Annotated in this window: 782 protein-coding genes, 15 tRNA genes, 1 other RNA gene, 1 pseudogene and 1 riboswitch (2 of these 800 running past the window's edge); of the genes and pseudogenes, 421 read left to right on the forward strand and 378 right to left on the reverse strand. The window is 36.4% G+C overall.

All coding sequences use genetic code 11. From position 1 onward, the window contains the following. The 9 genes from epsC to K9M53_RS04720 form a co-directional block, all read left to right on the forward strand. A protein-coding gene (epsC, locus tag K9M53_RS04680) for a serine O-acetyltransferase EpsC (protein WP_224018468.1) crosses the window boundary here: on the forward strand, positions 1-97 show its 3' portion. 731 nt of this gene lie to the left of the window's left edge; only the last 97 of its 828 coding nucleotides appear in the window; its start codon lies beyond the left edge, outside the window; the stop codon is at positions 95-97. 90 nt (positions 98-187) lie between these two features. Then, complete coding sequence (gene cysK / locus K9M53_RS04685) at positions 188-1,099, forward strand: cysteine synthase A (protein ID WP_224018469.1); 912 nt, start codon at positions 188-190, stop codon at positions 1,097-1,099. A 55-nt stretch (positions 1,100-1,154) separates the two neighbouring features. After that, on the forward strand, positions 1,155-2,006 hold the full coding sequence (gene cobA, locus K9M53_RS04690; RefSeq protein WP_224018470.1) for a uroporphyrinogen-III C-methyltransferase: 852 nt from the start codon (positions 1,155-1,157) through the stop codon (positions 2,004-2,006). Next, the gene (locus tag K9M53_RS04695; RefSeq protein WP_224018471.1) at positions 1,996-3,720 is read left to right on the forward strand and encodes a diflavin oxidoreductase; all 1,725 of its coding nucleotides are present in this window, start codon (positions 1,996-1,998) and stop codon (positions 3,718-3,720) included. The genes cobA and K9M53_RS04695 overlap by 11 nt, the downstream gene beginning before the upstream one ends. A 117-nt stretch (positions 3,721-3,837) precedes the next feature. Then, positions 3,838-5,511 carry an NADPH-dependent assimilatory sulfite reductase hemoprotein subunit gene (locus K9M53_RS04700; protein WP_224018472.1) on the forward strand — a complete coding sequence of 558 codons (1,674 nt, stop codon included), beginning with the start codon at positions 3,838-3,840 and terminating at the stop codon, positions 5,509-5,511. 38 nt (positions 5,512-5,549) lie between these two features. Next, the gene (locus K9M53_RS04705) at positions 5,550-6,266 is read left to right on the forward strand and encodes a DUF2490 domain-containing protein (RefSeq protein ID WP_224018473.1); all 717 of its coding nucleotides are present in this window, start codon (positions 5,550-5,552) and stop codon (positions 6,264-6,266) included. 273 nt (positions 6,267-6,539) lie between these two features. Then, on the forward strand, positions 6,540-9,386 hold the full coding sequence (locus K9M53_RS04710) for a TonB-dependent receptor (protein WP_224018474.1): 2,847 nt from the start codon (positions 6,540-6,542) through the stop codon (positions 9,384-9,386). Positions 9,387-9,629: 243 nt separating this feature from the next. Continuing rightward, positions 9,630-10,223, forward strand: a complete 594-nt coding sequence (locus tag K9M53_RS04715; RefSeq protein ID WP_224018475.1) for a precorrin-2 dehydrogenase/sirohydrochlorin ferrochelatase family protein — start codon at positions 9,630-9,632, stop codon at positions 10,221-10,223. Positions 10,224-10,270: 47 nt separating this feature from the next. Next, positions 10,271-11,245, forward strand: coding sequence for a sulfite exporter TauE/SafE family protein (locus tag K9M53_RS04720; protein ID WP_224018476.1), 975 nt, complete (start codon positions 10,271-10,273; stop codon positions 11,243-11,245). Here K9M53_RS04720 and K9M53_RS04725 read toward each other — a convergent pair whose 3' ends face one another. The 7 genes from K9M53_RS04725 to metX all read right to left on the reverse strand — a co-directional run bounded on the left by K9M53_RS04725 (position 11,246) and on the right by metX (position 17,630). Continuing rightward, a complete protein-coding gene (locus K9M53_RS04725) occupies positions 11,246-12,268 on the reverse strand; it encodes an AI-2E family transporter (RefSeq protein WP_224018477.1) in 1,023 nt (340 codons plus the stop codon). 93 nt (positions 12,269-12,361) lie between these two features. Continuing rightward, on the reverse strand, positions 12,362-13,525 hold the full coding sequence (locus tag K9M53_RS04730) for an IPT/TIG domain-containing protein (protein ID WP_224018478.1): 1,164 nt from the start codon (positions 13,523-13,525) through the stop codon (positions 12,362-12,364). A 2-nt stretch (positions 13,526-13,527) separates the two neighbouring features. Beyond that, positions 13,528-14,019, reverse strand: a complete 492-nt coding sequence (locus K9M53_RS04735) for a BatD family protein (protein WP_224018479.1) — start codon at positions 14,017-14,019, stop codon at positions 13,528-13,530. 162 nt (positions 14,020-14,181) lie between these two features. After that, positions 14,182-14,601, reverse strand: coding sequence for a hypothetical protein (locus tag K9M53_RS04740; RefSeq protein ID WP_224018480.1), 420 nt, complete (start codon positions 14,599-14,601; stop codon positions 14,182-14,184). Between the two features lie 505 nt (positions 14,602-15,106). After that, positions 15,107-15,694 (reverse strand): hypothetical protein, encoded by a 588-nt coding sequence (locus K9M53_RS04745; RefSeq protein ID WP_224018481.1) that lies wholly within the window; start codon positions 15,692-15,694, stop codon positions 15,107-15,109. Further along, entirely contained in the window at positions 15,691-16,521 is an 831-nt protein-coding gene (locus K9M53_RS04750) for a zinc-ribbon domain-containing protein (protein ID WP_224018482.1), read from the reverse strand. Before K9M53_RS04750 ends, K9M53_RS04745 begins: the two co-directional genes overlap by 4 nt. 65 nt (positions 16,522-16,586) lie before the next feature. Then, positions 16,587-17,630 (reverse strand): homoserine O-acetyltransferase MetX, encoded by a 1,044-nt coding sequence (gene metX, locus K9M53_RS04755; RefSeq protein ID WP_224018483.1) that lies wholly within the window; start codon positions 17,628-17,630, stop codon positions 16,587-16,589. A 73-nt stretch (positions 17,631-17,703) separates the two neighbouring features. Between metX and K9M53_RS04760 the strand changes: the two genes are divergently transcribed. The 3 genes from K9M53_RS04760 (at position 17,704) to K9M53_RS04770 (ending at position 21,480) form a co-directional block, all read left to right on the forward strand. Next, positions 17,704-18,123: an OsmC family protein gene (locus K9M53_RS04760; RefSeq protein ID WP_224018484.1), complete on the forward strand. Its 420-nt coding sequence runs from the start codon at positions 17,704-17,706 to the stop codon at positions 18,121-18,123. A gap of 220 nt (positions 18,124-18,343) precedes the next feature. Then, positions 18,344-19,519 (forward strand): O-succinylhomoserine sulfhydrylase, encoded by a 1,176-nt coding sequence (locus tag K9M53_RS04765; protein WP_224018485.1) that lies wholly within the window; start codon positions 18,344-18,346, stop codon positions 19,517-19,519. Between the two features lie 143 nt (positions 19,520-19,662). After that, positions 19,663-21,480: a PAS domain S-box protein gene (locus tag K9M53_RS04770; protein ID WP_224018486.1), complete on the forward strand. Its 1,818-nt coding sequence runs from the start codon at positions 19,663-19,665 to the stop codon at positions 21,478-21,480. Positions 21,481-21,529: 49 nt separating this feature from the next. Here K9M53_RS04770 and K9M53_RS04775 read toward each other — a convergent pair whose 3' ends face one another. Next, the gene (locus K9M53_RS04775) at positions 21,530-23,089 is read right to left on the reverse strand and encodes a hypothetical protein (RefSeq protein ID WP_224018487.1); all 1,560 of its coding nucleotides are present in this window, start codon (positions 23,087-23,089) and stop codon (positions 21,530-21,532) included. 198 nt (positions 23,090-23,287) lie between these two features. On the opposite strand from K9M53_RS04775, the gene K9M53_RS04780 reads away from it, so the two are divergent. From K9M53_RS04780 to K9M53_RS04855, 16 genes are all read left to right on the forward strand, one after another. After that, a complete protein-coding gene (locus K9M53_RS04780; RefSeq protein WP_224018488.1) occupies positions 23,288-24,451 on the forward strand; it encodes a 2-isopropylmalate synthase in 1,164 nt (387 codons plus the stop codon). 163 nt (positions 24,452-24,614) lie between these two features. After that, positions 24,615-25,730 (forward strand): 3-isopropylmalate dehydrogenase, encoded by a 1,116-nt coding sequence (gene leuB, locus K9M53_RS04785; protein WP_224018489.1) that lies wholly within the window; start codon positions 24,615-24,617, stop codon positions 25,728-25,730. Positions 25,731-25,784: 54 nt separating this feature from the next. Further along, complete coding sequence (gene ilvD, locus K9M53_RS04790) at positions 25,785-27,467, forward strand: dihydroxy-acid dehydratase (protein WP_224018490.1); 1,683 nt, start codon at positions 25,785-25,787, stop codon at positions 27,465-27,467. A 15-nt stretch (positions 27,468-27,482) separates the two neighbouring features. After that, a complete protein-coding gene (locus K9M53_RS04795) occupies positions 27,483-28,058 on the forward strand; it encodes an ORF6N domain-containing protein (protein ID WP_224018491.1) in 576 nt (191 codons plus the stop codon). Between the two features lie 3 nt (positions 28,059-28,061). After that, a complete protein-coding gene (locus tag K9M53_RS04800; protein ID WP_224018492.1) occupies positions 28,062-28,571 on the forward strand; it encodes a DinB family protein in 510 nt (169 codons plus the stop codon). Between the two features lie 3 nt (positions 28,572-28,574). Continuing rightward, positions 28,575-30,314 carry a biosynthetic-type acetolactate synthase large subunit gene (gene ilvB / locus K9M53_RS04805; RefSeq protein WP_224018493.1) on the forward strand — a complete coding sequence of 580 codons (1,740 nt, stop codon included), beginning with the start codon at positions 28,575-28,577 and terminating at the stop codon, positions 30,312-30,314. Between the two features lie 92 nt (positions 30,315-30,406). Next, positions 30,407-31,195: a class I SAM-dependent methyltransferase gene (locus tag K9M53_RS04810; RefSeq protein ID WP_224018494.1), complete on the forward strand. Its 789-nt coding sequence runs from the start codon at positions 30,407-30,409 to the stop codon at positions 31,193-31,195. Between the two features lie 49 nt (positions 31,196-31,244). After that, the gene (ilvN, locus tag K9M53_RS04815; protein WP_224018495.1) at positions 31,245-31,832 is read left to right on the forward strand and encodes an acetolactate synthase small subunit; all 588 of its coding nucleotides are present in this window, start codon (positions 31,245-31,247) and stop codon (positions 31,830-31,832) included. A gap of 3 nt (positions 31,833-31,835) precedes the next feature. Beyond that, complete coding sequence (locus tag K9M53_RS04820) at positions 31,836-32,294, forward strand: DinB family protein (RefSeq protein ID WP_224018496.1); 459 nt, start codon at positions 31,836-31,838, stop codon at positions 32,292-32,294. An 87-nt stretch (positions 32,295-32,381) separates the two neighbouring features. After that, positions 32,382-33,866: a ketol-acid reductoisomerase gene (gene ilvC, locus K9M53_RS04825; protein ID WP_224018497.1), complete on the forward strand. Its 1,485-nt coding sequence runs from the start codon at positions 32,382-32,384 to the stop codon at positions 33,864-33,866. 344 nt (positions 33,867-34,210) lie between these two features. Then, positions 34,211-35,446, forward strand: a complete 1,236-nt coding sequence (ilvA, locus tag K9M53_RS04830) for a threonine ammonia-lyase IlvA (protein WP_224018498.1) — start codon at positions 34,211-34,213, stop codon at positions 35,444-35,446. A gap of 126 nt (positions 35,447-35,572) precedes the next feature. Continuing rightward, on the forward strand, positions 35,573-40,090 hold the full coding sequence (gene gltB / locus K9M53_RS04835) for a glutamate synthase large subunit (protein ID WP_224018499.1): 4,518 nt from the start codon (positions 35,573-35,575) through the stop codon (positions 40,088-40,090). A gap of 126 nt (positions 40,091-40,216) precedes the next feature. Then, the gene (locus K9M53_RS04840) at positions 40,217-41,689 is read left to right on the forward strand and encodes a glutamate synthase subunit beta (RefSeq protein WP_224018500.1); all 1,473 of its coding nucleotides are present in this window, start codon (positions 40,217-40,219) and stop codon (positions 41,687-41,689) included. 346 nt (positions 41,690-42,035) lie between these two features. Then, the gene (locus K9M53_RS04845) at positions 42,036-43,109 is read left to right on the forward strand and encodes an outer membrane beta-barrel protein (RefSeq protein ID WP_224018501.1); all 1,074 of its coding nucleotides are present in this window, start codon (positions 42,036-42,038) and stop codon (positions 43,107-43,109) included. 106 nt (positions 43,110-43,215) lie between these two features. After that, positions 43,216-44,787, forward strand: coding sequence for an ammonium transporter (locus tag K9M53_RS04850; protein WP_224018502.1), 1,572 nt, complete (start codon positions 43,216-43,218; stop codon positions 44,785-44,787). 440 nt (positions 44,788-45,227) lie between these two features. Further along, entirely contained in the window at positions 45,228-45,407 is a 180-nt protein-coding gene (locus K9M53_RS04855) for a hypothetical protein (protein ID WP_224018503.1), read from the forward strand. Positions 45,408-45,467: 60 nt separating this feature from the next. Here K9M53_RS04855 and K9M53_RS04860 read toward each other — a convergent pair whose 3' ends face one another. Together K9M53_RS04860 and K9M53_RS04865 are read right to left on the reverse strand one after the other, a co-directional pair. Beyond that, positions 45,468-46,106, reverse strand: a complete 639-nt coding sequence (locus tag K9M53_RS04860) for a GDSL-type esterase/lipase family protein (RefSeq protein ID WP_224018504.1) — start codon at positions 46,104-46,106, stop codon at positions 45,468-45,470. A 95-nt stretch (positions 46,107-46,201) separates the two neighbouring features. After that, entirely contained in the window at positions 46,202-48,781 is a 2,580-nt protein-coding gene (locus K9M53_RS04865) for a phosphoenolpyruvate carboxylase (RefSeq protein WP_224018505.1), read from the reverse strand. Positions 48,782-49,255: 474 nt separating this feature from the next. Here K9M53_RS04865 and thrA point away from each other — a divergent pair, with 474 nt between their 5' ends. The 7 genes from thrA to K9M53_RS04900 all read left to right on the forward strand — a co-directional run bounded on the left by thrA (position 49,256) and on the right by K9M53_RS04900 (position 57,970). Continuing rightward, positions 49,256-51,700, forward strand: coding sequence for a bifunctional aspartate kinase/homoserine dehydrogenase I (gene thrA, locus K9M53_RS04870; protein WP_224018506.1), 2,445 nt, complete (start codon positions 49,256-49,258; stop codon positions 51,698-51,700). 1 nt (position 51,701) lies between these two features. Next, positions 51,702-52,625 (forward strand): homoserine kinase, encoded by a 924-nt coding sequence (locus K9M53_RS04875; protein ID WP_224018507.1) that lies wholly within the window; start codon positions 51,702-51,704, stop codon positions 52,623-52,625. Positions 52,626-52,667: 42 nt separating this feature from the next. Further along, positions 52,668-53,969: a threonine synthase gene (gene thrC, locus K9M53_RS04880; protein ID WP_224018508.1), complete on the forward strand. Its 1,302-nt coding sequence runs from the start codon at positions 52,668-52,670 to the stop codon at positions 53,967-53,969. 280 nt (positions 53,970-54,249) lie between these two features. Then, a complete protein-coding gene (locus K9M53_RS04885) occupies positions 54,250-55,023 on the forward strand; it encodes a 3'-5' exonuclease (RefSeq protein WP_224018509.1) in 774 nt (257 codons plus the stop codon). 78 nt (positions 55,024-55,101) lie between these two features. Further along, positions 55,102-55,899 (forward strand): polyprenol monophosphomannose synthase, encoded by a 798-nt coding sequence (locus K9M53_RS04890; RefSeq protein WP_224018510.1) that lies wholly within the window; start codon positions 55,102-55,104, stop codon positions 55,897-55,899. Between the two features lie 167 nt (positions 55,900-56,066). Continuing rightward, positions 56,067-56,885 (forward strand): T9SS type A sorting domain-containing protein, encoded by an 819-nt coding sequence (locus tag K9M53_RS04895; protein ID WP_224018511.1) that lies wholly within the window; start codon positions 56,067-56,069, stop codon positions 56,883-56,885. A gap of 68 nt (positions 56,886-56,953) precedes the next feature. Next, positions 56,954-57,970, forward strand: a complete 1,017-nt coding sequence (locus tag K9M53_RS04900; protein ID WP_224018512.1) for a carboxypeptidase-like regulatory domain-containing protein — start codon at positions 56,954-56,956, stop codon at positions 57,968-57,970. Positions 57,971-58,043: 73 nt separating this feature from the next. On the opposite strand, the gene xerD is transcribed toward K9M53_RS04900, so the two are convergent. Then, the gene (gene xerD, locus K9M53_RS04905; RefSeq protein WP_224018513.1) at positions 58,044-58,943 is read right to left on the reverse strand and encodes a site-specific tyrosine recombinase XerD; all 900 of its coding nucleotides are present in this window, start codon (positions 58,941-58,943) and stop codon (positions 58,044-58,046) included. An 82-nt stretch (positions 58,944-59,025) separates the two neighbouring features. On the opposite strand from xerD, the gene K9M53_RS04910 reads away from it, so the two are divergent. Continuing rightward, positions 59,026-59,532, forward strand: coding sequence for a YkgJ family cysteine cluster protein (locus tag K9M53_RS04910; RefSeq protein WP_224018514.1), 507 nt, complete (start codon positions 59,026-59,028; stop codon positions 59,530-59,532). Between the two features lie 2 nt (positions 59,533-59,534). Here the strand turns inward: K9M53_RS04910 and K9M53_RS04915 are convergent, their stop codons facing one another. Both K9M53_RS04915 and K9M53_RS04920 read right to left on the reverse strand, forming a co-directional pair. Beyond that, positions 59,535-60,386, reverse strand: a complete 852-nt coding sequence (locus K9M53_RS04915; protein ID WP_224018515.1) for an XAC2610-related protein — start codon at positions 60,384-60,386, stop codon at positions 59,535-59,537. 12 nt (positions 60,387-60,398) lie between these two features. Continuing rightward, positions 60,399-60,755, reverse strand: coding sequence for a YraN family protein (locus tag K9M53_RS04920; RefSeq protein ID WP_224018516.1), 357 nt, complete (start codon positions 60,753-60,755; stop codon positions 60,399-60,401). 56 nt (positions 60,756-60,811) lie between these two features. Here K9M53_RS04920 and K9M53_RS04925 point away from each other — a divergent pair, with 56 nt between their 5' ends. Both K9M53_RS04925 and K9M53_RS04930 read left to right on the forward strand, forming a co-directional pair. After that, positions 60,812-61,390, forward strand: coding sequence for a DUF6580 family putative transport protein (locus K9M53_RS04925; RefSeq protein ID WP_224018517.1), 579 nt, complete (start codon positions 60,812-60,814; stop codon positions 61,388-61,390). A gap of 30 nt (positions 61,391-61,420) precedes the next feature. Next, the gene (locus K9M53_RS04930; protein WP_224018518.1) at positions 61,421-62,059 is read left to right on the forward strand and encodes a hypothetical protein; all 639 of its coding nucleotides are present in this window, start codon (positions 61,421-61,423) and stop codon (positions 62,057-62,059) included. A gap of 10 nt (positions 62,060-62,069) precedes the next feature. Here K9M53_RS04930 and rnhA read toward each other — a convergent pair whose 3' ends face one another. After that, positions 62,070-62,537: a ribonuclease HI gene (rnhA, locus tag K9M53_RS04935; RefSeq protein WP_224018519.1), complete on the reverse strand. Its 468-nt coding sequence runs from the start codon at positions 62,535-62,537 to the stop codon at positions 62,070-62,072. Between the two features lie 93 nt (positions 62,538-62,630). Then, on the reverse strand, positions 62,631-64,304 hold the full coding sequence (locus K9M53_RS04940) for an acyl-CoA carboxylase subunit beta (RefSeq protein WP_224018520.1): 1,674 nt from the start codon (positions 64,302-64,304) through the stop codon (positions 62,631-62,633). A gap of 156 nt (positions 64,305-64,460) precedes the next feature. Here K9M53_RS04940 and K9M53_RS04945 point away from each other — a divergent pair, with 156 nt between their 5' ends. Beyond that, complete coding sequence (locus K9M53_RS04945; RefSeq protein ID WP_224018521.1) at positions 64,461-64,928, forward strand: DinB family protein; 468 nt, start codon at positions 64,461-64,463, stop codon at positions 64,926-64,928. Between the two features lie 151 nt (positions 64,929-65,079). Here K9M53_RS04945 and K9M53_RS04950 read toward each other — a convergent pair whose 3' ends face one another. After that, positions 65,080-65,505, reverse strand: a complete 426-nt coding sequence (locus K9M53_RS04950) for a cupredoxin domain-containing protein (protein ID WP_224018522.1) — start codon at positions 65,503-65,505, stop codon at positions 65,080-65,082. A 138-nt stretch (positions 65,506-65,643) separates the two neighbouring features. On the opposite strand from K9M53_RS04950, the gene K9M53_RS04955 reads away from it, so the two are divergent. Next, a complete protein-coding gene (locus K9M53_RS04955; RefSeq protein WP_224018523.1) occupies positions 65,644-69,399 on the forward strand; it encodes a fibronectin type III domain-containing protein in 3,756 nt (1,251 codons plus the stop codon). A 341-nt stretch (positions 69,400-69,740) separates the two neighbouring features. Here K9M53_RS04955 and K9M53_RS04960 read toward each other — a convergent pair whose 3' ends face one another. Next, positions 69,741-70,421 (reverse strand): hypothetical protein, encoded by a 681-nt coding sequence (locus tag K9M53_RS04960; protein ID WP_224018524.1) that lies wholly within the window; start codon positions 70,419-70,421, stop codon positions 69,741-69,743. 174 nt (positions 70,422-70,595) lie between these two features. On the opposite strand from K9M53_RS04960, the gene K9M53_RS04965 reads away from it, so the two are divergent. From K9M53_RS04965 to K9M53_RS05010, 10 genes are all read left to right on the forward strand, one after another. Further along, positions 70,596-70,811: a hypothetical protein gene (locus K9M53_RS04965; protein WP_224018525.1), complete on the forward strand. Its 216-nt coding sequence runs from the start codon at positions 70,596-70,598 to the stop codon at positions 70,809-70,811. Between the two features lie 259 nt (positions 70,812-71,070). Then, positions 71,071-71,787 carry a hypothetical protein gene (locus K9M53_RS04970; protein ID WP_224018526.1) on the forward strand — a complete coding sequence of 239 codons (717 nt, stop codon included), beginning with the start codon at positions 71,071-71,073 and terminating at the stop codon, positions 71,785-71,787. A 167-nt stretch (positions 71,788-71,954) separates the two neighbouring features. Continuing rightward, positions 71,955-72,398 carry a VOC family protein gene (locus tag K9M53_RS04975; protein ID WP_224018527.1) on the forward strand — a complete coding sequence of 148 codons (444 nt, stop codon included), beginning with the start codon at positions 71,955-71,957 and terminating at the stop codon, positions 72,396-72,398. 113 nt (positions 72,399-72,511) lie between these two features. Next, positions 72,512-72,877 carry a VOC family protein gene (locus tag K9M53_RS04980; protein WP_224018528.1) on the forward strand — a complete coding sequence of 122 codons (366 nt, stop codon included), beginning with the start codon at positions 72,512-72,514 and terminating at the stop codon, positions 72,875-72,877. Between the two features lie 108 nt (positions 72,878-72,985). Beyond that, positions 72,986-73,513 (forward strand): hypothetical protein, encoded by a 528-nt coding sequence (locus K9M53_RS04985; protein WP_224018529.1) that lies wholly within the window; start codon positions 72,986-72,988, stop codon positions 73,511-73,513. Positions 73,514-73,535: 22 nt separating this feature from the next. Continuing rightward, positions 73,536-74,150 carry a hypothetical protein gene (locus K9M53_RS04990; protein WP_224018530.1) on the forward strand — a complete coding sequence of 205 codons (615 nt, stop codon included), beginning with the start codon at positions 73,536-73,538 and terminating at the stop codon, positions 74,148-74,150. Between the two features lie 83 nt (positions 74,151-74,233). Continuing rightward, a complete protein-coding gene (locus K9M53_RS04995; protein WP_224018531.1) occupies positions 74,234-74,809 on the forward strand; it encodes an SMI1/KNR4 family protein in 576 nt (191 codons plus the stop codon). 30 nt (positions 74,810-74,839) lie between these two features. Then, positions 74,840-75,361, forward strand: coding sequence for a hypothetical protein (locus K9M53_RS05000; RefSeq protein WP_224018532.1), 522 nt, complete (start codon positions 74,840-74,842; stop codon positions 75,359-75,361). A gap of 2 nt (positions 75,362-75,363) precedes the next feature. Beyond that, positions 75,364-76,848, forward strand: coding sequence for a hypothetical protein (locus tag K9M53_RS05005; RefSeq protein WP_224018533.1), 1,485 nt, complete (start codon positions 75,364-75,366; stop codon positions 76,846-76,848). Between the two features lie 30 nt (positions 76,849-76,878). Beyond that, positions 76,879-77,385 carry a hypothetical protein gene (locus K9M53_RS05010; RefSeq protein WP_224018534.1) on the forward strand — a complete coding sequence of 169 codons (507 nt, stop codon included), beginning with the start codon at positions 76,879-76,881 and terminating at the stop codon, positions 77,383-77,385. A gap of 434 nt (positions 77,386-77,819) precedes the next feature. Here the strand turns inward: K9M53_RS05010 and K9M53_RS05015 are convergent, their stop codons facing one another. The 3 genes from K9M53_RS05015 to K9M53_RS05025 all read right to left on the reverse strand — a co-directional run bounded on the left by K9M53_RS05015 (position 77,820) and on the right by K9M53_RS05025 (position 81,094). Then, positions 77,820-79,829 (reverse strand): T9SS type A sorting domain-containing protein, encoded by a 2,010-nt coding sequence (locus K9M53_RS05015; RefSeq protein ID WP_224018535.1) that lies wholly within the window; start codon positions 79,827-79,829, stop codon positions 77,820-77,822. Positions 79,830-80,034: 205 nt separating this feature from the next. After that, positions 80,035-80,107, reverse strand: a tRNA-Lys gene (locus K9M53_RS05020). A gap of 30 nt (positions 80,108-80,137) precedes the next feature. Next, entirely contained in the window at positions 80,138-81,094 is a 957-nt protein-coding gene (locus tag K9M53_RS05025; RefSeq protein WP_224018536.1) for a methylenetetrahydrofolate reductase, read from the reverse strand. 208 nt (positions 81,095-81,302) lie between these two features. Here K9M53_RS05025 and K9M53_RS05030 point away from each other — a divergent pair, with 208 nt between their 5' ends. Both K9M53_RS05030 and K9M53_RS05035 read left to right on the forward strand, forming a co-directional pair. Next, positions 81,303-81,566, forward strand: coding sequence for a hypothetical protein (locus K9M53_RS05030; protein ID WP_224018537.1), 264 nt, complete (start codon positions 81,303-81,305; stop codon positions 81,564-81,566). A gap of 178 nt (positions 81,567-81,744) precedes the next feature. Beyond that, positions 81,745-82,392 carry a porin family protein gene (locus K9M53_RS05035; protein ID WP_224018538.1) on the forward strand — a complete coding sequence of 216 codons (648 nt, stop codon included), beginning with the start codon at positions 81,745-81,747 and terminating at the stop codon, positions 82,390-82,392. 89 nt (positions 82,393-82,481) lie between these two features. On the opposite strand, the gene K9M53_RS05040 is transcribed toward K9M53_RS05035, so the two are convergent. The 3 genes from K9M53_RS05040 to K9M53_RS05050 form a co-directional block, all read right to left on the reverse strand. After that, on the reverse strand, positions 82,482-83,414 hold the full coding sequence (locus tag K9M53_RS05040) for an ATP-grasp domain-containing protein (RefSeq protein WP_224018539.1): 933 nt from the start codon (positions 83,412-83,414) through the stop codon (positions 82,482-82,484). Positions 83,415-83,521: 107 nt separating this feature from the next. Next, complete coding sequence (locus K9M53_RS05045) at positions 83,522-84,097, reverse strand: peptidylprolyl isomerase (protein WP_224018540.1); 576 nt, start codon at positions 84,095-84,097, stop codon at positions 83,522-83,524. Between the two features lie 196 nt (positions 84,098-84,293). Then, positions 84,294-84,429: transfer RNA gene (locus K9M53_RS05050), tRNA-OTHER, on the reverse strand. A gap of 291 nt (positions 84,430-84,720) precedes the next feature. Here K9M53_RS05050 and K9M53_RS05055 point away from each other — a divergent pair. From K9M53_RS05055 to K9M53_RS05075, 5 genes are all read left to right on the forward strand, one after another. Further along, positions 84,721-84,939: a hypothetical protein gene (locus tag K9M53_RS05055; protein ID WP_224018541.1), complete on the forward strand. Its 219-nt coding sequence runs from the start codon at positions 84,721-84,723 to the stop codon at positions 84,937-84,939. Positions 84,940-85,209: 270 nt separating this feature from the next. Next, positions 85,210-87,213, forward strand: a complete 2,004-nt coding sequence (locus tag K9M53_RS05060; protein WP_224018542.1) for a tellurite resistance TerB C-terminal domain-containing protein — start codon at positions 85,210-85,212, stop codon at positions 87,211-87,213. Continuing rightward, the gene (locus K9M53_RS05065) at positions 87,210-88,523 is read left to right on the forward strand and encodes an ATP-binding protein (protein ID WP_224018543.1); all 1,314 of its coding nucleotides are present in this window, start codon (positions 87,210-87,212) and stop codon (positions 88,521-88,523) included. The genes K9M53_RS05060 and K9M53_RS05065 overlap by 4 nt, the downstream gene beginning before the upstream one ends. Continuing rightward, positions 88,523-90,649, forward strand: a complete 2,127-nt coding sequence (locus K9M53_RS05070; RefSeq protein ID WP_224018544.1) for a DEAD/DEAH box helicase — start codon at positions 88,523-88,525, stop codon at positions 90,647-90,649. Before K9M53_RS05065 ends, K9M53_RS05070 begins: the two co-directional genes overlap by 1 nt. Positions 90,650-90,850: 201 nt before the next feature. Beyond that, positions 90,851-91,048 carry a hypothetical protein gene (locus K9M53_RS05075; RefSeq protein ID WP_224018545.1) on the forward strand — a complete coding sequence of 66 codons (198 nt, stop codon included), beginning with the start codon at positions 90,851-90,853 and terminating at the stop codon, positions 91,046-91,048. Between the two features lie 60 nt (positions 91,049-91,108). Here K9M53_RS05075 and K9M53_RS05080 read toward each other — a convergent pair whose 3' ends face one another. Beyond that, positions 91,109-92,503, reverse strand: a complete 1,395-nt coding sequence (locus K9M53_RS05080) for a T9SS type A sorting domain-containing protein (protein ID WP_224018546.1) — start codon at positions 92,501-92,503, stop codon at positions 91,109-91,111. Between the two features lie 345 nt (positions 92,504-92,848). Between K9M53_RS05080 and K9M53_RS05085 the strand changes: the two genes are divergently transcribed. Then, complete coding sequence (locus tag K9M53_RS05085; RefSeq protein WP_224018547.1) at positions 92,849-93,049, forward strand: hypothetical protein; 201 nt, start codon at positions 92,849-92,851, stop codon at positions 93,047-93,049. A 42-nt stretch (positions 93,050-93,091) separates the two neighbouring features. Here the strand turns inward: K9M53_RS05085 and K9M53_RS05090 are convergent, their stop codons facing one another. Then, on the reverse strand, positions 93,092-93,601 hold the full coding sequence (locus K9M53_RS05090) for a hypothetical protein (RefSeq protein ID WP_224018548.1): 510 nt from the start codon (positions 93,599-93,601) through the stop codon (positions 93,092-93,094). A 166-nt stretch (positions 93,602-93,767) separates the two neighbouring features. On the opposite strand from K9M53_RS05090, the gene K9M53_RS05095 reads away from it, so the two are divergent. Continuing rightward, the gene (locus K9M53_RS05095; protein ID WP_224018549.1) at positions 93,768-94,502 is read left to right on the forward strand and encodes a DUF4386 domain-containing protein; all 735 of its coding nucleotides are present in this window, start codon (positions 93,768-93,770) and stop codon (positions 94,500-94,502) included. 41 nt (positions 94,503-94,543) lie between these two features. Here the strand turns inward: K9M53_RS05095 and K9M53_RS05100 are convergent, their stop codons facing one another. From K9M53_RS05100 to K9M53_RS05110, 3 genes are all read right to left on the reverse strand, one after another. Continuing rightward, positions 94,544-94,999: an NUDIX domain-containing protein gene (locus K9M53_RS05100; RefSeq protein WP_224018550.1), complete on the reverse strand. Its 456-nt coding sequence runs from the start codon at positions 94,997-94,999 to the stop codon at positions 94,544-94,546. A 48-nt stretch (positions 95,000-95,047) separates the two neighbouring features. Beyond that, positions 95,048-95,263 carry a hypothetical protein gene (locus tag K9M53_RS05105; RefSeq protein ID WP_224018551.1) on the reverse strand — a complete coding sequence of 72 codons (216 nt, stop codon included), beginning with the start codon at positions 95,261-95,263 and terminating at the stop codon, positions 95,048-95,050. 617 nt (positions 95,264-95,880) lie between these two features. Further along, positions 95,881-96,474, reverse strand: coding sequence for an alpha-ketoglutarate-dependent dioxygenase AlkB family protein (locus tag K9M53_RS05110; protein WP_224018552.1), 594 nt, complete (start codon positions 96,472-96,474; stop codon positions 95,881-95,883). 158 nt (positions 96,475-96,632) lie between these two features. Between K9M53_RS05110 and K9M53_RS05115 the strand changes: the two genes are divergently transcribed. Continuing rightward, on the forward strand, positions 96,633-97,094 hold the full coding sequence (locus tag K9M53_RS05115; RefSeq protein ID WP_224018553.1) for an Hsp20/alpha crystallin family protein: 462 nt from the start codon (positions 96,633-96,635) through the stop codon (positions 97,092-97,094). Between the two features lie 81 nt (positions 97,095-97,175). Then, complete coding sequence (locus tag K9M53_RS05120; protein WP_224018554.1) at positions 97,176-97,493, forward strand: hypothetical protein; 318 nt, start codon at positions 97,176-97,178, stop codon at positions 97,491-97,493. Positions 97,494-97,501: 8 nt separating this feature from the next. Here K9M53_RS05120 and K9M53_RS05125 read toward each other — a convergent pair whose 3' ends face one another. Then, positions 97,502-97,879 (reverse strand): hypothetical protein, encoded by a 378-nt coding sequence (locus K9M53_RS05125; protein WP_224018555.1) that lies wholly within the window; start codon positions 97,877-97,879, stop codon positions 97,502-97,504. 177 nt (positions 97,880-98,056) lie between these two features. Continuing rightward, complete coding sequence (locus K9M53_RS05130; RefSeq protein WP_224018556.1) at positions 98,057-98,299, reverse strand: hypothetical protein; 243 nt, start codon at positions 98,297-98,299, stop codon at positions 98,057-98,059. Between the two features lie 455 nt (positions 98,300-98,754). Here K9M53_RS05130 and K9M53_RS05135 point away from each other — a divergent pair, with 455 nt between their 5' ends. Beyond that, positions 98,755-99,150: a hypothetical protein gene (locus K9M53_RS05135; protein ID WP_224018557.1), complete on the forward strand. Its 396-nt coding sequence runs from the start codon at positions 98,755-98,757 to the stop codon at positions 99,148-99,150. A 389-nt stretch (positions 99,151-99,539) separates the two neighbouring features. On the opposite strand, the gene K9M53_RS05140 is transcribed toward K9M53_RS05135, so the two are convergent. After that, positions 99,540-99,860: a hypothetical protein gene (locus K9M53_RS05140; protein WP_224018558.1), complete on the reverse strand. Its 321-nt coding sequence runs from the start codon at positions 99,858-99,860 to the stop codon at positions 99,540-99,542. A gap of 386 nt (positions 99,861-100,246) precedes the next feature. Here K9M53_RS05140 and K9M53_RS05145 point away from each other — a divergent pair, with 386 nt between their 5' ends. Beyond that, positions 100,247-100,570 (forward strand): hypothetical protein, encoded by a 324-nt coding sequence (locus tag K9M53_RS05145; protein ID WP_224018559.1) that lies wholly within the window; start codon positions 100,247-100,249, stop codon positions 100,568-100,570. Positions 100,571-101,157: 587 nt separating this feature from the next. Continuing rightward, entirely contained in the window at positions 101,158-101,514 is a 357-nt protein-coding gene (locus tag K9M53_RS05150; protein WP_224018560.1) for a response regulator, read from the forward strand. Positions 101,515-102,355: 841 nt separating this feature from the next. Here the strand turns inward: K9M53_RS05150 and K9M53_RS05155 are convergent. Continuing rightward, on the reverse strand, positions 102,356-103,372 hold the full coding sequence (locus tag K9M53_RS05155; RefSeq protein WP_224018561.1) for a DUF748 domain-containing protein: 1,017 nt from the start codon (positions 103,370-103,372) through the stop codon (positions 102,356-102,358). A gap of 1,095 nt (positions 103,373-104,467) precedes the next feature. Between K9M53_RS05155 and K9M53_RS05160 the strand changes: the two genes are divergently transcribed. From K9M53_RS05160 to K9M53_RS05175, 4 genes are all read left to right on the forward strand, one after another. Next, complete coding sequence (locus K9M53_RS05160; RefSeq protein WP_224018562.1) at positions 104,468-105,019, forward strand: YciE/YciF ferroxidase family protein; 552 nt, start codon at positions 104,468-104,470, stop codon at positions 105,017-105,019. Between the two features lie 75 nt (positions 105,020-105,094). Continuing rightward, positions 105,095-105,580 (forward strand): low affinity iron permease family protein, encoded by a 486-nt coding sequence (locus K9M53_RS05165; RefSeq protein WP_224018563.1) that lies wholly within the window; start codon positions 105,095-105,097, stop codon positions 105,578-105,580. Positions 105,581-105,625: 45 nt separating this feature from the next. After that, on the forward strand, positions 105,626-106,126 hold the full coding sequence (locus K9M53_RS05170; protein WP_224018564.1) for a CinA family protein: 501 nt from the start codon (positions 105,626-105,628) through the stop codon (positions 106,124-106,126). A gap of 18 nt (positions 106,127-106,144) precedes the next feature. Continuing rightward, entirely contained in the window at positions 106,145-106,636 is a 492-nt protein-coding gene (locus tag K9M53_RS05175; protein ID WP_224018565.1) for a DUF421 domain-containing protein, read from the forward strand. A gap of 5 nt (positions 106,637-106,641) precedes the next feature. Here the strand turns inward: K9M53_RS05175 and K9M53_RS05180 are convergent, their stop codons facing one another. The 6 genes from K9M53_RS05180 to K9M53_RS05205 form a co-directional block, all read right to left on the reverse strand. Further along, positions 106,642-107,856, reverse strand: coding sequence for a DUF2252 family protein (locus K9M53_RS05180; protein ID WP_224018566.1), 1,215 nt, complete (start codon positions 107,854-107,856; stop codon positions 106,642-106,644). 276 nt (positions 107,857-108,132) lie between these two features. Continuing rightward, the gene (locus tag K9M53_RS05185; protein ID WP_224018567.1) at positions 108,133-108,300 is read right to left on the reverse strand and encodes a hypothetical protein; all 168 of its coding nucleotides are present in this window, start codon (positions 108,298-108,300) and stop codon (positions 108,133-108,135) included. Positions 108,301-108,463: 163 nt separating this feature from the next. Then, positions 108,464-110,611, reverse strand: coding sequence for a family 1 glycosylhydrolase (locus K9M53_RS05190; protein ID WP_224018568.1), 2,148 nt, complete (start codon positions 110,609-110,611; stop codon positions 108,464-108,466). Then, entirely contained in the window at positions 110,571-111,710 is a 1,140-nt protein-coding gene (gene glf, locus K9M53_RS05195; protein ID WP_224018569.1) for a UDP-galactopyranose mutase, read from the reverse strand. The genes K9M53_RS05190 and glf overlap by 41 nt, the downstream gene beginning before the upstream one ends. Before the next feature lie 642 nt (positions 111,711-112,352). Then, complete coding sequence (locus K9M53_RS05200) at positions 112,353-112,550, reverse strand: DUF3606 domain-containing protein (protein WP_224018570.1); 198 nt, start codon at positions 112,548-112,550, stop codon at positions 112,353-112,355. A gap of 72 nt (positions 112,551-112,622) precedes the next feature. Beyond that, positions 112,623-112,988 (reverse strand): response regulator, encoded by a 366-nt coding sequence (locus tag K9M53_RS05205; protein WP_224018571.1) that lies wholly within the window; start codon positions 112,986-112,988, stop codon positions 112,623-112,625. Between the two features lie 179 nt (positions 112,989-113,167). Here K9M53_RS05205 and K9M53_RS05210 point away from each other — a divergent pair, with 179 nt between their 5' ends. Next, complete coding sequence (locus tag K9M53_RS05210) at positions 113,168-113,779, forward strand: hypothetical protein (protein WP_224018572.1); 612 nt, start codon at positions 113,168-113,170, stop codon at positions 113,777-113,779. Between the two features lie 110 nt (positions 113,780-113,889). Here the strand turns inward: K9M53_RS05210 and K9M53_RS05215 are convergent, their stop codons facing one another. Continuing rightward, complete coding sequence (locus tag K9M53_RS05215) at positions 113,890-114,357, reverse strand: DUF6799 domain-containing protein (protein WP_224018573.1); 468 nt, start codon at positions 114,355-114,357, stop codon at positions 113,890-113,892. A gap of 40 nt (positions 114,358-114,397) precedes the next feature. Continuing rightward, positions 114,398-114,982, reverse strand: a complete 585-nt coding sequence (locus K9M53_RS05220) for a hypothetical protein (protein WP_224018574.1) — start codon at positions 114,980-114,982, stop codon at positions 114,398-114,400. Positions 114,983-115,317: 335 nt separating this feature from the next. Between K9M53_RS05220 and K9M53_RS05225 the strand changes: the two genes are divergently transcribed. From K9M53_RS05225 to K9M53_RS05250, 6 genes are all read left to right on the forward strand, one after another. Beyond that, positions 115,318-116,469 (forward strand): glycosyltransferase, encoded by a 1,152-nt coding sequence (locus K9M53_RS05225; protein ID WP_224018575.1) that lies wholly within the window; start codon positions 115,318-115,320, stop codon positions 116,467-116,469. 54 nt (positions 116,470-116,523) lie between these two features. Beyond that, positions 116,524-118,677, forward strand: coding sequence for a catalase (locus K9M53_RS05230; protein ID WP_224018576.1), 2,154 nt, complete (start codon positions 116,524-116,526; stop codon positions 118,675-118,677). Between the two features lie 32 nt (positions 118,678-118,709). After that, positions 118,710-119,291 (forward strand): YciE/YciF ferroxidase family protein, encoded by a 582-nt coding sequence (locus K9M53_RS05235; RefSeq protein ID WP_224018577.1) that lies wholly within the window; start codon positions 118,710-118,712, stop codon positions 119,289-119,291. Positions 119,292-119,400: 109 nt separating this feature from the next. Then, entirely contained in the window at positions 119,401-120,570 is a 1,170-nt protein-coding gene (locus K9M53_RS05240; protein WP_224018578.1) for a zinc-dependent alcohol dehydrogenase, read from the forward strand. A gap of 40 nt (positions 120,571-120,610) precedes the next feature. Further along, a complete protein-coding gene (locus K9M53_RS05245; RefSeq protein ID WP_224018579.1) occupies positions 120,611-121,618 on the forward strand; it encodes an SDR family oxidoreductase in 1,008 nt (335 codons plus the stop codon). Positions 121,619-122,085: 467 nt separating this feature from the next. Next, positions 122,086-123,219: an alpha/beta hydrolase gene (locus tag K9M53_RS05250; protein WP_224018580.1), complete on the forward strand. Its 1,134-nt coding sequence runs from the start codon at positions 122,086-122,088 to the stop codon at positions 123,217-123,219. Between the two features lie 172 nt (positions 123,220-123,391). On the opposite strand, the gene K9M53_RS05255 is transcribed toward K9M53_RS05250, so the two are convergent. Genes K9M53_RS05255 through K9M53_RS05265 form a run of 3 tightly spaced genes read right to left on the reverse strand, consistent with a single transcriptional unit; the run spans position 123,392 to position 127,728 of the window. Further along, positions 123,392-123,790: a response regulator gene (locus tag K9M53_RS05255; protein ID WP_224018581.1), complete on the reverse strand. Its 399-nt coding sequence runs from the start codon at positions 123,788-123,790 to the stop codon at positions 123,392-123,394. A 9-nt stretch (positions 123,791-123,799) separates the two neighbouring features. Continuing rightward, positions 123,800-127,171 carry a CheR family methyltransferase gene (locus K9M53_RS05260; RefSeq protein WP_224018582.1) on the reverse strand — a complete coding sequence of 1,124 codons (3,372 nt, stop codon included), beginning with the start codon at positions 127,169-127,171 and terminating at the stop codon, positions 123,800-123,802. A gap of 38 nt (positions 127,172-127,209) precedes the next feature. Beyond that, the gene (locus K9M53_RS05265; RefSeq protein ID WP_224018583.1) at positions 127,210-127,728 is read right to left on the reverse strand and encodes a helix-turn-helix domain-containing protein; all 519 of its coding nucleotides are present in this window, start codon (positions 127,726-127,728) and stop codon (positions 127,210-127,212) included. A 372-nt stretch (positions 127,729-128,100) separates the two neighbouring features. Here K9M53_RS05265 and K9M53_RS05270 point away from each other — a divergent pair, with 372 nt between their 5' ends. From K9M53_RS05270 to K9M53_RS05295, 6 genes are all read left to right on the forward strand, one after another. Next, positions 128,101-128,439: a hypothetical protein gene (locus K9M53_RS05270; protein ID WP_224018584.1), complete on the forward strand. Its 339-nt coding sequence runs from the start codon at positions 128,101-128,103 to the stop codon at positions 128,437-128,439. Between the two features lie 196 nt (positions 128,440-128,635). After that, positions 128,636-129,235 (forward strand): RNA polymerase sigma factor, encoded by a 600-nt coding sequence (locus tag K9M53_RS05275; protein WP_224018585.1) that lies wholly within the window; start codon positions 128,636-128,638, stop codon positions 129,233-129,235. 95 nt (positions 129,236-129,330) lie between these two features. Then, the gene (locus K9M53_RS05280) at positions 129,331-130,350 is read left to right on the forward strand and encodes a fatty acid desaturase (RefSeq protein ID WP_224018586.1); all 1,020 of its coding nucleotides are present in this window, start codon (positions 129,331-129,333) and stop codon (positions 130,348-130,350) included. Between the two features lie 426 nt (positions 130,351-130,776). After that, positions 130,777-131,115, forward strand: coding sequence for a hypothetical protein (locus K9M53_RS05285; protein ID WP_224018587.1), 339 nt, complete (start codon positions 130,777-130,779; stop codon positions 131,113-131,115). 705 nt (positions 131,116-131,820) lie between these two features. After that, on the forward strand, positions 131,821-132,168 hold the full coding sequence (locus K9M53_RS05290; protein WP_224018588.1) for a hypothetical protein: 348 nt from the start codon (positions 131,821-131,823) through the stop codon (positions 132,166-132,168). Positions 132,169-132,501: 333 nt separating this feature from the next. Beyond that, positions 132,502-132,942, forward strand: coding sequence for a DoxX family protein (locus K9M53_RS05295; protein WP_224018589.1), 441 nt, complete (start codon positions 132,502-132,504; stop codon positions 132,940-132,942). A 389-nt stretch (positions 132,943-133,331) separates the two neighbouring features. On the opposite strand, the gene K9M53_RS05300 is transcribed toward K9M53_RS05295, so the two are convergent. Continuing rightward, a complete protein-coding gene (locus K9M53_RS05300; protein ID WP_224018590.1) occupies positions 133,332-133,619 on the reverse strand; it encodes a hypothetical protein in 288 nt (95 codons plus the stop codon). A 10-nt stretch (positions 133,620-133,629) separates the two neighbouring features. Further along, positions 133,630-134,058, reverse strand: a complete 429-nt coding sequence (locus K9M53_RS05305) for a hypothetical protein (protein ID WP_224018181.1) — start codon at positions 134,056-134,058, stop codon at positions 133,630-133,632. Between the two features lie 86 nt (positions 134,059-134,144). On the opposite strand from K9M53_RS05305, the gene K9M53_RS05310 reads away from it, so the two are divergent. From K9M53_RS05310 to K9M53_RS16185, 3 genes and pseudogenes are all read left to right on the forward strand, one after another. Next, complete coding sequence (locus K9M53_RS05310) at positions 134,145-135,080, forward strand: hypothetical protein (protein WP_224018179.1); 936 nt, start codon at positions 134,145-134,147, stop codon at positions 135,078-135,080. Between the two features lie 77 nt (positions 135,081-135,157). Next, complete coding sequence (locus tag K9M53_RS05315; protein WP_224018177.1) at positions 135,158-135,328, forward strand: hypothetical protein; 171 nt, start codon at positions 135,158-135,160, stop codon at positions 135,326-135,328. Then, a pseudogene (locus tag K9M53_RS16185) lies at positions 135,297-136,154 on the forward strand (recombinase family protein); the annotation flags it as partial. The gene K9M53_RS05315 and the pseudogene K9M53_RS16185, both read left to right, overlap by 32 nt. A gap of 733 nt (positions 136,155-136,887) precedes the next feature. Here K9M53_RS16185 and K9M53_RS05325 read toward each other — a convergent pair. Further along, positions 136,888-136,971, reverse strand: a tRNA-Leu gene (locus tag K9M53_RS05325). A 28-nt stretch (positions 136,972-136,999) separates the two neighbouring features. Further along, the gene (gene hscB, locus K9M53_RS05330) at positions 137,000-137,476 is read right to left on the reverse strand and encodes a Fe-S protein assembly co-chaperone HscB (RefSeq protein WP_224018591.1); all 477 of its coding nucleotides are present in this window, start codon (positions 137,474-137,476) and stop codon (positions 137,000-137,002) included. A gap of 102 nt (positions 137,477-137,578) precedes the next feature. On the opposite strand from hscB, the gene K9M53_RS05335 reads away from it, so the two are divergent. Continuing rightward, the gene (locus tag K9M53_RS05335; protein WP_224018592.1) at positions 137,579-138,781 is read left to right on the forward strand and encodes an NAD(P)-dependent oxidoreductase; all 1,203 of its coding nucleotides are present in this window, start codon (positions 137,579-137,581) and stop codon (positions 138,779-138,781) included. On the opposite strand, the gene K9M53_RS05340 is transcribed toward K9M53_RS05335, so the two are convergent. After that, positions 138,782-139,495 carry a tRNA1(Val) (adenine(37)-N6)-methyltransferase gene (locus tag K9M53_RS05340; protein WP_224018593.1) on the reverse strand — a complete coding sequence of 238 codons (714 nt, stop codon included), beginning with the start codon at positions 139,493-139,495 and terminating at the stop codon, positions 138,782-138,784. A gap of 121 nt (positions 139,496-139,616) precedes the next feature. Between K9M53_RS05340 and K9M53_RS05345 the strand changes: the two genes are divergently transcribed. Further along, positions 139,617-145,478, forward strand: a complete 5,862-nt coding sequence (locus tag K9M53_RS05345; RefSeq protein ID WP_224018594.1) for a LamG-like jellyroll fold domain-containing protein — start codon at positions 139,617-139,619, stop codon at positions 145,476-145,478. Here the strand turns inward: K9M53_RS05345 and tsaD are convergent, their stop codons facing one another. Continuing rightward, positions 145,479-146,519, reverse strand: coding sequence for a tRNA (adenosine(37)-N6)-threonylcarbamoyltransferase complex transferase subunit TsaD (gene tsaD, locus K9M53_RS05350; protein WP_224018595.1), 1,041 nt, complete (start codon positions 146,517-146,519; stop codon positions 145,479-145,481). It abuts the gene before it with no gap. 77 nt (positions 146,520-146,596) lie between these two features. Beyond that, a complete protein-coding gene (locus K9M53_RS05355) occupies positions 146,597-147,838 on the reverse strand; it encodes an ABC transporter permease (RefSeq protein WP_224018596.1) in 1,242 nt (413 codons plus the stop codon). Between the two features lie 197 nt (positions 147,839-148,035). Between K9M53_RS05355 and K9M53_RS05360 the strand changes: the two genes are divergently transcribed. Beyond that, a complete protein-coding gene (locus tag K9M53_RS05360; RefSeq protein ID WP_224018597.1) occupies positions 148,036-149,622 on the forward strand; it encodes a peptide chain release factor 3 in 1,587 nt (528 codons plus the stop codon). Positions 149,623-149,652: 30 nt separating this feature from the next. Here K9M53_RS05360 and K9M53_RS05365 read toward each other — a convergent pair whose 3' ends face one another. From K9M53_RS05365 to purB, 4 genes are read right to left on the reverse strand one after another with little or no spacing between them, the layout of a single operon-like run. Continuing rightward, entirely contained in the window at positions 149,653-151,080 is a 1,428-nt protein-coding gene (locus K9M53_RS05365) for a T9SS type B sorting domain-containing protein (protein WP_224018598.1), read from the reverse strand. Between the two features lie 8 nt (positions 151,081-151,088). Further along, a complete protein-coding gene (locus K9M53_RS05370) occupies positions 151,089-151,238 on the reverse strand; it encodes a hypothetical protein (protein ID WP_224018599.1) in 150 nt (49 codons plus the stop codon). Continuing rightward, entirely contained in the window at positions 151,219-158,436 is a 7,218-nt protein-coding gene (locus K9M53_RS05375; protein WP_224018600.1) for a LamG-like jellyroll fold domain-containing protein, read from the reverse strand. The genes K9M53_RS05370 and K9M53_RS05375 overlap by 20 nt, the downstream gene beginning before the upstream one ends. 54 nt (positions 158,437-158,490) lie before the next feature. Continuing rightward, entirely contained in the window at positions 158,491-159,825 is a 1,335-nt protein-coding gene (gene purB / locus K9M53_RS05380) for an adenylosuccinate lyase (RefSeq protein ID WP_224018601.1), read from the reverse strand. Between the two features lie 40 nt (positions 159,826-159,865). Here purB and K9M53_RS05385 point away from each other — a divergent pair, with 40 nt between their 5' ends. The 5 genes from K9M53_RS05385 to K9M53_RS05405 are packed head-to-tail and all read left to right on the forward strand — an operon-like array spanning position 159,866 to position 164,586. Beyond that, positions 159,866-160,645, forward strand: a complete 780-nt coding sequence (locus K9M53_RS05385) for a menaquinone biosynthetic enzyme MqnA/MqnD family protein (protein ID WP_224018602.1) — start codon at positions 159,866-159,868, stop codon at positions 160,643-160,645. Positions 160,646-160,688: 43 nt separating this feature from the next. Further along, positions 160,689-161,132: a hypothetical protein gene (locus K9M53_RS05390; protein WP_224018603.1), complete on the forward strand. Its 444-nt coding sequence runs from the start codon at positions 160,689-160,691 to the stop codon at positions 161,130-161,132. 8 nt (positions 161,133-161,140) lie between these two features. Beyond that, positions 161,141-162,397, forward strand: a complete 1,257-nt coding sequence (locus K9M53_RS05395; RefSeq protein WP_224018604.1) for a class I SAM-dependent methyltransferase — start codon at positions 161,141-161,143, stop codon at positions 162,395-162,397. A 14-nt stretch (positions 162,398-162,411) separates the two neighbouring features. Further along, a complete protein-coding gene (locus K9M53_RS05400; protein WP_224018605.1) occupies positions 162,412-163,620 on the forward strand; it encodes a glycosyltransferase family 4 protein in 1,209 nt (402 codons plus the stop codon). A gap of 3 nt (positions 163,621-163,623) precedes the next feature. Then, on the forward strand, positions 163,624-164,586 hold the full coding sequence (locus K9M53_RS05405) for a GDP-mannose 4,6-dehydratase (protein WP_224018606.1): 963 nt from the start codon (positions 163,624-163,626) through the stop codon (positions 164,584-164,586). A gap of 4 nt (positions 164,587-164,590) precedes the next feature. On the opposite strand, the gene K9M53_RS05410 is transcribed toward K9M53_RS05405, so the two are convergent. Beyond that, the gene (locus K9M53_RS05410; protein WP_224018607.1) at positions 164,591-165,565 is read right to left on the reverse strand and encodes a hypothetical protein; all 975 of its coding nucleotides are present in this window, start codon (positions 165,563-165,565) and stop codon (positions 164,591-164,593) included. Continuing rightward, positions 165,566-166,264, reverse strand: a complete 699-nt coding sequence (locus tag K9M53_RS05415) for a class I SAM-dependent methyltransferase (protein WP_224018608.1) — start codon at positions 166,262-166,264, stop codon at positions 165,566-165,568. 117 nt (positions 166,265-166,381) lie between these two features. Here K9M53_RS05415 and K9M53_RS05420 point away from each other — a divergent pair, with 117 nt between their 5' ends. From K9M53_RS05420 to K9M53_RS05430, 3 genes are all read left to right on the forward strand, one after another. Further along, entirely contained in the window at positions 166,382-167,239 is an 858-nt protein-coding gene (locus tag K9M53_RS05420) for a GDP-mannose 4,6-dehydratase (protein WP_224018609.1), read from the forward strand. A gap of 5 nt (positions 167,240-167,244) precedes the next feature. Further along, positions 167,245-168,348 carry a glycosyltransferase family 9 protein gene (locus K9M53_RS05425; RefSeq protein WP_224018610.1) on the forward strand — a complete coding sequence of 368 codons (1,104 nt, stop codon included), beginning with the start codon at positions 167,245-167,247 and terminating at the stop codon, positions 168,346-168,348. Positions 168,349-168,417: 69 nt separating this feature from the next. After that, positions 168,418-169,572: a hypothetical protein gene (locus K9M53_RS05430; RefSeq protein WP_224018611.1), complete on the forward strand. Its 1,155-nt coding sequence runs from the start codon at positions 168,418-168,420 to the stop codon at positions 169,570-169,572. Positions 169,573-169,642: 70 nt separating this feature from the next. Here the strand turns inward: K9M53_RS05430 and gmd are convergent, their stop codons facing one another. From gmd to K9M53_RS05450, 4 genes are all read right to left on the reverse strand, one after another. Beyond that, positions 169,643-170,698 carry a GDP-mannose 4,6-dehydratase gene (gene gmd / locus K9M53_RS05435; protein ID WP_224018612.1) on the reverse strand — a complete coding sequence of 352 codons (1,056 nt, stop codon included), beginning with the start codon at positions 170,696-170,698 and terminating at the stop codon, positions 169,643-169,645. A gap of 15 nt (positions 170,699-170,713) precedes the next feature. Beyond that, positions 170,714-171,574: a glycosyltransferase family 2 protein gene (locus K9M53_RS05440; protein WP_224018613.1), complete on the reverse strand. Its 861-nt coding sequence runs from the start codon at positions 171,572-171,574 to the stop codon at positions 170,714-170,716. A gap of 5 nt (positions 171,575-171,579) precedes the next feature. After that, complete coding sequence (locus K9M53_RS05445) at positions 171,580-172,587, reverse strand: glycosyltransferase family 2 protein (protein ID WP_224018614.1); 1,008 nt, start codon at positions 172,585-172,587, stop codon at positions 171,580-171,582. Between the two features lie 131 nt (positions 172,588-172,718). Continuing rightward, complete coding sequence (locus K9M53_RS05450; RefSeq protein WP_224018615.1) at positions 172,719-173,915, reverse strand: hypothetical protein; 1,197 nt, start codon at positions 173,913-173,915, stop codon at positions 172,719-172,721. Between the two features lie 305 nt (positions 173,916-174,220). Here K9M53_RS05450 and K9M53_RS05455 point away from each other — a divergent pair, with 305 nt between their 5' ends. Together K9M53_RS05455 and K9M53_RS05460 are read left to right on the forward strand one after the other, a co-directional pair. Continuing rightward, positions 174,221-176,611: a TonB-dependent receptor gene (locus K9M53_RS05455; RefSeq protein WP_224018616.1), complete on the forward strand. Its 2,391-nt coding sequence runs from the start codon at positions 174,221-174,223 to the stop codon at positions 176,609-176,611. A 158-nt stretch (positions 176,612-176,769) separates the two neighbouring features. Beyond that, positions 176,770-177,141, forward strand: a complete 372-nt coding sequence (locus tag K9M53_RS05460; RefSeq protein ID WP_224018617.1) for a hypothetical protein — start codon at positions 176,770-176,772, stop codon at positions 177,139-177,141. 125 nt (positions 177,142-177,266) lie between these two features. On the opposite strand, the gene K9M53_RS16190 is transcribed toward K9M53_RS05460, so the two are convergent. Continuing rightward, positions 177,267-177,503: a helix-turn-helix domain-containing protein gene (locus K9M53_RS16190; RefSeq protein WP_390687534.1), complete on the reverse strand. Its 237-nt coding sequence runs from the start codon at positions 177,501-177,503 to the stop codon at positions 177,267-177,269. A 127-nt stretch (positions 177,504-177,630) separates the two neighbouring features. Here K9M53_RS16190 and K9M53_RS05470 point away from each other — a divergent pair, with 127 nt between their 5' ends. Continuing rightward, a complete protein-coding gene (locus tag K9M53_RS05470; protein WP_224018618.1) occupies positions 177,631-178,047 on the forward strand; it encodes a response regulator transcription factor in 417 nt (138 codons plus the stop codon). A gap of 163 nt (positions 178,048-178,210) precedes the next feature. Here the strand turns inward: K9M53_RS05470 and K9M53_RS05475 are convergent, their stop codons facing one another. Then, positions 178,211-178,564, reverse strand: a complete 354-nt coding sequence (locus tag K9M53_RS05475) for a hypothetical protein (protein WP_224018619.1) — start codon at positions 178,562-178,564, stop codon at positions 178,211-178,213. Positions 178,565-179,123: 559 nt separating this feature from the next. On the opposite strand from K9M53_RS05475, the gene K9M53_RS05480 reads away from it, so the two are divergent. The 3 genes from K9M53_RS05480 to K9M53_RS05490 all read left to right on the forward strand — a co-directional run bounded on the left by K9M53_RS05480 (position 179,124) and on the right by K9M53_RS05490 (position 180,336). Continuing rightward, complete coding sequence (locus tag K9M53_RS05480; RefSeq protein WP_224018620.1) at positions 179,124-179,315, forward strand: hypothetical protein; 192 nt, start codon at positions 179,124-179,126, stop codon at positions 179,313-179,315. 98 nt (positions 179,316-179,413) lie between these two features. After that, the gene (locus K9M53_RS05485; protein WP_224018621.1) at positions 179,414-179,827 is read left to right on the forward strand and encodes a hypothetical protein; all 414 of its coding nucleotides are present in this window, start codon (positions 179,414-179,416) and stop codon (positions 179,825-179,827) included. Between the two features lie 215 nt (positions 179,828-180,042). After that, a complete protein-coding gene (locus tag K9M53_RS05490; RefSeq protein WP_224018622.1) occupies positions 180,043-180,336 on the forward strand; it encodes an RNA recognition motif domain-containing protein in 294 nt (97 codons plus the stop codon). Positions 180,337-180,424: 88 nt separating this feature from the next. Here the strand turns inward: K9M53_RS05490 and K9M53_RS05495 are convergent, their stop codons facing one another. The 15 genes from K9M53_RS05495 to K9M53_RS05565 form a co-directional block, all read right to left on the reverse strand. Continuing rightward, complete coding sequence (locus tag K9M53_RS05495; protein WP_224018623.1) at positions 180,425-180,754, reverse strand: hypothetical protein; 330 nt, start codon at positions 180,752-180,754, stop codon at positions 180,425-180,427. A gap of 144 nt (positions 180,755-180,898) precedes the next feature. Further along, positions 180,899-181,378 carry a hypothetical protein gene (locus K9M53_RS05500; RefSeq protein WP_224018624.1) on the reverse strand — a complete coding sequence of 160 codons (480 nt, stop codon included), beginning with the start codon at positions 181,376-181,378 and terminating at the stop codon, positions 180,899-180,901. Positions 181,379-181,476: 98 nt separating this feature from the next. Further along, positions 181,477-181,902: a VOC family protein gene (locus tag K9M53_RS05505; protein WP_224018625.1), complete on the reverse strand. Its 426-nt coding sequence runs from the start codon at positions 181,900-181,902 to the stop codon at positions 181,477-181,479. A 77-nt stretch (positions 181,903-181,979) separates the two neighbouring features. Further along, positions 181,980-182,606, reverse strand: a complete 627-nt coding sequence (locus K9M53_RS05510) for a DUF4304 domain-containing protein (protein WP_224018626.1) — start codon at positions 182,604-182,606, stop codon at positions 181,980-181,982. 184 nt (positions 182,607-182,790) lie between these two features. Then, positions 182,791-183,060, reverse strand: coding sequence for a hypothetical protein (locus tag K9M53_RS05515; RefSeq protein WP_224018627.1), 270 nt, complete (start codon positions 183,058-183,060; stop codon positions 182,791-182,793). A 63-nt stretch (positions 183,061-183,123) separates the two neighbouring features. Next, positions 183,124-183,996: a hypothetical protein gene (locus K9M53_RS05520; RefSeq protein ID WP_224018628.1), complete on the reverse strand. Its 873-nt coding sequence runs from the start codon at positions 183,994-183,996 to the stop codon at positions 183,124-183,126. Between the two features lie 410 nt (positions 183,997-184,406). Then, on the reverse strand, positions 184,407-185,036 hold the full coding sequence (locus K9M53_RS05525) for a hypothetical protein (protein ID WP_224018629.1): 630 nt from the start codon (positions 185,034-185,036) through the stop codon (positions 184,407-184,409). Between the two features lie 27 nt (positions 185,037-185,063). Next, positions 185,064-185,486, reverse strand: a complete 423-nt coding sequence (locus K9M53_RS05530) for a hypothetical protein (RefSeq protein WP_224018630.1) — start codon at positions 185,484-185,486, stop codon at positions 185,064-185,066. Positions 185,487-185,626: 140 nt separating this feature from the next. Then, entirely contained in the window at positions 185,627-186,205 is a 579-nt protein-coding gene (locus K9M53_RS05535; RefSeq protein ID WP_224018631.1) for a hypothetical protein, read from the reverse strand. Positions 186,206-186,415: 210 nt separating this feature from the next. After that, the gene (locus K9M53_RS05540) at positions 186,416-186,928 is read right to left on the reverse strand and encodes a hypothetical protein (protein WP_224018632.1); all 513 of its coding nucleotides are present in this window, start codon (positions 186,926-186,928) and stop codon (positions 186,416-186,418) included. Between the two features lie 141 nt (positions 186,929-187,069). Further along, entirely contained in the window at positions 187,070-188,560 is a 1,491-nt protein-coding gene (pyk, locus tag K9M53_RS05545; protein WP_224018633.1) for a pyruvate kinase, read from the reverse strand. Positions 188,561-188,608: 48 nt separating this feature from the next. After that, positions 188,609-189,595 carry a 6-phosphofructokinase gene (gene pfkA, locus K9M53_RS05550; protein ID WP_224018634.1) on the reverse strand — a complete coding sequence of 329 codons (987 nt, stop codon included), beginning with the start codon at positions 189,593-189,595 and terminating at the stop codon, positions 188,609-188,611. A 480-nt stretch (positions 189,596-190,075) separates the two neighbouring features. Then, positions 190,076-190,489, reverse strand: coding sequence for an arsenate reductase ArsC (locus K9M53_RS05555; protein WP_224018635.1), 414 nt, complete (start codon positions 190,487-190,489; stop codon positions 190,076-190,078). An 8-nt stretch (positions 190,490-190,497) separates the two neighbouring features. Beyond that, positions 190,498-190,680: a hypothetical protein gene (locus K9M53_RS05560; protein ID WP_224019187.1), complete on the reverse strand. Its 183-nt coding sequence runs from the start codon at positions 190,678-190,680 to the stop codon at positions 190,498-190,500. Next, positions 190,655-190,987 carry an ArsR/SmtB family transcription factor gene (locus tag K9M53_RS05565; protein WP_449265790.1) on the reverse strand — a complete coding sequence of 111 codons (333 nt, stop codon included), beginning with the start codon at positions 190,985-190,987 and terminating at the stop codon, positions 190,655-190,657. The genes K9M53_RS05560 and K9M53_RS05565 overlap by 26 nt, the downstream gene beginning before the upstream one ends. A gap of 135 nt (positions 190,988-191,122) precedes the next feature. Between K9M53_RS05565 and K9M53_RS05570 the strand changes: the two genes are divergently transcribed. From K9M53_RS05570 to K9M53_RS05580, 3 genes are read left to right on the forward strand one after another with little or no spacing between them, the layout of a single operon-like run. After that, entirely contained in the window at positions 191,123-191,338 is a 216-nt protein-coding gene (locus K9M53_RS05570; RefSeq protein WP_224018636.1) for a YtxH domain-containing protein, read from the forward strand. Between the two features lie 16 nt (positions 191,339-191,354). Continuing rightward, entirely contained in the window at positions 191,355-191,714 is a 360-nt protein-coding gene (locus tag K9M53_RS05575; protein WP_224018637.1) for a phage holin family protein, read from the forward strand. A gap of 34 nt (positions 191,715-191,748) precedes the next feature. Continuing rightward, a complete protein-coding gene (locus tag K9M53_RS05580) occupies positions 191,749-191,910 on the forward strand; it encodes a hypothetical protein (protein WP_224018638.1) in 162 nt (53 codons plus the stop codon). 1 nt (position 191,911) lies between these two features. Here the strand turns inward: K9M53_RS05580 and K9M53_RS05585 are convergent, their stop codons facing one another. After that, positions 191,912-192,325, reverse strand: coding sequence for a DUF1801 domain-containing protein (locus K9M53_RS05585; protein WP_224018639.1), 414 nt, complete (start codon positions 192,323-192,325; stop codon positions 191,912-191,914). Between the two features lie 56 nt (positions 192,326-192,381). Between K9M53_RS05585 and K9M53_RS05590 the strand changes: the two genes are divergently transcribed. Continuing rightward, on the forward strand, positions 192,382-193,944 hold the full coding sequence (locus K9M53_RS05590) for a glycosyltransferase family 39 protein (RefSeq protein ID WP_224018640.1): 1,563 nt from the start codon (positions 192,382-192,384) through the stop codon (positions 193,942-193,944). On the opposite strand, the gene K9M53_RS05595 is transcribed toward K9M53_RS05590, so the two are convergent. The 5 genes from K9M53_RS05595 to K9M53_RS05615 form a co-directional block, all read right to left on the reverse strand. Further along, complete coding sequence (locus K9M53_RS05595; protein ID WP_224018641.1) at positions 193,945-195,000, reverse strand: T9SS type A sorting domain-containing protein; 1,056 nt, start codon at positions 194,998-195,000, stop codon at positions 193,945-193,947. Positions 195,001-195,150: 150 nt separating this feature from the next. Then, a complete protein-coding gene (locus tag K9M53_RS05600) occupies positions 195,151-195,597 on the reverse strand; it encodes an HvfX family Cu-binding RiPP maturation protein (protein ID WP_224018642.1) in 447 nt (148 codons plus the stop codon). 29 nt (positions 195,598-195,626) lie between these two features. Beyond that, positions 195,627-196,376, reverse strand: coding sequence for an HvfC/BufC N-terminal domain-containing protein (locus K9M53_RS05605; protein WP_224018643.1), 750 nt, complete (start codon positions 196,374-196,376; stop codon positions 195,627-195,629). Beyond that, positions 196,363-197,193 (reverse strand): HvfB family MNIO-type RiPP peptide maturase, encoded by an 831-nt coding sequence (locus K9M53_RS05610; protein ID WP_224018644.1) that lies wholly within the window; start codon positions 197,191-197,193, stop codon positions 196,363-196,365. The genes K9M53_RS05605 and K9M53_RS05610 overlap by 14 nt, the downstream gene beginning before the upstream one ends. A gap of 63 nt (positions 197,194-197,256) precedes the next feature. Next, a complete protein-coding gene (locus K9M53_RS05615; protein WP_224018645.1) occupies positions 197,257-197,595 on the reverse strand; it encodes an HvfA family oxazolone/thioamide-modified RiPP metallophore in 339 nt (112 codons plus the stop codon). Between the two features lie 379 nt (positions 197,596-197,974). Between K9M53_RS05615 and K9M53_RS05620 the strand changes: the two genes are divergently transcribed. The 6 genes from K9M53_RS05620 (at position 197,975) to K9M53_RS05645 (ending at position 216,029) form a co-directional block, all read left to right on the forward strand. After that, entirely contained in the window at positions 197,975-200,557 is a 2,583-nt protein-coding gene (locus K9M53_RS05620; RefSeq protein WP_224018646.1) for an FG-GAP repeat protein, read from the forward strand. Positions 200,558-200,628: 71 nt separating this feature from the next. Further along, positions 200,629-201,624, forward strand: coding sequence for an aldo/keto reductase (locus K9M53_RS05625; protein ID WP_224018647.1), 996 nt, complete (start codon positions 200,629-200,631; stop codon positions 201,622-201,624). Between the two features lie 72 nt (positions 201,625-201,696). Then, positions 201,697-204,567: a TonB-dependent receptor plug domain-containing protein gene (locus K9M53_RS05630; protein WP_224018648.1), complete on the forward strand. Its 2,871-nt coding sequence runs from the start codon at positions 201,697-201,699 to the stop codon at positions 204,565-204,567. A gap of 153 nt (positions 204,568-204,720) precedes the next feature. Continuing rightward, the gene (locus tag K9M53_RS05635) at positions 204,721-207,915 is read left to right on the forward strand and encodes a beta strand repeat-containing protein (protein ID WP_224018649.1); all 3,195 of its coding nucleotides are present in this window, start codon (positions 204,721-204,723) and stop codon (positions 207,913-207,915) included. Positions 207,916-208,084: 169 nt separating this feature from the next. After that, entirely contained in the window at positions 208,085-212,722 is a 4,638-nt protein-coding gene (locus tag K9M53_RS05640) for a beta strand repeat-containing protein (RefSeq protein ID WP_224018650.1), read from the forward strand. Positions 212,723-213,032: 310 nt separating this feature from the next. Beyond that, complete coding sequence (locus K9M53_RS05645; protein WP_224018651.1) at positions 213,033-216,029, forward strand: choice-of-anchor Q domain-containing protein; 2,997 nt, start codon at positions 213,033-213,035, stop codon at positions 216,027-216,029. Between the two features lie 324 nt (positions 216,030-216,353). On the opposite strand, the gene K9M53_RS05650 is transcribed toward K9M53_RS05645, so the two are convergent. The 3 genes from K9M53_RS05650 to K9M53_RS05660 all read right to left on the reverse strand — a co-directional run bounded on the left by K9M53_RS05650 (position 216,354) and on the right by K9M53_RS05660 (position 222,521). Then, entirely contained in the window at positions 216,354-218,978 is a 2,625-nt protein-coding gene (locus K9M53_RS05650; RefSeq protein WP_224018652.1) for a YfhO family protein, read from the reverse strand. A gap of 91 nt (positions 218,979-219,069) precedes the next feature. After that, a complete protein-coding gene (locus tag K9M53_RS05655; RefSeq protein WP_224018653.1) occupies positions 219,070-221,691 on the reverse strand; it encodes an outer membrane beta-barrel family protein in 2,622 nt (873 codons plus the stop codon). A gap of 167 nt (positions 221,692-221,858) precedes the next feature. Next, complete coding sequence (locus K9M53_RS05660; RefSeq protein ID WP_224018654.1) at positions 221,859-222,521, reverse strand: DUF445 domain-containing protein; 663 nt, start codon at positions 222,519-222,521, stop codon at positions 221,859-221,861. A 36-nt stretch (positions 222,522-222,557) separates the two neighbouring features. Between K9M53_RS05660 and K9M53_RS05665 the strand changes: the two genes are divergently transcribed. The 3 genes from K9M53_RS05665 (at position 222,558) to K9M53_RS05675 (ending at position 226,132) form a co-directional block, all read left to right on the forward strand. After that, positions 222,558-222,631 (forward strand) — tRNA-His (locus K9M53_RS05665). Between the two features lie 305 nt (positions 222,632-222,936). Beyond that, positions 222,937-225,099: a carboxy terminal-processing peptidase gene (locus tag K9M53_RS05670; RefSeq protein WP_224018655.1), complete on the forward strand. Its 2,163-nt coding sequence runs from the start codon at positions 222,937-222,939 to the stop codon at positions 225,097-225,099. A 139-nt stretch (positions 225,100-225,238) separates the two neighbouring features. Continuing rightward, on the forward strand, positions 225,239-226,132 hold the full coding sequence (locus K9M53_RS05675; protein ID WP_224018656.1) for a hypothetical protein: 894 nt from the start codon (positions 225,239-225,241) through the stop codon (positions 226,130-226,132). Between the two features lie 32 nt (positions 226,133-226,164). Here the strand turns inward: K9M53_RS05675 and K9M53_RS05680 are convergent, their stop codons facing one another. The 6 genes from K9M53_RS05680 to K9M53_RS05705 all read right to left on the reverse strand — a co-directional run bounded on the left by K9M53_RS05680 (position 226,165) and on the right by K9M53_RS05705 (position 231,817). Then, complete coding sequence (locus tag K9M53_RS05680) at positions 226,165-226,680, reverse strand: DinB family protein (protein WP_224018657.1); 516 nt, start codon at positions 226,678-226,680, stop codon at positions 226,165-226,167. Between the two features lie 17 nt (positions 226,681-226,697). Further along, entirely contained in the window at positions 226,698-228,365 is a 1,668-nt protein-coding gene (locus K9M53_RS05685; RefSeq protein WP_224018658.1) for a S8 family serine peptidase, read from the reverse strand. Positions 228,366-228,467: 102 nt separating this feature from the next. Beyond that, positions 228,468-229,292, reverse strand: a complete 825-nt coding sequence (ispE, locus tag K9M53_RS05690; RefSeq protein WP_224018659.1) for a 4-(cytidine 5'-diphospho)-2-C-methyl-D-erythritol kinase — start codon at positions 229,290-229,292, stop codon at positions 228,468-228,470. 150 nt (positions 229,293-229,442) lie between these two features. After that, positions 229,443-230,033 carry a bifunctional nuclease family protein gene (locus K9M53_RS05695; RefSeq protein WP_224018660.1) on the reverse strand — a complete coding sequence of 197 codons (591 nt, stop codon included), beginning with the start codon at positions 230,031-230,033 and terminating at the stop codon, positions 229,443-229,445. A gap of 59 nt (positions 230,034-230,092) precedes the next feature. Then, positions 230,093-231,055, reverse strand: coding sequence for an electron transfer flavoprotein subunit alpha/FixB family protein (locus tag K9M53_RS05700; RefSeq protein WP_224018661.1), 963 nt, complete (start codon positions 231,053-231,055; stop codon positions 230,093-230,095). Between the two features lie 18 nt (positions 231,056-231,073). Continuing rightward, positions 231,074-231,817, reverse strand: coding sequence for an electron transfer flavoprotein subunit beta/FixA family protein (locus K9M53_RS05705; protein WP_224018662.1), 744 nt, complete (start codon positions 231,815-231,817; stop codon positions 231,074-231,076). A 66-nt stretch (positions 231,818-231,883) separates the two neighbouring features. On the opposite strand from K9M53_RS05705, the gene K9M53_RS05710 reads away from it, so the two are divergent. After that, positions 231,884-232,195: a tetratricopeptide repeat protein gene (locus K9M53_RS05710; protein ID WP_224018663.1), complete on the forward strand. Its 312-nt coding sequence runs from the start codon at positions 231,884-231,886 to the stop codon at positions 232,193-232,195. A gap of 18 nt (positions 232,196-232,213) precedes the next feature. Continuing rightward, positions 232,214-233,551 carry a tRNA lysidine(34) synthetase TilS gene (gene tilS, locus K9M53_RS05715; RefSeq protein ID WP_224018664.1) on the forward strand — a complete coding sequence of 446 codons (1,338 nt, stop codon included), beginning with the start codon at positions 232,214-232,216 and terminating at the stop codon, positions 233,549-233,551. On the opposite strand, the gene K9M53_RS05720 is transcribed toward tilS, so the two are convergent. Together K9M53_RS05720 and K9M53_RS05725 are read right to left on the reverse strand one after the other, a co-directional pair. After that, the gene (locus tag K9M53_RS05720; RefSeq protein WP_224018665.1) at positions 233,537-234,196 is read right to left on the reverse strand and encodes a rhomboid family intramembrane serine protease; all 660 of its coding nucleotides are present in this window, start codon (positions 234,194-234,196) and stop codon (positions 233,537-233,539) included. The two genes, tilS and K9M53_RS05720, sit on opposite strands and share 15 nt — an antisense overlap. A gap of 29 nt (positions 234,197-234,225) precedes the next feature. Further along, positions 234,226-234,699 (reverse strand): 23S rRNA (pseudouridine(1915)-N(3))-methyltransferase RlmH, encoded by a 474-nt coding sequence (locus K9M53_RS05725; protein ID WP_224018666.1) that lies wholly within the window; start codon positions 234,697-234,699, stop codon positions 234,226-234,228. A gap of 74 nt (positions 234,700-234,773) precedes the next feature. On the opposite strand from K9M53_RS05725, the gene K9M53_RS05730 reads away from it, so the two are divergent. Next, positions 234,774-234,847: transfer RNA gene (locus K9M53_RS05730), tRNA-Arg, on the forward strand. A gap of 116 nt (positions 234,848-234,963) precedes the next feature. After that, on the forward strand, positions 234,964-236,880 hold the full coding sequence (locus tag K9M53_RS05735) for a hypothetical protein (RefSeq protein WP_224018667.1): 1,917 nt from the start codon (positions 234,964-234,966) through the stop codon (positions 236,878-236,880). A gap of 4 nt (positions 236,881-236,884) precedes the next feature. Here K9M53_RS05735 and K9M53_RS05740 read toward each other — a convergent pair whose 3' ends face one another. Continuing rightward, positions 236,885-237,529 carry a recombinase family protein gene (locus K9M53_RS05740; RefSeq protein ID WP_224018668.1) on the reverse strand — a complete coding sequence of 215 codons (645 nt, stop codon included), beginning with the start codon at positions 237,527-237,529 and terminating at the stop codon, positions 236,885-236,887. A 263-nt stretch (positions 237,530-237,792) separates the two neighbouring features. On the opposite strand from K9M53_RS05740, the gene K9M53_RS05745 reads away from it, so the two are divergent. The 4 genes from K9M53_RS05745 to K9M53_RS05760 all read left to right on the forward strand — a co-directional run bounded on the left by K9M53_RS05745 (position 237,793) and on the right by K9M53_RS05760 (position 240,318). Then, the gene (locus K9M53_RS05745; RefSeq protein ID WP_224018669.1) at positions 237,793-238,284 is read left to right on the forward strand and encodes a hypothetical protein; all 492 of its coding nucleotides are present in this window, start codon (positions 237,793-237,795) and stop codon (positions 238,282-238,284) included. A 15-nt stretch (positions 238,285-238,299) separates the two neighbouring features. Next, positions 238,300-239,679 (forward strand): WG repeat-containing protein, encoded by a 1,380-nt coding sequence (locus K9M53_RS05750; RefSeq protein WP_224018670.1) that lies wholly within the window; start codon positions 238,300-238,302, stop codon positions 239,677-239,679. Between the two features lie 91 nt (positions 239,680-239,770). Then, positions 239,771-240,040, forward strand: coding sequence for a helix-turn-helix domain-containing protein (locus K9M53_RS05755; RefSeq protein WP_224018671.1), 270 nt, complete (start codon positions 239,771-239,773; stop codon positions 240,038-240,040). 2 nt (positions 240,041-240,042) lie between these two features. Further along, the gene (locus tag K9M53_RS05760) at positions 240,043-240,318 is read left to right on the forward strand and encodes a hypothetical protein (RefSeq protein ID WP_224018672.1); all 276 of its coding nucleotides are present in this window, start codon (positions 240,043-240,045) and stop codon (positions 240,316-240,318) included. Positions 240,319-240,320: 2 nt separating this feature from the next. On the opposite strand, the gene K9M53_RS05765 is transcribed toward K9M53_RS05760, so the two are convergent. After that, positions 240,321-240,812, reverse strand: coding sequence for a hypothetical protein (locus K9M53_RS05765; protein ID WP_224018673.1), 492 nt, complete (start codon positions 240,810-240,812; stop codon positions 240,321-240,323). 140 nt (positions 240,813-240,952) lie between these two features. Here K9M53_RS05765 and K9M53_RS05770 point away from each other — a divergent pair, with 140 nt between their 5' ends. The 5 genes from K9M53_RS05770 (at position 240,953) to K9M53_RS05790 (ending at position 247,032) form a co-directional block, all read left to right on the forward strand. Continuing rightward, positions 240,953-242,440 carry a type IV secretory system conjugative DNA transfer family protein gene (locus K9M53_RS05770; protein ID WP_224018674.1) on the forward strand — a complete coding sequence of 496 codons (1,488 nt, stop codon included), beginning with the start codon at positions 240,953-240,955 and terminating at the stop codon, positions 242,438-242,440. Positions 242,441-242,458: 18 nt separating this feature from the next. Then, positions 242,459-243,217, forward strand: coding sequence for a hypothetical protein (locus tag K9M53_RS05775; RefSeq protein ID WP_224018675.1), 759 nt, complete (start codon positions 242,459-242,461; stop codon positions 243,215-243,217). A 129-nt stretch (positions 243,218-243,346) separates the two neighbouring features. Further along, entirely contained in the window at positions 243,347-246,046 is a 2,700-nt protein-coding gene (gene mobF, locus K9M53_RS05780) for a MobF family relaxase (protein ID WP_224018676.1), read from the forward strand. Continuing rightward, positions 246,030-246,392: a hypothetical protein gene (locus K9M53_RS05785; RefSeq protein WP_224018677.1), complete on the forward strand. Its 363-nt coding sequence runs from the start codon at positions 246,030-246,032 to the stop codon at positions 246,390-246,392. The genes mobF and K9M53_RS05785 overlap by 17 nt, the downstream gene beginning before the upstream one ends. A gap of 175 nt (positions 246,393-246,567) precedes the next feature. Continuing rightward, the gene (locus K9M53_RS05790) at positions 246,568-247,032 is read left to right on the forward strand and encodes a hypothetical protein (RefSeq protein ID WP_224018678.1); all 465 of its coding nucleotides are present in this window, start codon (positions 246,568-246,570) and stop codon (positions 247,030-247,032) included. Between the two features lie 2 nt (positions 247,033-247,034). On the opposite strand, the gene K9M53_RS05795 is transcribed toward K9M53_RS05790, so the two are convergent. From K9M53_RS05795 to ligD (K9M53_RS05845), 11 genes are all read right to left on the reverse strand, one after another. Beyond that, on the reverse strand, positions 247,035-248,324 hold the full coding sequence (locus tag K9M53_RS05795) for a site-specific integrase (protein WP_224018679.1): 1,290 nt from the start codon (positions 248,322-248,324) through the stop codon (positions 247,035-247,037). A gap of 456 nt (positions 248,325-248,780) precedes the next feature. Continuing rightward, positions 248,781-249,692, reverse strand: coding sequence for an ArdC family protein (locus tag K9M53_RS05800; RefSeq protein WP_224018680.1), 912 nt, complete (start codon positions 249,690-249,692; stop codon positions 248,781-248,783). Further along, the gene (locus K9M53_RS05805; protein ID WP_224018681.1) at positions 249,689-249,913 is read right to left on the reverse strand and encodes a hypothetical protein; all 225 of its coding nucleotides are present in this window, start codon (positions 249,911-249,913) and stop codon (positions 249,689-249,691) included. The genes K9M53_RS05800 and K9M53_RS05805 overlap by 4 nt, the downstream gene beginning before the upstream one ends. Before the next feature lie 33 nt (positions 249,914-249,946). Then, positions 249,947-250,135 (reverse strand): hypothetical protein, encoded by a 189-nt coding sequence (locus K9M53_RS05810; protein ID WP_224018682.1) that lies wholly within the window; start codon positions 250,133-250,135, stop codon positions 249,947-249,949. A 218-nt stretch (positions 250,136-250,353) separates the two neighbouring features. After that, the gene (locus K9M53_RS05815) at positions 250,354-250,866 is read right to left on the reverse strand and encodes a JAB domain-containing protein (protein ID WP_224018683.1); all 513 of its coding nucleotides are present in this window, start codon (positions 250,864-250,866) and stop codon (positions 250,354-250,356) included. A gap of 17 nt (positions 250,867-250,883) precedes the next feature. Further along, entirely contained in the window at positions 250,884-251,774 is an 891-nt protein-coding gene (locus K9M53_RS05820) for a toprim domain-containing protein (RefSeq protein ID WP_224018684.1), read from the reverse strand. 43 nt (positions 251,775-251,817) lie between these two features. Continuing rightward, a complete protein-coding gene (locus tag K9M53_RS05825; RefSeq protein WP_224018685.1) occupies positions 251,818-252,198 on the reverse strand; it encodes a hypothetical protein in 381 nt (126 codons plus the stop codon). Between the two features lie 364 nt (positions 252,199-252,562). After that, positions 252,563-253,741 (reverse strand): hypothetical protein, encoded by a 1,179-nt coding sequence (locus tag K9M53_RS05830; RefSeq protein ID WP_224018686.1) that lies wholly within the window; start codon positions 253,739-253,741, stop codon positions 252,563-252,565. Between the two features lie 167 nt (positions 253,742-253,908). Further along, positions 253,909-254,157 carry a hypothetical protein gene (locus K9M53_RS05835; RefSeq protein WP_224018687.1) on the reverse strand — a complete coding sequence of 83 codons (249 nt, stop codon included), beginning with the start codon at positions 254,155-254,157 and terminating at the stop codon, positions 253,909-253,911. Between the two features lie 11 nt (positions 254,158-254,168). Beyond that, the gene (locus K9M53_RS05840) at positions 254,169-254,711 is read right to left on the reverse strand and encodes a cupin domain-containing protein (protein ID WP_224018688.1); all 543 of its coding nucleotides are present in this window, start codon (positions 254,709-254,711) and stop codon (positions 254,169-254,171) included. Continuing rightward, on the reverse strand, positions 254,708-257,617 hold the full coding sequence (gene ligD / locus K9M53_RS05845) for a DNA ligase D (RefSeq protein WP_224018689.1): 2,910 nt from the start codon (positions 257,615-257,617) through the stop codon (positions 254,708-254,710). The genes K9M53_RS05840 and ligD (K9M53_RS05845) overlap by 4 nt, the downstream gene beginning before the upstream one ends. A gap of 181 nt (positions 257,618-257,798) precedes the next feature. Here ligD (K9M53_RS05845) and K9M53_RS05850 point away from each other — a divergent pair, with 181 nt between their 5' ends. Continuing rightward, positions 257,799-258,605, forward strand: coding sequence for an SOS response-associated peptidase (locus K9M53_RS05850; protein WP_224018690.1), 807 nt, complete (start codon positions 257,799-257,801; stop codon positions 258,603-258,605). Between the two features lie 14 nt (positions 258,606-258,619). Here the strand turns inward: K9M53_RS05850 and K9M53_RS05855 are convergent, their stop codons facing one another. The 6 genes from K9M53_RS05855 to K9M53_RS05880 form a co-directional block, all read right to left on the reverse strand. Further along, positions 258,620-258,838 (reverse strand): hypothetical protein, encoded by a 219-nt coding sequence (locus K9M53_RS05855; RefSeq protein WP_224018691.1) that lies wholly within the window; start codon positions 258,836-258,838, stop codon positions 258,620-258,622. After that, positions 258,835-259,602, reverse strand: a complete 768-nt coding sequence (locus K9M53_RS05860; protein WP_224018692.1) for a zeta toxin family protein — start codon at positions 259,600-259,602, stop codon at positions 258,835-258,837. The genes K9M53_RS05855 and K9M53_RS05860 overlap by 4 nt, the downstream gene beginning before the upstream one ends. Positions 259,603-259,708: 106 nt before the next feature. Continuing rightward, the gene (locus tag K9M53_RS05865) at positions 259,709-260,182 is read right to left on the reverse strand and encodes a DUF6998 domain-containing protein (RefSeq protein ID WP_224018693.1); all 474 of its coding nucleotides are present in this window, start codon (positions 260,180-260,182) and stop codon (positions 259,709-259,711) included. Next, entirely contained in the window at positions 260,183-260,998 is an 816-nt protein-coding gene (locus K9M53_RS05870; RefSeq protein ID WP_224018694.1) for a hypothetical protein, read from the reverse strand. It lies immediately after the preceding gene. Positions 260,999-261,054: 56 nt separating this feature from the next. Continuing rightward, positions 261,055-262,206: a DNA polymerase IV gene (gene dinB / locus K9M53_RS05875; RefSeq protein WP_224018695.1), complete on the reverse strand. Its 1,152-nt coding sequence runs from the start codon at positions 262,204-262,206 to the stop codon at positions 261,055-261,057. A 3-nt stretch (positions 262,207-262,209) separates the two neighbouring features. Then, complete coding sequence (locus K9M53_RS05880; RefSeq protein ID WP_224018696.1) at positions 262,210-265,161, reverse strand: DNA polymerase III subunit alpha; 2,952 nt, start codon at positions 265,159-265,161, stop codon at positions 262,210-262,212. Between the two features lie 472 nt (positions 265,162-265,633). On the opposite strand from K9M53_RS05880, the gene K9M53_RS05885 reads away from it, so the two are divergent. After that, a complete protein-coding gene (locus K9M53_RS05885) occupies positions 265,634-266,230 on the forward strand; it encodes an alpha-ketoglutarate-dependent dioxygenase AlkB family protein (RefSeq protein ID WP_224018697.1) in 597 nt (198 codons plus the stop codon). A 46-nt stretch (positions 266,231-266,276) separates the two neighbouring features. Here K9M53_RS05885 and K9M53_RS05890 read toward each other — a convergent pair whose 3' ends face one another. The 4 genes from K9M53_RS05890 to K9M53_RS05905 all read right to left on the reverse strand — a co-directional run bounded on the left by K9M53_RS05890 (position 266,277) and on the right by K9M53_RS05905 (position 272,044). Beyond that, entirely contained in the window at positions 266,277-269,702 is a 3,426-nt protein-coding gene (locus K9M53_RS05890; RefSeq protein ID WP_224018698.1) for a DEAD/DEAH box helicase, read from the reverse strand. After that, positions 269,671-270,450, reverse strand: a complete 780-nt coding sequence (locus K9M53_RS05895) for a Hachiman antiphage defense system protein HamA (protein WP_224018699.1) — start codon at positions 270,448-270,450, stop codon at positions 269,671-269,673. The genes K9M53_RS05890 and K9M53_RS05895 overlap by 32 nt, the downstream gene beginning before the upstream one ends. Before the next feature lie 93 nt (positions 270,451-270,543). Further along, positions 270,544-270,768 carry a hypothetical protein gene (locus K9M53_RS05900; protein WP_224018700.1) on the reverse strand — a complete coding sequence of 75 codons (225 nt, stop codon included), beginning with the start codon at positions 270,766-270,768 and terminating at the stop codon, positions 270,544-270,546. 43 nt (positions 270,769-270,811) lie between these two features. Next, positions 270,812-272,044, reverse strand: coding sequence for a site-specific integrase (locus K9M53_RS05905; protein WP_224018701.1), 1,233 nt, complete (start codon positions 272,042-272,044; stop codon positions 270,812-270,814). Between the two features lie 343 nt (positions 272,045-272,387). On the opposite strand from K9M53_RS05905, the gene K9M53_RS05910 reads away from it, so the two are divergent. From K9M53_RS05910 to K9M53_RS05930, 5 genes are all read left to right on the forward strand, one after another. Next, positions 272,388-273,626, forward strand: a complete 1,239-nt coding sequence (locus tag K9M53_RS05910; protein WP_224018702.1) for a tyrosine-type recombinase/integrase — start codon at positions 272,388-272,390, stop codon at positions 273,624-273,626. Next, complete coding sequence (locus K9M53_RS05915) at positions 273,623-274,447, forward strand: hypothetical protein (protein ID WP_224018703.1); 825 nt, start codon at positions 273,623-273,625, stop codon at positions 274,445-274,447. The genes K9M53_RS05910 and K9M53_RS05915 overlap by 4 nt, the downstream gene beginning before the upstream one ends. 83 nt (positions 274,448-274,530) lie before the next feature. Then, positions 274,531-274,791, forward strand: coding sequence for a hypothetical protein (locus K9M53_RS05920; protein WP_224018704.1), 261 nt, complete (start codon positions 274,531-274,533; stop codon positions 274,789-274,791). After that, positions 274,776-274,841 (forward strand) — tRNA-Ser (locus tag K9M53_RS05925). Before K9M53_RS05920 ends, K9M53_RS05925 begins: the two co-directional genes overlap by 16 nt. A gap of 9 nt (positions 274,842-274,850) precedes the next feature. Beyond that, complete coding sequence (locus tag K9M53_RS05930) at positions 274,851-275,453, forward strand: recombinase family protein (protein WP_224018705.1); 603 nt, start codon at positions 274,851-274,853, stop codon at positions 275,451-275,453. 62 nt (positions 275,454-275,515) lie between these two features. On the opposite strand, the gene K9M53_RS05935 is transcribed toward K9M53_RS05930, so the two are convergent. The 6 genes from K9M53_RS05935 to K9M53_RS05955 form a co-directional block, all read right to left on the reverse strand. Next, complete coding sequence (locus tag K9M53_RS05935; RefSeq protein ID WP_224018706.1) at positions 275,516-276,517, reverse strand: hypothetical protein; 1,002 nt, start codon at positions 276,515-276,517, stop codon at positions 275,516-275,518. Positions 276,518-276,531: 14 nt separating this feature from the next. Then, positions 276,532-276,732: a hypothetical protein gene (locus tag K9M53_RS05940; protein WP_224018707.1), complete on the reverse strand. Its 201-nt coding sequence runs from the start codon at positions 276,730-276,732 to the stop codon at positions 276,532-276,534. A gap of 175 nt (positions 276,733-276,907) precedes the next feature. Next, positions 276,908-278,098 carry a type 2 periplasmic-binding domain-containing protein gene (locus K9M53_RS05945; RefSeq protein ID WP_224018708.1) on the reverse strand — a complete coding sequence of 397 codons (1,191 nt, stop codon included), beginning with the start codon at positions 278,096-278,098 and terminating at the stop codon, positions 276,908-276,910. 264 nt (positions 278,099-278,362) lie between these two features. Beyond that, positions 278,363-278,839, reverse strand: coding sequence for a HEPN domain-containing protein (locus K9M53_RS16090; RefSeq protein ID WP_255580792.1), 477 nt, complete (start codon positions 278,837-278,839; stop codon positions 278,363-278,365). A 2-nt stretch (positions 278,840-278,841) separates the two neighbouring features. After that, on the reverse strand, positions 278,842-279,762 hold the full coding sequence (locus K9M53_RS05950) for an ApeA N-terminal domain 1-containing protein (protein ID WP_255580793.1): 921 nt from the start codon (positions 279,760-279,762) through the stop codon (positions 278,842-278,844). 29 nt (positions 279,763-279,791) lie between these two features. After that, positions 279,792-280,265 (reverse strand): hypothetical protein, encoded by a 474-nt coding sequence (locus K9M53_RS05955; RefSeq protein ID WP_224018709.1) that lies wholly within the window; start codon positions 280,263-280,265, stop codon positions 279,792-279,794. A gap of 60 nt (positions 280,266-280,325) precedes the next feature. On the opposite strand from K9M53_RS05955, the gene K9M53_RS05960 reads away from it, so the two are divergent. Beyond that, complete coding sequence (locus tag K9M53_RS05960; RefSeq protein WP_224018710.1) at positions 280,326-280,907, forward strand: hypothetical protein; 582 nt, start codon at positions 280,326-280,328, stop codon at positions 280,905-280,907. Here the strand turns inward: K9M53_RS05960 and K9M53_RS05965 are convergent. Both K9M53_RS05965 and K9M53_RS16195 read right to left on the reverse strand, forming a co-directional pair. Next, entirely contained in the window at positions 280,904-281,173 is a 270-nt protein-coding gene (locus K9M53_RS05965; RefSeq protein WP_224018711.1) for a hypothetical protein, read from the reverse strand. The genes K9M53_RS05960 and K9M53_RS05965 overlap by 4 nt on opposite strands. A 23-nt stretch (positions 281,174-281,196) precedes the next feature. Then, complete coding sequence (locus tag K9M53_RS16195) at positions 281,197-281,400, reverse strand: tyrosine-type recombinase/integrase (RefSeq protein WP_224018712.1); 204 nt, start codon at positions 281,398-281,400, stop codon at positions 281,197-281,199. Between K9M53_RS16195 and K9M53_RS05975 the strand changes: the two genes are divergently transcribed. The 10 genes from K9M53_RS05975 (at position 281,344) to K9M53_RS06020 (ending at position 292,921) form a co-directional block, all read left to right on the forward strand. Beyond that, positions 281,344-281,988, forward strand: coding sequence for a hypothetical protein (locus K9M53_RS05975; RefSeq protein WP_224019188.1), 645 nt, complete (start codon positions 281,344-281,346; stop codon positions 281,986-281,988). The two genes, K9M53_RS16195 and K9M53_RS05975, sit on opposite strands and share 57 nt — an antisense overlap. Positions 281,989-282,238: 250 nt before the next feature. Continuing rightward, a complete protein-coding gene (locus tag K9M53_RS05980; RefSeq protein WP_224018713.1) occupies positions 282,239-284,491 on the forward strand; it encodes a hypothetical protein in 2,253 nt (750 codons plus the stop codon). A 239-nt stretch (positions 284,492-284,730) separates the two neighbouring features. After that, positions 284,731-285,216 carry a hypothetical protein gene (locus tag K9M53_RS05985; RefSeq protein WP_224018714.1) on the forward strand — a complete coding sequence of 162 codons (486 nt, stop codon included), beginning with the start codon at positions 284,731-284,733 and terminating at the stop codon, positions 285,214-285,216. 68 nt (positions 285,217-285,284) lie between these two features. Beyond that, complete coding sequence (locus K9M53_RS05990; protein ID WP_224018715.1) at positions 285,285-286,385, forward strand: hypothetical protein; 1,101 nt, start codon at positions 285,285-285,287, stop codon at positions 286,383-286,385. A gap of 285 nt (positions 286,386-286,670) precedes the next feature. Then, the gene (locus K9M53_RS05995; protein ID WP_224018716.1) at positions 286,671-287,303 is read left to right on the forward strand and encodes a ribonuclease H1 domain-containing protein; all 633 of its coding nucleotides are present in this window, start codon (positions 286,671-286,673) and stop codon (positions 287,301-287,303) included. 34 nt (positions 287,304-287,337) lie between these two features. After that, complete coding sequence (locus tag K9M53_RS06000) at positions 287,338-289,503, forward strand: ATP-dependent helicase (protein ID WP_224018717.1); 2,166 nt, start codon at positions 287,338-287,340, stop codon at positions 289,501-289,503. 555 nt (positions 289,504-290,058) lie between these two features. Next, complete coding sequence (locus K9M53_RS06005; RefSeq protein ID WP_224018718.1) at positions 290,059-290,382, forward strand: hypothetical protein; 324 nt, start codon at positions 290,059-290,061, stop codon at positions 290,380-290,382. 247 nt (positions 290,383-290,629) lie between these two features. Further along, positions 290,630-290,851: a hypothetical protein gene (locus K9M53_RS06010; protein ID WP_224018719.1), complete on the forward strand. Its 222-nt coding sequence runs from the start codon at positions 290,630-290,632 to the stop codon at positions 290,849-290,851. 368 nt (positions 290,852-291,219) lie between these two features. Then, the gene (locus tag K9M53_RS06015) at positions 291,220-292,182 is read left to right on the forward strand and encodes a tyrosine-type recombinase/integrase (RefSeq protein WP_224018720.1); all 963 of its coding nucleotides are present in this window, start codon (positions 291,220-291,222) and stop codon (positions 292,180-292,182) included. Positions 292,183-292,198: 16 nt separating this feature from the next. Next, positions 292,199-292,921: a class I SAM-dependent methyltransferase gene (locus tag K9M53_RS06020; protein WP_224018721.1), complete on the forward strand. Its 723-nt coding sequence runs from the start codon at positions 292,199-292,201 to the stop codon at positions 292,919-292,921. 8 nt (positions 292,922-292,929) lie between these two features. Here K9M53_RS06020 and K9M53_RS06025 read toward each other — a convergent pair whose 3' ends face one another. Together K9M53_RS06025 and K9M53_RS06030 are read right to left on the reverse strand one after the other, a co-directional pair. Then, the gene (locus K9M53_RS06025; RefSeq protein ID WP_224018722.1) at positions 292,930-293,940 is read right to left on the reverse strand and encodes a hypothetical protein; all 1,011 of its coding nucleotides are present in this window, start codon (positions 293,938-293,940) and stop codon (positions 292,930-292,932) included. 73 nt (positions 293,941-294,013) lie between these two features. Further along, entirely contained in the window at positions 294,014-294,388 is a 375-nt protein-coding gene (locus K9M53_RS06030) for a helix-turn-helix domain-containing protein (RefSeq protein ID WP_224018723.1), read from the reverse strand. Positions 294,389-294,859: 471 nt separating this feature from the next. Between K9M53_RS06030 and K9M53_RS06035 the strand changes: the two genes are divergently transcribed. The 8 genes from K9M53_RS06035 to K9M53_RS06070 all read left to right on the forward strand — a co-directional run bounded on the left by K9M53_RS06035 (position 294,860) and on the right by K9M53_RS06070 (position 319,359). Beyond that, positions 294,860-295,939 carry an NHL repeat-containing protein gene (locus tag K9M53_RS06035; protein WP_224018724.1) on the forward strand — a complete coding sequence of 360 codons (1,080 nt, stop codon included), beginning with the start codon at positions 294,860-294,862 and terminating at the stop codon, positions 295,937-295,939. Positions 295,940-295,963: 24 nt separating this feature from the next. Further along, on the forward strand, positions 295,964-298,477 hold the full coding sequence (locus K9M53_RS06040) for a hypothetical protein (RefSeq protein WP_224018725.1): 2,514 nt from the start codon (positions 295,964-295,966) through the stop codon (positions 298,475-298,477). Between the two features lie 45 nt (positions 298,478-298,522). After that, the gene (locus K9M53_RS06045) at positions 298,523-300,892 is read left to right on the forward strand and encodes a hypothetical protein (RefSeq protein WP_224018726.1); all 2,370 of its coding nucleotides are present in this window, start codon (positions 298,523-298,525) and stop codon (positions 300,890-300,892) included. Between the two features lie 11 nt (positions 300,893-300,903). After that, on the forward strand, positions 300,904-301,977 hold the full coding sequence (locus K9M53_RS06050) for a hypothetical protein (RefSeq protein ID WP_224018727.1): 1,074 nt from the start codon (positions 300,904-300,906) through the stop codon (positions 301,975-301,977). Positions 301,978-301,991: 14 nt separating this feature from the next. After that, on the forward strand, positions 301,992-309,563 hold the full coding sequence (locus K9M53_RS06055) for a hypothetical protein (RefSeq protein WP_224018728.1): 7,572 nt from the start codon (positions 301,992-301,994) through the stop codon (positions 309,561-309,563). A gap of 20 nt (positions 309,564-309,583) precedes the next feature. Further along, complete coding sequence (locus K9M53_RS06060) at positions 309,584-310,405, forward strand: hypothetical protein (protein WP_224018729.1); 822 nt, start codon at positions 309,584-309,586, stop codon at positions 310,403-310,405. An 87-nt stretch (positions 310,406-310,492) separates the two neighbouring features. Beyond that, positions 310,493-318,502, forward strand: a complete 8,010-nt coding sequence (locus K9M53_RS06065; protein WP_224018730.1) for an RHS repeat domain-containing protein — start codon at positions 310,493-310,495, stop codon at positions 318,500-318,502. Between the two features lie 17 nt (positions 318,503-318,519). Next, the gene (locus K9M53_RS06070; RefSeq protein WP_224018731.1) at positions 318,520-319,359 is read left to right on the forward strand and encodes a hypothetical protein; all 840 of its coding nucleotides are present in this window, start codon (positions 318,520-318,522) and stop codon (positions 319,357-319,359) included. 41 nt (positions 319,360-319,400) lie between these two features. Here the strand turns inward: K9M53_RS06070 and K9M53_RS06075 are convergent, their stop codons facing one another. Then, positions 319,401-319,784, reverse strand: a complete 384-nt coding sequence (locus K9M53_RS06075) for a recombination protein NinG (protein ID WP_224018732.1) — start codon at positions 319,782-319,784, stop codon at positions 319,401-319,403. Between the two features lie 786 nt (positions 319,785-320,570). Between K9M53_RS06075 and K9M53_RS06080 the strand changes: the two genes are divergently transcribed. The 17 genes from K9M53_RS06080 (at position 320,571) to K9M53_RS06160 (ending at position 342,203) form a co-directional block, all read left to right on the forward strand. Further along, entirely contained in the window at positions 320,571-321,923 is a 1,353-nt protein-coding gene (locus K9M53_RS06080) for a CHAP domain-containing protein (protein ID WP_224018733.1), read from the forward strand. Between the two features lie 45 nt (positions 321,924-321,968). Next, positions 321,969-327,470, forward strand: coding sequence for a coiled-coil domain-containing protein (locus K9M53_RS06085; protein ID WP_224018734.1), 5,502 nt, complete (start codon positions 321,969-321,971; stop codon positions 327,468-327,470). Between the two features lie 12 nt (positions 327,471-327,482). Continuing rightward, the gene (locus K9M53_RS06090) at positions 327,483-332,012 is read left to right on the forward strand and encodes a hypothetical protein (RefSeq protein WP_224018735.1); all 4,530 of its coding nucleotides are present in this window, start codon (positions 327,483-327,485) and stop codon (positions 332,010-332,012) included. A gap of 15 nt (positions 332,013-332,027) precedes the next feature. Next, the gene (locus K9M53_RS06095; protein ID WP_224018736.1) at positions 332,028-332,606 is read left to right on the forward strand and encodes a hypothetical protein; all 579 of its coding nucleotides are present in this window, start codon (positions 332,028-332,030) and stop codon (positions 332,604-332,606) included. A 134-nt stretch (positions 332,607-332,740) separates the two neighbouring features. Further along, positions 332,741-333,217, forward strand: a complete 477-nt coding sequence (locus K9M53_RS06100) for a hypothetical protein (RefSeq protein WP_224018737.1) — start codon at positions 332,741-332,743, stop codon at positions 333,215-333,217. A gap of 749 nt (positions 333,218-333,966) precedes the next feature. After that, positions 333,967-334,275, forward strand: coding sequence for a hypothetical protein (locus K9M53_RS06105; protein WP_224018738.1), 309 nt, complete (start codon positions 333,967-333,969; stop codon positions 334,273-334,275). Continuing rightward, the gene (locus K9M53_RS06110; protein WP_224018739.1) at positions 334,272-334,562 is read left to right on the forward strand and encodes a hypothetical protein; all 291 of its coding nucleotides are present in this window, start codon (positions 334,272-334,274) and stop codon (positions 334,560-334,562) included. Before K9M53_RS06105 ends, K9M53_RS06110 begins: the two co-directional genes overlap by 4 nt. Positions 334,563-334,576: 14 nt before the next feature. Then, positions 334,577-334,984, forward strand: coding sequence for a hypothetical protein (locus tag K9M53_RS06115; RefSeq protein ID WP_224018740.1), 408 nt, complete (start codon positions 334,577-334,579; stop codon positions 334,982-334,984). A gap of 253 nt (positions 334,985-335,237) precedes the next feature. Then, positions 335,238-336,101, forward strand: a complete 864-nt coding sequence (locus K9M53_RS06120) for a hypothetical protein (protein WP_224018741.1) — start codon at positions 335,238-335,240, stop codon at positions 336,099-336,101. 178 nt (positions 336,102-336,279) lie between these two features. After that, entirely contained in the window at positions 336,280-336,537 is a 258-nt protein-coding gene (locus K9M53_RS06125; RefSeq protein ID WP_224018742.1) for a hypothetical protein, read from the forward strand. Positions 336,538-336,543: 6 nt separating this feature from the next. Then, entirely contained in the window at positions 336,544-336,957 is a 414-nt protein-coding gene (locus K9M53_RS06130) for a DUF4279 domain-containing protein (protein WP_224018743.1), read from the forward strand. A gap of 311 nt (positions 336,958-337,268) precedes the next feature. Then, a complete protein-coding gene (locus K9M53_RS06135) occupies positions 337,269-337,820 on the forward strand; it encodes a transposase (RefSeq protein ID WP_224018744.1) in 552 nt (183 codons plus the stop codon). Then, a complete protein-coding gene (locus K9M53_RS06140; protein ID WP_224018745.1) occupies positions 337,810-338,910 on the forward strand; it encodes a glycosyl hydrolase 108 family protein in 1,101 nt (366 codons plus the stop codon). Before K9M53_RS06135 ends, K9M53_RS06140 begins: the two co-directional genes overlap by 11 nt. A 7-nt stretch (positions 338,911-338,917) precedes the next feature. Beyond that, on the forward strand, positions 338,918-339,310 hold the full coding sequence (locus K9M53_RS06145) for a lysozyme inhibitor LprI family protein (protein WP_224018746.1): 393 nt from the start codon (positions 338,918-338,920) through the stop codon (positions 339,308-339,310). A gap of 601 nt (positions 339,311-339,911) precedes the next feature. Next, positions 339,912-340,463 carry a transposase gene (locus tag K9M53_RS06150; RefSeq protein ID WP_224018747.1) on the forward strand — a complete coding sequence of 184 codons (552 nt, stop codon included), beginning with the start codon at positions 339,912-339,914 and terminating at the stop codon, positions 340,461-340,463. 410 nt (positions 340,464-340,873) lie between these two features. After that, the gene (locus K9M53_RS06155; protein WP_224018748.1) at positions 340,874-341,221 is read left to right on the forward strand and encodes a hypothetical protein; all 348 of its coding nucleotides are present in this window, start codon (positions 340,874-340,876) and stop codon (positions 341,219-341,221) included. Positions 341,222-341,291: 70 nt separating this feature from the next. After that, positions 341,292-342,203, forward strand: coding sequence for a class I SAM-dependent methyltransferase (locus K9M53_RS06160; protein WP_224018749.1), 912 nt, complete (start codon positions 341,292-341,294; stop codon positions 342,201-342,203). Between the two features lie 80 nt (positions 342,204-342,283). Here the strand turns inward: K9M53_RS06160 and K9M53_RS06165 are convergent, their stop codons facing one another. Then, positions 342,284-342,478 carry a hypothetical protein gene (locus K9M53_RS06165; protein ID WP_224018750.1) on the reverse strand — a complete coding sequence of 65 codons (195 nt, stop codon included), beginning with the start codon at positions 342,476-342,478 and terminating at the stop codon, positions 342,284-342,286. A 183-nt stretch (positions 342,479-342,661) separates the two neighbouring features. On the opposite strand from K9M53_RS06165, the gene K9M53_RS06170 reads away from it, so the two are divergent. Continuing rightward, a complete protein-coding gene (locus tag K9M53_RS06170; RefSeq protein ID WP_224018751.1) occupies positions 342,662-343,303 on the forward strand; it encodes a Crp/Fnr family transcriptional regulator in 642 nt (213 codons plus the stop codon). A gap of 28 nt (positions 343,304-343,331) precedes the next feature. Here K9M53_RS06170 and K9M53_RS06175 read toward each other — a convergent pair whose 3' ends face one another. Further along, entirely contained in the window at positions 343,332-343,697 is a 366-nt protein-coding gene (locus tag K9M53_RS06175) for a helix-turn-helix domain-containing protein (RefSeq protein ID WP_224018752.1), read from the reverse strand. A gap of 412 nt (positions 343,698-344,109) precedes the next feature. On the opposite strand from K9M53_RS06175, the gene K9M53_RS06180 reads away from it, so the two are divergent. Then, positions 344,110-346,677 carry an Ig-like domain-containing protein gene (locus K9M53_RS06180; RefSeq protein WP_224018753.1) on the forward strand — a complete coding sequence of 856 codons (2,568 nt, stop codon included), beginning with the start codon at positions 344,110-344,112 and terminating at the stop codon, positions 346,675-346,677. Positions 346,678-347,117: 440 nt separating this feature from the next. Here the strand turns inward: K9M53_RS06180 and K9M53_RS06185 are convergent, their stop codons facing one another. Both K9M53_RS06185 and K9M53_RS06190 read right to left on the reverse strand, forming a co-directional pair. Then, complete coding sequence (locus K9M53_RS06185; protein WP_224018754.1) at positions 347,118-348,356, reverse strand: multidrug effflux MFS transporter; 1,239 nt, start codon at positions 348,354-348,356, stop codon at positions 347,118-347,120. Positions 348,357-348,468: 112 nt separating this feature from the next. Then, a complete protein-coding gene (locus K9M53_RS06190) occupies positions 348,469-348,903 on the reverse strand; it encodes a hypothetical protein (RefSeq protein ID WP_224018755.1) in 435 nt (144 codons plus the stop codon). A gap of 511 nt (positions 348,904-349,414) precedes the next feature. On the opposite strand from K9M53_RS06190, the gene K9M53_RS06195 reads away from it, so the two are divergent. Beyond that, a complete protein-coding gene (locus K9M53_RS06195) occupies positions 349,415-351,121 on the forward strand; it encodes a phospholipase D-like domain-containing protein (protein ID WP_224018756.1) in 1,707 nt (568 codons plus the stop codon). Positions 351,122-351,215: 94 nt separating this feature from the next. Here K9M53_RS06195 and K9M53_RS06200 read toward each other — a convergent pair whose 3' ends face one another. The 5 genes from K9M53_RS06200 to K9M53_RS06220 all read right to left on the reverse strand — a co-directional run bounded on the left by K9M53_RS06200 (position 351,216) and on the right by K9M53_RS06220 (position 363,978). After that, positions 351,216-359,180: a DUF4347 domain-containing protein gene (locus K9M53_RS06200; RefSeq protein ID WP_224018757.1), complete on the reverse strand. Its 7,965-nt coding sequence runs from the start codon at positions 359,178-359,180 to the stop codon at positions 351,216-351,218. 644 nt (positions 359,181-359,824) lie between these two features. After that, a complete protein-coding gene (locus K9M53_RS06205; RefSeq protein WP_224018758.1) occupies positions 359,825-360,466 on the reverse strand; it encodes a SanA/YdcF family protein in 642 nt (213 codons plus the stop codon). A gap of 552 nt (positions 360,467-361,018) precedes the next feature. Next, complete coding sequence (locus tag K9M53_RS06210; protein ID WP_224018759.1) at positions 361,019-362,644, reverse strand: hypothetical protein; 1,626 nt, start codon at positions 362,642-362,644, stop codon at positions 361,019-361,021. A gap of 252 nt (positions 362,645-362,896) precedes the next feature. After that, entirely contained in the window at positions 362,897-363,334 is a 438-nt protein-coding gene (locus tag K9M53_RS06215; protein ID WP_224018760.1) for a YMGG-like glycine zipper-containing protein, read from the reverse strand. 80 nt (positions 363,335-363,414) lie between these two features. Further along, positions 363,415-363,978 carry a hypothetical protein gene (locus K9M53_RS06220; protein ID WP_224018761.1) on the reverse strand — a complete coding sequence of 188 codons (564 nt, stop codon included), beginning with the start codon at positions 363,976-363,978 and terminating at the stop codon, positions 363,415-363,417. Between the two features lie 76 nt (positions 363,979-364,054). On the opposite strand from K9M53_RS06220, the gene K9M53_RS06225 reads away from it, so the two are divergent. Next, positions 364,055-365,236, forward strand: coding sequence for an acetyl-CoA C-acyltransferase (locus K9M53_RS06225; RefSeq protein ID WP_224018762.1), 1,182 nt, complete (start codon positions 364,055-364,057; stop codon positions 365,234-365,236). Between the two features lie 41 nt (positions 365,237-365,277). On the opposite strand, the gene K9M53_RS06230 is transcribed toward K9M53_RS06225, so the two are convergent. The 4 genes from K9M53_RS06230 to K9M53_RS06245 all read right to left on the reverse strand — a co-directional run bounded on the left by K9M53_RS06230 (position 365,278) and on the right by K9M53_RS06245 (position 369,107). Next, positions 365,278-365,466, reverse strand: a complete 189-nt coding sequence (locus tag K9M53_RS06230; protein ID WP_224018763.1) for a hypothetical protein — start codon at positions 365,464-365,466, stop codon at positions 365,278-365,280. A gap of 94 nt (positions 365,467-365,560) precedes the next feature. Next, positions 365,561-366,151: an acetate uptake transporter gene (locus K9M53_RS06235; protein WP_224018764.1), complete on the reverse strand. Its 591-nt coding sequence runs from the start codon at positions 366,149-366,151 to the stop codon at positions 365,561-365,563. Positions 366,152-366,435: 284 nt separating this feature from the next. Next, positions 366,436-367,953 (reverse strand): trypsin-like peptidase domain-containing protein, encoded by a 1,518-nt coding sequence (locus tag K9M53_RS06240; protein ID WP_224018765.1) that lies wholly within the window; start codon positions 367,951-367,953, stop codon positions 366,436-366,438. Positions 367,954-368,111: 158 nt separating this feature from the next. Then, a complete protein-coding gene (locus K9M53_RS06245) occupies positions 368,112-369,107 on the reverse strand; it encodes an acyl-CoA reductase (protein ID WP_224018766.1) in 996 nt (331 codons plus the stop codon). Positions 369,108-369,180: 73 nt separating this feature from the next. Here K9M53_RS06245 and K9M53_RS06250 point away from each other — a divergent pair, with 73 nt between their 5' ends. From K9M53_RS06250 to K9M53_RS06275, 6 genes are all read left to right on the forward strand, one after another. Then, complete coding sequence (locus K9M53_RS06250) at positions 369,181-369,528, forward strand: 4Fe-4S dicluster domain-containing protein (protein WP_224018767.1); 348 nt, start codon at positions 369,181-369,183, stop codon at positions 369,526-369,528. A 196-nt stretch (positions 369,529-369,724) separates the two neighbouring features. Continuing rightward, on the forward strand, positions 369,725-370,195 hold the full coding sequence (locus tag K9M53_RS06255; protein WP_224018768.1) for a YybH family protein: 471 nt from the start codon (positions 369,725-369,727) through the stop codon (positions 370,193-370,195). 100 nt (positions 370,196-370,295) lie between these two features. Continuing rightward, a complete protein-coding gene (locus K9M53_RS06260; RefSeq protein ID WP_224018769.1) occupies positions 370,296-371,276 on the forward strand; it encodes a D-alanine--D-alanine ligase in 981 nt (326 codons plus the stop codon). 5 nt (positions 371,277-371,281) lie between these two features. Continuing rightward, positions 371,282-372,088, forward strand: coding sequence for a PASTA domain-containing protein (locus tag K9M53_RS06265; RefSeq protein ID WP_224018770.1), 807 nt, complete (start codon positions 371,282-371,284; stop codon positions 372,086-372,088). 9 nt (positions 372,089-372,097) lie between these two features. Next, positions 372,098-372,406, forward strand: coding sequence for a rhodanese-like domain-containing protein (locus K9M53_RS06270; protein ID WP_224018771.1), 309 nt, complete (start codon positions 372,098-372,100; stop codon positions 372,404-372,406). A 4-nt stretch (positions 372,407-372,410) separates the two neighbouring features. Further along, positions 372,411-373,163, forward strand: a complete 753-nt coding sequence (locus K9M53_RS06275; RefSeq protein WP_224018772.1) for a YdcF family protein — start codon at positions 372,411-372,413, stop codon at positions 373,161-373,163. A 66-nt stretch (positions 373,164-373,229) separates the two neighbouring features. On the opposite strand, the gene K9M53_RS06280 is transcribed toward K9M53_RS06275, so the two are convergent. Together K9M53_RS06280 and K9M53_RS06285 are read right to left on the reverse strand one after the other, a co-directional pair. After that, complete coding sequence (locus K9M53_RS06280; protein WP_224018773.1) at positions 373,230-375,401, reverse strand: TonB-dependent receptor; 2,172 nt, start codon at positions 375,399-375,401, stop codon at positions 373,230-373,232. 39 nt (positions 375,402-375,440) lie between these two features. Then, positions 375,441-375,536, reverse strand: a riboswitch (TPP riboswitch). Between the two features lie 25 nt (positions 375,537-375,561). Next, positions 375,562-375,633: transfer RNA gene (locus K9M53_RS06285), tRNA-Met, on the reverse strand. Between the two features lie 123 nt (positions 375,634-375,756). On the opposite strand from K9M53_RS06285, the gene K9M53_RS06290 reads away from it, so the two are divergent. From K9M53_RS06290 to truB, 5 genes are all read left to right on the forward strand, one after another. After that, positions 375,757-376,173 (forward strand): lipocalin-like domain-containing protein, encoded by a 417-nt coding sequence (locus K9M53_RS06290; protein ID WP_224018774.1) that lies wholly within the window; start codon positions 375,757-375,759, stop codon positions 376,171-376,173. Between the two features lie 58 nt (positions 376,174-376,231). Continuing rightward, a complete protein-coding gene (gene era, locus K9M53_RS06295) occupies positions 376,232-377,116 on the forward strand; it encodes a GTPase Era (protein WP_224018775.1) in 885 nt (294 codons plus the stop codon). A gap of 58 nt (positions 377,117-377,174) precedes the next feature. Continuing rightward, positions 377,175-378,482 (forward strand): ribosome biogenesis GTPase Der, encoded by a 1,308-nt coding sequence (gene der, locus K9M53_RS06300; protein ID WP_315857675.1) that lies wholly within the window; start codon positions 377,175-377,177, stop codon positions 378,480-378,482. A gap of 166 nt (positions 378,483-378,648) precedes the next feature. Continuing rightward, a complete protein-coding gene (locus K9M53_RS06305) occupies positions 378,649-378,993 on the forward strand; it encodes a hypothetical protein (RefSeq protein ID WP_224018776.1) in 345 nt (114 codons plus the stop codon). A gap of 123 nt (positions 378,994-379,116) precedes the next feature. After that, the gene (truB, locus tag K9M53_RS06310; RefSeq protein ID WP_224018777.1) at positions 379,117-379,887 is read left to right on the forward strand and encodes a tRNA pseudouridine(55) synthase TruB; all 771 of its coding nucleotides are present in this window, start codon (positions 379,117-379,119) and stop codon (positions 379,885-379,887) included. Between the two features lie 2 nt (positions 379,888-379,889). Here the strand turns inward: truB and K9M53_RS06315 are convergent, their stop codons facing one another. Together K9M53_RS06315 and K9M53_RS06320 are read right to left on the reverse strand one after the other, a co-directional pair. After that, the gene (locus tag K9M53_RS06315; RefSeq protein ID WP_224018778.1) at positions 379,890-381,461 is read right to left on the reverse strand and encodes a C1 family peptidase; all 1,572 of its coding nucleotides are present in this window, start codon (positions 381,459-381,461) and stop codon (positions 379,890-379,892) included. A gap of 117 nt (positions 381,462-381,578) precedes the next feature. Beyond that, the gene (locus tag K9M53_RS06320; RefSeq protein WP_224018779.1) at positions 381,579-384,116 is read right to left on the reverse strand and encodes a BamA/TamA family outer membrane protein; all 2,538 of its coding nucleotides are present in this window, start codon (positions 384,114-384,116) and stop codon (positions 381,579-381,581) included. Positions 384,117-384,134: 18 nt separating this feature from the next. Here K9M53_RS06320 and K9M53_RS06325 point away from each other — a divergent pair, with 18 nt between their 5' ends. Beyond that, the gene (locus K9M53_RS06325) at positions 384,135-384,869 is read left to right on the forward strand and encodes a TrmH family RNA methyltransferase (protein ID WP_224018780.1); all 735 of its coding nucleotides are present in this window, start codon (positions 384,135-384,137) and stop codon (positions 384,867-384,869) included. Here K9M53_RS06325 and K9M53_RS06330 read toward each other — a convergent pair. Beyond that, the gene (locus K9M53_RS06330) at positions 384,862-386,091 is read right to left on the reverse strand and encodes an ABC transporter permease (protein WP_224018781.1); all 1,230 of its coding nucleotides are present in this window, start codon (positions 386,089-386,091) and stop codon (positions 384,862-384,864) included. The two genes, K9M53_RS06325 and K9M53_RS06330, sit on opposite strands and share 8 nt — an antisense overlap. Before the next feature lie 74 nt (positions 386,092-386,165). On the opposite strand from K9M53_RS06330, the gene K9M53_RS06335 reads away from it, so the two are divergent. Together K9M53_RS06335 and K9M53_RS06340 are read left to right on the forward strand one after the other, a co-directional pair. Then, a complete protein-coding gene (locus K9M53_RS06335; RefSeq protein WP_224018782.1) occupies positions 386,166-387,464 on the forward strand; it encodes a type IX secretion system plug protein in 1,299 nt (432 codons plus the stop codon). Positions 387,465-387,481: 17 nt separating this feature from the next. Beyond that, a complete protein-coding gene (locus K9M53_RS06340; protein WP_224018783.1) occupies positions 387,482-388,465 on the forward strand; it encodes a Gfo/Idh/MocA family protein in 984 nt (327 codons plus the stop codon). Between the two features lie 204 nt (positions 388,466-388,669). Here K9M53_RS06340 and K9M53_RS06345 read toward each other — a convergent pair whose 3' ends face one another. The 4 genes from K9M53_RS06345 to K9M53_RS06360 all read right to left on the reverse strand — a co-directional run bounded on the left by K9M53_RS06345 (position 388,670) and on the right by K9M53_RS06360 (position 391,295). Continuing rightward, the gene (locus tag K9M53_RS06345; protein WP_224018784.1) at positions 388,670-389,629 is read right to left on the reverse strand and encodes an SRPBCC domain-containing protein; all 960 of its coding nucleotides are present in this window, start codon (positions 389,627-389,629) and stop codon (positions 388,670-388,672) included. Further along, a complete protein-coding gene (locus K9M53_RS06350; RefSeq protein WP_224018785.1) occupies positions 389,619-389,945 on the reverse strand; it encodes an ArsR/SmtB family transcription factor in 327 nt (108 codons plus the stop codon). Before K9M53_RS06350 ends, K9M53_RS06345 begins: the two co-directional genes overlap by 11 nt. Before the next feature lie 213 nt (positions 389,946-390,158). Further along, positions 390,159-390,521, reverse strand: a complete 363-nt coding sequence (locus K9M53_RS06355) for a hypothetical protein (protein WP_315857676.1) — start codon at positions 390,519-390,521, stop codon at positions 390,159-390,161. A gap of 390 nt (positions 390,522-390,911) precedes the next feature. Then, positions 390,912-391,295 (reverse strand): hypothetical protein, encoded by a 384-nt coding sequence (locus K9M53_RS06360; protein ID WP_224018787.1) that lies wholly within the window; start codon positions 391,293-391,295, stop codon positions 390,912-390,914. 519 nt (positions 391,296-391,814) lie between these two features. On the opposite strand from K9M53_RS06360, the gene K9M53_RS06365 reads away from it, so the two are divergent. The 4 genes from K9M53_RS06365 to K9M53_RS06380 all read left to right on the forward strand — a co-directional run bounded on the left by K9M53_RS06365 (position 391,815) and on the right by K9M53_RS06380 (position 395,912). After that, a complete protein-coding gene (locus tag K9M53_RS06365) occupies positions 391,815-392,258 on the forward strand; it encodes a hypothetical protein (RefSeq protein ID WP_224018788.1) in 444 nt (147 codons plus the stop codon). Between the two features lie 36 nt (positions 392,259-392,294). After that, positions 392,295-392,606, forward strand: a complete 312-nt coding sequence (locus K9M53_RS06370) for a hypothetical protein (RefSeq protein ID WP_224018789.1) — start codon at positions 392,295-392,297, stop codon at positions 392,604-392,606. A gap of 107 nt (positions 392,607-392,713) precedes the next feature. Then, positions 392,714-394,615 (forward strand): mucoidy inhibitor MuiA family protein, encoded by a 1,902-nt coding sequence (locus K9M53_RS06375; RefSeq protein ID WP_224018790.1) that lies wholly within the window; start codon positions 392,714-392,716, stop codon positions 394,613-394,615. Between the two features lie 157 nt (positions 394,616-394,772). Further along, positions 394,773-395,912, forward strand: coding sequence for an NAD(P)/FAD-dependent oxidoreductase (locus tag K9M53_RS06380; protein WP_224018791.1), 1,140 nt, complete (start codon positions 394,773-394,775; stop codon positions 395,910-395,912). A 58-nt stretch (positions 395,913-395,970) separates the two neighbouring features. On the opposite strand, the gene K9M53_RS06385 is transcribed toward K9M53_RS06380, so the two are convergent. Together K9M53_RS06385 and amaB are read right to left on the reverse strand one after the other, a co-directional pair. Next, positions 395,971-396,348, reverse strand: coding sequence for a GxxExxY protein (locus tag K9M53_RS06385; RefSeq protein WP_224018792.1), 378 nt, complete (start codon positions 396,346-396,348; stop codon positions 395,971-395,973). A 56-nt stretch (positions 396,349-396,404) separates the two neighbouring features. Then, positions 396,405-397,928, reverse strand: coding sequence for an L-piperidine-6-carboxylate dehydrogenase (gene amaB / locus K9M53_RS06390; RefSeq protein ID WP_224018793.1), 1,524 nt, complete (start codon positions 397,926-397,928; stop codon positions 396,405-396,407). A gap of 229 nt (positions 397,929-398,157) precedes the next feature. Between amaB and K9M53_RS06395 the strand changes: the two genes are divergently transcribed. Next, positions 398,158-399,657: a glycoside hydrolase family 71/99-like protein gene (locus K9M53_RS06395; protein WP_224018794.1), complete on the forward strand. Its 1,500-nt coding sequence runs from the start codon at positions 398,158-398,160 to the stop codon at positions 399,655-399,657. Positions 399,658-399,807: 150 nt separating this feature from the next. On the opposite strand, the gene K9M53_RS06400 is transcribed toward K9M53_RS06395, so the two are convergent. From K9M53_RS06400 to K9M53_RS06455, 12 genes are all read right to left on the reverse strand, one after another. After that, positions 399,808-400,410, reverse strand: coding sequence for a hypothetical protein (locus K9M53_RS06400; protein WP_224018795.1), 603 nt, complete (start codon positions 400,408-400,410; stop codon positions 399,808-399,810). Positions 400,411-400,451: 41 nt separating this feature from the next. Beyond that, positions 400,452-401,735: an adenosylmethionine--8-amino-7-oxononanoate transaminase gene (gene bioA, locus K9M53_RS06405; RefSeq protein ID WP_224018796.1), complete on the reverse strand. Its 1,284-nt coding sequence runs from the start codon at positions 401,733-401,735 to the stop codon at positions 400,452-400,454. An 84-nt stretch (positions 401,736-401,819) separates the two neighbouring features. Continuing rightward, positions 401,820-402,431, reverse strand: coding sequence for a dethiobiotin synthase (gene bioD, locus K9M53_RS06410; RefSeq protein WP_224018797.1), 612 nt, complete (start codon positions 402,429-402,431; stop codon positions 401,820-401,822). 30 nt (positions 402,432-402,461) lie between these two features. Then, complete coding sequence (locus K9M53_RS06415) at positions 402,462-403,583, reverse strand: aminotransferase class I/II-fold pyridoxal phosphate-dependent enzyme (RefSeq protein ID WP_224018798.1); 1,122 nt, start codon at positions 403,581-403,583, stop codon at positions 402,462-402,464. A 1-nt stretch (position 403,584) separates the two neighbouring features. Further along, complete coding sequence (bioB, locus tag K9M53_RS06420; RefSeq protein WP_224018799.1) at positions 403,585-404,577, reverse strand: biotin synthase BioB; 993 nt, start codon at positions 404,575-404,577, stop codon at positions 403,585-403,587. Between the two features lie 57 nt (positions 404,578-404,634). After that, on the reverse strand, positions 404,635-405,285 hold the full coding sequence (locus tag K9M53_RS06425; RefSeq protein ID WP_224018800.1) for a hypothetical protein: 651 nt from the start codon (positions 405,283-405,285) through the stop codon (positions 404,635-404,637). A 20-nt stretch (positions 405,286-405,305) separates the two neighbouring features. Then, positions 405,306-405,515, reverse strand: coding sequence for a DUF4266 domain-containing protein (locus tag K9M53_RS06430; RefSeq protein WP_224018801.1), 210 nt, complete (start codon positions 405,513-405,515; stop codon positions 405,306-405,308). Beyond that, the gene (gene panB, locus K9M53_RS06435; protein ID WP_224018802.1) at positions 405,515-406,333 is read right to left on the reverse strand and encodes a 3-methyl-2-oxobutanoate hydroxymethyltransferase; all 819 of its coding nucleotides are present in this window, start codon (positions 406,331-406,333) and stop codon (positions 405,515-405,517) included. The genes K9M53_RS06430 and panB overlap by 1 nt, the downstream gene beginning before the upstream one ends. A gap of 124 nt (positions 406,334-406,457) precedes the next feature. Further along, a complete protein-coding gene (locus K9M53_RS06440) occupies positions 406,458-407,381 on the reverse strand; it encodes a hypothetical protein (RefSeq protein ID WP_224018803.1) in 924 nt (307 codons plus the stop codon). Then, on the reverse strand, positions 407,350-407,607 hold the full coding sequence (locus tag K9M53_RS06445; RefSeq protein WP_224018804.1) for a hypothetical protein: 258 nt from the start codon (positions 407,605-407,607) through the stop codon (positions 407,350-407,352). The genes K9M53_RS06440 and K9M53_RS06445 overlap by 32 nt, the downstream gene beginning before the upstream one ends. Positions 407,608-407,685: 78 nt before the next feature. After that, positions 407,686-408,144 (reverse strand): pyridoxamine 5'-phosphate oxidase family protein, encoded by a 459-nt coding sequence (locus K9M53_RS06450; protein ID WP_224018805.1) that lies wholly within the window; start codon positions 408,142-408,144, stop codon positions 407,686-407,688. Between the two features lie 102 nt (positions 408,145-408,246). Then, positions 408,247-408,576 (reverse strand): hypothetical protein, encoded by a 330-nt coding sequence (locus K9M53_RS06455; protein WP_224018806.1) that lies wholly within the window; start codon positions 408,574-408,576, stop codon positions 408,247-408,249. A 108-nt stretch (positions 408,577-408,684) separates the two neighbouring features. Between K9M53_RS06455 and K9M53_RS06460 the strand changes: the two genes are divergently transcribed. Next, positions 408,685-409,146: a universal stress protein gene (locus tag K9M53_RS06460; protein WP_224018807.1), complete on the forward strand. Its 462-nt coding sequence runs from the start codon at positions 408,685-408,687 to the stop codon at positions 409,144-409,146. Here K9M53_RS06460 and K9M53_RS06465 read toward each other — a convergent pair whose 3' ends face one another. After that, a complete protein-coding gene (locus tag K9M53_RS06465; RefSeq protein ID WP_224018808.1) occupies positions 409,147-409,713 on the reverse strand; it encodes a DUF4142 domain-containing protein in 567 nt (188 codons plus the stop codon). Between the two features lie 41 nt (positions 409,714-409,754). Beyond that, positions 409,755-409,961, reverse strand: a complete 207-nt coding sequence (locus tag K9M53_RS06470; protein WP_224018809.1) for a hypothetical protein — start codon at positions 409,959-409,961, stop codon at positions 409,755-409,757. A gap of 114 nt (positions 409,962-410,075) precedes the next feature. Here K9M53_RS06470 and K9M53_RS06475 point away from each other — a divergent pair, with 114 nt between their 5' ends. Both K9M53_RS06475 and K9M53_RS06480 read left to right on the forward strand, forming a co-directional pair. Further along, positions 410,076-410,837, forward strand: a complete 762-nt coding sequence (locus K9M53_RS06475) for a DUF72 domain-containing protein (RefSeq protein ID WP_224018810.1) — start codon at positions 410,076-410,078, stop codon at positions 410,835-410,837. A 19-nt stretch (positions 410,838-410,856) separates the two neighbouring features. Next, positions 410,857-411,444 carry a type 1 glutamine amidotransferase domain-containing protein gene (locus K9M53_RS06480; RefSeq protein WP_224018811.1) on the forward strand — a complete coding sequence of 196 codons (588 nt, stop codon included), beginning with the start codon at positions 410,857-410,859 and terminating at the stop codon, positions 411,442-411,444. Between the two features lie 51 nt (positions 411,445-411,495). On the opposite strand, the gene ligD (K9M53_RS06485) is transcribed toward K9M53_RS06480, so the two are convergent. From ligD (K9M53_RS06485) to K9M53_RS06520, 8 genes are all read right to left on the reverse strand, one after another. Continuing rightward, the gene (gene ligD / locus K9M53_RS06485) at positions 411,496-413,328 is read right to left on the reverse strand and encodes a DNA ligase D (protein ID WP_224018812.1); all 1,833 of its coding nucleotides are present in this window, start codon (positions 413,326-413,328) and stop codon (positions 411,496-411,498) included. Positions 413,329-413,366: 38 nt separating this feature from the next. Then, complete coding sequence (locus tag K9M53_RS06490; RefSeq protein ID WP_224018813.1) at positions 413,367-413,978, reverse strand: DNA polymerase ligase N-terminal domain-containing protein; 612 nt, start codon at positions 413,976-413,978, stop codon at positions 413,367-413,369. Continuing rightward, a complete protein-coding gene (gene ku, locus K9M53_RS06495) occupies positions 413,978-414,754 on the reverse strand; it encodes a non-homologous end joining protein Ku (RefSeq protein WP_224018814.1) in 777 nt (258 codons plus the stop codon). Before ku ends, K9M53_RS06490 begins: the two co-directional genes overlap by 1 nt. Before the next feature lie 18 nt (positions 414,755-414,772). Next, entirely contained in the window at positions 414,773-415,399 is a 627-nt protein-coding gene (locus tag K9M53_RS06500; protein ID WP_224018815.1) for a hypothetical protein, read from the reverse strand. A 14-nt stretch (positions 415,400-415,413) separates the two neighbouring features. Beyond that, entirely contained in the window at positions 415,414-415,650 is a 237-nt protein-coding gene (locus K9M53_RS06505) for a hypothetical protein (protein ID WP_224018816.1), read from the reverse strand. Positions 415,651-415,664: 14 nt separating this feature from the next. After that, positions 415,665-416,096 (reverse strand): DoxX family protein, encoded by a 432-nt coding sequence (locus tag K9M53_RS06510; RefSeq protein ID WP_224018817.1) that lies wholly within the window; start codon positions 416,094-416,096, stop codon positions 415,665-415,667. A 64-nt stretch (positions 416,097-416,160) separates the two neighbouring features. Continuing rightward, positions 416,161-416,490, reverse strand: coding sequence for a hypothetical protein (locus K9M53_RS06515; protein ID WP_224018818.1), 330 nt, complete (start codon positions 416,488-416,490; stop codon positions 416,161-416,163). Positions 416,491-416,589: 99 nt separating this feature from the next. Then, on the reverse strand, positions 416,590-417,063 hold the full coding sequence (locus K9M53_RS06520; protein WP_224018819.1) for a PA2169 family four-helix-bundle protein: 474 nt from the start codon (positions 417,061-417,063) through the stop codon (positions 416,590-416,592). Between the two features lie 226 nt (positions 417,064-417,289). On the opposite strand from K9M53_RS06520, the gene K9M53_RS06525 reads away from it, so the two are divergent. Both K9M53_RS06525 and K9M53_RS06530 read left to right on the forward strand, forming a co-directional pair. Continuing rightward, positions 417,290-417,640 carry a response regulator gene (locus K9M53_RS06525; RefSeq protein ID WP_224018820.1) on the forward strand — a complete coding sequence of 117 codons (351 nt, stop codon included), beginning with the start codon at positions 417,290-417,292 and terminating at the stop codon, positions 417,638-417,640. Between the two features lies 1 nt (position 417,641). After that, positions 417,642-418,202 (forward strand): helix-turn-helix domain-containing protein, encoded by a 561-nt coding sequence (locus K9M53_RS06530; protein WP_224018821.1) that lies wholly within the window; start codon positions 417,642-417,644, stop codon positions 418,200-418,202. A 2-nt stretch (positions 418,203-418,204) separates the two neighbouring features. Here K9M53_RS06530 and K9M53_RS06535 read toward each other — a convergent pair whose 3' ends face one another. Continuing rightward, the gene (locus tag K9M53_RS06535) at positions 418,205-418,516 is read right to left on the reverse strand and encodes a hypothetical protein (RefSeq protein ID WP_224018822.1); all 312 of its coding nucleotides are present in this window, start codon (positions 418,514-418,516) and stop codon (positions 418,205-418,207) included. A 262-nt stretch (positions 418,517-418,778) separates the two neighbouring features. Here K9M53_RS06535 and K9M53_RS06540 point away from each other — a divergent pair, with 262 nt between their 5' ends. The 5 genes from K9M53_RS06540 (at position 418,779) to K9M53_RS06560 (ending at position 423,187) form a co-directional block, all read left to right on the forward strand. After that, the gene (locus K9M53_RS06540) at positions 418,779-419,306 is read left to right on the forward strand and encodes a pyridoxamine 5'-phosphate oxidase family protein (RefSeq protein WP_224018823.1); all 528 of its coding nucleotides are present in this window, start codon (positions 418,779-418,781) and stop codon (positions 419,304-419,306) included. 3 nt (positions 419,307-419,309) lie between these two features. Next, positions 419,310-420,467 carry an AI-2E family transporter gene (locus K9M53_RS06545; RefSeq protein WP_224018824.1) on the forward strand — a complete coding sequence of 386 codons (1,158 nt, stop codon included), beginning with the start codon at positions 419,310-419,312 and terminating at the stop codon, positions 420,465-420,467. A 5-nt stretch (positions 420,468-420,472) separates the two neighbouring features. After that, positions 420,473-421,534: a zinc-binding metallopeptidase family protein gene (locus K9M53_RS06550; protein WP_224018825.1), complete on the forward strand. Its 1,062-nt coding sequence runs from the start codon at positions 420,473-420,475 to the stop codon at positions 421,532-421,534. 94 nt (positions 421,535-421,628) lie between these two features. Next, entirely contained in the window at positions 421,629-422,444 is an 816-nt protein-coding gene (locus K9M53_RS06555; protein ID WP_224018826.1) for an OmpA/MotB family protein, read from the forward strand. Positions 422,445-422,455: 11 nt separating this feature from the next. Further along, positions 422,456-423,187: a DNA-formamidopyrimidine glycosylase family protein gene (locus K9M53_RS06560; RefSeq protein WP_224018827.1), complete on the forward strand. Its 732-nt coding sequence runs from the start codon at positions 422,456-422,458 to the stop codon at positions 423,185-423,187. Between the two features lie 98 nt (positions 423,188-423,285). Here the strand turns inward: K9M53_RS06560 and K9M53_RS06565 are convergent, their stop codons facing one another. Beyond that, positions 423,286-423,477, reverse strand: a complete 192-nt coding sequence (locus K9M53_RS06565; RefSeq protein WP_224018828.1) for a DUF6496 domain-containing protein — start codon at positions 423,475-423,477, stop codon at positions 423,286-423,288. A gap of 216 nt (positions 423,478-423,693) precedes the next feature. Between K9M53_RS06565 and K9M53_RS06570 the strand changes: the two genes are divergently transcribed. From K9M53_RS06570 to K9M53_RS06595, 6 genes are all read left to right on the forward strand, one after another. Then, the gene (locus K9M53_RS06570; protein ID WP_224018829.1) at positions 423,694-423,948 is read left to right on the forward strand and encodes a hypothetical protein; all 255 of its coding nucleotides are present in this window, start codon (positions 423,694-423,696) and stop codon (positions 423,946-423,948) included. Positions 423,949-424,014: 66 nt separating this feature from the next. Further along, positions 424,015-424,752, forward strand: coding sequence for a porin family protein (locus K9M53_RS06575; RefSeq protein ID WP_224018830.1), 738 nt, complete (start codon positions 424,015-424,017; stop codon positions 424,750-424,752). A gap of 142 nt (positions 424,753-424,894) precedes the next feature. Beyond that, positions 424,895-430,165, forward strand: coding sequence for a translocation/assembly module TamB (locus tag K9M53_RS06580; protein ID WP_224018831.1), 5,271 nt, complete (start codon positions 424,895-424,897; stop codon positions 430,163-430,165). Beyond that, positions 430,158-432,440 (forward strand): translocation and assembly module lipoprotein TamL, encoded by a 2,283-nt coding sequence (gene tamL / locus K9M53_RS06585; RefSeq protein ID WP_224018832.1) that lies wholly within the window; start codon positions 430,158-430,160, stop codon positions 432,438-432,440. The genes K9M53_RS06580 and tamL overlap by 8 nt, the downstream gene beginning before the upstream one ends. A 13-nt stretch (positions 432,441-432,453) precedes the next feature. After that, on the forward strand, positions 432,454-434,613 hold the full coding sequence (locus tag K9M53_RS06590; RefSeq protein WP_224018833.1) for a hypothetical protein: 2,160 nt from the start codon (positions 432,454-432,456) through the stop codon (positions 434,611-434,613). A gap of 122 nt (positions 434,614-434,735) precedes the next feature. After that, positions 434,736-435,650 carry a YihY/virulence factor BrkB family protein gene (locus tag K9M53_RS06595; RefSeq protein ID WP_224018834.1) on the forward strand — a complete coding sequence of 305 codons (915 nt, stop codon included), beginning with the start codon at positions 434,736-434,738 and terminating at the stop codon, positions 435,648-435,650. 6 nt (positions 435,651-435,656) lie between these two features. Here K9M53_RS06595 and K9M53_RS06600 read toward each other — a convergent pair whose 3' ends face one another. Together K9M53_RS06600 and K9M53_RS06605 are read right to left on the reverse strand one after the other, a co-directional pair. Then, the gene (locus K9M53_RS06600) at positions 435,657-436,055 is read right to left on the reverse strand and encodes a hypothetical protein (RefSeq protein ID WP_224018835.1); all 399 of its coding nucleotides are present in this window, start codon (positions 436,053-436,055) and stop codon (positions 435,657-435,659) included. Between the two features lie 132 nt (positions 436,056-436,187). Continuing rightward, the gene (locus K9M53_RS06605) at positions 436,188-436,475 is read right to left on the reverse strand and encodes a YtxH domain-containing protein (RefSeq protein WP_224018836.1); all 288 of its coding nucleotides are present in this window, start codon (positions 436,473-436,475) and stop codon (positions 436,188-436,190) included. Between the two features lie 235 nt (positions 436,476-436,710). On the opposite strand from K9M53_RS06605, the gene K9M53_RS06610 reads away from it, so the two are divergent. From K9M53_RS06610 to K9M53_RS06630, 5 genes are all read left to right on the forward strand, one after another. Next, positions 436,711-437,847, forward strand: coding sequence for an FIST signal transduction protein (locus tag K9M53_RS06610; RefSeq protein ID WP_224018837.1), 1,137 nt, complete (start codon positions 436,711-436,713; stop codon positions 437,845-437,847). 2 nt (positions 437,848-437,849) lie between these two features. Beyond that, entirely contained in the window at positions 437,850-438,797 is a 948-nt protein-coding gene (locus K9M53_RS06615) for a sensor histidine kinase (protein WP_224018838.1), read from the forward strand. A gap of 4 nt (positions 438,798-438,801) precedes the next feature. Next, the gene (locus K9M53_RS06620; RefSeq protein WP_224018839.1) at positions 438,802-439,011 is read left to right on the forward strand and encodes a hypothetical protein; all 210 of its coding nucleotides are present in this window, start codon (positions 438,802-438,804) and stop codon (positions 439,009-439,011) included. 121 nt (positions 439,012-439,132) lie between these two features. Next, positions 439,133-439,630 (forward strand): low affinity iron permease family protein, encoded by a 498-nt coding sequence (locus K9M53_RS06625; RefSeq protein WP_224018840.1) that lies wholly within the window; start codon positions 439,133-439,135, stop codon positions 439,628-439,630. After that, positions 439,617-439,781, forward strand: a complete 165-nt coding sequence (locus K9M53_RS06630) for a phosphatidate cytidylyltransferase (RefSeq protein ID WP_224018841.1) — start codon at positions 439,617-439,619, stop codon at positions 439,779-439,781. Before K9M53_RS06625 ends, K9M53_RS06630 begins: the two co-directional genes overlap by 14 nt. A 57-nt stretch (positions 439,782-439,838) precedes the next feature. Here the strand turns inward: K9M53_RS06630 and K9M53_RS06635 are convergent, their stop codons facing one another. Further along, the gene (locus tag K9M53_RS06635) at positions 439,839-440,309 is read right to left on the reverse strand and encodes a Dps family protein (RefSeq protein WP_224018842.1); all 471 of its coding nucleotides are present in this window, start codon (positions 440,307-440,309) and stop codon (positions 439,839-439,841) included. Between the two features lie 96 nt (positions 440,310-440,405). Beyond that, positions 440,406-440,771, reverse strand: coding sequence for a response regulator (locus K9M53_RS06640; RefSeq protein WP_224018843.1), 366 nt, complete (start codon positions 440,769-440,771; stop codon positions 440,406-440,408). Positions 440,772-441,102: 331 nt separating this feature from the next. Between K9M53_RS06640 and K9M53_RS06645 the strand changes: the two genes are divergently transcribed. Together K9M53_RS06645 and K9M53_RS06650 are read left to right on the forward strand one after the other, a co-directional pair. Further along, complete coding sequence (locus K9M53_RS06645; protein ID WP_224018844.1) at positions 441,103-442,530, forward strand: sigma-54-dependent transcriptional regulator; 1,428 nt, start codon at positions 441,103-441,105, stop codon at positions 442,528-442,530. 145 nt (positions 442,531-442,675) lie between these two features. Continuing rightward, positions 442,676-443,203 (forward strand): hypothetical protein, encoded by a 528-nt coding sequence (locus K9M53_RS06650; protein ID WP_224018845.1) that lies wholly within the window; start codon positions 442,676-442,678, stop codon positions 443,201-443,203. Here the strand turns inward: K9M53_RS06650 and K9M53_RS06655 are convergent. From K9M53_RS06655 to K9M53_RS06700, 10 genes are all read right to left on the reverse strand, one after another. Further along, complete coding sequence (locus tag K9M53_RS06655) at positions 443,200-443,769, reverse strand: DUF4256 domain-containing protein (RefSeq protein ID WP_224018846.1); 570 nt, start codon at positions 443,767-443,769, stop codon at positions 443,200-443,202. The two genes, K9M53_RS06650 and K9M53_RS06655, sit on opposite strands and share 4 nt — an antisense overlap. A 10-nt stretch (positions 443,770-443,779) precedes the next feature. Further along, positions 443,780-444,358, reverse strand: coding sequence for a YdeI/OmpD-associated family protein (locus K9M53_RS06660; RefSeq protein WP_224018847.1), 579 nt, complete (start codon positions 444,356-444,358; stop codon positions 443,780-443,782). Positions 444,359-444,373: 15 nt separating this feature from the next. Then, a complete protein-coding gene (locus K9M53_RS06665; RefSeq protein ID WP_224018848.1) occupies positions 444,374-444,748 on the reverse strand; it encodes a DoxX family protein in 375 nt (124 codons plus the stop codon). A gap of 6 nt (positions 444,749-444,754) precedes the next feature. Beyond that, entirely contained in the window at positions 444,755-445,219 is a 465-nt protein-coding gene (locus K9M53_RS06670) for an SRPBCC family protein (protein WP_224018849.1), read from the reverse strand. A gap of 1 nt (position 445,220) precedes the next feature. Further along, entirely contained in the window at positions 445,221-445,550 is a 330-nt protein-coding gene (locus K9M53_RS06675) for an ArsR/SmtB family transcription factor (protein WP_224018850.1), read from the reverse strand. A gap of 102 nt (positions 445,551-445,652) precedes the next feature. Next, a complete protein-coding gene (locus K9M53_RS06680; RefSeq protein ID WP_224018851.1) occupies positions 445,653-446,216 on the reverse strand; it encodes a ferritin-like domain-containing protein in 564 nt (187 codons plus the stop codon). Positions 446,217-446,268: 52 nt separating this feature from the next. After that, on the reverse strand, positions 446,269-447,411 hold the full coding sequence (locus K9M53_RS06685) for a M50 family metallopeptidase (protein WP_224018852.1): 1,143 nt from the start codon (positions 447,409-447,411) through the stop codon (positions 446,269-446,271). Positions 447,412-447,479: 68 nt separating this feature from the next. Beyond that, positions 447,480-448,397: an acetyl-CoA carboxylase, carboxyltransferase subunit beta gene (gene accD, locus K9M53_RS06690; RefSeq protein ID WP_224018853.1), complete on the reverse strand. Its 918-nt coding sequence runs from the start codon at positions 448,395-448,397 to the stop codon at positions 447,480-447,482. Between the two features lie 204 nt (positions 448,398-448,601). Continuing rightward, a complete protein-coding gene (fbaA, locus tag K9M53_RS06695; protein WP_224018854.1) occupies positions 448,602-449,669 on the reverse strand; it encodes a class II fructose-bisphosphate aldolase in 1,068 nt (355 codons plus the stop codon). Between the two features lie 1,661 nt (positions 449,670-451,330). After that, complete coding sequence (locus K9M53_RS06700) at positions 451,331-452,686, reverse strand: pyridoxal-phosphate dependent enzyme (protein ID WP_224018855.1); 1,356 nt, start codon at positions 452,684-452,686, stop codon at positions 451,331-451,333. Between the two features lie 251 nt (positions 452,687-452,937). On the opposite strand from K9M53_RS06700, the gene K9M53_RS06705 reads away from it, so the two are divergent. Then, positions 452,938-453,192: a hypothetical protein gene (locus tag K9M53_RS06705; RefSeq protein WP_224018856.1), complete on the forward strand. Its 255-nt coding sequence runs from the start codon at positions 452,938-452,940 to the stop codon at positions 453,190-453,192. Between the two features lie 101 nt (positions 453,193-453,293). Here the strand turns inward: K9M53_RS06705 and K9M53_RS06710 are convergent, their stop codons facing one another. Beyond that, positions 453,294-454,775, reverse strand: coding sequence for an NAD(P)H-hydrate dehydratase (locus K9M53_RS06710; protein ID WP_224018857.1), 1,482 nt, complete (start codon positions 454,773-454,775; stop codon positions 453,294-453,296). Between the two features lie 45 nt (positions 454,776-454,820). Between K9M53_RS06710 and K9M53_RS06715 the strand changes: the two genes are divergently transcribed. The 3 genes from K9M53_RS06715 to K9M53_RS06725 all read left to right on the forward strand — a co-directional run bounded on the left by K9M53_RS06715 (position 454,821) and on the right by K9M53_RS06725 (position 456,141). Beyond that, positions 454,821-455,093, forward strand: a complete 273-nt coding sequence (locus tag K9M53_RS06715) for a hypothetical protein (RefSeq protein ID WP_224018858.1) — start codon at positions 454,821-454,823, stop codon at positions 455,091-455,093. Between the two features lie 126 nt (positions 455,094-455,219). Then, complete coding sequence (locus K9M53_RS06720; protein ID WP_224018859.1) at positions 455,220-455,609, forward strand: hypothetical protein; 390 nt, start codon at positions 455,220-455,222, stop codon at positions 455,607-455,609. An 82-nt stretch (positions 455,610-455,691) separates the two neighbouring features. Further along, on the forward strand, positions 455,692-456,141 hold the full coding sequence (locus tag K9M53_RS06725; protein WP_224018860.1) for a hypothetical protein: 450 nt from the start codon (positions 455,692-455,694) through the stop codon (positions 456,139-456,141). Positions 456,142-456,154: 13 nt separating this feature from the next. Here the strand turns inward: K9M53_RS06725 and K9M53_RS06730 are convergent, their stop codons facing one another. From K9M53_RS06730 to K9M53_RS06795, 14 genes are all read right to left on the reverse strand, one after another. Next, positions 456,155-456,565, reverse strand: a complete 411-nt coding sequence (locus tag K9M53_RS06730) for a DUF1398 domain-containing protein (protein WP_224018861.1) — start codon at positions 456,563-456,565, stop codon at positions 456,155-456,157. A gap of 76 nt (positions 456,566-456,641) precedes the next feature. Then, positions 456,642-457,406 carry a response regulator transcription factor gene (locus K9M53_RS06735; RefSeq protein ID WP_224018862.1) on the reverse strand — a complete coding sequence of 255 codons (765 nt, stop codon included), beginning with the start codon at positions 457,404-457,406 and terminating at the stop codon, positions 456,642-456,644. 11 nt (positions 457,407-457,417) lie between these two features. Next, the gene (locus K9M53_RS06740) at positions 457,418-457,888 is read right to left on the reverse strand and encodes a hypothetical protein (protein ID WP_224018863.1); all 471 of its coding nucleotides are present in this window, start codon (positions 457,886-457,888) and stop codon (positions 457,418-457,420) included. A gap of 91 nt (positions 457,889-457,979) precedes the next feature. Then, the gene (locus K9M53_RS06745; protein ID WP_224018864.1) at positions 457,980-458,627 is read right to left on the reverse strand and encodes a DUF4919 domain-containing protein; all 648 of its coding nucleotides are present in this window, start codon (positions 458,625-458,627) and stop codon (positions 457,980-457,982) included. A 50-nt stretch (positions 458,628-458,677) separates the two neighbouring features. Further along, positions 458,678-459,253 (reverse strand): dihydrofolate reductase family protein, encoded by a 576-nt coding sequence (locus tag K9M53_RS06750; RefSeq protein WP_224018865.1) that lies wholly within the window; start codon positions 459,251-459,253, stop codon positions 458,678-458,680. Positions 459,254-459,337: 84 nt separating this feature from the next. Further along, entirely contained in the window at positions 459,338-459,892 is a 555-nt protein-coding gene (locus K9M53_RS06755) for a dihydrofolate reductase family protein (protein ID WP_224018866.1), read from the reverse strand. Positions 459,893-459,960: 68 nt separating this feature from the next. Then, a complete protein-coding gene (locus K9M53_RS16200; protein ID WP_390687621.1) occupies positions 459,961-460,326 on the reverse strand; it encodes an HNH endonuclease in 366 nt (121 codons plus the stop codon). 216 nt (positions 460,327-460,542) lie between these two features. Continuing rightward, the gene (locus K9M53_RS06765) at positions 460,543-461,130 is read right to left on the reverse strand and encodes a hypothetical protein (RefSeq protein ID WP_224018867.1); all 588 of its coding nucleotides are present in this window, start codon (positions 461,128-461,130) and stop codon (positions 460,543-460,545) included. 183 nt (positions 461,131-461,313) lie between these two features. Continuing rightward, the gene (locus K9M53_RS06770) at positions 461,314-462,087 is read right to left on the reverse strand and encodes an SDR family NAD(P)-dependent oxidoreductase (protein ID WP_224018868.1); all 774 of its coding nucleotides are present in this window, start codon (positions 462,085-462,087) and stop codon (positions 461,314-461,316) included. A 15-nt stretch (positions 462,088-462,102) separates the two neighbouring features. Further along, a complete protein-coding gene (locus tag K9M53_RS06775) occupies positions 462,103-462,918 on the reverse strand; it encodes a phytanoyl-CoA dioxygenase family protein (RefSeq protein WP_224018869.1) in 816 nt (271 codons plus the stop codon). Between the two features lie 88 nt (positions 462,919-463,006). Then, positions 463,007-463,666, reverse strand: a complete 660-nt coding sequence (locus K9M53_RS06780; protein WP_224018870.1) for a sphingomyelin synthase family protein — start codon at positions 463,664-463,666, stop codon at positions 463,007-463,009. Positions 463,667-463,844: 178 nt separating this feature from the next. Continuing rightward, positions 463,845-465,758 carry an OstA-like protein gene (locus K9M53_RS06785; RefSeq protein ID WP_224018871.1) on the reverse strand — a complete coding sequence of 638 codons (1,914 nt, stop codon included), beginning with the start codon at positions 465,756-465,758 and terminating at the stop codon, positions 463,845-463,847. Positions 465,759-465,816: 58 nt separating this feature from the next. Further along, entirely contained in the window at positions 465,817-466,818 is a 1,002-nt protein-coding gene (locus K9M53_RS06790; RefSeq protein ID WP_224018872.1) for an MlaD family protein, read from the reverse strand. 154 nt (positions 466,819-466,972) lie between these two features. Further along, positions 466,973-467,956 (reverse strand): N-acetylmuramoyl-L-alanine amidase family protein, encoded by a 984-nt coding sequence (locus K9M53_RS06795; RefSeq protein ID WP_224018873.1) that lies wholly within the window; start codon positions 467,954-467,956, stop codon positions 466,973-466,975. An 86-nt stretch (positions 467,957-468,042) separates the two neighbouring features. Here K9M53_RS06795 and K9M53_RS06800 point away from each other — a divergent pair, with 86 nt between their 5' ends. Continuing rightward, complete coding sequence (locus K9M53_RS06800) at positions 468,043-470,796, forward strand: putative LPS assembly protein LptD (RefSeq protein WP_224018874.1); 2,754 nt, start codon at positions 468,043-468,045, stop codon at positions 470,794-470,796. Positions 470,797-470,810: 14 nt separating this feature from the next. Here the strand turns inward: K9M53_RS06800 and K9M53_RS06805 are convergent, their stop codons facing one another. The 3 genes from K9M53_RS06805 to K9M53_RS06815 form a co-directional block, all read right to left on the reverse strand. After that, on the reverse strand, positions 470,811-471,764 hold the full coding sequence (locus tag K9M53_RS06805) for an SGNH/GDSL hydrolase family protein (protein WP_224018875.1): 954 nt from the start codon (positions 471,762-471,764) through the stop codon (positions 470,811-470,813). Continuing rightward, positions 471,764-472,999, reverse strand: a complete 1,236-nt coding sequence (locus tag K9M53_RS06810; protein WP_224018876.1) for an MBOAT family O-acyltransferase — start codon at positions 472,997-472,999, stop codon at positions 471,764-471,766. Before K9M53_RS06810 ends, K9M53_RS06805 begins: the two co-directional genes overlap by 1 nt. Before the next feature lie 187 nt (positions 473,000-473,186). After that, entirely contained in the window at positions 473,187-474,182 is a 996-nt protein-coding gene (locus tag K9M53_RS06815; RefSeq protein WP_224018877.1) for an ion channel, read from the reverse strand. A gap of 57 nt (positions 474,183-474,239) precedes the next feature. On the opposite strand from K9M53_RS06815, the gene K9M53_RS06820 reads away from it, so the two are divergent. Together K9M53_RS06820 and K9M53_RS06825 are read left to right on the forward strand one after the other, a co-directional pair. Further along, entirely contained in the window at positions 474,240-474,767 is a 528-nt protein-coding gene (locus tag K9M53_RS06820) for a hypothetical protein (RefSeq protein ID WP_224018878.1), read from the forward strand. After that, the gene (locus tag K9M53_RS06825) at positions 474,754-475,575 is read left to right on the forward strand and encodes a hypothetical protein (protein ID WP_224018879.1); all 822 of its coding nucleotides are present in this window, start codon (positions 474,754-474,756) and stop codon (positions 475,573-475,575) included. Before K9M53_RS06820 ends, K9M53_RS06825 begins: the two co-directional genes overlap by 14 nt. On the opposite strand, the gene K9M53_RS06830 is transcribed toward K9M53_RS06825, so the two are convergent. The 3 genes from K9M53_RS06830 to pelA (K9M53_RS06840) are packed head-to-tail and all read right to left on the reverse strand — an operon-like array spanning position 475,572 to position 478,700. Then, positions 475,572-476,921: a lipopolysaccharide biosynthesis protein gene (locus K9M53_RS06830; protein ID WP_224018880.1), complete on the reverse strand. Its 1,350-nt coding sequence runs from the start codon at positions 476,919-476,921 to the stop codon at positions 475,572-475,574. The genes K9M53_RS06825 and K9M53_RS06830 overlap by 4 nt on opposite strands. Positions 476,922-476,961: 40 nt before the next feature. After that, a complete protein-coding gene (locus K9M53_RS06835; protein ID WP_224018881.1) occupies positions 476,962-477,492 on the reverse strand; it encodes an acyltransferase in 531 nt (176 codons plus the stop codon). 23 nt (positions 477,493-477,515) lie between these two features. After that, positions 477,516-478,700 carry a pectate lyase gene (gene pelA, locus K9M53_RS06840; RefSeq protein WP_224018882.1) on the reverse strand — a complete coding sequence of 395 codons (1,185 nt, stop codon included), beginning with the start codon at positions 478,698-478,700 and terminating at the stop codon, positions 477,516-477,518. Between the two features lie 126 nt (positions 478,701-478,826). Between pelA (K9M53_RS06840) and K9M53_RS06845 the strand changes: the two genes are divergently transcribed. Next, positions 478,827-480,329: a glycoside hydrolase family 28 protein gene (locus K9M53_RS06845; protein ID WP_224018883.1), complete on the forward strand. Its 1,503-nt coding sequence runs from the start codon at positions 478,827-478,829 to the stop codon at positions 480,327-480,329. Between the two features lie 143 nt (positions 480,330-480,472). Continuing rightward, complete coding sequence (gene holA, locus K9M53_RS06850; RefSeq protein ID WP_224018884.1) at positions 480,473-481,477, forward strand: DNA polymerase III subunit delta; 1,005 nt, start codon at positions 480,473-480,475, stop codon at positions 481,475-481,477. Here the strand turns inward: holA and K9M53_RS06855 are convergent. Further along, a complete protein-coding gene (locus K9M53_RS06855) occupies positions 481,474-482,415 on the reverse strand; it encodes a bifunctional riboflavin kinase/FAD synthetase (RefSeq protein ID WP_224018885.1) in 942 nt (313 codons plus the stop codon). The two genes, holA and K9M53_RS06855, sit on opposite strands and share 4 nt — an antisense overlap. A gap of 157 nt (positions 482,416-482,572) precedes the next feature. Here K9M53_RS06855 and K9M53_RS06860 point away from each other — a divergent pair, with 157 nt between their 5' ends. Beyond that, positions 482,573-483,742, forward strand: coding sequence for an AIR synthase-related protein (locus K9M53_RS06860; RefSeq protein ID WP_224018886.1), 1,170 nt, complete (start codon positions 482,573-482,575; stop codon positions 483,740-483,742). Here K9M53_RS06860 and K9M53_RS06865 read toward each other — a convergent pair. After that, on the reverse strand, positions 483,736-485,037 hold the full coding sequence (locus K9M53_RS06865) for a hypothetical protein (protein ID WP_224018887.1): 1,302 nt from the start codon (positions 485,035-485,037) through the stop codon (positions 483,736-483,738). The genes K9M53_RS06860 and K9M53_RS06865 overlap by 7 nt on opposite strands. A gap of 208 nt (positions 485,038-485,245) precedes the next feature. On the opposite strand from K9M53_RS06865, the gene K9M53_RS06870 reads away from it, so the two are divergent. Beyond that, a complete protein-coding gene (locus K9M53_RS06870; protein ID WP_224018888.1) occupies positions 485,246-485,935 on the forward strand; it encodes a cell division ATP-binding protein FtsE in 690 nt (229 codons plus the stop codon). Here the strand turns inward: K9M53_RS06870 and K9M53_RS06875 are convergent. After that, positions 485,916-487,043, reverse strand: a complete 1,128-nt coding sequence (locus K9M53_RS06875; RefSeq protein WP_224018889.1) for a glycosyltransferase — start codon at positions 487,041-487,043, stop codon at positions 485,916-485,918. The two genes, K9M53_RS06870 and K9M53_RS06875, sit on opposite strands and share 20 nt — an antisense overlap. Next, a complete protein-coding gene (locus K9M53_RS06880; RefSeq protein WP_224018890.1) occupies positions 487,043-488,134 on the reverse strand; it encodes a glycosyltransferase in 1,092 nt (363 codons plus the stop codon). The genes K9M53_RS06875 and K9M53_RS06880 overlap by 1 nt, the downstream gene beginning before the upstream one ends. 122 nt (positions 488,135-488,256) lie before the next feature. On the opposite strand from K9M53_RS06880, the gene rpsO reads away from it, so the two are divergent. From rpsO to K9M53_RS06910, 6 genes are all read left to right on the forward strand, one after another. Further along, positions 488,257-488,529: a 30S ribosomal protein S15 gene (rpsO, locus tag K9M53_RS06885; protein WP_224018891.1), complete on the forward strand. Its 273-nt coding sequence runs from the start codon at positions 488,257-488,259 to the stop codon at positions 488,527-488,529. 102 nt (positions 488,530-488,631) lie between these two features. Next, complete coding sequence (gene pnp, locus K9M53_RS06890; RefSeq protein ID WP_224018892.1) at positions 488,632-490,791, forward strand: polyribonucleotide nucleotidyltransferase; 2,160 nt, start codon at positions 488,632-488,634, stop codon at positions 490,789-490,791. Positions 490,792-490,846: 55 nt separating this feature from the next. After that, positions 490,847-491,671, forward strand: coding sequence for a 50S ribosomal protein L11 methyltransferase (prmA, locus tag K9M53_RS06895; RefSeq protein ID WP_224018893.1), 825 nt, complete (start codon positions 490,847-490,849; stop codon positions 491,669-491,671). A 93-nt stretch (positions 491,672-491,764) separates the two neighbouring features. Beyond that, on the forward strand, positions 491,765-492,415 hold the full coding sequence (plsY, locus tag K9M53_RS06900) for a glycerol-3-phosphate 1-O-acyltransferase PlsY (RefSeq protein WP_224018894.1): 651 nt from the start codon (positions 491,765-491,767) through the stop codon (positions 492,413-492,415). Between the two features lie 159 nt (positions 492,416-492,574). Continuing rightward, on the forward strand, positions 492,575-493,387 hold the full coding sequence (locus K9M53_RS06905) for a M48 family metallopeptidase (protein ID WP_224018895.1): 813 nt from the start codon (positions 492,575-492,577) through the stop codon (positions 493,385-493,387). Between the two features lie 198 nt (positions 493,388-493,585). Then, positions 493,586-494,029, forward strand: coding sequence for a hypothetical protein (locus K9M53_RS06910; RefSeq protein ID WP_224018896.1), 444 nt, complete (start codon positions 493,586-493,588; stop codon positions 494,027-494,029). 24 nt (positions 494,030-494,053) lie between these two features. On the opposite strand, the gene K9M53_RS06915 is transcribed toward K9M53_RS06910, so the two are convergent. From K9M53_RS06915 to K9M53_RS06925, 3 genes are read right to left on the reverse strand one after another with little or no spacing between them, the layout of a single operon-like run. Beyond that, positions 494,054-494,437, reverse strand: a complete 384-nt coding sequence (locus K9M53_RS06915; RefSeq protein WP_224018897.1) for a hypothetical protein — start codon at positions 494,435-494,437, stop codon at positions 494,054-494,056. A gap of 3 nt (positions 494,438-494,440) precedes the next feature. After that, the gene (locus K9M53_RS06920; RefSeq protein ID WP_224018898.1) at positions 494,441-494,959 is read right to left on the reverse strand and encodes a hypothetical protein; all 519 of its coding nucleotides are present in this window, start codon (positions 494,957-494,959) and stop codon (positions 494,441-494,443) included. Between the two features lie 16 nt (positions 494,960-494,975). Next, a complete protein-coding gene (locus tag K9M53_RS06925; protein ID WP_224018899.1) occupies positions 494,976-495,749 on the reverse strand; it encodes a (Fe-S)-binding protein in 774 nt (257 codons plus the stop codon). Between the two features lie 78 nt (positions 495,750-495,827). Here K9M53_RS06925 and K9M53_RS06930 point away from each other — a divergent pair, with 78 nt between their 5' ends. The 6 genes from K9M53_RS06930 to K9M53_RS06955 all read left to right on the forward strand — a co-directional run bounded on the left by K9M53_RS06930 (position 495,828) and on the right by K9M53_RS06955 (position 500,861). Further along, on the forward strand, positions 495,828-496,877 hold the full coding sequence (locus tag K9M53_RS06930; protein ID WP_224018900.1) for an ATP-grasp domain-containing protein: 1,050 nt from the start codon (positions 495,828-495,830) through the stop codon (positions 496,875-496,877). A gap of 12 nt (positions 496,878-496,889) precedes the next feature. Next, positions 496,890-497,564 (forward strand): LysE family translocator, encoded by a 675-nt coding sequence (locus K9M53_RS06935; RefSeq protein WP_224018901.1) that lies wholly within the window; start codon positions 496,890-496,892, stop codon positions 497,562-497,564. A 61-nt stretch (positions 497,565-497,625) separates the two neighbouring features. Then, entirely contained in the window at positions 497,626-498,126 is a 501-nt protein-coding gene (locus K9M53_RS06940) for a DinB family protein (RefSeq protein ID WP_224018902.1), read from the forward strand. Positions 498,127-498,188: 62 nt separating this feature from the next. Further along, entirely contained in the window at positions 498,189-498,482 is a 294-nt protein-coding gene (locus K9M53_RS06945; protein WP_224018903.1) for a hypothetical protein, read from the forward strand. A 140-nt stretch (positions 498,483-498,622) separates the two neighbouring features. Further along, positions 498,623-499,015, forward strand: coding sequence for an RDD family protein (locus K9M53_RS06950; protein WP_224018904.1), 393 nt, complete (start codon positions 498,623-498,625; stop codon positions 499,013-499,015). Positions 499,016-499,115: 100 nt separating this feature from the next. Continuing rightward, positions 499,116-500,861: a tetratricopeptide repeat-containing sensor histidine kinase gene (locus K9M53_RS06955; protein WP_224018905.1), complete on the forward strand. Its 1,746-nt coding sequence runs from the start codon at positions 499,116-499,118 to the stop codon at positions 500,859-500,861. A gap of 253 nt (positions 500,862-501,114) precedes the next feature. On the opposite strand, the gene K9M53_RS06960 is transcribed toward K9M53_RS06955, so the two are convergent. Then, the gene (locus tag K9M53_RS06960) at positions 501,115-502,422 is read right to left on the reverse strand and encodes a (Fe-S)-binding protein (RefSeq protein WP_224018906.1); all 1,308 of its coding nucleotides are present in this window, start codon (positions 502,420-502,422) and stop codon (positions 501,115-501,117) included. Positions 502,423-502,517: 95 nt separating this feature from the next. Here K9M53_RS06960 and K9M53_RS06965 point away from each other — a divergent pair, with 95 nt between their 5' ends. After that, positions 502,518-503,015 (forward strand): phosphoribosyltransferase family protein, encoded by a 498-nt coding sequence (locus tag K9M53_RS06965; RefSeq protein WP_224018907.1) that lies wholly within the window; start codon positions 502,518-502,520, stop codon positions 503,013-503,015. A gap of 49 nt (positions 503,016-503,064) precedes the next feature. Here the strand turns inward: K9M53_RS06965 and K9M53_RS06970 are convergent, their stop codons facing one another. Next, entirely contained in the window at positions 503,065-505,716 is a 2,652-nt protein-coding gene (locus K9M53_RS06970; RefSeq protein WP_224018908.1) for a DUF7619 domain-containing protein, read from the reverse strand. A gap of 321 nt (positions 505,717-506,037) precedes the next feature. On the opposite strand from K9M53_RS06970, the gene K9M53_RS06975 reads away from it, so the two are divergent. Beyond that, on the forward strand, positions 506,038-506,226 hold the full coding sequence (locus K9M53_RS06975; RefSeq protein WP_224018909.1) for a hypothetical protein: 189 nt from the start codon (positions 506,038-506,040) through the stop codon (positions 506,224-506,226). Positions 506,227-506,502: 276 nt separating this feature from the next. On the opposite strand, the gene K9M53_RS06980 is transcribed toward K9M53_RS06975, so the two are convergent. Beyond that, a complete protein-coding gene (locus K9M53_RS06980; RefSeq protein ID WP_224018910.1) occupies positions 506,503-507,498 on the reverse strand; it encodes a DUF2279 domain-containing protein in 996 nt (331 codons plus the stop codon). 127 nt (positions 507,499-507,625) lie between these two features. Between K9M53_RS06980 and K9M53_RS06985 the strand changes: the two genes are divergently transcribed. The 7 genes from K9M53_RS06985 (at position 507,626) to K9M53_RS07015 (ending at position 516,379) form a co-directional block, all read left to right on the forward strand. After that, the gene (locus tag K9M53_RS06985; RefSeq protein WP_224018911.1) at positions 507,626-509,350 is read left to right on the forward strand and encodes a phospho-sugar mutase; all 1,725 of its coding nucleotides are present in this window, start codon (positions 507,626-507,628) and stop codon (positions 509,348-509,350) included. A 53-nt stretch (positions 509,351-509,403) separates the two neighbouring features. Further along, complete coding sequence (locus K9M53_RS06990; RefSeq protein WP_224018912.1) at positions 509,404-511,497, forward strand: carboxy terminal-processing peptidase; 2,094 nt, start codon at positions 509,404-509,406, stop codon at positions 511,495-511,497. A 32-nt stretch (positions 511,498-511,529) separates the two neighbouring features. Next, the gene (locus tag K9M53_RS06995) at positions 511,530-512,558 is read left to right on the forward strand and encodes an LIC11966 family surface protein (RefSeq protein WP_224018913.1); all 1,029 of its coding nucleotides are present in this window, start codon (positions 511,530-511,532) and stop codon (positions 512,556-512,558) included. A 116-nt stretch (positions 512,559-512,674) separates the two neighbouring features. Further along, a complete protein-coding gene (locus tag K9M53_RS07000) occupies positions 512,675-513,331 on the forward strand; it encodes a protein-L-isoaspartate(D-aspartate) O-methyltransferase (RefSeq protein ID WP_224018914.1) in 657 nt (218 codons plus the stop codon). A 39-nt stretch (positions 513,332-513,370) separates the two neighbouring features. Beyond that, positions 513,371-513,673 (forward strand): hypothetical protein, encoded by a 303-nt coding sequence (locus tag K9M53_RS07005; RefSeq protein ID WP_224018915.1) that lies wholly within the window; start codon positions 513,371-513,373, stop codon positions 513,671-513,673. Further along, on the forward strand, positions 513,674-514,453 hold the full coding sequence (locus tag K9M53_RS07010; protein ID WP_224018916.1) for a queuosine precursor transporter: 780 nt from the start codon (positions 513,674-513,676) through the stop codon (positions 514,451-514,453). Positions 514,454-514,513: 60 nt separating this feature from the next. Beyond that, positions 514,514-516,379 carry a BamA/TamA family outer membrane protein gene (locus K9M53_RS07015; protein ID WP_224018917.1) on the forward strand — a complete coding sequence of 622 codons (1,866 nt, stop codon included), beginning with the start codon at positions 514,514-514,516 and terminating at the stop codon, positions 516,377-516,379. 194 nt (positions 516,380-516,573) lie between these two features. Here the strand turns inward: K9M53_RS07015 and K9M53_RS07020 are convergent, their stop codons facing one another. The 6 genes from K9M53_RS07020 to K9M53_RS07040 form a co-directional block, all read right to left on the reverse strand. After that, positions 516,574-517,215 (reverse strand): hypothetical protein, encoded by a 642-nt coding sequence (locus K9M53_RS07020; protein ID WP_224018918.1) that lies wholly within the window; start codon positions 517,213-517,215, stop codon positions 516,574-516,576. 257 nt (positions 517,216-517,472) lie between these two features. After that, entirely contained in the window at positions 517,473-519,050 is a 1,578-nt protein-coding gene (locus tag K9M53_RS07025) for a T9SS type A sorting domain-containing protein (RefSeq protein ID WP_224018919.1), read from the reverse strand. A gap of 923 nt (positions 519,051-519,973) precedes the next feature. Further along, the gene (locus tag K9M53_RS07030; RefSeq protein WP_224018920.1) at positions 519,974-520,408 is read right to left on the reverse strand and encodes a hypothetical protein; all 435 of its coding nucleotides are present in this window, start codon (positions 520,406-520,408) and stop codon (positions 519,974-519,976) included. 24 nt (positions 520,409-520,432) lie between these two features. Next, the gene (locus tag K9M53_RS16205; protein WP_390687646.1) at positions 520,433-520,783 is read right to left on the reverse strand and encodes a DUF6804 family protein; all 351 of its coding nucleotides are present in this window, start codon (positions 520,781-520,783) and stop codon (positions 520,433-520,435) included. Continuing rightward, positions 520,731-520,886, reverse strand: coding sequence for a hypothetical protein (locus K9M53_RS07035; protein ID WP_224018921.1), 156 nt, complete (start codon positions 520,884-520,886; stop codon positions 520,731-520,733). Before K9M53_RS07035 ends, K9M53_RS16205 begins: the two co-directional genes overlap by 53 nt. A gap of 522 nt (positions 520,887-521,408) precedes the next feature. Beyond that, complete coding sequence (locus K9M53_RS07040) at positions 521,409-522,353, reverse strand: IS1595 family transposase (protein ID WP_224018922.1); 945 nt, start codon at positions 522,351-522,353, stop codon at positions 521,409-521,411. A 106-nt stretch (positions 522,354-522,459) separates the two neighbouring features. Here K9M53_RS07040 and K9M53_RS07045 point away from each other — a divergent pair, with 106 nt between their 5' ends. Continuing rightward, complete coding sequence (locus K9M53_RS07045) at positions 522,460-522,666, forward strand: hypothetical protein (protein ID WP_224018923.1); 207 nt, start codon at positions 522,460-522,462, stop codon at positions 522,664-522,666. A 378-nt stretch (positions 522,667-523,044) separates the two neighbouring features. Beyond that, entirely contained in the window at positions 523,045-523,635 is a 591-nt protein-coding gene (locus K9M53_RS07050) for a hypothetical protein (protein ID WP_224018924.1), read from the forward strand. On the opposite strand, the gene K9M53_RS07055 is transcribed toward K9M53_RS07050, so the two are convergent. Next, positions 523,624-523,866 carry a hypothetical protein gene (locus K9M53_RS07055; RefSeq protein WP_224018925.1) on the reverse strand — a complete coding sequence of 81 codons (243 nt, stop codon included), beginning with the start codon at positions 523,864-523,866 and terminating at the stop codon, positions 523,624-523,626. The genes K9M53_RS07050 and K9M53_RS07055 overlap by 12 nt on opposite strands. Before the next feature lie 94 nt (positions 523,867-523,960). On the opposite strand from K9M53_RS07055, the gene K9M53_RS07060 reads away from it, so the two are divergent. Both K9M53_RS07060 and K9M53_RS07065 read left to right on the forward strand, forming a co-directional pair. Next, on the forward strand, positions 523,961-524,887 hold the full coding sequence (locus K9M53_RS07060; RefSeq protein WP_224018926.1) for an IS1595 family transposase: 927 nt from the start codon (positions 523,961-523,963) through the stop codon (positions 524,885-524,887). Between the two features lies 1 nt (position 524,888). Continuing rightward, positions 524,889-525,065, forward strand: coding sequence for a hypothetical protein (locus tag K9M53_RS07065; protein ID WP_224018927.1), 177 nt, complete (start codon positions 524,889-524,891; stop codon positions 525,063-525,065). 50 nt (positions 525,066-525,115) lie between these two features. On the opposite strand, the gene K9M53_RS07070 is transcribed toward K9M53_RS07065, so the two are convergent. From K9M53_RS07070 to K9M53_RS07090, 5 genes are all read right to left on the reverse strand, one after another. Next, entirely contained in the window at positions 525,116-525,655 is a 540-nt protein-coding gene (locus K9M53_RS07070; protein ID WP_224018928.1) for a hypothetical protein, read from the reverse strand. A 467-nt stretch (positions 525,656-526,122) separates the two neighbouring features. Next, entirely contained in the window at positions 526,123-526,839 is a 717-nt protein-coding gene (locus K9M53_RS07075; protein ID WP_224018929.1) for a DUF3800 domain-containing protein, read from the reverse strand. Positions 526,840-527,007: 168 nt separating this feature from the next. Next, positions 527,008-527,280, reverse strand: a complete 273-nt coding sequence (locus K9M53_RS07080; RefSeq protein WP_224018930.1) for a hypothetical protein — start codon at positions 527,278-527,280, stop codon at positions 527,008-527,010. A gap of 765 nt (positions 527,281-528,045) precedes the next feature. Then, positions 528,046-528,435 carry a hypothetical protein gene (locus K9M53_RS07085; protein WP_224018931.1) on the reverse strand — a complete coding sequence of 130 codons (390 nt, stop codon included), beginning with the start codon at positions 528,433-528,435 and terminating at the stop codon, positions 528,046-528,048. Positions 528,436-528,640: 205 nt separating this feature from the next. Next, entirely contained in the window at positions 528,641-528,862 is a 222-nt protein-coding gene (locus tag K9M53_RS07090; protein WP_224018932.1) for a hypothetical protein, read from the reverse strand. 93 nt (positions 528,863-528,955) lie between these two features. Here K9M53_RS07090 and K9M53_RS07095 point away from each other — a divergent pair, with 93 nt between their 5' ends. The 4 genes from K9M53_RS07095 to K9M53_RS07110 all read left to right on the forward strand — a co-directional run bounded on the left by K9M53_RS07095 (position 528,956) and on the right by K9M53_RS07110 (position 531,773). Then, positions 528,956-529,168 (forward strand): hypothetical protein, encoded by a 213-nt coding sequence (locus K9M53_RS07095; RefSeq protein ID WP_224018933.1) that lies wholly within the window; start codon positions 528,956-528,958, stop codon positions 529,166-529,168. Further along, positions 529,168-529,458: a hypothetical protein gene (locus K9M53_RS07100; RefSeq protein ID WP_224018934.1), complete on the forward strand. Its 291-nt coding sequence runs from the start codon at positions 529,168-529,170 to the stop codon at positions 529,456-529,458. The genes K9M53_RS07095 and K9M53_RS07100 overlap by 1 nt, the downstream gene beginning before the upstream one ends. 575 nt (positions 529,459-530,033) lie before the next feature. Further along, entirely contained in the window at positions 530,034-530,573 is a 540-nt protein-coding gene (locus tag K9M53_RS07105) for a hypothetical protein (protein ID WP_224018935.1), read from the forward strand. Between the two features lie 510 nt (positions 530,574-531,083). After that, the gene (locus K9M53_RS07110; protein WP_224018936.1) at positions 531,084-531,773 is read left to right on the forward strand and encodes a Crp/Fnr family transcriptional regulator; all 690 of its coding nucleotides are present in this window, start codon (positions 531,084-531,086) and stop codon (positions 531,771-531,773) included. Between the two features lie 318 nt (positions 531,774-532,091). Here the strand turns inward: K9M53_RS07110 and K9M53_RS07115 are convergent, their stop codons facing one another. After that, positions 532,092-532,664, reverse strand: coding sequence for a hypothetical protein (locus K9M53_RS07115; RefSeq protein ID WP_224018937.1), 573 nt, complete (start codon positions 532,662-532,664; stop codon positions 532,092-532,094). Positions 532,665-533,969: 1,305 nt separating this feature from the next. Here K9M53_RS07115 and K9M53_RS07120 point away from each other — a divergent pair. From K9M53_RS07120 to K9M53_RS07135, 4 genes are all read left to right on the forward strand, one after another. Beyond that, entirely contained in the window at positions 533,970-535,253 is a 1,284-nt protein-coding gene (locus tag K9M53_RS07120) for a T9SS type A sorting domain-containing protein (protein ID WP_224018938.1), read from the forward strand. A gap of 133 nt (positions 535,254-535,386) precedes the next feature. After that, on the forward strand, positions 535,387-535,746 hold the full coding sequence (locus K9M53_RS07125; RefSeq protein WP_224018939.1) for a hypothetical protein: 360 nt from the start codon (positions 535,387-535,389) through the stop codon (positions 535,744-535,746). Positions 535,747-535,996: 250 nt separating this feature from the next. Beyond that, a complete protein-coding gene (locus tag K9M53_RS07130; protein WP_224018940.1) occupies positions 535,997-537,055 on the forward strand; it encodes an NAD(P)-dependent alcohol dehydrogenase in 1,059 nt (352 codons plus the stop codon). Positions 537,056-537,196: 141 nt separating this feature from the next. After that, positions 537,197-537,553: a SnoaL-like domain-containing protein gene (locus tag K9M53_RS07135; RefSeq protein WP_224018941.1), complete on the forward strand. Its 357-nt coding sequence runs from the start codon at positions 537,197-537,199 to the stop codon at positions 537,551-537,553. A 52-nt stretch (positions 537,554-537,605) separates the two neighbouring features. Here K9M53_RS07135 and K9M53_RS07140 read toward each other — a convergent pair whose 3' ends face one another. Together K9M53_RS07140 and K9M53_RS07145 are read right to left on the reverse strand one after the other, a co-directional pair. Then, positions 537,606-538,181, reverse strand: coding sequence for an SHOCT domain-containing protein (locus K9M53_RS07140; protein ID WP_224018942.1), 576 nt, complete (start codon positions 538,179-538,181; stop codon positions 537,606-537,608). A 56-nt stretch (positions 538,182-538,237) separates the two neighbouring features. Beyond that, positions 538,238-538,747, reverse strand: coding sequence for a YqgE/AlgH family protein (locus tag K9M53_RS07145; protein WP_224018943.1), 510 nt, complete (start codon positions 538,745-538,747; stop codon positions 538,238-538,240). Positions 538,748-538,837: 90 nt separating this feature from the next. Between K9M53_RS07145 and K9M53_RS07150 the strand changes: the two genes are divergently transcribed. Next, the gene (locus tag K9M53_RS07150) at positions 538,838-540,034 is read left to right on the forward strand and encodes an MFS transporter (protein ID WP_224018944.1); all 1,197 of its coding nucleotides are present in this window, start codon (positions 538,838-538,840) and stop codon (positions 540,032-540,034) included. Between the two features lie 2 nt (positions 540,035-540,036). Here K9M53_RS07150 and K9M53_RS07155 read toward each other — a convergent pair whose 3' ends face one another. From K9M53_RS07155 to K9M53_RS07195, 9 genes are all read right to left on the reverse strand, one after another. Continuing rightward, the gene (locus K9M53_RS07155) at positions 540,037-540,435 is read right to left on the reverse strand and encodes a hypothetical protein (protein WP_224018945.1); all 399 of its coding nucleotides are present in this window, start codon (positions 540,433-540,435) and stop codon (positions 540,037-540,039) included. An 11-nt stretch (positions 540,436-540,446) separates the two neighbouring features. Then, positions 540,447-540,785 (reverse strand): hypothetical protein, encoded by a 339-nt coding sequence (locus K9M53_RS07160; RefSeq protein WP_224018946.1) that lies wholly within the window; start codon positions 540,783-540,785, stop codon positions 540,447-540,449. 102 nt (positions 540,786-540,887) lie between these two features. Further along, positions 540,888-541,958 (reverse strand): 3-isopropylmalate dehydrogenase, encoded by a 1,071-nt coding sequence (gene leuB, locus K9M53_RS07165; protein WP_224018947.1) that lies wholly within the window; start codon positions 541,956-541,958, stop codon positions 540,888-540,890. A 63-nt stretch (positions 541,959-542,021) separates the two neighbouring features. Beyond that, positions 542,022-542,381 carry a four helix bundle protein gene (locus K9M53_RS07170; RefSeq protein ID WP_224018948.1) on the reverse strand — a complete coding sequence of 120 codons (360 nt, stop codon included), beginning with the start codon at positions 542,379-542,381 and terminating at the stop codon, positions 542,022-542,024. Between the two features lie 70 nt (positions 542,382-542,451). Next, positions 542,452-543,945, reverse strand: a complete 1,494-nt coding sequence (locus K9M53_RS07175; protein ID WP_224018949.1) for an alpha-isopropylmalate synthase regulatory domain-containing protein — start codon at positions 543,943-543,945, stop codon at positions 542,452-542,454. Between the two features lie 53 nt (positions 543,946-543,998). After that, positions 543,999-544,595: a 3-isopropylmalate dehydratase small subunit gene (gene leuD, locus K9M53_RS07180; protein WP_224018950.1), complete on the reverse strand. Its 597-nt coding sequence runs from the start codon at positions 544,593-544,595 to the stop codon at positions 543,999-544,001. 61 nt (positions 544,596-544,656) lie between these two features. Further along, on the reverse strand, positions 544,657-546,051 hold the full coding sequence (gene leuC / locus K9M53_RS07185) for a 3-isopropylmalate dehydratase large subunit (protein WP_224018951.1): 1,395 nt from the start codon (positions 546,049-546,051) through the stop codon (positions 544,657-544,659). A gap of 91 nt (positions 546,052-546,142) precedes the next feature. Beyond that, positions 546,143-546,571 carry a methyltransferase family protein gene (locus tag K9M53_RS07190; RefSeq protein ID WP_224018952.1) on the reverse strand — a complete coding sequence of 143 codons (429 nt, stop codon included), beginning with the start codon at positions 546,569-546,571 and terminating at the stop codon, positions 546,143-546,145. A 110-nt stretch (positions 546,572-546,681) separates the two neighbouring features. Beyond that, the gene (locus K9M53_RS07195; protein WP_224018953.1) at positions 546,682-547,026 is read right to left on the reverse strand and encodes a hypothetical protein; all 345 of its coding nucleotides are present in this window, start codon (positions 547,024-547,026) and stop codon (positions 546,682-546,684) included. A 367-nt stretch (positions 547,027-547,393) separates the two neighbouring features. On the opposite strand from K9M53_RS07195, the gene K9M53_RS07200 reads away from it, so the two are divergent. Beyond that, positions 547,394-548,005: a c-type cytochrome gene (locus K9M53_RS07200; RefSeq protein WP_224018954.1), complete on the forward strand. Its 612-nt coding sequence runs from the start codon at positions 547,394-547,396 to the stop codon at positions 548,003-548,005. A gap of 64 nt (positions 548,006-548,069) precedes the next feature. Next, a complete protein-coding gene (locus K9M53_RS07205; RefSeq protein WP_224018955.1) occupies positions 548,070-548,777 on the forward strand; it encodes a hypothetical protein in 708 nt (235 codons plus the stop codon). Here the strand turns inward: K9M53_RS07205 and K9M53_RS07210 are convergent. Then, positions 548,774-548,998: a CDGSH iron-sulfur domain-containing protein gene (locus tag K9M53_RS07210; RefSeq protein WP_224018956.1), complete on the reverse strand. Its 225-nt coding sequence runs from the start codon at positions 548,996-548,998 to the stop codon at positions 548,774-548,776. The two genes, K9M53_RS07205 and K9M53_RS07210, sit on opposite strands and share 4 nt — an antisense overlap. A 117-nt stretch (positions 548,999-549,115) precedes the next feature. Between K9M53_RS07210 and K9M53_RS07215 the strand changes: the two genes are divergently transcribed. Next, positions 549,116-550,378 (forward strand): hypothetical protein, encoded by a 1,263-nt coding sequence (locus K9M53_RS07215; RefSeq protein ID WP_224018957.1) that lies wholly within the window; start codon positions 549,116-549,118, stop codon positions 550,376-550,378. Between the two features lie 11 nt (positions 550,379-550,389). On the opposite strand, the gene K9M53_RS07220 is transcribed toward K9M53_RS07215, so the two are convergent. Further along, positions 550,390-550,749 carry a SnoaL-like domain-containing protein gene (locus K9M53_RS07220; RefSeq protein WP_224018958.1) on the reverse strand — a complete coding sequence of 120 codons (360 nt, stop codon included), beginning with the start codon at positions 550,747-550,749 and terminating at the stop codon, positions 550,390-550,392. A gap of 88 nt (positions 550,750-550,837) precedes the next feature. Here K9M53_RS07220 and prfB point away from each other — a divergent pair. The 8 genes from prfB (at position 550,838) to K9M53_RS07260 (ending at position 557,880) form a co-directional block, all read left to right on the forward strand. Continuing rightward, positions 550,838-551,930, forward strand: a protein-coding gene (prfB, locus tag K9M53_RS07225; RefSeq protein ID WP_224018959.1) for a peptide chain release factor 2 whose coding sequence is annotated in 2 segments (ribosomal slippage) — positions 550,838-550,897 and positions 550,899-551,930 — 1,092 coding nt in all. Because the reading frame shifts where the segments join, the coding sequence is not laid out codon by codon here. A 45-nt stretch (positions 551,931-551,975) separates the two neighbouring features. Next, on the forward strand, positions 551,976-552,914 hold the full coding sequence (locus K9M53_RS07230; protein ID WP_224018960.1) for a hypothetical protein: 939 nt from the start codon (positions 551,976-551,978) through the stop codon (positions 552,912-552,914). A 227-nt stretch (positions 552,915-553,141) separates the two neighbouring features. Next, positions 553,142-554,779, forward strand: a complete 1,638-nt coding sequence (gene pruA, locus K9M53_RS07235) for an L-glutamate gamma-semialdehyde dehydrogenase (protein ID WP_224018961.1) — start codon at positions 553,142-553,144, stop codon at positions 554,777-554,779. A 104-nt stretch (positions 554,780-554,883) separates the two neighbouring features. Then, positions 554,884-555,279 (forward strand): isoamylase early set domain-containing protein, encoded by a 396-nt coding sequence (locus K9M53_RS07240; RefSeq protein WP_224018962.1) that lies wholly within the window; start codon positions 554,884-554,886, stop codon positions 555,277-555,279. 63 nt (positions 555,280-555,342) lie between these two features. Continuing rightward, a complete protein-coding gene (pyrR, locus tag K9M53_RS07245; protein WP_224018963.1) occupies positions 555,343-555,852 on the forward strand; it encodes a bifunctional pyr operon transcriptional regulator/uracil phosphoribosyltransferase PyrR in 510 nt (169 codons plus the stop codon). A gap of 119 nt (positions 555,853-555,971) precedes the next feature. Then, on the forward strand, positions 555,972-556,898 hold the full coding sequence (locus K9M53_RS07250; RefSeq protein WP_224018964.1) for an aspartate carbamoyltransferase catalytic subunit: 927 nt from the start codon (positions 555,972-555,974) through the stop codon (positions 556,896-556,898). Between the two features lie 60 nt (positions 556,899-556,958). Next, complete coding sequence (coaD, locus tag K9M53_RS07255) at positions 556,959-557,432, forward strand: pantetheine-phosphate adenylyltransferase (protein WP_224018965.1); 474 nt, start codon at positions 556,959-556,961, stop codon at positions 557,430-557,432. Between the two features lie 13 nt (positions 557,433-557,445). Then, positions 557,446-557,880, forward strand: coding sequence for a hotdog fold thioesterase (locus K9M53_RS07260; RefSeq protein WP_224018966.1), 435 nt, complete (start codon positions 557,446-557,448; stop codon positions 557,878-557,880). Here K9M53_RS07260 and asnB read toward each other — a convergent pair. After that, positions 557,877-559,667: an asparagine synthase (glutamine-hydrolyzing) gene (asnB, locus tag K9M53_RS07265; protein ID WP_224018967.1), complete on the reverse strand. Its 1,791-nt coding sequence runs from the start codon at positions 559,665-559,667 to the stop codon at positions 557,877-557,879. The genes K9M53_RS07260 and asnB overlap by 4 nt on opposite strands. Before the next feature lie 167 nt (positions 559,668-559,834). Between asnB and K9M53_RS07270 the strand changes: the two genes are divergently transcribed. The 3 genes from K9M53_RS07270 to K9M53_RS07280 all read left to right on the forward strand — a co-directional run bounded on the left by K9M53_RS07270 (position 559,835) and on the right by K9M53_RS07280 (position 563,453). Beyond that, positions 559,835-561,523, forward strand: a complete 1,689-nt coding sequence (locus K9M53_RS07270) for a sensor histidine kinase (protein ID WP_224018968.1) — start codon at positions 559,835-559,837, stop codon at positions 561,521-561,523. A gap of 13 nt (positions 561,524-561,536) precedes the next feature. Then, positions 561,537-562,598, forward strand: a complete 1,062-nt coding sequence (locus K9M53_RS07275; RefSeq protein ID WP_224018969.1) for a response regulator — start codon at positions 561,537-561,539, stop codon at positions 562,596-562,598. A 153-nt stretch (positions 562,599-562,751) separates the two neighbouring features. After that, positions 562,752-563,453, forward strand: a complete 702-nt coding sequence (locus K9M53_RS07280) for a tetratricopeptide repeat protein (RefSeq protein WP_224018970.1) — start codon at positions 562,752-562,754, stop codon at positions 563,451-563,453. Between the two features lie 21 nt (positions 563,454-563,474). Here the strand turns inward: K9M53_RS07280 and K9M53_RS07285 are convergent, their stop codons facing one another. Further along, positions 563,475-564,098, reverse strand: coding sequence for a hypothetical protein (locus K9M53_RS07285; RefSeq protein WP_224018971.1), 624 nt, complete (start codon positions 564,096-564,098; stop codon positions 563,475-563,477). Positions 564,099-564,568: 470 nt separating this feature from the next. Here K9M53_RS07285 and lepA point away from each other — a divergent pair, with 470 nt between their 5' ends. Continuing rightward, positions 564,569-566,359: a translation elongation factor 4 gene (lepA, locus tag K9M53_RS07290; RefSeq protein ID WP_224018972.1), complete on the forward strand. Its 1,791-nt coding sequence runs from the start codon at positions 564,569-564,571 to the stop codon at positions 566,357-566,359. Positions 566,360-566,446: 87 nt separating this feature from the next. Here the strand turns inward: lepA and K9M53_RS07295 are convergent, their stop codons facing one another. The 4 genes from K9M53_RS07295 to K9M53_RS07310 form a co-directional block, all read right to left on the reverse strand. Continuing rightward, a complete protein-coding gene (locus tag K9M53_RS07295; RefSeq protein WP_224018973.1) occupies positions 566,447-567,436 on the reverse strand; it encodes a hypothetical protein in 990 nt (329 codons plus the stop codon). A 99-nt stretch (positions 567,437-567,535) separates the two neighbouring features. Continuing rightward, entirely contained in the window at positions 567,536-568,696 is a 1,161-nt protein-coding gene (mqnE, locus tag K9M53_RS07300; protein WP_224018974.1) for an aminofutalosine synthase MqnE, read from the reverse strand. A gap of 90 nt (positions 568,697-568,786) precedes the next feature. Beyond that, on the reverse strand, positions 568,787-569,233 hold the full coding sequence (locus K9M53_RS07305; RefSeq protein ID WP_224018975.1) for a YhcH/YjgK/YiaL family protein: 447 nt from the start codon (positions 569,231-569,233) through the stop codon (positions 568,787-568,789). Between the two features lie 168 nt (positions 569,234-569,401). Next, positions 569,402-570,427 (reverse strand): sugar kinase, encoded by a 1,026-nt coding sequence (locus K9M53_RS07310; RefSeq protein WP_224018976.1) that lies wholly within the window; start codon positions 570,425-570,427, stop codon positions 569,402-569,404. A gap of 175 nt (positions 570,428-570,602) precedes the next feature. Here K9M53_RS07310 and K9M53_RS07315 point away from each other — a divergent pair, with 175 nt between their 5' ends. The 3 genes from K9M53_RS07315 to K9M53_RS07325 all read left to right on the forward strand — a co-directional run bounded on the left by K9M53_RS07315 (position 570,603) and on the right by K9M53_RS07325 (position 573,338). Next, positions 570,603-571,265 carry a bifunctional 4-hydroxy-2-oxoglutarate aldolase/2-dehydro-3-deoxy-phosphogluconate aldolase gene (locus tag K9M53_RS07315; protein WP_224018977.1) on the forward strand — a complete coding sequence of 221 codons (663 nt, stop codon included), beginning with the start codon at positions 570,603-570,605 and terminating at the stop codon, positions 571,263-571,265. 157 nt (positions 571,266-571,422) lie between these two features. Then, the gene (locus K9M53_RS07320) at positions 571,423-572,754 is read left to right on the forward strand and encodes an MFS transporter (RefSeq protein WP_224018978.1); all 1,332 of its coding nucleotides are present in this window, start codon (positions 571,423-571,425) and stop codon (positions 572,752-572,754) included. 113 nt (positions 572,755-572,867) lie between these two features. Beyond that, complete coding sequence (locus tag K9M53_RS07325) at positions 572,868-573,338, forward strand: hypothetical protein (protein ID WP_224018979.1); 471 nt, start codon at positions 572,868-572,870, stop codon at positions 573,336-573,338. Positions 573,339-573,400: 62 nt separating this feature from the next. Here the strand turns inward: K9M53_RS07325 and K9M53_RS07330 are convergent, their stop codons facing one another. Both K9M53_RS07330 and K9M53_RS07335 read right to left on the reverse strand, forming a co-directional pair. Next, positions 573,401-574,159 (reverse strand): hypothetical protein, encoded by a 759-nt coding sequence (locus K9M53_RS07330; protein ID WP_224018980.1) that lies wholly within the window; start codon positions 574,157-574,159, stop codon positions 573,401-573,403. Between the two features lie 96 nt (positions 574,160-574,255). Beyond that, positions 574,256-575,842 carry a S41 family peptidase gene (locus tag K9M53_RS07335; protein WP_224018981.1) on the reverse strand — a complete coding sequence of 529 codons (1,587 nt, stop codon included), beginning with the start codon at positions 575,840-575,842 and terminating at the stop codon, positions 574,256-574,258. A gap of 154 nt (positions 575,843-575,996) precedes the next feature. Here K9M53_RS07335 and K9M53_RS07340 point away from each other — a divergent pair, with 154 nt between their 5' ends. Continuing rightward, the gene (locus K9M53_RS07340) at positions 575,997-576,836 is read left to right on the forward strand and encodes an acetate and sugar kinases/Hsc70/actin family protein (protein WP_224018982.1); all 840 of its coding nucleotides are present in this window, start codon (positions 575,997-575,999) and stop codon (positions 576,834-576,836) included. Between the two features lie 137 nt (positions 576,837-576,973). Then, positions 576,974-578,131: a T9SS type A sorting domain-containing protein gene (locus tag K9M53_RS07345; RefSeq protein WP_224018983.1), complete on the forward strand. Its 1,158-nt coding sequence runs from the start codon at positions 576,974-576,976 to the stop codon at positions 578,129-578,131. Between the two features lie 75 nt (positions 578,132-578,206). On the opposite strand, the gene K9M53_RS07350 is transcribed toward K9M53_RS07345, so the two are convergent. Then, entirely contained in the window at positions 578,207-578,878 is a 672-nt protein-coding gene (locus K9M53_RS07350; protein WP_224018984.1) for a hypothetical protein, read from the reverse strand. A gap of 202 nt (positions 578,879-579,080) precedes the next feature. Between K9M53_RS07350 and K9M53_RS07355 the strand changes: the two genes are divergently transcribed. The 6 genes from K9M53_RS07355 (at position 579,081) to K9M53_RS07380 (ending at position 588,027) form a co-directional block, all read left to right on the forward strand. Beyond that, positions 579,081-579,644, forward strand: a complete 564-nt coding sequence (locus K9M53_RS07355) for a hypothetical protein (protein ID WP_224018985.1) — start codon at positions 579,081-579,083, stop codon at positions 579,642-579,644. Positions 579,645-579,843: 199 nt separating this feature from the next. After that, positions 579,844-580,554 carry a succinate dehydrogenase cytochrome b subunit gene (locus K9M53_RS07360; protein ID WP_224018986.1) on the forward strand — a complete coding sequence of 237 codons (711 nt, stop codon included), beginning with the start codon at positions 579,844-579,846 and terminating at the stop codon, positions 580,552-580,554. A 118-nt stretch (positions 580,555-580,672) separates the two neighbouring features. Next, positions 580,673-582,649 carry a fumarate reductase/succinate dehydrogenase flavoprotein subunit gene (locus K9M53_RS07365; protein ID WP_224018987.1) on the forward strand — a complete coding sequence of 659 codons (1,977 nt, stop codon included), beginning with the start codon at positions 580,673-580,675 and terminating at the stop codon, positions 582,647-582,649. 1 nt (position 582,650) lies between these two features. Continuing rightward, entirely contained in the window at positions 582,651-583,538 is an 888-nt protein-coding gene (locus K9M53_RS07370) for a glycosyltransferase family protein (protein ID WP_224018988.1), read from the forward strand. Between the two features lie 18 nt (positions 583,539-583,556). Next, positions 583,557-584,321 carry a succinate dehydrogenase/fumarate reductase iron-sulfur subunit gene (locus K9M53_RS07375; RefSeq protein ID WP_224018989.1) on the forward strand — a complete coding sequence of 255 codons (765 nt, stop codon included), beginning with the start codon at positions 583,557-583,559 and terminating at the stop codon, positions 584,319-584,321. Between the two features lie 211 nt (positions 584,322-584,532). Then, the gene (locus K9M53_RS07380) at positions 584,533-588,027 is read left to right on the forward strand and encodes a hypothetical protein (RefSeq protein ID WP_224018990.1); all 3,495 of its coding nucleotides are present in this window, start codon (positions 584,533-584,535) and stop codon (positions 588,025-588,027) included. A gap of 112 nt (positions 588,028-588,139) precedes the next feature. Here K9M53_RS07380 and K9M53_RS07385 read toward each other — a convergent pair whose 3' ends face one another. After that, a complete protein-coding gene (locus K9M53_RS07385; protein ID WP_224018991.1) occupies positions 588,140-589,114 on the reverse strand; it encodes a hypothetical protein in 975 nt (324 codons plus the stop codon). A gap of 210 nt (positions 589,115-589,324) precedes the next feature. On the opposite strand from K9M53_RS07385, the gene K9M53_RS07390 reads away from it, so the two are divergent. The 3 genes from K9M53_RS07390 (at position 589,325) to K9M53_RS07400 (ending at position 591,529) form a co-directional block, all read left to right on the forward strand. Continuing rightward, positions 589,325-589,654 (forward strand): DMT family protein, encoded by a 330-nt coding sequence (locus tag K9M53_RS07390; protein ID WP_224018992.1) that lies wholly within the window; start codon positions 589,325-589,327, stop codon positions 589,652-589,654. Positions 589,655-589,659: 5 nt separating this feature from the next. Further along, positions 589,660-591,156: a histidine ammonia-lyase gene (gene hutH / locus K9M53_RS07395; RefSeq protein ID WP_224018993.1), complete on the forward strand. Its 1,497-nt coding sequence runs from the start codon at positions 589,660-589,662 to the stop codon at positions 591,154-591,156. A 121-nt stretch (positions 591,157-591,277) separates the two neighbouring features. Continuing rightward, positions 591,278-591,529 carry a hypothetical protein gene (locus K9M53_RS07400; RefSeq protein WP_224018994.1) on the forward strand — a complete coding sequence of 84 codons (252 nt, stop codon included), beginning with the start codon at positions 591,278-591,280 and terminating at the stop codon, positions 591,527-591,529. Here K9M53_RS07400 and K9M53_RS07405 read toward each other — a convergent pair. From K9M53_RS07405 to K9M53_RS07435, 7 genes are all read right to left on the reverse strand, one after another. Continuing rightward, positions 591,513-592,448, reverse strand: a complete 936-nt coding sequence (locus K9M53_RS07405; RefSeq protein WP_224018995.1) for an OmpA family protein — start codon at positions 592,446-592,448, stop codon at positions 591,513-591,515. The genes K9M53_RS07400 and K9M53_RS07405 overlap by 17 nt on opposite strands. Positions 592,449-592,573: 125 nt before the next feature. Further along, the gene (locus K9M53_RS07410) at positions 592,574-593,383 is read right to left on the reverse strand and encodes a hypothetical protein (RefSeq protein WP_224018996.1); all 810 of its coding nucleotides are present in this window, start codon (positions 593,381-593,383) and stop codon (positions 592,574-592,576) included. Between the two features lie 90 nt (positions 593,384-593,473). After that, on the reverse strand, positions 593,474-595,072 hold the full coding sequence (locus K9M53_RS07415; RefSeq protein ID WP_224018997.1) for a glycoside hydrolase family 28 protein: 1,599 nt from the start codon (positions 595,070-595,072) through the stop codon (positions 593,474-593,476). Continuing rightward, complete coding sequence (uxuA, locus tag K9M53_RS07420) at positions 595,069-596,259, reverse strand: mannonate dehydratase (protein ID WP_224018998.1); 1,191 nt, start codon at positions 596,257-596,259, stop codon at positions 595,069-595,071. Before uxuA ends, K9M53_RS07415 begins: the two co-directional genes overlap by 4 nt. 20 nt (positions 596,260-596,279) lie before the next feature. Next, positions 596,280-596,849: a hypothetical protein gene (locus K9M53_RS07425; protein ID WP_224018999.1), complete on the reverse strand. Its 570-nt coding sequence runs from the start codon at positions 596,847-596,849 to the stop codon at positions 596,280-596,282. A 242-nt stretch (positions 596,850-597,091) separates the two neighbouring features. Beyond that, complete coding sequence (locus K9M53_RS07430; protein WP_224019000.1) at positions 597,092-598,195, reverse strand: S1C family serine protease; 1,104 nt, start codon at positions 598,193-598,195, stop codon at positions 597,092-597,094. Between the two features lie 11 nt (positions 598,196-598,206). After that, positions 598,207-598,770 (reverse strand): RNA polymerase sigma factor, encoded by a 564-nt coding sequence (locus K9M53_RS07435; protein ID WP_224019001.1) that lies wholly within the window; start codon positions 598,768-598,770, stop codon positions 598,207-598,209. 144 nt (positions 598,771-598,914) lie between these two features. Between K9M53_RS07435 and K9M53_RS07440 the strand changes: the two genes are divergently transcribed. From K9M53_RS07440 to hscA, 11 genes are all read left to right on the forward strand, one after another. After that, positions 598,915-599,139, forward strand: a complete 225-nt coding sequence (locus K9M53_RS07440; RefSeq protein ID WP_224019002.1) for a hypothetical protein — start codon at positions 598,915-598,917, stop codon at positions 599,137-599,139. 471 nt (positions 599,140-599,610) lie between these two features. Further along, the gene (locus tag K9M53_RS07445) at positions 599,611-600,471 is read left to right on the forward strand and encodes a prephenate dehydratase (RefSeq protein ID WP_224019003.1); all 861 of its coding nucleotides are present in this window, start codon (positions 599,611-599,613) and stop codon (positions 600,469-600,471) included. Between the two features lie 17 nt (positions 600,472-600,488). After that, positions 600,489-601,643, forward strand: a complete 1,155-nt coding sequence (locus tag K9M53_RS07450; protein ID WP_224019004.1) for a pyridoxal phosphate-dependent aminotransferase — start codon at positions 600,489-600,491, stop codon at positions 601,641-601,643. A 6-nt stretch (positions 601,644-601,649) separates the two neighbouring features. After that, entirely contained in the window at positions 601,650-602,498 is an 849-nt protein-coding gene (locus K9M53_RS07455) for a prephenate dehydrogenase (protein WP_224019005.1), read from the forward strand. Between the two features lie 150 nt (positions 602,499-602,648). Beyond that, entirely contained in the window at positions 602,649-603,737 is a 1,089-nt protein-coding gene (locus tag K9M53_RS07460) for a chorismate mutase (protein WP_224019006.1), read from the forward strand. Positions 603,738-603,917: 180 nt separating this feature from the next. Next, complete coding sequence (gene aroB / locus K9M53_RS07465) at positions 603,918-604,937, forward strand: 3-dehydroquinate synthase (RefSeq protein ID WP_224019007.1); 1,020 nt, start codon at positions 603,918-603,920, stop codon at positions 604,935-604,937. Between the two features lies 1 nt (position 604,938). Then, positions 604,939-606,225 (forward strand): 3-phosphoshikimate 1-carboxyvinyltransferase, encoded by a 1,287-nt coding sequence (aroA, locus tag K9M53_RS07470; RefSeq protein ID WP_224019008.1) that lies wholly within the window; start codon positions 604,939-604,941, stop codon positions 606,223-606,225. Further along, positions 606,225-607,217, forward strand: a complete 993-nt coding sequence (locus tag K9M53_RS07475) for a chorismate synthase (RefSeq protein WP_224019009.1) — start codon at positions 606,225-606,227, stop codon at positions 607,215-607,217. The genes aroA and K9M53_RS07475 overlap by 1 nt, the downstream gene beginning before the upstream one ends. Before the next feature lie 92 nt (positions 607,218-607,309). Continuing rightward, positions 607,310-607,606, forward strand: a complete 297-nt coding sequence (locus tag K9M53_RS07480) for a thiamine-binding protein (protein WP_224019010.1) — start codon at positions 607,310-607,312, stop codon at positions 607,604-607,606. A 314-nt stretch (positions 607,607-607,920) separates the two neighbouring features. Continuing rightward, entirely contained in the window at positions 607,921-609,507 is a 1,587-nt protein-coding gene (locus tag K9M53_RS07485; protein WP_224019011.1) for a L,D-transpeptidase family protein, read from the forward strand. Between the two features lie 148 nt (positions 609,508-609,655). Next, entirely contained in the window at positions 609,656-611,509 is a 1,854-nt protein-coding gene (gene hscA / locus K9M53_RS07490) for a Fe-S protein assembly chaperone HscA (protein ID WP_224019012.1), read from the forward strand. A 5-nt stretch (positions 611,510-611,514) separates the two neighbouring features. Here the strand turns inward: hscA and K9M53_RS07495 are convergent, their stop codons facing one another. From K9M53_RS07495 to K9M53_RS07510, 4 genes are read right to left on the reverse strand one after another with little or no spacing between them, the layout of a single operon-like run. Beyond that, entirely contained in the window at positions 611,515-612,651 is a 1,137-nt protein-coding gene (locus tag K9M53_RS07495) for a hypothetical protein (RefSeq protein WP_224019013.1), read from the reverse strand. Positions 612,652-612,696: 45 nt separating this feature from the next. Next, a complete protein-coding gene (locus K9M53_RS07500; protein WP_224019014.1) occupies positions 612,697-613,806 on the reverse strand; it encodes an acyltransferase family protein in 1,110 nt (369 codons plus the stop codon). 3 nt (positions 613,807-613,809) lie between these two features. Then, positions 613,810-614,865 (reverse strand): acyltransferase family protein, encoded by a 1,056-nt coding sequence (locus K9M53_RS07505; RefSeq protein WP_224019015.1) that lies wholly within the window; start codon positions 614,863-614,865, stop codon positions 613,810-613,812. A 2-nt stretch (positions 614,866-614,867) separates the two neighbouring features. Next, complete coding sequence (locus K9M53_RS07510) at positions 614,868-615,458, reverse strand: riboflavin synthase (protein ID WP_224019016.1); 591 nt, start codon at positions 615,456-615,458, stop codon at positions 614,868-614,870. 52 nt (positions 615,459-615,510) lie between these two features. Between K9M53_RS07510 and rpsU the strand changes: the two genes are divergently transcribed. From rpsU to rpoC, 26 genes are all read left to right on the forward strand, one after another. Continuing rightward, on the forward strand, positions 615,511-615,933 hold the full coding sequence (rpsU, locus tag K9M53_RS16210; RefSeq protein ID WP_224019017.1) for a 30S ribosomal protein S21: 423 nt from the start codon (positions 615,511-615,513) through the stop codon (positions 615,931-615,933). A gap of 59 nt (positions 615,934-615,992) precedes the next feature. Further along, positions 615,993-616,898: a tyrosine-type recombinase/integrase gene (locus K9M53_RS07520; protein ID WP_224019018.1), complete on the forward strand. Its 906-nt coding sequence runs from the start codon at positions 615,993-615,995 to the stop codon at positions 616,896-616,898. A 206-nt stretch (positions 616,899-617,104) separates the two neighbouring features. Then, entirely contained in the window at positions 617,105-617,404 is a 300-nt protein-coding gene (locus K9M53_RS07525) for an HPF/RaiA family ribosome-associated protein (RefSeq protein ID WP_224019019.1), read from the forward strand. Positions 617,405-617,684: 280 nt separating this feature from the next. After that, positions 617,685-617,757, forward strand: a tRNA-Thr gene (locus K9M53_RS07530). Between the two features lie 9 nt (positions 617,758-617,766). After that, a tRNA-Tyr gene (locus K9M53_RS07535) sits at positions 617,767-617,849 on the forward strand. A 97-nt stretch (positions 617,850-617,946) separates the two neighbouring features. Then, a tRNA-Gly gene (locus tag K9M53_RS07540) sits at positions 617,947-618,022 on the forward strand. Positions 618,023-618,100: 78 nt separating this feature from the next. Then, a tRNA-Thr gene (locus K9M53_RS07545) sits at positions 618,101-618,172 on the forward strand. A 119-nt stretch (positions 618,173-618,291) separates the two neighbouring features. Next, positions 618,292-619,479, forward strand: coding sequence for an elongation factor Tu (tuf, locus tag K9M53_RS07550; protein ID WP_224019020.1), 1,188 nt, complete (start codon positions 618,292-618,294; stop codon positions 619,477-619,479). Between the two features lie 98 nt (positions 619,480-619,577). Beyond that, positions 619,578-619,648: transfer RNA gene (locus K9M53_RS07555), tRNA-Trp, on the forward strand. A 34-nt stretch (positions 619,649-619,682) separates the two neighbouring features. Then, a complete protein-coding gene (gene secE, locus K9M53_RS07560; protein ID WP_224019021.1) occupies positions 619,683-619,880 on the forward strand; it encodes a preprotein translocase subunit SecE in 198 nt (65 codons plus the stop codon). Then, entirely contained in the window at positions 619,880-620,470 is a 591-nt protein-coding gene (gene nusG, locus K9M53_RS07565) for a transcription termination/antitermination protein NusG (RefSeq protein ID WP_224019022.1), read from the forward strand. The genes secE and nusG overlap by 1 nt, the downstream gene beginning before the upstream one ends. 55 nt (positions 620,471-620,525) lie before the next feature. Continuing rightward, the gene (locus K9M53_RS07570; protein WP_224019023.1) at positions 620,526-622,475 is read left to right on the forward strand and encodes a T9SS type A sorting domain-containing protein; all 1,950 of its coding nucleotides are present in this window, start codon (positions 620,526-620,528) and stop codon (positions 622,473-622,475) included. Positions 622,476-622,657: 182 nt separating this feature from the next. Further along, the gene (locus K9M53_RS07575) at positions 622,658-623,314 is read left to right on the forward strand and encodes an SGNH/GDSL hydrolase family protein (RefSeq protein ID WP_224019024.1); all 657 of its coding nucleotides are present in this window, start codon (positions 622,658-622,660) and stop codon (positions 623,312-623,314) included. 217 nt (positions 623,315-623,531) lie between these two features. Then, positions 623,532-625,334 carry a gliding motility-associated C-terminal domain-containing protein gene (locus tag K9M53_RS07580; RefSeq protein ID WP_224019025.1) on the forward strand — a complete coding sequence of 601 codons (1,803 nt, stop codon included), beginning with the start codon at positions 623,532-623,534 and terminating at the stop codon, positions 625,332-625,334. Between the two features lie 4 nt (positions 625,335-625,338). After that, entirely contained in the window at positions 625,339-625,497 is a 159-nt protein-coding gene (locus K9M53_RS07585; RefSeq protein ID WP_224019026.1) for a hypothetical protein, read from the forward strand. A 107-nt stretch (positions 625,498-625,604) separates the two neighbouring features. Then, positions 625,605-626,051, forward strand: coding sequence for a 50S ribosomal protein L11 (rplK, locus tag K9M53_RS07590; protein ID WP_224019027.1), 447 nt, complete (start codon positions 625,605-625,607; stop codon positions 626,049-626,051). 25 nt (positions 626,052-626,076) lie between these two features. After that, positions 626,077-626,766: a 50S ribosomal protein L1 gene (rplA, locus tag K9M53_RS07595; protein ID WP_224019028.1), complete on the forward strand. Its 690-nt coding sequence runs from the start codon at positions 626,077-626,079 to the stop codon at positions 626,764-626,766. Between the two features lie 32 nt (positions 626,767-626,798). Further along, positions 626,799-627,431 carry a 50S ribosomal protein L10 gene (rplJ, locus tag K9M53_RS07600; protein WP_224019029.1) on the forward strand — a complete coding sequence of 211 codons (633 nt, stop codon included), beginning with the start codon at positions 626,799-626,801 and terminating at the stop codon, positions 627,429-627,431. Between the two features lie 109 nt (positions 627,432-627,540). Next, positions 627,541-627,915, forward strand: coding sequence for a 50S ribosomal protein L7/L12 (gene rplL / locus K9M53_RS07605; protein WP_224019030.1), 375 nt, complete (start codon positions 627,541-627,543; stop codon positions 627,913-627,915). Between the two features lie 172 nt (positions 627,916-628,087). Next, positions 628,088-630,388: a PSD1 and planctomycete cytochrome C domain-containing protein gene (locus K9M53_RS07610; RefSeq protein ID WP_224019031.1), complete on the forward strand. Its 2,301-nt coding sequence runs from the start codon at positions 628,088-628,090 to the stop codon at positions 630,386-630,388. A gap of 28 nt (positions 630,389-630,416) precedes the next feature. Next, positions 630,417-631,865, forward strand: a complete 1,449-nt coding sequence (locus K9M53_RS07615; protein WP_224019032.1) for a DUF1501 domain-containing protein — start codon at positions 630,417-630,419, stop codon at positions 631,863-631,865. A 36-nt stretch (positions 631,866-631,901) separates the two neighbouring features. Beyond that, positions 631,902-632,927 carry a 6-bladed beta-propeller gene (locus K9M53_RS07620; protein ID WP_224019033.1) on the forward strand — a complete coding sequence of 342 codons (1,026 nt, stop codon included), beginning with the start codon at positions 631,902-631,904 and terminating at the stop codon, positions 632,925-632,927. Between the two features lie 98 nt (positions 632,928-633,025). Further along, positions 633,026-635,206, forward strand: coding sequence for an FN3 associated domain-containing protein (locus K9M53_RS07625; protein WP_224019034.1), 2,181 nt, complete (start codon positions 633,026-633,028; stop codon positions 635,204-635,206). A 219-nt stretch (positions 635,207-635,425) separates the two neighbouring features. Further along, positions 635,426-636,184, forward strand: a complete 759-nt coding sequence (locus K9M53_RS07630) for an SIMPL domain-containing protein (protein ID WP_224019035.1) — start codon at positions 635,426-635,428, stop codon at positions 636,182-636,184. Between the two features lie 384 nt (positions 636,185-636,568). After that, positions 636,569-640,378 (forward strand): DNA-directed RNA polymerase subunit beta, encoded by a 3,810-nt coding sequence (rpoB, locus tag K9M53_RS07635; RefSeq protein ID WP_224019036.1) that lies wholly within the window; start codon positions 636,569-636,571, stop codon positions 640,376-640,378. A gap of 159 nt (positions 640,379-640,537) precedes the next feature. Continuing rightward, complete coding sequence (gene rpoC / locus K9M53_RS07640; protein ID WP_224019037.1) at positions 640,538-644,830, forward strand: DNA-directed RNA polymerase subunit beta'; 4,293 nt, start codon at positions 640,538-640,540, stop codon at positions 644,828-644,830. 126 nt (positions 644,831-644,956) lie between these two features. Here rpoC and K9M53_RS07645 read toward each other — a convergent pair whose 3' ends face one another. The 3 genes from K9M53_RS07645 to K9M53_RS07655 form a co-directional block, all read right to left on the reverse strand. Beyond that, entirely contained in the window at positions 644,957-646,267 is a 1,311-nt protein-coding gene (locus K9M53_RS07645; RefSeq protein WP_224019038.1) for a gliding motility-associated C-terminal domain-containing protein, read from the reverse strand. A 250-nt stretch (positions 646,268-646,517) separates the two neighbouring features. Next, complete coding sequence (locus K9M53_RS07650) at positions 646,518-647,765, reverse strand: LVIVD repeat-containing protein (RefSeq protein ID WP_224019039.1); 1,248 nt, start codon at positions 647,763-647,765, stop codon at positions 646,518-646,520. A gap of 117 nt (positions 647,766-647,882) precedes the next feature. Next, positions 647,883-648,290, reverse strand: coding sequence for a DUF1573 domain-containing protein (locus tag K9M53_RS07655; RefSeq protein ID WP_224019040.1), 408 nt, complete (start codon positions 648,288-648,290; stop codon positions 647,883-647,885). 168 nt (positions 648,291-648,458) lie between these two features. On the opposite strand from K9M53_RS07655, the gene K9M53_RS07660 reads away from it, so the two are divergent. Together K9M53_RS07660 and K9M53_RS07665 are read left to right on the forward strand one after the other, a co-directional pair. Continuing rightward, positions 648,459-649,718, forward strand: coding sequence for a sensor histidine kinase (locus K9M53_RS07660; RefSeq protein WP_224019041.1), 1,260 nt, complete (start codon positions 648,459-648,461; stop codon positions 649,716-649,718). Next, a complete protein-coding gene (locus K9M53_RS07665; RefSeq protein ID WP_224019042.1) occupies positions 649,711-650,400 on the forward strand; it encodes a response regulator transcription factor in 690 nt (229 codons plus the stop codon). Before K9M53_RS07660 ends, K9M53_RS07665 begins: the two co-directional genes overlap by 8 nt. Before the next feature lie 29 nt (positions 650,401-650,429). Here the strand turns inward: K9M53_RS07665 and K9M53_RS07670 are convergent, their stop codons facing one another. Then, positions 650,430-652,442, reverse strand: coding sequence for a T9SS type B sorting domain-containing protein (locus tag K9M53_RS07670; protein ID WP_224019043.1), 2,013 nt, complete (start codon positions 652,440-652,442; stop codon positions 650,430-650,432). A 178-nt stretch (positions 652,443-652,620) separates the two neighbouring features. On the opposite strand from K9M53_RS07670, the gene K9M53_RS07675 reads away from it, so the two are divergent. Further along, positions 652,621-653,814 (forward strand): DUF1624 domain-containing protein, encoded by a 1,194-nt coding sequence (locus K9M53_RS07675; protein WP_224019044.1) that lies wholly within the window; start codon positions 652,621-652,623, stop codon positions 653,812-653,814. Between the two features lie 9 nt (positions 653,815-653,823). Here K9M53_RS07675 and K9M53_RS07680 read toward each other — a convergent pair whose 3' ends face one another. Next, a complete protein-coding gene (locus K9M53_RS07680) occupies positions 653,824-654,393 on the reverse strand; it encodes a hypothetical protein (RefSeq protein WP_224019045.1) in 570 nt (189 codons plus the stop codon). A 10-nt stretch (positions 654,394-654,403) separates the two neighbouring features. Further along, a complete protein-coding gene (gene mutS, locus K9M53_RS07685; protein WP_224019046.1) occupies positions 654,404-656,995 on the reverse strand; it encodes a DNA mismatch repair protein MutS in 2,592 nt (863 codons plus the stop codon). Between the two features lie 302 nt (positions 656,996-657,297). Here mutS and K9M53_RS07690 point away from each other — a divergent pair, with 302 nt between their 5' ends. From K9M53_RS07690 to K9M53_RS07725, 8 genes are all read left to right on the forward strand, one after another. Next, the gene (locus tag K9M53_RS07690; RefSeq protein WP_224019047.1) at positions 657,298-657,834 is read left to right on the forward strand and encodes an RNA methyltransferase; all 537 of its coding nucleotides are present in this window, start codon (positions 657,298-657,300) and stop codon (positions 657,832-657,834) included. 16 nt (positions 657,835-657,850) lie between these two features. Next, a complete protein-coding gene (locus K9M53_RS07695) occupies positions 657,851-658,786 on the forward strand; it encodes a UbiA-like polyprenyltransferase (protein WP_224019048.1) in 936 nt (311 codons plus the stop codon). A 31-nt stretch (positions 658,787-658,817) separates the two neighbouring features. Then, positions 658,818-659,231, forward strand: a complete 414-nt coding sequence (ruvX, locus tag K9M53_RS07700) for a Holliday junction resolvase RuvX (protein WP_224019049.1) — start codon at positions 658,818-658,820, stop codon at positions 659,229-659,231. A 28-nt stretch (positions 659,232-659,259) separates the two neighbouring features. Further along, positions 659,260-659,841 carry a peptide deformylase gene (def, locus tag K9M53_RS07705; RefSeq protein ID WP_224019050.1) on the forward strand — a complete coding sequence of 194 codons (582 nt, stop codon included), beginning with the start codon at positions 659,260-659,262 and terminating at the stop codon, positions 659,839-659,841. Positions 659,842-659,906: 65 nt separating this feature from the next. Further along, positions 659,907-660,680: a hypothetical protein gene (locus tag K9M53_RS07710; RefSeq protein WP_224019051.1), complete on the forward strand. Its 774-nt coding sequence runs from the start codon at positions 659,907-659,909 to the stop codon at positions 660,678-660,680. A 16-nt stretch (positions 660,681-660,696) separates the two neighbouring features. After that, positions 660,697-661,635, forward strand: coding sequence for a hypothetical protein (locus K9M53_RS07715; protein WP_224019052.1), 939 nt, complete (start codon positions 660,697-660,699; stop codon positions 661,633-661,635). Positions 661,636-661,762: 127 nt separating this feature from the next. Then, positions 661,763-661,951, forward strand: a complete 189-nt coding sequence (locus K9M53_RS07720; protein WP_224019053.1) for a hypothetical protein — start codon at positions 661,763-661,765, stop codon at positions 661,949-661,951. Between the two features lie 40 nt (positions 661,952-661,991). After that, positions 661,992-662,429, forward strand: a complete 438-nt coding sequence (locus K9M53_RS07725; RefSeq protein ID WP_224019054.1) for a hypothetical protein — start codon at positions 661,992-661,994, stop codon at positions 662,427-662,429. Positions 662,430-662,448: 19 nt separating this feature from the next. On the opposite strand, the gene K9M53_RS07730 is transcribed toward K9M53_RS07725, so the two are convergent. Next, a complete protein-coding gene (locus K9M53_RS07730; RefSeq protein ID WP_224019055.1) occupies positions 662,449-663,486 on the reverse strand; it encodes an RluA family pseudouridine synthase in 1,038 nt (345 codons plus the stop codon). Positions 663,487-663,796: 310 nt separating this feature from the next. On the opposite strand from K9M53_RS07730, the gene lipB reads away from it, so the two are divergent. Then, positions 663,797-664,594 (forward strand): lipoyl(octanoyl) transferase LipB, encoded by a 798-nt coding sequence (lipB, locus tag K9M53_RS07735; RefSeq protein ID WP_224019056.1) that lies wholly within the window; start codon positions 663,797-663,799, stop codon positions 664,592-664,594. Here the strand turns inward: lipB and K9M53_RS07740 are convergent. After that, the gene (locus K9M53_RS07740) at positions 664,591-665,370 is read right to left on the reverse strand and encodes a hypothetical protein (protein ID WP_224019057.1); all 780 of its coding nucleotides are present in this window, start codon (positions 665,368-665,370) and stop codon (positions 664,591-664,593) included. The two genes, lipB and K9M53_RS07740, sit on opposite strands and share 4 nt — an antisense overlap. 46 nt (positions 665,371-665,416) lie before the next feature. Continuing rightward, positions 665,417-666,328 carry a 1-aminocyclopropane-1-carboxylate deaminase/D-cysteine desulfhydrase gene (locus K9M53_RS07745; protein ID WP_224019058.1) on the reverse strand — a complete coding sequence of 304 codons (912 nt, stop codon included), beginning with the start codon at positions 666,326-666,328 and terminating at the stop codon, positions 665,417-665,419. A 75-nt stretch (positions 666,329-666,403) separates the two neighbouring features. Here K9M53_RS07745 and K9M53_RS07750 point away from each other — a divergent pair, with 75 nt between their 5' ends. Next, complete coding sequence (locus K9M53_RS07750; protein ID WP_224019059.1) at positions 666,404-667,309, forward strand: nucleotidyltransferase family protein; 906 nt, start codon at positions 666,404-666,406, stop codon at positions 667,307-667,309. A gap of 137 nt (positions 667,310-667,446) precedes the next feature. After that, positions 667,447-668,757: an amidohydrolase family protein gene (locus K9M53_RS07755; protein ID WP_224019060.1), complete on the forward strand. Its 1,311-nt coding sequence runs from the start codon at positions 667,447-667,449 to the stop codon at positions 668,755-668,757. A gap of 84 nt (positions 668,758-668,841) precedes the next feature. Here the strand turns inward: K9M53_RS07755 and K9M53_RS07760 are convergent, their stop codons facing one another. The 3 genes from K9M53_RS07760 to K9M53_RS07770 form a co-directional block, all read right to left on the reverse strand. Next, positions 668,842-669,771 (reverse strand): archaemetzincin, encoded by a 930-nt coding sequence (locus K9M53_RS07760; protein ID WP_224019061.1) that lies wholly within the window; start codon positions 669,769-669,771, stop codon positions 668,842-668,844. Positions 669,772-669,780: 9 nt separating this feature from the next. Then, positions 669,781-671,940 (reverse strand): PAS domain S-box protein, encoded by a 2,160-nt coding sequence (locus tag K9M53_RS07765; RefSeq protein WP_224019062.1) that lies wholly within the window; start codon positions 671,938-671,940, stop codon positions 669,781-669,783. A 101-nt stretch (positions 671,941-672,041) separates the two neighbouring features. Continuing rightward, a complete protein-coding gene (locus K9M53_RS07770) occupies positions 672,042-680,807 on the reverse strand; it encodes a GH36-type glycosyl hydrolase domain-containing protein (protein ID WP_224019063.1) in 8,766 nt (2,921 codons plus the stop codon). Between the two features lie 132 nt (positions 680,808-680,939). Between K9M53_RS07770 and K9M53_RS07775 the strand changes: the two genes are divergently transcribed. Further along, positions 680,940-681,212 carry a hypothetical protein gene (locus K9M53_RS07775; RefSeq protein WP_224019064.1) on the forward strand — a complete coding sequence of 91 codons (273 nt, stop codon included), beginning with the start codon at positions 680,940-680,942 and terminating at the stop codon, positions 681,210-681,212. A gap of 50 nt (positions 681,213-681,262) precedes the next feature. Here K9M53_RS07775 and K9M53_RS07780 read toward each other — a convergent pair. The 3 genes from K9M53_RS07780 to K9M53_RS07790 form a co-directional block, all read right to left on the reverse strand. Then, positions 681,263-681,336: transfer RNA gene (locus tag K9M53_RS07780), tRNA-Arg, on the reverse strand. A 24-nt stretch (positions 681,337-681,360) separates the two neighbouring features. Continuing rightward, positions 681,361-683,343, reverse strand: a complete 1,983-nt coding sequence (locus tag K9M53_RS07785) for an ABC-F family ATP-binding cassette domain-containing protein (RefSeq protein WP_224019065.1) — start codon at positions 683,341-683,343, stop codon at positions 681,361-681,363. 318 nt (positions 683,344-683,661) lie between these two features. Then, on the reverse strand, positions 683,662-683,823 hold the full coding sequence (locus tag K9M53_RS07790; RefSeq protein ID WP_224019066.1) for a hypothetical protein: 162 nt from the start codon (positions 683,821-683,823) through the stop codon (positions 683,662-683,664). A 187-nt stretch (positions 683,824-684,010) separates the two neighbouring features. On the opposite strand from K9M53_RS07790, the gene K9M53_RS07795 reads away from it, so the two are divergent. The 4 genes from K9M53_RS07795 to K9M53_RS07810 all read left to right on the forward strand — a co-directional run bounded on the left by K9M53_RS07795 (position 684,011) and on the right by K9M53_RS07810 (position 688,914). Then, entirely contained in the window at positions 684,011-684,640 is a 630-nt protein-coding gene (locus tag K9M53_RS07795) for a DUF3347 domain-containing protein (RefSeq protein ID WP_224019067.1), read from the forward strand. An 18-nt stretch (positions 684,641-684,658) separates the two neighbouring features. After that, the gene (locus tag K9M53_RS07800) at positions 684,659-687,013 is read left to right on the forward strand and encodes a TonB-dependent receptor (protein ID WP_224019068.1); all 2,355 of its coding nucleotides are present in this window, start codon (positions 684,659-684,661) and stop codon (positions 687,011-687,013) included. A gap of 88 nt (positions 687,014-687,101) precedes the next feature. Further along, a complete protein-coding gene (locus tag K9M53_RS07805) occupies positions 687,102-688,178 on the forward strand; it encodes a sensor histidine kinase (RefSeq protein WP_224019069.1) in 1,077 nt (358 codons plus the stop codon). Beyond that, positions 688,153-688,914 (forward strand): LytR/AlgR family response regulator transcription factor, encoded by a 762-nt coding sequence (locus K9M53_RS07810; RefSeq protein WP_224019070.1) that lies wholly within the window; start codon positions 688,153-688,155, stop codon positions 688,912-688,914. The genes K9M53_RS07805 and K9M53_RS07810 overlap by 26 nt, the downstream gene beginning before the upstream one ends. Before the next feature lie 4 nt (positions 688,915-688,918). On the opposite strand, the gene K9M53_RS07815 is transcribed toward K9M53_RS07810, so the two are convergent. The 9 genes from K9M53_RS07815 to secDF form a co-directional block, all read right to left on the reverse strand. After that, complete coding sequence (locus tag K9M53_RS07815; RefSeq protein ID WP_224019071.1) at positions 688,919-689,278, reverse strand: hypothetical protein; 360 nt, start codon at positions 689,276-689,278, stop codon at positions 688,919-688,921. 10 nt (positions 689,279-689,288) lie between these two features. Next, positions 689,289-690,572: a hypothetical protein gene (locus K9M53_RS07820; RefSeq protein ID WP_224019072.1), complete on the reverse strand. Its 1,284-nt coding sequence runs from the start codon at positions 690,570-690,572 to the stop codon at positions 689,289-689,291. Further along, complete coding sequence (locus tag K9M53_RS07825; protein ID WP_224019073.1) at positions 690,569-691,897, reverse strand: DUF4270 family protein; 1,329 nt, start codon at positions 691,895-691,897, stop codon at positions 690,569-690,571. The genes K9M53_RS07820 and K9M53_RS07825 overlap by 4 nt, the downstream gene beginning before the upstream one ends. 99 nt (positions 691,898-691,996) lie before the next feature. Beyond that, on the reverse strand, positions 691,997-693,046 hold the full coding sequence (locus tag K9M53_RS07830) for a Kelch repeat-containing protein (RefSeq protein WP_224019074.1): 1,050 nt from the start codon (positions 693,044-693,046) through the stop codon (positions 691,997-691,999). A gap of 268 nt (positions 693,047-693,314) precedes the next feature. After that, the gene (locus K9M53_RS07835; RefSeq protein ID WP_224019075.1) at positions 693,315-693,959 is read right to left on the reverse strand and encodes a TMEM175 family protein; all 645 of its coding nucleotides are present in this window, start codon (positions 693,957-693,959) and stop codon (positions 693,315-693,317) included. Positions 693,960-693,972: 13 nt separating this feature from the next. Further along, positions 693,973-694,593 carry a Pr6Pr family membrane protein gene (locus tag K9M53_RS07840; RefSeq protein WP_224019076.1) on the reverse strand — a complete coding sequence of 207 codons (621 nt, stop codon included), beginning with the start codon at positions 694,591-694,593 and terminating at the stop codon, positions 693,973-693,975. Positions 694,594-694,601: 8 nt separating this feature from the next. Continuing rightward, complete coding sequence (locus K9M53_RS07845; RefSeq protein WP_224019077.1) at positions 694,602-694,922, reverse strand: hypothetical protein; 321 nt, start codon at positions 694,920-694,922, stop codon at positions 694,602-694,604. A 44-nt stretch (positions 694,923-694,966) separates the two neighbouring features. After that, positions 694,967-695,494, reverse strand: a complete 528-nt coding sequence (locus K9M53_RS07850; RefSeq protein ID WP_224019078.1) for a hypothetical protein — start codon at positions 695,492-695,494, stop codon at positions 694,967-694,969. A gap of 86 nt (positions 695,495-695,580) precedes the next feature. Beyond that, positions 695,581-698,580, reverse strand: coding sequence for a protein translocase subunit SecDF (gene secDF / locus K9M53_RS07855; RefSeq protein WP_224019079.1), 3,000 nt, complete (start codon positions 698,578-698,580; stop codon positions 695,581-695,583). 386 nt (positions 698,581-698,966) lie between these two features. On the opposite strand from secDF, the gene K9M53_RS07860 reads away from it, so the two are divergent. The 3 genes from K9M53_RS07860 to K9M53_RS07870 all read left to right on the forward strand — a co-directional run bounded on the left by K9M53_RS07860 (position 698,967) and on the right by K9M53_RS07870 (position 700,980). Then, positions 698,967-699,152 (forward strand): hypothetical protein, encoded by a 186-nt coding sequence (locus K9M53_RS07860; protein WP_224019080.1) that lies wholly within the window; start codon positions 698,967-698,969, stop codon positions 699,150-699,152. Positions 699,153-699,158: 6 nt separating this feature from the next. Continuing rightward, a complete protein-coding gene (locus K9M53_RS07865) occupies positions 699,159-699,602 on the forward strand; it encodes a SecDF P1 head subdomain-containing protein (RefSeq protein WP_224019081.1) in 444 nt (147 codons plus the stop codon). Positions 699,603-699,780: 178 nt separating this feature from the next. Further along, entirely contained in the window at positions 699,781-700,980 is a 1,200-nt protein-coding gene (locus tag K9M53_RS07870) for a pyridoxal phosphate-dependent aminotransferase (protein ID WP_224019082.1), read from the forward strand. A gap of 62 nt (positions 700,981-701,042) precedes the next feature. Here the strand turns inward: K9M53_RS07870 and K9M53_RS07875 are convergent, their stop codons facing one another. The 4 genes from K9M53_RS07875 to K9M53_RS07890 all read right to left on the reverse strand — a co-directional run bounded on the left by K9M53_RS07875 (position 701,043) and on the right by K9M53_RS07890 (position 706,230). Next, positions 701,043-702,371, reverse strand: a complete 1,329-nt coding sequence (locus K9M53_RS07875; RefSeq protein WP_224019083.1) for a TlpA family protein disulfide reductase — start codon at positions 702,369-702,371, stop codon at positions 701,043-701,045. A 101-nt stretch (positions 702,372-702,472) separates the two neighbouring features. After that, the gene (locus K9M53_RS07880; RefSeq protein WP_224019084.1) at positions 702,473-703,429 is read right to left on the reverse strand and encodes an ROK family protein; all 957 of its coding nucleotides are present in this window, start codon (positions 703,427-703,429) and stop codon (positions 702,473-702,475) included. A 32-nt stretch (positions 703,430-703,461) separates the two neighbouring features. Continuing rightward, complete coding sequence (locus K9M53_RS07885) at positions 703,462-705,375, reverse strand: MFS transporter (protein ID WP_224019085.1); 1,914 nt, start codon at positions 705,373-705,375, stop codon at positions 703,462-703,464. A 156-nt stretch (positions 705,376-705,531) separates the two neighbouring features. After that, a complete protein-coding gene (locus K9M53_RS07890) occupies positions 705,532-706,230 on the reverse strand; it encodes a hypothetical protein (RefSeq protein ID WP_224019086.1) in 699 nt (232 codons plus the stop codon). A 374-nt stretch (positions 706,231-706,604) separates the two neighbouring features. Here K9M53_RS07890 and K9M53_RS07895 point away from each other — a divergent pair, with 374 nt between their 5' ends. Both K9M53_RS07895 and K9M53_RS07900 read left to right on the forward strand, forming a co-directional pair. Further along, entirely contained in the window at positions 706,605-708,023 is a 1,419-nt protein-coding gene (locus tag K9M53_RS07895; RefSeq protein ID WP_224019087.1) for a glycogen synthase, read from the forward strand. Between the two features lie 15 nt (positions 708,024-708,038). Next, positions 708,039-709,316, forward strand: coding sequence for a glucose-1-phosphate adenylyltransferase (locus K9M53_RS07900; protein WP_224019088.1), 1,278 nt, complete (start codon positions 708,039-708,041; stop codon positions 709,314-709,316). A 50-nt stretch (positions 709,317-709,366) separates the two neighbouring features. Here the strand turns inward: K9M53_RS07900 and K9M53_RS07905 are convergent, their stop codons facing one another. Then, positions 709,367-709,696, reverse strand: a complete 330-nt coding sequence (locus K9M53_RS07905; RefSeq protein ID WP_224019089.1) for a hypothetical protein — start codon at positions 709,694-709,696, stop codon at positions 709,367-709,369. Between the two features lie 201 nt (positions 709,697-709,897). Between K9M53_RS07905 and glgB the strand changes: the two genes are divergently transcribed. Both glgB and K9M53_RS07915 read left to right on the forward strand, forming a co-directional pair. Continuing rightward, entirely contained in the window at positions 709,898-711,841 is a 1,944-nt protein-coding gene (gene glgB, locus K9M53_RS07910) for a 1,4-alpha-glucan branching protein GlgB (RefSeq protein WP_224019090.1), read from the forward strand. Positions 711,842-711,884: 43 nt separating this feature from the next. Then, complete coding sequence (locus K9M53_RS07915) at positions 711,885-712,892, forward strand: tetratricopeptide repeat protein (RefSeq protein ID WP_224019091.1); 1,008 nt, start codon at positions 711,885-711,887, stop codon at positions 712,890-712,892. Between the two features lie 80 nt (positions 712,893-712,972). Here K9M53_RS07915 and ctlX read toward each other — a convergent pair whose 3' ends face one another. The 7 genes from ctlX to K9M53_RS07950 form a co-directional block, all read right to left on the reverse strand. Then, on the reverse strand, positions 712,973-713,887 hold the full coding sequence (gene ctlX, locus K9M53_RS07920) for a citrulline utilization hydrolase CtlX (protein WP_224019092.1): 915 nt from the start codon (positions 713,885-713,887) through the stop codon (positions 712,973-712,975). A gap of 43 nt (positions 713,888-713,930) precedes the next feature. Beyond that, complete coding sequence (locus K9M53_RS07925; protein WP_224019093.1) at positions 713,931-715,376, reverse strand: arginine deiminase family protein; 1,446 nt, start codon at positions 715,374-715,376, stop codon at positions 713,931-713,933. Between the two features lie 93 nt (positions 715,377-715,469). Beyond that, positions 715,470-715,919 carry a DMT family transporter gene (locus K9M53_RS07930; protein ID WP_224019094.1) on the reverse strand — a complete coding sequence of 150 codons (450 nt, stop codon included), beginning with the start codon at positions 715,917-715,919 and terminating at the stop codon, positions 715,470-715,472. 9 nt (positions 715,920-715,928) lie between these two features. Beyond that, a complete protein-coding gene (locus tag K9M53_RS07935) occupies positions 715,929-716,486 on the reverse strand; it encodes an NADPH-dependent FMN reductase (protein ID WP_224019095.1) in 558 nt (185 codons plus the stop codon). Positions 716,487-716,491: 5 nt separating this feature from the next. Next, complete coding sequence (ygiD, locus tag K9M53_RS07940; protein ID WP_224019096.1) at positions 716,492-717,310, reverse strand: 4,5-DOPA-extradiol-dioxygenase; 819 nt, start codon at positions 717,308-717,310, stop codon at positions 716,492-716,494. A gap of 41 nt (positions 717,311-717,351) precedes the next feature. Further along, positions 717,352-717,894, reverse strand: a complete 543-nt coding sequence (locus K9M53_RS07945; protein ID WP_224019097.1) for a hypothetical protein — start codon at positions 717,892-717,894, stop codon at positions 717,352-717,354. A gap of 24 nt (positions 717,895-717,918) precedes the next feature. Then, positions 717,919-718,719 (reverse strand): DNA adenine methylase, encoded by an 801-nt coding sequence (locus tag K9M53_RS07950; protein WP_224019098.1) that lies wholly within the window; start codon positions 718,717-718,719, stop codon positions 717,919-717,921. Positions 718,720-718,884: 165 nt separating this feature from the next. On the opposite strand from K9M53_RS07950, the gene K9M53_RS07955 reads away from it, so the two are divergent. Beyond that, entirely contained in the window at positions 718,885-719,043 is a 159-nt protein-coding gene (locus tag K9M53_RS07955; protein WP_224019099.1) for a hypothetical protein, read from the forward strand. Between the two features lies 1 nt (position 719,044). On the opposite strand, the gene K9M53_RS07960 is transcribed toward K9M53_RS07955, so the two are convergent. From K9M53_RS07960 to ychF, 3 genes are all read right to left on the reverse strand, one after another. After that, complete coding sequence (locus K9M53_RS07960) at positions 719,045-719,437, reverse strand: PRC-barrel domain-containing protein (RefSeq protein ID WP_224019100.1); 393 nt, start codon at positions 719,435-719,437, stop codon at positions 719,045-719,047. 156 nt (positions 719,438-719,593) lie between these two features. After that, positions 719,594-720,097, reverse strand: coding sequence for a ferritin (locus tag K9M53_RS07965; protein ID WP_224019101.1), 504 nt, complete (start codon positions 720,095-720,097; stop codon positions 719,594-719,596). 155 nt (positions 720,098-720,252) lie between these two features. After that, entirely contained in the window at positions 720,253-721,350 is a 1,098-nt protein-coding gene (ychF, locus tag K9M53_RS07970; RefSeq protein ID WP_224019102.1) for a redox-regulated ATPase YchF, read from the reverse strand. Between the two features lie 169 nt (positions 721,351-721,519). On the opposite strand from ychF, the gene K9M53_RS07975 reads away from it, so the two are divergent. From K9M53_RS07975 to K9M53_RS07985, 3 genes are read left to right on the forward strand one after another with little or no spacing between them, the layout of a single operon-like run. Then, entirely contained in the window at positions 721,520-722,929 is a 1,410-nt protein-coding gene (locus K9M53_RS07975) for a nucleoside recognition domain-containing protein (protein WP_224019103.1), read from the forward strand. A 57-nt stretch (positions 722,930-722,986) separates the two neighbouring features. Continuing rightward, positions 722,987-723,499, forward strand: coding sequence for a hypothetical protein (locus K9M53_RS07980; protein ID WP_224019104.1), 513 nt, complete (start codon positions 722,987-722,989; stop codon positions 723,497-723,499). A 22-nt stretch (positions 723,500-723,521) separates the two neighbouring features. Further along, on the forward strand, positions 723,522-724,631 hold the full coding sequence (locus tag K9M53_RS07985; RefSeq protein WP_224019105.1) for an acyltransferase family protein: 1,110 nt from the start codon (positions 723,522-723,524) through the stop codon (positions 724,629-724,631). A 50-nt stretch (positions 724,632-724,681) separates the two neighbouring features. Here K9M53_RS07985 and K9M53_RS07990 read toward each other — a convergent pair whose 3' ends face one another. The 11 genes from K9M53_RS07990 to K9M53_RS08040 all read right to left on the reverse strand — a co-directional run bounded on the left by K9M53_RS07990 (position 724,682) and on the right by K9M53_RS08040 (position 749,307). Then, entirely contained in the window at positions 724,682-727,843 is a 3,162-nt protein-coding gene (locus K9M53_RS07990; protein WP_224019106.1) for a DUF7619 domain-containing protein, read from the reverse strand. Between the two features lie 299 nt (positions 727,844-728,142). Further along, on the reverse strand, positions 728,143-730,203 hold the full coding sequence (locus tag K9M53_RS07995; RefSeq protein WP_224019107.1) for a T9SS type A sorting domain-containing protein: 2,061 nt from the start codon (positions 730,201-730,203) through the stop codon (positions 728,143-728,145). A gap of 802 nt (positions 730,204-731,005) precedes the next feature. After that, on the reverse strand, positions 731,006-732,109 hold the full coding sequence (locus K9M53_RS08000; RefSeq protein ID WP_224019108.1) for a T9SS type A sorting domain-containing protein: 1,104 nt from the start codon (positions 732,107-732,109) through the stop codon (positions 731,006-731,008). 545 nt (positions 732,110-732,654) lie between these two features. Further along, a complete protein-coding gene (locus K9M53_RS08005; protein ID WP_224019109.1) occupies positions 732,655-733,806 on the reverse strand; it encodes a Gfo/Idh/MocA family protein in 1,152 nt (383 codons plus the stop codon). Positions 733,807-733,935: 129 nt separating this feature from the next. Then, on the reverse strand, positions 733,936-735,648 hold the full coding sequence (locus K9M53_RS08010; protein ID WP_224019110.1) for a glycoside hydrolase family protein: 1,713 nt from the start codon (positions 735,646-735,648) through the stop codon (positions 733,936-733,938). Between the two features lie 130 nt (positions 735,649-735,778). Further along, positions 735,779-737,080, reverse strand: a complete 1,302-nt coding sequence (locus tag K9M53_RS08015; protein WP_224019111.1) for an MFS transporter — start codon at positions 737,078-737,080, stop codon at positions 735,779-735,781. Continuing rightward, positions 737,070-738,140: a glycoside hydrolase family 130 protein gene (locus tag K9M53_RS08020; RefSeq protein ID WP_224019112.1), complete on the reverse strand. Its 1,071-nt coding sequence runs from the start codon at positions 738,138-738,140 to the stop codon at positions 737,070-737,072. The genes K9M53_RS08015 and K9M53_RS08020 overlap by 11 nt, the downstream gene beginning before the upstream one ends. A 158-nt stretch (positions 738,141-738,298) precedes the next feature. Next, positions 738,299-739,777: a RagB/SusD family nutrient uptake outer membrane protein gene (locus K9M53_RS08025; protein ID WP_224019113.1), complete on the reverse strand. Its 1,479-nt coding sequence runs from the start codon at positions 739,775-739,777 to the stop codon at positions 738,299-738,301. A 21-nt stretch (positions 739,778-739,798) separates the two neighbouring features. Beyond that, the gene (locus K9M53_RS08030; protein ID WP_224019114.1) at positions 739,799-742,984 is read right to left on the reverse strand and encodes a SusC/RagA family TonB-linked outer membrane protein; all 3,186 of its coding nucleotides are present in this window, start codon (positions 742,982-742,984) and stop codon (positions 739,799-739,801) included. An 828-nt stretch (positions 742,985-743,812) separates the two neighbouring features. Further along, positions 743,813-747,916, reverse strand: coding sequence for a hybrid sensor histidine kinase/response regulator transcription factor (locus K9M53_RS08035; protein WP_224019115.1), 4,104 nt, complete (start codon positions 747,914-747,916; stop codon positions 743,813-743,815). Positions 747,917-748,086: 170 nt separating this feature from the next. After that, a complete protein-coding gene (locus tag K9M53_RS08040) occupies positions 748,087-749,307 on the reverse strand; it encodes a serine hydrolase domain-containing protein (protein WP_224019116.1) in 1,221 nt (406 codons plus the stop codon). Positions 749,308-749,381: 74 nt separating this feature from the next. Here K9M53_RS08040 and serA point away from each other — a divergent pair, with 74 nt between their 5' ends. Beyond that, positions 749,382-750,620 (forward strand): phosphoglycerate dehydrogenase, encoded by a 1,239-nt coding sequence (gene serA, locus K9M53_RS08045; protein ID WP_224019117.1) that lies wholly within the window; start codon positions 749,382-749,384, stop codon positions 750,618-750,620. Positions 750,621-750,696: 76 nt separating this feature from the next. Here serA and K9M53_RS08050 read toward each other — a convergent pair whose 3' ends face one another. Further along, positions 750,697-752,172, reverse strand: coding sequence for a c-type cytochrome (locus tag K9M53_RS08050; RefSeq protein WP_224019118.1), 1,476 nt, complete (start codon positions 752,170-752,172; stop codon positions 750,697-750,699). A gap of 64 nt (positions 752,173-752,236) precedes the next feature. Next, positions 752,237-753,145, reverse strand: a complete 909-nt coding sequence (locus K9M53_RS08055; RefSeq protein ID WP_224019119.1) for a DUF4349 domain-containing protein — start codon at positions 753,143-753,145, stop codon at positions 752,237-752,239. Positions 753,146-753,382: 237 nt separating this feature from the next. On the opposite strand from K9M53_RS08055, the gene K9M53_RS08060 reads away from it, so the two are divergent. After that, entirely contained in the window at positions 753,383-754,636 is a 1,254-nt protein-coding gene (locus K9M53_RS08060) for an NAD(P)/FAD-dependent oxidoreductase (RefSeq protein WP_224019120.1), read from the forward strand. A 55-nt stretch (positions 754,637-754,691) separates the two neighbouring features. Further along, positions 754,692-755,618 (forward strand): hypothetical protein, encoded by a 927-nt coding sequence (locus K9M53_RS08065; protein WP_224019121.1) that lies wholly within the window; start codon positions 754,692-754,694, stop codon positions 755,616-755,618. Here K9M53_RS08065 and K9M53_RS08070 read toward each other — a convergent pair. Together K9M53_RS08070 and K9M53_RS08075 are read right to left on the reverse strand one after the other, a co-directional pair. Next, entirely contained in the window at positions 755,602-756,120 is a 519-nt protein-coding gene (locus K9M53_RS08070) for a hypothetical protein (RefSeq protein WP_224019122.1), read from the reverse strand. The two genes, K9M53_RS08065 and K9M53_RS08070, sit on opposite strands and share 17 nt — an antisense overlap. After that, complete coding sequence (locus K9M53_RS08075; RefSeq protein WP_224019123.1) at positions 756,117-756,422, reverse strand: phosphoribosylpyrophosphate synthetase; 306 nt, start codon at positions 756,420-756,422, stop codon at positions 756,117-756,119. Before K9M53_RS08075 ends, K9M53_RS08070 begins: the two co-directional genes overlap by 4 nt. Before the next feature lie 158 nt (positions 756,423-756,580). Between K9M53_RS08075 and rnr the strand changes: the two genes are divergently transcribed. The 4 genes from rnr to K9M53_RS08095 all read left to right on the forward strand — a co-directional run bounded on the left by rnr (position 756,581) and on the right by K9M53_RS08095 (position 762,211). Further along, positions 756,581-758,575 (forward strand): ribonuclease R, encoded by a 1,995-nt coding sequence (rnr, locus tag K9M53_RS08080; protein WP_224019124.1) that lies wholly within the window; start codon positions 756,581-756,583, stop codon positions 758,573-758,575. Positions 758,576-758,642: 67 nt separating this feature from the next. Then, a complete protein-coding gene (locus K9M53_RS08085) occupies positions 758,643-759,608 on the forward strand; it encodes a polyprenyl synthetase family protein (protein ID WP_224019125.1) in 966 nt (321 codons plus the stop codon). Between the two features lie 144 nt (positions 759,609-759,752). Beyond that, positions 759,753-761,459 (forward strand): amino acid permease, encoded by a 1,707-nt coding sequence (locus K9M53_RS08090; RefSeq protein ID WP_224019126.1) that lies wholly within the window; start codon positions 759,753-759,755, stop codon positions 761,457-761,459. A gap of 20 nt (positions 761,460-761,479) precedes the next feature. After that, positions 761,480-762,211, forward strand: a complete 732-nt coding sequence (locus tag K9M53_RS08095; protein ID WP_224019127.1) for a class I SAM-dependent methyltransferase — start codon at positions 761,480-761,482, stop codon at positions 762,209-762,211. Positions 762,212-762,217: 6 nt separating this feature from the next. Here K9M53_RS08095 and K9M53_RS08100 read toward each other — a convergent pair whose 3' ends face one another. Next, positions 762,218-764,065, reverse strand: coding sequence for a RagB/SusD family nutrient uptake outer membrane protein (locus tag K9M53_RS08100; protein ID WP_224019128.1), 1,848 nt, complete (start codon positions 764,063-764,065; stop codon positions 762,218-762,220). A 14-nt stretch (positions 764,066-764,079) separates the two neighbouring features. Continuing rightward, on the reverse strand, positions 764,080-767,139 hold the full coding sequence (locus K9M53_RS08105; protein ID WP_224019129.1) for a SusC/RagA family TonB-linked outer membrane protein: 3,060 nt from the start codon (positions 767,137-767,139) through the stop codon (positions 764,080-764,082). 160 nt (positions 767,140-767,299) lie between these two features. Between K9M53_RS08105 and K9M53_RS08110 the strand changes: the two genes are divergently transcribed. Further along, positions 767,300-767,923 (forward strand): response regulator transcription factor, encoded by a 624-nt coding sequence (locus K9M53_RS08110; RefSeq protein WP_224019130.1) that lies wholly within the window; start codon positions 767,300-767,302, stop codon positions 767,921-767,923. A 53-nt stretch (positions 767,924-767,976) separates the two neighbouring features. Then, entirely contained in the window at positions 767,977-770,124 is a 2,148-nt protein-coding gene (locus K9M53_RS08115; RefSeq protein WP_224019131.1) for a sensor histidine kinase, read from the forward strand. 43 nt (positions 770,125-770,167) lie between these two features. On the opposite strand, the gene K9M53_RS08120 is transcribed toward K9M53_RS08115, so the two are convergent. Then, a complete protein-coding gene (locus K9M53_RS08120; protein WP_224019132.1) occupies positions 770,168-771,292 on the reverse strand; it encodes a S1/P1 nuclease in 1,125 nt (374 codons plus the stop codon). A gap of 299 nt (positions 771,293-771,591) precedes the next feature. Here K9M53_RS08120 and K9M53_RS08125 point away from each other — a divergent pair, with 299 nt between their 5' ends. The 5 genes from K9M53_RS08125 to K9M53_RS08145 all read left to right on the forward strand — a co-directional run bounded on the left by K9M53_RS08125 (position 771,592) and on the right by K9M53_RS08145 (position 776,668). Next, the gene (locus tag K9M53_RS08125) at positions 771,592-773,472 is read left to right on the forward strand and encodes a T9SS type A sorting domain-containing protein (protein WP_224019133.1); all 1,881 of its coding nucleotides are present in this window, start codon (positions 771,592-771,594) and stop codon (positions 773,470-773,472) included. A 64-nt stretch (positions 773,473-773,536) separates the two neighbouring features. Further along, positions 773,537-774,550 carry a Smr/MutS family protein gene (locus K9M53_RS08130; protein ID WP_224019134.1) on the forward strand — a complete coding sequence of 338 codons (1,014 nt, stop codon included), beginning with the start codon at positions 773,537-773,539 and terminating at the stop codon, positions 774,548-774,550. A gap of 335 nt (positions 774,551-774,885) precedes the next feature. Beyond that, on the forward strand, positions 774,886-775,788 hold the full coding sequence (locus tag K9M53_RS08135) for a D-hexose-6-phosphate mutarotase (protein WP_224019135.1): 903 nt from the start codon (positions 774,886-774,888) through the stop codon (positions 775,786-775,788). Between the two features lie 285 nt (positions 775,789-776,073). Beyond that, positions 776,074-776,414: RNase P RNA component class A (gene rnpB / locus K9M53_RS08140), an RNA gene on the forward strand. A 62-nt stretch (positions 776,415-776,476) separates the two neighbouring features. Beyond that, the gene (locus K9M53_RS08145) at positions 776,477-776,668 is read left to right on the forward strand and encodes a hypothetical protein (protein ID WP_224019136.1); all 192 of its coding nucleotides are present in this window, start codon (positions 776,477-776,479) and stop codon (positions 776,666-776,668) included. 228 nt (positions 776,669-776,896) lie between these two features. Here K9M53_RS08145 and K9M53_RS08150 read toward each other — a convergent pair whose 3' ends face one another. Together K9M53_RS08150 and K9M53_RS08155 are read right to left on the reverse strand one after the other, a co-directional pair. Further along, positions 776,897-777,481, reverse strand: a complete 585-nt coding sequence (locus K9M53_RS08150) for a hypothetical protein (protein ID WP_224019137.1) — start codon at positions 777,479-777,481, stop codon at positions 776,897-776,899. 13 nt (positions 777,482-777,494) lie between these two features. Then, positions 777,495-777,725, reverse strand: a complete 231-nt coding sequence (locus tag K9M53_RS08155; protein WP_224019138.1) for a hypothetical protein — start codon at positions 777,723-777,725, stop codon at positions 777,495-777,497. Positions 777,726-778,013: 288 nt separating this feature from the next. Here K9M53_RS08155 and K9M53_RS08160 point away from each other — a divergent pair, with 288 nt between their 5' ends. Continuing rightward, the gene (locus tag K9M53_RS08160) at positions 778,014-779,597 is read left to right on the forward strand and encodes a Na+/H+ antiporter (RefSeq protein ID WP_224019139.1); all 1,584 of its coding nucleotides are present in this window, start codon (positions 778,014-778,016) and stop codon (positions 779,595-779,597) included. A 38-nt stretch (positions 779,598-779,635) separates the two neighbouring features. On the opposite strand, the gene K9M53_RS08165 is transcribed toward K9M53_RS08160, so the two are convergent. The 18 genes from K9M53_RS08165 to K9M53_RS08250 form a co-directional block, all read right to left on the reverse strand. Next, positions 779,636-781,303 (reverse strand): glutamine--tRNA ligase/YqeY domain fusion protein, encoded by a 1,668-nt coding sequence (locus K9M53_RS08165; RefSeq protein WP_224019140.1) that lies wholly within the window; start codon positions 781,301-781,303, stop codon positions 779,636-779,638. Positions 781,304-781,463: 160 nt separating this feature from the next. Beyond that, positions 781,464-782,534, reverse strand: a complete 1,071-nt coding sequence (locus tag K9M53_RS08170; protein WP_224019141.1) for a fatty acid desaturase family protein — start codon at positions 782,532-782,534, stop codon at positions 781,464-781,466. A gap of 76 nt (positions 782,535-782,610) precedes the next feature. Next, complete coding sequence (bshB1, locus tag K9M53_RS08175) at positions 782,611-783,342, reverse strand: bacillithiol biosynthesis deacetylase BshB1 (RefSeq protein ID WP_224019142.1); 732 nt, start codon at positions 783,340-783,342, stop codon at positions 782,611-782,613. Positions 783,343-783,400: 58 nt separating this feature from the next. Next, positions 783,401-784,192, reverse strand: a complete 792-nt coding sequence (locus K9M53_RS08180) for a hypothetical protein (RefSeq protein ID WP_224019143.1) — start codon at positions 784,190-784,192, stop codon at positions 783,401-783,403. Between the two features lie 42 nt (positions 784,193-784,234). Further along, on the reverse strand, positions 784,235-784,927 hold the full coding sequence (locus tag K9M53_RS08185) for a DUF4294 domain-containing protein (protein WP_224019144.1): 693 nt from the start codon (positions 784,925-784,927) through the stop codon (positions 784,235-784,237). Between the two features lie 94 nt (positions 784,928-785,021). Further along, positions 785,022-785,570, reverse strand: coding sequence for a D-glycero-alpha-D-manno-heptose-1,7-bisphosphate 7-phosphatase (locus tag K9M53_RS08190; RefSeq protein WP_224019145.1), 549 nt, complete (start codon positions 785,568-785,570; stop codon positions 785,022-785,024). A 15-nt stretch (positions 785,571-785,585) separates the two neighbouring features. Beyond that, positions 785,586-786,287: a nucleotidyltransferase family protein gene (locus K9M53_RS08195; protein WP_224019146.1), complete on the reverse strand. Its 702-nt coding sequence runs from the start codon at positions 786,285-786,287 to the stop codon at positions 785,586-785,588. A gap of 2 nt (positions 786,288-786,289) precedes the next feature. Beyond that, positions 786,290-786,865: a D-sedoheptulose 7-phosphate isomerase gene (gene gmhA, locus K9M53_RS08200; RefSeq protein WP_224019147.1), complete on the reverse strand. Its 576-nt coding sequence runs from the start codon at positions 786,863-786,865 to the stop codon at positions 786,290-786,292. 2 nt (positions 786,866-786,867) lie between these two features. Then, entirely contained in the window at positions 786,868-787,890 is a 1,023-nt protein-coding gene (locus K9M53_RS08205; RefSeq protein ID WP_224019148.1) for a GHMP family kinase ATP-binding protein, read from the reverse strand. Next, on the reverse strand, positions 787,887-789,044 hold the full coding sequence (locus tag K9M53_RS08210) for a glycosyltransferase family 4 protein (protein ID WP_224019149.1): 1,158 nt from the start codon (positions 789,042-789,044) through the stop codon (positions 787,887-787,889). Before K9M53_RS08210 ends, K9M53_RS08205 begins: the two co-directional genes overlap by 4 nt. Before the next feature lie 54 nt (positions 789,045-789,098). Continuing rightward, positions 789,099-790,040, reverse strand: coding sequence for a glycosyltransferase family 2 protein (locus K9M53_RS08215; protein WP_224019150.1), 942 nt, complete (start codon positions 790,038-790,040; stop codon positions 789,099-789,101). A 1-nt stretch (position 790,041) separates the two neighbouring features. Further along, positions 790,042-790,530: a DUF4199 domain-containing protein gene (locus tag K9M53_RS08220; protein ID WP_224019151.1), complete on the reverse strand. Its 489-nt coding sequence runs from the start codon at positions 790,528-790,530 to the stop codon at positions 790,042-790,044. Then, positions 790,530-791,789 carry a dihydroorotase gene (locus K9M53_RS08225; RefSeq protein WP_224019152.1) on the reverse strand — a complete coding sequence of 420 codons (1,260 nt, stop codon included), beginning with the start codon at positions 791,787-791,789 and terminating at the stop codon, positions 790,530-790,532. Before K9M53_RS08225 ends, K9M53_RS08220 begins: the two co-directional genes overlap by 1 nt. 158 nt (positions 791,790-791,947) lie before the next feature. Continuing rightward, positions 791,948-792,021 (reverse strand) — tRNA-Pro (locus K9M53_RS08230). Positions 792,022-792,203: 182 nt separating this feature from the next. Beyond that, complete coding sequence (locus K9M53_RS08235; RefSeq protein ID WP_224019153.1) at positions 792,204-793,235, reverse strand: PorP/SprF family type IX secretion system membrane protein; 1,032 nt, start codon at positions 793,233-793,235, stop codon at positions 792,204-792,206. 98 nt (positions 793,236-793,333) lie between these two features. Continuing rightward, positions 793,334-798,439 carry a PKD domain-containing protein gene (locus K9M53_RS08240; protein WP_224019154.1) on the reverse strand — a complete coding sequence of 1,702 codons (5,106 nt, stop codon included), beginning with the start codon at positions 798,437-798,439 and terminating at the stop codon, positions 793,334-793,336. Further along, positions 798,439-805,254: a gliding motility-associated C-terminal domain-containing protein gene (locus K9M53_RS08245; protein WP_224019155.1), complete on the reverse strand. Its 6,816-nt coding sequence runs from the start codon at positions 805,252-805,254 to the stop codon at positions 798,439-798,441. Before K9M53_RS08245 ends, K9M53_RS08240 begins: the two co-directional genes overlap by 1 nt. 1,064 nt (positions 805,255-806,318) lie before the next feature. Continuing rightward, complete coding sequence (locus K9M53_RS08250; RefSeq protein ID WP_224019156.1) at positions 806,319-807,356, reverse strand: LacI family DNA-binding transcriptional regulator; 1,038 nt, start codon at positions 807,354-807,356, stop codon at positions 806,319-806,321. Between the two features lie 315 nt (positions 807,357-807,671). Here K9M53_RS08250 and K9M53_RS08255 point away from each other — a divergent pair, with 315 nt between their 5' ends. From K9M53_RS08255 to K9M53_RS08330, 16 genes are all read left to right on the forward strand, one after another. Next, a complete protein-coding gene (locus K9M53_RS08255) occupies positions 807,672-811,004 on the forward strand; it encodes a SusC/RagA family TonB-linked outer membrane protein (RefSeq protein ID WP_224019157.1) in 3,333 nt (1,110 codons plus the stop codon). A 36-nt stretch (positions 811,005-811,040) separates the two neighbouring features. Then, positions 811,041-812,879: a RagB/SusD family nutrient uptake outer membrane protein gene (locus tag K9M53_RS08260; RefSeq protein WP_224019158.1), complete on the forward strand. Its 1,839-nt coding sequence runs from the start codon at positions 811,041-811,043 to the stop codon at positions 812,877-812,879. Positions 812,880-812,953: 74 nt separating this feature from the next. Next, a complete protein-coding gene (locus K9M53_RS08265; protein ID WP_224019159.1) occupies positions 812,954-815,521 on the forward strand; it encodes a T9SS type A sorting domain-containing protein in 2,568 nt (855 codons plus the stop codon). Between the two features lie 247 nt (positions 815,522-815,768). After that, entirely contained in the window at positions 815,769-816,929 is a 1,161-nt protein-coding gene (locus tag K9M53_RS08270) for a T9SS type A sorting domain-containing protein (protein WP_224019160.1), read from the forward strand. Positions 816,930-817,039: 110 nt separating this feature from the next. Then, entirely contained in the window at positions 817,040-818,005 is a 966-nt protein-coding gene (locus K9M53_RS08275; RefSeq protein ID WP_224019161.1) for a pectinesterase family protein, read from the forward strand. Between the two features lie 53 nt (positions 818,006-818,058). After that, positions 818,059-819,102 carry a Gfo/Idh/MocA family oxidoreductase gene (locus tag K9M53_RS08280; RefSeq protein WP_224019162.1) on the forward strand — a complete coding sequence of 348 codons (1,044 nt, stop codon included), beginning with the start codon at positions 818,059-818,061 and terminating at the stop codon, positions 819,100-819,102. Positions 819,103-819,386: 284 nt separating this feature from the next. Next, the gene (gene kduD / locus K9M53_RS08285) at positions 819,387-820,157 is read left to right on the forward strand and encodes a 2-dehydro-3-deoxy-D-gluconate 5-dehydrogenase KduD (protein ID WP_315857679.1); all 771 of its coding nucleotides are present in this window, start codon (positions 819,387-819,389) and stop codon (positions 820,155-820,157) included. Positions 820,158-820,183: 26 nt separating this feature from the next. Then, the gene (gene kduI / locus K9M53_RS08290) at positions 820,184-821,014 is read left to right on the forward strand and encodes a 5-dehydro-4-deoxy-D-glucuronate isomerase (protein ID WP_224019163.1); all 831 of its coding nucleotides are present in this window, start codon (positions 820,184-820,186) and stop codon (positions 821,012-821,014) included. A gap of 43 nt (positions 821,015-821,057) precedes the next feature. Continuing rightward, positions 821,058-823,397: a glycosyl hydrolase family 28 protein gene (locus K9M53_RS08295; RefSeq protein ID WP_224019164.1), complete on the forward strand. Its 2,340-nt coding sequence runs from the start codon at positions 821,058-821,060 to the stop codon at positions 823,395-823,397. 2 nt (positions 823,398-823,399) lie between these two features. Further along, a complete protein-coding gene (locus K9M53_RS08300) occupies positions 823,400-825,445 on the forward strand; it encodes a glycoside hydrolase family 88/105 protein (protein ID WP_224013729.1) in 2,046 nt (681 codons plus the stop codon). Next, a complete protein-coding gene (pelA, locus tag K9M53_RS08305) occupies positions 825,442-827,499 on the forward strand; it encodes a pectate lyase (protein WP_224013731.1) in 2,058 nt (685 codons plus the stop codon). Before K9M53_RS08300 ends, pelA (K9M53_RS08305) begins: the two co-directional genes overlap by 4 nt. Positions 827,500-827,543: 44 nt before the next feature. Further along, positions 827,544-829,064, forward strand: a complete 1,521-nt coding sequence (locus K9M53_RS08310) for a tagaturonate reductase (protein ID WP_224013734.1) — start codon at positions 827,544-827,546, stop codon at positions 829,062-829,064. Positions 829,065-829,067: 3 nt separating this feature from the next. After that, positions 829,068-830,726, forward strand: coding sequence for a UxaA family hydrolase (locus tag K9M53_RS08315; protein ID WP_224013736.1), 1,659 nt, complete (start codon positions 829,068-829,070; stop codon positions 830,724-830,726). 185 nt (positions 830,727-830,911) lie between these two features. After that, positions 830,912-832,354 (forward strand): glucuronate isomerase, encoded by a 1,443-nt coding sequence (uxaC, locus tag K9M53_RS08320; protein ID WP_224013738.1) that lies wholly within the window; start codon positions 830,912-830,914, stop codon positions 832,352-832,354. Positions 832,355-832,454: 100 nt separating this feature from the next. Further along, positions 832,455-833,318 carry a hypothetical protein gene (locus tag K9M53_RS08325; RefSeq protein ID WP_224013740.1) on the forward strand — a complete coding sequence of 288 codons (864 nt, stop codon included), beginning with the start codon at positions 832,455-832,457 and terminating at the stop codon, positions 833,316-833,318. Between the two features lie 15 nt (positions 833,319-833,333). Continuing rightward, on the forward strand, positions 833,334-833,744 hold the full coding sequence (locus K9M53_RS08330; RefSeq protein WP_224013742.1) for a hypothetical protein: 411 nt from the start codon (positions 833,334-833,336) through the stop codon (positions 833,742-833,744). Here the strand turns inward: K9M53_RS08330 and K9M53_RS08335 are convergent. Together K9M53_RS08335 and K9M53_RS08340 are read right to left on the reverse strand one after the other, a co-directional pair. Next, positions 833,741-834,985 carry a hypothetical protein gene (locus K9M53_RS08335; protein ID WP_224013744.1) on the reverse strand — a complete coding sequence of 415 codons (1,245 nt, stop codon included), beginning with the start codon at positions 834,983-834,985 and terminating at the stop codon, positions 833,741-833,743. The genes K9M53_RS08330 and K9M53_RS08335 overlap by 4 nt on opposite strands. 561 nt (positions 834,986-835,546) lie before the next feature. Next, the gene (locus K9M53_RS08340) at positions 835,547-836,338 is read right to left on the reverse strand and encodes a S1/P1 nuclease (RefSeq protein ID WP_224013746.1); all 792 of its coding nucleotides are present in this window, start codon (positions 836,336-836,338) and stop codon (positions 835,547-835,549) included. Between the two features lie 119 nt (positions 836,339-836,457). On the opposite strand from K9M53_RS08340, the gene K9M53_RS08345 reads away from it, so the two are divergent. Continuing rightward, positions 836,458-837,471, forward strand: coding sequence for a sugar kinase (locus K9M53_RS08345; protein ID WP_224013748.1), 1,014 nt, complete (start codon positions 836,458-836,460; stop codon positions 837,469-837,471). 10 nt (positions 837,472-837,481) lie between these two features. Here the strand turns inward: K9M53_RS08345 and K9M53_RS08350 are convergent, their stop codons facing one another. Continuing rightward, complete coding sequence (locus K9M53_RS08350) at positions 837,482-838,309, reverse strand: hypothetical protein (protein ID WP_224013750.1); 828 nt, start codon at positions 838,307-838,309, stop codon at positions 837,482-837,484. Positions 838,310-838,444: 135 nt separating this feature from the next. On the opposite strand from K9M53_RS08350, the gene K9M53_RS08355 reads away from it, so the two are divergent. After that, the gene (locus K9M53_RS08355) at positions 838,445-839,692 is read left to right on the forward strand and encodes a nucleoside permease (RefSeq protein WP_224013752.1); all 1,248 of its coding nucleotides are present in this window, start codon (positions 838,445-838,447) and stop codon (positions 839,690-839,692) included. Between the two features lie 73 nt (positions 839,693-839,765). On the opposite strand, the gene K9M53_RS08360 is transcribed toward K9M53_RS08355, so the two are convergent. The 4 genes from K9M53_RS08360 to dnaE all read right to left on the reverse strand — a co-directional run bounded on the left by K9M53_RS08360 (position 839,766) and on the right by dnaE (position 846,291). After that, entirely contained in the window at positions 839,766-841,136 is a 1,371-nt protein-coding gene (locus K9M53_RS08360) for an FAD-dependent oxidoreductase (RefSeq protein ID WP_224013754.1), read from the reverse strand. A 439-nt stretch (positions 841,137-841,575) separates the two neighbouring features. Then, the gene (trxA, locus tag K9M53_RS08365) at positions 841,576-841,896 is read right to left on the reverse strand and encodes a thioredoxin (protein ID WP_224013756.1); all 321 of its coding nucleotides are present in this window, start codon (positions 841,894-841,896) and stop codon (positions 841,576-841,578) included. Between the two features lie 217 nt (positions 841,897-842,113). Next, positions 842,114-842,578 (reverse strand): hypothetical protein, encoded by a 465-nt coding sequence (locus tag K9M53_RS08370; protein WP_224013758.1) that lies wholly within the window; start codon positions 842,576-842,578, stop codon positions 842,114-842,116. A gap of 92 nt (positions 842,579-842,670) precedes the next feature. Continuing rightward, positions 842,671-846,291, reverse strand: coding sequence for a DNA polymerase III subunit alpha (dnaE, locus tag K9M53_RS08375; RefSeq protein ID WP_224013760.1), 3,621 nt, complete (start codon positions 846,289-846,291; stop codon positions 842,671-842,673). A gap of 205 nt (positions 846,292-846,496) precedes the next feature. On the opposite strand from dnaE, the gene K9M53_RS08380 reads away from it, so the two are divergent. Continuing rightward, positions 846,497-847,150, forward strand: a complete 654-nt coding sequence (locus K9M53_RS08380; protein ID WP_224013762.1) for a C40 family peptidase — start codon at positions 846,497-846,499, stop codon at positions 847,148-847,150. On the opposite strand, the gene K9M53_RS08385 is transcribed toward K9M53_RS08380, so the two are convergent. Together K9M53_RS08385 and K9M53_RS08390 are read right to left on the reverse strand one after the other, a co-directional pair. Then, positions 847,147-848,664 carry a lipopolysaccharide biosynthesis protein gene (locus K9M53_RS08385; protein WP_224013764.1) on the reverse strand — a complete coding sequence of 506 codons (1,518 nt, stop codon included), beginning with the start codon at positions 848,662-848,664 and terminating at the stop codon, positions 847,147-847,149. The two genes, K9M53_RS08380 and K9M53_RS08385, sit on opposite strands and share 4 nt — an antisense overlap. 18 nt (positions 848,665-848,682) lie before the next feature. Continuing rightward, positions 848,683-850,413, reverse strand: a complete 1,731-nt coding sequence (locus tag K9M53_RS08390; protein ID WP_224013766.1) for a M1 family metallopeptidase — start codon at positions 850,411-850,413, stop codon at positions 848,683-848,685. A gap of 45 nt (positions 850,414-850,458) precedes the next feature. On the opposite strand from K9M53_RS08390, the gene K9M53_RS08395 reads away from it, so the two are divergent. Next, the gene (locus K9M53_RS08395) at positions 850,459-852,081 is read left to right on the forward strand and encodes an ABC transporter substrate-binding protein (RefSeq protein ID WP_224013768.1); all 1,623 of its coding nucleotides are present in this window, start codon (positions 850,459-850,461) and stop codon (positions 852,079-852,081) included. A gap of 50 nt (positions 852,082-852,131) precedes the next feature. Here the strand turns inward: K9M53_RS08395 and msrA are convergent, their stop codons facing one another. Both msrA and K9M53_RS08405 read right to left on the reverse strand, forming a co-directional pair. Further along, positions 852,132-852,782 (reverse strand): peptide-methionine (S)-S-oxide reductase MsrA, encoded by a 651-nt coding sequence (gene msrA / locus K9M53_RS08400; RefSeq protein ID WP_224013770.1) that lies wholly within the window; start codon positions 852,780-852,782, stop codon positions 852,132-852,134. A 133-nt stretch (positions 852,783-852,915) separates the two neighbouring features. Further along, a complete protein-coding gene (locus tag K9M53_RS08405; RefSeq protein WP_224013772.1) occupies positions 852,916-853,638 on the reverse strand; it encodes a hypothetical protein in 723 nt (240 codons plus the stop codon). Positions 853,639-853,785: 147 nt separating this feature from the next. On the opposite strand from K9M53_RS08405, the gene K9M53_RS08410 reads away from it, so the two are divergent. The 8 genes from K9M53_RS08410 (at position 853,786) to K9M53_RS08445 (ending at position 858,856) form a co-directional block, all read left to right on the forward strand. After that, positions 853,786-853,962, forward strand: a complete 177-nt coding sequence (locus K9M53_RS08410) for a hypothetical protein (protein ID WP_224013774.1) — start codon at positions 853,786-853,788, stop codon at positions 853,960-853,962. Between the two features lie 145 nt (positions 853,963-854,107). Next, positions 854,108-854,863 carry a hypothetical protein gene (locus tag K9M53_RS08415; protein WP_224013776.1) on the forward strand — a complete coding sequence of 252 codons (756 nt, stop codon included), beginning with the start codon at positions 854,108-854,110 and terminating at the stop codon, positions 854,861-854,863. A gap of 89 nt (positions 854,864-854,952) precedes the next feature. Beyond that, entirely contained in the window at positions 854,953-855,504 is a 552-nt protein-coding gene (locus K9M53_RS08420; protein WP_224013778.1) for a transposase, read from the forward strand. Between the two features lie 98 nt (positions 855,505-855,602). Then, entirely contained in the window at positions 855,603-855,953 is a 351-nt protein-coding gene (locus K9M53_RS08425; protein ID WP_224013780.1) for a hypothetical protein, read from the forward strand. 41 nt (positions 855,954-855,994) lie between these two features. Then, the gene (locus tag K9M53_RS08430) at positions 855,995-856,147 is read left to right on the forward strand and encodes a hypothetical protein (protein ID WP_224013782.1); all 153 of its coding nucleotides are present in this window, start codon (positions 855,995-855,997) and stop codon (positions 856,145-856,147) included. Between the two features lie 83 nt (positions 856,148-856,230). Then, entirely contained in the window at positions 856,231-856,656 is a 426-nt protein-coding gene (locus tag K9M53_RS08435) for a DUF1801 domain-containing protein (protein ID WP_224013784.1), read from the forward strand. Between the two features lie 89 nt (positions 856,657-856,745). Continuing rightward, the gene (locus tag K9M53_RS08440; RefSeq protein WP_224013786.1) at positions 856,746-858,041 is read left to right on the forward strand and encodes a hypothetical protein; all 1,296 of its coding nucleotides are present in this window, start codon (positions 856,746-856,748) and stop codon (positions 858,039-858,041) included. A 56-nt stretch (positions 858,042-858,097) separates the two neighbouring features. Beyond that, the gene (locus K9M53_RS08445; protein WP_224013787.1) at positions 858,098-858,856 is read left to right on the forward strand and encodes a hypothetical protein; all 759 of its coding nucleotides are present in this window, start codon (positions 858,098-858,100) and stop codon (positions 858,854-858,856) included. A gap of 65 nt (positions 858,857-858,921) precedes the next feature. Here K9M53_RS08445 and K9M53_RS08450 read toward each other — a convergent pair whose 3' ends face one another. The 4 genes from K9M53_RS08450 to K9M53_RS08465 form a co-directional block, all read right to left on the reverse strand. After that, positions 858,922-862,116 carry an efflux RND transporter permease subunit gene (locus K9M53_RS08450; RefSeq protein WP_224013789.1) on the reverse strand — a complete coding sequence of 1,065 codons (3,195 nt, stop codon included), beginning with the start codon at positions 862,114-862,116 and terminating at the stop codon, positions 858,922-858,924. Between the two features lie 190 nt (positions 862,117-862,306). Next, complete coding sequence (locus K9M53_RS08455) at positions 862,307-863,422, reverse strand: efflux RND transporter periplasmic adaptor subunit (protein WP_224013790.1); 1,116 nt, start codon at positions 863,420-863,422, stop codon at positions 862,307-862,309. Between the two features lie 30 nt (positions 863,423-863,452). Beyond that, on the reverse strand, positions 863,453-864,766 hold the full coding sequence (locus K9M53_RS08460; protein WP_224013793.1) for a TolC family protein: 1,314 nt from the start codon (positions 864,764-864,766) through the stop codon (positions 863,453-863,455). Positions 864,767-864,894: 128 nt separating this feature from the next. Further along, positions 864,895-865,332, reverse strand: a complete 438-nt coding sequence (locus K9M53_RS08465; protein ID WP_224013795.1) for a CBS domain-containing protein — start codon at positions 865,330-865,332, stop codon at positions 864,895-864,897. Positions 865,333-865,435: 103 nt separating this feature from the next. Here K9M53_RS08465 and K9M53_RS08470 point away from each other — a divergent pair. Further along, positions 865,436-865,520 (forward strand) — tRNA-Ser (locus tag K9M53_RS08470). Positions 865,521-865,591: 71 nt separating this feature from the next. Here the strand turns inward: K9M53_RS08470 and K9M53_RS08475 are convergent. The 3 genes from K9M53_RS08475 to K9M53_RS08485 all read right to left on the reverse strand — a co-directional run bounded on the left by K9M53_RS08475 (position 865,592) and on the right by K9M53_RS08485 (position 874,005). Then, positions 865,592-867,910 carry a hypothetical protein gene (locus K9M53_RS08475; protein WP_224013797.1) on the reverse strand — a complete coding sequence of 773 codons (2,319 nt, stop codon included), beginning with the start codon at positions 867,908-867,910 and terminating at the stop codon, positions 865,592-865,594. 255 nt (positions 867,911-868,165) lie between these two features. Further along, a complete protein-coding gene (locus tag K9M53_RS08480) occupies positions 868,166-869,197 on the reverse strand; it encodes a PorP/SprF family type IX secretion system membrane protein (protein WP_224013799.1) in 1,032 nt (343 codons plus the stop codon). A gap of 11 nt (positions 869,198-869,208) precedes the next feature. Continuing rightward, positions 869,209-874,005 (reverse strand): PKD domain-containing protein, encoded by a 4,797-nt coding sequence (locus K9M53_RS08485; RefSeq protein WP_224013802.1) that lies wholly within the window; start codon positions 874,003-874,005, stop codon positions 869,209-869,211. A 147-nt stretch (positions 874,006-874,152) separates the two neighbouring features. Here K9M53_RS08485 and K9M53_RS08490 point away from each other — a divergent pair, with 147 nt between their 5' ends. The 5 genes from K9M53_RS08490 (at position 874,153) to K9M53_RS08510 (ending at position 884,995) form a co-directional block, all read left to right on the forward strand. Continuing rightward, positions 874,153-876,648 (forward strand): ligase-associated DNA damage response DEXH box helicase, encoded by a 2,496-nt coding sequence (locus K9M53_RS08490; RefSeq protein WP_224013804.1) that lies wholly within the window; start codon positions 874,153-874,155, stop codon positions 876,646-876,648. After that, positions 876,648-877,298, forward strand: coding sequence for a ligase-associated DNA damage response endonuclease PdeM (pdeM, locus tag K9M53_RS08495; RefSeq protein WP_224013806.1), 651 nt, complete (start codon positions 876,648-876,650; stop codon positions 877,296-877,298). Before K9M53_RS08490 ends, pdeM begins: the two co-directional genes overlap by 1 nt. 252 nt (positions 877,299-877,550) lie before the next feature. After that, the gene (locus K9M53_RS08500) at positions 877,551-879,758 is read left to right on the forward strand and encodes a T9SS type A sorting domain-containing protein (protein ID WP_224013808.1); all 2,208 of its coding nucleotides are present in this window, start codon (positions 877,551-877,553) and stop codon (positions 879,756-879,758) included. Between the two features lie 65 nt (positions 879,759-879,823). Further along, complete coding sequence (locus K9M53_RS08505) at positions 879,824-884,119, forward strand: beta strand repeat-containing protein (protein ID WP_224013810.1); 4,296 nt, start codon at positions 879,824-879,826, stop codon at positions 884,117-884,119. Between the two features lie 153 nt (positions 884,120-884,272). Then, a complete protein-coding gene (locus K9M53_RS08510; protein ID WP_224013813.1) occupies positions 884,273-884,995 on the forward strand; it encodes an SDR family oxidoreductase in 723 nt (240 codons plus the stop codon). Between the two features lie 4 nt (positions 884,996-884,999). On the opposite strand, the gene K9M53_RS08515 is transcribed toward K9M53_RS08510, so the two are convergent. Both K9M53_RS08515 and K9M53_RS08520 read right to left on the reverse strand, forming a co-directional pair. Next, the gene (locus K9M53_RS08515) at positions 885,000-886,265 is read right to left on the reverse strand and encodes an RNA polymerase sigma factor (protein WP_224013815.1); all 1,266 of its coding nucleotides are present in this window, start codon (positions 886,263-886,265) and stop codon (positions 885,000-885,002) included. A gap of 21 nt (positions 886,266-886,286) precedes the next feature. Then, positions 886,287-886,628, reverse strand: a complete 342-nt coding sequence (locus K9M53_RS08520; RefSeq protein ID WP_224013817.1) for a YciI family protein — start codon at positions 886,626-886,628, stop codon at positions 886,287-886,289. A gap of 494 nt (positions 886,629-887,122) precedes the next feature. On the opposite strand from K9M53_RS08520, the gene K9M53_RS08525 reads away from it, so the two are divergent. Continuing rightward, complete coding sequence (locus K9M53_RS08525; RefSeq protein WP_224013819.1) at positions 887,123-897,844, forward strand: PKD-like domain-containing protein; 10,722 nt, start codon at positions 887,123-887,125, stop codon at positions 897,842-897,844. 164 nt (positions 897,845-898,008) lie between these two features. Then, positions 898,009-898,602, forward strand: coding sequence for a hypothetical protein (locus tag K9M53_RS08530; protein ID WP_224013822.1), 594 nt, complete (start codon positions 898,009-898,011; stop codon positions 898,600-898,602). An 11-nt stretch (positions 898,603-898,613) separates the two neighbouring features. Here the strand turns inward: K9M53_RS08530 and K9M53_RS08535 are convergent, their stop codons facing one another. From K9M53_RS08535 to K9M53_RS08545, 3 genes are all read right to left on the reverse strand, one after another. Continuing rightward, positions 898,614-898,886 (reverse strand): hypothetical protein, encoded by a 273-nt coding sequence (locus K9M53_RS08535; RefSeq protein ID WP_224013824.1) that lies wholly within the window; start codon positions 898,884-898,886, stop codon positions 898,614-898,616. A gap of 44 nt (positions 898,887-898,930) precedes the next feature. Beyond that, entirely contained in the window at positions 898,931-901,408 is a 2,478-nt protein-coding gene (locus K9M53_RS08540) for a DUF5916 domain-containing protein (RefSeq protein ID WP_224013826.1), read from the reverse strand. Between the two features lie 99 nt (positions 901,409-901,507). Then, complete coding sequence (locus K9M53_RS08545) at positions 901,508-902,857, reverse strand: MATE family efflux transporter (protein WP_224013828.1); 1,350 nt, start codon at positions 902,855-902,857, stop codon at positions 901,508-901,510. Positions 902,858-902,900: 43 nt separating this feature from the next. On the opposite strand from K9M53_RS08545, the gene K9M53_RS08550 reads away from it, so the two are divergent. From K9M53_RS08550 to K9M53_RS08580, 7 genes are all read left to right on the forward strand, one after another. Then, complete coding sequence (locus K9M53_RS08550) at positions 902,901-903,728, forward strand: DUF3822 family protein (RefSeq protein WP_224013830.1); 828 nt, start codon at positions 902,901-902,903, stop codon at positions 903,726-903,728. Beyond that, positions 903,719-904,273, forward strand: a complete 555-nt coding sequence (locus tag K9M53_RS08555; protein WP_224013832.1) for an RsmD family RNA methyltransferase — start codon at positions 903,719-903,721, stop codon at positions 904,271-904,273. Before K9M53_RS08550 ends, K9M53_RS08555 begins: the two co-directional genes overlap by 10 nt. Next, the gene (locus K9M53_RS08560; protein ID WP_224013834.1) at positions 904,254-904,823 is read left to right on the forward strand and encodes a 5-formyltetrahydrofolate cyclo-ligase; all 570 of its coding nucleotides are present in this window, start codon (positions 904,254-904,256) and stop codon (positions 904,821-904,823) included. The genes K9M53_RS08555 and K9M53_RS08560 overlap by 20 nt, the downstream gene beginning before the upstream one ends. 50 nt (positions 904,824-904,873) lie before the next feature. Beyond that, positions 904,874-905,926 carry a tetraacyldisaccharide 4'-kinase gene (gene lpxK / locus K9M53_RS08565; RefSeq protein WP_224013836.1) on the forward strand — a complete coding sequence of 351 codons (1,053 nt, stop codon included), beginning with the start codon at positions 904,874-904,876 and terminating at the stop codon, positions 905,924-905,926. A 139-nt stretch (positions 905,927-906,065) separates the two neighbouring features. Continuing rightward, positions 906,066-906,470, forward strand: coding sequence for an energy transducer TonB (locus K9M53_RS08570; RefSeq protein WP_224013838.1), 405 nt, complete (start codon positions 906,066-906,068; stop codon positions 906,468-906,470). Positions 906,471-906,596: 126 nt separating this feature from the next. Then, the gene (locus K9M53_RS08575) at positions 906,597-907,133 is read left to right on the forward strand and encodes a hypothetical protein (RefSeq protein ID WP_224013840.1); all 537 of its coding nucleotides are present in this window, start codon (positions 906,597-906,599) and stop codon (positions 907,131-907,133) included. A gap of 317 nt (positions 907,134-907,450) precedes the next feature. Continuing rightward, positions 907,451-907,648 carry a hypothetical protein gene (locus K9M53_RS08580; RefSeq protein WP_224013842.1) on the forward strand — a complete coding sequence of 66 codons (198 nt, stop codon included), beginning with the start codon at positions 907,451-907,453 and terminating at the stop codon, positions 907,646-907,648. Positions 907,649-907,694: 46 nt separating this feature from the next. On the opposite strand, the gene K9M53_RS08585 is transcribed toward K9M53_RS08580, so the two are convergent. Further along, positions 907,695-908,093 (reverse strand): hypothetical protein, encoded by a 399-nt coding sequence (locus K9M53_RS08585; RefSeq protein WP_224013844.1) that lies wholly within the window; start codon positions 908,091-908,093, stop codon positions 907,695-907,697. 85 nt (positions 908,094-908,178) lie between these two features. Here K9M53_RS08585 and K9M53_RS08590 point away from each other — a divergent pair, with 85 nt between their 5' ends. Further along, positions 908,179-908,535, forward strand: a complete 357-nt coding sequence (locus K9M53_RS08590) for a hypothetical protein (protein WP_224013846.1) — start codon at positions 908,179-908,181, stop codon at positions 908,533-908,535. Positions 908,536-908,851: 316 nt separating this feature from the next. Continuing rightward, positions 908,852-909,208, forward strand: a complete 357-nt coding sequence (locus K9M53_RS08595) for a response regulator transcription factor (RefSeq protein ID WP_224013848.1) — start codon at positions 908,852-908,854, stop codon at positions 909,206-909,208. Positions 909,209-909,228: 20 nt separating this feature from the next. Here K9M53_RS08595 and K9M53_RS08600 read toward each other — a convergent pair whose 3' ends face one another. Beyond that, positions 909,229-909,558 (reverse strand): DUF6804 family protein, encoded by a 330-nt coding sequence (locus K9M53_RS08600; protein WP_224013850.1) that lies wholly within the window; start codon positions 909,556-909,558, stop codon positions 909,229-909,231. A 639-nt stretch (positions 909,559-910,197) separates the two neighbouring features. Here K9M53_RS08600 and K9M53_RS08605 point away from each other — a divergent pair. Next, positions 910,198-910,617 (forward strand): hypothetical protein, encoded by a 420-nt coding sequence (locus K9M53_RS08605; protein ID WP_224013852.1) that lies wholly within the window; start codon positions 910,198-910,200, stop codon positions 910,615-910,617. A 401-nt stretch (positions 910,618-911,018) separates the two neighbouring features. Here K9M53_RS08605 and gyrA read toward each other — a convergent pair whose 3' ends face one another. Both gyrA and K9M53_RS08615 read right to left on the reverse strand, forming a co-directional pair. Then, entirely contained in the window at positions 911,019-913,586 is a 2,568-nt protein-coding gene (gene gyrA / locus K9M53_RS08610; protein WP_224013854.1) for a DNA gyrase subunit A, read from the reverse strand. Positions 913,587-913,775: 189 nt separating this feature from the next. After that, the gene (locus K9M53_RS08615; protein ID WP_224013856.1) at positions 913,776-914,126 is read right to left on the reverse strand and encodes a helix-turn-helix domain-containing protein; all 351 of its coding nucleotides are present in this window, start codon (positions 914,124-914,126) and stop codon (positions 913,776-913,778) included. A 627-nt stretch (positions 914,127-914,753) separates the two neighbouring features. On the opposite strand from K9M53_RS08615, the gene K9M53_RS08620 reads away from it, so the two are divergent. The 3 genes from K9M53_RS08620 (at position 914,754) to K9M53_RS16215 (ending at position 916,833) form a co-directional block, all read left to right on the forward strand. Next, positions 914,754-916,064, forward strand: a complete 1,311-nt coding sequence (locus K9M53_RS08620) for a saccharopine dehydrogenase C-terminal domain-containing protein (RefSeq protein WP_224013858.1) — start codon at positions 914,754-914,756, stop codon at positions 916,062-916,064. A gap of 128 nt (positions 916,065-916,192) precedes the next feature. After that, entirely contained in the window at positions 916,193-916,453 is a 261-nt protein-coding gene (locus K9M53_RS08625) for a GIY-YIG nuclease family protein (RefSeq protein WP_224013860.1), read from the forward strand. A 200-nt stretch (positions 916,454-916,653) separates the two neighbouring features. After that, positions 916,654-916,833 (forward strand): GIY-YIG nuclease family protein, encoded by a 180-nt coding sequence (locus tag K9M53_RS16215; protein ID WP_224013862.1) that lies wholly within the window; start codon positions 916,654-916,656, stop codon positions 916,831-916,833. Between the two features lie 172 nt (positions 916,834-917,005). On the opposite strand, the gene K9M53_RS08635 is transcribed toward K9M53_RS16215, so the two are convergent. The 6 genes from K9M53_RS08635 to K9M53_RS08660 all read right to left on the reverse strand — a co-directional run. Beyond that, on the reverse strand, positions 917,006-917,440 hold the full coding sequence (locus tag K9M53_RS08635) for a DUF3276 family protein (RefSeq protein WP_224013864.1): 435 nt from the start codon (positions 917,438-917,440) through the stop codon (positions 917,006-917,008). 108 nt (positions 917,441-917,548) lie between these two features. After that, entirely contained in the window at positions 917,549-919,387 is a 1,839-nt protein-coding gene (locus K9M53_RS08640; RefSeq protein ID WP_224013866.1) for an ABC transporter ATP-binding protein, read from the reverse strand. A gap of 72 nt (positions 919,388-919,459) precedes the next feature. After that, complete coding sequence (locus K9M53_RS08645) at positions 919,460-920,215, reverse strand: tyrosine-protein phosphatase (RefSeq protein WP_224013868.1); 756 nt, start codon at positions 920,213-920,215, stop codon at positions 919,460-919,462. A gap of 6 nt (positions 920,216-920,221) precedes the next feature. Then, positions 920,222-920,986 (reverse strand): glycosyltransferase family 2 protein, encoded by a 765-nt coding sequence (locus tag K9M53_RS08650; protein ID WP_224013870.1) that lies wholly within the window; start codon positions 920,984-920,986, stop codon positions 920,222-920,224. Between the two features lie 95 nt (positions 920,987-921,081). Next, the gene (locus K9M53_RS08655; RefSeq protein WP_224013872.1) at positions 921,082-921,636 is read right to left on the reverse strand and encodes a WcaF family extracellular polysaccharide biosynthesis acetyltransferase; all 555 of its coding nucleotides are present in this window, start codon (positions 921,634-921,636) and stop codon (positions 921,082-921,084) included. Next, positions 921,636-922,746, reverse strand: the 3' portion of a protein-coding gene (locus K9M53_RS08660; protein WP_224013874.1) for a glycosyltransferase family 4 protein. 38 nt of this gene lie beyond the right edge of the window; 1,111 of the gene's 1,149 nt are visible here — the last part of the coding sequence; its start codon lies off the right edge, out of view — the gene reads right to left on this strand; the stop codon is at positions 921,636-921,638. Before K9M53_RS08660 ends, K9M53_RS08655 begins: the two co-directional genes overlap by 1 nt.

Below are 922,746 nucleotides of genomic sequence, written 5' to 3' on the forward strand. Positions count from 1 at the left end.
TAATAGTGTGTTACCGTTTTCTGTGGTGTATCATAAAAGTGAAGTAACGATCCGTGATAAAAACCCTTTGCCGGAAGCATTGAATTTTGTGATCTGAAGGAATATAGGAGAGCAAGGGTATGCCGCACAAGTGAGTGACACAACAATGTTCAACAAAGAAACAAAAGCTGATAACATAATAAATACAATGAAAGCAAATAATATCTTAGAAACAATTGGCAATACGCCGCATGTTAAGATCAATCGTTTATTTGGAAATGATCATGAAGTTTGGATCAAGCTGGAAAAAAACAATCCGGGTGCAAGCATTAAAGACCGTATTGGTTTGGCGATGATCGAAGATGCTGAGAAAAAAGGGATACTTACTAAAGACAGCGTGATCATTGAGCCAACCTCGGGCAATACCGGTATTGGTTTGGCGTTGGTGGCTGCCGTTAAGGGATATAAAATTATTTTGGTAATGCCTGAAAGTATGAGCATTGAACGCAGAAGATTGATGGCATTATACGGCGCTGAATTTGTTTTAACACCTCGTGAAAAAGGAATGAAAGGTGCTATTGAAAAAGCAGGTGAATTAGTTGCGTCTACGCCTAACAGCTGGATGCCACAACAATTCGATAATCCTGCCAACACAGAGATACATCGTAAAACAACCGCACTCGAGATCATGAATGATTTCCCGGATGGATTGGATTATATCATAACAGGTGTTGGAACAGGTGGGCATATTACCGGGGTTTCGGAAGTATTGAAAGCAAAATTTCCTAAGCTAAAAGTTATTGCTGTTGAACCTGAATTGTCTCCCGTGATCAGCGGCGGAGCACCAGGCCCGCATCCATTGCAAGGCTTAGGTGCCGGGTTTATCCCATCTATTTTAAATACAAAAGCATTAGATGGTGTAGTGCAGGTAGGCAAGGATGAAGCATTTTCATTTGCACAACGTGCCGCTAAAGAAGAAGGTATTTTAGTCGGCATTTCGACGGGTGCAGCATTAGCAGCTGTAGCAAAAAAATTAGCGGACATTCCCAAAGGTTCAAAAGTATTAACCTTTAATTATGATACAGGAGAAAGATATTTATCAATTGAAGGATTATTCTAATAAACAGTAGTATGTCAGCCTGAGCTTATCAAAGGCTAACCCAATACAAAGCAGATTGAAAACTGAAAGTAAGCATATCGGAAAAGTAATATTAGCAGCAGCCGGTCCCGGTGACCCTGACCTTATAACGGTTAAGGTTGTACGCTATTTGCAAAAAGCCGATGTGATCTTAACAGACAGGTTGGTAAGTGAAGAGATATTAAAAAGATATGCCAACAAATCTGCCAGGATCATATGTGTAGGCAAGCAATACAATGCACCGGAATCAATATCTCAAACAGATATCAATGCCATGCTTTTGCAATATGCACAGGAAGGTAATTTGGTAGTACGTTTAAAAGGCGGCGATGTTTCCATCTTCTCTAATATATTAGATGAATTGGAAACGTTGGCAGATAATAATATACCGTATGAAGTAATACCCGGTGTTACTGCAGCTTTAGGTGCAGCAGCATATGCAGGTATTCCGCTTACAGCAAGAGGGCATTCAACATCGGTTCGTTTTTTGACTTATTATAAGACTGATATTGTAACAGATGAATATTGGAAAGAGTTGGCGAATACAAAAGATACATTGGTCTTCTACATGTCTTCGTCTACGCTAGATAAAGTAGTAGCTAAGCTGATAGAAAACAATATTGCAGAAGATAAATTATTGGCAGTAATAGAACAGGCTACAACGCCTTTGCAAAATGTACGTGTGGTGAACCTGTATGAATATGCGCAACAATTTGAAAATGAAAAATTTGTTTCGCCTTCATTGGTGATAATAGGTAAAGTAGTGGCATTGCATGAAAGATTTGCATGGCTAAGCAATCAACAAACAAAAGAAAATTATTTTAAAGCAGTAAACGGAGATACAGACGCAATCACTAAAATTATTAAAGAAATAGAATATGCTGGGTGAACCGAAAAAGAAAATTTTTCTCGATTTGATCAATAGCGCTTCTAAAGAAGAATTGATTTGGATGAATGGCTATTTGAATGGTGTAGTAGGTAGTAATCAGCCTGCAGAAACGCCGACTGCAGCTACGTCTCCGGCTGTAAGTAAAATAACTATTTTGTACGGTACAGAAACCGGCAATTCTAAAAAACTGGCTACCGACTTTGCTGCCAAAGCAAAAAAGAATCATATCAATGCAAAGGTTTTCGATATGAATCAATATCGTTTAACTGATCTCCCAAAAGAAGAATATTTATTGGCAGTAGTAAGCACACACGGTGATGGCGATGCTCCTGAAGCTGCCAAAAAATTCTACGATCATATACATAGCAACGGCTTTAAATTAGATAGGCTTAAGTATAGTGTATTGGCATTGGGCGATACATCATATCCATTATTTTGTAAAACGGGCGAAGATGTAGATATCCAATTTGGAAAATTAGGAGGTAAACAAATTGTGCCTTTACAAAAATGTGATATTGAATATGAAGAGGATGCTAACAAATGGTTCAACGAAGTTTTGAAAACTTTGGTAGGCTCCGGAAATGGCACTACTGCTGTCTCTCACGCTTCACCTGCTGCGGCTCCTGCACATGGCGGCGTATCTTTAAAGAAAACAGGCAAGCAAACATACGAAGGCAATGTATTGCTGAATATAAATTTGAATGATGAAGGTTCTAACAAGGAAACCTATCATATAGAAATTGCTGCAGAAGGATTAGAATATCAATGCGGTGATAGTATTGGTATTGTTCCTGAAAACCCTTCAGATGTAGTTACCTCAATTATTTCTAAGACATGGGCTGATGGTAACAAGATCGTTACTTATAAAAATGAAAAGACAACTATCTATGAATTGTTGAAACGTAAGATCAATATTATTCATTTAACTGACCGTTTGGTAAAACAATATGCGGATGTAACAGGACATGCAATTCCTGCAGGAAGAGCTGATCTGTTAGACCTGGTAAATAAATATCCTGTAAAGAGTCCTGCGCAGTTTGAAGAAATTTTATTGGGTTTAAATCCTATTGCGCCACGTTTATATACCATTGCTTCATCGCCTGCTGCACATGAAGGCGAAGTGCATGTCATTGTTGCAAAAGATGTATATGACGTTAACGGACAAACGAAGTTGGGATTGTGCTCTGATTATTTGAGCAAATTGAAAGCGAACGGAAAACAAAAATTCTTTGTTCAGCCAAATAAACGTTTCCGTTTGCCGGCAGAAGATAAAGATATTATCATGGTTGGTCCGGGTACAGGTATTGCGGCGTTCCGTTCTTTCCTTGCGGAAAGAGATGCGACGGGCGCAAGTGGAAGAAGCTGGCTGTTCTTTGGTGAGCAACATTTTGCATCGGACTTTTTATATCAAACAGAAATACAGAACTGGCACGAAACAGGCGTGTTGACAAGAGTGAACGTGGCTTTCTCCCGTGATCAGAAAGAAAAGATATATGTACAACATAGAATGTTGGAACATGGCGCAGAATTATTCGCATGGTTAAATGGGGGAGCTTCATTCTACGTTTGCGGTAAAAAAGATCCAACCAGTGTAGATGTTGAAAATACATTGCTGCAGATAATAGAAAAATACGGCAGCAAATCATCGGAAGATGCGAAGAAATATTTGGAACAATTGAAAGAAGAAGGACGTTACGAAAAAGACGTTTATTAAAGCGAATGGCTTCTACAAGCTCAGCCTGACCAACTTGGCAGAGTAAAATTAAAACTGTCAGCCTGAGCTTGTAGAAGACGATTTATAAGAATAAAACTAACAACCAAATAGGTTTGTATGAGCGATAAAAATAAATTAACATCCATTGAAGGCATCAAAACAAAAAGTGATGCGTTACGTGGTACCATTAAACAAAGTTTACAGGATGAAATTACCGGCGCTATTCGTGAAGACGATAAAGCGTTGATCAAATTTCATGGCATGTATGAGCAGGATGACAGAGACAGAAGAGAAGAACGGTCTGCAAAAAAGCTGGATCGTCTGTATTCATTTATGATCCGTTTGCGTTTACCGGGCGGTTTCTTAACTGCCGATAAATGGATAGCGTGTCATGAAGTAGCAGGAGAAAACTCAACTGGTGTAATAAAAATTACAACACGCCAAACAATACAATTGCATGGATTGGTGAAAGCTAAAATTAAACCAACCATACAAGCATTCAACGAAGCTCATTTGGATTCCATTGCTACTTGTGGAGATGTGAATCGTAATGTATTGTGCGCTTCTCATCCTAATCAATCACCTATTCATGATAAGATCTTTGCTTATGCAGATAAGATCAGCGAAGCGCTAAAACCTAAGACCAGAGCTTATTACGAGATTTGGTTGAATGAAGAAAAGCTGGTGGATAAAAATGTAGAAGAAGATCCGTTATACCAGGATAGATACTTACCTCGTAAATTTAAAATAGCTATTGCTATTCCGCCAAATAACGATACTGACGTATTTGCAAATGATATTGGTTTGATTGCAATTGTTGAAAACAATGAATTAAAAGGTTTCAATATTGCAGTGGGTGGCGGTTTGTCAACTACTCACGGTAATGCAGAAACGTACGCAAGAGTAGGTACTGTAATCGGCTTTACAGATACTGAAGAAAAAACCATGAAAGCCATCTACGAAATATTAACGGTGCAGCGTGATTTTGGGAACAGAAGCGATAGAAAGCTGGCTCGTTTAAAATATACCGTAGATAGAATGGGTGTTGAAAAATTCAAAGAAGAATTAGAAAAGCGTATCGGCTTTAAATTAGAAGAACCGAAACCGGCCTCCTTTACACACCGCCAGGATCAATATGGTTGGGAAAAAGGATACAACGGACTTTGGTATTACACTGTCTTCGTAGAAAACGGAAGAGTGTTGGATGATGAAAAACTTGCATTAAAAACAGCTTTACTGGAAGTTGCTAAAACTAAAAAGTCTAACTTCTTATTTACTGCTAATCAAAATGTGATCGTAAGTGATGTAGCAGAAAAAGATAAGAAAGAGATCAATGCTATTTTAGAGAAATATAAAATTACGGAGCATACAGATAAGGCATCTTTAGTACGCAAAAATTCTATTGCTTGTGTGGCGTTACCAACCTGCCCTTTAGCATTAGCAGAGGCGCAACGTTACATGCCAACATTATTAACTAAGATAGAGAACCTGTTGTCAAAATATGAATTGAGTGATGAAAATATGATCATTCGTATGACCGGTTGTCCTAATGGTTGTGCTCGCCCTTATTTGGCAGAGATTGGATTTGTTGGAACTGGTCCTGGCAAGTACAATTTACATTTGGGAGGTGATCATCAAGGTCAGCGCTTAAATAAGATCTATAAAGAGAATTTAGATGAAGCCGCTATACTCGGGCATTTGGAAGGATTGTTCTTTCAATTTAAAAAAGACAGGCATAAAGCTGAGACCTTTGGTGACTTTGCGATAAGAAAGCAATGGGTACATTATTAAACTTTTATTATAAACGAATTATAACAGTCATATTCAGTATGACTGTTTTTTTGTGTGCCATGCAAGCACAAAAAACAATTGCGCATACCAATATGGTGTGGCTGGGTTATAATAATACGCTTCAGTTGAATGATCGTTTTTCTATTGTCAGTGAAGCACAACTACGTACGAGAGATAATTGGATGGATCATTGGTCGCAATTATTAATACGTAGCGGGGTGAGTTATGGTATTAATAAGAAATGGTCAACAGCGGCTGGTTTTGCATGGTTTAGCAATGTGCAATATGTTGGGAAAGAAGCATTGTTTAAAAATGAATGGCGTCCCTGGGAAGACCTGCAATTAAAAACCAAGATTGCAAATGGGGTACTTACGCAGCGTTTGAGGTTGGAGCAGCGTTTTCTTCAACTGGTTAGCAATAACCAATTGAGCTCACAATATGAGTTTGTTTTTCGCACACGTTATCGTATTGATGCATTGTTTCCAGTAAATAAGCAATGGCAAGCCGGAATAGGAAATGAAATTATAGTCAATCCACAGTTTATTAAGACCTACCGTTTCTTCGATCAGGAGCGGATTTTCGCCATCTTAAATAAAAAATTTTCCCGTACTATTTCATTGCAATTAATGCTGATGGAATTGATACAGAATAAAAGTTCTATTGTAGATGAAGATCAAAACATCTTCCGGCTCACCCTTTTTCATCAAATAGGCTTTAAACATCCTGCCGTTCCTGCTACTAAAAACGAGGAATAATACATCTTTCCTTAAGGATTTAGTTATGCTGAATTTTATTAATCTATTGCTTTGGTGGACTATTTTAAAATAATTCCCTATAAATTTGGTGGACTAATAAGTTTAACATTATCTTTGCGCATCATTACAAATTATGAAACAACTGCATTTTAATTATACTATCTCTTTTGGCAAGCAAAATAGTTGCTGTTGTCCCGGCGGGACTATATAATCTTAACTAACATCCTTAACCAAATTTTTTTTAAACAAATACTCTACTAAATTAATAGACAAATGAAATATTTACTTACCACCATTCTAACCTTGTTTATCGCAATAAGTTCCTTTGCACAGGGAGCTTATACTATCTCCGGGAAGATATTGGATTCAACCAATACCCAGGTATTGCCCGGCGCAACCATAAAAATCAAAGGAACCAACGTAGCAACCGCTGCAAAAGAAGACGGAAGCTTTATTATTAAAGCATTTCAGCCATTGCCAATAACATTGGTAATTTCTTCTGTAGGATATAAAACACAGGAGTTTGTGGTGTCTAATACTTCTTCTTCTAATTCTTTTTCTTTATACGCACAGAACCAATTGGCAGGGCAAGTAGTTGTGTCTGCTTCAAGAAGATCTGAAAGTATTTTGAAATCACCTGTCACTATTGAAAAATTAGATATCCGGGCAATTAAAGAAAGCCCTTCTCCAACCTTTTTTGATGCATTGGAGAACTTAAAAGGTGTGCAAATGACCACATTAAGTATTGGTTACAAAGTACCTAATACACGTGGGTTTGCAGGTACTACCAATTCACGTTTCTTACAAATGGTAGATGGAGTTGATAATATTTCTCCGGGTATTGGGGCGCCCGTAGCCAATGCGGTTGGTCCAACTGAATTAGATATTGAAAGCGTGGAATTGATCCCCGGCGCTGCTTCTGCAGTATATGGCTTAAACGCTATTAACGGTATCTCTAACCTAAAAACAAAAAATCCATTTAAATATCAAGGCTTAAGTATCTATGCAAAAGAAGGCGTGAATCATGTTGATGGCAATGTTGTTGGTCCTTCTTTGTACCAGGAATATGCGATACGTTTTGCAAAAGCGTTCAATGATAAATTTGCGTTTAAAATAAATGCTGCTTATTCTCATGGAACAGACTGGATAGCAGATGATCAAACAGATCAATATGCTTCTTTCCCTGCTAATAAAACTACCAATGGCTCTTTAGGTTTGCCAACCGGTGTTTACAACCCGGGAGCAGACCTGGTAAATCGTTATGGCGATGAATACAATAGTGATCTGCAAAGCGTAAAATTAGCAGATGGTAAAACGTATGATATCAGCAGAACTGGCTATACTGAAAAAGATTTGACAAACTACGAAGTAAAAAATACTAAAGTAGATGCATCATTATACTATAAATTCAATTCTGACTTACAAGCATCTTACACTTATCGTATTGGTACAGCAACTAATAATTATCAACGTGGTAACCGTATCCATTTGGATGGAGAACAAATTCAACAACATGCTTTTGAAATAAAAAATAATGATTTTTTTGTAAGAGCATATTACACACAAGAGAATACAGGTCCGAATTCTTTCAACTTCCGTCCTTTAGCAGAAAATATTGATTTAGCATTTAAGAAGCCAACACAATGGTATAATGATTTTAAACAAGGTTTTGCCAACAATTATAATGGTAGCAATACGCTGGATGCGTTAACGGCAGCAAGAGCTTATGCAGATAGTGGAAGATATCTTCCGGGAACTGCGAGATTCGACAGCGTAAAAAATAAGATCATTCATACGAATAACTGGGATACAGTAGGAGCGCAGCTTTTATTAAAATCATCTTTTTATCATATAGAGGGTCAATATGATTTCAGCCATTTCTTTTCTAACAAAAGCTGGCAGTTGTTAGCAGGTGGTAACTATCGTCAATATACTGTTACTCCTGACGGAAACAACTATATCAATCCTGCAGTGTTAAAAGATCCTACACAGGCTGATGTTGATTTCTCTTATTATAACTACGGTGGTTTTATACAAGGAACTAAAAAATTAGCGGATGATAAATTGAAATTGATCGGTTCGATCCGTGTAGACAAAACAGAGTATTTTGATCCTAAAATAAACCCACGTATCGCAGCAGTTTATTCACCAACTGAGTTAAGTAACTTCCGTGTTTCATGGCAAAATGGATATCGTTTCCCGACATTGTTTGAAGGTTTTGCTTTCGTAAATAATGGTGGAGTAAAACGTTTGGGTGGTTTACCAATCACAGCCGGACCAACACAGGCATTTGAAAATTCTTACCTGAATAGCTCTGTTACAGCATTTAACAATGCAGTAAATAAGGATGTGAACAGCGCTAATCCTATTACAAAAGATTCAGCAATACGTAAAGAAAAAGGCTTATTGGTTCAAAGCACTTATTCTTATATTCAGCCTGAACATTTGAACTCGTTTGAAGCAGGTTACAAAGGTGTTCTGTTGGATAATAAATTGTTTGTTGATATGGATTTCTATTATAATCAATACAACAACTTCATTGGTCAATTGGATGTTACACAACCATATCGCGGTATCATTGGGCAAACAGGTGGAGCAAATGACAGCGTAGCCAATTACATTAACGCCGGTGGTGGCAAAGTGAAAAAATATAAATTATGGACCAACTCAAAAAGTAATGTAAGCAATTATGGTTTTGACATTGGATTGAACTATAATTTTTCTAAAACCTATAACGTTGGTGCAAACGTAGCCTTTGCAAAATTAGACCAGGTTTCTTCTACTGATGCGTTCACTCCCGCGTTCAACACGCCACAATGGATCACCAACATTTCATTTGGTAACCGTGAAATATTTAAGAACACAGGCTTCAACGTAGTTTGGCATTGGCAGGATGCATTCTATTGGAACAGTCCTTTGGCAACAGGTATAGTGCCTGCATACAGCACTTTAGATGCACAAGTTAACTATCGCATTCCTTCAGCAAGCACCACTATTAAATTAGGTGGTACTAATATTCTTAACTACTATCACGTACAATACATAGGCGGTCCATCAATTGGTGGTTTCTATTATGTGTCGTTTACGTTTGATGCTTCAGGGTTGAAAGCAAAAAAATAGTTTTTAGTTTTAGTTTAAAAGATGACCGGCGTTAAATTTTTAACGCCGGTTGTTATTTTGATACGATCATTAGTTCTTTACTCAGCATCGTTGTGAACTTATTCTGTTATCCGTTTCTTTCACTGAAAGAAACGAGATATTCTGCGAATTGTGCTTATGCTTTTAATTGTATATTCTCAGTGCTCTCTGCGTCTCTGTAAAAAAAGAAATATATCTTTACTCTCTATAAAATCACTCGACTAAATGGAAGGCAACAATCTTTTTCCCATATTTTTAAAGTTGGAGCAACTACGGTTGTTGATTATAGGAGGAGGTAATATTGGATTGGAAAAGCTGCAACGAGTGTTGGAGAATTCTCCCAAAACTTCCATCAAATTAATAGCAAAAGAAATTAAGCCGGAAATAGAAGAATTAGCAAAAAAACATTCCAACATCAGCCTTATAAAAAAAGAGTACCATATATCTGATCTCGAGAATATTGATCTGATCATTACTGCTATTAATGATGCCACAATAAGCGAACGAATTACCGTCGATGCCAAGCAAAAAGGCATATTAATAAACGCAGCAGACAAACCTGAGCTATGTGATTTTTACTTAGGGTCGATCGTAACAAAAGGAAATGTAAAAATTGCTATTTCAACTAATGGAAAATCTCCAACCATTGCCAAACGATTAAAAGAGATCATTGCTGATATGTTGCCTGATGAGCTTGATGAGTTACTGGAAAATATTGTAGCAATTCGGGGCAATATTAAAGGCGATATGCAGGAAAAGATCCGTCAATTGAATGAGTTGACAAAAAAACTTGCTCCCAAAAGCAATCAAAACAAATAATAAGTCTACTAATTTGGTAGGTTAATAAAGATACCTATCTTTGCTACATGGATAAAAATTCAGGGGAGTATAGTGTTCAGGAATTGGTAACTACCGTTGATGTTGTATCCTCTGAAGAGGAAATTGTGTCGGGAACCCGGCACGCTACCAAATACCTTTTAATACTTGCCGGAATTATTGCTTTAGGTTTATTGATATATTCATTATTACCCAATGCAGAAATAGATATCATCAAGCTCGAGCTTGCAAGAGACGGGCATCGTTTCTACTGGATGTTATTGGTTGGTTTTTTAGCAGAGATGATCGCAGGCTCTATGGGAATGGGTTATGGGGTTATCTGTACAACTATTTTATTGATCTTAAACGTTCCCCCGCCTGTTGTAAGTGCAAGTATTCATTCTGCAGAATCTTTTACCAGCGCTGCCAGCACTATCAGTCATTTTAAGTTAGGCAATGTCAATAAAAAGCTGATGAAGGCATTAGCTATTCCTGCTGTTATTGGAGCGGTGACCGGTGCGTTTGCATTGTCATTTTTAGGAGAGCATTATTCAAAAATAACCAAGCCTTTTATCGCTGCTTATACCATGTACCTGGGGTTTAGGATTTTGCAAAATGCATTTATTAAAAAGAGAACTAACGGTAATGGAAAAACAACTCAAAGATCAAAAACAAACATTACAAGGTTGGGATTGATCGGAGGATTTATTGATTCTTTTGGTGGTGGCGGTTGGGGACCTTTAGTTACCGGCACTTTTATAAAAGAAGGGAGAACGCCTCGTTATGTTATTGGTAGCTCAATTGCAGCTAAAACCATATTGACGGTTGCAAGTGCTATCACTTTTATTTTTACCATTGGTATTCATCATTGGAATATTGTTGCCGGCTTGTTGATCGGTGGTATTGTTACAGCTCCATTATCTGCATTGCTTACAGTAAAACTGCCTACCAAAAAGATGTTTGTAATAGTTGGAATAGTGGTTATTATTTGTAGCTTGATCTCTTTCGTGAGAGCATTTATTTAATTATTCTACATTTTCTTTTGCACTGAATTCATTGATATAGATCTTCGCAAGAATAATAATATAGTTTATCAATAACGGACCGAATATCAATCCTACAAAGCCAAACAAACTTAAGCCAACAATTACTCCTAATACAGTGGTCATCGGATGTATGTTTCCCATTCTTTTTAAAATAGTAATTCTTGCCAGGTAATCAACATTGCCGGTAACTACAATGCTATATATCAGAACAGCAGTTGCATTCCAGTTATCGCCCATTGCATATTGCATAATTACTACTGGCACCCAGATTATCATCGTTCCAATAACAGGAAAGAAAGCAAATAAGCCTGTTAAAAACCCCCACAGTGCCCAATCCTTCACGCCAAATATCATATAGCCAATGGTTGCAACAACACCTTGTATGATCGATATTAACGGAATGCCGATCGCATTCGCTCTTACAACCGTTAATGTTTCCGTTGCTAATAGTGTAATGTTTTTTTGTTTTAAAGGAATAAGCTTTGTCAATTGTGTCTCTATTTCTTTTCCATTGTACAGCATATAATACAAGGTGAACAGCATTAAAACAAAATTGGTAAGCAGTGAAGAAGTAGCATTGAATAGTTGTGGAACAAAGGCAGTTAGTTTGGTTTGCAGTTCTTTTAATGTGCTTTCAGAAAACAGATCAATTCCTGTTCTGTCCAGTATTTTAGACGTTATCTTTCTGACTCCTGCAATGATCTCTGCGGAATCGCTTATCCATTGATTTACTTTTGGTCCTAACAATGCAATGCCTGCATAGATAAGCGCACCTAATACCAATGTAAAAAAGAAAAGAATAACAGCTGCAGCTCTTCCTTTCTTCCATTTTTTAGTTTCAACCATTTTGAAATAATAATTGCGACTAAGGATATATAAGGTTACAGCACCTAATATTCCCGGTAAAAAACTATATAATGCTTTAAGAGAAACACAGAAAAGAAATATGATCAGTGTTAAAATAAGTACCTGTTTTATCTTTTGATTGAAGCTTGTATTCATGTGGCATGTTTAATTGTTAGTAGAGGTATAAAAACCATACCAATAATATTGAATAGTAAATTACTAAGAAGACGACGATTTAAGGAAAAGAATTTACTTTCCCATACTACCATACTGATATAACAAACCAATTTCCGTTGCAGAAAGGGTTTTATTAAATAAACGTATATCATCCAGGGCACCGGTAAAGCCATCTTTCATGAAGCCCGGTAATTGATGACCATTGGGAGCAGAAGGAAATGTAGTAGTTGATTCAAAAGCGCCAATGGTAGCGTAATTCGGAGCAGGTATTGCCAGCTTTCGTGATTTGTGAAAGATAGCGCTGCTTCCGTCTGCGGTATCTTTTGATAAAACAGCAGAACCAATTAAGGCTCCATTATAATAATAATCCAATTGTTTCGCGGAAGCATTAAAGTCCATTGCAATAAACGCCCATTCAAATGTATCTTTTACTTTCGTTTTTAAAAATGCAGAATCATAACTTGGGTAAATTCCAAAAGAATCTATATTCGTTAATCCTCCAGCTAATTGTAAAGTACTGTCACGATATTTTCTAAATCCAATTCCTGCAACAGGATAATTTTTTACAGCAGTGCAGCTTAATTGAAAAAGATTGGTTAGCAAAGTATCTGATGGCGCTGGTATTTGCGCCCACATGCTAATAGTAAAACCTGTTTTGAACGTATCATTCGAATTGATCGTTGTATTCACTACGCCTGCAAATGTTGCAGTGGCAGGATAGGTTAGCCATCCATTGGTAAAGCTGATTGCTTTGCCTAATACTCCTGTTACATAAGATGAACTTCCTCCTGTAAGGATAGGAGTTAATCCTGAAATATCTTCTTTATCAGTACTATCAAAAGTCCAGTGTGCAATAAGGTTATTTCGACCAACCATATACGAAGCGCCGCAATCGCAATACCCTAAGCCCGGATCTACCACTGAAAAACCATTATAGGTTGCTGTTCCACCCGGTGCAGTTACCTGTATGGTTCCACCCGTTCCTGCCGGTGCAATAGCTGTAAGAGTGGTATCATTTATTACCGTAAAGGAAGCTGCAATTCCATTAAAACTTACAACACTTGCGCCTGTAAAACCTGTTCCTTTAATAGTAATAATGCCGCCTGCTGTATCAATTGTTGGAGAATAAGAAGTAATGGTTGGCGGCGGAATTAAGGAAGATTCTTTTGTACAGGATGTAATAACAATAACTGCTATTATGAATGATATAATTTTTGAAATTGATATTCGCATCATGCTTAAATAAAACTACTGAAAGAATGAATTACAAATGTGTAGTTTTCTTCTGTATTAATTTCATTTTTCTTTTCAGGCGCTTTATTGTTTTTCTTTTCTTCTTTCTTATTGTCAGGAGCAGAGCCCTTGGTAACTTTTAAAATAAGCTTATTACTCTTTACTACTTTATCATTTAGCTTCGCAGATGCCTGTCCGATTTCAAATGTGCCGGTTGATTTAGGTTGAATAATATAACTCAACGTTAGTGATTGTTTTATATCACCGTTGATCATTTGCATACTGCTTTGCTGGTTTGGACCGCTTACTACAATAAAATCTTTTAGTTCCGGTGTTTGTAACTCTGCTACCTGTTGTACATTTTCTACGGTAAAAGTTAATTCAGCTGTTTGGTCTGTACTAATGGTAGCTGGTTTTATGGTAGCCGTAAATTTTGCCTGTGCATTGATAGAACTATATGCCAATAGCAGCAAAGCAATAAAGAAGATTTTATTCATAACGGTACAAAAATAAAAGTTTCACACAACGTGAACAACGAATACAACGTGACAAGGTTGTTAATCTTTGTTGCTTTATATCCTTAGTGCCCTTGCCTGATCAAAATAAAAAACCGTCACTGTTTGGTTCAGCAACGGCTTTAATTCAGAGATATAATTCGATTAATATACTTTTTCAGTTAAGAATTTTATTACCCTGCCTTTGTTTCCATTAGCATCAATAAATGTAATTTGTTTATTGTCATTATCAATCACTGCTCTATCAGTTAAATATTTCGACATGTAGTTCTTGTAATAATTCAAGGTTAATGTATCCTCATGATTTCTGTAAGTGCCTGCACAAAAATCGTATTGCTTGGTTTTATTCATGTTTACGATAGCAGCAAAGCTATTGTTTTCGTTCAACACCAAATAAAAGGTCATATTATCTTGAGTAACACCTGCCATTTTATCCACCTTTGCTCTCAATAACTCACGTGTTTCTTCTCTAATGGCTTGAGACTCTGTAGAAGCAGGTGCAAATGTAGCTGCACATGAACTAAATAGTCCAGCGATGATAAATAAGGAAAATAACTGTTTCATAATTGTAAGTTTAAGATGCTTAAACAATTTTTCATATTCAGCTATTTTTCGAGAGGATAGAGGAGAAATAAAAAAGGTCTTTCCGTAGAAACGGACCGACCCTTAACGATTGCTTGCCATATGAAAATCTTCAAAAATTCTGTGTAGTGGTCCGTAAGTTGCTTCTTCTTTTCTTTATCTCTTATTGCCTTTGCAACTTTACGATGTAAAAATAGCCTGCAAAAAGCCCTTGTCATAATCCAATTCAATGATCTTTGATTATGTCTAAGGGGTGCTTTGAAAAATAAAACCCTTTGTGGTATTGCGTTTTAGCAGATAGGTTTAATGATGGCTAACGAAAAAATGTTAATATGTTTTAACTGTTTTTAGCCTTTCTCTTAACAGGATTTTAAGAAAAACAGCATAAAAAACGGCTTAAGCTAGCTTATTTAGTGAATTATTTCATTGTTGAACTGAACTGCATCCTTCCAAGTGCAACAATTGTATGCATTGCGCTTATTGTTAATTATTGAACGATATCAATAATTTCATGATCATCATTCCTTTTAAGCAGTTGGGTTGTTGTATAAGTGAGTTCATATCCTTCAAATACGTCATTATTTCCCAGGTTTTGTTTATTGGCTGGGGAGTTTAAACTTGCTAAAAACCAAATACTATCACCCTTTACTTTTTCTATTTGCATTTTTTGATATAACCTGTCACCTACTTCAAAAGTGTAAACGTCTCCTTTATGTGCCTTGTTGATTTTACTGATGTTTTCCTTAGCTGTCATGCTTTGTTTAATAAGTGAGATAGGTATGCCTATGGCTGCAATTATAGGAATGATAAACATCCATACAGCCGGTTTTATGCGTTGTTTAATATCCATTACCAGGCTGTTATGTGGGTAAGGTAATTCGTTGTTGTTAAGAAATTTCTTACACTGGCTGCATTTTATTTCTACTCTTTTAGTAGTAGGGAATACAGGTAGACCAAAGTTGAAAAAATCCTGGTAACCTTCTGCTACCAAACTATCTTTGGCTTTACAAGCAGGGCATTCCACCCCTTCTATTTTTTCAGTTAGTCTTTTGCTTTTGCCTGTCCCAATTATCATTTTCTTTTAGATTTTATGATCACAGAATCCATTTGTACTGTTTTTGAAGTGTCGTAAAAGGGGTACAATATATCTTCATCAGCAAAGCTTCCATCCAGGTCTTCCTTCATGGGTGAGCTTGTCAATATCATATTCCATTTTCCTTCTACCCCTATGTAAACTTCTTTTCCTGCTAATCCATCGATATTATTTAAACATTTTTCTATTATCGGTATCAATTTGTGCCGATCATCCGCTTTGATTTTCTTTATGTCTTCAATCTTTAGCAAAACGAGTACACGATCCTGGTTGATTTTGCAGAAGTAGCGGAATTTATCTTTTTCCAGCACATCGTTAAAACGATTGTCTAAACAATTCTTTAGATCAACAGAGATGCTGTCTAATGGCACTAATGAATCATCATCAAGTTTTTTCTCATCTGCATTAAATGCTACTTTTCTATAATCTTCAGCTTTTGGCGGATCGTGACGATGCTTAAACCATACATAAGCAGCTGATAATAAAATGACCAGTACCAGTAATACGATAGCAAGACAGCCGCATCCGTGCCAAAAGGGTGTTTTGTTTGGGTTTTCTGCCGAAGCTATCATGAACTCCTGTTTCATTTCAGGTGTAAAGGATTTTTCATTGATCGTGCTGTTACAATGACTGCATTTGGCTGATTTCTCTTTGCCTGCGGGAAATAGAGGGATAAAGAAAAGATGAAAATAGCGTCCTGTAACGCTGCCATCCAGCGTATTTAGCTGACCACAAACAGGACATTTACAATTCTTTAAAAAATACTTATGCTTTAATTTGGATTTGTTGGTACCGAATAGAAAAAACATGCTTTACGTTAGTTTGGATATCCCAAATATATAGTAAAGAATATGAATAAGAAATTATTATGAGATTAAATCTTCGCTCCGTAATTCAACACAAAAAAATCGCCCAGCCACTCGCCTAAGTGTTGAGAGATGAGTTTTGATTCTACCATAAAGCCATCATGCCCGTAGGAAGAATCGATTTCAATTAGTGTAGAGTTAGGCAGGTTGTTTGCCAAAAAATGTTGTTCTATCAACGGACAAAGAATATCACTGCTGATACCAATTAATAATGTTTTTTGATGAATGCTTTGCAAAACAGTTTCAGGCTTGCCACCACGTCCACGGGCAATATTATGACTGTCCATGGTTTTGGTAAGTGCCCAATAACTGTATGCATTAAAACGATTCACCAGCTTATCGCCCTGGTAAGTGATATATGAAGTAGCTTTAAAGTTGTCAATCTTTTCGTGGTCGCTATCGGTTTGCTGTTGCACCATTATTCCGTAATTGCGATAGGTAAGCATACCGATAGCACGGGCAGCTTTTAATCCTTTTTTTCCGGCATCCGGCGAAGCCGTATTCCAGGTACTATCCGCTTCAATAGCCAAACGCTGTGCGGTGTGTGTGGCAATGCCCCAGGCACTTTCTGTTGCAGAAGTAGCTAGTAAAAATAAATGCTGAATAACCTCTTTTTCCATCACCGCCCATTCCATAGCCTGGTAACCACCCATGCTGCCACCCATTGCCAAAAATATTTTATCAATACCTAAATGCTTACGGAGAAGAATATGTGCTTTCACCATATCCCGAATAGTGATCAATGGAAAATCAGAATAGTAAGGGTTGCCTGTTTTAGCATTCTCACTTAACGGTCCGGTAGTGCCGTAACAAGACCCGATAATATTTGCGCAAACAATAAAGAACCTTTCGGGGTTAATAATATGTCCGCTGCCAATGATACCATTCCACCAGTCAGCCGCATCGGAGTTGGCGGTAAGGGCGTGACAAACCCATACCACATTACTTTTATCGGCATTTAGAGTGCCGTAAGTGTGATAGGCAATGGTAAGTTCAGGCAGAGATTGTCCGTTTTCCAGTTCAAACGCCTCTTTGTAATGAAAATACTGCATCAAATAGTCCAATCATTTATTTGGAAGTGCAAAGTAAAGGCTTGAATAGATTAAATTTGCAAAAAATTTCAAAATGATAAAAATAGAGCTTAACAGGGTAGAGGGAGATTTTGGGTTTGAAGCCACCGATGCCAATGGTCACGTAGCAAAAATTGATACCAGCGCAGAAACAGGAGGAACCAATTTTGGTATCCGCCCGATGCAAATGGTATTGATGGGCTTGGGTGGTTGCAGCGGTATTGATATCGTGATGATCTTAAAAAAACAACGCCAAACGGTGGAAAGCTTTGCTATTAAAATAGAAGGGGAAAGAGAGAAAGGAAAAGAACCATCGCTATGGGAAGATATTAAATTAGTGTTTGAACTGAAAGGTCAGATCGATTATGATAAGGCATATCGTGCCTGTGAATTATCGATGGAAAAATATTGTTCTGTAGCAGCAACGTTAAGAGCGGGAAATACTAAAATAAACTGGGAAGTGAGGGTTAATTAAGAATTAATAATTAGTAATTAATAATTTTTTGGGACGAAGAGTAGTTCTTTAATCAACATCGTTGTGTTACTCACTTGTACGGCATACCATTTTTGAACTTTAATTATATTATACCGGCTTCGACAAGCTCAGCCTGACAAATTCCATAGAGCAAATTAAAAAGCTGTCAGCCTGAACTTGTTGAAGGCGGTCGAATAAATACATCAAAACTAATATTGTAATGAACGATAAATTGCATCCAACAACAAAAGCCATCCGCACGCAAATAGACCGCACCAATGAAATGGAGCATTCTTCACCATTGTTCTTAACCAGCAGTTTTATGTACAATGATGTGGAAATGATGAGAGCGGCTTTTGCAGATGAGATCGATGTAAATATTTACAGTCGTTTTAGCAATCCAAATGTGCAGGAGTTTGTAGATAGAGTTTGTGCTTTAGAAGGTGCAGAATATGGCTATGCCACTGCATCTGGCATGAGCGCCATCTTTGCATCCTTCATGGCATTGCTGAAAAGCGGAGATCATTTTGTTTGTTGCAGTTCTGTATTTGGCAGCACTATTACTATCATCAATAAATATTTGCCTAACTACGGAATAGAAGTAACTTATGTTAGCGCCACTAATTTGGATGAATGGGAAGCAGCCATCAAGCCAAATACTAAAATGATCTACCTGGAAACACCAACGAATCCCGGTTTAGATATTATTGATTTGGAGTTTGCAGGTAAGCTGGCAAAAAAGCATAATCTCATTTTTAATGTAGATAATTGTTTTGCTACGCCTATTTCACAACAGCCTATTAAATACGGCGCAGACTTAGTTGTTCATTCCGCTACTAAATGGATGGATGGGCAAGGTCGTGTACTCGGCGGTGTTGTTGTTGGTAAAAAAGAATTAATTGAAAAGATATATTTATTCTGTCGCAGTACAGGTCCGTCCTTATCTCCATTCAATGCATGGGTATTAAGCAAGAGTTTGGAAACATTGGATGTTCGCATGGAACGTCATAGCAACAATGCATTTACCATCGCAAAAAAATTAGAAGGACACCCAAAGATCGAAAGAGTAGTCTATCCTTTCTTAGAAAGTCATCCTGCTTATGCCATTGCAAAAAAGCAAATGAAGAATGGGGGTGCTTTAGTAAGCTTCCATTTAAAAGGTGGCTTGGAAAGCGGAAAGAAATTTTTAGATGCATTACAACTGTTAACGCTGACTGCTAATCTCGGCGATAGCCGCAGCATTGCTTCTCATCCCGCAAGTACAACGCATGTAAAACTTACAGATGCAGAACGGTTAGCAACGGGAATAACGCCGGGACTTATTCGTATTTCCGTAGGATTGGAATATGTAGATGATATCATCAATGATATTCTACAGGCGTTAGAAAAATCTTGATCTGTGTCAATGGTATTTATGTTTAAAGTGAAGGACAGCAATGTTTTTCACTTTTTTAGTTATTATGCTTACACAAAAGATACGCTTTAAAACTCTTTAGTGCTATGTGGGTTGCATAATTTTATATACATGAATCTTTATGTATGAAAAGCTTACCCTTTTTTCGAACGCTGATTGTTTTCTGTATAATACTTTTATTAGCTGTATTTGTTTTCGTCTTCTACTTTTATAATGTAAATAAACAAGCCCATGAGAATACTCAATGGATAATCCATAACAACGAGATTCTATATAAATCAGGAAAATTATTATCTTATTTAAAAGACACTCGTACAACTACACAAGAATATCTTGAAACCGGCGACAGTACCTTTTTGACACTTTATTTTGCAGCTAAAGATAGTGTTACAAGAGAAATAGATATTCTTCGTGCTCTCACAAATAATAATGCAAGCCAACAAAACAGGATTGATAAATTAGCAAGTTTAATAAACAAACGATGGGATCTGTATAACCGGATGCATTACATAGGGATTAAAAATAATTCAAAAACCGCTATTGATTCTCTAAGAGCAAAAAGCAGGGACATAATGGGGGAAATAAATGATACGCTAAAAAATATTCAGGCAGAAGAACACCAGGTATCATTAATTCACGAAGACAATACAAAACAAAATGAACAATATTCTGCAGTTACTTTTTTCCTGTTTATAATAAGTCTTATTGCTTTAATAATTACAGCGTTCTTTATTCTACAGTTTTTTTCTAAAATAAATAAAGATGAAAATAATGTGCTCGCTAATGCACAAACAATTTTTTTCAGCAAGCGTATCGACGAAATTGTAAAAGGAATAAGTGATCCGCTTTTTTCATTGAATAAGGCTTTTTGTTTTGTTTTTTATAATGAAGCCGCACGTAAAATTCTGGCAAAAGGAAAAAAATTGGCTCAAAAGAATTTTTTTGAAACTTTTCCTCAGTATCAACATAATATTATTGGAGAAAAAATAAAACAGGTAATGTTTCTTCGCAAAAGTGTTTCATTTGAAGCGCTTGAAATTTTTAATGATCAGTGGTTGGATATAACCATTTATCCTACATCTGAAGGAGTATCTGTTTATATGAAAGATGCTACAGCAAGAAAAGAAAATGAAATGGCATTACAGGAAGCGCAACATTTTTTGGAACTAACAAATAAGTTAGCGCTTGTTGGAGGTTGGGAAATGGAAACTGTTTCTGAAAAGGTAAAGTGGACACCTAATACAAGAGAAATTTTTGAAACACAACCTGATTTTGTGCTGGATTTTGAACATGTACTGGATTTTTTCCCGGAGGAAAGTAGAGAAGCATTGCTCAAAGTAGTAAACAATGCCATACAGCACCATGTTGGCTGGGATATAGAACTGCCGACAGTTACGGCAAAAGGGAATGAAAAATGGATAAGGACCAAAGGAGAGCCGATCATTGAAAACGACATATGTGTAAGATTAATTGGTAGCGTACAGGATATCGATTCAAAAAGAATGTTATACAACCATGCCTTGAAAAACGAACAACGTTTCAGATCTGCATTCGAGAACAGTATGAATGGGATGGTATTGGCAGACAAAGACGGATTGATAATAGAAGTGAACCAGTCATTCTGTGATATGTTGGGGTATTCAAAAGAAGCGCTTTCATCTCTTCGGTTTGATAAGCTGACTTATTCTTTAGACAGACCATATTCTGAAAGTATTTATAAAAAAGCATTAGCAGGAATTCAAAAAAGCTGGCGCTATAAAAAACGCTACCTGCATAAAGAAGGATATATAGTTTGGGTGGAACTTTCGGGCTCAGTTATTACAGATAAAGATGAAAACGTGTCAGGTTTTTTAGTTCAATTACAAAAGATGCATACACAAATTCAAGAGAAGGATATTTCAGGAAATGAACAAAAAGGTAGAACTATTTTACAGGTGCATTGACGTTTTAGTAGGTTTAGATTTCAAAGCTTCGACTTTTGTCGGGGCTTTTTTATTGATTGACTTCTATATTTCTCTTGCCGGCAAATTTCTTCTTCAAAACTTCCTGCACAGGAACGTTTTCAAGTTTGCTTTCCAGCCACGAGATAATATCGAGATACATAAATGCTCTTGTTTCAAAACGATTGTCCTGATGCTTTCTTAATTTTCCTAAAAGTTTTTCTAATTCAGGTTTAATTCGTGTAACGGATAATTGAAAGGATGTGCGTAAAAATTTAAAGATCTCTTCTTCAACAATGCTAAGGTTTTGCATCTTAGCCATAAATCGGTAAACCGATTTTATCAAATGGTCAAGAATTTCATAATTGCCCACTTCATAATGAGCAATCAAATGTAATAAGCGAGAATAACATTGCAGATCGCTGCGCAGGTCAACTTTCCAATTGATGATCTTATTTAAGAAATCAATGGTATGGTCATAATCTCCGCTTCCAAAATACATACAGGCGATCTTGTAATAGAAAACTAAAATGCGGTGACGATCCAGGTAGATATAGTATTCATTTAGTTTTTCTTCGATCTCCGGAACCAACTCTAATCCTTTACTAAAGCTGCCCTCAAGAAAATGTTTATTCAATAACGAAATATTGTAATAAACAAAACACTGAATTTTATTATTGATATTATGTTCAACAATGCTGCTGTCACAAAACTTTTTAAACTCCGCTAATGTTTCTTGTAATTTCTGATGATTGCCCAGATCAAAATGCGAGCCCATCAGGTTGTGCATGCCCTTAATGTAATGTGCTGTTTCGATCTCGATCATGTAAGGTTCTTCCTCAAAAAGATTTACCCATTTTTGTGTATAACGATAATATTGTAAAAAATCCTGTCGTATAAAGGCAGCCCAGCAAAAGCTTTGATACAAGTACAGTCTTTCATAAAACGTTTTACATAACACAGCTTTTTCTCCTAATCTTTCTTTAAAGAAAAGCTGTACTTCAGTCTCCTCTTTTTCATTGCGTGCATGCCCATGATTAATATACCAGCTATATAATTGTAATGATAGATCAGATAATTGAGATACTAACGATAAACTATTATTTACTTCATCAGATTCTTTGCTCAATTGGTCAGCCCTGTCTTGCAAGCTTCTTGTAATATAAAGTGCTTCAATATTTTTTTCAAAGAACAAAACCTGTTGCAAATACGTTAATTGGTTTTTTGCTTTTGCCTGTTCTTTTATCTTATCTAAAATGCGAAGGCTCTGCAAGTACAATCCTTTATTGTATAAAATTCTTGCATGGTCCATCTGTTCATGCAAAACAATATCGATATTGCTTTCATCATTAATTAAGCGAAGGCTTGATAAAACTTGCTTATACAAATGCGCTTTTAAATTACTCAGCTGTTGTTTCTTTATTTCAGGATTTTTCTTCAATAAAACAGCCTCATCATATTCCTCCATTTTGTCCAAAGCATCAAATAGTTGCACTACTTTAAGCTCCTCTGAGGACGAATTTCGGGTTACATAAAGCTTAAAATTGCGCTTTTCGCTCTTTTCAAGCGATTTTATGAGCTGAAAAACGGTATCTGTACTGCGGTTGGGCATCGTAATTTAAAAATTCAAAAACCCTTGTCTGTCAAGAGTTTTAACGAAAATTAACGTATTTATATAGCGTAAAATCAGGTGTATTTTGACTTTGAAGCGGACTGTTTTAGATTAAATTCGTAGAACGGTCTTTCTAAAGACACTGATTTTGAATCAAATTTAATTATAAAAGCGCTGTTTTAATTAAAACCTCTACCAATGGCAGAAAAAAAGATAGACATTTTCGACACCACTCTCCGCGATGGCGAACAGGTTCCCGGTTGTAAATTAAATACCGAAGAAAAAATTGAAGTTGCTTTAGCGCTCGAAGAGTTGGGCGTTGATATTATTGAAGCAGGCTTTCCTATCTCAAGCCCCGGCGATTTCGCATCGGTAGAAGCAATTTCAAAAGTTATTAAAAATGCCACAGTTTGCGGATTAACGCGTTCTGTTCAAAAAGATATTGAAGTGGCGGCAGAAGCATTAAAGCATGCGGTTCGTCCACGTATTCATACTGGTATCGGCTCCTCTGATATTCACATCAAACATAAATTCAATACAACCCGCGAAGCGATTTTGGAGCGTGCTGCTAAAGCAACCAAGTTGGCTCGCAATTTAGTAAGTGATGTTGAGTTTTTCTGTGAAGATGCTGGTCGTGCAGACAATGCGTTCTTAGCCCGCCTGGTTGAAACAGTAATTGCTGCAGGGGCAACGGTTGTAAATATTCCTGATACAACAGGCTATTGTTTGCCTCATCAATACGGCGAAAAAATTGCTTACCTGGTAAACAATGTTTCTAATATTGATAAAGCAATTATCTCTTGTCATTGCCACAACGATTTAGGTTTGGCAACAGCTAACTCAATTGCAGGCATTATGAATGGAGCTCGCCAGATTGAATGTACTATCAATGGGTTGGGCGAACGTGCAGGCAATACATCTCTGGAAGAAGTCGTCATGATAATTAAAAAACATCATGCATTGGGATTCTATACAAATATTAATACAACGCAATTAAATCCATTAAGCCGTTTGGTGAGTGATACCATGCGTATGCCGGTTCAGCCAAACAAAGCGATCGTTGGAAGTAATGCATTTGCACATTCATCAGGTATCCACCAGGATGGATTCTTAAAAGAAGCTACTACATACGAAATTATGACTCCTGAAGAAGTAGGAGCGGAGACTTCCAAGATTGTACTAACGGCTAGGAGTGGGCGAAGTGCATTAGCGTATCGTTTTCAAAAGTTGGGACATCAATTTAACCGCAACGACATAGATACTTTGTATCAACAATTTTTAGCCGTAGCAGATACTAAGAAAGAAGTGGAGGATGCTGATCTTAATATTCTTGCGCAAAATTATTTGCACGTAGCGGTCTGATAAATTTTGATACCAACATGGGCCTTTCATAGCATCATCGTTGTGTCACATTTCTTTCATCGGCATACCATTGTGCATCTTTTATTGATATAACTTAATTAGCAGTAAAATAATTCAAAACAAAAATTTGTGTAATTCGCTTCAATTCGTGCAATAAAATTTTATGAATAAAAACATTGCAATCATATTAGGAGATGGAATTGGTCCCGAAGTAACGCAGCAATCTATTAAAGTATTAGATGCTATTGCGGAAAAATTCGAGCATCAATTCAATTACACATATTCCTTAATGGGAGTCGTTGCTATCGATAAAACAGGCAATCCATTACCCGATGAAACAATCGCAACCTGCTTAAACAGTGATGCCATTTTATTTGGCACCATTGGCGATCCAAAATATGATAATGATCCTACTTCCAAAGTAAGACCGGAACAAGGATTATTAAGATTGAGAAAAACATTGCAACTGTTTGCAAACATTCGCCCTGTTACTACATACCGATCATTGCATCATTTAGCACCGGTAAAAAGTACATTGTTAGAGGATGTTGACATGCTCATCTTTCGTGAATTAACCGGCGGCATTTATTTCGGTGATAAACACATGAATGAGGATAATACATTAGCATCTGATGAGTGTACTTACAGTAAAGAGGAAATAGAAAGAATAAGCAAGCTGGCATTTCAGTATGCACAAAAAAGAAGAAAAAAATTAACACTGGTAGACAAAGCAAATGTGTTGGAGACATCACGTCTTTGGAGAAAAGTAGTTCAGGATATTGCACCATCTTATCCGGATGTGCAGGTTGATTTTATGTATATAGATAATGCAGTAATGCAGTTGATCATCAACCCAAAACAATTTGATGTATTGCTGGCAGATAATATGTTCGGCGATATACTAAGTGATGAAGCAAGTGTGTTGAGTGGCTCCATTGGTCTATTGCCATCCGCATCTATTGGTAATGGTAGTGCTATGTTTGAGCCGGTACATGGCTCTTATCCGCAAGCTGCAGGAAAAGATATTGCAAATCCGTTGGGTTCAATCTTATCAGTAGCGTTAATGCTGGATTATTTCAGCATGAAAGAAGAAGCACAGGTATTGCGTGATGCAGTGGATTGGACATTGACACATTTATTTGTTACGAAAGATATTGACCCGATAAACTTTTATTTCACTTCTACCATCGGCGATTTAATCAGTGATTATATAAGCGGTAGAATTTCAGGAGATATCAACAAAAAGAATGTAGAATTAAGAAAGTCAACAATAATATAATGGTCGGACCACAGGTCAGACCTGCAAAGTATAAAGACAATAACTAAAACTATAATGAGCAACGAACTAAACAAGTACAGCAAAACATTAACACAAGACGAAACACAACCTGCGGCGCAGGCGATGCTATACGGCATCGGACTTACGGAGGAAGATCTAAAAAAAGCTCAAGTTGGTATTGCCAGCATGGGTTACGATGGTAATACTTGTAATATGCACTTAAACGATTTGGCAAAAATTGTAAAACAAGGTGTATGGCAAAATGATTTAGTAGGATTGATTTTTAATACCATTGGTATCAGTGATGGTATCAGCAATGGTACAGATGGTATGCGTTATTCTTTAGTTAGTAGAGATTTGATTGCTGATAGTATAGAAAGTGTTTGCGGAGGATTTTATTATGACGGGTTGATTGCTTTACCCGGTTGCGATAAAAATATGCCCGGAGCTATTATGGCAATGGGACGTATCAATCGCCCTTCTATTATGGTATATGGCGGTACAATTGCTCCCGGTCATTACAAAGGCGAGGAATTAAATATCATATCTTCTTTCGAGGCTTTAGGTAAAAAATTAGCAGGTACTATTACTCCGGAAGATTTTAAAGAAGTGGTAAAACATAGTTGCCCGGGTGCAGGTGCTTGTGGTGGTATGTACACAGCCAATACAATGGCAGCAGCAATCGAAGCGTTGGGCATGAGCTTGCCTTACTCATCATCCAGCCCGGCTATCAGTGAGGAAAAAAGAAATGAATGTATAGATGCCGGAAGAGCAATAAAAGTATTGTTGGAAAAAGATATTAAGCCAAAAGATATCATGACAAGAAAAGCATTTGAAAATGCAATGGTTACTATCATGATATTGGGAGGTAGTACAAATGCTGTATTGCATTTGATTGCAATGGCAAAAAGCGTTGGTGTTGAAGTAACACAAGATGATTTTCAAAAAGTAAGTGATAAAACGCCTGTGCTGGCTGATTTTAAGCCAAGCGGAAAATTTTTATGGCAGGAATTACCTGCACACGGTGGTGTACCGGCAATAATGAAATATTTATTAAATAAAGGCATGCTGCATGGCGATTGTTTAACAGTAACCGGTAAAACAATTGAGGAAAATTTAAAAGATGTTGAACCTATCAATTTCGATACACAAAAAATTATTTACCCGGTAGAAACACCTTTAAAAGCGACTGGACATTTACAAATATTATACGGTAACCTGGCTGAAAAAGGAAGCGTTGCAAAGATTAGTGGTAAAGAAGGAGAACGTTTTGAAGGACCGGCAAGAGTATTTGAAGGAGAGAAAGATCTGGTTGCAGGAATTGCCACCGGCAGAGTTAAAAAAGGAGACGTTGTTGTAATAAGATATGAAGGTCCAAAAGGTGCGCCTGGTATGCCTGAAATGTTGAAACCTACTTCCGCCATCATGGGCGCAGGGTTAGGTAAAGATGTAGCATTGATTACAGATGGAAGATTCAGCGGCGGTTCTCATGGTTTCGTTGTTGGTCACATTACTCCTGAAGCATTTGAAGGTGGTGTGATTGCATTGGTGCAGGATGATGATATTATTGAGCTGGATGCAAGCACTAACAAGATTAATTTGAAAGTATCTGATGAAGTAATAGCAGAAAGACGTAAAAATTGGAAGCAACCGGCATTGAAAATAACAAGTGGTGTGTTATATAAATATGCAAAGTTGGTTAAGTCTGCAGCAGAAGGTTGCGTAACCGATGAATGATTTTAATTAAGTACTATGGAAATTATCACGAGCATACAAAATCGTATTTATGAAATAAGAGGTGAGAGGGTGATGCTAGATTTTGATTTGGCAGCATTGTACGAAGTAGAAACAAAAGTATTGAATCAGTCGGTAAAGCGTAATATTAAACGGTTTCCTTCTGATTTTATGTTTCGGCTTACAAATAAAGAATGGAGTGATTTGCGGTCACAAATTGTGACCGCAAACGTACAAATGACTGAAACCCATAAAAGTATCCGGTCACAAATTGTGACCGCATCACAAAATAAAAGAAATATAAACGTAACACCTTATGCTTTTACCGAACAAGGTGTGGCAATGCTCAGTGGAATTCTAAACAGTGATAAAGCCATCAACATGAACATTGCCATTATGAGGGCTTTTGTTGAGATAAGAAAAATTCTATTAAAACAAAGCGATATTAAAGAACAGTTGAAAGAGATAAAAGAACGATTAGGAGAACATGATGCTCAACTTAACCAGATATATGATGCAATGGAAAACCTGCTAGACGAAAAAGCAGCAGAAAGAAAATGGGAAGATAGAGTACGAATAGGGTTTAATAAATAAACAATGAACAAACAGTATTTCATAGAATTAGCAGATTACAACATTTGGGCAAATGATATTTGTTTGTCATGGTTGCAGCAAATAAATAATGAGCAATGGACACAAACAATTGTAAGCAGCTTTAATAGCATACAGGAAACGGTCTTGCATATTATCTCGGCAGAAACCGCGTGGCTACAGCGTTTTCAAAAGAAGGAAAAGGTAGTATGGTTGCAGACAGAATATAAAGGAACAAAAGATGAACATATTGCTTTATGGAAAGATGCATCAAAACAATTAAAAGAATATATCGAGTCATTCGATGAAACTAAAATAAGTGACCTGTTAATGTTTAAACGTTTTAATGGAGAAGAGAATACAATGAAATACTATGAAGTATTTGCACATGCATTCAATCATTCAACGTATCACCGCGGACAAGTCGTCACCATGTTGAGACAAGCTGGTTTCACCGGCGTTCAATCGACAGATTTATTAGGCTATTATCGAATTAAACAACAAACAAAAAATTGAGTTATGGAAACTCTTGAAATAAAAGAAAAGAAAGAAGCAGCAACTAAAGACATTCAAAACATCAGCGGATCGCAAGCTGTATTGGAAGCATTGATAGCAGAAGGTGTAGATACCATCTTCGGTTATCCCGGCGGTGCTATCATGCCAATCTATGATGCATTGTATGATTATCATGATAAACTAAAACATATTCTTGTTCGTCACGAACAAGGTGGAATCCACGCTGGGCAAGGGTATGCACGTTCGTCAGGAAAAGTAGGTGTAGTGTTTGCAACAAGCGGACCTGGCGCAACCAATTTAGTTACAGGGTTGGCAGATGCAATGATTGACAGTACACCATTGGTTTGTATCACCGGACAAGTATTTGCACATTTGTTAGGTACCGACGCTTTCCAGGAAGTAGATGTGATCAACATTACAACCCCTGTTACAAAATGGAATTATCAAATAACGGATGCAACAGAAATTCCTTCAGTATTAGCAAAAGCATTTTATATAGCAGGTACCGGCCGTCCTGGCCCTGTATTGATCGATATTACAAAGAATGCTCAGTTACAAAAGTTCGATTACGAAGGCTATGTACCGTGTACGCATATACGCAGTTATCGTCCAAAGCCAATCATCCGTAAAGAATACATTGAAAAGGCGGCGCAGCTTATCAACGACGCAAAAAAACCATTTGTAATTTTTGGTCAGGGAGTTATTCTCGGTAAAGCTGAAGAAGAGTTCAAAGCATTTATCGAAAAAGGAGGATTGCCTTCTGCTTGTACAGTGCTTGGATTAAGTGCTTTACCAACCGATCATCCATTGCATGTTGGCATGTTGGGTATGCATGGCAACTACGGGCCAAATGTGTTAACCAACGAGTGCGATGTATTGATTGCAGTGGGTATGCGTTTTGATGACCGCGTTACTGGTCGTTTGGATAAATATGCAAAACAAGCAAAAGTTGTTCATTTGGATATTGACCCTGCAGAGATTGATAAGAATGTAAAGACAACTGTTCCTGTTTGGGGTGATTGTAAAGAAACATTGCCGATGTTAACCCATTTGGTACTGCAAAAGAAACATACAGATTGGTTAAATAAATTCAATGAATACAGACAAGAAGAAATTGATGTTGTTATAACCGATGAATTGAATCCCAAAACTGATATACTAACAATGGGAGAGGTAATAAAAAATTTAAACGAGTTAACCAATGGTGATGCAATCATTGTAACCGATGTTGGTCAGCACCAAATGGTAGCTTGTCGTTATGCAAAATTTAATCAGACTAAAAGTAATATTACTTCAGGTGGTGCAGGAACAATGGGCTTTTCTATGCCAGCTGCAATTGGTGCTAAGTTTGGCGCACCTGAGCGCACAGTGGTTGCTATTATTGGCGATGGCGGCGTACAAATGACGTTGCAGGAGTTAGGTACTATTATGCAAACAGGTATTGATGTAAAAATTCTGATACTTAACAATGAATTTCTTGGAATGGTGCGTCAGTGGCAGCAACTCTTTCATGACAAACGTTATTCATTTGTAGATATTGAAAGCCCTGATTATGTGAAGTTGGCGAATGCGTACAGAATTGAAGCGCAAAAAATATCAGAACGTAAAGATTTGAAAGCAGCGTTAAAAACTATGCTTGATCACAAAGGTTCTTACCTATTAGAAGTAATGGTAGGTAAAGAAAATAATGTATTTCCAATGGTGCCGCAAGGTTGCAGCGTTGCAGAGATACGTTTAAAGTAGTATGATTTTTATGTACTAAACTTTATTACTACTATTAGCATCGTTGTGTCACTCTCTTGTACGGCATAGCGGTCATCAACAAACAAAGAACAATGAGTACAATAACAGAAACAAAATGGAATTCTTCTCTATATGATAACAAACACGATTTTGTATTTAAGTATGGCGAAGATTTAGTGAATACGTTAAATCCACAACCAAATGAACGCATATTGGATGTAGGTTGTGGAACGGGGCATCTTGCCAATACAATTGCACAAGTAGGCGCACAAGTTGTTGGTATCGACAGTTCATTGGAAATGATAACAAAGGCAAAACAGGAATATCCTCAAATTGATTTTCGTGTGTTATCTGCAACCGATTTTCATTTTGATGAAAGCTTTGATGCTATCTTCTCAAATGCAACCTTGCATTGGGTGTTAGATAAAGAAGCAGCCATTGATTGCATGTATTCCAACTTGAAACGTAGCGGCAGATTGGTGTTAGAAATGGGCGGCAAAGGAAATGTGGATGGAATTATTGTTGCCTTAAAGAATGCGTTGCAAAAAAGAGGACTAACTGATAAAGCCGCACAGCAAGTTTGGTATTTTCCTTCGCTGAGTGAATATACAGGACTGTTGGAGAAAAGAGGCTTCAGAGTTACGTATGCGGCTCACTTTAACAGGGAAACAGAATTAAAAGATACAGATAACGGAATTAAAGACTGGATAAAAATGTTTGCCGTCAGCTACCTGCAAGGCATAGACGAAAATATCGTCAATGAGATATTAACTGAAGTGCAGGATAGCTTATATGTTTCGCATTTTAGAAACGGTAAATGGTATGCTGATTACAAGCGATTAAGAGTGGTAGCAATAAAGCCGCCAACATCTTTTAAATAAATTTAAAAACTGTCAGCCTTGTTAAGGCGAACTAATAAAAGACAAGAACATGAAACAGGAATTCACTATAACGGTTTATACAGAGAACCAGGTTGGTTTGCTGAACCGTATTGCAATTATATTCTCCCGTAGAAAGATCAATATTGAAAGTTTAAATACTTCGCCTTCTGAAATTGAGGGCATTCATCGTTTTACTATTGTTATTAATGAGTTTGAAGACGTGGTAAGAAAGCTATGTCGTCAGATCGAAAAACAAGTAGAAGTATTAAAAGCATATTATAATACGAATGATGAGATTGTTTGGAGAGAGATCGCTTTGTATAAAGTACCGATGGATATTATTGCAGAGGTAGTACCTGTTGAACGTCTGTTAAGTGAGCATGGTGCAAGAGCGGTAGTGATAAGAACAGATTATATTGTTTTTGAAGTAGCGGGGCATAGAGAAGAAACAGAAAAATTTATTAAGGTATTAGAACCCTATGGCTTAATAGAATTTGTTCGCAGCGCAAGAGTGGCAATCATTAAAGACAGCCAGGGTTTTCACAAAAAGCTAAAAGAATTTGAACAAAGCGAACCGGGGAGTGAAACCAGTGAAAACGAATTTTTAGATAAACAGGCAGAAGTATTCAGTATGTAATTTATGGAAAAGCAATTCGACGTAATAGCAAAAACAAGGACTAACTTCCTGAAACTCATAGACGATCTAACCATTGAGCAATTAAATAAAATTCCTGTCGGATTTAATAATAATATTGCGTGGAATTTCGGGCATATAATTATAAGTCAGCAGGTGCTTTGTTATTCAAGAGCGGGGTTTGCAGCACATATAGAACAATCGCTGATAAATAAATATCAAAGAGGTTCAAAGCCTGAATCGTTTATCGATAATAACGAAATTGAATTATTAAAAGAGTATTTATTTTCTCTAATTCATCAGTTGAGAGAAGATATGACGGATGATAAATTTGTAGGCTATAAACCAATAACGACAACCTTTGGTGTTGACTTAACCTGTATAGAAGATGTGATTCCTTACTTTGCTATGCACGATGGATTGCATTTGGGTGTTGCGCAAACGTTGAAGAAATTGGTGCAGTAAAAGTGAGTGACACAACGATGTTTAATAGTAGTACAAAAGATGACTACATAAAATTTAAAATCATTCTTAAAACAAATAAAAACTAAAATGGCTAATTACTTTAACACGCTTTCATTGAGAGAAAAATTAAGTCAATTGGGAGTGTGCGAGTTTATGAACACCAGCGAATTTGCTGACGGTGTAAATGTATTGAAAGGAAAGAAAATTGTAATTGTTGGTGCAGGCGCACAAGGTTTAAATCAAGGTTTGAACTTGCGTGACTCTGGCTTGGATGTTTCTTATGCATTGCGTGCAGATGCGATTGCAGAAAAAAGACAATCATGGAAAAATGCTACTGAAAATAATTTTAAAGTAGGAACGTACGAAGAATTGATTCCTACTGCTGATCTGGTGAGCAACCTTACACCCGATAAGCAACATACTTCTGTTGTTTCTGCAATTATGCCATTAATGAAAAAAGGAGCAACGCTTTCTTATTCTCATGGTTTTAATATTGTAGAAGAAGGAATGCAGATCCGTAAAGATATTACCGTAATTATGATTGCACCAAAATGCCCGGGTTCGGAAGTACGTGCAGAATACTTACGTGGTTTTGGTGTTCCAACCTTAATTGCGGTGCATCCTGAAAATGACCCTGAAGGAAAAGGTTTGGCACAGGCAAAAGCGTATGCAGCAGGAACCGGTGGCCATAAAGCAGGCGTATTGAAATCTTCTTTTGTTGCGGAAGTAAAATCTGATCTAATGGGCGAGCAAACTATTTTGTGCGGCTTGTTACAAACAGGTTCTATTTTAAGTTTTGATAAAATGGTGGAGAAAGGAATTGATAAAGCATACGCAGCTAAATTAATTCAATATGGTTGGGAAGTGGTTACAGAAGCGTTGAAACAGGGCGGTATCACTGCCATGATGGACAGATTATCGAATGCTGCTAAAGTAAAAGCATTTGAATTATCGCAAGAATTGAAAGTGATCATGCGTCCATTATTCCGCAAACATCAGGACGATATTATGAGTGGAGAATTTTCTTCTACCATGATGAAAGACTGGGCTGATAATGATAAAAATTTATTGACATGGCGTGCTGCAACCGGCGAAACAGCGTTTGAAAAAACGGCCCCTACTGCAACAAAAATTGCTGAGCAGGAATATTTTGATAATGGGTTATTGTTAGTTGCATTTGTTCGTGCAGGTGTTGAGCTTGCGTTTGAAACAATGGTGGAGTCAGGCATTAAGGCTGAGTCTGCTTACTACGAATCATTGCACGAAACACCGTTGATCGCAAATACTATTGCCCGTAAAAAACTATTCGAGATGAACCGTGTTATATCTGATACGGCTGAGTACGGATGTTATTTGTTCGATCACGCTTGTAAGCCTTTGCTGGCTGAGTTTATGAAAGGTATTGATAAAGATGTTATCGGTACTAATTATAATGAAGGCAAAGATGGTGGCGTTGATAACAAAGAATTGATCCTGGTAAATAAGATCATTCGTGAGCATGAGATCGAAGCCGTAGGTTCAGTGCTTCGCCAGGCGATGACAGATATGAAATCAATTGCAACGGTAGCGTAAAAGTTTAAACATAAAATTAAAAGCCGGTTGCAATTCATTTGAAACCGGCTTTTTTGTTTTTATAATTTTTATTTTGATACAAGCTGTAGTGCGACTATTAAACATTGTTCTGTCACTCACTTGTACGATTTATGTTTATTCATCAAACTAAATAAACATAAATTTTATAGAATAAAAGAGTGGCAAGCAAATTGTTATCTGTTTAAATATAAAAGTAGTGTTATAATGTTGAGGCAACAGTAGCACAAAAGTTTAATCAGGGAACCAACCGACAAATGGGATGTAATCATTTGTCGGCGGCTTTTTTGGTTACTTTTTTTCCGCAAAAAAAGTAACATAAAAATATGAAAGATTTAAATTTTAAAGAAGCATCTGAAAGATTGAAAGAAGTTGTTGTTCGCACGCCGTTACAACTAAACACCAATCTCTCAAAAAAATATCAATGCAATGTATTTTTAAAAAGAGAAGACCTGCAAACCGTGCGTTCATACAAATTGCGTGGAGCGTTTAATATGATGCGTAGTTTGTCTGCCGAGCAATTGCAAAGAGGTGTTGTATGTGCAAGCGCGGGTAATCATGCACAAGGCTTTGCATATAGTTGTAAAAAGCTGCAGGTAAAAGGTGTTGTGTTTATGCCGGTGATCGCACCCAATCAAAAAATTCATCAAACACAAATGTTTGGCGAAGATTTTATCGAAATAAAATTGATCGGCGATACATACGATGATTGTGCAACAGCAGCAAAAAAATATACTGCTGAAAATAATAAAACGTTTATTCCTGCTTTTGATGATTATAAAATAATAGAAGGTCAAGGCACAGTGGGAGTTGAGATTTTAGAAGATCAACCACAGGTCGATCTCATTTTTATTCCTATTGGCGGTGGTGGGTTAGCAGCTGGTGTGGGAACTTATATTAAATCCATCTCATCCAAAACAAAAATAATTGGTGTTGAGCCGGAAGGTGCGCCATCTATGTCAGAAGCCATAAAAGCCGGGCATCCGGTAACATTACAAAGCATCGACAATTTTGTAGATGGAGCTGCGGTAAAAAGAGTAGGAGATATCACATTCGATATCTGCAAAGAAATTTTAGACGAGGTGCATTTGGTTCCGGAAGGCAAAATTTGTACAACTATTTTAAAATTATATAACGAAGATGCAATTGTAGTTGAACCCGCCGGCGCATTGTCCATTTCTGTTCTCGATGATTTTGCTGAACAAATAAAAGGCAAGAACATCGTTTGTATTGTAAGCGGCGGAAACAATGATATAGACCGCATGCAAGAAATAAAGGAACGATCGCTTCAGTACGAGGGATTGAAATATTATTTCCTCATTCGTTTTGCCCAACGCCCGGGGGCTCTAAAAGAATTTGTGAACTATGTTTTGGGACCTAATGATGACATTACCCGCTTTGAGTATATCCAAAAAAACAATAAGGAAACAGGTCCTGCGCTGGTGGGCATTGAATTACAGTCGAAAAACGATTATACTACATTGATTAGCAATCTCAATAAGTATCAAATTAATTATACAGAGTTGAGTAAAAATGATAATGTATTTGGTTACCTGGTATAGTAAATTGTATTTGTTAAAATTGTAAATTTGCAAAACCAGATATGCTTCATTAAATTTATATTAAATGAAGAAAACGATGCTATTGCCGCTTATAAAACTTTTTATTAATAAGAAAGAGGTCTACTTATGGGAAAAACTAAAGGATTATACTCTCCGGATTTTGAGCATGATTCATGCGGCGTTGGTTTTGTTGCCAATATCAAAGGCAATAAATCGCATCAAAATGTCTCCGACGCCCTAACCATCCTCGAAAATATGGAGCACCGCGGAGCCTGCGGTCATGAAGCTAACACCGGTGATGGTGCAGGTATTCTTATACAAATTCCTCACGAGTTTTTCTTTGATGAGTGTGTAAAGCTGGGCGTTCACTTACCGGCATTTGGTAAGTATGGAGTAGGTGTTCTATTCTTTCCAAAAGAAAATAAATTAAGAGAAGAATGTAAATCTATCTTCAACCGTGCTGCTGAAAAGTTGGGATTAGAGATATTGACGTATCGTACTGTTCCTGTAAATAGGAACGATATCGGTGCAACAGCTTTATCTGTTGAGCCTGTAATGGAACAAGTGTTCATCGCATCACCGGATCATATTTCTAACCAGGATGAGTTTGAAAGAAAATTATTTGTATTGCGCAATTATGCTACACATACAATTAATGCAACAGTAAAGCAAGATGCCATTGGTTTTTACGTAGCATCATTATCTACACGTAAAGTAGTTTATAAGGGACAATTGACGAGCTTACAGGTTCGTCCTTATTTCCCTGATCTGAATAATAAAAGAGTTGTATCAGCATTTGGTTTGGTACACTCTCGTTTTGCTACCAATACATTTCCTTCATGGAAACTGGCACAGCCATTCCGTTTCATTGCACACAATGGAGAGATCAATACACTGCAAGGAAATTTGAATTGGTTGAAAGCAGGTGAACACGGTTTTGAATCTCCTTTCTTTACCAAAGAAGAAATGGAAATGATCTTACCGGTTGTTCCCGGCCCGCAATCAGATTCTGCATGTTTGGATAACATGATTGAATTGTTGACATTAAGCGGTCGTTCTCTTCCTCATGTAATGATGATGTTGATTCCTGAAGCCTGGGATGGTAACGACATGATGGATCCTGCTAAAAAAGCATTTTACGAATTTCATGCATCCATAATGGAGCCTTGGGATGGTCCGGCTTCTATTTCATTTACAGATGGAAAAATGATCGGCGCTACATTGGATAGAAACGGTTTGCGTCCTTCACGTTTTTGTGTTACAAAAGATGACCGTGTTATCATGGCATCTGAAAGTGGCGCTCTTCCTGTTGATCCGGCTATCATCAAAGAAAATGGAAGATTGCAACCGGGTAAGATGTTTGTGGTGGATATGGAACAAGGAAGAATTATCAGTGATGATGAATTGAAGAATAAAATATGTTCACATGAGCCTTATGGCGATTGGTTGAATAAATATAAAATCCGTTTAGAAGAATTACCGGAACCAAGGATCATGTTCACGCATTTGGAACATGACCAGATCTTCAAATACCAAAAAGCATTTGGTTATTCAACAGAAGATCTCGATTCAATAGTTGCTCCAATGGCGTTAGATGGTAAAGAGCCTATTGGTTCAATGGGTACAGACGTGCCTTTGGCAATTTTGAGTGATCAACCACAGCATTTGAGTTCTTACTTTAAGCAATTATTTGCGCAGGTTACCAATCCGCCGATCGATCCGATCCGTGAAAAGTTGGTAATGTCGTTAGCAACATTTGTGGGTAACAACGGAAACTTATTGGTTGAAGATCCATTAAGCTGTCATACGGTAGCATTGAAGCATCCGGTGCTTTCTAATTTTGAATTAGAAAAGATACGCAGCATTGATACAGGGATTTTCCAGGCAAAAACATTACAATCATATTATAGAGCAGATGGCAAACCAGGTTCTTTGCAAAAAGCATTGGATCGTTTATGTCGTTACGCTGTTGATGCAGTAGATGATGGTTTTGAAGTATTGATATTAACTGACAGGGCCATTGATTCAGAACATGCACCAATACCTTCATTGTTAGCAACTGCTGCAGTACATCATCATTTGATACGCAAAGGACTGCGTGGCAGCGTAGGTATTATCGTAGAAGCTGGCGACGTATGGGAAGTGCATCACTTTGCATGTTTATTAGGTTTCGGTGCAACGGCTATCAATCCTTATTTGGCATTGTCAAGCATCCGCGATATGAAATTGAGCGGGCATTTAGAAACTGATCTGGATGTTGAACAATTAAAGAAAAATTATACCAAAGCTGTTAATGAAGGGTTGTTGAAAGTATTCTCTAAAATGGGAATATCAACATTACAATCTTATCAAGGCGCACAAATATTTGAGATCATCGGTTTAAATCAAACCGTAGTTGATAAATACTTTACTGGTGCTGTTTCCCGTATTGAAGGCATGGGATTGGATGAAATTGCAAAAGAAAATTTAGCGAAGCATTCATTTGCATTCAGCAAAAAAGAAGTGCCTGTTGATCGCCTTCCTGTAGGAGGTGTATATCAATGGAAGCGTAAAGGTGAATTCCATTTATTCAATCCTCAAACAATACACTTGTTGCAATATTCAACTCGTATGAATGATTATGCAACATTTAAAAAGTATTCAAAAATTATAGATGAGCAAGGCGAAAGAGCCTGCACATTGCGTAGCTTATTTAAGTTCACTTATAATCGTCCTGCTATTTCTATTGATGAAGTAGAACCGGCAGAAAATATCTGGAAACGTTTTGCAACAGGCGCTATGAGCTTTGGTTCTATTTCTCATGAAGCACATAGTACGTTAGCAATTGCAATGAATCGCCTCGGTGGTAAAAGCAATACCGGCGAAGGTGGTGAAGATGAAATGCGTTATACTCCAATGGCGAATGGCGACTCCATGCGCAGTGCTATTAAACAAGTAGCCTCTGCACGTTTTGGTGTTACCAGTTATTATTTAACAGAGGCGGATGAGCTGCAAATTAAAATGGCGCAAGGTGCTAAGCCTGGAGAAGGGGGTCAGTTACCTGGAGATAAAGTAGATGATTGGATCGGTAAGACACGTCACTCTACTCCGGGAGTAGGATTGATATCTCCGCCGCCACATCACGATATTTATTCTATTGAAGATTTAGCGCAATTGATATTCGATCTTAAAAATTCAAATCGTGCTGCACGTATCAATGTGAAGCTGGTTTCTAAAGCCGGCGTTGGTACAATTGCTGCAGGTGTTACCAAAGCAAAAGCAGATGTAGTATTGATCGCAGGCTTTGATGGAGGAACCGGTGCATCACCAATGAGCTCTATTAAGCATGCAGGTTTACCATGGGAATTAGGTTTATCAGAAGCGCATCAAACTTTAGTAAAAAATAAATTACGTAGCCGTGTTATTGTTCAAACAGATGGACAATTAAGAACCGGTAGAGATATTGCTATTGCTGCTTTATTAGGTGCAGAAGAATGGGGCGTTGCAACAGCAGCATTAGTAGTTGAAGGTTGTATCATGATGCGTAAATGTCATTTGAATACTTGTCCTGTTGGTGTGGCAACACAAGACCCTGAATTGCGTAAACGTTTCTCGGGCGATGCAGAACATGTAGTTAACTTCTTTAAATTCTTAACACAGGAATTAAGAGAGTTGATGGCTGAACTTGGTTTCAAAACTGTAAATGAAATGATCGGCCAAGTTGATGCATTAGAACAAAGAGATGATGTAAAGCACTGGAAATACAGCAAGTTGGATCTATCACCTGTATTATACAAAGAACCTGCATCTATTTATACAGGCTTGTATAAAAAAGAAGACCAGGATCATGGATTAGACAATGTGCTGGATTGGAAATTATTAGAAGCAGCAAAACCAGCAATTGAAAAAGGTGAAAAAGTAACGGCATCATTCAATATTATTAATATTGACAGAACTGCCGGAACAATACTTTCTAACGAAATTTCCAAGAAGTATAAAGACAAAGGATTACCGGACGATACCATTCATTTTAAGTTCACCGGAACAGCCGGACAAAGCTTTGGTGCATTCAATACAAAAGGACTAACCCTGGAATTGATGGGTGATGCAAATGATTATTTCGGTAAAGGATTAAGCGGTGCAAGATTGATCGTCTACCCGTCACCGAAAGCAACCTTTGTTCCTGAAGATAATATCATCATCGGTAACGTAGCATTCTACGGCGCAACATCTGGCGAAGCCTTTATACGTGGTAAAGCCGGCGAACGTTTTGCGGTACGTAACTCAGGCGCAACTGCGGTTGTAGAAGGTGTGGGTGATCACGGTTGTGAATATATGACCGGCGGTAAAGTAGTGATATTGGGAGACACCGGAAGAAACTTTGCTGCGGGAATGAGCGGTGGTATTGCCTTCATCTATGATACTAAAGGAAACTTTGAATCAAATTGCAATAAAGAAATGGTTGATCTGGATCCGGTAGGTGATGACGATAAAGCAGACTTACATCGTTTGATCAGCGACCATTATACCAACACAAAGAGCACTATTGCCAAGTTTGTGTTAGATGATTTTGAGAATCAGCTGAAGAATTTCATTAAAGTATTTCCAAGAGATTATAAAAGGGTATTACAGGTTAGAAAACAAAAGCTGGAACTGAATAAATAATTGAAGTAACAGGATTAGGTAACTATCATTTATTCTTTCTTCAACATTGTTGTGTCACTCACTTGTACGGCATATCGATGTTCAGCAATAAACTTAAAATACAAGTAAACCAAATAACTGCAAGCGATGGGTAAAACCACAGGATTTTTAGAATTTACAAGAGAGATGCCTTCAAAGCGTTCAGTAGAGGAGCGTGTGAAAGATTATAAGGAATTTGTAGAACGTTATTCAGATGATAAATTAAATCAGCAATCTGCTCGTTGCATGGATTGTGGTATTCCTTTTTGTCACAGTGGTTGTCCTTTAGGTAATGTAATTCCGGAGTTTAACGATGCAGTATATCGTAAAAGCTGGAAAGAAGCGTATGATATTCTAACATCTACCAATAACTTCCCGGAATTTACAGGAAGAATTTGTCCTGCTCCTTGCGAAACGGCTTGCGTATTAGGCATTAATCAACCAGCTATTGCAATTGAAGAAATAGAGAAACATATTATAGAGATCGCTTTTGATAAAGGCTTTGTTCAGCCTAAAAAACCAAATATTCTTACCGGTAAAAAAGTAGCTGTTGTGGGCTCTGGTCCTGCGGGATTAGCAGCAGGCGCACAGTTAAACTATGCCGGACATTCAGTAACTATATTTGAACGTGATGATATGCCGGGCGGCTTATTGCGGTATGGCATACCCGATTTTAAATTGGAAAAATGGGTAATTGAACGCAGAGTAAAAGTAATGGAAGAAGAGGGAGTGACTTTTAAATGCAATACCAATGTTGGAGTAGATGTAAAAGTAAATGATCTGTTGCGTGAGTTTGATGCAGTTGTTTTAGCGGGAGGTTCAACTATTCCAAGAGACTTACCGATCAAAGGTCGTGAGTTAAAAGGAACTTATTTTGCAATGGATTTCTTAAAACAGCAAAACAAACGTGTAAGTAATATAAAAGTAGATGGCGAAGATGTTTTTGCTACAGGCAAAAATGTGGTAGTGATCGGTGGTGGTGATACCGGTAGCGATTGTGTAGGAACTTCTAATCGCCATGGAGCTGTTTCGATAACACAGTTTGAATTATTACCAAAGCCACCGGAAGATAGAACACATGTAATGCCTTGGCCAACTTACCCGATGTTATTAAAAACCACCTCTTCACATGAAGAGGGTGCGCATAGAAAATGGGCCGTTGCTACCAAAGAATTTATCGGGGATGATAAAGGAAATTTAAAGGCATTGAAAATTGTTGACCTGGAATGGAAGATCGTAGATGGCAGACCGGCTTCATTTGTAGAAATAGAAGGTTCTGAAAGAGAGATCCCTTGTGAACTGGCTTTACTGGCGATGGGTTTTGTTCATCCGCAGCATGAAGGGTTGATCAAAAAGCTGGAAGTAGAATTAGATGAAAGAGGAAATGTTCGGGCTTCTGAAAAAGCATACAAAACCAGTATAGATAAGGTATTTGCAGCAGGTGATATGCGTAGGGGACAATCGTTGGTGGTTTGGGCTATTAGCGAGGGGAGAGAATGCGCCAGGAAGGTAGATGAATTTTTAACAGGAAGTTCATTGCTGGAAACAAAGGATTCTTTGCTAACTGCATTGCACGTATAAGCCTTAAAAGATAAAATTATATTGTAAATCAACCACTTAGGTTGATTTTTTTATGTCCAAGAGTACAAATTAATTTATATAATAATGTAAATTATTTTACACGACGTGTAAAAAATAAATTTAAAATCTTTCTAAAATCATATTTTAAATCAACTAATTTGATAAATAATAGCATAATTTCTATAAAATAATATATTGCAATAATAAATATGTTATTTTTTTAGTCAAAATTTAAGTTTTTCGTTGTAACATTGCATATAACATATAGATTTATATTATTTTTAATATTTACTCTTATTTGTCTTATCAGTACCTACTCATTCTTTAACCAAAAAACTTAAAACAAATGACAAGAAAAATTTTCCTTCCAGTTGCAGCAGCACTTATAGGGCTAAGTGCAAATGCACAAGATTCAACAAAATCATTGACGGTTTCAGGTTCTGTTGATGCTTATTATCGCTACAACTTTGATGCACCGGATGGCGCTACCAACAACAACACATCATTTACCAATTCTCAAAATTCTTTTGAATTAGGTATGGCTACTGTTAGATTAGATGGTTCGGCTTTATCTGGTAAAGTAAGTGGAACTGCAGATCTAGGCTTTGGTAAAAGAGCTGCAGAATTCTCTTATAATGATGGATTTGGTGTGGGTGTTTCAGGAAATAATATTTCTACATTAGCTGCAGTTAAACAATTATATGCAAGCTATTCTCCAGCAAGTGGTTTAAAATTTACCATGGGTAAATGGGCTACACATATCGGATACGAATTAGTAGATGCTTATGCAAACAGAAACTATAGCATGGACTATTTATTTTCTTACGGACCTTTCTCTCATACAGGGTTAAAAGCTGAATATGGAAAAGGAACATGGGGTTTTATGTTGGGCGTTGCTAATCCTACTGACGTTGCAGCTGTTGTTCCACCGGCTATTTCTTCTCCTAAAGTGATTTTGGCTCAGATCAGCGATGGTTCTAAAGATGGTAAATTAAAAGGTTACTTAAACTATCAAGGTACAGGCGGTGATTTTAACCAGGTTGATTTTGTCGGTACTGCTACATTGACCAGCATGTGGAGTCTTGGTTTGAACGCTTCCATGATCTCTGCTCCTTCTGCTGTAACTTCAGAAACTTCTACTTCATGGGGTGCTGCAGTATATGTAAATGCTGACCCTTCTTCTACAGTAGGTCTTACGTTACGTGGCGAATACTTTGATAACAGCAAAGGTTCTTATGGAACTGCTCCTGTAAATAAATTTTATGATATCACATTATCATTAGACTATAAAGTTGGACCATTTACACTTATTCCTGAAGTTAGATATGATGGCGCAAGCGATCCAGCGTTCACAAAAAGTGATGGTTCAAGCGGTACAAGCACGTTCACAGGCCTGTTAGCAGCGATCTACAAATTTTAATTTGCAGATAACTTAAATCGAACTCAAGTTCTTATAACCTAAAGAACTTTTTTTATACAAACTATACTATACAGCAACCAAATTTTTAAACCTAAACAGTAACACAATGATTTTTAACAACCTCTTCAGAGGCAGAGCAGCAACTGCCCATGCGCTTGTCTTGCTAGACAGAAAAGAAAAATGGCGCATAACCCTTATGAAATTTGCTGGTAAGATCCTTGGAATTGTTATCTTATTAGCGGCTCTTAAGGTTTTTATCCCAAGTGTATTCGGTATTTCATCAGCGCATGCACAAACGCCCGGAGCACCGGCGCCTTTAGACCCAACATTGGTTAATACAGCCAATACAATATGGGTATTAGTTGCGGCATTTTTGGTATTTGGTATGCAGGCTGGTTTTACTTTCCTTGAAGCAGGTTTTGCCCGCAAAAGAGAATCAGTAAACATCTTGGCAGAATGTATTTTTGATACTTGTATTTGCGGTCTGTTGTTTTACGCTGTAGGATACGCATTTATGTTCGGTCAAGGTAATGGTTTTATAGGATGGGGTGGAGGAGATCTGGCAGGTGGTACAGCAAAAAGCTGGTTCTTCCTGCAAAATACTCCGGCAACTTATGCTACAACAGGTGTGCCCGTATTAGCACATTGGATCTTCCAATATGCTTTTGCTGATACTACTTCTACCATCACTTCAGGTGCTATGGTAGGTCGTTGCGGATTCCGTGGTGATATTTTGTATAGCATTGGTGTTACAGGATTTATTTACCCAATTATTGGGCATTGGGCTTGGGGACCAGATGGCTGGTTATATACCATGGGAACAGCAGGACATTTCTTGCCTGGCTTAGGACAAGGTTTCCGTGATTTTGCAGGTTCAACTGTAGTTCATACAATCGGTGGTGTTATCTCTTTAGCAGGTGCTATGGTACTTGGTCCACGTTTAGGTCGTGTATTTAAGCGTGATGGTGGTGGAATGCCGCCGGCTAATAACCTCGTAGTTGCTGCTGTGGGTGGTTTCATACTTTGGTTTGGCTGGTATGGTTTCAATCCTGGAAGTACTTTATCTGCTTTGGATATGCAAGGTATCGGTCGTGTAGCTGCTAATACAACATTGGCTGCTTGTGCCGGCGGTATCATGGGTATGTACATGGGCTTATGGTTTGGAAGCACTAAAGGTAAGTTTGACGTAGGGTTGGCTACCAATGGTTTCTTGGCAGGTTTAGTTGCTATTACTTGTCCTTGTTACTGGGTTTCTCCAACCGGAGCGATCTTAATAGGCGCTATTGCAGGTATATTAGTATATATCGGTATTGAATTATTAGAATACTTAAGAATAGATGATCCAATCGGAGCTGTTCCGGTTCACGGTCTTTGCGGTATTTGGGGTACATGGTCTTTAGGTCTTTTTGCATCAGGTCAATATGGTGTAACTGGTCCTACTGGTCCAACAGATACTCCAGCTGTTACCGGTTTATTTTATGGAGGTGGTTTGGATGTTCTAAAAGCTCAAATAATAGGTAATTTAACAATAGCTGTAGCAGCATTTGTAGTTTCTTATATAATGTTTGCTATTCTTAATAAATTACCGCATCCTTGGAAATTACGTGTGGAAAAAGAAGGTGAAGAACAAGGGTTAGACATATTTGAACATGGTGCAGAAGCTTATGTTTTAGAATAATAAGGTTTCAATTTACTAACAAATATTTTTGCTTTTCGTTAGTTTTAGTTGCCTCGCCGCAAGGCGGGGCAACTTCATTTAATCATTTCGGTAGTATAAATTTTTTATGTTTGTTAAAAATGTGTTAAAGAAAAAATATTTTTTTGCCTAATAACAGCAAAATAACTTCACAGATAATCTAAAAAAGTTCATATTTATCAATCACTTGAATTTGGTGAATAATTTAAGCCCAAAAATTTTTCAGTTATTTTGATTACTCTATTTTAAATCTAAATCCTACTTCAAAAATAATTTACATTATATTATTTTATTAATTGTAACACTGATTTTACTCCTAACTACTTGACGTACACTGGCTTGATTTTTTTAGCGTTTTATGGTTATAACTTGCAGTCAAGTTTTTAACTCTAAACTATTATTAAAATAAAAAAATTAAGAAAATGAAAAAAGTACTTGTAACCTTATTAGGTATCTCTTCTTCAGCTGCTGTATTTGCAGGAACTTCAACTGAATCTTCAACAGACAATGGTCCTATTGCTGTTATTGGATTTTTTGTTGTATTAGTTGCTGCGATCGTGATCCCTGCAATTAAAGGTGGTAAGAGACATAAAGCTGCTTAAGCTTGCCAAATAGATAAAAAAGAAAATGCCGGTAATTGACCGGCATTTCTTTTTAAATACTTAAAGGTTGTGTTTGCTTAAAACCTCTTTTACTTTTTCTGCCCATACGGGGTAGGCATTTTCTGAAAAATGAATTCCATCATAAGTATATTCTTTCTTTAAAAAGCCATTTTCAGAAAGTGTTTCATTCAGATCGATATAATCCATATGTTTTTCTCCGGCTAATTGTTTTAATTTAATATTGATGGAATCAACCAAATTGTTATGCTCTTTTATTTTTGCACTATAGGGTACAGATTGCAGTACCGGGATAATATTGTTTGCCTGTAGCGAAGAAATTATCTTATTCATATTGTCGAGTGTTCTGCTTGCAGGGATTCCCTGGAATATATCATTAGTGCCGCCTAATATGAAACATATCTTAGGATGGTGTTGTAAAACATCTTTCTTTAGTGTCCATACATACCGGGATGTAGTGGCTCCCATAGTTCCACTGTTATAAATTTTCTTATCCGTAAACAAGCTAGCCCAGTCACCGCCTTCGGTGATCGAATCTCCAAACATTACGATATCTACAGTCTTATCAGCCGTCATTTTTTTTGTAATTCTATCATGAAACATGATTACAAAGAAGATAGATACAATACAAAAAACGATATTTAAAATAACAGATAGTATCAGCCATTTTTTTGGAGACATTTAGTAAGATTTGTTCTATAAAAGTAATCTTATCCAAATAAAAACAGCATCTTAATTAGGATGCTGTTTAATAAGATCAATTAATTAAAAATGATTTAAGCTGAATTTCTTCCTGCATTGATAATGCCAAACGAAGAGCGGATGACTAACTTTTCATAAGTTTCTTTCAATGGAGAATGTAGCTGCTTATCTTCTATTTCACGCAGGTTTGCAATAGCAAATTGCTGAATGGTCAATAGCGGTAATACAATTCTTTCTCTCATGGAAATAGATAGCAGGTCGATCGGGTAATTGCTCATTAATTCCGATTTACCGGAAAGCAGCAATACATATTTTTGCGTTAATTCAAACTCACTGCGGATCATATTCCATATCTCGCCATATTTTTCATCTTTAGCCAAATATTCTGTTAAACCGAAAAAGCTTTTCTTCATTGCCATCTCACAGTTATCAATAAGTGTTTTAAAGAAAAGCGAATTTTTGTACAACGTTTTCAATTCACCAAACTTGCCTTTCTTTTCCATTTCCTGGAAAGCAATGCCCACGCCATAATAGCCGGTAACATTTTGTTTTAACTGGCTCCAGGCACCAACAAATGGAATGGCTCTAAGATCTTTTAATGACAATTTATTAGAACCTGAACGTTTAGCCGGACGGCTGCCAATATTGGTTTCGCTGTAAAAACGTAAAGGACTTATATGTGATAAATAATCGGCAAAATAAGGGTGATGTTTTAATTTATTATAGGCATCAAAACTTATATCTGCTAATTCCTGCAACAGAACTTCTTCATTTTTTTCTAATGTAATTTCTTTGGTACTGAACAGATCGTTAGTGATCCCGGCATGTAGCAATTTTTCAATATTAAATTGTGCTGCATCAACAGTACCAAAATTTGAGCTTACTGTTTGTCCCTGGATCGTTAACTGTATTTCTTTGTTAGAAATGTTCTTACCCATTGATGCATAAAAGTTATGCGTTTTACCACCGCCACGTGCGGGAGGTCCACCACGTCCATCAAAGAAGATCACATCAATATCATATTTTTTAGAGATAGCTGTTAATTCTTCTTTTGCTTTATAGATTCCCCAGTTCGCCATTAAGTACCCGCCGTCTTTAGTACCGTCAGAAAAACCAAGCATGATGGTTTGTCTTTTATTTCTTAATCCAAGATGAGCTGCATATTCTTTATTCGTGTACAGCGTTTCCATTATTTCTGCTGCATTTTGCAGATCATCTACCGTTTCAAATAAGGGGATAATATCGATGCTTAATTCCTCTTTTTTCCATCCGCCCAATAAAAACAAACCAAACACTTCCAGCACATTTAAAGCACTATTACATTGACTGATGATGTAGCGATTGCAACCTAATTCTCCATTATAATCCTGGATTGTTTTTATTGCTTTGATTGTTTGTACGGTGTCTGTAATAATCGCATTTTCAAATTCAGTATCGGGAACTGAAGTGTTCATATTAGTAAGCAATTCTATTTTTTGTTCATCCGTTAAGCTACTATAGTTTTTAGGCAGTGCATCTGTTTTTGAAGAAATCGCTTCCAGTACGGTGTTGTGTACAGTGCTTTCCTGGCGTACATCCAACGATGCAAAGTGTAAACCGAATACATACACTTTATTAATAAGATTATCTATCAGGTCAAGAAACAAACCATTGTTTTCATAAATAAGAATATCTCTTACTTTATTCAATGATTCCAGCATTAACTGTTTGGATAATGGCGTACGTTGCCCGGGAATGAAAATATTATTATAAAGCTTTTTCTCCAATGTGGTCAGGATAGGCTCGATACCTTTGAACGTAAGCCTGCGTTTTAATCTGCGTATATCCAAATAATAACAATGAATAATAGCGCCCCGCAAAGCATCTGCAACTTTTACTGTTATCTCTGTTGTTACAAAAGGATTGCCATCTCTGTCCCCGCCCGGCCAAAAACCCATATTAATAACAGGGTTATTTTCATTAATGGCATTTGGAAATTGTGTGCGCAACCCGGTAATGATCTTTCCTATGGCTGAATAAAAAACATTTTCCAGGTACCATATCAGGCTTACTGCTTCATCGTATGGGGTAGGTTTTTGTTTTTTAAAGAAAGGTGTTTTGCCTAATTGTTGCAGGTAAGTATTTATCTCCAGCGTGTTATTTTCTTTTAATGATTTTGAAAGATCATTAATGATGCCTAAAACTGTATCAGGATAAAACTGTGTAGGATGCGCTGTTAATACCAAACGAATGGCAAAATCTTTTAACTTAACAGCCAGCTCATTTTCTTTTTGATTTTGAAGGATCTCGCTTTCGAGGTGTTTGATAGTACCTACGCCGGTAAGATCATTAATATCACGGAAAGTAGCATCTTCCAATGCATCGAACAAGACGATCTGTCTTTCCACAAATTGAATAAAACGGAATAAGATATCCAGCCTGTCTTTTTGATTTACCAGCATAGTATGCTTGGTAAAGAATTCGTCAATGATCTGGATGGGGCTTCTTTTGTTTTTGTAGCCTTCTTCGCAATTGATAAGCAACAACGACAATAAGGTTCCCGTTTTCTCGATCCTGTGAAAAGGAAGAGAAGTAAACAAACTGTTGTACAGCTGGAACCGAATGCCCACCGAATTTTTAAATTGCTGCAATGCCCTTGAAGCCTGATTATCCATATTAAACTAAAATTATAAGAAAATTAAAAAATAGCAGCAATCGAAATGAGGCATGAAAATACTTTAAAAAATTCAAATTATCGGTTAAGCCCGGATTTTATTTCATCTTTTAAAATGGGCTTGGTTTGCATCGGTAAAAGATGCCCATTGGTATGCCGATGAACGTAATGTGACACAACGGTGCTGCCATGAAAACCAATGCCTGTATCAAAATAAAATCGCTTATTCTACGTTTACAAAGGGCAAATAATTTCTTCAATCAAACTTATTTTATTATTTTGCGCCCTGTTGGATGGTACACAAAAAATTACATATCATTTCTAATTTCACAAGCTTTGCAACGGCAAACGGTACCACAATTACAACTTCTACCACAACCCGCTAAGGGTTGTACATTTTCATATTACCTTTGGGCGCTTTTAGCGCTTTTCTAAAAAATCAAATTTCAACTTTGTAATTATAAAATAATACATCATGCAGGTTTTAAAGTTCGGGGGAAGTTCGGTAGCAAATGCAGAGAATATAAATAAAGTAGCCGCCATTGTCAAAGAAAAAAGCAAGACGGGCAAAATAGTGGTAGTGGTTTCGGCATTGGGCGGCATAACAGATACATTATTACAATGTAGCAATTTGGCTGCAGCAGCAGACGAAAGCTATAAAACAAAATTACAGGAAGCAGAACAGCGTCATCTGCAAACAGTAAAAGACTTAATTCCGCTTACACAACAAAGTAGTGTACTTAGTTTGGTAAAAACATTGTGTAACGAAATTGAAGATATTTGCAACGGTATATTTTTATTAAGAGAATTATCTGCACAAACTAAAGATCGTATTGTAAGCTATGGCGAGATATTATCTTCTCAAATTATTGCAGCAAAATTAAAATCAGATCTAGGTGCTTGCGAATGGAAAGATTCAAGAGACCTGATCATTACCGATTCTCATTTTGGTTCTGCGGCTGTTGATTTCAACGTTACTAATAAAAAAGTGCGATCTTATTTTACTTCTTCATCGGCATCATTATTTATGTTGCCGGGTTTTATTTCCAGCGATCATAATGGAAGCACCACAACATTAGGTAGAGGCGGTTCTGATTATACTGCAGCGATCTTTGCTGCTGCTTTGGATGCTGTAAATTTAGAAATATGGACAGATGTTTCGGGCATGATGACGGCAGATCCAAGAGTGGTGGCGAACATCAAAATGATACCGCAGATATCTTACCAGGAAGCGATGGAACTTTCGCATTTCGGCGCTAAAGTTATTTACCCGCCAACCATTCAACCGGTAATGAGTAAAGGAATTCCGGTTTGGATAAAAAATACATTTGCTCCGCAGGATATTGGAACAGTTATTCAAACAAAAGCTACACAAAACGGAACCAGCATTCGTGGTATTTCCAGCATTAATAAAATTGCATTATTGAGTTTGGAAGGAAGCGGAATGGTAGGAATACCGGGCTTTTCCAAACGCCTGTTTGAAGCATTGGCAAACAAAAAGATCAATGTGATATTGATAACGCAGAGTTCTTCGGAGCATTCAATTTGTGTAGGAATTGAAGAGGCGGCTGCTAATCTGGCAAAGAAAACGATTGACGAAACATTCTCTTACGAGATACAAATTAAAAAAGTAGATCCTTTAAAAGTAGAAAATGAATTGGCAATAATAGCTTTGGTAGGAGATAATATGAAAAGTCACCCGGGTATTAGTGGAAAGATGTTTGGAACATTAGGACGTAACGGTGTAAATGTGAGAGCGATTTCTCAGGGTTCTTCAGAGAGGAATATTTCTGCGGTGATCTCTACACAGGATGTAAAGAAAGCGATCAATGTTTTACACGAAGAGTTTTTTGAGACTACTTATAAAGAGATCAATTTGTTTGTTGCAGGTGTAGGAAATGTTGGTGGTAAATTATTGGCTCAATTACAAAAGCAACAAAGCTATTTACAAAAATATCTTCGCTTAAAAATTAAAGTAGCAGGTATTGCCAACAGCACTAAAATGTTGTTTAATGATGAAGGCATTGACCTTGATAACTGGAAAGAGGCATTGAATAATGGCGAAGCAATGAGCATTGAAAAGTTTATAAAAACCGTTATTGATAAAAACGCCCGTAACTCAGTATTTGCCGATGTTACAGCCAATGCTCATGTAGCAGAATGTTATGATAAACTATTGCAGAAAAGTATTTCAGTAGTGGCTTGTAATAAAATTGCTTGCTCTTCTTCATTTGATTATTTTAAAAAATTAAAAGAGTTAGCGAATGAATTTAATGCAGGGTTTTTATACGAAACTAATGTTGGTGCAAGCTTGCCTGTTATCGGAACATTGAATGATCTGATTCGCAGCGGCGATAAAGTACGTAAGATAGAAGCCGTGTTAAGTGGAACATTAAATTTTGTTTTTAATAATTACAAAGGACAAACTACTTTTTCTGAAGTGGTAATGCAGGCAAAGAAAGAAGGTTATACAGAACCTGATCCACGTTTAGACTTAAGTGGCAAAGACGTAATGCGTAAGATCTTGATCTTGGCACGTGAATGTGGCTCCAAGATTGAAATGGATGATATTACTAATAATGGTTTTATGCCGGAAGAATGTATGCAAGGGTCGGTAGATGATTTCTTTGCATCGATGACAAAGCATGAAGATCATTTTAAAAAATTGTATAAAGAAGCTGCAGATAAAGGGAATATTTTAAAGTTTGTAGCGAAGTACGAAAACGGCAAAGCGTCCGTTGGCTTGCAGCATATTCACCCGGAACATGATCTGTTCCATTTGTATGGTAAAGACAATATTGTTTTATTCTATACAGACAGGTATGTTGATCAGCCATTGGTAATTAAAGGAGCTGGAGCAGGAGCGGATGTAACAGCATCGGGGGTTTTTGCAGACATAATCAGAGCATCAAGAATTTAACATGAGTAAGACAGTCAAAATATTAGCGCCGGGTACAGTTGCCAACCTCGTTTGTGGCTTTGATGTATTGGGTTTGTGTTTGAACGAGCCAAACGATTTAATGGAAGTAGCACTTTTAAATGAAAAGAAAGTTATTATTAAAAGTGCCGACGGCTACCCATTACCGCTAGATCCGCTTCAAAACACAGCGGGTGCTCCCTTGGTTGAGATGATAAATGAATTGGATAAAGAGATCGGCTTTGAAGTTGTCATTCATAAAAATATAAAACCTGGTAGTGGAATTGGTTCCAGTGCAGCAAGTGCCGCAGGATCTGTAGTAGCAGCCAATCATTTATTAGGCAATATTTTTTCTAAAGAAGATCTGGTGCGGTTTGCCATGTTTGGTGAAAAAGTGGCATCGGGTGTAAAGCATGCCGATAATGTAGCGCCTTGTATCTATGGTGGCGTTACGTTAATAAGAAGCATTTATCCGTTGGATATTGTAAGCATTCCTTCACCTGATCTGTTTGTAACGGTAGTACATCCGCAAATAGAAGTGCGTACTGCAGATGCAAGACAAATATTACGTAAAGAGGTTTTACTAAAAGATGCTATTAAGCAATGGGGCAATATAGCCGGACTGGTAGCAGGTTTTATTAAAAATGATGTTGAACTGATTGGTCGTTCTTTGGAAGATGTAATTATAGAGCCTGTGCGTAGTATTTTAATTCCGGGATTTGATGAAGTAAAAGCAAAGTGTAAAGAAGCCGGTGCATTGGGTGGTGGTATTTCGGGTTCAGGACCGTCTATATTTATGTTGAGCAAAACAGAAGCAACGGCAAAAGAAGTGGAGAAAGTAATGAAAACTATTTATGATAAAATAGGATTAGCCTATCATACCCATGTAACAACTATCAATAAACAGGGAGTTAAAGTAATTAATTAATGATTGAATATTCAATATTCAATTTTCAATATTCAATTCTCAATGCAGTATTACAGCACTAATGGGCAATCGCCAAAAGTAAGTTTTAAAGAAGCAACTATAAAAGGACAAGCACCCGACAAAGGTTTGTATTTTCCTGAACAGATTCCTGTATTGTCAAAAGAGTTTATTGAAAACATTGAGCAATACTCAAACGAAGAAATTGCATATAAAGTTATTCAGCCTTATGTGGCAGATGCAATCCCTGAAGATGAGTTGAGGCGCATTGTTTCAGAGACGATCAATTTTGATATTCCTTTAGTAAAAGTAACAGATGATATTTATTCTCTGGAACTATTTCATGGACCAACATTGGCATTTAAAGATGTAGGTGCAAGATTCATGAGTCGTTGCTTAGGCTATTTTGTAAAAGATGCAAAGCAAAAAGTAATTGTATTGGTGGCAACATCCGGAGATACCGGAGGCGCTGTTGCCAATGGATTTTATAATGTAGATGGAGTAGAAGTGGTGATTCTTTATCCTTCAGGAAAAGTAAGTTCTGTACAGGAGAAGCAACTAACTACATTAGGTAATAATGTGCATGCATTGGAAGTAGAAGGCACTTTTGATGATTGTCAGCAAATGGTAAAGGAGGCTTTTACAGATGATGAATTGAATAATAAATTATTTCTAACATCGGCTAACTCAATAAATGTTGCACGTTGGTTGCCACAACAATTCTATTATTTCTTTGCTTATAAACAATGGAAGGATAAAAACAATCCTCCTGTGATTTGTGTGCCCAGCGGAAATTTTGGAAATATCTGCGCAGGTATGTTAGGCTACGCATCAGGATTACCTGTACAACATTTCATTGCTGCATGTAATGCCAATGATATAGTACCGGAGTTTATGAAAACAGAAAAGTATCAACCCAAAAAAGCAGTAGCTACTTTATCCAATGCAATGGATGTTGGCAACCCAAGCAATTTTGTTCGCATATTGGAATTATTCCATCATCAATTTGGGGATCTGAAAAAAGTATTAAGCAGCGACAGTGTATCAGACGAAGAAACTAAAGCTACTATCAAATCAGTAAAAGATAAAGAAGGTTACTTATTAGACCCGCATGGGGCAGTAGGATACCTGTCATTGGAAAAATACCTGGTTAACTACCCTTCGCAAAAAGGTATATTTTTGGAAACAGCCCATCCTGTAAAATTTTACGATGTAGTGGAACCTGTGATCGGAGAAAAAGTGCCTGTTCCGCAAAGTGTTCAGGAGCAGATAAAAAAGGAAAAGAAGAGTACAAAAATTAAGGTAGATGCCAGTGAGCTTAAAGCCTTTTTAACAGAATTGCAGTAAATAAAAAATTAATGTACAATACCTTGAGCATTAGGGCATCCGTAGCCTCTTTTGCTTGAACCGCAAGACGCTAATACAGCAATACTAACGAAGGCGATCAGCACAAATAAAATAATTTTTTTCATCTAGTAATGATTTTGTCAGAAAATTATAACCAATTATCAGGCCATAAAGATACAAAAATTACCGCTTATGATAAATGCTTACTTATTATGATGTTAAAATATTATCTTGCCACCGAATTAAATTCTACAGAACTCCAAAAACCTAACAGCCCATTATGTCATTACAGTTAGCTCGTCCGATTGCTTTTATTGATTTAGAAACAACCGGAGTTAATCTCTCTACAGACAGGATCATTGAAATTGCCATTGTAAAAATTTTGCCCGACGGTACCCGTCAAAATAAACGTAAGTTGCTAAACCCGCAAATGCTTATTCCGAAACAATCATCGGATGTGCATGGTATTACCGACGAAATGGTGAAAGATGCACCTTCATTCAAGCAAGTGGCAAATGAATTAAAACAGTTTATTGAAGGCTGCGATCTGGGTGGTTATAACAGTAACCGTTTTGATATTCCATTATTAATGGAAGAGTTTTTGCGTGCAGGAATGGAAATAGATCTTAGCGATCGTAAAATGGTGGATGTGCAACATATTTTCTATACCATGGAGCCGCGTACACTAACAGCTGCGTATAAGTTCTATTGCGAAAAAGAACTGGTGAATGCACATGGCGCCGAAGCTGATATTAATGCAACGATCGAAGTGCTGCTTTCACAAATAAAACGTTATCCTCATTTGGGCGTTTCCGTTGAGTCTATCTTAGGAGTGATCGGCGAAGACAAGGTCGTGGATTATGCCCGCAGGTTTTTATTCGATGATAAAGGAAATGAAATTTTCAACTTCGGAAAACATAAAGGAAGAGTAGTGGCAGAGGTATTAAAAGCCGAACCGCAGTATTACGACTGGATGATGAAAGGCGATTTTCCACTACACACCAAGCAAAAACTAACCGAAATATTTAACCGGGCTTTGTTAAAAAACAACTAATAAGATGTACTGTTGAAAAGAAGTGGAAACCGCTCGAAAATTTATTGTAAATTCGTACATAAGTAAGTAACCTCCATCTTGGATAAATTAGTTATCATACCTACATACAATGAGAAGGATAACATTCGCAGCATCATTTCAGCGGTGATGGATCTGCCGGATGGTTTTCATGTGCTCATCATCGATGATGGTTCTCCCGATGGAACAGCTGCCATTGTTCAATCCTTGTTTTCAACTTATCCCGACAGGTTATTCTTGGAACAGCGCACCGGTAAGCTTGGGTTGGGAACAGCCTACATTCACGGCTTTCGTTGGGCCTTGTCAAAAGGGTATAAGTATATCTGCGAAATGGATGCAGATTTTTCACACAATCCTAAAGATCTTTCACGTTTATATGCAGCCTGTAAAAACGGTGCCGATGTTGCCATTGGTTCCCGCTATGTAAAAGGGGGTGCTGTTGAAAATTGGCCAACCAACAGGATCATGCTTTCTAAAGGTGCATCTTTATATACCCGCCTCATTACATGGATGCCGATCAATGATCCAACTGCCGGTTTTGTTTGTTATCGCCGTGAAGTGTTGGATGCAATTAATTTATCAGCTATTGAATTCAGCGGTTATGCGTTCCAGATAGAAATGAAATTTGCTGCCTGGAAGCTTGGTTTTAAGATAGAAGAAGTGCCCATCACTTTCAAAGACCGTACTTTTGGCGACAGCAAAATGAACAAAGGCATTGTAAAAGAAGGTATTCTCGGCGTATTACAATTACGCTGGCACAGCCTGTTTAAAAGCTATCGCAATAAGGTAAAAAATACAGCCTACATCACCAATACTTCACCCTTTCACGACAAAGAAGTAATTCTCGAAAGCAAATAATCTTTTTGATACAAGCTTTAATTCCCTGATTGAACATCATTGTGTCACATTACTTTCATCGATATTGCTACTATTGAGCTTTTATTGCTATTTACAGATATCTTTAAAAATTCTTTTTCTCTTTATGTAATTTTTTTCATTGCTGCATTTAATAACAAACGACTGTTATGAAAAAAGCAATATTTTCTATTCCAATTCCTTGTCATGAAGATTGGGATAATATGACTTCAACCGATAAAGGGCGCTTCTGCTTATCCTGTAAAAAAGATGTGGTAGATTTTGCTGCAATGACCGATAATGAAATAATACGTTATTTTAATAAAGCATCCAATGAAGTTTGTGGAAGCTTTTTGCCGGAGCAATTGGATCGAACAATGGCCGTTGCTAAAGAACCTTTTTTTTCATGGAAATATTTTTTTCATGTTTTTATTCCCGTGTTTTTGTTTTCACAGAGAGCAAGTTCACAAGAGCTAAGAAAAAGCATAACAAGTAGCATAAAAAAAGTACAGGTTGATACTACTGAAGCTAAAAAAATAACTTCTTCAGAATTGCTTTCGGCAAAAGTAAAAAAAGAGGATGACCCGTTTCCGGTAAGATCTTTAGATACGGTAGTAGTAAAAGCAAGCTATAGAACAAGGACGCTTGGAGCAATGATGGGAGTTTCCTATGTAATACAAAGAAGAACAGTTACAAAGTTCGTAGATACTTTATTACGCAGAAACATCATTACGGTTTATCCTAATCCCGTAGTCAACAACTCTGCTGTTAATATTGATATGAGATCTGTACAGACGGGTGAATATTCATTATTAATTGCAGATGTATCAGGTAAAATACTGCAGCAGGAAAATATCCAGGTGCCTGGTTCAAACTTTGTTTTCCATCTGGATCTAAAAGCAACCATTACAAACGGTACATATTTTATGCGGATAATTAATCCTGCAAAAAAATTATCATACACAGAAAAAATCATGATCATGAAATGATCTCTTGTCAAACGAAGTAGAAACAGGTTAAGTGATTTAGATTCTCACATCTTTTTAAAATGACGATTATGAAAAAAACAATATTCTCTATTCCAACTCCCTGTCATGAAGATTGGAATAATATGACATCAACCGAAAAAGGTAGATTCTGCTTGTCCTGCAAAAAAGAGGTGATAGATTTTACAATAATGGCGGATAGTGAAGTAATTCGTCATTTTGATAAAGCAACCAATGAGGTTTGCGGAAGGTTTTTGCCGGAACAATTAGAGCGGCAAATGACGGCGCCTAAAAAGCCATTCTTTGGGTTAAACTATTTTTTCAGTGTATTAATACCGGCATTTTTGTTTGTTCAAAAAGCAAATGCACAAAAGCAACCTGTTGCTGAAAGTATTTCAATAGTAGATAATCAAAAAAACAGCGACCAACTATTTGCAAAAGGAGAAATTGCTGTTGCCGCTAAACAAACGATCAAAGGAAAAGTAACAGATAATAAAGGGCAGCCTATTCCTTATGCAACTGTTACCCTAAGGAATAAAAGCAGGGGAGTGATCACAGATTCTGCAGGGAACTTTGTTTTGGACTTGCCTTATAAAAGCAAACCAATTGCTATTATAGTTTCAAGTATTGGTTATGAGAGCCAGACAATGATTGTTAACCCGGATAGCTTTAATACAATTCGATTAGTTGTATTACCGGTTACTACACAAGGGGATGTTGTTGTTGTGATTGCAGGAGCCGTTCGAAGAAAGAAACAAATAAAGACAAGAACTAAAGCAGCTGCAATATTTAATAAAGTTATTGACAGCCTTAATCGTAAGAACCTTATAAATGTTTATCCAAACCCTGTATCCCATAATTCTGTAGTTACTATTGATATGAAAAATGTGCAAAAAGGGGAATATGCTTTATTAGTTGTAAATATTGATGGAAGCATACTGCAGGAAGCAACGATACAAGTGCCGGTTTCGGACTATATTTTTCATTTAGATCTAAAAGCGGGCATTACAAATGGCACTTACTTTATTAAAATAATGGCTCCTGATAAAAAAATAGTCCATACCGGGAAGATCCTCGTAATAAATTAGCCTGCCCTATGAAAACAATATAAGTTTCAGTTATAGTAAGAATACAACCTATGAGTTCTGGCTCGTAGGTTTTTTATTTAAATGCAGGATGAAATTGCTGCAACGTAGTTCTGAGAAAATCTCTGTCAAGATGTGTATAGATCTCTGTAGTGGTAATGCTTTCATGCCCCAGCATTTCCTGTACGGCACGCAGGTCTGCGCCGCCTTCTACCAAATGTGTTGCAAAAGAATGACGAAAGGTATGCGGTGAAATATTTTTAGTGATGCCTGCTTTTTGTGCCAGCTCTTTAATAATTAAAAATATCATTACCCTGCTAAGCTTGCTTCCTCTTCGGTTTAAAAACAGGATATCTTCATTGCCTGTTTTGATCGGAATGTGCACCCGAATATTATTACGATAGAGATTTATATACTTTATTGCATCTCCACCAATGGGCACTAATCTTTCTTTATCGCCTTTGCCGATCACTCTTATAAAGCCAACATCCAAATACAAAGAGCTGATCTTAAGATTTACGATCTCGCTGACACGTAAACCGCAACTATACAGTGTTTCCAATATCGCTTTGTTTCTTCCGCCTTCGGGTTTGCTTAGATCTATTTGTGAAATAATGCTTTCAATTTCTTCAAAGCTCAATACATCGGGCAACGCTCTTTTTAACTTAGGAGATTCCAGCAGCTCAGTAGGATTGGATGTTGTTATTTGCTCCGTTAAACAATATTTATAAAAACTGCGTAGTCCTGAAATGATCCTTGCCTGTGAACCTGCTGTCATTCCCAACTCGCTTATCCATTTAATAAAATTCTCCAGGTCTTTTAGTTGAACCTGTTGCGGGGTTTTAAGTGTATTGCTGCTTTGTAAATAGTAAGTAAGCTTTTCTATATCGTGCAAATAAGCCTCCACTGAATTATCGCTAAGCGATTTTTCAAGCTGGAGATATGCTTTATAGCCTTTTTTATACGGTTCCCACATAATTCAATTGCTAAAATGTGAAGTTGATGAATTTTGCCGTTACTTTTGCCTTGATATTTAATTTGTGGATATAAATTTTGCTATGCAACCTATTAATCTTCGTTCGTTTAAAACACAGGTAAAAAAATATAAACGTTCTTTCAAATTATTCTTAACCAGGATAGAAAAAGATCCACCCAGGCATTTACACAAATTAGTAGACGAAGTGGATGCTGAAGTATGGCCGCAAATTGATTGTTTAAGCTGTGGTAATTGCTGCAAATCGATGACACCTACTTTTACACCAAGCGATATAAAAAGAATCTCCTCTCACTTTAAAATGACGCCGGAACAGTTTAAAGATAAATGGCTGTTCTACGAAAAGCGTGATAAAGATTGGCAAAACAAGAAACAACCCTGCCAGTTCTTAAATCTAAAAGACAACAAGTGTTCTATTTACGAGATACGCCCGACAGACTGTGCAGAGTTTCCACATCTTACTAAAAAGAAAGTGGTGGATTATATTCATATACACAAACAAAATATTGAGTATTGCCCGGCTACGTTTAAAATGGTAGAGCGAATGAAAGAAAAAATGACTAATAAATAAGTTTATTCTTTTAATTGCTCTTTGATATGCGATTGATAAATGCGTGGAACATATTTATACACCTCAGTCCCCTCTACAAAAAAAGGTTTGCCATTATTAATAGTTAACTCAAAATTTTCATTTTTATAATTATAATCGCAATTGATAGTTTTTAAAAGAGTTGCTTTATTATTGGTAATTCTATATTCTTCGAATGCTGTAAACATTCCTGAACCTCCCGATACATAGGAACAAACTTTATTGTTAATAGAGTCATATTCCGCATTTCCGATATTGTCAAAATCCTTAATTTTTGTAAAAGTTTTTCCATTATAAACCCAGGCATCTGCAATTTCTAGAAGATAAATAGCAGACACGTCAAATTGTTTTATGATTTTCAAATCAGGAATTTTATCGCCATTAATATCTTGTATTTTGATGGGCTCTGGTTCATCATCTTTATAATATCCCATAGTAGATTCAAAATCTTTTATCCATTTATTTCCGAAATTTTTAAAAACCTGGCAATTTAAGGTTGAGTCTCCTGACCGATACAGCAATACGGCACTTTTTGTTTCGGGGTTAAATAAATTTCCAATTATAATGGCGCTGTTGATGGCATTACCGACTGTATCATATACCAGCTTTTGTTCCTCAAAAGCCGGAAGGTCTTTTTTAGCTTCCAGCAGGCTGTCTAAATACACTTTTACCGAGGCGTAAGAAATAAATTTACGTGGAAGGGTATCGTTTTTAATAGAAGCAATTGAATCATGTTTAATAATAACTGTGTCACTAACTTTTTTTTGAGTTTTATTAACGGTGTTTTTGCAAGAGATAAATGAAAGCAGGATTAATAGACAAAAAACTTGTTTCATGGTTGTGTTAATTTAAAGATACACATCTTCTATAAAAAAATATTCTACCGGTTCGTTTGGCAAAATAGTAATTGATAACACATTAAATTGTATTCTTTTCCATTGAGGATGTTTGTATAAATATTGCTCCGCAGCCCCGATTAAATTCCTGATCTTTTTATTGCTCACTTTTTCCTCGGGTAAACCATAGCTTTTGCCGGTTCGGGTTTTTACCTCAATAAAGTGTAGAACGGATGCTTTGCTGGCAATAATATCCACTTCATAATAGGAATATCGCCAGTTTTTGGCAATGATCTCAAAGCCGGTTCTAATAAAATAGCCCACAGCCAGCTCTTCACCAAAGAAACCGGTATTATTGTGCTGCGCCATTTTACTGTTTATTGTACAAGATTATTGATTATTTTTGCTGTATTAAAATAAGTGCGATGAAATTTGACAAATCTCTCCTAATAAGTTTTATTTTATTGATAGTGATTGCTTCTTTGTATAGAGTAATGCCCGGCAGACCAATGGGTTTTGCTCCGCATATTGCAATGGCTTTGTTTGGAGGCGCTGTCATCAGCGATAAAAAGATGTCTTTTATATTGCCTTTATTGTCGTTGCTGATCTCAGATATTATTTACGAAGTTTTATACATCAATAAATTATCAGTAATGCCCGGTTTTTATAGCGGACAATGGGTTAATTACTTATGGTTCGCACTGCTTACCGTGATCGGTTTTGCCGTTAAAAAAGAAAATGCAGTTTCTATAGCTGCCGGCTCTGTTATCGGCGCAACCGCATTCTTCATCCTTTCAAATTTTGGAGATTGGTTAGGCGGTGGGTTGGATATAAACAACGTAGCTTATCCTAAAACATGGGCAGGTTTGGAACGTTGTTATGCAGAAGCAATTCCTTTCTATCAAAATAGCTTGTTCGCCACTTTATTCTTTAGTACAGTGTTGTTTGGAGGTTATTATTTAGCCAATAAATATTGGGTAAAGAAAACTGTTGCGGTAGCGTAGAACCGGATTTACAGGTCGCATGCAATTTTAATGGCAGTTACTCTACAACATAACGACCTCACGATAGAACTCTTTGACGATCCTTCCTTTAATCAAACAGCAGACAGTCCTGCAAGTAGTTATGATAAGGTGATACAGGCAGACCAAGACAAGCTGTATTCACCAACTTCACAACATGCTGTAAAAATTTATCAGAACAATAACCTTATCAATAGTGCCATTATTTTGGCAACAGGTGGAGGTACAGGTGTTCACAGCGATACGGCCTTAATTGATGACAATAATCTGATCGTTCGATGCTGCAATAAGTTATTCAGTTTGACCTTACCGGGTTTAGAACAAAATTGGATGACGGAAGCAGATTGGGCAACTTGCTTTTCTATTTATCAATACAAGGATACTTTCATTTCTCATGGGGAAACCTCCATAACAAGAATAGACAGAACCGGAAAAATACTTTGGAATTTTGGCGGCGCAGACATTTTTGTTTGTCTATACGAAGGAAATCCTTTTGAAATGCACGAAACATATATAGCATTAACAGACTTTAACGGCAGTAAATATAGAATCGACTATGAAGGGCACTCTCTTGAGTTCAAAGGATCGGATTATTACACGCAAACTAAAGTCTGGGCAAAACCTAAAAAAAGATGGTGGAAGTTTTGGTAGCTTTATTCTGTCATTGTTCAGACTCATAACCTTCATCTACCAATAAATTTCCTCCGTCTGCAGCAGCAGTAGCTAATTCATCACATCGATTGTTATAAGGATTGTCTGCATGACCTTTCACCCATTTCATGTTTACCTGGTGCTTTTGTGATAGTTGATGAAAGCGCATCCAAAGATCTCTGTTCTTTTTGCCGCCGCTAAAATTGGTTCTTATCCAGTTCTTCAGCCAGCCTTCTTCAATTGCTTTTACTACATAAGAGCTATCCGAATGAACCAGTAATTGAAGATTATCTTTTTTCATCGCTTCCAATGCAGCGATCACCGCCATTAACTCCATGCGGTTGTTAGTGGTTCTGCGATAACCTTGTGACAATTCTTTTCTCACGGTACCCCATATTAAAATAACACCATAGCCACCGGGACCGGGGTTACCTCGTGAAGAACCATCTGTATAAACGATTACCTGTTTAGAAGACATAAGAGATCTTGTTTCACACAAAGCTAACTACGAATACCAAGAAACAACGTTGTTCACTTTGTCTTTCTTTGTTTGCGTTGTGTGAAAATGTATTTATACCTGGAACACGCCCGTTTTAAATTCAGCAATATGGTCGTTATTATCAGCTGCAGCAATTGCTTCCGATATTAATGTTCTGGTAGAGGCAGGGTCGATAATATCGTCTACCCATAAACGTGCAGCAGCATAGTAAGGAGTGGTTTGTGCATTATAACGTGCTATGATCTCATTCAACAATTTATTTTCTTCTTCGGTAGTAATTTCTTTGCCGTTTGATTTTAATGCAGCCACCTGTATTTGCAATAATGTTTTGGCAGCCTGTTCACCACCCATTACTGCGATCTTAGCAGAGGGCCATGCATAAATAAACCGGGGATCATAGGCTTTGCCGCACATGGCATAATTGCCGGCACCATAACTGTTGCCGGTAATAAAAGTAATTTTCGGAACAACAGAATTAGCAACTGCATTCACCAGCTTAGCGCCGTCTTTAATAATGCCGGAATGTTCGCTTCTGCTGCCTACCATAAAGCCGGTAACATCCTGCAAAAACACCAAAGGGATTTTCTTTTGATTGCAGTTCATAATAAAGCGGGCAGCTTTGTCTGCACTGTCATTATAAATAACACCGCCTAACTGCATTTCGCCTTTTTGTGTTTTTACGATCAAACGTTGGTTGGCCACAATGCCCACCGACCAGCCATCAACACGGGCATAACCGCAAACGATCGTCTTGCCATACTCTTCCTTGAATTGTGTAAAGCTATCGGCATCCACAAAACATTCAATGATCTTTGTTACGTCATAAGGCTTGGTATTATTCTCGCTGATGATGGTATAAATGTCTTCTTGTTTTTTGGAAGGGGCTTTTGCTTCAACTCTATCAAAGCCTGCTTTTTTTGTATGTCCTAACGAACCGATTATTTTCTTTACCTGGTCTAAACATTCCTTTTCATTTTCAAATTTATAATCGGCAATACCGCTGATAGCATTATGCGTATCAGCACCACCCAATGTCTCACTGTCAACATCTTCACCAATAGCAGCTTTTACCAAATAAGGTCCCGCTAAATAAATAGATCCATTACCTTCTACCATCAATGTCTCATCGCTCATTATCGGAAGGTAGGCGCCACCTGCCACACAAGCGCCCATCACAGCAGCAATCTGTGTAATGCCCATAGCACTCATACGGGCATTGTTATAAAAGATCTTGCCAAAATGTTCTTTGTCGGGAAATATTTCATCCTGTAAAGGAAGAAAAACACCGGCGCTATCCACCAAATAAATAATGGGTAATTTATTTTCAATAGCGATCTCCTGCATGCGCAGATTCTTTTTGCCGGTAATAGGGAACCAGGCACCTGCTTTCACGGTTTGATCATTCGCTACAATTACACATTGCCTGCCGCTTACATAACCGATGCCACTAACGGTACCGCCTGACGGACAACCGCCATATTCTTCATACATTTCATAACCTGCAAAAGCACCGATCTCTGTGAACAGCTTGCCTTTGTCTAGTAAATGATCAATGCGTTCACGGGCAGTCAACTTGTCGCGTTCTTTTTGTTTGTCGATCGATTTTTTGCCACCACCTTCATAGATCTTTTGCAGCCGCTGTTTAGCTTGTGCCCAAGCCAGTTTCATGGCGTCTTCGTTTTTGTTTGATTCTATATTCATCTTATGCGTAGTTGTTTTTGTAGCAAGCATAGTGCGTTTACTCATCATCGTTGTGTCACTCACTTGTACAGCATACCATTATTATCTTTTTTAATTGCCACAAATGCTCAAAGGCACTAAGTGACTAATCAATTCAAAATTTACGTAAGTTTGGTAACAATATTAAACTTCTATTGATAAAAATTCTAACTGTTTGCCATTATGCCTAATGAAGTAAGCCGCATTTTACAATTGCTAACCGATCTGCAGCACGGCGAAAGCTGGGTAGGAACAAGCTTTAAAGAAGCCTTACAAGGTGTAAATGCGGAAGCCGCTTCCATCTCCGATAACCACAACAGCATCTGGCAATTGGTATCGCATTTAATTTACTGGCGTACCAGGGTGTATAATCGTCTTAATGGAAATAACAATCCGCCACCATTTATGGATTTTCGCTTGCCCGAAGAATTAACTGAAGAAACATGGAAACAAACCATTCACGATTTTGAATTGTCGTATCATACCTTGCGTACCGCCATTCATAATTTCAAGGAAGAAAATTTAAGCAAGCCGTCTCCTAAAGAAGGACAAACGTTTTATCAATTACTGCACGGAAGCCTCTTGCACGATGCCTATCATTTGGGGCAAATTGTATTGATCAAAAAGAATAGGTTAAACGCTGCAATATAAATGCACTCTGTGGTTTTGTAGTACTATCTACCTTGTAACAATAAAAGACTGTCAGCTTGAGCTTGTCGAAAGCGGGCTAAAAAATACGAGCGCCTTCGACAAATTCAGACTGACAGTATATAATATCAAAAGGAATTATCCGAACGGTAACTTATTCATTTACTATCAACACTCCCGACATCATCAAGCCATGTATAGTGCAATGATATGGATACGTACCGGCTTTATTGGTTGTATAAGAAAACGTACCTCCCGGAACCGTGCTGTTGCCATAATACCCACCGCTGGTGCTGGTTCCTGAAATGTCACCACTTTCAAAGCTGGTGCTGTCTCCATCGTTGTTGATGATATGATGCGCATAAGGATCATTATTCTGCCACTTGATAATTGTACCCTTGGTTACGGTTGTAGTTGATGGAACAAATTGCATGTTCGACATACTAATGACTACTGTAGCAGCACCGCCGGGAGGAGGAGTTCCGCCGCCGCCATTGGTGTTGCTTTTACTACAGGAAAATTGTGTAAACGAAATGATCAAAATTAAAATACCCGCTGCGATAAGAAGTTTGACTCTCATAATTAAAAGTTTAAGATGAACAAAGCTTTTATCTTATCGCTGCAAAAAAATAGAAGGTTGCTTATTAAATGTTATTGCAACATTTTTTTTGGTGGTTAAACATAGAAATTATTATATTGCTTTTCTAAAACGATTGCTATGCTTAAGAAAAACACTTTGGTGCTTCGCACCATTGCTATGTTGCTATTTACCATTCTCTTTGCTTCACCAATATTTTCACAGGATTATCAATTTGGGTTTGAAACCGGCGCTGCCGATTCGTGGGTAAACAATACCTCTACCACCGGCAATGCAGTAGTGTCAACCGTTAAACGAACAGGTGCTTATTCTTTTTTAACTGCCATGAGTTCTGCCGGAACCAACCGTGGTTTGAAACGCAGTAACATCACGGTTTCTAAAAGCATTAACCTCTATGCCATTGCCTGGGTTAAAGCTAGCAATACAGGTACTACCGCAGGCATGACCTTATCCGGCGGTACCACCGGTTTAACCAATACCAATATCTCCAACACTGCATTTACGCAGGTATCGGTTGCGTATGCTAATTCATCTAATACTACAAGAGAATTGCGTTTGTATTATAGCAATTCCAATTCTAAAGAGACTGTTTACTTGGATGATGTGATCATCTATGAATCTACTAACAGCTCTATTGACCTGGTTTCTCCAAATGCACCCGTAGCTGTATCGGGCACATACAGTGGCGGTAATGCCTTATTGAACTGGACATCGGGTGGGGATGATGGAGGTAGCGGCGCCACCGGCGTGCAATCAACCATGATATTAAAATATACCGGTACCGGAACAGCCACTGCACCTGTATTAAACAACCAGGCGATATATGCAGTAGGCGACGCACCTGCAACAGGCTGGCAAGTAATAAAAACAGACGGCGGCGCCAGCGGCGGCAGTGTGAATGCAGGAGCAATAACTGCTAATACAACTTTTGCTGTCTATCATCGTGACCTTGCATGTAACTGGTCTGCACCGGCTACTACTACTATTAATTTGGTATCGGGCACATTGCCAACTGTTAGTACAACTGTTGTATCTGCTATTACAACTGCTACTGCAACAAGCGGTGGTAACGTAACCGGTGAAGGTTCGACTACTGTTACTGTAAAAGGAATTGTATTCGGTCCAACTCCTTCTACAACATCTAACCCAACTAATAACGGAACAGGTGTGGGCAGCTATACAAGCAGCTTATCTTCCTTAACGGCTAATACAAAATATTACTATCGTGCGTATGCTACCAACGGTGTAGGAACTGCTTATGGCACAGAAAATAATTTTACTACGTTACCAAACGCACCTGTTATCAGCACCGCTACAGCGATTACTACAACAGGCTTCACGGCTAACTGGTCTGCCCCGGCAACACAAGGTGCGGAAGCATTTACGTATACTATAGAAGTAGACGATGACAATACGTTCGCTTCTGTTAATGCAACGTATGCAAATCTTACTACATTATCACAAGCAGTAAGCGGGTTGGCTAACAATATCACTTACTACTATCGTGTAAAAGCAATAAATGCAACCGGCGCTTCTGCTTATTCAGCAACCAGTGCAGGTGTACTAACGGCTACGCCTACTATAGCATTACCAACCGTTAGTACTACGACTATTACTGCGGTTACAGTTAACAGTGCAGCAAGCGGTGGTAATGTAACGGCTGATGGTGGCGCCAGCGTTACAGCGAAAGGTGTTGTGTATGCAACTACTGCCAATCCAACAACGGCTAACAGTAAAACAAGTAATGGAACCGGCACGGGTTCTTATACAAGTGCTATCAGCGGATTAACAGCTAATCAAACATATTATGTACGTGCGTATGCTATCAATAGTGCAGGCACGGCATATGGTGATCAGCAAAGCTTTACAACCATGGCAGCAGAGCCTACAACCAAAAGCAGCGTATCATTTGGTACACTAACATCATCCGGCATTGTTGTAAACTTTAGCGGTGGTAATGGAACAAGAAGAATTGTAGTAGCAAGACCGAGCAGCAGCGTAAGCTTTACACCGACTGATGGCGTAGCGCCAAGTGGTGTAAATGCAGCGTACTCATCTGCTACTGACCAGGGCAACAGCAACAGGATCGTGTATGATGGAACCGGCAGCACAGTAACTGTTACAGGGTTAAGCGCTGCTACTACGTATTATTTTGCGGTGTATGAATACAATACGAACTTGAACAGCCTGCCTAATTATTACGCAACAGCCGGAACAGGCAATGCAAAAACTGCTTCGGTTACTGTTTCATTGGCAATAGCATTTAATAATACATTGACCACACCCTATTTGAATCCACCGTATGTAAGCGGTGTTATCAGCGATCCTACAGATCCTTCACAGATAAATGGTATTGTAGTAGCAGTAACCAATAATGGTAATGCCATTGCTGCAAGTGATTATACGTTAACAGCATCGAGCAGCAAAACAAGTGTAGTGCCCAATGCCAATGTTGTTATTACGCAGGCAGATGGAAATGCAACTGTAAAGATCATACCGGCAGCAGTGGGTTATGCAAAAATTACGTTGACATTAAAACTGAATGGTAACAGCAGTTCTAAAACATTGGCTATAAATTATGCAGCATCGGCGGCATCTGCTACACCTGTATCTGCTATATGGCATACCGGTTATTCCGATGCATCGGGCGTAGTGGCATTGGATGATGATTATATGGTAGTGTGCGATGATGAAAAGAATAATTTATATGTAGTGAACCGCAAACAATCCGGCTTGCCTGTAAAAACTTTTTACTTCGGTGATAACTTAGGATTGACAGACGGAAGCGCAGGCAATTACAGTGAAGTGGATGTAGAAGCTTGTGTTCGCAGTAAAGCATATCCTACAAGAGTATATTGGACAGGCTCTATGAGCAATGCCGGCAGCAGCAATAAGTACAAGCCTAACAGCAATACCTTGTTTGCTACTACAATAACCGGAACAGGCACCAACACGTCGTTTGCGGTAGTTGGGCATTATGCAGGCTTACGCCAGCAGCTGGTTACCTGGGGCGATGCACATGGATATAGTTTTACCTCCAGCACTGCCAGCGGTCATGATGCAAAAACAATTGACGGCTTTAATGTAGAAGGCATGTGCCTGGCTCCTGATAATACAACGTTATACATTGGCTTTAGAGCGCCATTGGTTCCTACATCTAACAGAACAAAAGCATTGATCGCTCCTTTATCAAATTTCGAAACATGGTTCAACAATGGAAATCCTTCGGGCAATCCAACATTGGGAGCGCCTATTGAATTGGATTTGGGTAAACGCGGTATTCGTGATATTGTACGCTTATCAAATGGAGATTATATTATCGTAGCAGGTAATTATGCAGGAGATCCTTTAACCGGCGCTTTATATAAATGGACAGGTAATGCAAGTGATAAGCCCGTGCAAATAACAGCAATGAATATTACTAACCTGAATGCAGAAGCCTGTGTTGAAGTGCAGCAGAATGGCGTGTTGCAATTAAACAAGCTACAGGTAATAAGTGATAACGGCGGGTATGAATTTTATAATGATGGTACTGAGGCAAAAGATCTAAGCGAAGACAATTATAAAAAGTACGAAGATGATATCATTACTGTATCGGGCAGCGTATTGCGTCCTTCGATTGCACCTGTAGTGGATCTCGATGCTGTAACAGTATATCCAAACCCTGTACGCAACGGAAACGTTGTGATTTCAGTTACTGATGAGGGCGTTAAACAAGCGAGATTGATTGATGTGAATGGAAATACTGTAAAACAATTCTCCTTTACCGGAACATCTGCCACCGTAAATGTAAAAGGATTGGCAGCAGGCAATTACCAGGTGTTATTGATAAATGCGAAAGGCAAAGCAAGCACACGAAAAATTATTATACTGTAGTTATTACCTCTGAGACGTACCAAAAAGAAAAGGGCTGCTAGTAGCAGCTCTTTTTGTTTTAAAATTATTGGAGTAAATATTGATAAGGCAAAGAAGCAATGAATTGCAGCGTTTGCGATTTGATCTATTTACGGGATCGTCTTCGGCAAGCTCAGACTGACAGTACATGAATTGTGGATTGAAAGCTGAAAAGCTTAAAGCCTTTTTATAAATAACAAACCATCCTTCTTTTTAATTTAAAGCTGACTTTTTTAATAGCTGAACAATAATAATGCTGTAAGTCTGAGCTTGTCGAAGACGGGCTGTTATTAAAGCGATGCTTTTATAACATACTACAAATATCAATTACCCGTAACTGTTATACTTGCAGGATCGCTCCACATGCCTGCCTGCTCATCATCATAATGATAAATGGCTTTGTAGATCCATACAGCGCTGGTGCCCGAAGCAGGCAGGGCAGCTGTATCCGTATAGTTGGGATGAGTATCATAAGCCAGTAACTGCCAGTTACCGGTGCCTCTGTCCACATAGATCTCAATGCCGTCCATATGTTCTTTCTTCCATATAAGTTCCGGATGCCCGCCGGCTATAAGTCGTAGTTTCAGTACCGGCTTCATTTGATGTATGTCTGTTACCTCTTCTGCACCTTCCAGTCCAAGATCATTGCCATCAGCAACCGTATATGAGATGTTGTTTTTAATACTTCTGCCAATAGCGGAAGCACGCTTAAAAACACCGGGCGGAACAATAGGCGGCATTTCTGTCCTGATTGGAGGTGTAGGCGGCACACTGGCAGTTGCGCCATCGGGTACGCCGTTAATGATCTCATTTTTGTGCTGAGTAAGTTTTGCAACATATTCCATTTGTTTGTTGCGATCGTCCATCCAATAACTAAACCATACAGCGCCTGCTTTCATATTGACGACATCGTCGCCGCTAATATGATACTTGTCGGCATAGATGCCAAGCTTTGCAGAAAAATTATTAAGCCACTTGATTTTTTCCAGATCGGTTCTGGGCATGAATGATCGTTTTGACATAATCGGGATTTTTAATTATTAATAAAAAATGGTTGACAATGGATTGATCGTATAGCCATATACTTATTCACAGTTTTAAAATGTATTGTTACAAGTAGTGGTTGTATTGCCGCAATCTTTCACTGTACTGCCTGCACCTTTTGTTGTACTGCCGCCATGGCTGCTTGTATTGCCGCAACTGCGATCTGTATTGTTACAGCGAATGTTTGTAGTGCTCCAAGATCTGCTTGCACTGCTGCAAGTACTACTTGCACTAGTACAATCGTTGCCTGTACTGCCGCAACATTGGTGTGCACTGTTACAGTAAAAGCTTGTACTGTTACGATTACTGCCTGCAGTGCTGCAAAATCATTTTGTACTGCTGAAAATTGATTTGGAACCGGTTCAAATAACTTGGTGCTTTATAAAATAGGGAAGACTTTTACAGCGGATATAGAGGATAATGAATACGGAAGCAAATAAATTAAACTAAAAAAGATTGTGGGTAATGTTGTAATGTTTAAGACAATTGGAAAAGTTTAGGATGATGTAGGTCAAATGGGAAATAGAAATAGAGTTTTGGAAATAATATGCAATACTATAAATTTATGTGTCAGTAATAATCATATGAATAATTCCTCAACTTAATACATTGAATAACTGTAAAATAATATTGACTCTGCTTCTCTTGATTTCTTTTTCAACAATAACGGTTGCACAAAGAGAATATGACGAATTTGTACAAGCACTGTCAAGTGGCGATACAATTTTAGCGAAGAAAATATCAGACAACATTACAACAACTGAATCTATTCAGACAAAGTCCTTTCCAATTAAAAATATCCCTGAGCACGTTTTTAATTTTCAGATCGATAAATTAAAAGATACAATTGTTGGTTTGTTTAATATTGAGAATCAAATGAGCAATAAAATTTTAGGTAAAGTATTTTATAATGTGGTAGCTAATGGTGCTTTTGTTATGCCTTTAACTTTCCAGGCAGAAACAAAAAAGGACACAGTTTTTAGTAGAAAATATTTTTCAAAACCAAATACTTCAAACGATATTTTTTTGCATGACTTTCGTGAAGTTTGGCTTTCAAAATTTTATTTTTCAGGAGATCACCCTTTAGAATACACTGCAAATTTTATTGTCAAACTCGACAAAATAAATAATAACTCAACAAAAATTTCAATCTTGGCTGACGAGCCTGAAGTTATTAATGGAGCCATTGGAATGGGTGTGCATGGTCCAGTCGCAAGATATACGTCTGTAAATCCGACAACAATTGAAGAATACATACTTTTAGAATTTATTGCGAGCAAGCTGAGCGACACAACATTACTGCCTTTAAAGCTTCCGGTTGAATAATAAAACTATTGCAACATTGCGTTTTTTCGCTAAGTGACAAGGTATCGATAGTGTGATCTTTCACTTTCGCATTTTCCCATAGTATTGTCGCATTTACACAGTAATTATATCAAATTTGTTAGCGAGATTTGTGTCTGCAAAAAACAATCACTAAAAAAATAAAGATCATGGCAATCATCAATCCTTACATCATGTTCAACGGCAATGCCGAAGAAGCATTTGGTTTTTACAAATCGGTATTTGGCGGCGAAATTGCAAGAATAGTTCGCTTTAAAGATCTGCCGGACGATCATAAAGCTCAATTAAATGAGAGTGAGCTTAACAAGATAATGCACATTGCTTTGCCTATCGGGAAAGACAATATATTAATGGCAAATGATGTTCCTGCTTTTATGGGAGTAGTTAATGAAAAGGAGAACAGAAGTAAAATATCCGTTAGCGCAGAAAGCAAGGAAGAAGCTGATAGAATATTTAACGGACTTTCGGAAGGGGGAGAAGTAGAAGCGCCAATAGGAGATAGTCCCTGGGGCTCTTATTTTGGAATGTTCAGAGATAAATATGGTATTGAATGGATCATTGAGTTTGATGCAAGGCATAATGGACAGAAATAAAGTAAAAGCAATTGTTGTAATAGGAAACTTGTAATGGTTTGTTTCATGCTGTTCATGATCGGCGGTTATGTTCAAGTGAATAAAGTCTGAGAAAAAATTACTTATTGTAAAGTATGAAACTTAATCATATCAATTTAGTTATTTCAAATGTTGCAGAGGCGATACAATTCTTTGAAACCTATTTCAAGTTTACATGCACCGATATAAAAGGCGATAATAGTGTAGCCATTTTAAAAGACACAGATGACCTTACATTGGTGATCATGACTGACAAAAATGAAATAAGATATCCCGATGCCTTTCATATCGGTTTTATGTTGGATAGCGAAGAAGACGTAATAAAGATTTACCACACGTTAAAGAACGGCGGCATTATTGTTGGGCAGGAACCTAAAAAGATACGAGATAGCTTTGGCTTCTATTTTAATTTTGATGCTATTATGATAGAGGTAGGATATTATTATCCTGTTGGGGGTTAAAAGGTAAATATCTTATCAAGCTCAATAAGGTGTTGCCCTTCCGGAAAAACCTTCGGAGCTTTTGCAAGCTTCTCCGCAAGTAAATGAAACAATGAAAATGCTGCTTCCATGAATTTTGAACAATCGATATTTCCGCTCACTGAATTTCTTATTGATAATAAGTTTTCGATAACGAAAAAAGAACAGTATTTTATTAAGTATTCCACTAATTCGGTAGTTATAACTATTGCATATGTTAATCTAGAACACCTGTTCTATATTCATGTTGGACAAAATTCAAAATCATTGATAGAGTTAACCCCCATTTCAATAAAAGAAGTTTTTGAAGACGATAATTTTCGGCTTCAATCTTCACTAACAATTGACAATTTGATTTCTTTCTTAAAAGGTATTGGAAAGTGTCTGCTCTTAGGTGATAAAAAAATATTCAAAGCGTTGAATGAATTTTCAGAGTCGCAAGTAACAAAATACACAAAGCAAATAATTCAATCGCAGAATATCAAAGCAGCAGACAAAGCATGGGGGCAAAAAGATTATGTGGCTTTTATTAAGTGTATAGATAGAACAGAAAAAGAATTGCTTGCTGAATCTTATTTAAAAAAATATAGGATTGCTGTGAACAAGCTACAAAAATAGGCTGGATAATTTGTGATAATTTATGAAAAAATACCATCAAGCATTAATTGTAATATATATACTGTTTTCTTCCTGTGCCATTAAGCCTTCGAGTTATATATTTCCTACAAAAGAAAAAATGGTTTTTAGCTGGAAATTCAAATTTGAAGAAACTGATGAAATGAAAAGCGGCATATACAATTCATTCTTTCAAAGCTACCGTCTTAATAATGTTTCTATTTATTACGTAGTTGATGAAGAAGATCTTGCTCGAGGAAATAGTGCCTTTGCAAGCGCCGATTATTTCCTCAATTCTGCAATGATCTTCAGAAATGATTCAGTATTGCTTGCGCCATTTGGAGATTTGGGCGATATAAAACAATTACAGCCAGGAGATTTCAAATTTGTTATTCCTAAACATGTTAATTCAAGTGACACAATAAAAATAGTGCATGAGGAAAAGACCATTTTGCTTTTTGGGTTTAATAAAACAAAACTGAAGCTTAATAAGGTTAGCTTAAAAAATTGTTTAAATATTAAGGTGCAGGAGAAGTGGGAGGGAGGTAACTGCTACCAGGGAGAAGTATGGCTCCATAAAAAATATGGTTTGGTAAAATGGATGAGAGTAACAGGCAGAGTGGAGGAAAGAAAATTATAAAATTGCTACAATTTTTACAATTTATTATCTTCAATTTTGCATTGGTTCCGCTATCGATAACACAAACTTATGCTTAACTGACAATGAATTTTTTCCACCTCTTTAGAAGAAAATCCCACAAAACGATTGCCCGTGTTGAAGAGAATAACATCGAAAAAATCGAACACATCAAAGAAAAGATAGCCTATCAGTCAGATACATTACTTACAGACGTATTAAGATATATCAAAAGTAACTCGCTAAACATTGGGGTTCATCTTAACAAGCCGGCTACCGATATTGAAATTGAAACATTTGAAGATATAAAAATGGCATTGCCGGATGATTTTAAGCTTTTGTATAAATTTTCTAATGGCTTTGAAACAGAGCACGACCTGTTCAGGCTTATACCTTTGGAAGAGATCATTGAAAGTAAGTTGAACAAAAACTATCTGGCGAATGACAATTCTTTTCACTTTACAGAGTACATGATATACTCAGACATGTGGAGCGTTGATATAAGCAAAGAAAATATAAATGATTATTGTATTTACAATAAAGCAGAAGATGTTGTTTATCTAACCAATTCACTTGCGGAATTTTTATGCGTATTTATCAATAAAGGAATTTATGATGGGCTTTATGAGTGGAGAGAAATAAAGCAAAGGAATAATAAATAACATATCTTCCATACTATTAACCGGCATTTTATGACAAGACCTATCACAATAATTTTTTGCTTTACACTTTTATCTTCAACTGTTTTTGGACAAAGAACGCCGGAAGAATTAGGACGAATTGCTTTTAATTGTTTTCAGAAAAATCAATTAGATAGTTTTTTTAAGCTCAAGCCTACTGTTTCAGAACTTACAGAACTTGGTAAGAATTATGGCATAGATACTACTTCGGATCAATACAAAGATTTTTTAATTCGCTATCCGGTTGTTATTAAAAATTTCAAAGAAAGATGTAAAAAACTTTTGGAAGACAGTGCTGAATTAGGATTTAGTTGGACAACAGCAAAAATTGATACCATTGAAGCGTCAACAAAAACATTGTCTCTTGATAATCCTGATCCCAAAAACAAGCCGGTCATAATTACAATAATTGATGTCTATATTCTTTCAAATGATAAAAGATTTAAGCTGACGCTAGGCGATGCTGCACTTTATAATGGAATATGGAAGCCGGGGAACAACATATATTTTTCCAGGCATAAAAATACCAATTAAGAATGCGCTATACTTTCCGATATATTACAGCTATACTTTTTTTAAGCGGACTTGTTGCTTGCAATAACTCATCACAAGACAGAAAACCAATCACAATTGAGGACAGAATGTATTCTCAAAAAACAGTTCTCTCGCCGGTCTTTGACAGTTTAAGACCGGCTGCACAAACCTTCCTCATAAAAGGTAACAGAGACACTTTAATTATAGGACAAAGCGGGACAACTTTAACGATACCTAAAAATACTTTTATAACTGCGCAAGGAGAAGCTGCAACAACCGTAACACTAAGTCTTGTTGAAGCAACTACAATTTCTGACATCATCAAATTAAATCTTCAAACAACTTCGGGAGAAAATATTTTACAAACAGGAGGAATGTTTTTTATTGATGCAAAAGAAAATGGGAGATCATTGGCAATAGCAGAAGGGAAATCTATTTATGTTGAAGTAAAAGCAAATTACAAAGACCCGCAAATGAAAATATTTGAGGGAAAGTTTAATAATAAAGGAAAAATTGATTGGGCACTTACGGGCGATCTTGAAAATTACCTGATCCCGATTCCTTTGAGCTTACTGAATTTCCACAAATGTGATCTTGAATGTGGTTTTAGCAAAGGGCAAACAGATAGTTTGTTAAGCCCTATATATGAAAATACATTCATTGCAACCCGCGAGTTTGAAGATAGATGTTGTGTAATGAGCATAGCAGGTTGTGATTGGTACAATGGATTAAGTAAACGATTGCTTACTATTTATTTAAGTAACCTCGAAAAACCGCTTTATTATTCAGACTCATTGGTTGTTGATTATTTGGCAAAAAGCTATAAAGATAAAATTGACACATCCCGGAAATTTCAATTTGACGATACGGGGTGGACTACTTATTTGTTCCGGGCTTTTACTCAGCTAAAAAATCAACATCTTACCAATGCTATCAACTTTAACAAACTGGGCATAACAGGAAGCACGTCTTCAGAAGATATGGTAGCAAAAGGCTATTCTGAAGCCGAGGCAGAAAAATACATTGCATTATTCAAAGTAAGAGAGCAGGTAATAAAAGAAAGGAAAACGGAAATACAAACATCTCGCTTGGCATCATATTCATTTGCAATAAATAAGCTTGGTTGGGTTAATGTTGATAGGTTTATAGATGAAAAGAATACTGAGGTTTCTACTTTTTTAGTGAATGTTCAATCGAAAGATACACTTGATTTTGTTTCTGTGTCATTGGTTATCCCAAACTATAACGTAGCTGTTTTTTCAATTTACAATGATGGCAACCTGTACAGCTTTACAAAAAAGAAAGACGGTTACAGAAAGTTGCCTGTCGGGCAGGATGCGATCGTTGTCGCGTTCTCCTATAAGAATAATAAACCCTATTTTGGAAAACAGGCAATCAAAATTCCAAAAGATGGGCAGATCAGTTTACCAATAGAGCCATCAACAGAAAAAGATATTAAACAGAAAATCGAGAAATTAACAGAATAAGAAAACTGAATTCCTCATCATAGGAAAAAAATGAAAGCTATATTTCAACTCCTTATTTGCACTATATTGTTTTTTTCTTGCGTACAGCAAGCAAAAAAAACAGACAGTGATACTATAAAAGAAGGGAATAAGACAACGACGCTTTCTACGGATACCGGAAAGCTTTCAAAGCTTATTGATATTACAACGTTTAAACCTGCTTCTGTCAAATTCAAGTACACTGTTATTGACAATTCGGGACAAAATGAACGCTTAACTGTTCCCGGCCCATCGGACGCTTATTTACAGGCGGTTCTTTATTTTGATACAGCTACGTACAAACAATTGCAGGCAAAGTATTTTAGTATAGATTACCTATCGCCCAATTTTGATAAACAAGAGTTTAATTTTGAATTGCTTGATCAGGATGTTAGGAAGGAACTCTTACATAGCGATACCAATTATCACGGTCATCCGGACTATTTTTTCGGATCAGGAACAAAAGGCAAGCTGTGGTTCTTAAAAAATAAGGTGTTACTAACAAATGGAACAGATTGAAGCAATAAAAGCGAAGATTTTAATGTATTAAATATTATTTCGCATTGAGTATACCTAACAAATGACAATTACAAAAAACGACATACTATTTTGGATTGGAATAATAACCGCTGTTTGGTTTGCGTTTGCAGGAACTTGTTGGACATATTGTGCTGCATTAATAATTGCTTATCCTGTTGGGTTAATAAGTTTTTCAATCTGGCGGAGAATAAAAAAAGATAACAAGCGGAGAAATAAATTCATCCCCGGAATTTTAATAACAGGACTGATACTTTCACTTTCGATATTAATTTACTTACTGATATTTGATTAAATGTGAAATAGCTACTGCGTTTCATCAGGCTGGACATTATAGTGAATAAGATTGCAAACTTTAGATCATAAAAAAAGAGTTTCAAGAAATTGAAACTCTTTTCTCTTAGTAAAAAAACGGTTTACTTATTCTTTTGAAAGAAGCTTACATTATTTCCATCCTGTAAAACATAATTTCCTGAGTTAAGATCATTGATGGGAACTGTAAACAAATTGCTGCCACTGCTTGCCTCAACAGAAATGGTTTTCACCAATTTGCCATCTACATCCCAAACATTCAATGTATGTGTGCCTATTGTGTTTGAAGTAATGATGGTTACATTCAGTTTGTCTTTTGCAGGATTAGGAAACACTTTAAATTCATTTGTGCCTGCTCCTTTATAAATTAAGATGGTAGGTGAATAGCTGAATGATCCATTGTCGTTGAATATTTTTAAACGATAATAGTTCTTATCTGCAGATGGATCGTTATGAATAAAACTGTAATTACGTTTTACATAACTGGTACCAACAGCTTTTACTTTACCAACATCTGAAAAGTTGCGGGCATCTTTACTGTATTGCACATCAAAATAAGCAACATTATTTTCGGTAGCTGTTTCCCATTGCAGATGGGTTTTTGCCAATTGAAGAACTCCTTTCAGCATATCAAGGTTTAATCCCAGTACAGCATTATTGAACGCATAGTTTTTAGCCAACATATACGATCTTGGATTGCCTGTAGTATCCTGGTAAGATAAGAGTACTAAATAGGTGCCTGTTGGAAGCTGGTTAGGAACAGCGCTTACAACACCTTCTGAGCTTAAAAAATCTGCACCGTTTAATGCATAGGTGTGAGCCCCTTTTGTAACAGCGTCCAATGTAACTATATTATCATTGCAACCTACAAATTCTACCTGCACACTATTTGCCAATGCATTTTCAGGTAATGTAAAGCTGATGTGTGAAGTGCTTACATCTGAGCCGTTATTGGCGGGCAATATCAGTGTTGGTGTTATTGTTGTAGTGTCTGTTTGTAATTGAAAAGTAATGGGTGCCGATATGGTTGTATCATATATAAGATCAGTATAAATAACCTGCAATGAATATTGTCCTGCTTCCAGGTAGGGATAACTGCTGCTAATTCCATTACTGCTCAACAATAAATGTGCAGGATCAATTGTAATGGTATGATTTCCCGATGCAGTATCAGATATAGCCAGCGTATCACTTACTCCAACTTTCTGAAAGACGAGCTTTGTGCTGTTAGGTAAAGCTGTTTTGGGAAGAATAAAGCTTACATCAAAATTGGTCCTAAATAAAGCGCCTGTAGTGGGCGAAGTAATAGTTGCCGGAATTTTAGTCGTATCAATAGTAACATTAAAAGAAGTATCGTATTTGGGTAGATGACCAAGATTATCATAGATACCAAGTACAACGGTATATGTACCCAAGGCCAAAGTATTGGGTGTGCTTGATCTGATGTGTACAGGATTGGACCCTGCAATATCATTGATATTAATGTTAAAGGTATCTATCTGTACAACAGACAGTTGAATGGTTGTAGTATCTCCGGGCCCCTTTATAAAATATAATGTCTTGGGAAATCCGCTTAACCTGGGTGTTTGATTTACATTGGATATAACCTTAAAATTATTATTTACATAACTGTTACTTGCTGGCAACGTAAGAGTAGGAGGTAATGCTGCAACACTTAATGTGATGGTAACGGGCGCAGAACTAAAAATGATTCCATTATCTGTACGGGTAAAAAAAGCTTTTACGGTGTAAGTACCGCTTGGCATAGAAGTGTCTGATGAAGTGGAGGTGGTAGTTACAGTATAAGCTGTGTCTACTCTGCTGAGATAATTGGCATAGAAAACCCTGCTTTTAGTAGGAGTAACAGTGTTAAAGGTCACGGTCCATGTTTGACCAATTTGTGAAGTATAAAAACCCGATGTATAAGTAAATACAAAGTATACGTTTTTTATGGGCGAGGAAGTAGGTGCTACACTATATGCTAAAGAAACAGTATTGATATAACTGCCATTAGCAGAAGGACTGCTCATGCTAATGGTTTGCGTTTTGGCAGTAGTAGCAAACTGCATAGCAATACTTAAAAGAACCAACGTTTTGGTAATAAAATTTTTCATACTTGAAGTTTTATAATGGCAAAGCCAAATATAAAAATGATATGTATGACAACCCTATACGTATTTTACACATATTAACATAACGCTTTCATTTTATAATGAAAGTTTACATAATTATTGGGTTTTGCAATTGAGTGATATAAAAGAAGAAAAATGTAAGTAAATAAAAAAAGGCTTCAATTGCTTGAAACCTTTGCCGGTGTTGTGTCCTCGCAGAGACTCGAACTCTGGACCCATTGATTAAGAGTCAATTGCTCTACCAACTGAGCTACGAAGACAGGAATGTAAATCTAAGAAATTTTAAAATATTATGCTTCTGTCAAAACATTCGGTCTTTTTCGTAAGCCTTTTGCACTTAGCATTTCGCCGATCTTATTTATCAAATAAACAGATGCTTCAATTTCTTCTTTGCGGATGGCAACACTTTCAATGTTAAATCCAAAAGGAATGTTTTTATCAATACAGTAATTGATCAGTTCTTCTGCAATTGATAAAGCAATTGAAACTGATTTTTCAACTGTATTTTCAGAGTTGATCAATTCTTCTTTTAACGAATCAGGAATATGAATACCCAGCCATTCCATAAACTGTAATGTTTTTACTGAGCCGCATACCGTAAGTGTAAAAATAACGGTGGGAAGCTCTATATTTTTATTTTGGCAGGAAGCTACGAGAGATTCCATTGCTTTACGTGCATACTCAACATTGAAAATACATTGTGAGATAAAGTAAGAGACACCTGAATTCATCTTATCGAGCATACGCACATCTTCATCATTCAATACCGCATGTCTTTCGGGAATAGTAACAGCGCCGATGATAGAATGCTCTTTATGCAGGCTCCACAATTCATACGCTTCTTTTAAACTTGTTTTTACCTGGAAATCAGGAGCAGGCAAGCCTACAAATACCGGGTAAAATTTATGTTGAGTTAGATTGTGTAACCAATCTGCTAATTCTTCTTTAGAAAATTTACCGGCGGGGCGATAAATAATTTTAGGAACTTCCAACGAGTGTAAATGAGTGCTTGCAAATTCAAAAGGATCTAAGGCACTTGTAAAAGGAAACGGTCTTTCTTCAGATGTTCTAGCAGATTCATCCTGAACATCATATACTACCAATGCGTCAATATCCAAAGCATACAGGCGCTCTAATGTTTTTTCGGCAATAGCAGCTACTTTTTCAGGAGGGGTTTGCGATTTAGGCGGTGTGATACCATATAATAAAATGCCCGAATCTTTCTTCCTGATCTTGTTTAAAAACATAACTTATAATTTAAAGCCCGCAAAAGTAATTAATAATAAGCTAATTGTTGCTATATATTATGTAATTGATGCATTTGAATGGGCGCCACCTTACATATATTCCTGATAGATAATAAGTCAAATAGATTTTTTTCTTATTGGCATTTATTGCTATTTTTAAAACTTCTTTTTGAAGAATTATTATTCGTTTTACGACAAAATTATTTTTATGAAACAAATCAAGTATCTCAACGGAGTATTGACAGTAATTGCTGTTTGTTTGGTATTAATTACAATGGCAGTAACAGGTATTATACCAACTGCAAAAGCAGGTGATTCCCGCAAGCAAGTTACTGTTCCTGTAAACGTAGATGGTTCTATTAATGTAAAAGTATTGCATAGTGATCCTGTTGATGTAAATATTTCACAAGTGGGTGGTTTCAATATTTCCAGCAGCGTACCTGTAGAAACTAAAACTCCGGGCAAGGATTAAGTCATAAGCTGTTTAAATATTCCTGCAACTACTATTTTATTTGGTTGCAGGAATTGTATAGTACCCGGTTTATATTTTTACCAGCCGATATTTCAACATTTTTGTACATATCCACATTTTGATCGATTTGGTATAGTTTTAGCATTAATGGAGCAACTACCTAATTTAAAGTTGCACCATGAAAAAACCTTTGTTGACCTCCTTGCTATTGCTGTGCGTTTGCGTAGCGTTCTCTCAAAAAAATAATAGAAGTGATTTTAATGATTATGACCAGGAACGTTTTTTTCGTGCCGGCTTAAAAGTTACTGCTATTGCGAATAAACTGCCTGATGCTTCTTATAATAACGGCTTTAATTATAATTATGCTTTGGGAGCTTTTGCTCAAATAAACTTTAGCAAGCGCTGGGGCATACAACCCGAAATAAATCTCATCCAGCAAACTACAACATACAGCACAGGCGATGCTTCTGACATTACCAACGATGTTTTTCGCGGTGGTTCACAAAAAAAGGCGCCCTTTAATTATGTGCAGGTGCCGGTTTTAATGAACATGAATGTGGGAGTAAGTAAACACGTAAAATTACAAGCAGGTCCTTTTGTAGGGTTTTCTTTAAATAACCGGGAAACAAAAAGCGAAGAAACGCTTTCATCAACTACTCAATATAAAAAAATAGAGGTAGGAGCAGTAGGAGGTTTATGGATACAACTGCCTTTTGTAAACTTTGGAGGAAGATACCAGGTGAGCTTAGGCAATTATTACAGTCCTGTAACTAAACAAACCGGGAAAAATCAAGCCATACAATTCTTTATAGGGTTTACAATATAATATTCATGGTTTGCACATAAAGTGCAAGGGGCTAAGCCGTTAAGAAAAAACTTAGCGGCTTTTTTCTTGATATTTGATGAACGTACGGATTAATTTATAAGAACTTCTTCTACGGATGATCGTTTAGAGAAAGTGTGTAAACGTAATTGATCTTCGTCATAAGCGGCGATCAGAAAGCTAAATAAAAATTCGGTTAGGCTTCCGCCTACTCTTGGATTGATCTCGAAAATATATGGCTTGCCCTTATATATGGTATAATCAATGCAACAGATTCCCTGCCATTCCATCTTCATAAGAATAGATGAAAAAAGAGACAGGAATGGCGTTTGTGTCATAAGAGAATAGGAACTTTCCTGTTTGCCTCTTAGATGTATCCTGGTTTTGTGCACGTGTTTGAAAGTAAGTGAAGATGCTACTTTGTTATTTTTGAAAAGTATGTGCGTTGCATATTCCGTTTTGCCCGGAATGATTTGTTGCACAAAATAATCATTTGATAAGAGCTGGTCTTTAAAACGCAATTCCATGTCTTTGTTATAAATGATTTCACTACCTATTCCCCATTCAGTAATTTTCTTTTTTAATATATACGGATATTGCTGTGGTAGCCCAACTTTGGGGCACATTTCTTTAAAGCCATTCTCTTCCAGCCATTGATAAAACAGCTGCTTATTATTGCAGATATTTAAAACGTTGGTTGATGGGATAGGAATGATATTATCTTCAATGATATTCCTGTTTCTGTTTAATAGTTGTGTGTCTTTTATCGTTAATGGGATTACTACATCACTTTTAATTATGTTTTCTATGGATAAAGTGTTAAAACGGATGTGGTGAGCAGTGGTTGAAAAACCTTTTCGAATGTTCTTTTCCCAGTCTTTTCTTATTGAAAAAAGGATATTTAACGATGGTATATTCCTGCTTTCAATAGCTGTTTTTTTATAAAATCTTTTTTTCTGCAATCGTGGATGAAATGTACGTATATGGTATTGCACCATGTGCCATTTCTTTAGTAAGAAATTCATTCAATAAGAAATAACTTGGTTAGTAAATTTTCGGTTATCTAAAATAGTTATTTACTTAAATAAAATGACAATAAATATTTGAATTTAGAGACGGGATTTAAAAAAAACTATAACCGAACAATATTTAAAATGGCTACAGGCTGTTGTAGCATATCATCGTTAGTAGGTTGAGCATAAAATTTTTGCACCAACGACATACCTTTTACCACTTGTCCAAATGCAGCATAGCCTTGTCCATCAGGGTTATTAGAACCTCCGTAGTCAAAGCCCTTTTGATCACCAATACAAATAAAAAATTCACTGCCGGCTGTTCCGGGGGCTTGCCGGGCAAGAGAGATAGTGCCGTTTTTATGAGTAAGCTTTGTTTGTAATGTGGTTTCGTGTGGAATGCCTGAAATATTCATAGTTGGCTTTGTTTTCCAAATGCCTCCTTGCAATAAAGCTGTGGATGCATTGCCTGTAGGCTGATTGTCGTCATTCAACGCCCTGTAAAAAGATGCATCTTTATAATAACCTGAATCTACATATGATAAGAATGCAGCTACACTTTTAGGTGCATTTTCAGGAAAAAGCTCCACTTCAATATCTCCAAATTTTGTTTGTATAGCTACATGAGGGTTTTTATATTTTTTCCCTGTGCAGGATAGAAGCAAAACAACAGCAGCTAAATAAAAATATCGCATAAACATATTCTTATCAAGATAACAAGATAATAAACGGTTGGTACTTTAAATAAAAAAGCCGCTTTAAAAAGCGACTTGGTGCCCAGAACTATCTCAAGTTCGAACTTTTCTATTGAAGATGTAAAAAATATTTTGCTGTATCAAATAGAAAATTTAAGCACCTGACTCATAATCAGGGGGTCCCAGGATCGTGCCCTGGTGGGCCCACTTTAATAGGAGTAAAGGTTTCAGCAGATTTTGTTGAAGCCTTTTTTCGTACAAAGGCATTGGAAAAGAAATTACAATTATTTTATAGAAAAGTCAGGTGCTCTAACCAACTGAGCTATGGGCCCTTCTTTGTAGCTTTCAAATAGTTTTCTCTTTACAGGTCAAAATTTATTGTTTTTCGGATGACCTACAGGGTTATTTTTAACCCCGGTACTTTACGGGCTTTTTCCCCTTGCATTTATTATCAAAAATATTTATGTTTGAGCGATTCTGAAAAGTCCCGCTCATTTATTCCTGTAAGTGAGAGAGGCGAAGCTATATATAAGCTAACTATAGATTACAATCTATAATAATTGACATAATGTGTAACTACAGCACATATTTATGAATTGTGCGAAATTCTAAACAAATCCTAAATGGCATTCACAAAAAAGACACCTTTAGAAAAGCTAGAAACTAAAATTAAAAATTTGGTTACGGACAATAGGTTTGTTAAAACATCCAAAACAGTAAAATTTGGAGGAGAAAAACTTTTTGACTATAATAAAAGTGCTGTAAAGTATGGATATAAACGTTGTTATATTTCCACGGTACTGGGCAGGAACTCAGAATACTGCCACTCATCAATGCCCTAACGTCCTGTTACCCTAAACTAAAATCCTACTTAAATTCAAACTAACATGCAAAGCTATATCACGAAATTTTTAGCAGATTGCAAGGCATACAATGCTGACAACTTTCAGCCTACCAACCCCAGCTGAGAATATCTATCATCATTTGTTCGACACTTCAACAATATAGCCTCCCATACAGATTGTAATACATTTAATTTTATCTGGCCGCATTTAAGACTCTACAATTGACTGAAATATTCAATATTTTTGAAATAAACATTTAGCACCTTAATGACAGCAATAATCGTAATAGGAATAATAATCTTTATTGTTTATACCTTTCCCAGCAGCAAAAAACCGAATAACCAGAGTACTACTTACGCAAAATCAAATGGAAGACAAAAATCTGAAAAAGAAACAAAAGAGGAATTAATCAAAAATTTATTAAAAGATATAAAAGTAACTGTGACAACATCAGAAACTCCAAACAATTATACCGACAATTCAATTATTGATGTTACCAACCAGCCATACAAAATAAACTCAATAAACAGCTTAAAGAAATACAGCAATGGTGTACCCTATTGGGCACACCATTATGTTTATTCCTATTCTGAAATAAATACTGCTTCACCTGAGCAAAAATTATTTTACGACATATTTAAATCAAATTTTCTTAATAATATATGTTTGGATATAGAAGAAAACTCCAACTACGCATTTATACTACTCTTCAACTTGATAGATGAATATGAAAATCATAGAAATATTTCTCGTACAGAACAACAACTATATAGGCTTTCAGAAAACTACCCGAAGACAAAGTTCTATGCTTATGCAGCGCTAATAAAGAAACTACGACAACTAGATGAATATGACACGATCAATGTCCTAAGTAAAAAGGAAGGAAGTTTTTACTCTTACCGACCTTATCAATCAAATGATAATATTAATAGCTATGAAAACTATTGGGGAATAGGCACTAAATATAAAACTCAACTTAAATTATCCGAGGATGAAGTAACCCTACTCAACAAACTTTGGTATCCCAGCAATAACTTTTGTAGTATTGAATATTGTTGTATTGAAGTCTTAAAGTTTTACCTTGTTGTAATATCAGAATTAGAAAAGAAGTATATTCAAGAAGGAACTACAATGGATGCTGAATTTTTAGCTGTTGCAGATGTAGTTGCAAGAAAGCATTTTAAATACAAGAGTGGAAGTCAAAACTATAAATATTGCATCGAAATAACGACCAAAGAATTTTATTCTCATATTTTTAAACACTGCGAAAATGCAGTTCGTGAATATTACAGACATAAACGCAAGATAAATACCGATATTTATTACACAGCACCAGAGGCTAAAACGGAATTTGAAACAAAAATAACAGCTAAAATAACAGAATTGCTGCCGGCATTAATTTCAAAAGTTACACTACCAGATGAAGCAACAGAAATTGAACTCTATTCGCAAAATACAAATCGTTGGAAAATCAAGTTTGAGGAATTAACAATAAGCTATAATGAAAAATCCATAGAGTTTGTTGATTCAATTATTTCTCTTGGAAAACTTAATAAAAAAAATCCATCAATTGAGAATATATTTTTTGAAGCATCAAAGTTTATAGCAAAGTATGACAAGCAATCTTCCCTTACCCTATATGTTCATTATTTATATCACGACCTAAAATCAGCAACTTTTGACAACAGACAACTTACAAAAACTATTCAGAAAAGCTTATTCAAAACAAATGAGCAGTTACACGATTTTGAAATAATTGTCAACGAACTAATTAAAGATAAAGATTTAGATAAAGCATTAAAAAGTGTCTCTAAAGTTTATGAGGTTAAGCGTAAGAAAATACAACTTGATATTGCTTCAATAAAAGAAGTTCAACAACAACACTCTGGAACAGTTAAACTTCTCAATGAATATTTAAAGGATGATTTTGAAGATGACAACAACACAATAAAATCTCAAGAAATAAGTAATGAAGAAATTAAAATTGAGATAATCCCAAAAAATGAAGAAGTTTATCAATCAACTTTTCACAGCGAATTAGCTTTTTCAGAAATACACACAACAGCATTAGAATTATTTGCTAAAAGTAATTTTTCAGTCCCTCAAAATGAACTTGAATCCTTTGCAAAATCGAAAGGTATTTTTAAAAACCAACTCGTAGAAAGCATCAATGAAAAATGCTATGATTTTTTAGATGATGTATTGATTGAGGAAGAAGATGATTATTATATAATTAACACAAATTATTTTCAAAGTATTTCAGTAAAATGATAGATAATATTAAACCCAAAGAAGCGACATCAATTATTAATTCATTAATTGGTGGAGTAGTTCCTAAAATTGGCGTCCAACACATTACCGTTGGACGTTCTGAAGAAATCAACGCAGTTGTTTCTGCATTAGAAGATGTAAAGAATGGACATAGTATGGTGAAATTTTGGATTGGCGACTTTGGCTCGGGCAAATCCTTTATGCTTCATTTGCTCAATACAGTTGCTTTGAAGCAAAAATTTGTAGTTGCCAATGCGGATTTTACACCAGATAATCGTTTGTATTCTAATGACGGAAAAGGAGTTGCTCTCTATTCTGCCATTATGGATAATGTTTCAATTCAAACTAAGCCAGAAGGTGGCGCATTACCTACATTACTGGAAAAGTGGATTGAGCAAAGTATAACCAAAACTGCCGACGAAAATAAAATTTCATTGACAGATATTCGTAATGAGCAATACTTGAATCTAATTCAAAACAATATTATGAAGACTATTAATGAAATCACTGATGTAGGTAGTTTCGACTTTGGAATGGTTGTGATGAAATACTATGAAGGATATATAAAAGACGATGAACAACTAAGGAGAAATGCTTTGAAATGGCTTAAAGGAGAATATAGAACCAAAACAGAAGCAAAACAGGACTTAGGAGTTAGAGAAGTAATTAATGATTTAAATTACTACGATATGCTAAAAAACTTCTGTAAACTCTTCGTAAGTATGGGTTACAGCGGATTTATGGTAAATCTTGACGAAGCTATAAATCTTTACAAGATTTCAACTTCTGTAATGAGAGAAAAAAATTACGAAAAAATACTTACCATTTATAACGATTGTTTCCAAGGAAAGGTCACTAATCTGTTTTTTAATTTTGCGGGAACAAAAGAGGTTTTAGAAAATGAGCGCAGAGGTCTTTTTAGTTATAATGCTTTAAAGTCAAGGCTTCTTACAAATAAATTTGAAACTGCTGAGATAAGAGATTTTGCACAGCCAGTAATTCGTTTAATGCCACTTGACCATAACGAAATATTTGTTTTACTCAAAAAGTTGAAAGCGATATTTGATTATAACTATAAAACTGAAATTCAAATAACTGATAGCGAAATTCATCAGTTTATGGAGGAGCTGTTTAACAAACCAGGCGCATCTGAATTTTTAACACCAAGAGAAGTAATTCGAGATTTTTTGAATATTCTAAATATCATTCGCCAAAACCCAACAGTCGATAAAAACAAACTATTTGGTGAACTTGAAGTTTCTGATGAAAGACCTGATGAGGTTTCATTAGACAGCATTGAAGAACTATAATGTCATTTGATTTACTTTCAGAGCCAATACGAAAATTCATTCGTGATAAGGGTTGGGAGCAGTTGCGACCTATTCAAACAGCAGCTATTGCCAAAATTTTGGCATCGGATGACAATTTTATTTTAGCATCAAGAACAGCATCAGGGAAAACAGAAGCGGCTTTTTTACCAATTCTTTCAAAAGTTGATTTTAATGAATTAGGAGTTCAAGTACTTTATATCTCGCCTCTAATTGCTTTAATTAACGACCAGTTTTATCGAATCGAAGAGCTTTGCAAAAATCTGGATGTAACTGTTACTAAGTGGCACGGAGAAGCCAACAAAACAATTAAAGACAGATTAATTAAACAACCTAATGGGATTGTTTTAATTACACCGGAATCATTGGAAGCAATGTTTGTAAACAAGCCTTTTAATGTTAAACAATTGTTTTCAAATCTTAAATATGTTGTAATTGATGAAGTGCATTCATTTATTGGCACAGACAGGGGCGTTCAACTGAAATCAATTTTATCAAGACTACAAAAAGTAAATTCAAAATCATTCAGCATAGTTGGCTTATCAGCAACAATTGGAGATTACAACGAAGCAAAGAAGTTTACAGGGGAGGAGTTAAAAACAAAAGTATTATTAGATAGAACAGCAAAAGAGATTAAAGCTCTATTTCGCTATTTCAAGAATACAAAAGAGGAGTTGTCCTTAGAGCTTTTAAAAAACTTATACCTTGAAACAAAAGACAATAAAGTTTTAATTTTCCCTAACAGCAGAGGACGGGCAGAAGAGGTTGCAGTTAAACTAAAAAAGATTTCAGAAAGAGTAAAAGGACACTCTAATTATTTCTCACATCATTCATCAGTTGACAGAGAAGTAAGAGAGTATGTTGAATATTTTGCGAAGAATAACAATCGACAAAATTTTTGCATTTCATGCACATCAACATTAGAACTGGGTATTGACATTGGAACTGTTGATGAAGTTGTTCAAATTGATGCGACACACAGCATAGCCTCACTAATTCAAAGGGTTGGAAGAAGTGGTAGAAAAGAAGGAGAAAATAGTAATTTGTTTTTGTATGCAACAAATGAATGGAGTTTACTTCAATCTATAGCTTGTTGGTTATTATACAAAGAGGGGTTCATTGAGCCGCCTCAAAAAAATGAAAAGCCCTATGATATTTTAGTTCATCAAGCTTTGTCAATAACAAAAGGGCATTCTGGAATTAGATGGGCTGAATTGATTATACAATTAAAAGAGAACTCTGCCTTTAAACTAATTGAAGTTTTTGAAATAGAACAAATACTTAATCACTTAATTGTAATTGATTTCTTAGAAAAAATACAACATGAGGTTATAATTGGTGTCGAAGGAGAAAAACTTGTGAACAGTCGTGATTTTTACAGCGTATTTAAAACCGAAGAAAACTTCAAAGTTGTAAATGCGGGGAATACAATTGGCGAAATACCATTTTCACCCCAAGTCATTGAAGATGAAAATATTTTACTTTCAGCTAAAATTTGGAAGATAAAATTTGTTGATCATAAAGCAAAAAAGATAGAAGTAATTCCAACAAAAGATGGAAAGAAACCAATGTTTTTTGGTGGAGGAGGAACAATACATCAAAGAATAAGAGAAAAAATGCTTGAAATCCTTTATTCCAAAACAGAATATGATTTTCTCGACCAACCAAGTTGTGATGAAATAGAGATATTGCGAAAAGATTTCTCTGTTTTTAATATTCAAAACTTGCAAACTGACCGCCCTTTGCTTTCAGCAGAAAAACATTTACGACTCTTTACTTTCACAGGAACACGAATAAACAGAACAATACAATTACTTCTAAATATTTCAGGAATTAAAAATATACTTGACGACCCTAGTAGCTCATTTGACATACAGGTTTCTAAACAAGAAGTAATTTCAAGATGGAATTCATTAACCTTGCTCTTTGCTGACATTGATATTCATATTTCTAACCTTTTGCAGACAAGTCCAGCATTATTAGGCTTTTCTAAATGGGGGCTTTATTTACCCGAAAACTATCAAGTTAAACTCTTAAAAGACAAATACTTTGACATCGAACAAACAACAGGACTTTTGGAGACAATGAAGCTAATCGAAAACGAATAATATTGTATCAGTCCTTTGAGCCAACGCACCAAATCAAACCATTTGCAAGCCACATAAAGCCAACACAAAAATGAACCTTGCGAAAGAACCTGCCTCCCCACGCCTCATTTTAAATGAAAATGCATATTCTCAATTAATACATTTTAGAAGGTTTAATAATTAAAAAATTTCCATTAATCACTTATTTAAAAGAAAACATAAATGGATAACGACACAAAGAAATTTCTTTTAGATACAGCAGTAAAAATCATTCAGAAAAATATTGATCAGAAAGTTATTAAAAGCTATACGCTTGCTGATATCTCATATATGTACTATGGCTTATCTGCTATTTTAGTTGCACAAGAAACAGTCGATGAAAGAGAAAGATTAGAAGCTCTTAGAAGTGTAAGTAATTAGTAGAATGTATTTGATGTAAAAAGAGGTGACTTAAGTACTCACCTCTTTTTATTTAATTAATTATTGTTTTACGAATCGGCTACTCAGTACTTGTTTTCCATCTGAAAGTTGAAGAACATAAGAGCCTGTACTTAAAATATTGGTGTTTATAAATTGACCGGTTTCCCAACCCTGTTGTTTTACGACTGCGCCGTTTTGATTATAAATCGTGATTTTTCCTGTGCTTATCGAAGACTTAATCTTAATAATAGCATTGCCTTGAGTTAAAAGATTGGGGAGTAATTCTAAGCTCTGTGCTTTATCTGCTCTATCAATTATTATTACAATACTGCTTGTTGAAGTCTTGCCATCTGTATCAACTGTTTTAATACGGTAATAAACAATAGCATTATTATCTAACGCATCGCTAAAATGATACGTATTATTTCCTTTACCTATAGCGGTTATAGTTGCTTTTTGTATAAAATGTATACCATCAGTAGATGTTTCTACCTGCATTTCCTTTGTGTTTATCTCATTTGCTGTTGTCCATTCCAGCGATGCTGAATGATTAATATTAGTTCCGGTAAAAGAAACGAACCGTAATGGCAATACTGTATTTGATTTTATATTTTGAAGTGTTATGTGATCCACTTCAAAATCGGCAGAAGTTTGTGAGGCAGTAACTGTAAAGGATTTAATGCCTTTAAAATAATTATAATCGGGGCTATGCGCTATGTCAATAATAACTGCCTGCCCCGTAGGGTCTTCGCTTGTATATTGTACAGTAATGGAGCCTTTTGAGGTTGTAAACGTATAAGTAATACCATCTGTAGTTTGATTGGCAAAATAAAAAGAGTTCAGGTCGAATGTATTATTCCCTTGTATCTCAAAGGTAGCTTGTGGCGTTTCGCTGGTTGTTTGTAAATAAAGCCCTTCACCTGCTATATGATCGGGTTGCCCGGATACCCATTCGCTGGCACGATGTATACCATCTGCGGAAATTTTCATAGAAGTAGATGTTGCTGTGTTACTGGCGGTAAGTACCCCGCCATCAAATCCATCATAACTCCCTGATGTAGATTCAAAATCATACGTGCCAGATACACCCGGTAAAGCCGTAGTGGTAAATGTAAGCGCGCTACCGTACGTTGCAATCGGACTAGTTGAAAGTATAGCGTATGCCCTGAAATAAACTAATGTACCGGCAGGGAAAGGTCCTGAACTAATACTCCATGTACCTTGACCCAAACCCATTACTATTTTGTTATCTGAAGTAGTCGGAGAATTTTTTGTGGTGCTCCAAACTATTCCTCTCTCTATTATAGTAAAACTGGGTGCAGCTGTAATTGTTCCTCCTAATGATGCGGTAATATAAGATACAGAAGTAGCTGCATTTGTTTTGATAGTAAAACCAGCGGCTGTAGCTGTATATGCAATTATTATTGATAATACAGAAAGGATAAGATTTTTCATAATAGGATAGTAATTGTGATAGCTAACGTCAAAAACTGATCGTTATTGCAACAGATGATAAGAAAATCCTATGTATTACATGATTTAAACATTTACTTATATAACTTTTGTATGAAAAGAGCTTAAAAGATAAAATTTAAAATAGAATTATTTTAGACTTATTAATTATATAAAATAATGTGTATTATGATTAAGATAAAGGCAACATTTAAGAAGATACTGCTTTGTATATTAAAGTTGAAAAGTTAATATACTATTAGTTGCAAATACTATATGACCCGGCCTTCTAATAAAGATATATTAAACTTAAATTGGCTCTTTATTTGTAGAAGTACAATAAAAACTATGCAAAACAGGAAGGATACTTATATTGATCAAATCAAAAAATTAATCGAACCTTATCTTCATCAGTATGTTGGGCAAACACCTGTACTCTCATTTGTTGAACCTGAAAATATTATTACTATTGATGGTAACTTTTTTAATTATTTACCAGAAGAAATTAAACAAGAAGTTGACAGGTTAATTAAAGAACATAATGAATAGAAGAAAAGCTACTCTTATCGCTAAAATATTATTAGGTAATTCTTAATTAGTGAATTTTACATTGAATTTTCCATTAGTAATCGTGTGAGTAGCGTTATCCCCACTATGTACAACACCGCCACTAAATGTACCACTTACAGATTCAGCATTAATAGAGCTAATAGTAACTGTTCCAATATTGGGACTTATACCATTTGAAAGATAAATAATATTACCTGGTTGTTCAAATAAGCTCATAGAAGTCTTATAAGTTGCACCACTGTAACTATTATCAAAAGTTCCTGCTACAACAGGCGCAGAACCACCCACCCCAAATGAAATAAGACTTCCGCTAACACTCCCATTATAGCCAGCAATCCCAATGCTATAACTTCCACTGGTATTTTGATGTGTTGCAACAGCATAAATGCTGAAGCCCGTTGGTTTACCATCAATATCTGCAGATAGTGTAGATGAAGTACCACCGCCACCTCCTGTATTAACAGGATTACTTTTTGAGCATGAAGCTAAAAGAACAGATACTATTATAATGGAAAATAAAATAGACTTCATAATTAATGCTTTATAAAACAAATATAACTTATTTGTCTCCTTCAGAACAGTATTTCAGTTAAACTCATTATTAAATATTCAGAAGTCAATTGTTATTAACAGGGTTGTATTTTTTAATCCAAAAACTATACCTTGAAATACATCTTAAATTTAATATGCAGCAACTATGATCCAATTTAATAATAATGAAAGCTTTTCTATGCAAAAGTATGCTCGGATTGGTGGTTTACTATATGTTGTTATAATTATTTTAGGAATTTCCAGTGAATTCTTTTTTAGAGGAAAACTTATTGTATCGGGCAATCCGGAGGCTACAGCAATGCATATTCAGGCTAATCCTTCTTTATGGCGCATAGGTATCGTAGCTGAGTACATAAGTATAATTTGTACAATAATCTTGGCTATGATTTATTTTTTCCTGTTAAGACCTGTTCATAGGAAATTAAATTTATTGGCAACATTCTTTCGAATGGTATCTATTATAGTGCAGATAATAGCAATATTGAATCTTATAGATGTATTATTTTACCTGGATAACTCAAATTCACTTAAAAGCTTTACGCTGGAACAATGCCATGCAATGGCGGCTATTTGCATAAAATCACATAGCTATGGATACGGCATTTCATTGCTTTTTCTAGGTTGCTGTTTTCTTGTTCATGGATATCTTATTTATCGTTCTGAATTTCTGCCAAAAGTGCTAGGTCTTCTGATTCAATTAGCCGGCATTTGTTATATCAGTAATGGCTTTATTTTAATTCTTGCTCCGAAAGTATCAGGACTTGCTTTTCAATTATTTTTCTTGCCAGTCTTTATTGCTGAAACATCGCTAGGACTATGGTTATTAATAAAAGGTATTAATGTTGAAAAATGGGAGTTAAAATATAATCAAGCAACGTAGCAAATGTTCTTTCATAATTATCACAATCTTCTATCGAAATTTTATAAGCTGCTGAGCAATTCTTCTATAAATTGGAATTGCTCTTTATTCATCTTTTCTTTTGCAAGTGCTATATTAAACCATTCTCCTTTATCAATCTCAGGAAAGCTTTGTTGTTTACCCGATTTAGGTGGCCATTCGATGATAAATGAATTGCTTTTGATAGTTGTAGTATCTATATTTTTTTCTATTGCCCAGGCTTTAACTGTTTTACCACCTTTTTGCTTTATAGAAATAAGTTCTTTAAAATTCCCAGTTAATGCAATACCCGTTTCTTCTTCAAATTCTCTCAAAGCTGCTTTTAATGGATCTTCCTTTTCTAAATACTCCCCTTTGGGTATTGTCCAATAGCCTGCATCTTTATTTTTAAAAAAAGGTCCACCCGGATGCACCAAAAAGAATTCCCATTCATTTTGAGTGTTCCTATATAATAGTATACCTGCACTTTGCTTTGTCATAACCTTCAAGACCTTAAACTTTTTAATACTTCATTCTTGAATCTTACTTTAATTTGTTATTTGCCATTGTCCATTATCTTTTGAGTAATTGAGTCCATTACTCATTTCAAAAATCTCTAATCCTTTTGAATCAAGAAATTGTCTTTTCAAATAGACCCTTATCCCATTATTTTCCTTTGACAAATAATTAATTAATGCTGTCAAAGTAGGAGGTATTTCATGCAACCATTGGCTGTCTTCTTCTTTTACAAACGCTTGGCTCATTATTTCTCGTTTTAGTTTTGCTTCAATAACTGTTTAAAGCTAAAATGCAATAAGTATTCCAACTCGAACCTATTTTTAAAATAGAGATTATAAATTGTTAGTCGGAAACGTAAAGAAAAAGTATATGATCAAGCCTTTATTCTACAAATTTTATATAAATGGCTAGTAAGGTTAAAAATTAAAACGTTGATTTTATATAGTATTCACTTCCGTAATTATTAGGTATTATACTGGTTAAAGTAAATTCACTTTTGCTTATTACTTTTATTTTGTAAAGTCTGCCTTTATAAATGGACTTGTAAATATGAGACCTCAGTGCCTGTGCAACCAATGGAGGTCATTCACAAGTAAAGCAAATTTCTACATCAAGGATTAGATATATAAAACTGCCTACAACATGTGTATTTGTGCAAGTAGGGTTGACACAGTGCAGCATCAACATCAGTAATGCTATTCAGCTTTAGTTCCAGCTAACACAGCGGTATTGAGCATTATCTGTTATCTTCGGCTGTAAACAAAAAACAGCGGCAGTTCCGGGCTGACACTTCACATTATAAGACGCTATTTTCATTCTCTTTTTATAAGCTATAAAGCAAATTATTCACCAAATTATACTGTTAGGTGATTCTAAAAGTAAGATTAATTCGAGGGGCGATTTCCTTTTTAGTTTTAGCAATATGATGTTCCCAATAATCTTGCATAGGACCTGCCATTAATAAAAAGGAGCCATGTGTCAACGGGATAGACATTGGCTTCAGATCTTTATTAAACTTATGTCTTATTTGAAAAGCCCTTGTCTCTCCAAAACTGACAGATGCTATAGGAGTATTTGTGCCACCTTCTGGTTTTTTATCACTATGCCAGCTTACAGAATCATTACCATCCCTATAATAATTAAGTAAAACACTATTGAATCTGCTGCCGCTAACAATTTCTACCTCTTCCTTAATTTCCAAGAGTTCGTCTGTCCATTGGTTAAAAACTTTGCCATACCAGGCAGTAAGCCTGGGATCATCTACTACTTTATCATACATCTTTCTTTGATTTTGTTGCCATGGTGTATTATGCAACAGTGTCTCATAATAGTTGTCAGACCTTTCTTTATCAAAGAATTGTTGTCTTAATGTAAGATCAGCATCAGGGATATCAAAATGAATAATGCGTTTTTTGCCATCATCAAAAACCTGCAAATCATCAAAAAGCGTAAGCATCGAATATTTTTTATTAAAGTTACTACGTTTATTTGTTTTGCTAAAATATTTAGCGAATGAAAAAATTTCATGAAATTTTTTCTTACAAATTGAAAAAATGACCTTTTTATTGAAATGGCATTGGGGTTGTTATGTACTTTTTAAAAAAGGAGGTAATTATGAACAACCTAATCAAAAGAAAACAAGACAATCAGCCGGCAACTTTTGGAAATGTTATTGATGATATCTTCCAAAATAATCTTAACCGGTTTTTCAGTGATGATTTTTGGGGATTTAGCGGGTTAAATTCTCAAAGTAATGTTCCTGTTAACATTGAAGAAACTGATAATTCTTATGAAGTGGAACTGGTAGCTCCGGGACTCCAGAAAAAGGATTTCAATATCAGTATCAACAATGATATCTTAACTATTGGCTTTAAGCAGCATGAAGAAAACAAACAGGAAAATAAAAAATGGATAACCCAGCAATACAGGCAACAGGAATTTACCAGAACATTCGCATTAGACAAAACTGTTAACACTGAAAAAATTACAGCAAATTATGAAAACGGTATTCTTAAAATTTCTATTCCAAAAAATGAGCAAGCTAAAAAAGTATCTCGCCTTATTGAAATTCAATAATGATAAAGATGATCCTTTTTTAGTGTATTAACTGAAATCACAACAAAGGGATGTTAATCATCCCTTTGTTGCTATTATTTTATGCAAACAACTTTCTACATACAGTTCACAATAAAAACACCCAACGATTTTCAAAGCTTTGGGAAATTCTTTATTGGAAATAATCGGTTAGTAGCAAATGCAATTTTTGAAAAGTTAAAGGGCTCTGATGAAGTAAGTGAAAAGACTATTTTACAATTGGATTTTATTGAGTGGAAAAATAACTTACCGGTAAATATTAAGGTCTTGCAATGTACATTAAACGAAATGGGTGATAACTGCAAAATAATTACTAAAGAAATATTTAAAAATTTTAGTTTAAGCGAAAAGATATCTTATAGTGACAATGATAGTGATTAAGTAAAAAATTAATTAAGGGTCTTGCCATGTAATTCCATTAATGTATATTCATCACAAGCTCCATCAGCATGTATTGATAGTACAAACCAACCATGTTCCGGTGCTTGTCCCTTGATGATCAACGCCCTGTTTTTCAAATATGCAATTTCATGTTCATTAACCAGATAAGTGTCAGGTATCCTGTGGACCAATACATCGGGATGTAAGAGGTTTATAACATCCATTATTGTTTCTCCTATTGATATTATTTCAACTTCTGTTGAAAGTGATATGAAATCTGTTTCCGTAGAAAAATAAATGGTGGCATCAAAACAAATAGAATGGTCTTCAGGTTTTAATTTATAATCGGTAATAAATTCTTTCAATGGCTGGTTTATTGTCTTCATCTTAATTTTTATCTTTTGATTGATGATTTATCATCATTGATCATGTTATTAGATTTTGTGTAAAAAGAAATATTATTTACCAATGGAAAGATTTTAGCAGCTGCTGTAGTATAAGAAATATTTTGTAAAAATTTTTCTGCGAGAATTAGCCATCTTCTAATTCTTTTACATGATTTATTATTGATTGTTTTGTTCTGCTCTTGAATCAGAAGATCGATCTCTTTGTGTAAACTGGGGAGTGTCTAATTCATTCTTTGTATGCACGTCAGTTGTTGGATCTGCTTCTAAAGATGAGGTAGGGGTATTTTGCCCCTCCGCTTTATTGCTACTTTTTTTGTTGCGTGATCTTGCATTTATCCATATGTAAAATACAACAACAATTATTCCTCCTATTAGTAATTGTATATATGGTATTGGCATAATAAAAATTTAGTCGATTTAAGGTTGTCCATTCTTTTAAAAAGCATATTTTTCTGCTATTTATTAGCTTACTGATAAGATTTCAACAATTAACGAGCCATTGTCAAAGAGTGGTTCTTCTTGTTACTTGATTTATGTAGATTTTTAATAAAAAGCAGCATCTTTAAAAGGGTTGCTTTTGACTTTTCCCTTAACTGAAGGCATTTAATTAATCTAAAATAAAAAGTATTTAATACAAACTCAAGCTCATTAAAGTATTTGCTGCCATATAGAGGAACAAAAAATTATATAAATTATTATTACAATGATATAAGGTTAGTGATAAACTATAAATAGAGATAAATTATTCTCATAATGAGGTAAACATGACACTGATATGAATGCAATAAGACCATATGCGAACGCTATTTGATGGTATATCATTTGTATTGTTAAGGTATCAAAAACTTATTTATATGGATAATACTTATGTAAACAACAGCGATGAAAATAGCAATCCTGGCGATGATAAAGATTTATTAAATACAAATCAGCAAATAACCAATATTCCGCCTATTGTACAAGAACAACCTAGAGATCATACTAAAGTGGAAAAGAAGCTACAGTCTAAAAATGATATTAATTCTAATTCTAGGATTGGTAATGAAGAACGCCATGATACACTTAAAAGCAACTATGAACATGATTTAATTAAGAGTGAGAAGGATGAAAATATTAAACCCTTTAAAAATTTAGATAATGTGCCGGAGAAGCCAATAAGCGAGGAGGCCGAAGAAGATAAAGATGAGCAACAAAATAACTTTAGAGATGCATTCAATAATGACGATTATAAAGGTCCGAATAATAAATAAGGTAAATTAATATCATAAAAGCAATCTGCCATTAATTTAGAAGGCAGTTGGTTTTAAAACTTAAGTATTCGAGGTATAACTTTATGAGGAGATAAGCAGTGATAATACTGATAACGAAAAGATGGAGCAAGGTGATAGCATCAATGAAGAAGAAGAGGAGTAGCAGGAAAACAGAAACGCGCAAAAAATTCAAATTCTGTAGAAGCGGGATAAATATACTTCTAGGATAAATTGTGTTTTATAAAAACTAATTAATTATTCGTCATAATGGCATTTGCGACAATTATTTAACAGAAGGTAAAACGTATATGGACTTTATCAAGCAACTTTTTTTAGTTGCTGAACATTCCAATGCAATTGATTACGTTATTTTTCAGTCGGGGAAAATGTTAACTCACTCTAAAAAATTTGATAATTACTCCATTGCTCGATAATTGCAAATCCTTTGAGCTTATATTGTCAACTTTAAAGTTCATGTTGGTGGGAGTGGGATTTCCTTGAAGCTTAAAAATCATGTTCATTAAATATGAATCATCTTCTTTCTGTATTGAGAATGTGCCAGCTATTTCGGTTTTAGTTGCATGTACTTTTCTCATATAAACAACTGTACTTTCTTGGCCAGACTTTTTTAAGTTTAGATTAAGTGAAACATGTTCATTATCCCAAAGTCCGGATATATTTTTTTCGATATTCAATAATTGTTTATCCATATATCTAATTAAACAAACAACCTGCCAACTTCAGGAACAATTTTAGAATATTTAAAAATATGACAAAGGCAATCAAACATTTGAGGTATACTATTTTGCCGTGAAAAATTTATTTATTTAGAGTGGCATTACTTATTATCAAGGAAAAGTATTACCATTACAACTATAAACCAATTAGTACATTCTTGCCTATAAAGAAATATTAACGAGTACATGGCTTCAATTTAATTTTGCAGAATTCTCCATTAAGTTTAAAAGTAAACCAACTTGTTCACAAGAATTTAAAGCAAATGTTTATAGTATTATTATTTGTAAAATTTTTGTTTTTTTTAGTTTAGTATTATGTTGGCACAGAATTTATTTATACAAAGTACTAAATAAATTTTATGAAATCATTACTGTTAACTTTAACAATGGGAATTTTAATTTCTTCATTCTGCTTTTGTCAGGTAAAAAAAACTGATACTTCAAGAAGTATAAATTCATCAAAATATAAAAATGGAAAAATTAAATCTGTTAATAACAAAACTTCTATAGATTCAATTCCTATATCAGATAGTAATAAAACTAAACTATCTGGTGGTTTTACGCCGGGAACAAATACTTTTCCAAACAATACAAGCCCTAATGCTCCTGTGCCATCTAATACACCAAGTACTGCACCCGGAAACTCTTCGAGTCAATCTCAACAAACAACTTCACCTTTTTAATAACGAAGAAATAAGTTTGTGTCTTCTAATTAAAATAACAGCTGATTTATCTTAATTACAGTCTATTTATTGATTAAGCATTTAAATAAATATGATAAACAGATAAATTTTATGGGAAGTTGGAATTGAATATTGGTGTGAAACCTAAGAAATGACAAGGGAATAACTAATAGATTCAATAGGAATTGTTGGAACTTTAGCAAAGACAGTAAAAGGAGATTTTGGAAAGAATCTAAAAAAGCACGACTTTAATCTCTTTGCTGTTACGCAAATTTTAGTCAAACTCGACATTATTTTGGGCCTACGTATGTAAAATGTATATGTCTCGATGATTGAGGAGAAAGTATTAATCGTTTACTTTAAGGAGGTGTCCAAAGTCAAACCGTATTAATCTTCTCGTATTGGTAGGAAATATTTAATCAAGCGTTCACACGTAAATGAGTTGATATAAATATTTACTTATTTATAAAAATTTGAGTTAAAATGGGTATTTTTCTATACTCATTTTTTCTTTAGGCAATAAATTCCCCTCTAGTATAAATTATAAAAGCAAGATTAAATGGCACAATTTTGCTTTCATCACTGCTATGAGCAAAGTATTAATTATTGATGATCAAGAGGATATCTGCTTTTTATTGTCAAATATCCTACAACGAAATGGGGTTTTATGTGATTCAGCACACACTCTAGCACAAGGTTATACATTACTTGAAACACATCAATATGATGGAATCTTTTTAGACAACAATTTACCAGACGGTTTTGGTATTGATAATATTGAAAAGATAAAAAAGCTAGGGATTACAAAAGTAATTATGATAACAGCCTTTGCTAATGAAGTCATGGAAACTTCTGCGAGGTTAAAGGGGGTAGATGCATTTATACATAAGCCTTTTACAATTTTTACTATTCAAAATGTTGTTGAAGTTTTATTACGTGCTTAACAAATAACAAGTGTTGCACTATTGCAATTTAGATGTGTTAAATATTTATAAATATGCCTAGTACTTCTTTCAGTTCCTCCTTTAATTATCATGAATCTCTATAGACTTTTGCAAGTGAAAATGCGATGCTCGTCATTGATAAAAAACAGGGATTATAAAAGAAATAAATAAAGCTTTTATAATTTCTTTTGGATAGACAGACCTAGACATAATCAATGCAGATTTTTCTATATTTTTTACAGAAGAGGATAAAAAAATAAGCCCAAGAAAGAATTGAAAGCAGTATTATTACAAGGACAGGCCTCTGATAAAAATTATTTAATTAATAAAAACCAAAGGAAAACCGGGTAACAGGGAAGTATTTTATTAAAAGGCTCAGAAGGTGACGATTTTGTCCTTAAGATTATCCAAAATATGATTCGGATTTCCCACCCCTGGGTTCAGGCGTTTTTTTAAAATCCCTTTTCTTTTTATAAACATTTAAGCTCATATACTCTGCTTTACAATCTTATAGCCAAATTTTATTCCTTTTTATAGTCTCTGTATAAACTCTTTAGAAATTGTAAGAATTTCTACTTAATTAAGGCACGATATTTTAAATACTATTTAAACCTTTATGAATATTCAATGATAGCTTGCGCACTAATCGCAATACTTATTACCTTTCAGGCTGTTAAGCAATAGAGGCTATTTTCAAACCTGTGTCGGTGTTGGAATTTTTATAGTTGTTAGCGGGTAGATCAAAAAACTAATCGGTTATAATAACGGCGCAGCAGGTAATTAGTCAATATACTTATAATTATCATAGTTTGTTTGCATAAAACTTGTTACTAACAACTATTTATTTTTTCTTTTTATCGTCTTTTTTTCCAAATAATTTTTGGAAGAAAGTTTTATGTTCCGGTTCAGCATTATTGACAGAACTCAGATTGATCTGGTTATCTATTGATGGCATTAAAGCTTGTATAAATGCATTTCGTAAAAGTTCCCATATAGCATCAACAACATTAGTGCTTGATTTTCCAAAAGCCCCCTCTATAGATACTTTTGTAGCTATTTGTTGTTCTTTATGATTTTTTAATATTCCTGCTGCTGCTCCAACTATAACCTCCCACGCTTTCTGCAGTATATTATCATGTCTGTCCTGTGGACCCAATACTTTAAGATCTTTTATTACAGGCTTTACATAACCAACATACTTCCCATCTTTTGCTGCAAATTCAGTGTATAGCCCTAAACTACCTTTATTTACGTCAAATCCTCCATAAGCTTTTAGAAAATCATTTAATAAGGCAAGATTGACATTTTTAACATCCGCATTTAAATCAAACCTTGTCTTTTCTGACAGAAAATCCATCTTCATATTTAATGCTAATGTACCCCCATATACATTAGCTGTGGCTGCTAAAGTAGAAGGAAGTTCAACCTTACCATTTTCTACATTTGTAAGATTTTCAGCAAGTACATGCAACTGTTGAAGAGAAATATCTACTTTGGGGCTCGCACCTGCATCTACATAATGAATACTGCCATTATTAATCTCAAAGCGATTGATTTTTAAAGGCATGAAGTCTTTAAGGACTTTTTGAAAACTATTAGTATCTTTTTTAACATCATTTAATTCAGCTCTGTCTTTTGTAAAAATCAATTTAGGCGTATTGAATATAAGTTTACCTACCAACCTGCCATGAAAAAGTGCTTTCCATTGGATTGAAATATCTAAATCGTTAACTGTAAAAAAAGGAGTTTGTTTTTGAGTGGATGAGTCTAGCTTATTTAAATACATCCCCTGGATTTGATAAGCACCGCGATATAGCGATACATCAATATCTTGTATATGACCATAGTACCCAGGCATGTGAGATAATGTTTTATTGCAATAATTTAATAGAATAGTTGGCAATAATAACCGGAAGACAATAAGTATAATTACAATCGTCCCTATTATTACATAGCGCTTCTGTAAACGAGTTTTTTTTGTTTTATTATTCATAAAGTTATACAACGAATACTTAAGTCTTTAAACTGGCTGCCCTCCCAATTTTATCCGGCTTCTCCAGAATTTGGATTTTTTTTATTTTGTCAGTTTTTTTTCTTCCTCGTTATTTTCTTTAACCCTCTTTGTCGACTATTTCTTCTACATAATTTCAATCAACATCATCATCTATATCATTATTTTCTTCTTTATCAAATATATCTTCTTCGTCCCCTGCATTTTTAGGTTGCGCGTGCATAATTGGTGGTTATTGATTACCCGCTAATGTGTATTTAATAAGTTTTATCATCACCGGAATTATTTTTTGCTTTTGGTTGTTTACATGAATGTCATTTTGATAAGATTTAATGAACAAATGATATACCATTAGTTGTATTCTATATATTCGCTTTTCCCTTTTATAACTGAATAGTGACATCTTGACCTCATTTTGACAATGATTTGTCGCGGTAGATCTGCTTTGCGTTTTCTTTATGGAAATATGAAAGATAAATTCAGATGTAGTAAAATAAAAATTATAAAGCTATACGTCAACTGGTTACAAAAAAACTGGGATTTTAATGCCGGCTGGTATGCGAACAGCCTAAAGAATATTACTCATATTTTGTTACAAAAAATAATAAATAAAGGCAGTATTATAATTAATACCGCCCCTTCTTAAAACAAATTATATCGAACCTATTTATATGCTACAAAAATTGTGTGTTTTTTTACTAACCTATAGATTATATAAGTTTTTTAATAATTATACAATGATTGAAGGAAAAAGCTGTACAATAAAGACTTCTTTTTAATAGTGTTTATAATCTTGGGATTTTATTGTAGATAATATTTCCCGCTGTGTTGATTTTTAACCTGCGAGTTTATACCCAACACATAATTTAAAAAGGGCATGATTATTAATATTAATTATAATAGTACCAACAATTTATTCATTTAAATAAAATAATAATAATTATGGAAAAGACTACTAAACGCAATAATACCAAAGCTGCCAAGAACGCCTCTCAAGAAAATGATTCACGATTGGAAGAATTTTTCCATGATGAATTAAAAGATATTTATTGGGCAGAAAAACACTTAGTAAAGACACTTCCAAAAATGGCAAAAGCTGCCAGTGCTGAAGATCTAAAAACTGCTATTAACGATCACCTTGAAGTAACTAAGGAACATGTGACAAGGCTGGAACAGGTTTTTAGCATTTTAGAACAAAAGCCTCAAGCTAAAAAATGTGATGCGATGGAAGGTATTACCAAAGAAGGGGATAGCATCATTGAAGATACCGAAGATGGCACTGCAACCAGGGATGTGGGAATTATTCTTGCCTGCCAAAAAGTAGAGCACTATGAAATTGCTACTTATGGCGGATTAGCACAATTAGCTAAAACATTAGGGTATACGAAAGCAGCAGCTATTTTAGAAAAGACGCTTAGTGAAGAAAAAGAAGCCGATCAAAGCTTAACTGAATTAGCAGAAGCTACCGTAAATGAACAGGCAAATGCGGAATAACCATACTCCTTCCTACTTAGCGAACCAGATCCCGGTGATCTGGTTCTTTTATTTTTTAACTTAAACTAATATATCATGAAACAAGATGTAAATACACCACAAAGAAGCTTTTTTGAAAACTTTGCTGTAAAGGTCACTAAAGCTACAGGAAGCACAGCTGCATTTATCCTTGCATTACTTTCTGTAATCGTATGGGTTATTACCGGACCAATATTTCATTACTCTGAAAATTGGCAACTCGTAATCAATACCGGAACTACTATCATCACATTCCTTATGGTCTTTTTAATTCAAAAAGCGCAAAATAAAGATTCACTTGCGATACAGTTAAAATTGAATGAATTGGTAGCCGCACATGAATTTGCAAGTAACAGATTAGTAAATGTGGAAAATATGACTGAAGACGAATTAAAAGTAATTCAAAAATATTATGGGAAGCTGAGCGATTTTACTAAAAAAGAGGAAAGTTTACAGCAATCTCATTCCATTGATGAAGCAAAAGGTATGCATGATCTAAAAAAAGAAATGGAGGATGAACTAGAGGCACGGTTTAAAAAATAATGGTCTGGAAATTGGATTTACGAAAGTAGAGTAACACAATTAGTGATGACGCCAGAATTGTATGATATAACGGCACTAAAGATTATTTCAGGCTATTTTATCAAAACAAATGAAAGTATTGCTGTAGCAGAAAGCGTTACTTCAGGACATTTGCAAGCAGCACTTTCTTCAGCTGAAAATGCTTCCGTTTTTTTTCAAGGTGGACTGACCGCTTACAACCTGATGCAAAAATACAAGCATCTACACATTGATATTACAACAGCAATTACCTGTAATTGTGTATCTGCAATAATTTCAGAAGAGATGGCAATCAATGGCAGTAAACTCTTTTCAAGTCACTGGGGAATAGGGGTTACTGGATATGCCTCACCGTTGCCGGAAGAAGGAATCGTTGATCTGTTTGCTTATTATACAATCACCTTTAAAGAGACAATTATTAAACAAGAAATAGTGTATGCTCCTAAAGCTGATCCTATCTTGATCCAATTGCACTACACCAATCATATTTTAAGAAGCATCGCACATGAGATTGAAATACAGCCTTAATTATTTAAAACTATCAGTATGGAAACACTTATTGAACTATTTGGACAGGGAAAAGATTTAACCATTATTCAAATGGGCAACCGGGGAATTATAATTTTCTTGTTCACGCTTTTTTTGATTAGAATATCCGGCAGGCGTTCTTTTGGAATTAAAACACCACTGGATAACATTATTGTCATATTGTTGGGAAGTGTTTTGGCTCGTGCAATCGTTGGAGCCTCTCCTTTTATTCCCATTATTATTACCTGTTTGGTAATTGTACTGTTACATCGAATCTTTGGATGGGCAATTGTTCGCTACAGACCTTTTGCAAAACTTATAGAAGGAGAAAAAATATTACTATTTGTTAAAGGCAGCTTTATAAAAGAAAATCTCAATAAAGCATTAGTGTGTGAAGAGGATGTACTACAAGGTATTAGAGAATCAGCATTAACGGACGATTTGCAAAAAATAGACAAGGTGTACATCGAACGAAACGGTTCTATCAGCGCTATCAAAAAAAATAATTAATGATTTTATTTCTGATGGTTTTTAAGTACACCTTTTTTATAATCTCTTAGAAAATTAATATAATCAGTTTTTATTTGACTTACATAATGAATTGCGTATGTTAATACTTTTTCTTGCCAGTCTTTCTTTGCTCCAAATTCTTTTAACTCATCCGTAATAGATGAGCCTTGCTCTCCTGAGCTTCGTAATTGGGATGAAGCCGTTAACATTGCCATATCATCAATCACCTGATAGATATTTCTGTAATCCTTTTTAATCAGATTAAAATTAATACTGTCTTCGGTAGGTTGTAATTCTTCTATTACAAAAGGCATTTTCTTAAAAACGGTTGCACTTAATAAGGCAGGCGGTCTATTCTGCATTCTTTGCTGGATTGTAATGATACGTTCAGCATTGGTATTCCATTGTGGTTGTTTTATTCTTACATATGGTAATAAGGATGGTGGAGTTGCTTCTTTCATATCAAGCAATAGGTATTTTTCTCCTGTACCATTAGAAGATTTTAATAAAATTATATATCGTATTTGTCCTAAACTGCCTGTACCGGCAACACGAAACGCAGCGTCAATTGGAATATAGTTATAGGGGCTTCCTCCATCATTCTTTAACCATCCCGCAATATGGTTAAACAACTCTTTTTTCAATGCTGGAGGTAGTTTGAGATGTTTGGGGGTATTCAAAAGCATTATTTTTTTGTTTTTCACCCTGGCTTTTTTCTTTAGAATATCTTTTGTTTTCCTTTTGCTTGCATTTACTAAGAATTGGCAAACAATTCCTTTTGCCACACGAGGTTCGATATAATTAGGTTTACCTTTTTCTAAGATGGACGAATAGGTCTTTAAGAATAATTGTGCCATATTAATGGCTTTCTTTTGCTCGATTCGTAAAGATTCAAATGCAACAAAAATACTTGTTACCATGCGTACTACTTCAAATATTGCTGGTGCTAATAATGCTTCGTCAAAATCATTGAGATCGAAATAAACCAATCTATTGTCGCTTTTAAAGCTCCCAAAATTTTCTAAATGCAAATCACCACAAATCCATGCAAGAGGAGATTGAAATACCTTACCGGATTTTTTTAGGTCTTCATAAAACAGATGATTTGTTCCGCGATAGAATTTGTAAAGATCTGTCGCCATTACCTTATACTTTTCCTGAATCATAGCAGGCAGTCTTGTCTCATTAAATTTTTGGATTCGTCTAGTTACTTTTTCCATGTGCAGTTAGGTTATAAAAGAGATAAAATAAAAGCATGCCAATATAGAGATTTGCACAACAGATACGTGTAATTCTCAATTAAAAATTTTAACCTTTGGGGCTAAGTCAGTAATGGAAAGTTAATTCTCAAACATGGTCTAGCTTTGTTTCTTCGGAGTGTTAAGTATAGTTTTAGACAATTATCTTGGCGATGATAAAATATTTGAACAATTCCGGAAAAATTCTCTTATAAACTTTCTCATTCGTGTTCTTTGTTTTACTTAATATTATATCATTTATGATATTTCATTCTCTTTATTCTTTTTCTTATCTTCTTGATATTCTTCTTTAGCTATTTTTTTAATTGCTTTCTTTTCAGAATCATCATTTTCTTTTGTTTGATTTGGGTTATTTAAATCACTAGTGTCTTTATCTTTTCCTTTTTCAAAGTTCTTATTATTCATAATTTTTTAAATTAAGATGATTTAATCCATCTTTTAAGAAGTAAAATTGAATTGTTTAAAATATCCCAAAACAACTACAGTTATTATATTTCCTAAGAATTGTTTAAACTGAGTTGGTTGGGAAAAAGAATAGTTGTGCTCGTAGAACGTTTCTCATTGTAAATTAAAAGATTTTTTCATCAAAAAAACGCCTAATTGCATGTGAAAGTGACGGCAATCTTATCCCTTTTTCATTTTGCAAGGCACTATTTAAAGGTCGTTTAGCTTTCCATCCCATGGCGTTTAACAAACAAGGTTTCAGATATTTTTTTGAGTGACCACTCCTATTTGCTATTTCACAAGCAAACTCAAACCATGTTAATGAATCATCATTTGATAAATGCTGTATGCCCTTTTCTTTATCAATAAAAAGATCAAGTGAAGTGTTTACTAAATCAGGTACATAGGTTGGCGAAACAATAATATCTGTTATAACAGGACAATCTTTATTTTCTTTTAATGAATCTAACACATCCCATGCAAAATTGACTTTATCCCAAGGTCCAAAAAAAGCGCTGGTTCGTATTATCAACGATTCCGAGTTTTCTTTCAAAACATTCCGTTCTCCTTTTGCCTTGCTTTCTCCGTATATATTTAAAGGATGTACATTATCAATTTCAAAATAAGGAGAATGCTTTTCTCCATCAAATACCAGGTCAGATGAAAAGGTCATGAACCGAATGCATTTTTCTTTACAGGCTTTAGCAAGTAAGGAAGGTGCAATAGCATTAATGCTAAAACATTCTTCTTTATTATCTTCTGCGTCATCTACTCGTACATAGCCGGCTGTATTAATGATCGCCCAAGGCTGATATTGATCGATTATTGTTGCGATAGATTTACTATTGGTTATATCAACATCATTCCTGTTAAGTGAGATAGCAGGTATAGATCGATCTTTACAGATCTTAATGAAAGCAGCACCTAATGTACCCGTGCTTCCAATTATAAGCAGTGGAATATTTTTTTTATGAACTGAACTATTGTTGAGATCATTCTTATGCCACCAACCTTGTTGCTCTAACAGCGGATGATGATGATCTCTCTTTTTTGCTAATGATTTAATAAGTGTAGCTGTGGCAGTTGCACGCAACGCATTATTTTTCACTTCAAATATTCCTGTTTCGTAATGGCCATCATTTTTTGTTAGTAAGCTATTCCAGTCATAGGAGCCTAACAATGCCCATGCGGTAACAGCTTTTATAGGAATATTTTCTTTAGTTAAAGATGAGCAAGTGTCCCATGTTTCTTTAAACCATCGCAGTTGTTCTTCCCTTGTGCAGTTAAGATGACATTCTGTAACCGCAATAGGTATATTATATCGTTGCCATGCTTCAATTAATAATTTTTTTAAGCCTGCAGGCTTGATAATATGTGCCGCACAGATATCTGCATATTGATGAATATGATTATTTCCAAGTACATGTTTTGGATATGAATTAGTATTATCATCTAAATATCTTTCAGAAGTTACATAATAATTAGCACCTATTATACTGGGTGGACAAGGGTTATCTATAAAAAAATTTAATAGCCGTTCATCTATTTCATGCCTTGTAAAATATTCCCATAATGGATGGTGCTTATTTAATCTGCCACATAAAATATCGTACGTAAGCCATCGCCGTTCATTTTCAAAATCTGCCTGGTATTGTAATAATGAAGTGCTATGCACTTTTGCCAGGTCTTCAGTTTGCACCAACTTTGCATTAGGATTAACAGTGCGAATTTGTTGCATTGACAATACTACTGCTTTCAATTGGTGCAACAGCATTATCAAAAAGCTCCTGTCCTTGGTATGATGTGGATACCATAAGCCGTACAAACCACTAAAGCGTGCAGTAGTTAAGGGTTCATTAACGGGTGTGTAGTACTCTATCCATGGAAATTGAGTAGCTACTTTTTTAGCATAAGCAGATAATCCCTCGCAAAAATTTTCATTGTCTAAAGATGTATAGGAAGGTCCGCTGCCATGATGTACCAAGCCAACAATGGGTATAATGTTATGTTCTTTTATTTTATTTAATTGCCCGGTTACCCAACTCCAATCAATGGTTGCATTAAACAAGGGCTCATGCAATTCCCAAAGAATGGGATAACGTAATGCCTTAATGCCTAATGCTGCAAATTTATCAATATCATCTTCACGTGAATAGTGACCAGAATATTGTAATTGATCTCTCCATTTATCCTGCACTCTGTTTATCGTACATTCAATCCCGCCCCAAACTTCAGGAATCTTGAAGAGCTGGCAATTTATATCCGTTGACATGTGTTTCCGTTTCTATTGACAATTTTTTGTAAAGAGTAAGAGCCTGGGCCACTACCTGGTCCATATTATAATACTTGTAAGTTGCCAATCTTCCAACAAAATGTACATTGGCACTTTGTGCGGCCAACTGCTGATATTTTTTATATAATTCAGCATTTTCAGGTCTTGGCACAGGATAGTAAGGATCACCCTCCTCTTTTGGATATTCATATACAACAGATGTTTTGGAATGTCTTTGTCCTGTGAGGTATTTAAATTCGGTAACTCTCGTATAAGGATGTTCGTTAGGAAAATTAACCGTACCTGTAGGTTGGTATTTTTCTGTTTCAATTGTTTCAAAATGAAATTCTAAAGACCGGTAAGGTAATTTGCCATAGCAATAATCAAAGTAATAATCAACGGGCCCGGTATAAATCATTTTCTTAAAAGGAATTATTTTTTCTACTTCTTTGTAATCCGTGTTCAGCATCACTTTAATATTAGGATGTGCCAACATGTTCTCAAACATTTTAGTATATCCTAATAAAGGCATTGCCTGGTAAGTGTCTGTGAAATAACGATCATCCCTATTGCTTCTTACCGGGATACGTGCTGTTACAGAAGCATCCAGCTCTGATGGATCAAGATTCCATTGCTTTTTTGTATAGCCTTTGAAAAACTTTTCGTACAACTCTCTTCCTATCTTATTTACTACAACATCTTCAGATGTTAGGATTCTGTCTTTTTTCTCTGCTTTGGAATTAAAAAAATCATCCACCTGGGAACATGAGAGCTGCAGGTTATAGAGGGTATTGATCGTATTCATATTAATAGGAATAGGCACTAACATACCATCCACACTTGCTAGTACACGATGTTCATAAGGACGCCAGGTTGTAAAATTCCCTAAATACTCATAAACCTCTTTAGAGTTGGTATGAAATATATGCGGACCATATTTATGAACTAATATTCCATCCTTATTAAAATAATCATACGTGTTACCACCAATATGATTGCGTTTATCAACAAGAATTACTTTTTTGTCCAATTTTGTGGCTAAACGTTCTGCTAAAACTGCTCCTGCTAGACCTGCACCTACAATCATATAATCAAACATAAATTCCTTTTTTCTAAATAATTAAATGTATTACTGGTATAAAAAAACATGCCAGTAATTTTTTAGTAAATAAAAATGTTTATAATAATTTAAGGCTGTAGATAACCTCAATGTGAGCAATTAGTTTCTCATAATTCCTCACTTATAAGAATGCCATGCTTTAAAGTAACAAGCCGGTAACAATAACAAGTAAAGGAATTAATATAGAAGCAGTTTTCTAAAAGAATAAATCCTTTATATCGTTGATTGAAGGATAAGTATTTTCTAGTGGTTGCTTTTTATAGTAATATAAAAATTTTTTATTTTTTGAGATAAAGGAGTAATACAACTATATCTAAAAAAGAAAATATTACGGTTAATAAGGATGCTACCGGAAATAGCATTAATAATAACTCTTGAAGTTTAATCATTTCTTTAATTGATGGATTCCCACAAACTAAACCTGCAAAGCCGACAAAGAAAAAGATGTGCTATTATCAGGCCATATCACGCGTTAGACAGATTATTATTTACATGCTCAATTTAACCTCCCGAAACTTTGTAAATATCTTTTAGTTATTATCCATCAGAAATCATTTTTTATATTATACTTCAAATCATAAATCCTTTTATCCATTTGAATTTAGTGCTGCATTAAGTAATTTAAAGCCCAGCTCTTTTAGGTTCTTTATCAAAATATTGTTTTACAGTATCTGATGCGGTTCCTACTGTTGCAACTGCATCTATCAGTTCTTCTTTTGTTACATGCAAAATCTCACACCAATATTCAATTTCTAATTTCTCCATAATATTTATCCGCTTCTCATCAAGTGGTATTTTCTTTTTATTATCGTAACTCATGTTTATCGTTTTTCAATTAGAAACAATTTGCAGACCAATTTCTTCTTTTGCACTTAATATTCTATACAATAATTATACTTTCACTTTTATATAGAGATTTATTTTATCAAATAGCTCTTTTATATCAAAAGGTTTTTCTAAATAATCTTCTCCGCAAATCCCTTTACATGATCCCAATAATTTGGGGCTGACTGACATCATTATAACAGGAATATCCTTAGTATTACAATTTGATTTTAGATCTAAGCATATTTGCCTCCCATCTGAATCTCTTAGTAATATATCGAGTATAATTAAGTCAGGCTTTTGTTTACTTAGTTCTTTTAAAAAGCAAGATTCATTAGCAACAGACCGCAGCCCCATACCTTTATACTTAAAAAGCATTTGAAACATTTTCAACATATCTATGTTGTCTTCAAGAAGTAAAATGTCAGCCATATTTAATTAAATAAGGTTTAACGATGGCTGGGCTAGTAAGTAAAACTAAAGAATACTTACTTCCTTGCAAACAATGTGTGAATTATATAAACACAACATTTTTTTAGACAATAATGAAATTGGAAGAAAATTTAGATGGCATGTTTTGTGATTATTAGTAGTTGAAAAATAAAGAGTAAATGGATATGCATTATGTAGATTATATAAATATTCTTCCTATACAAAATCTTGGTAAGGAAATAATAATTGAAAAAAAGATAGAATTCTCACCACATGCTTCAGCGAAAAAAGTCTATGAATTAGTGAAAGATCGTTTACTGCATGTAAATGATTGGTATAAAATTGGAGGTTTCTCCCGTTTTCAAATTATAAATGCAAATGGTGTATCGGTAAATAGAAGAATAATAAATGGCGATTATTTACGTATTGATGTTCCAGGCCCAGGTAGTAAAATTGGAAGGGGATATGATTGGGTACGTGTAGAAGAATTAATTGAAATCAATGAAGAAGATATTAATAGTATTGGTTTTAGAGTACGCCCTGCTCATTATCCATTTGGAGAAAAAAATAATATAGCACATTTCTTTTCTTCAAAAACTACCAGTTGCTTTATAATAACAAGAAATGAAAAATCAATTCTTATAACTATTATTGATCGTAATATCATTCCTAATAGTGATATAATTTCATGGACTGATAAACTTCGTCATAGATTTATTACTCTTGTTTATGTATTTTCTAAATTGCAATGGAGAAAACTAGCTAATGGATTAATAGCTGATAAACTCTAGGAATCGAAAAAATTAAAAATTTGATGCTTGGATAAATCTTATCCGGTTATAGCTAAGCAAAAACTCCGAGGTTTAGCCTCAGAGTCGTATAATTTATAGGAAAGAAATTATTAATTTGCTTTCATTTTTATTTCTCCTTGCTTGTCTACTTTTCTATCGCCTTTGTCTATCCAATTTTTTTCCAACATTGTAGAGTCTATCATTTTACCACCCTCATCCATTATATCTCCGGTCATTTTTATTGTAGCGCCATTCTGCATCCTTATTTTTTTTCCATGAATATCCATCTTTCCATTATTCATTACAATAGTGCCGTTATTAAGTTTTATTATGCCTTTTAATTGTTCCCATTTTCCATTTTTCATAACCATTACTTTATTATCTTTCATGGTCAAATCGCCTTCTCCAATTGCAGAAGTTGTTGTGTGTATTGAAGTGTCGTCGGTGGTGGTATTTATGTGATCGGTAGCAGGTTTTACAATAACAGCAGAATCCGTTTCGTTTGCATTAGTTGAACTACTGTTATTACATGCTGCCAAATTGAATACAGCAATACAAATAATAAATATTTTTTTCATTGTATGATTTTTGTTTAGTGAGAATGCTTATTTGTATTTACTATTTAGGAGTGGCAAGTGTTCTTAATTTTTTCCCCGGTATATATATTTGAAAACCTAAACTTGCAGTAATAGCATTATCAGTTGTAGAATTACCAAAACCCACTGTTAAGTTGTATTTTGCCAAAGCTTCTAAGGCTACATTTGAAGTAATAAAGTAAGATAATCCCGGACCAATACCTACTCCTAAGCCATTTGTACTTGTATGAGGAATATTTGTTCCAGAAGTATTTTGTCCAAATACGCCAACGTTGGCTTCTAAAAACCATTTTGTTTTTCTAACAAGATCAGTAGTTGCAGAACCAAAATAAGAGCGACCAAATACGCCAATCCCATAGTTAATGGTTGTTGCACCTTTTTGTGTTGCTATACCAAAAGTAAATTGCGCACCTACTAATTTGTTATCATGTATGAACCATCCCATTTTAGGGTCAATAGTTATAGCAAAGATTGTATTGCCTGATTGAAGGTCTAAATTTAAATGACTGATATCGCCTCCCACAAGTACATTTCCTTTCTGCGTTTGTGCTTTAACAGATATAATTGATAATACAATTGTAATTGATAGTAGAAATAATTTTCTCATAATTTAATTATGTTTTAATGGTAGTTAAATTAACTTAAGTAAGAATTACTTAAATTATTACATGCTATACTTATTAATAATCATGCCTGAGAAATTAGTAATTGATACAGGCCTGTGAATTTTACAAGCTTTTTAAATAATTATATAAAATCTTTATTTACAGAATATTAAATAGTAGAAATATTACCTCATTATTTTTTTTAATTTATTTTTTCTTGCACTAAATGGGCAAAGCCTTGCCCGTACTAAATTTTTATTGCCTCCAATTCTATTGGTATGTGTTTTGAAATCTACCTGCGATAACTTTTATCACTTTTAACGTTAATTGAATTGTTATGGATCTAATTTGCTTTTGTCATTTAAGATGGAATTTTGTTTTTCAACGTCCCCAACATTTAATAAGCAGGTTTGCAAAATCTTATCGTGTATTTTATATCGAAGAGCCTATTTTCTCTAAGGACAACGATAGCTATACAATTAAAATAACAGAACAAAATGTTTTGGTTGTTACTCTTAACTTAAAAGAAGATAGTGGAGATATTAACAATCGTCAAAGAAAATTAATAGATCATCTTTTTAAAACGCAAGCTATTAATAAGTACATGTTTTGGTATTATAGTCCTATGTTTCTTCCAATAACAAGGCACTTGAATCCTGAGCTTACAATATACGATTGTATGGATGAGCTTTCCTGTTTTAAGTTTGCACCTGCTGAAATTAAAAAGCTTGAAACAGAGTTATTGAAAAAAGCGGAGATAGTTTTTACAGGTGGACATTCTCTTTATGAAGCAAAGAAACATCACCATCATAATATATATCCTTTTCCGAGTAGTATTGATAAAGCGCATTTTGCAAAAGCAAGGAACAGTAAAATAATTGATCCATTTGATCAAAAAAATATTCCTTACCCACGCATAGGTTTTTGTGGAGTAATTGATGAGCGTTTTGATATCGAATTAATAAGAACTGTTGCACAAAAAAAGCCGGACTGGCAGATTGTCTTAATAGGTCCGGTAGTTAAGATAGATTCATTAACATTACCTGTAGCAGCCAATATACATTATTTGGGGGCTAAGCAATATCAAGAGTTGCCTTCTTATATCAAAGGATGGCAATTAACAATGATACCTTTTGCAATCAATGAGGCTACTAAATATATCAGTCCAACTAAAACACCCGAATATCTTGCCGCCGGCAAGCCGGTAATTTCTACTGCAATAAAAGATGTAGTACATCCTTACGGGACAAATAAACTTGTTCATATTATAAAGCAGGCAGATGACTTTATTGCTATTGCTGAAAAACAATTCACTATGAAACCACAGGATTTAAACATATGGCTTCATGAAGTAGATGTATTTCTTGCAAATAATTCTTGGGATAAAACGTGGAACGATATACATAGCTTAGTAAAACAAACATTGGCAAGCCGATCAGGTAAGCAAGTATCTATCCTACCTATTAATTATAATATTCTTAGCGCATAATAATAGTGGATACACTGCCAATCAATAAAAATTATAACAAATAAAATTAAATACATGGCAAAGGATAAACAACCCGAAGAAATTACCAATGATAAATTAACCGATCTAAACTTGAACAAAGAAAATGGGAAAGATCAATTTTTATCAACCAATCATGGCGTTAAAATAAATGACGATCAAAATTCATTAAAAGCAGGAAACCGCGGCGGCACTTTGTTGGAAGATTTTATACTACGAGAAAAGATAACACACTTTGATCATGAGCGTATTCCTGAACGAGTAGTGCATGCACGTGGCTCTGCAGCACATGGAACGTTCCAGGTGTATGAATGTATGAGCTCTTTAACTAAAGCAGGATTATTTCAAGACCCTTCTGTTACAACGCCTGTATTTGTGCGCTTTTCAACAGTAGCTGGTTCAAGAGGTTCAACAGATTTAGCAAGAGATGTACGAGGATTTGCGGTTAAATTTTATACACAGGAAGGTATTTTTGATTTGGTGGGTAATAACATGCCTGTATTTTTTATACAGGATGCTACTAAGTTTCCTGATCTCATTCATGCAGTTAAACCAGAACCGGATAATGAGATTCCCCAGGCAGCTTCTGCACATAATACGTTTTGGGATTTTATATCACTTATGCCTGAATCTACTCACATGATATTATGGTTAATGAGTGATCGTTCACTTCCAAGAAGTTATCGAATGATGGAAGGATTTGGCGTGCATACGTTTCGTTTTATAAACGAAGCGGGTGAATCAAATTTTGTAAAATTTCATTGGAAGCCTTTATTAGGCGTACATTCTGTTGCATGGGATGAGGCACAGAAGATATCCGGTAAAGATCCTGACTTTCATCGTCGTGATTTGTGGGAGGCTATTGAAAGCGGTGCTTTTCCTGAATGGGAATTAGGTGTTCAGATAGTTTCGGAGGAAGATGAATTTAAGTATGAGTTTGATCTGCTTGATCCAACAAAATTAATTCCTGAAGAATTAGTGCCTGTTCAACGTATAGGTAAGATGACATTAAACAGGAACCCGGATAACTTTTTTGCAGAAACTGAACAGGTTGCTTTTCATATAGGTAATGTTGTTCCGGGTATTGATTTTACAAATGATCCGCTTTTACAAGGAAGATTATTTTCTTATACAGATACGCAGTTGATTCGTTTGGGTGGTCCAAACTTTCACGAGATACCAATTAACCGTTCTATCAATCCTGTACATAATAATCAACGTGATGGACACATGCGTCAAACCATCAATCAGGGAAAAGTAAGTTATCATCCAAATTCGATGGGAGGAGGATGTCCGTTTCAGGCAAAAGCGTCTGAAGGTGGTTTCACTTCTTTTCCGGAAAGAATTGATGCCAATAAGATAAGAGAAAGAAGTCCAAGCTTTTTAGATCATTACAGCCAGGCAACTTTATTCTTCAATAGTCAATCGGACGAAGAAAAAAATCATATAATCGATGCATTCAGTTTTGAATTAGGAAAGGTGGACATTGCATTTATAAGAGAACGTATGTTGGGCATATTGGCACAAGTAGATAGTACGCTTGCCAATGGAGTTGCTTACAAATTAGGTTTACATGTTCCTAAAGAAAAGCCCGTTAATGCAAGTGTTCCGGCAGATGCAGATCCTGCAACTTATCAATCTAAAATAGTTAAAAGTTCTTTAGATGTATCTGAAGCACTTAGTATGTCTGGTACGCCTAAAGATTCGATAAAGACACGCAAAGTAGCTATACTGGCCGCTGATGGCGTAACTGCAAATTCTGTAGATACAATGAAGAAATCTTTATTGAAAGAAGGTGCTGTCGTAGAGATCATTTCAGTACGATTAGGTACACTCACAACAGACACAGAAACTGAGATACAGGTAGACAAAAGTTTTTTAACAGCGGCATCTGTCTTATATGATGCAGTATATGTACCACAAGGTATAGCAAGTGTTGGTACATTATCACAGGATGGGGATGCCATTCATTTTTTGAACGAAGCGTATAAACATTGCAAAGCCATTTCTTTTGATAAAGAAGCAAAACAGGTGATAGATGAAACCTGCTTTAGTAAGATGGCTGAATTGGAACAAGACTTGGGTATTATAAATGGCGAAAGTATTAAAGACCTTGCAGATAAATTTATTACAGCAATAGCACAACATCGTTTTTGGGGACGTGAAAAACCAGGTAAAATACCTGCATAAATAAAATAAATAAACATTTAAAATTAAAGATCATGGCAAAAGCAAACGCAAAGGCAGCACCAAAAAAAGCGCCGGTTAAACAAATGAACGATACTTCTGAAAAAGATCCAATGTTAAAAGAGTTTTTTAGTGAAGAATTAAAAGATATCTATTGGGCAGAAAAACATTTAACTAAAGTACTTCCTAAAATGGCAAAAGCTGCCACTTCACAGGAGTTGAAAAATGCTTTCACTGAACATTTGGAAGTTACTAAAACCCATATTTCAAGATTGGAACAGGTTTTTGAATTATTGAATCAAAAACCACAAGCTAAAAAATGTGATGCTATGGAAGGAATAACTAAAGAAGGAGATAGTATCATAGAAGATACTGAAGCAGGTACAGCTACCAGAGATGTAGGATTAATACTGGCAGGACAAAAGGCTGAGCATTATGAAATTGCAACCTATGGCGGCTTGGCGCAACTGGCACGTACATTACAATTAGATGAAGCCGCAGAAATTTTGGAGAGTACGCTAGCAGAAGAAAAAGAAGCAGACACAATATTAACTGAAATTGCAGAAGAGAATATTAATTATTCTGCTGCTTCGGAAGGTAGCGAAGAAGATGAATAATAAGTGTGTAACCCGGTTAATACAATACCCGGGTTTTTTATTTAAGGTAATAATTGAAAATGATAATTATTGCTCTAAGGATTATAAATAATCACATAAAATTTAATTTATGAAAGCAGCTGTAATCCACGGTCCTAAAAAAGTGACCTGTGACATAGTAGATGACCCTATTTTAAAAGATAACACAGATGTTATTTTAAAAGTAACGGCAACGGCTATATGCGGTTCCGATCTTCATATATATTCCGGAGGTTTCCCTCAACCAAGACCAATGGTTTTAGGGCATGAGTTTATGGGTATAGTAGAAGAAGTTGGAAAAGGAATTAAAAATCTAAAAAGAGGCGATCGAGTAGTAGTGCCTTTCCCTATTGCTTGCGGAACTTGTTTCTTCTGCAATCATGATCTGCCTGGACACTGTGAAAATAGTAACCCTGAAAATTACGGACCTGAAGGAGGATTGATCACAGAAAAGGGAGGAGCCCTATTTGGTTATACAGATTTATACGGAGGGTATGATGGTGGGCAAGCTGAATATGTACGTGTGCCCTATGCTGATTATGGCCCCAGAATTGTACCCGATAATCTTACAGATGAACAGGTGTTATTTCTGACAGATATTTTTCCTACAGGATACAGCGGCATTGATTGGGGGCAGGTAAATGGAGGAGAAACAGTAGCAATTTTTGGTGCTGGTCCTGTTGGTATAATGACTGCAAAAAGTGCGTGGCTGCGTGGAGCAGCAAGAGTAGTTATAGTAGATACATTACAATACCGTCTTGACAAAGCAAAAATAGCAGCGAACTGTGAAACCATTTTATGGGATACAGATGCTAAAGAAGTTATAGAACAAATACGGGCAATAACAGAAGGGCGTGGTGCCGATGTATGTGTAGATGCTGTAGGCTTTGAACCGGATAGAAGTATCTTGGATAGGGCAAAAGCCGTTGTTAATCTGGAAAAGGGATCGCCAAAAGTATTAGAAGCCTGTATGAGTGCAGTACGTAGAGGAGGATTTGTTTCTGTACTTGGTGTGTATCCAACACCGTATGATAATTTTCCTGTTGGTCAATTTTTTGATAAAGGAATTAATCTGCGTGGCGGGCAAGCACCTGCACAAAAACATATTGATAAACTTTTGAGTTATGTAGCAGAAGGTAAAGTAATATTAGATGATATCATAACACATAGATTGCCTTTATCGCAAGTGGCGCATGCATATGATATTTTTAAAAATAAAAAAGAGGATTGCGTAAAAATAGTGCTCGATCCATCTGCATAATCTTTTATCATTTTTATAAATGAATTTAAAATAAATAGTTATGAACGAAGAAAATAAAATAGGCCGTCGTAAAGCTATAGGAAGCATAGGGCTGGGCTTAGCTGCGATAACAGTAGCACCTGCATTTGCAGGGACTGGAAAGTTATTTCCTAAAACAGTTACACAACAGAGATTAGAAGATCCAACAACTAAATATCCTAGGCCTCCTTTCAAAGAGCAATCTCAACCATGGCCTGGTTTAGCAGGTAAAATGGAGCCACGTCCAGATCATGGAGAAATAAGCTATAAAGGTTCAGGGCGTTTAGCAGGGCGTAAAGCATTGATAATAGGAGGCGACTCCGGTATGGGGCGTGCAGCAGCTATTGCTTATGCACGTGAAGGTGCAGATGTAGTAATTAATTATTTACCTTCTGAAGAACCGGATGCACGTGAAGTAATTGATCTTATTAAAAAGGAAGGAAGAAAAGCAATCGCTATTCCTGGCGATCTTCGTGATGAAACCTTTTGTAAAAAATTAGTTCAGGATGCAATTAGTGGTTTAGGTGGTTTGGATATTATAGTAAATAATGCAGGTCGTCAACAAACACATGCATCTATTTTGGATATATCTACGGAAGAATTTGATTGGACAATGAAGACAAATATCTATGCGCCATTTTGGATTATTAAGGCAGCTTTGCCACATTTACAGCCAGGAGCAGTAATTATTGGTACAGCATCTGAACAAGCATACGACCCTTCTCCAGATCTATATGATTATGCGCAAACCAAAGCCGCTACCATGAACTATGTAAAATCATTGGCAAAACAATTAGCACCAAAAGGCATACGTGTTAATGGAGTAGCACCAGGACCTATATGGACAGCTTTGCAAGTAAGTGGTGGAGCAACACAAGAGAAATTAAAAAATTTTGGTGGGCAAACAGCAATGGGCAGGCCAGGACAACCCGCTGAACTTGCTTCTATCTATGTGCAACTGGCAGCAAGTGATGCAAGTTATGCAACCGGACAAATTTATGGTTCTGCGGGTGGCAATGGACAACCTTAAATACTCTTAAACTAGATAATGCTGTTTTAATTTAAGTTTTGAATAAACTTCATTCAGCTACATTCATGGCAAGTTATTTGGGTTAAAGTATGTAATGAGTAAAGTGCTGATTATAGAAGACCAACAAGATATTTGTCTTCTATTGACAACTCTTGCCAAACAAAGGAAGATATATCCTGATTGTACCGGTTTCATTTACGGCATTGCTTTTATTTACCCGTTGAGGATTGGGAGATCCGAAATCATTGTAGCAAGATTAATTCGTATTGAACAATCTTTTTATTGTAGTGCCAAACTGTGGCTGAATTATTGATTTATTAAGGTTATTCCAATTTAAATCGCCTGCTTTGGCGGTAACTAGTTCAAGTTATTTTCTAAGCTGGCGCCCTAACAAAGGAATATATTCCACACAATTGTGAGACAAAGAGAAAATATTTTAAAAAAAATTACACAAAAACATTCAACTTATGAATTTTAATTTTTCCATTTTAGCAAGAATAATAATTGTAATTATTATTATAGGTTTTTCTTCCTGCAATAGCGGTAGTAATTCAATACCAGAAAAAGAGGTTAAGGACAGTGTTGTAAAAGAAAATAACAAAATAGATTTAAAACCTGTTGGTGCCGTACCTGCGTGGGGGCCATCTATTAAACCAGAAATGGCAGTAGTTATTGAGAAATTAGTAAGTCTTGGAGGTAAACCTATTGAAACATTGTCTGCACAAGAAGCTCGTATGCAGCCAACCCCAACTGATGCAGTCATGGGTGTTATGAAAGACAATAGGGTGGAAATACCGCCTGCCCTTTGTGATACAATGGGAAAAGATATACCTGTGACATCCGGAACTGTGCATGCAAGGATTTATACACCAAAAACAGGTAAAGCACCGTTTCCAGTAATTGTATATTATCATGGTGGTGGATGGGTGATTGCAGATAATAATGTATACAGCGCCAGCGCACAATCTTTATGCGAGATGACAAATGCGATAGTTGTATCCATTGAATATCCTAAAGGGCCTGAGCATAAATTTCCTGCGGCTCATGTTGCTTCTTTTGATGCTTACAAATGGATTATATCAAATGCCACATCTATGAATGGCGACTCTTCTAAAGTGGCAGTTGTTGGCGAAAGCGCCGGTGGTAATCTTGCTGCGAATATTTCTATTATGGCACGCGACAATAAAATTAAAATGCCAGTATATGAAGTATTGATCTACCCGGTTGCAAATAACGATATGATGAGTGAAAGCTATATTAAATATGCAGAAGCAAAACCGTTAAACAAAGCTATGATGGTGTGGTTTGTAAAAAACGAATTAAGTACAACTGCCCAGTCTGCAGATCCGCGTATTAGTTTAGTAAAGGCAAACCTATCCGGGATGCCGCCTACCTTAATTATTGGAGCAGAAATAGATCCTTTACAATCCGAAGGAAAATTATTAGCGGATAAATTTAAAGCAGCAAATGTTGATACCGATTATGAACTATATAATGGAGTTACACACGAATTCTTTGGAATGGCTGCTATAGTTCCACAAGCAAAAGAAGCACAAGAATTGGCCGTTAAAAAATTAAAAAAGTTTTTTGAAAAAGAATAATTCTATTAGTATTATTTTCTATTCAATTTATTAGAGGAAATTATTTTGTTTATTCTAGTTAAAGGATATATAATTTAAAATAAACACTTTGAGTAAACTTTGATATGCTTCCTTTTGAATATTGAAAGTTACCAAACTTTACGTGGCCAAATATTTGGAATAATTAGACATGCTAACTCCAATTTTCATTTATAATATAAGATACTAAATAATAAACCTCGTCAGGTGATGTAGGTTTACTTATAAAATGTGCAGCCCCTAATTTCTTAAGTTCGATTGACTCTTTAACCTCTCTTGAAGTTGTATATATTAGTACGGGAATATTCATTATTCTAGGATCTTTTTTAATTTCTTCTAAACACTTTTGACCGCTTATACCAGGCATTCTTAGATCAAGAATAATAATATCGGGTAGCATGATTGCTTCATTTTTTAAAATAGTTAGAGCTTCCTGTGCATTAGCCGCACTATTGCATGTTATTGCTTTATCTACCTCCATTACTGCATCAGAAAATAATTTTCTATCATCCTCATCATCATCTACTAGTAAAATTGTAATATGTTCTTTCATAAAATATATTTATTGTTTTAAAGGAAGAATAACGCGAAATTGTGTGCCTTCTCTTTCTCCACTATCGGCATATATTGCGCCATGATGATTGACTACAATTTTTTTGCATAGCGCCAATCCAATACCCGTGCCTTCAAATTGTTCTTTTGAATGTAGCCTCTGGAAGATTAAAAAGATTTGTTCAGAAAATTGTTTGTCAAATCCGATACCATTATCACTGAATATAATCTCACAATAAGAGGAATTAATATTTAAGTTGTCATCACTTTTTATATCAGCTGATGTCAGATTTTTGCAGGTGATGTTTATTATTGGAACAACACGAGGTTTTGAAAATTTAAGTGCATTACTGATTAAGTTATAAAAAAGTTGATTGATCTGTAAGGGTATGGCCTCAATTATAGGCAACTCATCATAAGTTATTAAGGCAGTCTTTTCTTTTATAAGCAGATCAAAATCATCTATAACAAACTGCATTATTTGATTCAAATCCGTTTTTTCAAAGACGTTTTCAGAATCTATGATCCTTGAAATATTTAGTACATCTTTAATAAGCATCGACATTCGCTCAGCAGATAGATTGATCTTATTTATTAATTCTTTTGCTTGCCCTTTTATTTCATTGCTATGACGTCTATTTAAAATATTTGCAAAGGTTCTTATTTTTCTAAGTGGCTCCTGCAGATCATGTGACGCTATTGCTGCAAATTGTTCCAGGTTTTCATTAGAATGTTTAAGTAACTTATTTGCGGTTTCAAGTTCAACTGTTCTTTCACTAACCAATTGTTCCAGCTTGCCCATAAAGTCTTTCTTCTCAGCTTCAATTCTTTTTATTTCAGTCACATCTTCAATAGCCACTAAAACTAATTGTTCTGTATTATCTTTTATAAATATGCGGTTGGCATTTAAAAGCATTATTCTTTCACCAATTGCTTTAAACTCCTGGTTAATTTCAAGGCTTGTAATTTTTTTCTCATCGTATAAAATTTTATCCAGCAAAGAACGTAAGGCAGGTATATTCCATTGTCTATCTCCTATTTCAAAAAAAGACTTACCTTCTGTTTCTTCTTCACTTGTTCTGAATTTTTTATAATAAGAATTGTTAGCACTTTTAACCACCAGATTTTTATCCAATATTATCAAAGGTTCTCTCACAGTAGCAATAATTGATTCTGCATATATGCGTGCAATATTCAATTGTTCATTGCGATCAAACAGTTCCTGATTTAAAGTGGTTAGTTCTTCATTGGTACTTTGTATTTCTTCTTTCGAAGTTTCTAGTTCTTCATTCAAACTTTGCAGTTCTTCGCTTCCGGATAAAAGTTCTTCATTAGCACTTTGCAACTCTTCGTTAATTGCTTCCTGGTCTTCAGTTATACTTCGCATATTTTCCCGAGCAAGAGCAAGTTCGTTTTCAAGCATCTGTATGCGGGCATTTTCAACACTTTGTTTTGATTCCGAAGAGGGAGCATTGTATAAGTGTCTTTCTGTGGATAGCGGAACTTCATTAAAAAGGATTAAATAGTAAGGATCAGCGGTTTTTAATAAAGGAATTACTTCAATGGTTACTAATTGCTGTTGTCCCATAAATTGTAACGGAACATTTTCTTTAATAAATGGCTTGCTTTCGATTTTTGCTTTATGTAACGCATTTCTTAATTCAAATGCAAGACCTTCTCTGGCCATTTTTAATAAATTTAAATTTGGCTTGCCAGGACTCGGCTCTAGCCACGTTCCTGTTGATCCACGGAATTGAACAATTTCCATTTGATCGTTTATAACCACACCTGCCGGTGTATATTTTGATAATAAAATATCATCTGCATTTTTTTGAAAATCATCTTTAGCAGGTTCTTTTGCAGTTGATGTAACTTTCTTTTCAAAAAGTTTTTCATTTCTCATGCTTATGCTATGCAGAAACCTTTCAGAAATAGCTTTTCTTACATATATTTTCTCATTCTTACTAAAAACTGTGAATAAATCGGCAGCCGGGCTTACTGTTTCAGATTTACCAAGCAATAAATATCCATTTTCATTTAATGCATAATGGAAAGTAACAAGTGCTTTTTTTTGTAGAAAGGCTTCCATGTATATTAATACGTTTCTACAACTTATTAGGTCCATTTTTGCAAAGGGAGGATCCTTTAAAAAATTGTGTGTTGCAAACACACACATATCTCTTATAAACCTGTTGACCTGGAAACCTCCATTCACTTTAATAAAATATTTTTCCAGGTGTTCTGCAGAAAGGTGCGTTATATCTTTTTTAGTATACATTCCACTGCGTGCCTTAGTAATTGATTTTTCAGAAATGTCAGTTGCAAATATTTGTATTTTAATATCAGTTGCTTTTGCACCTAAGTAATCATGAAGACACATTGCAATGGAATATGCTTCTTCACCAGTAGAGCATCCCGCAACCCAGATACGCAATGGATTATTACTTTCACGTTTCTTTGCAATAGAAGGGAATATTTTTTCACAAAGAGTATCAAACGTTTTTTTATCTCTAAAAAAATCTGTCACTGGAATAAGTAAATCGAGGTATAGAATATCCTGCTCCTGTTTATTTTTTTTAAGAAAAAGATGATATTCTAAAACACTTTCAATCTTATTTAATCCCATCCTGCGAATAATACGACGATGAATAGTGGTTTGTTTATAATAAGTAAAATCTGTGCCTTTGCGCACACGAAGCAAAGAAAGTATTTGACGAAAAGTATCTTCCTTTGTTAGTTGTAATTCCTTTTCATCACCTGCACCATCATTATTAAAAGTTTGGTTTAATTTAGATAATTGCAAAGCAATATCTTCAGGCGCCAATATAAAATCTACTACATCTGCATCTATAGCACTTTGCGGCATGGCATCATACGCCGCTGATTCCTGGTCCTGTGCAAATGTAATGCCACCATGGTCTTTAATAGCCTTTAGCCCGAGAGTGCCATCAGATGCTGTGCCGGATAAAATAATACCAATAGCATGGCTTTCGTGCACTTCTGCCAATGATTTAAAAAATACATCAATTGGCATATTCTTTTCGCTCCTTGGTGGACGGGGACTTAATTGAAGAATTCCATCTGTTGCAGTAAGCAATCTATTAGAAGGGATTATGTAAATATGATTAGGTTCAACCTGAACATTATCTGTAATTTCCTGAACCGGTATGTTAGTTACTTTTTGTAATAAGCTTGTTAACAGGCTTTCGTGTGTAGGTTCGAGATGCTGCACTAAAATAAAGGCCATTCCAGAATCTGAAGGAATAGCTTTTAGCAATCTTTTAAATGCGTCCAATCCTCCTGCCGATGCACCAACGCCTACAACAGGAAATAGATTTGAGGAAGGTTGTTTTATTTTGTCTTTATTTGGTAATGCTGCCATTAAGATTATTGCTTTTAGAAAGTATTTTAACAATCATGTTACAAATCCTCCAACTTCTTTCTGTTTTTATGCTCTAATTTTTTAAAATTAGAAGGAGAAACACCCGTTATTTTTTTAAACTGATGTGATAAATGCGCTATGCTGCTGTATTGCATTTTCCATGCGATCTGTGTAATATTGAGATCACTGGAAGTTAAAAGCTCTTTCACTGCCTCAATCTTATGCAATATAAAATAATGTTCAATGGTAATTCCTAAAGTGCTGGAAAAGATGTTGGAAAGATATGTATAATCATATCCTAACTGCTGGCTTAAATACACAGAAAAGTTTATTGCTAAAGGTTCTTCCGAATAATGGATAAGATTAATAATTGTTGTCTTTACTTTTTCAATTAAGATGCTTTTTTTATCTTCTATTAATTCAATACCGGACTGCTTTAATGCATTATTTAATTCATCTAGTTTTTCTATGTCGGCATTTTCTTCAATTTCAGCCTCTCCAAGTTTTATAGATTTATGGTGTAAGCCCAACTTTTCCAATTCAGCTTGTACATGCATTATGCACCTCTTACTTACCATATATCTAAAATAAAGTATCATTTATAACGTAGTTGAACAAATAATTATCAGAAGCCAACATTATACCTATTACTCTTTATGTTAAAAAATAGGCAATAAGTGTGAATTATGCAAATAATGGGAAAAAGCATATAATTCTTAAAATTTAACAGCACGTATCTTTGCCTTGGTTTTTCATAGGATATTGGATTTTAAAACGGGGTTGTATTTTTATACTGACCCTTTTTTATTTTATATCTTTTAATAAATGTACTCTTTGTTATTGTTAAGTGCGAATTATGCAAATTTTTTATAAAATTATATAAGAGTTAAAAAGTGATAGAATTTAATTTTATTTCTTGATTAATTCTAATGAAAATTACTTTACAACCGCTTATTGATTTTATCACAGACTTTAATTTGAATACAGCTGAAGTTGTTTCATTCAATGCTAAAATTTGCTTTTCTTCAACATTCTTTTCAACAATAGTAGAAGGTAATGTGGAGATTATAAACATCCATGGCAAAAACATAAATGTGGTATACCTGCTTGGTGAAGATATTGAAAAGTATGGTGTTCCAAATATGTTTGAAGACGAGCACCATAAAATTGAATATCAGCCTAACGACTGCGTAATAGTTAAAGGTCGTTCTGAATCTTTTGATAATTATACAATAAAAATATATCCAGAAAAAATGCTTCAAAAATAAAGCATATACAATTTTACTTTTACCGCTTTAATGATCTTGAAATGTGAATTATGCAAACTTATTCAGAATTATATAATACTTAAAAAAACAATAAAACTTACTTTTATTTACTAATATTTCATTGGATATTTATTGAAATATACGTTTTATGTTAATTAAAAATGAAAAATGTAGCCGCATAAATTTAAGGGTTTAAATGAATTCCATTGTTAAATATAAAGAAGAAGAACTTTTAGTTTTATTAAAATCTAAAGACCGGTTATCATTTGAATATTTATATGATAATTACTGTGGATCGTTATATGGAATTATAATGAAAATTATTGGAGATAAAGAAATTGCTGACGAAGTATTACAAGACGTTTTTCTTAATGTATGGAAGCGTATTGAAAGTTATGATCCTTTAAAAGGTACACTATTTACCTGGATGTTAAGTATTAGCCGCAATTTAGCTATTGACTATATGCGCTCCAAGGCTCATAAAAAACATCAAAGAAATTGTCTCCTTTCCGAGGAAATATTTTTTTGTAGTAATGTTTTTTCAGTTAATATAAATATTGATACTATTGGAATAAAGAAAGCAATAGGAAAACTAAGTCCTGAATATGAAAATTTAATAGATATGGTTTATTTCAAGGGATTTACTCAACGAGAGATTGCAGAAATACTTGAAATACCATTAGGTACAGTTAAAACTAAATTAAAGAGGTCATTGATACAATTGCGGGTGTGTTTATTTAAATATGATTTTGTTCAAAAAATTGATATGGAATTTTCTAATCAAATGACTGCCTAGTTTATAGGCTATATGAGCTTGATTTTTTAAAAGGACATTTCAAAAAATTATAATTGATTCTGGAACTTTTGTGTTGTTATTATCGTAAGTATTATATGCAATTTATAGATCGTGTTTTACAGGTTCCCTCTTACGGATGGAAAGATAAAAATGGGGATTTAATTGTTCCTTCAAAAAAACAGCTTTTTACAGAAGCATTTTTCAGGATTAATATATTCGTTTCAAAGAAAAACTGGATTTCGTTATTAAGCTGGTTAATGGCAATATGCATGATGCCATTCTTTCTTATCTTTTTATTTAAATATTTTTCCTTAAAGCTAGTGTTAGTACTGATAGTTTACAGCATGATTGTAATGAGTGTTCATGCTACTATCTGGTTTCATCGGTATTGTACTCATAAGTCATATACATTCCGTAATTCTTTTTGGCGTTTTATTACGCAGAATCTTGTATTGAAAACTTTTCCTGAAGAAATATATGTAGTTTCTCATCATGTCCATCATGCTAAATCAGATATGCCTGGTGATCCTTATAATCCTAAAGGTGGCTTTATGTATTGTATGCTGTCAGATGTTAATCATCAAAGCATAGCAAAAAATTTGAGTGAGGATGATTATAGTAGAGCAGCTAGCTTTTTAAAGCATACCGGTGTGAGTATTAATAATTATGCTCAATATTGTAAATGGGGTTCAATCGCATCGCCTTATTATACAATTGCTTTATGGATAACAAATTGGGCCGTGTGGTTTATTATATTTTATCTAATTGGTGGCTTTGGATTAGTATGCACAATGTTTAGCGGAGGAATGTTTTGGTTTATATTCGTTCGCGCTTTTAATTATACTGGCCATGGTAAAGGAAAAGAAAAGCACCTTGATGGAATTGATTTTGATCGAAGAAATCTTTCAATAAATCAAACGCGGCCTGGTATCTTTTCTGGCGAATGGCACAATAATCATCACTTATATCCCGGAAGTGCAAGAGCAGGCTTTCTCAAGTATCAACTAGATTTGGCATGGGTGTATATTTGGATTATGAAAAAGTTAGGTGCAGTATCTTCTTATCATGATTCTAAAAAAGAATTTCTAAAAAAATATTTTAATCGTAATAGATAACAAATCCGTAACTCTTGAAAATGTTTTATAATTATCTTCAATAAAAATCTTATTGTTGACAATGTGAAATTAAAAAATGCTAATTCATGCCCATTCCTGCATTAATACATTGAAACTAGGCAAATCAGAGAAATTTCTTAACATTTCTGTATATCTAATTTAGTCTTTTAGATAAAAGACATTTTTTGTATATAAATTCTAAGGGGTAGTTAGATTATAGATATAAAGTATAAACAAAACCTGCCAACTTTCAGGAACAACTTTAGTATATTTAAAAATATGATAAGACAATCCAAACATTTCAGGTGTACTATTTTGCCGTAAAGTAGGTGTTTGAAGTAGCATTATTTGTAAAATTTTTTGTTTTTTTAGTTTAGTATTATGTTGGCATAGAATTTATTTATACTAAGTATTAAATAAATTTTTATGAAATCATTATTGTTAACTTTTGCAATGGGAATTTTAATTTCTTCATCCTGCTTTTGTCAGGTAAAAAAAACTGATACTTCACGAAGTATAAATTCATCAAAATATAAAAAAGGGAAAAATAAAGCTGTTAATAACAAAACTGCTATGGATTCAATTCCTCCTATATCAGATAGTAATAAAACTAAGCCATCTGGAGGTTTTACGCCTGGAATAAATACTTTTCCAAACAATACAAGCCCAGATGTCCCTGTGCCATCTAATACACCAAGTACTGCACCGAGTACTTCTCCCGGAAACCCTCCTAGTAAATCTCAACAAACAACTGCACCTTTTTAATAACTAAGAAATAAGTTTGTGTCTTCTAATTAAAATAACAGCTGATTTATCTTAATTACAGACTATTTATTGATTAAGCACTTAAATGAATAAATATGAGTTACGATGATAAGAGAAAATACCTCTTGCTGATAGGCGGGTAAAAATTATGTAGAAGTTGGAAATTGAATATTGGTGTGAAAACTTAGAAATAACAAGAGAATAGCTAATAGATTTAGTAGGAATTGTTGGAACTTGAGCAGAGAAAGTAAAGGATATTTTAGAAAGGAATCTAAAAAAGCAAAACTTTAATTTCCTTAATGTTACGCAACTCGATATTATTTTAGATATACTTTAGAGCTACTTTAGATCTACGTATGTATACGTTCGATGATTGAGGAGAAAGTATTAATCTTCAATCCTCATTGTGCAGATAAAAATACTCAAAAATGAAATAAATATCAAAACTTGTAGCAGTTTTATACTCTGGGCTATTTTACTTTATATTGTTTAAGTGGAGGAAGAGAACAAGTGTTGCTACTATAACGAGTTGAGAATGTAGTGCTATAGTAAGAGTTGCTATTTGTAATATTTACATTTTTTTATTTCCTTATCTGTACATAATTACTAGAAAACGTTACATGATTAATAGTTATGTAATATCACAGGCTAAAACAGAATTTGGAATAAATCGAACAAGATTAATTTCATATAATAATTTGAGTAATGGATGGCTGTTACAATATAAAACAAAGAATAAAAAACCTTTATCAATTAAGTGATGAGCGGTTTGCTTATTATTCATTTGTTACAATAGTGAAAGAAATTCTGGAAGAAATTAATAATAAAAAAAATGACTCATTCGATAACAAGGAAAAGCAAATTTTATCGGTTACTTGCGAAAAGATTAACCTCACTCTTAATAAAGAGGTGTGGTATATAATCAATAAAGAAAACGAAATGAAGAGAAAAAATGCTCCTGCTAAAAGAGTTACTGAACATAGTGATTTGATAAAAAAAGCAATTAAAATGTTGGAACTTGATTTGGAAGAATTGTATATTTTAACCACTTAAAAAACTTCTTTAAACCTTATTATAAGTATACAAATTTTGAAGGTGATAATGCAAGTGAAGGTTGTTTATTCAAAATATGGTTTTTCATAAAGGCAAGACTTGGAGAAAATAAGTATTAAAGTATAGAATGGAATGAAGTGATTGTCAAATAAAACATGATATCCCTTAGAGATATTCTGATTTAAATAGAATTTGATTAGAATGTCAAAAATAGAAGGAAAGAGATATAAAGTAATAAAGTTAGTTTGATGGATGGAACAAGTGCAACTCTTATTCTATACAATTCTGTTACTAATTTTATTGTAAAACAAATTTCAACTTAGACAATGTAAAATGAAAACAAATTCATTTCAGAATTTACTTAGAATAGCGCTTGGTTTGTTTATGATTTTTGCCGGAGTTAGTCATTTAACATGCCAACGACAGGAATTTCAGGCTCAAGTACCCAAATGGTTATCAACTGATACTTCCTTTATAGATTTTATAGTAATATCTTCAGGAGTAGTAGAAATCATGCTTGGGTTATCAATGATTTTGTTTGTAAAACACCAAATGAAAGTAGGAATAGCGTTAGCAATTTTTTATGTATTTGTATTTCCTGGAAACATATCTCAATACACCAACAAAATAAATGCCTTTGGTTTAAATACAGATCAAAAACGATTCATAAGGTTATTTTTTCAACCCATTTTAATATTTTTTGCTTTATGGTCGACAGGTAGTTTATCATTTACTAAACTGAAAAAAGATAAGGCTAGAATACTGAATTCATAAAATAATAATTTTACCGAGATATTTTCAGCAAATAATTATAGCGTGAAATGATAAAGTAGAAAGGAATATAAAGTATTGCATGGACAATTGTTTCTGGAAATCTTCCGACAAGTTCAGGGACCGGGTTGGTGCTTGTTGATTAGGGATCTATTATTCCCATATAAGAGCCATTTGATTGGAAAGTGGTTATTAGACCGCAAATCACAACAGGAAAGTGTTAGGATAATGTTCAGTTTCTTACTGTAGTCAATCTCCATTTAATTGTTTAACTGCAATTAGTATTAATTCACTCTTATTTTTGATATTATGAAGTGAATTCACGAGAAAAATAATTTTCCGGTGAATATAATCTGTGAAAATAAGAATTTACACGAGGATTAATGAAAAATTTATCTTTTTTGATAGACATTGCTATCGTCAGTTTTATATAAAGTCTTAAGTTGATTCTTAAGATGATTTATTACTAAATCTTTTTCTCTATTTGACAACGCATGCGTATTTATCTCAGATTGAAGTAAAATGATTTCTGCTTTCAAGAGTTCATTAATAGACTTTTGTTGATAGTAATTCTTGCTTTTAATATAAATAGCAAGACCAGAACCTGCTATTAAAATTCCTGCTATAATTAGAATATTTCTTTGAGTATAATTTATTTTAACTTTTTTAAGGATGTCCATAAGTTCACAATTAGTCATTGTATAAAATTTTATGAATATTAGAAATAGGATTAGATATAATAGAATGTTTTAAATAAAAAGAAGTCAATATGCCGTCCTTACTGATTGAATAGTTTAAAGCTTCTGTTAATAAAATTTCATAATTATCCAAATCCTTTGTAGTCACAGAGTATCCAGTTTTCTTTATTAAAAAATCTATTCTGGTTGTAATTGCTTTATGTTTCATAATCAATGCAGAATAAGTATCTCTTTCTGGCTTATCTTTTTTTCGATGAAAAGAAGTTTTACAATCTCTAACATTTCGGTCCTGATCATATGTTATAGGGCAAAATTCGCGAGTACCATGTTCTTGATCTGGAATAGGAGCTTTACAAAACTTGCACTCTCTATTTTGGTAATAAGAAAATCTCGTGTTTTTGTTTAAAAATTCCTTTTTCATCGTGTAATTTTTTACTAATATTGACTTTAAAACATAAAAATAATGAAAAAGTATGAGTTAAAGACATATTTTATTATATTTGAACTATGAACAAAAAGCCAAAAAGCCTAAATGATGAAGCAGAAGAATTATTTTCATTTGCTGAATTTAGAAAATTCATGTTTGAAACAACCGTCCCAATTAAAGAATTGACTGATAAAAAAGGTAAACCATTAGAAAAAATATTGGCCTTTTGGAGAAGAAATGAATTACTTCCTTTTATCGCTGATGGCAAATGGGCCAAAATGAGTTTTGCTCAATTATTCTGGTTAAGAATATTAGATGATCTTCGGGAGATCAGTTTTCCGGTTGATAAAATGAAATTGATATGCAACTATTTTTTTAAAGATGCGTATGATAATAACTTGCCGGAAAGAAATATAAGAAAGAATAAAGAAGAGATAGAAAAGAAAATAATAGCAGGAACTCAAACACAAGAGGATGAAGAATATTTTGAACTCTTAAAATATTACCTATCAGAGCCCCCTATTCTTTATATTTTTAAATTCAGCATAAATTATCTTGTTAACCTGATTGCATCTGTTATTGCAAGTGAGAATGATGGATTTATCTATATTTTTTTCGATGGAAGAGTTGCTGAATTTATTGGACATGAAAATGTAGGACACAAAGATTTTACGCCGGATCTTACTGAACCTCATATCCAGCTTTCCATAAGTCATTATTTAAAAGAATTTATTAGAGATGAAGATATTTCTAGTTTATTAATGCCACAGCTTTTAAATGAAGATGAAATCAAAGTGCTTAGGGAGATGCGGCGTAATAACATCAAAGAAATTACTATTTACAGAATAAATGATAAAAAAAACTTTCAAATCCAAAGCTCCAAAGAAGGTATTTTATCTAAAGAAAAAACACTGCAGTTAAAAGAGATTCTTGGATTGAAGAATTATGAAAGAATTACTATTGACACTATGGATGAAAAAACATTGTCTTTTAAAATGACGAGGAAAAAAATATAATGGTTCTGATTACCTCAGGCCTATGGTAGAACCCCGGCGTATTTTGTTTTTGACCAAGTGCGCCTTAAGGGTGAAAAATGAAAAATAAAAATGCAGCTTATGTAAAAAGTAAATTAGAAAATGACACTATAAATAAATTTGTAAAAGAGCCTTCTCTTGAAGAACAACTGGAAGTATTTACAGATATTCTCATTGATATTTACATTGAATCAAAAAATGAAAAACAAAAATTCAATCAACGCTCTTGAATCTTTGCTGGAACAGCAGACGATTAAACAACACGTTAGTTTACCAAAAAGAAAAGGAAATTACTGCGTTATTTATACCAGAGTCAGCACACAGGAGCAAGCTGAAAACAATGGAAGCCTTGAAGTTCAAAAAAAATTGTGTGACGAATATGCGGGTCGGAATAAATATTTGGTGCAGGAATATTTTGGAGGCCGGTATGAAAGTGCTCAAACAGATGGCAGAAAAGAATTTCAAAGAATGCTTGCGTATGTCAGAAAACAAAAAGATATTACCAGTATCATAGTATTTAATTATGATCGATTTTCCCGAACAGGAGCAGCTGCCGCTAAATTAAGCGAAGACCTAAGGAAAGAAGGCATTGTCGTGAAGTCTGTAACGCAGGATATTGATACTTCTACCGCTTCAGGAAGGTTACAGGAGAATTTTTTTCATTTGCTGAATCATTTTGATAACCGTGCAAAAAGTGACCGTACGAGCATCAATACTCGGGAAGTAATGCTAAAAGGCTATTGGCCTTATCCTACTCCTGTAGGATATAATAACTTAAAGAAAAAACAACGGGCCTGTTTTCATGAATATATAATTACCGATGAAGGCAGAGAACTAAAAAAGGCATTCATTTTAAAAGCAGAAGGGAAATTAAGCAATAAAGAAATTATAAAACGTTTGAGTGCGAAGGGAGTGAGAATTAATGAGAAGAATTTCCGTTGGATTATATCTAACCCTTTTTATGCCGGTTATGTAACTGGGAAATTGGTAGAAGGTAAACTTATAAAAGGCAAACACCCGGCATTAGTAGATTTAAAAATATTTTTAAATGCTAATAAGATATTGCAACTAACTCCATGCGCCGGTATTCCAAAGCAAAGTAAACATGAAGAAGTCCCTTTAAAAATATTTGCAAAAGATGAACTGAGTAAACTTCCTTTTACAGGATATAAAACCAAAGGGAATTGGTATTATAAGACTAAAAATGCTGAAACTCCTGTAAATATATCTGCTAAAAAATTGAATTCACTATTTATAAATAATCTTGAACAAATCGAATATGATAAGAAGCAAAAAGAGTCATTAAAAAAATTATTACTTCAGAAACTAAAAAACACAATCCATCAATCCCTAGAAGATAGCAAACTACTCAAAAAAAAGATAACTGAAAAACAAGCACAGTTGAATAAGATGGAAGAAAGGTATGTTTTGGGGGAAATTTCTAGGGAGCTATATGATAAATATGCTTTAAAGTATGCAGATGAATTGAAGGTTTTGAGTGAGAATTTGAATCATAATGACATTGACGGTTCGAACCTTGATAATGCAGTTGAGAAATGCTTATTTATAGCACAGAATTTAAGCTCTGCATGGCTTTCAGCCTCATTTGAAAATAAACAGAGATTACAAAAGCTAGTTTATCCTGAAGGAATTATGTATAATAAGGATAAATGCATAGTTCGAACTCCAAAGATCAATAGCTTATTTGCAGCAATTGAGCCGCTGAAGAGGATTTTGGAGGAAAATAAAAAAGGCAATTCGAGTGTGAATTGCCTAAAATCTAATTGTGTGCCCAGAACAGGAATCGAACCTGCACATCCTTGCGAACGGCAGATTTTGAGTCTGCTGCGTCTACCAATTCCGCCATCTGGGCATCTGAATTGGGCTGCAATATTACGTTATCATTCCGTTCTGTCCAAAATGCGTTGCAGATATTTTTTTTGGTAATAATATGCTTTCAGGCGGAGTAATTGTTCTTCAGTAGCTAAACCGTCATTATAATTTTCAATAAGTGGCTTTATCTCGTTGTATAAACCTTCTGTATAGGTTTCAGCTTTTAGCTTTCTGCTTTCGGGTTCTTCTTCATTTAGTTCCATCATCTCCATCAAAAAATCGGGAGATAGTTTATATTTTTCTTCTTCCTCTAATATATTCTTTAATTGCAAAATATATTTGATCGTAGCATCTTCATTTTGTAAAACTTTTAATGCTTTGTTTATGGAAGATGATATTTCTAATGCCTGCTGCTGTTCCTCTTCCGATAATTGTGTATAAAAATCGGGATGATATTTCCTTTGCAGCTCCGCGTATTTTTTTGATAAAAAAGATCGGTCATTTTTTATGCTGACAGGAATTTCAAATAATTCAAAATAATTCATATGCAAATGTATAGATAGAAACGGGATGGCGTAGTTCAAATGCTGCTTTCATCATCTTTGAAATACAAACAATAAATGATAAATTACAGTAAATAACGATGAATGCTTACAATAGGGCTTATACGAGAGGGTAAAGTTCCTGCCGATAATCGTGTGGCATTAACTCCTGCGCAATGCCGATGGCTGCATAAAAATTCACCGGAAATTAAGATCATTGTTCAGCACAGCGCATCACGTTGTTTTAGCGATAATGATTATACAAGAGCAGGTATTGAAGTAAAAGAAGATCTAAGAGAGTGTGATATTTTATTAGGTATAAAAGAAGTACCGGTTGATATGCTGATCCCAAATAAGACCTATTTGTTTTTTTCTCACACCAAAAAAATGCAGCCGCATAATCAAAAGATGTTTGCTGCTATTTTGCAAAAAGAAATTACACTGATAGATTATGAATGCCTGGAACATGAAGATGGTCAGCGTATAATTGGCTTTGGGTTTTTTGCCGGCATAGTAGGCGCTCACAATGGCATGATGGCTTATGGCAATCGCATGCAATTATACCAGCTGCAACGGGTATACGAAAACAAAGATTACCGGCAATTGATACATACTTATTTTGGATTGAAGATACCTGCAATAAAAATTGCTGTTACCGGTAGTGGGCGTGTAGCACATGGGGTAGTAGAAGTAATGAATCTGATGGGCATTACGGAAGTGGAACCGGATGAATACCTGGAAAGAAAATTTGCTTATCCTGTATATGTGCAATTAAAAGGAGCCGATCTATACACACACAATCAGACCAAAACATACAAAAGAGAAGATTTTCATTTGCATCCGGGTAATTACAGAAGTCGCTTCCTTCCTTATTCACATTGTACCGATATTTTAATAAACGGCGTTTATTGGAGCGATGATGTGCCGCGTTTGTTTGAATTATCGGATATCAATGAAACGTTTACTATACAAACCATTGCTGATATCTCAGATGATGAAAGAGGGTCTGTTCCTATCAATATCGGAGATCAATCCATGAAAGATCCTGTGTACGGGATTGATAGAATTACCAAGCACAAAACAGCACCTTATCTTTCGAATAGTATTGATGTGATGGCAGTAAGTAATTTACCGAATGAGTTGCCAAGAGATGCCAGCCGGTATTTTGGCGAGCAATTAATTAAATATATATTGGAAGATCTGATAAAGGGTGGCAGCAGTATTATTGAAAGAGCAACGATCGTAAAAAATGGTACTATCACCAAGCCTTATGAATATCTTACTGAATACGGGAAAAGTAGTTCTTAGCTATAAATAATAATCTTTCAACAGCTCATAAAATTCTTTTGTATAATTACCATTCTCATCCTTAATAATAATTTCTTGATTAAGCGTTGCGTTTTCTTTTCTTGAAAAGATCAATATCGTTCTGAAATAAGTATGTTTAGGCGTCTGTTTTACGGCTATCTTTTTTGTAAGAAAGAATTTCAGTTTTGCGGCTTCCGTTTCAAAATAATTGGAACGATGGTAAGGAAGCAGCACTAAAAAGATGCCGTTCTTATTTAAGCGTTTATCAATGCAGTTTAATAATTCGATCAGTGTTAAAGATTCATCATGCTTTGCTTTATTTTTATTCAGATGTATCGATCTTAGATCATCCTGGTAGAATGGAGGATTAGTGAAAATGCAATCATATTTTTTATCGGTAGAGAATTTTATAATGTCAGCATGAAAAATAGTTATTTGTTCTTTCCATAACGAATTTTCAATATTTTCTTTTGCTTGTGAATAAGCGCTTTCATCAATTTCAATTGCGTCAATTTTTGTAGGATTTTTTTGTGCAACCATCAGGCTAAGTAAACCCGTGCCTGCGCCAATATCCAATGCTGTATTAAGTAATTGTGAACTTTGCATTACTTCTGCACAAGTGGCGCCAAACAAGCATCCATCGGTAGTAACTTTCATGGCACACTTATCCTGGTTAATAATGAATTGCTTGAATTGGAAATAACTATTCGGCATAACTGCAAGTTACATTGTACACATAATATTCATATTACGTTTATCATTACACGAAAATGACATATTGCGTTATAAAACAAAGTATATTTGGATTTTAGTAAATACCTTACTGCTTAACCTGATGAAGAGATCACGTTTCCTTATATTTTTCCTGTTTATTATTTTTTCTATTTGCAATAAAGTAAATGCACAAATTAGTTTCACAGCGGCTCCGGCTACTACCGTAAGTACATGCGCCAATAACGGAAGCATACAAATATTTGCACAAAGTCTTACAGGTTCTCTTTTTTATGCAATTACGAATGGTCCGGTAACAGTGCCCGCACAAACGAGTTCCCTATTTACTTCTTTACCCGCAGGTATTTATACGGTAGAAGTTACCAGCACAACGAATGAAATAAAAACTACAACGGTTTCGGTTTTGGGAACGTATCAGCAACCAAAATTTACACCAATAGTTATTAATCCGCGTTGCCCTGCAGCAGCTACAGGAACTATTATTGGTAATATCGATGTAAATACAGGACGTGCTCCTTATACATGGGAATTAATTCCTCCTTCTATTGAGACAAGACCTCAACAAGCTAATGATACATTTAAGAATTTGCTGCAAGGAAACTATACCTTACAGTTGACAGATGCTTGTAACAATGTTCAACAAACAACAGTGGCATTATTTACGCCGTCTGTAAATATGACCTCTTATGGAATAACCGGTGAAATGACAGGTTGTGATACAGCAAAGCTTCAATTAATAGTAGGCGTTACGGCCGACCTTCCGCCTTATAAACTTACCTATACAGTAGCAGGAACAAATTATACTATCGATACGGTACAAATTGCGTCAAACCTGGGTAATACTATTTACCCGGTTTTTACAGTACCCAATCTGTCTTATGGAGGCACAATAGATAATGTTGTACTGACCAATGCTTGTGGCACACAATTGAATTTTGGTAACATTTCTCTTTGTGCTTTTGCATTTTCTGTCAATGATTTCCGTACAATTCCGGGAGATAATTGCGGACCCAAATTAAGAACAGATTTTGGCTATGATGGAAGCGCCAATCCACTTTGTACAGGCATGGCAATTAAAAATCCAACTGCAATTACAATTAAAGATGCATTGGGAAATGTGGTAGAATCGAAGGTGTATTCAACAGGCGATTTCCATTCAGATGTATTATTACCAAATACCAATTATAGTTTTACGATCAGGGATAGTTGCGGTCATCAGTTCAGTAAAAGCTTTACTACACAAAATATAGATACCTCAGTGAGTTTCAGCATCAACAAAACACAGGAAATGCTTGACTCTGCGGGCATTCTTTACATTACTGAAAGGTTGGGTATGCCGGCAGTAGGGGTAAGCTTAACAATTTTAGACGGGCCTGCTTTTGTACAAAGCACTAAACCGGGGTTTGCATATAAAGACAAGTATACTTTCCCCAAAACCTTTATCGGGCAAATTAATAATGACAGCAGTGTTATTTTTTCAATCTATAATACCGGCGTAGGTACCTATCATTATGTAATTAAAGATACTTGCGGTAATCAACATGTAGACTCTCTTGTGGTAAAACCAAATGATGTAGCTAGTCTTTATCATAACTATGAATATATTTCGGGCTGCGTTGGTGAATCGGGATTGAAATACGAGTTTTTGAATAACGGTGGAGTGGCAAGCTTTTCTGTTGTTGATATTAAAACGGGGAGTGAGGTTTATAGTTTGGATAATATGCACGCTGCTGCTGCAGGAGATCCTACCCAGGGAGTTGTAAATAATTTGACTGCTTCTGATTATGCATTGAATATTACATATACGAGTTATGTTGGTTCAGTGTTATCAATGAATGATTCTTTGGTAAACAAGCTGATTGTAAGAGATACCATTCACATTGCACCCTATCAAAGTCCTGCGTTTAAAAGCAGCGCCTCTACGCTATGTAATGGCAATTTATATCTTACATTAACTCCTGATAGCAGTAAAGGAGTGCCACCATATCAATATGAAATCATCAGTGGTCCGCAAACTTTTACACTGCAGTCTCAGAACTATTTTCAACTTTCGCAGCCCGGGGTTTATAGAGTTCGTCTAATTGATAAATGTGGTAATTCTGCTACAACAGATGTAACCGTTGCTAATAACCAATTTCCTCCATTAGCTACAGCAGGAGGCACTTGTATAAACAGTAGTGCTCAATTTACATATGGCTCCTCTCAATATTTTTCGTTTAGCTGGAAAAGACCAAACGGATCTACTTTTGTAGGAGATACATTAATAATACCTGTTATTACTGCTGCCGATACAGGAATATATACGGTAACAAGAACTATAAATATCAATGGTTGTACAAGCACAACAACTACAACCTTTCATTTGCCAACTGCAAAAACAGATAGTATCAATGCAAGCATCTGTAATGGGGAAATCTATCATTTTGGTAGTAAAGCGCTAACACAAGTAGGTATATACAGAGATACCATTTCTACTTCAGCTTGTGATAGTATTGTAATATTGAATCTTACATTAGGTAGTAATTGTTCCGCAAATGGTACTTGCAGCGGCGCTACGCATGTGGTTTGGAAAGATGATTTTGGGTCAGGCGTTGCCGTTAGTGCCGGACCTAATCCTAATATTACCGGCTATACGTATCAGAACCATGGGGTTGGTGGTGGAAGTTATTATATAACCAACCTGTTTAATAATTATCCTAATTGGCTTACGGTTCCGCAAGATCATACACCTAATGATAGTGGCGGTTATTTTTTGGTAATAGATGGCGGTAATCCTACTTTTTATTCCACGAGAGTAAATAATCTTTGTCCAAATACTACTTATACGTTTTCATCGTGGGCAATGAATATGGATCAACCAAGATATCCGTCCTTACCCACTTTTGTATTTAATGTAAAAGATACGTTAGGCAATGTAGTAGGGCAGTTAACAAGCAGTACGCCTATGCCTGTACAATCTACGCCAACATGGGTACAAAACGGTTTTACATTCAATTCGGGGAATAATACCTCTCTCAATTTAAGTATTTCCTTTACATCTTCCGGTTATAATGATTTTGCTTTTGACGATCTGGAATTCAGTGTTTGCGGACCAACATTAAATTTAACTTCTACCTCAGGTACCTGCCCTAAAAAGGCAACCGTAACAGCTGCTATCGGTAGCGGGTATGCCAATCCTGTATATGAATGGTATAAGAAAGTAAATGGTAGCTGGGTTGTTTATCCAAACAGCAATGTTACTACGTTTACAGACAATATACCCGATTCAAGTAATTGGTACAGAGTTATTGTAAGTGATGGAGCTTCTGCTTGTTCATTCATAGAAGACTCGATCAACGTAATTGTTGCGGCTAAACCGCTTGATAGTATGATCATTCCTATATCGGTATGCCAGGGACAATCTGTTTTAGGACATGATACTGCCGGTGATTATATTTTAGGAATTATAAACAGTGTAAATGGTTGTGATAGTGCTTACCAGGTAATTCGGTTGACTATTAATCCGCCTAAAAGAGATTCGATCAATCAAGCAATTTGCCAGGGAGAAAGTTATACGTTCGGTACAAAAACTTATAACCAAACAGGTATTTACAGGGATACGTTAAGTGCAAACGGTTGCGATAGTATCGCTGTATTAAATCTTGTTATTAATAATTTTAAAAGAGATTCGATCAATCAATCCATTTGTTCAGATCAAAGCTTTTTATTTGGAAACAAAACACTTAATCAAACAGGTATTTATAGAGATACTGTTACTATAAACGGATGTGATAGCATCACTATATTAAATCTTACAGTAACTAATTGTACGAGCGGTGGGTCTTGTATAGGTGCTATTGATCTGCATGGTACAGATGAAGGATTGTTGCCTGGCCCTGAAACGGATTATTATTCTTCCAATGGATTTACATGGGAATGCTGGTTTAACAGCAGTTGGTATAACAATACAGATAATACCAGTCACGTCGGGCAATCATTATTAATGAGTGAAGATGGTGTTTTTTGTGAAGATATTGTATTGGCTTTTGGTTGGGCAACATACCCAAGAAACTCGATTGGGTTTGGCGTGGATGGTCCGGGGCAATGTGGTGCACGTGATTATAACCCTTGTTACTATGTTCCGCCGGGAGGCTTTATACCTAATACTTGGTATCATGTTGCAGGTGTAATGGATTATGCCAATCATAATACTAAGCTTTATCTGAACGGACAATTAGTAGATACTAAAACAAATACGCAATTGCCTTTTTCAAGAAATATTGCAACACGAATAGGAACGCAACCTGTTCAGGGTGATAGTGCTTTTGATGGTAAAATGGATGAGATACGTATCTGGAATTATCCAAGATCAGCCGCAGAGATCGCCGCTAATTACAATCAATGTTTAACCGGCAATGAGTCAGGATTAGTAGCATATTATCATTTTAACGAGGCTGCCGGTGCAGTTGCACATGATATAACCCCTAATCATAAAGACATTACATTAGACCCCACCATTTATTGGGATAAAACGATCAACGCTCCATTAGCTAATAATTGTGATAATCCAACTTTCGGAACGATTGATACCACTATTTGCACAGGTACTTATTTAGGTCATAATGCTACAGGAGCTTATGTTGATACGCTAACGAATTATTTAGGCTGTGATAGTATCCGAACATTAAATCTTACTGTTGGTGGCTTTAAAATGGATTCAACCAATCAATCTATTTGCGAAGGACAAATTTATACGTTTGGCATTCATACATTAACACAAAGCGGGGTATACAGAGATACAATCCCAACATCCGCTTGTGATAGCATTTCGATTTTAAATCTTACCGTAAATACTATAAAAAGAGATAGTAATAATATTGCTGCTTGCGGCTCTTATGCATTTGGTAATAAAACACTAACACAGTCCGGTATCTATAGGGATACTATTCCAACATCTACTTGTGATAGTATTTCAATTTTAAATCTTACCATAAATACTATTAAGAGAGATAGCAATATTATTACTACCTGTGCCTCTTATACATTCGGTAATAAAGTATTAACGCAATCAGGCATTTACCGTGATACCATTCCAACATTTGCCTGCGATAGCATTTCAGTTTTAAATCTTACTATAAATAATTTAAAGAGGGATAGCAGTGTTGCTTCTATTTGCAAAGGACAAACATATTTGTTCGCAGGTAATGTTCTTTCACAAGCAGGAATATATCGTGATACCATTCCAACATCAACCTGCGATAGTATTGTTGTACTTAATTTAAAAGTGAACGATTACAAGCAGAACAATCAAACCGTAACCATTTGTCCGGGACAATCTTACAAATTCGGCAACAGGACACTAACTGCTCAAGGTATATACAAAGACACCTTGACAACAAATACCTGCGATAGTATTGCAACCTTAAACTTAATCGTTAGTACTATTTCCTTAGATGCAAAAGCAGACAAATATTCTGTTATAAAAGGAGATATCATTCATTTGGATGTTACACCTTCAAATTTTATTACGTATGCATGGAGTGCAGATAATTCAATAAGCAATACAACTGCCCGGAATCCTACAAGTATTGTAGATGTTCCATCCTGGTACAGAGTAACAGTAACTGATGTTAACAATTGTAGTAATATTGATTCTTTCTTTGTGCAGGTAATAAATGATACCATCATTCATAATTGTACGAACACTATTATTTATATACCCACAGCATTCACGCCAAATGGCGATGGCAGCAATGATTATTTCAGGATATTAGGCATTACAAATATTGCTTACCGCAATTATTATTTAATGATCTATAACCGTTGGGGCAATAAAGTATTTGAATCACAAAACCCTTCCATATGCTGGGATGGAAGATATAATAACCAACCTGCAGAAACAGGCAGCTATGTTTATTACTTAAAATTTACTTGCGAAGACGGAACTGTGTTTGTAAGAAAAGGAAATATTGTTTTGTTGAGATAATCACCATTCTGCTCTTGCAGTAGGGCTTATATTCAAATCCACAAACTCACCGGCCAATAATTTATAGTATGCTGTAATAGCGATCATTCCTGCATTGTCTGTACAATATTGAAAAGCAGGAATAAATGTTTTCCAGTTATTGGCTATTCCCATTTCTGCAAAAGCCTTACGCAGCCCGCTGTTGGCGCTAACACCACCGGCAATACATAAATTGCTAACACCGGTTTCCTTTGCAGCTTTTTTTAATTTATTTAATAAGATGGAAATAATTCTCCATTGTATAGAAGCGCAAATATCATCAAGGTTCTCAGCAATAAATTTTTTCTTCTCTTCTTCACTTGCAATGAATTCTTCTTTATATGCCAGACTCTTTCCGGCATTTTGTAAAAAATAAAGAATAGAAGTTTTTAATCCGCTGAAACTAAAATTCAATCCCGGTATTTGCGGTTCGGGAAATTGATACTTATTTGGATTGCCTGATGCAGCATACTTGTCAATCAATGGACCACCGGGATAGGGAAGTCCTAATAATTTGGCACTCTTATCAAAAGCCTCTCCGGCAGCATCATCAATTGTTTCACCTAATACTTTCATTTGTAAAGGTGATTGGCATAAAACAATTTGAGTGTGACCACCGCTAACCGTTAAACATAAAAAAGGGAAAGCTGGTTTATCATCCGGGATCAAATTGGCCAACACATGCGCCTGCATATGATGCACAGCGATCAACGGTTTATTTAACGCCAGCGATAATGATTTGGCAAACTGTGTTCCAACTAATAAGGAGCCAATTAAGCCGGGTGCTTGCGTGAAAGCAATGGCATCAATTTCCGATAGATCTGTCTGTGCTGTTTTTAAAGCAGCATCCACTACAGGAACAATATTCTGCAAATGTGCTCTGCTGGCCAGTTCCGGTACTACTCCTCCATATTTTTCATGTACGGTTTGATTGGCAATATGATTGGATATTATTTTCCCATCCCTGCAAATTGCAGCAGATGTTTCATCACAGCTTGATTCTATCGCAAGAATAACAGACAATTTTTTAAATTTTAAATTCCAAATTGGATTTAGGGTTCGCAAAGGTAACCTGTAATTTGTTATTTATAATTTGGAATTTAGGAACGTATAGCCACCACAGGGTCTAACTTGGCTGCCCTGGATGCAGGGAATATACCTGCTAGTATTCCTACTACAATACAAAGAATGACCGTAGCTATTAATAACGGAACTGAAATGAAAACAGGAAAGTTCAGCGGTCCGGATAAAACCAGGGTTAATATATAAACAAAGATCAAACCTATAAAACCACCCAGCAGGCAAAGAATAGCGGCTTCCATTAAAAATTCAAACAAAATGCTTCTGCTTTTGGCACCGATGGCTTTTTTCAATCCAATAACAGGAGTACGTTCTTTTACTGTAACAAACATAATATTGGCAATGCCAAACATTCCTACGATCAAACTAATTACGCCGATCAATGCTCCCACCAGGTCAACTATTCCGAATAACCCTGTAACTGCTTTGCTGAAAGCTTCTACGCTGTTTAACGTAAAATTGTCTTCAGTCGTAGGACTTAATCTTCTTATCTGCCGCATCACGCCTTCCAATTCAGCTTGCACAGCAGTGGTCGCAACACCCTCTTTTCCTTTGGCGATAATTACCGGGTTGGAATTATCAACATCGATCAATTGCTTACAAAGATTATAAGGAATCATTACGCAATTGTCATAATCCCAGCCTACGAAATTTTTTCCTTCTTTTATAAAAACTCCTACAATGGTTATCTTCTTTCCTTTCATTTCAATTTCTTTTCCTAACGCACGGGATGCAATGCCAAAGAGTTTTTCAGCATTATCAAAACCAATTAAAGCAACTGCACTGCCGCTATTGAATTCAACATCGGAAATATATCTACCACTTTCAAAACGCATAGGCTGAATGATAGATTGCGATTCAGTGACACCATACACAGAAGAATTTTGAACCACATTATCACCATATGAAACATTCTCCGCATCTCTCACTACAAAACTGGCCGCATCCAATAATTGTGTTCGTTTCATTATCAGCGATGCTTCTTCATATTTCATTACCGGTCTTGCCCGGTATTTCCACATCGGTTTATCCGGTCCGCCACTATAATCCCACCGGTCAATAAAAATGGTATTGCTCCCCAGGCTCTTTATTTCATTTTGAAGGTTCACTTCAAAACTATTTACCGTTGCCAGAACACCCACAATACAAAATATCCCAAACGCAACACCAATAAGGCTTAACACTGTTCTAAGCTTATTGACTTTCAGCTCCTGAAAAGTCAATCTCAGCGAGCTGCGCATTATGTTCAGTGATTTGTTCACGTATCAAAATTAGGCGTTATTTAATATCAGGCGAACGATTTGTTTTCTTTATGTAACCAACAATTGTACTATTATTAAACATTGTTGTGTCACTCCCTTGTACGGCATATTTCTATTCATCCAACTTCAATATCTTTGCGCCGCTTTTAGCATAGGGAAAGCCATATGTTTTCACTATAGACCATTCACTATTCACAATGAAGTATATCAACGAAATAAACAGACGTAAAACATTCGCTATCATTTCTCACCCGGATGCGGGTAAAACCACCTTAACGGAAAAGTTCCTGTTATTTGGTGGTGCTATACAAACAGCGGGCGCAGTAAAGAGCAATAAAATAAAAAAGCATGCTACTTCCGATTTTATGGAAATAGAGCGCCAGCGTGGTATCAGCGTTGCCACCAGTGTGATGACGTTTGAATACAAGGATCATTTAATAAACCTGTTGGATACACCGGGGCACAAAGACTTTGCAGAAGATACTTATCGTACATTAACTGCTGTGGATAGCGTAATATTAGTAATTGATAGTGTGAATGGGGTAGAGCCGCAAACAAGAAGATTAATGGAAGTAATTTCCATGCGTAAAACACCGGTGATCGTCTTCATTAATAAGATGGACAGAGATGGTAAAAACCGTTTTGATCTGTTGGAAGAAATTGAGAACGAATTAAAGATCCAACTACATCCAATGACGGTGCCGATTAACAGCGGTAAAGATTTTAAAGGAGTTTATGACCTGCATAATAAAAGCTTAGTGTTGTTTACAGCCGGTACCAAAGCCAATGATGAAGATGTAGTGGAGATAAAAGATCTCAGCGATGAGATTTTGAATACCAAGATAGGGGAGACAGATGCAAACATATTGCGGGAAGATGTGGAGCTTATTGACGGTGTGTACGGTGAATTAAACGTGAACGATTATTTGATTGGTAAAACAGCACCCGTATTTTTTGGAAGTGCCGTAAACAATTTTGGTGTAAAAGAAATGTTGGATGCCTTTATACGTATAGCTCCCACACCACGCCCGCGCCATACAACAACAAGAGATATTAAACCTGAAGAAGATAAATTCAGCGGCTTTATTTTTAAAATTCATGCTAATCTTGATCCTAAGCATAGAGATAGGATTGCCTTTTTACGTGTATGCAGCGGACGTTTTGAACGCAATAAATATTATGAGCATGTTCGGTTAGACAGGGAGTTTCGTTTCAGCAATCCCTATAGCTTTTTAGCTCGACAAAAAGATGTAATTGAAGAAGCATATCCCGGCGATGTAGTGGGTTTGTTTGATACTGGTAATTTTAAAATTGGCGATACATTGACAGAAGGTGAAAAATTTTATTTCACCGGCATACCAAGCTTTAGTCCTGAGATATTTAAAGAAGTGGTGAATAAAGATCCAATGAAAACAAAACAATTGGAGAAAGGCTTAATGCAGCTAACAGATGAAGGAGTAGCTCAATTGTTTACACAGTTTGGCGGTAACAAAAAAATTATTGGTTGTGTAGGTGAACTACAGTTTGAAGTTATTCAGTACCGCTTGTTACAGGAGTATAGTGCATCGGTACAAATGAATAGCTTACCTTTTTATAAAGCTTGCTGGATCACCAGTAAAGATCCAAAAAAATTGCAGGATTTTATTCGTTTTAAACAATCAAACATAGCGGAGGATAAAGACGGTCACCTGGTTTACCTGGCACAAAGCGAATGGTTCCTGAACACAGAACGCCAGAATAATCCTGATATCGAGTTTCACTTTACGAGTGAGATACATAAATAAATCCCAATTGATTTGTTCTCAACTGTACAATTATCTTATTAATACAACATAACTCTTTTTTATAGCATACCCGCAATTGGTTCTTGCACGAAGTATATAAACATAGTTGGCCTGGTCGGCAGGCTTGCCTTTGTAAGTACCATCCCAACAACCAAAACGATCAGTAGTGTAGAACACTCTATCACCCCATCTGTCAAAAATTGCCAGGTCCATAAAAGGCAGGCTGTCCTTTAGTTTGCGGCTAAAGCCAAAACAATCATTTAAACCATCACCGTTAGGGGTAAACGCAGTGGGCATGTAAGCATCAAGGGGGTCAATGCAATCACTATAGGTTTCATCGCAGCTCAGTGAGTTTTTATAAGTAAGATTAAAATTATTAGGCAAAGAAGACGTGCTGTAATTTAAACCTTTTACTATACCGGTATCTACATTGCAGTACCAGCTATAATTATTTGGTGAACTTATTCTTCCTAAAGACAAGGTATCATCTGTAGTAAAATATATTCTTCCATCAGGTGCCAGTTGAAATGTATACGTAGCAGGATAATATTCTGATACCTGAATTTGTGATGCGATCACATCATTCAGATCCTGATGGTTCAAATTAAATTGATGAACAGGCGCTACACTGTTTTCTCCTACATACAACTTTTTATTATCCGGCGAAAACTCAAGTCCATAAGGATGTTTAATAGAAGCGGTGCTGATACCTTCCTGCACAATCCCCGATGTACTGCTGAAATGAAAAATTTCAACAACAGCCGAGTTACCAAAAAGCCCCTGTGTAGTGGAAGCCAGCCAACAACTATTATTCGATGCTTTGATAGAGCCGGAGTAATCACCATTGCGAATGGGCACACCTGCTGCAGATATTACCGGTTGTATATTCAAGCCGCTTTTTGTAACAGCGTAAGATTTAAATCTGCCGGCAGTCATATTTTTATCGATCACCCAAAAATCTTTTTGATTGTAATTGCGAACAGCGGTTAATTTATTGGTTACATCATCATCCAGTAATGTATTTTTTTGAATGACATCTCCCAACCCATTATTTTGTTGCATATCCACAATAGAATAATACAATGCTTTTTTACCGGGGTTTGGGGAACTGCCAATGGTAAACACATAATAAACAGAAGCCGAATCGGGAAGCGGTACGATCAATACATCTTGTGGGATAGTTCTGTCGCTAAAAAGGCCCGTACCGTTGGGCATAATGGAATTATCTTTTGCCCAAACAGTATCACTATTAGTATAAAATAAAAGATTGCCCAGGGTATCGCTGATACTGGCAGCAGCGTAGCCGCTATTAATAGCCGATGTGTTGTGTACTGCCGGAAAGCCTCCTGAAAAATTGATGGAAGTATTGATCCCAAAATGCCAATTATCATATTGACTTTGAGCCATTAAGAGATTGTAATTCACTAAAACCAAAAATACCGGGATAAGCTTTTTCATTCTTCGGCTCATTTCAGCGCAATAATGATACCAATTAATTTTTCTTTATAACTGGTTTTGGTATTGCTATTAAGCAGCGTTGTGTCACTCATTGCAACATCAATACTACTATTAACTTTTAATTGAAGTGTAAATGCATTATCGTAGTAAAACCACATTCCCTTTCCTGTTTATATTTCCGCAGGCTGTTTGTGCTACAATATAGTACACATAATTCCCTGCGTTAGCAGGTACTCCTGCGTACAAACCATTCCAGCAATCATCAGGATTATTGGTATGAAACACCTGGTTGCCCCAACGGTCATAGATCGAAAAATCCAGTTTATCAATTCGCCCCCAGTACTTAATGCCAAAGCAATCATTTAGCCCATCACGGTTAGGTGTAAACGCATTTGGCATGTAATATCCTGATTTATCCAGGTAGTTCACAAAAATGGTTATCGTATCTGAACCAATACAACCATCCACGCTTTTGCCTTTAACAATATATTGTTGTGTGCTTAATGGAGAGGCTATAGGATGGCTTGAGGTAGAGTCATTCAACGCATCGCCGGGTGACCATACATAATAATTAGCACCCGAAGCAGTTAATGTGCAATAGCCATTACTGCAATCCAGGTCGTTTGATTTGGATGCAACAATAGTTAATGGCGGTGCTAAGGTAATAGTGGTAGAAAGAGTGGTTGAATTATTGCAAGTTGATTCCTTGATGGTAACTGTGTAGGTCGTTTTACTTTGTACAGGAGTAGTAACAGGATTTGCTATTGAAGGGTCGCTTACCAAATTTGCCGGGCTCCATAAATAAATATCTCCACCGTTTGCATTTAATTGTACAGGAATAGATGTGCAAACTGTTTGATTGGGAGAAACAGTAAATACAGGATCAGGGCGTATTGAAATTTGTACAGAATCGGTATTGGTACAATTGTTTACATCAGTAACCAACACATAATAAGTGGTATTGTTTGTTGGCGATGCAATAGGAGTAGCGCTTGTAGGATTGTTAAGCGTACTGCCGGGTTGCCATTGATAACTAACGCCGCCGCTTACACTCAATTGCGTTGTAGTGTTTTTGCAAATAGCAGTATTCTGCGATTTGGTGATGGTAGGTTTTGGCAGTACGGTAATTACAACAGAATCCTTTGCAATACATCCATCAACGGTAATGCCTGTAACAATATATTTGGTTGTATTGGCAGGGCTTGCCACAGGATTGCCGATGGAAGCATTGGAAAGCCCGGTTACAGGAGACCATTGATAAGAGGCTGCACCGCTGGTGCTCAATGAAGAGGATTTACCTGAACAGATCGAAGCATTGGCACTTGTTTTAATAACTGCTGTATCAACGTTGATAACAACACTGTCCTGTTGAATTTCGACAGGTGAAAAAGAGATGTCATCCAATGCAAAATCGTTGCCTGCTTTAATAGTGTTCTTATTTACAATAGAGATCACTGCAGTGGAGTTATTACCTGAGTTCCAGCTTGAATAAAATTGCTGCCAGGTACATGTTCCGGTGGGAGCTATAATCGTATTACCTAAAACAATTCCATTGATCGAAAATTTAAGTTGCGCAGGATTTGCTAATGACAAGGATTGTATCCATGCAGCAAAAGCATAATTGGTATTAGGAGATACAAGAATAGTTTCCGACCATATGATCGCATCAATTGTAGGGGAACCGTTTACCAGCATCATATTGCCTGTTGCGGTAGTATGATCATTACAAGTACCTAGTCCACCATTCCATGCTTTTGGATTAGCACTGATAAAATATTGCCCTTCTGTTTGATTTGGATTGGCAAAATTATATTGAGAAGTGAAGCCCGTATTTCCGGCAGTAAAATCTCCATTGGTAATAAGGTTCTTTCCGGGTGTTTTAGAGTTCAGGTAATAGGTTATTTTTCTGGGAGTAGAAGTGGTTGGCGCAGCCAGAGAAGCATTATCCAAATAAGTAGAAGGTGTCCAGCAATATTCCAGCCCCGGTTTTGACTGCAGCTGTTTGCTGGCGCCAAAACAAATAGTCGTATCCTGGGTTGTTATCACATCAGCCTTTATAACGCCTATCGTAATGATTTTTGTAATAGTATCCCTGCAGCCATTGGCGTTGCTGACACTGAATTTTACAGTATACGTTCCCGATAAAGTATATACATGTGTCGGCTGTAAATTATTCGTGATAGAATCTCCATCCCCAAATAAGAAAACAGGATTTTGAGTATTGGTACCCGCTGCAGAAAATTGTACAGACAGCGGATTGCAGACGTCCTGTATATATGAAAAATCAAAATTAAAAATAGTATCAACGATAACTTTTATTGAATCAACATTAGCGCAAGTACCGGGGTTTGAAACGGTTACTGTATATATGGTCGTTGCGGTTGGAGATGCTACAGGATTTGAAATAGCAGGATCACTTAATGTATTGGCAGGTTGCCATTGATAACTTGTTCCGCCGGATACGTTTAATTGTGTAGTGGTATTTTTACAAATAGTAACATCCGGCGATTTGGTAATGGTTAATTTAGGTTTAATTAAGATCGTAACCGTATCATTGGCAGTACATCCGTAACTGTTAGTTCCTGTAACAATATACTGTGTACTGTCTGTCGGTGCAGCAACAGGATTGCCTATATTAGGATTGGATAATGCCGTAGTTGGATTCCACTTATAGCTTGTTGCCCCGGTTGTTGCTAATTGAACATTACTTCCTGCGCAAATAGTAGTATCGTTACTTGTTTTAATAGCAGGGGTGTCAACTGTTATTATAACGCTGTCTTGTTGTATCTGCAAGGGTGCAAAAGATATATCATCTAATGCAAAATCATTTCCTCCGAATGTTAGTGTGTTATTTACTAATGAAATAGTAGCAGTGGTATTATTGCCTGAATTCCAAATTGCATAAAAATTTTCCCATACACAAGTGTTGAAATTTGTTTTGAATACGTTCCCTATCAAATTATCATTAATAGAAAATTGAAGAGATGATGTTGTAGGATCATTAACCGTTAGATTTTGGCCCCAGGCAGAAAACGCATAATTAGTATTGGGCGTTACATTAATAATTTGCTTCCATACGTTTACGTTAGGAGTAGAAGATCCATTTACTAACATCATATTGCCGTTGCCTGATGCTCCCGTATGATCGCTACAGGAAGACATGCCCGGATTCCAGCTTTTTGGATTTGTGCCAATGAAATATTGTGCTGCAGTAGTATTGTTATTTGTATAGGTATAAGCAGAGGTAAAACCTGTATTCCCATTATTAAAATCTCCATTGGTAATAAGATTAGTACCTTGAATTTTTGAGGTAAGGTAATAGGTTATTGTTTTAGGTGTAGATGTTACAGGTGTTGCAGTGGCTGTATTATCTAAATAAATTGAGGGAGACCAACAATATTCCAACGCAGGTTTCGACTGTAATTTTTTGGTGCTGCCAAAACATATCGTTGTGTCTTTGGTTGTAATGATATCTGCTGATGTAACTACAATGGGTATCTTTTTAGTTGCTGTATCTGTACAGCCTTTTGTATTTATGGCACTGAACTGGACAGTGTAGGTTCCCAAATTTGAATAGGTTACATTAGGTGTTAACGTACTGGTATTTGTAGTGTTATTTCCAAAATCCCATTTATAACTTGTATAAGGAGAAGAAATAGTACCGGTAAAGGTTACGTTCTTTGGGTTACAAACATCCTGGTTAAATGAAAAATCAGCAGATGGTCCATCTAATACAACTATTTGTTTGCAATAAGATGATTGAGTTGGCAAACTATCATCTGTAACCAAATTGATGGTATAAGTACCTGCAGAGGAATAGCTAAATGTTGGTGGTGTATATGCTGTAGAGCTTGGAATAGAAACTCCTGTGCAACCTGCAAAACGAAGTCTTGTAATACTATTGCCAAGGTTGGTCACAAAACTATATAGATCGCTGCCTACTCTAAAGAACTTTGATATGGAATGAGGTCCGTTTAGTTGCCCTATATTACCTAATGAAGAACCCGTTGGAACACTTGTAAGGTTGTTATGAAAATCGAGCTTAACCACATCGCTTAAATTTTCATTTACAACAAAACCAACATCGTTACCACAAACTTTTACAATGTATATGTCTCTCGGATTATTCAATAACCCGCCGATATTACCTAAGTTAACTGCTGTAGGTGTATTTAATAATGAATTGCCAAAGTTGAGTCTTGTTATCGTTCCATAATTAGGATTGGTAGGGTCATCCTGGTAACTGTTTACAACATATGCGTACCAATTACCGCCATCATAAATGGCATAAATACCTGTAGGATTATCAAGATTGCCGATGTTACCCAAATTAGTTGCCGTTGGAGTATTGGAAAAGCTGCCGGTAAAATTAAACAGCGTGATCGTGCTGCTTCCTTTATTAACAACCAATCCATACCAATTACCACTTTGTTGAAACATGTATATATCATGCGGATAAGAAAGACTACCAATGTTACCCCAATCTGTAGCTACCGGAGATGCGTTGGTGATAGAAGCGCCAAATTCTATTTTTATAATATGTGCTGTCGGGGCATTTCCTTTAATACCCACCATAACAAATGCATACCATTTATTTTCGTTGTAAACAACCTGTATGCCTTCTGTACCGCCGGGTAATAATTTTCCGCCAAAATTTCCAAGGTTAGTAGCAGTAGGAGTGTTAAGCATATTATTCCCAAAATCCCATCGTACCAGGTTACCTGTAGAATAATTATTTATAAAAAGATGATAGTTTCCAAGATCATCTTTCACATAATCAGAAAATACAGAACCGCTTAAATAATTCCCGGGATTACCCAGGTTAACAGCATCAGGAGTAGAATTAATATTTGCCGAGCAAAAGCTCCAGAAATAACTGGATGTGCAGGTGGATGTATTGACAATGTTGATAGGACTATTGATACAAACAGTATCGGGCGCAGTAAAGCCAATGTTTTGCGGCGTTACTGTAAGATGAGTAGTTACAATGCTATCGCAACCTCCGGAATTGGTAAGCGTATCATTATACGTACCTGTTATTATATGATTTAAAAAGCTTTTTCCCTGGCAGATAGTAGTATCAATGGTACTGGAAGTTGTAATACAACAAGTTTTATTTTGTAAAACATTATTAGTAGAAGTTATTGTACCATTAACAGCAATTCCAAAAGGATTAACCTGTCCTTGTGTACCATTTGACGGAAGTGTATAGTATATCCCGTTTGCTTCTTCAAAATTTGCCGCAGTTATTGTCAAGGTATGATTTCCCGGTGCAAGCACTTTAGAAGTTGTTATCTGTACCGGAGGAATTAAAGTTCCTAAGGTGCCTGAATAAGTGTATAATGTTATTGCATTAGGAGTGCCTGCATCTATTATAACAGACTGGGCAGCATTATCTACAGATACATGAAAATTAAAATTTACATTCTCACTGGTAGCGCTGTTGATAAAAAAGGTTCTTTGAATTGTTACAGTACAGTTAGTAAAATTATCTACCTGTGTTTTGGGTGTATATATTGTATTAAATGGAAAACAGCTCAGGTAGGTATCTGTTTGTATCCAGGGTGATGGATAGGTTTTAATTACATAAGGGCTTGTTCCTATTGCAGCAGGGCTTGCACTTACTCCGGAAGGCGGAACAAAATTAGAAGGAGTATTGGTATTGCTAAACGAGTTTTTCATGTCGTTAGAGATAGCAGTAACGATCCAACTGCTATCTCTTTGTCCGGCGGGAATTATTGAGTTTGTAGTAGCGTTGTAGCCGGTAGTAATATTTATTGAATTAATTGCAGGACAATTGCAATTACTTTTGATAGTAAGATTTGTAGTTATAATGCTATCACATCCTGCAACATTAGTAATAGTGTCTTTATATGTACCGGTTGTTGTATGGGTTAAAAAACTCTGACCCGGGCAAATGGTTGTATCTATAGTCACAGAAGTAGGAGTACAACAAGGCTTATTCTGCAAAACATTGTTTGTAGAAGTGATAGAACCGGAAACTCCTATTGCAAAAGGATTCCATTGGTATTGGGATCCGTTAATGGTAGTATAATAGCCTCCGGTTGCACTTTCCAGGTTGTTACACTGAATATCTATAGTATGTGTTCCGGGTGACAAACTTTGTGTACTAGTAATTGTTACAGCAGGTGAAATGCTATTCGTAACCGCATTGAGTAATGTGATTGCATTGGGCGTGCCGGCATCAATAATTACTTTACTTATTGCATCATCACATGTAATAGAAAAATTAAAATTTACTTGTGTGGAAGTTGAACTATTAATAAAGAATTGCTTTCTTATGGTTGTTGTGCAATTGGTATAATTTGTTACACCAGATTTTAGGGTGTAAATAAGATTATAAGGAAAACAACTTATCAAATTTACGCCTGCCGGCATCCCGGGATAGCTAGGTATTACAAAAGAAGCATCCCCTAAATTAGCAGGCAATGAATTAGGGGTTCCGGGTGGTGGAGTTGGAACTCCATTCGTTTCATTATTATAACTAAGAGCGTTTTGCATATCACTCGACATGCTGACAATAGTCCAGCTACTATCTCTTTGTCCTACTGCAATGGAAGCATTGGTTGTAAAACTGTATCCAGAAGAAATATTTATAGCATTTGTAGGAATACATTGAAGAATACACGGACGATCCTGGCTTATCGCTGTAATTTCCTGCGAATTCAATACTCTGTTATAAATTCTCACATCATCCATCTTACCTTGATAATAGTCTCCATTAGCTTCTCCTTTTTTGCCAAAATCGATCATAGAACTATTATCTTGAAGAATATAGTGGGTTTGTGAGTTGTCTGAATTCTCTAAGTTCCCGTTTACATAAATAGCCCATTTGCCATTATTGTAAGTAACAATTAAATTGTACCAACATTGTTGTGTTGCGAAAGTAGTGGTGCCAATTAAAAAATTAGTATTGGCATATCCGGTCATCATTTTATAGTTATAACTATAAATCCCATAGTTCCAGTCAGAATTTATAAAATTTGGCTTGTATGGCGCTTTAACAACAATAGCTTGTGCCGGCCATGAATTATTTAAGTCAGGTTGTACCCAAACAGAAATAGAAAAACTTCCCGATGGTGCAAAATTGTATAAGTTGGAAAAAGGAAGTTCTATAGACGAACTGGTGCCATTAAAATAATAAGCCCCATTAGCTTGCCCGGTTCTATCCGTAGTAAGTGTAGCATTATTAACTACTCCATTAACATTATTGCCACTGGCATCATTGGCATTGCCATTAAAAGGGAAGTATCCTACTAATCCTTGCGTTAAATTTACCTGTGAATAAGCGTGGCTGCTTATCAATAATAAAAGGAAGAAAATAATTTTTTTCATGTAAGGGCAAAATTCAGGTGTACAGTTGGTTTTGCCAGATGAAGATAGGTATTTTTACACACCTGTATAGCTGTGCGGTGTTATCTTTTTTAATTCTTCTTTGATCTTTGCAGGCACTTTTAATTTGCTGATAAATTGATGGATGGCTTTCTTGTCAATTGCAGATTTTCCTCTTGTAAGATCTTTCAATGCTTCGTAAGGTTGTGGGTAGTTTTCTCTTCTTAAAATAGTTTGAATGGCTTCTGCTACAACAGCCCAATTATCTTCCAGGTCGGCTTTCAGTTTTGCTTCATTTAACACCAGTTTTTCCAATCCTTTTTCAAAAGATTTTACGGCAATTAAAGTATGTGCAGCCGGTACACCAATATTTCTTAAAACAGTAGAATCGGTTAGGTCTCTTTGTAAACGGGAGATAGGCAATTTTGCAGAAAGATGCTCCAGTAAAGCGTTTGCAATACCCAGGTTACCTTCTGCATTTTCAAAATCAATAGGGTTTACTTTATGCGGCATGGCAGATGAACCTACTTCACCTTTTTTGGTTTTTTGTTTAAAATAATCCATGCTGATGTATGTCCAGATATCGCGGCTAAGATCGATCAAAATGGTATTGATACGTTTAATGGCATCAAAATGCGCCGCCAAGGTGTCGTAATGTTCAATTTGTGTAGTGTATTGCTGGCGCTGCAAGCCTAGTTTATTCTCACAAAATTCGTTGGCAAATTTTACCCAGTTATATTTAGGGTAGGCTACACTGTGAGCATTGAAATTTCCGGTAGCGCCGCCGAATTTTGCAGTGAATGGAATGTAACTGAACAATTGGATCTGGTTTTCCAAACGCTCTACAAATACCATTAGCTCTTTACCTAATTTAGTAGGAGAAGCAGGCTGTCCATGTGTTCTGGCAAGCATTGGAATATCCTTCCATTGTACAGACAAATTATAAATGGCAGATTGTAGATTTATAATTGATGGTAAATAATCATTCTCAACAGCGTGTTTCCAAAGCAATGGAATGGCCGTATTGTTAACATCCTGCGATGTCAATCCAAAATGTATCCATTCTTTTAAATGCGATAATTTAAAATCATCCAGTTTGGATTTTATGAAATATTCCACCGCTTTAACGTCGTGGTTAGTGATCTTTTCTGTTTCCTTGATCTTTGTTGCATCAGCAATGGAAAAATTTTCTGCAATTGATAACAATTGTTTTTTGTCCGTGCTTGACACCTTAAAAAACTTTTTCTCAGCAAGAAATAAAAAGTATTCAACCTCAACGATCGTTCTGTATTTTATCAGGGCAAACTCGCTAAAATATTCGTCTAAATGGGCAATTTGTTTCCTGTAACGTCCGTCGATGGGTGAAATAGCAGTAAGTTGAGTTAAATCCATAATGATGCAGTAGATTTGCGGCGAAATTAAACCAAAGGAATTGGAAAGAAAAATAAGAGTGGGGGCGGTTAGCTATCTCAATACAAAACCTCTGATATACGGCTTTGAACAGGGAATGATGAAGGATGAAATGGAACTGGTGTTTGATTATCCTGCAAAAATTGCATCGGCTTTATTAAAGGATGAGATTGATATAGGATTGGTGCCGGTTGCTATTCTTCCTGAAATGAAAGAATTTCATATCGTTTCAGATTATGGAATTGCCTGCGATGGAGAAGTTGCCAGCGTATGTTTATTCAGCGAAGTTCCACTGGAAGAGATCAAAACAGTTTTGCTGGATTACCAAAGCAGAACATCGGTAGTATTAGCAAAAGTACTAATGCAGGAATATTGGAAAATAGCTCCTGAAATAATTAATACCAATACAGATTTCAGTTCTCAAATAAAAGATACCACGGCTGCCGTTATTATTGGAGACAGGGCACTTGAGCGGAGGCAGGCATCAAAATATGTATATGACCTCGGTGAAGCATGGAAGCAATACACGGGCTTGCCGTTTGTATTTGCAGCATGGGTAAGTAATAAACCAATTCCCCTGGAATTTATTGATCATTTTAATGAAGCAAATCGTCGTGGCTTAAATGATATAGAAAAGATCGTACAGCAAAACCCGTTTGCTGCTTATGATCTTGCAAAATATTACACGGTTAATATAAAATTTCAGCTAAACAACTCCATGAGAGAAGCGGTTGATCTATTTTTAAACAAGCTTAAAGCCTTGCAAAATCAAGCAACGACAAGTGAGGTTTTATTCAAATAAATACTATTAAAAGCATAAATTCGCAACTGATTAAAACAACACTATGGCAGAAACTTTGGGTATGTTATGCGATAAGCTAACAATTGTAAAGCTAAAGCAATATCATACCGATGATGAAAAGCGTTTGGAAAGTTTGAATAAACAGGCAACTCAGTTGCAGGAAGAAATTGATACATATGTGGCTGATGCAGTTGTTGGTAATATTCCGCCTGAAAAATTAACCTTTGCTGCCAACAAGGTTTTTAAAAAAGAAGGCAATGAAACGAAGGAAGTTGTTGGGGATATCGGTGCATTGTTTTTTCAATTGGCTGATGTTAACTGTCGCCTTTGGCACGAAGTGGAAAAAGGCTATGATATAGAAAATATACCGGTGAGCGAAAAAGATAATTTAGTAAAAATGCTGGCAGTGTTAAATTTAGAAAGAAATAAATGTATTGATGCCATCGATGCCCGTTTCTTAGATTTGATCGTTTCAAAAAAATCCTAATAAAATATATGCACATCCGAAAAAGAACAACCTGCAGGGTTTGCGGCTCAGCTTCATTAACTCCTGTTATTAGTTTAGGTCCTCAATATCTACAAGGTTCGTTTGTAAAGCCGGGAAAAGAAATGCCATCGCACCGTAAGATAAATTGTTCGCTGGTGCGTTGTAATCCTCAGATCGATGAGAATGCTTGTGGCTTGTTGCAAATGGAACACAGTGTACCACCTGAAATTTTGTATGCAGCATATTGGTACAGAAGCGGCACCAATAAAACCATGCGTGATCATTTAAAAGGCATTGCAGACAGTGCACTGGATCTGGTTAAGAAGAAGAAAAGCAATGTATTGGATATTGGTTGTAACGATGGAACTTTATTAGGGTATTATCCTGAAACGTTTGAAAAGTTTGGTTGCGATCCGAGTGATGTAGCACAGGAAGTAAAGCATGCAACAGTTGTACAGGATATTTTTCCTTCGGCAGAATTGTTTAAAGCAATTGGCGATAAAAAGATGGATGTTATTACTTCTATCGCTATGTTTTATGATTTGGAAAACCCGGTTGATTTTGTAAAAAGTATTAAACGTTTATTATCTCCTGAAGGTATCTGGGTATTTGAAATGAGTTATATGCCTAAAATGCTGGAGATGGATAGCTATGATACGATATGCCACGAGCATTTGGAATTTTACAGTTTAGCCGTGTTGGAAAAAATTGCGGCAATGGCAGAGATGAAGATATTCAAAATTTCTTTCAACGATATTAATGGCGGCAGCATTCGTTGTTACGCTACTCATAAAGAAAGCAGTCTTTATTACAATAAAGAAAATTATGCGTTGCTGAATGAGATCCGTCAAAAAGAATTTGACCTGGAATTAGATACGGACAAACCTTATGTAGCATTTCAATATCGTATAGAAAAAGTAAAGAATGATCTGCATAATTTATTACAACAATTAAAACAGGAAGGTAAGAAAGTTCATATCTACGGGGCTTCTACCAAAGGTAATACCATATTGCAGTGGTGCGATATCAATAACATGCTGGTAGAATATGCCGCAGAAAGAAACCCTGATAAATACGGAGCATATACTTTAGGAACAAATATTCCTATCATCAGCGAAGCCGAAAGTCGTGCTATGAATCCTGATTATTATTTAGTGTTGCCATGGCATTTTAAAGAGGAGTTTATTGAAAGAGAAAAAGATGCGTTAGATAAAGGCACCGGGTTTATTTTCCCGATACCAACCATCGATATTTATAAAAAATAATTTGGCTCGCGTACATGGCTATAAAAACTATAATAGACGGAGCTTTGCTGGCGGAGTGTGAAATTACCGGAAGTGTACGTTTTGGAATGCATCGCGTTGCAGAAGAAATTACAGAACGGCTTATCAAGAATAATGATCTGGATATTTCCTTTGCCAACACTATTTATTCTGCCAGGTTTCATCGTTTATTAAATGTTTATCTCGCAAAAAATTATCCTTCTTACCAAAGTAAAGTTGTTTCCGGTTTTCCGGTTTTAAATCCTGAAATACCTGTTATTGGTAAGATCACAGACAGGCTTTCAAGAGACCTGTCTTTAAAGCCTGCTATTAAAGACCTGGATAAAAATGATCTTTTCTTTTCTTATTATTATCCTTTTCCAAAGAGCGTACAGAATGCTAAGATTAAGAAGTGCATAACCTACTTAGATATTATTGCCTTGCGTATGGAAGGGTATAACAGCAAGCTGATAAATCTCACCAGGAAAATAGTAGAAAGCATTGTGCCTAATTATGCAATTGCTATTTCAGAATATTCCAAACAGGATATTTGCGATTACGATAAACGCATTGATGCCAATAAAATATTTGTTGTTCCTTTAGCTGCATCACCGGAATTGTTTTATGTAAACAAGGAAGAAAATGAATGGAAAAAAGTTAAGGAGAAATACAAATTGCCGGATGAATATTTTTTATGTATCTCATCTACAGATCATCGTAAAAATTTACCGCACATTATCAAGAGTTTTGGAAAATTGGCAATGCAGCAAAACATTGGTGATCTGCATTTGGTAATGACGGGCAACATGACGCTGAGTGAAAGTGTTTTTGATGAATTGAATATTGATAAGAAAGTTCGCAATAAAATTGTATTAGCGAAGTCGATCGCTAATGAAGATATGTCGGCAGTTTACAGCAATGCCAAATGTTTTTACTTTATGTCGAAATATGAAGGCTTTGGCTTGCCGGTTTTGGAAGCTATGCAATGTGGTATTCCGGTAGTAAGCTCCAATGCCTCTTCTTTGCCCGAAGTAGTTGGCGACGCAGGAATTATGCTATCTCCAACAGATGAAGATGGGTTGTGTGATGTGATGTATAAAATGTATAGTGATGCAGCAATGAGAGAAAAATATGCTGCATTAAGTTTGCAGCAGGCAAAAACTTTTTCGTGGCAACGATGTGCGGATGAATATGCAGCCATATTTAAAAAAATAGTACAGGGTTAAGTAATGAAAAAATATTTAATTACAGGGTATAGCGGTTTTGTTTCGCATCACTTTTTAAATTATTTAGAAAGCTTGCAGCAGCCCTGTAATATTTTAGGGGTGGATATTAATGAAGCTGCCTTTGATCTGGGTTCATATAAATATGTGCAAGGTTCTTTTAAAAATGTAAACTTATTAAACAGGGAAGAGGTTGATGTGTTGATACATGATTATAAGCCTGATTATATTTTACATTTAGCTTCTTATAGTAGTGTAGCAAGCAGTTGGAAAAATCCTGTTACCTCTTTTGTAAACAATACCAACATCTTTCTTAACCTTGTAGAGCAAGTTCGTTTATTAGGATTGGCCTGCAGAATACTTTCTGTTGGGTCTTCTGAAGAATATGGTAAAGTGGATGTTTCAACATTACCATTGCATGAAGAATTACCTACCAACCCTGTTAGTCCCTATGCAGTAGCACGGGTATCGCAGGAAATGTTGTCGCAGATATATGCAAAGAGTTATGGGCTGGATATTGTATTAACACGTTCCTTTAATCATATAGGACCGGGACAAAAAGAGATGTTTGCTATTTCCTCTTTTGCTAAAAAGATGATAGGCATTAAACATTCATCTTCCGGAGAAAAAACAATGACCGTTGGCGATATCGAAATAGTAAGAGATTTTGTAGATGTACGTGATGTGGTGAAAGCTTATTATCTGTTATTACAAAAAGGAGAAAAAGGCGAAATATATAATATCTGCTCCGGCAAGGGAATTACGTTAAAGGAAGTTTTACAAACGATGAAGAATATTCTGCAAATAGAAGTGAATATTCAAATCGATAAAGAATTGATACGTCCTGCGGATAATCCGGTGATCATTGGGTCCAATAAAAAAATTAAAGATAAAATCGGTTGGCAACCATCTATTTCTTTGGAAACAAGTTTAAAAGATTTGCTGAACTATTGGGATAATAATCAGTAAAAATCTATTTTTCAAGCCGATTTAAAACTAATCGTAACGCTTTTATTGCTTTGTCTTTGATGAAAGATTTCTTTTTATAAGAAACACTTTTCCCATACAGAGCCTTTATAGACAGGAATTTTTCGAAGTTATTTTGAATTAAAGATTGGCGATAATCTTCAAAAAAATCTTTCAGGTACTTATTATCTGAAAATGAAAAGCGGTTTTGATGGATAGATATTTTTTCCGGTTGATCAATTCTATATCCACTGAAATGAAAAAATATCAATGGCACATTATTTACAAAATATGAATTGTCTTTTTTCTCAAGCGTTCTTTCGTGCATATTCCAATAAGCAAAGTTACATCCCGGATGATCTATCAATAAAACGTTTCTAAAAAAAATGGGAACATGATTCAGCCATAATTGGTCAACCATTAATCCAATACAAACATTGTTGAAACCTTGATCAAATAAACGTTCTTTCCACCATTTCAAAAATGCCATTGTATTGATGTCGTTTTTTAACCCGATGAAGCCGGCGTTATAAATGCCGGAATTTAAAAAATCTCTCTCCATTATATATTTATTATCTGCCGGTAAAGGAGAGAGTATATGAGGCGTCAACAAAATGGAGTGATTATTCAGCTTGTCTTCCAGTACCTTTAATGAATCATATATTTTAATATCTGTATCAAAATAAAAAACAATATCGGGTTTATAGGTTTTAAAAATGTAATCTCCATAATAGGCCTTTAATGCGCAACTCAATTCAAAAACATCGTATTGTTCTGTTAGTTGTTTTTGGTCCGGAGAGTTTAATTGAGATAAAGAGATGAATTCAAAAGGTTTGTAATCTTCAATATTTATTCTGTTATCTACTTCATCCGCTAAACCAATAATAAAGTGATAGTCAGGATTATGCTGCAGAAGTGATTTTCCTAAAACAGCTATCTGCCCTAATCTATTAAGCGTACAAACAGTATAAACGATCTTCATTTAATTTCTCTTTTCTGCTATTATTATATTATTGAGGTATAAATACTTTTTACCGGGGAAAATTTTACTTAATACAATACCGGTAATAGTAAGAATAGGCATTGCGATGAATTTAGCGATCTTTATTAAAATGGGAAATGTAAGTTTCGGAAAAAACACATCTGATAAATATACCTGTTGCATTTGCCAAATAGCTGTAAAGAAATTGCCTGATTTGTCTATCACAACAATATCAAATCCATTCTTTTCAAATTTTGATTTAAGAGCAAATTGAGTGTAACGTGCATAGTCATTCGGTATTTCATGCTCCGGCCAAACAAAAGGACAGGTGATTAAGATTTTTCCACCTGGTTTAAGTACACGATTCAGTTCTAACATCATTTCATCCAGATTAAATACATGTTCAAAAACTTCGCTGCTGAATATTGAATCAAAAGTATCCTTGTTGAAAGGAAGTGTTTTGCCATCATAATAGTACTCTATTTGTTCGTTCTTATGACTGTGTCCCTCATTTTCAAAATCAACACCAACATAAGAGTCCGCTTTAGTAAATAAAGATTGATAAGGTTTGGTTCCACATCCAAAATCCAATACATCACCCGTCATATGTGACGAATATTGCGTGATTTTTTTTAATAATCCTTTTCTGGTAAAATAATATGGATGAAATAAAGAGGGGTTAAACTCAGGATCTTTCATATAAATTACTTATAAAACTGCCTTTTTGAATGGAACAAATCTACAATTTCTATTCTATAATAGATGATTTAATATATTGCAGTCTCTTAAGCTATTTAGATTAAGAAATCTTATTTTATGACCGCACTTATTTTTGGCGCTAACGGGCAGGATGGTTTTTATTTAACTGAACTATTGCAATCAAAAGGTATTGCTGTAATAGGTATTGGAAGAAAAGCTGCAATCAATATCATTGATTATACCTCTATATGTGACACAGTAAATCAATATAAACCTGATTTTATCTTTCATTTTGCTGCAAACTCAACAACCCGCCACGATGCTTTATTCGAAAACCATGAAGTGATAAGTACCGGAACATTAAATATTTTAGAAGCGGTTAAAAAATTTTCTCCTGCAACTAAAGTATTTATTTCGGGAAGCGGACTGCAATTTGTAAACAATAATCAACCAATAAAAGAAACAGATCCGTTTGAGGCGAGAGATGCTTATTCCATAGCGAGGATACAATCAGTATACGCAGCAAGATATTTTAGAAGACTAGGATTAAAAGTATATGTGGGTTATTTCTTTAATCATGATAGCCCACGTAGAACAGAGCGGCACATGGCGATGAAAATATCTGCAGCAGTAAAAAGGATAGCTGATGGAAGTGATGAAAAACTGGAAATAGGAGATAGTAGTGTGATAAAGGAATGGACTTATGCAGGAGATGTGGTAAAAGGAGTTTGGACCTTGGTAAACCAGGATAAGGTTTGGGAAGCCAATCTTGGTTCTGGGTTAGGCTATTCAATCGATGACTGGATAAGCATATCTTTTAAATTAATTGGAAAAGATCCGAAAGACCATGTAGTAAAAACGGAGGGTTTTACTGCAGAATACCGGCAATTAGTGTCTGACTCTTCACTTGCTTTTTCTTTGGGATGGAAGCCTGAAGTCTCGTTTGAACAACTGGCAAAAATGATGCTGCAATAAAATCCATGGCTTCTGTAAAAAAAATATTACTCCTTCATTTATACTCCAATGGCGATTGCCTGTATGCTACTACCATAGCCAAACAAATAAAAACAGATTATCCGGGATGTCACTTGTCCTGGGCCATAGCTTCTTTTTGTAAAAATATTATTACCAATAATCCTTATGTTGATGAAATTCTTATAGTAGATTCTGTCAAAAAAAATGATGTGACAGCCTTCAGAAAATTAAAGAAAGAATTTTATCTGCAAAATAAATACGACGAGATATTTATAACGCAAAACATGGAAGCCAATCAGGCTTTTTACGATGGAAGCACTAGAAGCAATGTATTAAGAGCTTATCCTCATAAAATAACGGTACCGGTTACACCTGTTCTCCGGTTAACTCAAGCAGAGATAGCAACGGCACAACAATTTGCTCTTCAACATCGGCTATCGGATTATAAGAATGTTATTTTGTTTGAGTATGCTCCGCAGAGCGGTCAATCAAAAATCACAAAAGAGTTTGCTGTTAGAGTTGCAGAAGATTTAACTAAAAACGGTGATGTTGCTGTTGTTCTTTCATCAGCCAATAAAATAAACAGTGCACATAAAGCAATTATAGATGGCAGTGTATTAACTATGAGAGAGACGGCAGCATTAACACATTACTGCACTTTTTTATTGGGAACAACATCCGGTATTACCTGGTTATCTACGAGCGATGCCGCAAAGCAATTGCCAATGCTGCAATTGTTTACTCCTTATACACGTTATGAGAACCCTGTATCAAGAGATTTTAAGCGATTTAATTTATCTGCTGATGGACTCATAGAAATACTTCAGCTGAATGAAAAACAGATCGTTGAATGTGTGAATCTTGCATTACAGAATTTCCCCGAAGCAAAACAAAAATACAATCAGTCCATACCGTTACACTTTAAAACCACCCGAAGCATTGTTTATAATTTGCTTTGTTATTTACAATTCAACGCTATTCTTACGCATATAAAAGTTAACAGGGAAGTTTATGGAAATAATCCGCTGTTTTATAAAGAAGTGTTCGTCGGTTTTATAACTTTTCCGTTTAAGCTGGTAAGTAATTTAGTTACAAAAAGGTTTAAATAGCATCTCGTATCATTTTCAGTTTTATCCTTATATTTACTCTTGTTTAAAAAGTATAATATGAATGTCTGCATGCCCTCATTATTTAAAAAATGGTTAACTACTCTAACCTTGTTTATAGCAAGTATATCGGTTAATGCTCAAGCCACCAACTCGATTGATATTGGCTCGGCATTACAAAATACTGATACTGCAACTACTCTTAATCCATGGATCGTAACTAATATGACAGATCATATGAAAAATGCCATCTGTGTAGGAAATTCAGATGCCTGGAATTGCCCATATAATACTACACCCATATTACCTGTTGCAATAGGGGCTAATGCCATTTTAATAGATCCGTTAATAGATGGTAATGGTAATTATCCTTGGCCGGCCGGTTCTTACTTAAGCTGTTTTAATGCAAACACTATTTATACACCACCCGTAACACAATCCAATTCAACTGCTTGTGCAATGACAATAAGTAGAAGATTTATTGTTAATACTGCTGCCAATACAGAGAATATTACATTTAAGTTTACAATTAACGTCGATAATGAAGTAAATGCTATTGTGTTAGATGAAGGAACTGCTAATGCTATTAATGTGCCTTTCACTTATTCTAATGTAAAAGTAAGTCAACAGGTTACTATAGATACAACTATTATATTATCAAATGGCATGCATACGGTTGATATTACCTGCGCTAATGGTGAAATGGCAACAGGTGGCAGATATTGTTATACAATGAATAACTGGCAAATGAACCCTTTTGGTATAACTATCCGTGGAAATATTTCTTCTAACGCTGATATTCTAGTAAATTCAAAAAGTAGTCCTGTCACAACCTGCCGTCCTTGTCAAGATTCGTGCAATAAATTTAATACAGTTGTAACCAATCTTGAAAATAGAGTTACAAAGTTAGAGAATGCATTAAAGGCTTTACTGAATATTGCTGCTAACTGCCCGCCCATCGTTGCCTCTAATACTTGCACATTGGATATTTCTCCTGTACCTTTTTCAAATGCTACCACAGTAAATTATGCTATTCAAAATTTTTCAGGTAATGGTATATTGCAGGTTACTGATTTAAGTGGCAACTTGCTTAAATCTTATCCGATCTCTCAAGAGAATGGACAAATGGCAGTAACAGATATTTCCGGTCCGGATGCTGTGCTGATCTTTAGTATTGTTAGTAATAATAAAGTATTGATCTCTAAAAAATCAATCCGAATAAATTGAACGGATGATTGTATAAAAGAAGAAGCCCATATTTGATATGGGCTTCTTCTTTTATGTTTTAAATGTTTTATCACTGTATCTTCAATTCTTCCTGTACCATTTCTTTCACCAATGCAGCCAGGTCGTACTTAGGTTTCCAGTCTAATTCAGTATTTGCTTTGGTAGCATCACCGATTAACAGGTCAACTTCTGCCGGGCGGAAATATCTTGCATTGATACCCACTACTTGCTTACCTGCAGGCAGTTGATATTTAGGATTTGCACATTTCACAACATATCCTTTCTCATCAATGCCTTCTCCTTTAAATTCTAATTCAATGCCTGCTTCTGCAAACGACATTTTTACAAAGTCTCTAACGGTGGTGGTTATACCTGTTGCCAAAACATAATCCTGCGGTTTTTCCTGTTGCAGGATCAACCACATACCTTCCACGTAATCTTTCGCATGTCCCCAGTCACGTTTAGCATCCAGATTTCCTAGTAATAACATTTCCTGTTTGCCTGCAGCAATTTTTGCGGTAGCGATGGTTATCTTACGGGTAACAAAGGTTTCACCTCTCAACGGACTTTCATGGTTAAATAAAATACCATTTACCGCAAACATATCATACGATTCACGATAGTTCACCGTGATCCAGTAACCATATAATTTAGCAACGCCATAAGGAGAACGTGGATAGAAAGGAGTAGTTTCTTTTTGAGGAATTTCCTGCACCAATCCATATAATTCAGAAGTAGAAGCCTGGTAGAACTTGGTTTTCTTTTCCAAACCTAAAATGCGGATCGCCTCCAATATTCTCAATACGCCGATTCCGTCGGAGTTAGCGGTATATTCAGGCGCTTCAAAACTTACCTGTACATGGCTTTGCGCTCCCAAATTATAGATCTCATCGGGTTGTGTTTGTTGGATAATTCTCAAAAGGCTGGAAGAATCTGTCAGATCACCATGATGTAAATGAAAACGATCTTGTAATGATTTGTCGTTAAAAAGATGATCAATTCTGTCGGTATTAATTAAAGAACTTCTGCGTTTAACACCGTGTACATTATAACCTTTACTCAATAGCAGTTCAGATAAATAAGCACCGTCCTGGCCGGTAATACCTGTAATCAAAGCCGTCTTCATCGTTTAGTTTTGGTTTTAAAATTTTTTAAAAAGTTTCCCTATCCATAAGGCTCCGTATTGCTTGGGGTAATAAATGGCTGCAAAAATATACCATCTGAGGTCAGGATAAAATTTTTTCATGAATTTTGCATGGTTTCTGATAGAAGTAGTCCTGATTTTTAGCCATTTATCCTTACTCACACTGCCTTTATGCACGTGCATCACCTTTGCCTGCGGTAAAAAATGGATTTGATACCCTAATTGCTTAAAATCCCAGCACCACAATACATCTTCACAATACATAAAAAAGTCATCAGATAACTTCTTTTTCGGTAATTGAGCAAGAATTGACCTTGGAAATAGCATAAAAGCGCCCCAAACCCAATCTACATTGGCAAAACTCTGGTGATCGAAATAATGGTGCAGCATTAAATGCTCCCGTTTTTCCTTCGGCATCAATTTGTAAAAAGGAAAAATCTCTAATAATTCCCAACCGATTGTTCTGAACCTGCGTGTGGTATATTGTATCCTGCCATCGGGGTAAGTTAACTGGCAGCTTACCATCCCAACCTCTTTATGTTGTTTGATATAATCCAGGCAAATTTTTGGGGCGTTATTGATTAGCTGTGTATCACTGTTCAATAATAAAAGATATTCGCCTTTGGAATGTTCAATACCGGTATTGTTGCCGCCGGTAAAACCGGTATTAACAGGGTTTATTATTAAGTTTATGTTAGGAAACTTTTCTTTGAAAAGAGTTGGATCACATTCTACAGAAGCATTATCTACCAATACAATTTCATAATCAACATCTATCAGTTTTTCCTGTATTGATTGAATGCAATTACAGGTAAGCTGAAAAGTATTGTAATTAATTATGATGACAGATAATTCCATTGTGGTTATGCAACTTTATAAAAATAAGGCTTGTTAACTAACATCTTAAAAGAATATTTAAGCAAGATGCCTACATTAGAAATATAGCCCGCAACATTTTGCCATTTATATTTTGCTTTTTTCCCTTTAAAGATCTTTTCGATCAGCAAACAAAAAGCAAATACAGGTATTTCAAACAGGTAACAGATCATCATGAACAGGTACCAGCATATTCCCCATGTTTTTCTTATATACAAAATATTAGAAAGTACTACCTGTCTTCCTTTTCTGTTCCAAAGATTTTTACTGTTCTCATTTTCGGTAGTATCATAATAATCGCTGCTTGTGCCGCCGCCTATATGAATTACTTTCGGATCAGCGTATAAATAAATATCTCCCAACTTACGTAACCGGCTGCACCATTCTATTTCTTCGGCATACATAAAAAAGTCTTCGTTCATTAAACATTGCATAGCTGTGGAACGGCGCAATAAAATAAAAGCGCCGATGATCCAATCTACTTTTGTTTTTGATTCAACATTGCTAACACTGGGAACTTTTGTTTTTAAGCTATACCCTAAAAAGCGTATCAATTTTCCAAAATAAGGGAGAGGCAATAAGATGTTCAATCCTCCTGTTATAAAGTGAGCGCCGGATATTTGTTGTGAACCATCCGGATTGAGCAGCTGAATGCCGCAGGCAACTGCATTTTTTTCTGCTTCAAATAAAGCCACCGCTTTATCCAATGCATTTTCTAAAATGATAGTGTCGGTATTTAATATCAACACATATTCGCCTGTTGCATTCCGTATGCCTTCATTATTGGCTCTTGCAAAGCCGGCATTGTATCCCATTGGTATCCATTTAATTGCCGGATACTTATTTGATACAATTTCATGACTGTTATCCTGTGAAAAATTATCTACTACTATTATTTCGAATGAAAGCTTTTTCGTTTGTTCATAAATGCTATCCACGCAATCCAAAACAAGTTGAGGACTTTTATAGTTAACAAAAATGATCGAAATATCCATGCTGTTGCTGTTCAAAAATTAAGCGAAGATATTGATAATGTATTAATGTGATAATTGCTGTTATTGCCGAAATTTTATTTGGATTTTGCAATGTGTGACAGCTTTCTATTTGCTTTGTAATTTTTTATGGATCAATAATAATCCAATTTTATTCTACCTATTGTTCCGGGCTTTATTCTGCCTTCTATTTGTAAAATATATGTTCGCCCCAAAATACTTCCGGCAGCAATAACGGGGGATATCACATTCTCAATTTTTTTATACAGCGTTGATCTGCCTTCTATATCTGAATACAGAATACTTATGTTTTTTGTATTGCCTATAACAGTAACAACACTATCGCCCGTAGATCTGTAAATAAAAGCCCGGTCTGAAGTTGTATAGTCCACGGGCATCTCGGATTCGTACTTCTTATTTTTTCCATAGAAATCGCTGATTAATTTATATTTTTTTATACCCTTTCCATCAGAAAACAATGTAAGCAAATGATAAGACTCATTTCCGGCAGCCAGCTTTAAAATAGAATGGTCTTTACTCATTCCTTCGGATACAAGAGTTGCACTTTCCAATTTGGTAGTATTCAAGAAGATCGCTGAATCCTTATTGTTTAAAAAATACGAATAGTCAGAATTCAAAACCGGGTTTAAATAATCAATGCTGGATAAATAATTTGCCATTTTTTGATATTCTTTTGAAAGTCTCTTTCCGGTTGTTATATCAAATTGTACAAAAAAATAAATAGGATAAACATGTTCTCCAAATGTTCCATTTTTGTAGTCTGTTTTTTTTGACACATCAAAAGATACTAAAGCGCTTACTCTTTTATCATCAACATAAATAGCATTGACATTATTTAAACTGTCGAGCTCTGTTTGCCAAAGAACTTTACCCTTTAAGTCAATTTTTTTAATTGTTATTTTGCCTTCATCTTTTGCAGACTCCCCCGAGAATATATTATCATTATAAAGTACGACAGGACTTGGCGTGGATTTATTTGAATAGCCTAAAGTAACATCCCATAAAACGTTGCCCTGGTTATCTAAAGAGTACAGCTTAGATTCAAATCCATTAGTATACATTGAAATATTGGTAGCTTCAAAAGGTGCCATCAAATAATTCATAGGCGAGTTCTTGGAAGGTTTTGTGGCATTGCTAATTTCATCTTTTGTTGGGTTGTATTTTTTTATAGAAACAAAGAGCCCATTGTTGTTGGCACATGTATTGGCTTCTGAAGTAAAAAAACCTTCTGCCAATTCTTTTTGAGCGAATACGGAAGTTGGGCAAAAAATTATAGTAAGTCCCAGAATAGTTAAAAGAATATATTTCATTATAGTTTGTTTTGGCACATCAATGACACTAATATAGCGTGCTTTATGCACTTGACAAATATAATCACCAAAGAAGATTTCTTGGTAAGCCTCATGCAAGAATAGTAAACATAGATGTTTCATAGATATTCCATGTTTATATGGTTCAATTTTATTTTGAATTGTAACATTTCTAAAAGTGTTTGAACTAATATTACTAAAACTAAGTTTCCTTTTTTCGTAATTCAATTTTCCCGATACAGCGATTCATTGTTGCAACATGCAAATAGTTTTGCGACCTATTATTTTATCAATATTAAAATACTATGCTTAAGAGACTTATTGCTATGGCAACACTGTTATTTACAATAGTGATTGCATTTGCTCAAACAGGAAACATTAAGGGAGTCATCAAAACATCTGACGGGCAACCGGCAGAGTTTGTAAATGTAGAATTAAAAGGTGCTGCCAAAATGCACGCTACCAATAGTGATGGAGAGTATGAAATAAAGAATGTAAAGCCTGGTGCTTATACTATTGTAGTTTCTTATGCAGGACTTAAAACACAGGAGCAGAATGTAGAAGTAAAAGCAGGAGAGACTGCTACATCCAACTTTACTTTAAGTGAAAATGCCACGCAGATAGAAGGTGTTATCATTAATTCGCACCGTGCTAAAACCAGCAGTGATTATGCATCTAAAATGCCTTTGAAGAATTTAGAGAACTCACAGGTATATAATGTAGTATCTGCCGACCTGATGAAACAACAAGGCACTACTAATTTTGATGATGCGCTAAACAATGTTCCCGGTATTCATAAATTATGGGAATCAACCGGGCGTGGATATGGCGATGGTGCTGCTTATTATTCTTTAAGAGGTTTTGAAGCACAGGCAACCATAGTAAATGGTTTGCCGGGTGTTACCAGCGGAAGTCTCGATCCTTCCAACATAGAAAAAATAGAAGTTATTAAAGGTCCTTCCGGTACTTTATTCGGAAGCAGCCTGATCTCTTATGGTGGTTTTGTAAATACCGTTACCAAAAAACCATATGCTGATTTTGGCGGAGAAATAGATTATATAGCAGGCAGCTTTGGATTGAACCGCATCACAGCTGACATCAATACTCCATTAGATAAAGAAAAGAAAGTGTTATTAAGAGTAAATGCAGCGTATCATTCTGAGAACAATTTCCAGGATGCAGGTTTTAGGGATGCAGTGTTTTTAGCTCCCACATTATCGTATAAAGTAAACGATCGTTTATCGTTCGACATAAGTACAGAGTTTATGCAGGAAGAAAAAACAAATCCTATGATGTTGTTCCTGGGAAGAAACACGCCGTTGCAATTTAAAAACTTAGCAGAGCTGAATTACAATCGCAATCTTTCTTTAACCAGTAACGATCTTTCTATTAATAACCCACGCTATAATTTACAGGCACAGATGAAATATAAGCTGTCTGATAAATGGACATCGCAAACGGTGCTATCTAGATGTACTTCTGGATCAGACGGATATTATTCTTATTTGTATGATAATGAGAATGGCACCGGGCAATTCAGCTTATGGGTAAGCAAACAAAAAGCACACACCAATACATCAGACATTCAACAAAACTTTATCGGCGATTTTAAAATAGGTTCGGTACGCAACCGCATGGTAATAGGATTGGATTATTTTGAAAGAAACATCATTGATAACAGTACCGGCTATGCCTGGGTAGAAAATGTAACGCCACAGGGAGATGTGAACTACATCTACCCTTATACGGGAGATACTTTAGCGCCGATCTCATTAAGCAAACAATCAGTAGACAATGCATTGGCACCAACCGGCATCAGCAACAGCAATTCAAAAGATGAAACGATGAGCGCCTATGTAGCAGACATCGTTAATATTACTCCTAAATTGATTGCTACTGCAAGCATTCGTGCAGATTATTTTCATGTCATCAATGGTTATAATCAAACCGGCTTTTCACCAAAATTCGGCTTGGTGTATCAATTGCTTAAAGATAAAATATCGGTATTTGGTAATTATATGAATGGCTTTAAGAACGTAGCCCCATCACAAGCAGATGATCCTACAGATACCTTGCCCCCAACTATTCAAACCTTTAAGCCGGAGCATGTAAACCAAATGGAGTTTGGTATTAAAACAGAGCTTTCTGAAAAACTAAATGCTACGTTAAGCTTCTATGATGCTAAAGTTGCCAATGTAGTGATCGCTATACCGGGAACTGTATTTAGTTCACAAGGCGGTGAAGTGGAAAGCAAAGGTGTTGAATTAGACCTCAATGCAAATCCTGTAAAAGGCTTGAATGTGATTACTGGCTTTAGCTATAACGATAGTAAAGTAATTAAAGGTGATGATGCCAATGTATGGTTGGAGACAGGCAGAAGACCTATTTATTCCGGTCCTAAAACAATGGCAAACTTTTGGGCAACGTACGATTTTAGTAATAAGCTGAAAGGATTCGGCATTGGCTTTGGTGGAAATTATTCCAGCGAGCTGGCGATACTTGACAGCAAAGTTACCGGCACTTTCGTATTGCCTTCATACACCGTATTAAATGCTTCTGTTTATTATAATGTAAACAAATTCAGGTTGGCATTGAATGTAGATAATGTAACCAACAAAGATTATTTTACAGGTTACTCCACTATCAATCCTCAAAAGCCACGTAACGTAGTAGTTACTTTAGGGTATAAGTTTTAGTTAAGAGAATAGTTTCATTTTTTCTGCCGGTGTAATACAATTGCACCGGCTTTTTTTATTGTATTATAATAGTCTGTAGTTGTTGATCGCGATGTGATTTTATCTGTTAAAGAGGAGGCTAAAAAGCAATCATCTTTCTTATTACATTTATCTTCTCAATGAAACATACACTATTAATAATAACTTTTATACTGGGTGCTGTTTCTTCATTCGCCCAAACTGATTATTTTAATCTTAAGCCGGATACATTAATTGATAAAAAAGAATCCGTTAAATACATTCTTGATTCCTTGCATAAATGTGTAACTGCTTTTGATAGTGCGGGTAAGCAACTGTGGATAACTGACTTAGTGAAAGCTGAAAAAGAATTATTTCATCCACAAGATAAAGAGGAAGAATTTGCTATAGCAATGGACTTTATCGATGTAATTAACCTGGGAGATAAGTTGCTTTCATTTGAAAGCTTTCATATATGCTATGGTACAATAGATAAAAAAAGCGGCAGTATTCAGCTTAGTGGTTGTGATTAGAATTCCTGCCGTTGTTGGTGCCTGACCAAAGACAGGGTTAATTTGTTATTGTTGGAACGAGTTGGGTTACTTACTATGAATAAATAGTTGTTGATCAGGCGACCAACAACGTAAGAGGATGTCATCTATATTGGCAATAAATCCTTTATATCAACGCCTAATCCTTTACTGATCCGATACAGAGTTATATAACTTAGGTTTACCTTCCCGGCTTCTATTTTAGACATGGTCGATTTCTCGAAATTGCAATTAATCGAAAGCTGGTTTTGGGTCATGTCTTTATTACGACGGATAGAGCGGATCTTCTTTCCAAGTGCCAATAATAATAGAGAATCATCCATATATCTGGTAAAAGTACCCATAACTGTACTATAAGAGGTTAATCTATTCGCCTATAAAGTTGGCAAATACGCCTACTTTGCCTATATTGTAGAAACTTCCAATATCAACCACACTATAATCAGCCATTTAACCTTTAACCAATAAAAAATGGCTAAAATATTAATCGTAGAAGATAATGATGAATTAAGAGAGTTCTTTGTTATACTACTTAACCTCAATAAGCACGCCGCGATTGCTGTTTCTACTAAAAAAGAAATAGTAACGCAAATTGAATTGCTAATTCCCGACCTGATAATAATGGATGTAATGCTCGGTAATGAAGATGGAAGAGAAATATGCAAAGAGATAAAGAAATCACATAAGAATATCAAAATACTTTTAATGTCGGCAAGTCCAAAACTATTGCAAAATTATAAAGACTGCAATGCTGATGGAACAATAGAAAAACCCTTTGAATTAAAAAGTATCCTGGATAAGATTGAATCATTGTTAGAAATAAAATTAGAAGTTCCTTCTTTAGTGTTGGCAAAAAAATGGACATTAGTAAAAATTGGGCCTCATTGATTTTTACTCCGTGTTTTAACACGCATATAGTTACGATGGATCTATTTCTTCGAAAATCAAATAATCTCATTTCTTTATAATGCAGTAATAAAAAAAACCACCCTTCCTGGAAAGGAAAGGCGGTTGTTTATGTGTACCCTACTAGAACAAAAAGTTAAGATGTTTAGGATTGGTTTTTCTTTGGCGCAGGTCTTTTTCTTTCCGGTTTTCTTTTGCCGCCGGCTTGTTCATATTGGCTGCTGCTTTTGCCGTACTTGGATGCAACGCCTGTTAAAATGCGTTCGTTCCAATCTCTTAGTTCTTTTTCTTTGTCTTTTAAAAAATTCAATTTGTCATCAACAGTGCTAAGAATGGTATTGTATTCATCCATAGCATTTTTTACATTATCAATAGCGCCCTGGTAGTTCGCCTGTGTAAGATCATTACCTAGATCAAAATTACTGTCGATGCTTTTTACAGATGCGATACGGCGGAAGGCTTTTTCGTATGCGCGGGAGGAAGTTTTTTTACGTGCCATTTTAAAGAGTTTAGATTATTACTATTGTGTTCGATCTGTTATAGAGTGAAAAAACATTACAAAGATTGCATGGCAACGATAAAGAAGAGGTTGATAATTGTCTAATTTTTGTTTGTTATTACACATTGAGTGTTTGTTATAGCACAATGAGTGTTTATTGTGACAACTTGTACGTTACTAATGGCACTTTAAGTGTTTCTTGCGGCACAACGAGTGTTACTTACAACACAATGAGTATTTATTGTGGCAGCTTGTGCGTTTGTTATAGCATAATAAGTGTTTGTTATAGCAGCTTTAGTATTTGTTACTGCACAACGAGTGTTTGTTGTAAACACTTGAATGGCTATTAGAAACACTTATTGTGTGGTTAATAATGTAGAAGTTGTTGGTAGGGAAGTGGGAGTTACTACAATTTTTGCTGTGTGAATTGTTGTTCGTCAGGCAACCAATAACGACGAGAGAAAGAAGAATGGTTTAATCAAAAGAGCTATATGAAAGAGTAAATAAACAATATACATTTGAGAGTATTTTTTTATTATTTACTTTTAAATTAAATGTCATGTCAACTCAAAAGATTAAAAAATTCCCAGAACCTCCATTAACTTATCATATAAATCCTAATGAGATTTATAATCAGATCAGCACATTTTTAACCAATAACAAACAAGTAAAGGTTATATCATTAAGTGCCACATCGCTGTTTGATGGTTCTAATGGACAAAATGTAGCCTATTTGATTTACACAGATTAGGTAAATAACACTTTACAATATTAAAAAGAGACATATTATGTCTCTTTTGTTTTTAAATACTTGTCTCTTATTATCAGTACTTTTTTTATCTTCCTTGAATGAAAACAATGCTATTGTCCATTTTCTTACTTTGTTCTATTAATTCGTTTAGTCAAAAAATAACTTATCACTATTTAGCAGGTACATGGGAAATAGTAGGTTGTGAAAAAAGTAACGGAGCTGCGAGACCGGTCCTTGTTGCAACATTTATAGACAGTTCAACAATGTACTTCAAGTTTATAACTAATAAATGGGGAGACTCGCTCTTTATGTATTATAAAATCGATACTCTTACAAATCCCGTTTCTATTAATACACGGTTGACGGACAAACAATTCGAGAAAGATGTAAGAATATTTTTAAATCCCATCGATAATAATGTGATACAATTTCAAGGGTATCCTTTTGGCAATCACAAAACAAAACAATGGGAACCTAATTCGGAAAGGGGGTTATTTATACGAAGAAATTGATCCCTCTCTTTCTTGCTTCTTTTTACGGGTATCAAAATAAAAGCCTACGTTCCGATAATTAGTGTTATCTTCACAAAGTGATATAGTTCTTTAGCACTCTCTACGATCGAATAGATTTATACTTATTTTCTCTTTAATTATATTTTCCTTCTTTTTTCAGTCTGCTCTTTTCTACCTCACAGGTATTTTAATTTATTATTTAAAAATTATTTTTTATGAACATTTATGTTTCAAACTTGAGCTTCAATACTGGAGAAGCAGAATTAGAAAAACTTTTTTCAACTTACGGAGCAGTTAATTCCGTAAAGATCATCAACGACAAAGAAACGGGCAGACCTCGTGGATTTGGTTTTGTGGAAATGTCTTCAGAAGAAGAAGGCAGAAATGCAATATCGGCACTTGATGGTAAAGAATTGGAAGGCAGAAATATGTGTGCAACTGTTGCAAGACAAAAAACAGAAGGCTTTAAAAGCATAGGAAGCCGTAGTAATCACAGTAAGATCTGGTAAGCATATCTAACAAATAAAATGAAGGGCTCTAAGTAGAGCCCTTTTATTTTTATAATGATCTTAAGTTGAATTCGTGAAGATCAAATTATTATTCAGCAACTCGTTTTGCTTTTGTATACCTGAATATTTTGCCAGGTGGCGGCAGGTCTTCCATTCCTTCATAGGCTTCTTTGGGGTAACTGTTCCTGCTATAAAATTGCCCGGTTACAATAATACCTGTTTTCCATGCAATGGAATCATTTTCCGGGTTCCATATTGACGTGTCGGCAGGCTCTATGTAAATACAATGTTCAGTAAGCTCTTTTTTATTCCGGTCTTGCCACTTAAGCCACTCAGGGCACGCACATCCCATTCCAACGAATTGTAGTCGTAAGGTCTCGATCTTATTTTCTAAAGTATTTGTTGAATCCCACAGCATTTTTGGTGTGCTGCTTTTTGTAAGAGTATCTTTTACAGGCAGCTTATGATCAGTTGTTTTACTTTGACAACAAGTTAAAAGACTAACGAATGATACCAACCGTATGATTGATATCGGAGATGTACCACGAAAAAAATGCTTTCATTATTCTTTATATGCATGATTAATATAGTAATTAATAAGATGCTTTTTTCTTTCCTCTTTAAGAGAAGCAATTAATTGAATTTGCGATTCAGAAAAAAAATGCTCCGGAGTATTTACTCCAAAATTATTAAGTAGATAATCGATCAATGTCATTGGTATTCTTTTGTCTTCAGCCTGGCACAGAAACCAATCTGTTGTATCTGCTGCGTTTTTAGCAAGTGTCTGCCAAAAAGCAGTAAAATCTTTTTCAATAAGATACTTTGAAGCGATCATCCTTACGCTGGCTTTGCGATGGTTAGTGAGAATTAGATAATCCTTATTTTTTAAATGCCTAAGCTTTTGCATTCCTTTAATGGATACTGTGTCAAATTTTACAGGATTGTTATTATTTGTTTCAGGGAATTGTTGTAAAACTGCAAGAATTCCGGAAGGTAGTTGAAGCGAATCAAAAGAGTTTTGAGAATAGCAGCTTTTTGCCACGAAGAATAAGAATAGTATGCAAATATTTTTCATAGATCGTATAGCTGGAAATTAAATCTTGTAAGTATTTTAATTATATCGATGATTTTAATAGATCGTTATTTTAGTTCTTCCGCCAAGCCAATTAAAAGCCCTTCGGTTCCACGAATATAACAGAGTCGGTATACATTTTCATACTGAACTATTTCGCCAACCAGTTGCGCTCCATGTTTAGTAGTTAGTCTTGATACCAGCTCATCAATATCTTCAACCGTGAACATAACACGTAAATACCCCAGCGCATTTACAGGAGCATCACGATGGTATGCAATAACAGCAGGTGTAAGAAACCGGGATATCTCAAGCCGGCTGTGTCCGTCGGGTGTAACCATCATAGCAATCTCCACAGACTGGTTACCAAGCCCCGTTACACGACCGGCCCATTCACCTTCTACCATTGCCCGTCCCTCCAGTTTCAAACCTATTTCTGTAAAAAAAGCAATAGCAGTATCCAGTGATTGAACTACGATACCGACATTGTCCATTCGTAGAAGTTTGTTTTTTGTCATTGGGTGATTGTTTTGTTTATTTTAAGCATCTGCCTTTTTGCAGGTATATAATCTTATCTATTATTAGTAAGATATTTCTCGAATGCGCTGATATATTTTTTGTCGGTCTCGCTGGTCGATTTTTTTAATGCAGTTACAGCAAATTCAATTGCTTTTTCATTATTGCCCAATTGCCGCCAGTACTCAAATAAGAAATATAAAATACCTAATTCAAATTTGCCAAAATATCGTTGAAGTTGAAAGTCCGGAAAGCCCAGGTAATTGGTTCTATTGATCTGCGTAATATATTCCTGATGGTTTTTAAATTTATTGAAAAAGTCCATTCCTTTATTGGAAAACACCCGCCAAATATCGTCAACTAATTTTTTGTTTTCATCATCTTCTGTCTTGAAAATCCAAAACCAGGTATCAGGTATAAGTTTTGTTTTTTTACTGCTTTCAGAAAGTCTATAAAAAAAATCAGCATTTTCCGGTCGAATATCTTTTGTTGTAACCGGATCGTCAAGAGTTGGATCAACAATAGTATTAAATTTTACCAGGAGGTCAACTTGAATAGCACCTCCGGTTTTATAAGTCCAAAAAAATATTACTTCGGTATAAATTTCATTTTGTTTATAATAGAAGAAATCTTTTCCTTTAAAGCCTAGCTTTTGAATTCTGGGAAGAAATATCTCGTTCACAAATTTTTTAAAATCTGAGCTTTTAATTGGGTGCTCTCGTGTATAAATTGTCTTAGGCAGTTGTGTCACACCAAGACCATTAATAAGAGGTTTCGTTCTGTTCCGCTTTAATATATCGATAAGTTTATCAAGCATTTCCTGCTATTTTAGAGCAACGCCTCTTGCAGATGACGGGTATAAAAAATTAGAGCAAACTTTGAATTTTAAAATCAGGGTTTCTGTTATTAAATTCTTCTATTCTGCTATTAAGCCACCCAGTCTTCCCATCAAGTGTTACTCTATCAATAATAGTCTGATACGCTTCATTTATTTTTTCATCCTCATTCATTATTAAAGGTACATTATGCATTAAATTAGATAACCAAAATGATTTTTTATCATTGTTATCGTAGCTATGCTCTCTAATTTCAATTAGAACTATATATAGCAGGTATTGCAAAAACTGTTTTTCCATTATAATTATTTAGCTATATAAATGTAATAAAAAAGGCTGCATTTAGCAGCCTTAAAGAAAGATTTAATCATATTGAAAATCATAAACAATTATCAGTTTCTCTGAACGGTAATGCTCATCTAATTGATAATATTCTGTTTTAATGGGACGATCCCGGCTGTCATAAAAATATCTATTTCCTTGATTGAATTCAGCGTTGATCCATTGCCCATCTTCACGTTGCCGCCAGTCTAAATAAGGTTCTTTCCATTTTTCTTCTTTCAGCTTGCCTTTTTCATCACGTATAAAAATTCTATGTGTCGTCATTTCTCCTTTTTTGTTGAATGAATTCTTCTCTACTAATTTAGTATTCTTGTAAATGAAGGTATCCATTGAAGTATTTATAGAATCAAAAGGAAAATATTCAGACTTGATCTTAAGTCCATTAGAATACGTATTAAGAGCAGTAAATAAATTGGAACCGAAATGTCTATGTAGTTCGATCAATTTTTTTTGATCATTATATTTATACGTTTCGTATGGTTTTTGATTTACCAACCATTTGGTTAATTCGCCATTTGTGTATTCGTATGTATAAGTGTCTTTGTCTTTTGCGCTACCAACTTGGCTATGCGGAAGATACAGTCCAAACTCTTTTTCTCCCTTTGTCTTTTCTTTATTATCGTAAAAATATTTTTCTTTTTCCGAAAGCATACCCCAATTCGTGTCATTATCAAACGGTGTCGTGAATTGCTCCTTATAAATTAAATTACTGTCAGCGTTGAATGCTTCATACGAGTACTTAAATTTTGTATGTAGATTTTTAAGCGATACATGAGCGCTGTCAAAACTGGTAAAATAAGTTGTAACGGCGTACTTCTTTTTTTGCGTGCTGTTAAAGCATGCAGTAAAAAGAATTGAAACTAACAGAATATAAAATGAATTACGAAGAGTCATAATGCTACGTATAAATCATGGGTATTTGTGAAGATAACTATGTCTGCGCAGGAAGTAAAAAATCAATACGTCAAATTAAAAATAAAGCTCCGGGTATACTACCCGGAGCTTTTTATTTGAAACACCGTTCCTCAATGATAAGGCAGGTTTCTCATCTAATTAATTTGTTAGCGCCATCATAAAAAAAGCGATAATGCTTATTACTGCTATCACTAATAACGCTATCAGTATGAGCCATAAAACATGCGTGTTTTTATCGTATGAACTATGCGCTTTCATAGGAAATATGTTTTGCCTGCCATATAAGGCGCAAATTAAAAACCACTTATTTCAGAGGGGAAAATCCTGTAAATGCCGGAGGTTGCTGCATTTATGCCTCAAAATGGGGTAATTACACCTGCCGGATGCGCTTATTTTGTAGTAAGGCCTTTAATCACCAGTTCACGATAGCTATCATCTTTTTCCTTTATTTCTATCCAATGTTCTGCTTCATTTATATTAATGTAAAGCTCTGCAGCATCGTCAGGGTTTTTTGTTTCAAAAAAGACTTTCATTTCTTTTGTTGAATCCTTATTAGATGGTTCTGCGCCTAATTGTTTTCTAAATTCGTTTAGATCAATGAATGTAATTTTTTTTGAAGGAACAAAATGCAAAGAAGTGTCCGCTTTTTGTTTATACAGTTTTGAAAGCGTCTGAACAAGATTGTCGCTGATATTTCCGCTGCTTTGAATTGTCAGCACTTGTGCAAGTTCTTTTTCATTATTGGGCGAAGCGGTTGGGACTGTAATTTTAAATCCAAGGTTTTTTGTTTCGTACAAAGAATTTGCAAAATAAGATATGGAGCTGTCTGTTTTTGAAACTTCAGTAATTGAAAGACGAATGTCAGCGCCCCAACCTTCATCATCGCCTTTGTCAATCAATAATTCTTTTGCCGGAAATGTATCTCTTGATGCAATTGGATCGGTGCTAGTTTTTAAATTGGTTGAATTGTTACAACTAAAAATAGATGCTATGAAAATAAGCAGAACTAATCTTGTCATGTTGGAAAGTGTTTAATGATGTATAACTTATTGTTTCACTATTTTATCCGAAATGGTTTTATAGATTATTTCACCATTAATGATCATTTTCAAGCTGGTCAAAATGCTTATACTTTTTTCTTCTTGTGATTTCAGGAGTGGATGTGTACAGTTAAATGAAAGTATAGTAGAATGCTCAAAGTTCTTTAAACTATAGGGGAGGCTTTTAAAATTAATGAAATATTGCTTTTGCGAACTCGATGTTTTATTAAGACAAAATGTAGACTTACCTTCTTGCGAATAAATAGAGTCTTTAAAATCTATTATAGAATATTTATTTAATGAAGTACTTCGCTTTTCAATGATCATGTAGGTTAAACGGATGCTATCATTTTCTTCGCCCGGCGTTCGAAGTATATCTATTAGGCTATCTTCATATATAGTTTTTATTTTCTCACCATTATCGTTCAAATATTTGAGCTTTGTCTTACATGACAAGAGGTATATTACAAGAAAAAATACTAAAAGTTTCTTCATGAATTATATATAGTTGATAAGCTTGCGATTAGGTGCAAAAGCACAGAAGTTCTATTATTAAAACTGATCTATGTTTAACGGGAAACAAATTTTGAATTCAATATAGAAGCCTCAATTGCTTTTTTATCATCATCATTATTATAAATACAGGTTACATTGAGCTCTTTGTTGCCTATTTCTGCTATGTACATGGCTGTCCAGTAAGTATAATTTTTTTCTTTGTGATAAACTTTACTTTCAATGACATAGAATTTTACGCTATCAATTAAAGCTTCCCGTGTTGAAACCAGGGCATCTGTTTTGAGTTTTTCATAATTGGATCGTATAAATGCAGCGAGCTTATCAATATAACCGGGCAGTGAAAATTTGGCTATGTTAGAATTGCCTTTGTAACTGCCTAAAATGATATTTGCATTGGATGAATCCGTTTTGGCTACGGAAAATAATATTACTTCATCGGTTGATTGATTTACAGCGTTATTCTTTTTAATAATGGAATCGCCGGATCTGATTATAGAAGAAAAATTATCTATTCGGTATATGTAATTTTCCGGCTTCTGATATTGCCAGGTTACTTTTCCTACCTCATATGTTTTTTGCCCAAAAGAAAATATAGAAAGAGAAAGCAGAAATGATGTTACTATCGTTCTCATAAATTGATTGTTTTAGATATAGTTATTTTATGATATTCTAATGTATATGATTACTTACTCTTTTTCATATCATGTCTATTATAAAAATCCTGTGCTGATCCGTAAGTCCAGTATTTTTCCTCATTTTGTATAATGTACAAATCCTTAGCTAGTTTGCCAAAAGTACTCGTCGGTGATGACATCCGCGAACATGGAGAAAAGCTGTTTGAATTATTTCAGTCTTTCTGCGTCAAGGGCTTTAATGTATGCTATCATATATTTAGAGTAAAAGCCTGAACTTCCGCCGATATAATCTTTACCTGTTGTTCTATCTGTAACTAAAAGTACTATCCCTGTTGAGTATGTTGCAGTATTAGGAAATGAGACACTTCCCAGACTTGTTTCCCTTACAAAATCAGAGCTTCGTGTTGTGTAGTTCAAATTGCGATCAAATACAAATCTATACTTGCTCATGGGATAATGATCCGGAATCTGGTCTGGAGTAATGATTTTATACTTTCCCGTATAATATGCCAAGAAGTTTTTTTTCAAGCATCTGTTATAGTCTCCCGAGCCAGGATGTCTTATAACAAGCAACGTATCATTATATCCATTGAATTCTGGTGGAATTTGCCCAGCCTCTTTAGTAAAGGTGACGTTTTTTACACTAGTGTAACAGCCGGTTATTAAAATAATAATACTTACGATTAAAAAAAAGGTAAAATGATCATGTGTTTTTGACATGGCTTTGGTTTGTTTTGAGTAATGTTAAGAGTTGTCATTGTCACTAATATACTATGCTTTATACTATTAATTTATTACTGTATTCAAAAATAAAAAAGCCCCCGTTTCCGGAGACTTTTTAAAGCTACTTTTAAATCTATATTAATCGATCTTGGTAATCTTAACAGTGTTGGTAGGTAAGTGATGTTCGATCGGTGTACTACCCGTATTCACCACTACATCCCCTTGTTTCAAAAATCCTCTTTCTTTTAAAATATTGATCTGGTCAAAGATGATATCATCCAGGCTTACTTCTTCTGTATAATAAAAAGCACGTACGCCCCAGCTTAAGCTCAATTGATTGATCAATGTTCTTTCTTTACTGAAAATGTACAACGGAGCTTTCGGACGATAGCTGCTCAACATAAAACCGGTATAACCGCTTTGTGTCATACCTACCAAAGCATCTGCACTAACATCCTGTGCCAGTTTACAAGCACTGTAACAAACCGCATCACTTAAGAAAGAAGGAGAGTGGGGTTGAGGAGCTAATATGTCATCACGATCATAATCGTAATCTTTGCTTTCTACTTCACGAATAATCTTTGTCATCATCTCTACCACTAAAGTAGGATATTGTCCCATGGCTGTTTCACCGCTTAGCATTACTGCATCAGCGCCTTCCAATACAGCGTTGGCAACGTCGGTCACTTCACTGCGGTTAGGTTTGGTTCTGTCCATCATGCTTTCCATCATCTGCGTAGCAACAATTACCGGTTTTGCACGGTGCATACATTTACGGATGATCTCTTTTTGAATAAAAGGAACCTGTTCAATAGGAACTTCCACTCCCAAGTCGCCACGGGCAACCATGATACCATCGCTTTCAACTATAATGTCACGAAGATTTTTTAATGCTTCGGGCATTTCAATTTTAGAGATGGTTTTTATTTTACTTCCTCTTGCTTTTAATCTGTTCTTTAGATCGATAATGTCTTCTGCTTTACGAACAAAAGAAAGAGCGACCCAATCCAAATCTTGCTCAATGATAAAATCAAGATCTTCAATGTCTTTTGGTGTTAATGCAGGCATCGTTAATGCAGAGTCAGGAAGATTAACTCCTTTCTTAGGTAATAATGTTCCGCCTAATGTAACACTGACTAAAACTTCTTTATCATTCAGAATTTCTTTAACCGCTACTTCCATCTTGCCATCATCTAAAAAAATACGCTCGCCTTTTTTTACATCCTGGGCGAGCATTGAATACGATACGTATACTTTTTCTTTAGTGCCGACAACCTTTTCTGTGGAGAAGATTATTTCCATTCCTGGCTTTAATTCGATCTTTCCATCTTCCAGGTCACCCACTCTTAATTTAGGTCCCTGCAGATCGCCAAGTATAGCAATGTTATAAGGCTCTGTTTTATTTATCTGGCGGATGTTATCAATTACTTCTTTCTTTGAATCATAAGCGCCATGTGAGAAATTTAAACGAAAAACGTTTACACCTGCTTTTACCAGGTCTAACAGTTGATCGTAGGTGCTACAGGCGGGGCCTACTGTGGCAACAATTTTTGTTCTTTTAATAGAATGTTGAAATCCTGCTTTATTATCCATCTGCTTGTGCAGGTATTTACCAATATGCTTACTCATTTAGTTTGTTTCTTTTTTGTGTTTGTTTTTCAGGAGGCAAATATAGAATTATGATGCAAGAATCTTCACAATTTTCATCCATTCCTCATTCACTCTTGTTTTTAGTTTAGATGCTTTTTCAAATGGAGTATGATTGATGCGGTTTTCTTTGATACCGATCATTACGTTATGAGCGCCGCTGATCAAACACTCTACGGCATTATAACCCATGCGGCTTGCAACTACTCTGTCTAAGCAGGTAGGAGAGCCACCACGTTGAATATGACCCAATACGCAGATCCTTGTATCAAGATCCGGCATGTGTTGCTTGATGATATTGTTAACGCCTACTGCCCCACCAAATTCATCATCACCTTCGGCAACAATGATGAGGTTTACCAGCTTTTTACGTTTTTCTTTTTCCTGTAAAGATTTTATTACTTCAACAATATCTGTTTTTCTTTCAGGAATAATGATATGTTCTGCACCGGTGGCAATACCACTGTGCAATGCAATAAAACCTGCGTCACGTCCCATTACTTCAATAATGAACATACGATCGTGTGCATCCATCGTATCACGGATCTTATCAATGGCGCCAACAGCAGTATTGACAGCTGTATCAAAGCCGATGGTAAAATCGGTACCTACAATATCCCTGTCAATTGTACCGGGAATACCGACACTTGGTATATCAAACTCTTCGCTTAATTTTTTACCACCACGAAAGGAACCGTCGCCACCAATAATTACTAACCCATCTATACCGCGTTTTTTTAAATTAGCGTATGCTTTTTTTCTTCCTTCGGGTTCGTAGAATTCTTTACAACGGGCAGTTTTTAAAATAGTGCCGCCGCGTTGAATAATGTTGGCAACACTTTTACTTTCCATAGGGAATATATCATCATCCACCATTCCCTGGTAGCCTCTCATAATTCCGTAAACTTCCAATCCATAGTATAAGCCGGTACGTACTACTGCACGTATGGCTGCATTCATTCCCGGTGAGTCTCCGCCGGATGTTAACACTCCAATCTTAGTTACTTTGTTCGACATGTTTGTTAATAATAGCTTTTTTGGGGATTAAATAAGCTTTTTCTCGTTTAAGGTGTATAAAAAACACATTTTGCGACCAAAAGTACAGATTTAAAATCAATTTCGGCATCGATTGCGATTAATTGTAATTAGTTGTAATGTATGGATTTATGTGCATAATGAAGTCTTTTGAATTAAACTTAAGAGATATTTAATAAAGAGTCTATTTTAAGCTGTCTGCTTGGGTTTAATAAAACAGTATTTTATATGATTTGCGATAATACTTAATCTTAAAGTATTCGGCGGGTTTATAAATAAAAGGGCTCTTTTGCTTCTTTTAAAAAACATAAAAGTTTTTAAATTCCGCCTGCGGCGATAACAAAGCAAAAGAGCCCGGTCTTTGCGGTTATTGGTTAAGAATTCGAGGAAAGGAGTTTGCTTATTTATTTTTTAAATAGTAGTCAGTTAGTTTAAGCTCACCGAAAAGAGAGTGCATATAACTTATAAGTTATTCTTTACAAATTCTCTGCAATACTCTTTAATCATTCCACGTACTTTTTTAAACTGTTCGTTTATTTCTTCTTCTGTTCCTGTAGCTTTTGCTGGGTCGGGAAAATTGTAATGAAACTTCCTGGCATTGGATGGTAAAACGGGACAACGTTCTTTTGCATTATCACAAACGGTAATTACAAAATCAAAGTCGATGTTGGTATATTCATTTACGTTATTGGAAGTATGATGAGAGATGTCCATCCCATCTTCTTTCATAGTAGCAATGGCTTTGGGATTTACACCATGTGTTTCAACTCCTGCGCTGTAAACAGCTGCTTTATCTCCTGCAAAAAAACGCAGGTAACCTTCTGCTATCTGGCTTCTGCAGCTATTGCCGGTGCAGAGCACTAAAATTTTTTTCATAAATTATTTTAAACAAACAACCAGATGATATTGATGATACAAAATTTAGGATCAAAACCAAAGATCAGTTGCAGTATGATCAAAGAAGAAGTTATGATAATGGGTTTGCGGTATTTTTTCCAAAACACCAACTGATCATTTATTGCAGCTTGCTCTTTTTGCATATTAGCAACAGGTATTTTTCTTTTCAAGTTTGATAGAAATATTTCCAAAATAATCTTTGAGCTTAGCGATCCCTTTTTCGTCAATACAATAACAAACGGAGGTTCCTTCAATATTTCCTTTTATTAAGCCTGCATTTTTCAATTCTTTTAAATGTTGCGAAATAGTAGGCTGTGCCAACGGTAATTCAGAAACAATATCGCCGCAAATACAGGATTCTACTTTCATCAGGTATTCCATAATGGCAATTCTTGCAGGATGTCCCAATGCTTTTGCAAGCGTTGCAATGGCATTCTGCTTGTCTGTAAAATGGTCTGTTTTAGTAGCCCCCATCATTTAATTTTAATATTGCAATATTACGATTAATGTTTCAATATTCCAACTTTTAGTTCGGTGGCGTAATATTTGTCTATTTATAATGAGACAATTATTTTAACTTAGTAACATTGTTCATCATTAAATTTTTTAATTATGGGTACAAGTCGTAAAGTCCTTACTGCTGTAGCGGTAGGAGCTGCAGTAGGTGCTGTTTTAGGAATATTATTTGCTCCTGATAAAGGCACAGAAACAAGAAAGAAAATAGCAGAACGTGGAAAAAAATTCTCAGATGACGTACATAATAAATGGGAAAAAGGGAAAGAATATTTTAATCACGCTAAGAACGGTAAAGAAGAAACTGCTATTTAAAAATTAAAATTATTGCATGCAAGAGATTTTGGCCAGGTTCGAGCAACTGTTTTCGCATATTAAAGAGTATGTGGACAATCGTATAACGACTATCAAGTTGAGTATTGCAGAAAAAGTTTCTAAGCTGATAGCCGGCTTATTGGCTGCAATGGTGGCAATTTTTTTCATTCTTCTTTTTGTGGTATTTGCAGGGGTAGGGCTTGCATACATTATCGCAAAATGGACAGGCGAAGTGTATGCAGGCTTTTTAATTGTAGGATTTTTGTTTTTACTCTTGGGTATAATAATATGGTTTGCAAAAGAAAAATTGTTGCGCATAGCCATCATGAATGTAATAATAAAAGCTATTTTCTCTGATAAAGATGATGAAGTTTAAAAATATATCTCAGCTAAAAGCCCACCAAAAGCAATTGCGTAAACGTAAAGGAGAGTTGGAAACACTTATTAATTATGGATGGCGGGATATGAAAAATTCTACTGTTTCTGATATAGTGGATGAAGGGAAGTCAATATTGCTTACAAAGGCAATTCAATTTGCAGGAAAACTGTTTGTTTCTAAAACTTCAGATTAAGCTATCTTCTTTTTAGGTTTGAAAAATTCAGATCTAATTTGACCGCTTCTTTCAGTATCTTTTTAAGTGCTCTTTCGTTAATTTCTTCGGGTGTTTTATAGATCTTGTAAAAGATCTGCTTATTGGTTCCGTGGGTTAAAAAATTATCTACATCGTTTAGCCTGTTGCCGTACCAGAATCCTAACAATACGCCTTCTTTAATACCACCTCTCGGAATGGTAGCCGGCCAGATAAGGCAAATACTTCTGTTGCCATAAAAGAAAGGAACATTATACGATATCTTTTCTTTGCAATGGGATGGAAGATTTTCAATAGCGATCTGTCGCAACACATCCACAATGATACGTTCATTCTCCGGCAGCAACTTAAACAAATGAACAAGCGATCTTATTTTTATAGAGGAATTGGTCGGCATGTTTTAAATGTACAAATAATCAACGAAACCTTATCTTTAACACATAACCGCATGCAATGAATAAAAGGTTGCTTTTTTTATTTGTTATTGTTTACTGTTTATTATTTGCTTTCGTATATCCCTGGTATCAATATGTATTTGACCCGGATGCTACAGGTTATTTACGGGTGGCAGAAAGAATTGCAGCAGGCGATTATTGGAACTCGGTTAATGGTTATTGGAGTCCGCTGAATTCGTGGCTGTTGGCACCTTTTATAAAAATGGGCTTTAATGCTGTGTTGGCGGCTAAATGGTTAAATGGCGTTTTTGGTGTAGTGGCCTTGATCAACGCTTATTTTTTATTGAAGAAATTCAAATTGCATTCTAAAGTTGCCGTTGCGATCATGGCATTAATGGTAATTGTTTTTCTCCATTTTGCTTTCTATCAATTGTTCGGCGATTTTCTGCAGGTGCTCTGTTTGCTTATTTATCTCAATATAATTTGCTCAAAAGGCTTTATTAAAAGCAATAAAAAAATAATTCTCAGCAGCATTGTTTGTGGGGTGGCCTATTATGCAAAATATTATTCTTTGTATTTTGGGGTGATATTTATTGCGATAACATTTTTTCTTTTATTGAAGAATGACCGGCCCGAATCTTTATATAAAACATGGATCAAAAAAGCGGGACTTGCTTTGCTGATACTGGTGTTGATAGCTTTGCCATGGGCAATAACACTTAGTTCAAAGTATCATAATTTCTCTTTTACAACAAGCGGGAAAATCAATTATTCCTGGTACCTGTCAGTAGCCTATGAACAACCAAGAGTTTTGGTACAGCCATTGGCGTATGATAACAGTAGTTCTTTTTGGGATGATCCTTCTTTTTGGAAAGGCGATTTTATCACACCCGTTACCAATAAAGCTGTATTCCTTTTTCAAATAAAATTATTCATTAGTCATGTATTGCAATATATCGGCATTTTAAATGCCTTTTCATTTTTAACCATAATAGTTTTATTGCTATGTGCAGGCCTCTATTTATATAAAGAAAAAAGTTTTATCTACAACAATGCAAACAGTGTATTATTGGTGATGGCATTAGTGATGCCCATCGGTTATCTATTGGTTTCTATGGATGACCGCTATGTTTGGATGGTGTATATCTCCGCAATTATTTTGGCAGGAGTTCTATTGACTGTTTTTGAGATAGAAAAAAGGGTTTTTTCAAAATTGTTTACAACGATCATTGCAATAGTGTTTGGTAGTTTTTGTATATACCCTTTGAATCAATTACAAAATCAAAAGGCTTCCGGAAAAAATGTTTATGAAATAGCAGAGGCACTTAAAAAGAATTCAATACATGGAAAATTCATAGCTAATTGCACTACTGCCGAAGAGCAGGCTAATTGTACCGTACTGGCTTATTTAGTAAAAGACCAGTTTTATGGGCCTTCCGTTGTTAATGTAACTCCTGATGAAATGAATGGAGTAATTTCAGATTATAGAATAAATTACCAGTTGGTTTTTTATAACGCACCTTTACAAAAGCAGCAAGCGCTTCATTCTACGCAGGCGCAGGCTGCAGCGAAAGTTTTTCCTGATCTATATCCTGGTGTTATTGTTTTGCAATATAAATAATCACTGCATTTGAACCGGGTAGCTGCTTTTTTTATTTCCTGGTTTAATAACCTCTAATTGATATAAACCTTTTGGCAGATCATTGTTAAGCTGAATGGTTTGATGTGTGTTGCCGGCTGTTATGTATAATTGTTTATTGGCAAGCAGTTGCCCACTAACACTTAATAATTTAAAACTGTAATTTCCGGGAATGACATTATTCATCTTAAGATTTACTGTTCCATTCTTTACAGGATTTGGATAGATAACTATATCGTGGTTGTTTGATGACAGCTTAATAGTTGTGATCTCGCTGTATTGAATATTTCCGCTTCTATCGGTACAGCGTACACGATAATAGTTTTCGCCATTCGCAGGAGTCATATCTGTAAGATCGTAAATAGATGCGCCGTTGCTTTTTATAGTAGCAATGGATGCAAATGACTGTCCGTCTGAAGATCTTTCAATAGAATAGGATGCAATGTTCACTTCATTGGCGATCTTCCATTCAATAGTAACATTGCTATTTTGCTGAACAGCTTTTATATTGGTGAATGTAACGGGTAGTGGTCCTGCATCCGGCAATGTATTGAATACAACCATAAAGCGTGCTGCATCTTGCGAAGCTATTGTATTGTCAATGCTGAAATCATAACTGGTTACACCATTAAGATCAACTGCAACAGAATCACCGGTATAGGCATCTTTTAAAAAACACACCAGGTTAGGTTGCGTAAGATTGGTTGTAGTCAATTGAAATTGATATTTGCGTTGAGTGGTTTTGGTAAGATTAAAAAACAAAGTATCTCTTACATGTATGATGGGTCTTCTTTCTATTGAAAGTAAATAACCATCCCTTCTAAAGGAAAACTCTTCATTGATATTATGTAGCTTGGCTGCATCCAGGTAATCAACACCTGCGCTAAATGCATTATTATATTGTGCAACGGCGCCATCAGCAGGATAGGTAGAACCATCATTATACAACAAGTATAGATCAGCCTGGAATAATTGTGCCTTTGCTGGAAGAGAAAATAAAATTATAAGGGCAATGGTGCAAATAGAAAAGCGGTTCATCACAAGATGGGGGTTTGGTAAAACAATCGTTATAATGAAGCTATGGAAAAAAATGATAAAAAAAGCAACAGCCAATAAATAGTTTATTGACTGCGCTTTTAATTATAACCATGCACAAAATGCATTAAAAATAATCTATATGAGATGAGCCTATTCTTCTGCTTTTTTCTTGATAAAATAATCAATGCTTATTCTTCCCGGGCCATTTGCCAGTAAAGCAAATAACATAATTAAATAATACAACGGAATTTCAAAACCGTTATCGCCCGCATCAAAGCCATTTGCCCAATGCACCGTTTTAATAGCAACGATCATTGTTATAATTAACGGAATAGAAATAAAACGGGTTGCCAGTCCTAATATTAATAATGCAACACCAACCGATTCTGTACCTGCCGCTAAATAGGCATTAAATTTTGGCGCAGCAATTCCGATACTGGCAAACCAATCTGCTACAGAGTTAATATCGCTCCATTTCATTTTTGCAGTTTGGTAAAAACCATACGCTAATACCCAACGCATAAATAATGGTGGAAGGTCTTTTAATGAGCTTATTGCATTTAAAATAGTAATGTAAAATTTAGCAAGCTTTTGCATGATTTTGTTTTTATAATGATAAAGCCGTTTTATGCAGCAAATCCTATAATTAATCTTTGCTCGTAAGCGGCTTCAAAAAAAGCAATTATGGATTGTTTGTCTTCTTTGGTAAGAAGTATGTTGAATTCAGTTTCAAATTTCTTGATTGTCTCGTGTATGCTTAATGAGTGTGCTGTAAGATATTCCAGCATTTTTACAAAGGCCGGTGATAGATCGGTAAAGATCACATTGCCATCAGGGTGCCGGTGTGCCATCACAAAATAAGTTTGCTTATCATCCGGCTTAATTTTCTTTGCACTCTTGTTATGAACAGGATAAGAGAATGATAATAAATGATGTTCAGGATTTACCACAAGTTTGTTTATGATAATATCTCCTTCTTTTGAATAATCAATTAAATGATCTTCCATCATAAATACTTCTACTTCCATCCATTCAAACAAAAGCAAGTCTTCTAAAAAAGGGTATTTTTTGGTAAGCGGATCTTCTGTTTCAACAATGTATTCATAAAATTCCTTTGGCATATACCAAACCTGCGGCGATTGGCAGGAGTGATTAATGAAGAAATCATTTACCGCATTGTTCCATTCTTTTTTGGTCAATAAATTATAGGTAAGAGGATAGGCATTTTGCAACATATCGTCTACTACATTATAAACCAGCCGGCGATATTGCGTAATATTCTCCTGCTTTATACCGGGTATATTTTTCAGCTCGCCGGTGCGGCAATAACTTGCCAGCGACGATTGATGTGCACGTGTTGTGTCAAGCAATTGCATAATTGCTGTTTTTTATAACTGAATATTTTATTGTTTTCAGGCGTTCAATTTCCTCTTGCAGTTCTTCCAATTCGGGAATATTGAAATCTCTTTCCAGCAAAACCGGTACATCGCGGTTTAAACGTTTCATAGTATGTTCAAACAGATCATATACCGGGTCAATGATGGCTTCGCCGTGTGTATCTATAATTAAAGTATCCGAAACCTTTTCGTGCCCTGCCATGTGTATATAGCTCACTCTTTCCATGGGTAGCTTATCAATAAACTGTTTGGCGTCGTAATTATGATTGAATCCGTTTACGTAAACATTGTTTACATCCAATAACAGATCACAGTCTGCCTCTTCCAGTATGGCATTAATGAAATCTATTTCAGATAGTTCAGGAGCAACGGGAGTGTAGTAGCTTACAATTTCAATAGCGATCTTTCGTTCCAAAACATCCTGCACAGTTTTTATTCTTTCAGCAACATGCTTAACAGCATCGTTAGTAAAAGGGATTGGCAACAGGTCGTACAAATGCGCATTGTCGCATTTGGAATAACTTAAATGTTCGGAATAAATGCGTGCATTCGTAGCCGCTAAAAATGTTTTTACTTTTTTCAGAAATTCAAAATCCAGTTCATCCGGGCTTCCTAATGAAAGCGATAAGCCATGTGTAAACAATGGATATTTTTCTAATGCTTTCATCAATTGCTTTTTCCAAAAGCCGCCAACGCCTACCCAGTTCTCGGGAGCTACTTCAATAAAAGAAGGTTTTAAAACATCACTCTGCAAAAACTCTTCTGCAAAATCTTTTCTATAGCCTATGCCAACCATACAAAACGTTTTACAATTAAAGATCAAAGGCAGACATGATCGTCTGCCTTTGTAATAAAGATCTTAGCTTGATTTTTTTGTACCGCCGCATTTTCCTTCACCACATTTAGCGTCTTTGGTTTTGCCTGCTTTTTTAGCGCCTTTTTTAGCACCACATTTTCCTTCACCACATTTTCCTTCGCCGCATTTGCCGTCTTTTGCTTTTGATGTAGAGTCAGCACCGCATTTTAATTCGAAGTTTTTAGCAGTATTGCTGTTCTTTAATAAGGAAGCTCTAACGGCGTCGCCTGTACCCAAATTGTTGTAGTGGAATAACCCGTTGGCGTTAGAAGTAAAGCCGGTAGCAGCAATTAAAGCTGATGCAATGATAGATCCTTTAAGGATGTTTTTGTTGTTGTTCATCGTTTTTGTTTTTAAGTAAAAGAAAAGTTAGTTAAACATTCGTTGATTATAACGTAATTGCCTTGATATACGTTGCCGGGAAAACTTTGGATTTTAAAATGAAAAAATATTTTTGAAAGGATATATATATACAAATTATAGAAATAATTCTGATTTTGAAAATACTATCTTCTAATTTAGAAAAATCAACAAGCATAAAAAGATTCAATGATAGTTATCCAATATAGAAGCCCGATATTGAGAGAGGTTGATATTTAATATTGCTATCATTAATAAATCTTCTTTGAGGAGGAAGTAAGTAATAGATTTATTTATTAACTATGCATTAATAAATAAACTAAAAAACAATCGGTGACTATAAAAATTATTTGATCTGCTTATGTTTAAAATAACTTTTTTAATTATACTTTTTTTGTTTTGTGGTATATTATCTAATGCACAATATATACAGCAAGGAAATAAATTGATAGGGACTGGTGTTGTGCCTAACTCGTCACAAGGGCAATCTGTTGCCGTTTCTTCGGATGGTAATACAGCAATTATTGGTGCACCAAAAGATGCTAATGGTATTGGTGCGTCGTGGGTTTTTATACGTTCAGCCGGTATATGGACACAACAGACAAAATTAGTGGCAACAGATGCGATTGATGCGTCTGCGCAAGGGCAATGCGTTGCTATTTCTTCGGATGGTAACACAGCTATAGTTGGAGGTAATTTTGATAATGGGGGTATTGGTGCATCATGGATATTTGTTCGTTCAGGAGGGGTATGGACCCAACAGGCAAAATTAGTGGCAACAGATGCTTCTGGTGGTTCTCAACAAGGGTATTCAGTATCACTATCTTCAGATGGTAATACAGCTGTAGTAGGTGGGTACACTGATAATGATGGTATCGGTGCATCATGGATATTTATTCGTTCAGGAGGGGTATGGACACAACAGGCAAAACTAGTAGCAACAGATGCTATTGGTAATGCAAATCAAGGTCAAGCCGTATGCATTTCTGCAGATGGTAATACCACAATAATAGGAGGACGAGCAGATAATAATAATATGGGAGCCTCGTGGATATTTACTCGCTCAGGAAACGTATGGTCACAACAGGCAAAATTACTTGGCAAAGATGTAACAGATGGTGCACAGTTTGGATATGCTGTTTCTTTATCAGCTGATGGAAAAACTGCTTTAGCAGGAGCTCCTAATAACAATAGTATGAGTGGTGCGTCGTGGGTGTTTATTTATTTAAATGGAGTTTGGACAGAACAGAATATTTTATTAGCATATGATAATAATTCCTCTAATCAAGGGAAATCAGTTTCTCTTTCTTCAGATGGTAATATAGCCGTGATAGGTATGTCTTCGGGTAGTTACTTGTCAGGAGCAGATGGGGGTGCATGGATATTTACCCGTTCGAATGGAGACTGGACCCAGAAAACAAAAATACTTGGATTGGATTCTGTTGGAGATCCCTTTGAAGGGCAATCAGTTTGTCTTTCTTCAGATGGTAAAACAATATTGATGGGAGGTCCTAAGGATAATAACTCGAATGGAGGTTCCTGGGCATTTACTCCATCAGGCGATACATGGATACAACAAGGTTCAAAATTAGTGGGAACCGGCGGCATTGGGGCTGCGCAGCAAGGATATACTGTAAGTCTTTCAGCAGATGGTAATACATTATTAGAATCGGGAGTTGAGGATAATGGAGGTATTGGTGCAGCATGGATCTTCACTCGCTCAAATAATGTGTGGTCGCAACAAAAAAAATTACTTCCGTCAAATTATATTGCTAATCCGAGGGCGCCATTAATAGGATATGGTTTATCTATCTCACCCGATGGGAATACGGCGCTTTTAGGTGGCTTTTTTGACAATAATAGCTTAGGAGCGGCTTGGGTGTTTACCCGTTCAGATGGAGTATGGACTCAACAAGAGAAATTGCTCGCAAATGATGCAACTGGATTCCCTTCACAAGGTCGTTCGGTGGCCTTATCATACCATGGTGACACTGCAATAGTAAGTGGTGAGCATAATGGCAAAAATAATGAAGGTGCGGCATGGATATTTACACGTTCAGGCACAATTTGGACACAGAGGGCAAAATTAACAGCAAATAATACCATTGGTTCTTCAAATTTTGGAAGGTCCGTTCATATTTCATATGATGGAAATACTGCTATAGCAGGAGGGTATCATGATAATAATTCTATAGGTGCTGCATGGATATTTTCACGTGCTGATACAGGATGGGTGCAACAGGCAAAATTAACAGGAAATGATATTGTCGGGGCCGCACGTATGGGGATATCAGTTTCACTTTCTGCTGATGGCAATACTGCAATAGTAGGAGGATACCAGGATAACAATTCTATAGGTGCAGCATGGGTATTCACTCGTACAGCAGGAATTTGGACACAGCAGGGATCTAAATTAGTTCCCAATGATGTTAATGGCGAGGCTTCTTTTGGACTATCGGTTTCTTTATCTGCAAATGGAGATACTGCTATGATAGGTGGATATAATGATAGTAGTAGTGTTGGTGCATCGTGGATATTTACCCGTTCAGGAGGGATATGGAAACAACAAGGTTCAAAATTAGTTGGTACAGGGAGTGTTGGAGCTGGTCAACAAGGTTCAAGTGTATACCTTTCTGCAGATGGAAACACGGCAATTAGCGGAGGGGGCTTTGATAATTATGGACAAGGCGCTACCTGGGTATTTGTAAATACTTCGGCTAATACAAATCATTGGACAGGATCTGTAAGTGATGTTTGGGAAAACTCAGCTAATTGGAGTCTTGGTATAGTACCAGATGCTACAACAATCGTATACATTGAAAGCGGTAAGCTTAATTATCCTGTGATAAACTCTATTGCTACATGTAAAGCTATTTATACTTCTCCCGGGGTATCTATTAAAATAAATACCGGTTTCAAATTAAATGTTGTAGGTGCTAATTAAGCGTTCTTGATTTACTTCTGCTACTATAACTAAACAATAAAAATATAAATTGCGATACTAAAATCTACACAATGCAATATAGAAAAATAGGAGAATCGAATTTACAATTGTCAGTCATCACATTTGGTGCATGGGCAGTAGGTGGTTGGTTATGGGGCGGAGCCGATAGAAAAGAAGCTGTAGAAGCCATTAAAACAGCCTATGACCTGGGCGTTACATCCATAGACACAGCACCCGTTTACGGACAAGGTGTAAGTGAAGAAATTGTTGGAGAAGCGATCAGAGGAATTTCCAGGGATAAAGTACAGATATTGACCAAGTATGGTATGCGGTGGGACCTTGCAAAAGGCACGCTTGCTATGAAGAGCCGGGATAACAATGGCAAAGACATCGATATATATAAGTACTCCGGTAAGGAAAGTATTATCAAGGAATGTGAAGACAGTCTTCGCCGTTTGGGCACAGATCACATCGATCTATACCAAATACATTGGCATGATGTTACTACACCGATCGGTGAAACAATGGAAGCCGTAAGCCGGTTAATACAACAAGGAAAAGTATTGCATGCCGGTGTTTGTAATTACGGTGTAGCTGAAATGGAAGAAGCTGCAAAACATATTAATCTGGTAAGCGATCAAATCCCTTACAGCATGATGCGCAGGGATATTGAGAAAGATGTATTGCCTTATTGCATTGAACATAAAAAATCTATTTTGGCATATAGTCCATTGCAACGGGGCTTATTAACGGGGAAGATCAAGCCCGGTTATCATTTTAATGAAGGAGATAGCAGAGAAACTTTGCAACATTATAAATCGGAAAATATAGAAAGAACCAATACCTTTCTTCAAAAAATAAAACCAATCGCAAACGAAAAGAATGCGACATTAGCACAACTGGTTATTAGCTGGACATTGCAACAACCGGGCATTACCATTGCGTTGGTAGGTGCAAGAAATGCAGCGCAGGCAATTCAAAATGCAGGTGCTATTAATGTGCAATTATCTGCAGAAGAAATAAAATTGATCACTACAGAATTGGATCAATTGGTGTTAGTGAAGTAATTCAATCTTGAAAAGTTGTTTTTAGAAAATGACGAATAATTGTTAACTTGAGTTGAACCAAAGTTAACTGATATGCGTATAATCAAAACCGCCATCTGTATGGCATTCCCGCTATTATGCTCATTAATAGCACTCGCTCAAAAATCAACCATTACAGGAAAAATTACGGATGCAGGTTCCGGTGCAGGAGTTGCCGGTGCTGTAGTAAAAGTAAAGGCAACGAATGCTACCACTACTACAAAACCGGATGGAAGCTTTTCCATTGAAGCAACGCCCGCAGATGTTTTAGAAGTAAGTTCTTTAGGGTATGCTTCTTTGGATGTGAATGTTGATAATCGTACAGACATTGCCGTTAGTTTGACGGCATCGATACAGGACCTCGGACAAGTGGTGCTTATCGGTACCCGAAGCACAGGCAGAATCAAAACAGAAACGGCGGTGCCGGTGGATGTGATCAGCTTAAAAGATATTGGGCAAACATCTGCCAGACCAGATCTTACTACTTTATTAAATTATTCAGCACCTTCTTTTAATTATAACAAACAAAGTGGAAGCGATGGTGCAGATGCAATAGACCTGGCAACCTTAAGAGGCTTAGGTCCTGATCAAACCTTGGTTTTAATTAATGGAAAGCGTCGGCACCAAACAGCATTCGTTGCCATCTTCGGAACAAGAGGTCGGGGTAATTCAGGAACAGATTTAAATGCCATTCCTGATGCTGCTATCGATAGAGTGGAAATATTACGTGACGGTGCTTCTGCACAATATGGTTCTGATGCGATCGCCGGTGTAATGAATATTATTTTAAAGAAAGATGTAAAGCATCTTACCATTAATGCAGGTTGGTCCGGTTATGACGATCATAAATACAATGCATTAAATAATATAATGCCCAATCAATATTATACCGGCAGTCAAATTGATGGAAACACCGGAAAAATTGCCGTTAATTATGGTGTTCCAGTAGGAAAAAAAGATGGCTTTATTAATTTCTCCGGTAACTTTTTAATACAGGGAAAAACTTTCCGCCAGGTACCAGATACAAACTATACTACTAATCCCGGAGCATTGCCTGTAAATAATGTACGCCGTGCTAACGGTGATGCATCTGTTACATCCGGTGGTGCTATGTTTAATATGGAAGCGCCATTGAAAAACAAATCAACTGTATTTTATGCTTTTGGTGGTGGTAATTATAAACAATCAGGTGCTTATGCCTATACAAGAAATTTTTCAGGACATCCGGAACGTTTTCCAACCGACGCCAATGGCAATTTAATTTATGTTCCTTCCATTATGCGCTTGGTCGATCCATCTGCACCTGTTCAAACGGATCCTGCTCTTATCACAGCAGAGGATGATGTTTATTTTAATCCTATCCAAAATGTTCATATCACTGACTTATCATTAGCTGCCGGCATACGTGGTAAATTAAAATGTGGCTGGAACTGGGATGTAAGCAATACGATCGGCAGTAATAACTTTCATTATTTCGTAGACAATACCTTTAATGCTTCATTGGGCGCAGATAAAACACATTTTGATGCAGGTGGCTTCAGCTTTTTACAAAATACTACCAACGTAGATTTTAGTAAGTATATTTCAAGTGTTGCAGAAGGAATGAATATTGGTGCAGGTGCTGAATTCCGGTATGAAAAATATTCCATCTTTAGCGGTGAAGAAGCATCGTATGCTAATTATGATACATTGAAAGCTACCGGCAGCCAGGGTTTTCCGGGTTTTCAACCGGCGGATGCGGTAGATGCAAACAGAAACGTAGTGGCAGGTTATGGAGATGTTGAAATTGATGTTACTAAAAAATGGTTGGTAGATGGAGCTTTCCGTTTGGAAAATTATTCCGACTTTGGTTTTGTAAATACCTACAAGTTTGCAACGCGTTATAAAGTTGCTGATAATTTCAATGTGAGAGGTTCTATCAGTACAGGATTCAGAGCACCTTCTTTGCAACAAATTAATTTCAGCAACACCTTTACAAACGTACAGGGACAACTGATAACGCAGGTTAAGCTGGCTCCTAATAATAGTCCCATTACAAAAGCAGCGGGTATCCCTAAATTGAAGCAGGAGAAATCGGTGAACGCAAGTTTAGGCTTTTCATGGAAACCGATCAAGCAACTAACGGTAACGGTTGATGGTTATTGGGTTAAGATAACGGATAGAGTAGTGTTGTCCGGCTCTTTCCCTAATGATAATACATTGGCCCCGGCATTGGCAGATGCATTAACTGCAGCCAATGTTACCAACGCACAGTTCTTTGCCAATGCAGTAAATACCACTAACAAAGGATTGGACATTGTTATCGACTATACTAAAAAAATGCGCCACAAACAAAGTCTGAAAGTGTTGCTGGCAGGTAATATTCAAAACATGACGATCGATAAGATCAATATACCACAAACACTAAATGATAGTTATGTGCATCGTGAATTATTTTTTAGCGATAGAGAACAGGCGTTTGTTTTGGCATCTGCTCCACCACAAAAATTCAGCTTAAGTGTTGAATATAATATTAATAAACTCGGCATTGGGGCACATCTTACCTATTTCGGCGAAGTAAAATTATTAGGCTATGGTTACTCCGGTGATGATGCATTAGCGGGAACAGGACAACCCGGCGATCCTAATTTAGAAGCATTAGGCATTGCACCAATGGTAAATTTGGATGCAACAGGTCAGCTGGTGCCTGAACAATTTATCTATAGTGGTAAAACAGTAACGGATGTTTATGCTACTTATAAGATCACACCTAAAATAAGTGTTTATGCAGGCGTAGATAATTTATTCAATGTACACCCTGATCTTGGCATTACGAAGGGCGCCAATGGTTCTGCATTTGATGGTGAAACCGGTGGACCATGGGACCCGGTACAAATGGGTTTTAATGGCATGCGTTTGTTCACTAAATTCTCTTTCAACTTTTAAAAAATAAACATCGGTTTTTGGCAACCTGTAAAAGCTGCTATAATTGGCAGCTTTTTATTTTAACATGATGTGAATAACTGCAACACATAGTACATGTTGTAATTTGTTACATTCGTTGTCAAATCACATTATCAGTATACTAAACCTCAACTAATGAAAAAAACAATACTATTGTTATTGCTTCTTGCTTTTGTTTTCTCCTCAAATCTTATTGCTCAAACAACACGTTATGTGGATAACGCTTCTGTAGGTGGTGCCAATAATGGAACCTCATGGGATGATGCTTTTTTAAAATTAGAAGATGCTATTGCTGCAGCTAATGATGGCGATACTATTTTTGTTGCTAAAGGAACTTATTTTACACCTATAGGTGGTACGTTCAATATGAAAGAAGGGGTAAAGATATTTGGAAGTTTCCAGGGTGGAGAAACCAGTTTAAGCCAAAGAGTATTCGGCTTCCAGGCAAGTGATAGTTCAATACTAAGCGGGCAATACCTTTCCCGTGTAATTGAAAATATTGATAATGGATTAACTACTGCTGCTGTGTTGGACGGTTTTATTTTGACGGATGGTTCTGCCTTCCAGGGTGGGGCAATGTATAATAAAAATGTTACTCCAACATTCAACAATCTTATCATTAAAAATTCAAGATCAAACGGACCATATAGTGGTGGTGGTATTTATAATGAAAATGCGTCTATTACATTAACCAACTCAATCATTACTGCTGATACTGCAGGAGTGTATGGTGGTGGTGTTTATAATCTTAATTCATCTCCTGTATTTAATAATGTACAGATCATTAATAATATTTCTCATAATGATGGAGGTGGTATGTACAATGATAACTCCTTTAATAATCTTAATCCACAATTAACCAACGTTATTTTTAAAAATAATACCTGCGGACTACCTAATAACAATGGTGGTGGTATGTATAACTATAACTCTTCTCCCGTATTGCAAAATGTAGACTTCATTGCAAACACAGCTGGCTTCGGTGGCGGTATGTACAACAACGGTGCTAATTTTAATATATCACCTACACTTACTGATGTAAGTTTTAAGGGAAACAGTGCTGGCCAGGGAGGCGGTGGGATGTACAACTATGTAGGATCATATCCAACATTAACGAATACATTATTTAGTGGCAACAGTGCCGACCAGGGCGGAGGCGTATACAGTTACAGCGCTTCAGCTACCTATACCAATGTAACGTTTGCTGGTAATAATGCTGCTACAGATGGCGGCGCTATGCACAACGATTTTGGTTGCACAACAACCATAACCAATTGTATTATTTCAGGTAACAGCAGTTCAGTATATACGTATCCTGATCCTGATTTCAGCAATACTAATTTTTCTTATACACTAATAGAAGGAGGCATTGGGATAGGTGTTGGTAATGATAATGGAAACAATTTAGTATCAGATCCAACAGATCCATTATATGCTAATCCTGTTGCTTACACATTGGCGCCTACTTCGGCAGGTGATTATACATTAAAAACCGGAAGCTATGCCATCAATGCAGGTAACAATGCTGCTAATACAACTACCCTTGACTTAGCAGGTAAACCTCGTATTGTAGATAATACAATAGATATGGGAGCTTATGAATTACCTGTTATTAGATACGATGCCAGCGGTACCACGTTTGTGAAAGAAGGTGGTGCCGGTAATCTTACCGGTGATAACTGGGCTAATGCAGCTCCGCAATTGGGAGAAGCATTACACGCTGCTGCAAGTGATCCGAGCATTCAACAGATATGGGTAGCGGGTGGAACTTACAAACCGGTATATGTAATAAATGATAGCTTAACAAGAGAGCAGGATAAATCTTTTGTATTGGTTAATAATGTAAAAGTATATGGTGGTTTTGCAGGTACAGAAAGTCTTTTGGCAGATAGAGATCTAAGTCTTACTGCTAATAAAAGTATACTAAGCGGAGACTTTGCAAACAATGATGCTGTTGATATTATTAATAATGGAGAAGCAAGTTTATTTACGCTTGAAGACAATGCATTCCATGTAGTGGTATCTGCAGGCGATGTTGGCACCGCTGTTTTAGATGGCTTTAGCATAATTAGTGGTTCAGCATTAGATCTAACTCAAGGCACAAGCGGCAATCTTACAGACCTTATCGATTCCACAACAGTAAATGGCAAACGTGTAATTAATTTCTTTGGCGGTGCATTATATAGTGCATCTTCTTCTCCTGCATTGACTAATTTAAAAATAGCCGGCAACTTTGGATATCTTGGAGGAGGAATTTTTAATGATTCTTCTAATAACATTATCTCCAATACAGTTATTAGTGGTAATTTATCATTGATTGGTGGAGGTATTGGAAATAATGCTTCTTCTCCTTATTTAACCAATGTTACACTTGCCGGTAATTTTAGTTTGTCAAGCGGGGCTTTTGGCATGTATAATGCAAATGGAAGCGCCCCTCAAATAAGGAATAGTATTATTTACGAATTAGGACCGGCGATTCTTAATGTTGATGATGCTCAACCTGTATTCTACAATAGTCTTATAGGAGGTAGCGGTGGCAGCGCCGGTTGGGATAACAGCGTAGGTATTGATGGAGGAAATAATTTAGATGCAGATCCTCAATTTACAGCGCCATTAATTTTTGTTCCTTTTTCTACCGGGGGAGATTATTCAATACAGGGAAATAGTCCTGCAATTAATGCAGGCAACAATACTTATTATAGTGCAGATAGTATCCCTAATCTTTCAGGTATTACAAAAGATATAAAGGGTAGTCCTCGCATTCTAAATTTTATAGTGGACATGGGCGCTTATGAAACAATGACGGTGTTGCCTGTTACCATCGTGAATTTTACCGGTAATGCACTAAGCAATAACACCGCACAGCTTAATTGGAAAACAACTTCAGAGATCAATACTTCTTATTTTGATATCCAACGGAGTGCAGATGCAAAAACATTTACCACTATTGGTACAACAGGTGCTGTAGGTTCTGGTAGTAATTCTTATAATTATAATGACGGTACACCATTACAATCGGGTTACTATCGTTTACGCATAGTTGATAAGAACGGTACAGCTAAGTACACTAATATTGTATACATTTCTTTCAACGCATTTGCATCGTCTATCACTGTGTTCCCTAATCCTGCAACAAGTTTTGTAACAGTAGTTACAAATAATAAAACACTGGCAGGAAGCACAGCGATCTTATATAATCTTAATGGACAGACATTGCAAAAAGTGCAATTAGGAAATAGCAGTACAGTAGTTCCTGTAATAGGATTAGCAAGCGGCACTTATTTGCTAAAGGTGCAAACAGGGGAAACGTTTAAGGTTATAGTAAAATAACATTCAATAAAAAATAGATTAAAGCTCATTCGAAAGGATGAGCTTTTTTATTCCTGTTCGTGTATTCGCCATGCTTTAATAACATTCTGTGAACAAAAGAGGCGTTGTGCAAAAATGCAATTTTCCTATATTCGGCTCGACAAATCGATTTTCCAATAATACCTGGTTTATGAAAAAAACTACTGCTTATCTATTGCTTCTATTTATCCTTATCAGTTTGCATACCAATGCGCAAACTATACATTATGTAACTACAACAGGTTCCGGCGATGGCTCAAGTTGGGGTAATGCCTCTGCCGACTTGCAAGCTATTATCGATAATTCTTCTGCCGGTGATACCATATGGATTGCGGCAGGCACTTACGCCCCAACAGGAGTTGCGTTTGCAATGAAAAACGGCGTTGTGCTCTTAGGCGGGTTTGACGGCACCGAAACAACTGCCGCAATGCGTAACTGGCGTACAAATGTTAGTGCATTGACCAATAACGGCAGCAATGCAGCTATGATAAATAATTCTCTTGACAGCACCGCCGTATTAGATGGTATCTGGTTTAATGATGTTGACAATTGGAGTTATGACTTAGCTTGCATTCAAAATATATCCTCTTCTCCTACTATAAGAAATTGTCTGTTTAATCATAATAGTACTTTCAGTAGTAGTGGTGCTATTGATATGGAAAATGATAATGGATCTTCTCCTAAAATAACAAATTGTTTGTTTGCAGATGGTTATGGCATAATAGGATATAGCCCCAGTATATTAAATAATTCTTCTTCGGCAGTATTTACCAATTGCGTATTTAACAACATCGTGGGTGGCGCAATTACTAATCAAACTTCATCATCAGTTACTGTTATCAATTGTACATTTAATGCTGCCTCAATTGCGAGTTACGGATCTTCTTATAGTATTACCAATTGTGTTCTTGGACATTATTCTTTTTTTTCTGCTAATAATGATGTTGCTGGCAATGTAACGTACAGCTATATGCCGTCTTCTATTCCGGGTACAGGTAATGTCGAGATCGATTATTCCATTGATCCTTTTGTAAATTCCGCCAACCCTATAGGCGATGATCTAATATGGATGACCGCAGATGATGGATTAAAGCTTGCAAATAATTATAGGGATGTGGGAACTCCGGATACTACCGGCTTGCAATTACCTGCAACAGATATTACCGGTACAGCCCGTATTAAGAATAACAGGATAGATATGGGAGCTTATGAAAGTGCATTAAGTGCTGTTACATATTACGTTGATAATACTGTTACGGGTGGAAATAATAATGGGAGTTCCTGGGCAAATGCTTTTTTAAAGCTGGAAGATGCCATTGCAATAGCTAATAATGGCGATAGCATTTTTGTAGCAAAAGGTACTTACAATGTTCCTGTTGGTGGTTCTTTTGTAATGAAAGAAGGGCTGAAAATTTATGGAGGCTTTGCAGGCACAGAATCCAATCTTGCACAAAGAATTTTAACACCCATGGCAGATAATGGAAGTATTTTAGATGGAAATAATACAGCAAGAGTTATAGATAATTATCAAAACGGATTGACTGCTGCTGCTATATTAGATGGCTTTACTATAACACATGGTTCTGCTTTCCAGGGTGGCGGTATTTCTAACAATGCTGTTTCTCCTACATTTAATAATTTATACATAGTAAATAATGTTGCCAACGGAACACCGAATGATGGTGGAGGTGGCGGTATTTACAATGAAAATGCATCCCCGGTTATTACTAATACCGTAATAAGTAATAATACTGTAGATAACTGGGATGGTAATTCTCCAAGAGGCGGCGGTATAGCAAATTATGTTACGTCGGCACCGCATTTAAAAAATGTATTGATCAATAACAATACACCGGATGGAATATTCAGTAATATATATACTCCTGACTTTTCCCAGTTTGGAACGCCTTCTCTTTATTTAGATTCTGTTACCATTAATGAGAATACTGCTATAGGAATTGAATTTTCGGGAACCGATAATTCTGTATTCACAATGGATCATAGCATTGTTTCTAAAAATACAGGAGGATTAAGTGTAACCGTAGGTACCGATGCTACTTCAACAATAGCTCATTCAACCATTACAGAAAATACCACTACTCTTGATGGAGGAGGTATTAATTTTTCAGGACAATCTAAAGACGGACTGATAATAGATCATTGTACTATATCTAAAAATACCGGTAATGAGGGAGGTGCTATTAATGCAGGCGGCGGAGCAATAAATCCACTGGATGGAAGTTCGTATAATCTTATAACTATGACAAATTCGGTTGTTTCGGAAAATACCGGCAATGGAGATATTATTAGTACAGGCGGAATGCCTGGCAAATTTGTAAATACATTAATGATAAAAAATTCCGGAAGTAGTTTATTATCTGCACAAGCAGGAGGAACAGTCATTAATTCAACTATAAGCGATAATATATGTTCCGGTACTTTATCCAATACATCGCAAATAGAATATTATTTTACTAACAGTATTATTTTTGGCAACGCTGCTCCCAATAACGGCATGATGCGATATTCTCATTGCATTACACAATATGAACGTAATGGGGATAGTGTATGGAATGTAAATCCTTTATTTGTTGGTAACGGTGATTATCATTTGCAGTCTTACAGTCCTGCTATCAATGCAGGTACAGTCGATACTACAGGGCTGGGTATACCAACGGTAGATTTAGATGAGAGTCCGCGTATAGTACAAAACCGTATTGACATCGGCGCTTATGAAAATACAGCCATTATACAACCTACTAACGGCATTGTATACGTTAAAAAAGGCGGTGCCGGTAATTTTAGTGGTGATAGCTGGGCTAATGCTTCACCTGAAGTAGCATATGCACTGCAATTTGCAACGTCGCATACAGATAACATTCAGCAGATATGGGTAGCAGGCGGTATATATAATCCTTTATATACAGCAGGTGATGGAACTACTGATGCGGACAAATCATTTGTATTGGTAGATAGTCTTAGTGTTTACGGAGGGTTTGCCGGTAACGAAACAGATATATCTCAAAGAGATTTAAGCAATGCTGCCAATGCAAGTATTTTAAGTGGCGATATTAATAATGATGATAATGGAGGTTTCTTCAATACCAATGATAATGTAGAGATAGCTATTATATCGCCGGGCAATAATAACTCGGCAGTTTTAGATGGCTTTACTATCAAAGGTGGAAACTCTAACCAAAGTGCTTCCGGTTATGTGAATACATTACAGGTATTTAAAAATTCCGGTGGTGGTATCTATCTAAATGAATCTTCACCAACATTGAATAACTTAACTATCACTAATAATTCAGCTACTGAATCCGGCGGAGGAATATTCGCATATTCATCCTCTCCAATATTGAACAATCTTACTATTACAGGTAATAGAGCTTCTAATGGAGGAGGAATGTATAATGATGGTTCATCTCCTGTATTGAATAATGTTACAATTAGTAGTGATACAGCTTTACCCAATGGGCCTAATACAGGATGCGGGGGCGGTATGTATAATAACAATTCATCTCCACAATTGACGAATGTTATGATCAGCGATAATATAACTCATTCAAACGGAGAGAATACTGGAAATGGCGCAGGTATGTATAATAGTAATTCATCTCCGCAGCTAACCGGTGTTACTATTAATGGAAATACAGCAATGGACGGAGGCTCTATAAATGAAAGTTTTGGCGGCGGCGTGTACAATAGCAATTCTACTCCTGTTTTCAATAATACTTTTATTACCAATAACACTGCAAGAAATATTGGGGGAGTATATAATGTAACTAATTCCGTTGCTGTTTTTAGAGATGTACAAATTACCGGTAACGATCCTGCCGGTATATCTAATAGCGGCGCCGGTACATCATCCGTTTTGATCAATGTTACCCTGGCTGATAATATTGGGGCAGGAATTATTAATGCTTCCAGTAATCCTGTCATCAAAAACTCTATCATTTATGGAAATACCGTAGCCGGAATATCAAATGCTCACGGCGCCAAACCTGTTATTTCATATAGTGTAGTACAAGGCAGTGGCGGTAGTAATAGCTGGAGCAGCAGTACAGGAACGGATGGTGGAAATAATTTGGATATTGATCCAATGTTTACAGGTTCAGGCAATTATATATTGCAAGGAAGTAGTGCAGCAATTGATGCAGGTACTACGGATACAACAGGTTTAGATCTTTCTGCCGTAGACCTGGCGAATAATCCTCGTATTTTAAATGATAGGATAGATATCGGTGCTTATGAGTTTATGAGTGTACTTCCTGTAGCATTAGTAAATTTTACAGGCAATGCGTTAAGCAATCAAACTGCACAATTAAATTGGCAAACAGCAACAGAGATCAATACCTCTTATTTTGTAATTGAACGTAGTGCTGATGCAAAGAACTTTACAGCAATTGGGACAGTGAATGCAATTGGCGTAGGTAATAACAACTATGCTTATAATGACGGTGCTCCATTGCAGGCAGGATACTATCGTTTACGTATAGTTGATAAAAATGGTACAGCTAAATATAGCCGTGTTGTATTTATATCATTCAGTACGTTTGCTGCATCAATAACTATATTCCCTAATCCTGCAACAGGGTTTGTAACTGTGGTTACTAATAACAAAACATTGGTAGGGACTATTGCAATATTGTATGATCTTAACGGGCAAATATTGCAAAGAATGCAATTAGGGAATAGTAGTACTGTTGTGCCTTTAAATGAATTAGCAAGCGGTACTTATTTATTACATGTGCAAACCGGAGAAACGTTTAAAGTAATGGTAAAGTAGTTCTTCATTTTAAAATTATTACATTATTAAAGCTGCCTTAAGGCGGCTTTTTTTATGAGCATGATTGAATGAAAAATAAGAGTGGCACAAAAGATACCCTGCATGAAAGAACTAAAAGAATAAGATTCCTCGTTTAAGCTATCAATAACAATCTCTACTATGAAAAAGAAAATTAAGTATTTCCATCAAAAAAAAATCCGTTTGCAAAATGTTATTGGTCATATCCTGGAACAGCATAAGCTTAAACCTCTATTTAATATTGTAAGAACGAAAACAAAACACTTCTAAGTAATCTTAAAATCCTATAACTATGAAAAAATCAATCTTGTTGGCATTTTTGATCGCACTTGTTTTTTGCAAACACAGTGCTGCCCAAACTACACGTTTTGTAATGCAGGTTGCTCAAGGCATAGGTGATGGAAGTAGCTGGAGCAATGCATCGTCTGATCTGCAAAGCATTATTAATGCTTCGGCAGCAGGTGATAGTGTATTTGTTGCAAAAGGTATTTATATACCTATAGACAGCAGCTTTACTATGAAAGAAGGCGTGAAGATATTCGGAAGTTTTAACGGCACAGAAAATAATGTTGCGCAACGCATTTTTGGAAATGATGAAAATGATAGTAGTATTCTGAGTGGTAAAAGCAATACATATATAGTTAAGAATGACTCAAATTATTTAAGCAATGCATCCGTGCTGGATGGTTTTGTATTGACACATAGTTTCGGTTTAATAGGGGGTGGTATATATAATAAATATGTTTCTCCTTTATTAACCAATCTTATTATTAAGCAAAACAACTCTGATGTCGGCGATGGCGGTGGTATTTACAATCTGGGTTCTTCTCCGGTTATAACCAATTGTATAATTACGGATAATAAAGCAACCAATGGTGGCGGTATTTTTAATTTGCTTTCGGCTCCTACATTGATCAATTTATTTATCACTGATAATACTGCCGTTGCAAAAGGTGGTGGCATTTATTGCGTATCTGCCAATGCCACTAACACAATCCGGGGATGTATCATAAGTAATAATACATCAGTAACAGGAGGAGGTGTACTGAGCGGTAATAGCGACATGGTATTTGAAAAAGTAAAACTTATCGGGAATACAGGAGGCGGCTTTACAGACGCTTCCGGTGTGGGAAAAATGCAGATGGAAAATTCATTGATAACCGGTAACAATGGAGATGCTATATCCACTTTAAGTAATCTTACTATTACCAATGTTACTATTGCCGGAAATGGAGGGCTGGGGCTAAAAGCCAATGCAACCGGTGTTGTCATTAATAGTTGCATCATTTACGCCAATGCCAGTGGCATAAGCGTGCCTATCGTAACAAGCCAGGTTTTATATAGTGATATTCAGGGAAATGGAATTGCCGGAACCAACATAGACACAGATCCATTATTTCTTTTACCATCATCAGATACAGTCCCCTTTACAAATGGTGATTATCGGTTGCAGAGCATTAGCCCTGCTGTTAATAAAGGGGATATTGCATCTGCCGCTTCAGGACTTGATTTAGGAGGGCTGCCTCGTATCATCGATAACAGGATTGATATGGGTGCATATGAATTTCCTGTTATTAAACAAGATACTAACGGTATAGTATATGTTAAGAAAGGTGGTGCAGGAAATTATACAGGCGATAGCTGGGCAAATGCTGCTCCTGAATTGGCAGATGCTTTAAGTGCTTCTACGATCGATTCCTCTATTCATGAAATATGGGTAGGCGCAGGTACATACACGCCATCTTATATAGCAGGAAACGGAACCGGCGATAAAGAAAAAGCATTTGTATTGGTAAATAATGTAAGTGTTTATGGCGGTTTTGCAGGTATAGAAAGCAGTTTGTCACAAAGAGACGTAAGAAATCCTGCCAATGCAAGTATCCTAAGTGGCGATTTAAATGGAAATGATGGAACAGGATTTAGTAATGTTGATGATAATGTATATCATGTTATTGTTTCTGCAGGCAATGATAAAACCGCACTATTAGACGGATTTACGATCAGCGGAGGGAATGCAAATTCTGCAGATAGTAGTGTCGTAAATAATTACCTGGTATATCATTCTTCAGGCAGTGGTATATATTTAAATTCTTCATCACCAACATTACAAGATCTTAAAGTCAATGGCAATAAGGCTATTAATTCAGGAGGAGGAATATTTGCGGATCAATCATCTCCGTTTATCATTAAAAATATTATCGAAAACAATACAGCAGAAAATGGTGCAGGCATTGCCAATGAGCATTCATCATCACCGGCTATTATTAATTCGCTCGTTATTAATAATGTTGCAGCCGATAATGGCGGAGGTGTTTATAATGCAGATGCCTCTAATGCCGGTTTTGTAAATACGGTTATAAGTAATAACAGTGCATTGAACGGTGCAGGAATGTATAATAGCTCGGGTTCGCCTTCAGGTGGAGCTTCATTACCAACCATTATCAATAGTATTGTCTATGATAATAATGGAGCTGCATTCGGGCAAGATGATATTGCTTCTCATCCCTCTATTTCCTATAGCATTATAGAAGGTAGCGGAGGTAGTAGTAATTGGCAACCGGCTTTCGGAACTGATAATGGAAATAATCTTGATACGGATCCGTTATTTATGGGGAATAATAACTATGAATTAAAAGGAGCAAGTCCTGCAATTAACGATGGTACTCCTGATACAAGTGGTTTATACCTGCCTGATCTTGATCTGGAAAATAAAAACAGGGTTTTGAGTAACCGAATAGATATAGGCGCATATGAATTTATGGGGGTATTGCCTGTAACATTGATAAACTTTACCGGTAATGCAACAAAAGATCAAACTTCGGAACTACATTGGCAAACTACATCAGAAGTTAATACCTCTTATTTTGTAATTGAGCGCAGCATCGATGCAAAGAACTTTGTAACTATCGAAACAATCAACGCTGTTGGTTTGGGTAATAATAAATATGATTATATCGATAGTAAAACATTACAATCGGCATACTACCGGCTACGAATAGTTGATAAAAATGGTACAGTCAAGTATAGCAATATTATTTACATGTCATTCAACACATTGGCTTCATCCATAACTGTATTTCCTAATCCTGCAACAAGCTTTGTAACAGTCGTTACTAATAATAAAACTTTAGCAGGAACTACAGCAATATTGTATGATCTTAACGGACAAACATTGCAAAGAATACTATTGGGGAGTAAGAGTACTGTTATTTCTTTAAATGGATTATCAAGTGGAGATTACTTATTGCATGTGCAAACTGGGGAAACGTTCAAAGTAATCGTAAAATAAAAGCATATATTTTATTCTCTTCAGGGTATAAAAAATTGCCCTTCCTAAAAAGAAAGGGCTTTTTTATACCTTACAACCTAAGACTCTAAATGAATCTTACCAGGTATAGTAGATATTTACTTGCAAAAGGTTGTAAGTAGCTTTAAAAAATAATTGCTAAAAATCAATTGTCTGATAGTAAAACAAAGCAACAAAGGTTATTTATCTTTTTAAAACATTATGTGTAAGTTTATCAGGTCAGGGTATATTTACGTGGACAAAAAAATAGCGCCCAAAGGCGCTATACAAAGTAGATGAATTATCAGTTAAAGACAGATTGATATTTTAAGCAGCCTGTTTTTCTTTTTTTAATGTATAATAACCAAACCATATTAATAAAAGAAACATTACCCAACCGGTTATCTCTGATATTCCATAGCTTAGTTTAAATATCTTAGGCTCAAACTTAAATTCAATGGTGTGTTTTCCCGCAGGTATAGGTAACGCACGCAATACATAGTTTGCTTTTGCTATCGGCGTTTCCTTGCCATCGATATATGCTTTCCAGTCCTTATAAAATATTTCACTAAAAACAGCCAGGTTATTACTGTTGCTATTGCTTTCATATTTTATAGCTTCATTATCAAAAGTGATCTGTTTAATGGAAGCTGTGCTATCCGAAGCAACAACAGTACCAACTATGTTTTTAAATTCTGTATTAATAACCGCAGTATCAGCAGGGTTAAAACTATTCAACGATTTCATTTCATCTGTTGGTGTTTCAACATATTTTACTCCCTTTACAAACCAACAGTTACCCAATGCACCTGAATTGGGTAAAGCAATTGTTGACTGCTGATTTTGCTGAATGATATATTTTGTGTTCAGCATATTAAGCACGGCAGGATTCGGTTGCCCGCTTAATTGATAAGTTATCAGGTCATCATAAATACCCAGCTTAGCAGGGTGATAACCACCGATCGATTTATGATAGTAAGAAGTTTTTGCATCCTGGAAAGGGTCGCCGTCGGTAAGATTCAATACCCTGTAATTGGGATCCTGGTCCTTTAAGATCATTTCATCAGCAGCAGTCTTAGGATATTGTTTTGCTTCGTAAGCGTCTTTGTTATCAAAATCTTTATCATTCAAATAATGCATATCAAAAGGCAACAGGTCTGCTAAAACCAATACAGGCATTGCAATTAAAAGAATGGTAGCAGTGATTTTTCCTTTGGTGAATAATGCTATTAATGCAAAAGCCAGCGCAACAAATATTAAAGCTCTCAAAATATCTGCGCCAAAATAACTTTGCCTGTCTTTGCGTAAAGAAGAGAGTAATTCCCTGGCAATTTTTGCATCCCCCTTAGATTGATAAAGAAAATCTTCATAAATAGAATTATCTGTTTCGGGTTTGTATAAAGGGTTGTTGTTGATAGCCTGCAACTTCGCATTAGCATCAGCGGGTGTAGCAAATGCTTCAGTAACTGCTTTTGTTCTTGCTTTATTTTCTTTACTGTAATCAGTAGTAAAATAAATTCCTGCGGCACATACAAATACAGCCGCTGTAGCAATAAGCGCTTTTTGTAAATTTTTCCATTGCCCGGAACTATTATCCATCAATTTATCTATAGCAAGCACCGCTAATAATGGAAATAACAGCTGTGGTATTACCAGCGTCATAGAAGGTGTACGGAACTTATTGTAAAAAGGAAGATGATCAAAAATAAAATAATTAAAGCTTTCAAAATGATTGCCAAGGGCTAACAATACAGCAAATATACTGGCGGCCAATATCCACCATTTATGTTTGGCGTCTACTATAAATAAGCCAAGGATAAAAAGAAAGCAGATGATAGCGCCAAAGTAAAAAGGTCCAACGGTAAAAGGTTGGTCACCCCAATATAATTTTGTAGAAAGATTGTTTGCTAAGTTCGTTGCCTGATCTTCAGGAACACTTAATTTATCTGTTAAATATTGAGCTACATGTGAGTTTTCATTCAATTGAGGAAAAATGCTGTAATCTCCATCTCTTTGTGCAATATGTGTTCCGTATCCCATCACACCCGGGAACATAATGCTAAATGTTTCTTCTTTGCCATAGCTCCAGCTAAACGCATAATCTTTTGTAAGCCCAACGGTTTTATTATCTACAATCTTGTCTGCATCAACATTTGTTTTATTATCCATTATCAATTGGCCGCCCCGTTTGGTATATTTTGCATAATCCATCACAGGAAATAATATAACGGCATTCGCCATTATGCCAATAATTGCGCCTGCTGCTGCAATACCGATCGCTTTGGAAAGATGCGCAAACTCTTTTGCTTTGATCCATCTCACTAAATAAAAAAGAGACATGATCGCAATGATGAGGAACGTGTAAAAACTTATTTGCTGGTGATTCTGCTGTAAATGAAGCGTAGCAAAAAGTGCTGTAAGTATAAAGCCGGCAATATATTTTTTATCGAAGATCAAAATAATAGCTCCGATTAAAGCAGGTGCATAAGCCATTGCCAATACTTTGGTATCGTGCCCCGCCACTGCTATAATGGGGGTGTAGGTGCTATATGTGTAAGCCAATGCTCCTAATATGGCGGCATAAGGTCGTATTCGTAAACACAAACACAAAAAGTAAAAGCAAATACAACTCAGGAAAAAGAAATTAAGCGGTTTAGGCAGGTACAATTGAAACAAGCCATTAATAATTCCTATTGGCGACCATGGTCCATCGTAAATTATTTGATAAGCCGGCATCCCGCAAAACATGCTGGCAGACCATAAGGGGTAAGCGCCGTGTTGTTCTTTGTAAGTAACAGATTGATGCTTCATTGCATCTGAAGCCGCGTAATCGCTTTGTTGCATCACTACACCAGATTCCAATGCAGGCTTGCAAAAAATAACAGCAACTAATAAGAAAACGGCGATCGCTACTAAATGTGGCAGCAATGTTTTAAAACTAATATTCTTCATGAAGCGGTTTTTAAGAATCGGCAAATTAACTGAAAATCTGCTGTTATTTATAAATTTCCCAATTTCAAAATTTCGAAATTCGCCAATACCGCTAATTCACTCCCTGCATACCATTTTGAATATTTTCCTGTTCGCTTTTCAGGTTCTTTCTTTTAAATAAAGAAGCATCTAATTTTCCAAAGCGCCAGTTGAAAGTAAGTCGTAGGACCTGTGGGTCTCTTAAACGCCAGTTGTCTTGTGTAAAGTAGGAAGACTGGGAAATGCTTTCATAGATCTTTGTACGGAAGATGTCGCTCATCTGCAAGGTTAATGAAGCTGCATTATTCTTCAGGAAATCTTTTTTGATAGCAAACTCAACTTCAGAGTTGGCTGCTATATAACCATTGGCAGTAGGCTGTGTTTGCCCGCCAAAGAAAGGTCCGCCGCGGCTGCCACCGGAAGAAGGTGGAATTAAAGTTTTGGAGTTATACGTTGCCGTTAGCTGAATGGAAAAGTTTTTAGGAAGCTTAAATTCATTGCTCAATTTCCCAAACCAGCTGAACTGGCTGTTGTTAGAACCTCCTTGTAGATTATCTGCATTAATAGTACCGTTAAAGAAATTCACATTGGTAGTAATATTCCAAAAATCGGTTAATTTATTTTTAGACGTTAGCTCTAATCCGTACGTGTAGCTGCTTTGCGCATTCGCATACGATGTTAAAATAACACTGTCTGATCTAAGCGGATTAGGGTCTTTGTCTTTATATTGGTAACGGCTGATCAAATTATTGGTGTTTCGGAAATAAGCAGTGGCCAAAAACATATTGCCATTATTGATCTGATCTTGATAAGACAGCTCCAGCGAATTAGTATATTCAGGAACAAGATTAGGATTGCCTTTTGAAAGATTCAACGTATCTGTATAATCAACAAAAGGGATCAGTTGAAAGAAATTAGGGCGGTTTATTTTTCTTGAATAATTTAATTGCAGGCTTTGCTTGTCATTTAATTTATACGTTAAATAAGCGCTGGGAAAAAGATCGAGTGGAAATTTATTACTGAAAGAAGCAGTGTCATTCAAGGTTCCATCATACTTGGAACTTTCGGCTCTTAATCCCAATTGATAAGTAAAGTTTTTGATCTGTTGAGAAAAGGTAACATAGGCAGCAAGTACCTGGTCATTAAACTTATAATTATTGCTTAAAAGTGGCGCTAATTTATAAATGTCGTCTGATGGATCTTTGAAAAGATTATTGGTAAAGCTGTTAAAATTTCTGAAAGCCACTCTTGCCCCTGCTTCAATCTTTATTTTATCTGTAATAGGGTTTTCATAATCGGTTTGAGCAGTAAAATAACCGGTATGCCCGCCTCCTGATGTTTGCTGGTACAATGTTAAGCCTTCGGGTGTATTGTCAGGTAAAGAATAGAGCGTATTGAACAGGTTGTTATTATTGCTCTTACTATAATTATAGCTAAGATCGGCAGTGATGTCTTTATTCGCTTTTGCAAAATTGTGTTTAAAGCTTAATGTTCCGCCATAGTTTCTAAATTCACTGGTTAGATCGCTGTTGCGTATTCCTATATCAGAAAATATGGGACGATTAATAAAGTCAGTATCTCTTGCAATGTTTATCACGTCTGTTGTCGTAAATTTTCCTCTGGCAACATTTCCGCCAATTGTAATTGTATTTCTATTGTCAATAAAATAATCCAGTCCTGTTCTTAAAAAAGCAAAATTCCCGTCATTAACAGGATGATCATTTTGATTGAAATGTGAAACGCCGGCAGTATCTGAATAATCAGTACGACTACTTTTTGCATCGGTAACTGATTTTCTGAAACCAAGGGCGCCGCTTAAAAAGAAATTTACTTTTCCTCCTTTGATATTAATGTTGCCGCCAACATTTGGTCTTGCCCTGCTGTCAATGCTTGCCCTGATATTTCCATTATAACCGGCTTTCTTATTTTTCTTAAGTACAATGTTTAAAATACCTGCACCCCCACCGGATGCGTCATACTTTGCGGATGGATTAGTGATCAATTCTACTGTAGATATCTCGTCTGCAGGAATTTGATCAAGTGTAAGGGTAGTAGGTCTTCCATCAACAAAGATTTGCGGAGAGGCGTTGCGCATCGTTACATTACCATCAATATCTACATTAACACCGGGTACATTTTTCATTACATCCTGTGCAGTTCCGCCGGTTGCTGTAATATCCTTCTCTACATTGTAGATCTTTCTGTCAATGCTCATCGTCATTAAAGGCTTATTGGCAGTTACGGTTACATCCTGCAATTGCTGAACATCTGCCTGTAATTTAAAATTGCCCAGGTCTTTATCTACTCCATTGATCATGCTGGTATAGTCGCCGGCTTTTGCTGAATTGAAGTTTACATCAAATGCTACTTTTTCTTCTATATTCTTATAGCCAATAGCGGTGATCACTAATTTAAATGTTGCCAATATGGGAAGGTTCTCTAAACTGAATTCACCTTTTTTATTGGTCAGCATACCTGCAACAACAACATCTTTTCTTTTTTTTGTTGCTGAATCCAACTTGGTCTGAATTAATTGTACAGAAGCTGCATCAATTGGTTTTTCTGTAGTGGCATCCACTACTTTGCCATAAAAATGCCCCAGGTTCATACCTTGAATGCCTTTAGGCGCCTGGGCAATTGAAGTAAATCCAAGTAATAGCAAAGAAAAAGATAGGAGGAATGTTTTGTTCTTCATAATATATAAAATCATTTGCCGGAACCGGTGTAGATGAACACTGTGTGTTTTATCGTGTTGACCTGGTTAGACTCATTGTAAATTAAAAACAGGCGAAAAAATATAAGCCCCCTTTAATTTGGGCGGCAAGTTAGTTGCGAAAATTGCAAAGGATGTTTAACGAAATGTTATTTTAAAAGCAGAGCGACAATTATTTGTACCATACCGATCAAAAAACCAAAGATAGCGCCGATGACCTCCAAAAATTTAAACTGCTTACGGGTTATTTGATGAAGAATATCTTCTAGTTTTTCGGAAGAAAAGCCGGCGACCTTTTCAACAACGATCTTTTCCAAGTCAAGATCGTTCTGCATTTTGTTCATATAGCTTTTCATTAATACAGGAAACAATGCCTGTAACTCGTTTAAGAAAGCATCTTTTAACTGATTGATCGTTTTTTCGCCGATGAACATGGACAGCATCGGGAAAACATCTTTTATTTTATTGCGAAGAAAATTATCGATATGTGCTTCGATCTCGGGTTTTAGTTTTTCCAGGTTTTCAGGATCGGTAACTTTTTTTTCTATATCTGAAAATGACAATAGTTCTTTGCCCACTACCTGACCTAACTTTTGAGCCAGCAATCGTTGATTTTTAGGAAATATTCCCTGAATGGTTAATCCAAAGATTTTTACCGGCTTACGTGGATGAAATAACATTTTTATAGCGATCCACGTAGTGATCCATCCATTGAATGCAGATAATAGAAGCGTTGCTATGAGTGTTCCTGTTGGCATTTGAGGCGCAAAGAAACAGAATAACAAATCAGTTCCAAAATGTATTTTGTACAAAAGGTGTTTTGCTTTATTTTTGCACTCCCATAAACGGTAGCTGTAGCTCAGTTGGTTAGAGCATCAGATTGTGATTCTGAGGGTCGAGGGTTCGAGCCCCTTCAGTTACCCGAACTTAAACTCTGCATTAATGCGGAGTTTTTTGTTTTAAATGAATGAAAAGATTATCTCAATTAGTTCAGTAAAAAATTGAATAACAGAATAAGTTCACAACGATGCTGCTATGAAAAACAAATGTGTCATCAAAAATAAATTACATAATTATGACGTAGCATTTCAAACTATCAACTTGCAATTGCCGTTCATCCAATTTTAAGAAAAGATTAGTGTAAACGCCTTGTTAAGCCAATATTAGCACTGTTTTTTCCGTTAATTTTACATAATGTTTAATTCGTTCAAAATAAGGGATATTATTATGAGCAAAAAATTCTTGCCGATTATGCTGGCACTTACGGTTGCCAGTTTTTTTGTAGCTTTTCAAACTAATGGAAAGCAAAGTGGAGGAGGAGATAATCCAAAATCTAAAAATGAAAAGATCCTGCGCAACATTGGGTTGTTGCTGGAACAAGGACATTACAGTCCTAAAACAATTAATGACGCATTTTCCAAAGAGGTGTTGAATCGTTTTGAAAAGGAACTGGATGAAGACAAGACCATTTTTCTTCAATCGGATATTGATTCGTTTAAAGTATATGAAACGAGAATAGACGACGAGATACATGGAACTGCTTCCCTGGAATCCTTTTATCACATTGCCGATGCATACACCAGGCGTTTGAACCAGGCGTCTGAATTTTACACACCGTTATTAGCAAAACCTTTTGATTTTTCTAAAGATGAAAAGATACAGCTGGATAGTGATAAAATGCAATACCCGGCTACTGACGCAGATAGAAAAGAGGCCTGGCGTAAGCGGTTGAAATATTTGGTGCTTACCAGGTATGCAGATGCGTTGGATGATCGTGAAAAAAATAAAGGAAAAAAAGACTTTGTTTTTAAGGCTGATTCTACCTTGGAAAGAGAATCCCGTGACCAGGTACGTAAACAAATAGGACGCTTCTTCACTACATTAAAAACACACAATACCTCTGATGAATTGTTCAGCACATTTGTAAATTCCATTACAAGTGAAATGGATCCTCATACAGATTATTTTCCCCCGGTAGATGCCCGTTCGTTTAACGAATCTATCAGCGGAAGCTTTTTTGGTATTGGTGCTCAATTAAAAGAAGACGATAGTAAAATCAAGATCGCCAGCCTGGTAACAGGCGGACCGGCATGGAAAGGAGGAGAACTGCAGGTAAACGATGAAATATTGAAAATAGCGGAAGGGAAAGGCGAACCGGTAGATGTTAGCGGCTATGCGGTAAGCGATGCTGTTAAATTGATCCGCGGTGCACAAAAAGGAACAGAAGTACGATTGACTGTACGTAAAGTGGATGGAACTATTAAAGTTATTTCATTGCTTCGCGACCAAATAAAACTGGATGACACTTTTGCAAAAAGCGCTATCATTAATGGCGAGCACAAAGTGGGTTATATTTATTTACCTGAATTTTATGTGGATTTTGAAAGACCTAATGGTGCAAGATGTTCGCAGGATGTAGCAAAAGAAATTGAAAAGTTGAAAGCTGAAAATGTTGAAGGTATTATTATGGATCTAAGAGGCAATGGCGGCGGCTCTTTGCCGGAAGTGGTAAAGATGGTAGGTCTGTTTATTCCTGATGGACCGGTATGCCAGGTAAAAAGTCGTGATGAAAAACCTTATCCATATAAAGACCTTGATAAAAGTGTTTTATATAATGGACCGTTGATGGTGATGGTAGATGAGAACAGCGCATCGGCTTCTGAAATATTTGCTGCTGCTATTCAGGATTATAAACGCGGTATTATTATCGGCAGCAGCTCTACTTATGGTAAAGGAACAGTGCAACGCAATATCCCATTGAATCCTGAATCGGAAGGAGGTATGTTCAGTTCGACAGAAAAAGAAGAAGACCTGGGAACGGTTAAATTAACCTTACAAAAATTTTATCGCATCAGCGGAGGCGCTACACAATTAAAAGGTGTTACACCTGATATTGTTATTCCTGATCGTTTTGAATATTTGAAGAGCCGTGAAAAAGATAATCCTTCTGCATTAAGCTGGGATGGAATTGAAAAAGCAGATTATACCCCATGGACGAGCAATTACAGCTATGATGCTGTTGTAAAAGCAGCCAATGGTCAAATAAGCAGCAGCAATTCGTTGAATCAATTTAAACAGGATATTCAATGGTTGAATACAGAGAATGATAAAGAGTATTCATTGAATCTTGCCCAGTTTAAAGATGAAACGAAAAAGGTAAAAGATGTTTATAAGCAATTGGACAGCTTGAGCAAGCCTGCCAAAGACCTGGATGTAAAGAATATTGTTGCTGACACCACTAATTTTTCTGCAGATAAAGAGAAGTCAGAAAAGAATAAGCAATTCTTAACCCGCATCAAAGGCGATATGTATATTGATGAATCGGTGAAAGTGATAGACAATATGATTGCACAAAGCAATTTGGCCGCAACTAAAGTAGAACAACAATAATTTAATTGATCGCAGATATTTAAAGCCATCTTTTTAAGATGGCTTTTTTAATTAAATCATTTTGTGTAAAATAATTTTTCTATCTTCGGTTTAACTCAACTCCTACAATAGCAGTATAACTCTACGAAAATTAACTGTAATGAATATTGTATCCGGAATTAATTTTTCGAGTAGAGTTGTTTTAGTTAGCCTGCTCCTGCTTTCTATCTTATTTGCCTGTAATAAAGAGCCAACTCAAACATTTGCTTCCTACAAAACCTATGCGCCGCTTCAGCCCGGCAAGTATTTTATTTATGAGCTGGATTCTACAGTCACTACAGCATTCGGCACCGGCTTTGAAGTGCATCATTATTTATTGAAAGATTCTGTAGCAGATATTATTTACGATAATACCGATCGTCCGTCCTTACGTATTTTTAGATATTTAAAAGATAGTATCAGCGACTGGCGCAGTATCAATACCATATTAATAACGCCAACAGATACAAGACTTGAATACAGGGAGGATAATTTGCTTTACATAAAACTATTTAGTCCGGTAACGGATTTTAATACCTGGCCGGGTAACAGTGCCATCGGCAATTCTCCTTACTTTCAAAACAATGATGGCGAGTTTCGTAATTGGCAATTCAGGTATGCGGATATAGGCGCTTCTAAAACATTTAATGGAACTACCTATCCTAATACAGTTACAGTAGTTCAATATGACTCTACGCTAAACAGTCCTTTTTATTATAAGTGGGTGAGTGAATATCAAAAAGGTTATGAAGTATATGCAGAAGGAGTAGGGTTGGTGTATAAAGATATACTTGCCTGGGAATACCAGATAACTACTTTTTATGCAGGCTGCAAACATGTATATCCTTTAAATAATCAAAAAGATACTACTGTAGCTATTGATTGCAACCGCGACAATTGCGATTCAATAGAAAGGAATTTTACCAATCAACATATAATCGATTGCGATACAGTTGCCGTCAATCCTTTTTATTCAGGATATGGCGTTAGAGAGGTGTTAATAGAACATAACTAAAAAGAAAGCCCCGAATTATTCGGGGCTTTCTTTTATTTTTCTAAATATCTTTCTTCCACTATTTTTTTATGGTGATAGAAGTGCCCAAGCAGTTGAAAGCCTACTGCTTCAGGAGTAATGGTATAATTCCATGCTTTTCCTTCATTTTGCAGCATCTCAGGTGTAAAGCTATTGAATAATAAATGTGTAGATTGACGAACGATCAAAAATTCATTCCCTAAACTTTGCCAGCTACGGGCATCAGCATTGGAGTTGGCAGCATAATCATTTTCTTCAAAACCGGGCAATGCGATCTTTTCTTTTCTTGCAAAACACAAAGCCCTGTAAGAGAAAATACGTTCAGCATCTATGATATGCTGTAATACTTCTTTAATGCTCCATTTTCCCGGTGCATAGATCAGGTGCGATTTTTCTTCTGATATAGAAGAAAGAAAGCTTCTGATAATAGGCGTTTGTTTGTTGAATGCATCTGCCAGATCCTCTTCGGGCACTAACGCAACATACTCCTGGAACATTCCGGGGTATGCTGACGGGGAAGGTTTACTCATAAAAAATTTTACAGTTATTATTTGGTTTTTTTAGTAACAGGTTTAACTGCTTTAGGCTTAGTAGTAACCGGTGCAGTTGCACTGTTTCTTTCACCTTTTAAAGTAGCTGCTAATTTAATAGCTTCATAGGCATTTACGATGCCGCCTGTTTTACTAATATCGCTCAAATTTACTAAACTATCTGTACCCGGAATATCAACTTTTTCAGCAGGCTTTACAGCACTTTTTTCAATTACATATTTTAATTGTTGTGCAGTAAGCGTAGGGTAGTATTCCAACACCAATGCAGCAATACCCGCTACCACCGGCGCTGCCATACTTGTTCCTGATGCTTTGCCGTAATTGTTTTTTGTAGGTATAGTAGAATAGATTTTCACACCTGGCGAAAATACATCCACTTCTTTTTTACCATAGTTGCTAAAGCTGGCAGTAATACCTTTTAATTTAGGATCTCCGCTGGCTCCAACAGTGATCCAGTTGGTAGGACGATTGCCATCCAAATAAAATCCGCTGGGGAAATTATCAGCTGTATCAATATTTTTTGCATCATTACCCGCTGCATGTACTAACAGTACTCCTTTGCTTTCTGCATATCTAACCGCATCATCCACCCATTTTTTTTGTGGTGAAAAATCTTTACCAAAACTCATGCTTATTACCTGAGCACCATTGTCAACACAATAACGGATAGCGTTGGCAATATCTTTATCGTGCTCATCGCCATCGGGTACCGCACGCACCATCATAATCCGAACATTGTCTGCAATTCCATCCACACCAATCCCATTTCCTCTTATAGCGCCAATGATGCCTGAGCAATGCGTTCCATGAAAAGGAGTACCGGCTGTAAGATCATTGTTTCCGTAATTTCTGTCATTAATATTTGTTTCATCATCTTGCACTACTTCTTTTCTATATTCTTTAGGAGGATTATCCGCTGCATCTGCTTTTGTAATCTCATCGTTCATTTCATCAATGATCTGCTTATTGGTAATATCGTTACTGCCATTAGCGTTGCAAAGCGTTTGCATCAAATCTTTTACTTTTTTAGCATCTTTATTATCGCTGGTATAAGCGGTAAGATCATTACAGCTGTATTCTTCTTTGCCAAGGTCTTTTCTTATTACGGAATCTCCTGTTTTTAAGAGCGGTAATAATTTTTGAATGTAAACCACTTCAGCAAAATTTACATCACCAACTACTTTCTTTTGTGCTTTTTTATAAGTAGCCAGCTCTGCCCATTCATTTTGAGGTACAGAAGAGGAATCGGGAGTATTAGAACCGAATTTTTCTTTTAAAGAATAATACACACGGGCAGCTTCATAGCTGTCTTTGTTCACATTCTTTCCGTCTTTACCACCCAGGAAGTTCCATCCATGTATGTCATCTACATACCCATTTTTGTCATCGTCAATTCCATTGCCCGGAATTTCTTTTGGGTTTGTCCAGAAGATTGCTTTCAGATCTTCGTGCGTAGAGTCAACACCACTGTCAATTACGCCTACCACAACAGTCTTGCTTTTTAACTTTTTTGCTTTGATGAACGAATAGGCTTTATCTAAACTAATACCATAAAAACCTGTAGTAGCCTTATCTAACTGGTGCCAGTTATTAGGGATAGTATCCTGGGCAAACAGCGTACTGCTTACTGCCATCGATGTTATAAAAAGAATGTTTTTAATCATTTTAATTAATTTATAACCTGCAATTTATTTACTCTTGGTTAAAAACCGACAACCGCTCATAAAATTAGAATACAGGTAGTTTATATTAACAGTTTGTTTCATTTATAAGGAAAGGATGCTGACAAAGTAATTCCTGTCAAATTCGTTGCGTAGTATCTGACCTTTTTCAAATAATCCAAACATACTGCTTCCGCTTCCGCTCATGGCAGCATATACAGCTCCCTGCTGATACAATTTATCTTTTATAAGCTGAATGGCAGGATGTTGCCGGAATACAGGTTCTTCAAAATCGTTTTTTAATAATTCCTTCCAATAGATAACCGGTTGTTGAATGATCTGCTTAAGAGAGCTTTCCGGGGTGAAATTTTTCAATTGTGAAAAAGCCCAGCCTGTATTTACGTGAATACCCGGATTTACCAGTACTAATTGATAATTCGATAGGTCAATCCTGATCTCTTCCAGTATTTCACCGCGACCTGTTGCAACACAAGGTTTGTTTATAATAAAAAATGGACAATCACTGCCTAGCTGTAATGCATATTCTATAAGTTGTTGTGATGATAAACCCAATTGAAATTTCTCATTCAATAAATTTAATGTAAACGAACCATCTGCAGAACCACCGCCTAAGCCTGCACCCAAAGGAATGGTTTTGTGTAAATGCATTTTTATAGCAGGCAATTGAGGAAAATCTTTTTTTAAAAGATGGTAGGCTTTGCTGCAAATATTCTTTTCTGTATCCTGTTCAGCAATGAGTCCGGTATTGGTAAAAATTATATCCTGTGTTGCATTTGGATTTGGTAGTATTTCCAACACATCCTTTATTGGAACAGGGTAGAAAATAGTTTCGAGGTTGTGAAACCCATCTTCTCTTTTACCAAGAATATGTAAGCCAAGATTTATTTTACAGTTGGGAAAAGAAAGCATTGGCTTAATTAGTAATTAAGAATTAATAATTGTGATGGGGATCTAAAGCTTGTAAACAATATTTACAATTAAAGATGAATATTGGTATGCCGATGAAAGAAATGTGACACAACGATGATGCCATGAAAAACGAATGCCTGTACCAAAAAATCATTTCTTTCTGCTCTTCAACTCATCACGTATAGCAATGGCTCTGATGTAATCTTCATGTTCCAATACTTCATTCAGCAAATTATTCAACTCTTCTATTGAAAGTGATTTTAGATCATCTCTATTTGCTGAATCGGTGGTTACCGGCGCTGCAGCGGTGGTTTTCTTTTTCTTCTCATCGTCTTCCATTAAAATGCCGGCGCTGTCTAAAATATTTTCGTAGGTATAAATAGGACAGCCAAAACGCACCGCCAATGCCAGGGCATCAGAGGTACGGGAATCAATTTCAACGGTATCTTTTTCGCTGCTGCAAATCAATTTGCTGTAAAATATTCCTTCCTGCAGATCGCTGATAATAACCTCATGCAATTCTACATTGAAAGCAAGCATGAAATTTTTCATCAGGTCGTGTGTAAGCGGGCGACTCGGGCTCATTCGTTCCAACGCTACGGCAATTGCCTGCGCTTCAAAACCTCCGATAACAATAGGTAAACGGCGTAATCCATTTATTTCGCCCAGCACTACGGCATACGAATGGGTTTGCGTAATGCTATGCGATAAAGCAACTATTTCCAGTTCAATCTTTTTCATAAATCAAGTACGAAACTAAGGTTTTTTAGCTTGTATAATTGAATTTTTTGTGTACAGTTTTACAGATGTTTTAGCTTTTTTACAGCTTCGGTTATTTTAGGAACAACTTCAAATGCATCGGCAACGATTCCGTAATCGGCAGCTTTAAAAAAAGGAGCTTCAGGGTCTTTATTGATCACCACAATTACTTTACTTCTATTAACTCCAGCCAGGTGTTGTATAGCTCCTGAAATACCAATGGCAATGTATAAATTGGGAGCAATGGCTAAGCCTGTTTGTCCAACATGTTCGTGGTGTGGTCGCCAGCCGGAATCTGCTACAGGACGGCTACACGCCGTTGCAGCTCCCAATGCTTTGGCAAGGTCCGTTACAATGCTCCAGTTTTCAGGACCTTTTAAACCACGCCCACCACTTACTACTAATTCTGCTTCACTTAAAGAGATTTCTCCTTCTAACTTGTTGGTAGCTGTTACTTTTATTTTAGGGGACTCAACGGGAATGTTTAATTCGCTCACTTGTGCAGTACCGTTAGTTGCTGTAACAGGGTAAGAGTTAGGATTAAGAGCGATGATTTTGATATCGGTATTGATGGAAACATTCGCAAAAGCTTTACCGCTGAAAACGTTTTTCTTTACAGTAAAACCATTGCTTACATCCGGTAAGGCAATAGCCCCCGAAACCAAGCCTGCTTTTAGTTTTACACTTACTATTGGCGCAATTGCTTTGCCGGTGAAATTATTCGAGAAGATGATCACTTTCGCACCTATGGATGTAGCCGCTTCTGCAATTACTTTAGCAAAGACTTTCGCATCTAAATGATTCAATGAATCATTTTTTACAGTATGAACTTTACTGATGCCGTAATTTCCTAATGCTGCTAAATCGTCGCTCACACTTCCCAGAATAACTGCTTCTGCAGATGTGCCTAACAATTCTGCAACTTTGGCTCCGTACGATGCTACTTCAAAAGAAGTTTTCTTTATTTGTCCTTCGGACTGATCTATATATATTAATACTGACATAATGGATTAATTAAATGATTAAATGACCTTCGCTTCTTCGTGCAATAATCTTACTAATTCTTCGGGAGTATCTGCAGGAATTAATTTAACACCTGATTTTGCCGGAGGCAATTCAAACGACTTTATAGAAGTCAAAGGCTCAATAGTGGTAGGGTCAATAACTTTTAATGGTTTACTTCTTGCTCCCATAATACCTTTCATATTAGGAATGCGTTGCTCTGCAACCCCCTTTTGACAACTAACTACTACGGGTAACTGTGCCTGGTTGGTTTCTTCCCCGCCCTCAATTTCACGAATAACGGTAGCTTGCCCGTTAGCGATATCAAATTTTGTAGCCAGTGAAATATAAGGGAGTTCTAATAACTCTGCCAGCATGCCGCCAACGGAGGATCCATTGTAATCGATGGTTTCTTTACCTGTGAAGATCAGATCGTAACTACCTTCTTTGGCTACTTCTGCAATTTGTGAAGCGATATAAAAGCTGTCGCTGCTTTCAGCATTTATGCGAATGGCTTCGTCGCCGCCTAGTGCCAAAGCCTTTCGGATAATAGGTTCTGTATCTGCAGCGCCCACAGTTATCAAATGAATAACCGCCGAAGCATCCGCTTCTTTTAACTCAATTGCTCTTACCAGGGCATACCATTCATCGTAAGGGTTGATGATCCATTGTACGCCATCCGCAGCGAATTTCGTATTGTTATCTGTGAAAGCTATTTTTGCCGTTGTATCCGGCGATTTAGTAATGCAGACTAATATTTTCATATAGCGAAATTTATAAGCAATATTTATATTAAATATACCGGATATAAATTTAAAAATAAAATAGAAGTGGAACGAATTGAAAAGTTAAAAGAGTTTTTAAAAAGTAATCCGGATGACAGTTTTTTAAAGCATGCCTTGGCATTGGAATATATAAAAATAAGTGAAGATGCAACTGCGAGAACACTGTTTGAAGATATACTGCAAACGGAACCGGGTTATGTGGGATCTTACTATCATTTAGGAAAGTTACTGGAACGCATAAACGATAGAACGACTGCGATTACTATTTATGAAAAAGGAATGAAGGAAGCAAAACAGGCAGGTGATAATCATGCATACAGCGAATTGCAGACAGCGTATGATGATTTGATGGATTGATATTATTAAATTTTACGAATGGATCTGTTAAAAGAGTTTAAGGACTACATTAAAAAAGAAGATCTTTTTCAACCAAAAGATAAATTACTCCTTGCCGTTAGCGGTGGAGTAGATTCTGTTGTGTTGTGTGAACTTTGTAAACAGGCGGGTTATGATTTTACAATAGCACATTGTAATTTTCAATTAAGAGGAGAGGAGAGTGAACGGGACGAACAATTTGTAAGGAACTTAGCAACTACATATAATGTTGAAGTCTTTATTAAAAAATTTGATACCAACAAGTATGTAGCAGAAACAAAAGCCGGTGTGCAGGAAGCTGCGAGAGAACTGAGGTATAGCTGGTTTAAAGAGATCATAAATGGTGCTTCTTCATTCCTATATCTGGTTACAGCCCATCATGCTAATGATAATATCGAAACGGTATTAATGAATTTTTTTAAAGGAACCGGCATTAGTGGGCTGCATGGCATCTTGCCAAAACACAATAAGATAATCAGGCCTTTATTGTTTGCAACAAAAGATGAGATCAAAGCTTTCGCAAAAGAAAATGATTTATCGTTTGTAGAAGATTCGTCGAATACTTCCAATAAATACACACGCAATTATTTTCGTAATCAATTGATCCCTGATCTGCAAAAAACATTTCCGCAGGTAGAGAAAAATTTGATTGATAATATTGAGCGATTCAAAGATGTTGAGTTGTTATATCAACAGTCCATCGATCTTCATAAAAAGAAATTAGTAGAAAAAAAAGGAAATGAATTTCATATTCCTGTATTGAAATTATTACAGTCAAAGCCTTTAGCTACCATTATTTACGAGATCATTAAAGACTTTGGTTTTTCCTCACAACAGGTAAATGAAATAATTGCGTTATTGCAGAGCGAGTCGGGCAAATACGTTCAGTCATCTTCTTACAGAATTATTAAAAATCGTAACTGGTTGATTGTTTCACCTAATAAAACGGAAGAAGCCGGCAATATTTTAATTGAAGAATGCGATAAAAGAATAGTTTTCCAAAATGGAGCTCTTGAAATAAATAAAATACTAAATACTCAATATTCAATAATCAATTCTCAATTGACTGCGCAACTTGATGCTTCAGAAGTACAATTTCCGTTATTGTTACGCAAATGGAAACAAGGAGATTATTTTTATCCGTTGGGTATGAAAAAAAAGAAAAAGCTGAGTCGCTTTTTTATCGATCAGAAATTATCACTTACCGATAAAGAAAAAGTGTGGGTGCTTGAAAGCAATAAACGAATTGTATGGATCGTCGGGTTGCGTATTGATGATCGTTTTAAGATCATCCCTTCTACAGAAAATGTTCTGCAAGTGAATTTAATTTCCCAGTAAACTTGGATGCTTTAATTGTTCAAGGATCAAGCCTATCAGGTCGGGTTGCAAAACTGCTACTATTAGAAAAGTGAATATCAGCCCGAATAGCGAACCCCAGAGATGCGCATCGTGATTGACATTGCCAATGTTTCTCTTGCTCATATATACACAGTATACAATGTAGAGTACTGCATATAAAGCCGCTGAAATTTTTATTGCCCCCCAAATATAAATACTGTCCCAGGGCATAAACAGAATAGAACCAAAAACCACGGCAGAAACTGCTCCGGAAGCTCCTAGCGATAAATAATTGGAATCGTCTTTATGTTTAAAATAGCTCGGCAGATCAGAAACAATCAGCGCTAAAAAATATAGAATTATAAAACTTATAGAGCCGCCAAGTCTTCCATATATAAATATCTTTTCCAGGTTCTGTCCAAAAAAATAAAAGGTAAACATGTTAAAGAACAAGTGCATAAAATCTGCATGTATAAAACCAGAACTTATGAAGCGATAATATTGTTGATGTCGTTTTACTCCATAGGGCCACATAATGGCTTTTTCGGTGATGTTCCTATTGTAAAACCCAAGTAATGAAACGATGATATTGATGAGAAGTATAATAATGGTTGCGGGGAAATTGCTGAAGTCGCCTAAATTCATGAACATTTTTTTTCAAAACTAAGTAATAATTAACTGTGATGATATTTTTCGTTGCGGAGGATAGAACAGGCACGATAGATTTGTTCCGATAATAATAAGCGCACTAATTGATGCGGAAAAACCAGCCGGGATAAGCTCCAGGTATAATTGGCTCTTCCTGCAATTTCCTTACTTACCCCAAAAGCGCCCCCGATCAAAAAAACTATAGTGCGTACACTTTCATTTCCTCGTGTTTGAATAAATGTAGCCAGCTCTTCACTACTTAATTGTTTGCCTCTTTCATCCAGCAAAACCAAATAGTCTTCTTTTTTTAATGCAGATAAAATGATCTCTGCTTCTTTCTTTTTTAGATCCGTTTCGCTTAATGTGCCTGCATTTTTTGGAGGAGCAATGATCTTCCATTCCGCAGGATAATATCCTGTAATGCGTTTGGTAAAAAGATCGATTCCTTCTTTTACATAAAAATCATGCATTTTGCCGATGGTCCAAAGTTCAATTTTCATGTATAAAATTTCAATGGCAAATTTGCAAAAACGCTTGGGTACGATAAAATAAATCTTTATCTTTGCCGCCCATTGGCTGCGTAGCTCAACTGAATAGAGCATCTGACTACGGATCAGAAGGTTTTAGGTTTGAATCCTAACGCGGTCACAAGCTAGACAAGGGTTTCAACGTTTTTTCGTTGAGACCCTTTTTAATTTGCGCACCATTTGCGCACGCTTACCTAATTTTTGACTTTTTAATTATATTAATTTTACAATCAAAAAATGCCCAAAAGTCCAATTCGAAAAAAGAAGGTCAAAAAAAAGAAAAGTAAAAAAGAATATGATGATTATTTTGATGGTGGTTATTATGAAGTTATAAGAAAGGGAAAAAATGTCTTTACTAGATTAAAAATGTCTAAACAAGAGCATGCAGCTTGGATGCTTCAAATTGAAGAAAATCGTCCCAAACTATACGAAGAAATTAAACAGGATATTGAAAGAGTAAAGAACCTAATTAATTCTCACGATAAGATTTATATAATTGCAGGCATAGCCTCCCTTGCTTTCGAAGAAATGGAAAATAATCCTGAAAAAGATGAAAGCGACCCCGAGGTTTCAATGGAATATTGTCAAAGTATTGCATTAGCATTTGATAATGAAAGCACAGTTATTCCAACTAAAGAAGTACTCCAAAAAATTTATGAGCTTATCAAAAAAATCCGTAATGACTTTAAATATTATTATCTTTTTGAAAATGTAAATAAGCAAATTCCAGATGTTCAAGCTGAAATTCGTGCCGGTATGATTTCGGAATCACTTTATATACGTGGAGAAGGATACTTAAAACATATAAAAGAATTATTTGCCGAGTTATTTTCCTCTCACGATACCTTTTTTCAAAAGCACTTTGGCTTTAATTCCGGAGATATAATTAAAACTATTGAAGACCTAGAATATTCATTTCGTTCTAGATTAACTAGTAAAGAGGGAAAACCTAATCCCATCTTCTTAAATAGCTTTAGAAAATGGCAGCTTTCAGAAAACAACACACCACAAAGTTTTTTGCAACAAAATCCTGGCTTTGCTATCGAAAATGGTATGCCTGCATTATACTATGTACTAGAAATAAGTTCTTTTGAAAAACTTTACAGGATAAGACATCTTAATGAGGTCCAAAAAAAAGTAGTTGAAGTTTTGAGCTTGAAGTTTGGTGATAATACTGAATTTGGTAATTGTGAAATTTTAAATGATAGCAAAATATTTTCTTATCCAATTGTTCAGGGGAAGGATGAGAATTACTACCTATTTTCGATGTATCTCGGTGCAAGAAATTATATCAGAATAGCTATGAATCTAATTCGTCAAGCTGATTTGGGATATTATAACAAGTCTTTTTTAAACAACCGTGTACTTATTTCTAAAGATAATTTTATTGAAAGAAAGGTAAAAACGTTGTTTGAAAAAATGTTGCCTGGAGCCAAATTTTATCCAAATGTTAAATACAATTACCCCACACCAAATGTAGATATTAAATGTGCTAAAGCCTTAGATGGTAACTATGAGTTAGATATTTTAGGAATTAGTGAGAATGCTACCTATTTTATCGAGGTGAAATCCGGTCTATTAAATGAAAAAGCAAAAAGAGGTGCGCTTTTAACATTGCATTCCGATTTAACCAAATTAATAGGCGATGCAATTTGTCAAAGTTATCGGGCTTACCGTTTTGCATTAGATAATGAAGATAGTTTTTTTACTTCATGCGATTTAGTTCAGATAAGTCCAATCAATCGAAAAAATGTTTATCGAATATCTGTTAGTTTTTCTTATATGGGTGGATTAATAAGTTCGCTTGATAAACTTCAACAATTTGGGGTAATTGAAAATAATGTTGAATTCGCATGGGCTGTTAATATTTATGATTTAATGGCGTTTAGTGAAATTATAGATTCCGAACAAGAGTTCATAGATTATCTAGATAGGAGAATTCCTTTATATCAGGACAAAAGACTGACAAATTTGGACGAGACTGCATTACTAGGACTTTTTTACGAAGATGATTTAAATATTCACAAAGACCTGAAAAATACCGACACTGTAAGTTTGAATTCAAGAAGTTATATGAAAGAGATTGACGCTTTTTTTGATAAAGGAGGCGATAAACCCAAAAAAAAACAGAGCTACATGAAAAGAAAAATTTAGAATTTCATGAAATTTTTCGCAATAAAATATATACTGACCCAGTTTGCCAACTTCCATTTTTTCGATAAGTCTTGACTTTACGTTTGTTTAATTCATCGGCTATTGATTGTGCACTTTTAAAGCCAAGCCTTTTCAATCGTAGTAGAATTGGCTTCATGCGTTCTAAAAAAATCTTCGAGCGATTGATATTACGCTTAGCAAGAACTTTTCCAAATTCTCCTAGCCGCACACCTCTCTTTTTTGCCACCGCCAAAGCAGCCTTTGTATTCTTACTAATTTGTTCTCTCTCGTTTTGGTCAAAGGCAGCTATGACATGTAAAAGAAACTTACTAGCGTATGGATATTCAACCGCAATGATATTGAACTTGTCTTCCATCAATGCTGATACATAAGCTACGTTTCTACCGAGGCGATTGAGTTTTGCGATAATAAGTGTTGCTTTTTTTTCTCTACAGTATTTTATAGCTTCTATCAAAATTGGTCGACTTCGTTTTTTGCCGCTCTCCACCTCAATAAATTCTTTAGCAATTTTAAATTTGTTTCCCTTTGCAAAGGTCCGAACAGAATATTCCTGCGCCTTTAAACCTAGCCCACTAATGCCCTGCTTTTTCGTTGAGACACGGTAATATGCCACTGCATTTTTGATCATAAAAACAAGTATAAACTGTATATATTAACGAACGGTTATTTATCCACATTTTTACTCTTTTTTGTTAAAAAGATATCTTGTAAAGACTCAATAGATAAGGCTTTTAGGACATTTTGATTTTGGTTAATTATACCGAAATTTGTATATACTAACGTTCATATATAAACGCAAAAATAGAATCTTTCCTACCTTTAGTATCTCATCCCATTTAGCAAATTCGTACTCTCCATAGAGAGAATTTTGTCACCAATAAAATCAGAAATATGAGATTAATTATTGCGATGGTTACGATCGCTATGTTTGTAACGTTTTCAAGTTTTGCGCAGACGAAAACAAAAGCAGTTAAAAAAAGCGCGACATCTACTAAATCGACAAAAAATGTCTCACTACCTACTACCTATTCTATTGAGCTTCACAAACTCAATGATTTCGATAGCCTAAAAAATTTATATCCGTGGCTAGAGTCAGCGGACGAAAGACAGAGCTATACAAAATTTGCCAATTACAATTTAGGTACTAAGAAATTCTTCATCTTTTATCAAGAGGGCGAATGCGGAATTTTGGGTTGTACTTTAAAAATTTTTGTACTCGATAGTATAAAAAATATTCACAGTAAAGCACTAGATGTAACATTTAACGCTGAGACAGATATTGCAATGCTCTCAAAAGTGAAATCCGAATATTTCGTATTCTTCTATGGCGCGCAGGATCAGGCTTCGTGGAAAATGATCAAAGATGAATTCATAAAACAATAAATTAAATACACTTATATGAAACAGTTATTTTTAGCTCTTTTAAGCACTTTGATCTTAATGGCTGGCCTTTCTGCCCAAATAAAACAAACTAATAAAAATATTGATCGTGCGATAGAGACAGCCAGTACAATTGCAGATATTTTTAAAGCAAAAAAGAAAATTAGAAATGATGTCGATTCCATTAAAAATGTGATTTCAACAAACGCTAAGCTTAAGCCTGGCGATTTATCTCCTAATGCTGTAGTACTTGATGTTGATCGTATGTACAACTTCAATCATGGCGCTGCTGTCGTTCAAAAAGGCAACAAATATGCAATGATGGACACTACAGGGAATACAGTTATAGGGTTTGGCAACACCGTTATTCTTAGTAAAAGCCCACAATTTTTATACGAGCGAAAATTTACGAATAAGCTAACTTCTTACTCGGGAGAAATGAGTACAGGATTATTTTCAGGAGATGGATTTATTAACTATAAAGGTGAGATTATTGGTTCTTCTTTTATAAAAAAAGGATTTATAATTAACGGGCTTTCATACGATGGAAAATATGTGAGCTTTTATTTAAACAAGAAATACGTCTATGTAGATGTTGATCAAAATTCTTATTCAGTCGAAGAAAACTTGAAAAATCTTTCTGAAAATATTGGCATCACAGTGAAGCGTAGTGCGAATGGAAAGGAATTGTATGGATATAGAAATTTAGGCAATAAAGCTATTACCGATAAAATCTATGATGTAGCAGAACCTTTCTTTGATGGCATGGCTTGTGTAGGCAAGAAGGATTTCTATGGAGAAGTTAAATATGGCTTTATTGATACGACGGGAAAAGAAGTTATTCCTTGTCAATATACTAATGAACCTATGAACTTTTCTTGCGGATTTGCAAAGGTTGTTCCTAAAGATAAAGGAGAATATAAAAGCTGTTACATCAATAAAAAGGGAGATGTCGTTTTTAAAATAAAGGACAAAGATTTTGATATGTTCCTAAGAGGTTATGCTTTCAACGGAACTTCTGTTATGGACACGCTAGGAAAGATATATACGCATACGCAGTTTCTAGAAAAATGGGGAATCAAATCTGACCTTTTAATTCTGGATTATAAATATGCTTTTAATGATGGAAAAATCAGAGTTCGCGGTAAATCGAAACAAGAGCCAGCCCAACAGGCATTTGGTTATATAGATTTAAGAACAAATAAGTTTGTAGAACCCTATTTTAGAGATTGGGGCGCCAGCGCAGGAAATGCACCTTATTTTGATCCTGTAGCTAAACTTGCATACGTAGAATACTATTTGGGCAAAGATGCAGCAGGTAAAGAAAAATACCGCAAAGGCTATATTAATGAAGATGGCATTTTTATGATAGTGATGGCAGAAAAATCTGCATGGTAGTGAGGTTTATCGTTTCCCGTTTCAAGCCGGTCATTTGACCGGTTTTTTTATTTCATTTAGGTCTTATCTTTGGTTTTAAATTATCCGTTATATGGAGGTCATTTGTTTACAAGAACCAGCCTTTTACGCGCTTATAGAAGAGGTCTATGAGCGTCTTAAAATCAAAGAGCAACTTAAAGAAGACAAGTGGATCACCGACGAGCAGGCTATGGCTCTTCTCAACATCAAATCAAAAACAACAATGCAGAAGCTAAGAGATGAGGGAAAGCTCCGCTATTCGCATCCGCAGAAGAAAACTATTCTTTACGACCGAAACTCTATCAACGAATATCTCGAAAAAAATGCGAGGGAAACATTTTAAAAATGGAAAACGAACAAACACCAACGCCGGAATATCAGAAAGGTTTTAATGAGGGCTATCTTATAACTAAGCATTTACCTGATTTAGCAGATACGATTTCCAAAGCAATTACTGCTTCAGAAAGATCGGAAGGATTTAAAGATGGCCGTAATGAATTTAATTTAGAAAAAACAGTGAGTATAATGCCTGCCTATCTAAAGGGTAATTTCAGAGAAAATCATTCACATGTTAAAGAAAAAGACAGGGATGACAGGGATATTTCTTTTGAAAATGATTAAAATTATTCTTTCTCGGGTTCGATTGAATCTCGATTATTCCCTGACTCTTTTATATTAAAAGGCTTTAAATAATCAGGTAGAAATTGAGAGTACAGTTTTGGAACATCGGTAAACTTTGAAACCTCTGAGACCTTTTCCTTTTTTTCATTCACAGAATTTTGATTTGCCGGAATTTTTTCTTTTTCATCGGGATTTTTATAAATAATCATTCCATCCATCAATCTTTGATTTAAAATTTCCTGCTCACTTTCAGGCAAACTTCTTGATAAAAAATCTACTTTTTTAAAGGCTTCTATCCTGGCCTCCTGAATATCTTTATTTAATAAATCAATTCTTTCAAAAGCAGATGCGGGATTAAAATTTAGAGGTTTAAGACGAGGACCTTCTTCCAGAATTTCTTTAATCAGTTCAAGTTTGGGTTTAATAATATTACGTGTGTCACTTGCAATATTGTCGACAATTTCTTCTTTAGAAAGTTGGTTATTCGTTTCCAAGTTTGATTTTTTAGCTAATTACAAAAATGTTTTCATTTGTGCAAGGGTGTTTTCCCCGTAATAGATTGGGTATAAAAGTCTGGCTTGATTAGCAAATAATTTGTAGGTTCGGCCTTAACTTAACCGAACATTATTCGCCCTTGAATAAATTTAATCTTGATACCATCCTTATTGAATTCTCAGGTCACAACTGGACAGCGCGCCAGGCTGTGGAAGGAACTCAAATATTCGGAGGTATTGGCTCCGGAAAAACTTCAGGATCAGGCCGTTTTCTTGCATTAAAATATTTAAGCGCTGGTTTTGGCGGTCTTGTACTTACTGCCAAGACGGATGAACGTGAATTGTGGGAAGAATATTGCCGTCTTACAAATCGAATGAATGATCTCATTGTCGTATCTCCCAATAATAATAATTTTTTTAATTTCCTTGAATATGAATCAAGGGAAACGGAAAGCGGTAAATCACTTTCAGAAAATATCGTTCAAATTCTTAAAGCGGTTATACAGGCGGGAGAAGAAAAGGATGGACAATCAGATGATCAATTTTGGGAATCTGCCTTGGATATGCTCATTTCCAATTCTGTAGATCTTTGCTTACTTGCCTATGGCAAAGTAAATATTCAAATGCTCTATGACATTGTTCAGAGCTTGCCCAATAAAAACGATAATTCAAAGGATGACTCGAAAACACTTACAGCTTTTGAAAAAGCCTATTCTTGCGCTGTTCAAAATGTTTTTTCAAAAATCACTGCATTTCAAAGCAATTTTTCAAATAAGGAAATTATTGGAATGACTGAACTTGGCATTGCTGATCAAACCATTCAGAAAAATGTTCCGGAAGCCAGAATGCTTAATATCATTTACCAGTTTTTTAAAGAGACGCTTTTTAAACTGGCAGAAAAAACAAGGTCAATCATAGACTTCTCCTTTTCTGGTTTTTTATATCGGTTGTTACGCGAACCTGTGTATTCACTTTTTTGCAGCAATTCTTCTTCATTTCTTCCTGAGGATTGCCTTAAAGGAAAAATTATACTCATTGATCTGCCCGTGAAAACCTTTCACAAAGTCGGAAGAGACAGTCAGATACTCATCAAATATATCTGGCAACGTGCAATGGAAAAAAGAAATATCAGGGATAATGATGTGCCTGTTTTTTTATGGGCAGATGAGGCACAGCATTTTCTTCACCCCCATGATGCCGATTATCAGGCAACAGCTCGCAGCAGTAGAATCGCCACTGTATATATTTCTCAAAACCTTCCGAATTATTACGCCAGTATGGGTGGCCCTAAAGCAGACTATAAAGTGAAAAGCTTTTTGGGAACACTGGGAACAAAATTATTTCATTCGAATGCTGACAATGAAACGAATAAATATGCTTCTGAACTAATCGGGGAAGCTTTTTATTTAGATACGTCAAAGACGGCAAGTTTTAGCGGTAAATTCTCCGGTTCAAATACTAAATCATTAAAAATTGATAAAGCAATAAGACCTGAACAATTTACAAGGCTTAAAAATGGAAGTCCGGGTAACAATTTTATTGTGGAAGGATATATGCATTTACAAAGTGCCAACTTATTAGAAGGTAACTATCTCAAAGTTGCCTTCAACCAAAATTTCAAACCATAACCTAAAAATATAATACACATGGAAAAAGAAATGTTTTACCGGCACAGATTCGGACGTAAAAATTTATTAATGGGATATCTCCTGACGTTCTTTTTAATGCTTTCTTCTTACCCGCGACTTTTATTAGAGGTTTTTATTCGGAAGGATTTTGGTGAACGTTATTTTAAAATGATTTCTGCTATAACTGTAGCTTTCATACTATTTGCAATTCCTGCAAAATTTGCCGCAAAAATGTACAGACATGATGGCCTATCAACTGCACTTTTCCACTATGGGACATGGTATCTTTTCATCGTTTATTTTCTCTTTGTCAGTTACGGGCATCATCAAAAAATAAAGCGTAATCCTTCGGTATTCGACTTTGCAAAATTTAGTGTTTACAGCGGAACACTTAATCCCAAATTTTATGAACCCGTTTTAGGAAGTCGACAAATGAAGTTTAACAGGCGGCAAGTGGAAACAATTGTGGAACCTGCTTTATTCTTTTTAATCGGTATTGCGCTTTGGATTATGCAGCAAAAACTAGGTATCCTGTTAGTCGTTTCAAGTATAATTTATTCCCTGGGATATGCCGCTGAATATGTCGCGGGTGATAATTATATAATGAACATGATTGACCAGAAAATATTCAATCAACGCCTGGAAAGAAATTTTGTATTTGATGAGGAAATGACAGATTGCGAAAATTTCCGCGGCAGGAAACCCAGCAGTGAAAATCTAAGACGGCAACTGCTTTCATCTATGATGGGTGAAGAGGAAGCCATACTGGCAAAATAGGCCAAAGCTATGCTTCGGAGAGATGTCTGATGAGAAAACTTTGCGGTACGTCCAGAGAAAACTTTTTGCTGTTGTTCTATAACCGCAGATATTTTCCGTTGATTTTAAAAACCCATGTAACCTCCTGTCATGATACGAATGATCGAAAGCAAATCCGCAGGGCATGCAAAGGCATACTTTAAGGATGCCTTGTCGCGATCGGACTACTACACGAATGAGCAAGAACTGATAGGAACATGGGATGGAAAACTGGCTGGTAGGTTGGGGCTTACGGGCTCCATAAATCAGAAGGATTTTTTTGCACTTTGTGAAAACAAAATTCCATCAAGCGGCGAGCACCTGACACCCAGGACAAAAGAAAATAGAAGGGTTGGTTACGATATAAATTTTCATTGTCCGAAATCTGTTTCGGTGCTTCATGTGCTTTCAAAAGATGACCATATTCTGAATGCTTTTCGGGATAGCGTCACCGAAACAATGAAGCATTTGGAAGCAGATGTAAAAACAAGGGTCAGGAAATCGGGGCAGAATTCGGAACGTGAAACTGGCGAATTGATCTATGCGCATTTTGTCCATCAAACGGCAAGACCCGTGGAAGGTTTTGCGCCTGACCCGCATTTGCATAGTCATTGTTTTACATTCAACGCGACCTGGGACAAAACCGAAGAACAATTCAAGGCGGGCGAGTTTGGCGGCATTAAAAAAGATATGCCTTACTATCAGGCATATTTTCACAAAACGCTTTCCGACAAACTTGTGGAGTTAGGTTATCAGATAAAAATTACAGACAAGGCTTTTGAAATCGATGGCGTACCAAAAAGGGTTATTGACCTCTTTTCAAAACGCACCGATGAAATCGGGCGCATTGCCAAAGAGAAAGGTATTACCGATGCAAAACAACTCGACGAGTTAGGAGCGCGAACAAGATCAAAAAAGGAAAAAGGTATCAGCATGGAGGAATTGAAAAATGTGTGGCGGGAACAAATTAAAACTTTGCAAAAGGAAGAAGGCGAAGGAGAAACGATTGTTCGTTTTCATCCAACCAAAGAAGCCAGTAAAGAAGCGGCGGGCGTATGTATTGACCATGCGCTTTTGCATTGCTTTGAACGTGCATCGGTCATGAATGATCGGCGCATTTTGCAGGAGGCTTTTCGGTATGGCTTAGGCAATATTTCTGTAAACACGGAAAATATTGAACATGCGTTTAAGGAAGACGCCCGTATCATTCATCTTAATGAAAACGGCAAAACTGTCTGTACGACGGAAGAAGTTCTAAAAGAAGAAGAGCGCATGGTTATCTTGGCTAAGGAACGCCAGGGCAAGGCTGTCCCCCTCTATTCAGAAGCTCCTCAAACCGTTTTAAAAGGGCAGCAAGGGGATGCAATCGTTCATGTTCTTACCAACAGCGATTATGTTACCATAATTAGAGGTGTTGCGGGTTCAGGTAAAACAACCTTGCTCAAAGAACTCACCCAAAAAATTGAAGCCGTTCAAAAGAACGTTGGGGTAGTAGCACCCTTCGCTTCCAACTCACGCGGCGTTCTAAGAGAAGAAGGTTTTGAAAAAGCCGATACAGTCGCAAAGCAGCTTGTAGATAAAGCCATGCAACAGGACATTAAAAACGGAGTTCTGATTGTGGACGAAGCCGGATTGCTTGGCACCAAAGATACTGTTGCCTTGCTGCAACTGGTAAAAAAAGAAAACGCCCGCATCGTATTTGTTGGAGATACAAGACAGCATGCAAGTGTAGTGCGCGGCGATGCCTTGAGGGTCTTAAATACAGTTGCGCAAATACCAGTTGCAGAAGTCAGCAAAATTTTCAGGCAGCAAGATGAGGCTTACAAATCTGCCGTAGAAGATTTGTCGAAGGGAAATGTTTCAGAAGCTTTTGCGAAGCTTGATGATATGGGTTCAATCGTCAGCCTTGAAGCATTAAAAGCGCAAAAGTTTTTGGTGGATCAATTTATGGTGGGATTACATGAAAAAAAGGAATGTCTTGTCGTATGTCCAACGCATGCGCAGGGAGATGCAATTACTAAAGAAATCCGAGAACGGATGAGATCGGAAAACCTTCTTGGAAAAAAAGAAATTGATGTCTTGCGCTATATAAATTTACAATTTACGGAAGCTAAGAAAAAAGATCTGCGCAACTACGAAGAAGGGCAGTTCGTAAAATTCAACCAAAATTTTAAAGGTATTCGCAGAGGCAGTATTTGGAAGATTGCCACTGACGGAAGCGGCATTTCAATTGTGAATGCGAAAGGCGAGAAAAAAACTTTGCCTGCGTATGGTCATGAACATTTTGAAATCAATAAAGTAGATGAGATTAAGGTTTCTAAAAATGATATTCTACGCGTAACGTCAAATAGTTTTGATCATGATAAAAAAAGGTTAGATAACGGTACGGTTTTAAAAGTTCTTTCTGTTTCAAAAAAAGGAGAAATGAAACTTGAAAATCCAACCAGCAAATCTATATACACGCTACAAAAAGATTTTGGGTTTATTACGCACGCTCATTGCGTAACTTCTCAATTTTCGCAAGGCAAAACTGTAGACAAGATATTTGTCTGGCAACCTGCCGGAACGTTTGCGGCAACCGATGCAAAGCAATTTTATGTGACGATTTCGAGAGGCAAAGAAACTGCGCTCGTTTGCACGGACGATAAAGAAGGTTTATTAAAGCATGTGCAAGAGTTGGGAAATAGAACCTCTGCGATCGAACTTGCTACTGAAGCCCAGCGACGCAATAAAAGTAAAATTCAAAATTGGGAAGTGTCACAACCGAAAATTTTAAACAAGCAAAATGACGATTATGCCCCTGAAATTTAAATTTGAAAATGAAGGTAAGACAAATGATGAAAATGAGAAGCCCGAAAGCTTATTTGAAAAATATGAAACTGCATCTACTGCGCGAAGCCTATGTATCTTAGATACAAAGGGTGTATACAAAATATTTTTCTACAATGAACTTTCGTATATAGAACTTGATCCTAAAAAAGATATTCTAGAACTGACCTTCCATAGCCAAAAAGTCATTTTGAAAGGAAAGAATTTGAAAAACATCCTGAACGAATTGCAAGAGCAAAAGTTGATGAAAATTGTCTGCGTGCAGGAAAGGTACGCTACAATAAAAAAACCGGAAGATGTCTTCATAACGGAGATTTCAATAAAATAAATAATAATTTGGATAGAATTTTTATATTTGTGCCAGGTGTTTGGTATGCCTGCTCGTTCGTGCAAAGATTTTATCAGCCATTAACAAGATAATATAACCTTCAGAGCTTATTATCCGACTACAGAATACGAACGCAATATCTCAGGATAATAATCTTTGAACAAAGGATTATATTATGGACGCAATCGAATTCTTCAAGCAACAAGCAAAAAATCTACACAAAGATTTCAAGACACAAACTCCTCTAGTTGGCAAAACGTCACATGGTTTTCAGTACGAGTATTCGCCAAAGTATTTTCACATTTATGATATCATTTCGGACTTTGATATCGATGAGAACAATTTTAGGCTCATGAAGGCACAACATGTGATTGCTAAAATTGCAAACTTTGATAGTTGGGGAAATCTAATAAAAGCTTCACCGTCAGAATTGGAACTTGCGAAACTATTATTTGAGCATCAGGATAAAATAGATTTGCTTTCATGGCAGTTTTATATTGCGGATGCACAAGCTATGAATAAAGACGAACTTGACGCAGAGATACAAGTAGAAATATTTAAACAGGTGGTTGTTGAAAATAATATTTTTGACATGGTCATAGATTGTTATCTCATCAAAGATGATTATTTGGAAGATTAAAGTCATGAACTTTGTTTTAGCATTATTTTCTTCATAAACTCTAATTTATGGATGAGCGTTCCCCCTTCACCGTAAGAGGGGCGGTTAAATTTATGTCCCATAAGGTCTGCCTGAATTCTATCAGGAGCATTAACAGCTAATAGTCTGTCCTGAAAGCTGTGCCGTAAAGAATAGATAGAGTGATTGGGAGAAGGAAACAATCCCAATCCTCTAAAATGTTTGTTCAAAATATTCGTCAGAGAATCCGGCATTCCCTTGTAGCGCGAGAAACCATCAGGAAAAGTTTTAAATGCTTCGAGCGCGTAGCCTACGAGTGGAATCGTCCTTTTCCTGTATTTCTTTTTGAGCGTATGTCCCTTGTGGGGATAGATGCATATATGCGGTATATCATCTTCAAGTTTTATTTCTTCAGGAATTAGACCAATAAGTTCAGACACACCAGCACCGGTTTCAGCAAATGCAGACAGGACGCATTTTGCTTCCTCATCAAGACCAATGAGATTTTGTGGATTTAAGATTACACCTTTGATAAAATCGGTAGTGAAGGGTAGCCGTGTGTTCTTATTGCTATTTTCAAACAATAGCTTTTTAAAAATATGCTGTGTATCAAGATTGATTTTCAAATTTTCACAAAGAGTCTCGATGACTGTTTTGATATTCACCAAATCCTTGTTGGCGGAAGAGGGCACCTTGTCTTCATGTTCAATTCGGTATATCCACCAGTCACGCAACTTTAAAATATCTTCTCTTGCAAATTTTTGCAGCGGCTTGTTTCCGACACACTCTACCAAATTATTGAATGCTTTTATTTTGGGGTTCTTCCACTTGCGAATTTGGTCTTCAGTTTTGTTTAAAATCTTTGCTTTGGAGTAGGTCCAATAGTGGAACAAAGCCTGGTCAAGCATAAGGACAGGTTCTTCAACACCGCCCAAAATGGCAGCTACTTTATTTGGCTCATCCTTTGGCTGCGCTAGCGTAAATAACCTCTCTAAAATTTGTTGTATTGGGAGGTTTGAAATTTGCTTGGGTTCCAAATATTCAAAGCCCATTTTATTTGCAGAAGTTAATGTTGTTATGTAATCATTTTTTGATAATTCGTTAGAAGTGCGATTAAGAGTGTCCCAATAAGACTCGAGTTTTTCGTTTTGAAAGAACGCCATGCGTGCGGCAATACGCTTGTTCTTTGTCTTTAAAGAGAATCGAATTTGCGGGCTTTTGTAATGTGAAAGAAGATGATTTGGGACTTTCCGATTGAAGTAATAACAACCGTTTTTAAACAGTAAATATAACATGTGGTGTACTCCTTGGTGTGCAGGTTGGTGTGCAAGTCCAAGGAGTTATGTTATCTACAGCCGTTTGATAAAACAGAAGTTTCTTTTTATATCAAAGCCTAACAAACATTTCTTAATAGAAGAAATGGCGGAAAGGATGTCTGTAGAAAAACCCTTGTAATTGCGTGGTTTCCTTTCATATCAATAGCAAATTTTTTCTACGAGTTCAACAAAAATATTTTTGGTGTGCAATTCAGGATGCAGAAAGAGTGCAGAAATTATTAGCCTGATTCTTCCTTTGTTAATTGAAGTGCAATACTTAGAAGTTCTCTTTTTTTTCTCACATTCAATAGTTCTTCATGTAACCTCTCAAAAATAGGGAGATACCTGTCGCCATAAATAGTAACAATTTCCGCTGCAATTTTATGTGCCTTCTCAATTTTTTCATCGTAAGATAGATTTTGCATTAATGCTCCTTCAAATCGTAAGTTTTTGTGAAACAGTTTTTGCCGCTGGCTGTAAAGTATTCAAGAATTCAACTGCCTTTTGCGCCTGCGTTGCAGCTTGAAAGATAAACTTCTTGTCGTCTTTTAAATGCTTAAGCCATGACTGAATGTAGGCAGAATGATTAATCTCTGTTTTGGGTTCTATGCCTAGTTCGGCTGCAAGAAAACAAGCAGATAGTTCTGCAATGAGTTCTTCTTTCGCATAGCCTATCTTGTTTGATGACCTGCTATGAAATTCTCTGTTTAAGCGACTTGCATGTCCAGTCCAATGCGCGACCTCATGAGCAAGCGTACCATAATAAGAGATTGCGTTATCAAAGCTTTCAAAGGGTGGCATTGCAATGCGATCCATTTGCGGATAGTAGGCAGCTTCTGCTCCTGTAAAGATATTTGCTTTGGTTTCTGCAAAGAAATGTTCAACATCTTGCATACGCTCTTCTGGATTTGGAAAATATTTCGGTTCCGTCACTTCAAGAAAGCTTGCTGGCAGGTTTTCGATTTGTTCGATGTTGAATACCGTGTACATTTTCAGGAAAGGTATTTTTTCAATTTCCTTCTGACCATTTGGTAATTGCAATTCTTTTTCAAATTTATCTGCATATATAATCTGTGTGCCTTTCTCACCCTTACGAACATTTGCTCTTAGATTTTGCGCTTGTTTGAAGGTTATCCAGCAAGCAGAGTTGTAATTCTTTTCAGCCGCTGCCGCCCAAAGAAGAATAGTATTGATGCCAGTGAAAGGAATATCGTTGCTCCGCATGGGACGCATGATATGATTTTGAAGATTGCCGCTGTTCCAGGGTTTGCGCCAAGTCAGTTGCCCTTTCTCTAAATCGCTGATAATTTTATTGGTAACTGTTTCGTAAACATTTTCTTTGGTCATTTTAAAACTCGTGTGGATTTTCCCAAGTTAATTTTGTATTCAGAAATTGGTGTAAGGTCATACTTACTGCCCCACCATTCGACAAATTCTTTTGGTTTCATGAGTGCTTCCTGCGCGAAGGCTATATCGTCGGCACTAATACCTGCATCTGAAGTATCGATGCCGTATATTTTAATCATCGATTGATCTACTGAATCCCAATATTGAATAAAGCTTTGCATTTGTAATTTCCTTCTTCTAAAGAAAGAGAGCGCCTAAGCGCTCTCTCCCTGATCGGTTTCATTCTTTTTGAAAATGACGTAGTCAACTTTTCCAATCCGGAAATTTACGCCACCACCTGTTTTGTGAAAGAAAGCTCCACCAACTGGATGAAGATTGCCGTTTGAATCTTTTAGTTTCAGAGTGCCATCCGGTTTTCTTTTTTCTGTTTTTTGTTCTGTCATTTGATTTCTCCTTTGGTTTGAATGACCCTTTCGGGCGATGCCTCCGACAAGCCCGCTGTGTCTGCGGCGTCACACATGAAAATTGGGGGCGACCTTCAGGGGGAACCGATTTTCTTGTTGATGCAAGAAGCGGACACCGAGGGCAAGGGGCAACAAATGCACGAATGTTCATTTCAAAACTCCTTTGAGAAATTAAGACGGGTGACAAAAAAGAAAACTTAGAAAGGCAGCGGATCATTTGATCGATTGAAAACGACTCTTTCATCCATGAGTGAATAGTAGCCTTCCTTTGAAACTATCAGGTGGTCAATGACGGGAATTTCAAATTGGGAACCAACTTCAACAAATTTTTGAGTGAGCCGAATATCAGGAACGCTTGGCTTTAAGTTTCCAGTAGGATGGTTGTGAGCAAGAATGATGGAACTGGCATTTCCGAGCAAAGCGGTGGCAAAAACGAGTTTCAAGTCGACATAGCATCTTGATGTACCGCCTGAGCAAATATTGGAAATACCCAAACAAGAATTGCGGCTGTTGAGCAAGAGAATTTTGAATTCTTCAAGCAATTCGATTTTGTCCTTATCCCAAGTTTTCAAAAAAATGTTGTAGGCATCATCCGAAATTCGGACTATGGGTCTGTCGCTCGCTTTACCTTTATTACGATAAACAAGAGAAAGCTCTGCCACCTCATTGAATTCATCAACAGGAGATATTTTCGCAAATTGTTTTGGCATTCCTTTTCCTTTCAAGATTATCGGTGATTTGAAGTGAACCAATTATTGACATCCTTATGTGGACGGTAGATATCATTCATCGGTATATGAGATAGGTCACAACTGGAAAGAAAGTCATCTAGTTTCAAAATAGCTTTACGACCTGCTTCATCATTATCTAGCCAGGAAAAGACTTTTTTGTAGCTATAGTTTGCAATGTAGGGGAACGCCCTAGACAGATTGCAAGTTGAGTGCAGAATAATCACGTCACCTTCAAATTGCTTCTTGTCCTGATAAGTAAGCGCCGTGAGAAAATCGAAGCTGCCTTCAAAGATGTGTACTTCTTCTGGCAGTACTTTACTGCCTCGGATAAGTGTGACGCCTTTGGATGGAAAAGTACCTTTGAAGAATTCGTTACGAAGTTCATAGCCGCCATTTTCGTTTTGCAAGCCGATTGCAAAAAAGCTTTTGCCTGATAGTTGATTGAAGACATGAATTTCCTTGCAATATTTCTTTGCCGCGGACACTGAAATGTTGCGGCTCTTCAAATAGTCAATTAGAGATGGATGTTGTAATCCTGTAACTTTTTTTAAATGGAGCGAGTCGTTTTTGTCCGGCGTACCCACAACGCACGGACTAAAAACGACGTTCGTGTTCATGTTTCTAAGCCAGCGCAGAATATCAACTGTCGTATAGTCTTCACCGATAGTCTTCAGATAATGTCTTACAAAAGCGATCGTGCCGCCGCCAACTTCTTCACCAAAATCAAACCAGACATTTCTTGCTGTGTTGATTTTAAAGCTTGCTGTCTTTTCATTGCGGAATGGAGATAAATAAAATACATCGTTGCCACGTTTTTGTGCAGGATTGATACCAAGCTTGTGCATGATATCGGTCAAAGGAATAGCCTTAGCCTTTTCTACGTTCATAGAAAACCTCTTTTGTAAGTCGTTGCTATAAGTAAATTATTGTTTAGAAGGGCATCGTCTGCTTCAGGAGATATAAATCCAATGACTCAACGCGATATCGAACAAGTCCGTTAATATAAACCGGATTGAGTTCGTGCAGGTTTTTGATGCGCCAGGTCGCAAGGCTTTTCGGCGACCGCTTAATATGGCTTGCCGCTTTTTCAGTATTGAACAAAGGTTGCTTACTAATCGGCGCACCCGTAAACTTTATAATGTCTGTAACGAGGTAAAAGACTTCACGACCGTCTTTTATATTTGAGATATGCTTTCCCCGACAGTCCCAAGTTGCGATCGTTATAATCGGGCAGTCGTAGTACCAGGCAAGTTTCTTTCTAGACCATCGTAAGGTTGTAGGCATGTTGCTCCCCTCTATGTATGCAGCCATGTTTTGACCCCTCAAAACTTTGGCTTATGAAATCAGAATATACCAAATTCTGTTAAACAAAGATTTCAACTTCGTCGACTTGATGCCGAACAAAGCTATTTGTGTCAGTCAAGAAATTTTCTGTTAGTAAAAGGAGTTTGGTTTGAAATTTTTTGATAGACGATTGATCCGAATCGATATGAGTGGAGGAGATTTTTCTTTAAGACACAATATTGTGCATACAAATATATTCGAATTTGATTACACAAGTATTCAACGAAAGGTAAGGGATTCGAATCTGTTTATATAAGCCCAGGAATTAAACCGGAACCGTAAACTATGTTGTGGTTTACTTAGATAATAGTAAAACATTAATTATAGCGTTTTAATATACAAAACCTTCTACCAATTTATCTGACGGAAAAAGTACACCTAATCTTTTAGTTTTTTTATTAATACCTGGCATACGATCAGACATTAATTGTACAAATATCTTTAGTGAATTTGAATCCATTGCCATTAAGATAAGCTCGATAAGATCGGAAATTGTTTGAAAGTCTTCTATAGCTTTTGAACGTTCAACATTTGTGCAATAGTTCCGCATCATTCTTCTAATCATTCCCTCATCATTTTCAAACAGTGGAATAGTATTTTGGTCAAACCATACATCTTCGACAATGAGTTTATAAGGATCAATGTTTCCATGTAAAAAATCATTCCTTTTATTCATTAGAGTATGAAATTTTTTAAATGCGTTGCTGCTGTAATCAATTTGATTTGGAAAACACGTGCAATGTAAATGTAATGTCTTAACCCTGATATCTATATGATCTCTAATCAATCCTTCATAAAGTCTTTCATCATTTTTATATTCGTCCTTGCGAAAAACTAATAGTATTAAATTAATAAATGATTCCGCCATAACGGGACAAAGCATTCTTATTGTAGTTCCTAAAGAAGCAGCTTTGCTTATATTTTTTGTCCATTTTTCTAAATCTTTTTGATACTTATTAATATCTTCTTTCGATTTAGGTGTACCGGTCTGCACTTCTTCCAAATTCAGCTTTTCCAATTGCTGAATGTATCCTTGTAAAGTATGTTCTATTCTTGTGAAGGGATTAATAAATAAGGACCATTGCTCAAACTTCGATTGCACTTCTTTCATCTCTTTATCGTATTTTTTGAAGTCCTTTTTTATATTACTAACCAATGCATCCCAATCATTATTTGACAAAGTAGTGTTATCTGAAGTTTTAATTGAAAATTCAAGTACTGATGTTTTACCCCAAATATTTATAAACGAATCTTTTGTTGATAGCGCATATTGCCAATGTATTATATTGTCGGAAGTTGGATTTTTTAGAAACATGACAAAGCCATTTGGAGGTCCAAATCTCGCGTTTAGATATTTGTATAATGCTAAAGGAGAAATAGTCCTTGATATATTTTGCCATCCTTGGGCTGGCAAATTTTCTTTTTTTTCACTATTTTGTTTTGCAATAGCAACCTGTTTCTCCATGGGTACCAATTGCCAATTGTCAATGTTTAGAATTTGATCTATCATGATATACCATTTGTACATCCGAAATTAGATATAAATTTATAGCAACATAAAAAATAACAATTGTGGGGGCATTTCCATTCTCTCCGCAAATATTTTCAAATGGGTCGCCCACATTTCAAACGATAAGAGTGCGACCCATTCTGGATTTTGGGTGTGTCCAATTATTTTTAGTTGAAATTTACCTTTTTAAGTCGGTTGGCAATGGCTTTGGCAATAAGTTGTTTTTTGTCAGGTATCTCAAACCAGAAGAAATTTTGAGGTTCAATCTCATAAAAATTGAAGGGATAGGACTTTTTATCGCTTGCATCCAGCACGACATGAATCTGCGGATAATTCTGCATTTTAAATTTATGTGCGCTCGCAGTATATTGCTTGCCGTCAATCGTTATATTAAATTCTGCATTCTCTACTTTCATACACTTTAAATTTAAGACAATTTTTTCCAATAGCTTTTTAAAAATCCTTCTAGACCAAACACCGGATCTTGTTTTGGTAGAGACAGATCTTCAATACGTGGCAGCGCTTTTTTAAGTTCCTCTGCTGTACCGTGGTTTATGTCGTAATTTTTGCCTTGTGGATAAGCACCGATGCAGACAAAATCTGCTGAATGTTTGGTACACTTGTGACCCGTTCCCGCAGGTAAGATCAGGAGATCGCCTTTTTCGACCGTCAATCTTTTGCCGTTAGGTCCACCAAGGATTACATTGGCACTGCCGCTTGAAATGCCCAGCGCTTCGTGTGCATTGCTATGATAATGATGAAAATCATAGATACCATTTCGCCATGTGTTGCTCCACCCGTTGCGCAAAAAAATTGCCTGAATAATTTCAGAAGCATTGTCTTTGCCACGCGGCAATTTAAAGACATCCTTATAAATAAGGACAGGCAAATCACTATTAGGAAAGTTCCCGTTTTTCTCAAGATGCCATTCAATAATATGCGGATTGGTATTTGTGCGAGTGTTCTTCATGATGCTGTTTCAAATTTCTTTATGGCTTTTTGCATGTCAATGCCTTTACCGATGACGGGTTTGAAAATATCTCCTTCCGACCTTATTCGGTCGACGGCATTCATGATTGTGAAGTCAGACATTTTAAGCCCGGGCTTTACTTCATCCCAATGAAGGGGCATGGAAACCGTCGCACCTGGCTTTGGTCTTACAGAGTAGGGCGCGGAGACAGTAGCTTGGGGTCTGTTTTGTAAGAAGTCGATGTACATTTTACCTTTGCGGTCTTTAACCGTTCTTTCAATGCTTGTAAATTTTGGTAATTGTTCATGCACCATTCTTGCAATAACGCGCGCAAATTCTTTCGACTGTTCGTAAGTATATTTCGCACCTAAAGGTATATAGATATGCATGCCTGTTGAGCCGCTGGTTTTGGGATAACCTTCTATGCCAAGGCTTTCAAGAATATCCTTTGTAACCCGTGCTGCCTCTATCACCTGATCGAAGGTGTTCTTGGCAGGGTCTAAGTCGATAATGCACCAATCCGGATAATCTTCTTTTTGCACGCGGCTGTGCCAAGGATTCATTTCGATGCAACCAAGTGAAGCCATGTATAAAAGGCTTGCTTCGTCCTTTGCGACGAGATACTTACGGTCACGGTTATCTGCATCACTGTGATATAAAAAAGTTTCGAGCCAATCCGGCGCTTTACCAGTAATATCTTTAAAGAAAAAACTTTGTCCCGTAATGCCGTCAGGATGCCGTAACATAGATTGCGGGCGGTCTTTGAGATAGGGCAATATATACGGTGCAACCTGATAATAATAATTTAGTAAGTCGCGCTTGGTGATTTTTTCTTTAGGCCAATAGAGTTTGTGAAGATTGTTAAACTTCAATTCATGACCATTTATTTGCCGGACTTGCGTGTCGTCTGTTGGATTTAGAAGTGTCTTTCTTTCTGTCTTGCCTCGTGCAGTAATAACATTACTTTTATGAAGTGCGTTCGTTTCTTTCACCGTCTTCGTTGTTACTTTTGCTTTTTCACGCACGACTTCGGAAGCTTTTTTATCGATACGCATTCCCTCAAAAGAAGGATGACGCATGATGCCGTCCGACGTCATTTCGGTAAATGCTACCTCGCAAACAAGAATAGGCTTAAGCCAAGTCGCCGTTGCATGAGGTGGATTAGGTCTGAATCTTGAAGGTTTGTTGATATCGGGGGTTTCATTGAAAGGTGGTGTTTTGATGATGAGTTTTTTAAATTTTGCAAGCATTTCCTTTTGTGTCTTGTCATTAAAGCCCGTACCGACCTTTCCCGTATAGATGAGTTTGCCGTTTTCGTGTACACCTACTAATAAGGCACTAAAAGCTTTAGAGCTATCATCATTCTTTGTATATCCGCCGATAACCATCTCCTGTCTTTTATTGGCTTTAATTTTCAGCCAGTCTTTTGAACGATCGCCTGTCGCGTAAACACTGTCGGCTCTTTTAGCAATGATGCCTTCCAAGCCTGTTTTTTTGGCAACCTCAAAAAATTCTATTCCTGATTCCTGAAAAGCTTTGCTAATCTTGATAATTCCATCGTCAGGTATATTGGCTTCAAGAAGGGCACGCCTTTCTGTAAGTGGTAAACCTCTTAAATCCTTGCCATCGAGCCAGAGCATGTCAAAGAGATAATAATAAAGCTCGCCATCTGCTTCGCTGCGCCAGTTTTGTAAAGCGCCAAAATTTGAAATGCCGTTTTCATCTACCACAACAATTTCTCCGTCTACGACGGTATTAATTTTCCATTTTTTTAAAGCATCAAAAACAGGATAAAATTTTTCGGCAAAGGACTTTTCATTTCTGGACTGCAGGACGACTTTGTTACCGTTCATAAATGCCACGGCACGATAGCCATCCCATTTCACCTCATAAAGCCAGCCTTCATCTTCAAAGGGCTTGTCTACCAAAGTCGCCAGCATGGGCTTAATTGTTGAAAAGAATTTTCCTTTTGGGGCAGCTTTTAAAATCTCATCAGAAGATTTTCTGCCTGAAGTTTGCTCTGCTTTTTCTTTTTCTTTGTCTTTTTTATTGCGCAAGCTTGCCTTTTTTACGGCTGGTCTTTTGTTGAGAGAGACTTCTTTTTTGCTTTTCGTTTTTGCTTCCTTTACACGCTTAGAGCCATAGAAGTTTGTAGTTGTCTTTTCAACCTGTGCCAAAGTCTTTTTTGAAAGAACGGACTTGTCTTTCAGGGTGATATCTTCTTTGGATGCGTAGTTATCTTTTATCTTGAACAACAGCCAGGCATTTTCGCCGCGTGCTGTTGACTTCACAAGTGCATAATCACCTTTAAGCTTTGATCCATTCAAGGTGAACTTCAATTTTCCTTGATGCAATTGACGGCGTAACTCTTTATCCTGTGCGCTCTTGTCGCCATCTTTTTTTTCGGTAGGTGAATAATATCCTTCATCCCAGACAATCACTGTTCCGGCGCCGTAGCCGCTTGGAATAATGCCTTCAAAATTCCTGTAATCGTAGGGATGGTCTTCGACCATCATCGCAAGTCTCTTGATGCTTGGATCAGTTGACGGGCCTTTGGGAACAGCCCAGCTTTTAAGAACACCTTCCATTTCAAGACGAAAATCGTAATGAAGATGCGAGGCGTCGTGTTTTTGAATGACGAAGCGCAGTTTTCCTGCTTCCGCCTTGCCACCTGTGGGTTCAGGGCTTTCCTTGAAATTCCGTTTCTTTTTATATGTGCTTAGACTCATCGTATCGCCTTTTGATGATTGCCAATGCTCGGCAACATAAAAGGTTGCTATATATGTGCCAAAAAGTTGGCATTCACCCGTATAGTTGGTGAAAATCATTAAATTTATTGAATGAATGATGTGCCAAAAACCTTTGATCTGGATTTCAATGATATCAAGTTGCGTGTGAACCGCCATAGCATTGCTAATCACGTCGTTTATCAAATAGTTTTTTCAGACAGAAGGGAGCCTCTTGTTTTAACAAGAGCGCTAAAGGATAGCACAGAAATATTTTGGACCTCTGTTCCCGAAGGACGGCAAAGGGAAGCCGAGCAATTCGGTCCTTTGATTGAGAACTATATAAAAACCTTGAATTAAGATGTGCTATTATAACGGACAAAAGGTAACACGCGCGGAATACATACGCCTTAAAAATCTTGAAAAGCTGGTGGCGAACTATGATTTCCTGAACAGGGATTTGGATATTGGTTTTGACTATGGACTGAATGCCGTTTTAAAACCGATTGAAGGCAAGGAAGATTTCGACATCGTTCAAATGGAATGGGGATTTATTCCTCACTATGTTCCTAATAGGGAAGAACTTCTCAAAATGCGCAAAGGTGGCGTTAATCCGAAGACAGGAAAGTTTGACCCGCCCATTCTCACGCTTAATGCGATCGGTGAAGAGATGTTTCAGAAAGTATCTTATAAAAAATCTGCTTACGAACGAAGGTGTCTTGTATTGTCGTCCGGCTTTTACGAATGGCGACATATTTATCCAAAGAATAAACGGACAGGCGCGCCGCTTAAAACGGCTGTAAAATATCCTTATCATATATACTTGCCTGGCAAAGAATATTTTTTCATGGCAGGTATCTGGACGCCTTGGACGGATAAGAATACAGGGGAACATGTAGAAAGCTTCGCGATCGTGACGACGAAAGCAAACAAACTCATGGAACAAGTCCATAACAGCAAAAAACGGATGCCGACAATATTAAATGAAGACCTTGCTTATGAATGGCTGTTTGGCAAGCTGGATGAAAAAAGAATTTCGGAGATAGCTGCGACACAATATCCATCAGAAGAAATGGCAGCACATCCAATTGCAAAAGATTTTATCACTGCGCTAGAGCCTATGGCACAATGTGAATATGAAGACTTGCCTCCAATTGAAGGCTTTTAATTGAGAGGAGATTTTTAGTCGTAAGGAACATAAATGATCTTGCCTTTTTTCTTAGCTTCCTCAACTTCTTTAACTAGTTTTTTTTCACTTTCAGTTTTTGGAGCTTTTTTACCGTTAGCAAGTTCTAAGTAAGATTTTTCCTTGTCTGACATTGCGTTTTGATTAAAATCCGGGCTCATTTGTTCCTCCTCGGTATTGGTTGGTCTATGGCCTCTACGGTATTTATGATTCATAACCGTTTGTTTTTAAAATTTTCGTATAAATTTGGCTCATGTATCTGTAAGTTACGACCTTTTTGCTCAAGAATCAAGCGTGGATTATCTTTAATGTTTGTATCCCAAAGATAAAATTCATTAAAGAGTTCGTTTTCAATTAGTTGAGGAACTAGAATTGCTATCTCTTTATTCATACTTTTAATGAATTCAGGAGCCACGAACCTTCCCGTTTCTTCTCCTCTAATTACCGCAATTTCGAGACTTTTTTCAGTTTCTAGCGTCACATAATCCATTCTTATATAATAGCCGTTGTCATCAAATTCTTTCCAAACATCTCTTCTCAATTCAAGACTTCCGTCTGCAACGCCATCAAGGAGAATATCTATTTCATTTTTAATAGCTTCTCTTCTAATTCTTTTTGCAAGGTCTGAGCTTTCTTCGTGTACTATCATTGCTGCTTCCGGCATATGTTGAGTTATCATTAAATCATATTCTGGCAACTTTGTTTTTATGATATCAGGATCAATTCTTAAGGCCGTTTGTGGATAGTTACAGTATTTGCTTTTTGAGAATGAAGATTTGGCATTTGCAGGTGCACCGCCAAGCATAAATACTTTACGTTCTCTACTAAAGGAACCAGTTAGTTGTGAACGAACAATTTCATCGTGCAGTTCTTCTCTCCATTCTCTATAAAGAAGATTACGTTGAAAGTAGAAGTGTTTGGTATCATCTCCTGACTCAAGAATGCTTTTGAGGAGATAGTTTAAATCTGGGCCAGCCATATAAATATTTTGAGAAACATAAATATATATATAAATATCAACTTCGCATTAGGGATTGAAGCAAAGTACCGTGTACTGTGGAAAGCCCGGGCCGCAGGCAATGCCCTTAATTTCTTTCCCAAATAACCTTCGCTATTTTTTTAAACTGGCTAACATTTAGTTGTCCTTTTTCATTTCTTGATTTTGAACCTGGTGCTGTTAAAGCTGCTTCTATTTTCTCTCTGCTTGCTTGATATATTTTTACGGGATTATATTCACTATCCAACCAAACAAAGTCTACCAAGTCCCATTCTTTTTTTAAGCTTATCCTTCCAAGTTTTTGACTTCTAGATTTTTCATTTGCGCTACGCCCCTTGATCTGTATCTTAAATTCTTTTCCTCCCGTTTTTTTTATTGCATCGTATCCTTCTTGTCTTGCTGGAGCTACTTCATAACCGAGTAATCGGATGGCTTCGTATTCAGCAACTTCGCCAGTGATGCCAATTGGTCTTCCAGTTTTATTATAATATTCCACCGCTAATGGTCTAACTTCGGCTAAGATTTTTTTAGCAGTCGTTATATATTCTTTTGTTGATATCATTTATAATCTTTCAAATTTTTCAATCCAAACATTTATGTCTTTTTTGTGCTTTTGATTTGTTGCAAGGGATTCTGTAAGCTTCATACATTCCAAAAAATAATCTCTTAACCAAATGTATTTTTGAAATAAACCTTGATGAGTGTACAAGTTATTTTTAATTACTTCATAGACGCTTTTAATGTTATTATTTATATCGTTATTTCTGATTGTTTTATTTGAATAATCAACAAATATTCCATCTTCTTGAATTTTGCTGAATTCACTAGGAACGTAGACCTTTCTTTTGTCATTATATTCTAGTGTTCCATTTACTGCTTTTAAAAATGCAACTTTGTCCTCTGCAACTAGTTTTATTATTGCGGGATCAATAATAACTCTTGGATATGTTGCGAGAGTTTCTAATTTATATGCCTTAATATATCCTTTCCCAACTATTATATTGTGTGTTTCATCGTAGAATACTTCTCCAAATGAAATTCCTCCTCTTAATATAATTTTTCTCCATACTAATGCACTTTGAATTCTTCTAACAGTATTTATTAAAAGTTTCAGTCCATCTAATCCTTTAGGAGCTATCAGTATTATTGAATCACTTATCAGCAATGATTGAATTTTGTTACTTGGATCGGTTTGCCGAATATCTTCTAATTCATCAGTTATTTTAGAAAAATAAGAATCCAAATCTGCAGCACTATTTTTCGAATTGACTAACTCGCTAAATCCCAACACATCTAAATACGCTACAAAATTTTCTTTAAGATTTTCCTTTAATTTAAATCTGTCTAAGACAATTGGTTTTGAATTTTCAGTAGTCATACAGTTTATATTTTTTGAAAGGTAAAAATCTATTTAGAATTTACAAATTACTTTGTTCAGATACCCACCGCACGCATCAGAAATTTTTCTCCATACTGCTTTTTAATACTATCGATGGCCTGATAAAGTTTTACGGCTTCCTGCGTATCATCGAACAAATTAATCTGATAGTTCCCTGGTATTAAATTCGTAAAGCGAATGCCTATCAACCGGATCAACATTCTGCGCTCGTAGAGTTTCGCAAACAATTCCTTCGCGGTCTTTAAAAGAACATGATCGGAATTCGTATAAGGTATAGTGAGTTGCTTTGTAAAAGTTTCAAAATTGGAATACCTGAGCTTAACCGTTATACAACCAGTCAAGCGATTTTGAGAGCGAAGCTCAAAGCCTACTTTCTCTGTCATGCGTACAAGCTCACTGTTTAAAAAATTGATGTCGATGGTATCCTGCTGAAAAGTATTCTCGGTAGAAATAGATTTTTGTTCGTGATAAGGAATAACGGGCGTTTCATCAATGCCGTTCGCTTTTCGCCAAAGATCTGTGCCGTTTTTACCAAGCAAATTCTGCATCATTTCGATGGGAATTTCGCTCAAGATTTTAACGGTTTCAACGCCCATTTTTAAAAGCAGAAAAGCCGTTTGTTTTCCGACACCGGGAATCTTCGCGACGCTTAAAGGCGCAAGAAAAGACTTCTCATTACCGTAAGGAATTTCGATTTGTCCGTTCGGCTTTACTTCATTGGTGGCGACTTTGCTTATAAGTTTATTGCTGGCAAGGGCATAGGAAGTTGGCAACCCACTTTCTTTTTTTATCTTCTTTTTAAGATCATCGCTAAAGATTTTACAGCCAAAAAACTTATCCATCCCTGTGAGGTCGATATAGAATTCATCAATTGATGATTTCTCAAAGAGAGGAACGGTATCGCTGACAATATCCGTCACAAGATGTGAGTACTTGCTATAAGATTCCATGTCACCCCGTACAATAATTGCATGCGGACAAAGGCGCCGTGCAATCTTCATTGGCATGGCGCTATGAATGCCGAATTTTCGGGCTTCATAGCTGCATGATGCGACAACACCTCTGTCACCGCTGCCGCCTATGAGAACAGGCTTACCAATAAGTTTGGGATTTCGCAAACATTCCACCGATACAAAAAATGTATCAAGATCGATATGTGTAATATGCCTGTCTGCTGCAAGAAGCATAAATTATAGATTTGCGTATTTGCGTTTCTTATATCCGAGTTTGTAAAGTTTGTGTACTTCGATGGCAAAGACGCCAAAGTCTTCGACAACCTTGCCCGTTATTTTATAAAAACCTCTTCCTTTAACAGGATGATTTCTAAATGCTTCGGGGAAATGCACCGTATCAATCCAGTCAAGATCAACATCCAGAAAACTTGTGAAACTCATTGTTTGTCTGTTCACTGTCGGCACGACTTTTTGTTCAATAAAATATCCAATCGTCGTTACAGTTTTACCAAGGTTTGCAGCCAGGTCTTTTGATTTCGTGTAATCGTTCGGGTTATCATCGATGAGTTGAAAAGGATTGCTTAACGTAAATTCAAGTATTTCAAGTTCATCAAACAGATCATCGAGCGGATCGTCGGAAAGTTCGGGTAACTCAAAAGAAAATGGTTGTTCCTGAAACATTGAAGGCGTTGCAGAAACATGCGTTACATTTTTCTTTTGTAGAAAATTGGCTTCCCAAAGAAGTTGTTTTTTCTTCTTCCCTGAAAAATGAAAAGCGCCGACGCTGACAAGAATATTCAATTGCTCTTTAGTAATGTTGGTGCGTTCTATAAAATCTTGTAAGTGCAAATAATCACCATTACGATTTCTTTCTTCAAGAAATTTTTCAACGACCTCCTGCTGCAATGATTTTACATGCACAAATCCGGTATAAACATCATTGCCATGAATATTGGTATAGTAATCACTATTATTCACACAAGGGGGATGCAGGTTTGCACCTGTCTTGCTCAGTTCCAGAAAATAAAGTTCACGGCTATAGAAGCCGCCGAAGTTATTAATCACGGCGACCATGAATTCTTTTGGATAATATGTCTTTAAATAAAGACTTTGATAACTCTCTACGGCAAAGGAAGCTGAATGCGCCTTTGAAAAACTATAGCCGCCAAAGCTTTCTATCTGCCGCCAGATTTCAGCGGTGACTTCATCGGGATATTGACGTTCTTTGCAGTTCGCAAAAAATCTTTGCTTGATCCGCATCATTTCTTCATTGCCACGGTACTTGCCACTCATGGCACGTCGAAGAATATCCGCTTCGCCCATATCAAGCCCTGCGAAATGATGCGCTACTTTTATTACATCTTCCTGAAACACCATCACGCCAAAAGTTTCTTGCAGTAGCTCCTTCATGACCGGATGGATATAGTCGATGTTTTCAGGGTTATGATAGCGTTCGATATAAGCACGCATCATGCCGCTGCTGGCAACGCCTGGGCGAATGATGGAACTGGCGGCGACAAGGGTAATGTAGTCATCACACTTCAGCTTTTTTAGAAGCTGCCGCATTGCGGGTGATTCTATGTAAAAGCAACCAATGGTATTAACGTTCTTAATCTGTTCATTAATCAGCCTGTCCTTTTTAAAGCTGTGGAAGGCATGGATATCGATATCAATGCCTTTATTGGCCTTGATAAGCCCTAAGGCCTCTTTGATGTGTCCCAGGCCTCTCTGGCTCAATATATCGAGCTTATATAGGCCGATGTCCTCAGCCGCGAACATATCAAGCTGAACCGTCGGGAAGCCTTTGGGGGGCATAAAGACGGTTGCATACCGATGTATGCTTTCCTCTGAAATCAGCATGCCGCCGGGATGGATAGAAAGATGGTTGGGGAACTTCTCAATCAGCTTGCCGTAGCGAAAAATCTGCTGATGGATTTTATCTTCGGCTTTCCCTTCATCGACAAGCTGGTCGATTTCTTCTTTTGGTAAACCGAAGACTTTCCCAAGGTCACGCACAATTGCGCGGTATTTGAATGTTGAATACATGCCAAGCAAGGCAACGTGTTCCTTGCCGTATCTTTTAAAAACATAGTCGATGACTTCATCCCGATCGAGCCAGGAGAAATCTATATCAAAGTCGGGTGGGGATGTTCGGTAGGGATTGAGAAAACGTTCAAAGTATAAATCAAGTTCAATTGGATCAACGTCGGTTATTTGCAGGCAATAGGCAATGATAGAGTTTGCACCACTGCCGCGTCCGACATGATAGAAGCCTCGGGATTGTGCATAGCGTATGATATCCCATGCAATCAGAAAATATGCATTGAACCCAAGTTCATTGATAATTTTCAGTTCTTTCTTGACACGTTCAAGCGCAACTTTGCTTTTCCCGTATCTGTACTGAAAGCCATCAAGGGCAAGCTTCTCAAGCAATACGCGGTCATCTTCTTTAGTAGCGCTGAAACTTTCCTTGTTCTTGTCCGTGTGAAACTTTATATCGATGTTGCAGGCATCAATCAGCTTATAAGTATTTGTAACAATAAAGGGGTATTGCCGAAAGGCATCCAGCAATTTGTCCTGCGGCATGAAATATTCGTCCTCGCTGCATTGTGCTTCTTTCGGAAGCTTGGACAGCAGAACGTTTTTATCAATCGCTCTTAAAAGCCGATGTGCATTGAAATGTCTTTTATCCTGAAAGGTAACGGGCTGGCGTATCACAAGTTTGCTGTTCGGATAGCGCAATTGAGAGTTAAAGAGTTTATTCAATTCCGAAGGCAGGATGCCGATATACTCATTTGGCAGCAAGCTTTCAGCTTCCTTTACGCCAAACGGATAAATGACAAAACCATCCCATGCATCATTGAAAAAGGGAAGTTCAAGCGTCTTTTCAGGGAAGGGCTTTTTTTGAATAAGATGTTCGGACAAAAAGCGATTGACCCACTGAACGCCGTTGTTATTCGTTGCAAGCAAAATATATAAAGGATCGTCTTCGTTTCTGATTTCAGCGCCGATAATCGGCTTTATCCGCGCCTCCTGACAGTGCCCCACAAAATCCCAGGCGTCACAGGTGCAATTGATATTCGTAAGAGCCAGCGCCGTAACGCCCGTATCTACAGCGGCTTTGACAAGTTCCTTGGTTGAAAAAGTGCCGTATCGCAAACTAAAATATGTCTTGCAGTTCAAATACATTCATAACCCTTTAGGGTACGAAAGTAGGACTTGCTAAATTGTTTAGCAAAACAAATTCAAAATTATTTTCTTTTGCCGAAGATTTATAAATAAAAAAACCTCACTACAAAATGAGGCTACATGCAAATGAGGGATTTTCGAAGCTAGGCACAAACCCAGTCTCTACGTTTTTTTAAGTTTTATTTTTACCCCTTCATAAAACTGGCCATGAGCGGGTTGGCGAGACCTTTTTATCTATACGGTTGGCTTAGTTACAGCTTTGTAAACTAAGATAATACCAATAATGACTGCTTTTGCTATAAGCAAGTCCCGTATTATTTTATTATTTCTTGTCATGATTTTAAAATTATGAAAGTTTATTTATCGAATACGATTGAATTATCCACATCTTGGAAGCTTCCCTATAGACTTTCATTTACTAACATATTTAGTAATTCCAAAAATATCATTTAACTTGCTCGCTTAATTTTTTATGTTGACACTTTTTGATGATTTTCAGGTATTTGATGATGGCAAAAAAAGGAATGTACATTTTGACATTCCTGATGCCGAACTCACATTGCGCCAGCAATTTTTTAATAAAGCTGAATCGGATAATTACTATGATGTTCTGTTGAACAATACAAAATGGTCACAGAATAAGCGTGTGATGTATGATAAAATCGTTAATGATCCGCGATTAACAGCATGGTTTGGAAAGAAGGGTTTTGGTTGGACAGTTGAGTTATTGGCGATAAAAGATAAAGTTGAAGTAGCCTGCGGTTTCAGGTTTGATAGTGTTCTTCTTAATTATTACAGGGACGGAAATGATTCAGTGAGTTGGCATAGTGATAAAAAGTCAAAGTCTGGAGTAAATCATCCAATCGCATCTGTCAGTTTTGGTGAAACCCGCCCGTTTTGGATAAGGCATAAATATAAAAAGGACTTAAAACCAATGTCTATTCCGCTGACACATGGTTCATTTTTATTGATGGCGGGTGAGATGCAGGATTTTTGGGAACACCATATTCCAAAGACCAGTAAAATTATTGCACCCCGGCTTAATTTAACGTTTAGAACAACTGAATAAAATCCCTATTTATTGCGCCTTAATATAACAGGAAATATTTTCAGTCTTATTTTTCCCAAGTAATATTTCCAATTCCTATCCTCGATATAATTGGATGGAAATTTGATCTTCTAAAAAATTTTATATGGGCTATTCCTAAATTTCCTTTTTGAATTTTTCTATGCAGCTTTCCCATTGAATGGAAATCAGGAGTTTTAATTTCGCATATGCCTTCTTCATTCTGTTCGAAACGATACAAACCAGCAGTAACATTAGGGAATGATTGGCTCTTAAGGGTATAATCATTCTTTATTAGTTTTCCTTGTTCTTTTCTTAAAAAATCTTCTCTGAATTTTTTCCAAATATCAGAAGTTTCTTGAGTAGGCCATAGATCTGTATCAGTAAGCATTTCAACATAATCCGATTTTAGCCATTCTCGTAATTCTTTATTGTCTGAAAAAGTTGAATCGTGCCCTTGTACTGCTGCCATTGCGCAAATGCGAGATGGAAGTCCCGATCTTATAAGAAGAGCGACTTGATATCGGAAAGTTCCTGTTTCAACACAAGAAGCAGCCATGCCTGAATAATATTCTGGTTCCCATCCAATAGAAATTCTTCTGACCCGTAATGATTCAATTGCCCAAACGAGCTTGTATACAAAAACGTCTTCGATGAATTTCATGTTATCGGGACCAATATCTTCAATCGAAGCACCAGAAAGCCATGAGCGAAGCAGCTTTTCCCAACCAATTACCAATCCTTCATCGGATTTAAATGGAGCAATATTTAAAATTAATTGAGCGATATTTATAATGCTTTGAACAAGTCTCTCCAAATCACCATTGAAAGCGGCTTCGTCTGCTTCATCTAGATTTCCAACTAGTTCTTCAGCCAGGCCATCTATTTTTAATCCAGCTTCAAGACCTACGCCCATTGCGAAATGCCCCTTGCGACTTGAAGGGGTAGTGTTCCTCCAAATAAGGTTGGCGCGCGCCTTAAGAATATTGCGATGAAGTTCAATAATTTTAGAGTTCTTATTTGCAATCTGGCGCTCCCACAAGGAACTTGTCAATGCAGTGTTTAAAAGAGTAGGAAGATCAGATGAATCTGCGTCTAAAGATTCTATTAAACCAAATACCATTGCATCAAGCATTTCAAGATCATGTTCAATTGTTGGGGATAGCTCAGAGACTTCTGTTTGTTCAGGCAATTGTCCTTTCCAGGCATCAATATTATTTGCGAGGTATTCGAATGCATCATCTTGCTTTAAAATACCTTTTTTACTCAATTCTATAAGTATATTATGCACTACTTGAAGAATACCACTTTGCAGGTTTCTATGCCGAGCGGCACTTACAAGTTTAAACCATTGATTCTTTCTAGTTTGTAGCTGATCTTTCATAACGTGTAAAACAAGACCTTCTACATCTACGAACGCTCTTCCTGCACGCCCTGCGACGTTTGCAAACTCTTCTCCTGATATTATTTCACCTGCTCTTGTAAGATATGGCACGAGTAGAATAGCTGCGTTAATATTTAATCCTTGAGATAAAGTTGGAGACGCAACGGTTACAAGTATTTTTCCTTTCGCTAAAAGAATTTCAAGTTCTCTTAAAAATGGGCTGGGCAATTTTCCATGATGAATACCTACACCAATTTTTAAAGCGAGCACCGCAGGATGATTTGCTCCAAGCCATTCTTCTCCGATTTGTAAAGCACGTTTGATATCCGCAAGGTTTGGAACAAGTGAAGGCAGAAATCCCTTTTCTACTAGCTCCAGGGATGCTTGCCCAAATGGCTCAACCCAATTCGCTTGCGTTACAAAAACGAGAACTCGTTTTCCTTCCTGAGCAAATTTCCATGCGCTTGCCAATGTTATATCTTTGATGTTACCAGATCGAAGTTTTATATTTCCTTCTTTTGGCACTTTCTCAATAAAGCGACTTACAAAACCTTCACTATCGTCCTTACTAAAATTCAATTTTGCATGAGTACTTAGAAAGGAGATTGTACCAAATCTTTGCCTGGTTGGTCTCCATTTAAAAAATATAGGTGTTCCCGCTTTGTCTTTACGAATCCATGATGTTAAGTCTTCTAATGGTTTTCCGGGTGGAAGAATTGCTGACAAGCAAACAATTCGACGATCTTTAGAATCTGCCCTTTTGAGTAATTTTTGTACCAAAATTTCAAATCGTATTTCTCTCTCTTGTGGTCCTATTAAATGACCTTCATCTAAAACAACCAAGCCCACGTCATCAATAATTGTAGGATCACTTCTTAAAGCGAAATCTAGTTTTTCTGGTGTAGATATAATGATATCGTTTGTGCGAAGAGCATCTTCGTCACCACCTGATCCGCTTGGTCCATACAAAGATGAGACTCTGAATCCCAATGGTCCAAATGTTGCTCTAAATGATCTTTCAGTTTGCGCGGATAATGCTCTTAGTGGTGTTACAATCAAAATGCGCCTACCGACAGATAAAGTCATAAGACTTGTGATTTCGGCAATTCGTGTCTTCCCAGCACTTGTCGGAAGTGCAACGACGAGATCATCAGTTAAATCCTGTGCTCTCTTTGCAGATTCTAGTTGAGAAGGCCAGAGTTCAACTTCTGCATTATTTCTATTATATAATGTAGCTAGGAAAAGTTCCCGAAGTTCCTCATATTTGTTTTCTTCCGCGATTGGAAAATTTACTGGTAAATTTTTATGCAATGAGGAAAGCCAAAGATCATCTATGAGGTTTGAAATCAACCTTAATACCCAATAATGCGAAATATTGTTAGAGCTGGTTGCTAGTTTTATCGCGCCAGCTAAAATTTCCTTCGCACGTTCAAATAAATTATTATTGCCAGTTTGAAGTGCAAATTCAAAATATGCTAGGGCTCTACAACCTGAGTCGTTTATTACTAAACTAATTAAAACGTCTTGTTCAGTTTCCTCGCTTTGAAAAGCTTCTGCTAACCTTTCGTCATTTACGCCACTTTCGCTAAGATAAGTTTCTAGAAACAACTTAAGGTTTTTAATGTCTCTCAAAATTAGTAATCTGAGAGCTTTTTCGATGGCCGTTAAATTATTGATGTCGGGATGGTTTAAAATCGAGTATGCTATCGCAGAGTAACTTGCAATGTGGTAACAACAGGCGGCGATAATTCTATAAAAATCCCCTTCTATAAATTCATTACCAGAATTTGATGTTAAGGCTTCAAAGCAATTTCCAGCTCTTTCAAATCCAATTCTAAATATTTCAGAATTGCCACCTAATTCTTTACAAGCCAATGATGCTCGTAAAAGAGAAAATCCGTGCTCAGCTAAATCTGTTTCAATTTCATGAATAAGTGCAGCAGGAGCGTCGTCATTTAATTTGCCATTATTTCGCATACTACTCCATGCTACTGCTCGGCTTTGCAAGTTGGCACGTTTAGGGTCATCTAAGACCTTATTCAAGAAAGCTTCTATATCATTAAGGGTTTCCAAGTTTTTGTGCTTTTTCAAAAGTTAATTTAATAAAATTGACATGGTCTGGAATATAGATATTGACCACATTTTGCGATCGTTTGGCATCAGCAGCTTTCAAATCGCTTCTCAGCAACTCAATGGGAGAGTTACCAGAAAATGTAATTAATGCATGTGTAATTTTGGACGGAGGTAAGGCATCATTGGCAACTTCGTTACGAAGAATTTTTCCCAGCTTTTTATCATCGTCATCTGTACTATCCAAAAGCCTGTCGTACACAAAACTTAGAGATATTGGAGTGCAACGACCATTGTCTTTATTTAAAACTGTTCGGGCTTCAGTGATAACTGTCTTTGTAAGTTTCAGACGACTTTTTGATTCTCCTTTTAAAAGGAATAAGCCTTCTTTTTCATTGTATCTTATTCCAATAAAATCATCTCCACGCAGGGGCATATCTCTTCCATCTTTATATCTAAGGCGCTTAATTGGAATGGTAAAATCAAATGCTTCCTCTGCAAATTCAGTTGCTAATATTTCTCCCAAATCGCCAGATCGGGCTGTTGCAGTTTGGGGCATTCGCCCTTTTAAAATCTTTTCTGCTTTTTTGTATCCCAATTCTGAAAGGGCATCGGCTATACGAGTCAAATCTTCATAATGTGATCGAACGATGGGTAATAACTTTGGAAATATTTTATCTCTAATATTGGCTTTTTCCGATACAGTCCAGAGAGATGTTTTTTTATCATCCTCTCTTTTCTGGTCGCACCATTCATTAAAAATTGGCATTTTAAAATCTCTTAAGTACGTGAATAGTTTTTTATAAGTACAATTTTCTTATAATATTACAAGGTATATTCTAAAGCACAATTTTGCAAATTTTTAATCGGCATCTATCCAATCAATGGCAGTACCGTCGCATTCAGGCGCATCGGGACAATAGATAAGTTCTCCATTTATAATATCCTTGAATACTTTATAATCTGATATTGTGAAAACAATACCGCAATGAAGACAGCGGCGTTTTTCTGATATATTAGGAACGGGCTCGAACGGATAATTGTCCTTTAAATACTTTTGTTTATCAGCGATATTTACTTCTTTCATAGCAGAGTGGTTTGGTCTAAATAGTACAGCCTTTAAGGTACTATTATTTTTTCGGTTTCTTCTTCCCCAATATTTTGGCGTTATAATCATCCAAAATATTATTGGGTAAACTTTTAAGATAAATTTCAGTTGTTTTAAGGCTTGAGTGTCCTAGCATAGTGCTAACGGCTATTAAGGGTACTTCTAAAAGCATGGCCTGGGTTGCAAAAGAATGTCGGCTTACATAGCTTGTCAGGTTCTGTTCAATCTTGCAAAGCTTGGCGACTTCCTTTAATTGTATGTTATATCGCTTTCTAGCCCATTCCACGTCTTTATCCTGTAATAGTGCTGTATCACGCTTGATGATTGGAAAGACATAAGGCCGATCTCCGCTTTGTGAAATGTAGTACTGTAAAATTTTATCAAGACTTGGAGTGATCTTGATATCGTATAGCTTGCTTGTTTTCTTTCTTCTGTATTGAATACGGCCGTTGATAATATCCGACTTTTTGAGATGCGCCATATCCGAGAAGTTCATTCCATACATCATGTAACTCGCTACAAAATAATTTCGTGCATGAAAGCATGACACTGTTTTTGGAATACGCTTGGTAATAATTGTTTGTAGCAAATCGACATCGAGAGCTCTTTTTTGCGTTGGTACTGTTTTGATTTTATAATTCTGAAAAGGATAGGGGTCTTTATCTATGACGCCTGCATTTACAGCCTTATTAAAAATTGATCTGATCGACCGCATATAAACTGCAAGGCCATTATATGAATGCCCTTTTGCAAGATGCTTGTTTTCTAAGCGCGTTAAAAAATTATGCGTGATATCTTTAAAAGCCAGGTCTTTTTCGTTGTTGAAAGTTTTGAGAATAGCAACAACGCCCTTAAAGCTTCGGGCTGTACCAAGTCGTCCGGCGCCAATCAAATCTTTTATAACTTGTTTGGCGAAGTCGAAAAAAGAACCGGAGGAGTTTTCTTTCTCGATGCGGTTGCGGATTTCAACTTTAGAAAGATTTTGAAGAATACCTGCTTCGGTCAACTTAAAAATAATATCCATCGCATCCGATCTTTTCTTTTGAAGCATGTTGTTCAAACGGTCGACTGAATCGGTGCCTTTGTAGGATTTTTTTATAACCTTATTATCATCATCCCAATCCGTTTCTTTTATTGAGATATTTAGAGGAATAGTTGTTGAACTTCTATTATGTCCTAGATGCAAAACGAGTGGATAAGTTCCGTCCTTTTTCTTACGGCGAAAGTCCATTGCAATTGTGATGTTTGTTTTCATACGTTCCCTAAGATAAAAAATTTGCGCACCATTTGCGCACCGAACTTGGTTTATTTTAAGGGAAGTTGAATTTAACTATTTATAAATTAATGAAAATCAACGTTTGTCAAATCAAATGAATACAAATGAAATCAAAATCAAGGGACTACGGATCAGAAGGTTTTAGGTTTGAATCCTAACGCGGTCACTAATTATCTTTCACTCGAAAACAAACTCCTGTAAACTCAATATTTACAGGAGTTTATTGTTTCAGAACTCCTCATATTATTTCATTTTTCGTCGGTTTTGGGTTCACTATTGTTTCACCGAACAGCGTAAGTTGTTTCACCTAAAATGAAGTAAGATGAAATTATCTATTTTATTCTTTCCGAATATTGGAAAAAGGCACAAAAAAACAGGCAAAATCCCAATGTACATGCGTATTACACTTAACAGGCAGAAAGCTGAAATGAGGTTGAATATTGAACTGCAACCAAGCGATTTGATTAAATGGGATGAAAAAACAATGCGGTTTAATGATAGAGATATGTCTGCTAATGCATTACTGAATACATTGGACAAGAATTTTGAAGATTTTAGGCATCATAGATCCACTTCTCTTTCTGAATATAATGCTAAATCGATAAGAAATCTGATTATGGGATTAGATGTACATCCCAATCCTCTAATTTTAAATTATGTAGATAAATATTATAATGCTGCAATAGCACCTAACACAGAAATGGCAGAAGGGACAAAAAGGAATTATAGAAAAGCATTAAAACATTTGAAAGATTTTTTAATATTCCGGAAAACGAAAGAGGCGACCTTAAAAGATATTAATATGCAATTTGCTTTTCAATTTAAGGATTATTTGTTAGGGATAAGTTCTAACGAAAGAACTGGTATGAAAGAATCATCAGCTCTTGACAATATTAAAAGGCTAAGAACAATTTTTGATCGTGCAGTTGACGAAAAATTATTGACATTAAATTACTTCAAGAAGATAAAGCTTAAATGTAAGTCAGTAAAGAGAGCAAGACTTGATATTAATCAAGTTAAACGTATATGCGATTTGGATCTTAGCCAACTTCCAACTCAACGAATATATAGAGACATGTTTCTATTTTCGGTTTTTACAGGGTTAGCTTATACTGATGCTTATTCTTTAAAAGAATCAGACTTAAATGTTATGAAAGATGGAAATATAAAACTGTATTTAAAAAGAGCTAAAACAAATATTGAGACTGAAATGATCTTACCTAAAAAAGCCATTGTTATCATTGACAAATACAAGTATAGTGAAGAAAGAGAAATTACAAAAGCTCTTCTTCCAAGGCGTTCAAATAAAGAAGTAAATGTTCAATTGAAAATTTTGGCTAACATGGCGCAAGTTCCTATCAAACTATCTACCCATATTGCTCGACATACTTTTAGGCAATTATTAGCAGAGGCTGATATTTATGAAATGGGTGTTATTAAAAGGCTAATGGGACACAGTAATGGTAACGAAATTGATGCAGTATATTATTCTGTAACAGAAACAAGGTTATTGGAAGCAAAAAGGAAATTTGATCTATATTTAGAAAAAGCACTTTTATGAAATTTTCAGTATTAGAAATAGAAACTTTTGATAAAGAATATTCAGAAATAATGGAAATAAAAAATGAAAATGCCAGAATTTCAAGGGAAGCTCTATTATCAGATGTTGTAAAATTCGGCTCATTTCAGCCAAAAGCAGAAATAGCAAAATATTTAAGGCGCTATCACAAGGATCTGATGTTTTTTAAAAGTGATGATATCATAAATAAACTAAAAGAATTCGGTTTGAAGGAGACTGAATTACGCTGGTTTATTTCAATAGATGATATTAATAAAGAATTTGATCTAATTATTGAAAAAGATATATTGATCGATAAACCTAAAGCTTTATTTTATATACAGGAGCATTTGATGATAAAATTTGGAGTACAAATAATACTTTGGGCGGCCAAGCCAATAGTTCGTGATAAGGTTTCTATGAATTTATTAAGTAAGTATATGTTTGATCTACAAAAAAGACGTGAATACGCAAAAGGAGATCCTAAGTCATTTAAGAATGTTTTTGATATTCTAATGAATAGCATACTAAAAGAGATACCTAACAATGAAAGTGCCGAATTTACAATTAAACGATTTTTCGAACTTGCAAAAGGGAAAACTGAAAAAGGCTTATTAAAGAAATTAATTAATGAAAGTTTTGATCATGAAACAAATGGTTTGACCAAAGGCAAATTATTAAGTACAGTTTATGATCTGTTTCAAATTATTCTTCAAGACCGTTTTTTTGAAAATGAAGACGAATTCAAAGAAAAAAAAGATTATTCAATAAACAGCTATAATAAATTTAAAGCACATAAAATGAAGAAAATTTTATCTTTATAAATACCTATATAGTCTTATTTTTATCGGTTTTAGGTTCATTAATAACTATTAAATTTAGCCATGTTTGTCATAAAATCATGTATATGGAACAGTTATTAATCGAAATTCAAAAACTCTCTTTGGAATTGGCAATAATAAAAAGGAAATTAGAAGAATATGAAAATGCTAGAAATTTCGATGGGTGGATATCGCGTAAGGCGTTAATGGAGTTTTTGAATTATGGAGATACGCAAATGGCTTCTTTGTTTAAAAGTGGTGAATTGGAAGTTGCAGAAATTGGAATTCGAAAGTTTATTAAAAAGGAGTCTTTTATCAAATTTTTAGAAAAGAGAGTAAGGAAATAAGGTCCTGCCTTACAAGCAGAGGGTCGGCGGTTCGACCCCGTCAACTCCCACGGCAAGGATTGAGCGGGTTAGGTCTTGCGGCACAAAAAGAGTCAGTACGGCTTTATTCTAAATCTAGGAAAATTAAGCTTGCAAAGGAGTATACCGAAATTGAGAGTGGAAAGAAGTCGAAACGTCCTGTTTTGAAGGAAGCGTTGGAATATTGTAAAGCAAATAAATTACTCTTAATAATAGCTAAATTGGACAGGCTTGGAAGAAATGTAGTTTTTATTTCAACCTTAATGGAAAGTAATGTTGAATTTGTGGCTGTCGACAATCCCGAAGCAAACCATCTTGTCTTACACATACTTGCTGCATTTGCACAGTATGAAAGAGAACAGATAAGTATCAGGACAAAAGCAGCACTTAATGCAGCAAGAAGAAGAGGAGTTAAGCTTGGAAAATTTTCAAAAATTCTTGCAAAAAGAAACAGCAAACGGTCAAGAAGCTTTGCAAAAAAGATGAAGCCAATCATTTTAAAACTAAAAAAGCAGGGCTTTACCTCCCTTCAAAAGATATCGGATGAATTGAATCGCAGGAAAATACCTACTTATAGAATTGATTCAAAGTGGCATAAAAGTACTGTTCACAATCTTTTAAATACAATTAAAAAGACAACTTGAGTATTGTTTAAATAAAGAGTGAATATCAGATTTGATAAATACTAAAAGGTTGGCAGTTAATTTTATATTGGTTTTTCTTCTTGGTTCGAAGTTCCATTATTCCCATCTAAATCATCTTGCGCATTATTTGAAGGTGTTGAATCGTTACTATCGTTAGGGTCAGCTTCTGTATTATCAATTTGTGGGTCAACATCTATTATTACTTCTTGTTTAATTTCTAAGGTATTGACACTTATTGTAACAATTTCAGAATTTTTGAGTACTACAATTTCTGTAGGTATTTTATATATATTTTCTTCTTTATCATCGGTAAACTTTCTTCTACTTGCGCCTCTTATTAGGATTGTGTCCAATAAGCCGTCTTTAGTAAGATAAAAAGAATGTATAATCCCTGAATAAATATAACAATTGCCTAGATCTGTTTTTACAACTGCATTTATTACACAGGTGTCAATTTTATTTCTATGAATGAAATTTTTAAAATCAGACAGAGAATCACTAATCTTTTGTTTAGGAGTTCTATTCAGGCTTTGTCTTCTAAGCTTCTCAGCCAGAATTTTGTCTTTTCTTTTATCAGCTCTTATTTTCTTTTCGCTCGGGTTAATGTGCTCTTTAAAAAAAATTGTTTCTCCCCTTAAAATATAATACCATTCATTCGAAAATCTAAAGCTTCTGAAATAATGGTCGAGACATACAAACCTTATGATCTTCCTGCAAAGAAATCCAAATAATCCCCCAATGATTATTAAAATAAAATTATAGGCAAGAATTGGTCCGAGGACTTTTTCAATATCGCCAAATTCTTCAATTGCATTTGTTCCACTAAATAATATTTCGCCTAAACCGGAAAAGTTGATATTAAAACCAAAAGCATGAAATTCATTTACAACAAATGCCCCTACTAATTGAATAATTAGCCCAGGAATTAAAGCCCATATAAATTCGTCAAATGAAGAAGATTTTGAAAACTTTTTTGTGAGAGGTCCGAAAATGAAAGCATTTCTAAATGCTATACCAGGAATGACGAGCAGGAATAGAAGTAGAGTACCTAACGCTATGCTCATTCATTAAAATTGAATTATCGAGTAACCAATTGGGGCGTTTCTGAGTTTTCTTTTTTTCTATTATCGACAATATCTAATCTCCCTGTATCTCTATAACGAACAAATTTAAAGTAATTTTTTTCAGAATCTGGTGCCATAGCGTAATCCATGAACTTAGACATTAAAGTCTTATCATTCATTATTTCTTTCATTCTGTTGCTATTGTTTCCTTCCATATAGTAACTCATTTAGATACTCCAAAGTTAAAACGAATATTTAGATATTTATACACAATTTAAATTCAAATTCAAACTGAGCTTTTTTTATAATAAAATCTCTATTATTAACCTATATTTTATTGATTTATTATCCAAAATAGCAAAAAAACCGAAAAATTTATAATAAAATCGATCAATTTTTATTTATTCTAATTGTTAGGCTATCTCCAAAAAGTCGCAAATCCTGACACAAATTCTTATTTGTAATGGTATTCATCGATTTTACAAGTTCATAAAATTGAGGGTATAAGGGAGCAAAGTCGGTAATTTGGCGGTCAAAATAATATTGTTTATATGCAGGTAGTAAATATCGAGGAGAACAATTAGCTTCTTTTTTTAAAGCTTCTTCATAAACTTTTTTACTCAAAAGAAAGTTAATAAAGGTTATTGCATTTCTTAATTTTTGACCAGACAAGTTTTTATTAATTGAGAGCCCATCCATCCAGCCTAGATAATCATCCGATTTATCTGATAAGGGGAATCTCATTACTGATATTTGATCTGCTTGTAGACAATTTTCTCCTTCATAGCAACCATTATTTATTTCGTCTAGGATGTTATATAAAGATTCTGAATGACCTACAAATATTCTTCCATTTCCTTTGGCAAACTGTCTTGGATAAAAAGCTTCCTTGTAATCATGAAAGTCTTTTCTTCTACCCCAATCTTTATAGGTTAAGGATTTTATTTTATTTAAAATTTTTTCAACTTCATAATCAAAGATTGAAAAATCCAAAGTTCCTGATGAATTTGCTCTATTAAAATTCTTGCAATAATTTACTTCAGCGTATAATTCTCCAAGAGTAGACTTGCCATACAAATCTATTAACAAGGATTTATTAAGGGATGAAATTTTGCCTAAGTCTTTTTTAATGTCGTCCAAATTTTTTGAATCTTTTATTTTATCTCCTTTTTTATAAAATAAAAAATTAGAACATAACCAATGGGGAACACAATAAAGGCTTTCTTCTTGAATGCCTACATTATCAGGTTCTAACCAATTACTTGTATCAATTGAATAAGTTTTAGGAAAAGGTTGGATCAAGTTTCTATCAATAAAATCTTGAAGAAGTACACAATCGAGTTCATAAATGTCTGCTGTATCATCTTTAATAATTCCATTAGCGCTATCATAATAATTGTCAGATTTTACTATAATTAGATTAATATTCGGGTTTTGCTTTTTAAAATCAGATTCTAATTCAGCATAGAATTTATCTGCATTTGGAATAAATGGATAAGCATGAAAGACTATTGTATTTTGGTTTGTTCTTTTACAAGACAAAAGAGTAATTAATCCAAAAAAAATAATTAATTGTTTCATAAATATGAATTGATTTTGATTCCATAGAGCCAAATTATACTTTAAGAAGTAATATATAGAAAATTTTTCTTTATTTCGATATTGGTCAAATTTCGGGCTCATGATCATTTTTTTCTTTGTCTTTATTCGCCCCAATCCATAAGTCGTGTTGAATTGGGAAATCAACCCAACATTCTTATATATTATTGACCCCTATAAAAGTTTGGAAATTGATATGGAGGAATTGTTCAAAGATTTTCAAGTGAAGTAGGTTATAAAAAGAACTTAAATTTTCTTGTTCAAATTCAACTTATTCCTATTATAAATCAAATTTCTTTTAATCATTTTTTGAATTTGATCATCTGTGAAGCCCAATATTTTTAAATAAGAACATTCAAATATCATTTTAAGCACTGCGATAAAATATGGATATTCCTCAGAAGTAATTGCCGCCTCTTCAGAATTCTTATGATTGTGGGCTAAATAGTTCCTATGCTTGGTTACTTTGCGGACAAAATCATCTTTATCATTAATATACGTGTCAAATAATATTCCTCCCTTTTGAATTAAATCTCTCAGCCTTGAAGCAAAAGAAGGGTTCGAAAAATGGCTCAAACACTCATTTAATCTTTGTTCGAATTCAGGTGAAAAATTTTCTTTGATTGCTTTTTTCTTTTCTGTTTTGAATTTTTCATTTTCTTCTCTGGTATACAGATTAAAATCAAAGTATGTATTGTGAAGCGTTTCAACTGCAAAAACCATATTTAGGAATAATTGGATACGGAAGGAAAGTTTAAATAGGCTAATTGCATGTATAAAGCTGACACGCTTTTATTTAATTCTTCGTTTTCAAGCCATGATTGAAATAATTTTGGAAGATTATCTTTTATCTCTTCATAATTTAATAAAACTTCGTAAGGTCTGATTTCCTCACCAATAGACTTAGCCTGTTGTTTAAATAAGACTACAAATTCCACCATCTTATCTTTATCATCTCTTGTAAATAAATTAATAGATTCAAAAGAAATCACGGGAAAGGAAAGGAAGGTAAAAAAATCTCTTATGTAGTTTATTTTGTCCAATGCATCCGAAAATATAAGCCCTTCCTTGAATTTGACATTTAGTGCTATTTTCTGCCGCAATGTAATTTCTTCACCACCCAAACCACTAAACCCCTTTGCAAAAAAGAAATAGGCATTTATTTTTTCATTGTCGATTACCTCAACAGTCTTATCATTTTTAAAATCGAAATTAATATAAGATTTGGCGAAGTCAGATTGAACGAACTGGTTTGATTCACCAAAGAAACTGTGAAAGAAATTTGTTGTGAAATTAAAAGTATTAATTCCCATCTGATCAATAGCCATATAGCCTCTATGGTTTACTAAAACATAGTCAGGTTGTAATTCTGTATAAACCCAATTATTAGAGCCCAGTTCATTACCAAAAGAATTCACAATACTATAATGATGCCCTTCTCGACCGACTCCATAAATGAAAGGGATGGTAAATCCAGTCTTAGAATTTAAGATACTTCTATTACCAAAAAAGCTACCTTCAATAGTTAATTGCAATCCTTTGTATTTTTTAAATGATAACTCACCAAAAAATTCTTCAACATCTTCTGGGTATTCAACAGGTAGCCACCACTTACCTTTAATCGTAAAATCTTCTATTAAATTCATAGGTCTTAGTTTTTAAATTTTCTTATGGATTAGATTTCAGGTTCAAAATTATCTTTCTCTTTATCCTTATTTGGAGTCTCCTCCTTTATTGGATTTCTAGCTGACTTTTGGAAATCAAATCGAGCATCTATGTCATCAATTGTTTTTGAATGGCTGGGGGCTTCATGGGGAAGCGCATTTTTATCAAGAAATTTTTTAAATATTTTTTCAGACGTAAGCTCAAACTCGATATGTTCAAAAATTTGAGCCTTAATATTTTCAGGAAAATTTTCAATCTCAATTTTACATGACTTTCTCATGCTTTCAATTGATTTGTCGATTTTATCGACCTCCTGTTGATAGGTCACATTGTTAAATAATTTTGTTCCTGAAGGGGTAAAGTCTAAAGTAAGATTTCCTATTTCTCTCAGTTTAATTTTATCCTTTTCAAGCTTTAAAATATCCTTTTGAGTTTGCTCCAGTTTATCCTCAACGAATTGAGGTAAAGAGATTTTGTTTTCCATTTCGGGGTTGAGTTTTTTTTCGCTTTATGCTAAAATATGAAAAAAAAGAGGTGTTGAATAATGGAAACACAGCAAATAAAAGCTTGTAACAGAAATGAAAATTTATCGGATAAATATTTAATGTATTCCGATCACGCCAGACATATCGTGAAAACAATTCTTGGCTTCACACCTAATTACAAGGTGCTGGCTCAATTTGAACCGCAAATAAGGGAAATCTTCAGGGTGCATGTAGAAGGCAAAATTACACATGCCCAATATGTTGATCTTGCCTATGATTATTGTGTTGAGCTTCGCAATCGATCGATGGAATACCACGGTTGGCACAAGGAGGAACATACGAGCGAACTGCTAGAAAGATACGCAACAGAACGGATGCCATTTATTTCAATTGCAAGAGAAAGATTTAAAAGGTTTCTTGATTATTATCCCGACGTGAAATTTTCTCTTATTCCTGAATTAGTAATGCGAGAAATGTTTTCAACTTACGATTTCTTATATCTAGAAAGAGAAATTATCAATATAGATTATTGGCTACTTTCGCATATCAAATATCATGAAGTTTATGATAGAGAAGGAAAAGAAGCTGCAGATCAATCACCTCTTATAAAGGGCTATTTAATTGCCCAAAAGAAAATTTAATTTTTGAAAACGTTCTTTGGGTCTATCAACAAAATTGAATGAAGATAGCCATTGTCTGTTACAGCTTTGATATACACTTCCGGCTGATTAAATTTTGGATTGGAAATTTCAAGATCAGCAAAAAGTTTTCCGTCTTTAATTGTCGTGTTTGCGTATCCTGCTACTTGCCAATATAATCCATCATGAAAACATACTGTAACTCTTGGATATACGCTTTTATCTTCTGTGTTGAGGTTCTTAATAAACTCATTTTTTAAAGTGACCATAAAAATTTAATTTGGTTAGTGTCTTAAAGATACGATTTTAACGCTTTGAGGTAAGTTTCTGTTGTTTTAAGACTAGAATGACCAAGCATTGCGCTTATTGCAACTAATGGAACTTGTTGGAACATTGCTTGGGTCGCAAAAGAATGACGGCTTACATAACTTGTAAGGTTTTGTTCGATACCGCAAAGTTTAGCAACAATCGTCAAGAGCGTGACAAACTTTTTCAATTAGGTCACCATGTTTTACAAACAACGGTATTAGCAGAAAAAGGTTATAAAAGCTATGATAAACTTCCAGACTTTACCTTGACGAAAAATTCAATTAGAAGCATTGAATCGGCTTATCATGTTTCCGAAAATACATCGACGATTCTGAAAATTGAAAATTTGGCTAATATTCAAGACTATTTTTTAGAAAACAAAATACCATTTGACAGGGTTTTTGATCTTAGATATAAGAAAAATATTAAGGAATATAGGAAATGGATAAATTCTCTTTCAATAAGTACGGACACAAAGCAAATAACAAAAGAGTATTTAGACGAAGTTGCAGGGAAGAATAAATTTTTTGAAAGTACCGGAGGAAAATTTATTCGAAATATTGCAATGCTTGGCGTAGGAACTGGTTTAGGAGCAACACTCGCTGGCATTGGTGGTGCAGCAGCGGGAGTAGTTGTGGGGAAAGCTGCAGAATTAGGATTGTCATTATTAGATACTTATGTATTGGATGGAATGTTGAAAGGTTGGAATCCTAGAATGTTTGTTGATGAAATAAAAGATGAAGTAAGTGGGGAAGCAACTTTAAATTCTAAATAATGGCTGCTAACATTGGGTTTTATACAAGTTGGGCGTGACCGGCAAATATCAGCCAATTGCAAATCCAGGCAACGATTCGGGCTGGACAAACAACTTTGAGCTTTAGTTTTTAATTTCAATATCAGTTTGTCAATCGGCAGCGGTTGTAGGCGGACGAATAACAATTCCCAACCTGCATAAAGCGCTGCTCGTTAGCGGTCAGGCAATAGGCGAACCACTAACCTTAACATAAAAAAATAAAAGTATAGTGTTGAATCATCTGAAATATTGTCTAAAAGAAATTATTATTGTTAAAAAAATTATTGAAATTGAAAATTCTAATTTCTTCAAAAGAAGTCTTGCTCGTTTCGTTGCTTTAAGGACAGATGATTTTATAAAATTAGCATTTTCAATAAACAAAGCGACAATTAACCAACAACTAATAAAAAACGACTTAAACGCTTTTCAAGACTTATATAAAACTCATTTTAAAACGCAACGAGATAAATTTGGTGCACATTTTCAAGAATTGGATTTTGGTTCTCGTCTAGAATTTTGGAGTCAAATTGATTACGATAAATCAAGTTTTTTTTCGTCAATCCCTATAGATATATATAACAAGTTTAATTCGCTCTCGGACTACGAAACATCTGAAATTTTATTTGGAGAAATATCAGACGAATTAAAAGAAAAAATCAAACAACTGAATTCCGAATTGGACATTGAGAAATACCCTAATTTCTCTTCCGACATTTTATCTTTAACAAGATATAATTCAGGAGGCCTAATTCCTTGTTCCAATCTACAAGTTAAAGCAGGTGTTTTAAAATCGCTTGAAATAATCATAGAGTATTCAATTGAATTGTATAAAGTTTGTTTAGTCAATGATTCTATTTCAGATATACTAAAAAAAATCATAATTACAGATGTTGTAAGTTATTGCGATAACTTTATTACAAGAACTGATGTAGCAGCAGGAGCAAAACAAGAGGAAGACGGATTGGATAAAATTCTTGATGGAACAGATTTCACAACTGCAAAAAATATAATCACCGATTTTTTATCAAGCTATAAGTTTGAAGAAAAATTAAATAAAATCCGTAATATTAGAAATAATTCTTGTGGACATGTTGATTCAAGCACTTCTATTACCTCATTGAAAACTGATTTAGATTCCTTAAGTTTTGAAGAAATAGAATCTTTTTATAGTCAATTAAAAAAGACATTCAAGAAAATATGCGGTGAAGAATTAGTTTTCAGAACATTTTGTTTAGAACCAAAAGACAGAATGTATGGCGTTCAAAAATTAGTAGGAATGCCTGTAAAACCATTTGACGAGGATTTAGTTCCCGAAACTGAATTTGATCCATTGGACGTAGATGATGTAACCAACTACAAATTTTATTTCGCCCTACTTGACGACAAAGACAGGCACGAAGAAGCCAGACATTATTTTTGGGACTGTTTTTCTCGCTCCAAGTTAGTAGAACACATAAGATATGAATCAGTTAATGGTTTATATAGAAGTTATGATTCTATTGATTATAGAGAAGCTCATAAATATTTCTACGAACTTCTAAGTTCAACCACAGAATTAGTTCAAGACAAAATAAAAGTAATACAATTATTTTTACAATGTAAGTCAGGCTACCCTAACACAATTTTGTATATTCTATTAAAAACTTATGACGGAAATAAAAACAATAGCTCTTTAAACCTTCAATACATCTATTCTTTTGGAGAACTATGCTCAACGATTGATGAAAAAGTCATTCACATTTTAAGGCGAAATTTAGACCAATCAGAGTTCTATAAATACTATCACGCTTTACTGAGCATTTACAAAATAGACATTAAGTCTCGTCAACACTTAACCCTTGATGTCAACTCAGAAGAAAGTACGTTATCAAAATTTATTAAAGAAGAAATTACTAAGTCTAATCTATTTCTGAAAGTAATAGTATCATTAGCATTCACAAGTGAACTTCAAATTTCCATTGGTAGTTTTTATTTAAAGGCATTAAAGGCGTTGTATTTGGATTATTATAGTGACGTATTTCAAAAATCAATTGTAGATTTTTTAAAACCAATCACAAAAGGCGAAAAAGACAAAAAAGACATAAATGAAATAATTAGACTTTTTGGCTTGCTTCGTTACTCTACATCACTTGCAGTTTTAGGCGATTTTTTAGTTAAAAAGAATCACAAATATGACGCTCAACAATTCAGAGCCTTATTGTATGAAGGCATTGTAAAATACGCATACAATGACAATACTGAATTACATAATTTCGGTGTTATATGCTATCAAATGAACGATATTGATTTAGCGGTTATGGTTTCTGAAAGCTTGGTGGACAAAAATCCTTCTGATTTAACCTATTACTATTTCTTACTTTCAATTTATTTGAGGAACATCAAGTACAAAGACAAATTCATAAAGACAAAAGAAAAAATACTTAAGGACTTCAAAATGGACGAAGAAGATAAGACTAAATTTGAAGTGCTAAACTATGAAGAATAATGCCCGGACCGCTAACGTGGGGTTTTATGTAAGTTGGGCAAGACATTGTAACATCAGCTAATTGCAAATCCAACTGTGGTTCGGGCTGTACAAACAACTTTGAGATTTAGTTCTTAAATTCAATTTTATAATTTCAATCAGCAGCGGTTATTGGCAGACGGAATGCTATTCCCAACCTGTAAAAGCCCTGCTCGTTAACTGCAATTGCGACAATCCCAACCATGGCGAGGTTAAAAAGTATGACAGACAAAGAGCAATATTTTTATTCACAAATAGGATTGATAACTGTAGAATTTTCAAATCTTGAAAATCATATCCGTGAGTTAATAGGATTGCTGATTAATTCTGATGATGAATTCATCAATCTATTATTGACTGAAGATAATGGCATTTATCAGAACTTAAAATTGTTGGTGAAACTTTCGAGGTATCGTCACATCGAAGAAGATAAAATACAACTTCTTCACAATACCATAGACAAACTTAGGATTAATAGGAATCTTTTCATTCATGGTTTATGGAGCAAATTTGAAGAAAATGGACAAATGACATTTGTATGCGAGGTCAAGAAAATAGAATTTAAGAAAGGCAAATATGGTGTCACTACATACATGAATAAGTTTTTCGATTTCAAAATTGAAGACTTTGAAAAAGAAATAGGTCAAATAAGAGATTGTTTAAACATTATTAAACCTCTTATAGATGAAGTCGAAAATCAAGTATAAAACTCCAGCTAGTATTGCATTGGCATTAGCGGCAAGCAAACAGCGACACCACAAAATTGAAAATTCCCATGCTATTATTTGACGAAAAGGAAAGAACACTTCAAGGTCCTGCGGGCTATAATGCGGACACATATACTTACTATAACGATAGTGCAAGGATTGACATGGCTTGTGTGCGCAATCAAATTGAAACATGGTTTGCTTTATATCCAGAACATGAAAAGGAAGAATTGAAATCAAGATTTAAAGCGACTTTCAATTTTGCTTTTTATGAGTTATTCATTTTTGCTCTTTTCACGGAATTGGGTTATTCTCTAGAAGTGCATCCTGAAATTGTGGGAACAACTAAACGCCCGGATTATTTTGCAAAAAATGATATGCGTAGCTTCTATATTGAAGTTAAGTGCTTGACAATGCTTACTCAAACTGAACAATCTTTAGAGAGAAGGAAAAATGCAGTATTAGACGTCATCAACAAAATAGATGCTTCCAACTTTTTATTGAAATTGGAGGAAATTTTTTTTAAAGAAAGTAGCCAGCCAAGTGGCAAAGAAATTATTCGCTTTTTCAACACTCATATATCTTCTTACAATCCCGATGACTATACTGAAAGCCTTATGAAACAAGGCTTTGATGGAATGCCAGAAATAATTTACGAAGATAATAAGGTTCTCATTAAGGCCAAACTTTTACCAAAATCTCCTGCTCATAGAGGTACAAAAAGTCGCTCAATCGGAACTCATCCTTCTGTGACACAAATTGGGAATGATAGTGAAGACATAAAAGATTCACTTGAAACTAAGGCAACTCGGTATGGACATTTGAATGCTCCTTACATTATTTGCTTAAACAAGCAAGGTGTCGGACTTGATGTTATAGAAGTTCAAGAAGCCCTCTACGGTTCATTACAAGTTACATGGTCGGACAACCCCGACAATCGGAATGAAAAAACTGAATTTGCAGGTAATGGTTTTTTTGGTTCAGAACAAAATCCAAAATTTACAAGAGTTTCAGGTGTGTATGTTACGAATGCAAATACAGCAAATTTAGCAACAACTGGCGAGCATGTTTTCAGACACAACCCATTTGCTAAATTCCCATTAGACTTTAAAATTGACAAGTCAATTAAGGAATTACTTCACATTGGAGAGAATTATCCATTTCCATGAGAAAATTGACAGCCACTAACATGGGGTTTGTTGCAAGTGTAGCGGGACGTTATTAGCCTTCGGCGGCAGTTCGCTGTTTGGCTTTAGTCCGAGCTTGACGGAATGCCATTTTGCTTGTGGTTTTAAACCTGTACTTTTAGTTCATCGAATCAGCAGCGACTTCGGGCAGATGGAATAGTAATGGCACACCTGCAGCAAGCGCTGTTCGTTGTGCGTCATGCTTTGGCGACAGTGCTAACTTGAACCGACATGCAGAAACTAACACAAGACATACACTAACAGACAATGGCGAAACAAAAATTTTATGTGGTATGGAAAGGACGACAGACAGGAGTTTTTGAAACCTGGGACGACTGTAAAGCACAAACCGACAAGTTTCCAAAAGCGGTTTACAAATCTTTCAAGACAAGACAATTAGCAGAACAAGCTTTCAAAGACGAGTGGTGGGATTACATAGGCAAACATATTTTTGAAAGCGACCTTACAGACGAGCAACTCAAACTAATTGGTAAGCCGATTGAGGAAAGTATTTCAGTTGACGGAGCATGGAACACTTCAACTGGTGTTGTAGAATATCAAGGAGTTCACACCACAACCAAAGAAGTAATTTTTAAAATAGGCCCGTTTGAGGACGGCACAAATAACATTGTTGAGTTTTTAGGGATTGTTCATGCACTTGCCCATTGTAAAAAGAATAGTATCAAACTTCCAATTTATTCAGACAGCAGAAATGCTATTGGTTGGGTTCGTAACAAAGAAGCAAGAACAAATCATGCCCGCAGCGATAGAAATACAAAACTTTTTGAACTGCTTGACAGAGCAATAAAATGGCTCAAAGAAAACGAGTATGAGAACGAAATTTTAAAATGGGAGACAAGGGCATGGGGTGAAAACCCTGCTGATTTTGGAAGAAAGTAACTATTAAATTTTATCTTGCTGACATAATTTAAATATGCAACCCACAGAGACTAAAACAAATTTAAGTTCGCTTAACGACAAGCAACGAGAAGCAGTTATCAGTGAAGACAAGCGACTTTTGGTTTTAGCAGGCGCAGGTTCTGGAAAGACGAAAACACTTTTGCAAAAACTTATTTACTTAATTGAGGAAAAAGGTATAAGCCCTTCAAGTATACTTGCAATCACTTTCACAAAAAACGCAACAAACGAAATGATTGACCGCTTAATCATTTCAGCTGACCAAACAGGAGAATATGAAAAACTTCTTTTTGACAAACGATTAAGCAAAACGGACAAGGATAAAGAAAGATTTCAACAACAGAGAAAATATAAATGGATCGATGGTTTAACCGTCAGAACATTTCACAGTTTCTGTTACAGCATACTTCGCAACTACGGAGTAAATGAGTTTGACAATAAGTTTCGAATAATCGGAGATGAAAAGAAAGATGAAGAAGATGAACTTTCAAAGCATGTAGCACCTGAAACAGTTTTTGAAGTAGTTCATAAACTTTTGATTGAACAATGTGAGGGCACAGAATATTTGCTTCGACTCAAACGCTATATTTTAGATTACATCATTGATAAAATACACCTCAAGAAAACAGATGGAAAGTATTTGCCGAAAGACGGCAAATACTTCACAACCCTTGATGGCACTAAAGTTCGTTCAAAGTCCGAACAGTTTATTGCTGATTGGTTTTACAGGCACAGCATTAAATATGAGTATGAACCTTTACTGAATGTAAAAGATTTTGATTTTCATCCCGACTTCTACATCCCCGATGCAAACCTTTACATTGAGCACGTAAGTGATAAAAGTTTTTCAACCAAAGACAAGGAAGAACAATTTCAAAAAGGTAACTTACTGTTAGTGAAAACTTATGAAAGCATGACAAAGGATTCTGCTTTATTCAATCACACTCTAGACAAGGTTGTAAAGAATCGTTTGCCTTCAAATTATCACAGAACAATTGCACTCACATACAAAGAGGAGTTCAATAGTTACCATGAAGATGTAAAAGATTTTGTTACACAAATCATGCGTATCACCGACATGATAAAAGTTGAGAACATTGACTTTGATTTGGTTTTAGAAAACGCAAGGAAAGACCAACATGAAAGGGTTCGGAATTATTATGAGCTGGCAATTCCAATCGTAAAAAAATATGTTCATTACTGCACTGACAAATCTTATCTTGATTTCAACGACCTGATTTCACGAAGCACTTCCCTGTTTCAGAATCATGAGGACATAGCAAACAAATACAAAAGCAAATACCAATACATTTTGGTTGACGAGTTTCAGGATGTAAATAACTTGCAGGTTGATTTAATAAAACTTTTGCTCACAGACCAAACCCAACTCTTTTGTGTTGGTGATGATTGGCAAAGCATTTATGGTTTCAGAGGTTCTAATGTGAGTTACATAGTTGACTTTGAAAACCACTTTGCAAATTCAAAGATTATCAAACTCAATTTGAATTATCGCAGTACACAAAATATTGTTGGCGCAAGTAACGAAGTAATTAAACACAACAAATTCAAGGTTGAAAAAGACATTCAAGCATCAAAAAAATCAGAACATAAAATTGTTGTTTATTCAGGCAGTACCCAAGACGAAAACATTCAGTTTTGCTTTGACAAAGTGAAAGAATTGTTAGAGGATGGGTTGTCTAACGATGATATTTTATTCCTCTACCGTAGAAGCAAAATGTATTCGCCTTACTTCTTTCGTTTCAAAAATGAGGGAATAAGAGTTCAATCAAAAACAATTCATGCGGCGAAAGGGCTTGAAGCTAAAGTTGTTTTCATAATCGGTTTGACAGAGGGCAATGGAGGTTTTCCTGACATTTGGTTAGAAGATAGAATTTTTCAAGTCATCAAAAAGGCAAATCACGATTTGCTTATGGAAGAAGAAAGGCGATTATTCTATGTTGCAATCACCAGAGCCAAAGACAAACTCTTTCTTATCACTGAAAAAGGTAATGAATCAAGTTTCTTAAAGGAAATTCCTGAAACGTTTACAGTTAAAACAAGTATTCCAATTAAGTCAGTTGTTGAGAAAGTAATTACTTGCCAAAAGTGTTATAGTCAACTTGAAAAACTTTGGATGGCTTGCCCTTACTGTGGCGAAAAAGTTAATGGGCAGACAGAGTAGCACGAACGCATAACATGGGGCTTGCCAAAATGGGCGCAGACGGAAGCCGTGTTTCAACTTTTGTTTTTCAATTTGGCTTTATATCCAGCTTGACGTTAGTAATTTAGCTTTAGAATATGTCATCAACTTTTTATCTTTATCCAGCAGCAGTTAGTCAGGGCAAAAGGAATTCTATTGTCCCCACTTCAGCAAGCCCTGCTGTTGGCAGCAATTATATGGGAGATTTCTACATTCATTGCTTCATTAAGTTTGGAAGCAAACGACAATTACGGACCTATTTGAAAACGGTACAATTTATTACAATCCTGTGCAGTATTTCAAAACACTCGAAGACAAATTTCGTGGCGACAATTATGAAGGAGCAAGTTACATTCACAACTTGCCATCAGGACAATTCAAAGTTTCAATTGCAGGCAAACTAATCGATAGAGAATTCAACTATTTGAATTTACATTTGAAAGAGTCTTACGAAAAGACACTTGGAAATATTTTAGCCTATATTGTTTATCATCCAAAATACTGCGCGGTGACAAAACTGTACTTATTGACAAACGAATGAAAGACTTTGGCGACACAGTATTATTAATAAAAGACAATCCAAAGTTTTTAAGCTTAATTGAAAAGGCATTAGAAAAGAAAAGATTAAAATATTTTCACGAACTGGTACAATATTATGACAAACGGATTTATATGGGCAAAGTTGACGTTTTTAACAAAGCCTCTGAATATGCATATCAAAACGAGTTTAGAATTTATATAAGACGAAAAAGCGATGAGTCTTTAAAGATTCACATTGGAAGTCTCAAAGACATTGCAGAAATATATCCAGCGAACGAGTTTATTGACACATTTGAAGCAACTGAAAAGAATAACTGCTAACTCCATTACATTGGCGTTATGCTGGCGTACAGATTAATAAATAAATCAATTTTTGTAAAAATTTTGTGCCCGTGACAAGCACTTTTACGCATATGCTTTGTAGGCATAAGTTTTTTTATTGAGTATTTAATTGGAACTCACGCTGAGTTTATATTTTATCAAATAACCACATAACATTTATTTAATTTACCTACTATTTGCATACAATACATATTATATTGTTCACAGACACATTCGAATTAAATATATGCTAACCTTTGGAAATAGGTTAAAATCCAAATCCAAAAGTACTTCCTTCTCCTATTATGCTCTTAACCTTGGCAAAGCAAAAAGCAACATCAAAAAGCTGCTTTGGCAGAGTGAAAACCATAAACATTTTGAAGAAATAATGGAAGAAAAAACCATTACCTGCACAGTTGCGCAATATCCAAGCATTGCACAAAAGCCTCCTAAAATGTTGGATTTTTAAATAGTTTCATATGAACCATTTGTCTTTTTTGTTTCCATCCAACAAAAACAAAACAGATCATTAATACAACTGCCCTGCCTAATCGAAATAATATTTGATGATCCCCAATCTATGCTGTTGCTGTCAATCAAAGCTCATACAAGAAGAAAAAGCCCGGGACTAAAAGTTATTAAAAACATCAAATTTTCTAGCCCCAGGTCTTTGGACACTTAGAAATCATTAGCACAAAGCCATACTGTATTTAATGTTAGTATCCAGCATTCCGACTACCGTTTAAATATAGATTCTATTATTTAACTCTTCTGGTTATATTTATTTGAAGGACAATACGTCCTTTTTTATTTTATAAATTATAATCTTAAAAACACATGAACAACCTACAAAGCGCTAGTAAAGATTTTCTTAATTATTGCCAATTTGAAAAAGGACTTAATGCAAAAACGATAAAGGCTTATAAAATAGATTTAAATCAACTAATATCTTTTTGTACTTCTAAAAATTATACAATTGGATTGAACTGTATTACTAAAATGGAGTTACGAAGTTTTCTTGAGTCAATTTCGTCATTAAAACCGAAAACTATAAAAAGAAAGATAGCTACCATAAAATCATTGTTTAATTTTTTAGAATTTGATGATAAAATATTATCCAATCCTTTTCGAAAAATGAAAATAAGAATTAAAGAACCTAGAACTCTTCCTAAAGTCATGAATATTGTTGAAATAAAGAGTATTTTGAAAACTGTCTACACGAAGTTGGAGTATATAAAGAATAGAAATAGTTACTCCTATTTAGAAGCTATAAGAAACATTGTTTTAGTCGAAATGTTATTTGCTACTGGAGCAAGAGTATCTGAGATTGCAGATTTAAAGACTAATAATATCAATCTTTCTAATGGCTCTGTATTGATAAAAGGAAAAGGGAATAAAGAGCGAATGGTTCAAGTGTGTAATAAAGAAACTCTTCATATTTTAAAATTATATGCCCAATTAAAAAAACAAAACCTTCTTAAAGGGAACGATTACTTCTTAGTTAATCGTTTGGGAAATAAAATTTCTGATCAATCTATTAGAAATGTAATTAAGAATATAAGTAAAGAATCCGGTCTTCTAAAGAATGTAACACCACATATTTTTCGTCATTCATTTGCTACTCTCTTGCTCGAGAAAGATGTAGACATTAAATATATTCAATTATTACTTGGGCACAGTTCTATTATGACAACTCAAATTTATACTCATGTAAATCAGCAAAAGCAAAGACAATTGCTAAAAACCAAACATCCGCGTAAAGACATTTTAATGAAAAATTTTCTGGTAATGAATGAGTGATAACTAATTATTATCAATGGATTCAATAAATCAAGATGAGGTCGCAAAAAAATACAATTCTATAGATTTAATTTGGGATGAAAACGATAAATGGCATTGGTATACACACGAGGTGATTAGCAAGTTTATTACAATAAATATACAAAATCTTAATGCTGAAAACTTAAATATCTTAAATGCAGGTTCAGCAGGAAATAATTACAATATTCCTGATGATCACATGTTTCATATTGATATAGCTGAAGATAAAATATTTAATATCAAAAATGCAATTATTGCAAGTATTGAGAATATTCCTTTGGGCAATGAATTTTTTGATATGATTATATGCGTAGGAAGTGTATTAAATTATTGCGATCCAATTAAAGCTATTCAAGAATTTGGTAGGGTTATAAAATATGATGGCAGATTAATTATAGAATTTGAAAATAGTTATACGCTTGAATTAATCGGAAAAAAAGGTTTCAACAAAAAGGCCGTACTCACTGATACATTTTATAATCATAAACCTGAAAAACTATGGTTTTTTTCAGAAAATTTTATTCGAGAGATATTGGAAGAAAATGGTTTTGCTATTCTTTCTTTTAAGAGATTTCACATGTTGTCACCCTTAATATATAGAATCACAAAAAATGAAAAATTTTCTTCTTGGTTTTCAATTTTTGATTCTTTTATTTCTTATTTGCCATCCGTTAAGAAATTTAGCTCTAATGTCATTCTCTTAGTGCAAAAAAGGTAGAGTATTTTCTATTTTTTCATTTTGTTAATAACACTTTCTATTATACTCGTTATCGACTTTGTTTTGCTCTCTCTAATAAATAACAAAATAAATAAAAGTGAAAAAGTAGACACTAAAACAATGTATAATTGTGCATTTACATCTATTCCATACTTGTTTTTAACAATGGTATGTATTATTCCAAAAGAGACTAGAAGGATTATGAAAAGAATAACAACCGCAAGCATCTTCGCAAATTTTTCATAAGACTTCTGCCCTGATGTAGACGCAGTAGAAGTATAGATATTCGTATATCCGTTGATCTGGATTATATCTTTCTTCTTTAGATTTTCTTCAGATTTTTCTTTAAGCTTTATAAGCGAACTACCATATTTGGCCCTTTCCTTTTCATCTAAAAAAGCATCATACCATCTTTTATAATGATTAAAATAAATTGTGTCTAAGAATAAGAAAAAAGTTTCCTTTTTAATAGTTTTTATTTCATTGAGGGTATATAGCATTAATACAGACTGCAGCTCGCTTTCATAATTAATTTTCCCTAATCTAGGATGATAGTAATTCGTTTTTATTACTCCGAAACCAGTCATTTTGAGTAGACGGATTAAATTTCTTGTTGCATTAGTAGGCTCTTTATTGTCATCAAATCCTCCAACTTCAGCTAATATGTAATCAAATTGAAAATTTTTCATTACCAAATAATCTCTTATCTCTTCAACGAATTCAAAAAAAGTATTGTTTTTTCTAAACTCTCTAAGTATAACAATATAATCTACAAAAATTATCTTTTGCTCAATGAAATAAGCTATTTGAGCAAAACCAACAAGGTCATTATTTAAATACAGTCCAAAGATTATAAATTGATCATTGAATTTTTGAGGATACTTATCCAACCAATAAATTATTTCTCGAGTATCAGTCCTTAAAAAGGGTTCAATATTCTGAGAATACATATTAAGAGCCTTAGTTAAGTCTCCATCATTTGAGTTTTTAAAACGTTTTAATTCATACAGTACACCCATTGATAATAATTAGTTATCCTTTATTAATGAAATATAGTAAACTTTTTTTAAAATATAAGAAATCTATATGTATCTAGAGTTTGTGAACAACCATTTCCAACTGTTTTCTTAAAAAAGCTATTTCTTCTTTATGTTGTTTAATTGCTTCATTTTTGTCTGATTGGGGGAAGAGAGTTGTAGTTAAACTTGCATTTCTGTGTTTAGTAGTCTCTATATCTAAAATGTCTGCTGCGTTTACATTTAATAATAATGCGATCTGGAATATTTTTATAACACTGACTTCTGATATTCCTCTTTCAATATTTCTGTAAGCTGTGTGTGTAAGGTTAAGAAAGGATGCTATTTCTTTTATACTTTTTTTCTTTTGATGACGGATATATTCAATGTTTTCTCCTATTTGTTTTTTTAGAGAACTAACATTAACGGATAACTGTTTTTTAGCTGGCATGGATATTTTGTATGTAAGGGTTACAAAATAGATTTATGGCTCGAAAGGGCTAAAATAAAGAATTTAGTAAATATGAATATAAAGGATTGAATATTTATTTTCATGCAATCGATGCCAGAATTAACGCATAGTAATTTTACTATGTTTCGATAGTTTAACTATTAAATTGCAATTATAACTATTAAAGTTCGAGTTAAAATATAAAAAATAGGCAAGACTTTTTTTATAAAAAGTCTTGCCTATAGTGCATTTCAAATATTTATTTGTTAAAAAGCGGTTAAGCTCCTTCCTGTTTTATCCATTTGATTGTACAAATAAAACTTCCATTTTTGTGTTGCTTTTTTAAACATCGCTTTCGCCAATATCTTTTAAAAATCTTCTGCTTTTTACCATTTGTGATTAATGTCTATAGTCTGCAATAACAATATTGTAAGCCTATCTTTTATTGATAAACATTACCAGAATCTAATTATGCACTTATCCCTTAGGCGCATTGCTTTGTGCGCTCTGCTGCTATTGAACTTGTATGCCAAAGCGCAAACAATTAGCACGATCGCCGGCACCGGTGTAGATGATTATAGCGGTGACGGAAGTAGTGCCACTTCTGCTACCTTATTCGGACCAACCGGCATCTGTACAGATACTACCGGCAACATTTACATCGCTGATAACGCTAATCATGTAATAAGAAAGATCAACACTTCCGGTACTATCACTACCATCGCTGGTAATAATAAGCCGGGTTATTTTGGCGATAATGAGTCTGCTACTTCAGCTGAGCTTAACTTCCCTTATCGTTTATGCATAGATGGAATTGGTAACATCTATTTCTCCGATCAGCAAAACAGCGTCATCCGCAGGATAGATGCAAATGGTATCATTACCACTATTGCAGGCAATGGTACTAAAGGTTTTTCAGGAGATGGGGGCTTAGCTACAGAAGCACAGTTAAATGATCCGTTGGGTATTGCAATAGATTCGATAGGTGATTTGTATATCGCCGAAGGATATAATCAACGCATCCGGAAAATTAATACTTCAGGGGTTATTACTACCATAGCCGGCAATGGAGATAGAGGATATGCAGGTGATGGTAATGCCGCTATCCAGGCTGAACTGAATGCCCCAACAGGAATAGCTGTTGATAATTCAGGTAATATATATTTTACAGAAGAGCTCAATAACGATGTAAGAAAAATAGATACTTCGGGTATCATAACTACTGTTGCAGGTAATCAGACCAAAGGCTATTCAGGTGATGGCTCCCTTGCTACTAATGCCCAACTTAATGCACCGCTTGGCATAAGCATAGATGCTAATAACAATCTATACATAACAGACGCTTCCAATTTTGTTGTAAGAAAAATAACCACAGACGGGATCATCACTACCATAGCCGGTACAGGCAATCAAAGTAATTCTTTAACAGGTAACGGTCAGGCTATACAGATCAATCTGGGTAGTCCTAACGGGATTGCTGTTGATGCAACCGGAAATGTGTATGTGACAGATGCCGGACAAAATGTAATCAGGAAAATAAGTAATCAATAAAAATAAACACTCAAACTAACTGACATGGGTAAACGTATTTTATCAGCAGTGCCAAAAAAATATCTAAGCATAGGTTTTGCATTGTTCTGCCTGTTTTGTAATCAAAGGGGGTATTCTCAGTCCCAGCAAAATATTGGGTTCTCTCCATATATGGATGGGGGAGCAGAAGGTCAACCTATTACAGGAGGAGCGGCTACTTTTTTAGTTACTCCATCATACTACTATACAGTAAATAATTCTAATGCTTCTGTTGCATTTAATGCAGCAGGAGGGCGATCTGGACCAAAATACCTGACATGGGTATCTGTTGCAAGCAGCAACAGTAATGGATTTTACACTCCATCAGACAATGCGTCTGCTATTCAGAATAATACCAGCTATGTAGTACAGTTCTATTATAAATTTGGTGGTTCCAGTGGCATCTCTTTTAGAGTAGCAGCTTCACCTGACGGAACTAATTTTGGTTCTAATGTTTCTACTTCATCACTTAGTTCAACAAGTAGCTGGACAAAAGTCAATGTTGTAGTTACATCCGGTTCGACAAGTGCATCCAGCCCTAACGGATTATTACGTTTTACACCAAGTAGCACTTTTAGTACAGCGTATGCCATTGATGATATCGTAATGTACCCGGGAAGTTCAGTAGATAATTCTGCTCCTGATAATCCTTCTGCTCCAACTATTGCTGCTGCCGCTAACAATTCATTGTCTTTACAGTGGACAGCTGCTAGTAATGTTGATGGTGGTGGTTATATGGTTATCAGGTACACAGCAGATCCCTCTTCTTCATCGGCTCCTAACGTGAATGGTATTTATGCAGTAGGTAACACGATCGGCAGCGGAACTGTTGCTTATATCGGTACAGGGACATCGTTTACTGATAATGGATTAAACTCAAATATGCAATACTATTACCGGATTTATTCGGTAGATAAGGCCTTCAATTACGGAAGCACACCTGCAACAATAAATACAACCACTACGAATGATGGTGCGTTTAAAAATCTCACAGTAACCAATAAAACATTACTGGCAACATTAGGAGATGGTGTTGGAATCGGAGGTGTAACAAATCCTACTGAAAAATTAGAAGTAAGCGGTAACATTAAAGCTACAGGTTTAGTTATCCCAACTGATGCAGCTTTAGGTAGAGTTTTAGTTAGTGATGAGCATGGGAAAGCGACTTGGCAAGAACGACCTGTAGGAGGAAGTAGTGATGTTTGGACTATTGCTACCAATAATGTTGATGCGTGTAATTCTAATACTGGAAATACAGGCGTAGGGACTTGCTCTCCACTTGCAAAGCTTCACATTTATGGAGATTTATTAGCATCTACTAATGTAACCTCTTTACCAAATCCTTCCGATGGGTTGACAGCTAAAAGTTTGTTATGGTGGAATCCGACAAAGGAATCTTTTAGAGTTGGAGGAATTTCAACTGATGCCTGGGATGTTGCCAATATAGGGCCAAATTCATTTGCTGCAGGATGGAATACAATAGCATATGGAGAGAATTCAACATCACTTGGCGCTCAAAATGCTGCTACAGGTTATACATCTTTTTCTGCAGGAGATAATAACACGGCTTCTGGTGATGTATCAACGACATTCGGTGTCCACAATACGGCTTCAGGAATTATTTCCTTTGCTATGGGGCAAGAGACAATATCTTCTGGTTATGCTTCTTTGTCAATAGGGGAGCTTTCAAATGCATCAGGTGATTTATCTTTTGCTGGTGGGGCTTCGTCTAGTGCTACGGGTACTTCATCATTTGCATTCGGTTCTTTAGCGCAATCAATGGGGCTCGCTTCTGTTGCAATAGGGGAGCATTCCACAGCTTCTGCAGATGCTTCTTTTGCTTTAGGCATAGGAACTACTGCTGCGACATTTGCTTCTGTTGCATTAGGTTCAAACAATTTAGGTTTACCTGGTAGTACAACAGAATGGGTGAGTACAGATCCTTTATTGGAAATTGGTAATGGCGACCCTCGGGGAGACGCTTCTAATGCGTTAACAATACTTAAAAATGGAAGTATTGGAATTGCCACTTCAACTCCTAATACTAATACTAAGCTTGATATTAATGGTAATGCTAACATCACGGGTAAAGTGGCAATAGGATCTCCAATGAAGTGGGAGTTATTGACCGATAATGCCAAAAATTATTATTTGGCTGTCAATGGAGATGCAATTTTTCAAAAAGCAAAAGTGCAATTATTTGGTGAATGGTCTGACTTCGTTTTCAATGATAATTATAAGTTATTATCGATCTCAGATGTTGAAAAATTTATTAAGAAAAACAAACATCTCCCTGATGTTCCTTCTGCAGCAGAAGTTAAAAAAGATGGTATTGATTTAGGAAGCAATCAAGCTATTTTATTGCAGAAAATAGAAGAACTCACTTTATATATGATCGATCAAAATAAAAAGATAGATGCGCAAACAATTCGGATTAAAGAATTGGAAGAGAAAAACAATCAGATAAACAATTTACAAAAAGAAGTGGAAGAATTAAAAAGAGCGATTCAGTTAAAATAGGCTGTCCATTAGATTAGTTAATCTATGAAATGTATTAGGCAAATATTGTTATTTCCAATTGTATTCATTTCGTTGATTAGTTATGCCCAGAAGAGTAATTATGATAAATCTGAAGTGAAAAAAATAGATGATACACTCGAAGCTATATCCGGCATTTGTAAAAACGGTATTCTTATAAGAAATAAAAAAACAATAGGTGTTGTAAAAGCAAAAGATCAAATGGAAAGCAAAATTCCTTTCATACAACTTGGAGGTAATATTACCTATTACTATAATTATCGTAGCTATATAGATACACCTATAGCTCAACACGATATGATGCAACATATTGTTCAAACGTACATGAACGGGATGGTTGCAGGAGAATATCCTTTCCGGGCGACATTTACTTATAGAGGTTCTAACTCTCCTTTTTTTAGTAATACTTCGGATGTAAGCATTCAATATAGGCAGTCTGATATGATTTCAAAAATCAAATCGAATTATTTAGAAGAAATAGATTCTACATGGAAAAAAAATAATTGGTTTTTGGAAAACCCTGCCAAAAAATTTGAGTTCGATCGCTCGGGTATAAAAGATACATCAATAAAATTTGCTTATACACGCATTCGGGATCAAAAGCTATATAAAAAATTTGACAGTCTATATTCTGTTTATGAAAATAAAAGAATGCAGTTAGAAAATCTAAAAAGTAAATCTATAAAAGAAGATCCTTTACAAGCTATTGTTGAAGCAAAAGAGAAAGAATTGTACGGTAAAGCAAAGGAAAAAACTGATTCTATTTCTACTAATATCCAAAACAAATTAACAAAAAAGACTAAGAATTTTAAACTCAATAAGCAACTTTCTTTCGATACATCTTTAATAATATCAGACTCATCTTTAAATATTTCCGCTGATTCTCTAGCTAAAAAAATAAAAAGGACACAGGATACAATAGCCAAACTTCAAAAAGAAGTTAAAGATGTCGAAAACAACATATTGAAATTTCAAAAAAAGTTTAATGACTCAATAATATTAGTGAAAAAGGAAATCAATCAAATTAATAATGCGGATGCTCTAAAAGAATATATTAATAATGTAGATACTTTTCCCCAAAAACATTTCACAAAAACTCAGACCTTTTTATTATCAGTCAATCAAATTGGTATTGGTAGAAGCTGGATCAATTATTCGGAATTGACAGTAAAGAATATTTCTTTGAACGGATTTAATATTGAAATGAATCCAGGTAACTTTTATTTCGCCGCTGCCACTGGGAGTGTTAACAGCCAGTTTAGAGGACTTATTTTAAACAATCATACTGCAATTAATCAATATGTAAACTTATTTCGCATTGGAATAGGGAAGAGGGAAAAGAATAATGTGATTCTGACAGTTTACAATGGTAGAAAATCATTGCTTAATACTACAGGAATAGCGGACTCATCAACTACACAAGCTATTGCTGGGGCTTCGGTACAAACAACTTTTTATGTTGAAAAACGCACAAGTATTTCTGCTGAGTTTGCAAGATCTTCCTATTCGAATGCATATAATCCACAACAAATGGATAAAGCATTGTTTAACCGTGTGATGGATTTTAAAATGCATTCAAATGAGGCATGGAGTATAAAATTTAAAGGTATTTATCCTTCTACCAACACTAAAGTAGAAGGGTATTATAATAGAATAGGCGAAGCCTTTCAGTCCTTTACTTTATATACACCTAACACTAAACAGGATGCTTGGTCGTTAAGAGTTAATCAATCCCTGTTAAAAAATAAACTATTGGTTGATGTGGCAATAAGAAAAAATGATTTTAATAGTCCGCTCACTGCCCCTGGATATTCTAATGCAGCAGTGTTTAAATCATTGCAAGTATCACTTGCAGTCCCTCATTATCCTCTTGTTTCTTTAGGATATTATCCGACCTCTCAATTGTTTACTGCAAATAATAACACTGTTTACCAAAGTTGGTATAATACATTTAATGCAATCGTAAGCCATGTTTATAAAGCAGGTAATATTAGCATGAGCACAAGTGTGGTCTATACAAAATTTTATAACTCACAATCTGATACCTCATTTATTTATTTTAATGCAAGTAGCTTCAATTTAACGCATAGCATATTTCTTTCTACATTAACTATAGATTCTAAGCTAACCTACACAGATCAGCAGGATATTCGATTATTTACAGTGGAGCCTGTAGTCACTTATCAATATAAAAAATTACTTACAATATCGTCAAGTTTTAAATGGTCGAGGTTAAATGGAAAAGAAACATTGTGGGGAGGAACTGCAGGATTAAGCATTAACGTAAAAAAAATCGGAGTAATCCAATTACACTATGATAAGGTGCATTTACCGGCATACAATCGAAAACTAATTCCGGTAGATATGGGCAGGGCAACCTATATACGAGAATTTTAAATGAACTATAAATGAAAAAAATAATTGTTATATTGATTTTTTGTTTACCGGTATTTTATACTGCTGGCATTGCCCAGGTAACGGTTCAATCGTTACTGCCACAAACAGGTATAATATTAAAAAGCCAATTATGGAATATGCTGGTAGTTAATAATACCGGCAATCCTTTAACAGGCTATTTGGTATTGAATGTATCTGATCGGGAAAGTGGTTCAGAAGTGTTATCCGCTACATCTGGTTTTTTCTCGATTGATAAAGAAGGAAAACAATTAAATGCAGCATCTCTGGATCCTATACAGTATACGTATTTTTCTTTTTCTGGAGATAGAACAACTGATTTTTTGCCAACAGGAAGTTATACTGCATGTTTTAAACTTATGTCAGGAACAGAGACAAGTAGTGAGCTTGCAGAAACTTGTATTCCCTTTGACGTCCAACCGTTAAGTCCTCCGATGTTAACCTTTCCATCAGACAGTTCTGTATTGGTACAATCTCCAGGACAGTTTTCATGGCAACCACCTGCACCACTTACAATGTTTGATCAGCTACATTATGAATTACAGATAACAGAAATTTTGCCTGGACAAACACCACAAGAAGCAATAGAGTTAAATGCACCGTTCTATACTGATTTAAATCTACAAACTAATAATATAACATATACGGGTTCTAATCCTTCTTTTGAAAAAAATAAATGGTATGCCTGGCAAGTTGTAGCGAAGGATGGATTAAACTATGGCGCTAAAACTGATGTGTGGGATTTTAAAATTGATCCTACATTAATAGCGTCATCTTCTATTTCTTCTAGCTATATTTTGGTTCAGAAAAATCAAGCTTCAATTTATTATTTAAAAGATCAAACACTTAGAATAAAGTATTACAGTTATGACCCTACTCAAAAAACAATCTTGAAAATAACTGATCCACAAGGTAAAATCCTAAAGAAGATTTCAGAAACTATAGTTTATGGAGATAACTTCTTAACCTATGATCTTGACAATAAATTTAAGAAAGGACTAGTATACTCAATTGAAATAATTGACAATAAAAATAATAAGAATACTGCTCTTTTTATAATTAATTAAAACTATAGATTTATATGATTTTGCAATTGGTACGATATCAAAAAACAGTAGCCTGGGTTTTATTATGCACATTTTGTTTTTCGATTTTGCCTGGCCTTACCAGAGCATCTAACAATATTGCTACTAATCATTATAACAATATACCTTATATAATAAACCAGCCTCACATTTTTTTACAAGAACCGATTTTGAAAAAAAGGAATGTAGAAAATAAAAAAGAGACTACTAGCATATCTAAATTTTTAAATAGAAAGCAAGCAGTTTTAGTTAATTCCTTAAAACAAAAACTTGATATTGGGGGACCAAGTCAACCAGAAATGTCATCATTTAAAGCGATTGATGCTAGTAATATGGTTGATCTATTCTCTGGAAACTTTAATTACAATATACCATTATTAGATGTAGGGGGATATCCTGTAAATATCTTTTATGATGGCTCAATTACTATGGAACAAGAGTCAAGCTGGGTTGGTTTAGGTTGGAATATTAATCCTGGGAGTATTACAAGAAACACTAGAGGAGTGCCTGATGATTTTGATGGTTCGGAAGAACAAACAGAAACTCAAAACATGAAACCTAATACTACATGGGGAGTAACCTTTACACCCGATTTAGAAGGAATGGGAATAAAGGTTTTGCCTAAATGGTTAACGGCTTCTATGCAAGTGTCCTTTAATAATTACCTTGGGCCTGCAATTGATATAGGTCTTAAAGGAGCTTATGCACATACTATTACTCAAAAAGCCTTATCAGAAAAATCGGCAATCGGCTTAGGTTACAGTTTAAGCTTAGATGCTCATCTAAGTTCACGTGATGGACTCACATTAAGTCCTAATGCTTCTTTGTCATCAACCTATTTTAATGAAGGAAAAGTATCTAGTATTGGAAATAAATTGTCAATTGGTACAAGCTATAATTCCCGTTATGGAATAAAAGATTTACAAATTACAGATCAAACTTCTGCATCTCGCAAAGAACAGGAAACTCCTGTGGATGGCGCTTCAGGATCAACTAAAATAACCTTTGCCAAACCTAGTTATTTGCCTTCTATCCGTATGCCACTTTCTAATATTGCAATAGCAGGCCATGTTCAAGGTGGCTTTGGAATGTTTGGAATAACATTATCTGGAGATATTGAGGCCTTTATTCAGAAATCATATGTTGCACAGGGGGACATAACCCAGCATAAAAAAATGATTGGTTATTTGTATTATCAAAATGCAGCAAGCGACCCTAATGCGATAATGGATTTTTCGCGCTTAAATGATAATGAAGTAACTCCCAACACACCAATTATTTCTGCGCCTCAATATGATTATGATGTATTTACAATACAAGGAGAAGGAACAGGAGGAAGTATAAGAGCTTATAGAAATGATATAGGTTATGTAAGAGATAATTATACAGAAACTAAGGATGGTAATTTTAGCTTAGGTTTTGATTTAGCAGGAGGACACTTGGGAGGTAATTTCGGGATTGTTTTAACGCCATCGAAAATAGGACAATGGGAGAATGGAAATAAATTAAAGGATATCAAAAACTTCACAACTGCATCCGGCAGTTTTGAGAATGTTTATTTTCGTAATCCAGGTGAAACAAGTGTACTAAATACAGGTCAATTTGATCGTATGGGAGGACTTGATTTAGTGCGTTTACGATTAGGTCCAGATGCGGATAATCCAACTATAGAACCAATTTTAGAGCATTTTGATAATCAAGGTAATATGATAACCGGTGCTACTACCGATTTGTCTACTATTCAGGATGATAAAGCTCGTAAGAAACGTTCACAGGTTATTAATTTTTTAACAGCTAAAGAAGCCTCCAATATAGGATTAGATAAAAAAATAAAAAATTATCTAATTGGTAGTTCTATCGTTAAACAGAATAATGATAATACCTTCTCTTTAGCATACAATGAACTAGATAGAACGATTAATGATGTAGATACCAAAAAATCTCATAGAGAAACTCAAATTTCGCAGATAAATGTAACAGAGAATAACGGACGAAGATATATTTATGGGATACCAGTTTATAATCAAATACAGACAGATTTTACTTTTTCTGTAAATGAAAATGAAGTAGCACAGAAGCCAGATAGAGTTACTCTTTCTACCACTTCAACCGAACCTGATGAAGGTACTACAGCCGGAGATCACGATGGGTACTTGCAGAAAACTACAACACCAGCATATGCGCATTCGTTTTTATTATCAGGAGTTCTATCTCCAGATTATGTTGATCTTACAGGAGATGGCATTACTGATGATGATTTAGGCACTGCTGTAAAATTTGATTATTCGAAAATTGGTATTCACAAGTGGCAAACGCCTATGTCTGGCACATCAGGAATAATTGATGCGAACTTTAATGCGGGTAAGTTGACTGAAACAAGCGATGACAGGGGACTAATATCATATGGTGAAAGAGAATCATGGTATTTACGAGTAGTTGAATCTAAAACAATGGTTGCTATTTTTACTTTGGAAAATAGGCATGATGGAAAAGGTGTATTCGATAAACTACAACCGATAGATACTTATGATAATTCTGAGCAACTTCTCAGAAGAATAGATTTATACAGCAAGGCTGATCTTTACAAAAATGGTTTAACTGGTACAAAGCCTGCAAAGCCTATTAAGACAGTGCATTTTGTATATGATTATTCTCTTTGTAAAAATACTCCAGATAATGATAGACAACAAGGTACAGTAAATGAGCCTAACAACTATGGTAAACTCACTCTAAAAGAAATATATTTTACTTTTAACGGACAGGAAAATGTAATTAAAAACCGTTATGTTTTTTCTTATGAAAATACTAGTAATAAAGGGAATCCGGATTATACAATAGGTGCATCTGATAGATGGGGAAATTATAAATCGGCTTTAACGAATCCTACATATGGTAATTCAAGCCGAATGAAAAACAGCGATTATCCTTATGATATACAAGATAGATCTTATAAAACTACAGCAGATGAAAATGCAGGTGCATGGTCATTAAAAAAAATATTATTGCCATCCGGAGGTCAAATAGACGTAACGTATGAAAGCGATGATTATGCATTTGTTCAGGATAAAAGAGCTTCAGATATGGTGAAAATAATGGGATTTGGCCCTGACCCAGATTATAGTCATCATTCCTATTCACTATTTAATATTCTTCCAACATTAGCTTCCAGCGAAAATAATTATGTATTTATTAATGTACCAACATCTTTCTCAAGCAGTAAGGATATCTACAAGTATTATATAGAAGGTCAAGATCAATTGGCTTTTAAATTAGCTGTTAAAATGCCTAAAGGGTATGAATATATAACGTCTTTTGCCAATGTTGATCCTTCTGATGCTTCTGATCCTTCTTCCTGTTGTGGAGCAACAACGGTTCAAGGTATTATATGGGTACGATTAAAAAAGGTAGGCGATGGTAATTTTTATAATCCTCTTTCAATTTCAGCAGTTGAATTTTTAAAGAATCAACTTCCTAATCAAACTTATCCTGTAAACGTGACAGATAACTCAGGGATAATTGCTGTGGGGGGAATGTTACTTAATATGTTAAGTGGATTAGTTTCTGCTTTTGAAGATCCTGTAAATTCTAAGCGCGGACTAGCCAACCAATGTGACCCAGATAGGTGCTTTGTTCGTCTTAATAATTTTTTTGGTTGTAAATATGGGGGAGGGCAAAGAGTAAAATCCGTTCAATTAAATGATAATTGGAATAAAATGACAGGGCAGTATAATTCTATGTATGGACAGACATATGATTATACAACCACAGAAAATATTAATGGAGCAGAAAGGACAATAAGTAGTGGAGTTGCCAGCTATGAACCTTCCACAGGGGGAGAAGAAAATCCGTTTCACACTGCTGTGCAGGTAGAGAATAGATTGCCATTAGGTCCAGCCAGTTATGGTACTATAACTCTTCCTGTTTTAGATGCATTTTTTCCAGCTCCTAGTGTAGGTTATAGTAAAGTTACTGTACGTTCTATGCATAGAGGAGATTTGCCACCAGGCGTAAATAAATTGCGAAGCGATATTGGTAAACAAGTAACAGAATATTATACAGCAAAAGATTTCCCAGTATTCGTCAACAATACATTTTTAGAACCTGGTATTTCTGATAAAGAAAAACATGTTGCACCAGATATATTCAACTTTTATTATAAATACTCATTAGACCTAAAATCGCTATCACAAGGCTTTTTAATAGCCACTAATGATATGCATGGTAAAATGAAATCACAGGCTTCTTACCAGGCAGGAACTGGTACAAATGATGATGAAAAAACGTTAATTAATTATACTGAAAATTTCTATAAAAATACCGGAGCTAATGGTTTAAATGAAAAATTTGATTTTGTAAACTCTGATGGAACGATTGTACAAGGTAACATGGGGATTGACGTGGAGTTAATGAACGACACGAGAGAATTTAGTGTAAAATCTACCAGCTTTGAAGTACAGGGCCAACTTGAATCATTTATAATTCCATGGTTACCTGGCATTTGGCCAGTAACAGGTGAATGTGAAAATACATATAGAGCTGTAACAACAACTAAAGTTGTTAATTATCATAGTGTGCTTGATAAAGTAGTTGTAATAGACAAGGGTAGCCAAGTATCTACTCAAAATCTTTTATATGATGCTGAAACTGGGAATGTAATAGTAAATAGCGCAAATAATGAATTTAATAAGCCTATTTATTCTACGAAGTATCCGGCATATTGGGCTTATAGTGGTATGGGGTTAGCATATAAAAATATTGACGCGACTTACAGTGCTACTTTTAAAGAAGGAGTAATAAGTAATTTAAGTGATGGAGCTAATACGCTCAATCCTAAGGATGTATTTGAGAGTGGCGATGAATTATATGTTTTGGATAAGGGAACAGACCCAACTATTCTTTGTCCACCACCTTCCGGTAATATACAATACACATTATTATGGGCATATGACAAAAATAAGAACACCACAGCCCTTGCAGATCCTAATCCAAACTTTGTATTTATGGATGCTTCAGGTAATTTAATTACCAAAAATGATGTCCCTTTTAGAATTGTGCGTAGTGGAAAACGAAATATGCTGGATGCTACTCTAGCGACATTTAACGCAATGACCAATCCGATAAAAACTATCACACCTACTACAGAAAATCCTTATGGAATTGAATATAAGTTATCAGACAATGAAGATGGTTCACAATCTTTACTTATTACGTTTGGAAGTTTTCCAACAAGCGCAATACAATTAGGCGTATATCAATCACTAAACGGAGGCGCAAATTGGACCAGTTTGTCTACAAGGGATATAATTAGCCCGAGGTTGTATTCGATTCCTGTTAAAAATACCAATGCAATTTATGGAATAAAGTTTGAGGGTGCCAGTTCATCAGTAATACCTTTAAATAATTCTTTAACAGCCGCTGGTCAACATCCTACTGGCACTTCATTCCGGAAACTTATTGTTGATGCCATTTCTGATAAGGTAGTAAATTCAATGGCGGTTGAGTATAAAGAAAAATGGCAAATAGATAATGATGTATTCAAACACTATATAGATGTATTTGATCCTTCTGTTTGTGCAAATGTGCCAAAAGAAGACTGTAGCGGTTACATGGAAAAAACTATCAACCCATATAAAAAAGGCTTAGTAGGTAATTTCAAACCTTTTGTAAATAAAGTATTTTATGACAAAAGAACAGAAACATATCCATTAATACCTACTAATATTTCTGATAATGGGTACCTCTATAATTTTGTTAGCTATTGGGGTTTTTATACAAATAATAATTTAAATGGTTCATTAGTTAAAAGCGTTGTACCAAACACTTCTGCTAATATCAAATGGACATTAGGTGATCAAATTACGAAAATAAATTCCAAAGGGATGGAGTTGGAAACAGTAAACCCTCTTGGAATTTATACAAATGCACAATACGGTTATCTCAAATCACTTCCTATAGCGATTACTAATAACGCTCGATCTAACGAATCTGTTTATGCCGGATTTGAAGATGGTGATTTTAATACTGACATTGATCCTGGCACAAAACTCAATTGTGCTAAACCTGCTTTAGATTTTACTAATGTTGGAACAATTACTGATACAAAAAATACTAATTTTTCTGCGCATACAGGTAGATATGTATTAGCAATACCTCCAACTGATCCTAATATAGATAACAACTATATAACAATACCTGTAAAAAATCCAAGTTTAATCCCTGATGATTTTAGCATGTCATTTGGTATGTATACGCCAATAATTAAAAATTATACTGATAAAGGAGGAAATGTTATTTCGGGTACAATGGTACAAGATTTTCCTTCTCCTTTTAATAGCTATCAAAAAAATTATTCTGATAATCCAAATATCCCATTAAGTTTTGATTCATATATTAAAGGCGATGTAACACTTAATACATCAGTTGTTAATAGCTTTACAAAACCTGTAATATTTTCGCCCGCCGATCATCCTTATAATGATGGTATAGATATTTATAACGGATCTTCTTACACAAGAACTGGGGCAGGCTTTTATCTTGACTTAACAAGTGACATGGGACGTACCTCCTGTGATGGAAATACAATATTTTCAGAAATAAATTTAGAGCAATATGTACAAATTCCAGAATCAGGCAGATATGGACTCATTACAGGCTTTTTTAATAATCTGCCTGATCCTAGTCAGAATTATCCAATATACGATCCGATAAATCCTTGTTATGCTCATACGACCTATTCATACATGAAATTGAAATATACGTTGACTTCAGTTGATCATCCTTCATATACTCTGCCTCCTATTACTAATCAATTTGACGGTCCGACACCTTCAGGGCATCCTTATCCTTATCTTAAAGAATTCGGAGATCCAATGGATTTGTGCGCAGGCATGTATAAGGCCTCTATTTATATTGAAATTTCGTCCTACGCAGCTCAAATTGAATGGCCGAATTTTCAGGTAGGATGTAGTCTTGATGCAGGTATTTTATCGCCTCCTTCAGCGCGTCCAGTAGGCTATAAATCTTTAAATTATTCTGAAAGCTCTGGCTGTCCGGTTATTACGCCTATTGCAGTTACAGATGCAATGTCTAATTCATCCTTTAATATTCTTGCTAATCAAAAAATGGTTTTCAGTGCATGGGTACATGCAGATTGCAGCAATGTTCAAAATGGAGTAGCGTGTAACCAGGTTAATGCAGAATTTAATGATGGCACTTCTTTTTCTTTAACACCTGCAGGTCCAATAATAGATGGTTGGCAACGCTACGAAGGATTATTTACTGCACCATCTTTAGCAACTTCGATGAAATTAAGATTTATTAATAATACGGGCGCACCAATCTATTTTGATGATATACGCATTCATCCATTTAACAGTAATATGAAGAGTTATGTGTATGATCCTTTAAGCTTGCGATTAAATGCTGAGTTAGACGAAAATAATTATGCCAAGTTTTATGAATATGATGAAGAAGGCACTTTAGTTCGAACAAAGGCCGAAACAATAGAAGGAATAAAAACATTAACAGAAACGCGAAGTGCTATTCAAAAGAATATAACTGGATTTTAAATATAAAAAATTACAAGAAGATGATTAAGAAAACAGCAGTAGCTGTAATCGTGAGTTTGTTATGCCAGTGTTCAATAAAGGCGCAGCAAAAAAATAATGTAGCCATTATTAAAGAATTTATGGAAATATGTAATAATTATAGGAAGATCCCACTGCAGTTATCGCTTGAATATAATCAGGGCACTAATTATATTTTAGATAAATCAGACACTGGATCAGTGAAAGCAAACTTTATTTTGGATTCAAATAAATCTTATATGCAGTTTGGTGAAATAGAAGAAATGGCTAATGATTCTACAGCCCTTATAATAAGTAACCCTATTAAGCATATGACCTTGTTTAAAAACACAAAACAATTGCAACAACAATTGCAAAAAATGACAGGTATGATTTTGTCTGATTCAATGATTTTAAAATGGAACGAAAAATATAAAGCTACAAAAAGCAATATATCTACGATAATAACTGAAATAAAATTAAGTAGCCGCACATTATTAAAGGAGACAAATTTTTCAGAAGAGGAAATAAAAATGCTTTTTAATTCAGAAACAAACGAGCCAGAACAAGTAACAAAATTAACTCGGCAGTTGGTGTCAATAGACTCTACAGTATATCAGCAGTTACTTATAAAGCCGACTATGGAAGAGAAATTGATTGTAACAAAAAAAAATAAATACTATGTAGTAAAAGAACAGATAAGTACCTACATATATAAAAACATACAACATCAGACTGGTATTTTGGTTCCAGATATAGCAGAAAGAATTCGTAAGAATGAACAGGGGCAGTATGTTTCTATAAATAAATATTCTCAATACCAAATATCAACTAATATTAATTAGAGGTAGAGAGTGCTTATGTATATTAAGAATAAGCGAATCTACAATATTGCAAAACAGCTGTATAAAGCACAAATTATGTGTAAAAATATGAAAATGATTTTCCTGCAATTTGATATATTTTCTAAAAAAACATTTCGTTTTTTAGGAATAATAATAGCTATATTTTTAACAACCAGCAGTTGTTACGCAATTGGCGACGAAGGTATTGAAGAAACAATACTTGGTAAGCCTATAAAAGGGACAGTTGATGTGACAACACCTCCAACACCTAGCTTGGCAATAGCTAAGGATGCTTTTTCCACTTTGCAATATGCCCGGAATACTAATCAAATAGATGAAAGAATTAAAAATGTAATTACGCTTAGTATTGTAGAAGAAGCAAATATTTTAATACCGGATAACTTTACCGCATCTGTAACTGTACATATTGAATACGGTCAATCTGCTACACAAACTACAGCAACAGACCAAACACTTACAGTTACTTTTAATAAAGAGGAGGGATCGAAATACAATTCAAAAAGCTATTTCTCTTTTGAAAATGCGAAATACGTGAAAATAAGCATTGTCAATGCAAATGATATAAATGTTCCAATGGTAGAAGGAGTGGATATGCGAAATGTGCTATTGCTTACAAACGAAATGAAGGTAACACGTTATTATACATTGGCTAATAATGTAACTCCTTTGCCTTCAACTTTTACTGGGCAAATGGTTGGTGATGAATATAAAATAGATTGGCAATGGCCGGCAGATGCAGGGTATAACTATACTCAATTGGAATGGACATGGTTAGAAAATGATGAAAACGATCAATATAAAAACCTCGACCAGAGTATTAACATGGATCAATTGTTTAAAAATAATGCAACAAGAGTAGATATCAGCATAAAATATGAAAAACAATATTTTAAAATTCCTTTGTATTATGATGGAATTGGGAAATTATATTATCGTATAAGAGCAGTAAATGTTAATAATAATGGTACACGAATGGAAGGACCTTGGACATTAGGAACACCATATGATTTTACCGGACATGAACCAGATTTAAATTGGCAAGTTACTACTACCTATGCTGAAGATGGCAAACATAAGACAGTAATGCAATATTTTGACGGCTCTCTGCGAAACCGGCAAACAGTGACAAAAGATAATGTAACTGAAAATGTAGTTACTGCAGAAACTTTTTACGATGGTCAAGGGCGAGCTGCTGTTCAAGTATTACCAGCGCCAGGAATAAGCAATGTTATACAATATATTAAAGGACTCAATTTATTTAATGGACAGACCCTTCAAAGTAATACTGATCCTTTTCCTGGTCTACCTAAAGACCCGGCAATGTTTTCTTTTGATATAAATTATAGCACTCCCGAACTACTTACCTCTTCATCAACTTCATCTGTACAGGGGGCATCTCAATATTATAGTAGTGATAACGCTAATAAAGCTGCGGAGAATGCATACATACCTGATGCCGAAAAATATCCATACACTGTAACTCGATATACCCCGGATGCAACAGGTAGAATTGCCTCTCAAAGTGGTGTTGGTGCAGCATTTAAAGCTGGTAGTGGAAAAGAAACAAAATATTATTATGGTGACGCAGAACAGGAAATGTTGGATGGTTTGTTTGGTACAGAGGTAGGTAATAAATCTCATTATTTTAAAAACATGGTAAAAGATGCTAACGGGCAAATGAGTGTGAGTTATGTTGATATGCATGGACGAACTATTGCTACCGCATTAGCTGGAGATGCTCCTGCTAATCTTGCATACATTAATGATCCTAAAGACAATCCAAAATATGCAACTGATTATCCTGGACAAACCCCTACTTCTGATTTAACAAGGAATCTTTTAGATAATCCGTACGATAATAACTCTAACGATAATAGTGCTAACATGATTGTAGGTAATTCTATACAATCAGTAAGCTCTATATTAGTTCCTGCAACAACTAAATACACATTTAATTATTCTTTAAATCCACAGGCATTACAGGAAATGTCATGCATCACACATACTCCTCCTACTCCTTTATGTTTTGATTGTATGTATAATTTAGAGTTCTCAATAGTAGATGAAACAGGTGAATTGGATAATCCTGTGATACTTACAAAAAAGTTTAATAATATTAAATTGAATCCTGATGATGATTGTAGTACACCAACCCCTTTATTTAGCCAAAGTGATAATGTAACAGATGAGTGTAGTGGAAATAATTCTACTCCAAACAGTCAAATAATCTTTTGTTATACTCTACCTCCAGGATCTTATTCTATACGAAAAACATTAACCATTAGTGATGAAAGCCTGGAAGCCAATAAGCAACTTTATATTAAAGATGCTATATGCCAGGTCAACTATGACGCTATTTACAATAGTATTAAAGCAACCCTAGAAGCATCGTCTGATTGTGGAAATCCAGATGCTCAAAATATAACATGCCAACAGTGTTTAGACAATATCGGAGACCCCAACAACACAGGGGATATTACCGCATATAAAAATAACTATTTAACATCACTTCATATAGATCCTAACGGAGCCATATCGCCTGAGCTTTTAAATGAAATTCAAGAAAATTTTAGTACACAACGTGCGAGATGTAATGCACTCAATCCTAATATATCTCATTTAAATGTCAGCAAACGTGAATTAATGTTACATGATATGAAACCGTTTTTTGGTCAATATGCTTTAGATAACCTTAAACTCCCAGCTGATCAAGTACAAAATATTAATACTACAGGTAATACAACAGGAGATACTAATCCATTTTATGCGTTGTATGATGTTCTTTATATAGGGGCAACAAGACCAACACCTTTATTTAAACTTCCTAAAAAAGAAGATGGAACAGTTGGGGCTTATCTTGACAAATCAGGGAATGTTTATCCTGCTGCAACAGATCCAACTCAATTATCGATTGCCGATTTCGCAAATCAATTTCAGGATCAATGGGAAGAACAATTATTACCTTATCACCCAGAGTATCAAAAATTGCTTTTTGCCGAACAAAACCTTCAGTCAGTATATGATTGGGATAGTAGATTCAAGAATATGGATTATGCTACAGCTTATGGACAATATTTATCTACAGCTACTTCCATAGTTGATAATGATCCATTTTATCAAATGTGTTTAACTGGTGATTCAAGAGCCCAAATGCTTAGGACAAATATGATAAAAAAGCTTCAGGAAATTAGCAGTACCTACATGGCTTTAGCAGGAGGAGCCAAAGTAAATATGTGGCAAGCTGCTTATGGTAGTGTAATTGGCAGGAGAGATGGCCTTGTTAATCCAAGTGATGCTACTGCCTTTACAAATGACTGCCAAAATGCTCCATCTAAGCCTCAAGTATTATCCTATTACTCCGGGTTACTTAATAGTGTGGAAATTAACCAGTTTTGGACAAATTTTCAAGGTATGTATTCTTCCGCGAGAGAATCAGATATAAATCAATATATCGATTATAATGTACCTCTTTCTAATGCCGATCAGTTAATAAGCAAACACTATATACTTCGTTTTCCTGTTAATAATGATCAAATTGCGACACAAAGTGGATTTAATTCATGGTATAATGACCCTACTCATAGCACATCAGTTTTTCCAACAACATCACCACAAAGTCAGTGTGAAGCTTATATTGCTACATGGACGAATGAATTACTACAATGCGATCAATTAGCAAGCAGAAGTGATAAAGATCAAATTATTCAAAGAATTATAGATGGAATGGAGTCGGTTTGTGAAAGAAGTATTGATGTCAATAATCCTTATGGCTCTTCTAATGCGCCTAATACCCCAACTGGCAACTATTCAAGTTTTGAAGACGTCATAACCGATGTATTTGCATCTGTAAACCCACCTATTGATATTAGCAATTTTTGCAACCCATACGTCATAGAAAGTCCAAAACCTTATGGGAAGTCCCCACAATTAATACCTACTATCACAGATCATATTGATGATTGTTACTGTACCCAATTTTCACAGATAAAAGAACAAATTGCGGGGCATATTAATTATTTCTCTGTTAATGCCTATCTAAAACAAGAATATGGGCAAACCATTACCGAAGATTTGTATAATGCACTCGAAGATTATTGTGATGGAGGTCTACAATTCCGTCCCACAGGTACAGATGGCGAAGAAGCATCTAGTACACCTCCATTTGCACCATTTTCTTATCCCCAGCCAATACCTGATTATTTACAATGTAATTATGTAAGAGAATGTTTAACTTGTTCTCAGTTGAGTTCTTATATTCAACAATACTATGATCAATTTCATATCTTGCCGGTTTTTGCCCCTGCTGATAATATTTCATTTACTGAAAGTGAAATTGCTATAAACGAGTCTTTCGCAAGGTTTGTAAATTATAAAACAGGATTTCAATTAACTTGGCTCGATTACTTTAAGAAAGCAAATGAAAATGGCTGTACTCTTAGCCAATTTTCTTCCAACACTAATGCTTCGCAAACAGTTGTATGTAAAAGCAGTCAACCGCTTACTGATGCTTCTGATATTAAGCCACAGAATAAATGTAAGCAAGTAGATGATATGGCAGCTGCAATAGCAAAACATATTTATAATTTACAGATGCAATATTTGCTCAGAAATTTTGAAACTGATTATCGTGCAAAATGCCTGGGTGTCCAAAGTATAGAAACATTTTCAGTAACGTATAAACCCAAAGAATATCATTACACTTTATATTACTACGATCAGGCTGGTAATTTAGTTAAAACCGTGCCTCCGAAAGGTGTAAATCCTAATTTTACAAAGACTTTTACAGATGCAGTAGAAGCAGCTAAGTTAGCTGGTAGTTCTTATGTTCCTACTCATACTTTAAGTACAAATTACCGTTACAATAGCCTTAATCAGGTAATTGCGCAAAGTACTCCTGATGCCAATACTTCATTGTTTTGGTACGATAGATTAGGTCGCTTGCTTGTGAGCCAAAATGCACAACAAAAAATAGATAATAAATATAGTTACACAGTATACGATGGTTTGGGAAGAATTATAGAAGTAGGACAAAAGCCACAGGCTGCAAATAGTATGAACCAAACAATTAGCTCCAGTGTGCGAGTTGGTAGCAATCCTACGCCATACGAAACCTGGTTTAATAATAATAGTTATGGTTCCAGGGAGCAAATAACTTGTACTCATTATGATGTTTGGTATGACCTATTTCATAATAATCATCCTACTACTGATTTTACAGACCAACAAAATTTACGTAACAGGGTTAGTTATACTACCTATACGTCTATAGCAACATCACCATCCAATCCTGACGGTGATTATTACACGGGCACTTTCTATTCTTATGATATCCATGGGAATGTAAACACATTATTGCAAGATTATAAGGGAGTAGTTCCAATAGGAGATCCTAATCGCTTTAAAACAATTGATTATGATTATGATCTGCTAAGTGGTAAAGTAAACCAGGTAAGCTATCAACCTAACCGGTTAGATGCTTTTTATCACCGGTATATGTATGATGCAGAAAATAGGCTGATTGAAGTACAAACAAGTAAAGATCAAATAGTGTGGGAGCATGATGCCAAATACAATTATTACAAACATGGACTACTTGCCCGTACTATATTAGGTCAATTGCAGGTACAAGGTTTAGATTATGCATATACTTTGCAAGGTTGGTTAAAAGGTGTTAATAGTACAAGCCTCGACGGTACTACGGATATTGGAAAAGATGGCTCACCATCAACAGGAACCTTAGGACCTAATCCAGTAGCTCGTGATGTTTATGGATTTGCATTACATTATTATGATAATTTATCTTCAGCAGCAGGAGCAAAAGACTACTCTTCCATTAGTGGAACAAGTGCGTTTGCTAATATTATCAGCGATGGAAGTTTTAAATCTCTTTATAATGGCAATATTGCAGGGATAAGTATTAATAATGCGGGGCTGTTGAAAGGTGATCCAGCTACAACAAACGCAGATCCGTTATTTTACAATTATGGCTATGATCAGTTAAACCGTATAGTCAGTATGAAAGTTTTTAGTGGATTGCAAAATAATAGTTGGGCTTCTGCCAGTAATATTCATGATTATGCAGAAGTAGCCACCTACGATCCTAATGGAAATATCAGAACTTATGATCGAAATGGCGCTCCAGCGATAAGTATGCCTGAATCAATGGATAAATTGAATTATAATTATTATGCTAATACAAATCAATTAGCACAGGTTGAAGATGATCCAACTATTAGTAATAATTATACAGATGATATAGATAATCAATCTCATAATGATAACTATACGTATGATCAGATTGGAAACTTGAAAGAAGATAAAGCATCAGATATTACAGATATTACATGGAATGTATATGGGAAAATACAACAGGTGACTAAAAATACAGATCCTGGATCAGGATGTCATAATTGCATAACATACATTAATTATAGTTATGATGCAACAGGAAACAGGATATCCAAAACAATAAGTACTTATGCAGGCGGTTCAAAAACTACTCTATATGTGCGGGATGCATCGGGAAACGTAATGAGTATTTATACGCCTAATGACAATGAAGGTTTTGTACAAAGCGAGACATATATATATGGAAGTTCCCGTTTGGGAATGGTAACAACTCAATCTGTTTCCCCCGTACAAGTAAACATTGATGCGGGTTATGGATTAAAAGAGCTATTTAATGATGATACCAAAGCTGCATTGTTTACCTTTACAAGAGGAGAAAAGCTTTTTGAACTCAGCAATCACTTAGGTAATGTATTAGTTACAGTAAGCGATAGGAAGATACTTATATATCCCGGTAGTGACGCTAATAATGGCGGTTGCGAAAACGGAGGTGCGAAAGACGATTTAATTGTACCTTATCGTAATGCTGTACTAACTTATGTGGCAAGGAAAAGTATAGTTTTTCAACCTGGTTTTAATGCAGTAGATCAAAATCCTTTTGTGTCATTCACGGCTTACATTGACCCTATGTTGCAACCATGTACTGATTATGTAGAAAACGAACCAATACCTGTAGCAAGTTATTATAAAGCAGATGTAATTAATGCTAATGATTACTATCCCTTTGGGATGGATATGCCTGGAAGAAGTTATAACAATGTAAGTGAGTATAGGTATGGGTTTAATGGGAAAGAAAAAGATAAAGACATTGCAAGTGGTGATTTGGATTTTGGAGCAAGAATTTATGATACTAGAACTGGAAGATGGTTGAGTTTAGATCCTCTACAAATGAAGTATCCAGATTTGAGCCCATACAATTATACCGCAAATAATCCTATTTCATTTATTGACCCCACTGGTAAAATAATTAGAATTTATTATGCTGGCGGTCATTATGATTATACGCCTGGGATTGCACCTCCAAAAGGAAGCCCGGAAATCGTAATGAAAATTCACGAAGCATGTGTTTATAATATGCATACAGAAGAAGGAACCAAGATATGGAATCAGTTAGCAAGTTCAAAAGGAATAGTTGAAATATCTTATCTTAAAGCCAATGAGCAAAATACTGCGGCAGATTCTAAAGCATTTGATTTAAACGTTGATAATTTAGGTAAAACTAATAAAGATGGAGAAGATATAATAGGCTCGCTAAATTGGGATTTTAACACAGATTTCTCTGTTGAAGATGATCATGGATTTTTAAAAGGATTTCTATCTCCTTCTACAGTATTACTTCATGAACTAGGACATGCACAGGATGCTGATGATGCATTAACGGCAAGTAAAAAGGATAAAGATGCGATTACAAAGTTCAAAGCAAGTGCCACTCTAACATATGGATATGATGCCCAATTTGATACGGAAGAAGAAAAGAAAAATATCCAAACAAAGGAAAATGTATATGTTCGTCAAATCAACAGTTGGGAACAAAAGAATAATGGTGAGAATCCGACATATCAACCAATCCGGACAAATCATAAAGGTGGTTTAAGATATTTAAATAACCTTAAAAATGTAAAAATTGGGGTAAATCAAGTTAATGATGCAACTAGATATGATAAATGGCGTTGTGAAGAAGAAAATGCAGGACATACTATAAAAGATGACGATGGAATTAAAAGATAAGTAAAACAATATATTTTATGAAAAAAATGGCAATACTGATATTCTTTTTAATGTTCATTCATAAGTCATTTTGCCAGGTTTATTTGTGGCGTACAACTATTGGTACAAGTGCAAACGCTATAGATACATTTGTGCCTATTGGAGATAGTTTTATTATAAGGAAAAAAAATCTACCAGATTTATTCATTGACACAATAAAGATTAATAACTATGATTACCAAATAACCCATTATCATATTGCATCAAAAGAAATAGAAAGAAAATTAATTAACGATACAGCTGATCAAATATTCAACGATAGCTTAAATCAATCATCTAGATTAATTTTTGAATCTAATAAGTCATCTTTTAATATTCCCACTATTCCACTTACACATATTATTTATTTACAAAATTTAGGAATTATTGTAGGATTGTCTAAAATAGCTGCCAGTCCTTATAATATAGTTGTCTATTCTACAAGTGGAAAACTGTTATGCAAACGAAGTTTACATAGTTTAGAATTAAAGCTTAAAAAAAAGAATTTTAAAAATCTATTTAAAAAAAAATTAGGTTTTTCTTATTGTTTAAATTCTAATTTTATTGTTAAAGAGAAAGGAAATTATTTTGTAGAAACAAGTAAATGTTTACTAAATTCAATAAGTATGGATTCTCTGTGGAAAATGAAAATAATCATTCCCAACCATTATTTTCCATCTATGAATACTAGTGCGTGCTTATATTGTACGTATACCAATTTTTTTTCGGATTCAGATCCTTTTTATGATTTGATTTTGGTAAATTCGAAACCTCGAGCAATAATATTAAATTCAGACGATGGAAAAAAAGTGAGAATTTCTCTGAAAAGCATTAATTGAGGTTCATATTTTATCACATTTACGTGTTATAATGGTTTTCACTAAAATGCATAAAATTTAACTGATAAATCTTCCATTTCGTAATCAAACCAGGTTTCCAAATATCTTAATGCTTTATTTCGAAAGATAAATATTTTAATAATTTCTGAAGAATCAACAAAGCCATCAATTAGCTCAAATATATTTCCCTTTGTGTCTTTCATTTTACAGCTTTCTACATAATCAGCTTTAAGTTTTAATTTTTCATTACTTATTTTAATTATTTTATAATCAATTTGACTAATAAAATCCTCTATATCTAGCTTTGATTTATATAAGATGAATCTGCATCTTGGAGAACATGTTATTGCATGATTTCTTGTTGAAAAAAATTTATCACCACAGATCTTGCAATTTTTCAAATATTTGATACTAACTAATGCCATAATATATACAGTTGCTTCACTACTATCAGACAAAACGTTTTTAAAACGTTTTTGAAATGCTTTATTGGAATTTAGAATTGTTCTTGCTAAAATATTTATTTTGGAACTATAAAGGTTACTTTTATTAACGTGATTTTTATTGAAAGTAATAAATTTATCCTGTTTTTTTAGAGCAGGTTATAAATAAAAAATCGAAATGTTTCACCAAAAAATATAATAAAAGAAAAGTGTTTGTTTTTGTTATTAAAACGAAACAACGTTAGGACTCTGCATATTTTATACATCAGAATTAAATAAAAAAGATTTTTCTCAATTAAATATTTTTTCCCTATTTATTTCCTTGGCTGCCAGATAAGAAATGGTAATTTTACTATATTATGATAGTTTGACTATTAAATTACAATTATAACTACAAAAAATCCAGTTAAACTTAAAGCTATCTCTATAATCTTTTTTATTATAAAGTTATATTCATATTGCATTTCAAACATTTTTTGTTATTCCAAATCAGTTAAATCACCTTAAAAATACTACTTGGTATTTCAAATTGAAATTTTTAGTTTGTGTCACATTCTAATTTATCCTTAAAAAGATTATAACCCTCTCTTCCTATAAGAAAAAATATTTTTTTGAGGAACTCTGTCAAACAGGGTTACAAAACATCAATTGCTTATAATGATTCCCATTTCTTTTACCATAATTTAAGAGTTGATCATATTAAATGATAATGACCGTAGTAGCAATTGATAGCACCTACTATTTATAACATTATAAAATTTAAGAAGTATGCCTTCTACAGCGAAACAACTATTGGATAGAGCAAGAAGTTTATTGGGTCGACACGTTACCTACAAACTAGGTCAGGGTGGTTTTAATCCAGATCAAGTACCCGATCAATTCAATGGAACACAATTAGATTGTAGCGGGTTCGTTGCGTGGTGTTTGGGAATTAATAGGCATATTGCCAACCAATTTTATGCAACAATAAATGGCGAAAACGGAAGAGGATGGTTTGAAACATCAGCTGTTTATAAAGATGCTCAAAACTCCGCAGGTATACTTACCCAAATTACAAATCCAATACCGGGATGCATCGCAGTTTACGGTGATTATTCAATCGATGGGATTAATCATCAAGGGCATATTGGGATAATTACAGAAGTTGACATATACCATAAGCCAATAAAAGTTATTCATTGTTCAGCTTCAAATTATAATACTACTGGTGATGCTGTTCAGGAAAATGCAAGCCAGGCTCTTATAAATAATAATAAAGTAATTTTTGCATGGGTTGATGCACTGCCTAATGAATCACATGATCCAATTAATATAGAAAATTTATTCTCAAAATTTCGTCCCGATCTTAAACGTGAAATAACAGAGAAAAACTATTTATCGGTTAACAAACAGAGAAAAGAATGCTTTCCGCTTTTTGAATATAGGAAACCTAATAAGCTTATATACCAAAGCTTTTACTATCCTGAAGAAAATAGCTTTTTTTTTCAGTCAAAGGCAGCAATATGTGCAGATGGCGCGCCCAATGCATATAAGATAGGAGATATGGGAATTGATTATTTAGCAAATGCGGGAAAACCTCCATATAAAAATGCTCCCACCGATAGTAATTTAAACTCATGGCAATGGTATGGGATTGTAACTGATAAAGAAAACAACCCCATCGTTCAGAGTGCAGAAGAGCCGGCACCTAGTTTCTTTGTATCACAAACAGCTCAAGGAAATTGGCAGGAGTTTCCGGATACTGATCAACGATGTTATGTTAATGCTAATGAAATACCGTACATAGTACTTCCTTCAAATAAAGGTCATGGGGCCAGACTTGGTGATTTTGCATATGTAGTTGACAAAAAGACTCAAAACCATATTCCTGCAATTTTCTCAGAGATCGGTCCACAAAATAAACTTGGAGAGATGTCTATCAAGGCTGCACAAATGTTAGGGATTAATGCAAATCCTAAAACAGGCGGCTCTAATAGAAAAGATTTTTTTTATATAGTCTTTCTCAACAGTGGAAACAACAAACCAAGAACATATAATGAAATTGTTGAAAATGCAACCAATCTTTTTGAACAATGGGGCGGCTTAAAACGAGTATCTGAAATTGGAGATATTAGTGTTTGACACCTAGTTAATGAATAAATAAATCCACTAAAATAAGTATCAATTATGGGTATTCCTTCAAAAATATCACGTCGTAAATTTGTAGCGGATACTACTCTCTCTGCTTTTGCGCTTTCGCCACTTGTTACTTTTTTAGCAGGTTGCATTGGGGTTGATGAAGGTTTCTTATTCAACGGATTCAAAGATGATGATTTTCATTTTTTTGATAACAATTTAACCAATCTTCATTTTTATTTTATCAATGCAAAAATTAATAAGAAACAATTGGTTCTTAAAACGGGCTTAGAATGTTACATGATCGTTAAAATCCCTCAGCAACATATTTCTGAAGAATTGTTATCAGAGAAGGATTTTAATGATAACTATTTAAATAAAAACAAAAACGTCACTTCAAAAATTTCAGGATTTTCCTATTTAGCATTTACATTGTTTCCCGGAACTTCAATTAACGAAAAAAGGCGGATTGAATTAAGCGATATAAACACTTTGCTTGATTGGAACAATAAAAAATACTACGAGTTAATTATACCTTCTGCGAGCCAATATCATAAGTTTAATGGAGATACTAATATACCACCAGATACAATAGCTAATGGGCTAACTAATTTTAAAAAATCAGGAAATCCATTAGAAATTGATGATAATATTAATAACTATAAAACGGAAAAAGAGGAAGATAAAATAATAGCCTTTTACAAGCATATCTGCCAAACACTTTTTAATGTAGGGGAAGAAAATTTTCCAATAACATTACTTGAAATACCTCAAGGACTTTTTTTAACTCCTTATAGTGGCCAGGATACAGGAAAACAGGTAAAAACAGTTTTTTCCAAACCCGCTGTTGAGATAAAAAGATTTGTTTATAATTCTTCCAAAGGAAAAGTCATTCGATCGGTTCAGGAAATTTGGAATACTCAAATGTGGTTTCAGCAATTTGAAAATAATAAAGCATTTGGGGATAGGTATGATCCATCATTAAGACCTGCCGGCTTTACAAATTCTACTGAAATTTGTACAGATGATAATAACACACCAATACCATGTCCACCAGCAAAAGGAGACTGTGAAAAAAGCAATTTTAATTTTCTCCCCACATTTATAGATAAACAAGAACTAACGTATATATCAAATCTTGGAAGGGAAAATGCTTATAATGAAGGCCCGGAATGGAATATTGAAACAAAGGGGTTAACATTTACAGGCTTAGGAGCCATTGCCAAGTTTCATTATAAAAATTACACTCCTCCTGCCGGAACAAGCCTTGCGGAATACGAGCACCACATTACACTTGGTAGAGATGAATATATCAAAGTTGCAAGAATTGGAGTGATTTCTTGTACAGGGCAAAGGGCTTTGCATGTTAAAATAGGCCAACGAAAAATTGAACAGGGCATTTCCTACATGGAGTTTAAGGAGTATGTAGAAATTATAGAAAAAGAGATTGTTTATTTTGATCCTGGCTTATTTATTCCTGGCGACCCCAACCCGTCAGAACCCTATAATTATATTCAGGTAAGAAAAAGTTTAAAAAAACCTTCAACAATAGTTCATAGTTATGATGATATTTATGATGGCAATGATAATTCAATTAAGGAAAATGATGTTTGGGATGATCGGGAAATCTGGGGTTTGAATGAATTACCGGAAAACTGGAATACACATTATAAAAGATGGATGTTTCAAAAAGTAGTTTCTACAAGCACAGTAAGTAAACCAATAAAAACAGATTTACCGGAAGCCTGCGCTTATCCTCTTTCTGATTGTGCCCAGGCTTTTTGGGGGGTATTAGAAATAGAAGAAGACGGTATTCATAAAGATTGTTTTATGGATTTTACCGGGTATGATTGGAATAATAAGGAAATCAAATTTTCAAGCTCATTTCTTTTTATCCGGAAAGATATTATTGAAACAGGTAAGAGTGTTTTTGCAACCGAAATTTTTAAAAAACTGTTTTTTGATCAGCCTTTGATCAGGCGTCAAATTAATTTTATAAATTCTGAAATTGCTTTTACAAAAGATTTTATTCCAGCATACCAATCTAATAACAATCAAGAGCAATTGCAAAATAAGTCCAATGTAGCTAAAACAGATTTTGTAGAATACTATTTCAGTTTATGTTTAGAATCCTCTGGAGAGACATTAGAATACGATGCTGCTAATAAAAAGGTAAAGGATAGCGGTAAGATAGTTAATGTAAGTTCAGTTTTTAATGAACGGATTTTTCCATTATATCCACAAGTAAAAAGGGCTCAACTATATATCGATAACATTCAAAGTTATTCAGATCAACCTTTGGTCTCTATTATCGAATACAATGAGGATTTTGTTAAGTATGGCTACCAGGGCTTCGTAAGAAAACCGCCACCAGACTGTAGTATAATAGTCAATGAAAACGGCAAACCATCGATTTATAATAAAGCAAGATTGATTTTTAATCACACAGAAAAATTTATTCGTGATGCGGAAGATGTTTTACATTTTAATGGGGAAACAAAAAAATGGGAACAAACAACATTAACCGGAGCATATACTAAGATCAAGCAGGCCTTTTCGGGAGCGGGTGATAAGATCGGAGGTTTAATAAATCCTGATTTCGATATACAATGTATCGGACTTGTAAAACAAAGTATTTCAGTAGGCAAAAAGATTAATGAAAAATATAAAAATGCTTCAGACTCTTTAGATAAAATAGAAAGATTTAACCCTGGTGATTTATTAAGGCAAGCACCCGAAATATTTAAAGGGATTAGTCTTTTGGATATTTTAAAAGAAGTATTCCCAGAATACGAAGCGCCTGTAAATGATATAAAGAATGTTGCCGGCCAGATCGAGGGGCAATTAGACAGTTTACCAATCTTAAAAAAGATTCAGGATTATAATAACAAATTCCAGGAAAGTATCAATGCTGCAAAACAAGAAATAGAAAATTTAAAAGCGGAAATTGATGATACTGTAAAAAAGATCAATGATGCGGAAAACGAAATTAAACTGCTAAAAGATCAACTCAATGATCAGTTTCAATTTTCAGATATACAGAATTTGATCAATAATAAAGTTGAAGAGTATAAAAATTATTTTGCAAACGGCTACAATGATATCATTAACCAAATATCAATTGATGTTGATAAAGCTATTGATTTTGTTATAACGCAGGTAATAAAAAGTATAGAAAAGCTATTAAAAGCAATCACTGATTACGATCCTATAGATCCCGATTTAAAAGACACTGCTCTCACCAACCCAAGAAATAGAAACCAGATATATGCTTTTTTTACTGATCAGCTTTTGATTGATTTGGGTAAAGGAGTAGATGAAGATAAAAAGGCCATAAACATTGTAACCTCATTTGTGTCTTTTTTATTTGATGGCAATGGGGAAAATGCAGATATAAAAAAATACAAAGACCTTGTCTTTGATAATAAAGGAAATTTTAAAAAATATGATGATATAAAGCAAGAGATTACAAAAATAATCAAGGAAGGAAACTCTTCATTGATCGATATTTACAATTCATACAAAGAAGCTGCTCAACAGGAAATTGATAGCAAGGCAGCTTTGATCTTAAATAAAATATCGATTGATCAATATAATACAGTGTATGACGATCTTCAAAAATCCTTAAAAATCTATAACGATGTTTTAGACGTTAAACAAAAAAAGCGTAACGCTATAAAAACACTTTTAAGCGATCTTAAAAATACCCAATCAAAAATAATTTATCAATATGAAAGACAGATTTCAGTGCAGCTTGCCAAGCTTGATAATATTTATGACCTGGTTCTTGGCAGCGAACTATTTTATTGGATAGATAAATATGAAACTCTTAAAAAAGATTACAATGCACTTCAAAGTAAAGTAGGAAGCAAAAAAGATAAACTAGGGGACGCAGTTTTAGATATAACAGCAATAATCAATAATAATAATTTAAATACTCTCCGGGATACAGTTCAAAAAGCCTGGACTGATCTGCAAACAAAGTGCGCTAACGATTATAAGCTTTTTTTAGATGCTGAAAATTCTAATGGGTCGTCGAAAGGTAATTTTTTAAAACTTATTAATGATAAAGTAGCGTTGCATCAAAATGAAATAACTGAATATTTAAGCTCAATATTTTATCCTCAAATAGTACAGGCAAATGAAGTTTTTAACAAAATAAAAGAGAAAGAGAAAAGTATTGAAGACAAAGTGAAGGGTGAACTTGTTGGCTTTAAAAAAGATCTTAGAGACCGCCAAACGGAATATGAAAATAAGTTAAACAAGTTTATAGATACAGCAGCTAAAAACGTAATTGAACAAGTTCAAAAATTTATCACTTATCTAAATGATCAAATATTAAACGATCCTTCAAAAGTAGAGCTCATAAATGATCTGGCTGAAGCAAAAGACCTTTATAACAAACTTGCGGCTTTAACTAAAAAAGAAGTCAACTTCAATTGGCAAACTGCATCTATAAAAAATGCTGATTTTGGCATAGTAGCTTTTTTAGCTTCAGATAATCCTAAAACTACATTTTCAGTTAACGTTAAAAATGTAATCTACTTTCAGCCCAATAAATTTCCATTAGTAGTAAGCAAAGTAGAAACGCTTGCAGAAAATAAGCTGAACAATTTTGGGTTAAGCTTATTTAGGTCAATGATAATTAACTTTAATGAAGTTAGTTTTTCAGCAGGCACAAATCAAAAGCCAAAGTTTGAAGTAAAGATCAGGGACGTTCAGTTTGCCGGCGCACTGTCATTTGTACAAGCTTTTGAAAGTTGGCTACAGTCGCTCATGGGCGATGCATTTAGACTTAAAATTCAACCCACTAATGTAAATATTGGGTACACATTACCCATCCCCAGTATTAAAACTCCGGGCTTTAATTTCTTTAATCTCACTTTAAATTTTGATTTCTGGCTGTATTTTGATAATAAACCATTACAATTAGGCTTTTCATTGGCAAGAAAAGATGACAAGTTTGGAATGGCTGTAGGTATTTATGCAGGGTTTGGTTTTTTTGGTTTAATAGCTGAACCAAAAAGAGGAATTACAGAGATAGAAATAGGATTTGAATTTGGGGGATATTTCGGATTATCACTTGGTCCTTTGAGGGGAGAAGTAAAGCTTGTTGTTGGACTTTATTATAAAAAAGACGATACTGGAATAACTATCGAAGGATACTTTTTATGTGAAGGGAGAGTACAATTATGGTTTGTTATGATCAATGCTCGTTTTTATATGGGCATAAAAAGTCAAAACAATTATGTTGAAGGGCGTTGCACAGTTTCGTACGAGATCAAGTTGGGTTGTTTCTTTAAATTATCTTTTCAAGCATCATATTACAAAAAAATTGCAGGAGCCACACCCGGAAATGATGCGTCGGACGGTAATCAACAAAATGCACAATTAGTTAGTCATGCTGCTATGCTGCTTCCTGTAGATAAAAGACGCGGATTGGTAAATATGGATTCTACTGATTCTCTGAATAGATCTCAAAATACTATTAAAAGGACGGTAATACCATTGTCTAAAAAGGAGTGGTTAGATTATTTACAATCTTATAATTAAAATAATTAGATTATGCCAGACCAAGTTGTAAACCCTGTTATACTTACAAGTGTACTTCCCTTTGGTTTAAATGAAGATGGAACTGCCTTTCGTTTTTCGCTTTGCCTGGATTTATTGTCCAACTATCCTGATAATGGGACAGATCATACATTTCCGAATCCATACAATCTTCAAAAATTTTTTCTGCACTATGCAGATGTTGTAAAAAAAATAAGGAAGGGTTTTTATATTTTAATTAATAACGAACCGGATTTAGAAGTAGTTCCTTGCTTTCAAGATTACTTCAATGATCCTGAAGTTTACTGGAAATTATTTTTGCCTGACGATGAAGCTACAAACCTTACAAACTATTTATCAAATACCAGTGCATCAATAGAAGCCAGAAATGTTATGAGTAATGTCGGAATTATTCAAAAAGTAATGCCACTTATAACTGAGAAAAAACCTAATGTAGTTTTCTCTGATCTGGTAAAAATGAACCAGGATATAAAAGTAAGTTCAAGTCCATTTAACGAGGCAATGGAAAGAATTGCCGCTTCAGCTAGTGTATTAGAGGACTCAATTGAAAAAACTAAATCTTTAATTGCAGGCATACATGAATATAGCAAACAGAATTTTGAGCATACGAACAACTATATTTCAAAAAGAATTTTTGGTTTAGACGGGGATACCTTAAAAATATACAGCACGCCTGATAATATTATGAATGTTTTCTCTTTTATTTCATCTAACCCGATTTTACAGAGACTTTTTAATACCACAATAGATTTTGAAATATCAACTGATGTTTTAAGGTCTATCGTTAACATAGAGAAAATCCAAAATAGAATATCAAATAAAGAATTTTCTATTAGATTAAGCAAGAAAAATGAGTTCGACAACCTGCTTACTATAGATGGAAAGTCTTTGTTAAATTGGCAATACCTGGTTTCCTGGATGGAATATGGATGCATACAGCAAAATCAAGACAACTCATTAAAAGAAATTATTTTAATGAGTAGGAAAAATAAATTGACGGATACCTACAGTAATACTTTTAAAGAACCCTGGCTTACGGAAAATTTTTCGACTGCTAATTATGACATTGGAGCAAAACTAAAAAGTTTAGATACTTTAAAGAGTAAGTTGGAAAACTTGCAAAAAAAGTTTGATGATACTAAAAATGAATCTGACAGGTACAAATACTACAAAGAATTTATTACACTGGATACAATGGCACTCACCAGGGGGATGAATTTGTATAATTTTAAGGTGGACGAAGAAATAAATAATGCTCTTCAAAAGGATAATTTAAAACTCAGTCTTTCAGAAGGAGCATTAGCTTTTAATGATACTGATTCCGGTTTATTTGAAAAAGATATTATTAGAGGGTTCCGGTTTGGAACGAATGAAAGTGAAAATATAGAAATAAGCTCATTAGGAAACAGGAAGGTTATTGTTGAAGATATTGATTCAAATTCAATTTCTATTCCGGATGTTTTCAAAACCCAAGAGTTCTCAATTCATACTGATACCGGGATACATGCTTTGGTACAGGATAGCAATAATAAAATTGCTCCCACTGTGTTGGTAGATACAGCCATTCTTACATGGGGTGGCGAAAATATTGGAATGCCAAGTGTTTTTTCAAATAAAGAAGACGAAACTAATTTTCAATCCAGCCAATTAGAAGGGGCAGTCTCTGAATCAGTGGATGTTGTTAGTCGCTTTTTTATGAAGATTTTTAAAGAAGACTATTTTCCAAGTGGAGTTAGGTATCATGGAAGTATATCAAATAACGGGCACAATATTGAGCTTAACAAAAAAGTGAATGAGGAAGAAATTGAATTAAAAAATAAGAATATAACCATAGGATACTCCTACGATAAAAACGTAAAGTTATTATTAGGCAATAGCTATGGTATTTGCAAAGTACCAGAATATAAAAATGGATGGGGGATCAGCTTTAATTCAATAGCACTTAAAAATAGTGCTAATAAAAAGCATTATCAATTAGGCTACTCTGATATTTTTAATAAGCATGACAACTTCTCAGTCAGCTTTACTTTTAAAAGAAATGAACCTGTTAAGCCAATTCAGTTTTTTTTGCAGGATCAATTGCTGGAAGATTATATAGAAGAAAAAGAAGATGAAAAAATAGAGAGAAAAAGGGCGGTGAAGGGACGGGAAGGTGAATCGTTATACCATTTGGTTATTCGAAATTATAATGAAGATAATGATAGAACTTATAAAACACATCAAAGATCAGTTCGGTATATTTTGCCGCCGGCAATTTCTTTTGAGCATGCATTCTGGCATAATAAGATATTTGAAATGGATGGAGAAGAATCATACAATTGGTATTTAAAATATCATTTTCCGGTTATTGAAAATGACTTTAAGAAAAATGCGGATGGAAGTAATACTAAGGAAAAATATACTACTGAAGAGGCAATAAAAGGATCTACCAGGATGAAAGATTTTTATCCTGATGAAAATAAGTGGTACATACCCGACAGTTGGGAGCACGATGAAATTATAAACTACTTACCAGATCCGTTAAGTAAAGGATTCAGGTTGGAATTCTTTCTTGATAAGAACAGAACAAAAAAGGCAAAGGATTACGGGAAGTATGAAGAAAATGAATATTATTTCTCTGGCAAGTATCCTAAAATAAATGCATGGAGAATTATTATAAAAGACATTGAAGAGGAATTGCTAATGGTAGAAAATGAAAAAATTTTTATTGCTGTAGATAAAGGATTAGAATTGTTCATTACAGCAAGAACAATACTAGATGATGTTTACGAAAGTCAACTTGAAACCTACGGAAATTATAATGATTTTACAAAGTACGGAAATAACGACCTGCTAACGCCACCTTTAGAGTTTAGTATAGTCCATGCCACTCAGCGCCCTTTAGTTGTTCCAAAATTCAATAATACTCTTTTTACTAAAAAAGAAATAGGAAAAACCTTCCTGACACTAATAAATACGATCAATATTGAACAACTGGATATGTATGAAACTGAAGATAATATAGCCAGGTATATTCAAGAAACTGTGCCTACCGGAAAAATTGAACTGTATGCTAAATGGGAACAGTTTGTTGATGATCCTAATAATTTAATAGCTGAAAATAATAGCTGGACACCCAATGAACCTGTTAATAAAATAGATAAAGCACATTTTATTATAGACGACGAAGAAAATTCCGACGCTATTTTAGAAACTGATATTTCCTTTTCTCCCGAAAATCTTTCCTTGATGGAAAATTCATTGAATAAAGTTGGCAATGACTCAAACAATTCCACGAATTACACTACAGAAATAAAAGTATGTTACGACGTAAGAGAAACTAAGTTTATTGAAAAATGGTTTTGGATAAAAAACAAATCAAAATTCACCTCCTATTTTCCAGAAACCTGGGGAACCATGGATGTATCAAAAGAAGTGGTAAGAAATTCAGAAAATCATAAAGATTATTTTAATAAAACATCTTCAGAAGCATTTCTTGTTAAGATATTAAATAATAGAAAACCCGCTAAGCCACAATTAGCAGAGCGGAATATTATTTTGGTATCGGTAATTGAAGATCATCAGGATGGAAATAAGATAATGAGAAAATCTTCTTTGAACCGTTTACGCTTTTATTTCGAAAGAGGAAGGTTAACATCTGGAAAAGGAGAAAGAATCGGTTTTGTTTTGAATGAGACAGCAAGTAAATACAATGACTATTTTGTAAAGAACAACCTTGTCTCGGTAGTAGGTAAAGATATTGTTACAGATTCGGTAAAACCTTACGATGGATTATATAGAAATAAAGCAGTGCTATTGCAAAAATCAAATTTTGTAATTCATGATCCTTACGACCTGGAAGACGACGACGGCAATAAATCAGGTGATTTAGAAAGTTTTACACCTCAATATGTTGAAGAGTTAGGTATAATGACCTATGTTCCTAAGTTAGATAAAGCATTAAATAAATGGTATTTAGATGTTGAGTTGGATATTAATGAAGAAAATGGGAAGGAAATGCATAACCCATTTTTACAATTCGCAATGGTAAATTACCAGGAACATTCCTTTGATTATAACGAAGGGGGAACTTCAAATGAAGTTTCAAAAGATTGTCGTTTTTCCGAAATTCAGAAATCGGGGTTTGTTTATATTATGGGATCAAGAACAATTTATGTTGAACATTCAAAAGATTCTGTAAGTGTTAATTTGAATTGTGATAGATCATCTCTTATCGATCAGAAAAATTTAGAAACCGAGTTTTATGCCTTTTTAGAACATAAGTCTTCTAAAGAAATAAAATGGACTGATTACACATTGCAAAACGGTGTGAAAGAATTTTTACCTTTTGTAAAGCTTAACATATCAAACACCCAGGTAATTAACTATAAAGCAGAAAGGGGCGATTATAGGCTTGTAGTATTAGAGATCGAAAATAGGATATCTAGTGATTCTGTAATTAATATAATAAGAGAAACAAATATACTTGAAGATAAAAACAGGCGGATCGTTCGTATCGACCTTTTTGAAGATATTATTTCCTAATTTAAATATTAAATTATGTCAACTAAACGCAAATTTATTTCGAAAAAATTCGCATCAAACTTAAGATTAAATGCTTTTGATTATGGTAAAACATTCGGCTTATTGGTTGTTATAGGATGTCTTTTTTTTGCCTGCAATTCCAATGTTAGCCAACCGCCTAAAAAAAACAATATGATACAGAAAGTGAATTCCGGTAATGACCCTGACCCCTATATTGAAAGTGTGGTAAGTAGTAAATATGTACCCCCGGTAACAGACATTAATAATTCACCAATGGAGGCTGCTAATCTTATTCTCGATGCGCTTAATCAGTGGGCCGCAATCAAATGCTCGCATGATATTGATGCTTCACTATCTGTAAAATGGAACGAAACGAAGGTGAAGTATATAGGGTCAATACCCGCCGGTAGTACGGTAGAATTTTTGGTGCTTGTAGATAAATTCACCTGCAATGTTATAGGGATGGTACATAAAACTCAAGTTGTGCGTGTAAAAGAGAATGCATGTAGTGTAAATGATATTAAATTAGAAAGCCCTGATTTAATGTATAATCCCGATCAGACAGGTTTTTTTTCTATAAAAATGAGATTTTAATTTATATGCTATTTTTTGTAATTGAGAGTGTTGATTATTTAGGATTGTTTGATTGTCAAAATCATTTGCTTAATGTACATGCGTAACAGGTCGCAATAAAATAGAAATTAATTTTGAATAATAAAAACAATAAAATGATTCTCCTACCATATAAAAAGATAATTTCATATTCTGAATTAGATATCAATACAATAATTAAAATATTGAATGAAAAAACTGAGCCTTACTCAGGTTTTTGGTTTGGTAATTATATTAAATCATCCATGTCTTATGTAGGTAGAGTAAGTAATCAAAGCTTTGATATCAGGCCAGTTTTTAGGGGAAGAAATTCTTTTATACCTGTAGTTCGCGGTAACATAAAAGCAGATGAAAATGGTACCGTAATTAGGATGACTATTCGACCACTCTGGGGCTTTACAATTTTTATTTTATTGGTAATTGGGTTGGCTATTTTTTCTTTTATAAAATCTCATAGTATAAGCGGAGTATTTGTTGTTTTTGTCGTTTATATTATTATGATATTTCTTTTTAACGTAGAATACTTAAAGATGAAAGCCAGTCTAAAAAAATATTTATTATTAAAAGATAGGGATGGTAATGTATCAAAGTAGTTGGTGAGACAAAACAGAAAAACAATACACTGATTTACAGCTAAATTTTATAAGGTAGTCATTATATGTATTATTGATTTTATATAATCCATAATTCCAGCAGGAATAGCGGTATAAAGTATTTACAGCCACTTACTAAAAACTACGCCAAATAGCCCTGCGCAAATCCACGCTACAGTATTTGTCATGGTTTAACCACCCTTCGGTAAATCTTCATTCCTTTGCTATCCTTAGTCTTCAACGGAAAAAGGTGAGGCTACCCTGAGTTTATAACTCAGATAAAAGTAACAAACCTAAAAGAAGTTCTGCTTACATTTCTTCTCAACCACTTTTCCTTTATCGACGTTGCTTTCCTTTTCATAAAGCCGAAATTTACTTCCTATTTAAATTAATGGAGTTATAGTGAATAGGAATTTTACTATTTAGCAGTTATTGCAATAATATAATAATCAGTAAAACTAATTATTTGTCAATTTAATTTATCAATAAAAGGCAGCAGGATTTAGCTTAAATATAGTCAGGGCGGGTACTTTAAGCTTTTTTATACTGTTTTACGGCAGGTCGGATTATTTTTTTATCGGTTGCAGAAAAAATAAAATAGTTGAATCTTTAAGTACTCTTTCTTATTGCATTGCCGCAGTAAAAGAATTAGTAGTAAAATCATATCTATCTTATTAGTTGTTTCAGGAGTTGTAAAATGTTATTAAACTTACGTAACAGAACACGTATAAACTTTTAAACATTACAATATGACAGAACACTACTTTTTAAGCGTACCAGAACAAATTGGAAATGTAGCTCAAAAAATATTCAGCACATTAGGTGTTACAATAAAATATTCCGGTGAAAAGCCTAAAGTATATTCCAGCTCTATGTTTGGCGTTGAGATAATTTTAGAGCATAACAATTACAGCCATAAGGAAGAATACAATTATCACCTGACGGTTAAAAAAGATACTGACTCCCGGTTGGAAGCAAACGACTTTGTAATAAAGAAAATAAGTGATGTGGTATCCAACTTGTTCCGGTATAACCTAAGCCTTGGAGTGAAGATATGAAAGCAGCTCCACAATTTGTTGGGGCTTTTTCAGGAGACGTTTTTGTAAGTAGTGATGGTAAATCCCTTATTTTCGTTATATCAGATTCTAAATCGACTACCTCTTTTCTTTATAGAGCAGCGGCAGGACATGATAGGGTAAATAACTCGGATGCTACTAATTTTTATTCAAACACGTATCAAAAATATATATGGACAGAGCCAATTGATGATAAATATTACGATACAGAAAAGAGAAACAGGACTTCAAAAGGTTATGCAAAAACAGGATTAACAAGATGGGAATAATTAATTTATAAAATATGAAAATAAAAAATGTAATAGTATTAAGTTTTATATTCCTTACTGGTTGTTTTGAGAGTGGAACATTTTATGATTTAGGTAATGGTTTTAATTTTGGATATTATAATAACACAAAAAAAACCAGCGATATATTCTATAATGATACTGGAATTTTAAATAGCATTTGTCATTTGGTAAAATGGAATGATAATTACATTTTAGCCCAATGTTATTATCATGATAAAAATATCATTAGAGACACTTTTTATTTAATTAACAAACAATTGTATAAGGATAATCCGAAGCAACTCCAAAGTGATGGAATTTTGGGACCTCTTTCCAAAGATGCGATTTTAAAAATTATGTCAGAAAAAGATATTCATTTGATTAACAGTAAAGAAATTGAAATTAATATTCAAGATAGATAATTTAATAATGTATCAAGGAGGTGGTAATATTAAGTAATTCATGTAGGCTGATTCCAGCAGGTAAAGCGATATGAAGTATTTACAGCCACTTACTAAAAACTACGCCAAATAGCCCTGCACAAATCCACGCTACAGTATTTGTCATAGTTTTAGCCACCCTACAGTAAATCTTCATTCCACTTGCCTCTCTACCTGTGTAAACACAGTCAGGCAAGTTCTCTGCTATAGAATAAATAAATACAAAAAATTGGAGATGGTTGAGTTTAATCAATTAATAGAAGATAATATACATGCATACATAGATATGCTTGTAAAAGATTTTGATGAAAATTTGCCACATGCAGAGGCTTTCAATGAGGTTTTTTTAAATGGATATTCAATAAAAAAATTGATTAAACAAGACAAAAAAATTTTCAGTTTTTACGATTGGGATTTTAACGTGCCTCTTCCTTATGATCCCTTAATTAATGGAATTCAGAAAATAGAAGATCAAAATTTGAATTTTGAAATATTGTCAAAATTCCCCATTGAAAATTTATATTATTTTTTCGATAAAAGGATATATAATTCTGAAATCGAAGCAATAAGTAACTTTCCAACAGAATATTTTTTTATTGACTTTGATAATTTTAAAAAAAAGCTGGATGATTTGTTTTTAAATTTTTTTTCAGATTATGATTGTAGCAAAAAGAAATTTAAAAAGAAGATAAATGAAAAATTCTCTTTTGTTTTATCACCAAGAAAAATATCTTCCAATTCTTTAATAGAAAATTATATTTTCCCAGAGTTTTATGTGGAAAATAATACTGGATTTTCTATTGTTATTGAAAATACAGATGTGCTAAATTTATTGTTTATGCCTAGTTATTCCTTTCATCAATTTTATTCTTATTATAATAAATTTTTAATAAATGAGAATCATCAAATTATTAGTGTGAGGAGATTAAACGATGAGCCTCATATTTATCACGACAACCTCTCTAATAAATATATAATTAGCAATCATGAAGAGAAAATTAAAAATTTTAATACTTTCATTTTTTTATCTTTAGAATTAACAGTTCACTACATGAAGATTTTCGAACAATGGCTTGCTAAAGTAATCAATGGAATATAGCTTTCTTCCCCTGCTATCCTTAGTCTTCAACCGAAAAAAGTGAGGCTATTCTGAGTTTATAACTCAGGATAAAAGTAACAAACTTAAAAGAAGTTCTACTTACATTTCTTCCCAACCACTTTTCCTTTAACGCGTTTTTTTCCTATAAAGATTTGCTTAAATCCATATTATCTTCGCCTTGGTTCGTGGCACACGAAACAACTATTCTGATGCAGTTTCACCTAGCGAGGCAGGAAAAGAATTAAGATCAAATAGCGAGGCAGATAAAGTTGCTCAAGAAGCAGGATATGATAATGCTCATGACTTTAAAGAGCAAAATAAACCAAGTGGAAAAGGTTCTGATTGGAATATGATGCACAATAAAAAAACGGGTGAAATATTTCTGCGCAGACTATCTGACGGGAAAATTGTAAAGACACGTGAATTTACTAAATAAACAATAATGGCAAAACTTAGAACAATTCTGTATATTAATTCTTTTAGTGAAGAACCTAGAATTGATATTATTAAAGAGATGTTACCTATTGAAGCTACTAGTATAAGGCAAAAAGGTGACCAAATGATAGTTAATGGTGTCGATAAAGGTAGACCTAATAAAAGTAGTTGTTGGGCTTTTGAAGTTCCGGAAATTGAAATTACAGATATTAAAGAAGGCTTAATGCCATTATTAACTAAATTAATTCCTTATAAAGATTCTTTAAATAAAATTAAATATCATATAGGCTTTGAAACATATATATCTTTAGTATTGCACATTAAAGACTTTAAGACTCCTTCAATGTCTTTGAATAGATTTATTATAGAATCTTTAGCTGACTTAGGGTTAGAATTGGATTTTGATATATATTATGAATAGATAGTATCATGAATTTTCCCGCTAGTCGTAGTATGTAATTATAAAAAGTGAGAGCTATACTGAGTTTGTAATTTAGTATAAAGAGCAATAAATAGTGTAAGCAATAGCGTTAGTAAACAGGCTTATAATCCCTAATTTCAGCAGGAAAAGCGGTATGAAGTATTTACAGCCACTTACTAAAAACTACGCCAAATAGCCCTGCACAAAATCTACGCTACAGTATTTGTCATAGTTTTAGCCACCCTTCGCCTTGGTTCGTGGCACACGAAACAACTATTCTGAAAAATTTATCGTCTTATGATAAACATAAGATGGTTATTCAAAAACGCAAGTCTTATACATCATTAAATAATGTATATTTTCTCACAGCAACCATTCATAAATGGCGCCCTCTATTAGATGAAAATGATAATAAAGGTGTTATTGTAGATTATCTTAAAAAATTATCGGAAGAAAAATTAATTAGCGTTTATGGTTTTGTTCTAATGCCTAATCATTTTCATCTTATTTGGTCTCAAGATAAAATGAATGGTAAAGAAACGCCACAGGGAAGTTTATTGAAGTATACGGCTCATACTTTTTTAAAACAATTGAAATTAGAAAATCGATCTTTTTTGTATGAAGTAATATCAGGCAATAAAAAACATGAGATTTGGCAAAGAGATTCTTTAAGTATAGAAATCTATAGTCGTAAAGTAGCGAAACAAAAACTTGCTTATATACATTCTAATCCTGTAAGCGGTAAATGGCAACTGGCGAAAGATTATTTGGATTATCATTTTTCATCGGCAAGATTTTATGAATATGCCCAAGATGATTTTGGATTTTTACATAACTTGTTTACAGTATTTGATGGAGAATGATTTTGTTGTTTCGTGTGCCACGAACCAAGGCGGAGATGTAGTTACTGCAAACGATTACTATCCATTTGGAATGAGTATGCCGGGAAGGAGTTATAGTAATGGGAGGGAATATAGGTATGGATTTAATGGAAAGGAAAAAGACCCTGATATGGATGGAAATAATTATGATTATGGATTTAGGATTTATAATCCAGGGTTGGGTAGGTTTTTAAGTGTTGACCCATTGACGGAAAAATATCCTTGGTATACACCATATCAATTCGCGGGGAATAGTCCAATACAGGCAATAGATTTAGATGGATTAGAAGAATGGAAAGTTAAAGATGGTCCAGCAAATGGGACAGTTTATGGGCCTTATAAAAATCAAGATGAAGCACAAAAAGCTGCGGATAGAGGAGATAATAGTATAAAATTAGAACCTGTCACTGTTATAATTCATAAAAAACCAGTTACTAATAATCAAAGCAGTGCTCCAACAACACCCTCTGGAACTAATTCAAAAGCTGATTTTAAGATTGCAAATGCTATAACAAGTAAGAATGAAGGAGGATGGTCATTCAAAAAACAAGACCCAGGTGGGGCTACTAATCGAGGTATTATATTCAGTAATTTCAAGAAATGGGCTCAACCTGATTTAGGAGTTGAACCAACGATAGATAATTTGAAAAAGCTTACTCCAGAGCAAGCTTCAATAATATTTCAAAAGCATTATTGGAACAAAATAAACGGGGATGAATTTAATAACCAAAGTGTTGCTAATGCAATTTATGATTTTTCAGTCCAATCAGGTAATGGCATTAATGAAGTAGAGAAAGCATATAATGCAACATTTGGAGGAGGGATTACAGTAGATGGTAAACTTAGAAAAGAAGAAGTAACTTTACTTAACAAGGTGGATAGTAAACAATTGTTTGATTTGGTTCAGCAAACTAGGCTTAATTACATGAACACTGTTGTAATACCCAAAAATGTCGCCAGCTACAAGAAAAAACATCCGAATGCAAGTGACGCAGAAATTAATGAGAACACTCTTTTAAAGTGGAAAAAATCACTTAATGATAGAATCACCCGAATTCAGTATACTCAATAAATAAAAAATGAAAAAAATTATTGTAATATTTTTTTGCTTAATATCAACAAATTGTTTTTGTCAAACATTAGGAGATTTAAATAAGTTAGATAGTAATGCCCAACAATGTGCAGATACAACGACAAATTTCGTTGCTTGTGAAAATTTGCATTATGCCCAAATGGATAGTATTCTTAATGCTACATATCGAAAATTAAAAATCAAAAGAAGCGCCAAAGAGTTTGAAAAAATAAAAGAGAGTCAAATAAAATGGTTAACTATACGTAATAAACAATTTAAAGAAATTGAAAACAGCAATGATTGCAATACAGACCCTGATATTTGTAAAGCACTTTTAATTAGCAAAAAAACTTGGGTTGTTAGAAAAAGACTGGAGTATTTAATAAGTCTTTTAAAATAATACATTCCCCCAGCTATCCGTAGTCTGTAACCGAAAGAAGTGAGGCTATACTGAGTTTGTACTCAGTATAAAAGTAACAACATAAAAGAGCAGCAAAATAGTGTAATCAACAACGTTATTAAACAGTATTATAAGCCTTAATTCCAACAGGAAAAGCGGTATGAAGTATTTACAACCACTTACTAAAAACTACGCCAAATAGCCCTGCACAAATCCATACTACAATATTTGTCATAGTTTTAGCCACCCTACAGTAAATCTTCATTCCACTTGCCTCTCTGCCTGTGTAAACACAGTCAGGCAAGTTCCTCCACTTGGTGCTGCACCTGCCCACTATTTTCTGCGTTCAAATTTCCTTTCACATAGCAATGCTTATGCCTACGGCATCCCATAAAGGAAATTCTCTCTGTGTAAGCATCACAGCTTCGCTGTTTCTCTGCTTACCCCAGAAAATAGCATGCAGCAAGTGCAGCAATAAATACAGCTTCCATTTCAATAAATGATTAAACAGGAACTAATGTAACATCTCTATACGTCGCCTTGGTTCGTGGCACACGAAACAACTATTCTGAAAAATTTATCGTCTTATGATAAACATAAGATGGTTATTCAAAAACGCAAGTCTTATACATCATTAAATAATGTATATTTTCTCACAGCAACCATTCATAAATGGCGCCCTCTATTAGATGAAAATGATAATAAAGGTGTTATTGTAGATTATCTTAAAAAATTATCGGAAGAAAAATTAATTAGCGTTTATGGTTTTGTTCTAATGCCTAATCATTTTCATCTTATTTGGTCTCAAGATAAAATGAATGGTAAAGAAACGCCACAGGGAAGTTTATTGAAGTATACGGCTCATACTTTTTTAAAACAATTGAAATTAGAAAATCGATCTTTTTTGTATGAAGTAATAGCAGGCAATAAAAAACATGAGATTTGGCAAAGAGATTCTTTAAGTATAGAAATCTATAGTCGTAAAGTAGCGAAACAAAAACTTGCTTATATACATTCTAATCCTGTAAGCGGTAAATGGCAACTGGCGAAAGATTATTTGGATTATCATTTTTCATCGGCAAGATTTTATGAATATGCCCAAGATGATTTTGGATTTTTACATAACTTGTTTACAGTATTTGATGGAGAATGATTTTGTTGTTTCGTGTGCCACGAACCAAGGCGGAGTACTTCCTATTTAAATTAATGGAGTGATAGTGAATAGGAATTTTACTATTTAGCAGTTATTGCAATAATATAATAATCAGTAAAACTAATTATTTGTCAATTTAATTTATCAATAAAAGGCAGCAGGATTTAGCTTAAATATAGTCAGGGCGGGTACTTTAAGCTTTTTTATACAGTTTTACGGCAGGTCGGATTGTTTTTTATCGATTGCAGAAAAAATAAAATAGTTGAATCTTTAAGTACTCTTTCTTATTGCATTGCCGCAGTAAAAGAATTAGTAGTAAAATCATATCTATCTTATTAGTTGTTTCAGGAGTTGTAAAATGTTATTAAACTTACGTAACAGAACACGTATAAACTTTTAAACATTACAATATGACAGAACACTACTTTTTAAGCGTACCAGAACAAATTGGAAATGTAGCTCAAAAAATATTCAGCACATTAGGTGTTACAATAAAATATTCCGGTGAAAAGCCTAAAGTATATTCCAGCTCTATGTTTGGCGTTGAGATAATTTTAGAGCATAACAATTACAGCCATAAGGAAGAATACAATTATCACCTGACGGTTAAAAAAGATACTGACTCCGGGTTGGAAGCAAACGACTTTGTAATAAAGAAAATAAGTGATGTGGTATCCAACTTGTTCCGGTATAACCTGGATATGCCACATGCCCATGAAAATACAGGCGGTGGTTTATGTATATGGAATGCTCATTAAAACGGAAATAAGCTAAAAAAAGTAGCCGTGAGTTTTAGCGCTTAATTATAACGTACAAAAATTTAATCCTATGCCCTACGTAGAAAACCATAGCCCTATAACGGGAATCGAAGGTTCTGCTTTTGTAAGAAACATTAGTGTAAAAAAAATCGTTGATGCGTATAAAAGGATAAACATTAATGTCGCTAATTATTTTAAAGAAAATACAGAGATAGAAATACGAACCTGCAGTCAAACAGGTTATGCCTATTATTATCCTTCTGATATTTTTGGAGATGGCGCATTTTACGAAGACATCCATTCTTTAAATAAAAATTATTACCCTGAGCAAAAAGAAGAATACCAACTTGCCATTAATTATATAAATGCAGGTGATAGCGTATTAGAAGTCGGTTGTGCTACCGGCTGCTTTATGCACCTGGTTAAAAATAAAGGTGCAAATTGCACCGGTATAGAATTGAACAATGATGCTGTTGCTTTAGCAAAACAGAAAGGATTTAATGTTTCTAATGAATTGCTACGGGAACATTCTTTTAAAAATACAGGAAAGTACGACGTGGTTTGTTCCTTCCAGGTATTAGAGCATATTGCAGACGTAAAAGATTATTTTGAATCGGCTAAGCGGTGTTTAAAACCGGGTGGAAAAATTATTATAGGTGTACCCAATAGTAACCCCTTTATCTATAGGCACGATATCTATCATACGTTAAATCTTCCTCCTCATCATGCCGGTCTTTGGAATAAGAGTTCAATGGAAAAAACAGGATTGCATTTTAACCTGCAAAAAATAACAATCAAAGTAGAAAAATTAAAAGATTACAAAGAATGGTATCTGGCACAGGCAAGACATTATAAAGAACAGAAAAACATCATTGGCGCTTTAATGTTTTTGGTGCCACGTCCTGTTTACAAATTTTTAGTACGTTGTTTTTCTCCGTGGATAGAAGGGAGAAATATGTTGGCTGTTTTTAAGATGGGGTAAATTCCGGGTAAACAATTGTGTTTATAAGCTGCTTGTTCTAAAAGGCTTTCAACCTTCTTCGCAATTCTGCATATTTTTATTTACTTGCCTAAGCATTCCCAATCACCCATATCCGTTGTAAAAGCCTTTATTATCTTATCGAAGATCAAACTTTTTGAAAATCGTTTCCCAATTCTCAATGATTTCTTGCGAAGACTAGATGCCGCAGTACAAATTCTTAGTGTTTGAGTAAGCGACACCAGTTTGACTGATACACGTACTATATCGTCTAGCATATATACTACGTTGTTGGAAAAAATGCTGAAGCATTAAAAATTTAAACGAAAGCAAGTACGTATTCATTCACGGTTATTGGGAATAAATACCGGGTAAATTTGAGATAAGTCAATTTTTTTGAAAATCGGGAACGAATTTTGAAAGAAAAATCTTTGTAATTGATATTTAAGTTAAATTATCGGATGAAACAGGATTCGACTTACCTCTCTTTATTACGGCCATATGAGCTGAAACATGGCGCTTCTCCTCATACAAAGTTTTTACGTTCTTTTTATCCTGATCTGTCTGCGGAAGCTTGTCAGTATATTGATCAGAATTGTTACACCTTAAAACTAAAAAAGAATCAGCAATTATTAAAAGCAGGACAAAAGTGTTCTTATTTATTCCTGATCAATGCAGGAATTCTAAGAGCATATATACAACAAGGGAAAAAAGAAATTACAACATGGATTGTAGATGAACATAGCCTGATAACATCTATTGAAAGCTTTTATAATCAAACGGTGGCTGTTGAAAATATTGCAGCTGTGGAAGATTGTGAGTTGTCTGCAATAGACTATAATACTTTACAATACCTGTATAATAAATTCCCCGAATTAAATTATGTCGGCAGAATTATTTTGGAGCAATATTATATTGATGCAGATAAAAGAGCTTATATCAGCCGACTTACAAGAGCTTCGGAAAAATACAAGCATTTTGTTGAAACAAAAGAAGAACTGTCCAACAGGGTTCCTTTAAAATATATTGCCTCTTACCTTAACATGACATTGGAAACGCTGAGCAGGGTGAGGAGCGGTTATAGAAATAAAAGTAGTTTCTAAGAAAATTATTTCATCTTTATTGCTAAAGTTATGATTTGTGCATAACTATTAATTCCAATTGCTTTCTTAAAAAAGCAATTTCTTCTTTTTGGTGTTGTATGCTTGATTTTAATTGATCTATTATTTCTTCAGAATTAGAGTTGTTGTATCTTAAATGGAAAGGGTTGTCTATATTAAAGAGTACATTAATTTCAACATTTAAAACAGTAGCTATCTGGCACAATTTGGAAATAGAAATATCGGTTATACCTCTTTCCAGATTTCTATAGCCGCTATTTGTTAGCTGCAATTGTACTGCCATTTCCTTTATAGTTTTCTTTTGCAAGAGTCGTATGTGCTCAATGTTGCTGCTTACTTTTTCCAAAAAGATTTTAGAATCGATTAAGGGCTTCATCTCAATAGTGATTTTACTATAACAGATTAATTTGACTAATTAAATATAAATCAAATTAACTTTTTGCAAGGTGCGCTATTCTTCGGTTAATGAGTTGTTGTCTTCTTGAATTCTCCAAAACTCAATGCTGTTAAAGGTTTTATGTATTTATAATTTCAGGTTGACAAATCATAAAATTATAAACGTGCCTTTTACGCCTCTTTTTAAATTTCTGAAATAGCATAAACTTCGAAACGAAAAATTACCCTTAAATCTTATTCAGAAGGCAAGAGCTAAAATATAGTATAACCTCTTATTGATTTTTAAAAAATGTAATTATGTATTGATTGAAATAGAAGTTTGTCTTGTGGAACCACTCACAGAGCGCCGATTTTTATTTCAAATCAATAAGCTAGAAAAATAAAAGTTCGTTATGAAGAAAAATTTTCGACCATTTAATGTCTTTGTATTTGTTTGTTTCTTCGCAATTAGTTCAACCAAAAGTTACGCTCAGATATTTAGTCAAACTTTTGCAGGGCATGCTATTGGTCCGATTGGAGGATCATCTGCAACATATATTACAGATGCTGATTATTATACTACTAGCAGTGAGGCAAATAAATTTTCAAATATAGCATGCGGAGCCATTGCAAACTTGAAAATTGGTATAAACCCTAATGGTTCTTCTGGTGATTTCACAGTAACAGATGGTGCAAGTGCGGGTTTTTTTCTATTATCGAGAAAGAATTTTGCAAGTCAGGAAACGACTCCACCCACTGCAATAAAGATAACATTTAATGCAAAATTCGATGTTTCCTCCCAAGCGAATGCGGGCGTTGCAAGATTTATTTTTCAAATTGGGTCTAAGTTTTCAGATGCATGGAGTTCATACGCCGGTGCAATGAAAGAGCCATATGATAATGTTTTTGCCGGAATTGTATTTAGGGCAAATAACTCCACAAGCGGCGCAACTATTTATGAAAACGATAATACCACTCAAATCGGTTCTTCTACTATTGGAGAGTCGTATAGCACATGGACATTAGTATTAAATAATTCAGGAAGTACACTTATTTATACTTCTCCTACCGGCTCTTTAGAAGCAGTTGCTAACAGAAAATATGATATTTGGATAGGAACAACCAAATGGGGAGATGACCTTAGTGCACCGGGAGTCAATGCAACTCTTACTGATTTTAAATTTGCTACTATTGATAATCTCGCTACTGGTCAAATCGGTATTTCTTTACAGGATTTCAAAATAGATAATCTTTTAGCAGTTGGCAATACAGCTCCTTCTTTTTTGACAACATCGCCTTCTCTTACAGTTAATCAAAATAGCTGTTCAGCAGATTTTAAATCTTTAATGAATATTAGTGATATAGATCCAGGACAAACAGAAACATGGACACAATCTTCAGCACCTGCGCACGGCACATTAACAATTATAAATGCAACAGCTGATTCAGACTCTACTAATATTGCTCCCAAAGGTATTATGACATATACACCTGCAGCAGGCTACAGCGGTTCTGATGCTTTTACGATACAGGTATCTGACGGTAAAACAACAATAACTAAAAATGTAATGGTTATAATAAACGCTATTCAGCCTGCCGATAGTCAAAGCACAACCAATCTTTATTTTAATAGACTATTAGGGCGGGAAGCATTGCTTTCATCAATAGAAATTGGTACTAGTAATTCTTTAAATAACGGTTATTTAGGTGCTCAGAGTTATGTATTAGGATATAAGGATACAGTTCAGGGGTCTTACATGAATATTATAGGGCAACTTAATAAGGTTGATGGGGGAGCCAATACGGTAGTCGGGAAATCAAATATATGTTCAGGTAACGCCTCTGTTATATTAGGTAGATATAATAAAGCAGAGATAGCTGTTGAAACATATCTGCTTGGATCAAACAATAAAACAAATAGTTCTGTATATACAGATGCTTCTTATGCAATAGGGAGGGCTAATCAGATATGTTATGCAAATGCATATGCCGTTGGGTATAAAAATATAACAGGAGCCTACGAAGCCATAAGCGTTGGAGTTAAGAATGCTGTTACAGGTGATATGTCATCCGTTTTCGGCTATGGAAATACAATTACAGACACACAAGCTGTTGCAGTAGGGTATCAAAATAAAGTTACTAAACGATATGGGTTAGCCTTTGGTAAAGAAAATGAGATAGGTGGGTTAAAATCGGTCGCAATTGGCACGCATAACATAGTTACTGCTCAAAAAGCACTTGCCTTAGGAAGGGATCTTACCATAAGCAATTCAATTGATAATCCTACACAATTTGATAATTCAGTTAAAATAGGAGTTTCGGATAATGCTTATATGGTTTTGTTACAATCAGGAAATGTAGGCATAGGAACAACTCCTGAAAGTAATACAAAATTACAAGTGAACGGCAATGTAAAAGCAATCGGATTAATTATTCCGACTGGCGCAGCCTATGGGAAAGTATTGACCAGTGACTCAAACGGATTAGCCTCTTGGCAGATGCCGACTGGAAATAATTCAAACGATGCTCTATGGTCATTATCGGGCAATGATCTTTCTAGTAGTAGCACTGCTAATATAGGCATAGGTGTAAATAAAGTTCCTATCGGTTATAAATTAGCAGTTAATGGAGATGCCCTTTTTACCAAAATAAAAGTTAAAGCGTACAATGCTACAACATGGCCCGACTATGTTTTTGCTGATAACTACAATTTACCCAAACTAAAAGAGGTTGAGCAATATTTAAAACAAAACAAACATTTACGAGGTATCCCTTCAGCATTAGAAATACAAACCAATGGTATTGATGTAGCAGATAATGAGGCTGCATTGTTACAAAAAATAGAAGAGTTGACTTTGTATGTTATTGATGAGAATAAGAAAAATGAAGACCTGTCAAAGCAGGTAATGCAACACAATCAACAATTACAAGAGTTGCAACAACAACTTCAACAAGTAATGGGAAAATTAAACAGTAAGTAATAGAACCGTTGTATTTCCATATTGCTGGTAACTGTTTTATTGTTTGTAAAACAAATGCACAAACAGAAAAGCCATTTCCGGAGAATGTACAACAGCTACATTAAGATATATGAAAGATCTAATTATTTTGTTTTTTTTCAACAACGTCTCCTTTAGGGACGTTGCGTCAATTATATAGGATGATTTGGTATATTTAATACATGCCAACCCGGCGTTATAGCTCAGCTAAATTTTACCTTACCGGCGAATAAAGAGTTTACGCAGTTTTCGACTTTATGGAAATAGAAGACATGGATTTAAGTAAACCGTTGAAGTAATGATAAGAACGCAACGTCCCTAAAGGAAACGTTGCTGCGAAGAAGATATACGTTATTATGTAAGCTATTTTTAAATTTAATTTACTCCAGCTGTCTTGGCTTACATTAAATAAGTAAATGCATTTAGTTGCTTTTTCTTCTTTCACCCAACAGTAAAATAAAAAATGCAATGCAGGAGGATGCGGCTATTACAAAAGAAACAGCCAGGCTTCCTTTAAAATGCAACATACCCACAGCTGCAGAAATTATTCCGCCAATACCAATTTGAATAAAACCCAATAGGGAAGAAGCCGTGCCGGCATTTTTTGTGAAAGACCGCATGGCTACAGCCGCTGCATTGGGATAGGTTAATCCGGAGCAGGCAAGCAATACAAACAGGAAAGCGATAATAAGAGTGATATTATACCAGTTATTGAGTATAAAGAATAAAAACAAAATGCTGGTAATTGATTGAATGATAGATGTAGCTTTTAATATGCTTTCATTGGTAAAATGTTTGGTGAGTATATGATTCAACTGACTGCTTCCAATAAAACCCAGTGACAGCCCGGCAAAGATGGCTCCATATACTTTAGCACTTACATGAAACTCATCCATAAAAACAGCCGGTGAACCTGCTACATATACAAACAAGCCTGCAAAAGAAAACGTCCCTGCCAATGCATATACATAAAACTGTTTGGTAGTTAAAATAGTTTTGAACCCGTTGATGATGGGCTTGGGTAGCAGGGATACTGTTTTATCCGGCTGATGTCCTTCCGGTAAAAAGAAGAATACAACCACTAAGAGTAATGCTGCAATAATTGCCAATACAATAAAAACAAATCGCCAGTTCCAGGTATCAATTATAAAAGTTCCTGCAGTAGGCGCCAGCAAAGGAGACACGCTTAATATCAATATCAACAAAGAAATGATCTGCGCACTTTTATCAGTAGGAAAAAAATCAAGCACCATTGCCATGGCAGCAACCGAAGCCACACAACCGCTTACGGCTTGTATAAAGCGCATCAGCCACAGCATTTCAATAGAGGTGCAGGTAGCGCATAAAATGGTTGCAATAATATATAGGCAAAGGCCGATGTGTAATGGGCGTTTTCTTCCAAACCGGTCCAATAGCGGACCATATAAGATCTGTCCCAATGCAAAACCTAAAAAATAAGTGCTGACAGATAATGCTACATTACCGATAGAAGTATGCATGTCCGCTGCTATCTTAGGAAATGCAGGTAAATACATATCAATAGAGATAGGCGTTATGGTATTCAATGCGCCGATCATCAGGAGTAAAAAGATATGCTGTGTCCTGCTTCTTTTAATATATTGCTTATTCTCTGTTGTTTGGGAAACTGAAATAAAATCCATAAAGTGTTACTAAACTATACCTGTAGTATTATTTTAAATGCAATTAAAAAGCTTCAAACAATAAAAACGGTATAATGTTTAAGCGAAAATAGAACCTTTTATTTTAACAGGCTTAGGTGAAATGAGCACAATTACTGCTTCCGGTAGTTCCTAAGGCTAATGCGTTTCTTCCAAATGCTGAATTACCTGTGTCATTAGTGTTTGCATTTAAAGCATAAGCTCCAAATGCCGAGTTGTCATCACCACTGATTTTTTTAGCTAAAGTAAAATCTCCTACCGCTGTATTAAAATTTGCAGTATTGAGGTTTAATGCAGAAGAACCTACTGCAACATTAATAGTGCCTGCACCAGAGACTAAAGACCTATTTCCAATTGCAATATTATTACCACCTCCTACAGGGCTGCTTATACTCATGCCTTGTACAGAAATAGATCCTGCAATAGTATTACTACCTCCAGGAGCAGTAGTTTGGACAATTGTATTTGACTGTGCAGTACAACAATTAATTGCGAAAAAAAGAATAATTAATAATTTAAATGTTCTCATTTTGTAAGTTTTAATTTTTAATAATTTTTATTCGGGAAAAGGATTTCTGATAGTGATAACAGAAATTAGTAATAGCGATAAAAATAGATAGAGAAAAAAGAGTAGCGATAGGGTAACCTTTTTCATAAAGCAAGTTTAGGGTTGGACTAACAAGATAGCATTCCCAAAAATTAAATACAAGAGGGTTTTCCCCTTAAGAATTTAATAATGGAAATGTGTAGATGAAGCTATACTTAGAATAAAAAGAGAAGACTATCTTTCAAGTGTGGCTTGCTCCATGGCTTTCATAACGTTATAGGATAATTGAAGAATTAATAATTAAACTACAGAAATTGTTTTGGATTTTACAAATAACACTCTATATTGTTCTCCATCTCATTATCCCTTGATCGATCCCGCCTTTATACCTGCAAGAATAGTTGATCCCTTGTTTCCTCCATATCACAGTCAGTAGCGTAGTGAACCTGTATTGGTTATTGTAATTTTTTTATGCAACCATAATAACAACTATATGACGACTAAAAAAGGAGCACCCGGCATTATTTGCTATTCAAATAATGCGGAAACACTTATTGCATGGGAATACCCAGCTAAAATTAAAAACTGCGTTGGCTTTGCACTCTTTCGAAAAAAAAATGATGAGACCGATGCCTCTGCGGAACCGGTTTACACTTCTGTAGGCTTTGACGGAGATTCAGCAAAAACAGATGAATGGCGCCCAAGTACCGAATGGCCAATACAGAAATTTGTTTGGACAGATTTTTTTGTGAAATTAAATGATACGGTATGTTATAAAGTTATTCCAATGATATGGGATGGTACCACACTTATAAAGGATATTAAAAATTCATCTGCCTGGAGTAATAGAGTTAAAGTAAATATTTCCAAAGATTGTTGCGCTTATTTTAATGTGGGGATAATAGGCTCACAAGCAATAAGCAGGAGAATGCAGCAATTAAATAAAGGAGATCTGAAAAAGAAACTGGACGATGTGCTGAATGAAGAAGATTCTGATATACGAAAATTCTTAGGTGGAGAAATGGTACAGAAGGCGTATGATCTGTTAGATGGAGTATATAAAAACAAGCAGGTGATTTATTGTTGTTTATATGAATTAGATGAGCCGGGGCTGATACGGAGGTTATGTAAGATCGGAAGCAGGGCAAATGTTATATTATCGAATGGTTCTTATAAATCCAACAATAAAGATCCTAATAAACCTGCAAGAAAACAGTTGAAAGATGCGGGTGTAAAAGTGGTTGACAGGATACTTACGCAAGGATTGGGGCATCATAAATTTTTATTGATAGGTGATAAGGGCGCAAAGCCAACAGACCCGCCTGATCTGCAATTTGTATGGACAGGGAGCATGAATTGGACGATGCACGGACTATTTACACAAGTAAACAATAGTGTATTACTGAAAAATGCAGAAGTTGCCGGCTGGTATTACAACCAATGGAAAAAGATTGCCGCAGTAGAGCAAAGTATAATAAACAAAGAAGAAACAAGTCATTTCCCTAAAGCATTTAAAGAGTCTAATTCAACAGCAGTAGAAGATGATAAAATAAAAATTAAGACCTGGTTTGCACCCGTTATCAATAAGGTGGATCTTGAAGATGCAAAACAACTTATTACCAAAGCAAAGACGGGAATCCTGTTTTTAATGTTTAAACCGGGCAATGATTCCACTTTATATAATTTCATTGCGCAAACAAGCAGAGCAAGAAAAAGTCTTTTTGTTCATGGCATGCTGAACGCAGAAATGGGAGGTAAAGATTCTCCGTTAACTTTCTTTCATCGCGGTAAACCGCAGGTAGTGAATATTTCAACAGTTCTTCCTGATAAAAATGATAAAGATCTTAAATATTGGATGAAAGAAATTGGTGTACTCCATGGCTCGGTAAAAATTCACAGTAAAATTATTTTGATCGATCCCTTCTCCGACAATTGTATATTAATGACAGGCTCACATAATATGGGGCCTAATGCAAGTACCAGTAACGATGATAATTTAAATATAATTACGGGGCATAAAGATCTATGCATGCAATATGCAGTAAACATTATTACAGTTTACAATCATTTCAGAAGCCGTTTTTATATTAAGCGTCTTGGATTAGATTGGGAAGGAAACCATAAAGATGATAAATGGATGGGAAGCTACATGACCGGGCCTAAAAAAGATGAAATTAAATTTTGGATGCAGGAAAAATAATAATAAATACGTAACAGCATCGTATTCTTGCGGAAATAATAAAAAGCCCCCTGCCTAAACAAGGGGCTTTAATACTTAAATCCTCAAACATTCTTTAATTCATTATACTGATAGTGGTGATTGTTTTGTCAGGATGCAATACCTGTAATTGATATACACCTTTGGTAAGATTGCTTACAGAGAAAGTTTCTGTAGCAGTACCGCCATTATGGTTTATTTCTTTGCTTGCTATTGTTTGTCCTAAGCCGTCTACCAGTTTTACCAGGTATTTTCCTTTTGGCATATTGCTGAATTGCAAGCCTGTTGTATTGCCTACCATTGGATTTGGATATGCACTGATATTGCCAGCACTTTGTGTTGCTGATACTTTTACAATTGAACTGTACTGAATGCTTCCATCATTTCCAATACTTTTAATGCGATAGAAATTGTCATTCTTCATTGCGCTGATATCAATAGCCGAATAATCAGTTTTGCTTTCGGCGGTAACAGTTGTTATATCATTGAATGTTTTACCGTCAGCAGATCTTTCTACAACATAGTTTTTAATGTTCAATTGATTTTCTACTTTCCAGCTAACAGTAACTCCTGTATTTATTGTTGAAGCTGTTACAGATGTAAAGCTTACAGGTAATACTTCTGCCGGACGGAACACGATCATAAAACGATTGTTACCGGTTGATGCAGCATTGCTTGTTACAGAAAAACTTATATCCGTACCATTTACCAGGTCTACCGGCGTAGTTGTATTTGTGTAATTATCTACTAAAGTCGCCGTCAATCCGGTTTGGATATTAGTAGGAATGATGTTGAATTTGTAATTGCGTACAACTGTACCCGTTAATCTTACAAATAAAGTATCATTGCTTGTAATGAATGGTCTTCTTTCTATGGATAGACCTTTGCTGTTGCGTAATAAGCTTAGTCCTTCATTGGCGTTGGCAAATTTTGGAGCATCCTGCCAATCTACCATTGCATTAAAGCTGTTTCCGAATTGTGCCAGTGTTTCATCGGCAGTAGTATCATTATTCGACAGCATTAACTTGATCCTTATAGAAGGCGTTTCACCTGTAGGGCGAAATACCAGAATATTATCAACAGTAGATTTACAATTTTCGGGAAAAGTAATGGTACCTGTTCCTGCCGCCATATTTTGTACCAGGAATGCTTGCCCGGATTGTATGTTTTTATCCTGGTGACTTGCTGATATAGATTTATCGTAAATACCATCTCCATCAATATCATCCATGGCTACATAAGCGCCTAACTCATTAATGGTAGCATCCCATGCATAGAACCTGCGAATAACATTATTTAAAGTAACCTTACTGAAATCTATTGGTGATGCAAAAGGATTTCCTATCAACGTATATTTTCCCGCGCCGGATGGTGTGGTGAACACCTGGTTATTTTGTTGCAGGTTACCCATGCTGCTTAATATTGTTTCGTGTAGTGGAACGCTATTCAAATATGGGTTGGCAACATTATCATAGTTTCGGTCGCCACGAATGAATATGTAATAGCCGATATTATCTGCGCTTCCATTGCTGGTAGGCGATATTTTTTGATTGGTTGTTAAAACATTTACCAAAGCTTGTGTCGACGTGTTAAACACTTTCAACGAATACAAATTGGTAATACCGGTATCCATATTGCTATTAGCAGGGATAGGTTGCGGAACAGTTATTAATGTTCCTTTGCCGGTTTCGTTAACACGATGATTTTGCCATGACTCATAGATGGTATTGGAGTTGGTGATAGGAGCTGTTAACAATCTCCATGCACGTCCTTCCGGTATGCAACGGTCTACTATTACTTTACCAACAATACTGTTACCGCTGTTAACTCCATTATTGGTGATGTCTGCTACTGCTGCTGTTACGGTATTGCAATCAGATAATAGTTCCAGGTTGTCATTTGTATTGAAAGTTGCACTATTAATATTACCGAATGATAAACCATAGGATATCTTTAAAGTATCCAATGCCGTTGCAGTTAAAGATGAAGCAGTATTGGTAATAATTAAATACTTAACTGTTTTATCCTGGAACATGTGTCCGCCAATAGTTTGCGATGCTGTTCCTTTTAATTCCATCGTTCCTGCTTTTGCATTAATAATAGCATCACTATCTATGCTGATGGTACCCGCTATTTGCAATTTGTTATTAATGATCGTTAATGAAGCAACACTCTCCATGGTGATATTATGCGTAGTGCCTATAGCACCACTGCTTAATATAGGATATGGATTGCTGCCAACGTTTGGTATAAATACTTCGGATGTTATCAATGGAACATAATTACAGCTCCAGTTGCTGGCGGTATTCCAGTCGCTGCTGGTAGTACCTAACCAAATAGTACTGTTGTTAACAGTTATTAAACCGGGAATTGAATATGCAGGTGTACATGTTCCTCCCTGTACCACCAAACGGAAATAACGGTTAGCAGTAAGTGTTCCTATTTGTGCACCGGTCAATGTTGCCGATGCAGAAGAAGGAATATCATGTATATCTAAATTAAAATTATCAGTACTGTATTGCCATTTAATGATAGAGGTGCTGTAGCCTGTTACGGTGATGTCTGCAGGGGTTGCTCCGTAACAAATAGTTTGTGAAGAAGCCGCAGCTGTACCACCTTCGGTAGCAGAAGATACAGTAATAGTTGTTGCACTTGAATAAGCAGTACAGGAGCCATTCGTTATTACTGCTCGGAAATAACGGGTACTGGTAAATTCGCCTATTTGTGCTGCAGTTAGTGTTGCTGATGCAGAAGAAGAAATATCGTGCACATCACTGCTGAAATTATCTATTGAATATTGCCATTTAGAGATGCTTCCGCTATAACCACTTACAGCAATGTCTGATACACTACTTCCCGGGCAAATGCTTTGATTCGGGGAGCTACTACCGCCAACAACATTGTTCACTGTTATTAATACAGATGAAGAGTTAGAAGTGGAAGCCCCGATTTGCAGTACTGCACGGAAATAGCGGTTAGCACTAAGTGCCCCCATTTGTGCAGCGGTTAAAGTTGTTGATGCAGAAGAAGAAATATCGTGCACATCACTGCTGAAATTATCTGTTGAATATTGCCATTTTACAATGGAACCATCATAACCTGATATAGTTAAATTGGCAGGTGAATTGCCTCCACAAATTGTTTGTGCAGAAGCAACGGTACCTGTACTATTACAGTTGCTTACAGAAGATACTAAAGCCGAATCTGTATATGGCTGGTATGAATATTTATAGCTATTGGTATCAGCAGCTGCTTGTAATACATCTGCAAAGCCATTACCGTTTACTATATTGCTGATGACTGCATTGTTTAAAGTAACAGTGGATGTTACAGTGCCACCGCTTCCGTTTTTAACAGAACCACTGCTCATGGTTACACCACTACGGTAATAAGTGCCTGCTTCTTTAGCATCAGGACAACCGTCGCCATCACTATCCAGGTCTTTATCATTGGTAATGCCATCATTATCTGTATCCACACTACAAGTGTTTTTAGGATTAGAGGATGCTACATAAGTTGAACTTACGGTTGGTATAAACTCTTTAGTATTACCTGCTGTTGTTGTTCCACCTAAACCATAAATACGATAATATTTATATGGCTGTGATGAAGTTAGACCTGACCATATTATATGATTGCCGGTTGCTGTTGCGGTAGTTAATGTTGTACTAACATCTGTCCATGTACCCAATGTATCATTTGTTGCCTGTATCTTATAAGATAAAGAAGTGGCAGAAAAAATACTGGCAGTACTATTTAATGAATCTTTTAAACCGGTTAATTGTACAGGTTTATTAAACACAAACATAAATACCGTTTTATTTGTAATGCTTTGCGATGCTGTTAATGTTGCTAATGTTGCTAATGTTGCATAATTACTATCAACAGCATTTTCTTTAGCAGCACTAAACGTAAGATCGCTGGATACAGAAATGATATCTGATGCTTCTGCTTGTGTATAATAACAAGACGGAGCTTCTGTTGCATTTAATATGCCGTCATTGTCATCATCTATGTCTATTAAATCAGGGATACCATCACCATCAGTATCGGTACAGGTACTTAAAAAATTATAGACAGCATATTGGTTATAAGTAGATGTATAATTAATACTTCCGGTTGTGCCTATTTCTTTACTATCAACCAAACCATTTCCATTGGCATCCATACCACTGAATTGATAGTTTGTTGTAGTATTGGTTGTAGCGCCTGATTCCAAAGCATCTGAACAGCCGTCACCATCGCTGTCAAGATCAAGGCGATTAGGAATACCGTCATTATCTGTATCAATATCGGTATTACAGTTAAGACCTTGTGCATCGGCAAAGAACCGCAATCCTATTTCATCATGTGTAACGCTTGTATTTGTAGTAAGATCATAAAATCGTACATAATAGGTTGTGTTAGGGTTTAGAGACGTAGGATTAACAGAGATAATCTTCCAGTGAGTTGGATCTCCTGATCCATCCATCATTGTACTCGTATAAGTAGTAGCAGTAGCTCCATCATTTAAGATTATGGGGTGACTAAAAGTAGGATCATCATCAAGTAAAACACCTACATTAATAACAGGAGATAATGTATAATACAGCCATGAGTTTACATATAATGAAGTTGATCCGGTTGTAAACGTTGCATATTGATAATCATCTTTAGCAATGGCATCACTTAAGGTTCCATTATTATTTAAGCCCTGAAGATTCCATGAACCTGAAGCAGACCCGGGAATATTGGTTCCCACACCTGCGGTCATAGATACGTTAGGTTTTGAAGTAAAATATGCCAAGTCCGCAGATTTAGTTTTCTCGGATTCTCTATCCCACATTATTGCCCGGGGGGTACCGGTTACAATACATACTTGCGACTCTGCTACATCGGGTACACCATCATTATCATCATCAGTATCAATTAAATCAATTATTCCATCTCCGTCTGTATCTAAACAACCACTCTTGCTTGCATCTAAAGCATATAAATTGTATGTTGAAGTATAATCAGTGGTTCCATCCTTACCTGGATCAACACTGTCATTCAAACCGTCATTATTTGTATCTGTACCATTTGGATTTAATTGACTATTAGCTAAATTGCCTGCTGTAATACCATAACTGATACCGGCATTGTTGACAGTTGAGGATGGCGTAAAAATATCTGTTAATGGACTAACGTTTGCTTCTTTCAGATCAGGACAACCATCTCCATCACTATCTAGATCAAGGTGATTAAGAATGCCATCTCCGTCAATATCATCAGTACATATTTGCTTTGGGTTAGCAGAAGGGATATAATTGTTGTAATTGATGTCCACCTCGTTAAGCCGCCCATTTGCAGGTACACCTGCTGTTGTACTTGTTCCTGCTATACGATAGCGACCATATTTTGTTGTTGGTTGAAGTGTATTGCTAAAAGTATAAACAGTACTGACAGTGTTCATAGCTTGGGTGTTTGACAAAGCCTCCCATGCTGTACCATTCCAACCTTCCAATCGCCATAAAGCAGAAGCGCTGCTTGATAATGCAGTAACTCCTACCTCTATTTGAATATTAGATATGATAGCAGGCTGTTGTACCGGTATAATAAAATCAATAAGACTTAATCCGGCAATATTTGTAACAGCAGGATTAACCCATCCAGATGTTGTGGCATCTCTATCATAAGTATTAGTAAGCGGACCGCTTGAATTCCAGGCAAAATCTGAAATAACAGTACTGCTTGCAAGATTTATTGATTCATTTTGTGTATAAAAGCAATAAGGACTTTCGACAGCATCCACAATTCCGTCATTATCATCATCTATATCACTTATATCAGGTATTCCATCTCCATCGGTATCAGTACAAATGCTTAGAAACTTATAAATACCATAAGTGTTGTAAGTAGAACCATAATTAATAGAACTGCTGGTTCCATTTTCTTTGCTGTCTACTAAACCATTTCCATTGGCATCCGTACCGCTGAATTGATAATTGATTGTAGTACTGGTTGTAGCGCCTGCTTCCAATGCATCCGAACAGCCATCGCCATCACTGTCAAGGTCTTTATCATTGGTAATGCCATCTCCATCGGTATCTGTAGTACAGGTATTTTTAGGATGTGTCGATTGTATATAGGTACTTGTGTTTAAGGTGCCTGCTACTTCATAGTTGGTAATAGCAGCGCCAGTACCTGCTGTTCCCTGAATTTTATAATAACGATATTGTGCTGCGTTTTGATTTACGGTAAACGTTTTAGGTACTGTTGTTACAGCAGTGCTTAATGCAGCGCTCATTAACGATGTCCATGTAGTACTGTCGTTAGAGCCATATAAAGTAGCGCTAGTGCCTGTTCCCCAACTTGCCGCACTGCCTGTAACACTTACAGAACTTAGATTAACAGCAGTTGGATAGGTAATAGTATAGATATTAACTCCGCTAAATGCTTGCCCTGTAGTTATTACATGATTGCTTGCAGTTACGGTTGTTGAGGTGCCATCGTGCATGGTAGGTATATCTGCGCCGGTTGTAACAGCAACACTATTTACAGTAGAGGTCATAGATGTAGCTATACTTGTTGGCACAATTGCTTCGGTAGTTGTATAATAACAGGAAGGTGCTTCTGTTGCATCCAATACGCCATCATTATCATCGTCTATGTCAGTAAGATCAGGAATGCCATCACCATCGGTATCGGCGCAAGCACTTAAAAATTTATAAATAGCATACGTGTTATAAGTAGATGTATAATTAATCGTTCCACTTGTTCCATTCTCTTTACTATCTATCAAACCATTGCTGTTAGCATCCGTACCGGTAAATGTATAATTAGCGGTAGTGCTGTTAGTAGCGCCTGCTTCCAATGCATCCGAACAACCATCGCCATCACTATCAAGGTCTTTATCGTTAGTAATGCCATCTCCATCAGTATCTGTAGTACAGGTATTTTTAGGATGTGCCGATTGAATATATGTACTTGCATTTAAGGTGCCTGCTACTTCATAGTTGGTAATAGCAGCGCCAGTACCTGCTGTTCCCTGTATTTTATAATAGCGATATGCTGCAGCATTTTGATTTACTGTAAACGTTTTTGGCACTGTTGTAACGGCGGTGCTTAATGCAGCACTCATTAAAGAAGTCCATGTTGTGCCATCATTAGAGCCATACAAAGTAGCAGTAGTACCTGTTCCCCAACTGGCAGCACTACCTGTAACACTTACAGAGCTTAGGTTTACAGCTGTTGGGTATTGAATTGTATAAATATTAATTCCGCTAAATGCTTGACCAGTAGTAATAACATGATTACTTGCTGTTACTGTTGTAGAGGTTCCATCGTGCATGGTAGGTATATCTGCACCTGCTGTTACAGCAACACTGTTTACGGTAGAGGTCATAGATGTAGATATGCTTGATGGCACAATAGCTTCGGTAGTTGTATAATAACACGAAGGTGCTTCAACTGCATCCAATACTCCATCATTATCATCATCAATGTCATTGTTATTGCAAATGCCATCTCCATCAAAATCATCATTAGGCCCTGTGCCACCAATTACACCACCACCGGCGCATTGTAAATTATCTGTATATTGTGGAAACGACAAAGCATTGATAGCGTTACCAACTTCCAATTTCCAATCACCGCCTTTGCCGGTTATATTATCAGAAGCAGCAATGGCAACACCTAAGTGTTGCTTTAAATAATTTACAGCAGCCAATCCATTTTCTCCTTTGGCAAACTCACAACCGTAAATATTTAAGTATTTTATTTTTTTACTTAGTAATTGGTGCGATCGTATAAACTCCGCTATCATTGCTGCATTACGCCATTTACCGTCTAACAATAATTCTCCTGAACGTCCATGAGATATTAACTGGAAAACATTGGATCGCTTTTCAGTAACAACAGGGAATTGTTGCACTGAGGCATCAATATAACTATTGCCCTTTATGGAGGTAGAAAGTGAATGGATAGTTTTGGGGTGAAAACTATTTTTGCCGTTGTGCGCATAAACACTGGAGGTTAGCAAAAGGCATACTAAAATGCTAAAGGTTAAATTAGGCTTCATCAAACTGGATTTTAAGTATTAAAGGGATATACAACTTGTGCTGTATACATGTGTTCAGATCATTAACTAAACCAGCCATAATCCGGAACACCTTCTAAACGTTGTCTTTAAACTTAATAGTACAGCGGTTTTTCGTTCTAAAATCAATACTATAGCTACATAGAAGAATTACTACAAAAGTCTTATGAATCTATCTATACTCTTATATTTTATATGCTATTAAACACATCGTAGAGGGTTAAGAACATCCTGACAAGGCGTTAAGAAATACCTCTTTACTACTATGTAAGGGCATGGCAGGGGCATATGAAATACATATAAGGCCCTAAACAAGGCATTGTTAGGTACTTCGTTAGGCCTTTACAACCCCTTATTAAATACCTTATAGGGCCTTCATAAATGCATTACAGGTATTTAACAACGCCTATCCAGGTAGTATTTTACTCTCTTACAGGGGCTTTCAATCAACAACCTACGAATTTGTCAATAGATACAAAATGATGCAGATGATTTAGTTTTGGAGAAGCTATTAAAATAGCTAAAGGCAGGATTATTTTAATTGTGTTTGTATGTTACAGAAAAGAGTGCTGTTATTTCTGCTTAAAAAAGAGTAATAGGGGAATGTCTCTCGGGATGTGAGATGTTTATGCAGGAATAGTAACCTTTGTTCCAAGAAATTTGGGTTGCTTCGAAAACAAGTAATCTAAAAATACTTTTACTCTTGCAAATTTTTCTCTTAGCTGAACTCTAAATCCGAATTTACTACTAACTCCTTTTGCATTAAATGCGATGGCGTTCATTCCTTCCTGCGATGCAATATATAACGCCCGTTCGTTGTGAAATTGCTGTGAGATAATGGTTAAAGAATCCTGTCCAAAGATTTTCTTTGCTCTTATCATCGAATCAAATGTTCTAAAGCCTGCATAATCCAGGTAGATAATAGTTGAGTCAATCCCTGCATTGATCAGATCTGCTCTCATTGTAGTAGGTTCATCATACTCTTTTCTGCTGTTGTCGCCACTTATTATAATGTATTTGATCTTATTAGCCTTTATCAGTTCTACTGCCGCATTAATTCTATATAAATAATAAGGATTTAAGTGACCATTCTTTAAAAGCTTTCCTGTTCCCAATAAAAGTCCCACCTTATTGTAGGGAATTGTACTAACATCGTCGTATAATTTTCCGACAGAAGCAGCTTCTACTTTTTTATTGCAATAAACAATGCAGCTTAATACTAGTAGTAATAAGATGCCGGAGATAACAAGGAGTTTTTTCTTTCGCATAAGGGATAAGCGTTTCTCAAAAATATCAGTAAGTTCTATTACTTGCCTGTGAAAGATTAGTTAAGAATTGAAAGGTCATAAAACAAAAAAGAAAGCCGAGAATATAAAAACAATTGCCTAAGCTTTTGTTCTTACTAACCCTTGCTTTCTTTTTCTGTTACTTTCTCCAGGCGGAGTCCATAACAATTGACTACTTCAGGTTCCTTACGGGTTGCCTTCTGTAATCGTGAGCCTTTTCGATGTTGTTGTGTTTGATAAGGCTCATTTTAGAAATACCTGCTCCTTTTAGGGATCAGTACATTCTACGTTTTATCCATCTTTACAGACTTCCAAAACGGTGCGGAACTAATTGCATCTTTTCAGAATTTTTTTGTTCCTTTTCAGCTTTTCTGCTTTTTATAGCTTCTTGCTTCAATACTGTAAATCTAATAAATTGATATAGTCGAATCCAAATTTTTACACTGTTTGATATGCACCTCTTATGCACCAGGTTATGCACATTTTAGGAGATTGCGCTTATTAATTGAACAACATCTTTATAAAAAGCAGAACTTATTTTTCTATGAAAAAAGAAGGAGCACCTGTAAGCTTTACTGTTTTTGATGCAGGAGAAGATGTATTCGTTGCACTGAAATTCCATTCCTCACGGTTACCCATAAACGAAAACGGAAAAGTATAAACAGCACTTGCTTTTTCACTAAGATCAATATTGGTAACAGCCCATAAAACATACGTGTATTTTCCTGCGCTATCTTTAAAGGCAGCACCTTTAACGGTTGGTGGTAAATTTAGTTGTTTGGTTTTTACCGGATCATATGGTTTGTTCAATAAAAGCTGAGTGAGTGTTTTAACTGCATTGAATTGCGAATGCTTAGGAGCATTGGCTACAGTCGTGGTGGTAGGAGTGAGGTCGCCATATATTCCCATCTTATTATAAATATCGTTATTGGCAGGAGAGGCTTCGCCTAAACTATATTTATACAACTGCCCGATATTATTTACCTGGCTTAACACATTTACTTTAATAATAAAATTATTGGCTGCTTCTTCATTGCCCCAATCGTTACCGATTGTTTCGCGGGCAATATCTGTTTCGGTACATATCCATTGTTTTAACGGAAATGCATTGCCGTCATATCCATAATTTGCCAGCACGGTAGCAAATTCGTTTTTATAACGGAAAAAAGCATCTGCCGCTCCATCGGAATGCCTGGTGAATTTCATTGAGCTGCTGGCATTATCCCAATTGTTCAAATAATAAAAAGGATAATTGTGAAAACATAAAATGTCAAAATAAGCACCTGCTTTTAAAGGATATTTATCTGTAATACTGCCATCATTTGGGTTATCAGTATTCCTCAATAAAGCATCTAAGAAAGAAGGATAACCGATACCGCCCGTACATACATAGGAATCGGGTTGTAACGTTTTAATAACGTCCCAGGCTACACGAAGACTATGGATATAATAAAACACCGGCGCTTTTAAATTTTCCAGTTCATTCGGATTAGGATTTACATGCCACCAGCTCCACGAAACGTCCGGTTTTTGCCAGCCGGTGGAACCATACGTAAAATCAGGCTCATTTGTTATCTCCCAAAATTTTATATATTTACCGTAAGCTTTTACCGTTTTATAAATATACCAGGCATACGTATTATGGGTATTGATCTGTGTTTTTGCGCTATCCAACCAAACAGGTTCATACAGACCTATAAATGTTTTTGCTCTTTCACTGCAACCGGGGAAAGTTATAGTATCCCTGTTGTCTGTTCCCTGAGTTCCATATAATTTAGGCTGATTAGGCTCTCCCAAAAAAGCAGTGATTTCTTTCATTCCTAATGAGTCTGTGTAATAATTAAATTCTGCCTGTTTTACATTCACATTGTCATAACCGCTTATCAACCTGTCAGGAAGGGATACCCTAATAGTGCGATCGCCGGCATTGTGAATTAATTCTGCCACATTCTTATCGCTTAACTGGTAGCCATAATAACCCATATTATTTCCATACATATAAGCCCCTTTATACTGCCTGTAACCTGAAAAAGCATTGGCAGTGCCAGAATCTAAAGCACTGTGCGTAATACTAACAACAGGTTTATATTGTCCTGAGCCTTTACAGCCAATCAGGCAAAACTGTATGGTTATTAAAGCCGATAATAATATGCAGCGCATGAATAAGGTATTGTAGCGTATAAACAATTAGTGATAGTTTGTAGTAAAACTATGGTTTTGATTAAAAATAACCCAATCTTTTGTTAGAGAAAATAAAAAGTAATTGCCTGATATACAATATAAGTATGTTGCCTGCGTTAATACAATGGTTTTTCATAGGATATTGGATTTTAAAGCGGGACTAGATTTCTATCTTGGTCCCTTTTTTATTATGTCCAGATCCTAAAAACCAATGAAGGAGAAATTTAATTATTATTTTCTACCATCTTTTTTATCCATTACATTTCCTGTAACGGCACCGGCTCCTGCTCCCAATGCTCCACCCAATATAGCTCCCTGACCCGGATGCTTTTTATCAATAATGGCTCCGCCAATGGCACCAACGCCTGCACCAATTACAGCCCCTTTAGCTGTTTTGCTCCATCCTTTTTTTTGAGTGGTGGTGGTAGTAGTTCCGGTTCCTGTGTTAGTAGTGGTTGTGGTAGTAACTTCCTGCTTTTGTGTATTTTTTTCTACAGCCTTCCCGTTTACCTTATTCATTGAGTCTATCGTACGCTGTTTAACCTGCGCCTTATTAATTGAGTCAATGGTGTTTTGTTTTATTTGTTGCAATTCTTCTTCACTGCCTGATTTGCCCGCGCAACCGGCTAAAACACTTAGGGTTGTAAATAACACAATAATCTTTTTCATGATGTATGATTTTTAAACGTTATCGATCGCCTCGGTTTCAATGCATACAAAATAAAAAAAATATTATGCCAAACAAAAAACTATTTATGATAGGCAGGCTCTGTGGGAGATATGTTTTGTACTATTTTATAAAAAACAGAATAGATCGTTCTTAATTCATCGATATCGGTAATGCTTTTACCAATTTCCAACTCCAAAAAAGCCTGTTTTTCTCCGTTGTTGGTTGGATGATTGATATGCAGGGAAAAATCTGTCAGTTCTGCAATTACCTTTCGTGTATCTTCATCAGCAAAGATCCTTTTTACTCTCTCTGTATCATTGGTTTTGATGATGACTTTTTTGTCAAATTCAGGATATCCTATTTCAACATCTGCTGCGCCAAAGAATTTTCCTATTTCGCTGATATAATCCTGGTGATGCAGCGCAAATTTAAAATCATCATTATTAAGTTTTGAACTGAATAACGTTAACTGATAACCGCTTTCAAAACCTCCACCGGGGTCAATATCAATTACAAACAAAACTTCTGTATCGCCTTGCTGCAATATCGCTTTATAATCAAGTGTATCATCAGAAATGTCTGCACTAACCTGTTGCCAGAGCTCATTTTCTGAATTGCCATATAAGTGTTTAATGTTTTCCATATGGGATAAAATACAAATTTTCTGCCAAATAAATCAACATCCATTCTTCGTAACTTTAGAAACTCAATTAAGCTATATGAATAAAGAAGTATTTATTGTTTCGGCAGTTAGAACGCCTATAGGAAGTTTTGGAGGAGCGTTAAAAGATCTTTCAGCTACGCAGTTAGGTTCATTTGCTATTAATGCAGCAGTTGAAAGAGCTGGAATTTCTTCTAAATATATTGATGATGTTTTGATGGGGTGTGTGCTACAGGCTAATTTAGGACAGGCTCCCGCAAGGCAGGCAGCTAAGTTTGCCGGATTACCAAATGAAGTGAGTTGCACTACTGTAAACAAAGTATGCGCCAGTGGAATGAAAGCCATTGCTCAAGGGGCCCAAAGCATTTTATTAGGAGATGCATCGGTAGTGGTTGTTGGTGGAATGGAAAGTATGAGCAATGTTCCTTTTTATAGTTTTTCTGTAAGATGGGGAAATAAATATGGTAACGTACAATTGATCGATGGTTTGGCAAAAGACGGTTTGACGGATGTGTATGATGGGCAAGCTATGGGTAATGCAGCAGAGTTATGTGCAAAAGAATGTAACATAACACGTAATGAACAAGATGAATTTGCCATAGAAAGTTATCGTCGTTCTCAAGCGGCATGGACTGCAGGTAAATTTGATAATGAGATCGTTCCTGTAATAATTCCTCAACGAAAAGGAGATGCGCTTGTTTTTGCAAAAGATGAAGAACCATTTAATGTTAAGTTTGAAAAGATACCCGAACTAAAACCAGCTTTTACAAAAGACGGCACTGTTACAGCTGCTAATGCAAGCACAATGAATGACGGCGCAGCAGCATTGGTGTTGGTAAGTAAAGAAAAGCTGGAGGAACTACAGTTAACACCCATCGCAAAAATTATTGGCTATGCGGATGCGGAACAATCGCCCGAATGGTTTACAACAACTCCATCAGTAGCCGTTCCCAAAGCGGTTGCTAAAGCCGGTTTGCAAATGAGCGATATTGATTATTGGGAATTGAACGAAGCGTTTTCGGTTGTTGGTATTGAAAATATTAGAAGAATGAAATTAGATCCTGCAAAAGTAAATGTACACGGCGGTGCTGTTTCATTGGGTCATCCATTAGGATGCAGCGGAGCAAGGATCATTGTTACTTTAATTAATGTATTGAAAGTAAATAATGCGAGATATGGAGCTGCAGGCATTTGTAATGGAGGCGGAGGCGCAAGTGCTATGGTGATCGAAGCTGTATAAATTTCACCCGAAAAATATTTTTCGGGTGAAATATGTTGCGCTTACCAATTATGAACATCTACGTTAAAATCAACTCCTGCTGGTGGCGCTTCATGACGCCTGTCGTACCATTCTCTTGTATGATGATGATAATGGTGGTAGTAATGACTTTCGTAACATGCTGATAAATTGAAAACCAGGATTGCACAAACTATTGCTATCGCTGTTTTATTTCTGGTCGTGTGTTTCATATGATCTTTTTATCATAAAAAACTAAAACCCTGCCAATATGAAATTGAACTTCGATAGGTTTTTACATATAAAAGTTTATGTCGGCATGTAGATTTATTTACTCAACTGCACCGGGCCAACGGGCAATACTGTTTTACCGTACAATTCGTTTAACACATTTGCAGTACCTGTGTAAATTGCAGAACAACCGCAAAGAATACCTTCGTAACCAGTGAATGTTTTTAGTGAAGCGTTGCCTGTATAATCTCCCAACGCCAATAAAAAGAAGAGAAGTGTAAGCGTAGCAAAAACAAATTGTAATGCTTTATTTATTTTAAATGTGCCGATCAATAATAAGCCAGTAAAAATCCCCCACATCATTAAATAGGCGATCATAGCACTTTCTGATGCCGGTGCTATCCATCCCAGCTTAGGCATTACAATTAATCCTACCAATGTAAGCCAGAAAAATCCATAAGAGATAAATGCTGTCATCCCAAACGTATTATTCTTTTTAGATTCTAAAATACCAGCAATAATTTGTGCAATGCCTCCGTAAAAAATACCCATTGCCAATATCATTGAGTTCATTTCAAAAATACCGGCGTTGTGAAGATTGAGCAGAACTGTAGTCATCCCGAAACCAAACAATCCTAATGGAGCAGGATTAGCGCTTGTGTCTTTAATAATTACATTTTCGTTCATATAGAAATTAGTTTTAGTTACTACAAAATATTACTTGTTTACGGCATGTGCAATAAAGATTATGAACATAATGGGAAAAATCCCCTGTTATTATTTTTAAGTACTTATATATTTGAGCATTGTCATAGGTTTTCTTGAAAACTAAAAGGCAATGACTAATGTCGTTGCCTTTAGTTTTTTAATTGTAATCTATTTAAGAATCTTGGGAAATTGAATTTCAAGAAAGATAAAAACAAAAACGCTCCGGAATTTTCCGAAGCGTTTTTTATAATAAACATTAAAACCTACTCATCACCAAGTGATAAAGGATAATCGTATACACCATCATATCCCGGGTAAAAACCACTGATGGTAACAGATTTGGAAGTTCCAACAGCTGCCTTTAATTCATCCACATTTTTTACATCTTTATCATCTACTTTAATAATAATAAAGCCATCTCTCATACGGGTTTGATCGCTGATCGCACCGGTAGTGCTGATCTTCTTCACAATTATACCACCCGGTACTCCGTATTCTTTTGCTTTTTTAGGATCTAATGTTGCAAAGTCAGCACCTAATTTAGATAAGGTTGAATTATCCTGCTTTACCACATCATAATTGCCTGCATTATTTTTTAGGGTAACCGTTGCCGTTTTCTCTACTCCGCCACGATTATACGTTACATTTACTTTATCACCGGGTTTGAAACCGGTAATTCTTTCTACAAGGTCAGAACTGGAATTGATAGGAGAGTTGTTTAATTTAGTGATAAAATCTCCTTTCTTAATACCTGCAGCGGCAGCAGCCCCATTATCAGCAGTGCCTGTTACAAATACACCGGCGCCATCTTGTATATTCTGTTCTTTCTTTTGCTCATCTGACAAGCCATCAGGAGCGTACGACACTCCTAAATAAGCTCTTTGTACAGTTCCGTATTTGATCAGATCATCTACTACTTTCTTTACAATGTTTACCGGAATAGCATAAGAATATCCTGAGTAATAACCCGTAGGAGAAGCAATGGCTGAGTTTATACCGATCAACTGTCCATCTGTATTTACCAAAGCGCCACCACTATTACCCTGGTTAACAGCAGCATCGGTTTGAATGTACGATTCAACAGCAGAGCTGGTTTTAGTGCTTTTGTTTAAGCCCAGGCTTCTTCCTTTCGCACTTACAATACCGGCTGTAACAGTAGTTTCCAAATTCAAGGGATAACCGATCGCCATTACCCATTGTCCAATTTTTACATCATCGGAATTTCCATACAACAAGAAAGGCAAACTGCTGGCATCAATTTTAATAACAGCCAGGTCATAAGAAGGATCGGTGCCTATGACTTTTGCATTGTACGTTTTTTTGTTGCTCAAGGTTACAGTTATCTCGTCTGCATCAGCAACCACATGGTTGTTGGTAACAATGTATCCGTCATCACTAATAATTACACCGGAGCCTGATGCTCTTTGTTCAGGAATAACACTTGGTCCGTTAAAGAACTGGTTGAACAGGTCGTCATCGAACATGTTCCCAAATGGACTTCTTTGTCTGGGTAAATTATTGTTTACTTGTTTAGCGTTTGTTTTGGTTTTTATATGCACTACCGTTGGCAATGCAATTTGCGCAGGTTGTGTAAAATCAACAGCACCATTAGGTGATGCATTCGAATCGTGTAAGCCTGCTAAATGATAGTTGGAAGGGAGTACGCCATTTTCCTGACCGGCGTATTTGTTACTGTCTTGATACTTGCCATAACCCCAGATTACCCCAACTGTGGTAACCGCACTGATGGCTGCAGTAAGTAATACTTCTTTCAGTTTCATCTTATAAAATTTTAATTTTTCAAATTATCAGGGTTGATATTTCGGTTTCTATAGGTTTCAATATTCATGCCTGACAGTACAAAATAACGAAGTACTGTCAAATTGCGTTTTATCTTTTGGCACGTTTAACAATTAATTAGGAAGAGTTTCGTAGATCGTTATAAGGTCAACAAAAATTGTATGGTGTCCACGCCATCAGCATAATCCATTAATGACGGTGATTGTGCGTTGCCAAAAGGAATATCCTTACCTGCAATGCATTGAATATCGTTGTTATTTTTCAATGATTCCAATAATAAATCCATATTGTCATAAAAACTATAATTCAATTGTGCAATGGGAGAGAATATCGATTCACTTTCTACCATTAATGTGCTTCCGTTGGTCATGTAAAAGCGATTGTTCATTAATTGTATCGACAAATTGTAATCATAATTGTTTTTATATTTATTATGATCGATAAAATGCTTGTACTTATTAAATGAGTTTAACAGCGGTACAAAATCATACTCTTTCGGAACAAAGATCTTCGTAACATTCCTGCAACCCAATCCAAAGAACAAATGAATATCATCTGATAGTTTTTCCAGATCTTCTGTAGTTTCATCTCCCTTTAATGTAGCAACCGATGTTCTATTCCTGCGAATGATGCTTGGATATTTTGAAAAATAGTATTCAAAATACCTGGCACTGTTATTACTGCCGGTAGCAATGTAGGCATCGCAACCTTTCAGCATCTCCGAAAAGGAAACATAGTTTTTTATATCACTATTCCATTCAATTAATTTTTGAATTAGATGTTTTAGCAGAATATCATCCTTTGATGATAGCTTAATAGTTTGTTTATGTCCGCAAATAAATATGGATAAAAAATCATGAAAGCCTACCAAAGGAATATTGCCTGCCATCACTAATCCAACATTTTTTCCGGCAACGTTGTCATCAATAAAATAATGTTTTGCCCACTGCGTTAGTTTATCCGCTTGTAAAAATTGTTCAGCAATATTTTTAGCTGCTAATGCAGTAAAATCAGGGGTAAACCAATTGTTTTGCTCATAAGCTTTTTGCATAACAGCATTCCACTCGCCGTTAAGATCGTTTTGCAAATAATCGCCTAATTGCTTTAATAAATCAATTCGATTTTGTAAATTCATTCTGTAATTCTTACTTTTGAACTGTAAAAGTATTTTAATAAAAATTTAGAATCAAAAACCCTTAAGTTTAGTTATGGCAATAAGAATTTCTGACGAATGTATTAACTGCGGCGCTTGCGAGCCTGAGTGTCCTAACAATGCTATTTATGAAGGTGGTGTTGAGTGGGCAATATCTGACGGAACAACTGTAAAAGGTTCTTTCACTTTATTAGATGGCAGCGTGGTAGATGCGGAACAAAGAAATGCTCCAATAAGCACCGATACTTATTATATTACTCCAAATAAATGTACAGAGTGCCAGGGTTTTCATGAAGAGCCACAATGTGCTGCTGTTTGCCCGGTTGATTGTTGCATACCGGATGAAATGTACCAGGAGACAGTGGAAGCATTAATGGAGAAAAAAGAAAAATTGCATATTTAATTTCTTTCAAGGGCGAAAGCCTTAATACAGGCAGGTGATATTTCCTGCAGCATGGGCGAGGGTATTAATAAATACTTTCGCCTTTTTGTTTTTTGGTATGCCGCTGATTATCGCAGATTTTCTCTACGCTGCTATGTTATAATAATCTCCGAAAATCTGCGGGAAAGAATTTACTTTTGGTAACACAACATAGCATATGAAAAAAATTATACTCTCTCTCTTTATTGTCTCTTTTTTCTTATCGTGTAAAAATAGAAAGCCACCGGCAGAAGAGCAATATGCTCCTGTTACTTCACGCACTGAAATAATTGAAACGGACAAAGCTTTTTCTAAATTGAGCGAAGAAAAAGGAGTACGTGCTGCATTTATGGAATACATTGATTCGGCAGGTGTTTTGTTACGTCCCAGGTCATTGCCTATCGAAGGCGCTGATGCAATCGATTATATAAGCCAGGATAATGATACTACTATTATAATGACATGGGAACCTACGGGAGCAGCTATTGCAAAATCCGGAGACTTGGGATATACTTACGGCACTTACCTTATTAGATATAAAAATAAAGATTCTGTTCAAAAAGGAACCTATTTAAGCATTTGGAAAAAACAAGCCGACGGCAAATGGAAATTTGTGCTGGATACAGGTAATGAAGGCTTGAGTGAATAATATCAATTTACCTGGTACAATTGTTAAGTCATTGCCTCAAAATTTTAACGGTAATACATCTATTAATTTTGTTTCTTTGCTTAAATCATTGTCCAGATAAATGAAGAAAAAAATTGCATTGGTTACAGGTGGTTATTCCGGCGAAGCCGTTATCTCATACAAAAGCGCTATTACCATTGAAAATAATGTTGATAAAGAAAAATGGGATTGTTATAAAATAGACATTAATCCTAATGGTTGGTTTTATGAAACGCCATCGGGAGAAAAAACAATAGTGGATAAAAACGATTTCTCTATTCTCGTTAACAATACCAAGATCAATTTTGATGCGGTGCTGGTTGGAATGCACGGTACTCCCGGTGAAGATGGCAAATTGCAAGGCTATTTCGATTGTTTAAATATTCCCTATACTTCCTGCAATGCTGCTACGTCTGCATTAACTTTTAATAAACGATATACCGTTGCAGTAGCTGCTTTTGCAGGCATTCATGTAGCAAAGTCATTGCATCTTTTTAAATCGTCTCCTTTATCTCCACAACAAATATTAAGCGAATTGTCATTGCCTTTATTTGTAAAGCCAAATAATGGTGGCAGTAGCATTGGAATGAGCAAAGTAAAAGAAGCATCTGAATTGCAGGCAGCATTGGATAAAGCATTTAAAGAAGATGAACAGGTATTGGTGGAAGAATTTATTAAAGGAAGAGAGTTTACCATTGGTGTATTTAAATCAAAAGGAAATATTATTCCTTTGCCAATAACAGAAGTAATTCCTAAAAAAGAATTCTTTGACTTTGAAGCTAAATACGAAGGTGCAAGCGAAGAAATAACGCCTGCTAAAATAGACGAGCCTATGGCTAATAAAATACGGGAAGCTGCAAAGAAAGTATATTCGGTGTTCAATTGTAATGGAGTAGTGCGAATTGATTTTATTTATAATGAAACTAACGCTAATCCATACATGCTGGAAATTAATACAGTGCCCGGTCAAAGCGAAGCAAGTATTGTTCCCCAACAGGTAAAAGCAATGGGTTGGTCATTACAAGAATTTTACAGCGCTTTAATTGAAGAGTGCTTTAATTAAAAAACATGTTCAAGTTTATAACAAATCGTCCGTTTTGGGTAAACCTGTTGGTTGCAATAGGTTTGGTGTTATTGCTAATATTTGCTTTTTTGCAATTGCTGGACATTATAACCAAGCACGGTGAAAAACTAATAATACCGGATGTAACCCACAAAGAAACAGCAGCTGCTATAAAAGAACTGGAAAGCAAGGGCTTTGATGTGCAAATACAAGACTCTGTTTATACCGACACTTTGCCAAAGGGAACCGTAATCAAGCAATTGCCTTATCCTGGTGCAACAGTGAAAGTGAACAGAACCGTTTTTTTAACGGTAAATTGCTATACAGCACCTATGATTGATATGCCTGACTTAAAAGGTAAAACTTTGGATTTTGCATTAGACATTTTAAAGAAGAGCCACTTGAAATTGGCAGATACAATTTATAAAAGTGATTTTACCTACATGATGATCGTTGATCAACTATATCATAATAATAAAATTGCCGCCGGAGAAAAAGTTCGTTGGGGTAGTGGCATTACTTTGATTGTTGGTGCCGGACAAAAAGATAGCAGCTTTGTTGTTCCTTCACTTTTGGGAATGACATGTGCAGAAGCAACTGCTTTATTGGATTCTCTTGAATTAATACCTGTTTTAGTGCCGGATGCAACAGTAGGTAAAGATACTGCCCAGGCATTTATTGTGAAACAGAATCCACCACACCATGATGAGCTTGATCGTCCTGTGTATATTAAACCCGGTCAATTGATGGATCTGTGGCTTTCTAAAGACAAAGTAATTTTACAAGATACTATCATTAAAAAAACAAACTAAATTTCTGTGATGACAACAATAACCAATAATGAAGTAAAAGAACGTTTGGATAAAGGGGAGCAGTTGAACTTAATAGACGTAAGAGAACCATTTGAAAATGCAGAATTTAATATAGGCGGTAAATTAATTCCTTTAGGAAATATTCAGTCTTTACAAATAGACGAATTGGAAGACCTTAAAAATGAAGAAGTCATCTTCTATTGTCGTAGCGGTAAACGTAGTGCTACTGCTGCATTAATATTAGACAGCATGGGATTTACCAATACAAAAAATTTAATTGGCGGCATGTTAGACTGGCAACAAAAATTCGGAGGCTAATCATATGCACCAACTGGCATCTGTTATAATTGGATTCTTTATATCTCCTTTTAACTGGATAGTACTACTTATTATTTTGTCATTTTTTGTAAAAACAGACAAAATAAAAAAAAGATATTGGTATGCAGCATTGATCATCTTTTTACTATTCTCTAATAATTTTTTGTTGGAGTTTTATGCTCGCTGGTGGAATGCCAAACCAAGAGACGTGTCTGCCGACAAGCCTTATAGCTGCGGTATTGTATTAGGTGGTTTTGCCGGCCCTGATGAACATGGGAACGGCTTTTTTAATATTACTGCGGACAGGTATATTCAAACAGTAAAATTGTATAAGCAAGGAAAGATAAAGCACATTCTTATTAGTGGCGGTAATGGAAAAGATGAAGTAAGCTCCTTTACCGAAGGGGCGTTTGCAAAACAGCAGATGATAATAATGGGAATACCCGACTCAGTTATCTATTGCGAAGACAAATCCACTAATACTGCTGATAATGCAGCTTATTCAAAAATCTTATTGGACTCTCTTTCATTAAAGCCGCCATACTTACTCATCACTTCTGCTTTGCATGTTCGCAGGGCTACTTTAATATTTAAGAATAACGGTATAGAAACAATTGATTACCCTTGCAACTATGTAAATGGTATAAGCAAACTTGATTTTTTGGATGTCTTGCCTGATCCTGTTGATCTTTTTCAATGGAAACCCTATTTAAAAGAAGCTGTTGCCTGCGGTGTTTATCACTTTAAAAAAAGATAAGAAGTAGAACTAAAAAATAAAGCCATTGAATTTTCTTCAATGGCTTTGGTTTTTCAATGAATAAACTTAGAGATTGAAATTAATGCCCACTCTATAATTTATCAATGCCATAGGAAAGTACCAGTTATAAGTAGCAATGTTGCCGTTATCTACTTCACTATACGTATATCCATTGGACAAATATTTTGCACTAAATAAATTATTTACCTGACCGATGAATGTGATCGATTTGAATAATTTATTTTTCAGAGTATAGCTTACTCTTGCGTCTTGTGTATAATATCCTTTCAACATTCTGTTTTCATTAGAAGTATTATCCAGGTATTGTTTGCCTACGTATTTGCCGATAAGAGCTATTTCAAAATTATCTGTCGGAGTAATACTGATCGTTCCTGCTGCAACAATAGAAGGAGAGTAGGATATATCTGTATTGGTATGTTTTATTTCTTGTTGACCTGTCCATGTATAGGTGCTGTCGTATTCATCTAGATATTCAGAAAAGGATTTTATTTTATTAATGCTGAAAGCAGCATTGGCAGCAATGTTCAAATATTTATTAAAAGTGTATTGCCCTTGTAATTCTATGCCCGCTCTATAGCTGTCAGGAGTATTGGTTCTTGTGTATTCACCCACGTCGTTTATTTTTCCTGTAAGCACTAATTGATCTTTATACAGCATGTAAAAAAGATTTATTCCATAGAAATAATTCTTTCCTTTTTTCTCTGTACCTAATTCAAAATCGTGTAAGGTTTCCGCTTTAGGTTGCTCGTTAGGGTTAGCAAAGAAATCGTCCCGGTTGGGTTCATGCTGCCCTAAAGCATAGCTAAAGTAAGTTTGCCATCCGTTTTTAATATAAGTAATGCCTGCTTTAGGATTTACAAAATTAAAATTCCTGCTAACTTTAAAAGAAGGATCATCATCAAAACCATCAATACGATGATAAACATTTCTGTATTGCAGATCGGCAAATGTAAACAAGCCGGCAGAAAAATTATGCTGCCATTTAACATAGGCAGTAATATCTGTTTTTAAGGCAGGCAGATTGTAATATTGATAATTTGGCTCTACACCGCCATTCTGAGCCCAGGTTATATTGCCGTAATGTTTGCCTTCATACCTGGTCCATTCGCCGCTTACGATTATTTCATCCTTTTTATTTTTATATTGAAGAGAGGCTACCTGTCCATAAAAGTGATTGTCCAGCCATAGCTGTCTTACTAAGTCTGTAGTAGTGATGATAGAATCGCCAACAACAACATCAGGCAAGCCATACTTTGCATAATCCTGTCCAGCCTTATATTCTTCATAATATCCTCTGCCATAGGTCATAAAGGCAGCAGTGCTGAAATTTATCTTTGAATTAAACGTATGATTAAAGAAAAGCTGGTAATGATCTTGTTGGTAATTATCTGTTTGATTGCTGTAAGGAGCTCCGGGTTTTTCGGTTCCCAATTCATTATAGGTGCGAAGTGAATCAATTAAATAATCCGGCACGCCATTCCATGCCTGGTATGTTTTTTCTTTTCCCGTAATAAGGTTAAAACGTAACGAAGAGCTTTTAGTAACATAAGCTGCAGATAAATACAAAGATTTAAAATCGCTGCTGGCACGATCAATATAGCCATCGCTGCTTATTTTGCTTAATCTTGCGTCTATCGTAAAATGATCGTTGATCAATCCTGAACCAACTTTAATTGTATTCTTCCACGTGTTAAAAGATCCATAACTGTTTTCTGCTGTCGCATAAGCAGAATCAATAAAATCATTAGTGGTAATATTAATGGTTCCGCCAAAAGCACCGGCACCATTACTGCTGGTACCTACACCGCGTTGTATTTGAATATTGGCAGCAGAAGATGCAATGTCCGGAATATCTACAAAATAAGTACCCTGGCTTTCTGCATCATTGTAAGGGATACCATTTAATGTAACATTTATGCGTGTGGCGTCTGTGCCTCGTATATGGATCCCGGTGTAACCAACACCATTGCCGGCATCAGAATTTACAACAACCGAAGGTGTTTGATTTAATAAGAAAGGAAGATCTTGCCCCAGGTTATTTTTTGCTAATTCTTTTTTAGAAAGATTGGTTTTAGCAAAAGGCGCCTTGTCGCTTGCTTTTACTGCGGATACTTCAACAGGCAGTAAAGCGGTGGTGTCATTGAATTTTTTTCCCTGTTGTGCAAATGATGACATGACTGACGCACATGCCAATGCACATAATAGCAGTTTTTTCATTACAATAAAAAATTATAGCTGAACATCCGGAAGACGATCCGATGTAAGAGTAGCACTCCCTTCGCAGGCATTATCCTGAGCAGGTTTAACGGGTATAATCTCAGCCTTATTTAAAAAGCACCCCGGAAATTCAGTCGGTTTAAAAGAACGATTGATTTAGTTGCGAAGGGAGGGATCGAACCTCCGACCTTCGGGTTATGAGCCCGACGAGCTACCGCTGCTCTACTTCGCGGTTTAATTGAGCGGCAAAGTTAGGGAGATGTAAGTTATCAGCCAAGAATAATTAATAAAAGATTCATTTTATAGCTTCTGCTGTTTTTGCTACTTTCGTTATTCATCAAAAATTGATCACTGTATGAAAAAAATTATTGCCGGTTTTATTGCGTGTGTTGCCCTTGCTGCATGCAGTAAAGATAATGGTGGAACAACCTCCTGTACTTTGTCTTCAACTTCTATAGTAGGAAAATATAAAATAACTGCTGTTACATTTGATGGTGCGGATGCGATGTCTCAAATTCCTGCATGTAACCAGGATGATGTGTATGAGTTGAAAAGTGATGGAACTGCTACCGTAACTGATGCAGGCACACAATGCTCGCCATCAAGTGATCAAAGTGGAACCTGGTCGCTTAACGGAACAACGCTTACAACCAGCAATGCAGAACTTTCAGGAACAGTGTCTGATTTTAGCTGCACAGGACTTAAAATAAATGGCACACAAACTATTGGTCCTATTTCAGGTGCAACTGTAATTACGCTGGTAAGACAATAGTATTTAATATCTATATACGTAATTTATTAAACAGGTAATTTTTATTACCTGTTTTTTTATGGCATCTTTGCACCTGATGAAAAGCGGCTTTGTAAACATATTTGGTAAACCTAACGCCGGCAAAAGCACATTGCTGAATGCATTGGTAGGAGAGAAACTGGCAATTGTATCGCACAAAGTGCAAACAACCCGCCATCGTATAAAAGCCATTGTAACAGAAAAGGAATATCAAATTATCTTTTCTGATACACCCGGTATAATTGAGCCAAAGTATAAACTGCACGAAAAAATGATGCAGGCTGTTAAAAGCGCTTTGGAAGATGCCGATATTGCTTTATTAATTATAGATGCAAAAGATACTACAGAAGAAAATCATGAAATATTTTCTGCATTAAAATTGAAAGTACCGGCGTTGGTAATTATTAATAAGGTAGATGCCGTTGATGAAAGCAGGATAAAAGAACTTACCAATTTCTTTGCGCAGCAGGCATATTGTAAAGAAGTAATTACTATATCAGCCTTAAAGAAAAAAGGCATTGATGCATTGATAAAAAAAGTAGTAGAGCATTTGCCGGAAGGCGAGGCGTTTTATGACGGCGAAGAATTGAGTGATCTTTCAACGCGGTTTTTTGTAAGCGAGTTAATTCGTGAAAAGATATTTTATTTATATGGCGATGAAATCCCCTACCATGCAACAGTGCTGGTACACGAATTCAAAGAGAAATCTACCTTAGTAAAAATAGGTGCAGATATAATTGTACAACGGGATACGCAAAAAGGAATTATTTTGGGAGAAGGTGGTCAGATGATAAAAAAACTGGGAACCGAAGCCAGAAAAGACATTGAAGCATTTATAGGAAATAAAGTTTTTTTAGAGCTGTTTGTAAAAGTTCGTCCTAAGTGGCGAGATAACGAATTGCAATTGAAGGAGTATGGATATTGAAACATTATAACGGATTAGCAATAATTATCCGTTATCAATTACTAAATTATTATTTAATATGGGTTTTACAGTAGCAATAGTAGGCAGACCGAATGTTGGCAAAAGCACTTTCTTCAACCGTTTGTTGGAGCAACGTAAAGCAATTGTTGACGATATCAGCGGTGTAACAAGAGACCGTCAGTATGGAGTGGCTGAATGGAGCGGCAAAACATTCAATGTAATTGATACAGGTGGTTTTGTTGCTGGCAGCGATGATGTATTTGAAAAAGAGATCCGTAAGCAGGTTTTAATTGCACTCGATGAAGCCGACGCTATTATATTTATGGTAGATGTGGTAACAGGTATAACAGACCTGGATGAAGCAATGGCAAATTTATTACGTCGTACCAGTAAGCCTGTTTTTTTAGTAGTTAATAAGGTCGATAATCATGATAGGTTATTGGAAGCGTCGGAGTTTTACAGTTTAGGTTTTGACAGGATATTTTTTCTTTCATCTATCAGCGGTTCAGGAACAGGAGAAGTATTAGACGAAGTGGCTGCATTAATTGAAGCACCTGTTGAAGTAGGCGATGAAAAAGCGCTTCCGAAGTTTGCTATTATTGGTCAACCCAATGTAGGGAAATCATCTTTATTAAATTCATTGATCGGGCAGGCTCGCACTATTGTTAGTGAAATTGCAGGTACAACAAGAGATACCATTCACACTCATTACAATCTCTTCAACAAAGAATTTATTTTAATTGATACAGCGGGTATTCGCCGTAAAGCCAAGGTAAATGAAGATTTGGAGTTTTATTCCGTGATACGTGCCATTAAAGCAATTGATGAGGCGGATGTTTGTTTGTTATTGTTAGATGCACAAAAAGGAGTAACAGCGCAGGATCTTAGCATTTTTGCATTGGCGGTTAAAAAAGGAAAAGGTATTGTTGTATTGGTAAATAAATGGGACCTGATGGAAAAGGAAACCAATACAGCCCGTGATTATGAAAAAGAATTGAAAAACCGGTTTGCGCCTTTCTCTGATCTGCCCATTCTTTTTATCTCAGCCATTGAAAAAACAAGGATATTCAGAGCGATGGAAATAGCATTGGAAGTATATGAAAGCCGCAGCCGAAAAATACCAACCTCGCAATTGAACGATAAAATGCTGAAGGCAATAGAAGCCTATCATCCGCCTGTGGTTCGTGGCAATCCTGTTAAAATAAAATATGTAACTCAGTTACCGGTAGTAGTTCCTTCTTTCGCATTTTTTTGTAACTACCCAGATGATATCAAAACCCCTTACCGAAATTACCTGGAAAACCAGTTGCGGGAGAATTTTAAATTAACGGGTGTTCCGGTTCGTATTTTCTTCAGGAAAAAATAAATGTAAAATAGTGCATCTTGTTGTCTGATATGGTGTTAGATAGCCGAATTATTGTCTTATGTCAATAACTTTTTGAGTTAATGACCAATTAACTTAGCCCTGATACTTGCATTATTCAAAAAAGACTGCAATCTTTGCGGCAATTTTAAAATTAAAACTAACGGAAATGAAAAAATTAATGACAGTGATCGCAGTAGCGGGTATTTTAGCTGCTTGCGGTGGTGGCGCTACAAAAGATGCTGCTACTACAGATTCTACTTCAATGGCTGACAGCTTAAAAAAAGTTGCTGATTCTACAATGTCTGCTGCAGGTGCTACTGCAGATTCATTGAAAGCTAAAGGCGATTCTCTTTTGAAAGCTGCAGACAAAGGTATTGATAGCGGTAAAGCTATTTTGAATAAAGCTGCTTCTACTGCAAAAGAAGGTGCTGATAAAGTGAAAGAAGGCGCAGAAAAATTAAAAGAAGGCGCTGCTTCTGCAAAAGATGCAATGGATAAAATGAAACACTAAAATAAACCAGTTGTTTTTAAAAATTCCCCGGTTATCCGGGGATTTTTTTTTTTAAAAGATATTGTGCTTTTGAATTAAAATTCAATTTGGAATTTGTAAGCTGTAATTTGCAACCCTTAATTTATGGCACGCAAAGAAACATACCGCTCAAAAAATATTCATAAGCTTTCACCCGAAAATTCACCTATTCTTGATAAACCAAGATTTACTATTGACCCTGAGGTACAACAGGCTTTCTTAGAGGGTAAAGTGATCTTGATTGATAAGCCCTTGCATTGGACCTCTTTCGACATGATCCGTAAGTTGCGTAGTTTATTGCGTATAAAAAAGATCGGGCATGCAGGTACGCTGGACCCTTTAGCAACAGGTCTTTTGATCATTTGTACAGGCAAGTTCACAAAAAAAATAAATGAGTACATGGCGGCAGAAAAAGAATATACAGGTTCTTTTACCTTAGGCGCTGTAACCCCCACTTATGATTTAGAAAGCGATCCGGAACAATTTAAAGACTATTCGTTTGTTACACCGGAATTACTACAGCAAACAATAAAAAAATTTATTGGAAATATACAACAGTTACCTCCTATATACTCTGCCATTAAAAAAGATGGTGAAGCTTTGTATCAATTAGCAAGAAGGGGAGAAGAGGTAGCATTACAGCCTCGACCAGTCACTATTAAAGAATTTGAAATTACCAATATTGCTCTTCCGGTTGTTGACTTCAGGGTTGTATGCTCAACAGGAACGTATATACGAAGTTTGGCTAATGATGTGGGCGCTTCAGTAGCATGCGGAGCCTATCTTAGTAAGTTATGCAGAACAAGAATTGGTGATTTTGATCTGAAAGATGGTGTTTCTTTAGAGAAATTTGAAGAGACATTAAAAGTTTCATAATACTACTGCTTATCTATCGCTACTATACTTGCTACTACTTTCTTGTCATTTGATGCGGCTTTAAAATAAATAGTTCCATCGCCGGTATTCGTAAATTGTACAGAACTGTTGATCACATTTTGCAACGCATCATACACTTTTGCCGCATAATTAGATTGACTGCTTTGATTAATGGCATTATTCAGGCTATTATAATCCAATGAGTCTTTACTTACTACAATTGCCATCAGGTCTTTATTACCAATACTATCCGCCATTAACGACTGCGCTCTTGGAAATAAGCGATAACCTGTAATACCACAATAAGGAGAGTGTTTGCCGGTATATGGGAAAAGCACATAGCTTTCACCGCTAGTTTCCTGCCCAAATAAATAAATATAACAGGGCGTCGCATTTTTAATTTCAATTTTGAAACGTGTTCCTTTAGTTATTCCATCAGGTGTTTCAAAAAAGCTGCTGCCGGATATCTTTAAAGGAATGTATTTCTTAGTATCATTATTCACTAATCCGATAGTGCATTCCAGGGGTTTATTGGCAACTTCACTAAGCTTGGGTAAAGGATCAACGCCGTACGCTTCCTTGACATAATTTTTAAAATCACTATAACGCACCCATGCAATACCGTTATTACCCCATTCGCTTCCCCAACTATTCATTATTTGAAAAGCGCCACCGTATTTTCTATCATCATAGCCTATTACACACATGGCATGGCCACCGCCATTAGAAGGATCATCGTCAGCTTGCGGCGTCCATAGGTCCTGTCCCATCATGCTTTGCATAAAGCTATTGCCTACCATCATTCCAATAACAACAGGTGCATCCTTCGCCAAATGCTCTTTAATAGCACGAATGCTTATTTCGCTGATATTATCACCATCGGTTAACCGCGTAAAACCATGAATACTATTCTGCTTCCCTTCTTTTATTTCAGTTGAATTAGGAGTTCTGTCGCAATCATGGTCGCTATATGGATATTCACTTAACGGAACTCCACCATTTGCCTGCATGGTTTCCATTGCCTTTTGTACATAAGAACCTTCGCAATTATCTAATCGTATTTGATTGTATAAATAAGATGGGCTGAATGCAATAGAATCGGGGTTTTCTCCTGTTGCAGCAGCAATAGCAATTGTTTGTGCTGCATAAGCACTGCTCCAGGCCACACAGCTTCCTTGTTGTCCTTGGTTGCCGCGTTTAGGTGCATACTTTAATAAAGACACTGCTTCCGGTAAAGGATTTTTATTATTGTCATCTTCCAATCCTTCATATACAGAAGCTTTATTAAATTGTTGCGGACTAAAATTATACCCACTTGCAGAAAAAAGTTTTTGAGCAATATTGGTAACAACGCCACTATTATTTCCACGCAAAAAGAAAAAATACGCTGCACCTGCAAGCAATATCAATAAGAAAATTCTTTTGCCTTTGAATAATGAAAGCAGTAATGGGAGAAAAGCCAATAATCCTCCTCCGCCACCACCGCTGAAACCACCACCATTATTACTACCTTGGTTATTATTGTCATCGCTTTGATCCTTGCTTTCAGGATCATCTACCATGCGTATGGGCATATAAAGAATTTTAGTAGTTTGAAGTTAGCTAAGAAAATCAATAATTAATAATTCATAGTTATTAATTGATTTTTGTCGAGCAGAATTTTTCCCGGTAATTATTAATGAAGAACAAAATCAGAATGGATAGTTTAGACCTACAGTAAAATTGAAATTTTCGTAACGCCACTTTTTATATTCGTCAGCGCCGTTGAATAAATTATTAAAGGTGACCTTAGGAAATTGTAATCCGTCATTTTCAGGTATATCGGGGCGTTTAAATCTAAAACCTAGATCACAACGAATTAAAAAATAATTGAAGTCAAATCGAAAACCAAGCCCGGCATCGCCTGCCAGCTGTTGCCATATCTTTTGAAAGTTAAGCGGAAACTGAACACTTTGCGTAATGTTATTAGTAGTTACCTGCACATCTTTTAGATCCCAGATATTCCCAACATCTACAAACGTGGCACCTTTTAATGTAAGTGTATTCGGAATTATTTGCCAAATGTTGAAACGGTATTCCCAGTTTGCTTCAAATTTTATATCTCCCGTCCTATCATTGAAAATAGTAGTGGAAGAATTAAAATCGGTTAACGGTTGCGCACCTAATCCCAATCCTCGTATTGGCCAACCTCGCATACTGTTGGCGCCCCCGCTATAATATTGTTTAAAGAAAGGAAGTGTTGAATCATTGGAAGAGAGCGGAATACCAACACCCGCATAAATATGCCAAACCCTGGAATGCTTTGCAATTGTTTTAGTATTGGTATATTCTATATCAGCTTTTACAAATTTTCTCAGGTATTGAGGAAATACAGGAAGGATATAGCTTAAAGGAAAAGATGATTCCAAATTGAATCTAAAATCATTCTTATTGTGCTTTATGATCTTTGAAGAAGCATACCCATAAGCAGAACTTAATACTAAAGCGGTATTGAACGAATAACGCAGGTAGCTGAAAGCCGGTGAATCAAGCAATTGTTTAAACTGTGTTGATTGATCATATAAGTGAGAAAATTCGATATTAAATATTTTAACGGTTTTTGTTCTGTTAGGATGTGCTTCGGACGACCAACTGCTACCAAATCCTAATCCAATGTTTTGAAGTCGGAAGAGGTCGATCCGGTCAATATATGATGCATTAAAATTGTAGAAAGTTTCTTCTGCTGCTAATTTTTTTGTGGGTGAAACGACTGAGATCGGTTTCTTTTTTAAGAAAGGAAGTATGTTGGTCTTAAGTAAAGGAATTACTCTTGGATTGGTGATGGTATTGGAATATCCCAGCTCTGTTGAGTTTACAACTTTTGAAACGGTAGATGAACCCACATTAAATTCCAAACCGGCGTGCACACTTTGTGTCATCTTAACGGCTTTATGACCGATATTCCTGTTTTGCAAAGAAGCATTGACCGATAATCCTAAAAGATTTCCGCTATTAATGGCGGTGGCAGCATTGGTATTACTGTTATAGGAATAACTGCCCTCTATATTGGTTTCAAAACCATATTGCTTGGTAGGAAATAACTCAAAGATCACATCAAGGCTATCATTCTTTTTATTTTCTTTTATCTGTACAATCACACTTTGCCAAACTCCTGTCCTGGAAAAATCATTTAAGGTTTTAGCATAATTATCCTGGTTATAGGTGTCGCCTTTTTTAAAATGCATGTTGCGTATAATAAAACTCGGACTGAATTTTCTTCTGGAAGTAGTATCACGTCTTGAAGAAAAAGCCCTAAATAGCCAACTGCGTCTGTACACTTGTTTTGGATCGTGGTATTGAATAATATGCTTTTCCCTGGTGATCAACGTATCTAAAAAAACGGTTTTGCCCAGCGAATCACTGGCATGAAAATCAGGATAGATGAAAACATTATTGATGTAATATTTTTTTAAACGATTACTATCTGCCAAAGGATTTAATACAATCGCCAGTTTAATAGTAGGATGTGCTCTCTTTTCTTTTGCTTCTTCAATAGCAGCAAGGTTTTCAAAAGGGTTATCCGATACATTGGTTAACGCAGGGATAGTGGTATCGCCAACTACCTTAATATCCTCTGTAGAAAATTTATAGTAACCATTGTTTCGGAAAGTGTCTACCAGGCGGGCTATTTCACCTAATACATTGTCTTTGGTAATGATATCACCTTTTACTAAAAGCGATTTATCCATTGATCGTTGTGCTATTTTTTCCAGGTTGCTATCTGTAAGGTTATAGCTTATTGTATCTATTTTGGTAGGATTATTAGCTGTAACAGTATATGTTACCGATACCCGTTTTTGACCTTTTACTTTAGCGGTGTCTGCTTTAAAAGAATCTACTGCATTGTAATAGCCCACATGCATCATAGATACTTTAATATTTTTTGCAGATATGGCAGAATAATTACTGTCGTATGCCGGAGGATTATCTATATAATGTAAAACAAAGAATGCGTCTTTAACGGTTATTTTTGAACTGTCGTCTAACTGGGCATATAAACGTTGCTTTAGCGTGCTTCGTTCATCTTTATCAAATTGACCACCCTTAATTTCTATAGTGTTCTTGAATACAAAGGGTTTATCTTTTTGGTATTTTCGTGGAATATAACATGCAGAAAGTAATATGGAAATGAAAAAAATGCATTTCAAACAATTAAAAAAGCTCACTTTTCCGGGGTTAGTACTCGTCATATAAATTAAAAAACGCCAGTGTTTAGTAAATCACATATCAAATATATTCAAAGTTTACACCATAAAAAATTCAGAGATGAAGAAGGTGTTTTTATTGCAGAAGGAGAGAAGATCGTAAAAGAATTGTTATCGTCTAACCTTCATTGTAAAGAGATCGTTGCTTTACCCGAATGGTTTAATGCAAATGAAAAATTAGTATCCACGGTAACGGCTGTTCTGCATGAAGTAAAAGACTTTGAACTGGAAAAAATATCTGCTCTAAGCACCGCAAATCAGGTGCTGGCGATATTTGAAAAAAAAGTAGTTGAGGCTGTTACACTAACAGGAAAGATCACCCTTGTATTAGACGATATACAGGATCCCGGTAACATGGGAACCATAATCCGTATAGCAGATTGGTTTGGGATAACATCCATTATTTGTTCTAAAAATTCGGCTGATATATATAGCCCTAAAGTAATACAAAGTACCATGGGCAGTATCGCAAGAATAAATATTATGTATGATGATCTGCAAACATGGTTGCCGCAAAATAAAAAAGTAAAAGTGTATGCGGCAGCGTTAAACGGTAAGCCTGTTTCAACTTTAAAAGATACTGAAGAAGCGATCATTATAATTGGCAACGAATCGAAAGGCATCAGCAATGAAGTAATGGAATTGGTGGATGAAAAAATAACGATCCCTCGTATTGGTAATGCAGAATCTCTCAATGCGGCTGTAGCAACGGGGATTATTTTGTCACATATTATCTGAATTGAATTGCCTTAACCGGTTTTATTTTCTTAACCAATAATGTAGGAATGATCAATGTTGCAAAACAAATAAGCAACGTGACCGCATCGATCAATATTACCTGCCAGGCAATTACCTGCGCATGCGCTCTGTCCATGTAATAGGCTTCTTCATCCAGTTTAATAAAACCTGTTTTCTCCTGCAACCAACAAACACCGATCCCTAATAATGTTCCCATTACAATTCCTGTAATGGCGATTACAGTTGTATTGTATAAAAATATTTTCTGGATGGTCCAGTCTGTTGCACCAACAGCTTTTAAAATGCCTGTCATTCTTGTTCTTTCTAAAACAATAATTAATAAGCAGGTGATCAGGTTTACCGTTGCAACAATTACCATGATGCTGATGAGAATTACCTTGGTCTTATTTTGTAAACCAAGCCAGTCAAAAATAGTAGGATTGATGTCTTTAATAGTTCTGCTGTACCAGCTTTGAGGCAACTGTTCATAAATGAACCGGTTCAAAGAATCAGTTTGACGGTAATCGTTTAAAAAAATCTCATATCCTGCAATTTCATCCGGTTGCCAGGCATTAAATCTTCTTATCAAACCAATATCACAAATGGCAAAACGCTTATCATATTCATCAATAGCCGTTTTATATATGCCGCATACTTTTGCTTTAGTAACAGACTTGCTGCCGTTATCTCTTAAAAAGAAAACAAATACGCTGTCGTTCACTGCAGCTTTTAATTGATTGGCGGTGTATTCTGATAAGCAAATGTCGCGACTAAAGCCACTGTCATTTAATTGCGGCCAAGTGCCTTTCTGTAAAAAGGCTTGTAAGCGAAGCGAATCAAAACTTTTGTCGATCCCCTTAATTAAAATGCTTTCAATATCCGTTTGAAATTTTATGATGGCAGACTTGGTGGCATATCGTTCTACTGTTTTTACATCCGGCAGCTTGCGTAAAAAATCTTCAATACTGTCATTCTTTTTGATAGGAGACTCCTGCGCTAAATTTCCATTAAGATCCACGTTTTGCTGTACACGTATATGTCCCCAAAAGCTAAAAACCTTATCGCTTATTATTTTTTGAAAGCCATTTGCAAAGCTGGACGTAATGATCATAATAGCTACGCTGATAGCTGTTGCGCCGGTAGCTAAGCGTATAATGAAACGGGAAAAACTTCGTTGCCGGTTGAATGCTATGCGTTTTGCTATAAATGCCGATATGTTCAATTGCGCCTCTTTTGAGAATAGAAATTAAGTTATCTTGTACCTGATTTCAAAACTAAATCTTTTATTACAATTCGATGCTTCGATTATTAATTGCCGTGAAAAGATATTCTTTTATATTACTTGCATGTATTGCATTCAATAGCTTTTCGCAAAATCAACCCGATTCAATTTATCAAAACAATATTCGTTCAGTACGTTTTCATAGTTATAATAATCAATTAACAATACCCATTCTTAATTTGAACAGCGGCGATCGATTGGAATTGCATTTTGATGATATGGATGCGGATGTGAAAAGTTATTATTACACCTACCAGCTGTGCGATTATGATTGGAATGAAGTGGATATAAGCCCGTTTGATTATATAAAAGGGTTTACACAAATGCGCATTTCTACTTATCGTTATTCATCACTTTCCTATACCAAATACACACATTACCAGGCAGTGTTGCCCGAAGCAAATTCAGGTCCCAGCCGTTCAGGAAATTATATTTTAAAAGTTTTTTTAGATGGCGATGTGTCTAAATTGGTTTTTACAAGACGCCTGCTGGTGGTTGATCCTAAAGCATCCATAGCAGCACAGGTAGTAATACCATTCAGCCCAAAATATTATCAAACGCATCAGCGTATAAAATTTAATGTAAATGTGGCTGCGTTAAATTCTTTTAGTGCAGGGCAGCAGGTAAAGGCAGTAGTGCTGCAGAATTATCGTTGGGATAATGCGCAGGGAAATGTGTTGCCGACATTTGTACGTGGTAGTATGTTGGAGTATAATTCGGAAGATAATTTTGTTTTTCCTGCAGGAAAAGAATGGCGTTGGTTGGATCTGCGAAGTGTACGTTTGCAAAGTGAGCGTATGGATAGCCTGCATATTACCAAAACAACCTACGATGCGTATTTGAAGCCAGACCTGGATCGTTCTGCTCAGCGTTATTATTATTACTATGACCTGAACGGATTGTATAGTATCGAAACATATGAGTCTATTAATCCCTACTGGCAGGCAGATTATGCAACAGTTCATTTTAGATTTGTACCTCCGGGAAATGTGCCGTACGATGATAAGGATGTGTATTTATATGGGCAGTTGAATGATTATAAATTGAATGATGCTACTAAAATGAAATTCAACGAGGTTACGAAAGAGTATGAAATAAATGAATTCTTAAAACAGGGATATTACAGTTACGGATACCTGTTAGTAAATAAAAAAGACCCTTCACAAACTTCAATGCCCGATGGTAATTATATGGAAACGGAAAATGTGTACACCGTATTGATCTACTATCGTTCTTTTTCTGACCAGGCAGATCAATTGATCGGTATTGCTACTATCGATTCCCGTACAGATAAACCTAATACAAGCTTTTAAAATAATAACTAACGTTGATGAATAACCTTACTATAAACTGGGGAATCATTGGTTGTGGTGATGTTACGGAAGTAAAAAGCGGGCCGGCTTTTAATAAAGTTCCCGATTCAAAGTTAATAGCGGTGATGCGCAGGGATGCTGCCAAAGCAGCAGATTATGCCAAACGCCATAATGTTCCCAAATGGTATAGCAACGCCGATGAATTGATCAATGATGCTGAGATAAATGCGATATACATTGCAACGCCTCCGGCTTTTCATGAAGAATATACCATTAAAGCATTGCTGGCAGGCAAACATGTATATGTAGAAAAACCTGTTGCTACTTCTGTTGCCGCTTGTTTGAATATGATAACCGCAGAAGCCGTGTCAAACGCTAAAGTAGCCGTGGCTCATTATCGCCGTGCCTTACCCATGTTTTTAAAGATCAAAGAATTAATTAATAACAATACAATTGGCAAAATAAAGTTGATACAGTTGAGCATGTTGCAGCCGCATCAATCCAACATTATTGCCAGGACAGAAGATTTTTGGCGGGTAGATCCTGCTATTGCCGGTGCAGGTTTGTTTTACGATCTGGCACCGCATCAGCTGGATATTATAAAATTTATTTTCGGTGACCCGGTTAGTTATACCGGCATAGCAGTAAACAACGCCAAACTATATTCCGCAGAAGATACCGTGATCGGCTATATGCAACTGGAAGATGATATTGCCTTTACAGGTAACTGGTGCTTTACGGTTGCAGAAAGCGCCCGCAAAGATGAATGTGTGATCATCGGTGAAAAAGGAAGCATTAGCTTTCCATTCTTTGGCAATACAATCCAGCTAATAAATGGAGAGGGAAAACAGGACATTTCATTTCAACATCCTGCACATATTCAGCAACCCATGATCGAAAGGGTAGTACAATACTTTTTAGGTAAGGACGAAAACCCCTGCACCTTGCAGGAAGCATTGGTAAGTTTGGAAGTAATGGAAAAATTCAAGCAACTGCAATAAGCTTTCTCACAGTATTCAATTCTTGTCGCCAATAATGTAGTGTCAGTCTGAGCTTGTCGAAGACGGCCGGTTGATTAATAACAAGCCATGCACTCTTAATTAGGCTGCTTTCGCCAAGCTCAAGCTAACAGCTTTTAATTCCCTCTATAAATAAAGAGTTGTTGATCATACGATCAACAACTCTTCAATAGTATTAGGCCTTTACTACGAGTTAATATGATTCACCATCCAGTTAATGCCATACTTATCTGTAAATTCACCAAAGTAAGAACCAAAGAACATGTCCTGCAAAGGCATAGTAACAGTACCACCTGCCGATAATTCATCAAAGATGCGTTTGGTCTCTTCCCTTGTTTCAGGTTCCAGGCAAATATGCATGTTGTTACCATTCGTTAATGTAAAGCCCATTTCCTTCGGTGCATCAGTAGCCATTAAAACATGACCACCCAATGTAGGCAACTGCGCATGCAATACCATCTTCTTTACACTCTCTGCAATAGGCGGATGTCCTGCCTGTTCAGGAATTTCGCCAAAGCGCTTAATACCTCCGCCAATAAATTCTGTTTTAAAAACAGACTTGTAAAAGTTCAATGCTTCTTCTGTATTGCCGGGAAAATTTAAATAAGTAGTAACTCTTGCTTTGCTGCTTGTTTTCATATCTTTTCTTAATTTGAATTGTGCTTCTATGAATTGATCCAGGTTGCCCAATGCAGCAGTAAAGCCTGCTTCGAAGCCCATCTCAACAATCGTTGCCAGGTCTTTTTCATTGCTGAAGCGGATGTCTACCAATACTTTTGTTCCTGCTGCTGTTTCGGTAAAGCTATTCTTCCATGTCATGGTAGGAAAGGCGGTATTCTTTTCACCGTTCTCATCGCAGAAATAATTATATACTTCAAAGCTTTTCAGGTTGTCTATTGTAATAAAATCAATCTTGCACCAATGACGCTCACCGTTTGGTCCTGCCATTACATACAGCCAGTAGCCACCTTCTTTAAATGTTAAGCTCTTTGTTTCGGTATGCCAGGGGCGGGGTGCCCACCACTGATCCAGCAATTCGTTTTCTGTCCATGCACGCCATACATCCGTAAGCGGTGCATCAAATGTTCTTTCAACAACAATGCGTTTGTTCGGCAGGTCTTTTGTGAACTGTGTTTTATTTTCCATTTTTTGATGTTTTTATCTGTTTTAATACGTTGTCTAACTTGTTAAAGCGTTCTTCCCATAAGCGTTGGAAAGGTTCCAGCCAGTCTGCTATCTCTTTCATTTTTTTAGGATTAAAGTGGTAATAAATTTCTCTGCCCGATTGCTCCTGCTTCACCAGCTGGCATTCCACCAGTATCTTAATATGCTTTGAGACCGCCTGCCGGCTTGAATGAAAATGTTCTGCCATGGCATTCGGTGTCATTGCCTGTAAAGCGATCAGGCTTAATATGGCCCGCCGCGTTGGGTCGGCAATAGCCTGGAATACATCTCTTCTCATATTGGATCGATTTTAATTAGCAACTAATTGGTTGCAAATATAAGTGCAACTATTTGGTTGCGCAAATTTTTGGAGAACTATTTTCTAGAATAAGTATATAATATTTAATAGCGTACTGCAAAATGTATAAACAAACCTATACTGTGAGCCGTTGTTGAGCGTCCCGCCAACAACCGAAGTCATCGCTGGCTTTGTTCTATGTAATAAATAAGCTTAACCTGCATAATTTGAAAGTATATTAAATACATCTACTCCGGTTTCATAAAATCGGTAAGAAGAATATAAATATTCTTCAGGATGAATGCATAAGCCTGCTTTAACAGGGTTATAGTGTAAGTAATTCAACTTTTGAATAAACACATCATGTGTGTAAAGATCAATTCCCAATGCTTCTCTTTCCCAAAATTGATATGCCCTGTCTTTTGTTTTTACTTTAAATGAATTTAAAAAAGAGGGGCTTTCTTTCTGCAGTTTTAATTGTATTTGATGTGCAGTATAGGATAAAAGACTATGCTGAATATCAGTAGGAGTGAAATTGTTTAAAGACTGCCAAATAAGATGAATGTGATTTGACATGATTACAAATGCAAATAATCTCATTCTTTTATTAATTGAAAGAAATTGAAGACTATCTATAATTATTTTTTTGTACGCATCTTGCTGTAGCAGCGGCTTCCATTCTAATATAGTGGCAGTAAAAAATTGAGGATGATATTTCGGATAATTGTCTTTCATGATCAAATGACGACTTGTTCACTTCGGCTGTTGGCGAGACGCACAACAGCGGCGTTTAGATAGGTTGAAGTTTTGATTTTGTAAAAGTGTTTATATCAACATAAACAAGAGTTTTTACATCTTCTATTAATAAAGAAATTTAATCTTCAATAGTTACAATATAATACAAAGCACTATTATAAAGTGAAACAGTCCGGCTCTCACCGGACTGTTTTCATTCAACAACAATCATTACTCTTTAGGCTTTTTAGCTTTCGGTATTTTCGGTGTATCGTCTACCACCAAGCCATAATCCCCCAGCTTTTTAGGATTCTTTGCGTACACGCCTTTTAAAACACTGCCGCTGTTTTTTACAATACCTGATATCTCAGGAAATGCAAGATCACGGGCTTTGTACAGTTCTTCTGCTTTTTTTGCCAACCGTTCTGCTTCTTCATGATTGCTGATACAGCCGGCAATAGTTGGTCCTGTAACAGACCAATCATAATCTTGTAATACACTTAAGGGAGAGCTGTTGCCGTCGGCAAGGTGTTTTTCATACATTTTTTTAGCAAGTGCTAACATGTCGGCTGCGTTACGCGGATAAACGATGCGACCTTTTGTCCTTGTACTCATACATTTTCTTTTTAGGATGGAAAAAATTATTTGAGAGTATGAATGTTTTGATAAGAAAAAGGTTGTATCCATTTATACGGGGTGGATCGTAGGTGCAACATTGCCGTTGTTAACATATACACTGTCATTGTTAGCGTGCACACCAGTCCCGCTAATGTGTGTATCGTCTCCGTTAATATGTACATTGTCTACGTCAGCATCAACAGAATCGACGTCAGCATTGACATTGCCGCCGTTCACATGAACAACGCCTTCGTCAAGGCTGCAAACCGAAGTTTTCACTTAAACAATAACACCGGCAGTATTTATTTCGGTAATTCACCGGTTTAAAATGAGCAAATAAAAATGAATGATGTAAATCAAAAGTTGTTAGTGAAAAAACAAATTGATAATTATCACAACTTTAAATCAATCTTGCGGTTTTCCCTTGGTCGGTGTACTCACCGACCGAGAAGAACGCCACTAAATGCAGCCTTTTTTATAATTTTAGAAATAATGGTATTTACTAAAAGCACAAAATTGGCAGCATGGTTCGTTTCTGTTTTTCTATTACTAATAGTTATAGGATTATGTCTTAATGCACATTACGAGGGCAGAATAATGCATGAACCACATACTGTACTATCTATACATATTGATGATGCAGATTATACTGAAAAATATGGAGGAGCCATTGATTTTGCATACTATTATAAAGGGGTGCGTTATGACCATCATCGTACAGCATTTTTTAAAACAGTGAGTTTAAAAGACGTAAATATTAATAAAGAAAGCTATCGTCAATATATGTATAGAGGGAAGAGTAACTTATTAATAGTAATCTTGAACGATAAACCAAATATTTTTTATGTAATTGAAAATTCAGCGGATATTAAAAAATACAATATTTCTCCATCTGATACATTAGGACTTACTAATGATAAATTAATTTTTTCAAGCAATATTAGCGATACACTTAATTAATATGTGGTTACAAAAACTTAATAAAACTTTACAAAAATGACTGCAGCCGAAATAAAAGAGATCATTAATAAAGAATTACAAACAGAACCCGACCCTGCAAATGTTTTTGGTCTTGATATGACCAAGTGTTTACTGGAACCTGTAAAACAGAAATACAGAAAGGCTGATGATGCAACGGTGACCTATGAGTTATGGACAGTATTAGAAGAGAGCGAAGATAAGAGCGGTTATAAAATTTATTTTGATGAAGAAGTTAATATGTTTGGATTGGCTATACCATCCGGTACAAGTGAACTTATTGATATAGGACGATATGGAGATTTCTTAAAGACCTTATATTCGATGTAAAACTTGTATCCTTCTCCATTGTTGCTCGCCCACCAACATCCAATTATTACTCCACTATCATTTATGTAATTCTTTCAGTGCCTGCATCCGGTACTAAAATGAATTATATGAAACGTTATTATTTTCTACTATTATTATTTGTTTACAGTAATGTTAAAGCAACAGACGACAGTATCATTGTTTCGGCTCAATTAAAAAATGTGGTAGTGTATAAAGCAGGTGCAGAGATGACGCATATAAGCACTGCTACCTTAAAGCAGGGAAATAATGAATTGATAATTGAAGGCATCAGTAATCAGCTCGATATTAATAGTGTGCAGATAAAATCAGATGATGCTGTAACTATTATGGGCATTGAGTTTTCCAATAATTACCTGATATCGCCGGGTATTACGCCAAGAGTACAGTTCTTGCAGGATTCTATCAATAGTGTACAAAAAGATATCGATGAGATCGAGATGGCGATTTCTAACTATACTGCCTTGCTGGAAGTGCTGAATACGAACAAGGAGGTAAAAGGAGAGCAAACAGGACTTAGTGTAGCAGAGCTGATAAAGCTGATGGATTATTATAAAGCAAAGTCGCTTGAAATAAATACTGCCCTTGCTAAGCTAAATAAGAGCAAAGAAAAACTGCAGCTTAATTTACAAAAACTGCAAGAGCAGGTTGACGAAGAACAAAGCAAAAATGTATCTACCGCAGGCAGGCTTTCCATACAGCTGACAGCAGCCTTGGCAGGAAAGTATAGCTTTACCATTTCATACATCACACAAAATGCCTGGTGGACGCCTTTTTATGATGTACGTATAGAAAATGTAAAAAGCCCGATGAAGTTAGTGTACAAGGCAAAGATCTCGCAAACAACGGGTATAGACTGGAAGCAGGTAAAGCTGTCTTTATCTACTTCTATGCCTTCGCAATGGAATGTTGCGCCCGAATTAAAACCCTGGTTTATTCGATATGTTAATCCTGTATCTGTAATGGATAAACAAGTGAACCAGGTTGTGGTAAACGTAGGATATCAAACTCAAAAAATAAAAGATGCTTCCGGCGCTGTAAGCCAGGTAAGAAGTGGAACTATTGCCAATCTTTCTACATCGGATCCTGCTCTTTTATTACAGGGACGTGTTGCCGGTGTAGATGTTATTAATGAAAGTACGGGCAACTCCTCTCAAATAGCCATACGTGGTGTAAGCTCGCTAAATAATCCTGACCCTTTGTATATTGTAAATGGTGTTCAGATGAATAGTTTAGATGCTATAAATCTTGATCCGAAGGCGATCAAGAAAATGGAAGTATTAAAGGATGCAAACGCAACTGCTATCTATGGAGCTGCTGCTGCCGGAGGTGTTATTCTTATTACTTTAAATGATGGGTTGGATGATTACATCTCCATAAGCGATAACACACTTGACCTGAATTTTGATATTGACATTCCGTATGATGTACCTAGTAACGGTAAAGTGCAAACGGCATTATTAAAAACAGTAAATGTACCTGCTATTTATACTGATTATGCGGTGCCAAAGCTAGATAAGGATGCATATTTGCTGGCACAGATACCCGGCTGGAATAAACTGAACTTATTACCGGGCGAAGCCAGCATTATTGTAGAGAATACGTATATCGGCAAATCGTTTATCGATCCTAATTCTGTGCTGGATACCTTAAAGCTTACTTTAGGAAGAGATAAGCGGGTGGTAGTTAAAAGAGATAATATCAGTGATGTTAGCAGCGTGAAGTTTTTAGGGTCTAATAAGGTACAAAAATTTACGTACGAAATTACGGTGAAGAATAACAAGAACGATTCGGTATCCGTTTCTTTAAAAGATCAATATCCTATATCAACAGATAAGGATATTGAAGTGCAATTGTTGGATAATAGCAACGCGATAGTGAATGAAGAATCAGGCTTGCTTTCATGGAATCTAAAATTGGCGCCGGGAGAAAATAAAAAGCTGCGCTTTAGCTTTAGTATTAAATGCCCGAAGAGTAAAACAGTATTATAATTCTTTAAAAACCGGGAGTGAATTCACTTCCGGTTTTTGTTTTTTCCGCCGTATGCCCTCACCGCCCGAAATACAAAAACTATTTTATAGTTAAGGCGAAAGAAATCGTTGCTTGTTGTTGCAACATTCTCTATTATTGTATTCTCAAATTATTGCCATGAAATTACGCGTATTGGTTTTAGGCGCCGGCTTCGGCGGGTTGGAGCTTAGTTCTATTCTTTCTGAGAAATTGGGAGATAAGCTCGACCTTACTTTAATCGACAAAAATGATAGCTTCTATTTTGGTTTTTCAAAGTTTGATGTGATGTTTGGACATAAAACCTCCGATGCTATAAAATTGCATTACGATCGTATAGTAAAGCCGGGTGTGCAATTCAAACAGGAAAATATTCTTACAATTGAACCGGAGGCAAAACGTGTGGTTACCAATAAGGGAACTCACGAAGCAGATGTGCTGGTGATCGCATTGGGAGCAGAGTACGATCCGGCTGCTACACCGGGACTGATAGAAGGCGGCAATGAATTTTATTCCTTAAAAGGAGCTGAGCGTTTGCGGGAAGTATTGCCCAATTTTTCAGGAGGTAAAGTGATAGTAGGCGTTTGTTCAACACCCTTTAAATGCCCGCCGGCACCAAGCGAGGCAGCATTGTTAATGCACGACTATTTAATAAAGCGAGGCATTCGGGATAAATGTGAGATAAGCATTGTAATGCCTTTCAGCGTTCCCATTCCGCCATCGCCTGATACTTCTAAAGCATTGTTGGAAGAATTTGCTAAACGCAATATCAGCTTTATTGCAAAGCATAAAGTGAATGCTTTGGATACATCCCGTAACGTAGCTGTACTGGATGATGAAACGGAAATGCCGTTCGATCTTTTTTTAGGAGTACCTAAGCATAAGGCGCCTGTTGTAATTGAACAAAGCGGTTTGGCAGTAAACGGATGGGTACCCGTTGATAAAACGAATCTTAAAACACAATATCCCGGTGTATATGCAATAGGGGATGTTAATAGTGTAGGAACGCCCAAAGCGGGTGTGTTTGCAGAAGGAGCCGCAAAGGTTGCTGCAGCTTCCATCATTGCTGAATTTGAAAATGCCGCAGCGCCTTCGCCATACCAGGGCGATGGCACCTGTTATATTGAATTTGGTGATGGGAAAGTAGGTAAAGTAAATGTCAATTTCTTTTCAGGACCTGCGCCTGCCGGCACTTATACTGAAGCTTCCGTTGAACTGGTGGCAGATAAAGAAGAGTTTGGTTCGAGCAGGGAGAAGCGCTGGTTCGGGAACGCAGATTAGGAACACAGATTTTACTGATTATTGGATTGCACGGATATTGACTTTAATATTTTTATTGCTATAGAACTAATCTTTTAAAGGTTAGGCTTTTGCTTCCAAAATTTATTAATAAGCCTACTTCGAGCTTATAAGCTTTTAGATAATTTAGTACTTGATTCAGATGAACATCTTCTAATTGTATAACTGCTTTTGTTTCTATTAATACTTTTCCTTCTACAACAAAATCAGCTCTTCTTTTTCCTATAGGTTCGGCAAGTTGTTTATAAAAAATTTCCTGCTCTATTTCCCGACAAAAATTTAATCCCTTCTGGTTCAATTCATAAGCTAAAGCTCGTTGATAAATTACTTCTTGAAAACCATTACCTAAAAATTTATGAACTTCAAATGAAGCACCAATAATTTTCTCTGTAATATCAGCGTATTTTAATTTTTCCATAGTATTAAGGTGTCAGATTAAATAATGGTGTATAAATAATCAGTAAAATCCGTGATTCAGACAGTGAATTTAATGCCCTGCGCTAATGGAAGCTTGTCGGTATAATTAATAGTATTGGTCTGCCGGCGCATATAAGCTTTCCATGCATCGCTCCCACTTTCACGACCGCCACCGGTTTCTTTTTCACCACCAAAAGCGCCACCGATCTCAGCACCGCTGGTGCCGATGTTTACATTGGCAATACCGCAATCGCTGCCTGCAGCAGATAAGAACTGTTCTGCTTCCCGCAGGTTATTGGTAATAATGGAAGAGGATAATCCTTGTGGTACATCATTTTGCAAAGCGATGGCTTCATCAAGCGTAGCGTATTTAATTAAATATAAAATAGGAGCGAAGGTTTCGTGTTGCACAATAGCAAAGCTATTCTTGACTTCGGCAATACAAGGTTGTACATAACAGCCGCTTTCATAACCTCTGCCTTTTAATACGTCGCCTTCAATAATAAATTTGGCGCCTTCTTTTTTTGCAGCTGCGATCGCATTCAAATAATTATTCACGGCATCTTTATCAATTAAAGGTCCCACATGATTTTGTGCTTCTAAGGGGTTACCAATCTTCAATTGATGATAAGCATTTACCAACTTGTCTTTAAACTGATGGTATATTTTTTTATGAATGATCAATCGACGGGTTGTAGTGCAACGCTGTCCTGCTGTTCCGGCAGCACCAAACAAAGCTGCCGTCAATGCAATATTCAGATCGGCATTTTCTGTAATGATGATGGCGTTGTTACCGCCCAGTTCCAATAGGCTTTTTCCCATGCGTGCAGCTACTGCAGTACCTACAGCTTTTCCCATACGGGTGCTGCCGGTAGCGGAGATCAGGGCAATACGTTTGTCGTTGCTCATCCATTCTCCTGTTTCTCTTTCGCCAATAATAAGATTGCTAACGCCTTCGGGCACGCTATTCTTTTTGAATACTTTGGTAACAATATTCTGGCAGGCAATGGCGCATAAAGGTGTTTTTTCGCTTGGCTTCCATACACAGACATCGCCGCAAACCCAGGCTAGCATACTATTCCAGCTCCACACAGCCACGGGAAAATTAAAGGCGGAGATAATGCCCACTATTCCTAATGGATGATATTGTTCATACATGCGGTGCCCGGGTCGTTCACTATGCATGGTCAATCCATGTAATTGACGGGATAAGCCAACGGCAAAATCGCAGATATCGATCATCTCCTGCACTTCGCCTAATCCTTCCTGTAAGCTTTTACCCATTTCGTAGCTTACCAATTGTCCTAATGCTTGCTTGTTCTTTCTTAATTCATCCCCAATTTGTCGTACTATTTCACCGCGTTTAGGCGCAGGCGTTAGTCGCCATTCTATAAAAGCCTGTTTTGCCTGTTCGATAACGGCATCATATGTCTTTTTATCGGCTGTAGTAACAGAAGCAATTAATTTTCCATCAACAGGAGAGTAGGAGTCAATAACACTGCCTTTAGAAGCCAGCCAATTAACACCTGTAGAAACACCTTTATTTTTTGCCTGGATACGTAATGGAGAAAGAATATTCATGACAAACAATTTCTTACAAGTTACGAAAAAGTAAAACGAGTAAATGTGTAAAAAGGAAGCTGATCCGTGTAATAAAAAGGAAAAAATTAACTACTGTATATCACTCTTAATAATATCTTTGCGGACTTTTATGAATAGGTGAAAAATATTCGTGATAAGGAAACTTATTCGCCCTTTGAAGCATCATTTTATTGCTAACATTATTATTAACAGAAAAATACCTTCCCCAATGCGTATTTTGAACGTAAAACGATTTTTGGCTGTTACGGCTGCCTCTTTTCTTTCTTTAACTGCTATCTGCCAGGTTGGTATTGGCACAGATAGTGTGAATAAGTCTGCCATTCTTCAATTGGAATCTACCAATAAGGCCTTTCTTCCTCCAAGAATGAATACCATGCAACGCAATCAAATTGCTAATCCTGCTGCGGGCATGTTGGTGTACAATACTGATTCAACCTGTGTTGAAATGTATCGTGGCGTAGCCGGTTGGGTGAACTTATGTTCGTTTGCGGCAAAGAATAGTATCAATAGTCCTTTATATTCCGGAAGTGTTGTGGTGTATAACCCGGTAGCTGTTGCTAAAACTTCTCCTAAGAAGGTATTTGCACATATGATGCCCTGGTTTGAAACACCTGCTACCAATAGCGGTGCCTGGGGATCGCATTGGACGATGGGGACGCAAAATCCTAATACCACCACTAACGGGTATCAACAAATAGCCAGCTTCTATTACCCGCTTACAGGACCTTATGCTTCCAGCGATACAGCCATTATAGATTACCAGCTTTTATTAATGAAATTAAGCGGTATTGACGGCGTGTTGATCGACTGGTATGGTTCCAGTAATAAGAATGATTACCCTTCTCTTGAAAGAAATACAAGTGCTATTGTTTCAAGAACAGCAAGAGCAGGATTGAATTTTGCATTGGTATATGAAGACGCAACACTTTCAAATTTTACCGATAAAGTAGCGCAGGCGAAGCTTGACATGACCTATGCGCAAACCAATTATTTTTCTAAATCAAATTACGAGAAAATAAGCGGAGCTCCTTTGTTGCTTACGTTCGGACCTCAGTCACTTACAGGAAGCAGCAACTGGACATCAGCTTTCTCTGTGCTTACCACGCAGCCTTTCTTCCTTAGCTATATGTTCAATACCGGCGCAGGTACTGCTGCTAACGGGCAGTTTGCCTGGGTGGAGCAAAGTGGTACTACTCGGTTAAACCAGTTTTACAGTTCGGGGGCTGCTTTTAAAATGAGCGATGCATATCCCGGGTTCAACAGTTTTTATTCAAACGGAAATTCTCAATTCAATGGTGGTCCACAATGGACGATCAGCGCTAATGGAATTGCTACGTTCCAATCAGTACTTAGCCTTGCTTTGCAGCAAGACAACCAATATATACAATTGACTACCTGGAACGATTATGGAGAAGGAACGATGATGGAACCTACGGATTCTACCACGGGTTTCATGAATTCTCAATCGGGCTTGGCACATCCGCAAACAGCTATACCGGGTTTTGGTTATGCTAATTTGATAAACCTGCAAAACTATTTAGGCGTATCCTCTTTATCGCAACCTGACCTGGAAGCGGTGCTTAAATTGTATAAGCTTCGTAAAACCTATGCAAGTGATGCCGGCAAACTAAATCAACTGACACAGGTTTATTATTACATAGTGTCATTACAGATGGATAAGGCGAAAGCGTTGTTGGCGCAATTGTAATGAAGGTCTCTGAAAGTATTTGAATATCGATCTGATATTTATGCTGTCAGTCTGAGCTTGTCGAAGACGGCTATATTATAAAAGGCCCGCTTTCGACAAGCACAAGCTGACAGCTTTTTAATTGTTAGAATTAATTGTAAAGAAAAACTATTAAGCTATTTCCTTCTGCACTGCATCCATCCAGCTATTGAATAAAACAGTTTCCATTTCAACTGCAGTTTTGCAGAACTCTTCATAGCGGGGAGAAAATTCTTTTAGCTGGTGTGTCATTTCCTGCAGATGATTTATTTCTTCGGCTATTATGCTTTTTACGTTCACAGTACTTTTGATAGTGTCTAACACTTGCTGGTATTTAGGATACAATTCATCTGCACGCACTTCAATAGCATAAGTAACTAATAAATAAGCTGCATATTTCAGATCATCACCTTTATATCCAAAATTCTTTTTAAGGTAACGACAAACCTGTATGTCGAGAGAATGTAAGTAGTAATAAGTAAAATCCGGGGCCAGCAAATATTGCTTTTCATAAGTAGGACAACTGTCTTTCTCTACCTTCTTTATTTGTTTTTTTAAATAGTAAGCATGGCGGGCTTCTTCAGCAGAATGTTTTAAAATGATCTCATTTGCCAAAATGGGATGCTCACATTTTTTTATTTTTTTAGCGCCGGCATTTTCCATCATGGATAATGTATTTAGCCAGCGGGCATGTATATGAGGCGTTTGTACTACTTTATCAAAAATTGAATTCATAGGTCAAAATTAAAAAGGAAAAATTAAAAAGAACGAAAGCATTAAAGTTCGCTTTTTACCAGTTCTGTCGATTGTATGATCGCATCGTAAACTTTATTCAGTTCTTCTTCTGTAATGCAATAGGGGGGGAGGATGTAAACAATATTGCCTAGTGGTCGCAATAAGACTCCTTTGCTTAAATAAAATTGATATAATTTATTTCGTACTGAACTGAAATAAGAAGTGTCTTCTTTGGTTTTAAATTCTATGGCGATGATAGTGCCCTGTTGGCGAACATCTTTAACAGCTTCGTTTGTTCTAATACTGTTAGCAAATGCTTTATGTTTTTCTTCGATGAATTTTATTTGTTGCTGACATTTGTTATTCAATAATAATTCAAGGCTTGCATTGGCGGCCGCACATGCTAAAGGGTTGGCAGTATAGGAATGCCCGTGATAAAACGTTTTTTCTTTTTCATCTGCATAAAATGCATCAAATATTTTTTGTGATGCAACAGTAACGCCTAACGGCAAAAAACCACCGGTAATTCCTTTTGATAAGCAAATGATGTCAGGCTGATTGGTTAGGTATTCAATAGCAAAGTTTTTTCCTGTTCTGCCAAAGCCTGTCATCACTTCATCAGCAATACAGATAATATTTTTTTGATGGCAATAAGTAATTAGTTCATCCAGGTATTTTGCTTCATGCATTAGCATGCCACCCGAACCTTGCACCAAAGGTTCAAATATAAAAGCGGCAACAGTATCTTCTTTTGCCAATTCATCTATTTGCTTTTTTAAAAGATGAATGTTGTTTGCATTCGGTGTAGGAATGTGTGCTACTTCAAATAATAATTTTTCAAAAGCCGCGTTGAACGTGCTTTTATCACCTGCGCTCATAGCGCCAAAAGTATCGCCATGATAAGCATTTTCAAATGCGATGATCTTTGTTTTATGTTGATGTCCTTGATTGTGCCAATATTGTAAAGCCATTTTAATGGCTACTTCCACTGAGGTAGAGCCATCATCAGAAAAAAATATTTTGGAAAAATAGTTGGGCAGGATGCCGATCAATTGCTCTGATAATTTGATGGCAGGAGAATGTGTAAAGCCTGCAAAGATCACATGTTCCAATAGCTTTGCCTGTTCAGCAATTGCATTGGCAATGATTTCATTGGAATGCCCGTGAATGTTTACCCACCAGGATGAAACAGCATCAATATATTCATTGCCATTAGCATCGTATAAAATACATCCCTTTGCTTTCGTAATATGAATGGGAGCAGCGGCAGTTTTCATTTGTGTGAAAGGATGCCATATATGATCGCCGGAGTTTATTGATGCCATGATGTTTACTGTACAAGTGAGTGACACAACGATGTTAAATAAAGAATGATCGTTGGTGCAATAATCAGCAAACTTAATAAAGTTTTAAAAATTGGTATTAATAACAGCAGCAACCTTTGCAATATTCTCTTTTGTCATTTCCTGTAAAAAAGGAATCGTAAACAAATGTGGTAATTGAGTATGCTCGAGAATATACGAACGGGTAGCTTCAACTTTTTCGCCGCTGAAAACAATTCCCTTGACAGGTATATTTCTTTTTTGCAAAGCCTCCGCACTTAATAAAGTATGATTGATGCTGCCAAGATAATTGTTGGATACCAATATTACAGGTAAGTTCAAATGAGCTGCCAGGTCAATGTTGAAGAAATTCCTTGCAAACGGCGTCATTAAACCGCCGGCGGTTTCAACAATGATGTTATTGTCTGTTTCCGGTAACGTAATATTGTCTTTTTCTATTTCAATATTTTCGTTGGCTGCAGCAAAATGCGGGGATGTTGCCATCTTTAAACGATACGCTTCGGGGTGAATTTTTACCGCCGGATTGGTTACATATTTTTGAATAAAATTAGTATCCGAATCTTCCAAACTGCCTGCCTGTACAGGTTTCCAGTAGTCGAATCCTTTTGCCTGGCAAATAATTGCTGAACATAATGTTTTGCCAATACCTGTATGTATTCCTGTAATAAGAAAACTCATTCTTTAAGTAATAATTAGTAACTAATAGTTTTACCGCAACAGATGGCTTTTGACTTCGGCTAAAAGCTCATCAATTTGTGTAAAGGTGTTGAACGTATGTAAGCAAATTCGTAGTCTTTCTGTACCTGCGGGCACAGTAGGTGATAAAATTGCTTTTATAAAAAAGCCTTTATCAAGTAGGTGTTTAGCTAAAGCTTTTGCTTTAAGGTTATCGCCAATAATAATTCCCTGGATAGGAGAATGGCTTTTGATAAAAGAAATATTGGTTGTTTTTTCGACAGCGGCTCGAAAATAAGTAATTAATTCATACAAAACTTTTCTGTTGATAACTGGCAATAATTGATATACCTGCTGAATTTGCAGATACATATGTGGTGGGAGTGCTGTTGTATAAATAAATGAGCGGGAATAATTAATTAAATATTGTCTTAACGCTTTAGTGCCGGTAATAACTGCACCATGTAAACCAAGCGCTTTGCCAAATGTATAAATGCAGGCGTATACTTTGTTTTGCAAATTATACTGTACCACTAATCCTTCTCCATTATCGCCAAATACGCCGTTGGCATGCGCTTCATCTACAATTACCAGTGCCCGGTATTTTTCTGCCAAAGCTACTATATCAACCAACGGAGCTTCATCGCCATCCATAGAATAGATGGATTCAACAATAATGAATTTATTGCCGGATGCTTGCTGCAATTTCTTTTCAAGATCGCTTAGATCGTTATGTTTGAATTTATACCGATTGGCATGACTTAAACGCATACCGTCAATGATGCTGGCATGCACGTATTCATCAGCAATGAATGTATCGCCCTTGTTCGCAATACAGCTCAACAAGCCGGTGTTTGCCATGTAACCGGTATTGAATATCAGCGCAGCTTCTGCTTTGTGAAATTTTGCAATTAGCTGTTCTGTTTCTTCGGCTAATAAAGAATTACCGGTAACCAATCGTGAACCGGTAGAGCCTGTTGGCAGATCAGGAGAAACAATTTTTTTTAATTCAGCCGATTGCGAGAGTCCTAAATAATCATTAGAACTGAAATCAATTTTATTATCCGGGCAAACTAAAGTTCGTAACAATCCTTCTGCTTCTCTTTCATGTAAGCGTTGCAGTAAGGTCTTGTCAAAATTTACTTTTGCATCCAAATTATAAAACAGTTTCGGCTGTTGAAGTTACCGCTACATCTTTAAAAGGCTTACGGGCTGTTAATCCCAGCATTTTGAACATCTGCATGTCGGTATCAAAATCTGGATTAGGAGTAGTTAATAATTTTTCTCCTGCAAAGATAGAATTAGCGCCTGCCATAAAACATAATGCCTGTTCTGCAATGCTCATCTCATTTCTTCCGGCAGATAAGCGCACTACACTTTTCGGCATAATGATCCTTGCAGTAGCGATCATGCGGAGCATTTCGTCTATGCTTACACGCTCATTATTTTCCAATGGTGTTCCTTTTACGGCAACCAATGCATTAATAGGAACAGAATCAGGATGCTGTTCCATCGTAGCTAGCGTGTGTAACATTTTTACACGGTCATCATCGGTTTCGCCTAATCCAACAATGCCGCCGCAACATACGCTTAGCTTGGCTTTGCGAACATTGTTCAATGTGTTCAAGCGATCATCAATGGTACGTGTTGTAATTATATTGCCGTAATTTTCGGATGAAGTATCAATATTATGATTGTATGCAAAACAGCCGGCTTCTTTTAAGCGTTCAGCCTGTTCGTACGTCAGCATTCCTAATGTGCAACAAACTTCCAGTCCCATGTCATTTACTTCACTTACCATTTCTAATACTCTATCAAAATCCCTGTTGTCACGCACTTCCCGCCATGCTGCGCCCATGCATAACCGTGAGGCGCCATTTGCTTTGGCAACTTCTGCTCTTGCTTTCACTTTTTCAACGGTCATTAAAGGTTCTACTTCAACACCGGTATTATAACGGGCTGCCTGCGGACAATAAGCGCAGTCTTCTTTACAGCCACCGGTTTTAATAGAGATCAAACTGCTTATCTGTACTTCAGCATATGCCTTGTTTTGGCGATGCACTGTAGCCGCTTCATATATCAGGTCCATTAACGGACGATAATAAATTTCGTTTATCTCTTTTAATGTCCAGTTATTTCTTATTTGCATAGATCAAAATTGTAATGAACAAAGATATTGATTAATGGAGAATTGAACACGCCTGAACTAATCTCTTTGTTTGTGATACCAACTCATTTCATCAGGGGGTAATAAAGAAGAAAATTTAGTCATGAAATCAGCAAACATTTTATTTTGAATGGACGCCTTGTAGCAATCAGGATTGTAATAAGTAAGCTCCCGATAACTGTTTTTAGTTGCGATCTCAACTGTCCACCCAACGCCATCAAAACATCCACCGTTTAGACCAGCAATTGCGACTTGTGTAGGCAAGGTATCTAAATTAGAAATAGCTAAAAGATTTTTAAAAGCTGTATCACCCCTTGTAAAAAAGAAGTTATGCATAAATGAAAATTGTGATTCATAAGTAGATTTTGTTCCATCCGGATTGTGCAACGAAGCAGGAGAAAAATGATAATGCTTTTTTATTAAGCTATCCGGGGAGCTTTTGATAAGAAATAAGTCGTGACCCGGAAAAAAAGCAGCATACATGTATATTCTTACCTCAAAAGAATCTGTACCATTTTCTATCGAAGGGATGTTCAGGTATTCTTCAAATTGTTTTAGCCGAACTTTTTGAAACGAATCAATGCGGCTGGGGAAAGGATATTTTTTAAAACTGTTAACAATCGTTGTACTCTTTTTCCGGCAAGAGGATATATTTAAAATGACAAGAAATATAAAAATGTATTTAGTCATAATTATTGATATCTGTCAAACTAATTACATCCGCATCCACCTCCTGTCTTTCCGCCATTTGCTCCCGATGCCCCTTCTCTATAATTTTGAAAATTGATCTCATTCTTTTGGACCTTGCGTGCGCTTAACTGCATTTCAGCATCGTTCAATTTATTTTTCTGATATTCTTTTACTGTTGTGCAGGAAGCTGCAATAATGATCAATAGTAGATATGTAAAAAACGCCTTCATTAGTAGGATTCGCTTTTATTAGGAAAGTCATTTGATTTTACATCCGCCACATATTGTTTCACTGCCGTTGTTATTTGCTCACTTAAATTAAGATACTGGCGTAAAAACCGTGGCTTAAATTCTGTATTAATTCCCAGCAGGTCGTGCATTACCAATACCTGTCCGTCACAATCGCCACCGGCGCCAATGCCGATGGTTGGTATGCTTAAGCTTTTACTTACTTCTTTTGCCAGGTCAGCGGGAATTTTTTCCAATACTATCGCAAAGCAACCGGCTTCCTGTAATAATAAGGCATCACGTTTTAATTTTTCTGCTTCGCTGTTTTCCCTTGCCCTTACAATATAGGTTCCGAACTTATAAATGCTTTGGGGAGTTAATCCCAAATGCCCCATAACGGGAATACCTGCCCCTACAATTTTTTTTACTGAATCAATCGCTTCTTCACCGCCTTCCAGCTTAACTGAATGTGCACCAGATTCTTTCATTATTTTAATAGAAGATGCCAATGCTATTTCTGAATTAGATTGATAAGAACCAAACGGAAGATCTACTACTATCAGGCAACGATCAACACCACGAACAACGGCCCCTGCATGATATATCATTTGATCCAGTGTTATCGGTAATGTTGTTTCATGACCTGCAATTACATTGCTGGCGCTATCTCCCACCAGTATGATATCAATACCTGCTCCATCAAAAATTTTTGCAAACGAAAAATCATACGCTGTTATCATGGATATCTTTTCTCCTGAAGCTTTCATCTTTTGGAGTGTATTGGTGGTAATACGTTTTATTTCTTTTTTTACGCTTGACATTGTAAACTGTTATTAGGAATGATGCAATTAATTAGTGGGAGTTGGCTCTGCGTTAGAATAAAACAAACCCAAAGAATGTTATGTAAAAGTAGAGAGTTTTTTGATATTGATATAATCTGAATTACTAATTTTCAAATGTAGGATTAATAGGTTCTATAGGATAATTGTCTGGAGCAACTCGAATTGGTACAGGAATGTCCCCATCATAAAAGATCCTGCAGTGTTCAGTTAAACCTAAATATGTGCCGGATACAGTAATGCAAGGTTTTAAGATAGATACATTTTCAATTTTTGATACTAATATTTCTTTTTCAAAGTCAAAATACACATCCTGTGCAATTCTAAAATTGTAAAAACTATCAAGGTTATATTCAATTCTTTTAAACATTGTTGAATCGCCGCCTTGGCCGGCTCCAAATGTATCAAAGAATGTTATGGGAACAGAATCTGTTACCAGATAATAAGGGTCGGTATTTTTTTCATAAAGAACATCTTTATAAATACCTGAAGTATACGTCCACTTATAAATATCAAATTTTTTATCCTGGTAATCTCTAACTATGAGAGGCATCAATTTAGGATTTCGGGTGGTTAGCATTTTGTTGGAAGCAGATGGATTAACTGAAGAGAAGGTATATGTTTTTTCTATTCTTCCAATAAAAAGCATTTTATCATCAGGCTCCGTATAAGGTTGCTGATTAAAGCCGGCATTAAAAAGTGAATAGAAAGAAAATAGGGAAGAGTCAGCATTCCCTGATTTTATTCTTTGTTTCAGGCACATCGGCGTTAGCAATATATTGGTAATATAGAGCTTTGCATCTTTATAATAAACGATCTGCTTTACTTTAAAAATATCAAAATTGTTTTTGTTAGAAGATGTATCGCTAAAAGAATAAAAAAGATCTTTGTAAAAAAGTGAGCTTGTATCTATCGCTGATAATTTGTCGTACTGGCTGTTTTCTATTAGCCATCCTCCAACAGTATCAACAACAGCAATGTTTTTCGGGTCTTGTTTTTTAATTGCCTTTTTTGGAAACTGAATAGCCATCTCTATTTATTTTGTAACTGTTTATTCCGGACGTTTTTAATTTTTTTAAATACCAATCTGTAATGCTGTACTTAGGGATTTTTGGAGTAAGATCGAAGTATTGATCCGTTTCAAATGCCCATTCAATTTTGTTATCCCATTGTATGAAATCGCCATATTCTAATTTTTTTTGAGAAACAGCTTTTAAGGAAGGAATGAGTAAGATCAGCAGCCATATGTTTTTCATTATTATTATTTTTCTTTTAGAAAAATAATAATATCAAATAAAACAATAAGTTAAAGTAGAGTAATGTATTGTAACCGTTTAAAAAGTAAATTGGCGATGAGCGTTTGAGAAAAACAATTCCGTCATAAAATTTTTCATGGTTTCTTTAAAAGTAGCGCCCACAATATTTTTGTTTTCAAAATATTCTGCTTTTACTATTTTTAACTTTATTAAGATCATATCGTAGTTGCTTGATGTGGCGGCAAACTCTCTTTCTTCATCCTCAATTATACTTGCTTTTCCTTCTATATGTAAATAAAAATCGTTGCCTTTATGATAATATTCCAATGTTGCATAAAAAGTTTTATCTATATGGGGTGCATAATGCCCGTTGCAGGAAGTAAAAAACAAAATATTCCCATCCTCATCTGTTCGCAATGTATTAATGATATTATCGGGAAGTGGCAAGGGGGAATTTATTTCTCCATGAAACTTGGCAATCTTTATATCTTGAATTTTTTTTCTGACAAATTCAATGGGTTCATCTTTTGTAAGCATACGTTAGAATTTTACTTATTAAATTTAAAAAAGAAACTCATGTATATAACGTCAACTTTTGCACATATTATTTACTGTGGAAAATTTTTCTCTTGAGAAAAATCAAAGCTCAAATAAAAGTTGCTGATCATGCTCCACCTGCGGTATCTGCCTTATAAAGTTATCATAACCTTCTTCATCATCGTGATTGCTGTAGACTCCGTAAGCGTCAATGCTGTAACCAATTAGCCCATCAATTGCTTTTATAACATATAATATGCTCATATCAGAAGGGTCTGTTTCTTCTTCAAAACGATATACTTTAATTATAGACAGCTCTTCCGGTTGATATGTTTTTCCTTTTCCTGCAGTAAAGCCCTCCGGCGTCCATCTAAACTCATTGTCCATATGCTTGTGTCGCAATGCTTCCAGAATTTCTGAGAGCGTTGTCATTTGATGTGGTATTTCCATGATCTGTTTTAATTTAAAGTTTACTAAAACCATGCCATGGCAAAAGGGAATAGTTTTTGAATATTAATTAATTAAATAAATCATACAGATATGGATAAAATATTGATCGCCCTGGATTTTGGACCTTCCGCAGAGATAGTTGCAACCAGTGGAAAAGAATTGGCAAATGCCATGAATGCAAAAATTGTTTTGCTGCATATTGTTAGTGATATAGCCTATTATTCTTCTCCGGAATATGGGCCAATAATGGGTTTTACCGGATTTAACAATGTAAGTGCAATTGAAGCTGCAGAACATTTAAAAGACCTGGCAAAGGATTATCTTGACAGATCAAAAAAGTTTTTAGATGATGACACGATAGAGACAGTTGTAGAAGAAGGAAATGCAGCTGATGTGATCTTACAGGTTGCCAAAGAAAGTAAAGCAAGTATAATTGTGATGGGTACGCATAGCAGGAGAGGATTGGAAAAAATACTGATTGGAAGTGTTGCCGGAAGCGTATTAAATAAATCAACAACTCCCTTATTTATTGTTCCTACAAAAAAAGAATGATTAGTTTTTTTGAAAGCCGCTTAAAATTTGCTGTAAAGAAACAAGATGCTTTTGAAGAATTGGTAACTGGCGTGTGGTCCACATTTTAACTATGCTATCGGTTCCATTATTGATTTGATATTGGTACTGTTGAATAATGGAGTTATGGTCATTCAACGATAATGCGATATAAGAGCTATCAAGATCTGTCCCTGTTTTCTTTTGTATATCGCCATATTTATTTCGAAATTCATCACTCATTTTTTCAGGAATGCTGATGTTTTCCTTAGCGGCGATGTTTTGTATCTCTTCATTTGCTTTATTAAAATCGTTGGAGATGTTTTTTGCCAACTGTTTTACTGCAATAGAGGAGGCATAAGTTTGTGCCATATCATTCAGCCTTATCTCAAATAGATTACTATTAACAGCATTGGCAACAAAAGCGGCATTATGTTGCAAGGAAGAGCTGTCAAATTTTTCTTCATTTTGCTTGTCAGATACTTTAATGGTGTCGGTTTCTTTTCTCCTGTTTACACAAGCTATTAGAACAATTGCTAAAAATAATATGTTGCATTTATTCGGGTGCATGAATGTAAGAAGGGAGCAGCAACTGCTGCTCCCCGGTTTTATTAATAAGATTTAGTTGTATCCGGCATGGTGCTCATGCTGGAATCTTTTTGTTTTTTCCACTTCTTTTTGTCTTTCATCGGAGGTGTAGTGTCTTTGCTTATTGATGATTGGTAAGTACTTTGCGTAACATACCCGTTGGCTGTTTTTCCAAGGCTGATTGCATAAAGACAAAAAGCTGCGGCAACAATTAATGATAGCTTCTTCATACAAAAAAAATTAAAGTTTTATGTTTTGTTTGTCGTAGGGTATTGGACAAATATCAGACCAGTTAAGCGGTTTAAAATGGTTTCATATTTGTTTAATAGAGCTAAAACTTTATTATGAAATGGAAAATAGGTTGCTCCGGATTTCACTACGAGGATTGGCAGGGAATATTTTACCCGGCAGATCTGGCCAGGAACAAATGGTTTGAACATTACAGCAAAGAATTTAAAACATTGGAATTAAATGTTACTTTTTACCGCTTCCCGCAATTAAAATTTCTACAGGATTGGTACACTAAAAGTCAGAAGGAATTTAGGTTTTCAGTGAAAGTTCCAAGGCAGATAACACACTTTAAGCAGTTGAAGGAATCAGAAGCTTTATTAAAAGATTTCTATGATGTCATTCGTAAAGGATTAAAAAATAAACTGGGTCCTGTATTATTTCAGTTCCCACCATCCATACATTATTCAAAGGAATTTTTGCAGAGAATAATTGATAATGTTGATCCATCGTTTAAGAATGTGGTAGAATTTCGCCACCACAGCTGGTGGAATGGGGAAGTATATACTCAACTCGCCAAACATAAAATTACATTTTGCGGTATCAGTTATCCGAATTTGCCTGCGGATGTAATTCAAAATACATCAGTAGTTTATTATCGTTTTCATGGAGTTCCGGAATTGTACCGGTCGGAATATGCGCAGGAAGATCTTGAAAACTTTGTGATGGATCTGCATGAAACAACAAAAGTGAAAGATGTGTATGTTTATTTTAACAATACCATTCAAGCTGCTGCTATACGAAATGCAGAATGGTTAAATGAATATGTCAGGGAATTAAAAGAGATAGCGCCTGATGGTATGGTATTTGGGTTTTAAATCCAGAAAAATTATAAAAATGAAAACATTAGATAATAAAAGAGTTGCTATCCTTACGGATAATGGCTTTGAAGAAGTAGAGCTTACTGCACCGAAAAAAGCGTTGGAAGATGCAGGTGCAAAGGTTGATATTGTATCCTTGCAAAAAGGAAAAGTAAAAGGCTGGGATCACGATCATTGGTCAATCGATCTGCCTGTTGATGTTGACCTGGTGGAAGCAAAAACAGAAGCTTATGATGCATTGATGATACCGGGAGGTGTAATAAATCCTGATATCATGCGGCGACACAATGAATATATTTCTTTTGCACAGGAATTTTTAGAAAGCGGTAAACCGGTAGCAGCTATTTGTCATGGACCGCAATTATTAATTGAAACAGGTTTAATAAGTGGAAAGCACATTACTTCTTTTCCTTCAATTAGAAGAGACATAATCAATGCGGGCGGTTATTGGAAAGATGAAGAAGTGGTAACAGATAATGGATTGGTTACAAGTCGCAGCCCCGAAGATATTCCAGCATTTAATAAAAAAATGATCGAAGAAATAGCCGAAGGGCAACATGATCCGGAATTTGACAGTGAGGGGAGTGTATTGCACAATAGATAACCTCTCACAGTAATATGCTAAAATGATCAAGCACATATAGCAATGCCTTTGCTATTCTAAATAGCTTAGGCATTTTTTTATGTCAACACCTTTGCCTAATACGGGCTTGAAAATATCTCCTAATTTTTTAACTCTTGGTAAAATATTGGCAATGGTAAAATCTGCAGGACTTAATCCTTTTTTAACCTCTTTCCATTGTAAAGGAGTGGAAACACTTGCCCCTTTTACAGGACGTAAACTATAGGCTGATGAAATAGTCTGTCCTCTTCTGTTTTGCAGATAATCTAAATAAATTTTATTACTACCTCTTTTTTGAAGATTACGTTCAAGGCTGGTGAATTGTGGTAGTTGTTCATTTACTAACCTGCATAGAATATGAGCAAAGTTTTTTACTTCTTCATAATTGTACTTTTTTTGCATCGGCACAAAAATATGTAAGCCTGTTGCCCCGGATGTTTTGCAATACGCACCTGCTTTAGCTTTGTCCAGTACTTTTTTAAATTGTAAAGCAGTTTCAATAACCTGGTCAAATGTATTTTTTTCAGAAGGATCAATGTCAATTATCATATAGTCGGGCTTGTCGGGAGATTGAATGGTTGAGTTCCATGGATTCAATTCAATGCATCCGAGATTATTTAAATAAGCTAACGTTGCTTTGTCATTGCAAATAATATAATCGATTTCTTTTTCAGCAGATTCTGAATATATCTTTTTTGATTTTATCCATGATGGCGCATCGGTTCCGGCATCTTTGTGAAAAAAACCTTTATCAGAAATTCCGTTGGGGTTGCGTTTCAGCGATTCTGGCCTGTCTTTTAAATAAGGTAAAATATAATCCGCCATTGATTGATAATAATCTATCATCATGCCTTTGGTGATTTTTTCTTTAGGCCAATACAACTTGTTCCTGTTAGTAATAGCAACTTTGATCTTTCCAAAAGCAATTTCATTTTCATTGCTTGTTGCTGCAGGTTTTGTACTGTTTTTTTTCTTTAGCGATAACATATCATTAATGGTTTTGTCTTCTCTTAAATGTAAAAAAATAGGGTGTCTCATTCTTCCGTCTTTTGTCCATTCGGTAAATTTTACTTCACAAACATATTTTGGTTGCACCCATGTAACCGGCATATTTGTTTTAACTTTTTGTGTAAAAGGCGATCGGTCGATGATCAAGGGTTGTAATTTTTCATACACTTCTTTCAGTGATTTTTCATTGAAGCCTGAACCTGTGTGACCTGCGTATATTAATTCTCCGGTTTTCGCTATTGCCAATACCAAAGCGCCGAAATACCGGCGTGCGCCTGTGGGTTCAGTATATCCAACTATAATTACATCATCCGTGTTGTGGTGTTTTATTTTTAACCATTCTGATGAGCGTGTACCAGTAAGGTATAAGCCGTTCATCTTTTTTGCCATAATGCCTTCCAGTTCTTTTTGTATAGCGGCTTTAAAAAATGAGTTGCCGTTTTCTATAATGTGATCAGAGAATTTAATGATCGGATTTTTTGGGATTATTTTTTTTAATAATTTTTTTCTTTCGATTAAAGGCAATTCTGTTGTGCTCAGGCTATTTAAAGAGAGCAGATCAAAAACATAATAGCACATTGGGAAATGAGTATTGTTTTCATAATCCTGTAATTTTTGAAAATCAGATCTGCCTTGCTCATTCAATACTACTACCTCACCATCTAATATGGCTGCATGTTTTATTTTCTTTAATTCATTTGTTACTAAAGGATAGCGTTGAAGAAAGCTGATACCGTTGCGGGAGTATAGTTTGGTATCAGTGCCGTTTATTTCTGCTATGGCTCGATAACCATCCCATTTTATTTCAAACAACCAATCCTTGTCATCAAAAGATTGCTTGGTTTCTTTTGCCAACATTGGCTTTATGAATTGTGCCAGCTTTCGTGCAGATGGATCTACGTGCTTAAAGAATTTTTTTTTTCAGGTTTAGGATGGTCGTGGAGCCATTTATTGATGGGAGAGTTTTTTAATGTTTCTTTTTCACTGTCGTAAGATTTATCAACAGCATATTTATCCCGATGTTTGATCAGCAGCCAGGAATTATCTTCTTTATTTTTCAATTTGACCAAAGCAAATTCACCTTTTAATTTTTTTCCATGAAGAACAAATTTTAAATCACCTTTTTTTAAGCCTGCTCTTAATTTTTGTTCGCTGCTGTTTTTATCCTCAGACTTGTCGATATCCGTATAAGTCCCTTTATCCCAAATTTCTACAATGCCTGCTCCATATCCTTCAGGAATAACCCCTTTAAAATCTTTATAATCATAAGGATGATCTTCTACTTTCATAGCAAGACGTTTATCTGCAGGGTTTAAGGAAGGCCCTTTCGGCACTGCCCAACTTACGAGTACACCATTTAATTCTAACCTGAAATCATAATGAAGATGTGATGCTTTATGACGCTGAATTACAAATGAAAGTGCCGCCGTTTTCTTTTTCGTGCTTTTACCGGCAGGCTCCGGCGTGTTTGCAAAGTTTCTTTTTTGCTGATACTTGCTTAAACTCATCACGATACTTTTTTACGTTTGGGAGATAAACTTGCTTTTAATTGACTCATCAAGTCTTTAGTACTGTTGTGCACCACCTTTAGTTGTGGTTCCTTGGTAACTTTTCCTTTTGCTTTTGCTTTGATTATTTTAAGTAGTTGAGCAGTATAAGTGTCTTTGTATTCTTTTATATTGAAACGATGCGATAGTTGGTTGATAAGAGAGATTGCCATTTTTAACTCGCCCGGCTTAACAGTAGAACTTCGTGGAGGCTCAATTTCGGAAGTATCTCTTATTTCTTCTGCAAAACGAAGCCGATTTAAAAGAATGATATTGTTGGATGGACGTAATACTGCCAGGCTTTCTTTACTACGCATTACAAATGTTGCGACACCCACTTTTCCTGTTTTCTGTAACGCTTCATGTAATAACGAATATGCTTTTTCTCCCGATTTATCGGGGGCTAAATAATAAGGTGTTTCAAAATAAACACTGTCAATTTCAGTAGCATTTACAAAATCTTCAATGCTGATTATTTTTGTTTTAATGGCGTTGGCAGATTCGAAATCTTTATCTGTGAGCACTACATATCGATCATTTACTTTATAGCCTTTTACAATGTTTTCCCAATTCACTTCTTTACCTGTCTTTTCATTCACCCGCATGTAGCGTATGTTGGAGAGATCCTTCTTATCCAGCATATCAAGGTTCAATTCGCTGTCTTTGGTTGCGCTGAATAGTTTAACGGGAATGTTTACCAAGCCAAAGCCAATGGCGCCTGTCCATATTGGTCGCATACATAAAGTTTTAGAAGTTTATATCACTTTTTTCTTCGCCATATCTTTTACAATCTTATTGCCATATTCCTGCGCAAGACTTTCGGAAGAAGAAGGATCAAATGCTTTTGTTTGAACAGAGTAGATCAATTCACTGCTTTTAACATCATAAAAATTGCTTTCCCAAAAATATTGAGTGCTTACATCATAATAACCCGGCATGTATACCCTATCGTAAATAGTAGAATAATAACCCCAGAAACGATGATAATAGGCACCGACAGGAACATAATTCACTGTGCCCGGTACATAGTTCTGCTCCTTTTGTTTATTAAGTAAAACAATGGTGAGTACGGCATTATAACCGGATGAACTTAATCTGGATACGATCTCATCTTCACTTAATTTCTTAAAAGCATTAGGTCCATATTGCTCCATTGCACTCACAGCATCATATCCGTGGTCTTTTAAATTGTCTACTAGCCGACTTTCCATTAATGTACGTAGCTGCCTGTCTTTTTCATTAATGATACCAATCACAATGATCTTATGGTGTTGTTCTTTTCCTGCATTGTCGGCGCTCCAGGAAGAAGTGATCCTTGTACTGCCGCACGATAATAAGAATAGCAATAATGAAAGTAGAGGAAATATCTTTACTGTTTTCATACAACAAATTTTAGTTATGCACTAATATTGCTTTTGTTGTGATAGTAATAGCGAAGATGTTTTGGATTCCTGAATGTTTTTATTGATTCTACTGCTTCATCTTTATAATCCATCTCAACAAAAAAATCTTCTAAGCAATAAAAAACATGCAAATGATCCTTTTCTTCTTTTTCGCCAATTACAAAACCCAACATATCCAATGTTTGTAGTTGCAGTTCTTTTGGTTGTGTCTTAAATTCAGATAGCGTCATAAAATAGATTTTATTTATAGTAATATTCTTTTGATATAATAATCCATTGAAAACTTACCGGGACCAAGAGTTGCGAATAAGATAAGCAAGGCCAGTATTACGATCGATAGTACTAATTCTCCGGGAGCAACTCCTGTTCTTGTGTTAACAAATAAAACGGCGCCCAGCAATATTGGAATTTGCGCCCACACGGAAATTTTTGTAAATAATCCTAATGTGATGAATGTGCCGCCTAATAAGTTTGCCCATGTAATAATAAAGGTTAACAGCCCATTGGTGTTAATCATATTTAACCGGCTGTTCAAGATCATTTCATTTAAAACGGCAGGGTTGGTTACAAAATATAATCCTTTCAGCACTAAAAAAAATCCCAGTGCAACCCTTAGGAGTATAAGATATACGGGATGTGTATCGTCCCATTTTCTTACTTCGTATGTTATATTCATAAAAAGAATTTTAGGTTAAGAAATGATAGGCTCTATATTGTAATTTCCAATAAACATGCCATGGTTATTTTGCGATCAGTATCAATACCAACAGGATAATAATAATGGCGCCTACAGATAGATAAACCCCGCCATTGTCTTTTTTATCTGTTTCTTTTTGCATCTGCCTTAGTTCCTTGTAAATGCTTTTTCTTTCTTTTGCAGAAAGCTTTGTGAAATCCATTGCCTGGATTTCCAGCACTCTTTTTTGGATCTGCAGCATACGTAAGCTATCATCATTTATTGTGATGGTTTTAAAAGCCGGGTTATAAATAAAAGAACTGGATAAAGCCGGCTGTTCAAATGTTATCAGCAGTATCATTCCTAATGCGATAAATAAATTTCTCTTGTTCATAAAATAAAGTTTAATTGACTACTATAATAAGTTAATCAAATTAGATGCCTTTAATAATTATCGAAGAAAAATGCAGAAGATGTAGAGAAATATCCTCGGTTAATTGTAATTAAACTGGGGCTGCATGTTCATGTATTTTTTTATCACTTCATGGCCGATCATCAGTGCAGCATATTGATTGGATATTAATTGGCGGTTAGTGCCTGCAATCGCCTGTTTATAGGTTAAAGCATGTGCATAAGCTTTTTGTACGGCAATCTCACTTCGTTCACAAGAACGTAAAATGGCGTCTTTATCTTTCCCTGTGAATAAGGATTTAAAGTCAGTCCAAAGCTTATAGATCTTCCCTTTCTGTGAATGAGGTTTTATAGGTACACCACCTAATGATTTTATTCCCTGGTTCAACTCTTTTACATAACGTTTGCTTTCCGTTTGCATTTTTAAAAAAAGCCCATACAAATTAATATCAATTTCCTTGATCTCTTCTGCTGCCTGTTTGTATGCTTTTATCCGGTCGCTGTTTATTTTTATAAGATCTCTGAGGATCTCTATAGTATGTATATCTGCTGACATTAATTTCTCTTTAAATAATAATGCGCCAATTACATACCAGTATTAATGCTTCGGCCATGAATTGGGTTTTGTAGATGAATTTTCACATCAGGCAAATAAATGGGAAAGAAGCTACTCAAATTGTTTTGTGGATTTTGTTCCACACTTTCACGTCAATTTATACTTTATTGTGAGAAAAAACATGTGGTACTGTTTTTGGAAATTTATCAATAAAACTAAAACAGCCATGAACATTTTAATTCTTGATGATGACAAAGACCTATGCGTTTTACTAAAAACCTTTTTTGAAAAGAAAGGACATGTGGTGCACATCGCCAATTCATTGGTAGATGGATTGAATATTATTGATCATCATATGCCATCCATCGTTTTTATCGATAATTATCTTCCCGATGGGGAAGGTTGGAAGGCAGCACAAACAATTAAAGTTAAATATCCCTCACTTAACATCAACCTGATGTCTGCAAAGGATAGAAGCTTTAATTCATTGGAAGAATATGAAAATGTAGTGTGGGAAAAACCTATTTCGGTTCAACAACTGGAAACCTATTTACAGTTTTTAAAATTGGAGGTATAATATGACATTATTCATTAGAAATATGGCCTGTGATTGTTGTAAAGTGCTGGTAGAAGAAGAACTGGAAAAATTGGGAGTGCATCCTCAAAAAATCGAATTGGGGGAAGTGCATCTAAAAGAAGACGAACTCCCTGTAAAAAAGCAAAAGCAATTTACTGAAGCAATAAAAAGAGCAGGACTGGAGATTGTTGAAAATAAAAAAGGAATATTACTGGAAAAAATCAAACAGCTCATTCATGAATATGTAAATAACTCAAAGGAAAAAAATTCCATGAACTTATCTACTTATTTAAGTAAAGCATTGCATTATGACTATGCATATCTCACTAATTTCTTTTCTGAAATGGAAGCAACTACTATTGAACAATACGTTATTGCACTTAAAATTGAAAAAGTAAAAGAATTAATCTTGTTTGATGAATTGACATTGACAGAGATAGCATACAAACTGCACTACAGCAGTGTGGCACATCTGTCCAATCAATTTAAAAAGGTTACAGGTTTAACGCCTTCTCATTTTAGAAAATTGAAAGAAAAAAGAGAAGATGTAAAAGTTGCCTGATATTAGACTGCTTCTTTTGGCTCAATGCTAATATATCCTGTAGGTTGCTTAATAACGAGCCATTTCATCGGCACATAAGTAATGCGTTCTTCTTTAGCATCAAACATATCGGGCAGGTCGTTAGAAGCAAGATCACTGATAATATAAATAGTAGCCAGGTTATCGCTGGTAACGATCTGTACATTAGCGTTGATGCTTGTTATATTGTCATTTAAATTGTATTCTACAATAGCAGTGAAACTGATTGCCTTATTAGGTTTTTTAAGTCCAAAGTCAAGAATAAAAGCAGTAAGGTTTTGAAGTGATTCTTTCATTTTAATAATAGAGTAATTTTTCACATATGCATCGCCGTTAGCTTAGATAAAATAGGGAGCTTGATGGAAATCCAAACTCCCTGACAAATCATACCTGAGAAAAAAATTTATACAAGTTAAATTTGTTTTTAATGTCAATAATTACATGATTTTTAGAAAAGCTTACATAATTTTTTGTCTATCTGTTTTAAGCTAACTAATTAGAATAAGCCAATTATAAATGATATGGCATGGTTTTTTTACTATCTAATAAAAAATAAGTATGGGTACTATTCATAATCTTCAAAATAAAGAGGCGATTGAAAAGATGAAAGAACTGGTGAAAGAAATAAATATATGCATGTTTTGTTCTGTAGGTGAAGAACAGTTTTTAGATGCCAGACCAATGGCGACATTAAAAGTAGATGATGATGGAGACCTTTGGTTTTTTAGTTCTGCTGAAAGCACTAAGAATACAGAATTAAATAAAGATGAACATGTGCAGTTGATCTATTCCAAACCTTCTTCCTCTCGGTTTCTTACTATTTACGGGAAGGCATTTGTTTCAAAAGATAAAAATAAGATAGAAGAGTTGTGGACGGACCTGGCACGAGCATGGTTTAAAAACGGGAAAGATGATCCTGCTCTTTCTGTGATACGTGTAACACCTGCTAAAGTACATTATTGGGATACACAGCATGGTAAAATGATATCCTTATTTAAAATAGCGGCTTCTGTAATAGGCGATAAAACAATGGATGATGGTGTGGAAGGAGATTTAAAAATTGAAAACGATGGAGGAATTCTATAGCATATGAATACAATAAAAAAATATCCTTTTTATTTTCAGGCAACCACAGTATTGTTTGGATTGATACTGTTTGTGTATGCATTGATGAATTTAAAGAACGTAGTGATACCGCTTTTATTTGCTTCTTTATTGTCGGTTTTATTGAATCCTATAGTGGATTGGCTGGAGAAGAAAAGAGTACCTAAGGTTATATCCATTTTACTATCGATATTTTTAGCGCTAATAGTTTTACTGTCGGTAATGTATTTTATATCCTCGCAGTTGATGAGCTTTAGAACCGAGCTGCCGGTTTTGCGGGAACGTTTTGCTGCCTTGTTTGTAAAGTTGCGTGGGTGGTTAAATCTGCATATGAATGTTTCTTATGCAAAACAGGAGGAGCTCATTCAAAATGGTAAGCATAGCCTGGAATCATTATTGGGGCAAACATTGGGAATTGCATTGGGTGTTATCAATGTGTTTGTGTTGATTCCTGTTTACACCTTTCTGTTTATCTATTACAAAAAACTTATTCTTAATTTTTTGTTTGAAGTATTTGCCACAACTAATTCAAAAGAAGTAGGAATTGTATTAAGCCAAACAAAAGGCGCTGTTCAAAATTATATGATAGGCTTAATGGTGGAGGGACTTATTATTGCAACGTTAAATACTGTCGCTTTATTGATATTAGGAGTTAAGTATTCACTTTTATTGGGCTTGTTGGGAGCTATATTGAACGTATTGCCATTGTTTGGAGGATTTATAGCGATCCTGCTACCGGTAATTATTGCTACTATCACAAAAGATGGGTTTACTACACAAATATGGATCATCGTGTCTTACACCGTTATCCAGTTTATCGATAACCATTTTATCATCCCGTTTTTTGTTTCATCAAGAGTAAAAATAAATGCACTGATTTCTATCGTTGTTGTTTTATTGGGCGGAGGTTTGTGGGGAATACCCGGAATGTTTTTATCAATACCCATTACCGGGGTTTTGAAAATTGTTTTTGACAGGATTCCTGAACTGAAACCCTGGGGCAAGTTATTGGGCGATGAAGTACCTTCGACTTTTAAAGGAGAGAAGAACCTTTTAGGAATGGCGACAGATAAAGTAAAGGCAACGGGTACACGAAAAAAAGCCGGACGTAATCTTGCTGTTGATGGAGGTTCGCAAAAGTAATTGCTATGAAATTATTTAAGTGCACCAACTGCGGGCAATTGATCTATTTTGAAAATACGTATTGTCAGAACTGTAATTATTCTGTTGGATTTGATCTTGACAGCTTTCAAATGTTATCATTGGATACTGATGGTAAAGCGTGCATTAAAGGAAGCATAAAAAATAAAAAAGCTTATCGCTATTGTTTTAATTTCCAGTACAGCGTATGCAACTGGTTAATTGAAAAAAACAGTAACAGTGATTTCTGTAAAGCCTGTGAATTAAACAGAACTATTCCGGATCTTTCAAAAAATGAATATCGTGAACGCTGGCGACTGATTGAAGTTGCCAAGCACAGGGTGTTGTTTTCTTTATTCAGAATGAATTTGCCTGTAATAAGTAAGCAAGTAAATGTTGGATCAGGGCTTGTATTCGATTTTAAAGCTAATGAAACGCCGGATGAAACAATTTACACCGGGCACAACGACGGTACCATCACCATTAACATTGCAGAAGCAGACGATATCGAAAGAGAAATGGTTCGCAGATCCATGCATGAAAGCTACCGGACTTTGCTTGGTCATTTCAGACATGAAATAGGACATTACTATTGGGATAGATTAATAAGAGATACTAATAATGTTGATGCATTCAGAACAGTTTTTGGAGACGAACGGGCAAATTATAAAGAAGCATTGGAAAAATATTATGAGCACGGAGCAACTATTACCTGGAATGAAAATTATATCAGTGCTTATGCAAGTTCTCATCCCTGGGAAGATTGGGCGGAAACATGGGCGCATTACATGCACATTATTGATACATTGGAAACGGCATATTCCTTTGGCTTAAGTGTTGATCCATTAGCGGGAGAAACAACAAAGGAATTTAAAACAAGAATTAAAACAGATCCCTACATCGTTAAAGATTTTGATTACCTCTTTCGGTTATGGCTACCCTTAACCTTTGCAATGAACAGTTTAAATCGGAGCATGGGCACAAAAGATCCTTATCCCTTTGTGATCACTTCTTCTGTAAAAAATAAAATAGCCTTCATTCATGATCTTATTGTGGCATATACAGCATGAGGTTTTTTTTCTACAATAATCATTGTTCTATCTTATTGACGTGCACTATACTTGCTGGCATGGTTTTTAAGCTGTTCTTTAAAACGAAAGCAATATGAAAAAGCAACTTTTTATCCTGTTTACAGCGATCGCCTTAATAAGCCAAAGCTGTGTATCAAAGCGATTGTTCAGAGATTCGCAAAGTCAGGTGGCTGCCTTAAGAAATGACAGCACACAATTAGCGAACAAGATCGAAGAAATGAATACTAAAATAACTGCGCTCAACGGAGATGTCAGCAGCATGAATAAAAAGATCGCTGACTTAAATAATGAGAAGAATGCATTGGATCAGCAAACTACTTCACAACAAAATGCATTAAATCAAACTACACAAACATTACAGCAACAACGCCAGCGGTTACAACAACTGGAACAACTACTGGAACAGCAAAGAAAGCAATCAAGAGAATTAAAAGATAAGATGAGTGAAGCATTGAATAATTTTAAATCGAATGAACTAACGATAACACAAAAGAACGGTAAAGTGTATGTTAGTCTTTCAGAAGAGTTGTTGTTTCCTTCGGGAAGTGCTGTTGTTAACCCGAGGGGAGTGGATGCATTGGCAAAACTGGCGGCAGTATTAAATTTAAATCCGGACATATCTGTAGATATAGAAGGGCACACAGATAGCATTCCTATTAAAGGAAGATACCAGGATAATTGGGACCTAAGTACTGCAAGGGCAAATTCTATCGTTCGGATATTAGTTAATAATTATAAGGTAGATCCTGTAAGGGTGATCGCATCAGGGCATAGCAAATATGATCCTGTAGATGTTAACTTTACTCCTCAGGGAAGGGCAAATAACCGCCGTACAGAAATTATTCTTTCTCCAAAGCTGGATGAAATGTATAAGTTGCTGGAATCATAATTGAATTCAGAATGCCTGAAGGTCCATCCATCTTGCTATTGAAAGAAGCTACGAAACAGTTTGTTGGTAAAAAAGTGCTAACGGTTTCGGGTAATAGCAAGATGGATCTTTCTTTTATTAAAAACAAAACGATCATTGATATAAAGACCTGGGGCAAGCAATACCTCATTTGTTTTAAAAATGTTACCATTCGTATTCATTTATTGATGTTTGGCTCTTACACCATTAATACTTCCAAAGAATTTAAACCCCGTTTACACCTCCAGTTTAAAAATGGCGAACTTAATTTTTATAATTGTTCCATTAAGATCATAGAAGAAGAACTGGATGAAGTATATGATTGGAATGCAGATGTAATGAGTGATTTATGGGATTCCAAAAAAGCAGAAAAGAAATTACTCTCCACAGAAAATACAATGGTTTGTGATGCTTTATTGGATCAAAATATATTTTCAGGCGTTGGTAATATTATTAAGAATGAAGTATTATTCCGGATAAAAGTGCACCCGGAAAGTATTGTAACAAAGCTCCCTGTTAAGAAACTAAGGGAAATGATCAAAGAAGCTGTTAAGTATAGCTTTGAGTTTTTAGAATGGAAAAGAAAATATGTATTGAGAGAACATTGGCTGGCACATAGCAAAAAAATATGTCCAAGAGATAATATTTCTTTTTCAAAAGGGTATCTCGGTAAAACGCATCGGCGTAGTTTTTACTGTAATAAATGCCAGGTGCTTTATAAATAAAACTCCATTCGCAATAATTAAATTACAAATGGAGTATACTTCAGAATTCCCGACGAATGCAACATATGCTTTTGCACGAATCTAGGATGGCTTCCGAATTACTTTTTGTTGGATGTTTTTGCTTTAGGAACTTTAGTTCCTTCTTTTCTTGCTTCAGACAAACCAATGGCTATTGCTTGTTTTTTACTGGTTACCTTTTTGCCGCTTCTTCCGCTTTTTAAAGTTCCTTCTTTTCTTTCATGCATTGCTTTCTCAACTTTATCCTGTGCCTTTTTTGAATAGTTAGCCATAGTAAATGAGATTTAGTTTTAATAGAAGATCAATAGATATAGGACAAATTATATACCATCTGTTTCAGTTTTCTTTTTTTGCTTTTCCTTTCCCCATGAGGAATTTGTTACTCGATATGAGGGCATTAATTACCATTTTGTAAGCATTAAAAATCAGGCATAAAACTTTCATTTACTTAAGCAGGAATAAAATTATTATCAATTAAAAACTATTTTATGACACTAATAGAAATAATATTCAAATACAAGGGCGGCATAGTTGAATCAGAGATTCGCTCTGAAGATAGCGTTGATGGTTGCTTTTATTCAATAAAACTAAACGGCTTATATGCTTTCACACTTTTTCATGATAATAACAATAATAATTGGGCAATAGTAAAAAATGCAGAAGGATATATTCCGGAAGTAGAACATGAATTGCTATCAATACTAACCATGCAATTGAATTGGGAAATGTCTCATGTTGCCTGACAATGTTTAACACTACACGTGAGACACTCTTACAAAATTTTAAATTCATCATTAAAAAATCAAAATATGAAAACGATACTTTTTCTAATAACGGCAATGCTTACTCAACAAATGTTTGCACAACCTGTTGAGCCTGCTACTGAAACGTCTACTACTACGCTAAACCCCGGTGGTTTTTACGTACGAGGCGGTGTTAATTTTTCAAATATCTCTGTTAATAACAATGGTTCCGTTAATAATGCCAATACATTGACAACATTTAATGTAGGTTTTCTGGCAGATCTGCCATTAGGAGATGTTTTATCATTTCAAACAGGTTTATATTTAAACGGACAAGGCGCACAGGCAGAAAGCTTTGCCGATAAGAATAATACATCCGATAATTATGTAAAATCAAAATTAAATCCATGGTACCTGCAGGTGCCGGCCAACATCGTGTTCAAATTTCCGATCGTTGGTGACAGTCGCTTTTTTATAGGAGTGGGACCCTATGCGCAAATGGGCGTATTTGGTAAAACTACCGTTGAAACAAAACTGGCGGGAAATGTTACCACCAGGAGCGCAGACATAAAATTCAATAACGATGATTTAACTACTTCAGAACAGGAAGATGCTGGTTTTGATAAGCTAAAACGGTTTGATTTTGGGTTAAATGCTTTAGCAGGTATTGAAACTGAGCATTTTTTATTTGGGGTCAATTATGGTTGGGGTTTTACTAAGATCAACTCCACCCAATCTGACAATAGTGAAAACGATAATAATAAATACCGTTCCTTCAGTATCAATCTTGGATTCAAACTATAACTTGCCAAAGATTGATCTCCAATCCACAATGCTGATACAGCATTGTGGATTTTTTTCCACGATACCTTCTATTTAGCTCCTTTTTTTAGCTTAAAACGCATAAAAAATAAGGCATGATATTTTTAGTATAAGCGAATATATCATGACCGTTAAACGAATTATACAGAAGACGCTTAAAATAATCCTTTACATCGTTGGTTCTATCATTGTACTGATTGTAGTTGTAATAATCTTTTTGCAAACTAACTATGCAAAAACCTTTATTCGCAATAAAGCACAGGCATATCTTACCGGTAAAGTGCACACCAAAATAACAATTGGTGCTGTTGATTTTAGTTTGCCCAAATGGATAGAAATAAAAAATGTGTATGTTGAAGATCAGCAAAAGGATACCCTTCTTTTTGCGGGCAAGCTGGCAGTTGACATGGATATGCTGAAATTGATCTCGGGAGAAGTGTATGTGCGTAAGATATCACTGGAAAATATTCGAGCTAAAATTTCGAGATCAGCTAACGATTCTAATTATAACTATCAATTTATTATTGACGCTTTTACAGGTGGTAATGCTAAAAAAGAAAAAACAACGGATACAACAGCATCAAAAATTACAATAAAACAGTTGATCGTAAGCAATTGCTCTTTAAGTTATAAAGATGATTATGCCGGAAGTAATATGTATGCAGTCATCGGTAAACTAAACGTTACAGTGAATAAGCTGCAGCCGGAAAAAATGTTGTTTGATGTAGATGAAATTAAAACGGATAGTCTTCAGTTTACAATGACAACTTTTAAAACTGTAAACAAAATTGCACCGCCTTCATCCGGTTCATCATCTGCAGTACTTTTACTGACGATCAAAAAAATTAACTTAAATGTTTTAAACGTAGCTATTGAAGATAAAAACACAGGAATGTTTTATGGAAATGATGTGAATCATTTGGAAGTGGATAAGCTGAATATTGATTTGGCAAAGCAAGCAAGTGATATAGATAAGATAGCATTGAATAATTCTGTCGTAAAATTTATCTCTCCAAAGCCACAGCAAACCGAAAAGGTTACTAAAGATGCCACAGCTTCACAGTCATGGACGATCTTAGTAAATACATTGCGATTAAACAATGATCGTTTGCAATTTGATGATAATCAAAAGCCAAAAGAAAAAGAAGGTTTTGATGCAGCACACATCGATTTGCAAAAAATCAATATTGATGCTAAAAAAGTATTTTATTCTGCAGATAGTGCAGGTGCTTTGATCAACCAGTTAGCGATTAAAGACCAAAGTGGTTTTGCTATTGATACTACACATGCCAGGGTATTGTACAGCAGTAAAAATATTTCTGCAGTAGAGCTTTATCTCAAAACGCCTAACAGTTTAATCCAAAACGCCATTGAGCTTAACTATGACAGCTTAGCGGGAATGATGAAAGACCCGAAAGGAACTACTGTTAATGCAAAACTTGCCAATACAGTTATTGCAATCAACGATCTTTATTTACTGGTGCCTTTTGTTAAGCAATATCTTCCTGAAAATAAGTTCAGAAATAATATAGTAAGTATAAATACAGAAATTCATGGAAGCCTGCAACAGTTAAATATTCCTTTCCTGCAATTGAAAGGGTTGGCTGGAACAAACATTAATGCAAAAGCCATTTTATACAATGTAAATGATCCAAAGAATATAGGTTATGATGTGTATGTTTTTAATAGTCATATTCCTAAAAGCGACCTGGTAAAATTTGCTGCTGATAATAAATACATCAGGCAATTGCCATCTGATCTAAGCATTACTACGCATTTAAAAGGTAATCAAAAAAACAGCACTGTTTCGCTCGATCTTAAAAGCAGCTCCTTTAAATTGAATGGTGATATAGATGTTAAGAATTTAAGCAATACCAAAGCGCTTAAATATAACGTGAAGGTGAAAGATGGAATGATAAAACGTGATTTTATTACTTCTTTTTTACCGCCTAATACATTGCCTGCTTCCATTCAATTGCCAGATGTTATTACGGTAAAAGGCACTGCCAGCGGCGATATGGATAATATAAAACCTGACCTGCAATTAGGCGGCAGCTATGGAACTGTTTCTGCAAAAGGCTATATAAATAATTTCAAGAATAAAGAGGCGGCTGACTACGACCTGCAATTAACAGCAAATGACCTGGCAATTGGTAAGATATTAAAACAAGACACACTGTTAGGTAATTTTTCTTTAGTGGCTTCTGCAAAAGGAAAAGGGTTTAATTATAAAACGATGCATTCAGTTGTTTCGGTTAAGGCAGATCAAGCTACTGTTAAACAATATAATTACCATAATATTTTACTCGATGCAACGATTGATGCGGGGAATATTAAAACCTCCGGAAGTATTGCTGATACCAATATCAGGATCCAATATTCACTGGAGGCAAATGTTTCAGGCGAATACCCAAAAGATGTTAATGGAACCATACAGGTAGATACGGTACGTCTGCAACAGCTTCATTTATTTGCAGATACCTTAAATATGGCTTTCCGATCTGTTATTAAAGCGCAGGATCTTGATCCGAAAGATCTGAATTTTTATGTGCTGATAGATTCTTCCCGGATCAATTATAAAAATAATCCTTACCAATTTGATTCCGTGATGGCAAAAGCCACCACTAACACTAATGTACACGATATTGTATTTCGATCGCCTGTTGCAGATATAAATGCCAATGGTGCATTTGATTATGATAAGATCGGTAATTCTTTATTGCAATTCCTGGATAAATATTATGATGTTATTTCCAATAAAATGGATAACATTCCTGATCAGCAGATCAGCTTTAATGGGGTTGTTAAGTACCATCCGATCATTGCTGATATTACCGGAGGATTGAAGTACGACCCAATTCCTTTTAAAGGAAAATATTCTTCCAATGGAACTGATAGCGCATTAAGCTTAATAATGTCTATTCCTAAATTGAATTATGCAGACTATGCAGTTAGTAAAGGAAAGATAGATGTCTCTTCTTTTAATGACCGGGTTGATTATGGAATTTCTTTTGACATATTAAAGTTGGGCAGCCAGGTATTCTATGCTTCCGATATTAAAGGAAACATTGCACACGATAGTTTGAATATTGCAGCTGTAACTAAAGACGAAAAAAATAAAGATCGCTACGGTTTGTCGGCTGCTATAACTTCAAAGGATAAAGCATATACGGTTTCTTTAAAAGATGCATTGCTGCTTAATTATCAAAAATGGAACATCGCCGGGGATAACAAAATTATTTATTCTCCGCAAGGCATACTGGTGCATAACTTTTCACTTACCAGCAAGCAAACTGAAATTAAAGCTGCCAGCGAACAAGAGCAACTCAACGGTCCTGTTGATATCTCCATCTCAAATTTTGATATAAAGGATATTGCCGCACTCGCTAATGCAGATACTTTGTTAGCAGCAGGTATCGTAAATGCAAAGATGAAAGTAAGCGACTTTGATAAAAAGACACCATCATTTACCGGCGAATTTTCAATTGATTCATTTGCGTTCATGCAACAGCCGATAGGCAATGTAAAATTTGCGGCACAAAAGCAGGACGATAATGCGGTAACAGCTTCTTTGGATATAAATGGCGATAATAATTTGGTTTCAGCAAAAGGGACATATTATTTGGATAACAGGCAAGATCAATTTGATGTAAATCTTGATGTAAACAGGCTGAGCATGAGCACACTCCAGGCCTTTTCCGGCGGCAATCTTATTAATACATCCGGTGCTATACATGGAAAGCTTGCAATAAATGGTTCTTTTAAAGAGCCGCATTGGAATGGGGCTCTTGATTTTGATTCTTCAAAGTTTACATTGACAAAAACAGGCGCAACCTATACTATCGATCAGCAAAAAATACAATTCCGGTATCCGGATATTGTGTTGAATAATTTTACAATAAGAGACTCGTTAAATAATCCTTTGAGTATTGATGGTAGTATCTCGGCTAATTCACTTACAGATTATGCACTCGACTTAAACATAGATGCTAAAAGGTTTACGCTTGTAAATACCCCGCAGGCAATAGGCAACCAGGTTTATGGCTTTGCATCTGCCAATGCGGATCTAACGGTTACGGGTACTACATCATCGCCCAATGTCGAAGGAACGCTTTCTTTAAATAAGAGGAGCAATGTTACATTAGTATTACCCGAACAAAATATCGATAAGGATGCTGCAAAGTCTGTAGTGCGATTTATAGACAGAGATACATTTCAATTGCCGGAGAAAGTATTATTTGTACCTGCAGGTGATACTACTGCCAACGTATCTCAATTCTTCAATTACAATCTTAATATAAAAATTGATAAGCAATCCACCTTAACGATCGTGATCGATCCATCTACAGGAGATGAGCTGCAGGTAAAGGGAGATGCGCAATTGAATGCAGGTGTTGATCCGGGCGGTAATTTGATCCTGGCAGGTAATTATGATCTTGATAGCGGTTATTATATTTTAAACTACCAGTTTTTGCAACGGAAATTTAACCTGGTAAAAGGGAGCAGCATGGCATTTTCGGGTAACCCGATGGATGCTTATGTAAACCTTACTGCGGAATACATTGCCAACACCTCAGCAAGTGATCTCTTAGAGAATGAAGTAGGTTCGGTAGATCCGAGAACAGCTGCATCTTTCAATCAAAAAATCCCTTTTAGAGTATTAATGTATTTGAAAGGAGAATTGAAAAAGCCGGATATCAGCTTTGATATTCAGTTGCCGGATGAAAATGCGAATATTCCTATTTCAAATGAATTGCGTACCACCATTGAAAATAAGCTGGCACAGGTAAGAGGCGATGCAGCAGTTACCAACAAAGAAGTTTTTTCTCTTTTAGTGTTAGGAAGATTTGTGGGTGAACAAAGCACTGACTTCTTTAAAAGCAGTGGAAGCGGAGGAGGTTTGAATGAGGCGGCAAGAGAAAGTGTAAGTTCATTTTTATCTACTGCAATGGATGAGATAGCAGCCGATCTTTTTAAAGGAATTGATGTTAACCTGAATCTGAACAGTTACCAGGATTATAGCACAGGAAGCGCACAAGAAAAAACAGATCTGAATGTAGAAGTGAGTAAGAATTTTTTAGATGACCGGTTAACAGTGAGCGCCGGTAAAAATTTTGGTGTGGAAGGACAGGATGCCGCTGCCAGGGCCGTACAACAAAATTCAAGTGCTTTTCCAAACGTTTCTGTCAATTATAAATTGTCAAAAGATGGAAAGTATATGTTAAGGGCTTATCGTAAAGACCAGTTTGAGGTGATACTGGATGGTTATGTTGTGCAGACCGGCGTTGGCTTTGTACTTACGCTGGACTATGACAAGTTTAAAGAACTATTTGAAAAGAAAAGAACAAAGAGCGAGAAGAAAGCCGCAAAGAAATCCAAATCGGGTAATGAATAAAATCATACTATATAGTTTACTACTTGCATTGGCAAGCTGCAGCGTAAAAAAATATTTACCTGCAGGGGAAAAATTATACAAAGGCGCTACTATTAATATAATAAAGGACAAGGATGTAGCGGCATCAAAAGGTTCATTAAAGAGAAAATTAAAAACAGTTATCAAGCCAAATGCGAATGCATTTATATTAGGGCAGCCATATAAAGTTTGGTGGTGGTATGTGATCGGAGAACCTAAAAAACCAAAAGGATTAAAAGCATGGCTACGTAAAAAGCTGGGAGAGCCGCCAATTTTCATGAGTCGGGTTAATGTAAAGCAAACAGCAGAAAATATGCAGGCTTACATGGAGAACGAAGGCTATTTCCATACTACTGCACAAGGTGATACAACCAATAAAGGTTATTTCACCACTGCTAATTATACTGCCGACGTGCATCCTCAATATAAGATCGATAGTATTACCTGGGTAAATGACAGTTCTGAATTATTACACTTATTGGATTCAGCTAAAAAAAGAACCGTGTTGAAGGTTGGTAATCCTTATCGTTTAAGAGATATTCAAACAGAAAGAACACGCTTAGACCTGTTGTTAAAAACAAAAGGCTATTATTATTTTAATCCTGATTACATAATGGCTTATGCAGATAGCACTATTGGCAATCATAAAGTAGATATCTTTTTAAATATAAAAAGAAGTACTCCTGAAAATGCAAAGCATGCTTATACCGTTAACCAAATAATGCTCTTTCCTAATTACACACTTATTCAACCTCCGCCGGATACTAATAAGATCGGCACTTTTAATTATGACGGCTTATTGATAAGAGATACCGTGCATAAATTTAAACCTGAATTATTTAAACGTGTAATTACTTATCGTGCCGGAAGTGTTTATAGCAGTACAAATCAAAATAAAACATTAAACCGCTTAATTAACCTGGGGACATTCAAATTTGTAAAGAACCGTTTTGATGCAGTGAAAGATAGCGGTGATGCGTACCGCTTGAATGCATACTATTATCTTACTCCCAATAAAAAGAAATCCTTACAGGGGTCTTTAGATGGATTTTCAAAAGAAAATAATTACATCGGCTCGCAATTAAGTATCAATTGGAAGAACAGGAATACATTTGGACAGGCAGAACAATTGTCTATCAAGGGGTACGGTTCTTTTGAAATATCAACATCGGACACATTAAAAGGAGCGAATAATTACAGGGTAGGAGGAGAAGTTTCGTTTACGTTTCCCCGTTATGTAATTCCTTTTTTCAAAATAAAAGAAAGTAATTTGTTTCCGCCGCGTACCAATTTGTTAATAGGGTATGAGCTGTTCATTAAGCAGGCATTTTATACACAAAATGTTTTTAGGTTTAAATACGAACTGGATTGGAAAGAAAGCAGTAATAAGGAACATACGTTTGCTCCAGTTGCCATTACTTATTTAAATGCAAGTCATATCACCGATAGCTTTTACAAGGCGGCACAGTTAAATCCTGCTATTCTTTTAAATGTAAATTCAGAAGCGATATTAAGTACTTATTACACCTATACTGTTACTACTATTAATCCTGCCAAAAGAAATCAATTGTACTTTAACGGAGGTATAGATCTTTCAGGAAATATTGCCGGATTGATAACAGGAGCCAAGTATGCGAGAACAAAAGAAATATTCAATACGCCATTTGCCCAATATGTAAAATTCGATGCGGAGATAAATTATAAAAGAGAGCTGGGACCCAAATCGAGTTGGGTAAATCATTTTCAGATAGGAATTGGAATACCGTATAACAATTCAAATATTTTACCGATCACCAAACAATATCTTATTGGAGGTTCCAGCTCTATGAGAGGCTTCCCGATGCATTTTATAGGCCCCGGAAGTTATCAGCCAACAGCCAACGATATACGTTTTTTTCAGCTCATTGGCGGCGATTATAAATTACTTGCAAATACAGAATATCGTTTTCCAATTGCAGGGAGCTTATATGGAGCGGTGTTTGTAGATGCAGGGAATATTTGGACAAAAGACACTGTGTCTTTCGGTGCTGCAGGACAGCTTAAAAAAGATTTTTATAAAGAGATCGCAGTATCAACAGGTGCGGGCTTACGTTTTGATGCAAGCATTCTCTTGATAAGATTAGATATCGGTATTCCCATTCGTAAACCTTTTTTGCCTGACGGACAACGTTGGGTAATTGATAAAATAGCATTGGGTAATAGCCAGTGGCGAAGAGATAATTTAATATTAAATATAGCCATTGGCTATCCATTTTAAAAAATCAATAACAATGAAAAAAATCATAAAAATATTATTAGTGATCGTTCTTATTGGTGCTGCCGGAGGGGTTGTTTACTGGCAGATGAATAAGAAAAAAATAGTGAAAGATGCTATACAAAATGCCGTTACAAAAGGAAGCGATAACTTATATTCTATACATTACGACAGTTCTTCTTTAGATGAAATAAACGGGAATGCCAGATTTTATAATGTTACGTTGCAGGCAGATTCAATAAAGGCACAGCAATTGAATGCCTCACCGTCTAAGCCGAATGTCTTTTTCAATGTATATGTACAGGAAGTAGGGGCGATTGGCATGGATATTCCCGGGATGCTGGCAAACAATTCTGTTTCAGCAAAAGTTATTTATTTAAAACACCCGGTATTAAAAATAATTAATAATGGTTCGGGAAAAATAAAAACATTTTCAAGAGAAGATACACTGTCCCTATATAAACAATTATTGGGGAAATATAAAAGCATCAAAGCTGATACAATCCGCATAATTGATGGTGATGTGTTGCTAGCAGATACGTTGAAAAATACGTCGGCAAGCTTTGAAAAGATAAACATCGATATACATAACTTTTTAGTAGACAGTATGCATAACTACACCAATATTGTAAGCTATTTTATAAAAGATGTAGAAGCTTCTGTAGGAGAAATTAAATTTCCGGGAGATATACCCTCCAATACTATCTTGTTAAATAATGTTGTATATAATGCTGCTCAACGATTTTTAAATATCCAAAGAGTTCGACAATATAATGCAGATAAAAAAACGGTTTCTACAGATATCCTGAACATTAATATCGACAGCTTAAATACAAATGCGTTTATTATTGGTCATCAATTAAAGGCGGGCATGTTCACTTGCGGCGGAGGTACAGTAACGATCACGATCAAGAAGAATAAAAAAGAAAAGAAAGAAGGGAAAAATAATGATGTGATGATCGAGCTTTCGGATAATACATTTAACATGGCGCAACTGGATGGCATCAACATAAAAAATACCAATATTCTTTTAGCGAATGCAGAAAAACCTGATAAAGACCCGATAGAGATCCATAATGTGCAATTCAAAACAGGAAAGGTAAATGTGGTCAACGGAAATACATTGAGCGATTTGGTGAACAATGCCCAGTGGCAATTGACAGCAGATGGTTTTTCCTTTAATTCAGAAAATAAATTTTATAAAACAAGTGTCAATACATTAAATATTGAAAACAATGCCATACCGAAAATAACAGTAAAGTCTGTTCAGCTAAAGCCATTGGTTACTGAAGATCAATATGGAAAAATGGTGCAGGCTCAAAAAGATCTATATGATTTTGATTTTAATAATATAGTTCTAACCAATGTGAATATTAAAAATTTAATAGCCAATAACAGCGTAGAAGTGAACGATGTATCAGTGCAGGCATTGATCCGGATCTTTAACGACAGAACCTTGCCTGAAAGAGATACTACTCTTAAGATTGGAACGTATCCGCATCAGGCAATTATGAAATTGTCATTCCCTCTCTATATTAAAAAGCTTACGATCATTAATGGCTTTGTGCACTATCGTGAAAAAGGAAGCGCTTCAGGTTTGGTTGGTAATGTTGCTTTTGAAAATTTAAATGCCGTTATCACTAATCTTACCAATATGCCTGACAAAATAAAAAAGAGCAATATCTGTACATTAAATGCGCACTCCTTTTTTGTTGGCAAGATCGGGTTTAACACTAAATGGGTTTTCCCGCTGGATACCAAAAATGGAACATTTACTATTACTGGGCAGTTGGATACCTCAAGCCTTTCGGTGTTAAATCCTGTGGTAGAACCATTAGGGTTAATGTCGATAACAAAGGGCAGCCTGGACAGGTTAACATTTAAAGTTGATGGCAATGATCGCCGTACATTAACCAACATGTTATTGTTGTATCATGACCTGGATATGGATATGCTTAAGAAACCAAGTGAAGGAAGCAATGAATTAAGGAAGAAAGGACTGGCTACATTTGTAGCTAATATTGTAGTGAAAGATAATAATCCTCAAAACAACGAAACAAGAACAATGGATAATGCTTTTATGGAACGCAACATTCATACTCCTTTTTTTGGTACTGTTTGGGCAAGCATTTTTACTTCGGCAAAAAAAATAGCTTTGGCTAAAAAAGCTAACTGATCTTAAAAAGACGTTGTGTATTTTTCTCTACAAAAGAGTATACTTTTTGTCAATACAAATACTGGTATAATTATAGATTTATCTAACACGTTATGGAATATTCAAAACTCAAAGAGAAAAAAATGAAATACAGTATAAAGAACCTTTACCAGTTTATTAAACAGGTAGTGTCTGAGTTTAGCAATGATAACGTTTTTAAGTACAGTGCATCACTTTCATATTACACCATATTTTCATTAGCGCCAATGTTGATCATTATTATTTCTGTTTGCAGTTTCTTTTTTGGAAAAGAAGCCATGCAGGGAGAGATTTATGGGCAAATAGCGGGACTGGTTGGAAAAGATGCAGCCCTGCAAATTCAAAGTACTATTAAAAGCACGCATCTTTCCAATACTACTGTATTGGCAACTATTATAAGCGTTGTATCATTGATATTGGGCGCCACCGGAGTATTTGGTGAGATACAGGATTCCCTGAATAAAATATGGGGTTTAAAAGTAAAACCCAAATCCGGGATATGGAAGGTAGTGATCAATCGTTTGCTTTCTTTTTCATTGGTATTAAGCCTTGGATTTATTTTAGTAGTATCCCTTGTTCTTAATGCAATTATATTAAGTTTTGGCAGCAGGTTAGATGCTTACTTGTCTGGCTTAGGAACTTCGTTGATCTCTTTAATTGATATTGTGGTTTCATTAGTGGTAAATACTATTTTATTTGCGGCCATTTTCAAAATATTACCCGACGCAAAAATTCGATGGAAAGATGTAACAGTGGGGGCATTGATCACCTCTGTTTTATTTATTGCTGGTAAGTTTTTAATAGGGTATTACCTGGCAACAAGCAAATTAACTTCTGTATATGGAGCAGCAGGTTCTATCATTCTGATTTTATTGTGGACATATTACAGCTCTGCCATTTTATATATGGGAGCGGAGTTCACAAAAGTATATGCGATAAAATATGGAAATAAAATACTACCCAATGATTACTCAACTTGGGTTAAGACAGAGGAGGTGCCTGTAGCAGGCGCAAAATAGTAACACTTATGCTATTGCTTGAATAGATTGCTTTTTCTTAGGATGGAATAACTTCTTAAATAAAAATGATATTGGTTTTTTGATAATGTCCGGATGATCATAAACAAATTTTGAAACTCCTGCTTCCACCAAATTCCCTGCAATATTTCTTATAATGCTTTTTGATTTCCCGGTGATGGCTTTTTTAGTAAGTATTCCCGCTGCCAATCCTATAGATGAATCAATAGCCGGTGTTACAACATCAGAATTTTTTAAAGTAGTAGCAAGGTCTTTAAAAAGATGCGAAGGAGTAAGCTCTTCTTTAATGGATTGAATATCCTGGTGGATAATAGTTTTTAACTGACGCTGTTCTTGCTTCATCAATGAGATAGCAGAACGTAATTCTTTATAGTTTTTAATATTCATAACAAACGGTTTTAATAATGACTAACCCGGAAACTTATGTAAACTGAACTACTATTCGTAAAACAAATTTTTTAATAAGCTTCCGGGCAATCAATATTTTCTTAGTGGCAGATGGTTTTACTGCCTTCTATCTTATGACATAGAATGTACATGATTTTTTGATTCGGCTTTAGTAGCATTTGCTTTGCCTTTACCTGTTTCCATAAGGTCAGATGCCTGTGTTTTCATGTTTTCATATTGTTCCGTAATGTCATCTACAAAATCATTTATTTTATCTGTAAGGGTATCCTTAAAATCATTTCCTTTTCTCATCAATCTTTTCCTGGTTTTATAACCTTTGTCAGGTGCAAATAAAACACCTATAGCTGCGCCAACTGCGGCTGCGGCTAATATTCCTGTAACGGTTTTTGCTGCATTCATAATAATAAATTTTAAATAGTTAGATAATAGTTTACACCTGATAACCAACTAAAATGCTGCCAATTATTTATAGCTACAAATGGCTAAAAATTTTAATCGTTTGAGTAGGATTTTCCTCAAACGGGTATCTTAAGGGTGCTTTTGTGGATTTTATAGTAATTAAATACAATTTTTAAGCAAAATCTTCGTTAAGAGGAATAACAGGACAATTTACCTCTAATCAATATCCCAAATAATGAAAATACAACAGCACAAGTTTTCAAAAGCCAAAGGCTGGGAAGTTATTCGTGATGGACAATTTGATCCAGCGCTTAGTAATTTTATAATAGTATTTGGAAGTACGGAACTTCTCTCCGATAAAACGGTATATGATGAAATTAGAAGCATTTATCCTAATGCAACAATTTTATTGAACTCTACCGCCGGCGAAATTATTGATACCCAGGTAAATGACGATTCTATTTCGCTTACTGCCATTCTGCTGGAAAAAACCACCATTAAAACAGCTATTATACAGGTGCAACATGAGCAAGATAGTTTTACTGCAGGTAAAGCACTTGCTATGCAATTGGATCCTAACGACCTGAGAAATGTATTGGTAATTGCCGATGGACAAAAAGTAAACGGAAGTGACCTGGTGGACGGCTTACAAAGTTCTTTACCAAAAGAAGTGATCATTACAGGTGGCTTAGCCGGCGATGGCGCCCGTTTTGCAAAAACCGTTATCGGTTTGAATGAAGCACCATTGGAAGGTAGAGTTGCTGCTATCGGTTTTTATGGTAACAACATCACTATTAATTATGGAAGTGTAGGAGGATGGGATTCTTTTGGTCATGAAAGATTGATCACTAAAGCGAAACAAAATGTTTTGTACGAATTAGACAATAAACCGGCGCTGGATATTTATAAAAAATATTTAGGGGATTATGCAAAAGATCTTCCTTTATCAGGACTATTGTTCCCGTTAAGCATACGTAACGAAGATTATAACAGTTCACTGGTAAGAACAATATTGGCCGTGAACGAAGAAGATAAGAGCTTAACCTTTGCAGGCAATATGCCGGAAGGTTCTTATGCCCGTTTAATGACAGCTAATTTTGATCGTTTAATTGAAGGCGCCTCCAACGCTGCACAAAAAACAATGGACGGTAATAAGAAAAAACCGGACCTGGCTTTATTGATCAGCTGTGTTGGAAGAAAAATAGTATTGAATCAGCGTATAGAAGAAGAAGTAGAAGTGGTAAGGAATATATACGGTAATGAAACAGCCATAACAGGTTTTTATTCTTATGGCGAAATATGCCCTTCTCTTGACGAGAAATGTGATCTGCACAATCAAACGATGACAATAACTACTCTTACAGAAGAATAATTATGGCTATCTATAATAAACTTTTATTACGGCAAGCCCAAAAGTATCTTGGAAACCTGGATAACATTTCTGAGGAGTTGCAGGCGTTTTTAAAAGCGGTTAATGAGTCATACGATCATTATGAAAAAGACCATCATTTATTAGAACGCTCTATTGAATTAAGCTCTGAAGAAATGATCGAGTTGAACCAGCAGTTGCGTAAGGAAACAGAAGGATTAAAGAAAGCGCACCAGGAATTAAAAGAAACCGAAAAGATACGATTAGAAAAAACATTAGATGCTCAAAAAATAAAGCAGTTACGCGAAATCTCTGAAGCCGTAATTGCTGCGCAGGAAAAAGAACGTTCTAATCTCGCTGCAGAATTGCATGATAATATCAACCAGATATTAGGCGCATCAAGATTATACATTGATACAGCGATCAATAATGAAGAAGTAAGATTGAATTTAATAAAGGAAAGCAAATTGTTCCTTGATAATGCCATGGAAGAGATCCGGTATTTATCAAGAACTTTATTGCCACCTCGTTTGTCTCAAACCAGTTTAGTGGAAGCATTGAATGATATGATCAAAAATATCAAGATGGTTGACAAGCTGGAGATCATTACCGATTGGGAGCATTTAGATGAAAGTGCTATGTGTGAACAAATGAAACTCTCTATCTTCAGGATCATACAAGAACAATTGAATAATATATTCAAACATGCACAGGCTACTACCGTAATCATAGAGATAACCCAGCATGACGGATTGCAATTAAGTATTAAAGACAATGGAATAGGATTTAATACTTCTGAAAAAAGAAATGGTATCGGTCTGCAGAATATAATAAGCAGAACCAACCTGTTTAATGGAGAAGTGGTGATAAACTCGGCGCCCGGCGAAGGTTGTGAGCTGCTGATATCATTTAACCGCCAGGTGGAAAATGTTCCGAAAAAAATCGCAAGCTAAATATATGTCGCTAGAATTATTAAAGAAAGTACAATATAACAAAGAAGCCCGTCTTCATTCTGTTATAGAGGCAGGATTTAAATATGAATTCCCCGAATCTCTGCACCCCAGTTTTAAAAATTACATCTTTCGTTACGATCTGGTAAGTCGCTGGTATAAGCAGTTAAGCGATGAAGACCGAAACAAAGTTAACCGCACAAATGCATACGGGTAAATCCCAATTCTATATTCTACCGCTCTTTGTGTATTAATTTCCACATCTTTCTCTGTTATATTAATTAAATTAGGATGGCATAATTATTCCATTCTATTATTTAACTTCTAAACTATATAACATGAAAAAGAAAAAGGACAAGCATTTCTTTACTAAATTCTCTGCTGCAGTTACCAAAGCTACAGGAAGCCCTATAGTTTTTTTAATAGCGTTCCTTATCATTGTTGTCTGGTGTATTACTGGTCCTTTTTTTCATTTTTCTGATACCTGGCAATTGATCATTAATACCAGCACTACTATTATCACTTTTTTAATGGTGTTTGTAATTCAGCAATCGCAAAACCGCGATACGTTGGCGTTACAATTAAAACTGAACGAATTGATAGCAGCCAATAAAGATACCAGCAACCGGCTTATTGATATTGAGGATCTGAGCGACCAGGAGCTGGCAGTTTTAAAAAAATTCTATGTTAAGCTGGCAAAGCTGGCAGCCAAGGATAACGATCTTTTCTCTACACATTCTATTGATGAAGCTACCGAAAAGCATAATGTAAAACATGATCTGGCAAATGATTCAAAAAAACAATCACTTAAAAATAAGACACATGAAAAAGAATAATCAAATAAGTTTATCAGCATTATTTTTTCTGATCACTTTATTAAACAGTTGCAGAGTTGTAGGAGATATATTTAAAGCGGGCGTTTGGGTAGGAGTGATATTGATAATAGTAGTGATCGCCATTGTTGTATTTATTGTTTCCAGGATATAAAAAAAGAAAGAGCTATAAGCTCTTTCTTTTTTAAGTTCGTATTGTTGTTTAATAAGATCAATTAAAATACCTTCTTAAGGTCCACGCAATGGTCTCATGATTTTCCATCAACGAGGTTAAAAAGTCCGTAGTACCTGCATCCTTTAATTTATCGCATTGATCTACTGCTTTTCTCAATGCAACAATTACCGATTCATGATCATGCAGTAATTCCTTTACCATGTCTATCGAGGATGGATATTTTCCCGGAGATTCTTTAAGGCTGGTTAGCGAAGCAAATTCTTTCATAGTACCTATTGTAGCAGAACCTAATTTATTGATGCGTTCTGCAATTTCATCGATCGCTTCTTCTAACTGCTTGTATTGACCTTCAAAAAGCTTATGAAATTCCATAAAGCTTTCTCCTTTTACATTCCAATGGAACTTTCTTGTTTTTGTGTATAACGTAACTGCGTCTGATAGAACAGCCGATAATATATGTGTTACTTCTTTGAGATTTTTTTCCGGTATTCCGATATTAGGCTTCATATGTTTTGTTTTAAATTTTATATAATAATGTAAGATTGGCAATATCTATGCCATCGCTATGGCAATATGTATTTACTATGGATTTAAAAAGTAAGATCAGTTGTCTGTCTCCCGCAATTGTTCAACCGTCTGATAAATGGTGTCAATAGTAAATGGTTTACTGATAAAACGGTCTACCCCTAATTCCGCTGCTTTATTCCTGTCAACATTATTGTCATAAGCCGTTATCATAATTATTTTTGAATCGGGAGAGTGTTTTTTTATATGACTGATGTAATTAAGGCCGGTTCCATCGGGCAGGTGATTATCTAAAAAAACAAAATCGGGCGCATTGCCTTGCAGTGCTTCAGAAGCTTCCGACAACGTGTTAACATATTTAGCTGAAATGCTTTTGTTCTTGAGTATGCTGCTCAATAAATAGCATATATCTATCTCATCGTCTATTATTAAGGCTTGCTTCATTATTTCAACATAAGAACCTCTCTTTAAGTGCTTTTGATTTTGTTGAGGTAAATTTCTAATTGTGAGCAATTAGTCTGCCAAGCAGTATTAACATCATGAAAAGCAGTAAAATAACGTATAAATACTTCGGGAATTATTTCTTTTAGTTTGAATTTTAGGTTTTAAGTAGCCTTTTATAAGCAGTAAAAAATACAGTTTGTGGAATTATTTCCCCGATTTCTACAATAGCGTTTGAAAAACACAGTGTGGAACACATTTTTATATTTGGCAGGGAATTTTCTTACACACTCTGGTATTAACCCTTTACTTTTTAATGTTTAAAACTTACAAGATGAAGAAAACAATTCTCGTAATAGATGATGATGTTGATATGTGCTTTTTGCTAAACAGGTTTCTGAGCAAAAATGGTTACGAAGTAGAGATCGCTCATTCAGCACAAAGCGGACTGGAAAAATTTAAGGAGAAAAAATTTGATATTGTTTTGTGCGATTTCAGATTGGGCGATAAGAAAACGGGAAAGGATGTATTGCTGGAAGTAAAAGGCATGTCTCCCGAAACCATCGTGATCATTATCACCGGCTATTCAGATATTAAAATAGCGATCGATGTAATTAAGATGGGAGCTTATGATTATATCGCTAAACCATTAATACCTGATGAAGTACTGAATGTTATAAACAGCGCCATTTTAAAATCAGAAGGAAACGAACAAGGAACCACTAAAGCCGGAAGCAGCGCACAAAAGATCAAGAGGTCTTCAGCAGGTAATGGAGAGTATATGGTGGGCAATGCCCCGATAACAAGAGAGTTATACAAACAGGCAGAAATAGTGGCGCCTACTAATTTTAGTGTGATCTTATACGGCGAAAGCGGTACAGGTAAAGAGGTAATTGCAAAAACCATTCATGAGAAAAGCAACCGTAGCAGTAAGCCTTTTGTAGCAATGGATTGTGGTACGCTTTCAAAAGAATTATCCGGTAGTGAACTATTTGGGCATATGAAAGGCTCTTTTACCGGGGCTTTAGCTGATAAAGCGGGTCACTTTGAATTAGCAAATGGTGGAACTTTGTTTTTAGACGAAGTGGCAAATTTATCTGCAGAGATTCAGGCTTCTTTATTAAGAGTTATACAGGAACGTAAAGTAAAACGTATTGGCGGTACAAAAGAAATTGATGTAGATGTTCGTATCATAGTAGCTTCCAATGAGAACCTGCAGGAAGCTTACCGAAAAGGAAAATTCAGAGAAGACCTCTATCATCGGTTCAACGAGTTTTCTATAAACATTCCACCTCTGCGTAAACGCAAAGAAGATATCCCCTCATTTGCAGAATTCTTTTTAAACAAAACAAAAACAGAATTGAATAAAGAGGTAGATGGTTTTGAAGATGGCGTTATAAAGATGTTTGTAAACTATTCATGGCCGGGAAATTTAAGAGAATTTAAAAATGTGATCAGAAGATCAGTGCTGTTGGCAACGAGTGAAAAAGTAACCGCCGATAGCCTTCCATGGGAAATAACAAGCGCACAGGAAACAAATAGTATTGTTGCAGAACCGCAACCTTCGGGAAGTTTGATAAAGCCGGCAGTAAAAGAAACATTGGATCTAAAAGATGCGGCATCCAAAGCAGAATATGAAGCTATTATGTCTGTATTAAAGGACGTAAATTTTAATAAAACAAAAGCTGCTGAAATTTTAAAAATAGACAGAAAGACCTTGTACAATAAAATAAAAGGTTACGAAGAGTCGCAGCATTTTTAAAATAGTATGCCAATAAGTGAAAAAATGGATGCATTTTTAATGCATCTTTTTTTATGTTTGTTATCATAGTGTTGTTTCTATAGATGCAGTAAACTTTTATTTATTTTTTAGCTATTTTAGGGATAGCCACCTAAAACTTACAGCTATGACCAAATCACTAAGCAGCCTGCTTTTGCTTTCAGCTATTATTTTATTCTCTTGTTCAAAATCTAACACTGATGGAGGGCATACGAATATCGGCGGTACACTAAAAGCCACTATTGATGGGACTCCCACCACTTTTTATAATGCGGTTGCTACTAAAGTAACAACTACAAGCGGTAACTATACAAGTTATTCAATTGGCATAGGAGCGTGGGAGGGTATAGCTTACGCTTCAAGCGGAATAACCCTGGCAGTTGCCGGCACAGAAAGCATTAAAGCCAACACTTATTACAGCAACTATGCAACATTTGGAAATGCTATAGCAGGCTTAAATTATTTTAAAACGGGCTCTGTAAATTTTGCGAGTAATGAATTTACTCCGGATACTTGTATTCTTACAATTAATTCATTAACGCAAGATTCAGTAAAGGGAACTTTTAGCGGCAGAGTAAAACTATTAACAGGCAATGCTTCCGATACGGTGCATGTAATTACGAATGGAAGCTTTAGCGCAGTGATCGCCAATTAAACTCTTAAAGAACCACGAAATCCTCTTGCTGCATAATAGGAATCTGCTCCATTATGATAAAGAAATATAGTGTTGTAACGTCGGTCGCAAAAAAGGGCGCCGCCTAATTTTCTAACTTCCGGCGTAGTTAATATCCAACTGGATGTTTTGGTATCAAAACTTCCCAACTTTTGCAATGCACGATATTGTTCTTCATTTAAAATTTCAATACCCATTTCGCTTGCCATGTTGATAGCACTGTTTGTAGGCTTGTGTTCTTTTCTTTTTTCCAAGGCTTCGTGATCGTAACAAATGCTTCTGCGTTCTTTAGGGCTCTCTGCAGCACAATCATAAAAAATATATTCACCCGTCTTTTTATCAACATCAACAACATCCGGCTCGCCGCCTGTTATTTCCATTTCATTCAACGACCATAATTTGCCGGGATTGTTTTCCAATCTTGATTGCACATCTTTCCAATCAATTCCTTTATGCCGGCTCATGTTCTTTTCAAAGCGACTCTTCAAAATGCCAATCAATTCTTTGTTTAATGAAGCTGATAATTCTTTCTTATTGTTCTTACCCATAATGAAATGTTTAATCGTTTAAGCCTTTCCCTTTTAAAATAGCAGGAATACATTTTTCAATTCTTGCTTCACGGGTGGCAGATTGTTTTGCCTGCGAAAAATAAAAGAGATATGCCCGTTGTCTTCCGGGAGTTAATGCATCAAAAGCAGTTTTCAACTTACCGTTTTTATTTAATTGTTTTTTAAATTCTTCGGGAACAGGATAGTCTGCAGTCTTTTTTAACGTTATTTTCAATCCTGCTTTTTCCACTTCTATTGCTTCATAAATATAAGCTTTCAACGTTTTTGCCAGCTTCGCAATTTCCTTGGCATTAGTAAAACGTACCTGTCGTGCAGATTGCACATTTTCTGTTTGTTGAATTAAGATCTTCTTACTGTCTTTTAATAAGGCGCCTTTGAAAAACAGCAATGCACAATATTCTTTAAAGCCATGTATTAAAACAATGTTTGCTTTATTCAACGTATAACAAGGTTGGCCCCATTTCAATTCTTCATTCAATCCGCAATCCGATATGATCTTTCTTAATAATTCAAATTCTTCTTGCCATTTTGTTGTTTTATCAAAAAAGAAATCAACTTTAGGATTCATGTTATTCAGTTTGATTTATGAAGTTAACTTTCTATCTGCCGGTCTAAAATACCAGGATACAATAGTAAGAACAATCAATAATATCGGGCCAAAAAATTCTTTACCGCCATCACTAGTTATTATGTGAGAAATCAAAGCCCCGGACATGCAAAAGAAAAAGCCGGCGTATGCCCATTCTTTTAATAAAGGAAATTTTGGAACAAGCACTGCGATCACTCCCAAAAATTTCCAAACAGCAATAATGGTCATTAGGTATGCCGGGTAACCTAAATGGTTAAACAACTTTACTTCGTCCGGGTATTTTATAAATTGGACAATGCCGGTAGATGTCATTCCTAAAGAAAGCCAGAGTGTAGCGATCCAGTAGATGATCTTATTTCTTTTTGCCATGTTGTATTATTTTAGTTTTTGTAAGATGTCTTGTATCCTGTTATGCGCCATATTGATGCCTTGTGCAAAAGGTAGTTTTAATACCTCGTTTCTTAATTCGAGAGATCTATATAGTATGTGTATATTCAATCGACTGGTGTCATCCATTAATTTTTCAAACTCATAGAATTCCAACTGAACATCAAGAGGAGTGTTCTCCATTTCAAATGTTCGGATGATCTTTTGATCGGGCACAAACTCATGTATCACTCCGTTAAAATTATGTTTATTGCCTCTGGGGTCGGTTGTTTCAAATTGATAGGAGCCATGCTTTTTACTTTCCAGCTTCAGCACGTTTGTTCCCATCCATTGTTCTACAAATTCCGCTTCTGCAAAAGCTTTGAATAATAATTCTACCGGCAGATCAAATTCTCTTGTTATCATTAAGTCCTGCTTGCCATCTTCAGCATTTATTTTGGTTTTTTGTTCCATATTATTTTGTTTTAGCTGATTGTTGTTTTTTCATGATGCTTTCCAGTTTATTAAAACGGTCGTCCCACATTTTGCGGAAGGGCTCAATAAATTCGGCTATCTCTTTCATTTTTTTTGCATTGATGTGATAAAGCATTTCTCTGCCGTTTGGCTCTTGTTCCAGCAGTTCGCATTCGGTTAATATTTGTAAGTGTTTGGAAACGGTAGGCCGGGCTGTATCAAAGTTGGCGGCTATTGTACCTGCTGTCATTGATTGCGTAGCCACTAAAAGAAGGATGGCTCTTCTTGTCGGATCGGCGATTGCCTGGAATACATCTCGTCGTAAATTCATATGTAGCTATTTGGCTACAAATATAAATGTAGTTATTTGGCTACGCAAATTTTTTCCGGATTTTTTTTGATGATCTTTTTAGAAGGGAAAGTAGAGCGGTATTTATTTTTTACAATAATCTCCTGAATCTTCCACCGGGTATTTTTTATCAAGGTCAATATTGTTAAAACTTTCTTTAGTTCCCCATGAAAAATATTTTTCAAAAAAGGGAAGAAGCTTATTGGTTTTTATCTGCTCCAGGAAATAGACTTCATGTTCTTTTTCTTTAATCCCCATATCGTATAAAACCCGGTCGTGTTCAGTTATGCCAAGCGAATTGAAAAATTGTTTCATTCTGAAGTATTCACAAACATTTCCGCTTTCCAATCTTCCGGCAAAATAAAAAGGCATGAACCAGCCAATAACATAACAGCTAAAAGCAATGGTTTTACCGATGATGTAAAATTTCACTTCGTACCATTTTGAAACAGGCACATCATATTGTTTCATTAACTCCAGAACTTCTTTGCGGTGATTCCATTCGTCTATCTCAATTTGCTTAATGGCTTTCTTTGCTTCTTTATTTTTTACCGAACCGGCATGCCCGATATATGCAAATGCTGCTGCCTTTTCAGCAGAATAAGCCCTTTGCATCAGGTCAACTAATTCGGGATGGTTAAGTTTCACTATTGGTGAATGAATTTGTTGTAAAGATAGGAACAGCGGAATAAATTATTGATCAGCTTGCTTTGGCGATCAATTCCTCTATTAGCTCAGTGTCTTTATCTAATTCTTTCGATTGATAGAAATATTGTAGAGCAGTTTCTTTTTCTCCTTTCAATAAATGATAAATTCCTAAATTTCTGTAAGTGTAAGAGTTTTCCTTATCCAATGTCAATGAATGTTGAATATCTTTTAATCCTTCTTCCAGTTGACCTTTTTCCAGTTTAGCATGTCCTCTATTATTTAATGCATGTGAAAACTCAGGCTGAATAGCTATTGATCTATCAAAAAACAAAATAGCTTCATCAAATTTGTTTTGGGTGTTTAAAACATATCCCATAGCATTTAAAGTATATGCATTGTCCGGATTTAATTCAAGTGATCTTTTAAAATAGTTGACTCTTTCTTCTTCCAGTTTTAGATACAAACAGGTCAATCCTATAGTATAGTAGTCATCTGAAACTAATTTGTATATGCCTTCAAACTGTTTTGAAATGTCATATGCTTTTTTATAATTTTTACAATTTATAAATGCAGCTATGGCATAACGATAAACAGCCGCATCTTCAAATCTTTTGTCAATAAACGATTCAAACAGTGTTCCTGCTTTTTCATATTCCTTTCGGTCATAACATTCGGCGGCTTCTGCCAATTCTGACCTTAGTCTCCTTTTCTTTAGTAATAAAGATAATTTATGTCCATCACTGGAAAGAGCTCTATCAACGCCTTTGATACGATGGGGAATGAGATTTGAAATAAAGCTTATTAATGAAACAACTGCTATAAATAAACAGATAAGCTTTATTGCTCCATGTTGGTCCTCATAAAAAGCCCACCAACAAAACAATACAGCAATGATTAATGAAAATAAAGGACCGCCTAAAATATAAATGATTTGTTGAAAAGTAGAAAGGTTTTTGGTTTCTGCAATGCAAAGGCCGCCTCTCCATTTTAGAGGAATGTATCTTAGCCAGATACTTAATCTTCCTATGGTTAAACTAATACTTTGTTTTTTATCTCCGTAAGAACCCAGGTATATCTCAACAGGTTTTTTAGTAAAGATCAATGCAGGAATGGCATGCCCTAATTCATGAAGAAGTGTAACAAAAAAAATTGCGATTACTAAAGTAAGAAGGGTGGTTAAAGTGAATAATCCCACAGGTTGTATAAATAATGATTAAGATGAATAGTATTTATTCAAATTTATACAAAACTTTTTAGGTGTCATCAATTCTTGAACATCACCAGCAGGTCCGTCAACTTATCTTTTAATTCTTTACGGTTGATGATAAAATCCAGGAAGCCATGTTCCAATAAAAATTCACTGCGCTGAAAACCTTCCGGCAGATCTTTTTTAATGGTCTCTTTAATTACACGTGGACCCGCAAAACCAATAAGAGCACCGGGTTCGCCGCAGATAATATCGCCTAACATAGCGAAGGAGGCTGTTGTTCCGCCGAAAGTAGGATCAGTACAAAGAGAGATATAAGGAATTTTAGCATCGGACAGTTGAGACAACTTACCCGAGGTTTTTGCCAATTGCATTAAAGAGAAAGCGCTCTCCATCATTCTTGCACCACCACTTTTATTGATGATCATAAAAGGAATTTTATGCTCCATACAATAATCGCAGGCACGACTGATCTTTTCGCCCATCACGCTTCCTAAGCTGCCGCCAATGAATTCAAAATCCATGCAGGCAACTACAAGGTCGTGTGAATTTATTTTACCGTGTGCAACAGAAATAGAATCGTGCAAATTGGTTTTAGCATAAGTTTCTTCCAAACGTTTACCATAAGGCTTCAGATCTACGAAGCCTAAGAAGTCTTTTGAAATAACGTTGGTGAATAATTCTGTGTATTCATTTTCATCAAACAATATCTCAAAATATTCTCCACTGCCAATGCGATGATGATAACCATCTTTAGGGCAAACAAATTTATTCTCTCTTAATTCGGTAACTGTGCAGGTGTATTTACAGGTAGGGCATTTGGTCCACAATCCTTCCGGGGCATCTGCTTTATCTTTTGTAGCAGTAAGAATACCTTTTTTTATACGCTTGAACCATCGCCTTTTCGTTTCTTCAGTATCTCCATCTTCGCCGGCAAGATTGGCGTCAAAATCTTCGTCTCTTTCCTTTCTCATTTTTATTAATTAAGAATTAATAATTAAAAATTAATAATGATAACAATCACACAAAATTATTAGGTTTTGTTAGAAAGTGCCTAATTATTATTTTCAACTACTGATCCTGTTTATAATTAAGCAAAAAAGAAAAAATTAATAATTAATAACTCTTCAACGGGTTGAAAAAATTATTAATTATTAATTTTCAATTATTAACTATGCTTAAGCGTTCCTGTTGATGCAATTCAGATCTTCAAACGCCACTTCTAATCTTTTAATGAACGTTTCTTCTCCTTTGCGTAACCAAACTCTTGGATCGTAATACTTTTTATTTGGACTATCAGGTCCTTCCGGATTTCCTAATTGCCCTTGTAAATAACCTTCTTTGCTCTTGTAATTATTCAATACACCTTCCCAGAAAGCCCATTGCAGATCGGTATCAATATTCATTTTGATAGCGCCGTATCCAATCGCTTCTCTGATCTGATGTTGCGGAGACCCGCTACCACCATGGAATACAAAGTAAACAGGCTTTGGTCCGGTCTTTAATTCTTTTTCAATATATACCTGGCTATTGTTTAAGATAGCAGGCGTTAATTGAACATTCCCGGCTTTATATACTCCGTGTACGTTACCGAAAGCGGCAGCTACTGTAAACAATTTGCCTACTTTGCTTAATTCTTTATAAGCATACGCAACGTGTTCGGGTTGTGTATATAATTTAGCATTGTCTATATCGCTATTGTCAACACCGTCTTCTTCACCACCGGTAACGCCTAACTCAATTTCAATACCCATGCCCAAAGGAGCCATGCGTTTGAAAAATTCTACCGATGTTTCGATGTTCTCTTCAATAGGTTCTTCGCTCAGGTCCAGCATGTGACTGCTGAAAAGCGGCTGTCCTTTTTCTTTATGGAATTGTTCACCAGCATCGATCAAAGCGCTGATCCATGGTAACCATTTTTTAGCAGCATGATCGGTATGTAAAACTACCGGCACACCATAATATTTAGCTACATTATGTATGTGCAATGCGCCTGAAATAGCACCGGAAATATTGCCTTGCAACTTATCGTTCGGCATTCCTTTACCGGCAATAAATTGTGCGCCGCCATTACTGAACTGCACGATAACCGGGGAGTTAACTTTTGCAGCTGTTTCTAATGTTGCGTTGATGGTGTTGGTTCCGATGGTGTTTACCGCAGGTAATGCGAATTGATTGTTTTTTGCATCTGTTAATAATGCTTCTAATTCTTCGCCGAATAATACGCCGGCTTTGTATTTACTCATGTGTCTCGTGTTTTGGCAAAAATAAGAGAATTTGCCTTTCGGCGGAAAACTGAGGGAAAGTTTATTGAATGTTAATGTGTTGTGTGTTAATTTCTTTTGAGGCTGTTAAGAATAGTAGAGTCTCAGTCTGAGCTTGTCAAAGACGGGTTTTTAATGGAGGACTTATTCAAAAATGTAAATGCATCCGGGTTAAGAAGCTAAGTACAAAAGAAAAATGGGAGAGTTGCCAAAAAAAGAAAACTTCCACAAATTTGAAACGGTGCCAAACTGTGGAAGTTAGTCTTTAAAAATACCTTACATTGAGGGGCTACCTCGCCAGGGAATAACTAATAAGCTCATCTCTGGTTTCAGTGAGTGTTGATCTTTCTTAGGATTTGGTCTATTTTTTGGTTTTCTTAGGATTCGATTTCTTCAGCTTCTCTTAGGATCTTGAAACTGGTTTTCTTCGGGCTTTGGCTTTTAAACTTTGGTCTTCTCTAGGATCTTGAATATATAAAGCGATTTGGACACTTTTTTACATTTTTAAAAGAAGTTGACTGATACTGGATTATTTACAGCTTTTCAGAAATAATTGGATATTCGGTTTATCAGGATTTTTGGATATAGATTGATAATTCCTATCAATCAACTTCATGACACAAAGATATAGCACGTTGAAACCCTGTACAAGAGCAGATTTGCTCTATTTTAGAGGTACAGTATTTACATGAAAAGTCGTATGATTTCTGTTAATGGGATAGGAGTGCTACGTATGTCAACTATCGTAAAACTACGAGGCTGTTTTACTCAGAATGAGTATAACCTATTGTTTGTCAGCAAAGTTTTGGCTAAAGAAAATCTAAAAAAAGAAACTTCCACAGCTTTCTTATGTTTGGCTGTGGAAGTGAATCTCTTGAAGAACCTACCATTAGGCGGTTTCATCCAGGATTTTGAATACATTGTTTGAGGGGCTAACCTCTCCAGATACAACTACATTAAATAATTTGCTCTGGTTTCAGTGTGTACTAATTCTTCCTCAGGATTTGGAATTTCTTGGTTTTCTTTGGACGTACAGATTTCTTTTTGGTCTTCTCTAGAATTTGGATTTGGTTTTTTTCTTGGATCTTGGTTTTTAAATTTTTGGTCTTCTTTAGGATTTAGATCTTGGTTTTTCTTTGGACTTGGTTTTTAGTTTTTCAACTTTTATTACGATTTGGATTTCGACGTTTTTAAAAGAAGTTGACTGATACTGGATTTATTTACAGCTTTTCAGAAATGTTGGATTCAATTTCGGTTTTTGCTCAGGATTTTTGGATATAGATTGATAATTCCTATCAATCAACTTCTGACACAAAAGTACATCGCCTTACAATGCTGTACAAGAGCGGATTTGCTCTTTTTATGTGGTACAGTAAATACTGAAACGTTGTTGTTTTTTAAGTAAAATCTGTAGGACGGATACGTATCCGTTATCGTAAAACTACGTATGTTGAGTGTGGAATTTATTGTAATGTGATATGCGCATTTAACACTGAAATGCAGTGTGGTAAAGACTTTTGTTAAAAATAGTAGAATACCGAAAGATGGAATGCTGATAAAGCGGATCGTTATGATCTATATAAATCTATATAAGATGCTATCTGCGGAAATCATCACAATCTTAAAAATCTGTGGTCTATTTTTTACTTGGTAAGGTTCTGCAGAATGTCATATTTGGTAATAATATGGAAGTATCCGCTATCATCTTTGCTCAAAACAGCTCCATTTTCTTTGGTAATAAAGGAGCTTAGGCGCTCAACAGGTGTATCAAACGCTACTTCGGGGTAGGGCTTTTCTATTACCGACTCTACCGTTTGCTTTTTTATAGATGGATTATTGATGATCTTATTGAATAAACCGCTTTCAGAAATAGCGCCGGTAATTTTATCACCGTCCATTACGGGTATATTTTCAATGTCATTCTTCTTCATTATGGTAATCGCTTCTGCAACGGTTTGTTTGGGAGAGATGCTGATGAGCTGTTGCGATGCTCTGCCATTTACCAGGTCTTTAATGGTTTTTACTTCCAGGAAGCCACGCTCCATCATCCATTGGTCATTATAAACCTTGGCAACATAACGGCTGCCATGATCGTGGAAGATACAAACCACTACATCGCCTTCTTTTAGTAACCCTTTTAATTGTAGTAAACCTTGCAGGCAACTGCCGGCACTGTAACCGCAGAACAGTCCTTCTTCTTTGGCAATACGGCGAGCCATAATAGCACCATCTTTATCCGTTACTTTTTCAAAGCGATCGATAACGCTCATATCGTAATTGGCAGGAACGAAGTCTTCACCAAAACCTTCACTGATGTATGGATAGACTTCTTTCTGATCCAATTCACCGGTATCAAAATATTTTTTCAATAAAGAACCGTAGCTGTCAATTGCCCAAACCTGTATGTCGGGATTTTTTTCTTTCAGATATTTTGCTGTACCTACAATAGTGCCACCGGTACCTGTTGCAACAACTAAATGTGTGATCTTACCTTCTGTTTGTTCCCATATCTCAGGACCGGTTTGTTCATAATGCGCCAAACGGTTTGCCAGGTTATCGTATTGATTCACGTACCAGCTGTTAGGAACTTCTGTTGCCAGTCTTTTTGAAACGGAATAATAACTCCGGGGATCTTCCGGCTCTACGTTGGTAGGACAAACAATCACTTCTGCGCCCAATGCTTTTAAAATATCAGCCTTTTCTTTTGATTGTTTATCGGTAGTAGTGAAGATGCATTTATAGCCTTTAATGCAAGCAGCAATGGCCAATCCCATCCCGGTGTTACCGCTGGTACCTTCAATAATGGTGCCGCCGGGCTTTAATTTTCCTTCCTGCTCGGCAACTTCTATCATCTTTAAAGCCATGCGGTCTTTAATGGAATTGCCGGGATTAAAATATTCAACTTTGGCTAATACGGTACAAGGCAGCACTTTAGTGATCTTATTTAATTTAATAAGAGGCGTGTTGCCGATTGTTTCCAGTATATTATTGAGCCACATAGTTGATGTTTGTACAAAGATAACAAGTTGGTAGGTTATACACTTTTATTCATAGCTATGATAAAGAAACATCCGAAGTATCTGCACTATCATCTTACTGACAGTTTTTATAAGCTTATGAAATAACCTCTGTTCGATTTTATCTTTGCTTTTTATCAAGGTGTTTTTTGCTGTTAACAAGCGCTTTACAAAAACTAACGTTCTTTTATAGAAACCATCTTATAACTTTAGGATAACTAAAAACCTAGTATATGAAAAAGATTTTAATTGCATTATTGTTGTTTATCGGAGTTACCATGGGAGCATCGGCACAAACAACCCCTACTAAAACAACAACAACAGCTACACACACTAAAAAAGACGGAACGCCAGACAAAAGATTCAAAGAAAATAAAGGAACTAAAGCAGCAACCACTGCCGGACCAACAAAAAAAGACGGTACTCCTGATATGCGTTACAAATCGAACAACGCCAGTGCAGGAAAGGCTGCCAAGAAAAAAAGTTAGTTGTTAAAACCTAAACAATACAACGATAAAAGCGCTTCTGAATAAGAGGCGTTTTTTATTTTATTTCACGCAAGGAAGCAAAGGATACAAAGGCGCAACGTTTAAATGGCAGTCTTGATCTTTTTATAAGCGAAGCTAAGATGCTGTATAATATCGCCTGCGATCATACTTTCTTCGGAAAGAGCATCAGCGGCAACATCACCTGCCAGTCCATGTAAGTAAACTCCTAAGATGCAGGCATTCTCTTCAGAATAGTTTTGCGCTAACAAGCCGGTTATTATTCCTGTGAATACATCGCCGCTGCCGGCAGTAGCCATACCGGGGTTTCCTGTTGTATTAATAAAAACTTTTTGCGTAGGTGTTACAACAAAACTATAATGACCTTTTAATACAATGTAGCAATTTAAGGCACTTGCTTTTTTTACTGCTAATTCCAGTTGTTCAAAATTGTTATTGGTTTTGCCAAACAATTTTTCAAACTCGCCGGTATGAGGGGTTAAAATGGCAGCACGTTTTCTTTTCGACAATAATTCCGGGAACTCCGCCAATATGGTAAGCGCTGTTGCATCTATCACCAGTCCGCCGGAATAATTTAATAAGATATCCTGTACTAACTGTTTGTTTTGTTCAGTTATTTCCAAGCCCGGACCAATAGCAATTACATTTTTCTTGTTCCACACATCCGGGGTATTATCGGTAGTTGTAATTGCTTCGGGTATTGTAATGTTGATGCTTGCTTTAGTTGTTTCAATACAATGAACGGTTACTAACCCTGCTCCGCTTCTTAAGCAGGCTTTAGTGCATAAGATAGCTGCGCCCATCATGTTGGTGCTGCCCACATATAATAATGCATGACCATAATTATACTTGTGTGAGAATTTTCTTCTGGGCTGGTAAATGGTAGCTATTTGTTTGTTGTCAATAGTAGCGTAAGGGGAGGCTGTTTGTTGATAATAATTATTATCTAAGCCGATATCCAGTACATGTACATTGCCTGTGTAATTTCCATTCTCTGCCATAAAGAATGCCAGCTTACTGATCTGAAACGTGAGCGTATGTGCTGCACACATAACTGTATTGTTTACCGAAGATGCATCTGCAAACAACCCGCCTGGCACATCAATGCTGATGATGGTTACATTGGACTGGTTGATGTGTTGTACTAATTCAGCCGCTAAACCTTGCAAAGGCTTATTTAAACCTGTGCCGAAAAGCGCATCAATAACAATATCCTTTTTTGATATTTCGGGAAAGGTTTCTTTTGCAGAGATGAACTGCGGATGAATAGCTGTTAGTCTTTCTAAATTGATAGTAAAGTCATTGCTTCTTTTTTCGCCCGGTAATATGTATACCTTAACCTTTGCAGTTGACTCCTGTAATTTTCTTGCTATTACCAATCCATCGCCACCGTTATTGCCGGAGCCGCAAAAAATTATAAAAGAGGAGGAGGTTGGATAGTTGTTAAGCAACCATTCTACACATTTACCTCCTGCTCTTTCCATCAGGTCAATAGATGCTATTGGTTCCTGTGCAATAGTATAATTGTCCCATTCTTTTATTTGGTTGGCGGAGAATATTTTCACAATTAAAGTTACTGAATATAGGAGAGAGGATAAGAATAGGGTGTTGTGGCTGGCTGTTTTGTTTTTGCCGGAGGTTATATACTTATTGCAGCAGCAAACATTCACATTGCCGACGTTTACTTCCTTTTTACAGGAGCAAACATTCTTATTGCGGGTGCTTACTTTCTTTTTACAGGAGGTTACTTTCTTATTACCGGCTTAAACATTCCCTTTACAGGGGGTAACTTTCTCTTTGCCGAAGCAAACATTCTTATTGCCGACGCTTACATTCTCATTGCCGAGGGTTACTTTCTTATTTTCCACCGGTTGCATTGTTAAATCCGACGAAATTTTGTTAAAGAGATGGGTATATCGAAATTGCAGATGGTAGTTTTATGGCTGTTGTTGGTCAGGTGACCAACAATGGCAAAGCCTTTTTATTAAATTTAGGTATTAGTACAATTTATGACAGAAGTTGAAATTTTTAATATAATTGATTCCTCGATTGACGCCTTCATAAAAAAACAACATCTTACTAAAATTAAAGTTTCTAAGAAGGCTCATAGTGATTGGATTACTTTTAATTGGCGGCAACTAACTTGGGCGAATAATGATATTGAATATTTAATTGAAATTTTTCCGAATTTCATTGATGAGCAAATATCCTCATGGACATTCTATACTGCTGCATACTATGATTTAAATGGCAAAAGGTATTATTTGAATAAATATTTTGCACAAGAAACTACATTAGACTTTATTGGAGGAAATATTACTGGTCTTTTGTCGGATAGCTTTAAATACATTATCGGCATTGAAAGAAAAAATATACCTTTTAAAGTAGTTTTATCTTGAGTATGTTGCCACACAGATATAGTTACCTCAGGCGACCCAACAATGATGAATAGTATAATCTTCGATTTATTACATTTGGGATATGAAAATAATATTATCCATCCTCGCAGGAACAATTATTTTGCTTTCTTGTTCCAAAAGCAATTTTAATAGTCCTGCTTTAGGAACTATTACAACCAATGTTGATGGTGTGCCTGTTACATCATTTAATGGAACAGGAGTTTTTGGAGGATCTATCACAACTGGATTTAATATTAGCTCCGATTTATTTTATATAAAAGGATTAAGCTCTGTCCCTACTACTAATGTCTCTTATCCTGTATTTATTACATACCTCCAAACACAAAATCAAGATACCACTATCTATAAAACAATAACTGATACTGCCAGTGCTGTATTTACATCAATAGATGGTAGTAGTGGAATAGTTAGGGGAACATTTAGTGGTACAGTAGCAGATAGTTCAGCCATCCCTATAACTCATGTTATTACTAATGGGCAATTTTATTTAAAAGTAGAATTTACACCTTAACAGAACAAGGTCTTTAACGAATAGTTATCTTCAGGCAATCGTCTATCTCTTCTACCAAAATCTCATTACCTGCTTTATCATAATAAGTGCAGGTCATTTTATCTATTGAAACAGCCCATTTTTCAATTCCCAATTTGGCACAGATGCGGCAAAAAGCCGGATAATCGGTTTTCCCTTGCTGATGTTCTTTCAGGTCACTCTTGAACTGTTCCGCATTGACTATTGCTGCAATTACCAAAGCATCATACCCGGCTGTTGAGGAGGTGTGGTGGTCATTGGCGCCGGAATAGTCCGTATGCCCATCTGTTACAAAGGTTTCATACCGGGTAACACCTAATTTCTTAATGTCTTGAATATATGCAGGGAAATCAGCCCCTGATCTTACTTTACTATGAGCTGCTTTAATTTGTTCTACTGTAAACATTGTTTTTGATTTTTACTGTTTTGATACTGTAAAAGTAGAACCACGCAAAATGCTGTAATTGTAAAAAATCGTTTTCTTACAAAAAACGCCTGAATGTTTCGGGAGTATCGCCGGTATATTGCTTAAAATCTTTAATGAAATGAGCCTGGTCAAAAAAGTTATTCTCGTAACAAATTTCAGTTAGGGATTTGATCTTATTCAGATCGTTTAGTACAGAATGAAAGCGGACGATAGAAGCAAATTTCTTGGGTGTTGTTCCTACTAATTTTCTAAACCTTTTTTCAAAAGGACTTTGGCTGATGAATAGCTTTTCATTCAGGTCTTTGATCTTTATTGCGCCTTTTGAATCATAAATAAGCTTAACGGCTTCTATAATAAGCTTATCGCTTTGAATATCTTTTAATTGAGATAAGAAGAATCGTTCGACCATATGGATGCGTTGACCATCTGTTTTAGCAAGCGCCAGTTTTTCTTCTGCTTCCTTTACTTTATTTTTATCGAAAATGTTCTCAAGCGAAACACTTTGATCAAACAGCTCGTTAACAGGCAAGGAAGAAAAATGAGTTAAACCAATTTCAGTGAAGTAAACCAACACCGTTCCGGTATCATTTGAATTTTTGAATATTTTAAGACTGTCTGAAATGCCGGTTATGCCCGATGCTGCCAGAACTGTTTCTTTGTCGTTAATAAGAGTTGCTAACCGCCCACGGTATTGAAAACCTATTACCAAATTGGTAGAAGGGAAAACCTTGTAACTATTTTCCACGTTGCTTTCAGAGATCGCAAAATATTTAATGTAAGGCTTTAAGATGTCTGTCGGTATGATCTTATTAAACTTCATTGTTGCTTTTGTTATTGTCCCTCTAATTCTCTTTCAATATCATTTCTTAAACTATTAAAATAAACCGGGAAAAAGATACTGGTGTAGACCAATCCGGTTATTACCAGGAGAATGAATACAACAAGTCCTATAATAAATGGAAATATGGTAAACTCGGAATTCAATAAAGAAAATAAGATAATGACTGCTGCTATAATACCGGCAGATTTGAATAACCTTGTTGATGTTGCCCGGAGGTAAACGCCAAATTCATCCTCTTCATCAACAATTGTAATTTGCCCTTGGGAAAAACCTGAAAATTTGTTGGAGAACTTATTTAATACAAAACGGAAAGTGTCGTTTGTGAAATCAATTGTATCGGCGTTTGATGAAATGTTGCTTACACTTTGTTCTTTCAGCGCTCTTTTATAAAGATTGATCAAGTCGCTTATTGTTGCGCCCGGGATTTGTTCTTTTATAAAATAGGTAGAAGCTTTGAACATGGCGAAGGGTTATTTTACAAGGGAGCAATTAAACCAGCACCTGATAAAAGCAAAAGGCTAAATAGGAAAAGATATTTCATTGAAAGATATTTTATTTTTCAAGTAATTTTCTTTCCTGTTCAAAAACCTTGTTTGCTTCAAAATAGTAGGTTTTTGTTTTGCCGTCTTCTGTCACGTCCATTTTATCGCAGGTGTTTTTACCACCGCTGCTTATGCTTTGTTGCTGTAACCTGTCTCCCAACATGTTTAAGATAAAGTATTCCTCTTCAATTTGCGTAACGTGCCAGCCTGTTTCGCAGGTGTTGCCATCTCCACTGCGTGTAATAGAACGAAGCAATCCAAATTCAATGTCGTGGTATTTTTTTTGATTTATGGTATCCCCTAAAATTTTGTAGGTCTGTTGTAGATATTTGTGTGCAAACATGCTTGTATAGTCAATGCTTAACATAGATCTTGTTTCGTTAATAACATCCCGGTAATTCTTGCTTTTAATGGCGGTATACACTAGCTCTTTCAAACTATCATAAGCTGTTCCTTTTTGGCTGAACTGTTTGCTTTCTAAAAAGCTGTGCCTGAAATCGGTGTAGTCAATAGCAAGGTCTCCGTTTTCAAGCTGCTTTACATATTTCGAATACTTGTCGTCAAAAGTTGGGACTTTGATTTTGATGTCCTGCCCAAAACTTAGGGTAGCTGTAGTGTGCAGGATAATTACCAGTAAAAGTGGTTTTAAATTTTTCATTTTTTGTACGTGTTGTCTATGTTTGAATGGGGGCTAATATGAGCTATTCTTTAGCTATTACCATCTACCACATAATTCAATTCCGTTACTCCTGAAGTAAATGACCGGGTGTTCAACAGCTTTAGTTTTGTTTTGTCTTTGATGCCGGCAAACAATGAAATGCCTTGTCCCAGGATGATCGGGTTGACAAATAGCCAGTAGCCGTCAATCAGGTTCAATTGCATTAATGAATGTGTTGCTGTGGGGCTACCAAAAAGAAGGATATCACCACCTGGCTGTTGTTTTATTTCATTTATCTGATCGGCAAGATTGTCGCTGATGATTTTTGTATTAGGCAGGCTTATAGCTTTCATTGATCTTGATAAAACAACCTTCTGAATTTTATTATACCACTGCGAATGTTCTATGTCGTGCTTGCTTGCATTTGGCTTATCTCCCGCGGTAGGCCAGTAATTTTCCATCATCTGGTAAGTAAGCCGCCCGTATAAAGCCGTATCGCCCTGGCTTATCCGCTTACCTATATGATCAAAGAGCTCTTCATCCACTTTGATCCAGTTCATTTCTCCGTTTGGTCCTGCTACAAAGCCGTCAAGCGATATGTGCATAAAGGAAAATATTTTTCTCATGTGATTGTGTTTTTATTGTTGTTTATTGATTGTTGCTACGTTTTGTCTTCTTACAAAAAATAGTATTGTTAAAACGCTAAGATCTTACCTTTTACCTGCTGCTTCATAATAAAGAACTATTGCACCCGAACCAAAGGTTTTTGTTTTTAAAAGTGTAAGTAATTTTTTACCGGTTATATTTTTAAATAAAGTTAATCCATTTCCTAAAATAACCGGGTGAATACAAAGCTGGTATTCCTCTATTAAGTCTAACTCCGTCATAGCTGCAATTAAACCGGGACTGCCAATTAAAATGTCTTTACTTTCTTTTTGCTGCAGTTCTAAAACTTCTTCTTTAATATCCTTGGTTGCCAGTCTTGCAGTTTCCCAATCAAGGCTTTTGATTGTATGTGAAAAAACAACTTTGGGTATTTTGTCGATTGTTCCGGCAAAGTCGTCCAGTGCTTTATTACCTGTTGGATCTTTTACTATCGTTTGCCAATATTGCATAAGCTGGTAAGTAACCCTTCCATATAGAAGAGCACCAGCGTTGCTTATCAGTTCGCTGTAATGTTCATGCAACTCATCATCAGCAATTCCTGCAGTATGATCGCAAAAACCATCGAGTGTCATGTTGATTGCGGCAATTATTTTTCCCATAGTTTTAATGTTTAGTGGTTTGAAGTGCAATGTTAGTGAGAACAGGAATCAAGGTTGGGAGGCTTTTGTTATTTTAAAAGATGTTTATTATTATGACAAGGTTTACAGATCGAGACAAGCCATTCGATTGGTTCTTTCCCAATATTCTTTGCATATTTCTTGTGATGGACTTGAGTAGCACGTTCACCACAATATACACAACGCCAATTGTCTCGTTTAAGCACTATATAACGCTTCCGTTTCCATGCATCTGACTTAAGATATACCTCTCTATAATAGTCTCGGCGACTTTTAAATTGTCGCATTAATGTGTCTGATAGAAATTCATTGTCTTTGTTATAGTTGGAATGACGTTTTTGATTCATTCCGCCTTTAGCAAGATTTACTATCGAGACAATTACTGCAAGAATTACTAAAAGTAAAATTGCAATCATTAGCTTTTTAGTTTGTTATATTTTTTTCCTCTTTTAAGAGAATGACACTAAATACACGGCTTTTTATTGACGTAATTCTATTGAATAATCCTAATATAATACGATTTATGCAATCGTCATAATTTCAAACAAACTGGATAGAAGTATACTGTAGAAGTTAGCTCTAACAAATCAGAAGTTGTTGGTCAGACGACCAACAACGGCGGAGAAATAATCCTAATCAGTTTTGTCGCCCGGCTTAATAAATTTATGAATCACTTTATTTATGTCTGCCATTTTTGTGATTTGCGATTTCACTCTTTCTTCAAGGTTAGAAAAAGTTTCATTTCCATTTAAAACTTTTGAGGTGTATTCAAAGGGATATAATGATAACATCGTTCCTTCTTTATCATACTTTAATGTCATTGATCTTAATGGGAATTCCGGATTCTTATCCTTAAATAATTTGAAGGAATAATTTTCAATCAAATAGGCACTAAAAGCATATGCTAAAAACATCGCTGCTTGAGCTTCCTCAAGTCGAAATGCTTTGCAATAGAGTATAAAACCAAATCCATCCTGATCGAGCTGGTCTAAATTTATTGGATGATTGATCGGGTCTTCGATCTTTTTTATGATTTTATTATCAATGAAATAGCTTTCAATCATTTTAAGGCAACCTTCTACCATTTTAGGGTCTATATTTTCTTCTTCATATCGGTTGTCAAAGTGAGCATTGGTATATATTCCCCTAACATTGATTTTTTCTTTTTCGGGTTCTACAACTTTTTTCTTTGAGCCAAATAATTTTTTTAAGAAACTCATAATAATTGATTTCGTTTTAATCTATTCAATAAAGATGCAATACTTTATACTGACAGCGAGTTACTACTATTTATTTTTTTATAACCTTTGGGTTAGTATCACACAAAACAAAATTCTGCACATATGTCGTGCAAAAAGTCTAACAATGATAAATAGAAAATAAAAGATTGCAAAACCAAAACCTTACTTATAAATCTTCGAAGCAGTACTCTCTGTAATACTTTTAGGAGCTAACCAGGCAAGAAAAGCAGCGAGCTTATTTACAAAGCCTGTTACCACTTCTCTTTTGCGGGCAAACATGGCTTTAACTGCAGCAACGGCAACTTGCTGTGGAGGTACATGAAATTTTTCGGCAGCTTTAGCCGCTTTTTCGGTGAGCTGAGCACGGTTGGGAAAATCGGTATCGGTAGGACCGGGGCTTACACAGGTAACAGAAACAGAACTTCCTTTTAACTCGTGCGATAGACCGCGGCTGAAATACAATACAAACACTTTAGTAGCAGCATACAAACTTAAATAAGGCACGGCTTGATATGCAGCAGAGCTGGCTATGTTTAAAATATATGCTTTAGGCTGTTGCTTTAACATCGGCAAAAAAGTATGACACATCTGCGTAGTAGTGATCATATTCAATTGCAACATGTTGGTGTTGGATTGCAGGGTATGACTTTCAAATAAGCCGCTTAAACCATAGCCTGCATTGTTCACCAATATATGTATCGTGTATTTTTTTGCCTTGCACCAATCCAGCACAAAGGATGCTGCATGTGGTAAGGAAAGGTCGGTAGCTAAATAATCAACCTCAACGCCGTAATTTCTTTTTATTTCGGTGGTAGTTATCTGCAGCTCAGCTTCTGTACGGGCAACCAGTAAGATGTTGATCTTCTTCTTTGCCAGTTCAATAGCAATTGCTTTTCCAATTCCTTTACTTCCGCCTGTGATAAGTGCGTAACTCATAAAAGGCGAGAAGGATTAGTTTTGAATTTTGCTTGCCAATTTGTGATAGAAAGGAGTCTTGCTGTTTTCGTGCTTTGGTCTGAATTTACCTGTTACTACAGGCACATACATTACACGTCTGCGGCTTCTTTCGCCAAAATGCGGAGATTGTTGTGCACGGTGCCACATACGTCCATCGTGTACAGTAAGGTCGCCGGCTTCAATATCCAATCCTACTTCTTTAGGATCAGGATTGTTATCAACGAAGTATTTTTTACCAAACATCAGTTTTAAGAAACCTTGTTTGTGTGTGCCGGGCAATACTCTTAATCCGCCTTCTTCGTAAGAGCAATCATCTAAGTGAATACCTACGTTCAGCATCGGCATAATCTTTTGACCAAGGAACAAGTCTCTTGGGCTATCGGTATGCCATCCCATTTGGGTGAATTTGCTGTTGGGAGTGCGTATGTAAGAGTTAAGAATTAAGCCGTCTTTTTCTTCCTGTGCAATACGACCTTCGTAAGGAGTTAAGAATTGCGTTACCAATTGTAAACGAGGGTTCTCTAACAATTCTTTTAAAGGAGTGCTGTATTTGTTTAAAAAACAAAAGCGCTGGATCATTTTGTTCCCGCTTTCATCTTTACCGAATTTTAAAGGAATACCGTTTATTTTCTCCACACCTTCTGCCAACCATTCCTTTTCTATACGACTGATCTCGCTTAAATAAAGCGAAACCGTTTCTTTCGGTAAAAAATTCTTAAAATGTATAAAACCATTTTCACTAAAAAATTTCAATTGCTCCTCTGTCAGCACATCTGCTAGTCTAAATGGTTCTTTGGTCAGTTTACTCATACCTGTTTTTTTTGCCGTCGAAAGATAACTTTAAAATAACGCCCGCAAATTTAATCTTTCGTAGCAACTTTTAAAGTAAAACTTTGGGTTAATAATGGTTAATTGAATTATTTGGGCTCGAAAATATCCATTTTTTACTAATTATTAATGAAAGAAATGCAAAAAATGGCGCTGCGATTACATCAATGGTATAGTGTACATGCTGTATGAGCACTAAAATTCCCACCAGTAGGGCAGTTCCAAGCGAAAAATATTTATCCAGCCGTTGTTGAAAACTTAAACAAAATAAGAAAAGTGTGGATGTGTGCCCCGAAAAGAACAGGTCTTTGGTTATAAATTTTTTGCCATATAACATATTGCTAATGGGGTCGATCAAAGGAATTAGTCCTTTTGGCGCATCCAATGGCACAAAATACAAGGTTAAATACCTCAATATGCAAAGCACACAGTAGGCATTTACAAAAGTCAAGAAAAATAACGGTTGTTTTACTGCCCTGATAATTGCCAGCAGGGTAGTGCTCCAGATAAACAGGAATATAGGAACAGATACGTCTGTAGGAGGGATAGCATTTAAAACCACATCGTTTAACGTAGCACCGGATCTTCTTTCCAGGTATTGAAAAAAGGCTGGGTAGCCTGAAAAAAGGATCGTCAGCAAAAGAACACTGATGAGTATTTTTTTGCGGAATAATTTATCCTGCCATGCTGTTGCCCAACAATAATTGGGCTTTATTGCAATTGAATTCATTCCTGATGTATAAAACAAGCCATTTTAATAGCAAATAGCAAGCCGCAAAAATAAGGATTATTAGGCTGCAAAGCGTTAACAGTGAGTTACTCTATGGAGTATATCCTCTTAAATTTAAGGTTTTTTTACCCCCGCAGTCTATGGGTCTTTGGAAACTCTCTTTAAATGGATTCGAGTTTTACTCGAATAATTCCAGCTTGTTTTTAGGACGACGTTCATCCCACCATTTAAAACCCGGCAAAAACTTTTGATCTGTAGGGATCTGCTTAAGCGGGTATAATGTGCCATCTACATCATTAATGAATTTTACCTTGTTCACTTCCCTGTTTATGAAAAATACATCGATCAGGTCGCCCTTGCTTCGGTTCATGCCGATATAGGAACTGTCATCGTTCTGAGGAAAATAAATGCTTTCTGCAGGAGAGCCTTTTACCCGTAGATAATCCAGTCCGCCATTTTTAAAATAACCTGTCATGGTGGTGCCTGCCATTTGATTGTATAAATGCGGATCAGGTTGATTGATCATCATGGCAGATTCAAACACCCGAAGCATATCCGCCTTTTTGTTTTTGGTATAAAGAAAAATGGTATCCCCGGATATCTGTGATTGATGCGAAAAAACCAATGGATCGTAAAACAAACGGAATACAGAATCTTCAGCAGAGTAGAAGAGACTGTCGCAAACGGATTGTAAAGAATCGTTGAATATCCGCACATGATGAAAGGCAAGGAAATAACGTAATGAAGTATCAGCGCCTGCATTTATAACGGTAGGTTTTTTTAGTGTGTCGATGGACGTTAGTGACAGACTATCTTGCTTTTCTTTGATTGTTAAAGTGGTATCCCTGAATGTGGTGTCGGCAGCTATTTTTTTTGCAGAATCTATTGCTTTTGAAGCTGCTAAAACTAATGAGTCAACCATTGTTTTCATTGAATCTGCAATTTGTGCGGAATCATTTTTAGGTAATAAGGAGTCAACGGTTGTTTGCGCAGAGTCTTTTATAGCGGTTGTTAAGCTGTCTGTTTTCTTTTTAAAAGAAAATTTATTGCCTAAGGATAATTTTGCTGGCGGTTGTTTTATTACTGTGTTAGTATCTGTTGCTGCTGTAACAATGGTATCTCGTTTTTTCAACCCCGAGAAGAGTGTATCTGCGGCAATAAAAGTACTATCGTTCTTTTCACCTACAAATATTAATACCGGTTTCCTGGTAGCAAGGACAGTGTTTGTTTTTTGATTTGAAAAGATCTGCCCGCCAATAATTGTATAACCGTTCACACTATCTTTAACTACGGCATTGCCTTCCAACTGAAAGATGCCTGAGGCTTGATCGTAAGCACTCTGGTCTGAAATATAAATACGGCTACTGTCTTTAATAATGGTTCTTTTACCAAAAAAGGCACTCCCTGTTTTCAGATCGTAAGTTCCCTCGCTTGTGTAGATATTGCCGCCTTTCTGCGCTTTAATATAGGTTTGGGTTATAAAGGTGGTGATCTGCGTTTCTGTATTGTATAATAAGCTATCTGTAATGATCTCATGTGTAGGATCAACCAGGTGAACATTATTTTTAAAGTAAACATCCTTTGTATCGGCGTAGTAGGTGCCGTTTTCACTGGTGAGGGTTGTTTTGCCGTTTATAACTTTACCACCGTTCGTATAGTCGCCGATGTTAGTCTTAAGATCGTATTTTAATGATTGGGTATAAAGCGTTCCTTTATTTTGAACAAGCTTTACATTGTTATCCAGCCATGCGATCCTGTCGTTGCCCACATAGCGTAAATGTTGCGCATAGGTATTGATACTGTCGTTTTGATTGATGTGTACATTACCAAAAGCTTCTAATACGTTTGTATGATGATTGATAACAGCACTGTCGCAAATAAAAAGTGTGCCCCTTTCTTTTAAGATCACATTGCCCGCAATAGTTTCAATTACAAAACCGGAATCGATTGTTTTTTGGCGTAAGCTTTTACCTTGTATGATCTGAATGATCCTTGTGGTATCATCTTGCGCAGCGGGAGCTTGTGCAGCAGTCCTGTTACAGATGATCAACAGTAAGAATAAAGAAACTGTATGTGCAGCAATTAATTTCAACTGGATAATTTTAGCCGGTGCAATTTCTTCATTTATTTGTTAAGAAAAGCCTTTAAGACTAATGCGTATAAGGCGCATTTACTGTATCGGGCAGTGGTACTGCCAAAGGTTCGCTTTTATCTTTTTTGCCAAATACAGAAATGCTTACGTAGCGTTTAGGATGAACTCTTATATCATCCAGCAATAAATTTATTTTATTAGCAGTTGCGTTCAGGTTATTATACAAAGAGGCATTGTTCAAAAACTTTCCTGCTGTACCGCTTTCGCTGCTCAATTGTGTTTTTAGCTGGTCTATTGTTCCGTTCAATGTAGTCAATGTTTTTTGCAGATCTAAATTGGCAAGGTTAGCGGTTGTTTTATTTACGTTGGTCAATGTTTGTTCAATCTGGTCGTTATTTTTAGCCAATGTACCCGTAACCGAGCTTAGATTGTTCATTGTTTTTCCAACAGCACCTGTTTGTGGATCCAGCATGTTTTGCAAGGATGCAGAAGAAATAGCAAGATTAGCGGTAGTCTTGTTCAAGTTAAGCATAGTGCCTTTAATGGCTTCTTTTGCATTGTCATCCAATAAGCCGTTCACATTGCGTAAAACACTGTCCAGGGAGCCTACTGCCTTTTTTACCTCTATCAATACAGGATCTATTTTTTGAAAAGCTTCATCAATAGTGCCCATGGTTGCTTTGGTAAGAATGGTATCCCCGTTTTTATATAAGGCGCTATTGTTTCCTAGTTTGATATCCATGGAGGTAGTTCCTAAAATTGATGGAACAATGGTTACAACAGAGTTATCAGGGATATCCAGGGTTTGATTTAATGTCATTGTTACCACAATTCTTCTCATGTCTCTTCCGCCATCGGTTGCAGTAACAGTACCTACCTGCTTACCATTTATCGTAATAGGGTTACTGTTAGCCAGGCCTTGTATATTATCGAACACGGCATAAAAATGTTCATTTTTGCCGGTGAAGCTTTTCCCTTTCAAAAAATTAAAACCCAATATTAATAATACGATAGAGATACAGGTAAGTGCGCCTATTTTCGTTTCGTTAGATATTTTCATTCGTCAGTTGTAAAGTTTAATCATCAAAAATAACGGAAAAGGATGAATAGTTTATAGTCTGCAGACCATAGTTATGGTCCATAGTCGATAGATGTAATCTATTTCTTATGGTAAGCGCTAAACAATATTCAGTCCAAAATAATAAATAATGGAATTAATTGGGTTTGGTTGTTTGTTGTGTACTGTTAGAAGTATCCACTACAGGTTTAGGATTTTCAATAGATTCTTTATAACGTTTAATCGCTTTTGCAATGCTCTCTGCTATTTCCTGCTGCCCTTTTTCGCTGTTCAAATAGCGTTCATCGTCATGATTGGTGATAAAGCCGGTTTCAACCAGGATAGCAGGCATATTGGTAGCCTGTAACACCCAAATACCTTTTTGACGTTGGTTGATACCTAATGCAGGTCTGTCGGTATTGGCAATTTCTTCATTTACATATTGCGCTAACATAATGCTTCTTTTCTGAAAACGATTTGCATATATCTGTGCAATGGTTCTGTATTCAGGAGAACTAAAGTCAATGCTGTTTTCTGTACTGTCATTGCCCTGATCAATTTCAAAATCAGTATTGTTCATAACAGCTTTTAATTTTTCATCGGTCTTATGCGCAGCAAATATCCAAACGCTGGTACCTTCCTGCGGGCATCCTATTTTATAATATTCATACACCGGCACTACTACATTCTTTGATTTGATCATTTTCTTTTTCTTCTTTCCTTTACCCACATAATAAGTAGTATGTTTTATTTCGATACGAGTACCTATTTGTCGCCTGCCGGTTTTTAATGCTACGGCATCTGCGTGTATGCAAACAAACAGGTCGCCTTTATTGTCATTCGCTATTTGTGCTTTTTCTTTTACAGGCTGATAGATGTCTGTTGTACGGGTAGGTATTGTTTTTACATCAGGCAGATCTTTTTGCAGGATCGCCACCAGCTTATTGCTGATAGCAAGTGTTACGTTTTTTTCCCATGAATTTAAGCCACCTTCATAAGCGCCATGTGCGCCGCCGTCTTCGCCGCCATGCCCGGCATCAACAATAATGGTTCTTAATTTTTTTGCAGTTTGGGAGAAACTATGAAGAGAAAGAAAAACAAATGGCAATACAATTACAAGGGATATTTTGTTTTTCAACATATAAATGGTTTTTTATGGGCGTTAGTAATTATCAGTTCATTCACAGTTTGTTGTGGCTATTATGATTATTTTTGCCGCCAACTGCCATGAATAACGTTTACAAAGGTAAGGCAAAATACATATTAGCTTTTGTGCTTTCGCTTCTGTTATTTACAGTGGCGATGAAAGGCGGCAATGGGCATTTTATTCTTGCAGGTAATATCGTTATTGTTGATTCGCCACCGCCGGGTCCTATCGATTCTTCTTCCTTTATTCCTGTTCAAAAGTCTGATTCTTTAACGCAAAATGATAGCACCAAAGTTTCTTTTGGTAAAAAATTAACAGATACTTTGGTTCCCAAGATAGATACGTTTACAATAAAAGGATCTAAGGATTCACTGGATGCACCGGTTACCTATCATGCTGATGATTCAATGGTGCTGGATGTGCCAGCACAAAGAATACGCTTGTATGGCAAAGGCTCTAAAGCTAAATACCAGGATAATGAACTAACGGCGCCGGGTATCGAGTTTGATCAAAAGAACCACCTGGTTTCTGCTACGATACAAAGAGACAGCACCGGTAAATTAATCGGTGTACCTCTTTTTGTACAGGGCGATTTTAAATCAAGAAGCGACACGATCAAATTTAATATGAAAACAGGAAAGGGGTTAACCAGTAGTACCTACACCCAGCAAGGAGAGATATTTGTTCATGGAGAGAAAATAAAGAAGATCAGCCCGGATGTTTTTTATGCGTATAAAGGAACATTCACCACTTGTAATTTAGATACACCTCACTTTGGCTTTGTTAGTAAAAAAATAAAGTTCATTAATAAAAAAATGGCAATAACCGGACCCGTACATCCTGAAATAGAAGGTGTGCCATTACCTATCTATTTGCCTTTCGGGATATTCCCGATGGTGCAGGGGAGGCATTCCGGCTTGATAGCGCCTACTTTTATATCGGATCAAACACAAGGTATAGCCATGCAAGGTTTAGGTTACTACAAAGTGTTAAGCGATAATTGGGATATTGTGTTCAGGGGAACATTATATTCTTACGGAGGATGGATGTTGAATGTAGCGCCTAACTATTATAAACGCTATCATTATCGGGGTAATTTTTCATTGGATCTGAATACGCTTAAATCTAATTTTCAAGGAGATCCCGATTATAGGATAAGCCATTTGTTCCATATCAGATGGTCGCATATGATGGACAGCAAAGCAAGACCCGGCGTGAATTTTTCTGCTAATGTAGATGCAGGCAGCAGTGGATTTAACCAATCTGTTCCGGGTAATATAGGATTGAATTATACCAACCAGTTGAGCTCGTCTATACAATTTTCCAAAGTATGGAAAGACAAGCCTTTCAGTTTGTCGTTAACTGCCAGTCATAATCAAAACTCTACCAACAAACAATTTAGTGTGACCTTGCCTGCAGCCACGTTTGTAGTAACTACTGTTTATCCGTTTAGAAGAAAAGAAGCTGTCGGGACGTTGAAATGGTATGAGAATATAGGCGTAGGTTTAAATACTGAAGCAAGAAGCCAAACCGCTTTCAGCGATGATTCATTATTAACCAGAACATTAAGTGTAAGTAAACAAATATCCAAGAATTTTCAGTGGGGAGCATCGCATAACGTTCCTATTTCCTTGTCGTTGCCGCCTGTGGGTGTTTTGCAGCTAGCCCCCAGCGTTAGTTATTCAGAAAGATGGTACCAACAAAAGTTGATACGCAATTGGGATGAAGATGCCAATAAATTAGATACTACAATTCAAAAAGGATTTTATTCAGCCCGTAGTATGTCATTCGGACTTAGTGTATCCACAAGAATATTTGGTATGATGGCGTTTGGCAAAAATTCAAAGATCCAGGCAATACGTCATGAGATCCGCCCTTCTATAAGCATCAGCTATACCCCTGACATGAATAGCCGTTTCTATTACAATACACAAGTAGATAGTGCAGGCCATACGCAACGTTATTCTGTTTTTGACGGCAGCTTGTATGGTCCATTTGGCAGCGGCAGGTTTGGAGGCTTGAATTTTAGTGTTGACAACAATATTCAAATGAAGGTGCGCAATAAAAAAGACACCAGTGCGAATGGCGTGAAAAAAATAAGTTTATTGGATGGATTGAGCCTGAGCGGCAGTTATAATTTCCTGGTTGATTCTTTTCAGTTCAGCACATTTGCAATAAGCGCCCGTACCAATCTTTTTAACAAAGTAAACTTTACGGCTTCGGGGCAACTAGACCCTTATCAAATTGATTCAACAGGTAGAAGAATAAATACGCTGGTTTGGAAACAACATTTGCTTACATTAGGTAGGTTAATGACAGGAAATATTTCCTTATCCAGCTCTTTTAAAGGCGGCGAAAATAAAGTAACACCGGGCAATTCACCTGTTACCCAACCGGTAAATTATAATCCTGCATCCGGCATGCCTTTATCGGAATACGAAACGGAGATGGCATACATTAATAATAACCCTGCCATGTTTACGGATTTTAGTATTCCATGGTCGGTTAATTTATCCTACTCTTTAAATTTTTCAAGAACATTTAATATTACAGAACAGGATTTTCAGACACTGATCAGCCAAAACGTTAACATTGGCGGAACCCTGGGATTGTCTCCCAAATGGCAATTAGGATTTAACGGCTATTATAATATTACGACGGCGCAATTAGGCGGAGTATCATTATCTCTTTCAAGAGATATGCACTGCTGGCAAATGGCGATCACCATTTCTCCCATATCGCCCAACCGTTATTTCACTTTTACCATCAACCCAAAATCGGGAATGTTGCGTGATCTGAAGATCAATCGTTCGAGGTATTTCTACGATCTGTAGTTTACAATCTGTAGTTATTGTTTAAAGATCAGTTCATTAATTTCTTCTCCCATCTTTTTAGAAAGTATTGATGCGCCTGTTTCATTTAAATGGGCGTGATCGAAGAACATATCAGTTTTAAAAAGCGACATGGTATCAAATCTTATATAAGGGATATTGAATTTGGCTGAAAGCTGAGTGCCTGTTTTAATGGCTATTTCTTTTTTAATTTTTTCGGTTTCAAAGATGGAATCTTTAATAGGAGGATAAAACAAAAGCACTTTTGTTCCTTTTTGCAAGAATGATGTTATTATGTTTTCCATATTAGCAACCTGCGCAAGATTTATCTTAAAATCTTTATTCTTACCATCATCAATTACAATGGCATGATCTTTAAAATTGAGTGGATTCAGAGAAGTAAATCCACGGTACGAATATTTACCATATGCAGACCCTGATGCATTCAGGTCTGATCTAAAAATGGTCATTCTGTTGTAGTCATCAAAAAAACTGTATTTGGTAAAAGGAAGGAGTTTAATAAGGGCAGTGTTGTAATGCATCTTTTTCATAGCATCGGTAACAGTAGGGCTTTTTAAATAATACAACAAGCCAAACATTGCTTCAAAGGCATCTGTACTGTCTATAGAATATTCATCTAAATTAATCGCTACTATTTTAGGAGCAGGATGGTTCTCAAGATACCAGTTAGCAAAAAGTGCCGTTACTCTTGGATCTGCACCTGCAATTCCAAAATTGAAAGAGCTAAGCTTTGTACAGGAATCTACATAGTAAGGATCTATTCCAAATTGTACACGGGAATCACCAAAGAATAACAGATCGTAGTCAGGTGTTGAATTGGCACAGGCATCTCCTTTATCAAAAAAAACTCTTTGCCAGTTTTCTTTAAAGCGATGATCAAAATATGTTCCGCATACCCAGGCAATGAGTAAACTTGAAAGTAATGTTATTAAAAGTCGTTGCCTGTACATTAGAATTGAAAATAAATAAAGGATATTTTATGAAATACTCCCCAAAAAATAATGAGGAAGCAATTTATATTCATGAATATGATGTCTGCTACAAAATATTTATTAAAAGAATTTAAAGTTAAAGACGAAAATCGTTCAACGCCGAAAACATACCCACAAACAAGTGCAATGAGAATGATCGTATTCAACCCATAATTGGTTAAAGCACCGCGGAGAGAAAAGTTACTGAAATGTAATGCGCTTGTTATTACCTCTATTGCATTGTGGAATGAGGAAGCCCTGAAAAATATCCATGCAAATAGAACTACTAAAATGGTCAAAAACCAACCTATGATCTTCGGGAATATTCTCTTGCTTATATATCTCTCATACAAATTGAACAGAACAGCATAGCTGCCATGCAACGATCCCCATATAATGAAATTCCAACCAGCGCCATGCCACAAGCCGCTTAAAATAAAAGTGCATAATGTGTTGACGTTTTTCTTTAGTTCTCCTTTTCTATTTCCGCCCAGCGGGATATAAACATAATCTCTAAACCAGCTGGATAAGGACACATGCCAACGATGCCAAAATTCTTTGATGTTCTTAGAAAAATAAGGTCGTTTAAAATTAATGCAGAGATCAATGCCCATGCATTTGGCACAACCAATGGCTATGTCAGAATAGCCTGAAAAGTCAGCATAAATTTGAATAGCAAAGAAAATAACAGCCAGCCATGTGGCACCGCAATTTGCGTTTAATGGATGATTAAAAACATTGTCAACAAAACCTGATAGCCTATCTGCTAAAACAACTTTTTTTACAAAGCCCCAAAGCATCAGGCGGATGCCTTCGTGTAAATTTTGCCAGTTGAATTTATGTGCGGTAAAAAATTGTGGCAGCAAATGTTGTGGACGTTCGATAGGACCTGCTACTAATTGCGGGTAGAATAGTACATACAATGAAAAGTATCCTAAATGTTTTACTGCCTTTTGATTGCCTCGATATACTTCTATGGTGTAGCTAAGTGATTGAAATGTATGAAACGATAATCCAAGCGGTAAAATAATTTTAAATAAAATAAAATTGCTGCCAATGGCGGTGTTGATATTCTCAATAAAAAAATTAGAATATTTAAAGAAGAACAATAAGCCCAGGTTGGAAAAAATGCTTACTAACAGCCATTTCTTTTTTCGTTGGTTTTTTTCTATTTGAAGGGCAGAAAAAAAGTCAATTAAAATAATGCCAAACAAAATAAAGATAAAGGCCGGGATAAAGAAACAATAAAATATACAGCTTGCTATTAACAATGTGATCCACCTGTAACTAAATGGAGTAAGATAATACAGCAAGGTTACCAGCGGAAAGAAAAGTAAAAATTCAAATGAGTTAAAAAGCATATAGTTGTAACAAATATAGGGACTGTACGAGATTTGCTGTTTATGCATTCGCTACGTTCCCATTCTCTACAAAAGCATAGCTGATATCAACAGTGCTGTATGCATTTAGCTTTGCAAGGTCTAACGTGGTTTTGCTGTTGGCTTTATTACGATGATACATCATGGAGAATTTTGCGCCTATCACTAACTCCTTAAATGTATATGAAGTGCGGCCAACTACCGTATTACTAAACATGTCATCAAATGCTTTCAGATAAACAATCACTTCGCCATTGGCATTTTTAAAATCATCGATAGAGAATTTGTAAAAAGGACTTGTTTCGGTAATATGATGTACAATCGTCCAGCTTAATGTAAGCGCATTTACTTTGTCATATTCTAAGTCTAAAGGGAAAAATTCATTTTTTTGAACTCCATTATCATCCACAATTAGTGCTGCGGTAACTTTTGCTTCTGCATCTATTAACGTCGTGTTTTTATAAGGAGCTACCCGCAACATTAACGCAACGCCTCCTTTATAAGGCGCTAATAACATATTGGGACTAAAACGCAGATAGGCTTTTGGTTTGGAAAATCGTCCATAAAATAGACCGGTTGCAATGGCAAAGGATAATAAGCCGAGTAATGCTTCCAGGGAAGAGACAGCACTTGTAAAAAATCCATTAGGACTTACGTGCCCGTAACCAACTGTTGTAAATGTTTGTGCGCTGAAAAAATAGGCTTCACCAAACTTTCCCAATGTAGTAGGAGCTGTAATGCCAACAAGGTTTTCAATACCTGTAAGGAAGTAAATGCCTGCAAAAATGAAATTTACAACAATGTAAAATAACAAAATAATGGTAAAGAATTTCCATCTCGGTAATTGTAACATCGTGTGATACCAGCTGATGCTTTCTAAAAAACTTACTCCTTTTTTTTCTATATTGGGAGTGCCATCTTTGGTTACAAACCTGCCGCCATAGCTATCGGCATTTACGCCAAAACCACTATTGATTTCTGTTTTAGCCTTTCTGTTTATATTGCGTAATAATGCCATGTTGTTATCTTTTGGTAATTTAAAATTACAGCTCATTTTTCATTAAAAAAGCACCATATGTTTATAAAGGATCTTTGGAAGTTTAGCAGGGTGGGTGCAGCTATTTTTATTCTTTATATTTTTTTCTGGTTCTTTATCAATTATAAGCAAGGCGCTACGGCTACTCCTGTTACCCGGTACAGCATGTTTTCAAAGAGTATGTCTTTAAAAGATACCTTATCGGTGCTTGAATTATATGTAAACAATAAGCGGCTTGATCTTACAAAATATTCTTTGGCAGAAAGAGATCTTATGCAAACATGTTTAGCAGGTTATTTGGTAGAAAAGAACAGCAATGAGGAGGTTTACTATTCTATCAAAAATGTATTTAATAAAGCCGGCATAGGAAGCTTGATGAAAAAGGAAATGTATAGCAATGCTATTACTGCAAAAGAGTTTGAGCAATGGTATAAAAAAATGATCTCAAAAATTGTAGGATACCCTGTTGATGTGGTGACTGTATATTACCAGGCATATTTATGGAAGAGCAATAGCCTGCAACCTGTAGCAGACCCTGTTAAAATTAATTTAGATGCTGACAGATAAACATATCCGGCAATTTGCCCGCTTTTATCTTTTGTTTTTTTTGCTGTACTACGTGTGTAACTGGTATAACGGACTTTTGTTTTCTTCTATTCAACCTGTTTTTTTCTTTAATAACCTGGATATAGTTCATAATGGTTTAATGCTCTCAGATCTCCAGCATCGATTATTGGGAAATAATTATTGGTGTATCACTTTTGATATTATTTATTTGTTGCTGCCTTTTTTGTTAGTGATGGCAATTGAAAGAAACAGCAAGTATAAAATAGGACTTGCTTATTTTACTGCGCTGTTTAATCTGGTGTATGGTGTTTTCTTTTCATCCATTTCATTGATAAGTGTAGAAGTGTATGTAAGCTGGACAATGATCCCATTACTGTTTGCTGTGAAAACAAAACAAGGTTTCTATTATTTTTTGCATTGCGAACGATTGATCGTGGCATTAATGATGGCATCTGCAGGCATTTGGAAAATAATAGAAGGAGGGTTATTCAGCATGGAAACGTTTAGCTGTAACCTGTTAGGTAATCACGCTGTCTTTCTAATTCAAAATAATGATTACTGGTTTACAGGTTTAATTTATTGGTTAGTTCAACATCGGGTATTAACTTATTTGCTTTATTTAGCGGGCGCTGTCATTGAACTTTTATTTATAATTGCATTTTTTACAAAACGCTATGATCGTTTCTTAATAGTAATCTTTTGCTTATTCTTTTTAGGCGATCTGTTTTTAATGCGAATAAATTATTTTACTTCCTGGGCAGTGTTAGCATTGCTTTTCTACTATTCAAGATATTCAGTAAGTGATTAAGGCTGCCTTTCTTTTTTTATGTAATAATAGAGTAGGAGGATGATCAGCTTAATAGTTACAACTACTCCTCCGATTGCGTACCACCATACATGCAATTGCTTAAGCAGCACATAGGCGATAGCTGTTATTAAAACAGATGCAACCATAATACTTATCAGCTTTAATAGCGGAAAAAAATCGGTTATTTTTTGCCGAAGGATCTTAGCCGTCTCCCATAAATAATAAAATGCCTGTGTGTAAGTGGATAGAACAAACGCCAATGCCAGTCCTGGTAATTTGAATAAAGGGTACAGCACACACATAAGTACCAATGCCACAGTCAAGTCAAGAATAGACCCTTTTACAATTATATTGTTTTTGTGTTGTGACTGCAATAATGCGGTGTAATTAGTAATACGTACGGGGATAATAAAAATACTTACTAAAAACACCGGTATGGCATCTGCGTATTTGTTGCTGAAAATAAAAGTGAAAAACTCGGTATGATAAAATAATAAAAAACAGAATGACGGAAACGTAATAGCAGCCAGCAATAAAGAAGAGCTGTTAAATAGTGCTTTTATTTTTTTTGTATCCTCTGTTCCGGTCTTAGCCATTTCTACCAACATAATATTGCCTACAGCGCCCAGCATTAATGCAAATACAGGAATTTCGTAAGAGCCATTAAAATACAACGCAAACCGGGTGACCGAGATCAATAAAAGTATTATCCATTTATCGACCCATTTGAATATAATTCCTAAAACATCATTTATGCCTAAAAAGAACCATTGACTGGTAACCGGTATTGTCTTATCATCTTTTATTGATATTTTTTTGCGTGAATAACCTGCGAGGAGTATTAATGTTTTTACAATAAACAAAACAGCCAACCCGATCAATAACAACTGCAAAGAATAAGTATGTTGTAGTATAAAAATGTGCCAGCCTAAATAACCTATATTAAAAATGATATTGGTTAGCAAGACCAATTTTTCTTTTTCTTTTTTAATAACGATGGTCTCCGTAATGATAGAAAAATTCTGGACAATTATTAAGCCTATCAACAACCATCTTTCTATATGAGAAAATTGATTTGATAAAAAAAGCAGGTAAATGAAAGGAATGATATTGAGTAAAACAATGGCTGCAACAAATCGATTCCTGTTATTGATGATCCAATGTTTAATACTTTGTAACGGAACTGATAAGAGCAAGGATGGGAGTCCAAATAGTCCAATAACGCTTATAACATTTGTATATAGCCAAACAGATTGATAATTCCCATAATCAATGATCGATAATTGCCTGGAGTAAATATAAATAACAGCGATCTGTGCAATTAGTTTTACAAGTAAACTAAGCAACAGAAGCAATGAGCGTTTTGCAAATTGCTTTACAGAAAATTCAGCTATTATATTTTGTTCGGGCAAATTGCTCACAGGCTGTTTTATCCAGTTGATTAATTATTTGAGCAGGATTACCGGCAATTACACAATAGCCTTCCGGAAAACTTTTTGTAACCACAGCGCCGGCGCCTACAATGGTAAAATCTCCTAAATGCACCTCGGGTAATATTACAGCATTCATGCCTATCCAACAAAACCTGCCAATGTAAATAGGCTTTGCTTTATCGGTTATCGAGTTATCAATTAAATTATGATTGGCAGATATAATGCCGACATTCGGAGCAAGGTTTGTATAGTCATCAATAGTTACTCCGTTGGATGCTTCAATATAATTGCCAGGTGAATCTCCGGGGTAAACATTTTTTCCTCTTGTGATGTTTTCTGGGTGATAAATGGTAGAAGTGTGATGCACCATCCAGGATACCTTGCTGTTCTGTCTTAAAATATATTTATGGAGAAAGCCGGCGATATAAAAATTCAAGCCAACGTCGGTGCGTAACCTAAATATTTTTTGAATAAGTTTTTTCACATTATAAAGATATTACAGAACGTTTAATTCTTCTGCAATACATTATTTTCCGGAGCCCATTTCTGTTGCCATTTTTTATATTTATCCAAAACCAGTTGTGGGTCATAAGTATACCAGGTATAACCATCCCGGCGCTCTCTTTCTACTTCTGCCAGTGTATAAACAGGTTTTCCATCACGATTGCAAAAGAGCGGCTTTTGTGATCCGATCTCGTAATAGCGTGCCCAGATGGGCGGTGCTGTGGAATCAGCTATCACAATCTTATCCGTTTTAGATAGGCGGTATTTGAATTTCACCGGTTCTGCAGCAATTGTTTTTTCCCGAATGCCTAAAATTTTGGAATCATTAAACCATTTTACTGAGGACTGTACAGCATGAATTGTTCTTTCATCAGGATTATCAATGCTCATTAAAAATAGAACTACCGGCACACTTTCCCTGTTGCAAATACTTGGCGGTTCAAATTTTCTTGCCCATGCCGGCGTTAGCTTTACTTCATCGTATTGCTGGCACCAGGCAGTAGCCGATCCATTTACCACGATCTGCGTTTTAAAGATACAATCCAATCCTCTTTTATATGCTTCAGCTGCTTGTGCTTTTCTTGCCGCATCAACAAAAGAATATTGCGGACGACTATCTAAAATGTCTTTCAATACGTTCATGATGCCCGTCATTACATCATCATTATAGGTTATCTCTCTGCTGTAATTTTTCTGCAACGGATAGAATTGTGGCCAGCCGCCGTTCTCATATTGCGATGCTAAAATATAATCGATCCCTTTTAAGCAGGCGTCTTTATAGCGTCCATCTTTTATAACATAATATACTCTTGCCAGGCAAGCTACGTGAGAGTGTGTAGTGCTGTTATCAAAAGTGGTATTGGTATCAGTTTTGGCAGCGAGCAACTTTTGTTTTTCTTGCTCGGTTAAAATGGCTCGCATATCATAGTTCTTGGGCCACCCGCCGTTGTTTTTTTGATATAAAAGAATGTTATCAGCGATCTCTTTTATTTGTGTAGCTGCATATCTTGGTTGGTTGGGAACTGCGTTAATGATATTTTCATCATCAAAAATATCATACCAGTGATGAGCACTGTTTTGAAAAGAAGCGGTATCAATGGTATAAAAAGATTTAATGTACGCATCATTCTGTGCAAAGGAATACAATGAAAAGAACAGGAAGATGATTGGCAATAAATGTTTTTTCATCAGCAAGCGTTTTATGCAAGTTAAACGTTTAACACACATTTCTGTCCATGAGTTACGACAACGTTTGCACTGTTTACTTTTGGAAACATTGTCTTATTTTCTATTTTTATTCGATAATAATTTTATATGAAGCTATTTGCCAAACGATCTCTTGTTATTGTGATAACTACTTTTACTGTTGCTGTTGTAAATGCACAGGTAAAAAACATCGCTTATTATATTTCCAAAGCACCGTTTACGATGCCGCAGGTAACAGCGCCTACATTTGCTGATAAAACATTTTCAATAACTGATTATGGTGCAGTAGCAGATGATAAAACATTAAATACGGCTGCTTTTGCAAAAGCGATAGAGGCCTGTACCAACGCAGGTGGGGGTAAAGTATTGGTGCCAGCAGGGACATGGATAACCGGACCTATCGAATTAAAAAGTAATGTAGACCTTCATTTAGAAAAAGGCGCATTGGTGCAATTCACAAGCGATCATAAGCAATATCCTATGATCAAGCTTGGAGGTGGAAATAATATTTCGCCACAACCCCCTTTATATGCTTACAAGGCAACGAATATTGCATTAACAGGACAAGGAATATTTGATGGAGCAGGCGATACCTGGCGCCCGGTGAAAAAAAGTAAAGCGCCTGCAGAAGTATGGCAAGCGTTGCCCAAAACAGGTGTAATAAGCAGTGATGGGAAAATATGGTGGCCGAGTGGAGAAGCAATGGCTGGAGAAGTAGTGGTTGATCGTTTAAAAGATAATACCAATGCTACTCCTGATGATTATATCACTGCAAGAGATTTTCTTCGTCCGTATATGCTGCAGCTTATCTCTTGTGAGAATATACTAATAGACGGTGTTGCATTACGTAATTCGCCAAAATTCGTTTTGTATCCTAATAAATGCACCAACCTGATCATCAGTAACGCTACAATTTTTAATGATTGGTGGGCACAAAACGGAGATGGTATGGATATCAGCGCCTGTAAAAATGTAGTAGTATATAAAACTACCGTTAGCGCCGGTGATGATGGTATTTGCATGAAAAGCAGTAATTATAAGGACAGCACTCCTCAATTGCAAAATATAATTGTTGCCGGTTGCACTGTGTTACGTGCGCATGGAGGATTTGTAATTGGCAGTAATACCGACGGACAAATGAAAAATATTTATGTAGCAGATTGTAAGTTCATTGGTTCTGATATTGGCGTACGGGTAAAAAGTAATTATGGTCGAGGCGGATTGGTAACAAATGTTTACGTAGATAATATTACGATGTCTGCTATTCCTGAAGAAGCAATATTATTTACTACCGATTATGAAGATGTGGTAGCGGGCAAAAGCGCTAAAGGCGTTTCAGCTACGGATAAAGCACCGGAGTTTGCTAATTTTCATTTCAGTAATATTCGTTGTACGCAAGCTAATACCGCTATTTCAATTAAAGGCCTGCCGGATGTGCCTGCGCATGACATCTATTTTGATAATGTAGATATCACCGCTAAGAATGGCTTCTCATCCACCGATGCAAAAAATATTTTCCTGAACAATGTTTTGATTAATGGTGATAAACCGGAGTTTTCTACCAAACGCACTTCTAATGTTGTATTGGATGGAAAGGTGATTGTGAAATAATTTTTTTAACAAGCCTTAGTGCTATTATTAAACATCGTTGTGCTACTTTCTTGTACGCCTACCATTGTTGAATAAGTCTGCATTGTAAAATATTCGAGCTATTCGATTTAATTCGTGCAATCCCTTTGTATTTTTGACACCTCATGTCAGCAGAAAAGATCATTAACGACTGGAAAAAGAAATTATACAAGCCTTTGTATTGGCTGGAAGGAGAAGAAGATTATTATATAGACCAGGTAATGAGTTATGCAGAGCATAACATTTTGCCGGAAAGCGAAGCCAGCTTTAATCTATCTGTATTTTATGGGAAAGATGCTGATTGGAGTGCAGTTGTAAATGCCTGTATGCGTTATCCCATGTTTGCAGAGAAGCAAGTAGTGTTGTTGAAAGAAGCGCAACAAATGCGGGAGATCGATAAGCTGGAATCGTACTTTGAAAATCCTTTGCCATCTACCATTTTCGTAGCAAGTTTTAAAGAAGGTAAATTAGATAAGCGGAAAAAAGTTTATAAAACCATTCAAAAGAATGGAGAGATTTTTACTTCTGAAAAGATCCGCGATTATAAATTGCCTGATTGGATAACTGAAACCGTTCAATCAAAAGGATATGCGATTTCATCTAAAGCGGTAATGTTATTGGCAGAACATATCGGTAATGATCTAAGCCGCATTATTAATGAAGTAGAGAAAGTAACGGTCAATCTTGGAAAACGAAAAGAGATAACCGATGATGATATTGAAAATTATGTTGGTGTAAGTAAAGAATACAATGCATTTGAATTACAGGATGCGTTGAGTAAAAAAGATCTTCAAAAAGCCATACGCATTATTCAATACTTTGAAGGCAATCCCAAAGCAGCGCCGATACAGTTGATATTGCCTGCGTTGTATGGCTATTTCAGTAAGCTGCACGCTATCTTTGGTATGGCAGATAAAAGCGAAGCCGGCATAAAGCCTTTATTCTACAATAATCCATTTGCTGCTAAACAGGCATTGGAAACATTGAGGATATACGGTTATAACGGGGTAGAACAAACGCTTTTATTATTACATGAATATAATTTGCGCAGCATCGGTATTAATGATACAGGAACAGAAGATGCTTCTTTATTAAAAGAGTTAGTGGTGAAGATAATGAGTAATGCTTAATGCAAGGCTTTCAAGGAATTCTCTTTATCCTTTGCCAATTGAGCTTTTAGCGCATCCAATCCTGCAAACTTTTCTTCATTACGAAGATGTTTCTTAATAGTGATCGTTAAAGTTTTTCCATAAATATCTTTATCAAAATCAAAAATATTTACTTCAATTGTTCTCTTGCTTCCATCAACAGTAGGGCGAACACCAATATTCATCATGCCCTTCAAATTTGGAATTTGGAATTTGCTATCTGAGGTTTGAATAGAAACAGCGTATACTCCATTACCGGGTATCAATTTATCCTCGTTCTCAATTTGAATATTAGCAGTTGGGTAGCCGATTGTTCTGCCTAGTTTATTTCCTTCTACAACTGTGCCACTGAAAAAATAAGAATAGCCTAAACAAGTATTGGCTGTATCAATATCGCCGCTTAATAAAGCATTTCTGATTTTGGTAGAGCTGATAGCAACTTCTTCTAATGTATGTGCAGGAATTTCTTTTACCGTATAGTTGAATTCAATTCCTTTTTCTTCCAGCAGTTTATAATTGCCAGTACGTCCTTTTCCAAAATGATGATCGTGACCAATAATGATAGAATGCGGATGAAAAGTCTTTATCAAAAAATCTTTAATGTATTCTTCGGCAGTCAGGTTGGCAAAATCTTCTGTAAAAGGCACCACCACCAAATGATCAATGCCGGAGCGTTCTAATAATTCAATTTTTTCATCCAATGTGTTCAATAAAAAAACTGGCGATTCTCCGGCCTTAATGATCTTTCTTGGATGCGGATGAAAGGTAATGATAACCGTTTCACCTTTTGCAGCAGCGGACTGGGCTCTCATCAATGCTATTATTTGTTGATGGCCCGTATGCACACCATCAAAAGTGCCGATAGTAATTACAGCGTTTTTAAAAACAGGTAAGTTGTGTATGTCGTTGTGAACAGTCATTTAAAACTGGTGCAAAACTAATTGATAATTTGCTAATGGATAATTGATAATTCATAAAGGATAATGGATATTTGCAAAATTGTACACCTTGAGCAATTGATGAATATGACGGACTGAATTAAATCGTCATTCGTAAATCATAAATCGTAATTTAAAAATGTCTTTATACAATCAACGGGGAGTTTCTGCACAGAAAGAAGAAGTACACGCTGCTACCAAACATTTAGACCAGGGATTGTTTCCTAATGCCTTTTGTAAAATTTACCCCGATTATTTAGGTAACGATGAAAACTTTGTGAACGTAATGCACGCAGATGGAGCAGGAACCAAAAGCATTTTGGCTTATTTATATTGGAAAGAAACGGGTGATATTTCTGTATGGAAGGGAATTGCACAGGATGCGATTGTAATGAACCTGGATGATCTATTGTGCGTGGGTATTTATGATAATATTGTTTTCAATTCAACCATTGATAGAAACAAACATTTAATTACTGGTGAAGTTTTGGAGCAAGTGATAAATGGTTCTCAGCAATTATTTGATGAGTTAAAAAAAGTTGGCGTAAATATTCATTATCTAGGTGGTGAAACAGCTGATGTCGGAGATGTAGTACGTACCGTTGCCGTAAACGGAACAATGACTTGCCGCTGGGAAAAAAGCAAGATCATCAGCAATGATAAAATAAAAGCAGGCGATGTAATTGTTGGTTTGGCAAGCTATGGACAAGCATCTTATGAAACCGAATATAACAGCGGATTAGGAAGCAATGGTTTGACTTCTGCAAGACACGATGTGCTAAATAAATTTTATGCGGATAATTTTAAAGAAAGCTACAACAATGCTTTAAACAATGACGTCGTTTATATCGGTAAATATAAAATGACCGATTCTTTCACTATTGACGATTCACAGCTTACCATCGGGAAATTATTATTAAGTCCTACACGCACATATGCGCCGGTGTTGAAACAATTGCTGGAAAATAATTTTGATAAGATACATGGATTGATACATTGCAGTGGCGGCGGACAAACCAAGTGCATGAAATATTTGCCAGGCAATTTTAAAATTGTAAAAGATAATTTGTTTCAAGCGCCTCCGATCTTTAAAATAATACAGGAATGCAGCGGCGCTTCTAATAAAGAAATGTACGAAGTGTTTAACATGGGATGCCGCCTGGAAATATATTGCAGTAAAGAAGATGCCGATACAATGATCAACGCAGCAAAAGCATTTAATATTGATGCGCAAATTATCGGCAGAGTAGAAGAGAGCGCTAAAAAAGAATTGGTAATTCAATTGCTAAACGAAGCCATTGTTTATTGATAATATCTTGCATTTAGATCAATATATTGAGATGTTAGTATATCAACATTTTTGCCATTATAATTTGCAGGTATCCATTTAGGTCCATCCATTATTAGTGCAAGACATTTTTTTGCAAAATCATCTTTTGGTAAAAAATGATCGTTAATAACAGAAGGAGTTCCATCTTCAGAAACCTTTATATTTAAAAAGCAGGCACGATCTTTTATCGGCATCGATAAATATTCTTTATCGTATTTCAGATTTCGACTTAAGTAAGCATTTAAAGCGTTAGCGCCTCCCGGAAATTGAGGATAGATGATTGGATTCATCGAGTCATCAGTAGTTGAAATTTTGGCAGAATTATTATCAGTCAAAACATATGAAATCCCATTAATGATAATTTCTTTTCCGGTAGAATCTATAATTTTTACATTGTCAAAAGTTATAACGCTTCCGGGCAGACAAACATCAATAAAATCTTTTGCAGGTGTTAATGAAGAACCAATAAGTGTGGTCGTGAAAACATTCATAAAACCCGTGCCCGAAAAATATACAACCGCACTTTTAAAAGTATACCCCTTCGGCAAATTTATTTGTGCTTGTTGTTTAAATAAGCTTACTTCTACATGAGTGCCTGTCAATCTTCCTATGCTCATTTCTGGCTCTGGGTTTAATTCATCTTTCAGACTGCGTTTAACTTTATAGTGATAGACAAATCGAGTCTTGTCATTATCTTTTTTATGGACAACCAACATTGCCTCCCCTGGTGTTACAGGTGTAATTTGAAATTGCCCCGGAACAGTTGACTCTTTAAATCCCCCGAACGTATTTAATAATGTGTAAGTAGAATCAATGCCTGTAGGCTGTACATAGTTCACTATTCCCGTATACAAAGGAGAATCGGTATTTATATCTATCAGCTTAACAGAAGTGTAAGCAACAGAGCTATTATTTTGTATACTTTTCTTTTCTTTTAATTTGGGCTCGGCTATAATACCCTTACTAACTGCTGATTCTTTATTTGTTTCGATGAATTGCTTCCGGGTTAAAAATATTATTACTCTATCGGTTGAACGTTGATAAAGGATTTGTTTTATTTTTTTATTTTCATATTGATTGATAAGGGGTGGCTGTTCTTCCCATTTTAATGAATCAATTAAATCTTGATTGGAGGTCGGATAAAATGTTACAGTGCCATAGCCTCCAAAAGAACCTTGCTGTATTTGAGCATTCAGCGAATAAACGCTTAAAATAAAACCAATAAAGCAACTGACTTTTCTATAAGAAAGCAGGTTGATCATTTTGTTTTTCATAAAAGAAAACGTGTTAGAAGGCAGCTAAAAATATATCTTTCCGTATTCTTTTTATAATATCGAAAGCTCAATTATTAACATTTTAACAAATTGGTGAGGAAATTAATTGTAGAACGATTTTACGAAAGAGTAAATTTGCTTAATACGAAAAATGAGTTGATGTAATTTATTATATTAATTCACGTAATAAAGAAAATAATAAACCAACATGTCGCAGGCAATTATAGAATTAAAAGGAGTAAATATTTATCAAAGCAATGCATTGATCTTAGGCGATGTAAATATTTCAGTTGATAAAGCTGAGTTTGTGTACCTGGTAGGAAAAACCGGAACAGGTAAAAGCAGCTTGTTACGTACTCTGTATGGCGATCTGCAATTGACAGAAGGTGAAGGTTGGGTTGTTGGTTATAATTTAAAAGAGTTGGACTGGAAAAAAGTTCCTTTCTTGAGACGCAACCTGGGCGTTGTTTTCCAGGACTTTCAATTGCTGACAGATAGAAACGTAAACGAGAATTTAAAATTCGTTTTAAAGGCGACAGGCTGGAAAGATGAAAAGTTGATGGACGAAAAAATTTCAGACGTTTTAGATAAAGTAGGATTGAAAACAAAAGGATTCAAAATGCCTTTTGAAATGAGCGGTGGTGAACAACAGCGTGTTGATATTGCACGTGCATTATTAAATTCTCCCCGATTAATATTGGCTGATGAACCTACCGGGAACCTGGATCCTGAAACAAGCGATGAAATCATGCAATTGCTGTTTCAAATTTCAAAAGACTATGGCACAGCGATCGTAATGGCTACACATGATTATATGGTGATAAGAAAATTCCCTGCACGTATGATCAAAACAGAACGTGGCAAAGTGTGGGACAATGCTACCATAGCCACTTTATAAGTTGTTGTGCATTTGCTTCGTTATTGTACAATGCTTGTAAAATACCTTGGCGCTGCTGAATTTCTTCTTCTGTAAAAGGTTGTTGGTATAATTGTTCTATCGCTGATTTGAATTCGTCTTTATCTTCTGCAATATGACAAGCATTTTCTAATCCTGAACCTTCAACTCCTGCAGTGTTTACCACGCAATGTCTTCCGTTAAACAATGCATTTATCAGCTTTAATTTTACACCGGTATTATTGAATGAGGGGAGAATATTTATCTGAGCTTTCCGGATGATATCCTGCATTTCTTTTTCAGTAGGATTGGCAACTAAGCAACAGTTGTTGTGCTGATTGATCTTGCAGCGTAATGCTTCTGATGGATCTTTACCTGCGATGATAAATGGAACTGTTTTATCTGTAAAAACATTTTGTAATAGCCATATCGCTGCTTTCTCATTTTCATTTACGGAAAGATTGCCGTGATATAAACAGTAACAACCTTTTCCTTCTTTGCCTACAGCTAATGAATAGGGCAAAAACACCGGCATGTATTGAATGTTGATGGCATGAAATAGATCCTGGTATAATTGTACATCGTGTTCGCTTACTGCAACAACAAAATATTTCTTTGCCAGCTTGTTTTCATATTTTTTAAGCAAACGACTTTCAAATTGAAAATATACTTTCTTTAATAAATTATGTTCATGTAACGAAAGACGATGATAATATTCGAACTCGGCATTGTGCAGACGTACAATGGTTTTTCGATTTTTTAATTTTCCTGCTTGTAAGTAGTAGGTAGTGTGAATGCCTTCAAATAAAATTGGGTAATTATCCTGCTGTAATCTTGACAGTAATTCTTTCGATTTTCGGGAACTAACAATAAAGGGCAAACGAAGTGATGCTGAGAAAATATTCCTGTGTCGCTTGTAATAATGAACTTTTTCGCAGTATTTATTTAACTCCGGTTGTTCAGTTCTGTTGGCATAAGTAAAACAATGAAGATGGATTTTAATGCCTGCTTTATGAAGTGCTTTTATCTTATAGAAAAGATCGATCACACCGCCAATATCAGCCGGAAAGGGAACGGTATGTGCTACAATATGTAAATGTTTATCCGGCATTATTTAACTGCAAACAATTGTTTATAGAATTCAAGCAATTTTTTTTCTTCTCCCTGCCAGTTTAAAACCTTTCTTGCTTCCATGCAATTTTGTTGAAGTCTTGTATATAGAACCTCGTTAGATAGTAAATTGTTCAGTTGCAATGCTAAATTTTCAGGACTCAGATCATTTACCAATACCGCAACCTCAAATTCATCATTGATTTCTTTATATACAGGGTAGTTCATCGAGAGCTGTGGAATACCGGCATGCAAATAATCAAAAAAACGATTTGCTAATGAATAATAGTTGCTCAAACCTGTGTCATCAAACAAGGTAATTCCAATGTATGCTTGTTGCGTAATTGATCTTAATTCATCCGGAGTAACTCTGCCTTTAAAAATTACTTTACTTTCTACATTATTGTCTTTGACCAATTGTTTTGTTTGCGCTAAAAAATTTCCATCGCCGCAAATGATCAGTTGGCTATTTACATTTTTCATAGCGGGAATCAAAGTCTCAAAACTTCTACCTTCATTAACAGCGCCCTGGTATAAAATAAATTTTTCTGTTTTAGGTGAGATGTTGATCTCCCTTAGCAAAGCAATATTGCGGATAACGCCATAATCAACAGCGTACATCTTTTTAAACTCATCAGCGATCGGTTGATTAACCGTATATCCATGTATAAAATTCGGTACGGTATATTTTTCAACCCTCTTCCAAAGCGTATAAATAGCAGGTCGGGTCGCAATTTCTTTCATTTCACAAAACAGTTCATGTGCATCGTACACCCGTTTTGTTTTTTTTATGTTAGATATAAAATAACAGGGAAGGATCGTATCCAGGTCAATTGCCACAATGCAATCCATCTTTTTAAATAATAAATAGAAAAACGACCGGATATTGTACTCTATATAGAAGAATTTGCCTTTTTCGAAGAAACAGTTGATCCTTTTTTGCTCAAAAGGCTGTTTAACGAGCGGAATAGAATTTTTCATTTTTCTGCCCACCAATTTCACCTCGTAGCCGGCAGCTGCCAGCGAAGTACAAATGCGTATCATTCGTTGGTCGTAACTGAGGTCGGTAGTGACAGTAAAATACAGCTTCATCGGCTGCAAAATAAGTCATAAAGGCATCTAAATTAATTTAAAGTGAAAAACTCGAAACTTTTCCTTACTTTTGCGGGCGAAAAAATAAAGAGATTTAATAAACACGTTATTAAGCAAAAAAGATGTCGCATTTAACTTTAGAAAAAAAAGCAAAAATTTTCCAGGATTTTGGTGGAAAAGCAGAAAACACAGGGTCTGTTGAAGGTCAAATTGCGTTATTAACTGAACGCATCAACCACATCTCCAACCACCTGAAAACAAATAAAAAAGATTTCTCCTCTCAACGTGGATTAATGATGATGGTAGGACAACGCAAGCGTTTACTTACTTACCTTAGCAAACACGATCTTACAGGCTACAGAGGTTTAATTGAAAAATTAGGTCTCCGCAAATAAAATTATCAATGCTTTAAATATTATAATTCCCAACTGCAAGAATCTGGTTGGGAATTATTTTTATTTGGGCATGTTTATCATCCTATAAAATTTTAAATCAACATGAATTTTAATATTAATTCAGTAACATTTGATATCGGCGGCGGACGCTATGTCACTATCGAAACCGGTAAGTTGGCTCGTCAGGCAGATGGGGCGGTTACTGTACGCCAGGGTAATTGTATTATTTTGGCAACCGTTGTTGCAAATAAAGAACCTAAAGAAGGTCAATCATTTTTTCCTTTATCTGTAGATTACCAGGAAAAATTTGCTTCTGCAGGTCGTATTCCTGGCTCTTTCTTTAAAAGAGAAGCAAGATTGAATGACTACGAAATATTAACCAGCCGCTTAATCGACAGAGCGCTTCGTCCGTTGTTCCCGGATGATTATTTATGCGATGTACAGGTATTGGTTACGTTAGTGTCATCTGACCCTGAAGTAATGCCTGATTCATTGGCTTGTTTGGCTGCATCGGCGGCTATAGCAGTTTCTGATATTCCCATTAAAGAAATTATAAGTGAAGTAAGAATAGGAAAGTTGAACGGTGAGTTCATTATCAACCCTACTCGCAGCGAACTGGAAAAATCTGATCTGGAGTTCTTAATTGCCGCTACTGCCAAAAATATTATGATGGTGGAAGGCGAAGCAAAAGAGTGCCAGGAAGAAGATTTAGTAAAAGCATTGGAATTAGCGCATGATGCAATACGTGTACAGGTAAAAGCACAGGAAGAATTGAGAGATAAAGCAGGCATCACTACTAAAAGAGATTATACCAAGCCTTATCGCAACGAAGAGTTAGAGAAAAAAATAAATGAATTTGCTACAGATAAAATGTACGCTATTTCTGCATCGGCATCTGCTAAGCATGAAAGAAGCGATGCATATAAAGAATTAGCAGAAGCAGTAAAAGCTCATTTAGGTGAAGAATTACCTGATGAAGACAAAAAATTGATCGGTCATTATTTTGGCGAATTGCAATACAATGTTGTTCGTGATATGATATTGAACGACAGAAAACGTTTGGATGGCAGAGGTACGGAAGATATTCGTCCTTTAGCTATGGAAACGAACATACTGCCAACTCCGCACGGTTCGGCGTTATTTACAAGAGGCGAAACACAATCTTTGACAACAGTTACTTTCGGAACTCCGTTAGATGAATTGTTAGTAGAGAGCGCAGCAAAATCTTCTGAATCTAAATTCTTCTTACATTATAATTTTCCTCCATTCAGCACCGGTGAAGTAAAGATGATGCGTGGACAAAGCCGTAGAGAAGTTGGTCATGGTAACCTGGCACAACGTTCTTTAAAGCAAATGATGCCGGGTAGTGAATATGCGTACACAGTACGTGTGGTGAGCGATATCTTAGAAAGTAATGGTTCTTCATCAATGGCTACGGTTTGTGCCGGTTCATTAGCGTTGATGGATGCAGGTGTTCCTTTACCAAAACACGTGAGTGGTGTGGCAATGGGATTGATTACCAAAGGCGATAAATATGCTATCTTAACGGATATCTTAGGTGATGAAGATCACTTAGGTGATATGGACTTTAAAGTAACCGGAACCCGTGATGGTATTTGCGGTGTGCAAATGGATATTAAGGTAGATGGTTTAAGCATGGATGTTATGCGCCAGGCATTGGCACAAGCTAAAGCCGGTCGTTTACATATTTTAGATGCAATGTATGAGTGTCTTCCTGCACACAGAGCAGATGTTAAACCTCATGCCCCAAGAATGGTTAAGATCGTTATCGATAAAGAATTTATCGGTGCCGTGATAGGACCAGGTGGTAAAGTGATCCAGGAAATTCAACGTGAAACAGGAACGACTATCAATATTGAAGAAGTGGGTAACACTGGTGAAGTAAGCATTTTCTCTCCTGTTAAAGAAGGAATGGATAAAGCAGTTGCCTGGGTTCAGGGATTGGTTGCTGTTCCGGAAGTTGGAAAAGAATACGAAGGAACAGTAAAAGGCATTAAAGAATTTGGCGCTTTTGTTGAGTTCTTACCTAAAAAAGAAGGTTTGTTGCACATCAGTGAAATAAGCTGGAAACGTTTAGAAACAATGGAAGGCATCTTCAAAGAAGGCGATAAAGTGAAAGTGAAATTGCTGGAAGTTGACCCAAGAACAGGTAAATTCAAATTGAGCCGTAAAGCTTTATTACCAAGACCGGAAAGACAACCTCAGCAATCAAGACCGGAAGGTAATGGGGAGCAAGCATAAATTGATCTGATTAAAATAAAACATAGCCGCAACTAAACTGCGGCTTTTTCTTTCGATGAATAATTACTTACAATTCGATTTTATTGTTGCTTCTGCAGAAGATGCAGAGAAGCTAATTGCATTATTAAGCGAGCAGGATTTTGAAGGTTTTGAAGAGACAGATGAAAATCATCTAACAGCTTATATTCCAATTGAACAATTTAATGAAACAGCATTTAAGGAAATAATAGATTTGTTTTCAACCATCAGCTTTACACAAAGCGAAATAGAAAACATTAACTGGAACCAGCAGTGGGAAAGCGGCTTTCAGCCGGTAATTGTAGAAGATAAAGTAGCTTTACGTGCAAGCTTTCATGAGCCGATCAAAGGTGTAGAACACGAAATTGTCATAACTCCCAAAATGAGCTTTGGCACCGGGCATCATGCTACAACATACATGATGATACAGCTAATGCTTTCTATCGATTTTAAAAATAGATCAGTAATTGATTTTGGTACCGGTACCGGTGTGCTGGCAATCCTTGCCGAAAAGTTGGGCGCTACTGGTGTTTTAGCCGTTGATTACGATGAATGGAGTATTGAAAATACCAAAGAGAATATTCAGCAAAATAGCTGTTCCAGGATCACTATAGAACAAGAAAACACTTTCCCGAAAAGAGATGTTTACGATATTGTTTTAGCCAATATTACGCTAAACGTGATAACTGATAATATTGCAGCAATGGCAGAATCAACCCAAAAAGGAGCCAATGCTTTCTTTAGCGGCTTTTTATTATCAGACAAAGAACCAATAACTCTATTATTAAAAAATCACCAATTTGAAGTAAAATCAATAGTACAAAAGGGAGATTGGTTGGCAATTTTGGCTGAAAAGCAATGATTTTCATCTATTTACACAATTGCTAGATTAAATTAACGTTAACTAAAGGATAAAATCCTTACTTTTGCGGCACTAATTTCCAAAGAAAAATACATGAAGGAATTTTTTCTTATCATTATAGCATACCTCATCGGCTCGATTCCAACAGCTTTATTGGTCAGCAGGCGCTTTTTTGATATTGACATTCGTGATTACGGAAGCGGCAACATGGGAGCCACTAATACTTTTAGAGTTTTAGGCAAAAGATATGGTACCATGGTAATGTTTTTTGACATTATGAAAGGAATGTTAGCTGTTGCCTTGTATAATATTCTTCCTTATTATTTACCCCAGGCGCATATGTTTGACAGAACCAATCTAATGGTTGGTTTAGGATTGGCAGCTGTGGTAGGTCATGTTTTCCCGGTTTTTGCAAATTTTCGTGGTGGTAAGGGTGTTGCTACCTTATTTGGAATGATGCTGGCTATTCAGCCTGTTATTGCAGGAAGTTGTGTAGCAGTATTCTTAATAGTATTATACTTAACACGTTATATCTCTTTAAGCTCTATTTTAGCGGGCGTGGCATTACCTATTTGCGTTTTATGGATATGGAATGATAATGTTACTATCTACAGAGTATTTGCAGTATTGGTTGCTGCAATGGTTGTATTAACACACCAAAAAAACATAAGTCGTTTGCTGCGTGGCGATGAAAGCCGCGTTCCTATTTTAAAATACCGCGACAGAAGAAAAATGCGTAAATAAAATTCTCCAACGCAACTTTTCATTTTTGATTTAAGTCTGAAAAACTAATTTAGCCTTTTGTATATTGGTACGTCAATTGCATGTCATATATAAAACAGCTATTATGTGCCGGAATTGGAAAACTTAATAAAGTCCCATTAAAATAATCAAACTTAGTTTATGAAAAGAATCTTATTAGCATCAGCAATTATTCTATCTGTAATTTCCTGTAGCCGTAACCCGGTTACGGGGCGCAAACAATTAAGTCTTGTTTCTGAAGACCAATTGCAGCAAATGGCGCTAACGGAATACAAAACTTTTTTATCACAAAATAAGGTAGTCAGTAATGTAGGGAATAAGGACGCGGAAATGGTTCGTCGTGTGGGATCTCGTATTGCAAAGGCTATTACTGATTATTATAACACACAAGGCAAAGGCGATATCTTAAAAGGGTATAACTGGGAGTTTAACCTGGTAGATAGCAAAGAGGTAAATGCCTGGTGCATGCCGGGAGGAAAAGTAGTGGTTTATACTGGTTTGTTACCTGTAACACAGAATGAAGCTGCTTTAGCAATTGTTTTAGGGCATGAAATAACGCATGCTGTAGCAAAACACGGTAATGAAAGAATGAGCCAGGAAATGGTGGCACAAGGTATTGGAGTTGCAGGGAACGTATTAACGGGCAACAATCCCCAGGTAAACAGCATTTTTAATAATATTTATGCCCCTGGCTCTCAGGTAGCTGTATTATTGCCTAACTCCCGTAACCAGGAATATGAAGCCGACCATTTTGGATTGTTGTTTGCAGCTATGGCAGGATATAACCCACGGGAGGCGATTCCTTTCTGGCAACGGATGCAGGCAATGAGCGGCGGGTCGCAGCAACCTGAGTTTTTAAGCACTCACCCGGCTGATGCAAACAGAATTCAGCGTTTACAAGGTTATATGGACGAAGCACTGAAATACTATAAACCTGTGAATAGCAAGAATTAAACACTTGCATTTTTTTATCATATAACTTTTTTTTAAAAAAGCACTGCTTTTTATTGTGAATACCACAAAAAGAAGCGTACCTTTGCATCTCAAACCCGTAACAGATAAGGGTTTCAGTAATTTTACTATCCAAGCTTCCGTAAAAACATGTCTTTTCTCTGAACCGTCACTTATTTTAAACCTTAAAATTTTTTCAACATGGAAGTATTAACGCTGTCTCAGTCGTTACCCGAAAAATTGCAATTAACTACCGAAAAAAACGTGTTAATACAAGGTTTACCTTCTACAATAGAGAAACAGTTCATAAAATTATCGTTTGCTAAAAACGTAACTCCTTTACTAAAAACACGCAAAATAGATTTTGCCTTGGTGTTTGCTGTTAGTCAACGCCAGCTAAAAGATATTTTGAATGATGTTATTCCTGCATTGAATAATGCCGCTAAATTATGGGTGGCTTATCCTAAACCAACATCTAAAATTGCCAGTGATCTTACTCGTATCTGCAATTGGGATTGTGTTGAAAGCTTAGGCTTTGAAAACACAGACAAGATCGGTATCGATCACGTTTGGAATGCTGTTCAATTTAAAAAAGCCGGAAAATCTGCTAAATTAAAATTAGCAGTGCTTGAAGCAGAAGCTTAGTCTGTTTATTAGATTGAGCAAAGGCTATTTAAGCTTGTAAATATCTTCGTATTTTATATATGCAGTTTTACTGATTGTGTACATAGGATTGCCAACAGCATCTTTAATAATCCCTTTTGTTTCATCATCAGCAATGGGAAAATTAATGTAATATTCTCTGCCATCATTTAACCTTATTCCATAGGTCTCAACGGAGTTTTCTATTGAAACAGAATTTTGGGAATAGTCATAATGATTTATTTTACCTGAGCTGTCTTTAATGTAAAAGCGTTTAGCTTCAAAGGTAATCTCTAATTTTTCTCCTTCGGAACCGATGGCTTTCCACGTTCCTCTGTAAGTATCAGATCCGCTGCAACCATGCAACAAAACAACTGCTACCAATAGTAAAAGACTTTTTATTTGTCTCATACTTTATATTTTTATTGCTGAAAAATTGTATCGTTTAGCCAACCAGCTATCCTTAATCGGTATCAGCCAGTTATTTAATAATTCTTCTTTTGTTTGTACAAGATTATTGAAGTAAATGGTATCGGGAGTAATTGTTCCGTTTTCAATGGCATTTTCTATTTGTGATAATGACAGTAGTTGAATACTTTCATTTACGATAAAACCCAATGCCTGTCTTTCAAACATGGGGGCATTGAATTGTTGTTCTATCTGTTTAATAACTCTAACAGAGCTATCCGTGCTGCATCCGCTAACACCGGCTTGTGTTTCATCCGCAATAATCACTGCAAATTGATTGAATAGTAATTTGGCAAAGCCCTTTACATCTGCACCATGACTTTTCCAGTTATCGGCAAATTGTTGGAGAATTGAATCGATTTGAAAAACTTCCTCTGCATTAAACGGGCGTGAACTTTGGTATATCCATACCCGTGAGTTATTATTAAAATTGGCAGGAATGTATTGTTGTATGTTGAAATTCATAACTTTTGCTTTAAGTTTAAATATAAGCTGCTACTAATTCTGCAATGTCCATCACTTTTATATCTTCTTTATCATTTGCTTTAACACCGTCTGTCATCATCGTATTGCAAAACGGGCAGGCAGTTGCAATTACTTTGGCATTCGTACTGATCGCTTCTTTGCTTCTTTCCATATTGATTCTTGTACTGCCTTTTTCCTCTTCCTTGAACATTTGAGCACCACCGGCACCACAACATAAACCATTGCTTTTACAACGCTTCATCTCTACCAACTCGGTTTTTAAAGCTTCCAGCACTTTTCTTGGCGCTTCATAAATATTATTAGCTCTTCCTAAGTAACAACTATCATGATAAGTTGTTGAAGTATTCTTTAGATTATTATCTTCTTTGATTACAATCTTTCCTTCATTTATTAATTGATCAAGAAATACAGAATGGTGGATTACTTCATATACACCACCCAATTCCGCATATTCATTTTTTAAAATATTAAAGCAATGCGGACAGGCAGTAACGATCTTTTTAATATTATAATTATTGAGCGTTTGAATGTTTTGGTAAGCCATCATTTGGAAGATGAATTCATTGCCGGCACGCCTGGCAGGATCCCCGGTACACATTTCTTCTTTGCCCAGGATAGCATATTTAATGCCCGCTTTATGTAAGATGAGGGAGAACGCTTTGGTTATTTTTTGCACCCGCTGATCAAAACTTCCTGCACATCCCACCCAGAACAAAATTTCTGGGCTTTCCCCATTAACGGTCATTTCTGCAACTGTAGGAACGTGCATATCGTTTATTTTTCTAAACAAATGTACTTATTGTTTTATGGATTTATTACAACAGCATATTTTTGATGATTATTATTGATGAGACAATTAATTAAAAAGATAACGAACTGGGAAGCTTGGCCATTTAAGCTATTGTATGCGCCTATATCTTTATTTTGGCTATGGTATATTTTAAGGTCAAGAGCTGTTTGGTTTTTTACACCTAGCAATCCTAAGCTAACCTTTGGCGGTATGGAAGGAGAGCCCAAAAAAGAAATGTATGATCTGCTACCGAAAGAATTTTATCCTGCTACATTTAATGCATTGCCCTCCGACGATTTTTCTGTTATTAAAGAAAGATTAAATTTTCATGGCATTATTTACCCTTTAATTGTAAAACCCGAAATTGGAGGACAAGGAATTTTGTTCAGGAAATTGGATACTGAAGACGAATTAAGAAAATATCATACTAAAGTCCCTGTTGAATATATAGTGCAGCAAATGGTGAATTATCCAATGGAAGTAAGTGTATTTTATATCCGTCATCCTGAACAAAAGAACGGCATGATTACCGGTTTTCTGCACAAGGTTCCTTTGCAGGTTGTGGGCGATGGTAAACATACTTTGGAAGAACTGGTGTTGCAACATCCCAAAGGGAGCAAACGTATAGGAGAAATGCACAGTAAACATAAATTAAGCTGGAATAAAATATTACTCCCCGGAGAAAAGTATATGTTGAGTTATGCAGCTAATCACAATAGGGGAGCGCATTTTATTAATTTAAAAGAATATATAGATGAAAAGCTGTTGGTTCATTTTGATGAGATGAGCAATAGTATAAATGATTTTTTTTATGGCAGGTATGATATCATGTGTAATAGCATTGAAGACTTAAAAGCGGGTAAGAATTTTGCGATTCTTGAATTTAATGGTTGCGGTGCAGAACCTAATCATTTCTATGATACGGGCTACACATTGATCGGCGCTTATAAAGAAATCTTAAAACATTGGAAAGCTTTATACAATATCAGTAAATACAATCGAAAGCAAGGTATCCGGCCATGGAAGTTTTTTAAAGGAGCTGCATTTCTTCGCAGTTCAAAAAAATATATGGCTTTTATAAAAGCGGCTGATAAAACTATTGAATAGACCATGCAAAAAATGTTTCGCATATTTCTTTGGGGATTGATCATCAGTTTTTTGGGAACATTGCCATTAGGGACTTTAAATGTGGCGGCCATGCAGATCGGTTTGCAGGAAAGCATTATACATGCTTTGTTTTTTTCACTGGGATGTTTACTGATAGAAGTTTTGTATGTACGCATTTCATTAGTAGGTATCGATTGGATACGTAAGCAAAAACGTTTAATGCAAATAATGGAATGGGCAACGCTTTTTATTATTGTAGCCTTAGCCATAGGAAGTTTTGTTGCTGCTGCAAAACACGGAGGCAATGCAAAAAATGTTTTACTCCAAAACAATATGAATCGTTTTTTGTTGGGGATGCTCATGTGTGCAATTAATCCCGTGCAAATTCCTTTTTGGTTTGGGTGGAGTACAGTGCTTTTTACAAAAGGAGTGTTACAACCTGTAAAAGCACAATATAATTTTTATATTATCGGAATTGGTATAGGAACGTTCGCAGGTAATTGTGTATTTATTTTTGGTGGACACTGGATAGTAAGTAAAATAGCTAACAGCGAGCAATATTTAAACTGGGTCATTGGCGGCATATTTACTATTACGGCTATTTTGCAGTTAGTAAAAATACTAAGACATAAAGACTCCGTATATCAATTCACACATGAAAATGAAACAATTAACAAGCTCCAATAAATAGTTAATAATTACCTTGTAATAATTAAAATTTCTTTCATTATATTTAATATTAAATTTTATGGCATTAAAAGACGGGTTGCTTGCTGAGATAAAACATGAAGCAGCATCAACCAAAAAGATCCTCGAAAAAGTTCCTGTTGAACACCTGAGCTGGAAACCTCACGAAAAATCAATGACCCTCGGAAGGCTCGCATCGCATGTAGCGGAGATCCCTCGTTGGGTTTCAAATATCATTCGTGCGGATGAATATAATTTTCAAACGCAGCCGATGAAAAGAAATGATGCGCAATCGAAAGAAGAGTTACTGACTCTTTTTGAAGAAACGTTAAATAAGGCCGTTGCTGACATTGAAGCTGTTGACAATGAGGAGTTATTTAAAACATGGACAGTTAAAAACGGTGAACACACTGTTTTTCAACTAGCTAAGATCGGATCTTTAAGAGGATGGGCGTATAATCATTTGTATCATCATCGCGGACAGCTTTCGGTGTATTTGCGTTTATTGGATATCCCTGTTCCGGGAATGTATGGTCCAAGCGCTGATGAATCTATGGTTTAATGGCCCTGTATTTTGAAATTAAGAATTTCAGGATAAATGCATAACGTATGAATACAACAGCTATGAATAGACGAATTTTTCATTTCCTTACTCCTTGCCTCATTGCATCGGTAGGTTTGTTGGTTATGGCTATTGATGGTGCGTTGAATATGGTAAGAAGTAAAGGTTGGAGTTTAAATGGCATTATTGTAGGTTCATCTTTCTTTGCATTGTATCTTATCAGTGATTATCTTATCAGAAGATGGCTGCCGGGCAAACTCGTTGCCATCTGGATAATTGAAATAGTATTGATCATTTTATCTGCCATATTGTTTTGGAATTATTTTCCTTTTAAACATATTGGACATATAGGATGATTGTTGAAGTTCTTTGAGTGAATAAGCAAGTAGTCAATTGTGAAAATATATTGCCTCTAATAGTGCAACAAAAATTCACCATTGATGATTTGCCATTCACATCATTCTCTTGCATTGTTCACCTTACATAATAAACTGTCATGAAACCAACCTTCCCCATGCTCATAGACAGAGTTCAGTCTATGGTAATTGACTTTATTATTATTGTGGTGTTGATGTACGGGCTTTCTCAAGTATTAGGTAAACTTGACAACGTTTCTCCTCAATGGATCCATATTGTATTGTTTTTTACAATATGGTTTCTCTACGAGCCATTCTTTGTATGGCTGGGTTGTACGCCGGGGCAGTACGTTAAAAAGTTGCGTGTACGTAAAGAAACCGATATTAATCATCACATTAATTTTATCCAGTCGCTGATGCGTTATGTTATTAAGATGCTTTTGGGCTGGGTGTCTTTTTTCACCATTGATCAAAACCAGGAGAAAAGAGCCATTCACGATTTTGTTTCTGAAAGCGTAATGATCAAGCTGTAATGCATTTTTTAATTTAAAACCTGTAAAGTTGTAAAAGCTTTACAGGTTTTTTATTTGGGGTAAGTGATAAATAATTATTTTTAGAAAAATCATTTTTACAGTGAAGAAGATTGCGGTTTTAATAATTTTTTCTTTGTCGGTTTTATTGTGCAATGCACAGGTGGATTCAATAAAACTTGCAAGTGCTACACACGCCTTTAATTCGGGAGATTACGAAAGCGCATTGTCAGGATTTAAAGATTGCCTTACACAGGCATTGCAAAATAATGATCAGAAAAAAGCAGTAAAGATCTACTTTAATATCGCGAAGACATATGACATGTTGGGTAAAGTAGTACAGGCGTTGGAGAACTATCAACTGTCGGAAAAATTAGCAACAGAAATTAATGAACAATTACCCAAAGCCAAAGCGTTAAATAATATAGGAGCATTGTACCGGGAACAGAAAAACCTAGCTCAGGCATTACTGTATAACAATAAGGCAGAAGCTATTGCTTTAGTATTGAAAGATTCTTTAACCATTGCAGATTGTGCTAATAATAAAGGGATCATTTTTGAAATGGAGAAAAAATTTGATTCAGCTATTAACAGTTATAAAACAGCATTAACTATTTACAGGCAAATAAACGATAGCCAGCATGTTTCCATCGCATTGAATAATTTGGGAGTATTGTACAAGCAAATGGGCAAGTACAACGAAGCAATAGACAGCTACAAGCAGGCGTTAGAGATTGCAGAAGCATCAGAAGATAAATATGTAATCGCTGCTAACAATGTAAATATCGGCAGCGCTTTAAATGAAATTAAAAATTATCCGGAAGGCTTATCGTATAATAACAAGGGATTTGAGATCGCAAAAGAAATACAAGCGTTAGATATTTTAACGGCAGCATCATTAAATATTGCCAATGAATATGCCGGATTAAAAGATTTTTCAAAAGCCTACGAATGGCAACAAAAATATACAACCTACAACGATAGTTTTATCAATATTGAACGAAATAAACAAATAGCAGAAGCGGAAACAAAATACCAGGCTGCACAAAAAGAAAAGTTGATAAACGAACAGCAATTTCAATTAACAAAAAAGAATTATTGGCTGTTAGGTTCGGCGGGAGCAATATTGCTGATCTGCCTATTGGGATATACCAATTACAAGCGATATAAGCTGCGGCAGGAAACAAAGTTGCAGGAAACACTCATTACTCAACAGCAATTATCCACCCAGGCTGTGCTGGAAGCAGAAGAAAACGAAAGGAAAAGAATAGCCAATGAACTGCATGATGGAGTAGGACAGATGATGAGCGCTGCTAAAATGAATTTGTCTGCATTTGAGAGTAATATACAGTTTAAGGACGAAAAGCAAAAGCAGGTGCTCGAGAAGATAATAACATTGGTAGATGACAGTTGTAAAGAAGTAAGAACCGTTAGCCATCAAATGATGCCTAATGCTTTATTGAAAAAAGGACTTTCCAGTGCAATTAGGGAATTTATAGATAAGATAGACAACCAAATATTAAAGATCGATTTGTACAGCGAGGGACTGAATGAACGCATTGATGCCAATACAGAAGCGGTTTTATATCGTGTAGTGCAGGAGTGTGTGAATAACGTGATCAAACATAGCGGCGCAAACCGATTGGATATTTCATTGGTTAAAGATCCTGATGGCATTAGCATAACGGTAGAGGATAATGGAAAGGGGTTTAATACGAATGAATATGAACAGAATGGAGGAATGGGATTGAAAAACATGCGTACAAGAATTGAATATTTAAAAGGTACTATAGAGTTTAATAGTGAACCTGGAAAGGGAATGTTGGTTGCCATTCATGTTCCTGCTTAAATTTTTCATTTCGCTTTAAAACAAATTATATAACATGTGTAAAAAGCTAAAAGAAGTTTTATTGTTTTTGAACGTGTTCTTATTTTCTCAGCACATTTATTCTCAAAAAACATAAACTGCAGCCTCGGCAGAATCGGCAGATAGCAACTTACATTACGTAACCTGCTTTTATAACATTCCTCCTGATAAATACCCTATGGCATCGGCTATTGATATGGATACAGGTAAGCTTATCTTTTAAGTGTAGAAGAAATTATTCAGCAGCCCATTTGTCTCTTTCATCAGGACTAAATTTCCAGGGGGCATAATTGTTCTCAATATTACTGAACATGCTGTTCCATTCCTGCGGAGCATTACTATCTTCCATAATCAATGCACGACGTAATTCTAAAATAATATCCAAAGGATTTATACTTACCGGACATTCCTGTACACAAGCATTGCAACTGGTACAAGCTCTTAATTCTTCAACAGTAATGTAATCATTAAGTAATGTTTTTTTGTCGTCAATAAACTGCCCATTCTTATTGATGTTCTTGCCTATATCTTCAGCTCTGTCTCTTGTTGACATCATTATTTTTCGTGGACTCAAAACTTTGCCGGTAATATTCGCAGGACATGCTGCAGTACATCTTCCGCATTCAGTACAGCTGTATGCATCTAATAAATTTTTCCAGCTAAGATCAAAAACATCTTTAGCACCGAATTTTTGCGGAGCAGTTTCGCCTGCAGGTGCTAATTCAGGTTGCATCATGTACTTCACTTCGTTTTGAACATTGGGCATATTGTGCATTTGCCCGGGAGGTTGTAAACGGGAGTAGTAAGCGTTTGGAAACGCTAATAAAATATGCAGATGTTTGCTGTAGGGCAGATAATTTAAAAATGCAAAGATGCCTGCAATGTGCAACCACCAACAAGTTCTTTCAATTACAATTAATGAATGTGATGAAAAAGAATTAAAAAATGGGGCTATTGATCCTGAAACAATAAAGTTGCCGGTATTAAAATAATGTTCGCTTCCCTTTAGCTGCAGTGCCCTGTCTGTACTGTTCATCGTTAAGAAAAGGCACATCAGGATAATTTCTGAAAGCAGGATATAATTGGCATCGCTGCGTGGCCATCCATCCAGGTCTTTACTGATAAAACGTTTTAATTTGATGATATTTCTCCTGATCAAAAAAATGATACAAACGGTTAATACACCAACAGCTAAAATTTCAAAAAAATCGATAATAACTGCATAGAAGCTGCCAAGCGGATGAAAGAATAAGCGATGAGTTCCTGCTATCCCATCTAAAACAATTTCCAGCACCTCTATATTAATTATAATAAAACCTGCATAAATGATAAAATGCATGACAGCTACCAAAGGGTTGCGAAACATCTTCTTTTGACCGAAAGCCAGTAACAGCAAATTTTTCCAACGTTGGGGCTTATTATTGCTAATGTCTTCCTCTTTGCCTAATAAAATATTTCGGCGTATTTGAACGATCTTTTTTGCAAACAGTACCACAGCTACACTCGCCAGTACAATAAAAAGTATTTGTTGTGCAATATGCATGAGCAATCTTTGTATTAAAGTTAATTATTGAAAATGAATTATTCTTGTTTATTGTATAAATTCGTGCAATTAGCAATAAAGAGATACTGTTTATTATGAGCGAAAAAAAATACATTTTATCAAAAGAGATAGCAGAGAAAAAAATTCGACGCATTGCGTTGGAAGTAACAGAGCGTAATTATACAGAGCAAGAGTTGATATTGATCGGTATAAAAGAAAATGGAATCGTTATTGCAAACAAGATAGCCTCTTATTTAAAAGAAACTTTTAAAGGAAAAATTGAAGTGCTTGATCTGTCGCTTGATAAAAAAAATCCCACAAAGATCACATTAAGCAAACCAATTGATTTTAATAATAAAGCTGTTTTATTGGTAGATGATGTTGTGAATGGGGGGAAAACATTGTTGTATGCCTTAAAGCCTTTATTGGAATATCATCCTGAAAAAATTCAAACGATTGTGTTGGTAGCCCGTACACACAAGGCATTTCCTGTGGCGGTTGATTATGTAGGGCTTTCTTTTTCAACTACGTTGGATGAACATATTTTTGTTGAAGTAGAGAAAGGAGAGATTACCGGAGCTTATATTCAATAAAAAAGCCCGGTTAATCAATCCGGACCTTTTTAAACATAAACCTTCCAACTTATTGTATAACTGTTATTTTTTGTATGCTGCTGCGTGTTTTAATATAATAGCTTCCCGTACCGATATGGCTGATATTGATTTGTTGTAAACCTTGTTTCAATAAAAACGTTTTAACCAAAACTCCATTGATATTAATAAGCTGAGCTGCTGTATTATTTAAATTTATTCCGCTTACTTTAAGACTGATATATTCATTAACAGGATTGTTCAATAATTGTATCTCACTATTATTTTTTAGGTTTATAACAGCAACAGGGGAATAACTGTATTTGCCATCATTATCTACCATTTTTAAACGATAATAATTATTGGTATAGTTAAGCGTGGTTGTATAAGAATAATTGCCGCCATTGCCTTTAGCAGTAACAGTTCCTGCATAACTAAAGTGAGCGCCATCGCTACTTTGTTCTATAATAAATTGTTTGGTATTTATTTCTTCGGCAGTGCTCCAATAGAGGAATGCTGTTGTTTTGTCCTGGTCTTGCAATGCATTAAATGAAATTAATTTAACGGGGTTCGTGCCATCTGCATTTGCAATAAGGGTAGTTGCAGTATTCGTGATCACCGGCAAGTTGTAATCGAAATAGATAGCAGCTTTATTTTCAATTGAACCACTTGAAACTGTTGATTTCGGCTTGATATTAAAGCTTACATATCCGTTGCTGCCAAGACTATTTACGTTGCTATCAGGTAGCTGCACGTTTAAAAACTCAAAATAAACAATGTTGCTGTCCACTGTTACCTTGCAAGGAGAGGATGAAGCATCTACCTGTAAGCTTGTTGCATCTAGCAGGCTGCTTAATGTATCCGCAATAACAATATTGAAAGCAGTGTCATTCCCGGTGTTTTGGAAACGTACCAGGTAGTTGATCGCTTTTCCTGCCTGAACTTGCTGAGGAGTAAGTTTAGGCGTTGCAGTTTTATCATTAGGATCGTACGAGCCCCCTACCATTGTAATTGAAGTACTAGTTGCAATAGAAGTGTTGCCGGTTATTGTGATGGCTGATTTCAGCGTATCATTTATAGAAGCAGTATTTTTTATTCTTAAATAAACAACAAAAGATGCTGATTGTCCTGGTACAACTGAAGACTCATTCACAATAAGCTTATTTCCAATATTGATAACAGAATGATTAGAAGATGAATCGTATGTTAGCAATGTACTATCAAAAGTAACAGTAGCAACTGTATTAATGGTAGTAGTGCCGGTATTTGAATAATTTATTTTATATAGTATAGGGAAACCAACTCTTGCTCTTCCTGCCGGGATGATCGTTGCAGTAACACTATCAACATTTTTTGTGGGTTGCAAAGCAATATTCAGATTAACAGATGTATCATAAGTGGTAAATGAAAATGTTTTAGAGGAAGGAATAGCCTTATAGTAGTTTGGGCTTTCTATTGATGCTGTATAGTTGCCGACATTAGCACCTAATTGGTAATAACCATTGTTATCTGTAAATGTATATTGATTATTAGATAAGCCGGATTTTACGTTAGATACGTACAATTCTCCGTCGTCTTTAATTCCATTGCTATTATTATCATAAAATATATTACCGGTAATTGTGGGAAAAGCAGTACAGTGATTGGAATTGGTTGCCGGATTGCATAAAGGAATTGAAAAAGGACCATTACCAAGAATTGCTCCTTGCCCGATAAAAGATAAGTTTTTAGGATAATTGGGAATACAATGTATTTTACCAAAATCAATGATAAGTTGACGCAGCGAATCGGGCAATTTTGGAAGGCAATAAATATTGTTGAACCCGCAATCCAATAAGGTGAGAGAAGTAGGCAAAACAGGCAAACCTGTTATTAAATTTTGATCACAATATAGATTAGTAAGAGAAGAAGGTAAGCTGGGTAAAGCCGTTAATTTGTTTTCAGAGCAAACCAAAAAATAGATAGAATTAGGTAAAGCAGGTAAGTTAGTCAAAGCATTATTAGCGCAGCTAAGCACATTAAGTGAAGCAGGTAAAGCCGGCAGATTAGTTAATTTATTGCTTCCGCAATATAACTCTTTGAGAGATGCCGGTAAAGCAGGCAAAGCCTTTAATATATTATTGTTACAAGATAAAAAATTTAAACGATTGGGTAAGGTAGGCAGGCTATCTAGGCTAGGAAATAAAATACGTTTTGTGTTATTACAAATTAGAGTGCCTAATGTATTGGGTAATGGCGGTAAGCTTTTAAGTGGATTGTCTGAGCAATCCAAATTAGTTAATGTATTCGGTAATGTTGGAAGCCCTTCTAACCTATCTTCGAAACAATTTAAGTTGGTTAATGATTTTGGTAATGATGATAAAAATCTCAGGCCGTCATTTTTTGAACAGTCTAGAAATGTTATTGATTGAGGTAAAGGCGGTAATGTATCTATATAGTTTTTAGAACAATCTAAAGATTGAATAGACTTGAAATATTGAATACCGGTTATATCCGATATTCTTTGGTTAGAAATATTTAGCAAACCTTTCGCATTTACAATATCGGTGCAGGTTGTGTCTATTAAATCTCCATTAAAGCAGGATGGGAATGACATTTTTAAATACACTCTAAAAGAACTATCGGGAATGTAAGCATATTGCGCTTTTGCAGTAATTGCAAAAGATAGCAAAATGAATAGCGGCAGGAAGAATCTTTTTTTCATAAAAAAAGTTTATACCTGTAAAGAGACAAAAAATTTTAATCATGTTGTCTAAGTATTAAAAACTTTTTCCTATGTAATAAATTTGTTCTTTACAGCATTATTGATAAAAATCCTGAAACAAACAGGTTATTTACGCAGTTATTTGTTCCGGTTAATTATTAAGTCGCCTGTTAATTGTTTTTTGAAGCGCTTTAGCCTCTTCTTGTAAAAACACAAAACGATTTTTTACCTCCGCAAACAGTCATTGCACTAATACAGTAGGTATTCGTACTGTTACAAGTAGATGTTGCGGTAGTACAAGCGCTCATTGTAACAATACAAATGGAATTTGCGGAAAGCGCAACACCGGAGGTAAGCAATACAAAATTGCTGGGAACCAGGCGAAGGATAATTGTAGGAATACTAAATGAAATTGTAACCGTGCAGTGCCTGGTTGCGGTAGTACAACCAATATTGATACTTGTACAAATAGTGGTTGCGGCAGTACATTTTGGGAATGAAAAAGTATAAAGGAAATAAATTTCAATACGAACTTTTTTCTTTGAAAGCCAAATTTAAAAAGCAAAGCCCGGCTATTGAAATGCCGGGCTTTATAATAGTATAGTCTTGATCTATTGTTGAATATTCACCTTTAGCAATCCTAGTTGTGTTTTAATGTAATAATTGCCTGCGGCAAGATTACGAACATCTATATTTTGCAATCCTTGTTTTAAAAGTTTATAGCTGTAAAGAGACAAATTTTTTTGATGTTGTTGTCTATCACAAATAAATATTTCAGAAAGACAACTAGAACGTTATCGCATTTACTTTAAAACTACCATTGCTAAACTCTAAACTCGGAGCAGGAAATTTAAAGGCGCTCAGTACGGTAAATAAAAATTTGAGCCCTTTCTTCTTTGTCTTAAATCTGGAAAAATCTATATCAGGAGCCAGGTACCATTGGCGGTATCGTTTAATATCACGGCGGTCAAAAGTTACTTGGCCGTCTTTATTGGTGGCATAATTTTCAGTAGCTCCAAACATACCTTCAGCACCATAGCCGATAGCTACGGATAGCCACTCCGGCAAATTAGCTTTAGGAAAAAAAGCTTTTATACTGGCACTTGCCCAATAGGTTTGCGCATTGTAATCTTTCAGCCAGCGTTCCCATTCCGATTTTCCGTAAATGTCATTGGCTCTCTGCTCCAGGTCCATAGCCGGGGCATAGCTGTTTTTATGAAAAGAGAATTTAAGCTTGATGCGCTGATCGTTCCATGCCAGTTCCTGGCTAATCAAAGCGGCGCTTCCCAAAACATTGGCGCTCATATCGCCCCAGCTAAACCCCCATTCTGCAGAAAAGCCATCCAGTATTTCAATAACAGTTTGATACGCCATGCCGCTTAAGCCGCCGTACCATATCTGTTTCTTTCTGTCAATACCTGTCCAGCGCCAAAGTTCCATGCTGCCGCGGCTTTCATCGTAGGCGCTTAACATATGTCCCACTTTATCTACCTGCAGCCATTCATTATTATCATTAAAAAAATGAAAGCTGCTTCGGGGATAATTAGCGTACCATGCTGCATTTAAACCGATCATTGTGCCACCATAACCTATGATATTGGCGGCAGCTACTAAACGCACCCTCGATTTTATTTGCTGCGGAGTTAATTTTTTTATTGGTTGCGTATTATATTTGATAACGCTATCTGTAAACTGGGTACTTTTTACTACAGCCGAATCCTGCGCTACCGCTAAAAGAGAACTGCTGCTGATGATAGATAAGATGAATAGAGATTTGACCATACAAGTGAGTGACACAACGATGTCGCTATGGAAAACAGAAGCTCGTTTCATTAAAACAAAAATAATAGGAATAGTTGTTAACCAATTACGAATAGCTTTATTTTTGAAATAATAAAAATTAAAACCAATGGACAGTAAAATTCAGGAAAAAGTAGACAGTTGGCTGAACGGTAATTATGAACAATCTGTAAAAGATGAGATCAAACGATTAGAAAAAGAAAATCCGGATGAACTGGCAGATGCCTTTTATAAAAATCTTGAATTTGGAACCGGTGGATTACGTGGTATAATGGGTGTTGGCACCAACCGTATGAATAAATACACGGTAGGTATGGCAACACAAGGTTATGCCAATTATTTAAAGCAGCAATTTGGAAATGATGTAAGTGTGGCGATAGCACACGATAGTAGGAATAACAGTCGAAGTTTTGCAGAGATTACTGCTAATGTTTTTGCAGCAAATGATATTAAAGTATACCTGTTTGAATCGTTGCGTCCTACACCGGAATTAAGCTTTGCTATTCGCAAGCTGGGATGTAAAGGTGGTGTGGTGTGTACCGCCAGTCATAACCCTAAAGAATACAATGGTTATAAGGCTTATTGGGATGATGGCGCCCAGATGGTTCCTCCACATGATAAAAATGTAATTATTGAGGTTGAAAAAATTGCTTCGGTGGATGATGTGAAATGGAGCGGCAAAGAAGGAAATATTACCATTATTGGTAAGGATATAGACACAGAATATATCGAAATGGTAAAAGGACTTTCGGTGTACCCGGAAGTTTGTGCCAAGCAGCACGACCTTAAGATCGTTTATACGCCGATACATGGTACAGGAATTATGCTGGTGCCGGATGTATTAAAAGCATATGGATTTACCAATGTTAATATAGTAGAAGAACAAAGCAAGCCGGATGGGAATTTTCCTACGGTAGTATATCCTAACCCCGAAGAAAAGGAAACGATGAGCATCGGCTTAAAAAAAGCGCAGGAACTGGATGCAGATGTTTTATTGGGAACAGATCCTGATGCGGATCGTGTAGGCATTGGTGTTAAGAATGATAAAGGCGAATGGATATTATTAAATGGAAATCAAACGGCAGTACTGGCGTTTAATTATGTAATTGAAGCCCGCAAGGCAAAAGGATTGGCGGAGAGTAATGATATGGTGATCAAAACTATTGTTACTACAGATATGATCGATGTATTTGCGAAAGCAAATGGTGTTTCTTGCTATAATGTACTTACCGGTTTTAAATGGATCGCAGAATTGATACGTGTAAAAGCGTGGAAAGAGACCTATATTATCGGTGGTGAAGAAAGCTTTGGTTTGATGATCGGGAATAAAGTGCGTGATAAAGATGCGGTAAGCGCTGTTGCTATCATTTGCGAAATGGCTGCTTATGAAAAAGAAAAAGGAAGAACATTGTATGAAAAGCTGATAGATCTATATGTTCAATATGGATTGTATAAAGAAGAGTTGGTAAGTATTACCAAAAAAGGAATGAATGGTGCTGCTGAAATTGCAGATATGATGAAAGGTTACAGAGATAATCCACCGAAACAAATTGCCGGTGTAGATGTAGTTGAACTGTTGGACTATCAGTTGCAAAAGGCAACCGATCTTAAAACAGGTGAAAGCAAAAAAATTGAATTGCCTAAAAGCAATGTATTGCAATTTGTATTAGCGGATGGAGGTAAGGTTTCTGCCAGACCAAGTGGAACTGAACCTAAAATAAAATTCTATTTTAGTGTAAACACCAAATTAGAAAATGCAACCGGCTTTGATGCTGCTGAAAAAATATTGAATGATAAAATTGCAGCGATCATAAAAGATATGCAATTGAAATAGCGATGTAAGCCACATAGATCAAAGTCGATGTGGCTTAATTTTTTATATCCCTTATGAGAAAGATCGTTTATTCCTTATTGGGAATCTTATTTACCATTAACCTGACTGCTCAAACATTCCATTCAAATGATTTGAGACAGAAATGTTTTGTACTGCGGCGATTTCTAGAGATGAATCATTATCAACCTGTTCAATGGAACGATTCCACTTCTTCCCGGTTATTTGATCATTGGCTGCAAACCTTAGACGAAGCGAAACTATATTTTCTCCAATCAGATATTAAAGAGCTAAGTGCTTATCGATACAAATTAGATGATGAGCTGGCAGGAAAGGAGTGGGGCTTTTTTGATAAATCTATCAGCATTTGCCGCAAACGGTTACAACAAAGTGATAGCATCAGTAATGCCTTGCTGGCAAAACCGTTTGATTTTACAAAGCCTGATGTGTTGCATGTTCCTTTTGCAAGCTATCCTTCATCTATACAGGAAATAATGCAGCGCAGGCAACAAGTATACAAGTGGGATATCTTGTACGATATCCTGGAAGATGAGGAAGACAGCACACATCCTTTCACTATAAAGCCGCCTGTCAATTTTAATGAGCTTCAACAAAAGGAGTTGGAAAGCCTGCGTAAATCACATGCTGCCAATGTGCAGGATAAATTAGAACCTTCTCCGTATTTTGAAAATAACCTGGCAGATGATTACTTAGATGCGATTGCATGGTGTTATGATCCGCATACCAACTACATGAACTTTTCAAAGAAAAAAGAATTTGAAACAGAGTTGAGCGGCTTTGAATATTCTGCAGGTATAGATATTGATAAAAATGATAAAAGTCATTGGGAGATCACAAGATTGGTTCCCGGAGGCGCTGCATGGAGAAGCGGAGAACTGCATCAGGGTGATATTCTGCTAAAAATAAAATCGGGTGACCATCCGGAAAAGAGTCTGGATGAAATGAATGATAAGGATGTGATCGCTTTATTGGAAGGAACGAGTGATGACAAACTGCTGATCACTGTTAAAACAAAAGACGGTAAGCAAAAAACAATAGCGCTTACAAAAGAAAAGATTGAAGATGATGAAAGCATTGTGCAAAGTTTTGTAATAGGAGATAAAACAAAGATCGGCTACATCAGCCTGCCTGATTTTTATACAGACCCTGATAACGAACAGACGGACAAGGCAGATGGATGTGCGAATGATATAGCAAAAGAAATTATCAAACTAAAGAAAGATTCTATCTGTGGATTGATACTGGATCTGCGCTATAACGGTGGTGGTTCTGTTTGGGAAGCAGTGCAGTTGGCTGGTATCTTTATTGATATTGGTCCGATCTGTTCGATGAAAGATAAAACGGGTAAAACTTTTTTTATGAAGGATCCTAATCGTGGTACTATTTATAACGACCCTTTGGTAATACTGATAAACAGCGAAAGTGCTTCTGCATCTGAATTAACAAGCGCTGCTTTGCAGGATTATCACCGGGCATTGATCGTAGGAAATACATCTTATGGAAAAGGAACGGCACAGATAGTAATACCCATGGATACTACCGGTAAGCTAACGGAAAGGGATAATCCAACTGATTTTGTAAAAGTTACCGATAGAAAATATTATCGCATAGATGGAAACACTGCTCAATGGAAGGGCGTAACGCCGGACATTGTTCTCCCTGATTTTTCCATTCCAGATAAGTATAAAGAGAAAGGTCAGCTTACAGCATTGCTGCCTGATAACAATAAAGCAGGTATCTATCAGCCATGGCCTACTATTCCTGTAGCGCAATTGCAGGCTTCCAGTACAGCAAGAGTAAATAAAGACCTTTATTTTTCGCTGGTTAAAAAATTGCAGAACCTTTATATAACAAAAAGCAGCGGAGAAGAAAACATTCCTTTGCAATGGGCCAGCTATTTTGCCTATAACGAAAAAGAAGAAGAAGGAACAAAAGAATGGGATAAAAAGAAAGACAGTGCTGCATCGCCTTTGAAAGTGTCCAATAATCAATTTGATGTGGAGCGCATAAAATTAAAAAGCGAAACAGCACAAAAAGTAAACAACAGTTATATTGATAGGATAGCAGATGATGACTATATCCGGGAATCGTACAATATTATTACTGACTGGATAACCATTAAAAAATGATCATTTCTAAACCCCCTTATAAAAAATCTAGCATGAAAAAGATAATCTTATTCATTTTATTAATTACAGCAAAAGTAATTGTATTTGCCCAGGATGATTTTTCAACTCCCGGTGCTTACCTGGATTATATCGGCAAGCAGCAGGATAATATTTCTAAAAAATACCTGGCATACAGCAGCGCAGCATCGCATGGTAAAAGAGCAAAGAAGGTAGAGAACCTTCGGGACAAATTACTGGATGAAGTGCAGGAGTCAAGAATGAATATCAGCGGAATGCTCGGTTATAAAGGAGATAAAGAATACAGGGATTCTTCTGTTTCTTTTATGAAGCTGTATTATAATGTACTAAATGATGATTATGCAAAGATCATTAACCTGGAAGATGTGGCGGAACAATCGTATGATGAAATGGAAGCGTATTTAATGGTAGAAGAACTAATTGATAAAAAGCTGGATGACGCCAATAGTAATATCAGGGATGCGCAAAAAAAATTCGCAGATAAATATCATATTAACCTGGTGGCTGCAACAGATGATATTTCTGAAAAGATGAGGCAGACAGGTAAAGTAAATAAATATTATAAACCTGTTTATCTTACCTTTTTTAAAAGCTATAAAGAAGAAGAATATGTTTGGGATGCTATTGATAAAAAGAATGTAACGGCTATTGAACAAAATAAAAATGCCTTGATACAATATGCACAGGAAGGTTTAAAAAGTTTGGACACTATTAAAGCATTTGAAGGCGATAATTCACTGGTAATCGCCTGTAAAAGCTTGTTGAAATTTTATATTTCTGAAACAGATAAGCTATCGGTTGTTTCAGATTATTTATTGGTGCAGGAGCGATTTAATAAAATGAAAGCGGATTATGATGCAAAATCAGACCATAGTAAAGATGATGTGAACAATTATAATAAAGGCGTAAAGGAGATCAATGATGCCAGCAACAAATACAATCAAACCAGCAGCCAGATATATCAAGGAAGGAAAGAGTTGATCGATAATTGGAATAATGCTGTTAAATCATTTTTTGATGATCACATGCCAAAGTATAAATAGTTTATTTGTATAATAGTTGTTAGTATTGCACGGGTTATTAGATCCGTGCATTTTTATTTAGTTCACTGATAAATTATCCATTCTCTTCCATCTATTTTTTTAACTTGCAACGGTATATGAAGAAATTTGAAGACACCTATCGCCATAAGGGATTACGTAAAAAACTGGTGGACGCTTTACGTACCAAGGGAATTACAGACGAACGGGCATTGGAAGCGATCAATAACATACCCCGCCACTTTTTTTTAGACAGCGCTTTTGATGAAATTGCATATGAAGACAGGGCTTTTCCCATTTCTGAAGGTCAAACTATTTCACAGCCTTATACGGTAGCGTATCAAACTCAATTATTGCAGGTAAAACCTTTTGATAAAATTTTGGAGATCGGTACAGGAAGTATTTACCAGTCATCCGTATTGGCAGAAATGGGAGCAACGGTTTATACGATCGAAAGACAAAAAAAATTATTCGATCAATCAAAGAATTTTATTTTTAAAGCCAGGTATCCATCTATAAAATTTTTCTTTGGAGATGGATTTGAAGGGTTACCAACATTTGCGCCGTTTGATAAAGTAATCATCACAGCAGCGGCACCGCTTATTCCACCAAAATTAGTTGAGCAGTTAAAAACTGGTGGAGCAATGGTGATACCGGTAGACGAAGGAGAGCATCAACGCATGTTGCGATTGACCAAAAATGCAGATGGATCCTGTTCAGAAGAAGCGTTTGAGAATTTTTCATTTGTACCGATGCTTTCGGGAAAGAATGGATAACATACGCTTCGGGCAATTATTAAAACTTCAATTTTATACATGCGCTTTTTTTCCAGGCTTACAGTTATTTGCTATTGTAGTTTTATACTGGCGATCATACTTCGCATAGTAGAATTTAACCATCAGCAGAAAGGAGATTTTAGCGGAGTATTAAAACTGCAGCCGGTAGAAGCCACTTTTGTAATATTAGGATACCTGGTTGCCCTGGTGGTGGGATTTTGTTATTTTCTCGTATGTTTATATTACTTAATTTCAGGTAAGTTTAAGTTGCTTCCCAAAAGGTTAGCAATTTTTAATATGGTAATGTTTGTGATACAAATTGTTTATTTCAGCTTTTTTTAAATGATACATAATATTCTTAAAGATAAACCTACAAAACTGTTTTTAGGCTTTACAGCTTTTTTTGTTGCCAATGCTCTAATAGCGGAATGTATTGGAACCAAGATATTTTCATTGGAAAAGTTGTTTGGCATTTCTCCTTTTCATTTTTCGTTGTTTGGTCAAAAGGATCTTTCTGTTAACCTTACCTGCGGTGTTTTATTATGGCCATTGGAATTTGTGATGACTGATATCGTAAATGAATATTACGGTCCAAAAGCTGTAAGAAGAATATCTTATACCGCAGTTATCCTGATCTCGTACGCATTTTTAATGTTTTACCTGGCTATGGAAATACCACCGGCGGATTTTTGGATAACCACTAAAATTCCCCAGGTTGCAAATATGAATACGGCATTTGGCGCTATTTTCGGGCAGGGCATGTGGATAATATTAGGAAGCCTTGTCGCCTTTTTAGTAAGCCAGATCGTTGACGTTACTATATTTCATAAAATAAAAAATATTACCGGCGACAAAAAAGTATGGCTTCGTGCAACAGGCTCCACATTAGTTTCGCAACTGGTGGATAGTTATATCGTCTTATTTATTGCGTTTAAGCTGGGTGGTAACTGGACATGGCAGATGGTTATTGCTGTTGGAACAGTGAATTATATTTACAAAGCATTGGTTGCACTTATACTTACACCTGTTATTTATTTTGTTGAAGGCAGGATAGAAAAGTATGTAGGGCACGATGTTGCCCATAAAATGAAACTGGCAGCCATGGGAAAAGAAAGTGAATAGAGTGTATATTGTAAGCGAACGATAGCTATAACTAACAACCTAAAATTGTTTACTGCTTTTATGAAGATGAAGTGCAAGGTTTTACTAACTACCTTTTTGAGTGTACTACTTTTTTTACCGCAATTGGTAAATGCTCAGCAACCCACCACCGCCGACCAGGATAAAGACACTTTCTTTTTAGCTAAAAAAAGGGGATTAATAGGAGAGTTGGGTAGAAGTATGGCAGTTGGAAATCCCGTTAATACAGAGCCGGTTAAAATTGCCAACCCGTTTCAGCCATTTGCAGGCAGGATCATTAAATCAATTCAAATTGTTCGGTTGGGATTTGACAGGAATATTAATGATACCGAGATCATCCGACATAGTTTTGGGTTAAGAATTGCGAAAAAATTTCATAAGAATACGGTTCAGCAGGTTATTAAAAACAACCTTTTATTTAAAACAGGACAAACCTTATTTCCTAACCTGATGGCGGATAACGAACGTTTGTTACGGGAACAGATATATATCCAGGATGCCCGTATCCTGGTGAAATTTGTGCCGGGTAGTATTGATTCGGTAGATGTTATTGTGTTAACTAAAGATGTATTTTCTATTGGCGGCATCCTGGATATAGGCAGCACCAATAAATTTACATTTGGATTAAGTGAAGATAATTTAAATGGACGCGGTACACGACTTGCGGGCAGCTCTATGTTCGATAAATCAAGAGAGCCCAAATTTGGCTATGGGGCAGAGTTTGTTAATCGCAATATGAAAGGCTCTTTTATTGACTGGACCCTTGGCTTTAAAACCTATGAACCTGCATATGTTGTAGGAAGGAATGAAGAGACGCATATTTATACCACTTTCTCCAAGCCATTGGTTACACCTTATATTCCATGGACAGGAGCGTTGACGCTTTCTTTTAATAAGGATAATAATTTATACAATACTCCTCATTACGACAGTGTATCCAAATACCAGTATTACAATATAGATGGCTGGTTTGGATATAATTTCGGCGCTACCACATTGCTTCGCAAAAACCGTGATATCCGTTTGAGAAAGCTTTTAGCGGTAAGGGTGCTTCACATGCATTTTAATAATGTTCCATTGATGTTTGGTCCGCCGGATGGTACTCAGGTGTTCAATTATTATAAATACGTAAATGTTACCGGAGCTTTAGGCGCTTTCAATGTATTCAAACAGGACTTTTACAGAACCAATTTTATTTATGGTTTTGGAAGGAACGAAGACGTTCCCCAAGGCTTTAATGCTGCTTTAACCGGGGGATGGACCAATCAAAACGGTAGAGAACGTCCTTATTTTGGATTGGATGGAGAATTGAGTTTATTCTCCAGGAAAGCTTACTATAACGATATAACCGTAAGGATTGGCGGTTACCGCTATCAAAACAAGTTTGAAGATTTCAATATATTATTGAACCTCTATCATTTCACCAAGCTTAAAAAGATAAACCCCAACTGGTACCGACGTTATTTTTTAACTGCCAGTGTTACCAAACAGATCAAACCTACTTCATTAACACAGGCATTGTTTCTTCAAAGCGGCCCGTTTGGGCTGCCTTATGTAGGCGGGCCTTTGCAAACCGGCGATTTCAGGGCTACTTTAAAACCTGAAGCCGTATTTTTTAATCTAAAAAAATTCCTCGGCTTCCGTTTTGCGCCTTTTTTATTCGGCAATGCAACCATGCTAACGCCTACGGGTATGCCTGTTGATAAGAGCGTCTTATATTCTGCATGGGGTGGTGGCGTTCGCACCCGTAACGAAAACCTTGTTTTCGGAACGATGGAATTGCGGGGATATTATATTCCCAGGACCTTACCCGGCGTTAAAGGCTGGCGGGTAGAAGTAAGTACCAACCTGCAGTTTAAATTCAATAGCACGTTTGTAAAACAACCGGATTTTATTATTCCGAATTAGGGATACAGAATTAATTATTAATATTAATGTAAACGCTGATATTCCCTTTTTATATAGCTACCATCATTTTATCTAATGAAATCAATAGTATTTATCCTCACCTCATGTCGTAATCATAAATCCCGTCATCCCATTTCTTCAACAGATTCGGCGATCCTTAAATAAAATACTCGCAACGGATTCAATAAAGACTTTTAATAGGATACAATCAAAGGAGGAGTATAATATGTATCCCCATTTCCTCCGTATTCTATAAATGTAGCCAAATACTTTTTTTCTCCTTTCATGTTGTTATCTGTCACTGTTATTTTAAATGTAGGAGAAGTAATTGTCACCGGAGAAAAGCTGGAATTTAATGGAGAGTTTGCACATCCTGAATTTGGGAAAATGGATACATAGTACTGCCCGTTAAAATTGGCATCATTACATCTTTTTATTTCAAAAGTTATCTTCTTAGTAGCGGTATCTATGCTAACTATACGACCTGTAATACGACCTGTGTAAAGACCACAATTGGGAGAACTTGTATAATCACTATTGGCACATCCGGTATAAATTCCTATATCTGGAGTTACCGTTAATTTATGTGGACCTATATTCAACTTATACCCGGTAATAACCGTCACTTTTTTACCATTGGCAATTATGGATTTGCATTCGGCAATTGTATTAATTGATATATCATAATTCAAAATGACATTGGTTGTATCGGTGGGGACTTTATTATTACTCCAAGCCGAAGCATCATCCCAGTTACCTGATCTTGTATTTGTTATTTGGGAAAATAAAGAATTAGAAAAAGTTAATACGAAGAAAACTAATATCCAAGGTCTCATGTGTGTGTTATGGCATTAAATTATTTAATAATGCAATATAGTAGTTTGAAAATAAATAACAGGTCCCTTCTTACCCATTTTTTTTATAACAATTCCTTCATTCCATCAGATAGTAGAGAGATATACCTTTGCTTCCTCTCTCTTTATACGACGTTATCGTACAAGCAATCGAAAGGAGCTGATTTTCTTCAGCTCCTTTCGATTTTTTAAAAAAGAGCGGTATTAACCGCCCTTAGTCCCTAAACTTGAGTCATAAGTTACTTTATAACTGTTACTTTTTCTGTTTGAATTACATTAGCGTTATCATAAATAACCACTAAGTAAGTTCCGTTGCTTAATGTATTATTGACTGTTAGATCAATAGTTCCATTAAAAGCTGTTTTTGCAATAACAGAACTGTTATTAATATCTCTTACTTCAATATATTTTGATGAAGCAGTAAAGTTTTTAATTGGCTCTACATGGATACGCCCATTTGCCGGATTAGGAGATACACTGAACAGTTTATTAGAAGATGAAGAGTTGTTTGTTATCATTAATTCAACCAAGGAACGCAAATCACTTACTTGCTTTTTGAAATCAGAAACTTCACTTTCTAATGAATCTACTTTTGTTTGTAAATCATCATCACCAACAGCTGGACGAGATAATGTTGCGTTTCCTATCCATAAGTCACCATTCGCATCGATAAGTAATGGGTTAATGTAATTAGTAGGAGAATTTGTAGGTAAACCCTGTAATCTTACAGTACCATTAACATGTAATGTAGCTGCTGGCGAAGCTGTACCAATACCTACATAACTATTTGTATTGTCGAAAGTGATATTGCTACAACTTAAATTTCCTCCCGCTGAAGAAGTGTAAGGTATTTTACCTACTGTAGAGCATGAACTTGTAATTCCAGTTGCTGCCGGAGGTGTAGTCCAACTTAAAGTAGATGAACCATTGGTAGTTAATACTTGCCCGCTTGTACCGTCTGCGCTTGGTAGAGTATAAGTAACATTTGTCGTTGGGCTTGCTGGAGAGACAAACCCTACATAACCTGAACTAGAAGTGCTGCTTAATCGCAATGCTCCTTTAACATCTAATTTGCTACCAGGAGTAGAGGTGCCTATTCCGATTAACCCTGCGCTAGCACTAGTCATATTATTACCATAGATAACATTTTGAATAGATAAAGAATTACTTGCACTGTTAGTTGTAGGCATATATACTTGGGCCGCATATCCAATAGCTACGTTATTAGTATTACTACCGCTATAAACTTGGTTAAGCGCATTGGCTCCAATAGCTACGCTATTAGTTGAATTTCCAGGTCCTGCACCTGAACCAATGGCTGTATTAAATGATCCATTTTGGTTAAGTAGACAACGATAACCCACAGCGGTATTATCGGTACTACTTAATGCATTTGACATTGAACCAGAGCCTACTCCAGTGTTTCTATTACCACTTTCAATTGAACCTAGGCTACCATATCCTATAGCAGTATTATCATCACTTGTGAGTTGATTTGTTTTATTCACCGAGTTTAACGCGCTTCCTCCAAATGCAGCATTATTATTCCCAACGATATTAAAATAAATAGCTCCACTACCAACTCCTGTATTGTTAATACCAGTGGTATTATTATACAGAGGTGGTTGACCAGCACCGATTCCCAAATTGCTTAAAGCGGCTCCCCCGCCTTTTCCTATATAAATAGAATTAGGGTTGCTTGTTCCCTGTACATAAATAGCACCTGGGATATGATTATCATTAATCGTTCCAAGAGGTACCGATGTAGAATATTGAATCAATGTTTGAGCATTACTAATGTTTCTAATAGACATCATAATAAACAAGCCAATAAATAATTTTAATGTTCTCATTTTGTAAGTTTTAATTTTTAATAATTTTTATTCGGGAAGAAGGATTTCTGGAATGGATTGAAATCAGCAATAGTCAAAAAAGTAGAAAGAGAAAAAGCGTAGCGATAGGGTAACCTTTTTCATACAGCAAGTTTAGGGGTTCGCTAATGTAAACAAAATCCTAATATGTTGTATATTATGACAACGTGAATTTTACATTGATTTAATGTTTATAATAATAAAATTGATAATTAAGCACTTCCAATTTAATTTCAAATAACCCTCAAAGAGGGTGGCTGATCCTCTGCAAATCCTTTTAGCAAAATCCTGGATATTATGTAAAATAGGAAAAAATGTCATGTTCGGTTATTACCTTTGTTTGATGGGGTAGGGTGGTCCCAATCCCAACAATTTTAGAAAGGGCTTGTGGGAAGTAGTGAACATATCACAAAATAATCTCATCGAATTACCTTAGTTTTTGCAGTAAAAACCATTAAAAAAGAAAGAAAATTTAAACTAATATTTTTACCTTATATTTTTATATTAATTGTTTTATAATCAGATTTTTATAGTGATTTAATTCAATTTAATTTTAAAAATATAGGCTATATTTTATTTTAAATTATTAATTTAAAGCAGTCGATAATTTAAATTAAAATTTAGTAATTTAATGCATTGATTTTTAATTAATTATGTTAATTATATGTAATTAAATTTCGTTTAGTGTGGAATATATATACTAAAAATATCTGTTCGCCCAATTTTTAAAAAATCAGTATGTATTTAAAATCAAAATGATGGCTATTGAATGGGTAATATTCATTCAGATAGTTCAGAAAATGAACTCACAAATAATTTAGGAAAAGAAAATAGTGACGAAAAGGCAGAATTGGGAAAATGCAAATTTATCAATGCAAGCAAGAGAATATTTTTAAAATTTCGTGATATAACCAAATTATTCCTTTCATCCCATAGTATAGACCCGCAATCAAAGCACCTGCTGCAACTACGTGATTCAAAAGATTCGTTCTTGCTATAGAGGTTCTATTTTTTTTATCCTGTAATACATATCCTCCTTGCTGAGTAAAAACCTCGCCATCGAAATTTGATTTATAATAATTTAAATGAACATTTTCATATTCTTTCACATTTTGTACATCTAAATGTTTATCTGCAACCAATTTATCTAATATTTTAGTGAAAGAATATAACTCAATATTATACTTAGTCTTTTCTAAAAATAGCTTATGTAATTCAGAAGCGTGTCCACTTCTTTTAATTACTTTATCAGTCATAAATGACAATACAATATCCAATTTTTCAAGAGGAGATAAATTTTCCATATACGAGCTAAGATAAATAATAGATTATCTTTTGTCAATAGCTCTAGTATTATAAGTTGCCACGATCTGCCCAATCATATAAACAGCCACAACTCCATCTATAATATTCCATGCGAATCTATTAAAATGAACTGGGAATATGGGATTAAATAGAACAGCCAAAAGAAGGTAAATAGTGCTCCAAAGACTATTGATTTTATAGAAAGAAGCCATAATTAAGAAAAGAATAAAACAACTTATTCTTACAAAAGTGTAATAGCCGTATTGCATTCTAAATAGGCACAATATCAATATTATAGAAATAATACCTGCTATTAAATTCTTACTTGTCTTGATAGTATTCTCTGTCATCTCCGTAAAATGGGTTTGATACATGATGTGCTTTGCTGGTAAGTCCTGCTAACATAGCAGAAAGAATGAGTGCTCCGATAAGAAGAGGCAGGAATTTACGCCATGCCCATTGAATTAGTGCTTCCATAATTGAAGGTTTAGTTTATGATAAAATCTTGTTGTTCCCACAGAATAGGTTTAACGCAATACGATCGTTAATAAGGTTTTGGGGAAAAGGGAGTAACTCAGAGATATTTACAGAGGGATTCGGTAATCAAGCTGAAAAAAGCCCTAAAAGTGATTGTTTGTACTTGCAAGTCCCGAACAAGGAAGGTAAAAAAAATAAGCGTGGGACTTAAGCCACGCTGTATATAGAAGGTTCTGGTATAAACCCAACGGTACAGACGAGTAAGCCCACGCTATGGCGTAGGCGTTCAAGCCTGCATGCTGTTCCGTTTTAAAAATTTACCAGATTTTCTATAAACAGTATGCGCTAAACGCTACTAAGATTTTAACGTGGTAAAGATAGAAAAAAATGTTATTCAGTTAAAGGGACTATTTTGCCTTCTTCTTTTTAGGCTTTTTAATGAGGGGAATATTCGTAAGGCTATGAACCAAGTCTCCGAACTTGACGGGTTGAATTTCTATGAGTTTAGTATTTTTTATGTTTTTAGGTTTGTCCATAAACCAGTTTGTTATAAGTTAACGGAACACTAATTCGTTCCATTAATAATGCAAATCTACTACCTTCTTTTTCTTTTCTTGTATTGAATCTGAAAGTTTGTTCATCGCAGTAGCGTTGAAGGTGCTTAGCACTCAGTTTATAATACGTCCCTCTTATCATGTTCTTAAAATGTGTCCAAAAGTTTTCAATGTTATTGGTAGAATATCCACGAGGACTTTTATATTGATAAAGATGATGCTTTGCAACTTCTCTTTTATACCTTTCTTTTAGTTTTTTGACATCAAAATAATTATCGGTTACCCATCTGCTTCCTTCCTTTATTGAATCTGTTATAATCGGAATTATTGAGTCCCCAAGTGTATTTGGAATAACAGCAGTCTTTACACTGCCATTTTTTTCCATCATACCAAGCACCGGAACTTTATCAGGCGAATCTCTTGTCGTTCGATGGGAGTAAAGCACCTTTTTATCATAGTGTCTGTTTTTGTTCTTTCCACCCACGAACGTTTCGTCGCTTGAAACTGTACCTTCTAATTTAACGCCATCCTGCTTTAGTAGTTCTCTTATCTTATGACCAAGTAACCATGCTGATTTTTGAGTTATCTCTAAGTCTCTTGCCAACTGACAGCTACTAATGCCTCTTTTATGAGAACTGATAAGAAACAAAGCCAACATAAACTTTGGTAATGGAAGTTTAGTACTGGAGAATATCGTTCCAGTTGTAGTATAGAAATATTCCTTACAATTACCACACTTGAACTTATTGCCAAGTTTAAAACGATAAATCTTATCGTGCCCACAATATAAACATCGTATATGTCCTTTCCATCTCCACCATTCTATATACTCTAAGCAGGTCTCTCGGTCTTTAAAATGTCTGGTAAAGTCAATGATATTATTGAACTCATTAGGTGTTTTAATCTCAAACATTAGGTTGAAAATCTTTTAAGGTTAAAGCGGGATAAGATTTTCAATAATGGAAGTTCGCTATTGCAATTTTAATAGGGTATGCATATATTAGCTTAAAAAACTAATTATGAGAAACGATGAAAAATTATTCTATTTAGCCACAACAAGCACTGGACAGGTTTTATTGAATAAAAGACAAATAGAATCGGCGTTCAATAAAAGTGCTAATGAAACCGAAATAACTATGATTTCAGGAAAAGTATTTGTAGTTAATGTTCAGTATGGTGATTTGATGTTTCAGCTTGGGGAGGTTCCACATACGAATTATCAGTAAGCATACTTTCGGTATTTCTTAATATACCTAACGCTGATGTATAGTTTAGTCCATTCAACTCTCTTAGGATATTAAGAGAAATTTTATTTACTTCTTCGACAAACAGCTCAGAGCCATCTTTTTTTAGTAAAGGCATATTACTTTAATACAACCTTATATAGTCATCCAAATAAACTGTCATAATATCACAACCTTATTTTTGGAGACTGCTGGTATATATATGCCTTTAGTGTGGCATATATACGTTTGTTGACACCTATTCTACTATATTGATTAGCGTTTTATGAAAAAAAATTTCAGAATAATGCTACTTAACATTAAAGGTCAATGGAGTTGTGAAAATTGGTGTTATGACAAAAAGACGTATATTTTGAGATTATGCCTAACATAGAATTTGTAGACGAAAAACAATTAATTGAAGAAGCTAAAGATTTTTTATGGCAGCAAATTACAGATGATAATAAGCGAAAAATTATTAATATATATCAGATGACTGAAAATAAAAAAGGGCTTATTAAGCACTTTAAAATAAAGGATAGTTGTCCCGATATAAATATTTGGGAGTATGCAGTAAATAATAGAGGGACGCTGCCATTGGATAGCATAGATGAAGTTTCAATAGAGTCCCGATTATGTGACAACGAGGGTAAGACTATGAGTTACTTCACCCCTCAGGTATTCCCAACTGTTTTTGAAATTGAAACCTTAGGGGAATGCTTGTGTGGGAAATCGAGGGCAACTTACAATGAAAATGGCACTCAAATAATTAATGTCGAAGCTTTTCGTTGTCCAATACATTCAGACGATAAAGAAAAGGGATTAAATACCGAAATATTGAAAATTGATTTCACGGGGAGTCGTGTATGGGTAAAAATAGACAATATCGGGATTGGGTTTGCTAAAGAAAATTTTATTGAATTAATAAAAGAAAGTGATTCGTATAGGTCAGCGGTAGAATTAGGGGAATAACAGCAGGAGTTGTTGTTCTATCAAACTAGATATATTGGCAGGTACTTCTGGATTGATATTATATATAATGTCTGGTGGCGATGTCTTATATCCAATTGTAATAAATCTTTTTTCGGTATAAATATCTTTTTGAAATTCCTGAGGATATTGGTTAGATAGTTCTTCTAAGAAAGAGTTGAATTTCTCCCATTTATCCGAATCTGTAGTACCAAAACTAAAATTGAATCTCACTTTTTTATACTAATGTACTGTACCCAAACGAAAATAGCAAGCGACACTTCCTTATTGAAAGATTTTACTTAACACCTAAAACTCTTTCTAACTTATGGTTCAGATAAAACTTCTGACGGATTTTGATAACCTATTTGAAATAGCCGAGCATTTTAGAGACGAAGCCACTTGTTTAAAGTATTTGGAGTATTATTATTGGAATAACGGGGTAAGATGCCCTCACTGTAATTGTTCTAAGATATACCGTTGCAAGACGAGATTGAAATGTTCTAAATGTAAAGTATATTTTTCTTTGAAACATGGAACCATGTTTGCCCATAGTGCAATACCTTTAAAGAAGTGGTTCATGGCGATGTACTTGATAGGAGTTAATAACGGTATTTCGTCTGTAAAACTGGGTAAAATGATTAAGATAAGGCAAGCTACTGCTTGGTTTATGTTGCACAGAATAAGAGGGCTGTTGAATCAAAATGACGTTCAGTTAGAGGGCATAGTTTCAAGCGATGAAACGTTCGTTGGCGGCAAAAACAAAAATAGACACGTAGATAAAAAAGTAGACTATTCGGATAGGGTATCAAGAGATTTCCCCGACAAAGTCCCGGTATTGGGTATGATGGAAAAAGGAGGAAACGTTAAGACGGTAGTTATTGAAAATACACTTGGGAGTTCTATATTGCCAATCATTAAAAAAACGATCAAGGAGGGCAGTAGGTGGGTTACAGATAATTATTTTGATGCAAGAAAACTGAATAATAGGTATAAGCGGGAAGTAACAAACCACCATCTTTACCAATATAAAAGCAAGAGAGGTTATTCTACAAATAATATTGAGAACTTTTGGTCGCTCTTAAAAAGGATGATTATTGGGGTTTATCATAACGTAAGTAAGAAGCATTTGCAGCGTTATTGTGACGAACTTGCCTTCCGTTTTAATGCAAGACATTTACACGCAGGAGAGAGGTTAAATTTAATGTTCAGTAAGTTGCATTTAAGATTGAATTATAAACAATTAACTAAATAATATGTCCAAAAAAAAGAAGCCTGAAAATAAGCCTAAAGAAGAGGTGAAGACTACGGGCAAAGTAAATTTAGGGGTTATGTTAGGAACATTGGCACAAAGAGAAAAGGAGAAAAAGCATAAAATAATACCAGGGGACAAACTTGCTTTTTGGTTTTTTATGATATTCTTAAATTGGTAAGAAAAACCTCCCTCTTCATCAGTAAAGAGAGGTAAGAAGAAGTAAGGTATCTAAAAAGGTACGTAAAAGCTACCGTTCGTTATTGTCTTATAATTATTGCTACCGGAAAAAGTAACCACGCCTGAAAATGTACCAGATACTGTTGCATTATCGATATGAGTGATAGTGCAGATAAAAGGTACTAATGTAGAGGCATATTTATTATTGAGCATATTGCCTTCATATATCACTGATATTAATGCGTGATCAGGATTCCAGAAGTTTTTTAGTGCCGGATTTACATTTCCTAAATTAGCGGTATCTGTGAAAATACCTGTATCAATATTCCCCACTGTAGGTAAATTAGGATATCCTGTATGAGATAATTGTAAATCTATCCCATCCGAACTAACAGTAGATTCATTTTCATGACCGTAAATCTGGATTGATTGTGTACTGGAACGAGTTGCTGCCACATAACCATTATAAACCACATTTTTACCATCTATAGTTGCTTTTATATAATAGGGCGATGGCGGATTATCTTTTGTACAGGAAGTAAAACCAATTATCCCAAGTATTCCTAATAGTACCAGTATAGATATTCTCATTGTAAGTAGTTTTTATACCCTTAAAAGAGACAAATTAAAACAAATTTGTTGTCTGGCTAAATAAAGTAATTGTTATAAAAATGATTAAGTAAAACAAGCAAGAAGAAACAAATATTTATTTAATATAATCCTACTTTTATACAAAAAAATCTATCAGAATACTTACTATTACTACTTTAGCTAATTTTATTGGGCTAAGTATATTAGTAATTTTGGAATACGAAAAAAAGTATGAATAAAAAAATTTTTATACTTTATAAAAAGTCATAATTATATTTAATAATCATTAACTTATTTATATAAAATAAAAATATATTTAATTATATTTTAATTTTATTTTAGTTTAACTTGCAATAAATGTTTTACAGTGTATCTTTGCAGTGCTAAAAGGTGTCAATTCCATCATATCTCATCCCATGATGGGTGTTGCCAGTACTGGCACGGGGGATTTGAGATTTTTTAGCTTTTTATATACTACTACCCTTCTTTTTATCTTCGTACAAATCCAGTATAGTTTCGTATTTATTTTCTAAGGCATCAAAATATCTACTTTCGTTCTTTAATAGTTTTCTCTGTACGGCCCACATTAAATAATCAATAATGCTCAATTCAGGCATTTCGGTATTTGGCACTATTTCTAAGTTGCATCTAACTGGTGAGCCAGGGAAATTGGTCTTTTTTAATTTCATGGCTTTTATAACAGCTTCTTGAAATCTTGGCAAAGAACTTTTATCTCTTTGAGATAAATAAAGCTTATAGTGACATTCCTGTGTTTCAAATCGACCATTTAATAAATGATGCAGAACATCAAAATAAAATTCAGTGGGATTGCTATTATGTTTATTCTCAAATATAGATAACTCTTTCTTTGCCACTACTATATGAGCTTTATATCCCTCCAAATTTCGTAATAATTCAAAAAATTTAGCTCTGATTTCTGGGTGATCATTTCGAGCATGAACATACCAATTTTTTTTATTTATTGAAGGAATAGAATTATAAAGCTTATCTGTTTTTATATTATTAATGAACTCTAATACAGTCTTTCTCAATCTACGACGATTATCAGTTTCAATCATCCCTATAAGAAGATACGGTTGAAACCCATCAGTACCAACTAATAGTTTTTTCCTAGTCCCATAAAACTCAGGATCTCCACTTTCATCTATAAATATATACTTCATATATTTTATTGAAAAACAAAACTACACATTACTATTCTATATAATAGCATTTTCAGCATTTGTAAGGGATTTTAAAATATTAACAAGTGTGCAAAATAGATGTTGCTTTTTAGTGAAGTATCACAGAATAGAACTTGCGTTGTTTATTTGAAATTTTATTGTAGATACTCATCTCAAGAATAAGGCGATTATAGCAACAATCAATGAAGCAGTGGCAATAGCTAAGGCTATATAAGATATTCTCGTTGAAGTGTTGGCTTCTTTTTCCAATAAAGAAATAACTCTATCAAAATTTCTATTTTGCGCCTCCAGTGTTTTTTTAAAGTTTTGTTCCTGCTGATGTAGTACTTTATTAAAACTCTTTTCTTGACTTTCAATAAGCATCTCAAAATTTTTTTGTTCTGGACTATAAGAAACGAAACCTAATGATGTGTAACTCATTATTTTTTATATTTAGATGATCCGATAACCACTAAATTAAAAATAACCTTTAATTATTCAAATACTTACTCTTGTAGTCAACAGGGAAGAAGGTCGTAAGATCTTCAACAAATAAAAACAGCATCCCGTTAGGAATGCTGTGGTCTTCGGCTTACGCCCTTAACTGAAGGTATTTGTTCATATCTAAGATAATAACTAAGTTATAAAAATGCAATAGCCCTACGGTAGCTTCATTTTGTTTATGCGGGGAAAATAAAGATTATGCAATCTTTTATAAAAAAATTGAAACATTCTATCAAAACCTCATAGCTGTTTGTGGCGTATATAATCCGTTAGATATTTATTTAAGGGAATAGATATTTTGGCAAAAGCTCGGTGTGTAAGCCGGGCTTTTTTATTATAAATGTCAAAGGGCTTCCTCTTGTTGTCTATTAGCAGTAATAACTATATCTCTGTTGCACCTCGGGGAGGAAAAAAATTAATGATATGTAAAATAAAATAGAACGCATCCAATATCAATACCACAGCACAATAATAGCCCCATTCCTAATTCTTTTGAATTAAGACTAAATATGAACAAGCAAAGACCTATAAGAAGATTTATTGTAAAAGTCCATAAGAGAAAACTAACAACATGAATACTGTGGACTAAAGTTAATAAGTACTGAACTGTAAGTGCAATCGAACAATAAATTAATGGCTTTAATAATTTTCTCACAGAATTATTTCTTTTAAGGTAACTGTATACATGTTAGACATGTGAGTTTATTTTATTGAATCCCTAACGTCTATATAAATAGAAAAAATGAACATACTATCTACTATATTATTTTGTTCATCAACTTGTACTAAATATTTGCCTTTAGAATGAGAATTAGGTTGCACGCTTGTAAACATTAGCCTTCTGCTTTTAATTACTTTATCAAATCCTATTTTATCAAGAGTTATTATTTCACCCTCCCCTGTATATTTCCCTGCGTTCTGAGAAACGCCTAAGCCACTTCCATTTGTAAACTGAAAAGTCCCATCCTTCCTAAATATAAAACTGCTTCTGTCAGCGGTGGCTTGTAGTATACAAGGACTATCATTATCAGGTATAGAATTGCACCCGAATAAAATAAAGCTTAGGGTTATATATCCAAATAATTGTTTCATTACTGCGTTGCTATTTTGAAAACGAAAGTTAATAAAAAAGGCTGCATCTATTCATCAGGATAAAACCCCTACCCAAAAATTATGCAAAAATTGAGTATTGACTTTTTTATTTGAGATTTTTACTTTTGCAGTATCATCTATTATAAGTGCAGTAATCAAAGCAAAAACGGCACTAAAGCCATCTTTTCTTAGGTGGCTTTTTACTTTATAATTCTTTCTTAGTTTTCTTTTCAAATTCTTTTACGGCAGTGCAAAGCTTAGAGAGCATTTGTACTTCTATGTCGATTAAGTCTTGCCGGTAATTGGCATTTGCCTTCTGGTGGGTATCATTGTAGACTGCATTGATATTGTCGCTTCCTATTAGCCTTATTCCTGTATAAGGAGCCTTTCTTCTCTTAGTCCATATGAGTATTCTGTAGTATGGCATAAGCTCAAGTTAACAATTTGTCTAAAACTATGTGGTATGGGAATTGTTATATATATTTGGAATAAGTAAAAAACTATAAAATAAAGGAGTATCATGACAAATTTATCAAAAAGAATGAGTGTTACGGCGGTTGCTAATGACAACGGTGTCATCACTGCTTTCTTTGATGACTTGCCGGGGCTGCTAGTACAAGGTGGAAGTATTGAAGATGTAAGGGACAAACTGAAATCACTGCTTGAATCTTATATTAAAAGATTAGATTCTTGGAAAGATAATATTGAAATTGAAACTCAAAGCCTTGTATAATGACCAGAGGATATTTAATAAATCATCTTATTGAAAGTGATTGTGCCCCTGATGAAGAATGTGATTCACAAACTTCACAATTATGGCACAATAGAATAAATGGGCATGTATGTTACGTGCCTTACGAAGAGGAATTGCAATTAATGACCTTTTCCCATATATTTTTTGAATTAGGGATAGCTCCTCCTGCTGAATATGAGGATGACTATGCTGTGTATTCATCTTTTAGAATAGTCCGAGAAAGGCGACTAAACGAATTGCAAGCGCAAAATAATGATACTGAAGATTAGCCTGAATTTTATTCAGGCTTTTTTATTCCTTCTTATTTAACACGATAACTTCCACGTCTACATCCTTAATAAAGGCACCCTCCGCCACTTATCTAAAAAACAAAGAAGTTCTTAATAGAGGATGTATGTCTATGGCTGAATATCTAAGGATTAAGAAAGGGTATTAACATCATTTTCAAAAATTGTATTATTTTTATCCCGTAAAATTATTAGGCGTTAGCTTAATTCGGTAAGGAGAAACTCGAAAATTCAAATGTAGCCGAAGAATGAAAGCGATACGTCCACTGCACAGCGTGGGCTTATCCGCTATTCTGGTTACAAGGTATTCGAGTACCTTCCTTACGGAGTAGCTACAAAGTTCCACGCTTATTTTCAAACCGCTGTATCAGGAACTTTTACCAGCACAACAATTTCCCTTTTCCCGTTCTTTAAGCTGATTACCCAATGGACTAAAGTAGTCCCAACCCACCCTTATTACCAACCTTAGTAATCCCTGCTTGAATTTTTGTTTGCATATATGCAACCTGTAAACCTATGGGATAGTTTTTATTTTATACACCTTAAACTTGATTACCATGCAAAAGCTACACTCTGTGTATTCTTTCCTATTAGCTATTATTATCCTAATTGTAGGATTTGTATTATTGAAAGTATTTTATAATGTACCGTACGTTCCCATTCTTATTGCATCTGTTTCTCCATTTGTCCTTTTACTTATTATAGAATTGATCAAAAAAGAACCTAAGGAAAATCAGGGGCAACAAGCTAAGCTTGTATATAATATTTCATTGGGAATTGCTGCTTTATGTTTATTCCTTTTTATAGCAGGGCATGATAAATATGATATTTACTTAAACAAAGCAATTATAAAACAGGGGTATGTACGTGAATATGAAATGGAAACAGAAGACAATAACGGCAATGTAGGAAACACTACAGTTCAGCATTTTGTGGTAAAGAACGACAAGGATGAATACAAACACGAATTAATTACCTATTGGATGATACTTTGTTCATGGGTGGTTCCTATTTTTTTAGTTTGGTATTCTTATAGATTTTTAAAGAAAACAGAGGGTACTCCAAAAGGAAATACCCCTTACCCTCAGTATACATAGTTTTTATTCCATCAAAGATAGGGACTAAAATATCCATCAGACTAATGCTAACTGACATTGGGTCAGTTCTTGTATTGTTTTAATTTAACTTACAAAATTCATCTTAATTCTAAGCGCACCCAACCCAAATCCACACATCTATCCGAGTCACAACCCCCTAAATTTAGCCCCCAAAAAAAGATAAAATATAATTCAGTTTTTAACTTTAAAACCAAGCCTGCAAAGGATTCTAACAGGTGTCGCTTAGAGTATAAGTGCCTTTAGTGTTAATATTCCGTTTCATTATCTTTGTTTCGGGATTAATTTTGGTGTTTTAATGATTTCAAAAATGAAAATTACATCTTCAATTTATATAATCAAGCGAAAATATTAAATTGTTTTGTATTTTTATGACATAACGGCTGGTTTAAGCTAATTAGTATAATTACCTTTTGGGTTAAAAAAAAGACCTCATTTTTTATATTAAAAAATAAACATATTGATATAAATCAATATAAAAGTATCCATATAATGCAACCAATTTTCTTGCTAAAAGGACTAAAAGAAAATGCACTTATTGAAACAGGAACTTTTAGAAATGGCGGAACGAAACAACAAATGGATATAAAAAAAGGACATTCTCCGCTGGCTGATTTTGCCAGATCTATATACCCCGAGATCAGCAATGAAACGCTCAGTTATATTAATGAGCATTGTTTCACTTTTAAAGTAAGAAAAGGGGCTTTTCTTTTAAAAGAGGGTGATAAGAATGACTACATTTTTTTAATAGTAAAAGGAGCTTTTAGAAGTTTTTTTAAGGATGGATCAAAACAGATAATTACCTGGATAGCTATTGAAAATAGTATGATCGCCAGTTCTCAAGGGCTATCTAATTATGAAATAGTTTCTGAATATATCCAGGCTATTGAAAACTCTGAATTAGTATGCGCTTCTTATAAGGATCTTAACCTTTTGTACAAATTACAGCCCGAAATGAACATAGTGGGGCGCAAATTATATGAAGAATATTTGCGTTTCAGCGATGTAAGGGCTATAATAACCCGTCTTTCCAATGCCACCAGTAAATACAATTATTTTCAGAAAACACACCCGCACCTTAATAATAGAATTCCCTTAAAATACATTGCTGCCTACCTTGGTATAAGAGTGGAGACCTTAAGCCGGATACGGGGCAGGTTATCTAAAACTAAACGAAAATAAGAATAGAGCTGACAGTTAAGTAAGCGTACCCTTCATACAGGCTTTGGCGTAAAAACCAAGGCCTTTTTTAATTAAAACAGCATCCTGTTAAGGATGCCATTTTAATTTTTCTCTCTCAAACAAAAACAAATGAAAATGAGACCACGAATTAAAGACCAAAAGGGATTACAGGTTTTTCACTATAATATCTTTTCTGTGGCTTCAGAGTTTAGTTATGATGTATTAAAGGTAGTACTGAGAATAAGTGTAAAAAGTAAGACAACCCGATCATATTTTGTAGTAAATATTCTACTTATATATCTTTTGCTTTTTGCTTACCTATTGTTTGGTTCCATCAAAATCTACATGTTCGATCGTTTCAAATGCAATTGTTCCATTTCCACCAATGGTAGAAACGCCAAATAGATAAGGTAAATAGATATCGCAGTCATGACCATAAATAGCGCTATTGGCATCATTTCCCGAAAATGTAAGAGAGCCTGATTCATAATAACCGTCGTTAAAAATTACCCCGGTGCCATAATCATTCACTGTAACACTTGGGTAAGTGATCTGGGAAAATGGACCGCCTGAAAAAACGATTTTAACTGTATTACTTGTCAATTTAGTAATATATACATGTGCTTTTCCTGTCTTTAAATTGTTTCGCCAACTATTATCAGGTAAAAAGCACCCTAAGGATGTACCTACCATTATATGACCGGGTAAAAATGTACCATCTCCATAATAAGTACCGGCAATTTTATCAGCTACTGTGGTACCCGGATCCGTATTGCCGGGGTTTGTACTACCCGGATCAGTACCTGTAGGATCTATAGTAGTTGTTTTTTTGCAAGCTGAAAAACATAGTACAGCAAAGAAACATAGCAAGCCTGATTTGTAATTTTTCATTTTAATTTTTGTTTTAGGGAATATTATAGATGCCGGTTATAACTCATCAATCTTAATTCCATTACTTGTTTTGATGTTTTTAAATTGGAGCGCTACTAAACAAAAGGTCATTACGGTTTAAATGTAAAGTGTGAATCCTTTATCTACAATAGCTCTTTAGAGTTGCTGAAGCCTTTGTACGGTTACTGTTTTGGCAGGTATGATAATAAAGAGAGAGTTGTATATTTTAAATCGGGCATTATTAATATGAGTAGTAGTATTACTACACGAACTATTTGGATCGTATTACTTTATAAAATTCAGTTGAGGTATACTTTTGCTGTACAATAATTGAAACTGAAACCACATTAAGATATTTCACTGAAAACCTATACGTCTTACCTCTGTAATCTCCACAGAAAAAATTAAGCAGCACTCATTACAGGTGCTGCTTTTTTATGGGAAGAACTTTTTGTTACCTGTCTGGCTTATTTTTCTTTTTTGCTAAGTACTGTATGAATTTCAGAAACGTCAATCATTCTATTATCGGTAATACCATTTTCTGTCTTGGTTAACATTACAATAGAATTATCCAGTTTACTAATAATTAGCCATGTAGAATCATTATTACTTGGAAATCTATCGGAGCAAGTTATAGTATCTCCTATATCAACCTGGGTGTTTTTGTATATCATTAATTAAAAAGCAGGCTTATTTAACCACGTGTAAGGTAAGCTTATTAATCGGCAAAAGCGTTTATTTATCTCGATCACGGTGAAATTACTTTTATAGTTGCTGCTTTATTTAGCACGAGCTAACGGTATTGAATAATACTGTTTATAGGTAAGTTTTTTTACATGCGAGCTCTTTTTTGCTGCTATAATTATAGTAAAATAGGAGATTAACTCACTTTCCGATCATCAATGATGCGCATTTTTCTAGTCTTAAAAAGTAGTTTTCCGTAATTATTCAAACCAAAAAGATGGGGGTTTTCCTATTCTCAGCCCTCATTTTAGTCAAAAAACTACCTTTCCATAGTAATTTTACTAAAAAATCTTTTTTAAAAATAATGCCATTTTGTTTAATAATTTCGATTTTAAAAGGCTTTAGTTGATTTAAAAATTTCAATAAAATCAAATTTTACTGAATTTGCATTCATTACGCAGTATTTTTACGGTGAGGTATATTGCAATTTCGGAAAACCCGTATTATGTTTGCATCAGGAATCGGAACAACACTTACCCTTGTCGCTCCGGTCTCGTAAAAAAGAAAAAAGGCGGTAAAATTACTAAGCAGTTTTTCTCGTAACCCGTAAACCTCAAGAAAATGAAAACTAATTCTACATTCGTATCAAAAGCTATTTTAGCTTTCTCCATCTTTACTTTTCTTTTTGTTAATGCTAACGCTCAGTGTTCAGCTCCATCTTTAAAGTTTAAAAACCCTGTTTTAAAAAGTGGTACTGCCGGCAGCGTAAATGCTATTTACAAATTTTCTAATGTAACTACAGGCATCGATGCTTATGTAAAAATTGTTGATATTGTTGGCGGAGCTACCTTATCAAATATTGATAACACCAGCGTAGGTTACGGAGATGCTTGGCAACCTGAAGTAAATGGTCCAAGCACAAACGGTAATACTTCTTATATTAAATGGACTATCAGCTTTATCAAAGCAAACGACTCTTCAGCTTATTCATTTTCTTGCTTCACTTTATCGGCTATCGATATTGATGGTGATGGTAAAAGCATTAAAGAATTTGTGAAAGGATACGGTACTACTAATTACAGTCTTCATATTCCAAGCAATTTAACTGCTACGAACGAAGGTGATGGTGTTAAGGCGTTAGGCTCTGTAGATAACCAGGCAGATATTGATACATCAGCATGGATAACGAATGTAAACTTCAATTATAATAATGTAAATACAGTTACCGTAGCAACAGGTGCAACAGTGGTAGGTAAAAGCCCTTCAACTGACAGATATGCTTGTATCTTCTTCCAAAAAATTGGTAACGACCAAGAAATGACCAACGTGGTGAATGTAGTATTGCCTGTTAATTATGTTTCTTTTACAGGAGTTAAAACAAACAACGGTGTAGTATTAGACTGGAGCACAGATAAAGAGATCAATAACAGTCATTTTGAAGTAGAACAATCTTTAGATAACAACAATTTTAAATCAGTAGGTCTAGTGTTGGATGGTATGAGTGAAAGCAATGGCAGAAAAAGCTATGAGTTTACTGATAACTCAGCGGCAAATGCAGATGTTGTTTACTACAGAATTAAACAAGTAGATGTTGACGGTAAAATAGCTTACAGCAAAGTAATAGCTATCAGATCAAACTCAAGCAGCAATATTGTAATGCAGGTTTCTCCAAATCCTTTTGCAGAACAATTGAAAGTTCAGTTCAGTGCAGAAGAAAAAGGTACTGCAACCATTCGCCTGATCAGCATGTCAGGTTCAACAGTAGCGTTCAAACAATCCATCATAAGTAAGGGCTTCAATAATGTACAGGTATTGAGTCTCGGGGGTTTACCTAAAGGCATTTATGCAGCCCAGTTAATGGTTAACGGTGTGGTAGTAAGCACTCAAAAAGTAGTAAAGAACTAACCATTACCAAGCGGAAGCTGCCGCACACCAAACAAACGGCAGCTTCTTTTTTTCAAAGCAATATCTTCCAAAACCAACTAAGTCCACTATTCATTGCAGACCGTTTCAATTTTAAAACAAAAAATTAAACGCAATGAATACTCTAAAATTAATTTTAATAGGATTATTAATGCTACTCGGCTTTCACGGTAACGCTCAAAACAAAAACAACATGACAAACATTACCAATATTACCGCAGATGCAGTTAACGATAAAGTATACATCAATTGGTCAACAGATGGAGAAATGCCCACCAACTATTTTAAAGTGCAGTGTAGCGATGATGGCGAATATTTTAAAACAGTGGCTTTTGTTTTGGGGCACAATGCAAGACCGGCAGGAGATAATTATAAATATGAAATAAAAAGCGGCAGCATTAACACACTTTATTACCGAATAAAATATGTAGCAGCCGATGGTAATGAAGAAGTAAGCAAAATTATACAGCTGTAAATAAAATATTAAAGCACAATTTACGTTTAAGGATTAGCCCTCAATAACTTAAACTCTTGTGCTTGGATAATCAAGATGTTTTCTTTGGGGGTTACAGAACCAATTGGTTCGTAAACAAGGTCCCGGTTTCTACCGGGACCTTCGGTTTTTTATACCTCACACTGTAATAATATAATCTTAATAATTATAGCGAACCTATTTTAAACAGAACTGTTTGTGAACCTATCATCTAAAAAAAAATAAAAAATAAATGAGCACATTTTCAGTAAAAGCCTTTGGAGCAGAAAGTAAAACAGCTGATCTAAAACAAATGAATATCGAACGTCGGGAAACAACTGCCAAAGATGTTGAAATTGAAATTCTGTATTGCGGTGTTTGTCACTCCGATTTGCATACAGCAAGAAATGACTGGGGTGGAAGTATTTATCCTGCAGTGCCGGGACATGAAATTGTTGGCCGTGTAACCAAAGTGGGAAGCGAAGTAACTAAGTTTAAAGCCGGCGATCTTGCAGCAGTAGGTTGTCTGGTAGATAGCTGTCGCACCTGTAACAGCTGTAAGCAAGACCTTGAACAATATTGTCTGAACGGATTTACCGGAACCTATAATGGTAAAGACAAACATTCAGGTGGTCACACATTTGGTGGTTATTCTGAAAAAGTAGTGGTAGATGAACATTTTGTTTTAAAAGTTCCCGCAAATTTAAACCTGGCTGCAGTTGCCCCTTTATTATGTGCAGGTATTACTACCTGGTCGCCTTTAAAACATTGGAATGTAGGACCTAATTCTAAAGTAGCCGTAGTTGGCTTGGGTGGTTTAGGGCATATGGCTATTAAATTGGCAAAAGGATTGGGAGCAGAAGTTACTTTGTTTTCCAGAACACCGGGTAAAACAGATGATGCTAAAGGATTGGGTGCAGATGCGGTTGTTATCTCTACCGATGATGCGCAAATGAAATCAGTAAAAGGAAAGTTTGATGTGATCATTGATACGGTTCCTTATGTGCATGATGTAAATCCTTATGTTACTACATTAAATATCAGCGGTACTTTGGTATTGGTAGGGTATTTAGGCGGTTTGGAACCTATCTTAAATACTGTACCGATGATCATGGGTAGAAAATCAGTAGCAGGATCTGTAATTGGTGGTATTGCCGAAACACAAGAGCTATTGGATTTCTGTGGTGAGAAAGGTATTGTTTCTGAAATTGAAATGATCAAAATGCAGGACATTAACCAGGCGTATGAACGCATGCTGAAAAGCGATGTGCGTTATCGTTTTGTAATTGATATGGCAAGCTTAAAGAATTAACTTATAGAAGTGCAGCAATAAAAGGCTCGTAACTACGAGCCTTTTATGTTATTATGATGAAAAGATAATAATAGAGGATTGTCTTCATAACAATAACGGCTTAATTTTAATACATCAATTCATCAATTTAAATCTAAAAAAATGTCAACACAAGAAGTAGCCAATCGTTTATACGAGTTGTGCCAGCAAGGTCAGTTTAAAGAAGCGCAACAGGAATTATATGCTCCTGAAATTACCAGTACGGAAAGTACACCAACAGGAGAGAGGATAACTGTAAAAGGAATGGAAGGGCTTGCGGCAAAAGCCAAACAGTTTAATGAGATGGTAGAAGCTATGCATGGCGGTTATACCAAAGAGCCAACAGTATTTGGCAAATACATTTTTATGGAAATGGGTATGGACGTAACAATGAAAGGAATGGGCAGAATGAATATGGTAGAGCTGGCACGTTATGAAGTGAACAATGGAAAGATAGTAGCAGAAGAATTTTATTATTAATAGTAAGCTATTGAAAAAGCGCAGGACATATCCTGCGCTTTTGTTTTTATAATTAGATTCCTAACAACATTTTCTTCTTCGTATCAAATTCATCCTGTGTAAGAATTCCTTTTTGCAAAAGACTATATAGCTTTTCTATTTCTACTGTCACGTCCGATTGCTTTTCAGCAGTATCTTCTGTTGGTTTTTCCAATACAGGCTTTTGGGTTTGTTTGGAAACCATTGTTTTAAATTCTGTATAGATAGTTGGAATGTCTTTGCTCGGTTCAATCAGCACTTCACATTCCTGCCCATTATAATTAACCACAAGATGAAGATGATTTTCTTTTCTACGCTTGCCGCCTAAGGCTGCACCCGCAAGCAAGCCTATACCGCCTGTAAGGATACCACCTACAATGGCACCTGCAGCAGCTTTACCGGCAGAGCGATACGTTTCCTGGTCTAATCCAACTTCTACTATATCATCTGGATTTAATAAGATCGTTTTTCTCGAAAAGCCTACCATGATCTTAAGTTCTGCCTGGTCGTTCTTAAATTGAATAGAACCCGGCGCTGGCTTAAAACCCGGTAAACCGCCTTCATACTTTAATGTATAAACAGGAAACTTCATTGCATCAAAAAATCCCATAGTGTAGTTTTTAAAAATTATTAATTAATTGCAAGTCTTCAAATATATAAGAATATCTATAATTTATTTTTTATATCGTGGTGTATTTCTTCCCAAAGCATTTCAACATTTGTCTTAAAAACAATTTGTGGATCGATATTGCATAATTGCCAGCTGCCTTCCTCTATTTCTTGTTCCAGTTCATTTTGATCCCAACCGCAATAGCCAATGAATAGTTTGCTATCGTTTGTTCTAAAAACATCGTTATTAATATTTGTGATCGCTTGTTTAAAATCGCCACCCCAAAAGATGGTGTCTATCACGGCAACTCCATTGCTTATCAGATCTGCACGCTGATGAATAAAAAAAAGCTTATCGTTTTCAACCGGTCCTCCTTCGTATAATGGCAATGCTTTGCTTTGTTTAAATTCTGTCAGTTCATTCAATTTTCTGGGAAACGGTTTGTTTATAACAAATCCCAATGCACCTTTTTCATTGTATTCCACTATAAATACAATGGATCTTTCAAAAAACGTATTATTTAAAGAAATGGTGCTGATCAATATTGTACCGTTGCTGAGATGCATCTAAAAATATATTAAAGCAGATAATGTATGGAAGATAAAATAATTTTACTTTACAATCGTCTTTAAAAGGAACGCCCCATAAACAAACAAATGAATTCGCAACACAAGAAAAGAAATCTCTGGATCATTATAGGAATTACCGTACTCAACGCCATCGGAATGACGATCGTCTTTCCACTCTTTCCATTCCTGTTAGAAAAATATGTTCCTGCAACCCAAGTTGCAGTAGTGATGAGCGCATTGGTTTCGGTGTTTGCCGTTTGCACGTTTTTTGCGGCACCCATCTTTGGGGCGTTGAGCGATCGCTATGGACGCAAGCCGGTTTTATTAATTAGTCTTTTTGGTTCTGTTATAGGGTATGTATTGTTGGGGGTAGGAGGAGCGCTGTGGGTACTTTTCCTTGGAAGAATAATTGATGGATTGACCGCAGGAAATCAAAGTGCGCTTTTTGCCTATATTACCGATAGTACTGAACCGGATGAAAGAGGCAAATGGTTTGGATATATCGGCGGTGCCATTGGGCTTGGGTTTATGATCGGTCCGGCAATAGGAGGTTTGTTTGGTTCTGCTTCTATTACTTTACCATTCTTTATCACAGCGGGAATTACCTTGTTCTCCATGCTTTGTTTTTGGTTGCTTTTACCCGAATCGCTGCCGGCTGAAAAACGTACCACACATCTTACGTTGCAAAGCTTTAATACCTTTTCTCATTTTAAAGAAGTGTTTTCATTAAAAGATGCCAGGAGCTTACTAATCATGGGCGCTTTCTTTTACGTAGGACTTAATATATGGCAATTCAATGCTACTATTTTTTTGAAAGATGTATTTAACTGGGGACCAAAATTCATAGGCGGTATGTTTGTACTGGTTGGTATTTGCGATATTCTTTCCCGTGTAATTCTGTTACCTCAGATGCTGAAGAGATGGAGTGATAGAACAGTTGGTATTATTGGTTTATGCGGATTGGTTGCGGGATTGGCACTTATATTTATCAGCGCTTATATACCATCGATGGTTTTTATTATTGCTGCAGTTGCTTGTATTGTATTGGGCGAGGGCTTGTTTGACCCTTCTTATAACGCAAGATTGTCTTTATCTGTAGATGAAAGTAAGCAGGGTTTGTTGCAGGGAGCTAATCAAAGCTTGCAGGCTTTGTATCATGTAATTGTTCCGCTGGGTGCGGCTGCTATTTACACGTATAGTCACAGTGCTGTTTTTGCTATTGCTGCATTGCTGATGGTTGGCGGGTTGGTTTTGTTTGTAAGATTGAAGACGAAGAAAGCCTGACTTTACTGCACAACATTAAACTCTATACCGGATAATAAATAAGCATATTGCCCGGTAGCAGATGATGTAGGTGAGTAAGTGCCAAAATAAATAGAATAAGTACCTGATGGCAGCCAAATTGGAAAACTGTTGGTAAGTCCACTTGTTGTTTTAGCGAAAGGAGTATTATCCAGGAATAAAGTATAATAATTGCCGGGAATAAAGTTGATGCTTTCAATTTTAAGCACTTTGCCTTGCGACACTGTAAATGTTCTTAGTAAAATTGTATCAGGGCAGCCGTTAGAACAATTGGATATAGAATCTGCCTTTACTATTACCACACGGTTAAATTGTAAGTTGTTTTGGGCCTTTGTAATGTAGCAGGCAGCCAGTAGTAAGCAGGTGGAAAATATTCTTTTCATGATGTTTTATTTTAGAAACCTTTTGTAGTGTAGATAAGTGTATTCTGTTTGTCTGTGTTTACGGCAGAAGTAATTAATAGGAACCAGCCTGTTCCATTGTAATAATAAAAACCGGTGTCGCCATCAGTTTGGTAAACCAATAATCCTGTTGCAGGATTAACAATGGCTGTTTTTTGTTGTGCCATCATTCGAGGAATAAGTAATCCTTTTTTAGTACTGCTAACGTCAAGCATAGCAGTGCTGTCTGCCGCAACTCCATTAGTATTAATGCTTACTGATTGTGAAAAAGCTTTTACATTAAAAAGCGAAGCAATTAATATAGCCGCAACCTTTACATATTTTTTTTGCATAAAAATTTAAAGGTGGCAATATACTTTTTAGGACATAGAAAACTATGCAATAAAAAAAGCGTAACAATTAATTGTTACGCTTTGTATGATTTGTATTTTTTCTTATAAGCGACTCAACACTTCTTCTCCCATAGCAGTAGTACCTAAGATCTTATCAGCAGGAGTAGTTGCATCTGCAATATCTCTTGTTCTGAAACCAGCTTTCAATACTGCATCAACAGCATTGATAACCGCATTGGATTCTTCTTTCAATCCAAAAGAAATATCTAATAACAAAGCAGCAGAAAGAATAGAAGCCAACGGATTGGCAACACCTTTACCGGTAATATCATGTGCTGAACCATGGATAGGCTCGTAAACACCCGTACCATCACCAATAGAAGCAGAAGCCAACATGCCCATTGAACCTGCGATCTGCGAAGCTTCATCGGTTAATATGTCACCAAATAAATTACCTGTAACCACTACATCAAAACGTTTCGGATCTTTAATTAAGATCATAGCAGCAGCATCCACAAACTGGTGCTCTAATTCTACTTCAGGATAATCCTTGGCAACTTCCAAAATAGTTTCTCTCCACAAACGGCTGCTTTCTAAAACATTCGCTTTATCAACGCTCATTAATTTTTTACCTCTTGTCATCGCTGCATCAAAAGCCCTGCGTGCGATACGTTCTACTTCAAATTTGCTGTAGATCATAGTGTCGTAAGCAGTGTTGCCACCGTCAATTCTTTCTCTCTTACCAAAATAAACATCACCTGTCAGCTCACGAAAGAATAAAATGTCAGCGCCTTTTAATATCTCCGGTTTAATGCTGGAAGCGCTTAATAATTCATCGAATAATTTTATAGGACGAAGGTTGGCATACAAGCCCAACTCTTTACGCATTTTTAATAAGCCTTGTTCAGGACGCACTTTAGCAGATGGATCGTTATCATATTTCGGATGTCCAACAGCGCCAAACAATACTGCATCCGATTTTTTCATTTTCTCTAACGATTCATCGGGTAGGGGATTGCCCGTTGCTTCAATAGCAACATGCCCGATCAATGCTTCATCATAATTAAATTGATGATTAAATTTAGCAGCAATTTTGTCTAATACTTTTTTCCCTACTGCTGTTACTTCCTGACCTATGCCATCTCCAGGAACGATGAGTATATTTTTTTTCATTTCTTTTAGTAAAGGCAAGGCATTGAGACACTAAGGCAACAAGGCTTAGCCTATGTTTAATGGTTATTTTATTTTTCTTATTAGCGATAATAACATTAGTTCTAATTCATTGGCTTTTGCAAGCAGTTGTTTAAAGAGGGTTTCGGTAGTATATTTCAGGTTGTACGCAATTTCTATTTGTGTTTGCAATTCAAATAACGAACCAACTGCAATTTGTAAAAACCGTTTATAATCTCCTGTTGAATTTCTTCCATATCCTTCTGCAATATTGCTTGGGATTGAAACAGAGCAGCGACGCAATTGGCTTGTTAAACTATAAACTTCAGTGGCAGGAAAACCATTGGTAGTTGTATAAATTTCTGTAACCAATACCATCGATTTTTGCCAAACTAATAAATCTCGATAACTGTTAATTGTACTCATAAGTTTAATTTTCTAAAAAGACTTATAAGCTCAATCGCTGGTTGCCTCAATGCCTTTTTGCCTCGTTGCCTTATATCAAATTCAACATTTTTTGTGTGGCTTTAATAGCTGATACTGTTTGATCGCTGTCCAACCCACGAGTTTTAAATTCTTTATTATTGTAAGACCATGTGATGATCGTTTCGCACAATGCATCTGACTTACCACCGGGAGGAATACGTACAGCATAATCCGTTAGTACAGGTAATACTAGTTTCTTTTGTTTGTAAATATTCTTCAATGCATTCATGAATGCATCGTATTGTCCATCGCCTTGTGCATGTTCTTCAAATACTTCACCATCGATATTGATGTGCAAGGTTACTGATGGCTTTAAGTTCTTGGCATGTGTCAACACATAATTTACCACCTGTACTTTTTCTTCAATCGTATTACTATCTAATACATCGGAAAGAATATAAGGTAGATCAGATTGTGTAACCGTTTCTTTCTTATCGCCTAATTCAATAATGCGTTGCGTTACTTTCTTCAGATCAGCATCCGATAACTGAATGCCGAGTTGCTGTAAGTTATTTTCGATGTTTGCCTTGCCGCTTGTTTTGCCCAATGCATATTTACGTTGACGACCAAAACGTTCGGGCATCAGATCGTTATAATAAAGATTATTCTTTTTATCGCCGTCGGCGTGAATGCCTGCTGTCTGAGTAAATACGTTTTCGCCAACAATCGGTTTGTTTGCCGGTATACGAAAACCTGAAAAGTTTTCTACCAGTTTACTTACGGTATATAAAGATTTCTCTACCACATTGGTCTTAACCTCTTTTACATAATCATTCAATACCGCTACGGCACTTGCTAGTGGTGCATTTCCTGCACGCTCGCCCATGCCGTTAATGGTAAGATGTAAGCCCTTTGCACCGGCTTTAATGGCTTCCATTACGTTGGCAATGCTAAGATCATAATCATTATGCCCGTGAAAATCGAAGTGCGTATTGGGATAACGCTTTACTATTTCAGCAATATACTCGTATGTTTCTGATGGAATTAAAACACCTAATGTATCGGGTAATAAAACTCTTTTGATTGGTTGAGTTACGATAAAATCCAGGTATTGGAAAACATATTCTTTTGAATGACGCATTCCATTGCTCCAGTCTTCGAGATATACATTTACATCGATGCCGTTTTTTTGCGCTAATGCAATTACATCGGCTATCTCTTTAAAATGTTGTTCCGGTGTTTTTTTAAGCTGATGAGTGAGATGATTTAATGAACCTTTCGTAAGCAGATTCATTACTTTGGCTCCGGCTTCTAACATCCAGTTTACGGATGTTTCGCCATCCACAAACGTTAATACTTCAATCTTATCTATAAAGTTATTGGCAGATGCCCACTCAGTAATTTTCTTTACCGCCTGGAATTCACCTTCAGAAACACGGGCGGAGGCAATTTCAATTCTATCAACCTTTACTTCGGTTAACAGCAATTGTGCAATGGTTAGTTTTTCAGATGCAGAAAAAGAAACACCGCTGGTTTGTTCGCCATCACGCAGAGTGGTGTCCATTATTTCTATATGACGAAGAGAGTTAGTCAACAGTAGTATTAGTTGGGAGTTAATTAAAACTCACGTTGAAGCGCAAATGTTTTTATTTCGTCCTTCATTGCCTGTAAGTAATCAATATCATCAAAGCCATTTGTAAGGTTATGTTTTTTATAACCGTTGATGGTAAATGATTCTTGTTCACCGCTGCCAACAATAGTAACGGTTTGTTCCGGAAGATTTACTTCCAGTTCAGCTTTAGGATCAGCTTCTATTGCTTTAAATATTTTGTCTAAAAACTCAGGACTAACGGTTACGGGTAAGATGCCTATGTTTAAAGAATTGTTTTTGAAGATGTCTGCAAAAAAGCTTGACACTACACAACGGAATCCATAATCATAAATAGCCCATGCTGCGTGCTCACGACTGCTACCGCTGCCAAAGTTTTTACCGCCTACTAAAATTTTACCCGAGTAAATAGGATTGTTCAGAACGAAATCTTTTTTAGGAGTATCGTCGCCGTTGTAACGCCAGTCGCGGAAAAGATTATCACCAAAACCTTTACGTTCAGTAGCTTTTAAAAAACGTGCAGGGATGATCTGGTCAGTATCCACATTCTCGATTGGTAAAGGAACTGCGGTGCTTTTTAAAACGGTAAATTTATCGTAAGCCATTTTTGTAATTAATAATTTATAATTAGCAATTAATAATTTCTTCTGTTGAATGTTGCTTTTCTTACAACAATTCTCTTGGATCTGTAACCACGCCTGTAACAGCAGCCGCAGCAGCCACAAAAGGGCTAGCTAATAAGGTACGACTGTTAGGTCCCTGGCGACCTTCAAAGTTTCTGTTGCTGGTGCTTACTGCATATTTACCTGCAGGAACTTTATCATCGTTCATTGCCAAACAAGCAGAGCAACCGGGCTGGCGTAATTCAAAACCGGCTTGATTTAATATATCTAAAATACCTTCTTCTTTAATTTGGGATTCTACGATATGAGAGCCAGGAACCAACCATGCAGTGATGTTGTCGGCTTTATGTCTTCCTTTTACAATAGAAGCAAACGCTCGGAAATCTTCAATGCGACCATTGGTACAGCTTCCTAAGAAAACATAATCCACTTTTTTACCAATGATGGGCTCATTCTCATGAAAGCCCATGTACTCCAACGATTTTTTATAAGAAGCGGCACCATCTTTTACATCTGTTGCTGCAGGAATGTTGTGTGTAATACCAGTTCCTAAACCGGGGTTAGTTCCGTAAGTGATTTGTGGTTCAATATCGGCAGCGTTGTAGCTTAATTCTAAATCGAATTTCGCGTCAGCATCTGTTTTTAATGTTTTCCAGTAAGAAATGGCTTTCTCCCATGCTTCACCTTTAGGGGCTTTTTCTCTTCCTTTTAAGTAAGCAAAAGTTGTTTCATCAGGAGCGATCATACCACCACGGGCACCCATTTCAATGGAAAGATTACATACTGTCATTCTACCTTCCATGGTCATGCTCTCGAAAACTTCTCCTGCAAATTCTATAAAGTAACCAGTTGCACCACTTGCACTGATCTGTGATAATATATATAAAGGAACATCTTTTGGTAAAACACCTTTGCCCAATTTACCATTGATAGTGATGCGTAATCTTTTAGGCTTTGGCTGCATGATACATTGTGAAGAAAGTACCATTTCCACTTCCGAAGTTCCGATACCGAAGGCGATAGCCCCAAAAGCACCGTGGGTAGAAGTGTGAGAATCTCCACAAACAATGGTCATGCCGGGTAAAGTGATACCATTTTCAGGCCCAACTACGTGTACAATTCCATTCTTTGGATTACCTAAACCCCAATGTGAGATACCATATTTAGCGGCATTGGTTTCCAATGCTTTCAACTGGTTGGCAGAAAGCGGATCGGCTACCGGTAAATGCTGGTTAATAGTAGGGGTGTTATGATCGGCGGTAGCGAATGTTTTTTCTGGAAACATTACACCAATACCTCTTGTTTGTAAGCCTAAGAAAGCAACCGGGCTGGTTACTTCGTGGATAAAATGTCTGTCAATAAATAATACATCGGGACCATCTTCAATTTTTCTAACTACGTGTGAGTCCCAAACTTTGTCGAATAATGTTGTTGGCATGCGCTCTTATATTTAACGGACTGCAAAATTCGCTAAATATTAGCGAAAAACAAGCCGTTTTAGAAAGAAATATGTTTTGGAAAGGTGAAAGTTAAAACCAGGTGCTTTCTCTGTACTTCCTGTATTCATCGCCAAACTTATCTTCCAGTACTTTTTCTTCTTTTTTTATTCTGTACATCTGGAGTGCAATTATGAAGATGCAGATATAAAAAATCAATCGCTGCTGAAGAAAAAAGCCAAACCCGAGCATCATTAATATGCCCGCATAATAGATCGGGTGACGGAATCTTTTATATAAACCTGTTGTAACCAACCTGGTTGCTTTTGCACTAACAGAAAAAGAATCTGCCAATTGGTAACGAGCAATCAATAGTAATATAATAGCCGGAATCATGATCGCTAAACCAATATAAGTGAAAACCGTAATAGGAGCGCCCGAATTAAAATAACGTATGATCCATATAGGGAAAGCAACAATAAAGATGGCTGCAGTAAGGATGTTGAATGTTTTTGGGTTCATGACTTGGTTTTGATAGATCTCAAAGGTCGTGAATTCCTATAAAAAAGAATCCCCCGTTTAGAAAAACGGAGGATAATCTTTTAGCCCTCAACATTAATATCTTGTTGTTATTACATTAATAACATAATTGTTTCGCCTGTTTTTGTGTTATCAGGATAGATAACTTCTAAACGGTAAGTACCACCAGCAAACGTTTTACCTAAATCCGCTGTTTCTACATTGTTTGCAGTTTCGTGGTTGATTGTTTTAACTCCTAAAATAGTACCGTTCTCATCTAAAATCTGTAAAGTATAAACGCCGGTCGGCTGATTATTCATTTTTACTTTTATTACACCGTTTGCGATTCCCATAGGATTAAATTTTACTGAACTGTTAACAGAAGAAATCTGAGCTGTTGCAGTAAAAGACGCTAATGAGATAATTGCAGTTGCGATGATTAAAGTAAAAAGTTTCATAGTTTTCTCTTTTTTAGAGGTTATCAGTAAACCTGACATATATAAGACGTAAAACTACGAGCTTTTAGTATGTGGAAGTACGTATTTTTTTTAAAAAAGTTTAGAATAACTACTAGTAATCGATTCAGAAACTACTAAGGGTTAAGATATTTTGTATTGATAATCAATTGTTTATTTTAATAATAAAACCATTTTATTATTGTATTTAACCTTGAATTTTTTTTATTGATTTTTTTGGACTTTTTTATAATTCGTGAAATTACGATGGCGGTGGCGGAAATTTCGAGGCAAAACTTTGTTTCTTTTTGGTAATGGTATATAAATTTTCTATATTGTTTTCTATTACAATAAACCAAAACGAGTCTGTATGAAATCTTTCCTTACATTATTATGTATTACGGCTATTATAATAGTATTAAGCAACTGTTCTGAAAAAACTCCGGAAACAAAAGAAACAGTAACACCAGCTGTAATCCCTACTTACGGTGGCTTTGAAACCAAGATAAAATGGGGCGAACACCTTGTTCAGGTTGGGGGATGTAACGACTGTCATACACCTAAAAAAATGACGACGATGGGACCGGTTATGGATACCTCCTTATGGTTGTCGGGCCATCCGGAGCATATGCCCATTCCTGATGTTGACAGAAAAGAAGCAGAAACCAAAGGCTGGGGATTGACAAATACTGAAACTGCATGGGTTGGTCCTTGGGGTGTTTCCTTTGCGGCAAATCTTACTCCGGATTCAACTACCGGCATTGGCGCCTGGACACTCGACAATTTTAAAGTGGCTATACGCGAGGGCAAAAAAAGTGGCGCACCTGCAGGTCGTTCTTTATTACCGCCTATGCCATGGCCATGGTATAAATATTTAACCGATGATGAACTGGATGCTATGTTTACCTACCTGCAAACAGTTAAACCTATACATAATAATGTACCGGCAGCATTACCGCCGGTATTGGCAATGCCGCATTAATTTTAGAAAGCGTATGAAAATTTTGTCAAAATATGGATATCTGTTGCTATTGTTGTTTTTAAGTATGTCGTTATATTCCTGCAGTAAATCAGATGCATCCGATAATGCTACATCGCAAATATGCAGTAATGTGAAAGGAACAGAAGCTATTTACTGGGATCTGATGAATGGTATTCCTCGAACAGATATTCCCGGAGGATTACCTACTCTTAAAAGTCATGGGGGTACCTATATACATCCTACGGTTCCTTTATTAACTTTCATGTACCCGGCAGGGTATACACCCAATACAGATAATACATCCGGTGCTGTAGGAGTTAATTTAACAAGAAGTGATAATAAAGCAGTCTGGCGTTATACTAATATAGCTTATTATGGTAATACCACACCACAAGCAGTTGTTAGCTCCGAAGTAAGCCAATTGCAAAGTTTTTTAGAGAGTACCGGAACTGTACAAACAATTTGCTCTCAGCAAGGCACTTTACCCAGGGCTCCCGGTATTGTTACCAGCAGTGCAGCCGTATTGATTCAGTTTGGGAATTTCACGGCAGTAATAAATGTTGGTATTACAACAGAAACAGGTTTAGGATCGGCACAGATAACTATAGGTACATCAGCCGCACCTACTGCTGAATTCAATACCGAAATTCTAAATACATTTTTACCGATCGATTACCAGTTATTATATACTGATAGCGGGGAGGTCGATTCTGATGGAGATGGTTTTGCGGATAGTGTTGATGAATTTCCGTTTGACCCGACCCGGCATTAAACTTTTTTAGGAGGAAGCGCAAATGCTACTGCTTCGTGCTGAAAGTTACCATTATGTGAACCATCGCAAAAAGGCTTGTTCTTGGAATGACCACAACGGCATAATCCTAAAACATCTCTGCCTGCAAGATCATATACGTTTCCTTCTCTATCTACTATTTCAAAATCGCCCTGGATTTTTAATGAGCCGTTATTATTAACTGTAATTTTTGTTGATGCCATTGTAATGTTTTGTGGAGCGCAAAAATAATGGTTCAGCAATTCCCATAGGAATATTATTTTACCATTAAAAAAATGTAAACACAAAACTTAAGTAGTTTTATAAAGGAACATTGCAAAATGTTTCAGCAGCTAACCACCAGGAATTGGTTTTTTATCTTATTACTATTTATCTGCACGATCCTTTTTTCGGCTAATAGTTCGGCGCAAATAAAAATTCTTTTTGATGCAACAAAAGGAGAATCTGCAGCCAATGCAGATTGGGTTATTGATGCTGACCTGCATAATATGAACTGGGGCTCGGCCAGCCCTTATACATGTGTTAGTTGTTCCGAATCAAATGCGCAACGTGTTCCTACACCGTCTCAATCCACCATTACTTCCTCTACGTTAGAAACATATTGGGATGGCGCTTTATCTGCCTGGGGCATTGATTGTGTAAAGCAAGGCTATACAGTGGAATCATTGCCATACACGGCTTCCATTACGTATGGCAACTCTTCCAACCCGCAGGATCTTTCTAATTACAAAGTATACATTGTTTGTGAGCCCAATGTTTTATTTACAGATGCAGAAAAAACAGCCATTTTGAATTTTGTAAAAAATGGAGGAAGCCTGTTCATGATATCGGATCATGCCAATTCTGACAGAAATGGAGACGGGTATGATTCTCCTGTTATTTGGGACGACCTGATGCAAAACAATAGCACAGGCAATAGCAATCCTTTCGGAATACTATTCGACCAGCAGGATACATCACAAACATCTTCCAATGTTGCAGCATTACCTTCTAACGATTCTATTTTACATGGACCAATAGGGAATGTTACAAAAGTAAAATGGAGCGACGGCACTACTATGACGATTGATCCTGTAGCCAACGCTTCCGTTAAAGCAATTGTATACAAAACAAGTATTGTTGGTGCAAAAGGAAATAAGGGAGTGCTGGTAGCATGCGCAAGATATGGCAAAGGAAAGATTGCAGCAATAGGAGACAGCTCGCCCTGCGATGATGGTACAGGCGATCCTAATGATAATAGTTTATACAATGGTTACACACTTGATGTAGCTCCTAACCATCGTAATTTATTAATGAATTCAACCATTTGGTTGGCAGCAACAGATGCTGTTGCACCGCCGACAGGCAAAACATACCAGTTTATTTATAGCGGCGATTGGAGCAATCCTATTTGCTGGAAAAATGGATTGGTTCCTCCTCTTACATTAATTGCTCCTGATACTATTATTATAGCTCCTGCTATTATATCTCCTGGTGTTAATGGTTTTTGTAACCTCGATATTTCCCAAATTATTTCTACCGGTGCTGTATTAAAAATAACTGCGGGAGAATTAGAGATTCCCGGGGAATTAAAGCTTCAATAGAATTTTTTTTACTACATAAAAAATTCTTCCTCTATTATTTTACCGTCTTTCACCTTATAAACACAAAGTTCATTCATATCCATGCGTTCGCCATTTTGCATGGTTACATCCATATGCATACTACAGGCGAAAGAATTTCCTGCAACTACAGGATCTGAAACATCAATACTGTGTAATTCTTTTACCATATCATGCCATTTTTTGCCCTTTTCTTCAATTGCTTTCAAACCTTTTGTTTCTTTTTCAAAAGCAGGAGTAGCATGCGGCTCTATGCTCACAGCATCCTGGGCAAATAATTCTTTTTGTGGCTTGTCAAAATCACCGCTTTTGCAAAGCACTACCAATCTGTTGGCTATTTCTTTTGTAGTCATAAAATAAGTTTTACAATAAAGTACAAATGAAGTGCCATTGTTATCATCTCATTGTTTTTAAGTGCCTTTGTTACCTTACCTTTGCGGCATGACAATAGAACAAATTAAGGATATGAGAGACCGTGTGGTGGTCTTGAGGAGGTTTCTTTGACGTCGCTAACAGAGAAGCTAAAATAGAGAACGATAAACAACTTTCACTTTCGCCGGGCTTTTGGGATGATAATGTCCGTGCAACATCCATCTTAAAAGAAATAAAAGTAAACGAGTACTGGAGAGATTTATATCACGCTGTAGAAACAGCTGTGGAAGATTTTGCCGTGCTGTTCGATTTCTGGAAAGAAGGAGAAGCCACTGAGGAAGAAGCAAAAGAAGCACATAAAAAAGCGTTGGACGCTATTGAGGAAGCTGAATTTAAAAGCACACTCAATGAGCCGGAAGATGAATTGCCTGCTGTGATACAAATAAACAGTGGCGCCGGTGGTACCGAAAGTCAGGATTGGGCAGAGATGCTGGCACGCATGTACCGCATGTATGCTGAGAAACAAGGATGGTCAATAACCGAGCTGGACTGGCAATGGGGCGATGGTGCCGGTATTAAAACCTGTACTTACCAGTTTGATGGTCCGTTTGCTTATGGCTTTTTAAAATCCGAAAATGGAGTGCACCGGTTAGTACGCATTAGTCCTTTTGATAGCAATGCAAGAAGGCACACTTCGTTTGCATCCATCAATGTTTACCCATTGGTAGATGATACGATCAATATTGAAGTAAATCCTGCCGATGTAAAAATGGAAACATCCCGAAGCGGGGGTGCAGGCGGGCAAAATGTAAACAAAGTAGAAACAAAAGTACAGTTAACGCATATACCTACAGGCATTGTAGTGGTTTGCCAGCAGGATAGAAGCCAGCTAGGTAATCGGGAGTTGGCGATGAAAATGCTTAAAAGCCGTCTTTATGAAATTGAGCTTCAAAAGCGCAATGAAATAAGAGATGCCAAGAATGCCAAGAAGAAAAAGATAGAATGGGGCAGTCAAATTCGCAGCTATGTTTTCCATCCTTATAAAATGATAAAAGACCATCGTACCGATTATGAGGTAGGTAATGTTGGTCCTGTTATGGATGGAGAAATAGATGGATTTATCAAAGCTTATTTAATGAGTGAGAAAGAAGAGAATGTATAGTTGATTTGTTTGTTAATTTGGTAAATTTGAGCAAACATTATTTTTATGAAACCTACTATAGCCTCTTTCATAACCTTACTATTCCTATACAATATCTCAGCAGCACAAAATGTAGGTGTCGGCACTACAACACCTCCCGTTAAGCTAACGGTTCAGGATGCATCCGCTTCTAATCTTTTATTATTATCCAACTTCAATGCAATGAATACGAATGTTCGTTCAACATTGTTGTTTGGGGGACCTGATTATGTATCCGGACAGATAGGTACCATCGGCACATCAAACGTAACTGCACGTTTAGGTTTTTTAACAGGTTACTCTGTAACAGGTGTTGTAAATAATTTTGTTGAAAGACTAAGCATTCTTAATAATGGATATATCGGCATCAATCAAACCAATCCGCAATATTTATTGGATGTAAATGGTAATGCAAGTTATAATGGCAACATACGTGTAACCGGAAGAAACTCCATTGAATTTGGTGCCGATCTTACCAAAGAAGTTAATGCTGGCAAAATTGGCTATGGTACTATTACCCCAGGCGAGTTGGATATTGTTGGAGGCGGTACTACTTCTACCAATCGCATTATGAAATTCTGGAACGAAGGCGGCGCTACTTTTTCCGGCGGCATATATATGGAAAGCGGCAAGCTAATGAATGCCAATTCAGGAGCAGCTAATTTATTGCCGTATGCTTACGGTACTATTGCTGCCAATGGTACAATATTAAATGGCACAGGAAATTTTACTGTAACTAAATTCGGCACAGGAGCTTATGAAATTTTCCTCGCAAACGGACAATCTTATGACGATGCAATCTTTACTTCATCAGTAACAGCCCAGGACAATACAGGAAGTACCCATTTTATTACGTGCTACGAGGGCGGCCCTGAAACGCCTGCCGGTCTTGCAGTTGTTACAAAATTTGCCGATGGGCACTATTCCGATACCCAGTTTTCTTTTTTTATTTATAAACCTTATTAGATTTGCGTTTGGGCATTACTTTTATCAATATCGTTGTGTCACTCCCTTGTACGGCAAACCTTTAATCTTCTTTTATCCAGGCGTATAATTTCACGCAAAGACACAAAGAAAATAAGACACTAAGCTTTGCCTCCTTTGCTCCTTAGCGTCTTTGCGTGAAACCCAAACAAACAACCTCGGCCAAATGTTATCTTCATTATGTAACTTACATAACTAAACTTTTAGCTATGAACTTCGGTGATTTCTATTATCCACTTCCGGCAAACGAAAAGCAATTGGACTATGCGCCGGGCTCACCCGAACGGGAAGCATTAAAGCAAGCCATCTCAACATTTAAAAATAAAAAGATAGATGTTCCAATGTATATTGGTGCAGAAGAAATCTACACCAATAAAAAGTTAGAAATACGTCCACCGCATGAAACGGCACATTTGTTAGGGCATTTTAACGAAGGAGATGCTAATCATGTAAAGAAAGCAATCAATGCGGCATTAAAAGCAAAAGATAAATGGGCAAACACCAGTTGGGAAAACCGTGCAAACATCTTTTTGAAAATAGCAGAATTAATTTCTACAAAATATCGCTTCCAGGTAATGGCGGCAACTATGCTGGGGCAAAGTAAAACGGCACACCAGGCAGAAATAGATTGTACCTGTGAATTGATAGATTTCTTACGTTTCAATGTTCATTATGTAAGTGAAATATATCGGCAACAACCGATCAGTGTTCCGGGTATCAATAATAGAGTAGAGTATCGCCCTTTAGAAGGATTTGTATTGGCAGTTACTCCATTTAATTTTACTGCCATCGCAGGCAATCTTCCAACGTCTGCAGCTATGTGTGGTAATGTAGTTATTTGGAAACCGGCGTACCCACAGGTTTACAGCGCACAATTATTAATGAAGATATTTAAAGAAGCAGGTTTACCTAATGGCGTTATTAATTTAATTTATGCAGATGGTCCGGTGTTAGGAGAGGTATGTTTTAACCACCCTGATTTTGCAGGATTACATTTTACAGGAAGCACAGGCGTTTTTAGAACTATGTGGCAAACGATCGGCACCAACATCGGCAATTATAAAACCTTTCCACGTATTGTTGGTGAAACAGGAGGTAAGGACTTTGTATTAGCACATAAAAGTGCGGATGTAGATGTATTGGTTACAGCATTGGTTCGTGGCGCATTTGAATACCAGGGACAAAAATGCAGCGCTGCATCAAGAGCATACATTCCATCAAACCTGGCAGCAGAAGTAAAAAAGAAATTAGTTGCTCAAATAAAAACTATTACCATTGGCACCATAGAAGACTTCAGCAATTTTATGGGTGCTGTAATTACAGAAGCAAGCTTTAATAAAATTGAAAGCTACATTAAAGGAGCCCGTAAAAAAGATTCGAAAGCAAAAGTAATAGTAGGAGGTAAGTGCGATAAAACAAATGGTTATTTCATTGAGCCGACTGTAATTGAAACTACCGATCCGTATTATATAACCATGTGCGATGAGTTATTTGGTCCGGTATTGACCATGTATGTTTATGATGAAAACAAATTTGAAGATACATTGAAGTTAGTAGACAGTACTTCTCAATATGCATTAACAGGCGCTATCATTGCTAAAGATAGGTATGCCGTTGAACTGGCAACCAATAAGCTGCGTAACAGCGCAGGTAATTTTTATATTAATGATAAGCCGACTGGAGCAGTAGTTGGTCAGCAACCATTTGGTGGCGCAAGAGCAAGTGGCACTAATGACAAGGCTGGTAGTATTTTAAACTTATATCGTTGGCTGAGCGCCAGAACGGTAAAGGAAATATTCAATTCTCCTACCGATTATCGTTATCCCTTCATGCAATCTGAAGAATAAAGATTGATAATTCACAATTGTTTAAAACCTGTAAAGCAATTTAAGGTTACTTTTGCGCCATAATTGTATTAAGAAAAAAGATAACCCCTAAATATTTGTAGAATATGGCAACAAAAGTAACTTTTACTCTTTCTGCGGAAACGGTTGGTGCTGCAAAAACCGGCGTATTATTAGGCGATTTTAATAATTGGGATCCTGCACAAGGCACTGCTCTTAAAAAACAAAAAGATGGTTCATTAAAAGCAGTAGTAAGTTTACAACCCGGCGAAACATATCATTATCGTTATTTATTGGAAGATGGACGTTGGGAGAATGATGAAAATGCCGACTTTTTCGTATACGATTATAATGTTCAAAACTGTGTTATAACAATTCCTGCTGAAGAAAAAAAAGCAGCTAAGCCTAAAGCAGCTGCAAAACCTGCGGCAGTAAAAGCTTCAAAAGAAAAAGCAACCAAAGCTCCTGCTAAAAAAGCGGCTCCTAAAAAGGCTGCTAAATAAGATGATAGTTGATTTGCGATTTATTACATTTTATGCAATAAATTCGTTTCATAAATTATTCCATTGGTTACTATTTTAGACAAACAACAGCTCCATCTTACCATATTGCGCCTGGCGCATCAGCTGCTCGAAAATCATTTAAACTTAAATGATATTGTTTTTGTTGGCTTACAGCCAAGAGGCATTCATGTAAGCAATAAAATGATAGAATGCATAAAAGAGTTATGTCCAAACGAAAAAGTGAATTACGGTTTGTTGGACATAACTTTTTATAGGGATGATATCCGCAATGAATTACGCATTGCCAACAAAACCACTATTGATTTCTCCGTAGAAAATAAAACAGTTATTCTTATTGATGATGTTTTGTATACAGGTCGTACCATTCGTGCGGCTTTAGATGCTTTACTAGATCTGGGCAGGGCAAAAAAAGTAGAATTATGTGTATTGGTCGACAGGCGTTTCAATCGTGAATTGCCCATTCAACCTGATTATTGCGGTAAGGCAATTGACTCTGTTGTTTCCCAAAAAGTAAAGGTGGAATGGGATAAGGAGCAAGTTGTGCTGTATTAATATCTCTTATAAAGAATACTCAATTCGCAAAGAGAAGGCTCCGTGTTCTCTGTGGCTCTGTGAGACATTCTTCAATCGCAATTTGAAATTTTCAATTTATCGTTTAACTTCGCCCTTTAATGCAACTATCTACCAAACATCTTCTCGGCATTAAAGACCTCACTAAAGAAGATATTTCAATTATTTTATCTACCGCTGCTCAGTTTAAAGAAGTTTTACAACGACCTGTAAAAAAGGTTCCATCGCTACGTGATGTTACGATTGTGAATCTGTTTTATGAAAATTCTACCCGCACACGTATCTCGTTTGAATTAGCAGAAAAACGCTTGAGTGCGGATACGATCAACTTTGCGGCTTCCGGCTCATCTGTATCAAAAGGAGAAACTTTATTGGATACAGTAAACAATATCCTTAGCATGAAAGTGGATATGGTAGTAATGCGACATAGTGCCAGCGGGGCACCTCACTTTCTTGCCAATCATATTCCCGCTGCTATTATTAACGCAGGGGATGGAATTAACGAACATCCTACTCAGGCTTTATTAGATGCATTTTCTATACAGGAAAAATTAGGAACATTGGAAGGGAAGAAAGTAGTGTTGATCGGAGATATTATGCATTCCCGTGTGGCATTGAGTAATATTTACTTGTTAAAGAAAATGGGAGCAGAAGTAATGGTAGCCGGCCCTCCAACATTAATTCCAAAATATATCAAAGAAGCATTGGGCGTAAAGGTTGAATATAATTTAAAAAATGCTTTGCAATGGTGCGATGTGGCGAATGTATTGCGTATTCAATTGGAACGACAGAACCAGGTATTATTCTCTTCTCTGCGTGAATATAACTTAGCCTATGGTGTAAGTAGAAAATTACTGGATGCGATCAGCAAAGATATTGTGATCATGCATCCCGGTCCAATTAACCGCGGAGTGGAAATTGATAGTGATGTGGCAGATGGTAATGAATCTATTATTTTACAACAGGTAGAGAACGGGGTTGCCGTAAGAATGGCTGCATTATATTTATTGTCAGGTAATAATTCATAAACAAAATTAAGTTTGAATCCTTAATTTCGGTATCAATAATCTCACTCATCAATAGTTTATATGCAACGGATCTGCTTATTTCCCGGAACATTTGACCCCATTACCCTGGGGCATACCGATATAATAGGCAGAGCGCTTCCGTTATTTGATAAATTAATCATCGGTATTGGGCGAAACAGTGTTAAGCAACCGATGTTCTCAGAAGAAAAACGGTTGGACTGGCTGAAAGAAATTTATAAGAACGAACCAAAAATAGATGCATTGGTATATGATGGTTTAACGGTTGAATGCTGTAGAAAAGTAGGAGCTAATTTTATTTTGCGGGGCATACGTTACGTAAATGATTTTGAATATGAGAAAGCCATTGCCGATATGAATCGCAGCCTTGAACAACATATAGAAACCATTTTTTTAACCTGCCTTCCTCAATATACTTCTGTTGCGTCTACGCTTGTACGTGATGTTATACGTTATGGTGGAGATGCATCGCAGTTTTTACCCGATGTGGTGAAAAACTCTATTAAAAATTCATAATTCAAATATCAATATGGCAGCTATCTGGTTTAACAAATCAATCAAAAAAGAAGATATCAATCCTTTTATTCCCGGCACCATGAGTGAACAATTGGGAATGGAATGGCAGGAAATAGGAGATGATTTTATTAAAATAAAAATGCCGGTCGATCACCGTACAAAACAAGCTTATGGCTTATTGCATGGTGGCGCCAGCTGTACATTGGCCGAAACTGTTGGCAGCGTAGCTTCTATGCTGGTGGTAGATCCCAAACGCTTCAGTTGTGTGGGTTTGGAGATAAATGCCAATCATATCCGCAGTGCCAGGGACGGGCATGTTACGGGAATTGCAAAGCCTTTGCATTTGGGTTCCAGCACGCATGTATGGGATGTAAAAATCTATGATGACCTGGATCGGTTGATCTGCATCAGCCGGTTAACTATTGCTGTGCTTAATAAAGCATTTTAGTTATTGCTGGTATGTAATAATGCCATTAATTGCGACCAATGCATTTTATTGGCTGCAAATTGACGGTAGTTTGCTTCTCCTGTTTTTCCATTACTCAATACTTTTTCTTTTACGTAAGCATTGTTTAGCATCCAGTTCCTGAAAGGGAAAGAGAAGCCCATTTTAGGTCTATCCCAGATGGCTTTGGGAAGAATATCGTTGAAAGTATCTATCAATAATTGTTTGTTTCTTTCGCCGGCATACTTAACATCTGAATGAATGCTCATTGCCAGGCTAATCAACTCTTTGTCTAAAAACGGAACACGGATCTCCAATCCATGTGCCATACTCATTACATCCGCATCACGTAATAGCTGATTTTGCATGTAAAGATTAAATTCCATCCAACTTGCCTGGTTAAAGGCGCTTAATTCTTCTATATGATTATTCTCCAAAGGAAGATTGGAAAGCAGGTTGAAGATCTCGCTTTCGCTGGCATCTAATTGTTGTGCAATTTCTACAGGAACAAACTGACCTCTTAAAAAAAGATACTTGCCAATAGTGCCATCAATAGATAAATAAGTTAAACGGCGCAATTGCTTTATACTTGATTTTTTGAAAGCATTTAATAAGCGATTGGGTAATCGTTGTAAAGAAATAGCAGCGCTGATGCGTTCAAAAGAGGGATAGCCGCCAAATAATTCATCGCCGCCAATGCCGGACAGTACGGCTTTTAAGCCGGCTTGCCTGGCATATTTGCTGATGAACCAGGTATTGATGCCATCGCAGCTTGGCTGGTCCATTTGCTGTAAAATGCAAGGGAAATATTCGTCGAAGTCTTTTTCCTGTAACAGGAATTGTTGCTGCGTTCCTTTCAATCTTTCCTGGACAATATCCTGGTATTTTTTTTCCGAAAATTCTTTATCACTAAAATAAATAGAGAGCGTATTCAGATCGATTTTATCTCCTTCGCCGGCTAGCAAAGCAATTAAGCTCGAATCTAAGCCACCACTTAAAAATACCCCAATAGGAGCATCAGAGATCATGTGTCTTCTTACGGCTTTTTGAAACGTTTCTTTTACTGATTGTATAGCAGTTTTTCGGTCTCCTATTGCTTCTTTAAAAGAAAATTTATGAAAAACGTCTGATATCCATGTCTGTGTTGGAACATGATATTGTATGAACGATCCTTTGGTAAGCGGCTTTACATTTTTTAGTGTGGTAACAGGTTCGGGAAGATGACCAAAGGCCAATAAAAAAACCTTCCAGTTATCATTTGCCTGCTGCAAATAAGGAATGTGCTGAAATGCTTTTATTTCGGAAGCAAAAGCCAATCCTTCCGGTGTAATGGCATAATATAAAGGTTTGATCCCCGATCCATCTCTCGCTAAAAAAAGCTCCTGTGTGGTATCATCCCAAATGGCAAAAGAAAACATGCCATTCAGCTTTTCAAATGATTGGGTATGCCATTCGGCAAAAGCAGCTAATATAACTTCCGTATCGCTATGTGTTTTAAAATTATGGCCCAGGGTTTTAAGTTGCTCTCTTAATTCCAGGTAATTATATATTTCTCCGTTATAAGAAATTTGATACCTGTTGTCCTGGTAGCTCATTGGCTGATGACCGGCATTAGAAGTGTCAATAATTGATAAACGGCGATGCCCTAAAACGAGCGAATCGTGTTCGCAAACGTAAATACCTTCATCATCGGGGCCTCCGTGACTAAGAGTGGTACACATTTCTTTCACCGCCTGTTTCAATCGTTCTGTTGAAAAAGAGGGGTTAACGATTCCGGCAATTCTGCACATCAGTTATATAAATACGATATGAAACATTTTAATATAAAAAGCAATGGTAGAGCCTTGCTATAAAAGTTTATATGATTTGCATCATGTTTCAAACATGTGCTATATTTACCATCAAACTTCCTTCAAGCTTTTATCTGAACACTGCTTTATAACAAACAATTTCTTTTATGAGTTATAAATACCAGACAATAATAAATTTTATTGCGATCTTAAGTATTGCAACGGGTTTGCTGGTAATTTCAGGATGGATATTAAATAATGTATCGATTGTATGCTTTTTGCCTAGTCACCTCCCTGTAAAACTTAGTACAGCAATCTGTATGATCTTATCGGGGTTCTCACAACTTTTTTTCTACAAGAAGGGCAAATATAATGCATTGCTATATAGAACATCTTCAATAATGATGATTTTTATTGCAGGCTTATATTTTTTTTCAAATATTTTTCATTATCGTGTGTTTATTGATACGTTATTTAATAATAGTGTATCCCAGCTTTTTACATCCCGCCATGTTTCGTTGGGCATGTCGTATGCGCCGGCTATCTGTTTTTTTATTTTGGGATTGGCGTACATCTACTCCAAATCAAATATAGTGACAATACGGTTGCTGGTACAATGGGGGCTGCACATTGTTACCCTAATGTCAGTGATTGCTTTAATGGGGCACTTATATAAAGTTCCTAATTTTTATAAAATCCCTTTCTTTAGTCCAATGGCAACGCATACTGCTGTTGCTATTTTTCTGCTTTCAATAGCCGGCGCTTTAATAAATCCATCGTTGGGAATTGCAGGATTACTTACAGGAGATAAAATTGGAAATATAGCTGCCAGGAGAATTTTTCCAACCTTTTCATTTTTGTTATTGGGCTTTGCCTATATACGATTGGAAGTATATCGAAGAACTTCGTTAGGGATAGAGTTTTCCGCTATTCTGTTTTCTGTAGCTATTATTCTCACTTTTTTGATATTTATATGGTACACAGCAGTGCAGTTGAACAAGATCGATGCAAAACGAAAAGCCGCTGAAGAATCGATGGCGCTTTTGAATATTCACATGGAGCAAAAGATCGAGCACCGTACCATCAATTTAAAGGAAGCATTGCTTCAACTGGAAGCATCGAAACAGGAATTAAGCCAGGCATTGGAAAAAGAAAAAGAACTGGGAGAAATAAAGTCGCAGTTCGTATCTCTGGCTTCTCATGAATTCAAAACGCCGTTAAGTACTATTTTATCTTCGGCATCGCTTATTGCACTTTATGAAAATGAGAACGATCAGCCTAGCAGGGAAAAACATGTACAAAGAATTACTCAGTCTGTAATGCATTTGAACAGTGTATTGGAAGATTTTCTCTCTATAGGAAAATTAGAATCGGGGCATGTGAATGTAGAACCATCCTTGTTTAATATCGATAGCTTTATTAAAGATATACTGGATGAAATGAAGATGACAGTAAAGCAAGGACAGCAGCTGCAATTTGCATTAAAAGGCGGCGGAGATTTTGTTACCGATAAACGGCTGCTAAAAAATATTTTAATCAATGTGTTAAGCAACGCCATTAAATTTTCGAATAATGATATAGTGATTAATATTGCCAATAAAGCCGATGAGTTGCATATATTGGTAGAAGATAAAGGCATTGGGATACCGGTGGAAGATCAAAAGCATTTATTCTCCAGTTTTTACAGGGCAAAAAATGCATCCCATATCAGCGGTACAGGACTTGGCTTGCATATTGTAAAAAGGTATATTGACCTTTTGCATGGAGCTATTGAACTGCAAAGTGAAGCTAAAAAAGGAACCTCTGTTTATATTCGACTGCCGTTTATGAATCAGCCTGAAACCATAATTACATAACAAGCACGTTACAATGGCGAAAAAAATATTGATAATTGAAGACAATACCGAAGTGAGAGAAAATGTGGCAGAGATTCTTGCGCTGTCAAAGTATTTAGTGCTGTCCGCTACAAATGGCAAGCAGGGAATAGAAATAGCATTGTCCGAAAATCCCGACCTGATCATTTGTGATGTAATGATGCCGCTGATGGATGGTTATGCTGTTTTAAATGCATTGAATATGGAAAACGCAACCTTTGGCATTCCGTTCATTTTTTTAACAGCAAGGTCTGAAAGAGGGGATGTTCGCAAAGGGATGGAAATGGGAGCAGACGATTATATCACCAAACCATTTACACGATTTGAATTGTTAAGAGCCGTTGAAGCAAGACTTCAAAAAAGCGAATCATTTAAATTAGTATTGGCAGGAAATAACAATCATGTTTCCGAATTGATGAAAGTAGCAAGAACAACCAGCACAGCTCCTTTAATTTCAGAACATAGGGAGGCTTATACATTTAAGAAAAAAGAGGTTTTGTACGAAGAAGGACAAAAACCCAAAGCTGTTTATTATATCGTAAAAGGGAAGGTCAAAATTTCAAAGACCAATGACGAGGGCAAGGAACTTATCATTAACATCTGTACAGAAGGAGATTTTTTCGGGTACTCCCAGGTGTTGGAAAACATTAATCATACTGAATCTGCCAAAGTGCTGGAAGATGCAGAGATCATGTTGATAGCAGTAGATGATTTTATTTCCTTATTGGTAAATGATGCACAATTATCGAAACAATTCATTAAGATCATAGCCAAAAATATGCTTGAAAAAGAACAACGGCTGGTAAGCTTTGCCTATAACTCTTTGCGCAAAAAAGTGGCATATGGCTTATTACAGGTATATGAAAAATATGAGAACAAACAAAGCCAGCCGGGCGAAATAATAATTTCCAGGGAGAACCTGGCAAAGCTCAGCGGGGTGGCTACAGAATCTTTAATACGCACATTAGCCGATTTTAAAGTTGAAAATTTGATTGACCTGGAAGCAGGGAAAGTGATCTTCCTTAATCTCAGAAAACTGCAGGAATTACGGGATTAAAAATCCTTTGTGTAAATCTTATTTTTGGAATCTTCAAGAAATAGTCAGACCTTTAAGAAAATTTTAACCTTTACCGAATTTCACCTACCATTTCCAATCCTACGGTATACTAGTACTCCCTTAGAGCCTTAAAACAATTTAAATCTTCGTACAATGACAAAATGGATAACCATTTTCCTTTTGTTGTGCCAATGTGCTTTTGCGCAGCCGCAGCTTACTGCCTATGTAGCAAATAGCGAAAAACAGAATGGAAATAAAATATTTGCTCCAAACAATGGGGCTTACCGGGCACTGGCTATTCTTCAAAATGAAGACACCGCCACCAGCGATAAAACTATAAGCGCTGAAGACATCAGCAGGTCATTAAAAGAATATAAAAAGGCGTTGGCACTAACACCCAACGATACATTGCTGTTATACCAGATCGGGCATTGTTTTGCTTCAGGCGATACTCCTGAAAAAGACAGCGCTTTAAAGTATTACAACAAAGCAATCGACAAATCAAAAGCGTTTTATGATGCTTATTTAGGCAGAGGATATTTGTATGCATTGCTGTTTGGAAACTTTAGAAAAGCACATAAAGATTTTGATAAGAGCATTGAAATAAAGCCGATGAATCAATACGCTTATTTGTATAGCGGCATGCTTTATTTTAATGAAAGAGATTATCAAAAAGCAAAGGCGATGTACGATAAAGCGATAGCATTATATCCTGATTTTGGCGAAGCGTATTACGAACGTTCCAAAGCATGGTATGAAATAGGCGTGAACACAATGGTTTGCAAAGACCTGGATACCGCATCAAAACTAGGTTTTGCAAAGGCGGAAGAGGATAAGAAGATCTATTGCCAATAAAATTTTAGCAGTAAGAGCCTCTTATTGTAGAAATGGTTCAACTTGTTTATATTCTTCTAACTCGCTACGAATTAATTTGAGCGTTTTCACAAATTCTTTTTTAAAGAGCACAGTGTCCTGCATGATTGGCTGATCATAAATTTCTTTCTCAACCTCATTATTGTGTAACTGAACTTTTGCTATATAATAGCTTTTGATATCTTTTCTATCACCAATACGATAGACACATTTAATGATGGGATCTTTGCTGGGATGGGTGCCAAACAGGTTTTGATTGTACACAAATATGGTAGAGAAAGGAGTAAAAAAGGGAGCTCTTTTGTAGAAATAGCGCTCTACGATTTTGTTTTCTACCAACGATGGATTTGTTGCGGGGTATTCTAAATTATCATAGAAAATAGATATCCCGATTATTAAATAAAAGGCTGTGAAGATCCAGATGAATAGATGAAAAAGAAACTTTTTATACAAACCGATCAATAAAGCAAGTGCAACAGGCACTATAAAAAAACATGAGACAAGCAGGTAAGAATAAAATTTTGTAGATCCTTTATAGCCACCGTTTCCTGCATCATTGATTAAGTATACCTCAAACAGAGCCAGGATTAAAATGCATATGACTGTTATGATCTTTCTTGGTTTCATGATTAAATAAAATATAGGATTAAGATTTATTAATAATTATACAGGTTTCCATGATGGTAGTTCATGTTTTTTAAAATAATGAATAGCGTATATAGCAAATACCATCCAGTAATGTCCGATAAGAATTGATAATGATTATCGCTTTTATGTGATTTGAGAAAGCTACAGAAATATTTTACTCTTTCTAAAAATATAAGAAAGTCTTTTGTATGAACAATGTTATCGAGCTGCATAAAGTTAAGATTGAACTGTCAATGTCGAATTTATAAAATAAAACATAAACAAGTTCAACTATTGCATTGCCGATGAAAGAAATGTGATACTTCGTGCCTCAGGATAAAATCCACGATGATGCCATGAAAAACCAAAGCCTGTACCAAAACTATCCAACATAACATAATATTTTCCTTTACAGGTTAGGGGCGAAAAATCAACTACCTTTGCCGCACGAAAAAAGAGGACACTCACGAATGAAGAACATCAGGAATTTTTGCATCATTGCACATATCGACCACGGAAAAAGTACCCTGGCAGACCGTCTTTTACAAACCACCAATACCATCAGCGAAAGGGATATGCAGGCACAGGTGCTGGATGATATGGATTTGGAGAGAGAAAAAGGCATTACCATAAAAAGCCACGCCATACAAATCAACTATAAAGCAAATGGACAGGAATATATATTGAATTTGATCGATACTCCTGGTCACGTGGATTTCAGCTATGAAGTGAGTCGTGCATTGGCAGCCTGCGAAGGAGCTTTGTTATTGGTAGATGCTACCCAGGGCATACAGGCGCAAACCATTTCCAACCTATACCTCGCTATTGAAAATGACCTGGAAATAATCCCCGTTATCAATAAAATTGATATGGATGGTGCCATGATCCCGGAAGTAAAAGACCAGATCGTGGATCTGATCGGTTGTAAAGAAGAAGAGATATTATTAGCAAGCGGCAAAAGCGGTATCGGGATAGAAGAGATTTTAGAAGCCATTGTAAAAAGAATACCGGCACCGAAAGGCAACCCGGATGCACCGTTACAGGCATTGATATTTGATAGTGTTTTTAATAGCTTTCGCGGAATTATTGTGTATTACCGAATATTGAACGGCTCTTTGAAAAAAGGAGATAAGATCAAATTCTTTGCAACCGACAATGAATACGAAGCAGACGAAGTGGGCATTCTTAAATTAGGATTGGAAGCTAAAAAACAAGTGAACTGCGGCGATGTTGGCTACATTATAACCGGCATTAAAAACGCCAAGGAAGTAAAAGTAGGTGATACGATTACCACAGTTGTCAATCCTGCATCAGACAGAATACAAGGTTTTGAAGAAGTGAAGCCAATGGTATTTGCAGGAATATTTCCTGTAAGTACAGATGAGTTTGAAGAGCTGCGTGATTGCATGGAAAAGTTACAATTAAACGATGCCTCTCTAACATTTGAATTAGAAACTTCGCAGGCATTGGGCTTTGGTTTCCGTTGTGGATTCCTGGGCTTATTGCACATGGAAATCATCCAGGAGCGCTTAGAACGTGAGTTTAATCAAACGGTAATTACAACCGTACCGAACGTTAGCTTTTTAGCAACAACGGTAAAGGGAGAAAAAATTGTAGTAAACAATCCTACACAGATGCCCGATCCAACCAAAATGGAAAAGATCGAAGAGCCTTTTATCAAAGCACAAATAATTACAAAGCCTGAATATATTGGTAACATTATGACGCTTTGCATTGGCAAACGCGGCATTTTAATGAACCAGGGTTATTTAACTACAACCCGTGTTGAACTGATATTTGAAATGCCTTTAACGGAAATAGTTTTCGACTTCTACGATAAATTAAAAGGGCAAACCCGTGGCTATGCATCTTTCGATTATCACCCTTTAGATATGCGTGAAAGCGATATTGTTAGAATGGATATTTTATTGAATGGAGATAAAGTAGATGCCTTAAGCGCATTGATACATCGCAGCAGGGCACAGGACTTTGGAAGAAAGCTTTGCGAAAAGCTGAAAGAATTATTGCCAAAGCAACAATTCCAGATCGCTATACAAGCAGCTATAGGAGCAAAAGTTATAGCCCGTGAAAATATCAGCGCTATGCGTAAAGATGTTACGGCTAAATGTTACGGTGGTGATATCAGTCGTAAACGTAAGCTGCTGGAAAAGCAGAAAGAAGGTAAAAAGCGCATGCGCCAAATTGGTAATGTTGAGGTTCCTCAAGAGGCTTTCTTAGCAGTATTGAAGTTGGATAGTTAAGGTCTTTCACGCAAAGACGTTAAGAACCAACGATATAAAGTTTTCTTAGCGCTTTATTTCTCTTTCATCTTTGCGAGAAATAAAATATCAATTCTTTTTTGTCTTCTTTGTTTCCGACGATGGCATTTGTTCTGTACTATCTTCCGGCGGCAGGTTATGGTTTAATTTAGATTGATCAATATTGCCGGATGGATCATAAATGTTATTTTCAGACGGGGCTTGCCCTTCGGGAGTTACCTGGGTAAAGATCTTGTCAATATAATTCCATTTACCGTTAGCCCATTTAAAGCCTTCATAATCGCCATCAGGAACTAAGGTATATTTTTTTTCAGGCTCACCGGTTTCAGAAATCAGGTGTTCAAAAACGATCATTCCAAGGTCATCATCATAATTCAGTTTTGGAGCACCTTCTCTTTTATATTCCATTATATAACGTGCGGTAGAGTTTTTAACCAATGTTTTTCCCTTTGTAAAATAATCGCCGCCAAAAACAGGTTCACCTTTTTCATTGAAGGTAAGCACTTCAATTATTTTTCTACTGGTGTGAAGATTGCCTTCATCAAAACCTAGCAGCGTATAATAGTTCTTGTTTAAATAAGTGCTTTGAAGAATATGATAATAGATAGCCCCGATCCAGTTTTTATTATCAGTGATCGTATCTGATGCACTTTTAATTGTTGCAGACCTGTCAATTAATGGAAATAATTTTAGTGATCCATCCGGAGTGCGTATTTGAATAGCGCCATGCTGTATCACCAGGTTGGCATTTATATCCAATTGCCAGGTGATAATGCGGAAGCTGCTATCAGGAGCGTATAAACGGGAAATGCTTTGTAAAGAATCAAAGGGGTAGTAGAAGGAGTTATTGGTTTTTAATGCACGTACAAACACTTTGGTGAAAAGACTATCTGCAGAAACACGAGCCGTAACGATCGTATCATTTAATATTCTGTTCGCCAATGATCTTAAAGAATCTTCTTTTTGACGAAGCAACTTTGCATCTGTTTTTGACACGTATTGCGCTAGGCAACTAAGGCAAAGCAGATAACCTAAAAATGTTAATGATAGTTTCTTCATGCAATAAATTTAGCCAATAGCCGGCTGATAGCAACTAACTGCCTATAGTTTTAACGATTGATTGTAACTTATCAAATTACAGATTTAAGTATGTCAATATTAGTTTAGTGTTGCAACGTCAGAAAAACTTATGTCACTATAATCTTTTACAATATTGTAAAGCGTATCTCTTTCCACAGGTCTGCGTTTTACCTGTTTGATTAGGGTAACCAGTTGTTCTGTGCTCATAGCCGGTTTCTGTTCTTCACTGCCTGCCATGGAATATATTTTGGTAGAATCATCAATTGTACCGTCAATATCATTTACACCGAAAGCTAAGCTTAATTGAGCATTATCCCTGCCAAGCATTGGCCAATACGCTTTCAGGTGAGGGAAATTATCTAAATAAATTCTTGCAATTGCATATAAGCGCATGTCTTCTGTAATAGTAGATTCAGGTACATGACTCATTTCATTATCATGATTTCTGAATTTTAGAGGAATGAATGTATTAAAGCCTTTGGTCTTATCCTGCAAATCTCTCAGTCTTCTCATATGATCAATACGGTGTTCGTATTTTTCGACATGTCCATACAACATAGTGGCATTAGTGTGCATTCCTAAATTATGCGCTGTTTCATGGATCTTTAACCAACCCGCTGCATCTACCTTATCGCCTGCTATTTGTTCTCTAATTTCAGGATGAAAGATCTCCGCACCACCGCCGGGTAAACTATCCAATCCAACGCTGTGTAAATATTTCATTCCTTCTTCAGTAGTCATTTTTGCTTTTCGGAACATATAATCCAGTTCAACAGCAGTAAAGGCTTTTATATGCAGATCAGGGCGATGATTTTTTATTTTAGTTATCAGCTCAACAAAATACTCCAGGTTCATTTTTGGATGAACACCGCCAACAATATGCACTTCTGTAATTGGCTTGCCATCATAGCTTTTTACAATGTCCAGCATTTGATCAATGCTTAATTCCCAGCCTTCTTCTTTATGTGCATATAATTTGGAGTACGAACAAAACTTACAACTGAATACGCAAACATTTGTTGGCTCTATATGAAAATTACGATTGAAATAAGTGGTATCTCCGTGTAAACGTTCTCTTATAAAATTAGCCAAAGCACCTACAAAAGATAGATCGCCTTTTTCAAATAGGAGAACACCTTCAGCATCCGTAATACGTTCCTGGTTCTTTACTTTTTCTGCAATTGCTTTCAGGTCTTTGTCCTGCGCAGAGGAAATTAAAATATCAATAGATGAATTCATACTGTAAAGTTACTTAAGCTGTTTTTTTAAAACAAAAGAGGTTGACTTTTATAGCCAACCTCTTTTATAGGTTAAATAAATCTTCAATATTTATATTTTTACTTTCACCACCAACTTCTTTATTGGTCCTTCTCCTAAGTTTGGAATATGTACGTCGTTAGGGTAGAAGATGGCGAATTGTCCTGCTGTTAATTCAAAGAAAGTGTCAGGGGCATCGCTGTAAAAGGTTACATCTTTCTCCGCATTGTATTCACCTTTTGGTGAGACGCATTTCTCTTTTGGCTTCCAGCCGATGGTTTCTTTTCCGGTAGGACAAACCTGTATGTCGATATAATTCTCGTGCGCTTCAAATTTCCCTTCTTCCGGTTTCATGCCGTCTTTTAAAGAAACACCGGCGTGCAGATCCTTGCCGTCAATTTCATATTTGCCAACTTCTAAGGCTTCAAGGTTTAAGCCTTTTATAAATTCAAATGCTTTTGCAAAGCGGGGATGCAGAGAAATGTACTTATCTGCGTTTTGTAATGAATCGATTATCATTTTAGTATAGTTTGTTTTATTGTTTGTTTCATACAAAGGAAAACAACGTAACAACGGCTATTACTTGGAGCACTTTGTATTCTTTGTTTCGTTGTGTGAAATAAATAAAAAAATCCGCCTTGCATTGCAGACGGATTTCATTATTAATTCTTAATTGCTAATTATTAATTATCTCTGTACACGTCCGCTGCCATCACCTTTTACCAGCTCTTTTACGTCGCTTAATGTAGCGTGGTTCAAGTCTCCTGGGATAGTGTGCTTCAATGCAGAAGCAGCAACGCCGAACTCAGCAGCATCCGCCATTTTCATGCCTGTAACCAATCCGTAGATCAAACCGCTGGCAAAGCTATCGCCGCTACCAACACGGTCAACAATACGAACATTGTATTTTTTAGTATGATAGAATTCTGTTCCATCGTACACCAAAGCACTCCAGCCATTGTCGCTTGCGCTATGGCTTTCACGTAATGAAGAAGCGATGAATTTGAATCCTAATTTTTCTTTCATTTGTTTGAACACATCTTTGAAACCATCCAGGTTTAATTCACCTTTGGTAACATCGGTATGTGCCGCTTTAAAGCCTAAGCATAGATCAGCATCTTCTTCGTTACCGATACAAACATCAACAAACTCGCACAAGCCTGTCATTACTACACGGGCTTTTTCTTTTGTCCATAATTTTTTACGGAAGTTCAAATCGATCGAAGTAGTGATGCCTTTTGCTTTAGCAGCTTTTAAAGCAGCCAAGGTTAAAGCCGCCGCTTTATCGCTTAAAGCAGGAGTGATACCTGTTGTATGGAACCAATCAGCGCCATCAAAAATTTCATCCCAGTTAAATTCGCTTGCATCTACTTCTGCAATAGAAGCACCTGCACGGTCGTAAATAACTTGTGATGCTCTCATAGAAGCACCTGTTTCTAAAAAGTAAATACCCAAACGGTCACCGCCACGAGCGATATGTTTTGTATCTACACCATATCTGCGTAAATGATTAATAGCAGACTGACCAATAGCGTTGTTAGGCACTTTTGTTACAAAAGTTCCGTTTTCACCATAGTTACAAATGGCTGCAGCTACGTTAGCTTCACCACCACCATACGTTACATCAAAACTATCCGCTTGTACAAAACGTTCAAAACCGGGAGTAGATAAACGCAACATAATCTCTCCGAGTGTTACTACTTTTTTAGGCATAATCGAAATTATTTGATTTAATATTAAGAGGCGCAAATCTCTACTATATTTGGATAAATTGCAAAGGAAACGCTTGTTATTTCAGTAAAAATCTACGGTAACGTTTGCATAAAAAAAGGCGTATTATTGTATAAGATGCAATAACATTGCTACCCATTTTAATCAAAAATTTGTCATGGAAAAAAAAGACCAATTACTTCAGCTAATTAAAGACCAGGGCGTGTTGCCTTTATACTTCAACAAAGACAAAGAAGTTTCTTTAGATATTTTAAGAGCCTTGTACAATGCAGGCGTTCGTACGGTGGAATACACCAATCGTGGAGAAGCTGCCTTGAATAATTTTAGTGCAATGATAAAACTATGTGCTACTGAATTAAAAGGTATGTACTTAGGTGTTGGTACTATTAAAACTGCACAACAGGCAAAAGCATTTATGGCTGAAGGTGCTGATTATATCATTTCTCCCGGGTTTATTCCAGAAGTAGCGGAAGTTTCCAATCAACATAACATGTTATGGGTACCGGGCTGTATGACTCCGAGCGAAATAATTGCTGCTGAAAATGCAGGTGCAAAGTTTGTAAAATTATTTCCGGGTAATATTTTAGGCCCCGATTTTATGAGCGCTATAAAAGAATTGTTTCCTAACTTAATCTTTATGCCTACCGGCGGTGTAGATACTACAAAAGAAAATATCGGCGCCTGGTTTAAAGCAGGTGTTAGTGCAGTAGGCATGGGCAGTAAATTGATCAGCAAAGGTTTGATGGATGCTAAAGATTATGCTAAGATCGAAAGCCTTACCAAAGAGGTTTTGGAAACGGTTAAATCTGTTAAAGGGTAATTTTATTTCACGCAAAGACGCAAAGTAAATAAGACACTAAGATACTTTGCCTCTTTGCTCCTTAGCGACTTTGCGTGAAACTTTTCTTGAATTATAATAACCACCTAAACTAATAACCAATTAACGATTAAACAACTAAACCAACAACGATTGCAACATGGAAAAAACGATTGGTAAATACAGGTGGACAATAGTTGGCCTGTTATTCTTTTCTACTACTATCAATTACATGGATAGAAATGTAATTGGATTTTTGAAGCAATACTTCTGTTCTAAAGATGGTTTTGGATGGACGCCGTTAGAATTCTCCTACGTTACCACCTTGTTTACTGTTTTCTATGCAACGTTTACATTATTTGCAGGAGCCATCATTGATAGAGTAGGAACCAAGCTGGGCCTAGCTTTTTCATTGATCGGCTGGTCGGTATTTGGTATATTAAACGCATTTGTTGGTAATACAGTTGCATTGCATGTAGCCATAAGAAGTTTATTCGGTGCAGGTGAGGCAGGTAACTTTCCTGCTTCTATTAAAACGGTAGCAGAGTGGTTCCCTAAAAAAGAACGTGCATTGGCAACAGGTATTTTCAATAGTGGTTCTAATGTCGGTGCAATGATCTCTGCTATTTTTGTTCCCTGGTGTTTAACTTTCTTTGGTGGAGATTTAGGATGGAAACTTTCTTTTATTATTACGGGTGCCGTTGGTTTTATTTGGCTGATATTTTGGTTTAAGTTTTATGAAGCACCTTCCAAATGCAAAAAACTATCAAAAGAAGAATACGATTATATTCACAGCGATGATGCAGAAACACATTCTATAGTTGCAGAAGAAGATACGGCAAAAGTTCCCTGGCTTAAATTGCTAGGTTACAAGCAAACCTGGGCTTTCTTTTGGGGTAAGTTTTTAACGGATGGAATCTGGTGGTTCTTTTTATTCTGGACACCGGATTACTTAAAGCAACAATTTAACTTAGACCCTAAAGTACAAGGCTATCTTTACTTTATTATATTGGGTGTTGCCATATTGGGTAGTATTTATGGTGGTAGCATTCCACTGACGTTTATGAACAAGGGTTGGTCTGCCTACAAAGCACGTATGACCGCCATGTTATTAATAGCCTTTGCTCCTTTACTGATTCTATCCACTCAATTCTTTGCCAACGAAGCATTGTTTGGAAGAACTTCTGCTATTATTTTAGCTGTGGTTATTCTTTGCATTTGCGCATCGGCACACCAGGCGTGGAGCGCTAATTTATTTACCACCGTATCGGATATGTTCCCTAAAAAAGCAGTTGGCTCTGTAACCGGTATTGGTGCAGCAGCTGGTGGATTAGGTGGTGCATTGGTGCAACTTTTAGCAGGTTCATTAAATACATATTTCCCTAAAACGGCATATTTAATATTATTCTTTGTCTGTGGATTGGTTTACCTGTTAGCCTGGGCAATTATGAAGTCCTTAGTTCCAAAACACAAGCCTATAACAGATTTGTAAGTCTGATTGAATAAATTTTAAAAGCCCCACTGATATGCAATAGGGCTTTTTTTATAATATTTTAACGATGGCATATATGTTAATTCTTTTATTTTCGGGCAAAATAATTAAACATGAAAAAATTCCTTATCCCCTTAACAGCATTGCTGGTATTTGTTTCCTGTAAAAAAGATAGCAACACTAATCCCCCCGCTTCGGGTGGTAATAACACTATTACAGAAACTGTAAACGGTGTAACTACTGTTCATCATTACGCAAGCGCTATAAATGGACAATCATCCTTTACAGGCAATTATGTTATGAATATCGGATCAGCTGAAAACTTCCCTAATACTATCGAACTAATCATTAGTGATCCGGATAATCCTATTCAGGCTAAAACCTATACTAATACTTCAGGACCTATTCCGTTAAATATTGTTTATCACGAATATTCTTCTGCTTATAACGATAATACCGGTACAGTAACAATAACTTCATTAACTGCTACGCATGTTAAAGGAACTTTTAGTGGAACAGTAACATCCTCTGCAGATACAAAAACACTTACGAATGGTTCTTTTGATGTGGACATCACCCCGTAATTAAAAAGCTAATAAAAAAGCCCCGTTTTTAACGGGGCTTTTTTATTATGATATTGTTCTGTCTAAAACAATCCTTTATCTGCCAACGATTTAAATAATTTTTCTAAAGGAGTAGATGAATTATATAATAGCTGGTATACTGTATTATTGGAAGTAACTGTTACATTCCAATCTGCATCTGCATCACCTTCGGGATGTGTAGCTACAGCGATCTTATCATCGTTCTTATTGTAAATGCTTACTGTATTAATATTGTCTTTTACTGATTGCTTGAATGAACCGATCAGTTCGTCATTATTATAAATGCTATTTGTCTTTATACTTATTTCAGTTGCTTTTGAAGTAGCAGGAGTATTGGTATTTACATTTACCTGGATTGTCTGAGGTTCGTTCAAGAGCGTGCCTTCGTGTGATACAACAAACGCTTTCTCTGCTTTTGGATCTATCTTTTCATCTTTAATAAGATTACCGGCTACGATCTCTTTAGCTACAGCTTTTACTACAGCAAATGAATTGGGGAATATTCTTGCACTATTGGCTGTTTCCGAAAAGGTAACTTGAAAATAGGCGCCTGTATGTGTGCCTCTTTCATAGTAAGGCAGATCTTCTGCCTTTTTCATAGCAAAATAAGCCAATTCCTGTTTTGCCAGGTTTTGCAGGCTAAGGTCGTATCCTAATAAAACTTTGTGTGTTTTAATAAGATAAAAAGCATCTTTTCCATCAACTTTTACCAAGCCGGTATTTTTATCCAGGTCAATATCTTGTGAAAAAGTTTGTTGTATGAATAGAAAGGCAAAAGCAGTTAAAATTGTTTTTAGCATATCGTTTTGGTTTTATACAAATAAAACGTTTTTCACGATATATGGCAATTTTTTTTGCTATAAATATTGTTTAATTGTAGAAGCTATTAAAATAGATTATTTTTTTAGTACTTCCAATGCTTTGAGAACAGCTTCATCTGTAACATTCATTGTTTCAAAAAAACCTTCATTGCGCCATATTTCATGTGCGATATACGATTTTAATTCTTGCTGTAACAATGTTTTTGATTTAGGAGTTATCCAGTTTAAACTAATGGAATCTTTAGCCGCAATGGTTGTGAAGTACGACCAGTCATTGTCAGAGAGCGAGAAGCCTGAAACAAAATCTTGAGACGTTTTGTATTTTTTAAGCGCTTGTTCATTACTCAGATAATAATGATAACCAAAGTTTTCTAGGGTGCCTTTAGTATATAATTTTTTGTCCCATCCATTATAACCTGCTGTATCCATTGAAACAAAAATATCAGGTGTAATGCCGCCGCCGCCATATACTTTTCTTCCACCAACTGTTTTAAATAGTTTAGTAGTGTCATTTTTTATCGAGTCAGCAGTTAAGGTTTCTCCATCAGTAAAACGATGATTGATCTCATCAAAATAAGCTTTGCGTCCATTCGTATAAGGGCGTTGAATGCTTCTGCCGACCGGCGTAAAATATCTTGCCACTGTTAAACGTAAAGCGCTGCCATCACTTAGATCATATTGTTCCTGCACCAATCCTTTGCCGAATGTTCTTCTGCCGATAATAGTAGCTCTGTCCCAATCCTGCAATGCGCCAATCAATACTTCGCTGGCGCTGGCAGTACCTTCGTCTGCCAATACAACCAAAGAACCTGTTTCAAACAAACCGGGTCGTTTACAACGATATTCTTTTTTTGGAAAATGGGAGCCTTCCGTGTAAGTAATTAATTTATCTCCATCTAAAAACTCATCAGCAATTTCAACAGCCTGGTCTAATACGCCACCGCCATTATCACGTAAATCGAGGATGAGTTTTTTCAACCCTTTCTTTTGAAGTCCTTCCATTGTTTGCATAAACTCGCGGTAACATACTTCCGTAAACTTACCCAGTTTAATATACCCGATGCTGTCTTGTATCATATACGCAGCATCAATACTGTTCATTGCTATCATTCCACGGGTAATGGTAATGACTTGTTTTTGCGAATCTCTGAATACAGTTACTTTGATATCCGAATCTTTTTGTCCATGTAATAATTTTCGTATGGCATCTTCAGAAATTTTCACGCCAGCGATCCCCGTGTTGTTTACAGCCAGAAATTTATCGCCAATTTTAATACCTGCTTTTGCTGCGGGACCATCCGGCAAAACTGTTAATACATTCAGCGTATCATCTATGATGGAAAACTCAATACCAACGCCAAAAAAAGAGCCGGCTATATCATTGTTTATATCTTCCACTTCAGAAGCCGGAATATAAGCAGAGTGGGGGTCAAGGCTTTTTAAAATAATATCAATAGCAGTATCAGAAAGCTTATTAACGTTTATCGTATCAACATATTTGTTTTCTATAAGATTTAAAACTTCCTGCAAAGGATCTCGCTTATCTATCGAAAAAAAACTTTTGCCCGGCATTGCCTCCTTTAATCGAAAACCTATAAAAATTCCTGCTACCATGGCAAGGCTGAAAAGCAGTGGTGTCCAAACCTGTAACTTTTTATTCATACGTTCACTTAATGGTGCAAAATAAATGAATTATGATAGAAGCCTTTCATAATTTTCCACCAATGGTTCTATAGCAGTAGAATATCTACTAATAAAGGATATATGAACTGCATTTTTATTAACTTCAATGCATAATTACAATAATTCAATATTTATGGCAATACGATTAATAGCAGACAGTGGCTCTACTAAAACAGACTGGTGTTTGATAGATGGTAAAAAGAAAAAGCGTTTTGTTACGCAAGGTTTGAGTCCTTACTTTCTTTCTTCGGAACAAATAGAAGAGATTCTGCAAAAAGAATTAAAGGGAAAGATGAAACAAGTTGCGCCGGCCGAAGTATTTTTTTATGGTACAGGTTGCAGCAATCCGGCAAATGTAAAGCTGATAAAAAAAGCGATACAGGCAGTTTTTCCTAAAGCCAAAATAATCGTTGATCATGACCTGATCGCAGCTGCAAAAGCTTTGTGTGGCGATAAAAAAGGTATTGTTTGCATTTTAGGAACCGGTTCTAACTCCTGTTATTATAATGGAAAGAAGATCGTAAAAAACAGTCCGGGCCTGGGTTTTATTTTGGGTGATGAAGGAAGCGGATCTTATCTCGGTAAAAAAGTTATTCAACATTATTTATACAATACGTTCGATCCTGATCTGATGGATCGTTTTAATGCAAAATTTAATACAGATGCCATTCAGATATTAGATGCGGTTTATAAGCAGCCGTTGCCCAATCGTTATCTCGCAGCATTTACTATTTTTTTAGCAGAGAATCGTGGGCATTATATGATTGAAAATATCATTGAAGATGGCTTTAATGATTTCTTCTTTAACCATTTATATAAATTCAGGGAAACATGGTCGTTGCCCATTCATTTTGTTGGAAGTGTTGCGTACGGATTTAAAGATGTTTTGAAAGAAATGTGCAGCACGTATGAATTGCAGTTAGGGAAAGTAATGCAAAATCCAATGGAAGGACTAATTCAATATCACAGTTAAATTGCCAGCAAATTTAAAATTCCTGCTTATTGTAGATTACCGAATTGTTAAAAAGCAACAGTGATGGGTCAAATAATTTAAACTGCTTGTTTGTTTTACAAGGTTTGCCTAATTTTAATTACAATAAAATTACTACTATGAATTGCAGATTTTTACTTTCTACATTACTGGTTTCTTCTTCGCTTTTTTCCTTTGCACAATATGGCGCTAAAACATTTGCAATTACAGGAAATACGAATGGAGATTTTAACTGGAAAAATATTCGCCAGGTTGATATTGCTACCGGAAAAGTGATCAAAGATGTTTTTTCCACAGCTGCTATCGGCGGTGTGCCGGATTACGTAGCAGCTTCTGCTTATGATGCAGGTTCTAACAAAATATTTTACTCTACTTTGCACAGCGGGCAATTAGGGTGGTTCGATCTTGATAAGGGTAATTCAAGCGTAACTTTAAATCGTTTTCTAACAGTTGCCAATCCAACAGACGAGTCACTGAACATTACAAGAATGTGTATCAATGCTGATGGAAACGGATATGCATTAACCAACGATGGCTCTCATTTGTACCAATTCAATACAAGTGGAATCGTCCTGGTAAAAGACCTGGGAACATTGATAGATGCAGATGCTAATAAATCATTGTCTGTACATAATAAATGTACCAGTTGGGGGGGAGATATGATTGCAGATGCTTTCGGAAAATTATACATCATTACTGCTACCCACAATGTATTTAAAGTAGATGTTGAAACACGAGTAGCAACCTTCATCGGTGCTATTACAGGTTTGCCCGGAACATATTCAACCAATGGCGCAGCAGTAGATGATAACGGAGATATCGTCGTAAACAGTTCGTTAAGTAAAGAAGGTTCGTACAAAGTAGTATTATCAACTTTGGCAGCAACCAAGATACAGAATTCTGAAAGCGGTGTGAGCGTTTCTGACCTGGCAAACAGCAATTTGCTTTTGCAAAAAGAAGCAGATGCAGCAAGAGGTTTGGGGAAAATCTCTTCCTCAGTAGCATCTGTAAAAACGGGTAACGGTCATGTGTATCCCAATCCTGTAACCAATAAAAAGATCACTGTTTCTTTTGATGGTGTAAAAGCAGGTACTTATGTTATTAAAATAACAGACTTAACCGGCAAGCCTATCTTGAGCCGATCAGTAGTAGTAAATACGGCAGGTCAAACAGGTGATATTGCGCTGCCTTTGCAAATTGCATCGGGTATGTATTTGATCAAAGCAGAAGGAGCAGACAAGCAATCAGTATTTACAGATAAGATACTTGTTAAATAAACGTATTCGCTTATTACAACAAAAGGCTACTTTATTAAGTAGCCTTTTTGTTTTTATATATAAATAAACAATTGATCAATTATATCCCGACCAGATAATTCCTGAAGGCATCCAACGAAGGTCGTTAACAGTTTTTACAACGCCGTCGCTTACGATGGTATATTCAATGGCTAACGTAACAATGGTTATATCACCTTTTTTTGCTGCAAAAGGTATTTGTATTTGGCGGGCAGTAGTTAGATCATCTTTAGTTGAAAATTCAGCAATAGCTAAAGCTCTTTCATTTTTTCTTCCTTCCTCTATGTTATAGCTGGTGGTTAGTATCTTAAATGTTATTGATTGTGCATTGATCGGCGCCAATATATCCTTTGCCGGATTAAAGGCTTCCAACGAAACCTGCAGCTTGTTATCATGATTTCTGTTTACAGCAATAAGCGCTTTTCCCATTTCATTTAACGTAAATGCTTCATTGAATTGAAAGCCTGTTAAAAAGGGTATGTTATCTACCGGTAATGTATTTTGTAAAGGATTGGTAAGCAGCCATTGATATAATGCAATATCCAGCGCTTGCCTTGTTTCTTTATTATTAGGATCAGGTAGAACCTCGCTTGACAGCTCCCATAAATTTTTGCCTGTTTTTTTAGAGGTGCCAAATGCTGTAGAATAAGGCTTTGCTGTATTAAGAGCAACTCCCTGTAAAGTCGGACCGCCATCCCTGTTCCATGTCTTAACCGCTTGGTTTATCATAGTGGTAGATTTATCATTTAAAACGGGAAAGTACTCGATTTTATTGCCCAATTTCTTGTTATTTGTCAAATAAAATCCTGTTTTGCGCCTATGTTCAGGCTTTTTAGGCTGATTTGTAGATATTGCCTTCGGAAATTACGGTGCAGTTTGTGCATGAAATATTTTGGAATAATTTTACGTCTAAACTTTAAATACAAGGATTTTGCAGGACATAGAACCCTTTTACAATTGGCGACATTTATACATATCAGAAGAAGACGAGCGATCGCCTTTTTATGGGCAAGAGTATAGTGAATTTGAGTTTTCTCAAACTATTTACAATTATTATATACATCCTCAATGGGATGATTTCGGCAGCCGCACTTTGTATATGAAAATATTGTTTGCTGATTATGAACAGGGCTATACCATCATAGAATTGATCGGAGAATGGAATGATGCAATTGAGAACGATATTATGACCATTCGTCGTAATATAACAGATCAATTGTATGGATATGGCATCAGTAAGTTTATATTAATAGCAGAAAACGTACTGAATTTTCATAGCAGCGATGATAGTTATTATGAAGATTGGCAACAGGAAGTTGCTGAAAAGGGCGGTTGGATTGTGATCGTTAATATGCCCGAGCAAAGCAAGTACGATTTTGTAAAGGCCCGTCTCACCAATTATATTTCATTAATGGATGTTCCTCAATGGCGTACTATGAAGCCTGACCTGCTTTTTCAACAGATCGATAATTGGATGTTGAAATATCTTGAATAAGGTAGAACACTCATTAGATATGATATTTATGATCTACGCTGATTATTTTTAATTTCAATCATAAAAATCAGTGTTCTGTCAATCGCAAACGATTGCACAATAATTTGACAATTAACTGACAAAAACCCTCATTAAACTTTTTTTTTCGCTGTTGCAACGTAACTTTGCGCATCAAAATCATACACCAACTCTTGCTTTTATGACCTGGAAACATTTCTTTTCTTCTTCCATCGGCAAAAAAATCATAATGGGATTTACGGGGCTTTGCCTTATCGGCTTTTTGATTGTGCATTGCGCCATTAATTCCATGATTTTTTTCAATGATAACGGTGAAACCTTTAATCACTGGGCGCATTTTATGGGTACCAACCTCATTGTGCGTACAATGGAAATTGGTTTGTTTGCAGGCTTGTTGCTGCATATTGTACAAGGCTTGATCTTGTGGGGGCAAAACAGCAAAGCTCGTCCTGTTAAATATGCTATGAATGATGCAAATAGTAACAGTAAATGGTACAGTCGTAGCATGGGTTTGTTGGGAACTTTATTACTATTATTCCTTATTATTCACTTATATCATTTCTGGACTCCTTCGCGTTTTGGCGGTATGATGGGAGTTCATTCATTAGAAGAAACTTCTTTAACGGATTATGAAGGGCAATCGGTACATAATTTATATCGTGAAATGCAATTAGTGTTTTCTCAATTGTGGGTGGTGATCGTGTATATATTAGGTGTGATCGCATTGGCATGGCATTTACTGCACGGCTTTCAAAGTGCTTTTCAAACTTTTGGGATTAATCATAAAAGATGGACTCCGATCATTAAAGGTGTTGGAGCTGCTTTTTCTTTTATCGTTCCATTGTTATTTGCATTAATGCCTTTGGCGATGTACCTGGGTTGGGTAAATTAAGATGAATAAGGGTATGCTGTAAAAGAGAGTGACACAACGGTGATGAGTAAACGCAGTATGCCGGTACAAAAAATAATTATATTAAAAATCGAATTGAACAGATAACAAATAAACCTGTATGTTAGATTCAAAAATTCCTGCCGGACAATTAAGCGAAAAATGGACAGACTATAAAGGTCATTGCAAATTGGTGAACCCTGCCAATAAACGCAAAATGGAAGTGATTGTAATTGGTACAGGATTAGCCGGAGCCAGTGCTGCTGCGTCTTTAGGAGAATTAGGTTACCAGGTAAAAGCTTTTTGCTTCCAGGATTCACCTCGTCGTGCGCATTCTATTGCGGCGCAAGGAGGTATCAATGCAGCCAAGAATTATCAGAACGATGGCGACAGTGTTTTCCGTTTGTTTTACGATACGATTAAAGGTGGTGATTACAGAGCCCGTGAAGCTAATGTACATCGCTTAGCAGAAGTAAGTGTAAATATCATCGACCAATGTGTAGCACAAGGTGTTCCCTTTGCTCGTGAATATGGAGGCTTATTAAATAACCGTTCATTTGGTGGAACACAGGTTAAACGTACATTTTATGCTGCCGGACAAACCGGTCAGCAATTATTGATAGGAGCATACCAGGCATTGGAAAGACAAGTAGCATTAGGTAATGTAAAGATGTATAGCCGTCATGAAATGCTGGAAATAGTAAAGATCGACGGTAAAGCTCGTGGTATTATAGCCAGAGATTTGATTACGGGAAAATTAGAACGTCATTTCGGGTATGCGGTACTGCTATGTACCGGTGGTTATGGGAATGTGTTCTATCTTTCTACCAATGCAATGGGAAGCAATGTAACGGCTGCATGGAAAGCGCACAAGCAAGGTGCTTATTTTGGTAACCCTTGTTTTACTCAAATTCATCCTACCTGTATTCCTGTGAGCGGCGATCATCAAAGTAAATTAACCTTGATGAGTGAATCGTTGCGTAATGACGGACGTATATGGGTTCCTAAGCAAAAGAACGATCCTCGCAAAGCAAATGATATCCCTGAAGAAGAAAGAGATTATTATTTAGAGAGAAGATACCCTGCGTTTGGTAACCTTGTTCCTCGTGACGTGGCGTCCCGTGCGGCTAAAGAAAGATGTGATGCAGGTTATGGAGTAGGTACAACAAAGCAAGCGGTTTATCTGGATTTCAAATACAATCTGATTAACAAATACGGTAAAACAGAAGCCAATAAACAAGGTATCGAAAATCCGGATATGGAAACGTTGATACGCTTAGGTAAAGAAGTGGTGAAAGAAGAATATGGCAACCTGTTTGATATGTACGAAAAGATCACCGGTGAAAATCCATACGAAGTGCCGATGAGGATCTATCCTGCGGTGCATTATACGATGGGGGGCTTATGGGTTAATTACGAATTGCAAACAAGTGTAACAGGTTTGTATGCACTGGGAGAAGCTAACTTTAGCGACCACGGTGCCAACCGTTTAGGTGCATCTGCCTTAATGCAAGGTTTGGCAGATGGTTACTTTGTTATTCCTTATACATTGGGTAATTATTTGGCTGATGAAATTTATAATAAACCAATTTCAACTGACAACGAAGCATTTGCTGTTGCCGAAAGATCAGTAAGCGAACGTATCGAAAAGTTAATGGGCATTAAAGGAAATACCAGCGTTGAAAGTTTTCATAAGAAATTAGGAAAGATCATGTGGGAAAAATGCGGTATGGCTCGTAATGCACAAGGTTTAACAGAAGCGATCGCTGAAATTCAACAATTGAAAAAAGAATTTTGGAGCAATGTGAAAATTCCGGGTGATATAAATGAATTTAATCCTGAATTGGATAAAGCAGGTCGTGTGGCTGATTTTATTGAATTAGGAGAATTGATGTGTAAAGATGCATTGCAAAGAAATGAAAGCTGTGGCGGTCATTTCAGAGAAGAATCACAAACGGAAGAAGGCGAGGCAATGCGTCATGACGATCAGTTCATGTATGTATCGGCATGGGAATATAAAGCAGACAGCGAATGGGAATTGCATAAAGAAGAATTAAAGTACGATGTGATCAAACCATCGCAACGTAACTATAAATAAAATGAAAGTAAGCGGATTCAGCTTTGTAAAAAATGCGGTGAAATATAGTTATCCCGTTGTTGAATCCATACAATCGATATTGCCGCTGGTAGATGAGTTTGTGATCTGTTTGGGCAATTCGGATGATAACACCAATGAATTGATAGCATCTATCCATTCAGACAAAATAAAGATCATTCATTCCGTTTGGGACGATAGTTTACGAGAAGGTGGAAAGGTGCTGGCGGTGGAAACAAATAAAGCATTAGATGCAACAGCCGCAGATTCAGATTGGCTCTTTTACATACAGGCAGATGAAGTAGTGCATGAAAAATATCACCCGGTTATTTTGGAAGCAATGAAAAAATACAAGGATGATAAAAGGATAGAAGGGTTGTTATTTCATTATACTCATTTTTTTGGCAGCTACAGGTATATTGGCGATGGAAGAAAATGGTACACCAAAGAAATTCGTGTTATAAGAAATGATAAACATATCCGTTCTTATAAAGATGCACAGGGTTTTCGGTTCAATGATGATCGGAAATTAAATGTAAAGCTGATCAATGCTTATATATATCATTACGGCTGGGTAAAAGATCCGGCAACGATGATGAAAAAAGTAATTAATTCAGGTAATCTATATCATTCGGAAGAATTCCAGGAAAAGTGGCAAAAGGAAATAGCAACGCCTGATAATAAATTTGACTATTCGAAAGTAGATAGTGTGATGGAGTTTACGGAAACACATCCTGCAGTAATGCAGAAAAGAGTGAGTGCAGAGAATTGGGATTTTGTGACCGATAGTAAAAAGAAAAATTTTAAAAGCCTAAAACATAAAGTGCTGTATTTTTTATGGCAAACATTTGGTTGGCGACCTTTTGAATACAGAAATTATAAAAAGATTTAGAAATAAAGAAGATCGATTATGGAACATTACAACATGAATCTCACATTAAAAGTTTGGCGTCAAAAAAACGGCAAAGACAATGGTGGTTTTGAAACATACCAGGTAAAGGATATTTCTTCTGAAATGTCGTTCCTGGAAATGTTTGACGTTTTGAACGAAACCTTGATTCATGAAGGCAAAGACCCGATCGCTTTCGATCATGATTGTCGCGAAGGTATTTGCGGTATGTGCAGCATGTACATTAACGGTAAAGCACACGGACCATGGGCTCAAAATACGACCTGTCAATTGCACATGCGTGCATTTAAAGATGGCGATACCATTGTAGTAGAACCTTGGCGCAGTGTAGCTTTCCCTGTGATCAAAGATCTGGTAGTTGACAGAACATCCTTCGATAGAATTATACAAGCCGGCGGATATATATCGGTAAATACGGGTAATGCACAGGACGCAAACTGCTTGCCTGTAGAAAAGGAAAAGGCAGATGCAGCATTTGCAGCAGCAGCATGTATTGGTTGCGGTGCTTGTGTGGCAGCTTGTCCAAACAGCAGTGCCATGTTATTTGTAAGTGCTAAAATTTCTCACCTGGCATTATTGCCACAAGGTGCTCCGGAAAGAAAAGAAAGAGCATTAAATATGGTTGCTCAAATGGATAAAGAAAGTTTTGGTAACTGCTCTAACACCTATGCCTGCGAAGCAGAATGCCCTAAAGGAATTTCTGTGACCAATATTGCAAGAATGAATCGTGAGTATTTGGCAGCTGAATTGAAAAGCAACGATTAAAGATTTTTTAAAATAATAGTTGAAACCCTTCGCAGTGCGGAGGGTTTTGTTTTTGTGGTCAGGATTGCCATTTCAACTAAGCGTTTTGTTATTTTAATCCTCATACACCGGGACTCACTTCTACCGCATATCTTTGTGCAGCAATAACTGCCTATCGAACCTCTTATTTATACATTAACTTTATCCATAATTAAGAAATCAAGAATCTCTTTTGAGACTGAAAGAAAAATATCTTCTGGTATTGCTGTTATTGAGTGTGCAATTAATAAAGGCACAAACAAAGCCGTCTCCACTTTCCAACCTTCGTTTAAAATATATCAGCACAAAAAATCCTGTAGTTAAAGTAGATTCTCTAAGTATTGTGCCATCAACGCTAATTGTTCGTGGAGTAAGCTTAGGATTATATAAGGTAGATGAGGTAAACGCAACAATAACCTGGCTAAAGCGTCCTCAGGCGGATAGTGTACAAGTTGTTTACCGGGTTTTTCCTTATAAATTAAACGCAGTAGTGCAGCATTTTAATTTTGATAGCGTGCGAGATAATTTTATTGCAGAAAAACCCTTTTCATTCAACTATAATAACAAAGAAAATGGGTCTTTATTAGACTTCGGCAATATCAATTACAATGGTAGTTTCGGCAGAGGAATTTCTTTTGGAAATAACCAGGATGCAGTGCTTACCTCAAGCTTAAACCTGCAGTTAAACGGGTATATCGGCGATAGCCTGCAATTGTCTGCTGCTATTACCGATAATAACATTCCTATACAACCTGATGGCAATACACAAAACCTGCAAGACTTTGACAAAATATATATACAGGTCCGTAAGCATGGCTGGCAATTGAATTTAGGAGATATCGACATCCGTCAAAGCAAAAGTTACTTCTTAAATTTTTATAAACGTCTACAAGGAGCTTCTTTTATAACTGATAATAAGCTGTCAAAAAATATAAGCAACTCATTATTGGTAAGTGGTTCTATCGCAAAAGGAAAATTTACTCGAAATGTAATTACGCCTGTAGAAGGAAATCAAGGACCATATAGACTGCAAGGCGCCAACAATGAACTATACTTTACGGTATTGGCAGGTACCGAAAAGGTTTTTATGGACGGCGAACTGTTGCAGCGTGGCGAAGACCAGGATTATGTAATTAATTATAATACAGCAGAGGTAACGTTTACGCCTAAGCGAATGGTAACGAAAGATAAACGTATCCAGGTAGAATTTGAATATTCTGACAGAAATTACCTGAACTCCAATCTTTATTTAAATGATGAATTGACGATCAATAAAAAGCTGGCAATAAGCATCGGTTTGTTTTCAAACCAGGATGCTAAAAATTCACCTATTAACCAGGTGCTGAGTGCGGACGAAAAACAATTTTTATCAAACATTGGTGATAATATCGGCAATGCATATTATCCATATGAAGCGGTGGATACTTTTTCGGCTGGTAAAATATTGTATAAAAAAGTTGATACGATCTATAATGGAACACAACATGCACTTATTTATGAGAACAGCTCCGATAATGCCAATATCTTGTATAGTATTTCTTTTTCTTATTTAGGTCCCGGCAAAGGAAATTATACACAGTTAAATACGGCTACTAACGGTAAAGTATATACGTGGGTAGCACCTGATGCCAATAATAATAAGCAAGGCGATTACGAGGCTTTTGAATTATTGGTGACACCGAAGAAAAGCCAGATCGTTTCTTTAGGGGTAGACTATAGTATAAATAAGAACACGGCGCTTAAAACTGAATTTGCATTGAGTGATTATGATATCAACCTGTATTCTGAAAAAGATAAAGGCAATGATAAGGGGGTAGCAGCCAAATTGCAATTGACCAACGATGGTAAAAAGCTAAACTTATTTAAAAAAGAATTTCAACTACAAACCCAGTTGGGATATGAATTTGTACAAAGTAAATTCCAGCCCGTTCAACGGCTTCGTTCGGTTGAGTTTAACAGGGACTGGGGTTTGCCCTTTGATGCAAATCCTGCCGATGAGCAATTGATCAATGTGGGCTTGCAGATCAGCGATAAAGCCAATAATAGACTTAGCTATCAAATTACAAACTATAACAGAAGCGATACATTCAATGGATTTCAACAAATACTGCAACATTCAATGGCAGTTAAAAGCTGGACAATAAGTGACCAGGTTAGTCTTACTACAACCACTACTTCTTTACAAAAAGATTTTTATTTGCGACCGACTGTTTCTATTTCAAAACAGTTAAGGTCTTTTAAAAATCTTTCATTGGGTGCAGGTTATTCAGGAGAATATAACAGGCTTACAGATAAAGCACCGGACTCATTAAATGCCGGAAGCTTTGCTTTTAATATTTGGCAGGCATACGTTAAAAGCGACCAGGCTAAACCAAACAAATGGTCAATTACTTTTTTTACGAGAGATGATCAATTATTATATCAATCTAAATTGCAGACAGCCAATCGAAGCAGCAATATTAATTTCACAGCTGAATTATTGAAGAATGAACGAAATCAGTTAAAGTTCAATATTACCTATAGGAACTTGCATGTTGTGAATGCTGCTATAAGCGGCCAACAAGAGGATAAAAGCTTACTGCAACGTACAGAATATATATTCAATAATTGGAAAGGCTTTTTAACCGGAAGTTGTTTATATGAGATCGGCTCGGGACAGGAACAAAAATTGGAATACTCCTACATTGAAGTACCGGCAGGGCAGGGGCAATATGCCTGGACAGATTATAACAATGACGGTATTCCTGAATTGAATGAATTTGAAATTGCATTATTTCCGGACCAGGCAAAGTATGTTCGCATTAATACGCCAACCAACCAATATGTTACGGCTAATTATGTGCAATTCAATTATAGCTTTAATCTTACCCCCCAATTGTTAATTAATCCACGTAATGCAAAAGGATTAAAGAAAATATTATCCCGTATAAGTACTGCATCTGCATTGCAGGTAAATAAAAAGAATGTTTCTAATGGAAATTTTGATTTCAATCCCTTTGACAATAAGCTGGTTGACACAAGTTTGCTGACTTTAAGTTCATTTCTCTCTAATACTTTGTTTTTTAATCGTACCAGCACTATATGGGGAATGGATATTACTCATAGCATCAACAATAATAAATCTTTGCTTACCTATGGCTTTGAGAGCCGCAAGCTGCGTACCCTCAATTTTAAAACAAGATGGAACATTGGCAAAAATTTCACATCAAGTGTTGCGCTAACTTCTATATTGAACCAGTTAAATACGCCGCAATTTGAAAATCGCAATTATAACATAGATGAAAAAGAAATTGAGCCGTCCATCAGTTACGTGTATAGATCCAATTTCAGGCTTACTTTTTCTTATAGTTATGATGATAAGCTGAATAGCATTGGCTATAATGAACGTGTAAGCAATAGTGCATTAACAACAGAAGTGAAATATAATGTGCTTTCCAACAGTACCATTAACGGAAAATTTTCTTTAAATAATATCAGTTTTGCTTCTGATTCAACAGGTTCTGAAAATTCTACTACAGGATATGTAATGTTAAATGGTTTATTACCCGGTAAAAATTATTTATGGAACTTTTCATACACCAAACGATTAGCCGGAAATATTGAAATAACAGTGCAATACGAAGGAAGAAAACCTGGAACAGATAGGGTGATCCATACCGGAAGAGCTACATTAAGAGCATTGTTGTGATCAACTTGTAATTTATTAATGCAAACCTGTAATGATAGCATTGGTAGTAAATAAAAATGTTCCAACATTGTTGGAACATTTTTATTTATATTATCAATTTGGAATAAGATGCTTATCCAAACAAGCCGCCTTTCTTTAAGTGTGTTACACCTTCGCCGATCTTAAATCCGTTATTGTAAACTTGTATTTTGTAATCACCGATGGTGAACTTATCAGTTTGCTTCCAATCAAAACTTACCGTTTGGCGTTTTGCCTGAATATAGTTTACATCAATCTTTTGTGTGTAATTAACATCCTGTCCTTCTCTGCTTGTAAAAGAGCCAGAACCTAAACTTTCTACTGAAATAGTTTTACCGTCTGGTCCTGTTATAGCAACATACAATGTTTTGTTGCCGGATGGTGTAATAAGATTTTCATCCAGGTCAAACGCAATGCGAAGCTTGTTTACTTTCTTTGCATTGGTAGTTTGTTTTTCTTTACCATTACCCTTATCGTCAATGCCGGAAATGCTGAAATTAGAGGCGTGTAAAGTAGAACCAATGTCAATAACATCCTCTCTTTGTTTTACTACCTGTTTTGTGGAATCCAGGTCTTTTAATGCAACGTCACGTTGAGAAGTAACTTGTTGTTTTTCTACAGTCAACTGTGCATTAGCACCTTGTAATGAATCAACCTGCATTTTGTAAGAAGTGATATTGGCATTAAGAGAAGCGATCAACGTCTTAGCTTCTGCTAACTCTTCTTTTGTTGCATTAGATTTGCCCAATATGGTTTGAATTCTTGCTTTTTGCTGGGCAATTTCCTGATCTTTTATAGTAATGGTGCTGTCTTTTTTAGCATCCACCATTTTAAGATTTTCAAATTTATCAGAAGCCTCATCATACATTTTTTTCAGCGAATCTTTTTCAGCAGACAAGGTCATATTTTTATTGTCTTTTTGCTGTATGATCTGGTTTTTTTCACTTTTATCATAAATGATATAACCCCATGTTGCTAGTAAAGCAACGATTAAAACACCAACTACTACAGAACGGGTGTTTGACTTTGGGGGTTGAACGGTTTCATTTACTGGAGAATTTTCTGCCATGTTAAGTAAGGTTTTAGGTGGTTACAATATTATAAAATCGGCTTCCAACTATTTTTCATGCATAATTTGTAGCCTTTTGGGATGACGGCTACGCAATTTCCAAAATCATGCCAAAAATTGTATCTTTTTAATATATTTATTTAATAAAACAGCCTGATTATTGCAAATCATTAATTCTAAACAGGCTATATCTTTCTAATTTTTTCAATTATGCGCACTATTTTCTTGCTTATTGCCTCCAATATTTTTATGACGATTGCATGGTATGGGCATCTCCGGCACACTTCCGCTCCATTGTTCAAGGTAATTGTTATTAGCTGGTTAATCGCTTTTTTTGAATATTGCCTTATGGTGCCTGCTAACAGGTGGGGCTACACTAACGGGTTTAATGGCTTTCAATTAAAGATCATTCAGGAAGCAATTACGTTGATTGTTTTTTCTGTATTTGCAATGCTGTATTTAAAAGAAGCATTTCATTGGAGGTATTTGGTAAGCTATGCTTTCTTAATGGGAGCCGTATATTTTATGTTTAAAAAATAATAATCATGAGTTATAATTATCTGCCGCTCGATAAAAGCCCATTGAACTTTCAACAAATAAAAAATTTATTGGAATACGATCAATTGGTTTCTATTACGTTTGATGCACATGAAAAGATTACGCGTTGCCGTGAGTACCTGGATGAAAAGCTGGAAAAAACAGGAGAGCTGTTTTATGGGATCAATACAGGATTTGGTTTTTTGCAGAATGTGAAAATAGATAAAGCTCAATTGCAGGAATTACAGGAGAATTTGTTAAGATCTCACGCATGTGGAGTAGGGGAAGAAGTACCTAAAGATATTGTGAAGCTGATGATAGCATTTAAAATAAAATCATTAACGTATGGAAACTCCGGCGTTCAAATAGATACGGTGAAGCGGTTGATGGAAATGTATAATAATGATGTGTTACCGGTAATTTATACACAAGGCTCTTTAGGCGCTAGTGGAGACCTAGCGCCCTTAGCACATTTGTGCTTGCCATTAATTGGATCTGGAGAAGTAAATCATGAAGGAAAGAGATACGATCCGAAAGACATTTATAAAAAATTTAAGTGGCAAAATATTGAATTGAAAAGTAAGGAAGGATTGGCTTTGATAAACGGCACACAGTTCATGAGTGCTTATGGGTTACATAATTTAATAGAGGCTGATAGATTATTGGAATGGGCAGATATGATTGCTGCTATTTCCTTTGATGCATTTGATTGTTCCACCGAACCTTTACATGAAAAAATACATTCTTTACGTTCGCATAAAGGACAGGTGAATACTGCTGCCAGTTTGCGGGCTATTTTAAAAAGAAGTGAAATAGCTGCACAAAAAAAAGAACAAGTACAGGATCCTTATTCTTTTCGTTGTATCCCGCAAGTGCATGGAGCTTCAAAAGATACCTTTGAATATGTGTTGCGTATTTTTATGAAAGAAGTTAATTCGGTAACCGATAACCCTACTATCTTTCCTGAAGATGACCTGATATTGAATGGAGGAAATTTTCATGGACAGCCGTTGGCACTGGCGTTGGATTTTTTATCGATTGCTATGAGCGAAATAGGCAGTATATCTGAAAGAAGAATTTATCAATTGATCAGCGGACAACATAACCTGCCTATGTTTTTAGTTAAAAATTCCGGACTGCATTCCGGGTTTATGATACCTCAATATACTGCAGCTGCTTTGGTAAGTGAAAATAAACAATTGTGCACGCCGGCAAGTGTTGATTCCATTTCATCCTCCAACAACCAGGAAGATCATGTAAGCATGGGTGCTACAGCAGCAACCAAGTGTAAACGCATAATCAATAATGTGGAAAAGATTTTAGCAATAGAATTACTTACGGCATTGCAGGCATTGGAATTTCGTAAGCCATTAAAAAGTTCACCTGTTATAGAAAAGCTCGCAACTGAATTTAGAAAAGAGGTTAGCTTTAATGATGCTGACAGAGTATTGCACAATGATATTATGAAAGCGATAGAATTTCTTCGTTCCAATTCTTTTGATTAGCTTTTCGTTTATTCATTCCCGTTACTAAATGTGTGTAGAAAATATTCCACGATACAAAACAGGTGGTTGGCATATGATTTGCAAACTGTTATCAATTCTTTCACATATTAAACACCTGGTTATGAGAAACAAAATTTTGTTCCTTGCTGTCCTATTGTTTGTGTCTTACTCTTTTTTAATGAAAGCAGGAGCACATACTATTATTAAAAGTGCAGGAGTGTATCGTACTTCACAAGATAGCATTCCGCATGCAACAGACAGCATGAAAATTACACCGATTCAACAAAAAAACCTTCTTAGTAGTAAAGGGATACAGGTTGATCAGAGGCTAGTGCTTGTTTACAGGTATTGGCCTTTTATTGTTTGGAAGTAATGATGTCAATAATATTTTCGTCACCGCCATTTGCTACTACTATTTTATTTAACCTGGAAACAGATATGCCTTTTTGTATAAGATAATTAATAACGTTATTCAATCTTGTTTCAACAAGCGATGAATTTACTTTGCTTTCCAGTGCATACGCTTTAATATCAACATTGACGTCGGGATTTTGGATCAGCAGTTGTGCTGTTCTGTCTAAAAATGCTTTTGATAAAGCATTTAAAGCCGTCATATTTGGTTTAAATAAAATGGTAGGAAAATCGAGAGGGGCTGTAGAAATAGCGTCTTTATTAATAATAGCGGCACTGTTGGTAGTTTCTACCTGTTGGGAATTGTTATTTTGAGGTACAGCAACAACAGTTGGTTTATTGGCAGGCTTAATTATATTTTCTTTCGGAGTGCTTATTTTAATACTGTCTTTTTTTATTGGTTGTGCAATAGATTTTATCGGTTGAGTAACAACGCTTACCCTTTTTAAAGTATCTTTTACAACAGGTAAGGCTAAATTGTTATTAGTAACCGGCTTAATAACGGCTTGCGTTGTTTTCCCAAATTGTCCACGTAAGACAATATTATAAGTAGTGGAACCTGCAGCAGGATAATAAGAACGAACAACTGTAACATATCCCTCACTTTGAAAATAAATTCTATGAGCAGCGGGTGTAACCTCTGCTAATTCAAAACTATAATTACCGGCGGCATCTGTAACGGTCATTACAGTAGTATCAAACAAAATGGTAACATTTTGCAATGCCTGCCCTGCCTCATCTTTTACATTACCCGATAATATTATAGATTGATGAGAAGAAACTTTCTTTAATAGAAGATAATGTGCATGAATAACAGGTGATGCCGTCGTTCGGCATATTGTAAATAAAATGGCTAATGTAAAAAATATCTTGCTCTTCATTTAATTTATAGTTTAAACAAAGCGCAAGATAAGATTGATTATTCTAAATCATTAAAGAGATACAAACTCTATAGCGTTAAAGAATTTATATTCTTTGTGATCTGTTGCAATTATAAAATAACAAATTATTTTGCCGACAATTTGAACGTGTACCAACTGGCATCTTCTTTTGCATCATCGGTTTTGCCAGAACCAGGTTGTACACTTGTTTCTCTGTGAAAGCTACCGCCGCCGCCACGCATACCGCCCATACCTCTTCCCCCGCCGCCCATACGTCCTCCGCCACGAGATGGAGTAAAACCGGTATTCCTGTTTTGTATCTCTGTTTTCATTGAATTAACGATAATGCCTACGCTTAGTTTTGAGATTTCATTTTCACCAAAAATATATTTTAAAGGAATGGCAGCTTCGTAACCAAGCCCTTTCGGATCCGGTTTGATAGCAACTTGTATCTTGCTTTGATCAGAAATGTTATATCGCCCATCACTTAGATTATAGAAGCCGTTTGTACTGTAAATACTATCTTTTGAAAAAAGAACTTGCCTGTAATCTTTTCGATAAGAACTGTCTCCATTATTCATTTGTTTTCTCATTGGAGAAAATTCACTGTTAGTCAGGGGGAAAGTGAAATATGTTTTTTTGTTCTTTGCTCCGGTAACATCGAAGTAAATGCTTACACCGGAACGAAGGATCTTGGTAGCAGTAATATCATCATTTGTTTCAAAACTTATATAGATGTTCTTGTCATCATTGGTAACATCATATTGTATTTGTCCTTCTGTGCTGGTAAAGCGCAATGGTTTACTCCATTCGCTTAGATCACCATCTATGGTAACTTTGGTTTGCTGATAAGAGTCTGTTGGGAATGTTTTATGTGAGCAGCTGATAGTATAGAAAAACAAGATAACTATTGCTATTCTTCCAAGATATTTCATTGCCTTTTAATTTTAGATGGGTAAAATTAGACACCGCCTTTTTTTATATAGGAACAGTGTAGTTAATTAACGATTGAATAACGGCACTCGCTAATTACATTCTTTTAACCAGCCATCGTATGATTTAAAATGAGTAAGTGTAATTTCATTCTTGTTGGTGTTGCATGTTTGCAATAAAGGAGACATGTTAGTTTTTAAAATAGGAGCATCTATAGAAACCTGTTGGCAATTGATTAATTTGATCAAGGGTGTTTTGTTTTGAGGAAGATCGGATATGATCTTGTTTATTTTAATTCCCTGTACATCATCAAAAGCTACAGCAGGACGAGAGTCGGGATTAGTTAATTTTAAAGAAACATTGTTAAGGATGATATTTTTTACATGGCGAATAAAAAATCCGCTTACAGGGTACGTATCTCCAAACATGCTGTTTTCAGGATAGGCTGCAATGTTTTCCGTAAGTTGAATAGAAGTATCTTCTTCATTTCCTGCTCCTAAACATTTTATTGAAATATTTTCAAGCTTTATATTTTCTATATAATGATTGGGGAAGGCTGTTATAGAACTAGCCATTTTACTATGGCTTGACGCATTGATATTGCTGATAGCAATATTTTTAATACTACCTACCGGAGCTATAGCAGTATCACCTACTTCTTTTCTGCCTCTATTGGCCAGCCTTATAAAAATAGGGGTTTGAACATCTTTCATAGTGATATTGGAAACAGCAATATTATCGATAGCAGCACCGTCAGTAGCTTCAATGGCTAAGCCGGATATAACGGAAACGGGTATGTCAATTCCATGCCATTTTTTTTGCCAGTTGAAAATGGGGCTTTCGGCTGCCTTTTTAATACTACAGTTATAAATAAAAATATTTTTAAAGCCGCCGATAGAAGTAGTGCCAAACTTTATGGCATTGCAATTGGACGCAATGGTACAATTTCTTACAATGATATTGCCGCAGATATTATATCGACTGTGGCTTTTAAAACAGATTCCGTCATCATCGCTGTCTATGGTACAATTTTCGATCAATACATTTCTGCTGTCAATATCCATTCCATCGTTATTATGATTGGCATGATTGTAAACGTTCAATCCGCGTAAGGTTACTTCTTCACAATTCAAATAATTCTGCATCCAATAAGCAGAAGAAGTTAAATGAATATTTTCTACCAATATTTTTTTGCAACTGACCAAAAGCAAACCGCAGGGACGTTCCCAGCTTTTTGCAGAATTGGTTTCATCACCTAAATTAAATTCAGGGCTTTTGCCATTACCGTCAATCGTTCCTTTGCCTGTAAATGTTATGTTGTGTACATCTTCTGCAAAGAACAATGCTTTATTGCTTCTCGATCTTCCATCAGGAAAATGCGTAAAGTAATTTGGGAAACTTACCTTATTATCAGGATAGTCGGCAAAAGACGAACCTCCTCTAATAACAGCATCTTTATCCAGATTGATCGTTACATTGTTTTTAAGATATATTGTGCCTGTAAGAAAAATACCTTTTGGAATAATAACCTGTCCGCCTTTTTGTGAGCATTCATCAATAGCAGCTTGTATAGCTTTGGTATTGTAAACTTTGCCATCGCCAATTGCTCCATAATTAAGGATATTATAAGTTTGCGATAAAACAGTGGCGGAGCTTAAACAAAACAAAGTAATTTGAAACAGTCTTTTCATAGTGATCGTTTTTTACTTTCAATGATACCCATTTCCAGCCCGCGTAATTCTGCCAAACCTTTTAATCTGCCAATAGCGGAATAACCCGGATTGGTTTTCTTTTTAAGATCGTCGAGCATTTGATGCCCATGATCCGGGCGCATAGGAATATTGCATTTTTGTTGTTGCATTACTTCAGTTAAATTATTTATAACAGCAAACATATCTGTATCCCCATCCAAATGATTGTCTTCAAAAAAATCGCCATCATCATTACGTCGTGTATTACGTAAATGAATAAAATGGATCCTGTTTCCGAATTGTTTTATCATATCAGGCAGATCATTATTTTTATTTACGCCCAATGAACCGGTGCAAAAACAAAGCCCGTTGTTAGTAGCAGGAACAGCGTTGAATAAAAGATCAATGTCATTTGTATTACTTACTATTCTTGGTAAGCCTAATATGGAAAACGGAGGGTCATCAGGATGGATGGCCATTTTTACACCGCCTTCTGTTGCTGCCGGAATAATTTGCTGAAGAAAGTAGATCAGGTGTTCACGCAATTTGCCGGAACTAATATTGCCGTATTTTTCTATAGCAGCAATAAAATTGGTCAGATCAAAACTTTCTTCACTACCCGGTAAACCTGCTATTATATTTTTTTGAAGTAATGATTTTTCTTCTTCAGTATATCTTTCAAAAAGCATTCTGGCTTTTGTTAGTTCAGCAGGTAAATAATCAAGTTCGGAATTTTTTCTTTTTAGAATATAGATGTCGAAGGCAGCAAGAGCGGCTTTTTGAAATCGTAAGGCTTTGGCGCCATTGGGTAGGGTATAAGCCAGGTCCGTTCTTGTCCAGTCCAACGCCGGCATAAAATTATAAGTAATGATCTTTATGCTGCAGGCTGCCAGGTTTTGGATAGATTGTTTATAGTTGTCAATGTATAGCTTAAAATTGCCGGTTTGTGTTTTGATATCTTCATGCACCGGCAAGCTTTCCACTACTGCCCATTCCATCCCGTTGGCAGCTATTTCCTGTTTGCGTTTGTTTATTTCTTCCATCGTCCATACCTCTCCGTTAGGTATATGATGTAATGCCGTTACAACACCGGTACAGCCCGCCTGTCGTATATCCGATAGACTAACTACATCATTTGGACCAAACCAGCGCATGGTTTGTTGCATGGAATAATAAATGGAGCTCATATCTGTTAAGAGGAGGATCGTTATGACCCTGTTACATAATTTATTTTTAAATAATCGTTGATCGTTGGATCCGTATAATATTTTTCTCCCGTCTTTTTATTCTCGATAACATCAAAGTCGTGGTCTTTATAAAAAGAAGAGTGTATAAAAGGATGAATATTGATTCCACAAAAATAAATTTGACCCACCAGCGGTATAGAATGCCAATCTTCATTAAAATTAAATTTTTGCAGAAGATAATTGCAGATAGCTGAAAAAAAGGCGGCATACCCAACGCAATGTGCATTGTTGCTTGTGATAAGTTTATTAGGGTCGTTTTCATTTTTAGCTTCTTTGAATTGTAGCTTTTCTGCAGTGAGCTTCAATGAAAAGTCAATTATGTCTTTAATACTTTCGGGTTTGAATGTGATAGAAGCACTGTCGATATAACTGATCAGTTTTTTATCAGAGACTGAATAGGTGCTTCTTTGGCTTATGGTTTTGTAGAAAAAGAAATGCCGGTATAAAAACCCACGAAAAATCAATCCACATACAAGGAGAAAAAGAATTGACAAGCTAAACCATTTCAAAAATTTAAACCAGCGCTTCATTAACTATAAAGTTAGCTATACATTTTAATGTTGCGCCATATTGTTACCATTTTAAGATTTAGTTGACGGGCTGCCTGATTGAGCGAAAAGCCCGCTGAGGGTTTGTGTGTAAGGAGCGTGGCGGACTTGCAGCGAAAGCAGGAACTGTTGTTGAATTAAGATGAAAAGCTAACAGCCCCTAAAAAAACAATGCGCCATGTATTTATCACAGCGCATTTCTTCTATGTAAGGGAATATGTTTATTAGTTGCCTACAACCATATATACAAACTCCTGCATTTTCTTTACCTGTTGTGCTCTGTCTAACGATTTTAATGCAGTGCCGGAAGGAATCTTGATAGTTTGATTGCTGGATGTATCTGATCTTTTCAGTTCATCTATAATACGTACAATGTTTTTTGATTTAGCTGCATATACAACACCGTCAGCTTTAGAATCTTTTGCAGTAATGATACCGATCAATTCGCCATTTTTATTGATAACGGGAGCGCCGCTATTACCCGGATTTGCAGAAACATTTAGCTGGTAAGCTGTTGAATCATCGTCATTGCCCGATTGAGCGCTTACATAACCTTCGCCATACACTACTTCGTTACGAGGAAAACCTAATGTAAAAAATTGCTCACTCAGATCAGCATTACTTTTCTTTATGCTGTAAGGAATACTGTTGATAGTTTTAAAAGAAGTATCTGCGATCTTTAATATTGCCAGGTCGCTTGTGTTATCTGTATAAACAGCTGTTGCAGTGAAATATTCCCCTTTGTTGTTTTCAACATAAATATTTTTCATTCTGCTGAGAACATGAAAGTTTGTTACCAGGTATCCTCTGCCATCTATTAAAAAGCCGGTACCACGATAATTAATATTATCAGGCTGAACTTTTACAGGAACATTTACCTTGCTTTTTTGCTGGTCGATCTTTATTTCATTAACCTGTTGCTGCGTTTTATTGATCAAACCAACCAATTGTTCGTAAGTGCTGTCTGTTTGCCTTTTGGAATAATTAAAAATAATTCCAGAACTGAATAAAGAGATCAGTAATGCAATAGAAGCTGCTACGGCAATATTGCGTTTGTATTTTTTCCATAAGTAAACAACTTTAGCTTTGCCATTTAGTTGCGACTTATTGATTATGCCTTCCTGCGTCAATTTAGCCTCAACCTCGTTGATGGCATGTTTAAAATTCTTAACGGCTTCAAATCTTTCTACTTCGTTTAGAAAATAGGTGTGTTCTACCGTTAATTGGTCTATTTCGGGATTGGTTCTGCGCAATTCTTCAAACTGTGCTGCTTCCTGTGGAGACATTTCTCCCCGAAGGTAGCGTTCCAAAGCGTCTAAAATCTGCATTTCATTCATCGTTATTCGCTTTTATATTGAGCAAAAAATAATTTCTTTAATCTCACCAGGCACTTGTATTTCTGAGTTTTTGCATTGTCTGCATTGGTATAACCAAACTCTTCTGCAATTTCCTGCATGCTTTTTTTCTGCAGGTAATAGGCATCCAATAAACTCTTACAAGGCTCCCCAATTTTACTCATGGCAGTGTCCATCATGGTAAAATCGGTGTTTTTCTTTTCATGTTCTTCCACTACATCATCTACAGGTATCGTTTCTTCCAGGTTATCTACGCTTAAACTATACCGTTGCTGTTGTTGCAGCTTTTTAAGCCAAAGACGCCTGCAAACCGAATATATATATGTTTTAAGCTGACAGTTTAGTTCAAAAGTAGCAGAAGAGGCTTTTTCATAAAGAACGATCATGGCTTCCTGAAAAATATCTCTCGCATCATCTACCGAGCCGCTGTTATTCAATATAAGTGCTTGAATCATAGCGTAGTTTTGCCGGTAAATTGTTTCTATAGCTGTTCTGTCGTTTTGCGCCAGTCCTTTTAGTAATGTAATTTCTTGTTCTATTGTGCTCACCGGGCTAATAATTAATACGTTTACTGTGTAATAGTAACCCAAAAAAACGAAAAAAAATTTTAAAAAGAACGGGTTACCTTTTTTTAAAACCAGTATTAACCGTCATAATTATATATAATTAAACACATTTAAATTTCAAACAAAATGAAAAAAGTATTATTTGCTTTCGTTTTAGCTGCTGGTTTCGCAGCTTGCGGTGGTGGTGCTTCAACTGCTCCAGCTACAACTGATTCTACAAAAACTGCTGATTCAACTGCTAAAGCTGCTGATTCTACAGCTGCTAAAGCTGATTCTACAGCTGCTAAAGCTGACTCTACAGCTGCTAAAGCTGACTCTACTAAGAAAGCAGCAGATTCAACTAAGAAATAATTTAAGCCGGCAACAGATAGCTTGTTTGAGTAGCCGGCTCGTATAAGAGTTTTTCATATGGCAAGCAATCGTTAAAGTCGCTCCTATTCTTAGGAGCGACATTTTTTTATGTAGTATGTTGATTTTGTTACCTGCAGTAGTAGTTCTATTAGACAGCGGTTGTGTCACTCCCTTGTGCGGGATATCGCTATTCTGCAATTCCAGCAATAGCTTATAAATCTTAACTGCATATCTAAATTTATCTAAAAATAAATTGGCAAATTCAATTCTCTGATTTATTTTCGCAACTCATTATGAAATTAACAACAGCAAATACTTTCTTTTACTACGGTTACTACTTTATCTAAGTAGCCGGGTAGCTTTTGTTAAGTAATAAAAAATAAAGACACTAACATAAACGAATCCCGGCTCAAAAAGCCGGGGTTTTTTATTTTACCCCAAACCCCTAAAGGGGCTTAACGGAGAAATAAAATGAGTAAAGAGAAAAACGATAAAGATTTGTCAGTAAGAGTTTCGATACAGGGCTACGAAGGGAGCTTTCACGAAATGGCAGCCCGCCAATACTTTGGCAATACAGTTGAAGTAATTCCTTGCGCTACGTTTAGAGATGTAATAAAGATCGCTTCTAATAAAAAGGAAAGTGAAGGCGGCGTAATGGCGATTGAAAATTCTATTGCAGGCAGCATCTTACCTAACTATACATTATTGCAAAAAAGTACTTTGAAAATTGTTGGCGAAGTTTATCTTCCGATCAAACAACATTTATTGGTAAACCCGGGAGTTAAGTTAAGTGATATAAGAGAAGTGCATTCGCACCCGATGGCAATTTTGCAATGCATGGATTATTTATCAAAGCACAATTGGAAACTGATCGAAACTGAAGATACCGCCTTAAGTGCAAAACATATTCATCAGCATAGAAGTAAACATATTGCAGGCGTAGCCGGAAAGTTGGCAGCGGATCTATTCAGTTTAGAAATTGCAGCAAAAGATATTCATACACAGAAAAATAATTACACCCGCTTTTTGATATTGCAACGCAATGACAATACTTCAGTGGTGAACAATGCCAATAAAGCATCGGTAAGCTTTCATACCGATCACTCAAAGGGAAGCCTGGCAAGGGTTTTAACGATCATTGCTGAAGGAGATATTAATTTAAGCAAGCTGCAAAGCATGCCGATTGCGGGTACCAATTTTAAATATAGCTTTCATGCGGATATGGAATTTAAAAATACCAGCCAGTTTGATGCAGTGATGAAGGAAGTAGAAAGATCAACAGAAGAATTAAAGATATACGGGGTATATAAAAACGGAAAACAATCGAATTAAACCTTATTGAATAAACGATGACAACAGCGAAACGATTAGAAGGCATAGGCGAATATTATTTCTCTCAAAAATTAAGAGAGATAGAGGAGTTAAATAAGCAAGGAAAGAACATCATCAATTTAGGAATTGGTAGTCCTGATCTGCCACCGCATGAAGACGTTATAAAAGTATTGAATGAAGAAAGTGCGAAACCGAATGTTCATGCGTACCAATCGTACAAAGGCTCTCCGGTATTGCGCAAAGCTTTTGCTGATTGGTATAAAAAATGGTACAATGTTGAGTTGAATATTGATACAGAAATATTGCCGTTGATCGGAAGCAAAGAAGGTATCATGCACATCTGCATGACTTACTTAAATGAAGGAGATGAAGTATTGGTGCCGAATCCCGGCTATCCAACTTACAGGAGTGCAGTAAAATTATCCGGCGGAGTTTGCGTTGATTATGATCTGAAAGAAGAAAATAAATACGAACCCGATTTTGCTTCAATAGAAAAAAGAGATTTGAGCAAAGTAAAGTTGCTGTTTGTGAATTACCCGCAAATGCCAACCGGTCAAAATGGTAGCAAAGCCTTATTTGAGAAGATCGTTGCCTTTGGTAAAAAGCATAACATATTAATTGTTCACGATAATCCATACAGCTTTATCTTAAATAAAGAGCCATTGAGTTTATTAAGTGTAGATGGCGCAAAAGATATCGTGATAGAACTAAACTCGTTAAGCAAAAGTCATAATATGGCGGGATGGCGCGTAGGGGTTTTGGTTGGAGCAAAAGAAAGAATTGATGAAGTGTTGCGTTTTAAAAGCAATATGGACAGTGGCATGTTTCTTCCGCTGCAACTGGCTGCAGCAAAGGCTTTAAGCTTAGGAAAAGATTGGCACGACAGTGTGAATAAAGTATATAATTCAAGAAGAGAAAAAGTATATGAGTTATTGGATCTATTAAATTGTGAATATTCCAAATCGCAAGTAGGAATGTTTATGTGGGCAAAGATTCCTGCAAAATATAAAACAGGATACGAATTAGCAGATGAGGTTCTATACAATTCAAATGTTTTCATAACTCCCGGTGGAATATTTGGCAATGCCGGTGATAATTATATAAGAGTGAGCTTGTGCGGAAGTATTGAACGTTTTGAAGAAGCAATCAAAAGAATTAAAAATAGCAATTAATAATTGATGTTTGAGAATATCACGATAGTTGGTGTAGGCTTGATCGGCGGTTCATTTGCATTAGCAATGAAAGATAAAGGCATTGCTAAAAAGGCAATTGGTGTAACGCGTTCCGAAAGTTCTGCTAAAAGAGCATTGGATTTAGGATTGATTGATGAAGCCTTACCTCTAAAAGAAGCTGTTGCAAAAAGTGATCTGATCTACATTTCTATTCCTGTTGATACAACCATTGATACAACATTGCAAGTGTTGGATATAATTAACGATAAGCAAATTGTTTTAGATGCAGGCTCTACCAAAGACGCTTTGTGTAAAGCCATTGCCGATCATCCAAAAAGAAAACGTTTTGTAGCAACGCATCCTATGTGGGGAACAGAATATAGTGGTCCGGAAGCTGCCGTACACGGCGCTTTTGAGGGACGTGCGTGTGTTATCTGCGAAAAAGAAAAAAGCGATAGTGATGCGGTAACAACCGTAGAGGATATTTACAAAAAAATAGGCATGAACCTCGTGTATATGGATGCTAAAGCACACGATGTGCACGCAGCCTATGTAAGTCATATATCACACATCACTTCGTTTGCATTGGCAAATACGGTATTGGAGAAAGAAAGAGAAGAGGATGCGATTTTTGAATTGGCGGGTGGTGGTTTTGCAAGCACGGTGCGTTTGGCAAAAAGCAATCCTGCTATGTGGGTGCCGATATTTATGCAGAACAGGGAAAATGTATTGGATGTATTGAATGAGCACATCAGCCAGTTAAGGAAATTCAAAGCAAGCCTTGAGAAAGAGAATGCGGAATACCTTACTGAATTGATGGAGAATGCGAATAAGATTAAAAGAATAATAAAATAATAGTTTCACGCAACGAAACAAAGAAAGCAAAGTGCACAAAATTTATAGCGTAGTTCCTTTGTATTTGTTGTCCACTTTGTGTGAAATAAAAGAGTAAACAAATCAAATATTTATAAACCAAACTTCAGACAATAAAAACTATTTTTGCGTATGAAAACAGAAACATCAACGATGAAAGAGTTAGTTCAGGAAAAGTGGGCAAAACGCCCGTTAATTATCAGTGGTCCATGCAGCGCCGAAACAGAAGAGCAGGTGCTGGAAACCGCTACACGTCTTGCCAACACAGGTAAAGTAGATATGCTGCGTGCAGGCATTTGGAAACCAAGAACCAAGCCGGGTATGTTCGAAGGTATCGGTGTAAAAGGTTTGCCTTGGTTATTAAAAGCAAAACAAGTTACCGGCTTGCCAACTACAGTTGAAGTTGCAACAGCGAAACACGTGGAAGATGCATTACAATTTGATGTAGATGTATTGTGGATCGGTGCCCGTACAACAGTAAACCCGTTCAGCGTGCAGGAAGTTGCTGATGCGTTACGTGGCGTTGATATTCCGGTGTTGATTAAAAACCCCATTAATGCTGACCTGGAATTATGGAGCGGCGGCATCGAGCGTTTACAAAAAGTTGGAGTAAAACAAATTGGTATGATCCATCGTGGATTTGCCAATTACGGAAATACAGAATACCGCAATGCACCTATGTGGCATTTGCCGATCGAAATGAAACGTCGCTTCCCCGGCATGTTGCTCATTTGCGATCCATCGCATATCGGCGGTCGCAGAGATATTTTGCAGGCAATTGCACAACAAAGTATCAACCTTGATTTTGATGGTTTGATGATCGAAAGTCATATTGATCCTGATCACGCCTGGAGCGATGCGAAACAACAAATTACTCCTGAGCGTTTGGCTGAAATGTTAGGTGATTTGGTATGGCGTTCTGAAAATACGGATAAAGAAGAGTTCATAACGGCATTGTCTACACTAAGAGAGCAGATCAATCATATTGACGATGAATTGTTGGCATTGATTGGTCAGCGTATGAAAGTAGCAGATAAGATCGGTCAGTATAAGAAAGACAATAATATCACCATTTTACAAACCAATCGCTGGAACGATATATTGGAAAAGGCTTTTGCTAAAGGTGATAAATTGGGATTAAGCAAAGACTTTATCTCTAAATATTTTGATGCGATCCATTTGGAATCGATCAACCATCAGAATAAAGTAATGAATTCATAAAATGTTAGTATAGGTTTTGGGACGGACATTTGTTGAGCATTCAACATCGTTGTGTCACTCACTTATACGGCATATCAATATTCAACTTTAATTTGAACGAATATTATTCACGCAAAGGCGTAAAGTCGTCCAACTTTGCGCCTTTGCTTCTTGGTTTCTTTGCGTGAAACTAAAACAACAATGAGCAAGCAGACTTACAAATTTTCCAATTCTTCAACTGATTTTTATTTTGCCGATAGCATCAATAGCTTGAAAAATATTGTTGATGTTAAGAATGCGATTTTCATTACTGATGAAAACATTTTTAAAGCGCATGAAAAAAAGTTTAAGAATTACCAGCGCATTATTTTACCTCCCGGCGAAGCACATAAAAATCAGGACACTGTTAATTCCATCATTCAGCAATTAATTGCATTTGAAGCAGATCGTAAAACTGTTTTAATTGGAGTAGGAGGTGGAGTGGTTACAGACATTACAGGTTTTGTAGCGTCTACTTATATGCGTGGAATAAAGTTTGGGTTTATTCCGACTACCTTATTAGCATTAGTAGATGCAAGCATCGGCGGAAAGAACGGAATTGATATTGGAGTTTACAAAAATATTGTTGGCGTTACCCGTCAACCTTCTTTTATCTTACACGATTATAGTTTTTTAAATAGCTTGCCTGAAAGCGAATGGCAGAACGGTTTTGCAGAGATCATTAAACATGCCTGTATTAAAGATGCCGCCATGTTTAAAGAATTGCAACAGCATTCATTGAAATATTATTTCAGCAAGAAAAAAGAAGCTGCAATATTAATTCAGCGCAATGCAAAGATCAAATTGAAAGTTGTGCAGGCTGATGAGTTTGAACAAAACGAAAGAAGATTATTAAACTTTGGGCATACACTTGGTCATGCATTAGAGAATCAATATGAGTTATCGCATGGACAGGCAATCTCAATCGGAATGACGTATGCATCGCATATCTCGCAACAGTTGTTTGGTTTTAAACAAACAGAAGCGATTGTAAAAACATTCGAGCAATACGGTTTGCCTACTTATTTTCAATTTGACAAATCAAAAGTATTTGATGTGTTGAAAATGGATAAGAAGCGTGAAAGAAAAGAGATGAATTATATATTATTGGAGAAGATCGGCAAAGGAGTAGTAAAGCAAATTCCATTAATTCAATTAGAAAAAATTATACAATCCTTATAAAGTGATAGTAAGAGTACAACCATCTGCAATCAAAGGTGAAATCGTTGCACCGGCATCCAAAAGTTCCATGCAACGTGCATGTGCAGCGGCTTTGGTGCGTAAAGGAACGTCCATCATTTCAAATCCCGGCATATCTAATGACGATAAGGCGGCATTAAGCATTATTGAAAACTTAGGTGCAAAATGGGAAATGGCAAATGATAAATTGATCGTGAAAAGTGAAGGAGTAAAACCGATTTCCAATGAAGTGAATTGTGGCGAAAGTGGTTTAAGTATTCGTATGTTCTCACCAATTGTCGCATTAAGTGAAAAAGAAATTACGGTTAATGGCAAAGGAAGTCTTGCCACAAGACCAATGGATTTTTTTGATGAGGTATTGCCGCAAGTAGGCGTTAAAATAAATTCGAATGGCGGTAAGCTGCCGTTAAAAATACAAGGACCATTGCAAGCAAAGGATATTTCGATAGACGGTTCTTTAAGTTCTCAATTCTTAACCGGTTTGTTAATGGCATATGCTGCTTCAAATGCAAATGATGTAAGTATTACAGTAGATAATCTGAAAAGCAAACCGTATATCGATCTTACCTTAAAAGTAATGAGCGACTTTGGTTTAAATGTTCCTGAAAATAGAAATCATGAATCGTTTTATTTTTCAGGAAAACCAACTGATGCAAACGAAACTATAAATTATACAGTAGAAGGTGATTGGAGTGGCGGTGCTTTTTTATTAGTAGCGGGCGCAATCGCTGGTGACATTGTGGTAAAAGGATTGGATGTATTTTCAACACAAGCAGATAAAGCAATCTTGGAGGCATTAATGTCTTGCGGAGCAAAAATTTCTATTGAAAAAAAACAAATAACGATCGGGCCGGCACAATTGAAAGCTTTTCATTTTAATGCAACTGATTGCCCTGATCTGTTTCCTCCATTAGTGGCACTAGCTTCTTATTGCGAAGGCAAGACTGTTATTGAAGGAGTAAGTCGTTTAGCTCATAAAGAAAGCAACCGTGGATTAACTTTGCAACAAGAGTTTGGTAAGATGGGCGTGGAGATTGAATTGCAAGATGACTTAATGATTGTAAATGGCAGCGGTATAATAAAAGGAGCAACTACTCATTCACATCACGATCATCGTATTGCAATGGCTTGTGCAGTGGCAGGATTAAAAGCTGAAAGCGAAATGATAATTGAAGAAGCAGAAGCCATCAGCAAATCGTATCCTAACTTTTATGAGCATTTGAAACAATTAGGAGCTTCTGTATCTTCACTCGATAAACAATTAAATTAATGAACAGTTTCGGCAGAATTTTCAGAGTAAGCATTTTTGGTGAATCGCATGGTGAGTGTGTAGGCATTAATATTGATGGTTGTCCTGCTGGATTGCCTTTAAGTGTAGACGATTTTACAACTGACATTGAAAGAAGAAAAGCCGGAGCCAAAGGTACAACGCCTCGTAAAGAAGCTGATCTGCCAAGAATAATGAATGGGGTATTCAACGGAAAAACTACGGGAGCACCCATCACTATTTTGTTTGACAATACAAATACTCGCAGCGGAGATTATGAAAAGCAACGTGCAGTTCCACGTCCTGGACATGCGGATTTTGTAGCCACACAAAAATTTGGCGGCTTTGAAGATTTCAGAGGTGGTGGTCATTTCAGCGGAAGATTGACAGTGTGTTTGGTAGCTGCCGGAGTTATTGCAAAGAAATTATTGAACAATATAAAAGTAGAAGCATCTATTTTAGAAATTGGTGGTGAGAAAGATGTAGAAGCAGGGTTACAAAAAGCCATTGATGTAAAAGATAGTATCGGCGGCATTGTTGAGTGCAGGGTAAATAATTTTCCTGCAGGATTAGGCGAGCCGTTTTTTGATTCGGCAGAATCGTTATTAAGTCATGCCGTGTTTGCGATACCTGCTGTTAAAGGAATTGAGTTTGGTAGCGGCTTTGCTGCAGCAAAAATGTTCGGTATCGATCATAACGATGCGATCATTGATAAAACCGGTAAAACAAAAACCAATAATGCCGGCGGTATTGTTGGTGGTATAACAAACGGTAACGAAATAGTTTTTCGCATTGCTATCAAACCAACATCATCTACCCCAAAAGAACAGCATACATTAAATATTGAAACAGGTGAAGTAGAATCGTTTTCAGTGAAAGGCAGACATGATCTTTGTATTGCCTTGCGGGTGCCTGTTGTATTAGAAGCAGTAACTGCTTTTGTATTGGCTGATTTAATGTTGCTGGAGCAAAAGATTAAGAGAGTAATTAACTAAGTGAATAGGCAATGGTCAATAGTGAAATCTTGGTTAGAATATAAGTTTCATATTTTCACTATTCACTTTTCACCGTTCACAAAATAGCTATCATGCATAATTATATCGTAAACGCATCTATCCAAATTCTTCCTGTAGTACAGGATAAACATCCTTACGAATGGGTTGATGAAGCAATTGCGATCATTCAGCAATCATCGGTAAAACATGAGGTTGGAGCTTTTTCTACAACACTGGAAGGTACTTACGATGAAGTAACCAAGGTAATTCATGCTGTAAATGAGTACTTGCTGCAAAAAGGTTGCGCTGAATGGATATCCAATGTACAACTGCAAATACGCAGCGCCGGCGATATAACAGGCGATGAAAAGACCTCAAAATTCAAATAGTAGTAGTAACCTACAACTTCTTAAAAAATCTAACTGTAGATTAAACAATCCTGTATTTGCAGTATCATAGGTTTCCAAAAATAATTGCTAAAATGATTTTTATATTCCTGCTATTTATTATCTTGTAATAGAATAGCACCTCACATCCTCCTAAGAAAAAAGTCCGTTAGCAGTTATTAAATTATATTCTTAATATGGTTTATCATAAGCAGATTTTATCCCGTCTCACAGTTGTACTCATTTGTTTGTTTGCCGTTTCGTGTCATAATACTTCGAAGCCGGCAGAGAAAGTTATTGTTGAGAATCCTAATGAGATGAACCAACAAACTAGTGATAATATTAAGCAGTCGTTACAATATGCATTGGAAAATGGTGGAAAGATCGGCGATAATATTGTATTGAATATGGATTCCGCTACGAATGATTTTTACACCAGTGTTGATTATAAAAATGTTTGGAGTGATAAGGAGAAATGGAATCCGTTAGCAGATTCTGTTTATACATATATTCAAAATGCAGAGTTGTCAGGGCTTTTCCCGAATGATTATCACTTTGATGTTTTTAAATCAATCAAAACAAAATTAGATACAGATTCTACACATCGCATGGATGCTGCATTATGGACAAAAGCTGACTTGTTGTTAACCGATGGATTTGTCCATATTATAAATGATCTCAAATTTGGCCGCATACCTGCGGATAGTATTTCTATCAATAAAAAAGATTCTTCTTTTAATAATGATTTTTATACAAATGCATTAAAGAAGCTTTTGGAGGAAAAACAATTGACAACCTTATTGTCAACCTACGAGCCATCACAGAAAGGTTATTGGGAACTAAAGAACGGAATTAAAAACTTTTTAGATAGTATGGATAGAAGAACATATACCCATCTAAAATATCCATACAAAAAGAACGAGAAGGATTCATTGGCATTTATAGATTCATTGGAAACACGCTTAACAGAAAGTAAATGTTTAACTATTGGCGACCTGGCACCGGACTCGACACAATTAAAAAGTGCTATTAAAAAATACCAGGGGTTAAAAGGAATTAAGCCGGATGGTATAATTTCTACATCTTTAGTTAAGTTGTTAAACACAAATGATATCGAACGTTTTAAAAGGATTGCGATTACGCTTGATCGCTATAAACAATTGCCTTCACAAATGCCTGAAAGATATATCTGGGTGAATCTTCCTGGGTATTATTTAAAGGTTTGGGATAATGACACGGTGGCGTTGGAGTCAAAAGTTATTTGTGGTAAGCCGCTTACAAGATCACCGTTGCTTACAAGCTCTATTACAAACATGATAACCTACCCGACATGGACAGTGCCTAATAGTATCATAGTAAAACAATATTTACCTAAGCTAAAAACCAATCCGCATTATTTGCAAAAGATCGGGCTCAATATTTTGGATAAAGATGGGAATATTGTAGACCCTACAAAAGTCAATTGGCAAAAATATTCAAAAGGTATTCCGTATAAAATAATGCAGGGAAGTGGCGATGACAATGCGTTGGGTGTTTTGAAATTTAACTTCAATAACAAGTTTGCAGTTTACCTGCATGATACTAATGAGCGTGGGCTTTTCAAGCGCTCTGTTCGTTCATTAAGTCATGGTTGTGTGCGTGTGCAGGAATGGGAGCAATTGGCATTCTATATTTTGAAGTATGACAGCACTAATGCAAAACCCAATGAGAAAATAGCTTACAATACCGATTCACTTCTGAATATTCTTGCCAGGAAGGAAAAGAAAACGATCTTCATTAAGCATCGTCTTCCGTTATTTATACGCTACATGGGGTGTGAAGGCAAAGATGGAAAGATCATTTTCTATGATGATATGTATGGAGAAGACGAAACCATCCGCAATAAATATTTTGCGAATAAGTAATATCTTTTATACTAAGCGTTTTCATTATTATTAAGCATCGTTGTGTTATTTTGATCCCGATTTCATGGGGGGCTTGCTTATATACTATACCCTTAATCATCTTTCGCTTAAGAAGCTGCTTTCAGCCTTATCTCTTAATTTTGCAGCCATGTCAAAAATATCTATCAATATAGCAACGGGCAGTTTGCAAAAAGAAGAGATAATTGTAGGAATAGATCTTGGAACAACTAATAGCCTTGTAGCATTTATTCATCCTGAAACTAAAAAACCGGTTGCATTAAAAGAACATAACAGTAGTTCTTTAGTGCCTTCTGTTGTTCATTTTGATGAACAAAAAAATATAGAAGTAGGAGAGGAGGCAAAAAAATATTTATTGAGCGACCCGGCAAACACGATTTTTTCTGCGAAACGTTTAATGGGTAAATCGTATAATGACATCAAAAAAAATGCATCGTTCTTTTCTTATAAAATAATCGACGACAATACAGAAAGTCTTGTGAAAGTACAGGTGGGCGATAAATTTTATTCCCCCGTAGAATTATCATCTTTTATTTTAAAAGAATTAAAACACAGAGCGGAACATATTGTAAAAACACCCATTAACAAGGCTGTAATCACAGTGCCTGCTTATTTTAACGATGCGCAACGCCAGGCTACACGGGATGCAGGTAAATTGGCAGGGTTAGATGTATTACGAATTGTAAACGAACCAACTGCTGCAAGTTTAGCATATGGCATTGGCTTAAATAAAGAAGAAGAAAAAACAATAGCTGTTTATGATCTGGGTGGAGGCACATTTGATATTTCTATCTTGAAAATAAATAACGGAATATTTGAAGTGCTATCAACCAATGGAGATACTTATTTGGGAGGCGATGACATAGACAATATGATCGTACGATATTGGATACAGCAGTCAGGCATAAACGAAAAACAACTCACGGATAAAGAGTTTGTACAAGCCATTCGTTTAAAGGCTGAGGAAGCAAAAATCACCTTATCATCTAGTGATGAATTTAATGGAAGATTGAACGAGTTGACTCTCTCAATTATCCGTTCTGAATTTGAAAATTTAATAAAGCCATTAATTGATAAAACGCTGGCTTGTTGTAGTAATGCTATACGGGATGCCGAATTAAAAACAAAGGATATAGATGCAATAGTAATGGTAGGCGGCTCTACAAGAGTGCCATTTATAAAACAAAGTGTAAGCCGGTTTTTTGGCAGGCCTGTGAATGATGCTGTAGATCCTCATGAAGTGGTGGCTTTAGGTGCAGCTATACAAGCTGACGTATTAGCCGGTAATAATAAAGAGTTATTGCTTTTGGATATCACACCACTTTCCTTAGGGATAGAAACAATGGGTGGTTTAATGGATGTACTGATTGCACGTAATTCAAAAATCCCGAACAAAGCAAGTCGACAATATACTACTCAAAAAGACGGGCAGAGCGGAATGAGAATTACAGTTTACCAGGGCGAAAGAGATTTGGTGAAAGACAATCGCAAATTGGGGGAATTTAATTTAAGCGGTATCCCGGCAATGCCTGCTGGATTACCAAAAGTAGATGTTTTATTTTTGATCAATGCTGATGGTATTTTGCTGGTAAAAGCAAAAGAGTTAAGAAGCGGTATAGAACAAACAATTGAAATAAAGCCTCAATATGGATTATCGGATACTGATGTAGAAAAAATGTTGCTGGATTCTGTTACGCATGCACAAGATGATATTGCAATAAGAGCATTAATAGAAGCCAAAACAGAAGGCGAGCAACTATTGGAAGCAACAGAAAAATTTATTCAAAAAAACGCTAATCATCTTACCCAAAAAGAAACAATGGAAACTGCAGCTACCATGCAATCGTTGCAATTAGCACTTACGATGAATGATAAAGATCTTATTCATAAAAAAATTGAAGAGCTAAATGAGATTTCCCGCCCATATGCAGAGCGCATAATGGATGAAGCAATAGCTGTTGCTGTGAAAGGAAAAATGGTTTAGGTAAGTCAACTCTTTTTTCTCTCCAAAACGTGTTCAATTGTTTTTGCAGTGATCGTAAGAAAGAAAGGAAATAATGCCAAAATAAAACGATTATGAAAGTCATCGCACTGCAACATTACAGCTACTGCAAAAATAAAGATGGAGCTTAATTGGAAAATATAAATGGGGCGGTATGTTCTGCCCTTTAATATAAACCAGCTTATAATAGTAAAAAAGTATAAGGGAATCATAAATGCCAGCAAGAAGAGGTTGTGCAGGTTACTGTAATAGCTTCTCGTCATCAGAAAAAAATACTTTAATCGTATTGTTCCTAATTGTAGAAAGTGTTCAAAATTATTGATTATGTAATAGTAGAGTTGATAAACCTGCGAGCCATCAGAAGTTATTTTTATAGCGTGTGGACTGGGAGAACGTATTCCACAAATAATGCAATCTGTTTGAGCCGCTAATGTGCTGTTCGCATCGTTTGTTGTAGAAAAAACAATATTGCTGATATAAACAAAAAGAACACACCCCGCAATGGCTATTGGTATCAATATAAATTTTGTTTTTCTTTTGACATCAACGAATAAAAATAACCAAACCGGTGCAAGAAATAATATACCCAATGGGCGGGCTAAAATTACCAGCAACATGCTGATCAGGAGAAAAAAAAATGTTTTTGCATTCTTGCTGAAAATATAATTTATAAGAGCAGCGAGAAGTAGCAAACAGCTACTATAAAAAACAGATTCCGTATACAGATAAACTGTCCATGAACTATATGGAGAAAAAACGATGAGCAGAAGAGTTATTGCAAATGGGTATACTTCGCTATTAAAAATTTGTCGCAGGCTTTTAAAGAAAAAAAACAAGGCAAACAGGTTGTATAAAGCCTGGATTACTACAGCTCCGCTCAATCCGATCTTTATTGTCAATGATAACCATATTATAAATATGGTAAGCGAATAAAAGACATAACGTACTTCGGTAAACCCTTGACGATTGATCAACCTGTTTGCTTCTCCTATATATTTTTCAGCTTCCAGTGTTGTGCCGATGCCGTATAGATACAAATGCAAAACTGTAATAAGCAACCAACATCCAAAAAGAAAACTAATCCCATATTTTCGAATAGCGTTATTTAATACGGTTGCGTTCAAAGTAGTAATTATTGCTTTAAAGATATTAAGAAATGTCCGGTTCGGTTAATTGCTTTTCGGCTTTCGTACCAGTTTTTTTCTAAAGAAAACAGCTAAAGGCTCTTCCACTAGCTTATGAAATACAAATGCAACTGCTATCATACAAATAAATGCAATGAATATGTTAGTGCTTATATATTTAAAGATAGCAGACAAAACGAAGGTTGTATGTAGCAAATAAAACGAATAAGTAGAACTGCCAAGCTGCACAGCTATTTTATGTGACAAGATCCTTTGTAACAAACTTTCATGATGAATAAGACTATAGTATAGCAGCATGATTCCAATCGGCATCATTATATTGTTTACAATAATTCCGGGCCATGCTTCAATGCCATGAGGCGTTTTATAACGATCTGCAATTAAAAAAAGCAATACAACTGAGAGTGCTATGATTCCGAGACCTATATACAAACTTTTTTTACCAAGCTTTTCAATAAAATTGGATTTGGTCTTTCCATTTATCAGCATGCCTAAAAATATGCCACATGCAAATTCAAATATGCGCCCAAAAAAAGTAGAATAAGCTGTAAATAAATAACTGCTGAAAAAACCATCAAATGGGCAATGAAGAAAAATGAATGTTATGATCAGCCCTGATCCATAAAACAATAAAACAATTTTCATTAATGACCGCCAGTTTTTTGCATATAAAAAAAGTAAAGGAGAAAGTACATAAAACAATTCTTCTACCGACATGCTCCAACTAGGACCAATGCCCGTTAAAAGATAATTAGACGAAAACCCTTTAAACAATGTAATGTTCAATAAATAAAGTTTTATCGTTTCTTTTAAAGGATAAATGTTGTGTAAGTAATCTAAAATAAAAGTGATAGTTATTAGCAATATCAAAATGGGAAACACCCTTGATATTCTGCTTACAAAATAGTTGTGCAATTTTGTTTTATTAAAACCGCTTATCTCGCTGTATTTATAGTAAATAACAAACCCGCTCAATACAAAAAAGAAATCTAAAAAAGTATAGAACTGGTTTACAAATAGAAAAAGGGTAGGGTGGCTTATTTCGTAAGATTCATTCAGATGATAAAAAAAAATAAAATACACAGCGGCAGCACGAATGCCCGTTAATGCAGGAATAAAATTTTTGTTGTTCATTTTTTAATTCTTCAGATTCCGGGTTGACAAACTGCCGTATTTTAAAACCAGGAAACGTTTTTCTATCAAATGCCATGATGCAAATGCCAATGCTATTGTAGCCAATCCGCTATATAAAAGTGATAACATCACAGAATTATTATAACCTGATAAACGATACATTATTTGCTGAACAGGGAATGCATAAATATATACTCCATAAGAGATATCAGTATTGAAAGGCACCACAATTTTTTTTGAAGATCCAATTAAATAAACACAACAACAAATGCATAGCAATAATAAAGGAGCAGTCATAAAAGAGTTTATTCTGTCAGCCGAGAATATAAAATATAATATCGCTGTAAGAAATGCAATTAGTAACAAGTGTTTTGCTTTAATGGAAGCAGCATAAACAAAGCTTCCTGAATAAAATATGGCAATAAGATTAAGCTGGCGGGCAATATTAACAGAAATATCCTGTTTAAATGAAACAGTTAAAAAGCTTATCAATACTATACAGCCTGCTAATAATCCAAAAGCTTTTTTTCTTAATAATCCTGTCCAAAGCAATACTGCAATAGATGCATACAATTCCAATTCCAGTGTAATGCTCCATAACGAGGTATTGAACGCATGAACATAATAAGCAGGCGTAGAAAAAACACCCGGTAAGCCGGTCCTTATCCAAAACCCGGTACTAACACCAAGATACAACCAGGTTTCTTTGCTTGTAAAATATTCACCCAATGATAAGGAGGTTAAAAGCGGCCCTGCTAAAAAAATGCTTAACACTACCAATACGATTAATGCAGGATAAATACGCAAAGCCCTTTTCTTTAAGAATAAAAGAACAGAATGGGTTTCAGTGGCACTTTTGGTAATAAAATATCCACTGATGAAAAAGAAAATAGTGAGCCCGACACCCGATGCTTCCAGTGCTCCGTTCAATAACAGGTTTAAAGGCTCTTTTTCGCTTTGTCCTACTACGTAGTACGTATGCGAAAATAAAACACATGCAGCTCCTAAAAGGCGAAGAAGATTAAAGTTGTTGTAATGATGTAAAGGTGTTGACTGCAAGTTTATTGTTTTTGTTGCGCTATCCTGTTCACATATTTTCCGATCATGTCAAATTCAATATTCACTTTATTGCCCACTTGCAGATGCTTAATATTCGTATGTTCCAATGTATAAGGGATGATGGCAACGGTAAAATTATTTTTTCCTACATTAAATATAGTTAGACTAACCCCATCAACGGCAATCGAGCCTTTTTCAATAACTAAGGAAGCAAATTTTTCATCAAAAGAAAATGAAAACTCTTTGCTGCCATTTTTAGCTGCAATGGAAATGCAGGTAGCTACTGTATCCACATGACCTTGCACAATATGCCCGTCCAATCTTACCCCCAGGCTAAGCGACCTTTCCAGGTTTACTTCCCAACCTGCTTGCCAGTTGTCCATATTCGTTTTTAAAAGCGTTTCTTCAATAGCGGTTACACGGTATGCAGTCTCTTTAATTTCTTCCACCGTAAGGCAGGCGCCGTTATGGCTCACACTTTGGTCAACTTTCAGCTCATTTGTAATTGGCGATTCTATCCAAAAAGTTTTGTTGGTGCCTTTGGCAGCAATAGTTTTAATAACTCCCTTAGCTTCAATTATACCTGTAAACATTGACGCAATTTAATTAAATAGGGGCTTTCGGCAGCAATACTTATTTCTATAGTTGTCCGGGCTATACGCTGCAAGTCCGCCACAGCCCCGCCCACCAGGCTTCAGCGGGCTTTCCGCTTCTATCCCGCAGCCTGTCAGCAACCATACTTTATTCAACATTTATAGAATATACTCCAATGCTAAAATTTATCGTTCAGCCATTTCAAAATCATTTTCTTATTATCAATTAATCCCTTATCTTTGCGGCTCTAAAAAATTACCAAAGGAGGTATATACAATGTTAATTATTGATTCAAAAGATTGCGAAAACATCGACAAAGCGCTTAAAAAGTACAAAAAGAAATTCGAAAAAAGCCGCGTATTGTTAGAGTTAAGAGAAAGACAATCTTTCACTAAACCATCAGTTCGTCGTCGTACGCAAGTATTGAAAGCTGTGTACAAGCAAAACATAGCAAGCGGAAAAATAGATATTTAACGTTTACCGATAATCATATTTTAAACTGATAGCAGTAACTTCGGCTATCAGTTTTTTTTATGCCCCAATATCACCAGGCAACTATACAACATTTTTTAGATTACCTCAAATTTCAAAAGCGGTATTCCCAACATACCATTATCTCATACCAGAACGATCTATATTCTTTTTTTGATTACCTGGAAACAGAAATGGGCAACCCTGCATTGGCAGAGATCAACGCATCTTTTATCCGTTCGTGGCTGGCAGATCTAAAAGAGAAAAAAGATATTACTGCAAAATCAGCCAATCGCAAGATATCTACCTTGAAATCTTTCTTTAAATATCAATTAAAACAAGGTGCTGTAACAACAAGCCCTATGACAACGGTGGTTTCGCCAAAAATAAGCAAACGGCTACCGCAATTTGTGCAGGAGAAAGATATCAGTACTCTATTGACACATGTAGAGTTCCCTGATAATTGGGAAGGCAAAACGCATAGATTGTTGTTGCAATTATTTTACAACACCGGTATGCGCCGGGCTGAGCTGGTTGGCTTAAAAGAATCACAGATCGATAAAGCCAATGGCTCTATCAAAGTATTAGGAAAAGGCAATAAAGAACGGATATTGCCGGTAAGCAATGAGTTAATGCAGGCAATACAAGCGTATCAGCAAAATAAAAGAACGGAGTTTGAGGTGTTTGACGGTGAAGTGCTATTGGTAAACGCAAAAGGAAGCAAGGTTTCCGTTGAACAAGTGTACAAGATCGTAAAGCAATATTTATCGTTAATTACCACTATTGATAAGAAAAGCCCACATGTATTACGCCACAGCTTTGCTACGCATTTAATGAATAATGGCGCAGATCTCAACGCTGTTAAAGAGCTGTTGGGGCACAGTAGTTTGGCAGCCACACAGATATATACGCATAATACCATTGAGAAACTGAAAGATGTTTATAAGAAGGCGCACCCTAAGGCATAAATTGTAGTTTCCGCACAATAAAAAAACTTATTGACAGTTTACTATAAAAACGCTTTTTAATTTGGAAAACTCGGTAACAAGGATTAACTTGATGTCAGTAAATCATAAGTTATTTTTCACTCCTAAATCTCTCACTTATGACCTGATGTTTACCAGCCCAAATTATTACTCACAAATTATTTGTTCACCTAAAAATTTAGATTGCTATGAACGTAAACATTCAAACAGTGCACTTTGATGCAGACACCAAATTGGTATTGTATGTAGAAAAAAAAGTTTCCAAGCTAACCCAATTTCACGATCGCATCACCAAAGTGAATGTATTTCTTAAATTAGACAATGTTGTTCACAACATTAAAGACAAGATCGCAGAGATACAGGTGCACGTTCCCCGTCACAACTTTTTTGTGAAATGTTCATCTAAATCGTTCGAGGAAAGTTTTGATGAAGCTTTAAACTCAGTAATAACGCAGATAAAGCGAAAAAAAGAAAAGCTTGCAGCATAAAATAAAAGCCCCGAAAAACGGGGCTTTTTTAATACTCAAATTTTTCAATCCACATTTTTTCTTTTTTAGTGTAAAAAATTCTTTCTCAATATTTCTCTATTATATAAATATACTTACCTTTGCCTTCCTTAAAAAAAGGGTGAGCGGTTTTGTGGGGTGGATTTACCCAAAAGTTCTTTTCAATTGTTGTTCAAAATTTGGTTGCCAATCTATCAGGAATTTCAGATAGGAATTGTGATAAACGAAATGGACGAATGATGAATGTAGCAGATTAAAAAATGCCGAAGTAGCTCAGTTGGTAGAGCAACTGATTTGTAATCAGTAGGTCGGGGGTTCGACTCCCTTCTTCGGCTCATTTTTTTGGGCAGTTACCAGAGTGGCCAAATGGGGCGGACTGTAAATCCGCTGTCTTTCGACTTCGGTGGTTCGAATCCACCACTGCCCACAAAATCAAATTGCATATTTTAGATCGAAAGATTGCAAATTGTTTAGTTCTTTTAACGCCTCCAATTTGGAATTTCTAATTTGGAATTTTATTATATGCGGAAGTAGCTCATTTGGTAGAGCGGTAGCCTTCCAAGCTTCAGGTGGCCGGTTCGAGCCCGGTCTTCCGCTCCAGTAGATCCGAAAGGATCTCTTAGTTCTTTATATAGGATATAAGTTGAGTGTAATTTTTTCACGAAAACTCTATAACAAGCTGTTGTAGCTCAGGGGTAGAGCACTTCCTTGGTAAGGAAGAGGTCGTGAGTTCAATTCTCATCAACAGCTCACTTGATTGTTGAATGATGCTGAAACGCTACAAGTGAGTAACACAAGGATGCTGATTAGCGATACCATCGCTGGTTACATAAAATCAAATTTTAAAACAATTATTAAAACAAATAAAAATGGCAAAAGAGACCTTCAAAAGGGAGAAACCCCACGTTAACGTTGGTACTATTGGTCACGTAGATCATGGTAAAACAACCCTAACTGCCGCTATTACCGATATTTTGTCTAAAAAAGGTTTAGCGGAAGCAAAGAAATATGATGAAATTGATGGTGCACCTGAAGAAAGAGAAAGAGGTATCACTATCAATACTGCTCACGTAGAATATCAAACAGCTAACAGACACTACGCTCACGTAGATTGTCCTGGTCACGCTGACTATGTTAAAAATATGATCACTGGTGCTGCTCAGATGGATGGTGCAATCCTGGTTGTTGCTGCTACTGACGGACCAATGCCTCAAACAAAAGAACATATCCTTTTGGCTCGCCAGGTGGGTGTTCCTCGTATTGTGGTTTTCATGAACAAAGTTGACTTGGTTGATGATCCTGAATTATTGGAATTAGTTGAAATGGAGATTCGTGAGTTGTTAACTTCTTACGGTTTTGATGGCGACAATACTCCAATCATCCAAGGTTCTGCAACAGGCGCTTTAGCTGGTGAAGCTAAATGGGTAGCTAAAGTTGACGAATTAATGGATGCTGTTGATACTTATATTCCATTACCTCCTCGTCCGGTTGATCAAGCTTTCTTGATGAGCGTGGAAGACGTATTCTCTATCACCGGTCGTGGTACAGTTGCTACTGGTCGTATCGAAAGAGGTCGTATTAAAGTAGGTGAAGGTGTGGAAATCGTAGGGTTGATCGCTGCTCCTTTAACTTCTACTGTAACAGGTGTGGAAATGTTCAAGAAATTATTGGATGAAGGTGAAGCTGGTGATAACGCAGGTTTATTATTACGCGGTATTGAAAAAACTCAGATCCGTCGTGGTATGGTAATCTGTAAACCAGGTTCAATCACTCCTCACACTGAATTTAAAGGTGAAGTGTACGTATTGAGCAAAGAAGAAGGTGGACGTCATACTCCATTCTTCAACAAATATCGTCCTCAATTCTATTTTCGTACTACAGACGTAACCGGAGAAGTTACTTTGAATGCAGGTACTGAAATGGTTATGCCTGGTGATAATACCAACTTGACTGTTACATTGATCCAACCAATCGCGATGGAAAAAGGTTTGAAATTTGCGATTCGTGAAGGTGGACGTACAGTAGGTGCCGGTCAGGTAACTGAAATTTTAAAATAAGCTAAAGGCGCAAGCTTTTAGCCCAAAGCAAATAGTTCTTATATTTGCAACATATTCTAAAAGCTGTTTCGGTAAAACGGAATAGCTTTTAGCTTTCTACGGGCATGGTGCAACGGTAGCATACGGGTCTCCAAAACCTTTGATCTGGGTTCGAATCCTAGTGCCCGTGCAAATTAATTTGCATACTTGGTAAATTAAATCTAATGAATAAAGTAAGAACATATTTAGGCGATTCTTATAAAGAATTGGTTGAAAAAGTATCCTGGCCAACCTGGGAGCAATTGCAGCAGTCAACTGTAATTGTTTTAGGAGCTACGCTGGTAATTACAGCTATTGTAGCTTTGATGGACTTTGTGGCAAACGGAGCTTTGAAATTTATTTACTCTATATTTAAATCGTAATGGAAGCAACAGCAACAGCAACGCAGGAAAAAGAAAGCAAATGGTACGTACTGCGTGTAGTGAGCGGTAAAGAGCGCAAGATAAAAGAGTATCTTGATAAAGATATTGTACGCAACGGATGGTCTGAAGTTATCAAGCAGGTTTTTTTACCCGTAGAAAAAGTATATAAAGTGCAGAATGGTAAAAAAGTAATGCGTGAAAGAAACTTCTATCCCGGTTATGTAATGTTGGAAGTAGCAGGAGATAAGTTGAATGATGACATGGTACAACATATCAGTAACATCACCAACGTAATGCACTTTTTAACCGATGGCAAAGGAAGTAAAGGAAATATTATTTCTTTGCGTAAGGCTGAAGTAAATAAGATGTTAGGTAAGATGGATGAAATGGGCGAAGCAGGCGGTATGACAATGAGCGAGCCATTCATCGTGGGTGAAACCATTAAGATCATTGACGGACCGTTCAACGACTTTAACGGTGTGATAGAGGAAGTAAATGATGAAAAGAAGAAACTCAAAGTACAGGTGAAGATATTTGGTCGAGCCACACCTGTAGAATTAAATTATATGCAAGTAGAAAAACTATCGTAATGATAGTTTTTCTTATTTTTGGGCATTGCTATTTAATTAAAGATTGCTATTTGCTATGAATAAGAGAAAACTTTTATTCAGTGCCACTTTAATGCTTTCGCTATTTGCCAAAGCCCAAACACCACTCGGCACTGATAATGTACAAGCCATTTCTATTGCAGTAAATACTGCCTTAACTACACCTTACATTGTTCCTCCAAATGTCAGCGGAGTCATTAACGACCCAACAGACCCGGCACAGAATTATGGTATCGTTGTAAACGTTTTAAACGGCAGCACGCCTATTACAGCGGCTAACTATACACTAACAGCCGCCAGTAGTAAAACAAGTGTAGTGGCTAATGCTGATATAACCATTACTCAGAGTGATGGTTACGCAACAGTTAAAATAAAGCCTAAAGCAGTTGGCTATTCTACCATCACGTTAACACTTACCAGCGGAGGTAGCAGTAAAACATATAAGGTCAGCTATGCTGCTTCTGCGTCAGCTGTGGATCCTATACATACTTTCTGGCATACTGGTTATTCCGATGCATCAGGTTGCGTTGCATTGGATAGTAATTATATGGTAATGTGTGATGATGAAATGAATTACCTGTTTGTTACAGCCCGCAACCAATCGGGCATGTACGTAAAAAAATATTATTATGGTGATTCTGTAGGATTGACAGATGGCAGCAAAGGAAACTACAAAGAAACAGATGCGGAAGCTTGTGTAAGAAGCACTGCTTATCCTAACCGCGTATATTGGACAGGCTCTATGGGGAGTGATGCCGGAGATAATGCCAGCTGTTTATTTGCGACAAACATGAGCGGGACCGGTGCTAATACTAATTTTTCTTTAGTAGGACATTATAATTCGCTTCGAAAAAATTTAGTTACCTGGGGAGATGCACACAGCTACAATTTCACCTCCAGCGCAGCCAGCAGTCACGATTCAAAAACCATTGACGGATTTAATGTAGAAGGAATAACGATCGGTCCTGATAACACTACTTTGTACATCGGCTTCAGGGCGCCATTAGTACCCACTTCTAATCGTAAAAAAGCTCTGATAGCACCGTTACTAAATTTCGAAAGCTGGTTTAACAATGGTAATCCTTCCGGAACTCCAACCTTTGGTGCTCCTATTGAATTAGATCTGGGTGGCAGAGGTTTTAGAGACATCGTACGCATGTCGGATGGTACGTACATAATTGTTGCCGGTAACTATGCAGGCAACCCGCTTACCGGTGCTGTTTTTCAATGGAGTGGTAATGCAGCAGACGCACCAATACAAATCCCTCAATTTGATATCAGTGCATTAAATGCTGAATCTGTTTTGGAGATTGATAAGAATGGCCAGATGCAAAAAGACCGTTTGGAAATTCTAAGTGATAATGGTTCGTACGAATTTTATAATGATGGCAATGAAGCAAAAGATCTGGGTGACGATGAGTTTAAAAAATATCGTGGAGATATATTGATAGCACCTTCTAATGTAGTGCCGGTGCACATTCAATCCTTTACTGCAACACAGCAAAACAATGCAGCTGTTTTAAATTGGGTAATTGGTAATACAGATGATGCAAAAACATTTGAAATAATGCGTTCAACCAACGGTAAAGATTTTTCATCAATAGCTACTGAAAATTTTGTTGCAGGTAAAACAGCGTATTCTTATACCGATGCTAACATTGATGGAACTGTTTATTACAAGGTTAAGATAATGGATGAAAGCAATGCAGTATTTTATACTACCGTTGCAGATCTAAATTTTAATAGTGCGAATGTTATTAAATTATATCCCAACCCGATCAATAATAATTCATTTACTATCTCCAACAATGCCATAAGCGCTAAGCAAATAAAGATTTACGATCTGAAAGGCGCTTTAGTAAAATCAATTACCTCTTATAACCCTTCGGTTGATATTGATGCCGCTAACTGGAGTAGGGGAACCTATATTGTTGAAGTGACAGATGCTACTAATAAGTTGTTGTTGAAGCAGGCCGTGGTAAAGTAAGTTTTAGCCATGCATCTCTTTTAATAATTCAATTTTAAATAAGTTGGTTACATTAATTGAATTCATTTTTACTTAATCGTACTCCTTTGCCTTCTTTAAATTGTCTATTAAGTAAAGTTTTCCTGTTTTTAAAACCTGTCATAATGAAATATCTTTTCCCGGCACTCTTAATTTTTTGTCAGATGTCTGTTTATTCCCAATCTAACCAATCAGAGGATTGGCCCAACTTAAGAAAGTATGCAGATTCAAATAAGCTGTTACCTGCAAAAACAATTGGTGAAAAACGAATTGTTTTCATGGGTAATTCTATTACAGAATTTTGGAAACAAATTGATTCTTCTTTTTTTGCTAATAAAAGTTTTGTAAATAGAGGCATATCAGGACAAACATCTTCACAGATGCTACTTCGTTTTAGGCAGGATGTAATTGATATAAAGCCCGATGTTGTTGTTATTTTAGCCGGTATAAATGATATTGCCGAAAATACCGGGCCAATAAGCCTGGAAGATATTTTAGGTAACATTATTTCAATGTGTGAATTGGCAAAGACAAATAAGATCAAAGTAGTTCTTTCTTCCGTTCTTCCGGCAAATAAATTTCTTTGGCGAATGAATATAAAACCTGCTGAAAAAGTTATCCGTTTAAATGACATGATCAGATCCTATGCAGCAAAAAATAATATTGTTTTTTTAGACTATTATTCTGCAATGGTAGACGACCAGAAAGGCTTAGGCAAGGAATTTTCCGAAGATGGTGTTCATCCTAATTTAAAAGGGTATAAAATAATGGAACCTTTGGTAGTAAAAGCTATATCCAAGGCATTAAAACATAAGAATTAGTAAAAAATATAACATTAATAAAAACTTCTGCTAACAGCTTAGAACAGCAGGCTATGATGAAAAAATTGCGCTACAGATAGAAACGGTAATTGCCATTAATAAATTTATAATGAAGCAAGGCAGAATAAAGTAGAATAAGATTCGGCAAAATAACTTTTTTATTTTTTATAATCCTTATCTTTCAAGTTACCTTATTAAATGCTAAATAAGTAGTGCCATGAAAATAAAGATATTCTTTCTGTTTGTTAGTTTCCTTACAGTAACTACATTTTCTTATGCACAATTAAAGCGGGCTGCGCACTGGTATTTTGGTTACCAGGCTGGTCTCGATTTTTCCTTAGGAACACCACATGCCGATACAACCGGAAAGTTAATTTCCATCGAAGGTTGTTCAACAATGTCTGATACAACGGGGAAATTGCTTTTTTATTCAAATGGCGAAATGATATGGAACAGCCATCACTTGATTATGCCAAATGGTAATCAATTAATAGGAGACCAATCATCATCCCAATCTTCACTTATTGTTCCAAAGCCGGGCAATGATTTTATTTATTATCTTTTTTCTTCTGTGGGAGATATTCCTGAATTAACGGGCTTAAGATATACTATTATTGATATGAGTTTGGATGGAGGCTTGGGAGATGTGATCTCTAAGGATAATTTATTATTTACTCCCGGAACCGAGAGCCTTGCTGGTACGATGCATTGCAATGCAAAAGATTATTGGATAGTAAGTGTACAATTTGCAGGTACTGTTGCAAAATTTTATGCATATTTATTAAATAGCACTGGATTAAACAGCCCGGTGATCTCTACGCTTTCTATTCCTTCCTTAAACAATGTAGCGTTTTTAAATTTTTCCCAGGATGGAAAGCTTTTAGCATTAAATAGTTTGGGTTCAGCTATTTATTTATTTGACTTTAATACACAAACCGGGCAGTTGACTCTTAAACAAACTATTTTAGACAGGATTAACGAGAATGTTTATTCAAACGCAATATCTCCTGACAATTCAAAATTATATATTACTTCCTGGGTAGCGGGTGGCTACAGTTATCTTTCACAATTTAATTTAACGGCATCAAACATTACTGCTTCAAGAGTAGATATTGATAGTGTAGATTACAGGGACGGCAGCCCTAATGGGTATGGTTTTATTGGACAAGTGAAACTGGCACCGGATCAACGTATGTATGTCAGCAGATGGAACCAGGATCATCCATTTCAAACGAACCCGGATACCTATTATTCCTTAGATAGCATTGATGTGGTAAACTTCCCAAACCTAAGCGGGAATTCCTGCGGTTTTCAACGTAATTTTCTTTGCCTGGATCATAAACCCACAATGGAAGGATTGCCTAATTTCATCAGCAATTTTACCAGCTTAACGCCACCTGATACCAATGCCTGTGCTAATTTAGGTTTTACTATTATTAACACTGCTATTTGTGCGGGCGAAAGTTATCAATTGCCAAGTGGAGGTTTAATAAATAAGCGGGGAACCTATAAAGATACCGTAAGAAATGTTACAGGCAATGATAGTCTTTTAACCATTGTTAACTTGACAATAAACCCAATTGAAACGATCAGTATAACCGATTCTTTTTATAACGGACAATCTTATACATTACCATCGGGAAATAGGGTAAATGCTGCCGGCGTTTATCAAAGTATTTTAAAAGACAGAAATGGCTGCGACAGTATTATTAATACGACTTTAAAGGTCCGGCTATTAGCGGATTGCATTTTAAATCCTCCCAAAGCATTTACTCCTAATGAAGATGGTAATAATGATGTATGGGTGGTAACAAATTCTGAGTGTATTAGATATAGTATCGTCAATATTTACAATCGTTGGGGCGGGCTTGTATATCATTCTGATAATTACAATAATGATTGGGATGGCAAATATCAAAATAAGCCTGTTGCCGATGGCACGTATTATTATGTGATTAAAGCTATATACAACGATTCAAGCGTTAGAACATTGACAGGAAATGTTACTATAATTCGATGATAAAATGTTTTCTATAGCCTACCGGCTGGGGGATGGAAGCGGTAGCTGCCGTTGTGCACAGGGCAGAAGCAGGGCAGGCACTACAAGCGAACAGCCCGAACCAATGCTGATAAACGGTTTGCTGCCGACAGCCTCAAAATATATTTCAAAAAAAAGTTATTAAATCAGCAATATTTTACTACTTTTGCCGTCCCAAAAAGTTCTTTATAAGAAATTTTGACTTGGGAGTCATGGTAAAATGCCACGACGTTAACACCAAAAACCAATTACATGGCAAAAGAAATTACCGGCTATGTCAAGCTCCAATGCAAAGGAGGACAAGCCAACCCGGCACCGCCAATCGGTCCGGCATTAGGTTCCAAAGGGATCAACATCATGGAGTTCTGTAAGCAATTCAATGCAAGAACCCAGGATAAACAAGGAAAAGTACTTCCTGTATTAATCACCGTTTTCGCTGACAAATCTTTCGAGTTTATCATCAAAACTCCACCGGCTGCCGTTCAGTTATTGGATGCTGCTAAAATTAAAAGTGGTAGTAAAGAGCCGAATCGTGCAAAAGTTGGTAAAGTAAGCTGGGCACAGGTTGAAGAGATCGCTAAAGATAAAATGGCAGACTTGAACGCTTTTACGCTAAACAGCGCTATGAGCATGGTTGCCGGTACTGCACGCAGCATGGGTTTAACAGTAGAAGGTAAAGCACCTTGGGAAAACAATTAATTTATCACCTTAATAATTAAAGACAATGATCACTAAAAAAAGAAAAGTTGCCGATACTAAGGTTGATAAAAACAAAGCTTATTCCTTAAAGGAAGCTTCTGCCTTGGTAAAAGAAGTTAACACAACAAAATTCGACAGTTCAGTTGATTTACATATCCGCTTAGGCGTTGATCCTAAAAAAGCTGACCAGGCTATCCGTGGTACGGTATCTTTACCACACGGTACCGGTAAAACAAAGAAAGTATTGGTGCTTTGCACGCCTGATAAGGAAGCTGCTGCAACGGCTGCCGGTGCTGATTTTGTTGGCTTGGATGAATTTATTACAAAGATCGAAGGCGGTTGGACAGATATCGATGTTATCATCGCTACTCCATCTGTAATGCCTAAGATCGGTAAATTAGGTAAAGTGTTAGGTCCTCGTAACTTAATGCCAAACCCTAAAACCGGTACGGTTACTAATGATGTAGCTGCTGCAGTTAATGAAGTAAAAGGCGGTAAGATCGCTTTTAAAGTAGATAAAGTAGGTATTATTCATGCTTCTATTGGTCGTGTAAGTTTTGCACCTGATAAGATTGCTGAAAACAGCCAGGAACTGATCAATGCTATCATCAAATTAAAACCATCTTCTTCTAAAGGTACTTACCTGAAAGGGGTTAGCATGGCAAGCAGCATGAGTCCTGGTATTGCAATTGACACAAAATCTGTTCAAAACTAATCCCCACCAAGGATTACTAAAAAATATTTGTTATGACAAAACAAGAAAAGAACGAAGTAATAGAAGTGTTGAAGGGTAAGTTCTCTCAATACAACAATTTCTATATTACCGATACAGAAAGTTTAACGGTAGCACAGGTAAGCCAGTTACGCCGTCATTGTTTCGACAAAAATGTTGAAATGAAAGTGGCTAAAAACACGCTTATCAGAAAAGCATTGGAAAGCATTGATTCGGCTAAATACGAAGGTGTTTACGATTCATTACATAAAGTAACAGCTTTATTGTTCAGCGAAAATCCTAAAGAACCGGCGATGATCATCAGCGGTTTCCGTAAGGAAAAGAACAGTGAAAAGCCTGTTTTAAAAGCAGCTTTCATTAATGGTGATGTATTTGTAGGCGATAACCAATTGGTTGCTTTAACTAAGATCAAAACTAAGAATGAATTGATCGGTGAAGTAATTGGATTGTTACAATCACCAATACAACGTGTATTGGGCGCTTTACAAAACAAAGATGCAGCAAGCGGTAAAGCAGAAGAAGCTACTGTAGAAGCAGCGGCTCCGGTTGCGGAAGCTCCAGCAACACCAGTTGCAGAAGCACCAGCGGCTCCTGAAGCTCCGGCGGCTGATGCAGCACCGGAAGCACCTGCGGCTCCTGAAGCTTAATTTTATTAATTTAAAATATTACCTGGCCGGATGGTAAAAGGCATAAACAAATTTTTTTAAACATCTCCGCCGGAGATAATTCAATGAAGGCGGAAAAAATTTAAACAACATGGCAGACGTAAAAGTATTAGCTGAAAGTTTAGTAAGCTTAACAGTAAAAGAAGTTCAGGAATTAGCTGAATTCTTAAAATCAGAATACGGTATTGAACCTGCTGCAGCTGCAGTAGTAGTAAGTGCTGACGGTGGTGGCGGTGCAGCTGCTGCTGAAGAAAAAACTTCTTTCAACGTTATTTTAAAAGCGGCTGGTGGTAACAAATTAGCTGTTGTTAAGATCGTTAAAGAATTAACCGGATTAGGATTGAAAGAAGCGAAAGATTTAGTAGATGGCGCTCCTAAACCTTTGAAAGAAGGTGTAGATAAAGCTACTGCTGACGATCTTAAAGCTAAATTAACTGAAGCTGGCGCTGAAGTTGAAATTGCTTAATTTCTTTTCAAGATAAAATTTTGAAACCCCGGCTTGCCGGGGTTTTTTATTGAAGCTTTTTTTAGTTGTTTGTACTCCTTAGTCACTTTTCAATTGTCTTTATTGTAGTCATGTGTAATAGCGTTTGCAACTTGCCTGATGACGTATTGTTTGTGTAGTTAAAAAAGATAATTTGAAAAAAGCGATTGTTATAACAGGCATTTTATGCATTGTCTTGATTGCATTTTTTGTAATAACAGGAAAAAAAGATAAAACTTCTGATATTATTAGCTACAACTTTGATGTTCGCCCGATACTTTCCGATAAATGTTTTTCATGTCATGGTCCTGATAAAAACCACCAGGAAGCCGGATTAAGATTAGATATTGAAGCTTCTGCAAAAGCCCCTTTAAGAGATAGCAAAGGGGCTTTTGCTATTGTTGACGGAAAACCTGAAGCATCAGAATTGATCAAAAGAATAACGTCAATCGATCCTTCTTATCAAATGCCAACACCAGCATCTCATTTAGGGTTACTCGATGAAAAGCAAATTACCATTTTAACCAAGTGGATAAAACAAGGCGCCAAATATGAAAAACACTGGGCTTTCATTCCTCCACAGAAAATAGCATTACCCAAAATTGAAGATGAAAAATGGGCTAAAAATGAAATAGATTATTTCGTTGCAAAAAGACAGGAAGCATATGGACTAAAACACAATGAAGAGGCTGATAAAGCAACATTATTAAAACGATTATCCTTAGATCTCACCGGCTTGCTTCCTGATCTGCAAATGCAAGAAGAATTTAATAAAAACAATAGCGAAGCAGCATATGAAAAAACAGTCGATAAATTATTAGCCAGCCCTCAATATGGAGAAAAAATGGCCATTCATTGGTTGGATGTTTCCAGATATGCCGATAGCTATGGATACCAGGATGATGATATCAGGACACAATGGCCGTATAGAGATTGGGTAATTCACGCTTTTAATGAAAATATGCCTTATGATAAATTCCTGACCTGGCAGCTTGCAGGTGATATGCTTCCCAATGCCTCAAAAGAACAGGTGCTTGCAACTGCTTTTCTTCGCAATCATAAAATATCAGAAGAAGGGGGTATAATACCGGAAGAATACCGGGTGCAATACAACATGGATAAAGTGAAAACGTATACTAGAGGCATACTTGCACTAACGGTAGAATGTGCACAATGTCATGATCATAAGTACGACCCTTTCTCACAAAAAGATTACTATAGCTTATTTGCTTTTTTTAATAACAGCAGTGAAAAAGGACTGGAAGGTCTTGTTGGTTCAGGCCCTGCTAAAACTCCTATATTAAATATTACCGACAGCGATACAAAAAGCCTGCTGATGTTTATTAACCGGAAAGATACAGGGCTGATCAAGGTATCCGTAATGGGTGATACCATACGACCCAGTTATATTTTAAAACGCGGTGTGTACGATCAACATGGGGATATGGTGACTGCCTCGGCAATACCCGCAGTAATGAAGTTTGATACTACAACATTTGAAAGAAACAGGTTGGGGCTTGCTAAATGGACAGTTGATAAACAAAATCCTCTAACAGCACGTGTTTTCGTTAACCAGCTATGGGAACAGTTTTTTGGCAAAGGCATTGTAAAATCCGTTGGCGATTTTGGCATGCAGGGAAATCTTCCAACACATCCTGAATTGTTGGATTGGCTGGCAGTAGATTTTATGGAGCATGGCTGGGATATAAAAAGGCTTGTCAAAAAAATGGTGATGTCTGCAACTTATCGTCAATCGTCAACTATTTCAAAAGAACAATTGGAAAAAGATCCGGATAATCTCTATTATACGCGTGCTTCACGTATAAGAATGCCGGCAGAAACGATAAGGGATATTGTTTTGGAAAGCAGTGCGCTTCTTAATAAAACAATTGGAGGACCAAGTGTAAAACCCTACCAGCCCAAAGGACTTTGGGAAGGCGCTACTGCCGGAAGAGGAGCGCTGGTATCCTACCGGCAAAGTACAGGAGAAGATCTGTACAGGAGAGGGGTTTATACTTTTATTAAGTTAACAGTTCCTCCGCCATCTATGATAATTTTTGATGCCAGCAACCGGGATCAATGTGAAGTAAAACGGTTAACAACCAATACGCCTTTACAGGCATTGATGATGATGAACGATCCAACCGTGTTAGAAGCTTCACGGGTGTTTGCAGAAAACCTTTCGACAAAAGATAAAGATACAGATCACACAATTGTTACGGCTTTTAAAAGCATTCTATGCAGAGAACCTGATGCAAAAGAATTGAACGTATTGACTCAATATTATAAAGAGCAATATTCTTTACTAAGCAATAATAAAACGGAAGCAAACAAGATATTAAATGTGGGTGAATATCCTCATAATAATAGCGTTGGCAATATAGTAAAAGCCGCTTCGCTCATGCGTGTGATCAATGTGATCTACAATATGGAGGAAACGATCGAGAGAATATAGTTTTTAGGTACACTTTAAAAATTATGACATGGAAAAGGAAGAATATGAATACGGTCTCAATATGAATCGCCGCAGGTTCCTGACCACATTAGGAATGGGTATTGGCGGTGCTGCATTGGGAAGCTTATTGATACCCGATCTGTTTAGTGGTAAAGATGTACAGGAAGCCGTTATTAACGGGCTTCCGCATTTTGCACCTAAAGCAAAACGTATCATTTACATGTTTCAAAATGGCGCTCCTTCACAACTGGACCTGTTTGAGTATAAACCAAAATTGCAGGAAATGCAGGGGCAGGATCTTCCCGAATCTGTACGCCAGGGTCAACGCTTAACCGGCATGACCGCCAACCAGGCTAAATTCCCGCTTGCAGGAAGCATTTTCAAGTTTGCTCAATACGGTGAGCATCGTGCGTGGCTAAGCGAATTATTACCATATACCTCCCGCATTGTAGATGATTTGTGTATTGTAAAAAGCCTTTACACAGAAGCCATCAATCACGACCCGGCATTAACTTTTTTTCAGACAGGAGCACAGGTGGGCAACCGCCCAAGTTTTGGTTCATGGCTTAGTTACGGGCTTGGCAGCGAAAATAAAAATCTCCCTGCGTTTTGCGTATTGCTTTCAAGAGGTAAAGGAAATGGGCAAGGGGTGTATTCAAAATTATGGTCGAATGGTTTTTTGGATTCGATCCATCAAGGTGTTCAGTTCAGCAATGGAGAAAATCCTGTTCAATACTTAAACAACCCGGATGGAATGGATAAGCAGGAACGAAGAAAAATGTTGGATAAGCTGGATGCATTAAATAATGAAAGTTATGATGCAGTAGGTGATCCTGAAATAAAAACAAAAGTGCAGCAATACGAGATGGCGTATCGCATGCAGACTGCCGTGCCGGAGGTGACCGATCTTAGTAAAGAGCCTGAATCTATCATTAAATTATATGGCGCTGATTGTTTGGTGCCGGGCACCTATGCCGCCAATTGCTTATTGGCAAGAAAACTTTCTGAAAATGGTGTTCGTTTTGTTCAGTTATATCACCAGGGTTGGGATGGACATAACAATCTTCCCAAAGAATTAGCAGGACAATGCAAGGACACCGACCAGGCATCAGCAGCATTGGTAACCGATCTTAAGCAAAGAGGATTGTTGGATGAAACATTGGTTATCTGGGGCGGTGAATTTGGAAGAACCAATTATTGCCAGGGCACACTTACAAAAGATAATTACGGAAGAGATCATCACCCACGTTGCTTTACCATGTGGATGGCCGGCGGTGGCGTAAAGCCCGGCGTGTATGGCGAAACAGATGAGTTTGGATATAATATTATTTCAAATCCGGTACATGTACACGATTTTCATGCTACTGCATTGAGCCTGATGGGACTTGATCATGAGCGGCTCGTATTTAAACATATGGGGCGTCGCTATCGCCTTACAGATGTGGCAGGTAAAGTAGTAAAAGATATCATCGCATAATTAAACGATAAAATATTCATCTAAATAATCAGTGTTATGGATAGGAAAACTTTTCTTCAAAATTCTTTGATAAGCGCTATCGGTATGTTAGCTATCCCGGAATGGATGATAAAGAATGATGTGATCTTGGGGCATAATAATAAACGATATAAGATCAACACACGCTGGAGCAGGGCAGATGTATCAAGATACCCCGTTAACAACTGTCACGAAATGATACAGGACAGTAAAGGCAGGATCTTGCTATTGACAGACGAGATCAAGAATAATGTGATCATCTATGATAAAAATGGGAACTACCTCGACTCATGGGGCACCGATTATCCGGGCGCACATGGACTAACCTTATTCCATGAAAACGGAACCGATGTTTTATTTATCTGCGATAATAAAAGACACCAGGCAATTAAAACTACTATCGATGGTAAAGTATTGCTTATACTTGATTATCCTAAAGAAACAGGTAAGTACACTAACCCGGAAGAATACATACCTACAGAAACTATTATTGCGCCGAACGGCGATATCTATGTAGTGGATGGCTACGGAAAAGATTATATCATTCAATACGATTACAAAGGGAATTATATCAGGCACTTCGGCGGCAGGGGCGATCAGCCTCAACACTTGTTGAATGCACATGGCATTTGTATTGATAAAAGAAATGGCAAACCTGTTCTTATTGTAACATCGCGGCAGCAAAATGCTTTTAAAAGATACACTATGAACGGAAATTATATTGACACCATTGATATGCCGGGTGCCTGGGTATGTCGCCCGGTAATACACGGCGATTATTTATACTCAGCAGTTTTGCAAAGCAATAGTTCACAATGGCAGAAGTCCGGCTTTGTAACCATTCTTGATAAAGACAATAAGGTAGTATCCAACTTAGCCGGAACTGAACCTGTATATGAAAACGATCAACTGCAGGAGATGTGCCAGTCGCTACAGGTTTTCGATTATCCGCACGATGTATGTATCGACGATGAAGAAAACATGTATGTAGCACAATGGAATTCCAATAAGGTGTATCCGTATAAGCTAGAACCTGTAGCGTAGTTACCAAAAGCATATCCATAAAGCTTTTGACCAGGTTAAAACCAAAACAGTAATCCAGCAAATTTTAATGCTCACTAAATATTGGCATAATTTAAAACGTGAAGATCTTCAGAAATTATTATACCTCGCCTCAACAAAAATGGCAAGCTGTTCTTTTTAACTGGTGCATAGCTTTTAACTGCCTGCTGATTTTTTTATTGCTGTTTGAAGATCGGTTACACGTGCCTGTTTTCCTACAGGTTTTCGGCAGAGCTCATCCTTTGGTATTGCATTTTCCTATTGTATTGTTGTTGGTAGCTTTTATTGCTGAAACAGTGATAGCTTCCCATAAAGAAAATATTTTTAGGAACGCTGCCAACTTGATATTGCTTTCAGCTTCGTTTACGGCAGTGATAGCAGCCTTGATGGGACTTTTTTTATCAAGAGAGCAAGGATATACCGGCAGTGGAATAGCCGTACATAAATGGCTGGGCATTGCCTGTTCTTTAGTAAGTGCCGGCTGGTATGGCTGTAGAAACTATATACGAAGAAGTAAGATACTTGCCATCTCTTTAGGATCCTGTATTTCTGTCTTACTATTGATCACCGGCCATAAAGGAGGGGATATTACACATGGCGAGGGGTTTTTGCTGGCGCCTTACCATACCGGTGATGCACAACCGAAAGTAGCTTTACAGGATGCTCTTATCTTTCAGCATTTGGTAAAACCCATCTTCGAAAGCAAATGTTTAAGTTGCCATAATAGCAATAAAGCCAAAGGCGACCTGGTGATGGAAACACAGGAACTGTTGCTTAAAGGTGGCAAAAGCGGAAAGCTATGGGATACTACTGCAGCAGGATTAGGATTGATGTTACACCGCATTCATTTGCCATTGGAAGATAAAGAGCACATGCCGCCCGGTGGCAAAACACAATTAACAGACGAGGAACTACGGATCCTGTATTTATGGATAAAAGGCGGAGCTTCTTTTACAAAAAAAGTAACCGATCTTTCTCCCGGCGATTCATTGCGCATGATCGCTGCATCGGTGTTTAAAAATGATGATGAAGACAAATACGATTTTGCAGCAGCAGATGAAAAACTTATTTCAACATTAAATACCGCATATAGGGTAGTAGAGCCCATCGCAACAGGATCACCGGCATTGACTGTAAGTTTTTTTGGAATAGCCCAGTTTAAAAATGATCAGGTAAAAGAGCTGGATAAAATAAAAAACAATATCGTATCACTACAATTGAATAAGATGCCTGTTACAGATGAAGATCTGAAAGTAATAGGAGGGTTCACAAATTTAAGAGACCTTAATTTATCTTTTACAGCTGTTAAAGGCGATGGATTAAAATACCTGTCAACACTACAACAACTGCAACACTTATCGCTTTCCGGAACGGCTGTTTCCATAAGTTCATTAAAAGCTTTATCTCAACTTAAAAAACTTCGATCTTTAGAAATTTGGAATACAACCATTACCACCAAAGACCTGGCAACAGTAAAAGCCAATTTTTCAAAAACGAATATTGACCTGGGGTACGACGGAGATACAGTAATTGCCAAACTCAGCAATCCTATAATTGATGATCATAAAAAGATCTTTGCAAGCTCTATATCCATTACGCTTAAGAGTCCTGTTAGAGCGGCTTTAATTCATTATACAATTGATGGCACTCAACCCGATAGTCTTTCTCCCGTTTATAAAGAGCCGATCGTATTTACTAAAACAAGTTCCATTGCTGCGAAAGCCTATTTAAAAGGATGGATAAATAGTGATGTAGTTACTGCCAATTTTTACAAGGATAGTATTAAGATAGACAGCATTCAACTGGTAACCCAACCAAATCCTCAATATATATCGAATGCTCAAGGCGGTAAAAGCTTTATTGACGGAATGACCGGCAACCCGGCATTTTTTAGCACACCTGAATGGGTTGGTTACAAAGACAATGTATTGGAAGCTTATTTGTTTTTTAATACGCCACAAAACGTTCACTCTATTGGCTTCAGTGTACTAATGGATATCGGCAATTATATATTGCCTCCACAAAAAATAGAAATTTGGGGCGGCGATAACGCTCATTCATTAAAACTATTGACAAGAACAACACCAGGGCAACCCGCTGTTGCTTCCCCGGCTTATTCCAAAGCATTTACCGTTGATTTCCCTATCCGAAAACTTAAGGTAATAAAAGTGGTGGCAATACCTGTAAGCCAATTGCCCGAAATACTTCATGATAAAAAAGAAAAGGGCTGGATATTTTTAGATGAGATAATGGTGAATTAAGAAGCCTACAAAATAAACTGAACCGCCCTTATTGATGGAGTAAATTAATAGCTGTATAAATTAGTATGTTCTATAGTGCTATATTTGGAAAGCATAACAGGCAACGCTTTGTTATTGTACTTAATTACAATAAAAGCTGTAACGTAGCTGATTTAACAATACTTTATTATACAAGAAGTATTATTTCATATTTATATTTGATTCAATAAATTTATTACTATGAAAGATAGTTCCTTTCTTAAGCCAGCCATCATCGGTCTGGCTATTGTTTTAACTGCACTTATCCTTGGTAAGTCTTTTAAAAACCGTAATGCCGCACAAGACTCTATTTCTGTAACCGGCTTAGGATCCGTAGATTTTACCTCCGACGAAATTTCCTGGTCGGGTAGCTTTAGTACAAAAGCCACGGAAGCCAAAGATGCTTACAACCTCATCAGTGCCGATAAAGAAAAAGTAAAGACATTTTTTATTTCAAAAGGATTTAAAGAGAATGAATTTTCGTTTGGTGGTGTAAACTTTGATAAAGCGTATCGAACCATCACGCTTGAATCGGAAAACAATGTTACCAAAACGGAACAAGTTTTTGATGGTTATACAGCTACACAAACTGTAAACTTTGTAGGTATAAAAAATCCGGCGTTGATGAAAAAGATAGAAGACGTGATAGACCATACAGCAGAGCTGATCAACTCCGGTATCGAATTCAACAGCAATGCTGTTCAATATACCTATTCAGATCTGCCAAGCCTTAAACATAACCTGATCGAAAAAGCATCGCAGGATGCAAAAGAAAGAGCGCAAAAAATTGTACGAACAGCCGACGGCAGACTGGGTAAACTGAAAGATGCCAGCATGGGTGTTTTTCAAATTACAGGAAAAGGATCTGTTGAAGAAGATAGTTATGGAGGTAATAATGACACGTACAGTAAAGCAAAAACAGCACGCATTACTGTTCGGTTAACGTATGAACTGGATTAAGATATTTTTCTTTTACAATTCGCAAGTTTTTTTACAAGATAGATTGCTTCAAATAAAAACCCCTAAGAGCAGGGGTTTTATTTTTTGGTAGAATGGTGGATGATTAATGATCCGTATTAATTTTAGTAACAAATAACAGGGCAGACTCCTCCGCTTATAACCTTAAAAAGTGTACAATTTCATGCATTACATATTGTAAAAATCTCCAATTCGTCGCCCCTAAACAAAAATCTTACCAATCTCAAAAAAACATAAAAATTTTTGGCGGTAATATAAAATGATTTTGTTAACTTTGCCGTCCTTTAATTTCGGCTTAGTGTTTGTGTTAGATGCTTTGTCCAAAATTAGAGAACCTTCTCAGTTATAAAACGTTTTAATTACAATATGTCTGCAACAAAATCACCTGCTGCTAAGCGTATCAATTTCGGAAAGATTGAGCACTTAGCGGAAACTCCCGATTTGCTCGGAATCCAGATTCAATCGTTTAAAGATTTTTTCCAGTTAGAGACCACGCCCGATAAACGTAACAACGAAGGGCTGTTCCGTGTGTTCAAGGAAAATTTTCCTATTACCGACACCCGCAACATTTTCGTATTGGAATTTTTGGATTACTTCGTAGATCCTCCGCGTTACACTATCGAAGAATGTATTGAAAGAGGGTTGACCTATGCGGTTCCTCTGAAAGCAAAGCTTCGCTTAAGCTGTAATGATGAAGAACACGTAGATTTCCAGACAATTGTTCAGGATGTGTTCTTAGGTAACATTCCTTACATGACTCCCCGTGGTACATTCGTTATCAACGGTGCTGAGCGTGTAGTGGTTTCTCAATTACACCGTTCACCGGGCGTATTCTTCGGTCAATCGATCCATCCAAACGGAACAAAGATCTACTCTGCAAGGGTAATTCCTTTCAAAGGAGCGTGGATGGAGTTTGCTACAGACATTAATAATGTAATGTATGCTTACATTGACCGTAAGAAAAAATTCCCTGTAACTACCTTATTGCGTTCTATCGGCTACGAAACAGATAAAGACATCCTTGAACTGTTTGGTATGGCGGATGAAGTACAGGTTTCTAAAAAATCATTGGAAAAATATATCGGCAAACGTTTAGCTGCTCGTGTATTACGTACATGGGTAGAAGATTTTGTGGATGAAGATACCGGTGAGGTGGTAAGTATTGAACGTAACGAGATCGTATTGGAGCGTGATACCGTGTTGGATGAAGAGAACATCGCAATGATCGTTGAGATGGAAGTGAAGAGCGTATTCGTTCAAAAAGAAGAAGTAAGCGGTGATTATGCGATCATCTACAATACATTAAATAAAGATACTTCTAACAGTGAATTGGAGGCGGTTCAGCACATTTATCGTCAATTGCGTGGTGCAGATGCTCCTGATAATGAAACTGCTAGAGGGATCATTGATAAATTATTCTTCAGTGATAAACGGTATGATCTGGGTGAAGTAGGCCGTTATAAGATCAACCGTCGCTTAGGCTTAAATTATCCTTTAGAGAAAAAAGTATTAACAAAAGAAGACATCATCTCTATCATTAAATACCTGGTATTATTAACCAACGGTAAGAGTGAAGTAGATGATATTGATCACTTAAGCAACCGTCGTGTACGTACCGTTGGCGAACAATTGTATGCACAGTTCGGTGTTGGTTTGGCTCGTATGGCTCGTACCATTCGTGAAAGAATGAACGTACGTGACAACGAGGTATTTACCCCGGTAGATCTGATCAATGCAAGAACATTGTCCTCAGTTATCAACTCTTTCTTCGGAACTTCTCAGCTATCACAGTTCTTAGATCAAACAAATCCTCTTTCTGAAATTACGCACAAACGTCGTATCTCAGCGTTAGGACCCGGTGGTTTAAGTCGTGAAAGAGCTGGTTTCGAGGTTCGTGACGTACACTATTCGCACTACGGTCGTTTGTGTACCATCGAAACACCGGAAGGTCCAAACATTGGTTTGATCTCTACACTTTGTGTACATGCTAAGATCAATGATATGGGCTTTATCGAAACACCTTATCGCAAGGTAACCGATGGTAAAGTGGACATGAAGAAGATCACTTTCTTAAGTGCAGAAGAAGAAGATACAGCGAAAATTGCACAGGCAAATATCGATCTTGATGATAAAGGAAACTTCGTTGAAGATAAGATCAAGAGTCGCCAAACAGGTGACTTCCCGATCCTGGAAAAAGATGAAGTAGAATTCATGGACGTTGCTCCTAACCAAATTGTTGGTTTGAGCGCTTCATTGATCCCGTTCTTAGAGCATGATGATGCTAACCGTGCGTTGATGGGATCGAACATGCAACGCCAGGCTGTACCATTGATCCTTCCTGAAGTTCCGGTAGTAGGAACAGGGTTGGAAGGTAAAGCTGCCCGTGATGCAAGGATCCAGGTGCATGCAGAAGGAAACGGTGTGGTAGAGTATGTAGATGCAAACGAAATTCATGTACGTTATAATAGGAACGAAACACAACAATTGGTAAGCTTTGAAGAAGACTTGAAAGTTTACAAACTGACAAAATTCGTTCGTACCAACCAGGAAACATGTATCAACTTACGTCCTGCGGTGGTAAAAGGACAGAAAGTAGTGGAAGGCGATTTCTTAACCGAAGGTTATGCAACCAAAGGTGGTGAAATGGCGTTGGGACGTAACCTGAAAGTAGCGTTCATGCCTTGGAAAGGGTACAACTTCGAGGATGCGATCGTTATCTCTGAAAAAGTGGTAAAAGACGATTGGTTCACTTCTATCCATATCAGTGAGTTTGAAACGGAAGTACGTGATACAAAACTGGGCGAAGAAGAATTGACGCCGGATATTCCGAACGTAAGTGAAGAAGCAACAAAAGACCTAGACCAAAACGGTATCATCCGTATTGGAGCACATATTAAAGAAGGCGATATCATCATCGGTAAGATCACTCCTAAAGGAGAAAGTGATCCTACACCGGAAGAAAAGCTATTACGTGCCATCTTCGGTGATAAAGCGGGTGATGCTAAAGATGCATCTTTAAAAGCACCAAGTGGTACAGAAGGTGTGGTGATCGGTAAAAAATTATTCCAACGTGCTAAGAAAGATAAGAACTCAAAAGTTCGTGAAAAAGCAAGCCTGGAAAAAATTGAAAAAGTTCACGAAAAGAACGAAGCAGATATTTTAGAATTATTGATCAACAAGCTACAGGTATTATTGACAAACCATGCTTCTGCAGGTATCAGCAATAATTTCGGTGAAGTATTGATCGGTAAAGGCGCTAAGTTCAATCAAAAGAATTTATCTAACATCGATTACCTGAACGTAAATCCATTAAACTGGACAGGTGATGCGAAAGTGGATGATCTGATCAACGTGTTGTTGCATAACTACAACATCCGTTACAACGAAGAGTTAGGTCGTTATAAGAGAGAAAAATTCAACATCAGCATCGGGGATGAATTACCTGCAGGTGTATTGAAATTAGCTAAAGTATATCTTGCCGTTAAACGTAAGTTGAAAGTGGGAGATAAGATGGCGGGTCGTCACGGTAACAAGGGTATTGTGGCTAAGATCGTTCGCCAGGAAGATATGCCTTTCCTGGAAGATGGAACTCCGGTTGATATCGTATTGAATCCATTGGGTGTACCTAGTCGTATGAACCTTGGACAGATCTACGAAACCGTATTAGGCTGGGCTGGTGAAAAATTAGGATGCAAATTCGCTACTCCGATCTTTGATGGTGCGAGTGTAGATGAAATTGCTGATCAAATTGAAAAAGCTCAATTACCTAAGTTTGGTCACACGTATTTATATGATGGCGAAACCGGCGAACGCTTTGACCAAAAAGCAACCGTTGGTATCATCTACGTGATTAAACTTCACCATATGGTGGATGATAAAATGCACGCTCGTTCTATCGGGCCATACAGCTTGATCACACAACAACCTTTGGGCGGTAAAGCTCAATTCGGTGGTCAGCGTTTTGGTGAAATGGAAGTGTGGGCATTGGAAGCTTATGGTGCATCTAATATTTTACAAGAGTTATTGACGTTGAAATCGGATGATATTATCGGAAGAGCAAAAGCGTACGAATCGATTGTAAAAGGAGAGAACATACCTAAGCCCGGTATTCCGGAATCGTTCAATGTATTGGTGCATGAGTTGAGAGGTTTGGGATTGGATCTGACGTTTGAATAACGTGAAGCGTGAGAGGTGAAACGTGAATGATTCATGTTTGCCATTTCACGATTGACGACTAACGTCTCACGATCTGACGAACAAAAGATGATTTCAAAGAGGATCAAAAACGATCTACAGAAATTATCAATTATTAATTACTAATTATTAATTACAAATATGGCTTTCAAAAAAGAAAATCGCCCCCGTTCTACGTTTTCACAGATTACAATAGGTTTGGCTTCGCCTGATAGCATTTTGGAAAAAAGCTTTGGTGAAGTGTTGAAGCCTGAAACCATTAACTATCGTACGTACAAGCCTGAAAGAGATGGTTTGTTCTGCGAAAGGATTTTTGGTCCGGTAAAGGATTACGAATGTGCTTGCGGAAAGTACAAGCGTATCCGTTACAAGGGTATTGTGTGCGACCGTTGCGGTGTGGAAGTAACAGAAAAGAAAGTTCGTCGTGAAAGAATGGGACACATCAAACTGGTGGTTCCTGTAGTTCACATTTGGTATTTTAAATCATTACCTAACAAGATCGGTTATTTGTTGGGGATGAGCTCTAAAAAATTAGAAACAATCATTTACTACGAACGCTTTGTAGTTATTCAAAGCGGTATTCGTGCAGATAAAGGACAAAACTTCGGAGATCTTTTAACTGAAGAAGAATATTTGGATATCTTGGACACGTTGCCAAAAGACAACCAGTATCTTCCTGATGAAGATCCGAACAAGTTCATTGCTAAAATGGGAGCAGAAGCGGTGCATGATCTATTGCAACGCATCGACCTTGACCAATTAAGCTTTGATCTGCGTAACGCTGCAGCTAACGAAACATCTCAACAACGTAAAGCAGATGCATTAAAGCGTTTGAGCGTTGTAGAAAGTTTCCGTGATGCTAATACAAGAATCAACAACCGTCCTGAATGGATGGTAATGCAATACATTCCTGTTATTCCACCGGAATTGCGTCCGTTAGTTCCTTTGGATGGCGGTCGTTTTGCATCATCTGATCTGAACGATCTATATCGTCGTGTGATCATCCGTAATAATCGTTTAAAAAGATTATTAGAAATTAAAGCTCCTGAAGTGATCTTACGTAATGAAAAACGTATGTTACAGGAAGCGATCGATTCATTGTTTGACAACAGCCGTAAATCAAATGCTGTTAAAGCAGAAGGTGGACGTGCGTTGAAATCATTGAGCGATGTATTGAAAGGTAAGCAAGGGCGTTTCCGTCAGAACTTATTAGGTAAACGTGTTGACTATTCCGGTCGTTCGGTTATCGTGGTTGGTCCTGAATTGAAAATGCACGAATGTGGTTTACCAAAAGATATGGCTGCAGAATTATTCAAGCCATTTATCATTCGTAAATTAATTGAAAGAGGTATTGTAAAAACAGTAAAATCAGCCAGAAAATTAGTTGATAAAAAAGAAGCTGTTATTTGGGATATCCTGGAAAATATATTGAAGGGTCACCCGGTAATGTTAAACCGTGCCCCAACACTTCACCGTTTGTCAATACAGGCTTTCCAGCCTAAGTTGATTGAAGGTAAAGCGATTCAATTACACCCGTTGGTAACAACGGCATTCAACGCGGATTTTGATGGTGACCAGATGGCGGTTCACGTGCCTTTGAGCAACGCTGCCGTTTTGGAAGCACAAATGTTGATGTTATCATCTCATAACATTTTGAATCCTCAGAACGGTACGCCTATCACACTTCCTTCTCAGGATATGGTGTTGGGATTGTACTACATCACTAAAGGAAAAAAATCAACTCCGGAAGAACCTGTAAAAGGAGAAAACAAAGCATTCTATTCAGCTGAAGAAGTTATCATTGCTTACAATGAAAAGCAAGTTGACTTACATGCAGGGATCAGGGTGAAAGTAAATGTTCGTAACCCCAACGGTGAGATTGAGAATAAATTGATCGAAACAACTGTTGGTCGTGTAATATTCAACCAGCATGTACCTAAAGGTGCAGGTTTCGTAAATGCGTTGTTGACCAAAAAATCGTTAAGAGAGATTATTGGTGATATTATTAAATGGACAAACATTCCAACTACTGCCAAGTTCCTGGATGATATTAAAACATTAGGATACCGTATGGCGTTCAAAGGCGGTTTGTCGTTCAATATTAATGATCTTATCATTCCTGCTGTTAAGCAAGAATTAATTGATAATGCCACTGTAGAGGTTGAAGAAGTTTGGGAAAACTACAATATGGGGCTTATCACCAATAACGAACGTTATAACCAAACAGTAGATATCTGGAGCCGTGTGGATACCAGGATCACTGAAACGTTGATACGTGAACTGGCAGCAGATAAGCAAGGGTTCAACTCTGTTTATATGATGTTGGATTCAGGTGCACGTGGTAGCAAGCAACAGATTAAACAGTTGGCTGGTATCAGGGGGTTGATGGCTAAACCACGTAAATCAGGTTCATCAGGAAGTGAGATCATTGAAAACCCGATCCTTTCCAACTTTAAAGATGGATTGAATGTATTGGAATACTTTATCTCTACGCATGGTGCCCGTAAAGGTTTGGCGGATACAGCGTTGAAAACAGCCGATGCCGGTTACTTGACCCGTCGTTTGGTGGACGTTTCTCAGGATGTTGTTATCAATGATGAAGATTGCGGCACATTGCGTGGTATTGCAACTTCAGCATTAAAAGATAATGAAGATATTATTGAACCATTGAGCGATAGAATAGCAGGTCGTATGTCATTGCATCATGTTTTTGATCCTGTGACGGAAGAATTATTAATTAGCGCCGGCGAAGAAATTGACGCTGATGTTGCTAAGAAAATTGAAGATGCAGGAATTGAAACCGTTGAAATACGCTCTGTATTGACTTGCGAAAGCAAACGTGGTGTGTGTGTGAAATGTTATGGTAAAAACCTGGCTACCGGTTATTTGGCGCAGAAAGGTGATGCAGTAGGTATCATTGCTGCACAAAGTATTGGTGAGCCCGGTACGCAGTTAACACTTCGTACCTTCCACGTGGGTGGTGTGGCTGGTTCGGCTTCGGTTGAATCTACATTGCCTGCTAAATTTGATGGTACTATCCAGTTTGATGGTTTACGTACAGTAACTGCCGAAGATAATGAAGGTAAAAAAATACAGATCGTAATTGGTCGTACGGGTGAGGTTCGTATCAGTGATGTTAAGAACGACCGTTTATTGATCACTAACAATATTCCTTACGGTGCTACCCTGAATGTAAAAGATGGACAGAAAGTTGCTAAAGGCGATGTTATCTGTACATGGGATCCGTTCAACAATGTGATCGTTTCTGAAATTGTTGGTAAGGTTAAATTAGACAGCGTTATCGAAGGTGTTACGTATCGTGAAGAAGCTGATGAACAAACAGGTCACAAAGAAAAAGTGATCATCGAAACAAAAGATAAAACAAAGATACCTTCTATCACTGTTGAAGGAAAAGAACATAAAAACTATAACCTTCCTGTAGGTAGCCATATCGTTATCGAAGATGGTGAAGATGTGAAGAATGGTCAGGTGTTGGTGAAAATTCCTCGTGTGTTAAGCAAATTGAAGGATATCACCGGAGGTCTTCCTCGTGTAACAGAATTGTTTGAGGCAAGAAACCCGGGTAACCCTGCTGTTGTTTGCGAAATTGATGGTGTGGTAACTTTTGGTAACATCAAACGTGGTAACCGTGAGATCATCGTGGAAGCAAAAGATGGTGTTATTAAAAAATACTTAGTTCCATTGACACGCCAGATCCTTGTACAGGATGGTGACTTTGTAAAAGCAGGTTCACCATTATCTGATGGACAAATTGCTCCGGCTGATATATTGGCTATTAAAGGTCCGTTTGCAGTACAAGAGTACGTAGTGAATGAGATCCAGGAAGTATATCGTTTACAAGGTGTGAAGATCAACGACAAGCACATTGAAGTGATCGTTCGCCAGATGATGCGTAAAGTAACCATTGAAGATGCAGGCGATACTAAATTCTTAGAAGGAGATACCGAAGACAGACACGACTTTAACGCAGAGAATGATTACATCTTTGATAAGAAAGTGGTAACTGAATCAGGTGATAGCTCTAAATTACGTTCAGGACAGATTGTTACTTTACGTGATGTACGTGAAGAAAACTCTATCTTACGCAGAACAGACAAAAAACTGGTTGAGTTCCGTGATGCAAGTCCTGCTACATCATCTCCATTATTGTTAGGTATTACCAAAGCATCGTTAGGCACACATAGCTGGATTTCTGCGGCATCGTTCCAGGAAACCACTAAAGTGTTAAGCAGTGCTGCTATCAACGGTAAAACGGATGAAATGTTAGGCTTGAAAGAAAACGTTATCACCGGTCACCCAATACCAGCAGGTACAGGCTTACGTGACTTTGATAACATGATAGTAGGAAGCAAGGAAGAGTATGAATTGCTGATGACTACCAAGGAAGTGATGAGCTTTGATGAAGAAGAGTAATTAATATGCTGATTAGCTAACTGCTAATTTGCTGATGATAGTTGAAGGAGTAAGATTTAATTCTTACTCCTTTTTTTATAATAAATAATTTAGAGAGAATTTGTCAGTGCTTAAGAAGAGAACAGATCATCTAAGTATAATAACATTACCGGTTAACGTTTTAAACGTGTTGTCGCTGTACAGTATTCTGATCACATAATAGTAAGTAGCATCTGGCAACGGTTTGTCATTATATTTTCCATTCCAGTCATTTTGATAGTTGTCAGAATGATACACAAGTCCTCCCCAACGATTATAAACATCTACTAGTATAAGCTTGATACAATAAGGTTTTGCTATAACCCACTCGTCATTGATTTCATCTCCATTAGGAGTAAATACTTTAGGAGGCTTTATAGAACAAATAGAGCCGGCTTTTAAAAGCAATGTTGTATTGATAATGCTGTCACAATCATTGACAGTTTTTAAAGTGCTTTTATAAACGCCGGGAGAGTGAACAAGTTCTCCTGAAGGAAGTTTATAATCTTCGTTATCGCCTATAGAATCAATTATATTAATGGAAAAAGCCGGGAATTTTTGCAGTGTAAGTGTGCGAATACTGTCGGCACCATTCTGTGCAACGAATGTATCTGTATAAGTTCCGGCTAAAGAGTGACCATCCAAGGTTTCACCATCACAAATACCGGCTGTTACATTGGAAAACACTGCAGTTGGTTTATCACAAGTTACAGGCAATGGCACTTGTACGGGTAATCGCAAAGTAGCGCCACCACTAATGCCATCCGGAACAATAGAAGGACAAATAAGTGTGTAAGATCCATCAATAGGACAAATTTTATAAACGTTCTGCCCTGAAAAGCCAAGGATAGCATTGTAGTTATTTTGAAAATATCCTGTTGCACTTCCTTCGCATGTTGGAATAGGATTGCTTAGGCTATTTACAGGAGCTGCACTTATTACCTGGGTTTGTGTATTATTCAATACGATCTTAATAAGTTGTCCTGATGCTGTAAGGTACAGATCGTTATCATACCAGGTTAAGTCTCCGGCAGCCTGGTAGCCTATATGCCCGATGTAATAGCTGGAAGCATCTCTAACATGTACTCCATAAAGATCCTGGTGGCTTTCCATCAATAAAGTGGAATCATTTAATTCAACAAGTGAAACAGCATCCAGCCCGGTGGTTCCTACTAAAGTTACATTCGCTGTTGTTGTATCAATTTGAAATAGCTGTAAGTTCTCTATGCCCCAAAGCCTGCCATCGGATGTAAAGGAGATATCACCAAAGCCATGATTGGTTGACCCGATAAATTTAGAAGAACAGTTTGGAACGTTTAATGAGTATAGGTCTCCATTAGATAGTTTTACTAAAATGCGTTGCTGGCAAAAGCTCTGTAAAGCCGCTAGTGTGAATAGAAAGCTGAGTACTTGTTTCATTTCGGGGTTCGATAATTGTGTTGTGTAAAGATATTCTTTTGCGGATAATAAAGCCGACTATTGTTGAATTGATGAGATGCAATGGATAGCACTGAAGCTTTTTTTAAGAGCGGAGATATGAAATGCTGAGTTGGACTTTCGATGAATAAAAGACCGAAGTGTAAAATAAAGTAAAAAAATAAAGAGGCACATACAAAAACTAAACTGCGTAGTTTGTATGTGCCTCTTTATAATTCTTTTTTAAACCCCATTAGTTTTTCAAACTAAAGAAACTTATCTGCCGGATATTATTCAGATTGCTGTAATCGTATTGATACAAGCCGTCATCTGCCACTACCAATGCATGACCATTTGCGGCAATTACATCATAAGAGTTCTTACAGTCTAACTGTTTTAAAAGTTTTATGTCAGATGGGGCTTCTGCATCATATACACGTACACCGGAATTATCATCACATATAAAAAGCAGGTTGCCATCCTTGCTTAATCCTGTTGGTTTTGTAAGCGGGTAAGTTTTTATCAACGTCGGATTCATTAGATCCTTTACATCAACAATATTCAGTTCGTTGGCATCGCCGCCACACATGCTGCCTGCATGTAGTGTTACATAAGCATAATTGCCATCTGTTACCACCGGATCACAAGCACGACCATGGCTGAATTGACCTAACGGAGAAGGATGTTCCGGATCGCTCATATCATACATAAACAAGCCTATCGATGAACCGAGGAATAATTTATCTTCAAAAGGATACATGGTTTCAAGATCGAAACCTGCATTAAAAGCAGATACAAAAACAGGAGAGGCTTCATTGCTTATGTTTACAATGCCCACGCTGTGCGGTTCTGTAATAGCATAGATATAATTGTTCATCAAGATCATTGCAGCCATAGAACCTGCAACACCACTTCTTGTTGAAGATGTTGGTGCAACTGTGCCTAATGCAATGCCCCCGCCTGCATCATAAAACGGTCCTGGATAAGGAGATTCGGGAATTGTTACAGTCGTATCTTTTTTTATCCAGTCAACAGCAACCATACTTGTATCTGCAAAATATCCTCTTGCGGTAAAAAAATTAGGCAGATCTTTTTCTATTACTACCTTTTTCGGATTGGAAATATCAATAGCCAGCAGGTCTGCATTCATATCAGCATAAAGAGTATGACCTTTTATGGCAATGTCCAGGTTGCCGGGAATATTAAGAAAGTTTACCTGCACAGGATGTGCCGGATCAATATTGTTAATGATATGGATACCTTTATTTACTTCATTTAGAAAAATGTAATTGTCTTTTGCATAGATCTTACCCGCTTGCTGCACCGGTTGCGAAGCTTTCCCGTTTATGCCTGCAAATACCAGGGATTTTGCCTTTAGTACGGGCGTGGTCATGGTGTAAGTGAATGTTCTGCCGTTATTTTTTTTGCAGCCAGAAAACAGCAAGGGTATGCTGATAATTGTTGTAAGACAAACAACTGGCGTTAAAATGAATTTTCTCATATAACTTATTTTTAAGACTGACACCTCAAAAATAGAAAGCGTTGCATGTTTCGGCAAGTAATAAAAAAGGAGCAAGAAAATTTCTCACTCCTTGTAGTTGTTAAGGGATGATTAGCATTATACTACAGTGCCTCTAAATACCAACACCTTATTCTCTTTTTCATTTTGAATTTGCACCGTGATGGTTTTATAAAAAGAACCTTTATTAGCCGCATTATAGATGGCTGATATTTTTCCTGATTTACCGGGTAATATAGGTTGTTGAGGAAATTGAGCATGCGTACATCCGCAGGAAGGAGTGACATTTACAATGATCATGGCATCTTTACCGGTATTGGTAAATTCAAATTCAATAGTGTCCGGTTTGTTGAAAGGAATTTCTCCCAGGTTAAGTGTGTCTGCTTTCCATTTTACAGCAGTTGGATAATTTGTTGAACCAATTTTTACAGGATCTTTTTTAATAACAGTAAACGACATGGCGTAGATGCCTGCTATTATTAATGGGATCGATTTTAGCGAATTCATAATGTTACATTTTAATGATGAATATATTGATTAGGTCAAAAGTAAAATGCAGCGGGAGGAGGCGCTGTTAACGATTATCAAATACCTGTTAATGATCATTCAATATTTGTTAATGAAAATCAAACGAAAATTAAATGCCGGGTTTTTTACCTTATACTTGTAATAATAATGCGGATCAATAAATTAAATATTGCACTGCTGTTAGGACTTGTTGTGATAACAGGAATTCTTGTGCTGCAGCTTTTTTTATTAAAGCAAGCTGTTCAGTACGAAGAAAAAAAGTTTATACAAAAGGCACATGTTGCTTTGTTAGAGGTAGTAAGTAAATTAAATGCCAATAATAAAACAGCATTGCCGCAGGTAAATCCTGTTGATGAAATAAAAAAAGATTACTATGTGGTAAACGTTAATAATAAATTTGATTCGGCATCACTTGACTTTTACCTGAAGAATGAATTTGATAAGTTTGACCTGGTAACCGATTACGAGTTTGGGATATATGATTGCCATACAGAGAAAATGCAGTATGGACGCTATGTTTCAACGAATAACGAAGTGTATCGTGATACAATGACTTTTATTCCTGCAGCCAGTAATCTCGTGTATTATTTTGTTGTACATTTTCCACATACAAGTAAATATGTATATCGTTCCTTACAGCTTTGGATCATTTTTTCATTGGTAATGGTGTTGGTGTTGATATTGTATGTGTATTCTGCATTCACTCTTTTACAACAAAAAAAATATTCAGAATTACAGAAAGATTTCATCAATAATATGACGCACGAGTTTAAAACACCTATATCATCCATCTTGATCTCATCCAACTTCATTTTAAAGCAAGAGGCTATAGCCAATGATGAAAAACTGCAAAAATATATGCAGATGATCATAGCGCAGGCGTCTAAACTTAATGTTCATGTAGAAAAGATCCTGAATCTTGCCAAAACAGAAAACAGTTCTTTAGGAATGGAGGCGACCGGGATGGACATGAGTAAGGCCATTCATGCTGTTGTTGAAAATATAAGGTTAAAACATCCTGCAGCTGTAATAGAAGTAAATATGCCGCAGGAGTGCTTTATACGTGCAGATGAATTTCATTTTTCCAATCTTGTATATAATTTATTGGATAATGCGGTGAAGTATTCAGAAGGCGTGCCGCATATTTTTCTTGGCGTCAATAAAGACAGGAAACATATTCGTTTGTCAGTTAAGGATAAAGGTATTGGAATGTCGTCAAAACATCTGGCAAAAATATTTGATAAATTTTATAGAGTAAACAGCTCTAAAACCAATGAGGTAGCAGGTTTTGGCTTGGGGCTATTTTATGTAAGTAAGATATGTAAAGAACATAAGTGGACAGTCTCTGTTAACAGTAAAGAAAATATTGGAACAGAAATTATAATTTTAATACCTGTCAATGAATAAAAAATACAGGATATTATATGTGGAGGATGATGAAACGCTTGCTTTTCTTACAAAAGATAATCTTGAGCTGAATCATTTTGATGTAACGCATTTCTATAATGGGGAAGGGGTGATAGAGAGCTTTTCTTATAATACATACGATGTTTGTGTGTTGGATATTATGTTACCGAAAAAAGATGGCTTTGAACTGGCTACCGCTATTCGTAAAATGGATAATGAGATCCCGATAATTTTTCTTTCCGCTAAAACATTAAAAGAAGACAGGATAAAAGGATTGAAGCTAGGCGCTGACGATTATTTGATAAAACCTTTCAGCATTGAAGAGCTTGTTTTAAAGATCGAGATCTTTTTAAAGAGACGTAAGAAATCATCTGTACAACAACAATATTACACAGCCGGTAAATTTATGTTTGATGTATTGAATTACGAGCTTGTTTATAATGGAGAAAAGATATCTTTAACGCAGCGTGAAACAGATCTTTTAAAGCTCTTTGTAGAAAACCCCGGTCGTGTTTTAAAAAGAGAAGAAATACTAAAACAGCTTTGGGGCGACGATGATTATTTTATGGGCAGAAGCCTGGATGTTTTTATATCACGCCTTAGAAAAATACTTTCAAAAGATCCATCTATTACAATAGAAAATCTTCACCGTATCGGGTTTAAATATTTCGAGAGAAAATAAAGCGCTGTGTTTCTTTAATATATAAGCTACTAACGTATTAAAATAGAAGTTCCTTTGGAAAAATGTTTTTGCCCGGTATCTGTATCGGTGTATTGTAAAAACCAAACGTAAGTGCCGGCATTGGCAGGTTGCCCATTGAATTTTCCATCCCACTTTACAGTCCAGTCGTTGGTTTCAAAAACGAGTTGTCCATATCGGTTAAATACTTTAAAAGTAAGGTTGATTGTTTTATAGGCGTTCAGCGGATATAAATAATCGTTCAATCCATCACTATTAGGAGTAAAAGCCGATGGTACGGCTATGTAGCAATTGTTTGCCAATACAATAGAAGCAGTGGTAGAATCTTTACAGCCAATGCTATCGATGATCAATAATTTAGCCCGAACGGTAGTAGTGATAGCAGGCGTAATATAGGATTGAGCATCGGGGTGTTGTAACGTGCTGGTATTGCCATTGCCAAAATTCCAGTTCCAGGAAATGATATTACCCAGGCTCTCGTCTTTAAATGTCGCCAATTCATTAGGGCATAAAATGGTATTCGTTTCAAAAGCAGCTTTCAATTCGTTATTTAAAATTATTAGCTGCGAAGATGTATCGCTGCAAACACCATTGCTTACTATTAGAGAAGTGGTTCTTGTTCCAAACAAAGTATAAGGAATAACAGGAGATTGTAGATTGCTTTTGATTTTATCATCAAAATTCCATACCCAGCTATTTACCTGCCCGTTACCGTCATGCGAATAAAAAACGGAATCTATTTTACAGCCATACTTAATACGGTAAGAAAAGTCAGCATTCACAGTATCATTTGCTGTAAAGCTTATTGATGATCCAACCGGCATTTGCATCCCACATTCATTTGTCATTGTATTGCCGTCGCTGCCAATTTTTGCACGAATGGTATAAGTTCCGCCGATTTTTATGGGAGAAGATAAATTGACTTGTATATGATCTGTCAATCCATTAACACAATTAGCAGCTGCGCCCGCAATTGTAACGGGAGTGGGGCCGCTAATCACCAGGTCGGTTCCGCCCGGCTCAACCGTACTGCAAAGCACAGGAGTAGAAAAAACAAGTTGTAAAGTAGAAGGCGCACAACCAACAGGTGCAATGCTGTCCAATTCTGCGGCATGCGGCGGTGTGATTATTATGGGTACGCTTTCATTCACATCAATGCCGTTATTACAATTATCAACTATGGTATTGCTGTCGTTCCCATTTTTTACAACTAATAAATAATTACCGGGTTGCAATGCTTTGTTCAATGTTATTTCTACCGAATCCATGTCAAAGGAGCTGCTGCACTGATAGCTGGATGCTGCAATAACTGAAAAGCCGGGAGTATTAATAGCAAATTCGCTGCCGTCTGCAGAAAGACTGCTGCACTTCATTTTTTTATTAAGCTTGATCCTTATTTGTTTATTATCGCAGGAAGCAGATGCGCTTGCCATATGTGGCTTGGTTGTATCTGTAATAACAGCTGTTCCTCCGCCAAACGTTAACGAGTACCCGCTTTGAGTTATAGTGAAATGACTTACCAATAAAAGATAATTATGTCCTTGGATCAATACCGGCATCGATGAATACAAGGGAATGCCGGGGCCATCACACATCATTACCGCAGAAGCATTTTGCGAAGTTCCTGTCGGTCCAAAATCTCCCGACCAGTTACAGGCAATGATCAAAGAGCTATTGGTGTAAACTTCAGAAGGATCATGGCCTGTAATGTCATAGAGTTGCCAATCATAATCTTCCTGTAAAACGTTGGGTAAAATAGTAAAACCTAAAGTTCCCGCCTGGAAACAGGTGAATTTATACCAATATGGATTGATATCTGTATAGGGTGCCATGGAGCCGGCACATTTTGTTACTACGGCAACACGTTTTCCCCCGCAAATGGGCACAGTCGTTTGTCCAAAGGTAGAAGTGCCGCAAACAGGAAAGGCTGTAGAAGGGTTTTGCCCTAATTCAGTACAGGTTTGTGCTATTGTAACAGAAGAAACAAACAGCAATAGCAATAAAAATAAAAAAGACCTTGGCATGATTCGTTGGCAAATAGCTTTATGACACCTTGTATTGTTCATTCGCTGCAAATACAGGAAGAAATTGCTGTAAGATATTAATAATTCGGCATAGCATATAAAGTTGTAACGAGCTCCTTGCCGGCTTGCTATTATGATGAGCGTGTTGTATTTTGTTGTTACAAAAGCCTGTAATAGAATGAGCCAGATAACTGCAGTTAAAACACGTGTTCAATCAATAGATATATTACGTGGTATTATAATGGTAATTATGGCCTTAGATCATGTACGTGATTATTTTCATAAAACAGGAATGACGAACGATCCATTAAATCTATCTACAACAACGCCTGCATTATTTTTTACAAGATGGATAACTCACTTCTGTGCACCAATATTTGTATTTCTTTCCGGCACATCTATTTACCTGGTCAGCACCCGCAAGACAAAGAAAGAAGTAAGTAGTTTCTTAATTAAACGTGGACTATGGCTTGTATTGATTGAAGTAACCTTGATCACTTTAGGATGGACATTTAACCCTTTTTATAATGCATTTGTATTGCAGGTTATTTGGGTAATCGGAATTAGTATGGCAATAATGGGATTATTGATCTGGTTGCCGTATAATTTCTTATTGATACTAGGATTGGCATTTGTATTCGGACATGATTTAATCGACTATGCGGAAGCAGCACATGCAGGTGCTTATAGTTTTTGGTGGGACCTGTTGCATCACGGAAGTTTTGCAGCAGCACATTCATTGGATAAAACTCATGTGATCGTAACAGCCTATGCACTCATTCCGTGGTTGGGTGCGATGATATTGGGTTATTGTTTTGGGAAATTGTATTCTCCGGGTGTAAATGGAAGCATACGGCAAAAGTTATTGTTTCGTTTAGGGTTTTGTGCTATTCTTTTATTTGTTATTGTAAGATGGATAAATATTTATGGAGATCCGCGTCCATGGACAACTCAGCAAAGCTTCTTTTATACTTTTCTCGATTTTATTAAAGTAAATAAATATCCGCCATCCTTAATGTATTTATGTATGACGATCGGTACGGGCATGCTTATGTTAGCGCTATTGGAAAATGTAAAAAATAAAACAACCGGTTTCTTTAATGTTTTTGGAAGGGTTCCTTTCTTTTACTACATACTTCATTTATACCTGATACATCTTATTTGCGTTATCCTGTTTTTTACTTCGGGATATACAACGCAGCAGATTTCAGCGCCGGGGCAATTTTTTAATTTCCGTCCCAATAATTTCGGCTACTCTTTACCGGTAGTTTATCTGATTTGGCTAATTGTTATATTCCTATTGTATTTCCCCTGTAGAAAATACAACCAATATAAGAGTACGCATAAACATTGGTGGCTGAGCTATTTGTAAAGAGAATTATTAGTTGAGATATTTTTTAATTTCAGATAATTTAAAAGATACTATCGTACCATCTACACTCATGCAAGCACTGCTAAGCCCAAATGTCACATTAAACCAGATTTGATCTCCATAAAATGAAATTCCCAGCTCATTCATTTTATAAAAAGGAATAGAATCAATTCCGATAAAGCAGTCTTTGGTTTGAGAGTCAGTAGAATATTGTTTATAATCAGCTTGGATTTGCTTATTAATTAATGTTAATAATTCTTCTTGATTGGCATTAAATATCTCAGAGTTAGTTGCAGGAACGAATTTTTTATTTTCCTTCTTATAAACTTCATATTCGTAGCTATATCGTCCTTTATAATCAGGCTCTCCAATAGATACAAGCTTAAAGTTTTTCAAAAAACATGTTTTAGTAATAATAGGATCAAGCCCATGTCCTTGTCGTTTTAATTTCTCAGAACAGGTAACTTTTACATTGCCCGAATCTTTAGAAGTAGAATCTATTGATACATACAAATTACTTGCTTTAGAAAAATGAAAGCAAAACAGAAGAGCTACAATTAATGAGAGTTGTTTAGCCATTTTAGAAAATTTACTTCACCATTCCTTTTATTTCCTGCAGTTTCAATAATGCTTCAACAGGCGTTAAGCGATTAATGTCTACAGTAGATAATAATTTTCTTATTTCATCAAATGTAGAAGAATGTTCATCAAAAATGCTTAGCTGCATTTTAGGAACGTTCAATTGTTTTACAGCCTCACCAATAGAAGTATCCACATGCTTTTCTTCGAGTTGATGTAATACTTCATTTGCACGTTCTATTAAGCCTGGAGGCATGCCCGCCATGCGTGCCACATGAATACCAAAACTGTGTGTACTGCCGCCCGGCGCCAGTTTACGAAGAAATATGATTTTATTACCTACTTCTTTGTTGGTAACGTGATAGTTTTTTACACGAGGTAATTTCTCCTCCAGCTCATTCAGCTCATGATAGTGCGTAGCAAATAAAGTCTTTGGTGCATTGCCCGATTTATGCAGGTATTCTACAATGCTCCACGCAATGGAAATACCGTCATAAGTAGATGTGCCTCTTCCTATTTCATCAAGTAATATCAAGCTACGTGATGAAATATTATTAATGATGCTGGCTGTTTCATTCATCTCCACCATGAACGTACTTTCACCACCGCTCAAATTATCCGAAGCGCCCACACGGGTAAATATTTTATCCGTTAACGGGATCTTTGCATCACTTGCAGGAACAAAGCTTCCGATATGCGCCATTAATGTAATCAAAGCCGTCTGACGAAGAATAGCGCTCTTACCACTCATATTCGGTCCCGTTAGTATGATTATTTGTTGCGATGATGAATCCAACGAAATATCATTCGAAATATATTGTTCACCAACGGGCAGATTTCTTTCAATTACCGGGTGGCGACTGTCTTTCAATTCCAGTGCCATTCCATCATGTAACAATGGCTTTTTATAATTAAAATGCAAGGCATTGTTGGCAAAACAACTAAGACAATCGAGTGTTGCCATTACCTTTCCGTTTATTTGAATAGGAGCGATGTAATCCTGTAATTCATTCAACAACTGATCGTATAACTGTAATTCTATTTGCAGGATTTTATCCTCAGCACCAACAATTTTTTCTTCGTATTCTTTTAATTCAGGAGTAATATAACGTTCTGCATTTGCCAGTGTTTGTTTACGGATCCATGTTTCAGGCACTTTGCTTTTATGCAGATTGGTTACTTCCAAATAATAACCAAACACATTATTAAACGCCACTTTCAAAGAAGATATGCCTGTTATCGTTGCTTCCTTTTGTTGCAGTTCAATTAAATATTCTTTTCCACTACCGGCTATTTTTCGCAACTGGTCTAATTCTTCATTAATGCCATTAGCTATCATTCCACCTTTTGCTGCAACAGCAGGAGGATTTTCACCGATCTCTTTTACGATCTTATCTAAAATATATTTACAAGGATTCAGTGAATCGCCTAAGCGTTTTAGATATTCATTCGTTGAATTTTCACAAAGTAATTTTATCGCTTCTGTTTGTTGCAAGCCTTTTGCAAGCTGTACTACTTCCCGGGGATTTATTTTCTTAGTAGGAATTTTACTCACCAATCGCTCCACATCACCTGCTTGCTTTATATGATGCGTTATTTTATTTCGTATATCTACTTCTTTAATAAAAAATTCTACGGTACTTAATCGCTCATTAATTTTTGCAATATCATTCAGCGGTAATACCATCCAGCGGCGAAGCATACGTGCACCCATTGGCGATGAAGTGTTATCTAACACTTTCAATAAGGTATTGCCACCATCATTGCCAAACAATTCCAGGTTGCGAATGGTAAAACGATCCATCCATAAATGCTCCTCACGATTAATTCTCTGTATAGAAGTAATGTGTTGTAAGTTCGGATGTTCTGTATCTTTTAAGTAATGCAGCACAGCGCCGGCAGCAATAACACCTTCATGCAGGTCCTCTACACCAAAGCCTTTCAGGCTATGCGTATTAAAATGCTTTAATAAACTTTCAACAGCGTATGTTTCAGAAAATATCCATTCATCCAACGTGTAAGTAAAAAACTTACTGCCGAAATATTCTTTAAAATGCTTTTGTTGATTGCGTTGATAAATTACTTCAGCAGGTTTTAAGCTTTGTAATAATTTGTCGGCATATTCTCTATCGCCTTCGGCAATAAAAAATTCACCGGTGCTTATATCTAAAAAAGCGATCCCGATCTTTGTTTCACTAAAATGTAATCCTGCTAAAAAATTATTGGTGTTATGTTCTAATAATTTATCGTTGGTGGCAACGCCCGGAGTTACCAATTCTGTTACACCACGTTTTACAATTCCTTTCGCTTGTTTAGGATCTTCCAATTGATCGCAGATGGCAACTCGATAGCCTGCTTTTACCAACTTATGTAAATACGTGTCCAGTGCATGATGCGGAAAGCCCGCCAATTCTGACGATGCAGCGTTTCCATTATTGCGTTTGGTTAATGTAATGCCCAAAACTGCCGATGCGTTGATGGCATCCTGTCCGAATGTTTCATAAAAATCACCTACTCTAAACAACAAGATGGCATCAGGGTATCTTGCCTTGATAGCGTTGTGTTGTTGCATTAAAGGTGTTTCTGTTGCCGCCTTCGCCATGAAATTTTATAAAAATTATTTTATGTACTTAACTAAGTACTACTATTAACATCGTTGTGTCACTCACTTGTACGACTATCACTATTCATCTTTTATCTAAGAAAATTTCGAATAAATCATTCGATTTTTTTTGCTGTCAGTCTGAGCTTGTCGAAGACGGACTTGTTTTTTATTATCTAAACGCCTGCTTTCGACAAGCTCAGGCTGACACCCTTTCAATTAAAGGTTCCAAATATCAATCATAAAAACTCAAATATCAAATTCCAAAATCCACAATTATAGATTTCAATTACTTTTGCAGCATGAGAAAGTTGAGCATGGACGAGCTAAACCGTAAATCAGTGGACGAATTTAAGCAATCAGACAAGCTGTCCATCATTGCCGTGCTCGAAAACATCCGCAGCGCTTATAATATTGGCAGTGTATTTCGTACAGCCGATGCATTCTTATTAGAAGCCATTTATATAACAGGCTATTCGGCAATTCCGCCACACAAGGAGATCAAAAAAACAGCCTTAGGCGCCGAAGAAACCGTAAGCTGGAAGCATTTTGAGAACGCGGGGTCGGCAATTACCGAATTAAGAGAGCAAGGTTATAAAGTGTATGCAGTGGAGCAGGTGCAGGACAGCATTTCCTTAGAAAAATTTGCAAGCAACTCCACCGATAAAATCGCCGTTATATTCGGCAATGAAGTAAGTGGGGTAGAGCAAACAACCATTGCAGAATGTGATGGCTGCATAGAAATTCCTCAATTGGGCATGAAACATTCTTTAAACATTGCCACAGCCGCAGGTGTTGTGTTGTGGGAGCTTGTCAGAGCCAGGATTTTGAATAATTAAAATGATTTGATTTAATATGTCAACAATAAAGAATTATTTATCGCTAATAAAATTTTCGCATACCATTTTTGCAATGCCTTTTGCATTGATTGGATTTTTTTTGGGATTATTTCATAAAGTTTTTGGAGGTGAAGCTTTTTTAGTAACGGGAGATTGTATTCCTTTTATGGTTAATACATATACGCTTTTTACCTGGACAGAAACAATAATTAAGTTTGTTTTAGTTATTCTTTGTATGGTTTTTGCCCGCAGTGCAGCCATGGCTTTCAATCGCTATTTAGATAGAAAATTTGATGCACAAAACCCACGTACAGCCATACGAGAAATTCCTAAAGGAATCATTACTCCAAAAAATGCATTGATATTTACTATTGCTAATTGTTTATTATTTGTAGTCACTTGCTTCTTTATTAATACAGCTTGCTTGATATTAGCGCCAATAGCATTGTTTGTTATTTTATTTTACAGTTATACCAAACGCTTCACTGCTTTATGCCATTTGGTATTAGGAGTAGGATTAAGCTTGGCGCCCATTGGTGCCTACTTAGCGGTAACAGGCAAGTTTGCATTATTGCCTGTTCTATTTTCATTCACTGTTTTGTTTTGGGTAAGCGGCTTCGATATTATTTATGCCTTACAGGACGAAGACTTTGATAAATCACAACATTTGCATTCCATACCCGCTGCACTAGGAAAAACAAAAGCATTAAGAGTTTCCGAACTATTACATCTTTTATCGGCAGCTTGTGTAATCACTATTGGAATTGACGGGCATTTTGGTTTATGGTACTGGATAGGAGTGGCAGTGTTTATCGGAATGCTCATCTATCAGCATTCAATAGTAAAGCCAAACGATCTACGTAGGGTTAACATTGCATTTATGACAGCAAACGGAATTGCATCTGTAGTGTTTGCTGTATTTGTACTCTTGGATATCTTTATACATCATTAAACTTTAATAAGCCCTTTTAGGCGTTTTGGGTATGGCAAGAATCCTTTCAATAGATTATGGCGGAAAGCGTACAGGTATTGCTGTTACAGATCCCTTACAGATCATTGCTACGGGCTTAACTACTATTGATTCAAAAGAATTGATTCCTTTCTTAAAAAAATACTTTCAGCAGGAACCTGTAGAATTAATTATAATCGGACTGCCCGTGAATTGGGATGATTCCGATACGAACGCAACACCATTGGTCAAGGAAGCCATTAAAAAGCTGCAAAAAGAATTTCCCTCTATTCCACTTAAAACGGTTGACGAACGCTTTACCTCTAAAATGGCGAAAGATGCCATGCTGGAAATGGGTATGAAGAAAAAAGACCGCCGGGTAAAAGGCAATGTGGATGTGATAGCGGCAACCATCATCTTACAGGAATATCTCCAGTCAATTGGTTAATTTATGTATTGAACATAACTTTGCGCCCATGATTCTTCCAATAGTAGCCTACGGCTCGCCCGTATTAAGAAAAGTAGCAAAGGATATAGATTCCGCTTACCCGGAGCTAAATAAATTAATAGAGGATATGTGGGAAACCATGTACAGCAGCAATGGCGTGGGTTTGGCTGCACCTCAAATAAATAAAGATATTCGCCTGTTTGTAATTGACAGCGAACAAATATTTAAAAACCTGGAAGAAGATGGGGAACAGATCGATTATCCCGATAAGCCGGGCTACAAAGGTGTTTTCATTAATGCGCATATTGTGGAATTGGGTGGTGAAGAATGGTCGTATAATGAAGGTTGCCTGAGTATTCCTAAAATAAGAGAGGATATCATGCGTAAAGAAAGTGTTACGCTTGAATATGAGGATGAAAACTTTGCAACGCACACAAAAACATTCAATGGCATCACTGCAAGAGTGATCTTACACGAATACGATCACATTGAAGGAAAGCTTTTTATAGATTATCTAAAGCCTCTAAAACGTACTTTATTAAAGCGTAAATTGGATGATATAACCAAAGGGAAAATTAAAGTGGATTATAGGATGAGTTTTGCTAAATGATGATTTATTAATATTCATATTTCCATTATCTTGCGCCCATTCAACCACCATTTATAACAATCTTTATGAGAACTCCTTTATTGATCTTGTCGGCAATTATTGTGCTGACAATAAGTTCCTGTAGCAAAAGTGATAATCCCGCTAATTTATCCGCTAGGATCAAAACTTATTCAGAAACCGTTACATCAAATGTTATAGGAAATAGTGCTGATAGTTTCCTTTTGTCTTATAACTCTGATGGGCAACTGGTAAGTATGTCTTCTATACCTCATCCACCTGCAAAAATAGCTTATGTGTATGGAGCGAATGACTTTAAGATGACGATTACAGGATATGATAATACGAATCTGTATGAAACGGTTTTCCTTAAAGGATCTTTAATTGATAGTACTTTTCAATACGATGACGATGGGGGAAGTGCTGATACTACAACTGAAAAATATTTTTATAACGGGAATAATCAACTTTTTCAGCTTAATACATACTACTACTATTTTGGGAATTCAGAACTTGATAAAAGCGAATATTACGTTTATGATGCAGCCGGGAATGTTATAAAAGATTCTACTGCAGGCGGCCAGGTTATTACATATGAGTACTATTTAGACAAAACGTTGGGAGTCGATGTCTCAAATCTATTTAACCCGTTCTTTGCATCCTTTAAATCTCTTAATTTGGTTAAAAGTAAAACCACTAAAGATTCTTATAGCGATGAAGTGGTAATATCGAATAGTACCTACACTTTTGATGCAAATAATAGAGTAGAAACCGAAACACAAACAATAACAGAAAACGGAAACCCTGCCGGTACTGCGATAAGGCGCTTTACTTATTATTAATAATAATTTTTTCTTTATGATATTTGCAGGTATGATTAAAAAGATCATACCTCTTTTTTTTATTTTGATCGTTGCCGATGTATTCGCTCAAAAACCGGCAGATACTGTTGTAATAGGACAAAAAGTAATTACACTTTCTACTGTATTGGTCAATAATAAATTCAATGTTCCTTCTTTTATCGAAAAAATTCAAAACGACACCTCTTTTTACAAAGCATTTAAAAACCTTCACGTGCTTGGCTATACTGCCTATAACGATATACGTATTTTAAATAAAGACGGAAGTTCAAAAGCCTCCTTAAACAGCAAAACAAAACAAAGTGTCAATAACGGTTGCCGCACCATGCAAACGCTGCAACAACAGGTAACAGGAGATATGTTTGATGCTGACAGCAATTTTAATTATTACACAGCGCAAATGTATGCTTCTCTTTTTTTTACAAAAGGAGCCGTATGCGGAGAAAACAATATTGTAGGTAATAAAGAATTTTCAACAGAAGGCAAAAGCGGTATTGACAAGCATAAAGAACAATTGAAGATGCTGTTCTTTGATCCAGGAAAGAAGATCACAGGTATACCATTCGTTAGTAATAAAACAGCTGTTTTTGATGATGATATGGCAGACCGGTATGATATGAACATCGACATGGATGATTATAACAAAACAAGCTGTTATATTTTTACTCTTACTGTTAAGCCTGAGTATAAAGGCAATGTTGTTATTGATGAAATGAAAACATGGTTCAACGACAGTACCTATGAAGTAGTAGCCCGCAATTATTCCTTAAGCTACAGCGCCGGCGTATACGATTTTGATGTGCAAATGGAAGTTCAGATGACGCACTATAAAGATCTATTAGTTCCGGCATTAATGCGTTACACCGGCAATTGGAAAGTGTTATTCAAAGGACGGGAGAGGGGTGCTTTTACTGCTACCTTATTCGATTTTAATTAATTCATTCAGCCGGAAAGTCGGTAAGCCGTATAACGACGATTAAGTAATAAATTTTCGCCTTCCCGTCTTACCGGCAACTAGTCAAAACTTTGGTATCAATATTGTTTTAATTAAATAAATAAGTTTTATGGAAAACAATAAAAAACTCGAAGACCTTCACAATCAATACCTCGAAAATGTAAACGATTATCTGAAAACAAAAGATAATCTTTCAAAAGAAAACAAAGAGAAAGTAGATAAAGCAAAAAGCGAATGGTTAGCAGCGTGGACTAAATTCCAGGAAACATTGTTATATCTTGAGCAACTTGAAATATAGATCCTAAGGCTCTTATAATATCATTTTTATACATTTGAATATGAAAATATTATTATTAGCCTTCGCTGTTTTTATAACAGCTTCGTTTAATGCAACTACTAATTCTAATGTTTTAATTGGAAAATGGGAATTGTTTTATATCGGTGCTGCAGGTGGCGGATGGGCTAGTGATGGAAACGATACTGTATCGTCTGAAAATTACACAGAGAAGTTGATCCCACATGGTAGATCTCAAATTATAGAATTTAAAAATGATAGTTTATATACGACCCAAGACTTTAGCGATAACTCTTCAAAGACTATTTATAACGGGAAGTACAAATTAATAGATAGTAATAAAATATGTTTGGGAAAAGTTTCTGATACTATGGTTTATAGTGTAATAAAAGATACGTTGATATTCCAAATACAAACACCTCCAGGGTATAATTATTCAGGCAAACCTCTTTTCATAACTAAATTTCTGCGTCAAAAATAATTCATGTAGAAATAGGGAATTATTTAATATACTTCCTCCATTTCTCGATCACCGCCTGCATATCACCGGGCAAATCACTTTCAAAGAGAACGGGCTTTCTCGTAACCGGATGAATAAATCCTAATTCCTTTGCATGCAAAGCCTGGCGTGGACAAAGTGCAAAACAATTATCTACAAACTGTTTGTATTTCGTAAACACAGTGCCTTTCACTATTTTATCGCCACCATAAAAATCATCGCTAAACACAGGATGACCAATCGACTGCATGTGTACACGAATCTGGTGTGTTCTCCCTGTTTCAAGTCTGCATTCAACCAAGGTTACATAATTAAAACGCTCCAGCACTTTGTAATGTGTGATCGCATCCTTCCCATACTCACCATCGGGATACACCGTAAACAATTTCCTGAAACGTTGATGTCTTCCCACATGTCCAACAATGGTTCCTTCTTCATTTTCCATATTGCCCCAAACCAATGTAATGTATCTTCTGTGGATCGTGTGATTAAAAAATTGCTTCGCCAGGTCGCTCATTGCCTTTTGTGTTTTTGCCAACACCAACAAGCCCGATGTATTTTTATCGATACGATGTACCAAACCAAAACGAGGCAATAAAGATTCATCCAATAAAGGATTTTGCTGTTTTAAATAATAGGCTACGCCATTTATTAATGTGCCGTTATAATTCCCGCTACCAGGGTGCACCACCATGCCCGCCGGTTTATTCACAATTAAAATATCATCATCTTCAAAAACAATATTTAGTGGAATATTTTCAGGAACAATATCACTTGATTCAGGATGTTTCGTATCAAACACTACTATTTTATCACCTGGTTTGATCTTGTAATTCGATTTGATCGCTTTATCATTCACCAGCACAAGTTCATTTTCAATTGCCTGCTGAATTTTATTACGGGTAGCGCCTTCCACACGGCTCATCACAAACTTATCAATGCGCAGCGGCTCCTGTCCTTTGTCCACCACAAACGACAATTTCTCATACAAATCTTCTCCGTCCTGCTCCTGTTCAATATTTATTTCGGGTTCACTCATTTTTTAAATAATTATGGGCTTTCAGCTATACTTTATGTTTCAACATTGGTTCCGGCTGTACGCTGCAAATCCGCCGCACCCCCAACCCCTAAAGGGGAGAGCCAGGTACAAACCTTCAGCGTGTTTTCCGCTTCCATCCGGCAGCCACTCAGCAATACAACATCATTCAACAAATAACACGTAAAGCTGTTATTATTGTCGTAAATCGTTAAACGCCAGTTGTGAGATAAGAGACCTTTTCATTTCTGACGATTCACCTTTCACGTTAACCCCTCACGTTTCGTTATTTTTGCAAAGTAAATTAATTGTAGTGGATAAACAGACTATCATCTTTCAAGACCTTGGCATTATTCCTTATAAACAGGCATGGGATTACCAGGAATCGTTATTACAGAAGAATGTGCAGATAAAAATGGAGAATCGACAGGCGGCAAACGAGAATCGTGAGATAGCAGACTCTTTTAGGTCTGACGCTTCACGTCTGACGCCTCACGTCTCACATCTCACCCCTCACGCAACCACCAGCTATCTTCTTTTTTGCGAGCATCCCGCTGTTTATACATTGGGCAAAAGCGGCAAACAGGAAAATGTTTTGATTGATGATGAAGCAATGAAACAAAAAGGAATTGAATTCTTTAATACCAATAGAGGCGGAGATATTACTTTTCATGGCTTGCAGCAAATAGTAGGGTATCCCATCATCGACCTGGAAAATTTTTATACTGATATTGGAAGATATTTAAGAGAACTGGAAGAAGTGATCATTCTAACTTTAGCAGAATACAATATTAAAGGTGAACGTAGCAAAGGCGAAACCGGTGTATGGATCGAACCGGGCATCTTCGGCAAAGAAAGAAAAATTTGTGCGATGGGCGTACGTTGCAGCCGCTGGATAACCATGCATGGCTTTGCTTTAAACGTAAATACTGATTTAAGTTATTTCAATAACATTGTTCCCTGCGGCATACAAAACAAGCAGGTTACTTCTATAGAAAGAGAATTAGGTTACACCGTGCCGTTAGATGCGGTAAAAGAAAAGCTCAAAAATAATTTTGAAAAAGTATTTAACGTAAGGATAATAAATAAAAAAGAGGAGATTATGAGCTAGTTCTTACTATCTTTTTGAATAATCACTCTATATTTCTCTAGCAGATCTCCATTATCATACAACTCATATCCAAATGTGCCAATATGCCTAAAATTCACTTTATCTAAAATAAGATAAGGCTCCGTTATTTTTTTTAACTCTAATATTTTATTGCCTTTATCATCAAAAAACAGGATAGAATATTTTCTTTTATCAGCATCTGCCAAACGGATAATAATATTATTGTCCTTACCGGTGAATATAAATCTTCCTAATTCAATAGTAGCAGGTTGGGGAGAAATTACCCGTACTTTCATTTTTGCTTTGGTTGTAAAAGAGTCGATCCGTAAAGGTTTAAGCGTATAAGTTTTTGTTTTTTCCGAAGAGTCAGCTGCTACAGAAGGAGGAGGCATTTCGTTATTTTCGTCTGATACTTTTGTTGCAACTGTATCAATGTTTACTACGGGGCGGACAGACTTACTAAAAAAATAACTACCCCCTTCAAATGCTACAAATACACGATAGAACATGTTAGTATTTGGCGCTTTGGTATCAACAATGCCATTTTGTTTGTTCATCGGGTTTAATACACTGGCAAAAGTTGTAAAGTTTTTAAGACTGTCGCCGGAGCGCTGTACATTCAAGGTTGATATCTTGGCGCCATAATTGTTTTTCCAGCTGATGATTATTTTTCCTGAAATGTTTTTTACTAAAATATTCGGAAGTGTGTCTTGTGCAAATCCTGTTCCCCTAAAAAGAGTAATTACGAAAAGAATGATAAGAGTAATTCTTAGCATGGGGGAAAAGGTTAGTACGCAAATATAAAGCCGCCATATAAATCAATCAAAAAAATAATGTGTCAGGTGGCAAAGATAAATTTCCCTGCAAGCCACCGGTGTGTAAGCAAGCAATCATACTTCCCTTAGGAAAAAGATCTTTTTTTATTGCATCAAAAATGGCATACAATAGTTTTGCTGTATAAACAAAATCAAGAGGTATTTGATACTGTTGATAAATATCATTCATGAAATTTATTAATTCGGGAGTATATTTTGCATATCCTCCAAAATGATAATCGTTTAAAATGATTAGCCGGTTTAATCTTTCCTTATCATTGGTAAGATGCAGAATTCTTTCTTGAATATCTGTCATTCCTTTTAAAACCGGCACGCCAATTACCTGCTGTTCTTTATTCTTTAATAAGCCTGCAACAGTAGTAGCAGTGCCGATAGCGCAACAAACATGTGAGTATTTTTCTTTTAAGACTCCATTTATTAAAGAGGCGCCGTCTGCTCCTAAAGACTCATAACCGCCTTCAGGCACCAAAATATGATCACCAAATTCACTCTTTAAATTTTCGATAAACGCATCGCTTTCTTTCTTATCATATTCTTCTCTTGAAATAAATTTTAATTGCATGCCTTCATCAATACATTGTTGTAAAGTGTGCGATAATTTTGCAGGCTTTTCTCCTCTTACAATACCAATCGCTTCTATTTTTAAAATACGACAAGCATATGCTGTTGCCGCCAAATGATTTGAATAAGCGCCACCAAAAGTGATAATTCTGTAAGAAGGAGCAGGTATCTTAGCTTTAATGGCAAGAATCAAAAAATAATACAGCTTGAACAATTTATTGCCAGATACAACAGGATGTATCTTATCCAATCGAATAACAGATAATTTGATGCCTTTGGCTTTGGTTAACTCATTCTCAATAATGGTAACATCAATTTTATCTAAATCGAAAAGCATTTTTATATTAAATCCGTTTATTCTATTTTCGCAGTCGCAATTTGCAACTTGTAATCAGCAAATAGAAATTTAATTATGCAACCAACACTTTTGATCTTAGCAGCAGGAATGGCCAGTCGTTATGGAAGTATGAAACAAACGCAATCTTTTGGCCCATCAGGAGAAACCATAATGGATTATTCAATTTATGATGCTATACAGGCAGGTTTTGGAAAAGTAGTATTTATTATCCGTAAGGATTTTGCAGACGGTTTTAAAGCCGTGTTTGAGCCTAAATTAAAAGGCAAGATCGCAACGGATTATGTTTACCAGGAAATGACCTCATTTTTACCGGAAGGTATGGAAGTGCCGGCAGAAAGAACAAAACCATGGGGTACCGGTCATGCGGTACTGTGTGCGGCAGGCGTGGTAAACGAACCTTTTGCTGTTATTAATGCAGATGACTTTTATGGAAGAGATGCTTTTGTAAAAGCAACCAATTTCTGCATTAGAGAATGCAATGAAAAAACATATTCTATCATCGGGTATCAATTATCTAAAACATTAAGCGAGAATGGAACCGTGAGCAGGGGCGTATGTGAAGTAGATGCCGATAATAACTTGGTAAGCATTAACGAACGTACTAAGATCTACCAGGATGGAGATAAGATCGTATACGAAGATGCGAATGATACAAAGCATGAAGTGCCTTTCAACTCAAGCGTGTCTATGAATTTCTGGTGCTTTCATCCATCCGTTTTTGAAAAAACAAAAACCTTATTTCAAACTTTTGTAAAAGAAAATTATACAAATCCCAAAGCTGAATTCTTTATTCCGTTAATGGCCCAGGTATTTACCGAAACCAAAGAAGGCGTAATTAAAGTAATCCCAACTTCAGCTCAATGGTTTGGCGTTACTTATAAAGAAGATGCACCGGGCGTAAAAGCCAGCATTGATGCATTAATTGCATCAGGTGAATATCCTGCTTCGCTTTGGGGATAATTATTTGATTTTTTTTGTATTGGCAATTGCCTTTTACGCTAATTTCATTGCTCCTTAAACAGCCTTGCAGCAGTTTATCCGCATTCCCGTTCCTCTGATAAGATCTGGTTTTACACAATCTTTAATTTATTCTTTTTATGAGGAATTTCTATCGCTGTTTTATTGCTATTACTTTAATAGTTTGTTCTTACTCCGTGCAGGCTCAATCTTTTTCTGCTAACGATACATCCAAAAGCTATTTGATCCGACCGTTACAAATATTTGACGGTAAAGAAATGTTGCGCAACACCTGGATATTGGTCAAAGGCAATATGATAAAAGCGGTAGGAGCGCCGGGTTCGTTTAATTTTCCTGCTAATTGTGTGATCATTGATATGCCGAATCAAACCTTAATGCCCGGTTTGATCGACGGCTTTACACATCTTTTTTTACATCCTTTCACCGAAGCATCCTGGGAAAACCAGGTATTAAAAGAACCTAAGGCAGAAAGGGTATTGCGTGCCGCTGCCAATGCAAGAACTACATTGATGGCGGGCTTCACCACCATCAGGGATATGGGTACGATGGGCGCAGATTTTGAGGATGTGGGCTTGCAAAGAAGTATTGAAAAAAATGTGATCGCAGGACCAAGGTTATTGATTGCAACCCGTGGTTTGGTTGCCAGCGGAAATTATAATTCGGCTGATTTTGCTGCGCAGGATGATGCGCCAAAATTAGCAGCAGAAGCAGATGGTAAAGATGGTATTTTGAAAGAAGTGCGTACACAAATAGGAGCGGGCGCTAATGTGATCTTTGCATATGGTGAAACCAATCCTGTTAAAGGCGCCTCTGTAAGCGCTACTTATACATCGGAAGAATTAAAATTAATGGTGGAAGTTGCCAAGGGCGCTCAACGCCAGGTAGCCGTGGATGCAAATAATCCTGAAGCTGTTACAAGAGCGGTGAATGCAGGCATCGGTTATATTATGCATGCCAACAACTGCGGTGATAATGAACTTAGATTGATGAAATTAAGAGGTACCTGCGTATATCCTGCCTTAGCTACCAATGAATTGGTGGCTCAAAGTATTTCTCCATGGAAAAGAGGTATTGACAGGGATCCCGCTATCATAAGCAAGAAAAAAGCTTTTATTGATAATGCCGTTAAACAAGGTGTTACGATTGGCTTTGGCAGCGATGCCGGCGGCATAGTAGTACATGGTAAAAATTACCTGGAGCTTGAGTTCATGGCTGATTATGGTATGAGTAACATAGATGTATTGAAAGCTGCTACCAGCGGCAATGCTGATCTGTTTGATATGAGTAGTAAGATCGGTCGTGTGCGCCAGGGATTGTTAGCTGATCTGATCGCCGTGGATGGTGATCCCTCTAAAGATGTTTCTAAAATTGAACAGATTCGTTTTGTGATGAAAGATGGTGTTATTTATAAGAACGATCTGAACAAATAAAATATTTATTCTTACTGATCCCCTTAAATGAGTGCGCTGCTGATACCGATCAGCAGCGCATATTTTTTAACAAGAGATGATCGTTTAAGGTGAGATATTTTCTTCATCCAAATGTATAAGATCATAATCTTTTTGAAGATCATTCCTTTTCATAAAATAAGCAATCTCTTTTAATCTTTTTTTGTTACCGTACCGGATATTCCAGAAAAGTTTTTTTTGACATTCGGAGCAAAGCCGGTTAGGCGATTGATCTGTTTCTGTTAGACTGTTGGCTCCGTTCATCACACATTTGGCAAACGTACAATGCTGCACAGAAAACATATGTCCGATCTCATGAGTGGCAATGTTCATTAATCTTCTTAAGCATGCAGAAAAATTTTCCTTTGTTAATACTTCATTTTGTAACCTGTAAATAGAGGTAACTCCCACTTTGTCTGCATAAGAAGCCTGACCAAAAACATAGTTCCAGTCGTTAGCAGGATATAGATCTTTTTCTGTAAATGCCATTTCCAAAAAACCGTTTTGCGGAATTCTATTTTTAAGTACACTATCTATAATATAGGTACTAAGCAGTTGCTCATGATTGAATCTATTTCTTCGGACAGTTTTAGGAATTATTGAATCGGAGATTGGAGTTAACAGGATTGTTTTTAATTGAAAGAATATTTCAACATATTCTTTGGTTAATTGCAATGCACTCAATTGCAGGTTGGTAAAATGACCAATCGGCTGTAAATAAATAATAGATTTTTCGGGAGATAATTTAGTTGGGGTTTCATCTTTGTATTGTTCAAAACTTTGTCCCTTTTCAGGATGCTCGTATAACCAATCTCCCGGTTTGGGAGAAGATAACGTAACATCATTTTGCTCTATGGCATTGAAGTAACTGGAATTACTCCTGATCAAAGAGTCTTGTTCAATATTTATATTCCCGCTTTGTTTTTTATGTTTAGTACAGGAAATAAAAAGAAAAAGCAACGGTAAATAGATACTATAAAGTTTTTTAATTGACAAACTGCAATGTTATTGTTCTTTAAAGGTAATATCATAGCTGATTCCGACAAGGCCTATTATCTCGTTATTCTCATTGAATAAAGGGATCTTGGAAGTTAGAATGGTTGTCTCTGTTCCATCATGTTTAGCAGCCTTGGTTTCCTTATTCAATAATGGTTTGCCGGTAGCAAACACATATTTATCTTCTGCAATAGATTGCAGCGCATATTTATTGGGATAAAATTCCTGGTCTGTTTTGCCTATTACTTCTGCTTCTGATGCTGCTCCACAAAAAAGCAATTCCGCTTTGTTCACCAATGTCTTCCGTGATTCCAGGTCTTTCATATAAATATTCACCGGCAGGTTATCTATGATGGTGCGTAGCAAATTTCTTTCTGTTAAGAATTTGTCTTCCGCATTTTTTTTATTAGTGATATCCTGCATTTGTGCAACAAAACTTTCAATATTCCCTTCCCGATCGGTAATTACAGAGCCCGATGCTTCAGCCCAGATAATATTTCCGTTTTTGTGCAGGTACCTTTTTTCATATCTCCATCTTTTGATGGCGCCGCTCATTATTTTTTCAAAAGTGGCTTTATCTTTCTCCCTGTCATCCGGATGTGTAAAAGCAGTAAAGCCAAGCTGTTTAAATTCATCCCTGCTATAGCCGCTTATATCACAAAATGATTGATTGATCTCACGTATCTGAGAATCTACGCCAACAAGCGTCATGCCATCCAATGAGTTATCAAAAGCTGATTTAAATTGCTGCTCGCTTTTCAAAAGCTGTTCGCTTAATTTCTTTTTTGCATCGATATCCTGTAGTGTACCAACGATGCGTACGCATACACCATCTTGAAATTCGGGTTTGCCTTTTGAATAAACCCATTTTTCTTTTCCGGCATCAGTAACGATCAGTAACTCCGCATCCCATTCTTTATCTTCTTCAATAGCATCATTTATAAATTGTGCAATCGTTTCTCTTGATTTGCCGGGTTTATAAAAATTAATAAGCTTTCTAAGATCGGGAACATGATCCGGCGCTGCTTCATAGATGCCTCTTGTGATGTCTGTCCAGCTTACTTTTCCTGAAGCGATATCCACATTCCATCCGCCAACAAGCGCTACGGTGTTTATGGTTTCCAACAATTGTTTAGCGGTATTTAATTCCGCTTCATATGTTTTTCTTTTAGTAGCATCTTTTATATGTACAGAAATACCTTGCGAAGTAGGGTAGATGGTAATGTCCTGCCATTGATCTAAAAAATCTTCAAAGGCTTCAAAGCTTTCGCTTTGTTGGGTTGCCATTACATCTTTCATTTTCTGACCGATGATATTTTGGTTATATTGAGGAAAGACCTCAAAAACGTTTTTTCGTGTAAGATTACCTTTCCCTTGTCCAATACTTTTTATTACGGAGTCATTGTAATAAACAAATTCAAATCGTTTATTCAATGCAAAAAATGGATCACTGATCCCTTTAATGATCTCATCTATTCGCTTGCTGAAAAAAAGTATGCCGCTATCCAGGTTCCTTAATGCTTTCCCTTCTTTTTTACGAAGTCCGGAAAGAAAACGAATGGCAAAAAACGCTGTGAGGAATAAAAACAAAAGGCTTCCGAATAAAATAAAAAATCCAAATTGTGACTTGCGCTCTACATCATCACTGTTCTTTTTTCTTATGGTTAAAAGTCTTTCTTCTTCCTGTTGAATACTTTTAAAGGTATCCCTGATCTCATCCATTACTTTTTTCCCTTGCAGCAATAATGGTTTAATAGAATCAAAAGAAGTATTGTTGTTCTTTAATAATTGCAGATTGCGACATAAGGCAAGTCTTTTTGTTGTAAGTGTATCGAGGGAAGAAACTTTCTTATGCTGAAAATTATTGTCTTTAGTGAGATCTTTGAGATCAGCAATATCATCATAAATGCTATCCCTGGATGAAAAATAAGGTTGTAAAAAAACACTATCTCCTGTAAGAATATATCCACGTGTACCTGTTTCAATATCCTTCAGCGCAGAAATAACTTTTTCTGATCGGTATAGTACCCTGTTTGTATGTGATACCCAAGAATTAGTGCTTTTAATTTCGTTGTTAAGAATAAAAGTATAGATGGAGAAAAAGAATACTGCTATCAAAACAATGACCATAGAGATCACAATTGTCCTCTCAAAAGAACCGCTTTTCATAAATGATATTTTTACAACAGAATAAAGTTACTGTAAATAGCAATGCTTAGGATATAAAACATAATTTATCCTGAATGTAAAGCAGGTGTTGTTTTATATGATTACATCAGCTCTGTAACAGTATGATCAATTTTAGGATTATCACTCACCAGCACTCTTGCATTATGCGTTACATGATCATCTGCTAATGGAATACAATTATCTTTTAATTCCTGGTTGTCAACAAAGATCTTGGTAGCAGTAGTGCCATTCCCCTGATGCGCCTGTTCCACTTTAATATCATACACCGTATCGCCGAAACGATATCGAATCTTTATGGATGGCCAGTCAGGCGGTATACAAGGATTGATGAGCAGTTTATTTCCTTCTTTTTTAATGCCTAAAAAATATTCAGTGATCAATTGATACATCCATCCGGCAGAGCCCGTATACCATGTCCATCCTCCACGGCCTTTATGTAACGGTTCCGCATACACGTCGGCAGCAATAACATAAGGTTCTACACAATAGGTAGCAATCTCTTCTTTAGTGCTACCGTGATTAACAGGGTTTACGAGTTGCAAGAGTTCCCACGCTTTTTGTTTTTCTTTTAAAGATGCAAAAGCCATTATCAGCCAGATAGCAGCATGTGTATATTGTCCGCCATTTTCTCTAACGCCGGGTACATAACCTTTTATATAACCCGGATTGATAGCAGATTTATCAAAAGGCGGATTAAAGAGTTGAATGATCTTTTCCTCTTTTTTTACAAGGTGTTTATAGGCAGAATCCATTGCCTTTATTGCTTTATCCGGTTCGCCTGCTTTTGATAGCACCGACCAGCTTTGTGCAATAGAATCGATCTTGCATTCATCATTTTCATTTGAGCCCAAGGGTGTGCCATCATCAAAATAAGCACGACGATACCATTCTCCATCCCACGCATGTTCGTGAATATTCTTTTTTAATTGCTCAGCCTGTTCACGACATTTATCTGCAAAAGCCGTATCATTCTTAGATTGCGCTACCTTAATAAACTTTAATAGAATATCATACAGGAAGAATGCCAGCCAAACACTTTCACCTTTACCATGTTCGCCAACCTTATCCATGCCGTCGTTCCAATCGCCTGAACCGATGAATGGCAAGCCATGAACGCCAAATTGCAATCCGTGTTCAATCGCTTTTACACAGTGCTCGTATAGTGTTGCGCTTTTATCAGAACGTATCGGAAGATCATAATATGATTCTTCACCTGCATTTAATAAACGTCCTTCCAGGAAAGAGATGTTCTCATTTAATATTTCTGCATCGTTGGTCGATTGAAGATAACGGGACGTTACGTATGGTAACCATAAAAAATCATCGGAGCAAGTAGTACGTACACCTCTGCCAACCGGCGGATGCCACCAGTGTTGTACATCGCCTTCTTTAAACTGGCGGGAAGCACAAAGGATTATTTGTTCCCTTGCAATATCAGGCTTGGTATGTATCAATGATAATACATCCTGCAACTGATCTCTGAAACCAAAGGCACCCCCGGATTGGTACAAACCGCTGCGAGCCCAAATACGACTTGCCAGGGTTTGATAATTTAGCCAGCCATTGGTAATAATATTTAACGCATCATCCGGTGTTTCAACCTGCACGGCACTTAATGTATGTTTCCAATATTCAGTAGCTGCATTAAATGAATTGCTGGCAGCAAAAGAACCTCTGTGTTTTTTTATTAATTCATCGGCTTCATTCATATCCTTACCGGCACCAAGGCGGAATATTATGGTATGCTCTTCATCATCAGAAAGATCAAAAATAGTTTGAAGGGCAGCACAAGGATCAAGAGCAGCACCGGTCTTGCCTGATAAACGTACCCGGCTTAATGCATCGGGATTACTTAATGTGCCGTTTCTTCCAATGAATTCTGTTCTGTCGGTAGTATAGGTTTTATTAGTATCGTCTATGTCGAAGAAAGCGATCTTGTTTTCAAATTCGCTGTTATAATTATTTTTAGCTATGACGGCACCTGTTGGGATATGCATTTCCGTTATAGTATGCATAGAAGATTTTTTTCGCAGATCTCCCAGCACCCATTCTACATAGCCTGTTACAGATAGCCTGCGTGGACGGTTGGATTTGTTATGTAGTTTTATTACAATGAATTTTATTGCATCATTGATATCCGCATGTATCGTCATATTCGAGTTAATGCCATCATGGCTATATTCAAAAACACTATACCCAAATCCGTGTCTTGTAATATAATTGCCGTTGCCACGAACAGGTAACGGTGACGGTGACCAAAATCTTCCGTTTTCTTCATCGCGTATATAAAATGCTTCGCCTTTTAGATCGCTCACGGGATCGTTGTTCCATGGTGTAAGCCGCAATTCATGCGCATTATCTAACCATGTATAAGACTGCCCACTTTCAGAAATAACACAACCAAAATTGGCGTTGGCTAAAACATTCACCCATGGAGCAGGAGTTACCTGCGAAGGAGAAGTAGCGATCACATATTCTTTGCCATCCGGAGTAAAGCCACCGATGCCATTATTAAATTTCAGATCGGCAGGTAATGTCACTTCAGAATTGATAGAAGGGAAGAACTTGCTGGGATTAAAATATGGAATGTTAGAACGTAATTTACTTTTTCTGTTCAACTGTTCTTCCAATGTACCGAACCGGTCAGATATAATGATCTGCGCTACTGTTTGAAATAATATCCTGTCTTCATTTGATATTTGATCGGAAGAACGAATGAAAATACCGCCTGCAGGGTCATTGGTGTTCGTAGTTAATCCCGGAGATATAAGGCTTAATATTTGATTATGCAATACCTGGCGATAACCGCCATGATCTTCGTTCCATATAACCAGGTCAACTGCCAAGCCTTTCATGCGCCAGTAGGCATGTGCCTGTATCAATTGTTTTACCAAATCGATGTTGGATGAGTCTTCAATCTGCAATAATACAATGGGGAGGTCTCCGGAAATGGAATACCCCCATAAGCCGGATTGTTTGCGGTTATTCTTCGTGATCACTGATGCATCTGCACGAAGCGATGCATTCGGAAATACAATAGATCCTGCCAGGCGGGCATATAATTGCGCATCCGATTCCGTTGCATTGATCTGGCGTAAAATAACCTGGCTATGCGTCCATGCCAATTCCAGCACACGATTGGTTAAATGAAAATCCTGGTATTTTTCGATCAGGCTATTGCAGACATCTTTTGTTTCCGTAACACCAAATATCATATCTATGGTTGCAGTTTCATGTGGCTCAATTACCAAGCGGTACTGGATAGACGCAATGGGATCTAACACAGAACCTTCTGTTCCTGACAAGCCATCTTCCTGTTTAATGAATTGAGGAGAATGAATAGTATTCCCTCTGCCGATGAATTTTGTTCTGTTGGTTTCATAGGAAATGCTTTTTGTTTCAGCATTGTATGCTTTCATTAAATGAAACATCCAGGGTGTTTTTTCTTCTGCTGTACGAGGACGACGGGATGCAATAATAGCGTTGTGCTTTTTATTGATCTGGGTTTGCACAAATAAGTTACTGAACGCAGGATGCGCCTCATCTGCATTGGGATGTGTCAATACAATTTCAGCATAGCTGGTTATTTCGATCGTTCTTTTTTTGCGGGAATGATTCGTGATGTGCACTCTCCTTAATTCAATATCATCTTCCGGCGAAACAACAATTTCGGTATGTGTTTCAATGGCTTCTTCCCGTCTTCTGAATTCTGCACGTCCTTGTGAAAACACGGCTTCATAATTATCACCTTGTTTTAAAACGGGCTGATACGCCGATGACCAATACACATTGCTATCCAAGTCTCGTATAAAGCAGAATGTACCCCAGTCGTCACAGGTAAAGTCCTCACGCCAACGGTTAACCGAAATATTTCTCCAGCGGCTGTAACCTCCGCCGGAATTGGTTACCATTACATGATACCTTCCATTAGATAATAATTGTACTTCTGGAATATTGGTATGTGGCGTATTGATAACACGCATGGATGTATCTGAACCTCCTGCAGCACTAACACTGATATCAGAAGTATGTACGCCGGGTGAATAGAAGGTACTGATCTTAGGTACTCTTTCCTGCAATAACAACAAAGCGGATTTTACCTGCACATCCGATTCAAATAAGCGCTGCATAGGTTTGTTCAACAAAACATATGCTATTGCCAGCAAGCTCATTCCCTGGTGATGCGCCATGAAAGATTTAATGATGCTATATTGCTGGCGACGTTGTAATCTTGATGGTGTATAATCGATTGCTTCATAAAAACCATACTTGTTTTCAAATGCCAGTTGCTTCATTACCTGCAAGTTTTCATAAGCAGCAGAAGTATCTACCATCAATGCCATTATAGTAGCATAGGGTGCAATCACCAGGTCATCTCCCAAGCCTCGTTTAAAACCTGTGCCTGGTACACCAAATGCTTTGTATTGATAATTTAACGCAGCATCAACCATATTATACCCTGACTCTGAAATACCCCAGGGCACAGCTCTTTTTTTGCCATATTCAATTTGCTTTTGCACAATGCCTTTGCCGGTTTTATCAAGCAAAGTATTTTCGTAGGTGGGCATTACCAGTAGCGGCATTAAGTATTCAAACATGGAACCGCTCCAGGATAAAAGAATAGGAGTGGCGCCGGCATTGGTGAGTTGTCTTCCTAAAGCAAACCAGCTTTCCTGGGGTAATTTGCCCTGTGCAATAGCAACAAAAGTGGTGAGCCTTGCTTCTGATGCCAGCAGGTCATAAAAGCTATTGTCTCTTCTATGTTCTTCCATACTATACCCGATGGTAAGCAAGTGTTGAGACCTGTCGTATAGAAAATCATAATCTACGATCGAAAATTCCTGGCATTTAGCAGCCAAGTATTCCAATGTTATAATAATTTCTTTAGCACGATGACCTGCATGTGTTATCAGTTCCCTGAAATTATTCAGCCATTCATTTTCCTGTTCGGTATTTTCAGGCGAATAGCTGTTCATAATCTCATTCAGCAGGCTTTGTTCAATACCGGCAATTTCTTTTATGGTTGGTATGGAAGTAAAAGAATGGCTTAAATGATCGAATCGTTCGGGCATATCATTCAATGATAACCACGGTGCCAATGTCAGCAACTGTTCTTTAGTGCTTTTTATCTGAGTGATTATTTTTTGCTCCCAAAATTCATATTCGCCTTCTTCCCGGTCACTGATCTGCCTTACAAGGTCGTCGCAAACAACTTCCATTCCTTTTAATAAAGTAAATGTACTTTTTAGGTTATGCATTGCCGTTGGGTATGCCCCTGCAATTTCTGTTTTGAATTTTTTTAACGTTGAATCTTCTGTTGTTTTTTCAATGGCGATCGAAATGGTATCAAGTATTCCTTCGAACGTATTTTCGTTGATCATCTTTCTTTCTGGAACAGCTAATAATCCTTGTCTTAATGTGATCAAATGGCCAACCAGGTTTCCGCTATCTACCGTAGATATATATTTTGGATGAAGCGGAACAAGGGATATCGTATCGTACCAATTGTAAAAATGTCCACGATATCTTTCCATGTGTTGCATGGTATTAATGCAGTTGGAAGTGCGATCTATTAATTGACTTACGGTGATGTAACCAAACTCTAGTGCAGTTAAGTTGTTTAGCAATGAAAGACCAATATTGGTAGGAGAGGTGCGATGCGCAATTCTTTCAACGGGCTGTTCCTGGTAATTATCAGGAGGCAGCCAATTGTCTTCTTGCGTAATAAACGTTTCAAAGAAAGCCCATATCTTTCTTGCCAGTTTTCTTAAATAGATGTTCTCTTCGTGGCTTACAGTAATTTCTTCCTCTTTACCTGTTCGGCTAACCCACCATGTTATTAACGGTGAGATAAACCAGGGAATTAAAACGGGCGTTGCAACAATTAATGAAAGAGGAGCGTGTACAGAAAGATATATAAAAGCAGCGACAGAAAAGACCGGTGCAAACCACATTATCAATCCTGTGCGTATAACAGATATTTTTGCAGAATTGCTAAATGGATTCCATTGCAATAATTTTCTGTGCGAAATGAATACACGCCAAAAAGTAATCAGAATGGCATTGATGCTGTAATATACTTCATACGGAAGATGAATGATGTCTAATAGATATTGAGCAAAATGATAACTTGCCGAGCGCAAAGAAAATCGTAGATGTTGTTTAAACATCGTGTCGTCTGGTTTGCGAAACATTTCCCATGCAAAAATGATAACGCTTGATAATAACGGTATAGCAAGAACTATTAAAGTCCAGAACCATGCTTTTGTGGTAAATATCCATCCAAACAATAATAATAAAAGCAAAGCGGTAGGAACAAGGCTCCTGCGTAGGTTATCAAATATTTTCCATTTAGATAATAACGAAAGCGGGTTCTTTTGGATCTTTTTATTGCCATCCGGTACAAATGGGAATATCCATCTTGCAATTTGCCAATCGCCTCTTATCCATCTATGCCTGCGTTGCATGTCGGCGATATAGCTTGAGGGATAATCTTCATATAATTGAACATCGCTTATTAAACCCGAACGTGAATAGCAGCCTTCCAACAGATCATGGCTTAAGATCCTGTTCAATGGAAACCTGTTCTTTAAAACTTTTTCAAAAGCATCAATATCATAAATGCCTTTACCAATGAACGATCCCTGCAAAAACAGGTCTTGGTAAACATCTGAAATAGCTTTTGTATAAGGATCTGTGCCAGGCTCATTACTGTGGATTTTTGTGTAAGCGGAGCTATTAAAGCCCGGTAAGCTATTTGAGACCCTTGGTTGAAGAATGGTATAACCTTCAGTAACTCTTTTTTTCTTTTCTGAATACAGAGCCCTGTTAAGCGGATGCGCCATGGTGCCGACCATTTTCCAGGCAGCTTCTCTTGGCAATTCGGTATCCGTATCTAAAGTAATAATGTATTTTATTTTAGAATAAATGGCTTCATCGCCAATGATCAAAGAAAAGTTTTCTTTGCTGTCATCTTTTATTAAAGCGTTTAGATCGCCTAGCTTTCCGCGTTTTCTTTCAAAGCCCATCCACCTGCTTTCTTTTTTATTCCACTTGCGTGGACGATGGAATAAAAAGAAAGTATCGTTTGTATTGCGTTGGTATTTTCGATTTAATTCAATGATCTTGTTTTTGGTGATAGATAACAGTTCATCATCATCCGGCATATGCTCTTGTTTTGCATCTTTAAAATCTGTAAGTAATGCAAAGTGAAGATTAACATCACGATTGGCAAGAAAGCGAACTTCCAGGCCTTCCATAAAGTCATCAATGCTTTTTGCATTGGTAAGCATAGTGGGTATCACTACCATGCTGCGTTGATCTTCAGGGATGCCTTTAGAAAAATCCAGTCTTGGCAATAGTGATGGTTTTATAATAAGCGTACTAAGCCAGTTAACAAATGAAATGGATAATTGACTTACAGCAATCAGCATTACAACTATTGCAGGTATCGTTATCCAATAATTAAAGTGCTCTGCCTTTAATACAAAAAAGAGCGGCCATAATACCAGGCCAGTCAAAAGTGTTATGGATCCTAAATAAAAAAATAAAGGGTAAGTGCTTATCCATTGACACAGCGTATCAGGACGACGCAATTTTATTTTGATCAGTTTTTGTGTTTGCAACAGCCCTTTACCTGTTAAGTAATAGCCAACATGCTTTAGTCTGAAATTATCATCATGTTCATGCTCTTTGGCTAAGGCTATTATTTTTTCAGCCACCTGCTGTTCTGATAAAGTGCTGTGTTTGGCAATTTTTTCAACCGCATGGCGATAATTATCTCTTGTATAAAAATCCATGCGAGGATAAATGCCACTGACATCCTCACTTAAAATAGTTTCTACAATGCTATTCTTCTCTACAAATTCACGCCAATCGGTAGTGCCTAAAAAACGTAAACTGGTAATGCTGTTGCTGATAGATACCTGGTCGGCAGCCTGTGTCTGATTTTCCTGGTGAATCAATTCGTTGCTGGTAACGCCGATCTCAGAAAGACGTTGTTCGATCCATGTAAGTGGGAGTGAAAGCGCATTGCCCTTTTCCTGCAGCTTTCTTGTAAATTCTGCAACAAAAGAACTTTCCATCGGAGGATCTGATTTTGCCATGTCTGCAATGATCACTACCAGGTTTTTTGGATCGTTTTCTACTGTATCCATCATTTTTTGCGCCCAATGATTTGCGAGGTTCTTATTATTGATATCGATGGCGATCTGTATAGACAGGCGGCGCAGGTTTTCAATTAATGCCAGGCGCAACATAATAGGAATTGCCCATAATTCGCCTAAATTAAGCGGCGTATTTTTTTGATAAGCCCGTATAAAGCCAGACAGGTTATCATTATCAACATGGCCATCACTGTGGGAAATAATTTCCACAGCTATGTCATAAACCCGTGGCAATCCTGCCGAATCTCCACGTAATAATCTTGGCAATCCCTTACTGTAACCTTTGGGTAAATGCTTTTTACCGGTATAGATCTGTTCTTCTATTAAATAAAAATTATCAAGCAGCCATTCACCTGCGGGGGTAATTCTTTCGTTTTGTTTTACGGTTTCGGTAAGCAGTCTATGTACTTCCAGTATGATCCTTTCATTCTCTGCCAATCGTTTCAGTAATTGTTCTTCGTGTTTTTCTTCAATCAATGTATGCCTTGCTGCAAGCGAGTTTGCGTGGTTCTCTAATTGTTGTTCGGTTAATAATTCGGAGCGGAAAGGCAAACTTTCATTGCTGAATTTTTCGTTGATGCTATTACCAAAAAAAGGGTCAAAAATATTTTTTTTAAGAGCAGTAACTGCCTGTGGCAACAGTTCAAAAAAATCCTTTGATTGTTTTTTTGTTTTCGACATTTTCATGTTTGGAGTTTGAATTCTTCAAACATTTAATATCTAATATCATGCCCTATGTTTTACACATGAAATTGTCGTGGTATATATTTTGATTTTATACAATGGGAAGGTATTTTAAAACTAAATCTTACTATGATGACAAAAGAAAATTCATATTTTAAAAATGCCCTTATAATAACGGGTATAAAATTATTGCAGGATTTTGAAAAGCATACCTATCATTCGTTGCATGATATGCTGTTAGAAATGAAGTTTGAATTGAAAAAACGAATACATGATAATTCTGTTCATTTGTATTCATCTTTTTTTCATAAAGATGACTCTACTACGTTAATATTTTTTAATATAGAGAATCTTGTGTTTAAAGTTAGATACCTGAATATGAATATCGAGGTGCTGTTTTAATGCAATAGTTTTTATAAAAAATAAAAGCTCCTGAGAAGGAGCTTTTTATGTGATCCGGATTGGATTCGAACCAATGACCCTCAGCTTAGAAGGCTGATGCTCTATCCAACTGAGCTACCGGACCTCTTGAATTTTGCGCAAATATAAACTAACTATTCTTCTCTTCCAATTCCATTACTTTTTCGAATACAATTTCATATTCCTTATTTGTTTTTCCTATATCTATGACAACAGCTTTATATTCATTTTCTGTTTGTTGAAATTTATCCTTGTTTGCATAGCTTTCAGGAGCAGCCATTGCAGCTTCCATGTCAACTTTCTTTTTATTAAGTGCAGCTAGTTTTTCTTCCAGTTGTTGAAATATTTTTTTTTGTTTTTGTAACTCTTTGTTTAATTCTTTATCGATCGGTTTGTTGTTCTGTTGTTTATTGGCTTCGTTGGTGTTGACTGTTTGTTTCTCGTTACTTGCCTGTTTATTATTTTCTGCTTTTGGTTGCTTGTTGTCCGTTGATGATTGTTTTTTTCTTTCGGCTTCCCGTCTTGTTTTCCAGTCTTCCCATTCTGCATAAGTGCCTTTAAATTCCACGATCTTATGATCTTCTATTTCCCATATTTTATTGGCGATCTTGCTAACAAAATAGCGGTCGTGACTTACTAACACAATGCTGCCTTCATATTTATTCAACGCTTCGATCAACAGTTCTACAGAATGAATATCCAGGTGGTTGGTAGGTTCATCCAGCATTAAAAAATTGGCTTTACTTATAATTGTTTTTGCCAATGCCACTCTTGCTTTTTCACCACCGCTTAATACTTTGATTTTTTTATCTACATCATCACCACTAAATAAAAAAGCGCCTAATAAGCTTCTTAGTTCAAGGTCATTTTTTCCGCTTCTTGCGCTTTGCAATTCTTCCACTAAATTATTGTTCATATCCAGCGCTTCTAACTGATGTTGCGCATAAAACGATTCATCTACATTGTGTCCCCATATCCGTTCACCGGTAAATTGTTCGCTACCAACAATAACTCTTAATAACGTAGATTTACCTTTACCGTTAGCTCCTAATAAAGCAATTTTATCACCGCGGTCAATTTCAGCGCCGGTATCTTCCATAATAGTAAGATCGCCGAATTTTTTAGTGATATGTTTTAGTGTGCACAATACTCTGCCCGGTTGTTTATCTATCGAAAAATTGATGCGCATGTTAGGGCGCTCCAGCTCTACATTTTCAATCCTATCTAATTTATCCAGTTTTTTAACAATGCTTTGCGCCATGGCGGCCTTGCTGGCTTTGGCTTTAAAGCGTTCCACTACTCGTTCCTGTTGACGAATATAGTCTTGCTGATTTTCGTAAGCCTTTTGCTGGATCTCTATTCGCAACGCTTTTTCTGTTTCATAAAAAGAATAATTGCCAGAATAAAAATGCAATTGTTGTTGATAGAGTTCTACTACTTTATTTACCATCCTGTCTAAGAAATATCTATCGTGACTTACAATTACTACAGCACCTTGATAATGCGATAAATATTTTTCCAGCCATTCAATACTTGGTAAGTCTAAGTGGTTCGTTGGTTCATCCAGTAATAAAACATCCGGATTCATCAATATCATTTTTGCTAACAATACACGCATTCTCCAACCTCCGCTGAATAATTTATAAGGCTTATTCAGGTCTGCATTTGCAAAACCAAGTCCTTGTAATATCTCTTCTGTTTTATGATGAATATTGTAACCGCCCAACACTTCCAGTTCGTGCAGTTTATCGGCATAATCATGCGCTAATTGTTCATCACCTGTTCTTGCCAGCTCTTCACCCAATTCCTCAATTTCTTTTTCTAATTGTTTTACTCTTTCAAAAGCACCCATAGCAACTTCTAAAATTGAGTCATCGGTATCAAATCCTAATAAGTCCTGGTGTAAAAAACCAACGGTCGTTTCTCTGCCTTGTTCTACGGTTCCTTTGCTTGGCATGTATTGCCGCGTTAATACTTTTAATAAAGTAGATTTCCCTGTTCCGTTATAGCCTATCAAAGCAATGCGTTCGCCCGGTTGAATATGCCAGGTAGCATCTTCTACTATAACTCTTGCGCCAAATTCAAACGTTACATTCTGTAATCCTAAAAGCATTTTTATTAATTAGTTTATTAGTTTAATTGTTTGCTGTTTTTTTGATACCGCTATTTGTTTTTCATGGCAGTATGAACTTGTTCTCTTATTCATCTCTTTCAACGAAAGAGTCTACTCTATAATTGTTTTAAAAAAGATTGTAAAAATAATATAATTGATACGGTTGAAATTAATATCCAGTCTCTGTTGTTAGGTTTGTACTTGGTGATAAAATACTTGCTTAACAACATGCATAAAATAACAATAGAATAAATCGAAAAAGCAATGGTAAATAAAACTCCTGTAATAGAGTGATATTTTATAATAAATAGAAAAATGTCATTTATCAGGATAGCTATTGTTGAGAGTATCCCAAATATCCACCCCATCTTTTTGCTTAGCAATAAAAATATGCCTGCTAACAGTACCGATAAAGACATAAGGAAGCCGTAACTCCATTGGCTTATAAGCGCCCATCCCGTAATATATTGGCCATACCATTCTCGATATTTATTTAAATCATAAATACACAGAGAAAAGGTTAAAATGCCAAAGACAATAAACAGCAAGCTGATTATTGGCTCACTTATTTTCCAGTTAATAGGCATATAAGAGCGGCTCTTGGTTAATTTTTTCGCAAAAGTAACTCAAAGAATTTTATGCCTTAGTTTTGCAAAAAATTATTCAAATGAAAAAGGTTTTTTTGTTGATCATATTATTGATAATAGGAATGGGTATTTATTTCTTAATCAAAAAAGATAAACCTGCAGCAGTTAATACAGTGCCGGACGATAAGCCAATAGCAACAGGCAGCCATTCCAATGCATTTAATGACAGCGTAAACAGCCTATTAAGCAATTACTTTTTGCTGGCAAACGCCTTTGTAAATGCTGATTCTGCCAATGCAATGCTGTTAACTCAAAAATTTTTATCAAGCATTACCACTATTCCTTTGGCGGAAATAAAAAAAGATTCTTCTATAAAAGATAAAGAAGCCGTTTACATGACTGATAGCTCTGCTTTAGCAGATATGAAAGCTGCAGCCGATGGTGTTTCATCCGAAAAAACACTGGAAGCCATGCGTCATGATTTTGCGACCATCAGCGATAACTTATATTCTTTTTTAAAGGCTGTCAATTATCATGGCAAAAATCTATATTGGTATAATTGTTCTATGCCTTTTGGTGAAAATACATCAGCCAACTGGATAGGTAATTCTAATGAGCCTTTTAATCCATACCTTGGTACAAAACATCCGGATTATAAAAGTGCCATGTTGCATTGCGGAGAGTTACAAGATTCTTTTATAGTGAAATAGGTATATTCAAGACATCAAATGAAACTTTTTATTTCCATTCTTTTATTGGCATTGTCGCTTAATTTATCTGCGCAAAAAAGATATACCATCAGCGGTTATGTAAAAGATTCTGTTAATGGTGAAACCCTGATCGGTGCCAGTATTTCAATTGATGGTAAAACAAAAGGAGTTACAACCAACCAGTATGGTTTCTATTCAATTACACTCGTTGAAGGCACTTATCAAGTAAGCTGTTCGTTTATTGGCTACCAGGTGCAGGTATTTACTATTGAGTTAACAAGTGATAAAAACATCAGTTTCGATTTGGTTCCTGCTGTTGCCTTATCACAGGAGGTAATAGTGTCTGCAAAAAAGAGAAATGAAAATGTACGCAACGCACAAATGGGAAAATTTACTTTGCCGATCGAACAAATAAAATCCATTCCTGCATTTTTAGGCGAGGTAGATCTGTTAAAGACCGTTCAATTGCTGCCGGGTGTGCGCAATGCAGGCGAGGGGAGTGCGGGGATTTATGTTCGTGGCGGCGGGCCTGATCAAAACCTGATCATGCTCGATGATGCACCTGTTTATAATACAGGGCACCTGTTTGGTTTCTTTTCGATCTTTAATTCAGATGCTATAAAAAATGTTTCTTTAATTAAAGGCGGAATGCCTGCTCAATATGGAGGGCGTTTATCAAGCGTATTGGATATTTCAATGAAAGAAGGCAATGATAAACAATTCCAGGTGGAAGGCGGCATTGGTTTGATCGCTTCACGTATTTCGATACAGGGTCCTATTAAGAAAAACAAATCATCGTTTATAATATCAGGACGACGAACTTATATTGATATGCTGGCAAAACCTTTTGTAAAAAAATCAAGCCAGTTCTATGGTTCGGGTTATTACTTCTATGATCTGAATGCAAAACTCAATTACCGTTTTTCCGATAAAGACCGGTTGTACTTAAGTGGTTATTTTGGTAGGGATGTTTTTGATTTTGTAAATGGTGAGCAAAGTTTGAATGTACATATCCCCTGGGGCAATGCAACCGGTACATTGCGTTGGAACCATGTGTACAATAATCGCCTGTTTGGCAACACTACTGCGGTTTACAACGATTATAATTTCACATTTGATGCTGCTCAAAATAATTTCGCCGTAAAATTATCTTCCGGTATTCGTGACTGGAGCTTAAAAGAAGATTTTGATTTTTATCCTTTTTCCAATCATAAAATAAAATTCGGAGGCATTTATACATATCACCGTTTTCAGCCTTCTGTAGTAAGCGGTAAACAGGATTCAGTAGTATTTAATCCGCAAACAGCGCAAATCAAATATGCGCATGAAGTAGGTTTATATATCCAGGACGATTGGACGGTTAGTGATAAATTAACTGTAAATGCAGGTATGCGTTACAGCTGGTTTGAACAGATCGGTCCGTATAAATTATATACAGACGATGCTAACGGTACACATATCGATAGTGTGGTTTATTCGGGTGGGCAGCCGGTAAAAGCTTATGGCGGATTAGAGCCGCGGCTTACTGTAAAATATTCTTTGGATGAAGAGACTTCTATTAAAGGTTCTGTTACCCGTAATATGCAATACATACATTTGGTAAGTAATGCAGGCACTACTTTACCTACAGATCTATGGGTGCCGAGTACCTATAAAACAAAGCCGCAAATAAGCTGGTTGTATGCCGCAGGGCTCTTCAAGAATTTCAAAGAGGATACCTACGAAACTTCGATAGAGTTTTATTATAAGGACATGCAAAATCAAATTGAATATGCAGAAGGATATGCTCCCAATTCATTAGCTGATAATGAAAACTCTTTTACGTTTGGTAAAGGATGGAGTTACGGATCAGAACTGTTCATCAATAAAACAAAAGGAAGATTGACCGGCTGGCTGGGTTATACATTGAGCTGGACATGGCGACAATTCCCCGGATTAAATTCAGGAGAAAAATATCCTGCGAAATATGACAGGAGAAATGATCTGAGTGTTGTTGCGATGTATAAGTTGAATAATAAATGGAAGCTTTCTGCTACGTTTATTTACGGGACCGGCAATGCGGCTACCTTACCTGAACGTTTTTATATTTTTAATGGGGTATTATCGCAGGAATACAGTTCTATCAATCAATATCGTTTGCCGGCTTATCACCGTATGGATGTTGCTGCAATTTATTCTTCTCCAAAGAATGAACATCGTAAGCTTAAAACAGAATGGGTGTTCAGTATTTATAATGTGTACAGTCGTCAAAATCCTTACTTTATTTATTTTGATCAATCAGGAAGCGCTTTGGATGGTTCGTTAAAAGTACAGGCAAAGCAAGTAAGCATATTCCCTATTATTCCTGCTGTTACATGGAATTTTAAATTCTAAAATGGTTAGTTATTTGTTAATGGGCCAGCGTTCTCTTTAACATCTAAATTGCATACCTACCTTTTATTTTTGTTCCTAAATTCAGTGGATGCAGGAACAGATACCTTTTAAAAAATTATTTCGCACAGCTTTAATAACGGCACCTCTATTTGGATTGTTTGGCGCCACCCCTGTGATGATATTCGATATAGAATTCAGGCACATTCCTTTTGCATTTGTTGCCACCACTTTGATCACACTTTTTTTATGGGGCTTGAATATTTTTTTATTATGGTTAAGCAAACGCTTTCCCTCATTTAAAACAGATTGGATACGGTATGCTGTAAGTTTTGTTTGTTGTGGCTTGCTGATCTTTTTTACGTTTGATATTTTAATGCCAAGACCTTTATTCCCGTTGGCTCCTAATCCTCACTGGCCGCCACCTCCCGGTGATGGCTTCAAAAGGCATCGTTTCGGGTTGCATTTCATTCAGCCGCAATCCATCAATATTATTATCATGATCATTATTGAAATGATATTATTGAAGGATAAAAAAGCACAGATAGAAAAAGAGAATTATCAGCTTAAAGTAAATAACCTGGAAGCAAAGCATGATTTTTTAAAACAACAGCTGCACCCTCATTTTTTATTTAATTCATTGAATACATTAAAGTCGTTGATCAGCCGTTCGCCGCAACAGGCTGAAGAATATCTTATCAAGTTGGCAAGATTGCTTCGCTTCTCAACGGATACGCACAATCAAACTTTAATATCGTTAAAAGAAGAATTGCAAATATGTTACGACTATCTCACTATGCAACAGGTGCGTTTTGGAGAGGCATTACATTTTAGCATAAGCGTTCCTGATAGTCAACAGGAAAAAGGAAAGGTGCCGGTATTTTCTGTTTTATTGTTAGTAGAAAATGCAGTTAAGCATAATATATTCACTATTGCACAGCCTTTGAATATTGCAATAACCGGTGATGAAGGTAATGCTAAAGTTTTTGTGATCAATAATCTGCAGGCAAAAAATATTGAAGAAGAAAAAGGAATTGGGCTTGCTAATTTGGCTGAACGATACCATTTACTGGGAGAAAATGATGGCGTACGAGTTGATAAAACACCTAATGAATTTATAGTAATGATAAAAACTTTTTATTATGAAGATAGCTATAATAGAGGATGAGCTTATAATGGCAGAAGACCTGATGCTGGTGTTGAAGGATGCCAATAAAGAAGTTGATGTTGTAAAAATATTGTCTTCTGTTACGGAGGCAGTACATTTTTTTAGAAATAATCCTTTGCCCGACCTGATATATAGTGATATACAGTTAGGTGATGGATATAGTTTTGACATATTTAAACAAGTACAGATAAATGTGCCGGTGGTATTTTGTACGGCATATAACGAGTATGCATTGCAAGGATTCAAGAATAATGGCATTGATTATATTCTCAAGCCTTTCGATAGTCAAGTGGTAAAAGATTCGCTTAATAAATATTTTCGGCTGCGCAATAATTTTGATGAACAAAAAAATAAACAGCAGGTCTATTTTGAAATGAATCAGCAGAGGCCGAAAAGCAATGCCGTTTTGATCAATTGGAAAGACAAGATCATTCCTGTTAAAATAAAAGAAATTGCATTGCTGGGTATAGAGCAGAAATCATCTTATGCTGTTACGTTCGATAATAAGCGATATGCCATTGCACATACGTTGGAAGAGATGGAGAATATATGCGGAGAAGATTTTTACAGGGCAAACCGGCAATATTTAATTAACAAGGAAGCCGTAGTAGAGGCGGAGCAATACTTTGCAAGAAAGCTGTCGATTAAACTAAAGATCAACGCACATGAAGATATTGTAGTAAGTAAAAATAAAGTGCCCGATTTTTTAGAGTGGTTAAAAGGAGGGTATTATTAAGGGCTTATTGCTCTCTGTACCAATAAGTGTCAACATTCTCAAACACTAAGCGCTTTAACCTAAGCTTCAATTTATTTCCTTCCTCGGTAATGATCACAGGGCGAGAATTGTTTCTGTCGACAGTATAAATTATCCCTTCGTATCTTTTTTTCTTTTTATTGTAGGTAACGTTGTCTAATATAACGCTGTGCTCATGATCGTCCTTTCTATTGCTTTTTTCAAGTAAAGCCTGGTAAGCCCCTTCTTTTTCTTCTATTTTATAAATACGGCTTTTGTCTTCGGAGCGCCATCTGCCATTGATGCTTTGAGCGCCGGCTATCTTTGTTAGAATGATACAAGCGAAAAGTATAAGCAATTGTTTCATATAGATACTCTTAATTAAAACGTCCTAGTTTTTTGGTTCCATACCAAAGGTCTTTTATCGAAATGCCGAATAAGATATTCGTATAATTTTCTTTTATCTGCATTTTAGTAAGGTCTCCTTTAACTCCGCTTTCAACACCGCCATATACTACCATATTCTTTGATAAATTAATGCCGCCACCCAATGATACTGCATAGTCTTTTATATAATTCCCACTTAACAATATATAACTGTTCTCTGCAGAAAAGCCTCCTGCAACAAAATATTTTTCGTATTCATAATAAGCAGTTTTTACTTTTTTTGAATATTCAATGCCGGCAGAAAGGCGTAGGGTAGAAGTGGTGGAGGAATTTACATAATCAACCTGTTGATGCGGCCATTTAGTATAGTTTGCATCAACAGAAAAGATCCATTTGTTATTACTTATGCCTGCATATCCAAATCCAATACTGGACGGCATTTGAAAAGGAGAGCTTTTAGTAATGCTCTGATTAATGAAGGTAGAAGCCGATACATTACTATCTACGTATTCAGAAGTGGTTTGTCCGCTTAATTTAGTGCTGACAGAACCTGTTAATCCAAATTGATGTTGCCACTTTTTATCTGCAGCTGTATAATATTGTAAGCCTACTAAAACATTTGCTCCGTATAAAAAATCGATATCTGTTCTGCTTAAATTTATAGGTAATGCTATGCTTGAATAGCTGGTGGTATTTTGCAATGACCCAAAAAGGTAAGAAGCTGTTATGCCTATAGAAAGATTTTTAAATAATTCTCTTCCGGCTGAAAAATAGACCTGGTTAATTCCGCCGCTTCCATCAACAGCTTTGGTATAAGTACTATAGCCGTCCAATATTGCTTGTGTAGCTTCGTATTTGTAATTAACGGAGCTGTATGGTTTTAAACCAAATGCAATACCTGTTTTTTTACCGGCTTTAAAAGAAAAGCTTATGCGCTTTACTGCAAAATCTTTTGAGGCGGCAGTAGAAGTATCAGCTGAAGGCATTTGAAAATCGCTTACTCTTCCCCGCATGCCTATATCAAAGTTTACCAGCTTGTAAGTTAATGCTGTTAATGAAGCCGGGTTTGAAAAATTATAAGAGCCAACTGCCCTGCGTGCATTGGCTGTGCTTCCATCAAAAAAATATCTTCCGTAATCTTTTGTATCTATATCACCAATGCCTAATATAGAATAAGGAGAAGTAACATTTTGTGCATTCAGTTTTGTTGCTGAAGTAATTACTATCAGCGTGCAAAACAACAGGCGGTATATATGTTTATATTGCCAGATCATAATCCTAATACATAGAGTTTTAGTTGAATGCCTTTAGAGGTAGAAGCATCGTTTATAACAAGCCTGCTAAAGCTTTGATCGCCAAGGTTTGTAGCTGATGTTGTTAATAGTAGGCCGCTGGGGGCTGCCTGTCCTGTTGTTAAAATGCTATTGACAAAATCGGTAACATCATACGTATAAGCAGTGTTTATTCCGTACAATTCATCAATAGATAAATTGCCTGTTTGTAATTCTCCGCCTAAAGTAACAGAGCTTACAATATTATTATTGATATCAGTGCCATATAGATTTAACGATTGCGGTAACTGGTAAGGATAACTGAATGTGCCCGGTGTAGGCTGTATCACCAGTTTTGCGCTAGCTGCTTTTACATATGGATGCAATTCTTTTAAGCTAAGCAGATCGGGCATGTTTATTTTTATATAGCACCCTGTTGAGCTATTCAAATAAGCTTTATTATCCGTAAGCGTACTGCTTATTAATTGTTTTTTATTAGGAATCAAGGATTCTAAAGCCGTATTGGTCCTGTTTGTTGCTATGTGATTGAACTGTTTAGCCGTTATAAAAGGGAAGTCAATAGATTCGGCCACTGTTGTTAATCCACGTTGCTCATAATGCAGGCGCATGATAACAGAATCATCGGCAGAGTTGAATCCAAAAAGATCATTGGTTGTTGTACTGTCAACATCAAAATACAATCCTTTAAAATATTGTCTGAAAAAATCCTGTGATGTTATTTCTACAGCACCTGTTTGCAATTTATTGAACAGTTCCTGTCCTAATGGATCGGATAAACGTATGCTAAGAAGATTGCCATTATGTGGCGTTACTTTAATACTCTTACTACCAAGTAGATCGCCATATGTAAAACTGCTTGTATTATAATAATTGTTATCGCTTACCGTAGCTTTTTGGATGGGGCTCGTTACCCGGTATATATTCAAATTAAAGTTGGATAATGTATCTCCATAATAAATACCATTTGGTTTTATTAATATTTCCAACGAGTCATATGTTATGCCGGTTACATCTTTTAGTGAGTTTATAGCAGGCGCCTCTACTTCAGCATAAGAACCGGCATGTATAGTGCCAAAAACAGGATCATTATTGAAGCCTACTAAAAAAGTATTGGTACCCGAAGTTAAAAATGAATCTACCTGGTAAGTAGATAGCGTAACAGTATAGTTTTCAAAATAAGACAGGTTTGGATCGTTTTGCTGATTTTGATTGCCAAAGGTTACATCTACTTTATCACACGATAATAAACTATTACCGACAGTAAATAAAAGCAGACCATAAAAAATATATCGAAAAGAAAATTTCATGTTCTTTTGCAGGCATTTAGTGAAAGGAAGCGGTTACATGAAATGTTATCCGCTCCCTTTACAATTACCACTTAACAAATAGTGGCAACATATTTTTAATTAGTTGTCGTCGCTATTTTGTGTTTCTGCAGGATAGAATTCCCATAGGTCATCAAAGTAATTGCTGCTGTTAGCGCCTGTGGCGATATAGCCATGATTATTTACAGTAAATCCAACAGCGCCTTGTCTTGCCGTTCCTTCAAAAGATGTTTTTGCAAACCAATAATCTGTTTTAATATCATAAGCCCAGGTAGTACCGATTATGCCGTTATAGTTTCCACCTACTAAATAAGCAGTATCGTTCATTACAAAAACAGAAGCATTGCTACGGGTAATGTTGGCGCCATAAGAATCATCAAAAGTGCTGTCTGCATCATCTACAGCAGTAGTGATCTTTCTTTTTTGTATCCAGCTATCGTTGGCTGCATCATAAGCCCACATATCGTTCAGGTATGTTCCGTTATTAATTCCGGAAACAACATAAGGAATATTATTATCAACAAAAGCCACTGCCTGGCTGCGTTTATCGCCTGCTAAGCTGGCGCTTTGTGTCCAGGTATCCGAATTGGGATCATATTTGTAAAAATCTTTTCTATAGGTGCCGGTGCTGTCAAAGCCGGTACCGATGTATCCATTATTGTTTACAGAAAAAGCCACTGCATCATATCTTGCCGTGCTAGGGAAATCCGCCTTTTTAGTCCATGTATCTGTAGCAGGATCATATTCGTAAAAATCTTTTAAGGGAACTGTGCCATTATATCCCGTTCCAAAATATCCTTTATCGCCAATTGAAAATCCAACAGCTGAATTTCTCGCATCTCCCGGTAAGTTGCCTAGCTGTTTCCAGGTACCGGATGGCTCATCCAGTTTCCAGAAATCAGTTAAACGGTTATTGCCATCGTATCCCCCTCCTATATATAATACATTGTTTATTACAAATGAAAAAGCTTCCGTTCGTACAGAACCCTCAAATTCGGATCTTCTTGCCCAATTGCCGGCATTGGTTGTTGTATCGGTAGAAGTTTTATCGCAGGAAGAAAAAATGAAAATACTGAATACTAAAAGAGATGCTAAAAGAAAACGTTTTAATGATAACGGGTTACTCATCATAGATGCTATTATTTGCAGTGTTTTAAAATGAGCTGCAAAATGCAATTAAAGCTTATGAAAAAATTGTTAATGCAGCTAAACGGGACATATCTATTGCCGAAGCGGACAATAACGGAGTTTAATATTGTGTCAAAATAAATAACCCGGAGATTATGGTGATTGTTTTCGTAGAGCGACGTTTATTGCCTTGAATAAGCTCTATACAAGAAAGCCTGATTTATTGGGTGCGAAATAAAAGAGGTCTTTACAAAATGTGCTTGATTTTTTATCAGATCTTTCCCTCCAACTTCTCCCTTCTCCTTATTCTCCCAATATAAAACAAGCTAAAAATAAAAACAGGTATCTTAAAGAATAATAAAAAGAAAGCAAGCTTCGGCAATATAAAAGAGAATATCAATGCTAATAATCCATTCAGCATATCAAGGTTGAACATTATCCTGAATTGTGTTCTTTCTTCCGGAGGTAATTTTTCTCTGTCAACAAAATCTTCTTTGGCATCGGCATAATCCCAAATGGAATTTTGAAAGATCGATATTAAAAAGATATTCATGCTGTATAAAAAGATGGCAGGAGCATCGCCGAAATGCGTGCTCAGCACACTTGTAGCAAAGGGGAGTGTAATAATAAAAAATACCCAGCCTATATTAAAATACATCGACTTGTCATCCATCTTTTTAATATAAGAATAGATATTATGATGTATTCTCCAAAAGCCCGCAATATTGAAAAAGGATAAAAAGAAAGCAAGGTATTTTTTCCACGGCAACAACAGGTCGGCAAAAGTGAGATGGTGATGTTCGGGAACTTCCAGCTTTAGATCCAATGCCAATAAAGTAATGGCAATGGCAACAATAGCATCGCTGAAAAATAATACACGTTCAAAAGGAGTTTCTTTTTTATGTGCTTCTTTCATAAATACAAAATTATTATTTATGCGGCATTCCTTTTGTGATCTTGCTTAACCACACAAATAAAAAAGAAATGCCTAAAAAGAACAGGAACATATAAAACGAATTCAACAGTACTTTTTGCAATCCTAAACTGGTAACCTCTAAAAACGGGTAAGGATAAAAGCCCGAGAAACTTCCCCTGATAAGAACATATATTAAATACACCAAAGGATAGATCAACCATTTGGGAATTTGATAATAATGAACTTTCCCTTTGTTTTCATACAATATCCAATAAACAATAACCAGCACAGGCATAACAGAATGCAATAGCTCATCCACTAATTTTTGTAAACCAACCGGGCTCCATATATGTCGTAACAAAACCTGGTAAACGGTACCAACAATTGTAATGTACATCGTAACAGCAGTGAGCAATCCCGGAATAGCAATTGGCTTATTAATACGTAACAGCTTAATACATTCTATAGTAAAATAAAAAGCCACAATAGTATTTGTCAAAATGGTAAAGAAGCTTACAAAACGTATGGTTGTTTCGGTAATGGAAGCAATTCTGTTTTGCACCATAAGATAGTATTGTGCAAAAACAGCAAACCATGCTATAATAGCAAAAGTGAAAGATAGTATTTTACGCATTTATCAACTTAAGGATTTGAACTAATTGGACTATCAATTCGTTTGTTTTTGCGAATACTTATTGTGGCTTCAATTAGAAAAGCATAAAAAATGACATTAATAAAAAGCCCTATAAAAAAAGCATTCTCATTCATACATTCAGTAAATAAAACATGCATAGGAAAACGAAATAAATAAAAAGCATCAGCAATAAAATTTAGGAAAAAACTATCGCCAATTGTTCCTTCTCCCTTGCCAAAAGTAGCTAAAAATGAAAAGATAGTAAGTCCGCCAATGAGAATAACCCAAATGAAAAATCTTAAAAGGCTAAAATTTTTTAATAGACGCATGATATAATTTGAGTTTAAACTAAAAATCCAATTAAGGTAAAAAATTATTGCTCAACATGTTCAAACCACCCATTAGGTAATTGTTTGAAATCTTCTTTTTTTAAATAAATATTTTTTATGCTATCATTCAATGGCATTACACATTCTTCAGGTAAGTCTTTAATATATGAAAAAGATATTTTGTTCGCCTTGTCAATTAAAATGTGCCCAAACTTATATTTTCTGCTTAAGTCTATAAAGAGTTGAGCATTTACCTTTGCGTTGCTTGTATCAATAGACCGGGTTTTGATAACACTATCTAGATCTATCTCTTTATTATTTTTAAGATCATCAATTTTAAAAACATTCCCAATATTATCGTTATTATCAAAATTAAACCAAATTCTATAGCCGGTATCACTCAAGCTTTCAAGAAGGATACTGCCACGATGATACGCATAAAAATTATCCGGTAATTTTTTTAGGTCATCTGTTTTTACATCGAATTTGTCAATATGATTATGACAACTACTCGTCATACAGATCAAGCAAGTTGCAAAAAGAAATAGTTTTACTTTATTCTTGGCTATCATAAAGCATCAATATCTTACCAAATATAACCAATAAAAAAGCCTGTTCAAACGAACAGGCTTTTTCTATTTCAATACATTTCTGTTAATTATGCATTCACCGTTTTGACTGCAGTTTTCTCAGGCTCTGCTTCTCCTAAAGGTCTGTCCTTTGCCAGGTCAACCAGCATTGGAGCCGCCACAAATATAGAAGAGTAAGTACCTGTAATTACACCGATCAACATTGCAAAAGCAAATCCACGTGTTACTTCGCCGCCAAAGATGAACAATATTAAAATGGTCAGGAACACCGTTAAAGATGTCATGATCGTTCTGCTTAATGTATCGTTGATAGCACGGTTAATGATGCTTGGCTTATCACTTGCTTTAGAGCCCTTGCTGTATTCACGGATACGGTCAAACACGATCACCGTATCATTCATACTGAAACCGATCACCGTTAATACCGCCGCAATAAAATGCTGGTCAATTTCCAACGGGAAAGGAACAATGTTTTTGCAGAAAGAGAATACCGCCAATGTTACCAATACGTCGTGCAATAAAGCCACTATAGTACCTGCTGAATATCTCCAGTCGCGGAAACGTAAGAAGATATAAACAAAGATGATAAGGATCGCAAACACGGTAGCTTTAATAGCACCTTTCTTCAGGTCAGAAGAAATGGTCGGCTGTACGGTTTGTGTACTTTGAATGCTTTTTACAAATTGTGGATAGCTAACACCATTCAATGCTTTAGACAATCCTTTGTATAAACCTGCCTGTACGGCGCTATCTGCATTTTCCTGTCCTATTAAATAAGAAGTTGTAATGTTCAAGTGCCTGTTATCTTTAACTGTTTTAATAACAGGATAATCGCCGCCCAATGCATCTTTCAGATCATCTCTAACAGCATCGTTCTTTACAGGCTGTGCAAACTCAATAGTATAGCTGCGTCCTCCTTTAAATTCAACACCTTCATGAAAGCCGTTGAAATAAGAACCGATACCCAACAACAATACCACTACAGAAATTCCGTAAGCAACTTTTCTGTATTCAATGAATTTAAAGCTGGCGTGTTTGAATATCTTTTTAGAAACACCGGTAAAGTAATTAAAGTGACGTTGTTTGTTCGTCCAGAAATCAGTGATCAATCTTGATACTAAGATTCCACAGAACAACGACAATACGATACCCAGCATTTGCGTGGTAGCAAAACCAAGTACAGGCCCTAACCCAAACGTAAACAGGATAGCGGCTGTTAAGAAGGTAGTAACGTGCGCATCAATTACAGGGGCTAAAGAGCGGCGGTAACCATCGTTCACGGCCTGCTGATAATTTTTTCCTTTCGTCAGCTCTTCTTTAATTCTTTCAAAAATGATTACGTTGGTATCTACTGCCATACCAATGGTCAATACCAAACCGGCAATACCTGCAGAAGTTAACGTAAAGCCTAATGCAGCCAATACACCTATCGTAAATAATAAGTTTAATATTAATGAAATGTTGGCAACCCATCCACCGGTGTTATAGTAAATAAGCATTAAGGCAAATATTACTATAAATGAAACGATGAACGACATGGCACCACCATGTACTGCCTCTTTACCCAACGTAGGACCAACAATTTGTTCTGCAACGATTTTTGCAGGGGCATCCAGTTTACCTGATTTTAAAACATCCGATAGATCCTGTGCTTCCTGTATCGCATCCTGCATTCCTTTTCCTTTGCTAATGGTAATACGGGATGTACCATCCATAATAGGTTCATTTACAAAAGGAGCAGAGTAAACAATGTCATCCAATACGATGGCAATTGGTTTGTGAGGGTTAAACTGGCAAGCTTCTGTTGTCATTTTGCCCCATTCTAATTTACCCTGGTTATTCATATCCATAGTAACAAAAACCTCATTGGTAGTAGGGTCTGTTTGTTGCAAAGCGTTTGTAATAGCGTCGCCTTCAATTCTTGGTTTATCAGTACCCGGTCTCTTTTTAATAGCATATAAGGTAACTACACCTGTGGAATTTCCTTGCTTATCTTTTTCTTCCGGTCCAAATAAGAATTTTACAGGAAGTGTCAGATTATTGATGAAAACGGGGTTGTTTAAATATTCAGTTACAACGCCTGTATCTTTTAATGCAACTTCAGCAAAAGGAGCTGCGTATTCACGTACTCCATTTTTATCCTGGTCTGTTGCCTGGATAGGACGTATGTGCGTTAAAATCGGGTGTTCCTGTTGTAATTGCGCCTGGCTTTTGGTAGAATCAGTTTTCTTTAACAAAGAATCGGGTATGCTATTAAGAGTAGCGCCTAATGCTTTATCTGCATTGGACAGGTCCTGGCCTACTTCATCTATATTATACAATTCCCAGAATTGCAGGTTAGCAGATGATTGTAAAAAAGCACGTACTCTTTTAGGATCTTTAATACCCGCTAGCTCAACGTTTATAACGCCTTTGCTTGCATCAAGATTGATGGTAGGCTGAGCAACACCAAACTTGTCAATTCTTTTTTGTAATACTTTATACGTTTGATTAATAGCGCCATTGGCGATAGTATGTAATTGGTCTATTACTTTTTTATTATCATCGCTCGCTTTAATATCGTTGCCCGATTTGGCAAATATAGAAGCAAGATTTACACCCGGGTTTTGCTGGGTATAAGCATCGGTAAACAGAGTAACAAAATCCACATCACTGTTTACTTTCTGTGCAGTAGCGGTTTGTATCGCTTTTATCAGTTTAGGATCGTTAGGGTTGATGCTTAAAGATTTTATCAAACCTTCCAGGCTAACGTTCATCGTTACGCTCATACCGCCTTGAAGGTCCAAGCCAAGGTTTAACTCATTTTCTTTACACTTTTGATAAGAGGTTCCGATAACAGGATATATCTTTTTGTCGCGTGTGCTATCTAAGATATGTTGTACCCTGCTGGCAACCAGTTGTTCTTGTTCATCAGCAGTAGCATTGGGGTATGCCGCTTTAACTTGTTTTACAGCTTTTTGCTGAACTTCACCTTCGTAGTTGCGTACTACCCAGGTATAAGAAAGCTCCCAAATCGAAATAAGAATCAGAGCAATCGCAAAGAACCAAACCAGGCCTTTCAGTTTCATAATAGAATTCGTTTAACTATGTTAGAATTTAAGAAGTTCGCAAAGATAGGGGAAAAACTGTTTGGCAGACAGGAAAGGAATATGCACACCATCTGAAAATCTTTGCATGAAATAAGAGTTGTTTTTGGGAGCAGAGAACGCTTTTGACAAGGGAAAAATTGCTGATAGATGCCTAAAAATCATTTTTAGCATGCTGAAAAGGGTTTTTAGACGTTTAAAACAGAGTTTAAAGGCTAATAATGCTTCACTGTACCATTAAAATAGTGTTACCTTGTAATAAATTAACTGGCATATCTAAAACATGTCAGTCTGAGCTTGTCGAAGACGGTCCTTTTAAAATATTCTATCGACTTTCGTATATCTTGATAAATTAAATCAAAAAAATCATGAGTTTCATATCTATCAAAACCAAGCAGGGACAAACCTCTATTATAAATACAAAAAATATAGCCTATATAGTTGCTGATGCTAAAAAGCCAAATAAAACACAAGTCTATTTTATAGGTATTACTGTTGCTAAAACGTTTGATCTTCCTGTTGCTGAGTTTGAATCAATGCTAAAAAGCAAATAAGCTTTTATGTTCAGACTTTATGGAATATTACTATTGCTGTTGGTTTCTACATCCATAACTGCACAATCCCGGTCAGGAATATACTTAGCTAAACCCTCTTTAAATGCAGGGGCATATCATTTAATTTACAAAGACACTGTTCGGTATTATGAATTAAGCGACACGCCGCTGATCGCTTATTTTTATGTAGATACGATTATAAAAAGTAAAGACAAAGAAACAGGAAAATGTAAGCTCCTCATAAAATTTTCCAAAGTAGGACAAAAAATGTTTGGAGATATAACTGCCGGGCATCTTCAGCAGTACCTTGGATTCGTAGTTAATAATAGTTTGTTGGCTGCCCCACAAATAGTTGAGCCTATACTGGGAGGCACCGTTGCAGTGAACAGTGATTTTTCAGAACAGCAGGTGTATGAGCTACTTCAAGAGATCAAAAAACTAAAACAATAGCACGCAACCGGAAAAAAGCAATACCTGCTCAAATATGCAGAAGCTTTATCTTAATCGATAGTGTTAGTCGCCTGACCAACAACCATTCATTCTTCAATTTTTCCCGATTTCACAAGATTTCAATTTGCAATGCACTAACTTTGCCACCCGAAAATAATTTATAAAAAAACAAACTACAGTGTCAAACAACTTATTAGCCGACAGAATTAATGCGCTGGAAGAAAGTGCAACGCTTGCCATGAGCAAAAAAAGCCGTGAATTGGCGGCTCAGGGTCACAAAGTAATTAACCTTAGCGTGGGAGAGCCTGATTTTAAAACGCCTCCTCACATTTGCGAAGCTGCCAAGAAGGCAATTGACGATGGGTTTCATGCATACACACCCGTAGCAGGTATTCCTGAATTGCGCACTGCAATTGCAGAAAAACTGCAACGCGAAAATAAATTAGACTGGAAGGCGGAGAATGTATTGGTATCAACCGGTGCTAAACATTCTTTGGCAAACATTATAGAAGTATTGGTTAAAAAAGGAGAGGAAGTGATCATCCTTGGTCCATACTGGGTTAGCTATGCCGAAATGGTAAAGCTGGCAGAAGGTAAAAGCGTAATAGTAGACGGCGCTTTTGAAAATGACTTTAAAGTAACGCCTGAACAATTGGAAGCAGCTATTACAGACAAAACTAAAATTGTAATGTATGCTTCGCCAAACAACCCGACAGGTTCTGTTTACAGCGAAAAAGAATTAAGAGCATTTGCAGCGATCATTGCAAAGCATCCAAACATATTTGTATTGGCTGATGAGATTTATGAATACATCAACTTTACTAAAGAAGGGCATTTCAGCATCGGAAGCGTTCCTGAAATTAAAGACAGAGTAATTACAGTGAATGGTTTTAGTAAAGGATTTGCTATGACGGGCTGGCGTGTTGGTTTTATCGCGGCTGCAAAATGGATCGTAGATGCCGTAGATAAATTACAAGGACAGGTTACCAGCGGTACCAACAGTATTGCCCAAAAAGCAGCAGCTGTTGCCTTCACCAACATGGATGCTCCAAAAATGATGTTGGAAGCTTACCATCGTAGAAGAGACCTGGTAATTGGTAAATTGAAAGAAGTGCCTGGCTTTAAAGTACGTATTCCGGATGGAGCATTCTATGCATTTCCTGATGTAAGCTATTACTTCGGAAAATCGGATGGTACTACTACTATTAAAAATGCAGATGAATTGAGCTTGTGGTTATTGGAAAAAGCACATGTGGCAACCGTTACAGGCAATGCATTCGGAGCTCCTAACTGTATCCGTTTAAGCACTGCTACCAGCGATGAAAAACTGGTGGAAGCAATTGACAGGATCAAAGCGGCAGTAATAACATTGAAATAAGTGTAAGCTTTAAATTATAGTAAAAAGTCGTAACGGTTTTGTTACGACTTTTTTTATGGGATTTAATTTTGCCCTGTCTTATTAATAACACTCTTTATCATTTCCCCATCCGCACTTTTTAAAAGTATCTTTCCTGTGTTGTCAATTAAATAGAAGTTGGGGTTTCCGGTTAGCTTTAGATCAATCATATATTCCGTGTCATTTTGATATGCTTTTACATTCAGCCAATGTTCTAATTTGGATTTTACAATAAAAGAATGCCATTGTGCAGAATCATACGGCGCATTTAAAAAAGCAATTTTTTGTATGCTATCTTTAAAATTAGCAGCAGCAAAAAACGCGGAGACTTTTGGCATTATTTCCTGGCAGTGCGGACAATCAGGATCAAAGAAAGCAATGAAAGAATACGGCGCATTTAATTTTAGAGAATCGATCGTGTAATAATTGTCGGCACTATCGCTCATTTTAAAAGACGGGATTATGCTGCCGATAGGAGTATTTACCACTCTGTTCAACTCATTCGTGATCCTTGCATACAAAGTAGAATCTGCTTTTTTACAATCCTCGCTGTTTAAATAACGGTTGTAAACATAGTTATAGGTCTTCTCTAATTTTTTTTGTTGATAGTAGATGATGTTCTTAAATATCCAGTCTAAATAGAACGTATAGTTGCGGGTATTGCAATCCATTCCTTTAAGCAATACATCTACGTTGCTTTGATAATTGCTGTCAACTACAGGAAGGATGGTCATGTAATCATTTAATGCAGAGTAGATGTTAGGAAGTATTTGTAAGCGCTTGTCTTGCAAATTAAAATTGGAGAAGTAGTTGTTGCGGTATTGAACTTTATTGGCATTGGCAGTTAATTCATCGCTTGCTATTTTCTTAAGCTCTAATGTAGCCCATAAAGCTATAATGGAGGTTGAATATTTTTTTTGAAGTGTTTGCAGCTTTTCTTTTTTAGAAGCAGGATCATTGGCTACACGCTGCAGGTATAAATAATCCGCATTAAGAGAAGATGCAATTTCCAATGCACCCAGTTTAGGTCCGATCAATGTAAAGTGTAAGATGGCGCCATTATCAACAGCAATATTTATTTTATCATTTTTATCAGGCTTTATATCACCTTGATAGCTTAATTGGTAAATGCCACCCAGTATTCTTTTAGGCTGATCGAATTTTATCGTTGCTTCACTGCCGCTTACAACAAAGCTATCTATAACGGCTGTTTTTGAATATGTTCCCTGGTAAAGCGATAGGTACATTTTGCCACTGTATGTTTTCTGCATGTCGATCGTTATGGAATAACCGTTTTGTGCAGGAGCTTTTTGTGCAAAAGATGCTGTAGAAAAAAGCAAAGCAAAAGCGATCGATACGATACTTGTTTTCATGTTTTATTCTTTGGTATAATAAAGCTACACATCTATATATAAACAAACAAGCCCCTGAGGTTAGAGGCTTGTTATTGATATTATTTAAGTAAAGCAATGATCTACATGTCCCAAACCAAAGCACTAGCACCTAAGATCGCTGCATCCGCTTCTTTCAGATCACTAAACAGCAATTTTACTTTATTTTGGAAGATAGGCAACAGGTTTGCTTCCATATGTTTACGTGTTGGATTTAATAAAAGATTGCCTGCTTTTGTCAATCCTCCAAATAATACAATTGCTTCAGGAGAAGAGAACATGATAAAGTTAGCTAATGATTCTCCGAGTATTTGCCCCGTAAATTCAAATATGCGATTGGCAATAGCATCTCCCTGCATAGCACATTCATACACCGTTTCGCTGGTCAATGCATTGATGGCATAGTTACGTAACAAGCTTTCTGTTTCAGGATGTTCAGTCAATAATTCAATGGCTGTTTCACGTACACCTGTAGCAGAAGCATACGATTCAAGGCATCCATGAGAACCGGTGCTTTTATGTAACCTGCCACCCGGGCGAATGATGGTATGCCCTAATTCACCCGCAAAACCATCATGTCCCAAAACTATTTTGCCATCAATTACAATACCGCTGCCAACACCGGTGCCTAAAGTGATGGTAATAAAATGCTTCATATTCTTGGCACAGCCATAGATCATTTCGCCCATTGCCGCTGCATTCGCATCATTAGTTAAACGGGTTGTTAAGCCAAATTTTTTGTGGATCAATTCCGCAATAGGAATAATGCCTTTCCATTTAAGGTTAGGTGCAAATTCAATATTGCCGGAATAAAAATTTCCATTTGGCGCACCCATGCCAATACCAATTATATTGTCGATGCCACCATTTCTTTCTACCATTGGTGCCAGCTTTGCATGCAGGTCATCAATAAAATCTTCCACTACATCGTGTGCATTGGTAGGTATTCTATCCTGTTCCAATATTTTTCCATCACGTGTTACAACTCCAAACTTGGTGGTAGTGCCACCTATATCAACTCCAATAGCGTGTTTGCTCAAAGTATAAAAAAGTTATGCTGTTAATAAATTGATTAGTGTCCGCCTCCGGCAATTTTTGCATCATAGTCTATGCCTTGTTTTCTTAAGATCTGTTTTACGATAAACGCAAAGAACGCTAAATAGGCAAAACAAATAATAGGGACTATATAAGATTGATGAATGCCGATTATATCTGCCAGCTTACCTTGTATAGGAGGTATGATGCCGCCACCAAGGATCATCATTACTAAAAATGCAGCACCTTGCGTAGTGTATTTGCCCAAACCTGCAATAGCCAAACTAAAAATAGAAGGCCACATAATAGAACAAAACAGTCCGCCACTTAAAAATGCGTAGATAGCAACCGTTCCGGTGCTAAGTACTCCAATTGTCATAGCTAATACACCTAATAAAGAAAATAATAATAATGTTTTTGCCGGAGCATCTTTTGTAAAATAAAATGCAGCGATCTGTATCAATACGCAAACAACATAACAATAAAGGGGTGCCATATTGTACTTCGCCATTGTATTAATTCCTATCACCACTGCAAAAGCGATCAAAGGAACAATGAATTCCAAAAGTGCTTTATTTCTTTTGCTTAAGTTGAATGCGCTTACTGCACCTGTCCAACGTCCTATCATCAAGCTACCCCAATATACAGAGATATAAGGTGCTGCCTGCGACGATTGATGTGAGCCGAAAGCAGCTTGTTTTAAAAGCTCACTTAAATTACTTCCAATAGCTACTTCAACACCAACATATACAAAAATGGCAAGCATTCCCAACACCAATTGGGGGTATTTCATAGCGCCCCAGCCTTCTGCATTTTTCTTTGCTCGGGCATTGGAAAATAATAATGAAAGAACTACAATTGCTAATGCGCCCAGCAACCATTTTAACCGGTAGTTTTGTAAGGGATGATTTAGTCCATCGCTTTCTGCATTATCAGCTTTTATATTGGCATGAATGTTTTTTACTTTTTCAAAATTGCCTAAAGCTTCTGTATTATAGCTGTATGATTTTGCAAGCTTATCAAAATTAGCAGCGATAGTAGCACTGTCTTTATCTTTTAAAAAGTCCTTGGCAAAAACAGAATCAGTGGTTGCCATGTTCACTGATCTTGCTATAATGGAATCAGCATCTTTATATTTATGATCTACTACTTTACCAATTGCTTCGATCTTTTTCTGTTCGGGAGTGTTGTAGCTGCTAAAAACAGGAGCAAATAACATAATTAACAAGCCTGTCATTATTAATAAAGCATACAGTGCTTTGTTAGCTTGTTCTGTTTTTTCTTCGGAGATACCGGCAGGTACCTTTTTAGCGAAATAAAATAAGGCAGCTGCTCCTATAAACAAAGCGCAAACGCCGCTGTACAGAACAATAACTTTGCTTAATCCCAGTGCATTTATTTTGTCATCCGTTACTGCGGCTGTTGTTCCAAATAAAGCAAAGGCAACAACAATAGGTCCAATGGTAGTACCAAATGAATTAACGCCTCCGCCTAAATTTACACGGCTGGTTCCTGTTGCAGGATCGCCTAATGATATGGCAAAGGGTTGAGCGGCGGTTTGTTGCAATGAAAATCCAAGCGCTACAATAAATAAGCCTACCAGCATGCCTGTAAAGGTGTTTGCATTTACTGCAATGATCATGGCAATAGCGCCTAACGCAGAAAATAAAAGTCCATAAACAATACTTTTTTTATAACCCCATTTTCCAACCAGATCTTTTCCGCCAAAAGCGCCATATACAAAGAGAACAAGCGCTCCAATGTAATAGGCAGTGTAAAATGCAAAGTCCACCAATTGACTTTGAAACTGATCCAGGTCGAAATAATGTTTACAAAAAGGGATGAAAATACTGTTGCCTGCGGCAATAAAGCCCCAGAAGAAAAATACCGTGACCAATGTGCTTAACGCTCCATAATTAGTCGGGGTAGTTGGAGAAGTTTGCTGATTCATAATACAATCGTTCGTTTGATTAAGTGCCAAAAGTAAAGTTTTTTCTTTTTGGTAGGCGAAGTTTATGGAATAAGAAATGCATAAACGATTGATTTAAAGCAATTGATGCCTTAATCAACAAATAAACATAGTATAAGTCAATAAATGGGGCAAGTTTTACTTTTTGTTACGATTGCTAAAGTAGTCTTCTACAGATTGATTTCTTCGTCCGCAAAAATCTTCCATTAATCGCATATTCCATACGGCTTTGTACATATCACTTGTCCCTGCATCAAATCCAATGTCTCTAACCTTGTCACTGTTTGTTGTAAAAATAACGTCGTAACACAATAGTTTTCGTGTTGATATTTCATATAGTTTGATTACGCTTATAAGAATTCCGGTTTCAAAGATGCCCCTGGATACGATCGCAGGTTTTTTTATAATTCGGTCGCTTAGCACTAATACATATTTTATACTATCCAGTTTTTGAATTTTTGATAAAGCCTCGTCTATTATGCCTGCTTTTCGATCTAAATAAATAGAGTCCTTCTGTTGTTTGAACCAATCCTTAAAATTATAATAATACCATACATCATCTTCAAGATATGGCTCATAGGATTCGTTGCTATCTACTGTAACCGTAGTAAGAAAATACGGTGTTTTTGCTTTTGGAAGCATACTGTCCCAGTCAGCATAATGAAGCGTAATTAAGTTGCTTTTATTATTAAGTGCTATTAATTTACCTTTAACTAAAGCCGCTATATTGCTATCAGCATGAACAAATTTGTCATCCGAAAATGTTTTTTCATCTATCTTATTGTTATTTGAATCTATTATTAGCAAAGGCTTTTTAAGTTCTTCTTCCTGAGACAATCATTCTATTTTCTTAAAAAAAGTATCAATTATTGCAGAATGGCTGGTATATACACTATCCAGAAGCATTCCTCGATTTATAGTTGGAGGATTATAATCTCTACATGCAGAAAGAACAAGTAGGAGGCAAACGAGCAGGATCATTGTGTACTTCATACAATAAAAATTTGTGCTCTAATGTAAATATTTTAATAAGAAGTATCAATTTTTAAGGGAATATTACTCTACTAATACGGTAAACTTTTCAATCGTCATTCAACTATTTATTAAGGTAGCTGAATAAAATAGTATGACAATTAGAAAAAAAATGCCCCTCTTAGTTTGCCCTTAACAAAATCCTTCTTTAATTTGATGAATTAACAGATAATTGTTTAATGGAAATATTACACGTAAGCGCAGAGTGTTATCCTGCTTCTAAAGCTGGCGGATTGGCGGATGTAGTAGGAGCCTTGCCTAAGTATCAAAATAAACTGGGACATACAGCCAAAGTTGTTACACCCATGCATCGTACAAAATTTTTGTACGATAACGATTTTGAAGTGGTGCACAAAGGTGATATCAAAATGGGAGACCTGTGGTTTCCTTACACTATTATCAAAGAAAAAACCAATAAGCTGGATTTTGACTTTTACATGGTAGATATTAATGGCTTATTGGATAGGGAGAAGATATATGGTTACAGCGATGATATAGAACGATTCTTTGCTTTCCAGATCGCAGTAGTGGATTGGATAAGTAAATGGAAACATGCACCGGGCGTAATTCATGTGCATGATCACCATACTGCTTTCATTCCTTTTATGATCCAATACTGTTATGCATACCAGCATTTAAAAAGTATTAGAACAGTCTTTACTATTCACAACGGGCAATACCAGGGCTGGATGCCGTGGACCAAGGTGTCCTATATGCCTGCCTGGAACTCTGCCTATTGGGGAAAATTAGATTGGAATAAAGATCTAAACCCAATGGCAAGCGCTATTAAATGCGCCTGGAAGGTGACTACCGTTAGTTATAGCTATTTGGAAGAACTACGTTACAATTCAAAAGGCTTGGAGGCATTGTTTGAGTATGAAAAAGGGAAATGCACCGGAATACTGAATGGAATTGATACGGCCGTATGGGATCCGGAGACTGATAGCTATCTTGATAAAAACTTCAGCCTCAAAAATTATCAGCAAGGTAAAGACGAAAACAAAAAAATATTGTGCGAAAAGTTTAATTTAGATTTTGATAAGCCGCTCTTCATTTTTATAGGAAGACTCGTTCATGAAAAAGCTGCAGACTTACTTCCACAGGTGATCAACGATTCTATTTACCACATGAAAGGCCAGATGAATTTTCTATTATTAGGTAGTGGAGACTATCATGTAGAACGTCACCTGGAAAACATGCGGAGTGAGTTTGTTGGATATTATAATTCGCAGATAGGATATAATGAAAAGCTAAGTCATGAAATGTATGCAGGCGGAGATTTTTTATTAATGCCAAGCAGGGTAGAGCCGTGCGGATTGAACCAGATGTATGCCATGCGTTACGGAACGGTTCCTATCGTTCGCAATACAGGCGGACTGCGGGATACAGTGATCGATTACGGAGATGTTGGTGGCTATGGTGTTAAGTTCAACCAGGCTTCTGTTTGGGATGTAACGTATTCAATACACAGGGCATTGGATCTGTACAAACAACCCAAACGCTTACACGAAGTTCGCACTACTATGATGAAGCTGGATAATAGTTGGGAAAACAGTGCATCTAAATACATAGAATTATATCAACAAATAATACATTAAATCCTTAGAAAATTTATGAATGGTTCATCGGTAATAGCAATTGTTTTAGGCGGAGGCGCAGGCTCAAGATTATACCCATTGACAGCTACCAGAAGTAAGCCGGCTGTACCTATTGCGGGTAAATATCGATTGGTGGATATTCCTATTTCCAATTGTTTGAACTCAGGTATTAATCGTATCCTCGTGCTAACGCAATTCAACTCGGCATCCTTAAACAAGCATATTAAAAACACGTACCAGTTCAGTATTTTCAGCAAAGGATTTGTGGACATATTGGCGGCAGAACAAACACCGGATAACCCTACCTGGTTCCAGGGAACGGCAGATGCAGTGCGCCAATCTTTACGCCATATTGGTAGTTTCGATTACGAGTATGTATTGATATTATCCGGCGATCAATTATACCAAATGGATTTTGGAGAGATGATCGATCGTCATAAAGAATTAAAAGCAGATCTTACCATTGCTACTATCCCGGTAACGGAAAAAGAGGCGCCGGAGTTTGGAATTTTAAAAGCAGATGACAACGATAATATCACTTCGTTTATAGAAAAGCCAAAAAAAGAACTGTTGCCTAAATGGGTAAGCGATACCGGTGATGCGATGAAAGGATTTGGAAGAAATTACCTGGCATCAATGGGTATATATGTGTTTAGCCGGAAATTATTGTTTGATCTGTTACAGGTTGAACACAAGGATGCAACTGATTTTGGAAAAGAGATCATTCCTTCATCTATCAGTAAATACAATGTGGTAAGTTTTCAATACAATGGCTATTGGACAGACATTGGGCACATACATTCTTTCTTTGATGCCAATATTGCATTGACATTGGATATACCTCATTTTAATCTCTTTGATAATAATAAAACTGTTTACAGTCGTGCACGAATGTTGCCGCCGGCAAAGATCAGTGGCACTACCATCAACAAATCGGTAATTGCAGAAGGTTGTATCATTCTTGCTGCAAAAATTGAAGAAAGTGTGATCGGTATCCGTAACCGTATCGGCTTTGGAACCGTGATAGAAAGAGGCTATGTAATGGGGAACGACTATTACGAAACATTAGCGGAAATTGAACATTCCAAACAACATGGCGAACCTGAAATTGGTATTGGTGAACGTTGCTATTTAAAAAATGTGATCATTGATAAAAACGTACGTATTGGTAATGACGTTCGCATTATTGGCGGTCCACATTTACCAAATTCTGATCATGCGCTTTATACGGTAAAAGATGGTATTGTGGTGATAAAGAAAGGCGCGGTGATTCATGATGGATTTGTGATTTAAACAATAGATTTGATTTATCAAAAGGTCGAGCATTGCTCGACCTTTTTTATTTATTCTTCATTGAATTTCTCTATGAATTTTAGAAGCCGCTTTTCATAAAGTGTGCAATCCTCAATTACTTTAAACTGAACCAATGCCATTATGATAGCGTTTCTTCCATTAACATTGGCTTTGTGAAATGTCTTTTCAATACCGGGGAAAAAATAAGTTGTCGAGAACTTACCTCCGCCAATAGGTTTAACCTGCCATTGGATCAGTTTTTTATCATCTAACGAATAGATGTACGAAGTATCATTTGATTGTTGGAAATGCATGCAAAGTTTCGAATTGATAATGATGCTGTCTTTTGAAAAAGATACAGTTTGCGAAAATGATTTCATTGAGAAAAATAAAAGAAATAGAAGGATGACTTTTTTCATTTATGTAAGTTGTTTGCGATACAATTATAATAAAAATGAAGTTATGTTTTAAACCGGATGTTAGATAAGGCTAAATAATCTAAAATCATCAACCAAAACTTTCAAATAATATGAATAAGCTAGCCTTCAATGCTTACATTTACATAACATAAATTTCTGTAGATGTCAGCACGATACGAGGATATTCATTTTGTAGATTCAAACAAATCAGTTTGGAATTTTTCTTTATTCAGCGATGAAGATGTTCAAAACTATCAATGGGGTACACATTACCGTTTGTATGAAAAATTCGGCAGTCACGAAGCAGAAGTATTAGGCGTTAAAGGTTATTATTTTGCGGTATGGGCGCCCAACGCCACGGAGGTTTCTGTAGTAGGTAATTTTAACGACTGGCAACCAGCAAAGCATCCTCTATACGTTCGCTTAGAAGGTTCGGGAATTTGGGAGGGCTTTATTCCACATTTTTCTAAAGGAGAGATATATAAATACCAGATAAAAGGGTATAAAGGAACTGTTACTATTAAAGGAGATCCATTTGCTAATTTTTGGGAGTTAAAGCCTGCAACTGCATCAATATCATGGAATATGGATTATCATTGGAAAGATGCAGAATGGATGCAAGTCCGAAAAAAACACAATTCATTAAATGCGCCATGGAGTGTTTATGAAGTGCATCTCGCAAGCTGGATGCGCCCGGATAAAAACAATGAGCATCGTTACAATACTTATCGCCAGCTGATAGACCTATTAGTTCCTTATATAAAAGAAATGGGCTTTACACATGTGGAGTTAATGCCTATAATGGAGCATCCTTTTGATGGCAGCTGGGGTTACCAGGGAACAGGCTTTTTTGCGCCTACTTCAAGGTTTGGAGCACCCGAAGATTTTATGGCGTTGGTGGATGCTTTCCACCTGGCAGGGATCGGGGTAATATTGGATTGGGTGCCTTCTCATTTCCCTTATGACGCACATGGCTTGTTTATGTTTGATGGGACGCATACTTATGAGTATGCAGATATGCGCAAAGGCTATCACCCTGATTGGAACAGTTATATTTTTAATTATAAAAGAGCTGAAATAAAATCATTCCTTATCAGCAGCGCTCATTTTTGGTTTAATAAGTTTCATATTGATGGTATCCGGGTTGATGCAGTAAGCTCTATGCTTAAGCTGAATTATTCCAGGGAAGAAGGGGAATGGGAACCGAATGAATTTGGGGGCAACGGTAATTTAGAGGCTATTGCATTTATCAAAGACCTGAATGAAACGATCTATCGTGATTTTCCTGATGTACAAACCATAGCAGAGGAAGCTACTGATTGGCCCGGTATTTCACGTCCGACCTTTTCGGGTGGTATGGGTTTTGGTATGAAATGGATGATGGGGTGGATGCACGATACCCTGGATTACTTCAAGTTAGATCCTTATTTCCGGCAGTTTCATCAAAATAAATTTACGTTCAGCATGATGTACTATTATGATGAAAATTTCATGTTGCCGTTAAGTCATGATGAAGTAGTGCATGGTAAAAGCCCGATGCTGTTTAAAATGCCCGGAGATGAATGGCAGAAACATGCCAACCTTCGCCTGCTTTATACATATATGTTCACACATCCTGGAGCTAAGTTGTTGTTTATGGGCAATGAATTTGCGCAGACATCCGAATGGAATTATCAAAGTGAACTGGACTGGCACTTATTACAATTTGATTCTCACAAGGGAATGAAAGAATGTGTGAAGGATCTGAATAAGCTATATGCAGAATACCCGGCTTTATACAAATTGCAATTTGAACAGGGTGGTTTTGAATGGATAGACTTAAATCACCGGCAAGAAGGTGTTATTGTGTACAAAAGAAAAGATAAAAACCCTGAAAATGATGTGCTGGTAATTCTTAATATGACACCTGTTGTACGCGAAAACTGGAGGGTTCAGGTACAGGGAAAATCAAGCTGGAAGGAGATCTTTAACAGTAACAGTAAAAAGTACTGGGGAACAGGGGATGTTTTTAACCCGGAAATTAAATGTGAAATAATTGATAAAAAGACAGCGCTCTATGAAATAAATCTGCATCTTCCGGCGTTAGGTAGTATAGTGCTCTGTTAATGGAGTACTTGTACCCAAACGTAATATTCATAAAATCTGTACCATGAAAATCGTTGCAACAACAATAGGTTGTATGATTGCATTGTCATCCGCCTATTCTCAATCCGACAGTTCCCATTTTTACTTTAATAAAGGAGTGGCAGAAATAACAGCCAAGCGTTACCTGGTAGCATCGGTATACCTAGATAAAGCCATTCAGCTTGATCCCAAATACACGGATGCATACCTGCAAAGTGCATTAGCCAATCTGGAAATGCATAAAATGGATAATGCTATCAACAATTTCCAAAAAGTATATTCACTTGAACCCAATAATGCGGAAGCAATAAAGCAATTGGCGCAGCTGTATTATAATTTTCACCAGTATGAAAAAGCAATTGAGTTTGCAAAAAAATGCGGTGATCAGAAAATTATTGCGATGTCAACATATGAAACAGAAGACTATGGGGCTGCAGTGACAGAGTTGCAAAAAGTATTGGACAAGAATCCTGATGATGCGGAAGCCAATTACACCATGGCAAGAAGTTACCTGGAAATGCAGGAAGAAAAGAAAGCCATCCCTTATTATCAAAAAGCAGTGGCAGCGGATGCAACCAAGAGCGGATGGATGTACGAACTGGGATTGATCTATTATAACGGAGCCGATTATACGCATGCTATTGAAATGATCACAAAAGCTATCGATGCCGGCTATACGAAAAGTAATGACGTAAATGAAAATTTAGGTTACGCCTATATCTATAACGGACAGTTTGATAAAGGAGAGCCTATTTTATTAGCGATATTGGCAAGAAAACCGGGGCAGAAAGATATCTTAAGAGATATGGCAGAAGCATTTTATCAGCGTAAGCAATATGATAAAGCATTGGAATATTGTCAGAAATTAATGGAGCTTGATGCTAAAGATGCAAAAGCTTTATACCAGGCAGGGCTTTGTTTTCAAAAGAAAGGACAAAAGGATAGAGGACAACAAATGTGTGATGCGGCGATAGGTATGGATCCTTCTTTATCAAGTCTGCGACAAAAACAAGCTGATTTTACCGGATTATAATATCAAATAAAATGAGAGTTTAGGCCATTTTAGAAATATGGATTGATGTTGAAAGAGCCGGGAGAGCGATCTTCCGGTTCTTATTTTGTATGTAAGAAAATTTCAGCCATCATACAACGGGCGCTGCCGCCGCCGGCTTTCTCAATGGTATTTAAGCGGGAATGAATAATGCGATTGTATCGGCGCAGCATCTCTTTTTGTATGGATGTTAGTGAATGAAACGCCTGCGATGACATCACCAGCAGCCGCTCATTGCCTTTGTTAATTACCTGCAGCATATTGCCCGCAAACGCTTTCATTTGCTCCATTGTAACCTCAATTATTTCTTTTCCGGTTTCCAAAATAATAGCCAATACTTTCTGCTGTTCTTTAGGATCAGGAATACATTCAAAACAGATTACCACATATGCATCTGCTACACACATCATAACGTTTGTATGATAAATGGGATCGCCATTGTCGTCATTCGCTGTAAAAGTTATGGGAATATAATCTTCTGCCTCGCAGAATTTACGCAGCACTTCTTTATTGGTTCTTGGAGAAATGCAGGCATAGGCTATTTTATTCTCTCTGTCTAATACCATGCTGCCCGTGCCTTCCAGGTATAGATTCTCTTGCTCGTATGCTGTCAGATCGATCTCATTATTTACAATAAATTCTTCCCGAATTGCTTCCAGCACATGCTTTTTTCTTTCTGCTCTTCTGTTCGGAGCAAACATAGGATATAAAACAATATTGCCTTCTTCATGAAACGATATCCAATTGTTAGGAAAGATGGAATCGGGTGTATGAGGGGTATAGGTGTCTTCAATAACCAATACATTGATGCCATTATTGTTTAGCATATTGGCAAAATTGGTAAACTCGATCAACGCTTCTTGTTGTAAAGAGGTAGCATTGGCGAATGGTGTTTGAAAACTATTATTAACGGCAGTTTCAGAATTAAAGCCAAAATTGACCGGCTGTATCATTAAAATGTGAGAAGTATATTGCATGGGTTAAATATAAAATCCAAATTACAAATAACAAATTCAAAGTTTACACTTCATCTCTCAACAATGGCATGCTCATGCAATGAAATCCTCCTCTTGCACGGGATAATTCTGCCGAAGGCATTAATATTAAAGTGTCATTCATGTTATCAGGCTCTGTTTCTCCTTTTTCAAATTGGTCTATCAGGTCTGTTGCGTTGATAATAGCAAACCCGTTATTTTTAAAGGCTTCTACGGTTTTATCATTTCGATCGTAACCTAATACTACACCTTCTTTTAAAGCCAATAAATTGCAGGAGTCCGTCCATTGTTCACGGGTATCAAACGGAAATTCGTTATTACCGGAATATATCAGCTTTACTTTGTCCTTACATTTCAGGTCGTTTGTGCTGATATCGATCAGTAAATCTTCCAGGTTGTCAAAATATTCAGGTTTATTCAGGTTGTTCTTTTTGAACTGAATGATCTTGATGTTTTCTTCTTTTTTATTTCCTTCCAAAGCACGCTGCACCGGGTCAGCATCTTCCATTTTAATAGCTTTTTTGGAAAAGCTGCCCAGCATTACCCATACATTTTTCTTCACCTGTGTAAAAATGGTATCGATGTGCATGTAATCACGCTTCTTTGGGATTTTTACAATGGTGATCTTCTGCATGATGTCTTTCTCAAAAAGAGTAGTAATTACTTTATGTGCAGCTTCCATAGTAGTGCGCTCACTAACGCCAATGAGTAAGTGATCTTTGCTAACTACCATAACATCGCCGCCTTCCAGGGTTACCTTTTTATCATCAGCATCTCTTGGCAATAAAAAATGATGAGATGTGTCTGCAATTTCAATTACATTTTTCCTGTATACAGAAAATAGAGGGTGGTTAAAGAATATATACTTCGCCAATAAGGCTTCCCTGGTCCTGGCTTTTTTAGCAGGCTTGTTTAATAAAATATGATCATTAATAACAATGCCGATGTCTCTTGTAAAAATAAAATTGGGTATTGGCGGAAAGATCATTTCATCGTCATCAGTCGTTCCGCTGATAAAAACCTGCGCTAATTTTTGTGGAGAAAGTTTAAATAAAAAATTCTGTGTTTCGTTGGAACAGGTTTCAATAGCGCATACTGATGCAACTAGTTTTAGTTTTATTTCACGATCAGTAAGTATATCTGCCAATAACCATTGTAACTCTACAACTTTATCTGATCTAAAAAAATCTTTGTGATTGGGTTTATAAAAATTTCTTTTGGAAGTGCTGCTATCGATTTTTGCCAACCTGCCTTTTATTTTTTCAGGATCTAAAAAATAGAGCAGGAGCTTGGTATAAAAATCATATTCTTTCCGGCGTATTGTATCCAGGTGTACAATGTCTTCAAACAGCCAGTCCTGTGCTTTGGATGGAACAACTTTTCCCAAGCCGCTGTCAGGACTGTGTACTAACAATCGTCTTAATCTGCCTATCTCTGAATTAACAAATATCCGGTTTGAATTTTTAGCCATGCAACATAGTTTGGATCATGAATGACAAGCTGAAGTACTAAGGGAGCTTATTGTGTTATACGTTTACAAATATACTAATGTTATTGCGGAGTTTTATTTCTTCATTACAAGGTAAATACCGGCGATCATTAAAAGCGCACCGATAAAACGTTTTACATCCATTACTCTTACGGCAGCATTTAAAAGTCCAAAATGATCAATGGTAATGGCAGCAATAACCTGACCTGTAATTACTAAGCCGATAGCAGCTCCTACACCTAAACGCGGTATTACAAAAGTGATGACAACAACATAAAATGCGATGATCAATCCTCCCATAAAGCCATACCACGGAGCATTTTTAAATGCTGCTATTGAAGGGAAGGTAGTTTTGGTAACTACCATATATAATACCAATGTGATCAGCCCTATAATAAACACGGATAAAGATGTTATAATTGGGTTTCCGATAGCTTTACTTAAAGCTGCATTGGAGGCAGCCTGTACAGGAATTAAAAAGCCCGAAATAAAGCTTAATGCAATTAGCAGATATTGATTATTCATAGCAGAAGTTTACGACATTTTGTTCTTAGCTTCAACACACCACATTAATTCGCTGATAAAAGTAGCAGCCCGCTTATCTGTTTTTTCTTTATCAAGAGCAACCCCGTTTTCGTCAAAACTTTTTTCAATATTCGGCACAGGAAACATGGCCGGTGCCATTAAAGCCCTGATCTTCCATAAAGAGAAATGCAAAGAAGTGATAACCTGCGTGCCTCCAAAAGGTCCATTCGATACCGTGGCAATCACCAAAGGTTTGCGATACCACTCTTCGTATAAAACATCTATTGCATTTTTTATGCTTGCAGGATAACCGCCGTTGTATTCAGGTGTAACAATGATAACGCCATTAGCTGCTTTTATTTTGCCGGCATACTCTAACAGTTTAGGAGAAGGGTTGGGGGTGTATTGCAAACGTTCATCGAAAATGGGGAATTGATACTCATTCAGATCAATTATTTCTGCAGTAGCTATTTTGTTTTCTTCCAAATAGTTTTTAAAATACAGTGCTACCCGGTGGCTTTTCCTTCCGGTTCGAACGCTTGATGAGATGATCGCAATATGTGCCATAAATATTAATTGATCTTTAGGGATGTCATAGAAATTGAGCCCATGATGGTTTTGTCGTTAAAGAAATTTACTTGCTCACTTTCTTTTTTCAATCCCAAGATATACAATAAAGGCATGTAGTGTTCCGGGGTAGGGATGGCTAGTGTCATTTCAGTTCCCAATGAATGATAACCCATTAATTGCTGATGTTCATTTTTTATTATCAGGTCTTTTAATTTTAAGTTTGCTTCATCCGCCCAATCGTATCCTTTATCCGGCGCATGCCAGTTTATGTTTCGCAAATTATGCACCATATTTCCGCTGCCGATAATTAAAACACCTTTATTGCGAAGAGACGATAGCTGTTTTGCCAATTCATAATGCCATTGAGGTGTTTTGGTATAATCCATACTCAATTGAATAACGGGAATATCCGCATCAGGATACATGTTTTTTACAACGCTCCAGCAGCCATGGTCCAAGCCCCAGTGTTCATCCAGCTTTGCTTCTGTGTGTGTAAGTAATTCTTTTGTTTCTTTTGCTAAAGCAGGATTTCCGGGAGCAGGATACTGTACATCAAATAGCTCCTGTGGAAAGCCACCAAAATCATGAATGGTTTTTGGTTTATCCATTGCCGTTATGAAAGTGCCTTTTGTTTCCCAATGAGCAGAGATACACAGTATGGCATTGGGCTTGGGTAAAGTTTTACCTGCTTCGCCCCAGCCTTTCGAAAATTCATTTTGCTCGATAGCATTCATTGGATTTCCATGACCGATGAATAATAATGGCATGGTTTCCGTTGCATCAAATGAACCGGTTATTTTAGCTAGATGATCTAATTGCATAATGAGATTCTAAAACAAAATTCTATAAACATTGTTCACGATTATAAGCCCGGCAACGCGTTGGCGTAAACTACCTTCTTGGAATCTTTTAAACGACTCAGCCTTGGCTCACCAAAAGATAATTCTTTTATTTGATAAGGAGGATATACATAGCATTGATACGGATCTTCATCATCGCATTCTACAAAAACAACCCATGCATCCGGATCGTCTAAAATAATGTCTCTTCTATATTTACCTGCCTGGAAGGTCCACGATAACGAATATTTTTTTGCATCACTTCGCCTCTGTGTTTTAACAGCTACTCCAATTTCATTTACATACAGATCATCTTCCCAGCTTTTTTCATCGGCAGAGTAAATAGTATAATCCGGTTCTTTAACCTTGGCAAATTTGCTCATTACCATTTTGCATGCTTCTTCGCCGATCTTACTTACAAAATGGTCTATCCTGATTTTCTGCAGGTTAGTTTGATTGGAATCAGAATAATCAATAGTGGCTACTACGTCCTTCGCAAAACTCCAGGCTTTAATGACTTTTTCTTTTTCAACATTCACCTGTATTATTTTATTATAAAACTTCATAGTGAATGAATGACGGACATATGCTTATAAACGTTGCGATAGTTTTTTACTGAAAACGAGGATCTCTTTAGAAGCTTTGTTATTCGACATGCCGTATACCCATTTGGGATTAATGATCTTATAAGAGCTATACAATTCTCTTATTTCATTATGATCATTATAGGAAAGGATCCAATAGGGGCAACCTTTTAAGATCTTTGCCAAAGTGGTATGATCAAAATCTTTATGTGCATCTCCTTTTTTTCCGTACAACGAACTTTCTATCAAATACGGAGGATCGAGATACAAAAAATCTTTTGTATGCAGTTTTATCGAATCTTCAAAGTGGAGTTTTTTTACGGTAAGATTGGGATTATAAAAATTTCTTAACCTGTCAATAGATGATTGTGTAAACCGTGGATGTTGCGGAGACATGCCCCCGGATAATGTAGCGCCCGAAAAAGATGAACGATTCAATACATAATAAACAGCAGCCCGTTCTAATTTAGTTTTAAACGAGGTTTGTGTTTGCTGCAATTCGTAAAATTTATCTTTGGATAAAGGAAAGAAGGATTGCACTTTGTCTGCCAGTTCATCCGGCTGTTTTAAAGCGCATTGCCAAAACTCTACCAGCGGGTTAAACAGGTCGTATCCATAAATATTTACACCATTGGCTGCAAGATGTAATTCAAGCGAACCGCCTCCCAAAAAAGGAGACACCAATTCTGTAAGATTTTTAGGAAAATAGTGGCTTATAACAGGAACTGCTCTTGTCTTTCCTCCCGGGTAACGGAGTAATGATCTACCTGATATGTTGTGTGTTACCGTAATTTTACTGTTATTCATCGCCTGACAATTGCCAAAATTAGCTGATTATGCTGCGTAGCGGCAATATATACTGATTTTTTTTCACCTTGGCCTAATTTTTGATATTAATTCGCCGTTACGAAATAAATTAACGACTTATTCGTTACATAAGATAAAATCTTATAACCCCCTTTCTGAATTGCCATGAAAATAACACTTACATTAGCAGCAGGACTTATTGCTTGGTTCACTGTATATGCACTTTATCAATCGGTAATAAATAACCCGGTATTAACGTTGGTTATCCCTGTATTATATTGCCTGCACAGGTTTATAGATCGCAGAGTTCTTTCTGCGAGATAAGTTACACATTATCATACATTCCGCCTACAATTACCAGGTGATAATTGGTATTGGGCCAATGCCATTTATTAAATCCGGGAGCATTGGAGAGCACTTCTTTGGCCTGTTTAAAAATGAACCGTTTATTATCGGGATCTATTTTCAGGTAGTCAAAAGGAACGGCAAAATACTTTTTCCCCAGTCCTAAAAATCCTCCCATTTCTACTACATAATAATGAATATCACCCGTATGCACATTTATCATAATGTCCTTGATATCGCCTACTTTTTGCTCATTTTCATCGTACACTTTATCGCCTATTATAGAAGTGGCGGTTAAATAGTTAAGCGGAATGTTCTGCTGCTCACCCACGTGCAGATCATGCGTAAAATTATCTTGAGGTAATGTTTCCATCGTTATTGATTTAAAGTGATGAAATAGTTTTTATTAAGTACTGCATATATTGTCAATCAAAGAGCGTACCTGATATTTTTTCTAGGCTTAAAACGATAGATATAAATAAAAAAGGACTTCATTGAAGTCCTCTTTTTTATCTGTTAAGCTGCGCTGTTATCTCTTTTTTTGCCTTGTTTGCATAATATCTCTGTCAAACAGGTAAAGTCCGCTTTTATCATCACCGATCAGCTCTAGCTTGTCATTTAATATACGAGCGCTTTTTTCTTCTTCTATTTGTTCATTCACATACCATTGTAGAAAGTTGTGTGTAGCATAATCTTTTTCTTTCAATGCCAGGTCAACAAGATCATTGATACTATCTGATACGATCATTTCATGTTTCAAAAATTCCTCAAACATGCTTTTGATGCCTTTATAAGTTACTATCGGTTGCTCTAATGTAGGAACGATGGCAAAGCCGCCTCTTTCATTTATAAAGCGCATTAATTTCAACATATGTATTCTTTCTTCTTCACTTTGTAAAAAGAAATATTCTGCCACACCTTCCAGTCCTGGCTGAATTTCGGCCCAGCTTGCCATTGCCAGGTATGCCTGTGACGACATCGCTTCCAGCTTAACTTGATTGTTCAGGGATTCCTGCATAGATTTCGATAACATGGTACTCAGGTTTTTAAAGATGATTTAAGTATATCTAAAGTAAACAAAAAAAATTATTTGGTAAAGGCGAAATGATAATTGTCAGCATAAAAAAATCACCAACCGGGGTTGATGATTCAGTATAAAGTTTATTCTTCAATTAGCAGATCAGCACATTAAACATTAAATCTAAAGTGCATCACATCTCCATCATGTACAATATATTCTTTTCCTTCGATCCTTAGTTTGCCATTATCCCGTGCAGCTGCTTCAGAGCCATATTTAATATAATCGTTGTAGGCAATTACTTCTGCTTTAATAAATCCTTTTTCAAAATCTGTATGAATAACGCTGGCGGCTTGTGGCGCTTTCCATCCTTGATGAATGGTCCATGCTCTTACTTCCTGAACACCTGCCGTGAAATACGTAGAGAGATTCAATAATTTATAAGCAGAATGAATTAACCTATCCAAAGCAGGCTCCGTCATTTTATATTCTTCCATAAACATTTGCTTATCGGCAGCATCTTCAAATTCAGCGATCTGCGCTTCAATAGCATTGGTCATTACGATCACTTCATTGCCTTCTTCTTTAACGGCAGCTTTTAATGCTTCTGAAAATTTATTACCCGTATGCATGGATGCTTCATCTACATTGGCAACATACAATATGGGTTTGTCTGTCAATAAAAACAGGTCAGCGACTGCTGATTTTTCTTCTTTGGTCAAACCTAATGAAAGAATACTTTTGCCTTTGTTCAAATGTTCTTTACAGCGCAACAATACATCGTATTCAGGTTTAAGCTTGGTGTCAGTTTTAACCAGCTTTTCTGTACGGGCTAATTTCTTTTCCACGCTTTCCATGTCTTTCAGCTGCAATTCCGTTTCAATGATCTCTTTATCGCCAATAGGATTAATAGGTCCTTCGTCTCTTAAAATATTTTCATCTTCAAAACAACGGATCACATGTATAATAGCATCTACTTCACGGATGTTTGCCAGGAATTTATTACCTAAGCCTTCACCCTTACTGGCGCCTTTTACAAGTCCTGCAATGTCTACAATTTCAATTTGTGTGGGAACAATGCGCTCGGGCTTTACCAATTCAGCCAGCTTATTCAAACGTTCATCGGGAACATTCACCAATCCTACGTTTGGTTCTATGGTACAAAAGCGATAATTGCTTGCCTGTGCCTTTGCACTATTGCTTACTGCATTAAATAAAGTTGATTTTCCTACGTTGGGTAACCCTACAATACCAGCCTGTAATGCCATGTTTTATTTTCGATTTATGATTTACGATTTCAGATTTAGGCTGCAAAAGTAAGTTTTCTGTTTTTAATGGATGACTGCTTAGTGGATAATTGATGTAAAGGCAAATGCAATTTGTAACCTGCAATGTGTAATTTGCAATGAACCCATTACTAAAAACCATTAAACGAACATGGCTTTAAGCAGAATCTGGAGCGCTTTTATTATTACAGCAATTTTAGTGGCGTGCATCAGTTGTTTATTTTCTCCTACCAATAAAGATGTGTTTAATAAAATGGTAGTAGGTAAAGCGGGCGATACAACGCATACCAAATATATTGACAGTGCTGCTTTGCCTGTTACTGCTGCTACCGCAATAGCAGCTAATAAAGATTATAAAGAGGGCGAAACGAAATATTCAAAAACTGCCGATCATAAATTTATTGTTTACAGGGAGCAAAGCGCAGATGGTATTATTGCAACCTGTACTGCTGCAGTAAATATCTGTATCGGGCTGATCGGCATCATGGCATTGTTCATGGGTTTTATGAGTATTGCTGAAAAAGCTGGCGGAATACGCTTTTTATCAAGACTGATACAACCTTTCTTTTCCAGGCTTTTCCCGGAAGTACCGGATGGGCATCCGGCATTTGGGCATATGATGTTGAACTTTTCTGCAAATTTATTAGGGTTGGATAATGCGGCTACGCCTTTTGGCATCAAAGCCATGCAAAGCCTGCAGGAGATCAATCCTGATAAAGAAAAAGCCTCCAATGCGCAGATAATGTTCTTGTGCTTACATGCTTCGGGGCTTACACTGATACCGGTAAGCATTATTGCCTTGCGGGCAAAACAAGGGGCTGTTAATCCTACTGATATTTTTATTCCTTGCATGATCGCCAGTTTTGTGGCAACCATTGTAGCTATGCTGATCGTATCGTTCAAGCAACGCATCAATGTATTTCAGCCGGTAATCTTAATGTGGTTATTAGGCATATCCGCTGTTATTGCATTATTGATAACATATGTTCATCATCTGCCATCAATAGATGTGGACGGCTTTTCCGGAATGTTGAGTAACGGAATTGTATTGTTGATATTCTTATTGATCGTATTGGGAGGATTGTATAAAAAAATAAATATCTACGATGCGTTTGTAGAAGGAGCGAAGGGTGGTTTTGAAACAGCCGTTCGCATTATTCCTTATTTGGTAGGAATGCTGGTTGCCATCAGCATGTTGCGTACAAGCGGTGTATTTGATTTTATATTGGATGGTTTGCAACATTTGTTTGCCGTTATTGGTTTTGATACCCGTTTTGTTAAAGCATTGCCTACTGCCTTGATTAAACCGTTAAGCGGTAGTGGCGGACGAGGAATGGTGGTAGATACTATGAAAGCATATGGCGCCGATTCTTTTGCAGGCAGGTTAAGTTGCATACTTGCCGGCTCTGCCGATACTACTTTTTATGTAGTAGCGGTTTACTTTGGCGCAGTATCGGTAAAGAATACCCGCTATTCTATAAGCACTATGTTGCTGGCAGACCTGGCTGGCATCATCACTTCTATATTATTAGCCTACTTGTTTTTTGGGAATGTCGCGTAGGGACTTTCTTTATGAAATTATAAAATATATATTTGCGCAACCTTAAATATTCCCAATATGAAAAAAATGCTTTTTACTACTGCTGTTTTAATTGCAATTTTATCTTCTTGCTCTAAAAGTGATACAGGAACCGGAGGCGTTGGTACACTTACGGCTGATATAGATGGAGTACCCACTTCCTTCAATAATTCTGTGGTGGCAATACATTCAAGTGTTGGCGGCAGCAATCCTACTGTTAATATAGAAGGATTCCAGGGGGCAGCCGGTACCTCTACCGGTCTTGCAATTGCTGCAGCGAGCACTACAACAATTGTTCCCGGTACTTACAGAACACCCGGTCCTGATAATCCTAATCAAAGTGTGTCGCTTACTTATTTGGTACAGCCAGCAAATGTACTTTATGGAGCAACCGGCGAAGCACCCGATACAGCTATTGTTACTATAACTTCAATTGATGCCAATTCTGTACAAGGCACATTTAGTGGAAACATGGTACTTGTAACAGGAACATCAGCGGTTACTACTCATGCAGTAACCAATGGAAAGTTCAATGCCAAATTCTACAATTAACCGGCGTTTTCAGTAGCGTTACATGACCTTTTCCAATTCTCATCAAGGCAGATCCAATTTATCTTCAGTCCGTTTTGATGCATTAACAGGCTTTCGTTGTTTGGCAGCCTGCATGGTATTTGTATACCATAACCGCAAGTATTGGCGCAACGAACTGCACCCTGAGTTCTTACGATTGATAAATGAATTCAATATCGGTGTATCATTATTTTTTGTTTTAAGTGGATTTTTAATAGCATACACTTATGGGGAGAAGCCTTTGCAATCAGGTAAAGAATACTGTCGCTACCTGTTATTGCGATTAGCCCGAATAATGCCGGTGTATTGGTTGATACTTACCTGTTATTATCTTGATAAGTCTTATGGGCACCGCCAATTTACCTGGTTAACCTATTCGCTGGTACACGCATTTTCTGATAAGCATAATTTAGATGCCATTGCCCAGGCATGGTCGTTGAATGTGGAAATGGTGTTTTACTTTTTTGCTCCATTGTTATGTTTGTTACAACGTAAGCATATAATGTACGTACTTGGTTTTTTAGCTGCACTATTTTTTATAGCATGGGGAACAGGTGTTTACTGGCATAGCATAAATGGAAATCCGCAGCATTATTTTTATCCGTTACAATTTTTATTAGATGCCAGCTTTCCGGGAAGAAGCATTGAGTTTTTAGCAGGCCTTTTAATGGCATCTGCATTTAAAAAGAAAAAGGCAATCCTGGAGAGTATTCGATATAAAACATGGATAGGTTTTGCCGGAATATTTATTACCGCTTATTGTATCGGTCTTTTTGAAGCAGATGTTTATCACCAGGGGACAGATAAAGTAGCAGGACGATTAATCGAACTGTTACTATTGCCAGTGTTTGTTGTAACCGCTTTAACAGGATTGATACAGGAGCGCACTTTATTGCAGCGTTTCTTTTCATCCCGGGTATTGGTATTGTTGGGTAATGCTTCTTTTGCGTTTTACCTGGTTCATATCAGCTATGTAAGTCTTAAGCTGCGTGACTATGTATTATTACCCGATAGAAATTTTGTATTACTATGGGTCATCTCTATTGTATTGTACTTTCTCTTTGAAAAACCGGTTTACAACTTCTTACGAAAGAAGATCAAGCCGGTTAATTAATAAGCCGACTGTTTTTTGATATTAATTTGCCGGGTTTATTTTGTTTGATCTTATCTTGAAATAACCACTTTTAATAAGGTAGAAGAGGTCTTTATATAATAAGTTCCTGTAGCTAATTTTCGTACATCAATTGATTGTCTTCCTTGTTTCAATGTAAACTGTTGCACGCTGCCGCCATTGCTGTTAATGATGTTTGCTAACGTATTATTTAAAGATGCTGCATTGTTTTTAATAAAGATAACATCGCCTGCAGGATTGTTTAACAATACAATATCGTTGCTTTGCCTTGTGATACTTACAACAGATGAATAGCTATACCTGCCATCGTTGTCTATTATTTTAAGACGATAATAGGTGGTAGGTGTAGATGGCGATGTTGTATAACTATAGCTTCCACCTTGACTTCCTTTGGCTGTTTCTGTTGCTAAATAATCAAAATGAACCCCATCTGTGCTTTCTTCAATAATATATTGTTTTGTGTTGATCTCATTGGCAGTATTCCAGTAAAGCAATGCATTGTTGCTGCCTGCTTCATTCAATGCTTTAAAAGAAATTAATTTAACAGGCACAGTGGTATTCTCTGCAATAGTAGTAACAGCGGTATTGGTAATTACTGGAGCATTATAATCAAAGTAGATAGCTGCTTTGTTCTGTATGCTTCCGCTGCTGGTGCCTGCCTTTGGTTTAATGCTGAAACTTACATAACCATTGCTTCCCTGTTTATTTACATTGCTGTCAGGTAACAATACATTTAAGAATTCAAAGAAAACAATGTTACTGTCAACGGTTACTTTACAAGGTGCAGAAGAGGCTATCATTTGTAAGCTGGATGCATCCAATGCGCTACTCAATGTATCGCTGACTACAATATTGAAGGCAGTATCCGTTCCTGTATTTTGAAAACGAATAACGTAATTAATGGCTTTACCTGCTGCTACCTGTTGAGGAGTAAGATTAGTGGTAGCTTCTTTTTCGTTAGGATCGTATGCCCCACGAACTATTGTGTATGTTTCATTGGAAGCTATGGCAGCATTAACAGAAGCTGTAGCGCTATTGTGAATAATACTTCCTAATGTGTCGGTAGTTTTTAAGTGTAAATAAACAGTAAAACTATTAGCTGCTCCAGGTACAAAGCTGCTTTCGTTTACTGTCACCTTATTGCCGGTAATAGTAGCAGAATGATTGGAAGAAGAATCATATACTAACAAGCTGCTGTCATACGTAAAGGCAATAACGGGGTTAATAGTAGTAGTACCTACATTGGAATAGTTAACAATACAAGGGAAAGCAAACCCCGGTCTTGCAGACCAGTTAGGTATGATATTAATGCTTAGGCTATCTACAGCCTTTGTTGGTTGTAGGGCAATGTCCTGTGTTATTAAAGTATCGTAGCTAATAAAATTATAGTTGAAAACAGATGCAGGCGCAGCTTTGTAATAGTTTGGTTCTTCTACAGAAAGCTGATAATTACCGTAGTTAGCACCTATCTCATAATAACCTTGTGTGTTGCTAAATGTGTACCTGTTATTGGATAAGTTTAGTTTTATATAAGGATGATATAACTCGCTAGTGTCTTTAACACCATTGCTGTTATTATCGTAAAATATCTTTCCGTTTAATACAGGGAAAGAGGTGCAGTGATTAATATTGTTGGTAGGATTACATAAGGGCAACTGAATAAGGTGAGAATCATCCATATACAATACCTCTAGAGAATCACAAACAAATATATAGGATAAAGAAAGAGGATGATTAGGTAAACAATGTATTTTGCCGTCATCACCAATTCCTAAAGAGTCTAATCCATCTGGTAATAGTGGAAGGCAGTATAAATCTTTGTTGTTTTGACATAAAAGAGATATAAGGGAAATTGGTAAAGCAGGCAAACTGGTTAGCTTATTGCTGGAACAATATAAAGAAGCAAGCTTCGACGGTAATGCAGGTAAAGTAGTTAAACTGTCTTTTATGCATTCTAATCTTATTAAGTTATCCGGCAGCTTAGGCAGTGTGGAAAAATTATTATAGCCACACCATAAATCTTGTAAACTCATTGGAAGAGGAGGAAGGCTAGTTAATTTATTATTGTCACAGATTAATCTTATCAATGCATTCGGCAAAGAAGGTAAACTTGTAAGCTTATTATTTTGGCAATTTAGAAAAGATAGCGAATTGGGTAATGCCGGCAAATCAAGTAATACATTATTAGAACAATTTAAGTATTGTAAACTATCAGGCAAAAGTGGCAAATGTTCTAATTGAGAATTGAGATCACAATCCAAATATTTTAAAGAATTCGGTAAAGCCGGTAAGCTTGTTAAATAATTAGAACTACATAGTAAGGTTACTAACGAATTCGGAAGTGTTGGCAGTTCTGTTAATGAACCAAAAGTGCAATTTAAATATCTCAAAGAATTCGGTAAAGTTGGTAATTTCAACAAAAATGTATTGCTCGAGCATTCTAAGGAATCTATAAAAGGGGGTAAAGCAGGAAAGCTTGTAAGATAAGCTTCATTGCTGCAATTCAAAAAAGTTAACGAATTGGGTAAGTGTTGAGGTAATTTGGTTAAAAGGATACAATTATTTATATCTAAGTGGGTTATTGAATTAGGGAGACTCTCTGTCAAATCAAGCATTTTATAATTATTACTGCAATCTAGATAGAGTAAGGAACCGGGTAGGTTATCGGGTAAATTAGTTAAACTACAGTTACTTACATTTAAAGTAATTAAGGAAGCAGGCATATTGTCGGGTAAACTGGTTATACTACTGCTGCTGGCATTCAAATAAGTTAAAGAACTAGGGAGAACCGCAGGTAAATTACTTATATGGGTATTACTACAATCCAGATAGGTTAATGAATTGGGTAAATGCTTAGGTAAGCTAGTCAAATAAAGAGAACTACAGTTTATATAAGTTATTGAGTTGGGCAAGTTTTCGGGTAAACCGCCATAGTATCGAACATTACAATATAAGTATTTTAATGCTTTAAAATATTGTACTCCTTCAAATAATGAATCTACATCAGTATATAATGTAGTTTCATTCAAAATAGCGCTGCAGGTTGTGTCCAATTTGCCCTCTTCATTAAAACAGGAAGGATAGGCAGTTTGTAAATGCAATCTAAAAGAGTTGTCAGGTATTGTTACATACTGAGCTTTCACAACACAGCATAATAGCATCAAAGAAAATAGTAAGGATAGATTTCTTTTCATGTAAGTAAGTTTGGCATTCAGATATACTAGAGACAAATTAGGATTTTGTTGTTGTCTGAGACATTAATTTTTATGACAGTTAATGGTCCGGGTAGTAATAGTGCCGGGGCTAGTGTTGCTAAAGAAAAAAAATTTGCTAAAAACAAAGCCCGGTTCTTTAGAAACCGGGCCTTTATTTTGTGTTATGTATTCTATGTAACCATAACAAGCAATCGTTGAGTGCAAAATAACAACTGTTACAATACCACCCAAATTTTTTGTTAAATTATCGTATTATTATTGGTTGATATTTGTCATGCTTATTTTCCTGCTTTAATAAAACCAGTACTTACTGTTTTTCCATCAGTCATTAATTTAATTATGTATTTGCCTGCCGGCCAATTCGTTGCGTTTATGGATTGCTGGTAGTTACCTTTTTGTAAATAGCTATCAGCTGTTTTATTTACGATTTGTCCTTGTGAATTATAAACAAACAAACGAATATGCGCTGCAAACGGTAATGAATAACCGATCGTTGTTGAACGGGTAACAGGATTTGGATATACAGACATGTTTAAATCATTATCAGTATTAAACCTTACGCTAATAATATTGCTGTAGCTGATCTTCCCATCTATATCTATTTGTTGTAAACGATATTGGTATGTTTGTCCTGAAATTATCCCAGCATCTGTAAAAGAATAATTGTTCGTAATGCTGCTATTACTTGAGCCTTTAATAAAACCAATATTCTGCCATTGATCACTACCAATTAGAGTGCGTTCAACGTCCCAGCCTTTATTATTTGTTTCGTTTGTTGCTGTCCATTTTAATGCAGCAGCTGAATTGTTAACTGCAACCCCGGTAAAGGAAACCAATTTTACGGGAACAGGCGTTTCAATTGCTATTTCATTTAAGTAAACTTCCAGCATGGTATAACCCGAACCATCAACAGTGTTTCTGTCTGTTTCATCATTTGGATTTAATGAATGAGCTGTTTCCCAATCATCCGGCATTCCATCATGATCAGTGTCTGTCGGAACATCATACGTATTATAAATAGGCCATCCACCAACAGCTAAAGGATCATCAATAATACCCTTAGCGGTTCCAAAATATCCACTTCCGGTAGCCGTACCCATTAATACTTCATTGGTAATACGTCTATCAATAGTATCTCTTTTAGGACGAATAGCGCCTGCATTCGCCAATACAGAATCAAATGCATCAGAAGCAGTTTGCAACGGCAATGGTATGGCGATAGGAAATTCTGTGGTTGATTTTAAATTTGCCTGGCTGTCTACGGGGTTTTTCGATATATCAACACCTGTCCAATTATCACTTGTTTTAGATGGACTGTTGATCATGGTATTACCGGTAATATACCAATGCCCGATCGGGTTAGGAGAGGTATAATAGCATTGAACAAACTTTAAGGTACTTGGCGTTGCAGGTCCCGGCTTGTAATAATTATTTACCATATTTACGTTAGAGACGCCGCCATTAATTTCTACTTCACCGCCATAACACGAACTCGATGTTCCCCAGTTGTAAATAACGTTATTTCTATAATCGACCAATGCAACGGTGTCATGCGCTCTCGAACCGTCAAAGCGTGCTGTACGACTTGCCTGGTCTGCAATTAAATTATGATGATACGAGGCATATTGTCCGCCCCAAACACCGCAATAAGCACGCAAGCCTTTTGGATGATTAGCATTGTATAATCCTTCGCTTATGATACTCCATTGCACTGTTGTGTTTTTATTATCATAGATCGCCAAGCATTCTTCGTTTGCCCAGCTTATCGAACAATGATCAACTATTACATTTTCATAATTCTCTACATCCAATCCATAGGTAACAAAAGAACTGGTAGGGGTACCATTCACATCACGGGGAATGCCGCTTCTGAAACGCATGTAACGAACAATTACATTTTTACGACGAGGCCCCCAATAAAATTGTTCTCCACCTGTGGCGCCATTAATCAGTACCGAATGATCGGCAGTGCAAATACCATCACCGGGTGCTGTTTGCCCCGCAATGGTTAGATTATCTCTTTTAATTTTCAGATCGCTTTTTAAATGAATAACACCGGACACTTTGAATACGATAGTTAGCGGTTCAAATCTTGTGATAGGATATTTAGGATTCAGCGCATCTTTATAGACAGAATCGATGGTTACATATTGATCCAATGCCCAGCGCAAACTACCTGCTACAGAATCTTCCAGCGTAGTTACTTCAACCAGTTTACCGCCACGTCCGCCGGTGGAATATTTACCAAAGCCTTCGGCTCCGGGAAATGCTATTTGTTGTGCTGATACTATAAAAGAGAAAAAGATTGCAAAGCTGCAAAGCAATAGTTCTTTCTTCATGGCAAGTAGTTGTGATTACAAATGTAATAATTAGCAACTGCCATATTGTAAGAAACAATGCAAACGTTTCCGTCGGAGATCGATCATCAATTAATTAGACTGGAGCTTAATTCTCTGCTGATGGTTCTATAATCTGTTTTATTAATACGAAAGAAGAAACTGTCAAATGTTATGCAATAGAAATTGCAAATCTATACCCATCTAATTGTCTGCTATAGTAACTGAGTATTGGTAAGCAAACGTATTACGAGTCATTCTTTTGAAAATAGGAATAAGGGTAAGAATTATTACAACTGTACAACAAACATAGGTGTCATTGAACCAGCCATCATTGCTTAGGTTGCAAAAAAAGTTGGCACCCTGTTGCACCATATTAGTGGCAGCAAAAAGTGTTGCAGATTCATTACAAATTAAAATGCCGACTTTCCCATACGGAGTATTTAAAGGCTTATCATGTTCTTTACTATTGCTACAATAAATCCTTTGCTTGAACTGAAAGGTATTAACAGGTCACTTACAGGCGTTTCGATAAAACTTAATAAATATTGCTTATCATACATATTACTGCAAAAAAAGTATTCCTGAAATAACAGGAACTAACCAAAAACTTTTTTCTAGCCTTAACATATTCAATTGTCTGAATTTAAAAGAGGCTATTTCAAAAGATGAAAAATTTCACGCAACTATACTAAAGACACAAAGTAAATACTAAAGAAAATCAATCATTGATTCTCTGTTTTCCTTTGCTTTTTGTGTGAAATAATAAGCTTTTGAGATAGCCTCAAAATTAAATTTTGGACTGTTATTCTACAATTACTTTAATAATGGTAGAAAATTCTTTCGATTTTATATTTAATAAATATACGCCAGGCTCTACTGCAGCCATATTCAATCTGTTGATTGCATTTGTTTGGATACTGCTGAATTTTTGTTGATGTACAATTTCCCCGCTTACTCTTGTCAAGAGCGTCTGTACATTAGTAATGCCTGCATTTGTTTTAAAACTTATAATACCTTTTGCAGGGTTTGGCGAAGCCATGGCAGTAATAGTAGTTTTAAAGTTCACCTGTTTTGTGACAGAAGTATAATATTGCCCGTCAATATCATTTTGTTTAATACGGTAGTAGTTAATGCCGTTCAATGGCTCCGCATCTATAAAGCTATAATTGTGTGCCACACTTGTAGTACCGTTTCCTTTTACTGTTCCAATTGCGCTCCAGGTATTAGCATCGCTGCTTCTTTCAACAGTAAAATCGGCACAGTTCTGCTCGGATGCTGTAGACCATTGTACAATATTCTTATTGCTATTGCCAGTTGCAGAGAAGCCGGTAAGGTTAACAGGAAGTGGAGTAAATGAGGTAGTTAAGGATGGGTTACCGTTTGTAGAAGAGCCAGTATTTGCCACCCTGAAATAGTATGTTTGATTATCCAGTGTACTTGCTGTGCCTAAGATAAACCATTCAAATTCAGTGGTGCGTTTAGAACTCAATACTAAGTAATATGATGTTGTGTTAATCATCGATACTCCGCCCGCATAGGTAGTAGCATTAGAACTGGGCAATTGCTTAGTAGTTGCTGCTTGATCGGTTACATAAGAATCTGATCCTGCAAGGTTAAAAGCTGCGGTTGGGTTATAGGCGCCAATACTGATCCAGGTAGCATTGTCTGTGGAGTATTGCAATTGTAAAGCTTGCTGAGAACCTGTAGCGGTAGAATAAATCTCAGTACGAATCCGCAATACATTTGTTGGTGAAGTATAATTAATAGCTGTAGTTTGGGCCCCACTCCAGGTTGCTGAAGTTTCCGATCCATCATCGTTGCGCCAACGCCAATAACCTTGGTTCATACCGGCAAAGGCACCTCCGCCTATTACTAATAAAATCAAAATAAAGTAAACTTTTTTCATGTTGTTAAGTTTTTTAATTGTTAGATAATGGTAAAATGAAAGTTTTTATTCTCTTAAACATATTACTACCTGTTTCTAATACATCTGCTTGTATTTTTTGCAACATCAAACGGAGTGTTGTTTATTTCAACTAAACTTGGTTAAAATAAATTGTTTGATACCAACCTTCAGATATGTACAAGCTCGCTTCATCGTGGATGGTTTGCAACTTTAGTAATCTGATAAAACAAGCATATTTTTAATCAGATTAAATGTTTATGTAAATGTACTAACATCAATTATTCGCAAGTATCAACAAAGCATATTTGAGTAAAAAAAGAGGTTGACAAATCTCAATTGATGGATTGTGAATTATAACAAGTCTATTAACTATCAATATGTTGATTGTGATTATCACCGGGATTAAGTAAGCCACTTTTGGGTTCGGAAAAAATCTTAATTACAATATTTGTCATTTATAGCATGGAAGAAGTGCAGGTAATAAACAACGCAAAAAAAATCTTTGGAGAAAAGAATATTAGGTCCACAAATTTTTATGACTTTTACTATGAAATGTAATGGAGATTATTATTAGGAATTTCTGTATTTATTACTACTGCTATTTCATTCGCTGCTTCTGCTATAGCAACCGAACACACTGCATTGTATTGGTCTATCTTGCGAATATGCGTATTGTCATTGATCCATTGCAGCTGATCTTCGAACATGGAGGAAACCAATTGCGCATACAAAGCATACTTCTGTATCTTATTGCCGGTATCCAGTTGTATCTTATAAGCAAAGCTGATTTCTTTAAAACGTGCAGTAGCTTGTTGCACTTTGCTAAAGCGATCGATGATTACTAAATCAGCAGTCGGAAATATTTTCTTTAAGCTTTTCAATTCTTCTTCAGTACAAACCGCTGTCATTTTTAGTCGTGTGGGCACCCATTCGTACAAAGTAATTTCGCCACGTTCAAATTGCAAACGCAATTCCTGCCGATCTAAAATTTTTGCTTGTTCAAAAGCATGATAAAAGTTTACCAACCCATTTGGGTATTGAACAATAGCCTGGTACTTATCCCATATTGTAGGATAACCTTTACGATTCATCTTTTGTGCGGCGATGACCTTGCCTTTCCCTAACCAACCTTCGAACATATCAAAAAAGTGTACACCATGTTCAATAAAAATTCCACCGCTTTTTGTTTCATCCCAAAACCAATGTGTTGGTGGCAGTACTTCATCGCAGGCATAATTTTCAAAAAAGCCATGCAAAAAATCGCCCAATATTTTTTGCTTTATCAATACATCAACAGCTGAATACAAAGGATTGTAACGCTGCATTAGATTTACTGTGTATAATAAATTCTTTTCTTCGGCAATTGTTTTTAATTCAAATGCATGAGCAGCAGTTAATGCAGCAGGCTTTTCGCAAATAACATGTTTACCGTTTAATAAAGCTGCTTTTGATTGTTCGTAATGTAAGTAGGGTGGCGTGCCAATATAAATAAGATCAATGTTTTTATCAAGAAGTAATTCTTTGGCAGAAGTATAGATTTTAGTAGTAGGTTGGATTTGTTTTAATAAAATGGCATTCTCCATATTTTCATCAAATACTCCATGAAGTTTTACATTCTTTGTTTTAATAAACTCACCCACAGCGAACCGGGCAAAATTTCCTGCGCCTAAAACGCCGATGTTGAATGGTTGTTTCATAGTAATAAGTTGAATGATAAATTACAAAGGCACAAAGACGAGGAGAGTAATTCGCTTGGTTTATTTCCTGTCGTGATAGTTTTGTAGTCTCATGTTAAACGATTGATGCCCTTGTGCCTTTGTAATTTTTTACTTTTTATAATGATAATCCACTACTATATTATTAACAAGCAATTTATTTCCTTGCATGGTTTGTTTTCCTGCAGCAGGAGCGAACACCAATACGGCCGAGGATTTTGCAGGGACAGTAATGCTGCATGTCTTAGTAATCTTACGTGCAACAAATTTTCCTTTAACTGTATTATAAATATCTTTTGCTGATGTTCCGTCAATACGAACAGTTATAGTTTTGGCAGCAGGATAGGGGTTGTAGTACAAATAAGTAGGATACGCTTCATCGTGAAAGAAATCGGTAGCTAATAAATTTAATTGTAAAATTCCTTCCACATTTGTTTTACGGATAATGCTTCCGAAGATGCCAACGTGCGCACTTCCATAAACACTAAACTGTGATTCAGTTGGATTTTTACCCGGTACCCACAACGGGCCGTCACCTTGTGCAACAGGCGCTGCCATATTCTCAAAACCTTTATAATCTGATTTTTTGATTATGCCTTCATACGCTATCACACCTTTTGTAACAGGTGATTCTTTAAAAGCAGTCTGATGATCGGCGGGCATATATTGCGGATAAAATAATTTGCAAACATTAGCAGCGTTCAGCATCCATTTGCCAATAGCAGTTGCATACGATTGGTCGTAACGAACCAACGGAACGATCGGCATTGCCATATCATATGTGTTCATTAAAAAGCCGTAGCCGCCTCTGTCTACGGTGCTTCCCACCATTCCATCAATATCAAAGCCATTCCAGTTGCCGGTTAACACGCCCCAGCCTTCACGACAAACAGCTGTTCCATTAAACGACCAATCCAGCATTTTGTGCGTATCAAAATTTTCATTCAACTCCGCATTGATACGTGCAGACAGGTAAGCGCCAAACGGCATGATGATCTCGTAAATAGGATTTATCTTTTGCGATTGCAATGCATGCAATGCATTGATAGCTCCTTTTAAATAGCGTTTATCTCCAAACTTTTTATACGCCATGTATAATACCCACGCATGCCCTGCAGCAACATCGGGCTGTGCACAGATCCAATTCTTCATGGGTTGCATCTTGCCATAATCAAAAAAAGAATAATTGTAGTCACCGTTTAAAATAGAATCAGCAGCATAGAATTTTTCTGCAATGCTTTTTGCTATTTCATCATAATGTGCAACGTTAGGATACTTATCATAAATAGAATAGAATAACATGTTCGGATAAACATCGTACCACCAATCCCTTCCATAACCACCGCCTAATAATGCTACTTCAGGACAAGTGTTGTTCATCATAATGTTCCAGCCGGTTTCTTTGTTGAAATAATTGATCAGCATTTGCGCATAGTTAATGCCTTTGGTTTTATCGATACCAACTAAAGTTGCTCCCAGCGTAGCGCCCATAGTTGCCAATCCTTCATGAAACATGCCTTTGTTATTCTGAGGGCCTTGTCTTGCATCCCCAATAGCAGTGTACATGCCAACTACGGGTTGAGGAAAGTTTTTATTGCTGCTGTCTATCCAAACCAATGGATAGAATTTTTCTTTTGCATTAAAATCAAAAACAGTTTTATCAAAATCCAGGGCCAGCTTTTTATAGTCTATTATTTTAAATGGTTTAGGCAGGTCCGGCATCTTGTTTACTGTAGCCAATTCTTGTTGTGCAACCTGTGCCAATAAAGTATTTGTAAATAAAATAGCTGCTATAAAAAGGAAATATGATTTCGTTATTCTCATTGTTCTTCTTTAATTATAATTTAAGAATGATACTTTAATGATTTAAATGCTGTCAGTCTGAGCTTGTCGAAGACGGGCGTATCTAAATCCCCCAAATATTTTCTTCTATCGGAACTCCAGATAGGTTATCCTACTGTTTCTCTTCAACTACAGTTAAAGCTACTTCAGCCTCTTTATTTTCTTCTTTAGTTATTTCAGAAGTGGATGAAATTTTATTACACGCTGCAATAATATTCTTACCAACAACAATTGATAGTAATTGAATAACTGCAATGATCAATATTGCATACCGCAAAGCAATATTATCTGAAATATTATATGCCAATAATAAGAAAGTAGTAGCGCCTAAAAACCTTCCTGCATATAACCCAAACTCATGATTCAATATGTATGCAAACTCTGTTCTGTTCTCAATTTTAGAAACCACATCAATTACTCTGAACTGTATAGGAAAATACGCTACATCCATTAAAGGACGGGCAACTAGTAATAACAGTACAAATATGACCACTCCTGTTTTATCAAACATGATGCAATTAAAAAAAGCACCTGCTGCAAACAATACCAATCCTAATGTAAATATTTTTATACGATGCTTTGGTGCAGAGAGCCGGCCTACCAAATAGATCATGAATGCTGCTATGATAGCACCAACGGATTGTGCGGTACCTAATGCGCCTTCTTTACCTAGTAGTTTCATAATAAGCATTGCCGGCGCCGTTACTATAAATCCCTGCGACAATCCTTTTAAAAGCGCCAGTATTAAAAGCTTATACCAAAGGGGGTTGAATTTTCTATATATAAATTTCTCTTTAGGAGGATTTGCAAATCTGCCTGTAAAGCAAATGATAGAAGCAATAATGGTTACTGCAATTACTGCAAATGAAATAGTCCGGTAAGCCCCATGCTTATCAATTTCTGCATTCGATTCAATAATCCAGCCGATAGAAATGGGAACTATTACCGCAATGATGGTATAGAAAAACGTTTCCAGCCCGTAGTAATAATTACGGTTATCATCGTTGGTAATTGCCAATGCCAGGTAATCACGATTCGCCCAATAAAAACCAAACGCAAATCCCATTATAATTCCTGCTGTACCTATACCTGTATTGGTAAGCTCATGTAACGACATCATTATAACCATTGATACACCACTTAGCAACATGCCTGCAGAAAACAAACCACGTATATTAAAAACTCTCAACAAAAAACCATTAAAAAAAAATGCAATTGGAATACCGGTATAAACAGTAAATTGATACAGTATAACCTTTGCCGGATCGTTCGATTGGCGCATTACAAATGCAGCAATAAAGATCTCGATCACCGGTAAAGTAAAAGCAAACACCAGGTTGGTTATAACCAACGTTTTGAAATCATGTGTTTGTTTTTTAAAATGATTTATTTCATTCATTAATTTAGTTAGCATGGCATGGTATTAATAATGAAAGAATTTCTTTTATAGAAAAATCGGCAGCACATACATATTCATCGGCAGCGCCGTAATAAACCGTTACAGTATCGCTATCTTCCTTAAGTATATGCCCGTTAGTGAAAACAACGTTTCCTAAAAATCCTTTGGTCTCATATTCTTCTGTAGGAATCATAATAGGAGCATCTGTTTGTGCTAACAATTTAGCAGGATCATTGGCGTCTAATAAAATGGCTCCCAAACAATATTGATGTTGTTTGTTAGCGCCGTGGTAAATAGCTAACAGTCCTTTGTCTGTTTTGATAGGAGCAGCCCCGGCACCCACTCTTGCACTGTCCCAATTATCTTGTCGTGTTCTTAATATGCATTGATGATTGCCCCAATGAATACCATCCGGCGATTCGGCTATCCATATATAATTTCCGCCAATTTCCGGACTGCTGGGGCGATGAAAAGCATAGAATTTATTGTTGATCTTTTCTTCAAAAATGGCGCAGTCTTTATTGTGCGGAGGAAATATCATTCCATGCGATGCAAAATTTTTCCAATCACTTGTGATCTTTAATCCTACGCCCACACCATTGCCTGAAACAGCAGTGAAGGTGAGATAATACTTGTTGTCAATTTGAGATACCCTGCAATCTTCAATACCAAATGCTTCCAGCTTACCCTTGCCCGTTAGTAATGGATAGCTTTCGGGATCGTAAAAGTGAATGCCGTCCTCGCTGCATAAAAGACGTAAGTGTGATAAGGTGGTGAGATAGTCGGCTCCTTTATAATTAATTACTCTTGGATCTGAATTTTTTAAAGCGGGATCATTCGTTGCGATCTCAATGATTTCATAATCTCCATTGGGTTTAATAATAGGAAAGGAGATGAGGTTTTCTTTTTGTACCGGGCGTTCTGCTACTCTAACCAATAACCATGTTTTTCCTTCATATCTAAAAGCACCGGGATTCAACAAGCAAGTAATTTCAAGTCCTTTGATACTTGGCTTTAGATCTTTGGGAGATAATAAAGGGTTTGCTGCAAATCGTTTGGCAATATCTTTTTTCATCTGATTCTAATATCGTCTGGTAATAAATGTGGAAGTAAAATGTAGTTGCAGCTTTAGAACCGTTTCCATGCTCTTTCCCTTTTATAGAGAAAGAGCTATGGATTCGGTAACTAAAAATGAAAACGCTGCTCTGCTATAAAAACAAACTTTAATTGCTATTAATAATCCGGGTTTTGTGCCATCGTTCCACCGGTTCCGTCAATTTCTGCCTGTGGAATAGGATATACCATGTTCTTGTCCTGGAAGTTTACACCAATACCTGTTAAGAATGTCTTGGCAATTCCCCAACGTTTTAAGTCGTTAAAGCGTTGGCTTTCGAAACCTAGTTCAGCTCTGCGTTCAGAGATCAGCCAGCCTCTAATAACAGCAGGGTCTGTGGTAGATACATCTCTGTCGGGCAATGTGCCAACAGGAGGTGTTCCGCCTGTTGCTGTTTGAGAAGTGCGTGCACGTTGTCTTATCTTATTAATGTAAGTAACAGCATTGCTGTAATCACTTGTTTGTAAATAGGCTTCTGCTTTCCAAAGCAATACATCAGCCCAACGGATATATATCTTATCGCTTGGCGCCTGGTCATTGCCCTTGTTGCTTGCATCTAATGTTCCTAATAATTTAAAGACATTCTTATTGGTAACATCAACTGTTAAACCAAAGCGTGGATCGTTTGCTTCAAAAGAATTAGTGAAATCAGTAGAAGGCGCAATAAAGCCCCATCCTAAAGGAGCACAGATGCCATTGCCTGCATCGGGTATTTTATTTGCCTGGTGATTGTATTGAAATATGTCTTCGTTCTCAGCAAACTTTTTTGTTTGGTCAAAGCAATCAAAATAATTGGTGTTCAGGCTGAAATATCCCAAGCCTTCCAACGTATTGATAGTAGTTATAACCGTTGACCATTGCTGATTGTACAAAGCAACTTTTGCCTGCATTGCCAACACAGCGCCTTTGGAAACACGCCATTGATCAGTAGCATCAGAATATTTGCCATCCGGCATTAGTGGTAAAGCGGCAGCAAGGTCGGCATTGATCTGTGTGGTTACATCTGCTTTTGGCGTACGTCCTGTAACAGAGTAGGCATCGCCTATTGTTTTAACAGGGATCAATATCATTGGTACATCACCAAAGTTATTGATCAGGTCGAAGTAATAAAAAGCTCTTAAATAATATACCTGGCCCAACATAAATCTCTTTTCATCATCACTAACGCCGATGCTTGTCATCAATGCATCGTCCGTTAGTTTGCCAATTGCTTTATTAGCTCTTGCAATACCGGTATAATCATATACCCATTGTCCGTAAAAGCCGGGATTATCTGCTGTAAAGCTAAAGTCAGCAAATTGATCCATCCATGCCTGATCGCCGTCGGGAGACCATTTCTTCAACATATCGCCGGAAGCAATATCCTGCAAAATAAAATCGTCGCGGAATACTGTGGCATGTGCCCAATCCCAGGTGCCCAATAGGTTCAATGTGTTGGACAATAGCTGATAGCTACCGGTTACCGAAGCTTCTACCGAGGTCTTTGTATCGGGTGCTTCTTCGGTTACGATACCGATAGGTGTTTTGTTTAGTTCTTTACTGCAGGATGCCAATGCGATCACTGCAACAACGAACAATATTTTACCAATTGATTTCATAATAATGTTATTTAAAATGATTTAAAATTTTACATTAACACCCAAAATAAATGCCTGTGATTGCGGATAGGTTCCTTTGTCTATCAACAAGGTTTGTTCAGGGTCTAAGCCTGTATAATCAGTGATCGTAAACAGGTTTTGCATGGATAAGTATATCCGTATATCCTGTATGCGATTGCGGTATTTACTTAACGACTTACCGAAAGAATATCCTATCTCAACATTCTTCAAACGCAGGTAAGATGCATCTTCCACAAAAATGCTGGAGTTCTTACTGCTTCCATTATCATTGAATGTAGAAATAGGTACTGTGTTGGAAGTGCCTTCTCCATCCCATGCATTTAATGTATTCACCGAATGGTTGAACGGACGTGTATCATAATCGATGATCCTCTTCAGATCGTTCCACCTTTCAACACCTTGCACTCCCTGGAAGAAGATAGAGAAGTCGAATGCTTTATAACTGCCTGAAAGATTTAAGCCATACGTATTACGTGGATTAGGATTGCCGATATAAGTTCTGTCTTTATCGTTGATGACACCATCATTATTTAGATCTGCAAATTTGATATAACCGGGTTTGATATTATCATGTGGTGCTCCGTGTAAATAGGTATCGATCTCTGACTGGTTTTGATAGATGCCTACCATTTTATATCCATAGTAAGAGAATACGGGTTGCCCGGCTTCTGTTCTAACAGGATCGTTGAAGATGTTAGGTACATACGTATACATTGCATTCACTTCGTTTTGAACATTGGCGTAGTTTGCACTGATAGCATATTTGAATGCATGGTCATTGTTCCGGTATCCTACCGTTATTTCATACCCGTTGTTAGATACTTCTCCTGCATTGATCGCTGTTGCATTATAGTTGCCTAAGTGTATAGGCACCTGCAAAGGCAATATCAGGTCTGTTGTTTTTTTCCGGAAATAATCAAATGATGCTGTAAGCTTGTTTTGAACAAAACCCATATCTAAGCCCACATCTGTTTGCGTAGTAGTTTCCCATTTTAAATTAGGATTAGAAAGACGTGTGATAGCATTCGTAACAGGATCAACAATAGGATAGGAGGTGTAATTGCTTAACCCATTTTGATTTCCTAATTGTCCCCAGCTTGCTCTCAGCTTAAGATCAGAAACTGCTTTTGAATTCTTCATGAAGCTTTCCTGCGAGATTCTCCATGCACCGGAGAACGAAGGGAAATAAGCTACCTGGTGTTCTGATGTGAATTTGCTGGAAGCATCCCTGCGAAGATTAGCACTTAAATAATACCTGCTATCATAGTTATAGTTAACGCCGCCGAAAACTGAGAACAGCGCTGACTCTTCTTCCGTGCCATCATTGTAAATTCCTGTTGAAGTGCTACCAAAACCAAGGTATTGATACGCTGCATCAGGATTAGAATAGCTAACTCTTGAACCACTGATGAAAGAATAATCATCCGAAATATACTCTGTTCCTAACAAGGCGCTAAGATAATTTTTGCCTATTTTTTTGTTGTAGTTAAGTGTATTTGTCCAGGTAATGTTTGTTTGTAAGCCTCTTGTTTCGCTTAAGCTGTTCGGCCTGTTTATTCTTCCTTGTCCATTATAAATTCCACCGCCGCCATCATCATCTCCAAAGTTTGGATAGAACGCTTTATTATGAATGAAATCGGCATCAAATCCCAGGCTGCTTCTAAATTTTAATTCTTTGTTCTTTAAGAAAGCATATTCGCCAAAAACATTTCCAAAGCTGCGCAGGTTACCGCGTTTGTCATTGGTATAATACGCTAATGCAACAGGGTTTGAACTAAATTCATAATGGTTGCTTCCTGCATCCCATTTTCCGTTATTGCTGTTTGCAAGGTTTTGTGCGTAAAACGGTAAGTCAGTAAATGGATCAGCAGCAGAATAAGTAGGATCTGTAGGATCTTTATAAACGCCGATCACCGGAGGACGAATAAATGCATGACGTATGATACCGGGTGCATCGCCACTTGACGAAAGCGCATCCTGTACTGCATTTACCACCTGCAGGTTGGTTCCTACTTTTAAGCGATCTGTTATATTGATAGTAAGATTAGTGCGGAAGCTAACACGATTGTATTGGTCATTATCATACACTACGATACCATTTTGATGATAATAGCCACCTGCTACAAAGAATTGAACTTTATCTGAACCACCGCTTACAGAAACATTTACATTATCTGTTTGCCCGATGGTAAATAATTCATCCAGCCAGTTGGTATTGGCTAATTTTAAATTAGGGTTGTTTTTATCTGCTGTGTATGGATTGGCTGACGCATTGCCGGGGTTGGCATTGTTCCAGCTTTCTTCCATCTTATCCATGTATTGCGTGCCATTCAACATTTGCGGAAGATTGGTTACCTGTTGCAAACCATGATAGTAATCTACATTCACAACAGCTTTCCCTTTTCTGCCACTTTTGGTAGTAACTACTACCACACCGCCCGACGCTCTTGCACCGTATAAAGCTGCAGAAGCCGCATCTTTCAATACAGACATAGAAGCGATATCGGTAGGATTGATAAAAGAAATATCCGTTGTTGGAACTCCATCTACTATATATAAAGGATCGTTACCGCTAAAAATAGTTCCGGAACCACGTATCACTACCTGTATAGGATCGCCGGGAGCACCCGTGCTTTGCGTAACCTGAACACCTGCTACCTGCCCTTGCAACATCTGTGCAACATCAGGCACTTTGCGTTTGTCAGCATCTTCCATGTTAACAGTACCAATAGCCCCGGTAATAGATGATTTCTTTTGAGCAGTATAACCTACCACCACCACATCGTTTAATGTATTGGGAGCAGCATCCAGTACTATGCTTAGGGCAGACCTGCCGCCTACAGCAATATCCTGGTCTTTATAACCTACATGCGAGATCGTTAGTATCGCATCTGCCGGAACAGAAATACTAAATGCCCCGTTATTGTCAGAAACGGTGCTGGCGTTTGATTTTTTATCTATGATAGAAGCTGCCGCCAGTCCTTCGCCGTTGGCAGATTGCACCACGCCTTTTACAATAACCTGACCCAGGTTTACATTGACATTGGTCTGTGTTTGGACATTTACATCGATTTGAGCTTGCAGCGTGCCGGCACTAAGAAAAAAGGAAAATATAGTTAGTGCCACAGGAATAAGAAAGGTTTGTTGTTTTATGGCAAAAACAAAAGTTTGATAATTTTTTTTCATGCTGTGTTAGTTTTTTTGATTTTTAACTTCAGCATACATTAAGATGTATGCTGCATAACAGATTAAATAAGCGGTACTGTTATGTGGTGTTAATTGGCAAGTTTTTGAGCTGTCGTTTCATTGTTTGAAATTTTAAGAGTTAACAATAGTTATTAGCATATCTACATTAAAGCATTCTTGGTTTGGCTATAAGGCATTTGCGATAACATAAAACAGCCTGCAAATGCCCCATAACCTGTAATTGATTTAAACCCCCTTTGATTTAATTCAATACTTATTTCAAAAAACTGGATGCGTTGTAACGGTCAACGATACACGATAGTGTATTGAAAACTGCTTTTTAATGCACTTGAACCGACTTGATAAAATGGAAAATGGCAGTCTGGAAGTGCAATCGTTGTTGGAAATAAAATTTCGCTGATATATTTCCCGGCTACACAAAGTGAAGAAAATCAATGTATTTCTTGCTGTACTATAGTATCATTTTACTGTACTATGATATCATTTCAGTGAAAAATTAAGCCCGATAGGTTTTTTAAAAGAGGAGTATTGTAAGATACTGCATTTTTAGGTAGAATAGGTTGCATGATCTATCGCCGCTGTCGGCAGCAAGGTTTCGGAAGCATCCGAAAGTTCCCTTCCGTTGGCGGGATGGTTTCGGAAGGACCCGAATGTTCCCTGCTGTTAGCGGGAGGGTTTCGAAAGCATCCGAAAGTTCCCTGCGGTTGGCAGCAAGCTTTCGGATGCTTCCGCAAGTTCACCGCCATAGGCAACAATATTTCGGAAGTATCCGAATGTTTCACTTAGCAGAGCGACATGGTTGTAATACTAATTATTCACCTGTTGATTTCTATACTCATTCGGTGCACAATTATAATACTTCTTAAACTCCCTGAAAAAGTAAGATTGATTATTAAAGCCTGTTTGATAGAATATCTCTGCAACAGTAAGATTGGTAGTTTGCAGCAATTGGGCAGCTCTTTTTAAACGGATATGTTTTATAAATTCCCCGGGTGTCATATCCGTAAGCGCTTTTACTTTACGGTATAATTGCATTTTACTATAACAGCATATCTTCTCCAGTTCTGTTGCGCCAAACTCTTCATCCGCTATATTGTCTTCAATAGCTTTTACCACCTGCTTTAAAAATTCCTTATCCGTATGTGTTAATTCAAGCTCAGACAGGTTATTCTCTTCTTCTTTATTGGTTTTAAAGAAAGCAACCAGCTTACGGCGATATTCCAATAATTTTTTTATCCGCTGGATCAAATAATCTGTATGGAAAGGCTTGCCGATATATGCATCAGCACCGGCTTCGTATCCATGTAAGTGATGATTGTCGCTATCCAATGCAGACAACATAATAACCGGAAGGTGGCAATAGCGGGGAGAATTTTTAATGGTATTGCAAAACTCTAATCCGCCCATGTGCGGCATTAATACATCGCATATAATAAGGTCGGGGTTAACAGTGTCCAGCATCTGCAATGCCTTTTGTCCGTCTTCTGCTTCAAATACCAGGTAATCGTTCTTTAAAATATCTTTTAATAAAAAGCGTATCTCATTTTCGTCTTCCGCAATTAATATGCGTGGCTTATCATTATCGAGCATCTGTTCTACAGCAGCCTGCTTGTTGCCTTCTTTAGAAATGATTTCCGGTAGCTGCGAAGCATAGTTGGTTACGGCAGCATATAAATAAGAAGGCTTTGTATTGGCTAATGTACCAGGTAGTTGCTGTTCTTTGCCCGGCGGCAGCATTATCTTAAAATGAATGCAATTATCATGGTTGTCTACTTCTATATGTCCTTCCATCATTTCTACCAGTTGCTTGGTAAAAGCTAAGCCAATGCCGGTGCCGAATGTTCCATTGGCAGAACCTGTTGTATAAAATTGATTGAATAAACGATTGAGCGTTTCTTCACTCAGCGAAACACCCGTATTGCTTACCGTGATCTCCAGTCCGCCGGTAAGGTTTTGCGCCGCCGAGAAATTTATTTCTTCATTGGTGGCTGAATGTTTAAATGCATTGGATAAAAGATTGAAGACAATTATTTCCAGCTTGTCCTTATCAACCCAACCCATCATATCTGCCTGTATATTGATGCTGTACCGTTTTTTATTTTGTCCGCTGAGTGTTATAAACGGTTCAGCCAATGTGGTTAATAAGATGGAAATATTCAGGTAGCTATATTGATTGCCGACAAAACCCGATTCCAGTTTTCTGAACTCCAATAATTGATGAACAAGGTAGGTTAGTCGTGATGCCTGCTGATGAATGGAAGACAAGAAATAAGGCTTGCTTTTTATTTCCATTTCCTTGCTGTTCTTCTGCAACAACCGTTCTGCAGAACCCATTATTAACGTAAGCGGCGTTTGCAGCTCATGTGCAATATTGGTAAACAAGCCCATGCGGTTTTGATGCATTTCCTGTTCGTTCACTCTTGAAATATGTTCCAGCTCTAGTTGGTGCTTTATTTCCAGCCTGTTCTTTCGGTAACGATAAAAGTAATACAAGCCAATGGCAAACGCTATAGCATATAACGTATATGCATACCAGCTAAGCCACCAGTATTGTTTTACTTCTAATGTAAAGAAGGCGGTTTCTTTTGTCCAGTTGCCTTCACCGTTTGTCCATTTTATTAATAAGGTATAATTGCCGGGAGAGATGTTGTCATAAATGATTTTACTGTTAGTGCCGATATAATGCCAGTTCTTATCATGTCCTTGCAGTTTATACGCATACTCACATTTTTCTGCATTTAGAAAGCTAATGGCTTTGATATTGCATTCAAAGTAATTGTTGGAACGCCCTATATTAAATTGCAACAGATTGTTGGCATCCGGACTAAGCGCATAAAAATTATTGGTCGGTTTTTTTTCTCCTACAGAGATGTCATAGATCAACAGGTTGGGCATGCCGGCGGTTTCTTTAATATCAAAAGGCTTAAAATGATTAAAGCCATTAACGCCGCCAAAGAATAGATACCCTGAATCTTTCCATGCAGCACCATCACAAAATTCATTGCTCTGCAAACCGTCGATCTGCTTATAATAAAGTACCTGTAGGTTTTGATGATTGAGCTTTGCCAATCCGCTGTTGGTGCTTATCCAGATATTGCCTTCATCATCTTGTTCAACACCGTGAATGGTGTTATTGGGCAAGCCATTGTCAACAGTTAATTTATTAAACACGGGTTTATCGGTCAAAGCTTTTGCATTGTCTATCCAGTTCAATCCATAGCTGGTGCCGATCCAGGTGCGGTTTTGTTTATCGGTAAAAAGAGAAAGCACATCATTGTTAGACAAGCTGCCATCATAAGAGAAGGCTTTAAAGGTTTTAAACTTCATGGTGGTTTTATCCAGCAGGTTCAAGCCTCCATAGCGGCATCCCACCCATAGCATCGTTTTATTATAAGGAGCTAAGGAATAGATGATGTCATTGGCAGGCCCCGAATCACTATTAGTAAATACATACTGTTTGCAATAAACAATAGAAGGTGTTTTATTATTGTTTCGTTTGATGGACAAATGGATCAGGCCATAACCGCTGGTACCGATCCACAAACTACCATCATCATCAGGAAGAATGCTGTATACAGAACCAAACTCAGGTACCTTATCAAAGCCTTCTACCTGGTTCCATTTATAAAAACGATTCAATGTTTTATCGTACAGACCAATGCCTTTTGCATCGGTACCAATGTATATATAACCGTCAGCTGCATTTTTTAATGCATACACTGCATTGTTATCGATGCTTGCAGGTGCAATAAAGTTTGTTTTGGTATAGGTAGATGAATTGTTATTCCGGAAGTTTTGTAATGCAATGATGCCGCTGCCTTTGGTGGCAACCCATAAATTATTATCCTGCTTGCAGAATGAACGAACGGCTTTGTTGTATACGAGCTTATCATCCGAAATGGTAACGGTGCCGAATAGCTTGGTGCTTGGATATATCTTTAATAAGCCGCTGCCATCGGTGCCTATCCAAAGAATATCTTCGCTGCTGCAAGCCCATGCAGTGATGTGTATGTTTTGTAATGCAGGCAATTCATTCTGTAAAAAATCGGATGATTGGAAATTAGCATCCAGTATCGTCAGTCCTTTTGTAGCAGATGATAATAAGTAATGATCGTGATAAAAGATGATAGATGCTATTGCATGCGCAGGAGAGTTGTTTAATAGCTGCGGCGTATTGTTTTTTACAACGTATAGTTCATTCGATGCTGTATTAAAAAAGGTAGTATTGTTGGCAATAAAGAAATTAGTGATGGAATAGGTGTTTGGAAAAGAACTTGTTTGCGTAAACTTTCCATCTTTTCCGGTATAAACACCAAGCACGCCATCGTTGTACAATATATATAATTCGTTACGGGCATTAAAAGCAAACTTTATGATCTTGTTATTGCGAAGATCAATAGTACACTTTGAGAATTTATCCTGTACATTATCATAATGGCAAAAGCCTATTTGTGCATTGAAACAATAAACCGATTGTGTTTTATCTGTAGCAATTAAATATTCCTGCTCACTTATTTTGGCATTTGCCTGCGGGTGATAAAAATAATTATAAAAATTCCCTGATTGGCTATTGTACCGGGAAACACCTTCAATGGTAGAAGCCCAGATATTATGCTGGTTATCTTCAATTACCTGTTTAATAACATTACTGCCAATGCTTTTTGAGTTGGCTTCGTGACTGTAATTGAATACATGAAAAGAGGAGCCGTCATACATATTCAATCCATCCCAGGTGGCTATCCATAATAAATTATGAGAATCACTGTAAATATTATTGATGGCACTGTTGGAAAGCCCGTTGCGGTTATCTAATTGCTGAATGGAAAAAACAGGGGGTAGCGCCGACCAGCCCAATAATTGGACGAATAATAAAGAAATAAGAAAAGTTATTTTCTTTTTTGGGCAATTCATTATGGCAAATTTTAAATGAAGCATGCAATAACAATGACATGCCGCAAGCAAGGCAGCGCAATAAAGGATACTACAAATTTAATGTATTGCAGCGGTTATAGGCACTAGAAAAAACGCTACAAATGATCAGTATAGTAATTAGATAGAATGGCTGTTATATCGATTGGAAATTACCGTCCGCCTTCGCCTTCTTCATTATCATCTTCGCCGTAATTGCCAAAGACGCTGGCTAATTCTTTAGCACGGTAAATATTGCGATCGTACCTGTTGCCGATAACAATAATAGTAGCGGAGTCTTGTATGATGCGGGTAAACACTGCATTGCTGCCGTGCCATCTTCCGTTGTGGTAGATTATTTTTTGTCCGTTAGGGAATAAGTACATGTGCCAGGCTAGCCCATAGTTTTTAATACCCGGATGTTCATTGCTGTACGGCTTGTAAGCCTCTTGCAATGTTTCGGGTTTAAATATCTTACCGCTATAAAGCGCCCTGTCCCATAATAACAGGTCGCGTGGTGTAGTGAAAACGTTTTTATCGCCGTATGTTTTATCCAGGAAATCGAATTTAAAAGGCTTTCCCCAGCCGTCATAGCTGGTAGTAGCTTTTGCAGAATCTGCATCCGTATAAATAAAGGTGTTTTTCATTTGCAACGGAACAAAGAATGTTTCCTTTAAATATTCCGGCAATGTTTTACCGGTGATCTTTTCAATTATCAATGCCAATAAAACAAAGTTGGTATTGCTGTATTCGTAATGCGTATTGCAGGCGCTGCAACCTTTTATCTCGCTTTTTCGGTTGATCATCTGCGTTAGTACATCGTTATTACGTACAAAAACCGATTTATCCCAACCAAGATCTTCCATAAAATAAAGATAGTTGGGCAGTCCGCTGCGATGATCCAATAAAGTACGTATGGTAACACCGGGATAATTAAAGCCGGGAAAGTATTTAGTGAGCGAATCGTCTAAATTCAGCTTGCCATCCTGCCAAAGCTTTAATATAGCCATGCCTGTAAATGTTTTGGAGATAGAAGCCACATGCATAGGGGTGTTCTCGGTTACAGTGTCTTTGCCGAACAGGTGTGCAATGCCATTGTATCTTTCGAAGATGATATTACCATTCTTGGCTACGATCATGCCGCCATTAAAACCGCTGTTACGCAGGAATTTATTATACCATTCCTGGCTTTGTGACAATATATAATTACGCTCTTTGGCAGAAATGGCAGTAGGCTCAGGTAACTGAATATATTGAGTGCTATCTGTTTTTACAACATTTTGGGTTGCTTTGTTGTTATGGCAGGATGTTGTTATACATAATGCTGTAACAAGTATAAAAAGAGTTGAAAAGCGGTTAGCAGTAGAAGTGAGTGACACAACGATGTTGAACATTGGTTTTAAAGATGAGAACATAAAGAAAATAAACTTATATCGAATATCTTTGCGCAAAATACGGAACTATAATCATGGCAGAAAAAAAAATAACAAGTTATCCAAAAGAAAAAATCAACATTCTTTTTCTAGAAAACATTAGTGATACAGCGGTTAAGTTCTTTAATGAGTCGGGTTATGCCAATGTAAAGAAACTGGCAGGGGCTTTAAAAGAAGAAGAGCTGATCAAAGAGATCAAGAACGTGCATTTGCTGGGTATTCGCAGTAAAACGCAGTTAACCAAAAAGGTAATTGAAGCTGCATCGAAATTACAAGCTGTTGGTTGCTTTTGTATTGGTACCAACCAGGTTGATCTGAATACAGCTACAGAGCATGGCATTGCGGTGTTCAATGCGCCTTACAGTAATACCCGCAGCGTAGCGGAACTGGTTATCGGAGCTTCGATCATTTTAATAAGAAGAATTTTAGATAAAGACAAGGCTGCACACCAGGGCATTTGGAAAAAAGATGCCAGCGGCAGTTTTGAATTGCGTGGTAAAACGCTGGGAATTATTGGGTATGGAAATATTGGTAGCCAGACCAGCGTGTTGGCGGAAGCGTTAGGCATGAAGGTGATCTTTTACGATGTGGAAACAAAGCTGCCAATGGGAAATGCTACACAGGTGAAGACATTGAAAGAAATGTTGAGCAAATCGGATGTGGTTACATTGCACGTGCCTGAATTACCCAGCACCAAGAATATGATCAATAAGAGCAATCTTAAATATTTTAAGAAAGGCTCTATATTAATTAACTATGCAAGGGGAGAAGTAGTTGAGCTGGACGAGCTGGCAAAATATTTAAAGGAAGGACATTTGAGTGGTGCAGCGGTGGATGTATATCCATGGGAACCTGAAAAGAACGGCGATAAATTCACTACTCCTTTGCAAGGATTAAGCAATGTGTTGTTAACGCCTCACATTGGTGGCAGCACGCAGGAAGCGCAAAGCAATATAGGTGATGACGTTAGCTCTAAATTATTCAATTACCTGGAAAAAGGTATTACGTTTGGTTCTCACACGGTGCCTGCCTTGAGTTTGCCGCCACAGGAAGGAACGCATCGTATTTTACATATTCATAAGAATGTTCCGGGCGTATTGAGCGAAATAAATACGCAATTAAGCGGACATAAAATAAACATCCTCGGGCAATACTTAAAAACGAATGATGAGATTGGCTATGTAGTGTTGGATATTGATAAACGTTTGAGTAAAGAAGCGGTGGAGTTGTTGAAAGAGGTGAAAGGAACGATCAAGGTTAGATTATTGTATTAATTGAATTGATGTAATAAAAGAAAGTCCTGTAAGTGTGAGCTTACAGGACTTTTTGTTTTAATACTAAGTTCTAAACTTATTTTGTTGCGGTTGAGTCCTTTAGAGTACACGGAATTTTTTCTATTTGCATTTTAACTTCTTTTCCGGATGAATCAGTATTAGAAACAGATTGAACATATGTGGTATCTATCTGCAATTTTAGTGTGGTGACTATTTCAGGTGCATCAATGTCAATTTTCAGATCGCCAAGCTTATTGTTTTTTATTGATTGCAATATGTTTTCCTTCGAGCTTTTGTGAACATCGATTGAGATAACCTGTGATGGACTAACTTTAAAATTAGCAATACCATAATAAAATGTATCCACTCCTGTTCCTGTAACCACTATAGTTGCATTGTCATTTAATATGAGGGGAATAGTATCACCAGAACTGTAAAAAAAGTATTTCTTAGATGTATTATCATAGTGCCCCCCTGTTAATAGTTTTCTTTCCGGTATGCATAGCTGAACATAATAATAGGCGCTGTCAGGAATATGGATAGACGCAGATAATGAAACATTTGTTATATTGTCAATATTGTTATTGATAAAGCAATCTATATTATACCAACCGCAGGCATCTATACTAAACTGGTAATACTTTTGTTTAAAAGTAACGCTATCTCCATCTATTGTTGCATTCTTTGGTAAAACCTGAATAGTACTTGTATCTTTTTGTGATATATAAGTAGTGTCATAAGTGAAGCATGTATCTTCAATAGCGGTTGTAGTGGCAGGTTGCGATGGTACTTGGGGCGCATAAAAATCACAATAATCTAAAAGCATTTTTATTTGCTCTTTTGGTAAATTGAATTGAGGCATTACACTGGCATACTTCGCATGCAAGGCTTTAGCATAAGGATCGGTGGAGAGCATCTTATTGGTATTATTTACAAAGCGATAAGCCCATTCAGGATCAGGTTCTCTATCTCTGCAATGAACTAATGCAGGTCCTGTAAAGTCCTCCTGAGCTTTATGACATGCTCCACATTGGGTTTTAAAAAGTTCATCCAGCAATAAGGTGTTTTCAAATGCGATGGAAGTATCTAAAGGCTTAGGATCAACCCAGTTAATAGTACTATCATCTTTTACTTCACCTTTAAAAACCTTCATGGAATCATTGTAATTATCCGTTGGAATTTCGGCAGTGATTGGCTTTACAATAGAAAGATCTTTATCGTTTGCTTTTGCATTGATGTATAACATGCCGCCACTCTGCAATAATTTACCATTGCTACGGGTCGTTAGCCCGGCTAATAAAATATCCTGCATGCTATAAGCTTCTTTTAATTCCAGTTTTATTTCGCTTCCTGCAGGCGCATCAAAAGCATTGGCAGGAATTTTTAAAATAGCACCTTTAGAAGTCTTTAATGTATACGAAGAATCTGCTTTTAACGTGATGAAGCTGCTGGTAAGATTGTTGGTGTTTAGGTTAGATCTGTTATGGGTTTTGTCTTTACAGGAGAACAATATTGCAACAAGTATGGTGCAATAGACGATATACTTTTTCATAAATGTAGATTGTTAGATTAAGGAATAAGATACATATAATGGATCAATCCATAAATTTAATTGTTTAGACTTTGATCTTTTGTTTGGCAAAGTAAATTCTGTAAATGCTCCAGCCAATAGCCGCTGCCAATATCAATCCCCAGAAGCGTACAAAAAATACAACGATCGCTTCAATAATTTCCCATCCGTCTTTTAAAGAAACAAGTAATTGTGTGCCCAATCCGGGTTGATAAGGTTCAATTGTTTTTTCAATTGCCAGCATCTGTGTTTTGATAGATGGGTTTTGATAGAGATACAACGTGACGGTACTGTATTTAATCTGATTCACTAAGGATAGAGTATTGATATACGCATTGTCGGATTGTTCCTGCTTATCAGATAATATTTCTTCTGCATTGGCAGTTTCACCCAGTTTCTTTCCTCGTGTATCGATAGCCGTTGTCAGGCGTTCCTGAGTTTTAGTGTATCGCTTTTGTGTCAGGTCGTTTGACAGTAATTGTAATGAAACATCATCTGCTTTAATAAGACGGTAATCAAGAAAGCCGACTAGGGATGCAATGGATTTTAAAGTAGTGTCCAGCCGGGTATTGGGTACACGAATGGTCATGGTGTTATTAACGGTAAAATGGGTTGTTTCCAAGGTGCTGTCGCTGTTTACCTGTACGGAATTCACATTGCTTACATCGCTTTTAAGATTAGTGTACGTTACAAAGCCGCCTTGTTGGTTCACTACATCTTCAATAGTATACGTAGCGGCAACGGCATCTTTTACTTTGAATTTAATATCGGCAGTGCGAATGAATTTTTGCTCGGCATCCGTTGTTTTTTCTACTGCTGCAGAAGAGGATAAAGTTGTAGCTGAATCGGCTGTAGCTTTTGCGGTAGAATATTCCGGTCCGGGACTTGTTTGATAGCCGCCGCAACTATACAATAGAATGGCCATGCCGATTATTGGCAAATATTTTGTTTGCATACAAAAGTTTTGAAGTAATGAAAAATGATTTGGTTACTGTTTACCGCTAATAATCCCAATCAGCACTAATAAAACATTAGTGTAAATAAGTGTTATTCGTAGCAAACTTCTTAATGACTTAGGTGTTAATTATATAGCAATTTTACGGAGCGCTCAAATATTATTAATACTGAAATTGCAATTTGGTAACCCTGATTTTAATAACTTACATCTTATCATTTTGTTAAAGAAAATTTTATGAAACTTATTATTATAGGAGGAGGATTTGGTGGATTAAAATTGGCAAGAGAATTAAGTAACAAAGAAGGTTTTGAAATTACATTAATAGATAGATTCAATCATCACCAGTTCCAGCCATTGTTCTACCAGGTGGCAACTTCAGGGTTGGATGCAAGTAATATTTCTTTCCCCTTGCGGAAAATATTTCATAAAAGTAAGAATGTACATATTCGTGTAGCAGAAGTACAACAAGTGCTAACCGCCGAAAACAAAATTATAACCAGCATTGGTGAATTTGATTATGATGCATTGGTGATCGCTACCGGTGCCGGCAGTAATTTCTTCGGCAATCAAAATCTAATAGATCATGCACTGCCGATGAAAAGCAGCACAGAAGCGTTGCAATTGCGCTATCGCTTATTGCAAAATTTTGAAAAAGCATTATCGATAAAAGATGAGAAAGAGCTACAGCAATACATGAATATTGTAATTGTAGGCGCCGGGCCAACAGGAGTAGAGCTAAGCGGCGCTATTGCAGATATGCGTCGATTTGTATTGCCGAAAGATTATCCTGAACTGGCTTTTTCTACTATGAAGATATACCTGTTGGAAGGTTCTGGTAAAACATTAGCTGCAATGAGTGAAAAATCTTCTGCTGATTCGGAAGCTTATCTTAAAAAGTTAGGCGTAACCGTTATGACGAATACAATTGTAAAAGATTATGACGGAGAAAAGGTAACGCTGCAAAATGGTGAAACGATAGAAACAGCTACAGTGATCTGGGCGGCGGGTGTTAAAGGAAATGTTCTTGCAGGTATTGAAAAAGACCTTATAGCAAGAGGAAACCGTATAAAAACCGATCGACATTCTTTGGTACAAGGCTTAAGCAATGTGTATGCAATTGGCGATGTTTCCTATATGGAAGAGCCTGCTTATCCTAACGGTCACCCGCAATTATCACCTGTGGCGATACAACAGGGTGGCTTGCTGGCAAAGAATTTACAGCTGCAACAAAATGGGAAACCGATGAAAGATTTTAGTTACGTAGATAAAGGCACGATGGCTACTGTTGGGCGTAATTTGGCAGTAGTCGATCTATCCAAACCTAAATTGCATTTTAAAGGATTTATAGCATGGATGATCTGGATGGGTATACATTTAATGCTGACATTGGGCGTAAAGAATAGATTCTTTATCTTTTTGAATTGGCTGTATAATTATCTTACTTATGATCAGAACTTACGGTTAATATTTATGGAACCGGAGAAGTAGCGTCTATCTTTAACGATTCTTTTGATATCTAGTTTATATTTTTAAAAGAAAACCTATGCAACGTTTTCTTTTATTTAAAAGTTTATTTCTTATTTTATTAATTCCTGTTTTGGGAGTTTTATCTTGTACAAATAAAAATAATAATGACCTGTTAGTATTTGAGGCGTTGAATAATACTTTTATAAATGCCAATAAAATTATTATCGAGGATAACGATGAGCTATACCAGGAATATCTAAATAAAACCTATGATGTAATAAGTCGTGAGAAAGCCTTGCTTTATCTTCCTACAGTAGATTCTGTAAAGAAATTTTCAAAAAGTATTACCGGTTATTTAGATGACTTAGCAAAAACGTTGCAATCGGAAGCTTACATCCAGGTTGATCATAAACAAATGCTTAATGCGAACTCGTTCACTGTGCTATTTGACAGGCAAAATGAGAGCGCAAAGTTGAGTGAAAAATTATTGAAGTACCGGAAACAATTACTTGGATTGGATAGTGCATTAACAAAGGAATTCTCCAATAATGAGATATTAAATTCATTGAATAAGGATGCAGGTTTGATCTCTAATGTTTCTCCTATTGTAGCACTTGCCATGATAAATAAATTGAAATATGATTGTGGAATTATTGAAAATTCTTTCTTTAAATTTTATGAATACAAAACTTCGGTAATTGTTGATTATTATTTAAAAACCAAAGCTATAGCGGTTGTAGATAACCAATATGTAAAACCCGGAGAGGAGGTTACCGTTACTGCAGGGATTGGAGAATTCAACGATGCCGCAAACCCTGATATTTATATTAACAAACAAAAGATACCACTAGATCAAGATGGAGTTGCAGTTTGTAATTTCAAAGCACCTGTAACTACAGGCAAGTACATTGTGCCTGTTAAAATTACATATGCACGTCCTGATGGAACAAAAGAGGTAATGGAACTAAAGGAAGAATACAATGTGATCAATCCTTGTAATTAATTATCTTCTTCGCCCTGCTTTTAAATGCAGCGGTTTGATGCGGTAATTGTTCTTCAATCAATAATTTTATTTCGGGTACTATTTCAGGATATTGTTTGGATAGATTGTGCAACACCGTTAATGAAAATGCTTTAATAGCAACGGCTTCGTTTGGCGATTGAAGGTAATCGAAACAAGTGCTCATAATATCGCCATGATATTTTTTAGGAATAGCAACATGTTGCAGAAGCCGGATAGAATTACGCTTAACAGCGTCGTGCAGGTTTGGCTTCTTAAGATTTTGAACCAGCTTGCCAAAATTGTCTTTTATAAATTCCGGATGTATACCAACAGCATAACTAACCGCCCATGCTGCTCGTTGAACAACACGGTATTCATCATTTAAAAAAAGATAAAACAGCTGATTGAAACGTTTTTGTGAATTACCAACCCAATTCACTATTTTGTCGCGTTGGGTTTTGGAGTGCTCTTTTAAGATTTCTTCTCTAAGATCAAAGCTCATTTATGTATCGTTAATTTCTTCAGCAGATCATCAGAAACAGCATCAGAATAAATTCCAAATGCACTTACTAAAGTTCCTTTCATATCGCCATTCTTAGATTCTACAGCATATACTACTTCTTCATCCGAAGGATTGGTCTCGCCTTCAAAACGATATACTTCTGTGATCTCAAATTCACCGGGAGTAAGACAAACGTTGGTGGAAGAACAGATAAGCTTATCGAATGCAATATTGAAATCTGTTGTATACCCTTTCGCTTTTAAACCGTTTAAAGCATCGGTGACTGTATCGTAGCTTTGCATAAATGATATTTAATTGAAGGTACAAAAAATTGTTTGCGTACATTGCAAAGGAGAATTGATAATTAAAGAATAATGGTATGCCGTACAAGTGAGTAACACAACGATGTTGAGGAAAGCGAAAATGTCGGTAACAAAAAAATAAAAGTAAAAAATAAAAAGTGAGTAAAAAGACCAAAAAGAAAGATAAGAAATCATCATCGCAGGTGCTGATAGTAAAAGGTGTGTTGGATATTTCACGCAGCGGAATGGGTTTTGTAGTGGTGGAAGGAATGGAAAAAGATATTTTAGTTCGTCCGCATGACTTTAACAGGGCGTTTGACGGAGATACCGTTAGGGTGCAGATAGCAACCGGCGGTAAGATCGGCAAGAGGGTGGAAGGTAAGATAACAGAAGTGGTAGAAAGAAGAAAGTCTGAATTTGTCGGCAATATACAGGGAAGTAAAAATTTTGCATTTTTTATTCCAGATGCTACTAAGCCGGTTCCTGATTTTTATATAAGTGCAGACCATCTGAATGGTGCTGTTGATAAAGACAGGGTGGTAGTGCGTTTATTAAAATGGGATAAAGACAATAAAAAACCGGAAGGCGTAGTAATGTCGGTGATCAAGGCGGAAGACAGGTCTGACCTGGCGATGAAAGAAATATTAATTGAAGCGGGATTTCCTTTAGCATTTAATGATGAGGTGTTGAATGAAGCCAATAAATTATCAGAAACGATCACCCCGGAAGAGCTTAAGCGTCGTAAAGATTTTAGAGAAGTGTTGACATTTACGATCGATCCGTTTGATGCAAAAGATTTTGATGATGCTATTTCTGTACGTAAAACAAATGATGAAGTATATGAAATAGGAGTGCACATTGCAGACGTTAGTCATTTTGTAACACCGGGAAGCATTTTAGATGAAACCGCTTATGAACGGGCTACGAGCGTGTATTTACCGGATAGAGTAAATCCCATGCTGCCGGAAAAGATTTCTAATGAGTTATGTTCCTTACGGCCTAACGAAGATAAATATACTTTCTCTGCAGTGTTCCAGATCAATCAAAAAGCAGAAATAAAGCATACATGGATCGGGAGAACCGTGATTCATAGCGATCGTCGGTTTACTTATGAAGAAGTACAGGATATCATTGAAAAGCGGGAAGGTGATCATAGTAAGATCATTTTAATGATGAACCAGTTGGCACAGAAATTCAGAAAAGATCGTTTTGCCAATGGCGCTATTAATTTTTCTTCGCAGGAAGTAAAATTTAAGCTGGATGAAAAAGGCAAACCAATTGGTATTGTTATTAAAGAAAGTAAAGAAGCTCATCAACTGATAGAAGAGTTCATGTTGTTAGCGAATCGTGCTGTCGCAGAATATGTTTCAAAAATTAAAGTGAACAAAAAAGAAATTCCTTTTCCATATCGAATTCACGATACACCTGATCAAGAAAAACTACTGCCTTTTGTTGCGTTTGCAAAAAAGTTCGGGTATAAGTTTGATATGAATGATGAAGAAGCAGTAGCTCGTTCTTTTAATAACATGTTGAAGGAAGTTAACGGAAAACCAGAACAGCATGTATTGGAGCAATTAGGTATTCGTACAATGGCTAAAGCAATTTATACATCGGAAAATATCGGTCACTATGGTTTAGGATTTGAACATTATTGTCATTTTACATCACCTATCCGTCGCTATCCCGATGTAATGGTACATCGCATTCTACAGGAATGTTTGGATAAGCAGGTGAAGATCGATAAAAAGATGGAAGAAAAATGTAAGCATTGCAGCGATATGGAGCGCAAGGCAATGGAGTGCGAACGTGCCGGTAATAAATACAAGCAGGTAGAGTTTATGCAGAATTTTGTAGGAGATGAATTTGACGGGATCATCAGTGGTGTAGCGGCTTTTGGTTTTTGGGTTGAAACTATCGAGCATAAATGTGAAGGTTTGGTGAGTACGAGAGACCTGATGGATTATGATGACTTCAGGCACGATACGGCAGATTATTCATTGGTAGGAATGCGCACCCGTCAAAAATTCAGGATGGGAGATAAGATAAAAATAAAAGTAGTAGCAGCCAACCTTGAAAAGCGACAACTCGATTATCATTGGGTACCACCAAATGAAGAAAAAGCAAAAGGCAAAAAAGCAAAGACTAATAAATAGTACTGCAATCATAGTCTTTGGCAAACAGATAAATTATTAATTGCTAATTATTAATTCTTAATTATAAATGCATTCTTTCGTCCAACTGTCACGCCTATTCGAAGAAAAATTTAATAAGCGGCATTTCCCTGAACATACGCCAACTCTATACGATCCTACACAATATATTTTAGGTATTGGCGGTAAGCGGGTACGTCCGGTTTGTGTGCTGATGGGTAATGAATTGTTTGCAGATATTGTTCCCGATGCATATTATGTAGCTACTTCGGTAGAGCTGTTTCATAATTTCAGTTTGATACATGATGATATTATGGATAAAGCACCGCTTCGTCGTGGCTTTGAAACAGTGCATACCAAATATGGCGAATCTACTGCATTACTCGCAGGAGACGTGATGCTGGTACAGGCTTATGATAGTTTGATAAGAATGAAAGGTGATTATCTTGCCAGGATATTAAATGTATTTAATAGAACAGCCCGTGAAGTTTGTGAAGGGCAGCAATTGGATATGGATTTTGAAAAAAAAGAAACAGTAAGTTTTGAGGAATACTTAAACATGATCACCTTAAAAACATCTGTTCTATTAGCAGCCAGCATGCAACTGGGAACTATATTAGGTGGTGCAAGAGAAGGTAATCAAAAGCTGGTATATGAGTTTGGTAAGAATCTCGGCATTGCGTTTCAAATACAGGATGATTATTTAGACGCGTTCGGTGATCCTGCATTGGTGGGTAAACAGCCGGGAGGTGACATCATCGCTAATAAAAAAACATTTTTGGTCATTCGTGCTTTGGAAACAGCTGCAGATGTTCAAAAGAAAGAATTGCAGCGATTAATGAATGAAAATCCTACTGATAAAGTTGAAAAAGTATTACAAATATTCCGCGATTGTAAAGCCGATATATGGGCAAACGAATTAAAAGAAACTTATCTTCAAAAAGCACTTACACATTTAGATGAGGTAGCAGTGCTTGGAATACGCAAACAACCTTTAATTGAACTGGCTGAGTTTTTGATCAAGAGAGATAAGTAAGGGTAGATTTCTTCAACAAACAAATCGACAAGCTCAGACTGACAGTATAATTAATGTTCAGGTATAGTGAGAATAAAACCTGAATTGTTAGAACCCTAGCTTCAATAAAATTCCTTAATTTACTTCTCAATCAAATTACTGTTTATGGCAGGTTCTTTATTCCGTAAAAAATCTATTGCAGTTATTTTAAAAGATGCAGAGGAAGGAGCAGGAGATGGTCATGGTGGTAATAGCAGCTTACGAAAAGTATTGGGAGTAAAAGATCTTACCTTTTTAGGTATTGCTGCAGTAATTGGTACGGGTGTATTTACTGCAATTGGTACTGCAAGCTATCATGGCGGGCCTGCAGTTATCCTGCTATTTCTCTTTACAGCTGTTGCCTGTGGCTTTGCAGCTTATTGTTATGCCGAGTTTGCAAGCACAGTTCCCGTTTCGGGCAGCGCTTATACTTATTCTTATGTCGCCTTTGGTGAAATATTTGCCTGGATAATCGGTTGGGACCTGTTAATGGAATATGCTATCGGTAATATTGCAGTAGCCATTTCATGGAGTCAATATTTTGTACAGGTGTTAAAAGGGTTTGGCGTTTATCTGCCACAATGGATAACGATGGATTATGTAACGGCACACAATGGTTACAAGGATGCAATAAGTTCTTTGGCGCAACATCAATCTATTGGATCTTTAAGCGACAGCGTTCAAAATGCATATTATGCCTGGATGAATGCGCCTACGCTTGGCGGATTAAGATTAATAATGAATATTCCTGCGTTGTTGATCGTTGTTATTATTACGTATGTAGTGTATGTGGGAATCAAGGAATCCAGAACAGCGAACAATATAATGGTATATACAAAGCTGGTGATCATCTTATTGGTGATTGTTGGCGGCGCATTTTATGTACACCCGGTAAATTGGCATCCGTTCATGCCAAATGGTTTTAAAGGAGTGATGAGTGGGGTGTCGGCAGTGTTCTTTGCCTATATCGGTTTTGATGCTATTTCTACTACTGCAGAAGAATGTAAGAATGCGCAAAATGATCTGCCAAAGGCCATGTTCAATACGCTGCTCATCTGTACAGGTTTGTACGTAGTGCTGGTGCTGGTACTAACGGGCATGACTAACTTCTCAAAGTTAAATGTAGCGGATCCTTTGGCTTTTGTATTCAAAGATCAAAATTCTGCCATATCCAATATTATTGCAGGTGTAATTTCGGTAAGCGCCATTATTGTTATCGCATCTGTATTGCTGGTATACCAATTAGGACAGCCAAGAATATGGATGAGCATGAGCAGAGATGGATTATTGCCGAAAGTATTTTCACGTATTCATCCTAAATATAAAACACCTTCTTTTTCTACTATTGTTACAGGTTTTGTGGTAGCAGTACCTGCTTTATTTTTAAACCTGGATGTAGTGATCGCATTGACCAGTATCGGAACCTTGTTTGCATTTGTATTGGTTTGCGGTGGTGTGTTGGTATTGCAAAATCAAAAAGATAAACCGGAAAGTAAGTTTAAAGTACCATACATAAATGGGAAGTACATTGTGCCTATATTTTTATTTGCAATTTTTGCATGGGTTTATATAAAAGTACCGGGGTATTATAGTAGTTTATTAACTAAGGAAGGAGTGCCAATGATAATATTTTTTATTGTTGCAATTATTGTAAGCATTTATACGTTTATCAAAAACTTTTCTCTTATACCCGTACTTGGTTTGCTAAGTTGCTTTTACTTAATGTCTCAGGAAAGTCACACTAATTGGTGGCGTTTTGTGATCTGGCTGGCGATAGGTTTAATAATTTATTTTAGTTATGGGATAAGAAAAAGTAAATTAGCCGCTAAATAATGCACCATAAATAACCTCCAATGTCGACAAAAGATGGCAAAGCCTTAGTGTTTGAGGAATCATATAACGAAAGACTATTCGCAAAAAAAGGGCTTACAAGTAAAATACATTATAAACGTTTTTTCTGGTTAAAAGAAAAAATAAATAAGTACGCTGCTGGCGCAGATGCTGTTGTTGAATTAGGCTGCTATGATGGAAAAGTACTAGAATTTTTACCTCATACACCTGCTACTTATTATGGCTATGATGCCAATTGGGAAAATGCTTTATCAATAGCTGAAAGTAAATGGAAGGGTAAGGGAAATTATCATTTCTTATTTTGCGATGAGCCTTCAAAATTTAATGTGGAAGGAAATTTATTTGACATCTCTATTTGCATGGAAACATTGGAACATGTGCCGGGCATGGAAGAGGCTTATATTGAAAAGTTAGCCGCTGCAACAAAACAATATTCTTTTATAACAGTTCCTAATGAAAAAGGAATTATCCTGGTTGTAAAACATCTGGCAAAAAAAATATTAGGCAAGCCTATATCTGATCATTATACGTTTAAAGAATTTGTAAACGCATTTTTAGGACGCCTGGATAAAATAGAAAGAAGTAAAATAGCTTCTCATAAAGGGTTTGATTATGAAGTGCTGCTTTCACAATTAAGAAAACATTTTACGGTGGTTGAAGTAAAAGGTATGCCGTTTAATTTCTTGCCCAGGGGATTGAATTTTACAATAGGCATTGTACTAAAAAAGAAGTGATCCTTTTCAATAACCAATATTCTCTAAAAGGTTTGGATTTGCCGCAATACGTTTAAGTGTTATAGGAAAATAGTATTCTGCTGAGGTAAAGTTGGGCTTATTGTTCGTTCCATCAATATCCGTTAATACCCTGATTTGGTATTTTCCTGTGGCGTAATCCAAAATATAGCGTAAGCCTGAATTCGATCCGGATAATACCTCTTCTGCAATTCGCCATCTTCTTACATCCCAATAGCGATGTCCTTCAAAAGCTAATTCCACTCTTCTTTCCTGCCGTACATTATTCATTGTAACTGCAGTAAGAGGAGTAATGCCGGCTCTGTTGCGTACCTGGTTGATCGCATCCAATGCATCACTGCTTTTTCCTAATTCCATCGCAGCCTCAGCAAAATTCAACAATACCTCAGCATATCGAAAAATAATATAATCGCTGCCGGAATTGGACCACGTAGTTCCAATAGCATTGCTCTCGTCCAGGTATTTTAATACGCCAAAGCCTGTTCCAAAATCGCCGCTGATATTTTGATTTCCCCAGGCAGCAACTCCATTGTATGCGTCTGCTTTGTTTTCAAATAGTGTATTCGTTGGTGTTAGCAAACCTTTATGAAAATCAATTTTACCGCCCTGCCATAAAGTTCCCTGTGTATACAGTGTTGCAAAAAAGCGAGGATCTTTATCTTTCCATAAATCATCCATTGCCCATAGGCCTTGCTGGATGGCATTCCTGTCTAATTTTCCTGGGCTGCCATTTATTAATTGAAATGCTTCAGCCATTTCCAGATAAGCACCTTCAGCCATACCCAGATCCCATGCATGAGGTTTAGGGCGTTGAACAAAATCGTAACTCCAGGCAGCGCCGCCGCCACTTAATGCACTGGTGAAATTATGTTCTTTTACAAAGATCATTTCCGGGTTGTGCTTCACTAAAAAAAGTTCTCTAAAATTCATCGCTTTGTTTGAATTGGCATTGTATAAACTGTTGGTGTGTGATTGAATGATAGAATCCGCTGTTGCATATGCTATTTCAAAATAACGGTTTGCTGCAGTTGAAGAAATGCCAATCAATCCATCTAATTGTATCGTTCCATATTTTGCAATAGAGCCGGCATACAATGCAGCTCTTGATTCCAACGCCAAGGCTGCTGTTTTAGAAGCACGACTGTAATTTGTTACGGGCAGATCGTTTTTTATTGTTTCTAATTCACTAATGATAAAATCATAAACTTCCTGCTCTGTATTTCGTTTTGGATAAAGTAAATCAGTCGGGTCGGTTAAGTTTTGTACAGCAATAATAAGTGGTACACCTCCATATCGTTTCACCATTTCAAAGTATTGAAAAGCTCTTAAAAACCTAGCTTCTGCAATACGTGTTTTGGCTATTGCAGCCTCCATTGGGCTGGCGGGTACACGCTGAATAAATTGATTGAGATTCCGAATAATGTAATATCCATTATCCCACCATTCCAATACGCCGCCTTCAGGTGTAATTCCATTCGCTTTAACTTTATCCGCTATGCCGCATATATTCCATACAGGTTTGCTTTCGTCCGACAGGTCATTTACTATGGTAAACCCTGCACCTTGTTCGGAATTGTATAAATAATCTATATGGGAGGGATTCCATGCTATGCTGCCTCTTATAGGAGAGCTTGTGGTGCCGCTTTGAATGTATTCGGAACATCCATTTACAAAAACCGAAGAAAGTGCATACTGCTCAGCTAAAAAAGCATTTATTAAAGTAGTATCGTTCCAAACTACCTCATCATTAATGGTATTAAGCGGCGTTTTGTCTAAAATTTTCGTACAACTTGTTAATATGATAATTGCTGCTGATAAATAAAATAGATATTTCATTTTCTTTGATTAGGTTAAAATGATAAATTCAGTCCCACACTTATTGTACGTTGCTGGGGATATACAGAAATACTACCTGATTGGATCTCTGGATCAACTCCATATTTATCCAGCGTGCTAAAGGTTAAAAGATTTATTCCTGCAACATATAATCTTGCCGCTTGCATCTTTATTTTCTGCAGTAACTTTTCAGGTAACTGATACCCGATGGAGATTGTTTTTAAACGGATGTATGAGGTGTTTTTATAATTATAATCCGATATATAGTCATTTGTTGCTGCGCCGCCTAAACGAGGTATAAGCGCATTGGCATTATTGGTTGTTTGATTCCATCTTAGCTCATATTCTTTTTCATTCGGAAATTGAGTGAGATTGATCAATGTTGAATATCCCCATGCGCCCTGCCACAAACAATAAATATCCAGTTGCTTATAATTGATCTTTGTAATAATACCGTACATCCAATGCGGCATAACTCCTTGGCCGATCTCACGCTGATCTTTCCAATTCAATATTGCATCACCATTTAGATCTTTATAAATAATATCACCGGGATTCAATTGAGTATTACTGCTTAATCCATAATATTTATAAGGGAGAGTATTTATTTGTTCTTTACTTGTAAATAACCCATCCGATACATAGCCCATAACTTTATCTGTCCATTGCCCTGTTTTTTGATACACATTTTTTTCATTGGCATCTGTATAAAGAGGTTCATCGTACTGTGTCCATTTTGCACGGCTCCACGAGATATTTGCTGAAATATCAAAGCTGATATCTTTATATGTTTTGGATGCGCCTATAAGCAATTCAAAGCCTCTGTCGGTTAAGCTGTTTAAATTTTCCTGGGGAAGTGTGGCTCCAAATGTAGATGGAAAAGAAATGACTCTTGTTGCAGGAATGCCATGCCGGTTACGTTTAAAAATATCTATAGAACCATACACAATACGATCATGCAATTCAAGATCAATACCTGCATTATATATTTCTATCTCTTCCCAGGTTAATAAAGGATTTGCCAGGTTCGTAAGGTAGATGCCCGATAAGGAAGCTCCATTCAAAACTATATTTCCTCCGGGAACATAGTTAGAAAGGTATTGGAAATTGCCTACATTGTCATTGCCCGATCTGCCATAGCTAAAACGTAGCTTTAAATTGTCGATCCATGAAATGGTGTTCATGAATCTTTCCTTGGAAAGTATCCAGCCGGCAGTTGCACCGGGGAAATAACCCCACCTGTTTTGTGAAGAAAACTTGGCAGAAGCATCTGCTCTAAAGATAACCTCTAATAAATATTTATTCTTGTATCTATAATTAATTCTTCCTACATAACTAAAGCGCCCATTTTCATTTGCAGAGCCATAAGTATTTTGTCCGTTAGCGCTTCCAACAAATAACTGGTCTATTAAGGGAGTAAGCAGGTTAATACGTGAAGCTTGAAAATTAGTACTATCAATGTCTATACTTTCAATTAACGCCAGGATGTTTAAGTAATGATCTTTAAATGTTCTTTCATAGGTAAAAGAGTATTGTTGGGTAATGTCAGCATTTTTATAATACCCTTCCGCCACACTGCTTTGACTAAAGCTACCTGTTTGCGTATAAACTTTAGAGTTTGGATTATAAGTATAGAAAACATACGGTTTATTAAATCGTTTTGTATAAACGGTATAACTGTTATAATTGATCATTGCTTTTGCCTTAAGTCCCTTAATAGGTTTGATGGCGTAATTCAATGTGACAGCTCCTTTCAAAAATTGATTTTCGGATTTATTATAACCGGCAATACTTGTATTACTTACAGCCGCTAAGCTTCCGGTAGTGATACCTCCATAAGAAATTTTAGATGCGTCCGGAAGTGAAACAGGATACCACGGCTGAGTTAAATAATAATCATTCCAGAATGAACCGCCATTCTGCAATCCTCTAACAGGAAAATAGCTGTCTTCAAAAATGGCAGCAAAGTCTAAAGAAAACAAAAGGTTATCCGCAATCTTTGTATCAACATTTGATTGTGCATTGTAACGCTGGTATTGTCCGCCATTGGTTTTGATCATTGTTTTTTGATCCGTATAAGCTAATAACCCAAAAAACTTTGTTCTATCATTGCCGCCATTAATTGAAATAGCATTATTGGTTTGAGGCGCATCGTTTCTGAAAAGGCTATTGTACCAATCTGTGTTGGGGTAGGCGGGATCGTTACCCGAAAAATATTTATCAATGTCTGCTTGCGTAAAAGGGGCGCTGCCAGATTGCCCGCTTTGTAAATACTGTTCCAGTCGCATCGTAGCTAACTCGCCCGAACTCGGAGGCTTTAAAATTTTGGTAACGCCTTGTAGTGTAACTGAAGAGTTTAAAGCGATAACAGGCTTTTGATTTTGTCCACGTTTGGTTGTAACTACAATAATTCCATTGCCACCTCTGGCGCCATATATGGAAGCTGAAGCATCTTTTAAAATGCTGATGGATTCAATTTGGTTAACATCAATATTGTTAAACGACATTTGTACGCCATCTACTATTATAAGAGGGTCTCCAAAGCCTCTTATGTTTATGGATGCTTTGTCTGAGCCGGGCATGCCACTTGTTTGTATGCTTGTAAGTCCAGGAGTAATACCTTGCAAAGTATTGACTGTGCTTGCTATGGGCGCCCTTGTTATATCCTTATTCTTTAAAGTAACTGTTGAGCCGGTTACTAAGTTTTTTAATTGCGTACTATAACCAAGTACCACTATATCATTTAATACAGTGTTTTTTTTTGCCATGACAATAGTTAAAAAAGCTTTTTTCTTTAGTAGTATCTTTTTTGTCTGATAGGATATATGCGAGAATATCAATGTATACTCTTTATTAACAGCAGTAATGGAAAATAGTCCGTTACTATCAGTAACGGTTGTTTTGTTTTTTCCGCTCACCTGAATGGTTACATCGCCAAGTGCCTTTCCACTTTGTTCATCTATTACTTTTCCTGAAATATTGAAAATAGAAATTTGCTGAGCGTAGCTATTAGAAGATAATAACAATAAAAAAAATAGCGGGATACAAAAAAATGATGTAAGTATAAATTTCATGTAACAAAAGTGGATATTAATCCAATTGAACTTGTCATACTACACAAAAAAGTAGTTGATAAAAGTCATTGTAAGTCGCAATCGGTTTTGGTTTATAGCAAATTAAACTACCTTACATATTGTAAAAAGATGGCTTTTTAAATAACAAATTCTGTAATTTATGAGACGCGTTGCTATAGTAGATGATGAACGTATTTATTTAGATACGATTGATTGGGTTTTAAAAGATTTGAATAATGTTGAAATAGTCGGGCAATTTCAATCCGCTGAAGAATTGATTGAACAATTTCCAAAATTGTCGGCTGATGTAGTTATCATGGATTTGGGCTTGCCGGGAATAAGCGGCGTACAGGCAATTGCAAAGCTAAAATATCAAAGCCCTAAAACTCAATTTTTAGTTTTATCTAATTGTACCGATGATGATGTTTTATTTGATGCCTTAAAGGCCGGAGCCGATGGATACCTTCTTAAAAGTGACAGCCACGAGAACTTAAAAAAAGCTTTATATAATATTTTCGATGGAGGATCTCCCGTATCGCCTGAAATTGCCCGAAAGCTTTTTTCCTACTTTAATAAAAGTGATGGGGCAGCTAAATTTAAAGCACTATCCGAAAAACAATATCAGGTATTGCGGCTTTTGGCAGATGGACTTTTATATAAAGAAATAGCAGCAAAGCTTGATATAACAATAGATACTGTAAAAAAGCATGCCCGGAATATCTATGAAAAGCTTCACGTAAGAACCCGCAGCGAAGCGATCACTCTATATTTAAAAAGCGCTTAGGGTAAGATTTTACTCAATTTTATTTGCACTTTGTTATGAAACAAAGTAATGTTTTGAAACGTAAGATTTTGCAATACATTGCTCTCACCGCTGTTATTGCTTTTTACATGTTTTCATGTACAACTTCTATAAATAATAAACCGGCATATACAACTACATTGTTAGCACTTGATACAAAGGCTACTCTTAAGCAGGAAGAAAAATATCGATATGAACTATTGGCAACTGCAAGTTCTATGACAGATAGAAACTATGCTATACACTCAGAATTATATAGAGTGATCTCCAATACGTACGTCTATTCATTTCATTTTGATTCAAGCATTTATTATGCAAAAATTGCATGTACGTTAGCCAATAAAGCCAATGACAAAAATTTGAAAGTATCACAATTACAAAATTTATTCAGATTGTATTTCTTAGGTAGTCGTTTGTACAGGAAAGAAATAGATAGCCTGTATAATATAATGAGTGTAGTTGATACCAATAACTTATCTCCACGAACACAGGCTTTGCTAATGTATTCAACGGGTATGTATTATATAAATTCAGAACGAAAGCAAATGGCTTTATTCTATTTACGCAGTGCCATAAAGCAATATAGTATGGGCACTTGTACTAATGAAGATTCCGCCAATATAGGTAACTGCTACATGCTGATGGGATATGTTTATTCAACTATGAATTATTTATATGGAACAAATACCAAAGCAACAGAAACCGAAGTAAAAGAAGGATTGACGTTGATTAAAGAGTCTCGCAACTGGATTAAGAATAATGTGTGTGCATTAGGGCTGTATTATTCAGGCATGGCATTGTATTCCTATTCATCTCCAAATAGAGAAGATATTAAAAGATGTTATAAAGATAGCCTGGAAAATCTTGCGAGTACAAGCGGTTACAATTTTAATTTGTATTTGATGTTTGCCTACAATAATTTGGCAAATGTTAACTTTTTTAGCCCTGGAAAAAACCCGTCACGTTATTGGGGGTATCAAAAAGAAGGAGCAAAATATGGCAAAGATCTTAGTGACCCCATTGCAGGGTATCAGGTAAAGTGGCTGGAAGGCTCTTTGTATTTGCGGGAAGGAAAGTTTACAAAAGCGTTACCTATATTGAAATCTGTATTGCCCGTAAGAAGTTTTTTAAACTTAAAAGAGCAACAGTTTTTATTACAGGGCATTAGAAAATGTTATGAAGGCATAAGGAATTTCGATTCGATCTTGGTTTACAATAAACAGGCGCTTGATATCTCGGATAGTCTGATTTATTTAAATATGCGTGATATCGCTTCTGATGCAGAAGATAAATACCAAAACAGGATAAAGCAGGACGAAATCAATACTCAGAATATTCTTCTTAAGTATAACCAACAACAAAGAACCTGGCTTTTTTCAGGAATTGTTATTTTGTTGAGCTTAGTTGGATTATTGATCTTCTTTTATCATAATATCCGGAAAACAGCTCGCCAGTTGGATAAGCAAAATGAAGAGTTGAATAAATTGAATCAACAATTAGAAGAAGCCAACCACACTAAATCTAAATTGTTTGCTATTGTTAGCCATGATCTGCGTTCGCCTATCTCACAATTATATCATGTACTAAAACTACAGGAAGCAAAAGGCGCCACATTAACCTTACAAAAACGATTGGAATACGATCGCCAAATTCAATTAGGTGCAGCTAATTTATTGGAAAGTATGGAAGCATTGCTGACCTGGAGTAAAACCCAAATGCAATCTTTTACTACAGTAAGGTCGTTGGTAGATGTAACTACTGTAATAACGCAATGTATAAACCTGATGAAGCCTTTGATCGTAGAAAAGAATTTGCAGATAGATAATCAAATTGCATCCGATCAATTGATCACTATAGAAACGGACGCAAATTTTTTACTGGCAATATTGAGAAACGTATTGCACAATGCCATTAAAGCTTCTCCGGAGAATGAGTTTATTTCAATTAGCTGTAATGTTTCTGCCAATAGTATTGTTAACTATATTCAAATTAAGAACAGGGGAAAGCTCTTTACTCAAAAGGACTATCAAAATATTTTGACAGTAACACAAACTTCTCAACAATTATGGCAAGGGTTAGGGTTGCAAGTAGTAGATGAGTTGAGTCGTAAAATAAATGCCACTGTTTTTTTTGAAACGATAGACAAAGACGTTACCTGTTGTACAATTATATTTAACGAGTAACTATAACCTGTATAATTTCCGGATCTGGATTTATAATTTTCAATTATTGTATTTCAATATCGCCTTCTCTCGAAACGATTATTTCAGCCTTTCCATGAAACTCTTTAATGGTACCAGTCACACATACAGTTTTGCCGTTTAAGAATTCTTCGGGTTTATAACTGAATCCTTTTCTGTCATCTGCAAAAATCACAATAGTGAATGGGCTGTTTGGATAGGGAGCTCCTACATTGATCAGGGTAACACCGCCGCCATTGTCTTTTTGAAAATATTTGCCCCCAAACACTTTGCCACAAACTGTTTTTTTGCTGCCGATATTACTTATGGCATCATCTGCACTTATAGTGCCTTTAGGTGTTTTGATTATTTCTTTAGGAAGAATAGCCGGTGCATTTGAAAAGTATTTTTTCAATATTGCCGCCAGTCGTATTCCTGCAATGAAGAGTTGTTTTTGAATAACTGCCTTGTTCTTTAAGCAGTAATCCATTGTAAGATCATTGTCTTTAAAATCGTATACACTGTCTAACAAGCTACGAGAGTCATTCAGCCAGTCAATAACATTCAAAGAGTCTGCAGTTGCCAGTTCTTTTATTTTGCCCAACTTGTAATCGTTTTCCATGAAGGCAATGCAGCTTTGCATGCTGATGTGCTGGTTGTCTATAATTCCCTCATCCCAAACCTTGTGAAGATTAGAAGGCATGGTTAAGAAAGTAAGTTTAATATCATTGCCGCCCCGGTCTTGTGCGTATCCGCAATGCAAAGGCTGGTGAAGGTCTCCTATTAAATGGAAAAGAATTAAAAGATCAAGCCGCACTTCCTCTTCCGGTAATGTATTCTTGTACGATAATTCTCTAAGAACATGCTGTAATTCCCATACAATATTGTTATCGCTACAGGTATTATAGGAAGTCCCTTTTTCAAAATCTACGTAATGCCAGGGTTTCATATAATCAAAACTTCCATCAGACCGTTTATTGTCCATCCAGTTGGCGGCATCCTCAATAGAAGTATTGGCAAGGTATTCAAGCACATTCTTCTTAACAGAGCTATCCAGGTAATAAAATGCGATTTCCGGAACGATCTCATGCCCGGTTTTCCCCCATGCAAAAGATCTTTTGGAATATAACGAGGCAAAGAGGAAGATCGCAATAAATACTACTTTTTTCATAAAATGATTGAAATGTGCTTCTGTATGGTTAGAAATGCAAAGAGTAAATGGGACAAGATGTTTTCTTTAGCGAACAGGCAGGCTAAGGTAAGATAACATCGGCTATGAAACATTAATTTATTATGAAATGAAGCAAAACAGATGTTAACGGGAAAAACGTTGTTCAAATATTTTTTTTCCGTGATATTTGCAACAACCATTTTACCCCCTATCTTTGTTGCAACTAACACCATTCTAACCTATTAGGTTCTTTTCCCGTGCTCTAAGAATCCCCTTATTAAACGCATCAAAACTTATTCATGAAACTACGTTTTCTCATTGCATCGCTATTGCTGATAGTGAGCAACCCCAAACTGATTGCACAGGCGGTAGCCCCATTTGGATGTACAGGCAGTTACTATGTTACATACGGAACAGCACCTGACCCAACCGTAGCAACATCCATTGATAAAGTTATTTATAATGGAAGCAGCATCATCACTTCTTTCCAGGGAAAAACCGGCAATGTAGGTTTTAATGGAGCCGATATCAATCCTATTGATGGATTTATGTATGGCATTACCTACAGTAACAATGCTTTTGTGTCCTTAATAAAAGTTGATACCAATGCAAAAGTTACTACTATCGGCAATTTGCCTTCGTTTGTAACCAGCGATCAAAATATTTATGCCGGATGCTTTGATGCAAACGGCGACTATTATATAAGTAATACAGCAGTAGCAGGTGCTTCTCCTGATATTTATAAAGTAAATATTGCAACCGGTAATGCGGTGTTAGTGGGCAATACGGGAATGGTGCCGGATAATGCAGGAGGACAATTGTTTTTTGTTGATATCTCTATTGATCCTTCTACAGGTATCATGTATGGCGCTACTAATTATTGCTGCGGAGAAACAGGCGCATCGTCTGAAGCTTTATATACAATTGATAAAACGACCGGTGCTGCTACAAAGATCGGGCAGTTCACAACGGTTGACGGTTTTAAAACCACAGGTTATGGTTTATTCTTTACTGCCAAAGGAGACCTGTTCTTATACGGAACCGATGCCAGCTTTTATTTAGTAAATAAAACCACCGCACAGATCACTAATTTGGGAACCGGCTCTGCATATAGCTTTGCAGATGGTTGCGGTTGTGCTTACAGGATAGATCATACATTGGCAGCCTCTATACCTGCTATTTGTTTACCTAGTACAAGTTCTACGGCGAATATAAATTTTACAGAAACATTTATTAATAACAGGGGAGAAGTAATTACCAATGCAGCGTATCACCTGGACCTGGAAAAACGTTTCAGCTTTACGCAATCTGCCGCAGATATTAAAAATACATTAACAGGATCAGGTATTGCAGATGCATCCACTGTGGTAACTATTTCAAGTGCCAATGGCGGTACTAATAATGTAATTGATATTTCACCAATTACTATTCCTTACGCCGGGCAAGGAACCAAAACAAGCTTTGTGTTGAATACATTGTTTACCAATTTAAGTGGCGCGCCTGTAGTCAATATAGCCTCTAATATTTCGGGGTTACCGACAGTATTAGGCGGTGTGGCTGTTTCCGATAACCCGTTAACTTTAATACCGGGTGATTCCACAAGAATAGGCATTTGCGATAACGGACCTCTACCTGTTACCTTTGTTTCAACTAATGTTTTACTAGATGCTTCTTCAAATGCAGTGGTACAATGGAATGTGGCACAGCAGTTAAATGTTGCCGCTTATGTAATTGAACGTAGTGTTGATGGTAAGAATTTTGCGGCTGTTGCTACTATCAGTGCAACAAACGATACTAAATATTCATACACAGACAATGCAACACCTCTTAATGGTAAAATATATTATCGTATCAGGGCAGTAGAGCTTTCCGGCAATGTTTCTTACACACCGGTAATGGCATTAAGCCATGATCAGCAGCAAAGTGGCATAACTATTTATCCAAATCCTTTTGTAGATAAGGTAGACTTGAGCATTTCATCCTTAAAGCAACAAATAGCAACAGTACGTATTTTTGGTGCAGATGGAAGACAATATCAATCTTATTCTATCAATATTCAAAAAGGAATATCGGTTGCTCCATTGAAAGATGTATCCGGTTTATCTAAAGGTGTTTATGCCGTGTTTGTGAATCTTACAGGTACAGGAGAGATCTATACCACCCGCATAGTGAAAAATTAAATATAAGTACAGTCCACTTTAAAAAGCACCCGGTTTATGCCGGGTGTTTTATTTTTGTAGTATAATGAAATATCAACCCGGCGATACCATTTTGATTTTGGCCACCAATGAAGAAGGTAAGGTAATAGAAGAACTTGATAATAATATGGTATTGGTAGAAGTAAAAGGCATACGTTTTCCTGTGTATAAAGACCAGGTAGATTTTCCTTACTTTAAAATGTTCTCTGAAAAAAAGTTAATGAACGATGCTCCTGTAAAAAAATACATCGATAACATTAAAAAAGAAAAAAGCAATGTAAAACAAAAAGTAAGCGATGGGGTGTTCCTTTCTTTTTTACCGGTATACGATAAAGATGTATTTGATGATAATGTGATCAACAAGTTCAAGCTGTACCTTATCAACCAAACAGACGAAGCCTATCATTTTGATTACAGCTTATTTTACAGCGGTGATAACCAGTTTCAATTAAGGAATCAAATAGAACCTTTAGCAGAATTTTATTTGAATGATATACAGTTTGAAGACCTGAATGATAACCCTCGTTTTGATTTTGAATTTTCTTTGGTGAATGAGGATAAAACAAAAGCGCCTTATTACGAATATTCTTTAAAGCCTAAGGCAAAGCAATTATTTAAGAAGATAGAAGAGATGCAAGTAAAGAATCAAGCTGCATTTACTTATGAGATATTTAAAGAGTATCCTTTTAAAACAGAAGAAATAATCCCTGATATGCCGCCGGGAAAGGGATATAAGCTGTATGATATATCAAGAATAAAGGAACACGTTACACCCGCAAGAAGGGTTGTTGATCTGCATATTGAAAAACTATCCGACAATTGGAAACACCTCAGCAATTTTGAAATACTAACCATCCAGCTTAAAGAATTTGAAAAGTATTACGACCTTGCTGTATTCCATTATCAACCTTCACTGATAGTGATACATGGTATCGGAATAGGAAAGTTGAAAGATGAGATACACAATATTCTCCGTAATAAAAAAGAGGTAAGGTCTTTTATTAACCAATATCATCCTAACTATGGATATGGCGCTACGGAAATTTATTTTTCTTATTAAAAAGAGGGTTTCTGATTTTCAAAACATTCATCTCCACAGCCGTTGGTGAAAATAGAAAGAAAGGATTTCTTTTATTACCGGCATTTCTATCTAAATAAATAACAAGAGTATTACACTGTTCCATTCTAAGAGTAGAGTTACTAAAGTACAGTTTACAGTAGTACAAAAGTTTCATCAGGGAACTAACCAAAAAATGGGCCGTCATCGTTTGTCGGCGGCTTTTTTGGTTACTTTTTTTGCGAAAAAAAAGTAACAGAGAAGAATTACGAAAAGTAGAAAAAACAAAAAGGAATAGACTATAAACTGCTAATTTTGTCATCTTTTAAAACAATAAAATGAACATTGAACAATTAAACAATAAATATGGCATTGCAGGCAAAGTAGTTTTTTCAAACGGAAAAGGCGGTCTGCAGACCGTAACTATTTCTAACGAGTTGGCAACAGCCGTGCTGTCTATTCACGGCGCACACGTAATGCACTATCAACCTGCCAACCAGCAGGAGGTTTTATGGATGAGTGATAAAAGTGTGTTTGAAGAAGGCAAGCCCATACGGGGTGGTATTCCTTTATGTTTTCCATGGTTTGGACCACATGCAAGCGAGTCTGCTTTTCCGCAACACGGTTTTGCACGATTAATTAATTGGGAAGTTACCAATGTGGAATCAATGGCGGACGGTGCTACTAAACTAGAGTTGGAAATAAATACTCCCGATGTTGCCAAAACATATTTCAATTACAGTTTTATAGCAAGACTAACGGTTACGGTAGGGGCAAAATTACAGGTAACCTTAAGCGTGCTCAATATTGACAATAAGCCGTTTACTTATTCGGATGCACTGCATACTTATTTTAATGTAAGCGATGTAAATGAGATAAGCATTGATGGGTTGCGTACTGCTACTTACTATGAAGCATTTGGTACAGAATTAAAACGCCAGGAAGAACCATTGTTGAATATCGTAAGAGAAGAGAACCGTCGTTATGTAAATACTACGGCTGACTGTATCATTTATGATAAAGGGCTGAATCGTAAAATACGTGTTGCAAAAACCGGCAGCAAGGTAACCGTGGTTTGGAATCCCGGCGAAGCCAATGCAAAAACCATAGCTGATATAGGAGAGAACGGACACAAGCATTTTATTTGTGTAGAAGCGGTAAATGCCTACGAAGGCATCGACATGATAACGTTGCAACCCGGCGAGCAACATAGTTTATTTACAACAATTAGCGTTGAATAGATCGGTATTGAGAAATAGTAGTCTGTCAGTCTGAGTTTGTCGAAGACTGAAGACTGTCATATAAAAATATACTCCTTCAAATCTAAGAGTAGAATTACTGAAGTACAGTTTACAGTAGTACAATAGTTCCATCAGGGAACCAACCGACAAACGGGCCGTCATCGTTTGTCGGCGGCTTTTTTGCGTTACTTTTTTTCCGCAAAAAAAGTAACATAAAAGAATTACAGATAAAGTATTGTTTAAAGCTTCTTATTAACTCAGGAAAGAATAATTTAATTTTACATTTCTATCAGCCAGGCTATCGTTCCGATGCAGATCGGAAAGGAAAGTCCGGACAGCACAGAGCAACACACCGGTTAACAGCCGGTTCCGATCTGATCGGAAAGAAAGTGCCACAGAAAATAACTGTCCTTCGGGATGAGGGTGAAAATGTGAGGTAAGAGCTCACAGGAATTATTGGTAACAATAGTTTCGGGTAAACCTTGTGTGCTGAAATGCCATGTATACCAACGCTTGAGGGCTGCTCGCCTGATGTTGGAGGGTAGGCAGCAAGACTGTACCAGTAATGTTACAGCCAGATAAATGATAGCCCACGACAGAATCCGGCTTACCGGCTGATAGAATTTTTACCTATTGAATTGGCTGTTCAATATTCATCTTACGTTTATAAAATAAATCGATCAAGGGCATGGTTAGTTTCGCATACTTTTTTCCTTTCTTTTTTATTGGTATGTGGGTGTTGGTTTGTTTTATTATTTCAAAGATGGGGTGGGCAGATCTGTTCACCAATTATCCTGCACCTGCTGATTTTATTGGTACAAGGATCGGCATTATTTCGGCGGTATTAATAACGCTAATTATAATAATTGTCTTGTTTTAAAATATAATGAAGAAGGTTTTTATTTAAGACCGATACTTATATTTCGTGCCTTTCATAAACCCATATTAATTCCGTGGGAAGAAGTAAAAGAAGTACGGGATAAAAAAATATTGTTCTTTTCTTTTAAGCGGTTGATCATAGGGCGGCCTTTTGTAGCATCGATACTGATAAAAACAAGTGTGTTCAATAAAATAGCATCCAACCTTAGGATACTGTAAGTAAAAATTGTTAGCCTGCATACCAACCTACTAACACATCTTTAAATTCTTCTTTAGGAAGTAAAAAAGTTTCTTTATCTGCATTCTGAAATACAAGGTTATTGGTTGTAAGGGATATTTTAAAAGGAGAATGCTTTCCATCAATATTAGTAATAGTCATTAAGCCTTCAATTGCAGTAAATGTTATTGGTTCTTTCTGATCTTTACTATAAACCGGAGTGTCTGTACAAATGTCATTGATCAATTTATTGTCTTTAGAATATTGGTTTAAAGTGATTTTTATATGATCTCGAAAATCTACAATACTAAACTGTTTATATTTTGGAATACTATCGAGTATTAACTCTATGATCAGCTCGTAACGATAGTCTTTTGAGATTTTTTGTAACGCAACCATCCCACAACCACTCACTATAGCGGTACTGTCAAATTGATAGGTGTTGTCAATCGCTAAATTATTTACAATGTTTGCTTTTGCCTTAGCGGTTTGTTGTAAAGTATCATTTTGCCATTGGGCAGGGAACACAATACCTGTTTTTTGTTTACAGCTTAATAAAATAACAATTACAACAAAAGCTAAAAATGTTTTTTTCATTTTTACAGGATTATTATTTTATGGTTGCGACATTAGACCATAGTATGGTTTGCCTGCCAGCCAGGTTATTAAAGATAGTTAAGTTCTTATTGGTTATAATGAACGATCTGTCCACCGCATAGAAGTTAAAATCCATTTTAGAGACAGACTCATTAGTACTGAGGAGTGGTAAAATAATGAAATTGATAAAAGCTCTTTTCATTATCGGTTTTATTGTAGGATGCTGACGGCAGGAATTTTCCATAAAAGATGCTTTAATGCTATTCGAATTAAAAGGAGTATAAAATGAAAAAATTGCCTGGCCACTGAGGAGGCGAATACTTTGAATTAAATACATTTTTCATTTTCGAAAGAGTGTTTTTATAAAAAACCCTTCTTTGCCGTGCTCAGACTGACATCTCATTAATTAAAACTAACTGCTAAATTGTTTTTCTTATTTACCATTCTTTCATATTAAGAGCAGTAAACATTCTTAAACTTTTATCCTAAATTCGACGAACATACTTTCATTCTCAACATCAACCTTAATTGAATGCATACTTTATTACCTTTTTTACTGGCAATGATCGCGACGGTGGTATTATTGGAAATGTGGGCATCCAAACTAAGGATCGCTTACCCGATATTATTGGTGGTAGCAGGGTTGTTGATAAGCTTTATTCCCGGCTTGCCGGTGGTTAAGATAAACCCGGACCTTATCTTTTTTATCTTCCTGCCGCCATTGTTGTTTGAGGCTGCCTGGTCGGTATCTTTTAAAGAAATGAAAAAGTGGTGGCGCATTATAAGCAGCTTTGCTTTTTTGGTAGTGTTCTTTACGGCGCTAACGGTGGCTATTGTGGTGAATCATTTTATCCCCGGCTTTACATTGGCGTTAGGGTTTTTGTTAGGTGGCATTGTTTCTCCGCCCGATGCAGTAAGTACCGGTGCTATTACAAGATTTGTGCGAATACCTAAATCCACCTCGGCAATATTGGAAGGAGAGAGCCTGTTGAACGATGCCTCTTCATTAATTATCTTTCGTTTTGCGTTGATAGCAGTAAGCACCGGGCATTTTATATGGCAGCAGGCGGCGCTTAGTTTTTTATGGATGATCATTGGCGGAGTAGCCATAGGCTTAGCATTGGCATGGATATTTGTAAAAGCACATAAATGGTTGCCGACAGATGCACCATCGGATATAGCCTTTACACTCATAGAACCCTATTGCATGTATTGGGTAGCGGAACAATTGCATAGCTCCGGAGTGTTGGCGGTAGTAGCAGGCGGGTTGTTCATGTCTTCCAAAAGATTATTCTTCTTAAACAGTACCAGTCGTATTAAGGGATATAGTGTGTGGGAGAGCTTTGTATTTATTTTAAACGGTATCGTGTTCTTGATTATCGGGTTGGAGCTTCCTGAAATTGTAGAAGGCTTGCGTGCGCATGGTACTCCTTTACATACAGCCATCGGGTATGGCGTATTGGTAACATTTATTTTGATACTGGCAAGAATGATCAGTGCCTATACAGCTCTTGTAGCAACGATCATTTTTCGCCCGAGCGTAATACCGCATGCCTCTTCCCGAAGGCGACGATTGTTAATGCCTTTGTTATTAGGGTGGACAGGAATGCGAGGAGTGGTATCCTTAGCAGCAGCTTTGGCAATTCCTGTTACATTGGATAATGGTACAGCTTTCCCTGAAAGGAATCTTATTCTCTTTATAACTTTTATAGCGATCTTATTGACATTGCTGGTACAAGGGCTTACGTTACCGACCTTTATAAAACGAAGTCGGTTATTTGATGGAATATTTGCTGAGGATGATAGCGAAGTAGTATCGCAACGCATTAAGAAAGAGTTACGACATCATAGCTATGAGTTTTTGAAGAACAAGCATGAGAATGAATGGAAGGGACATGATGGAATGCAACAGTTGTTACATCACTGGGAAGAAAAAACAAAAGCTTCTGATGATAGCTGGATGGATGAGAATATAAAAACCATCTTTTTGGAGATGCTGGAAAGCCAGCGGCAATATCTTTCCAAGCTTAATAAAGATGTTACTATCGATGAAGAGATCATCCGTACACAATTGTACCAAATAGACCTGGAGGAAGAACGTTTGAGAATGATATAGAAAAAGGGAAGAGACTGCTGCAACTAAACATTGTTTGCTCAGCTCTTCTTTACTTCCTTCGCCCACGCATCTTTCAATGTAACGGTTCGGTTAAAGATCAGCTTGTCGGCAGTTGCTTCTTTATCTAAACAGAAATATCCTTTGCGGATGAATTGATAGCGGGTAGCTGTATCTGCAATTTTAAGCGAAGGCTCTACATAAGCCTTGCTGATAACCTGTAATGAATCGGGATTAATATATTCTTTAAAATCGCCCTCTTCGCTGCCGGGATCTTCGGCTTTAAATAAGCGTTCGTATAAACGTACTTCCGCACTTAAAGCGTGCTGTACACTTGCCCAGTGAATGGTTCCTTTAACAGTGATACCACTGGTATCATTGCCACTTTTACTTTCAGGAATATAGGTTGCATGAATTTCGGTGATGTTACCGCTTTCATCTTTTGTAAAGCTTTCGCATTTTACAATGTATGCGCTCTTTAAACGCACCATGGCGCCCGGTGCTAAACGAAACCATTTTTTAGCAGGTACTTCCATAAAGTCTTCTCTTTCTATCCATAGCTCTTTGCTGAATGGAATAGAACGGGTGCCACCTGCATCTTCGGCTTGCGTATTATAATCAGCTGTAAATTCTTCTGTTTGATTATCGGGATAATTAGTGATGATCAACTTTACAGGATCCAACACTGCCATTACACGCTTAGCGATCTTATTCAGATCTTCTCTAACACAAAATTCCAATAAACTGACATCAATTAAATTATCTCTTTTAGCTACACCAATGCGGTCACAAAAGTCACGAATGCTTTCCGGTGTGTACCCACGGCGACGTAAGCCACTGATGGTTGGCATACGTGGATCGTCCCAGCTTTGTACAAAACCTTCATTCACCAATTGTAATAGTTTTCGTTTACTCATTACCGTATAGGTCATGTTCAAACGGGCAAATTCATACTGATGAGAAGGGAATATTTCCAGCTTTTCAATGAACCAATTGTATAATTCTCTGTGTGCAACAAACTCTAAGGTGCAAATGCTGTGTGTGATGTTTTCGATACTGTCGCTTTGTCCATGTGCAAAATCATACATCGGGTAAATGCACCATTTATCTCCCGTACGGTGATGATGCGCATGTTTGATACGATACAACAACGGATCCCGCATGTGCATGTTGGGAGAAGTGAGATCTGCTTTTGCACGTAATACTTTTTCCCCGTCTTTATACCTGCCATTCTTCATTTCTTCAAATAGCTGCAGGTTTTCGTCAATGCTTCTATTCCTGTATGGGCTTTCTTTGCCCGGTTCAGTGGGGGTACCTTTTAATGCGGCTATTTCTTCTGCAGATGAATCATCTACATATGCCAGTCCTTTTTTGATAAGTGTTACAGCAAGGGTATATAATGCGTCAAAGTAATCAGAAGCATAAAATTCATTTGCCCAGTTAAAGCCTAGCCAGCGAACATCTTCTTTAATGCTGTCAACATATTCGGTATCTTCTGTTACCGGATTGGTATCATCAAATCGAAGATTGGTTTTGCCGCCGTATTTTATTCCTAAACCAAAGTTCAAACAAATGCTTTTAGCATGGCCAATATGTAAATAGCCATTAGGTTCAGGTGGAAAGCGGGTAAGTATTGTTTTGTATTTGCCTGTGTTGATTCCTTCTTCTACAATTTCTTCTATAAAATTCAGGCTTTTTTCTTCAGACATCCGTTTTGATTTGAGTAGCTAATTTACAATAAGATGGTGAATGGTGAATGGTGAATAGTGAAAATATGTTGAAGAATAAGTCAATAATTGATAATTGTATTCATAGCGTTATAAAAAACTTTACAGAAGCTTCACTATTAAACATTCCTCATTGACCTGATTAATCTGCCCTTCCTAAATTACGTAAATGAGATGTGTGCGAAGCAATCGCATGAACCATTCTTGGAAATTCGATATACTGAATTCCAAAGTCAATACAAGTTTGGCGAATGATTTTACTGATAGCAGGATAATGAACGTGAGATATTTTAGGAAATAAATGATGTTCTATCTGGAAGTTTAACCCGCCAACGTACCACGAAATCCATTTATTCTTTGTAGCAAAGTTAGCAGTAGTTTCCAATTGATGAATTGCCCATTCGTTTTCTATTTTGTTAGTATCGGCAACGGGTAACGGAAAATGAGTATGTTCTACCGTATGTGCCAGTTGAAACACGATACTTAAAATTAACCCGGCGCTCATTGTAATAATTAAAAAACCTACCAGCCACTTAACAAATCCTACAACACAAATAGGAACTATTATCATACCAATGATGTATCCGATCTTTGCAGCCCAAAAGCCTAAATGCTCTTTGAGGGTTAATTTACGGATAGAAACTTCACCAACCTTTGATTTAAAATACTTGTCGTAATCAGTCTTAAATATCCATAAAATGTGGAGTAATGTATATAAAAACCAAAAGTAATAATGTTGAAAGCGGTGCATCTTATAACGCTTTTGTGATTTGCACAAACGTAACCACGGTTGAGCTTCAATATCATCATCTACACCATCCACATTTGTATAAGTATGGTGAATGATATTATGCTTGATGCTCCACATAATACTGCTGGCTCCTAAAAAGTTCATAGATATAGCCGCAATCTTATTAATGTGTTTGTTTTTACTAAAGCTACCATGAGACCCATCGTGCATTACATTGAAGCCAATTGCGGCAGTGAGAATACCTAAAAGCAAACACTCTACAATGGCAAATAAAACGGGAGGTGTAAAAAAGATTACATGAATACATAAAGTAAAATAAGTAGCACAAAGAAAAATAGCTTTAAAATATAGGCTGAAATTTCCTGTTTGAGGCTTATTACGTTCTTCAAAATATTGATTAACGCGTTTCTTGAGTTCCTGATGAAAAACGCTTTTATTATTTATAAATTTAGGTGTGGTCATGCGATGGTAATAGTAACTTAAATGTGACGCAAGGTACACCTTAAAAACGCATTTCTATAGTTTGTTTATACCCATTTTATGTAGTTTTCTTAATAAATGCGTTAAAGTTTTCAAAACCTATCATTTTAGCACTGATAAAACCTTCTGCATGAGCTACTCCGATCATTTTTCCCCACATTTGATTGCGGTGGATGATACCGTCTAAAAAATCGGGAGATGAAATATATGTTTGAGGGCCGCCGGTATTTTCAGGGTTATAAAACTGTGTGCCAAAGGCTTTAATAGATTCAATTTTTTTATCAATTACTGATGATACATTGATCAGGAAATCAGGTTTGATATAAGTATCCTGTATATAATGGAAAATATAAGCGGGTCGCCATTTTGCCTGTGGAATGTTATTGTCTGTTGTTTCAATTTTAGCAAGGCCCGATAAAAAAGCGGCTTCCACAATTAATTGAGATGCCCGTCCGTGATCAGGGTGCCGGTCAACAGGTGCATTGCATAGAATTATTTCGGGCTGATACCTGCGTAAAACTTTTATGATCTGGCGTTGATGTTCTTCGTCATTCCTGAAAAAGCCATCTGCCATACCCAGGTTTTCTCTTACATCCAGCTGTAATATGTTGGCAGAAGCTGCAGCTTCTTTAGTCCGCGTTTCTACAGAACCTCTTGTACCTAGTTCGCCTCTTGTCAGATCGATAATGCCGGTTTTTTTACCATTTGATTTTTCAACCAATAAGGTTCCTGAACAACCCAATTCAACATCATCCGGATGAGAGCCGAAAGCCAGTATATCTAATTTCATATGGCAAAGATAATTGATAGTTTGGGGTGATGAAAGTAATGGTAGTGTTAAGCGTAGTTTATTGCAATTCCAAAGTTAAGCTGTCGGCGTTAGTTAACTTTCTTCCAAATTCATTTAGCCAATAATCCAGCTTTGGAGGATGAGCAGAAATAAGAGAGCTGCTGTCTTTTTCAATGGCATTTATCTTTAAGTTTTTATCAAACACAAACGCACTGATAACCTTTACATTTTTTCCTTCATTATTTTTTATTTCATACTCATGATTGATTTTGAAATCGTTTAGTCCTTTATCATCAGAGCCTATAGAAAAATCAGGAAATGAAAGCGGTTTATAAGAGCCCGGGTATGTTGAATACTTTTTGATAAATGCGGAAACGGTATCTTGAATTTCGGTTTTTTTTGCAAAATTATCATCATCTTCTTTTACCGCTTGTATTGTTTTAGAGAGAAATTCTCCCAGCTTCATTTCTGGGCTATTAATGCTGCCGTCAGCCATAAAAAACTGAATGCTTGTTGTGTCTGTCAGCAGGTAAGAATAGTTTTTTAATAAACTGTCAGTGTATGAAATCTCTGCATAGATGAATCCTGTTGCTTTAATAGATACATTTTCATTATTTAATAAGCACCTCAAATCTTTAAACGATAGTTTTTGTAACCATTTGTCAAGCCTTAAACTTCTATTATTATCCGGCATTGTGGGTTTAGCATTTATAGCAGATTCACTTGATTGGATAAAAGCATTTGCAGAGTCAATTATTGTTTGACAGTCATCATTAGCGATATGTTGTGTAGAAACAAAAGAACTTGTGATAAAAAGAAGAGATGCAATTAAAAGAGTAAAAAGCTTCATGGCGTGATGATGTTAGTTGTGTTATAATGAATTACAGATGGCTTAGCTTCTAACACCATACATACGTTCAACTTCTTTTACAATTTGTTCCATGGCTGCATCATCGCCGTTGGCGTCGTAAGGTTGTTTTAAGTTGCTGTCAAAAAAGAAAGCAACAGTTTGGTATACACGGGCAGTAAATCCGCCTTTATATTCTTTTATGATCTCGTAACAATTATTACCTGTTTGGCGGTTGATCAATTTCATTAATACTTTTCCCTGGTAAACAGATAAGTTTTTTAAAGGAACGGTAAATTCCCTGCGTAGCTCAGCTTCTCTTGTTTTGATATATTCTTTTCGTTTTCCTCCGTCAGTTATTCCCGCCAGGTTCTTATTAATATCATTGATCACAATACCGGCTCTTCGGGCATAAGGATAAGTAACATAAACAGCATTTCGTAATCTCGTCCATGCAACACGGGCAGCCATGTGCGCTTCGTCATATCTTGAATAAAACGGAATGTTTTCAAGGCTTTTTGCTTCGATGGTATCACCGTTATAAATAACGGCTGCAACCAGCATGGTATCAGCTGCGCTTACATTACTTGCAACTGTTATTTTAAAGGTATCTTTTTTAACAGCGGTCTTTACAGAATCTTTCTTTGCTATGTTTTGGGAGAAACAAAAATTGCCCTGTAGTAAAAACAGGGAGATCAACAATAAGGGAGCCGCTTTATGTAAAAATGTAAAACGCATCTACAGGGTAAATCTACAAAATATAATACAAGTGAATATATAAAGGTAACCTGTAATAAAGATGCTTTAACAAGAATTTTTGTTGCTTAAGAGATCACAAAGCCTTTGCAAAATCGAACAAGGAATTATAAACAGCATCAATACGGGCATCGTTCAGCTTAACATCCGGTCGGGTGGTGGGGAGGAAAACTGTTTTAACGCCAAGGTTACGACCAAATTCCATATCGCCAATGGTATTGCCAACCATTATGGCTTTATTTATATCGATCTGTGGAAAGTCTTTGATGGCTTGCAGGCCCATGCCGGGGTTGGGCTTACGGTCGGGATGATGTTCATCTAGTGCTGTACAGAAATATACTTTGTCAATTTTGCCGCCGGCAGTTTCAATTTCCGATCGCATATTGGCATGAATGGTGTGCAGATCTTCCAACCTTGTTACTCCTTTGCCAACACCTTTTTGATTGGTTATAATAATGATGTATTTGAATTTTTGAGCAAATATTTTTATGGCATCTTTTACACCTTCATAAAAAACAAACTCATCCCAGGTATGAATATAATCGAGATGTTTTTCGTGATTGATAACTCCGTCACGGTCTAAGAATAAAGTCCAGGTTTTATCTATTTGGGTCAGGTCAAGCATTTATTACACCAATTGCTAATTATTAATTTTTAATTCTGTTTGTGCTCTTTCGTAATCTTCAGGAATTCCAATATCGATGAAATATTCATCCTCTACAGAGCCATACATTTTTCGTTGAGAATAATATTTTTCCAGGTAATCTTTTTCAAACGAAAATTTTTCAGGCAGTTCTTCTTTTAAAAAGCTTGCCGTATGTAAAGCATACACGCCACCATTAATCAAGCCTTCGTGGTAGAATTGTTTTTCTTTAAATGATGCAATAGAGAAATCGCTTTTTAATTGAACAACACCATAACGTTCAAAATTTTGCATCGGCTTTAAACAAAGCGTACAATCGGCATGCAATTGTTCATGTAAGATAGAGAGCTTATTGATATCTACACTAAACAGGGTATCTCCGTTTACTATTAATACATTTTTTTCTGTTGCTTTTGTTGCGGCTAATTTAATAGCACCACCTGTACCTAAAGGTTCTTCTTCTATTGAATATTGAATAGTGAGCATTGAATAATAAGCATTCATGTATTCAATAATGGCTTCACTTTTATAGCCAAGAGAAAAAATAAATTTATTTACTTCTTGTTTTTGCAGATGTTCTACAACATAATGCAGAAAAGGTTTTCCGGCTACAGGAGCCATGCATTTAGGCAATTCTGATACCACAGAACGTAATCTTGTTCCTAAACCGCCTGCCAATATTATTACTTCGGTAATCACAATTATGAAAAGTATTTTTCTTCTACCAACTGACAAATAATATGCCCCAGCATGATATGACTTTCCTGTATGCGTGGTGTATCTGTCGACGGAACATTAAATAAATAATCGGATAGGTCTTTCATTTTACCACCCGTTGCCCCGGTAAATGCGATCGTAGTAATACCTTTTTCTTTTGCTACTTCAAACGCATTGATAATATTTTTACTGTTGCCTGAAGTGCTTAAGCCAACCAATACATCACCTTTATTGCCTGTACCTTTTACTATTCGTGAATAAATTACATCATAGCTGTAATCGTTTGCTACGGCTGTGATATACGAAGTGTTACAATGCAAAGCTTCTGCAGGTAAGGCATCTCTGTCGGTATAAAAACGTCCGCTGAATTCTGCTGCCAAATGTTGCGCATCAGCAGCGCTGCCGCCATTTCCGCAGAACAACACTTTATTGCCATTCTTAAATGCAGTTACAATAATGTCGATCGATCTTATTAGTGTATTAATGATCATTTCATCATTAAGTAATTTAGTTTTAACCGAAATGGATTCGCTGATAATATTTTTTATTTTGTCGCTCATAGTTAAACTGTCCAGGTTGTTAAACCATATTTAGTGAATGTATACTCTTTTATTTCACCGCCAAATGTTTTTAAGGTTTCAATTACTTTATAACGGGAATTGTGCGGACAATAAAATATCATAAAGCCGCCGCCGCCTGCACCGCTTATTTTTCCACCTGTTGCACCTGCTTTTTTAGCAGCGTCGTAAATTTCTTCAATATTATTATTGCTGATGTTGGCCGCCATTTTTCTTTTTTGTTCAAAACCAAAATCCAGTATCTCGCCAATTTCATGTAACCTTCCTTTCAGCAACGCTTCTTTCATCATCCTCGATTGTTCTTTTAATTGATGCATGGCATCAATACTTTTTTCATTCTTGCTGTTTACATTTTTTACCTGCTCTTTAATAATTGCCGCACTTTCACGGGAAGTAGAAGTATAATAAAGAACGAGATTATTTTCTAATTCATGTAAGTATTGTGATTTAATCCTTAATGGATTTACAATTACTTTATCGCCATCATAAAACTCCATAAAGTTTACACCGCCAAATGTTGCCGCATATTGATCTTGCTTACCACCGGCTAATTGCAGATCTTCCCGTTCTATTTGATACGCTAAATGGGCAATGTCATATTCACCCAAAGGAAGCTTTAGCATTTCAGCAAATGCGCCAAGTATTGCCACTACTAATGTAGACGAAGTTCCTAAGCCGGAACCGGCCGGAGCATCTACAAAAGTTGATAATTTAAAGCCTGTTAAAGGCACGCCGAAATCTTTATGGATACGATTGTAAATTCCTTTGTGCAGATCCAGTGTTCCGTTTATTGGAAGATTAGAGGACCATTCAAAGCGTTGTTCTTCTTTTCTATCCAAAGCTTCTAATACAATTGCATTTTCATCTATTGATTGAATGCTTGCATGTGCAGATAATGAAACGGTAGCATTTAAAATGGCGCCACCATATTCATCGCTATACGGACTAACGTCTGTACCGCCACCGGCAAGACCGATTCGTAATGGGGCTTTACTTCTATAAATCATGGCTGCAAATTACTTGATTTAACAATGGAATCAACCATTACAGCCCAGCTGTATTTTTTCTTTTCTTCTTTTAAATAAGGGAGAAAATGTTGTTCGCCTTTATTAAAATATTCAATGATCTTTTCACTGATGGATCCGGGATCAGGCTCTGCAACCAGTCCAACTTTATTATCAGGAACCAAAGAAGGTAAACCGCCAACATTGGTAACGATCATCGGTATCTCAAAATGATAGGCGAGGGGAGTAACGCCGCTTTGCGTTGCATTACGATATGGTTGAATAACAACATCGGCAGCGCATAAATAATTTTTTACTTCACTGTCCGGAATGAAATCTGTACGAAGAATTAGTTTATCCTGTATGTTTAATTGCTGGATCAGATCATCGTATTGTTTCCTGTCTTCGTAAAATTCTCCTGCCACTAATATCTTCCAGTTTTGAATGTTGAATTTTTCTTTTAATAAAGGAGCCGTTTTTAATAAAATATCCAATCCTTTATAATGACGAATAAATCCAAAAAATAAAATAATAAATTCATCCTTATCGATCTTTAATTGTTCTCTGGCTTCTTCTTTACTGATCTTCTCTCCGAAATTATCATACAAGGGATGCGCAACAAATTTTGCAGGTTTATTGTGGGCAAAAAGTTTTAGATCTCCTAAAACTTTTTCACTCATTGTTATAAAAGCATCAATAGGTTTTAAAAAGTATTTGGTAAAGACCGTATCGCCAATGCGTTTTTCATGAGGAATAACATTATCAGCAATGCAAATAACTTTTGTATGTCTATTCTTTTTTACTTTTCGTAATATCGTTCCCAGGCAAGGACCCATAAATGGTAACCAGTATCTTACTACTATTATATCCGGTCTCAATTTTTTTAATTCATTGCCAACGCTCAACCAATTTAAAGGGTTGATTGAATTTATTCTTACATGAATATCTAAGTCTTTAGGAGCAGGTTCTGTTGAATATTGTGTAGTGCCGGGAAATAGAAATCCGGGATATTGTAAGGAGAACGTATAGATGCTTGTGGAATATCCTTGCGATTGAAATTCTCTTGCTAAACGTTCATCATAAGAAGCTAAGCCGCCACGTAACGGGTACGCAGGTCCAATAATGATTACTTTTTTATTTTGAGGATTGTCATTCATGTATAACCCAATTAAATATTCAATAAAGAATATTCAATATTCTATGTGCAGGTTTTATATGCCTAATTTTTTCTCTATTAAGTAATTATTTCTGTCAGCAGAATTGCGAGCAATTAATTCACCTAAAAATCCTGCTAAAAATAATTGTGTACCAATTACAATAGAGATAAGACCTACATAAAAAATAGGACGGTCAGTCATGTTGAATTTTTCAAACGCAAACTTTGTAATGGCAAGGTATATCCAAATGCAGGTACCAATAAAAAAGACCACCGTTCCCCACAGTCCAAATACATGCATTGGTTTTTTGCTGAATTTTCCAACAAATAAAATAGAGATCAGATCAAGGAAACCATTGATAAAACGATTCCATCCAAACTTAGTAACACCATATTTTCTTGGGCGATGCTCTACTACTTTTTCGGTAACTTTTTTAAAGCCAGCCCACTTTGCCAATACCGGAATATAACGATGCATTTCTCCATACACTTCAATGCTCTTAACCACTTTGTTTTTGTAGGCTTTTAAACCGCAGTTGAAATCATGCAACTTAATGCCGGATGTTTTGCTGGCAGCCGCATTGAATAATTTTGAAGGGATGTTTTTAGTAATTGTATTATCATAACGAACTTTTTTCCATCCGCTCACAATGTCATAACCGTCCTCAATGATCATTTTTCTTAGTTCCGGTATCTCATCCGGGCTATCCTGCATATCTGCATCCATGGTGATCACCACATCGCCTTTGGCAGCTTTAAAGCCTTCATTTAATGCAGCACTTTTGCCATAGTTGCGTTGAAATTTTATGCCGCGGATATTATTATTTTGTTCTCTTAGGGATTCTATCACATTCCATGAATTGTCGTTGCTTCCATCATCCACCATTATCACTTCATACGAATAATTATTTGCCTGCATTACACGCTCGATCCATGCCGCTAATTCCGGCAACGATTCATCTTCATTATATAACGGTATTACAATTGAAAGATCCATTTTATTTTTTTTTCAGTTGCATAATTATTACGGAAGATAATAAAGTTACTATTGAGCCGGACAATAATAGCGAAAATGTTTGACCACTTAATTCTAATGGTATAAAAACGCTTTTATATTGCTTCTCGTTTTCAGCAATTTCGGCTTCTGTATGTGTATGCAGTGGACGAAATAGTTCACTGTTTGCACGTGCATGTTGTTCTATTATCTCCGGGTGCAATTTGTAAAATATAAAACTATATACAACCAGCAATAAAGTAATTACTATAAAAGTTTTAAAGCCTTGTGAAAAATAATCTTTTAGCTTGCTTTCTGCGGTCGCTGTTTTTGAAAAACTTATTATGCTCCACAATATTGCTGCAACAAACAATATGTAAACAACAAATTGAAATGGATTGCTAGCCTGTTTTAAAGAATAAAAGAAAAAAATATTGCATGCTATTATCAAGCATCCGGCGATCAATCCTTTTTTGGTAGCATTTATATTCATTAATTTATGTGAGAAGATTTTCTGTTGATAATGCCAATTACTTTTCCCTTTAACTTCTTACCAATGAAAGCCGCATTTTTAGATTTTGATCTAAGCTGCGGTTCACTAAAAACAGCTTCAACAATCGGATCGAATAAAGTCAGTTTAGCAACAGCTCCAACTTTTATTTCAGGGATAGAAAGATCAAATATTCCTCTTGATCGAATGGTTATCATTTCCACAAACTTTTCTATTGAAATGCTGCCAGTTGAAATAACAGCGCCGAATAAAGATTCCAAACCAATCATCCCGTTCTTTGCATATTCAAATTCACAAATTTTATTATCCTGGTTTTGCGGGATATGATGCGAAGCAATGGTGTCGATCACTCCATTTACCAATGCTTGTTGTAATGCAGCAACGTCTGCTTTTGTACGTAACGGCGGATTTACTTTAAGATTCGTATCGTAGGTAACTAAATCTTCATCGCTAAAAAATAAATGATAAGGGGTTACAGAACAGGTTACATTCAAGCCTGCTGCTTTTGCGTTTGCGATCAATTCAATTCCTTTAGCTGTTGATACTCCCGTAAAATGTATTTTAGAGTTAGTATATTTTACCAGTTCAATATCTCTTGCGATCATCAATTCTTCGGCGATAGCAGGTTTGCCGGGTAAGCCTAGTTGCGTGCTGACAATACCTTCACTCACTAATCCGCCGGCATTTATACTTTTATCATCCGGAATTTGAATGATCACTCCGTCGAAAGCCAATGTGTATTGCAGCGCTTTTAATAAAATGCCGGGAGATTGAATACTGTTGATACCATCGGTAAAAGCAATGGCACCCGCTGCACGCATGTCATACATTTCAGCCAACTCTTTTCCTTCTGCATTTTTAGTAATAGCTCCTGCAGGATGAATGGTTACAGGCAACGTTTTCGATTTCTGTACAATGTATTCAACCTGCGATTTGTTATGGGTAACTGGGTTGGTATTTGGAATTACGATCACATCCGTAAAGCCTCCGGCTGCTGCTGCATTAGCACCGCTCTCCAGCGTTTCCCTGTATTCAAAACCAGGATCACAAAAATGAGCGAAGGAATCCATCCACCCAATGCTGGTATGCAATCCTTGTTGTTCAATAATAGTATCGGCTTTTTCAGAAATAGTATCCTCTATTGCACTGATAATTCCATCAACAATTAAAATATCTTTTGTTTTTCCGTTAAAAGGAGAGGAGGAAGAAACGATAGTAGCTTGCTTAATTAAAACCTTCATTAGGTTTAAAAAGAATTTTGGTTGCGCTAAGTTAAGTTTTTATTGCACGAATTTTACGAATTGAGTGAATTTATTCAAATCGCAAAGAAATATTTTCTTCATAACAGGTGCTTAATAGAAAACAAAAAGAGAAGCATTGCTGCTCCTCATTTTATTCGTCGGGACGACTAGATTCGAACTAGCGACCCCTTGCACCCCATACAAGTGCGCTACCGGGCTGCGCTACGTCCCGAACATATTTTCATTGCTGAAAAAATTGGGAGTGCAAAAATACTTATCTGTAAGTTTTAATCCAAATTGTTTGAAGAGAGAGCTGATCAGTTTGAAAATAAGACAATGGAACCTTAACAGGATGTCTTAAAACAAAAAAGAGCAATCATCTTAATTGCTCTTTTTTTGTACGGTTAGTTTGGGCTACCAAATGTTACGAGGACAAGTATCGCCGTAACGGTTATTAATTAAGAATCCGATAATAATTTCGTGAGTGCCACCGGTATAACCTTGCAAACGGGAAGTAGTTGCCAGGTCGTACGAATAACCAATATTAAATGTATTTGATACATTAATACCTGCCATTGCAGCAAAACCGCCCAATTCATCTGTTATACGATAGCTACCTCCAAACCATACCAGATCCATGTATTGTACTTTACAATTTAAATGAACCTGTACGGGTTGAGCGCTATTGTATTGAATTAAAGCAGAAGGAAGCACAGACATATCGCCTCCTAACAAGAACCTGTAACCACCGGTAAGAAACATTTGCGGAGAAAAGCTACTACCATAATTACCTGCATTTTTTACAAAAGCAGCTTTACCCGGAATTATGTTCAATACAGAAGCTCCTAAAAAATAATCTCTTGAATATAACCAAACACCTGCACCAACTTCAGGAGTAAATTTCTTTAATTCACCATTGTCATAACCCAAAGCAGGATCTTGCGGATCAAGCGGCAAAGTGATCTTTGAACGATCAATGCTTACATTGGTAAATCCAGCCTGGAAGCCTAACGCCAATGAAGTTCTTCCACTGATTCCTTTATGATACGCATAAGTTCCATAAACAGAAGTACGATTGATGTATCCTGTTTTATCGTTCACAATACTTAATCCAACGCCGCTATGTGGCTCAGCCGCAGTGTAGCTTTCCCAATAAGATTCTCCACGTGGATTTTCTCCGGGAATTTCGTAAGAAGTAGCATTGGTACGATAATCTTTTTTATTGATCGGACCTTGAATACTAACGTACATTGTTTTAGGAGCGCCATCAATTCCCGTCCATTGATTTCTATAACTCAGCTTAACATCCGTATAATTTTCAATACCGGATAAAGCCGGATTCAGAATATAATTATTCAGGATGTACTGTGTGTAATACGGTTTTTGCTGTGCGTTTACAGCTAACGAACCCAAAATAAATACAACAACTAATTTTAACTTATTCATATTGCAATTTAAATATCTTATTTATTTTTTTGTAGCCAACATTTGTACTACTATTCAACATCCTTGTGTCACTCCCTTGTACGGCATACCTTTTTTCATTATCTCAAAATAGTTACATAACCTGTTTTAGGTGTTCTTAATCCATTAAGTTCAATGATATAATAATAGGTGCCGGCGGGAAGCTGACTACCGTTCATTGTACCATCCCAAGGTTTAGTATATCCATGAGTTTCCATTAATATCTGTCCATACCTGTTAAATACCTGTACCCTGTGGATCGGGTATTTCGGTAATTCTTTTATCACCCAGGTATCATTCACACCATCTCCATTGGGTGTAAAGGTATTGGCAACAATAAAGTCTTTTAATACCTGCACCAGTAATGTGGTGGATCCATGACATCCTGCCGGAGAACTGGCAGTGATGGTATAAGTAATATCATCGATCGGTTTGGCTAATGGAGTAGGGATAGTGTCGTTATCCAGGTAAAGCGACGGATCCCAGTTAAAGCTTAAGCCGATGCCTTCAACCTTAACAGGATTCAATGTGGCAGAATCGCCTTCCAGTATGGATTGCACACCGCCATAATCCAGTGACGGGGTCGGGTAAACAAAAATAGCCTGTTGCGCCGTATCGGTACATCCTTTGTAATTGGCAGTGAACACGATCGGAGAATCCAGTCCCGGACCGGCCACCTGCGGATCAAAGGTATAGGTAACACTGTCTGTTTGTGCTACTCCTAATCCTGAGTAAGCGCCGGTACCTCCTAAGTTATTGGCATCATAGCCGCCGCTTAAAGCAAACGGAGTAGTTTCCTGGCAAACCGGAGCCAGTGCATCAAAGCGTGCATCTGGCGAAGCCAGCACGGTGATGTCCTGCGAATAAGGAGTGGTAGGGCATCCGTTACCGCTGTAAGCTTTTAAGGTAACGGTATAATTTCTGTCGGTAGCAAAAGAACCATAATCGTGTGTATATCTGCCATTGGCAACGGGTGCATTATCGGTAACATCCGGTGTGGTGCTGTTATTGGCAGCATCCCAGAACAGTTCGATCCTGCTTACGTTGCCGTTAGGTCCGCTTACAAAAGATTGATTCAATAAAACCACCGGAGCACTGCTGCACAGCATGCCTTTGTTTACAATGCTGTCCAAAGCAGTAGGCGTATCATAAGCTGTTACGCTGATAGTAGTATCGTGTACACAACCCAATGCTGAAGTAACGTTCAGCTTAACGGGGTAAGTACCGCCGATAGGATAAGGATGTGTGGGGTTTTGTTGTGTGGATTGAGTATTATCACCAAAATCCCAAGCCCATTCAATAACAGCCCCGCTTGCGATAGTGGTTTTATCGGTAAACTGTGCATCCGCCCCCGGTACACAAATAGGAGTAACGGTAAAGTTCGGATAAGGCAACGGGTTGATGGTAACCGAACCAATATAAGTGGTAGAGCTGCATCCATTGCTGTTCTTAACAGAAAGCGATACCGAATAGGTGCCCGAAGCCGCATAGGTGTGGGTTACAGAACCGCTGTTGGGGGCATTCACTGTTTGAGAAGCACCATCGCCAAAGTTCCAGAACCATTGTGTAATGGCAGAACCTGTTTGAGTGGTGGAAGCATCCGTAAAGCTGACAGGCGTTTGCGGACACAATCCTGTTGCCTGTGCCGTAAAGCCTGCTACCGGTAATTCATTAACGGTAACAGAATCCACAACCGGAACAGACTGGCAACCATCTGTTGATGTTGCTACAAATGTTACAGGATAAACGCCCGGATTCTTCCATGCGTATTTTACAGTAGGACCGGTAAGATCCGTACCATCTCCCATGTTCCAGCTGTATTGACTGATAGTAATACCGGTGAAGGTTCTTGTAAGCGATAAAGAATCTTTAAAGCACAGGGAAGGTTCAGGGTTGAACTTACCTGCCACCGGCGGCTGATGGATAATAGTTCCATCTACCACCACGCTGGCTGAATTGGTACAGCCTTTATTACTTACAGCAGTAAGCGTCACGGTGTATGGTCCCTGCGTGGTAAAAATATGAGCGGCAGCAGCCGGCGGTCCCTGGGCTACTACCGAATCTCCACCCGGAGCAGGCACATCGCCAAAGTTCCAGATGTAAGACATGTTATTGGTAGAGCCATCGCTGATGCTGGAAGTATTATTAAAGCTGACACTGGCATTGGGTAAACAATAAGTACCCGGTGCAATGCTGAACTGAGCTACCGGTGCAGCACCGATGCTGAATGATTGCGGAGTAGCGTCATCACTGCAGCCTGCCTGTGTTTTAATGGTAAGATTTACAGTGAACGTTTGCCCGTTACCGTTAGCATAGTAATGGTGGATAACCGAATCGTTATTGGTAGTTAATTTAGCGCCGTCGCCAAAATCCCAATCCCATTCGGTAATGGTACCGCCTTTGGCATTGGACGTATCAGTAAAGGTGATGATATTGGTTACACAGTTCACATCTATTTTAAAGCCTGCCTCAGGCAGATCAAATACAGAAAGCGTATTAGTAGCAGTATTAGAAGAACTACATCCTCCAGCAGATTTAACTGTTAAGGTAGCCGTGTGAATACCCGCAGCAAGCCATTTATGTTTAGGATTTTGCAAGGTGCTGGTACCACCATCATCGAAATTCCATAACCAACTACCGATAGCGCCTACACTAATAGTGCTTTTGTCTGTATAAGAAGTGCTGTCGCCTAAACAAGCTTGCGTTAAGCTATTATCAATAGCAGCAACAGGTGAAGCTTCTACAACAATAGTATCGCTATAAGTGCTGCTACAGCCTGCAGTGGTTGCAACAGTTAATTTTGCAAAGTATTTGCCGGGAGTAGTATATGAAAAATTATGAGAAACAGGCGCGTTATTATCCACGACAGGATTGCCATCCCCAAAATCCCATGTCCATTTATTGATAGCGCCCGAAGCTCCGGAAGGCAAAGAAGGTCCGTCGGTGAAAGTAAGCGTAGCAGGAGCGCACACAGTATCATTGGGAGATACATTGAACTTTGCAGTAAGTCCTGCACTAAAATCTATTAATTTACTGGTGTCAGAATAACATCCCAACGCATTAATGACTCTTAGCTTTGTTGTAAAGGCAGAAGATGTTGCGTAGGTATGAGCCGGAGGATTTTGTACAATAGAAGAATCTCCATCGCCAAACTGCCATATCCATTTTTGAATGGTGCTTGCAGCAGAAGCTTTTGTTTTATCTGAAAAAGTAATAGTAGGACTTCCGCAAGAAGCATTAGAAAAAGTGAAATCAGCTGTATCTCTTACAACCTGTACCGGAAGATCAATTGGAAGACTGCTTCCGCATTCGCTGGAAAAAGTTCCTGAAACAACAATGTGAATAGTATCCAATGTTCCTGTGCGGGTAAAAGCATATGCTTTCGGTGACGCATAGACGTTATAAGTCTGATCATTTAAAACATAGGTCCGAATCGGAGTAATGCTTCCTGCATAAATATTAGAAGGACTGATATTAGGATTGGTGCTTCCATCTCCAAAACGTGTATCCCAACTTATGCTTGAAATTTGAGAAGCGAGATAAGGCAATGCTACTTCGTAAGTGGAAGAATTATCTTTACATGTTTTTGCGCCATCTGTTGAGCCATATGGATTATTGGTAGTGGTAATAGCACTCAGATCTTTAACAGCAGTACCTGCATTATAACCATAGCTTTCACCTTTTGCCTGACCAAAAGCAATCGCATTAAATGCAGAATCGGATGTAAAGGTGTTAGATTTTCCTGTTGTTGAAGTAGAAGGAATAACATCAACAAACTGAGCATAAGAATAATTGGGCTCCTGCGGATGCGATTTAAAAATACTTGTTATAGCAGTTCCATTGAATGTAGAGGAGCCATTGATCTTAAAGCTGGCAACACCTTCTTTCTTTATCACCACATTCACATAATGATGAGGTTTATTGCCGCTGGATGTAAAATTATTTAAAACAGGAGAATATACAGAAACACTGTTGATTGCCTGTTGAACCGGACTTAAAATGATCATCTCTGCATCGCTATTGCCATTTACATCTCCTACAGGATAAGTAGTATTGCACGCAGCTATGCCGCTTGCCATAAACTCTGTAACCATTATTGGTTGGTCACTTTCTATTAAAGCAGGTTGATTGGTTCTTAACTCATAGTAATTGTTACCAATGATCCCCGATAATTGATTGGTATGAGTAGGGTCATTTACCCAAACTTTTGTAGCCGCATTTTGTACGTTTATTCTAAACAAATTATATCCTGTAGCTGTAGGTACTGTAAGATATTTGGTACCCCATGCGGATTTAGGAAACAATTGTTGTATAAGGTTGTCGGAAGAAGAATAAGAGGAGGGAGTACAACCCGGATCTATATTTAAAGAAACACGTCCGTTTCCTGCAAAGACCGTTATTTTCTTTCCACAGATCCTGGCTTTTACAGTAGTACCGGTCAGATCAACCCCATAAGCCTTATTAGAACCGGTACCAACAATAGCCCCCATTGCATTAAACACCTGTCCTTTATTAAGGGTAATGCTGAATGGTACTCCCTTTGGATATTTAACATAAGCAGAAGTACCATCTTTAAAAATCGTTTTATTGCTTGAGTCAACAATGTCCTGGCTCGGAACGATGTCAATGACCGTATTGTCTTCAGCAGCCATTACAAAAAAGAAAGAATTGGACAATCCTGCATTGGTATATCCTCCTACTGTAGAAACTGTATAGCTCGATCCCCAGGTATCTGTTGGCAATAGCAGGGTAGCGCCGCCCACATCGGTTCCATCTGAATATTCATAAGCTGAAATAGGAACACCCGTCAGACTTTCAACATGTATGCTTCTGTTAGAAATACCGGTATAATATAATCGCAGATCAGGAAGATTGGCTTCATTGAATTCATCGCTCAGATCTCCTAATGGAAAGTTCGTAACATCAATAGCCTGACCTGCTGGAACAGTGACTGTTTTACAGTTACACGGTGCAGGGAAACCTGCTGCGGGAGCAGGGAATTGCAAAGTTATCCTTACTGTTGCTGTTTGTTGTGCAGACAAAAACAAGTGCATGATCGGGCTTTCAGGATCTTTCATACGGGTATTAAAACCCATGCCCAACCAAAAGTCCGTTCCATAACTGGACAGTTGCGCAAATGAATTGGCAGATAACAACAATAATAGTATAACTAAAATTCTTTTCATTATCTTAAAATGGTTACATAACCTGTTTTAGGTGTTCTTAACCCATTAAGTTCAATGATATAATAATAGGTGCCGGCGGGAAGCTGACTACCGTTCATTGTACCATCCCAAGGTTTAGTATATCCATGAGTTTCCATTAATATCTGTCCATACCTGTTAAATACCTGTACCCTGTGGATCGGGTATTTCGGTAATTCTTTTATCACCCAGGTATCATTCACACCATCTCCATTGGGTGTAAAGGTATTGGCAACAATAAAGTCTTTTAATACCTGCACCAGTAATGTGGTGGATCCATGACATCCTGCCGGAGAACTGGCGGTGATGGTATAAGTAATATCATCGATCGGTTTGGCTAATGGAGTAGGGATGGTGTCGTTATCCAGGTAAAGCGACGGATCCCAGTTAAAGCTTAAGCCGATGCCTTCAACCTTAACAGGATTCAATGTGGCAGAATCGCCTTCCAGTATGGATTGCACACCGCCATAATCCAGTGACGGGGTCGGGTAAACAAAAATAGCCTGTTGCGCCGTATCGGTACATCCTTTGTAATTGGCAGTGAACACGATCGGAGAATCCAGTCCCGGACCGGCCACCTGCGGATCAAAGGTATAGGTAACACTGTCTGTTTGTGCTACTCCTAATCCTGAGTAAGCGCCGGTACCTCCTAAGTTATTGGCATCATAGCCGCCGCTTAAAGCAAACGGAGTAGTTTCCTGGCAAACCGGAGCCAGTGCATCAAAGCGTGCATCTGGCGAAGCCAGCACGGTGATGTCCTGCGAATAAGGAGTGGTAGGGCATCCGTTACCGCTGTAAGCTTTTAAGGTAACGGTATAATTTCTGTCGGTAGCAAAAGAACCATAATCGTGTGTATATCTGCCATTGGCAACGGGTGCATTATCGGTAACATCCGGTGTGGTGCTGTTATTGGCAGCATCCCAGAACAGTTCGATCCTGCTTACGTTGCCGTTAGGTCCGCTTACAAAAGATTGATTCAATAAAACCACCGGAGCACTGCTGCACAGCATGCCTTTGTTTACAATGCTGTCCAAAGCAGTAGGCGTATCATAAGCTGTTACGCTGATAGTAGTATCGTGTACACAACCCAATGCTGAAGTAACGTTCAGCTTAACGGGGTAAGTACCGCCGATAGGATAAGGATGTGTGGGGTTTTGTTGTGTGGATTGAGTATTATCACCAAAATCCCAAGCCCATTCAATAACAGCCCCGCTTGCGATAGTGGTTTTATCGGTAAACTGTGCATCCGCCCCCGGTACACAAATAGGAGTAACGGTAAAGTTCGGATAAGGCAACGGGTTGATGGTAACCGAACCAATATAAGTGGTAGAGCTGCATCCATTGCTGTTCTTAACAGAAAGCGATACCGAATAGGTGCCCGAAGCCGCATAGGTGTGGGTTACAGAACCGCTGTTGGGGGCATTCACTGTTTGAGAAGCACCATCGCCAAAGTTCCAGAACCATTGTGTAATGGCAGAACCTGTTTGAGTGGTGGAAGCATCCGTAAAGCTGACAGGCGTTTGCGGACACAATCCTGTTGCCTGTGCCGTAAAGCCTGCTACCGGTAATTCATTAACGGTAACAGAATCCACAACCGGAACAGACTGGCAACCATCTGTTGATGTTGCTACAAATGTTACAGGATAAACGCCCGGATTCTTCCATGCGTATTTTACAGTAGGACCGGTAAGATCCGTACCATCTCCCATGTTCCAGCTGTATTGACTGATAGTAATACCGGTGAAGGTTCTTGTAAGCGATAAAGAATCTTTAAAGCACAGGGAAGGTTCAGGGTTGAACTTACCTGCCACCGGCGGCTGATGGATAATAGTTCCATCTACCACCACGCTGGCTGAATTGGTACAGCCTTTATTACTTACAGCAGTAAGCGTCACGGTGTATGGTCCCTGCGTGGTAAAAATATGAGCGGCAGCAGCCGGCGGTCCCTGGGCTACTACCGAATCTCCACCCGGAGCAGGCACATCGCCAAAGTTCCAGATGTAAGACATGTTATTGGTAGAGCCATCGCTGATGCTGGAAGTATTATTAAAGCTGACACTGGCATTGGGTAAACAATAAGTACCCGGTGCAATGCTGAACTGAGCTACCGGTGCAGCACCGATGCTGAATGATTGCGGAGTAGCGTCATCACTGCAGCCTGCCTGTGTTTTAATGGTAAGATTTACAGTGAACGTTTGCCCGTTACCGTTAGCATAGTAATGGTGGATAACCGAATCGTTATTGGTAGTTAATTTAGCGCCGTCGCCAAAATCCCAATCCCATTCGGTAATGGTACCACCTTTGGCATTGGAAGTATCAGTAAAGGTGATGATATTGGTTACACAGTTCACATCTATTTTAAAGCCTGCAACGGGAAGGTCAAATACATTTACGTCGTGTGTTGCAGGTGTAGCAGAACTACATCCGCCATCCGATTTAACAGATAAGGTAACGGTATATTTACCTGGTTGCGCATAGCTATGTGTAAAGGTCGAAGTACTGGTAGTATTCAATTTGTTGCCATCACCAAAATCCCAGAACACGCTATCAATAATACCTAAGTTATTCGGAACAGAACTTAGATTGGTGAAAGTAGTTGTATTGCCTGCACATACATCCACTGCACTGAATGCTGCAATAGGAGTAGCTTGAATGAACACCGTATCAGCAGGAGAGGTTTGATCAACACAACCTGCGGTGGTTCTTACTGTTAAGGTAGTTGGATATTTACCTGCTGTAGCATAAGTATGGGTAACGGTAGTACCGCTGGTGCTGTCTTTTGTGTTGTCACCAAAATCCCATATCCATTTATTAGGAGAGCCCGAAACACCCGAAGCAACGCTGGCATCAGTAAATGTGATGCTTCCTCCTGCACATATAGCATTGGTAGAAGTAGTGTAAGCCGCCTGTAAGCCACCAGAGAAGTCAACTTCCACACTGTCTGTGCTTATACAACCAACTGTATTATAAGAAGTAAATTTAGCAGTATAGATCTGGCTGGCAGGATAAGTATGCGATACGTTTTTAACAGGACCGTTTATTTGCGGAGTACTGTTATCACCAAAATCAAAAATTGTTTTAATGATGTTGGCGCCAGCCATAGGAATGGTATCTGCATTTAATATAACTGTAGGGTTACCGCAATTTGCCTGAAGGCTTAAGTTTGCCTGGTCTTTACCTACAATGATCAACATATTTTCTATATCCTGACCCGGACAATCACTCGCAAAAGTTCCATAAGCCGTAACAGGTAGGCGATAGGTGCCTAATTGATCAAAAGTGTATTTGGTAGGAGAAGTATATACATAAAAATCACGTCCGTTTACCTTAAAGGTACTGTCGTATTTTGCTTTGCCTCCGCTGATAGTTCCTTTCTGTGGTGAAGTAATGCCGTTTAGTGGAGTTATTCTTGCATCTCCTTGTGTGTTCCAAACCAAACTGTCAACCAAAGAAGGGTTAAACGGTAATGCTATTTTAAGCGATACAGGGTTATCAACGCAGGTACGTACCGCCGTTGCACTCGAATCACGTCCGTTAGGGTTGTCTGTAAACTGTATAGAAGAAAGATTTTTAACCTGGGTTCCGGCATTGAAACCATAACTTTCTCCACCTGCCACCCCATAAGCAATACCATTGAAAGGCACACTTGAGCTCATGGTATGCACTGCACCGGAAGTAGCATTACCAACATGGAAGGTTGCATAATAATAATTAGGATTAGAAGGATAAGGCTTAAATGCATTTGCATAACTAACTGCAGTCATTGAGCCATAAGCCGTTCCTGTAAAGTTGTTGCTACCGGTATCTACAGTATTCAGGTTGTCTAATTTAAATGTACTAACACCATCTTTTGGTATTACTATATTTATATAAGCACCACCGCTCTGTCCATCCTGTATCATTGGAGAGTAAACAGTTGCATTGGTAATAGCTTGCTGAGCACCTGTTAGAATGATCATTTCCGGATCGCCACCGCCATTGTTACCAACAGAATTATTACCCGAACAGGAGGTGATGAATTGGGTGATATTAATAGGCTGATCACTTTCTATTTCCATAGGGGCACTGCTTTCTATAGAATAATAACCTCCGTTGCCATTTGCAAATGACGTGAACGTATATTTCCCTGTAGTGTTAGATACCTGGGCTAAAACAGGTAATGTTGTTTTTGCAGTTGTAAGCAGGTTATTAGCCTGAGTATGTGTCGTATCATTGATCCATACTTGTGTAGCTGTATTTCTTACATATATTCTATATAAGTTTCTCGCCATTGATTTAGTAGGCACTGTAAAGTATTTAGTATCCCATGCTACACTCGGTACCATTTGCTGTATCATATTATCTGATCCGGAACCGGGAGCAGTACAGGTAGCAGGAGTACTAACCAGGCATCTTCCGTTACCGGCAAATACAGCGATCTTTTTATCGCAATCTGTACGTACAATAGTACCGCTAAGATCCTGACCAACTAAAGAACCATTTAAGCCGCTCAATGCATTAAATACCTGGCCTTTATTTAAATAAATAGTATAAGTAGTACCTGCCTGGTATGCAATTTTACCTGCAACATCTGTTGCTGCATCATCCGTAAATGTAGCAGAGGTAGTAGAGTCGATAATATTTACAGAAGGTGTAAAATACACTGGTGTATTATCCTGGTTGGCAATTACAAAAAAGAAAGAGTTTGGAGGACCCGTGTTAGAGTTATTGCCATATGCCTGCACCGTGTAGTTAGAGTTCCAGGTATTGGTTGGGAACACTAAGCTACCACCTGCAGAGTTATTGGTAGCATAATCATACATCCAAACACTGATCGGTGCCCCATGACTGTAAACGTGAATAGCTCTATTCGATATCCCTGTATAATACAATCTTGCATCAGGTAATTTAGCTGCATTGGCTGGGTCATTTTGATCTCCCTGAGGAAAGCCGGTAACCTGTGCAAATCCTTGCGCATTGATCGTTACTGTTTGAGAAAAAGGCGTAGATAAATACGGCATTTCAACTGTTACCTGTGTATTAGGAGTGCCTGAGATATAAACATATAAATTAGCTCCATTTCCGGAGAAAGGAGGGTAAGGCGAAGTTTTGCTTTGCATCTTTTGCTCAAAACCAAAACCTAACCAATAATCTGTTCCGGTATTAGAAACATCAATAGGTGTTTGAGCAATAGAGCCGGTAACTGTAACAGTATCTGCATCAGCCGGAGCTGCGCCTCCTCCTGCGTTTATTATTTTAGAGTTGGAATAGGTGTTATACTGGAGAGTAGACATTTGCACATAGATCAAAGTAGGACTTAATGTGCTTCCGGAATAATTAGGATTAGTAGTAGTAATAGAAATAGTGTTGCCAGGGCTTGCGGTGCCAAGTCCAGCGGTAGAAGTAGCTATTACAAAACCAGCTGGTGCAGTGATGTTTATGGGTGCGCCCGTAAGATTAGTGCCTTTTAATGTATAGCTTAAAGTGATCGCAGTATTTTGATAATATTCTGTTCCAAAATCTATGCTACTTGGTGTAGCTGTTAATGCCGGCACCGGCGGACCAGTAGTTATAGCAGTGTCTTTGCTATAGCTGGAGCCAATTGCATTTTTGGCATATACTCTTACATGATAGGTAGTATTAGCAGCCAACCCTTTGATCAGATCTGTAAAAGCAGCCGTGCCCGTAGCAGCATATAATTTACTGTTGCTTATTGTGGGATTAGGATTAGTGCTCCAAACAAAATATCTTTCTGTAACCGGGGAACCTCCGTCATCAGGAACAGTTGCTGTCGCTGACGCTTTGTATGAAAATACCTGGTTAATGGTAATGGCAGGGAACGGCGCAACCGGCGCATCTGTTGTAAAAGATTTTACTGATCCGTATTGAATACCAAATTGAGTAACGATGTAAGTTTTTGCATAGTAAGTAGTACCTGCAGCTAAACCGGTTAGATTATCAGTAATATTGCCTGCGCTACCCGCATACACTTTAGTTGCAGCACTGGTATCCAATGTATTTATTGCAGCAGCATTAGTACTGTAAATAACACCACTTGATTTTACGAGGTAATATTTATTTGGATTAACGTTGTCATAAGTATATGTACCTGTTACACTGGCAGTAGAGCGACCGGTAGCAGCAGCATTATCAGTACTTACCGTAACAGCTTGGGCGGGTGGTTGATAAGTGGTGCCTTTAAAAATTAAATTAGCTATTCTTAATTCATCGTTATGTCCGTCTTTGGTAGCATCTGATGACCAGGTGTAAAAGCGAATAACATAACTATGTCCACTGTAAAAAGTTTCACTAAACGGACCAAAATTTAAGGTACCTGTATAACCCGTAGTACCTGTCACTTGTGTTCCCGTTAATGGTAACCATGGACCGGCTCCATCTACTTGAAAATAGGGCACAATTGACATTGTGCTTCCTGTAACATCAAAATCTGCATAGGTAACATCCAATGAGATACCTGTCATATTCATGTCATTTCCGGTAACAGGTTTTAATGGAATATCAAAACTATAGCCGTTTGTAGGGCCACCAGGCCAATTAGATCCATCTGTTTTAACACGGTATCCAGTACTGTTTATTGTATATGTCATGTTAGCTCCCTGCGCAATTGCTCCTGCAACAACATTGGGACTGGTAGCAGGTGCAGGACTTGCAGTACCTGCAGGAGGATTAGCACTACCGCTTTTTAATACGTAGGTAGCCAATGTTTGGGCAACAACATTACACGAAAACAAAACGCCGATTAATGCTATCGCCAAGCTTTTATAGCGAATGCTTAATTGAGTAGAGGCTTTATTCATATTAGTATATACAATTAAAATTATTGTAATGGTTTAGTAAGTGTTAGTGAAAATAAGATAATAGGTGAAGTTGTTTTTCCCAAACGATAAAAAGGGATTACAAAAATCAATATGGTAGCAACTATCAGCATTAAATTAAAAGGTGTTTAGATAATCAGGATTTGTACGGGAAAATTCGCCAATACAAGCAATAAACAGACCATCTTCACGAAATTTGAACATATTTGAAAAAAATTTGTGCAAAGAACGTATAAGTGCTTTAAAGGGACAAATTAAATGTTTATAAATCAGGCTAATACAAGCAATCATCTTAAACTGTTTTAACATTCCTGAGCTATCTTTTCACTGATTCCATTGAAAGCCCGAACGTTGCCTAATATGGCGGCGTAAGGTACTATTTTTTGGGGTTGCGCTGCTTTGACAGATTGGATTTTTTATGCAATCGTTGCCAGCTAACTATAAAAAACAAGGGCTGCCCGATATTTAGATAGCCCTTGTTTTTAAAAGCTGGAACTATTTGCCCATGATCATTTGTTTGGTGTCGATTTTCTTTACGTCAATATTATCAGACTTTAATAATAACTTTTCCCGGCTAAGACGGAAGCATTAATTATGGAAATTCCTGCACTACTCAATGCAGAAAAGATGTAATATGTAAGAACATTAATGTTTGTTGATTTTGCAAGCATTATAATTACAAACATTCGAGCGTTTGTTAGTAACATTGTTTGTGCAGCAAGAAACACATGAGTGTTTACAAGAAACGCTTAAGAGTTTGTTGTAAACGTTGATTGTGCAATAAGAAATGCTCGAGTGTTTCTTAGAAACATTGAAGCGGCAGTAAGAAACACATAAGTGTTTGTTAGTAACGCATAATGTGTTGTAATAAACGTTTAAGTGACACTAACAAACATTAAAGTGGTTGCAGGAAACGCTTAAGTGTTTGTTACAAACATTGATTGTGCAATAAGAAATGCTCAAGTGTTTCTTAGAGAAATTGAAACTGCCGCAATAAGCACGTAGGAGTTTGTTAGTAGGAGCTAGGTTTAAGATTTACAATCAAACTACTTCTTGCCAACTTTCACCGAAGACTCCCTTACACAAAGCTCTGTTTGTAAAACCTTCGTTTCAAAACTCGTTACCGGTCTTTTGCTTTCAATCAATTGAATAAGCAATTCGGTTGCAACCTGTCCCATTTCAAAAGCAGGCTGACTGACAGAAGTAAGTGCAGGTGTTAGAAGGTCTACTAAGCCGGAGTTGGTAAATCCTACAAAACCAATATCAGCAGGTATTTTTAATCCCAAAGATTTTAAGGTGCTTAAGCTGCTGGTGGTAAGTCTGTCGCTGGCGGTAAAGAACGCATCAGGTTTTTGCTTTAAAGCCAAAAGGCTTTTTATAGCGTCTTCAATTTCTTTTAAAACTTTACCCCCGTGGTTACAATATTTTATATAAGCTTCATTCAATGGAATGTTATTATCAGCCAGGGCTGATTTATATCCTGCCAATCTTTCTTTGGTAATAGAAAGATGAGCAGAACTGGTAATATGTGCTATGCGTTTAAAACCTGATTTTATTAAATGCGTAGTAGCGTCGTAAGCGCCTTTGTAATTATCTGCAATTACTTTGTGCGTAGATATGTCTTCCGTGATACGATCAAAAAAAACCAAGGGTAATCCTTTATCGTGTAGTTCTTTAAAATGAGCAATATCATTTGTTTCGGTAGAAAGCGATACCAACATTCCATCTACGGAGCGGGATGATAAATGTTTTACGTTCACGATCTCTCTTTCAAACGATTCGTGACTTTGTGATATAATAACATGGTAACCTCTGTTGTAAGCGATCGATTCTATTCCATCTATCGCTTCCGAAAAAAAGTTATTGGCAATTTCACTTATAATAACACCTATGGAGCGACTTTTTCTTTCTTTTAAACTTAGCGCAATAGGGTTGGGACGATAGTTAAATTTTTCAGCATATTCCAACACCAGCTTTTTTGTTTCGGGGCTAATTTCATAGCTGCCCCTTAATGCTCTTGAAACGGTAGAAGTGGACAATCCTAATGCTTTGGCAATGTCTTTAATGGTTATAGCTTCGTACATGGCGTTTTATTACCTGGTTCTCAATAATTTTTTACACCCGGTATGCAATTTCTTTTTTTATAGCATCTCAAAGATATGGTTTTTGTAAACAGGTTAGCGGCTATCAAAAAATAAAAGAAGTTGCAAACGATACCGATATCGTTTGCATAAAAAAACAAATTGAATAATCGCAGCAAGCAAAAAAATGGTGGTTAATTTGAACCCCGATTTGCTTACGATTTTTTGGTTTGGAGATTAGCATTAACTTTACAAACCTGCTGTAACGATTGGTTTAATTAAATGACATTTAATTTATTAGTTATTAAAAAACGCTGTATGAGAAAATTACTTCTGGTATTTCTTGTTTCTTTCTGTATCCCCTTCACACTATTAGCTCAAAAGACCATTAAAGGTAAAGTTACCGATGAAAACGGTAGTGCTGCTGTGGGTGTAAACGTTTCGGTAAAAGGCAATAAAAAAGAAGCTGTCCAAACTGATGCAAATGGTAACTTTTCGCTTGTTGTTAAAGAAACAGATAATATAAGTTTAGTATTTACTTCTGCTGAGTTTGAATCTCAAACTGTATCTGCTGGTTCAGGAAATGTAAACGTGAAAATGAAAACATCGGTTACCACAGGTAATGATGTAGTAGTAGTGGGTTATCAAACCATGAAAAAAAGAGAATTAACGGCGCCTGTATCTTCAGTGGGTGCAAAAGAATTAAAAGATGTGCCCATTACCAGTGTTGGAGAAGCTTTGAACGGACGTTTGGCGGGTGTTACAGCAACTTCTTCGGAAGGTTCTCCTGATGCGCAAATAAAAATACGCGTTAGAGGCGGCGGTTCTATCACACAGGATAATTCACCTTTATATATTATAGACGGGGTAGAGGTAGAAAGCGGTTTAAGCTCTTTGGCTTTACAGGATATTCAATCTATTGATGTATTGAAAGACGCATCTTCTACTGCTATCTATGGTGCAAGAGGTGCTAATGGTGTTGTTATTATTACTACTAAAAGTGGTAAAGTGGGTAAGCCAAGGATTACTTATAACGGTTCTTTTGGTATGAAAAGCATAGCGAATGAATTGCCGGTTTTAAATAGCCTGGATTATATGGATCTGCAATGGGAAAGAGATATCATGATGGGTACCGGTACCAGTGGGTTGCAAACCTTTACTAAAAAGTATGTGGGTACTTACGATTCTATTGCGCTTTATGTAAGAGACAGTACTCGCCCTGTTGACTGGCAAAAACAAGTAATGGGACGTAATGCATTAACTACTGTTCAAAATCTGGGTATCAGTGGGGGGTCAAAAAAATTAACTTATACAGGTACTTATACTTACAATAATGAACAAGGAATAGTTTTTACCTCAAACAACCGTAAGAATATTGCTAACGTTAAGTTAGATTATAAACCTATTAAGGATCTTAAAATGGGAATCAGCGGTAAATTCAGCGACCAGGTAGTGGATGGTGCCAGTACTTCTGAAGACGGCTCTGCATCTTTAAACAGGTTAAGAAACATTATTAAATACCGCCCTTTTTTAACACCTGGTGAAACTGTTGAATCTATTGATTATGGAGGTTTAACCGATCCCGACCAGGTTGCCAATGGCTTAGGGTTGGTAAATCCTTATGTATTGATGCAGCAGATAACCAAGCGCAAACACCAGGTAACGGCTAATGCAAGTTTTTATGCTCAATATAATTTTTTAAAGCATTTTAATTTCAGAACTACTTTAGGTATTGATTATACAAAGATTGACGTAAGCAATTTTGAAGACAGTATTACTTCTGATTCAAGGATCAACGGTGCCAATATGCCGATCATTGAAATGGATTCTGTGACTAAAAAGTCTTTCAATATGTCGAATGTGCTTACCTGGCAATTAAAGAATTTTAAAAAAGTACATGATATTACTGTTTTGGTAGGTAATGAAATATTTAACCAGGATTATGAAGAGCATGACAACAGAAGAAGAAATATTCCTAACGGAACAACTCCTGCAGAAGCTTTAGCACAAGATACTTTAGGTTTTGTGGATGTGGGAAGGTCATTTCCTTTTACCTATAGAGCTCATGCCAAATTGCTTTCCTTCTTTGGTAAAATAAATTATACGTATGATGATAAGTATATTTTTGCCGGTACATTACGTACGGATGGATCTTCAAAATTTGCACCTCCGTCTAACTTAAGATGGGGAACATTCCCTTCTGTTTCTTTGGCATGGCGTGTATCTAAAGAGAACTTTCTTAAAAATGTTAAATGGTTAACTGAATTAAAACTAAGAGCAAGCTATGGACAGGCGGGTAACAATCGTATTCCTGACTACTTGTACATAACTACATATAGCCAAGGCAATCCTTATGGCTTAAACAATGTTTCCAATCCTTCTTTAATCACTGCAAACCTTTCTAATTATAATCTGAAATGGGAAACAAACACAAGTAAAAATCTTGGATTGGATGCAACATTCCTGAACGGAAGAATTGATTTAACGGTGGATGTTTATCGGAATGAAGGGTCAGATCTTTTATTAGCAGCACCTATTTCACCGGTGTTAGGTTATTCACAACAAATCCAAAATGCAGGTGCTACACTTAACAAAGGAGTAGAAGTTCAGTTAAATATAACCCCTGTTAAAACTAAAAACTTTACATGGACTATCAGCTTAAATAATGCATGGAATACAAATACTATTGAAAGATTAACTCCTGGTATTGATTCTGTTTTAGTAAGTTCAGGATGGAGCGGTAGTGGTAGTAATGTTGTAGACTTTGCCCAAATTGTAGGCAAACCGGTTGGTTCTATGTGGGGATATGTTTCTGATGGGTTTTACTCAGCTTCTGATTTTTCATCTTATGTTACACCTACAGGTTCAGGTGGAAATACCTATACTCCTTACGCCTCAACAGCTCCGGGCTTAGGCGGGTTTATAATGAAGCCGGGAGTAGTTAGAAATAATGCTATTCAATCAGCAAATATTCCCGGTGGCATCAGGTTTAAAGATCTGAATGGAGATGGAGTAGTAGATTCAAAAGACCAAACTATTATAGGTAATCCTAATCCTAAATTTACAGGAGGAATCAACCAGCAGTTTACTTATAAAAATTTCGATATGAGCATCTTTATTAACTGGAGCGTGGGTGCACAGGTAATGAATGCAAATAGAGTTGAGTTTTCGGGTACCTATACTTCTTTTGCAAGTACACTCGCTATTGAAAAAGGAAGATGGAAAGCAATTGATGGTAACGGAAATTTAGTAACAGATCTTACACAACTGGCAAGTATTAATCAAAACGCTACAACCTGGACTCCGGTTTCACAAGCGGCAGGTAGCGCCAATGCGTTCCTGTTATATTCAGATGCAATAGAAGATGCTTCTTTTTTACGCTTTAATAATTTTACAGTAGGATATACTATACCTAAAAAAGCATTAAAACGATTAAAAATTCAAAGCCTAAGACTTTATTTTACGGCAAGCAACCTAGCGATAATTACCAACTACTCAGGATATGATCCTGAAGTAAGTACTCGTTACAATTCCAGCTTAGGAGGCTATCCAACACCGGGTAATGTTGGACAATATCCAACACCAGGGGTTGATTATTCAGCGTATCCACGTAGCAGATCGTTCTTAGTAGGTTTAAACCTTGCTTTATAAAATTTAATGATTGTTAATAATTAATATACTTTCTATATGATAAATAAAAAAATTTTAAAATTAGTATTACCGGGTGTTATAATATTCGGTGTATTATTAAGCTCTTGCCAAAAATATCTTCAGGAAGATCCGGATAGCTCTTTAACTGTAGATCAAACCTTTAGCAATGTAGATAGTGCTTATCGTGCATTGTTAGGTGTATATAATAAATTAACGGGTGACCAGGGTTATGGTATTCGATTAAATATCTATTATACTATGGGTACAGATGAGTCAATGTTATCCAGTTCGAATACTACTGATAATGGAAGAAGAGATATATCCCGATATAACTTAACTTCTTCTAATAGTGAGCTTACAAAACCGTTTAATCAATTATATGCGGGTATTGAACAAGCTAATAATTTTATAGATAATGCTCCGCATATGCCGGCATTTAATGGCAGTCAGGGTGCCGATAATCAAGCTAAGGCTAAACGTATGTATGGCGAAGCATTGACTTTACGAGCTCAATTTTACCTGGATCTGATTAAAATTTGGGGAGACGTTCCTGCTCCAATGATTCCTGCTTCTAAAAATCCTGTTTCTTTTCCACAAAAAGAGGACAGAGATGTGGTGTATGATGAGTTATTGAATGATCTTAAAACTGCAGAAGACAATCTTCCATGGAAAGGAGATGCGGGTGTTGCAAATGATGAAAGAATTACTAAAGCTTCTGCTATGGGCTTAAGAGCAAGAATAGCTTTATTCAGGGCAGGATTTTCTTTAAGAAGAAATCGTCAAATGCAGCAAGGATCAAATCCTCAAGCTTATTATACGATAGCAAGAGATGAATGCAAAGCTATAATGGAATCAGGTAAACATTCATTGGACCCAAGTTTTAAAGATTTATTTAAAACTTATCTTTGTGGAGTACAAACACCGGTAGATCCATATGGTGAAATAATTTTCCAGGTGGCTATGGCAGGTGGTAGTGGAATCGCAGATAGCAAAATGGGATATGCAGATGGACCAAGAGTAAATGGATCTGGAAATTCTTTTGTTTTAATATTGCCTACAGCTTTTTATGCATTTGATTCTACCGATTTACGTAGAGATGTTTGTGTTGCTCCTTATGATGTTGCTGCCGATGGAATTACAAAAGTGCCTCCTTCTTCAATATTTACAACTCTTAGAGATGGAAAATTCAGAAGAGATTGGGTAACACCTGCTATTTCTCCAACAGATGCATCTCAATATTTTGGAATTAACTGGCCGTTGATACGTTATTCTGATGTGTTACTCATGTATGCAGAAGCTCAAAATGCTTTAAATAGCGGACCTACTGCAGATGCTGTTGAAGCAGTAAATATGGTACGCAGAAGGGCATATGGAAAAGATATTACTACAGCAGATGCTACTGTTGATATTTCTCCTGTAGATCAACAAGGATTTTTTAAAGCAATCGTTGATGAAAGATTTAAAGAGTTTATGGGAGAAGGATTAAGAAAGTATGATCTGATACGTTGGAATTTATTATCAACAAAAATTCAGGAAACAATCACGAATCTTAACCTAATGAATAATCAACAGCCTCCTTATCAAAACCTTCCGCAGTTTATGTATTATTATACAGCAGGACCTACTATAACTGCAGATGACGGAACTTTATGGGCTAATTCATTTTATAATCCAAGTCCAAGTGGAACAAACTCTATTGCAAATGCAAAACGGGTTAATTGGATTGGCACTTCTACTTCAGGCGGTACTCCTCCTATTGCAGCAAGTTTAACACCTTATTTTGCAAGTTCTTTTGTTCCTAATCATAGTGAGTTGTTTCCGATCTATACTACAGATATCATAAACAGTAAGCTTCCTCAGGATTATGGCTACTAAAAATAAATTTTAATTTTTTTTATGAAAGGCTGATTTTGTTCAGCCTTTCTCTTTTTATATAACTTTACTGCATCATGAAAAAATATCTTCCCTTACTTCTTACTTTGATCTTAGTAAATACAATCAAAAGTTATTCGCAAGTAGTTGCATTCCCCGGAGCAGAAGGTGCCGGCAAAAACACAACCGGCGGTAGAGGTACCTCCATCGTAGCCTCTAAAGTATTTGCTGTAACAAGTCTGGCTGATGATGGGAGTGCAGGAACATTACGCTGGGCACTGGATCAAAGTGGAACTACTTATCCTTATCGTACTATCATCTTTCGCATATCAGGTACTATTCATTTAACGTCTGCATTAAAAATAACAAAAGCGAATACCACTATTGCAGGACAGACAGCACCGGGGCAAGGCATATGTTTAGCAGATTATCCTGTAAGTGTTAGTGCCGATAATGTGATTGTAAGATATATCCGCTTTAGAATGGGAGATAAAAATCAAAACCTGGGAATGGTAAATGGGAGTGGTAATGATGATGCGTTTGATGGAACGGGTCGTAATCATGTCATAATTGATCATTGTACAATGAGCTGGAGTGATGATGAAGCTTGTTCTTTTTATCGTGGCGATAGTGTAACACTACAGTGGAACATAATTAGTGAACCTTTAAACTATTCTTATCATTTTGAAACCGGTGATGCTGATTTCGAACATCACGGCTATGGCGGTATTTGGGGTGGCGCTCATGCTACGTTTCATCACAATTTAATTGCACATTGCCAGGGAAGAGCACCGCGTTTTGATGGCAGCAGAAACTTAGGCAATGGTTCTACACCGGGATTGGAAAATGCTGATTTTGTAAACAATGTAATTTATAACTGGGGGAACTATAATGCGAACGGGGGAGAAGGTGGTAATTACAATATCATCAATAACTATTATAAATACGGGCCATCTACTTCTCATAGCAATTCCGGCGGAGTTAAAATAACGCAAATGGTTATTAATCCGTTTGAACAAGCTTCACCTGCATTGCCATATGGTAAATATTATTTGTCAGGAAATTACGTAGATGCAGCTTCTGCTGTTATTGCCAATAACTGGCTGGGGGCGGCTTTTAGCGGTGGTAACTTAACAGATACTGCCAACTCAAAAGTTACAACACCTTTCACAATAGTTCCAATAAATACACAAACTGCTGCAGATGCTTATACTGCGGTATTACGCGGCGCAGGTTGCAGTTTACCCAATAGAGATACGCTGGATGCAAGGATCATAAAAGATGTTATCAACCGTACCGGGAAAATTATCGATGTGCAAGGTGGCTATGCTCACGGTACTGCCTATGCGCAAACGGTAAATGCGTGGCCGGCATTACTCTCCACAACACCACCTGTTACCACCAATGCCGACAATGTTCCTGATGTATGGTTGGCGCAACGAGGTTTAACAGGTTCAGCTTTGAGCGGTGCAGGAGGATATCACAGTAACGGCTATACGCATCTGGAGAATTTTTTAAATGGGGATACGATCGTTGCTCCCGGAGTTAGTAATCAATGTGTGTATTACCCTGATATCACCGGTTCCGGTAGCGGTAAATGGATCAATATAAAAGATACCACCTATGGTTATTACGCATCTCCAAATTATTTGAATTCAACTGATACCAATAATATCATTGCTTCTTTATATGATGATGGAAGCTTTGGCTCTGTATATGGATCGTATTATACCACCAATGTCACCCGCTATGCCACAGGACTTTCTACAGGACCGGCGCCTTACCTGAACCGGAACTTTTATATGAATGGTGATTTGGAATTGCAACCAATTATAACGCCTGTTACAGTTCGTTTGTATTTTACTAAAGAAGAGTTTAACGCCTTGAAAACTGCAAATCCGCTCATAAACACCGTTGCTGATCTGGCTGTTTATATAGATGGCACCAGCGGTGATGTAGACAATTCTTCTTGTATTACTCAAATGAAAACATTCGGGATTAAAATTTACCCGGGAAGCTATGGCACTTATGGAACTTATCAAACAGGATATTACCTGGAATTTGTTACAACAACTTTAAAGAATTTTTTTATTGCAGGGAAAGATAATCCTGTTCCGCTTCGTTTAATTTCTTTTATTGCTTCGCAGGATGAAGGTGCTGTTCAGCTAAACTGGAAAACAGAAAACGAAACGAATACGCAGGATTTTTTGGTAGAAAGAAGTGCTGATGGAAAACAGTTTACACCCATTGGAACAATTGCTGCAAAAAATGTTACGAGTGCAAACCTTTATTCTTTTAAGGATGATAACGCCATAAACGGAACAGCTTATTATCGTTTGAGAATAAATGATAAGGACGGGAATTTTATCTACAGTACTATAGCAACTATCACATCCAGCCTTGTAAACATATTACGTATTGTACCAAACCCTGCAACAGACGCTGTAACGGTATATCACCCTAAGACGTCAACTTCTGCTTATTTGCGAATTATGAGCAGTGAAGGAAAACAAATTGTTCAACAAAAGCTAGGGACCGGTAACACTAAAACAGCCTTGAATATTTCAGGCTTTCCTAAGGGAGTTTACCAGCTGGTATTTACAAATGAGGGCACTATTAGAACGGCACAATTAATCATACAATAAAAGATTAGAATTAGGAATATGATCGTTTTATAGGCAGGAATAACTGGCAACGTTTGCGTAAAAAAACTCATTACTTGCGCAATAAAGCTAGATTTGTTCGGTCATCGTATTCTTTTTTCGTATAAATTTGGCTTTCATTCGTAACCCTTAGAAATTTATTGCCAATATACCTTCATGTATCAACGTTTGCACAATTTTTAATCTTTTTATTCAAGTATTTATCTTACAACTCTAAAATTTAAAATTTATGAAGAAGTTTTTTACATTTTTTCTTTTATTAACATGTGCTGCTTCGGCAAATCTTAAAGCGCAATATTTATGGCGCGAGGGTTTTAACGATGCTAACAGCACTATTACAGGAACCAACCCTAATGCTGGACCATCTGTTAGCTCATGGGGAGCAGGAGTTGAAAGTGCGCCTTTTGGAACATGGTATTTACATAATGCTTACCGTACAACTGGGTCTGGTTGTGTGTCAGGAGCATCTGGTGCTAACCAACACTTAAGAACAATTCAAGGAGCGAATTTAGCACCTTCAAATGCAGCTGATTCTCCTTACTTCGCTACTCCTATAATTGCTCCTGGTTATGGCGTAAAAGAAATTCATTTTGCACGTAGTGGTACAATAAGAAGATATTCAATATACGTTTCTACAGATACTGTGGCTACTGTTGCTCCATATAGCTCTCCAAGCTGGACACTTGTTCAAGGTGTTCCAAGCACTCACAATGAATGTACTTCCGGAGTTGATACATTTGTAACTGTACCTTCAGGTATTGCTGCCAATGTTAAAAGAGTTGCATTTGTAGTTAGCCAGGCTGCTAATGCTGATATTGATAGTATCGGTATTATCCCTGTTAACCCACTTCCTGTTAAATTCAGCAGCGTTAATGCTAATTATACCAGCGGCGTTGTGAAAATCAACTGGACGAATGAAACTGAAATTAATACGTCAAGCTATGAAGTTGAAAGATCAACAGACGGTAAAACATTTACATCAGTTGGTTCTGTAGCTGCTACTAATGTACGTGGCTATTCTTTCATCGATAATTCATCTTTATCAGGTACAAGCTATTATCGTATTAAAGCTGTTGATGCAAATGGTGCATTGACTTACAGTAATGTCGTTAAAGTAAGTGCAGATAGCAAAGCAGCTGAAATGGTGGTTTCTCCAAACCCTGTAACCGGCGGAACACTTGGCTTGCGTTTAAACAATTTTGCAGCTGGTCAATACACATTGAATATCTTCAATACAGGTAGTCAAAAAGTATTTAGCGGTTCTGTATCTCATGCTGGCGGTAGTTCTATTCAAACAATTATATTACCTGCATCTGTTAAAAAAGGATTATACACTGTAAGCTTAACAAATGGTGCATCTAAATTTGTTAAAACAATAGTAGTAGAATAATTTTTATAAATGAACCTATAAAAGTAAGAGGCTGACTTAATTGCAGCCTCTTCTTTTTTATATCAATTTAAAACATTGCAACTTTGCTTGTCTGCATAAAAAAATTAGCTATGAAACGATTTCTTTTATCCATATCATTACTTGCTTCAATAGCCTTAGTAAAAGCACAAACTAAAAATATTACAGTCGCACAAGATGGATCTGGTAATTATAAAACCGTACAAGAAGCATTAAACCAGGTGCCTGCTGATAATAAAACACCTTTTGTCATCCATATAAAAAATGGTATTTATAAAGAAAGGTTGATACTGGATACAAGAAGAAATTTTGTGACATTGATAGGAGAGGATAAAGACAAAACAATTCTTACCTATGATAATCATGTAGGCATGGCTTTTCCAAACGGTGACTCGGTTACTACCTGGTCATCTGCTTCTTTCTTTATTTATGGTAATGATTTTACCGCAAAGAATATTACTTTTCAGAATAATGCAGGCTTTACAGCAGGACAGGCTGTTGCTTTATTTGTAAACGGAACAAGAGAGCGTTTTAAGAACTGTAAATTGGTTGGCTTCCAGGATGTGCTCTTTTGCAGCGGACAAGGAGCGAAACAATATTATGAAGATTGTTATATCGAAGGCACAACAGATTTCATCTTTGGTCCTGCAACGGCAGTATTTAAAAACTGCCATATTCATAGTAAAAAGAACTCACACGTTACGGCAGCATCTACTCCAAGAGAAATGAAATATGGTTTTGTTTTCATCGATTGTAAATTAACTGCAGATACAGGACTTAATAAAGTATCACTAGGAAGACCTTGGCAACCTTATGCGGCTGTTACTTATATTCATTGTGATATTGGCGATCATATTGTTCCTGAAGGATGGAACAATTGGAAGAACCCGGATAATGAAAAAACGGCTCGCTATGCAGAATATAATAGTTATGGAGCTGGCGCAAATCCATCTGCCCGTTTTCCATGGACAAAACAATTAACCAAAGAAGAATATGATGAAAAATATTCTTCCATCGAAAAAATTTTAGGCGGGTGGGATCCGCAAAAAGATCTGTAATAAACTCTTCAAAATAATTTAATCAGTAGTCATAAAAATTATAACGAATACAAATGAAAATAATTAACACGGCACTTTGCTCTTTCGGAATGTCAGGCTGCGTATTTCATGCGCCATTTATAAATGTTCATCCCAGCTTTAAATTAAAAGGTGCATGGGAACGTAGCAAAAAACTTATTCAGCAAAAATACCCGGATGCTGTTTCTTATAGTTCTTATGAAGAGTTGTTAGCAGATAAAGATGTTGATCTGGTAGTAGTAAATACACCTAATTATACGCATTATGAATATGCTAAACTAGCATTGCAAGCCGGTAAAGATATTATAGTAGAAAAGCCTTTCACTATCACGGCAGAAGAAGCAAAAGAATTAATTGCTATTGCTGATAAAGAAAATAAATTGATCTCTGTTTTTCAAAGCAGGAGGTATGACAGTGATTTTAGAACAGTGAAAAAAGTAGTACAGCAAAACCTGTTAGGTGAAATTGTAGAAGCTGAAATTCATTATGATCGATTTAATGAGGCCTTAAGCCCTAAGCAACACAAAGAAATTCCCGGCCCCGGAACAGGCATTTTATATGATCTGGGTTCGCATTTAATAGACCAGGCGTTGCAATTATTTGGAATGCCGCAAGCCGTTTTTGCAGATTTGGGTATTGTACGTCCAATATCTTTGGTGGAAGATTATATGGAAGTATTGCTATACTATCCCAATATAAGAGTACGATTGAAAGGGACGTATCTCGCAAGAGAAATCTTCCCGTCATATGTCCTACATGGCTCAAAGGGGTCATTTTTGAAATCAAGAGCGGATATACAGGAAGCCAACTTGCAGGCCTTAGTTAGTCCTGCAGATGCCAATTGGGGTGTTGAGCCCGAAACAGAGCAGGGTATTTTGCATACAGAAAAAGAAGGTAAAATAATCCGTGAACATGTGCCGACAGAAAAAGGGAATTACGTTGATTATTATGAGGGAGTTTACCAGGCGCTTATCCATAAAACCCAGCCACCGGTAAGTGCGCAAGATGGATTAAATGTTATTAAAGTGATTGAAGCCGCGTATAAAAGCAATAATGAAAAATGTGTAGCGCCTCTTTAAAAAATAAGTAAGCCTGGCTTCTCAAATTCCGGAAATATGCGCAAACTTTTAAAATACAAATTTATAAAACGTAATAAAATTTAATAATATTACGTATCCCTTGCTGGCAGTATATTTCAATGGATTTTAGTGATATGTATAAACTACACAAATTTGTTATCGTTATCGGTAACGTTTGCGTAAATAAAGTGCTTATAACAGTCTGTAAATTGTTCTAATCTATGCAGTCTTACGGGTAAATTTTAATAACTTGCCGAGCTATTTCATTAGCTTTTAACGAATATATGAGCATCTCTACTTTGTTCTCTCTTAAAAATAAAAAAGCACTTGTAACCGGTTGCAATAAAGGCATCGGTAAAGCGATGGCAATTGCTTTAGCAGAAGCAGGCGCAGATATAATTGGAGTGTCAGGTTCTATGCCCTTGAGTGGAAGCGAAGTAGGCAACGAAATTGAGAAAGCCGGGCAAAAATTTTATCCTTACCAGGCTGACTTTGGTAATAGAGAGGCGTTAAAAAATTTTATTACAAAAGTTCAGGCAGAGCATCCTGTAATTGATATTTTGGTGAACAATGCCGGCATTATTATGCGGGCACCTGCTGCAGAACATAGTGATGAATACTGGGATAAAGTGATCAATGTAAATTTAGACGCACAATTCATACTAACACGTGAGATCGGTAAGAAAATGATAGAACAGGGAAGCGGTAAAATTATTTTCACAGCTTCCTTATTAAGTTTCCAGGGAGGTATTACCGTTCCGGGATATGCAGCAAGCAAAGGCGCTATCGCCAGCTTGATAAAAGCATTTGCCAACGAATGGGCTTCAAAAGGAGTAAACATAAACGGTATTGCTCCGGGATATATTGCTACCGATAATACGGAGGCTTTGCGTAACGATCCGGAAAGAAGCAAATCGATCTTAAGCAGGATACCTGCCGGTCGTTGGGGGGAACCGGATGATTTTAAAGGAACGATCATCTTTTTAGCATCAAAAGCGTCCGATTACGTTAATGGTAGTATTGTTACCGTGGATGGCGGCTGGATGGGACGATAAGTATAATTAAAAAAAATTAAAGATAAATGGAACAACGTTTTGCGAATGGGAAGAAGGAAGTAAAGCAGATGGATACAACTGAACTGCGGGAGAATTTTTTAATAGAAAAGATCTTCACGGCAGACCAATTCAATTTTGTGTATTCGCATTACGATAGAGTGATCATCGGTGGTGTAATGCCCGTAAACAAAACTGTGCAGTTACCTGTATACGAAAACTTAAAAGCAGCTTATTTTTTGGAAAGAAGAGAAATAGGGATTATCAATATCGGTGGAGATGGTGAGATTAAAGTGAATGATAAAGTTTACACGCTAAGTAAATTGGATTGTTTGTATGTGGGCAAAGGAAATGAAAAAGTTACTTTCAAAAGCTTGAAGAAAAACAATCCTGCTAAATTCTATTTGTTATCAGCACCTGCACATCATGCTTATAAAGTGCAGTTCATGAAAAAAGAAAAAGCTTCACCGTTGGATCTGGGCTCTGTTGAAACCGCCAATCAACGTACGGTGTATAAATACATTCATGCAGACGGTTTAAAAAGTTGCCAATTGGTGATGGGCTTAACCGTTCTAAAAACAGGCAGTGTTTGGAATACCATTCCAACACATACGCATGATCGTAGAATGGAAGCATATTTATATTTTGATGTTCCGGAAAATCATCGGGTTTTTCATTTTATGGGAGAGCCTAATGAAACACGTCATATTTTGGTAGCCAGCGATCAGGCGCTTATTTCACCGCCATGGTCAATTCATTCCGGTGCAGGCACAAGTAATTATTCATTCATTTGGGGAATGGCCGGAGAAAATTATGTATACACTGATATGGATGTAATCGATATAAAAGATGTGCGATAAAACTTGTTGCCTTAGTGCCTCATTGCCTATAAAATAAAACACAATGAAAAGAACTTTAACGATTGTATTGCTCGTAATAACTGCTTTTGCTTTTCGTCCTTCTGAAAAAAAAGTGAGCATCTTTTTAGTGGGCGATTCTACCATGGCAGATCAACCTACTGATGAAAATCCACAAAGAGGTTGGGGGCAATTATTTCCAAAGTATTTTACAGATGAAGTAGAGATAAAAAACTTTGCCAAAAACGGAAGAAGCACAAAAAGCTTTATCACTGAAGGCAGATGGGACAGCGTGTTGAACCAATTGCAACCTGGCGATTGGGTGTTTTTACAGTTTGGTCATAATGATAGCAAGATAGAAGATACTACCCGTTATGCAGCGCCACAAACAACCTACAAAACAAACCTTACGCGGTTTATAAATGAAGCTCGCAGTAAAGGTGCTATTCCTGTATTAATAACGCCGGTGAATAGACGCAAATTTGATGCTGATGGAAAATTCGTTGACCAACACGGAGAATATCCTGGTGTAGTAAGAGCATTGGCACAACAATTAAAAGTTACGTTAATTGATCTTCATAAAAGCAGCCAGACTTTGTTAGAACAAAAAGGCGTGGAAGGAAGTAAGAACTTGTTCCTCTTTATTCCTGAAAATCATTTTAAAAAATACAAAGGCAAAGAAGAAGACAATACACACTTTACAGAATATGGTGCAGAGAGTGTAGCATCATTGGTTTGTGCTGATATTAAAAAACAAAACTTAGCCATTGCCAAATATTTAAAACCTTCTGACTTTAAAGAAAAAGATGCATTTGAATTGCCTAAAATTTATGTTCCTCATTTTAAGTTAGATACTTTTTATGTTACAAACTATGGTGCTAAAGCTGATGGTGTGACATTAAATACAAAAGCTATTAACGATGCTATCGCTGATGCAAATACAAAAGGAGGAGGAACGGTTGTTATTCCAAGAGGCTTATGGTCAACAGGTCCGATTGTAATGAAGAGTAATGTAAATCTTCATTTAGATGCTGGTGCATTAGTTGCATTCACAAATGATTTTACGCAATATCCTTTAGTAAAATCTGATTTTGAAGGTGTGGCAGCAGCTCGTTGTCAATCGCCTATCACTGCAGAGAATTTAACAAATATCGCTATCACGGGTAAAGGAGTTTTTGATGGTAATGGTGCCGCCTGGAGACCAATTAAAAAATCAAAAATGATCGATGCGGATTGGAAACGTTTAGTAACAAAAGGAGTAGTGAGTGACGATAAAACATGGTTCCCATCTGCAAAAGCATTAAAGGGTTATAACGATAAAAACATTGGTAAGTTAGATGGAGGCAAACAACTCAGCGATTTCGAAGACATCAAAGATTTTTTGCGTCCTAACTTTTTCAGAATAGCACTTTGTAAAAATGTGTTGTTAGATGATATCACCGTACAGAATTCTCCGGCTTGGAACTTACACATACTTATTGATGAAGATGTAACTGTGCACAATGTAAAAGTTAAAAACCCATGGAACGCACAAAATACGGATGCGATCGATATTGAAAGCAGCAAGAACGTACGATTAGAAGGCTGCATTTTTGACACAGGCGATGATGGCATTTGTATTAAATCAGGTCGTGATGAAGAAGGAAGAAAACGCGGCATTCCAACAGAAAATGTTATTGTAGATAATTGTATCGTGTATCATGCACATGGTGGTTTTGTAGTAGGAAGCGAAATGAGCGGCGGTGCAAAAAATCTCTATGTAAGCAATACAACTTTCATGGGTACAGATGTTGGGCTTCGCTTCAAATCTACAAGAGGTCGTGGCGGTGTGGTTGAAAATATTTACGCTAATAATATTAACATGAAAGATATTTTGGGTGATGCAATTTTCTTTGATGTGTATTACCAGGCTAAAGACCCTGTTCCTTCTTCTACCGCCGATGCGGGTCCGCCACCTGCAATAGAAATGAAACCGGTTGATGAAGGCACTCCATTATTTCAAAATTTCTTTATAAGAAATATTACTTGCGATGGCGCTGATGATGGAATTTATTTACGTGGCTTACCGGAAATGAATATCAAAAACGTTGTTATCGAAAATGCGGTATTGCAAGCTACTAAAGGTATCTATTGTGAAGAAGCGAGCGGCATTACGTTTAAGAATATCGATCTTATTTCTGATAATACCAACCCGGTTATCTTCATTCAAAACAGCAACACTATTTGTTTGGACGATATTAAATACAAACCAGATGCGGATTTATTGTTAAGCATCAATGGCGACAGAACAAAAAATATTCGTTTGCTAAATACAGATATATCAAAAGCAAAGAAGCAAACTCAGTTTGCGAACAACACGAATGCAAAGGTTTTAACCAATAAGTAAAAATGAAAAGAGTATCTATTTTTTATTCTTTGCATAAGCCCGTCCTTAGGATGGGGTGGGGAGGTTTTTTATCAAAGCGTAGTATTGTTGGTGCGTTTATGCTTTGTTTGCTTGCCGGTAATAGTATTGCGCAAACAAAAACCATTCAATCTCCTGTTCCTTTATCAGAGCAATTGGCAAAAACAACTATGTCCATTTGGAAAGATTCAATGGCGTTTAAAAAAGATCGTCCTGCAGAATGGAGTTACGAACAAGGTGTTGTTTATAAAGGATTGGAAGATGTCTGGAAAAAAACAGGAAATGGAGACTACTTCAAGTACATTCAAAAGAACATCGATTTTTTTGTTCGTAAAGACGGGAGCATTCGTACGTACAAATTAGATGATTACAATTTAGATAATATCTGTCCCGGCAGAGGCATACTAACGTTATACAATACACTAAGTGACAACAATAAATATTTTCGTGCCATTACATTGTTAAAAGAGCAATTGAATTATCAGCCTAAGACAAGTGAAGGTGGTTATTGGCACAAGCAACGTTATCCCAGCCAGATGTGGTTGGATGGTGTTTATATGGCAGAGCCTTTTCATGCTGAATACGCAAAACGGTTTAATAATCCACAGATATTTGAAGAGATAGCAAAGCAGTTTTTCTTGATTGAAGAACATGCAAGAGATAAAAAAACAGGATTGTATTACCACGGTTGGGATGAAAGCCGTAAAGAAAGATGGGCTGATCCACAGACGGGTTTGTCTGCTAATTTCTGGGGACGTTCTGTTGGCTGGTATGCAATGGCATTAGTAGATGTACTGGATTATTTTCCTAAAGACAATCCAAATTACGATTCATTAGTACACATCGTCAAAAACTTAGCAGTTGCTATTGTAAAAGTGCAAGACCCAAAAACAGGACTTTGGTGGCAGGTATTGAATAAACCGAATGAAAAAGATAATTACCTGGAATCATCTGCATCCTGCATGTTCGTATATGCGTTGGCGAAAGCCGTTCGTAAAGGTTATATCAGCCAATCATATTATATGCAGGCATTAAAAGGGTATACCGGCATAAAGTCTAATTTCATTTCTGTTGATTCCACAACCGGTTTAATAAATTTGACTAAAGTATGCGCCGTAGCAGGATTAGGCGGAAAGCCTTACCGTGATGGAAGCTATGATTATTATATCAATGAACCTGTTGTTTCCAACGATCCTAAAGGCTTGGGTGCTGCAATGATGATGGCAACCGAAGTGGAGTCTATTTCTCAATCAGGTATAGGGAGAAATAAAAATGTTTTATTAGATAGTTATTACAATAACGAGAAAAAAACTGACGAAGCAACAGGACAAACCATCTCATGGCATTATAAATGGGATGAAACGCCTAACAGTGGTTTCTCATTCCTCGGAGGCATCTTCAATAGCTATGGCGCTACAACATCAACTTTATATGAAGCGCCAACTGCTGCCAACTTAAAAAATGCAGACATCTACATTATTGTTGATCCTGATATTCCTAAAGAAAATCCTAATACAAAATATATTGAACCGGGTGATACAACTGCTATTATAAACTGGGTAAAAGGAGGAGGTGTTTTAGTTATCTTATTAAATGATACCGGCAACGCAGAGTTTGATCATACAAATGCATTAACAAAATCATTCGGCATTCAATTTAATAAAGACAGTCGTAATCATGTTGATGCCAATAAGTTTGAAATGGGAAAGATAACCGGTCAACCGCCGCTTTTCAGAAAAGCGAAAAACTTATACTTAAAAGAAATAAGTACGTTAACAGTTAAAGCTCCTGCAATGGCGTTATTGAAAGATAACAATGACATTATTATGGCTTCTGCTAAAATAGGTAAGGGAACTGTGTTTGCCGTTGGCGATCCGTGGTTATATAATGAATATGTAGATGGCAGAAAGCTGCCTGCGGAATATCAAAACTTTACAGCAGCGCAGGAACTGGCGCAATGGTTATTGCGGCAAGTTCCTTTTAAAATAAACAGTTTATTAAAACAAGGTAGTTTAATAAAAAACAAATGATAAAGCGTTTATACATATTGGTACTGGTTGCTTTATCCTTAATAGGATATAACAGTAGCGTGTATGCGCAAAAAACACTTGTTGTTGCAACAGATGGCAGCGGCGATTTTAAATCGATACAAGCTGCTATAAACAGTTTGCCCGACTCGGCTTCATCGCAACGCATCATCTTTATAAAAAAAGGAGTGTATAAAGAGAAGCTCTTTATAGAAAAGAATTTTATCACGTTAAAAGGAGAGGAGGTAGCCGCTACAACCATTACTTATTCCGAAGCACGTGATATTTTCCGTTGCACAAATAATGATGATTGGGGTGTTGCTACTATCAATATGAAAGGCAGCGATATCGTAATGGAAAATCTAACAGTATTGAATACTTATGGTTTTGATGCTAAAGGAGATTCAATTATTGCTTGTCCTGCGGATTCTATTACCGGTAAAAAAACAGTTAAGCGTAATGGTCACCAAATGGCATTGCGTAGTTTTAATACAACACGATTGATCGTTCGTAATTGTGTATTCAGAGCCTTTGGCGGTGATACCGTTAGTCCATGGAATGTAGATGCAGGAATGTTTTATTTTTCTAATTGTACAATGGAAGGCGGCGTAGATTTTTATTGCCCGAGAGGCTGGGCACTGGCAGAGAATTGCAAGTTTATTTGTCATAGTAAAGAAGCGGCTATCTGGCATGACGGTTCAAAAAACAAATCGTCTAAAACAGTGTTGATCAATTGTAGTTTTAGTGGCGATGATGGGTTTAAATTAGGACGTTATCACAGAGATGCGCAATTCTATTTGATCAATTGTACATTTCCATCCAATATGGCTGATTCGGATATTTATCAGCGTGCTGCAAATCCGCCCAATGTTATTCAATGGGGTAAAAGAGTATTCTATAATAACTGTCATCGCATAGGTGGAGATTATGCATGGTTCAAAAATAATTTTCCTGATTCATTAGGAGTGAATGATATTAATGTGCCTTGGGTATATGATTATAAATGGAATCCGAAACCTGATGGCAGAAATACATTTGAACCCAGGAATTTGGATGATACAGATCGGATAGCAGATAATATGTTATTGTATCAACGTGAAAATGGGGGATGGCCAAAACACTTCCAGGAATTGAATGTTGACTATACCAAAGATCTTGCGGCAGAGCAAAAAGATGAATTGCAAAAAGGTTACGAAGCCGGCTTGGATGCAACCATTGATAATGACGCTACAACTAAAGAGATCCGCTATTTGGTAAAAGTATACAATCGTACAGGTAACAGTAAATATTTAAGAGCAGCACAACATGGGATTGATTATTTATTAAAGGCGCAATATGCAAATGGGGGATGGCCGCAGTTTTATCCTGACTCCAGCAGCTATCGGAATGAGATAACTTATAACGATAATGCCATGGTAAATGCCTTAAATATATTGCAGGATGTGGTAGATGGAGCGAATGGATTTAACGCAATCGATGCCGAATATATTTCCCTATGTAAACCCGCTGTGGAACGGGGAATTAGTTGTATCTTAAAGACACAGATCAAGCAAAAAGGCGTATTAACCGTATGGTGCGCTCAATATAATGCCCGTACTTTGCAGCCCGCTAAAGCCAGGACGTTTGAATTGGCTTCTTTGAGCGGTGCAGAGTCGGTTGGAATTGTTCGTTTTTTGATGAGAGTAAAAACGCCATCAAGAGAAATCATTGAGTCGGTAACAGATGCGGTGAACTGGTTTAAGAAAACAAAAATTGCAGGCTATAAGTTTGTTGAAATAAAAGCTCCGAAAGAGCAAACAGGAAGAGATAAGATCCTTGTGCCCGATAGCACTTCTACTATATGGGCAAGATTTTACGGGTTAGATGATAATCAACCATTCTTCTGCGGAAGAGATGGAGTAAGAAAAAAGACATTAGCTGAAATAGAGAATGAAAGAAGAGCAGGATATCAATGGTATGGAACATGGCCGGAGAATTTAGTGAACAAGGAATATCCAAAGTGGTTGAAAGCATTGCAACTTTCTTCTGCAAAAGAAAAGATGGCAAAGAATAAGTAGTAAAAAAGAAAAATAATCAAACCAAATAAATTAAACGTGTAGAGATGATAGTATCTAAATTTAACCTTAAAAATATTCAATGCAATGATTTGATAATTCCCGATCAGTCATTGTTTGAATTGCCTGAAAAAGTATTGCAATTCGGAACCGGCGTATTATTACGTGGATTGCCTGATTACTTTATTGATAAAGCCAATCGCCAGGGGAAATTCAATGGAAGAATTGTTGTGGTTAAATCTACAGATGGTGGCGATGGTGCAGCATTTGATAAGCAGGATGGTTTATATACGCTTTGTGTTCGTGGAATTGAAAACGGTAAAGTAGTAGAAGAGAATATTTTGAATTCATCTATAAGTCGTGTATTGTCTGCTAAAAGTGATTGGAAGGCAGTGAAAGAATGTGCACATAATCCTGAATTGCAGATCGTAATTTCCAATACAACGGAAGTGGGTATAGAATTAGTGAGTGATGATATACGTATTCATCCACCTGTATCATTTCCCGGAAAATTGTTAGCGTTTTTACATGAACGTTATAAAGCATTTGCAGGAAGTGAACATTCAGGTTTGGTGATCGTTCCAACAGAATTGATCAGCAACAATGGTAAAAAATTAGAATCAATTGTAATTGAACAAGCTCACTTAAATGGCTTGGACGATGCATTTATAGACTGGTTGGAAAACCACAATACATTCTGCAATACATTGGTAGATAGAATTGTGCCAGGCAAGCCGAGTGCTGCAGCTAAAGAGGCATTACAGAAAAAATTCGGCTATGATGATGATCTGATCACGATGTCGGAAGTATATCGTTTATGGGCAATTGAAGGTGATGAAAAAGTGAAAGCAAAATTATCTTTTGCGGAAGCAGATAGCGGGGTAGTGATTGTTCCGAATATAGATCTATTTAAAGAGCTAAAATTACGTTTACTAAATGGAACGCATACCCTAAGTTGTGGTTTGGCATTTTTAGCAGGTTTTGATACGGTTAAAAAAGCAATGGACGATACAACAGTATCTACGTTCATCAGTAACTTGATGACAAAAGAAATTGCACCGGCAATTCCATATAAAGTGGATGCAAAAGAAGCGCAGGATTTTGCAACAAAAGTATTGGACCGCTTCCGTAATCCAAATATCGAACATCAATGGATCAGCATTACCATGAATTATACGTCTAAGCTGGAAATGCGTGTACTTCCTGTATTACAACAATATTATAAGCTGTTCAATGCTGTGCCGGAGCATTTTGCCTTAGGCTTTGCTGCGTATATGTTATTTAATAAACCGGTAAAGAAAGAGGGAGATGTTTATTACGGAGAATTGAATGGCGTAGCATATCCTATTAAAGATGATAAAGCGGCAACAATGTATAAAAAATGGCAGGAAACAAAATCTTCTGCTATAGCGGAAGCTGTTTTACATGATACGGCATTGTGGGGTGGAACAGACTTGTCTGTATTGCCCGGGTTTGCAGAATCTGTGCAGGAAAAATTGAATGATATTTTAGTGAATGGAATTACTGCTGTAATAAAAGAAACTGAAAATAAAAAAGTGATAGCATAAACAATGAACAAGAAAGTAATTAAGGTTAATGCAGATGATAATGTAATTGTTGCATTAACAGATTTGCAGAAAGGAGAAACAGTTGAATATAATGGCGAATCATTCACGTTGCAAACGGATGTGGCTGCCAAACATAAGTTTGTTACCGGCGATTTAAAAATTGGCGATGAAATACACATGTATGGAGTATTAGTAGGTAAAGCTTCGGAGCCGATTGCAAAAGGAGCACGTATAACAACTACCAATATTAAACATGCAGTATCAGGGGAGTTTGTGGTAAATCAAAATGATGTTAAATGGAACGCTCCTGATGTTTCTAAATGGAAAGGAAAAGAATTTTTAGGATATCATCGCAGCGATGGAAAAGTGGGTACAGCTAATTATTGGTTGGTAGTTCCATTAGTATTTTGTGAAAACAGGAATATTGAAATTTTAAAAGAAGCTTTCTTAAAAGAATTAGGTTTTGCAAAACCTAATAATTATCAGCAACAGGTAAAAGAGTTGGTTAAACTAAAAGAAAGTGGTGCCAGCATGGAAGAGATATTGAACTTCCAGTTTACTGTTGAAGCAAGTACCTCAAATCAAAAATCTGCACAGTTCCCAAATATAGATGGCATTAAATTTTTAACGCATGAAGGCGGTTGTGGTGGTATTCGCCAGGATGCAAATGTATTGTGCAGTTTATTAGCTTCATACATTACACATCCAAACGTAGCAGGAGCAACAGTTTTAAGCTTAGGATGTCAAAATGCACAGATAAGTATTTTGGAAGAAGAAATTGCAAAACGCAATCCAACTTTCGATCGTCCATTATTTATATTGGATCATCAGCAAAGTGGCAGCGAACCAAGATTATTAACCGAAGCAATTAATAAAACATTTGCAGGCTTAGTAAAAGCAAACGAAACAAAGCGTGAACCAGCACCTCTCACTAAATTAACGATTGGCGTAAAATGTGGTGGTAGCGATGGCTTCAGCGGTATCAGCGCAAATCCTGCTGTTGGTTATGTAAGTGATATTATTGTAGGATTAGGCGGAAGTTCAGTATTGGCAGAGTTCCCTGAGTTATGTGGAGTAGAGCAGGAGTTAGTGAATAGAACAGTAAAGAAAGAAGATGCTGAATTCTTTTTACAATTAATGAAAAAGTATGCCGCTAATGCAGCGGCTGTAGGAAGTGGATTTGATATGAATCCATCTCCGGGCAATATTAAAGACGGTTTAATTACAGATGCAATGAAAAGCGCCGGCGCAGCTAAGAAAGGCGGCACTTCGCCAATCGTTGATGTATTGGATTATCCGCAGCAGGTAAAAAATCCTGGTTTGAGTTTATTATGTACGCCGGGCAATGATGTGGAAGCGGTAACAGGTTTGGCTGCAGCTCACAGCAATATCGTGTTGTTCACAACGGGCTTGGGTACGCCGACAGGAAATCCTGTTGCACCAACTATTAAGATCAGCAGCAATACCAAATTGTTCAATAAAATGCACGACATCATTGACGTGAACACAGGTACTGTTATTGAAGGTGATGAAACCATTGAACAGGCAGGTGGGCGTTTGTTTGATTATATATTAAAAGTTGCAAGTGGTGAAGAGATCATCAGTGCTGTTCGTAACGGGCAGGATGATTTTATCCCGTGGAAGCGTGGAGTATCGTTATAAGATTATTTTGATATCAATAGTAGTTCTTTAATCAACATCGTTGTGTCACTCACTTGTCCGGCATAAATTCTATGTAACAAGGTTCACCCAACGAAACAAAGGATACCAAGCTAACAAAGCTATGATCGTTTTCTCTTTGTTTTCTTTGTTCCCTTTGTGTGAAACAAAAAATAAATCAGTGTGTAATGAAAAAATTTCTTGACGAAAATTTCTTATTAGAAAGTAAAACTGCACAGCAGTTGTATCATGACTTTGCAAAACAAATGCCGATAATTGATTATCATAATCACTTGCCTCCAGATCAGATCGCCAACGATATAAACTTTCAAAACCTGACGCAGGTCTGGCTTTATGGTGATCATTACAAATGGCGTGCAATGCGTACAAATGGCGTGCATGAAAGTTATTGCACCGGCGATAAAGATGATTATGCAAAATTTGAAAAATGGGCAGCAACCGTTCCTTATACGTTGCGTAATCCATTATATCATTGGACTCACTTAGAGTTGCAACGCTATTATGGTATCAATAAAATTTTATCGAGCGAAACTGCTAAAGAAATTTATGATGAAGCATCTGCAAAATTGCAGACAGCAGATTATTCCGTTCGCAATTTGTTGCGTATGGCAAATGTAAAAGTGCTATGTACAACAGATGATCCGATCGATTCATTAGAACATCATGCAAAAATTAAAGCAGATGGTTTTGAAATAAAAATATTGCCTGCTTTTCGCCCCGATAAAGCAATGAATGTGGATGATGTTGCAACCTTTAATACATACGTTGATAAAGTAGAAGCTGTATCAAATGTTTCAGTTTCATCTTACGATGATTATCTGAAAGCATTAAAAAATCGCCACGACTTTTTTGCTACAATGGGTAGCACTGTTTCTGATCATGGTTTGGAACAGATCTATGCTGAGGATTATACTGAAGCAGAGATCAGAACCATCTTCTCAAAGATCAGAAGTGGCAAGGCTTTGGACTATACAGAAAATTTAAAGATCAAATCTGCTTTCCTAGTTGAATTTGCAAAATGGGATGCTGAAAAAGGTTGGGTGCAACAATTTCACTTAGGCGCATTGCGTAATAACAATGCACGCATGATGAGATTATTAGGACCGGATACCGGTTGGGATTCTATCGGTGATTTCTCTCAGGGAAAAGCATTGGCTAAATTCTTAAATAAGTTGGATACAACAGATCAATTGGCTAAAACAATTTTATACAACCTCAATCCTGCAGACAACGAAGTAATGGCAACTATGATCGGTAACTTCAATGATGGTTCCGTTGCAGGTAAGGTTCAGTTTGGTAGTGGCTGGTGGTTCCTGGATCAAAAAGATGGAATGATCAAACAAATGAATGCACTAAGCAATATGGGCTTATTAAGCAAGTTTGTGGGTATGCTGACAGACAGTCGCAGCTTTATGAGTTATCCTCGTCACGAATATTTCCGCCGCATATTATGTAACATGTTCGGTAGCGAAATAGAAAACGGTGAATTGCCGAATAATATCGAATGGGTTGGTAAAGTAATAGAAGATATCTGCTTCAACAACGCTAATGCTTATTTTGGCTTTAACGCTGTAAATAAAATAACTGCTAAATCAGCAGCATTGGTTTAATAAATGTTTGATTTTATTTTTTAGTAAGCCGCCTTTATAAGCGGTTTTTTGTTGCGTTAAATTCCTTTTCTTTGCGCAAAATTTTGCTATGCGCTTAAGGATGTTTCCAGCCTTACTGGGATTGCTATTTATTGCCCAGTCTGCTCAATCTCAATTTTTAATGGATATGGTGGATACCAGTAAAGATATTGGTAAAGGCATGTTGTCTATTTATAAACGATTTGATTTCATACGGATGGGTGGTTATATACAACCGCAATTTCAGGTTACACAGGAGCCGGGCGCTAAAAGTTATGCCGGTGGCGATTTTGCGCCAAATGTAGATAATCGTTTTATGCTTCGCAGGGGACGTATCCGTTTTGAATATGCACACTTTGCTGAACAAACAGGACCGTCTGTACAATTTGTTTTCCAGTTTGATGGAACGGAACGAGGCGTTTTCATAAGAGACTTTTGGGGAAGAATATTTGAAAATAAATTCAAGCTGTTTTCTTTTTCAATGGGCATGTTTGCACGCCCGTTTGGATATGAGATAAACCTTGCTTCAAGTGATAGGGAAAGTCCTGAAAGAGGAAGGATGAGTCAAATACTAATGAAGACGGAACGGGATATGGGGGCGATGGTTTCCTTTGAGCCTCGCAGGCAAAAAGGGTTCTTACATTATTTCAAGGTAGATGCCGGCTTCTTCAATGGACCCGGATTAAATGCTCCTGCAGATTATGACAGTCATAAAGATTTTATTGCAAGGGTAGCGATCAAACCTTTTCATATCAATAAAAAGATAACTTTTTCTACGGGGGTGTCATTGTTAGATGGAGGCTTTCTGCAAAACACCAAATATGTGTACACATCCAATCGTGATCTAAGATCATTTACTATTGATTCATCACAGAATAATATAGGTAAGATCGCACCAAGAAAATATTATGGTGCTGATGTGCAATTGAAAATTAAAGATAAGTAAGGCTGTTTTACAGAATTGCGTGGAGAAATAATTATAGGAAAACAAACAGCTACAGCAGCTACATCTGAAACACCTGCAGCATTACTAACCGGTACCGATGCGTATTATGTAAGAAATTTTAACGGTGCTTACTTTTATTTTTTACAGAATATCTGCAACTGGCATCACCAGTTAGGTGTTAAATATGATTGGTATGACCCCAATACAGATGTAAAAGGAAATGATATTGGCAAAGCCGGAACTAATACCAATGCGACAGATATTAAATATTCTACTTTAGGTTTTGGATATATTTATTACATCAATGAAAACGTAAAATTGGTTGTATGGTATGATAGGGTTATGAATGAAACAACTCAAGTAACCGGTTATGCCACTGATGTAAAAGATGATGTATTTACCTGCAGGTTACAATTCAGGTTTTAAAATGCCCATCCCGCTGTAACATAAAGTGTTGTCAGGTCGCCTAAATAATACTCATAATTGGCAGCATCAGTAGGTAAGCTATAATCTACCAATAACATTAACTTGTTTGCCAGCAAGATGCTTGTTTGTAAATTAAAAGACATTTCTAATGATGGCAGTTTATCTATAATGATTCCGTTATTTCTGTTGTCTTTCTTAATTGCTTCATTATTGTTTATATAACTAACACCAAGTCCTCCTGCTAATCTCCACGATAGTGTATTTGCCTGCACAATATTATATCCGGCATATGATATTAAGGAAGCTTTAAAACTTGATCTAAAGGTAAAAGTTTGATCGTAATAAGAGGGCCCACCTGTTTTATAGGTGCCACTATGATCATAAGAAGATACATTTAGTTGGGGTGAAAAAGAAAGTCTTCCAAAGTTTCTCTGAGTTGGAATAATTGCTCCAGCTATAAAAACCGGGCTTATAGATGTATTGTATTTTGCTAGCACAACAGGGAGCGTATTGTCACCGGAAACAGAGAATGAGTTAACAGCAATACCTCCGGAGATAAAATATTTTATTTTCTTTTTGTCCGCACTCTTTGATGTAATAGCAGCTGCAGGCGTATTATAAATAGTTTCTAAAAAATTTGCCAGGCTCAATTCATCATATTTAAGTTCGTTTACTTGAATTTTTTTATCAGCAATTTCAGCGGAAAAAACATTGGACAATTGCTGTTTATAAATATCTCCTTGAACAAATGCTGAAGTTTCTGAAATATAGCCTTTGTATTTTAATTCCTGTATTGGCTCATTTTTATACTTATAGAAATAATTTGTTCGTTTGGCATCCTGCAATTCAAATAGCTGAAATTGATAGTTGATGAAAATAATTCTTAAAAAGCAAGAGATAGCTTCTATCTGATCAGAAGAATCCGTTGTTGCTGTTTGTAATTCTGTTGGATTAAGCAAGCGAAACCCGGAATAGCTTACATAAGAATCGTATCCTTCTATTGAAAGATATTTACAGTTATTGGCAGTAAGTATTGTTTTAGTATCATTAGTCCCTATAAAAGTTACGTTGGCTGGGTTGTTTCCCCACTCTTTATAACCGGGGAAGCAACCTTTAATAGTGTCTCCGGAGGTAGTAATATAATAACCGGGTATTTTTTTATCAGTTTGTGAAAAACAAATAAAGGGAGAAAAAACTAAAAGGCATAGGAAGGTATTCAGTAAGGTTGATTTGTTGTTCATTTATAAGGTATTTTGGATGAAGATAAAGATTTATTAAATATAGAGAATAGGGGGTATGAATTTTTAAAGCTCAAGTAAGAAAATGAATAATACAAAAACGGTCTATTATCTAACAGACTCTTCTTTTTGTTTTTTGGAGGGTCTGGTCTTACGATAGAAATAGATTATAATGCCAATAATTATTGAATAAAAGTAGGCATCTAAAAAAAGCCCGATGAAATACGTTTGCCAATTGTAATTGGTGGTGTACCTAAAAAAATGGTAGATCAACTGCATAAAAGGAAACGAGAAAACAACGTATATATCGGAAAGAAAATGTTGAATAAAGCCGGCTTGTGCTCCATCTTTGTCAACACTGTCGGCTCCTAAAAAAGACAGGCAAGCCAATAAGAAAATAAAAAACGCACGTATAGTGATTCTTAAAAAATTTATGCTTTTAAAAAAGCGTTTAATCCTTCTCCGACGCTTACCATAAGCCATAACAGCAAAAGTTTAATTAAATGTATGCTATCAAAGGGCAGCTTGATCTTCTGTATAAAAATACATTATTTTAAGGGAGTTTTATCCGAAAATCTCATTCAATATACCCGCTAAACGTACGCCTGCTTTTAAGAGTTGAGCATTTATAATATGTATGTTATCATAGTTATACCGGTATCCTAATTTAGGGTTATCCAAACTAACGCCATTGTATATTTTCACTGCCAGCTCATGCGATTCAAAAACCCAATCGTAAAGTGGTGTTTTTTGCCATTGAAGTTTTTGAGATGGTGTAACATAATTAATAGCACCAGCATATTCGGTATAGCTTAATTGCTGAAAATCTATCAGCTTTTCATCCCATACAGAATGAAGATTGGTTTGCTCTTTGAACCATTGAACTTTAATTTTATTACCTCCCCAATCTTCTTCACGACTAACATGCAAAGGCTGATGAACATCACCTACAAAATGGACCAATAAACGCAGGTACATTTGCTGCTTGTCTTTTGCCAGGTTCTTTTTCTTCAATTCTTTTATCAAGAAATTTATTTCTGTATAAACATCTTTAGCTGTATCGGTCAATAAATATTTTTTTAGTTGTACTTCATTAATGCTGTCAGTCAAATTAATATAATGATAATCGGTCAGGTAGCTGTATGAAGAATCAGAACGTATAAAATCAGCCCAATTACTAGACATCGCAATGGATTCGTTGCCTAATATGGTTTTTATTGCCAGTTTTGCTTTTGGCGTTAAGTAGCTTTCTGCAATTTGTCCAACTATTCTGTGTCCCAATACTCCCCATGCCATTGCATTAAACGAGCTGTAAAAAAGTAAGCCTGTTAATACCAATTTTTTAAGTGATCTCATGCTGATTTATTTTGGCAACGTTATCGTAATTATTCAAGCTAAGTTATGAATTAGTTATTGCCTTTTTGTTAACTTGTAATATAATTGCGAACGGTTCAGCTTAGATAAATTTTTATTCAATGGCTAAGAAGAAAGTCCTTTGTTTTGGAGAATTATTATTACGTATTTCGCCCGCTGTTAATGCTACAGCAGAGAAAAATCCTGTATTGGTATATGTAGGTGGCGCCGAAGCCAATGTAGCAACAGCTTTGGCAGGCTGGGATGTTCCGGTAAAATATTGTACGGTGTTGCCGGATAATTTTATGGCTCGTCACATGCTGCATTATTTAGAGTATCATAATATATATACATCGTCTGTTTTATTTTCTGGCAACCGTATTGGTTTGTATTATTTAGAAAGAGGAGCAGATCTGAAAGGAAACATGGTGTACGACAGGGATCATTCTTCTTTCTCTGAATTAAAACGTGGCATGATCGATTGGGACAGGGTTTTGCACGATGTGTCCTGGTTTAATTTTTCTGCTATTAGCCCTGCATTGAATGAGAACGTTGCAGATGCTTGCCTGGAAGCGCTCGAAGCTGCATCGAAAAAAGATATTACTATTTCGGTAGATCTAAACTATCGCTCCCGTTTATGGAAATATGGCAAACACCCAATTGATGTAATGCCTGCATTGGTAGAACATTGTGATGTGGTTATGGGGAATATCTGGAGTGCGAATACTTTATTAGGAATTCCTGTTGATGAGCATATCCATGATAAAAAAAGCAGGGATGCTTATTTGTCACATGCAGTTGAAACATCTAAGCAGATCATCCAAAAATTCCCCAAGTGTAAAACCGTTGCCAACACTTTTCGTTTTGACAGCAAGGATAATGACATCTTATATTATACCAGCTTATTTACAGATAATAAAGAATTTCATTCCCAGGAATTTACCTGTCATGGTGTAGTGGACAGGTCGGGTAGTGGGGATTGCTTTATGGCAGGATTGATCTATGGATTATACAATCAACATGCTCCACAGGAACTATTGAATTATGCATCTGCAGCAGCTTTTGGTAAACTGCAGGAATTTGGCGATGCAACGGGGCAGGATGTATTGACCGTTTCTGAAATGAGTAGTAAATAAAACTTTCTGGTTAATCCCAGCTTGCAAACTTAAAACCTAAAGTAATCAGCCAGTCTCCCTGGAGGATCTTCGGTTTATACAAATTTCCTCCTATATCGTATTCATCGTAATTAAAAGCTCGCGTGGTACCAAACTTTGCAAAGAGAAAGGTGTTATTTCGTTTATTTTTATCCTGATCAATCAATACATCTAATGCAACACCTGCCTGGTAAGCCAATGTTGTTGAAGTAGCAAATACAGATCTATTATTCAGTACAATATTACTAATGTTTGTATAGTTAGGATTGAAGTCTGATGGCTTTGAGTATTCCAATGATGAATTACGCAATGAAAACCCTAGATATGGATATAAGTTTACTTTTAATGATTTTATAAAATCATATCCCCAATCAAATTCAAGTAAGCTCGATAGAGATACTTTTATTGACTCGTTTTCTTTAGTTGCGTTATTGTTTAATCCTATTACAGCGAAATAGAAATCGAACATACGTCGCTTCTTTTGGCTGCTTATGCCTATACCAAATCTTGATGAAAATGGATTCAATTTAGTAAAGCCGCTTTGTGTAATGCTGTTATTCAAATTGCTGTAATCAGAGTGGAGCATATCGCCAAATAAAGAGAAGGCAATATACCCATGTCCTTTTGAGCGTAAAGAATCGATCTTTTTTACCAATTTTTTGTATTGCTCCGTTCCAACTAATGAATCATATGCATGTATGCGAAGTGCAGAAAGTTGGCGTTCGTAAATTATTAATGAAGTTCTTTTAGATTCGGGAACTTTTTGAGCCATTGTAAAGAATGGGAGCAGCAGTAAGGAAAACAAAATTATTTTTTTCATGTAGAGTTTATTGAATTGCCATAAAGATATGAGATAGAACTAAGAAGAGCGTTTAAGTTAATATCAATACTTTCAAAATATATCTTATCTTCCGTTACCAAACTTTTTCTATTTTTTATTTTTAAAACTGCTGCTATGGGTATTAAGTTTAGGCTTACTGTAATGAATTTTTTAGAGTTTTTCATTTGGGGTTCCTGGTTAATTTCTTTGGGAGGGTATTTGTTTAATGTATTACATTTTACAGGCATCCAGGTTGGCAGCATCTATGGAACAATGGGTATTGCCTCTTTATTTATGCCTGCATTATTAGGTATAGTGGCAGACAGGTGGGTAAATGCAGAAAGAGTATTAGGCTTGTGTCATATCATTGGTGCCGTTTTATTATACCAGGCTTCAAAAGCAACCAGCTTTAGTTCTATCTACCTGATTATGTTCTTAAATTCAATGGTATTCATGCCTACCATTGCTTTAAATAATACAGTTTCTTATATCGTTCTTGAAAACAGGGGATTTAATATCATAAAAGATTTTCCGCCAATACGGGTTTGGGGAACTATTGGTTTTATTGTTGCCTTGTGGGTGGTGGATTTTAGCGGTTGGACAAACAGCCCGCTTCAATTTTATATCAGTTCTGTTTCTGCTTTGTTTTTAGGTATCTATTCATTTACGATCCCACCATGTCCGCCTGCTAAAACAAAAGAGAAAAAAAGTTTGGCAGCTTCATTAGGCTTAGATGCATTTGTTCTTTTTAAAAATAAGAAAATGGTGATATTTTTTATTTTCTCAATGTTGCTGGGTGCTGCTTTACAAATAACCAATGTTTATGGAAGCGCCTTTTTAAGAGACTTTGCTAACGTTAAGGAATATGCCAATTCTTTTGGAGTGATACATTCTAATCTTCTAATTTCCATTTCACAGATATCGGAAACTTTATTCATTCTTACTATACCATTCTTTTTACAGAAGTTTGGGATTAAACGTGTAATGATCATAAGCATTTTTGCCTGGGTGTTGAGGTTTGGCCTGTATGCTGTTGGCAACCCGGGTAGCGGATTGATATTGTTAGTGCTTTCTATGGTCGTTTATGGAATGGCGTTCGACTTTTTTAATATTTCCGGTTCATTATTTGTAGAAAAAGAAGCCGATATTAAAATAAGGGCAAGTGCACAAGGTTTATTTATGCTGATGACGAATGGCATAGGAGCTTTCTTAGGAACATTGATAAGCGGCGAAGTGGTAGATCATTTTACAGCGAATGGTGTAAAGGATTGGACAAGCATCTGGTTTTGTTTTGCAGGATATGCGCTGGTTATCGGTTTGATCTTTCCTTTAGTATTTAAATATAAACACGATCCCACGCAGATTGCAGCAATAAAACATTAAGCAGTTTTTCAATTCCCGATCAGGATTAGAAGATGTAAAGAGCTTATTTAGCAGTTCAATAGTGAAATGAATATCAAGCTTTGGGAGTCTTTATATGTTCCGGGCGCACGCCCATACCAACTACCCGTGCAGGAATTCTTTGTAATACAGGAAACCATTTTAATAATTTAAAAAAGAAGGGGAGCTTTGTTTGTTTGGTAAGATCTGTTTTTCGTTGTATAATTCCATTCTGAATAAATACCTGCACCTTTTGAATGATCCTTGCAGGAAACATTCTTCTTTGCTGCACCTGTTTTAAAATATCGATCGTGATGGGTTGTTTATCAAGCAATGGCTTGTATAAGATATTTGCGGTAGCTACAGCATCCTGTATCGCCAAATTTATTCCCACACCGCCAATGGGCGACATCGCATGTGCGGCGTCGCCAATACATAGCAGTCCATCGCAATACCATTGTTCTAAATGATCGATGGCAACACTTAATAATTTTACCTGTTCCCAGTCTTTTAATTCATCCACACGGTCACTTAAAAATGCAGCAGTGGCAGCTACTTCTTTTTGAAAGGATGTTATATTGTTTTGCTTGATCTTTTCATAACCATCTTTTGCAATTACATAGGCACATTGCCAGTATTCACCTCTTTGCAATAGCACCATCATTCTTCCCATGGCAAAACGACCAAAGGTTTCTACCGGGTCTATTTTTTTTCTTGATAAACGAAACCACAGCACATCGATAGGAGCGCCGGTGGTTGACACTTTTAAGTTTGCCTGTTGCCGTACCGTAGATCGTCTGCCATCTGTCCCTATCACTACATTAGCAGAAACGGTAAGCATACCGTTGGGCGTAACAGCTTTAATACCGGACACTTTACCATTCGTTTTTACCAGTTCGGTAACATTGGCTTCCGTCAACAATTTAAAGTTGTTATATTGTTTAGCTTGTGTGGCGATAAAATTTAAAAAATCCCATTGAGGCATTAAACCCAATACAGGCTTTGCTAAGGGTAAATAACTGAAATCGGCTATCTGCACGGTAAAATCATTGTACTGACCTTTTAAGGTAGTTACTTCCTGGTGAGGCACTTTTAAGAAATCATCTAAAATATTCAGCTCGTGCATTAACTGTATGGTGGAAGGATGAATGGTATCTCCTCTGAAATCACGCAGAAAATCTTTATGCTTTTCCAGTACAATAACGTTAACGCCCGCCCGGGCTAATAAAAATCCTAACATCATCCCTGCAGGACCGCCACCGCAAATACAACAATCAGTAGTCATTGTAGAAAGATCATCCATACAGCATTTGTTTATTGTTTTAAAATTACAATAAACTGAGGTGAAAATAATGATGATATACCTGGCAGAGCAATTGTACATGCTCTTGGTCAATATTGACAACATCCCTTGCAATGTTTGCGGACCAGCCGGAAGAAAGAACATTGTCGCCGGATATTTATACAGTGCCTCCGTCAGAATATACAAAGGAGGGTGTAAATATATACAGAGGCTCCGTCAACATGAACATCGCCTCTGTCAACGTTGTAAACGCCGTTTGCAACATTAACAATTGCTCCGTCAGAATGTACAGAAGGGTTGTATAAATGGTAAACGACGTTTTACATTTATACAATGTGGGTGGAATACATAAAGATCAATGGAAAATTTAGTAATGATGCTTTACATTAACTCTTAGTCAACGTTTAAATCTTCAATAAGAATGGGTAATAAGAAAGGGCTTTGTGTACTGAAGATATGTGAATGGTGATGAGTTGGATTTGAAACAAAGTCAGGAATAACTATTGATAACCGTGACAATATGAAATGCTTTAAACAAAAAAGGCTGCCTTTTCAGACAGCCTTTACAATAGGTTTTCCTTAATTAGTTCATGTGTTGCTCGATCTTTTTAACAAAGTTTGCTTTTGGCTGAGCACCCACTAATTTATCTACAACCTGCCCGCCTTTTACAAAAAGGATAGCAGGAATACTTGTAATACCATAGTTCATAGATACCTGCGGATTGTGATCAACATTTACTTTACCAATGTTTACCTTACCGTCGTATTCTTTAGATAATTCCTCGATAACAGGACCGATCGCACGGCAAGGACCACACCACTCAGCCCAAAAATCAACTACTGATAATTTATCTGAATCAAGTACTTTTTCCTTGAAGTTCACATCTGTTAATTCTACTGCCATATTAATTTATTTTTAAGTTTTTGTGATTAAAGAGGAACAAATTTACATCCAATTTCTTAGATGCGCTGTAATGACATATTCACAAAACATTTGTCAGTGTGAATTGTTCAAAAATGGTCATTATTTCATGAAAAATACAGACTTTTAGCATCGAGTTATGTGTATAAAAAAAGGTTCAGGAAATGCCCGAACCTTGTCTTTTTTGAATATTGTCTGCTTAAAATGTTTGAACGTATTTGCCGGAAGCTTTTAAAATGGTAGTACCTGTAATATCCGGTGTCATAGATATATTGGTAAACGTAGCCACATATTTTCCATTTACAATAGTTACCACTACTTTATCGCCGGAAGCTCCTGTAGAAGTATAATGAGCAAAAGGGTTTTCATTATCTATTTCAACAAAGCACTGTGAACTGGTTGAAAGGTCAATGCTGCTGACAACCGTATATGTTCCAGCAACAGGGGCTTGCGTAAAATCAATATCAAAGCCACCATTGCCACCACCCGCACTAAGAATATTATCATTAGCAACTACTCCTATACTGCTGGTATTGGTTTTACCGTCAATGGTCCACGAGCTTTCGCCGGTTGTGCCGGTTCCGGGATCGGTACTGTCTTTTTTACAGCTAAATAATAGCGTTACACAGCATACGGCTAAGGCGGATAAAAAAACTTTTTTCATTTGTAAGTTGTTTTTTGGTTATAAATATTACAAATGAAAATATAAAATATGTGAGTAACAAAAAAAATTAAATTATTTGATAAGCATCAAGCTTATGCTGTTACCACGTTCACATCCAGATCGGGGTTATTATTTAGAAAGATCGCCATATCATCGTTCATGGTAAAGCCTTTTTCAAGCGTATACATACCTACTTTGTAATCGTTTCTTATATCTTTTAAATTAAAACGCAAGCCGGATTTGCCGGGATTTTGTCGAATATTGTTCTCTATAAAATCCACCATTTCCGGTTTAATGAATTGCGGCTCTATATTGATCACTATTTGCTTGGTAAGGGTAGGTTTTACCGTTTCGAGTAAATGGATTTTTGATAACTTAAACTCATATTGATCACTGTTGTAACGTTGTTTAAAAGCACCTTCCACCATTACGATCATTCCTTTTTCCAAATAGTTCGTGTATTTCACATAATCTTCGCTCCATAGCATGAACTCACTTTTATCGCTGTAATCTTCAATGGTCAATATGCCGAAATTCTTTCCTGTTTTGGTTACCCGGTGTTGGGCATCTATTACCAGACCTGCTACACGAAAAGCCCTGTAAGGGTTAGGATGTGTTGCCACGGCTGCTTTAAATTCGTTGTATTCTGCTAAAGAGGTAATATTATAATGTCTCATCTCAAACTTAAAGTTATCCAGCGGATGCCCGCTCATGTACATGCCCGTAACTTCCTTTTCAAAATCAAGTTTTACCGATAGCGGCCAAGGCTCGCAAATAGGTAATTTTGGTGCAGCGATCTCAGGCATTTGCAGGTCGCCAAATAAAGTATTGGTAGCACTGGATGCCTGCGATTGAAAAATGTTCCCAAACTTTACGACTTTCTCCAAACCGGGAGAATCGCCGGGAACCTGGAAGAAGTATTGCGCCCGATGAATGTCTTTATAACAATCAAAAGCACCGGAGTACGCCAAGCTTTCCAGCGATTTTTTATTTACAGTTCTAAGGTTTGCCCGCTTTACCAGGTCGTAAATAGTAGTGAAGGGACCACGTTTGCCTCTTTCTTCAATAATACTGTCAATAGCAGCTTCACCTACGCCTTTTAATCCGCTGAAGCCAAAGCGTATCTCGCCTTTATCATTTACAGCAAAGCCGCTTTGCGATTCATTGATATCCGGACCCAATACTGTAATGCCCATGCGTTTGCACTCTTCCATAAAGAAGGTGATCTTATCAATGCTGCCGGCATGGTTTAAAACCGCCGCCATGTATTCACTTGGATAATGCGATTTTAAATAAGCCGTTTGATAGGCTACAAATGCATAGCAGGTGGAATGTGATTTATTAAAAGCGTACTGTGCAAATGCCTCCCAGTCCGTCCATACTTTTTCCAGGATATCTTTAGGGTGTCCTTTGCCGGTAGCTCCTTCAATGAACTTCACTTTCATTTTATCCAGCACCGCTTTTTGTTTCTTACCCATTGCCTTACGCAATACGTCGGCATCTCCTTTACTAAAGCCTGCCAGCTTTTGCGAAAGCAACATCACCTGTTCCTGGTAAACTGTAATACCGTAGGTTTCCTTCAGGTATTCTTCCATATCGGCAAGATCATAGACAACCTGTTTCTTGCCATGCTTTCTATCTACATAATCAGGAATATACGCCATCGGACCGGGGCGATACAAGGCATTCATAGCGATAAGATCATCAAATTTATCCGGCTTTAATTCACGCAGATACTTTTGCATACCAGCACTTTCAAACTGGAATGTACCATTGGTATCGCCTTGTTGATAGAGCTGGTATGTTTTTTCATCATCCAACGGAATATCATCGATCGCTATATCTACATTATGATTTTCCTTTATCAGCTTTAATGCAGTTTTAAGAATGCTAAGGGTTTTTAAACCCAGGAAGTCCATTTTAATTACACCTGCCTCTTCGATCACACTGCCTTCAATTTGTGTGATCCATAATTCCGATTCTTTGGAAGTGGCTACCGGTAATAGTTCTGTCAGGTCTTTCGGTGCAATGATAATACCTGCGGCATGGATGCCGGTATTGCGAACAGAACCTTCCAATACCTCAGCTTCATGTAATATCTTGCTGAGTACGTCAGTGCCATTATATATCTCACGCAGTTTTTTTACATTCTCAATATCATCCGCTATCAATGCTTCTTTTTCTTCCAACGATTTCTCGCCGTCTTTTGCTTCCTTAGCAGTAATAGGAGCCTTTAATAATCTTTTTAAAACAATACCCGGACGTTCAGGAACCAATTTGGATAAAGCCCTGCTCTCCGGCAAAGGCAGATCCATTACACGGGCAACATCGGCAATGCTCGATTTAGCAGCCATGGTACCGTAGGTAATAATTTGTGCTACCTGGTTCTTACCATATTTCTGAACAACGTAATCAATTACCTTTTGGCGTCCTTCATCATCAAAGTCCGTATCAATATCGGGCATTGACTTACGTTCGGGATTTAAGAATCTTTCAAAAAGTAAATTGTATTTTATGGGATCGATATTGGTAATGCCGATGCAATATGCTACCACACTGCCAGCCGCAGAACCACGACCGGGACCTACAAACACACCAATTTCCCTGCCTGCACGAATGAAATCACTTACAATTAAAAAGTACCCGGCAAACCCCATGTTACGAATAACTTCCAGCTCAAACTTTATGCGTTCTTCCGTCTCGGGAGTTAATATTTTATAACGATCTTTTGCACCCGACCATGTTATGCTTTCTAAATAATCATCCTGCGATTTAAAGTTAGCAGGCACCACAAAATTGGGCAACAGGATATCACGTTTTAGATCCAGTATTTCAACCTTATCTACAATTTCATTGGTGTTGTCAATTGCTTCGGGTAAATCATCAAACACAGTTGACATTTCCTGCGTGGTCTTAAAATAAAACTGGTCGTTGGGAAATGCAAAGCGTTTGTTTTTAATTAAAACGTCATCATCAGTAAATTCACGAAGGGCAGGAGTGGCTTGTTTTTCGCCCGTATTAATGCACAACAAAATATCATGCGCATTAAAATCTTTTTGATCAACATAATGAGAATCGTTGCTGGCAATAACTTTTACATTATACTTTTTGGCATACTTTAATAGTATCTCGTTTACCTTATCCTGTTCAGGAATACCGTGGCGTTGCAACTCTACGTAATAATCCTGCTGAAATATATTCAACCACCATTTGAATTCATTCTCGCCTTCTGCTTCGCCTTTTTTTAATATAGTTTGAGGCACTAAGGCGCCAAGACAACAAGTGGTTGCTATTAACCCCTCATGGTACTTATGAATAAGCTCTTTATCGATACGCGGATACTTGGAATACATTCCTTCGATATAACCAAGGGATGTAAGCTTTACGAGGTTCTTATAGCCAACATCATTTTTGGCCAATAGTATTTGATGGTGTCGCGGATCTTTTTCTTCCTTGCTGAAATTTTTGCGGGTGCGGTCTTGTGTAATATAGAACTCGCAACCAACAATGGGTTTTATTTTCAGCGTTCCATCATCGTTCTTGTGATTATAGGCTTCTTTCACAAATTCAAAAGCGCCGAACATATTACCATGGTCGCTTATGGCCAGTGCCGGCATACCGTCTGCAATAGCCTTTTTATATAAGGATTTGATAGGAGCAGCCCCATCCAGCAAAGAAAACTGCGTATGTACGTGAAGATGTGAGAATTTCATTTACCCCAAGCCTTTTTAAATTGTAGAGCTTACAAATATCGTTCATAACAAGGGGATTGTACGCTTTGTTTTTTCCACAGTAATTTATGGGAGCAAAGGCTTGGTTGCGGGAAAACAATTAACATCGGTTTATAAAAAGAAGTTGATTAAGGAATAGAAGGGGCGTACCTTTGCGCAGCTTTTGTAACTATAAAACATCCAATGCATGAAAAAAATATTTATTTCTGTTGGTCTTCTTGCAGGAGGAATGTCCTTTGCCAAAGCGCAAGCTACTTCAGTAAAATTCATAGATAATATAGAAATTGTTCCCGGTACTTCTTCCGGTGAAAGTTTACGTACGCCAACTGCCTCTTCTAAAACAAGTACAGCAAAGCCAATAACAGCTACTGTAGTAACGAATACTTCGGCCTCCTATATTGAAAAATGCTCTTCGCTTCAATTCAAATATGGCTTATTGTTAGATACTGCAGTAGAGCTTATTACCAATCTTAAGCTATATGGGTTTATAGATGAATGGATGAGCACCCGTTACAAATATGGCGGCACTACACAGGATGGAATTGATTGCAGCGCATTTGCATCAACATTAATCAACAATGTATATGCTGTTACACTTCCCCGTACGGCAAAAGAACAATATACGGCTACAGACAGGCTGTATAGAGATGATCTGAAAGAAGGCGATCTTGTTTTTTTTAATACACGAGGAGGTGTAAGCCATGTAGGCGTGTATCTATGGAATGGTTATTTTGTGCATAGCAGTACCAATGAAGGTGTTACCATAAGTAATTTGGATGAAGGCTATTATAAAAAGAAATTTATTGGCGGCGGAAGAGTTTCCAATATTACAGGTAATTAATCATTTACTTTTTTTAGCCGTAAACGTTTCAATGTTGTTTGCCAAACGGGGATAATATCCGGGGATAGTTTTAGTAGAAGAGTTCCGGGTATGAACAATAAACAAAAAGTAATACTTCGAATAACGATCCAGCCAAATCCTGTATAATTATTAAACAGCAAATAGCAGCAGTAATAACAACCCGCTCCTAAAAACAACGTATAGAGTGTCTTCATATCAAAAGGTTGCAGCTTGAATTTTTTCAACAAAAACCAATACCTGATGGCATTATACACAGTAAAAGAAATAAGATTGGCAATAGCCGGGCCCAATGTTCCAAAATAATATTTAGTAAGAAAATAGTTCAAGGGAAGTGTCAATGCTACTAAAATTATTCCTGTAAAAAGCTCAAAACGCCAAAGGGTGGAAGTACCGATGATCTGTGCATTTACACCCGTTCCCATGTCTATTATTCGCATCAATCCAATGAAAAAGAAAACCCAACGTGCTTGCGAATAGTTTTTTTGAAAATGAAAGGTGTGGATACCATCCGTAAAGTTTAGCCATATTAAGAGAAACAACCCTATAGCAAAGATCAATTGATTAATAGAAGAACGATGGTAAATTCGGTTGATCTTTGCCATGTCCTTATCTTTCCATGCCTGTGATAATGCTGCGAAAGAAGCTGAAATGATACCTCGTTGAGGCGCCTGTACAACACTTGCAATATTTTGGCCTAATGTAAAAACAGCTACAGCAGCTAAGCCTTCTTTTGATACTGACCCTAATAGAATTGAATCGAACACCTGTGAAATATTGTAAACGATCAAGCCGCCGAATATATAGCTTACAAATACTACGATCTTTCTAAAAAATTTTTTGGTAACAATGCTTGTATTGAATGTAAAAGATATCTGTCCTTTTATAAACAAATAAATAAATAATCCTGCGGCGATGCCTATATAAGTGAATGAATAAATGTGAATGAACGTGTTAAATGGAGTGGTGATCTTTGCAAAAAAGAGGAATATTAATATCGTAGTAAATAAGCGAAAAATAACCTCCCTGAATAAGCTGGTTATTACCGACTCTTTTAATTGCCATGCATATGCTTCAAAGATAGTATAGAGGGTAAGCCCGAGTCCAAGTGGGAATATCAAGTAATAATATTGTACAAACTGTGGCGAATTCTGACTGTATTTTCTTATTACGGTGTCTTTAAACATTAATCCTAATACTACAACAAAGCAAAAGCCGATCAAGGATATTGTAAGTGCCCAGGTAAGTATATCATTTTTTTTCTTCGATAGGTTGTCGTTATAATACGGATAAAATTTTGTGATATAGGCTCCCATACCAAACGTAGCAAAAGAACATATGATGTTGGCAACAGCAATAAAAATGCCTGTTAGTCCATATTCCGATTGAGAGAAGCCGCCTTCTTTCGTAAATAAGTAGGTATTAAAAAAACCCAATGCAAAGCCTATATATACTATTATCGAAGAAAGAATACTTTGCTTTCGTATTTGCGACATACTGTTGTTTGCGCTAAATTAATTTACCTTTTTGGTATTGATGTAGAAATTTCTGTCGACACTGAATTTATTTTCACCGGGAGGCATGTTCAATGTTTGCCATTGTTCAGCAGGTTTGATCCAATGTTCACCATTGCAATTGATCTTTAAAGGAAGATCAAAGCCGCTGACACAATTTGTCCAGCGATAAGAGAGTGCTTTATTATCTAGCTTATATTCTAATGTCGGGATATTAATAGTTCTTAAATATTGATCGAATACTTTAGAGAAGTTGATTTTTGATTGTTGAGAAATATAATCTTCAATCTGTTTGGTGGTTACGGTTTGATGATAGAATGTTTTGTTCAATCCTCTTAGTATTTGCCTGAATAGCGAATCATTATTAATTACCTGGCGGATGGTATGCAGCATGTTAGCCGCTTTGTAATACATATCAATTTCGGGCTCTTTATTCACTCCATAAGCAGTGATAATAGGTTCTTTGTTTTCGATGTTCTTTCTTAACCCGATCACATAATCATTACCTGCTTCTTTGCCATAATAATATTCCGTAAACAATGCTTCACTGTAGTTGGTAAAACCTTCATGCACCCACATATCGGCAATGTCTTTGGTAGTAATATTGTTGCCAAACCATTCATGACCGCTTTCATGCACGATCATAAAATCCCATTTCATTCCCCAGCCGGTGCCGCTCAGGTCTTGTCCATAATAGCCCATGCGATAGCCGTTACCGTAAGCAACAGCGCTCTGATGTTCCATACCGAGATAAGGAGCATCTACCAGCTTATATCCATCTTCATAAAAAGGATAAGGGCCAAACCAATATTCAAATGCTTTCATCATTCTTGTAGCATCTTTAAAATGTTCTTTGGCTTTGTCCAAATTATAGTCCAACACCCAATAATCCATATCCAGTTTTCCTTTTTCTCCGTTGTATACTTCTCCAAAGTGAACGTACTTGCCGATGTAAGGAATGAGATTATAATTATTAATAGGAGATTTTACTTCCCATGTATACGTTTTAGTTCCGTCTTTATTGTCAACTGTTTTTGATAATCGTCCGTTGCTGACTGCCATTAGTGTATCCGGTGCTGTTATCGTAAGACTTGCGCCATTATCCGGCTCATCGCCCTGGTAATCTTTGCAAGGATACCAAACACTTGCTCCTAAACCCTGGCAGGCAATACTTACCCATGGTCTGTCTAATTTGTCTTTTGTCCAAACAAGACCGCCATCCCAAGGGGGCTTAATAGCTACAGTAGGTTTGCCGTGATAGTCAATAATTAGCTTTTTATACTCTTTATATTCTTTGACATTATATTCTTTAACGAGGTTTGGTGGAATAGTAAATTTTAAAAAGTATGCATTCCCTTGCCTTGTTATTTCTTTTGCTTTTATTTGGATTGTACCAGACATATTCAATGCATTTGCTTGTTCATAAGAAGAAGCATTTGCTGTTCCAATTTCTAATTGTGCGTCATCAATAATTAAGGGCTCTTGCAGATCAATTTGAAATACAGAATCAGTTCTTAATTCTTTAAACGTAATTGTATTCTGTCCTTTAATAGTACTGTCATTGATATTAAATGATACATTCAAATCATATCTCTGCACATCCCACCAACTCCTTCCTTCTACATTACTTCCCCGTAATGTATCTGCATGTGTAAAAGGCTGCGCTTGTGAATGGTCAATAGTGAATAGTGAAAATATGAGAAGTACAATAATGTTAAAATGCTTATTCATTTCTACGCCTTTATTTTGCTAATTTAGTTCAGTTTTATATTATTTATGAACCATTCATATAATAAGTTTAGTGTTCGGTATTTACTTGTTGCTTGCAGCTTATGGCTGGTGGCTTGCTCTTCTCATCAGCATCCTGATAAGAAAATATTTCATTACAACGAAAGCAGCGGCATTGCTTCTTTAGATCCTGCCTTTGCAAAGAACCAATCTATCATGTGGGCGGTGCATCAAATCTATAATACATTGATAGAGGTGGATGATAAGATGCAATTGAAACCTTCGCTGGCGCAGCGTTGGGAAATAGCTGCCGATAATCTTACGTATACGTTTCATTTACGTACCGATGTTTTCTTTCACCGGGATGATTGTTTTGCTAATAAAGAAAGAAGGTTAACAGCATTTGATGTTGAATACAGCTTTAAGCGTATTACAGATAAAAACGTGGCAAGCCCCGGCGCATGGATATTTAATAAAGTGGCTGTGGATGGATTTAAAGCGATCAATGATTCCACTTTTCAATTAAAGCTGATACAGCCTTTTCAACCAATACTCGGCATACTAAGTATGCAATATTGTTCCATTGTTCCAAAGGAAGCAGTAGAAAAATATGGAACTGATTTTCGTCGCCACCCGGTTGGTACAGGACCATTCCAGTATGTTGCATGGGAAGAAGGGCAGGCGTTGATCTTAAAAAAGAATGAACAGTATTTTGAAAAAGATAGCACAGGCAGATCATTACCTTATTTAGACGGCATCAAAGTTTCTTTTAATGAAAGCAAGGCAACAGAGTTTTTAGAGTTTCAGCAAGGCAAGCTGGATTTTATAAATGATATCGATCCATCCTTTAAAGATGAAGTGCTTACTAAAACAGGTAACTTAAAAAAGGAGTGGGAGGGAAAGGTCATCTTACAAAAACATCCTTATCTGAACACTGAATACTTCGGCATCTTATCAGATACCAATAATGCTATTCTTGCAAACTCGCCTTTGCGTTTTAAAAAGATCCGGCAGGCAATTAATTATGGGTTTGACAGAAGAAAGATGATGTTGTACATCCGTAACTCTATTGGCACTGCAGCAGAGAATGGTTTTGTTCCGCAGGGGTTACCTTCTTTCGATACTTCAATTATTGGTTATCGTTATGATGTAACTAAAGCAAAACAATTATTAGCTGAAAGCGGCTTCCCTAACGGGGAGGGGTTACCACCCATTACCTTACTCACCATTCCTATTTATGCAGATATTGCCGGTTACTTCGCTAATGAACTGGCACAGATCGGCATTACCATTAAAGTAGAAGTAATTCAAAAAAGCTTATTGCTGGAACAAACGGCTAAATCGCAGGCGTTGTTTTTCAGAGGCAGCTGGATCGCAGATTACCCGGATGCTGAAAATTACCTGGGCGTATTTTATAGTAAGAATCCGGCACCTCCGAATTACACACGCTATAACAATCCTGCTTTTGATAAGCTATATGAAGAAGCACTGGCAGAAAAAAATGATTCCTTGCGATACAAATTATATCAGCAAATGGACAAGCTGGTGATCGATGATGCCGTGATCGTTCCGTTATGGTATGATGAGGCAATTCATTTGGTGCAACCTACTATTAAAAACTTTGAAGCGAATAGTTTGAATTTATTAGAGCTAAGAAAGACAAAAAAATAAAAATGGATAATTGATATGCTCAATTATCCATTATCTATCTTTTGTTTTTATTAATTCTTCTTCAACTTATCCTTAAACACCTTCTCAAACTTTTCCACCTTAGGTCTTATCACCAAGCGGCAATAAGGTTCATCACCGTTTTCATTGAAATAATTCTGATGATAATCTTCCGCAGGATAGAATTTAGTAAAAGGTTCTATTATCGTAACGATCGGGTCAGGATAAGCACCTGCCTTATTTAATTCGTCTTTATACTTTTCAGCTTTCGCTTTTTGTTCATCACTATGATAAAAAACTACGCTGCGATATTGCGTACCCACATCATTGCCCTGCCTGTTTAAAGTGGTTGGGTCATGTGTTTTCCAAAACACTTCCAATAGTTCATCATAGCTGATAACGGATGGATCGTATACAATCTGCAGACATTCAGCATGTCCGGTTGTGCCTGTGCAAACCTGTTTGTAGGTAGGGTTTTCAACAGTGCCGCCGCTGTAACCGCTGGTTACTTTTAGTACTCCTTTCAACTCCTGGAAAACGGCTTCTGTACACCAGAAGCAGCCATTGCCAAAGGTTGCTGTATCTGTTTTTTGAGATGAATTGGTTGTTGTCATATTATTACTGTCCTTTGTTGTTTTTGATTTTTGAGCATTACAAGATAAAGCGATAAACGTTATGAATGCTATAGCCAGATTTTTGATCATTTTCTTTTTGTTTAGCATTTGATATACGTAATACTAAAGTACGTGGTTTTTGCAGCCTTCCATCTATTAGATTGTACAAAATAAAACGCCAAACAGGTTGAATTGTTTGGCGTTTGCGTAGTGCGTACTGTTATTAATAATCTTCTTTTTGCCAGCCCCAGCTACGATATAGGGTTGGATAGGTGCCAGGATAGTTTCCCTCTAATACCCTGCGAAGACTTTTCATTACCTTTTTGATTTGTTCTTTATTGGTGTTTTTAGCGCCTACCTGTTCGCTTATTTTGCCATCGGTATTGCCGGCGCTGATCACAGAGGCATTATATACCGTATAGATATCGTTCCAAAAATTACCGCCATATTCTTCGCCGGCAAAGCCCTCTGCAGTGATCGCATCCTTCATTTGCTGTAAAGCTACCAGGCGCTTGTTCCTGTCTCTGGGAAGTTCATATACTTCGCCTCGCTTTTCAATGCCAAATTGCAGGTAATGTGCAGGGGCATTTTGTTTTTTGAATTTTTTTTGCAGGTATACTTTTACTTCCGATACCGCAGCATCTATTGATGCGTCCAATTGTGAAAGTGTTTGTGTAAGTATAGGTCTTCCGCCGCCCGTTGCCGCACGTCCCTTAAGCTGGGTTTCATACGAAGCTACCAGTGCACTAAAATCTGCCGCATTGGTATAGACCAATGTAATAACAGGATTGTCTGTCCAAGCTTTGGCAACGGCTACTGCTACATGCAGAAAATCACTGTCTTTTTTAGGAAGCCCGCTTTTTTTGTGTGCTGGAGCGGGGGTGTTAGATGGAGCGCCCGATGCATTGCCGGCATCCGGGGCACGAAGGAATTTTAAGTTATTCATGTGTAAGATTTGTGTTACTAATTAATGACAATAGTAAATTACTAAGAAGCTTACATTCAGTGGTTAAGCTTTAAAACAATGGTGACAATTTGTAGTATGGGCAATATATTTTAACAGAAGATAAGCACCGGAGGAACTCCGGAAGGTGTGTTAGCAGGAAATATATGCAGTGGAGGATCTCCGGAGGATAGGTTAGCATTAAACATGTATACCGGAGGACTTCCGGAAGGCAAGTTTGTAAGTACTATGCGTACTGGAGGAACTCGGGGAGACAGGTTTGCAGCAGACATGAATAGTGGAGGAACTCCGGAGGGGATGTTTTGAAGAGAAATTGGTAGTGGAGGATGTGCAGGCTTATATTTGTTTATTGATTTTTAGCAAGGTGAAATTTTTGGGAGTAGAGGATGATGGTATATATTTATGTGTTGTATTCAATTAGGCAACCCACATTTTAAAGGTTACAGCAATAATGAAAATAAGATTTGTTTCTGAAGAATTATTAAAATGGAACATATCAGTTTCAAGCTCGTCATTTAATAACCATACTTCAATGCTAAGGCCATATGAAATGATTAAACATTCAGAAAGTTTAATTACTCCAAGTTCTTCAGAATTTAATTTAGCAGATGGTATAGCAAACTTAAAACGAGCAATAAATCATAGGCTTCAAATTATCGAATCAATTTATAAACTTAAAGATATAAAGTTTAAAAATGCACCTAAAGGAGGATATCTAGAATTATTAGAATGTTATGGACTTGCAAAACCCTACATTATTAAATTGTTAATGGAAATACGTAATAGAATTGAGCATGATGACGCTAAACCTCCCAAAAAGGAAAGATGCCAAGAATTACTAGATATCACATGGTATTTTTTAAAATCAACAGACAAATTAGTTTATTCAATTACTAATTCTGTTTTGATAGAACCTGTAGAGAAGCAGGGATATTTCGGAAAGTATGGATGTGATATGCATGTTGACTTTTCTAAGAAAGTTTTTAAGATGTCGGGATGGATTCCATCTTCATTTATCACAACAAAAAAAGAAAATAGTTTTTTTCAAATCAATTGTACCGTTATGCATGATGGAGAATTTTGGAGAAACAAAGATTCAAATATTCATAAAGACAAAACTAAAGAAGATATTTGGATTATTGGAAATCTTAAAGTATCTGAAGAGCAAAAGAAAGAATTTTTAATTAAAATTCTAACGGCAAATTAAAATTTTCTTCCCTTCGCCTTGGTTCGTGTCTACACGAACCATTCGCTAAAGTCCAATCCATTAAAATAAAATATTTCTTAACTTGTTCAATGCAAACCACCCAACGAAAATCTTTCACAGCAATTGGCAATATATATTTTTGGACAGCAACGATTCACAAATGGTACCCTTTGTTACAAAACGATACAGAAAAAAAGCTTATCGCAGATTCGCTTAAAACACTTTCGGATAAAGGTGCTATAACAGTATATGCATTTGTTATCATGCCCAACCATATTCATTTAATATGGCAACTGAATGCGCCAAATGGAAAGGAAAGTGCAAAAGGCAGCTTTCTTAAATTCACAGCACATGAATTTAAAAAGATGTTGAAATTATCAGGAGGCTTGGAGAATTATAAAGTAGACGCAGCCAATAAGGAATACCAGTTTTGGCAAAGAGACTCGTTAGGGATAGAAATATGGAGTCGTGAAGTAGCTAAACAAAAACTGAATTATATCCATAACAATCCGGTATCAGGTAAATGGCAATTGGCAAAAAATGATATTTCGTATTATTATTCTTCAGCGAAATTTTATGAAGATGGTATTGATGAATTTGGCTTTCTGAATAATTTGTTTAAAGTATTTGACGGAGATTGACCATAGCGAATGGTTCGTGTAGACACGAACCAAGGCGAAGGGACACGAACCAAGGCGAAGAGGCTGCTAAATGCAGCCTTTTTTATTACATTTGAAACATGAAGAAAATCTTGTTTGCAATTGTTATGTTTTCTAGTTGTACTAATAATCACAATACAGTTAAGAGCGTTTCCCTCGGTAAAGAGGATTCTTTAAAAGTAAATTTGATTGGCGAATGGGGTGGGAATGAAAATACTGCTATTATGGTATTTGAAAAAGATTCTATGTATTTCACAAATCGGAAACAGCATTATTCTTATAAAATTGATAGTACCGATATTATAATTAAATTAGAAATACATGAATATAAAATGAAAAATGTTTCCATTATAAAAGATACTTTTCAGTTTTATAGTGCAGACCTTCCAACAATTCCTATTAAATCATATCGGGTTAAAAAAAAGTCATAATTTTTTTTACCTCCCGTGGTGCAACAGATTGACCATAGCGAATGGTTCGTGGAGACACGAACCAAGGCGAAGGTAAATGGCAATTGGCAAAAAATGATATTTCGTATTATTATTCTTCAGCGAAATTTTATGAAGATGGTATTGATGAATTTGGCTTTCTGAATAATTTGTTTAAAGTATTTGACGTAGATTGACCATAGCGAATGGTTCGTGGAGACACGAACCAAGGCGAAGGAAGTAGTAATAATTGTAAAACGACACATTAATAAGGACTAAAATGGACATTCAAAAGCAAATCAACAATTACATAGCATCGCAACCTGATACAAAACGTTCAGATATGGAAGCTTTGCATAAGCGCATACTTAAACTATTTCCAAAAGGTAAATTATGGTTTTTAGACGGCAGGGACGACAAAGGGAAAATTGTTACCAATCCTAATATTGGCTATGGTCTTCTAACAATGAAATATGCTGATGGTAAGACCAAAGAATTTTACCAGGTTGGTATTAGTGCAAACACAACAGGAATATCAGTTTATATTATGGGCATTCAAGACAAAAAGTATTTACCCGGAACCTATGGAAAAACAATAGGTAAGGCAAGTGTAACCGGATACTGTATTAAGTTCAAAACACTGAAAGACATAAATATCGACATATTGGAAGCGGCAATCCGAGATGGTGTTAAGCAAACGGCTTAACCTACTACTGTCTTCACCAATCATGATATAGATATATTCATTTGTTTAGGCTTAACTTAACGCTTACTTTTAGTTTACAAATAATTATTATGAAAATTATTTTCTTACAATCAATATTTTTTCTTTTGATCGCTTCCTGCGTATTGGCACAAGAGAATGCTGTTATTGATATCAGCAATCTTACAGAAAACAGTCCGGCAGGTTGCCTTAGCGGTAATTGCAAAGATGGCGAGGGCGTATATTTTTATAATTACGGGTATTTTTTGATGTATATATCTGCGGGTACTTTTTCTGACGGATATATTGATGGTTATGCTGCTGAGTATACATTAAGACCGTATGGTGCCGACGGAAAAGTAAGACTGTTTAGTGTGAAGCGTGGCATGATGAAAAATACATTATTAAAAGAAGGCAGCTATACTTTACTTTCATTGCGAAGCGGCGATACATTGGAAACGGCCGTTGGCACTTTTGAGGATACTGAATTTAAAGGTATCAAGCTTATAAAAGGTACTCATTTTTTTTATCCAATGGGTAAGTCATCCAATCAATTTTTGCAGGAGGAAGGTAGTTTTGACGGCTATAATAGTTTTAATGTAAAGGTTACCAGCCACAACCTTCTTACTATGCCCGACAATAATTTTACAATTAACCTATATAATCCGCTTGATTATTACTGTCTTTCGGGAGATTGTATAAATGGAAAAAGCGTTCTGCTCACAGAACGTGGTATTTATGCCGGAAAATTTAAAGACCACAATTTTGCGTCAGGCACTATAGAATTTTTTAATGCTGCAATCAACGATGGTGCCGGTATCTTTACTACTAAAGATGGTGTAAACGGTACATTTACACCCGCCGGAAGCAATGATGCAATTGTGGCAACACTAAATAGTAGCAATGATTATAAGGTTGTTATTAAATATGATGATTACAGACCAACAGGCAGCAAGAGAAATAAGATTTCCCAATACGCTCAAAACTGGCTTACTTCAGTATACATACCGGATGTTGTTTTTTATCAGCGGGTCTCCAATACATATGATAGTCTTCAACAAAAGGAAGATGCCCTTATCAAAATAGAGGAAGAAAAGGAGCAGGCAGAATACGAAAAAAATCATCCTTATATACATCAAACCATTACACCTTATTCAAAAGAAACCGATCCATACTATTATAGTCCGGAACAAAAACGTCAGATGGCGTTGTACAACCAATCCGGTAGTTCCGGGGGTAGTTCATCTTCATCATCGTATTCAAGTTTTTCGTCGTGTTCAGTATGCGGCGGGCGTGGCTATATGGAATATGATTGCGGGGGAGGTGGCGGTCATCTATGCCGTAAATACTGCACAGCATGCAATGGTACAGGGCGTGTGCATAATTAAAAGCTTTCGCCTTGGTTCGTGGACACGAACCAAGGCGAAGAAAAACTAGCAACTTTATGACAACACTATCAACTAACATAGCTAGATGGATCGAAGATGGAAAACTTCCTCATACAACAAAAGACTTTGAGTCAACTGGAGCTAACATTGGGCAATGTATCCCGCCAATCTTTGATACTTACTGTAAAATATTTCACCCATTTGAATTGGCCACTGATGAGTCCGATATATTAGAGATTCGAAATAAATCTGATCAAAAAAAGATCTTGACACAAAATGAAATATTGAAAAGACGTGAAGAGTGGCTAAAAGAGTACAACTCAAAACAATGGAGCTTTGTAAATTGGGAAACAATAGCGGATAAGTATGGTCTCATTTTTCACAATCAGATAAATCAAAAGACTTTTGAAAAGAAATTCCAAAAGATAGGCTGGCAAAAAAATTTAATCTTCCCAAATGAAGGACATTTAGCAAGACAATTGCTGGTAAAACTTTTGAATATTTTAAAATTGCATACAGCGTCTCAAGAAGCTTTCATCTATCAAATTGCTCCTCACACTTCTTGGAAAGGCAACAAAGCGGAAGATTTGGTAAAGTGTAATCTTGAGGAAGTACTGGAATATTTCAACTCAGACTTCATTGGCTATCTCTTTGCCGCAGACAAATCTTGGCTTGTTTTTACAGATACAGATTTGACATATTCAATTGTTGGTGGACAAAGAAAATTAATTGATGGTATTATCGACAGCGACCTTGAAGCGATTGAATGCACATCAATGACAAGAGTAGACGATTTCAGTGACAATATTAACTAAAGTCTTATTAAAAGCTGCTCATAATATTTTATTGTCGCTATGTTGGCGGATAAATACGTCATCCTTTAAATATCCTTCAACTCTTTTGCATCATCCAACTGTACTGTCTTCTTCTTCCTGTTTGCAATATTTGCAATCACCACAAACAATACCGGCACCACAAAAATTGCTAAACTTGTTGCAGCGATCATACCGCCCAACACCGTCCAGCCAATAGTATTACGGGCTACCGAGCTTGCACCCGAAGCCAATGCCAACGGCAATACACCAAGGATAAACGCAATGGATGTCATTAATATTGGGCGTAAACGCAAGCGGACAGATTCCAATGCCGCATCAGCAGCGCTCATGCCTTTATCCAATCTTTCTTTTGCAAACTCTACGATCAATATCGCATTCTTGGCAGACAAACCTATCAAGGTAATTAAACCGATCTGTGCATATACGTTATTTGATAATCTTGGAATAAGTGTTAATGCAATGATCGCACCCAACACACCGATCGGCACGGCTAATAATACAGAGAAAGGCACCGCCCAGCTTTCATACAAAGCAGCTAAGAATAAGAATACAAACACTACAGATAAAGCAAAGATGTAGGCAGAGCTGCTGCCTGATTTTTTCTCCTGCAAGCTCAAGCCTGAGAACTCATAACCATAACCTTCCGGCAAAACTTTATCCGCTACACGTTCCAAGGCATCCAATGCCTGACCACTACTATAACCGGGAGCAGCGCTACCATCTACTTCTGCACTTCTATATAAATTAAAGTGAGAAACCAGTGGAGCCGTTTCCGTTAGCTTATAACTAACAACAGCACTTAATGGTATCATTTCGCCGCTTATATTCTTTACATAATATTGTCCTATTTTGCTTACATCACTTCTATAGCTTGTATCCGCTTGTGCCACTACATAAAAGTTTCTTCCGTAAGCAGTGAACTGGTTAATGTACGTTCCGCCCATGTACATCTGCATGGTATTGTACACGTCTGCCAAATTCAAACCGAGGGTTTTACATTTATCTCTATCAACATTTACAATATAACCCGGCGTACGTGCAGAGAAGAAGGTGAACGCACCTTGCGGACTCTTATCTATCTCCGGTTGTTTCTTTACTTCAGCAACAAAGTTGTTTACAACTTTCTCAAACGTTTTGATATCATCGTTCGATTGCCGTTGTTCAATCTGTATACTAAAACCTCCTGCGTTACCCAAACCCGGAATTGCCGGAGGTTTGATAACCACAATTCTTGCTTCTTTAATAGAGGCAAAACGTTTATTTAATTCTGCAACAATGCCATCTATCTTTTCAGATTCTTTGGTTCTTTCATCCCATGGTTTTAATTGCATGAACATACTACCGCTGCTGGATTTAGCCCCGCCGGTTAAAAAGTTCAATCCACCTAATGCCGCTGTATGGTAGACACCTGGAACTGTTTGTGCTAACTTGATCATGCTATCCAATACATTTATAGAACGAGTGGTAGAACCAGCTTCAGGGATTTCAAACGTACAGATCAAACGTCCATCATCTTCCGTAGGAATAAAACCTGTTGGCTTTGCTTTAAATAATAGAAGGTCGCCAACGATGATACATATTAATAAGATAACCACTAATGGCGCTTTCTTTATCCACTTGCCAACACTGGAGGTATAACCGTTGGTTATTTTAGCCAACCTTGAATCGAACGCAAAAAAGAAACGATTCAAGCCTTTTGATTTATTGGAAAGATGCTGAGGCTTTAATAATAAAGAGCACAATGCAGGAGTAAGCGATAACGCTACAAATGCAGATATTAAAACTGATATAGCAATAGTGATAGCGAATTGTTGATACAGCTTACCAACAATACCAGGAATAAAACCAACCGGTACAAATACCGATGCCAATATCAAGGCAATGGCAATTACCGGAGCGCTGATATCTGCCAAAGCCCTTGCTGTGGCTTCTTTCGGCGATAAACCTTCCGAATCCATGTAATGCTGTACCGCTTCCACCACCACAATGGCATCATCTACCACAATACCAATTGCCAATACAAAACCAAACATGGTCAATGTATTAATGGTAAATCCGAGTGGTATAAAGAATATGAAGGTGCCGACAATAGAAACAGGTATCGCCAATACCGGAATTAAAGTAGCACGCCAGTTTTGCAGGAATAAAAACACTACGATCGTTACCAGCAATAATGCTATCAATAAAGTATTTACCACATCCGATATAGAAACTTTTACTACCGTTACCGATTCAAAAGGAACCACATAATCTATATCTGCGGGGAAATATTTTTTCATCTTATCCATGGCAGCATATACACCTTCGGCAGTTTCAAGGGCATTGCTTCCCGGAGCCTGGTACACTAATAAATAAGCGCCACGTTTACCATCCACAAAAGAGTTTGCCGAATAACTTACTTTACCTAATTGTATGCGGGCTACATCTTTTAAATAAACAATTGATTTATCAGCAGGATTAGAACGAACAACGATATTGCCAAAATCAGCTTCTGTATTTAAACGGCTATTGGTGAAAACAGTAAACTCAAATGCAGAACCGGAGTTTTGCGGAGGCGCTCCAACAGAACCTGCAGCTATCTGTAAGTTTTGCTCATTAATTGCATTCTGAACATCGTTCGCTGTTAAACCCATTTGCGCCAGCTTATCAGGTTGCAGCCACACACGCATACTAAAATTATCAGCCCTGCTAAACACATCACCAACACCGGGTACACGTAACAGCTGGTCACGCACATATATGTTGGCATAGTTATCCATGAATGGAATACTATGCGAACCTCCCGGCGAATAAATTGCCACCAGCATCAAAATGCTCGGGTTACGTTTTAAAGTAGTTACCCCTAACCGTTGTACCTGGCTTGGCAGGGTAGGAGTAGCAATGCCCACACGGTTTTGAATATCTAACGCAACAATATTTGGATTAGCTGCAAGGTCTAATGTAGCCGTAATAGAGGATTGTCCGCTGTTGGCACTATTACTTTGCATGTACGTAATTCCCGGTACACCATTCACCTGCGATTCGATTGGAGTGGTAGTAGTTTGTTCCACCGTTTGCGCATCGGCACCGGTGAAGTTACTTGTTATCTGTACCGTTGGTGGTGTAATATCCGGATATTGACTGATCGGCATATTCATAATTGCCAACGTACCCACCATTAAGATTACTATTGATATTACAATGGCTGTAACCGGTCTTCTTAAAAAAACATTACCACCTGTTGAAGGAGTTTCGCTCATAAAATATTTTTATTTTGTACTAAGCAGTAGTACTACTATTAAACATCGTTGTGAACTTGTTCTGTTATCCATTTCTTTCAGTGAAAGAAATGAGATAATCTCACTTGCACGGCATATACACAATCATCTTTATTTACGATGTACGAATGACGATTTACGATTGCATGCATTTTGTGCCATAGTGAGATAACTATTTCTTAGGTGCACCGATCTGTACAGCAGAACTATCACGCAACTTTTGTACACCTTCAATAACTAAAGAATCACCTTCCTGCAAACCAGCTTTCACAACTATGTTATCATTTATTCTTGCACCTAATGTTACTTTACGTTGCAATGCTTTATTATGATCTACCACAAACACAAAGTATTCACCTAACTGTTCTACCACAGCTTTATAAGGCGCCAATACAAATGATTCCTGTGCATTGTTATTTTTAACGGCGATGTTGCAGTTCATTCCTGATCTCAATAATCCATCTTTATTCGGAAAACTTAAACGTACTTTAATGGTACCCGTTGTTGGATCAACCGCACGATCAATGAAGCTGATGGTGCCGGGTTCCGAATAAACGGTATTGTCTGAAAATTGTATCGTTAGTGTAGAATCTTTTGCAGTAGCGGCATGTTGCAATGCAACAAAACGTGGAATTTCTTTTTGATCAATGGCAATATCAACCGCCATTGGGTTATCTGTAGAAACGGTATTTAATAACGTTTGATTGGCTGTAACTAATGCACCGGATTTTACTTGTGATATTCCGATCGTTCCATCAAACGGCGCATAGATAGTAGCATATTTTAAATCTGCCGCCGCTCTTGAAACTGTTGCAGAAGCAGCGCTTACCTGCATTTTAGCACTTTGCAGATCTGCCAATGCATGATCAACTACTTGTTTGGCGATCGCATCTTGCTTTAATAGATCATTATAACGATTGGCATCTTGCTGCGCTTTATCTAAGTTTGACTTCACTACATTCAAATTGCCAACTGCATTATCATACGTAGCCTGGTATTGCAAACGGTCAATATCATATAGCTTTTGTCCTTTGGTTACATGCTGACCATCACTGAAATATATGCCGGTAATGTAACCGGTTACCTGCGCTTTTAGATCTACCTGGTTCAATGCAACAATGGTTGCAGGGTATGTATCAAAATAAACAGCAGCACCTTTTGCCACTACACGCACATTTACCGGTGTTGGCGGCGGTGCAGTGGGAGCAGTGGATGAATGACCACCACATGATGTAATGGTTGCAGTAACGCTTATTACGATTAATGATTTAAAAAAGCTTTGAATCATATTGTTGAATTGTCTTTAAGAGATTAGAAATTATAATGTGCCTAAGGCTTTCTGCATGTCTATTTTACTTTCTAATAATTGATACAGGGAAGTAAAATAATTAAGCTGAGCAGAGCGCAGATCGCTTTCAGCGATGATCACATCCAAATATGTTTTTATGCCTTGTTGATATTGCAAGCGTATAACATTGTACACATCATTTGCCAATGCCACATTATCCTTTAACGAAACATACGATGCCCAATTGCCTTTATATTCTGCCAATGCAGATTGATATTGAACATTGATATTGTTCTTCAGATTCACAATATCCAGGTCAAGTATTTGTAGTTGTTGCTCAGCTTGCCTTGTTTGATATATTCTTTTTCCGCCTTGAAAGATCGGTAACGTTAATTGCAATCCCACTAAAGAGTTGGGGAAAGACTCAGCATATAATTTACTGAACTGGTTATTTAAGTAATTAAAATTATAAGCGCCGAATGCAGAAACAGTAGGCAGGTAACTCCATTTATAATATTTGATGTTTGCTTCGTATAATTTCCGTTGTGTTTGCAGTATCTGGTATTCAATGCGGCTGTCGTAATTCACCAAAGCGCTGGTATCTGCGGCAGCATCTTTTTCTATTTGTAAGGTATCATAATATAATGTCAGCGAAGCGCTATCGGGATAACCCATTTGCTGCTTTAAATAAGCGTATTTTGCAATTACTTCCGATGCTATTTGTTTGCGTTGTGCTTTTGCATTGTTCAATGAAATGGTAGCACGCTTGTAATCTGTTTTGTCTACAATGCCGCCCTGGTATTGATTGTAGGCATCTTTCAAGCTACGTTCCAAACGGGAAATATCTTCATCTATAACATCCACTTGCTTTTGTGTTAGCAACACATCGTAATAAGCTTTGCTAACGGCAGCGATGGTGTTTATTTTATTGTTGCTTGTTTCTTGTGCAGCTTCCTTGCGTACATCACCTGCTGTTCTGTTTGCTAATAGTAAATCTTTATTGAAAATATTTTGTGTAACGCTGGCGCCTAAGCCTGACACATTATGAGTACCAGTTTGCGCATACCCGCCACTGATATAGGCCGTTTGCAGTTGAATATTATTCTGATAGGAATAATTAAGATTCAATTGTGGGAACCAATCCGCTAATTTTATCTTAACCGTTTCGTCGGTTATTTTTTCGTTAATGAGTGATTGCTGGATCTGCGGCTGATGCGTTAACGCATATTGGATACAACTATTAATAGTAGCATCAGTCAGGAGAGAATCATTTTTGGTTTGTGAAAAGGTATTACCGTATGCAAAAATGCCGATGGTAAATAAGAGTATTAAATTTTTCCTCATATTAGTTCTGAAAAGCAAAGATACCGGCAAAATTGCCTTGGTCTGATGCGTTAACAAGCTATTCACCTGTCAATGAAAAGGTTAAAGAACAATAAGACGATAAAAAAGTTCAAAACTGTTAAAAAAACTTATAAACTTGAATGAACATAATCCCGCAAGTGTGTAATAGTTTCTTCTTGTGAAGAAATTATTTCCTTAATAACATCTGTCATTGAAATTATTCCGGCAATGGAATCGTTTTCAAAAACGGGTAGGTAACGAATGTTCCTGTCAGACATTAATTGCATGCAATGTTCAATGCTGTCGGATGGTTTTATTGTTGGCAGATCGGCGGTCATGATCTGTACTGCAGTTGTCTCAACAGAAGAGCGACCTTTTAAAACAACTTTTCTTGAATAATCTCTTTCAGTCATGATTCCAAGGTATTGGTCATCGTCCATAACTACTACGGAACCGATGTTTCTTTCTGCCATCATCTTTAATGCAGTAATAACGGGAGTATCGGGAGATACGGTAATAATTCCTACGGCTTTGTGACGCATGATAGCTGCTACATTTTTATTCATATTGTAAGTTTTGATGAACAATCGTGTAAAGTAAAATACAATTTTTTTGCCGAAAAACTAAATAAGTTTTGGGATGAAAACATTCTAATGTTACTTTTGCGCCGGAGAGATGGCAGAGCGGTCGAATGCGGCGGTCTTGAAAACCGTTGACTGTCACAGGTCCGGGGGTTCGAATCCCTCTCTCTCCGCAACTTTAAATTAAAAATGCCTTGTAAGTTTCTCATTTGCAAGGCATTTTTAATTATACTTATTATAAAATTTAATATACTAATTTCAGGTTTGTCTTTGTTTTATCAGGTTTTACAACTTCCAATACATAAATTCCTTTCGATAGATTTGTAACCGGGCTTATTAATTCCCATCTGTTTCCTCCTGAATGTTCTATGTCTTTTACAACCAATACCTGTCCAACACTGCTTAATAATCTAATTTGATATTGCCCAGCAGGCATATCGGTAAATTGTACTCCAATACCTGCACTTGTAATAGGATTGGGGTTGGCAGCTATTCCGGCTGCAAAATCTCCCACACTTACTCTTACCACCTGGCTGTATTCAATATTTCCATTAACGCTTATTGCTTTAATGCGGTAGTAAAAATATTTTTCATTGGTTATAGCCAGATCTGTCCAATTATAGGTAGCAGTAACATTGTTATTGGATGATTGTGTTTCTTCTTTTGTAAACTCAACTCCATTGGTAGATCTTTCTATTTCGTATTGTTGAATATTCAATTGATTTTCCACTGCCCATTGCAGGTTTATATTCGCACCTTCTTTCCATGCCTTTATATTGAGGAATGTAACAGGCACTGTTCCTGAAGTAAACACCACAGCAAAACGATTCGTTAACTGCGATGCCGCATTGGTATCTACAGAAAAATTAACCTTAGTGGTTGTGTTCAGATCAATAGGTGTGTTGGTGCCATTGTAGCTGTCTTGTAAAAAAGCCTGCAGCTTTGGATCATTTAAATGATCGGGTGTAAATGCAAATTGATATTCCCTGTTGGTGGCTCTCACCAGTTTTAAAAATAAAGTGTCGGTACTTCCAATAGCCGGACGTTTTTCTATTGAAAGTGTTTTGCCATCTCTCAAAAATGAAAGGGTTTCATTGGAGTTGGGAAATTTAAGTGCATCTTCATAATCAACAGTTCCATTATAGGAATTATTAAAGACGGCGGTTGAGCCATCTGCCAATACCGTGCTATTATCCGGTTGCAATAAATTCAAAGAAACATGCAAGGATGCGGTGTTGGTAGCAGATACAGCTTCATTGTCGGATAATTTACTGGTTTCATGAAAAATAACAGAAGCAGGTAATGAATCTGTTGCTTCAACAAAAAATGATTCGCCAGAATGGATAACTCCCAATTGACTTCCGCTGTTTAATGAAGAAATGAAATTGCCTGTATTATCGGCATCATCATAGGTAACGTATCCGCCTACCTGGTTTAAAGAGGGATCCCAAACCGTAAAACGTTTCACCACGTTGGCAGAAACACTCGCACGACTAAAATTAACAGGCGAATAATAAGGGTTGCCGATCATATTGAAAGCCCTGCTGCTTGGCAGCGAATGCGCAACAAAATGAAAAGTTTGATCGCCGGTCTGTAAAAAACCATTGCAACTTAAAACAGTACTGTTGCTATTGGGAAGCGTTAAGTTATCAGGGTTTCTGTCTCCTCTTACAAAAATAAAATAGGTCTTGTTATCTGCATTTCCGTTGTTGCCTGTAAGCATAGTATGCTTGGTATCTGTTACAACTTCTAAAACCTGTGTATTGATATCAAAAGATTTTAAAGACGAATTATTATTTACTCCCATGTCCAAACCATTGTCTACTGTAGCACCAGGACCGGTAATAAATGTTCCTTGACCAGGAACATATACACCTCCGTTTTGCCAGTTATCATAAATAGAACCTGCATTACTTAATGCAACGGTTGTTAAATACCATGCTCTACGGCAAGCAAATTGTTTTTTTACGATCACTTTTCCCTGAATGGAATTTCCACTGTTTGCACCGCCATTTGTAAGATCGCCAATAACAGTTGTAGGAGCGGTAGCCAATGTATCTGACCATATCACTAAATTATTACCTGTATTTAAAACAGCATTGTTGATATTGGCAAAATTCAATTTGCCGGTAATGTATAAAGAGTCGGAAAGAGTTACACTGGGATTAGCAACAATAAGGTTCTTTATCTTTTTATTTGAAAACAAATTTCCATTGATTGTTTGAGGATCACTTCCATTTAATTCAAGCGTGCCGTCTGTTATATTAAATGATCCGCCATTGTTACTAATACTACCGCTGACCTGTAATGTACCGTTAACGCTAAAAGAAGCATCAATGTCAATTTTAATATTTTTTACCGCTGTTATCAATTCTTTCGGAATAGCAGGATAATGTGGAATATCTGCTCTTATTTCTATATCTGTATTTTTATCAGGTATTATTGCGGGTTGCCAGTTTTGAATATTATTCCAATCGGAACTTGTACCACCCATCCAAAACGTTTGTGCGTATTCTTTTATTCCCCATAATGAGAAAATAAAAAAGAGTAATATTTTTTTCATAGTTCACTATTTTATGCTTTAAGCGATTTGTTAAAATTGTTTAAGCATATAGTACATTATCTATGCCTGTTTTATTTTATGGTTGATAATTGCAAAGTCTTGCTGGAGAAGGCTGTAAATGCTTTGAATAAAATTATTTAGTGGAAAAAATTGCCTTACAATGTAGAAATACTGTCTCAACAAAAATGGCATAATGTTAAATAAAAATCATCTCAAGAACTATAGAATTGTTGACAGCAAAAGCCAGTGTATTTTTTAAAACCTTGGGCATCTTACAGCATCTTTGCTGGAGTTATGATCAAAATACTTTTGATACGTCAATCCCATTTCAAAGGCACCTTTTGTATCGCTTGCCTGTGGTAAGCCTGAGATATTAATATCATAACTAACGGAAACGGATAATGGCAATGCAGATAGTTTTACAACTGGTATGATGGCATCCTGCAAACGCCAGTAAGCGCCACCTTCAATAAGATATTTAGGATTGTCAATATCATCTAATTTTTTAGTTAATGATAGCCCTGCGATCAATTCATTGCCGAGGCCTTGCGTAGAATAATCTCCCTGAAAAGTAAGGTAAGAATCGGCTGTAGTGCTTAATCTTATACCTGCAGAATAAACCCATTTAGGATCAACTTCAATCGCAGGATTGGAGTAAAAAGAAATGTTGGAAGGCTTGGTGAAATGATGATATGCAATAGCAGCATACATATTGTTGTCTTTGTTTTCTCCGATCTGTGAATTAAAACTCATTCCGGTGCTTCCATCAAAATAACTATACGAATTAGTTGTAAATGCTTCCCCATCAAAGGAACCTTCGTTGTAATTGCTTCCATCATATTGATTATCGGTGATCACTTTACTTCTGTCTAGATTTCTTTGTACAATGCCGGCCATAAATCCAAGCGATAAATACATATTCCTTTCTTCACTTAAAGATTTGTGATAGTTGATCACCGGAAGAACATGGGTAGATGAAAGCGCTATGGTTCCTGCACGGTCGTATAATATTTCTCCGCCAATGGTGATAAAATCTGCATGCTTGCCTATAGGCAATTTAAATTCACCGCTCAACGAACCTGTTTGATAAGGAGTGGTTACGCTTTGCCATTGATTACGATATACAAATTGCAGTCGCATGTCTCCTGAAAATATGCCTGCTAATGCAGGGTTTCGTAATAATGGCGTTTCAAAAAACTGAGAAAAATGTATGTCTTGTGCTATGCTGTTAATACTAAACAGCAACAAGAAAAAAATATTTTTTAGTAAAGTAAATGTCTGTTTCATAATGCGTCAGTTTATCGAATTAAAGCAATATCTCCTCTAAAGGTGGATATGTAATTATTGTTACAAATAACTTCGATCACATAAGTATATACATCTGTGCTCGCCTGTTGGCCATTGAATCTTCCATCCCAGCCCATGGTGGCAGAGTTGGCAGAAAAGTTAGTGCGTTGAAATACCATTTGTCCCCAACGGTTAAATATTCTCATAGATTGAATAAGGTAAATATCCTTTCCCCTTGGATAGAAATAATCATTCATACCATCATTATTAGGGGAGAATGTATTGGGAATAAAAATGCTTACCTGGCAAGGATAATTTACCGCTACATCATCTTTTACAGAACAACCGGCACGGTTGGTAACTGTAACAGAATAATTGGTACTTGTTTGAGGCATAGCAACCGGGTTAGGACAATCGGCGCAACTTAAACCCGCTGCAGGGCTCCATTGCCAGCTTACAATATCGCCTGAATATACAGGCGTAAGCGAAGTAGTAGCGCCAAAGGAAATATTTTTATCCTGTCCTGCATTTACAACGGGGTAAGCAGAAACAGCGATGGTAACGGAGGCAGAATCTGAAAAACAATGAGCATCATCTGTTCCTATCACTTTGTAAACCGTGTTTTCCATTGGTGTTGCAATAGGATCGTTAATAAACGTATTGTTTAAGGATGCGGAAGGATACCAGTTGTATATATCAGCACCGTCAGCCGATAAATTCACAGAACTTCCCTGGCAAATAGAATCTGAAATAGGCGTAACTGTTAGTTTGATCGGTTTTTTAACAGTAATAGAAACAGAATCTGTAGTTATACAACCGTAAGCATTTTTACCTGTCACATAATAGGTAATATTGTCGGCAGGAGTGGCAATTGGATCTTCGCAAGAAGAACAACTTAAATATAAAGATGGGAACCATGAATAGCTATCAGCGCCGGTTGGCTGTAACGTAATTTTATTGTTAAGACAAACGATGGCATCTTTTCCTGCACTTGTAGCAGGTAGTGGATTTACAGTCACTAAAGTGTTGGTGGTATCTGCACAGCCATTTGTATTATATATGATCATTTGTAAAGGAAAGCTTCCGGCAGAAGGATATATTTGTTTAGGAGGATCCTGCAAAAGAGATGTATTGCCATTTCCAAATTTCCAATGCCATGCAATAACAGAGCTATCAGGATTTGTCCAATTACCGGTTAAACTTAAAAAATCATTGATACATATAGTAGTATTACCAACAATAGTTGCCGAAGGACCATATACATGTACGTAGTTATTTTTAGTTAGTGTATCTGAGCAGCCATCTGTAGTGGTTACAATAAGACGTACGGAATAATTTCCCCGGTTTGCATAAACGTGTGATGGTTGCTGCGACGCTGAAAAATTTCCATCTCCAAAATTCCAATTATATGTTTTAATAACACTATTGCTTTTGGTAGAGTCTGTTAGTGTAATTGTTTTTTTGAAGCAACTAAAAGAATCAGGTGAACCAAAGTTTACTATACTTTTTGTTACATGGATAACATTATCTCCTGTTAATGGGATCTGGCAACCTTTTAAATTTGTAAGAATTACTTTAGGTTTAAAATCTCCTGCAGATAAATAGGTATAGCTAATACTTGAATCCTGCGTTTCAATAGTATTACCATCTCCGAAATCCCAGAAATAATTCAATACACTTTCTGTTGTAACCTTAAAATCTACTTTTACCTGCGAACATCCCGATAATGGCTTGTAACTAAAAACTGCATTAGAAGAATAGAGTATGATATTTCTTTTAAAACTATCCACGCAACCGCCCGGTAATGTGGCATATAATGTTGCCGTATATTTTCCCGGAATTGAATAGTAATGTATGGGATCTTTTAAACTGGAAGCGCTTCCATCACCAAAATCCCATTTTAACCCACGATAATTTTGTGATGTATTGGTAAAGATCACTTCAAAAGGAGAACAGGAGCCGATAGAATCGTTTATGTTAAAACCGGACTTTGGAATGCTGATGCGAATAAAATTGCTTCTTTCAATTGAATCTGTACAGCCCCTGTAATCAGTAACTGTCAACTTAACCGAATATAAACCGATTGAAGGATAGGAAGTGTTTACAGAATCAGATGTTGCGACATTGTCATTGCCTAACTGCCATGCATAAACTAGATTATCTCCTTGAGAAATACTTTTAAATCCAACATTACTTCCAATGCATGCCAATGTATCAGGAGAATCAAAATCAGCAACAGGACTGTTTATAACAACAGGCTTGTCAATACTGGCTGTATCAAAACAGCCGATAGCATCTGTTATTTTTAGCAATACATTAAAACTGCCATTCTTATAGAATGTGTGCGTAAATGGTGGCGCATTCAAATTCTCAATAACGCTATCGCCATAATTCCATTGCCAGTTACTGATCGGATGATTGTTGTCTGCTGTTGAATTATCGGTGAATAATACATTTAATCCTTTGCAACCAGTTACGGTAGATGCAGTAAAAGCTGCAACAGGACCGATGGCTGTGATATAGTTGGTTTTTGTAATGCTGTCTTCGCATCCATTAATATCTGTAATAACCAGCTTTACTGAATAGGTGCCTGACTGGGTGTATGCATGCGTAATAGAATTTGTGGAAGAACTAGTGCTGCTACTATCTCCAAAATAAAATGTGTAATTAGTAATATTGGCTTTATTGCTATTGATAACATTAAATGCTATCGGAGCATTTTTACAAACAGTATCTTTTGGGGTATTAAAATCAGCATGTTCGTTTACCAATTTTATTGTTGCTGATTTTTGATTGTCACACGTTCCATTGCTTGTACTTAATGTAACCGTATAATTTCCTAATGAAGAGTATATGTGAGTTGGATTTTGTTCGGTAGATGTATTTCCATCTCCAAAATTCCAAAGCCAGGATTGAGGTTGAATAGAACTGTCTGCAAAAGATACATGTGTTTTATCTATGCAGTCAAATACAGCAGCAAATTTGGCTGTTGGCGGCAAAATGGTGACTGTGCCTGTTTTATTAGTGCCACAACCGCTGCTTTTGGCAGTAAGTGTTACAGTATAAGTGCCGCTTGCTTCGTAAGCATGCGTTGGATTTTGTTGTACAGAAGAAGAGCCGTCACCAAATTGCCATGACCATTCATCGGCAGCTATAGATTGATCTGTAAACTGTATATCCTTAGCAACGCATTGTGAAACGGTAGAAGATGTAAAATTAACAGAAGTAGGTGTGCCTACTTTAACGCCGGGTCTGCTTATTACAGAATCAGAACATCCATCATTAGTGGTATAATAAAGTTTGATATCATACTTGCCGGTATCGCTATAAGTATGTTGTGGTTGTGCAGTTGTTGCGGTAATACCATCTCCAAAATCCCATAAATAAGAAGCAACACCTTTTGCATTAATAATATTGGCACTTGCTTTATAAGTAAAAGGATTGCATCCCCCTGCAGGTAAACCAGGGATAGCAGCTTTTGGAGCCGCAATTTTAATGTAGCTTTTTTTGGTGGCAGAAGAAGTGCAACCTGCTCCATTGGTAACGGTAAGTGAAACTGTATAATTATTTATCGTTGTGTAAGTGTGTGACGGGTTTTTGTCTGTAGATGCGGTGCCATCTCCAAAATTCCATGACCAATTTACACTACCATTGGTAAGGTCTGTGAACTGAGTAGTAAAAGGCGCTTTACAATTTAAAGAATCAGAAGCGTGAAAATTGATTGACGGAGGAGCAACGACATTTACTTTTTTTGTAACAGAGTCTTTACATACTCCGTAGTTGTTTACAAGTTTAACATTGTAAACAGCAGGAACAGTCCATGTTTTGGTAACATCAAGGGTTGTAAAAGAAGAATCTGCCACATCCCAGTAAAAGGAAAGAGGAGCAGGAGATGAGTTGTTTTTTAAAATAGAGGTGCCTCCTAAACAAACACTATCAGGTGTTGTGAAATCTGTTTGATAATTTCTTATTAAAATACTGTCTTGCTTGTACAAGGTATCTGTACAGCCAGCAGTACTATTTACAATTAATCGGACAGAATATTGGCCACCTGCCGCATAAATATGTTTTGGATCGACCTCGTTGGAAACGCCGCCATCGCCAAAACTCCATTGATACGATAATTGCGACGGACCTGTTGAAAGATTGGAAAAGCTGATCGTTTCAGGAGCGTGGCAACGTTCCGGTGTTGAATTTTCGAAATTTGGTATTACGCCATCTGTTACCTGTATGTATTGTGTTTTGCTGATAACTTTAGTACATCCATTATTGTTAGTTACTTTTAAAGTGACCGAATAATTGCCACTCACGGTATAAGCATGAGCAGGATTTTCATCTGTTGAAATATTGCCATCTCCCAGATCCCAGTACCACTGAGACAAACTTCCCGAACCAGCAACGGATTTATCTGAAAAATTGACTCTAAGGGGAAAACAGCCGGTTGTTTTTGATACTGAAAAATCTGCACCCGGGTTTGCCAAAACAGTTATAAAACCAACTTTGATAACTGAATCTTTGCCGGATGCACTGCTTATTTTTAATTTAACAGTATAAGTGCCTGCATTAAAATAAGCAGTAGAAGGGTTTTGATTTTTGGATATAGAACCATTTCCTAAATCCCATTGCCAGGCTGTAGGGGCACCGGTTGATAAATCCTGAAAGTTTACTGTTAATGGAACACAGCCTTTTAATGTGGTAGCGGTAAAATTCGCTTTAAGCTGGGCATTAACAGGTAAGTAGCTTGCAAAAAATAATATCGAATAAATAATTGCCGGTCTGTCTATCTTGTTTCGTAAATGTAGCTTCATTCGCTTTGTGTATTAATGATTCAATACGATTGGTACTTTGGGAAATCAGCTATGTGTTAAAGAAATCAAAACAAATGCCAACAATAAATAAAGACGAAATGGGGAAAAACATCTTCTATATCTGTGTAATTTTATTCTTCTTTTAAAATGCAGTTACAAAAAAGCGAAGGATATAAGATAATTCATGAGTGGCTTTTATCGAAAGGTCTTTCTGCATTTCCATTCCAGGAAAAGACCTGGCAGCATATCATCAATCATCAAAGCGGATTGGTAAATGCGCCTACGGGTTTTGGAAAAACCTATGCCGTGTTTTTGGGAGCGCTAATTCAATTTATTAATCAATATCCAGCGGATTATAATAAAAGAAAGAACAATAAGCTGCAGCTTCTATGGATATCGCCTCTTCGTGCACTGGCAAAAGATGTAGGCAGGGCAATGGAAGAAACGATAGAGGCATTGGGAATGAACTGGAAAGTTGGTATTCGTAACGGCGACACTACGGTTAGTGAACGTCAAAAACAGCAACGAAATATTCCTGAGATATTAGTGATCACTCCGGAAAGCCTGCATTTATTGTTAGCACAAAAGAACAATGCAGCTTTTTTTACAGGGTTAAAGATCATTGCTGTTGATGAATGGCATGAGTTGTTGGGAAGTAAACGAGGTGTGCAAGTAGAGTTGGCAATATCAAGAATTATTGGGCAAAGAAAAATATTAAATGAAATAAATGATATCAGTGTTTGGGGAATAAGCGCTACAATCGGTAATCTAACTGAAGCAAAAGATGTTTTAGTAAGTTCACTTAATAAAGAAGGAGTTATCATCAGAGCTGCATTAAATAAACGCACCGAAATTTCTTCTATCCTTCCGGATGAAATTGAAAAGTACCCATGGGCGGGGCACCTGGGATTGAAGCTAGCCGATAAGATCATTCCTATCATTAAGCAAAGTAATACTACGCTTGTTTTTATTAATACAAGAGGAATGAGTGAAAGATGGTACCAGGCGATCGTTACCATTGCACCAGAACTTTCCGGTTTGGTAGCGCTGCATCATGGTAGCATGGAGCATGAGATACGTACCTGGGTGGAAGAATCTTTGCATAAACAAAAATTAAAGGCAGTCGTTTGTACAGCCAGCCTCGATCTGGGGGTTGATTTTAGACCTGTTGATACTGTCATACAGGTCGGCTCACCAAAAGGAGTAGCCCGTTTTTTACAAAGAGCAGGCAGAAGCGGGCATCAACCCGGTGAAACCAGTAATATCTATTTTTTACCTACACATTCATTGGAGCTAATAGAAGCTGCGGCATTAAAAACGGCGATTAAAAAAAATGTTATTGAAAGTCGCCAACCTATGTTGTTGTGTTTTGATGTGCTGATCCAATATCTCTGCACGTTGGCTACCGGCGATGGCTTTATAGCTGAACAAATCTTTAATGAAGTAAAACAAACATACTGTTATAAAGAGATAACAGAAGAAGAGTGGCAATATCTTTTGCATAATATCACACAAGGAGGTGTTGCCTTGCAGCAATATGATGAATTTAAAAAAGTAGAAATTGAAAATGGTATTTATAAGATCAAGAACAGAGCCATTGCGATGAGGCATCGTTTACATATTGGTACTATTGTAAGTGAAGCCATGCTGAAAGTGAAATTGATGAACGGAAGATATATTGGCGTTATTGAAGAATGGTTCATAAGCCGATTGGAGCCGGGAGCTGTATTTACTTTATCAGGAAGAAATTTAGAACTGATCACGATAAAGGATATGGATGTGATAGTAAAACAATCATCCTCAAAAAAAACGATCGTACCAAGTTGGCAGGGAGGCAGAATGCCGCTGAGTGCTAATCTGGGAGCTATGCTGCGCAAAATGTTTGATAAGGTTGCAGAAAAAAAGACAGGGAAATTTGAAGAAATAGAATTGGAAGTGTTAAAGCCTTTATTTCAATTGCAGCAACAATTATCTGCAATACCGCAGGCAAATGAATTATTAATTGAACATATCGAAACAAAAGATGGCTTTCATGTATTTGTGTATCCTTTTGAAGGAAGATTGGTTCATGAAGCAATGGCTGCTTTACTGGCGTATCGGATTGCAACGATAATTCCTATTACGTTTTCAATTGCCATGAATGATTATGGCTTTGAGTTGCTTAGTGACAAGCCTGTACCTTTGGATGACAGCAATGTGTACGAATTGTTTTCTATTGATAATTTATTGGCTGATATCCAGCAAAGCGTGAACAGTGTTGAAATGGCAAAAAGAAAATTCCGTGATATTGCTGTAATAGGAGGGCTGGTGTTTCAAGGCTATCCGGGAGAATATAAAAAGGCAAGACATCTGCAATCATCTTCGTCATTGATCTTTTCGGTATTGAGCGAATATGAAAAAGACAGTTTGTTATTACGGCAAGCCTACCAGGAAGTGTTTGACCAGCAAATGGAAGAAGTAAGATTGCGCAATGCCTTGCAGAGAATATCATCAGGAAAGATAATCGTTAGATTTCCCGGACAATTAACTCCTTTTTGTTTTCCTATCAAGGTAGATAGCATGCGTGAGAATTTAACATCAGAAAAATTAGAAGAACGAATTTTGCGAATGCAACAACAATTGGAAAAGGAGAATAGGAAATAATGAAGCTTACACATCATACTATTAATAAGAATACTTTTTTATTGTCAGAACAGCGATGTTTGTTTTGGGAAGAAGAAAAAACATTGATCGTATCTGATCTTCATATTGGTAAAACAGGACATTTTCGTAAGCATGGCATTGCAGTGCCTCAAACTATTTATAAAGAAGATCTGCAGCGGCTCATTAGCCTGATAAGCTTTTATAAACCTGTACGGTTAATTGTAGTGGGAGATATGTTTCACAGTAAAGAAAACAAGGAACTGGATCTTTTTCTAAAATGGAGGATCGATCTTAAACATATAGATCTTCATTTGGTATTAGGCAATCATGATATACTGGAAAAAAGCTGGTATAAAACATCGTTAATTGATCATAGTTCAGAATTAACCATTGGTAATTTTCATTTTGTGCATGATATAAATAGTATTGATGAGCTTGATACGAGCATGTATTATTTCTCCGGGCATGTACATCCGGCAGTAAATATCCAGGGTGTTGGCAAACAGCATATAAGTCTGCCTTGTTTTTATTTCACAAAGCAGCATGCCATTCTTCCGGCTTTCAGTAAATTTTCCGGCATGTCATTAATTAAACCTCAGCGTACCGATAGCGTATATGCTATATTGGAAAAAGGGTGTATGAAATTATAAAAAAGGCTCCAACGCTTTTCGCTTAATTTAATTGTATTTGATCCATAAAAAATTTTAAGCGCTTAGTATTCAACCAAATTTTATTTCTTCTGCGTATAAACTCTATATGTATAGAAGTTTTTCTAAAAAAAGTTAGCCATTAATATATTATTTATTGTTGTTTGTCGTTATTAGCATTGACCTATGCCCGAAAAAGTGCTTTTATGCAATGTTTTTCTAGCTATAGTCAAAATCAACTTAAAAAAATCCCTGATGAAAGGCCCATTTCAAAAAATATTCCTGCAGGCTTTTGCTTTATTCTGCACGTTTAATGCAAGTGCTCAGGTTTTTTCTTTAACTCCCGGTGGTCATTTTGTAATAAACGGTAATCCTACTTTTGTTGCTAATAATGGAGGCATAAAAAATAATGGAACCTTTACAAGAGGTAATGGAACTGTTCTGTTTACGGGCTATAGCGATACAACTGTTTCTTTTATAACCGGCGATAGCGTAACGGCTATCACCAATTTAAGCGTTAATAAAACCAATGGTAGCGTTGCCACTAAAAGTAAGGTTTGGGTATATAATGTACTTACTATGTATAATGGTAAGTTATATGCCGATAGCGCATTAACATTAATATCAGATGTCAATAATACAGCAAGAGTAGCGCCTGTTCCTGTTAATACAAGTCGTATTGAAGGAAAGGCAATTGTGCAACGTTATATTCCTGCACGCAGATCGTGGAGATTACTAACGGCACCGGTTACCAGCTCTAACACTATTTATAATTCATGGCAGAATAATGGCGTTTATCAAACAGGGAAAGGTACTTTAATTACAATGCCTACACCTATTCCTGCAAATAGTGGCATGGATGCCGGTATCAATGCGAATTATTCAATGAAATCGTTTAATCCTGCCACACAAGGTTTGGTAAGCATTGCCAATTCAAAAACTGCAAACATTTCTCCGGGTAATACAGGAAGTGCAGATAATGCAGGTTATTTCATTTTCGTAAGAGGAGACAGAGATCCTTCTACAGTAGCGAATCCTAATAATGGATATGTTCCTGTTAATACTACTACATTAAGCAGCTCCGGTATTTTACAGCAGGGCGATCAAATGTTTACTGCCGCAGCTACTGCCGGCAAATACACGTTGATAGGAAATCCTTACGCTTCTCCTATTGATTTTGATAATGTAACATTGAATAATGTTACCAAACGTTTTTATGTATGGGATCCATCGTTGAACCAGGTAGGTGGCTATGTAGTTTTGGATGACGCCATCAATTCGGGTGTATATATTAAATCTGTTTCAAGAAGTGCTCAGACAAAAGAGATCCAATCGGGGCAAGCTTTCTTTGTTCAAACAACAAGTACAGCACCTGCATCAGTTCTTATCCAGGAAAGCAGCAAATCAACTACCAATAACTTATTGATGTTCCGTCCGGCAGCCGTAACGGAAACTATCACTACCAACCTTTATTTACTAAACAGCGATAATACAACCTCCTTTGCGGATGCAACTGTTGCACAATTTAATGAATCGTTCAGCGCTGATGTTGACTGGTTAGATGCCAGCAAGTTTGCGAATGTGAATGAAGGAATAAGCATGTTACGTAATGGTAAGAGCCTTTCTATTGAAAGAAGACCATTGATAACTGCCAATGATACTATTTTCTTTAAACTGGCAGCAACTACTGCAAGAAGTTACCAATTGGAAGTGATCGGAGATAACATGCAACAACCGGGACTAACTCCTTTTTTAATTGATACCTATAAAGGAACAAGCACTCCGTTGGATCTATATGCAAGCAGCGGCAGCACCGTAAACTTTAGCATCACCAGCGATGCAGCCTCTGCTGTAGCTAACCGTTTTATGATCGTATTCAGAACGGCGGGAGTGTTGCCTGTGACATTTACCAGTGTGAAAGCATATCAAAAAAGCACAGGGATACAAGTTGACTGGAATGTTGAAAGTGAAGTGAACGTTATGCAATATGAAGTAGAGAAATCTGCTGATGGTAAAACATTCACCAAAACAAACATTACTATTCCAACCGGCAATAACAATTCATCTGTGAATTATGGATGGTTAGACAGCAAGCCTTTTGAAGGCGTTAATTACTATCGCATTAAGAGTATCGACAAAGACGGTACAGTTAGATACAGCCAGATCATTCGTGTTGTTTCCGGTTCTGATAACACAACAGCCAAGACCAGCGATATAACAGTATATCCAAATCCTGTTGTTGGTAATGTAATGAATGTTCTGTTCAGCAATGAGCCTGCAGGTGATTATATGATACGATTATTAAACACCGATGGTCAGGCGGTATTTGCCAGCCAGGTAGCTGTAAGCAGCAGCAACATGACACAGGCGATATCATTACCGGCTTCATTGCCTAAAGGAACTTATGAATTAAAGGTAAATGGAAGCAATACTCAAAGTGTACAAAAAATAGTTATACAATAATAAGCGATCATAAAAAATAAGTTAACCAAAAACGTTCTGATTAACCGTTAAATTCAAAGTATATCATGCAAAAGCATCTAATCAAGTTACTGGTAGTATTTCAACTGGTAACGGTAACCAAAACCTTCTCGCAAAACTTTGCGATAAACGCCACAGGTAGTTTGCCTGATACCAGCGCCATGCTCGATATCAGCAGTAGCAATAAGGGTTTCCTTATGCCAAGGCTTAATACCACGCAAATGAATGCCATTCCTTTACCTGCCACAGGGTTGATCATTTTCAACACTACGGTGAATGCGTTTGAAGTAAACGTAGGAACACCGGCAAGTCCTAACTGGCAGATACTCGGAACAGCCAATAATAACTGGTTGACATCAGGTAATGCGGGGACCAATGCATCAAAGTTCATAGGTACTACCGATAGTACAAGCTTTCGTTTCAGAACTAACAACCAGCAACGTTTGGTGGTAGATAGTTTAGGTAACGTTGGTATTGGTTCGGCTCCGTCTTTTACGGCTGGCCCATACATGGATAAGTTTTTGGTAGATGCAGGTGCAACAAATTCATATAATGTAATAACGGCTAAAGGAACTGTAAATAATTATTTACAGTTTAATGTACAGAACCAATCGAATGGTACTGCCGCATCTTCGGATCTGGTGGCTACTGCGGACAATGGTAGTGAAACGAGCAATTACGTAGATATGGGGGTTAACGGCAGCGCTTATTCAGGTGGTGTAATGGGTAGTGCAAATGATGCTTACTTATTTAACATGGGTAATAATTTATTGGTAGGAACAGGTTCTGCTTCTAAATCTGTAGTGTTTATGACAGGTGGTACTTCTCAAGGTACTAACGAAAGAATGAGAATAGACGGAAGTGGTAACGTGGGAGTTGGTACTACAGCTCCGGGAAGTAAACTGGATGTAAAAGGAACTTTGCGTTTAAGCGGTTCTACTTCAGGATATGTAGGTTTTGCTCCTGCAGCAGCAGCGGGCTCTACTACTTATACTTTACCAAGTGCAGATGGTACAAGCGGACAACAGTTAACCACTAACGGTACAGGTACATTAACCTGGACGAATGGTGCCGGTACAACAACTAATACATTAGGTACAAGTGGCAATACAATTACAAGCACTGTAAATGGAATAGCGGCAACAGCTAATGCAGTAAATACAGTAGTCAATGCAAGTAATGCAAACACATTAACAACAACGGTTAACGGTGTTGCAGCAACAGGTGTAAATATTATCAATACAAATGCAGCAAGCTTAAGTGGAAGCAGCTTGACTACAACAGTTAACGGTGTTGCTAGTTCTGCGGTTGATATATCAGGTGTTGATTCAAGTATTTATAAAGGTGATGGTACATTAAGAGCTAATAGAACAGTAACTCAGGCTGACAAAAATCTAACCTTCAGCTCAACTACCGGTAACTTAATATTCAATCCTTCGTCTACAGGTAAAGTAGGAATTGGTAACGCAGCTCCTGCTAAAACACTGGATGTAACAGGTAATGGTCGTTTTACCAGCAACTTAACTGTAGGTTCTTATACATTACCTACAGCAGATGGTACCAACGGACAATCACTGGTAACGAATGGAACAGGTACATTGGCATGGGGAACACCAACTATTACAACTACCAATACATTGGGAACAAGCGGTAATACTATTACAAGCACTGTTAATGGTATTGCAGCAACTGCAAGTGCTGTAAATACTGTAGCTAATACAAGCAGCGCAAATACGTTAACTACAACAGTTAATGGTGTGGCTGCAACTGGTGTAGCTATGATTAATTCAAACGCATTAAGTTTATCAGGACAAAGCTTAACTTCAACTGTAAATGGTATTGCATCATCTGCAGTAAGCTTATCAAATCTTGATTCAAGCATTTATAAAAATGACGGAACATTATGGGCTAACAGAACTGTAACACAGGCTGACAAAAATCTAACCTTCAGCTCAACTACCGGTAACTTAATATTCAACCCATCGTCTACCGGTAAAGTAGGAATTGGTAACGCGGCACCGGCTTATAACTTAGATGTTACCGGTACAGGTCGTTATACAGGTGCGTTAAAAATAGGAGCGTACACACTTCCTGCTACGGATGGTACTTCTAACCAGGTATTAACTACCAATGGTAGCGGAGCCGTAACATGGGTATCTCCTTCAACAGGATATATTAATAACGGTACAACACAACAGGCATCTTCTAACTTTAATATTTCAGGGAACGGTACTATTGGTAGCTCGTTAACTGTTAGTGGTTCTGAATCGATAGCAGGTGCAAGCTCAATTGGCGGTGCATTATCAGTAGGAAGCACACTTACAGTAGGTACTTTGGCGGTTGGTGCAAATACAGACAGCATTGTAACCGTAACTTCTGCCGGCTTATTAAGAAAGAGAAGTATAGCAAGCATTGCGAATGGTGCTATCAGTAATTCATTCAGCTCAAGTGCAAATACAATAACAAGTACAGTAAATGGTGTAACAGCAACAGCAAACGCAGTTAACTCAGTTGTAAACGCCAGCAATACGAATACATTAACGACTACAATAAACGGAGTAACCGGTACAGGTGTAGCCATCGTCAACACAAACGCATTAAGTTTATCAGGTCAAAACTTAACAAGTACTGTGAATGGTATTGCATCATCTGCTGTTAGCTTATCAAATCTTGATTCAAGCATTTATAAAAATGACGGAACATTAAGAAGCGATAGAACAGTTACGATGGGAGCAAACGATCTTAATTTTAATTCAACAACAGGTAATATTATTTTCAGTCCATCATCTACAGGTAGATTTGGTATCGGAACTACTTCTCCAGGTAGCAGCATGGACATCAAAGGCATATTGCGTTTAAGCGGTTCAACTTCAGGCTATGTAGGCTTTGCGCCTGCAGCAGCAGCTGGTTCTACTACTTATACATTGCCTTCTGCTGATGGTACAAGTGGTCAGCAGTTAACTACCAATGGTAGTGGAACTTTAAGCTGGACAACAGCTGGTAACAATACAGCCAGCAACGGCTTAACGTTGAGCGGCAGCGATATTCAATTAGGCGGTAACTTAACATCGAATACTACCATCACTAACAATGGTAAAACATTAAACATCGCAGGTAGCTCTATTACTTCAACATTTACCAGTGCGGGTTATTTAGGTGTTGGTACTTCTTCGCCTGCCAAAGCATTACATGTAGTAATGAATTCAAGCGGAACAAACGTAGCAACCTTCCAAAATACAAGTGCTTCAGGTTTCAGCAGTATGGATTGGTTAGATAACTCAGGTACTTTGTCTTCTACTTTTGGTTTTGCCAACAGCAGTGCAGGCGGTATCTTTTCCAACAAAGCGTATATGAACAGTTATAATCACGACTTTGTGTTAACACGTAATTCATCTGATTATAATATCGTAATAGATGGTAGTAACGGTAATGTGGGTATTGGTAAAACGTCTCCGGGAAGTGCATTGGATGTTGCCGGAACAATACGTTTGTCAGGTTCAACATCTGGTTATGTAGGTTTTGCTCCTGCAGCAGCAGCGGGTTCTACCACTTATACTTTACCAAGTGCAGATGGTACAGCAGGACAATTCTTAAAAACGAATGGTTCGGGTGTATTAAGTTGGGCAACTGCCGGAAGCAGCTCTACTACTGTATCTAACAGCAGCAGCACAAATACATTAACTACTACTGTAAACGGTACAACCGGTACAGGCGTAAGTATCATTAATTCAAATGCATTAACTTCTGCTACCAATACAATCACCAGCACTATTAATGGTGTTGCTGATAATGCTACAATCATTAACTCAAATGCTTTAAGCTTATCCGGTCAAAGCTTGACCAGCACTGTAAACGGGATTGCATCTACGGCTTTAAGTTTAGCAGGTGTGGATTCAAGCATTTACAAAACAGATGGTACATTAAGAGGCGACAGAACAATTACTATGGGTGCCAGCGATATGAACTTTAATTCTACTACCGGTAATTTTATCTTCAATCCTTCAGGTGCAGGTAATATGGGTATCGGTACTACTTCACCAAACAGTGAATTGGAAGTTAATGGTGCTGTGGCAACTAAACTTTCAAAGCAAACAGGTTCCAGCGCTGTAACCTTGGATAACACTGCTGCAGTTTGGTATTTTACAGGCTCTGCATCTATCTCGTTGCCTGCAGCAAGTACATGTACAAACAGAAGGTATGTTATTGTAAACAGATATAGCACCAGTAGTACTAAAAGTATAAGTTCTTATACCGATTTAACAGGCGCATCGGCTACAACTATTGCAAAAAACACCAGTATTGAAATCATCTCAGATGGTTCAAATTGGTTGCAAATAAAATAGGCAAATAAGCAATTCAAGTTTTTTATAACCATTTAGAACAGTAACTCCTGTCACGTAAAGTGACGGGAGTTTTTTTTGCCGTTTACGATTTTACAAGTTGTTCAAGTAAATAGTATTACTAATATTTTATTTTTGCACTATCAAAATTAAAAAATGAAATCATCTAACAACAAAATATTGATTACCGGCGGCGCTACCGGGATAGGCTTAGGATTAACTGAACGTTTCATCAAAGAAAACAATACAGTAATTATTTGTGGCAGACGTACAGAAGTATTAAAAGCAGTAACAGATAAATTTCCTTCTGTAATTTCTAAAGAGTGCGATCTTTCTGTTGAAGCCGATCGCATTGAATTGTATAAGTGGATAGCAAAAGAACATATGGATCTGAATGTATTGGTAAACAATGCAGGTATTCAAAACTGGATGAGTGTTTCAGACGAAGGCTTTTATCAAAAAGCAGCAGATGAGATTTCGATCAACGTAACAGCGCCCGTTCATTTAGCAAACTTGTTTGTCGGTTTGCCATCATTAAATACCATTATCAATGTTACTTCAGGGCTGGCATTTATTCCGCTTTCAAAAGTTCCTGTGTATTGCGCTACCAAAGCATTTATGCGTTCCTTCACACTTTCGTTGCGGCATATGCTGCAAGAAAAAAATATAGAAGTAATAGAAATGATACCGCCCGCCTTAAATACAGACCTTGGTGCAAAAGGTATACACGATGCATATCCACCGGTAAGTGATTTTGTAGAAGCTGTATTTGAACAAATGAAGCAAGGAAAGAAAGAGCTTACATTTGGAACAAGCGAAGCAAGAGCAAATGCCAATAATGAAATAATAGCCGATTATTTTAATAAGATGAATCCTTGATTGCTTATTGCCGGCATGCTGCTATTTTATTCGAGATAAGAATTTTATCTGAATTTGATCTTGCCAATACCAATGCATTTTGTAAATGAGCAATTGCTTTAGCATTATCAATACTTATATAAAGTTCTCCCATTAGAGAATGATATAAATGGTTGCCGGAAAGAGCTATCTTTTCTGCTTCTATGATCGCTTCTTTTTTGCCATATACTTTAGCAAATGCATAGGTTCTGTTCAATGCAGCAATAGGGGAGTATTCAATAAGTAAAAGATGATTGTACAATTGCAAAATATTCTCCCACTTTTCAGTTGTATCTTTTTTGATGGTATGCCAGTATGCAATGCCGGCTTCTATATGATATTTTGAAAGATGATTTCCTTGAGAAGCCCGGTTCAAAAAATATTCACCTTTGGCAATCAGTTCCTCATTCCATAAAGTAGTATCCTGGTCTTGGTATAAAACGATTTCTCCATTTTGATTTACCCTCGCATCAAATCGTGATGAATGGAAGCACATTAAAGAAAGCAACGCATTCACAAAAGGCAGGTTCGTTTGCTCGTTTTCAACCAAAAGATACGTCAACCGCATTGCTTCAATGCAAAGCTCTTTACGTAATGGAATGTTTTGATGTGAAGAATAATAGCCTTCATTAAAAAGTAAATACAATGTTGTTAGAACAGTAGAAAGGCGATCGTTTATCTCCGCTACTGTTGGTTGTTCGATTTTTATTTTATCTGTTCGGAGTCTCTCTTTAGCTCGCTGCAATCGTTTATAAATAACTTCTTTATTGGTTAGAAAAGCATTGGCGATCTCATCTGCACCAAAGCCGCAAAGCAGGTTTAAAGCTAATCCTATTTGTGCTTCTGTGGGATTACAGGGATGACAAACAACAAATATCATTGCCAATTGACTGTCGCTAATGTTTTTTACAGACAGATCGATTTCTATTTCTTCGGAATTTTTTGAAGTATGCTTTATTGCTTTTGTAATGGTTTGTGCAAAAAGTGAATTACGCTTTATATAATCCTTTGTTTTGTTTTTTGCTACAGTGTACAGCCATGCTGTAGGGTTTTCAGGCAATCCTTTTAATCCCCATAGTTCAGAAGCAGAAAGAAAAGTGTCGCTAACAATATCTTCTGCAATTTCTATATGTTCAATACCAAACAGCTTACAAAGTACGGCTACTATTTTCCTGTACTCTGTTCTGAATAAATGTGGTATTAATTCTGTTTGCTGCATATAATAAATGCCTTTGCAAAAGTACAAAGGCATTTATGCTTTTTATTATTCGGTTTACATGGCATCTATTTCTCTTACTTCCACGCTGCCGCCCATTTGCAAACCCGGACAACCTTTTGCCAATTCCGTTGCTTCTTCTAAAGAGTTGGCTTTTACAATAGTATAACCTGCCAATGATTCTTTGATCTCTGTGTAAGGTCCATCAGTGATCACATTACCCGGTTTTAGCACGTTGCCTGAAGGTACCAATCGGTTGCCTCTGTCGGTTAATTTGTTTTGAGCTGCAATCCCGCCTATCCAATCGATCCAGCGTTTAGTAACAGCCTGCATTTCTTCCGGCGAGGCTTTAGGAGTGGCTTTGTAATCTGTTCTGAACAGAAAAAGAAAATCTTTCATTTTTTAAATTTTTAATTAGGAAAAACAAATGACGATCGAGTTTTTAAAATTGGACAAGTATTTAAAATATTTTGAAAATAAACAGTTATATCCTGAAAGATATAACTCTCTTGTTTGTTTTATAATGGCAGGCGCTGATAAGATAATTAAATTAGTATGTAGGGTAGTAAAATAGTTTTTACGCGACTTTTTGCTCTAAATCAAGAAAAATGTAAAAAAGTTGTGATTTGTCAATATAAATTTTTATTTTTGCCTTGTACCGTATGATATGCACCTCGCATTTCACCTTAGTTGCCCCCTTAGCAACGTACTAACAAGTAATCCTCTTCCTCTGAACTTTCGCTTTATCCTTCGTATTAACTCTTACACTAACGAATTAGCGTTTTAAGCTATCCTGTCATCTATTTATCATTATCAGATTCCTGTGAATTTCATATCGTTAATCGATTGATTTTGTTTGCATTGTTTAAGTTATCGAGATAAAAAATACAGGAATGAAACAAGTTTACCCTCTTTTACCGTTTTCAGTGTTATTGTATACTATCAGGCATGCTGAAACAAGCATTACTACAGTTGTACTATCACTGTTATGCATCATTCTTTTTGCTGTAGCATTAATATTTAATGATTACAAACTAAGAAAATTGAGAAAACAGGCAAGGCTTGCTTTCATCCATCATAAAAACACTCATTCTCTTAGTTTATATAAAAGAGCAGGATTAGTAATTGCCTTTCTGATAGGCGGTCTTTTTGTTACGACGGTAAGTTTAGCACAAACAACAAATACTTACAATTCAAGCACAACCTGGACTTGCCCTATTGGCGTAAGTTCTATAACTGTTGAATGTTGGGGTGCAGGCGGAGCAGGTGGTGGTGCAACAGCTAATCCATCCTCAGGCGGCGGTGGTGGTGGTGGTTCTTATGTAAAAAACACTTCAATAGCTGTTACTCCAGGAACAACATATACCATAACAGTAGGTGCAGGCGGTAGCGGAAGTACAGGAGCTGGGCAGGCTGGAGGTGATAGTTGGTTTGGAAGCACTACAACAATTTTAGCAAAAGGCGGTAATGGAGGTAATGGGGCAAGTTCTACCAACCAAACCGCTACAGGTGCGGCTGCTGTAACTACCGGTAATGTGGGCGCAACATCTCCGTTCAATTATTATGGAGGAGCAGGCGGAACGGGTAGTTCTAATGGCGGCTCAGGTGGTGGTGGCGGTTCCAGCGCAGGAACAGGTTCGAACGGTAATAATGCTTCAGGTCGTAATGGAGGAAGTGCTCCTACGGGAGGTTTTGCAGGAGCTGATGGATCTACGTCTTCAGGCAGTGGTAGTAATGGAGGTGTTGGTGCCGGTGGCGCTGGCGGAAAAGCAAGCAGCAGTACAGACAGAAGCGGAGGTGATGGAGGCGATGGCAGAATTAAAATAACATACACTGTTTTAACGTATAAAGATGCATGGGTTTCAATGGATCTGACCGGTGGCGGCACTTTTTCAGGAACTACATGGTGTGCAGGTGAAACCAGAAATGTAAAAGTAACGGTAAAGAATACCGGTACGGCAACATGGACAGATGCAAGTCCTGATATTAACATCGGTGTTAAATGGAATACCAACGGAACAAGCTGGAATGATTATAATGTAAGAGTGGATGCGGCAGGCTTAGCGCCCGGTGCAACTGCTACTTATACTTTACCTGTTACGGCTTCTAATAATGTAGGTGGGGTGTACACTACGCCCTTAGCCACCGGTACTAATAAATTAACCTTTGATATAGCTTACGAAGGTGTTGCATGGTTTGCGAGTAATGCAGGCGGCGTTGGTCCAAGTAATGTTGTCAGTACTTCTTCCAGTATTACAATTGTAACTTCCCCTACAGCTAATTCAGGAAATGCATTAACTACCTGTTCTACTTCAGGAGCACTTAATATTACATCCGGAGCAAGTGCTGCCAATCAAACAAGTGTAGCATGGACATCCAGCGGAACAGGAACGTTCGCCAATGCCAGTTCATTAACAACAGCAACGTATACACCAAGTGCAGCGGATATTGCAGCCGGAAGCGTAATGCTGACATTAACCGCTAAAGGAAGTGCATGTAATGTTTCTTCTTCAAAAACATTAACCATTAATACGCCACCCACAGCTGCAGTGGCAGGAGCAGCTCAATCAGGCGCGGCAACTTGCGGAACAACTACGGTTACATTAGGCGCCAATACGCCAATCTACGGTTCCGGCTTGTGGACGATAACTTCAGGTACCGGTGGTTCTTTTACTGATGCCACCAGTCCAACAACAACATTCAGTGGTATTGCAGGTAGTAGCTATGCATTAAAATGGACGATCTCTCAAACAGCTTGTACATCATCTTCAGATAATACAACAGTAAGCTTTAGTCAAAATCCAACAGCAGCTAATGCAGGTGCTGATCAAACAGATGCAGCAACCTGCGGATTAACTACGGTTACTTTAGCGGCAAACGCACCAACTGTTGGTACAGGACAATGGAGTATTGTATCAGGTACAGGAGGTTCATTTGCAGATAATCTAAATCGTTCTACAACATTTACCGGTGTTGCAGGTAATACATATACATTAAGATGGACAATTACCAGTGCATTCTGTGGAGCTTCGACAGATGATGTAGATGTAGCTTTCAATGTTCCGCCAACAACTGCTAATGCAGGTGCTAATCAAACAGGCAATGCTACCTGCGGATTAACCACTGTAGCAATGAATGCCAATACGCCTTTAGTTGGAACAGGGCAGTGGAGTATTGTATCAGGTACAGGTGGTTCTTTCGATGATGTAAATAATCCTGTTGCAAACTTTAGCGGTGCTGCTGGTAATAGTTATACGTTAAGATGGACGATCACTAACGGCCTTTGTAAATCAACAAGTGATGTAAATGTTACATTTAATACCGGCGCAACTCTTGCTGATGCCGGCGCTGATCAAGGTGCTACAGCAACCTGCGGATTGACAACTGTTACATTAACGGGTAATACACCTTCTTTCGGAACAGGACAATGGAGTATTGTAAACGGAACGGGTGGTTCATTTAGTAATGCTTCTAATCCTGCATCAACTTTTACAGGAGTTGCAGGCAATACGTATACATTAAGATGGACAATAACAAGCCCATGTAATATTACTTCTGATGACGTGGATATAACTTTCAGTGCGAATCCGACAACAGCGAATGCAGGCGCCAATCAAACAGCTGCTGCAACCTGCGGATTAACTACAGTTACTTTAGCAGCCAATACACCAACAGTAGGAACAGGAGTGTGGAGTATTCAATCAGGTACAGGTGGAACAGTAACAGATGTAAACAATCCAACCTCAACATTTAGCGGCGTTGCCGGAAATACATATGTATTAAGATGGACCATTTCAAATAGTCCTTGTACATCTTCTTTCTCAGATGTTACTATTACGTTTAATCAATTACCAACAACAGCAGATGCAGGTCCTGACCAAATTGATGCTGCAACCTGCGGATTAACTACAATAACATTAGCAGCGAATACGCCAACAACCGGTACAGGTAAATGGAATATAGTTTCAGGAACCGGTGGTGCGATCAATAACATAAACAATCCGTCATCAACCTTTAGTGGTGTTGCAGGTAATACCTATACATTAAGATGGACAGTTTCAAACAGTCCATGTACAGCATCAACAGATGATGTAGTAATTACATTCAATCAAATTCCATCGGTTAGCAATGCATCAACCAAAAGTATTTGTAATGCTACAAGTACCAATATTGCTTTAACAGCAAGCGTTGCAAGTAATTTCAGTTGGACATTAGGAACAAATGTTGGTAGTATTACAGGTGCAAGTGCTAGTGTTAGCCCGGCAACTACCATCAATCAAACATTAAATAATTCAAGTAACTCAGGATCAGGTTCAATACAATATATTGTTACACCAACTTCAACTATAGGTTGTGTAGGTAATCCTTCAACTATAACAGTAACAGTTAATCCAACACCTGCCGTAACTAATACAGCTACAGCGGCCACTTGTAGCGGCACGGGTCCAAACATTGGTTTAACAGCAAGTGCACCAAGCTCTTTTGCATGGACGCTCGGAACAAATGTTGGAACTATTACCGGTGCAACTGCTACATCAGGTTCAACCATTAATCAAACATTAACCAATCCAAGTAATGCAAATACAGGCTCTATAGAATATAAGGTTACACCAACATCTACAACAGGTTCTTGTGCGGGAAGTCCTTATACTATAACGGTTACGGTTAATCCAAAACCTGCTGTTACTACTGCAACTACTGCTTCTACCTGTAGCGGAACAAGTCCTAACATTGGTTTAACAGCAAGCACACCAAGTTCTTTTGCATGGACTCTCGGAACAAATGTTGGAACTATTACGGGTGCAAGCGCAACATCAGGTTCATCCATCAATCAAACATTAACCAATCCAAGTAATTCTTCCAACGGAAGTATTCAATATGTTGTTACACCAACGGCAACAACGGGTTCTTGTGTAGGTAATACTACCACCATAACAGTAACGGTTAATCCAAAACCTGCCGTAAGTAATGCTGCTACGAAATCGATCTGTAGCGGAACAAGTACTAATATAGGGTTAACAGCAAGCACAAACAGCTCATTCAGCTGGAGTATAGGAACTATTACAGGAGGTATTACCGGTGCTAGTGCAGGCTCAGGACCTACAGGTACTACAATCAACCAGGTATTAACAAACCCAAGCAATTCAACAGCAGGCACGGTACAATATGTTATTACACCAACCTCTAATACAGGTTCCTGCGCAGGCGCTCCTTATACCATAACGGTAACGGTTAACCCATTACCAATTGTAACAGTAAGTACTAACTATTGTGTTGGGGGAGGTGTGGTGAAACTGACAGGAAATTCATCAATTACACCTGCTACTTATTTATGGACAGACGCAGAAACTACGCAAGCTATTAATGTTGATATTGCAGGAACGTATGCCGTTACCGGTACTGTCACTGCTACAGGTTGCCAGGCAACTGCTTCTACTGTTGTTGCACAGGAATTAGTAACCAATGGAGATTTCAATGCAGGTAATACAGGCTTTACTTCCGGCTACGCAAATAACCAGTCTTTTTATACAACGGGTACAACAGGTTTAGAGTTGGAAGGCTTATATGCCGTGAATAATAATGCACATGATTATCATCCTGCATTTTATGGAACAGATCATACCAGCGGAGGGGCAGGAACCGGTAAGTTTATGATCGTGAACGGCAGCGGAACTGCATCGCAAACTATCTGGCAACAAACCGTAACTGTTACACCTAATACCACTTATTATTTCTCTGCATGGGCAATGAGCTTGAACCAGGTTACACCGTATGCGCAATTATCATTCGCTGTAAATGGTTCAGTGATTGGAACAACCGCTGTATTAGCTGCCGGCGCTACCAGTACTTCGGGTCCATTTAATTGGACACGTTTTTACGGGACATTTGATCCGGGTAATGCAACATCTGTGGTATTATCTATTGTGGATCTGCAAACAGCATTAGGTGGTAATGACTTTGGTTTAGATGATATTTCTTGTAGTACTTTATCTCCTGCAACATTATCGGTTACTCCACAGGCAAATGGTGGAGGAGCAGTTTGTTCAGGTTATCCCTTAAGCTTAACCGGCAACCAAACCGGTGGTACAAGCCCTTTTACTTACTCATGGACAGGACCTTCTTCTTTCAATTCATCGACACTTAACCCAACTATTGCCAGTGCAAGTACGTCTAATAACGGAAGTTATAGTCTTACTGTAACAGATGCGCATGGTTGTTCAGGCACGGGAAGTGTTTCCGTTAGTGTTAACACAACACCTTCGGTTAGCAACCAAACAACTACTACCTGTAGCGGAACAGCATTTAGTGTTACTCCTTCAGGAACACCATCAGGTACAAAATATACCTGGGGCGCTCCAACAGGAAGTGGATTTACAGGTGGTTCACAACAAAATACCGGGCAAACTTCTATTAGTCAAACATTGACGAACACAACGACTAGTCCTGTTACAGCTACATATACTGTAACGCCAACATCCGGTGCCGGTTGCGTAGGCAATACATTTACAGTAACAGTAACGATTAATCCAAAACCAAACATGACCAGTGCTTCTTCTGCAACGATATGTAGCGGAAGTACAGTAAGCATTCCTTTAACAAGTGATGTAGCTTCTTCTTACGTGTGGGTTGCAGCAAGCAATGGTAATGTAACAGGAGAAAGTACCTCTAATCAAAGTACAACAACGTTAAGCAATACGCTTACCAATACTACTACATCAGTACAAACAGTTACTTATACTGTTACGCCAACTTCAACAACAGGAAGCTGCCAGGGTAGCGGGCAAACAGTAACGGTAACGGTTAACCCAATGCCTTCTGTAAGCAATCAAACTACATCGGTATGTACTGGCGGAACATTTTCTGTAACACCGGGCAGTGTGCCATCAGGTACAAAATATACCTGGACAGCTCCAACTGGTACGGGATTTGGCGGAGGTTCTGCACAATCAACAGCACAATCTTCTATCAGCCAGGTATTAACCAATTCAGGTACAACAGCTGTTACAGCAAGTTATACCGTAACACCAATTTCCGGAACCTGTACGGGAAACAACTTTACATTAGCGGTAACGGTTAATCCAAAACCAACAATGACAAGTGCATCTTCTGCAACTATCTGTAGCGGAACTGCCGTAAGTATTACTTTGACAAGTGATGTGGCTTCATCTTATCAATGGTCAGCAGCAAGCAATGGCAATGTAACAGGCGAAAGCACCTCTACACAAACAACAAGTACTTTAAGCAATACATTAACCAATACAAGTACTACTGCACAGAATGTAGTATATACCGTTACGCCAACATCAACCGGTGGAAGTTGTGCAGGTAGTTCACAAACGGTAACGGTTACGGTTAATCCAAAACCAACTGTAAGTAATCAAACAAAAACAATTTGCAGCAATACTGCATTTTCAATAACTCCAGGCAGTGTCCCATCAGGAACAACTTACACGTGGACTGCCCCAAGTGGTACCGGTTTTACAGGTGGTTCAGCGCAATCAACTGCGCAATCATCTATCAGCCAAACATTGGTAAATACCAATACTACAGCAAAAACGGCAACTTACACAGTAACGCCAACATCAGGAACATGTACCGGAAGCACTTTTACTGCTACTATTACTATTAATCCTGAACCGGTAATGAACAGCGTTTCTACTGTTACCATTTGTAGCGGAACATCAGTTGGATTATCCCTATCAGCAAGTGTTACTTCCGGTTACTCATGGGTGGCAACAGATAATACAAACATCACGGGTGAAAGCTTAAGTAATCAATCAAGCAGTACAATTAATAATACACTAACCAACAGCAGTTCAACAACTGCACAAACAGTTACGTATACTGTTACGCCAACCTCCACTGCTAATAGTTGTGTAGGAGCAACACAAACAGTAACGGTAACGGTTAATCCAAAACCATCTGTAAGTAATCAATCTGCTACAATATGTAGTGGTAGTACCTTCTCAGTAACTCCAACCGGTGTTCCTGCAGGTATGACCTATACCTGGGCAACACCAAGCGGCAGTGGTTTTACAGGTGGTTCGGCACAATCAACTGCTCAATCTTCTATTAGTCAAACATTAACTAATTCAGGAACAAGTATAGCTACAGCAACATATACCGTTACACCTAAATTGAATGGATGTTCGGGTAATACATTTAGCTTACCTGTTACTATCAATCCATCTTTAGCAAATAATAATATCACACTTACTTCAGTATGCAAAACATCTTCTAGCAGTGCGCAGGTGATCATTTCACAAAGTGGTACGGCAGTGAGCGGCGGAGATGGCACTTACACTTATTCATGGGAATTCAGTTCACCGGGTAATTCAAGCTATGCTCCGGTATCCGGACAAACAGGCGCTTCCTTAACACTTAGTCAAACTGCTAATAATGGTTTTTATAGAAGAACTGTAACATCAGGGGGATGTTCGTCTACATCAGGTTCAGTACATGTTAATATAAACAATGCTGTTACAGCGGCTGATTTTAGTGTAACCGGCGGCGGTAGTTATTGTTCAGGTAGTGGCGGACTAACAGTAGGATTAAATGGCTCTGTAGCATCACAAGCAGAATATTATGTAACATATGAATTGTATAAAGATGGCATTGCAACAGGTAATGTTATAACAGGAACGGGGTCTGCTATCAACTTTGGAAATCAAACTGCGGCTGGCACTTATACTGTACAGGCAACCGTTACCGCAACCGGAGGTTCCTCATGTTCAGCCATTCCTACAACAGGCAATGTTAGTGTATCAATTAATCCATTGCCCACAGACGTAACAGCTTTTGCTACTGCTACTCAAATTTGTACAGGAACAAGCGGTAATATTCAAATTAATAATTCGCAAACAGGAATAAATTATCAACTAAGAGATAATGCAACCAATGCCAATATTGGCACAGCTGTTGCCGGAACGAACGGAACAATAATTTTAACAACAGGTAGCCTTAGTGCTAATAAAGCATACAATGTTTTAGCCACCAACGCAACCACATCCTGTACTTTACAATTGAGCAGCACTATTTCTATAATAGTAAACAATGTCATTACCAATAATACTATCAGTAATGCACAAACGATCTGTTCAGGCACAGCTCCTTCATCATTAAGCGGAACTGCTGCTGCAGGTGGTAACGGCACGAACAACTATTTGTGGGAAAGCAGCACCACGAGCGCTACAACCGGTTTCAGTAATGCCGGTGGCTCTTGTAACGGACAACAATATTCACCTGCTACATTAACCCAACCAACATGGTATAGAAGAACAGTTAGTTCAGGCGGATGTTTTGATACCTCTTCAACTGTATTAATATCCATTAATGCGCCGGGCAGATGGTTAGGTGGCAGCAATGATTGGTTTGATGACAATAACTGGTGTGGCGGTATACCTGTAAGCACTACGGATGTATTGATCCCTACAGGCTTAGCAAATTATCCTGTAGTAAATTCCGGCACTGCTGTTGCGCATGATATTACAATAGAAACCGGTGCATCTGTACTATTGAATACTGCTACGATCCAGGTACATGGAAGTATTTCAAACAGCGGCGATCTGGATCTGCAAAACGGAACATTGGAATTAAAAGGCAATGTAGCCCAGGCAATTTCAGGAGGACAGTTTGTTCAAAAAACATTGAACAATTTGATCATCAGCAATACCAGCAGCGCAGGTGTGAATTTAGCACCTTTACAATATGATACATTGAAAATTGCCAATAGCTTGTCTTTCGGTAATGTTAATAATGCTACGTTTAATACAAATGATAATCTTACTTTATTATCTACCGAAACACTTACAGCAAGAGTTGCAGACATTACCAACAATGGAACCAATTCGGGCAATAGCATAACAGGTAAAGCAAATATTGAAAGATATATTCAATCGCATAGAGCATGGCGCTTACTAACAGCACCTATCAATAGTGCACAAACTATCAGTAAAGCATGGCAGGAAGGCTATGCAACTACTACGCCAGTTAATTTGCAGCCGGCAATAACAGTAAATGTTGGTTATGGAACAGAAATAACCAACATGCTTAATACAGTTCCCGGCAGTGGTACAGGTTTTGATGCAGCTGTTACCAATAATCCTTCCATTAAATATTTAAGTAATGGCGGCTGGGCTGTGCCTGCCAATACCAGCAGCTTTAATATTTCAAGTCAACAAGGGTATATGTTATTTGTAAGAGGTGATAGAACGGTTGTTGTGACAAAACCACCTTTCAATCCTTCAACACCTACTGTGCTGCGTCCGTTTGGAACATTAAACCAAAATAATAAAGCAGTATCTGTTGCCGGAAAAGGATTCCAGATAATAGGTAATCCTTATGCATCACAAATTAATTTTGATAATTTATTTGTTGCAGATAGCATGAGAGTGGGAAGCAACTATTATGTATGGGATCCAATGATGACAGGAACACAAGGGGTAGGGGCTTTTGTTGCAGTATCGTATAATGGAAGTGCAGGCGACTACAGTTCTGTTACACATTTAAGTCCGTTTATGGATGGCAGGGTTGAATCAGGACAAGCATTTTTATTCAATTTTATAGATACAGGTAAGGTGACTTTTAGAGAACAGGATAAGAACATACAAACACGTTTGGTCTTCAGACCGGTTGTAACGCAAAAATTTAGAGCAAATCTATATTCCATAAATGATGGCAATGCAGAATTAGATGATGCGACGTTAACCGTGTTCGGGCAACAATTTTCAAATGCAGTTAGCTGGGCTGAAGATGCACAAAAAATAACCAACCCTTCTGAGAACCTTGCATTAATGCGTAACGGAAAAAGTATGGCTATTGAAAAAAGGCCAATGGTAACTGCAAAAGACACGATCTATTTACGCATTACACAAATGCAACAACAAGGTTACCAATTTGAATTATCACCATCGGGCCTGGAACAAACAGGTTTAAAGGCTACGTTGATCGATAATTTCCTTAAAACGTCAACGCCGGTAAGCCTAACGAATGATACTAAAGTAAATTTCACGGTAACAGCTGACGCAAATTCACAAGGCGCCAATCGTTTTATGATCGTATTTGATAATGCTAATCGTACAGTACCCGTAACATTTGTTTCGGTAAAAGCTTGGAAAAGCAATAAGAATGTTCCTGTGCAATGGAAAGTAGAAAATGAAATCAACATTCAACAATATGAAGTAGAAAGATCTACCGATGGTAAAAGCTTTACTGCTGTTGCTGAAATTCCTGCATCTTCTGTTTCAACGTATAACTGGCTAGATGAAAATGCAGTTGCAGGAGATAATTATTATCGCATTAAAAGTATCGATATGAATGGCGCTGCATTATATAGCAGTACTGTAAAAGTAGACATGGGTACTATTACGCCTTCCATTGTTGCCACTGTTAATAATGCAACAATCAATTTACAATTGGTGAATATGGAAAAAGGAACATACCAGGTAAGATTAACGGATGTTATTGGTCAATTGATCGCGTTGAAGTCGGTACAACATGATGGAACAAACAGTACAAAAACAATCAGCTTAACTAAAAATCTTTCTAAAGGAGTTTATACTATAGAAGTGATCTCGAGCAACAATAAAAACACTGCCGTTAAAATAGTATATTAAGGATTCATCTGACGTGTTAACCGCTTGGTCTTAATTTCAGGCGGTTTTTTTATTTGTAACATTTACATAGTATGGTAATGAGGATGTTAAATAATTCTTTTCGCTTCACCACTTTTTTGGAAAACCAACTTGCAGCCCTTAATATTGCGTATCAATAAATACTTATGAAAAAAATCATCTGTGCAACAGCAATGTTGTTCTTGTGTTTTTACGGAAATGCTCAAGTGATCTCTTCGCCGCTTCCTACGCCTGCTTTCTGTAATGCATTGGCAAAGATCGTCCTTGATTTTCGCTCCAATTTTCACAATGTGCAATTGGATAGTGTTGTGTTAGGAGAATATGATCATGATGTGTACGGAGCATCTGTGAAATTACCCGGCGCTATTGACAATACTATTTTACGTTTTCGTTCTGTAGAAGATACAACAGCCTCTTACCAATCTCTTTTTTATAATGGAGAAAGCCAAACAGATGCTATTAAAAGTTATAAGCATTGCGTGCAAATGCTAAAGAAGAGCCTGATAAAATGGTATGACCGGTCTCTTATTACTTTTAAAGGAAAACTGGAAGAACCTGATCCTAATTTAAGTTTTACAGAATCTACCTTACGATTAAAAACCGTGACAGATGAACGTTATAAAAACTTTTGCGCTTCTGTTGTTTTAACGGGAGATATGAATGGCTGGAAAGTGTACATCAATTTTGAATATAAAAACGCTGATACAGACCCGGAAGATGATGGTGATACTAAAGATTAATTAACGGCGAATTATTTCTCAAATCTTTCGTAGGATTGTGGTCCGATGATCTGAACCAAATGATGATCCTTTTCATCAAAACCTGCAAAATAAAACGTACTATCGTCATAAACAAGTTCTTCGCTAATGAGAACAGAAAACGCAACGATGTGTAACATCCTGTCCTCATCTTCTAACATTTTTCTATTACTCAATCCAATATACCTGATAGAACCTTGGTTGTAACTTCTTTTATTTTCTTTTAAAAAAGATTCTAATTTATTCTCTAATTCTTTTTTAATCATTCATTAATATTTTTATTGCCCTGTATATAAAAAGCGTGATGAATTTATCCTGCTACTTTCCTGCGCCTGGCATAGCTTGCATAATCTATATAATAAATTATTTGTAAAGATATATTGTTGTTTTGTGGTGAACTCCATGTATCGGCAAGATTTTTAAGATAATCTTTAACTACTATATCATCTACAGCACTCACTGCATTCTTCCAGGAAAAATTTAAAAAGCTACCCGGTGCAAACTGCCAGGTATAAAGCATGTCAATATTAAAATAATTTACGTTTTTGTTTTCGTAGGTTACATTGCTGTGAGATAAAGTCCCATCTTCATTTAATAAATAAAAACTTTTATACTCCAGTTTATTCCAATAATGTCTAAGTCTGAATGACAGACCCATGGTATTGGTAAAATTATATTTGATAGTTAAAATGTTTTCTAAAGAGATTCTGTCTCGTTTTCCAAAATAAACCAAGCTGGTGTTGCTTGCCGTATCGGTTGAATCAAAAGCATAGCCAACGTTATTAAAGCGTAACTGTAAGTAATCGGTAAGACTAATAGTCAATTTTTTATTAAACCTTATTTGGTTGGTAGGAGTGATGTCTGCATAGTTTCCATTAAAAGCAGGTAAATATCTATATGCCATTTCTAATGAAGCATAATACTTTTTAGCAGGGTTGGTATTAAAATAAATATCACCAACATAAGAGAAAGGTGTTTTATAAACACGTCCATCTACACGAGGTTCATAAAAATCATTTTGATTGGTGATGATGTCGAAGTATAAATTAAAATCCCATAGGTTTCTTAGTTGTCCGTTTACCGATGTATTAAAGTCTGCATATTGAAAATCTCCCGGCTTGTATCTACGTGAGTATAAAAAATTAAACGTATAATAAAGGTTATTGTAAAAATTGGTTGGTTTTAACCAACGGTATCCGATAAATAAACCATTGTCTAAAAAATTATTATTAGTGGCATAGCCCATATCATTCTGGCTATACTTATCATTGGTAAGATTTTGAAAAATGTTGAAATTAAAATTGCCACCGGCTTTTGCAAATGTTATACTATGACTGTAGCCTGTTTGGGTTTGCCCGTTATTTTCGTAATTAAATAATTGACTAATTCCTGCCTGACCGTAAAATCGGTATATATTCCTTTTATTGTAAAGATCCCATAATCCTGCCATGACATTGGCATCGTAATCAGCACCATTACGCATTGTGTTTGTATTGATAAACGAAACACTGGAATTATTTTTTAATGATTGGTCCAGAACGAAAATGTTGTAATTAGTAACAGGGCTCACTTCATAATTTCTCGTTCGCTTAGTAACGGTATCTTCAATAGTAGCATATTGAGCCCCGGTAACAGCATTTAAAAAACCGATACCCAAACCGTTGGATGTTCTGCCGCTGAACTTTACGGCATTAATAAGTTTTGTAGCGGTAGGGTTATTTATAACTTTTTCGTTATCATTCAAATGATCTTCAATATCATCATAATGCAGTGGAGTGCCGCCGATCCTTCTGCTGTAAAATAAATTTCCTTTACTGAATAGCTCTGTTCCTTCTGTAAAAAAAGTTCGGTACTCATTATATTTAACTTCAAAAGGAGTGAGGTTTAAAATTTGATTATCGCTTTGCACTTGTCCAAAATCCGGTATCAACGTCATATCCAATGTGAACGATTGATTGAGCCCATATTTAATATCCATGCCGGCATTAAAAGAACTTGTCCAGCTTTTTATAGCAGGATCATTGCTTGGAAAATGATTTACATAAGTAGATAAATAAGGTGAAAAGGAAAGCCGGACAGGAGGTTTTATATCCATCAGTTTAGTTAAGTATCCTGCCTGTGCAAATACATTACTTGCACCAACAGGATCAAATGGGTTCCATGTAAAGCGTTTACCGGCTTTTGTTCTTTTACGTACCAATTGTACACCCCAGGCTTGTTCATGCTTTTTTGTAAAGCGAATAGCAGCGTAGGGAATCTTCATCTCAAATGTCCAGCCTCCTGGAATGATCTTTACTTTTGTTTCGTAAACGCTATTCCAGTTGGCGTCTTCACCGGTGCTGGAATATTTTGCATCAAACTGTTCACCCAAGGGAGTTACGTAATAACCAAAGCCGTTTATTCCGTCATTGTAAGTATCAAATAAAATGCCGGCATAGTCATTTACACCTAATACATCTCTGCCAACCAACTCTTTTGAAATGCTGTCATTATTAGTTTCATGTAAAAAGCCTGCAATGTAGATCGCTTCATCATCATATAAAAGATAAAATTCTGTTTTATTGTTTACATCTTCTTTGTTTCCAAAAGAAGGTTGCCATTCAATAAAGTCAGAAAAGTAAGTGGCTTTTTTCCATGCACTATCGTTGATATCTCCATCTATAATAATTTTTTGATCAGTGCGTACTGCGCTCTGCTGTCGCTTAATGGGCAAAGCATCCTGAGAAAAAGATGTAAGAGCTGTAAGTAAAAAGAGCAGTGTAACGTATGCAGTTTTTGATAGCAACATGTATGCAGCAAATTTTCGATTATACCTGGCTAAAGCTATCAACAATACTTTGTTGATCCTGTAGCAATAGTATAAAAGGGTAATAAGATTGATAAAGGGTTATGAAATGTTGTTTTTCCACTTGCTTTTATTCATAGCAATAAAAGAAATGATAAAAATGACGATCCAGTATACCCACTCGTTGCTCCATGCATAAAATAAAGGCACCTTAAAGACCTTTACAACCAAAAAGGTGTGCAGCAAATAAAAAACTATAGCGAATATCTCTACCAGCAAATTAATTTTTGTTTGTCCTGTTCCTGTAAGGCTGTTTAGCCAAACTACTGCAAAGCTCATTAGCAGCATGGCGCCTGCCACAACACGCAATACCGGCGTTCCTTTTTCGGCAAAACTTTCACCTTGCCCGAAAAGATTAAAAAAAACTTCCGGAAAAATATTCAGTAAAGCTCCTATTACCAAGGCAGTACAAAAACTTAAACGAATGATCTTGTGAATAGCCGTTATTACTTCGTGATGGCGGCCTTGCCCCACCAAATTACTTACCACCGCATTGGTAGTACTGGCAAAAGCCCAAATAAAAACACCTGCAAAACCAAAAACATTTCTCATTACATTACTGATGGCTTTATCATCGGCATCATAACCTCTGTCGATCATGATAAAAAACACCAGCCATGTTGTAAGGCTGATAACATATTGAAGCACCAGGGGCATGGATATATTCAATACTTCTTTAGAAATGACCTTATTGAATGAATATTTTTTGGAAAGCGAAAAACGATGATGCAATTGTAAACGGCGGATAACTATATAAACAACAAGCAACCCAACTACCTCTGAAATAACAGAAGCTACTGCAGCACCATTAAAACCAAGTCGAGGAAAGCCTAAACGTCCTTTTATCAATGTAAAATCAAAGAAAATATTTACTGCCGATTGAAAGATGAACCCGATCATTAAATAACGGCTGTTAAAGGTACCTATCAAAAAAGCACCTCCCAATTGAAAAAGATATAAGAAGGGTAGTCCCAATACCCTGATCTTTAAAAAGTTGATCTCCTCGTTGTATGATTCAGGACTTAAAAAAGGTTTTAAGATATACGGAGTAAAAAACCATGTTATTAAAATACCGGCTATAGATATTTGTAAAACTATTCGCACTGCCTGGTGTACCAATACATGGATCTTTTCGATATTTCCTTCACCGGCGCTTTTAGAGATCAAAGACTGCAATGCATTATTAAATCCATTACCGGCAACAGCTACTATCAGGTAATATACACTTGTAATGCCCGCTTCACCTAACGATTTTTTACTCCATTGTCCTAAAAAAATATTGTTGGTTATATAATTGATCTGTGGTACCAATATCGCAAGACTGATAGGCAATGCAATAGAAAGTAAGCGGCGGTAGGTAATACTTATTTTTAAATCGTTATTTCCTTCCATAAAGTCAGCTAAATTAACTTATTTTGCTGCTTAAATGCAACCGGTGAACACATTATTTAACCTTCAACCAAATAATATCGATACATCGCAAGCAACGTTGTTAATGATACTTGGCTTGCATGGAATTTCTTATACTATTCTAAATGAAAATAGTTTTGAAGGTATAGGCTTTTATACATTTGGGGCGGATATCAGCTTAAAAAAAGTAGCTACTTCTTCTGATAAAATTATCAGCGGCGATTCTTTTTTGCGAAAAGAGTATAAAAATATAAAGATCGTTTATTCTTTTACAGATGCTGTTTTGGTCCCTTCTGAAATAATTAATGACGAATCCAATAGCGATATGCTGGACCTTTTGTATGGATATGCGCAGGAAGAAGTGCTTAAAAAAGATTTTTTAGCATCGCAGAGCTTATATAATATTTACCGGGTGCCTTCAGACGTAAATGATTATTTATCCGGAACATTTCCATCTGCAACTTATATTCATTTACATACGGTATTGCCTCAATTGTTAAAGGACGTAAAAGGCGCTCACATGTACTGCATTTTTGGAACAAATCATGTTACTGTTATGCTGAAGATAAATGATGCGCTGCAGATCATTCAAAAATTTACGTACAAAACTCCCGAAGATGTATCGTATTACCTATTAAAGATCTGTGCTGCTTTTAATGCACCGGTAAATGAAACTACTTTACATGTAACGGGTCTGTTAGACAAAGTATCTACATTATACACAGAGATATACAGGTACTTTATAAATATTTTCTTTGAAGGTTTGCCGGAAGGGTATACCTACGGTGATGAAATAAAAACTCATCCGTCACACTTTTTTAGTCATTTATTTTCATTGGCAGCATGCGTATAATCAGCGGAACATTAGGTGGCACAGTAATACACCCGCCTGCAAAAATGCCTCACACAAGACCTACTACTGATATTGCAAAAGAAGGCTTGTTCAATATTCTTCAAAATAATTTAGAATTTGATGCATTAAAAACACTGGATCTATTTGGCGGAACAGGATGCATAAGTTATGAATTAGCCAGCAGGGGAGTACCCGATCTTACCATTGTAGAAAAAGATACCGTGATGTATGATTTCATTAAAAAAACATCACAACAATTGAATATCGAAAATTTTAGAGTGGTTAAGTCGGAAGTTTTTAACTTCATTGAAACAGCGAATGAACAATTCGATCTGATTTTCGCCGGACCACCATATGCATTAACTACGATTGACGATCTGCCCAAATCGATATTTGAAAAACAATTATTGAAACACAAGGGTTGGTTTATATTGGAACATACTCCCAGGAATAATTATAAAAAATTTCCTTATTATAGAACGGAACGCAATTATGGTACCACTATCTTTTCTATTTTTATAAATAATGATCAAGCAACAACTTAGAAATATTTATAACGAAAAGCGCACTGCAATTACACATTCGCAGAAAGAAAAGCTGGATGATCTTTTATTGATACAGTTTCAAAAATTAGAATTACCGCTATTACATTCTTTAATGAGTTTCTGGCCCATGGCAGGTAGAAATGAGATCAATACACATATCATCACTGATTTTATTTTTTTTAGAAACCCGGGAATGCAGTTAACCTATCCCGTTACTGATTTTTCTACAGTAGAAATGAAAGCGATAATTGCAGATGATGATACGGTATTTCAAGAAAATAAATATGGAATAGCGGAGCCAACAACTGGCATTGAATTGCAGGCTAATGAAATAGAAGCTATTTTATTGCCGATGCTGGTGTTTGATAAAAATGGTTACCGGGTAGGATATGGCAGAGGGTTTTATGACAGGTTTTTAGCTAAATGTGCAAGCGATATTTTAAAAATAGGACTTTGTTATTTTGAGCCGATAGAAAAAATTGAAGACATAAACGAATTTGATATTAAGATGGATTTATGTGTAACGCCGGAAAATATTTATGAATTTTAAAGTATAAATTGAAGGTTGTATTTCGCACTTCATAAATTGTAATTCATTACATGTTAAAAAGCTTTCGATATTTATTAATTCCATTTTCCATTGTATACGGCGGCATCATAATGCTGCGCAACTGGCTGTACAATAAAAATTACCTGAAATCAGCAACATTCAATTTCCCGATCATTTGCGTAGGTAATTTAGCGGTAGGTGGAACGGGTAAAACGCCAATGACAGAATATTTGATCCGGTTTTTAAAAGGTAATTATAAAACAGCAACACTAAGTCGCGGGTATAAACGAAAAACAAAAGGGTTCGCCATTGCCAATGAAAAAACCACAGCTCTTGAGATTGGCGATGAGCCCATGCAATTTCATCAAAAATTCCCTGACATAACAGTAAGCGTTGGCGAAGAAAGATTGGTTGCAATTCCACAGTTATTGCATGACAGACCGGAAACACAGGTAATTATTTTAGATGATGCATTTCAGCATCGTCAGATCAATGCAGGATTAAACATTATTCTTACCGAATATAAAAATTTATATACCAGGGATCTGATGATGCCTGCCGGAGATCTGCGGGATATTCGGTTTAGCGCCAGGCGTGCACATATTATAATAGTAAGTAAATGCCCGGATCATTTGTCTCTTGCTGCAAAAGATGAATTGATCAAGGAATTAGATCCGCAACCGCATCAGCAGGTTTTTTTTACGGGTATTCGTTACGGCATGCCGTATCATTTATTTAATCGTACAGAAATCTCCATTACACAGGATACTGCAGTTTTATTGATCTGCGGTATTGCCAATCCTAAGCCTTTAAAAGATCATCTGACAGCAACTGTGCTTACTTATGATATGCTCCGTTTTAACGATCATCATATTTTCAATACGGACGACCTGTCAGAAATCAAAAAACAATTTGAAAAGATTTCTTCCGCAAATAAAATAATACTTACAACAGAAAAAGATGCCGTTCGGTTACAAAAGTTTGAACGGGAATTAAAAGACTATCCATTATATGCAATCCCCATAGAACATTCGTTCTTATTTGATAAGGATACTGAATTCAATGCATTGATAACCGCGTTTATTGAAACCTACAAAGACTGATTTAATCCTATAATTTATATTATGTTAAATAGGCGCACAGACAAAACCTCTGAAAACAATAAACAAAAAGCTACCCTAATTATAAAATGACAGTCCGGCTATAAAAATTGGTAAGTTTGTTTTATTCAAACATAACAAAATGAAACAATCAATTTTTTTCTTATTTATATTACTAAGCATTAAATCTACTGCTCAAAAAGCCCCTACTGATAGTCTTGTTCTTGATCAGCAAATATTTACTAAAGTAGAAAAAGAACCTCAACCTCCACTATCTTGGCAGGAGTTTCTTAAAGGCAACTTAAATACTCCTAAAGTATTTAAGAATAACGCACCCGTAGGAACTTATACCGTAGTTATTCGTTTTGTAGTATGGAAGGATGGAAGTATTTCAGATTTTGCAGCAGAGACAAAAGTAGGATATGGATTAGAACAAGAATGTATGAGGGTTTTGAAATTAAGTCCTAAATGGATTCCAGCTCTTCAAAATGACCGCCAGGTTAATTGTTACAAAAGACAGGCTTTTAATTTTGTTTCTAATGAATAATATTGAGGTTATTCTATTTAGAAAAAGCTTTGCCTATTCCCTATTTACCTCGTCAGCAAGTTTATATATCTTGGTATCTTATGGATGAAAAAGAACTGCTTATCTTTCATTTGCCAAATTTGATTTATGGAAATAGAAATAATAAAAAACACAGGTAATGGTATTTTGGAAATAAATAAACTTAAGTGGGAGTTACAAAATAAAGAACGAAAATCAAAGTGGATTTTTTTAGGAATATGCTGTCTCGCTCTTGCTACAGCAGGAGCCTTTATAGATTACCGAAGGAAGGAATTATTTTTAAACTTTTGCCTACGAGTAGCTATTTTCCTACTAATAGCCTTGGTTTCACTTGGCTGGATATATTATAAATCAAAAAGAAAATACTTTTCTAACATAAATAAAATTATTGCCGACTTTAATACAGGAAACATAGAGGCTGAAATAAAGATTAATGAATCCAAAGTTATATACAAAGAGACTTCATCTTATATTGAACTAAACTGGGAGAAATTCAGCTACTATAAGTATTACAAAGACTGCTTATTTCTACTTATAGGCAATTCTTATTTAAACTCTATTGCTATAAAAAAAAGCGATGTTTCGCCATCAGATTTTGATGAACTATCTCAATTTGTTGCAAATAAACTATCACAAAAAGGATAAAGAAAGTTATATTTTGACATACTTAAGATAGTTGCTTTCGCAATCATTCAGGAAGGCCTTACGTTACGACCTTCTTCCCTGTTGACTTTGTCAACAAGTTCATATAGTCTTCTATCCTGTTGGGTAGCTATAAAATATAAAAACCCTTGCACAACTAAAGTCATACAAGGGATTGTAACTATTTGACCTGTTAAATCAGATATTACTACTATAACGGGTTGTTCTTTCAATTATTATAAATCCAAAAATTATGTAAATACCTTTGGTATTGAAGAAATAAATCTTCGATTTATTAAATTCGGTTAAAATCTTATTACATGAAAACTTCTTTTGATTCGATTCTTCTCATCCTAATTGGTTTATGGGGAATAATCGCAGGAATTATTAATAAAGGTTTTTACTTAGGTTTTTGGTGGTCTGGTGGTTTTCCCAGCAAAAAACACCCAGCGCTTTACAAGTATTATTATGGGTGCAATTGCTTTGTTTATAGGATTGGCTTTGTTAAGAAAACTTAATCTTCATCATTGATAATTTACGTAACCATTAAGGCTGTAGAAATTATTATTGGCGCAAAAATTTTGAAATAAAAAAATTATCCTTATCTCTAATTATTAAAGTATCTTTTATAATGCTATATAGAAGGGTGTCGTACTCCTGATCAATATGAATTTTGTTATTATCGATTAAAACGTATTTACTTCTCTTAATAGTTTTACCTGAAGTTTCCCTGAAATCATACATAAAACAAGAATCATTTTCTTTAAATTCAATGATTGCAGATTTTCCATGTGGGTATGTTTCTTCAGAAAACTTAGGAGCATAAAGAGTATCTTTCCCATCTGTGTTACTATCTCCCATTCGCAAATAAAACCGTTCCCATTTACCAACAATAGGGTTTACAGTTTTTTTAAATGAGGTTGCTACTAAAATAATTAATAGTGATATCATTATTGTTTTCATATTCCAAATGTAGTAAAAAAAGGAAGGTCTTACGACCTTCTCCCCTGTTGAAATACGGGTGTATATTTTTTATTATCTTACCACTATGAAAAGAATATTTATATTGATTTGTTTTCTTTATTCAGCCAATTCTTTTGGACAACAAGTGAGCTATAACGATTTGGTGGGAGGACATTATAGAAATTCCAGCCATGATCAAAATGCTTTTAGTTTATATATAAAAGATAGTTCTCACTTTATGTTACAAGGTGAAAGGTTGTTCGTCACATATACTTATAAGTTAGATACCACTAATCACTTATTATTAGCTTTACAAATGAAGAAATACAACTACAAGCTTAAGAAGTGGGAATACTTTAAATCTGAAAAAATGATAAAGATTATTAGTAATAACGAGCTTATTGATGAAACTACCAATTCAACATTTAAGCGCATAAATTAATTCTTAGTTGCTTACGCAATCATCGGAATAAACTTACCGTTTATTTTTCCCGAACAAATTTCATTAAGATAGGTAGATATTCGGATGGACGATCAAGCGAAAGTGTACCCTGTCAACATTCCAACTCATATTAAACGAGCTAAGAACAAAATATTAGTAAATTTTATCAACTAAAAAGCTTATCTTGTATTCATTAACTCCTAATTGCAGATAACTACATTTCCAAATCGTTACAGTTGAGCGTAACAACACTTGTTCTTCTTCTACCATTTTAAGTTAATTACGGGCTTTCTATTATTTATTTTTAAATCTCTTAATGAACAATATACTAATTGCGGATGATTCCCAGGATCTTTTGGATCTGTTTACTTATATGTACAAACGACGAAACATAAATATATCTACCGTTACCGATAAAAAATCACTGTTAGATTTTTTGCAAAGGATCAAACCGAATTTAATATTGCTGGATATAGCATTACAGGGAGATTGTGGTTTGGAGATATGTAAAAAATTAAAAGAAGAATACAGTGATATCCCGATTATTCTAATGTCAGGAAACGCTAATAAACTAAAGCAATACAGAGATTATAATGCTGATGATATTATCGAAAAACCGTTCAGCGTAGAAACGGTTTTATTAAAAGTCAAAGAATTTATGGGTACCTCTTGATTTATCCTCAAAATGGCATTTCAATCCAAATGCATTTCCCTGTTCCTGAAATAATTGATGAGATCACTTATAAACCAGATGGCAACAGAAATTGCTATAAGGGTATTTATCCAGCTCCATACTTTATAGGAAAAAACTATAGGTGCAACCGGGTTAAATAAAATGGCACAACCCAAACTTAATACGGAACCAATGGGTTGATCATTCTTAATAGCTGCAAAAACCAGGTAAAAAAACCCTATGCAGACTATAATGCGCATAGAATCATAAAACTTATAATACTGGTTTGAAAGGCTAAGCAATAATAATATTACAATTATTAGCTTCACTATTATTCTCAAAAATTTCATAAACGAGTTAAAGATAATAGCTACAAAATTTGATGCCAAAAAAATCTATTTATTATGACATTTTATATTTAAGATCATGCAGGCTAAGCTTTTTATTATTAAAAATATAGATATCAACTCTACTCATATTTTAATTTAGCTAAATATGAAGGATTAAATAAGACTTTAAAACACATTGAATTTCAATACCCTAATTTTAATTTGTAAATTTTTGTTAAAATAAATTTGTAGTTTAACACTTTTGATCTAAATTGTACTTATCCCGCTCTACGAAGACTGTATACATTACTTAATCTTTAAAATGTACAATTATGTTTACAGTTATTTTTATTCTTATCGCAGTTGCACTTACAGTGACAATTTTTAAAGATGTATTATCTGAAGTTTACAAAGATTCTTCAAATTCTGTTTCTAAGATTTTCAAAAAAGAAAAGAATTAATATCTGTTGTAGCGCTTGAATTAAGTACCTGTTTAACAGGTGCAGGTACTTTATCGCTTCTTACCTGCGCTGTCCTTAATTATTCAACTTTATATAGTAGATGGCTTGCCCGCTCTTAATTGTTCAACAGTTAAGCAATTTCGTGCCTTATTTATACGTTTTGTTTAAAGATCTTGTTTACTAACCAATAAATTCTTTTATGAGCAATTCAATCGTGTTCATATCAAAGCCTGCTATTTTGAACAATACGCTTCCTAAAACAAAACCCGAAAGTTTTGTACCTGATTTTCATTATGAAATCAACAAGCCCGCAGGTATAGAAAACATAGCTCTTGCAATTGATCTTATTTACAATATCCAGGCTGCTGAAACGATCTTTACTTTCAGCACACGTTCTGTTTGTGAAATTGAAACCAAACATTCTGAAACAGAAATTTACATGATATTGCACCGGGCAATGAAAGTGGTGATCGATAATTTCCGGCAGATGTTCAGAGAGTTGAACCTGGAAGGTTATACCAATGATATAGATGTTTTATTCCCCTATCCAAAGTACGATGCTATACAGCCGGTGCTACGAGAGATTTTCAATCCTGCTATTAGTTTTATAAATAATTAGTACTTCGATTAAAAAGCATTCCTCCATTTGAGATTTATCAAGCCTTATTTCTTTTTACAAAGCAATCTATTTTAACTTAAAACAGTCTACTAACTGTTAAATGCCCCTAGGTTATCCACTATAATCGATTACAGGTGCAAAACTTAATATTCTATTTTTAAAATAAATTGTCCACTTTTAACGTTACAAAAATGATGATTCACGTACTGACAACCATATTGTTTTTCGTAGTGCTTTTTCTCATCATTCTTCCGGTAAGGATGATCAGCTCTTTATTTGCTTTTATGGGAAGTTTCTTTTTATAATTTCTTTTAAAAGTGAATTTGCTGTGCCATGAGAATAAACTAAAAAGGTGATTGCCTTTGACAATCACCCTTAAGATTTTTTACTTTAAACTGTTACTATTCTACTCCCGGAGTTTCGTTGTTTTCTGTTTCGTTCTGTTGTTGTTCCGGAGCTTCACCTTCTTCAGTTGGTTCCTCTTCTTCCTTTTCATCCATTTTGGTAATAGCTGCAATTTCATCCCCTTCATCCACACGAATTAACTTAACACCCTGGGTAGCTCTTCCCTGTTCACTAATACTTGCAACACTCATACGTATGGTAATACCGCTAACGCAGGTTATCATCAGATCTTCTTTTTCAGATACATCCAATAAGCCAACCAATGAACCGGTCTTATCCGTAACATTAATTGTTTTTACTCCTTTACCTCCTCTATTAGTAATACGATACTCATCTACCGGCGTACGCTTACCGTAACCTTTTTCACTTACCACTAAAACAGTTCGGATATTATCTTCTTTTGTCACGCATACCATCCCTACTACTTCATCTTTTTCATCATCCACTTCAATGCCGGCTACACCTATTGCACCTCTGCCGGTTGGTCTTACTTTTTCTTCAGGGAAACGAATGGCACGTCCGCTTTTAACTGCCAACATAATTTCGCAATTGCCGTTTGTTAATTTGGCTTCCAATAATTGATCGCCTTCCAAAACATTAATAGCATTAACACCTGTTTGGCGTGGACGGCTGAAATCTTCCAATGCTGTTTTCTTGATTATACCTTTCTTGGTACACAGAACAATGTAATTGTTCTTTACATACTCTTCGTCTTCAAGGTTTTTAATATCAATGATCGCACGCACTTTATCGTCCGGCGGCAACTGAATCACATTTTGAATGGCTCTACCCTTTCCGGTCTTATCTGCTTCCGGAATTTGATACACATTCAACCAATAACATCTTCCTTTTTCAGTAAATATCAAAAGCGTATGATGTGTAGATGCTACAAACAAATGCTCGATGAAGTCTTCGTTACGGGTAGTGCTACCTTTAGAACCACGACCGCCTCTGCGCTGCTGGCGATACTCATCTGCAGATGTTCTTTTAATGTAACCTAAATGTGAAATAGTCACCACAACATCCTCTTCCTCAATCAAATCCAGCATTCGTATCTCATCATCCAAATAGGTTATTTCTGTCTTACGTTCATCTGCAAACTTGGCTTTTACTTCTATTAATTCATCTGTGATGATCTGATAACGCATTCCTTCATTGTTTAAAATCTCTTCCAGGTGTGCTATCAGTTTTAATATTTCTGCATGTTCTTCCCTGATCTTATCTATCTCCATTCCGGTTAAACGCTGCAGGCGCAATTCCAATACCGCTTTGGCTTGTATCTCACTCATGCCAAACTGCGTCATCAATCCATCCTGTGCAATTGCCGGGGTAGATGAATTACGTATCAAAGCGATCACTGCATCTAAATTATCCAACGCAATGATGTAACCTTCCAATATATGCGCTCTTTCTTTTGCTTTGCGCAATTCATATTGTGTACGACGAACAACCACTTCGTGACGGAACTCGATAAACTCTACTATTAGATCTTTCAGGTTTAATATTCTCGGTCTTCCTTTTACCAAGGCCACATTATTAATACCGTACGATGTTTGCAGCTCCGTTAACTTATACAACTGGTTTATCACCACCTGTGCTACTGCATCTCTTCTTAGTTCAACAACAATACGGGTGCCCTCTTTATTATTACTTTCGTTATTTACATCGGTTACACCGTCAATCAGCTTTTCATTAATAAGGTCGCCGATTTTTTGTGTAAGCGTATCACGGTTTACCTGGTAAGGAACTTCGGTAATAACTATCTTTTCTTTCCCTTTGCTATCTGTTTCAATATTGGTTTTACCTCTCAGCACTACCCTGCCTCTACCGGTATGCAGCGCCGATCTTATGCCTTCAAAGCCATAGATGATACCTCCGGTCGGGAAATCAGGTCCTTTTACAAAACCTGTCAGCTCTTCTATAGTGATCTCTTTGTTTTGAATATAAGCGATACAACCGTCCACCACTTCGCCGAGGTTATGCGGCATCATGTTGGTTGCCATACCCACTGCAATACCGCTACTGCCGTTTACCAGTAATTGCGGAATGCGTGTAGGCAATACGGTAGGTTCCTGCAACGAATCATCAAAGTTTAGCTGAAAATCGACCGTTTCTTTTTCTATATCAGCCAACATTGCTTCAGCAATACGTTGCATACGTACTTCCGTATAACGCATAGCAGCCGGTGGATCTCCATCCTGGCTACCAAAATTTCCCTGTCCGTCAATTAATGTGTAACGCATAGCCCAATCCTGCGCCATACGAACCATGGTATCATACACCGAAGCATCTCCATGCGGATGATACTTACCCAGCACTTCCCCTACCACCCTGGCACTTTTCTTATAGGGTTTGTTAAACGTCATGCTAAGCTCGTTCATGGCAAAAAGCACACGGCGATGCACGGGCTTAAAACCATCACGAACATCCGGCAGCGCACGTCCTACAATTACACTCATCGAGTAATCGATGTAGGATGTCTTCATTTGTTCTTCGATATTTACCGGGATTATTTTACCTCTGTTAGAAGGGTTTTCGTTGTTTAGATTTTCCTGATTCTCCATAAAAATTAATAGTCTGCGAAGTTAACCATTTAGCAGCGGTTTTCCTTACTAAAATAAGGTGTTTTGAGTGGGTTTTTGTTCACATTTTTAGGCGTGATTGTGGGTATGTTTATATAAAAAAAGGAACACTGATAACGCTGATTTTTAAGAGGATCAGGATTATCATAAAAATCATAAAAAATCAGCGTTCTATTTCCCCGCCAGTTCGTCCAAATAACGTTGCAAATCGCCCATTTTTTCAGGTGGCAATGCCCGAAGTTTGGCACTGATGGAAGCCTGCTTAGGTACCGCTTTTAATTTCTGCAAGGGATGTGTGGGAGCAACAGTGCTATTGTCTTTCGGTTGCCAGCTTAATAGTTCGGTAGGTGTGCAGTTAAGCAGCAGGCAAAGCTTTTCCAGCTTTACATAGGTAATACTTGCCTGTGTATGATCAACCAGCCGTGCGGCATCCACATGCGTAAAGCCATTTTTTACCAGCCAACGCTTCGGGTCTTCAATACCGATATTGTTGCAATGCTTTTTTATGTCGAGAAAGAGCATAATAGAGTCGTTTTATTAAAGTTACCCAGGATATATTATTCGTCGATACCTCTACATTTATTTCATGATGATAAAAATCAATCATTGATAGAATAATAATTATTTGCTGCTAATAAGAGGATGACATTGATAGTATAAAAATTGTTTCCCGATGATAGTAGTATATCATTGATATTATAGGAAAGCTTCCTGCTGATAGTGGTACATCATCCATAGTAAAAAAATAATCATACACGATATAAAATAGCACATGAATGGTATATCAGCCTTCCCCAATCCTCCCGAAGGGAGGGCTTTCAAGAGTGTAATTGTTTAAGACGGCGGATACTCATTAAAATAGAATTTTCCGAATATAGAAAGTTTTAGAAAGTTAAATAGGTCCGTCTTCGACAAGCTCAGACTGACAGCTCTTAGATATGTTTGTCATGTTGAGCTTGTCGAAACGTGGCAAACATATCTAAAAGCGGCGGTTAATGATCTTACTCTTTATACTCGTGAACACTTTTATTGAATAATTAAACCCCTAAACAATACCTCTGCAAAAGAAAAAAGCAGGCAGCCAATTGTACTGTATCACATCTTAGATAAATCTATTCTTCTTTGTAACTTGTATTATAAACCTCAGCGATGCCTTCAACCATATTACTTTTTGGTGCCGGTAAATCTGCCACCGTTTTAATAGATCATCTCATCAGCGAAGCCGATACAAATGATTGGCTGGTTTTAATTGCAGACACCAACAAGGAACAGATTCTGGCTAAAACAAACAATGCCGCTTGTGTGCAGGCATTTGCCATTGATGTAAAAGATGATGCCGAACGGGGCGCTTTAATAAAGCGAGCTGATATTGTTATCTCCTTAATGCCGCCTGCTTTGCATATTCTTATTGCAAAAGATTGTGTTGCGTATAACAAGAACTTACTCACCGCCAGTTATGTAGATGATGCTATAAAAACGCTGAGCGAAGAGATCAAAGAGAAAGGTTTACTCTTTCTATATGAAATGGGGTTAGACCCCGGCATTGACCATATGAGCGCCATGCAATTGATTGATTCCATAAAATCAAAAGGTGGAAATATCACTTCATTAAAAAGTCATTGCGGTGGATTGGTTGCACCTGAAAGCGATGACAATCCCTGGCATTATAAAATAAGCTGGAATCCACGGAATGTAGTAATGGCGGGCAAAGCAGGCGCTGTATATAAGAAAGATGATCGTATCATAAAAGAAGAATACAGGCAATTGTTTATTGGTGATAGAAGAATAACAATTGATGGGCTTGATTTTTTAGCATGGTATCCTAACAGGGATTCATTGTTGTACATCGACCTTTACCATTTACAGGAAGCAAAAACTTTTATAAGAACAACTTTGCGGCATCATGAATTCATTTATGGCTGGAAAAAGATAATTGAATTGGGACTTACCAATGAAGAACAGCGTTACGAAATAGTAACTACTTCACTATCTGACTTATTTAAAAATCAATTTAAAATTGTAAACGACAAAAGTGGCATTATAGCCGAACAGCTAAGCTACCTGGGAATAGATGACAGCGATACGTTTATTCCGGCAGGAAAATATAGTGCTGCTGATATTTTACAATTCATTCTTGAAAAGAAGCTGGCGCTAAGAACAGGTGATAGGGATATGGTTGTAATGTGCCATGAAATTGAATATACGTTGGATGATGAAATTTATACTATACAAAGCAGCATGATCGTAAAAGGGGAAAATGAAAGTAAAACGGCAATGGCAAGAACGGTTGGTTTGCCGTTGGGTATAGCGGCTAAATTGATTCTTACTAAAAAAATTCAATTAACGGGATTACAGATCCCGGTTGCGAAGGAGATCTATGAGGCGGTGTTACCGGAGCTGCGGGAATTTGGAATCAATTTTACAGAGAATGCTGGCCCGTCTTCGACAAGCTCAGACTGACAGATCAAGTATCGTGCAGATAAAACGAAATTTCATTTATTAGTTTGTTCTGTAAATTACCTTTTAAATTTTTAAACTGTCAGTCTGAGCTTGTCGAAGACGGCTGATTAATTCGTAACAAATATCAGATGGACATCATTGGTAAATATTGTGTTTATATTGTTGAATGCATCGATGGCAGTTATTATACCGGTGTTACCAATAATATTGAACGAAGATTGTGGGAGCATAATAACGAGGAAAACAAATTGAGTTATACTTATAGCAGAAGACCTGTAGTACTAAAATATTGCGACCGATTTGTAAATATAAAAGAGGCTATTGCCTGGGAAAAGCAAATAAAGGGTTGGTCAAGAAAAAAGAAGGAGGCTTTATTTAGAGAAGATTGAGAAGGTTTAAAACTTCTGTCTAAATCAAAATCAGCGCCTGATAATAATGGCCCGTCTTCGACAAGCTCAGACTGACAGATTTTAGGATTGTTCAGATAAAACAATCCTCTTTTAGTTGCTTGCGCCACAAATTATCTTTCAAACTTTGAAAATCTTGTCAGGCGGAGCTTGTCGAAGCCAATCAATTTAATTATAGCAATATGGACATCATTGGTAAATATTGTGTTTATATTTTTGAATGTAGCGATAACAGTTATTATACCAGTTTTACCAATAATATTGAAAGAAGATTATGGGAGCATAATAATAAGGAAAACAAATTGAGTCAGCGTCTGATGGCAATGGCCCGTCTTCGACAAGCTCAGACTGACAGATTTTAGGATTGTTCAGATAAAACAATCCTCTTTTAGTTGCTTGCGCCACAAATTATCTTTCAAACTTTGAAATCTTGTCAGGCTGAGCTTGTCGAAGCTAGCATAAAGTAGTTCTGCAAACCACAAATAAAAAATCCTCTCAAAAGAGAGGATCGCATACAGTTAGTTTCGATATACATTACCATCTGTCCACCTCTTCGGTGCTGCCATTATCAGCAGGAGCCGAAGTTTCGGTAGGAGCAGCCGCTGCTTTTTCAACAACAGGCTCAGAAGCAGGAGCATCAGCAATTTCTTGCTTTCCTTCTTCGCTTCCTTCAAATGGAGTATCGTGGTTAAAAGCGTCAAAATCAAAATCAGGCATTAATTCAGTTTTCACATAATCAACCGCTTCGTTCAAGCCCTTAATAAATTTGTTGAAGTCTTCTTTGTAAAGGAAAATCTTATGCCTGTCATAACCATCAGAATCAAAGCGTTTACGGCTTTCAGTAATGGTTAGATAGTAATCATTTCCTCTGGTTTCTCTTACATCGAAAAAGTAAGTTCTACGTTTTCCGGCACGGATACGTTTGCTATATACGCTATCCTGTTTTTTGTCGTTGTTTTCGTACGCCACAGTGTTAAGTTTTTAGTTTTTTAAGCAGATAGTCAATTTTTTATGCAGGCAAAGATAAAATTGTTTTTCAAATAGCAAAATTTTCGACTCTATCGGGGGATAAATACTTTATAACTCATGAATTGCAGTCTCATCCTGTTTTTGCTGGCGCAAATACATCTCTTTATAAAACCCGTTTTGACGAAGTAGTTCTTCGTGTGTTCCCTGTTCTACAATTTTACCTTTATCCAGAACCAATATCTTATCAAAATTCAATAGAGAAAATATCCGGTGTGTAATAATAATAGCTGTTTTATCACTGATATAAGTGTTTAAGCTTTGGATGATCTCTTTTTCGGTTTTTGCATCTACAGCACTTAAGCAATCATCAAAAATTACAATTCCGGGATCTTTAATTAACGCCCTTGCTATTGAAATACGTTGCTTTTGACCACCGCTTAAGGTAACTCCCCGCTCTCCTATCATTGTTGCATAACCTTCTTTAAATCCTGTTATTTCATTATGAACGTAAGCCTGTTTTGCAGCAGTAGTTATTCTTTCTTCGCTGCCGGCATCTACACCAAATAAAATATTATTACTTACCGAATCGCTGAACAGGAAAACATCTTGTGGCACATAACTTACAGAAGTGCGTAAGTAATGCAGATCGATCTTAGTTAAAGGAGCTCCATTGTATAAGATCATTCCGGTTGTTGGATCGTACATACGCAATAACAATTGTGCAATGGTTGATTTGCCGGAACCTGTTCTTCCTACAATAGCAATTTTTTCTCCCTGCTTTATATGAAGAGAAAAATCCTGCAACGCTTTAATGCCTGTATGAGAATAGGTAAAGCTTACATCTGCAAATTCTATATCACCGTTTAAAGCAGGCTTTAATTGTTCGGCAGGATTATCTACTCCCGGAGCAATCTTTAAAAACTCATTGATACGTTTTTGCGATGCGGCAGCCCGTTGTGTCATGCTTGCTGTCATACCTATAGCCATAACAGGAAACATCAGCATTTGAATGTACATTACAAACTCTGCAATAGTACCAACCTGGTTTGTTTGCGGATGACCGATAACATTTAAGCCTCCCACCAATATGGTAAGCACGGTACTAATACCGATCAGAAGAGACATGCTCGGAAAATAAATGGCTTCCACCTTTGCCAGTCCTACTGCATTTTTACGGTATTCTTCACTGTTATGTCTAAAAAAGCCCAACATTGCTTTTTCCTGTATGTACGATTTTATAACTCTTATGCCTGAATAAGATTCCTGCGCATTGGTAGTAAGATCGCTGAGCAAGGCTTGTATGCGTTCGCTTTTTTTATGAATGATAGTATTTACAATATAGATGGTGATGGCTAATATCGGTAAAGGCAATAAAGCCACAATTGTAAGCTCCGGACTTGTCTTCCACATAAAATAAATGCTGAAAGTAATTACAGCCAATAAGTTGCAGATATACATCAATGCAGGTCCTGTAAACATCCGCACCCTTCCAACGTCTTCCGATATACGATTCATTAGATCGCCGGTGCTATGAACTTTATAAAATGATTGGTCTAATTTTAAATAATGTGCAAATACCTGTTTCTTTTGGTCGTATTCAATTAAGCGACTCATAACAATGATTGTTTGTCGCATTAAGAACATGAATACACCACTTATAACTGCCAGCACTAATAACACCACGAAACACCATAATACTTTTTGTGAAAATGTTTGTACTTCTATTTTATTAATGATGGATTGAACAAGGATATCATAGTTCTTTATTTTAGAGGAAGTAATGGACGGCTTATTCTCTATTTTATTTACAACAGTATCTACTACATAACCTGTTAGCTGCGGTGCTAATATTCTGAAATAATTGGTGAGAACAATAAAAAGAATACCCAGTACAAAGCGAAACTTATGTTTCCAAAAGAAATGATTTAAAGCAGAAAGATGTTTCATTGTTTATAGTCGATAATGAGATAGCCCATAGACCATAGGTTTAGAGCATAACAGAAATTTGTGGAGAATGTTTTAAAGAATGGAAAAATCGTTGTAAACGCGGTCGGATAAGTAATGATGGAGTATGTTAAGCGTTTCCTTTTTTTGAAAGAGCTGCAAATGTTTATCATTATGAAGATCGGTTCCAACAAAGTCTACAATTCCCTCTTTCAACATAAACTTCGCCGCTTTTGCAGCAGCAGGTCCGTATTGCCCGGTTAAGGATAATAAGTTTATCTGCAACAAAAAGCCCATATCTTTTAAGTGATAATAATTTTCAGGGTTATCATGATAATAAAAATATCTTTCAGGATGCGCCATGATAGGCTTATATCCCTGGGTTATTAACTCAAAAGCAATTTCATTCAGATTACCGGTGACTGTTGCAAAAGATTGTTCCGTAAGAACAATGTTTTTATGAATGGTAAGAAGCTTTTCTTTATTGGTAAGCAGCCGATAAAAATAATCATCCATTAAATATTCGGCTGCAGCACTTATTTCCACATTTATTTGAGCTGCTGCTAAAGCCGGCTTTAGCTTTTCCAACGCATTGTTGATCGTTTCAGGAGTATTGCGATACATGTCGCTGATGACATGCGGTGTTGCAATTGTTTTACGAATGCCCAGATTGTATAAGCCACGTATTAATGCAACGGATGTTTCAATATCCGGCGAGCCATCATCAATACCCGGCAGCACATGAGAATGCATATCGGTATTAACCGGAAGCTGTATATATCTTGAAGTATCTTTTGGTTCTTCAGACCTGCGTTTGAAAAAACTAAACATTATAAATCAGGGACGATGAGTAAACGTATAATAATACTGGTGAACTTTTATCAATGGTTTTAAAACAGATGCAATGAACGGAAAAGGAATACGATTGGTTCTCATTGCCAGGTAATCTCTTCTATTGGCACGTATGCGGCGCCCTAAACTTGCATTACTGATGCCGCCTGTTCGCATACGAACAATCAATTTTTCCAAATAAAACGCACTGATACGATGGCGATATAAATAACGGGCCATGAACTCGTAATCTGCTGCTGTAAAATAGTGTGATTCGTAGCCGCCATATTTTTCTACCACTTCCTTACGTATGTAAAAAGTAGGGTGTGCCGGCATCCAGCCATATAAAAAACGATTACGATTGTATTTGCCCCCCTTCCAAAAACGGAGGATCTTATCTGTGTTTTGAGGATCTACATAAGTAAGATCGCCGTATACACAATCTACTTTACTTGTTTTAAATGTTTCAGCAATTTTGGTGATAACATCTTCGGAAGCCAACACATCATCACTGTTTAAAATACCGATCACCTCTCCTGTTGCCATCTTCATTCCTTTGTTAATGGCATCATACATTCCGTTGTCTTTTTCAGATATCCACTTTGCTATATGCGATTCGTACTTTTTAATAATATCTATTGTGTTATCTTTTGAACAACCATCTATAACGATATGTTCAATATCATTATAATCTTGCCTGATAACAGAGTTAATACAATCATCTAAATACTTAGAGGCGTTGTAAGTAACTGTAATAATGGTCACTTTCATTTTCTAAACACGATAAATTTCAGGAACAGCTCCGGACAAATTTATATAAATTATTTATTTTCTTAAGAATAATGGAGACAGCTGTTATTGCAAAGCTATATCATTTGTCTGGTTTTAGATGGCAAAGCAGGATTACCAATATATATAGTATAAGGTTCCATCATTTTTTTTGCTACAGAATTGGCGCTTAATATACTATGAGACCTGCAGGTGGTACCTCCCAGCACAATTGCCCTGGTTCCTATCCATACCCCATCTTCCAGTATTATTGGATTAGAAAAAAAATCGAAGCTTTCTTTTTTATAATCATGCTCGCCGGTGAGCAATAAAGCCCCTTGCGATAAAGTTACGCTCTCTCCTATTGTAATATCAGATAAATTATCTATCCAGACATTCTCACCAATCCAACTGTGATCTCCGATTTTTAGTTTCCATGGATATTTAATATTTACACAGGGTTTTATAACGACGCCTTTACCAATAGTGGCGCCAAATAATCTTAAAAGTGATGTTTTTGAGGAGGATATTATATTAAAAGGATTTTTGAAAAAGATAACGTTCACAAAATACCATAAAAACTGTTTTGGCTTAGATGCCCCGATCTTTATAGTGGTTACAAATAGTGCGTTATTTACCTTTTTTTCATTCATTAAGAAAATAGTTGAACGTACTGAGGTTTAATGTTTGTTTTTTGAATAAACTCTTTTGCAAAATTATAAGCGGCTTTACACCATTCGTCAAATTCAGATTGCGACCATTCTGCCGCCTGCGCAATTGCATTGTAAAAAGCGTCTTTATCTTCCAGCGGAATGTCCCAACCTATCTTTTGAGGCTCCAAATTACGCCAGGGAGTTTGATCACTTATCAAAACCGGCCGTCCTGCACTAAATGAATCAAAAATTGCATGCCCAAAATTTTCTCCCAATGTAGGTAAAACAAAAATATGTTGCTGGCTTATTGCAGTAAACATCCTTTCATTGGGAATAGCATCCTGAATGGTTACTTTAATGTTTTCAGGCAAATTTGAAATGGCTGTAATGCATTTTTGAAAATACACTTTGTGATCTACATGCCCATATATATTTAAACGGATCTTATAATTTTTGATGCTCTTAAGTAAATCAATAAAATATAAAATGTTTTTTTTGGGATGGATCCGTGATATAAATACAAAAGACACTTCTCCTTTTTCCTTTCTGCCAAATTCTAAGCTTTCTTTATTTATATGGGGGATGTTTTGAAGTACGCTGATATTCGCTTTTTTTCCGAAATATTTTTGAATATCCGATCTCTCCTGTTCATCTGTTGCGTGAAAAAATATTTTTTTAGCAAGCCTGGCATATTTTAATGCCTTTAGAAAAAATATTTTTTTTATTTTTTTTGATCGAATGGCCCCCTTGTGCAACATGCCTCTTGGGGCTAAAACCACTTTGCAGTTTTCATTGGCTTTTTTTACCGCTCTTAAAGGTAAAATAGCGTAGCCAAAAGAAAACATACTATTAATATAAACGGTGTGTGGTTGCACTTCTTTAATAACGGTAATAATATTATTTAAAGTATTGTGCTCTGCACTGGCATAAAAGATCTTTTCAGAATTTATTTCCAACCATTTGTTGGCAACAATATTTTCATAAGGTTTTGTGTCATCAATGTCTCTATCGGAAGTATAAATATAAATATCGAATTCATCTTTCAATAATGCAACAATGTTCCTGCACGATTGAATAGGCCCACCCGCTTTGTATCCCGGATAATACCAG

Source organism: Ferruginibacter albus, assembly GCF_020042285.1.
GTDB lineage: Bacteria > Bacteroidota > Bacteroidia > Chitinophagales > Chitinophagaceae > Ferruginibacter > Ferruginibacter albus.

Bases quoted from the DNA above. Each gene is read 5' to 3' on its own strand.
- K9M53_RS06905 (WP_224018895.1), top strand. From the start codon at position 492,575: ATGAAAAGAATCTTATTAGCATCAGCAATTATTCTATCTGTAATTTCC.
- K9M53_RS06930 (WP_224018900.1), top strand. From the start codon at position 495,828: ATGAGACAATTAATTAAAAAGATAACGAACTGGGAAGCTTGGCCATTT.
- tilS (WP_224018664.1), top strand. From the start codon at position 232,214: ATGGATCTGTTAAAAGAGTTTAAGGACTACATTAAAAAAGAAGATCTT.
- K9M53_RS07965 (WP_224019101.1), bottom strand. From the start codon at position 720,097: ATGTTATCGAAATCTATGCAGGAATCCCTGAACAATCAAGTTAAGCTG.
- K9M53_RS06870 (WP_224018888.1), top strand. From the start codon at position 485,246: ATGTCGCAGGCAATTATAGAATTAAAAGGAGTAAATATTTATCAAAGC.
- K9M53_RS07620 (WP_224019033.1), top strand. From the start codon at position 631,902: ATGGATAGGAAAACTTTTCTTCAAAATTCTTTGATAAGCGCTATCGGT.
- K9M53_RS08135 (WP_224019135.1), top strand. From the start codon at position 774,886: ATGAACATTGAACAATTAAACAATAAATATGGCATTGCAGGCAAAGTA.
- K9M53_RS05370 (WP_224018599.1), bottom strand. From the start codon at position 151,238: ATGTGGTTTTACTACGATAATGCATTTACACTTCAATTAAAAGTTAAT.
- pfkA (WP_224018634.1), bottom strand. From the start codon at position 189,595: ATGTCGAACAAAGTAACTAAGATTGGAGTGTTAACATCCGGCGGAGAC.
- K9M53_RS08405 (WP_224013772.1), bottom strand. From the start codon at position 853,638: ATGAATAACTTAAAATTCCTTCGTGCCCCGGATGCCGGCAATGCATCG.
- K9M53_RS04730 (WP_224018478.1), bottom strand. From the start codon at position 13,525: ATGATGCGAATATCAATTTCAAAAATTATATCATTCATAATAGCAGTT.
- K9M53_RS05150 (WP_224018560.1), top strand. From the start codon at position 101,158: ATGAGCAAAGTATTAATTATTGATGATCAAGAGGATATCTGCTTTTTA.
- K9M53_RS04900 (WP_224018512.1), top strand. From the start codon at position 56,954: ATGAAAAAAACAATATTCTCTATTCCAACTCCCTGTCATGAAGATTGG.
- K9M53_RS07820 (WP_224019072.1), bottom strand. From the start codon at position 690,572: ATGATCTGGCAATATAAACATATATACCGCCTGTTGTTTTGCACGCTG.
- K9M53_RS06205 (WP_224018758.1), bottom strand. From the start codon at position 360,466: ATGCGAAAGAAAAAACTCCTTGTTATCTCCGGCATCTTATTACTACTA.
- hutH (WP_224018993.1), top strand. From the start codon at position 589,660: ATGAGTTATAATTATCTGCCGCTCGATAAAAGCCCATTGAACTTTCAA.
- K9M53_RS08500 (WP_224013808.1), top strand. From the start codon at position 877,551: ATGAAAGGCCCATTTCAAAAAATATTCCTGCAGGCTTTTGCTTTATTC.
- K9M53_RS05270 (WP_224018584.1), top strand. From the start codon at position 128,101: ATGAAAATTACTTTACAACCGCTTATTGATTTTATCACAGACTTTAAT.
- K9M53_RS07010 (WP_224018916.1), top strand. From the start codon at position 513,674: ATGATACATAATATTCTTAAAGATAAACCTACAAAACTGTTTTTAGGC.
- K9M53_RS05525 (WP_224018629.1), bottom strand. From the start codon at position 185,036: ATGACAAGATTAGTTCTGCTTATTTTCATAGCATCTATTTTTAGTTGT.
- K9M53_RS07945 (WP_224019097.1), bottom strand. From the start codon at position 717,894: ATGAAGTTTTATAATAAAATAATACAGGTGAATGTTGAAAAAGAAAAA.
- K9M53_RS04985 (WP_224018529.1), top strand. From the start codon at position 72,986: ATGAATTTTGAACAATCGATATTTCCGCTCACTGAATTTCTTATTGAT.
- K9M53_RS08155 (WP_224019138.1), bottom strand. From the start codon at position 777,725: ATGGAAAATTCCTGCCGTCAGCATCCTACAATAAAACCGATAATGAAA.
- K9M53_RS06605 (WP_224018836.1), bottom strand. From the start codon at position 436,475: ATGAATGCAGCAAAAACCGTTACAGGAATATTAGCCGCAGCCGCAGTT.
- K9M53_RS05590 (WP_224018640.1), top strand. From the start codon at position 192,382: ATGAATAAAAGGTTGCTTTTTTTATTTGTTATTGTTTACTGTTTATTA.
- K9M53_RS07340 (WP_224018982.1), top strand. From the start codon at position 575,997: ATGGCAATACGATTAATAGCAGACAGTGGCTCTACTAAAACAGACTGG.
- K9M53_RS04820 (WP_224018496.1), top strand. From the start codon at position 31,836: ATGGAAAAGCAATTCGACGTAATAGCAAAAACAAGGACTAACTTCCTG.
- K9M53_RS05815 (WP_224018683.1), bottom strand. From the start codon at position 250,866: ATGCCAAAACAATTTGCGAAAATATCTCCTGTTGATGAATTCAATGAG.
- K9M53_RS08650 (WP_224013870.1), bottom strand. From the start codon at position 920,986: ATGAAAGTGACCATTATTACAGTTACTTACAACGCCTCTAAGTATTTA.
- K9M53_RS05425 (WP_224018610.1), top strand. From the start codon at position 167,245: ATGGCTTCTGTAAAAAAAATATTACTCCTTCATTTATACTCCAATGGC.
- K9M53_RS16090 (WP_255580792.1), bottom strand. From the start codon at position 278,839: ATGGTTTTTGCAGTTGAAACGCTTCACAATACATACTTTGATTTTAAT.
- K9M53_RS05700 (WP_224018661.1), bottom strand. From the start codon at position 231,055: ATGTCAGTATTAATATATATAGATCAGTCCGAAGGACAAATAAAGAAA.
- K9M53_RS07575 (WP_224019024.1), top strand. From the start codon at position 622,658: ATGTCTGTTTATTCCCAATCTAACCAATCAGAGGATTGGCCCAACTTA.
- K9M53_RS07450 (WP_224019004.1), top strand. From the start codon at position 600,489: ATGACAACAGCGAAACGATTAGAAGGCATAGGCGAATATTATTTCTCT.
- K9M53_RS05215 (WP_224018573.1), bottom strand. From the start codon at position 114,357: ATGAAAAAAATATTTATTATTTGTATTGCTGTATTCAATTTGGCAGCA.
- K9M53_RS06265 (WP_224018770.1), top strand. From the start codon at position 371,282: ATGTTCAAGTTTATAACAAATCGTCCGTTTTGGGTAAACCTGTTGGTT.
- K9M53_RS06915 (WP_224018897.1), bottom strand. From the start codon at position 494,437: ATGAGACAAATAAAAAGTCTTTTACTATTGGTAGCAGTTGTTTTGTTG.
- K9M53_RS07985 (WP_224019105.1), top strand. From the start codon at position 723,522: ATGACCTTTTCCAATTCTCATCAAGGCAGATCCAATTTATCTTCAGTC.
- K9M53_RS05600 (WP_224018642.1), bottom strand. From the start codon at position 195,597: ATGCAAAAGCTTGCTAAATTTTACATTACTATTTTAAATGCAATAAGC.
- K9M53_RS07830 (WP_224019074.1), bottom strand. From the start codon at position 693,046: ATGATGAGTAACCCGTTATCATTAAAACGTTTTCTTTTAGCATCTCTT.
- K9M53_RS07260 (WP_224018966.1), top strand. From the start codon at position 557,446: ATGGCAGCTATCTGGTTTAACAAATCAATCAAAAAAGAAGATATCAAT.
- K9M53_RS07110 (WP_224018936.1), top strand. From the start codon at position 531,084: ATGCAACCAATTTTCTTGCTAAAAGGACTAAAAGAAAATGCACTTATT.
- K9M53_RS04965 (WP_224018525.1), top strand. From the start codon at position 70,596: ATGGCTGCTTGTATTGCCGCAACTGCGATCTGTATTGTTACAGCGAAT.
- K9M53_RS04895 (WP_224018511.1), top strand. From the start codon at position 56,067: ATGAAAAAAGCAATATTTTCTATTCCAATTCCTTGTCATGAAGATTGG.
- K9M53_RS05275 (WP_224018585.1), top strand. From the start codon at position 128,636: ATGAATTCCATTGTTAAATATAAAGAAGAAGAACTTTTAGTTTTATTA.
- K9M53_RS07745 (WP_224019058.1), bottom strand. From the start codon at position 666,328: ATGCTTTTCGATTTAGATAAAATTGATGTTACCATTATTGAGAATGAG.
- K9M53_RS05480 (WP_224018620.1), top strand. From the start codon at position 179,124: ATGTCAACTCAAAAGATTAAAAAATTCCCAGAACCTCCATTAACTTAT.
- K9M53_RS07285 (WP_224018971.1), bottom strand. From the start codon at position 564,098: ATGAAACCAAGAAAGATCATAACAGTCATATGCATTTTAATCCTGGCT.
- K9M53_RS05230 (WP_224018576.1), top strand. From the start codon at position 116,524: ATGGCAAAGGATAAACAACCCGAAGAAATTACCAATGATAAATTAACC.
- secE (WP_224019021.1), top strand. From the start codon at position 619,683: ATGAATAAAGTAAGAACATATTTAGGCGATTCTTATAAAGAATTGGTT.
- aroB (WP_224019007.1), top strand. From the start codon at position 603,918: ATGAGCAAGCAGACTTACAAATTTTCCAATTCTTCAACTGATTTTTAT.
- K9M53_RS07220 (WP_224018958.1), bottom strand. From the start codon at position 550,749: ATGACTACAAAAGAAATAGCCAACAGATTGGTAGTGCTTTGCAAAAGC.
- K9M53_RS08385 (WP_224013764.1), bottom strand. From the start codon at position 848,664: ATGTCGCAAATACGAAAGCAAAGTATTCTTTCTTCGATAATAGTATAT.
- K9M53_RS06580 (WP_224018831.1), top strand. From the start codon at position 424,895: ATGACCGTTAAACGAATTATACAGAAGACGCTTAAAATAATCCTTTAC.
- K9M53_RS08475 (WP_224013797.1), bottom strand. From the start codon at position 867,910: ATGAAAAAAATATTACTCTTTTTTATTTTCTCATTATGGGGAATAAAA.
- K9M53_RS05625 (WP_224018647.1), top strand. From the start codon at position 200,629: ATGCAATATAGAAAAATAGGAGAATCGAATTTACAATTGTCAGTCATC.
- K9M53_RS08280 (WP_224019162.1), top strand. From the start codon at position 818,059: ATGAAAATAATTAACACGGCACTTTGCTCTTTCGGAATGTCAGGCTGC.
- K9M53_RS07170 (WP_224018948.1), bottom strand. From the start codon at position 542,381: ATGAGTACAATTAACAGTTATCGAGATTTATTAGTTTGGCAAAAATCG.
- tuf (WP_224019020.1), top strand. From the start codon at position 618,292: ATGGCAAAAGAGACCTTCAAAAGGGAGAAACCCCACGTTAACGTTGGT.
- tamL (WP_224018832.1), top strand. From the start codon at position 430,158: ATGAATAAAATCATACTATATAGTTTACTACTTGCATTGGCAAGCTGC.
- K9M53_RS07795 (WP_224019067.1), top strand. From the start codon at position 684,011: ATGAAAAAGGTTTTTTTGTTGATCATATTATTGATAATAGGAATGGGT.
- K9M53_RS05335 (WP_224018592.1), top strand. From the start codon at position 137,579: ATGCTTACAATAGGGCTTATACGAGAGGGTAAAGTTCCTGCCGATAAT.
- K9M53_RS06280 (WP_224018773.1), bottom strand. From the start codon at position 375,401: ATGAAAAAACTGCTATTATGTGCATTGGCATGTGCGTCAGTCATGTCA.
- K9M53_RS07145 (WP_224018943.1), bottom strand. From the start codon at position 538,747: ATGCATCTCAGCAACGGTACAATATTGATCAGCACCATTTCTTTAAAT.
- K9M53_RS06735 (WP_224018862.1), bottom strand. From the start codon at position 457,406: ATGAAGTTTAATAAGATCATACCGACAGACATCTTAAAGCCTTACATT.
- K9M53_RS05295 (WP_224018589.1), top strand. From the start codon at position 132,502: ATGAAAACAAATTCATTTCAGAATTTACTTAGAATAGCGCTTGGTTTG.
- K9M53_RS08270 (WP_224019160.1), top strand. From the start codon at position 815,769: ATGAAGAAGTTTTTTACATTTTTTCTTTTATTAACATGTGCTGCTTCG.
- K9M53_RS07385 (WP_224018991.1), bottom strand. From the start codon at position 589,114: ATGGCAGAAAATTCTCCAGTAAATGAAACCGTTCAACCCCCAAAGTCA.
- K9M53_RS07030 (WP_224018920.1), bottom strand. From the start codon at position 520,408: ATGGAAAATTTATCTCCTCTTGAAAAATTGGATATTGTATTGTCATTT.
- K9M53_RS06490 (WP_224018813.1), bottom strand. From the start codon at position 413,978: ATGAGTTTAAGCAAGTATCAGCAAAAAAGAAACTTTGCAAACACGCCG.
- K9M53_RS07765 (WP_224019062.1), bottom strand. From the start codon at position 671,940: ATGAAAAGCGGTTCTTTTGAGAGGACAATTGTGATCTCTATGGTCATT.
- K9M53_RS06095 (WP_224018736.1), top strand. From the start codon at position 332,028: ATGTCAACTAAACGCAAATTTATTTCGAAAAAATTCGCATCAAACTTA.
- K9M53_RS07525 (WP_224019019.1), top strand. From the start codon at position 617,105: ATGAACGTAAACATTCAAACAGTGCACTTTGATGCAGACACCAAATTG.
- K9M53_RS07835 (WP_224019075.1), bottom strand. From the start codon at position 693,959: ATGAAAGAAGCACATAAAAAAGAAACTCCTTTTGAACGTGTATTATTT.
- K9M53_RS07195 (WP_224018953.1), bottom strand. From the start codon at position 547,026: ATGAAACTTTTTACTTTAATCATCGCAACTGCAATTATCTCATTAGCG.
- K9M53_RS08250 (WP_224019156.1), bottom strand. From the start codon at position 807,356: ATGTACGAAGCTATAACCATTAAAGACATTGCCAAAGCATTAGGATTG.
- K9M53_RS06520 (WP_224018819.1), bottom strand. From the start codon at position 417,063: ATGTCAGCAGATATACATACTATAGAGATCCTCAGAGATCTTATAAAA.
- K9M53_RS07015 (WP_224018917.1), top strand. From the start codon at position 514,514: ATGAAGATGAAGTGCAAGGTTTTACTAACTACCTTTTTGAGTGTACTA.
- asnB (WP_224018967.1), bottom strand. From the start codon at position 559,667: ATGTGCAGAATTGCCGGAATCGTTAACCCCTCTTTTTCAACAGAACGA.
- rpsO (WP_224018891.1), top strand. From the start codon at position 488,257: ATGTCGCATTTAACTTTAGAAAAAAAAGCAAAAATTTTCCAGGATTTT.
- K9M53_RS07460 (WP_224019006.1), top strand. From the start codon at position 602,649: ATGAAAACAGAAACATCAACGATGAAAGAGTTAGTTCAGGAAAAGTGG.
- ligD (WP_224018689.1), bottom strand. From the start codon at position 257,617: ATGGCGGTTCACACGCAACTTGATATCATTGAAATCCAGATCAAAGGT.
- xerD (WP_224018513.1), bottom strand. From the start codon at position 58,943: ATGTGGGAACCGTATAAAAAAGGCTATAAAGCATATCTCCAGCTTGAA.
- truB (WP_224018777.1), top strand. From the start codon at position 379,117: ATGGCACGCAAAGAAACATACCGCTCAAAAAATATTCATAAGCTTTCA.
- K9M53_RS04740 (WP_224018480.1), bottom strand. From the start codon at position 14,601: ATGAAACAGTTATTTTCCTTATTTATCATCGCTGGACTATTTAGTTCA.
- gltB (WP_224018499.1), top strand. From the start codon at position 35,573: ATGGGAAAAACTAAAGGATTATACTCTCCGGATTTTGAGCATGATTCA.
- gmhA (WP_224019147.1), bottom strand. From the start codon at position 786,865: ATGAGCGACAAAATAAAAAATATTATCAGCGAATCCATTTCGGTTAAA.
- K9M53_RS05045 (WP_224018540.1), bottom strand. From the start codon at position 84,097: ATGCGATATTTTTATTTAGCTGCTGTTGTTTTGCTTCTATCCTGCACA.
- K9M53_RS06175 (WP_224018752.1), bottom strand. From the start codon at position 343,697: ATGAAGCCCTTAATCGATTCTAAAATCTTTTTGGAAAAAGTAAGCAGC.
- K9M53_RS05640 (WP_224018650.1), top strand. From the start codon at position 208,085: ATGAAAAAAACTACTGCTTATCTATTGCTTCTATTTATCCTTATCAGT.
- K9M53_RS06720 (WP_224018859.1), top strand. From the start codon at position 455,220: ATGACAGAAGTTGAAATTTTTAATATAATTGATTCCTCGATTGACGCC.
- K9M53_RS06575 (WP_224018830.1), top strand. From the start codon at position 424,015: ATGAAAACGATACTTTTTCTAATAACGGCAATGCTTACTCAACAAATG.
- K9M53_RS06155 (WP_224018748.1), top strand. From the start codon at position 340,874: ATGACAGAACACTACTTTTTAAGCGTACCAGAACAAATTGGAAATGTA.
- metX (WP_224018483.1), bottom strand. From the start codon at position 17,630: ATGCAGTATTTTCATTACAAAGAGGCGTTTGAACTGGAAAACGGACAA.
- gyrA (WP_224013854.1), bottom strand. From the start codon at position 913,586: ATGGAGAATCAGGAAAATCTAAACAACGAAAACCCTTCTAACAGAGGT.
- K9M53_RS06315 (WP_224018778.1), bottom strand. From the start codon at position 381,461: ATGCCCATACGCATGGTAGATGATCCTGAAAGCAAGGATCAAAGCGAT.
- K9M53_RS05085 (WP_224018547.1), top strand. From the start codon at position 92,849: ATGCAAAACAGGAAGGATACTTATATTGATCAAATCAAAAAATTAATC.
- K9M53_RS05540 (WP_224018632.1), bottom strand. From the start codon at position 186,928: ATGTCAAAAACACATGATCATTTTACCTTTTTTTTAATCGTAAGTATT.
- K9M53_RS05535 (WP_224018631.1), bottom strand. From the start codon at position 186,205: ATGAGAACGATAGTAACATCATTTCTGCTTTCTCTTTCTATATTTTCT.
- K9M53_RS08490 (WP_224013804.1), top strand. From the start codon at position 874,153: ATGCAGTTACAAAAAAGCGAAGGATATAAGATAATTCATGAGTGGCTT.
- K9M53_RS08190 (WP_224019145.1), bottom strand. From the start codon at position 785,570: ATGCTTGACCTGACCCAAATAGATAAAACCTGGACTTTATTCTTAGAC.
- K9M53_RS07860 (WP_224019080.1), top strand. From the start codon at position 698,967: ATGAGTTTCATATCTATCAAAACCAAGCAGGGACAAACCTCTATTATA.
- K9M53_RS04845 (WP_224018501.1), top strand. From the start codon at position 42,036: ATGACAAGAAAAATTTTCCTTCCAGTTGCAGCAGCACTTATAGGGCTA.
- K9M53_RS08455 (WP_224013790.1), bottom strand. From the start codon at position 863,422: ATGATTCAAAGCTTTTTTAAATCATTAATCGTAATAAGCGTTACTGCA.
- K9M53_RS06230 (WP_224018763.1), bottom strand. From the start codon at position 365,466: ATGAAACACACGACCAGAAATAAAACAGCGATAGCAATAGTTTGTGCA.
- K9M53_RS06825 (WP_224018879.1), top strand. From the start codon at position 474,754: ATGCTGACAGATAAACATATCCGGCAATTTGCCCGCTTTTATCTTTTG.
- K9M53_RS06860 (WP_224018886.1), top strand. From the start codon at position 482,573: ATGTCTTTATACAATCAACGGGGAGTTTCTGCACAGAAAGAAGAAGTA.
- K9M53_RS07675 (WP_224019044.1), top strand. From the start codon at position 652,621: ATGAGCCAGATAACTGCAGTTAAAACACGTGTTCAATCAATAGATATA.
- K9M53_RS06550 (WP_224018825.1), top strand. From the start codon at position 420,473: ATGAAATTATTTAAGTGCACCAACTGCGGGCAATTGATCTATTTTGAA.
- K9M53_RS05705 (WP_224018662.1), bottom strand. From the start codon at position 231,817: ATGAAAATATTAGTCTGCATTACTAAATCGCCGGATACAACGGCAAAA.
- msrA (WP_224013770.1), bottom strand. From the start codon at position 852,782: ATGATCAAAAATCTGGCTATAGCATTCATAACGTTTATCGCTTTATCT.
- ruvX (WP_224019049.1), top strand. From the start codon at position 658,818: ATGGCAAGAATCCTTTCAATAGATTATGGCGGAAAGCGTACAGGTATT.
- K9M53_RS07840 (WP_224019076.1), bottom strand. From the start codon at position 694,593: ATGCGTAAAATACTATCTTTCACTTTTGCTATTATAGCATGGTTTGCT.
- K9M53_RS06925 (WP_224018899.1), bottom strand. From the start codon at position 495,749: ATGCACGTTCCTACAGTTGCAGAAATGACCGTTAATGGGGAAAGCCCA.
- K9M53_RS06005 (WP_224018718.1), top strand. From the start codon at position 290,059: ATGAAAGACTTTGGCGACACAGTATTATTAATAAAAGACAATCCAAAG.
- K9M53_RS07935 (WP_224019095.1), bottom strand. From the start codon at position 716,486: ATGGCACATATTGCGATCATCTCATCAAGCGTTCGAACCGGAAGGAAA.
- K9M53_RS04975 (WP_224018527.1), top strand. From the start codon at position 71,955: ATGGCAATCATCAATCCTTACATCATGTTCAACGGCAATGCCGAAGAA.
- K9M53_RS07865 (WP_224019081.1), top strand. From the start codon at position 699,159: ATGTTCAGACTTTATGGAATATTACTATTGCTGTTGGTTTCTACATCC.
- K9M53_RS08640 (WP_224013866.1), bottom strand. From the start codon at position 919,387: ATGAAACATCTTTCTGCTTTAAATCATTTCTTTTGGAAACATAAGTTT.
- K9M53_RS06210 (WP_224018759.1), bottom strand. From the start codon at position 362,644: ATGCGCTGCATATTATTATCGGCTTTAATAACCATACAGTTTTGCCTG.
- K9M53_RS08110 (WP_224019130.1), top strand. From the start codon at position 767,300: ATGAGACGCGTTGCTATAGTAGATGATGAACGTATTTATTTAGATACG.
- K9M53_RS05960 (WP_224018710.1), top strand. From the start codon at position 280,326: ATGGAAACACAGCAAATAAAAGCTTGTAACAGAAATGAAAATTTATCG.
- K9M53_RS06020 (WP_224018721.1), top strand. From the start codon at position 292,199: ATGGATTCAATAAATCAAGATGAGGTCGCAAAAAAATACAATTCTATA.
- K9M53_RS04765 (WP_224018485.1), top strand. From the start codon at position 18,344: ATGAACGATAAATTGCATCCAACAACAAAAGCCATCCGCACGCAAATA.
- K9M53_RS07995 (WP_224019107.1), bottom strand. From the start codon at position 730,203: ATGAAGAAAGAACTATTGCTTTGCAGCTTTGCAATCTTTTTCTCTTTT.
- K9M53_RS04715 (WP_224018475.1), top strand. From the start codon at position 9,630: ATGGAAGGCAACAATCTTTTTCCCATATTTTTAAAGTTGGAGCAACTA.
- K9M53_RS06555 (WP_224018826.1), top strand. From the start codon at position 421,629: ATGAAAAAGCAACTTTTTATCCTGTTTACAGCGATCGCCTTAATAAGC.
- K9M53_RS07350 (WP_224018984.1), bottom strand. From the start codon at position 578,878: ATGATAAACCAAGCGGTTAAGACATGGAACAGGGATGGCGGTCCGACT.
- K9M53_RS05745 (WP_224018669.1), top strand. From the start codon at position 237,793: ATGAGATTAATTATTGCGATGGTTACGATCGCTATGTTTGTAACGTTT.
- pnp (WP_224018892.1), top strand. From the start codon at position 488,632: ATGAATTTTAATATTAATTCAGTAACATTTGATATCGGCGGCGGACGC.
- K9M53_RS07755 (WP_224019060.1), top strand. From the start codon at position 667,447: ATGAGGAATTTCTATCGCTGTTTTATTGCTATTACTTTAATAGTTTGT.
- K9M53_RS08505 (WP_224013810.1), top strand. From the start codon at position 879,824: ATGCAAAAGCATCTAATCAAGTTACTGGTAGTATTTCAACTGGTAACG.
- K9M53_RS08545 (WP_224013828.1), bottom strand. From the start codon at position 902,857: ATGGAAGGAAATAACGATTTAAAAATAAGTATTACCTACCGCCGCTTA.
- K9M53_RS05880 (WP_224018696.1), bottom strand. From the start codon at position 265,161: ATGTATTTGAACTGCAAGACATATTTTAGTTTGCGATACGGCACTTTT.
- K9M53_RS08620 (WP_224013858.1), top strand. From the start codon at position 914,754: ATGCCTTCAACCATATTACTTTTTGGTGCCGGTAAATCTGCCACCGTT.
- K9M53_RS06565 (WP_224018828.1), bottom strand. From the start codon at position 423,477: ATGGCTAACTATTCAAAAAAGGCACAGGATAAAGTTGAGAAAGCAATG.
- K9M53_RS05040 (WP_224018539.1), bottom strand. From the start codon at position 83,414: ATGAATTTCTTACTAAAGAAATGGCACATGGTGCAATACCATATACGT.
- K9M53_RS06115 (WP_224018740.1), top strand. From the start codon at position 334,577: ATGAAAATAAAAAATGTAATAGTATTAAGTTTTATATTCCTTACTGGT.
- K9M53_RS08000 (WP_224019108.1), bottom strand. From the start codon at position 732,109: ATGAAAAAAGTTTACTTTATTTTGATTTTATTAGTAATAGGCGGAGGT.
- K9M53_RS05310 (WP_224018179.1), top strand. From the start codon at position 134,145: ATGAACAAAAAGCCAAAAAGCCTAAATGATGAAGCAGAAGAATTATTT.
- mqnE (WP_224018974.1), bottom strand. From the start codon at position 568,696: ATGAATTCATCTATTGATATTTTAATTTCCTCTGCGCAGGACAAAGAC.
- K9M53_RS08340 (WP_224013746.1), bottom strand. From the start codon at position 836,338: ATGAGATCACTTAAAAAATTGGTATTAACAGGCTTACTTTTTTACAGC.
- K9M53_RS06935 (WP_224018901.1), top strand. From the start codon at position 496,890: ATGTTTCGCATATTTCTTTGGGGATTGATCATCAGTTTTTTGGGAACA.
- K9M53_RS07670 (WP_224019043.1), bottom strand. From the start codon at position 652,442: ATGCCAAGGTCTTTTTTATTTTTATTGCTATTGCTGTTTGTTTCTTCT.
- K9M53_RS06110 (WP_224018739.1), top strand. From the start codon at position 334,272: ATGAAAGCAGCTCCACAATTTGTTGGGGCTTTTTCAGGAGACGTTTTT.
- prmA (WP_224018893.1), top strand. From the start codon at position 490,847: ATGAATAATTACTTACAATTCGATTTTATTGTTGCTTCTGCAGAAGAT.
- K9M53_RS08465 (WP_224013795.1), bottom strand. From the start codon at position 865,332: ATGAATAAAAATGTAGCAGCTATCATGCGTCACAAAGCCGTAGGAATT.
- K9M53_RS08265 (WP_224019159.1), top strand. From the start codon at position 812,954: ATGAAAAAATATCTTCCCTTACTTCTTACTTTGATCTTAGTAAATACA.
- K9M53_RS05695 (WP_224018660.1), bottom strand. From the start codon at position 230,033: ATGAAAAAGATTGAACTGGAAATAGTTGCTTTATCGCATAGCATTACG.
- K9M53_RS07150 (WP_224018944.1), top strand. From the start codon at position 538,838: ATGAATTCGCAACACAAGAAAAGAAATCTCTGGATCATTATAGGAATT.
- K9M53_RS04945 (WP_224018521.1), top strand. From the start codon at position 64,461: ATGCCTAATGAAGTAAGCCGCATTTTACAATTGCTAACCGATCTGCAG.
- K9M53_RS08415 (WP_224013776.1), top strand. From the start codon at position 854,108: ATGAAAATAAGATTTGTTTCTGAAGAATTATTAAAATGGAACATATCA.
- K9M53_RS05060 (WP_224018542.1), top strand. From the start codon at position 85,210: ATGACAGCAATAATCGTAATAGGAATAATAATCTTTATTGTTTATACC.
- K9M53_RS06150 (WP_224018747.1), top strand. From the start codon at position 339,912: ATGGTTATTCAAAAACGCAAGTCTTATACATCATTAAATAATGTATAT.
- K9M53_RS05810 (WP_224018682.1), bottom strand. From the start codon at position 250,135: ATGACAGAACAAAAAACAGAAAAAAGAAAACCGGATGGCACTCTGAAA.
- K9M53_RS05240 (WP_224018578.1), top strand. From the start codon at position 119,401: ATGAAAGCAGCTGTAATCCACGGTCCTAAAAAAGTGACCTGTGACATA.
- K9M53_RS08085 (WP_224019125.1), top strand. From the start codon at position 758,643: ATGCATTCTTTCGTCCAACTGTCACGCCTATTCGAAGAAAAATTTAAT.
- K9M53_RS08210 (WP_224019149.1), bottom strand. From the start codon at position 789,044: ATGAATGACAATCCTCAAAATAAAAAAGTAATCATTATTGGACCTGCG.
- K9M53_RS07065 (WP_224018927.1), top strand. From the start codon at position 524,889: ATGTCCAAAAAAAAGAAGCCTGAAAATAAGCCTAAAGAAGAGGTGAAG.
- K9M53_RS05395 (WP_224018604.1), top strand. From the start codon at position 161,141: ATGCACATCCGAAAAAGAACAACCTGCAGGGTTTGCGGCTCAGCTTCA.
- secDF (WP_224019079.1), bottom strand. From the start codon at position 698,580: ATGAAACTGAAAGGCCTGGTTTGGTTCTTTGCGATTGCTCTGATTCTT.
- K9M53_RS04720 (WP_224018476.1), top strand. From the start codon at position 10,271: ATGGATAAAAATTCAGGGGAGTATAGTGTTCAGGAATTGGTAACTACC.
- cysK (WP_224018469.1), top strand. From the start codon at position 188: ATGAAAGCAAATAATATCTTAGAAACAATTGGCAATACGCCGCATGTT.
- K9M53_RS07305 (WP_224018975.1), bottom strand. From the start codon at position 569,233: ATGATAATCGATTCATTACAAAACGCAGATAAGTACATTTCTCTGCAT.
- K9M53_RS08225 (WP_224019152.1), bottom strand. From the start codon at position 791,789: ATGAAGGTTTTAATTAAGCAAGCTACTATCGTTTCTTCCTCCTCTCCT.
- K9M53_RS07405 (WP_224018995.1), bottom strand. From the start codon at position 592,448: ATGAAGAGCAAGATATTTTTTACATTAGCCATTTTATTTACAATATGC.
- K9M53_RS06345 (WP_224018784.1), bottom strand. From the start codon at position 389,629: ATGGAAAATAAAACACAGTTCACAAAAGACCTGCCGAACAAACGCATT.
- bioB (WP_224018799.1), bottom strand. From the start codon at position 404,577: ATGCAAATAAGAAATAACTGGACATTAAAAGAGATAAACGAAATTTAT.
- K9M53_RS07485 (WP_224019011.1), top strand. From the start codon at position 607,921: ATGAACCAACAAACTAGTGATAATATTAAGCAGTCGTTACAATATGCA.
- K9M53_RS05065 (WP_224018543.1), top strand. From the start codon at position 87,210: ATGATAGATAATATTAAACCCAAAGAAGCGACATCAATTATTAATTCA.
- kduI (WP_224019163.1), top strand. From the start codon at position 820,184: ATGGAACAACGTTTTGCGAATGGGAAGAAGGAAGTAAAGCAGATGGAT.
- K9M53_RS07075 (WP_224018929.1), bottom strand. From the start codon at position 526,839: ATGAAGTATATATTTATAGATGAAAGTGGAGATCCTGAGTTTTATGGG.
- K9M53_RS07140 (WP_224018942.1), bottom strand. From the start codon at position 538,181: ATGGGATTTTTTGATGCAATGAAGTTTCCTGTTTATACATTAAAGTAT.
- K9M53_RS05010 (WP_224018534.1), top strand. From the start codon at position 76,879: ATGAAAGCTATATTTCAACTCCTTATTTGCACTATATTGTTTTTTTCT.
- K9M53_RS05005 (WP_224018533.1), top strand. From the start codon at position 75,364: ATGCGCTATACTTTCCGATATATTACAGCTATACTTTTTTTAAGCGGA.
- K9M53_RS04705 (WP_224018473.1), top strand. From the start codon at position 5,550: ATGACTGTTTTTTTGTGTGCCATGCAAGCACAAAAAACAATTGCGCAT.
- K9M53_RS06215 (WP_224018760.1), bottom strand. From the start codon at position 363,334: ATGAAAAAGATTATTGTGTTATTTACAACCCTAAGTGTTTTAGCCGGT.
- K9M53_RS08600 (WP_224013850.1), bottom strand. From the start codon at position 909,558: ATGAAATTTTTGAGAATAATAGTGAAGCTAATAATTGTAATATTATTA.
- K9M53_RS05685 (WP_224018658.1), bottom strand. From the start codon at position 228,365: ATGATTAAAAACATTCTTTTTATAACATCGATGGCAGTAAGCAGTACG.
- K9M53_RS06100 (WP_224018737.1), top strand. From the start codon at position 332,741: ATGATTCTCCTACCATATAAAAAGATAATTTCATATTCTGAATTAGAT.
- K9M53_RS07080 (WP_224018930.1), bottom strand. From the start codon at position 527,280: ATGAGTTACACATCATTAGGTTTCGTTTCTTATAGTCCAGAACAAAAA.
- K9M53_RS08555 (WP_224013832.1), top strand. From the start codon at position 903,719: ATGCGTATAATCAGCGGAACATTAGGTGGCACAGTAATACACCCGCCT.
- K9M53_RS07895 (WP_224019087.1), top strand. From the start codon at position 706,605: ATGGAAATATTACACGTAAGCGCAGAGTGTTATCCTGCTTCTAAAGCT.
- K9M53_RS07390 (WP_224018992.1), top strand. From the start codon at position 589,325: ATGCGCACTATTTTCTTGCTTATTGCCTCCAATATTTTTATGACGATT.
- K9M53_RS04695 (WP_224018471.1), top strand. From the start codon at position 1,996: ATGCTGGGTGAACCGAAAAAGAAAATTTTTCTCGATTTGATCAATAGC.
- K9M53_RS05070 (WP_224018544.1), top strand. From the start codon at position 88,523: ATGTCATTTGATTTACTTTCAGAGCCAATACGAAAATTCATTCGTGAT.
- K9M53_RS05415 (WP_224018608.1), bottom strand. From the start codon at position 166,264: ATGAAAGATCCTGAGTTTAACCCCTCTTTATTTCATCCATATTATTTT.
- ilvC (WP_224018497.1), top strand. From the start codon at position 32,382: ATGGCTAATTACTTTAACACGCTTTCATTGAGAGAAAAATTAAGTCAA.
- K9M53_RS06235 (WP_224018764.1), bottom strand. From the start codon at position 366,151: ATGAACGAAAATGTAATTATTAAAGACACAAGCGCTAATCCTGCTCCA.
- K9M53_RS06425 (WP_224018800.1), bottom strand. From the start codon at position 405,285: ATGACTAAATACATTTTTATATTTCTTGTCATTTTAAATATATCCTCT.
- K9M53_RS07115 (WP_224018937.1), bottom strand. From the start codon at position 532,664: ATGAAAAATTACAAATCAGGCTTGCTATGTTTCTTTGCTGTACTATGT.
- K9M53_RS05100 (WP_224018550.1), bottom strand. From the start codon at position 94,999: ATGACAAAGCAAAGTGCAGGTATACTATTATATAGGAACACTCAAAAT.
- K9M53_RS07050 (WP_224018924.1), top strand. From the start codon at position 523,045: ATGCCTAACATAGAATTTGTAGACGAAAAACAATTAATTGAAGAAGCT.
- K9M53_RS05805 (WP_224018681.1), bottom strand. From the start codon at position 249,913: ATGCAAAGCTTTATTCAATATTGGGATTCAGTAGATCAATCGATGATT.
- K9M53_RS05340 (WP_224018593.1), bottom strand. From the start codon at position 139,495: ATGCCGAATAGTTATTTCCAATTCAAGCAATTCATTATTAACCAGGAT.
- lepA (WP_224018972.1), top strand. From the start codon at position 564,569: ATGAAGAACATCAGGAATTTTTGCATCATTGCACATATCGACCACGGA.
- K9M53_RS06185 (WP_224018754.1), bottom strand. From the start codon at position 348,356: ATGGATTTTATTTCAGTTTCCCAAACAACAGAGAATAAGCAATATATT.
- K9M53_RS06660 (WP_224018847.1), bottom strand. From the start codon at position 444,358: ATGAATCCTAAAGTTGATTTCTTTTTTGATAAAACAACAAAATGGCAA.
- K9M53_RS05300 (WP_224018590.1), bottom strand. From the start codon at position 133,619: ATGGACATCCTTAAAAAAGTTAAAATAAATTATACTCAAAGAAATATT.
- K9M53_RS08510 (WP_224013813.1), top strand. From the start codon at position 884,273: ATGAAATCATCTAACAACAAAATATTGATTACCGGCGGCGCTACCGGG.
- K9M53_RS06385 (WP_224018792.1), bottom strand. From the start codon at position 396,348: ATGGAAAAATTAAAATACGCTGATATTACAGAGAAAATTATTGGTGCT.
- K9M53_RS06645 (WP_224018844.1), top strand. From the start codon at position 441,103: ATGAAGAAAACAATTCTCGTAATAGATGATGATGTTGATATGTGCTTT.
- K9M53_RS06615 (WP_224018838.1), top strand. From the start codon at position 437,850: ATGGCTATCTATAATAAACTTTTATTACGGCAAGCCCAAAAGTATCTT.
- K9M53_RS07900 (WP_224019088.1), top strand. From the start codon at position 708,039: ATGAATGGTTCATCGGTAATAGCAATTGTTTTAGGCGGAGGCGCAGGC.
- K9M53_RS08180 (WP_224019143.1), bottom strand. From the start codon at position 784,192: ATGAAGCTTTTTACTCTTTTAATTGCATCTCTTCTTTTTATCACAAGT.
- K9M53_RS04770 (WP_224018486.1), top strand. From the start codon at position 19,663: ATGAAAAGCTTACCCTTTTTTCGAACGCTGATTGTTTTCTGTATAATA.
- K9M53_RS04930 (WP_224018518.1), top strand. From the start codon at position 61,421: ATGGCAGTTACTCTACAACATAACGACCTCACGATAGAACTCTTTGAC.
- K9M53_RS07480 (WP_224019010.1), top strand. From the start codon at position 607,310: ATGCATAATTATATCGTAAACGCATCTATCCAAATTCTTCCTGTAGTA.
- rpoC (WP_224019037.1), top strand. From the start codon at position 640,538: ATGGCTTTCAAAAAAGAAAATCGCCCCCGTTCTACGTTTTCACAGATT.
- K9M53_RS06545 (WP_224018824.1), top strand. From the start codon at position 419,310: ATGAATACAATAAAAAAATATCCTTTTTATTTTCAGGCAACCACAGTA.
- K9M53_RS07365 (WP_224018987.1), top strand. From the start codon at position 580,673: ATGTTAGATTCAAAAATTCCTGCCGGACAATTAAGCGAAAAATGGACA.
- K9M53_RS07790 (WP_224019066.1), bottom strand. From the start codon at position 683,823: ATGGTATGGCCAATATATTACGGGATGGGCGCTTATAAGCCAATGGAG.
- K9M53_RS07845 (WP_224019077.1), bottom strand. From the start codon at position 694,922: ATGCGTCTATTAAAAAATTTTAGCCTTTTAAGATTTTTCATTTGGGTT.
- K9M53_RS06445 (WP_224018804.1), bottom strand. From the start codon at position 407,607: ATGAAAAACATATGGCTGCTGATCTTACTCATTCCTTCCTTAAAAGCT.
- K9M53_RS07445 (WP_224019003.1), top strand. From the start codon at position 599,611: ATGAGTAAAGAGAAAAACGATAAAGATTTGTCAGTAAGAGTTTCGATA.
- K9M53_RS07975 (WP_224019103.1), top strand. From the start codon at position 721,520: ATGGCTTTAAGCAGAATCTGGAGCGCTTTTATTATTACAGCAATTTTA.
- K9M53_RS06995 (WP_224018913.1), top strand. From the start codon at position 511,530: ATGAAAAAGATAATCTTATTCATTTTATTAATTACAGCAAAAGTAATT.
- K9M53_RS06910 (WP_224018896.1), top strand. From the start codon at position 493,586: ATGGAAGTATTAACGCTGTCTCAGTCGTTACCCGAAAAATTGCAATTA.
- K9M53_RS05680 (WP_224018657.1), bottom strand. From the start codon at position 226,680: ATGAGTAAACCTTCCCCGTCAGCATACCCCGGAATGTTCCAGGAGTAT.
- rnhA (WP_224018519.1), bottom strand. From the start codon at position 62,537: ATGTCTTCTAAACAGGTAATCGTTTATACAGATGGTTCTTCACGAGGT.
- K9M53_RS07740 (WP_224019057.1), bottom strand. From the start codon at position 665,370: ATGCTAAGAATTACTCTTATCATTCTTTTCGTAATTACTCTTTTTAGG.
- K9M53_RS06600 (WP_224018835.1), bottom strand. From the start codon at position 436,055: ATGAATATTAAAAACTATAAAGAATTACGTTCTGCTATCTCATTGATG.
- K9M53_RS08425 (WP_224013780.1), top strand. From the start codon at position 855,603: ATGAAGAAAATCTTGTTTGCAATTGTTATGTTTTCTAGTTGTACTAAT.
- K9M53_RS07930 (WP_224019094.1), bottom strand. From the start codon at position 715,919: ATGAATAATCAATATCTGCTAATTGCATTAAGCTTTATTTCGGGCTTT.
- K9M53_RS06665 (WP_224018848.1), bottom strand. From the start codon at position 444,748: ATGGCAAAAAGAAATAAGATCATCTACTGGATCGCTACACTCTGGCTT.
- der (WP_315857675.1), top strand. From the start codon at position 377,175: ATGGGTTTTACAGTAGCAATAGTAGGCAGACCGAATGTTGGCAAAAGC.
- K9M53_RS04995 (WP_224018531.1), top strand. From the start codon at position 74,234: ATGAATTTTTTCCACCTCTTTAGAAGAAAATCCCACAAAACGATTGCC.
- K9M53_RS06350 (WP_224018785.1), bottom strand. From the start codon at position 389,945: ATGAGAAGAGATGTATTCCAGGCTATTGCCGACCCAACGCGGCGGGCC.
- K9M53_RS05250 (WP_224018580.1), top strand. From the start codon at position 122,086: ATGAATTTTAATTTTTCCATTTTAGCAAGAATAATAATTGTAATTATT.
- K9M53_RS06855 (WP_224018885.1), bottom strand. From the start codon at position 482,415: ATGACTGTTCACAACGACATACACAACTTACCTGTTTTTAAAAACGCT.
- K9M53_RS06745 (WP_224018864.1), bottom strand. From the start codon at position 458,627: ATGAAAAATTTAAAACCACTTTTACTGGTAATTATCCTGCACACTACA.
- K9M53_RS07645 (WP_224019038.1), bottom strand. From the start codon at position 646,267: ATGAAACAAGTACTCAGCTTTCTATTCACACTAGCGGCTTTACAGAGC.
- K9M53_RS06625 (WP_224018840.1), top strand. From the start codon at position 439,133: ATGAAAAAGAAAAAGGACAAGCATTTCTTTACTAAATTCTCTGCTGCA.
- K9M53_RS05365 (WP_224018598.1), bottom strand. From the start codon at position 151,080: ATGAAAAAGCTTATCCCGGTATTTTTGGTTTTAGTGAATTACAATCTC.
- K9M53_RS06970 (WP_224018908.1), bottom strand. From the start codon at position 505,716: ATGAAAAAAAGATTCTTCCTGCCGCTATTCATTTTGCTATCTTTTGCA.
- K9M53_RS08520 (WP_224013817.1), bottom strand. From the start codon at position 886,628: ATGAAAGATTTTCTTTTTCTGTTCAGAACAGATTACAAAGCCACTCCT.
- rplK (WP_224019027.1), top strand. From the start codon at position 625,605: ATGGCAAAAGAAATTACCGGCTATGTCAAGCTCCAATGCAAAGGAGGA.
- K9M53_RS08125 (WP_224019133.1), top strand. From the start codon at position 771,592: ATGAAACTACGTTTTCTCATTGCATCGCTATTGCTGATAGTGAGCAAC.
- K9M53_RS07440 (WP_224019002.1), top strand. From the start codon at position 598,915: ATGAAAAAAGTATTATTTGCTTTCGTTTTAGCTGCTGGTTTCGCAGCT.
- K9M53_RS06075 (WP_224018732.1), bottom strand. From the start codon at position 319,784: ATGGCATTAGTTAGTATCAAATATTTGAAAAATTGCAAGATCTGTGGT.
- K9M53_RS06140 (WP_224018745.1), top strand. From the start codon at position 337,810: ATGGAGAATGATTTTGTTGTTTCGTGTGCCACGAACCAAGGCGGAGAT.
- K9M53_RS06635 (WP_224018842.1), bottom strand. From the start codon at position 440,309: ATGAAGCCTAATATCGGAATACCGGAAAAAAATCTCAAAGAAGTAACA.
- K9M53_RS04855 (WP_224018503.1), top strand. From the start codon at position 45,228: ATGAAAAAAGTACTTGTAACCTTATTAGGTATCTCTTCTTCAGCTGCT.
- K9M53_RS07520 (WP_224019018.1), top strand. From the start codon at position 615,993: ATGCCCCAATATCACCAGGCAACTATACAACATTTTTTAGATTACCTC.
- K9M53_RS06465 (WP_224018808.1), bottom strand. From the start codon at position 409,713: ATGCACCCGAATAAATGCAACATATTATTTTTAGCAATTGTTCTAATA.
- K9M53_RS07325 (WP_224018979.1), top strand. From the start codon at position 572,868: ATGAAAAAATTCCTTATCCCCTTAACAGCATTGCTGGTATTTGTTTCC.
- K9M53_RS08235 (WP_224019153.1), bottom strand. From the start codon at position 793,235: ATGAATAAGTTAAAATTAGTTGTTGTATTTATTTTGGGTTCGTTAGCT.
- K9M53_RS06980 (WP_224018910.1), bottom strand. From the start codon at position 507,498: ATGGTCAAATCTCTATTCATCTTATCTATCATCAGCAGCAGTTCTCTT.
- K9M53_RS07425 (WP_224018999.1), bottom strand. From the start codon at position 596,849: ATGAAGCGCTGGTTTAAATTTTTGAAATGGTTTAGCTTGTCAATTCTT.
- K9M53_RS05990 (WP_224018715.1), top strand. From the start codon at position 285,285: ATGCTATTATTTGACGAAAAGGAAAGAACACTTCAAGGTCCTGCGGGC.
- K9M53_RS06200 (WP_224018757.1), bottom strand. From the start codon at position 359,180: ATGAAGCCTAATTTAACCTTTAGCATTTTAGTATGCCTTTTGCTAACC.
- K9M53_RS05935 (WP_224018706.1), bottom strand. From the start codon at position 276,517: ATGAGCATAGCGTTAGGTACTCTACTTCTATTCCTGCTCGTCATTCCT.
- K9M53_RS07905 (WP_224019089.1), bottom strand. From the start codon at position 709,696: ATGAAATCATTTTCGCAAACTGTATCTTTTTCAAAAGACAGCATCATT.
- hscB (WP_224018591.1), bottom strand. From the start codon at position 137,476: ATGAATTATTTTGAATTATTTGAAATTCCTGTCAGCATAAAAAATGAC.
- def (WP_224019050.1), top strand. From the start codon at position 659,260: ATGATTCTTCCAATAGTAGCCTACGGCTCGCCCGTATTAAGAAAAGTA.
- K9M53_RS08105 (WP_224019129.1), bottom strand. From the start codon at position 767,139: ATGAAATTTATACTTACATCATTTTTTTGTATCCCGCTATTTTTTTTA.
- K9M53_RS08440 (WP_224013786.1), top strand. From the start codon at position 856,746: ATGAAAATTATTTTCTTACAATCAATATTTTTTCTTTTGATCGCTTCC.
- K9M53_RS08325 (WP_224013740.1), top strand. From the start codon at position 832,455: ATGTTTCCAGCCTTACTGGGATTGCTATTTATTGCCCAGTCTGCTCAA.
- K9M53_RS08005 (WP_224019109.1), bottom strand. From the start codon at position 733,806: ATGAAACAACCATTCAACATCGGCGTTTTAGGCGCAGGAAATTTTGCC.
- K9M53_RS05160 (WP_224018562.1), top strand. From the start codon at position 104,468: ATGGAAAAGACTACTAAACGCAATAATACCAAAGCTGCCAAGAACGCC.
- era (WP_224018775.1), top strand. From the start codon at position 376,232: ATGGCATCTTTGCACCTGATGAAAAGCGGCTTTGTAAACATATTTGGT.
- K9M53_RS06640 (WP_224018843.1), bottom strand. From the start codon at position 440,771: ATGAAGCAAGCCTTAATAATAGACGATGAGATAGATATATGCTATTTA.
- K9M53_RS04925 (WP_224018517.1), top strand. From the start codon at position 60,812: ATGAAATTTGACAAATCTCTCCTAATAAGTTTTATTTTATTGATAGTG.
- K9M53_RS05655 (WP_224018653.1), bottom strand. From the start codon at position 221,691: ATGAAGAACAAAACATTCCTCCTATCTTTTTCTTTGCTATTACTTGGA.
- K9M53_RS07805 (WP_224019069.1), top strand. From the start codon at position 687,102: ATGCAGGAACAGATACCTTTTAAAAAATTATTTCGCACAGCTTTAATA.
- K9M53_RS07310 (WP_224018976.1), bottom strand. From the start codon at position 570,427: ATGCCTAAAAAAGTAGTAACACTCGGAGAGATTATGTTGCGTTTATCT.
- K9M53_RS06790 (WP_224018872.1), bottom strand. From the start codon at position 466,818: ATGAAAATATCTAACGAAACGAAAATAGGCGCACTTACCTGTATCTCT.
- K9M53_RS04700 (WP_224018472.1), top strand. From the start codon at position 3,838: ATGAGCGATAAAAATAAATTAACATCCATTGAAGGCATCAAAACAAAA.
- K9M53_RS06815 (WP_224018877.1), bottom strand. From the start codon at position 474,182: ATGGCATTATTACGCAATATAAACAGAAAGGCTAAAACAGAAATCAAT.
- K9M53_RS07275 (WP_224018969.1), top strand. From the start codon at position 561,537: ATGGCGAAAAAAATATTGATAATTGAAGACAATACCGAAGTGAGAGAA.
- K9M53_RS07070 (WP_224018928.1), bottom strand. From the start codon at position 525,655: ATGAGAATATCTATACTGGTACTATTAGGAATACTTGGGATAATTGGT.
- K9M53_RS05165 (WP_224018563.1), top strand. From the start codon at position 105,095: ATGAAACAAGATGTAAATACACCACAAAGAAGCTTTTTTGAAAACTTT.
- K9M53_RS06795 (WP_224018873.1), bottom strand. From the start codon at position 467,956: ATGTTGAAAAACAAAATATCCCTTGTAATTGTATTGCCATTTGTTTTT.
- kduD (WP_315857679.1), top strand. From the start codon at position 819,387: ATGAGCATCTCTACTTTGTTCTCTCTTAAAAATAAAAAAGCACTTGTA.
- K9M53_RS05760 (WP_224018672.1), top strand. From the start codon at position 240,043: ATGGAAAACGAACAAACACCAACGCCGGAATATCAGAAAGGTTTTAAT.
- ygiD (WP_224019096.1), bottom strand. From the start codon at position 717,310: ATGCAATTAGATCATCTAGCTAAAATAACCGGTTCATTTGATGCAACG.
- K9M53_RS05110 (WP_224018552.1), bottom strand. From the start codon at position 96,474: ATGCTTACGCTTTTTGATGATTTGCAGGTTTTTGATGATGGCAAAAAA.
- K9M53_RS06525 (WP_224018820.1), top strand. From the start codon at position 417,290: ATGAACATTTTAATTCTTGATGATGACAAAGACCTATGCGTTTTACTA.
- K9M53_RS06430 (WP_224018801.1), bottom strand. From the start codon at position 405,515: ATGAAGGCGTTTTTTACATATCTACTATTGATCATTATTGCAGCTTCC.
- K9M53_RS06340 (WP_224018783.1), top strand. From the start codon at position 387,482: ATGAATAACCTTACTATAAACTGGGGAATCATTGGTTGTGGTGATGTT.
- K9M53_RS05245 (WP_224018579.1), top strand. From the start codon at position 120,611: ATGAACGAAGAAAATAAAATAGGCCGTCGTAAAGCTATAGGAAGCATA.
- K9M53_RS07160 (WP_224018946.1), bottom strand. From the start codon at position 540,785: ATGCAAAAAAAATATGTAAAGGTTGCGGCTATATTAATTGCTTCGCTT.
- K9M53_RS05650 (WP_224018652.1), bottom strand. From the start codon at position 218,978: ATGAAGAATATTAGTTTTAAAACATTGCTGCCACATTTAGTAGCGATC.
- K9M53_RS07770 (WP_224019063.1), bottom strand. From the start codon at position 680,807: ATGTCGAAAACAAAAAAACAATCAAAGGATTTTTTTGAACTGTTGCCA.
- K9M53_RS05645 (WP_224018651.1), top strand. From the start codon at position 213,033: ATGAAAAAATCAATCTTGTTGGCATTTTTGATCGCACTTGTTTTTTGC.
- K9M53_RS06770 (WP_224018868.1), bottom strand. From the start codon at position 462,087: ATGAGTTACGCACTTATCACAGGCGGAAGTAAAGGAATTGGAAAAGCA.
- K9M53_RS06135 (WP_224018744.1), top strand. From the start codon at position 337,269: ATGGTTATTCAAAAACGCAAGTCTTATACATCATTAAATAATGTATAT.
- K9M53_RS06820 (WP_224018878.1), top strand. From the start codon at position 474,240: ATGTTTATAAAGGATCTTTGGAAGTTTAGCAGGGTGGGTGCAGCTATT.
- dnaE (WP_224013760.1), bottom strand. From the start codon at position 846,291: ATGAAATTCTCACATCTTCACGTACATACGCAGTTTTCTTTGCTGGAT.
- K9M53_RS06395 (WP_224018794.1), top strand. From the start codon at position 398,158: ATGCGTATTTTGAACGTAAAACGATTTTTGGCTGTTACGGCTGCCTCT.
- K9M53_RS07715 (WP_224019052.1), top strand. From the start codon at position 660,697: ATGATATTTGCAGGTATGATTAAAAAGATCATACCTCTTTTTTTTATT.
- fbaA (WP_224018854.1), bottom strand. From the start codon at position 449,669: ATGAGTAAATACAAAGCCGGCGTATTATTCGGCGAAGAATTAGAAGCA.
- plsY (WP_224018894.1), top strand. From the start codon at position 491,765: ATGAAGGAATTTTTTCTTATCATTATAGCATACCTCATCGGCTCGATT.
- K9M53_RS07570 (WP_224019023.1), top strand. From the start codon at position 620,526: ATGAATAAGAGAAAACTTTTATTCAGTGCCACTTTAATGCTTTCGCTA.
- K9M53_RS05055 (WP_224018541.1), top strand. From the start codon at position 84,721: ATGGCATTCACAAAAAAGACACCTTTAGAAAAGCTAGAAACTAAAATT.
- K9M53_RS05630 (WP_224018648.1), top strand. From the start codon at position 201,697: ATGCGTATAATCAAAACCGCCATCTGTATGGCATTCCCGCTATTATGC.
- pdeM (WP_224013806.1), top strand. From the start codon at position 876,648: ATGAAGCTTACACATCATACTATTAATAAGAATACTTTTTTATTGTCA.
- K9M53_RS05305 (WP_224018181.1), bottom strand. From the start codon at position 134,058: ATGAAAAAGGAATTTTTAAACAAAAACACGAGATTTTCTTATTACCAA.
- K9M53_RS07410 (WP_224018996.1), bottom strand. From the start codon at position 593,383: ATGAAATATCTTGGAAGAATAGCAATAGTTATCTTGTTTTTCTATACT.
- K9M53_RS08575 (WP_224013840.1), top strand. From the start codon at position 906,597: ATGGAAATAGAAATAATAAAAAACACAGGTAATGGTATTTTGGAAATA.
- K9M53_RS06880 (WP_224018890.1), bottom strand. From the start codon at position 488,134: ATGAAGCTGTATTTTACTGTCACTACCGACCTCAGTTACGACCAACGA.
- K9M53_RS05470 (WP_224018618.1), top strand. From the start codon at position 177,631: ATGGCTAAAATATTAATCGTAGAAGATAATGATGAATTAAGAGAGTTC.
- K9M53_RS06195 (WP_224018756.1), top strand. From the start codon at position 349,415: ATGACGACTAAAAAAGGAGCACCCGGCATTATTTGCTATTCAAATAAT.
- K9M53_RS06590 (WP_224018833.1), top strand. From the start codon at position 432,454: ATGAAAAAAATCATAAAAATATTATTAGTGATCGTTCTTATTGGTGCT.
- K9M53_RS07295 (WP_224018973.1), bottom strand. From the start codon at position 567,436: ATGAAGAAACTATCATTAACATTTTTAGGTTATCTGCTTTGCCTTAGT.
- K9M53_RS07085 (WP_224018931.1), bottom strand. From the start codon at position 528,435: ATGAAACAATTATTTGGATATATAACCCTAAGCTTTATTTTATTCGGG.
- K9M53_RS07280 (WP_224018970.1), top strand. From the start codon at position 562,752: ATGACAAAATGGATAACCATTTTCCTTTTGTTGTGCCAATGTGCTTTT.
- K9M53_RS05720 (WP_224018665.1), bottom strand. From the start codon at position 234,196: ATGAATTTAGGCGACTTCAGCAATTTCCCCGCAACCATTATTATACTT.
- K9M53_RS06010 (WP_224018719.1), top strand. From the start codon at position 290,630: ATGCTAACCTTTGGAAATAGGTTAAAATCCAAATCCAAAAGTACTTCC.
- K9M53_RS05175 (WP_224018565.1), top strand. From the start codon at position 106,145: ATGGAAACACTTATTGAACTATTTGGACAGGGAAAAGATTTAACCATT.
- K9M53_RS08145 (WP_224019136.1), top strand. From the start codon at position 776,477: ATGGTTAGTTTCGCATACTTTTTTCCTTTCTTTTTTATTGGTATGTGG.
- K9M53_RS07665 (WP_224019042.1), top strand. From the start codon at position 649,711: ATGAATAAAAAATACAGGATATTATATGTGGAGGATGATGAAACGCTT.
- K9M53_RS05290 (WP_224018588.1), top strand. From the start codon at position 131,821: ATGGATGGCTGTTACAATATAAAACAAAGAATAAAAAACCTTTATCAA.
- K9M53_RS05755 (WP_224018671.1), top strand. From the start codon at position 239,771: ATGGAGGTCATTTGTTTACAAGAACCAGCCTTTTACGCGCTTATAGAA.
- ligD (WP_224018812.1), bottom strand. From the start codon at position 413,328: ATGTTGGCAAAAGAAACCAAGCAATCTTTTGATGACAAGGATTGGTTG.
- K9M53_RS06480 (WP_224018811.1), top strand. From the start codon at position 410,857: ATGAAAACATTAGATAATAAAAGAGTTGCTATCCTTACGGATAATGGC.
- K9M53_RS05725 (WP_224018666.1), bottom strand. From the start codon at position 234,699: ATGAAAATTGAACTTTGGACCATCGGCAAAATGCATGATTTTTATGTA.
- K9M53_RS05835 (WP_224018687.1), bottom strand. From the start codon at position 254,157: ATGAAAGTAGAGAATGCAGAATTTAATATAACGATTGACGGCAAGCAA.
- K9M53_RS05095 (WP_224018549.1), top strand. From the start codon at position 93,768: ATGATCCAATTTAATAATAATGAAAGCTTTTCTATGCAAAAGTATGCT.
- K9M53_RS04810 (WP_224018494.1), top strand. From the start codon at position 30,407: ATGAGTACAATAACAGAAACAAAATGGAATTCTTCTCTATATGATAAC.
- K9M53_RS06015 (WP_224018720.1), top strand. From the start codon at position 291,220: ATGAACAACCTACAAAGCGCTAGTAAAGATTTTCTTAATTATTGCCAA.
- K9M53_RS08215 (WP_224019150.1), bottom strand. From the start codon at position 790,040: ATGGATCTTTCAATTGTAATACCGTTATATAATGAAGATGAATCGTTG.
- K9M53_RS04795 (WP_224018491.1), top strand. From the start codon at position 27,483: ATGGAAATTATCACGAGCATACAAAATCGTATTTATGAAATAAGAGGT.
- K9M53_RS05610 (WP_224018644.1), bottom strand. From the start codon at position 197,193: ATGGTTGGCATAGGCTATAGAAAAGATTTTGCAGAAGAGTTTTTGCAG.
- K9M53_RS16215 (WP_224013862.1), top strand. From the start codon at position 916,654: ATGGACATCATTGGTAAATATTGTGTTTATATTTTTGAATGTAGCGAT.
- K9M53_RS07720 (WP_224019053.1), top strand. From the start codon at position 661,763: ATGGAAAACAATAAAAAACTCGAAGACCTTCACAATCAATACCTCGAA.
- K9M53_RS05280 (WP_224018586.1), top strand. From the start codon at position 129,331: ATGCAATTTATAGATCGTGTTTTACAGGTTCCCTCTTACGGATGGAAA.
- K9M53_RS05965 (WP_224018711.1), bottom strand. From the start codon at position 281,173: ATGGTCACTTTAAAAAATGAGTTTATTAAGAACCTCAACACAGAAGAT.
- purB (WP_224018601.1), bottom strand. From the start codon at position 159,825: ATGGATTTAACTCAACTTACTGCTATTTCACCCATCGACGGACGTTAC.
- K9M53_RS04865 (WP_224018505.1), bottom strand. From the start codon at position 48,781: ATGGATAATCAGGCTTCAAGGGCATTGCAGCAATTTAAAAATTCGGTG.
- K9M53_RS05635 (WP_224018649.1), top strand. From the start codon at position 204,721: ATGAAAAAAACAATACTATTGTTATTGCTTCTTGCTTTTGTTTTCTCC.
- coaD (WP_224018965.1), top strand. From the start codon at position 556,959: ATGCAACGGATCTGCTTATTTCCCGGAACATTTGACCCCATTACCCTG.
- K9M53_RS08585 (WP_224013844.1), bottom strand. From the start codon at position 908,093: ATGAAAACAATAATGATATCACTATTAATTATTTTAGTAGCAACCTCA.
- K9M53_RS08485 (WP_224013802.1), bottom strand. From the start codon at position 874,005: ATGAAGCTACATTTACGAAACAAGATAGACAGACCGGCAATTATTTAT.
- K9M53_RS06560 (WP_224018827.1), top strand. From the start codon at position 422,456: ATGCCTGAAGGTCCATCCATCTTGCTATTGAAAGAAGCTACGAAACAG.
- K9M53_RS04915 (WP_224018515.1), bottom strand. From the start codon at position 60,386: ATGAAACAAGTTTTTTGTCTATTAATCCTGCTTTCATTTATCTCTTGC.
- K9M53_RS08370 (WP_224013758.1), bottom strand. From the start codon at position 842,578: ATGAAAAAAGTTTTTTTATCCGCCTTAGCCGTATGCTGTGTAACGCTA.
- K9M53_RS06165 (WP_224018750.1), bottom strand. From the start codon at position 342,478: ATGCTAGACGATATAGTACGTGTATCAGTCAAACTGGTGTCGCTTACT.
- K9M53_RS07215 (WP_224018957.1), top strand. From the start codon at position 549,116: ATGTTTCAGCAGCTAACCACCAGGAATTGGTTTTTTATCTTATTACTA.
- K9M53_RS08095 (WP_224019127.1), top strand. From the start codon at position 761,480: ATGTCGACAAAAGATGGCAAAGCCTTAGTGTTTGAGGAATCATATAAC.
- K9M53_RS07695 (WP_224019048.1), top strand. From the start codon at position 657,851: ATGTCAACAATAAAGAATTATTTATCGCTAATAAAATTTTCGCATACC.
- K9M53_RS04760 (WP_224018484.1), top strand. From the start codon at position 17,704: ATGATAAAAATAGAGCTTAACAGGGTAGAGGGAGATTTTGGGTTTGAA.
- ilvD (WP_224018490.1), top strand. From the start codon at position 25,785: ATGAGCAACGAACTAAACAAGTACAGCAAAACATTAACACAAGACGAA.
- holA (WP_224018884.1), top strand. From the start codon at position 480,473: ATGTCAGCAGAAAAGATCATTAACGACTGGAAAAAGAAATTATACAAG.
- K9M53_RS06250 (WP_224018767.1), top strand. From the start codon at position 369,181: ATGGCAATAAGAATTTCTGACGAATGTATTAACTGCGGCGCTTGCGAG.
- K9M53_RS05950 (WP_255580793.1), bottom strand. From the start codon at position 279,762: ATGAATTTAATAGAAGATTTTACGATTAAAGGTAAGTGGTGGCTACCT.
- K9M53_RS08070 (WP_224019122.1), bottom strand. From the start codon at position 756,120: ATGAGCTTTGATCTTAGAGAAGAAATCTTAAAAGAGCACTCCAAAACC.
- K9M53_RS05775 (WP_224018675.1), top strand. From the start codon at position 242,459: ATGGAAAAAGAAATGTTTTACCGGCACAGATTCGGACGTAAAAATTTA.
- K9M53_RS06380 (WP_224018791.1), top strand. From the start codon at position 394,773: ATGAAATTACGCGTATTGGTTTTAGGCGCCGGCTTCGGCGGGTTGGAG.
- trxA (WP_224013756.1), bottom strand. From the start codon at position 841,896: ATGGCAGTAGAATTAACAGATGTGAACTTCAAGGAAAAAGTACTTGAT.
- pruA (WP_224018961.1), top strand. From the start codon at position 553,142: ATGAACTTCGGTGATTTCTATTATCCACTTCCGGCAAACGAAAAGCAA.
- K9M53_RS08390 (WP_224013766.1), bottom strand. From the start codon at position 850,413: ATGAATAAGCATTTTAACATTATTGTACTTCTCATATTTTCACTATTC.
- K9M53_RS05285 (WP_224018587.1), top strand. From the start codon at position 130,777: ATGAAATCATTATTGTTAACTTTTGCAATGGGAATTTTAATTTCTTCA.
- K9M53_RS06540 (WP_224018823.1), top strand. From the start codon at position 418,779: ATGGGTACTATTCATAATCTTCAAAATAAAGAGGCGATTGAAAAGATG.
- K9M53_RS06940 (WP_224018902.1), top strand. From the start codon at position 497,626: ATGGCATTAAAAGACGGGTTGCTTGCTGAGATAAAACATGAAGCAGCA.
- K9M53_RS05785 (WP_224018677.1), top strand. From the start codon at position 246,030: ATGCCCCTGAAATTTAAATTTGAAAATGAAGGTAAGACAAATGATGAA.
- K9M53_RS07175 (WP_224018949.1), bottom strand. From the start codon at position 543,945: ATGGACACCACTCTGCGTGATGGCGAACAAACCAGCGGTGTTTCTTTT.
- K9M53_RS08025 (WP_224019113.1), bottom strand. From the start codon at position 739,777: ATGAAATCAATTGGTAAAATATTGTTCGTTGTTGCAGTGATCGCATTG.
- K9M53_RS05105 (WP_224018551.1), bottom strand. From the start codon at position 95,263: ATGAGCCAAGCGTTTGTAAAAGAAGAAGACAGCCAATGGTTGCATGAA.
- K9M53_RS06670 (WP_224018849.1), bottom strand. From the start codon at position 445,219: ATGGAACAAAAAACCAAAATAAATGCTGAAGATGGCAAGCAGGACTTA.
- K9M53_RS08240 (WP_224019154.1), bottom strand. From the start codon at position 798,439: ATGAAAAGAATTTTAGTTATACTATTATTGTTGTTATCTGCCAATTCA.
- K9M53_RS07680 (WP_224019045.1), bottom strand. From the start codon at position 654,393: ATGGCTAAACAACTCTCATTAATTGTAGCTCTTCTGTTTTGCTTTCAT.
- K9M53_RS05210 (WP_224018572.1), top strand. From the start codon at position 113,168: ATGGATATGCATTATGTAGATTATATAAATATTCTTCCTATACAAAAT.
- leuC (WP_224018951.1), bottom strand. From the start codon at position 546,051: ATGCCAACAACATTATTCGACAAAGTTTGGGACTCACACGTAGTTAGA.
- K9M53_RS07035 (WP_224018921.1), bottom strand. From the start codon at position 520,886: ATGGAAGCACTAATTCAATGGGCATGGCGTAAATTCCTGCCTCTTCTT.
- K9M53_RS05515 (WP_224018627.1), bottom strand. From the start codon at position 183,060: ATGGAAAAACAGTTTTTGCAATACCTGCTATATATAGTTCTAATTGAA.
- K9M53_RS07090 (WP_224018932.1), bottom strand. From the start codon at position 528,862: ATGCCATACTACAGAATACTCATATGGACTAAGAGAAGAAAGGCTCCT.
- K9M53_RS08445 (WP_224013787.1), top strand. From the start codon at position 858,098: ATGACAACACTATCAACTAACATAGCTAGATGGATCGAAGATGGAAAA.
- K9M53_RS08420 (WP_224013778.1), top strand. From the start codon at position 854,953: ATGCAAACCACCCAACGAAAATCTTTCACAGCAATTGGCAATATATAT.
- K9M53_RS04745 (WP_224018481.1), bottom strand. From the start codon at position 15,694: ATGATAATTGGGACAGGCAAAAGCAAAAGACTAACTGAAAAAATAGAA.
- K9M53_RS06065 (WP_224018730.1), top strand. From the start codon at position 310,493: ATGAAAATGATTTTCCTGCAATTTGATATATTTTCTAAAAAAACATTT.
- K9M53_RS07630 (WP_224019035.1), top strand. From the start codon at position 635,426: ATGAAAGATAGTTCCTTTCTTAAGCCAGCCATCATCGGTCTGGCTATT.
- K9M53_RS06570 (WP_224018829.1), top strand. From the start codon at position 423,694: ATGACACTAATAGAAATAATATTCAAATACAAGGGCGGCATAGTTGAA.
- bshB1 (WP_224019142.1), bottom strand. From the start codon at position 783,342: ATGAAATTAGATATACTGGCTTTCGGCTCTCATCCGGATGATGTTGAA.
- K9M53_RS05375 (WP_224018600.1), bottom strand. From the start codon at position 158,436: ATGAAAAAAATTATTTTCTTCCTTTTATTATTGATAAGCAGCCACGCT.
- pyk (WP_224018633.1), bottom strand. From the start codon at position 188,560: ATGAGTAAGCATATTGGTAAATACCTGCACAAGCAGATGGATAATAAA.
- K9M53_RS05135 (WP_224018557.1), top strand. From the start codon at position 98,755: ATGGATAATACTTATGTAAACAACAGCGATGAAAATAGCAATCCTGGC.
- K9M53_RS07915 (WP_224019091.1), top strand. From the start codon at position 711,885: ATGAAAATCGTTGCAACAACAATAGGTTGTATGATTGCATTGTCATCC.
- K9M53_RS08345 (WP_224013748.1), top strand. From the start codon at position 836,458: ATGGCTAAGAAGAAAGTCCTTTGTTTTGGAGAATTATTATTACGTATT.
- K9M53_RS08090 (WP_224019126.1), top strand. From the start codon at position 759,753: ATGGCAGGTTCTTTATTCCGTAAAAAATCTATTGCAGTTATTTTAAAA.
- K9M53_RS07315 (WP_224018977.1), top strand. From the start codon at position 570,603: ATGGAAAAAAAAGACCAATTACTTCAGCTAATTAAAGACCAGGGCGTG.
- K9M53_RS08430 (WP_224013782.1), top strand. From the start codon at position 855,995: ATGGTTCGTGGAGACACGAACCAAGGCGAAGGTAAATGGCAATTGGCA.
- K9M53_RS05565 (WP_449265790.1), bottom strand. From the start codon at position 190,987: ATGATGGGGGCTACTAAAACAGACCATTTTACAGACAAGCAGAATGCC.
- K9M53_RS07710 (WP_224019051.1), top strand. From the start codon at position 659,907: ATGAGAACTCCTTTATTGATCTTGTCGGCAATTATTGTGCTGACAATA.
- K9M53_RS06145 (WP_224018746.1), top strand. From the start codon at position 338,918: ATGAAAAAAATTATTGTAATATTTTTTTGCTTAATATCAACAAATTGT.
- K9M53_RS06595 (WP_224018834.1), top strand. From the start codon at position 434,736: ATGAAATACAGTATAAAGAACCTTTACCAGTTTATTAAACAGGTAGTG.
- K9M53_RS04955 (WP_224018523.1), top strand. From the start codon at position 65,644: ATGCTTAAGAAAAACACTTTGGTGCTTCGCACCATTGCTATGTTGCTA.
- K9M53_RS06035 (WP_224018724.1), top strand. From the start codon at position 294,860: ATGCACTTATCCCTTAGGCGCATTGCTTTGTGCGCTCTGCTGCTATTG.
- K9M53_RS06845 (WP_224018883.1), top strand. From the start codon at position 478,827: ATGAAGCTATTTGCCAAACGATCTCTTGTTATTGTGATAACTACTTTT.
- K9M53_RS08030 (WP_224019114.1), bottom strand. From the start codon at position 742,984: ATGAAAAAAAATTATCAAACTTTTGTTTTTGCCATAAAACAACAAACC.
- K9M53_RS05955 (WP_224018709.1), bottom strand. From the start codon at position 280,265: ATGGAAAACAAAATCTCTTTACCTCAATTCGTTGAGGATAAACTGGAG.
- K9M53_RS05910 (WP_224018702.1), top strand. From the start codon at position 272,388: ATGAAATTATCTATTTTATTCTTTCCGAATATTGGAAAAAGGCACAAA.
- K9M53_RS05315 (WP_224018177.1), top strand. From the start codon at position 135,158: ATGAAAAATAAAAATGCAGCTTATGTAAAAAGTAAATTAGAAAATGAC.
- K9M53_RS06510 (WP_224018817.1), bottom strand. From the start codon at position 416,096: ATGAATATAACATACGAAGTAAGAAAATGGGACGATACACATCCCGTA.
- leuB (WP_224018947.1), bottom strand. From the start codon at position 541,958: ATGAAAAAAAATATACTCATCGTTCCTGGAGATGGCATAGGTCAGGAA.
- K9M53_RS07585 (WP_224019026.1), top strand. From the start codon at position 625,339: ATGTTTTCTATAGCCTACCGGCTGGGGGATGGAAGCGGTAGCTGCCGT.
- K9M53_RS04860 (WP_224018504.1), bottom strand. From the start codon at position 46,106: ATGTCTCCAAAAAAATGGCTGATACTATCTGTTATTTTAAATATCGTT.
- K9M53_RS04850 (WP_224018502.1), top strand. From the start codon at position 43,216: ATGATTTTTAACAACCTCTTCAGAGGCAGAGCAGCAACTGCCCATGCG.
- K9M53_RS05225 (WP_224018575.1), top strand. From the start codon at position 115,318: ATGGATCTAATTTGCTTTTGTCATTTAAGATGGAATTTTGTTTTTCAA.
- K9M53_RS05915 (WP_224018703.1), top strand. From the start codon at position 273,623: ATGAAATTTTCAGTATTAGAAATAGAAACTTTTGATAAAGAATATTCA.
- K9M53_RS07960 (WP_224019100.1), bottom strand. From the start codon at position 719,437: ATGGAAACATTACCTCAAGATAATTTTACGCATGATCTGCACGTGGGT.
- K9M53_RS05180 (WP_224018566.1), bottom strand. From the start codon at position 107,856: ATGGAAAAAGTAACTAGACGAATCCAAAAATTTAATGAGACAAGACTG.
- K9M53_RS05265 (WP_224018583.1), bottom strand. From the start codon at position 127,728: ATGCATGTACAAGCTGAATTGGAAAAGTTGGGCTTACACCATAAATCT.
- K9M53_RS06920 (WP_224018898.1), bottom strand. From the start codon at position 494,959: ATGAATTTCAACATACAACAATACATTCCTGCCAATTTTAATAATAAC.
- K9M53_RS06355 (WP_315857676.1), bottom strand. From the start codon at position 390,521: ATGTCAAATCACATTCATCTTATTTGGCAGTCTTTAAACAATTTCACT.
- K9M53_RS07135 (WP_224018941.1), top strand. From the start codon at position 537,197: ATGTCAACACAAGAAGTAGCCAATCGTTTATACGAGTTGTGCCAGCAA.
- K9M53_RS04990 (WP_224018530.1), top strand. From the start codon at position 73,536: ATGAAAAAATACCATCAAGCATTAATTGTAATATATATACTGTTTTCT.
- K9M53_RS06875 (WP_224018889.1), bottom strand. From the start codon at position 487,043: ATGCCGGATAAACATTTACATATTGTAGCACATACCGTTCCCTTTCCG.
- K9M53_RS07885 (WP_224019085.1), bottom strand. From the start codon at position 705,375: ATGAATCAGCAAACTTCTCCAACTACCCCGACTAATTATGGAGCGTTA.
- K9M53_RS05825 (WP_224018685.1), bottom strand. From the start codon at position 252,198: ATGGCTGCATACATAGAGGGGAGCAACATGCCTACAACCTTACGATGG.
- mutS (WP_224019046.1), bottom strand. From the start codon at position 656,995: ATGGCGAAGGCGGCAACAGAAACACCTTTAATGCAACAACACAACGCT.
- K9M53_RS08605 (WP_224013852.1), top strand. From the start codon at position 910,198: ATGAGCAATTCAATCGTGTTCATATCAAAGCCTGCTATTTTGAACAAT.
- K9M53_RS06370 (WP_224018789.1), top strand. From the start codon at position 392,295: ATGACTGCAGCCGAAATAAAAGAGATCATTAATAAAGAATTACAAACA.
- K9M53_RS08580 (WP_224013842.1), top strand. From the start codon at position 907,451: ATGAAAACTTCTTTTGATTCGATTCTTCTCATCCTAATTGGTTTATGG.
- K9M53_RS08220 (WP_224019151.1), bottom strand. From the start codon at position 790,530: ATGAATATAAATGCTACCAAAAAAGGATTGATCGCCGGATGCTTGATA.
- K9M53_RS07250 (WP_224018964.1), top strand. From the start codon at position 555,972: ATGCAACTATCTACCAAACATCTTCTCGGCATTAAAGACCTCACTAAA.
- K9M53_RS04710 (WP_224018474.1), top strand. From the start codon at position 6,540: ATGAAATATTTACTTACCACCATTCTAACCTTGTTTATCGCAATAAGT.
- K9M53_RS07800 (WP_224019068.1), top strand. From the start codon at position 684,659: ATGAAACTTTTTATTTCCATTCTTTTATTGGCATTGTCGCTTAATTTA.
- K9M53_RS06025 (WP_224018722.1), bottom strand. From the start codon at position 293,940: ATGGGTGTACTGTATGAATTAAAACGTTTTAAAAACTCAAATGATGGA.
- K9M53_RS05185 (WP_224018567.1), bottom strand. From the start codon at position 108,300: ATGAATAATAAGAACTTTGAAAAAGGAAAAGATAAAGACACTAGTGAT.
- K9M53_RS05400 (WP_224018605.1), top strand. From the start codon at position 162,412: ATGGCTATAAAAACTATAATAGACGGAGCTTTGCTGGCGGAGTGTGAA.
- K9M53_RS08275 (WP_224019161.1), top strand. From the start codon at position 817,040: ATGAAACGATTTCTTTTATCCATATCATTACTTGCTTCAATAGCCTTA.
- K9M53_RS06630 (WP_224018841.1), top strand. From the start codon at position 439,617: ATGAAAAAGAATAATCAAATAAGTTTATCAGCATTATTTTTTCTGATC.
- thrC (WP_224018508.1), top strand. From the start codon at position 52,668: ATGCAGTATTACAGCACTAATGGGCAATCGCCAAAAGTAAGTTTTAAA.
- K9M53_RS07230 (WP_224018960.1), top strand. From the start codon at position 551,976: ATGAAACCTACTATAGCCTCTTTCATAACCTTACTATTCCTATACAAT.
- K9M53_RS05200 (WP_224018570.1), bottom strand. From the start codon at position 112,550: ATGAGTTACGATAATAAAAAGAAAATACCACTTGATGAGAAGCGGATA.
- K9M53_RS05360 (WP_224018597.1), top strand. From the start codon at position 148,036: ATGAAGTATATCAACGAAATAAACAGACGTAAAACATTCGCTATCATT.
- K9M53_RS06965 (WP_224018907.1), top strand. From the start codon at position 502,518: ATGAGCGAAAAAAAATACATTTTATCAAAAGAGATAGCAGAGAAAAAA.
- K9M53_RS08160 (WP_224019139.1), top strand. From the start codon at position 778,014: ATGCATACTTTATTACCTTTTTTACTGGCAATGATCGCGACGGTGGTA.
- K9M53_RS06275 (WP_224018772.1), top strand. From the start codon at position 372,411: ATGCACCAACTGGCATCTGTTATAATTGGATTCTTTATATCTCCTTTT.
- leuB (WP_224018489.1), top strand. From the start codon at position 24,615: ATGAATAAAAACATTGCAATCATATTAGGAGATGGAATTGGTCCCGAA.
- K9M53_RS07190 (WP_224018952.1), bottom strand. From the start codon at position 546,571: ATGAACCCAAAAACATTCAACATCCTTACTGCAGCCATCTTTATTGTT.
- K9M53_RS08360 (WP_224013754.1), bottom strand. From the start codon at position 841,136: ATGTTCTTTCTTCCGGCTGGTCCGCAAACATTGCAAGGGATGTTGTCA.
- K9M53_RS07125 (WP_224018939.1), top strand. From the start codon at position 535,387: ATGAATACTCTAAAATTAATTTTAATAGGATTATTAATGCTACTCGGC.
- K9M53_RS07345 (WP_224018983.1), top strand. From the start codon at position 576,974: ATGAATTGCAGATTTTTACTTTCTACATTACTGGTTTCTTCTTCGCTT.
- K9M53_RS05790 (WP_224018678.1), top strand. From the start codon at position 246,568: ATGGACGCAATCGAATTCTTCAAGCAACAAGCAAAAAATCTACACAAA.
- K9M53_RS08100 (WP_224019128.1), bottom strand. From the start codon at position 764,065: ATGAAATATCTATTTTATTTATCAGCAGCAATTATCATATTAACAAGT.
- K9M53_RS06360 (WP_224018787.1), bottom strand. From the start codon at position 391,295: ATGAGTACAAGGACAAAAGGTCGCATCGTTTATCCGCGTAACGCAGCC.
- K9M53_RS07270 (WP_224018968.1), top strand. From the start codon at position 559,835: ATGAGTTATAAATACCAGACAATAATAAATTTTATTGCGATCTTAAGT.
- K9M53_RS07375 (WP_224018989.1), top strand. From the start codon at position 583,557: ATGGAACATTACAACATGAATCTCACATTAAAAGTTTGGCGTCAAAAA.
- K9M53_RS06255 (WP_224018768.1), top strand. From the start codon at position 369,725: ATGAAAAAAATTATACTCTCTCTCTTTATTGTCTCTTTTTTCTTATCG.
- K9M53_RS08570 (WP_224013838.1), top strand. From the start codon at position 906,066: ATGAAACAATCAATTTTTTTCTTATTTATATTACTAAGCATTAAATCT.
- K9M53_RS04920 (WP_224018516.1), bottom strand. From the start codon at position 60,755: ATGGCGCAGCACAATAATACCGGTTTCTTTGGTGAAGAGCTGGCTGTG.
- K9M53_RS06775 (WP_224018869.1), bottom strand. From the start codon at position 462,918: ATGAGTAAACTGACCAAAGAACCATTTAGACTAGCAGATGTGCTGACA.
- K9M53_RS08535 (WP_224013824.1), bottom strand. From the start codon at position 898,886: ATGATTAAAAAAGAATTAGAGAATAAATTAGAATCTTTTTTAAAAGAA.
- K9M53_RS05260 (WP_224018582.1), bottom strand. From the start codon at position 127,171: ATGGCAGCATTACCAAATAAAGACAAAATAAAACAACCTTCCTCAAAT.
- K9M53_RS05410 (WP_224018607.1), bottom strand. From the start codon at position 165,565: ATGAAGATCGTTTATACTGTTTGTACGCTTAATAGATTAGGGCAGATA.
- K9M53_RS05115 (WP_224018553.1), top strand. From the start codon at position 96,633: ATGAACAACCTAATCAAAAGAAAACAAGACAATCAGCCGGCAACTTTT.
- K9M53_RS07415 (WP_224018997.1), bottom strand. From the start codon at position 595,072: ATGAAAAGACTGTTTCAAATTACTTTGTTTTGTTTAAGCTCCGCCACT.
- K9M53_RS05620 (WP_224018646.1), top strand. From the start codon at position 197,975: ATGTTTAAAATAACTTTTTTAATTATACTTTTTTTGTTTTGTGGTATA.
- K9M53_RS08170 (WP_224019141.1), bottom strand. From the start codon at position 782,534: ATGACCACACCTAAATTTATAAATAATAAAAGCGTTTTTCATCAGGAA.
- K9M53_RS07655 (WP_224019040.1), bottom strand. From the start codon at position 648,290: ATGAATTCGCTAAAATCGATCCCATTAATAATAGCAGGCATCTACGCC.
- K9M53_RS04980 (WP_224018528.1), top strand. From the start codon at position 72,512: ATGAAACTTAATCATATCAATTTAGTTATTTCAAATGTTGCAGAGGCG.
- K9M53_RS08530 (WP_224013822.1), top strand. From the start codon at position 898,009: ATGAAAAAAATCATCTGTGCAACAGCAATGTTGTTCTTGTGTTTTTAC.
- uxaC (WP_224013738.1), top strand. From the start codon at position 830,912: ATGAAAAAATTTCTTGACGAAAATTTCTTATTAGAAAGTAAAACTGCA.
- K9M53_RS07005 (WP_224018915.1), top strand. From the start codon at position 513,371: ATGCGCTTTTTTTCCAGGCTTACAGTTATTTGCTATTGTAGTTTTATA.
- K9M53_RS06030 (WP_224018723.1), bottom strand. From the start codon at position 294,388: ATGCCAGCTAAAAAACAGTTATCCGTTAATGTTAGTTCTCTAAAAAAA.
- K9M53_RS05080 (WP_224018546.1), bottom strand. From the start codon at position 92,503: ATGAAAAATCTTATCCTTTCTGTATTATCAATAATAATTGCATATACA.
- K9M53_RS08595 (WP_224013848.1), top strand. From the start codon at position 908,852: ATGAACAATATACTAATTGCGGATGATTCCCAGGATCTTTTGGATCTG.
- K9M53_RS06975 (WP_224018909.1), top strand. From the start codon at position 506,038: ATGGAATTTGCGGAAAGCGCAACACCGGAGGTAAGCAATACAAAATTG.
- K9M53_RS08515 (WP_224013815.1), bottom strand. From the start codon at position 886,265: ATGCCTTTGTACTTTTGCAAAGGCATTTATTATATGCAGCAAACAGAA.
- K9M53_RS06305 (WP_224018776.1), top strand. From the start codon at position 378,649: ATGAAAAAATTAATGACAGTGATCGCAGTAGCGGGTATTTTAGCTGCT.
- K9M53_RS06190 (WP_224018755.1), bottom strand. From the start codon at position 348,903: ATGAGAACATTTAAATTATTAATTATTCTTTTTTTCGCAATTAATTGT.
- K9M53_RS06700 (WP_224018855.1), bottom strand. From the start codon at position 452,686: ATGTGGCTCAATAATATACTGGAAACAATCGGCAACACGCCTCTTATT.
- K9M53_RS05030 (WP_224018537.1), top strand. From the start codon at position 81,303: ATGAAACAAATCAAGTATCTCAACGGAGTATTGACAGTAATTGCTGTT.
- K9M53_RS08260 (WP_224019158.1), top strand. From the start codon at position 811,041: ATGATAAATAAAAAAATTTTAAAATTAGTATTACCGGGTGTTATAATA.
- K9M53_RS07400 (WP_224018994.1), top strand. From the start codon at position 591,278: ATGAGAAACAAAATTTTGTTCCTTGCTGTCCTATTGTTTGTGTCTTAC.
- K9M53_RS08450 (WP_224013789.1), bottom strand. From the start codon at position 862,116: ATGAGCGAAACTCCTTCAACAGGTGGTAATGTTTTTTTAAGAAGACCG.
- K9M53_RS07020 (WP_224018918.1), bottom strand. From the start codon at position 517,215: ATGAGACCTTGGATATTAGTTTTCTTCGTATTAACTTTTTCTAATTCT.
- K9M53_RS08300 (WP_224013729.1), top strand. From the start codon at position 823,400: ATGAAAAGAGTATCTATTTTTTATTCTTTGCATAAGCCCGTCCTTAGG.
- K9M53_RS07785 (WP_224019065.1), bottom strand. From the start codon at position 683,343: ATGCTTTTAGGATTACAGAATGTAACGTTTGAATTTGGCGCAAGAGTT.
- K9M53_RS04725 (WP_224018477.1), bottom strand. From the start codon at position 12,268: ATGAATACAAGCTTCAATCAAAAGATAAAACAGGTACTTATTTTAACA.
- K9M53_RS07500 (WP_224019014.1), bottom strand. From the start codon at position 613,806: ATGAACAACAAAAATTTTATTCCTGCATTAACGGGCATTCGTGCTGCC.
- K9M53_RS08055 (WP_224019119.1), bottom strand. From the start codon at position 753,145: ATGCAAACAAAATATTTGCCAATAATCGGCATGGCCATTCTATTGTAT.
- K9M53_RS06960 (WP_224018906.1), bottom strand. From the start codon at position 502,422: ATGCATATTGCACAACAAATACTTTTTATTGTACTGGCGAGTGTAGCT.
- K9M53_RS06535 (WP_224018822.1), bottom strand. From the start codon at position 418,516: ATGAAAGAATCACTTCAAAACCTTACTGCTTTTATTCTTGACTTTGGA.
- K9M53_RS05405 (WP_224018606.1), top strand. From the start codon at position 163,624: ATGAAAAAATATTTAATTACAGGGTATAGCGGTTTTGTTTCGCATCAC.
- K9M53_RS05830 (WP_224018686.1), bottom strand. From the start codon at position 253,741: ATGATAGATCAAATTCTAAACATTGACAATTGGCAATTGGTACCCATG.
- K9M53_RS05520 (WP_224018628.1), bottom strand. From the start codon at position 183,996: ATGACTCTTCGTAATTCATTTTATATTCTGTTAGTTTCAATTCTTTTT.
- K9M53_RS08020 (WP_224019112.1), bottom strand. From the start codon at position 738,140: ATGAAAAAAGATATTGCCAAACGATTTGCAGCAAACCCTTTATTATCT.
- K9M53_RS05440 (WP_224018613.1), bottom strand. From the start codon at position 171,574: ATGGAATTATCTGTCATCATAATTAATTACAATACTTTTCAGCTTACC.
- K9M53_RS06475 (WP_224018810.1), top strand. From the start codon at position 410,076: ATGAAATGGAAAATAGGTTGCTCCGGATTTCACTACGAGGATTGGCAG.
- K9M53_RS06780 (WP_224018870.1), bottom strand. From the start codon at position 463,666: ATGAATTCAATTGCAATAAAGCCCAATTATTGTTGGGCAACAGCATGG.
- K9M53_RS07120 (WP_224018938.1), top strand. From the start codon at position 533,970: ATGAAAACTAATTCTACATTCGTATCAAAAGCTATTTTAGCTTTCTCC.
- K9M53_RS05090 (WP_224018548.1), bottom strand. From the start codon at position 93,601: ATGAAGTCTATTTTATTTTCCATTATAATAGTATCTGTTCTTTTAGCT.
- pelA (WP_224013731.1), top strand. From the start codon at position 825,442: ATGATAAAGCGTTTATACATATTGGTACTGGTTGCTTTATCCTTAATA.
- K9M53_RS05205 (WP_224018571.1), bottom strand. From the start codon at position 112,988: ATGGCTGACATTTTACTTCTTGAAGACAACATAGATATGTTGAAAATG.
- K9M53_RS06080 (WP_224018733.1), top strand. From the start codon at position 320,571: ATGCCTTCTACAGCGAAACAACTATTGGATAGAGCAAGAAGTTTATTG.
- K9M53_RS04940 (WP_224018520.1), bottom strand. From the start codon at position 64,304: ATGAGTAAACGCACTATGCTTGCTACAAAAACAACTACGCATAAGATG.
- K9M53_RS05895 (WP_224018699.1), bottom strand. From the start codon at position 270,450: ATGCCAATTTTTAATGAATGGTGCGACCAGAAAAGAGAGGATGATAAA.
- K9M53_RS06070 (WP_224018731.1), top strand. From the start codon at position 318,520: ATGAAAAAAATGGCAATACTGATATTCTTTTTAATGTTCATTCATAAG.
- K9M53_RS05220 (WP_224018574.1), bottom strand. From the start codon at position 114,982: ATGAGAAAATTATTTCTACTATCAATTACAATTGTATTATCAATTATA.
- K9M53_RS05125 (WP_224018555.1), bottom strand. From the start codon at position 97,879: ATGAAGACAATAAACCAGCCATTGAAAGAATTTATTACCGATTATAAA.
- K9M53_RS08015 (WP_224019111.1), bottom strand. From the start codon at position 737,080: ATGCTAACTAAATTAATGAATGAAATAAATCATTTTAAAAAACAAACA.
- K9M53_RS06675 (WP_224018850.1), bottom strand. From the start codon at position 445,550: ATGAATTTACGACGAGATGTATTCCAGGCAATCGCCGATCCGACAAGA.
- K9M53_RS06805 (WP_224018875.1), bottom strand. From the start codon at position 471,764: ATGTACAGGCAACGACTTTTAATAACATTACTTTCAAGTTTACTCATT.
- lpxK (WP_224013836.1), top strand. From the start codon at position 904,874: ATGTTAAAAAGCTTTCGATATTTATTAATTCCATTTTCCATTGTATAC.
- K9M53_RS08185 (WP_224019144.1), bottom strand. From the start codon at position 784,927: ATGCGTTTTACATTTTTACATAAAGCGGCTCCCTTATTGTTGATCTCC.
- ilvN (WP_224018495.1), top strand. From the start codon at position 31,245: ATGAAACAGGAATTCACTATAACGGTTTATACAGAGAACCAGGTTGGT.
- K9M53_RS05505 (WP_224018625.1), bottom strand. From the start codon at position 181,902: ATGGACAATGTCGGTATCGTAGTTCAATCACTGGATACTGCTATTGCT.
- K9M53_RS07510 (WP_224019016.1), bottom strand. From the start codon at position 615,458: ATGTTTACAGGTATAATTGAAGCTAAGGGAGTTATTAAAACTATTGCT.
- K9M53_RS07060 (WP_224018926.1), top strand. From the start codon at position 523,961: ATGGTTCAGATAAAACTTCTGACGGATTTTGATAACCTATTTGAAATA.
- K9M53_RS08335 (WP_224013744.1), bottom strand. From the start codon at position 834,985: ATGAACAACAAATCAACCTTACTGAATACCTTCCTATGCCTTTTAGTT.
- K9M53_RS06180 (WP_224018753.1), top strand. From the start codon at position 344,110: ATGAAGAAAAATTTTCGACCATTTAATGTCTTTGTATTTGTTTGTTTC.
- ku (WP_224018814.1), bottom strand. From the start codon at position 414,754: ATGCGACCAATATGGACAGGCGCCATTGGCTTTGGCTTGGTAAACATT.
- K9M53_RS07615 (WP_224019032.1), top strand. From the start codon at position 630,417: ATGGAAAAGGAAGAATATGAATACGGTCTCAATATGAATCGCCGCAGG.
- K9M53_RS05840 (WP_224018688.1), bottom strand. From the start codon at position 254,711: ATGAAGAACACTCGCACAAATACCAATCCGCATATTATTGAATGGCAT.
- glgB (WP_224019090.1), top strand. From the start codon at position 709,898: ATGTCAGCACGATACGAGGATATTCATTTTGTAGATTCAAACAAATCA.
- K9M53_RS06725 (WP_224018860.1), top strand. From the start codon at position 455,692: ATGAAAATAATATTATCCATCCTCGCAGGAACAATTATTTTGCTTTCT.
- K9M53_RS08065 (WP_224019121.1), top strand. From the start codon at position 754,692: ATGCAACGTTTTCTTTTATTTAAAAGTTTATTTCTTATTTTATTAATT.
- K9M53_RS16200 (WP_390687621.1), bottom strand. From the start codon at position 460,326: ATGATTGCAATTTTACTTTTAGTAATTCTTGCAGTAATTGTCTCGATA.
- K9M53_RS07775 (WP_224019064.1), top strand. From the start codon at position 680,940: ATGATGACAAAAGAAAATTCATATTTTAAAAATGCCCTTATAATAACG.
- K9M53_RS08625 (WP_224013860.1), top strand. From the start codon at position 916,193: ATGGACATCATTGGTAAATATTGTGTTTATATTGTTGAATGCATCGAT.
- K9M53_RS04910 (WP_224018514.1), top strand. From the start codon at position 59,026: ATGCAACCTATTAATCTTCGTTCGTTTAAAACACAGGTAAAAAAATAT.
- K9M53_RS05945 (WP_224018708.1), bottom strand. From the start codon at position 278,098: ATGAAACAATTAATTATTTTTTTTGGATTAATTACTCTTTTGTCTTGT.
- K9M53_RS07875 (WP_224019083.1), bottom strand. From the start codon at position 702,371: ATGAAAACAAGTATCGTATCGATCGCTTTTGCTTTGCTTTTTTCTACA.
- K9M53_RS06500 (WP_224018815.1), bottom strand. From the start codon at position 415,399: ATGAAAACAGTAAAGATATTTCCTCTACTTTCATTATTGCTATTCTTA.
- K9M53_RS04840 (WP_224018500.1), top strand. From the start codon at position 40,217: ATGGGTAAAACCACAGGATTTTTAGAATTTACAAGAGAGATGCCTTCA.
- K9M53_RS05015 (WP_224018535.1), bottom strand. From the start codon at position 79,829: ATGAAAAATTTTATTACCAAAACGTTGGTTCTTTTAAGTATTGCTATG.
- K9M53_RS05885 (WP_224018697.1), top strand. From the start codon at position 265,634: ATGTTGACACTTTTTGATGATTTTCAGGTATTTGATGATGGCAAAAAA.
- K9M53_RS07045 (WP_224018923.1), top strand. From the start codon at position 522,460: ATGAGAAACGATGAAAAATTATTCTATTTAGCCACAACAAGCACTGGA.
- K9M53_RS05035 (WP_224018538.1), top strand. From the start codon at position 81,745: ATGAAAAAACCTTTGTTGACCTCCTTGCTATTGCTGTGCGTTTGCGTA.
- K9M53_RS08615 (WP_224013856.1), bottom strand. From the start codon at position 914,126: ATGCTCTTTCTCGACATAAAAAAGCATTGCAACAATATCGGTATTGAA.
- rplA (WP_224019028.1), top strand. From the start codon at position 626,077: ATGATCACTAAAAAAAGAAAAGTTGCCGATACTAAGGTTGATAAAAAC.
- K9M53_RS07950 (WP_224019098.1), bottom strand. From the start codon at position 718,719: ATGAATAACAGTAAAATTACGGTAACACACAACATATCAGGTAGATCA.
- K9M53_RS07825 (WP_224019073.1), bottom strand. From the start codon at position 691,897: ATGAAATTTTCTTTTCGATATATTTTTTATGGTCTGCTTTTATTTACT.
- ispE (WP_224018659.1), bottom strand. From the start codon at position 229,292: ATGCTTTCTTTTCCCAACTGTAAAATAAATCTTGGCTTACATATTCTT.
- K9M53_RS06985 (WP_224018911.1), top strand. From the start codon at position 507,626: ATGGACAGTAAAATTCAGGAAAAAGTAGACAGTTGGCTGAACGGTAAT.
- K9M53_RS07200 (WP_224018954.1), top strand. From the start codon at position 547,394: ATGAAATCTTTCCTTACATTATTATGTATTACGGCTATTATAATAGTA.
- K9M53_RS05345 (WP_224018594.1), top strand. From the start codon at position 139,617: ATGAAGAGATCACGTTTCCTTATATTTTTCCTGTTTATTATTTTTTCT.
- K9M53_RS05130 (WP_224018556.1), bottom strand. From the start codon at position 98,299: ATGCCAATACCATATATACAATTACTAATAGGAGGAATAATTGTTGTT.
- K9M53_RS06730 (WP_224018861.1), bottom strand. From the start codon at position 456,565: ATGTTTACAGTAGAACAAATTAAAGCAGCTCATAGTAAAGTAAGATCA.
- K9M53_RS07155 (WP_224018945.1), bottom strand. From the start codon at position 540,435: ATGAAAAGAATATTTTCCACCTGCTTACTACTGGCTGCCTGCTACATT.
- K9M53_RS05430 (WP_224018611.1), top strand. From the start codon at position 168,418: ATGCCCTCATTATTTAAAAAATGGTTAACTACTCTAACCTTGTTTATA.
- K9M53_RS04800 (WP_224018492.1), top strand. From the start codon at position 28,062: ATGAACAAACAGTATTTCATAGAATTAGCAGATTACAACATTTGGGCA.
- K9M53_RS05800 (WP_224018680.1), bottom strand. From the start codon at position 249,692: ATGACCAAAGAAAATGTTTACGAAACAGTTACCAATAAAATTATCAGC.
- K9M53_RS07370 (WP_224018988.1), top strand. From the start codon at position 582,651: ATGAAAGTAAGCGGATTCAGCTTTGTAAAAAATGCGGTGAAATATAGT.
- K9M53_RS06650 (WP_224018845.1), top strand. From the start codon at position 442,676: ATGACCAAATCACTAAGCAGCCTGCTTTTGCTTTCAGCTATTATTTTA.
- K9M53_RS04875 (WP_224018507.1), top strand. From the start codon at position 51,702: ATGAGTAAGACAGTCAAAATATTAGCGCCGGGTACAGTTGCCAACCTC.
- K9M53_RS04960 (WP_224018524.1), bottom strand. From the start codon at position 70,421: ATGCCCAGAACCGATCTGGAAAAAATCAAGTGGCTTAATAATTTTTCT.
- K9M53_RS06320 (WP_224018779.1), bottom strand. From the start codon at position 384,116: ATGACGAGTACTAACCCCGGAAAAGTGAGCTTTTTTAATTGTTTGAAA.
- K9M53_RS05900 (WP_224018700.1), bottom strand. From the start codon at position 270,768: ATGAAAGAAGTAAATATCGCTGATAAACAAAAGTATTTAAAGGACAAT.
- K9M53_RS05235 (WP_224018577.1), top strand. From the start codon at position 118,710: ATGGCAAAAGCAAACGCAAAGGCAGCACCAAAAAAAGCGCCGGTTAAA.
- K9M53_RS08010 (WP_224019110.1), bottom strand. From the start codon at position 735,648: ATGAGAATAACGAAATCATATTTCCTTTTTATAGCAGCTATTTTATTT.
- K9M53_RS06225 (WP_224018762.1), top strand. From the start codon at position 364,055: ATGAATAAAGAAGTATTTATTGTTTCGGCAGTTAGAACGCCTATAGGA.
- K9M53_RS08395 (WP_224013768.1), top strand. From the start codon at position 850,459: ATGAACCATTCATATAATAAGTTTAGTGTTCGGTATTTACTTGTTGCT.
- K9M53_RS05795 (WP_224018679.1), bottom strand. From the start codon at position 248,324: ATGTTATATTTACTGTTTAAAAACGGTTGTTATTACTTCAATCGGAAA.
- K9M53_RS08075 (WP_224019123.1), bottom strand. From the start codon at position 756,422: ATGCAAAGCTACGATACAGTCACCGATGCTTTAAACGGTTTAAAAGCG.
- K9M53_RS08380 (WP_224013762.1), top strand. From the start codon at position 846,497: ATGAAAAAAATATTTATTTCTGTTGGTCTTCTTGCAGGAGGAATGTCC.
- K9M53_RS07130 (WP_224018940.1), top strand. From the start codon at position 535,997: ATGAGCACATTTTCAGTAAAAGCCTTTGGAGCAGAAAGTAAAACAGCT.
- K9M53_RS05485 (WP_224018621.1), top strand. From the start codon at position 179,414: ATGAAAACAATGCTATTGTCCATTTTCTTACTTTGTTCTATTAATTCG.
- thrA (WP_224018506.1), top strand. From the start codon at position 49,256: ATGCAGGTTTTAAAGTTCGGGGGAAGTTCGGTAGCAAATGCAGAGAAT.
- K9M53_RS05870 (WP_224018694.1), bottom strand. From the start codon at position 260,998: ATGACTACTGAAAATTCAAAACCAATTGTCTTAGACAGATTTAAATTA.
- K9M53_RS06460 (WP_224018807.1), top strand. From the start codon at position 408,685: ATGGATAAAATATTGATCGCCCTGGATTTTGGACCTTCCGCAGAGATA.
- K9M53_RS07980 (WP_224019104.1), top strand. From the start codon at position 722,987: ATGAAAAAAATGCTTTTTACTACTGCTGTTTTAATTGCAATTTTATCT.
- K9M53_RS07100 (WP_224018934.1), top strand. From the start codon at position 529,168: ATGACCAGAGGATATTTAATAAATCATCTTATTGAAAGTGATTGTGCC.
- K9M53_RS05820 (WP_224018684.1), bottom strand. From the start codon at position 251,774: ATGAACGTAGAAAAGGCTAAGGCTATTCCTTTGACCGATATCATGCAC.
- K9M53_RS07750 (WP_224019059.1), top strand. From the start codon at position 666,404: ATGCAACCAACACTTTTGATCTTAGCAGCAGGAATGGCCAGTCGTTAT.
- ilvA (WP_224018498.1), top strand. From the start codon at position 34,211: ATGAAAGATTTAAATTTTAAAGAAGCATCTGAAAGATTGAAAGAAGTT.
- K9M53_RS05145 (WP_224018559.1), top strand. From the start codon at position 100,247: ATGAAATCATTACTGTTAACTTTAACAATGGGAATTTTAATTTCTTCA.
- panB (WP_224018802.1), bottom strand. From the start codon at position 406,333: ATGTCAAGCGTAAAAAAAGAAATAAAACGTATTACCACCAATACACTC.
- K9M53_RS05555 (WP_224018635.1), bottom strand. From the start codon at position 190,489: ATGAAAAAAATTTTAGTGCTCTGCACCGGCAATAGCTGCAGAAGCCAG.
- K9M53_RS07455 (WP_224019005.1), top strand. From the start codon at position 601,650: ATGTTTGAGAATATCACGATAGTTGGTGTAGGCTTGATCGGCGGTTCA.
- K9M53_RS07725 (WP_224019054.1), top strand. From the start codon at position 661,992: ATGAAAATATTATTATTAGCCTTCGCTGTTTTTATAACAGCTTCGTTT.
- K9M53_RS05445 (WP_224018614.1), bottom strand. From the start codon at position 172,587: ATGGATATTTCGATCATTTTTGTTAACTATAAAAGTCCTCAACTTGTT.
- K9M53_RS05615 (WP_224018645.1), bottom strand. From the start codon at position 197,595: ATGAACAACAACAAAAACATCCTTAAAGGATCTATCATTGCATCAGCT.
- K9M53_RS06375 (WP_224018790.1), top strand. From the start codon at position 392,714: ATGAAACGTTATTATTTTCTACTATTATTATTTGTTTACAGTAATGTT.
- uxuA (WP_224018998.1), bottom strand. From the start codon at position 596,259: ATGAGCTCCATTTATTATTCCATGCAACAAACCATGCGCTGGTTTGGT.
- K9M53_RS06705 (WP_224018856.1), top strand. From the start codon at position 452,938: ATGAAAAAGATTTTAATTGCATTATTGTTGTTTATCGGAGTTACCATG.
- K9M53_RS06160 (WP_224018749.1), top strand. From the start codon at position 341,292: ATGCCCTACGTAGAAAACCATAGCCCTATAACGGGAATCGAAGGTTCT.
- K9M53_RS06260 (WP_224018769.1), top strand. From the start codon at position 370,296: ATGAAGAAAAAAATTGCATTGGTTACAGGTGGTTATTCCGGCGAAGCC.
- ctlX (WP_224019092.1), bottom strand. From the start codon at position 713,887: ATGCAATATACTTCTCACATTTTAATGATACAGCCGGTCAATTTTGGC.
- K9M53_RS08645 (WP_224013868.1), bottom strand. From the start codon at position 920,215: ATGTTTAGTTTTTTCAAACGCAGGTCTGAAGAACCAAAAGATACTTCA.
- K9M53_RS08050 (WP_224019118.1), bottom strand. From the start codon at position 752,172: ATGAAAAAGTATATCGTCTATTGCACCATACTTGTTGCAATATTGTTC.
- K9M53_RS05075 (WP_224018545.1), top strand. From the start codon at position 90,851: ATGGATAACGACACAAAGAAATTTCTTTTAGATACAGCAGTAAAAATC.
- K9M53_RS07475 (WP_224019009.1), top strand. From the start codon at position 606,225: ATGAACAGTTTCGGCAGAATTTTCAGAGTAAGCATTTTTGGTGAATCG.
- K9M53_RS08350 (WP_224013750.1), bottom strand. From the start codon at position 838,309: ATGAAAAAAATAATTTTGTTTTCCTTACTGCTGCTCCCATTCTTTACA.
- K9M53_RS05140 (WP_224018558.1), bottom strand. From the start codon at position 99,860: ATGGATAAACAATTATTGAATATCGAAAAAAATATATCCGGACTTTGG.
- K9M53_RS08255 (WP_224019157.1), top strand. From the start codon at position 807,672: ATGAGAAAATTACTTCTGGTATTTCTTGTTTCTTTCTGTATCCCCTTC.
- rpoB (WP_224019036.1), top strand. From the start codon at position 636,569: ATGTCTGCAACAAAATCACCTGCTGCTAAGCGTATCAATTTCGGAAAG.
- rplL (WP_224019030.1), top strand. From the start codon at position 627,541: ATGGCAGACGTAAAAGTATTAGCTGAAAGTTTAGTAAGCTTAACAGTA.
- K9M53_RS06505 (WP_224018816.1), bottom strand. From the start codon at position 415,650: ATGACGCTATCTGAATTTAAGACACAACCAAAAGAACTGCAACTACAA.
- K9M53_RS07320 (WP_224018978.1), top strand. From the start codon at position 571,423: ATGGAAAAAACGATTGGTAAATACAGGTGGACAATAGTTGGCCTGTTA.
- K9M53_RS07650 (WP_224019039.1), bottom strand. From the start codon at position 647,765: ATGAGAAAATTCATTTTAACGCCAGTTGTTTGTCTTACAACAATTATC.
- K9M53_RS06450 (WP_224018805.1), bottom strand. From the start codon at position 408,144: ATGCTTACAAAAGATGAACCCATTGAATTTGTCAGAAAAAAAATTCAA.
- K9M53_RS08480 (WP_224013799.1), bottom strand. From the start codon at position 869,197: ATGAAACAGACATTTACTTTACTAAAAAATATTTTTTTCTTGTTGCTG.
- K9M53_RS07335 (WP_224018981.1), bottom strand. From the start codon at position 575,842: ATGAATAAAAAGTTACAGGTTTGGACACCACTGCTTTTCAGCCTTGCC.
- K9M53_RS07730 (WP_224019055.1), bottom strand. From the start codon at position 663,486: ATGAGTGAACCCGAAATAAATATTGAACAGGAGCAGGACGGAGAAGAT.
- K9M53_RS05670 (WP_224018655.1), top strand. From the start codon at position 222,937: ATGAGCAAAAAATTCTTGCCGATTATGCTGGCACTTACGGTTGCCAGT.
- amaB (WP_224018793.1), bottom strand. From the start codon at position 397,928: ATGAATATTCTTTCTCCATTACGTATCCAGGCAAAAAATAAAGGTGTT.
- K9M53_RS07205 (WP_224018955.1), top strand. From the start codon at position 548,070: ATGTCGTTATATTCCTGCAGTAAATCAGATGCATCCGATAATGCTACA.
- K9M53_RS06130 (WP_224018743.1), top strand. From the start codon at position 336,544: ATGGCAAAACTTAGAACAATTCTGTATATTAATTCTTTTAGTGAAGAA.
- K9M53_RS08315 (WP_224013736.1), top strand. From the start codon at position 829,068: ATGAACAAGAAAGTAATTAAGGTTAATGCAGATGATAATGTAATTGTT.
- K9M53_RS05450 (WP_224018615.1), bottom strand. From the start codon at position 173,915: ATGAAATATATTCTTTTAACTATTCTGGGACTTACTATAATTTTTTGC.
- K9M53_RS07430 (WP_224019000.1), bottom strand. From the start codon at position 598,195: ATGCAGATTTTAGACGCTTTGGAACGCTACCTTCGGGGAGAAATGTCT.
- K9M53_RS07105 (WP_224018935.1), top strand. From the start codon at position 530,034: ATGCAAAAGCTACACTCTGTGTATTCTTTCCTATTAGCTATTATTATC.
- K9M53_RS07330 (WP_224018980.1), bottom strand. From the start codon at position 574,159: ATGCTAAAAACAATTTTAACTGCTTTTGCCTTTCTATTCATACAACAA.
- K9M53_RS05855 (WP_224018691.1), bottom strand. From the start codon at position 258,838: ATGAATCATAAATACCGTAGAGGCCATAGACCAACCAATACCGAGGAG.
- hscA (WP_224019012.1), top strand. From the start codon at position 609,656: ATGTCAAAAATATCTATCAATATAGCAACGGGCAGTTTGCAAAAAGAA.
- K9M53_RS08295 (WP_224019164.1), top strand. From the start codon at position 821,058: ATGAAAAGAACTTTAACGATTGTATTGCTCGTAATAACTGCTTTTGCT.
- K9M53_RS05390 (WP_224018603.1), top strand. From the start codon at position 160,689: ATGGCAGAAACTTTGGGTATGTTATGCGATAAGCTAACAATTGTAAAG.
- K9M53_RS06765 (WP_224018867.1), bottom strand. From the start codon at position 461,130: ATGAGTTTCTTAAAAAAATTATTTGGCTCAAAGAAAAAAGTTGTAGAA.
- K9M53_RS05585 (WP_224018639.1), bottom strand. From the start codon at position 192,325: ATGCCGACCAATTCCTCTATAAAAATAAGATCGCTTGTTCATTTGTTT.
- K9M53_RS07925 (WP_224019093.1), bottom strand. From the start codon at position 715,376: ATGGCTAAAAATTCAAACCGGATATTTGTTAATTCAGAGATAGGCAGA.
- K9M53_RS08060 (WP_224019120.1), top strand. From the start codon at position 753,383: ATGAAACTTATTATTATAGGAGGAGGATTTGGTGGATTAAAATTGGCA.
- K9M53_RS05675 (WP_224018656.1), top strand. From the start codon at position 225,239: ATGAATATTGTATCCGGAATTAATTTTTCGAGTAGAGTTGTTTTAGTT.
- K9M53_RS08150 (WP_224019137.1), bottom strand. From the start codon at position 777,481: ATGAAAAAAACATTTTTAGCTTTTGTTGTAATTGTTATTTTATTAAGC.
- K9M53_RS05190 (WP_224018568.1), bottom strand. From the start codon at position 110,611: ATGTCAACGGATATAAATTGCCAGCTCTTCAAGATTCCTGAAGTTTGG.
- K9M53_RS05995 (WP_224018716.1), top strand. From the start codon at position 286,671: ATGGCGAAACAAAAATTTTATGTGGTATGGAAAGGACGACAGACAGGA.
- K9M53_RS05985 (WP_224018714.1), top strand. From the start codon at position 284,731: ATGACAGACAAAGAGCAATATTTTTATTCACAAATAGGATTGATAACT.
- K9M53_RS06400 (WP_224018795.1), bottom strand. From the start codon at position 400,410: ATGAATTCAATTTTTGATAAAGTAGTACAAACGCCTCATATACATGCC.
- glf (WP_224018569.1), bottom strand. From the start codon at position 111,710: ATGTTTGATTATATGATTGTAGGTGCAGGTCTAGCAGGAGCAGTTTTA.
- K9M53_RS07095 (WP_224018933.1), top strand. From the start codon at position 528,956: ATGACAAATTTATCAAAAAGAATGAGTGTTACGGCGGTTGCTAATGAC.
- serA (WP_224019117.1), top strand. From the start codon at position 749,382: ATGGCAGAAAAAAAAATAACAAGTTATCCAAAAGAAAAAATCAACATT.
- K9M53_RS06120 (WP_224018741.1), top strand. From the start codon at position 335,238: ATGGTTGAGTTTAATCAATTAATAGAAGATAATATACATGCATACATA.
- K9M53_RS16190 (WP_390687534.1), bottom strand. From the start codon at position 177,503: ATGGGTACTTTTACCAGATATATGGATGATTCTCTATTATTATTGGCA.
- K9M53_RS06240 (WP_224018765.1), bottom strand. From the start codon at position 367,953: ATGAAACTGAAAGAAGTATTACTTACTGCAGCCATCAGTGCGGTTACC.
- K9M53_RS05940 (WP_224018707.1), bottom strand. From the start codon at position 276,732: ATGGAAGGAAACAATAGCAACAGAATGAAAGAAATAATGAATGATAAG.
- K9M53_RS07815 (WP_224019071.1), bottom strand. From the start codon at position 689,278: ATGAAACAATTGCTTATACTTTTCGCTTGTATCATTCTAACAAAGATA.
- K9M53_RS06515 (WP_224018818.1), bottom strand. From the start codon at position 416,490: ATGAACAAGAGAAATTTATTTATCGCATTAGGAATGATACTGCTGATA.
- K9M53_RS06085 (WP_224018734.1), top strand. From the start codon at position 321,969: ATGGGTATTCCTTCAAAAATATCACGTCGTAAATTTGTAGCGGATACT.
- bioD (WP_224018797.1), bottom strand. From the start codon at position 402,431: ATGAGTTTTCTTATTACAGGAATACATACAGGTATTGGCAAAACATTA.
- K9M53_RS08310 (WP_224013734.1), top strand. From the start codon at position 827,544: ATGATAGTATCTAAATTTAACCTTAAAAATATTCAATGCAATGATTTG.
- K9M53_RS07000 (WP_224018914.1), top strand. From the start codon at position 512,675: ATGAAGAAATTTGAAGACACCTATCGCCATAAGGGATTACGTAAAAAA.
- K9M53_RS08130 (WP_224019134.1), top strand. From the start codon at position 773,537: ATGAAATATCAACCCGGCGATACCATTTTGATTTTGGCCACCAATGAA.
- K9M53_RS06335 (WP_224018782.1), top strand. From the start codon at position 386,166: ATGCTTCGATTATTAATTGCCGTGAAAAGATATTCTTTTATATTACTT.
- K9M53_RS06170 (WP_224018751.1), top strand. From the start codon at position 342,662: ATGAAACAGGATTCGACTTACCTCTCTTTATTACGGCCATATGAGCTG.
- K9M53_RS05025 (WP_224018536.1), bottom strand. From the start codon at position 81,094: ATGTTTTTAAACAAGATCAGGAAGAAAGATTCGGGCATTTTATTATAT.
- K9M53_RS05495 (WP_224018623.1), bottom strand. From the start codon at position 180,754: ATGCTGTGGGATTCAACAAATACTTTAGAAAATAAGATCGAGACCTTA.
- ilvB (WP_224018493.1), top strand. From the start codon at position 28,575: ATGGAAACTCTTGAAATAAAAGAAAAGAAAGAAGCAGCAACTAAAGAC.
- K9M53_RS05605 (WP_224018643.1), bottom strand. From the start codon at position 196,376: ATGCAATTGCTTGACACAACACGTGCACATCAATCGTCGCTGGCAAGT.
- K9M53_RS04950 (WP_224018522.1), bottom strand. From the start codon at position 65,505: ATGAGAGTCAAACTTCTTATCGCAGCGGGTATTTTAATTTTGATCATT.
- K9M53_RS08205 (WP_224019148.1), bottom strand. From the start codon at position 787,890: ATGATTTATAGAAGTAAAGCCCCATTACGAATCGGTCTTGCCGGTGGC.
- K9M53_RS06055 (WP_224018728.1), top strand. From the start codon at position 301,992: ATGATTTTGCAATTGGTACGATATCAAAAAACAGTAGCCTGGGTTTTA.
- K9M53_RS05865 (WP_224018693.1), bottom strand. From the start codon at position 260,182: ATGATATCAACAAAAGAATATATAACGACTGCTAAAAAAATCTTAGCC.
- K9M53_RS05490 (WP_224018622.1), top strand. From the start codon at position 180,043: ATGAACATTTATGTTTCAAACTTGAGCTTCAATACTGGAGAAGCAGAA.
- bioA (WP_224018796.1), bottom strand. From the start codon at position 401,735: ATGGCATCAATAAACTCCGGCGATCATATATGGCATCCTTTCACACAA.
- K9M53_RS06105 (WP_224018738.1), top strand. From the start codon at position 333,967: ATGACAGAACACTACTTTTTAAGCGTACCAGAACAAATTGGAAATGTA.
- pelA (WP_224018882.1), bottom strand. From the start codon at position 478,700: ATGAAAAAACATTTATTGCCAATCATCTTCCTGTTCTTTTCATTGTAT.
- K9M53_RS07240 (WP_224018962.1), top strand. From the start codon at position 554,884: ATGGCAACAAAAGTAACTTTTACTCTTTCTGCGGAAACGGTTGGTGCT.
- leuD (WP_224018950.1), bottom strand. From the start codon at position 544,595: ATGGCTTACGATAAATTTACCGTTTTAAAAAGCACCGCAGTTCCTTTA.
- K9M53_RS06290 (WP_224018774.1), top strand. From the start codon at position 375,757: ATGAAAAAAATTATTGCCGGTTTTATTGCGTGTGTTGCCCTTGCTGCA.
- K9M53_RS07955 (WP_224019099.1), top strand. From the start codon at position 718,885: ATGAAAATAACACTTACATTAGCAGCAGGACTTATTGCTTGGTTCACT.
- K9M53_RS06245 (WP_224018766.1), bottom strand. From the start codon at position 369,107: ATGAATTTACAAAATCGAATTGATTTATTAAAGCAATTAGGCGATTAT.
- K9M53_RS05420 (WP_224018609.1), top strand. From the start codon at position 166,382: ATGACCGCACTTATTTTTGGCGCTAACGGGCAGGATGGTTTTTATTTA.
- K9M53_RS08525 (WP_224013819.1), top strand. From the start codon at position 887,123: ATGAAACAAGTTTACCCTCTTTTACCGTTTTCAGTGTTATTGTATACT.
- K9M53_RS08590 (WP_224013846.1), top strand. From the start codon at position 908,179: ATGAAAAGAATATTTATATTGATTTGTTTTCTTTATTCAGCCAATTCT.
- K9M53_RS07025 (WP_224018919.1), bottom strand. From the start codon at position 519,050: ATGATGTCTATTAGAAACATTAGTAATGCTCAAACATTGATTCAATAT.
- K9M53_RS05920 (WP_224018704.1), top strand. From the start codon at position 274,531: ATGGAACAGTTATTAATCGAAATTCAAAAACTCTCTTTGGAATTGGCA.
- K9M53_RS07850 (WP_224019078.1), bottom strand. From the start codon at position 695,494: ATGATAGCCAAGAATAAAGTAAAACTATTTCTTTTTGCAACTTGCTTG.
- K9M53_RS08540 (WP_224013826.1), bottom strand. From the start codon at position 901,408: ATGTTGCTATCAAAAACTGCATACGTTACACTGCTCTTTTTACTTACA.
- K9M53_RS05255 (WP_224018581.1), bottom strand. From the start codon at position 123,790: ATGAAAGAACATATTACAATTTTACTAGTAGATGATGATGAGGATGAT.
- gmd (WP_224018612.1), bottom strand. From the start codon at position 170,698: ATGAAGACGGCTTTGATTACAGGTATTACCGGCCAGGACGGTGCTTAT.
- K9M53_RS04780 (WP_224018488.1), top strand. From the start codon at position 23,288: ATGGCAGAAAAAAAGATAGACATTTTCGACACCACTCTCCGCGATGGC.
- K9M53_RS05905 (WP_224018701.1), bottom strand. From the start codon at position 272,044: ATGAAAACAAACATCACAATTGCAATGGACTTTCGCCGTAAGAAAAAG.
- K9M53_RS06800 (WP_224018874.1), top strand. From the start codon at position 468,043: ATGAATAACGTTTACAAAGGTAAGGCAAAATACATATTAGCTTTTGTG.
- K9M53_RS06455 (WP_224018806.1), bottom strand. From the start codon at position 408,576: ATGACAACGCTCTCAGAAATTCTGGAAGCATTGCGACACAAGCATATG.
- K9M53_RS08355 (WP_224013752.1), top strand. From the start codon at position 838,445: ATGGGTATTAAGTTTAGGCTTACTGTAATGAATTTTTTAGAGTTTTTC.
- K9M53_RS06755 (WP_224018866.1), bottom strand. From the start codon at position 459,892: ATGGGAAAAATAATTGCCGCAATCAACATGACACTCGATGGTTTTTGC.
- K9M53_RS06220 (WP_224018761.1), bottom strand. From the start codon at position 363,978: ATGGAAAACATTAAACACTTATATGGCAATTCAGAAAATGAGCTCTGG.
- accD (WP_224018853.1), bottom strand. From the start codon at position 448,397: ATGAGAAAGGAAAGAGACGAAGATTTTGACGCCAATCTTGCCGGCGAA.
- K9M53_RS05735 (WP_224018667.1), top strand. From the start codon at position 234,964: ATGCCCAAAAGTCCAATTCGAAAAAAGAAGGTCAAAAAAAAGAAAAGT.
- K9M53_RS04750 (WP_224018482.1), bottom strand. From the start codon at position 16,521: ATGTTTTTTCTATTCGGTACCAACAAATCCAAATTAAAGCATAAGTAT.
- K9M53_RS06090 (WP_224018735.1), top strand. From the start codon at position 327,483: ATGCCAGACCAAGTTGTAAACCCTGTTATACTTACAAGTGTACTTCCC.
- K9M53_RS06530 (WP_224018821.1), top strand. From the start codon at position 417,642: ATGACATTATTCATTAGAAATATGGCCTGTGATTGTTGTAAAGTGCTG.
- K9M53_RS08040 (WP_224019116.1), bottom strand. From the start codon at position 749,307: ATGTTCAACATCGTTGTGTCACTCACTTCTACTGCTAACCGCTTTTCA.
- K9M53_RS04735 (WP_224018479.1), bottom strand. From the start codon at position 14,019: ATGAATAAAATCTTCTTTATTGCTTTGCTGCTATTGGCATATAGTTCT.
- K9M53_RS08460 (WP_224013793.1), bottom strand. From the start codon at position 864,766: ATGAGGAAAAATTTAATACTCTTATTTACCATCGGCATTTTTGCATAC.
- K9M53_RS06945 (WP_224018903.1), top strand. From the start codon at position 498,189: ATGAATAGACGAATTTTTCATTTCCTTACTCCTTGCCTCATTGCATCG.
- K9M53_RS06270 (WP_224018771.1), top strand. From the start codon at position 372,098: ATGACAACAATAACCAATAATGAAGTAAAAGAACGTTTGGATAAAGGG.
- K9M53_RS06470 (WP_224018809.1), bottom strand. From the start codon at position 409,961: ATGAAGAAGCTATCATTAATTGTTGCCGCAGCTTTTTGTCTTTATGCA.
- K9M53_RS05595 (WP_224018641.1), bottom strand. From the start codon at position 195,000: ATGAACCGCTTTTCTATTTGCACCATTGCCCTTATAATTTTATTTTCT.
- rplJ (WP_224019029.1), top strand. From the start codon at position 626,799: ATGACAAAACAAGAAAAGAACGAAGTAATAGAAGTGTTGAAGGGTAAG.
- K9M53_RS04885 (WP_224018509.1), top strand. From the start codon at position 54,250: ATGTCATTACAGTTAGCTCGTCCGATTGCTTTTATTGATTTAGAAACA.
- K9M53_RS08035 (WP_224019115.1), bottom strand. From the start codon at position 747,916: ATGAATTGCCCAAAAAAGAAAATAACTTTTCTTATTTCTTTATTATTC.
- K9M53_RS05455 (WP_224018616.1), top strand. From the start codon at position 174,221: ATGCTTAAGAGACTTATTGCTATGGCAACACTGTTATTTACAATAGTG.
- K9M53_RS06040 (WP_224018725.1), top strand. From the start codon at position 295,964: ATGGGTAAACGTATTTTATCAGCAGTGCCAAAAAAATATCTAAGCATA.
- K9M53_RS06740 (WP_224018863.1), bottom strand. From the start codon at position 457,888: ATGTTCAAAGCTTCTACCTATTTTATAAAAGAACAAATCCCGGGCGCA.
- K9M53_RS08165 (WP_224019140.1), bottom strand. From the start codon at position 781,303: ATGTCTGAAGAAAAAAGCCTGAATTTTATAGAAGAAATTGTAGAAGAA.
- K9M53_RS07990 (WP_224019106.1), bottom strand. From the start codon at position 727,843: ATGAAAAGAAATCTATCCTTACTATTTTCTTTGATGCTATTATGCTGT.
- K9M53_RS06950 (WP_224018904.1), top strand. From the start codon at position 498,623: ATGAAACCAACCTTCCCCATGCTCATAGACAGAGTTCAGTCTATGGTA.
- K9M53_RS07690 (WP_224019047.1), top strand. From the start codon at position 657,298: ATGAGAAAGTTGAGCATGGACGAGCTAAACCGTAAATCAGTGGACGAA.
- K9M53_RS06655 (WP_224018846.1), bottom strand. From the start codon at position 443,769: ATGGGTAAGAACAATAAGAAAGAATTATCAGCTTCATTAAACAAAGAA.
- K9M53_RS05475 (WP_224018619.1), bottom strand. From the start codon at position 178,564: ATGGCACGTAAAAAAACTTCCTCCCGCGCATACGAAAAAGCCTTCCGC.
- K9M53_RS05460 (WP_224018617.1), top strand. From the start codon at position 176,770: ATGAAACATACACTATTAATAATAACTTTTATACTGGGTGCTGTTTCT.
- K9M53_RS05575 (WP_224018637.1), top strand. From the start codon at position 191,355: ATGCAAGAGATTTTGGCCAGGTTCGAGCAACTGTTTTCGCATATTAAA.
- K9M53_RS06610 (WP_224018837.1), top strand. From the start codon at position 436,711: ATGAAAATACAACAGCACAAGTTTTCAAAAGCCAAAGGCTGGGAAGTT.
- K9M53_RS05570 (WP_224018636.1), top strand. From the start codon at position 191,123: ATGGGTACAAGTCGTAAAGTCCTTACTGCTGTAGCGGTAGGAGCTGCA.
- K9M53_RS05120 (WP_224018554.1), top strand. From the start codon at position 97,176: ATGCAAACAACTTTCTACATACAGTTCACAATAAAAACACCCAACGAT.
- K9M53_RS06750 (WP_224018865.1), bottom strand. From the start codon at position 459,253: ATGAGAAAAATATTTTCCTTTATGCACATATCGCTTGACGGCTTTGTA.
- K9M53_RS08435 (WP_224013784.1), top strand. From the start codon at position 856,231: ATGGACATTCAAAAGCAAATCAACAATTACATAGCATCGCAACCTGAT.
- K9M53_RS07040 (WP_224018922.1), bottom strand. From the start codon at position 522,353: ATGTTTGAGATTAAAACACCTAATGAGTTCAATAATATCATTGACTTT.
- K9M53_RS05750 (WP_224018670.1), top strand. From the start codon at position 238,300: ATGAAACAGTTATTTTTAGCTCTTTTAAGCACTTTGATCTTAATGGCT.
- ychF (WP_224019102.1), bottom strand. From the start codon at position 721,350: ATGGCATTACAGGCTGGTATTGTAGGGTTACCCAACGTAGGAAAATCA.
- K9M53_RS05170 (WP_224018564.1), top strand. From the start codon at position 105,626: ATGACGCCAGAATTGTATGATATAACGGCACTAAAGATTATTTCAGGC.
- K9M53_RS05000 (WP_224018532.1), top strand. From the start codon at position 74,840: ATGACAAGACCTATCACAATAATTTTTTGCTTTACACTTTTATCTTCA.
- K9M53_RS08560 (WP_224013834.1), top strand. From the start codon at position 904,254: ATGATCAAGCAACAACTTAGAAATATTTATAACGAAAAGCGCACTGCA.
- K9M53_RS16205 (WP_390687646.1), bottom strand. From the start codon at position 520,783: ATGTATCAAACCCATTTTACGGAGATGACAGAGAATACTATCAAGACA.
- K9M53_RS07660 (WP_224019041.1), top strand. From the start codon at position 648,459: ATGCGGATCAATAAATTAAATATTGCACTGCTGTTAGGACTTGTTGTG.
- K9M53_RS07210 (WP_224018956.1), bottom strand. From the start codon at position 548,998: ATGGCATCAACAAAAATTACAGTTAATAATAACGGCTCATTAAAAATC.
- K9M53_RS05155 (WP_224018561.1), bottom strand. From the start codon at position 103,372: ATGCCTGGGTACTATGGTCATATACAAGATATTGATGTATCGCTATAT.
- K9M53_RS04775 (WP_224018487.1), bottom strand. From the start codon at position 23,089: ATGCCCAACCGCAGTACAGATACCGTTTTTCAGCTCATAAAATCGCTT.
- K9M53_RS06000 (WP_224018717.1), top strand. From the start codon at position 287,338: ATGCAACCCACAGAGACTAAAACAAATTTAAGTTCGCTTAACGACAAG.
- K9M53_RS08120 (WP_224019132.1), bottom strand. From the start codon at position 771,292: ATGAAAAAAGTAGTATTTATTGCGATCTTCCTCTTTGCCTCGTTATAT.
- K9M53_RS06865 (WP_224018887.1), bottom strand. From the start codon at position 485,037: ATGAAAAACAAAATGATCAACCTGCTTTCTTATAGAAAAGTCAGTTGC.
- K9M53_RS06440 (WP_224018803.1), bottom strand. From the start codon at position 407,381: ATGGCTATTCAGTTTCCAAAAAAGGCAATTAAAAAACAAGACCCGAAA.
- K9M53_RS07360 (WP_224018986.1), top strand. From the start codon at position 579,844: ATGACCTGGAAACATTTCTTTTCTTCTTCCATCGGCAAAAAAATCATA.
- dinB (WP_224018695.1), bottom strand. From the start codon at position 262,206: ATGCTTCTTGCAGCAGACAGGCATATTACACATATCGATCTTGATACA.
- K9M53_RS08655 (WP_224013872.1), bottom strand. From the start codon at position 921,636: ATGAATGAAAAAAAGGTAAATAACGCACTATTTGTAACCACTATAAAG.
- K9M53_RS08245 (WP_224019155.1), bottom strand. From the start codon at position 805,254: ATGAATAAAGCCTCTACTCAATTAAGCATTCGCTATAAAAGCTTGGCG.
- K9M53_RS06620 (WP_224018839.1), top strand. From the start codon at position 438,802: ATGTCGCTAGAATTATTAAAGAAAGTACAATATAACAAAGAAGCCCGT.
- nusG (WP_224019022.1), top strand. From the start codon at position 619,880: ATGGAAGCAACAGCAACAGCAACGCAGGAAAAAGAAAGCAAATGGTAC.
- K9M53_RS05850 (WP_224018690.1), top strand. From the start codon at position 257,799: ATGTGCTATTATAACGGACAAAAGGTAACACGCGCGGAATACATACGC.
- K9M53_RS06990 (WP_224018912.1), top strand. From the start codon at position 509,404: ATGAGAAAGATCGTTTATTCCTTATTGGGAATCTTATTTACCATTAAC.
- K9M53_RS06050 (WP_224018727.1), top strand. From the start codon at position 300,904: ATGAAAAAAATAATTGTTATATTGATTTTTTGTTTACCGGTATTTTAT.
- K9M53_RS05860 (WP_224018692.1), bottom strand. From the start codon at position 259,602: ATGGCTGGCCCAGATTTAAACTATCTCCTCAAAAGCATTCTTGAGTCA.
- K9M53_RS07580 (WP_224019025.1), top strand. From the start codon at position 623,532: ATGAAAATAAAGATATTCTTTCTGTTTGTTAGTTTCCTTACAGTAACT.
- mobF (WP_224018676.1), top strand. From the start codon at position 243,347: ATGATACGAATGATCGAAAGCAAATCCGCAGGGCATGCAAAGGCATAC.
- K9M53_RS06060 (WP_224018729.1), top strand. From the start codon at position 309,584: ATGATTAAGAAAACAGCAGTAGCTGTAATCGTGAGTTTGTTATGCCAG.
- K9M53_RS05740 (WP_224018668.1), bottom strand. From the start codon at position 237,529: ATGATCAAAAATGCAGTGGCATATTACCGTGTCTCAACGAAAAAGCAG.
- K9M53_RS07810 (WP_224019070.1), top strand. From the start codon at position 688,153: ATGAAGATAGCTATAATAGAGGATGAGCTTATAATGGCAGAAGACCTG.